The organism is Lysinibacillus sp. G4S2 (genome assembly GCF_030348505.1).
In the GTDB taxonomy this organism is placed as follows: Bacteria; Bacillota; Bacilli; order Bacillales_A; family Planococcaceae; genus Lysinibacillus.
On sequence record NZ_JAUCFJ010000002.1, the window covers coordinates 3979090 to 4901835 of the forward strand.

A 922746-nucleotide genomic window follows, 5' to 3' on the forward strand; every position below is an offset into this window, starting at 1 on the left:
ATTAACTGCTGCGTCAATATCAGCATCTTCAAACACAATATACGGTGCGTGTCCACCAAGCTCCATTGATATTTTCTTCACTGTATCAGACGAATCACGGATAAGTTTTTTCCCCACACGCGTCGAGCCAGTAAATGTGATTTTACGAACGTCTGGGTTACTCGTCATCTCGTTTCCAATTTCTTCAGCTGGGCCAATTACCAGGTTTGCAACTCCAGCAGGTAGTCCAACTTCATGAAAGCATTCGAATACTTTTATCGCTGAAAGAGGAGTTAAGTCAGCCGGTTTTAAAACAATCGTACAACCTGCAGCAAGTGCAGGTGCAATTTTTCTTGTAATCATCGATAACGGGAAATTCCATGGTGTAATAGCTGCACATACCCCAACAGGTTCGCGAATTACCATTAAGTGTTTATCAGCTGCAGATGCAGGAATTGTTTCCCCATAAATTCTCTTAGCTTCCTCTGCATACCATTCTAAATAACCGATCGCACCTGCAACTTCACGAGTAGCATCTGGTAAAGGCTTACCATTTTCAAGTGTAATTGTTTCAGCTAATTCTTTTGTTTTTTCTTTCATCAATTGAACCACTTGAAACAGGTAGTTGCTGCGCTCATTTCCAGTTGTCTTACCCCAGAATTCAAATGCTCTCTTCGCACTTTCGATTGCTTCTTTAGTTTCAGTTTTACCACCTGTAGCAACAGTTCTAATTATTTCTCCTGTCGCAGGATTTGTTACATCCAATTTATTTCCTGTATCTCGCCATTCACCATTTATATAAAGCACTAGAGCACCTCCCCCTTTTTTAACTTTAAACACCACTACTCAACTTACTTTATAGGAATAGTTTAGTTGCGTGTCTGTTTAAAAGCAGTAATCGAATCGTCTATAATTTGAATCATTTTTTCAATTTCTTCTTTGTTAATAATAAGCGGTGGTGCAATTGCCACAATTTGGTTATACGCTCCAAGCGCTCTTAATATTAATTGGCGATTGAAACATGCGTCAACTACCGCGTTTGCTGGGAAAACAGTTGGATCAAACAATTTTCCATTTGTTGGATCTTCATAAAGTTCAAATGCAGCCAACAGACCAATTACTCTGCAATTTGTTACAATACTATGTTTTTCAGCTAAGTAATCTAAACCTTTTTTAAGTTCTTTCTCCATTTCGTTTACGTGGTCAATAATATGATCACGCTCTAGTATTTCAATGTTTTTCAGTCCAATCGCACAAGCAGTCGGATGGCCACTATATGTGAAACCATGTGGGATAACAGCATCGAAGTTAGCAATTGTTTCTCTAATTTCATCATTCATCATGACCCCGCCAAGTTGCGAATAACCACTCGTAATTCCTTTTGCAATTGACATCATATCAGGGACAACATTCCAGTTGCTTACACCAAACATTTTCCCCGTACGACCAAATCCGCAAATAACTTCATCTGCCATGAAAAGGATATTGTGCTCGTCACAGATTTTACGAACTGCTTCTAAGTAACCTTCTGGTGGAATATTAACTCCGCCCGCACCTTGCACAGGTTCAATAATAATTCCGGCAATCGTCTCCGCACCTTCTCTTTCAATTGTTCCACGGATAGAATCTGCATAGTTCGGGTCACTTTTATCACCTAACTCGCTGTTTAATAGGTGGGCTGTTGCACGAACAACTCCTTCTATATTTGATGATGCGAACTTGTGGTATGCTGCAAGACCAGTAGCTGTTTGCGCTCCTATTGTTACACCGTGATAAGCATTCGTTAGCGCAATAATCTTTCTTTTTTCTGATTTCCCTTTAAGCTCCCAGTAGAAACGAGCTAATTTAATTGCTGTATCATTTGATTCTGACCCACCAGAAGTGTAGAATACACTATTTAAATCTCCTGGTGCTAACTCAGCTAATTTTTCAGCAAGTAGAATGGATGGTTCATTTGAGAATCCTTTAAATGATGATGCATACGCGAGGGTAGATAATTGACTATTACCAGCATCTGCAAGTTCTTGATTCCCATGCCCTAAGTTCACGTTCCAAAGCATTGACATCCCGTCGATGTATTCCACATCATCCGTACTTGTAACTGTAACGCCTTTACCTTTAACAAAGATAATAGGCGGTCCATTGTCAATTAAAGCCTTCGGATTTGTAGCTGGATGTAGCAAGTGCTTTTTGTCCAGTTTAGCTAACGCTACAGTTTTTGATTGTTGAGTAATTTTAGTTGTCATTGATAAAACCTCCATTTATAAATTAATATTTGCGATTGGATGGACACACTCTGGTATCAACTAACTTAAAACTGAAATACAGTTCAGAACCAATTTTCTAACTATTCTTAATTATAAAAATAGTATATCTTTACATTTTTATAATGTAAATTATAATATTTATATGACTTCCATATATTTTATGAATACTAAAAGGAGGAGTTATCAAAATGAACCTTCATCGTTTACATTGTTTTATTACAGTAGTTGAGGAAGGTAGCATTACAAAAGCTGCTACTGTACTGCAAATGACTCAACCCCCCTTAAGTATTTTAATTAGAAAATTTGAACAAGAATTAAATGTCACTTTGTTTAATCGTTTAGGTAGATCTCTTGAATTAACACCAAGTGGAGTATTTTTATATGAAAAAGGAAAAGAATTACTTGATTTATCTGAGAATACGGAGAAGCAATTAGTCGAGTTTCATGAAGGAATTAGAGGTACTGTGAAATTGGGTTGTACTACTTCAGCAAATCTATTTATTTTGCCAAATGTTTTAAAAAAAATTCAAAAGGAAACTCCTAACATAGTTACACATGTTCGTGAGGGTAATACATCCTATATTTTAGAAGAATTACGAAGTCATAAAATAGATATTGGAATTGTCCGAACTTCAGTGAGAGCTGAGGACATCCATACTTCATTACTACTAACAGAACCTTTACTTTTAGCTCTTCCACCAAACCATCATCTATGTGAAAAAGATTCTATTGATATTGCAGACTTGAAGAACGAACGATTTCTTTTAAATACAACATCTTATGGATCAGGTGTTGCTGATGATGTGATTGAGGCATGCCAAAAAAGTGGATTTACGCCTAATGTCGTTTACTGGGGGACAGAAACATTACCAACACTTATGATGGTAATGAAAGACGCAGGAATTTGTTTTGTACCTAGCTGTTTCAAGCTACTTAATTCTCCTGATTTACCGGTACTTAGACCACTAGCAAATCCAGTGTTACAAACAAAACTTAATATAATTACACTTAAGGATCGTTACATGACATCAATTTCCAAACGATTTCTTGCGATTACCGAAGAGGTTGCAGAGAAAATGACAAGCATTTTCAATGATTAATGTGATTTAAGTAATGGCCATCAAGTTAAATTACTCGGTAGATAATGCATAATAAGTCAAAATAAGCATTCTCACTTTAACATCAGTTAAGTTAAGATAAGAGTGCTTTAAATTACCACCTGCTAAAAAAACTCGCCCAATACTGAATGGATCGAGTTTTTTTAGCAGGTGGATTTTGTCATGAATGTCCACGACTAAAGTCTTTTTTATCTAAGGCTGAAGCCCTTCTCAAAGCTCTTGTGCTCAAGCACAGTGAATATGGACTAAACTCATTCTTCAATACAGAAAACATCATTCTCATGTTCATTAAATTGTTTCGCAATGTAATTTCTTATAATTTCCTCGTTTACTGTACCAACTGTCACACAAAAGTATCCCATCGCCCATAGATGTTGGTCCCAATATCTTTTTTTATTCAGGAAATTCGTCTTACAACAGTCTTGACGAACTTCCTTTTAGAAATTGCAAGATTTTGCTTGGTGCCAAACTTGGTGGGCATGATAGTAACAAATGAATATGGTCTTTCCCAACACTGCCTTGCAAAATGATGATTCCCCTTACTTTACAACTCCGTCTTATTAGAACTTTTACTCGAATTGTGGTTGGACCACTCAGTATTAAACTACATTTCTCTACTATTCTATCGATATACCATCATCAAGGAAATTCTAGGGTGATGAATCGACACAAAAAAACAAGGCGGTCAGTGTACGGATTAGGTTTTTTATATGTCCATTGTGCTTGATATTATGTGTACATGGCGGACCAGGTCATTATGCGTTACTTTTAGGTATGGCAGACCAATATATAACATCGTGCTACATTCTTTTCAAGTTATACGAAATGTTATTCTATGCTTTTACTAGAGCTTCATTTTTGTATAAAATTTTTCCATCTATAATCGTCATTTCTACTTTTAAATCTTTTATACTATGATTATTTTGACTTAGAATACTGTTATCTAATACTACTAAATCTGCTAATTTCCCTACCTCTAAGCTACCTTTAATATCTTCTTCGAAACTCGCATATGCTCCATTGATCGTATATATTTTTATAGCTTCCAATATTGTAACTTTTTGATTCACTCCAATTTCAGAATTACTGCTACTTATTCGATTGACTGCTGTATGAATGCCTAGTAGAGGATTATAATCCGTAACTGGTGCATCAGAACCACCTGCACATATAATACCTTTATCAATAAAGTCACGTACTGGATACATATAATTAACTCTTTCTCCATAGTTCTTCACATAAATATCTCCGAATTCAAAATGGAAAGGTGGATTTGGAATTGGAATAACACCAAGGTTCTTCATTCTATCTTGTAAATCTGGTGTAGAAATGCCCGCATGCTCAATTCGATGGCGATGATCTTCTCTTGGATGCTCATTAAGCGCCTTTTCTACACAATTCAAATACATTTCAATAGCTCGATCCCCTTGAGCATGTACAGTTATTTGATATCCTTTTTTATGAGCTTCACCTAATACACGATAGATTTCTTCTTCACTATAGTAAAGAATGCCATGATCATTTGGGTTACTTGTATACGGCTCTCTTGTTGCAATAGTAGGACCTGTACTACTTCCATCCGTAAAAATTTTGGCTGGACCAATTTTAAAGCGTTCATCACCCGTACCTGTTAGTACTCCTGCAGATAGCATTTTCCCTACAAATTCATGTGAATTATTTAAAGTACAAATAATTGCATAAACACGAACAGCGATATCCTTATTTTTTACCGCTTCCTGTAAAAGACGATAGGTATCTGTATCAGAAACACCTGCTTCATGGATACTAGTAATACCTGCTTGAACAAAATGATCAGAGGCTATTTTCATCGCTTGTCTTAACTCAACCTCTGTATATTTAGCAATTTCATTCATTCGCATATTCGCTTTTTCAATTAATTTACCTGTTAATGCACCATTAGTATCTCGCTCAATTATTCCCCCATCAGGATTGCTTGTATTAGCATCAATTTCGGCTAATTCTAATGCTTTACTGTTTACAATAGAAATATGACCACAAGTACGAGTAATCATAATCGGATGTTCTGTAGAAATTTCATCTAGCTCCTTAATAGATAAGTAACGATTTTCTTTTATTGTCGTTTCATTAAAGCCCCACGCTCGAATCCATTGACCTTTAGGAACAGTTTGAACTTTTTTTCGTAATTCCTGTTTTATGTCCTCATTTGAAGTAATATTATGAGCCTTGCAACTAATAGCTAGTTGGTTTAATCCATACATAACTAAATGAATATGAGCATCTATAAACCCTGGTAGCAATGATTTTCCGCACAAATCAATAATTTCTGTTTTACTGTCTATCAGTTGCTGTACCTCTAAGGTAGAACCTACAAAAATAATACGATTTTCCTTAATTGCAACAGCTTCTTCAATTCGAGAATCTGCATCCATTGTAATAACTTCACCATTTATAAATACTAAATCTGCTTTCATTTGTTACATCCTCCTTCGACTCTTTGAATTCATCTAATAAATATCAGCGGGTGTGTTGATTAACCATTTTTATACATTTAAATTAATTCGAAGAGGCTGATTCCGCTACGGGCCAATCGCTTTCCTGCGAGTGAGCGCCGAGCCGCTTCCTCCTCTGGTGTTGTCGCTGCTGCTTCGTTAACACTCCGCTTTCGCACAGATAAAACATTGCTGTCGCTACGTTAGCACTACGCTTTCCACAGAAAACATTCGCTCGTGCAGGGTCTCGTCTTTCTCGATTTCCTGCGGAGACGCTACAATCAGTTTTAGATTGGAATACATTAGCGAAATAGCCACTAAAAAACCCTTATATATCGGACAATAATTTTATTGCTAAATTTAATAGAGATAAAACTCTATTTTCTAAACCAGGTGTAATAATAGAACGCTGGAAAAACAATGAAGAATACAAACACAAGATGAATTGTATAGAAAGGTAGAGTAATTGCATTTTTACGAAGACTTTTTTCATTTTTTGCAGATAGAATGACCATGAAGCCACCCGGAAGAATATAAAAACCATTAGTACTAATTATAACAGTAGAAATAAACTATGGATTACTCAAACCTTGATTGCCAAACACTTCAAAAGTCTGTTGTCAAATCCATTATTTAATCGAGAATGTCTACAGTCTGAGCTAGTTAAGGTAAATCCCTTTTACATTCACCACTTATTAACAACCGTAACACCCATATTTGCATAAGTCCCCATAGATTCAATTACACTTGCCGCTTCTTCTATAGATATTGTTTGAGTTACTAAATCTTTAGGACTTAAAATTCCATTTTCAATCATTCGTAACATTTGAGGAAATTTTGGTGCTTGCATACCATAAGAGCCAACAATCTGTATTTCATTAATGACCATAAGATCAATAGGAACGGGGATCATTCCTTTTTCATTACTGGTCGTTAATCCTATTTGTAAATGGCGTCCTCTTTTAGCTAAACTATTGATAGCTGACTGACAAGTTTCAGTTATTCCAAGAGCATCCACTGACACGTGTGCCCCGCCTTTTGTTAATTCTTTAATCAACTCAGCAGCATTTTCTTTTTTTGAATTAACTGTGGCTACAGCACCTAATTTCTTTGCAAAAGCTAATTTTTCATCATCAATATCAACTGCTATAGCGTGTGCTCCTAGGGCTGTAATGATTTGAATTGCAGAAAGGCCAACTCCCCCACAACCATGGACAGCAACCCATTCACCCGGTCTTACCTGTGCTTGATCAGTAACCCCGTGAAATGCCGTCATAAATCGACATCCAATACCAGCTGCCTCAACAAAGTCAATATTTTCTGGTAAAATTACTAGATTAGTATCAGCATTAGGGATATGAACAAATTTTCCGTATCCACCCCACATGGTGATACCAGGTAACGTAATGTTATCGCAAACATTATGGTGTCCAGCTTGACACATAGGACATGTGCCATCACCTTGAGTAAAAGGAACAATTACTCTGTCGCCTTTCTTGAATCTTGTCACATCTTTCCCAACATCCTCTATGACACCACAAAATTCGTGTCCCATTATATGAGGAAGAGGAGTCTCAACTCCTAGCCAATTCCAATGCCCTAACCAGCTGTGCCAATCACTCCTGCAAACTCCGTTAGCTTCAACACGAACAATTACACCATCTGCTGTGTTGGTTGGATCTGGCATGTTTCTAACAACTAACGGCTTACCGATTTCTTCTAAGACAAGTGCTCTCATAAAATCCCCGCCTTTTATGTTTTCTTTACTTTAACAGGAATCAGAAATTTCTGGCATCTATCATATAGTTAAAATAAGAGAGTATGTTTTTTAACATTATGTCCATTGTGAAATCAAAGAGAATAGTTTACCAAGTAGAATGTCAAACCTAGCCAATAATGATATAGATTATCGTAAAGTAAAATCAAATCGAAGTGTTGAAAATGCACAAAGAAAATACATGAAGTTATCGAAAAAGGAACTGGTGCAACGGCTGTTCCTTGCGGAGCAATACATTGCAAAAAATAATTCCAAATGGGTGGCTAATTATTTTGAAATGCTTAAGTAGGCGGTACAGGAAAGCATCCCCAAACCTTCTTCAACTAACTGAGCAGGTAGGTCGTGCGAAATGTTCCTAGTTTAAATGGATGATGGTTACATCAATCTGGTAAAGGCTAGGCAGTTCCTTTCGGAATTGAAGGGTTATATCGAAGAATCAAATGAAGAGGTAACGCTCAGAAGGGTTCTCTCTTAGTCGAATAGCACTTGATTTAGTAAGAATGAAAGTGTTATAAGCTCGGCGAAAAGGCGTGAGAATTTACCGTAACAGTTCGGCTGACGAAAGCCTACCCGCGGGGGTGGTGTAAATCATGATGCTTGAGTTGAATGAATATGGTGAGAATGCTAATAAACCTACAATAAAAGGTTAAGCTGACGAACTTCTGAATGTACGGGTCTATACCTGCGATACATAGAAATGTGTATATCACCAAATTGTGAGGTTAGCTGTGGATGAGTAAAAATAACTAATATGAAAATCCATGATACGTTACAGGCGTATGAATACTAACAGGCTTAGAGGAAGCACCTAAGTTCATTCCATAATAGATATAATTCAACGTTGTAAGCTGATAACGTGGAGGACTTACTTCCATTGAAACGGTGGCAAGGAAAACATTAATGATAATAATTACTGTATAACATGTCTTAATATCAGTGAAAGTGGTGGCACAGTACCAAGGAAATGTCTAATACACATGGAGGGATAGCCACTAGACTAATAAAGATTTATTCAACCAAGTAAGGCAGTTCTTTATCGGTTAATAAGGTTCTTGTGAGACTAAAAGAGGTTTAACTCCGAAAGGAGTCACCAACTTATTGAAACGGAAGAAATTGAGACACAATGAGTATTATAGCATGCAAGATTGTTTTGATACACTTTATACTCAAAGTGTCAGTGGTCATCACTTCTATGACTTAACAGAATTAATGAGTTCTAAAGACAATATACGTCTAGCCTACCGAAACATCAAAAGAAATACAGGTAGTAAAACTGCGGGAACTGATAAATTAACAATTAATGATATCTTGCATTTAACTGTGGAAGATGTAATAGCAAGAGTTCAAGCTATGTTTAAATGGTATGAACCACAGCCAGTAAGACGGGTTCTTATTCCTAAAGGAAAGGATAAAACTAGACCTTTGGGGATACCAACGATTTGGGATAGAATCTTTCAACAATGCATACTTCAAATTTTAGAGCCAATTTGCGAAGCAAAATTCCATAAACATAGTTATGGGTTTAGACCGAATCGCAGCACTCATCATGCGAAAGCTAGACTTGAGTTCCTTATCAATCAAACTGGGCTTCATCATTGTGTTGATGTAGATATTAAGGGTTTCTTTGATAATGTTAATCATAGTAAGCTTTTAAAACAAATGTGGTCTCTAGGCATAAGGGATAAATCACTCCTTTCTATTATATCTAGGCTATTAAAAGCAGAGATTGAAGGAGAGGGTATTCCTACAAAAGGTACTCCGCAAGGAGGAATTCTGTCACCGTTATTATCCAACATTGTATTAAATGAATTGGATTGGTGGGTTAGTAACCAATGGGAAACGTTTGAAAGCAGATATACATACTCCACCAATGGCAGTAAATATCAGCATTTAAAGAAAACAGCTTTAAAAGAGTGCTTCATCGTCCGATATGCGGACGATTTTAAAGTAATGTGCCGAACTAGGTCAAACGCAATAAAAATGAACTACGCACTGAAAGACTTCTTGAGAATAAGGCTTCATTTGGAGTTAAGTGAAGAAAAATCAAAGGTTGTTAATTTAAAGAAAAACTCATCAGAGTTTCTAGGCTTTTCAATAAAAGCTATAAGAAAGGGTAAGACCAGATTTGGTTATGTAGCAAAGTCTGATATGTCGAAAAAGGCTAAAGCAAATGCTTTCCAAAAGATAAAAGAAGCCATAAGGGTAATCAAGAGAAAGCCTTGTATTCAGACAGTTTGGAATTTTAATACCGTTGTGATGGGAATCCAAAACTATTACTCAGCTGCAACTCAAATTACAATTAATCTGAATGAGTTAAATCTCCATCTACGCAAGACGTTATACAATCAATTAAAGAATATTAGAACCGAGGCGAGGTTCCATGAGATGACTAAGACTTTACAGAAGAGGTACAAGGGATACGAGGCTAAACTGTATAAGATACAGAACATGGTTTTTGTCCCTATCCATGCACAACGATGGGGAAAGACACTATGTTTTTCACAAATAATTTGTAATTTTACAGTCGAAGGAAGAGCAAAAATTCATAATAGCCTAAAGGCTATCAATAAAAATACTCTTTCTCACATCATGAGAAACTACATTCCAAATAGATCTATTGAGTACAACGACAACAGAATCAGTAAGTTCATTGCCCAGTATGGCAAATGCGCCATTTTAGGTGAAGAATTAGGTATTAATGATTGGCATTGTCATCATATTAATCCGTTTAACATTTCAAAAGATGATAGTTATTCGAACTTAATAATTTTGAATAAGGCTATACATCAACTTATACATTTGAAAGACCAGGCAAAAATTAAAACGCTCTTAAAAGCTGTAAAGCTTTCGAATAAGCAAATAGTAAAAGTAAATAATTTACGACTGAAATGTAACAATGAAATAATCTAATAATGGAAGAAAAGCACTCGTCTGCTTAAGATATAGAAAGAATAAATTGGATTAGTTGGAACGCCGTATGCGATGAAAGTCGCACGTACGGTGTGAACAGGGGGAAAAGCTGGCGATAACTTCAAAAGCTTACCTATCTGTATCAATAAGGAATTTAAATTTTATAACGAATTTAATATTAGTTTCGGTGAACCGTATCAAAAATAAGTGAGGTGTACTTGAAATATAGGAAAGCGCCGTTCTAGACTAGTGCTTTTTGTGTTGCTTTAAATTAAAGAAATTTATGGTAATAATACTTCTTGCATCAATTTAGATTTTTAGTTAGAATGGTAGATAGTTAGATAATCTAATTAAAAGGTGATTAAATGACAAAATTTAAAAAAATGTCCACTAACGAAGATGATTTACCAGTATTAGGCCTAGAGCCGTATATTGAGCTGATTCAAACAACTTCTTCGGGTAATACGGATCAAGAAAATGCAAAATTAGGATTAATGTTGTTGTGGTTAAGTGACTACGTTTTAGATGTAATGGATATTGAGCTCGCTCCTTTCGGAATTACAGAAAGTAAATTAGACTTACTAATATTACTTACACTACATGGTGAAAGACGAGCGACTCCTTCTGCTATAGCTGAACGATTAGGGATTACGAGGGCATCGGCAACTTCAATGATAGATTGGTTAGAAAAGAGAAATCTTACCGTACGAAATCATAGTAAAGAAGATCGTAGGAAAATTTATGTGAGTTTAACAGATGAAGGTCGTACTTTTGTTGCTGAGATTTTGCCAACTTATTGGTCATCTTGTGCTTCTAACATGATTGATTTGGAACCCGATGAACGAAAAGTCTTTGAGAAGCTGGTTAATAAATTAATAAAATCTATACAAAGAAGACTTGAGGTGGAACGTTAAACTGTAGCTTCGTTGATGCAGTTTAATTTTTTTAATCATTTAATTAGATTGTCTAACTATAAGTTAATCAAATTAAAAAGGGTGATTTATTGTATGAACAAAGCAATTACAGGAAACCAAGCAAATTATTCTCTGATGACAATTATTTTATCTTGGTCAGGGATGGTAGTCATGTCTAGTTTATATTTAACAATACCTCTTATTAGTCTTTTCAGTGATTATTTTCATATTTCATTATCCAAAGCAGGCATCACTTCAAGTATTTTTTCACTTGGATTTGCTACAGGATGTTTTTTCTATGGAGCTATATCAGAAAAATATGGACGAAAAAATGTGATTGTTATGGGACTTTTTTCATTAAGTATTATAACGTTGCTACTAGGAATGGTTAATGATTTTTCTTTAATTCTACTACTAAGAGGGTTACAGGGACTTGCGGCGGCTACATTTTCACCAGTAGCACTTGCATATACTCTTGAGGTATTTCCAAATGATAAAAAAGTAGGAGCAGTTGGTTTTATAAGCACAGGATTTCTTGTAGCTGGAATTGTAGGTCAGGTATTTAGCGGATATGTTAGTGAACATACTCATTGGCATGTAATATTTTATGTTCTTTCTATAGTATATATTTTTACTGCCTTCCTAGTATCGTGGTTTTTACCAAAAGGAGTGGCTCATAACCAAACCAAAAATATATGGGAGCCCATGAAAAAGATCGGTACTATTTTTACCAATGGAAATTTACTATTCAGTTATATGATTGCATTCGTTCTATTAATGTCTTTTGTCAGTATGTATATTATTCTGGGTGAGTATCTTACGAGTGCTTCATTTGGAATGAGTAGTCAGAAACTAATTTACATTCGATCTTTAGGTATTTTAGGAATGATAATGTCACCTTTTGCAGGAAAATTAGCAAAACGATTCAATGTGTTGTTTGTACTTAAAGTTGCCTTGACTCTTTCGATTATCGCACTAATCATGATGAGCGTTATTTCAAACATAATTGGTTTAACCATCATTAGTATCCTATTTGTTAGTGGAATTGCTCTTGCTGTCCCTTCATTAGTGACACTTGTTAGTCAATTAGGCTGGAATATGGGTGGCATTGCAGTCTCTATGTACACGGTTATTTTATTTGCTGGAACAAGTGTTGCGCCCATTATATCTGTTTACTTTATGAAAACAGGTAGCTTTACAGTAGCATTCATTCTCCTTGCTACAACACTTAGTATCGGATTAGTTTCTGCAATGATGATAAAAATGCAAACTAAGAAAATCCTAAATTGATTATTGATGGACTATTAGCATCAAAAAGCATCTTCTCAAATTTTAGAACGATGCTTTTTTAGTAGTTGTTCCATATAGCCATCTTTTACCTCTTAGTCATTCGAGTGAAACGGCAACATTAGTAATACAAAATAGTACTACTAACAAATGAGAGTGTGGGATAAATAAAAAGTGTGTAGTAAGATCGTTGTGTCTTTGAAATAAAATCGTACTGTTTGAAAAAGATGTACTGTTAAAAAATTATTTATACTAGAAAAGGCTACTTCTGGTTTAAAGCAGTCTTCTTTAACTAACGGAGGCTTTACTCCAATAAGAAGTAGAGCCTTTTTCTTATTAAATTAACGAAACATTTTAGTACAAGAATATTGTTTTATCTAAAGTAAATACTACTTTTTAAAAAGTAGGGATTAGATGAAAAAGATATCAGTATTATTTTTATTGTTATTAATTAGTTTAACAACTGTTTTATATGTAACTTGGAAAAGACCGCAGATAGCAGAGAATGTCAGTGCCGAAGAAATACATTCCGATTTTTATGATGTATTATTGGTGTTATTAGACCCATATGCAAGAAACGTGATTAATAAGGAATATCCAAGTCGTAGTTATGCACTTTGGGATGCAGAAATATTAGAAATTAAACGACTAACTGGAGGATATTCTCAGTATGATTTTACTGTGAAAGTAAAATATGATACGTATACAGGTCCTTTTAATCCACCTGAAGGTCCTATTACATTAACCTTTCATGTAACAACAGAAGGGGTTTCAGTAAAAGAAATTCAAAAGTAAGTCCTTATAAAGTTTTCTACCTTATTCATCTAACAGGGGCGTTAGTTGAACAACAGAAAACATTCTGTAGTGGTAAATGAGGTCATTTGTTGTACAAAAAAGGATAGATGAATACAGGTATTTTAATCCTGTTCATCTATCCTCTGTTTTTCTCATTAAAATGTGTGACATTATATTTTCATACATTTTCGTGCTGTTTCTACATAACCGAATTCGCTTAAGATTAATTGCCATTCTGCCTCTGAAAGAAAGTTTTGAATAAGCGTAAAAATCGTGTTATTCTAGTTCAAGAGAGATTCCTCATTTCGTAATTGTTTGTGTGGTAACTAACATTTTACATGAGAATCTCTCTTTTTGCATAATTTTCATTGGAAGAAATTGGATAATAAACATGCGTGAACAATTAGTTATTTTTGTCACTATTTTATAAGGTCTTACTACGTTCAAACTCGTACTTCTCCCACGTTAATCGTAATGATGAGAAGTTTTATTCCAATATCTTTAAAGTCTTACTTATTTCCAATTGGCTTTAATAATTCTACTGGAAACCAGCTAACTTTCGAATCCGATTCATTCTTTACATATAGATAACCATTAATTTCAGTACCTAGCGATGAAAAAACACTTCCCTTTAAATACATTCTGTTATCATCAGCTCGAACGTATCCTTCTAATGGACTAAGTTGCGCTCGTGTATCCTCTGTTAGCTCATAACGCACGCCTTCTTTTCTTTTTATCGTTTCAGCTATTTTAATATCTGTACCAGGATATTCTACACACATTTCTCTTACATCTGCATCAGCAAAACAATAAGAAAGTACTTGGCCGTTATTTAAGAAAGAAATCTTGACTGCTTCATCATTAAGTTTTTCATCTTTATTGAAATATATTCCGTATCTCATAAAGTCAATATTTCGGTCACGATTAATATAAAGATAAGTTGGATTTTGATAGAAAGATGCACGAATTTTTATTGGTACTTCTTTGAATACTACTAAATCCGTTGCTTGTACCCGATATTGCCCCATCTGATAGAATGTTTTACCATCATATTTTTCAATATCATACGTTTTAAAGAAGTTATTTCGCTTGACCACTAATGAATCAAACGTACCATTTGGATTTCTCTTGTATACCTTGATGTCTTTTTTAAAGGTCATTTTTCCTGTTTGCTCTTTTACAACTTCTGCTCCATCATACATCACTTTCGCATCTGATATTGTTGGATTAACTACTGCTAATACTGATGCTGCTAGTAACATAATAAAAAACTTTTTCATTATTCTCTCCCTACTCAGCTTTTCAGAAAACAATCCAATAACTGGCTCTTCAACCAAAAATCCGCGTTTTTTTATTAAAGATTAAAGAACAATAAAAACATTATTTTGTCTAATTAAATCAAGATGTTGAGCAATTTCGGCTCGAATGGAAATAATATCAATTTCACTCATATACATCACCTTATTAAATATTATTTATTACGATATTGGCTTATGTTTTTGTTTAAAATAAATAAAAATGTTATAATTAGGGATACAAAATAAAGGTTTCAAGGGTGGTCGGCACATCCTCTTACTTTGCTTTTGCAAAGGGAAAGGAGGTGATGTCGATGACAACATTCGAAACATTGACCATAATGATTAGTTTTTCTTCATTAGTTGTGTTGATTCTTTCATTGTCATTTACTTTTACTAAAAAAAAGTAAATCACCCCACTAATACCTTGGCCGGTTAGGGATGATTTACTCTCTCGGTGCCAATCGCCTTTGAAGCGATTTATTTTGTTAGAGGACTGTACAAGCGTTGCAGCGCTGTACGGTCCTTTTAATTATCTGTTTTATTTACGTCAAGTATACCATATTATTTACAAATTTCAAATGGTGTACATTACTATATGTTCATCCAATTGATCTAATACCAATCGATTATTCGTAGAGATCGCATTAATACTTCGGCCATTTGAACACGTGTAAGATTATTTAATGGATTAAAATAAATATCTTAGGTTCCGTTAATATTTTGAAAACCATTAATAAGGAAATCCAAAATATTTGCTCCATTATTAACAATAGTCGTATCTTCTTCTAGCTTCGACTTTATTTGAGCGTTAATGAAGGCCTCAAAAGATGATGCAAAACTGACGATAGCAAAACGATAACATCTTTGTATATCACCAAAGTTAGTTTCTTTCTTCGCTTTTTCACAAAAATAAACCGGGTGCTTGGTTTTTTCGTACTTAAGAAGTTACCTGCTTGAGTCGTAATGGTGAGAAGTTTTATTCCAACATCTTTAATTACTTATCTCCAATTGGCTTTAAAAACTTCACCGGAACCCAAATACCTCGTGCGTTATTTCCTTCCAAGCCATTTTCTACATATAGATGACCATTAATTTCATAGCCTAGTGATAAAAAAGTACTTCCCTTTAAATGCACTGTTCCAGTACGAACAGCAAATTCTACTGGAGATAGTTGCTCTTGTATATCTTTAGTTAGCTCATAACGCACGCCTTCTTCTCTTCTTATCTTCTCAGCGATCTTAATATCTGTACCTCGATACTCAGCACACCATTGCCCCTCATCTCCATCACTTTGGCAATATGAAATTAGTTGTCCATTATTTGTATCCAAGAAAGAAACACCTAGTTTGCTGAAGTATTGTCCGTAATATCCGTTGTCACTAACATGATCACGATTAATAACAAGGTAAGTTGGGTCGTTATAGAAAGATGCACGAATTTTTATTGGTACTTCTTTGAAAACTACCAAATCCGTTGCTTGTACACGATATTGCCCCATCTGGTAAAATGTTTTACCATCATATTTTTCAATATCATACGTTTTAAAGAAGTTATTTCGCTTGACCACTAATGAATCAAACGTACCATTTGGATTTCTCTTGTATACCTTGATGTCTTTTTTAAAGGTCATTTTTCCTGTTTGCTCTTTTACAACTTCTGCTCCATCATACATCACTTTCGCATCTGATATTGTTGGATTAACTACTGCTAATACAAATGCTGCTAGTAACATAATAATAAACTTTTTCATTATTCTCCCCCTACTCAGCTTTTCAGAAAAACAATAAATGGTTCACCAACTAAAAAGCTGCGTTTTTTTACAAAAGATTACCACTCTATTTATATTACTATTTAAAATTTAAACACAATTACCTAAATATGTAAATTTGTTAACGTAATATAAGTTCAATAGAAACTTAAGTATATCTTCGAAGCAAAATTTAAAAATTTCACATCAGAAAAGCGCGAGTAATCAACGTTTCTAAAATTGATATCTCGCGCTTTTTAAAGTTTTGACCAGTTTATATACTTGTTCCATCCGTAAAGATTATTGATTTAATTTTGTATTTAAATGTCATATTCTCAAATGGCAAATTATAAAAACGCATATCTGCATCTTTGGATTGATTTAAATCAACAGCAGTATTGAAGTTTGTAGAACCATTTGCAGGAATAACATCCCACTCATATTTGAAATCTAATGTGTATACTAATTCACCAAACATATCATAAAAATATGTTTCTGCTAAAAATCCTTTAATGTCTTTATCTGTATGGTTAATATATTTCAAAATAAAATTTAATTCATATCCATATACATTATTATCAATACTTGGGTCTCTAGGAATAACATCTTCTAAAACCAATGTCAAAGATGTATTTAAATGATTGTCTTCAGCAATCTCTTCATTATTGGAAATTTTCTCGACACTTTCAACAAAATCATCTTGATTTGATGTTTCTCCTTTTTCTTCTTGATTTGATGTATCTACTTTTTCTTTTTCCTCTTGATTTAAAGTTTCTACTTTTACTTGTTCATTCTCACCTGATTTATCAACACTTTCTTCTTTCTGATTACATGCTGATAAAATTAAAACATAAAATAAACTTAGTAATAATAATAACTTTATATTACTCTTTTCCATAATAATTCCTCCAAATATGTATTAATCTATATGGTATCATAATTAGGAAATTTCGCTCAATACAAAATAATCATTTTCAGTGTCATATAGCACAAATCAAATTCAAAAAAATGTAATCTAAATAAAGCCAAATAACTATAATCAAAAGAAAATATTACACCTAAATTTCGTTTATAAATAATCCTATACACATCTACTAGTTCCAGTGAATTGAAGATAGATCCAATCACACTATTTATCAAAAATTTTAATTTGGGCACCTCTCGGGCACCAATTAGTGAATTATACATTCATGCATAAAAATAAAAAGCCTTACAACCGTTGTGGCTGTAAGGCTTTTATTGACGTCCCAGGAGGGATTCGAACCCCCGACCTAGTTAAATTTTATTTTATAAAACGTTATATTTTTGAGTAATTCTATATTACAATTCTCGAACTGTGACCGAGTTATTAATATTATAGTATAACAGTATTATTTCTACAATCATTAAAGGGAATAAAATTAAAGAAACCAATTAATATGGAATTCCTTAAATTCCCACATAATAATAAAAGTTAGAATAATGTTTTTATTCCCTAATCTCATTGAGATATTGTAAAAAATCATATTCCTCTCTGTTTTTCCAATCACAAATAAATCCTTCAACCCAAAAACTTTCAAAAAATTCATCACTTAATAATATTAAGTTTTTAAATGCATTCCCATAAAATGAAATATAGCCTACTAAGTTATTCTGTACTTTAGTAATAAACAAACTATGTGACTGATCTGGAAATTCTAACTCTTCAACAATTCCTTTATCAACTATTTGTACTAAGTTTTGTTCGCCACCCTTAACAATCCATTCACGCAGTTTATCGAAACAATTATTCAGTACAAATTCTTGTCCTTTTATAAAAGCTAAATAGTTAAAAATTATTTTAGCACACACTCGGTAATAACTGTCGTCAACAACTGTGGTACTATGAACCGATATTTGATTTTGTTGATATTGAAATTCTTGTGTTTCAAATGGTTTTTGTTCAAGAACTTTACTAATAAAAACAGCTAATTCAGAAATAATTTTTTCATCATTGTAAGCAACATACCACATGTTATTATGTAAACCCAAAATAATTTGGTTTTCATCCAACAAAGGTGTTTTACGCTTCTTAAATTTCCCTGTGAAATTTTTCATATTAATTAAAAATGTTTCTAATTGTAAGTGTGCGTCTCCTAATCTAGGATTAGTACTAAACCGACAACTACCATTCTTATTCCATTTCATTTGCATTATTTTATATGGCTTACCTAGACTGATATATCCTAGTTGAACATCATTTTCATTATCTGTAATAACAGATACTTCAGATTTCGTAGCATTTTTAGGATTTAAGTTTCCTCTTTTTCCAGGTCCATAAAATTGTCGTGGTATGGCAATTACCGACTCTCTCATAAAAGTTTGTTCCATTATGGAAAATTTATTATTACAATCATGACTAACATATTCTATTGGTAATTTTCGAATTCCACCAATACCAGCTGGAAAGATATGTTCTTCAGAAAGAAAGTTAACTTCAGGTTCACCTTTTTTTAAATAAATACAATATTTCAAAACGTGTTCACCAACTCTCTACTAAAGTTATAAAATTTATCACCTTATATATTTGTAATATATCAGAAAGGAGAGAACACAAAATAAAAGTCTCTCATTATAAATCAATTATTTACATCTTTAATATAAAATCTATTTATAACTTTTAATAATTCTAAAAGCATAAGATCAAAATTATCTTTACTAACTCTGAGATACAATAATTTATTTAAATAACTATTAACTTCAATTTCATCCTTCATATCTTCAGTGTATATTAAAGGAATTATTCTTTTTCCACTTTGTATAATGTGTTCTAATTCAATTTTACAAAATGCAGATTCTGCATAATCTTTACTGTAAAACACTACAAAGTAATCACACTGTTCGATTATATCTATTAGCCTTTCTTCTATTATTTCTCCAATTTCAATATTTTCTATCACTTTAATATCCAATCTAAATAGTTTACCTTTAATTTTATTAATCATTTCTTTGTCTTTATGTGCGTAACTAATAAAAACTCTAGGTTTCCTTGTTCTTTTTTTATTTTTTAGAACTATTTGCATCATAATCAATACCACGAATGCTGAACATACAGATCCTAAAATACTTAACCATATATCATAATCGTAAAATATATTATTAAACGATTTTTGCATCTCCGGTAGGTAATCCGTTAGCTGAAAAACTAAAAAAGCTAATAAAATAATTTGAATAGTTAATAACATTAAAAATTTACTTTGTTTGTTTTTCACCTTTTACCCTCCTATCAGCATTACTACAAAAATTAAACAAAGCGTACCATAAATATTAGGGATAATAATTCCCCAAAAATATCTTAAATTTTTTTCTTCATCCCATCCCCAAAAACGAATAAATGTAGAAATAATCCACAAGCTTATAAACAAAATTAAAATTATCCATACATTCATAGATACCGTATGAAAAATATTTTCCACATTATTCTTTGCAGATATGGACAATGTTTTAGCTGTTTCCACAGCATAGTATGTAATTGATACAACGGCTAAGTCTATTCCTACAGCAAAATCTTCTCTTTTAATCTTTCTTAAGTCTGAATCATTTTTACTGACTATTTTTACAAAAATTATAAATAAGGTACCTAGGAAAGGAACTAAAAAATTATAAAAAAACGGGGATGTTAAAAATTCTTCCACTTCATTTTTCACTCTCCTTACATATATAATTATTTTTAAGAGTTTATACAGTACATTATCCCTATTTTCTACACATACATTTGTGTACATTAACTCTCCAAAATTTTCCCTATTGTAGTTAATTATAAATCAATATGTTAATAAATGTTATGTTATATTAAATTAGTTTTCCAAAATAATTACCCACTTAATAACAACAAAAAAAATGCACTGAAAACAGAACCAATAAAGGAACTGTAATCAGTGCATTCAGTATGTTTATTTTTTATTTTTTAATTTCTCAACAGCCATTTCCAATCTTTCAGGAATACGACCATAAGCCAAAGCATCATATACCTCTTTCTGTTCAACTCGTAAAGGTTCATAACTTGCTTCACCAATACTAATCATGTTTAAGGTATCAGCACCACTTACATAACTATATTTCTTCATACCAAGCTTTATTTTAAGTTCATCAAGCTTCCTTGCTGGGTTTACTAATTCATCATATTTTGTACGTGCTTCTCGAAGCTTTTCAAGATATGAAAGTTTTGCTTGTAATAGTTCCAACTGTATTGCTTCCATTTCCTTGTTTTTACTCGCTGAAATATTTCGGCTTTCAGCTTCAAGTTCTGCAAGAACCGCTTGAACATCTTCTGTTTTATATTCCTGAATCAATTGTACTTCTTTTTGCATATCTGCTAGTGTTGCTTGAAGCTTTTCAACTTCCACACGTTCAGCTTCATATGTTTCTTTTGAAATAGAACCCTTCAAAGTTTCCTTGTGAAGTTCTTTCAGCATATCAGCTTTAGCTTTAAGATCAAAAGAAAGTTCAAGAATTTCATTTTCTTTAGTTTCGAGTGCTTTCATGTAGGAAGCTTCTGTATTATCCACTTTATCTAATAGTCCATTCAGCTTTTTTAACATCTTCATAGTAATTATTCCCCTTTCCCTTCAAGTTTTTCAGTAAGCTTTGCAATTGCTTCAGTAAGTTTTGCCATATGTTGTTCAGATGTTAGTGGTACTGGCGGAAGGTTTTTAATTTCTTCAGCTTCAGCTTTTGCACGTGCTTCTTTTTCTAGCTTTCGTACTTCATCATAGTAAGCTGAAATATTTTTAAGTGGTTCAACACGTTCTTCAATTCGTTTCTGAATTGCTTGTCCTTCTTTTGATAGTTCAATTTGTAATTTTGGTAATTCGTACATTATTCAACATCCCCTTTAGTTTTTCTTTTTGTTAATGCCAACTGGTGCAGTCAATCTTGCCATTAGACTTGCTTTTCTTTGTTCCACATTTACCACAGTGGTTGTTCTGTTTGTATCCGATAAACCAAGTGCATCCATTCGTTGACGTTTATCAGCTTCAACTGCGTAAGAAAATACGTCCATGAAGAGATCGACTTCTTTTGGTGTTGGATTGGGTTTATACGGAATCTTCAGCAAGTGCTTTTTTAATTCTTGATAAGCCATAGCTTCATTAACTGGTATAACTGCATTTTGTAATTTACCTATATAGTCATTAAAATCAGGTTTTTCATGCCACGAATAATAAGATTTCGTCGAGATGGAATTTGCAGTACAAAAATCTTGTACAATAAAATTTCCCATCATCTTTACATTCACAATCTTCTTTGCAATTTCCACTTGTTGTGCTGATAAAGAAGCTGGTGGTTTAATTTCATTTACTAACCCTTCTACTTTCTGCATTGTTCTTTTCATTGCCATTGTCATACATCCCCTTTATTTAACGAGTAAATCTTTCTGTTTAACTTTAATGGTTGTGGTGTTTTTCCACTGGTCCATATAGTTCTGAACCTTGATAGTGTGTAGATTTGATTCCAGCAAATTGTTCAAAATCAATACACATCTATTTTCATTGGTAACTGGTTTATTCAGTTCCCCTTGCAATTCCTGAATATCAGAAAGAAGCTTTGCTTTTGCTTTACGTGCAAAACTTGCATAAGCGGTAAAATGATATTGTTGTTTGTCTAAAACATATTCAGTTGAATATTTAAAAGTAGCTTCTTTGACTTGTGCAGTTACTTCTGCAACTAATAGTGAAGTACTTGCTTTCTGTTCCTGAAGCGTACCGGCTTTAATTGTTGCTTTAATGTGCTTCAAGTTCTGCTTGATAACTTTCATTTGTTTGGCTGGACTTGGTTTGTGTGCTTTGTTTGGTTTTATTGCTTCCATATTTACCACTGGTTACACCCCTTTATTAATAACTGAATTTAATACTGCTATTTCAAGACCACCCACACCTTCTTCAGCAAATACATTTAATATTGCTTTTTGTGTTTGTGGTGTTAGTTCAGCAGTTCCAAGTTCAATTTTGGAAATAAGCGATTGATGTTTCCCCACACGTTCAGCAAGTTCTTCTTGTGATAGGTTTGTGATACTTCGTAAATGCTTGATAAGTTCTTTGTTCATTGTTCTCACTTCCTTGATTCCAGGTTCTTGAAATAAGAATTAGTAAGCATAAAAAAAGATGCTTCAGAAGAAGCACCTAATTTATTATTTACACTCTGCATCCTTTTGACTGTGTAAAATGGTTCTACATTGGTTGTATACTGCAATTGATTTTTGATGGAAAAACAATTTGCTGAAAAGCTTCAGGTATGTATCATTTCAACCTATAAACTTTTCTATATATAGGTTCTTGAAATAAGAATGAAGTACTACAATCATTAAAATTTTTCTGCAATTTTATTTAAGCAGCGATCACTATTTTAAATCTGAAAATAGCAGATACCCCCATTAATAATATTTATGGATATAGTTATATTGGTTATTTGTTATGTTAAAGAAATTTACACGGAACTAACTAAAACATTTTAAACAAGTATCGGGCAATCACGGTTCAGCTTATTTAAATATTTTTAATGAGTAGCTGAAAAGCTGAAGCATCCTGAATCTTCCTGAAGGGTAAAATTTGTGTTCAGATATATTACTGGCTAACCCCACGACAACAGACACCCCATCCCGCCATTGGGGAGGTGCTTCCATTTCTTGAATAATAATATTCAAATAAAAATAATAAATCATTATGTAAGTTGCTGAAGATGATTCACAAACAAATTAATTCAATTGCTTTCATCAGTTGCTTCAGTTGGTTCTGTACATCCTTCACACTGCACACAATCTTTTCAACCTTCTTCAATTCCTTTCAGGTTCAATTGCATCATGTTCTTCCATCCATTCAATACACACTGAAGAAGAAGCTTTAAACAACACATAAAGAAGCAATGCTTTCAAGTGGTACTGCATCATGTTCTTCTTTACTGCATCAGCATCAGAAGCTTCAGGTTCATCTGTATAGCGTGCTAACATACCACCCCCATAAATTTGTATATCCCACCTTTTTATGTACACCAGTACCCACCCTATAAATTGTAAGCAGTACCCCCATATAAATAATGGATGCAGTACCCACTGAAAAAGCACCAGCACCTATTCATTACTTGTTCAAATATCTTTAACGTGTTCATAACTTAACAATATTGACCATGATTATAAAGTATAGTAATATCAACACATCGGCTTTGTTCATAACTAATAGTCATAAGTGATTACTGAATTATACATAGAAATGGATTGATATATAAATGAAATATGGATATGCACGTGTATCAACATTAAACCAAGATTTAGAAACGCAATTACAAACTTTAAAAGCTGAAGGTTGCGAAGTGATCCGTTCAGAAAAGTTTACTGGTACGAAAACAGATAGACCACAATTTCAGGAACTGCTTTCAGTCTTATCTGAAGGTGATACGCTTGTAGTCACTAAATTAGACGTTAGCACGTAACACAAAAGAAGGTATTGAAGTTATAGAAATGTTATTTGCAAAAGGTGTAAAGGTTCATGTGCTGAATGTTGGACTATTAGAAGATACTTCAATGGGACGTTTCTTTCTAACTACTTTATTAGCAGTTGCTGAACTTGAAAGAAACATGATTGTAGAACGTACACAAGAAGGGAAAGCAGTTGCTAAACAGAACCCTGACTTTAAGGAAGGTAGACCGAACAAGTTTGAAGATAAACATATTAAACACGCTTTAAAGCTATTAGAAACTAATTCATATACACAAGTTGAAGCAATGACGGGTATAAGCAAAAGCACATTACAACGTCATAAGAAAAAGCAGAAGGGACTAGTTTAATAAACTGGTTTCTTTTTTTATGGATTATGTTAGTTCAATAAAAAAGTAAAAATGAAGTTGAATATTAATAATCAATTAAAACTGCCGAGTGTATTCCCTTTACACACATTTTCTTTTCCACGTGAACAGTCCATTTCATGTACTTTTCATCAATTCCCCACCAGTTCTATAAAGTGTGTCTAAATTGTGAACAGATAACCCCCTTCATAACCGCACACCACTGATAAATACCAGCTACACCCACACCATGACATTTAAAACACCGTGTAAAGCATTGATACATCCACCTTTATCAGCTACAACATGACATGAACATGACATTTACCATAACGGTTAAATGCTGATATATCAGTAATAGTTCAAGATCAAAAGATTCTTGTCAGGGGAAAAGCACCCCTTCCAAGATGATAAAAACAAATAAATATCTTTCTGCTATTATGCTGAACAATTGCACCTTCTTCAGCAATATTTCAGTAATGAAGCTGGTATATTTTTAATCATGTAAAGCGTTCTTTGCTTTACTCATTACGATGAAATATTTAGTTAAGAAGCCGTGAAAAAATAATCACTTTTTGTATATCTTCCTTTAAGGATGAACGCTACAACCCTTGATATATCAACGTTTCTGAAGAAATTAAGAACTTTTGATGTTCTTATTCATTTGTAGTATCGTTCTGTTTCAATGTCTGCATCTGAACCTTTTCTTGTTTTAGGCATGTAAGACAATAAGAAAGGATGATTTACATGCAGAAATTAGTACAAGAAACACATTACACAAAGGAACAATCAGAACATACGCAACAAACACCAGTACACATTGTTGATAGTATTATGGGTGCTGGTAAAACAAGTTGGTCAATTCAATTTATGAATGAAGCTGATCCAGATAAGAATTTTCTATATATCACACCATTATTATCAGAAACACAACGTGTTAAAGAAGGTGTAACTAATAGAAAATTTGCAACACCAGTACCAAAAGGGAAAAACAAAGGTAAATTTATCAATCTGAAGGAACTGATTGTAAATGACCGTGACATTGCATCAACACATGCTTTATTTCAGAAAGCAGATGAAGAACTAATTGATCTAATAAAAGCTGGGAACTATACCTTAATTCTTGATGAAGCAATGGAGGTTGTTGAAGAATGTAAGTTACTTAAAGATGATTTTCAGTGGTTGTATGATAGTGGGATGGTTAAAGTAGATAAAGATACTGGATTGATAAGTTGGAATAGAGAAGGCAAATATCAAGATACACGCTATAAAGATATTAAAACACTTGCAGAATCAGAAAATTTGTACTTCTTTGAAAACAAAGTGCTGTTTTGGACATTCCCTATTTCAGTATTTAAAGCATTCAAGGAAGTATATGTTATGACGTATCTCTTTCAGTGCCAACAACAAAAATACTATTACGATATGTATAACCTTGAATACAGTTATAAAGCTGTTCAGAAGCTACCAACTGGTGAATATACTCTGATAAACCATAAAAACAAAGAACCGTATGATAAAACGGCTATTAAATCGCTGATAAACATTTATGAAGGTAAATTGAATAATATTGGTGATGATAAGACTGCTTTTTCAAAGTCTTGGTCCGGTAAAAAACAGAACAAACACCTAATTGAAAAGTTGCAAAAGAATATCACCACATACTTCAAAAACAATGTTAAAACACCTACAGAATTAAATATGTGGACATGCTACAAAGCTTACGTGCCAAAGCTAAAAGGAAAAGGATACACAAAAGGATTTATTGCTTGTAATGCACGTGCTACTAATGCATTTAAAGAAAAAGAATCACTTGCATATACAGTAAATCGCTTTATGAATCCCTATGAAAAGAAGTTCTTTATTTCCAAAGGTGTTGAAGTGAATGAAGATATGTGTGCACTATCTGAACTTATTCAGTGGATTTGGAGAAGCCAGATAAGGGACGGCAAGCCAATAAACCTGTATATCCCATCAAAGCGTATGAGAACTCTTCTTAAAGATTATTTAGAAAGCGAATGGTGATGTTTAACCAACATGATATTTATAAACAAAAAAAGTCGTTTCCCAGTATTTTAAGGAATCGACTTTTCTAATTGAATTGTTTCACTATGTAATAAAAAAATAGTTGAAGTTCGGTCAATCATTCACTTGTTATTGATTCTTTTTCTTGTGTTTCTAATTCTGATGAAATATCGATTTCTAGTTTAACTGAACCATTTTGGTGTACCTTTAGCTTTTCCCAAAATGTTTTCATTGCAGTTACATACTTTTCAAATGATATTTTATCGACACTTAATACCTCTTTCATATTGGTCGTACGATACAAGTTCATAAGTTTAGCCGTAGTTGCTGTTTCAAAGTATTCAGGGTGTATCTTGTGTAATGCCTTCGCCGATGTTCCACTACCATGCTTAAACGTATTCGATATTAGATTACATTCACGAATTGTTTCCCATATTTCCGTTTCCACGATAGGTACTTCAATCCCACTGTCCTCTATAACGCCAAACAAATCATCCCATTCAGAAATTTCTTTCGTAGGCATAGTAAAGGTTAGTTTCATTTCTTGCAGAACATTCCGTAAAGCCCCAAATTGACTATAAAACTCACCATAATCTTCTTCCTTGTCTAAAGTGAATTTAATTTGATTTATGTATTCGTTATGATGATGTGTCATTTCTTCAAACAACCACTTTCGCAACTGCTGTTCAAATACCTGATAAAGATTGCTTAATGACATTAGAACAAATTGATAGTGCATAAGTGATTGTTCTTGCATACGGTCAGCTACATAACCTTCAATTTGTTCATAGTATTCGCTACCATCATCGTATTCGTGATTGTAATTGTTTGGAATGGTTTCATTAGCTTCAATTAAATATAAATCAGCAATCTTTTTAGGGTTTTCCTTCACATCTTTATACATTGCATCATACGTACGATTGTAGGTTTCTAGCAGTACATCATATATGCGAGTATATGAATCTTTGATGTACGGATTAAAGTACAATTTGAAGAAGACTTCTCGCTTTTCAATATTAGGGTTTTGCGGTCTACATGTGCATTTATGCTTTTTCTTTCCCATTTGAACACTACCTTTCAATTAGAGTGGCTTATAATCATTATCAGCTACCAATTAAAGAAAAGCTAATAAAGTGACCACTAATCTATTTAAATTTACCTAGTGGTCTTCTGGGTTACCTGAAGCGTATTGTTTATTGCTTAATTACACCTTAAAACAAAGTCGGTACAGAACTATGTACAAAATTTCCTTTGTGCCACTAAAAGTAATTACAATTATTTCTTATAACAATTAACGCACTGTTTCTTCCACTGATTATCAGCTTTTAACCAACGTTTCCTACCACAAGTTATACAAGGGATCATAACCTTGTCCAATACATATTTCATTGATTTTACATCTAACTTAAATTTCTCATCATCCGTAGACGGATTTGGTAATTCAACTATTAATTTCTTTTCTAGACAACACAAACATAATATTTCATTTTTCCATTCTCTATATTGAATTATGCTTATTGATTCAGATTTTCTTATTCCACATTCCGCACATGCTTTTTCATTCAATTTCATTTCATTTCGACGTTCTTCTATCTTTTCATAGTATGAAACACCAGTCATATGATGACCACATTTATAGCAGTCTATTTCAGATGATTTATCTATTCGTTCCTGAAAGTCATAACTAAAGATTCCTTTTCTATCGGTATTACCTCCATCAGGACTCATTTCATAAGAAACTGTTGTATCAAAACCGCAAGAATTGCAAGGAATACTGAAGATTTTGGTTCGACAATCAATACAAGTACATGGTTTACCCCACTCACAATTTGGCATACTTTACACACCACCGTTCTTAAATTTCATCTACACTTCCATTCCAGTTACAGTGTAGGAATACGAACCAAAATTAATTTATAGCTTCAGCCAATCGCGAATTTCTTTTATTCCCTTATAAGTTTTTGACCAAGCATTATTTTCTTCTAAAAATTCAATTCCTTTCATTGTTATCTTTGCAGAACCAAAGCTTACATAATAAACAGTATTATCAGCATATTGTACCCCAATACTTTTAGCATACCCTTCATCCTTAATTAGTACAGCGATTTCCCCCCACTGTTCAAAATCCAAATCATAATCCATTTTTTTCGGTTCATTTCCTTGTTCCAATTCCTTTAAGATACTGTAAATTAACTTCTTTCTATTCATCTTCTACACTCACCTTTCAAATAATAATTCGACATAATGTGATACAAACCCTTTAATTATGGTGAAATATTCCATACTAAGAATTATGTCTGATGTTTCACCTAGTGTTGTTATAGGTCTGTAAGACAAAATAAAACAATAAAAAGGTGGATATTAAAATGAAAAAAGAATTAAACATACAACTGGATACACACATGGAATTAATACAAGAAGTGGCTTTCAAATCTTTAGATGGAATTAAAGTAAGTGAAATTAAAGAATTACGCTACACATGTAAAAAAGATGAAATTGCGTTCTTCAACAAGATCAAATTGAAATTCATCCTTCATCTTGGTTTTTTAGGCTTAGAATATAAAATAACTCATGAAGTCGAACCTATTTTATTCAGCTATATTAGATACTTACTACATGAACTTCCAGTGGAAAATTTAGATAGTGATGATAAATTTCATCTTTCAATAAATTAAGTTGCCGAAAAGGGAATCTACCAATAATGGTGGTTCTCTTTTTTATTTATTTCTTCATGTTTACTTGCATTATTTCAGTGTTTCCCACAACATGAAGCCAGAATTGAGGACAACGGCTTGGTGCAAAAATGACTGCCTACATTTCAGAAACTAAATTAATAGAATCTGAAATATAGACAGCCACTTGCTTATATGTATTTTCATGAATCCGTCATTTTGAGGTAATCCGTATATATGCCCTTGTTAAATGTGATTCTTTCAAATCAATACACATAGTTTCTACTTCTGCCCCTGAAACGTCTTGTAATCCGTCTACATGCCTTCTGCGTGTATCGTAAATGCTTATTCTACTGTTGTGAGAAACTCGGCAACAATTACAATGTATTATGTATTCTGCATAGCCGTAACTAATCAGACCTTCCACACCTGACCTTTAATGGTTGTCAGCACCATTCAGACACAATAGCAAACAAGGATACTATTATTTGTGTCCTAGACTTAATTATTGCATCGGCTAAGTCATAACCTATCAAGGTTTGATTTACAACGTATTAGTTGGCTTTCCACGTTGGATATACCTAAAAAGTGTGCACTTAATAAGCCTTGCTAATCTCAATTTTTTTCGATAAAATTAAGGCAAGATAAGGTATATCGTATTAAGTTTATTGTCAGTGAACGTGAGTTCGATTTACTATTAGTCACCTATTGCGAGTAGGTGGCTTTTTTATTTTTGTTACTCATTGTCATTTAAAATTGTTAAAGATAATTTCTTAATTTATCTGATACATCAGTTAATTCAGTATGTAGATATTTGGTCGTTACAGACAAATCATTGTGTCCTAGTGCTTTTGAAACCAATAACAAATCATTGGACTTCGCATATAAGTTTTTTGCGAATCCACGTCTTAATGCATGTGGATTTATATTTTTAATTCCGTACTTAACTGTGTAATTTCTAAGTTGCTTTTGAATTGAATTAGACGTAACGGAATTGGTTGTTGGCTTTCCTTTAATCGTGATAAACAAGTTATCATTAACTTCTTTGTATTCATCTCTTATCAGATCATTCTGCTTCATCATAATTTGCAGTAGAACAGACATTTGTTCATCTAAAGGTAAAATTAATCCTTTATGATTCTTCATGACTTCTCCGTCAAGTTGTAGTCTTTGATTAACAAAATCAACATGTTTTTCTTTCATTCGTGCAATAGTTCCAATCCTTAATCCACAACGATACATCAATAAAATTGCAGTGGCATTCCTTAAATCAAGAAATTTTGTATAGTCAAGAACAGACAAAAGTAAATTCACATCTTCATCTGTTGCACCTTCTTTAATTTCAGTATCCACTTTTATATTTACTGACCGCCAAAACTTATTCGTGAACCATCCATTATCAAAACAACGTCCCAGAAATGCTTTGAAACACTTTAAACGTGTTAATTTAGTTGTATTTTTGACGTTCATCTGTTCCAGCCAAGAATAAATTACATCGCTAGTTATATCTATCAGATACACAACATTTGTATCTCTGATAAAGTAATGAACGATTGTACGATAGTCATACAACGTTCTTTCACGACAACCACTAACTTCAAGTTGCTTTAGAATTACTGACAATGCTTGTTCAATTGTCATATCATTACGTTTTTCTTTTCGCTTTTTAACCTGAATTAACGGTTGTTCAATTTGGATATCAAATATCCCTTTCTTTTTGGTCAAAGAAAAAAGCACCTCCACCTACAATTCATTAGTACAGAAACTCGACTGACCGAGTACTGTAACATTGAATCATAAGCGAAAGTGCTTATTTCTCTAAGTATAACGTTAAAAAATGGACGTCCCAGGAGGGATTCGAACCCCCGACCGACGGCTTAGAAGGCCGTTGCTCTATCCTGCTGAGCTACTGAGACATGATGTCATCTCTATATAAACTATATTAAGGACAATATTTATTATATGTGCTTTAAAGCATAATGTCAACATTAATTTTACTATGAAGGCAAGGTTTGCCTCATCATTAAAATTATATGATTTCACATTTCCCTTTATGCCATTTCTCAAAACTACTTTTGCTAATCATAACAGATTTTTTACTAAAATAATCAAAAACAAAAAACTGGAAGATCCTAAAATGTTTAAAGATGAAGTAGTAGCCGTAACTGGTGGTACTCTAGGGATTGGCAAAGGCATTGTACTTGCATATGCGTGCCAATGTTGTAATTGCCAGTATAAATAAAGAATTATTGGAGCAAGGTTATTCTGTTTTTTTGTTCAAACAGTTATTACGAAAGAACAAGACATTGTCTCATTAATGCAAAAAGCAGTTGATCATTTTGGTACTATCCATATTTTAATAAATAATGCAGGGAAATTTCAACATAAATCTCTTTACGACGTAACTTTGGATGAATGAAATGATTTGATTCAAACAAATTTAATGAATGTACACGCACTGAGATGTCAGAGCCCCATTCCGAAGCCTATGCAGCAACAAAAGGTGGGATTGTCGCATTAATACATGCTTTAGTACGATCGTAGGTCCAGATAATATTACCGTTAATTGTATTTCACCTGGTTGGATTGAAACAGGTGATTATGAACAGCTTCGTCACATTGATCACGAGAAGCATTTATTGGGGCATATAGGCGTGCCTGAAGACATTGCACAAGCTTATTTATACTTAGCAAGCCCAACGAATTATTTTGTCACTGGCATTAATCTAACTGTCGATGGTAGGATGACGAAGAAAATAATGTATGAAGAATAATTAGATTCACTTCTTTCATATCTGGAAGCACCTCAGAGTATTCTACATTAGAAAGAATATTAGAAGGAGTGGTTTACATTGTTCCCCTATCAATACGGAAATTATGGAAATCCTTTAAGTGCGTTCTATAATGCCCCTAACACTCAATATACTGCACCGATTCGCCATTTTTTGAAACCTTCGAACGATAATCGGCGCTGTATTAGTAAAGCTGAAGCTGATTTTATGGCAATGAATCGTTTATTATGGATGGAGCACGTCAATTGGACGAGGATGACGATTATAAGTATTGTTTTTGGCTTACCTGACTTACCGTTTGTGCAGGAACGATTGCTACGAAATGCGACGGACTTAGGCAATTGTCTACGTCCATTTTACGGTGACCAAATTGCTGATCGTTATGCTGAACTGATTAAAGAACATCTTATTCTTGCAGCCCAGTTAGTGACTGCAGCTGCTAAAGGGGATGCAGCAACAGCAGAGGCAAAAGAAAAGGAATGGTATCGTAATGCTGACGAAATTGCAATATTTTTGAATCAAATAAATCCATACTTGAGTGTAGAGGCAGTGCAAAAAATGTTCTATACTCATTTAGCTTTAACAAAAAAGGAAGCCGAGACAATGATTCAGAAAAACTATCAAGCAGATGTACAAATTTTTGATGTCATTGAGGCAGAGGCACTTGCTATGTCGGATATGATTGCTAGTGCCATTGTGATGCAATTTTGTTATCTTTTTTATTAATGCTATTAATAAAACCAGCACTTTTGACAAAGTTATTTTGTTAACGGAGCTGGTTTTTCATTTCCAATATTGGTGAAAAAATTCTAGCCTTTTTATTCTTAGAATAATGAGCTATTGGATGAATTCCTTGTATCGTTTCTTTCACAAAAGGAGCTAGTGTATTGCTTGTAATGTTAATGCTAACACGTTGCAACTGCCATGGCATATGGCTTATATCTATGCGTAATAAGGAATTTTTCCATGTTGACCAAGAATGATAACGTTCCACTAACCATTTTTCTAAGGTAGAACTAATTATTGCACTAGAAATCGGTTGATAGGAAATCTGCAATCTTTCATCCAGTGCTCCATGATATAAACTTGTAAAAGAAAAATTGTTACCTCTTTGTTTTAAAGATATTTTTGAATGTCGATATGATAGACTGCCCTTTGTAGCTATTTGTACAATAAAACGATTCGTAACATCTAAGTTAAAAAAATAGATACCTTTCATGCCGTTATATGTAACATATGTGCGGACATTAAGCTGTAAATAGGAATCCATCCCAGGAAATGGTGGTAGAAATCTCAGGCGTTGTCCTTTTACTTTAAAAAGGACAACACTAAGCCAAGCTTTATTATTATAGAGATCCAGTTGCAATTCTTGAGGGATGTACGGCTCTATCTCATTAGGTGATATTGGCCAATGTAGAAACACCACATCTTGCCATATTTGCGTCATAATCCACGGTTTGCTCCACATAAAATAACTCCCTTCTGTAGTAAAATTCTTTCCTACAAAGGAGTTATTCAAACTATAATGACTATTTTTGTTCTGAATCGAACGTTTCTTTTTCAACATATCGGTAATATAAATTGCGTAATTCGGATTCTTTATAATTGCCTAAATGACTTTTAAATTGAGGATGAACTAAAATTCCATGATCTCGAAGTTGCTTAACAAACCAACCTTTTGAATACTTATGCACTTTACACATTCTCCTTCACTTATATTCATACATAGCGTATGCTCAGGAGTTTTGTGTGGTTACGGCTTATTGCATAAAAAAAACGAAGGAATTTATCCCTCGTTTTTAACTTATGTGCCACAAAAAGTACGATATGGTTGATTAGACAGAGTTGGCAATGTTGCATACTCCTGTTGCTCCTTCGTATGTGCAAAAGGATGCGCAAGGGCATTCAGTAATCGTTCCATTACACTGTAGTCTCCCTGTTCAACAGCAGCCTCTAATGCTTCTTCCACACGGTGATTTCGTGGAATTACTGCTGGATTATGATCACGCATTAGTTGTTGAGACATGTCTGTTGTTTCCTGTTGTCTTTCACGTCTTGCAAGCCAGTTCTGATGCCATTCTTTAAATTCTTTTGTACTAAATAACTTTGATTCATCTAATTTATCGAAGGTTAATGCGATAAATGTATTCGTATAGTCTGCCTGATACTGCTGCATTAACTTTAGAAGCTCTTCAATTAATACTTCGTCCTGATCTTCTTCGTTAAATAGTCCAAGTTTTGCCCGCATACCTGCTAACCAATTGGCATAATACAACTGAGAATATTGTTGTAATGCGTCTTGAGCTAGGTTTATGGCATCTTCTTGATTTTCATGGATTAACGGTAATAATGATTCAGCAAATCGTGTCAAATTCCACGCTCCAATATTAGGCTGGTTAACATAAGCATAACGACCTTGTCGATCAATCGAGCTAAATACTGTCGCTGGATCATAGATATCCATGAAAGCGCATGGACCGTAATCAATTGTCTCACCACTAATGGCCATATTATCTGTGTTCATGACACCATGAATAAAACCAACTAGCTGCCATTTTGCAATGAGAGATGCTTGCTTTTTCATGACTTCCTGAAGTAGGTAAAGATAACGATTTGGGGCTTCATCAGCATTGGAAAAATGACGTACCAAAGCATAATCTGCCAAAGCTTTGAGCTCCTCCTCAGTTCCCCAGTTTGCAGCATATTGGAAAGTTCCGACTCTCAAATGACTGCTAGCAATACGAGTTAAAACTGCACCAGGAAGCTCGGTTTCACGGAGGATCGTTTCGCCTGTAGTCACGACAGCTAGACTTCGAGTGGTCGGAATGCCGAGTGCATACATAGCTTCACTTATAATATATTCTCGCAGCATTGGGCCAAGTGCTGCTCTGCCATCTCCACCTCGGGAATAAGGCGTTCTCCCTGAGCCTTTAAGTGCAATATCAAATCGTTCATGATTTGGTGTTATTTGTTCACCTAATAACAATGCTCTTCCATCTCCAAGCATATTAAAATGACCAAATTGATGCCCAGCATAAGCTTGTGCAATGGGTGTGCCACCAGTTGGGCAATTGTTACCTGCAAAAATCGCGACCGCTTCTTCGTTTTGCAAAGCATCGATGTTCAATCCAAGTGACTGTGCGACCGGCTCATTAACCATTATTAATTTTGGTGAGCGAACTGGATTTAAAGTGAGTGATGTATAAAAAATGCTTGGTAGGCGAGTATAGCTATTATCAAAATTCCATCCTATTGTATTGTCCATGTTTTCTCCTTTGTTCGTTTACAGTTATTTTTTCTTCTTCATCATAAACAATTCATAGCCATTTTTTCCATTTAGCCCTTATAAAACAAAAACGCTTTGAGTTTATTAAAACTTAAGCGTTTTTGTTCCATCATTTCCGTATAAACTTGTGAGTGGAAATACAATTATTATCATTCGTAATGAACTTTACTTCAAAATACGTATCTTCAATCTCGACAAGGGCAAAGCTTTTTTCTTTACGACCACGTGGTTTTAATAAGCTCCCCGGATTTAAAAATAACACATCCTCAATCATTTCAGCACCAAGAATATGAGAGTGACCAAAACATGCAATTTGTGCGTCTACCTCTTTGGCACGATATGATAATGACAAGATTGAAGTTTTAACATTGAATAAATGACCATGTGTTAGAAAGACTGTTACGTTCCCTATATCGAATACTGCTTCATCCGGAAAGGCTTGATCGATATCACAATTTCCTCGTACTTTCTTCATGCCATCTAGTGCTTTATGTGAGAATGGAAGCTCACTATCTCCACAATGAATGAAAGTATCGACATTTGGGTAAAAGTCACGAACTTTTTCAATCACATTACTATCGCCATGTGTATCACTCATGACCAGTATTTGCATGGATATCACCTCTTATTTTATAAGATTCGGCAATTGTTCCTTCAACTTACGAATCGCATTCCCACGATGGGAAATTGCTCCCTTTTCTTCGGCTGTTAGTTCAGCCATCATACGATTTAAGCTTGGTACGAAGAAGACAGGATCATAACCAAATCCATTTGTACCACGTTTTTCGTGTGCAATGACACCTTCACAAGTACCAAAAACTGTTGTCGTTTCAAAATCAGGGCCAGCAATAGCAATGCAACAGCAGAAGCGTGCTGTACGCTTTTCATCTTCGACATTTTTTAGGTTTTCTAATAGCTTAACCATGTTTGCTTCATCATCATGGTCACCAGCATAACGTGCAGAATAAACACCAGGCTCACCATTTAATGCGTCAACAGCTAAGCCACTATCATCAGCAATAACAATTGTGCGTAGCTCTTTTGCCAAAGTTTCTGCCTTTATGATTGCATTTTCCTCAAAGGTAGTGCCTGTTTCTTCTATTTCCATTTCTGATGCAACATCAAACATCGTTACTACTTCATAGCCAAGTGGACCAAATAATGCTTCGAAATCTTTTGCTTTTCCTTTATTTTTAGTGGCAATCACTACTTGATTCATGTTATTCATTTCCTCCCACTTTGTTAGCCAATTCACCTAATGTCTCTTTTTGAAGTGCAATCAATTGTTGAATGCCCTTTTCACCTAACGCCAGCAGTTCATTTAATTCTTCACGAGAAAACGTTGCTTCTTCGCCTGTCCCTTGTAGTTCAACAAATTGACCTGCTCCTGTCATAACGATATTCATATCTACGGCAGCAGCGACATCTTCAACGTAGTTTAAGTCTAAAACTGCCCCTTGATCCTCTACAATACCAACACTTGTTGCAGCTAAATAATCTGTCACTGGGAATTTTACTAGTTGTTTTTCTTCTGCAAGTTTGGCAATTGCTTGTGTCATCGCTACAAATGCTCCTGTAATTGAGGCTGTACGTGTGCCTCCATCTGCTTGAATCACATCACAATCAATCCATACAGTACGCTCACCAAGTGCTTCTAGGTCAACGACAGCACGTAATGCACGCCCAATTAAACGTTGGATTTCCATTGTACGGCCATTGACTTTGCCACGAGATGATTCGCGCGCTGTACGCTGTGCTGTTGCACGAGGTAGCATCGAGTACTCTGCAGTAATCCAACCTTTGCCTTGTCCACGTAAAAACCCAGGAACCTTATCCTCAATCGTTGCTGTACAAATTACTTTTGTATTGCCTACTTGAATTAAAACTGAGCCTTCTGGGTGTAATAGATACTCACTATCTATTTTCACAGGACGCAGTGCATCTACATTTCTTCCATCAAATCTTGTCATCATTTTTTCCTCCTAAAAACTTTCGCGCCCTCATCTTACCATAATTTTAACCTTCAAAAAAGTGCATGGTCCGTTATGTAAAATGCTAAAAACGGCAAAAATCAGCCTAGCACCATTGCTAAGCTGATTTTTTATTTTAATGTAATACGTTTTATATTAAGAGTACCTTGCTCAAGCCAATTTTCAGCAATCGAACGGAAAATTGGAACAGAACCAGTTGCATAAAATTTATGAGCAGGTACTGCATCTGGGTCAGCCAAAGTGCCATTATACGCAAGCATTTCTTGAACATCCTTCGCTGTTTCCTCTGCGGAAGATAGTACAAAAACTTCTTCTCCGACAACAGTTTCAATTTGTTTTTGTAATATTGGATAATGCGTACATCCTAATATGACTGTATCAAATTGTTCATTTTTCAACGGCTTTAAGCCTTCTTCAATTAATTTATTTGCAAATTCACCTTTATATTCGCCACTTTCTACAAGTGGTACGAATGTTGGACATGCTAGTGGAATAATATGTGTTGACGTATTCAATGACAGTAATGCTTCCTCATACGCCCCACTTTTAATTGTTCCTTCTGTTGCAAGCACAACGACTTCATGTCGCTTCGTTTTCTTTACAGCTGCACGTGCGCCAGCATTAATAACGCCTAGTACCGGAAAAGGCATATTTCTTTGTAAACTTTCGAGTGCTACTGCAGTCGCTGTATTACAAGCAATGACGAGCATTTTGATATTCATTTTCTCTAGTGCTTTTGCCATTTGCCAAGTGAAATTTCGTACTTCCTGACGAGTTCTCGGACCATACGGACATCTTGCTGTATCACCAATATAATAGATCGTTTCGTTTGGTAATCGCTTCATTATTTCTTTTGCTACGGTTAAACCGCCTACTCCTGAGTCAATAACGCCTATCGGGGCATTCATACTTTCCGCCTCAATCCTGTTTCATGTGTACATGTAGTTTTTCTAAATAGCTTGATAATTGAGCGACTTCTTGTTCGTTAAAACCAACAAGCTTCTCTTGCAAATATTGCTGTCTTTTTTCAATTACTTCTTGAATAATACGTTCGCCCTTTTCGAGAAGATGAACAACAACGACACGACGATCATTTTCGTCACGCACACGCTTGACTAATTCATTTTTCTCCATTCGGTCCACTAAATCTGTTGTTGTACTAAAAGCTAAGTATAATCGGTTTGACAAGTCGCCAATTGTTATATCTCCAAGCTCTTCTAACCACTGTAATGCAACAAACTGTGGCGGCGTAATCATATATTGTGAAACAATTTCTCTTCCTTTTTGTTTCACAATCGCCGCTATATAGCGTAATTCCTTTTCAACCGTTGCAACGGTTTCAGGTGAGTGCTTTGTTACTTCATCCGACATATAACTATTTCACTCCTAAAAATACGTTGAATAGTTCTATTTTGTCGTTTTTTTTCTAAAATAGCAAGTGTCCATTTAGTCTAATTTGAATTCTTCTAAGCGTAACAGCTCAATTAACGCTTGAGATCGATTTGTTACACCTAACTTTTGAATTGTATTGGAAATGTGATTTCGCACTGTTTTTTCACTAATACCAAGTTGCTCTGCAATATCCCTCGTTGTTTTTTCAGCTAATAAAAGCGCAAATATTTCACGTTCTCGGTTCGTTAAAAGAGAACGATGATGAGAGCCATTCATTTTCAGTTACACCCTCCTCCCCCGCACGTATTGTAACTTATGTTAAGGAATGAGGAGCGGTGACGGCTATTTTCATGAATATCACGTGTTTCCTTAAAAAATTCGGAAATTGCTTCCTTAAATTTGTGGATTTTATGTAAAAACGGCTTATCACCAAAAGTTAGGGATGGCATTTGTTAAATCGTATGCCATTTATCTAAGCTGATTTCCGTTCCGACTGGGCTACTTCTTGGTGATCAACGTCACAGATGAGACCCTGACGAAGGCTCAAAGCATCACGTCCTGTGATAACGCCTTCGTGATCAACATCCTTTTGGCCAAGCCGCTCATCGGACCCCCAGTCGGAAATCACCCCCACGTTATGGTGAGCCTGTAAAATTGCAATTTCAACTGCGAAATCACCACTTTTATTCATTTCACCGAGTGAACTTCCTCAATTAAATGGAACATATCACTGTCACTAAATTGCTACAGACAATTAACTTTCGCAATTTGCTTCAATATTAAATAAACACTAAACTTGCTAAGTGAGTCTTTGCTTCTTCAGATAAAGGTACACTTTTCCCAGTTCGAGGATCCATTTGTACAACTGTACCACGGCCCGTAAAGCAAACCTCATCATGTTGATTTTTTGCTAAGTAATGAATATCCATTGATGCATTTCCTACTTTCGCTATCTTCGTATAAATTTTTAGTACATCATCAAAGAAAACTTGCTTCACGTAGTCACACTGTAAGTCTGCTACTATCGGAATACCGTCCACATTTTCATCAATTGCTGATGGCATTAGAATGCCTAAATGGCGAAAATAATCGATTCGTGCCTGTTCAAAATATGTAAAGCTAACTGTATTGTTCATATGACCGAACATATCCGTTTCTGAAAAACGTACACGCACCTCAGTATAAAATGAAAAATCCTTTGCCCATTCCTGAAAATCTTCGATATAATTTGCTTTCATCTTAGCCATCCCCCTAATTTTCATTTGCTTCCTCCTAAAAGTACAAATGGAGTTAGCGAATCAAAATGAATACATATTCATTATAAAGGAAAATACTATATTATCATAGAAAATTCAGACTTTTTCTCAATTTATCAACAAACTTCCTTATCTTCGGTGCCAATCGACTATCCTTATTCAATCATTAGCCCAATGCCTAAGCTGTATTTGTAGAAACCAACTAGTTTTACTGACAACGGGAAGCTTCTTCAAATGCTCTGCTGACTGACTGCCAGGTCTCCTCGTTTCGTTGTCATAAACACAGTTAGCATCTTGATCTTGATCTCCTAGTTAATGAACTCTTGTAGTTTATTAATCTTTATCGAATAATGCCCCTTAAGATAGCACTTCCTATAAAACATAAAAAAACTCCCTCACACATTGAATGTAAGGGAGTTTAGCTTGTACTATTAGTCTACGAAGTGGTCAGAACCGAAGAAGTTACGGAACATTTGCACTGTAGTTGCACGGTTTAATGATGCGATAGATGTTGTTAAAGGAATACCTTTAGGACAAGCAGCTACACAGTTTTGTGAGTTACCGCAGTTTGCAAGGCCACCATCGCCCATAATTGCATTTAAACGTTCGTCTTTAATCATTGCACCAGTTGGGTGAGTGTTGAATAGACGTACTTGTGATAACGGTGCTGGTCCGATGAATGAAGCTTTTTCAGACACGTTTGGACACGCTTCCATACATACACCACAAGTCATACATTTAGATAATTCATAAGCCCATTGACGTTTACCTTCTGGCATACGTGGACCTTCACCTAAATCATAAGTACCATCGATTGGAACCCATGCTTTAACTTTTTTAAGTGCGTTGAACATACGTTCACGGTCAACTTGTAAGTCACGAATAACTGGGAATGTTTTCATAGGCTCAAGGCGAACTGGTTCAGTCAATTGATCAATCAGTGTTGAACAAGATTGACGTGGACGGCCATTGATAACCATTGAACATGCACCACAAACTTCTTCAAGACAGTTCATGTCCCATGCAACTGGTGTTGTTTTTTCACCATTTGACATAACTGGATGCTTTTGAATTTCCATTAAAACAGAAATGACGTTCATACCATGGCGGTAAGGAACTTCGAATTTCTGCCAGTAGCCATTGCCACCTTGTGTATCTTGACGTAAAATTTCAACTTTTACCATTCTTCCAGTATTAGCTGCGATATCCATAATTCTTAGTCTCCTTTCGCAGAGTAATCACGTTTACGTGGTGGAATTAATGAAACGTCGACTTCTTGGTACGTGATAATTGGATCACCAGTAGTTGGGTCAAATTTCGCCATTGTAGTTTTTAAGAACTTCTCATCATCACGATTCGGGAAGTCAGGCTTATAGTGTGCACCACGAGATTCGTCACGTAATAATGCACCTTTTGTCATTACTTTCGCTAGGTAAATCATATTTTTCAACTGACGCGTAAAGTGACCACCTTGGTTACTCCATTTTTGTGTATCGTTGATGTTAATGTTTTCCCAACGTTTTTGGAATTCATCAAGTTTTTTCAATGTATCTTGAAGTTGATCGTTGTAACGTACTACTGTCATAGTAGCAGTCATCATTTCACCAAGCTCTTTATGAAGTAAGTAAGCGTTTTCTGTGCCATCCATTTTCATGATAGCATCCCATTTCGCTTGTTCTTCTTTTACGCGAGCATCGAAAATTTCCTGTGGAAGATCTTCAGCATGCTTTTTAAGATGTTTAACATAATCAACTGCGTTTGGACCAGCAACCATACCACCATAGATAGCAGATAATAATGAGTTCGCACCAAGACGGTTTGCACCATGTTGAGAGTAATCACATTCACCTGCTGCAAATAAACCAGGAATCTCAGTCATTTGGTTGTAGTCAACCCATAATCCACCCATTGAGTAGTGAACTGCTGGGAAAATTTTCATTGGTAATTTACGTGGGTCATCACCTACGAATTTTTCGTAGATTTCAATGATACCACCAAGTTTTATATCTAATTCATGTGGATCTTTATGAGAAAGATCTAGGTATACCATGTTTTCGCCGTTGATTCCAAGTTTTTGGTTTACACAAACGTCGAAAATTTCACGTGTTGCAATATCACGTGGTACTAAGTTACCATATGCAGGGTATTTTTCTTCTAAGAAGTACCAAGGTTTACCGTCTTTGTAAGTCCAAATACGTCCACCTTCACCACGAGCTGATTCTGACATTAGACGGTTTTTGTCGTCTCCAGGAATAGCTGTTGGGTGAATTTGAATGAACTCACCATTCGCGTAAGTAGCACCTTGTTGGTAAACGATAGAAGCAGCAGAACCTGTATTAATTACAGAGTTTGTTGTTTTACCGAAGATAATACCAGGGCCACCAGTTGCCATAATAACAGCGTCTGCACGGAATGATTTAATTTCTTCTGTACGCATATCTTGCGCTACGATACCACGACAAACGCCGTCAGGATCAACTATTGCACCAAGGAATTCCCAGTGCTCATATTTGTTAACTAAACCAGCTACTTCGTGAGAACGAACTTGCTCGTCTAGCGCGTATAGTAATTGTTGACCAGTTGTCGCACCAGAGAATGCTGTACGGTGGTGAAGTGTACCACCAAAACGACGGAAATCAAGAAGACCTTCTGGAGTACGGTTGAACATAACACCCATACGGTCCATTAAGTGAATAATACCAGGTGCTGCATCACACATACCCTTAACTGGTGGTTGGTTCGCTAAGAAGTCCCCACCGTATACTGTATCATCGAAGTGAATCCAAGGAGAATCCCCTTCACCTTTTGTATTTACCGCACCATTAATTCCGCCTTGCGCACATACAGAGTGTGAGCGTTTTACAGGAACTAATGAGAATAAATCAACTTCAGTACCAACTTCAGCTGCTTTAATCGTTGCCATCAGACCAGCTAGACCACCGCCGACAACAATTATTTTGCTTTTCGCCATGATTATTTCTCACTCCTCTTAAAAAATTGCAATGATTGAATGGACTCTATAGTAACTTCTATTAAATTATACGAAAGATAAAATAGCAGCCACACCAACTACACTTAGAATTACGAAAATAATGTTTGTTACATAAGTAGCAACCTTTTGAGACTGAGGAGATTGTGTAATACCCCAGCTTACTAGGAATGCCCATAAACCGTTTGATAAGTGGAAAGTTGCTGATAAAATACCAACAATATAGAATCCAAGCATTAGTGGATTCGATACGATATCTGCGATCATATTGAATTCAACATCTGCACCTAACGCTTTTTGGATACGCGTTTGGAAAATATGCCATGCAATGAAAATCACTAAGAATACACCAGTGAAACGTTGTAATGAGAACATCCAGTTACGGTATGTACTGAAACGCCCTGTGTTTGGTGAAGCAGTGAATGCAATGAAGACACCATAGAATGCGTGGAACAGTAATGGGATATAAATAACTACCCACTCAATTACTAACAGAAGATTGTGTGGAATTAAATCCATCTTACTTACTGCATCATTGTAAGCTTGTTCACCACCAACAGCAGTGAAGTTCATTGACAAGTGGAACATCAGAAACAGACCTACTGGAATGACACCAAGTAGAGAATGTAAACGACGCCATAAAAACTCTCGATCTTTCGACAAGACTGTTACCCCCCTTAGTACTTAAAATAGCACAACAAAAGAAGTCATCATTTTGTAAATGATACCTCATTGACTGTGTATTTCATCATGGTACAATATTATGACATGTTTATTGTACTCTCAAGAGCTACGAGCGTCAAGGTAACTTGGAGTTTTTCATAGCCCTTATTAAAGAAACAATCTAGTACGTGATGCATCATTTTTTCTCGAAAAATCTACCTTTACTTTATTGAGGTTAAATTTTAAGAAAATTCTAAGAAAGAAGGATTTCAATGTTAAACACTTCATCTCCTACAATCTCATCATTTGGCTATGAGATAATTCGCGATCATATTCTATCTACTATTCTTGGCAAACATGAAGATGATGTCCTTTATTGGGCAGGAAAAGAGCTTGCTAGAAAGTTCCCTTGTAGAAGTCAAGATGAAATTATCGCATTTTTCGCAGATGCCTGTTGGGGTAATTTAGAGCTTATGAAAGAATCAAAGGATGGACGTATATTCCTATTGACAAATGATCCAACAATTTTACAAATCGGTTTGCGTAGCTTTAGACTTGAAGCAGGATTTATAGCTGAGCAAATCCAGCAAGCAAAAGGTTATTTAACAGAATGCTATGATGAAAAACGTGAAAAGCATCAAAACGTTATGTTCACAGTAAAATGGGACGTCAAAGAACGAATCATGCACACCCTACCTACCGAATAAAACAAAAAGGATTGTCATTCCAAATTGCTGGATGACAATCCTTTTCTCTATTCATAACTGAGCATGTCTTTCTTTTAAAAGCACATCTATTAACGAAATAAATGCTTCCAAAATATTAAGTGAGTGTTGAACCATTTCTTCTAAGTTACTATTTGACAGTTCATTAACTAATTTCTGAGCAGCCGTATGTACTAATTCATGAGGTTGTTCTATATGACGATACTCTGGTAAATTCTGATATTGCTCAAAATGCCCATAATACCATTTCCCAAACGCACATTGATGATGCGTTTTTAATATTTCTTTATGTCCAGCTTTTTGAATAGCAATTCGTAAAAAACTAGCATGATCCATTAACCTCGCTGCCAATTGGCTAATTACCGTTTGCTCTGATGGCTTTCGAATTGTCGGTACGATAGCTTTTAGCATTTCAGATACTTGATTCTGTACAATTTCTGAAAAGTCACTTGTATGTGATAATTCAGTCAGCGTCACCGCTAAACTGTCTACAGCTACTACGTTTTCCTCTGATGCAGCTGTCATTTGATGAATTCCGTGTGCAACTTCTTCAAAATTTTTACTTGTTACTGTCAGATTAGTAATATTGCCTTTCATGATACTTAAAAAATCAGTAAAGTAATGTTCAACTTGTTCAATATTTTCTAATGTGTTATGTAATTGCCTATCGATGACTGATCGAATCTTCGTCATTTCTTGCAATGAATCTTTCGAGCTATTAGCTAACTTTCCTACCTCCAACGCGACAACATTAAAGCCCTTCCCATGTTCACCAGCACGTGCAGCTTCAATTGAGGCATTTAAGGCTAGTAGTTGTGTTTGATCGGCAATCCCGGTTACACTTTTACTAATATCATTCATTTTACTCATTTCATTATTCAGCTGTTTTGTTGAATGAGCTCCTTTAGCTAACAGCTCCTGAACCATTTCACCTTTCGTAATGGATGATTCCATTTCGTCTACTAGTAGTAACGAATGCTGTTTTATTTCTTGAATATTTGCATTAACATTTTGCTCAACAGCCAGCATCTCTTCTGTATTTGACGACATTTCTTCAGTCATTGCTGAAATATCTCCTACACTTGCTGAGACACTTTGAACCTTTAAAATCGTTTGAAAATTAATTAACTCCATATGCGCTAGTACAAAATCTAAAATCGCATTTTTCACATCAACGCTTTCCTGCTCAAGTTCCAATTGTAGAATTCGTTTTTTTAATATTTGTATTTCAGAATCGTTGTGTTTCTCAACGCCTTCATTAATTGGCTTTTGAAATAAACCTAATAATGCCATACAAATTCCCACCTTTTCCTTGGTAAAACATGTAATTACACTTTATTATACAACAATAGTAATATATAAAATATCAAATTTATATAAAGAAAAAATAGGATGTACCTTTTACCGACACATCCTATTCATTATTATATGTAAAGCGCATGTTCTAAATTGAATTCATCGTGTAATGCATTTGCTGCACGAATCATTTCGTCTTGAGGTACAACAACAGACACTTTTATTTCAGATGTACTTACCATTTTTACCGGGATACTTTCACGACGTAAACGATCAAACATACGGGCAGCAACGCCTGGATTAGATGCCATACCTGATCCAATAATAGAAACTTTCGCTAAGCCGATTTCGAAATCAGCAAAACTAAATCCTAGTGATAGTTTACTATCTTCTAAGACCCGTAATGCTTCTGCAAACTCCTCTTTTGAAATGGTAAATGATACAGTCGGCTTTAATCCATCTATTATTGCTTGCACGATTATATCGACGTTTATGCGATTTTCTGCAAGTATTGTGAACATATCTGCTAACGAAGCATCAGAATAAGCATCATAACCAACTGTTAAACGAATAACATCTGACTCATAGGCAACACCACGTACAATTAAATTTTTCTCCATCTCAACTTCCTCCTTCAATAAAGTTCCTACTGTATCGATTACACTCGACCGAATAATAACTGGCATTTGAAACTTCTTTGCTAACTCTACAGCTCGCGGATGTAAAATTCGTGATCCTAAATTTGATAGCTCTAGCATCTCGTCATAGGAAATTTCTTTTAGCTTTTGTGCTCTAGCTACATGACTTGGATCAGCTGTATAGACACCATCCACATTTGTGTAAATATCTACGCGCTCTGCCTCCAACGCTGCCGCAATAGCTACAGCCGTCGTTTCCGCTCCACCTTTACCAAGCGTCGTAATATTCTGTGAATAATTGATGCCTTGTACCCCAGTAATTACAACAATTTGTCCTTGTGCAAAGTGTTCCTCAATACGACTTACATCAAGATAATCTATACGTGCATTACCATGCATATCATCCGTTTGAATACCCGCTTGCCATCCTGTTAATGACACTGCACTGTATCCTTCTTCCTGCAAAGCAATTGCCACTAACGCACTTGATAGTTGTGAGCTTGTCGAAAGTAATACATCTAGTTCACGCTTAGACGCATTATCTGATAGATCACGAGCCATCTTTGCTAATTCTTTCGTCATATTCGCCATCGCCGCTGTTACAACGACAACATCATACCCTCTTTCTCTTTCAGCTAGCGCCCTTTTCGCAACATTTTGAATGTGCTCTGTCGATGCTAATGCAGCACTACCAAATTTCATCACAATTCTCGCCATCTTTACCATTCTCCTTCGTTTTTAATCATTTCGCTGATTATAAAGTAGCTTACTTTTGCGGCTCCTCACCCAAATATGTACTTGACTGTACATTCCACTCACGGAGAACGCTCTCCGCATGTATCTTTGCTCTCGGGGGCTACTCCGTTGAGCATGGTTTATGGCCCACAATCATACAGAAAAATCTTTTGACATCATCCCTTTATCGGAATAACTTGTTATCTTCAGAAAGCTAAAAAGGCAGCTCTCACATAACGTGAAAGCTGCCTATAACATGTACAATAAAAGTAACTTGCGCATGTGTGATAGCTCTCCGAAACGATTAGAATCGACAGTCTTACATCTCTTAAATGTAAAACCAGCACAGCATCGGAAACAACGATGCTCCACTTCGGCAAGCTCCCCTTTTGTACATTTTCACTGGACTTGTTCGTCCTCGAATGTACTACTCTTGAACCTTGCACCTCTATCATCACTAAATAGTGAATGTATTTAATTGAACCTTATAGTTTATGGATAAATAGAAACTACAAAAAACTAAGGCTCCGTACATAACATTGCTATATTAAGGAGCAATGTTATATACAACCTTAGCATACGTCTAATCCTTTGACAATGTCTCTTATTGAAAATCAACTCGCCTTGGCGTAATTGCGTCCGGATTTTGAATTGTGCCCGCGCAATTCATTCCTTCAGAGGTGGGTGTTTTCTGCAGAATGAAAATAGGCGTAAATATTGCTAGCTAGATTAGCAGGCATACCGGCTTCCTGTAACGCCAACTCACTTGCCTCACGAATTTTTTTGACAGAGCCAAAATGCTTAAGTAATTGCTGTTTTCGCTTTGGACCAATGCCCTCTATATGATCGAGAACAGATTGAATGGCATGCTTCTCGTGCTGCTGTCGTAAGAAGGTAATGGCGAAGCGGTGTACTTCGTCTTGAATTCGTTGCAGTAAATAAAATCCATCACTTGTGCGCTTTAACTCAATTACTTCAGGTGGGTCACCAAATAAAAGCTGTGACGTATTATGCTTGTCATCTTTTGCTAATCCAGCAATTGGAATGACTAGGCCGAGTTCATCTTCTAATACTTCGCGCGCAACTTCCATCTGCCCCTTCCCACCATCGATTAGTACTAAATCTGGCAAAGGTAGACCTTCCTTTAATACTCGTGTATACCGACGACGTATTACTTCTTGCATTGCCCCATAATCATCGTGCTTGGCAGCTGTGCGTGTTTTGTATTTTCGATACTCCTTCTTTGATGGCTTCCCATCGATAAATACAACCATTGCAGATACAGCATCTGTTCCATGCATATGACTATTATCGAAAGCTTCTATCCGTAAAGGTGTAGAAATACCCATAGCTTCACCTAGTGCCTCACACGCTCCTATCGTTCGTTCTTCCTGACGTTCAATAAGCTGGAACTTTGCTGCTACAGCAATTTCAGCATTTTTAATCGCTAATTCGACAAGTTCTTTTTTTTGCCCACGTTTTGGTGTCAACACCCGAACATCAAGTAATTCCGTTAGAATATCCGCATCAATAGATTGTGGGATAAAAATCTCCTTAGGCTTAATGTGCTCTAACTTCTCGTAAAATCGGCCAACGAACGTTAAAAATTCCTCTTCTGCCTCTTGATAAATTGGGAAAATCGAAACATCTCGTTCAATGAGCTTTCCTTGACGAACAAAGAAAACTTGCACACACATCCAGCCCTTCTCGACTGCATAGCCAAATACATCGCGGTTCGTTGTATCACTTGATACGATTTTTTGCTTTTGCATGACAGTGTCAATATGAGCAATTTGATCGCGAAACTCTTTTGCACGCTCAAACTCTAAATTTTCTGCAGCTGCAAGCATCTTTCCCTCGAGCTCCTTTTTGACCGCCTCAACACCACCATTCAAAAATTTCGTCATATCCTCAATCATTTCATGGTAAATTTGAGCATCAATATCTTTTACGCAAGGTGCTAGGCATTGTCCCATGTGATAATACAAACAAACCTTGGAAGGTAGTTGCACACATTTTCGAAGCGGATATAAACGATCAAGCAGCTTTCTCGTTTCACTAGCTGCATATGCATTCGGATATGGACCAAAATATTTCGCCTTATCCTTTTTCACTTTTCGCGTCGTAATAAGTCGTGGATGTTTTTCATTTGTAATTTTAAGATACGGATACGTTTTATCATCCGTCAGCATAATATTATATTTCGGATCGTGTAGTTTAATAAGATTAAGCTCTAATATTAAAGCTTCTATATTAGAGGATGTCACAATGTACTCAAAATCTTCTATTTCGCTTACAAGTCTCTGTGTTTTCCCTTCATGCGTACCAGTAAAATACGAGCGCACTCGATTTTTCAGCACTTTTGCTTTCCCAACATAAATAATTGTTCCTTGCCGATCCTTCATCAAATAGCAGCCAGGCTGATCTGGTAAAATTTCAAGCTTTCGTTTAATTAAATCATTCATCGCCTACCAGCCCTCCCTCTTGTTAAAACTAGCGTTCGCTTTTTCTCTTTATTATATAACGAAAAAAAGCCGAGCACATCTATAGATGGCTCGACTTTTCTTTTCTTATAAATTAAGCATGTTTTGCGATAAATGCTTCTAACGCTTCTTTAGGTTGGAAACCAACAGTTTTGTCTACTAATTCACCATCTTTGAATAATAGCAATGATGGGATAGACATAATTTGGTACTCTGCTGCAGTACCTTGGTTGTTATCTACATCTACTTTTACGATTTTAGCCGCACTACCTGCAGCGTCCATTTCCTCAAGAACTGGCCCAATCATTTTACAAGGTCCGCACCAAGCAGCCCAGAAGTCTACTAGTACTAACCCTTCTTTAATATCATCTTGGAAAGTTGCATCTGTTGCATGTACAATTGCCATTTGAAATCCTCCTTAAACTTACTATGCTTGTAGTATAGCATGGATAAATTCGCTAGAGCGAACAATCTGCCTAGTATGCATAATTAATGAAAAACTAGGTCAAAAAAGGTATTATGTTAATTCGCTATTTAACTAATTTTCTTGAAAACGACCTTTATACACATAAGTTAACGTAATAAAGAGATAAATAGCTAATGTAATACCTGTAACGATAATAGATGTTGTAAAAATAATACCAATCAGGATTGCACTTAACGCAATAATCGCTATCCAAGTTGTATAAGGGAACCATTTTACTGCATAGGCACTTGTTTTTTCCTGCTGTTTTTTACGCGATTTCAAATGCGCAATCGCAATAATTAACCAAATAAATAACACGGTGTATCCAAGTGAACCCATTAGGTAATCAAAGGCTTTGCTTCCCACAAATAAAGAAATGATTACGCCCATATATAAAGCTAAAGTACACATCAGTATAGCATATACTGGAACTTTTCTTTTTGATAAACGTGCAAAGATTTTAGGAACACGCCCGTCCACAGCTTGTGTATACAAAATGCGTGATGAACCATAAAGTCCTGAGTTCATTGATGAAATAATGGCAAGTAAAACAACAGCATTCATAATATGGTCAGCACCAGGAATCCCCATCATTTTAAACACCATCACAAACGGACTTTCCGGCACCCCATTCACTTCATTCCAAGGAATCAAGCTAACGATAATAAAGAAAGGCAGTATATAGAAAGTCACAATACGTACTAATGTACTGCGAACAGCTTTTGGCACTACTTTTTCAGGATTTTTCGTTTCAGCTAATGTAATACCAATAATTTCAGTACCACCGTAAGAATAAATAACTACAAGCATTGCAGCAATTAACCCCATCGATCCATTCGGGAAGAAACCACCATGCTCCGTTAAATTAGAAAAACCAACAGCCGTATGATCACCAAAATTTACAAGTAATAATATTAGTCCTGCTATGATGAACACCACAATAACGGTAATTTTAATTAACGCCAGCCAATATTCAGTTTCAGCAAAAACTTTCACTGATAACAAGTTAATAGCTGTAACTAACACCGAAACAGATAATGCAAGTATCCAGATTGGGTAATCCGGCAACCAATATTGAATAAAAATGCCCGCAACTATGGATTCTGCCGCAATATTTAAAACCCACATTTTCCAATAGATCCAATCTAGGAAATAAGCTGGATACTTTCCTAAAATGCTTTGAACTAAATCTCTAAATGTTCTGGCTTCGCTATTACGGACTGCCATTTCTGCTAGACCTTGCATAACAAATAACAGAATAATACCACCTATTAAGTACGCCAAAAGTACAGATGGCCCTGCCAAATCAATGGCTGCACTGCTCCCTTTAAATAATCCTGCACCAATGGCTCCACCTAAAGCCATCATCGTAATATGTCGTGAGGTCATTGTTCTTTGTAATTTTTGATTATCTTTTTCCATTTCCTTACCTCCTAAAATGAACAAATGCGCTAGAGAGCCCGAAGCAAAAAGCAAAGCGACCTCTAGGATGTAGCGCTTTAGATTAGACGAAAACAAAAAGGCATATCATCTGTTCCTTCATTATCAAATGAAAGAAGAGACGATATGCCATAAGCAAACCGCGGTACCACTCTAATTGGTTCTATAAAAACCCTACTCAAAAACCTTGTAACGTAGGTTAATCGTCAAGTAAATAGAATAATCTGTAAATTCCACTTATCTTACCACTCCTAGGCAAGTTCAAAGTCTTATTGGACTGCGTTGCACCACCCCGCAGCTCTCTGCACCAAATAATGAGCTTTTACTACTCCTAATCTTTGCGTTTCAAAACATTATTTTCGAAAAATTCAATTACGCCTCGGCATAGTTACGTCCGAAAGAAATTAAATTATTATTCATCACTATACGTTCTAATATTAACTCTGTCAATATTTTATTTTGCAATAACTTTAAAAACTCAAAAAATTTGAACAAAAAAAGCGGAGAAGATACATCCTCCCCGCACTAATATCAATTATGCCTCGGCATCATTGCGTCTTTCAGCGGATGTTTAGTGACCCGCTGAAGAGTTACTTAAAACCGCATTCATCTCAGCACCTATAGAGGTGGGAGACTTCTGCTGAAAGAAGTTAAATTAATTATGCATTCACTTTTAACGCTTTAAATTCTTCGATTAGAAGAGGTACTACCTCAAATAAATCACCTACGATACCGTAGTCCGCAACTTTGAAAATATTTGCCTCTGGATCTTTATTAATCGCAACGATTACTTTTGAGTTTGACATACCAGCTAAGTGCTGAATTGCTCCAGAAATACCCGCTGCAATGTAAAGGTCTGGTGTTACAACCTTACCCGTTTGACCAATTTGAAGTGAGTAGTCACAATATTCAGCATCACATGCACCACGTGAAGCACCAACTGCACCACCAAGTAAATCTGCTAGCTCTTTTAATGGCTCAAAACCTTCCTCTGATTTTACGCCACGACCACCTGCTACAACTACTTTCGCCTCTGAAAGATCTACACCCTCTGAAGATTTGCGTACAACCTCTTTAATGATTGTACGAAGGTTTGTAATATCTACAGAAATAGAAGTTACATCACCTGATTTACCGCCTACTTTTTCTAATGGTGCAATATTATTTGGACGAATTGAAGCTAAAACCAAACCGTCTTTTACTTTAACTTTTTCAAAAGCTTTACCGGAGTAAATTGGACGGATGAATACAACATCATCGCCAGCACCTTCGATAGACGTTACATCAGATACAAGTCCAGCTTGTAATTTACTTGCAATTTTTGGCGATAAATCTTTACCATTTGCAGTATGACCAAATACGATACCAGTTGGATTTTCTTGCTCAATTACTGCTAATAAAGCTTGACCATAGCCATCAGATGTATATTGTTTTAAATGTGGATGTTCCACCGTTACAACACGATCAGCACCATATTCAAATAATGAACCTGTTAAATTTGCCACGGCATCTCCTAAAAGAACACCAACAACCTCACCACCATCTGCGATTTGCTTTGCAGCTGCAATTGCTTCGAAAGAAACATTACGTAAGCTTCCTTCACGAACTTCACCTAATACTAATACTTTTTTTGACATAGTATATTCCCTCCGTTACCCTTTAAGATTCGATTTGCGTTATCAGATGACTTAAACTACTTTCGCCTCTGTATGAAGTAGGTTTACTAGCTCTTTTACTTGAGCAGTAAGTTCTCCATCAAGAACACGACCTGCTGCCTTTTGAGCTGGTAAGAAAATATCAACTGTTTCTACCTTAACTTCTACATCATCTTCATCGATATCTAAATCATCTAACTCAAGCTCTGCAAGCGGCTTCTTCTTCGCTTTCATGATACCTGGTAAAGATGGGTAACGTGGCTCGTTTAAACCTTGTTGAGCTGTTACTAAAAGTGGTAAAGATGTTTCGATCACTTCCGAATCACCTTCGATGTCGCGTACAATTTTCGCAGATGTTCCGTCAATTTCAAGCTTAGTAATTGTCGTTACATAGTTAATGCCTAGTAAATCTGCAACACGAGGACCTACTTGACCTGAACCTCCGTCAATGGCAACGTTTCCTGTTAAAATTAAATCAGGGTCTTTATCTTTTAAATATTCAGCTAAAATATAGGCAGCTGCATTTTGATCTAATTCATCTAAATCATCTTCAGTATTAATAAGAACCGCCTCGTCTGCTCCCATAGCAAGAGCTGTACGTAGTTGCTTCTCTGCATCTTCGCCACCAATCGTAACAACTGTTACTTTACCACCAGCAGCGTCACGAACTTGAATTGCCTCTTCAATTGCATATTCATCGTAAGGGTTGATGATGAATTCTGCGCCATCCTCTTGGATTTTACCACCCGACACAACGATTTTTTCTTCTGTATCAAACGTACGTTTAATTAATGCAAAAATATTCATATATCCATACCTCCTGAAACGTTTTTTATTTCTAAGTAAACTTATAAATATTATATATTTTCAGTGTCGATAACGTCGGATAACACTCTTTCAAGTCGCTATCGACACTGATGGAATATTTATTTGCCAGTAAACACAGGCTCGCGTTTTTCAATAAATGCTTGAATTCCCTCTTTAGCATCTTCCGATACGAATACCGTGCCAAAGGATTTTGCTTCTGCCTCAATACCTTCATAGAATGAAGCATGCTTAGCATATTGCAATGTTTGAATAGCTGCTTTTAAAGCAACCGGGCTCTTTTTCGCAATTTTCTTCGCTACCTTTAGCGTTTCTTCAAGTAATGCTTCATCTGTAAATGCACGATTCGCTAGACCCCATTGCACAGCTTCTGCACCAGAAATCGGCTCACTTGTAAACATCATTTCTGCAGCTTTCGCAACTCCTACATATCGTGGTAGACGTTGTGTACCCCCAAAACCTGGAATAAGACCTAATTGTAATTCAGGTAACCCTAATTTCGCAGATTCTGTCACAAAGCGCAGATGACAGCTCATCGCTAGTTCAAGCCCCCCACCTAGTGCGGCACCATGAATTGCAGCAATAATAGGTTTAGAGAACGATTCAACTCGCTCAAAAACTTGCTGACCATTGCTCGCTAGCTTTGTAAATTCATCCCCAGATTCAACCTCTGTAAATTCCTTAATGTCTGCACCTGCTGAGAAGAAACGGCCTTCGCCATGTAGTACAAGGACACGTACAGTGTCATCATTTTCTACGGCATCTAGCACAGCATTTACTTCGGTAATGATTCCGCGGGATAATGCGTTTGCTGGCGGACGTGCAATCGTAATAATTGCTACTCCATCCTCTACTTTCCAACTTAGAAATTCCATTTCTCCACATCCTTTTAAGCTTTAATGCCGTTCAGGATTAATGCCTGAACCTTTGGAACCTGTTCTATCAAATCATATCGATAGTCACTCATGACCCACGACGTAATAGTTTCGTCAATTGTTCCAAATACCATTTGTCGTGCCAAGCGTACATCCATCGTTTGATTGAACTCACCTGAAAGCATACCTTCGATTAAAATTTGATCAAGTAATTGTAAATACTCTCTTAACACCGAATTGATCTTTAATCGTAAATCCTTGTTCGATTGTCGTAGTTCCAATTGTGTGACGGTTGCTAGGTATCGATCTGTTGCTAGAACATTAAAATGATTTTCTATCATTCGTGAAAGTTTGTCTTTTGACGTACTTCCATTTTCTATTATATCTTGTAATGACTCTACAAAAACAGCCATTTTTTCATTAAAGACAGAAATTAATATATCTTCTTTATTTTTAAAATATAAATAGATTGTTCCGTCGGCCACCCCTGCCTGTTTAGCAATCTTCGATACTTGGGCTTGGTGATACCCATTTTCTGCAATAACGATGACAGCTGCATCAATAATTTGCTTATATTTTGGCTTATCACGTTTCACTTTTATATCACCACCTAAAAAACTTACACACGTAAACATCCATGCTCAATCAATGTCTTAATTTTACATACATGATGTCATCCTTCTATGACCAGTATCTCAAAATTTTCCCACTAATAGTTTTTCAAGAATGTGACGTGTTAACCTAAAAAAAATATGAAAATATGAATGGTCATTCATTCATATTTTCATATTATATTTTACATCTTTGCTTGTCAATACTTTCCCACGTATTTATTTCGCTTCTTTATTCGCCAATTTCGTCTTTTCTTCGTCCACTAACGCACGACGCAAAATTTTTCCAACTGCTGTTTTCGGTAGTTCATCCCTAAACTCATAATAACGAGGAACTTTAAAAGCAGCTAAGTGTTGACGGCAATATTTATTTAATTCGTCTTCTGTAATCGAAAATCCTTCTTTTAAAACAATATAAGCTTTTACTGTTTCTCCTCTATACGGATCCGGTATGCCCGCAACTATACATTCTTGGATTTCCTCTCGTTCATATAGTACTTCCTCTACCTCACGAGGGTAAATATTAAAACCACCTGCGATAATCAAATCTTTTTTACGATCTACTACATAGAAAAATCCTTCTTCATCCATATAGCCCAGATCTCCAGTTAAAAACCATCCATCTACGAACGCTGCTGCCGTATCTTCTGGTCGATTCCAATAGCCTTTCATAACCTGTGGCCCTTTAACAGCTATTTCCCCAACCTCACCGACTGGAAGCACCTCTGTATCACCAGAGCGTAAAATTACCGCATCCGTATTAGGCCAAGGTACACCAATTGATCCGATAACACGCTTACCCCAAATAGGCGAACCATGTGTTACAGGAGAAGTTTCTGTTAAACCATAACCTTCTACAAGTTTTCCTCCTGTTACCGCTTCAAATTTCTCCTGCACTTCCACTGGCAATGAAGCGGAACCACTTATGCATGCTTTAATAGACGATAAATCGTACTTTGTAATATCCGGATGATTTAACAAACCAATATATAAAGTCGGTGCACCAGGGAAAAGTGTTGGTTTTTGCTTTTCAATTATTTTCAACGCTGTTTCTACATCAAACTTTGGTAAAAGCACCATTTTATTTTGCGTAACAACAGATAATAACATAACGGTCGTCATACCATAGACATGGAAGAATGGTAATACGCCCATAATAGTTTCCTCACCATGCACGCATTTATACAACCATGCATCACACATTGTTGTATTGGCAATTAAATTTTTATGAGTTAGCATAACACCCTTAGGAAAGCCAGTAGTCCCCCCCGTATATTGCAGCAACGCAACATCCTCTTCAAAATTAAATGGGATATCCATCATTTTAATTGGCGACGAGCGCATAATTTCGGTAAATAGATGATTTTGACCACTATGTTCAACCTTTACACTAAAACCATACTGCTTTTTTTGAATATAGGGATAAACTAAATTTTTGGGAAATGGTAAATAATCTTTAATGGCTGTAACAATTACATTTTCAAGTGAAGTTTCCTTTATGATTTTCATGACACGCGGATATAAAATATCCATCAATAAAATAACTTTCGCACCTGAATCGGCCATTTGATATTGAAGTTCACGCTCAGTATAAAGTGGATTTGTTTGTACAACAACCGCTCCAGCATACATTGCCCCGTAGTAAGCGATTACACTTTGCGGTGAATTTGGTAGCATAATAGCCACACGATCACCCTTTTCTATACCAAGGGCTTGTAAATAGTTTGCGAACCTTAGCGCTGACTCATATAGCTCTGTGTACGTCAAATCCTTCCCCATAAAATGAATCGCAATTTTGGATGGATTCTTTTTATAAGCACGTGTCAAAAACTCTTGCACAGGAATTTCCTCAAACATTAAAGACGATGGTATTTCTTCAGGATAATTTTTTAGCCATGGTTTTGTTGTCATACGTCCTCTCCCCTTTGTCCCAAACTTTATAAATCCGTATTTTAATTATAATGAAAAAGAAATATAGTTTCAAACAGAAAATAGAAAATAATTGCATTTTCGATTAATTATTATGCGTTTAACAATATTTATATAACTGTATTTCTTAGGTTCTTAGATTAACACTCCTTATGAATACTCATTCATTCCTTCTTTTTTTATGGACAAGAATGAGTTTATATTTCTATATTACAAAATTAATTTTTAATGATAACTTTTTAGATATATGGAGGTATATTAATAGATTTCGGTAGTATTTTGTGATGGTTTTGATTTTGGATGATGTAACTTATGATAATTTCGAGGGTAGAGTAGTTTTTGAAACTACCTGAGCGTTTTTTCCGTCTACCCGATCACTTTTACACACAACCCGAGCGATTCTTCCGCCTACCCGATCACTTTTTCATTCAACCCGAGCGATCTTCCGCCTACCCGATCACTTTTACACACAACCCGAGCGATTCTTCCATCTACCCGATCACTTTTACACACAACCCGAGCGATTCTTCCGCCTAGCCGATCACTTTTTCATTCAACCCGAGCAGTTCTTCACATAACCCGAGCAATCCGAAACTACCAGAGCGATTTTTCACATAACCAGAGCCGCTTTTAAAACTACCTGATTTCTTCTGCTACTAAGCAATACCTTTGTTTATTACATATTCTTCAAATAATAAATCGTTTGATTATTATCCCCTTCCTTTTTATTGGTATATTTTTGTATTATTCTTTTCGCAAGATGTCGATTTGATAATTCTAAAAAACAACGTGCCGTTTCCGTATTAATTTTCTCGTCAATTAATAAACAGTAATCTCGCAATGCTTGATTTGACGCGGTTTTATCATAAATTTCACACTTTGGGCAAAACCAACTTTGTTTTTGTCGGATTAATTTTGATTGATGACAATGTCTACAGAATATACCCTTTTTTATATCTTGGGGATCAATTTTATAATGAATGCATAGTGGGGGAGTCTGAAAAACACGATGATACTTAAGTAAAAGGTTGGCTATTTTTGCAGTGGGGAACATTTTTTGTGATTTACTATTATTTATATGTTGTCTAAGAAAATGTGTCAATTCACGACTCATTATAACTGGATACTTTCCTTCTTCATAGTAAACTTCTGCATTGTTAAAAGGAAAAACTATTATGCCAATCACTTCTACTTGAACCTTATGTTGCTTGAAAAATGTACTTAGACCAAAAATAAATTCTTCGAGTTGAATTTCTGGGTGATTAAAAATATGTTTATCTCCATTCTCTAAAACACGGACCATTTGCCTCGGACTACGCTTCAATTCGATATTACCCCGTATATTTTTGCTTTCAATTACAACAACAGAATTAGGCGTTATAACTACGACATCAAGTTGAATAGGAACAGGCTCAAATAAAGTAATATTATGCAAAATAGAGATTTCCAGACTCTGCGATAGCTTTTGTAATGCTCTTATAATGCTTTGCTCACCAAAATCACCTGCTTCTAACTGTTGTAACTCTTTAGAAATTTTTAAAGAGAGTGGATGACTTGGATCTAGTCGTTGAACCAACGCACGTAATCCTTCTATCATCGTTGCTTGCTCAAATGGTTTTAAAATCATGGTATCCCCCCTTCTTTTTGCCTTGAATATAGCAAGTATTTTTACTTTTGCAAATAGCTTTTATTAAAATAAAATTTTAACCAATTAAATTTAAGCGATATTTTGTATTTAAGAAAATTTGTGGATATCTTTATTTTTTCGCATTGATGTTACTCTCGGACAATCATCTTCTCTCCCCGAGCAGTTTTTCACCTTACCCGACCACTTTTTCATTCAACCCGAGCGGTTCTTCATCCTACCCGATCACTTTTACATCCAAACTGAGCGGTTCTTCCGCCTACCCGATCACTTTTACATCCAACCCGAGCGGTTCTTTCGCTTACCCGATCACTTTTTCATTCAACCCGAGCGGTTCTGAGCCTTACCCGATCACTTTTTCACCCTACCCGAGCGGTTCTTCCGCCTACCCGATCACTTTTCCACCCTACCCGAGCGGCTCTTTCGCCTACCCGACTTTTACATCCAACCCGAGCGATTCTTTCGCCTACCCGATCACTTTTCCACCCTACCCGAGCGGTTCTTCCGTCTACCCGATCACTTTTACATCCAACCCGAGCGGTTCTTTCGCCTACCCGATCACTTTTACATCCAACCCGAGCGATTCTTCAGCCTACCCGATCACTTCTACCCATTAATATAAAAAAACGCATCCTCATATAAAAGGATGCGTTTTTTTGATTAAACGGTCATCATATAATAGACACCGACTGCCAAAAATGCGATGCAGACAACGATTAGTATTTTTGCTAATTTTTCCATGTCATTACACTCCTATGCAATACTTGCCCCAATAACAAACGATAGACCGACTGAAATTGTAAAGGAAATGAAGCCAACTGAACGGTTATCATTTGCGATTTCTTGATCGACATTAAAACGGGGTGTCATAAATTCAAATAAGAAATATGCCACAATAAGTAATGTAAAACCATATAGGCCCCAGCCAATCATTTCACTTAAATTGCTGTGGCGTGCAATGGAAAAACGGAAAATATTACAAATCCCTAGTATTTTCCCACCTGTTGCAAGCGCTACAGCAATATTACCATTTTTAATTTCTTCCCAATTTTTATACTTCGTAACGACTTCGAATAATGCCATCGAGACGACTAAACATAACACAACAACACTAAAATATCCTGCCGTTTCGATCATTGGATATTTCCAAAAGCTAGAATTCAGCATTTTCTCCGTCCCCTTTACAGCTTATTTCAATTCCACAACCGTGACGCCGAAGCCCCCCTCGCCAGCTTCACCAAAACGGAAGGTCTTTACACGTTTATGCTTTTTCAAATAGTTTTGAATTCCTTGACGTAATGCACCTGTACCGACACCGTGAATAATTGACACACGCCCATAATTAGCTAGTAAGGCATCATCAATATATTTTTCTGTACGTATAATGGCATCTTCAAATCGTTCGCCGCGTAAATCTAATTCTAATTTTACCTGGCTATTGCGGTTTTTCACACCTGAAATACGTTGTACAGGTTCTTTTTCTGGTTTAATGTACTCTAGATCACTATCCGAGATTTTCATTTTCAAAATACCCATTTGGACAACCCATTCGGAATTCGATACTTTTTCGAGCAAAGTACCCCGCTGACCATAGCTTAACACCTTTACCTCGTCTCCGACAACTAGGTTTTGCGCACGGGCCTTTACTTGTGCCGCTTTTTTCAGCACTTTATTGTCTTCAAGCGGTGTAGCTTCTTCCAGTCGTTTACGTGCTTCGATAAGCTCATGCTCTTTGACAACTTGGTCCGCATTTTTGCGCATTTCCCGAAGCTCCGCAATAATTGATTCTGCTTCTCTTTTTGCTTCATCAACAATTTTACGAGCCTTTTCTTTCGCTTTTTTATCGAGTGCCTCTTTACGTTCTTCGTAAGCTTGCAGTTTTTCTTGTAACTCTTTGCGCAGGACTTCAGACTCTATCATTAATTCATGCGAGCGTTCGGCATCATCTTCGGATTGGCGACGAGTTTCTTCAAGTGAAGCAATCATGGACTCTACCTCATGGCGATCTGTGCCTGTAAAGCTTTTCGCACGGTCAATAATCGACTCCGGCAAGCCAAGGCGACTTGAAATTTCAAATGCATTGGAACGACCTGGTACACCGATAAGTAGACGATAGGTTGGACTCAATGTTTCAATATCAAACTCTACACTTGCATTGGCAACCCCTGGACGATTATAGCCGTATGCTTTTAGCTCAGGATAGTGCGTCGTTGCCATCACGCGGGCACCACGACCATGTGTTTCATCTAAAATAGAAATGGCGAGAGCTGCCCCTTCCTGAGGATCTGTCCCAGCACCTAATTCATCAAATAGTACAAGTGACTCGTGATCAAACTTTTGTAAGATGTCTACAATATTGACCATATGTGATGAGAATGTTGACAGTGATTGCTCAATTGACTGTTCATCTCCAATATCTGCAAAAAGCTGCTTGAACACGGCTAGCTCTGAACCATCAAGTGCAGGCACCGGTAACCCTGCCTGTGCCATTAATGTACACAGTCCAACTGTTTTTAAAGTCACGGTTTTACCACCAGTGTTTGGTCCTGTAATAACAATTGCCGTAATGTCTTTCCCAAATTCAATATCATTAGCAACCGCCGTTTCAATCGGTAACAGTGGATGACGTGCACGCACAAGTCGAATATAGCCATCGTTATTCATTTTAGGCATTGTACATTTGTTCGCTTGACCATACTTGCCTTTTGCTAGAATGACGTCGATTTCACCTAGTACTTTTACTAAGTTAAATAAATCAGGAGCCACTTCTTGCACCATTGCACTTAAAGCAAGTAAAATGCGTTCAACTTCAGCTTGCTCCTTCATTTTTAAGCGATGAATTTCATTATTCGCTTGTACAACTGTATCTGGTTCGATGAATAATGTTTGACCAGAAGATGATTGGTCATGCACAATGCCACCATAATGATGACGGTACTCCTGCTTAACAGGGATAACAAAGCGATCATTTCGAATCGTTACAAGTGTATCTGAGAGCATTTTTGAAGCATTGCTCCCACGAATCAGGCTTTCAAGTTTAGAACGGACTTTAGCTTCCTCTGCGCGCAAAGATTGGCGTATTGAACGCAAAGTTTGACTTGCAGAGTCTAGCACTGAGCCGTTGTCATCAATACAGTTATTAATTTCATGCTGCAAGCCTGTTAATACAGGCATTGCCTCTTTTTTGGCAATGAAATGAGGAATCTCAATCAATTCTTCTGATTCTATATCTTCAATAAAATTGCGAAGAATTCTACTCGCTCGAATCGTACTTGAAACTTCCATTAATTCCATCGCTGACAGCATGCCACCGATTTGTGCACGCCTTGCAGCTGGTCGTACATCAAAAATACCACCCATTGGTACATTACCTTTAACACGTAAAATGGATAGTCCTTCATCCATTTCTTCTAATAATTGTACAACTTTTTCATAGTCTGTTTGTGGTACAAGTTCATCAATGGCTGATTTGCCAATTGAAGAAGTACAGTATGTAGCCACTTGCTGACGTACTTTATCATATTCTAGTGTTTTCAATGCGCGTTCTGCGACCACTGAGAACACCTCCTCAACCTATTTATTTCGTTGAATGAACGCTTCAAATTGTTCTCGCGTCCACGTATTCACAATCATATCCTTTTTCAACCATGCTCTGTTTGCGTAGCGCACCCCAATATCCATAAAGCGGAAATGAGCGATATCATGGGCATCCGTATTGATGGCTACGGGCACTCCAGCAGCTAAAGCCATTTCTAAATGCTCAACACATAAATCAAGACGATATGGATTCGCATTTAACTCTAAAATTTTACCATATTCCTTTGCCCAAGTAATTAATTGCTCCATATTAGGATTATAGCCATTACGATCCTCAATAATGCGACCAGTTGGATGTGCAATCATATGAACATACGGATTTTGCATCGCCGTAAGTAGACGCGCCATAATTTTGTCCTGCGATTGTGTAAAGCTAGAGTGAATGGAAGCAATGACAAAATCTAATTCTTTTAGCACATCCTCTTCGAAATCGAGAGAACCATCTGGTAAAATATCCATCTCTGTTCCTGCATATAAATGAAAATCTGGATGCGCTTCATTAAATGCATCTATTTCAGCTCGTTGCTTTATTAAACGTTCAGGCGTTAAGCCATTCGCTACTTTTAAAAATTGTGAATGGTCAGTAATGACACTATATTGATAGCCACGTGCTAGTAATGCGTCGCCCATTTCCGCTACAGAGTACGCACCATCAGACCACGTCGTATGCATATGCAAATCTGCTTTAATATCCTCTAGTTTTACTAGACTTTTAATATTTTCTGTTTTGTCAAATTCCGTTGTACCTGTGCGCAAGCTAGGTGGGATAAATGGCAAATCAAAATGCGCGAAAAATTCCTCTTCATCCTTAAATGTTAATACGGTACCATCTGTCTGCTCTACGCCATATTCACTAATCTTTTCACCACGAGCTTTAGCAATTTGGCGCATGCGAACATTGTGATCTTTTGAGCCTGTGAAATGATGCAAGGCAGTTGCATATTCAGCATCCTTCACTAATCGAAAATCGACACTCACTGGCTCTTCTAAATCTAAAATAACTGAAATCTTTGTATCACCAGCCGCCACTACCTCTTGTACAGAGAGCTCATTCAGTAATTTTTCACGTACAGCTTCGACTGCTTCAGTGACAACAATAAAATCAATATCTTTACTTGTTTCTGCTGCACGGCGGAAGCTTCCAGCAACAGAAAAACGTTCCACTTCTTCCATACTACCTAGTAGTGCTTCAATTTGTAAAACGACAGGTTCGAGCTGCCAAATCGGTAAACGTTCAGAACGATTGGCTAAATTTTCAAGCTCCTTTAAAATTTTTTCTTCGGTTTTTGCTGCAAAACCTGCTAATTCACGAACTTTGCATGACTCACAAGCAGCCTTTAAACTTTCCGCAGAATCAATTCCTAATTCTTGATGAAGCTTGGCAATTTTTTTACCACCTAAGCCCGGAAGTTTTAATAATGGAAGCAACCCTTTTGGTACAATTTGCTCTAATTCTTTTAATAAGCTGGATTCTCCAGTTGCCATTAAATCCTCAATAACTGCAGCTGTTCCTTTACCAATGCCTTTAAGCTTTGTTACATCCTCCATCTCGCTTAACGAGCGCTCGTCTCCCTCAAGTGCAGCAGCAGCTTTTCGAAAGGCAGACACCTTGAATGGATTTTCCCCTTGTAATTCCATATACAGTGCAATTTTTTCAAGTGTGCGAATAATTGTTTTTTTGTTCATTGGGAATTCCTCCTATCGTAAAAACACTTCCCTCAAAACCGAGAGAAGTGCACAGTTTGCTATTGCATATAAATATACCACCAGTTTTGGAACATATTCGTAATGATTGGTGTATGCTCCAAAATGAGACCACTTAACAACGACTTCGACATTAAACTTTGGATAAAATCAACTGGCAATAAAGCAAGAATGTATAGCAAAATAAACATAATTAAATAGTTTTCAATCATGCCAAACAATGCTCCAAGCCAACGATTCACTGTGCCTAACACAGGTAAATACGCTATAAAATCAAATATCGATGCTACAATTTGCAATGTAATTTTCACCGCAAAGAAAATAACAGCAAAGGCAATGACACGGTAAAAAGTACGGTCTAAGTCCAGGCTATCAATGGCTACTCCAAGACTACCTGAATCTGTTACACCTGGATACGGAACCCAAAACACAAATTTTTGTGCTAATGGTTTATAATAAATATACGCAACAATTAGAGCAACTATAAAGCTAACGATATGCATCATCTGTACGATGAAACCACGTTTTGCTCCAACGATGAGCCCAGCTAATAGCACTACTAATATGATTAAATCTAACATTCACTTCAACCCTTTAATTTTTTCAATTCTTCTTCTAGTTGCTCCATTTGTTCTTTTAGTAACAAATAATCATGAACGGTATTTACTGCTGTAAGAACGGCTAGCTTTGTGCTATCAAGTGAGGGATTATGTACATTCATCTCGCGCATACGGTCATCAACAATCGAAGCGACAAGTCGCATATGTCCAATGGATTCAGAACCAACCATTTTATATGTATGACCATAAATTTCCACAGAAATTTTATTCTTTTCTTGATTTTCCATATTCGCACCCTCCTTTAAAGTCTTTGTGCACACGATTTTTGTGATTATGAGCAGTATCACACAAAAAGCTATTTATTATCATACCATGAAAGGTATAAAATTGTGAACAATCAGGACAGAAAGGAACGATTAAATGTCAAATATTGTACTTTTAATTTCAACAAATATACAAAAAGAGGTGATGTCTTTCTATGCAAACCATTTTGTGGAACGGAAAGCTCCTGGTGTAATCTTTGCCGCAAAGCTCCCAGATACAGCAATTACGATGTACAAATCAGGTAAATTAATGTTCCAAGGGGGAGGGGCTGAACGAGAAGCTGCACGTTGGGGAAACATAGAAATAACAAATACACAGAAATCATCATCCATCGGAGCAAAGGGTGATGTTCTGCCAGATGGCTTTGCTTCGATGTCGGTGCTAGGCTCAGACGAAACTGGTACTGGTGATTATTTCGGTCCAATTACAGTTGCCGCAGTCTATGTGCCTTCATCAAAAATTGAGCTAATAAACGAACTAGGTGTTAAGGACTCAAAAATGTTAACAGATGATTATATGCGTAAAATAGCACCAGACTTGCGTGCATCATGTGTTCACAGCGTGCTAGTACTACGTAACGAAAAATATAACGAATTACAATCACGAGGCTACTCTCAGGGTAAAATGAAGGCTATGATGCACAATAGTGCACTTAAAAATGCACTGTCAAAAATGGCGCCAGAAAAACCCGAGCATATTTTGATAGATCAATTTGCTGAACGTGGTGTGTATTACAATTACTTAAAAAATGAACGAGAAATTGTTCGAGATGATGTACTATTTTCTACGAAAGCTGAACAATTACATGTTTCAGTAGCAACAGCTTCGATATTAGCTCGCGCGGCATTTTTGAAGGAGATGGATCGACTGAGCGAGATTGCCGGTATTGAGTTATTGAAGGGAGCTTCAGCAAAGGTAGATGCATTAGCAGCACGTATTTGGCGTGGACAAGGTGAAGAATTTTTACGTTCCATTACAAAATGGCATTTTGCTAATACAGAAAAAGCCAGAAAAATGAAATAAACAGAAAAAAATTTCGCTATACTCCAGCAGATTACAAGTTTACACGACTTGCACTCGACTGTAGGTAGCGAAATTTTTCATATCAAAAAATGACCTTTATTATTTTCGAAAAATCTTGTTCCAGCTTAATATTTGAATTGTTGAATCGTTCGTTGAAGATTTTCAGACATTCCAGCAAGCGCTTCGGCTGATGCTGCGATTTCTTCCATAGAAGCAAGCTGTTCCTCTGTTGCAGCGGAAATATTTTGTGCACTTGCTGTATTTTCATTTGTTTGCTCAAGCACAGTTTCAATCCCCATTGCCACTTGATCGGCATGTTGAGAAATAACTTTAGATTCCTCCGAAATTTGTCCTATTTCATAGGTTACACTTTGTACATTAGTACGAATCTCTTCAAACGACTTCCCTGCCATATTCGTTACATCTATACCCTTCACGACCTCAGCTGAACCAGCAGCCATTGATTCAACTGCTAGCTCTGTATCTGCTTGAATCCGTGAAATAATATCCTTAATTTGCATTGTAGATTGTGCCGATTGTTCAGCTAGCTTGCGCACTTCGTCAGCTACGACCGCAAAGCCTTTTCCTTGTTCACCTGCACGGGCAGCTTCAATTGCTGCGTTTAAAGCTAATAGGTTTGTTTGATCAGCAATTTGAGTTATGGCCTCCACAATGTCTCCAATTTCAAGAGAACGCTTGTCTAATGTTTGCACTGTCTTTTCAAGTGTTTGTACAGTATTTTGAATCATCGTCATTTGTTGAACGGCTGTTTGAATCGTCTCATCACCACTCAAAACAGCATCCATTGCTTTATTTGACATCTCATTAACAGCATTTGCTTTTGCCGAAATACGCTGAATGGATGATGACATTTCAAGTACGGAACGGTTGCTTTCATTAATAGTTTCTGCTTGTATATCAACTGTTTCAGCAAATGTTTGAATGGAATCAACAATTTGCGATGTAGCTCGTTTATTTTCCATCGTGCTCTCTGTCAGTTGCTCCGATGATGCAGCTAACTGATTGGATTCCTCACTAATGTTACCAACTACTTCACGTAAGGATTCAATCATTTTGTTGAATATATTAGCCAACTTGCCTATCTCATCTTGTGTTTTAACTTCGATGAGATTACGTAAATCACCATCTCCCACCTTCTCAGCTACTGTCGACAGTTCTTTTAGAGGTCGAATGATTGTTCTAATAATGACAGCACCAATGATTCCAAATATGATAAGAGCAATGGCAATAACCGTCATCGTGTTTGTTAATATTGGTTTTGTGACAGTTGCAACATCTGCTAAATCCATTGTACCAATAATTTTCCAACCTGTTAGTTTATTGGTAGTGAAGAATACTTGATGCTTTTTGCCATCTTCCTCAATGATAAAGCTCCCCTCTTCTTTACCTTGCATCTTTTCTATATAAGATTTTTTGAGCTCTGATCCTACCTCTGCTTGTGGATCGGCAATAATAAGATTATTGGCATTTACTAAAGAGGTGTAGCCATTATCACCAATTTCCACTGAATTCACAAGCTTGGAAATTCCATCTAAATTCAGGCCAATAGAAATAACCCCTGACTGATCTTGTAATCCAGCTGAAACTGCTAGTATTAATTCCCCTGTAATAGTTGATATATAAGGATCAACCATTACTCCCTTACCTGGCGACTCTATAGCCTTTAAGTACCATGGTCGGGTAAATGGATTATAATCTGCTGAAGGTTTAGCGTATGGCTCACGTAAAAATGTATGCCCTTCAATCGCTAAATTGACAACAGAAACATTGCTATGTAAGGCATTATATTTTTCTAATTCCTTTAAAGCCTCTGCATCTTGCACATTCTTATTAAAAAATTTAGCTAAATACTCCGCATCACTAAGTATAGGTGATATCTCATCTGAAATTAGTGTATTTAATAATTTTACATTTTCGCGTGAGCTATCACTTAATTCCTTATGATATTGATCGGACGCCTTCATATATGAAAACGTACCAATAGCAATGCTGGGGATTAAAAGTGTTAATGTAAACGCCCATAATAATCGAGTTCGCACGGAAAAGCTTCTTTGTTTTCGATGATTTTTCAAGATATCACCCCGTAGTAAAATTTTCTAGCCAAAACTTACTATACACATAATGGAGGTCAAAATTTTACTTTTTGATATTTCTAAATATTGATAAAAATTTAAACTGACAATTAGCTTCTTCTCTCTCGTGCTTTATTTCTCTAATACTTCCTGCAAAAGTCTACTTGTAGCAGTTGTATGAGGTTAAACTAATCGAAAAGCTGCCTCATCACGAGACAGCTCACAAAAAAATTATTAATTTAGCGTACTTCTGTGCCTTCAATTGTTGCAATAGCTTTTAGCACTTTATTATGTGCCGCAACAACTTCTTCGTCTGTTAATGTACGCTCTGGATCGAAGTATGTTAGGGAGAATGCCACTGATTTTTTACCAGCCTCCATTTTTTCACCTTCATATACGTCGAATACACGAACGTCTTTCAATAATTTCACACTTGCTGAATGAATAGCCGTAATGACTTCTCCAGCTGTTGTTGCACTGTTCATGATAAGTGCAATATCACGAGACATAGCTGGGAAACGAGGCACTGGTGTATAAGCAAGAGGTGCTTCTTTGGCAGTAGCATTTAATAATGCTACTAGATTCATTTCCATTACATATGTGTCTTTTACACCCCATGCTTTTTGTTCTGCAGGATGTAAGCCGCCGATAATACCGATTTGTTCACCATCTAAAAGAATGCTAGCAGTACGTCCTGGGTGTAAACCATCTACTTCAGCTTTCACAAATGAAATACGATTCTCTAAACCAAGCTTACCAATAACACCTTCTACAATTCCTTTTAAAACGAAGAAGTCTACTGCTTTTTTCTCGCCCTGCCAAGCATGATCAAGCCATTTTCCTGTTACTACTGCTGCCACATGCTCTTCCTCATATGGTTGCCCCTCTTCTGATTGACCGAGGAAAACTGAACCGACTTCATACAACGCTACACTATCAGCCTTACGTGCAACATTATACGCAGCTGCTTCAATTAAATGCGGGATAAGACTTTGACGTAGTGTTGAACGTTCTTCGCTCATCGGCATTAGTAAACGTGTTACTGGCTCAGCTTTCAGTGCAAAGCGTTGTGACAATGCATCTGAAGTTAATGAGTAAGTTACAGCTTGGTAAAGGCCTGCCCCTTCCATGAAACTACGGACTACACGACGATTTGCTTGGTATGGTGTTAAACGGCCTACTTGGTCGGCTCCTTCTGGTAATGTCATCGGAATTTCATCATAGCCGTATAGACGAGCGATTTCCTCTACGATATCTTCTTCAATTTTAATATCTTGACGACGTGTTGGTGCATCAACGATTAGTAAACCATTTGCAGCTTCTACACCAAATTTAAGACGCTCTAAAATAGAAAGCATATCTTCTAATGAAATTTTCATACCTAAACGTTCATTAATAAAATCTGGAGAGACGACAACACGTGCTGGTGATTTATCTAGTTCATCCACGATGCATGTGCCTTCTAACACTTCGCCGCCAGCTAATTCAGCTAGTAGTGCAGCAGCACGTTCTGCAGCAGGTAACACACGGTTAGGGTCAACACCTTTTTCAAAACGAGCAGAAGCGTCTGAACGAAGACCAAGTTGACGCGATGTTTGGCGTACAGTTAAGCCGTCGAAGTAAGCAGATTCAATAACAACCGTTGTAGTAGACTCAGTTACTTCAGAGTTTGCACCACCCATTACACCTGCGATGGCTACTGGCTCTTTACCATTTGTAATAACTAAATCTGTCGCTTTTAATGTACGTTCTTGGTCATCTAATGTCGTGATTTTTTCATCCTCTGTTGCTTTACGAACTACGATCTCACCAGTCGCTAGGCTATCGTAGTCAAAGGCATGAAGCGGTTGGCCATATTCCATTAAAATATAGTTCGTTACATCGACAACATTGTTATGTGGGCGTACGCCTGCTGCCATTAAACGATTTTGTAACCACATTGGTGATTCTGCGATTTTTACGTTTTTCACAACTTTTGCAACATACATTGGATTTGCTTGTAAATCTTCTACTCGAAGCTTTAACATGTCTTCAGCTTTTTCAGATGATGTGCTGTAGGCGATTTCTGGATACTTTACTTCTTCAGAAAGAATGGCACCGACTTCGTACGCCACGCCTAGCATTGACAGTGCATCTGAGCGGTTTGGTGTTAAACCAAGTTCTAATACTGTGTCACGTAGACCTAAAATAGCAAGGGCATCCGAGCCGACTTCAGCATCAGCAGGAAGCACATAAATGCCTTCAGAATATGCTTTAGCAACAAGTTTCCCTTCGATACCAAGCTCTTGCAATGAACAAATCATACCGTTTGATTCATGTCCACGAAGTTTTGCCTTTTTAATTTTAATGCCACCTGGTAAATGTGCACCTGGACGTGCCACGATCACTTTTTGACCAACATCGACGTTTGGAGCACCACAAATAATTTGTTGTGGCTCAGCTTCACCTACATCCACTTGGCAAATATTTAATTTATCCGCTTCAGGATGTTTCTCTTTTGATACGACATAGCCGACAACAATTTTTTCCATCCCTTTAGCACGATTAATTACTGCATCTACCTCAATCCCAGAGCGTGTAATTTTTTCAGCTAACTGTTCAGGCGCTAAATCCTGTGTATTTACATAATCTTTTAACCATTCTAATGATACTAACATTTTTTATCCCCCTTACGCTTCTGTTCGCTCGAATTGTGATAAGAAACGTGTGTCACTTGTATAGAAATGACGAATGTCGTCGACACCATATTTCAACATAGCGATACGTTCTGCACCGATACCAAATGCAAAGCCTGAAACTTTCTTCGGATCATAGCCAGCCATTTCAAGTACATTAGGATGCACCATACCTGCACCTAAAATTTCAATCCAGCCTGTGCCTTTACATACGTTACATCCTGAACCACCACATTTAAAGCAAGAAATATCCATTTCAACAGACGGCTCTGTGAATGGGAAGAAGCTTGGACGTAAACGAATTTCGCGCTCTGCGCCAAACATTTTCTTCGCAAGAGTATCTAACGTACCTTTAAGATCACTCATGCGAATATTTTCGCCAATAACTAAGCCTTCAATTTGCATGAATTGGTGTGAGTGGGTAGCATCATCGTTGTCACGACGGAATACTTTACCTGGACAAATAATGCGAATAGATTCACCTTTTTTCTTTTCCATTGTGCGAGCTTGCACAGGAGATGTATGCGTACGTAATAATATTTCCTCGGAAATATAAAACGAATCTTGCATATCACGAGCAGGGTGTCCCTTCGGCAAGTTCAGTGCTTCGAAGTTATAGTAATCCTTTTCCACTTCAGGACCTTCTGCAATTTCATAGCCCATACCGATAAATAAATCTTCAATTTCTTCAATAACGCGTGTTAATGGGTGACGATTCCCAACTTTAATTTCACGGCCAGGTAAAGTGACATCAATCGACTCACTTGCTAATTTTTCAGCAATTGCCGCTTCTTCTAGTACAGTCACTTTTGCCTCTAACACAGCCGTTACATTTTCACGAACCGTGTTCACTAAGGCACCCATTTTCGGGCGTTCCTCAGCTGATAATTTCCCCATCCCTTTTAATAAATCTGTGATAGGTCCTTTTTTTCCTAGATACGCTACTCGCACATCATTTAACTCTTTTAAATTTGCTGCCGCCTCAATTTTAGCAAGTGCTTCTTGCTCTAATTGCTTTAATTGTTCTTCCATGTAATAAACCCTCCTTATTCAAATCAGTGCCAAATGATGGCATAAAAAAACTCGCCCCTAAAAAAGGGACGAGGACATATTCGCGGTACCACCCTAGTTATTGCAAGGTAAACTCCTAGCAATCACTTCATTGACATAACGACTAGATTAAAGCCGGCATACCTTTACAGCATTTCGCTGGTCCCGGTAGCTGCTCGCGAGATGAATTCAAAACTGCATTGGTACGGCACTGGCTCTCAATCTCCGGCCTGCGCTCCCTGTCGTCCATTCACAATCTTTACTACTTCCCGGTCATAGCATTTAAGTTTACATTTTAAATGTGATTATACAATACTATACCAATTCAAATCAAGAGCCATGTGCCTATTATCGTCGATATTGATGGTTCTATCGGCAATTTTAGGCTCATCAACAAAAGTTTTGGATGACATTTGTTAAAACATATGCCATGTACACGTTATGTTGATGAGCCGCAATTTTAACGATTTCACCATATTCTTGCAATTACAATTGCGATCACTTTTATTAACTACTTAACAAATCCATATAAAACGATTCCTGTTGCCACTGCTACATTTAGAGACTCCGCTTGTCCCAAAATTGGAATGATCATATTTTGATCAGTCATCGAAAGTAATTGTGGATGAATGCCACTACCTTCATTCCCCATCATTATAGCGAATGATCCAGTATGCTCAATGTCACTATAGACAACTGCATCCTCATCTAAAGCAGTTCCAAATACTGGTACACCATTATCCTGTAGCTGCTCAATCCATTCTTCTAAATCACCTCGAAGGACAGGAATATGGAAATGTGAGCCCTGTGCAGAGCGAAGTGTTTTAGGATTATATAAATCCGCACACCCCTTGCCAAGTATTACTGCATCTAAACCAGCTGCATCCGCAGTACGAATCATCGTCCCAATATTCCCTGGATCTTGGACGGCATCAATTAGTAGCACCTTGCGCCATGAAGCCATTACATCTTCTTCTACCAAAGGCTGCTTACAAACTGCAAATACACCTTGAGACGTCTCCGTTTCAGCAAATTCCTTGGCAACAGCCGCTGTTATTTCAACGATGGCTACATTATCAATCGGCCAAAGCATTGGTAATTCTACACCTTCACGTACAATTAACTGTAGCACCTGCTCCGTATTTTTTAATGCTTCCTCCACCAAATGGAAACCTTCTACTATGAATTCTCCAGATCTTTCACGTTCTTTACGTGTTGTCGCTAGCTTTTTCCAATATTTCACTAACGCATTTTGCGTAGATTCAATTCTTTTCATCGTAACTCGTACCGCCTTTTCCCTTTTTACTGTTCATTATTATACAGTAGAAAATGATAAATTCCATTACATAGTTATGCGAAAACCATTATATAGTTATGTTCATCTCTTTATTTATTTACCCTACTAGATATAATTATAAAATCATCGAGATACATGTTATAATTTTCAATATTTCAGAAAAACCGAACAATTACCCCATTTTGTGTGATGGCTAGGTAATAAATAATCTAATCTTACCATTTTACTGATTCTTGAATACATAAATAAACTTAAGGGTGAAAATGCATGAAAAAAAATGTACATGTCGTAGGTGCAATTATTGAAAATGATAAGCATGAAATATTTTGTGCGTTAAGAAATCCTAATATGGTACTAGCAAATTATTGGGAGTTTCCTGGTGGCAAGATCGAAGAGGGGGAATCACCTGAACAAGCGTTATCCCGTGAAATTTTAGAGGAATTTAATTGCTCGATACAAGTTGGGGAAAAGGTTGAGGATACCATTCACGAATATGAAAAATTTATTGTACGCTTAGAAACATATAAGGCTTCCATCATAAAAGGAGAGCCTGTCATGCTAGAACATGCCGAAATTAGCTGGGTTCCTCGGAACGAACTTTTAAATCTCAATTTTGCTCCCGCTGATATCCCGGCAATAAATAAAATACTTGCCGAAAAATAGATGAGAGAAAAGAGCCGAATACTTTCTGCATTCTGCTCTTTCTATTTTCTACTGTCCTCATTTAAAGCCATTTTCTATTCGGTGGAATACTTTGAGGAAAATTAAATACATTAAATGGGTCGTATTTTGTCTTTACTTCTCTTAGCATTCTAACATTACGACCATAATATGCAGTTAGCCAATCTTTGATAAAACGATCTGGGAAATTCACATAATCACCGGCTGTGTAAGGAGACAAAGCACGTCTTAAATTTTCCACCCACTGAATATTTTTCTCTTCTTCTTTAGGCTTTTCCCATGAAGTATTGTACTCTTGGGCAAATAAAGCATTCCTATAAAAATAGGCTGTTTGGTTTGGTGCAATTTGACTTACCGCACCTCTAAGAGATTGCTGCCAAATGGTCGTATTTTTATTTGGAGCATGCGTTAAAAATTCTTTCATTTGTACAATCGCAGCATGGGGGAATGGCCTTATTATAAAGGACCCAGACCTTTTACGAAGGGCTGGTCGGTTGCCGCTTGGTAAGTCAAAAAATTCTACAGCCTTAATATACGGTACTTCCTTTATCCATACACTCGTTGGTGAACCTGTTTTCTTTAAAGGACGGAGAAGTTTTTTTAACTCAGATGCTGAACCTATAAACTCTCCTTGAGCAACAATTTCACCCACTTCCTTTGATTTAAGCTCAATCTGTGAGGTTAAGCGTTCATCTGTAAAAGGCGCCCATTTTTGCCATGCATCAAATGCACGCTCGAAATCCTCCCATCCCCATGTGATCGAGAAAATGGACACATTAGCAATAGGATGCAATTTAAATGTAAGGGCTGTAACAATGCCAAAATTCCCTCCTCCACCACCACAACTTGCCCAAAATAAATCACTATTTTTCTGCTTGTTAGCTTGGATTACTTCTGCTCCTTCATGACCACTTGCACTAACCATTTCAATTTCAATCAAATTGTCACAAGTTAACCCAAACGGACGCGACAGCATGCCAATACCCCCTCCAAGCGCCAAGCCAACAACCCCTACACTACTTTCGGTTCCTGCAGGGATTGTAACACCATTTTCCCATAATTCCCGATACACTTTTCCTAAATTAGCACCTGCTTTAATTTTCGCTGTCATATCTTGAAGATTAATTGTTATGTCATTCATTTCACTAACATCTATGACAAGACCTTTATTTAATAATGAATAATTTTCATAACTATGTCTTCCACTTCTGATTCGAAATGGTTCATTATTTTCTCTCGCCCATCTTAATGCGTTTATAACGTCTTTCGTATTTCGACAAAACACAATAATACTCGGATATTTTGGATCATTTAAGTTATTATTTGTTCTTGCTTGCTCATAATCCGTATCTTCAGGGGTAACAATTCTTCCTGTGAGCTTTACTTTCTTCAACATACAGCCCCTTTCTCAAATGATGCAATGCATATGTTCTATCCTATGCGTATCACTTGGAAAGAATATGAAAATTGAAATTTTTTATCAAGTGAAAATTAAAGATAAATACTCATTTTCTTTATTCATACATATGATGCTATATTGAAACCAACTAGGAGGTCTTCTAATGATTATTCATGTAGTGAGCGCTGGTGAAACACTTTGGCAAATTGCAAACCACTATTCCGTACCTATCAATTCCATTATCCAATTAAATGCATTATCTCATCCAAATCAATTAGTAATCGGACAATCACTCGTTATCCCCTCTCCTTATACAACTCATACTGTAAAAAAGGGCGACACTTTATCGTCGATTGCCCAACAATATAGTGTATCTATTCAATCGATTATTACAGAAAATCATTTAACAAATCCAGATGTCTTAACACCTGGAACTAAGCTAGTTATTCCACCTATTACACATATTGTGAAGCCTGGAGAGACGCTAGCGCAAATTGCCAATCAATATGGTACGACTGTTCAGGCAATTGTTTCGGAAAATGGAATTACAGACCCGAACATGATTTATGTTGGCACAAGTTTGATCATTCCAAGAGCTAAGCCTTCCATTGAAGTAAATGCTTATACGTACCAAAAGCCTGAAGAAGCTGTTCGTTCGATTAACGCTATCGGTCATCTCCTTACTTATTTTAGCCCCTTTGCTTATATGATTAAGGAGGATGGAACATTACAGCCTGTAGAAGATAAAGAAATGCTCGATGCGGCAATTCCCAAAAACATTACACCTATGTTAACCATTACTAATTTCTCTTCCACACAAGCAGGCTCCAACTTATCCCATGTTATTTTATCTAGCGCTGAACTACGGGAAAAGGTCATCAACAATGCGCTGAAAGTGATGGAAGAGAAAGGCTATAAAGTATTAAATATTGATTTCGAAAACGTTCTTCCAGCAGATCGGGATAATTACAATGCCTTTCTTCAGTTAGCTGTTGACCTTCTTCATCCAAAAGGTTACCTAGTATCAACGGCACTTGCACCAAAAACGAGCGCAACTCAGGCAGGAACATTATATGAGGCACATGATTATGAGGCACACGGTAGAATTGCAGATTTTGTAATTTTAATGACATATGAGTGGGGTTATCGACTTGGTCCTCCACAAGCTATTTCACCTATTAATGAAATGAGGAAAGTTGTGGAATATGCTTTATCAGTAATGCCTGCTCACAAAATATTTTTAGGCTTTCAAATTTACGCTCGCGATTGGCTTTTACCACATGTTAAAGGGCAAGAAGCAGAAACATTCAGCTCTCAAGAAGCCATAAACAGAGCCGTAAAATATGGAGCAACCATACAATACGATAGGATCGCTCAATCACCTTATTTTCGTTATGTTGATGAAAAAGGTAGAAATCATGAGGTATGGTTTGAAGATGCTAGAAGTGCACAAGCTAAGTTTGACATGACGAAGGAATATAATCTTCGAGGTATTAGCTATTGGGCGTTAGGTTTTCCTTTCCCACAAAACTGGGCACTTTTAAATAATGATTTTTCCATTAAAAAGGTTTCATTATAAACCCCTAAAGAGTCGCCTAGCTGGAACGAAGATCAAATCAACTTATATAAATGATTAACAAATGTCATCTACAACTTTTGGAGATGAGCCAACTTTTCAGTAAAATCCACGCTTTTTTGCTTAGTATACGTATTTAAGGATTAACTATTAACACAAATTTTTCATTTAATTCTTACCTTTCCATGATAAAAAATCGATTCGAAGCCATATTAAGAAATATCAAAAGGAAAGGAGAAACTAAACATGGGAAGAGACAATAAGCAAGGGCAAAGCGCAAACAAAGGGTCATTACCTCAAACGCCAAAAAACCAAAAAATAGCACCAGACAAAGCTAGTGAAGCAGCCAATGAAGAATTTTCTCAAGAGTTTATGAACCTGATTAATTCGGTCACTAAAGAAGGCAAAACAAAAAAATAAGGGGGGCTTCAAGTGGATTTAGAACGTGCACAAGAAATTGTCGCCTCACCAAAAGAATATGAAGTAAGCTATAATGGCGTCTCTATTTGGATTGATAAGCTTCACGATGATGGTAAAACAGCAACTGTTCATTTACGTCGATCTTTAGAGGAACGATCTGAAGTGGACATAGGAGAATTAAAGGAAGAGTACCTCGTACATTAGACTTTATCATCAAATAAAAAAACTGCTTACTTCCTGTAGTGAAGTAAGCAGTTTTAATGTTGTTGAAAAATATCATGTCAATGAAATTAAACTATTCGATAAAGTATGGCACTTCGGCAAAACGAGTGTGTATATTCTGGCATGTCATTCTAACTTCTATCCATCACTTTGACGGTTCTATCCACGTCTTCGGATGCTCTATCCACGACTTTGGCTGTTCTATCCACGACTTTGACGGTTCTATCCACGTCTTCGGCTTCTCTCCGTCGCTTTGGCTGTTCTATCCACGTCTTCGGATGCTCTATCCGTCGCTTCGCCACATCTTTCACAAAGATTTTCTTAACCCATTTTATTCAACACTATGAAATCTCCTTACTCTCTACAGCGAAGTAAGCAGAATTCTAATGCCATTATTATTTTTACAATTCCCCCTCTGATAAGCCCAACTTTAAATGACGAAATCCTCCACATATTTAATCTCTGTTAATATATCACTTGCTCGATTGTGTAACTCTTTGTAGTTATTGGAAATCTGTTCGGCAGAAATTGGCTTACTAAATAAATATCCCTGGATATAATCGCAATCACCCTCAATCAGGAAAGCAAGCTGCTCGACTTCTTCTATTCCCTCAGCAACAACTTTCAATCGCAAATGCTTCGCCATTGATAAAATCATAGAAACGAGCGCTTCATCATTTGGATTATGCTGAATATTCCGAACGAACGCCCGGTCAATTTTTAAGCAATCAATTGGAAAATCTTTTAAATACGAAAGCGACGAATATCCTGTTCCAAAGTCATCGACAGCAATTTGGATACCAAGTGCCTTTAATTCATGAAGCAACTGTGTCATTTGATCGATATTCATTGTCATACTTTCCGTAATTTCTAATTGTAAATATTTTGGCTCTAATTTTGTACTTTGTAAAATTTCTTGCACCATTTGCACTAAATCCTGTTGAAATAATTGACCGAGAGATAAATTAACAGCAACCTTTATTGGTGGCAAACCTTGCTTCTCCCATGTTTTCACTTGAGAGCATGCTGTCTCCAAAATCCATTTCCCTAATGGAATAATTAGTCCCGATTCTTCTGCAATCGGGATAAACAACTCCGGTGAAACAAATCCACGCGTTGGGTGACGCCAACGTACTAGAGCTTCCACCGATTCAATTTTGCTAGTTTTTAAATTTACCTGAGGCTGAAAATCCAAATAAAATTCTTCATTAGCTAATGCCTTATGAAGCTCTTGCTCAATCAAAATACGGTCAGCTATGCCATTTGACATATATGACTTATAAAAAAGAAATCTTTGAGGTATTTGACTCGCTTCTCGCATCGCTAACTGAGCATGCATTAAAAGCTCTTCACCTGAGCAATCTTCATCATGCAGGGCAATGCCAATATTAAGATTACCGTTGAGAGAAAATAATTGTACTTGTAATGGTTTTTTCATTGCATTCTTCAGGTTAAAGCAAAATTGTAATAGTTCTTCAGTAGTTGTTACATGATTGATATAAATAACAAACTGCCCCTCACGAAGCTTTGTTGCATAATAATGAGGAGGTAATATAGCTTGTATTCTCTCAGCTACGAGCTTCATCATTTCATTGGAATAGCTAATACCTATAGACGAGCGGATGGCTGCAAGACGATCAATCTCAATTGCAATGATTGCTTTTTGATGACTATTGGCATGTAAATCCTCTTTTAAGGTTTTTAATAATAAATGTTCATTCGGAAGCCGCGTAATATCATCATGAAAAGCTTGAAAGCGAAGCTCCTGCTGTGAATGCTCAAGGTCTTGCTTTATTTTTAATAATTGCTGATACGGTTTTTCGACCGATGTATAATATATTGCTTTAAAGAAAAAGTAGAATGCAAAAAATTGATAAATAAGTGCAGAAAAACCCCAAATAGATTCCCAATCTTTAATGAAAACAAAGAAAATATCGCTAATAATTAAATAAATTGCAGCACTATTTAGCCATATAACTCGTTTGGACAAACTTTTTATATTCTTACTTAAAATCACAATCGTTGCACCTTGTACAACAGCAGACACCAAATGGACAATAGCCTTCACTTGATTCAGCAATTGTTCTTCAGGCAAGAAATAATTTGAAGAGAAATACACTAGTACAAAACTCAACAATACAAATATTAAAGAACTTCCATATGTATAAATACGATAATTCATCGTTAAGCGTTTTTTGGGTTTTAAAATAATAAAGAGAAAACCGATTGATAAGCATAATCGCATTATTATATGTAACAAAATTTCCATATCTTGTGTTTCAGCCATTGGATTTTGTTTGATCACTAAGCTCAACATTTCCAACAAGGCGATGACAAAAAATAAATTACCTATGTATATTATTTGATTTGATAATAAGTGTGAAAAAACGAGCCAAGATTGAATAGCGATTGCCATTGTACAAACAATAATTAGTATTTGTATAATCAAATGCAAAGAGATGTAGCTTTCTTCCCTAAAAATACCAAATACCTGATTACTTAAACTTAAAAGTGGTATAACTAGCAATAATGGCAATACTATATACCAAATCTCTTTCTTTTCTATTTCTAATTGATTCAAACATTTCTCCAACAAAAACCCTCCATACCAATATATATCTTTAAATCCGATAGGTAATATCACCCATCTAAAAAAGACTCTTCCTCAAAATAATTAAAGTATGCCAATATTCGTTTTTCATTTTGATATTAGCATACTTTTGATGTTTTATCGCTCTATTCTTATTCTGAAGATAACAATTCACGCAGCTTAATCATTATTCTTGTGCGTCTTTTCTTCACTGCATCCACAGATAAACCTAGTTCTTTAGCTATTTCTGAGTAACTATAACCTTCTACATAAAAAAGTAGCAATATTTTTCTTTCTTCCTTTTTTAAATAGGACATAATACATTCTAATCGAGTAGGATTTATATCACTCATTTCATACTCTCGAACATAATTTATCGTTTCATTATCCACGAGTGTATAATTCGTTTCAAATAACCTTTCCTTTGAAAGTTCTTTTAAAATTTCTCCTTTGACGCTTGTATAAATGTAAGAAGAAAACAGCCCTTTTGATGGGTCCGCTTTGCGCCAAGCCTCCCATACAGCTATGGACGCTATATGACGATAATATTCAAAATCCTTATAAATTCGGCACTTTAATAAAATCGACGTGATCATTGGTTGGACTAATTCTAATACTTCATCAAATGGTAGTTCAGGTGATAGCTTTTGTTTAGTATGCTGTGTTGTCATCCTATTTTCCCGTCGACTATGCACAGTCCAATATTCCTAGGTGTCTCTATCATAATTATTATACGAAGAGGATGTCGAACAGCTCTTTTGTCGTTATGACCCGGAAGTTTTTATAAACCTTTCTTCATATTTATACATAATAACAGTATTATATTTTAAAAATCATATGTTTTTAATGTAATTCTATACATATTTCAAAAAAGGTTGGACAAATTACTACTAAGGAGGCGAAATAGATGAATTTTCAAATAAGAGATGCGATTACGACAAACGTACATGGCCAATCAGCGGCCGAATTTAAGGATATTGTCGAGGATGCTATTAGCCGTGGTGAAGAGCATTTACTACCAGGGCTTGGTGTGTTTTTTGAAAAATGGTGGCAGCAATCTAGTCCTGCTGAGCAGGATGCATTTACCCAAAAACTAGAAAAAGCCTTTGCTCACTAATTTTTTATAGACAGTTCATTCCATTTCCAATAAATGCATGATAAAGTTTAATTTATCAGAAAATTAGGAGGGATTGGAATGACTGTTGCTGTAGAATTAATAGTAAATCAACTAAAAAAGGTTTTATCTGAAGAACAGGTGTCAACAAACGAAACGGTGCGACAGCTACATGGAAGGGACGAATCACATCATGCAATGAGCTTACCAGATATCGTTACCTTTCCTCGTTCCACGGCCGATGTTAGTTCCATCTTAAAAATTGCTCATGCGGAACGTGTACCCGTCGTACCTTTTGGTGTTGGCTCAAGCTTGGAAGGAAATGCAATTCCTATTGCAAATGGCATTTCTATCGATTTCTCTGAAATGAATGCTATTTTAGAAATTCGACCAGATGACCTGCTAGTGAAAGTACAACCGGGTGTAACACGTTCTCAATTGAATAAAGAATTAAAAAAATATGGACTTCAATTCACTGTTGATCCTGGTGCTGATGCCACACTTGGTGGAATGGCAGCGACAAATGCCAGTGGAACTACCGCAGTTCGTTATGGTGTTATGCGAGATCAAGTGCGCGATTTAGAGGTTGTACTTGCAGACGGCTCTGTTATTCATACTGGTAGCTTAGCAGCAAAATCTTCTTCTGGTTATCACTTAAATGGTCTTTTCATTGGCTCTGAGGGTACGCTAGGTTGCTTCACAGAGTTAACTTTACAAGTCTATGGTATACCCGAATTTGTAACGGCGGGACGTGCAGTTTTTGCGACAGTTGGCGATGCTGTCAGTGCAGTAACCGCATTGTTGCAGGTGGGCATTTCAATTGGCCGTGTTGAACTGGTCGATGAAGCCTCTATCAAACAAGCAAATATTTATAATGAAACAGCCTATGATGAAAAACCAACATTATTTTTAGAATTTCACGGAAATGAAGCGGGTATGCACGCTGATATAAAATTTGCTAGAGAAATTTTTGAGGACTTTGGTTGTCTTTCTGTTGAATTTGAAAAAGACAATGCTGCACGGAATAAGCTCTGGGAGGCGCGCCATTCCTTGGCCTATGCATATATCCATGCCTATCCGGGGAAAAAGCTTATGTCGACTGACGTTTGTGTACCGATATCTATGCTTGCTGAGTCCGTTTTATATGCTCGTGAACAGCTTGAACAACTTGATCTTGCAGGCGGAATTGTAGGCCATGTTGGAGACGGTAACTTCCATGCCTTGTTAATGTTAGATCCAAATAATGCTGAGGAGCAAGCAAAAGCAGACCGCTTCAATGAGCATATTGTTCAATATGCTTTACTACGTGGCGGCACTTGTACTGGTGAACATGGTGTTGGTCTTGGGAAAATGAAATATCAGTCTACGGAGCACGGAACATCTCTATTAGTGATGAAGAGTATAAAGGCAGCACTTGACCCACATAATATTATGAATCCAGGAAAAATTTTCACTATGTAAACTTATTATCACTTTTAAACATCTTGAACCCGTTGGAGATCAGCGGGTTCCTTTTTTATACGGCCTTTTAGATTACCCGCTAAACAAGAAAAAAAGTAACCTAGCGTCTCCCAGGTTACTTTACTATGTAGCGATGTGGTCATCCACCTTGACAACGTACACCGCGCGTGGCTTACATCCCTCTGTCTGCACACCACTGTTATGTTATTCACATTGACACCCCCTGTTGCCGATGTGAACTCTGTATATCTAGTACTTCTCAACCCGAGAAGTATATGTCACAAATTAAGCTAAAATTGATGCTAGAACCGCTTTCTGTGCGTGGAGTCTGTTTTCTGCTTGCTCAAAGATGTAAGAATTCGGACCATCAATAACAGATGTCGCTACTTCCTCTTCACGATGCGCAGGTAAACAGTGTAGGAACATGTAATTCGGCTTTGCGTATGCAACAAGTTCATCATTAATTTGGTAACCTGCAAAGTCTTCTAGACGTTTTGCAGTTTCCTCTTCTTGCCCCATTGACGTCCATACATCAGCGTATACTACGTCCGCATTTAAAACCGCTTCTACAGGATCATTTGTGATTGTAATTGTACTACCATTTGCTGCTGCGATAGCCTGTGCTTTTGCGATAACCTCTACATCACATTCATAACCAACTGGCGTTGCCACTGCCACGTTCATTCCTACATGTGCAGAAGCGACTACTAATGAATGCGCCACGTTGTTGCCATCTCCAACATATGCAATTTTAAGTCCTTTTAGTTGACCTTTATTTTCAGCGATTGTTTCTAAATCCGCTAAAGCTTGGCAAGGGTGATAAATATCGGTTAATCCATTTATAACTGGTATAGATGCATGCTCTGCAAGCTCCTTCACCATAGCATGAGAGTTCGCTCGAATCATAATACCATCTAAGTAGCCTGATAACACATATGCTGTATCATATATTGATTCACCACGACCAATCTGCAAATCACGCGCATGCATAAACATACCTTTCCCACCTAGTTGAATCATACCTACTTCAAATGAAATACGAGTACGAGTTGAATGTTTTTCAAAAATCATACCGAGTGTCTTACCTTCTAGTAGCTTCGGACATTTCCCTTCTTTTGTAATTATTTTTAGTTGTGTTGCTAATTCAACTAACTGTTCAACTTCTTCACTTGTATAGTCTAGCAAGGTTAGTAGGTCCTTACCTTTTAAGCTTGATACTAACTTTAACTGTACTTCCTCGAGTAATTTCATCGCCTTCGCTCCTTGTTTCGTTGCTGTTGGGATTAGTATAACAAATGCATAAATATAAAATCAACTGAATTTTTATGTTTATTTTCAAAAATTAGAATTTTATCTTCTCATGTGTCTAAAATGCGAACGTTTGAATATTTATGCATTTTTTTAAAATTGCATTATTGTTAATACATATTTATAATTAATATATATTAATTATTTAGGTGGTAAAACGTATGGAGAAGGAATTGGTACATCTTATTAAGGAGATAAATCAAATTGATTATGAAACCAATTTAATGTTAACCGAAGAATTTTCCTCTATATTGGATGAAACATTAACTTCAAAACAAGCAGTATTTTTAAATCTTCTTCGAACAAAAGGTCCTCTTCAAACTTTTGAATTGGCAAAGTTAATGGGGACATCTGCGAGTGCAGTTAGCCAATTAGTAAATAGGTTGGAGCAAGAAAGCTATATAAAAAGAACAATGAGTAAAAAGGATCGTAGAGAAGTTATTATAGAGCTAGATGAACGGGGACATCTTTATTTTCAAAAGCAGGAGGAAATTGAGCTTGCTATTATTTATAAATATTATACAAAGCTCAATCGAGAGGACTTGTTACAATTAAAGGACATACTTTCGACATTACATTTTATTATTTCAGAGGAGCAGGAAAAAAATAAGCGTTCATAATGGAGGTATTATTGTGGATTTATATAATTTAAAAAAGGACATTTTTAAAATTGCTTATCCTTATATAAAAACTCGCCCAAATGTTGCTTTATCCATTGGTATCATTTCTCAAGGTCAGGAAGTGACTTTTACTTTTGGTGGCTCGAACTTTATGTTGGAAGAAAAACCTTATGTATATGAAGTTGGATCGATTTCTAAAGTTTTTACTACATCCATATTGGGGGAAATGATTCAGGAAGGAAAAGTCCATGTGGAAGATTCTATCGGCAAATACTTTTCAACAATTCCCGATAATCACCCTGTCACACTAAAACGTTTAGCCAATCATACTTCTGGGCTACCGGGAATAGGTGTACTAAAAAACATTTCCAATCTTTTTGATGCACAAACACCTCGTGATCCTTTTTGTCAATATTCACTGGACGAGACTATACATTATTTTAAAACGCACACAGACGAGCCCAAAGTTAAATTTCGCTATTCTAATGTAGGAATGGGGCTTTTAGGGTATATTTTAGCCAATACACTTCACACTGATTATGAAACTGCTATCAAACAAAGATTAACAGATCCTTTAAACATGCCAAATACATTTATCTCTATCCCTTCTGATCAAGCAGAGGCCGTATTGCAAGGATACACGATCCTCGGCCATAAAAAGCCACCACTTCAAATGAATGACTTTATGGCAGCAGGGGCAGTCCGTTCAACTGTTAATGATCTTTTAAAATTTGCGAAAGTACATTTAAGTGATGAAAATTTAGGTTATACATTAACACATCAAGCGACCGAAACCTTTTCAGAACATAAAGGTATTGGTTTAGGATGGCAACTCGATCACAATATCATTTGGCATAACGGTTCGACGAAAGCTTTCTCTAGTTATTTAGGGTTTGATAAAACACAACAAACTGGCGTTGTTGTTCTTTCAAATTATCGATCGCCTATATTGGCAACAAACCCTAGTCAAATTGGTAAAGATATATTGCAGCTTTTACAGGTCTAATAGATGATTATATGAATTTATCGATAAGTATTGTTAAATTATCGATAAAAATTTTAATTTATCGACATAAAAAACAGCCCTCAAACATTTAAGTTTGGGGGCTATTAAAGTAAAAGTATCTTCCACTAAATTCTTCATCCTTAGCTCTGTGCGGCGTCTACGGTTATGTAAGTATTGCTATAAAGAAGCATATTTATATTTTTTACATTCCACAATTTCCTAAATTCATTAATAGGAACTTTTCGATTATAGCTATTGTTATCATCATTACAATTCACCAGTTCCCTTAATGATTCTGAAAGGTAGACATAGTCCTTGTCATATCCTACGACAGGGACAAAATGCAAATTATTACGATCCTTATGTACCTTAATAAAAACAATTACGGGAATTCCTTTACTAACTTCGTACTTTAGTGTATTTATATTTCCTTTATAATAGCTTGTTTTAAATCCCTTTTTTCTTAGCACCGTACGGATTCCTTTTGGATATACATTACCTGACCTCATTTTACTAGGGAAATTAGTATATAACTCATCACCATCGGCCTCCATTCCAAAATGGCGCAACACATATGCTGTTGAAAATGCTGCACATTCCCTTTCGTTTTGTATATCTATCCTATTATTTCGTTTAATTAAATAGTTAGCTGGATAATCTCTTTTTCGTAAAACAGGTATGGGTAATGTCATTAAATATGCATTAATGATCGTTGATATAATAATCCATAAAATAGCTGTTCTAACAATAAACATACAACTCCCCCATTGCTTTGCGTCCATATCGCAACATTTTAACCTACCGAGTCAGTTGAATAACTGAATAATCAGTTATTATGTCTAGTGTAACATATTCACAAATATTGGTGTGCGGGAATTAGACCTCCCCATATCGTCCCGGTGTCTGTAACAGACAATCTCATTTTTTGCACTTGTACCATTTATCTATCGCCAAACTTTAAATTCCCCTCTTGAACCTCTAGTTACTTGATGTATTATGATTAGCTTATACCAATTGATAGGAGGAATTTTGATGAATACTAAAAAATTTTCTATTGGAGAATTTTCAGAAAGGACAGGAATACCAATTCCTACTTTGCATTACTATGATGAAATTGGTATATTACAACCTGAAAAAAATCCTTCTTCAGGGCATCGCATTTACAATCATCAAGATATTATTACATTACAAAAAATTATTAGTCTAAAATTTCTAGGGTATAGCCTTGATAAAGTTACTACTTTGTTAAATGAATCAAGTTTTAATATGGATTTAAATGAAAGCTTGTCCCTCCATTTATATGCTGTAGAAAAAGAAAAGGAACAAATTGAGCAAACAATGCGAGCAATTAAAAGAGTAATTAAATTAGTCGAGGTGGAAGGAGAAGTGGATGGTACTGTATTATTAAGCCTTATATATAGTATGAGTACAGAACAAAAACAAAATGAATGGATGGAACAACAAAATTTAAAAGTTGTTGTGGAAGAGTTATCAAAGAAATCAGAAGAAGATCAAATTGCATTGGATAAAACATTTATTCATTTAACTAAAGAAGTGAAAAAATTATACGGTTATCCAGTGGAAGACTTGAAAGTACAAGAGATGGTAAAAGAATATTTAGAAGCTACTTTTTCATACCTTGGTGAAAATTTGATACAAAAACTTGCTGATATAGATATAGAAGAGGTGGATATTCAACAATTCGAAAATATGTCATCTTCCCCCTTCACGGAAGATGAACAAAAATGGTTTAATCAAGCAATGCAATATTATATGCAATACACAGAATGAGCTTAGAAATGGACTTAGTTAAATAGTTTGAGTGTAAAGTTGAAAAGATAAAACATATTTTATTGATTTTTGCGCTTCACGGATGGCTAAAAGGAGCTATATTTTAATAAGAATAGGACTTGTGTGTATGATTGAATTTAAGTATACAAGTCCTTTTTTCAAAAAAGCCCCCTAACATTTTTGTTAGAAGGCAAAATTATGATTTATCTATTTAGTTCTTTTCATGCTTAGTCAAAAATAATTTTATTCACTGCATCACGATCTAATTTTTTAATAACTTCCACCATTAATTTTACAGCATTATCATAATCATCACGATGTAAAATACCTGCATGTGAATGAATATAGCGTGTTGCAATACCGATTGATAGTGCTGGCACACCATATTAAATTTATTGTGTTATGATTCTCTATAGACATAATTTTCAGTTATTTAAGACGCAAGGGGTATTAAAGCTTCTTATCAAGGAGTAGTTGAACTTAACATTGTACGTTGGGAATCTATTGACAATTTAGGCAAACAGATTACCAAAGTTAGAGACTCACAAAAAATTTATACAAATGACATAGTTGAAATACAACAAGTTGTAGATTTTGGTCGAGTTACAGAAAGGTCTCATAGAATACTTATTATTTTTAACTTAAAAAGGGACTTGGATAATATTGGATAAAAAATAATTTTATGAGTCATTTTTCAACAAGAGGAACAATAGTCCATCACACATCAGTCTAGAGGCTTGTGAGTAAAATTACACTCAGGTCCTTTTGTTATGCCTTCACATACGACCTGAGCGCAATCCATGCAGCCAAGTATCCGTCTTGCTATATCTCGAATCTTCTGAGAGCTGTTCTGCGGGACTTAACAATGCACACCAACTTAATGATGAGCTACCGCAATCTCATCATAACTTTCTTTATAAGCTAACGCTTCTCTACACCAATATTTGTAAATGTAGTACACTTTAACAAATAACTGATTGTTCAGTTATTCAATTAACGATACAAATAATAAGACAAAGTGATTAAGGAGTTGAAAAAATTGAATGCATTTATGCTAGATGGATGGACACCCATATTTCTTGTTGGGATTTACTTCATATCTCGTAAGGTAACACGAAAAACCTTATATACAGTTTCGTTAGTATTGAGCTTCATTTGTTTTGGCTTAGTCTTATACAGCATTTTTGTTGTTGGTGGATGGGAAGGTATGGGACTTGGATTCATTGCGATTAGCGTTCTATTAGGAACATGGATAGGTACTATAATTGGAATTTCTAGTAAAAAAATAAGTATGTAATTTATACCACAATCGGATGTTTTGGTTTAATAAGAACAGGACTTGCGTTTATGATTAATCTTCATATATACAAGTCCTTTTCTTATGCTTCCTCAATCACTCCTGTAGCTACAATCAAACAACCTGTGTAAATTCCCTCTGCTTCCTTCTCAACGCTTACAGGCTCAATAAACACTTCTAAGAGCTTGCTACTCAGTTCTTATAACCGTCAATCTCTTCTGTTGCTAATTCCATTTATCTACCAACTAACACTTCACAATGTTATAATTGCCATATAGACGGAATGTTCAGTTAATTGAGAACAAAGACCTGAAAAAGGAGGAGAAATGATTGAGCCAAAATAAGCAAGATAAAATCCAGATGCAAAAAAAGGTTCAAGGTTTATATAGAAAGACAAAACAACAGCGCAAGGAAGATGAAGATGATAACAAAATTGGTATAGTCATTGTAAATATTTGTACTGTATTAGGGATTTTAGTTCTTATACTAGATGCATTTATTAAAGAGTTCTAGATTTTTTTATTGGGAAATTTGAGCGTAGGAAATTGTAAAAAACTGTACACTTTGGGCTTGTGAGTAAAAATGCACACGCAAGTCCTTTTGTTATGCCTTCACAGTCAACCTGAGAGCAACCTATGCAACCAAGCATATATCTATCCAATCCTCGAATCAACTGATAGCTGTTCTGAGGGACTTAACAATGCACATCAGCTTAATGATGGGCTACCGCAATCTCATAATAACTTGCTATATAAGCTCACACTTCATCCCACCTAAATTGTAAATATGTTACACTTTAACAAACAACTGATTATTCGGTTGTTCAACTAACAAGTCAGATTGTTAAAAAATAGTTCCTATCTCTTTGATTTACCGAGCAATGGAGGGAGTAAAATGGGTGTAAAAAGCAAGTTTGGAATATTTATTTTAGCATGTGCTGTTTTAGGGATTGCACTATTTGTATTTACGCAAAAAGAACCGTACAGTACAGAAGCAGTGATGGACTCCTTATGGGTTAAACATAACGTTCAAAGCACCATGATAGGCGATACTGACCCTGTTCTTGATGTATCAGTTTACGATGAAAAAGACATAACAGTTGTTAAAAGTTATTTAGAAAACAACTTATCCGAGGAAGATTTAGAACACTACAAACTCAATGTGTATCAGTATTCAGAAAACCCATTTGAATTTATTAAAAATGCACAGGAGAACCGAGAATCAGATTATAAATAATAAAGATGTTATTTCCGCAAGCTTGTATGCTGTTTATTGAAGTAATACTAAGCTTATCTAAGGAGGCTTCCTTATGACTTATCTGGAAAATAATGGATTTAAATTTCTTAATTTTATTAATATACCAGAAACAGATATAAAAAAATACCAGCCCTTATCGGGTTCTTTTGCCGTAGTAAAGTGCGAAGGTAAGTTTCTCCTTTGCTATAACACTTGGCGTAAACAATGGGAACTACCTTCTGGAGGTAGAGAAAATAACGAAACGTCAAAGGAATGTGCCATTAGAGAACTTTACGAGGAAACTGGACAATTAGTTACAAACTTAGAATTTAAAGGATTAATCAAAGCAGAAAATTCATTAGATGGCAACATAAAATATAATCCTGTGTACTTTACTACAATAGAAAAACTACAACCATTTATAGAGAATGAGGAAACATCAGAAATAAAGCTTTGGGATTTAAATGAGGAAATAGGTTATATTGATTCAGTTGATATAAATATATTTGATTATCTTTAAACAAAGATAGTGAGCAATGGCTTCTTGAACTAACGGTGCATGATAGTACAACAAGGAACTATTGAAATACAATAAATATGGAGTTTTGGGGGATAATGATACTAAACAAATTTAAGGAGAATCAGAAATGAAAAAAATGCTTTTTAGCCTTATCTTCGTTTTAGTAATTCTTCCTTCACAAACACACTCTAAAAATAAAATTGAAGAGTTGCCGCCTTGTTCAGCGATACTTGAACCAACAAAAAACGTACCTAAAAATGCCAGAGGAGTAGCACTGATTTATAATATTGAAAGAAAGTTTAATGATGAGCGGACGAGTCTTAGTGTTCATGCACTTCATTTACCAAAACCATCTAGTTTTGGGGATTATGATGGTTATGAAGTATTAGCATATATTCCAAAGGAAATAAGTTGGATTTTCTCGTTGTCCCCTTTAACTAAATACGGAGAAACTTCTTGGGCTGGGAAATTGGATGAAGTTTCTCCTATAATGCGACCTACTCGTATCAAAGTTCGCACAGTCAATACAACGACAAAGAAAACGGGTCCTATTGTACTTGAAAAAATACTAAAACCTTGTTGAACTAACGGAGGGCTTTAGTTGAATAACAAAAGGACTTGCGTTTATTTTAATCTTCATATATGCAAGTCCTTTTGTTATTCTTCCTCTATCACTCCTGTAGCACTACATATGGCTTTGTAGCAATGATTATATAGCTATGTGTGATTGATTCCCTATCAACCCTCACAAGCTCGTTAAACACTCCTAAGACCTTGCTACGATTGCTCATGAAAGCTAACTCAAAGTTGAAGCCATTTAGCCACTTTCATCTCGCCTACTGAAACAATTCACCCTTCATCGCACTCCAACGCCCCTCAATATGAGCTTATCTACAATGCTTTGTTCTTCTGATTTTGGCTCTTCTTCCTTTCGTGCTTGACTCGCCAAAATATTCGTATATCAACGTCAACATTTATGTTCTTCTTTGGTCTAACCAACGCAAAAAGCCCCCTAACATTTTTGTTAGAAGGCAAAATTATGATTTATCTATTTAGTTCTTTCCATGCTTAGTCAAAAATAATTTTATTCACTGCATCACGGTCTAATTTTTTAATAACTTCCACCATTAATTTTACAGCATTATCATAATCATCGCGATGTAAAATACCTGCATGTGAATGAATATAGCGTGTAGCAATCCCGATTGATAGTGCTGGCACACCATTTGCAGTTACATGGATTGACCCAGCGTCTGTACCGCCACCAGCCATTGCTTCGAATTGATATGGAATATTTTGCTCATCTGCCACATCTAATACAAATTCACGTAAGCCACGGTGCGATACCATTGATGCATCGTAGACAACAATTTGTGGACCAGCGCCCATTTTACTAGTTGATTCTTTAGCAGTTACTCCTGGTGTGTCTCCTGCTACACCTACATCGACAGCAAAGCCAATGTCTGGTTGAATTTTATGCGTAGCAGTTTTCGCACCGCGAAGCCCTACTTCTTCTTGTACGTTCCCTACAGAATAAAGGATGTTAGGATGCGTTTCATTTTTCAAAGCTTTCATAACATCTATTGCAATTGCACAACCAATACGGTTATCCCATGCTTTTGCTAATAAGTATTTTTCGTTTTTCATCACATTAAATTCAAAATAAGGCGTGACCATATCGCCAGGACGTACGCCCCATTCAAGTACTTCATCTTTTGAAGCTGCACCAACATCGATAAACATATCTTTTATGTCTACCACTTTGTTACGCACATCTGCTGGTAAAATATGAGGTGGTTTTGAACCAATAACCCCAATAATTTCATCACCTTTACGTGTTGTAATTGTTACACGTTGTGCAAGCATCACTTGGCTCCACCAACCGCCTACAGTTTGGAATTTGATGAACCCTTTGTCATCAATTTGAGTAACCATGAAGCCAACTTCATCTAAATGGCCGGCAACCACAATTTTAGGACCATTTTCATCGCCAACTTTTTTAGCAATGACGCTTCCTAAATTATCTGTTTCAATTGAGTCTGCAAATGGTGCAATGTATTTTTTCATGACCTCACGTGGTGCACGTTCATTACCTGCGATACCATTCGCATCCGTTAAATCTTTAAACATTTGTAGTGTTGGATCTAGCTGTGTCATCTTTTTGCCTCCTGACTCTTGTATCCCCTCTATTATACTTCGTTTACCGAAATATTCCTAGTTAAATCGTCTGAAAATTGGTGTATTTCTCACTTTAATATCCTGAACGCTGACGATTATAATTCTCTTCATTTTTCTCTATATATGCCCCAACAACGTCCTCAAACGTAAAGCCTAGATTATACGCAAGTAATCCATAGCATTGCCAAATAGCTAAATAACTATCCTCTGTTGGTTGACTAATAAACTTTAAAATATAGTCCTGAGTTATTAAAAACGTCTCTGTTAAATCTCGCTTTTCTTCAATGACTGGCCATTTTTCTATCGCCGTATAACCTTGTAATAGACCAAGTGATAATATAAAATGAATCGAATCCACATATTCCTCTAAAATCACATCACGCTCTGAGGGTCCCTTTGTGCTCCAAAACTTAAAGCAACGTGTTTCATTGGCGAGTTCGGCCAGCTCTACCATTAATGCTAAACCTTTTTCTTTAAATACATTACGATTAATATTCTGTGTTTTCTCGATGAAATCATCAAGTTCTTTCTGCATTTTAAACAAATGTTGTAAATTCATTTTTTTCTCCTAAATTTCTTAAAAATATTTATAAAAAGTGAAACTAATTGCCCCCTCCAATCGTATAGGAAGGAATAACCTTTCTTCAAGGGGGAAATTAAAAATGTTGCCGTTACTTATTCGACTTGCTGTTATTGCGCTTATTATCTATGTATTTTATAAAGCGATTCGTTATATAACCGATCCTAAGCGAAAACTTGATGAAGCCTATGAAAGAGGCCAATATTATTTTTATGATGACGTCAAAAATGTCCGAAAAAATTTCTTTATCTCTTATAAGGGTGCTCTTTTCGAAGGTGAAAAATACCTCGGTACTACTGATGATGCCTTCGAAGTTGTTACGATTTTCGTTGGTGCCCGTGACGCCGCTACATTGCAAGGTTTTACAAAAAGAGACTTTGAATACCTACAGCAGGAAATCCTATTGAACTATCCTAGCGCAAAAATAAACTGGAAGCAGCCCATTGAAAAGCTTATGCACAACACATCCTCATGATGAGGATGTGTTTTTACATTGTTTTCGAGATTTATTGGAAACATTTTAGGTTTTATCGGAATGTTTTCGCGATTTATCGGAATGTTTTCGCGATTTATCGGAATGTTTTCGAGATTTATCGGAAACTTTTTAAATTTTATCGGAATATTTTCGAGTTTTGTCACCAGATTTGTACTATGATAAAAACTTGAATAACTGCTAGTAACGGGAAGCCAAATGCAAAACTGTTATGACGTGTCTTGTGACGGAATAAATACATTCCAAGCACGCCACCTACTGCCCCACCTGCAATTGCTAACGTAAATAACGTACGTTCAGCAATACGCCATTCATGCTTTTTTGCTTTTGATTTATCCATACCCATCATAATGAGCAGAACTATAGATACAACTGCCATATAAGCCAAAAATGCTTGCCCCATAGAGTACTCCTTTTTTAACTTTTTACTTTTAATCTAACACAAAAAAGACTGACGGATAAGTCCATCAGTCTTGTAAGGGTATAATTATTTAGCTACTGCTTTTTTAGCAGATTCAGCTAATTGAGTGAATGCTGCTGCATCAGTTACAGCTAGATCAGCTAACATTTTACGGTTAACTTCGATACCAGCAACTTTTAAACCGTGCATTAAACGGCTGTATGAAAGACCATTCATGCGAGCAGCTGCGTTGATACGAGTGATCCATAATTTACGGAAATCACGTTTTTTCTGACGACGGTCACGGTATGCATATTGACCTGATTTCATTACTGCTTGGTTAGCAACTTTGTATAATGTATGTTTAGAACCGTAGTAACCTTTAGCTAATTTTAATACTTTTTTACGACGTTTGCGCGTCACTGTTCCGCCTTTTACGCGTGGCATATGAATTACCTCCTGCTTTTCATTAAAAAATGAATATTAGTTATTTTGTGTTGTCAAATTATTTCATGTAAACAAGTAAAGATTTGATGCGTTTGAAGTCACCAGATGAAACGATGTTCGCTTTACGTAGGTGACGTTTTTGTTTCGTAGATTTGTTTGCGAATAAGTGGCTTCCATAAGCACGGTCATATTTTAATTTACCTGAACCCGTTTTTTTGAAACGTTTCGCAGCTCCACGGTGAGTTTTCATTTTTGGCATGTCGAATTCCTCCTAAACTGTTCGTCTAATATTATTTCTCGTTCTTTGGTTGAAGAACTAAGAACATGCTTCGGCCTTCCATCTTCGGTTTTTGTTCAACCGTCGATACTTCAGCACAAGCTTCAGCAAAACGATCTAACACACGTTGACCAATGTCTTTATGTGTAATCGCACGACCTTTGAAACGTAGGCTACATTTAACTTTATCACCTTTTTCAAGGAATTTAATCGCATTACGTAGCTTCGTTTGGAAATCATGTTCATCGATTGTTGGGCTCAAACGAACCTCTTTCATTACGATGACCTTTTGATTTTTACGAATTTCACGGTCTTTCTTTTGCTGTTCAAACTTAAATTTACCATAGTCCATGATACGAGCGACTGGCGGCTTGGCTTGAGGGGCCACAAGGACAAGATCCAAGTTTACACGAGTGGCGATTTCTAGCGCTTCATTACGTGTCTTTACACCAAGCTGGTCACCATTGTGATCGATTAATCGAAGTTCACGTGCGCGAATGCCTTCGTTTACATACATGTCTTTGCTAATAGTAATCCACCTCCAAGTAGTTGTCGCGAATACATGGTTTGGGCAAAGCCTTGCCCGGTTGAACGGTACATCCTCTTGTCATGTCCATAAAAAAAGGACGGACACTTTTGAAGATGTCCGCCCGCTATATGTGCATGCGCAAGTCTACGCAAAACAATTCAACGTGTCATACCTGTTCACAGCTTAAGAGCGTTGTATCAGGTGAGAAGCGGGCAGCCTCTACTTCAACCACAAACTTTGTATTCATTAACCTTAACTATATTAACATGTACTCCATAAGCTGTCAAATGTTTATTTAACTTTTTTATTTATAGAGTAACCTAAACTTTTAATCTCAACTATTATAATGGTTTGCATCATAATGTGAGGTTGATTTCCGTTCCAGCTTGGCGCTTTGTTGCTGTCGCTACGCTTTCGCACAGACAAAGCTTCCTAGGGGCGTCGGGCCGACACGAGGTTGGTCACGAAGGTCTTATCACAGGAAGTGATGTTTTAGCCTTCGTTCCTCTATTGCTAATCCCCAAGAGTTATCTAGCCTTCACGCCAATCAACTTAAATCAATTCCGTCATGCTAAAAAGTTAAAATTATTTTGTAATTTCTGCTTTAATGTTAGCTAGGAAGTCCTGGAAGCTAATTGTTTCTGAATCTTTTGAGCCGTAGCGACGTACATTTACACCACCAGCCTCAACTTCTTTATCACCGATAACAAGCATATACGGGATTTTTTTCATTTGTGCTTCACGGATTTTGTAGCCTAGTTTTTCTTCACGGTCATCCATTTCAACACGTAAGCCCGCTGCAGTTAATTGCTCTTCAATTTGTTTTGCATAATCAAAGTGTGCTTCATTTGAAACTGGGATAACTTCAACTTGTACTGGTGCTAACCATGTTGGGAATGCACCTTTATATTCTTCAATTAAGAAGGCAACGAAGCGTTCCATTGTTGATACAACACCACGGTGAATAACAACTGGACGATGTGGTTTACCATCTTCTCCTACGTAAGTTAAGTCAAAGCGCTCTGGTTGTAAAAAGTCAAGTTGAACAGTAGATAATGTTTCATCTTTACCAATAGCTGTTTTTACTTGTACGTCTAATTTTGGACCATAGAACGCCGCTTCGCCTTCAGCTTCGTAATAATCTAAGCCAAGGTCATCCATTGCCTCTTTTAACATACCTTGTGCTTTTTCCCACATTTGATCATCATCGTAATACTTTTCAGTGTCTGCAGGATCACGATAAGATAAACGGAATTTGTAATCATTTAAATTAAAATCTTTATACACTTCAAGAACCAAATTCACAACACGTTTAAATTCATCTTTAATTTGGTCAGGACGTACAAAAATATGCGCATCATTTAAAGTCATACCGCGTACGCGTTGTAAACCAGATAGTCCACCTGAGCTTTCATATCGATGTTGTGTTCCTAACTCGGCAATACGAATAGGAAGCTGACGATAAGAATGCATTGATGATTTATAAACCATCATATGGTGTGGACAGTTCATTGGTCGCAATACTAATGTTTCGTTATCCATTTCCATTGGTGGGAACATGTCATCTTGGTAATGTCCCCAGTGGCCTGATGTTTCATATAATTTTTTCGAGCCTAATACTGGTGTATAAACATGTTTGTAGCCAAGACGCACTTCTTTATCTACAATATAACGCTCAATAATGCGACGAATTGTTGCGCCGTTTGGTAACCATAGTGGTAAACCTTGACCAACTGTTTGAGATAAAGTGAACAATTCTAATTCCTTACCAATTTTACGATGGTCACGCTCTTTTGCTTCTTCAAGCATTTGAAGATGATGTTTTAAATCTTCTTTTTTAAAGAAAGCTGTTCCATAAACACGTTGTAGCATTTTGTTATCTGAGTTACCTCTCCAGTAAGCACCCGCTAATGAAAGAAGTTTGAACTCACGAAGCTTGCCTGTTGATGGTGCGTGGATACCACGGCAAAGGTCGAAAAATTCACCTTGATGGTAAATAGAAACTTGCTCATCTGCTGGAATTGCTTCAAGTAATTCTAATTTATATTCATCGCCGATTTTTTCATAAATCGCTTGTGCTTCTGCACGGCTAACATTTTTGCGCTCTATTTCTAGGTTTTCAGCGATAATTTTTTTCATTTCTTTTTCGATTGCCGGTAGGTCTTCAGCAGTGATAGCTGTTGGTGCATCAATATCGTAGTAGAAGCCACCTTCAATAACTGGACCAATACCAAGTTTAACTTCTGGGAATAAACGTTTAATCGCTTGTGCTGTTAAGTGTGCTGTCGAGTGACGTAGAATTTCAAGTGCTTCCTCATCATCTTGTGTCACAATCGAGATTGTTGCATCCTCTTCAATTGGTGTTTTTAAATCTACTAAGACACCGTTTACTTTACCAGCATAGGCTTTTTTACGAAGTCCTGGGCTAATTGATAATGCCACGTCATCAGTAGATGTGCCTTTTGCAAATTCCTTTACAGCGCCATCTGGGAAAGTTAATTTAATCATATCTGACATTTTGTTTGCACTCCTTAAAGTTTGTTTATGATGCATGATTCGAAGTCCAAGAATCCCCGAAAAAATCAATTTCGCCTTGGCGTAATTGCGTCCGGATTTTGAATTGTGCACGCGCAATTCATTCCTTTCAAAATCCGTGACATCCGCCGGAGGCTTTATTTTCATTCAGTAGGTGTTTGAACACCTACTGAATGAAAATCGAGTAGGAGGGAGTGATTAACTCCCGACCTCTCCAACCACCGTACGTACGGATCCGTATACGGCGGTTCAATTAAGATGAATAACGCAAGATTTCATAACGAGCTTGCAGACTTTTGAGCCCTTGGTTACTCCAATAAGAGTTATCAAGGGTTCTGTGTAATATTGGACTTTTCGAGATACGCCAGTAACTCTTGCGAGTATTGCCCCATTCGTAAGCCTTCCAGTCTGGAACTCCTAAACGAATGAGGTTGCACACTTTCGTACGAGGCTTTTTCCAATTCTTCCATAAACACATGCGAAGTCTTCTTCTAATCCATCCATCCAGTGATTCAAATATTGATTTCGTATCCGCTAATGCAAAGTAGCCACACCACCCAATTAAATATTGATTCAATTGTTGAATTCGGTACTCCATTGGAAATGGCTTCTTTCTAGCTGTTAATTCCCGAATTTTGTTCTTCATTCGCTTTATGCTCTCTTTCGCAATTCGAACTTGTGGTTCTTTGCGGGAGGTAAAGCTAAATCCTAGGAATTTACGTTGCCAAGGACGAGCCACTGCGGATTTCTTCTCATTTATTTTCAATCGTAGCGTCTTCTCAATAAAGGTTTTGATACTTGCCATCACTCGTTCTCCTGCTCGTTTTGTTTTCACATAAATATTGCAGTCATCGGCGTAACGGACAAATTTATGACCACGTTTCTCTAATTCTTTGTCTAATTCATCCAGCACAATATTTGAGAGAAGTGGACTCAGTGGGCCCCCTTGGGGTGTTCCTTCATCTGTATCATAAACGACACCATTTATCATGACACCCGATTGTAAGTATCTACGAATCAGCTTGAGTAGAGGTTTATCAGAAATTTTCTTCGCTAATGTACTCATTAGACGGTCATGGTTTACTTTGTCGAAGAATTTCTCTAAGTCCATATCTACTACCCAGCGGTATCCTTCTTTTATATGACCTTTGGCTTCTCGGATTGCATCGTGAGCACTTCGTTTTGGTCGAAATCCGTAACTATGATTCGAGAAGTTCGGGTCATATAGGTTGGATAGCACTTGGGCAATCGCCTGTTGAATGAGTCGGTCTGTCACGGTTGGGATTCCTAATAGTCGCACACCGCCGTCAGGTTTCGGGATTTCGATTCTGCGAACTGGTTGTGGTTGGTAGGTTCCCTCAAGAATTTGCTTCTTAATCGTTAGCCAGTTTTCGACTACATGCTGTCGTAGGAATTTTACGGGCATTTTGTCTACTCCATGACTCCCTTTGTTTCGTTCCACCCGTTTGAGTGCGAGAAGCAGATTCTCCCGTGATAATATTTGATTCATTAGCATCTCGTTCGACTCCTCCGTGAATAGCTTGTCTTCTTATAACAGTTTCTACTGCACCCGCTCAATGTCCCTCATGGGATTCACCATTACCTCCATTAAGTCGGTCCTTCTGGATTTTCTGTGTTTACCATAGAAAACTGCATGCCAAGGGCTATTCTCTCCGAATTGTTCGGTCCTTCCCATTCATTCTAGAAGTGAATGGTACTATGACCTCTGCTGACTTCTGATGGTTCAGCTACCTATCGCTAAGTAGGTTACAAAGTGTACTTTGCGTTTCCATCAGACCTCCCCGGGTAAGCGCATGCACTTTCACACCATCTATCCGCCTCATTTACTCGATATGACCTTCGACAGAAAGGACTTTGTGTTGTTATGCACACTCATCCAATCATACCTAGCCTTATATGAGATTCGTGTTCCTCGGACCGGTGTTTTGCCTCCAGCTTCCTTCAGATTCCGCGTCGCCACGGACACCCTTGCTCTTGGCTAACCTCTACTTCTGTCTTCGGGGTTCGGGACTTGCACCCTATAGTTCATACGCATGCCGGGCGCACATAAAAAAGCTCCGTCCCTCACAAAAGGGACGAAGCGTATGCTCGTGGTTCCACCCTTCTTCCTTCCGACTCTTTTAAGTCAGACGAAGCTCAAGGCTAGCTAACGGGCTAGGGACCGGCGAAAGATTATCCCCTTCGCTGCTCAGTAGGTAGTAAATGATGTGTTCTAACTTAGGAAGCTTACAGCCAATGACTTCCCTCTCTAAAAGCTGATACACAAAATTCATGTCCTCATCAATGCATTTTATTATATGAGACAGTATACGCTCGATTGCCATAAAATGCAACTGCAAATCTTACATACGTCGATTTTTGCCGCGCATTTCAATCGGCTCTGTCAAGGCTTTGACACGCTCCATAATACGTCCAGCCTTCACTACTTCTATGTCACCTTTTTGTGTCTGTGATAAATGATGCTCTAGTTCATCATAATTAAAATTAGAGGTAATGAACGTTGGCAATTGCTCCGCCATGCGATAATGGAAAATAGTCCCTAGAATTTCATCGCGTGTCCATGCGGTCATTGTCTCGGCTCCTAAATCATCAAGCATTAACACTGGTGCCTTTTTTACATAGTCAATTTTTTCATTCAATGTATTATCGCCAATTGCATTTTTCATTTCTCGTAAAAATTCAGGCACGAAAACGACTACTGAACGAACTTTGATGGAAGCTAACTCATTAGCAAGTGCTCCTAATACAAAAGATTTCCCTACACCAAATTTTCCGTATAAATAATAACCCTTTGCAGGAAGCTTTCCTGTTTCTAATGTTGTCTTCACAAATTGTGCCGCTTTTTGTGCAATCATAACACGAGATTCATCGTCAATGAGTAAATCTTGAATTGTCGCTTGCAGCACATCCTTTGGCATATGCATACTCGCAATCATATTAGCTACGTCACGACGCTCTTCCTCACGTATCTTTTGCTCACATCGTACATAATCAATTTCAACGGTACTCCGCACTACACGTAAAGTAGGTAAAAAACCTTTTAAATAGTTTGTACAACTTTCTGTATTGTCACAGCCACAGCAAGTAGTAGATTGACTAATAAACTCATGAAGCTTCGGTAAATTTCGTTCAATTGTTTCATAGCTTAACTCACTTGCATGCTCTGTTAAAAACTCTTGTACACGAGGGTTTTCTAAAATTTCTCGACGCATCGCTTCATAACGTTCTTGAAATGATGGTACATTAATTGCTCTTTTTAATGGTCCATTAATCGGTTCGATTGTCGCTCACCCTCCTTACTTATCACTTTTCCCTAGCATTTCCAATATTTTTTGACGCTCTCGTTCAAAATCTATCGTGCCTGAAGTGTTTTCTTCCTGTTGTTCGTTACGTTTGTAAAACCATTCAGGTACCTTTTCTTCACGTTGATTACCTGAACGTCCTTTAGCACCCTGATTACTTTTCCTCGGTGTCTGTGGCTTATTTTTCCACGCAGAGTATTTATCATGCTCCTGGCGTGCTAGCTCCATTGCTTCCTTTGCTGTTTGAATATTTTTACGTACCCAATGATCCGCAATCGTTTCCACATATTTTTTAGGTAGCTTCATATCAGTTGTTAGCATTACATATTCCAAAAGTGCATTAACTACGCCTACTGGCATTCCATGCTGAACAATTAAACTTTCAGCAAGCTGTACGGAAGTCTGTAGAGGTTCTTTGCCATTATTAATATCCCGCAGTACTTGGACTGGCGGAGTCGTCTCTAAATAATGCTGAAGCTCCTGATCCTTTGTTTTTTGTCCGGATTCTTCAAGAGTTGACGGCTCACTCACTCTAGCAAGCCTTGGTGGCTCTTTTGATACCGTTAGTTTATAAAAATCCGCAGCTGCCTTACGTAATCGTTCCAGTGAAATACCTAGGTCATCATCTAATGCAAGAATCACTACTTTTTGCATATCCAGTGCAGTTAAGCGATATAAAAATGCAAGTTTTGCTATTGCTTCACGTACCTCAAGTGTTAGTAAACTGGCCGGCACAAGCTGCTCCGATAAGCCCGCCTGCAGCAGTTCAAAGTCAAACTGTTCAAAATAAAACGGATATACCTTTTGCTGTTGATCCTTACGACTAGTATTGGTTTGTAAATCATCTGGAATCTTTGAACTAACAGGCTTAAAAACGTCCATGAATACACGTGATACATCTTTAAATTCTGCATCTCTTGCAGATGGAATAAAACGCTGACGTAACTTCCGATAAGCTTGTTCCCCAATTTTACTAAATAAGAACATCGACAGCAGCGGATCTTTCATAAAGCTATCTGCATCAAGCGGACGTATCAGCTCATATAAAAAGCTACGCTGGCCTGCATCTTCTTTTTTCCATGTTCGTAACAAACCAATTGCTTCGAGCGCAATACGTGCCTCAAATACTTTACCAATTGGAAGCCCTAGCACGTTCATTAAAAAATAATGTGTCATTTGCTGCCTTGGCATTTGCTCGGCTTCTGCCCATAGAGTCAAATAAAGGCTGATTGGCTCCGCTCCAATTAAAGGCTGATAAAATAGCGTTACTAATTGACGTTCCTGCGTAGAAAGTGCATGAGGTAGACGAATGTCAAAAGGATCCGCGGGCTGCAATTCCTTATACAAATGGATCAACGTCTTTCACCCTCTCTGTTTTCCCTATGATTTCTGCTCTGTCTGACGTTGAATAATCTCTTTGATTTCTTCAATAAAGACATTAATGTCCTTAAATTGACGATAAACCGATGCAAAACGCACATAAGCAACCTCATCGATTTTCGCTAAGCGATCCATTACCATTTCCCCTACATCCTCAGAGCGGACTTCAGAATTCCCAATGCGACGAAGATCTTTTTCAATAGACATTACTAGTCCCTCAAGTACTTCAAGAGAAACAGGACGTTTTTCGCAAGCACGAATAAGTCCACGAAGTACCTTTTCACGGCTAAATTCTTCTCGTGAACCTTCCTTTTTCACTACAACTAACGGTGTCTCTTCAATTTTTTCAAACGTTGTAAAGCGGAAGCCACATGACTCACATTCACGACGTCTACGAATTTCTTTATTATCATCTACTGGCCTCGAATCAACTACACGCGTTCCGTTAAATTGGCAAGATGGACATCTCATATAATTACTCTCCTGATTTCACAACAATTTAATATTTCTATTATAACAAATTTCCTACGTGTAAGAAAAGCGCATTCATACAAGTGTGCTCATGATAAACCTTGCAAGGAGAAAGTACAAGCATAGATTCCAATAATTATCTTAGGTCATACTTTAGATTTCAATACAAAACCAATAATCGATTTAATAAAAAAAGCACATCGAAATCACTTGGATTTCAACGTGCTCATTTTAACTTCTTCCAGCTGGTGTCCAATTATGCCGAGGCATAATTGATTTATTATGCGTTTACTGTTTCTAAAGCTTTTGCCACTTTTTGCACAAGATCTACAACACGTGCAGAATAGCCCCACTCATTGTCGTACCAAGCAAGTACTTTTACTTTGCGGTTACCCATTACCATTGTAGAAAGTCCGTCTACTGTAGAAGAGTAAGTTGTTGTATTGTAATCAGAAGATACTAGAGGCTCAACTGAGAAGTTTAAGATACCTTTCATTGGACCTTCTGTAGCAGCCTTCACGAATGCAGCATTAACAGCATCTACTGTTACGTCTGTATTTAGATCAACTACAAGGTCAACTAATGATACGTTTGGTGTTGGAACACGAAGTGCCATACCGTGAATTTTGCCTTCTAATTCTGGTAACACTAATTTCAAGGCTTTTGCAGCACCTGTAGATGTAGGAATGATAGATTGTGCGCATCCACGTGCACGACGTAAATCTTTGTGTGGATTGTCTAAATTCTTTTGGTCATTTGTATAAGCGTGAATTGTTGTCATTAATCCGCTTTCGATACCAAATGTGTCATTTAATACTTTAGCAACTGGTGCTAAGCAGTTTGTTGTACAAGAAGCATTTGAAATAACATCATGTTTTGCGATATCTAGTTTCTCGTCATTTACACCTAAAACAATTGTTACGTCCTCGTTTTTACCAGGTGCTGTTAAGATAACTTTCTTTGCGCCAGCTTCTAAGTGCATTGCTGCTTTTTCACGATCATTAAATTTACCAGTCGCTTCAATAACGATATCCACACCCATTGTTGCCCATGGTAATTTTAATGGGTCACGTTCGCTAATAATCTGAACTCGTTTACCATTTACAATTAAAGCATCGCCTGCTGGTTCAACCGTACCTTCAAATGTTCCGTGATTTGTGTCATACTTAATCAAATGTGCTAACGTTTCAGCTGGATAGCTCGCGTTAATTGCAACAATATTTAAACCTTCTTGTACGATCGCTTGGCGGAAAACCATACGTCCGATACGTCCGAAACCATTAATAGCAACTGATACTGTCATTTATAAAATCCTCCTGTGAGTACATACTCAAATTAATTATATACTTTATGCGAATAGTATAACACAATTTTAAAAAAGATGAACATTATATAAGTCATAATATTAAAGTTCTTATTTTCTGAAAAATAAAATCGTTAAATTTCAGTCTTATTTTTGGCGTAAACCCACAAAAAATGCATAGCAAAATGTTGTTGTTACACATCCTTATTAATGAATATTTTGTCAATTAAATTAAGGTGTCGTATTAAATAAAGTATGGCTCTTTGGCAAAACGATGGGTTGATTTCAACAATATGAAGAGGCTGGGACATAACTGGCCAAAACCTAAAAAGCGCGAGAAATCAATTTAGAAACGTTGATTTCTCGCGCTTTTTTGATGTTAAATTTAGTGTTGCATGAAGATAGATGTCGATATTTTTCAAAAGTTGGTTGATAAACTAAAAAAGTTGGTTGATAAATCGATAAAGTTGGTCGATAAACAATCAAAATTTCTCGACAAATCTCAAAGCTGCAGTTCATTAAAGATTTCTGTTGCTACCGTTGTGCTCCGCTCCAATTTCGCTGCAGAAAAATGAGGTTTTGTCCCAGCCGCATCGAAGGATTTTACAGATTCTTAATTTATTTATAATACGTCCCAATATGTCAGGATTTTTTTTAATTGGTGCTCTGCATGTTCTAAATTTTCATTATTGTAAATAACCGCATGGGCACCTTTTTCTTTAACCGACATAGGTAACTGAGAATGCATTCGAGCTAGTGCATCCTCCTTCGATAAGTTGTTACGCTCCATTAAGCGACGAAGCTGTACCTCTTCACTAACCGATACCACGATAATACGCTCGACAAAATGTTGTAACTTACTTTCAAATAAAAGCGGAATATCCATCACAACATGTTTTTCTCCAGCCTCTAAATAAGCATCGCGTTGGCGTAGCATTTCGTTACGAATAGCAGGATGCATAATATCATTTAAAATTTTACGCTTTGCAGGCTCGTGGAAAATAATATCACCTAGCTTCGTACGATTTAAGCTACCGTCTTCTAGTAATATGTCTTGTCCAAAATTTTCAGCTATTAACTTTAAAGTCTCCGTTCCTGGTTCTACAACATCACGTGCTACAATATCTGCATCGACAATCGGTAAACCAAGTGCTGTCATCATTTTTGATACTGTACTTTTTCCGCTTGCAATACTTCCTGTTAGTCCGATAATCATCGTTAAATCCCCTTTAATGTTGACAATTTGGGCAAAAGACTGATGTGCGCCCACCTATCGTCATTTGGCTTGTTGTTGTTTCACACGTTGGACACATCTTCTTCCCATACATTTGCAGTCGATTTTGCATACTTCCAGCCTCGCCATTGATATTACGATAATCTGAAATAGTTGAACCTCCTGCTTCAATGCTTTGGCGCAAAATAGCGGCAATCGCCTCGAATAACGCACGCTTACGCTTTTCACTAATGCGGTTCATTGTGCGAGCCGGATGAATTTTTTGAGCAAATAATGCTTCTGTCGCATAAATATTGCCACAGCCCGAAATGACCTGCCCATCCATAATTACTTCCTTAACAGCCTTTTTCTCATATTTCGGTAACTTTGATTGCGCAATAAAATAATCACATGCTATTTCATCGAATGGCTCAGGTGCCATTTTTGTTAATGGTGCATGATCCTCAATTTTTGTTAAAAAACGTAGTTCACCAAAGCGGCGAATATCCGAGTAAATTAAATAGCCTCCATCTGCCATTTGAAATGTAGCATGAATATGCTTTTGAAATTTCGCCTCATTAATTTCCTCAGGCGAATTTACCACAAACCATGCACCGGTCATCCCTAAATGACTGACAAGCACATAAGGGACATCCTCTTTCATTAAATGAAAAAAGATGTATTTTGCACGTCGTTCAATTTTTGTAATCGTCATTTTGGACAAGGATATTTCAAATGCATCAGGCTCAGCTTGCTTTACGATACATTGCTTTCCTTCCCCAAAGGAAATACGAATAATGTCAGATAGTTGAACCCGTTGAATTGTGCGCCCTTCAATCTTAGGTTTTAATGCCTGGACGACACCTTCAACCTCTGGTAACTCAGGCATTTTAACCCCTCCTTATTTTGCTTCGTACCAAGTCGCGCCGTAGTTGAAGTCCACTTTTAGCGGTACTGCAAGCTCGATCGCATTCTCCATAACCTCAGGTACTATTTTTTCAAGCAATGCAATCTCTTCCTTAGGTGCTTCAAAAATCAATTCATCATGCACTTGTAATAGAAGTTTTGCTTGCATATTTTCTTTTTTCAAGCGAGCATCCATATCAATCATTGCTTTTTTAATAATATCAGCTGCACTTCCTTGAATCGGTGTATTCATCGCAGTACGCTCAGCAAAGCTTCGTAGATTAAAATTCGAGCTCGTAATATCAGGTAAATATCGACGTCTATTTAAAATCGTTGTTACGTAGCCATTAAACTTCGCATCTTGGACGATATCATCCATATATTGTTTTACACCTGGGAAACTCGCAAAATACTTCTCAATAAATGTAGCAGCTTCCTTACGTGTAATATCTAAGTTTTGCGATAAGCCATAATCACTAATACCATAAACAATACCGAAGTTTACCGCTTTTGCAGCGCGTCGCATATTGCTATCGACCTCATCTGCTGAGACATGGAAAACATCCATTGCTGTACGCGTATGAACATCCATATCTTCTTGGAAAGCTTCCACTAAGTTTTTATCCTTAGACATATGGGCTAATACTCTCAATTCAATTTGTGAATAGTCGGCAGAAAACAATATCCACTCTTCTTTCGATGTGACAAACGCTTGACGAATTTTTCGACCTTCTTCCAAACGAATCGGGATGTTTTGTAAGTTTGGATCAGTTGAGCTTAAACGCCCTGTAGCTGTTAATGCTTGTTGGAATCGCGTATGCACCTTTCCATCCTCTTCATGGATTTCCTTGAGCAAGCCTTCAATATAGGTTGACTGTAATTTTCCTAGCTGACGATACAAAAGAATATGCTCAATAATGGCATGCTCTGGTTTTAACTTTTCCAATACATCTGCTGCAGTGGAATAGCCTGTTTTTGTCTTTTTAATAACAGGAAGACCAAGTTTATCGAAGAGAATAACACCTAATTGCTTTGGCGAATTAATATTGAAGGCTTCTCCTGCCTCCGCATAGATCTCCTGCTCAATCACAACTAGCTTGTCATTTAGTTCCTGCCCCATCTTCTCCAAGGTAGCGCGATTGACCGTGATCCCCTCACTTTCCATTTCACCTAAAATAGAAGCAAGCGGAAGTTCTAAGTTCTTATAAAGTTCGAACTGTTCATTTTCCTTTAACAATGCCTCTAGCTTTGGCTGTAAAGACCACACAGCAAAAGCTTTACGGCCAGCATGCTCAGCAAGTGCATCTATTGCCGGTATAGCTCGTTTCGCCCCTTTACCATAAACGGCCTCATTTGCCTGCACATTACGATAGCCCAGTTCTTTCGCAAGTGTCGCTACATCATCTCCACTTAGCCCAGGGTTATTAATATATGAAGCAAGCAATAAGTCAAATTCAACACCAGCTAAGCGAATTCCCGCACGTTTTAATGACGCCTGAGCTGCCTTTGAATCAGACATATACTTTATTTTAGTAGCATCTTCTAACCAAAGGCGAAGAATATCTGATTTTGCCGCAATCTCAAACGGCACGTATATTGTTTGCGTTCCATCAGTTAAGGCAATACCTAGTTGCTGACATGTATGATAATGCTCATCCTCTAGCTCCAAGTGTGCTGCCATTACATCCTTTAAATGCTCAGGCTTTACTTCTTGCACAATTTCATAGTCAAACGGTGCTTGTTCTTCCTCTTGAACAGTAAAATCACTTTTATCTAACAGTGATTTAAAGCCAAGCTCTCGCCACACGCTTATTAATTCTTCCTCATTTGGACCATTATAGGCTAGATCAGATAGCGTTATATCAATCGGCGCCTCTGTAAAAATGGTAGCTAGTTTTTTGCTCATTAATGCCTGTTCTTCATTGGCAACTAATTTTTCTTTCATTTTAGACGCCTTCACAGTATCCATTGCCGCATAAAGCGACTCCACTGAACCATGTTCTTTTAACAATTTAACAGCAGTTTTTTCGCCGACACCTGGTACACCAGGGATATTATCTGAAGCATCCCCCATTAAACCTTTCATATCAATAATTTGCTCAGGCGTTAAGCCGTATTTTTCTGCGATAAAGGCAGGTGTATTTTTTTCTATTTCTGTAATACCTTTTCTAGTAATGTATACTGTTGTTTGCTCAGTCGCGAGCTGCGTTAAGTCACGATCTCCAGTTACGATGATGACATCCATATCCTGTGATGAAGCTTCTTTAGCAAGCGTCCCTATAATATCGTCCGCTTCGTACAATTCAAGCTCATATCGCTTAATACCATACGCATCAATAAGCTTACGTATATAAGGGAACTGCTCAGATAATTCTGGTGGAGTCTTTTGTCGACCGCCCTTATATTCCGTAAATGTTTCATGACGGAAGGTTGTCTTACCCGCATCAAAGGCAACCAAGATTTTCGTTGGTTGCTCTTCCTCTAATATTCTTTGTAGCATTGTTGTAAAGCCGTACACTGCATTTGTATGAATTCCACTATCATTCGTTAATAATGGCAACGCAAAAAACGCACGATACGCTAAACTATTGCCGTCCAATAATAGTAATTTTTCCTTTGTCATGATTTTATCCTCCTGCGTTGTCGTCCTCTTAATTGTAAAACGAAAACGTATGTTTGAAAATGCCTCTTCCTTTTACTTTATCGAGAAAACGGATATTTTACCAATCATAACGATGAAAATCACTAAAATTTCTACAACTTAGGTTTGTCTACACAAAAAAAGTCAATCACTCATTGTAATTGACTTCTTGTATATTATTCACTGACTTCATTTGTTTTTTCTTTACGATAAAAAAGCTCTTCATATATTACTGTCAACATAAAGGCATTCATAAAAGCAAACACTAAAAATAATGGCATACCACCAAGCTGTGGTTGTGTAAGCTCTCTATAAAACACCATTACAGTACCGATTTGTGCTAAGAAGAAAATGAAGCCAATCCCAACTTGCCAAATAGGACGCTTAACCTTGCGTTTTTCGTACCAAAATATTTTTTTAAATATCTTTCGTACATCCTCAGCAATAACTAAACCTAATAAAAACAAAATGACAAAAAATACTGGTATATGATAAACACTTTTTGTTGTCCATGCAAAATCTGATAGACGGAAGAAAAGTGTAAATAACGATGCAATACTACAAGCTATCCCTAAATTTTGGAGCCATTTGCTAATTTTCAACTTCACAGCTATTACCTCCATTTTTTAATTCTGAACATTATCATTCTATCAGATTATCGTCATATAGGAAACACAAAATCGTAAATTTATATTATTTTTATAATAAATGAACTAAAAATCAAACATTTTTATAATATCTTTGATTAAAAATACCTAAAAACAGATCATAAAGGCTCCTTACCATAACGTACCTTCCAATACCAAACAAAACACCTTACTAAAATGTAAAAAGCCGTCTCAAAAAGTTTGAGACGACTTCATATACTAATCCCTGCAAGAATAATAGTATTATTTTATATAGCCAGATAATAGTTTTGCATATGGTGAAGTGGATGGCAAAATAATTACTGTATCTTCACCTACAGTTTTCTTATATGATTCTAATGTGCGGTACAATGAATAGAATTCAGGGTCCTGAGAGAACGATTTATTGTAAATCTTAGCTGCTTCTGCTTCACCTTCCGCTTGAATCAATGCTGCATCCTTTTTCGCTTTTGCTAGCATTTCTTGAACTTGCTTATCTGTTTGAGCTTCAATACGGCGTTTCTGAGCATCACCTTCAGATAGGTATTTTTGCGACATTGATTCACGATCCGAAATCATATTTGTAAACACGGATTGCTCATTTTCAGTAGGCAAGTCGATACGACGAATACGAACATCTATTACTTCTATTCCATACTTATCATTTGAGAGTAACTCATTGACACGTGCAGTTACCTGATCATTGATACTCCCACGTGAAGAATTTTCATCATTAATAACCTCCTTATATTCTATTCGACCAAGCTCCGAACGAATCACTGAATAAATAAACTCTTCCATACGCGATTCAACTTTTTCTATTGTTCCCGCATTTGAAATTAATTGCTTTGGATCAGTAATACGCCATACTGCATAATTATCAATAATAATCCGTTTTTTATCCTTTGTATTAATTTCTTCTTCAGAAACTTCATACGTCATTTGGTTTTTTGGTAGCTTCGTTACACTTTGAATAAATGGAACTTTTATTTTCAAGCCCGGCTCACTCTGAAATTTCACTACTTCTCCAAACTGTCTAACAACTGCGTATTCGGACTCTTTAACTATATAAACATTAGCAAATAATATAATGACAATAGCGAAAATGGCAGTTAACGTTACAGCAAAAGAAATATATTTTTTCGGATTCATCGGGCCTTTTTTCGACATTTTAATTACATTATCCCCTGTATCCCCATCTTTTGGAGCAGTATTTTTGGATTTACCCGATAGAAAATTTAGGAATTTGTTAAGATCCTTATTTTTTTGGTCCATTAGTTACCGCTCCCTTCTTTTTTCTCTTTTGATGTTTCCTGTGTCGCAGTTGTTTCCTGTTTCTCAGGCGTCTCCTGTGTCGTAGGTTGCAATGCTTGAAGAGGCAAGTATTTCATTGTGCTGCCATCATCATTCATAATATAAATTTGCGCTTTAGGTAATACGTTTTCAAGTGTTTCCAAAATCAAACGTTCGCGTGTAATTTGTTTATTGCCCTTATATTGCTCATACATTTTATTAAAGACAGCTACATCCCCTTGAGCCTGCTCAATACGGGCTGTTTTTTCACCTTCAGCCTTCGAGATAATAGCATCCTTTTCACCTTCAGCCTCATTAGTACGCTGATTTGCATATTTTTCTGCTTGATTTATTTTTGTATTTTTCATTTCACGTGCATCGGTAACCGCTGTAAAAGCCGCACGCACATCTGCATTTGGTAATTCAACATCCTGTAATTTTACACCCAGAATACTGATCCCAATATCATATTTTTCAATTAGGGATACTAGCAACTCTCGTGTCTTTGCTTCTATGTCTGCTTTTCCATCTGTTAAAGCAGCATCGATATTGGAACTTCCGATAATTGAACGAATCGCACTCGACGTAGCGCTATGTAAAATTTCTTCCGGATCTTGTGCGTTGAATAAAAACTTATTCGGTTCTGTAATCTTCCATTGAACTACAAGGTCTGTTAACACAATATGCTCATCACCTGTAATCATTTTCGTTTCAGCATCATAGTCTTCCAATTCACCATCTTTATTTTGCTTATAGCCAAACTTCAAACTGAAAGTTTCCTTCGATAATACCTCCACCGATTGTACAGGCCAAGGTAATTTAAAATGTAAGCCTGGTTCGGTTATTGTATCATCGGCACGACCGAACGTAATGACTACCGCTTGTTCTGATTCATCTACCGTGTACCACGATGTAAACACAGCAATAAGTGCAATAATACCAAAAATCCCAAGTCCCACCATCATTAGTGTTCTTTTTACACTCATGTCCAATCCTCCCTTATGCTTAGTACTATAGTTTACGGGATACTTTATAAAAAGTTTCAAAATATTTTAATAAACTAATATTATATTTTAGGCAGATTTACATACTTTTAGCTCATCATCATAACGTGTAGTTGATTTCCGTTCCGACCGGGGGCGTCCATCCTCCACTCCAATCAACAGCATAAACATGGCATGAGTTTTAACACAGATCATCCACAACTTTTTGTAATGAGCCATACTACAAAAAATAGATTCTACGTCAAATGTTGAGGTAAAGCACAATACGAAGCTCTCCCAAACGTTCTAGCGACTGCCAATCCAATTTTTCGACAGGAGGTTGGGACAGTTACCTTCATCTTAAATTGTATGGTTACCCAACGAATATTATTGAACCAAAAAAATCGAGTAGGAGGGAGTGATTAACTCCCGACCTCTCAGTCGAGTAGCCAATGGGGTTTTCACCCAAAGGCTCTCACAGAACCGTACGTGAACCTCTCGATTCATACGGCTCTTATCATTCAACCATTAAGGAAACATTCCAAGAGCCCAATGAGCAAACATTCTGGGCTCTCTTTTTGCAAGTTTATTGAGCCAGTCTCTTGCACGCTTTTTATGTCCTCTGAACCTCTTAAATTTACACATTGCCCATTTAACTAATCTTCGATTTACACAATCAATGGAATACCGTACTGTTGATGGATTGTATTTCATGAAATAGTTGAGCCATCCTCTAATGGTTGGATTTATTATTTCAGCTATTATTTCAATTTTACTTCCTGTAAAGCTATGTATTCTCATTGCTTTGATTTTATCTCTAAAAGATTTTGTGGACTTTTTACTTACTGATGGTAGAAAATTAAATTGTAGCCTTCCCGTTCGGTCTTTAATAAAAGTTTTACGGTACGTATAACCTAGAAAGTCGAACTCAGTGACAGGATATTCCTTTTCTCTTTCCTTATCTTTGCAATAAATAATCTTTGTTTTCTCTGGATGTAACTCTAATTTGCACTCTTTCATCCTTTGATTTAGTCTGGCTAAAATCTCCATTGCTTCTGCTTCGGTCTTACAATGTATAATAGCATCATCTGCATATCGCTCAAATGGTGCTTCAGGATTTGTTCGAACCATCCATGTATCAAAGGCATAATGCAAAAACAGATTCGCTAGAACAGGACTTATTACACCACCTTGCGGTGTACCACAGTTTCGTTCAATCTTTTCTTCTTCCGAATTAATAAATGGCGCTTTGAGCCATCTTTCAATGTACATCAGTATCCAAGGTTCATTTACATGCTTTCGTACTGCTCGCATTAGTAATTCATGATCAATATTGTCGAACAGTCCTTTAATGTCGAACTCTATTACATAATCATATTTCCAACACATTTTCCTTGCTTGTCCAATCGCATCTAATGCAGATTTATTGGGTCTGTATCCATAAGAATTTTCATGAAACAGTGGCTCCACTTTTGGTTCAAAATACATCTTAACTACCATTTGTGCTACTCTGTCGCCGACAGTCGGAATCCCTAAACCTCGCTTCCCACCAGTTTTCTTCGGTATTTCAACTAACTTTACTGGTGGTGGAAAATAACATCCCGAGCTCATTCTATTCCAGATTTTATAGAGGTTTTCTTTGAGTTTCTCTTCGAATTCTTTAATATCCTGACCATCGATACCCGCACTTCCTCTGTTAGCTTTAACTCTTTTGAACGCATTCAGCACAACTTGTTTTGAAATCTTATATGGTTTACTCTCTTCCATCAAATCCTCCTGTTTATCCAGTTGTTCTCAGTTGTCGAGTTGAATGACGGTGCCCCTTCGCTCCATTGCCATTACAGCAACTTCCTCACTACTACGAACACCTCCGCCCCTACATCTCGCTTTGCTATTTCGACCTCACTTTTCTGTAGCTTGTGTCTTTTCACTTACCATCGAGATGCAGGTTCCTGTGTTTCACATCAGAGCCTGATATACACTCATGCCGCCTTAATACCGTTTGCCAAGTAGACAGCTTTCCAGGTTATCTTCTACTCTTATCCTGTGCCTAGTGGTGAAAAGCAAGTTTTGACAAAGTTTTACGTTATCGATACTTCTTCAGCGGTTCACTTGCGTTCATCTTTGTATATCTCACATGATTGATTTATTTCAACCTTTTCCCTAGACGCTCACCACCACAACTCTTTATTGCAGCAGCTTAGGGTTGTTTGATAGATTTGCCTGATTCAATCTCTATCGAGGGGCCTTCCCTCATCTCTAATGCGCCTTGCACAGCACACCACCACCGTACGTACGGATCCGTATACGGCGGTTCAATTAAGATGAATAACGCAAAGTTTCATAACGAACTTGCAGACTTTTCAACCCTTGGCTTTCCCAGTAGGAATTGCCGAGGGTTCTGTGTAATATGGGGCTTTTTGAGATGCGCCAGTACCCTTTTCGGGTATTTCCCCATTCGTATGCTTTTCCGTATGGAACTTTTAAACGAATGAGATTTCTGACTCTGGTTCGGGGTTTCTTCCAATTCTTCCAAAGACACATTCGCAACCTTCTTTTAATCCAACTATCTAATTTACTGAATACTGAAGGTGTATCTGCGAGCGCAAAATATCCACCCCATCCAATTAGATATTGGTTTAATTTCTCGATACGATATTCCATTGGAAATGGCATCTTTCTAGAGGTAATTTCTCGTATTTTCTTCTTCATTCGTTGAAGGCTTGTTTTCGCAATTCGAACTTTCGGTTCTTTATGGTGCAAAAAACTAAAACCCAAGAATTTTCGTTTCCATGGTCGGTCTACCGCTGATTTGGACTCATTCACTTTCAGTCGTAGTCTTTCTTCGACAAATCGCTGTACGCTCGCTATTGTACGCTCTCCCGCACGTTTACTTTTCACATAAATATTACAGTCATCTGCGTAACGAACGAACTTATGACCACGTTTTTCTAATTCTTTATCCAACTCATCTAACACGATATTAGAAAGAAGTGGGCTTAATGGTCCACCTTGTGGAGTACCTTCTTCCGTACTTGAAACTACGCCATTTATCATGACACCGGCTTGGAGATATTTACGGATAAGCTTCAGTAACGATTTATCTTGAATTCTTTTCGCTAATGTTGCCATTAATCGGTCATGATTGACCTTATCAAAGAACTTCTCTAAATCCATATCCACTACCCAACGATATCCTTCCTTCATATAACCCTTCGCTTTTCGAACTGCATCATGAGCACTCCGATTTGGTCGGAATCCATAACTGTGGTCCGAAAAGGTTTTGTCATATTCCTTTGACAATATCTGCGATATGGCTTGTTGAATCAAACGGTCTGTCACGGTTGGGATTCCCAATAGACGTACACCGCCGTCTGGTTTCGGGATTTCGACACGACGTACTGGTTGCGGTTCATAGGTTCCCGCTAGAATTTGCGCTTTAATGGATTCCCAGTTTTCGAGGATGTGCTGACGTAAGGTTTGTACGGGCATCATGTCTACTCCATGGCTTCCTTTATTCGCTTCCACTCGCTTTAATGCTTGTATCATATTCGGACGTGCTAGAATTTGATTCAACATCACCATTTCGTTCCTTTCCGTGAATAGCTTGTCTTCTTATGCCCACCTGAACTACACCCTCCGCAAATACCCTCATGGACTTCACCATTACTTTCTAAGCGTGAGGTTTCTCTGTTTTCCGTGTTCATTCATTCAAGATGGAATGTCAAGGGCTATTCTCTCTTAGTTGTTCAGTCCTTCCGATTAGTTCTAGACCCAATCGTACTATGACCTCTGCTGACTTCTGATGGTTCAGCTACCTATCGCTAAGTAGGTTACAAAGTGTACTTTGCGTTTCCATCAGACCTCCCCGGGTAAGCGCATGCACTTTCACACCATCTATCCGCCTCATTTACTCGATATGACCTTCGACAGAAAGGACTTTGTTTTGATTGGCAAACTCATCCAATCATATCTAGCCTTCTATGAGATTCGTATTCCTCGGACAGGTGTTTTGCCTCCAGCTTCCTTCAGATTCCGCGTCGCCACGGACACCCTTGCTCTTGGCTAACCTCTACTTCTGTCTTCGGGGTTCGGGACTTACACCCTATAGTTCATACGCATGCCGGGCGCACCAAAAAAAAATCCTGTTACCATTTACGGTAACAGGATATTGACAACTAAATGTTCAAATGCTGGGAAAAATGTTGTTGATAAAACAATGCTAATTAATGCAGCTACAATCATTGCAAGACTTGCAAAAGTACCTTCAAGCTCACCAAACTCAAACGCTTTAGAGGTACCTGTACCATGTGCTCCCATTCCTAACATTAGACCTCTAGAGGATGGTCTATGAAAACGGCATACTTTAATAACTACCGGTCCTAGTAGACTCCCTAAAATACCGGTTACCATGACGAAAACAGCAGTCAAGGTAGGTGAGCCGCCAATCATATTAGAAATATCCATCGCGATTGGTGTAGTAACTGAACGAGGAACTAAACTATGCACAAGCTCATCATTTAACCCAATTACTACGGCGATTACAAATGATGATGTAATGGCAACCACAGATCCAACTGCAATACTTAGAAAAATTTCAAAAGCATGTTTCTTTAATAGGTCAAAATTTTTATAAATAGGTACCGCGAATGCAACCGTTGCTGGACCTAGTAGATTTGTTAAAATATTGGCTCCTGCATTATAGGATTTATAAGATGTACCCGATACTAACAAAATAATAATTATAACTATCGGTGTGATCAGTACGGGTGTTAGCCATTCCTTCTTATACTTTTTATAAAACATTTTACTAATATAAAAAACTGCAATAGTACCTATTAAACTTACTACAGCTATTAAAAAGCTCATGCAGTATCACCTTTCTTTCGTTGCTCTAGCCATTGTGCTGTGAAACCTGTTGTAAACATAACAACAATAGCACTCACTACAATAACTAGCACAGCCTTCATACCCTGCACACCTAAAAGTGAATCATAATCGATCACTCCGATAGCAGATGGAATGAAAAATAGCAATAACTCACTAAGTAATAAACCTGCACCTAGCTCAATCCATTCAAGCTTAATAATATGAAACTGCAAAAGTAAAAACAATAAGACTAGTCCAATTATGCTCCCTGGAATCGGCAAGTGAAGTAGACGTGCAATACTATTCCCAACAAATAAAAGTACATAAAGATAGCCGATTTGCACGATACTATTGACGATTTTCATGGTCATCCTTCTTTCAATTTTTTATCCTGCTTTAACGGCCAGTAATAAGCATGCGTAAACTGACTGTTAAAGCCCGATTGGTTCAACTAACAAGTACACTGATTGTTAGTTGAATATTATGCTACTATACTTTACACCTATTTGCGTCAGGTGTAAAACAGAAAAAGAATCTACTACCAAAAACTTTGGCAATAGATTCTTTCTTCTTTGGCGATAACTAAGCAGCACAATCAAAAAATCTTTATATATTTGGTTCATCAACATAACGTGTGGTTGATTTCCGTTCCGACTGAGCGCTTTCCTGGGGGCGTCCGATGAGCCGCTTCACTCGCTTTGCTCGCTCCAGGGTCTCATCTGTGACGCTGATCCCCGAGGAGTCGCCCAGTCTCCACTTCAATCAACTAATATACAGCGCATATATTTTAAAAAACATCATTCACAACTTTTGGTGATGAGCCATATATTTCAAGATTTCTAAGCGATTTATAGTCTTAACAATTATAATGGGGGGTTTCTACTAACAAGTATAAATCCCCATTATGAATATAAAATTGTGCTATTGTAAAGAAATTGTTAATTTTTCGGAATCATAACAATCATTTTTGTCCCTACGCTAACTTCACTTTCTACTTGAATGCGACCATGATGCGCCTCTATTAAGTGCTTCACGATAGCAAGCCCTAAACCTGTACCCCCGGAATTCCGACTTCGTGCACGATCCACACGATAAAATCGTTCAAAGACACGGGCAATTTCATGTTTTTCAATCCCAATACCTTGATCCTCTATTTCAATAATGCCATACGTTTCATTTTCCTTTAATCGAATCGTAACGGTTGTATTTTCTGGAGAGTATGTAATGGCATTGGTAATTAAATTAGTGACAATTTGAATGATACGATTCACATCACCCATAACCTGAACATCACGCTCTATATCAACATGAAAGCTCATATTTTTCTCATCCAGACGAGGTCCCGTAAGCTCTGCTCCACGTATAAGTACATCTTGCAAGCCCATTGGCATAATATTAACGGTAAAACCGTGTTGTTCAATTTTCGATAATTCCAGAAGATCCTGAATAAGCATCTGCAGACGATTACTTTCTTTATTAATGATCTCTAAAAAAGATAACAGCATTTTTTCATCTTTATACGCACCATCCAATAAAGTTTCAGCAAAACCTTTAATAGATGTAATAGGCGTACGTAATTCATGAGATACATTTGCTACAAAATCCTTACGAATCTGCTCTAAACGAACAAGCTCCGTAATATCGTGCATAACAATAACAACACCAAGCCAGCGACCATGATCTCCAATAACAGGTGCTCCATATACTTCCTTATTATATAGCTCTTGTTGCACTTCCATTTTAATTTGTTGTCGATAAGGCATTTCTGTTAGAAATACATGGTCAATAAATTGCTCAAGTGATTTAGGTAACCCTATTGTACGAAATACCTTTCCTTGAACGTCGTCAATTTGCATACCAAAACGCTCTAGAAATACCCTATTCACGATAGATATATTCCCTTCACGTCCAATCATCATGAGGGAACTTCCCATGTTTTCAATTAAAGTTTTAAGTCTCTCTTCTTCTACCTCACGAATCGTCGTAATATCCTGTAAATTACGCGCTAAAATATTGATCGAGTGGCTTAATGGCATCATGCGTTCATGCTCATTTTCATGGGCACGAGCACGATAATTTCCCTTTGCCAGTTCAAGTGCTGTATCTGTCACATTATCAATAGGCGCAACGAAATTTCGAATCATATAGCGACTTACAACAGCCATTAAAATAAGCGTTATTGTGAAAAGAACCGCTAGAACTAAATAAAGTCGAGCACGAACATCCGAAAATAGTGAGTCTTTCGCTTCAATGTTTTGAGCAGTATATAGTGCTTCTTTATCTTCCTGAGATAGTTCCAGCTTTCGTTCATCTAATACTCGATTGATAGATTCTTGTATTTGTGAACTCGTCTGCTCATCATATTGTTCTATATAAACTGGAAAAAGCTGACCTACAACAATCATTAGGACAGCTAATATCGTTCCAAGTAATAGCATGAATGTCAAGAATAAGCGGTTGCTCATTGATTTCATGTTGTTTTCGGCTCCTCAAATTTATAGCCAAGACCGCGAATTGTTTTGATGAACATTGGCTTACGGCTATTTTCCTCAATTTTATCGCGAAGGTGGCTTATGTGAACATCCACAATTCGAGTATCGCCAGCAAAATCATACTTCCATACAGCACTTAATAGCTGATCACGCGTTAACACACGATTTTTATTTTCAAGTAAGTAAATGAGTAGCTCAAATTCCTTCGGAGTAAATTCAAGTGCTTCATCCTGTAAAAATACTTCAAAACGCTCAGGAAATACACGCAATTGTCCAAACTCAAACATTTTCTCTTGTGGGCCATCTTTATCTTCTGCCACAACATTTTGTGTAAAACGTCTCAATACAGCCTTTACCCGAGCTAACACTTCACGTGGACTAAAGGGCTTTGTCATATAATCATCTGCCCCTAGCTCTAGACCAAGTACTTTATCGAACTCGTCATCCTTTGCTGTTAACATAATAATAGGTGTATTCATACGTTGTTGACGAATTTGTTTACATACCTCCATACCATCCAGCCTTGGAAGCATCAAATCTAATAGAATTAAATCTGGCTGTATGTCAATTGCCTTATCAAGACCCTCTTGACCATCTGCAGCTGTTTCTACAATATACCCAGCTTGCTCCAAATTATATTTCAATAATGTCGCAATAGAAAATTCATCTTCTACAACTAAAATCGTTTTTGTCATGTGTAATGCCTCCGATAGTGATTTGAAACCCCCATTTCAAATCTCAAGAAGTCTATAACGCAATGGGTGGCGTCACCAGCAACGTACCTTCAATCACAAGCTGCTTTTGCTCATTATATGAGTGCACAGATACAGTAATTGTATTTTGTAATTTATTTACTTCTGTTACCTCTAAAAGCGTATCAAATAATTCATAATGATAGAGAGGTCCTAAATATTTTAAATGTTGCTCAATAATTCGTGAACCTGGTCCGGGAATATACTTTGAAACAGCTGACGTAATAATGCCATTTAACATGATTGTTGGAACGATTGGCTTCTGAAAAGGTGTCGTGGCAGCATAATCATGTTGGATATAAAGCGGATTACTATCATTCGTAAGCCCTAAATAAAGCAGTAAATCCTTATCTTCTATCTTTTCGGTAATATGAATCTTCTCGCCAACTGTAATTTCTTCAATAGTGAGACCAAGCTTACTGTTTTTTTGAAGCAAAGATACGCCAACCCCTTTTCTATCATGCTACCTTCATAGTATCAATTTTATTCTAAAAGTACAACGAAAAGCAGAACAACCATTTTATCAATGTTCTTCTCCATAACGTGTGGATGATTTCCGTTCCAACTGGGCGCTTTGTTGCTGACGCTTCGCTTTCGCACAGATAAAACATTTGTTGTTGCTGTCGCTTCGCTTTCGCACAGATAAAACATTTGTTGCTGTCGCTTCGCTTTCGCACAGAAAACATTTGTTGCTGACGCTTCGCTTTCGCACAGAGCAAAGCTTCCTGAGAGTCTCCTCAATTCTTCAGTTATGGCACCACCCAAATTTTAAAAAACTACCTCATATTGAGATGGTTACCTCTTTCTAGCTATTCACATTCTTTTCTTTAAATAAAATGAGCAAAACCCTGAAACACAAAGGCAGGCTATAAACGTCCAGAAGTTAAAAAATAAATGATTAGAAAAAGGATTTAAATAGGATATTTCGTATTCAAAATATGGATTGATTTCATTTCGAAATGAAACGATTCGGTAAATTGTCACTCCCAAAATCAGCAAAAACACCCCTGAATAGCAGGCTTGAAATAGTTTCCTTTTCACTAAAAAACGTTCATGTAACTTTTCAAAAACAAACATCATTGCAAAGAAAAAATAAAGAATAATTAACATCGGAAACATAACAAACATTAAGCCTGGGTTTCCATTTCCTCCAATAAAATTGTCACCTGTGGGGTCGAATGAAGTAGTAGTCATATTAGTGAATGCAAAACCGACAACACTTACAACTCCTGAGATAAAAATACTTAGCCAAAAAAGAAAACGCATTATACTCCTCCTCAGCAGACTTGCTCCGTTAGTGAAAAAGCGAATGCTCTAATTGAACAATCACACCAAATAGTTTAAGTATAATACTTCACAATTCCTTCCAGAGTTGGCTCCTGCTACTCAATCAAGAACCTCTCCCCGTTTTCGTCAAATGCATGCTTAAAATCAAATGCAAAAGGAGTTGGACCATGCTGAATACAATAATTGTATCTCTTAAATGCCTCTTCCCATGAGACATCCTTCACCTTTTCAGTCCACCAAACTACATAAGAAAGGTGTTTCTCTGGATATGGCTCGGATCCATTTGCTTCTATCTCGTAATGCTTGTATATGCTGTCCTGAATAGGTAAAGCGATATAAGGATTGAAGACTTCTCCATACCGTTAGCGTAAGTATAGGAGAACCCTTCCCCTTTACGGCTTCTTCAGGGAATGGGACTCCTTCAGGTGAAAATGTCTCTATAAGTCCTGATTTAGTTGCCTGACGATATACTTCATTTCCCACTTGATAAAAATCACGAGAGGTAGGGTGGTCATAGGGGTGGTTTAGCCTACCAACAGTATAGATTGACACTAATGCCATAAAAAGCCCTCCATCTATAGTCTTTTTATACATATATTTCGAGTTAAAATGTGGAAGTTCCTTCTTCAACTCTTCGTTAGTTTAATAACATTTCTTCATAATCTTTAAATCCATTTTAATATAATATCCAACAAAAAAATCAACACTAAGAAAAATGAACCGCTCCGTTCGTGAAAAAGCGATCGTTCTAATTGAACAATCGCACCTGTTAGCCATCCATGTCGCATAAAATCATCGCTACACCATAGAAAATGAAAGATTATAACGTTCTTTCATGCGAGTTTAATAATTCCTACCAAAAATTTCTATCAAAAAAAAAAAAAAAAAAAAAAACAGAAGCATATAATTACCTGCACAAAGACAAATTGCAACTTGACAGGTGTGTTGATTAACCATTTTTATACATTCGAAGAGGCTGATTTCCGCTACGAGCTACTCGCTTTGTCGCTGACCCTTCGCTTTCCCGCAGGAGTCGAGTAGCCCTACACTACAATCAGTTAAAATAGAAATATATCGGCAAAGTAGTAATAAAAAAATCGGCGAATTGTAAAATCAGATTAGACACTGTATAAAAAAATGCATCAAATCGGAAAAATCGTGTATTATTGGAGTTCCTACACAACAATATACAAAGGAGATTTTTCGATTTGATGCAAAAAAAGCTTAACATAAAAGGAACTCAAAAGAAACCCAGACTTACTGAAATTCAACGTGGAAAGTTAGAAGCTTACCTTGATGAAGGGAATTTATCAAAAGCTGAGATTGCCCGTAGATTGGGTGTTTGTCGTGCTACTATATATAACGAAATCAAGCGTGGAACTACTACACAAGTGAGGATAGTAAATAGTAAACGAATCTATACCACGAAGTACTTCGCTACAACGGGTCAAGCAATCACTGAACGAAATGTGGCTCGTTCTCGTAACCCTTTGAAGGTGAAGCGAGTATCGGCTTTTCTAGAATACGCAGATCAATTAATGAAGGAAAAGGAGTGGTCTCCAGACGCTGTTGTTGGTCGTACATTGCTTGATGGTAAGTTTCGTCGTGAAGAAATGGTTTGCGCAAAAACTCTTTATGCGTATATAGATCTTAGGTTGTTGAAAACTAGAAATTCTGACTTAGTTTCCAAGACATCGCGTAAAACAAAGACAGTACGTAGGGCTAGAAAAAATATAAAATGTTTAGGCGAAAGTATTGAAAAACGCCCACAGCACATTGAAACACGAGAGGAATTTGGTCATTTTGAAATCGATTCAGTGATCGGTAGAAAAGACAAAGAAGATGATGTTTTATTAACACTGATCGAACGGAAAACGCGTCGAGAATTTATTTTCAAAATGGACGGTAAGGATGCGGATTCCGTGAACTATGCGATTGAAACCATTCTAAAGAATTTTGGGGAGTTAGCACCTAAACTATTCAAATCCATTACAGCAGATAACGGGAGTGAGTTTTCAGAGCTTGCGGAAAAATGCCAAGAGTTGATGGGGATTTACTTCACACACCCCTACTCATCATGGGAGCGAGGAACAAATGAAAACCACAATAGAATGATTCGTAGATGGTTACCAAAAGGAACGTCCATAGAGAACTACAGTAGATCTTACATCCAATCTGTAGAAGATAAAATGAACCACTTGCCACGACGAATACATGGATTCAAAACACCGCATGAGATGTTTGAGGAAGAATTAAAGAGATTAAGAGAATCAGCGTAAGAAGACGTGAATCAACCAACTCTTACCCTAGGGTTAATGGGAGTTTATTGTCTATCGGTCTTTCCGCCAATTTAACAGGAACCTGGCTCCACTTCAAGGGGCAAGCCCTTTCCGTTACGCCAGAACCCTGTTTTAACCAATTGGCAGACCGACAGACAATAAACATGAAGGTGAAAAGGAACAGAAAATATACGGACATGAGATGTTAAAAAAAGTGTCTAACTTGATATTGCAATTTACGTAATAAAAAAATCCTTTTATCACTCAATGATAAACCTTTTTTCCAAATCAACGCGCCTGGCAACTTGAGTTGTTTTTTTGTTTTCATATACCGCAATGATATAAGTAGTACTTACCATCAGATAATTGTTTAGATATATAAATAATTTTTTCAAAATTTTCTATAGTATCATCTCTATCAAAACTCAATAAATCATCATCGGAGTATTCATGATAATAAATAAGTTTTTGGATTACACTTGGACCATTCTTAAATAAATCTCTCCAAGCAGTAAAAATAGAAATAAGGGAAGAAGCCGATTGTTCATCAAATAGTGTTATCCCAATCTCATTAATCCCTAATTGTTTGGGGTTTCCTGGAAAAGCGGGGTTCATACATGGAATCCATGTAAGTGAATCAAAAATATATTCAAATACATTGTTATCAACTGTAATGTAATCAACAATTATATCCTTGTAATTGTCTCTATCCATACCAAAATTCAGAAAAAAATCATCATCTTGTGTTTCGGTCTTTTTTATCAAATATAATTCATGCATAAATATCCCCCTAGTATATTCAATCCTTTTTAAGATAACAAATAACTATTTTAACATATATTGTTTATTCTTTTGTTTTCCTATAATAATCTTCATTATGAGTTAGACAGAATACGAAGTTCCTTAAAAAGTCCCGGGTATTGCCTATCTCTATTTTCTGGTATCCCGTATTTTGTAAGAACATCTTATTTTGACTCACTATTCGTCCTACTTTACGATGTCTCAATACTCGAAAAAAAATCGAGTAGGAATGAATCCTACTCGATTTCATAAACTTTTATTAAGCTAAAACTTTCATAACATCGCGGACTGCTTCTGCCGATTTATCTAAAGCTGCTTTTTCATTGTCTGTTAACTCAAGTTCAAAGATTTTTTCTACACCATTTGCACCTAATAATGTTGGAACACCTAGGTATAAATCATTGTAGCCATATTCGCCTTCTAAGTATGCAATAGATGGAAGTATACGTTTTTGATCTTTAATGATAGCTTCCGCCATTTCGATAAGCGCCGCTGAAGGAGCATAATATGCAGAACCGTTACCAAGAAGGTTAACGATTTCAGCGCCACCTTTACGAGTACGGTCAACAATCTCTTCAAGACGATCTGCTGGGATTAATGTTTCTAATGGAATACCACCAGCGAATGAGTAGCGAGTTAGTGGCACCATTGTATCACCATGCCCACCTAAAACAAAACCTGTGATGTCTTTTACTGAGATATTAAGTTCTTCAGCTACAAACGCACAGAAACGTGCCGTATCGAGTACGCCTGATTGACCTATTACACGATTTTTAGGGAAACCAGTTTCTTTGAATACTGTGTAAGTCATTGCATCAACTGGGTTTGTAAGAACAAGGATTGTTGCATTTGGTGAGTACTTGGCAATTTCCTTGGAAACAGCTTTCATCACATCTTGGTTAATTTGAACAAGATCATCACGGCTCATACCAGGCTTACGAGCAACACCAGCAGTGATGATTACTACATCAGAATCTGCAGTATCAGCATAATTAGAAGTACCTTTAACATAAGAATCATATCCTTGCACCGGCGCAGCTTCCCACATATCTAAAGCTTTACCTTTTGCTGGGTTTTCAGCTTGTGGGATATCCACTAACACTATATCACCAAGTTCTTTTTGAGCTGCTAAAAATGCTGCAGTAGCACCAGTATAACCGCTACCAATTACTGAGATTTTTTTACGTTTCAGAGACATTCGAATACGCTCCTTTAAAATTAGTTTTAAAAAAGGGAGGAGAATAAATTCTCCTCCCTCGATTAAACAAGTTCATCGTAAATATTTTATTATAGAAATTTACATTTCACCCTAATTATATCGGCAGAACATACTTCCGCTTTAACTATAATTTCTATTTTAGAATAGAAAATTATAGGTTTTTGATTAATTCAGTAGCGAATTCTGAACATTTTACTTCTGTAGCGCCGTCCATTAAACGAGCGAAGTCGTAAGTTACAACTTTAGAAGAGATTGTTTTCTCTACAGATTTAGTAATCATGTCAGCTGCTTCTTGCCATCCTAAGTGTTCAAGCATTAATACACCTGAAAGTAATACAGAAGATGGGTTTACTTTATCTTGACCAGCATATTTTGGAGCTGTACCGTGAGTAGCTTCGAAGATCGCGTGTCCAGTTACATAGTTAATGTTTGCGCCTGGAGCGATACCGATACCACCAACTTGAGCAGCTAATGCGTCAGAGATATAGTCACCGTTTAAGTTCATTGTAGCAACTACGTCGAACTCATTTGGACGAGTTAAGATTTGTTGTAAGAAGATATCAGCGATAGAATCTTTAACTAAGATTTTACCAGCTGCTAAAGCGTCAGCTTGTGCTTTGTTTGCTGCTTCTTCACCTTGTTCAGCTTTAATAGCATCATATTGGTTCCAAGTGAATGTTTGATCAGCAAATTCTTTTTCAGCTAATTCATAACCCCATTTTTTGAATCCACCTTCAGTGAATTTCATGATGTTACCTTTGTGTACTAAAGTAACAGATGGGCGTTTATGATTAATAGCATATTCGATAGCAGAACGTACTAAACGCTCAGTACCTTCTTTAGATACTGGTTTTACACCGATACCAGAAGTTTCTGGGAAACGGATTTGGTTAACACCAAATTCAGTTTGTAAGAAGTTGATGATTTTTTGTGCTTGTTCAGAGCCAGATTCGAATTCAATACCAGCGTAGATGTCTTCTGTGTTTTCGCGGAAGATAACCATATCAACGTCTTCTGGACGTTTAACTGGAGAAGGTACTCCATCAAAGTGACGTACTGGACGTAAGCATACATATAGGTCAAGTTGTTGACGTAATGCTACGTTTAGAGAGCGGATACCACCACCGATTGGAGTAGTAAGAGGACCTTTGATTGCGATTAGGAATTCGTTAATTTTGTCTAAAGTTTCTTGTGGTAACCATTCACCAGTTTGGTTGAATGCTTTTTCACCAGCTAAAACTTCTAACCATTCGATTTTCTTTTCACCATTGTAAGCTTTTTCTACAGCTGCGTCGATTACGCGTGATGCTGCAGCCCAAATATCTGGACCAATTCCGTCACCTTCGATGAAAGGAATCACTGGATTGTTTGGTACATTAAGTACGCCATTTTCAACTACAATTTTGTTTGACATTGATGTTGCCTCCTAAATTCATAATCATAGGACTGTGTTATAAGTAACACAGTCCCAAATATTCTAGCATATTTTCCGAATTAGCGCTCGCTGATTGGAACATATTTTTGCATGCCTGGTCCAACGTACTCTGCACGTGGACGGATTAGGCGGTTGTTAGCATATTGCTCTAGAATATGAGCTACCCAACCAGAAGTACGTGATACTGCGAAAATTGGTGTGAATAGGTCATGATCAATACCTAAAGAATCATACACTGACGCAGAGAAGAAGTCTACGTTTGCAGGTAATTTCTTTTGTTCTACGATCATGTCATGGATTTTAACTGACATTTCATAAAGCTCTGGTTTACCAGTTAACTCAGTTAATTTTTGTGACATTACACGTAAGTGTGGTGCACGTGGGTCGCCTTTGCGGTATACGCGGTGACCGAAGCCCATGATTTTTTCTTTGTTGTCTAATTTATTTTGAATATAAGATTCAACGTTTTCAAGTGAACCAATTTCAGATAACATTTTCATTACTTGCTCGTTTGCTCCACCATGAAGTGGCCCTTTTAATGCACCGATAGCTGCAGTTACACCAGAATAAACATCTGATAATGTAGCTACACATACACGTGCAGTGAATGTAGATGCATTTAATTCGTGGTCAGCATGTAATACTAACGCTTTGTCGAATGCTTCAACTTCGATTGCTGCTGGCTCTTCACCTTTAAGCATGTATAAGAAGTTTGCTGCATATCCTAATTCTGGTTTTGGCGCAACTGGCTCTAAACCTTTACGAACACGTGCAAATGCAGTAACTACTGTAGCAATTTTAGCTTGTAGACGGATAGCTTTACGGTAGTTAGCTTCTGGATCCATAACATCCGCCTCATCATCGAATACACCAAGTAAAGATACTGCAGTACGTAGTGCAGCCATTGGATGTACAGTTGATAGTGGGTATGTTTTGAATTGGTCTACAATCGCTTGCGGAATAGTCATGTTGTCTGCTAATTGTTGTTTTAATTCAGCTAGCTCGTCCGCTTTTGGTAAACGAGTATGCCATAATAAATAAATTACCTCTTCAAATGACGCGTTCTCTGCTAAATCATCAATGTTGTAACCAACATATGTAAGTGTGTCATCGATAATTGAACTGATTTTAGATTCCGCTGCTACGATACCTTCTAAACCTTTAGTTGCTGACATAAATTATCGCTCCCTCATAGTTATATTTTTTGGTTGTAAATGCTTTTTGTAGGTCGCATTTACGTTTTTTGCTCATATGAACCATTAAGTAAATCGCTTACATTGCTATTATAATCATTTTTGACATCTTTGTGAATGAAAATCCTCCGAATAAAGAAAAAGACGCTTGAGCGATTATATAAACGCTTTAAAGAGATTGCTTTGCATTTTTTGACATTAATTTATCATTTGAAACGGGGTGAATTTGTAAAAATGAGGAATATTAAATATTTTTCATACGAAAGGACTACAAGTATTTTAATTTTTATTTTTTATTTGGTGATATTATGGTTCGTATTACCCGTATCACTTGCAATTTTCTTATCTTTTTCTACGTACCCTATCATAAAATTCCTTCACTCATATTGTAGGATTGCCTATTGGCTTGCAGCAATTATTGTGGAAGCACTCATACTAACTTGCATTTTTCTTCTCGCTATAATCTCTATAAACAGCATTATTCTTGTCTTCCCTGAAATTCGAGAAACACTACAAAACTTCCCACTTTTCAATGAATATGAATCAATGTTCATCCAAGTTTTAAAGGAAAAATCACTATCTATTTTCGATTCAATCTTAGTGTATATAGCTAATATCTTTCAATTATTTATGAAGCATGTAATTGAAGTATTTATATTCCTTATCGCTTACTACTTTGCCCTATTGGAAACTCGCAAATCCCGTTATTGGTTCTTTCAATATGTGCCAAAAAAATTCCGCAATGAATGGCAGTCTCATTTTTCGAAGATTATGCAACTGTTTCATTACTTTTTGTTCGTGGAGTTTCAGCTATTCACAATCACACTGCTCATTCTTTGTGTCGGGTTTATGATTCTTCAATTTGAACAAGCCATCATTAAAGCATTTATAGTAGCTTTTGCAGATGTACTTCCATTCTTCGGCATCGGAGTGTTTCTTGTACCAATGAGCTTTTATTTTTACTTAAAGGGTAATACGTATTTATGTGTGGCTATTTTAGTTTTGTATCTATTTGTTCAATTAATAAGGCAGCTAGCTGATTCCATGCTTTGGTCAAATACACTACAATTACGTACATTCCACACCTTTTTCATCAGTGCTGCCTCTATTTTATTATTTGGTTTTTACGGCATTTTACTTAGCCCTGTATTTTTATTTTTGGCGGTTAAACTGAAGGAAAATGCTATCTTTGAACGATGATGAATTGACCTTTTTTCATTTTTTTACGCATCCAATAATAAAAGATTGGTTGGAACATTTTACGAGTAAAAGGCATAAGCAGTAATAAACCAAGAAGATCCGTTAAAAAACCTGGTAATGCTAGAAGTACACCACCGCTAAAATTTAACACTGTATCAATTAAAGCCGGACCCGGAGCTTCTCCACGTGCTATCGTATTTTTTACCTTTTGTACAGAATTCATACCTTTATTTTTCACTACATAAATACCTAAAATACTAGTAGCAACTATAAGTAATAATGTATTTAAAACACCAATATTTTGACCAATCACTATTAATAACGCCAATTCGGCTAATGCGTAGACTATGAAACCAAGAAAAATTTTTCTCATATTTTTCTCCTTTCTATCTAAAAAAGCTATACCTTATATACGTTATTATAGCTCATTTAGTTCCATTAAAAAAACAATGAGCCTTCTAATACGAGACGCCTAGGCTATGAAAGGAAGGCAATGTTTGACTTAAAAATATTATTTAATCTAATAAAGATATCTTTTTTCATAAGAAAAGCTCTAGTACAACTATTCGCACTAGAGCTTTTCTTTATAGTGACTAAAAACCTGCATTCATCTCACCACTTAGGGTTGAGATAAATGTTGAAAGAAGTTAAAGAACACTTGCATGCCCTTTATATATAACTCCTGTTTCTGCATCCATCGTAATTTCTTGATCGTGGCGAATCAGTGTAGTTGCTTCTTTTACACCGACGATAACAGGGATACCAAGGCTTAGTCCGACAACCGCTGCATGACTTGTAAGACCGCCCTCCTCTGTAATAAGACCAATACAGTTTTCAAGCACTGGCATCATATCACGATCTGAGCCAACCGTTACTAAAATGCATCCGTCTGTATCATAAGCTAGTGCCTCAGCTGCATTTTTTGCAACAACTGTTTTACCTACAACTGAAGCTTTACCGATTCCTTGACCACGTGCTAATAAATCTCCGATAATGTGTACCTTCATTAAGTTAGTAGTACCTGCTTCACCTACCGGTACACCTGCTGTAATGACAACTGCATCACCGTGCGTTACAAAGCCATGCTTCAAGCTCTCGTCAACAGCTAGCTCTAAAATTTCATCTGTTGTCGTAACACGTTGACAAACAACTGGGTATACACCCCAAACTAGTGTTAATGCGTTTGCTGTATTGATAGAGCCTGTTACAGCGACAACCGGTACACCTGGGCGATATTTCGCAATCATTCTAGCTGTGTTACCACTTTCTGTTGGTGCTAATACTGCTTTTACACCTAAGTTAATCGAAGTGTAAGCTACTGCCTGAGAAATTGCCTCAGTCATATTTGCCTCTTTTTCACGACTACGTGTTGAGACAATCGCCTTATAGTCTAAAGAATTTTCCGTACGCTGTGCGATTTTATTCATTGTTTGCACGGACTCTACTGGATAAAGCCCAGCTGCCGTTTCACCAGACAGCATAATTGCATCTGTTCCATCGATAATTGCGTTTGCTACGTCACTTGCCTCTGCTCGTGTTGGACGTGGATTACGCTGCATCGAATCTAACATTTGTGTAGCTGTAATTACTGGTTTACCTACTTGGTTACATTTTAAAATTAATTTCTTTTGTACAAGTGGTACTTCTTCTGCTGGGATTTCTACACCAAGGTCACCACGTGCCACCATTAATCCATCTGAAACTAAGATGATTTCATCGATATTATCGACACCCTCTTGGTTCTCGATTTTCGGGATGATTTGAATGTGGTTACCGCCATTTTGTTCAAGTAATTCTCGAATCTCTAGTACATCCTTAGCTCGGCGAACGAATGAAGCTGCAATAAAGTCAACCCCTTGCTTAATACCGAAGAGAATGTCCTGTGCATCTTTTTCTGTAATTCCCGGAAGTTGTACAGAAACACCCGGCACGTTAACACCCTTTTTATTTTTTAAAACACCTGCATTTTCCACAATTGTATGGATAAGGCCTTTTTCCATATCTGTTGCCAATACACGTAATTGAATAAGTCCATCATCTAATAAAATAATTGAATTTTGCTCAACATCCTCGATTAAACGATCATATGTGACAGAGAAGCATGTCTCTGTTCCTTCAACTTCAGTCATTGAAATATCAATTACTTGTCCAGTAGCTAAATGTAATTCGCCGTTTTTCATATTATGTGTACGAATTTCAGGACCTTTTGTGTCGAGTAAAATACCAACTGGTTTACCTAATTTCTGCGCTACTTCGCGAATTAAGCTAATACGTCCTTCATGCTCTTCATGAGAACCATGCGAAAAATTTAAGCGGGCAACATTCATACCTGCTTCAATTAGTTTTTCTAAAGTTTCTGGTGACTCACTTGCCGGACCAATTGTACATACGATTTTTGTTTTTCTCATTTTCTGCCCACTCCGTTTTATACCAAATTATATAGATAGTTCTTTCATCAAAGTATACAAGCTTACATCTGACTCATGATTTTTTTCGAAAGCCTCAGGCATATCATAGTCAATCACTTGATGATTGCGGATACCTACCGCTCTTCCAGTTTTTCCTTCCATTAGTAATTCGACTGCATGAGCACCGAACTGACTTGCCAGAACACGATCACGTGCAGTAGGTGAACCGCCACGTTGGATATGTCCAAGAACAGAAACACGGATCTCTTTCCCTGTTTTGTCTTTTAACAGCTTTGCCAAATCACTACCTGACATAACACCTTCAGCGACAATAATAATACTATGCTTTTTCCCACGCGCGGCTCCTCGATCTAAGCGTGCCACAATGTCATCCAAATTATAATCTTCTTCTGGAATTAAAACTGTTTCAGCACCAGCTGCAAGACCTGCCCATAATGCAATATCTCCTGCATCTCGCCCCATTACCTCAACGATAAAGGAATTTTCATGGGAAGTTGCTGTATCGCGGATTTTATCAATCGATTCCACGACTGTATTTAGTGCTGTATCGAATCCTATAGTATATTCGGTTCCTGGTACATCATTATCGATTGTTCCTGGAACACCAACAACAGGAAAACCTTTTTTCACTAACTCCATAGCACCACGGTAAGAACCATCTCCGCCAATAACGACTAACCCTTCAATCCCAGCTTCACGCATATTGTCAATGCCTCGCTGTTGAACAGCGTCTTCTTTAAATTCAGGACATCTTGCTGAAAATAATTGCGTGCCACCACGTTGAATAATGCCACCTACTGAGCCTAAATCGAGATTTTCCATGTAACCTTTTGTTAAGCCTTCATACCCATGCTTAATTCCGACAACATCAATTCCATGAAACGCGGCCTTACGAACGACTGCACGAACAGCTGCATTCATCCCTGGCGCATCTCCACCACTTGTTAATACGGCAATTTTTTTCATTGTCGACCTCCTGCAGTACTATTATTATTCACATTAACACGAAAAAACAAACTATGTAAGTGTTCTGAGGCTACAAAAACATAACTTTTACAAAAAAATAAAAAGAATGCGCTTTCACACACTCTTTCCAGCAAAAAATATCCGAAATCTAACATTTTTTCAAGCGGACTTGCGCTTTTTTGCTGTTTTGTTCTTCCATCATGGTTTTACCCAAATTAGGATCATCATAACGCGGGGGTGACTTTCGTTTTGTCTGTGCTTTTGCGACAGCAACATGGTTTTCGTCTGTGCGAAAGCGAAGCGGCAGCAACAACAAAATGTTTTTCTGTGCGAAAGCGTAGCGACAGCAACAACATGTTTTTTCTGTGCGAAAGCGAAGCGTAAGTACCAACATGATGTTGGTCCCGAAGGCGTTATCACAGGACATGATGTTTTTTAGCCTTCGTTCTTATACATCACTCGCTCCAAAGTTTCAACAGTGACCGCTATCCCCAAGGACTTTCCCAGTCTTCGCTCCTAGGCAAAATCTTCTCTCTTTTTGTTACCGACCACTATTGATGAAATCCAAAAAATATATGAATTTACACTTCTGTATATTGCCCGATCTTTTTAAATTTCTCATAACGGTCTTCTATTAGTTGTTCGCCATTTAAAGAATTCAAAATTTTTAACGTGTCGCTTATACATTCTTTCATATAAAGTGCCTGCTTCTCTACATTACGATGTGCACCACCTGTAATCTCAGTGATAATTCCATCAATAACGCCAAGCTCTTTTAAGTCAGGTGCTGTTATACGCATTGCTTCTGCTGCTTGTTTCGCTAGGCTACCATCACGCCATAAAATCGACGCAGCCCCTTCTGGCGAAATAACCGAATACGTTGAGTTTTCTAACATAAAGACACGATTCGCTACACCTAGTGCAAGTGCACCACCGCTTCCGCCTTCCCCAATTACGATGCTAATAACTGGTACTGTTAGACCCGCCATTTCGACGAGATTTCTGGCGATTGCTTCACTTTGGCCGCGTTCCTCTGCAGCCTTACCTGGATAAGCACCTTTCGTATCAATAAAACAAATAATTGGGCGCTTAAATTTCTCAGCCTGCTTCATTAAGCGTAATGCCTTACGATATCCTTCAGGATGGGGCATTCCAAAATTACGACGAATGTTTTCTTTAGTTGATTTTCCACGTTGATGTCCAATAATTGTTACTGGCTGCCCTTCAAAGAGAGCAATTCCTCCAAGAATAGCCGCATCATCACCAAACGTACGATCTCCATGTAACTCTATAAAGTTTTCACACATAGCTTCTATATATTGTAATGTTGTTGGTCGTTCAGGATGTCTAGCAACCTGTACACGATCCCACGGTTTCATATTGGCATAAATAGATTCTTCTAGCTGTGTTAGACGTGTTTCAAGCTTTTCAATTTCGCCTGTCATATCTACTTCTGCTTCGGTAGCAATTTTTTTTAACTCATCAATTTTCCCACGCAATTGTACTACTGGTTCTTCAAAAGCCAAATTTTTAGACATGTTGCACGCCGCCTTTCGTATGCATTTTTACAAGTACTGTTACTTGGTTTCGTAAATCTTTGCGATGGAAGATTGCATCGAGCTGACCATGTGCTAGTAAAAATTCCGCCGTTTGGAAATCATTTGGTAGTTTTTCTCTAACTGTTTCTTCGATTACACGACGACCAGCAAAGCCAATTAAAGCTTGTGGTTCAGCAATATTAATATCCCCAACAGAGGCAAAGCTTGCCGAAACACCACCTGTTGTCGGATGCGTTAGTATTGAAATAAACAATAATCCTTCATTACTATGACGTTTTAACGCCACACTCGTTTTTGCCATTTGCATTAATGATAGTACACCTTCTTGCATGCGCGCTCCACCACTTGCAGTAAAGATAATAAACGGTACACGTAATTCAGTAGCTTTTTCAACAGCACGTGTGATTTTTTCTCCGACAACTGAGCCCATTGAACCCATACGGAAATGAGAATCCATAATGGCTACTACAATTTCTTCTCCATCAAGGGTTCCTAATCCTGTCAGTACAGCTTCATTTAATCCCGTTTTTTGTTGATCGGCTGAAATTTTTTCAACATAAGCAGGGAAATTAAGCGGATTGCTTGTTTGTAAATGATCGTCCATTGAAACAAATGAACCTTCATCTAAGAAATCTGCTACGCGCTCCTGTGCAGTCATTTTGAAATGATGGTCGCATTTTGAACATACTTTATGATTTTTTTCTAATTCCTTCGTTAATTGAATATGACGGCATTCTGGACATTTTGTCATCAGTCCTTCTGGAAATCCCTTTTCTTGTCCGTCTTCTTTCTTTTTACTAAATAAGCTGCGTATTGCCATGTTCGACTCCCCCTTTGTTGTCTAAATACTCTGTACAGTCTTCATCCATTGCTCGTAGGCTTTAAATGCTTCTCTCTCATAGCCAAGCTGCATCGATTTCAACATAGTTTGAATTTGTAATTTTTCATCTTCAGTTGAGTTTCGATTTAAACGATCACCATCATATGCTGCTAATTGAAACCAGATTTTCAATGAAAGACGATTCCCTGACGTGATTAATATTTCTCGTAAAACACTCAGACAATTAATCGTACCTTCTATCTCTAGCTTTACAAAAAAACTGTCCCACACAGGTAGTGTTCGCAGAGTCTCTGTACAACTTATTACGCGAATTGCTTCCTTTTCATGAATATGTCGCGTTAATTCGACATCCTTTTTCGATTTTTCATCTTCTAATATAAACATCGACAGTATTTCTACGAGCTGATGTTTATGTGTTGAAGCTAGAAAAGTACCTCCACCATGTCTCGTTTCAATAAGACCTAACAATTCTAAGCTACGCAACGCCTCTCTCACTGAGGATCGCCCGACACCTAGACGCTCTGAAAGGACTCGTTCGGAAGGTAATTTTTCACCAGCCTGAATTTTTTCCATTTTAATAAGTTGACGTAATTGTTGGACGATTTCTAAAAACACTTTCTTTTGCTCGTTTTTTTTATCCATACGATCAACTCCTCTTATAAAAAGTGGTCTGACCACTTTTCGACGTTGACTCTAGCTTACAAAATAATTATTAAAAAGTAAAGAAAAAACTGCATAGTAAATCTATGCAGTTTCTAATATTTTCTTCAATTTCATATTTTTTTCGTCGCTTGGACATGTTTTACTTTAATCTGTGCCTTACCAAAACGTCTTTCCAACGTTCCTTCAAAATAGATTAATTCATCTTCCAGCAACAACTCTTGCACAAGCTGAAAAACCTGAGGGAATAAAGTAATTGATACTGTTCCAAATTCATCCTGAAGCTGAACAAAAGCCATTTGCTCACCCTTTTTAGTCCGAATTTTTTTCACTTCTTCTATGATGCCAATTATTTTAACATACGTTCCCTCACGTGCATGCTTTAACTCACGACATGTCATATTTACTTCATTCCAAAAAGCTCTTTCCTCAGTGACTGGATGTGCTGATATATAAAATCCAAGACTTTCCTTCTCACGCAGTAATTTTTCCTTTTGAGACATCGCTTCCACTTCCATATACTTTGGCTTACCAAAACTAAAAGCAGTAGCCGATGCAATATCAATATCCTCAGTTGGTCTTAGCAACTCAGCATGCATCTGGGCGGCCTCCAAAGTTGCTATCAGTACCGCACGATCTTTCCCTAAATAATCAAGAGCCCCAGCGAAAATTAAAGACTCCATTACTTTCGGTTTAAAATGCTGTGCACTTAAGGCAACTGCCAAATCAAATAAATTATCAAATGCTTCTGTATTCGTTTGGCGTAAAGCATTAACGGACTCTATAAATGTATAGGGTACACCCTTTATCCCAGATAAGCTATAGCGAACTCCATCTTTTTCAACCGTAAAAAATTTCGTACTATGTTTTAATGAAGGTGGGTAAAATGGAATCCCTTTCTCTTTTGCCTCACTCACAAGCTGCTGAATTTTTTCCACATTTCCTGTTGCATTTGATAATAGCGCCGCATAAAAACTTAGTGGGAAGTGTGCCTTTAAATAGGCCATTTGATAAGAAATAACACTGTATGCGACAGCATGGCTTTTAGGGAAACCATAGTCTGCAAAGCGTACAATTAATGCATACACTTCTTCAGCCACCTGAATATCAAAGCCTTGCTGCATTGCTCCAGCTACAAATGCAGTACGTTGCTCCTCTAATACTTGACGATTTTTCTTACTTACCGCTCGGCGCAATAAATCCGCTTGTCCCATCGTAAAACCAGCCATCACCGAAGCAATTTGCATGATCTGCTCTTGATATACTATTACACCAAATGTCTCCCGTAAAATAGGCTCTAATGTTGGGTGTGGCATCATAACAGGTTCTTTCCCTGCTTTCCGTCTTGCATAGATAGGTATAAAATCCATTGGGCCAGGACGATACAACGCATTGACTGCTACTATATCTAAAAAATTGGTTGGATGTATATCCCGTAAAGCTTGCTTCATACCTTCAGATTCTAATTGAAAAATACCTAATGTATCTCCCTTTTGAAGAAGCTGAAATGTCTTTTCATCTTGCATCGGAATAAGCTCAAACTCTATCCACGGGCCACCTGCTTTATAAATTGACCATCGTACCTGCTCTAATATTGTCAGATTGCGCAAACCTAAAAAATCCATTTTGACAAGGCCACAAGCTTCTACATCTCCCATTGGCCATTGCGTACAATATATTCCGTCATGCCCCTCTTCAATCGGTATCGTATTGACTAGTGGAGATGGGGCCAGCACGATCCCGGCTGCATGAGTAGAAGAATTTCTTGGCAACCCTTCTAGTTTGAATGCCACCTCTAACCATCGACGATGTTTCTCATCCTCTGCTAGCCAGCCTTGCAAGCCTTGTGATTCGTCCACCGCTCTTTGCAATGTTATCCCAGGTTTATTCGGAATCATTTTCGAAATTTTTTCCAATGTTTCAGCTTCAAAACCAAAAACACGCGCAACATCTCTAGCAACTGCCTTAGCAGATAAAGTGCCAAACGTAATAATTTGCGCTACATTTGCCTTCCCATATTTTTGAGCAACATATTGAATGACTTTTTGTCTTTTACTGTCAACAAAATCGATATCTATATCTGGAAGTGTGACACGTTCAGGGTTTAAAAAGCGTTCAAATAATAAGCCGTAAACGAGCGGATCTACTTGTGTAATGGATAAACTATACGCTACAAGAGAACTCGCTGAAGAACCACGACCTGGGCCAGTTAAAATGCGGTTCTCTTTAGCAAAATGCATAAAATCTGCAACAATTAAAAAATAATCAGCAAAGCCCATCGAACAAATAATTTCAAGCTCGTATTGAAGTCGCTCTCGATAAACATGCGGGATTTCAGTTTGTTTGAAACGCTTCTCTAATCCTGCAAATACTTCTTTGACAAGCAAGCTTTCGGCTGTTTCACCTGTTGGTACAGGGAATTTAGGCATTTGTACGTGCATTTCAGGGATTTCCGCAGTACAGCTAGCTAGCATCGTTGCACTAGCTTCAAGCCATTCTGGATGATCAACAAACCAGCTTCGCCATTCTTCCTCAGTTGGAGCGAAATAACCTTGTAAATGGGCGGATAACATTGTACCTGCGAGCTTTTCACCTGTATCAATTGCTCTTGCCACCTCGAAGGCAAAATGATCTTCTGGACGTAAAAAATAACAGCATTGTGAAGCAACGATCGCTATATTCATAGTTTCACACCATGCTACATACGTTTCTTCTTTTTCCGCTATCATCCCTGCTGGCCTTGCAATCCCCATAAATAAATGCTTACCAAATACCCTGTTCAAATCACCTGCTACTTCAGTCCAATCTTCCATTTCCACTAAATCATCCGAAGAAAGTAATGCCACGCTGCCTGTTGCATATCCTTCTAGCCATTTCCAAGGAAGTGCATCATCCTCTCGAATTGAAACGGCACTACTAATCTTTAAAAGATTCTGATAGCCTTCTTGTGTTTGAGCATACAGTACAAGTGGAACCTTTCTTTCGTGCCACTGTACGTTTACCGAGAGCCCTAATACAGCATGAATATTAGCTTGTTGCAATGCTTTACTAAAAGGCAAAAGCCCGTACAATTTTGAATTGACGATTGCACAGGTCTGAGTATTTTGCTCTTGTAAAAAAGGGATCAATTGTTCAAGCCGAATCGTGCTTTTCAATAAATCCGCGCTCGTATGCATTTTCGTGTATACATGTGTCAAATGAATCCCTTCCTTTCTAAATATCGAAGAAAATATTAATTTCAAAGCTTTATTTTTATGACAGAAGCACGTTCTTATTCTCTTGAGTTGGATTATCACCATAACGTGTGGTTGATTTCCGTTCCGGCTGAATGGCGTCCTGCCAGCACGAGGTTGATCACGAAGGCGTTATCACAGGACGTGATGCTTTTAGCCTTCGTCCCCTCCCCGCTTCGCTCCAGGTTCTTCTCTGTGACGCTAACGTCCAGCCGTAACGAAGATCAACTTATATATGGCATACACCCAAATATTAACGTTTATCGATACGCTTTACAAATTTCCTGTAATCTCGTTATAACACGATCTGCTTCTTCCCATGAGTAAGCCGTTGCACCCGAAGCAAGCGGATGGCCACCGCCATTAAATTCCTTTGCCAAAGTGTTAATAACAGGACCTTTTGAGCGTAAACGTACACGAATCTGATCGGCCTCTTCAATAAGAATCACCCATGCACAAATGCCTTTCACACTTCCAAGACAGCCGACTAACAGTGACGCTTCTGACGGTACAGCATTAAATTCAGCTAGCAATTCCTTTGTCAGCTTAATATGTGCTGCCCCATGCTCATCTATTTTGAAATTTTGATAAATATAACCTTGTAAATTTAAAAGCTTTTGATCCATTTCATACATTCCATCGAAAATTTGATTTCGATCAAAATCATAAGTAATAAGCTCTCCTGCAACTTTAAAAGTTTTTACTGTCGTGCTAGGGTATTGGAATCGTCCTGTATCTCCTACAATACCAGCGAATAATAATCTAGCGGCTGCATCAGATAGAGTCCAGTTTGCTACTTCTTTCCCTTCCTCAAAAAGCTCATAAATCATTTCACTACAAGAGCTTGCAGTAGTGTCCACCCACAGTAAATCACCATATGCATCATCATTTGGATGGTGATCTATTTTAACGACCATTTTACCTTTTGTATAGCGTTGATCGTCTACACGTTCAGTATTTGCAGTATCTGTCACAATAACTAAAGCATTGTCGTATACATCATCCGAAATGCCATCTGGCTTCGCTAAAAATGATAAAGATTCATCATGCTCACCTACAGCAAAAACTTTCTTTTCAGGATAATTTGCTAAAATAAGCTCCTTTAATCCTTGTTGAGATCCATAAGCGTCTGGGTCTGGACGCACATGACGATGAATAACGATTGTTTCATATGAAGCAATTGTGTCGATGATTTGTCTTTTCAAAATAATTTCCTCCAATAGGATAGTAATAACCGTTAGCATTTTTCTTCAATAATCGTTACAATATAGTCTAGTTATGCTAGGAGGTTTACTATGCTCAATTTAATTTTTGTGTTTGCAATTATCATATCATTTGCCATTTATTTTTATTTTAAAACAAAACAGTTCCGTTCTTCATTACCAATCGCTAAAAATTGGTACAAAAGCAAAGCGAACGTATGCTTCGGTTTATTTATTCTTTTATTTGGTTTAAACCAAGCATATTTATTCCCGGGATTATATACATTTATTATTGTAGCAATTCTTGTCATTTTAGGCATCTTTGTTATTATCGAAAATATTAAAAAAGCTCGTCACTACGGTCAATTTGTTGAAGAAGAATTCCGTATTAACCGATGAATATTAAAGGGATGACCTAGCATTTGCCCTAGGCCATCCCTTTTTATGTCTTCCTAACGTTCCAGTAGTTGGAACATCATCATTGCCTTACCGACAAGCATTTGTTGATTAAACACTTCGAAGTCCATTTTCACAAACTTACGACTCATGTCTAATATTCTAGGTCTTACCGTAAGTGTACTTTCCATCTGTACAGGCTTAATGAAATAAATTGTCATGTTTTCGGCAACTGCATCCCCACGTTTACGGCGCTTTAACGCAAATGAGCCAACTTCTGCTAACAAAGTTGTAAATGCTCCGTAAGAAATTGCCCCGTATTGATTTGTCATTTGAGGTGTTACTTTAAACTCTACGATTAAATCTTCATCGCCAAGCACCTTCATCTCATTTTTCACTAAATCATCAATTGTTTCACCATGCTGTGGCTGTCTTTGTGCAAGCTGAAGCGCCTTTAGTACATCTTGTCGACTAATGACACCTTGCAAAACATTGTCATCATCGACAATCGGTAGCAGGTCAATCCCTTCCCAAATCATACGATGTCCTGCAGAAGCAACACTCATTTTCATCGATCCAGCAATCGGATTTTTTGTCATAACCTTCTCAATAAGCTCATTTTCTTCTCGACCAATAACGTCTTTTACGGTAATCATCCCAACAAGCTTATTGTTTGCTGTCACAACAGGAAATGCACCATGAGTTGTTCGTTCATTTAGCTTGTGGAAATGATGAATGGTTTCATCATTTCGAAGAACAGAAGTATCAGTCATCGGCACAAAAATATCTTCAATAAATAAAATATCTTTTTTGATTAATTGGTCATAAATTGCACGATTAATCATTGTTGCTACTGTAAAAGTGTCATAGCTAGTTGAAATGATTGGTAGGTCTAAGGAATCTGCAAGTAGCTTGTTTTCCTCAGTTGTATCAAAGCCCCCTGTAATTAAAACAGCTGCACCAGCTCGTAGTGCATTTTCATGCGCTTTAATACGGTTACCAACGATAAGCAAGCTTCCTGCATCTGTATAACGCATCATATCTTCTAACTGCATTGCACCAATAACAAATTTCGTTAATGTTTTATGTAGACCTGTTTTTCCACCTAAAACTTGGCCGTCTACGATATTAACAATTTCAGCGAAGGTTAATCGCTCTATATTCTCTTTCTTTTTCTTCTCAATACGAATCGTTCCAACACGTTCAATAGAGCTTACTAAACGACGATTTTCCGCTTCCTTAATAGCACGATAAGCCGTTCCTTCACTCACCTGCATTTCCTTCGCAATTTGACGTACTGAAATTTTATCGCCCACGGGTAGTGATTCGATGTATTGTAAAATTTTCTCATGTTTTGTAGACAAAATATCACCTATTTCTCAAGATCAATTCTGCTCTTAGTGTACCATATTTTTTATAAAAATATTTAATATAAAGTGTGAATTTGTTTTACTTTTCCCATCGTTTCAACTACACACGCGGTGTCAACTCATATAGAACAGCAGTGTCAATGTTTAGGAACAGTTTACTTTTTCACCTGCTTTTAAAATTTGAACCTCTGAATTTTGTACTAAATCTGCAAAAATTTGTGGATCCTGCTCGATTGGAGGGAATGTATTGTAATGAACTGGTACGACAATTTTCGGTTTCAAAAATGACACTGCACAAGCAGCATCCTCTGGACCCATTGTGAAATTGTCACCAATTGGTAAAAACGCAATATCAATAGGATGGCGTTCTCCAATTAATTTCATATCACTAAACAAAGCTGTGTCACCTGCATGATAGATTGTTAAACCTTCTATAAATAATAAAATTCCAGCAGGCATTCCCATATAAATGATTTCATTATTTTCAGTTACATAAGACGAACCGTGGAAGGCTTGAGTAAATTTCACTTTACCAAAATCAAATTCCTTAGCTCCACCTATATGCATTGGATGTGTTTTCACTCCTTGCCATGAAATCCAATTAGCTAGCTCATTCGGCGCAATGACGAGGGCATCTTTTTTCTTTGCAAGCTCCACTGTATCACCAACATGATCATTATGACCATGTGTAAGTAAAATAATGTCTGGTGCTTCATCAGCTACCTTTAAATCTGTTTGCCCATTCCCATTAATGAATGGATCAATTAAAATCGTTTTCCCATTTGATTGAATTTTGACAACGGAATGTCCATGATAACTAATTTCCATTTAAGCTTCCTCCTTGCAGTACATATTGTGCTACATCATTTTTATTCGCTATCCATGCGATTTTTCCCTTTTTTTGATATGCTGTACATAGAATAATAGCATCACCTGTTAGGAGACGATTATTCATTCGTACAAAAATGAAGCTTCGAATTCGAGTTATAATTTCCTTATAGGTCGAAGCCTCATCGTGTAGGCTATTATTGCAGCCGAGCACGTGAAAATTTTTCAATACAATAAGAGGAGGAAATGTTTATGTCAAAAGTTGAAGAAATTCAAAATTATTTACAACAAAATCAAATTGATGCTGCTTTCATCACAACTCCAGACAATGTTTTTTACGTTTCGGGCTTTAAAAGTAATCCACATGAGAGATTATTAGGCGTAATGATTTTTAAAGAGGCAGATCCTTTTTTAATTTGTCCACAAATGGAGATCCCAGATGCGAAGGCTGCTGGTTGGTCATATGAAGTCATTGGTCACCAAGATACTGAAAATTCAATGGAAGTTCTTGCACAAGCGATAAAAGCACGTAATGTTAATCCATCAACGTTTGCTATTGAAAAAGCTCATCTCATTGTAGAGCGTTTAGAAGCCCTACAACAATCGTTTCCTCAGGCAAATTTTGTCCGTCTCGACGAAAAAATCAATGCTATGCGAGTAATTAAAGATGAAAATGAATTAGATAAATTACGAAAAGCTGCTGAACTAGCTGACTATGCTATTGAAATCGGCTGTAAAGAAATCGCTGAAGGCAAAACAGAAATGGAAATCTTAACAGCGATAGAAAACGCTATTCAGGATAAGGGCTGCAAGATGTCCTTTGAGACAATGGTATTGAGTGGTCCAAAATCAGCCTCTCCACACGGTACTCCAGGTGCTCGCAAAATCGAAAAGGGCGATATGGTGTTATTCGACCTCGGCGTAATTTACGATGGATATTGCTCTGATATTACACGTACAGTTGCCTTTGGTGAACCTAGCGAGGCACAAAAGGAAATCTACAACGCAGTACTATCTGCTAACACAAATGCAATTGCAGCAGTAAAACCAGGTGTTCGTGCAATGGATTTAGATAAAATTGCTCGTGATACTATTTCCGAAGCAGGCTATGGCGAATATTTCACACATCGACTTGGTCATGGACTCGGCATTTCCGTACATGAATTCCCATCTGTTACAGGCGCAAATGAAATGACTATGGAAGAAGGCATGGTCTTCACAATTGAGCCAGGTATTTATAAATCTGATGTGACAGGTGTCCGTATTGAAGATGAGGTTGTCGTAACAAAAGACGGAGTAGAAGTACTAACAAAATTCCCGAAAGATTTGATTGTACTTTAAGTTTATTTAAGGGAAAGGAAGCAACCAACATGGTGCTTCCTTTTTTAGTGTTAAGTATTGCTCTTCTGCAAAACGAGGGGTTGATTTCCGTTCCAGCTGGGCGCTTTCCTGGGGGCGTCCGATGAGCCGCTTCCCTTCGCTCCAGGGTCTCATCTGTGACGCTGATCGAGGGCACTGAAAAAGTGGTTAGATAAAGGAAGTAGCGAATTTTTTCTCTACTTCCTTTTCTTTTTCATCTATAATTATTAGTATACTGTTCATTTTAGGTGGTGCTTTTTATGCTTTCCAAACAAGAAACGCTTGCTCTTAGTCCTCATATGGCAATCTATGATTTAGTTGTGCCAAAAGATAATATGCTTCGTCAAATGAAGGAATTAATTGATTTTACTTTTGTTTTAGAGGAATTAGAGACTAAATATTGTCTAGATAATGGTCGTTACGCTATTTCACCTATTCGTATGTTCAAATATTTATTACTTAAGGCAATTTATGATATTTCTGATGTTGATGTAGTAGAACGTTCTAAATATGATATGTCCTTTAAATATTTTTTAGATATGGCACCAGAAGAAGGTGTTATTGAGGCAAGTTCTTTAACAAAATTCCGTCGATTACGTTTACAAGATGTCCAATTGTTAGATTTACTCATTCACAAAACCGTAGAACTAGCTATTGCACAGGGTGTTTTAAAAAGTAAAACATTGATTGTAGACGCAACACATACGAAGGCACGCTACCAACAGAAGTCCCCGAAAGAGTTTTTACAAGAGAAATCAAAACAGGTACGAAAAGCCGTGTATCAATTCGATGAAACAATGAAATCAAAATTTCCCACTAAACCGACTTCTCAAGATATCCAAAAAGAAGTGGACTATTGTCACCAAGTCATTCAAATAATAGAAGAAAATAAGGCTATTGCTCAAATACCAAGTGTACAAGAAAAAGTAAATGTCCTCAAAGAAGTTATTGAAGATTATGAGCTTAAAATAAATTACTCAGCTGATCCTGATGCACGTGTCGGTTATAAATCTAAAGAGAATCCTTTCTTTGGTTATAAAACACATTTGGCAATGAGTGATGAAAGACTTATAACAGCAGTAGTTGTAACAACAGGTGAAAAAAGTGACGGGAATTATTTACAAGAGCTAGTAGAGAAGAGTGAGCAAGCAGGCATAGAAGTGAACACCATTCTTGGAGATACAGCGTATTCTGGTAAAGAGAATTTATTATACACAAAAAAGAAAGAGATTCAACTCATTTCAAGGCTACATCCTGTTATTACGAACGGTCAACGGAAGCAAGAAAGTAAGTTTGAGTTTAATAAAGATGCCGATTTATATGTGTGCCCTGCTGGACATTTAGCAAAGAGTAAAAGTATTAAAAAGCGTAAGAATTCCACGCAAAATACACAATTAAAATATTTCTTTGATATAGAAAAATGTAAAGTTTGTCCTTTAAAAGAAGGGTGTTATAAAGAAGGAGCGAAAACAAAAAGTTATTCAGTTTCTCTTCTGTCAAATGAACACATAGAACAAGAAGTGTTTCAGGAAACGGAATCCTTTAAACAATTGGCAAAAGAACGCTATAAAATCGAAGCAAAGAATAGTGAAATAAAAAACAGACACGGGTATAATCAAGCAAACGCCACGGGTCTATTTGGTATGCAAATACAAGCAGCCGCAACGCTATTTGTCGTGAATATGAAGAGAATTTTAAAACTAATGAACGAAAAAAGCAAAGAATAATGAAAGAAATCGGACGACCCCTTCCTAAAAAAGGATGAAATGGCGCCCGATATTTTTTTTGAGTTAAAAAATTTTAATTTTGATGAGTTTTTCAGTGCCCTCGACGCTGATCCCCAAGGAGTCGCCCAGCTTCCACTCCAATCAACTATTTCACATAGTATGTATCTTCTTGCATGGCACTCTAATTTATGGTTATAAAAACTACAACAAAGATTTTTCGTGCGAAAGCGGAGTGTTAACGAAGCGGTAGCAACAAATGTTTTATCTGTGCGAAAGCGAAGCGGCAGCGACAAAGCGAGTAGCCTGGAAGGGAAATCAACCCTCGTTTTGCCGAAGAGCCAACTCCATTGTCACAATAATTTTTCAACAACATAAAAGGAAGCAACCAAACACGGTGCTTCCTTTTGTTGTTTAATTTATTGAATTAACTCATCAACATTTACAAATGGCAGACCTTGAGAATCTGCAACTGCCTTGTAAACGAGATGTCCATCTATAGTATTGACACCTTTTTTCAACGCAAGATTGTCAAGACATGCTTGTCTGTAACCCTTACTAGCAATTTGAAGTGCATAAGGAATTGTATTATTCGTTAAAGCAATTGTTGAAGTACGTGGTACAGCACCTGGCATATTCGCTACTGCATAATGCACAACTCCATGTTTTACATAAGTTGGGTCATCATGTGTCGTCACACGATCAGATGTCGCAAAAATACCGCCTTGGTCAATGGCAATATCAACAACTACTGAGCCTGGTTGCATTGACTGAATCATTTCCTCAGAAACAAGCTTTGGTGCTTTGGCGCCAGGAATTAAAACGGCTCCAACTACTAAATCTGAGTTTTTCACTGACTCTGCAATATTATAAGGATTGGACATCAATGTTTGAACATCACGACCAAACAGATCTTCTAACTGACGTAAACGCTCTGGGCTTAAATCAATAACCGTTACATCCGCACCCATTCCGACAGCTATTTTCGCCGCATTTGTTCCAGCTATACCGCCACCGATAACAGTTACTTTACCACGTTGCACACCTGACACGCCGCCCAGTAAAATACCTTTACCTTCATGATTTTTCTCTAAAAATTGTGCACCAATCTGTGTTGCCATTTTACCTGCAACCTCACTCATGGGTGTTAGAAGTGGCAAAGAACCATTTGCTAATTGTACGGTTTCATAAGCAATCCCTACAACTTTTTTATTTAACAGTGCCTGCGTTAATTCAAGCTCTGGCGCTAAATGTAAATACGTAAATAAGATTTGACCTTCATAGAAATATTCGTATTCTGATGCTACTGGTTCCTTTACTTTCATAATCATTTCTTGCGCCCATGCCTCTTTTGCCGTCTCAACGATATGAGCACCTGCAGCTAAGTAGTCTGCATCTGTAAAGCTTGAGCCCAAACCTGCTCCAGTTTCAATGTACACTTCATGTCCTGCATGTGTTAATGTTACAACCCCTGCTGGTGTCATGGCTACACGATTTTCATTGTTTTTAATCTCTTTTGGAATACCAATCTTCATCTTTCCTATCCCCTTCCATTACCTAAAAAATAAGCATCATTTTGTTACATACACTTCGATGTATTGATGCACCCCTTGCATTTCCATATTACCAAACAAATAAAAAAAATGCTTTAATTAAAGTGATTATAAACAAAATTTATATTATTCCTATAATACCAAATATTTAAATTCAGATGGTAATCTTTGCTCCGTAATGAAGCATAAAACATTTGCTGCCCCAAGCGGCTAGGAAAGCGCCCAGACGGAACGGAAATAAACCACACGTTATGATTATGAGTCAAATCGCTGTAAATGCCTTCACTTTTTCACATTTTTTCTTCCGGAAAGTATTTCCTTTAGAAAATCATTTGGTATAATCAAAATATACAAATCAGGGAGGTAATTCAAATGGCTAATCATTATAAAAGCATTGTAGTTGCAGTAGACGGTTCTAAGGAAGCTGAATACGCTTTCCGTAAATCGATTGATGTTGCAAAACGTAACGAAGGTGCTGTTTTAAATCTTGTAAATGTTATTGACACACGTTCATTCGCTGCAATCGAAGCTTATGACCGTTCAATTGCTGAACGTGCTCAAGCATTCTCTGAAGAACTATTAAATGGTTACAAAAAACAAGCTGAAGATGAAGGCTTAACAAACGTTAACCTTGTAATTGAATACGGCTCACCAAAAAATATCATTACAAAAGAGCTTTCTAAAATTGTAGATGCAGACTTAATCATCTGTGGTGCAACTGGTCTAAATGCAGTAGAACGCTTCCTAATCGGTTCAGTATCTGAAGCAATTGTACGCTCAGCTAAATGCGACGTACTTGTTATCCGTACACCTGAAAATTAATTTTGCATTACATAAAAAGGTATCCTATTTAGGATACCTTTTTTTACTTATTGGTTCATCACCAAAAGTCGTGGATGACATTTGTTAAAAAGTATGCCATATGGGTTGATTGGAGTGGAGACTGGGCGACTCCTTAGGGATCAGCGTCACAGATGAGACCCTGGAGCGAGCATAGCGAGTGAAGCGGCTCATCGGACGCCCCCAGGAAGCTCTGCTCTGTGCGAAAGCGAAGCGTCAGCTACAAAGCGCCTAGTCGGAACGGAAATCAACCACACGTTTTGGTGAAGAACCTACTTATTTACCTTCTTGCCACATTTTCACTTTTTCAAAGAACATAGCAAGAGCTTGTTTATTTTGCATATTTGGTACTTTTGCTAACAACACCTCTTTTGGTGCTTTGAAAGCTTCTCCTTGCTTTTGCAAAATGACAATGCTCTTTTCAAGAGCTTTATTGGCGAACATTGTATCTGGCAATTGAATAATTGCTTGAATCCAAGCATGCTTTTGAATGTATTTATGCAGTTGTTTCGACTGCTCAGAATCAAAGAGATGGGTTGGCGCAAGGAAAAATAAGTAGCCACCATCTTTCGTGTAGTTAATGGACTGCTCAATAAATAAGTGATGTGCATAACTCATCCCTTCTGAAGAGCATAATTCATAATCTAATGCGACATCTTCATTCGGGTAATATCCGACTGGTAAATCACAAACAATAGCATCAACAGGATTTACTAACAGATCTTGTAATGCATCTTGGCGATATAATGAAACAGGCTGCTCTGTCAAATCAGCAGTTGCAGCAGCTAAACGAATAAGTAACTCATCAACCTCTACACCAGTAGCTTCTATTTTTCCATCTAATAAATTCATAACTGTTAGTAGTAAATTTCCCGTACCTAGTGCTGGATCTAAAATAGAAATTTTTTCTGTTTCTAGTCGATTAGCAAATATTTGCTCCACAAAATAACCAACTAATAACCCTAGAGTATCCGGTGTCATTTGGTGATTTGGTTGAGAGCCTTTTCGCATCCCTTTTAAAACAGCAATTTGAATCGCTTTGCGCACATCTTCCTTTGTCGCACCATCTTGTGAAAAATTAACTTCCCCATCCAGCCATGCCTCTAAGCCATCTAGAATACCCTCTAGCAATGTAATATTATGCTCTTTTTCTATCTTTTCAGCATGTTCATTTAGCAAACCAAATAACTTCTCGATATTTTCCATACATAACTTCCTTTCACGTAGAAAAGAGCCGTGACAAAAACTTGTCACAGCCCCTTTGTCTAGTAATATCTTAGCCTAAAATCCATCAATTATGCTAGTGCTTTTACAGCTTCAATTGCCGCTTCATAGTTTGGATGGTTTGTTGCCTCAGAAACATATTCCACATATGCCACTTTGTCATTTGCATCCACAACAAATACTGCACGTGTTAGAAGACGTAATTCTTGGATGTAGACACCGTATGCTTCACCAAAAGACAGGTCACGGTGATCTGAAACGGTTTGAACAGCATCAATGCCTGCTGCACCACACCAACGTTTTTGAGCAAACGGAAGGTCAACGGATACTGTATAGATAACTACATTATCACCTAAGCTTGCTGCTTCTTCATTAAAACGACGTGTTTGTGCATCACATACACCAGTATCTAATGAAGGGACTACACTAAATAAACGAATTTTCCCCTCTGAATCTTTTAATGTAACAGGTGAAAGGTCATTCGCTAATACAGTGAAATCTGGTGCTTGATCTCCAACCTTTACTTCATTACCTACAAGTGTTACTGGACCATTTTTAAATGTTACTTGTGCCATATAAACGCCTCCTAATCTTCATATGTACATAATATTACTAAATGAAGGGAATTAATTGCAACTGAGACAGCTTATCAAAAATTGTTTTGAAAAAATCTTTTCACACCTGTCCAGCCGTATTTGCTCAAAGTTGCACCATTTTCCAACTGAAAGTGCCTAGTTGGAACGGAAATCCCTCCACATTATGAACTACAAAAATAAAGAGCTGTCTCACTTTTAACGAGACAGCCCTAGCTATTATTCTTCGTCTTTTTCCTCTAGCTTTTCAGGTTCAGTTTTCTTCTCTAGAGATACAGATTCAGGTATTTCCTCTTTGATTGGCACAGATGGTTGCACGATGTCTTTTTCAATATAAACTTTTTCATGAACAACTGCTGTATCTGCAAAAAAATCATGTAGACCTTGATTGTTTGGTAAAATGACTACAAGAATATACAGTGGCATAAAAACGTTGTTTATGATACGTCCTATCCAATCACGGAATAACACATCTGACCAAGTTAGCTTATCATGTTTTAATGAAATAACACGTAACCCAAATATCATTTTCCCTAATGTTTGCCCAAAAAATTTCGTCATTAATACAAAATAACTGTAATAAACAATAGCAGATATAATCGAAATCGGTGCATACCACACTGTTTCAGATAATGACCAATCCATTAAATAAAAAATTGGGTTAACGAGAATTCCGATTACTGCTGTAATCATCAATCCATCCAATAAAAATGCCCAAAAACGTACCCAAAAGCCTGCAGTTTTTAGCGCATAATTTTTATTCGCAATTGGCTTATCAATTGGGAGGGCATCTCCCGTAGAGGGTGAACCTTGCATAACAATTTCATTGTTTGTCATTGTACTCCCTCCTTAGTATTCGCCATATAAGTACATCATTTTTGGTGCTTTATATTCCGTCATAATTTTCATCAGCATTTTTTCCTCTGCTGATGGACCGAACATGGATCCAATCTTCATACCAACATACGATTGCAAGCCACCCACATCATATGAATACTCAAATAATTCTGCGTCCTCTAAGCCAAAGTCTTCACGTAGTGCCGCAACTGCTGCTTCCTCATCACCAATTTCATCAATTAAGCCTGCTTCAAGAGCCTTCGTACCGCTAAGAATTCGACCATCGGCAACTTTTTTCACTTCAGCTTCAGACATACTACGTCCTTCTTCAACAATATCAACGAATTCCTCATACGTTTCATTAATCATATCTTGCATCATTGCACGCTCTTCCGGCGTCACTTCACGCATTGGACTAAGCATATCCTTATGTGCACCAGATTTAAATGTTTCATATTTAAAACCAACTTTTTCAGCTAGTTTTTGATAATTTATGGATTGCATAATGACACCAATCGAACCTGTAATTGTATCACGTTGTGCAAATATTTTATCTGCTGGTGCTGAAATATAATAACCACCTGAAGCAGCCATCGAATCCATAGAAACATAGATTGGAATTTGTCGCTCTTCTTTAATTTTCACGAGCTTTTTATATATTTCTGCTGATTCCTTTACACCACCACCTGGTGAATTAACACTTAGGACAATACCTTGTACAGACTTATCATTTAAAATAATATCTAATTGATTTAAGAAAAATTGATGATCATACGCAACTGGTTGCCATACTGTGCCTGAACCAATATCTTGAATCGTACCATCAACCTTTAAGTATGCAATACGTTTATCCATATTGCCGTCTTCTTTAACCGCTTCTGTTATCTCCAAATTGTTTCCAGCTACTAAGCTATCAAAATTGCTAAAGAAATCTGATTTAAAAATTGCAAATAGGGTGTTCATCCCCAATGAAAATACTAATAGGACACCTGCAATTATTAAAGCAACCCACCTTTTAACATTCATGTCTTTCCGCCTCCTCTTCACGTTATACGATTGACATTCTAATTTGTTTCACTTTTTTGCAACAATATGCAAATGTTTTAACCTATATTACATTACCTAATATCACGAAAAAAATCAAAGTTCATAGAAAAAGCGCGAACTTTGATTTTATCGACATTATTTCCTAGGAAATGATTAATGTCTGCTCTATTGATTTTTTTCTTGCTCACGTAATTCGACACGACGAATTTTGCCTGATGAAGTCTTTGGTAGCTCCGTTACAAATTCAATCGCGCGAGGATATTTATATGGCGCTGTTAAAGTCTTCACATGGTTTTGTAGTTTTTTTATCAGTGCTTCATTACCAATTTCTCCATCATGGAGCACGATATATGCCTTCACAATATTTCCACGAACCTCATCTGGACTCGCAACAACTGCAGTTTCTTTAACTGCTGAATGCTTCAATAATGCATCTTCTACTTCAAATGGTCCTATCGTATAGCCAGACGAAATAATGATATCATCTCCGCGTCCTTCAAACCAAAAATAACCATCTTCATCTTTATATGCACGATCTCCGGTAATATACCAATTGCCTCTAAATTGTAAATTTGTACGTTCTAGATCATTTAAATATTTTTTAAATAACGCGGGTGTTTCACGGTGTACAGCAATATCTCCAACTTCTCCAATTGCAACTGGATTTCCAAAATCATCGATAATTTCAACAGTATTTCCCGGAGTAGGTTTACCCATTGAGCCAATTCTAGCCTTCATTCCTACCATTGTACCAACAAGTAACGTATTTTCTGTTTGTCCATAACCATCTCGCACTTGTAAATTCAAGACCTCCGAAAATACTTTTATCACTTCACTATTTAAAGGCTCGCCTGCTGACACGGCTTGACGAATTGCACTTAAATTGAAATCTTGTAAATTTTCAAGTGCTGCCATAAATCGATATTCGGTTGGTGTACAGCACAGAATATTAATATGGAATTTTTCAAGCAGCGTGAGGTATGTTGTCGCATCAAAGTGACCTTTGTAGACAAATGCTGTTGCACCACTTCCTAATGTAGCGAGAAACGGACTCCAAATCCATTTTTGCCAGCCTGGAGCTGCTGTAGCCCAAACTATGTCACCTTCTTGAACACCTAACCAATTCGGTGCAGTTGTTCGTAAATGTGCATAACCCCAGCTATGTGTATGTACGGCTGCTTTTGGATTGCCTGTTGTACCACTCGTATAGGCTAAAAATGCAATGTCAGTACTTCTAGTAGGTGTAGAACTTATGTAGGTTGTTGGTTGGCTTTGCATTTTTTCAAGCAACGGCTGCCATGATTCATGTGCATGGCCAATGACAAATTTCTGTATGCCTTGTGAATTTTGAACAGCATCAAATTGTTCAACATAAGGCTCAAATGCAACAACGCCTTTTGCATTAGCATGATTGATTCGATATTCAATATCTTTAGTTCTCAACATCTCTGAGCTTGGTATAATCGTTAGCCCCGCCTTTAAGGCCGCAAGATAAACGATATACGCTTCAACTGATCTTGGTACCATGACTAAAATAACATCATCTTTTGTTAAACCATAAGATGTAAATACATGTGCTGCCTGATTCGCCTTTTCAAGTAAACTAGCATATGTAATGTATTGAATTTCCTCATTTTCGTTATAAACGATCAATGCATTTTTTGTAGAATCCTGTGCATATTTTTCGATTTCCTCTGAAATGTTATACCACTCTGGTGCGATTAAATCTTGTCGTTTCATGGCAAATGCCCCCTTTTGCTATGCTCATTATAAAACTCAATTTTTATCATTTTCAATGAAAGGCACTCAATTTTAAAAAGTCATGACAACTATCATGCTCTGCTATATGGCATCAGTCACGTCTTAGTTCAAAAAAACTCTCTATTGAACACTAAAGAAAAATATGGTACATTTTGGTCAACTAAAAGCAAGATTGCAGGGGGACTCATTTAGAGTTGAGAAGGTAAAACCTGACCCTTTGAACCTGTTAGTTAATACTGACGTAGGGAGCAATTCACATCTAATTCATTGATGAAAGGCTCTTTTTACGTGTTTTTTTCTGCACGAAAAAGGGCCTTTTTTGCATGCTTACGTCCATCCATTAGAGGAGGACTTAAATTGATTATTCAAAATATCCGTAAACAAAATCCACTGATTCATTGCATTACCAATTATGTTGTGGCAAATTTCCAAGCAAATGGCTTATTAGCAATAGGCGCTTCGCCAGTCATGGCTGATGACAGTCATGAAGTTGAAGAAATGGTCGCTATTGCTTCAGGCTTATTGTTAAATATCGGTACCCTTAATGAACAGATGAAAGAATCAATGCTACTTGCAGGAAAAAAGGCAAATGCTCAGGGCATTCCCGTTGTTTTAGATCCTGTTGCTGCAGGTGCAACTTCTTACCGTAAACAGACGGTACAGCAATTATTGGCGGAAATAAAATTTGCAGCAATTCGTTGTAATATCGGAGAGCTTGCAGCGATTGCCAATGTAGACTGGCAACAAAAAGGCGTAGATAGTGGTACTGGTTCAATTTCATTAGAAGTTGAGGCAAAACAAATAGCTCAACTCTACAATTGTATTGTTATTGTGACCGGTGAAAAGGATTTTATTACTGATGGCAAACAGCATCAATGGGTTACAGGTGGAAATTCTCAAATGACAGAAGTCACTGGAACTGGCTGCTTATTAAGTGCTATTTGTTGCGCCGCCTACACCGCAGGGAATGAACCATATTACCAATTGGTCGATACTTTATCGCTTTATAAAAAAGTGGCAGAACAAGCCGCTTCTGCGACTCATTACATTGGCGATTTTCAAATAACAATATTGAATGAACTACATCGTCTTTCCAAGGATGGTGAAGAATGATGCATATTGTAACGACAATTGCTGGTTCAGATAGTGGTGGCGGTGCGGGCATACAAGCTGATTTAAAAACATTTCAGGAATTAAAGGTGTTTGGAACGTCTGTTATTACAGCTTTAACTGCCCAGAACACACTTGGTGTATCGGATGTCTTACCAATTGAAGTTAGCTTTGTTGAAAAACAACTTAAAGCACTAATCGAGGATTTTTCAATTAGTGCTATTAAAACAGGAATGCTATTTTCTTCCGAAATAATTCAATCAATCGCACATATTTTAGCCGAAGTAAATATTCCACTAATTGTCGATCCAGTCATGATTGCAAAAGGTGGCGAAAGCTTATTACAGCAAGAAGCAATTGTTGCAATACGTAGGTATTTACTTCCTTTAGCAACAATCGTAACACCGAACATACCTGAAGCTGAAACACTTTCTGGAAGAAAAATTAAAACGTTGGCAGATATTCAGGACGTGGCTTACATCTTCTTACAAATGGGCGTTCAATGTGTCATTATTAAAGGCGGTCATTTAGCCGATAAATATTATGCTATTGACTATGTATTTTTGCAAGATGGTCAATCATTTTCCATGCAGTCCACTCGTATTGCTACAAAAAATACACATGGTACAGGCTGTACGTTCTCCGCTGCACTAACTGCTTTTCTTGGAAGTGGGCTTCCCATTAAAGAAGCGATTGTGGAAGCAAAAAAGTTTATTCAATTAGCCATAACTCATGATTTATCTCTCGGTCATGGTCATGGTCATGGTCCAACAAATCATTTTGCTTATCAAAACTTTAAGGATTCTTATGAGGTGATCATTCATGAAACGTGACGATTTACAGTTATATTTTATTATGGGTACTCTTAATGTTTTAAATCAGGAGCCACTAAACGTTTTAGAGAAGGCTCTACAATCCGGAATTACCATGTTTCAATTTCGTGAAAAAGGACCAAATGCTCTCACTGGACAAGCGTATGAAAGTTTTGCAAGAGACTGTCAAAAGCTCTGTCAACAATATAATGTTCCGTTTATCGTCAATGATGATGTAGAGCTTGCTGTAAAGCTTGGAGCTGATGGTGTTCATATTGGACAAAAGGATTTACCTGTGTCGCTGGTACGCGAAAAAGTTGGTAACATGATTTTAGGTGTTTCTGTTCATTCACAAGCTGAATTACAAACTGCCCTACAATATGGGGCTGACTATGTAGGAATTGGCCCTATTTTCGCAACCACCTCTAAAAGCGATGCTAACCCACCTAGTGGAACTAATTTTTTAGAGCAAGTTCGGATACGATATCCGGAGCTCCCTATCGTTGCAATTGGAGGCATAAATTGCTCGAATGCACATACGGTATTTAAAGCAGGCGCGGATGGAATAGCTGTTATTTCTGCGATTTGCGAAAGTGAGGATATCTCAAATACAATCTCTACATTTAAATCATTTGGGGGATAAAAAAATAAAAAATTAAACAAACTAAAACCAGTGCCTTTTACGGTCACTGGTTTTAAGTTTAATAATTGCTAATTAAGCAATTATTGATTGTTGTTTGGCATACCTTTTAATTGAGATTCTGCCATTTGTACAAGACGTTTAGTGATTTCACCGCCAACGGAACCGTTAGCACGAGCTGAAGCGTCAGCTCCTAATTGAACACCAAATTCTTGTGCAATTTCGTATTTCATTTGATCAAGCGCTTGTTGTACACCAGGTACTGCAAGCTGGTTTGAACTGCGGTTTGTGTTGTTCGCCATGTCTCTCACCTCCTTGTGAATATAGAATGTGCGATATTAGATTTTTAATACAAAAATTTTATAGGTAAATTGTACCTCGGAAGGAAGCCAAATTAAAAAGCCGACTCAAATGGATTTTTGAGTCGGCTCGCAAGTTTCTTCTATAGAAGATCTGCAAATTTATCTGCTTCTTGCTCTTTTTTCGGGAAAATATAGACCTCTCGATTTTTCACTGCTCGTTCGATTAATTCATCAAAATCCGAGAAGCTTTCATAATGCTCAACCTTTTCAAGCTTTGGCTTTGTTTTTGGACTTGCAGGCGTGAAAATTGTACAGCAATCTTCAAATGGCTGAATAGACGTTTCATATGTGCCAATTTTCTCTGCAATATCGATAATTTCTAATTTATCTGATGAGATTAATGGGCGTAAAATCGGTGTGTTCGTTACGGCGTTAATAGCTGTAAGGCTTTCAAGAGTTTGACTCGCTACTTGTCCAAGACTTTCACCTGTAACAATAGCTAATGCACCAATTTCTTCACGTACTTTGTCAGCAACTTTTAGCATCATACGGCGAGTTGTTGTCATTGATACATTTGAAGGTACTTTTTCTTTAATAAGAACTTGAATTTCAGTGAAAGGAATAACATGTAAACGAATACTTGCTCCAAACTTCGTTAATTCATTAGCAAGTACCTTTACTTTTTCCAATGAATTTTGGCTTGTATACGGTGGGCTAAAGAAGTGAATCGCTTCTAAGCGCACTCCTCGTTTCATCATTAAATAACCAGCAACAGGACTATCAATACCACCAGAAAGCATTAATAAAGATTTACCATTAGAGCCTACAGGCATTCCACCTGCACCCGGAATAACTTGTGCCATCATATATGTAGCATCATGTCGCACCTCTACACGAAGCTCGATATCAGGCTTTTTCACTTTTACCGATAAGTTTTGATATTGAGGTAAAACATAACCACCAATTTCGCGTTGAATGGCATGTGATTCTAGAGGAAATGTTTTATCTGTGCGTTTTACTTCTACTTTAAAAGTACGCTGTTCATTTTTAAATGTATCCATAATAGTTATCGCAAGTTTTTTCATGGCCTCTATATCTTTTTCACACGCTGCCACAGGACTGAATGATTGAATACCAAAAATTTGAGGTAATCCTTTTAATAGTGCATCCATTTGTGTTTCATCTTGTATAGCTATAAACATACGATCGCGCTCTGTACGAATGTGTAGATGTCCTAAATCAGCGAACGCGTGACGAATGTTTTCACGTAAGCGACGAATAAAATCCATTTTGTTGCGACCTTTTGTAGAAAGCTCGCCATATCGAATTAAAATTTCTTTCCAAATCATTATTTAAATTCTCCTTTAAGTTCCATCAATACTTTATCTAATACTTGTTTAAACTTTACTATATCTTCATCTGTTACATACGCGCCAAAGCTTATACGAATGACACCCTTTTTAAAATGCTCATCAAGATTTAGAGCTTCTACAACATGGCTTGTTTTTGTTTGCTTTGATGAACAAGCACTCGATGTCGAAACAATAACATTGCGTTTTTGCAATGCATTTATAATGACTTCACCTTTTAAATCGCGAATACTAAAAGATAAAATATGTGCCGCTCCTTGTGGCGTTGACAAAATATGCACGGCATCCCCATATCCATGTAATTGCGTGCATATTTCTTCATACCATCGACGGTATTTTTTTGTTCGGTCATTCATCGTCTCTACAGCTACTCGGGCTGCTTTGGATAAGGCCACAGCTTGAGGGACAGCTACTGTTCCACTGCGTAAACCAAACTCCTGTCCTCCACCAAGTGCATACGGTTGCCATTTCATTTTTTTACGGAATGCTAATACACCTGAGCCTTTAAAGCCATGAATTTTATGACCAGAAATTGAAATACAGTCTGGTCCTTCATCATCGTTAAATGCTATCGGTAATTTCCCAAAGCTTTGTACAGCATCCACGTGAAAAGCTGCACGACTTGATTCATGAATAATTTTTGCTGCTTCAAAAATTGGTTGGATAGCACCCATTTCATTATTTACATGCATCATGCTTACTAAAATGGTATCCTTACGCACTTTTGCGCGAAGCTCTTCTAAAGAAATAACACCATTTTTATCTACCTGTAAATATTCTACATCAAAACCCTCTTGTTCAAGCTGCTTAACGGATTCTATCACAGATGGATGTTCAATTTCAGTTGTTAAAATATGGTTCCCTTTATGTGTATTACTACGTGCTAAACCTAAAATAGCTGCATTATTGGATTCAGTACCACCTGATGTAAATAGCACATTTTTTGCTTCTGTATGCAAAATATCTGCTACTTGCTCACGTGCACGCATTAATAATTCGTTCGATTCAACACCCATTGCATGAATGGAAGCAGGATTGGCATAATACTGCTCATTCACTACCATAAATGCTTGCATAACCTCTTTTAAAGGTTTTGTTGTTGCACTGTTGTCTAAATAGATTGTATTAACTTCCATTAATATTCACACACTTTCAAAACGTTGATTTAACGGTATTTATCATAACGCAATCTCATGTAATTGACCACTAACTTTAACAATTATACTAATTTAATCACTCAATTGTTTGCTTTTAATGTAAAAAAACACCCTTTTAGAGTGGCATCTAAGACATTAACTATGAAAGTTTCAATGTAAAAATTTAGGTTTTTGCATTGTAATAACATGGAGTTGATTTCCGTTCCGACTGGGGCGTCCGATGAGCCACTTTTGTTGTTGCTGCCGCTACGCTTTCGCACAGAAAACATCCGCTTCGCTACGGGGTCTCATCTGTAACACTGATCCTCAAGATTTTATCACCATATTGAAGGCGGATTTCACAATAATAAACCTTAGTCAACACGCTTATTTTTAACCTTTCTTCATTGTTATAAGTTCAGTTGGTGTTGTAAATTCCATAACTTTTTCAAAGCCTAATTTTTCATATAGGTGAATGGCTCTTGTATTAAATGTAACTACTGTTAGACGAAGAGGACTATAATTTTCTTGTTGTAACTGATTTAAGATAAATGAAAAAAATTCTGTACCAAAACCTTTTCCTGTTAGCTCAGGCTTCATTCCTATACCTATATCAATGCACGCATCTAAATACGCGCCATAGTCATGTCCTTTAGGTACTTGTGCAGATGTTCCTGTACAGAAAAAACCGACTAGCTCTTCTTTATCATTGACAATTGAATAATATGGATTATCTAGTAATTCCTTTAAAGATTCATCGTTTAGTTCATTGTTATAAAAATCATATGGTTCATCGTATTTCCACTTCAAAATGTCAGTCGCATAAATTTCATTCATTTCCCGAATATAAAATTGCATTTTGGATCACCTTAGCCCTTTTCATATTAGAAAAAATCTCGCATCTTAATAAAAAAACTGTCTAAAAAGTAATAACTATACCTTTTTAGACAGCTGATGTATTCTTTATTATACTTAACTATTTTGTTTCTTCTGCTACAAGTTCTTGAATTCGCTTTAAAGCACCTGGCTCCATTTCTTCAACTGCCGTTCCAGCCTCTTCTAATGCCTTTGAATAACGGAATTGATTGAAAGATCCTTCTGCTTCTTTTAAACGACTATTCAATTTTGGATTTGTTGCACGATGACGATTACCATACTGAATGATACGTTCAATCAGCATTACATTTTCAATCAATTCATGTGACTTTGCCTTTACATCCTCCACACAAAGTGTTGCAGCATTTAAATTATTATGAACCGTTCCCATGTTCAGAGGTACCTCTTGCAGGCTTTGCATAACTACATAAATGTGCTCTGCTGCCTCATCTAGACGTGCATCCATCTCCTCAGGGATACCTGGGATATTAGCTTTATTCAATAATCGGTCTGTTTCTTGTAATATTTTCTTTAAATTTTCTACTTGCGCTCTAGCCTTGTTTTCATCAATTCGTAGCCTCTTCATCGTATTCGATAAATTTTCTTGCTCCTCATGAATACGTTCAAGCTCATCGTTAATTTCAATCAATTCTTCCTGCAAACTTGAGTAGGCAGATTTTTCTTCTCTAACACGCATCGCCAATAAATCATAGCGACGTTGTAAAGCCTCTAATTGCTTTAATGCCGCTTTTGGAATTTCTGCATCTTTTTCATTTAAATGATAGCTTTGCTGTACAAAGGTTGCTTCATCACTTACTAATCTTGTGGAACCAATAACATTAGTGATTAAGCTTAATAAACGATCACAATTTTGGTCAACATAATTTTTAGCAATAACCTCTTTTTCAAGCAGATCGTAATATTGATCAATCTCGTCATTTATTTCAGCAACACGTGGCTTAACAACGATTAAATTAAGCTCTGCTAATTCATTTTTTAATGTTGCAAATTCCTCTTCAAATTTATCCAGCGCCTTCGTTAGCTCTAAATGCTGTAAATAATAGGATTGCTCTTCCATTTCACGCTGACCACTGCGTAATTCCTGTACAGCGCCTGGTAGCTTTACTTGCAATTCCGTCAAAATTGTTGGTACATCATTAATGTATTCAAATGTCTGTTGAGATTCTTGATTTAAGCTAATAACAATTTCTCGCGCTTGCAAATAATTTCCTTCATTTGTGAGCACATCAAATTCTTCAAACTTTTGAACAAACCCCTCTAGCTTTTTCTCCAGCGCAGGTAATGCTACGCCGAACGAATGCTGGTGCGCTAACAACGTTTTACGTGCAGAGCGATAATATTCTTTTAATTGTTCAATTTCAATACGATTTTTTTCTTCGCTACCAATTAATTCATTAAGTTCTTCTAAGATTTTATCTTTATCTTGTTCACACTTTTGAATGTAATCTTCTATCTCTCGTTCAATTAATGTTGCTTTATTAAAACGAAGTCTATTTATTTGATCCTCAGCATCAAATAAAAGCGAGTCAACTTTTGTCATATGTACATCGATGACTTCATCCCAACTATTACGCCATCGTTCAAACATCTCTTCTGTTTCACCGTTCATGTTTAAAGATTTAACTTTTGAAATTTCTTCATTTATGGGATTGTTTTGTATTTGTGATTTTTCATTTTCAAGTTCAGCAATAATTATTGTATGTTTTCGTCGCATCATAAATCCTACTATCGCTAAAATTAATAGTAGGATAACCGGAATGATGATATACTCCATCGTAAGCCCCCTATTCTACAATCAATATCGCCTTGGCGTAATTGCGTCTGGATTTGAATTGTGCCCAGGCCTGCACGAGGGCCGACACGATGTCGGTCATTTCGGTAATGCCACAGAACGTGGTGTTTTTACCGATGCAGGTCAGTTAGCCGTTTTCGCAGGATGCGAAGGTTTTAAGCTAACATCCTTTCATTCATTTCTTTCAATATCCATGACATCCGCCGGAGGCTTTATCTTCATTCAGTAGGTGTTTGGATACCACTGAAAAGAAACCCCATCTGCATTCATCTCATCACCTTGAGATGTGGAAGTCTTCTGCTGAATGAAGATAAACGAATTGGCTAGTTGTATTCATTATATACTATGTTTTCGCCTTTTGTACTAAAATTTGAGTGTTTTTGTGTATTTATCCCTTTTCAATAGGACAATTACTTAAATTTTGAACAACTGGCGTAATAAAAAGTGTTATTATCCAAATGCTAAAGGAGTGGTAATTTTATGAAACGTGACGGCCATATTCATAGCCCATATTGTCCACACGGTACTTCAGATTCATTTAAACAATATATTGAAAAAGCAATCGCTCATAACTTTACACATATTACCTTCACAGAACATGCACCATTACCATTGAGTTTTGTAGACCCTACACCACAGCAAGATAGTGGTATGAATCCTGACTTTTTAATGCCTTATTTTGAAGATTTGCAGAGCCTTCAAAAGGCGTACGCACAAGACATTCGCATTGACATTGGTCTAGAGGTTGACTATATTCAAGGCTTTGAACATGAAACACTTCAATTTCTTGATACATATGGACATTTTTTAGATGACTCTATTTTATCCGTCCATTTTTTACAATGGCAAAATACCTTTGAATGCATAGATTTTTCTCCAGAAAGTTTTATGGCTTTTTCAAAAAAAGTGGGCTCTATTAAACAAGTATATGATTTATATTACGATACTGTCCTACAATCCATTAAGGCAAATTTAGGGCAATTCAAGCCTAAGCGCATTGGGCACCCTTCACTTATTCACAAATTTCAATTAGCACATACGATGAAAATCGATGATGCTGCGCGAATTCGAGAAGTTTTAGATTTAATGAAGGAAGAAGGCTATGCGCTTGATTTAAATAGCGCTGGATTAAGTAAAACATATTGTCAGGAACCTTATCCACCATTTGCCTTCATTGATTATAGTAAATTTATTGGGCTACCAATTGTTTTCGGTTCAGATGCTCACAGTGTTACTGATTTACATCAACATTATCAAGTCATTTATCCAAAATAACTAACTTTCAAACGAGGTGTTTTATGTTTACACAAATTAATTATGAAGGGTCAATTGCCGAGCAATATGATTCATTAGCAAAACAATTAGATGCACTGCTGACAGGAGAAACCGATCGTATTGCCAATTTCAGTAACGCTTCTGCATTACTGAATCAATTTCTGACAAACATTAACTGGGTTGGTTTTTATGTATTACAGGGAGAAGAACTCGTATTAGGACCATTCCAAGGCTTACCTGCTTGCGTTAGAATACCAATTGGACGCGGCGTTTGTGGAGTAGCTGTAGAAAAAGAAGAAACAATGGTGGTCAAAGATGTCCATGCCTTCCCAGGGCATATTGCCTGCGATGCCGCTTCCCAATCCGAAATCGTTATTCCCTTGATAAAAGAAGGAGAGGTACTTGGTGTTCTTGACATCGACAGTCCAATCGTCAATCGTTTTTCTAAGGAAGATCAAGAAGGTTTAGAACTCTTCGTAAAGACCTTACTCCTTCATATATAAAGATTGTCTAAAAAAATTGCCCTGAAATGGTTTAATAATGGCCATTTCAGGGCAATTCATTTATATGTGAAACTTTAATTCGTGTGGGGGTTTTCTCCATCCCTAACTGATTATTACGGTCAGTTAATGCGGGATAAAGATGGCTATATTTTCATATATATTATGAATTTGTTTGGCAGGATCGATCGTGAATACAAAATCGATTTTTCCCGCTGTTTTTAGCTTCGTATAGCGCTGTATCTGCATGTAGGAAAACTGATTGAAACGCCGGACGGTACTGTTCATCCCATGTTATGAGACCTGCTGAAATTGTCACCTGAGGATCCGTTGCATTTGGAATTACCGCAACAATCGCTGTTGTCAATTCGATTGCTTCTTTCTCATCAATATTTGGGACATACACGGACATTTCCTCTCCACCCCAACGTGCACAAATGCCACGAGCTCCAATCGTTTCTTTTAACTGGATCGCAATTTGCATAAGAACCTTATCACCCATTTGATGACCATACGTATCATTAATGCGTTTGAAATTGTCAATATCAATGAGTAAAAACATTCCTGATTGATCATTTTCAAGCGATTTCTCTACATATTGGTCTAAATAACTTCTTGCATAAAGTTTTGTCAAATGGTCTAAATCCACCATTTCTTGAAGTTGATTTCGTAATATAGAGTTTGCAATCGCTAAAGAAGAGTGATGGATTAATGATTGCATTAATTTAAAGCTATCAAACGAAAAGAAATACGGCTCCTTGTGTAACACAATACTAAAACCATTAATTTTTTCTTCCATTAAGATTGGGATTGCCATAATTGAACGATAATCAATTTGATTAGAGGTTAATCGACTAAAGTCGGCAATAAACAGTGGATCATTGGTATGTTCAAAATGTTGCTCGACATGTTTTATATATGTTTGACCCTTCTCTGAATTGAATAAAGCCGTACTAGCATCTGTCACTTCAAAAGTGTCATTATGTTTAAAAGCGAAACAAACTTCCATTGGTTGAAAGGATTTCATTAACTGTTTTTGTAGAAAAAGTAACATTTCATGAATGTCAATCCTCATATTTAAACGATGCGATGTTTCATTGATGAGTTGTAAGTCACTTACGAGGCGATGCGATTGATGATACAATTTTGCATTTTCGAGTGCGTTTCCAGATGCTTGTGCCAGCATACGTATAAAATCCTTTTCAGTCGTTGAAAAAAGATATGTTGTAGGTGCACTTACTTGCAAAATGCCATAAATAGCTTGTCTACCTTTTATTGGAGCGTTCAATAATCGACAATTCAAATCGCTTGCGAGCTCCGTTGTCAGCTCTCCTGAGACAAAAGCCTCAATAGTTGCAGGTCTTTCAGATAAATAATCAAAAAGCTTAATATCGATAGTCGTATGGCGGTCTTGATCATTCGATAGTATAAGCTCCACATTAAACTCAGGAAAATTATCCTTAATATTTTTTAAGACATTATCTAAAATTAAATCAATATCCATGGTGGAATGAAACAAATCTGTCATATTATACAATTTTCTATATTGATCTTCATTCGCCTTTACTTCTAAATTTTCTCTGATCATCTGAAGAATCTTCGTAAGTGTTTCCACAAACTCTTCCCCATAATCCGAAGTCATAAAATCTGTCCAAGCATCTGTCGCTTCTATAAGTAGCACACCAATTGGGGTTTTGCCTTCTGCTTGAAAAAGGACCAAATCAGTCATCATCGTATAAGCTTCTTTTTCTTTAAATATATAAGGAATTTTCACCACATTTTGTTGATAAAAACTTGCTTCAATCATTAGCCATGACACAGCATTTAGTTTTGTTTCGATTGTTAAAGCAGCCATCTCTTCAACAGGTATTAAAGAATTACTTTCAAAACTGAGAAAAGCCGCATTTACAATTCCCAAGTGCTTCTTTAGACACTGTTTCAATGAATAAAAATACTCATTAAAACCGGCTTGTTCTTTAGAACTCACCCAAAAGCTCAAAACATCTGATTGTATATATTTTAGCGTTTGTAAATGGTCTGTCATGAAATCACCTTTTCTATATAACGTCCAAATCAATTACTATTAACTTATAGTATATTATACATATTTTGTGTCATTTTGACTATGTTATTCTCGTTCACTTTTATATTTTCCATTTCTCACTGTATCATTAACTATTTTGAAGTAGTGTGAACTGTATATAGAGGAATTTCTTACTATAAGTCTTTTTCAAAAATAGTCAGTGTAATAATTGACGTCTATGTAATAAGCAGTTACAATGAAGTTTGTGTAAAATAAACGCAGCAGTGGTATGAGCTTATTACTGTATTTTATTCCTCTATTTCATTTAGTGTAACTAACAGAGTAGATGGTGTATTGTGTAACCTAACGGCTGCATAGGCGAAAATACATGAAAATAAAATGCGTATAGGAATGGGTACTACTGGTTTTTGTTTTACAACAAAAAAACCAAATTTAAAGGAGGAGACAACAATATGTCTCGTTATACAGGTCCATCTTGGAAATTATCACGTCGTCTTGGTATCTCACTAAGCGGTACAGGTAAAGAAATCGAAAAACGCCCTTACGCACCAGGTCAACACGGTCCAAACCAACGTAAAAAATTATCAGAATACGGTTTACAACTTCAAGAAAAACAAAAACTTCGTCACATGTACGGCATGAACGAACGTCAATTCCGTACTCTATTTGACCGCGCTGGTAAAATGAAAGGTGTACACGGTGAAAACTTCATGATCCTTCTTGAAACTCGCCTTGACAACCTAGTTTACCGTTTAGGTTTAGCTCGTACTCGTCGTGGATCTCGTCAATTAGTAAACCACGGCCACATCTTAGTAGATGGCAAACGCGTTGATATCCCATCATACAGCGTAAAACCAGGTCAAACGATTTCTCTTCGTGAAAAATCTCAAAACCTTGCTGTAGTAACAGAAGCAATCGAAGTAAACAACTTCGTACCTGACTACTTAACATTTGACGCTGACAAAAAAGAAGGTACATTCACTCGCCTTCCAGAGCGTTCTGAATTATCAGCTGAAATCAACGAAGCATTCATCGTAGAGTACTACTCTCGTTAATAAAACTTCGTTGCATTTAGCAACACAAAAAGCCTTAGAAACCTTGTTAACTCAAGGATTCCGAGGCTTTTTTCTTTTGTGAAACTTTGCAATTAAATATATTTAAACTCTTTATGTTAGGTTGGTATAGGGTTAAATTAGGGTAAATAAAATAGCCTGGCGGTGTGTTTATAGTGATGAGTGAATATCCTACTTTAATCCATAATTAAACCATATATTTTTTCTAAACTACTGGCAATCACCGCTATTATTTAAGTGTGCCATACAAACTTTCTCAAAATATTGCTGATACCTGTTGAAATAAACTTTCTTTAATCAGATTGATTTTTTTGATAATTTTTACGATTAAGCTCAGAAAGATCTTTTATAGAAATTAATGAATAGTCATCTCTAATTTTCACTTCAAAAAAGTAATAATTTTTAGTTACTATATCTTTAACTTCTATTTCAAACAACGCCATTCCTCTTCGGTAATTGTTTTCTTCAGATTTTAAATCTTCTCTACCAATGCCATAGTTAGTTTCAATATAGTTTTCCACATAGTTGTATACGATAGCGTTTCGAGATTTAGAATTAAAATAATTGTAACTAACAAAAATGACTATTATACAAAATAATAGATTAAAGATAATTATTTTTTTCATTTTCCTCTCCTTCCGCCATATCAAGTATCAAGACTATATTTATTAATAATTACAATTTTTTAAACTATAAAAATTCGATTTTAGTGTCTTTACCTACCAATTTAACAATAAAGAAATTTTATAATAATACAATTAATTATTAATTGAAAAACTTACCATTGATATAATTCCAGAGTGAACGTTATAGTTTATATCAGTTACAGTACTATTAGTACCTAACGATTGAACTCTTAACATTGTACCTGTGGAAGCGTAGATATATCCAAGTCCAGGTGTCCAGTGATAATCATATTCATAACTTGCATTAGGTTCCCATTTAGAAAACCATTTATCAAACTTTACTGCAACTGGTCTATTATCATCCTTTTATATCAAGGTTCTCTAGGGTTTTTGCTTTTTATCGACAATTGTATATACATGAATAAGAGGGCTTTATATAATTTCTAATCTATCACTTATCTCTAACTGGCTTTAATAAATCTACCGGAAGCCAAATATATTGTCTGTCATCTCCTTCTAAGCCATTGTGCACAAGCAGATAACCATTAATTTCATCACCCCATGAATAAACAACACTTCCCTTTTTAATAATTTTTTCAGTTTTTGATTCTTTTAATGGATAGGTTTTCCCTTCGGCATCTTTAGTTATCTCATAACGCACATTGCTTTCTCTCGATATTGTCTCAGAGATCTTAAGGTCTGTACCAAGATAATAAATACACGGATCGTAAGTACCATCATTATCGCCAGAGCAATAATTAAGTTGTTGTCCATTATTTGTATTCCAGTAAGAAATACTCCAGTAATCTTGTTCTCTGAAGTAATGTCCGTAATTATTAGCAATACCATCACGATTAATATAAATATAAGTTGGGTTATTATAGAAAGATGAACGAATTTCTATTGGTACTTCTTTGAAAACTACCAAATCCGTTGCTTGTACCCGATATTGCCCCATTTGATAGAATGTTTTACCATCATATTTCTCAATATCATACGTTCTAAAAAAGTTATTTCGCTTAACCACTAACGAATCAAATGTACCATCTGGATTTCTCTTGTACACCTTGATATCTTTTTTAAAGGTCATTTTTCCTGTTTGCCCTTTTACAACTTCTGCTCCATCATACATCACTTTTGCTTCTGATTTTGTTGGATTTACTACTGCAAATACAAATGCTGCTAGTAACATAACAAATAATTTTTTCATTATTCTTCCCCTCGCTTTATTTTAGAAAACTTAATTATAGGACACTCGACCGCCTTACTATAGGCTCCTACAAATACGACTCTTAATGTACTAGAGACTGTCAGTTCTTTAGATTTCTATCTTTGTAGAAATTATCGACCTCTACAATTCATAGTTCTACTCGCAAAGCCCATTTGATACATCCACCAGACTTAATGGCATATAAAACTTTCATGAGTTTCCGAACTCCCAACTCAATGATGAAAAGTTTTTTTTACAGAAAAAAGCATCTCATTTGAGATACTCAGTGAATAAAAATATGGCTAATAATATAAACGGAAAAATTAATATACTTTCTTTTTTCGCTGTATCGATTCTTTTGTATCTTTTTATTTCATTTTTGAATCTAGTTTCGTTTTCAGAATTACACATCATAAAGTCAATAGGTAAATGATTTTCTTTATCGATAATTAATTTTTCGTATTCTCGATGAAGTTCTTTTAATACATTCTGAGTAATTTTGTGTTTATCAGCCTCTAGTCTTTGCATTTTATTCAGTAATTCATTTAATTGCTGGTAGTTATTTTCGAAATTACTTGCTCTCTCTTTATAATTTTTTATCCCTAAAAACATTGTGTAGAATGTTAATGATAATGAAGCGATTAATAACACTTTTGTTATATCACCCGAACTATCAATAAACCATATTGACAACACTAAAATAACTATGGAGTAACAATATGATGTCTTTTCGTAAAATTCATGCTTCTCTCGTAATCTAGTAGATGCTTTTATTCTAGCTCTTCTTGTTATATCCAACCTTCTTAACAACTCATAAAAGACATCAATGTCTTTCACTTCTTTATTTTGTCCAGTTGCATGGATAACATTACCATCGATTTGATTATTATTCTCCATATTAGCGACCCCTTTCATACTTATCATATTTCAATTGGAATCATATGTCACTAATGTAAATATAAAGAATGACAAAAACCACGCTCAAAAAAAAACGCTACCTTTTACTTTATTAATTTAATATTTAGTCCGTTAAATCCCAGTCATATAGCCCAAGACATATTTGCAAAGTTCTGTCGCTACGTCAACACTACGCTTTCGCACATAAAAGATCTGTTGACCCAAGCTAGCTCATCGGACGCCCCCAGGAAAGCGCCCAGTCGGAACGGAAATCAACCACACGTTTTGGTGAAGAGTTAAAATTAATTAAATATTCCGATAATTTGCAGCGGTTTTTTGTACTTTAAAATAGTAATTACGCAATTTAAAAACAACATAACCACTACTTTTATAATAAAAACAAAATATCAGTTATTTACTATTCAATCCTTCTTAAAAATAGAACCAACTTCCAAAAAATATATTTTACTTTCATAAGAAAACAATTTTAAAACGCTTTCAAATAAATATCTCTAGACAATTCAAGCTTCCATCAACCCAGAAATTCCGTTAACTTTTTTGTAAAATAATAACATGAACAAAATTAACAATTTTAATAAAAATACGAGTTGAACTTTTACAAGGAATAGAATAACATGAATTTCGAAAGGTGGTTCGCCATCATTCAAGCAATAACAATTTTGTTAAAGGGGTTGGAAATATGTCAGACGTTCTAAAGCAATTTGTCATGCCGAAAAAAAACTTATTTGGACCTGGAGCAATTCAAGAAGTTGGTAAACATTTAAATGATTTAGAAGTGAAAAAGACATTAATCGTAACAGATGAGGGCTTACACAAATTAGGTCTCTCTGAACAAATTGCTAACATCATTACAGCTGCTGGAATTGAAGTAGCAATTTTCCCGAAAGCGGAACCGAATCCAACAGATCAAAACATTGAAGATGGAGTTACAGTGTATCATGCTGAAAACTGTGATTCTATCGTATCTCTTGGAGGAGGTAGCGCACACGATGCAGCAAAAGGTATCGGACTTATTGCTTCGAATGGTGGACGCATTCATGATTATGAAGGCGTTGATAAATCACAAAACCCATTGGTGCCATTAATCGCTATCAACACAACTGCTGGTACGGCAAGTGAAATGACTCGCTTCACAATTATCACGGATACAGCGCGTAAAGTGAAGATGGCCATCGTTGATAAACACGTTACTCCACTATTATCGATTAATGACCCAGAGTTAATGATTGGCTTACCTCCTGCTCTAACTGCGGCAACTGGTTTGGATGCATTAACACATGCAATCGAATCATTTGTGTCAACAAACGCAACACCGATTACTGATGCATGTGCAGAAAAGGTACTTCAGCAAGTTCCTGAATATTTACCACGTGCCTATGCTAACGGCGCAGATTTAGAAGCACGTGAGCAAATGGTATACGCTCAATTTTTAGCAGGCATGGCGTTTAATAATGCATCACTTGGTTACGTACATGCTATTGCTCATCAATTAGGTGGATTCTATAATCTACCACATGGCGTATGTAATGCTATTTTATTGCCACATGTTTCCCGCTTCAACTTAACTGCACGCACAGAGCGTTTTGCTAAAATTGCTGAATTACTAGGCGAAAACGTTGAAGGATTAAGTAAACGTGATGCTGCTGAAAAAGCAATTACAGCAATTGAAAATCTGTCTAACGACCTAAACATTCCAAGTGGCTTCCGCGAATTAGGTGCGAAGGATGAGGATATTGAAATCTTAGCGAAAAATGCAATGTTAGATGTATGTGCTGCAACAAACCCACGTAAAGCAACTTTAGAGGACATTAAACAAATTATTACGAATGCGATGGGCCCTGTAGCGAAAAAAGAAGAATCACTTGAAGCTGTCGCACTTTCTTAAAAGGTAATCAAAAGGCATGTCTCTCGGAGGCATGCCTTTTTTATTGTTGAGTGACAAATTCAGTCATTGAATGTGTCCCCAACACTCGCTATACTTTTCTTAAAAAGAATTGGAGATATGAATATGCGTTTAATCTCAATTTGCCCTAGTAATACCGAGCTTGTTGCTTATTTAGGGCTGACTGATCAGCTTGTTGGTGTCGATGATTTTTCGGATTGGCCCTTAGCCGTAAAAGACTTGCCTCAGCTTGGCCCCGATTTATCAATTGATATGGATGCATTAGAGGCATTACAGCCTGATCTTGTACTTGCATCCTTAAGTGTCCCTGGGATGGAGAAAAATATTGAAGCGTTACAAGCTAGAAATATTCCTCACATTGTTTTTAATGCCAATTCATTAGAGGAAATCGCTCAAGATCTCCATACATTAGGTAAAGCCTGCGGAGTTGAAGACCGTGCTAAAAAAATTTCTGAGGAATATTTACAATGTATCGAACGTCTTCACTCAGTTGCACAAACGATTTCTAAAAAACCTACCCTCTATTGGGAGTGGTGGCCAAACCCTATTTTCACACCAGGTAAAATTAATTGGTTAACTGAAATTAGTGCTATTGCTGGTGGGCAAAATCTGTTTCAAGATGTGGAATTAGCTAGCGTGCAAACTGATTGGGCAGATGTAGTGAGGCGCGATCCCGACTATATTATGATGGCTTGGGTAGGAGTTGCGTTTGAGCGTATTCAACCAGCCAATCTATTAAAACGTTCACATGCGCAGGAGCTACAAGCCGTTAAAATGAAACGGCTTCACGTAATGGAGGAATGGCTTTATTGTCGCCCATCACCACGCCTAATAGAGGGTGCATTGAAGCTTGCGAATATGCTTCACCCCAAAGAATATAAGCACATAAAGCTTCCAAGTTTTTTAGATTGCTAAAATAAAAGTATGGCTCTTCTGCAAAGAGAGGGGTTGATTTCCGTTCCGGCGGGCGCTTTGTTGTTGTTGCTGTCGCTTCGCTTTCGCACAGATAAAACATTTGTTGCTGTCGCTTCGCTTTCGCACAGACAAAACATTTGTTGCTGTCGCTTCGCTTTCGCACAGACAAAACATTTGTTGCTGTCGCTTCGCTTTCGCACAGACAAAACATTTGTTGCTGTCGCTTCGCTTTCGCACAGATAAAACATTTGTTGCTGTCGCTTCGCTTTCGCAAAAACATCCGCTTCGCTGCAGGGTCTCAACTGTGACGCTGATCCCCAAGGAGTCACCCTACCGTAACGAAGATCAACCATTTTACTTATCTTGTATCTTCTAGCATAGCGGCTAGAGATTTCCTTAACCATTTTATTTTCATCCAAAAGAGACATCCCCTCAAATATTGAGGGGATGTCGTATTGTTGTATAAGTCTGAATTAAACAAACTTCACCATATGGTATTTTTTCTTACCGCGACGAACAATGCTGAATGCATCTTCTAAACGATCTTTACCGTCGATGACATATTCTAATTCAGTGACCTTTTCACCGTTAACGCTAATCGCACCATTCGTTACATCTTCACGAGCTTGACGTTTTGAAGGTGAAATACCAGCTTCCACTAATAGGTCCACAATATTTTTATCTTCTTTCGCCATTTCAATAGAAGGAACATCTTTAAACGCATCCTTCATTTCATCAGCAGAAAGTGCTTTTAAGTCACCAGAGAATAAAGCAGCTGTAATACGAATTGCTTGGTCTAATGCTTCTTGACCATGAATTAAGCGAGTCATTTCTTCAGCTAGCGCTTTTTGTGCCTTACGTAAATGTGGTTCCTCTTCTACAGATACTGCTAAAGCTTCAATTTCTTCACGAGAAAGGAATGTGAAGATTTTTAAGTATTTTACAACGTCAGCATCCGCAGCATTAATCCAGAATTGATAGAACTCGTATGGGGAAGTTTTCTTGCCATCTAACCATACAGCACCACCAGCTGTTTTACCAAATTTTGTACCATCTGCTTTCGTTACTAAAGGAATTGTTATACCAAAGGCTTTTGTCTCTTCCTCATGTGTTTTGCGAATAACTTCTAAACCAGTTGTAATATTCCCCCACTGATCAGAGCCACCTACTTGAATGCGACAGTTGTAATGGTTGTATAAGTGATTATAATCAATACCTTGAATTAACGTGTACGCAAACTCAGTAAATGAAATCCCTGTATCTAGGCGTGATGCAATTGTATCTTTTGCTAACATGTAGTTCACGTTAATTAATTTCCCATAATCACGTAAAAACTCAATCGTATTTATATTACCAATCCAGTCACGGTTATTAACTAACTGAGCACCATTACCATCTTCTGCAAAGTCAAAAATACGCTCTAATTGGCTACGGATACCTTGAACGTTTTTATCAATTTGCTCAACTGTTTGTAATTGGCGTTCTTCAGAGCGACCTGACGGATCTCCAATCATACCAGTCGCACCACCAACTAACAAAATTGGACGGTGACCCGCTTTTTGGAATCGACGTAGTGTTAAAAGTGGCACAATATGCCCAATATGCATGGAATCCGCAGTTGGATCAACACCACAGTATAAAGAGACAGATTGTTCATCTAATAATTTGGTCATACCTTCAGCATCTGTTTGTTGATATAACAATCCGCGCCATTCTAAGTCTTGTAATAATTCGTTCGTCATTTTTATTCCTCCTATGTGTTTAATAATTTCGTGTAGGGAGAAACAAAAAAGTCCCCACACGCAAAAACATTGCATGCAGGGACGTTAATCACTAACGCGGTACCACCCGGCTTGAAGATGTCATCCATCTTCCTCTTCATTCAACCGCCTTTATCGCAGGCGCGCACGTCTAAGCTCCAAGCACGTAATTCGTCTCTACATTATGACCAGCTTTCACCAACCGCCGGCTCTCTAAACAGGGAATATAGACACTACTGCAAGCTCTTCTTCACTAGAAAACTATAAGCATTATTTTATACGATTCTTTTTCATTGTCAATAACTATGTTCGAGCCAAAACAATATGTGCTATAATAAACAAGATTTTAGGAGGTCGATACATTGAAAGATTGGATTGAGAAAATCAATGCAAAGATCGAAGAATTATTAGTACGAAAATGGATGAAGAAATTACGCATTTCCGGAAGTGTTATCTGGAATTTATTTTTACTATTTTTAATCTTTGCATTGGTAGGCACTGTATTTGTCGGTTCAGTTGGTGCTGGCTATTTCGCTTCACTCGTAAAAGAAGAGCCGTTGCGCTCTAAAGATGAATTACGAACTCAAATTTTTAACTACGATTCAACTAGTGAGATTTATTTTGCCGACGATATTTATATCGGAAAATTACGTACAGATTTAGAACGTCGTGAAACATCACTAAATAATGTCTCACCAGATGTAGTTAATGCAGTATTAGCGACAGAGGATGAGTATTTCCGTGAACATAACGGAATAGTTCCGAAGGCCGTTATTCGCGGGCTTCTTCAAGACGTAACAAACTCTTCTACTCAAACAGGGGGTTCTACGCTAACACAGCAGCTTATTAAAAACCAAGTATTAACAAATGAAGTATCCTATGAACGGAAAGCAAAAGAGATTTTACTTGCTATGCGTTTAGAGCACTTTATGACAAAAGAAGAAATTTTAGAGGCCTATTTAAACATTATTCCATATGGTCGTAACTCTTCAGGTCGAAATATCGCTGGAGTTGAAACAGCTGCTGAAGGTATTTTCGGCGTAAAAGCGAAGGATTTAACGCTTCCACAAGCGGCGTACATAGCTGGTATTCCTCAAGCACCTTTTACTTACACACCTTTTACAAATACAGGCGTACTTAAAAGTGAAGAAGCTCTTCAACCTGGCATTGATCGCATGAAAACTGTTCTTTATCGTATGAAAGACGCAGGTTATATTAACGAAGCTCAGTATAACGAAGCGCTCGCTTATGACATCACTGCTGACTTCCGTGCACCAGAGATACACGCTGAGGATAGCTACCCATGGCTAACTTATGAGCTTGAAAGTCGCGCGAAAGAAATTATTGCTGAAAAATTAGCAAAAGAAGATGGTATTGATCCAGAACGCTTAAAGAATGAAAAAAAATTAAAAGATAAGTATATGATCCTAGCAGATCGCGATGTCCGTTCGAAAGGCTATCGTATTTATTCGACAATCGATAAGGATATGTACGATGCGATGCAAAAAGCAGCGGAAAACTTTAAATATTACGGTCATACGTATACAGCTAAAGAAAAGGACCCTACAACAGGTGAAGAAGTTGAAGTTCAGATGCCTGTACAGGTCGGAAGTATTTTAATTGAAAATAATACTGGACGTATTTTAAGCTTTGTCGGTGGTCGTGATTTTGAATTAAAAAGTTATAACTATGCTACACAGGCAAAACGCTCAAATGGCTCAACAATGAAGCCTTTACTCGTATATGCACCTGCAATAGAGTACGGTGTAATCGGTGCAGGTAGCCCATTAGTTGACGTAAAATTCTCTATTGGTGGTTGGAGTCCGAGCAACTATATTGCTAGCGATGAACGAGGGCTTATCCCTGCACGTGAGGCATTAGCGAGTTCACAAAACTTATCAGCTTTACGTCTATATTACGATATTCTTAACAAACGTCCTGCTGATTATTTAGTAAAAATGGGGATCACAACCTTACAGCCAGATGATTTTACAAACCTTTCAGCTGGGATTGGGGGAGTTCAAGAAGGTATTACTGTTGAAGAGAACACCAATGCCTACGCAACCTTTGCAAACGGTGGACAATTCATCGACGCTTATATGATTGATAGAATTGAAGACCAAGATGGAAATATTATTTATAAACACGAAGTTAAACCTGAACAAGTATTTAGTCCTGAAACTTCTTATATCGTTACAGATATGATGCGAGATGTGTTAACACAAGGAACGGGTACAGTTGCAAAAAATACACTAAAATTCTCTTCTGACTTCGCTGCTAAAACTGGTACATCACAAAACTATAAAGATGTTTGGTTAGTCGGCTATAACCCGAATGTCTCTCTTGGAGTATGGATGGGTTATGATCAAAATCAATCACTGTATGCATTTAACAATACGTATCAGCAACCTAGTGTGCGTATTAACAAGCTATGGGGAACATTGATGAATTCTGTGTATGATGTAGATCCGAAATTAATTGACCCTAATACTAGCTTTAAGGCACCTAAAAACGTTGTGACTGCATCATTCTGCGGTATTTCTGGTTTAGCGCCTTCTGCAGCATGTGCGAATGCTGGTCTCGTGCGCTCTGACTTGTTTAATGCGAAAGTATTTTTACCTTCGCGGCCAGATGATAGCTTAGCTTCTTCTAGTGTAGTTACGATTAAGGGTAAAACATACAATGCACTTCCTAGTACACCACGAGAATTTGTAAAAGCAGGCGGTGCAGGTATTAATCAGGCATTTATTAAACGAATGCTAGGTCCACTTGGCGGTAATCCGGCAAGCCTATTACCAAAAAATTCGTCATTATCGAATTCATCAGTATCAGCTGTTAATTTCCCAGCAGACCGTAATTCTCCTGGAGCAGTAAGTGCTTCGATTAATGGCAATACATTATCTTGGTCAGGCTCTTCAAATGATGTAGTCGGTTATCGGATCTATAACGTAACAAACGGTGGTAGAACACTTGTAGGATCAGTACCTGAATCATCACAAAGTATGAGGGTTGCAGGCGGGCAAGCCTATGCTGTTGTCGCTGTAGACATTACAGGTTTAACTTCACCGCAATCCAATGTCGTTTCTACTGGTGGAAGCGGAAGTAAAAAAGAACCTGAACAAAAAGACAAGGAAGAAAAGCTTCCACCAACAACTCCACCTACTGACGAAAATGATTCGGACAATAATGGTAACGGGTCAGAAAATGGCGATGGTTCTGGTGGTAATAATGGAGATGGCTCAAATACCGGCAATGGTTCCGGGAACAACGGAAATGGCTCCAATAACGGCAGTGGCTCCGGAAACAACGGAAGCGGCTCCAATAACGGCAGTGGCTCCGGAAACAACGGAAATGGCTCCAATAACGGCAGTGGCTCCGGGAACAACGGAAACGGCTCCAATAACGGCAGCGGCTCCGGGAATAACGGAAACGGCTCCAATAACGGCAGTGGCTCCGGAAATAACGGGAATGGCTCTAACGGAGGAAACAACGGAAATACAACTCAACCTCCTCCGCCACCAACCCAATAATAAATGGGCATACTACAATTACTTTTAAATTGTAGTATGCCTGTTTTTTTGTCATTATGAAGAGGAGACTACTAATTTGAAGGGGTGGGAAAAATATGAACATTTTAATTTTAGGAGGCACTCGATTTTTTGGTAAAAAGCTTGTTGAACTCTGTCTTCAAAATGGACATAGTGTAACTATTTTAACACGTGGTCAAAGTGGAAATCCTTTTGGCACAAAGGTGAAGCAACTAGTTGTTAATCGAGATGATGCAGTTGCGTTGTCACAGGCACTATCAAGTACAACGTGGGATATTGTCTATGATAATATTTGCTATTCTCCAAACGAGGCTCATCAAATCTGTGAAATTTTAGAAGGTAAAACGAAAAAGCTGGTTTTCACCTCTACTCTATCAACCTGCGAAATAGACGGCACTGTCAAAACAGAAGAAGATTTTAACCCCTATGATTATAAAGTTCAAATGGGCAACCGTGAAGATTTTTCATATGGTGAAGGAAAACGACAAGCGGAGGCAGTAATTTTCAAAGAGGCTACGTTCCCTGTTGTCGCAGTACGTTTCCCAATTGTTATGGGTGTGAACGACTATACACGCCGTTTACATTTTCACGTTGAACGAATTTTACAGGAACAGCCTATTTCATTCCCAAATATTGAAGCGAAAATGAGCTTTATTACGGATGACGAAGCAGCTGCATTTTTATATTTTGCTGGCATTACACCAATTGAAGGACCTTATAATGCAACAGCAACAGATGCAATTTCGTTAAAAGATTTGATGGGGCTTATTGAAGAAGCAAGCGGAAAGTATGCAAAAATTTCACTTGTAGGCGGCGACGAAAAGTCGCTGTCACCATACGGGATCCCAGCAGATTGGTATATGTCAACTACAAAGGCCGAAGCAGCAGGCTTTACATTTAGCCAGCTTCATGATTGGCTCCCTGCTCTAGTAAAAACATTAGTAAAAGAGCTGCAATAAAGTGAAACTCTAATCAGAGGGGGGTTTCTTCCCCCCCTCTGATTATTAGTCTTCACCAATCGGGCTTTTACGGGCAGTTACTCTCCCTACATCATTCTTTGCTTTAGCCTAAATTCGAGGTGAGAGCCTTGTACCTGACGCTTTGCTTTCGGTACAGATAAATTACTGCCCCTTTATGCGGGATAAGATTTTACTAAACTACCCAAAAGTTGCAGATGACATTTTTTTAAAACGTATTCTAAGTATATAAGTTGATCTTCGTTCTGGCTGGGCGACTCCTTGGGGATTAGCGTCACAGATGAGACCCTGGAGCGAGCATCGCGAGTGAAGCGGCTCATCGGACGCCCCAAGGAAGCTCTGCTCTGCGCGAAAGCGAAGCGTCAGCTACAAAGCGCCCAGCCGGAACGGAAATCAACCCCACGTCATGATGATAAATTAAGCATTAAAACAATCTGCTAGATTTCTTTAAAAGAAGTCTAGCAGATTCATTTTTTATCGTATTTAATTGTCCGGATACTATAGCAATATCGTTTTTAAAATCGCAATTGCTTCATCGATTTCTTCTTTTGACACGGTCAACGGAGGTAATAGACGTATAACATTCGGGCCTGCACCTACTAATAATAAACCCTTTTCCTCTGCAGTAGCTATATACGGAGCTACCTCAATATCGCCACAACCAATGCCAAGAAGTAAACCCTGACCCTGCACCGAATACGTAGACGGTAGACTCTCTTTCAACTGCTTAACAAAATACGTAGATAGCTCATGTACATTTTGTAAAAAGGCAGGTTCAAAGATATGATCAAGTACGGTTTCTGCGACACTCATCGCTAACGGATTCCCACCAAATGTTGTCCCATGTGTACCAGGACCAAATGTTTCATATAGCTCAGCTGTTCCAAGCATTGCACCGACAGGGAAACCACCACCTAGCCCCTTCGCCAATGTCACAATATTTGGTTTTAATACAGTTTGCTCATAAGCATATCTTGTTCCTGTTCGTCCAATACCGGTTTGAACCTCATCAATAATCAGTAAAATTCCTTTGTCTTCACAGGCTTTAGCTATTGCCGCTGCGAATTCTGGTGATACACTGTTAACACCGCCCTCACCTTGAATCATTTCCAACATAATAGCTGCGACAGAATCATCAATGGTCTCTTCAAGAGCTACCACATCATTAAATGGGAGAATCGTAAATTTTTCAACAAGTGGACCGAAGCCATTATGTATCTTGTCCTGACCTGTTGCGGACATCGCTCCAAAAGTTCGCCCATGGAAAGATTTTTCAAATGTAATCATATGATTTTTCCCCGTATGCTTACGCGCTAGCTTGATAGCCGCTTCGTTCGCTTCCGCACCGCTATTACAGAAAAATGCCTTAGAAAAATGTGTATTTGCTATTAATTTTTGCGCAACTTTCTCCTGACCAGGTATATCAAATAGATTGGAAATATGCCAAAGTTTTTCACTTTGATCATGAATAGCCTTCACAATCGCAGGATGTGCATGACCAAGACTCACTACAGCGATTCCACTTGTAAAATCTAAATATTTTTTCCCAGCAGAATCTTCTACTACAGTTCCTTGCCCTTTGACAATTTGGGCACGGCGTTTGCCATAGTTTCCAAATAAAGCACTCATTTTATCAACCCCTACTAATAGTTTGCATAGGCAAAAATCTTCAAACATCTTCTCTAAATAATACTGCTACCAGTAAATTATTAGAACGCTCCATCTTCACTATTATGAAGAATGACTTATACTGGTTGAGGCTAAAATCGTCGTACCTTCTAAGGAATCTCCTACAATTTGCACCGATGGAATACCTGCACTTAAGCATTCAAGAGCTCCTTGAACTTTAGGTATCATTCCACCATAAATATGGCCTTCCTCAATCCATTGATCAATTAAGGAAGACGTCGCTTCTGATTGATACTCATCATTAATTCGAATACCACTTACATCCGTTACAAGCAGTAGACTATCTGCATCTAAAGCTAGTGCTATTTCACTCGCTACCGTATCTCCATTAATGTTTAACGCCTGACCATATTCATCTGCACCAACACAAGCAATAACTGGTACAATACCCGCACTAATTAATGCTTCTAACAAAGATGTGTTGACAGCTTTTACTTCACCAACAAAACCGTATACATCTTTGTCTAGATAATCTGCTACGATTAACTGACCATCAAAGCCGTTTAAACCAATAGCTGCGATACCAGCTGTTGTTAATTCATGAACAAGGGCTGGATTGACCTTTCCTATTAACGTTGACTGAACTATAGCAACTGCAGCTTCGCTCGTTACACGAATACCATTTAATGCATGTGATTCTACCCCGCGCGCCGCAAGTTCACGGTTAATGGCTGGGCCACCACCATGGGTAATAATAAGCTCTACACCGCTCCCTTGGAGTTTTTTGAAATTCATAAAAAACGACTCGTTTAAGCCTTCTAGTGTACTACCACCAAGCTTAATGACCATACGTTTACGAGCGGTATGATGCATTGATTTGAACGTAGTCATAAGTTAGATCACATCCCCAAGCATGCCCCTTGCCCTCACCCATACCAAGTGACACATAGATTTTCACTTCATTCATTTTTAAAATTTGAATTAATTCATCTTCTGAGAATGGAACCGGCTCACCTTTTTCGACCATTGTTGCGCCACCAATTTGGATCGTAATTTTATCCGGATCAACTGTTGCACCACTGTAGCCTACTGCAGCAATAATACGGCCCCAGTTCGCATCACAGCCAAATACTGCCGTTTTCACAAGTGGAGAACCTACTACGGTTTTAGCAATTTTACGTGCCTCTTCATCCGAAATTGCCCCTACAACTTCAACCTCAATTAGCTTTGTTGCCCCCTCACCATCTTTGGCAATCATTTTTGCTAAATCTTGTGCTACTGTTTTCAATGTATAGTAGAAGTTTTGCCAATCTGGATGGGCAGGAGTTAAAGCTTCATTACCTGCTAAGCCGTTTGCCATTATAACTACTGTGTCATTTGTAGATGTATCGCCATCAACCGTAATTGCATTAAAAGTCATATTTGTAATATCAGATAATGCTAACTGTAAGACATCTGATTCAATATTTGCATCTGTCGTTATAAAACCTAGCATCGTTGCCATATTTGGTTCAATCATACCCGAACCTTTTGCAACCCCTGCGATAATAACCTCTTTACCATTAACAATCGTGCTATAACTTGTGTTTTTCATAACCGTATCTGTTGTCATAATCGCTTGTGCAAAATCAATAGCATTTTCTAAATTATCCATTGGCTCTAACTGATTTATCCCATTTGCCACTGGCTCCATATTCATAATTTCACCGATGACACCTGTTGAGCAAACCCCTACCAGATTCGCATCGATGCCGAGCTTTTCTGCCATAAGGGACTGCATTGTTAGCGCATCCTTCACACCTTGCTTTCCTGTACAAGCATTAGCATTTCCGGAATTAACAATCATCGCCTGCATTTTCTTCGTTGTGTACACAACCTCTTTCGTTACTTTTAAAGGTGCTGCCTGCACAGCGTTCGTTGTAAATACACCTGCAACACTTGCTGGTACTTCACTGAATAACACAGCTAAATCTTTTTTCTTATGTTTTAATCCACAATGTAAACCCGCAGCTTTAAAGCCCTTTGGTGAAACAATATTTTTACTTGATAATTTTTTCATAATATTTGTTGATGCTAGTAATGTCATAAATCGATTCCTCCTTAACGTGAAGTTCCTAACCTAGATTCATCATTTTCAATCGATGTTTGAATAAAGAACATTAAATAAAGAACGGTACGACATCCAGTCCTGTCGTTTGCGGTAAATCAAATTGAACGTTCATATTTTGAATGGCTTGCCCTGCAGCGCCTTTGACCAAATTATCGATGACGCCTACAATTGTGGCACGATTTGTACGGCTATCAACTTTCACGAAAATATCGCAATAGTTCGAACCTTTGACACGGTTTGTTCCTAGGCTATTGACATCTGTAACAATACGCACGAACGGATGCTTTTCATAAGTATTCTGTAAACAAGCTACTAACTGCTTCTCTGTGACACCAGGCATAACAGGCGCATATGAGGTCGATAAAATCCCTCTTGTCATTGGCACTAAATGAGTATTAAAAGAAATGGTTGTATCGACACCTGCAAACATAGCAATGGACTGTTCAATTTCTGGTATATGCTGATGTGTATTCGTTTTATAGATGGAGAAGCTTTCATTCGCCTCACTAAAATGCGTCGTTTGTGAAGGCTTATTGCCAGCTCCTGAAATCCCGCTTTTTGCATCAATCACTAAAAAGCTCGGATCAATCAATCGCTCTTTTAGCAACGGCAACAACGAAAGCAAAACCGCTGTTGGATAGCACCCAGGATTTGCGATAAGAGATGCATGTTGAACATGCTCTGCATTCCATTCAGTTAAGCCATAAACACTTTGTTGGATGATGTCCAATGGTGCCGCTTTTTTACCATACCAATTTTCATAGCTTGCTGGATCTTTTAAACGGAAGTCCCCGGACAAGTCTATTAACTTAGGACCTTTCCCTACCAATGGAGGTAATAGCTCACTTGTCACCCCAGAAGGCGTACTTGTAAAAACAACATCAAATTTCTCCAAAGCCTCATAATCAATTTTTTGTAATGGTGTATCGGCAATATGAACGAGATGACCAAACTTAGAAGAAAAAATGACACCTTCTTCTGAAGATGTGAATAAATCGATCCGCTCCACTGCTTTATGATTATGTAAAAATCGAATAAGTTCTAATCCACCATATCCGGTTGCACCTACAATTCCTACTTTCAATACACTCACCTCTGAAATAAGTTAAAATTAGTATACGTCTGCATAATTATTAAGTCAACTGAATTTTTATTTATTTATTTAATTTTCACAAACTTCATTTAATGAATGATTTTGAAAAAAGTTTGGATAACTAAACGCTATAAAACAAGGAGAATAATTCACCAATATCTCCGACTTTATAGTAATTACCCCATCAGTTAGTTGAGGTATTTAATGCTTTTTTCAGATGTGTTGATTAACCATTTTATCCACCCTAATTAAATTAGAAGGATCTGATTTCCGCTACGGGCTACTCGCTTTGTTGCTGTCGCTTCGCTTTCGCACAGATAAAACAATTTGTCGCTGACGCTTCGCTTTCGCATAGAGCAAGGCTTCCTGCGAGTGAGCGTCGAGTAGCCCTCGCTATAAGCTCTTCATCATTACATGTGGTTGATTTCTTTGATAGAAAGAGCTTGTTTTTCGATAAAAGCCCAAATAGTTTCGATAAAATGAGATTTTGTTTCGATAAAAGCTCAAAAAGTTTCGATAAAGAGCGATTTTGTTTCGTTAAATCTTCAAAGTATTCCTATAAAACGACGGAAGTAGCTTTAGCGATTCTGATTTGGGGCTCGACACTAAATAGCAACAAGAAAAACCCTTTCATCGCTCAATAATAAACCTATTTTTTCCTAATCAACACGCCTGTTCTTTTATCGATTCGCATGCTCCGATTGCGATTCGTGAGGCGGCGGATTTCCCCCTTGCACTTGGCCCAACGCCCACACCTAGTTGACAGACATGCCCAGCACATAAAAAAGCTGCCGCCTGCAAAAAACAGACAGCAGCTTCAAAAAGTTGCCTAACCTTTTTTTAAATATCCTTTACTAAGGGTACATTTTACCTTCTTGTAAGCGAAACTGGCGAAAAGTTGATTCAAGCTCCAATTTCAATCGGATTTCGTTAATCGAGATTTTCTCCGTTGGATGCAATCACTTTCTTGTACCAGTGAAAGCTCTTCTTTTTCATTCTCTTTAGCGATCCCTCGCCTTCATTATCTTTGTCAACATAAATATAGCCATACCTTTTTTTCATTTCACCCGTAGAAGCACTGACCAGATCGATCGGTCCCCAACTTGTATACCCGATTATCTCCACGCCATCCTTGATTGCTTCAGCCATTTCCGCAATGTGTTTTCTTAAGTAGTCAATTCGATAATCGTCATTAATTTCGCCTTCAGGAGTTACTTTATCGACAGCACCAAGACCATTTTCAACCACAAATAAAGGCTTTTGATAGCGATCGTATAACTGATTCGCTGTAATCCGGAAACCTTTAGGATCAATCGTCCAACCCCATTCCGACTTTTCTAAATACGGATTTTCAACAGAATCAAATATATTCCCACTTGTCGTATTTTTCAATACTTCAGGATCCGTGCTTGTTACCCTGGTTGCGTAATAGCTGAACCCGATGTAATCAACGGTATGATTTTTCAGAAGTTCTTCATCCTCTTTTTCCATTTCAATCGTCAAATCGTGATCTTTAAAAATGCGCTTTGCATAGCTTGGGTATTGGCCTCGTGATTGCACATCAATGAAGAAATAGGACTCACGGTCTTTTTCTATCGCACTCAAAACATCATTCGGATGACATGTATTTGGATAGAAAGATCCCGCTGCTAACATACAGCCGATTTTTGCATTCGGTATAATTTCATGACAAGCTTTAACAGCAAGTGCAGATGCGACAAGCTGATGATGTGCTGCTTGATATTGAATTTGTTGTTTATTCTCTCCCTCTTTAAAAACAAGACCAGCGCCTAAAAATGGTGCATGCAGAAGCATATTGATTTCATTAAATGTCATCCAGTACTTTACTTTATCCTTGTATCTAGTAAAAAGAGTTGTTGCGTACGTTTCAAAAAAATGGACCATTTTTCGATTTCGCCAACTGCCATACGTTTCGATCAAGTGAACAGGTACATCAAAATGAGCAATCGTCACGACGGGTTCAATTCCATGTTTTATAAGTTCGTCGAATAAATTATCATAAAACTGCAAGCCAGCCTCATTTGCTTGCTCCTCATCACCATTTGGGAAAATTCGTCCCCAAGCCACGGAAACACGTAGCGCTTTGAATCCCATTTCTGCAAACAAAGCAATATCCTCTTTAAAATGATGATAAAAATCGATCGCCTCATGGGAAGGGTAGTATTCTCCTTCGATTGGTTGAAAGGAATTGATTTGTCCAGTCATCACTTCCCAGCGTTTTTGGCCGGTCGGTAGCAAATCAACAATAGTTAATCCCTTTCCATCTTTAAAAGAAGCACCTTCAACCTGATTGGCAGCGATCGCACCGCCCCATAAAAAGTCTTTAGGAAATACTAAATTAGACATACTAAAACTCCTTTACAATAGTAGTAGAAGGGAAAACGTGCTTTATGAGTTCAACAACGCTTCCCTTCTTATTGATAAAACAGAGATCACTTACGACTAGATTTTAAAAGGATGTGCACTACCCCAATCCCTTCAAAATTGCGACATCTGTCGGTGGAGGCTTCCCCTCCGACTGAACACAAACTTATCACTTAAAGAAGTGGCAAACTACTGCCTGAAGTTACTCCCTCCAACTCGATTAAACGATCACCGACTTCAACATGCTTAACTTCCGTTATCACTAGATTGTAGTTATCCGAATTGGTCACAACGATTGGTGTTGTTACAACGTATCCCGCTGCCTTAATTGACGCAATCTCAAATTCAATCAGAAGCTGCCCTTTCTCTACCCGAGCACCTATTGCTGTATGAGCAGTGAAATATTTCCCATCAAGTTGAACAGTATTCATCCCTAGATGAATTAAAATTTCTACCCCTCGATCGGTTGTAATCCCAATCGCATGGTTTGTTGGAAAAAGCGCAGAAACCGTTCCGGAAATGGGTGAAAATAATTTCCCTTCTACAGGCTCAACGGCAACTCCTTTTCCGAGTGCACCTGATGCAAATGCTGCATCTTTCAGATCCGATATACTCATCAATTCACCTGTTAATGGACTCGCAATCACATCTTCAACAGGCATTTCAGGTTCTTCGCGGTCCGTATTTTGTGTTGCAGCTAGCGTATTTCCAGCAGCTTGCGCCGTTTTTGTTCCTCTTCCCATTCCAAATAAAAATGTCAGGATAAAAGCTAGTACAAAACCGACAAGAATCGCGATAATGGCGCCCGAAAATCCAGCAGTGAACCCGTTTTCCGGATCGATAAAGGTTGGAATACCAAAGACTCCTAGCCCCCCCATCATAAAACTACGAGTCCCCGACACTCCTAAGATTGCTCCTCCGACAGCCGCAGCAACACAACTCATAATAAACGGTTTTTTCAATGGAAGGGTCACGCCATAAATCGCAGGCTCGGTGACGCCGAAAATACCTGAAATAAACGCTGGAATACTAAGAGTTTTCAACTTTTGCTGTTTCGTTTTAATCCACACTGCCAGAACAGCTCCGATTTGTGCGAATGAAGCCGCAAATGTCAATGCTAAAATTGGATCTGAGCCTAAAACCGAAATATTGTTTATCGCAACTGGAACTAAACCCCAGTGCAGACCGAAAATAACAAACACTTGCCACAAACCACCTAGAAAAGCTCCGGCCACTAATGGGCTTAGTTCATAAATCCAAATTGTTCCTTGTCCTAAAAGTTGACCAGCCCATGTTGCAATAGGTCCAATAACGAGGAAGGTAATCGGTACAACAACAAGTAATGTAAAGAAAGGTACCAAGAACAATTTCACAACATCAGGAATTATTTTTTTAAACCCATTCGCTACCTTGGCCCCAAAATAAGCGGCAAGAATGATCGGAATAACAGACGATGCATAAGACATTAAAACAACTGGAATGCCTAAAAATGTGATATAAATAGGTGATTCAATGATCGTGCCCGCAAACAATGTATACAGAGGTTCACCAGCTGTTAGATCGGACAATGCTGGAGACAGCTTTGGATAAACCAACGCGGCTCCGATGGCCATCCCGATAAAAATATTTCCCCCGAATTTCTTACTAGCTGTGTAACCGAGGAAGATTGGGAAAAAATAAAATAACGAATCACCAATCGCGTGTATGATTTGATAAGTCCCTGACGTATTGCTTAACCACCCCAATGTTACAAACAGAGCATTAAACCCTTTAATCATCCCAGTTGCCGCTAAAACACCAAGAATCGGCGTAAAGATACTCGAAACGACGTCGATAAATTGGGTCAATAATCCTTCTTTCTTTTTTTCAACATCTTCTACAGACGCTTCTGTATGAAAACCACCAACCTCGACAACTGCTTTATAGACATCTGGTACATGATTTCCGATGACCACTTGATACTGACCACCACTTTTCATGACCGTAACGATGCCATCCATATTCTTTAGGACATCGGTCTGTGCCTTTCCTTCATCCTTTAACTTAAAACGCAAACGAGTAACACAATGAACAACGCTGATCACGTTTTCCTTACCGCCAACATTTTCAATAATATCTTTTGCCAATTGTTCATACTTCAATTGATTCCACCTCCACTTTCTATCCTTTTTTACAAATGAACACAGACATCCATAAAAACCTACTTAAGCTAGGTATGTTAAACCAGATAAAACTCCCCTACATTAGGAATATTAAATCGAAAAGTCGTTCGCTTTTTGAAAAAGAGCGAGTCCGGCAAGCCGGGTTCAAAACAGCATCCTAATTTATTGATAACGCTTTCTCGATAATGGCTAAAAGCTTACCACCTCCTTTAAGGTGAGTCGTCGACACACAATGAGCACTCCTAAATCAGCAACCATTTTGCTAGTGAGAAAACATCCACAACGAGTGATGGTGATTTTTTCAAATAAAAAACCTGATTCGACTTGAATACAAAGCACAATTCATACATCGTGCCGTTCAAATCAAATCAGGTTATGCCCAAAGATGGTAACATTCCTTCAAAAGATATTTAATTTTGCCCTGCTTCAATATAGCTTAAGTCGTTGACTTTATCTAGCGTATACTTTCCATCTTTGTATTTCACTGTACAAACACTAGCGTTTTTCAAACCGCCTTCAGGAATCTTATAATCATCAAACAATGTAGCTAACAATGCAGAGATACTTAATCCATGAGAAGTGATCAATACATTTCCTGTCCCTTCATTCTTCATCTCTTTTTCAACGATGTCTTCAATAACTGCTTTAAGTCTGGTTGTAATCGTCTTATAGTCCTCTGCTGGCCAGTTGATTTTTGCTTCTTCAACATTTTTAGCATCTAATTTTGCTACACTATTAGCAAATGATTCAGGTGTCATATTTTTCATGAACTCTTCTAATGTAACACCTTGATCATCGGCAATATCCTGCCACATCGTATGATTCAAATCACCTTCATACGTACCAAAGTTGAATTCTCTTAATCGCTCATCTGTAATAACTTTTAAATCAGATGATTTTTCATTTTCCTTCAGGATCAGATTGGCTGTCTGGATAGCTCTACCACTGTCACTGCTGTAAACATTTTGAAATTCAACATCCTTTAATCCAACCCCCGCAGCGGTTACAACTTCTTCTCCTGCTTTCGTCAATACTGCATCTGACCAGCCTTGAACTCGATCAGTTGTGTTCAGCATCGTTTTACCATGACGTACGATATACAACGTCAATTCTTCTGGTGTCTTTTTAGCTGTTGCAGCATCGTCTTTTTTCCTGTTGCCAGTACTACACCCTGCAACTACTAATAAACCTACCATTAAAACCCCTAATATTTTTGCTAATCTTTTCATCTTTTCCCCCCTTTTTTTATGTGTTCGTTAAATCTTCCCCATTTGTAGCGATTACTTTTTTATACCAGTCAAATGATTTTTTCTTCGAGCGTTTCAATGTCCCATTGCCTTCATTGTCGCGATCGACATAGATAAAGCTATACTGTTTTTTCATTTCTCCAGTTCCCGCTTGAAGTGATGGAGATTTTTTCAACAAAAAAACCTGATTCGACTTGGAACAAGACACAATTCACACATTGTGCCGTTCAAAGCAAATCAGGTTATGCCCAAAGATGGTAACATTCCTTCAAAAGGTATTTAATTTTCCTTAGATTATTCACCAACATATACAAAATTCCATAGAAAAACTAACCTATCAGCTTTTCTGTTGAATTAACTTTTTTGCTTAAAATACAAAGAAATCTATTTCTGTTAAGGTTATCACGTTGAAACAAACACCAAAGAAAAGAATTCTTATATTGACTACTTTATCGCAAGTACCCTTATATTTCATTCGTTTTATTAAATTAACCCAAGTTGCTTAACAGGGTTCTCATGCCTTAAATATGTTGATTGATTAGAGGAAGTATTTTCTCTACTTTAGTAATAGTTACTTTTTTCATAGTATCTTCTTCCCTTATTAGTTGTTTTTTAATAGATTGATAATTATCTTGTAATCACAATATCCCAAATTGATATAAAAGTCAAATTTTTCAGTATTTTTTAAAAATCTTACGTTTTTATTCAGATGAACCAGCTAATTCGTGTATCGGTTGATGATACGATGAATGTGCAATGTTAAATAAGTTATTTCTTCGTTCGATATAACCCAACCATACGTATTCTCCAAATAGACCATAATCTTTTGACTGCAGTGAAAGGCCGTTGAATATTTCTTCTTTACTTGTTTATAAAGGAATGGGTCATTTCTTTTGACCTCTTTCTCTTTCTCTTTCTCTTTCCGAATAAACCGGATTGCAGTGAAACGAAGATGTGTTAAGAAACGATCATGGTTAATTGAGCTTTCATCTAATTCCATCCGGAAATGATATTTAACAATATTCAAAATATTATTAACGATTTCAGTAACTCGCACAGCTGCTGCCATATCTTCACTGAATAGTTGACTGTTCACTAAATGCAAGGCAATCGAAGCGGCCTCATCTTCCCCAAGTCGGATTCCTGTATCACTTTCAATAATATCTAAGGATTTTAAGGCAATTTGAAATTCCTGCTTATAATATTTTCGAATTTCCCATAACAACACGTTCTTTAAATAAATCCCTTGTTTGTGTCTGCTGATTGCGAAGCTTAAGTGATCGGTTAATGCAACATATAAATATTCATCCAATTTGCTTGAAAGTTCGGATTGGGCATAGTCAAAAATTTTTGAAGAAATATTCACGTATAGTTCAGAAGTATCTTTCAATAAAATAGAAAGCTTCTCAGAGATCTCATGGTTCTCCAATACAAAGGTCTTTTCAATTTTGGAAGCATCAATCGTCTCTCCAATTTTCTTCTGAAAAGCCAATCCCTTCCCCATAACTACAATTTCCTGATTTAATTTAGTAGTCGTCACAACGACATTATTGTTTAAAATCTTTTTGATATTCATTTAGACTCCCCCTTTACGAGTTGTTTGCAAATAAAAATAACGATTACAAAAAAATCTAAATGTGGATTTAAGAATAGCCTTTTAGCGATTCGATTACAAACGTAGATCTTGCCTGCCAAACAGGAACAACATATGCATTCACCTGTAAGCGTTTTCTTTTTGTTATCTTAACAAATTATAATCGTTTTTGGTAAGAACAATATACATTTTGAGTTTTACAAAATGTATAAAACAAACATGAGAAGACGCTGACAAAAGAAGATCAAAAAAATATTTTTTATTACCTTCTACGTTGACAAGGCGAGAATCGTAATTAGTTTTCTTCTTGAGTAAGTCTATAGATTTCACGAGCCACTGATTCTAAAATATAAATAACGGGTACCTGTGTCGTAACATCGGCGTTTTCAAACCGTTCCTCTGTTACATAATAAGGAATATTTATATCAGAGATTTTCGCAATGGTCGAATGTTTACTATTGGTAATACTAATAATCTTACTTCCTTCTTGTTTCAACTGATTAATATGAGTGACCGTAAAATCATTTTCTCCTCTGACGGATAAAGCGATTGTTACGCTATTTGAGTTGGCTTGAATACGAAAGAACGGATCTTTTATATACACAGAAAATTTACCTAAGCTTGAGAAATATCGTGCTCCGTATTCAGCTAGAATACCAGAACCTCCGATTCCAATAAAAATGACATGATCTGATTCTGACACAACACGAGCAGCTTCCCTAATATTTTCTTCTAGATTTCCTGTTAACGTCCTCTCGAAAAATTCCATTACAGAATGCCCGGAGCCTTTTAACTGAATCGCTTTATTTTCTTCTAAATGCCATTTAAGTTTCACTTTAAATTCTGAGAAGCCTTCACAATTTACTTTTCGACAAAAACGTAAAATCGTAGCGGTTGATACATGAGTTTCATCTGCAAGTTCACGTATCCGCATATAGATCACTTTTTCGCCGTTTTGACAAATATAGTTGTAGATAGATGTCTCTAACTCATTGAATGATGCAATCACCTCAATTGTAAACATGTCTAAATGATTCTCCTTTCCTTATAAAATGAGGAGACAACCAGTACAATACTTTGAACGCATCGTACCATATCTTTTCAATAAAACACAACGTTACATCGTTGTAACAAATATGTTCTTTTGTTATAAAAAACTAAATGCTCTTTCCCTCTTCACCATCTTACTGAGTCGAGTTTACAATCAAATCAGAAAGTGAGAATACGTCACTTTGTAATTCCCTTAAGCGTTAAGAAAATACACGATTGCTAGGTTTGCTAAATTATACGGAGGTGCTTAGACGATGACAAAAGGGATTAAAATTGCAACAATTGGCGGAGGATCAAGTTATACTCCTGAATTAGTGGAGGGTTTCATTAAACGCTATGATGAATTACCTCTAAAGGAACTATGGTTAGTCGATGTAGAAGCTGGAAAAGAAAAGTTAGAGATCGTTGGAGGGCTTGCTAAGCGCATGATCGAAAAAGCAGGACTTCCTATCGAAGTGCACTTAACGTTTGACCGAAGAGCTGCTTTAAAAAATGCGGATTTTGTGACGACTCAATTTCGTGTAGGACTGCTAGATGCTCGTGCAAAAGATGAAAGAATTCCATTAAAATACGGAGTCCTTGGTCAGGAAACAAATGGACCAGGCGGTTTATTTAAAGGATTGCGTACAATTCCAGTTATTTTAGATATTTGTAAGGACATGGAAGAGCTCTGTCCAGATGCATGGTTAATCAATTTTACAAATCCTGCTGGCATGGTAACAGAAGCCGTATTGCGTTACTCTAACATTAAAAAAGTTGTCGGCTTATGTAATGTACCAATCGCAATGGAAATGGGGATTGCTAAGTTACTAGATGTAGACCATTCTCGCATCCGTATTGACTTTGCAGGTCTTAATCATATGGTTTATGGATTGGACGTTTATGTGGACGGGGTAAGCGTTAAAGATCAAGTCATTGATCTGTTAATGGACCCTAATAATAGCAGCTTTGTAAAAAATATCGAAAACTTAGATTGGGAACCAGAGTTCATTAAAGCTCTTAATGTTCTACCTTGCCCTTACCATAGGTATTACTACAAAACGAGAGATATGGTAGAAAAAGAAATTGAAAACGCTAAAAAAGAAGGAACTCGTGCCGAGGTCGTTCAAAAGTTAGAAACCGAATTATTTGAACTATATAAAGATCCGAACCTTGCGATTAAACCACCTCAATTAGAACAACGTGGTGGCGCGCATTACTCGGATGCAGCCGTTCGCTTAATTACGTCTATCTATACAGACAAAAGAGACATTCAACCAGTTAACACACGAAATAATGGGGCAATCGCCAGTATTCCAAATGACTCGGCAGTAGAAGTGAGTTGTATTATTACAAAAGACGGTCCTAAACCAATTGTGATGGGAGATCTTCCTGTACAAGTTCGTGGGTTAGTCCAACAAATCAAGTCATTCGAAAGAGTAGCAGCGGAAGCCGCAGTAACAGGGGACTACAATAAAGCAGTTCTTGCGTTAACGATCAACCCACTGTCTCCTTCTGACACCATTGCCAAAGAAATTGTAGATGAGATGTTAGAAGCACATAAAGAGTTTTTACCTCAGTTTTTCCAAAATGTTACATCCTAAAAATACACCAGTAAACGTTGACACTGGAATAATCCGATGATTGCCAAAAGGGCTTGGGAATGAAAAATTCCTAAGCCCTTTCGAGTTGTTCAATTTTATTCGTGTAAAAAGCTTTTGGTTTTCTCGTCATGTTCCTAGCAGAGGCTAATCCCATTTTTGCTACTCGTTCCTACTGTCAAGAGTAAAGTGGACTTGTACCACTGAGTTATCACATACGCCAAGCTCATACCAAAAACCAGTAAAAGGAAATAACACTTCTACTGGCATTTAACGGTGATTGGATTCAATTTAATTTCAAACGTCATTTTTGCAGTCGTTTCTCCAACAGAGCTTGTTGCTTTTCAAAACCTGGTTTTCCAAGCAAAGCGAACAAATTTGTCTTATACGCTTCAACTCCAGGTTGATCGAATGGGTTAACCCCTAACAAATAGCTACTCATAGCGCATGCCAGTTCAAAAAAATACACCAAATACCCAAAATGATATTCGTTCAATTCAGGAATTGTAATAAGCAAATTAGGAACGCCTCCATCAGTATGGGCGAGCATCGTTCCTTGAACAGCTTTATTATTGACAAAATCAATCGTTTTCCCTGCTAAATAGTTGAGATCATCCAAATCTGTAGCTGCCGCTTCAATTGTCAATTCTTCGCGAGCTTTTTTCACATTCAATACCGTTTCAAATAAGTTGCGACGCCCCTCTTGAACATACTGTCCCACGGAATGTAAATCGGTCGAGAAATTAGCCGAAGCTGGAAACAATCCTTTACCATCTTTTCCTTGACTCTCTCCAAAAAGTTGTTTCCACCATTCCGCTACAAAATGCAACGAAGGCTCGTAATTGACAAGCACCTCTGTCGTCATCCCTTTATCGTATAAAATGTTCCTCACAACAGCGTATTGATACGCTTGGTTCGTGACAAGAGAAGGATCATTAAAATCGTTTTGAGCAGCAAGAGCCCCATCCATCATTGATTGAATAGACAGTCCACTGACTGCGATCGGTAAAAGGCCAACAGCGGTCAGTACAGAAAAACGCCCACCTACGTCATCTGGGATAACAAAACACTCATATCCTTCGGTCATCGCGAGTGTTTTAAGAGCCCCTTTCATTTTATCGGTTGTTACATAAATTCGTGATCGTGCTTCTTCTTTTCCATACTTCTCTTCCAGGAATTTTTTTAAAATACGAAAAGCAATCGCTGGCTCTGTAGTTGTTCCTGACTTTGAAATGACATTGACAGAGACATCCTTCCCTTGGAGTAAGGAAAGCAGATCGCTTATATACGTAGAGCTAATATTGTTGCCAACAAAAAACACTTGCGGTCTTTTTCGTTGTTTAGACGATTGTATATTATAAAAGGAATGATTTAGTGCCTCGATCGCGGCTCTTGCCCCTACATAAGAACCACCTATCCCGATGACAAGTAGGACATCGCTATCAGCCATTATTTTTCGAGCAGTCGCTTGAATTCGTGAAAACTCCTCTTGATCATACTTCTGTGGTAGATCAAGCCAACCTAGATATTCGCTGCCTGCTCCTTTTCGACTATGTAATGAATGATGCGCCGATGTAATAAAATCTTGCTTGTACTCCATTTCATGTTGCCCCATAAATCTCAACGTTTGATCGTACTGAAAACAAATTTTTTCCATCTTAAAAGCCTCCTTCATACCTGTTTCATACCACTGTACAAAATGTCTCTTCAAAAAGCAAACAACTAAAAATAAATGGATAGATGGCACAGTTCCCTTTTACTATTGATAAAAAAGAGGTAAAACCTTGATCGTTGGCCATGTAGGCTGAGAGCATAACAGTTACACCGCGTAGGCTAAAAGAAATGGTTGTATCGACCCCTGCAAACATTAAAATGGCCTGCTCAATTTCTCCCCGTTGCACCAAAAATCCCTACTTTCAATGCACGCACCTCCGAAATAAGTTAAAAGAAGGCGGAAACTCATTCACTTATCGAATGAATTTCCGCCTTCTATTTACGCACTGGACGTGTAAATATATTAATATCCAATCAGGCGTGTTGATTAGGAAAAAATAGGTTTATTATTGATCGATGAAAGGGTTTTTCTTGTTGCTATTTAGTGTCGAGCCCCAAAACAGAATCGCTAAAGCTACTTCCATTCGTTTTATAGGAATACTTTGGAGATTTATAAAGAAACAAAATCGCTCTTTATGGAAACTATTTGAGCTTATATCGAAACAAAATCTCATTTTATCGAAACTATTTGGGCTTTTATCGAAACAAAATCTCATTTTATCGAAACTATTTGGGCTTTTATCGAAACAAAATCTCATTTTATCGAAACTATTTGGGCTTTTATCGAAACAAAATCTCATTTTATCGAAACTATTTGGGCTTTTATCGAAATCAGATTCTTCTAATTTAATTAGGGTGGATAAAAATTAATATTAAAACTTCATTTGAGACTTAGTCTTCCATCGTAGATAAATCGCCCGTTGGTAAATTTAACTCCCACGCCTTTAACACACGACGCATAATCTTACCACTGCGTGTTTTTGGTAGCTTATCTTTAAATTCGATTTCGCGTGGGGCAGCGTGTGCAGACAAGCCCTTCTTAACAAAATTACGAATATCCTCAATCAATGCATCTGAAGGTTCAACACCCTCACGTAATGATACAAAGGCTTTAATAATTTCTCCTCGTACAGGATCTGGCTTTCCAATCACTCCTGCTTCGACTATATCAGGATGCTCTAGTAGTTTACTTTCTACCTCGAAAGGACCTACACGTTCACCAGCTGTCATAATTACATCATCTACACGTCCCTGGAACCAGAAGTAGCCTTCATCATCCATATAGGCAGAGTCCCCAGACACATACCATTCACCTTTTAAGAAATAGGATTCATAACGCTCTGGATTCCCCCAAATTTGGCGCATCATTGCTGGCCAACCTCGTCGAACTGCTAGATTCCCCATTGTAAAAGGTGGTACTTCATTTCCCGCATCATCAACAATCGTCGCATGAATACCAGGTAATGGTTTCCCCATAGACCCTGGCTTAATATCCATAGAAGGATAGTTACAAATCATATGTGCACCAGTTTCCGTCATCCACCATGTATCATGAATACGGTGACCTAGCTCATCAATACCCCAACGAATTACTTCTGGATTTAACGGCTCACCAACAGATAAAATGTGGCGTAAAGAAGATAAATCATAATTCTCAAGCATGCCACTACCTGCGCCCATTAACATTCTGAAAGCTGTAGGTGCACTATACCAAACTGATACACTATAATCCTCAATTGCTTGGTACCAAGCTTGTGGTGAAAATCTCCCCCCGACAATAAGCATTGTGACTCCATTTAACCATGGGCCAAAAATTCCATACGCTGTGCCTGTTACCCATCCTGGATCAGCCGTACACCAATAAATATCCTCTTCACGTAAATCAAGTACCCATTGTGTGGATTGATATTGTTGAAGCATTGCGTTATGGACATGCAATACGCCCTTTGGTGCTCCAGTTGATCCAGAAGTATAATGAAGAATCATACCATCCTCTCGGTCCACCCATTCAATGTCAAATTGAGAGGAAGCCTCTTTTAGGCGTTTATTGAAATCTAAAATTTGTGATGTTTCTTCTATATCTGCTCCTACTAAAAAGACGTGCTGCACATGTGGTAGCTTTTCTAAAGGTACACGTTCAAGTAACTCTGGTGTTGTCACTAATACTTTCGCTTCACTATCTGCAAGTCTGTCATAAACAGCACCTTCCATAAATGCCTCGAATAATGGTCCTACAATAACACCCATTTTCAATGCGCCTAATAATGAAAAATAAAGCTCTGGTGAACGTGGCATGAAAATAAATAAACGATCCCCTTTTGCTAAATTCGTCGCTGCCTTAAACACATTTGCTGCTTTATTTGTCATGTTTTTCATTTCATTGAAAGAATAAGCCTCTTTACGTTTACCATCATTAAAATAAAGCGCAACTTTGTTTTTCCGATGTGTTTCTGTATGACGATCAATTGCCTCATACGCCATATTCACAAGACCTGTTTCAGACCAACTAAATCCCTTTTCTGTCTCTGCCCAATCATGTATTGCTGCCGTTTCCTCATAATCAGGTAAATTGTATTGCTTTGGTAAAGCATTCAATTTCTCCATCATTTTCATCCCCATGAAACTACCCCTTTCTTTGCTATCGCTTTAGTACATTAGTGAGCAAATTATCCCCCTGCGAAATTCGCTACCTTCTCCAAAGACAATTACGTTATGTAGCAATTGTTATATAACAGTTTATGCACTGTGAAATTAACCAATGCTTATTCACACTACATTTATCTGTTAAACAACAGATGCAATATATATATATTTTACACGAATTAACCAAGAATGTCTTAATATTTTTATTTTTCCGAAAATGTGTGTACATTTTGCGAAAATAAGCGTTTTTACGCAAGAAATCAGCTATAATGGAACTATTAAACTCAGGTGGTGTAATTATGGAACATAAAAAAACTTTTTTTTCTGTCACAAAGGAAACAAAGCATGGTACTGTGTATGTGGAAGGACCTGTTCCTCCAGAAAAATTAGCTACATATTCATTCCACGAAGGCTTGGTTGCTTTTAGACCTCCAAAACAACAACAACAAGCCATTATAGAAATTGCAGGACTTCCTGAAGGACGAATTATTATTATCCGAAATGAAGATATCATAGTAGGCTACGTCACCTATCTATATCCCGATCCATTAGAACGATGGGCGGAGGATCGAATTGATAACATGATTGAGCTAGGTGCCATTGAAGTCATTCCAGAATATCGTGGTACAGGTGCTGGTAAAGCACTACTTGCCGTGTCTTTTATGGGAGATGAAATGGAAGACTATCTCGTTATCACTACCGAATATTATTGGCATTGGGATTTAAAAGGGACTGGTTTAAACGTATGGGATTATCGCAAAATGATGGAGAAAATGATGAGCTCCGCTGACTTCGAATATTTTGCTACAGATGATCCTGAAATTACATCACATCCTGCTAACTGCCTGATGGCGCGCGAAGGAAAACGTGTGCCCCATGAGTCAATGGAAAGATTCGATAGACTTCGTTTCAGAAATCGTTTCATGTATTAAACCAACACAAAGGGGATTGAGTATATGATCGTAGAAGAAATTATGAATGGTGAGCCCTACACGCTGGCTCCGACAAATACAGTGTTTGAAGCGCTGAAGTTAATGCGAGAGAAAAAAGTACGTCATGTGCCAGTTGTAGATGAGGAGCATCATGTTCTTGGGGTTATCACTGAACGAAATATTAAAGAGGCCTTGCCTTCCTCGTTACGGGATGAACCTAATTCTCCAGTTTTTAATGCAAAAGTGGAAGAAATTATGATTAAAAAACCACTTGTCGGTCATCCACTTGATTTTGTAGAAGAAGTAGCTCTTACTTTTTATGAATCCAAAGTAGGTTGCTTACCAATTGTCTCTGGAGGAAAATTAGTTGGCATTGTGACTACCACAGATTTACTCTATACCTATATAGAGTTAACTGGTGCCACTGAACCTGGCTCAAAAATTGAAATCCGTGTATCCGATACGCCAGGAACATTATTTGAGATTACAAAGATTTTTCATGAACATCATGTAAATGTCCAAAGCGTCTTAGTTTATCCTGATTCTGAAAATACTCAAAACAAAATTTTAAGTATCCGAGTAAAAACATTGAATCCACTAGCTATGATTGAAGATCTACGAAAAGAAGGCTTTGATGTTTTATGGCCTAATTTACCAGGTGTTTCGTTACAATGAAAAAGGCAGTATTTGTTTACTCGCCAGAGCAACTCGGATATAAATTTTCAGATACCCATCCTTTCAATCATAAACGCTTGACGCTTACAATGGATTTGTTAAAAAATATAGACGCTCTTGATGATTTAGATATTGTTCCAGCTCGTGTTGCTACAGAGGAGGAGCTGTTGCTTGCACATGATCCAAAATATATTGATATCGTTAAAAGAGCTGGGCATGGTGATCTTTCAGAGGCACAATGCGAAAGCTACGGTATAGGCACCGAAGATACACCTATTTTTGAAAATATGCATGAAGCAAGTGCACAGCTTGTCGGTGGAACGTTAACAGCTGTCGATTATGTTATGGAAGGAAAAGCCGAGCACGCCCTCAATCTAGGTGGAGGGCTACATCATGGCTTTCGTGGCCGAGCATCAGGTTTTTGTATTTATAACGATAGTACAGTAGCCATTCGCTATTTGCAGGAAAAATACAATGCTCGTGTACTTTATGTGGATACCGATGCCCATCATGGAGATGGTGTACAATGGAGCTTTTATGAAGACCCGGATGTTTGTACATTATCTATTCATGAAACAGGCCGTTACCTTTTCCCCGGAACCGGTAATATTACGGAACGTGGAAATGGGCAGGGCTACGGCACTTCTTTTAATTTTCCAATTGATGCTTTTACGGAAGATGAGAGTTTCCTAGATATATATGAAAAAGCTATGCGAGAAGTCTTTGAATTTTTCAAGCCAGATGTTGTGCTAACGCAAAATGGCGCAGATGCACATTTTTTCGATCCATTAACTCATTTATATGGAACAATGAATATTTATAGAGAAATCCCAAAGCTTGCGCATAAATTAGCACATGAATATTGCGGCGGTAAATGGATTGCTGTCGGTGGTGGAGGCTACGATATTTGGCGTGTCGTGCCTCGTGCGTGGTCTATGCTATGGCTTGAAATGACCGATCAGCATTTACCGACAGGACCTCTCCCTCAAGCATGGTTAGATCGTTGGCAGCCTGAAGCACCAGTGCCTTTTATTCCAACTTGGGAGGATCCAAATCCTTTGTATGAGCCAATCCCTCGGAAAGCTGAGATTGAAGAAAAAAATGAGCAAATGCTGGCCAAAGCTCTACATATTATTCGCAATGAAAAACGAGCTTAACTTTAAGCCTCACGACGATCGTGGGGCTTTTTCATTTGTGCTATCCGTCTTCATAAAAAACACGTAAATCCTCGAACAGATTTACGTGTTAAGTACCATTATTTACTTTTGACAGATTGTCGATGTTCAATGCGATGAGGTAAAATAACCGCTTCGTCTTCAACAGGCTCTTTGTTCATCAATTTTGTCAGCAAACGCATTGCGACAGCTCCAATGTCGTACAGTGGTAGCGCTACACTTGTAAGCTGTGGACGTACCATACGTGCTAATTTTGAATTTTCGAAGCTGATCACTTCAATATCCTCCGGTACATTTTTTCCTGTATCCTGGGCACCGTGAATCAGTCCGATTGCCAATTCATCACTGCCTGCAAAATAAGCGGTTGGAGGATTTTCAAGTGAGGATAATGTTTCCCACGCCTCTAATCCCATATCATAGCTCGATTCTTCTGCAGCAATTAGTGATTCATCTATAGGGTAACCTGCGTCCTGTAAAGCTTTTTTATAAGCCTCAAGTTTGAATTTTCCATTAATAGTATAAGTAAGCGGACCTGTTACAAAGCCGATTCTCTTATGCCCGTTTTGAATGAGTAAAGTAATCGCTTCATAAGCTGCTTGGTAATAATCAATATTAACAGTCGCGATAGTTTGTGATTCATCTACTGAACCCGCAAGCACAATTGGTACAGGTGAATGATCCATCGTTTGTTGCATTTTCTCAGTAACTTCATCACTCATCATGACAATACCGTCAACTTGTTTCCCCAGCATTGTATCCAGTAGCTGTAGCTCTTTATCTTCATGTTGATCTGAGTTGGCTAAAATAATATTGTAACGATACATTGTTGCAATATCCTCTACACCACGTGCCAGCTCCGCATAAACATTGTTTGCAATATCTGGGATAATCACGCCAACTGTTGTTGTTTTCTTACTTGCTAATCCTCGCGCTACTGCGTTTGGACGATACTCTAATCGCTCAATTACTTCTAATACTTTTTTTCGTGTTGCCGGTTTTACGTTTTGATTGCCATTGACTACACGAGAGACCGTTGCCATAGAAACATTTGCTTCTCTTGCAACATCATAAATTGTAACAGTCATCGTACGTGCCTCCCTTTTTCCTTTTATAGGACTCATCATCATAACTTGGGGTTGAATGCCGTTCCGACTGGGCGCTTTCCTGATGGCGTCCAGCTTCCACTCCAATCAACTTATATACGTGAGCATATGTTTTATCCCCAACTTTTGGTGTTGAGCCTTTTATAGCCTTATAATACGATAATTTTCATAATCTTTTCAAGAAGAAGTAAGTGCATGAAAAGAAAAACCAAGTACAAATAGTACTATTCTAGACATTATTTTGTCACTATATAGTAAAAACCGCCTGCTGATTTAAGCAAGCGGTTTTTTAAAACAATTAAGCACGGATTTCATAGTTCTTCATGAAATTTTGTAGTGTTTCGTAGAAAGCATCAAATGTTGGAATATCCATTTGTTGTTGTGAGTCAGATAGTGCTACAGATGGATCTGGATGAACCTCTGCCATGACGCCATCAGCTCCAATAGCAATTGCCGCCTTCGCACATGGTAATAGTAAATCGCGACGACCTGTTGAATGCGTAACGTCTACAAACACTGGTAAATGCGTTTCTTGTTTTAAAATTGGTACAGCAGAAATATCTAATGTGTTACGTGTTGCTTTTTCATAAGTACGGATACCACGCTCACAAAGAATAATGTTCTCATTACCTTTAGACATAATGTATTCTGCCGCGTGAATGAATTCATCAATTGTCGCTGCTAAGCCTCGTTTTAAAAGTACAGGTTTGTTTGCAGCACCCGCTGCTTTTAATAATTCGAAGTTTTGCATATTACGTGCACCAATTTGGATGACATCGATATAATCCAATGCTTCCTCTAAATGACCTGGTGTAACAATTTCCGTAATAACGGCTAAACCGTATTCCTCTGACACACGTTTTAGAATTTTCAGGCCTTCTAATCCAAGACCTTGGAAGTCGTAAGGAGAAGTACGTGGTTTATAAGCACCACCACGAATCAATTTTTCACCTTTTGCTTTAATAGATGCTGCTACTGCTGCAACTTGCTCGTATGATTCTACAGCACAAGGTCCAAATACGAAAGATGGTTTTCCTTGGCCAATTAGCTCACCATTCACATTAATGACAGTATCTTCTGATTTCTTTTTACGAGATACAAGTAACTCTTTTTTCTTATCTGCTTCAAGTTGTTTTAAAGCTGTTTTAAAGATTTGCTTAAATATATAATCAACCGTCATTTGATTTAACGGACCTTGATTGTGTTCTTTGATGAGATCAAGCATGTGGCGTTCACGTAATGGATCATAACGATTCACACCTTGTTTTTCTTTAATCTTACCGATTTCATCAACTACAGTTGCTCGTTCGTTAATTAGACGAAGAATTTCTAAGTTTAAACCGTCTATTTGACTACGTAAGCTTTCTAAATCTTTTTGGCTCATGCTTCTTGCTCCTCTCCTCATGACAGACACTTTCAGAACTCTGAAATGTATGTTACATTTTTAGATATTAGCAATATTATAATCAATGTTGTACAGAATGTCACGCATTTTTAATTTAGCGCTTCAACTCGCTAAATTAAAATCCGCTGAAAGAAGTTAGTATTATAGGAAAGGAAGCGATTACATTGAGTTCAAAATTATTTGCACTTGATATCGGTACACGTTCTGTAGTAGGCATTATTTTAGCAGAAGATAATGACCACTTTCACGTGAAGGATATCTTAGTAAAAGAACATAAAGAACGCGCCATGGTTGATGGTCAAATACATAATGTCATGTATGTGGCAGATTTAATCAATGAAATTAAACATGAACTTGAAGAAAAACATGGTCCTTTAACAAAAGTAAGTGTCGCTGCGGCTGGTCGCTCATTGAAAACAGAACAAGCTAGCGTGACAATCAATATTCGTAATCGACCAATCTTTACGGAAGAAGATATAAGCCGTTTAGAACTACAAGCTGTTCAACAGGCACAGCAACAGCTCCTTCAACATAAAGAGGATACCAAAATAAGCCACTATTATTGTGTTGGATATTCAGTTTTATATTATCGTTTAGATGGAGAAGAAATTGGTAGCCTACTCGATCAGCAAGGTAATGAGGCACAAATTGAAGTTATTGCAACGTTCCTGCCACGAGTTGTCGTAGAGTCACTTATTGCGGCTCTTAAACGCGCAGATTTAGAAATGGATGCACTAACATTAGAACCTATTGCCGCTATTAATGTGCTTATCCCTCCAACAATGCGTCGTTTAAATGTCGCTCTTGTTGATATTGGTGCGGGTACCTCTGATATTGCTATTACCGATAAAAGTACTGTTGTCGCTTATGGCATGGTACCAACAGCTGGTGATGAAATAACAGAGGCTTTAAGTGATCACTACTTGCTCGACTTCCCTGTTGCCGAAAAGGTGAAGCGTCAACTGCAAACAGAAGAAGAAATTTTAATTCAAGATATTTTAGGCTTTGATCAATATTATCCGAAAGAAGAAGTTCTTCAAGCCATTGATACTTCTGTCAAGCAACTTGCAAAAGCCATTGGGGAAGAAATTTTACGTCTTAATAATCGTACAGCTCCTAAGGCGGTCATGCTTGTTGGTGGCGGTAGCTTAACACCAAACCTTACATCTGAACTTGGACTAGTACTAGATTTACCTGCAAATCGTATTGCCGTTCGAGGGATTGACGCCATTCAAAACATTACGAAGGAAGATCATATTAAAGCATCTCCTGAATTGGTGACCCCAATCGGTATTGCTATTGCAGCCAAAAAAATGCCCATTCAATATATGAGTCTAACTGTCAATGAACAAGTAGTTCGCCTTTTCGAATTAAAGGAAATGACCGTTGCCGATGCATTTTTAGCAGCCAATATTCGAGCAAAGCAATTATATGGAAAGCCAGGACATGGCTTATCAGTGAGTGTAAATGGACAAGATATTTTCATCCCTGGTGGTCACGGTCAACCGGCGGAAATTTTAGTAAATGGGCATCAAGCATCCACTAAAACAATGATTAAAACAGGCGATGCCATCCAGTTAATTGAAGGCCAAGACGGTCAGCAAGCTACTGCTACAGTGAGAGATATTGTCGATGATGCTGCCATCAAAACAGTCACAATTCAGCATACAAAGTATGTAATTGAACCACAAATTACTGTTAATGGTTCCCCTGCATCTTTAGATAGTGCATTAAATGATCGAGATGTTATTAAGTTTGAAATTGCTGAAACAATAGAGGATGTATTTAAGCTCACAAATAATTGGGCGTTGTTAAAACAATTTGAGTCATTTTTTATTCAGGTAGACGGGAAGCCACTTTATTTACCAGAGTTTTCAGCGCAATTAATGATTAATGGTAAACCATCTAAAATGACCTATGCTGTACAAGATGGTGATGTTATAACATTTCAGCAACAAACATTCCCTACTGTTCAACGTATAGCCGACCAAATGAATGTTTTACTTGAGGATAACATCATTATACATTTCCAAAATGAGGTGTTGGAGCTGAAGAAGATGGCGAACGAAGTACTCGTTAATCAAGTAGTCGTATCACCACTTTCAACAGTACCAAATGGAGCAACCATCTCATTTAAAGAAAAAGACCGAAGTCGTTGGATTTACCAAGATGTGTTCCGCTACTCCAATTGGCAACTACCGACTACATTTAAAGGTAATTTTACAATTTTACGCAATGGTCAACTGGCAAGCTTTGATATGGAAATCTTCGGCGGAGATAAATTAGAAATTTTACTAGAAGAAGCGCCTATATCTTAATAAATTAAAAGGGATACGATACGTCATTAGAAAGACGTATCGTATCCCTTCTTTATCTCATGCATTAAGCGCGTACTTCTTCGCTTTTTTCTTCAGCTTGTCCCTTTTTTTCACTAGCGTCCTCTGCTTTAGGTTCTTCACTAGGAATAAAATCCTCTAGTGGCTCTTCACCCTCGAAAGAAACTGTACCATCATCAAAAACAGTTGGTGCTTTTGCTGATTTTAATGTTTTAACTTTCTCTACTAATTGTGTAGATTGCTCTTGAATTTGTTTAGATAATTGAACCGTTTTATCTTTTGCAGTTGTCGAGAAATCTGCACTCTTATCTTTTAAGTTAACAGCTTGTACTGCTACCTCGCTTCGTAAATCTTTTCCTGATTTTGGAGCTAATAGTAAGCCAGCAGCTGCGCCTACTATCCCCCCAACTAATGCACCAATAACAAAATCTTTCATGTTCACACGCTCCTCTTCATAAATCGATTCTTGCGGATGATAAAGCTGTGGTAATGAACTTTCAAGCTGTTGTTCCTTCACTTCATTAAAATTTGGTTTTTGAGTTGTCATGCAACAATTCCTCCCCATAAAATAATCTAATTTGCCTAGACTGGTTGTCCATCTGCTTTCGCGGATGCATCTTCAATTTATGCCTAAGACTTTATTTTTATTCAGTTAACATTCAATGTATACCGAATAATAATCACTTTTTACGGCCCCATTTTCTTTTCGGTTTTTCCATCTGTTCTGATTCAGAAGAGTAAATATCTTCTTGAACCGTCTCATGTGCCTGATCGATAATTTTGCGCTTTCTCCACTTTTCGGCAATGCCCATTGCGACATTGCTCCACTGAACAACCTGTGCAATTTTTTCTTCATTTTGTTCCACACTTTTTGAAACCGAAGAAGTAATTTGCTGTACAGAATTATTTAAACCGTTCACAGAGTCACCAATTCCTTTGACTGCATGAACAACGGAATTTAACTGTTCAGATTTTTCTTGAATATCCTCTGCCAAGCTATTTGTTTTGGATAGTAAGGAAGTCGTTTCGCGCGTAATACCTTCCATTTGTCCCTCAATCCCTGATAATGTTCCAGCTAAGCTGTTAAGAATTGCTTTGAGCGAAAATAATGTCATTCCGACGCTCACACATAAAATTAAAAAACCGATTGCTGCAATGATTGCTGCAATATACAAAATAACTTCCATAACTAGACCTCCCGCAGTAAATATTCTCTTTACTATTCATTTCCTTATTTTCGACAAAAAAAACTGATTTCCTCCTCATTTTTGAGAAAAAACAGCTTATTCCTTACGGACTAAGCTGTTTCGTTGTTTTTTAGCACGTCTTCAAATGCATCTTGGAATTTGTGAACATCGCCAGCGCCCATAAATAAAAATACTGCGCCCTCATGTTTTGTTAGCACTTCAATTCCTTCAGTGGTAATCACTGCACTACCTTCAATTAAAGAGGCTAAATCTTGGATTGAAAGTGCGCCTTGTGTTTCCCTTGCAGAACCAAATATATCACATAAGTAGGCTGTATCTGCAAGATTTAGACTATTTGCAAAATCCTGTAAAAAAGCTTGCGTACGTGTAAATGTATGTGGTTGGAAAATAGCTACCAGTTCACGTTCTGGAAATTTTTGTCGCGCTGATTGAACCGTTGCACGTATTTCAGTTGGATGATGTGCATAGTCGTCTATTAAAACATTATTTCCAATATCCGTTTCTGTAAAACGTCTTTTTACACCTTTATAAGTGATTAAACGTGCTTGGATAATATCTGGTGATATTCCTTCATACTCGCAAAGTGTAATAACTGCTAATGTGTTTAATACCGCATGATCTCCAAACAATGGGATAAAGAATGTACTATAAAATTCATTGCGAACAAATACATCAAATTTTGTACCCTCTGTTGTTTTTTCAACATTACGAGCTTCAAAATCATTTTCAGCTCCAAAGCCATAATACACAACAGGTACCTTCGCTTGAATACGTTGTAACTGTTCATCATCACCACAAGCAATAATTGCTTTTTTAACCTGTAAAGCTAATGATTGAAACGCTGAATAAACATCCTCTATGTTGGCAAAATAGTCTGGATGGTCAAAATCAATATTAGTCATTACAGCGTAATCTGGATTGTAAGCTAAAAAGTGTCGACGGTATTCACATGCCTCCATTACAAAGAAGTCAGCATTTGCATGCCCAGCTCCTGTTCCATCACCGATTAAATATGAAGTTGGTTTATAACCACCTACAACATGAGACATTAAGCCTGTCGTAGATGTTTTACCATGTGCACCAGTAATAGCAATCGACGTATAATTACCGATATATTCACCTAAAAATTTATGGTAGCGAATAACTTCTGCACCGATTTGGCGAGCACGTTCTAATTCAGGATGGTCATCAGGAAATGCGTTTCCTGCAATAATTGTCATACCTTCTTTAATATTATCTGCATTAAATGTAAAAATTGGAATATTACGTTCACGTAACGGTTGTTCCGTGAAGAAATATTTATCAACATCTGAGCCCTGTACTTGTTCACCAGCATCAAATAAGATTTGTGCAAGGGAACTCATGCCAGAACCTTTAATGCCTGTGAAATGAAAAACTGTCATTAATTAAACCCCCCGGGAATTCAATATCCCTTCTATCATCTATTAGGTGTATCGTATTTTTAACTTTTTCTTAGGTATTAATACCTTTACAAGTACTAAAAAATACGTACTATTCAACACATCTTGTCTATTATAGCACTATTTATGCACAAGGATAAATGTGTAACTTTTCTAAAAAAACTAAATTCGACGTAAATAAGATAATCTAGACGAAAACAATGCAATTATTATTCAAACATAGCTATTAAGTCTTCTTCCGTCATGTAACTTTCTCGCGGTTTACTGCCTCTTGCCTCAGACACAAAGCCATGAGATTCTAACATATCGATTAAACGAGCAGCACGATTATAGCCAATATGGTATTTTCGCTGAATCAAGGAAGTAGAAGCTCCTCCCTGTTCATACACAAATCGACAGACATCCTCAAACAGATCATCTTGCTCAGCAGAAACTTCCGTTTTCTTTAAAAGCTCCTCTTGATCGAATATATAATCCGGCTCTCCTTGCTCACGAACATGCTCAATAATCGCTTCAATTTCATCATCTGTCACAAAGGTTCCCTGCAAACGCACAGGGGCAGACATACCATTACCTAAATATAACATATCACCTCGTCCAAGTAATCTTTCTGCTCCTTGCCCATCTAAAATAGTACGTGAATCGATTTGGGATGATACCGCAAAGGCAATACGTGTAGGAATATTTGATTTAATAAGCCCTGTAATAACGTCAACAGACGGTCTTTGAGTCGCAACAATTAAATGGATACCACAAGCACGTGCTTTTTGCGCAATACGACAGATTGCCTCTTCTACATCTGCAGGAGACATCATCATTAAATCGGCTAGCTCATCAATGACAATTAGAATATACGGTAATTTTAAGCTATGTTCATTATTTTTATCCGCAATTGCATTATAACGTGTAATATCACGTGCACCCGCATGAGCAAATAACTGATAACGACGCTCCATTTCCTCTACTGCCCATTTCAGTGCAGCAGTAGCAGCCTTAACATCTGTGATGACCGGGCTAACTAAATGTGGAATATGATTAAACGGTGCTAACTCTACCATTTTAGGATCAATGAGCATCAGCTTTAATTCATGAGGTGCAGCCTTATATAGTAAACTAACCAAAATTGAATTAATACAAACTGATTTACCAGAACCTGTAGCTCCAGCAATTAAGCCATGTGGCATTTTTCGTAAATCAATAGTTACAGGCTTCCCTGTTAAATCCAGACCCAATGCTGCTTCTAACGGTGAATCTGACTCGAGGAAAGAAGCACTATTTGTCACTTCCGATAATCGAACTGCGCGAGATACACGGTTCGGTATCTCAATGCCAATTGAGCTCTTTCCAGGAATCGGAGCTTGGATGCGGATGTCTTTTGCTGCCAATGCCAGCTTCAAATCATCTGCTAGATTGCGGATTTTGCTAACCTTCGTACCATGACTCACTGTTATTTCAAATTGTGTCACGGCAGGTCCTTGCATAATGGATTCTATTTGAGCTGATACTTGGAAATAAGACAAAGCTTCAACCAACGTATCGCCCTGTTGCTCCATCCATTCAGTATCCTGTGTTTTTTCCTCAGGTGGCTCTAGAAACTCATCATTTGGCTTTTGATACACATGAACAGGTTTTGGAGGACTTTCCATTACTTGATTTTCCACTAATGTTTCATCTGATAGGGAAGGTTGCTCTGGGAATTCTCCTGTGTCATTCATATTCTCCTTAGGAATCTCTACATTTTTTGTAGTAAGCTCCTGTTCAATAGTTGAGTCAGCTTCCATCTCGGTAGTCGCTGAAATTTCGTTGGAACTCTCAATGTCGATTACTGTCTTTTCTAATGTCGAAACGCTAGACATCGTTGCTACTGGTGACATAGTAATGACTGATACACCCTCTGTTGTAGCATTGGCTAGTGCACTATTTTGAATAGAAACTTCATTTTCCTTCGTCGTTTGTGGTGCTGTTATATTATCCATCACTAAATCAGCAATCTCTGAAGTTAAAGATTGTTGATTTTCTTCTTTATTGGATGGTATTAATCGATGTTCTGCATCCAAATTAATAAGTTCAGAAGAAGACTCTTGCTCTTCTTGAGCTTCTTGAGTTTCCTGGGCTTTTTGAACTTCCTGGGCTTCTTGAGTTTCCTGGGCATCTTGAGCTTCTTGAGCTTCTTGAGCTTCTTGAGCTTCTTGAGTTTCCTGGGCTTTTTGAACTTCCTGAGCTTCTTGAACTTCCTGGGCTTTTTGAGTTTCCTGGGCTTCTTGAACTTCTTGGGCTTCTTGAACTTCCTGGGCTTTTTGAGTTTCCTGGGCTTTTTGAGTTTCCTGGGCTTTTTGAACTTCCTGAGCTTCTTGAGTTTCCTGGGCTTCTTCAACAATTGTTAGAGTTGGCTTCGTATTTTTTAATTGCTGTTGGATTCTCCATTTCTCTTTATCTGTTTTTAACATTAATACATTAAAAGGAATTCCGCTTTTTTCCTGCTTCGCTTCCTCCACAGAGTTCTCTTCTAACACCTTTTGCTCATCATCTACATTCGTTGTCGGCTGGACTACTGTAACTTCTCCAATGTGGATGGTAGAATTCTCAATTTGCACTTGTTCCACAACTACTTCTTTTACATGAATTTTTGATTGATTCGCTGAAAGTTGTTCAACATTCAACTCTTGTTGAACTGCCTCTTTCACTTGGTCTTCGAATTCTACGGCAAAGGAGGTCGTTTGCAATACAGGTAATTCCGTGTTCGTTTCATTACTAGGCTGGTTCGTTTCATCTATAAATTTTTCATCAAAAGTAATCGGTTGCTTTGTTGTTTCTTCAATGGTTTCCTTGATTTCAAGCTGTTCAGGTTCATCTTTCTGAACTGAGCTAATAGGCTCTTTTTCTTCTAGTATATTTTCAATAGCCTCATTTGTTGTCGCTTCTTTTAAAGACGTAGATGCTGTAAGTATTTCAGACTCTTTCTTGTCGTGCTCTTCCTTCCGCTTCTCTAATAATTGCTCAATTGGGCTCGGCTTAGAAAAACCATAGACCGGCGACGGAACATCGCTTGGTACAAAACGCTTGTGATTAGTAGGTACGCTTTGTTCAACTGTCTTTTCTAGTGAATAATTAGTTTCTTTAGGGGTAATAGGTTGCTCATTTTGTGCATCTCGAAAAACGCGACTTGCTTTTGTACGATTATTCTGTTCATGCTGACTTCGTGTAACCGTCGTTCTACCAGTTCGCTTCGTACGATTGGCTAATAATTCTCGAATTCCTGAAATCTCAATATCATAAACACTTGAATCGACAATATGATTATTTAAATGCTTAGGCAGAGATAAATCTTCAATTTGCCCGTAATAAGCATCCTCCATTTGATTGAATGCTTCTTTTGATGGTGTTTGTGTTTGTGTTGTTGATGGTGAAGCTGAAAACTCCTCATCCTCAATTAACGGAAAACGAAAAGTTTTTTGCTGTGATCCAGGAGCTTCTTTAAATGAATGTAGCTGCTCAGATTGTTCTTCTTCATAGTCTTCATAAAATTCTTCATATTCGTATTCATTGTCATCTTTATTTAAAAATTTATTCATTTGTTTTTTAATCCAATTCACATTGTTCACTCATTTCTCTGACACTTCATTTATAGCATTGTCTAATTCATTTCAAAAACTAATTCAATGTCTATAACAAAAAGCATACCATAAAAATGTGATAGAAACTTGCATTTAGAGGCTCATTCTAGACAAAAAAATCGTTATGTTACTAGCATATTAGTAGCATAACGATTTTAAGTATATTTTATCTAGTTGGCGTTTCAAACGCATTACCAATTACCGCATCTTCTGGTAATACTAAAATTCCTTTTTCAGAAGGTGCATTTGGTATTCCTAATTCTCGTGCTGAACATAACATGCCGTATGAATCAACACCTCGTAAATTACCTTCTTTAATAAGCATACCAGAAGGCATCACTGCACCGATTTTTGCCACGACAACTTTTTGACCAGCTTCAACATTAGGTGCACCACATACAATTTGTAATGTCTCTTCACCAACGTTTACAGAGCAAATGCTTAGTTTATCAGCATTTGGATGCTTGTCCTTAGTTTCTACATAACCTACAACAAATTTTGGAGAAAAATCTACATCAAGACTAATTTCAGCGCCATTTTTTACAATAGCTGCCTCTAGCTGTGCAACTAATTCTGGAGTAACTTCAACTAGACCTTTTGCATCAGTTTGTATATAGCTGCTGGCATTAAATAAATTAAATGCTTTAATTTCTCCTGTCTGTGCTTCCTTTAAAATAGCGAGATCGCCTGCACGTTCTACCTCTGTTTTCACGATTGATTCTGTTGCTAATTGTACTAGCAATACATCTCCTACATGCTCTTTGTTGTAAAATACATTCATTGTTCCTCTTGCTCCTTTTTAACTCTGTTTTTTGCTAATATAAAGATTGGTTCTAGCTCCCCATCTTCATAAATAAAAGATAATGACGTAATCGGTACGGTACCGACAGTGAAGAAATGCATCGTCATCTGCGCTAATACATCATACCCTGTTTCATTCCGAATATCACCTACTATTAATACATCCTGATGTGGCACAGATAACGTCATATCGCCTTCAATTTTAGTCTGCATGTCTTTTAAAAAGCCCTCATTTAAAATGCGACTTGCATCATAACCATCATTAGCATTAACAAAATAGAAAATATTCTCCGCAACTTCATCTTTCTTATAGACTGTTGGTAGTTGCTTGACAGAAAATCGTGCCATTTCACGAATTTGCTCTACTGTTAATTGTAGTACCTCTAACATGGATTCATCAATAAAACGATAAGTTTTTCCTAAATCAAGCGCATAAAAAATACGTGTTTCAGCTGTATGTTCAGTAGTGATGAATGCATGCCCCTCCTTTGAGGCTAGAGGGTAGGATGTAGCGCGAATAACTGGATAAATTTGTGTAGTAGCTTGGAATCCTTGTTCCATCTCTTGTTCCATTGCATTAAAGGTTTGCTCGATTGTATAAACAACTTCATCGATTGCAGCCCCTTGCTTGTCATTATATTTTGCTAAAATGCCTGGTAGAGATAGCTCCATCCCTTTACCAATTTTTTTATGGTTAAGGCGTAATTTATCATGCTTTTTATCAAATTCAAAATCAAACTTTTCCTCATTTAATTGTTGTTTTAATAGGGACACAAGTTGTTCGGATTTAATTTGTTTCACCTAGCTCACATCCTTTCTTTAAAATCAATTTTGCCTCTGCGTAATTGCAGCAGTCGCTTCGTTAGCACTACACTTTCTCGCAAACAAATTGGATGTGCGTACTTAGACTGAGCTCTTCTATTTCAGTAAATATTTGGTCATTCACAAAAAAAGCTTTTAACTCATCAACTATAGAGGTAAGCGTCTTTGTAGAATGCTGAATGAAGAGAAAACGGCTCACATGTTTGTGAACCGTTCTGTTCAAAACTATCCAATTACTTAATCTTAACCGAATGAACGATTTTCGTCATCTCATGTAAATTATCTTCAATATGTTTTGCTGGAGAAATGGTCGTCATTTTTACGCCACCGCTACTTACAATAAGCTCATATTCGTCGTCATTGTCAGTTTTTGAAACAGCTGAAAAACCGAAAATACCATCCTTTTCATACGTATTTTCTTCAATTATCTTTTTTGAACTATCCTCTTTTAATAAATTGTAATAGAGTTTACTATCTGCAGCTTCGCGATCATTGATGAAAAGAACATAACTCTCTTTTCCTTTAGTTACCAATATATTATATGCATCTGAACTTTCGTCAACTTTAAAGTTGGAAGGTAAGTATAATTCTACATCCCCGATACTATCTGTATGCTTCTCTGGCTCTTCTGCAAAAACAGTTTCTGTTGTTTTAAGTCCATTTTTAATTTGTTCATCAACAGATTGATTACAACCAGAAAGTCCCAACAGTAAAAGCACTAAGCCTACCGCTCGTAGCCATGTATGAGACATATTTCTCTTCCTTTCATTGCTAACTTTGTTCTATTGTAAAAAAATTCTTGTAAAGTTGCAACTTCACTGTTCCATTATCACTAATTAAAAGACATTACTCATGTGCTAATGTGAATAAATATTGACCAATCAGAAGCGAGACAATATGCTCAAACATCATCTGACGACTCACTAACCCTTGCGTAAAAATACCTACAGCCCCCGCACCTTGTCGAATATCTCGACGTTGTGTATATTGCTCCATCACAGGCCCAAGTTCCTTCCCAGCTCTTATTTCCCGGGCAATTTCTTCTGGTAATATAATTTGTGCACCAGCAGCTGTATAGGTTGTGCCATTTGCTACTGTAAGAGCTCCCCAGTTACATACGTACATAACACCGTCAATTTCAGTTACTCCACCTTCTAGACCGAACGATAATTGTGCACCCGTCTCATCCATCGCATGTTTCGAACGGTTTATTGCTCCTAATCGTGTTTCTTCATGAGTCATCGGTTGATCAGATACTTTGGATACAGCCTTAACACAGGTGAAATTTGGTTTATCGAAATACTTTCTAGCTATAACTTCAACTGCCTCTGTTTTTGCTTTGTTTGTTGTACCAATAGCTATGTTCATTTTCTAATCCCTCTTTCTTGCATAGAAAAAGACGCCCCTAGAGGCATCTTTTAACTTGTTTCAGCGGATGTTTTAATTTACACATTAGCGCGAATCGTTGCTAATGTCGAACGATCTGCTTTTTTCACTAGTTCCACAATTAAAGCCTTTGCAGCTGCATAGTCATCAATATGAATAATTGACGCTGACGTATGAATATAGCGTGAACAAATACCAATTACTGCACTAGGAACACCGTCATTTGCTGTGTGCACACGTCCTGCATCCGTACCACCTTGTGATACAAAATATTGATACGGTATATGATTCGATTCGGCAGTATCTAAGATGAACTCACGAATGCCTTTATGTGTAACCATCGTACGGTCAAGAATACGTAATAATGTTCCTTTGCCAAGCTGACCAAATTGATTTTTTTCTCCAGACATATCATTTGCAGGTGAAGCATCTAGAGCAAAAAATAAATCTGGTTTAATCATATTTGCGGACACTTGAGCACCACGGAGACCAACTTCTTCCATCACATTCGCACCTGAATATAAATGCGAGGCTAGCTTTTCATCCTTTACTTCTTTCATCAATTCAATTGCCAATCCACAGCCATAACGGTTATCCCAAGCTTTTGCCATAATTTTTTTTGGATTAGCCATTGGTGTAAATGGACAGACAGGGATAATCGATTGACCTGGACGAACGCCGAGTGCAATAGCATCTTCTTTATTGTCTGCACCAACATCTATTAGCATATTTTTAATATCCATCGGTTTAGAACGTTCTGCATCAGTTAATAAATGTGGCGGTATTGATGAAATGACACCAGGAATCGCACCATTTTTAGTAAATACTTCAACGCGTTGCGCTAGCATAACCTGATTCCACCAGCCACCTAATGTTTGAAAGCGGATCATCCCGTTGTCAGTAATAGAAGTAACCATAAATGCCACTTCATCCATATGACCAGCAACTAATATTTTTGGCGCATCAGCAACATCGCTATGCTTTACACCAAAAATCCCCCCTAAATTATCCTGAACGATTTCATCCGAGTACTTTTCTAACTCAGAACGCATGAACGCACGTACCGCATGTTCATTACCCGGCGCACCTGGTAATTCCGTTAATGTTTTAAATAATTGTAATGTTTCCTCATTCATGATGACTCTCTCCCCACGAAGTAGAATATTCTTCCTTGTTATTGTATCACATTTATCTTCATTCAGTAGAAGACTCCTTTCTCTGAAGGTGGTGCGATAAAATCCAAACACCTACTGAATGAAGGTAAAGCCTCTGGCAAATGTCACGGATTTTGAAAGGAATGAATTGTGCGGCACAATTCAAAATCCGGACTCAATTACGCCAAGGCAAAATTGATTTTTGAATTCGAAATATTGATACATTTCTTAAAAGCACTAATGTATGAACGTGCATTCACTCCGCATGCTATGTTAAAATAAAGCAATAGATAAAGGAGGAAAAAAGTATGAAATTACGCGATTTTTTAATAGGTGTTGCAACTGGTCTAGCTGCCGCAGTCATTGTTAAAGAAGCAAGTGAAAAGGTTTCTCCATATGTACCTGCAGGACAAGTACTAGAAAACATAAAAAAGGAATTTAAAAAGGATTCACCGATTGACGGTTCTTGGATTTTTATGAAAACAGATAATTTCACAAATGGCATTATGACAATCCCAGTATACCGTGGAGGTATCTCACGTATACATGAGGGCGAAATGCAAACATTTGAATTTGCTGCTGACGCTCGTTCAGGTGTAGTAGTCGAGCTAACAGAAGTATAACCTTACTCAGCAATACGCGATTAAAATAATTGAACCCTACAAAGTGGCTGGGTCAAAACTGGTCAAAACCTTAAAAAGCGTGAGAAATCAATTTAGAAACGTTGATTTCTCGCGCTTTTTTGATGTTAAATTTTTCCGTAAATTATCAGTGCGGTCAGATAGTGTTTCATGAAGGTAGATGTCGATATTTTTCAAAAGTTGGGTGATAAATCGATAAAGTTGGGAGATAAATTAAAAAAGTTGGTCGATAAACAATCAAAAGTTCTCGATAAATCTCAAAACTGTCGCTCTTTAAAGCAAATCACACTATTTGCTCTCGTGGAACATTAACAAAGAAATAGGGCAAAGAAAATAAAATAACTTGGTCAAACATAGAAAAAGAGAAATCGAACAGCACCGATTTCTCTTTTTTCTTTACTATCAGCTAGTAATGTCCAAGCTTCTTTGTTTACTCAGACAAACCTTTATTATTAAAGTATTTTTTATATTTTCGATAATAATTTAAATTATTTAACGTTAGCTTCACCCAACGTTTTGCATTCATATCTTGATTAAAGTAAAGAGAGTTTGTATAGCGCCCTTCTCGAATTAACTTTTTCGCTTCAAGTTTAAGCTTTTCATTTGAGGCATATTTGAATAATACACCCTTAGGAATGATCATCCATAAATGCTTATCCTGAACATAAGTTACATCCTGTTCAATATTTAACATATGGTCATCAGCTACATACTTCATTAAATTATGACCACTCGCTGTTACATAATAGCTTGAACGACCATTACGTAAGTTAATTTCAAACAACTTATACTTTTTATCACGCATATCGTATTTCATATCAAAGTTAGCAAAGCCTGTATAACCGATATCCTCTAAAAAGAAGCGTACTTGATCCATTAATTCTTTATCGTATGTTGTAACGATTGCTGCATAACTACCGATTCCTTCAGGTGAATGCTCTTCTAAGATTGGGTTTCCTAGACACATTAGCTTCACTTTGCCGTCTTTCCCTACATAGGCATTTAATACACGCATATATGAATCGTCACCTGGGATGAATTCTTGAATAATCATTGTGTCCTGATAAGTTGAGCTATAGATTGCTTTTAAAATAGCTGTTTTTTCCGCTTCATCATGTGCAACGAATACTTTTTTCTTACCTGGGAATGAACATGCCCAGTATTCCACCGAGTTCGATGCCTTTAAAATAATTGGATATTCAAAAGGTGGGGTAAAGTTTTCGTAATTGTCTGCTTTAACAGTCGTCGTACCCGGATATTTAAAATCGTACTTATCACACATTTTATAGAAATTTTCTTTTAATAAGATTTCATCCATTAATGATTCATCAATATACGGTACTGTAAAATGCTCCTGCAATGCTGGCTTATTTTTGATAATAAGCTTTGCATAATCATCGCCACAAGCTAACAACAGTAGTTTTTTATTAGAATATTTTTTTGCTATTTCTGCAAGTGCAGGTGCAAATACATCCTGTTCATTTAAGCGATCAATCTCTTGGAAATTTATGATATGGCTGTCTTGCGTTGCCGTTAAATGTGAACGCCCTAATACAAGTGGTTTAATACCATATGCCTCGTAAAAAGCACGTGCCATACCATATGCATTCATATCTGATCCTAGTAATACTGGTAAAAATGGTTGCTCAGTTGCCATGTATATTTCAACTCTCTTTTGTGTTTTAGTATAGATTTTAGTGTATCATACTTTCCAAGATGTTCACGAAAAAAGTGTCAAAAAAATGGAGTATAGACAATTAGGCTCATCATCATAACGTGAAGTTGATTTCCGTTCCGGCTGAGCGCTTTGTAGCTGCCGCTTCGCTTTCGCTACAGATAAAACAATTGTAGCTGCCGCTTCGCTTTCGCTACAGATAAAACAATTGCCGCTGACGCTTCGCTTTCGCACAGAAAACATTTGTTGCTGACGCTTCGCTTTCGCTACAGAAAACATTTGTTGCTGACGCTTCGCTTTCGCTACAGAAAACATTTGCCGCTGACGCTTCGCTTTCGCACAGAAAACATTTGTTGCTGACGCTTCGCTTTCGCACAGATAAAACATTTGTTGCTGACGTTTTGCTTTCGCACAGATAAAACAATTGTCGCTGTCGCTTTGCTTTCTCGCAGATAAAACATTTGTTGCTGTCGCTACGTTTTCTCGCAGATAAAACATTTGTTGCTGTCGCTACGCTTTCGCACAGATAAAACAATTGCTTTAATATATGAAAACATAGTAAAAAAACGTGCGAACACAATAGGTTCACACGTTTTTTGTTTAGAATGTAATAACAGCTTGTCTGCTGCGTTCTAATTTATCTACAATTTCTTTACCTGTTTCATCCCATTTAATCATGCGGTAATACGCGTCATGGTAGAAGATAAAACCGTAGCCATTCGCAAGTCCTTCTTTCATTATACGTTCCTTGGCAAAGACACTTGTCATTGGATAGTCGTCATACGCTAAAACCCATAATGGATTTTGATGGGCATGTGTTGGCATAATATCTGCCATATGCAATAATACCTCGCCATTTTGAGTCAATTTTATAATGGCATGTCCATCACTATGACCACCAGTATGAATCATTTCAATACCAGGTGCTACCTCTAACGTACCTTCATACGTTTCTATTAAATGTTGAACGGGTTCCCAGTTTTCTTTCCAATACGTATTTTTGGAGCGAATATTTGGCTCACGCATTTCGTCCCATTCGATTTTCGTCACAAAGATTTTTGCATTTGGGAATGTTGGTATAAGTTTATCACCCTCCCATTGCGTTAAACCTCCAGCATGGTCAAAATGTAAATGCGTCATTAATACTACATCAATATCAGCTGCAGTTAATCCTAACTCCTGTAAGCTAGCCGCTAATGTAGATTCTTCAGTAACACCAAAGTTACGTAACTGTTTTTCATTTAATTTGTTAAAGCCAACACCCGTATCAATCAAATAGTTTTTACCTTCATATTGAATTAAAATTGGCTCAGTCGGTAACTCGATTTGATTTTTTTCGTTTACCGGATATTTACGTGACCAAAGTGGTCTAGGTACAACGCCAAACATAGCACCGCCATCAAGGCAAGTGACACCCCCGTTTAGCCATGATAATGACATTTTGTGAAACTGTAACTTATCCATCCATTCTCCCCCTATTTAGTAATGAATTGCGATTCGAGACGATAAATTGGCTGTCCTTTAGCAGAGAATTTCTGCTCATATTCAGTCATAACATTATCCTCAGGCATATTTGCATGTAAGTCGAGTGATACATACTTAAGTAACATACCGTATTCAGACATACTAGTTAACGAATACTCAAACAAACCACGGTTGTCCGTTTTAAAATGGATTTCCCCATTATCCACCAAAATCGACTCATATAATTTCAAAAAATCCCCGTGCGTTAAACGTCGCTTAGCATGGCGCGTTTTCGGCCAAGGATCTGAGAAATTCAGATACACACGATTAACATCATTTTTTCCAAAATATTTATATAAATCTGCGCCATTTACTTTTAATAATCGTAAATTCGCTGGAGATTTAGCCTCTAAAATTTTTTCCAATGCACAAACAATTACACTATCATAAAGTTCAATACCAATATAATTTATATCCGGATTTTGTAAAGCCATACCTGTGACAAATTGACCTTTCCCAGTACCTACTTCAATATGTATTGGGTTGTCATTTCCGAAAACAGCCTGCCAATTTCCTTTAAAGTCTTCAGGGTTTGGAACAATCACCTCTGGATGATTCGTAATCATTTCCTCCGCCCAAGGCTTATTTCTTAATCTCAATTTTTTTCCTCATTTCTTTCTTGTAAAATTATTGATTTTTTATAGTATAACTTATTACTATAAAATTCGCATGAAATTATTGCGAAATGATATTTTTTGACTCATCACTATAAGATTGCCGTTCCGCGTCTAACCTTCGCTCCAATCAACTTCCATATACAGGATATACGATTTAACAAATGTCATCCCAACTTTTGGTTTTTAACGGTCCTCTGATATGACCTGCCACACATCACGTTGGACTGTACAGTGAATTCTCGTCCCCTGTCTAATTTCTCCAATATAGTTTCCATCTGTATGACAGTCAACGTCATTTGTGTGCATAATAATGTCGAATTGATTACCTTGCAAAAAAGTGATCTCTTTAAACTTTGTATGTTTTTCAAAAAACACTGTGACAAATACAAGGAGTAATTTGAGACGTGAAATACCATGAACGATTGTTAGTTCGATTTGTCCATCATCAGGTTTCGAGGAAGGCGAAATTTTCATACCTCCTCCGAAATAAGGATGATTGCTCATCGCAACAAACCATGCCTGATGAAATTGCCACTCTTGATCGTTTGTACGAATGGTTACATCAAAACGTTCAAAGCTAAATAGTCCTCTTATAACAGCCACAGCATAGGATAACTTGCCGAGCCCTATTTTATTGAGGTAAAACTTTAAACGGGATTTATTAATGTGCTTTGTAGCAAATGCATCAAAGCCTACACCTGCATTATTAACAAATATTTCGTGTTGGCATGCCCCGAGATGAAGAGCTCCGACATCCATCGTTTTATTGGCCATTTCCGTCTGCAAATAGGTTTCGATTTGTCCTACATTTTGAAATGTAGTAAAAGACCGTGCGAAATCATTCCCAGAGCCAGCACGCACTACACCAATAACGATAAATTCATTATGTAACACACCACTAACGACCTCATGTATTGTGCCGTCACCGCCAACTATAACAATTAATTTTTTTGTTTGTGTATCTTCCGCCCATTTTTTCGCAAGTTCCTGTCCATGTCCTTCATATTCTGTAAAGGCAACCTGATAGTTGATTGTTAGATGCTGTTGAAGGTGATGCCAAACTTTCTTACCTTTTCCATGCCCCGCTGCTTCATTTACAATAAATAATACTTGCATTCATTATTCCTCAGCCAGTTGAGAAGGTTTCCGCCAAATATCCCTATTAAAGGATGTTGTTTGTACAGTGTTTAAAATCGTTTGGGCAGCACGAATTTGCATATGCTTCATTGGAGAGGATACTTTCTTTAATTGCTCCATCCATTCTAAGTAATTTCGACGATCAACAAATTGAATTCCATAAGGTGACCCCGGATAATCGAAATAGCCATTTCGTGTTAAAACAATTTTTCGAATTGGCATACTTATCTCATCCTGCTTAAATAATTGAGTTAATACAGATTCCATACGATTTAAATTGATCATTGGATTAAGGACTTTTGAATCCTTCGTCCCTACCTTTTTTATCCAGAAACGATCACTACCGCCCACATAAACCGCTTGATTTTCCGCTTCTAGCACTGTTATACAAATACATTCTGTTGGTGACATTAGTACAACATCAAGCTCTATAGGTGCTTTTCTGATTTGTAAAATAGGGTAATAAAAAAGTAAATAATTATCCGGTAGTTTTTGCAATAAATTTCGTAACAAAGGATCACGCATAAAACGAGGATCTACATACGACTTTTCACGTAGTGTTGAACTTGCCCATTTCATTTGAAACTGGAAAAATTGATCGATAAACATTCGCTTTAATTCATGAATAGATTGCGGTGCATAGACAATTTTCGGTTCAAATGTTAAGGTCGTTTCTTCTTCTGGAATGCTATCTTCATCACTCACAAGTTCATTCGTTATTTCTATCTGTTCAACGTCCTCATTATCTTCCTTCTGACGACCCGCAAATAATTTTTTGAATAAAGAAAATCGCTCCTTCTCTTCGAAAGAATGATTTTCTGAATCATTGTCGGCATGTTGCCACTCAGTAATTTCTTCCCCTAATTCCCACTGTCGCTTAACACGCTCCCATTGACTTTGCTTTAAGCGTACAAATTGTGTTGGATATCTTGCTAAATCAATTTGATAGCGTGAGATATAATCCTGTAATTTCACCAATTGTGCCATTTTAAGGTCACTCCAATCTTACTTGCCCTATCTCTAATTTGCTAATTTTACTACTAAGAGCAAATTATTCGTAGTATCTATTTGCATTCATTACATCGACACTTACTCTTTATTTTTAAATTTCTATAGTAATATCTATAACTGTAGTCATCCTTTTATTTTACATGACGTTCCAGGAGAAAACATCCATAATTTGTTCTATAGAAAAAGAGAACTACCCTAGTAGCCTTGGATAAAACCAAGTTAGGGTAGCTCTCTTGAAAGAGTAACTTAATTAGCATTAATGGAAAGCGGTAATTTCGCCTCGAATGCTTGCTGTAATTTACGAGTCCATTCACCTGGAACTCCAGTACCAATTTTGTTATCATCAACATCGATCACAGGTGTTACTTCAGAAGATACAGATGACACAATTACTTCATCCATCGTTAATAAATCAGCCTTTGTCATCGGTTCTTCAATAACAGATAGATTAATTTCCTCAGCACATTTTAAAATAACTTGACGTGTAATACCGTTTAAAATGAAGTTATTAGCAGGATGTGTATAAAGCTTACCATCTTTAATGCCATAAACATTCGCTGATGAACATTCTGTTACGATATCTCCACGATGTAAAATAGCTTCATAGCAACCTTTTTCAGACGCTTCTTGCTTTGCCAGTACAGCACCTAGTAAATTTAAAGATTTAATATCACAACGTAACCAGCGGATATCCTCTACAAAAGTAGCTTTAACACCTTTTTCATAATTTTCATATGAACGCTCGCCAACTTTAACATTCCCTGTTAATACAGCTGGTACACTTGCGTCTGGAAAAATATGATTGCGAGAAGTTGTACCACGTGTGATTTGGAAGTAAACATGGCCTGTTTCCAAGTTATTTTTTTCAATAAGTTCATGTAATAATTTGTGTAATACGTCTTTAGTATACGGAATGACAAGACGAATTTTATCAGCACTCGCATAGAAACGATCAATGTGTTCTTGTGCTGTGAACATATTTCCATTATAAACTTTAATTACTTCATAAATGCCGTCACCAAATTGGTAACCTCTGTCTTCTGGAGATACTGCAATAGATCCTTCTTCAACGATTTGATCATTCCATAATGAATATGCCATGTTACGTTCATCCTTTTCATATTTAAATTATTTCTTTCCTGCAAGTTCAACAATTGCTTCAGCGTAAATAGCTGCTGCTTTTATGAGATTTTCAATAACGACAAACTCATCTGCACGATGCGCAACGTCAGGTTCACCTGGGAACAACATACCAAATGCCACACCTTTTTTCATCACACGTGCATACGTACCACCACCGGTAGAAAGTAAAGGCGTTTCATAGTCCCCTGTTTGACGTCTATAAATATCTGCTAAAGTCTGAATGAATGCATCATCCTCACTTACATAATGAGGCTTTGAGTCATCTTGAATATCCAATGAAAATCCTTTTGCCACAGCTAAACGTTGTGCTTCCGTGATTTTTTCATCAAAAGGATATGTGACAGAATAACGCATACTAATGACCATGCTACCGCCATTAGCCACATCATAGCTAACAATACCTGGATTTAATGTAGTCTTACCTGACATTTCGTCCTCAAATTGTAAATTAAGCTTGTTGCCATAATGATCTTGATAAAAAACATCTGCGATAAAGTCGACAAATTGTTTACTTGCCTCTGTCGTCATCTCTTGTTGTAAAAATGCTGCAAGATAAACAGCTGCATTGACACCTTTTTCAGGCTCCATTGCATGAGCTGACTTACCTTTGATAGTTATTATATAGCGAGAACCCTCGATTAATAAAGAGCCTTCTAGCTGATTTTCGCTTAAAAATGTGTGAAAATTCTGTTCGAATTGTGGAGAAACAAACTGCACTGTCGCTTTCGCAAAATCAGGTACCATATTTGGTCGCTTTCCAGCATTAAATAGTAATAGCTGTTCTTTCGAAGAATCACCTGTTTTATGTTGAGAGAACACTAGCTCTGCAATGCCTTTTTCAGCATTAATGAGCGGGAAATCCGCATCCGGTGCAAATCCAATAGCCGGCATTTCCTCATGTTTAAAATAGTGGTCGACACAGCGGAAGCCTGTTTCTTCATCCGTACCGATGATCATACGCACTCTTTTATTGAGCTCAATACCAGCATCTTTGACAAGTTTCATGGCCATCCATGCTGCAATTGTTGGTCCTTTATCATCTATTGCGCCACGAGCAAATAGCTTACCATCTGCTATAGTGCCGCTAAAGGGTGGGTATGTCCAATTTTTTTCATCACCAGCTGGTACTACGTCAACATGACATAAAATACCTAATAACTCTTCACCCTCACCCATTTGTATGTGACCTGCATAATTATCAACATTTTTTGTTTGCAGTCCTTCAGCATGGCCTTTTGCTAATAACCATTCAAGAGCCTTTAATGGACCGTTACCAAAAGGTACTTCAGTAGTGATTGTATTCTCATCGAGAACACTATTAATTTGCACAAGCTCCTGTAAATCTTGTATCAATTCATCTTGCCTTTCTTTTGCAGCTTGTAACCAATCCATACGATGTACCTCCTCTAAAGTATTAACATTATTCTACTCTTTACACCATAAATTACAATCATCTTTATGACAACTATTTTCGCAATTAACTCAAACACTACCACATATAGAATATTCTTCATTTTCCCCCACAAAATACAGTTTAATTTTTTGTGTAAATTGTAAATTTCACTTGCATTCACTAGAAAATCAACTAGTTTTTCTATATAATGAAGTTATCAGAATTATTGTTCTGAATATAAAATTAGAAAAGGGGATGTCTAAGGCAGCTACTTATCAGCCTAAGTGCACTCCGCACATATTGTCGTCCGCTAGTCTTTGCCAAGAGAAATAAGATGAAGGAGTGGTTCATTTATGAAACCAACTACTGATCGAATGCTTAATCGTATTAAAGACGTGTACATGTTTATTTTAGACAAAGGAACCGTGTCTACACAGGATTTAGTCGAAGAGTTTAGTATCACTCCTCGCACTGTTCAAAGAGATTTGAACGTGTTAGCCTTTAACGATTTGGTGATGAGTCCAAGTCGAGGCAAATGGACAACGACGAAGAAAAAAGTAAAATTGACGTCTTAGTTTTTACGTTTAATACGTAAAGCATTTTGTATGGGAAAAGAATGACCTTTCGTCGTGGTCATTCTTTTTTTGTTTACTATTATTTGTTGATCCCCCCACCATTTATTAAAACGCTAAGTATATACCTCTAAAAAAACTGTTCATTACTTTAAGTTGATCTTCGCTCCGGCTAGGCGACTCCTTGGGGATCAGCGATAGAGGAACGAAGGCTAAAAGCATCACATCCTGTGATAACGCCTTCGTGACCAACATTCTTTTGGCCCAAGCGGCACATCGGACGCCCTCAGGAAGCTTTGCTCTGTGCGAATGTGTAGCGGCAACAACAATTGTTTTATCTGTGCGAAAGCGAAGCGGCAGCAACAATTGTTTTCTGTGCGAAAGCGTAGCGACAGCAACAATTGTTTTATCTGTGCGAAAGCGAAGCGGCAGCAACAATTGTTTTATCTGTGCGAAAGCGAAGCGGCAGCAACAATTGTTTTATCTGTGCGAAAGCGAAGCGGCAGCAACAACAAATGTTTTCTGTAGCGGAAGCGAAGCGGCAGCAACGTGGTTTTCGTCTGTGCGAAAGCGAAGCGACAGCAACACTAAAGCGCCCAGTCGGAACGGAAATCAACCACTCATTATGGTAATGAACCCTATTATGTAAAGCATTTCTCCCCTATATTTATAAGAATTACTTGCATTTTTATTAATATCTCGTTTTTCAGTATATCCCCAATTATTTTTTGACTATTTACAATTGCATAACAATCCTTTAAAATCTAAACATTCTACATTTTGGAAGGAGGATTTTCTATGCAACTAGCCAAAATGTTTCATCCACTCGTTTGGATTATTTTAGGCGGAACTATTTTCACACGCATTGCAAGTTTTATGGCGATGCCCTTTCTAGCAATTTATCTACATAATGAAATTGAAGCCTCCCCTTTACAAATAGGTTTGACAATTGGTATTGCACCGCTAATCTCTACTGTAGGAGGGTTCATAGGTGGTTATTTAACAGATCGATTTGGTAGGAAAAGCGTCATTTTGCTTACTATTATTGTTTGGAGCATCGTGTTCTTTGGCTTTGCAACAGCACAAACTGTTTGGTTCTTCGTTGCACTAAACGCCTTGAATGGCTTATGTCGTTCCTTCTTCGAACCTTCAACCCAAGCATTAATGATTGATTTTACTCCCGCTGACAAACGAAAAAGATTGTTTTCATTGCGCTATACAGCCATTAATATAGCAGCGGTTATCGGCCCCGTTATTGGTGTTTATATTTCTCAATTATCCAGCCCAAGTATTCCTTTTATGCTGACAGGAACTATGTATATTATTTATGCTGTATTTTTATTTTTCGTTTTGAATCGCTATGAAATGCAACAACAAAAAGCTTCAACACAAACAAAAATAATGCAAACCTTCACAATACTATTAACAAATCGTGTACTACTAAGTTTTATTTTTGGTGCTATTTTAATAAATATTGGCTACTCTCAATTTGATTCAACACTGCCACAAATCATTGAGCTTAAAATTGAAGATGGTACTAAGCTTTATTCTCTCTTAATCTCACTAAATGCAGCAGTTGTATTATTACTACAATTACCGATTAGTATTCTTTCAGAACGTTTTTCATCTTCAGTTACTCTATTAGTAGGAATCTTGTTTTTGGCGTTTGGTCTTTTATTATTCGGCTTCTCAAATAATTATCCGCTGTATATTATCGCTATGATTATTTTTACGATTGGTGAAATTTTCGCCTTTCCAACTATGAGTATCATGATTGATGAAATTGCACCTGATACACAAAAGGCAACTTATTTAGGGGCAGCCCAATTTAAAAATTTCGGGGGCTTTATTGGGCCAATTATCGGTGGGTGGCTATTATCACATTATATGAATGCACTGTTTGCAGTCATTGCTGTTATTGTTTTATGCAGCTGTATTTTTTATAGATCAAAACTCAAGCTTCAACAGTAATTAGACTTCAGACAAAAAATCGCTCCATTTCTTTTAGCGAACCTTAAGTATATGAAATACTTACTTGGACTCACTTATAGTAATGGAGCGAATGATTATTAATTTCGTCTTGGCGTAATTACGTCCAGAGGCGTTATCTTTATTTATCAGCAGCAACTTCTTCATAACTAGAATATTGATCTTTACCAGCATTTTTCGATTGATATAATGCCTTATCTGCACGCTCAAATAAGCTTCTTTCCGTCTCATCTGAATGAATGCAAATGGTACCACCCATACTAACCGAAAGTACAGACCATCTATCAATAGTGACTTTATCTTCATCCTTCAAGTGGTGTATTTTCTCCAAAATAGAATTCGCTAATTGCTGCATAGCTTCATGCTTCGTGTCATATAAAACAATTGCAAATTCATCCCCACCAAACCTTACAACAAAGCCTTGACCTCTCACTTCTTGTTTTAAAATTTTTGCTGTTTCAATGAGGATTTTATCCCCTTCACTATGTCCAAATCGATCATTTACTTGTTTAAAATTATCTAAATCTAACAACAATAAACCAGGTTGATTCAACTTCCTTTTCCTTAATAAGTTGTCCATTTTTCTAATATAAGTAGCACGATTATAAACATTTGTTAATGGATCGTATGTTGCAAGATGAATCGTTTTAGAAAGGAGTTTATTGATGACTAATAGCATAATAAAAGAAGTTACTAAGGCAATACAAAGCAATATCCGAAACTGCTTTATATTTTTATCTAGTGCCTTTAGTTCTGTAAAGTTCCCATATTTCACATATACAACCCTTTTTGAAGATTCCCCTCGAATCGCTTCGGCTTCATATGGTAAAAAACGATACTTTTCGATATAGCCATCTTTAAACTCTTTTTGAAATTCCGTTGGCTTCATCGTGTTTTTTGCTAGTTCAAAATGCTCTTGAAATTTTTCCGATTGATCTTTCACAGTTATTTTACTGGATTTAGAATCATCAAAGAAAACGCCTCCCGCATTTATCGTTTGTACTTCTATCAAATCAGCATATTTATCAATTAAATATTCAGAAGTTTTGTCAAAGTTAAAGGTTTGGAATACAGGATCATCAAGTAAGTCTATACCTAGCTCAAACAAATATTTGTTGTCCGGTGTTGCTAAATAGCCAAATTTTCGATATCCCCCGGTGGTCGTCGAAATATCTATGCCATCACTGTAGAATTCCCCGCTTGCTCGACGTTCATCAAGTAAAGAAGAAAAACGTTTGCAACAATTGGAAAAATTCAACCCTTTATCTTTTTTAAAAGTTGTATAAATTACGGTATTTGATTGATCGAGTATGTACACATCCATACCATGCTCGTTTTTAATCTTTTGCAAATCCCACGTCGCTACATCTGGATTTTCTTCATAATATGTAATAAGTCCCCTTAATACTTCTTCCATTTTTATAGAGATATTTTTATCAAAATAATAATGTGCATTATCTACAGCTTGCATATCTGTCAGAATATGATTTTCGATTAACGTTCTATTCACGGCTTCTTGTTCTTCTATATCTGCTACTAGTATTTGCCTGTTGACATAAGAAATTACAGCAACCAGAACTAATGCAAAGGCAATTAAAGATATGAATAATTTAATTCTCAAGTTTTTCATTAATATGTCCTCTACTCATTTTCACCATCATTTTTTCTGAAACTAGGGATTTATTAGTACCGTAGACTAAATAACGATTCTTAAAAGATATATCATATTATACATTTACTAGTATAAGTATGTATATAAAAAATACCTCGATACTAATCGTCGTTAGCATCGAGGTATTCTTTAATCTCTATTTTGTAAGCATGCTAGTTCTTCAGCCGTTAACTCTCGATATTTACCTAATGCTAGCTTGTCATCTAGCTTTAAGTTACCCATCGACAGCCTTTTTAAATATGTTACACGTTTACCTACTGCCTCAAACATACGCTTCACCTGATGAAACTTACCTTCTTGGATCGTTAACTCAATTTCGGATTGCTGAGCAGATTTTAATATGATGAGTTCTCCTGGTTTTGTTACATAACCATCGTCTAGCTCAACACCTTGAGCAAATTTCTCACAGTCTTCCTCCGTGACAATTCCTTCTATTTGAGCATAATAGACCTTTGGCACATGTTTTTTAGGAGACAATAAATTATGCGCTAACGTGCCGTCATTTGTTAACAGCAATAATCCTTCTGTATCTTTATCTAAGCGACCTACCGGGAAAGGTTGGAAATGTTGATGTAAAGGCTCTAACAAATCGATGACGGTCTCATCTCGTAAATCTTCTGTTGCAGAAATAACTCCAGGAGGCTTATTCATCATAAAGTATACAAATTCTGTATAAATAACACGTTCACCAAAAACGGAGACATCCTGCTTTTCAGGGTCAACATGCAATGCAGAATCCTTCACATATGCGCCATCTACTGTCACTGCTTTTTGCTTTAGAAGCTGCTTAACTTCCTTGCGTGAACCGTAGCCCATATTCGCCAGTAATTTATCTAATCGCATAATACCTCCTATTTAATCCCCAGTTTGTTCGTAATTCTTGTCAATCGTTCACCGAGAAGTTTTTGTGCTAAGCCTAAGCGTAAGGATAAATAGCCATATACTGCTACACCTACTCCAGCACAAATAACAGAATAAACTAATGCAGAGAATTTACCATCTACTGGTCCCATTAATAAATCTAAAAGTTTATGAACGATTAGTACACTTACCGCCATTGCCATCGTCAAACAAGAAATAAGCAATACACGTCGTATAACCATTTCTGATCTGTAGTTTAGTGTATGACGGAGTACAAGAACATTAATGATAATTGACACACTATAGCCAATAGCTGTAGCAAGAAGCGCACCATCCGCCTCCATCCAACGAATTAAAGGAATGTTAATGGCTAGCTTTACTAAAATTCCTGATAATAAGCTGAGAACAATCCACTTTTGGAAATCAATGCCCTGTAAAAGAGCTGCTGTCACTTGGAACAATGCAAATAAAATAGCAACAGGTGCGTAATGGGCTAAAATCGTAGCCCCCATCTCACTTTCAGAATAGAGCATATAGTATATTTCATTTGATAACAATGAAATCCCAACTACTGCTGGCAATGTAATAAAAATCAACATTTGATATGTCTTATCCATTGCATGTCGTAACGATAAATATTCACCTTGCGTATAGTATTTTGTAATCGTCGGTACTAGCGCCATTGAAAAACCTGTAGCTAGCATTACTGGAATAATGACAACCTTATGTGTTGTAAAGTTAATCATTGATAAATACTTATCCGTTACTTCCGCTAATCCTATTGATGTCATAGCTCCATTAAATGTGAGCATATCGACTAATTGGAATAATGGATTAGCAACGCCTACAAATACCATTGGAATTGAATACGTAATTACTTCTTTATATATGTTGGACATTGGTAGCTGCGTAGACGTAACGCTTTGACTGCGCAGTAAATCAAATTCAGGCTGATATTTTTTCCAATAATAATAGAGTACCAGCAATCCACCAATTGCCCCGATAAAGGCAGCAAATACTGCAAAGGAAATAGCTGTTGATGGTTTCCCATTGAAAACTACTACAACTAGGAATGAACCACCCAATAACACAACAATACGAACAATTTGCTCTACTAACTGCGAAATTGCTGTAGGCTCCATTTTATCATAGCCTTGGAAAAACCCACGCCAAAGACTCATAAATGGCACGACAATTAATGCAAAGCTGACCCAGCGCATAACTGAGGCAATTTGCTCTACCGTAAATGCCTGGTCATCACTTTTAATAACAAGACCCGCGATTGGCGTCGCTAATAAAAAGAGTGTAAGAAATGCAGCAAAACCCGTTATCAACATAATAAGTATGCCTGACTTCATAAGTTTGCGGCCTGATTGGTAATCACCGATTGCATTGTATTTAGAAACAAACTTGGATACAGCAATTGGCGCACCTGAGATGGCTATTGCCAGCATAATCGAATAAGGGATGTATGCATATTGATAGAGCGCGACATTTTCCTCACCCACAATTGCATAAAACGGAAAAATATAAATTAATCCGAGCACCTTCGATAAAAACATCCCCATTGTTAATATCGCAGTACCTTTCATTAAATTGGACATCGTACCCATCCATTCATCGTAAAATCAAGATTTTCATTATCATAACACTTAGAAAAAGACTTATAAAATAATTGCTGTAAAGACACTTGCTTCGGTAGCACCCTATCTATATGTTCTTCGGATAAAGCAGAGTGGGACGTTTTACAAAGTATTCGAGGTTTAAATTTGCTTTCTGAGCAACTTTGCGGATACCTGAGCGGTTTCACCTGCTACCCGAGCACTTTTACTGGATACCTGAGCGGTTTCATTTGCAAACGCTGTCACACAGACAATAGCTGTCTCTTATTAACAAAATTTTACTGACCAACAATATTCAGTAAAATAACATGAAAGCATAGCATAGCAAAATATTAAATAAGTAAACCAACTGTTATCTTAACATATTTATAAGAAAACAGACGCATAAATACATTAAAAGTTCTAGAAAAATACAGTTCAATCAAAAAAAAATATCGGCTGTGTTCTCCTTGTGGAAAGTAGAAGGCTTAAAATAATCGGTGGAGATTTAGAAAACCTCCACCGATTAAAGTTACTTCTCTATTACATGTCTACGAAAAATTGTTTATACCATACTAAGAACACATAAGCTGTCCAAATATAACGTCCACGATTCGCATTTCCTTCATAGTGCTCATCTAGATAGCCTACTAATTGCTTAGTATCAAAGAATTCATTGGCAAAATCAGTTGTAAACATTTCTTTTACCATCTTGTAATACTTTTCTTCACGTAGCCAGTGACGAATTGGCACTGGGAAACCAAGCTTTGGACGTTTTGCCCATTCTTCAGGTAATTCCTTATGTGCAGCTTGACGAAGAACATATTTCGTATCAATATCATTTACGCGATATCTTGATGGAATGTTTTTCGCTAATTCCATCACTTCTTTATCTAAAAACGGTACACGTAATTCGATAGAATGAGCCATACTCATTTTATCTGCTTTTAATAAAATATCGCCTGGCATCCAAAGATTTAAATCAAGATACTGCATTTTAGTAACATCATCATCACCTGGTACTTCATCGTAAATACGTTTTGTAATCGATTTTACAGATGGACCATTTTTATAGTCTGGCTTTAAGACATTTAATGCATCTTCTTCATCCCATACAACCGCTTCCCCAATAAAGCGTTCTTCTACCGTTTGACCACCTTTAACAAGGAAGTGCGTGTACTGATTTTTAGGTAATGCCTCTGCAATACCACGTAATGCCTTACGGATCCCAAATGGAACTTTCTCATATTTTTGCATTTTGCCAGAGTTTTGATACCATGAGTAGCCACCAAAGATTTCATCCGCACCTTCACCTGAAAGTACAACTGTTACATCCTTCGATGCTAACTCAGAAAGGAAGTAAAGCGGTACAGAAGATGGATTCGATTGCGGCTCGTCCATATGCCACTGAATTTTTGGTAATGCTTCAAAACACTCATCTGCAGAAATATATTTACGCTCATTTTGAATATTTAATGTATCCGATAAATCTTTTGCTAAGTTTGTTTCATTAAACATATCTTCGTAGTCAGAGAAGCCGACAGAGAAGGATTTATCCGGGCGTAATAACGATGTAATATAACTTGAATCAATACCACCTGATAAGAAAGAACCAACCTTTACATCACTTATTTGATGCGCATCAACTGATTCACTTACTGTCGTACGAATGTCTTCTACATATTTTTCAATAGGAGCTTCTTTCGCATGGAATTTTTTATCCCAATACTGCACAATTTTCTTTTTACCATTTTGAATAAGCATATAGTGTGCTGGTTGTAATTTGTACACACCTTTAAAGAACGTTTCGTCCATTGAAGAATATTGGAACGTTAAATAAGGACGCAGTGCATTTTTATTTAATTCTTTAATAAATGATGGGTGCGGTAAAAATGATTTAATTTCTGAACCGAAAATAAAAGTACCATCCGTTGTATTTTCTGTGTAATACAGTGGCTTAATACCAAACCCATCACGAGCGATGAATTGTAAGTCATTCTTCTTGTCCCAAATACAGAATGCGAACATTCCGCGAAGCTTTTTGACAAACTCTACTCCGTATTCAACATAACCATAAATAATAACTTCACTATCAGAGTGTGTTTTAAAGTTGTGACCTTTTGCAATCAAATCAGCACGTAACTCTTGGAAATTAAAAATTTCTCCATTAAATACGAGAACGATGTTACCATCCGCACTGTATAACGGTTGATTCGCCACGTCTGATAAGTCGATAATACTTAATCGACGGAATCCTAAAGTTACTTTATCATCACTGTGAATCCCACCGCTGTCTGGTCCACGGTGAATAATTGTATTCATCATATTTTCAATCGTTTGATGATGATCAATCACATTTGTTCCATTAATATAGCCTATAAATCCGCACATTCTATTTTTCACCTCATAATTTAGTGCATAACCTTTACCATAATAGCATGAAAAGACATTCATTTCATGCAGACAATACAGATAAAGTAAAACTTTCATCAGTGAGGTTATCCTACACCGATTATTCGTTCAATCAACAAGCACTTTATCTCACTTAAAAACACTTCAATTTCCCATCTTCTGCCCTTCACCGAAAGTTTGGGATACATTGTATTAAAACTTATGTCATGTGTATAAGTTGATTGTAGTGGAGACTGGGCGACTCCTTGGGGATTAGCGTCACAGATGAGACCCTGCAGCGAGCAACGCGAGTAAAGCGGCTCATCGGACGCCCCCAGGAAGCTTTGCTCTGTGCGAAAGCGTAGCGTCAGCAACAAATGTTTTGTCTGTGCGAAAGCGAAGCGACAGCAACAACAAATGTTTTCTGTAGCGAAAGCAAAGCGTCAGCTACAAATGTTTTATCTGCGCGAAAGCGAAGCGGCAGCGGCAAAGCGCCCAGTCGGAACGGAAATCAACCACACGTTATGATGAAGAGCAACGTGAAAGTAGAAGATAAGAAATTATAAAATACTTTTGCCGTATTTTCAATGTGAAAGAAGCCCCTCTATATAGACTTCATGTATAATAGGAAAGATTCCTAATTTGAAAAGAAAGTGAGTTTTTAAATATATGTACGATGTTATCGTTATCGGCGGTGGCCCATCCGGTTTAATGGCCGCTATCGCTGCTGGAGAGCGTAAAAAGAAAGTTTTATTACTAGAAAAAGGGACGAAGCTCGGTAAAAAATTGGCCATTTCTGGCGGTGGTCGTTGTAATGTTACCAATCGTTTGTCTGTTGAAGAAATAGTTAAGCACATTCCTGGAAATGGTCGTTTTCTTTACAGTCCTTTTACGGTTTACAATAACGAAGATATTATCGCATTTTTTGAAGGACTGGGTGTGGGATTAAAGGAGGAAGATCATGGGCGTATGTTCCCCGTATCTAATCGTGCTCAAGATGTAGTCGATGCACTTATTCGTCAGCTTCAGCGGCTTCATGTTGAAGTACGCTTAAACACACCCGTTAATAAGCTTCTAATGGATGAGGAAAAAATTCTTGGGGTACGCCTTACAGATGGCACTGAAATTCGCAGTGAGGCCGTCGTCGTTGCGGTTGGTGGGAAAGCTGTTCCACAAACAGGCTCAACAGGAGATGGTTATCCATGGGCAGAACGTGCTGGTCATACAATCACAACACTTTTCCCTACTGAGGTTCCTGTTATCTCAAAAGAGGACTTTATTCAAGCTCGTGAGCTACAAGGGCTAGCGTTACGAGATGTCGCTGTCTCCGTTTTAAACAAAAAGGGCAAAGTACTTGTAACCCATCAAATGGATATGCTCTTTACCCATTTCGGATTAAGCGGTCCTGCTATTTTACGCTGTAGTCAATTTGTCGTTAAAGAATTAATGAAAACAGGTTACGAGCCTGTGACAATGCGTATTCAAACCCTTGTTGATTATAATGAAGAGACGTGTCTGCAATATTTAAACAGGTTGATAAAAGAAGATCCAAAAAAAGCAGTGAAAAATGTTTGGAAAGGAATTGCGCCTGAACGCTGGTTGTTATTTTTGTGTGAACGTGCAGATATCGATGTACAAATGACAGGCATTGAATTATCACAGGAAAAAATTCGTAACTTAGCTAGACTACTCGTTAATTTCACAATGACGGTTAGTAGTACGCAGTCTCTTGAAAAAGCATTTGTCACTGGGGGCGGAGTGTCTGTTAAAGAGATTGAACCAAAGACGATGGCCTCAAAGAAAAAGGTTGGATTATTCTTCTGCGGTGAAATCCTTGATATTCACGGCTACACAGGTGGCTATAATATAACGTCTGCACTTGTTACAGGACGTATCGCAGGGATGAACGCAGCACTGTAATATTACTGTATCTCGGACTTCTATCATCGATTTCTTATCACATAAATAGCGTGTCCTAAAATACGGACACGCTTTTTTTAGCCTTCTTTAGACATATACACTTCCTCAAACGGCTGAATAATGACAAATCCTTCACCTGAAAACGACATTTGAATGGACTCACCGCTCCCACGACCGATAAAAGTACGGAAGCTAATATCTGTTTTAAACTCTGGTGTCAAATTGCCTGACCATGCAACTGTAGCATGTGGATCCGTATAAACCGTCTCACCTGGCTTCACTAACAAGGTTAACGGTTCGAAATGTGTCGTTATCGCTACTTTTCCTGTTCCTTGTAATGTTACATTAAACAACCCACCTGACATGACTCCTGCCACTTTACGCATTAAATGAATATCCCACTCTACACTTGGCTCAAATGCAAGTAAGTCATTACCGTTGACACAAATAATTTCATCATTTAAATCGAAGATCGTTACTTTTTTTCCTTGATCGGCTAAATACAGTCGCCCGCTCCCTTTCGCTTTCATAAGTTGAGTACCTTCGCCTGTTATGGCCTTTTTAAACATTTTACCTAGACCATGCTCCAACACACGCTCACGCTCAAACTTTATATCGCCTGTATAAGAAATCATCGCACCCATTTTCGACCAAACTTCACCATTTAGGTTGACCTCTAGTACACGCTCAGTTTCTAACTCGAAATATTCGTTTTCGTTTTCATCCTGTTGTGTTTTATTGATAAATTCATTCAAAGAAAATTTCCCCATATCAATTTGCCGCCTCCTTATTTACTTTATATACGCATTAACTTTTAAAAAGATTCAATCAATAAAAGTTATAATTCAGCACTCTAACTAGACTTACTCAAATACGATTTTAAATAGCAATATACAAGGCAGTACTGTTTTAATTTCACGCTGAATGAAGATAACAGAGGGTGACAAAAAAACCTAGTTTTAGGTAACCATTTGAAAATTAATTCTTGAAACTTGCATTTGCTTTTCGTTGCAAAAATTCTCTTTTGGTAGCGAAATCACTTTATTTCCTGTAATGATATTGACATCAGACAACAGCTGTTATACATTAAAAAAAGATTAATCGAGTGTTATATAACAATAACTGCAAAAAAAGACCATACAAGCGTCATGTGCGAAATGACACTCATATGGCTAATACCTTCAAGTGCGAATTGAAAGTAAAATTTATCTTGTAGCGGAGACGTCTCCAACCTTTTGAGAAGCTTCTTTTAATGCTGTTTGTTTACGTATATCTGCACGTAACGTTAATGCAATTATTAATGAAGCTGCAATTAATCCTGTAAACACATAGAATACTGGAATATAGCTTCCATAAGCATTTTTAATTGCGCTTACTAAAAGCGGACCAAAAACACCACCTAATGACCATGTCGTTAATAAATAACCATGAATAACACCAAGTTGTTTCGTACCGAATAAATCACTTGCAAATGCAGGTAAATTCGAGAAGCCTCCACCATAGCAACTAACAACTAAGAAAATAAGTGCTTGGAAAATAATTACGTTTGTTGTATATGGTAAGACGATAAATGTAACTAGCTGTGCGATAAAGAAAATTACAAAGACGTTCGAACGACCAATATAGTCAGACACAGCAGCCCATACTAAACGACCACCACCATTAAATAATCCCATTACTCCTACCATCGCTGCGGCTCCCGCAACTGATAACCCTACAATTTCCTGAGCCATTGGAGATGCAACAGAAATCATCATAATACCTGCTGTTACGTTTACTAAATGCATCGCCCATAACATCCAAAAATGCTTAGTTTTTACAGCTTCACGCGCTGACATTACAGCTAAATCTTTTTTCACAACATCTTTACCATTTTTTGCAGCAGCCTTCATATTCGCTGGCATATAATCAGGTGCAGGCGGTACTATATATAAAGCCCCTAAAATCATTAACGTGAAATAACTTGCCCCTAAAATATAGTAAGTTGTAGAAATACCCACAGCCTCCATTAAGTTAGCTGCAACCGGTGCTGTAATTAGTGCCCCTGATCCAAATCCAAGTACAGCCATACCTGTTGCTAAACCTCGGCGGTCTGGGAACCATTTTACTAATGTCGATACAGGTGAAATATAACCAATCCCCATACCCAATCCACTTAGTAAACCATATGTTAACCAGTACATTGTTACGGAATCCATTGAAATCGCCACACCAGCACCAGCTTGTCCTGCTCCAAATAGAACAGCTGCTATCATCGCAGACTTACGTGGCCCCATTTTCTCTACTAAGTTACCAAATAATGCTGCAGAAGAACCAGCAAGCCCCATCATTATTGTAAAGGCAATCGTTACGTTTGTTTCACTCCAACCCATCTCTGTGACAATCGGTAGCTTATATACACTGTATGCATAGGCTCCACCGATCGAAAGATGAATAGCGATTGCGGATAATGCAATTAACCATCTATTTTTATTCATAAATTCTCTTTTCTCCCCTCTTTTGCTACTTGTGAAAACTTTATGAACGTCCTTGTAAAACAATTTACCACTTAGAATTATTCAAATGCAAGAAGTTTTTCAAAAAAATATTATTTCCCCAAAAAGTTTTTTATTTTTTACCCTTGTTGTATTACATCGAAAACCCTATAACCTCTAAGTAAATAGCTGTTTATTAAAGGAAAACCACAACACATTTTAGCTAATATTACTTTTCCACACTATTACCTTTGTTCATAAAAGTTATTCTAATATAATTAAATTTGTGCATATTTTCACATTCAATCTATGTATAGTTCATGTTTTTCTGATTCACTTATTTTCTTCACTCTTCTCCATAAATCATTTTCGAATATTCAACACATAGAAATATTTAGAATAAAAGAGAATTTTAAAACTTAAACAAAAGAAATTTTTTACATAAAAAGAAACCAAAAAATAATATTAAATGATATTTTTAACTTTTAATAAATTTCCACTTTAATAAACAAAATACATGTTGTGCATATTTCAAATTGAATGATCATTACCTATTCATTTTTATTATTCAAATATACATTTTTCCTTCAAAAGGAATTGTGTACATTCTTATTTAACTATGGCTAGTGATGTTATTTAAACGTAAAAGCAACTATTCCAATTAGTTTTCATGAAAAAACCTTTGTTATAGCATGCAAGTAAAAACTATACTTTTCAACTAATACTGCATTACCGCAAATTAATAATTTTATTAAAGAATTAAACTTCAAATAATAAGGAATTTTATTAACGAAATGGCTTTACAGGAGATGAGCTAGCTAGTTGGAGTGAACGAGCGTGGTCGTAAATCTTTAAAAGCTATTCAGGGGTTGTTGGTTCGTCGACCGCTAATTCAATTGCAGGTAAAGTAGGGATCAATACTATCCGAAAATTTAGGGGTTTTTATTAGTTAGTGGCTTATTAACATAAAGTACGTTCATTGTTATCAGGCTTGCTCTAGCATGCTTAGCCTTTTTTACCACACATACCTTAAACTTCTGCCACAGTGAGTCAAACAGCTGTCTATCAAAAGGGAAGTGCTTCAAGTTTATAGCTTGTGTCCTATTATATTGGCGGTGCTTTTAGGAATACATTGCTCAGTCCGGTACGGTACGGTCGATTTTCAAATGGCGGAGAATTGTCATGATTACAGTTTCTCTTCCTATAATATATATTTTTTATATTACGCAAGAAAGCTCCAAATTAATTTAGTAATGCATCAGAAAGAGATGCTCAGGAATAGCATCTCTTCTTTTTATGAAAAATAAATGATCAATACAATTATTAGTGGCACTAGTAGAATAAATGAACCTATCGATACATAATGCCTTTTTTCTTCCCGCCCATAATAATATTCAATCATAATAGAACTTAACGTGGAAATAGCTAAAAATCCGCATATTGCCACTGTATATAAAAACCAATCATTTATATTAAATAAAATTAAAGCTGCTGTTTGTAAACATTTAAAAATAAACGTTGTACGTTGATGGCTTCTATTTATATATTTCGGCTCCTTTGGAATGCTATACTTTTTTTGAATAGTTTTTTCTAATAGCCACCCTAAGAAGAGAGCAGTTATTATAAAAGTAAACATCTCACCAAAACTAATGTCTTTTTCTCTTTTTTGCATAAGAGCAATAAAAGCTGACGCAGCGTTGTCATCTTTCACTTTATAAAAGATATTTGTGTGTTGATCGATAAAACCTAATTGCCCATCATATAAGTACATTTTTAGCTGTACAACCTGCCCATTATCAAACTCCACCCATACATCGCTATATGAAAAATAATTATTATCCTTCTGCGATACGACTGACTTTTGAAGTGCATTGGCAAGGAGCTTTGTTTCCATACCTTCTTTATAACCTTTTTGTCCTAAATTCCAGCCAGTTCTTCCAGCCCTAAAGGTATCTTCCTTCCAATTTTGTGCAATGTTAAATTGTTTAATATCTTCATGTTGCACAAGTTCCACAATGGTAGCATGCTTAGCAGTATCTACTTGCTTCCATGGGCCAATTAAAATCAAAAAGAGTAAAGTCACGACTGTCCCAATAATAATCGTTGGATATTGCCACCTACTAGATTGCTTATTTTGCTGATTTACATTTTGCAAAATACGCTCCTGCAATTGTCGTGAGAAACGCGGGGCTTCTCCAAGCTCTTTATCCAGTTTATCCTTAAAAGACGTCATCTTCTAGCACCTCCCAATGATTCTTATCCAGTTTTTCCAGCAATATTTGTCTAGCTCTACGCAGTCTTGTTTTCACAGTATTTTCTGTACACATAAGAACCTCTGCTATCTCTCGAACCTTTAATTCTTGATAATAATAAAGAATGATTACTTCTCTATAGATAATCGGAAGCTCAAACAATGCCGTTGTCAAAATTCTTCGCTCATCCTTTTCAAGTACATCTTTTTCAGGCGTCCTTTTGCTAACTCCAATATGCAGTTTTTCAAATAAAATATGGCGCTTATTTTTCCAGCTTCGTAAATAGTCATGACTTTTATGTACTGTTATTTTTACTAAATATGTTTTTAGTGAGGATCGTTGTTCAAAGCGCTCCTGCTGACGATAATAGGCAAAAAATACATCCTGGACGATTTCCTCTGCAATAGCCCAGTCTTTAACATATAAATAAGCTACTCGAAGACAATATTCACCATGTTCATCCATAATTTTTGCTAAATGCTCATTCAAACAAACACCTCCCGTTTCCCATTCACACTATAGTCGTATCGAAATCTCAGTTGGTTTCAGTATAAAAGAAAAAAGTGCCCAAATTTCGGACACTTTTTTCATTATTATTATTTAACTACGATGTTAACAAGCTTACCTGGGATAACAATTATTTTCACTAAGTTTTTGCCTGCCATGTACTCTTGTACTTTGTCATCTGCAAGTGCTACTTTTTCGATTTCCTCTTTTGAAGCATCTTTTGCTACGACGATTTTGGCACGTACTTTGCCGGCAACCTGAACTGCGATTTCCACTTCATCATCAACAAGTTTAGACTCGTCATATGTTGGCCATTGCTCATATGAAAGTGTAGCATCATGACCTAATACCTGCCATAACTCTTCTGCAACGTGTGGAACCATTGGCGCTAACATCTTCACAAAGCCTTCTGCGTAAACTGTTGGAATAACATCCGCTTTGTAGCAATCGTTAATGAATACCATCATTTGTGAAATAGCTGTATTAAAGCGAATACCTTCATAATCCTCTGTCACTTTTTTCACAGTTTGATGGTATGATTTTTCAAGCGTTTTGTCATCAGAAGCTTGAATTTTCGCAGCAATTGTTCCATCTTCTTCATTGATAAATAGACGCCAAATACGATCTAAGAAGCGACGTGCTCCGTCCAAGCCATTTGTTGACCATGCAACAGATGCTTCAAGTGGACCCATAAACATTTCATATAGACGTAAAGTATCAGCACCGTGTGAAGAAATGATTTCATCAGGATTAACGACATTGCCTTTTGATTTAGACATTTTCTCATTACCTTCACCTAGAATCATCCCTTGGTTAAATAATTTATGGAATGGCTCTTTCGTGTGTACAACACCTAAATCGTATAGTACTTTATGCCAGAAGCGAGCGTATAGTAAGTGTAATACTGCATGCTCTGCCCCACCGATATAAATATCAACTGGTAACCAACGTTTTAGTAATTCAGGATCTGCGATTGCTTCTTTATTTGTTGGGTCAATATAACGAATGAAGTACCAGCTAGAACCTGCCCACTGTGGCATCGTATTCGTTTCACGACGACCTTTTTTGCCTGTTTCAGGATCAACAACATTTACCCATTCAGCAATGTTCGCTAACGGAGATTCACCCGTACCTGAAGGACGAATATTATCTGTTTTTGGTAGTACTAATGGTAATTCTGATTCTGGTACTGGCGTCGTTGTACCATCTTCCCAATGAATCATAGGAATTGGCTCACCCCAGTAACGTTGACGAGAGAATAACCAGTCGCGAAGACGATAAGAAATTTTCTTCTCACCTACTCCTTTTTCCTCAAGCCATTGAATTGCCTTAGCAATACCATCTTCTTTGTTTAAGCCATCAAGGAAGTCAGAGTTAATGTGCTTACCATCACCTGTGAAGGCTTCTTTGCTAATGTCTCCACCTTCAAGGACAGGAATAATTTCTAAACCAAATTCTGTCGCGAATTCATAGTCGCGCTCATCATGTGCTGGAACCGCCATAATAGCACCAGTACCGTATGATACTAAAACGTAGTCCGCAACCCAAATCGGCATTTTTTTGCCATTAATCGGATTAATTGCATAGGCACCTGTGAATACGCCTGTTTTTTCTTTCGCTAAATCTGTACGTTCTAAATCAGATTTCAATTTTACTTTATCTAAATAAGCTTCAACAACTTGTCGTTGTTCAGCAGTTGTAATTTGATCCACTAATTTATGCTCAGGTGCAATAACACAGTATGTAGCACCAAATAATGTATCAGGACGAGTTGTAAACACTGTGAAGTTTTCATCTGTGCCATCTATATTAAATGTTACTTCTGCACCTTCCGAACGACCAATCCAGTTACGTTGCATATCCTTAATAGACTCTGGCCAATCAACTTCCTCTAAGTCATCGATTAAACGATCAGCATAGGCAGTAATTTTAAGCATCCATTGCTTCATCGGACGACGTTCTACAGGGTGACCACCACGCTCTGACTTTCCATCAATAACTTCTTCGTTTGCAAGTACTGTTCCAAGTGCTGGACACCAGTTTACAGCTACTTCATCTACATAGGCTAAGCCTTTTTTATAAAGTTGGATAAAGATCCATTGTGTCCATTTATAATATTCTGGGTCTGTCGTGTTAATTTCACGATCCCAGTCATAGCTAAAGCCTAGCTCTTGAATTTGACGCTTAAATGTCGCAATATTTTTCGCTGTAAATTCTGCTGGGTCATTTCCTGTATCAAGTGCATATTGCTCTGCAGGTAAACCGAATGCATCCCAGCCCATAGGATGTAGGACGTTATAGCCTTGCATACGCTTGAAGCGTGAAAGGATGTCTGTCGCTGTGTAGCCCTCTGGATGTCCTACATGAAGACCAGCACCAGATGGGTATGGGAACATGTCTAACGCATAAAATTTTGGTTTTTCTGTTTCGTTTTCAGTTTTAAACGTTTTATTATCAGCCCAATATTGCTGCCACTTTTTTTCGATTTGTTGATGATTAAAACTCATTATTTTTCCTCCTTTGAATGTGTCATGCTCTTCAACTTAAGAATTGACAAAATATTTAAAAAATAAAAAAACTCGCCCCTTTCTTTGTTAGAAAGGGACGAGAGAATTCGTATCTCCCGCGGTACCACCCACATTAGTGATCACACTCGGCTTTAGCTTCCTTAACGCGGAAGGAACGGCACGAGCTGTTTCACTCGGGCAGACTCAGAAGGCGAGTTCAATTTGCTTTCCTACTAGCTCCCACCAACCGCTAGCTCTCTAAAAAGAAACACAAATTTACTATTCCTCATCATTGTCTTACATGTATTGCATTTATTCTAATGGAAAGTACTGAAAAGCACAAGACTTTGTTTACATACTAACCATTTTTGAACAAATTAAATCCCTATGAAGGTAACAATGTTCGAAATAAGTTGTATCCATAGTGCTCGCTTTATTTTAAACTACAAGAAAGCTCCGTAAAGATAACTCCTAGCGCATAAGCACCAGCATCCGGATAACCTAGGCTTCTTTCACCAACTGTTCCAGCGCGACCCATTCGAGCAACGATTTCCTTTGTATATTCCGCTCCTTTAACAGCAGCCTCTGCCCCTTTCTCAAAAGCTGTTTTAAAATCCGTACCAGCTGCAGCGCTTTCTGACCAGGAATTTACACAAGGTACAAGCGCATCTACAAGCGTTTTATCGCCTACCTCTGCCCCTCTTCCGAAAGAGCGCTCACCAACAGACTGAATACCTTTCAGCGTCGCTTGTAACATTTCAGCAAATTCTCCGACCGTTAATTCCATTTTCCCCTCTACTGCTTTACTAGCAGCTCGGAAAGCTCCGCCCCAAATTGGACCAGAAGCTCCTCCGCAATGTTCCATAATGATCATGGAACACGCATCAAGGAAAGTCCCCATAGTTAAATGTTCTTGATTTAGAATCGAGCTCCATCCTCGTTTTAATTGCTTAAATCCTTTAGCGACGCTCATTCCGAAATCGCCATCACCTGCATGAGTATCCAATTCGCAGAAAGGCACTTCGTTCTTAATAATAATTTCGCTCATTTTATCTACAAGATAAATCATATTATTTAAAGTGATTACCTCATTCTTGATGATCGCGTGTTCTTCCTCTGTTTCCGTCTCAAAGAAAACTTGATTCTCTTCTACGTAATCATTAATATCTACGTATTCTACACTCCCAACTGGTCCATCTACCTTAAATGCAGGTGTATTACATTCTTTCGATAGTAATGTTTTCAGCTCATCATCTAGTTTCATTACTGTTAGAGAAATCCCAGCCATTTCAATACTTGTCATGTAATTGCCGACAAACGTTCTATTGATTCGTATATTTCTTTTACTCAACTCTCTAGCAACTGCATTGTTAAACAGATAAAGTTCTTGAAGTGGTGTACCGCCAAATCCATTTACTAGAACAGCAATTTCAACCTCTTCATCTAGCCCTACATCTTTCATAAGGTCATTTGTCATACGTAAAGCTAATTCATCTGCAGTCATCATTTTTTCTCGTTTTCTTCCTGGCTCTCCATGAATACCGACACCATATTCCATCTCATCTTCACCCAATTTGAAAGTCGGTGATCCACTAGCTGGAACCGTACAAGAAGTTAGTGCTAGACCAATTGTTCGAACATTTGCCGCTGCTTTTTCCGCTACAGCTTTGACTTGCATCAAATCCATACCTTCTTCTGCTACCGCACCAGCAATTTTATGTACCAACACAACTCCCGCTACGCCGCGGCGTCCTACTGTATAAAGGCTATCTTCTACTGCTATATCATCATCTACGCGGACATACTCTACTTGAATGCCATCCTCTGTAGCTAAGTGAGCGCCATTTTTAAAATTCATAATATCTCCGCTGTAATTTTTAATAATGAGCAGTGTACCTTTTTTGCTGGCTGTTGCTTTAATTGCTTGATATACCTGTATTTGCGAAGGAGAAGCAAAGACGTCACCGCATACCGCAGCATCTAGCATTCCTTTTCCTACTAACCCCGCATGTGCCGGTTCATGTCCACTACCACCACCGCTAATTAAAGTTACCTTATTTTCATTCATTTCTTTTTTCTTAATTACTTTATATTTTTTTAACAACTCAAGTTCCGGATGAGCCATAACCATCCCATTACACATTTCCATAACGAGTGTTTCAGGTTAATTCATAATTTTTTTCATCTTAAATCCTCCCCTATAAGTTTTGTCACATACATTCTTCGAAGCCTACTCGTATCCATACTTCCATAATTATTCATAAGAGATTCCTGCTATGATACATCCCTTTCAAAATTACGCTATTTTCGAAAGCGTTTTCATAAATGGATAAAATGAACGAATTGTCTAAAGACCCCGATCTCATTTAAGGGTTGATGATAATGACCTCTCAGGCCGTTCATCTCCCACCTAAATCTTCGCCTTCGCTGAATTTCGAGGTGGGAGTTTTGGACCTGACGCTTCTTTTTCGGTACAGACAAATTATTACCCGTTAATGCGGGATAAAGGGTAAAACTTTAATCAGTGGGGATTCTTCATCCCCACTGATCATTAGTCTTCACCAATCAGGCACTTAGGAGCAGTTAAATTATTTACTGCCCCTTTATTGTGAGATAATTCCTGACATTCACGGAAGGCAAAATGCTTACACCCAATACATTTATTTGTATCTAAATAGCTTAAAGATTTAGTTATTGCTTCTCCCGTATGCGGATAGAAATTATTCTCACCAATTGCATCGTATAGACCATTGCGCTGCAGTGCTATTTTTAATTCATCTTGCACACCTGTAACTAAAATGGTGCCACCCTGTGCTTTGAAATTCCGGATGACATTACCAAAATTTGCCTCACCCGTTGAATCCAAAAATGGCACTTTACTCATACGTAGTATTAAAACTTTTTGTTGTTGATGAACAGAACTTATTATAGCCTGCTCAAAAGTTTGGGCTGCGCCAAAGAAAAGCGGACCCTCAATTGTATAAATACTAATTTGTGGACAATCACGCTTCTGATGAACAGCATGTGATTGCACCTTCCCATTCTCTTTCGTATGATCCGGTAATACCTTTGTTACTACAAGCTTTTCACTCATGCGCTTCGCAAATAATACGACTGCTAACACAAGCCCCACCTCTACAGCTAATGTTAAGCTTGTAAAAACAGTCAGTAGAAACGTAATCATTAAGACCAAGGAATCTCCTGATTTCAATTTAAGGATATGCGCAAAATGTTTTTGCTCACTCATATTCCAAGCTACAACCATTAAAACTGGCGCCATACTTGCCAATGGGATATTTGAAGCAACTGGTGCTAATAATAATAAAGTGACTAATACAAATACGCCATGAATAATACCTGACATTGGTGATGCTGCACCTGTTTTAATATTTGTCGCAGTACGGGCAATAGCACCCGTTGCAGGAATCCCCCCAAATAAAGGGGTTACGATATTAGCAATCCCTTGACCAATAAGTTCTCGGTTACTATTATGTTTCGTATTTGTCATCCCATCCGCTACTACCGCTGATAAAAGGGATTCAATTCCACCAAGCATGGCAATCACAAATGCTGGACCAATAAGTAGCTGAATTCGCTCGAATGTGATATCTGGAATTGCAAAATCCGGTAATGTATTTGGAATTACTCCATAGGCTGTTGCTATTGTGGCAACTTGTCCAGAAAAAAAGATTGTTGCTACAAGTGTAGAAACAACAATGCCCGCTAACGCCGCAGGTACTTTAGGCAAAACTTTCGGTGTTATTAATATAATGACGAGACTAATAATTGCCGTTAAAACACTATAAAAACTTGTAGTATTAATATGCGTAAAAATTTCTTTTATATTGTCAATAAAATACTCATGGCTTTTAATATTTTTCAAACCTAAGAAATTGGCAATTTGACCTGTAAAAATAGTAACAGCAATTCCAGCTGTAAAACCTATCGTCACGGGACGTGGGATAAATTTTATTAATGAACCTAGTTTAAAAATACCCATTAAGCACAAAATAATCCCGGCCATTAATCCAGCAATTAGTAAGTTTTCATAGCCATACGAAATGACAATCCCTAGCAGAATTGGCACAAACGCCCCTGTAGGTCCCCCAATTTGATATTTCGACCCACCAAAAATAGAAATAAGTATACCAGCAATAACAGCTGTATATATGCCATACTCGGGCTTAACGCCTGACGCAATGGCAAAAGACATCGCAAGTGGTAATGCCACAATCCCGACAATAGTCCCTGATATTAAATCTTTCTTTAAGTGATGAATAGAATACCCTTCATATCTCCCTGTAAACAGTGACTTCATCTATAAATCTTCCCTTCAAAAAGGTAAATGTTTCATAAAAAACGCTACATATCCCCTTCATTTTCGTTAATAGTCATCTCTTCTAATCTTGTAATAGTATTTATTAAGTGATTGTTGAAAATATCTTTTGCTATACTAAGTAATTCAACAATCATCGGATCACTTAAAGAATAGTAAACTTTTTTACCCTCTTTCGTCCCATACACGATATTTTTCCCTCGTAATACACTTAATTGCTGAGAGACAGCAGAGCCTTCTTTTTCTAAGCAGCTTTGAATTTCGTTGACACTTTTTTTGCCATCTACTAGTAATTCCAATATTCTGATTCGTAATGGATGTGCTAAAGCTTTAAAAAAATCCGCCTTAAATTGCTGTAAGCCCTCTTCCACATATATCCCTCCAAGAAACTTCATCTTTACATATTCAAATATTTGAATATGTATGATTGATTGTACGCTAATACGTGTAAATTTTCAATATCCAACATAAAAAAAACGAGCTAAAAACGTGGCTTTCGCACATTTTAGCTCGTTCACAACACTTTTTGTTAAATTCAACCATTATCAGTCTGTCACTATTTTATTCTTTCGTAAAGGGTAATCATAGATAAGACACGGAATAATCGCAAACAAAACAATGATTACTAAAATCAAAACAAGTGCAATCATTCCAAATTGATCGACCATAATACCACCAAATAAAGGACCTATCATACGACCTGCTGTTGCCGCACTATTGATAATCCCTTGATAAAAGCCCTGACGTCCTTTTGGTGCAAGCTGATTAGCGATGGTAGGTAAAACGGGCGTATAAAACATTTCGCCAAACGTTAACACAACCATGGCGGCAGCAAACATTTTAAAATCACTCGCAAAAGCAATAATTCCAAAAGATAATGCGATAAGGACAATACCAAATACTAATTGCCGCTTCAATTTATTTTCCCAACGCTTCACTAGTGGTGCAATTAACGGTTGCCCTAAAACGATAAGCAGGCCATTAATCGTCCAAAGTAAGCTGTACTGTTTCAATCCTAATCCTAGATCTTGCGTATAGGAAGAAATAGTTGCACTCCATTGTGAATAAGCTAGCCAGCATAATACAGAGGATGAACTTACAATTAATAATGCATAAAACGGTGCTTTATTAATAATTCGTTTACTTTCACTTACTACATTTTTCGGTGCAATGCTACCCTCTTCAAATCTTTTAAAAGTAAATAACGCTATAAAAAAGAACAACATATACATGACTAAGTTGACCTTAAATACATAGTCAAACTGATAATCAGCAACAATCCCAGCAAGTGCAGGTCCAATTGCCACTCCTAAATTTTGAGCTAAATAAATTGCGTTAAAGGCCTTCCGTCCGCCCTCAGGCCACGCAGTTCCAGCTAAAGCAAACATTCCAGGAAATACGATACCTCCACTAAAGCCGAGTATCGTTAAGAACCATACATAATGTGGCCAGCCGTGCCAAATCGTTAAACCAATTAATGAGGCAATCGTCAAAAAAATGCCAAACATTATTGATTTATAGCCCCCTATTCTATCAAATAAATAACCACCTAATAGATTTCCCATTACGCCGGCAGCAGAATTCAACATCAAAACAAAGCCAGCCATTGCAAGCGACTTCCCTAAATGATCATGCAAATAAATGGCGTTTAAAGGCCATAAAAAAGAGTTGCCCGTCGTGTTCACCAGCATTCCAATAATTAAAAACCAAACACTTTTTGGCATAGAATGACCTCCATTATTTCGCTACTCTAAATAGTTAGTTTATGTTGAAAAATACAAAAGTACAAGAAAAATAATTTTACCCTTTTTACATAGGCTTAAGAATACTTTTTGTGTAGGTTTCGGTCGGCCCTCCTCATGATTTTTCTCCGGTCGACGCACTTTTCGCTCGGCTCCCTCACGGTTTGCTCCAGTCACCCACATAATTATTAAATTCTTACCTCATGACGGAACCATTGACACATGATAAAATATAGTGTTAGAGGAGTGAAATAAATGACAGAAACAAACTTTCCTTTTCCTTCAGATGGAAAAAGGTACTATACATGGAATCGCTATTTACGTGAGCAATTTGGTCATAAAGTTTTTAAAGTAGCACTGGATGCAGGCTTTGACTGCCCAAATCGTGATGGTACAGTTGCCTTTGGGGGCTGTACGTTTTGTAGTGCTGCAGGTTCTGGTGATTTTGCAGGCAACAAAGTTGATCCGATTGAGGTGCAATTTGCTGAAATTCGTGACAAAATGCATCAAAAATGGAAGGACGGCAAGTACATGGCCTACTTCCAGGCGTACACAAATACACATGCACCGCTACCAGTATTAAAGGAAAAATTTGAAGCAGCTTTGGCCCAGGAAGGTGTTGTTGGATTATCCATCGCAACTCGCCCAGACTGTCTGCCAGATGATGTAGTCGAATATTTAGCTGAATTAAATGAACGCACCTATTTATGGATTGAGCTAGGACTTCAAACTGTTCATGAAAAAACAGCAAATCTCATAAACCGTGCTCACGATTATGCAACATATGTAGAAGGTGTTGAAAAACTACGAAAGCATGGAATTCGCGTATGCTCTCACATTATTAATGGTCTTCCTCTTGAAGACTATGACATGATGATGGAAACAGCTCGCGAAGTCGCAAAGCTTGATGTTCAAGGCATAAAAATTCATTTACTGCACCTTTTAAAAGGTACGCCAATGGTGAAGCAATATGAAAAGGGTATGTTAGAATTTTTAGATCAGGAAGTTTATACAAAGCTAGTAGCAGATCAACTTGAAATTCTACCACCAGATATGGTTATTCATCGTATTACAGGCGATGGACCAATTGATTTAATGATTGGCCCGATGTGGAGTGTTAATAAATGGGAAGTATTAAACGGAATTGATGCTGAGCTTGAACGCCGTGGAAGCTGGCAAGGAAAATTTTATAAATCCGAGGTTGCCAAATGAAGCTACAACGCGTTTTACAATATGCTCAACAGCTAATAAAAGATACAGTTGAAGAGGGCGACACTGTGGTGGATGCCACTGCTGGAAACGGTCATGACACTTTATTTTTAGCCCAGCTTGTCGGAGATGAAGGCCAAGTATACGCCTTTGATGTTCAAAAGAGCGCAGTCGATGCAACACTCCATCGTCTTTTAGATAATGGCTTAGAGCATCGTGCACTTGTTTTACATAGAGGGCATGAAGAAATTGCCAAATATGTACACAAGCAAGTTGCTGCTGCAATTTTTAATCTTGGTTATTTACCTGGTAGTGATCATGACATTATTACAAAGCCAAATACTACGATACAAGCAATTCAGGATTTGTTAAAATTGCTCAAAATCGGTGGTCTTATTGTCCTTGTCATTTATCACGGTCATCCGGGTGGCAAGGAAGAACGAGATGCAGTAATAGAGTATGTCAGTCAACTACCCCAAAAATATGTACATGTATTAAAATACGAGTTTCTAAATCAACAAAGTGATCCACCCTTTGTTATTGCTTTAGAAAAAATGAAAGATGATCCTTTAATCTAATCTTTCTAGCCCGAAATAAGATACTATTTCGGGTCTTTTTTTAGCTCATCACCATAATGTAGCGTTGATTTCCTTCCACCAGAAGCGTCCGCAACCTATATATTGCATACGTTTTAACAATTGTTATCTCCAACTTTTGGTGATAAGCTTTTTTTGATTATTGTTCCCATTCCTTTGTTATTCATATCATGAGTCCTTCGAATCACATGTATGTTAATTAGGAAAAAATAGGTTTATTGAGCGATAAAAGGCTCTTCACCAAAACGTGTGGTTGATTTCCGTTCCGACTGGGCGCTTTGTAGCTGACGCTTCGCTTTCGCACAGAGCAGAGCTTCCTGGGGGCGTCCGATGAGCCGCTTCACTCGCGTTGCTCGCTCCAGGGTCTCATCTGTGACGCTAATCCCCAAGGAGTCGCCCAGTCTCCACTACAATCAACCAAAATACAGCGCATATATTTTAAAAAATGTCATCCACAACTTTTGGGGATGAGCCCGATAAAAGGATTTTTCGTCATTGCTAATAAATTTCCATTTTAACTGATTGTAGTGTAGAGCTACTCGAGTGCTCCTGTCACAGAGCGAAGCTTCCTACGGGAAAGCGAGACAGACGAGACCCTGCACGGAGCGAATGTTTTCTGTGCGAAAGCGTAGTGCTAACGTAGCGACAGCGACAATAATGTTTTATCTGTGCGAAAGCGTAGTGCAACGTAGCGGCAGCAACAATAATGTTTTATCTGTGCGAAAGCGTAGTGCAACGTAGCGGCAGCAACAATACGAGTGGAGGAAGCGGCTCGACGCTCAACACACCTGATATAAAATAGAAAGCTATCTAATAGAAGTTAAAATCTATTAGATAGCTTTCTCATTATTGTCTATTTATTTTTACGTTTTTCATTATAATCTACCCAGAAATCTGCACCTTTAATTCCTAGTTTACGAGGATCAAAAACAGGATCTTTTCCTTCTTTTTTCTGTTTCTCATAATCCTTTAATGCAACAATAGCAGGTTTCATAATAATTAAAATGGCTAAAACGTTAATCCATACCATGAGGCCAAGTCCAACATCTCCCATTGCCCAAGCAAGGTCAGATGTGCGTATAGTACCGTAGAACGAAGCAATTAAAATAGCAAATTTCGCAATCCAAATGGCGACTTTTTCTGTACCTCCTGAGAATAAATAAGCTACATTTGTTTCGGCAATATAGTAATATGCCATTATTGTCGTAAAAGCAAAGAAGAATAATGCAATCGCTACGAATGGGCCACCAAAGCCTGGTAGTGAAGAGTCAACCGCATATTGTGTGTATGCTGCACCTTCTTTAATACTTTTCGCAAATGTTATTTGTTCATCCCCAGTTAATCCGTCTTTATTGAATTCACCAGTATAAATAAATGAATCAGTACCTTCTGCAGCTTTTTCATCCTGCACATTATACATTCCAGTAAATAAAATCATAAATGCTGTAGCTGAACAGATTAATAATGTATCAATGTATACAGAAGCCGCTTGCACGATTCCTTGTTTAGCAGGGTGTGATACTTCTGCTGCCGCAGCCGGATGCGCTCCTGTCCCTTGACCGGCCTCATTTGAATAAATTCCGCGTTTAACGCCCCATGCAATAGCAGATCCAATTATACCACCAAAGATTTCTTGCGCACCAAATGCGCTAGAAAAAATTAATGCAATTACAGCTGGTACTTCTTTAATATTCATTGCAATAATGATAAGAGCCATAAGAATATAAGCTAGTGCCATGAAAGGTACTATAATCTGTGCAGCATTGGCAATCCATTTAACCCCACCGATAATAATAGCACCTAGTAATACGGCAATAATAAGTCCTGTAATCCAAGTATCAATGTTAAAAGCGTTTTCAACAGCTGTCGCAATTGCATTCGATTGAACACCCGGCATCAAGATTAACATTGCAGCTAATGCGGCAATAGCAAAAATAACTGCAAACCACTTTTGCCCCATTCCCTTTTCTATGTAATATGCGGGTCCGCCACGATATTCTGTATCTTTCTCTTCTTTATAAATTTGAGCCAACGTCGACTCAACGTAAGCAGTCGCCGCACCGATAAAGGCAATTGCCCACATCCAAAAAACAGCACCAGGTCCCCCCATCCCGATTGCTGTAGCAGTACCGGCAATATTACCTGTACCTACTCGACCAGATAGTGCGATAGACATCGCCTGAAAGGATGAAATCCCCTTTTCAGATTTTTCACCTTTAAACATTAAAACAAACATATCTTTAATGTGTCTTACTTGTAGGAATCGTGTAATGATTGAAAAAAAGAGTCCAATCAATAAAATACCATAAATAAACCACGGTCCCCATAAAATGGCATTCAGTTTCTCAACGATTGCTTCCATCTTACCCCTCCATTTTGAAAATTTTTCTTTAAGTCATTATAGTATTACACTTTTCAGAAAATTACAATATTATATTGATAGATTAATTCCCAAAAGTTGGGTATGGTATTTTTTAAACGTATATCGTGTATGGAAGTTAATCGGAGTGAAGGCTGGACGACACCTTTGGGGATCAGCGTCACAGATGAGATTCTGGGCGAGCAAATAGAAAAACGAAGGCATTATCACGTCCTGTGATAATGCCTTCGTTACTATTATCGTATAGTTGCTGGCGCTTTGCTTTCGCACATAAAACATTTGTTGCTGTCGCTTCGCTTTCGCACATAAAACATTTGTTGCTGTAAGCGGCTCATCGGACGCCCTCTGGAAGGCTCCTTTTTGGAACGAAAAATGGTGATGAGCCACTTCTAGCTAATTGAAGAGGCAATTCACTACTCTATGATATATCCAATTCTTCGAAGAGCATTATTTATAAAATCACGTAAATAAATAAAAATCTCTTCTCGCTCTACTTCATGAAATAGATTATGATAGCAATTTTCCCATTCTTTGAATTGAAACTCTGTAAACTCCTGCTGATAAAGCCAATTTCGAGTTTGTTTCGTTTCAGTAATACTATCTTTTTCAGCTGTCATAACTAACATAGGTCTATTAGGGAATTCAGCTTGTGGCAATAACACTAGATTACGCATCATTTGCTGTAGCTCTCTATACCATTTCACGGAAACGACTGACATAAAAGGAACCTCATCCTTCATCTCATCTCTTCCTTCTACACTGCGCGTTAATGTATTTAATGTAATTTCATGAGTCATTTTCACATTTGCTGTCAGGGCACTTAGGCTAGTTAAAGCATTAGATAGTTTACCTGGCAATAACTTTAAAAGTAGCCAAGGTGAAGTTAAAATAATACCTGCGCATTCATATTTTCGCTTATGCATGGTATGTAGTAACAATGTTGCGCCAAGCCCATGTCCTATAAAAAAGACAGGTAAATTATATGAAAAAGCATTCTCTATTAAATTCCTTGTATACTTGTTGTACTCTTTAAAATCTTCATCATGAACACGCGAAAACCCTACATTTAAACCATGATTTGGTAAATCCCCCATGACTATGTGGAAGCCTTCCAATCTAAGTTTTTCTATAAGCCACGCATACCAGCGGTGATTTTCATATGCACCATGAATAATAGCAACCACAGCCTTCGCTTGTCCATCAGCTTCCCATTTCCACATTTTACATAGTCCTCCTAAAAAAATAATTACACAATGATTATATCGAAATATCTCACTCATTTTAATTTTATATTTCCATCAAGTTGCGTATTTGATACGATAATATTACATCATAGAAAGAAAAGAGGCGATTCTCATGATCTATCCATTTAAAGGTAAAACACCCAAAATCGATCCATCTGTTTTTATTGCCGATTATGCAACCGTTACTGGTGACGTTACAATAGGTGCTGAAACAACAATTTGGTTTAACACAGTTATTCGAGGTGATGTATCACCAACAATCATCGGAAAAAGAGTTAGTATTCAAGACCTTTGTTGTTTGCATCAAAGCCCTAAATATCCACTCATTATTGAAGATGAAGTAACAGTCGGGCATCAAGTAACTTTACATAGCTGTACGATTCGTAAAAATGCCTTAATAGGTATGGGCTCAATAGTATTAGACGGAGCGGAGATTGGAGAGGGTGCATTCATTGGGGCGGGTAGTCTTGTACCTCCAGGCAAAGTTATTCCTCCGAACAGCTTAGCATTAGGTCGTCCAGCAAAGGTTGTACGAGAATTAAATGCTGAAGATAAAGAAGATATGGAACGTATCGTACGTGAATATGCAGAAAAAGGTCAATACTATAAATCTCTTCAAACAAAAAATAAATAGCTAAATTGAAGCAACTCCACGTTTTCTTGGACAACCAAGCTATACATAGTTGTCATTAGGAGCTAATTTTTTCAAAAAAAACAGTAAAAGGGGCTATTAGAACACCAAGCCCCTTACTGTAAAATAATTTTATAGCTATTGCATTATTTTAGCTAAATAATTTATAGCCCTGCTTTTTCTTGTAATGCGGCAGCTTTGTCTGTTTGTTCCCAAGGTACATTTAAGTCCGTACGACCGAAGTGACCATATGCTGCAGTTTGCTTATAAATAGGGCGACGAAGGTTAAGCATTTTAATAATCCCTGCTGGGCGTAAATCGAATAGCTCGCGCACCCATTCTACAATTTCATTTTCCTTAACTTTCCCTGTCCCAAATGTATCCACAGCAATAGATACTGGTTGAGCAACACCAATTGCATAAGCAAGTTGTACTTCAGCACGTTCTGCTAAGCCTGCTGCTACGATATTTTTTGCCACATAGCGTGCTGCATATGCCGCTGAACGGTCTACCTTAGTTGCGTCTTTACCAGAGAAAGCACCTCCACCATGACGTGCATAGCCACCGTATGTATCAACGATGATTTTACGTCCTGTTAGACCAGCATCACCTTTTGGACCACCTATTACGAAACGACCAGTTGGGTTGATGAAATATTTAGTATTGACATCTAGTAATTCACTTGGAACAACTGGAGTAATAACGAATTCTTTTAAGTCGGCTTGAATTTGTTCAAGCGTTGCTTCTTCATCGTGCTGTGTTGAAATGACAATCGTATCTACGCGTACTGGTACATTGTTTTCATCATATTCAACCGTTACTTGCGTTTTTCCGTCTGGACGTAAATATGCAAGTTCGCCAGATTTACGTGCTTCCGTTAAACGACGAGCCAATTTATGCGCTAAACTGATTGGTAATGGCATAAGCTCTGGTGTTTCGTTACATGCATAGCCGAACATTAAGCCTTGGTCACCTGCGCCAATTGCTTCAATGTCAGCGTCTGTCATAGAACCTTCACGCGCCTCTAAAGCTTGGTCTACACCTAGAGCAATATCAGGTGATTGTTCGCCAATAGCAACAAGTACTGCTAAGTTTTCAGCATCAAAACCATATTTTCCACGAGTGTAACCGATTTCTGCTACAGTATCACGGACGATACCTTTAATATCTACATATGTAGAAGTAGTAATTTCTCCTGCTACTAATACTAAGCCTGTTGTTACAGTTGTTTCACATGCAACACGTGCATTTGGATCTTCTGCTAAAATAGCATCTAAAATGGCATCCGAAATTTGGTCACAAATTTTGTCTGGATGTCCTTCTGTTACACTCTCTGATGTAAACAGTCGACGGTTTGTCATTTGGTTTTCCTCCTATTACGCTTACAATAATATTTACGAATAATACGGTACTCATTACCCATGTCAAGTCTGCCCCTAAGGATTGAACTCTCAAGCCGTTGTTGCTGTCGCTTCGCTTTCGCACAGAAAACATTTTGTTGCTGTCGCTTCGCTTTCGCACAGAAAAACATTTTGTTGCTGTCGCTTCGCTTTCGCACAGAAAACATTTGCTGATTGTAACACGAGGATTTTTGAAAGATCCGTCATTATAATAAGGAAAGAATTACACATACTTACCTTTACATTCGTTTTTAACAATAAAAAAATCCTTTTCTCACGCTTACTTAACATGAGGAAAGGAAATAATGACTTCGTAACCTTTCACTCTTATCGTTCAAGGGGTTTCCCTTGCATCAGGTTGGCACCAACGCATGTCGTGAAATAGTTCATGCAGGTTGCCGGGTTTCATAGGGCCTGACCCTCCACCAGCTCGGGATAAGAGTATCCGTTCAATATATCATAATACGTAAAAGGTCGAACGTTGTCAAATATTTTTGTTGTATTCTCCATCTTTTGGTGATGCGTCCAAAATAATCCCTACTCTCCACCTCACATCATGTGTTAACATATGTGTGACCCTTTAATCTTCATTCAGCAAATGTTTTCTGTAGCGAAAGCAAATTGTCAGCTACAATGTTGTTTTTGTAGCGAAAGTGGATCGTTAGCTATGGAATATTGCCATCTCTACATGTGGTGGATGAATATAGTTGTAGCCCCTTTTCAGTCGGTGACAAGCTCCGTCTGATAAAAACCAGCTTAGAACTTCACATCCTGTGCGAACCTCATGTTGGCAAAAATCTTCCAAATGCAATTTAGCTATGACGGAAGTGATTGTGTAATCACTTGATTATAAATAGGGTGAAAAGCATTCTTAAAACGAATAAATTAACTTTTTGTCGTTTTCTTGAAAAGTAATAAAATCTCAAAAATAATTTCTGAATTAGTATAGATTATTTAAGCAATTGTGTTATACTATTTTTGAAATTAAGAAAATCTCCCTTAGACTCATGGGAATACTATAAAAAAGGATGGTATTTAATCGATGAATTCAGTAGAAATTGCAAACGAACTGAAGGAATTATTAAAAGGCGGTAACATTAATGTTCAACTTTCAGTAGCTCAATTAGCTGAAAAGGCTACATCTCGTGGTGAAGCTATGTTAACAGTAGATGGTGCTGTTCGTGCAGAAACTGGAAAATATACTGGTCGTTCACCTAAAGATAAATATACAGTAGAAGAAGAAAGCACAAAAGATAAAATTGACTGGGGAAAAGTAAATCAACCAATTTCTTCTGAAGTGTTCGATAACTTATATGTAAAAGTAGTAAAATATTTGAAAGAACGTGACGAATTATTCGTATTCAAGGGCTTTGCTGGTGCTGACAAAGATTCACAATTAAGCATCCAAGTAATCAATGAATACGCTTGGCACAATCTTTTCTCTCATCAATTATTCATCCGTCCAACTGAAGAAGAATTAGCTTCTCATGTTGCTGACTTCACAGTGATCTCAGCTCCTAACTTTAAAGCAGACCCTGCTATCGATGGCACAGCTTCTGAAACATTCATCATTGTATCACTTGAAAAGAAAATCATCCTAATCGGTGGTACTGAATATGCTGGAGAAATCAAAAAATCTATTTTCGGTATTATGAACTACTTATTACCGCAACAAGGTATCCTTTCAATGCACTGCTCAGCAAACGTTGGTGAAGCTGGTGATGTTGCATTATTCTTCGGTTTATCTGGTACTGGTAAAACTACTTTATCAGCTGATCCTGACCGTAAGCTTATCGGTGACGATGAACACGGTTGGTCTGATAATGGTGTGTTCAACATTGAGGGCGGTTGCTATGCAAAAACAATTAATCTTTCAGCTGAAAAAGAACCAGAAATCTACAACGCAATCCGCTTCGGTTCTGTTCTAGAAAACGTAGCTGTTGATCCAGAAACTCGAGTTTGTGACTATGATAATGGTTCATTAACAGAAAATACACGTGTAGCTTATCCAATCCAATACATTGAAAATATTGTAGATCCATCTGTTGCAGGTCACCCAAAAACAATCATCTTCTTAACAGCTGATGCATTTGGTGTATTACCTCCAATCAGTAAATTAACAAAAGAGCAAGCAATGTACCACTTCCTTAGCGGTTTCACATCTAAACTTGCTGGTACAGAACGTGGTGTAACAGAGCCAGAACCAGTATTCTCAACTTGCTTCGGTTCTCCATTCCTTCCACTTCCAGCAACAGTTTATGCTGAAATGTTAGGTCAAAAAATTGACGAGCACGGTGCACAAGTATACTTAGTAAACACTGGTTGGACTGGTGGCGAATATGGTACTGGTAGCCGTATGAAGCTTTCTTACACTCGTTCAATGGTACGTGCTGCAATTGATGGCAAATTAGCTAATGTTGAAACAATTCAAGATTCAGTATTTGGTTTAAACATTCCAACTGCTATTGAAGGTGTACCAACAGAAGTACTTAATCCTCGTGATGCATGGGCAGACAAAGTTGCTTATGATAAAAAAGCTGCTGAACTTGCTGGTTTATTCAACGAAAACTTCAAGAAATTCTCAAACGTTTCTGAAGCTATCACTAAACTTGGCGGTCCATTAAAATAATTCACTAAGCAAAGGGAACGATTTCAGTCGTTCCCTTTTTTATTTTCCCTCTTCTTTAGAAAAGGCCACTTGTGTATAATTCATAATAGAAGTTTTAGGGGGATACATATGAAAAGAAAGTACAAAGTGATTATTACCATTGTCAGTCTTCTATTAGTATTGTTTGTTGGGGCTGGATTTTTTGCAGGGAATTATTTCTTTAATCTCGCCTTAAATCCTAATACAGATAAATCAGCCGTGCTTAATGCGCCGCACAATTCTATTGCTATTAGCCCTGAGGATGCTAAAGAAAAAGAAGAAAGTAAAAAGTGGTTTAAAGAGAATTTTGAGGACTCTTTTATACAGTCTTTCGATGATTTGAAATTGCATGCCTATACGCTTAAAAATACAAACGAAACAAATAAATGGGCAATTGTTTTCCATGGATATTCATCTGATGGCTCACAAATGTCAAAGTATGCTAAGCATTATTATGATATGGGCTTTAATGTTCTCATACCAGATGCAAGAGGTCATGGTAAAAGTGAAGGAGACTATATTGGTATGGGCTGGCACGATCGACTAGATGTAGTTTCATGGATTAATAATGTTATCAGCTCTAATAAAAACGCTGAAATTGTTTTGTATGGTGTTTCCATGGGAGGCGCTACAGTGATGATGGCCTCAGGAGAGGATTTACCTGACAATGTTAAGGCTATTATTGAGGATTGCGGCTATTCCTCAGTTTGGGATGAATTCTCCTATCAGTTGAAAGCAATCTTTAAATTACCCGCCTTCCCTATTATGCATTTTTCTTCGGCTGTTACGAAATTAAAAGCTGACTATACGCTTGGCGAAGCCAGTGCCGTCGAGCAAGTAGCAAAATCGAAAACGCCGATGCTGTTCATTCACGGAAGTAAAGATACATTTGTTCCTTCTGATATGCTTAATGAAGTATATGAGGCTGCTAATGTACCGAAGGAAAAATTAATAGTTGAAGGTGCTGGACATGGCGGTGCAGAAAGCGTTGCTGGTGACTCTTATTGGGAAACTATTAATAACTTTTTAGCAAAATATATAGAGTAAACGACCTTTTTTCTACCGCTCAGGTGGCTGCGCAAAGCACCCGAGCGGTTTTTTGTCCTACTTGACGAGCAGGTTTCCTCCTGACCTGAGCGATTCTAAGGGCTACCCGAGCAGTTTTCCGCATGACCCGAGCGATTCTGAGGGCTACCCGAGCAGTTTTCCGCATGACCCGAGCGATTCTAAGGGCTACCCGAGCAGTTTTTCGTCTTACCTGAGCGATTCTGAGGTCTACCCCGCATTAATATATTTTTTATTCCAAAAGAGTTTCTACATTAGAATCGTTGAATGGAAAGACAGCTTGCATACCTTATTGTCGTTTCATCCATTCGCAAAGTGCATGTACTGTTTCTCGATTTTTTGCCGGTGGATACTGATGAGCGTAGCGATGATCATACCATGTCTCAAATGTTTTATTAGCATCCTTTAAATAAAATTCTAACTGCCTTGCATGTTCAATATCTACATTTTCATCAAGGTAGCCATGAATAATAAGTACTGGTGCTGTAATGTGCTCAATCTCAAATAGTGGTGTTCGAGCATCATAAGCCTCTGGTACACGATTAGGCGTCCCTCCTATAACACGCTTCATCATACGGCGCATATCTGACCGCTCCCAATATGTAGCTGTTGCATCAGATACGCCTGCCCATGTTACAACAGAGGTAATATCTCTACGTAATATCGCCGTCCAAAGTGCCATAATACCACCACGTGAAAAACCAAAGATATGAATATTATCATTACAAAACTGTTTTAGCACGTCTACAGCATATACAGCGTCATAACGATCCGCTCCTGCAAACTCATCTCGACCTTCTCCACCTCGATTGCCACGGTAATATGGAGCAAAAACGATAAAGCCTTGTGCTGCAAACTGTGCGACTCGCGAAGGTCTAACCATACCAATGCTTTGCATACCGCCACGTAAATATAAAAAGCCATCATATGTACCTTCTGCCTTAGGCTCCGCTAATAATCCCTTCACACGTAGACCCTGTGACATATAAGTAATTTCTGTTAAACGAATAGCTGGATTTGGCGAAGGATAGGCACGTTTTTCAACGATTTCACCATTGGTCATAATGCTTCAACTCCTCCAGCATTTTCTGCATTCCTTCATCCTTCATATGAAAGCTTAAATTTGGATGATTAGCAAATTCATCATCCGTTAACCAAGTCATCCCTGATGTTTCTAAATCAAATTCGATGTCCTCCTGCCCTGCATACTGTGCGGTAAAGACCGTTTTACAAAATAAGATGTCATCATGAACCGCGTATTCTGCAAACCATCTAAGTTTTTTTACATGAACACCAGTCTCCTCGAATACTTCCCTAATCGCTGCCTGCTCCAAAGTTTCTCCAGGTTCTTGCTTTCCACCTGGAACCTCTACACCACGACGTTTATGAATCGTACATAACCACTTATTTTCATGCTTTAAAAAAACAAGTACATGCTTAGGTTCTACCCCAAGCTTACCTCTTGTAAAACTTAAATCCACTTGTAAACCATTTAAGTCCGTAAATGAGAACATACTCTTCACTCCTTTTTCATATTGCTAAAGCCTTATTTCGTAAACTTTCTTTTATTTCACTATAGTTTAATCATATAGCTTCAATCAACAAATAAAATCACTAATATTCAACTTCACTATTTGCAATATAGTACATATATAATCGCTCATCACCAAAACGTGTGGTTGATTTCCGTTCCGATGAGCCGCTTCACTCGCGTTGCTCGCTCCAGGGTCTCATCTATGACGCTAATCCCGAAGGAGTCGCCCAGCGGTAACGAAGATCTACTAATATACATGGCATATATTTTTAAAAATGTCATCCACAACTTTTGGTGATGAGCCAATATAATGTCATTCAGACCATTAATCGGTGTGATAAGAGACTTTTAACGGGGAGTAATATCACTTTTCAATACTATGTTTATCCGATTGTAAACAAATACAGCTCAACAAATTAGAATTTCCCCCTGTTGGTTACTAGTGTTCAAAATGTGAGCTCATTTCTTATAACAATGGTCAATCCATCAAGAGTTGCTCTTTGTAGATCTAGGAACTCTTTTTTAATAATTGAAAATTGCAATCATAGCCATTTTCAATATTAGCCTTCATTAACTGTAACGTCTCCACAATGAAAATAGCGTGCTTCAAAACTTTTGAAGTCACGCTCTGTTTTTTGATTATATAACTTGTTTGCCATCGAAAAATACGATTGGGTTTTTAACGACACAATCGATATGGACATCTGCCTCATTTGTACCACCGAATGGCATATTACTACCAAATGCAATATGGATCGTGATTACCTTTTAAGATATTCAGTGCAATCTCTTGTAGATGTTGCATATGATCCTTAATTAAAATTCAAATGATATCTACGAATAATGCCTTCAATTTCCTGGCGTGCTTCTGTTAACGGTTCCAATACTTCTGAAATACGTTGTTCTGTAAAACGATAAGTAGGACCTGATACAGTAACAGAACCTATTATCTGATCTTCACTATTAAAAACAGGCATTGCAAGTGCAAGTACGTCTGCCGTATATTCACTTTCACTTACCGCGTAACCACATTCTCGGATTTTTTCAAGCTCAGCACGAATTTCACCTACATCTGTCATCGTATTATTTGTATAAGCAATTAAAGGCTCATCAATTACTTTTGAAATTTGCTCTTCACTTAGGAAAGCAAGCATTGAACGATAGGAGGCACCTACATAAAGAGGTGTTCTACTTCCTCTTGAAACTGAAAATTTCACCTTATTTACAGGCTCTGCTTTCAGCAAGGTTAACGCTTCCAGACCATTTATAACTGTAAAAATAGCTGTTTCACCTGTTGTATCTTTTAGTTTTTCAAGAATGGGCATGCACAGTTGGTCAATGTTTAACGAGTCATACATATTCATTCCAATTTCCCATAAGGCAATTCCAAGTGAGTATTTTTTAGTAATAGGATCTTTTGTAATAAAACCGTTATTCTCAAATGTCTCAAGTATTCGATATAAATTTGTATGATTTATATTCATAGCCATTGCTAGCTCACGCCCACCCCAAGTTGGTTTTTCTTTTGTAAACATCTTTAAAACAGTAATAGATAAATTTAAGGTTTTTAGCATCTCTCTCGTCCTTTTGATCTAATTCGTTTAACATTATCAAAAGCAAGAGAGTAGCATTCTCTTACCTTTGATATAGGAAATCAATTACAGCAGTAATATACACTTTTGCGCAGCGTACGATATCCTCAACACGTACTTTTTCGTTACAGCCATGGATACTTGGTAAATAAGCTGGACCATATTGCAGCACAGGAATATCATATTGTCTGAAATGACGAGCGTCGCTACTTGCCCATTGCATAACGCCATACGCCTCTTTTCCCGTAACAAACGAAATATTATCAACAATCGATTTACATATTGGATTTTCCGCAGGCGTATAGTTTGCCACGCTTTTAAATCCAAAACGTTTTATCGAATAGTCAATATTCAGTCCATCCAATTTACTTTTCAAAATTTCAGTTACTTCTTCTTCGGTAATTCCAAATGGTAAGCGGCAATCTACCTGAACCTTACAATAATCTGGGATAACGTTGGATTTCGTACCTCCATTAATTGTACCAATATTTACAGAAATTTTCTCTAGAACCTCTTGATATTTCAAGCGATCATTTTCAACTTCACGCATGTATTTTTTTGATACTTCAATAAGGGGCTGTGTTTCTTCAGGAATATCAATTTTAAGATCCCATAATGTACGAACTTCATCAATAGCACGAATAGTATCCACAATAGCGTTTCTCCCGGCTAAAGGTGACAAGCTTCCATGTCCTGGCTCCCCGCGTACTTCTAGTTCAAACCAGTATGAACCCTTTTGGCCAATTGTCGGATTTAAAGGTGATGAAGGCTCTGCAATTAAACAACCATCACCCTTTACTAAACCACGCTTTAAAAGCCAAGGGACCCCATACTCGCCACCTGTCTCTTCATCTGGCACAATCGCTAATGTTAGCTTTCCTGGTAGATCAATGTTTAATTTTTTCAGCATTTTTGTTGCAAAAATAATCCCTGCTAAACCTGCCTTCATATCACTAGCACCACGGCCAAGCATCCAGCCATCCTTCACTTCCCCAGAAAACGGAGCAAAATCCCATTTAGAAAGATCCCCAACCGGGACAACATCTGTATGTCCACAATAGACTAACTCTTTACCTTCCGCATTACCAATAAAAGCTACTAAGTTAAATATTTTATCGGCAGATTCATATTTTTCATATGGAATGTTTATTTCCTTTAAATAATTTTCTATAAAAGCTGTAATTTCAGTTGTATTTCCGGGCGGGTTAACACTTGGTATTTGAATTAATTTAGAACAAAATTCAATTAATTCATCCTTGTTATTTTCTACTTCATCGATTAATCGCAGTTTGAGCTCTTGTAAATCATTCATGTGCGTGTACCTCATTTCCTTTTGTTTGAAAATGATTCATACTACCATATAGCTTTTCCATGAGAGCGAACTGCTTTTCATCATAGAATGAGCATTTATTGACACCATAAGTTTTAGCTACTTCTAACACAAAACGAACTACATTTTCTACATCCGTTACATGAGTCGCGCCTGTTGCACAGCCTGCAACTGCCGATTTGGTAGTAATAGCAACACCCACAACTGGACTTGATGTAGCAACTGCTGGTTGTAAAATACTATTTACATGGAATAAGCCATTTCCATATGGGGTAATATCCTGTGTAGTAATGGGTATTACTACTGGTGGAATTCCTGCTGTTTGGGTGTAAACATGTAATAAATCATCACTAATTTTTAAAATATAGCCCTCTTTCACTGTAGGTGTAATAGCAAATCCTTTATGATTACAAACTTGATTGCCTTTCGTTGTGTCAATAGATAAAATAGCGTCCATTTCTACATCTACCTCGTGCTCATTCATAACACTAATATCGACTGGTGAGTTCATAAACGGAACTGGCTCATGTGGTAGAATTGGCGCTGTTGGACAAATATGAGTTGTGAAAATAACATCTCCCTCTAATCGATCACCCTTTAAAACCATATCTATAGCTTTTGCTGCACTCGCCATACATGCCAACGCACCATCACCATCGGATACAAAACCTGTCATCTCCGGACGCGCTCCAATTCCACCTAAACGTCCAATAATACCTAAAGTTGATGCACTCCCTCCGGATGATTTGCCGTTCTTTCCTTTAACAAGAACTCTTACAAAATCAGTAGAACCTCTTTCACCTTTAATTGTTTTTACAGTAACATCCGCTGACGGATCAATATTGTGTAAGTAATCTTTGACAACTTCACCATTCACATAAACACTATCCATTACCTCGTATAATTCAATAACATGCTTTAATGACATAATAATTGCGCTCCTTTTCTAATTTTCTCGTTATCACGGACATCCATTTTAATGAAGGTTAGTGAAAATCAAGGTTCATCACCATAACGTGTGGTTGACTTCCGTTCCGACTGGGCGCTTTCCAGGGGGCGTCCAGCCGTAACGAAGATCAACCAATATACAGTGCATATATTTTTAAAAAGGTCATCCACAACTTTTGGTGATGAGCCAAAATCAAGCAATATAAACTTTTAACCTAAGTTTCAAAATGAATCGATTTCGCCTTGGCATAATTGTAGCTGTCGCTTTGCTTTCGCTACAGATAACATTGGTAGCTGTCGCTTTGCTTTCACTACAGATAAACAATGCAGATTTTGAATTGTGTTCGCACAATCCATTCCTTTCAAAGCTTGTGACATCCGTCTGAGGCTTTTCGCTGTAGTGTTGATTACTTAGGCACCGCCAAAGTTATTTTTCGTCTAACTGTAATTGTTAACTAACTATAGATTTTACGTTCAGTTGTTGTGACATCTTGTCGAGCTGCGTTAAATAAATGACATGATACTTGATGTGATGCAGTAACTGAATCGAGTGTAGGCTGAACTTGTGCACATTTTTCCGTTACAAAACGACAACGTTTATGGAATACGCAACCACTCGGAGGGTTGACTGGACTTGGAACGTCACCAGATAAAATGATACGTTCCCTCGTATCAAACGGATTCTCTTTAGGAATTGCAGATAATAAAGCTTGCGTATAAGGATGCTGTGGATCCCCATATATTTCTTCATACGTACCTATTTCTACGATCTTCCCTAAATACATGACCGCTATACGATCACACATATAATTCACAACATTTAAATCGTGTGAAATGAATATATATGTTAAGCCGAATTCCTTCTGTAAATCTTTCAATAAATTAATAACCTGAGCTTGGACAGATACATCGAGTGCTGAAACTGGTTCATCACATATGACAATATCCGGATTTAACGCAAGCGCACGAGCAATATTAATACGTTGTCTTTGTCCACCTGAAAATTCATGTGGATACCGCTTTGCATGATAAGTGCTTAAACCAACTGTTTCAAGTAAGTCTACGACACGTTTTTTGCGTGATACATCATCTCCAATACCGTGTATCACCAATGGCTCAGCTATTAAGTATTCAATCGTTTTTCGTGGATCAAGCGATGCATATGGGTTTTGAAATACCATTTGTATGGATTTACGTGCTGAACGAATATCTTTTGTATTTAAACTTGCTAAATCAATTCCGTTAAACTCTACTTTTCCTTCTGTCGGTGTAATTAACTGATTAATTAAACGCGCAACAGTCGATTTACCACATCCAGATTCACCAACAATCCCTAATGTTTCACCTCTATATAATTCAAAGCTTACACCATCTACTGCTTTGACAAATTGCGTTGTCTTTTTAAAGGGAATAGAACTTTTAATAGGGAAATGCTTTTTTAAATTACTCACTTTTAGTACAGGCTCTTTATTCTGCTGCATTAAAAACTCCCTCCTGACGTTCTACAATTTTTTCTTTCGTTTGCAAATGACAAGCCACTAAATGATTCTCTTGAACCTCCACTAATTCAGGTACTTTACTACGGCAAATATCTGTTGCCAAAGGACAGCGAGAAGAGAAGTGGCAGCCACTATGCGGCAACGATAAATCTGGTGGACTTCCCGGAATCGCTGGTAGCCTGTCATGCTCTTGATTTCCTATCATAATTTGCGATTCAAGTAAACCCCATGTGTAAGGATGTAATGCATTTTCATAAAGCTGTTTTGTTGTAGCGGATTCCACAGTTCGTCCTGCATACATGACATTTACTTTGTCACAAAGCTCCCATACAACACCTAAATCATGCGTAATCATAATGATGGCAGTATCGTGCTCCTGCTGTAATTTTTTCATTAAATCGAGAATTTGTGCTTGAACCGTTACATCTAGTGCTGTAGTAGGCTCATCTGCAATAAGTAGCTTTGGATTACATGCTAATGCAATTGCAATCATGACACGCTGTCGCATTCCACCTGAAAATTCGTGTGGATACATTTTCAAACGTTTTGTAGGTTCTGGAATTCCCACCATTTTCAGCATATCTACAGCTTTTACACTTGCTTCTTTCTTTGATAAATTTTCATGAGCACGTATAACTTCAATAATTTGATTGCCTACTGTTAAAACTGGATTCAAGCTTGTAATGGGATCTTGGAAAATCATCGACATTTCATTACCGCGAACATTGCGCATTTCCTTTTCTGATATCGCTAGTAAATCGCGCCCATAAAAAAGAATTTTTCCATTTGTAATTTTTCCTGGCGGAGATGGAATTAAACGCATTAATGCTGTGGCTGTAACACTTTTGCCTGAGCCCGATTCTCCAACAATTCCAAGTGTCTCCTTCTTATTCAATTGTATATTTACGCCATTTACAGCTTTCATCGTAGAACCGCCACTTTTAAATTCAACTGTTAAATTTTCTACATCTAGTAACCGTTCAGTCATAACTCCACCCCCTTTCGTATCAAACTTTCATTTTCGGATCTAATGCATCACGTAATCCATCGCCTAAAAGGTTAATGCCTAGTACAGTTAATAAAATACAAATACCTGAGAATGTCGCCATTTGAGGATTCAACACTAGAAAATCCTTGCCATCCTTCAAAATACTTCCCCACGAAGCTGTAGGCGGTTGAATACCTAAACCTAAAAAGCTCAATGCTGCCTCAGAAATAATTGCCCCAGCTGTACTCATCGTGCCGTAGACAATTAATGGCGCCAAACAGTTCGGTAAAATATGACTAAAAATAATACGTGTATGTGTAGCCCCTAATGAATGTGTTACTTCAATAAACTCTTCCTCTTTCACACTTAATACTTGTCCACGAACAAGTCGTGCAAATCCTGGAATATTGGCAATACCAATCGCTATAATGACATTCACTAAACCTTGTCCTAGCACTGTCATTAATGTGATTGCTAATAAAATGAACGGGAAAGCAAACAGACCATCCATTGTGCGCATAATGACAGAGTCTAAACGGCCTCCAAAATAACCCGCAACTAATCCTAATAATGTGCCAAATACTGCACCAAACAGTACCGCAGCTATACCAACAACCATTGAAATCCGCGTGCCATAAACTAAACGGCTAAACAAATCACGACCATAGTTATCTGTACCGAGTAAATGTCCATCTGTATTCATCGGTAAAAATGATTTTCCAACAGTCATCTCATTCGGTGGATGGGTTGCAATTAACGGAGCAAAAATGGCTACAATCATCATCATTGCAACAATTATTAAACCGATTGTTGCTAATTTATTTTTTAACAGCTTTCTTAGCAATGTGTTTTTCTTTTTATTAACATTTACAATCGCTTGTACCATCGTTACTTTTGCCCCCCATTCGATTCTAGATTTACTTTTGGATTTACGACTTTATATAAAACATCAACAACTAGATTAATAAGTACAAAGATAAACGCAATAAAAATTACTGTTCCTTGTACAACGACGAAGTCACGCTTATCAATAGCGTCTACGATAAGGCGACCCATACCTGGCCAACTAAAAATAGTTTCAGTTAATACGGCACCACCTAGTAAATTTGAAATTTGCATACCTAGTACAGTTAAGATTGGTGTTAAAGCATTTTTAAATGCATGTTTACCAATAACTAAATATTCTTTAATCCCTTTCGAACGTGCAGTTTTAATGTAATCCTGTGAAATAACCTCAAGCATACTTGAACGTGTGATACGTGCAAATGTCGCCATTGGAATAGTTGCTAAAGCAAATGCTGGCAAGATTAAATGTTTAATAAATTCCCAAAGTCCATCATCTAAATTGCCCATCCCTGTCGCAGGTAACCATCCGAGATTGACACTAAAGAATAGCACTAACATAATTCCTAACCAAAAGATCGGCATGGAAACACCGACTAAAGATACGAGCATCACTGCATAATCGATGATTGTATTTTGTTTTCTTGCTGCGAATATTCCAGCTGGAATTCCAATGACTACTGCAATTAGTAGCGCTACCAAAGCTAATATCACTGTATTTGGAAATCTTTCTACAATGAGCCCAATGACAGATTCACTATAAGAATAGGAATATCCTAAATTAAGCTGTACTAAGTCTGCTACATAGGAAATAAATTGCGAAGGGATTGATTGGTTTAAACCTAACTCTTCTCTTAAATTTTCTACATCTTCCACACTGGCTTGGGGTCCAAGCATAACAGACGCCGGATCACCAGGTATCATCCTAGTAATAATAAAGACAATGATTCCTACTACTAGCAATGTGGGTATGAGATTCAGTAACCTCTTTAAAATAAACGAGCCCATTATTTCAAGACCTCCTTTTCATTATTAGAAACAGTGATTCATATTGTGAACAACTATATAGTACACCCCTTAAACTTTATTTGTAAATACTTTTCAGAATTTTCTTAATTTCATATTTACTTCTGGTTTACATTTGTGCTACTTTTATGTTGAACTATCTATTTTGAATCAGTGGTTCATATTGTGAAACATTAAACAAGGAGGCCAGCAAATATGAAGCAAATAAATGTTAAAAAATCCCTAGCACTACTGTTATTAACTTTAATGATTGGTATTTTAGCTGCATGCGGTGGCGGTAAATCAGATACAGGAGGCTCGTCTGAAGAAAAAGATAGAGAAGCTACATCTGGCGGATCATTAAATGTCGGACTTTCGGCAAATGCTAAAACATTTGACCCTATAAAATATACAGGGGTTTATGAATCACAGGTAATGCGCCAAATGGCTGACACTTTAGTTGTTTATAATAAAGATTTATCAGAGATTATTCCTTCATTAGCAACGGATTGGAAAGTTTCAGATGATATGTTAGTTTATACATTTAAATTACGTGAAGGCGTAAAGTTCCAAAAAGGTAAATACCAAGAGGGTCGTGATATGACGGCTGAAGATGTAAAGTATTCATTAGAGCGTTCTGCAAAAGAATCTGCGATGAATCGTTTAAGTGGTGTAACAGAAGTAAAAGTAATTTCTAATCAAGAGATTGAAATTCATTTAGCGTCTCCAAATGCTGCTTTATTAGCTATGTTAACGGATGCAGGTAATGTCATTATTCCGAAAGAAGAAGTTGAAGGCTGGGGAGATAATTTCTCTGAGCATTTTATAGGGACAGGTCCATTCCAATTAACTGAATGGAAAAAAGATCAAGAAGTCAAACTAGTGCGTAATGAAAACTACTGGGATGAAAAACCTCACATTGACAACCTAACAATGAAATTTATCTCTGATCAAAACATGTTGACAAATGCATTACGTTCTGGTGATATCGATATTGCTATGGATGTAAAAGGTCAAAACCGTGAAATTATTAGCCAAGATAGCAATTTTGAGCTTTTAACTAATCCAGGTTTATCGATTGTCTATCTTGACCTTAACAATAAGGTTGGTCCAACAGCCGATAAACGAGTGCGTGAGGCTATTTATAAAGCAACGAATGTTGAAGAAATTATCTCCGGTGTTAACCAATGGGGCGGCGGTGTTGTTTCTTACTTACCTCTACCACCAGGCTCATGGGGCTATGATAAATCTTTAATTGATTTAGTACCAAAATACAATCCTGAGGAAGCGAAAAAATTATTAGCTGAGGCAGGATATCCTGATGGCTTTAAAACAGAAATTTATGTATCAGAGGCACGTGTACCGTATGCAACTATTTTTCAAAGTCAATTAAAGGAAAACTTAAACATTGACGTTGACATTAAAGTTCTTGAGTGGGGAACTTATAGTGACACAGTTGCCAAAGGAAAAGCACCAATGAATATTGGTGGTTGGACTTGGTATCCAGATCCATACTTCTTCCTATATCAATTGTTCCATACAAAGCAAATTGGCGCTTTAGGTAATGGTAAAGGCTATAGCAATCCAGAGGTCGATAAATTATTAGAACGTGCTGTTTCTGAAACAGTTGTACAAGAAGAACGTGCAAAATTATATCAAGAAGCTTTAAAGCTGATTTTAGCTGATGTTCCACGTATTGAATTAGAGGCAACACAAACAGTGGCTGGTGTTAACAAAAAGGTAAAAGGATTTGAGGTTTCTGCAGATAACTCTTTACAAATCGTACATCCTAATGGAACTAACGTTTCAGTTTCTAAATAAGAAAGTGGAGATGCACGCCGCCTCCTTTCTATTCGTATGAAGAGAATTCACTCGAAAAAGCTAGTTGTTAGCAGTAAATTAGGGTCGCTGAAGTTTTTCAGTGACCCTCTTACTTTTAAACACGCTTATTGAAGTAAGGTAGCTGTTCCACAAATGCTTTCGTATCCGCATCCCCATACTCATGAACGAGTGCATAGATTTTTTTTAATCGTAAATCAATTTCATCATTTTCTCTATCAAGATGATATTGTATATATGGCAATTGTGCACGCCATGCATTTGAAATTTCTAACAGCTGCATTTGCTGAAAAATTTTTTCAAAAACGTCTAACGCTTGTCGGTCTATATTGAGTTCAAAGTTCCACGGTCCTGCATATGGATTTGTATAATACGTTCTATTGGCAAGTGAAAAATATACACGGTGACGCTCCATCTCTACAAAACACTCCTTTTTCCATAGTATGGAGGTAAAAGTGCCGTTTTATTCGCTGGAATGTCAAACTTCCTTCACAACTAAGTAAGATTATCTAATTTATAATAGATATGATGATTACGGAACGGAGGGAATGCCATGAGTTTAATCACGCTTTTAATTGTAGCAGCGATTATCGTTATTTTAATAACAGTCGCGACTATTATTAGTGTCAATCGCGCATACGCCTTTAAACATACAGTTGATGAAAAACCTGAGCAAAGCTTTCATCCTGATAAAGACTAGTTCAATTTGTACATTTTTTAAAGGTATTCTTTTATAATATTATTAACAAATAGAATTTGGAGTGAACGAAATGGGAGTACCATTACCAATAATAATTATGATTGCCATGATGATGCTTATGTTTGGCGTTTCTGTCATTGTCCTCTTAAAGAAAAAAGGCAATCTCTTTACACAGACTATCGATGCTAAGCCTGAGCAGGTCAACCCTCAACAAAAGGATAAACAAATATGAAATATCCCTTTATATGGCTCATTAAGTTTTACAGAAAATTCATATCACCAATGACGCCGCCATCCTGCCGCTTCTATCCTACATGCTCCTCCTATGGGCTTGAAGCTTTTCAAAAACACGGTGCCATTAAGGGATTCTATTTAACGATTAAGCGTATATCAAAATGCCAACCATTCCATGCTGGAGGCTTTGATCCTGTGCCTGAAAAATGGCCTTCGAAAAAGAAATAATTTTCGAGGGTCATTTTTTCTTGTACTTTTGTCAGATGTGCGTTATTATAGAAATTGTTCTAAAAATCAAATCGTAACGATTACTATTTGAAAGAGGTAAACTACAAGATGAAAAAAGTATTTTTATTAAGTTTAGTTGCAGTTCTTGCCCTATTCACGGCTGCCTGTGGTGATAAAACATCAACATCTAAACAGTCAGATAAAAAGGATAAATTAACAATTTACACAACTGTCTATCCATTAAGTTATTTTGCTCAACGAATTGGTGGCGATTTTGTAGAGGTTTCTTCCATTTACCCTGCTGGCGCCAATGAACACACATTTGAGCCAACACAAAAAGATATGATGAATCTAGCAGATGCTGATTTATTTTTCTATATTGGCTTAGGGCTTGAAGGCTTTGTTGAAAATGCAAAAAAAACTCTAGCTAATGAAGATGTAACAATGGTTGCAACAGCAGATCAAGTTTCAGATGAAAAATTAGCTGTCAGCACTGGTCACACACATGCTGATGAAGAGGAAGCACAGCATGATAGCGACCATGCTACAACTGAAGAAGAGCATAGCCACGCCGAAGACGCACACGGACATGACGATCATGATCACGGAAATGTAGATCCACATGTTTGGCTATCACCAATTATCAGTCAAGACTTAGCACTTTCCATTAAAAACGCTCTAGTTGAAAAAATGCCCGAACAAGAAGCTACATTTACAGCTAACTACGAGGCATTAGTAAAAGAACTACAAGATTTAGACAAAGATTTTAAAGCAATGGCTGATAAAGCGCAAGAGAAGACGTTCTTCGTATCACATTCAGCATTTGGCTATATCGCTGGTCAATACGGCCTACAACAAATTCCAATAGCAGGTTTAAACTCACAAAGTGAACCTTCTCAAAAGGAACTAACGACGATTGTTGATAAAGCGAATGATTTGCACATTCACTACATCTTATTCGAGCAAAATGTCTCTTCTAAATTAGCCGAGGTCATCCAAAAAGAGGTTGGAGCAGAGTCACTTGTCTTGCATAATTTAAGCGTTTTAACAGAGAAAGATGTTAAAAATAACGAAACTTACTTCACTCTTATGAAAAAAAATATTCAAACTTTAAATACTGCATTAAATGCTCAAAAATAAATGAGAAAGGAGGTGCCCCGAAAATCGTATGGGGCACCTCCTTTATTATGACGTATTTTTCTTGTGGCATTCGTTTTTCCGTTCTATAAATACTGATTAGCCTCTTTTTCATTTTTACCATATCATGTTTTTCCTTTTGCTCAGCCTTTATTTGCGCTATATTACTTTCTAAAATGATGGGTTCCCATTTATTTAGATGCAACTGAGCAGAGTCATTGCTTTTACTACCTTTTAAAAGCTGTCTAGGCTGTTCTATTAATTGTTTTACTATTTGTTTATTTTTACTTAAAATAGATAGTCCTTTATCAACAGAAAAATAACTATCCAATATTGGTTTTGTAAGAACTTCAACCTTACTAGTTCTTTGAAGATCTATATAGGCTTCACTTGTTGCTGCGGGGAAGCTCGCAAAGTCCCAAGAGTGATCCTGTGCTAATTGGCGATCAGAAACTAAAAAATATTTATAACGTACCTCACCCTTCTGATCAGGTAATGGATCATCCCACGTAGCGTCGATATGATACCATGCATTATCAAGCTTTACTAACACCCATGCATGTAGCTGTTCCCCTACTTTTCCAGGTACATATTGTACCTCAAAGTCTAGCATTTCTAGCATTCGATAAAGGACTAGGGCATATGCCTGACACACTCCCTTATTTTCCATAAGCAATGTGTAGGGAGAATACTGACTTCCTTCGGTTTCCTTTGAATATTCAGCAGATAGTACGATAAAATCATGTGCAGCCTGGATTTTCTGCAATTCACTTAATCCATGCATAGGTGCAATAATATTCGTCAAAGTCTGTTCTACAAATGCCTCCTCTTCCTGTGAAATATGATAAGTAAATTCAAATCTAATGACAATATTATTGGCATAGCCATCATATTTCCATTTAAAACTAGAAATATTGGCGTAAATATATGGATCTTGAATAGCATGTTTAGTAAGCTCTGATAGTTCATCTTTAATTTCCGACGTATCACCAGTATAACGAATGTCAAATTCAGTAGACAATTGCATAACTTGTTTTTGAATTTGAAATTGTAGTGTCTCTACTGAGTTAGCTGTTTCCATATTATTTTGTTCGTAGTTTGCGAATACTTGCACATGACTCATTTGTAAAACAAATACTATAATGATGACATTATATATATATTTTCTCATATGAGTCATTCTCCTTTACTAACTAGTTTATGCCTGTCATTTCTTATTATGTTAATGAATGATTAATTTAATCCCTAAAAATTTACTAAAAATGACTTATCCGCCGGAGACTTTAACTTCTTTCAGCAGATGTTTGGACACCCGCTGAAAGAAGTTAAAACGAATAAAATGGCTGGTCAAAACCTTAAAAAGCGCGAGAAATCAATTTAGAAACGTTGATTTCTCGCGCTTTTTGATGTTAAATTTTGTGTAAAAAAATATGCTTATGTCATCATCAGTGCAGTCAGATAGTGTACATGAAGGCAGATATCGATATTTTTCGAAAGTTGGGTGATAAATTAAAAAAGTTGGTTGATAAATCGATAAAGTTGGTCGATAAAAAATCAAAAGTTCTCGATAAATCTCAAAATTGCAGCTCATTAAAGATTTTAATAAGTAAAAGGATTTCGTCTATGCGAAAGTGAAGCGCCGCAACAATTATTATTCGTTCATTAATTTTCTACGAAGTAGCTTATTGGCGCCGTTTCGCGGGAGCTCGTCTATAACAATAATTTCTTTTGGTATTTTATATTTAGCAAGCTTCTGTTGACAAAATGCGTGTATTTGCTCTATCTGAACTTGTTCTTTTAATACAACAAAAGCAATCGGTACCTGCCCCCACTCATCATCATCAATGCCGCATACTCCGGCTTCCTTTACAGCAGGATGTGTAAGTAGCACATTTTCTATTTCAGCAGGGTAAATATTTTCGCCACCTGAAATAATTAAATCCGCACGACGATCAATGACAAATAAATAACCATCTTCATCTATAGAGCCAATATCCCCAGTATGAAGCCAACCATCAATCGTCGCTTCTTTTTCGGCAAAACGACCAATGTACCCTGGTGTAACATGTGGGCCACGTATGCAAATTTCCCCTTCACCATTGTCATTTGGCTCAGCAATGCGAATTTGATTAAAAAATAATGGTTTTCCCGCTGAGCCAATTTTTTGCATCGCATCTTCATTTGCTAATGTTGCCGTTTGTGATGAAGTTTCAGTCATACCATACGTTTGAGCTACAGCTAAATTTAATGCATGAGCTCTTTTTAAATAATCCACTGGCACAGGTCCACCGCCAGCTAGCATCATTTTGAATTTCGGTGAAGCTTGTGCATTTTTCTGTTCAAGCGTATGTAGAATCCTTTCCAATGTGACGGCGACTACTGACATATGTGTAACTTCGCCATCCATTATATTTTGGGAAATGGCTTCTGCATCAAATTGATCATATAAATGCACTTTATTGCCGTACAATAATGAACGCACTAAAATAGAAAAGCCACTAATATGAAAAAGTGGTACAGCACATAACCAAGCATCCTCCACATGCAAACCTATATTTAAAACAGAGGCCGTTGCACTTGCCTGGTGATTTCCAACAGTTTGACAAACACCCTTTGGAAAACCAGTCGTACCAGATGTATACATAATCGATGTTGTTTGGTTTAAAGACCATTCTTTCGTAATATCAATAGCCGCTTCTGTACTTTTTTCTATAGTAGAAAATAAATGATATGGCGTATGTGATGGTAATTTTTCTACATCCTCATCTGCAATCAATACTGCCACTGCCTCTGAATCCTCTAGCTGATAGGTAATCTCAGCATGTGATAGCCTACGATTTAGCATGACCATTTCACATTGTAAATGCATACATGCGTACATCATCATAACAAGGGAGGGCTTACTTGGCCCCATTATAGCAATACGATCTCCTTGCTTAATTCCTAGTGCAGTTAATTGACGAGCACGCTTTAAAGACAAATCATTTAATTCTTTAAACGTCCAAGTTTGCCCATTATATGTTAAACCGTTTCGTAACGGTGTTAAATATGCTCGCTGTAAAATCCAATTTGGATACATCTCGTTTTCCCTCCGATCAACCTTAATCTTACCGCTTAATCGCATCATTCGTCTATCCGTCAGTTTGCGAGGCTTATCCATGATTTTAGTTGAGGCTATCCTTCGTTCTGGAGATTCTATCCGTCGCTCTGAAATCTATCCGTCGCTCTGACATTTCTATCCGTCGCTTCAGCAATTCTATCCGTCGTTCTGACATGTCTATCCTTCGCTCTGGCAATTCTATCCGTTGCCCTGAAATCTATCCGTCGCTTCGGCAATTCTATCCGTCGCTCTGAAATCTATCCGTCGTTCTGGCAATCCTATCCGTCACTCTGACATTTCTATCCGTCGCTTCGGCAATTCCATCCGTCGCTCTGACATTTCTATCCGTCACTCCAGCAAGTCTATCCGTCTCGCCCCTCCAGACATACAAAAAGCTCGTATCTCATTAAGATACGAGCCATTCAACGCTTCAGATAATCAAGGGAATCTTGGGAATTGACCGAAATCTGGTTGACGTTTTTCTTTAAATGCGTCACGACCTTCTTTAGCTTCATCTGTTGTGTAATAAAGAAGAGTAGCGTCGCCAGCCATTTGTTGAAGACCTGCTAAACCGTCTGTATCTGCATTCATCGCTGCTTTTAAGAAGCGTAGAGCAGTTGGAGACATTTCTAGCATTTCTTCACACCATTGTACAGTTTCATCTTCAAGTTGCTCGTAAGGAACAACTGTGTTAACTAATCCCATATCAAGTGCTTGCTGTGCATCATATTGACGGCAAAGGTACCAAATTTCACGCGCCTTTTTATGACCAATGATACGTGCAAGATAGCCTGAGCCATAACCAGCATCGAATGAACCAACTTTTGGTCCAGTTTGTCCAAAACGAGCGTTGTCAGCAGCAATTGTTAAGTCACAGACAACGTGTAATACGTGTCCTCCACCGATTGCATAGCCTGCAACCATCGCTACTACAGGTTTTGGAATAACACGGATTAAACGTTGTAAATCAAGGACGTTTAGACGTGGGATTTCATCTTCACCAACATAGCCGCCATGACCGCGTACTTTTTGGTCTCCACCTGAACAGAAGGCATGTTCACCTTCACCAGTTAATATGATAACTCCAACATTTTTGTCATCACGCGCACGTGAAAAAGCATCGATCATTTCCATTACCGTTTTTGGTCGGAACGCGTTGCGTACTTCTGGACGGTTAATCGTAATTTTTGCGATACCGTTATAGAACTCATACTTAATGTCTTCATAAGTATGTAAACTTGTCCATTGACGTGTCATTGAATTGCCTCCTAAAAAATATATTCGTCTCGTTCATAATCGAGGCGGTAACGTAAAATTTCATTACGTTAAATACTCCTCTACTATTGTAGCAAACTCAGCGGGATTTTCCACATGAATTGCATGCCCAGCATCATTTACTGTTTGATGCTTAACATTTTTTAATAACGCTTTCATTTCCAGTGCTATTTTACAAAATTTCTCATCAAATGAGCCAGTTATTAAAAGCACAGGAAATTCAAGTTCAGCTAATGACAGCCAATACGACGGTTGGGCCCCTGTACCAATGCCTCGTAAGCTACCCGCCAAGCCATCTGCCTTCTGAGATAGTCGTTCTGACCGTATCGCTTCTTGTACACTGTTGGGTAAACGCTTTTGGGATTGAAATAAAGGAATGTTCTCCCATGCGTTGACAAATGATAATAAACCATTTCGCATTATTTTTTCAGCGAGAGCGTTATCCCTCTCACAACGTTCAGAACGTTCCTTTGCAGTTCGTAAACCTGGCGAAGCACTTTCTAAAATTAGCTTTTCAATGCGTTCAGGGTAGGAGATTGCATAAGATAATGCAACTCTTCCTCCCATTGAATAGCCTAGCAGCATAATTTTTTTAAGCTCTAATTGGCTACAAACTTCTTCTATATCTTGGATTTGCTCTTGCATAGAGAAACGACTAATTTGCTGAGGTAGAGCTGTTTGACCATGTCCAATTAAATCAATAGCAATAACTCTTACATCCGGCAAAGCTTTCGCTAAATTTCGCCAAGTATCCGTACTGCCAGTAAAACCGTGCAAGGCTACAAGCGTTTGCTCCGCTTCTTCATTCCAGATTTCCACGTTCGTTTCAAGTCCACGAATCATTAGCTTTGCCATGCTTTTAACCCCGCATTAATGCGATTCCAAAGTGCACGATGCGCATAAACATTTTCCTCTCTATCTGTGAAAATTTCGATTAAGCGCATTGGTCGTTTCTTCATAGTAGTGAACTTTACTGATAGCTCTGAAATATCGTCTACGCGTATATAGTCCATTCCGTACATGTTGGCAATATCAAAGAATTCTAGGGCAGTCGGTGTCCCGAATAAATCTTCATAATGTGCCTCAACTGTGGATTGTGGTAAATAAGAGAAAATACCGCCGCCATCATTATTCATAACGATTATTGTTAGGTTGCATTCCTGATATCTTGAAGCAATAAGACCGTTGACATCATGTAAAAAGGCTAAATCGCCAATAAGCAAATAGGTTTCACGGTTATTTCCTTGACTAAAGCCCATTGCAGTTGAAACGACACCATCAATACCATTCGTTCCACGATTCGCAACAATGCGAATATCCTTCGATGTCGCCATTAAAAACGTATCAATATCACGTACTGGCATACTGCTACTAACAAAAATATCACTGCCATTAGGGATCATTTTCAGTAATCGGCTTACCATTGCTCCCTCGTCGATTGCAGCGTCAGCATAATGCTCAATATACTCTAAAGCTATATCATTAGCATCCTGCCACTCAGCTAAATACTCTGCATCTAATGCTGTTCCAGAGATTTCTAATTGAGTGAGCCACTCACCAATACTTGCGTGAATAAAATGAGTAGACACGCTTGTAGAATCGCGGAACATCGGATCTTCATCAACAACAATATAAGCATTAGGCTGTGATTTTGTAATAAACTGCATAATAAATTTAGAAACAGGTTGTGCTCCTAAACGTAGTACCGTATCTGGTTCAACTAATGCTTTAAAATCCTCACTCTTCATAATTGCATCGTACGTTGTGATCATATATGGTAGACAATCCTCTGGGACAGAAGCTCGCATATTCGATAAACTCTCGACAATGACTGGCCATTTTAATCGGCGAACAAACTCCCACATCATTGTTAAATCTGTACCAAGTGCTAGCTCACCTATAATCACAAAGCCTCTTTTAGTCGCACTTAAAATTTCCGATAGCTCCTGTTGAGTCGCCACTGAAGGCATTAACTGAGCTATACTACTGTGCTTAAATGTTGCTTCTGGAAGCTCTTCTCGAAAATCAATCAACAAAGGTTCTCGGAACGGCACATTAATATGCACTGGTCCAAATGGTGCGCTCATTGCCATTGCTACCGCACGTGCAATATGACGCTCGATAAACGGTAATGTTGGTGCAGCACCATCAGCCAGCGGGAAATCCACGCTCCATTTGACATTCGTACCATATAAATTTGGCTGATTAATAGCCTGTGGTGCACCCACCTCTCGCAGTTCATGTGGACGATCAGCTGTGATCACAATTAACGGTACACGAGCATAGCTTGCCTCAACAATAGCAGGAAAATAGTTTGCCGCAGCTGTTCCCGATGTGCACAAAAGAACAACAGGTTTCGCGGTAGCCTTTGCAATTCCTAGCGCAAAAAAGGCAGCCGATCGCTCATCAACCTGACGATACATATGAAGCTGTTTCGTTGAAGCAAATGCATAAGCTAAAGGTGTTGAACGTGATCCTGGGCTGACAACAACGTTTTCTACACCAGCTTGCACTAATGATGCTACCATTTTATAAACATAGTCCGTTAAAATTTCCCGTTCATTCATGTAATTGTCCTCCTAGCGCACGAAGCATCGGACGGAATTTCACTAATGTTTCCTCATATTCAGATTGTGACTCTGAATCTGCAACAATACCGCCACCAGCGTATAAATAAGCTTTATCCTTTAATAACGCAGCCGAACGAATGGCCACTGCAAATTCCCCATTTCCTTCAGCATCTACCCAACCAATTGGAGCTGCGTAAAGGCCACGATTCATAGGCTCATACTTACGTATAGCTGCCATTGCCTCTTTCCTTGGTACACCACCTAAAGCTGGCGTTGGATGCAAAGATTTTGTCAGTTGTAAAATTGTTGCCTCATTATTTAACTGACCTTCAACAGGTGTATATAAATGTTGTATATCTCTAATTTTTAGTAAACGAGGGCTAACTGGTATTTTCATCTCAATACAATTTTTACGGAAAGTTTCCGCAATCATATCGACAACATATTGATGCTCGCCACCATTTTTCGAATCATTTAATAAGCTTTGTCCGTAGGCTTCATCTTCCTCTGCTGTCTTACCGCGTTTAATAGAGCCCGCAACACAAGATGAAAAGGCGCGGCCCTTTTCTACTTTTACAAGACGTTCAGGGGACGCACCAAAGAACAATAATTCTTGACGCTCTAAACCAAATAAATAGCTCTCTGGCTGTTCATGAATAATTTGTGATAGTACCTGTGGTGAAGAGACTTGTTCTTTAAATTGCAATGCCAATGATCGCGCAATAACGACTTTATCTGCCTTCTTCTGCTTAATCAATGCTGTTACTTGGTCAATCGAAGCTAAATATGGCTCCTTATATGGCTCGAAATAACTTGTTACTTCTGGCTTTGAATACGTTTTCACTTCTTTTACTTGAGCAGCATGAATTAAATGATCTCGCTCTTTACGTAGTACTTCAAATTGAGCCTCTGCTTGCTGATTTTTTGTAATGAGATGAATGCTTACAAATGCTTTGTCATCTCGTATGACAAGCTGATATGTTGCTAATGCAAAATAAGCCTCTGGAAAGTCTGTCCACTCACCAGCCACATCATTTTGTGGATCAAATGTAAATCCACCAAACAAAATTGGCTGTAGCTCGCTCTGACCCTTTACACAGTTTTTCGTTAAACTTTTCCATTCCGCTTCTACTGCATCAAAGCGATCATTTTTGGCGTTATTTTGAATCGTATAGGCATGTCCTAGCCCTACTAATGTCATCGTTTTTTCTCTATTTTGCCAATAAAATCGTTCACCTTTATAACGCTCCTCGCCCGCAGCATAAAATGCGAGCGCCGATAAGCGACTTACTTCAATTGTTTCCATATAAAAATGAAGGCTTTGGCCCAAAGAGTCCACTTCTACCTCTGTGGCTTGGTACCACTTCTGTTGCATGAAAATTACCTCCGTTGTTGCAATGTACATAATGAGTGATGCCACGGTTCAAATACATTTTGACAAAGTCAGTGCATAATGAAGTGACCGTTTATATTTTCACCACATCATATTTTTTTGTTAAAATAGCCGTCATTATTTGTTTGATAGCCTATTTTTCGTACTGTTGCTTTTATCCTAATTGTTGTTTCCAGTTCATAAATGCTGTTCTATTGTATCATTTTTTTTAACTTCTTTCAGCAAATGTCCTTTGTATCGAAAGCATAGCGACAGGTACAGAAGTCTCCCTCCTCTATAGGTGGTGAGGATGAATGCCAATTTAAGATACTTTTCGGCGGATGTCACGGAATCGGATAGGAGTTTTTTCAGGATGTTAGCCTAAAATCATCGCATCCATGCGATAATGGCTAACTGACCTGCATCACGCAGGCCTAAGCACAAAGCCGATTCCGGACGCAATTATGCCAAGACATAATTGATCTGAACTGTATGTAATAAGCTGTGAACCTACCCAATTTATCATTCTTCGTATAAAATAAGAAGAGTCCACAACATTTGAAGGAGAGAAAGACCTTATGACCAAAGTCATTGAAGCTGATAGGGGTTTTAAAGTTTGGTGGCATTTAACACGTCCACATACTTTAACCGCTTCATTCGTTCCAGTATTTTTAGGAACAGCAATTGCCCTAGCAATTGAAAAACAAACAATAGGTTTTGGACTATTTTTTGCTATGCTTATTGCAAGTATGCTTATACAAGCAGCAACAAATATGTTCAATGAATATTACGATTACAAATTAGGACTAGACAATGAACATTCTGTCGGTATTGGCGGAACTATTGTGCGTCACGGTGTCCAACCAAAAACAATTATGATCATTGCCTTAAGCTTTTATGCAATCGCTATGCTACTTGGCATATACATATGTGCCTCTACCTCTTGGTGGCTTGCTGCAGTAGGGCTTGTTTGTATGCTTATTGGTTTTTTATATACTGGAGGACCCTACCCTATAGCTTATTCACCATTCGGAGAACTTGTATCTGGCGCTGTTATGGGGATGGGTATTGTCTTAATAGCCTTTTATATTCAAGCGCTTACTGTGACACTTGATGCTGTTTTACTTTCAGTACCAAGTATGATTTTAGTCGGTGCCATCATGCTATCCAATAATATCCGTGATATCGTTGGTGATACAGAGGGTGGTCGAAAAACACTTGCTATTTTAGTAGGTCGTGATAATGCCATATCTGTACTTTCTGGCTTTTTTGTCGTTTCGTACTTATGGGTAATCGCTCTTGTAGCAATTGATGGTATTACCTTTTGGGCTCTACTCATTTTCTTAAGTGTTCCGAAGCCACTTCGTGCGATTCAAATTTTCCGCGATAAAAAAGAAGCCAAAGAAGTGATGCCTGCGATGAAATTTACAGCGCAAACAAATACATTCTTCGGCTTCCTCTTAGCAATAGGTTTATTAATTCAATATTTCTTTTATTAAGAAACACAAAGGCTTAAACTACTGAAAGAAGTTAAAAAATGCAACAACCTTAACGGGTTGCTGCATTTTTTACATAGCGTCTAAAATTATTACTTGCAATACCACGAACATCTTCGTCTGAAAAATGTTCACGTAACGCCTCTAGTAAATTTTGTGCCTCTCCAGCGTGTGCCAATCCATTTACAGTAGCATCTATCCCGTCAAAGTCTGAGCCTAGTCCAAGATGCTCCACTCCTACTAATTTCGCTAGATGCTTCACATGTGTAACTAAGTCATCCAACGTAGCATCTTCACCGATAAAAGTCGGGAAGTAAACGACATGAATATGCCCTCCATGCTCTACAAGTGCTTTTGCCTGAGCATCTGTTAAATTTCGGGGATGATCACAAATTGCACGTGCATTACTATGGCTAGCAATTATATGCTTCGCTAGTGGCAACACATCCCAAAAGCTCTGTTCATTTAAATGAGAAACATCGATAATAATATCTCGTTCATTTAGCAAGTTTACTACTTCTTTACCAAATGGTTTTAAGCCAAGACTTGCATCCTGTTCAGCACCGTGGGCTACAGCATTTACTTCATTCCACGTTAGTCCAACAAGCTTCACACCAGCATCTAATATAGCAGAAAGCTTTGCTAAATCGTCGCCGATTGGGCCACAACCCTCTAAGCTTAGAATGGCACCAATTTCATGTGGAGCTAAAGTGTCTAATTGCGACCAATCCGTAATATGCACCATGCCCTCAGTCTGTAATACATGTGTATGAAATGCTTCTATTTGACGCACTACCTCTAAAAATTGCATACTTTGCGGAATTTCAGGATTAATAAAAATTGCAAATACTTGTGCATTTACTTGCCCTAATTGTAATCTCCCTCGATTAGCAGCCAACCGTACATCATCTTCAAATTTTACTGCTTCTAAAGTCGTTAATTTCAATAGCGCATCGCAGTGTAAATCAATTATGTCCATATTCTCACCCCATACAGCTATTATACAGCCTGTGAGCGGAAATGCTTACTAACTTTTATCTTGAGGTGTATCAGAAGAGCCGAATTCCTCAAGCTCTATGAAATCATCCGATTTTGGTGTTGAAGACAATACATCTTCTTCCACTGGTCTTAAACCGTCATCTTTTTGCTCCGCATGCTCTACACACGTCAATGCTTTCGGCATAGCCTCTAAGCGACCAATCGGAATCTCTTCGCCACATACAGCGCATTTGCCATATGTACCCTCCTCCATCGCTTGCAGTGCGCGCTTTATTTCCTCAGCATTGTCACTGCGATGCTCATCAATTACCATTTCCGTTAGATGATCCGTTAAATCACTCGCATTGTCAGCCGGATGATTATCATAATTAGATAGCTCTGTCGCTTGCGGACGTTCCGATTCCTCAAGTTGCTTTTCTATTTCCTGTAGTTCCTGCTCTAATTGCTTTTTTAACTTCTCCATTACTTGTGGGTTCAAAAAATCTCCTCCTCATGCCTTCATTTTTTCCTAAATAAATATTTCTAAAACATTAAAGCACAAGAAGGAATCACTTATTTTTTCGTATAATTACGCTAAGGCGAAATTGATTATAGCATCATGTAAAAATTGTGCGGCTCCCTGAGAAACGCGCTCATCATAATAAGCTGTAAATCGTTCATCTGCTATATACATCTGCGCTATACCAGCATGTGCCTCTTTAGAATATTGTGACCACGAAAAGCTTAGCCAACGCTTATGAAGCTCTGCTACCTCCATTGCCACATCATTTTTGGTATCGCCAATCTCCATCGCTTCTTTTAAACGATCAAATAATTGCTGTTCTAGCTGCTGCATTGCCTCATACTGCTCTTCTGTCATATTCATCACCTTAGCATTCGACGCTTCAACTGTTTCGTTACCATATTTTGCACGAATTTCTTGACCATATTGCTTTTCATTTTCTTCGATTAGCTTCTCTTTAAATCCATTAAATTTCTCTTCATTTGTCATTGGCTGTTCCTCCTCAATAGATTGAATTGTTTTTTCCACTGTTTGTAATATCTTTTCAAGCTGCTCCTTGCGCTTTAGTAAAGCAGCACGATGCGTTTTGAGTGCTTCTGTATGTTGAAAATCAGGTGCTTGAATAATTTCCTGAATTGTTGCTAGCTTCATATCTAATGCTCTATAAAATAAAATTTGCTGGAGCATATCAACCTCAAACTGTCCATAAAATCGATAGCCTGCTTCATTGGTTCTTGCTGGCCTCAGTAATCCAATTTCATCGTAATAACGCAGTGTTCTTGTACTAACCCCAGACAATTGGGCAAGCTCTTGAATTGTATATTCCATACTTTTTCACCTCCATTAATGCTACTGTAAATCTTTACGTAACGTTAAGGTCAAGAAAAATTTGCACATTACCATAACGTTGAGTTATTTTCCATTCTGACTGGGCGCTTTTCTGGGGGCATTCAGCCTTTATCCAATCATCTTATAGCCGTGGCACACGTTTTAACAAATGCCACCCCAGATTTTTGGTAATGATATTTGGTTCATCACCATAACGTGTGGTCGATTTCCATTCCGACTGAGAGCGTCCGATGAGCCGCTTCACTCGCGAGGCTAGCTCCAGCAGGAACGAAGATTAACCAATATACAGTGCATATATTTTTAAAAACTTTTGGTGTCGAGCCCTAATTTTACATAACTTAGTAAAAAACAGAAAAATCCGAAACCTTTCGTTAGGTTTGGCGGTATATCTAGTATCACGCTTAGTTGGAGGTATATAATGAATAGCCCTTATAAGATAGCTATAATTGGAGGAACAGGGAAAGTAGGAAGACATATAGCAACTCATGCCATACAGAAAGGATACCATGTTCGGATGCTTGTAAGAAATCCAGAAAGGTTGTTAGTTAAAAATGAGAAAATTGAAATAGTGAAAGGGCAAGTACAAGATATAAATAGTATCCGAGAGCTTCTTAAAGATTGTAAAATCGTCATTAATACATTTGGTCAACCAACTAAAGGAGAACAAATATATAGCAAAGTAACTAAAAATATTCTTGATGTAATGAAAGATTTAAACATTAGTCGTTATATAGGTGTGTCGGGTGGTTCTTTAACTATTCATGAGGACAAAAAGAGCATTTTGAATCGTTTTGGAGCAAAAATATTTGAAGTTTTCTTGCCAAAAATGATGCAGGATAAAAAATTAGAATGGGAAATTTTATTACATAATAAACAGATCAACTGGACATTAATTAGATTGCCATTTGTAAAAGATAGTTTAAAATCATATCAGATCATGGAAAACCTTACTGATATGCCTGGTACAAAAATTACTAATCAAGATATAGCCACCTTTATCATTGATCAAGTAAATAACACGCAGTACATACACAAAGCACCGTTCATCTCCAATTAGTCTAGTATCAATAAATTGACATAAGAAAATAGCATGCTAAGAATACCTCTAGCATGCTATTTTTTAGTGTGGATTTACCACATGATGTCTTAGGAAATTCTAATTCCTTTTATCTTGATAATGTAATTGTTTGTGAAGTGAAATCTAACTTATTCCCACTAGAATCCATAATACCATTACGAGATGAGGCTTGAATCGTAACATTTCCATATAAACCTTGTGGTATTGTAATCAACACTTTATCATTGCCTTGTGGATAGGTAGTTGCCCCTACTGTAGAACCATTCACAACAATGTCAAAGTCCATACTATTAACGTTTATTACTGGCTCACTAAAAACAACCTCTAAAGATTGTGAATTGCTAACATTAACATTGACAACCTTTGGTGCAACATTTTCTTTAAGATTAACTGAAGTTCTCACCTCGTCGAATGATTCCATAGAGTTTGCTGCTCTTAAGCCTTTAATCGTGAAATTACGTATGCCACTAAAATAATTCGAATCCTTTTTCAATGTTAGCTTAATACGATTTAAATTAGATGCCTCTACAACTGCACTTTCTACCTGAGCATTATCAATCATATAATTTTGAACGTTTTGAGCTAGTGCTGGATCAACAGGATAATTGAAATTTAAATAAACAATATTATTATCCTTAATAGAATAATCTGTTGCAGATGTTTGAATTGGATTGTACTGCGTCAATACTAGTTTATTACCATTAACATTTAAATCACCATTACGTGAAAATTTGACATTTGGCACTTCATTGATTGGCACACCGTATAAATTTGTAACATTAGATAAAAATAGTTTGCCATCATAAGAAGCTCCCTTTAAATCATAAGGGCCTAGCAGTCCTGCTATTTTTACACGTAATTTTGTAGGTTGATCTTTTACGCTATAAATATCACCTTGAGGTCCTCTTGATAACTCATACAAAATGTGGTTATTCATATAGCTTCCAGTAAATGATGCTTTTGGGTATGTTCCCAACTGTACTGGCTTATCGAAAGTTAATTGTAAATATTCTACATTATCCTCGTAAACTATATCAGAACTCATTAGTGCAGGAGCTTTGTCATCTCTTATAAAGTTATACACTGTTGAGAATGTTGCTGTTTCACCTGATAAATCAGTAATTACACGGCTAGAAGCTGTCCCAATCGTTGTAATTCCTTGAAGTATACTTTTTGGATCAACCGTAACATTAAATAAACGACCATTTTTAGGATCTTTCTCTACTTTATTCACGGAAATTGAAGTCTGACCGCTTTTGATTGAAAGATCATATGGGTATAGCTGTTGAATCTCCTCTGAGAACAATAGCTGGAACGTATTTGGTCCAGTTTGTGTGACAGTAGATAATGTCGGCGCAACACCATCTCTATCTCCCTTTTTCACTGATACAGTAGCAGGGTTTGGTGAAATTATGTTTCCTGACAAATCTGTTGCCGCTACGAATGTAATCTGCATAGCTGTACCAGGTGATAAATAACTACCATTTACTGTTGCAGCTGATAAGTCAAAGGTTGCTTCAGTTGCATTTTGCTCAATGCTGCCTACTACATTTGCCACCCTTGTACCATTTGGTAATGTGAATTGAATGCGTTCATTAGGAAATGCTGCCATTGGTTCAGAGAATTGCACTTTAACGATTGAAGAATTTTTCCCTTGCGTTGTCCCTATAATAGTAGGCGCTTGTATATCCCCAGCAATGACGAAATTCGCATCTACTTTGTTAAGCACTAAGCCCTTTTCTGATTTGATGTTATTTAACACATAGCGATGTGTACCTTTTAATGGCTCATTAACTGTAAAGATGATTGATTTTTTATCAGCACTGATTTCTGTTTTCACAACTGAAAGTGCTTTTAAAGTATCCACATTAGAGAAAGATACAACATTATCCTGTAATTTCCCATCTGGTTTTAACACTGAGGCTGGGTCAATTGCTTGGTTGAAAACAACTTTAATCTGTGAGGCGTTAGTGCCCTCAATTGATTGTACTTTTAGCTCATTGACTTCATATGTCACAACAGCGGAATATGGTTTGTCATTAATTTTGAAGTCTACTTTTGTTTGCACATTTTCAATAAGCGGCGTTGCCAAAGTTACCTTATGGTTTGTTCCATCTGTTAATGTTACCTGTAGTGTATTTGCATCTACAACTTTAACTGTTTGGATGAGTAATGGCACTTCAGGTTTTTTCACCATATCTTGTATATTCGTCATCGAACGATGTAAAAATGACGCAAATTGACCACGTGTTAGTGTGCCTTTCGGATTAAATGCTTTTACATTTGTAATCTTTGCATATTCTAATGCAATAATAGCTTCACGATTTTCTGGTAAAGCTGATTTTAAATCTGTAATAGAAGATTTATAGTTTTCTTTTTTATACATTTCAATTAAATCGATATCGTAAACTGCTTCAATCGCACTTACTAAGATAGAAGCCATTTGTTCACGTGGAATATTCTGGGAAGGTAATAACTTGTTGTTAGTCCCTTTGTAAATGCCATTATCATATATAAGTGCTGCATATTGTAGCAATTCTTTATCTTTTGCAGACGTAGGCAAGTCTGTAAAACGTACTTTTTTATTGTAATCTGCTGGCACATTGAAGTTTTCAGATACAAGCCATTTCCCTAAAAATTTCGTTACATTACCTTTTGTAAGGGTTGCGTTTGGCTTAAATGTGCCGTCTGGATACCCACCTATAATTTTTGCATCTGCTAATGCCAAAATAGCCTCTTTATGGTCACTTTTCGCAATATCTGTAAAGTTAGCTGCACTTGCAGTAGGAACAACAGCCGCGGCAACCAATGCAGCAGAAGCTGCACTTACAATCCATTTACTTTGCTTTTTTTTCATATTTATTTCCTCCTACAATTCTATTCATCTCCATTATAAAAGAAAGATAGATTTATTCCAAAGGATATACCAATATTATCGTCATTTACCAAGGATTATTTGTCCAATAAATAAACTAAGCAATTTGAAGTTACACGAAGTTTGTTTGTCCATAGAGATGAGGATGATAAGAAATAATTTTTAGCAGGCATGTTGATTAGGACAAAAACGGGTTTATTATTGAGTGATAAAAGGATTTTTGTTGGCTCATCACCAAAAGTTATGGATGACATTTTTTTAAATATATGCGCTGTATATTAGTTGACCTTCGTTCCGGCTGGGCGACTCCTTGAGGATCAGCGTCACAGCTGAGGCCCTGGAGCGAGCCAGAAGAGGAACGAAGGCTAAAAACATCACGTCCTGTGATAACGCCTTCGTGACCTACATCTTGTAGGCCCAAGCGGCTCATCGGACGCTCCCAGGAAGCTTTGCTCTGTGCGAAAGCGTGGCGGCAGCAACATGGTTTTCGTCTGTGCGAAAGCGAAGCGGCAGCAACATGGTTTTCGTCTGTGCGAAAGCGAAGCGGCAGCAACATGGTTTTCGTCTGTGCGAAAGCGAAGCGGCAGCAACATGGTTTTCGTCTGTGCGAAAGCGAAGCGGCAGCAACATGGTTTTCGTTCTGTGCGAAAGCGAAGCGGCAGCAACATGGTTTTCGTCTGTGCGAAAGCCTAGTGACAGCAACAACAAATGTTTTCTGTAGCGAAAGCAAAGCGGCAGCTACAAATGTTTTATCTGCGCGAAAGGGAGCGTCAGCAGCAAAGCGCCCGGTCGAAACAGAAATCCACCACACATTTTGGTGAAGAGCCTTTTGTTGCTATTTTGCTAATGTATTCCCATTTTAACTGATTGTAGCGTAGGGCTACTCCCGCGGAAAAGCGAGTAACCTGTAGCGGAAATCAGAGACTTCTAATTAATCAGAGTGGATAAAAATGGTTAATCAACACACCTGGGTTTTAGTAGTCTAGAGCGATGAGTGAACTACTTGCCACTTAGCAAAGCTTGAAGTGGAGCTTCTCAGTTCCACGACGAAAGCAACCTTTCATCTCCCTAAGCGTTACTTCGTGGTGTTCCAACCCTAGATGTCCAACGCTTGGACGCTCTTTGGGTACGGTTGATATTTTACGCCAGAACCGAATGGCTTGGTTTTCGCACTCTATTTTCTTCCTGCAACCTCATATATCAAGTCATCAAAGAACTTCATATAGCTAGTTAATCAAAAGTTTTTGGCGAAATTTATCTCCCACCTACGTTAGGCTAACGCTCTTCACACGCTTGAGGAAGGAGAATTCTCTCGTTAAATTCGTTAAACGAATCTTAATAGCAAGTGCAGCACATATCTCTTAGAATAAAAAAGCTCATAACGACCTCCATACAAACATCTACTGGAGAAATCGTAATGAGCTATATTTATTGAATAAGCAAATTACAAAGTTACTTAACAGGCAAAACCACTATTAGGACGTGTTATGTTGATAAATTTACAAGTTGGGCGATAAATTCAATGAATCTCTCGATAAAACAAGTACAAATTTTATAATTTCCTTAACAAGAACAAATGCATGAAAGCGCTCTTTTACATCCGACAAGCGCTGGAGAGACCGAAACAAAAGTAAGCGATCCACCACTTTTGTCCGAGGGATCAAAGCGACCTTGATGATGCAAACGAGCGCTTTAGCCTACACGAAAACTATGGTCTTGGTTATCCACAATTAAAAATCTATAATTTCATTAATAATCAAAAAGCAGTAGATGTAAGTTACATCTACTGCTTTTTTAGTATGACCCGTACGGGATTCGAACCCGTGTTACCGCCGTGAAAGGGCGGTGTCTTAACCACTTGACCAACGGGCCAATGGCGGAGAAGGAGGGATTTGAACCTCGCGCCGGTTACCCGACCTACACCCTTAGCAGGGGCGCCTCTTCAGCCTCTTGAGTACTTCCCCAAATAAAAAATGGCTCCGAAGGCAGGACTCGAACCTGCGACAACCTGATTAACAGTCAGGTGCTACTACCAACTGAGCTACTTCGGAATAATGGTGGGCCTAAATGGACTCCGAACCATCGACCTCACGCTTATCAGGCGTGCGCTCTAACCAGCTGAGCTATAGGCCCTTGGAGCGGGTGATGAGAATCGAACTCACGACATCAGCTTGGAAGGCTGAGGTTTTACCATTAAACTACACCCGCAAATATGGTGGGTCAGGACGGAATCGAACCGCCGACACTTAGAGCTTCAATCTAATGCTCTACCAACTGAGCTACTGACCCATATTATCATGCTAAGCTTTCTACACTCTTTTGCTTCTCATGTATTTCTTTTAAAAATGGCGGTCCCGACCGGGATCGAACCGGCGATCTCCTGCGTGACAGGCAGGCATGTTAACCGCTACACCACGGGACCTTTTGGTTGCGGGGGCCGGATTTGAACCAACGACCTTCGGGTTATGAGCCCGACGAGCTACCACTGCTCCACCCCGCGTTAACAATATTCTTTTCGAGTTTTTTAAACACCATTTATAGAAATAAAACTGGAGGAGGTAGAGGGATTCGAACCCCGCGCGGTGTTACCCGCCTGTCGGTTTTCAAGACCGATCCCTTCAGCCAGACTTGGGTATACCTCCGTAACAATATATAAATGGTGGACCTTGCAGGACTCGAACCTGCGACCGGACGGTTATGAGCCGTCTGCTCTAACCAACTGAGCTAAAGGTCCTTTAAGATGGCGGCAGAGGGGATCGAACCCCGACCTTACGGGTATGAACCGTACGCTCTAGCCAGCCGAGCTACGCCGCCAGGATCTTTATACTGGTTATCTTTTGGTGGAGCCTAGCGGGATCGAACCGCTGACCTCCTGCGTGCAAGGCAGGCGCTCTCCCAGCTGAGCTAAGGCCCCAAAGAATGGTCGGAATGACAGGATTCGAACCTACGACCCCTTGGTCCCAAACCAAGTGCTCTACCAAGCTGAGCTACATTCCGATAAACAAATATTTATATGGCGCGCCCGACAGGAGTCGAACCCATAACCTTCTGATCCGTAGTCAGACGCTCTATCCAATTGAGCTACGGGCGCTAATTATTAAAAAATGGTGCCGAGGGCCGGAATCGAACCGGCACGGTAGTCACCTACCGCAGGATTTTAAGTCCTGTGCGTCTGCCAGTTCCGCCACCCCGGCACATTTGGAGCGGAAGACGAGGTTCGAACTCGCGACCCCACCTTGGCAAGGTGGTGTTCTACCACTGAACTACTTCCGCATGTGCATAAGATTTATTTATCCTGGCAATTATGAAATTCTGAAAAATGGTGCGGGTGAAGGAGTCGAACCCCCACGCCTTGCGGCGCTAGATCCTAAGTCTAGTGCGTCTGCCAATTCCGCCACACCCGCATATTTTGTTGGCAATTTAAATGGTGAGCCATGAAGGACTCGAACCTTCGACCCTCTGATTAAAAGTCAGATGCTTCTACCAACTGAGCTAATGGCTCAAAACTATGGTGCCGGCTATAGGAATCGAACCCACGACCTACTGATTACAAGTCAGTTGCTCTACCTGCTGAGCTAAACCGGCAAATGGTGGAGGATGACGGGCTCGAACCGCCGACCCCTGCTTGTAAGGCAGGTGCTCTCCCAGCTGAGCTAATCCTCCTGGGTATAATGCCTAGCGACGTCCTACTCTCACAGGGGAAGCCCCCAACTACCATCGGCGCTAAAGAGCTTAACTTCCGTGTTCGGTATGGGAACGGGTGTGACCTCTTTGCCATCATCACTAGACTATTGTCGACCTTCAATACACGGCGTATTACTGCATCAGCTTCTCTCGCTTAATCGGTCACGTACGGAGGTACGCTCTCTCATTCACTCGTTTGCTTCCTTGTACTACTCGTATCTTGAAACTCTTATGTATTTCGTTTTGAAGTTTATTACCTGTCCTTCAAGACAAGAATTATTGTATAACGTTTTTTCGCATTGTGCAATGCTTTTTTATAAAAAAAAGAAATTATTACTTTTTAGAGAGATTTTTAGTTATATAAGAGAAATTATCACTCTGCTAATCATTATAACACAATTGTTTAATTTAAAGAAAACAATTAATTTATCATATTAAATTATAGGTTTTCATCTCTATTCTCAATCTTCTTTAAGAGCCTTAAACTTACTTTTCAGGTGAAAGAACATTCACTATCTTTCACCTGAAAAACATTAAATGATAGAAAGCTCCATTTGTAATCGATCAATTTCCTCAAATGTTGTTGCTGGTCCAAAAGAAATTCTAAAAAATTGACGAGCTGCTTCCATAGAATAGCCCATTGATAAAATCGCCTTCGTACCAGATTCACTATGAATATCACAGGCACTCCCTGTAGAGATACAGATCCCTGCTTCATTTAATTTTAATAAAACATATTGCCCCTCTACCCTTTTCATCAATACACCACAAATATTGGGCAATTGCTCCTTACACTCAATTATTTGGCATGTCTCTGGTAAATTTCTCTTAAAATATTGACGTAAAGCTTCATAATGCTGACGCTCATATTGATATTCTTCAATCGCCGTAGCAAAAGCGACAATTGATGGGGTATCTAAGGTTCCTCCCCTTAGCCCACGCTCATGTGTCAAACCTGGTGCTAATGCAGGAACTCGTAGCTTCGGATTAATATAAATAGCTCCACAACCTTTTGGTCCACCTATTTTATGAGCTGAAACAGTCAGAGCATCCACTTGCTGTTTTAACGGAAGCTTACAAAAAGACTGAACACAATCGACATGCAAGAAAACATTTGATTGTTTTGCAATCTCTGCAATATTTTCTATAGGTTGAATAGAGCCTATCTCTGAATTTACATGTTGGATCGTGATTAAAGCCGTATCTTCTTGTATGGCTTCTCGTAATTGCTCCACATGAATACAACCATCTTGCTGTAAAGGTAACTTCGTGACCACAAAACCCATTTTTTCAAGCGTATTTAACGCAGCATGTACGGATGTGTGTTCAGCTTGTGATGAAATAATGTGCTTCCCTTTATTGGAAGTCAAAGCTAACGACAAAATAGAAATTAAATTGCCCTCAGTGCCGCTTCCAGTAAAGATTACGCCATCACTGTTTACTCCAAGAGATCTCGCTACAACAGTTCTTGCCTGTTCAACAAAATAATGAGCTTGCCATCCTAAATCATGCAAGCTTGCACTATTCGCATAATACCGTTCTGCTATCTCACAATATGCTTTAAGAACTTTGGGAACCATTGGAGATGTTGCAGCATAATCCAGATAAATCATCTTATTCTTCCTTTCTGTATCATCAAGTCTTGTGTTCTCTTTTATTTTATGTAAAGATAAGTGTCAAGACAACTGTAAAGATTTTTAAGCGTAGGTGTAATGACAGATGCACTTATTATAGGTAGCGGGATCGCTGCCGTTACAAGTCAAGAAGATCATCCAAGGTTTCACTCTGTTGATACATTGACTGCTGGTAAATATCATCATGAAAGATTCGAATGTTGAAATACAAAACTGCACAGAAATAAAGAATTACGTTCGGACAAAAAATGGCCCATACATTATCCAAACTGGTTAAAAGCAAAATAATTTCTTCATTGCTGACAAAACTTACGATCAAACAATGATGCACACTTAAGCATTGTCCGAAATTCTATCGATATGCAACAACTCGCACAACAATTACCATCAATGCAAACACTTCTTCATGTTGATTTAGATAGCTTGAATCAATATGAACTTTGAACTTTACATGATGCATACTGTTGCTACAGTAATTGCATGTGCAGCCATTAAACAAGCAGAAACTCGCAGCGGAGCTTTTATTCGCACAAATGAATTACAAAATTAGGCGTGTTGATTAGGAAAAAATAGATTTATTGTTGATTGTAGCGTAGGGTTACTCGACTCCCGCGGGAAAGCGAGACAGACGAGACCCTGCACGGAGCGGAGGAAGCGGCTCGACGCTCGCCCGCAGGAAGCCTTGCTCTGTACGAAAGCGTAGCGTCAGCGACAAAGCGAGTAGCCCGTAGCGGAAATCAGCCTCTTCAAATGTATAAAAATGGTTAATCAACACACCTGTTACAAAATTTTAAACAGAAGGTAAACCGCTGGATCATTTTTCAACCAGGACAGATGAAAGTGAGGAATTCATTATATGAATATCATCAAGCTCGAGGAAATGCTCAAGCAATTTTTTAATGAAGATATAGGAGATGGGGATTTATCAAGTGAATTTATATTTTCTGCTGAACAGCAGGGATCTTTTTCTTTTTATGCGAAAGAAAGCGGCATTTTTTGTGGAGCCCTCATCATTGAGCATGGATTTCTTTTACTTGATCGATCGATGGATATTACTCTTTATAGAAAAGATGGTGAAAAAGTAAATACTGGTGATGTTCTCGCTGTTATTCAAGGACCTCTTCAAAAGTTATTAATGGGTGAACGGGTAATTTTGAATCTTACTCAGCGTATGTCTGCTATCGCTACAGCTACAAATTTAGCGGTGCGTGAAACAGCAGGTACGAATGCGAAAATATGCGATACTCGCAAAACAATGCCTGGCATGCGTATGTTAGATAAATATGCTGTTAGAATCGGTGGTGCCTACAACCATCGCAATGGTTTATACGATGCGATAATGCTAAAGGATAATCATATTGCGTTTACAGGTAGTATTACTAAGGCAGTACAGGCTGCCCGAGAGAAAATCGGTCACACCATAAAAATCGAAGTGGAAATCGAAACAAAGGCCCAGCTAGATGAAGCAATTGTAGCTGGCGCAGACATTATTATGTTTGATAATCGCAGCCCTGAAGAAATACGTGAATGGCTTCCTGCTGTTCCCCCGCATATCGCTACAGAAGCTTCAGGAGGCATTACGCTTCATAACTTAAACACCTATGCTAAAACAGGCATTCAATGGATTTCTCTTGGAGCTTTAACACATTCAGTAATAGCCTTTGATATTAGTGCACTTGTACAAACGAAAGGAGTTAATTCTCTTGTCCATCACTAGTTTATTACAACAAACGTCACTACTACCAGATCATTATCGTGCATTATCTAAAAACGAAATGGAATCTCGTATTAAAGCTATAAAAAAGAAATTAGGCAGTACACTCTTCATCCCGGGCCATCATTATCAAAAAGATGAAGTAATTCAATTTGCAGATGTAACAGGAGATTCTTTGCAGCTTGCTCAATTATCAGCTACTAACAAGGAAGCTAAACATATAGTATTTTGTGGTGTACATTTTATGGCGGAAACAGCTGATATGCTTACATCTGAACAGCAGCATGTTTACTTACCTGATATGCGAGCAGGCTGTTCAATGGCCGATATGGCAGACATTTACCAAACAGAACACGCATGGCCAATTTTACAACAACTTTTTGGCGATACCATTATCCCGCTAACATATGTCAATTCTACTGCTGCCATTAAAGCATTTACGGGTAGACATGGAGGAGCCTGTGTGACATCATCCAATGCAAAAGAAATGGTGAGATGGGCATTTACACAAAAACAACGTATTTTCTTTTTACCAGATCAACATTTAGGTAGAAATACTGCGTATGATTTAGGAATACCGCTAGAAAATATGGCCGTCTGGAATCCTCAAACAAATATGCTCGAGACAGATCAGTCCCCAGAAAACATACAAGTCATCTTATGGAAGGGACACTGCTCTGTACACGAAGGCTTTACCGTTCAGCATACGGAGATTGTACGTAAAACTCATCCAAACATGCGCATCATTGTTCATCCTGAATGTAATCGCGAGGTTGTTGCTGCTGCAGATGATGCAGGTTCTACAAAATACATTATTGATACGATTAATAAGGCACCAAGTGGTTCTGCTTGGGCGATTGGCACAGAAATGAATCTCGTTAATCGTATTATCAAGCAGCACCCCGATAAGCAGATTATATCCTTAAATGAGAACTTTTGCCCTTGTCTTACGATGAACCGAATCGATTTACCTCATTTACTTTGGTGCCTTGAAAGTATCGAACAAGGGCAACCACATAATCGTATTCAAGTAGAAGCTCATGCCGCTGAAGAAGCACGTAGTTCACTTGAAAGAATGCTATTACGACCAAAAGAGGCTGGGACAAAACCTCACTAAAAAGTAAATATAGTAAGAAGCCCGAAAAATTTTACGAACAGTAAAGTTTTCCGGGCTTTGTATTTGAACATATAAATTTTGATAAAAAGAAAGGACACCCTCTGATAAAATTAAAGTAACCAAACCATAACCAATCAGAAAGAAGTGTCCTTATGCTTAAAAATTATAATATGCATCAAGTTGTTTTACGCTAAATTTAGAAATAAAACTTCAAGAAAATGATATCGCTACGCCATCAATGATTTAGTGGAAAGTATTCCAAATGAAGCATTCGATTCATTTCTTCGAAACACGGGTTGCCCAGCTTATCACCCGCGAAAAGGTACAAAACCTTCTAAAATGCCGAGAATCTCGTAATAGAGGAAAACAGATTAAAAAGAGAGGTATATCTTACGAACGGTTTGTATTGCTACTGCTATTGATAGACAGGGTAATCTAATTATGGAGTTATTATGTAGAGGTAGAATGACACACCAAGAATTAGAAAGACTCTATGACGGTCGTGTAGGGGGTAACTCTATCTTTTGTACTGATAGTCATAAGAGTTATGTTCAGTTTGCCAAGATTTTTCATTGGAACATAAGCGTATACAAAGAGGAAAACGTAAAGAAGGAATTTACCATATTCAACACATTAATGCTGTACACAGCAAATTAAAAAAGTGGATGAATAAGTTTAATGGTGTTGCAACTAAATATATCAGCAATTATTTGTATTGGTTTAAATGGCTATAATTATTTGAAACTGACAAAGAAGTTGTTAAAATCAAGAACTTTATGGTTCAATGCAATGTAGCCCATGCTTATACAAGAGTAACAATATTTATTTAGGTATATACATTTGTAATATTAGGAATAACGAATTATTTATATTTCATGGAGGAAAATTTCAATGATAAAAAGTAATTTTAAAATAGAAAATATTCCAGCGATTTTATGGGGTGACAAATCAGATAAGTTATTTGTGGTAGTGCATGGTAACATGTCAAATAAGGCAGATGACTCGATTATTGTATTTGCAGAAGAAGCAACAGCAGTAGGTTATCAAGTGCTTAGTTTTGATTTACCTCAACATGGTGACCGTAAGGATGATACTTATCTTTGCAAAGTTCAAAACTGTGTTCAAGACCTTAATACAATTATGATCTATGCAAAATCGTTATCAAATAATATAAGCATTTTTGCTTGTAGCATGGGAGTATATTTTAGCCTATTAGAATATAGCCATGAGCCGTTGAAGCAGTGTTTGTTTCTCTCTCCTGTGGTAAATATGGAACGTATCATAAATAATATGATGACATGGTTTAACGTAAGTGAGAGTAGACTAAAAATAGAGAAAGAAATTTCTACACCTATTGGACAAACTCTCTATTGGGACTACTACTGTTATGTGAAAGAACATCCTATTGTTGCTTGGAATAATCCAACTTCAATTCTCTATGGTTCAGAAGATAACTTATGTGAGTTTGACGTTGTATCTGAATTTAATAAACGTTTTAACTGTAATTTGCAAGTAATGGAGAACACTATTTCCATTCTGAGGAACAGTTGCAGTATTTCAGACAATGGCTGAAAAAACATATATACGTTAAATGATAATAAAAAATGATTGATGTATAATCTTCTTTAAAAGCGCATTAAGGGAAGTCAAAATGGCTTCCCTTAAAAGTTATATAATTTCAACATTGTTTTAAAACATCACCTTTCCTTTAATATCAGCTAGTTATATCCCAGACTCTTTTCGTTTTAGTTGATGGACGTTTTTTCAAAGATACATAGTACCAGTTGCTATTTTTATATTTCTCTATTTCTAAAAAGTTATCTTTCTACACAAAAAAGACAGTAGATGTAAGTTACATCTACTGTCTTTTTTAGTATGACCCGTACGGGATTCGAACCCGTGTTACCGCCGTGAAAGGGCGGTGTCTTAACCACTTGACCAACGGGCCAATGGCGGAGAAGGAGGGATTTGAACCCTCGCGCCGGTTACCCGACCTACACCCTTAGCAGGGGCGCCTCTTCAGCCTCTTGAGTACTTCCCCAAATAAAAAATGGCTCCGAAGGCAGGACTCGAACCTGCGACAACCTGATTAACAGTCAGGTGCTACTACCAACTGAGCTACTTCGGAATAATGGTGGGCCTAAATGGACTCGAACCATCGACCTCACGCTTATCAGGCGTGCGCTCTAACCAGCTGAGCTATAGGCCCTTGGAGCGGGTGATGAGAATCGAACTCACGACATCAGCTTGGAAGGCTGAGGTTTTACCATTAAACTACACCCGCAAATATGGTGGGTCAGGACGGAATCGAACCGCCGACACTTAGAGCTTCAATCTAATGCTCTACCAACTGAGCTACTGACCCATATTATCATGCTAAGCTTTCTTTACTCTTTTGCTTCTCATGTATTTCTTTTTAAAAAAATGGCGGTCCCGACCGGGATCGAACCGGCGATCTCCTGCGTGACAGGCAGGCATGTTAACCGCTACACCACGGGACCATTTGGTTGCGGGGGCCGGATTTGAACCAACGACCTTCGGGTTATGAGCCCGACGAGCTACCACTGCTCCACCCCGCGTTAACAATATTCTTTTCAAGTCTTTAAACACCATTTATAGAAATAAAACTGGAGGAGGTAGAGGGATTCGAACCCCCGCGCGGTGTTACCCGCCTGTCGGTTTTCAAGACCGATCCCTTCAGCCAGACTTGGGTATACCTCCGTGACAATATATAAATGGTGGACCTTGCAGGACTCGAACCTGCGACCGGACGGTTATGAGCCGTCTGCTCTAACCAACTGAGCTAAAGGTCCTTTAAGATGGCGGCAGAGGGGATCGAACCCCCGACCTTACGGGTATGAACCGTACGCTCTAGCCAGCTGAGCTACGCCGCCAGGATCTTTATACTGGTTATCTTTTTGGTGGAGCCTAGCGGGATCGAACCGCTGACCTCCTGCGTGCAAGGCAGGCGCTCTCCCAGCTGAGCTAAGGCCCCAAAGAATGGTCGGAATGACAGGATTCGAACCTACGACCCCTTGGTCCCAAACCAAGTGCTCTACCAAGCTGAGCTACATTCCGATAAACAAATATTTATATGGCGCGCCCGACAGGAGTCGAACCCATAACCTTCTGATCCGTAGTCAGACGCTCTATCCAATTGAGCTACGGGCGCTAATTATTAAAAAAATGGTGCCGAGGGCCGGAATCGAACCGGCACGGTAGTCACCTACCGCAGGATTTTAAGTCCTGTGCGTCTGCCAGTTCCGCCACCCCGGCACATTTGGAGCGGAAGACGAGGTTCGAACTCGCGACCCCCACCTTGGCAAGGTGGTGTTCTACCACTGAACTACTTCCGCATGTGCATAAGATTTATTTATCCTGGCAATTATGAAATTCTGAAAAAATGGTGCGGGTGAAGGGAGTCGAACCCCCACGCCTTGCGGCGCTAGATCCTAAGTCTAGTGCGTCTGCCAATTCCGCCACACCCGCATATTTTGTTGGCAATTTAAATGGTGAGCCATGAAGGACTCGAACCTTCGACCCTCTGATTAAAAGTCAGATGCTCTACCAACTGAGCTAATGGCTCAAAACTATGGTGCCGGCTATAGGAATCGAACCCACGACCTACTGATTACAAGTCAGTTGCTCTACCTGCTGAGCTAAACCGGCAAATGGTGGAGGATGACGGGCTCGAACCGCCGACCCCCTGCTTGTAAGGCAGGTGCTCTCCCAGCTGAGCTAATCCTCCTGGGTATAATGCCTAGCGACGTCCTACTCTCACAGGGGGAAGCCCCCAACTACCATCGGCGCTAAAGAGCTTAACTTCCGTGTTCGGTATGGGAACGGGTGTGACCTCTTTGCCATCATCACTAGACTATTTTAAAGACAAGATTTATTATAACATATTTTCGTTATAATCGCAAGCTTTTTTTAAAACTTTCTTGTTCTTTCAAAACTGGATAAACGGTGCATTGAATGTTTCAAACATTGTGGTTAAGTCCTCGATCGATTAGTATTCGTCAGCTCCATGTGTCACCACACTTCCACCTCGAACCTATCTACCTCATCGTCTTTGAGGGATCTTACTTACTTGCGTAATGGGAAATCTCATCTTGAGGGGGGCTTCATGCTTAGATGCTTTCAGCACTTATCCCGTCCACACATAGCTACCCAGCGATGCCTTTGGCAAGACAACTGGTACACCAGCGGTGTGTCCATCCCGGTCCTCTCGTACTAAGGACAGCTCCTCTCAAATTTCCTACGCCCACGACGGATAGGGACCGAACTGTCTCACGACGTTCTGAACCCAGCTCGCGTACCGCTTTAATGGGCGAACAGCCCAACCCTTGGGACCGACTACAGCCCCAGGATGCGATGAGCCGACATCGAGGTGCCAAACCTCCCCGTCGATGTGGACTCTTGGGGGAGATAAGCCTGTTATCCCCGGGGTAGCTTTTATCCGTTGAGCGATGGCCCTTCCATGCGGAACCACCGGATCACTAAGCCCGTCTTTCGACCCTGCTCGACTTGTAGGTCTCGCAGTCAAGCTCCCTTGTGCCTTTACACTCTACGAATGATTTCCAACCATTCTGAGGGAACCTTTGGGCGCCTCCGTTACCTTTTAGGAGGCGACCGCCCCAGTCAAACTGTCCGCCTGACACTGTCTCCTACCCCGCTAAGGGGCATGGGTTAGAATTTCAATACAACCAGGGTAGTATCCCACCGACGCCTCCTTCGAAGCTGGCGCTCCGAGATCTCTGGCTCCTACCTATCCTGTACAAGTTGTACCAAAATTCAATATCAGGCTACAGTAAAGCTCCACGGGGTCTTTCCGTCCTGTCGCGGGTAACCTGCATCTTCACAGGTACTATAATTTCACCGAGTCTCTCGTTGAGACAGTGCCCAGATCGTTACGCCTTTCGTGCGGGTCGGAACTTACCCGACAAGGAATTTCGCTACCTTAGGACCGTTATAGTTACGGCCGCCGTTTACTGGGGCTTCAATTCGCAGCTTCGCTTGCGCTAACCACTCCTCTTAACCTTCCAGCACCGGGCAGGCGTCAGCCCCTATACGTCACCTTACGGTTTTGCAGAGACCTGTGTTTTTGCTAAACAGTCGCCTGGGCCTATTCACTGCGGCTCTCATGCGCTTGCACGCTCAAGAGCACCCCTTCTCCCGAAGTTACGGGGTCATTTTGCCGAGTTCCTTAACGAGAGTTCTCTCGCACACCTTAGGATTCTCTCCTCGACTACCTGTGTCGGTTTGCGGTACGGGCACCTCTCACCTCGATAGAGGCTTTTCTTGGCAGTGTGAAATCAGGAACTTCGTCCATACGGACTCGCCATCACAGCTCAACGTTACAGTGTGCGGATTTGCCTACACACACGCCTTACTGCTTGGACGCGCACAACCAACGGCGCGCTTACCCTATCCTACTGCGTCCCCCCATTTCTCAAACGGTGAGGAGGTGGTACAGGAATATCAACCTGTTGTCCATCGCCTACGCCTATCGGCCTCGGCTTAGGTCCCGACTAACCCTGAGCGGACGAGCCTTCCTCAGGAAACCTTAGTCATACGGTGGACGGGATTCTCACCCGTCTTTCGCTACTCATACCGGCATTCTCACTTCTAAGCGCTCCACCAGTCCTTCCGATCTGACTTCAACGCACTTAGAACGCTCTCCTACCACTGACATCATAGATGTCAATCCACAGCTTCGGTGAATCGTTTAGCCCCGATACATTTTCGGCGCAGCGTCACTCGACCAGTGAGCTATTACGCACTCTTTAAATGATGGCTGCTTCTAAGCCAACATCCTGGTTGTCTGTGCAACGCCACATCCTTTTCCACTTAACGATTACTTTGGGACCTTAGCTGGTGGTCTGGGCTGTTTCCCTTTTGACTACGGATCTTATCACTCGCAGTCTGACTCCCGTGTATAAATATCTGGCATTCGGAGTTTGTCTGAATTCGGTAAACCGGGATGGCCCCCTAGTCCAAACAGTGCTCTACCTCCAGTATTCTCATCACGAGGCTAGCCCTAAAGCTATTTCGGAGAGAACCAGCTATCTCCAAGTTCGATTGGAATTTCTCCGCTACCCACACCTCATCCCCGCACTTTTCAACGTGCGTGGGTTCGGGCCTCCAGTAAGTGTTACCTCACCTTCACCCTGGACATGGGTAGATCACCTGGTTTCGGGTCTACGACCACGTACTAATTCGCCCTATTCAGACTCGCTTTCGCTGCGGCTCCGCCTTCTAAAGCTTAACCTCGCACGTAATCGTAACTCGCCGGTTCATTCTACAAAAGGCACGCTATCACCCATTAACGGGCTCTAACTACTTGTAGGCACACGGTTTCAGGATCTCTTTCACTCCCCTTCCGGGGTGCTTTTCACCTTTCCCTCACGGTACTGGTTCACTATCGGTCACTAGGTAGTATTTAGCCTTGGGAGATGGTCCTCCCGGATTCCGACGGAATTTCACGTGTTCCGCCGTACTCAGGATCCACTCAGGAGAGAACGAACTTTCGACTACAGGGCTTTTACCTGCTCTGGCGGACCTTTCCAAGTCGCTTCATCTAACTCGCTCTTTTGTAACTCCGTATAGAGTGTCCTACAACCCCAAGAGGCAAGCCTCTTGGTTTGGGCTCTTCCCGTTTCGCTCGCCGCTACTCAGGGAATCGATTTTTCTTTCTCTTCCTCCAGGTACTTAGATGTTTCAGTTCCCTGGGTCTGCCTTCAAGACGCTATGAATTCACGTCAAGATACTACGCGATTAAACGTAGTGGGTTCCCCCATTCGGAAATCTCCGGATCAAAGCTCACTTACAGCTCCCCGAAGCATATCGGTGTTAGTGCCGTCCTTCTTCGGCTCCTAGTGCCAAGGCATTCGCCGTGCGCCCTTAATAACTTAACCAAGTTATTAAGCCTATAAAAAAACTTAAAAAATTAATGTGTTTGTTACAATTTCAATGTCGTTTTATCCAGTTTTCAAAGAACAAGTTTTGAAGTGTTTCATTCGTAAGAATGAACCTTCAAAACTGAACGCAAAACGTAATCTTACAAACCCTAGGTTTGTATTCCGAAAATATCCTTAGAAAGGAGGTGATCCAGCCGCACCTTCCGATACGGCTACCTTGTTACGACTTCACCCCAATCATCTATCCCACCTTCGGCGGCTGGCTCCAAAAGGTTACCCCACCGACTTCGGGTGTTACAAACTCTCGTGGTGTGACGGGCGGTGTGTACAAGGCCCGGGAACGTATTCACCGCGGCATGCTGATCCGCGATTACTAGCGATTCCGGCTTCATGTAGGCGAGTTGCAGCCTACAATCCGAACTGAGAACGACTTTATCGGATTAGCTCCCTCTCGCGAGTTGGCAACCGTTTGTATCGTCCATTGTAGCACGTGTGTAGCCCAGGTCATAAGGGGCATGATGATTTGACGTCATCCCCACCTTCCTCCGGTTTGTCACCGGCAGTCACCTTAGAGTGCCCAACTAAATGATGGCAACTAAGATCAAGGGTTGCGCTCGTTGCGGGACTTAACCCAACATCTCACGACACGAGCTGACGACAACCATGCACCACCTGTCACCGTTGTCCCCGAAGGGAAAACCATATCTCTACAGTGGTCAACGGGATGTCAAGACCTGGTAAGGTTCTTCGCGTTGCTTCGAATTAAACCACATGCTCCACCGCTTGTGCGGGCCCCCGTCAATTCCTTTGAGTTTCAGTCTTGCGACCGTACTCCCCAGGCGGAGTGCTTAATGCGTTAGCTGCAGCACTAAGGGGCGGAAACCCCCTAACACTTAGCACTCATCGTTTACGGCGTGGACTACCAGGGTATCTAATCCTGTTTGCTCCCCACGCTTTCGCGCCTCAGCGTCAGTTACAGACCAGAAAGTCGCCTTCGCCACTGGTGTTCCTCCAAATCTCTACGCATTTCACCGCTACACTTGGAATTCCACTTTCCTCTTCTGCACTCAAGTCCCCCAGTTTCCAATGACCCTCCACGGTTGAGCCGTGGGCTTTCACATCAGACTTAAAGGACCGCCTGCGCGCGCTTTACGCCCAATAATTCCGGACAACGCTTGCCACCTACGTATTACCGCGGCTGCTGGCACGTAGTTAGCCGTGGCTTTCTAATAAGGTACCGTCAAGGTACAGCCAGTTACTACTGTACTTGTTCTTCCCTTACAACAGAGTTTTACGATCCGAAAACCTTCTTCACTCACGCGGCGTTGCTCCATCAGGCTTTCGCCCATTGTGGAAGATTCCCTACTGCTGCCTCCCGTAGGAGTCTGGGCCGTGTCTCAGTCCCAGTGTGGCCGATCACCCTCTCAGGTCGGCTACGCATCGTCGCCTTGGTGAGCCGTTACCTCACCAACTAGCTAATGCGCCGCGGGCCCATCTTATAGCGACAGCCGAAACCGTCTTTCAGTGTTTCACCATGAGGTAAAACAGATTATTCGGTATTAGCCCCGGTTTCCCGGAGTTATCCCAAACTATAAGGTAGGTTGCCCACGTGTTACTCACCCGTCCGCCGCTAACGTCAAAGGAGCAAGCTCCTTCTCTGTTCGCTCGACTTGCATGTATTAGGCACGCCGCCAGCGTTCGTCCTGAGCCAGGATCAAACTCTCCATAAAAAGAAATTTGATTAGCTCAAATTGTTTTGCTGGCATCATGTTTGATGTCCAAAATTTTGTTTCGTTCACCAACTCAAGGTCAGCTACTAAAAACTTTATTGATTACGTTTTGCTTGTTCAGTTTTCAAGGTTCATGTTTGTTGCTGTTTGTTTTCAGCGACTTTATTATCATAACTTGTATTCAACAAGAAGTCAACAACTTTTTTCAAAATCTTTTTTATCAAGTCGTCCTTCTTGTTAAGGACAAGTAATAATATATAATATACAATTTTAAAAATCAAGCTTTTTTAGAAAAAAACTTAAAAAACTTTTTCTCTTCGACTACAAACAATAGAATTCCTACTATAACAATTAAACCACCAATAACTTCTGACTACTCCCACAGCTAAAGCAGCGGGGTTCTTATATACTTAAAAGAAGCGTTACAAAGCTCTCCACAGATGGTGTTGCCATGTTCTGTGTACAACATCTTTGATTTATCTTCTGTTCTATAAGACTTTCTTATTTACACAACCGATGTTGTGTTGGCAATAAGTTTTAACGAAGGCAGGTAGCTCTACCTACGGAGGAATACCCCTTACTTGATTTGTTTGATACCCATGCTAAGAGGGAATGCTTTCTTTACTTGTTTCAAGTCTTCTATATGTTGATTGTGTAACTCTAAAAAGGTAGTAAACGTTTTATTGCATAAGTCTCGATTAGTTTGTTGTAAATTTGGTTCACTATTCATCAGTAAAAACGCACTATATAAATCTCGTTGTACAAGATGACTTCCAATTTGACTCCAACGTTGATGGAGTTTTTTCTTTTCATAACGATCCGTCACATGGTTATACTGACTGGCTCTAAAGGTGATCGTATTTACTTTCTGTATCGTTTGCTTTGTGTAACCTAATTTTTGATGGATGATTTCCACTAGCATCGCAGGGGCATGATTCCCAATGCTTTTTCCAAAACGCTTTTTGGATTGGATTTTACCCTTTATATTTGTTTTGGTTTCTTTTGTACGCTTTGCTAATCCTTTAAAATGCATGGTTTCGATGTACACTTCATCGCCAAGAGACAAGATTTTATTGGCTAACGCACCATGTTGTTCTTTGATGTAGGAAGCTTTCATTCTATATAATTCTTTTATTTGTTTTTTTGTTTTTTGATAGTTTTTACTATAGGTCCAACGGAGTTTGACGCCATGTTTGATCGTACCATCCTTGTTGAAATTGTTAGGATTTGTACTTCTACGACTTCTATCCAATTTGCGTAATAAACGTCTTTTTTGCTTCTCCAATAAAGGTACTTCTGGTGCAAGTTGTTGGATGAAAACGGTTTCTTCTGAAACAACCGCAATGGTAGAAGGACCGATGTCAATACCTACTCGTTTTTGTTTTTGATAGGCATGTCGAAAGGCTCCTGTAGATGGAATTCTCTTTGCAGGAGGAACCCCATCTATCACGAGTTGTACGTAAAAAGTATGTACTCCACGAATCACTTTTTTGACTAGACGACAATAATTAATGGAATGAAGAGCAAGGGATTCTTTTACAAACAAATCTTGTTTGCGAATACGAACAGGAAGGGTTAATCCATTCCAATAGACACTATTCTCTTTAAATCGAATGCCCGCTTTATTAGATTTCCCTTCTACAGAATGAAGCATTCCGTAACGTTTAAAGTGTGCTTTGCTCCCTTTAAATAGAACATCCTGAACCGCTTTCCAAACAGTAGAGGCGATTTTCTGAGAAGTATTGCTATCTATATGTTTTTTATAGTTATGTTGATGCTTTTAATATACGCATGCAGTTGATTTTCACTTAATCCAAAAGATTGACGAATGTTATTTAATTCTTTTGCGGTCTGCTTCAATTCTTTTGTATCATTAGATTTTTTCGCTTTTTGGTAGCAACGTAATTGTTTTCGATAGTGTTTTGATTCCTGCATTAAAGTATATTGTTTTACTGCATAAGACAAAGTCGTATTATAGAGTGTACGGGCAATCTCAAAACGTTTTAATAAGATATCCTTTTGCCATGTATCTATAAGTAACTTAAGTTCTATAATAAAACAATCCTTTTTCGATTTCGTCATTACCCGTCACTCCTTTATTTTTTGATTATTCACAATATACAACGAAAACGTATGTTCTGTAAAGAAAAAAGCACTTCATTCCTCCCACCTCTGAAGAAGTGGGCTTCCTGAAGCTCAATTCTGTGACCAAATAAATTAGGCACTATCGCTAATAAAATAAACCATATCCAGTCCATAATAGAATAAGGCCCGAAAGATTCACCTTTAATAAGAACATAGAAAAATAACGTAATTGTACTAACAACATAAACAATCATCGTGTAAGTCACAAGAGATAACCTTTTACGTACATCCTGTCCAAATAAAAAGTAAGCTGTAACGAGTGCGCACGCAATAAGAGCAAGCATATCTCCATAAAATGCAGTTCCACTAAGTTTAAAATCTCCCCAACTAATTAAAACACATCCGATTATCGCAATTGCTCCTGCAATAATAGTTTTTACAGTAATCTCTTCTTTAAAGAAAAAATATGTACCTATAAATGCAAACAGTGGCTGAAGGGCCACCAAAACTGTAGAACTTGCTACAGAAGTGTAATTGAGTGATTCAAACCACATTATAAAATGAAAGGCTAAAAATATCCCTGCAATTGAAGAAAAAAGCCAATCACGTATTCTTAATTGTTTGATCTCATTAGTGTATTTCCAAAAAAACAGAGGAGCCATTATTAAGACTGAAAACAACATGCGGTAAAACGCAATAACCCCTGCTTCTGCATTTGCTAATTTTAGATACAGAAACAACACCAATAAAAATAGGGATGTATGGATGAATTTTTGGTTTCTCCATAAAATCCAACCTCCATTTAACTTATTTTTAGCGAAAGTTTGGGTACCCGCTGAACACTCACTTAAATCCACATTTATCTCACTACCTATATAGGTGGGTGACTTTTGCCTGAAAGAAGATCGATTATGCCTCGGCATAATTGCGTCTGGACACTCGCTGAAAGAAGTAAAAAAATACTTATACATCATTACTATCGTGATGTACAATACAAAAAAGTAATGCACATATAATAATGACACCTTGCATATCTCTTAGCAATACGAAATATCTGTGGAGGGTTGCTTATGGAAAACTTGTTTGGAAATATGATTACATATGAAGTTGGCATAAAATTAGTTATTGCAGCCACATTAAGTTTAGTAATCGGCATTGAAAGGGAATTAAAAAAGAAACCCGTAGGATTAAAAACGAGCTTAGTCATTGCTACATTTAGCTGTTTACTAACTATCATTTCGATAGAAACCGCCTATTCAACACCCCCAAGGTCTGATATCAATATTACCATGGACCCTCTTCGCTTAGCTGCCCAAGTTGTTAGTGGAATTGGATTTCTTGGAGCAGGTGTTATTTTAAGACGTGGAAATGATAGTATCTCAGGTTTAACAACAGCTGCAATGATTTGGGGAGCAGCTGGGATAGGAATTGCAGTTGGCGCAGGATTTTATATGGATGCTACATTAGCTGTTATTATCATTGTCTTCGGAATTGAGGTTTTATCGCCTTTCCTAATGAAAATAGGACCAAAACGGATTCGTATGCGGGAAATATCATTGAAAGTTCAGATTAACGATGATAAAAACAGTGAATCCTTTCTGCAATTTCTAAAGGAGAACAATATCATTATCGAAAACATCCGCATTCAAGATGTGCCAAATAATGATAATGTTTTACATGAATTAGATTTACGTTTATCATTAATTATCTCTGATAACTTACTGTCATTTTATCGTTCATTACGAGCACTACCTTATATAGAAAAAATAGAAATGGAAATTTTAAATTAGTTGGAGGATTCTTCGTGGCTGAACTATTAAAACTATTAAAAGACGGTAATAAACCCTCTCTAATGGCGGCATTCGTCAATGCCTTTTTAGGAATTATTAAAGGTGTTGCCTTTTTCCTTACAGGTAATGTTGCCATGTTTGCAGAAATGATGCACTCTCTAGGGGATGCCGCAAACCAATTTTTCGTTTATATCGGCTCAGCGCTTTCTAAAAAAGCACCGACAAAACAATTCCCTGCAGGCTTTGGCCGAATTGTAAATTTAGTTTGTCTTTTTGCCGTTATTATTGTAGCCATCCTTTCTTATGAAACGGTAAAAGAAGGTTGGCATCATTTTATACACCCTGCTGCAGAATCTAAAGGAATGCTCATTGCACTTGGAGTATTATTGATCGGGACTGTTTTAGAAGGGTCCGTTCTTGCTAAAGCTGCGGTTGAAATTCTCCATGAAGCCGGGCAGGAAAAAGCAGGAATATTAACAGCAATTCCTAAAGCTTTTGGCTATTTACATCGTGCAAAACCAGCAACAAAATTAGTATTTATGGAAGACTTAGTTGCTACAGGTGGTAATGTTTTAGCCTTCACCGCTATTTTAATCGCACATTTTACAGGCTGGACAAGAATAGAAGGACTAGTTTCAATGATTATTGGCTGTATGATGTTCTATGTAGTAGCAAAAGTGTTCCTTGATAATGCCCGTGGTGTTATCGGTGAAACAGACGAAGAAATGCTCAACCATATCGCTCATCTTGTTATGGATGATCCGAACATTCAAGATATTGTACGTTTAGAGGTCATTAAAGAAGGCGAATTTTTACATGTGGAACTAGTTGCTGAAGCTGATGCTAACCTATCACTCGCTTTTCTAGATGATGTACGCGACCATTTGACAGAGATCATTTCAAGTCAGAAGGGCGTATCAAAAGTAGCTATTTTATTTGATGAAGATGATGGGAAAATAGATTGGGTGCATATTGGCGAAAGACCAGATGACTCAACATTAAAACAGTAACATCAGCCTTATTATCCAAAATATTTTTTCTATAATAAGATAATTAGCCAATTGCCGTATTTCAGGCAGTTGGCTATTTTTTATATCTATATTAGATGATTTCGTTTTGATTAGTTGTATCTTCAATAGAGCAAATCTCTTCATTATTTACAAAAACATGATTTGTAATCAGAAAAGTTAATACTCTTTTTAATGCGATAATCTTTTTTACACCCCGTTGTTGAATAACTATTTTTGAGAATTTTAATGTCGCTATACGATTAGCTAATGCATATTCTTCAGCTTTCGTAATCTCTCTACCGTCTACCTGACATCCCAAAATAAAATGACCAGCATAAGAATCCTTCAATACATTAGAATGCATAGATTGGTAATGTACCTCTGCAATTGAATCATCATTATTCATCATTTGATGAGCCACCAAATAATTTTTCAAAGAACCATTTAAATCAATCGCGATAGCTGTATCTGCTAGTATTGTTCGATAATAGACTAGCACCTTTTCAGCATCCTTTAAATAAGGTTTCACTTCTACAACGATTTCCCCAGAAGAACGTACAAATACTTGTACACTTGCTTTATTTACACCGTCTGTAAAGGTAATATTCGTTTGGCCAAATCGTAAACTTTTAAAAATTATACTTTGATCAACAATGTATCCCCTGACAATCTGATCATTTTCAATTTGCAGTAAGTTAGCTTCAATTCCCAATACTTCTACACAATTTTGCATTTTATAAACATGCTGTTGAAATGACATCTCTATATTTGCTCCCTCTCCGTCCTTATCTGGTCTTTATTTTAATAAATATAGTTGAACAAATTCTGAACAATTCTACAATTAACGAGAAAATACGACAAAGACAAATATCAATTATGCCTCGGCACAATTGCGTCCGGAATCGGCTGAAAGAAGTTAAATAAAAAAAATACGAGACTACAACACGTAGCCTCATATCTATATTTAATATTAAAGTGAGTTTTGCAAAATAGTACGGACATCTTCTTCCTGTAATTTGTTGAAGTTTCCAAAAGGTCCATTTTGCATAGCATGTTCTACAATTTGATCGAATTTCGAATCATCAATTTCATAATCTGCAAGGCGACTCGGAGCTCCTAATGAAGTCCAGAATGCCGATAAACGATCAATCCCTTCATTTGCAACCTCTTCTATAGACTTTCCTGTCGCATCAACACCAAAGACGCGTGTTGCAAGGCCTGCAAAACGTTCTGGATTCACCGATACACTTAGACGCATCCAATGGGGCTGTAAAATAGCTAAACCACCTGCATGAGGAATATCGTAAACTGCAGATACAGCATGCTCAATATTATGTGACGCCCAATCTCCACGAGAGCCAATTGATAAGAATCCATTTAACCCAATTGTTCCAGCTAATAAAATGGTTTCACGTAATTTAGTATTCTCTAAATCTTCAAGTAATTTAGGGGCTGTAGTTATAACAGTTCGTAACACACCTTCACACATTTCATCTGTAATTGGTGTATTCGTCGCACTATGGAAATACTGTTCAAATACATGTGACATCATATCAACGATTCCATAAACTGTGTGATTCTTTGGTACTGTCACTGTATACGCTGGATTTAAAATCGAAAATTTCGGGAATGCAGCGGGGCTACCCCAGCCTAGTTTTTCTTCTGTAGCCGCGTTTGTTATGACAGATCCTGAGTTCATTTCAGAACCTGTTGCTGCTAGCGTTAAAACTGTTCCGAGCGGTAAAGCGTCCTGTACAAATACTTTACGCTTCACAATATCCCACGCATCACCATCATATTTTGCACCAGCAACTATTAATTTTGAACAGTCAATTACAGAACCGCCTCCAACGGCTAGAACAAGATCGATTTCTTCTTTTTTACAAAGATCAATGCCACGTCTTGCTGTTTCTACACGTGGATTTGGTTCTACATCGCTTAATTCAAAGATCGTTTTATCCGCTTCTTGTAATTTTTCGATGACGGCATTGTATACACCATTCTTCTTAATGCTACCTCCTCCATATACAACTAACACCTTTTTACCGTATGGCGCTACCTCTTTTGCTAGCTTTTCCAGTGCATCTTCACCAAAATGTAACTTCACTGGGTTATAAAATGTAAATGAATCCATTCAATTCGCCCCTTTCTAGTTGGATTTTCTCATATTTTTGTTGATGAAAGCAAAGATTAAATTTTGGACATATACTCATAATAAATTATCCGTCCCAGTTTAATCCGTCTGTTCAGATTTTGTTTAGTTAACCCATGTATAGTAAAAGCTTAGTACATGAAACAAAGGAATTTTATTTATGCTTAAAATTGCGATTATTAGCGGTGTTGTTATTATTATTGGAAGCTTCATACTTATGTGCATCCTGCAATTACGTAAGGAACGGAAAGAAAAAAAGATGATATTAGAGCAACGTCTTGAACATCTTCTTCAGTCGAATAAAAAAAGAAAAAACGAGTCATCCCATTAAACAGGAATGGCTCGTTTTATATTAGGAAAAATAAAGGCTCTTCACCAAAACGTGTGGTTGATTTCCGTTCCGACTGGGCGCTTTCCTGGGGGCGTCCGATGAGCCGCTTCACTCGCGGTGCTCGCTCCAGGGTCTCATCTGTGACGCTGATCCCCAAGGAGTCGCCCAGCCTCCACTACAATCAACTAATATACAGTGCATATATTTAAAAAAATGTCATCCACAACTTTTAGTGATGAGCCAAAATAAAATCGTAAAGGAAATTCTTGTGAATGTTACGACACTTTAGACTGAGTGTAATTTCCGTTCGACACTATTCGCTTTCCTACGAGCGCGATTTTCGGCATTTTATCAGCGATTTCCTCGGTGTTATCAGCGATTCTCTGCAGTTTATCAGCGATTTCCTCGGTGTTATCAGCGATTCTGGCATTTTATCAGCGATTTCCTCGGTGTTATCAGCGATTTTTGGCATTTTATCAGCGATTTCCTCGGTGTTATCAGCGATTTTTGGCATTTTATCAGCGATTGGTATTTTGGAGCATCGATTCGCTTCCTCCGCTTTCGCACATAAAACACTTGTTGCTGATGTTTGTTTTAATATATTAGAATGACATGCCAGAATTCGAACGCCCCCAGGAAAGCAACCCCCTCGTTTTGCCGATGAACCATACTTTATTTAATATGACACCTTTATTTCATTCACATAATAGTTTTTCACAAAAATGAAACGAGTCATCCCATTATTAAAGGAATGACTCGTTTTTAGTTATATATTGATTAAACCCATCCACGGAAGCGTGAAGCTTCTGCAGTACGGCGAACACCTACCATATAAGCTGCTAAACGCATATTAATGTTTCGTGTTGTCGCTGTTGTATAAACGTTTTCAAATGCATCAACCATTTTTTTGTATAGACGTTCTTCAACTTCTTCTTCTGTCCAGTAATAACCTTGGTTATTTTGTACCCATTCGAAGTAAGAAACTGTAACCCCACCAGCAGATGCTAATACGTCTGGTACAAGTAAAATGCCACGCTCAGATAAAATTCTAGTTGCTTCAGCAGTTGTTGGACCATTCGCTGCTTCTACTACGATGTTTGCTTTAACGTTGTGTGCATTGTCAGCAGTAATTTGATTTTCAATAGCAGCTGGCACTAGAATATCACAATCAAGCTCTAATAATTCTTTGTTTGAAATTGTGTTTTCAAATAAAGTTGTTACTGTACCAAAGCTATCACGACGATCTAATAAGTATTCGATATCTAAACCTTCAGGATCATGAAGTGCACCATAAGCATCTGAAATACCGATTACTTTTGCACCTAAATCATGCATGAATTTTGCAAGGAAGCTACCTGCGTTACCGAAGCCTTGAATAACAACGCGTGCACCTTTAATATCAATGCCACGTTTTTTTGCTGCTTCTTGGATAACGATTGTTACTCCTTGTGCAGTAGCACGGTCACGACCTTGTGAACCACCAAGCACTAGTGGCTTACCTGTGATGAAACCTGGTGAGTTGAATTCGTCCATACGGCTATATTCATCCATCATCCAAGCCATAATTTGTGCATTCGTAAATACGTCTGGAGCAGGGATATCTTTTGTTGGCCCTACGATTTGACTAACTGCACGTACATAACCACGGCTTAAACGTTCGATTTCATCCATAGACATTTGACGTGGGTCACAGATGACACCGCCTTTACCACCGCCATAAGGTAGATCCACGATACCGCATTTCAATGTCATCCACATTGAAAGCGCTTTAACTTCCTCTTCAGAAACTGCTGGATGGAAACGTACCCCACCTTTAGTTGGTCCTACTGCATCATTATGTTGTGCGCGGTAACCAGTAAACACTTTTGTTGTACCATCATCCATTTTGACTGGGATGCGTACTTGTAGCATACGAAGTGGTTCTTTTAATAATTCATACATTGCTTCGTCATAACCAAGTTTATTTAGAGCATCTTGAATGACATCTTGTGTTGATGTGAACAGGTTTAAGTTTTCAGACATATTAAATCGCCTCTTTGTTTTTTTTAATGATAGTATATCGGCATCATTGTAACATACTTCCGAATTAAAATGTGAACATTTTGTTAAAGATTAAATACTTTTTCAATTTGCGCAATCGACCAGTCTAAATCTTCTTGTGAAATAACAAGTGGTGGCGCAAATCGAATGACTGTATCATGTGTTTCTTTACATAATAAGCCCAATTCTTTAAGTTTTTCACAATACGGACGAGCTGCCTCTGTTAATTCCATTCCGATAAATAAACCACGACCACGAACTTCTTTAATCACCGGATTATTAATGTTGCGTAATTTACCTTTGAAATATTCACCTAGCTCTTGAGAACGCTCTGCTAATTTTTCATCTAGTAATACTTTAAGTGATGCAATAGAAACCGCACATGCTAATGGATTACCACCGAAAGTAGAACCATGTGAACCTGGATTGAATACACCTAAGATGTCACGATTTGCAGCTACACAAGAAATTGGGAATACACCGCCACCTAGAGCTTTACCTAAAATGTACATATCAGGCTCTACATCTTCCCAGTCACATGCAAACATTTTACCTGTACGTGCTAAACCAGCTTGGATTTCATCTGCAATGAATAAAACATTGTTTTCACGACATAACTCGCGAGCAGCTTTTAAGAAGCCTTCTGGTGGAATAACAATACCAGCTTCCCCTTGGATTGGTTCAATTAAAAACGCTGCAGTGTTTGGAGTAATTGCTGATTTCAACGCTTCTAAATTACCGTAATCTACCAGTTTAACGTTCGGTAACATTGGACCGAAGCCACGACGATATTCTTCGTCAGATGATAAAGATACAGCAAGCATTGTACGGCCATGGAAGTTTCCGTTACATGCAATGATTTCAGCCTTGCCATCTTCTACACCTTTTACATCATATGCCCAACGACGAGCTGCTTTAAATGCAGTTTCTACCGCTTCTGCACCTGTATTCATTGGTAATACCATTTGTTTATTCGTTAATTTACCAACAAGCTCATACCATTCACCAAGGTTTTCGCTATAAAATGCACGAGAAGTTAATGTTACTTTATCAGCTTGCTCTTTTAACGCAGCGATAATTTTTGGATGACGATGCCCCTGATTCACAGCAGAATAAGCTGATAGCATATCTAAGTATTTGTTACCTTCTGGATCTTTAACCCAAGCACCCTCAGCATCTGAAATCACGATTGGTAGCGGGTGATAGTTTGCAGCACCAAAATTTTGAGTTTGTTCAATAACCTGTTGTGTTTTTGTCATATAATATTCTCTCCTTACTTTCATGATGAAAAATCTCTGGAAGACTATGTTCTTCTAAAAGATAATTTACTAGACAGCATTTTCTGAATAAAGAAAAAACAAGAATCTGCTCGCTTCCCCTAGGTAAAGCCGCCTCGACGTTTGCTACTGCGGTTCTTGCCAGGCTTGCTTTCCCAGGAGGAGTTTCGCAGATTCTTTTTAATCCTATTACTTACAGAAAAGCCTTATCTTGAACATTACAGCATTTCTGAAGTTGTTTTTGCTTGCATGTGAAGTTGTAGATAGTCAGGGCCACCTGCTTTTGAGTCTGTACCTGACATATTGAAGCCACCAAATGGTTGGTAACCTACGATTGCACCTGTACATCCACGGTTGAAGTATAAGTTACCTACATGGAAATCTTCACGTGCTTTTTCTAAGTTCATACGATTATTTGTAATAACCGCACCAGTTAAACCGTATTCAGTATCATTTGCAATATCAATTGCATCGTCGAAATCTTTAGCTTTTGTAATAGCTACAACTGGTCCAAAGATTTCTTCTTTCATAACACGTGCATTGCGGTCTACGTCTGCAATTACTGTTGGTTGTACGAAATAACCAACTGAATCATCAGCTGTACCACCTGCTACAAGGCGGCCTTCCCCTTTACCAATCTCAATGTAGTCTGTAATTTTATTGAATGCTGCTTGGTCGATAACTGTTGCCATAAAGTTGCTGAAGTCTGTTGGATCACCAACAGTTAGTGCATTTGTAAGCTCAACTACACGATTCACAACTGTTTCATATACATCTTCAACAATTACTGCACGAGAACATGCTGAACATTTTTGACCTGAGAAGCCGAATGCTGATTTTACAATAGATTGTGCAGCAAGCTCTAGATCTGCTTCTTTATCAACAACAATTGTATCTTTACCACCCATTTCAGCAATTACACGTTTAATCCAAATTTGACCATCATTTAATACCGATGCACGTTGGTTAATACGTAAACCTACATCACGTGAACCAGTGAAGCTGATGAAACGTGTTTTTGGATGATCAACTAAATAGTCACCTACTTCTGCACCAGAACCTGGCACAAAGTTCACAGCACCTGCTGGAAGACCTGCTTGCTCTAACACTTCAATAAATTTATAAGCAACTACAGGAGTTGTTGAAGCTGGTTTTAATAATACAGTGTTACCTGTTACTAAAGCTGCAACCGTTGTACCTGCCATAATTGCGAACGGGAAGTTCCAAGGTGAAATAACAATTCCAATACCTAATGGAATATAGTCATAACGGTTATATTCGCCTGGACGGCTTTCTACAGGTTGGCCTTCTTTAATACGTAGCATCTGACGTCCATAGTATTCTAAGAAATCAATCGCTTCTGCAGTATCTGCATCGGCCTCAGCCCATGGTTTACCTGCTTCTTTTGTTAAAAGTGCAGAGAATTCATGTTTACGACGACGGATAATTGCTGCAGCTTTGAATAGTACATCTGCACGAATAGCTGGATCTACTTTTTTCCAAGTTTTAAATGTTTGATCTGCGGCTTGCATCGCTTTTTCAGCTAGTTCTTTGTTTGCTTTTGATACGCGACCAATTACTTCTGTTTTCTTTGCTGGGTTATATGAAACGATTTTATCTTCTGTAGTAATACGTTCGCCACCGATAATAAGTGGGTAGTCTTGACCTAAATAACTCTCAACTTTATTTAATGCCTCTACATATGCGTTGTAATTTGCCTCTTGAGAAAAATCTGTGAATGGTTCGTGTTTGTATGAAATCATACTTAATCCTCCCTCGTGAGATGTGTTTTAAGTTTGCAAAAAACATTGACGCAAAATATTTTTGCGTTTAGAATATTCTTACACTTATTATAATGCAAAATTTCGTTGCATATTTCAAGTAAAAAATTTTTGAGGTGCATATTTTATGAAAAATTCTGAACCCTTACTACCTTTTTATGAGTTTATTGCAACAAACGTAACCGTTGGTATTCATGCCGTTGACCTTTATGGCAAAACAATTATTTATAATACAAAGATGAAAGAAATTGAAGGATTTCATTTTGATGAATTAGCAGATCGTTCTGTTATTGAAATGTTTTCCTTCCGCCAGCATGAAAGTACTTTAATGCGTGTTTTACAAACAGGACAAAAAGAAATTAATGTAAAACAAACTTATTGGAATAAAAATGGTCATGAAATTACAACTATTAATGATACATTCCCACTTTATGCTGAAAATAAACTAATTGGAGCTATTGAATTTGCTCGTGACATTACATCACTCGAAAAGCTTGTTTATCAGCCGCTTCGCCGATATGGTGAGCCTTTAACATTCGACGTGATTACATCTGTTTCCGAATCGATGCAACAGGTTATCGCAAATGCCAAGAAAGCAGCTGCTGTGAAATTACCTGTTTTACTAATTGGCGAATCCGGTACAGGAAAGGATTTAATCGCAGAGAGTATTCACCATGCGGCGTCTTCTGATCCTGAAGCATTTGTCACACTAGTGAGTCGTCGTTCCGCTCAATCTGTTTTAGATAAATTACAGGAGCTCTTGCAGGATGACAGGGCATACACTTTTTTCTTTGAACGCATTGATTTTTTAAGCCTCGATATCCAAGAGCAACTATTAGATGTATTACAATCCCTTCCACAGTCTAAGTACATGCTCATCGGGAGTGTTGGTAGTGATCCGATTACACTGATTGCGGAAAAGAAGCTTTTAAAATCACTGTATTATTTCTTTGCAACAATGGCTATTACCATTCCAAATCTAACAGATCGAAAAGAAGATATTCTTCCATTCGTATATGACTATTTTAGCCGCCACCGTGAACGATTTGCTTCAAATGTAGCGGAACTTGCACCTGATGTAAGGGATTTATTTTTGCAATATGATTGGCCAGGAAATTTAAAGGAACTTGAGCTATTACTCGATGAAATTGTGTCGTTTATGACAACTGAGTCAACAGTTACCTCAGATTTACTCCCACTGCACTTTCGCTTCAAGGTGCAGCAGCAAGACGAATCTAATCATGAGCCAGAGTTCTTTATGTTCCATCAACAAAATGATGTTATGCCACTCGATGCTTATTTACGTGAAGCCGAATCATATTATGTGCAAAATGTCTTAAATTTATATGAAGGCAATATTACAAAGGCTGCTACTGCACTTGGCATGAGTCGCCAAAACCTGCAATATCGAATTCGAAAAATAAAAAATCAATAATTCCCGGCTATAAATCAATTATGCCTCGGCATAATTGCGTCCGGAATCGGCTGAAGGCTTTAACTTCTTTAAGCGAATATTTAACAAGTTGAATAACAAAAAAAACGAGGATACCTTCAATTTTGAAAGCATCCTCGTTTTTTTATCCCGCATTAACAAAGCAGTAATTTATCTGTGACGAAAGCGAAGCGTCAGGTACAAAACTCCCGCCCCAAAATTCAACAAAAGCAAAGAAGTTAGGTAAAATAACTGCCTGTAAAAGCACGATTGGTGAAGACAAATAATCAGTGGGAGGTAAAGACCCTCCACTGATTAAAGTTTTACTTTATTTTATTGTCCTGACTGCTCGATCCAGTCCTGTAATTTATCTTTTAGGGAATTAAAACCATTCGCATCCGATTCATCTACACGGTCCTGCAATGATTTACGTGGTGGCGCATCTTTTTTACGTAATGTTGCTGGGCGCTCCTGCAAAGCTCGAATCGATAAACTAATTTTTTCGGCCTCTTCATCGATTTCAAGTATCTTCACTTCTACCTCTTGCCCAACTGATAAAAATTCACAAACGTCCTTTACAAAGCCGTACGTAATTTCGGAAATATGCACAAGGCCTTGTGTATCTTCATCAAGCGCAACAAATGCACCGTACGGCTGAATTCCTGTAACTTTTCCAGTCAACACGTCTCCTAATTCATATTTTTTCACCATAACCTTTTGCCCACTTTCTTTTTGATTGCTACGTATATATCACGTTAAATTATAACATAGGTGTAAAAGTGGGGCAAAAAATCTCCTTATTTGTTAATAGCACTAATTAGGTAACGTGTCCCACCATTTTCGGTTACTACAGAGGTTAATTTAAAGGATAATTGCTGTCCAATTACTTTATGCGCCTCACTTTTTACAGTAGCTCTAATATCAAGTGGCGATTCTCCTATTTCATGAAGCGCTGTAAAATTTTCCATTCCTTTAAACTGCACAACTGTATTGATATCCACATCATCTGACAAAAGTTTTTGGGCTACTTCTCTATCATTAATCCCATAAGCATATAAGAACAAACTAACAATGTTAATTGGATCTAAAGTATCGATCATTGCATCATCCTTCGTTACAACAAATGCATTGTAAAGTAATTTAGTTTGCTCAATCCAATTGTCATTAATCGCTATACTTGTTGTTCCATCTTGCGTCTGCATAAATATATCTTCTCGCAAATGTAATATTCCCATCCATATATCGTATGTTGTTAATTGGTCTAGGGTTTTAGATTGTCCCGTTAACTTTATTTCATTTAGTATTACTTGCGCTGTTTCACGCATTGCCTCACCATATTCTCCATTCGCAATGATAGCTAATAAATCCACGTATTCAGACTTGTATTGCCCATAGTTTGTACGGATTGGATCAGTTTGAGTTCCTTTAAAAATGGCAAGCCACGTATTTTCAAACTCTCCCTTTAATAAATTATAATTATCATTCTCAGTGGAATCATCCCCTAAAAGTGTTTGTTCATATAGGCGCAAAATAGTTGCAGAATCCTCTATAGAATAACGTAGATCCCCACCAACAAGTAATGAGCCTGTAGCCAAATATTTAAAATATCCTAATACATCTGGATGCAGGCGTTCAATATATTCGGGCGCGTCTTTCCCGAATACAGGATTAGGTCGAAAACTATAACTTTGTCCATTATATTGTAATTCTAAATATTGCTTATTAGCCGAAGCAATCAATTGATTTAGTTCTGCAGGGAAGCTTTTTGGTTGCTGAGATAAAACTTTTTCATACTGAGTAAGTTTATTAGAATAATAGCTTGCAATGTCTTCAGCTAAGTAATGATAATTACTGTAAAAGTAATTAGATTCTTCAAATGACATAGGATCTTCGTAAGTTTCAATTTGTTGTATAAGCTCACGCGGCGTTTGTAGATTTTCCAATATATCTTTTTCTAATCTTTTTAAAGAGTCATTGTTCCGCCTATCAAGTATTAACTCACTTCTTTTCGTTAAATCACTAAAATTATCGTCAGCACTTTGAACTGAACTTATTTCACTAAACTCTTTCTCTGGTATGTCGAGCTCTTTACGCATTTGCTCACGCTTTTCTTGATATTTCTTCGTAACGTTTGAAAGCCATTCGTCATATTCTTGTTCTTGTTCAACTGTTTGACCAGTTGTTGTTTGATTAATCACATACGACGAAACGAGAACACCCACTAAAAGTACACTTGCAATGCTTGCTATCCAGACGGCTGGCTTTTGCCATTTTGAGGGAGGCTTTTGAGTTGTATTGGATTGTTCTGTTTGTTGCATTGCATTTTCTGCCTCAATTTGTGCGAAAACAGCTTCTGGATCTAGCTGTGGTTCTATGCGATCATAGGATTTTTTTAGAAGCTCCATTCGTTTTTCAAACTGTTTATCATCCATTTTCAACACTCCCCTCTTCCATTAACACTGCTTTGAGTTTTTCCTTTGCACGTAATATACGAACTTTGACAGTTGATAACGAGATATTTAGTACCTCCGCTATCTCCTCATACTTTAATTCATGGAAGTAAAATAATATAAGAGGATAACGATATTTTTCATCAAGTGCTTGAATGGCATTATGTAATAGCCTATCCTCCTCAAAATTAAGGACATGCTTTTCTGCTGAAGATGAGGGCGTTTGTTGCTGAGCACTTAACCTTTCTTCCTTTTCCTGCTCTCGATGTTGTTTGCGATAATAATCACGTGTGGCATTTAGCGTGATTTTATAGAGCCATGTCGTAAAACGATCTTGCTTAAATTGATGTAAAAAACGATAGAGCTTCACAAATACCTCCTGTGAAACATCTGCTAAATCATTACTATGCACGCCGCATTGAAAGGCAAATTTTTCAACTGTTCGTTGATGAATTCGGATAAGTTCTATATAAGCATCTTTGTTTCCTTGCTGTGCTCGTTCGATTAATTCAGTTTCTGTCATTATCATCCCTCCTTTGTGTATGGAACGAAACATCGCTCCCAATTGTTACATATTTTACTTATTATAAATCCATGTACTTTTGCCAGTAAGATTTACAACTTCCGCCAGTTGAACCTCTTACTTCGCTGCTAACTCCTCTAACTTCGCCGCTAACTCCCCACACTCCGCCGCTAACTCCCCAAACTCCGCCGCTAACTCCTCAAACTTCGCCGCTAACTCCTCTCACTTCGCCGCTAACACCTCACACTCCGCCGCTAACTCCTCTAACTTCGCCGCTAACACCTCTCACTTCGCCGCTAATACCCCTAACTTCGCCGCTAATACCTCTAACTTCGCCGCTAATACCTCTAACTTCGCCGCTAATACCTCAAACTTCGCCGCTAATACCTCAAACTTCGCCGCTAAAACCCCTAACTTCGCTGGTTGAACCAAATATTTCACTACTAGAACTACCTCTGCTGTAGGTACGAACTTAAATTTACTGAAATTTGCTTGTGTTATGAAAATATTGCGGTAAAATAAAACTTTAGTATAAGGAGGATTTATTTTCGTGTCTTCAAGAGATCAATTTACAACTAAAATTGGGTTTATTTTAGCTGCCGCTGGAAGTGCTATAGGGTTAGGGGCTATTTGGAAGTTTACATGGCGGGTACGAATGGCGGAAGTGTCTTTATTTTATTATTCATCTTATGTACATTTATTATCGGCTTGCCGGTGTTAATTGCAGAATTTATGATTGGTCGTCGTGGGCAAAAAGATGCCGTCACGTCGTTCAAGGAACAAGCACCAGGAACTCCGTGGTACTTGATAGGATGGGGTGGCATGATTATTGCCGGTCTAATACTTTCATTCTACAGTGTTGTTGGTGGTTGGATTTTAAGTTATTTGGGCCGTGCCTTTACATTACAGCTGAATAATCCTGGTTCCAATATTAATTATGCAGATTTGTTTAATAGCATCATTTCAAGCCCATTTGAAGCAGTGCTTGTACAAGGGTTGTTTATGCTTTTAACGGTAACGATTGTATCCGCAGGTATTAAAGGTGGGATTGAAAAGGCTAGCACTTGGATGATGCCTCTTTTATTCATCTTCTTCATCGTGTTAGTTATTCGCTCCTTAACTTTGGACGGCGCAATGGAAGGCGTCAAATTTATGTTCGTCCCTGATTGGTCATACTTAAATGCGGAAACATTTTTAAAGGCGCTTGGACAAGCATTCTTCTCGTTAAGCGTCGGTATCGCAGTAATGATCACATATTCTTCCTATCTATCCAAAAGTGAGAAAATTGGAAACTCGGCCATCAATGTTGCATCCATGAATATTATCATTTCTTTACTTGCAGGCCTAGTAATTTTCCCAGCAGTGTTCGCACTCGGCTATACACCAGATCAAGGTCCTGGCCTCGTATTTATTATTTTACCTGCTGTTTTTGAGCAATTACCTCTTGGTGGACTGTTCTTAACGATTTTCTTTGTACTTCTACTATTTGCAACAGTCACTTCTTCGATTTCCATGTTAGAAATCGTCGTGGCAATCGCAATTGGAGACAAGCCTGAAAAGCGTAAGAAAATCGCTTGGATCGGCGGGATCATTATTTTTATCGTTGGTATTCCAAGTGCCCTATCATTCGGCATCCTTTCCGACGTAAAAATTTTAGACCGCTCTATTTTTGATTTTGTAGACTTTTTAACCAATAGTATAGGTATGCCAATTGGAGCCTTTCTAATTTCCATCTTTGCAGGCTATTATTATACAAAGGACATTTCGCGTAAGGAGCTTGCATCCTCAAATCTGATGTTCAACATTTGGTATTATTCAATTCGTTATGTTTCTCCGATTGCCATATTAATTATTTTCATTCAGGGGATTTTACCGTTATTTAAATAATTTTGTATTTAAAAAACGAGGTTGTCTCAATATGAATGACAACCTCGTTTTCTATAGAAAAGCAAAAGCTTAGATCAATTAAATTGCGTCCGAATCGGAAAGAAGTTAAATAATACATTTTGCTTCAAATTTTATTGCAATAAGTTTGTATGAAATGGCTACACAATTTTCAAATGGAATCCATTCTTCAAACGAATGCTCGTAGGTTTCTTGAATAACCTTTGCAAGAACAGATGGATCATCAATACCTTGCAATGCTGCTACAACATCTGCCGTTTCAGTATCATAATGGTCTGGACCTAAGTTAAATGGATCCCACTCCTCTAGCAGATGTACGGCTGCTTGATTCATTTTAATATTTTCCAACATGCTCACCTATTATCCTTTTATAATACTCGTATGATACCATAGTAAAAAAAAAAGAAAAGAGTGATTTGCTTGTCTATTTTCGATCAAACTATTAAACGTCGTTGTACCAACTCTGTAAAATGGGACACAATGGAAAATGTCTACGGACTTAAAGATGCTTCAGACATACTACCAATGTGGGTAGCTGATATGGACTTTGCTGCTCCAGCAGCCGTATCAAAAGCGCTACAAGAGCATGCTGAAAAGACTGTTTTCGGTTATAGCTTTGTTAGTGATGAAGCTATACAGGCGATAGTGGACTGGCAAAACATTCACCATGATTGGCACATTGACCAAGAGTCAATTGTCTTCTGTAATGGTGTTGTCGCTGCTTTAGCAAATAGTGTCTTGGCACTGACAAATCCAGGAGATAAAGTTCTTATTTCCTCGCCAGTCTATCCGCCATTTTATAACATCCCAAAAAGTAATGCTCGAGAGATTGTTAGCTGTCCTTTAGTCGAAAAAGATGGAACATTTGTCTATGACTTCGAAGCTTTTGAACAGGCACTTGCTCAAAACGTGAAAGCTTACATATTATGTAATCCGCATAATCCAGGGGGCTATGTATGGGATGAAGCCACATTAAAGGAAATCGTGCGCCTTTGTGCAAAATATGATGTAGTGATTATTTCCGATGAAATTCATTCTGATTTAATGTTAGATGGCTCAAAACATACGCCACTAGCAAAAATTGCTGGGGCTGAAATTGATCGTATTATTACATGTATGGCACCAACAAAAACATTTAATTTAGCGGGTATTCAGGTTGCCTATATGATTGTCACGGATAAGAAAAAGCGTATGTTGCTAGAGGCAGTTAATATGGCTAGTGGGCAAGGCTCATTAAATACCTTTGCTTCTGTTGCACTTCAAGCTGCTTATACAGAAGGGTCTCCATGGTTAGAAGAAATGCTTACTTATATTTCTAATAATATGGACTATGTAATTGCTGAATTAGAACAATTACCTGGTATTCATATGACAAAACCTCAGGGTACTTATTTGCTTTGGATTGATTATCGAGAATTAGGACTGGACGAAAAAGAAATCATGAAACGCTTGCTAGAAAATGGCAAGCTTGCATTAGAGCCAGGGACAAAATATGGCGAAGAGGGTCGCGGCTTCTTGCGTATGAACGTTGCTTGCTCATTTGACACAGTAAAAGACGGCGTTCAACGCTTTAAGCAAACACTTCAATAATAGATAGCGAAGGATATCTCAAGTTTCTCGAGGGCACTGAAAAACATCCAGTTTTTATTGTTGAAAGAGTTTAACTTTTAAAAAAAGACAACTTCTTGTTCATATCGAACAAAAAGTTGTCTTTTTCTATTATCCTTTACTATTTTTTTCTTTTAAAAGGCTGATGATTCGTTTCAAATTCACGGCGAAGATTGCTGTTGCACCTTGTATTTCCATACCAAATAGACCCGAAGCTACTGCTGTATCGTACCCGTGTCTATTCTTTAATTCACTATTTTTTGCTTCTATTTTATAACGAGTACGTGCGAGTTCCTTAAACTCTTCACTGTTTTGGAATGCCTCTTGTTCCTTATGTTCAGTAGATTTGATTGAAACTGAATACGTTTTACTTTTTGCCCCTTCTTTATAACAACCTTCGCGGAAAGGACATACTTTACATTGTTCGATATCAAAATAATAGGTATCTCTTTGATTTTTCCCTTGGTTTTTCTTTCCTGTCCGTGCTTTACGAATTGCCATGTGCCCAGCTTTACACACGTACATACTAGCATCTTTATTAAACTCAAATTCGTCTTCTTTTGTTCGTCCACCTTGTGTGATTTGTGGATTTAGTTTAGATATAAGTTGGAATTCTTCTTTTTTTGCATACTGGATATTGTCTTTTTCAGAATATGCTGTATCACCAATGACTGTATCAATTGCCATGCCGGTTTCTTTACTTTTTTCAACTAATTCCTGAAGGTATTTTCCATCACTCTTCTCGCCAGTGGTTACCACTGCAGCTGTAATTATTCGCTCATCACTCATCGCAATATGTGTTTTAAAACCAAAGAAAGAAGAATCCGCTGATTTATGTCCAACACGTGCATCTGGATCTGTTGAATAACTTAACTTCTCCTCATAATCCTGTACCACTTCTTTTAAGACATTTAGTTTTTCCTTTACAGCTGGAATCATCTCAATTTGAGGTTGAGACTCAACTACCTCAATGACTTGACGACAGTAATCCACTTCAACATTTATTTCGTTAGAATTTGTCTTTGGTGGGAAATTCTCTTTCATCGATTCATCAATTTGATAAACAGCTTTTCTTAGATTTTTTGATTTCTCTTGTAAATATTCTATAGGTGATTTTTGATTATAACGTGCTTTTGTATGGGTGGCATCCACGATTATTGCTTTATTTTTAATGACTTCTTTCTCTATAGCAATCTCTACAGTCTTGCCAATGAGCATATCTAATAAGCTCATATCTTGGAGACGAAGCTTACGGAATTTCGTTAGTGAACTTGGATTAATGACAGAGTCTTCTGGTGCCATATCTAAAAAATATTTAAACGACATATCATATTTAGAGCGTTCTACCACATCTACATCAGATAAATCGAATATTGATTTTAATAGTAAATATTTAAACATGCGAATAGGAGGCACTGCATTACGACCATTATCAAGACAATATTTATTTTTCAGTTCGTCCAAAATAAAAGAGAAATCAACAAGTTCATTTATTTGACGAAGCATATTATCTTTCGGTACAACAATGTCATAAATCGCCATAAATGGACTGAGATTAAGAGATTCTTGGTTTGAGATCATCGGGATATCACCTACATACTTTTAATATCATTATTATAAAGTAAAAAGGCAGTTGAAAGTTCGATTAAATCGAACTTTCAACTGCCTAATTTAAATAGTGGACTTTTTCAGTGCCCTCAGTTTCTCTGAGGTATCCTTTTTTTAGTTTAGAAATATAGTGGAGGTTAATGATAAAAGCCAAATGCCTCACAGTTATTTTCGACTGCGAGGAATCTGGCTTTTATCATTTTAATCATCTTGCTGATTATTTGTATTTTTTCTCTCAGCTAGAATACGTGCTTCGATTTCCTTTGTTTTCATTTCTTGTTTTTTAGAAATTTTACGGAAAATAAGAAATACAATAACGCATAAAATAAGCATTATTAAAAATTCAAAAGCTGCTGGAATATAGCCTGATTTATCTTCAGGGAAATATAGAAATTGATACATTAAACGTTCCATGTTTTACACGTCCTTACAATTATTATTCAAAAACTGTAATTGACTCGATTTTCACATCTTCTAATGGTTTATCACGGAAGTCTTTTTCTACATCTGCAATTTTGTCTATAATGTCCATCCCTTCAACAACATGACCAAATACTGTATGTTTATGGTCTAACCAAGGTGTACCACCATTTTGAGCATATGCTTCAATAATTTCTTCAGGGAAGCCAGCACCTTGTAATTGGCGAAGCATATCACTTGGAAGGTGTTTCATTTGTACAATAAAGAATTGTGAACCATTTGTGTTTGGACCCGCATTTGCCATTGAAAGAGCACCACGAAGGTTAAATACTTCATCAGAGAACTCATCCTCGAAAGAGTTACCCCAAATCGATTCGCCGCCCATACCTGTACCAGTTGGGTCACCACCTTGAATCATAAAGTCTTGGATAACACGGTGGAAAATGATGCCGTCATAATAACCTGATTTTGCATGACCTAAGAAGTTTTCAACAGTTTTTGGTGCGTGCTCTGGGAATAATTTAATTTTAACAGCACCTAATGTTGTTTTCATTTCTACAAGTACTTCGCCTGTTTGTACTTCTGTTGTTAATTGTGGAAACATTAAAGTCTCTCCTTTAAATGTAAAATTTCATTTTTAATGTAAATGATAGTAGTATATCATTTCTGATCTCATTTTAGTCTACCATATTTCTTAATGGTTTTCTGCACCAAAGTATTGACGATTTATGCACTTTTATTTTTTTGCTCATCACCATAACGTTGGGTTGATTTCCGTTCCGGCTGAGGGCGTCCGATGAGCCGCTTGAGCCAAAAGGATGTTCGTCACGAAGGCGTTATCACAGGACATGATGTTTTTAGCCTTCGTTCCATTATGGGATCGTACCCATCAACACATATAATAAACCAACTCTATAAAAAAATATTATGTATTTAGACATGTCAACAGTTCTGAATACTGCTATCCGAGATTTTTGACAAAGTGCAAATAGGTCCGAACGAGTATTTTAGAAACCATCCAAATTATGTTATTCTGTTGAATGACCCATATTTAGAGTGGAGGCACATATGAAAAAGGCTTGTGGTTTTTTTATCATTTTACTATCCTTACCTGTCCTTTGGTGGATCAGTACAAATATTAGGACAGAAATTAATTCGGCAACAGCTCATGAGGAGCAAATTGCTGATGCTATTCATTTACCGGAAGTACAGTCACAGCTTCCAATAACACTTATTGATCAAAACGGGCAAACGTTTAGCGAGGAATATGTCGAATGGCGGCAGCCTCTAACGTTACAAGAAATCCCACAAATTGCCCAGGAAATTTTTATTGCAAGTGAGGACGCTCATTTTTATGATCATATCGGTTTTGATCTCAGTGCAATCGTCCGAGCAGTGGTTGCTAACTCAAACTCAAATTCTGCATCTCAAGGTGGTAGTACCATTACACAGCAGCTTGTTCGCATGCGCTATTTATCCGATGAGAAAACATATGAACGAAAGCTAACTGAGCTTTTTTATTCCTATGAGCTTGAGAAAGAATTTGATAAAGACGCGATTTTAACGATGTATTTAAATGAATCCTATTTTAGCAATCAAGTTTATGGAATCGGCGGTGCGGCTACATATTATTTCCAGAAACCACTTCAAGAATTATCAGTTGCTGAAATTGCATTTATTGCTGCCATTCCAAATAACCCTTCACTTTATAATCCTTTAAAAAATTTTGATAAAACGAAGGCAAGACAGGAGCGGCTATTAGATACTCTCGCAGCGAGTGGTGCTATAACAACAGAAGATGCAAATACATATAAAGCTGAAACGATAACGTTAAATGTAAAAAATAAAGTTCAAAACTATCCAATGTACAGCACATACGTCCTACAAGAGCTTAGATGGTTAGTTGCAGAAAAAGAAGGCTATGCAGACCGTCTTGCAAATACACAAAGTGAAGAAGAAAAGAAAAAAATTAAAGCACAGTTAGACAATCGACTCAATACATTATTTCAAAATGGACTAACGATTTATACCGCACTTGATCCTAATAAACAAGCACATGATGAGAAAAAAATGACAGCAATTCTAGGCCCAGGCAAATTACAAGCTGCTGGAGCAGTTATTGATAATAAATCCCGTGAAGTTGTTAGTATTTATGCAGGGAAAGACTATGAAAAATATGATTTTCATCGTGCGTATCAGGGTACAAGGCAGCCAGGCTCTGCCTTTAAACCGTTAGCTGTATATGCTCCTTTCTTTGAAACGACAGCACATACACCAGATTCTAAAGTCAGTGGTGGCAGTTATTGTGTCGGTTCATTTTGTCCACAAAACTATGGTGGCTTTACGTACGGTGATGTTTCAATTCGGACAGCATTTCGATATAGCTATAATACATCGGCTCTCCGTCTCCTTAACACAGTTGGGATTGAAACAGCCTTTAGTTACTTAGATCGTTTTAACTTCCGCTCCATCGTGGCAGAGGACCATAATTATGCTGCTGCTTCGTTAGGAGGATTAACGTATGGTGTTACAGCACTTGAGCTAGCAGATGCCTATACGAGCTTTATAGACGGCTCATACGTATTGGCTCATAGCATTCGTAAAGTGACAGCAGCTGATGGAACTGAGCTATTCAGCTGGGATACAGAGCGCGATCAAATATGGTCACCGAAAACGGTAAAGTATATGCGTTCGTTGCTTGCGGATGTTGTAGCGAATGGTACAGGACAGGGTGTTTATAGTAGAGGCAACTATATCGGTGCCAAAACAGGAACAACCAACAACTATCGCGACTACTGGCTTGCTGGATTAAATAATGAGTATACTGCAGCAGTATGGCTCGGCTATGATAAGCCACAATCTATGGAAAGCTTAGAAGCTTATAAGATTCATCATAAGCTATTTAATGTATTGATGGAGTAACCACAAGAACTGAATTGAAGCAATTTCAAAGGATGTAACGCTTTAGCCAACACGACTACTATCCTCTGAGCCAGCCAAAATTATGATAATGACAAAAGGCAGCAGGAAGAAATCTCCTGCTGCCTTTTGTTGACGAAAAAGAATGGTGTATTTTATTGAGCGAACGGTAAACTCGCCAAGATGCCATTATACAATTTTAAAACGACGTAAACTAAAAGTGATAATAATATTGTCCACATAAAAAGCTCAAATACTAGTAGCCCAATCGTTCCACTCATAGACATAAAATGGCTCATTTTATAGATAAGATAAATAAAATAAATAAAGACAGTTAACACAAAGATACCTATTAAAACATAAATAAATTGAATAGCAAAGGCTGAGCATATTGCACCAACAACTAAAATTATGTAACCGCCTCGTGCTTGATGAACTGTCGCACCATCATTGTCTTTTGAAAAAAATAACATCCCTAGCTCATGAATAGTTTCTCCTACTAACTTTAGTGCTGAAAATAGCATAAAAAAGATGACAGCAAAGACAATTAGCAAAAAAATACGTAGTTCGAAATCAGATAAAAATTCACGCATGCCAGAATATACGCCAATTGCTTGAAAAACTTGCAACGATTCACTTACAGCATACATCCCAAATGTTAAACTAAACAAAAAAATTGTAATCAATGGTAGATAACCATAAATATAAGGGTTCTTCATAAAAAATTTTTCCTCTGATTCCTATTGATAACTTCCTATTTATAATATAGCCAATTTTCTTCCACTATCGCAAGCTAAATCCTATTAGTGCATATGCATTCGTACAAAAAGTACGTTATAATTGACATACTACCTGCATAAAGGAGGATTTTTTTGTTACAAGTACTTTATATTTTCATTCCAATGCTTGCCGCAATATTTGTGCCATTTTTATATAAAAGCATTAAAAATGTTCATACAGGCTGGTTTGTTCTTGCAGTACCTGCTACACTTGCGATTATTTACGCCTCTTATATCCCAAAAGTAGCAGATGGTGAAGTATTTCTTGAAGAGCTTCCTTGGATTCCATCGCTCGATATTTCCATCGTTTCTTATATAGATGGACTTAGCTTGCTATTCTCATTACTAATTACTGGAATTGGCTCATTGGTCGTACTTTACTCTATTTTTTATTTAGACAAACATAAAGAAAAATTACATAATTTTTATGTTTATTTATTATTATTTATGACCGCGATGCTTGGAGTAGTACAGTCGGATCATTTAATTACTTTGTACTTCTTTTGGGAGCTAACATCTATTTCATCATTTTTACTAATCGGCTACTGGTATAACCGTGATGCCTCTCGCCTTGGCGCACTGAAGTCTATGATGATTACGGTCGGTGGCGGCTTAATGATGTTAGGAGGATTCATCCTTCTTTATTTAATGGGAGGAACGTATTCAATCCGTGAACTTATTGTTATGGCACCTGATTTAGTGGAGCATCCGTTGTTCACATGGTCGCTCGTTTTAATACTTTTAGGAGCCTTTACGAAATCTGCACAATTCCCATTCTACATTTGGCTACCAGATGCAATGGAAGCGCCAACACCAGTTAGTGCATACCTTCACTCCGCAACAATGGTAAAAGCAGGTATTTATCTAGTTGCACGTTTTACACCAATTTTTGCGGCTTCCGAACTTTGGGTATGGCTCGTTACAGGTGTAGGTATCTTAACTTTGTTCTGGGGATCTTTCTTTGCAGTGAAGCAAACCGATTTAAAAGGGATTCTTGCATTCTCTACAGTGAGTCAGCTTGGACTTATTATGTCATTGCTTGGAGCTAGTGCCATAGCATTTCATGGCAATGGAGCAACAGATACGATCAAATTTGCTGCTTTTGCGGCAATTTTCCACCTTATAAACCATGCGACGTTTAAAGGTAGCTTATTTATGATTGCAGGTATTGTCGATCATGAAACAGGTACACGTGATATTCGTAAACTCGGTGGCTTAATGAGTATTATGCCGATTAGCTTTACAGTCGCAGCAATCGGAGGCTTATCAATGGCTGGTCTACCACCATTTAACGGCTTCTTAAGTAAGGAAATGTTTTTAACTGCAATGCTTGCACTTCAAAATTTTGAATTTTCCGGCTTTGAAACATGGGGAGCCCTCTTCCCTATTATCGCTTGGGTTGCAAGTATTTTCACATTTATCTATAGTTTCTATTTTGTCTTTAGAACATTTACTGGTAAATATACACCAGAGAAATTACCTCATAAACCACATGAGGCACCTTTTGGCATGTTGATTTCGCCGATGATTTTAGCAGCATTAGTCGTAACCATATTCTTTATTCCGAATCTGGTTGGTGATACTTTTGTAAAGCCAGCAGTACAAGCTATTCAACCATTCTTATATGATTCACCACAGGATGTTGATATTCATGTATCAGCGTGGCATGGTGAAATTACACCAGAATTACTCATGACAATTGGCATAGTAATTGTTGGGACTCTATTGTTTGTAGCATTACCGAAATGGCAGGGCATCTATCAAAAATTCCCACGCGCTTTGACATTAAATAATGTATATGACAAGATTATGCTCGGACTAGACGTTGGGTTAAATCGTGTATCACGTCTTTATATGACAGGCTCTATGCGTCATTACTTGCTATATATGTTTAGTAGCATTGCAGTGATTGTACTAGGTTCTTTATTTGTGAAAAATGCCTTTTCAATCTCCTTCCAAGACACTGCACCTATTCGTCCTTACGAAATCATTTTAGTTGTCGTTTTAGTCATTGGAACGGCCATTACAATTTTGGCAAAGTCACGTCTAACAGCCATTATAGGTCTTGGCGCTGTCGGCTACACGGTGGCATTATTCTTCGTTATTTTTAATGCTCCTGATTTAGCATTAACGCAACTTGTCATTGAAACGATTTCTGTTGCGCTATTTTTACTAGCGTTTTATCATCTGCCTAAGCTTGGCAAACGAGAAGAACGCATGAGATTCCAATTAAATCGTGCGATCGTTTCAATTGCTGTCGGTGTTATGGTAACGCTTTTAGCACTGTCCGCCCAATCACAAAAATTGATTCCAACTATTTCGAAGTATTATGAGGAAACAGTTTATTCAAAAGCCGGCGGTGGAAACATTGTCAATGTAATCTTAGTAGATTACCGTGGCTTTGATACATTATTTGAAATTACAGTGTTAGCTATTGCTGGGATGGCTATTTTAGCAATGATCAAGCTACGCATGAATAGAAAGGGGAAATCACATGAAAACAAATGATGTCATTATACAATTTACAGCAAAAATTGTATTCTTCATTATTTTCTTCTTCTCCATTCATATTTTTCTTGCTGGACATTATACTCCTGGGGGCGGTTTTGTAGGTGGACTGTTAACATCGAGTGCCGTTGTGCTCTTAGTCCTTGCCTTTGATTTAAATACGGTTCGTAAGGTATTACCAATAAATTATACGTATTTAACAGCAATTGGCTTACTACTAGCCTTTGCAACGGCCGCTTTCCCTATGTTTTTGGGCAAACCGTTTTTTACACATTTCTTTGATTATTTCGATTTACCGCTTCTAGGCAAACAGTCATTACACACGGCTATGCTTTTTGATAGCGGTGTCTATTTGGTTGTTGTCGGCGTTACGATGACCATTATTCAAACGATTGGGGAGGATGAATAGTGGAAATAATTATGGCGTTTGTCATCGGCTTTCTGTTTATGGCAGCGGTTTATTTAATCTTATCTAAAAGCTTATTGCGCATTATTATCGGGACAGGTCTTTTAAGTCATGGTGCCCATCTTCTTATTTTAACGATGGGTGGACTTGGCGGGGAAGCACCCCCTGTTTTAAAAGAAGGGGCTAAAACATTTGCGGACCCTTTACCACAGGCGCTAATTTTAACAGCCATTGTTATTAGCTTTGGGGTAACAGCGTTCTTCCTTGTACTTGCTTACCGTTCTTATCAGGAGCTCGAGACAGATGATATAAGCTTAATGAGAGGAAGTGATGAGGATGAATAACTTCCTTCTACTACCAATTATCATTCCGTTCTTCTTCGGCATAATTTTAATGTTTGGGCAAAAAAACTTAAAATACCAGCGTTCATTCGCTTTGCTTGGTATAGGACTTGCACTTATATCAGCCGTTTCGCTGCTTATAAAAGTTAAAAATGATGGTATTCAAAAGTTAACGTTTGGAGATTGGCCTGTGCCTTATGGCATTACGATGGTTTCTGATATGGTGTCCGCATTGCTTGTCACAACAACGCTGATCATTACCTTCTTTGTTGTTTGGTATGGCTTTGGTTCCATCACAAAAGAACGTGAACGCTTCTTCTATTATCCTGGGATTATGTTTATTTTAACTGGGGTTAACGGAGCATTTACGACAGGCGATATTTTTAACCTTTTCGTGTTCTTTGAGGTATTGTTAATGGCCTCGTATTTACTCATCGTTCTCGGGGGCGAAAAAGGGCAGCTGAAAGGTTCCATTAAATATATTTTAATCAATGTTATTTCATCTGCATTATTCGTTATTACAGTTGCCTTCCTTTACTCTGTAGTAGGTACATTAAACATGGCAGATATTGCAGTAAAAATTGCTGAAATCGATCAACCAGGCATTATTACTGTTATAGCTGTACTATTTTTAATGGTATTTGGGTTAAAAGCGGCTATTTTCCCGCTATACTTTTGGCTTCCAACATCTTATGCGGCAGCACCTATACCAGTGTTAACGCTATTTGGTGCACTACTAACAAAGGTCGGCATTTACGCTATTACTCGAACGTATACATTGTTCTTTGTTCATGATCTATCGTATACACATGATTTACTAATGGCATTAGCAATTGCAACAATTATTGCGGGCTGCATTGGCGCACTTGCCTATCATGATGTGAAGCTCATCATTATATATAACATTGTCATTGCTGTAGGTGTTATTTTATTCGGTGTATCTCAAATGAATGAGGTTGCCCTAAAGGGTGCAATGTTTTATTTAATTCATGACATGCTTATTAAAGCAGCGCTCTTTATGTTGATCGGTATAATCATCTACATTACCGGCACATCTGATTTACGAAAAATGGGCGGTCTTATGAAGAAATATCCTGCTCTTGGTTGGTTCTATTTAATTGCTGCATTTGGTTTAGCAGGAATTCCCCCACTTAGTGGCTTTGTCGGAAAACTCTTAATTGTACAGGGAGGTTTTGAGGCAGGCAGTATGTGGAGCAGTATTTTTATTTTAGCTTCATCACTTCTCGTTTTATTGTCAGTAATTCGTATTTTCCTTTATGCCTTCTGGGGTGAAGAAAAAGAAACAAAGGGTACTGTCGATAAAAAAGTCTATCGTACACTATTTGTGCCTACTGTTCTTTTAGTGCTCATTACCGTAGCATATGGTGTTGGCACTGAATGGATTACGCCATTTATGGACGATGCGGCAAAACTATTAAATGATCCATCTATTTATATAGATGCTGTATTGAAGGAGGATTAGTGCTATGGCATTTCAAATTATTTTAAATTTTGCACTTGCCTTCGTCTGGATGTTCCTTTCTTCTAATTACACGGCATCAGGCTTTATTGTTGGGTTCATTCTCGGTATTATATTGCTCGTTATTATGCGTAGATTTTTTACTACACGTCTTTACGTCTACCGTATATGGGCAATTATTAAGCTGACGTTACTCTTTTTAAAGGAATTAGTGTTAGCGAATATACAAGTTCTTCAAGTGGTCTTAAAGCCTAAGTTGGATATGCAGCCTGCATTCTTTGCCTATCCGACTGTTTTAACACAAGAATGGGAAATTACTTTATTATCAAGTCTTATTACATTAACCCCTGGTACAGTAGTAGTGCATGTATCAGATGATGCAAAAACTTTGTATGTACATGCTATCGATATTAGCGATGTCGATGAAGCAATTACAGCAATTCGAGATTCATTTGAGAAGGCGATTTTGGAGGTGAGTAAATCATGACAACATTTATTATTACTGCAATTGTGGTGATTTGCTTATCGTTGGTTGCAGTTATTTATCGAATGGTTAAAGGACCTTCTGCATCAGACCGTGTAGTAGCACTGGATTCATTGGGTGTGTCAGTCATTTCGCTAATTGCACTATTTTCAGTATTGGTTGAAACAAGCTTCTTCCTTGAAATTATATTATTGTTAGCGATCTTATCGTTTATCGGTACTGTTGCTTTCTCTAAATTCATAGAGAAAGGAGATATCATTAAACGTGACAATTCTCGCTAATAGTTTAGTTATCTTTTTCATTTCTGTAGGGGTGCTATTTATTGTCGTGACAGCCATTGGTCTTGTCCGTTTACCTGATTTGTACACACGCGCTCACGCTGCCTCAAAAAGTGCAACACTCGGTGTCATGTGCGTACTCATTGGCGTATTCTTTCACTTTTGGCTGATTGAAGATCACTTCAATCCCCGCATTTTGCTAGGTATATTATTCCTGTTCATCACAGGTCCTGTTGGAGGACATATTATGACTCGCTCCTCATACATCGCTGGTGTAAAACCTTGGAAAGGCACAGTACGTGACGATCTCGGACCTGAAATCGATCGAATGAAAAAAGAACAAGGCATTAAATAACTAAATGGCCAATGAAATCATCTAGACTTCATTGGCCATTTTTTAATTACTTGATAGCATATAAAATTCCTTCTCTAAACCGATACCTTCCCAAAAGTTTAATGCTAAGTCATTTTCTAAATCTACATAAACATTTACTATAGAAGTATCGTGTTCGTCATTAAACCAATTCACTAAATCATCTACTAGACGTTTAGCAACCTTCTGTCTTCTATATTCTGATACTACGTAAACTTCGTCTATTTGACCATAATTCATATCGTATATAAAATCCTTTTTAATCGAAGCCATTCCAAAACCTATCATTTCTTTGTGTTCATTAGTTGCTATATAAATGGCTCCATATTTTGATTGAATATAATGTTCTAGCTGTTCTTGAATGCCATTTCTTTCACTTTCCTCTAATTCACATTCTGCTGTTTCTTTAGCATTTCCATTCCATAGTTCCAGTATTTCATTTAATAATTTTTGACTTACAACATCCTTGGTTAATAATTGTATATGTATGCTCATTTCTTTCATCTCCTATCACATTTGATGATTAAATCATCTCATAATAATTGGAATTATCCAAAGAAATTGGGCTAATAACCAAAAGTTGTGGATGGCATTTGTTAAAACGTATGCCATGTAGGTTGATCCTCGTTCCTGTTGGGCGACTCCTTGAGGATAGCGTCGAGGGCACTGAAAAAGTGGTTAGATAAAGGAAGTAGCGAATTTTTTCTCTACTTCCTTTTCTTTTTCATCTATAATTATTAGTATACTGTTCATTTTAGGTGGTGCTTTTTATGCTTTCCAAACAAGAAACGCTTGCTCTTAGTCCTCATATGGCAATCTATGATTTAGTTGTGCCAAAAGATAATATGCTTCGTCAAATGAAGGAATTAATTGATTTTACTTTTGTTTTAGAGGAATTAGAGACTAAATATTGTCTAGATAATGGTCGTTACGCTATTTCACCTATTCGTATGTTCAAATATTTATTACTTAAGGCAATTTATGATATTTCTGATGTTGATGTAGTAGAACGTTCTAAATATGATATGTCCTTTAAATATTTTTTAGATATGGCACCAGAAGAAGGTGTTATTGAGGCAAGTTCTTTAACAAAATTCCGTCGATTACGTTTACAAGATGTCCAATTGTTAGATTTACTCATTCACAAAACCGTAGAACTAGCTATTGCACAGGGTGTTTTAAAAAGTAAAACATTGATTGTAGACGCAACACATACGAAGGCACGCTACCAACAGAAGTCCCCGAAAGAGTTTTTACAAGAGAAATCAAAACAGGTACGAAAAGCCGTGTATCAATTCGATGAAACAATGAAATCAAAATTTCCCACTAAACCGACTTCTCAAGATATCCAAAAAGAAGTGGACTATTGTCACCAAGTCATTCAAATAATAGAAGAAAATAAGGCTATTGCTCAAATACCAAGTGTACAAGAAAAAGTAAATGTCCTCAAAGAAGTTATTGAAGATTATGAGCTTAAAATAAATTACTCAGCTGATCCTGATGCACGTGTCGGTTATAAATCTAAAGAGAATCCTTTCTTTGGTTATAAAACACATTTGGCAATGAGTGATGAAAGACTTATAACAGCAGTAGTTGTAACAACAGGTGAAAAAAGTGACGGGAATTATTTACAAGAGCTAGTAGAGAAGAGTGAGCAAGCAGGCATAGAAGTGAACACCATTCTTGGAGATACAGCGTATTCTGGTAAAGAGAATTTATTATACACAAAAAAGAAAGAGATTCAACTCATTTCAAGGCTACATCCTGTTATTACGAACGGTCAACGGAAGCAAGAAAGTAAGTTTGAGTTTAATAAAGATGCCGATTTATATGTGTGCCCTGCTGGACATTTAGCAAAGAGTAAAAGTATTAAAAAGCGTAAGAATTCCACGCAAAATACACAATTAAAATATTTCTTTGATATAGAAAAATGTAAAGTTTGTCCTTTAAAAGAAGGGTGTTATAAAGAAGGAGCGAAAACAAAAAGTTATTCAGTTTCTCTTCTGTCAAATGAACACATAGAACAAGAAGTGTTTCAGGAAACGGAATCCTTTAAACAATTGGCAAAAGAACGCTATAAAATCGAAGCAAAGAATAGTGAAATAAAAAACAGACACGGGTATAATCAAGCAAACGCCACGGGTCTATTTGGTATGCAAATACAAGCAGCCGCAACGCTATTTGTCGTGAATATGAAGAGAATTTTAAAACTAATGAACGAAAAAAGCAAAGAATAATGAAAGAAATCGGACGACCCCTTCCTAAAAAAGGATGAAATGGCGCCCGATATTTTTTTTGAGTTAAAAAATTTTAATTTTGATGAGTTTTTCAGTGCCCTCGATTAGCGTCACAGATGAGACCCTGGAGCGAGCAACGCGAGTGAAGCGGCTCATCGGACGCCCCCAGGAAGCTTTGCTCTGTGCGAAAATGAAGCGGCAGCAACAAATGTTTTCTGTGCGAAAGCGAAGCAGCAGCAAAAAAGAGCCCAGTCGGGACGGAAATCAATCCCTCGTTTTTTGCCGAAGAGCCAAAAAAGAGTTGTCTCAGCGCAAGAGACAACTCTTTTCTTAGTATTGAAAAATAAAATGATCAAGGTAATCTTTGTGAATATTTTAGTGTCGAGCCCCAAAACCGAATCGCTAAAGCTCCTTTCGTTCGTTTTATAGGAATACTTTGAAGATTTATCGAAACAAAATTGCTCTTTATCGAAACAAAATCGCTCTTTATCGAAACTTTTTAGGCTTTTATCGAAACAAAATCGCTCTTTATCGAAACTTTTTGGGCTTTTATCGAAAAACAAGCTCTTTCTATCAAAGAAATCAACCACACGTTATGGTGATGGGCCAGATTTATCAAATATAACCTTTTGAAGTTAAAATATCTGTGAGCTGGTCTACACATTTTTCGATGGAATAGCTTTCTGTGTCTAAAATAATTTCTGGGTTTGCGGGTTCTTCATAGGGAGCACTAATACCTGTAAAGTTTGGGATTTCTGCATTCCGTGCTTTTTTGTAAAGTCCCTTCGGATCACGCTTTTCACACGTTTCAACAGAACATTTCACATAGACCTCTAGAAATTCTCCCTCATCTACTAGCGCACGGACAACTTGACGATCTTCTCGGTAGGGTGAAATAAAGGCAGTCAGAACAATGTGACCACTTTCTACAAAAAGCTTAGATACCTCCCCTATACGTCGAATATTTTCCTTACGGCCTGCTTCATCAAAACCTAAATCCTTATTCAAGCCATGACGAACATTATCACCATCTAAGACAAATGCTTGATTGCCACGTTCAAAAAGTCGTCGTGCAAAGACGTTCGCCACAGAAGATTTTCCTGAAGCTGATAAGCCAGTGAACCATAAAATAAAGCTTTGATGTTTGTTTTGTGTACGACGCTCCACTTTCGTAATAGAAGCTTCATGCCAAACGATGTTAGAACTCACTTTAAAACCTCCTTACGCATTCCTTTAATCAGTACATCAACAACCTCTTTACGACTAAATGTACTTGGAGGCACTTCGCCATTACGCAACATTTCTCGAACCTTAGTACCCGATAAAATTACATGTGCTGCGCTATCATGTGGACAAGTTTTCGTCGTCGCCATTCCTTCACATTTATTGCAATAGAAGCTATGCTCAAATTTCAATGGAACAATCCCTAATTCATCTTCCGTAAATTGTTCAAATATTTTTTGGGCATCATATGTGCCATAGTAATCACCAACCCCTGCATGATCACGTCCAACGATAAAGTGCGTACAGCCATAGTTTTTTCGTACAAGTGCATGGAAAATGGCTTCCTTTGGCCCTGCATAACGCATTGCAGCTGGAAACACACCTAATTGCACGCGATTTTCAGGATAATAATTTTTCAGTAAAACCTCGTAGCTTTCCATGCGAATTGTAGCTGACACATCGTCTGATTTCGTTTCCCCAACAAGCGGGTTTAAAAATAATCCATCAATTGTCTCAAGTGCCGCCTTTTGAATATATTCATGTGCCCGATGCACCGGATTACGTGTTTGGAAGCCAACAATAGTTTTCCAGCCCTTTTCTGCAAACAAATGACGTGTTTCAATCGGATCAAATGAATACGCAGGAAACTTTTGCTCAAGGCGTTTTACTAATGTAATTTTTCCGCCCACATAAATACTTGGACGTTCCTGCAGCTTTCTAACACCAGGATGCTCTAAATCCTCTGTGCCATATATTAACAATGCCTCTTTCCGTTTATTCGGCTCATAAATATCAGCGATCTCAATAACACCGTAAACAACATCACCATATACTAGTTTTGCCTCATTGCCAGGTTGTAATGTTGCCGCTACTTCCTTTGTTACAGGTAATGTAATCGGAATACTCCACACCACGCCTGATGCTAAACGTGTATGCTCAACAACGGATTCATAATCTTCCTGCGTTAAAAAACCTTCAATTGGACTGTAACCACCGATAGCAATTAACTCTAAATCACTAAGTGAAATGGCATCAAGCTCAATAACTTTATTTATATGTGTTGTATCCTTCTCTGGATTAAAGGCTTGCACTAATCGTCCACCATGTGGTTGTAAACTCATCAAAATCTCCTCCTATTTTTATTGAATTATTAGGTTTTATATTTAAGTTTATTTGTGTATTAATTGGGGTTTCTTGCTGATTTGATCGGATTTCGGTCAAAAGTGATCGGCTTCCACTCAAATGTGATCGGGTTTCATTCAAAAGTGATCAGCTCCCGCTCAAAAGTGATCGGCTCCCGCTCAAAAGTGATCGGCTTCAGCTCAAATGTGATCGGCTTCAGCTCAAATGTGATCGGCTTCAGCTCAAATGTGATCGGCTTCAGCTCAAATGTGATCGGCTTCAGCTCAAATGTGATCGGGTTCCACTCAAATGTGATCGGCTTCGCTCAAAAGTAATCGGCTTCCCCACTAAATTTAATTGGCTACCATTAAATCCCTTCACCTGCGTCATAGATTGAGCGCTCTTCTTCACGCATTGTTCGCATTAAGCTAATAACACCAAGCGTTCCAACAATAATAGTGCCAGTTAATACGATGGCATAGAGATCTTTCTCTAAAAATAGCTGTACTAAAAAATAAGAAATGACTAAAGAAAAAATTGGCGAGACAATCCAAATACGGAGTATTTTTTTCACGATATGTTTATGAAAAATTTGTTTCCCGTTTTTGGCCATCCCCATTCCGATGATGGAAGAGGATGTTACTTGTGTTAACGGCACGGGAAGCCCAAAAATAGAGCTAATGCCGACAAGGAGTGCACCTGTACTCGATATCAATATCCCTTCCGCCTTCTCAAAGCGCACAATTTTTTTACCGTTTGTTTCAAGTACTCGTTTTCCTAGTAGCATTGCGCCAAGCGCTACAAATGCCCCACCAAGCCATATTCCATGTGTTACGCCCATCATGCCTGCACCAACAAGAGGGCCAACTGCATTTGCTACGTTATTCATCCCTGCTGAAAATGCTTCGAAAAATCCGGCAAAGACAAGAAGAATCGTTAATATCGGTCGATCCTTTAACAAGCCCTTGCCCCGTAATTTATACAGCCACTTACCAAAGACAAGTGCAATAACGAACGCAACAACCGGAATAATTATCCAAAATGAAATAATGACAAGCAATGATTTTACATATAACACTCTATAAGCGATCCCAACACCTACAACCGCTCCCACTGTTACTTCACTCGTCGATAGTGGAATGCCTAACAGATTAGCTAGGAATAGCGAGCTTGTTGCAGAAATCAAAATAATAATGACAATCTTTACAGTAATGTACTCCTGTGGCATAATGCCGGAGCTGATTGTTTTTACTACCTCTCCACCACCAAGAACAGCACCGCTAAAAACTCCCACTGAGCATATTAGCAATGCTTGCCAAGCTTTTTTGATGGCACCTGCACCGTAAGCGACTCCCATTGAAGCTGCTGCTCCACTGGCACCTATATTCATCGCAAAAAATAAACTAATGGCTATTGCAACATATTCAAGCATGGCAAAACTCCTTTACTCATGTAACCCACATTCCGTTTTACCAGAATCCTTCCATCTACCTGAACGTAAATCATCCATCGTAAATGCGGGTTTTGTACAATGCTCACAACCAATACTTGGATAGCCTCTGTCGTGTAAAGGATTGTAAGGCAAATCATGCTTTGAAACATATCGCCAAACATCCTTCCATGTCCAATGAATGAGTGGACAAATTTTAATCGACTTAAATTTATCATCACGATTGATAAAATTTGTATTTTGTCGAGTTGCTGATTGTTCACGACGCAAGCCTGAAATCCAAGCTTTTGCACCTGCTAACGCTTCATGTAACGGCTTTATTTTGCGAATATCGCAGCATTTATTTGGATTAGACTTCCATAGTTCATCACCGTATTGCGCTGCTTGCTGTGCTAGCGTAAGTGCTGGTTTTTGCATAATAACGTTAAGCTGTGGATATTTTTCTTTTACTCTATCTATCGTTTCATACGTTTCCTTAAAATGAACATCTGTATCTAAAAAGACAATCGTTGCATCAGGCTTCACCTTTGAAATAAGATCAATCAAGACAATTCCCTCAATCCCAAAGCTACATGCATAAACGATATCTTCTCCGTATTCTGCATAACTCCACTGTAAAACCTCCAGTGCAGCCTTATAAACTTCATCAACATTACAATTCATTGTCGGTTCATGCCAAGTTGCATACGTTAACATATAATCCCCCTTCGTAACGAAAAAGGGCGTTCTAACGAAAGACAAAATGATAAACATGTCTTTGTTAAAACGCCTCTAGTTTGACTAGCCAGCTTATTATGAAACGATTGTTTTAACTACCTTTCTACAATCATTCCTCTTATCACCAAGATATACTAAGCACACCTAGTAGTCAACTAGGTTTTTAAGAAAATTCATTTTATTGCACCCTATTTTTATGTTTGACACTTGAAGGTTGGAGTATCTCCGACGATTGCCATGTAGCAGAGAAATTTGCTCACATAACTACCATTCTATTTTATTTATGATGAAAATCTCGTCCGTCGTTAACAGCAGTTACATAGCCTGCACGAATAACAAAGTCTCCGAAATGCTCGCCATCTAAACGTTCCTTTGCATAGTGTAGAAGGATTGGACGAAGTTCCGCTAAAATCTCCTCTTCACCGATATTTTCACGATAAATTTTATTGAGACGATCACCAATAAAGCTTGCTCCTAAATACATATTATATTTCCCTGGGCCTTTACCGATAAAACCAATCTCAGCCATTGCCGCACGGGAGCAACCATTCGGACAGCCTGACATACGAATAACAATTTCTGTATCGTTTAAGCCTGCTTCATCGATGATGGTTTCAATTTTTGTAATAAGGGAGGGCAAATAACGCTCCGCTTCTGCCATCGCTAAACCACATGTTGGTAACGATACGCAAGCAATCGAATTACGCCGTAAAGCAGAATAGTGCGCACCATCTGTAAGCTTATATTGCTCTATAATAACAGTGATTTCCTTCTTTTTTTGCGACGTTACATTACTAATCATTAAATTTTGGTTTGGTGTTAAGCGGAAATCACCCGTATGCACTTTAGCAATTTCACGTAATCCTGTTAGAAGCTCATAATTTTCAAAGTCTTTAATACGGCCATTTTGAATAAATAATGTATAGTGCCATTTGCCGTCTGCACCTTCAATCCATCCATATTCATCACCTGTACGTTCAAAGGTAAACGGGCGAGCTTGTTGGATGTCCCAGCCTAGACGACGTGTTAGCTCTTCATTAAACCACTCAAGCCCTCTTGCATCAATGGTATATTTAAAACGTGCATTTTTACGCACTGAACGATTCCCATAATCACGCTGAATCGTAATAATCTTTTCTGACGTTTCCAGTAGTTTATCAGGTGTAATAAAACCAATAATACGAGCAAGTTGTGGGTATGTTTCATGATCACCATGTGTCATTCCCATCCCCCCGCCAACTGCCACGTTAAAGCCTACTAATTTATCATCCTCAACAACGGCAATCAATCCAATATCTTGTGAGAATACGTCCACATCGTTACTTGGCGGAATAGCAATACCAATTTTAAATTTACGTGGCAAATATTGCGCACCGTATATAGGTTCAATTTCTTCATCCTGACTATCGACTACCTTTTCACCATCAAGCCACAACTCATGGTATGCTCGTGTTCTTGGTAGTAAATGCTCACTTAGTTTTGCTGACCAATTATAAATCTCCTCATGTAATGCAGATTGGTTTGGATTCACATTACACATTACATTACGATTGACATCCCCGCAGGCAGCGAGAGAATCCAATAATACCTCATTAATTTCCTGCATATATTTTTTGACATTCCATTTTAAAATGCCGTGCACTTGGAATGCCTGGCGTGTCGTTAATTTTAAAGAGCCATTACCATATTTTCTCGCCATTTCATCCATTACTAGCCATTGTGCTGGTGTAGCTGCCCCACCCGGCGTACGTACGCGCACCATAAATTGATAAGCCGGCTCTAGCTTTTGACGCTGGCGTTCATTCCGAAGATCACGATCATCTTGTAAGTAACTACCATGGAATTTCATTAGACGGTTATCGTCCTCTGGTATACCAGAGCTTAATGGATTATTCATCGTACGTTCAAGTGTTCCACGTAAATAATTACTTTCGCTTTTAATACGCTCTACATCACTAGGCTTTCCTGGTTGTGGAGGTAAAATAATTTTTTCAGTCATTTTTTATCGCCCCTTTATTAATAAACGTCACGTTGATAGCGCTTCTGTTGTTTTAATTCATTGACAAAGGCTTTCGCTTCCTCTGGTGTTTTTTGCCCTTGATGCTCAATGATGCGATGTATTGTTGCATCCACATCAGCCGCCATCGATTTTTCATCGCCACAAACGTAAATAACAGCTCCTTGCTCTATCCATTCATAAAAGCTCGCGGCATTTTCCTCCATTTTATGTTGAACATATATTTTTCTATCTGTGTCTCGGGAGAAGGCTACGTGCATTTGACTTAGTGTATTTGAAGCTAGCCAGCGCTGCCAATCTGTTTGATAAAGAAAATCTGTTACAAAGTGTTGATCGCCCAAAATTAGCCATGATTTCCCTTCAACACCTAGCTCCTCTCGCTCCTCCAAAAATGCACGGTACGGAGCGACACCTGTACCAGCACCGATCATAATAATCGGTGTGTCCGCTTGCTCTGGCAATCTAAAGTTCGGATTTTTATGCACATAGATTGGTAATGTATCGCCAATTTGAATACGCTCTGCAACGCTACCAGAGCAAACGCCAAGACGTTGTCGCCCATTCGTTTCATAGCTTACTTTGCCAATTGTTAAATGCACTTCTTCACTGTTTGCCTTTTGACTACTAGCAATTGAATATAGTCGCGCTGGTATTTTACGTAGCAATTCTACAAATTGCTGTGCATCCCATGTAAACGGCGCGAAGTCCTCAGCAACGTCAAGTAAATCTCTTCCTCTTGCATAGTCCTTCCAGGCATTCGTGTCTTCAAGTAGCTTTGTAAATTCCTGATGCACCGTATAGGCACCAATTTTTCGTAACAATGGCCTAGACAGCACTGTTATTTCTAGCTTTTTTTGTAATGCATCCTTGAATGGCAGTGTTTCTTCAAATACATTTACCTCAGTTTGTGGATCAAACTGTAACGCTGTTATTAAAGCATCGACTAGTCTTTCATCATTTTCTGGTTGAATACCAATACTATCCCCTGGTTCGAAATAAAAGTTTGCACCCTCGATGGATAACTCAATATGATGTGTTTCTTTGTTTGAGCCACGGCCATTTAAATTAATGTTTTCAAGTACTTCAGCATTAAACGGATTTTTACGAGAGTATGTAGTGTCTCCTTGGGTAGTCTGATGCTGTGTAGTCGATGTAGCAGCTATATCAGTCTGTTGAAACAATTCCTGCTGAACAGCTGAGAACCATTGTGCTGCCGCGTCATCATAATCTACATCACAATCTGTACGAGGTACGATTCGAGTTGCCCCTAACTTAGCAAACTGCTCATCAAAATCCTTTCCTGTTTTACAGAAAAACTCATAGGAGCTATCTCCTAAGGCTAGCACTGAATAATGAAGATGCTCTAACTTCGGAGCACGCTTACTATGCAAAAATTCGTAGAACTGTATTGCTTGATCAGGTGGTTCCCCTTCCCCATGTGTGCTTACAATAAGTAAAAGATTTGTTACCTTTTTTAAATTATTCGGCTTAAATGTTGCTAACGAAGAAATTGTTACGTCAACTTCATTATCTTTCAATGCTGAGGCGTATTTTTCAGCTAACCCCTGGCTATTGCCTGTTTGTGAGCCATATAAAATCGTCACTGTTTTGGTGATTGGTTTTACTGTCGGCTTTGCTTCTTCAACGATGGTATCAATAGTTGCTAGTGGAGCACTTAAATAGCCGTTTAACCAAATCCTCTGTTCCCCTGTTAATTTAGGAAGCAGCTCATTTAACAGCTTTACCTGCTCCTCATTAAATGGACTGTTGATTACTTGCAATTTCAATCTTGCCACCTCGCGTATTAGTATTATTTTCTTCTCTTCGTAATTTGTCTGAACTCGGTTGTTCTTCATTACTTTTTCTCAAGACATTTGCTTGTCATGTTATCTCTAAACTTATTTTGGCTGGCGTTATCGAAGTCGTATTTTTTCCTTCTTTTCAATTTGGACCACGTAGGAATTTTGCACAATCAATGTTATGGATCCGTGGTTCACCGTATTTAAAATTTGGCGGACATTATCTAATGCTAGATTAATATTTTCAGTCCTTTTATCTACCATTCCAAAACACCTTCCTCATTAAATTTTAGTAATTGCTCAATGCGTTCCACTAAAACTTTCCTTACGTTGTCGTCATAGCCTAAACTTTCACATAAAATAATGTTCTTGTTCTCATAGTTTTGTAATCGACTTGTTATGCTTTGACGCAAAATCCCAGTAAATAATAAATAAGGTACTATAAACACTTGATTGGCCTCATTCTTCTCTTGCTGTAGCCAATCTTCAAACGTAGGACCCATTCCATACAAAAAGCATGTGTCTACAGCTTCATAAGCATATTTGTCACGTAATCTTGTTGCAATTTTAGCTAAATCACTCTTTACTGAAGGATCACTACTCCCACGACCTATTAGTAAAACACTTGCATTGTGAGTAGGTAACCTAGCTTCTAAAATTCTAGTCTGTAGTGTATCGATTAATAGTTCATGGACACCAAGTGGTTCACCGTATGTAAATCGCACTTGTGGATGCTGTTTTTTGGCTTTATCAATCTCACTTGGAATATCGTGCTTTGCATGTTGAGCAGCTAGTAATAATATAGGCATGATAGCAATAGCCGTGGCTCCTCTGTTAATACAGCTATCTATGCCTTCAGCAATTGACGGTGCCGTGAGTTCTAAAAAACAAATTTCTTGAATCGGTAGCTCAATCTCCTGTTGTACGCTCTTTAGAAAGGTAACGGCTTGCTCCACTCCCGCCTTTACACGACTTCCATGAGCGATATATAAAATAGCTTGCATGAACCCACATCCTTATACAGAAATCTCTGCCAAATTCGACTGTGGAATGTTTTGCTCGAACCATTGAATTGATTCTCTCAAGGTAACAACTTTTCCCACTACAATTATGCTTGGATTTTGAATATTTTCGCGCTGCACTATATCTTCAATATTGGCTAAAGTACCAGTGACAGTTTTTTGCTGAGAAAATGTGCCCCAATGGATGAGTGCTACTGGTGTTTCTTCATCACGCCCATATTTGAGTAGCTGCTGACGGATATATGGAAGATTACCGACCCCCATATAAATCGCAATTGTCTCAATTCCTTTTGCGAGACTTTCCCATCGAATTGCATCATCCTTGCCCTCTTGCATATGTCCAGTGACCATTGCAAAACTTGAGCTTAAATCACGATGCGTAACAGGAATCCCTGCATAGGCTGGCGCTGCTATCCCGGAAGTGATGCCAGGTACAATTTCGAAAGGAATATGATGCTGCGCTAAAACTTCAGCTTCCTCAGCTCCTCTTCCAAAAACGAATGGGTCACCCCCCTTTAATCTCGTAACAATCAATCCTTGCTGTGCATAGCTGACAAGTGATCGATTAATCTGTTCTTGAATCATGGCATGCTGCTGAGGCAACTTACCGCAAAAGATGAGCTTAGCCTCTCGTTTAGCATAAGATAACAGCTCTTTATTGATGAGTCTGTCATACAGGATGACATCTGCACATTCGATACAGCGCAATCCTTTTACAGTGATAAGATCAACATCGCCAGGACCAGCACCTACTATAAAAACTTTTCCCATTAGATTTCACTCCTCTACCGCTTTGTTTTCGCTACAAAATAACATTTGTTGTTGCTGTCGCTCCGCTTTCGCACAGTTAAAACAATTGTTGCTGTCGCTCCGCTTTCGCACAGTAAAACAATTGTTGCTGTCGCTTCGCTTTCGCACAGATAAAACAATTGTTGCTGTCGCTCCGCTTTCGCACAGTTAAACATTTGTTGCTGTCGCTTCGCTTTCGCACAGTTAAACCATTGTTGCTGTCGCTCCGCTTTCGCATAGTTAAACATTTGTTGCTGTCGCTTCGCTTTCGCACAGTTAAACATTTGTTGCTGTCGCTCCGCTTTCGCACAGTTAAACCATTGTTGCTGTCGCTTCGCTTTCGCACAGTTAAACAATTGCTGAATGAAGATAAAAAGGCTCATATTATCCATAGGCATAGCAGTCTGTGAATAATATGAGCCTCTAGTTTACTAGTCAGCTTCGTTTTTTAATTCTTAGTAATATAATAAGAATAATAAAGAATTCGTTTTATTCTGTCAACGATTTATTTAATACTTAGCAAATGATTTTCATTCGATCACAACACACTTTCAATTTTTTGTTATTCCAAAAGGGCTCATCACAGCATCACAGATGAGACCATGGAGCGAAGCGGCTCATCGGACGCCCCAGCCGGAACGTTATTTCCAAATAAATGTTATTTACTTAATTTATTTAGGAAATATTAAAATGGCTATTATTATTAAAGAAAAAACCAGCTGTCGATTTTGTTACCGACAGCTGGTTTGCAATTTTTTATTTTATTCGAATTAATACGGTCTATAACGATGCCGTCTATATGGTGGATACGGTGGGTATGGTGGATAGTATGGATATTGATTAAATTGCGTTCCAAGTAACCCTCCTAAAAATCCTCCAAAAAACGGCGCACCGAAAGTCCAAAAGCCTCCTCCTGGGTAACCTCCGAAAAATGACATATGCTACCTCCCTTTTTACTCTATCGTATGAAGGAATATACATATATCACATGTATATTGCCTACTCTATTTTTCTTCTCCTAAACGTTGCACAAAGTTTGCTAGTGTACGTACCATTACACCTGTACCACCTTTTGGGCCTAGGTCATGTACAGCAATAGCATCTGATGTTCCTGCAATATCTAAGTGAATCCATGGTGTATCACCAACAAACTCACCAACGAAGCCTCCACCAAAGATCATATGTCCATCACGACCAGGAGAGTTATTTAAATCAGCGACATCTGATTTACGAATTCGTTTTTTATCACTTTCTGTTAAAGGCATACGCCATACAAATTCATCCGTCTCTTGTGAAGCTTCCATGAAAGCCGCAAAGAATTCATCATCATTAGAAAGCGCACCTGTTTTATCCATCCCAAGTGCAGTAATCACTCCACCTGTTAACGTTGCAACATCGATAAGGGAAGTAACACCTTGTTGCTTAGCATATGTAGTAGCATCCGCTAATACAAAACGTCCCTCAGCATCGGTATTTAAAACTTCTACCGTTTTACCACTATATGTCGTAATGACATCGTCTGGCTTAAACGCTGTGCCAGATACCATATTATCAGTAGAACCAATAACGGCTACGACATTTTTATTAGGACGTAATTCGCCGATGATTTTCATGGCACCTAGTACTGCTGCCGCACCGCCCATATCGCCCTTCATGCCTACCATTGAATCTTTTGGCTTTAAGGAATAGCCACCTGTATCATACGTAACCCCTTTGCCGACAAGGCCAATTGGATCTTCAAAATTTTCAGTCGCTTTATACTTTAATGTTATTAAACGAGGTTCTTCATAGGAGCCTTGATTGACACTTAAAATACCGCCCATACCTAGTTCCTCTAGTTGTGCTTTATCTAAAATTTCAACTTCAAAATCATACTCCACTGCTAGAGATTCTGCATAATTAGCTAAATCTGTCGCTGTAAGTAGATTTGGTGGTAAATTGATTAAGCTACGTGCTTCGTTCACTGCATCTGCATAAATAACACCAACTTCAAAGCTTGCCACTACCTCATCTATGTCATCAACAGTAGTCACAAGATGAACACCGTCAATTCGCTTATCTACTTCATTGGAAGTTGTTTTGTAATGAGGAATTGAATAATAACCAAGACCTGTTCCTTCACCCGCTAAAAACGCAACATCTGCCACAGTAATAGTATCTGTCGTAAACGATTCAAGCCAAATTGAATATTCTTTAACTTTTAAGGCTCTAAGTTCCTTACCGACCAATCCAAAGGCTGCACGAACATCACCTTCTGTTAAGTTTTTACGTTCATCCAAACCAACAAATAAAATGCGTTTAAGATTTGAGTGGACTTTCACGAATGGCAATTTCGTAATTCTTTTTAGCTCTGTCGATACGTCCCCTGCACCAAGCCACGCATCAAGTGATTCTCCATAAAATGATGAAAAGCTTGCCCAATCCTGCATTTGCTCACGATGTTTAGTGACCCCTACTACTAACACCTCAGTAGAAATCGTTTCAAATGTTTTTGCTTCTTTTACAATATGCATGTAAATTCCTCCATTCAATATTTATTATACCTAAGTTTCAGAAAACGCGTAATATTTGGCTTTTAGAAAATAATGAATGTTATAATAAAAGCAATTATAAGTGAAGGTTGTGATGATTATGAGTTTACTTCAAAATACCCCTTTACTCGTCGCCCTCTTTGCCGTTCTCTTTGCACAGTTTGTAAAAATCCCTATTCATTTTTTAATGACAAGACAAATTAACTGGGGCTTAATCACTTCCACTGGAGGTATGCCTAGCTCACACTCCGCTTCCGTAACAGGACTAACAACCTCTGTTGCCTATGAAACAGGGTTAGATTCCCCAATTTTTGCCGTAGCCGCTATGTTTTCATTTATCGTAATGTATGATGCGAGTGGAGTACGCTATCAGGCAGGTCAACATGCAGCTGTTTTAAATCAACTACGTAAGGACTTTCAACTACTGCTTCATGATTTTAAAAAATGGCCGCAAATGGATGGACAGGAAAAAATGGAAGAGCTAAAAACATTGTTGGGGCATAAAAGGAGTGAGGTATTTTTTGGGGCACTAACTGGAATTTTTATCGCCATCATAACCTACCAGTTTATTTTGTGAAAAGTTGACACATCCTCCTGTCGAGGCTGTGTTTTTTTGTTTATCGGAACACTTTTGTGATTTATCGGAAACTTTCAAAAAAAATCAGCGGATGTTTGGACACCCACTGAAAGAAGTTAAAACATTCGATATCCACTTTTACGTAAATAAATCATGACAATTCCAGCTACAATTGAGCCTGCAAAGCCACCAGATAAAATAGCAATATCTACAAATTGCAGTGCTTGCAACTTATCTAAAAGTGCTGGAAATGCGGAACCTGGTTTGAAAATATAATCAAAAAAGCTTACTTCATCGACAATAAAGATAACTACAATTGGATACACTATCGCCATTAACCATGTCATTCGTAGAAGCATATTCAATAAAAATCCGATACCAAAGAACATGACGAAAAATAACAAAATTGAAATGATTAACTGTACTATTGAAACTGGACCATCCATGTATGTATAACCTCCGTTTTCCTCTCATTAGTTTACATGATTACTACAACGCTTTCAATGAACATATCCTTGATTTCGCTTGTTCGTCATATTTAGGAAAATCATTAAGTACATTCCGTTACTGGGAGACGCTCCTTGGGGCAAAGCTCTTCCTCTGTCACATTATTTTTTAAAGAACAATCTATAAGAAGAATATCCAAATACATCCCCTGGATTAATACCTTCAATTCCCTCTAATTGGTGCCTTTCAAATTGGTTGGCTGCCATTTCCTTTAACATAACTGATGTCATTTCATCCTGTGCAAGCTCCTTTGGATACATCCATTTCGCTTCTAATAATTCATTTTCCTGAATGCAAATCTTCTGTTGCTCATCTTTCATCCGACAATAAAAAATCGCCATATTATCACTAATGTCACCACGAATTACACCCGTTCGAAAACCGATTAAGCCAGATACATAGCAATCGATACCTGTTTCTTCCTTTAATTCGCGAACAACCGCTTCATCCACGGTTTCACCAGCATCGACAAAACCAGCTGGTAATGACCATCTTCCTTTTAATCCGCTATAAGCCTTTTTGACAACTAGCCATTGACCTAGCTCATTTACAGTAACCCCTGCTACACCTAACCAAACTTTTCCTCTATCTTTTCTCATCATCATCACCTCTATAACACTATTATAACGGCCTATTTTCCATATATAGAAGTATTAATTCAGAATTTTATGGTTACTCCACAGTGCTAGTCATAAAATACTCGTGTACACCAATTTTGTAATTATGTTACACTCGTTACAATGACTGAATATTCCCTCATTTCAAAGGAGGAGAGTTTTTGTTAAATGAACTATCACCTAGTACAAAGTTTTTTATTACGGCGATCGTATTACTTTTAATATCGCCCATTATTATTTTCATGTTGCCATTAACTATTTCTCAAACATTTTATTTTAGTAGAGATAATATCGTGCTGATTACGCCAACAAACAACTTCACTATGCTTTTCTTAGCAATCGCATTAATTATTTTAACGTTCATCATGCTTGGATTCAAAAGAAATAAATACACCTATTTGATTACGATTATAGTAATTATGAGCAGTCTGGTTTTAGGCTATTTTTCTCTTGTAAGTTATATCGCTATACAGAAAACACAAATTATTTTTAAAGAATTTCATCATCAAACCACATATGAATGGCCGGATATTAAAGAAGTCATTTATGAATATGAAGTAGGTACAGTAGGCACTTATTATTTTCAAACTAAAAATAACGAAAAGTTTGTCATTGAAGAAAACGGGCAATTTGGCGGAGAGGAAAAAAGCGCCATTTACCATTTAGCAAATGAAAATGGCGCTACATTCGTAGAGCGTGAGAAGGTAGAGTAATTACTGGGTTAAAATCTAAGGAAAATCAACTGCTCATTTTCTATCCTGAATTTTTTAGTTTTTAAAATCATCGCCCCAAAAAGCCTCTTTCGCATAGGACGAGAGAGGCTTGCCAACTTTTATTCGCAGCAGTATTTGGTCTACTTTCCCAAAATAGTGTATTACTTTTTTCATTCGTATATTCGTTTGCATCACTAAATCCAAAGAATTTTATGCTTTCAAATGCTCCATATTCCAATTAAGCTTTAATATTTTTTTTAATTTGGTCACCTGATCTTCTCCTATAGTATTGATCAGCTGTTGTTCAATCTCAGCTTTATAATGTTCGTTCTTTTCAAAACAGTCTTGACCAAATTCAGTCATATAAATTGCTTTATGTTTTTTACTATGTTCGACATTGATAACCTTCACTAATCCTTTTGCTTCCAAACTTTTAATAAATTTATGGGTTGCTTGTCTTGAAAAATCAACATCCTTAGCTACTTCTGAAATCATAAGTTCCTTTTTATAAATTCTACCTAAAATATACCATTCTGAGTTTGAAATATAAATATTATGATGTTTATTCCACTTCTCTTCAGCAAGTCTTCGAAGTAGTTCGTGACGTTCGCTCAACAAATCAATTACATCTCGATTCTGCAATTTGTCCTTCAGCTAGTTCACCCTCATTCCATATTTTTCGTTATTAATATACAAAAAAACAACAGTAATCGTCAATCAAGTTGACAAATTTCTTTTAATTGCTTATAATTATTTTAGTCAACTAAGTTGACAAAAAAGTTTGTTGGAGGGAATATACATGTACAATGTTGGCGATGTAGTCATTTATTCATCACATGGACTTTGTTCTATTGAAGATATTTGTGAACAAACCTTTAACGACATTACTAAAACTTATTACGTTTTACAACCACTAAATGAACCACAATTAGTCATTCATACCCCTATTGACAATTCCAAAAAACACCTTAGAGACATTATTAAAAAAGAAGAAGCCCTCAAAATTTTACATTCATTCACATCACCTGGCGTCGAATGGATTGAACAAAACACTAATCGATTGAGATTTCATCTAGAAATAATTAAATCTGGTAATCGCCAAAAACAAGCAAACCTTTTAAACACATTGTTAAGAAAAAAGCTCGAATATAGTGCGATTGAAAAAAAATTCCCTAACCAAGAAGAGAAATTACTGCAATCTTTACAAGATACCATTTTTTCAGAGTTCTCCATAGCTCTCAATAAATCATCAGATGAAATTTACGAATATGTATTAACACAGCTTCACTAACTGTGAATCATTAGTACATTAACAAGCCACGATTAGAAGAAATAATCGTGGCTTGTTTCCTATTAAAATGAATTTTAAATTCAAAAAGAAATACAAAAAGGTTCTACTCCACAATTTAAGCAATATAATAGTTCGTGTTTAAAATCCTCATTTTCTATTACTACCAAAGCATCCTCAATATCAAAAAATCCCACGTCTAAACTTTCACAACTCGTTTGTAACTCCCCGCCTATCGGAGTTGCTAGCCACCACATATTACAAATACTATTTTTTATTTCATGTGAAACACCACAAAATTTTATAATTTCGACTTCAATTCCAGTTTCCTCTTTTACTTCCCTAATAACTGTTTCTTTAATTGTTTCATTTATTTCAACACATCCACCTGGCAACTCCCAACCCCTAATCGGATCCTTTTTCAGCAGTATTTTATTTTGTTTATTTAACACAACAGCCCCTGATGTTAAGGTAAATTTGTGAATATAGATCCAACTCCTTTACTATTTAATTTGCAAGTTATAAATAAGCAAAAATTCACCACATTACCTACTTGTGTTATATATAATACATTTTACTTGTTACTATCAATCTCATTTGTTACACGTTTACTATACTGATATCAATTATAAATATGTTATGCTACAATTTTCAATAGAATCAATATTCTGTCATTAAAGAAGCTGAAATCTGAGGAAAATAATTGAATTGAGGGGTTACATTGATTAAATTAATTGACATTAGTAATAGAAATAACGCTAACGATGTATTATCTATTCAAATACCATCTTATGAGGTAGAAGCTAAAATAATCGGATACTCTGAAATACCACCATTGAAAGATACTGTTGAGACATTACAAAAATGCGAAGAAATTTTCTTTGGGTATTATGAAAATACAGAGCTTTGCGGCGCAATTTCATTAAAAGTAGATGATAATGTTGCTAATATCCATAGATTAATTGTACATCCGAACCATTTTAGAAAAGGAATTGCCCAGCTTCTTGTAAATTTCGCAATAAGTAATTTTGATGTTAAAAAAGTAGAAGTAGCGACCGGTTCGAAAAACACTCCTGCAGTTAATTTCTATCTAAAGAATGGCTTTGAAAAAACTAAAGAAGTTACAGTAAATGAACAATTATCTTTAACCTTTTTTGAAAAGAAATTATAAATCTTTATTGATTTTGTGAGATTCAACTCCAAAAATTTTAACATAACCTTTCTTATTCCCTACAACGCTCATTAAAGCTTTAAATTGTGATATTAGTAATCTCATGACGAAGAAAAAGCGCATGCCGAGTAATAATTGGCTGCGCTCTTTTTATTTACTTTGCTTTCTTATTCTTTTTCTTTTTCTTATACCACCACATATAAACACCAGTGAACATCAGTATAGATGGAGTAAGACCACCGATAGCATACAAAATTTTAGTAAATAAACCACCAAAACTACCGGTATGTAATGGAAAGTGCCATGTTTGATACGTAAGCCCACTATTAACATGTGGATCTAGCTTGCCCACTACTTTTCCGCTATACTGATCTAACCATACTTTTACATTTCCATTCCCTGGATCGAATGAACGGCTGAGACGAAATTCCACTGCGCCTTCCGGTGTTCCTTTTTCCACTTCTCTGGGTATTCTAACTTGCATAAGTGTTCCCTGAGGTACTGCTTTTTCAGCATTGCTTATCAATTCATCAAATGGAAGTTTACCACCTGGAAGGGGAGTTGAGATAAGCTGCTCTTCTGGAGGCATCACCTTTGCTTTTGCACCAAACCAACCAAAAATCATTTCATCATACGCAAAAAGTGCTCCTGTTAACGAAACAACCAATAAAAATGGAATGGAAACTCCACCAATGACTTTATGAAGATCATATTGCCGTACATAAGGGTTGGCAGCATTACGTCTTAAAATAAACCCACTTGTCCATTTTTTAATCCCCGGCCACCATAAATATAATCCTGATAATGTAATAAAAAAGAATATAAATCCAATCGTACCGATGATTTGCTCACCATTAAAATCTTTTAACAGAAGCTTTTCGTGAAACTCCGCTATTAGATTAAAAAATGCTTTATCCCCTAATGTTCCGTTTATGTATCCTGTTCCTGGATCGACAAATATGTTTTGTTGTTCTTCTCCTTCTTTGAGGCGGAATAGATAAACACCTCGAGCGTTTGGTTCACTTGGAGTGTATACACGGTCAATTTGACCATTTGGATATGCTTCTGATACAACCTGCATGGCTTCCTGGTACGTAACTTTTTCTCCTTCTGTTACTTTATACAGATCAGGATGCAGCATGCTGTTTAGTTCAGGTTCAAAGACTAGCAAACTTCCTGTTAAGCCAATTAGTACTATAAAAACCCCTGCTAGCATACTAAGCCATAAATGAATTTTTGAGATGATTCTACGTGTTTTAATATAAATGCCTTCTTTCCAAAAGTAGTATGAAATTATGAATGTAGTCAATACTATAAAGAGAATGATTCTCATTGTCAATAAGATATGATAAAAATCTTTTATTTTTATCAACAATTACATTTTCATTAAATAGTTATAAATATTCAAGCAATCAATTAGTAAATTAGTAGCAGTACATCATTTCATTAGGTTGGATATGCTAAGTTAAAAATCATTCTCCAAATACATTTCTTTCAAGTAGTGGACGCTTCTACTGTTAAATAACGCATATAATCAAAGCACATTTTCGATGTGATTTCTATAACATATCGAATCTTCTGATAGCTGTTCTGTGGGACTTAACAATGCACATCAGCTTAACGATGTGCTACCGCAATATCATCATAACTTGCTTTATTAGCTTACACATTCATTCCTCACCAATATTTGTAAATGTGTTACACTTTACTAAACAACTGGTTATTCAATTAATCAACTAACAAAACAGTTTAGTATATAAAAGGTATCATTTGAAAGTGACAGATTATCATCGGGAGGTGCAAATAAATGGAAGAAAAAAAGTTTGATATTTTAATGTTATTTCAAATAATTTTTGTAATCCTTGTTATGTTAATTAGTATTTACAGTAAAGTTACGGAAAACTACAACTTACTACCATTGATGCTCATACTTCTGAGTATAACGTTACTTATAATGGGGTTACGAGAATATAAAAGAACTCAGAGTTTATTATGGGGTATCTTCATTTTCTGCACTTCGTTATACATTTTATTCTCTGCGGTTAAAGGCATTATGATTAATTAAATAGAAGTAATATTCAACTAACGTGCGCATTAATTCAATAAGAAAAAGACTTGCGTTTATGATTAATCTTTATATATGCAAGTCCTTTTGTTATGCCTTCACTCATGATCGGAGAACAATCCACACCAATGCATATCAGCTTAATGATGAGCTACCGCAATCTCATCATAACTTTCTCTATAAGCTTACACTTCCCTACACCAATATTTGTAAATGTGTTACAATTTAACAGAAGACTGATTATTCAGTTATATAGAAAGATATTGGCGATTTGATAGGAGGTTGAACATATGAATGATAAGAAGAAGGGGAAATTACAGGTCACGGTAATAGTTTTAATGATATTAATATTGGTTGCGGCTTTTGTTTTATTTTTCTTAGGTCATTACAGTGTGGCGTTTGTTTTATTTGGAATTTTTATAGTGGGTATTAATTTTATTAGTAATTGGTTAAAAATTAATAATGAAGACTACGTTTATAGAAAAAATTATAATAATAATAATAAGTGGTAATTACACTTAGGTACGCATAAGCTTTTTTTAGAATTAAGTTTGTGAATAAATGTTTACCAAACAACTGATTATTCAGTTATTCAACTTCCATGAAAGAACTTAATCATCTTTCATTTTCTGTGGTGAAGTGCTGATTTTTGCACTTCATGGATGGCTAACAGGGTTGAGTTGAACAAGAATATTGTTTTACCTAAAGCAAATACTACCTTTTAAAAAGGTAGGTGATTAGATGAAAAAGATATCAGTAATATTTTTATTGTTATTAATTAGTTTAACCACTGTTTTATATGTAACTTGGAAAACACCACAGATAGCAGAGAATGTCAGTGCCGAAGAAATAAATTCCGATTTTTATGATGTATTATTGGTGTTATTAGACCCATATGCAAGGAAAGTGATTAATAAGGAATATCCAAGTCGTAGTTATGCACTTTGGGATGCAGAAATATTAGAAATTAAACGACTAACTGGTGGATATTCTCAGTATGATTTTACTGTGAAAGTAAAATATGATACGTATACAGGTCCTTTTAATCCACCTGAAGGTCCTATTACATTAACCTTTCATGTAACAACAGAAGGGGTTTCAGTAGAAAAAATTCAAAAGTAAGTCCTTATAAAGCTTTCTACTTTATTCAACTAACAGGTGCTTTTGTTTAAAAAGGATAGGACTTACGTTTATGATTAATCTTCGTATATGCAAGTCCTTTTGTTATGCCCTCACAACTAACCCCGTAGCTCCACACATGGCTTTGTAACAACAATTAGAAAGCATGTGTGATTGATTCTCTATCACCCCTCACAAGCTTAAACACTCCTAAGACCTTGCTACGATTGCTCATGAAAGCCAACTCAAAGTTGAAGCCATTTAGCACCTTTTGTATCGCCCTGTAGTTCTTCTACCAACACACCGTCTACTGTGCTAAAATTTTTTGAAGACAGAATTTTCAGTCATCAAAAACAGCAGGAGTTGAACTAGAGGTTCTTCCTTAATGAATTTATGCCCTTCATACTTTTTCGCATCATACTTAAGATAGTTGATATAATCACGAAAAATCTGTGGTGTTAGTTCATCAACTGTTGCAATCTTATAGTTCTGCTCTAACCACTTTACAAAGTAACCCCAATCCTTGTGGTAATCTTTTAACGTTCGTGGTCGAACCCCCTCTGCACTTTTAGCAGATGCTACAAGGTCAATTGCTTGCTCAAAAGTAATCTTTGGATATTCCTTCTCCATCGCCATTTTACCTATAGCTGTTCGTTTCTTCTTTTTTAAGACCATACAAAAAAGCCTCCACAATTTGTGATGTTTTTGCAACATACAAATCAAAAAGGCTTGGTATTCACAACCCTAAATACGCTATTTTAGGGTTGTGTTTACATATTATCGGGATTGTGTACACTCATATTTTAACTGCAATTTACAATCCTTCTTCAACATTTATATCACGCTTAATTAATCACAAACCTCAGGCGTACCTTCACGTTTTGCTGTTTTGAAAGACGTGCCACAGCCGCATGATGCGATTGCATTTGGATTGTCGATGGTGAAGCCACCGCCCATTAGCGATTGTTTATAGTCAATTTTTGTCCCCATTATAATCGGCGCATCTTCACGGGAAACAAGAATTGTTAAACCATGTTGTACATCTTCAAAATCATCTTCTTTTTTCTCTTTATCAAAATGCATGCCATACGATAGGCCGCTGCATCCGCCTCCATTAACAACTACTCGTAAAAAGGATCCTTGCTCTTCATTGTGCTCCATCATTTCATTAATGTGAAAGATGGCAGCTTCAGTAACTTCAATTACTTGCTTACTTGTCATCCCAATCACCTTCCTTCTTCTTATTATCATATCAATTTTGACTATTGTATGACAAACATTCAGCTTCGATAAGAATTTAGCTCATTACCAAAAGTTAAGAATGACATTTGTTAAAAAGTATACTATGTAGTTGATTGGAGTGGTGGCTGGGCGCCTTCTTGGGCTTACCCGATCACTTTTCACGGATACCTGATCACTTCTGATGCTTACCCGATCACTTTTCACGGATACCTGATCACTTCTGATGCTTACCCGATCACTTTTCACGGATACCTGATCACTTCTGATGCTTACCCGATCACTTTTCACGGATACCTGATCACTTCTGATGCTTACCCGATCACCTTTCACGGATACCTGATCACTTCTGATGCTTACCCGATCACTTTTCACGGATACCTGATCACTTCTGATGCTTACCCGATCACTTTTCACGGATACCTGATCACTTCTGATGCTTACCCGATCACTTTTCACGGATACCTGATCACTTCTGATGCTTACCCGATCACTTTTCACGGATACCTGATCACTTCTGATGCTTACCCGATCACTTTTCAGGGACGCCCCTATGAAAGCGCCCAATCGGAATGGAGATCAACCGCACGTTATGGTAACAAGCTGGATTTTTAGTAAAAATTCTAATATTTTTCACATTTATAGCACTTTTTACTCACGCTCGGAAAATATTTGTCGGTATAATAGTTATAACAAGCTGATGAAAGAGGTATAAAATATGGAGATTTCACCTTATTACGAAAAAAAAATTCAATGTCATAATTGCAAAAAAGAATTTCCAACATTAAAAGTACGCTCTAAATTCATTAAAGTAGATCATACAGAAACAGATTTTCACCCGATCTATGCCGATGGTGTAAATGCGCTTTATTATAATGTGTTTGTTTGTGAGCATTGCGGCTTTTCATTTACCGAAGACTTTACACAATATTTTGCACCTGGCACACAAGAGGAAATTCACACGCAAATTACAGAAAAATGGATTCATCATGATTTTAAGGGAGAACGCACTGTATTCCAAGCGATACAAGCTTATAAATTGGCGTTTCTTTGCGGTACGATTAAAAAAGAGAAATTTGTCGCTATAGCTGGGCTTACATTACGTCTTGCGTGGTTATATCGTTCCCTTAAGAACGAAGGCCAGGAGCAACGCTTTATGACAATGGCTAGGGATTACTATATGGATTCCTATTCAACAGAAGATTACAGCTCAACGCAAATGTCAGATGTACGAATTATGTATATGATTGCCGAATTATCACGACGTATCGGTGATTTAGAAAATGCTACACGCTTCTTTTCAAAGGTCATTGAAAAGCAAAGTATTGGTGGAGAGGCAAAAATCATTGAAATGGCTAAAGAGCAATGGGCCATTATTCGAGAGGAAAAAGAACACGCTCACCAATAGATACAAAAAAAGTTCTAGTCTGAGTAATCAGCTAGAACTTTTTATAATCGATCGATTAGAATACTTGCTCCACTTCAATAATACCTGGTACTTCTTCTAATAATGCGCGTTCGATACCAGCTTTCAGTGTAATTGTTGAACTTGGGCAACTACCACATGCACCTAATAAACGTAATTTTACAATGCCGTCTTCTACATCTACTAATTCACAGTCTCCACCGTCACGTAGTAAGAATGGGCGTAATTTATCTAATACCTCTTGAACTTGATCGTTAATTGTTACTTCAGCCATTTGTCTCGACTCCTTTCCTTATAATGATTATAATGTTAGCAACAGAAAAAATCCAATATAGAATCACAAGGAGCGGAAATACTATGGGACAAACGAAACCGATGATTGAAATTTACGGAACAGCGGTAATTTGCGCAAGCTGTGTCAACGCGCCATCTTCAAAGGATACATATGAGTGGCTACAAGCAGCCATAGATCGAAAATATCCAAACCAAGCATATGATATTCGCTATATCGATATAGAAGGACCAATTGAGAATGAACGCGATCAAGATTATGCTACACGTATTCAAGACGATGAATTTTTCTATCCACTTGTCCTTATAAATGAGGAAGTCGTGGGCGAAGGCTATGTGCAATTAAAGCCTGTATTTACTGCACTCGAAAACCTAGGCTTCACGCCAGACGAAACTGTATAAAACTTTAATCAGTGAGGGTTTTCTTCTATCCTCCTCTGATTATTAGTATTCACCAATTGGAATAAAAAATAAGGGGTTGTTTCGAAATTTCGAAGCAATCCCCTTTTTGTAGCTTGTCTTTAACCACACAAGCTTATTAATCATTTTGACGTTTGTAATACCATAATAATCCTGATTTCATTAAGCGAGCGATACGTCCTGTTACTGTTGTATCTGCTAAATATACAAAGCCTTGTTTTTTACCAAGAGCTCCCATGAAACCTTTTAATTTAATATCTGGCATTTTCTCAGGTAATTGTTCGCCTTTCCAACGCATGCGAAGTACTTTAACAATCTGCTCTGCTTGTTCCTCTGCTAATTGCGCAGTTGGAGGTAATTCTGAAGAAGCACTGTCACCTACAACATACACATGCTCATCATCAAGAACATTAAAGTATTGTGTTACAAGCGGACGACCTTGTTTGTCTTTCTCAACACCCATGTCACGGACAATTTTGACTGGTTGTACCCCAGCAGTCCATACGACTTTATCAAGTAAAATTTCATCTTCATGATTATAAATTTTATCTGGTCCAACTTTTGTAATATTTGAATTGGCAATAACCTCAACATCGTTTTTGACAAACCAAGCTTTCACATATTTACTCAACTTCTCAGGGAAGTCTTTCAAAATACGTGGACCACGGTCAAATAATTTTATTTTTAAATCTGCGCGGCTTTCACGTAACTCACTTGCAAGCTCAATACCACTTAAGCCAGCGCCTACAATCCCGACCGTAGAATCTGCTGGTAAACCACAAAGTGCTTGGAACGTTGCACGTGATTTTGCCATTGTTTGAATGCTATATGTGTACTCCTCTGCACCTGGTACACCATGATATTTATCTTCACAGCCAAGACCAATTACTAAATCATCATATTCAATACGTTGCCCATCTTCTAAAATGACTACTTTTTCCACACGATTAATTTCAACGACCTCTCCATATACAGCCGTTAAACGTTCATGCTCTGGGAAGCTTACACGAATTTCTTTATCTGTTGCAGTTCCTGCTGCTAATGCGTAAAATTCTGTTTTTAAACTATGGAAAGGGGCTCTATCTACTAACACCATTTCTGTGTCTAATGGAAGGTTTGGTAATAAACGAAGCATGACACGCATATTGCCGTAGCCGCCACCTAAAAGTACTAATTTTCCCATAATAGTCTCCTTTTATATCTCTTATATTAATTGTTCACAAAGTATCCACAAATGAGTATAACCGATTGTGAGAAGTTTCACAATATCATAATGCAATTTTGTGAAAGATTTCACAAAATAAATGATAACTTGCTTTTTTCGAACGTTTTTTGAATCATTTGGACTTCGACAAATTGTCGCTATCGCTCAAATTTCCCTTAAATATTGTTTCCTTCTCTTCACTTTTGTAAAGATAGTTTAACACTGTAGCTTGCCATCATTTTGTATGCGCCCAACGTTACCATTGAATATCTGTTTTTATTCCAAGGCCAACTCAAATCATTGACGAATGTTTTAAAAGCGAGTAGCATTACTTTGGTGAGGTGACATGTATGAATCCAATGGTTGAATTTTGTATAAGTAATTTAGCAAATGGCTCTCAAAAGACGTATGAAATACTAGAGCGCGATCCGAACATCGACGTTTTGGAATATGGCTGCCTTAGTTACTGTACAAAGTGTTCAGAATCTTTTTATGCAATCGTCAATGGTGAATTAGTTGAGGCTGATTCTCCTGAAGAGTTGACGAAAGCTATTTATCAATTTATTGAAGAAAATCCGTTATGGTAATGAAGGCGTAATTCTTCATTCATATAATAATGAAACGCTTACTATTAAATTTGAACATATAAAAAGGATGTTATGCCAAAAAAATCGACATAAGCATCCTTTTTTTATGTTTGAACTTTTTATACGAATATTTGGACAGCAATTGAAACGTAACTTTAAACCCGAATTCATCTCACACCTATAGAAAATGGGAGACTTCCGATGAAAGAAGTTAAATTAATGCTTCTACCACATAAGTAGGTTGCTGTTCCTTCTCAAGTACAGCTTTTGTTGGTGTAACACCTGTATTTACATGGATTGTATCACAGCCAAAATTTATGCCACACATAATATCTGTGTCATAATTATCGCCAATCATCACCATTTCATCTTTTGTAAAGCTATGCTCTGTCGCAATGACTTCAAGCATTGCAGGTGATGGTTTACCGATATAGATTGGCTCAACGTCTGCAACTTCACCTACTAATCGGGCAAACGACCCATTCCCTGGAAGAAATCCATATTCAGTCGGAAACTTAATATCTTGATTCGTTGCTATAAACGTCGCGCCGTTTTGTACAGCAACCGTCGCCTTTGCAAGTGCCATATAATCTAGATTTCGATCAATCCCCATAACAAATACTTCTGGCTCTTCCTCAGTCGGTTCAATGCCTTCATTAAATAACGCTTTACGAATACCATCAGAACCTAGCATGGCTACTTTTTTACCAGGATAATTCAAGGCGACATATTTTGCTGTAACTAATGCACTAGAGTAAATATGCTCTAACGGGGCATTCACTCCAATAGCACTTAAAGCTTCCTGCAGCTGCTCTCTTGTTTTAGAAGAATTATTTGTTACGTAAAATGGCTCGATTCCTGCTTGTTGTAAACGATGAATAAAAGTAATCGCAGAAGGAATACCTTCTTTCCCACGGTATACGGTACCATCTAAATCAAAGCAATATGCCTTGTACGTTTTCATTGATGATCCTCTGGCAAAAATGCTGAAACAGGGCCGAGTTCATTTGTTAAATAACTACTCACGGCTGGTGAGAATTGTTTTAACACAGGTAGACTCGCTGTTAACACATTTACAACTTCCTGAATATCTACATCTGCAAATTCACGAACAAGCATTTTACGTAAACCAACTACTGCTTTTAACGATGCTTCCATTTCAGTTGATACGACTTTTTCATCGATTAAAATATCAATAATATCCTCATAGCTTCCTGGATCACGCATAATGAAACCGTCAATCATTAAATTCCCTACGTCCATCATGGACTCCATTACATTGTGACCAATTCGCTCGATTGCTAATTTCTTAATATCGTTTTCTAGCCAGTTATCTTCTGCCTCTAAAATAGCTAATAGCCCATCTAAGTACTGTAAATTTTTTGTGATTTTATTACGATCTACAAAATACACAAGGAAAGCCCCCATTCAAATCTTTAAAAGTTGATAGTCATTTCTCTTCTATAGTACCATATCTATAGGACTGGAAGGAGATTAAAAGATGGAACGTTTTTTTTTATATGATGATGTAGAAGATACAAAAACACGCTTTGTAAGTTTTGCTGGAAATAAGTTACGCTATGATTTAGCCATTTTGCAATCAGGCCGCTTCTTTGGGAAAGTGCTTGTCATGGATATCCAATTTGGACGCTTTGCAATAATCGGTCCAGATGATGTAGAAGAACCTGGCTACCTAGAACATGTTTACAATCGTACAGAAGAAGACACAGTAGAACTACGTGAATATTTACGTGAATTATTGAACTAACACCCTTGATTGGGTGTTTTTTTATAATAAGATTCAATACAAAAAAATTCCGCTCTTTCTACAGGCAACTAGTAATGCTTTGTGCACTGTTCAGCAGAAGGTAAGCGAAATTTTTTGGTAACTATCTTAGCTAAATAGAGCGTATATATCGAGCCGCTCTATTCATTATTATTTAAAGTTGCCGGATTTTCCTTATTGTGAGGCTTGTCTTTGTTTTCATTATCGTTTTGTTTTTTAGCTTGTTGATTTTGCCCAATGACAGCTAAATCATCTACACTAATATCAAAGCCGAAACCATATTCTTCTCGGTCTAACGGTTTTTTATTACGTTTTTCTTTAGTCAAATTCATCACCTCCATTAAATAAATTATCCTTTTTCAAATGAATTATACTTATCCATAATGGATGATGCTTTGCTAAAGCGAATTATGCTGTTGCATCCTTAATGATCCAATCAGCCGCACTAATTAAATCTGGAAACACCGCATCTGCCAGTGGATCTTTCTCACCTAAAAATACTCCCTTAGTCCCTGCTCGTTTGCCTGCTATAATATCTGTATCCGTATCTCCCACCATATAGGATTTTGCTAAATCAATATTATACTTTTCACCAAGCTCAACGATTAATTTACTATTGGGCTTACGGCAAGCACAGCCTGACTTTGGTTTATGAGGACAATATACAACTTCATGAATAGTCGCCCCTTTCTTCTTCAACTCCTTTACCATGTGCTCATGTATTTTTTGAAGCTTCGTTTCTTTCATGTACCCCAATCCGACACCACCTTGATTGGTTACGACAAATATATAGTCAAAGTACTTATTCAATTTTTTTATAGCTTCTGGAACACGCGGCAGAAAATAAAGATCCGCGGGCTTATTCACAAATTTAACGCGATTTGTTAACACTTCATTGATGACCCCATCACGGTCCAAAAATACAGCTTTTTTCATCTAAATAACACACACCTTTACTATAAAATAAGTAGGTTGGTATAAAAGCAAAAAAATGCAAACTCATCACCAAAAAGTGGGGTTGATTTCCGTTCCGGGTGGGAGCTTTGTAGCTGTCGCTTCGCTTTCGCTACAGATAAAACAATTGTCGCTGACGCTTCGCTTTCGCGCAGATAAAACATTTGCCGCTGACGCTTCGCTTTCGCACAGATAAAACATTTGTTGCTGTCGCTTCGCTTTCGCACAGATAAAACATTTGTTGCTGTCGCTTCGCTTTCGCACAGATAAAACAATTGTTGCTGTCGCTTCGCTTTCGCACAGATAAAACAATTGTTGCTACCGCTTCGCTTTCGCACAGAAAACATTTGTTGCTGTCGCTACACTTTCGCACAGAAAACGTCTACTTCGCTGCAGGATTTCATCTGTGACGCTGTTCCCCAAGAAGTCGCCCTGCCGGAACGAAGATCAACTTATCCTCATGACATACGTTTTAAAATAACATCCCCAATTTTTGTTAAAGACTCATAATAAAGCATTTTTTGTAGTCAGTTATTATTATTCCCAATTTTAAAAAAACCTATCACTCCAAAGTAAAAACCTGATGCAAATTGCATCAGGCTTTAAAATTTTATTCTGCTAGTTGTTCATTTTCAACAGGCTTTGTCACTTCGCTATCTTCACTAACTACAACGTCTGGCTGCTGAATAGATTTACCGGATTTGCGCAATACGAAATATGCACAGCCAAAATTACAATACTCATATAAGTAATCTTGAAGTGTACTAATTTTCGTATCGAAAGTAGCTTTCTGATTTTTATCGTCAAAAAAGCCTTTTAAGCGTAATTGGTTATAGCCCCAGTCGCCCACAATAAAATCATATCTAGCTAAAATATCTGAGTAACGTTCCTTGAACACTTCCTCTTGAAAAGCTTCTCGGTAATCTTCAATAAGCTCGTATTCATATCCTTCAATATTAATCAAAGTGACACCACCTTCTATTACAACATTTGATTTACAGCTCTACGTGTAACTGACGTTCTTTTGTTGCTTCGTTAACTTGTTCATCAGCATGATAGCTACTACGTACAAGTGGGCCTGCTTCACAATGTTTGAAACCTTTTTCCATTGCGATTTTACGCAGTTTACCAAACTCTATTGGAGAATAATACTTTTTGACAGCTAAATGCTTTTTCGTTGGTTGTAAGTATTGACCAATCGTCATAATATCTACGTTATTTGCGCGTAGATCGTCCATAACTTCAATAATTTCTTCCTCTGTTTCACCTAAGCCTATCATTAAAGATGACTTTGTAGGGATATCTGGCTGCATTTCTTTTGCCAAACGAAGAAATTCTAATGAACGCTCGTATTTCGCGCGTGCACGTACTCTTGGCGTTAAGCGACGCACTGTTTCAATATTATGATTTAAAATATCTGGCTTGGCATCCATTAAAATTTGAAGGTTCTCTTTCAAACCTCCTAAATCGGACGGTAAAACTTCAACAGATGTAGCTGGACTTTTACGGCGAATCGCACGCACGGTTTCAGCTAATACTTGTGCACCGCCATCCTTTAAGTCATCACGCGCTACCATTGTAATAACAACGTGCTTCAAGTTCATAATAGCTACAGAATCTGCTACACGTTCTGGTTCAGCTAAATCTAATTCATTTGGTAAACCTGTTTTAACAGCACAAAAACGACAAGCACGCGTACAAACAGATCCAAGAATCATCATTGTCGCTGTACGTCGTTCACCCCAGCATTCATGAATATTAGGACAGCGTGCTTCCTCACATACCGTATGCAGATTTTTTTCACGCATGAGCTTCTTTAGCCCTTTATATTCATCATTTGTGTTTAGTTTTATTTTTAGCCAATCTGGTTTTCTTAAATGTTCTTCTCTTTCTTTGCTTGTAGGTTTACAAGATGTCATACGAATATCGCCCCTATCAATAATTGTACATTTTGTATATTAACTTCTTCACTGTTGTCAATGTAACATAATATAGGAACTCCAACAACTATCACAGCAACTTTTCTATTTATCATTAGTTATAGGGACTTCAAGTGACGGCTGTACTGCTTTTTCACCATTAGAATAAACATCTGGCACTTTCCCCTGCGCTAAGCCCATTGCCACCGGAATATCCTGAGAAACTGTAGCAGTTTTACTAGCAAAAGGGACAATAATTTGTACATTTACCTCTAAACGAATTCCTACCTGCACAAATGCACTATTAATACCATACTCTGTTATTGAAGAAGTAACTTCACTATGCACATTGCCAACTACATGAAAACGCACCGGAATTTTAGGTCCTAAATTCCCGAGTAGAGGCATATTGGCTGCCTGGCTAATAGGTACATAAAAAACTACCCCATTACCTTCTTTTATCTTGTTGTAATCATATTCAACGTTATCAAGATTTGGTAAGCTCGACAACTCCCCTAGTTCTGCCTGCTCTAAATTCATTTTTACTTGCTTTACCGTTTCGGCACGAACTCGATTAATCATTTCTGTATCAATTTTCAAATCAGAGCTACCAGGGGATACTTCTACAAGAATATCGTTAATATTTAAAACATTTGTTGTGGCATTACTGACAACATAGGAAGCGATCTTATCCGTTTGTATTTCAGCATATTTTAAATAGGTTGGCATAAGCCGCTCATTCAGAAAATAAATAAATAAAAATATACCAACAATAATGCTTACAATTAAAAGGGTTAAACGATTCAACCGATTGCCCTTTTTTCGATAGTTACCAGAATTGCTATATGATCGTAATTTCATCCTTTTTCGAGGGAAAAACAAAAAAATCTCCTCCTGTTCCATAACGTATGAACAGGAGGAGAAATTTATTCGATTTTCTATGGTACAATGTAATCCGCTTCAACACTTTCAATTGTTACGGTTGGGTCGTCCACTAAATTAATTTCATATGTAGCTGCCACTAATTGATTTTGCTCCTCAAAAATACGAATCCACGGTAATGCTGCATACGGTGGATTTTGTCTTGATACAATACCTCGACGTCCATCCGATAATTTTAAAATAACACCGTTAGGATAATGGACAACAGATTTTTTCAATGCTTGCACAATGCGTGCTTCGTATATAGTTCCAGAGCCCGCCTCTACAATTGCTAGTCCCTGAGAAGGCAGCATTTTTTCCCGATATACACGACTTGTAGTTACCGCATCAAAGACGTCTGCTACACCAATAATTTTTGCAAACGGATGGATTTCAAAATCAACTAAGCCCCGTGGATAGCCACTCCCATCAATTCGTTCATGATGTTGGAAGGCACAATGCGCAACAAGCAATGATATGGAATGTAAATTACGTAATATGTCAAAACCGTATCGAGTATGTTGCTTCATCGTTTCAAATTCCTCATTCGTAAGCCGCCCTGGTTTTGTTAGGATCTCTTTTGGTACCATAAGCTTCCCTACATCATGTAACAAAGCGCCAATCCCAATCATACGTAAATCCTCAGCTGAATATCCAAGCTCTTTAGCAATTGCTATCGAATAAAGAGTGACTTGAAAGGAGTGTTGATATAAATATTCATCAAATAAATAAGCATCTGTTAGTATTGTTAAAATTTCTTCATTACTACTGACTGCCGCCAATAACTCATCTACAATTGAAATAATTGCTTTGGATTGCTTGTCAAGTACGTAAGAGGCATTTACTGAATTTAAACCATTGATTGATTGAAAAGAATCTTTAATGGTTGAAATGGCTTTATTTCGAATAACAGTTGGAACTGTTTCCTTTACCTCAATACCATCAGAAATTTTATCGTTTATATATATATAATGCGTATTTAATTGTTGAAGTCTTTGTATAATACGTGCATTAATGACAACGTCTTTCTTTAAAAGAGGGTGTCCTGCCTCATTCCAAATGGTTCTTCCTAATACCATTCCTTCTTTTACTACATCGATTGAAATTAATCGCATGACCTCTGCCCCAATCCATTCTAAAAGCATCTTTATCTATTGCTTAAAGAATCTTCGCCCATAATCTATCATAATATTTCGTAAAAATTCTGGTAGAATATATTTTTTCTTCGCATATTTAAAGCTTGGATAAAAATAACCGAATGTAAACAAATCAAGAGTTACTAATTTATAAATTCGATCGTTATCTGCAACCTTACCATTGATAAGCAATTGACGATCTTTATTCATTGAAAAGCCATAAGTCAGCATCTTCCCAAAAATAACGCCTCTAAACCCTAATCCTTTGAGCTCAATATAGGGCCACTCTTCATTTTTAGATTGCTGAAAAATCTCTTTCATTTCAGCAACTGATAATTCAATCGTACATAAATTTATAGGATGTGGGAAAATTCTATGCAAATCTAGTGCAGTCACTGTTCCTTTAGGTAAACCATCTAAAAAAATACCCGCATTAAATAGCGCACAGTCCGCTCCACTTTTTTCTAAAATGGCCTGTGCAAACAGATCGGATAACTGAGAATAATGGAACCATTCCTTATTGTACGATTTTTTCGTAGTGAATACTGGGATATCAAGTAATCGTTTGCCTTCTTTTTCCAAAGACTGCACGATATCATTTTCATTTTTAACCGTTGGCAAATCCTTATTATGAATTAACGAATCCTTTTTTTCAACAATTTTCCTCATTTTCTTATCATATTCTACCACAAAATGTCCAATAAATTGTCCAAATTTCCCCCCGCCTGTTAATAAAACGCCATTCACTAGTTTGCCATTCGGGAAAACATGATGTGTATGTGAGCCAAATATAACATCTATTTCTGGGCATTCTTCAGCTAACATCTCATCCTCTGTTATCCCTAAATGTGACAAACAGACAATAATATCTACCTCTTTACGAAGCTGAAGTGCTAAATGAGTTAGTGTGCTCCGTGCCTCATCCATCTCCCAGTTTAATTCCTTATAATAAATTTCAAACATAGCAGTTGCTGCAATAACTGCAATCTTTGTACCATGAGCTGTTGTTAATACAACATAAGGCTTCATCCACGCTGGACTTTTTCCTTGTGAGGCATATACATTGGCAACGACAACGTCAAAAGCTGCTTCATCATACAGATGGTATAGCTCCTCATGAGACAATGTTATACCTTCGTTATTACCAATTGTCACTACGTCATAGCCAGCTTCATTCAATAACTTCACATTACCCTTACCGACTGTTGCTTCTGTATAAATATTGGAACGATCTAAATGATCACCGACATCTAATAAATAGCTTGTTTCACCCAGGTTTGTAAGCTCCGTACGCATCTCTTTCACATAGCTTTGCATTCGTGGCCAATACTTAAAATGACTGTGCAAATCATTCGTGTGAAAAATATGAATTTTTTCCAGCATTAATGCCACCTCTTCTTTAATTAGCTTCCGTATTTGTTAAATCAATTTATTCATCAGTAAAGTCGATTTACGAAAAATTGCAAATCAATACTACAATAAACCTTCGATAATGGAACGAATTCCTAATAATAATAAAATAACTCGAAGCGCTACTACAAGAGTTTCCGATTTAATTCTTTTATTTAATGCTGCCCCCAGTTTTGCTCCGATATAAGCCCCAGGAATAACAGGAATCGTATAGAGCCATGGCACATGTCCTAAATAAATATGACTTGCTGAATTAACAATCGACGATAGAAATACCATAAACATCGATGTTGCCACTGCAACATGCGGCGGGAACAAAAATAAAATAATCATGGCAGGCACCATCATCGAGCCTCCACCGATACCAAATAATCCAGAGGCAAAGCCAATGCCAAATGTTAATACAATTGCAAACCAAATTGGATACCCGTATACAAAAGTGTTTCCTTCATTATCCGTGAATTCTTGTTGAATACCATTTTTTACAAACCATTTTACAGGTTTCAATTTATCACGTACAAGTAATATCGTCGCCAAAATGATCAGTAAAATACCAAAGTATAAATTAAATGATGGTAAATCTAATCCCTTATTTACCCATGCGCCGAGCATTGTCCCAGGGATACTCCCTATGAAAAATATGAAACCGCTTTTATAATCAACTGTTTTCGATTTCATAAAGCTTAACGTTGAGGCAAGGCCAGTGAAAATCATCATGACCACAGATAAACCAACCACTTTTTGAGGAGTGATATCTGGAATCATCCCTAGATTTAATCCAACGAATAATGTAGCTGGGACTAAGATAATCCCTCCACCGAGCCCAACTAATGAGCCAATTAACCCTGAAAATAATGCAATAATAGCTAAAAGAATAAATTCCATTACAATTCCCCTTCAAACATGTTTAATTGTTTAGGCGCTAACCCTACATCTTTAATCGCTAAAATTCCTTGTAACTCCTTTGCATTTTTTGCAGCATGAAGCCCTGAATTATTATTGAATAATACATACAGATCCTGTACTTCGGATTGGAGATGTTTCACATGCTGTCCAAGCTGCTGCAATTCTTCACTATTGTAATCATATAAAAAGCGAACCTTCCGCCAGTTTTCGGCATTACCAGTATTGCGCCACCCATGAATGTTACGTCCATGAATACGTACAAGTGCCTTAGTCGCAGTAACAGTAGGATAAAATGGTACAGAGCCTACACCAGCCTGTGGTTCATCACAAATAGTATGAATAAATTGATGCTCTCGTAAAAAATCCATTGTTTGCTGCACTACATTGTCTGCATACCATGTCTGATTACGAAACTCAATAGCTACGTCAAAGCCTTTAAGCTGCTGCCTAATATACAATAAATATTGTACATTTTTGGCCTGACAATCAAACCATGGTGGAAATTGTGCTAGTATCATCGCTAGCTTCCCATGACGTTTAAATTCATTGGCACATTCGATAAAGGCATTAAACATGTCATTCTTCGATTCAAACGGTATATCACCACGTAAATGACCAGTCATTCCTTGATAGGCCTTCACAACAAAACGGAAATTTTCTGGCGTGTCCACACACCATTTCCGAACATTCTCTGTCGAAGGTATTGCATAAAAAGAAGTATCTACTTCTACCGTTAAAAAATGACCTGTATAATCGAATAATTTATCCTTTGAGGCAGTCACTCTACTATAAAGCGAAGGATGATCACCCCACCCCGTTAACCCAACCCAAATCATGTGACTCCCCCTCTATGTACATTATCATAGCACACACTTTCTAAACGAAATATGAACGTATCGTAAAAAACACACCTTATAAACAAAGCAAATACGGATATCACCATCATTTACCTATACGATAAAATATAGGTTCATCACCAACTTATACGGCTCATCACCAAAAGTTGTGGATGACATTTGTTAAAACGTATGTCATATAGAGGTTGATTGGAGTGGAGGCTGGGCGACTCCTAGGGGATTAGCGTCACAGATGAGACCCTGGAGCGAGCAACGCGAGTGAAGCGGCTCATCGGACGCCCCCAGGAAGCTCTGCTCTGCGCGAAAGCGAAGCGTCAGCGGCAAATGTTTTATCTGTGCGAAAGCGTAGCGGCAGCAACAAAGCGCCCAGTCGGAACGGAAATCAACCACACGTTTTGGTGATGAACCACTTATACACATAATATACGTTTTTAAAAATTCCATCCCAAAATTTAGTAATGAGTCAAAATATATAAAATTTAACGCGAAAGGGATTTGATTGAGAAGATTATTGAATTACAACAAAATGAATTTTACAGGTGTAAAGGGTTACTAAATGAGGAAGGGCAATTAGAAGTAAAAGCGGTAATAGAGGGAGTGAATCCTGGACGAATATTTGTTGATCAAATCGATACACCCCAATCAGCACTTATCTGGTTAGGCAACAATGATGGATTTATTTTTATAGGAAATGAAGATAATAAACAATTTAAAGAAATAAAATCGTATTACTATTAATTAAAAGGAGCAGAATACGACAAGCTGCTGAAGCAGACTTACAGGGGGCACATCTACATCATTTTGAAAATCTTTATTCATTCCCGTGTCTACATCTCTATATAACCTTCTTTATTCTTCGGTTTCGGTCACCACATGGAAACCCTTGCCTTTCGCTAACAGTTTTCTACTGCCAAACCTTTTATGGATTTTCGCCACTAAGTGATTATACATGTCGGGATTACATATAAAAAACCCTTGCCACAAACATTGTTGTGACAAGGGTTGATTGAATATTAACCGATAGAACCTTCCATCTCAAACTTGATAAGACGGTTCATTTCTACTGCGTATTCCATTGGTAATTCTTTTGTGAATGGCTCGATGAAGCCCATTACGATCATTTCTGTCGCTTCTTCTTCAGAAATACCACGAGACATTAAGTAGAATAATTGTTCCTCTGATACTTTAGAAACTTTTGCTTCATGCTCTAAAGAAACATTATCATTTAAGATTTCGTTGTATGGAATTGTATCTGAAGTAGATTGATTATCCATGATTAACGTATCACATTCAATGTTAGCACGTGCACCACTTGCTTTAGGGCCGAAACGAACTTGACCCATATACGTTACTTTACCACCTTGTTTGGCAATCGATTTAGAAACGATTGTTGAAGATGTGTTTGGAGCCATATGAATCATTTTCGCACCTGCATGTTGGTGTTGTCCTTTACCTGCTAATGCGATTGATAATGTCATACCACGAGCACCTTCACCTTTAAGAATACAAGCTGGGTACTTCATTGTTAATTTAGAACCGATGTTACCGTCGATCCATTCCATCGTACCGTTTTCTTCAACAACTGTACGTTTTGTTACTAAGTTGTAAACGTTGTTCGCCCAGTTTTGAATCGTTGTATAACGGCAGTATGCATCTTTACGTACAACAATTTCTACTACTGCTGAGTGTAAAGAGTTTGTTGTGTAAACAGGAGCTGTACAACCTTCAACGTAGTGTACGTGAGCACCTTCGTCTACGATAATTAACGTACGTTCGAATTGACCCATGTTTTCAGAGTTAATACGGAAGTAAGCTTGTAAAGGTGTTTCCACTTTTACACCTGGTGGTACATAGATGAATGAGCCACCTGACCAAACAGCTGAGTTTAGTGCAGCGAATTTGTTGTCAGTGTAAGGAATCACTTTGCCCCAGTATTGTTTGAAAATATCTTCGTTTTCACGTAAAGCTGAGTCTGTATCTTTGAACACAATACCAAGGTCTTCAAGGTCTTGTTTCATATTGTGATATACTACTTCAGATTCGTACTGAGCAGATACACCTGCAAGATATTTTTGTTCTGCTTCTGGGATACCTAATTTATCGAAAGTAGCTTTGATTTCATCAGGTACTTCATCCCATGATTTTTGTGTAGCTTCAGATGGTTTTACGTAGTACGTAATTTCATCAAAATCTAAATCACCTAAATCGCCACCCCATTGTGGCATTGGTTTTGTATAGAAAGTTTCAAGTGCTTTTAAGCGGTATTCAAGCATCCACTCAGGCTCTTGTTTCATATTAGAAATTTCACGGACGATTTCTTCAGTTAAACCACGTTTTGAACGGAAAATTGATACGTCCTTGTCATGGAATCCATATTTGTAATCGCCAATATCAGGCATTTTTTTAGCCATCGTTTCTCCTCCGTTCATGAATTATTGTTATTTATCTAGTCTAAACGAAACCCCTCACCCTGAATGAAAACATGCTTTTATTCAAGTATTTATCGGGATAAATTTATTACTTTACGCCTTTTTCCATCGCTTTCCAAGCTAATGTCGCACATTTAATACGTGCAGGGAATTGAGAAACACCTTGTAGTGCCTCAACATCCTCAAGGTCATATTTTTCGCTATAGTCTTCACCCATCATCATTTTAGAGAAGATATCAGCAAGCTCTAATGCTTCCTCAACCTTTTTCCCTTTGATAAGCTGAGTCATCATTGATGCAGAAGACATCGAAATTGAGCAGCCTTCACCGTCAAACTTCGCATCCTCTACAACACCGTCAGTCACTTTAAGCGTTAAGTGAATACGGTCACCACAAGTTGGATTGTTCATATCAATCGTTACAGCATCTTCTTCAATTGATCCTTTATTACGAGGATTTTTATAATGATCCATAATGACTGATCGATATAGTTGATCTAAATTATTAAAAGACATCGCCAAAATACTCCTTCGCAGAACGTAACCCTGCAACTAGGCGGTCAATATCTTCCTCTGTGTTATACAGATAGAAGCTTGCACGCGCTGTTGCAACTTGTTGAAGACATTTCATTAGTGGCTGTGCGCAATGATGTCCTGCACGAACAGCAATACCGTTCATATCAAGAACCGTTGCCACATCATGTGGATGTACATCGTCTAAGTTAAATGTTACAAGTCCACAACGCTTCATTGGGTCACGTGGGCCGAAAATTTTAAGTCCGTCAATAGTTTCAAGCTGATCCATTGCGTAGCCTGCAAGCTTATGCTCATGCTCCGCAATATGATCTAACCCAATTTCAGTTAAGAAATCAATAGCGGCTCCTAAACCTACTGCACCTGCAATAATAGGCGTTCCACCTTCAAACTTCCACGGTAATTCTTTCCACGTTGACTCGTAAAGTCCAACAAAGTCAATCATTTCGCCACCAAATTCAATTGGCTCCATCTTTTCAAGGTGTTCCTTTTTACCATATAGTACACCTATTCCAGTTGGTCCGCACATTTTATGACCTGAGAACCCTAAGAAATCTACATCCAGATCTTGCACATCGATTTTCATATGTGGCGCTGCTTGTGCCCCATCGGCTACCATTACAGCACCGTTTGCATGCGCAATTTGAGCAATTTCTTTAATTGGATTAATCGTTCCAAGGACGTTTGACGCCATTGACACCGACACAATTTTTGTTTTAGGTGTAATTGTCGCACGAACCTTTTCTAAGTTAAGCGTGCCATCTGCTTCAAGCTCAATATATTTCAGCGTTGCATTTTTTTCCTTTGCTAGCTGTTGCCAAGGAATAATATTAGAGTGGTGCTCCATGTGAGTGATAACAATTTCATCACCCTCAGCAACATTAGCACGACCATAACTTGCTGCTACTGTATTTAAAGCAGTTGTAGTACCGCGAGTAAAAATAATTTCTTCTGTTGAGTTAGCATTGATAAACTTACGAACCTTTTCACGTGCTCCTTCATACTTATCAGTAGCACGATTTCCCAATGTGTGCACACCACGGTGAACATTAGAATTATCGAATTCATAATAATGCTTCATTGCTTCTATCACTTGAATAGGTTTTTGAGAAGTTGCTGCGCTATCAAGGTAAACAAGCTTATGACCGTTTACTTCCTGATCTAAAATCGGGAAATAGCTTTTAATGTCTTTATTCATCATTAGCGAACTTTCCTTTCAATAACCTCCGTCAGTTGCTTTTGTACGCCTTCGATTGGTAATTGCGTAACAACTGGCGCAAGGAATCCATGGATAACAAGGCGCTCTGCTTCTGCTTTCGAAATACCACGACTCATTAAATAGTAAAGTTGTAGTGGATCAACTCGACCAACAGATGCTGCGTGTCCTGCTGTTACATCGTCTTCATCGATTAATAGAATTGGGTTTGCATCGCCACGAGCTTTTTCAGAAAGCATTAATACACGTGATTCTTGTTGTGCATCAGCTTTTGTCGCACCTTGTTCGATGTAACCAATACCGTTAAAGATTGATTGTGCTGCGTCTTTCATGACACCATGCTTTAAGATATGACCATTTGAGTTTTTACCCCAGTGACGAACTTCAGTAGTAAAGTTAAGTTTTTGTTCACCGCGACCAACAACTACTGTTTTTGTGTCAGCATGAGAACCGTCACCGATTAGATGTGTAATGTTTTCAGAAATAGTATCTGAATCATTCATTAAGCCAAGAGCCCAATCTACTTTCGCATCACGAGCTAAACGCGCGCGGCGATTAACATAAGTAGTATATCCTTTTGCAAGTACATCAACCGCACCGTAAGTAACTTGTGCATTATCTTGAACGACTACTTCTGCAATAATATTTGCTTGACCTTTTGCTTCTTCAACTGTTGAAATATATGTTTCAACATACGTTACAGCTGAATTTGCTTCAGCTACAACTAACACGTGGTTATATAATGAAGCTTCTGCGTTATCGTTTAAGAATACAACTTGAAGCGGCTGTTCAATAATTACATTTTTCGGTACGTATACGAACACACCACCATTAACAAGTGCCGCATGAAGCGCTGTTAATTTATGCTCATCAACTTTTACAGCTTCTGTCATAAAGTACTTTTTAACAAGGTCTCCATGCTCACGAATCGCTGTTAAAATATCTGTAAAAATAACACCTTTATCAGCTAGTTCTTGTGATGTTTTAATGAAAGCAGGTGTGTTATTACGTTGAACATAAAGATTTTCTTGAGCCTCAAGATCAATTAAACCTTTTGCTTCTTCTGGTAATGCATCAAGTGAAGCAAATCCTTCACTATCAACTGTATGAGTTGGGAAATTCAAGAAATCCCATTTTGTAATATTTGTTCTGTCTGGTTTTGGCATATCTAAACCAGTTACTTTGTCTAGTGCTGCCGCGCGAAGCTCTGTAAACCAAGCCGGTTCACCGTTTGCTTCTGAGAACGAGCGCACGTCCTGTACCGTTACAGGCAAGTTAAGTTCCACTGTCATGCTAGTTCGTCCTCCCTCTTATGCTTCTTGTTCTTCTGTTTCTTCTTCGATACCTAATTCTTTTTTAATCCAGTCATAGCCTTCCGCTTCTAAACGTTGTGCTAATTCTTCGCCACCTGATTTAACAACACGACCTTGCATCATTACGTGTACATGGTCTGGAGTAATGTAATTAAGTAGGCGTTGGTAGTGAGTGATCATTAAGCAACCAAAACCTTCACCACGCATTGCATTGATACCTTTTGATACAACTTTAAGCGCATCAATATCAAGACCAGAGTCAATTTCATCTAAAATAGCGAAAGTTGGTTTAATCATCATTAATTGAAGAATTTCGTTACGTTTTTTCTCACCGCCAGAGAAACCTTCGTTTAAATAACGTTGTGCCATATCTTCATTCATTTCAAGGAATTCCATGTTTTTATCTAATTCACGGATAAATTTCATTAGTGAAATTTCATCGCCTTCTTCACGACGTGCATTAATAGCTGAACGTAAGAAATCAGCATTTGTTACACCCGCAATTTCAGAAGGATATTGCATTGCTAAGAATAGACCTGCTTGAGCACGCTCGTCTACTTCCATTTCAAGTACATTTTCGCCATCAAGCTCAACTGTACCAGAAGTTACTTCATATTTAGGGTGACCCATAATTGCAGAAGCTAGTGTTGATTTACCAGTTCCGTTTGGTCCCATGATTGCGTGAATTTCATTTGTATTGATCGTAAGGTTTACGCCTTTTAAAATCTCTTTCCCGTCGATTTCAACGTGAAGATCTTTAATAACTAAAATTGACATGAAAATACCTCCATAGTGTGTTCAGTGAATGGTGAACCATTCCTTAATTATCATCATTCTAATCTTAACTGAAAATCGTTCTCTATGCAAACCATTTCAATCACTTTCACTGTCCTTTGATATAATCCTTAAAAACAAAGACTTTGTAAGCATTTTCAGATTATTGTCAATCGTTATTGACAATGAGAATCGACTTCCTTCATTTTCAATAAATCAACGCTAATTGAGAATGAATTTCATCTAGCAACATAGTGGAAACCTCGCAGGAAGCGCTAATTGTAGCGGTTTTGTGACAATTATGCATAAATAACAACATCTATACTATAACCTTTTTGATTAGAATGGAATCAATTAAGGGAAAGAAATTTCTAGAGTGCTAGTTGGTGAAATTAAAAGCGGAGCGGCAGCAATAGGGTTTCTCCTGTGCGAAAGCGTAGTGCATACGGAGCGGCAGCAACAGGGTTTCTTCTGTGCGAAAGCGCAGTGCATACGGAGCGGCAGCAACAAGGTTTCTTCTGTGCGAAAGCGTAGTGCATACGGAGCGGCAGCAACAGGGTTTCTCCTGTGCGAAAGCGTAGTGCATACGGAGCGGCAGCAACAGGGTTTCTTTGTGCGAAAGCGTAGTGCATACGGAGCGGCAGCAACAGGGTTTCTTTGTGCGAAAGCGTAGTGCATACGGAGCGGCAGCAACAGGGTTTCTTTTGTACGAAAGCGTAGTGCATACGGAGCGGCAGCGACAACAGCACGATGTTGTCACGAAGGCGTTATCACAGGACGTGATGCTTTTAGCCTTCGTTCCTCTACTCACTTACGCTCCAGGGTCTTATCTGTAACGCTACCCCAAGGAGTAGCCCAGCCAGAACGAAGATCAATTAAAATACCTTGCCCCAACTTTTGTTGATGAACCAAAATAAATATTTGAAGGTAATGCAATTTCTTTTAATCTATCTTAATTTTTTCACTTCCCTACGCTTTAATGAGGCTGCTGAGGTATCCCTTCATTTAATTCGCACAGTTAACATTTACGATCATTTTCATCTTAAATAGTATATAATTGAGGTATAATCAATCGTATTTTTCGATTAATAGAGGTGAATATTTAGTGGAGTTACGTCAATTACGTTATTTTGTTGAAGTTGCTGAGCGTGAACACATTTCAGAGGCTGCTGAACATCTTCATGTTGCTCAATCTGCAATTAGCCGACAAATTGCTAATCTAGAAGATGAATTAGGCACATCACTCTTTGAACGAGTAGGACGAAATGTTAAATTGACACCAATCGGCAAAACGTTTCTTGAGCACACAATTACCGCTCTAAAAGCCATTGATTTTGCCGCAAAGCAAGTTGAGGAATATTTAGATCCTGCTAAAGGTACGATAAAAATCGGTTTTCCAACAAGCTTGGCTAGCTATGTATTGCCAACTGTTATCTCCGCCTTCAAACGTGAATATCCAGACTTGCAATTCCAGCTCCGTCAAGGCTCCTATCGTTTTTTAATTGATGCAGTCAAAAATCGCGAATTAAATTTAGCATTTTTAGGCCCTCTTCCACCAAAGGATGAAGCGATTCAATCAACTATTTTGTTTACTGAAAACATCGCCGCTTTACTACCAGCAAAACATCCACTAGCCAAAAGGGAAAGTATTCAACTTGCCGATTTACGTAACGACTTATTTGTCTTATTCCCAGATGGCTATATTTTACATAAAGTAGCTATGGATGCCTGTCGAGCTGCCGGCTTCTTGCCAAACGTCATCTCTGAGGGTGAGGACTTAGATGCCCTAAAAGGTCTTGTCGCTGCAGGCATTGGAGTCAGCCTATTACCAGAAAGCTCCCTGTATGATTCAGCTGCCCGCTTCACAGTAAAGGTGCCAATTAAATCACCTACGATTCCAAGAACAGTGGGCATAATTTCACCCGTAAATCGTGAAATTGCACCATCAGAAAAAATATTTTTAGACTTTGTCACGAACTTCTTTTCACGCCTTTCTCAATTCCAATAAAAAAATCGCCTTAGCTGGCGATTTTTTTGGGGTTTAGGTGATTCTATTTGTCTGGCTGGTGGTTCTTTCCGTCACTTTGGCGGTTCTATCCACGATTTCGGCGGTTCTATCCACGACTTTGGCGTTTCTATCCGTCACTTCGACGGTTCTATCGTTCGCTTTGATGATTCTATCCGTCGTTCTGGCGGTTCTTTCCGTCGTTTTGATGATTCTATCCGTCGCTTGCGGTTCTTTCCGTCGCTCTGGCAATTCTATCCGTCGCTTGCGGTTCTTTCCGTCGCTCTGGCAATTCTATCCGTCGCTTCAATAGTCCTATCCGTCGCTTTGATAATTCTATCCGTCGCTCTGGCGATTCTTTCCGTCACTTGCGATTTTAGATTTCATTAGGAACTTCTCAATTCCAATAAAAAAAATCGCCTTAGCTGGCGATTTTTTTAGGCTTATGTGATTCTATCTGTCACTTCGATAATCCTATCCGTCGTTTTAACTGTTCTTTCCGTCACTTCGACGGTTCTATCCGTCGCTTTGATGATTCTATCCGGCATTCTGGCTGTTCTTTCCGTCACTTTGATGATTCTATCCGTCGTTCTGGCTGTTCTTTCCGTCGCTTTGATGATTCTATCCGTCACTTCGGCGATTCTATCCACGACTTTGGCTGTTCTATCCGCCACTTTGCGTTCTATCCGTCACTTCGACGGTTCTATCCTTCGCTTTGATGATTCTATCCGTCGTTCTGGCTGTTCTTTCCATCACTTTGATGATTCTATCCGTCGCTTTGGCGATTCTATCCACGATTTTGGCTACTCTATCCACGACTTTAGCGTTTCTATCCACGTCTTTGGCTGTTCTATCCACGACTTTAGCGTTTCTATCCACGATTTTGGCTGTTCTATCCACGACTTTAGCGTTTCTATCCACGACTTTGGCTGTTCTATCCGCCACTTTGCGTTCTTTCCGTCGCTCTGGCTCTTCTATCCGTCACTTCGACTATTCTTTCCGTCGCTTTGACTGCTCTATCCGCCACTTCGGCGATTCTATCCACGACTTCAGCTATTCTATCCACGACTTTGACGGTTCTATCCACGATTTCGGCTGTTCTATCCACGACTTTGGCGTTTCTATCCACGATTTTGGCTGTTCTATCCACGATTTCGGCGTTTCTATCCACGACTTTGGCGTTTCTATCCACGTCTTCGGCTGTTCTATCCGTCGTTTTGATAATTCTATCCGTCGTTCTGGCGATTCTATCCGTCGTTTTGATGACCCTATCCGTCGCTTGCGATTTTATCCGTCGTTTTGATAATCCTATCCGTCGCTCTGGCTGTTCTATCCGTCACTTTGATGATTCTATCCGTCACTTGCGGTTCTATCCGTCGTTTTGATAATTCTTTCCGTCGTTTTGATAATTCTTTCCGTCGCTTTGATAATCCTATCCGTCGCTCTGGCTATTCCATCTGTCACTTCAACTATTTTTTCTCGCTTTGACTGCTCTATCCGCCACTTTGGCTATTCTATCCACGATTTCGGCTGCTCTATCCGCCACTTCAGTGTTTCTATCCACGACTTTGCTGCTCTGCCCGTCACTCCGCTGATTGTTTGCCAATCCATTGTAACGTTTTTGAGCTTAGACCTCCGGCGCGCCATAAAACAACGTCATGATAGCTTTTCTTTTGCACATAGGCTGTCCATTGTTCAAGCGTTTCCTGATCGGCGTACCAGATTTCATGCGTAACATTTTGTTCATCTAAATAGGTGAAATATGCTGCACCACTTGCTTTGTCGCGTTGTTTAACTGCTTTCGTTTTGTTCAGTAATTCCTCTGCCTCTATCTCTGTTAAAGCAACTGTTTTGCCTTGATTCATCCATTCAAATCCGCCCGTTGCAAAGGCAATTGCTAAGTTTTGATTGGACTTCCCAATTTTTTTTAGTAAGTCATCTAAAAATGAAAAAGTTGCCTTTGCACCTGGACCACTATGATATCCGTGCACATTATAAGCCATCACTGTATAGTTAGGTCCATCTGGTAATTTCACTTTAAATGGGAAGCGGGGCTCTAGTACGACATGTAATGATATATCCTTTTTCGATAGCTGTTTATACAGTTCCTCTAAGAAAAGTACATACTTAGGGATGTCCTCTTTAGCTATCTTTTCATAATCAATTTCAATACCATCCACGTCATACTGTTCAACAACCTGCATAATATTATCGATATGTTGTTGCCTTGATGACGTATCTTGTAACAATCGATGCAATAACGCACTATCCTTCTGAACAGAAGGGGAGTTATCTGTAATATAATCGTTAATTAACGTTAGTATAATATTATGCGTTTCATTAAATTGTTGCTGTGTTTGTTTTAACATTTCTATCGCATCTTCCGTTAATAATAATTGATCATTACTATTAAAATAAGCACCAAAAACGCGAATATCCTGTAAGCCCTGTTGTGAATTTTTCACATCCTCGATGGCAGAGTTTTTTTGCCATTCGGGTAACCATATGGATAATTGAAGCTTGTTTTTATTCTTCAACCCTTCTTTCACCTCAACAGGTGCTTCTTTGCTATCACTACAAGCTGTGATAATTAGTAGCAGTGTTATACAGATAAACCCCAAAATTTTTTTCACTTGAATCTAGATCCCCCCGATTTAGAAGGTTTCAATAAAGAAGTCAACAACGTTATTAAATAAGGTCATCGTTTTATGTTTTACTTTATCGAAATTCGTGTATTGGTTAGTAAAAAGTGTATGATCGTTAACATCGGTAATCAATATATTTTCGATGATTGTATCGTAAATATCATCTGCATACTGTTCATGCGAAGTTTCTTTTTTGCTGAACAACGCGCCAAATCCAATTTGTGATCCTTGAATATCAGGATTTACTTGAATTGTCTTAGATAATTCCTTATCTATATCTATTTTTATTTTATCCTTATTGACAGCAATGTTAAATTCTCTTGTTTTTGTTAGGTTTCTTGGGTACTCTTCCTCATCAATTCTAGAGCCTTTTTGCGTATCCTGATAATCGTATACGGTAGCCTTATTAAATGCATACTCTTCTTCATTCCACTGTATTTCATTTAAAGGAAAACGCTCCTTCTCTACAACACCTGCTCCTGGTAATTTTTCCGAAACAACAATCTCATTATCTATTAGCGCTATTCTAATATAACTATTATTTTTTTCATCATAGTTTAAATAAATAGATTGTTGTCCAACGACATTCCCTTTAAAAGCGAAGTTTATATTATATTGCTCTGGAAGTTCTTCCTTTAATAGTATCCGCCCCTCACTAGATGGTGCTGATGTTATAGTAATCTCATTCTCTTCAAATTCTGCGGCACTATTAATGACAGACCATTCTTTTGCCCGTTCATGGTCCCCGACTTCAAATTCAACATTTTGCTTACTTGCTTGACGGATCTTCATCATCACATGATTTGTAGACCAATACGGCGATACTTGTAATCTACTTAAGTTGTAAAGATCTGCATCCGCATCATTATATGCCCCTCGCTCCAAATTAAAATGCATGCTAAACATATCCTTAATTTGCTTATCATTCGTACTTTCTACTAATGGATCCATACTATTATAAAGTGAGTTTGCATGCATGATGGCATATGCCTTAGGAACCTCTCCTAATTCCTCCTCATAAATATCATTCATTAGCTTGTAATCTTTCTGAATACGTTTTTCCATTTCTTGTCGTGTTTCACTCGGAATCATATATTGATTGCGGACGAAATCCATTAAATAATGATTATAATATTCGATAGTCGTTTTATTCGACACATTATTTTCATCTATCACACCTAAAGACTGTCCTTTATCGTTATAGATATTTATATATGTCAGACGGTACCCATTAGAACCCAACTCCCAGTATCCACTTTCCTCCATGAGTAATAAATCTTCCGGCTTTAAAAATTTATTATCACGTGTGTCCATTTTATTGGCGTACGTAAACATCGTTGCATTATAATTTAAATCTTCCATAATGTTTTGAGCGAATATACTAGAATCTGTACGGCCATCTTCAAATGATAAATACAACGCTTTTTCTGGCAATGGTTTGTTTTTCTGATAAAAGTCTAAAACATCCTGCTGCGTAATTGTTTGATAGCCCTGACTTTCAAGTAATGCTAGTTGTTTTTTTAAATTCTCTTTAGATACGTATTTAGGAGATTCACCTCTGCTCACACCAAAATACGATAATGCGATGAAACCATCTTTATTTTCTAAAGGAACTGTTTCCTCCACCTTTTTTTCTGTTAAAAATACTACACGAAATAAAATAACCGCTAAAAATACAACGATTATCAATTGAATAATGGATCGTATTACTTTCCTTCGATTTTTTTTAGCTGGATTTAATACAATATTTTTTTCACTCATTCCCTCTCACCCATTTTTCTAATTTTTAGAATCGAAATTCGGGATTTTCGTAATTTTTGTTTTTCTAATTTCTTTTCTTTGGCCATGACATCTTGAGGTGTTTCTCTCGTACCCCATGTTGATTTCCAAAATGTAACCCATGCAACAGGCATTTGCCACAGCAAAATAAATTCATAAAAAAGTACAAAGATAAAGCCAAATGCCCACAACTTACTTCTTCTAAAGAAAAGATGGGCCAAGCTCATTAGCATTGACATCAATAACAAGCCTATTAAAAATGTGGTTGGAAAAACGCCATGCATAATTGGCACATAAATTAGATTGTAAACAACAACAATAGGAGCTGCTATTGGTACGATTAACCCGATAATGAAGAAAAGAAACATGAAAGGTTCCTTTTTCCACATAAATAAAAATGCTCGTAACGATTCGCGTAGCCATGATCGTTTCCATCTCATTTGTTGAGATAAAAAGACTTTTGTATCTGAAGGAACAATTGTAGAACATACAGCATTGTCCTGATATCCTGTTCGATGTGTTTTTAAAATATAGTTTGTCATACTGCGATCATCCCCGAATGTCGCAGGCTGTCCAAGAAATTTTTGATTTAACCATGCTGTCTCATTTTTCAAAATAAGCTCTTTTCGATAACATGCTAATGGTCCAGATAAGCAAGTTACTGTATCAAACCAAGACTCAGCAGCTTTCATTATCCGAAAGGCTATATAATAGCGAACTGTTTGCAATTTTGTCAGAGCATTTGTAAATTTATTTTCAACCTCTGTTCTTCCAGCCACACCGCCCATTTTAGGATCTTGGAAAGGCTGCACTAAATTTCGAATAGCATGAGGTTCTAAAAAACTATCTGAATCTACGAAAACGACTAAATCGTGTTTAGCAAGATGCACTCCTGCCACTAAAGCCTCACGTTTCCCACCATTTTGAGGTAGCTTATGAAAACTTAAGCGATTCTTTGTTTTAAATCGCTCACCCTCATTATGAATAAAGTCAATCATTTCTTTTGCTTTTTCCTCAGTTCTATCTGTTGAATAATCATCTACTACAATAACCTCTAATTTATCTACAGGGTAATACTGATTCATACAGCTTAAAACTGTTCTATGAATCCATTGTTCTTCGTTAAACACTGGTATAATAATAGAAACGCCTGGTTCAAAATTAGGATTTATCGGTACATTCCTATAGAAAATACCGAATAAATATCTACTTAAAAGAAATGTTGCGGCAATAATACTATATAGATATAGGAATTTATTAAATTTGAAATAAATAACACTTTCAGCCCTCATTAACATAACAATAAGAGAAACAATCAATAGAAATAGACTTGCCACAAAGATTGATAGACCCCAACGTTTTTTAGTCATATAGTCATTTAAATGCTGTAAAAATTCACATGCATAATAGCACCTAGTTACGCCATCTACTTCTTTCGTAAAATGACGCACGACTTTCGCCTTTATTTTTACTCTAGATTCATAGCCCTCCGGCATCGCACCACCAGGTATAGTGAATTTCATCGTTATAATTTCATTTATTAATAAATTATTAGGACTATCTGAATATATAAGAATACCTGTAACTGAAATATCCTCTGCGTAATATTTATCACTAACCTTTTGCTTACCTCTTTTAATTTGCACTTCAAAATTAGTTTTATAGCGTAAACTTAACTGCTGTAAACAGTAAATTTCATTGACATCTGTAGGATCGATTTCCTCTTTTTGATAAGAAGCACCTCGGCGGTTAACGAGACTTCGTACATTTTCTGGATCAGGAATATTCGATAAAATTCGTCGATCAGAGCGTGGTATCGTTAAAACCTCTTTTTTCTCATTCATGATTATCAATTCACTTCCTTACTTGAATCTTCTTCAATCCAAGTCGACATTTTTGCAAAACTATATCCATCTTTTTGCAGTTTTTCAATGATTACTGGTAGTGCCTCAACTGTTTTTGTACCGTCTAAAACGTGCATAACAATTACCTTTCCTGGACCAACCCTACTCATCACACGATTATAAATATCTGAAACGGTATATTCTAAATTCCAATCAAATGATGCTATATCGTACAGAGCAATCGATTTGACACCTGTTGCGGCAATAATTTTCGCTGATTCTTCATTAAGAGCACCTTTATTTGGTCTGAAATACAGCAAAGGTTCTTCCTGTAAGGCATATGTTAGCGCCCTATGTGCCATTACGACATCCTCTTGTAGTTCCTCCGGTGTCATTGTTGTAACATCAAGGTGATTATAAGAGTGACTTGCAACCTCATGACCTCTCTCAACAATTAATCGCGCTAATTGTGGATCCTTCTCCACTCCTTTACCAATTAAAAAGAATGTGGATTTAACGTTATACTTATCAAGAACATCCAAAATTTCTTTAACTCTCTCCTCACTCGCCCAATCATCAAAGGTTAAAGCAATTTCTTTTTTGGAGGTATTTTTACGGTAGAAAATATTTGGTTTAACATTTTTGTAATCCGGATTTATTTTAATAGCGTCATAGCCTTCAATTTCCTCTAACGATTTTACTAAATATTGTTCATCTAATACGTCTGTTAATGTAGAGAAAGCATATCCTTTTTCTTCTCCTAATTGAGACAATAGTGGTACAACATCAATAATCGCAGGATTAATGTACGTGTTTAAATGAATGACAGATCCACTGTTGATAAAACGACGAATATAATCTAGTATTTCCTCAGCACTTTGCATATTTCGATCTTTCGGATTAATGGAAGATTCTACGACTCCCTTCATATTGAGCGTTTTCGTTGCTAAACGCATGTTGTCAGTTGAATCACCAGAACGACTGCGAACGTATTTTGGTGTATAACCTAATTGCTCTTCAAAAACTTCATTCGCTAAATAAATCTCTTTATAAGTTTCTTCATAATTTAAATCAGTCATATCAGAAAACGTCAACGTACCATTTTCTACCTCATGACCTCTGGCTAAAATGTCCTTCACTAACTCAGGATCCTGTGCCACTCGCGTACCTTCTACAAAAAATGTTGCCTTCATGTTAAATTGATCTAATACCTTTAATAGTTTCTGCATTGTTTCATTGTCTGCAAGCCCATTAAAAGTTAACGCTACTTTTGGACTAAGAATACTTGCATGACTATAAATATCACTCATCGTTCCATCATGTTCTTTTATCTCGATTGCTGAATCAACTGGTTTAGCTTGATTAGTTTGAGCAGACGTTTGACACCCAGTTAAAAATAAAATGAATAATAGACTACATAATTTTAGTCGTCTCATTTCAAAAAAATCTCCCCTTATAATTTGTAATAATTTTCACTTTTAAATAAATAATGGGTATTGCGTGTATCAAAAATTAAAGCAGCATATTGATCAATCAATGAATATTCAATAGGTGTATGATTCGTTAAAATGACTACAGCATCTGCTTTTTGAACTAATTCTTTTGTAAGTGACACTGTGTTAAACCTGTAATTACCAACTGTAAATGTTTCAATAAATGGATCAACAACATTTAGGCCACACTGCTTGTCCTTTAATTTGTCAATAACATGCAGTGCTGGTGATTCACGAAAATCATTAATATCTGGCTTATACGTGACTCCAATCACTAGAATCTCCGCGTCACCTATCTCTTTCTCCTGCGCATTTAAGTAATTTTCTAGTCTTTCAACAACAAAGCTTGGCATGGAAACATTAATTTTATCTGCCGTCTCGATTAATGTTGCAGAAATACCATGTTGCTGACCAGCCCATAATAAATATTTAGGGTCCACCGGTATGCAATGACCACCAACTCCAGGGCCGGGAGCAAATGGCATAAAACCATAAGGCTTTGTTGAAGCTGCTTCAATAACTTCCCACACATCAACATCCATCTTATGGCAAATCTGACTTAATTCATTGACGAGAGCAATATTAATTTGACGAAACGTATTTTCTAATAACTTTTCCATTTCAGCAACCTTTGGACTTGTTACAGCAAACACATTTGTATTAATCACTGTTTCATAAAAATGCTTGGAAACTTCTAAACAAGCTGCTGATATGCCGCCAACTACTTTAGGCGTATTCGAAACTGAAAAATTTAAGTTTCCAGGGTCCACACGTTCAGGAGAATAAGCTAAAAATATATCCTGCCCAATAACAAAATTGCTTTTTTCTAAGATTGGTTTAACGATCTCTTCTGTTGTTCCAGGGTAAGTTGTACTTTCAAGAATAATTAAAGTATTGGAGGACATGTTTTGTTCGACTGCATTGGCTGCGTCTACAATATATGAAATATTAGGTGTTCCATCTGCAGTCGTAGGCGTCGGTACACAAATAATAATGACATCTACATATGCAAGTTTAGAAAAATCATTTGTCGGCTCAAACTTCTCTTCATTAACTGCTTTTTCAATGATTGCATTAGACATATCAGCAATATAGCTATCACCGCTTCTTAATTTAGAAATTTTTTCATCGTCCTTATCGAATCCAATTACTTGAAAACCCTTATTAACGATTTGCAACGCAAGTGGGAGCCCTACATAACCAAGTCCAACAACTCCAATTGTTGCCTTTCTTATTTCGATTTTTTTTGATAAATCTAACTCTAGCGACTCAATTCTGATCCCCATAAACAATTTCCCCTTCGTCTAAAATTAGTAATTTTTAACAACGCACCCAAAAAACTACTCTGCAATAGCTAATTCCATTTACATTTCCTTCTTTTTCCAATACTCCCCCTCATCTTCACGCACACCCTTAGTCATTTAATCCCTAAATTCGGGATATATACCTATAAGATAAATACATAGTACCAAGTTAAACTAAACGTTTTCTAAACAAATTCTACATAAGGAGTAAAAATAACTACAAAAACATGAATTTTTCTAGATAAACACACAACACATTCCTTTAGAACTATACATTTTATGATAAATTTCTACATAAACTCGTACTATTATTAATTTTTCCACAAATAAAACTGTAACTATTTGTCGGAAACTTTTTTATCTTAAATAACTAGGGAATCGGATTAATTATTAGAAATGTACTCGTTAGCTTTTTATCAATGGAATTAGCATTGAAGATTATCATCTAATATAGTTTTAGACTGCATTACGAACTTCTCAATTCCAATAAAAAAAATCGCCATTGCTGGCGATTTTTTGGGGCTTAAGTATATTCTATCCTTCAGATTGACTGTTCTATCCGGCATTTCGGCGGTTCTATCCACGGTTTTGGCTGTTCTATCCACGAATTTGGCGATCCTATCCACGATTTTGACGTTTCTATCCGCGCTTTGATAAATCTATCCTTCGCTTTGATGACCCTATCCGTCGCTGGACATTCTTTCCGTCGCTTTGATAATTCTATCCGTCGCTCAGGCGGTTCTTTCCGTCGCTTTGATGATCCTATCCGTCGCTGGACATTCTTTCCGTCGCTTTGATAATTCTATCCGTCGCTCTGGCTGTTCTTTCCGTCGCTTTGATGACCCTATCCGTCGCTGGACATTCTTTCCGTCGCTTTGATAATTCTATCCGTCGCTCTGGCTGTTCTTTCCGTCGCTTTGATGACCCTATCCGTCGCTGGCCATTCTTTCCGTCGCTTGGATGATTCTATCCGTCGCTCTGGCTGTTCTTTCCGTCGCTTTGATGATCCTATCCGTCGCTGGACATTCTTTCCGTCGCTTGGATGATTCTATCCGTCGCTCTGGCTGTTCTATCCGTCGCTTGGATGATTCTATCCGTCGCTGGACATTCTTTCCGTCGCTTTGATAATTCTATCCGTCGCTCTGGCGGTTCTTTCCGTCGCTTTGACGATTCTATCCGTCACTGGACATTCTTTCCGTCGCTCTGACTATTCTTTCCGTCGCTTTGATAATCCTATCCGTCGCTCTAGCAATTCTTCCGCCACTTGCAATCAATCCGTCACTCTGATAACCCTATCCCTAACCTGATATTTACTAATTCGTTTTTTTGTTAAAACGATCTACAATCATGGCTAATGCACCATCTCCAGTTACATTTGTAGCTGTACCGAAGCTATCTTGCGCTAGGTACAATGCTATCATAAGTGCAACCATTGTTTCGTCGAAGCCAAGCATTGTTTTTAATAAACCAATTGCTGCCATGACAGCTCCCCCTGGGACACCTGGTGCGGCAACCATTGTAATACCTAACATAAAAATAAAGCCTATATATTGTGCAAAGCTTATATCCATGCCGTTCATCATCATGACACCTAAAGAACATGTCACTAATGTAATCGTACTACCCGATAAATGAATAGTGGCAAACAGCGGGACTGTAAAATTCGCTACTTTTTCTGAAGCTCCTGCTTTTTTTGCTTGTTGTAACGTCACCGGAATCGTTGCTGCTGAAGATTGTGTGCCTAACGCTGTGAAATAGGCAGGCAACATAGTTCGAAGCAACATGAGTGGATTTTTCTTATTTAAAATTCCCGCAGCTGTATATTGCACTAGTAATATTACCCAATGCATCACAATTATTAGCACGAATACAATTGCGAAAACGGATAAGATTTTTGCTACTTGACCACCGAATGTCATGTTCAAGAAGATACCGAAAATATGGAATGGTAAAAGTGGAATAATAACAAACGAAATCAATTTTTCAATAATAATATTAAACTCTTCAAAGCCACGTTTCATAACATCACTTTGAACAGCGGCCATACCAATACCTACAATAAATGCAAAAATTAATGCCGCCATCACATCCATTATTGGCGGCATGTCAACTTTAAAGAATGCCTGCGCTAAAAATTCCTCAGGGTTTTTCATGCTTTCTATAGCACCATTTGAAATGAAATTAGGCAACACATTTCGCGCTACAAAAAAGGCGAGTATACCTGCAATGATTGTTGAGAAATAAGCAAAGAATGTTGCCAAACCTAATAGTTTTCCTGAGCCTTTTCCAAGCTGAGCAATGCCTGGAGCTATAAATGCAATAATAATAAGTGGTACAACAAAATTCAAAAAATTACCGAATAAACCATTAAATGTTGCAAATATACGTACAACTGGCTCTGGCATAAAGTTTCCAAGTATTACCGCCAATGAAATAGCGACAATAATTTTTGCCAATAGACCAAATTTAAGTTTCACTGTATTGTCCTCCTTAAAAAAACAACTGTCTTTTTCCGATGTAACATTAGTAATTTATCATAAACAGTTGCGAGAATATACAGTTTGTTAAATAGCCGGAATTGTAAAACATTTTTCTATTTTCAAATAGAAAAGCTCATCATCATAACATGTGGTTGATTTCCGTTCCGACTGGGAGCGTCCGATGAGCTGCTCGGCCCAAAAGGATGTTGGTCACGAAGGCGTTATCACAGGACGTGATGCTTTTAGCCTTCGTTCCTCTATTTGCTCGCGCCATGGTCTCATCCGTGACGCTAATCCCAAGGAGGAAGATCAACCTATAATGTCATCCACAACTTTTGATGATGAACCAAAAAAAGCTTAGAATAGGCAATAAAATCACCTATCCTAAGCTTCCATTAATACTCTTTAAATAGCTTTTGTAAAATATAATATGATTGTTTTAAACGTTCTTCATGCATAGGAGTTTGCCATTTTCCCCAAGAATACGCTGAGAGTGCAGGTAAGACATGGCTGTTTGTCTCTGGTAAAGATTTTACAACCTTGCCCTCTTTATCTACAAATACAGCACCAATATAAATATTATCTACTTTAGTTGAAGCAGACTTTCCATCTTTATATAAATCCCCCATAAACTCACGTTGACTAGGATCTTTTGCTTGAATTAGTAGCCAAGGGATTCGCAGCTCAATAACATTATCCTCTGTCCACGTATAGTCTACTAACGAATTATAATCTTTTGACTCCGGGTTGGCATTTCCTTGAAGCAGTTTCCCTGTTTCATAATAACTAAAGTCGGTAGTAATGTTTTGCTCTGGTAAGAATAGCTGTTTATTTAACACATAGTTAATCGGTGCAAACTTACCACTATTTATTGTGGGAACTGCCATACGCGGCGGAATCATATTTAAATTATGACCGTAAAAATAATCATAGAAATCATAGTATTCATCAATGACAACTCGTGAGTCTCCATTTTTATTTAATTCCACCATAAAATCTATACCATTTGAAAACGTCATATCTTTTATTGATGTCGCCGAAGTATTACCTTGATTTGGTACTACATCAAGTAAAATGCGCGGTGAAGCTTTTTCTAAAACATCACTTTTTAATTTTAAATACAAATATTTTTCATCATAATCGACAGCAAAATCTGTTGAATCAGAAGGTGAGGTATCATACATTTGCGTACCTTTCCACTCCTCTGTATTGCCGTCTACTTTTACTTTAAATCTATCAAAGCTTAGTAAACCAAATTGCTGTTCATTCGTTTGTGCATTGGACCAAAACGGTCGACGGTTTGGATCATCATAATCCATCGTATTCCACGTTCGCTTAAACCACTCGTCTTGCCATGTAAAGACAAGACCTCCCATCAAGCCTTCATGCATAATATCTTCAAATAAATGTTGTAGTGTTTCACCTTGTTCTTGTTCAGACATATGTCCCTGATTCCAGCCGTAAACATTTTCATGTGTCATACCGCGCGCTGCTGGTATTCCAAATTCTGCAATAAGAACTGGCATACGATGAGCTGCATGTAAGTCTTTTAAATATCCTGCATAACTATTTTTATTGCCCCGGAAATCTTTATAATTTAAATATTTTTGATCGAAGTTAAAGAAGTCAGGATAATATGGATAAACATGATAGGAAGCAAATTGACCTGGTGCCTGCATTTCACCCTTCGTGTAGATAACATTAGGATTTACCCCTACCAAATCTTCATCCTCAGAAGGTTCAGACGGATGGTCTAATATGTCCGTTGTTACCCAGTTGGTGAAACTCATTGGGCGCATCCAATTGTATTTGTCCTTCTCATAAACAGTAATAAGGTCCATTTGCTCTGCTAACCAATGCTCGAATGGTGAAGCATTCTTTGTTTCAAAATACGTCCCATTGTATTCGCCTATATTAACGTGTTTCTCATTCGTACCGACCACCATATGCGGATACCATTCAATGCCAAGCACCCAGCCAATCACATATTTCGAAACGTCAACGTCGTATAATCCAGAGGCGTGTCCTGGTACTGGCTTCACATAAGTATTCCCGTGGATAACATCTACCATTCGTTTCATTTCAAATTGAAAATCCTTCAAGGTCGCTTCATCGTAGGCATCTAGTGAATTAGCCAAGCCTTCTTCATTAATCCACACACCATGCAATATATACAGTGGTTTATCTGGGTTTTCTTCATTGTATTTAGCAAGTGCCCGGTAAAAACCTGGTGGGTGTAATGTGTATACACGAATCGTATTGGCATTCATTTCAGCAATTTGATTAAACCATCGATAGTACTCTTCTTCTGTAATAGCGGCCTCACCAGGGAATGCTCCTGGTTTCCCCATGCCGATATTAACGCCCTTAAATACGATTGGCTCCCATTTTCCATCACGTAAGATTTCAAACGACTCACCTTGAACACGTGCATTATAATTTAATTTTTCATGATTAACGTTTTCTTTAACCTCTTTTTGCTCAAACGTTTCAAAAATTTTATTCATTACTGGTATATAAATCGACCAATAAAATGAACTGTCTGCATACTTCTCTGCGTATTTATAGATGGTCGGTAAACCCTTTAGTTTATAGAAGGTTGGAACACGCGACACATCATTAAAGTCTCCAGCAAAATAATAGCTTGTCGTATTGCGTTTATCCTGTGAAACGATAGCCGCAAATTGCTGTGGAATATCGTTTTCCTCTAATAATTTTGCCCCTTCTTTTGTTAAGTCCCATTTATAATTAGCGAGAGCATCCTCGGCATATTTAGGTGTAATAATATCAAACCAATAGCCATACTTGGCACTAGCTGAGGTATTAAAGAATTTTTTCCCTTCTTCAGTAAATTGCACCTCAATACCTTCTGTCTTTACATGCTTGTCCATTTCTAGCACAATGAGCTTTTCTGTAATTTCATTAAATAGAAGAAAGCCTCCACCCTCATACGGCCAATTATCACCATGTTCATCTACGACCCATTGTGGAATTTCTGAATTTTTATGATAATCAAGCTCATCAAAATAACGCCCAATCCATCCAGACCATGAAATTCCTAAATAATCCTGTAGCTCTTTTCTAACTGCCTCTGATGTTGGTGAGGCAAATGTATTGAATTCAGCTATTAACATACTTTTCTTGTTGCTTGCTAAACGGGCTACTATGGACTGCCATTCATCCATTTCTAAGCCACCAACAATTTTTTCTGAGCGTTTACCTAGACGCTTTTCTTCATTTAAATCATCCTTATAAACACCATACGTATCGGCCAAATAAATAACATCATAATTACTATAGTCAGTTGGAAACTTTTTTTCTGACACACTTTTCGTTTCATCGTTTGGAATCGTACCATAGTAATTTTTTTGAACATCATATGGTTGATGATCCATCGTGTATTTATAATGATTTAAAAACCAATCCACACCTAAATGCTCCCGATATGTTTCATTCGGAACCGTTTTATCTAGAATCGCAACGTTCAGCGGTTTTTCATCGCTCAAATACCACCATGCTATAGGCGTGATAATAAGAACTAGAATGGCTATAATCCCTATATATATTCGCTTCATACATTTTTCTCCTTTTCAGCGATGCCGACACGCTTCATATTACCCCAATCGCTTTTTCTTAGCACAAACCGAATTAATCCCTCACAGCGCCATAAAAGAGTGAGTGGTCGATACCAAAAAATTTCTGTAAACGATAACAGTATCATTCGTAGTAGCTCTCTCTTTTTTGGATAAGTATTCAGGGCCCATGCCTCGAACAATACAGATGCTATTGAAAAAATAACACCATAAATGACGAAGAGTAGTAATAGCAAGATTGCTATTTCATAATAGATTTTCCCTAAGAAAAATGCTACAACGATATAAATATAACCACCTAGCTCAACAATTGGTCCAAGACATTCTACAAGCCAAAAGTATGGAAATGAGATGAATCCTAGCAAGCCATATTTAGGGTTCAACGTCATCTTTTTATGCTTCCAGAGGCTTTCAAACAATCCTTGATGCCAGCGTCTACGTTGATTACGTAACACCCCTAACGTCTGAGGTGCTTCGGTCCAACATACAGGGTCTGGTACAAATTCAATGCGTTTTTTTTCTTTTTTCTCTTTTATCAAACGGTGAATATTTACGACAAGCTCCATGTCTTCTCCAATAATATTCGTTGAATAACCGCCCGCTTCCACAGCCCATTTTTTCGAAAACACACTAAATGCTCCCGAAATAATAAGGACAAGATTAAATTTACTTAAAGCTATTCGCCCCATTAAAAACGCTCGTAAATATTCTATTACTTGCATGATTACTAAGTAATTATTTGGTAGGTGCGTTTCCGTAACGGAACCAAGCTGCATTTTTGCCCCATTGGCAATTCGAATATTTCCTCCTGCCGCAATCACTTCACCATCAGATAAAATAATCGGCTTCATCACACGAAGCAATGACTTTTCATCTAAAATTGAATCCCCATCAATCGAGCAAAAATAAGGATATTGAGAAACATTAATACCTACATTTAACGCATCAGCCTTACCACCATTTTCTTTATCTACTAAAATACAATTCTTATATATTTCAGATTCATAAATTCGTCTAATCTGTTTTGTAGGGATATTTGTACGAATAATTTTATCAACAGGCTTCATTTGGAAATGCTCGATGACGGTTTGAAGTGTATGATCCGTAGAACCATCATTGATGATAATAATTTCAGTTTGCGGATAGCGTAAATTCAACAATGAATAGACTGTATCAACAACGCCTATCTCTTCATTGTAAGCAGGGACAAGTAAGGATACTGGCTTTGAATAGAAGGCATCTATATGTGCATCATCATATTCTGAGGGATCTAATTTATAGCGTTTTCGCAAATCTAGCATAGCAATAACAAGCATTGTACAATATGAAACAATAACGAATAGCATATAAAACAGAATAACGCCGCCAAAGAACCACATACAATAATCTAAAAATACTTTCATTTGTTCCCCTGCTTTCTCACTACTGTTTCCTGTGCCATTTCTATTGCATATTGGTCATTTGAGGACTCCATAAATTGCTGTAATTTTACAATTCCTTCTCGATCTTCAGCGATTGTTTTAGCTGCCTGTGAACGTACCCACCAATTTTCATCCTGTAGGAGCTGTTCTAAATAAGTATAGGTATAATTTAGTGGCGCATGGTTAAAGATTTTTGCAACCATTAATCTTGCTTCCCACATATCTGATGTCACAAATGGAACATAAGGATCGATTTCATCAATTACACCAATTTCATAAAGCCCCTTCAATGCTCTTATTTTTATTTCTGGAAACTCATGTGTTAATAGCTGTTTTAACTTATCGATATATTGCATATTTCTTTTGACAGCCGCAGTATCAATTGCAGCAAATTGAATATTCTTTGTCCAGCTATCAAAGTCTTCAAATAATCGAATAAATACGTCATCCTCTAACAATACAAATAATCTTCTATATTCGCTTTCTGAATAATTAACTTCTGGTTCTTTAATTTTTTCGATAAACAATTCTGGTTGGAAGAGAGAGTATATTTTTAATAGCTGAAAAAATTCCTCCTCCGAAATTTTTGTTTTCTCAAACTGTTGGCAAGTATCTAGTAGCTCCTCAATCCGTAAATCCGCAATGCGATATAAAGCATTCATCCTAATGCTCCATCGTTTACTTGATAGATCCTTTTCATAAAACTTTTTTAAATAGAGATTAGAAAATTCTTTTATTTTATGGTTAACTTTTACATTCATAATATTTTTTAAATATGATGAAAAAATCATTTCAATAGCTGCTACTTGAGCACGCCCACGAGGGACAAGCACTATAGAAAAAATCTCATCGTTGATTAAATAGTTGTACCAGTGCTGTGAATAGTTTTGTAAATAAGTATCACGAGTTTTTACAAAACGAATTTCCCGCTGGCGCTGAAAAAGTAAATACATCGTAAATAAAAATAGGATTACTAATAAAACGACGATTACTGCTAAAAGAAAAGAAATCGACAGCTTCATCATAGCCAAAACCTCGCAAAAGTTCGCTTAATTTTCGCTTCTAGCAAACGCAAATTAAATGGTTTGACGATATATTCATCGACGCCACCTTCATACGCATTAAGTGTCGCTCCTTCTGAATTTCGTTCCGACATCATATAAATAATGAATTTTTTCTCATTTGGCATGTTGCGCAAAATATGCAATATCTCTAAGCCGTTTTTACGTGGTAAAATATCGTTCATCACAATTAAATGCATATGGCCCGTTTTATAGCTATCGGACTGTAAAAAACTATAGCCATCTTCATAGGTCGACACTTCTAAAGTAAAATGAGGGATGTCTAAGTGATTGAGCGTCGTTTCCAGTACTTTTCTAAAGATTGCATTTTGTTCAATAATACTTACCTTTACTTGCTCCGTTGGTTGTACACTATAATCTGTAACCTGTTCTATTGACCAAGTAGGCTGATCCTCATTTGCTAGTTTCTGCTTATTTGTATCTAACAGAGCTTCAAAGCTAACATTGTTATTTCTTATTTCAGTAATTGAGGCCTTCAAGGCTATTTGCTTAAATTCCCTTTCTTGCTTTAAAATCGCAAAAATCCGTTTTAAAAATGCCTTTGCCTCCACATCACTACTTTGTAGAAAAAATATTCCCCAATGTACTCCGTCTGCTAATTGGAAAAGTAAATCTGTTTTTCGTATTTTTGATTTTAAAAAAGCTGAAATTTGATTCTTCACTTGATTACGTTCTATATCAGTTCCTTGTGAGGAATTAGCTAATTTAAAAAAGACAGCAGTCATTGTTAAACGCGAGCGAATAACACTCTCACGTAAAATTTCAAAATAACCCTTCACTTCATGCTCTTGTAAGATGTCTTCTGCAATGATTAATTTATTCATTTGTTATCACTCCAGTTGATGTAAAATATATATTTCATTGTCTTTTATTTATTTTGGCCCTTCATCAAAATTGAGTATACATTCCACTCCGAGAGAGGTCATTAGATTTCACCTACGTTATGCTCGTAAGAACCTGAAGGCAAAGCAAAGGTTCACTCACCTTCCTCTGCTCCATGTGTTTCAAACCAACAATTTTTTTAAATCAAGAACAGTCTTTAGTACCGATTCATTATTCCCCTATAATTTTTTAATCTATATACACAACAACTATAGTAATAAAGATCACTGAACATATGCTATACAAAAAATATGGTAACTTAAAATATATTATAATTTTGCCACAAACTACAGAAGAAGATTACTTTCGATTAAAAGTTATATTTTTCTGATCTTTTTTATGCAAAAAAAGGGCATGTAAGCTTTAATACTTACATACCCTTTTGATAAAATTATTTAACTGGAACAACTGAGCCTTTCCATTTTTCAACGATGAAGTCTTGGATTTCTTTAGATTTTAATACTTCTACTAACTTTTTAATTTCTGGTTTTGTTTCATCACCAGCACGTACAGCAATAATGTTTACATATGGAGATTCTTTATCTTCAAGAGAAATAGAATCTTCCATTGGATTTAGTCCGTTGTCGATTGCGTAGTTAGAATTGATAAGGACTGCATCACCTTCATTATTTTCATACATTTGTACAAGCATTTCAGGAGCTGTATTTGCGTCGAATTTGAAGTTTTTAGGATTTTCTTCGATATCTTTAAGTTCAGCAGCTGTTTTATCTACCCCATCCTTAAGTTTAATTAAGCCCTTAGCTTCTAATAATGAAAGCATACGCCCGTGGTCTGAAACAGAGTTAGAAAGTAAAATTGTTGCACCCTCTGGTAGATCCTCAAGTGATTTATATTTTTTAGAGTAGATACCGATTGGTTCAATGTGAATGGCACCAGCATTTACAAAGTCATAGCCATTTTCTTTCATGCTAAGCTCTAAGAAAGGTAGGTGTTGGAAATAGTTTGCATCAAGTTCACCTGATTCTAAATGTTGGTTCGGTAATACATAGTCTTGATATGTTTCAATTTTAAGATCAATACCTTCTTTAGCTAAAATCGGTTTTGCTTTTTCTAGAATAACCGCGTGAGGTACATTAGAAGCACCTACTTTTAATGTTACGTTTTCTTTACTATCTGATTTATCACCAGATGATGAGCTTGTATCTTCTTTTTTACCAGCACCACAAGCAGCTAAAGCTAGTACAAGTACTGATAAGAATAATCCTGCTAATAATTTCTTCATTGTATTACACTCCTTTTATCTTGTTTAAATATGTTAATGGTATAAAACCAAAATAACTCTGTAATTTTTAGCGTTTATCGGTTTTAGTTGTAATCATATCGCCAATCCATTGGATGATAAATACAACTACTAAGATTAAAATAGTCGCCATTAATGTCACATCTGGGTGATTACGTTGGAAACCGTCTAAGTAAGCTACATCCCCTAGACCGCCTGCACCGATAATTCCTGCCATCGCAGTATAGCCAACAAGTGCTACGGCAGTAACTGTAATACCTGAAATAAGTGCTGGTAACGATTCTGGAATTAATACTTTCCAAATAATCGTTGACGTTTTAGCGCCCATTGAACGAGCTGCTTCAATAACACCCTTATCAATTTCACGTAATGCAATTAATACCATTCGTGCATAGAATGGTGCAGCACCAATAATTAATGCTGGTAAAGCTGCGTTTGCTCCGCGAATTGTGCCAAGTAACAATTTCGTAAATGGAATTAATAAAATGATTAATACGATGAATGGAATCGAACGGAAAATGTTAACAATCGAACTTGTTAAAAAGTTAACAATTTTATTCGCCCATAGTTGGTTTGGACTTGATAAAAATAATAAGATCCCAATCGCTAATCCAAGAATAAATGTGATAACTGTAGAAATTGTTGTCATGTACAATGTTTGATACGTAGCTTCCCACATTTTTTCCCAGTCGACATTCGGAAAGAGACTAGTTAGCATTTGCAATCACCTCCGTTTGTACTTCGACTGTATTTAAGTAGGTAAGTGCATCCGCAATATTCGCCTTCGAGCCGTCTATTTGCACAATAAGTGTGCCGTACGCACCATTTTTCGTTTGCGAAATATTCCCATGTACAATACTTACTTCCACATCAAACTGTTTCACAAGATGTGAAATTACAGGCTGTTCTGTTTTTTCGCCTACAAAAACTAGTTTGACAAGTTGTCCAGTAGGGTAATTTGCTTTAATTTGTGCCACTGTTTCCTGTGTTTCTTTCGTATCTGTAATTTGAGAAACGAATTTTTTCGTAATGGCAGCTTGTGGAGCTTGGAATACTTGTAATACTTCACCGCGCTCTACAATTTCTCCGGCTTCCATAACCGCTACACGATGACAAATTTTGCGAATAACGTGCATTTCATGTGTAATTAATACGATCGTTAGACCTAATCGTTCATTAATATCGACAAGTAGATCAAGGATAGCATCTGTTGTCTCCGGATCGAGTGCAGATGTTGCCTCATCACATAACAATACCTCTGGATTATTAGCAAGGGCGCGAGCGATACCTACACGTTGCTTTTGTCCCCCTGATAGCTGTGATGGATACGCCTTAGCGCGCCCCCCTAAGCCAACAAGTGTGATCAATTCATTCACTCGCGCTTCACGTTGTGCCTTTGGAACACCTGCGATTTCTAGTGGGAAAGCGATATTTTCCTCAACAGTTCTAGACCAAAGTAAATTAAAATGCTGGAAAATCATACTGACCTTTTGTCTAGCATCTCTGAGCTTTTGCCCCTTTATAGATGAAAATTCTTGATTGTTAACCGTCACCGTACCAGATGTAGGTTTTTCTAAACCGTTTAATAAGCGAATCATCGTACTTTTACCAGCGCCACTATAGCCGATAATGCCAAAAATTTCACCTTTGTTAATAGAAAGGTTGACGTCTTTGACTGCTGTTAATTCGCCATTCGCAGTTTTGTATTTCTTCGTAATATTTTGCAGCTGGATCATAGCGAATTCTCCTTTTCTCATATCCGTGTCACCCGCTGAAGGAAGTAAAAAAACCCCTTCACTTTATAGACAAGTAGAAGGGGTCACGTAACTTATACGCTAAACCGTTCTCTCATCTGTCAAAGATAAATCTTTGGGTGATTTGGCACCTTTTCACTTTGTGATGGTTGCCGGGCTTCATAGGGCACTTCCCTCCGCCACTCTTTATAAGAGTTCGATATATTTATATTTTTTAATATATTCGTACTTTACCACGCGAGTAAAGCTCCGTCAATTTATTTTTTTAATAATTCGTATAAAAATGGTACGGATTGAAAGGCATAAACCTTTTCTATCACTTTTTTGCCATCACAAACGAGTAAACATGGTACACTTTCGATTTTATTATCAAAAGCTATGTGCTCTATAAAATTAATATTCGCTTTACCAACCTGTAAATGTGGTAGTAATTGCTCGACAATCGTCATCATTTTCGAGGCAACTGTACACGTTCCACACATAGGTGTATATAAATAAAAGGCAGCCTTTTCACCGGACTGTACAGCCGTGTCCCACTGCTCTTTTGACCATTCTTCCATCTTTTCACGCAACCTTACAAAATATATTTATTATGGATTGAGAAGTGTGCACGAAGCAATATCATCGCTAACACCTTTCTCGGAGTTGTCTCAACTTCCTTATATGTCGGCATCGTACGTAAATGCTCAGCCTCTGGATAATGTCTGTCCATTAATGCCCGTAGCTTATCACCCGATGTATCTGCATCAAAGAATGTATAAAGCTCACAGCCCTCATATGGATCCAGTAACTCTTCTAATTGATGAACTCCAATTGTACCATTCGTACAAAGGATTATAACATCTTCACTTAAAATAGGTTTAATTTGAAGTTTATCCGAACGCCCTTCGACAATTAAGCATTTTCCCTCGAACATCACGCCACCCCCATTAGACATATCCCTTATGCTCATTATATCCATAACACTCTGTCGATGATCATATAAGACACCCATTGATAAGGGACTTCAAGTGTATTCTTCTCCCAACGTGGTGGAAGGAATGAAGATAATAAAAAACGCCGGTGATTTCCGACGTTTTTTTATTAGGGCTTGTCTTATTCAGCAATCATTTCATCGTATTGCTCAGCTGTCATAAGTTTTTCAACTTCTGATGCATCAGCAGGCTCTACAACGATCATCCATGCTTTTTCATATGGTGATTCATTAACGAATTCTGGGCTATCTTCTAAATCTGCATTTACTTCAACTACTGTACCTGAGATTGGTGCGTATAATTCAGAAACTGTTTTTACAGATTCTACACTACCGAATGGATCATCTGTTTTGATTTCGTCGCCAACTTGTGGAAGCTCAACGAAAACGATATCTCCAAGTTCAGATTGTGCGAAGTGAGAAATACCGATACGTACTTTACCATCTTCTAATTTTACCCATTCATGCTCTTCAGAGTAACGTAAGTCTTTTGGTGTGCTCATGCAAAAACCCCTCCATAAATATGTAATATATTCATCTTCAGTGTGCCATACTTCTACCATAAAAACAAGAATCAATTATGCCTCAGCATAATTCCGTGACATGCGCTGAAAGAAGTTAAAAGCGGTTATTTCCAAGCTTGCTCAAAATCTGATTCTTTAAACCCTAAAGTAACTTTTTTTCCATCTGTTACGATCGGACGTTTAATCAACATACCATCTGAAGCAAGCAGTTCAAGCTGCTCCTCCTCAGGCATTTCAGCTAGCTTATCCTTCAAACCAAGCTCACGATATTTCATACCAGAAGTATTGAAAAATTTCTTTAATGGCAACCCACTCGCTTGCCATAAGCTTGTTAATTCGTCCTTTGTAGGCGGTTGTTCGACAATGTGTACCTCTTCATATGAAATCTCATTTTCATCTAGCCATTTTTGAGCTTTTTTACAAGTAGTACATTTCGGATAATGAATAAATTGAATCGTCATTTAAAGGCTCCTCTACTATCGTTTTCAGGGCGCTAAATTTTCAGCGTCTCCCTCATTTGTCTGTAGTATACCATCATAACCGTTACGAACCAAAATGAAACAATTAATAGCTCATCACTTCAATAGCGTAGGGTTGATTTCCGTTCCGGCTGAGGGCTTTCCTGTTGGGGCGTCCAGCTGGAACGGAAATCAATCAATTCATATAGCGTGTATTTTCTTACATGTCGCAACAACATGGTTTGCTCTGTGCGTCAGCGTAGTGTCAGCAACAACATAGTTTTGTCCGTGCGAAAGCGCAGCGTCAGCTACAACATGGTTTTGTCTGTGCGAAAGCGCAGCGTCAGCTACAACATGGTTTTGTCCGTGCGAAAGCGCAGCGTCAGCAACAACATGGTTTTGTCCGTGCGAAAGCGCAGCGTCAGCTACAACATGGTTTTGTCCGTGCGAAAGCGCAGCGTCAGCTACAACATGGTTTTGTCCGTGCGAAAGCGCAGCGTCAGTTACAACTGGAGCGGAGGTAATTTCTCGTTGCTCCAAAATGCCGATCGCTGATAAATTGCTGAGAATCGCTGATAACTTCATGGGAATCGCTGATAAATTGCCGGGATCGCTGATAACTTCATGGGAATCGCTGATAAATTGCCGAGTATCGCTGATAACTTCATGGGAATCGCTGATAAATTGCTGGGATCCGCTGATAACATCATGAATCGCTGATAAATTGCCGAGTATCGCTGATAACTTCTTGTAAATCGCTGATAAATTGCCGAGTATCGCTGATAACATCATGGTAATCGCTGATAAATTGCCGGGATCGCTGATAACTTCATGGTAATCGCTGATAAATTGCCGAGTATCGCTGATAACATCATGAAAATCGCTGATAAATTGCCGAGAAGCGCTGATAACATCATGAAAATCGCTGATAAATTGCCGAGAAGCGCTGATAACATCATGAAAATCGCTGATAAATTGCCGAGAAGCGCTGATAACATCATGAAAATCGCTGATAAATTGCCGGGATCGCTGATAACTTCATGGATATCGCTGATAAATTGCCGAGTATCGCTGATAACATCATGGAAATCGCTGATAAAATTTCTAGTACCGCCGATAACTTCATGAATCGCTGATAAATTGCCGAGAAGCTCGCGCCCAGACGGAACGGAAAACCCCCTCGTTTTGTCGAAGAGCCCTACTTTTATTTCCAACAAAAAACCTAGCTATCACACCTCGATGGATAGCTAGGTTTTTTTGCTATATCAATTATGCCTTGGCATAATTGCGTCCGGAATCGGCTTTGTGCTTGTGCAAAGCCGATTCCGTGACACCCGCTGAAAAAAGTTAAACTACAAATTTTTCTGCTTCAATCAATTTAACAGAAGCTTCGCGTTTCTTCGCGATTAAGTTGTATGGGTTGTTGCGAGTTAACTTACGTAGTGCAGACAATGTCATGCGTGCCGCATCGCCGTCTGCTGAAGCAAGAATCGTATCTTTAGCTTCTTTTTCAATTTCTGCAAATGCTTCTTGGCAGAAGATTTGAGTGTAAAGTAATTTTTGATGCGCTTTCTCAGCACCGTCACGAGCAATCGCTTTTTCTGTACGTAATACAGCTGATTCCATAGCGAATAGTTGGTTTGCGATATTTGCAATATTCACCAATACTTCTTGCTCTTGATCGAGCTTCGCGCCGTAGCGTTGTGCAGCTAAACCTGCTGCTAATACAGCAATTTTCTTCGCATTTTTCACAAGATATTTTTCTTGTGCTAGCGGCTCTGTTCCTACATCCTCAGGCATTAACATGAGAAGCTCTTGTTGTAGATTTTGAGCGACTTGTAGTAATGGCAATTCACCTTTTAATGCCTTTTTCATAAATGTACCTGGTACAATCATGCGGTTAATTTCATTTGTTCCTTCAAAAATACGATTAATACGAGAATCACGATAAATACGTTCTACTTCATATTCAGCCATAAAGCCGTAACCACCGTGTAATTGAACCGCTTCATCTGCAATGTAATCTAAAGTCTCAGAACCAAATACTTTCGCAATAGAACATTCAATAGCATACTCTGCAATTGCACCAGCAATAACTTTCCCTTGTTTTTGCTCATCTGGGCTTAGCTGACTTAAACGATCCTCAAATAATCCTACTGTACGATAATTTAATGATTCAGATGCATATAATTGTGAAGCCATTGTCGATAATTTTTCTTTTGTTAGGTTGAAATCAGACAGCTTCGTTTTAAATTGCTGACGCTGATTTGTATATTTAATAGCTAGCTCTAGTGCACGTTTCGAACCACCAATTGTTCCAACACCTAGTTTATAGCGACCGATATTTAAAATATTAAAGGCAATAACGTGTCCGCGTCCCACTTCACCTAATAGGTTTTCTACAGGTACTTCTGCATCTTCAAGTACTAATGTACGTGTTGATGAAGATTTGATCCCCATTTTTTTCTCTTCTGGGCCAACCGAAACACCTTTGTAAGCGCGTTCTACGATAAATGCTGTGAATTTTTCGCCATCAATTTTTGTATAGACAACAAATACATCTGCAAAGCCTGCATTTGTAATCCATTGCTTTTCACCATTTAAAATATAATGCGTACCTGCATCATTTAACTTCGCCGTCGTTTTTGCACCTAATGCATCAGAACCTGAACCTGGCTCTGTTAATGCGTAAGCAGCAATTAATTCACCTGACGCAAGCTTTGGTAAATACTTTTTCTTTTGATCTTCATTTCCGAAAAGTACGATTGGTAAAGAACCAATACCTACGTGTGCACCGTGCGTAATAGAGAAGCCACCAGCAACAGACATTTTTTCTGCGATTAATGCAGAAGAAACTTTGTCTAATTCTAGACCCTCATATTCTTCAGGTACATCTGCACCTAGTAAGCCAAGCTCACCTGCGCTTTTTAGTAGACGAACCGAATGCTCAAATTCATGGTTTTCTAATTTTTCAACGACTGGTAACACTTCATTTGCTACATACTCTTCAGTTGTTTTAGCAATCATCTTATGCTCATCTGTGAAATCTTCTGGTGTAAATACACGATCTAATTCCACATCTTCAATAATAAATCCGCCGCCTTTAATGAAATCCGTTGTTTTTTCTGTCATTCTAAATTCCTCCCTATGCATCTATTATTAATGGCTTTTCTTCCCCGATATATAGAAAAGCTTGAAGTACTTTGTCCGGAGGCAACCAGAAACGTCGCACTCCAAGCTGATCTAGCAAACTGTTATCATAAAATCTTTAGATTTAATGAACTATAGAATTTCAAATACTCCTGCAGCACCCATTCCGCCGCCAATACACATTGTCACGACACCGTATTTCTTACCTTGACGCTTCATTTCATGAATAAGCTTTAATGTTAAAATGGCTCCTGTTGCACCGAGTGGGTGACCAACGGCAATTGCTCCACCATTGACATTTACTTTATTTTGATCGATGCCTAAATGACGTACGACCTGTAAGGATTGTGATGCAAATGCTTCGTTAATTTCCCAAAGATCAATGTCATCTATTGATAAACCTGCAATTTCAAGTGCTTTAGGTACTGCCACGATTGGACCAATACCCATCACCTCAGGAGGTACACCGCCAACTGCAAAGCCTAAAAACTTCGCCATTGGTGTAAGCCCTTGCTTTTCAGCCTCCTCACGGTCCATCACAAGTACTGCTGCTGCACCATCAGAAGTTTGAGAAGCATTACCAGCTGTAACACTGCCCTTTACATGGAAGGCTGGACGAAGCTTCGCTAAACCTTCTACAGATGTACCTGGACGTACACCTTCATCCATGCTAAAAGTGAATTTTTTCACTTGTGGTTTATTGTTGTCATCCACATAATGCTGCTCCACTTCGATTGGTACGATTTCATCAATGAATTTTCCTTCTTTAATCGCTTTTTCTGCAAGCTCGTGTGAACGAACAGCAAATGCATCCTGATCCTCTCGACTTACATTGTACTGACGCGCCACTTCCTCAGCTGTGTGCCCCATCCCCATATAATATTGAGGAGCAGTTTCTGCTAAAGTCGGATTTAAGCGAGGTGTATTACCTACCATTGGCACCATACTCATAGACTCGACGCCACCAGCAACAATCGCCTTAGAGTGTCCTAGCATAATCCGCTCTGCTGCAAAAGCAATTGCTTGTAATCCCGATGAACAGAATCTATTAATTGTTAGTGCTGGTGTTGTATCTGGTAGCCCAGCAAGCGCTCCAATATTACGTGCTACGTTCATGCCTTGCTCAGCTTCTGGCATTGCACATCCTAAAATTAAATCGTCAATCGGACCTTCATAGCCTGCTCTTTTTAATGTTTCTTTAACAACAACCGCTCCAAAATCATCTGGTCTAACTGTTGCTAAAGAACCCTTCTTCGCTTTTCCAATCGGAGTTCGTGCTCCTGCTACAATAACGGCTTCACGCATCGTATTAATCCCCCTTTGTTTCATGTGCAAGTATGATTACAGTCTTGAAATTAGTTACGCAGTGGTTTTCCCTTTAAAAGCATGTGCTGCATTCTTTGTTGAGATAACGGATCTGCAACTAAGCTTAGGAATGCCTCACGCTCTAGATTTAATAGGTATTGCTCATCTACTAATGTGCCATATGGAACTTTACCACCAGCTATAACATATGCTAATTTTTTAGCGATTTTTAAATCGTGCTCACTAATAAAGCCTGATTCAAACATTCCTTGCGCACCGATGAGTAGCGTACCGTAGCCTGTTGCTCCGACTACAGGAACTTTCGCAGGTACAGGTGCTTGATAGCCTGCCTCATAAAGTGCTAGTGCTGCTTGCTTTGCATCATGTAGTTGGTGATCTGGGTTAACAGAAATCCCGTCTGCAAAGTTTAAGAAGTTATTGTCACGCGCTTCTTCACCAGATGTCGAAACTTTTGCCATCGCAATTGTTTCAAATACTTTATTAGCAATATGTTGATAGTCTACCTCAACGCCATTTGGTAAGCCTTTGAGGAATTTTTGGTACAGCGCCTTATTACCGCCACCGCCTGGAATTAATCCAACGCCGACTTCTACTAAGCCCATATACGTTTCCATTGTTGCTTGGATATGTGCAGCTGGTAAGCAGACCTCCGAACCCCCGCCAAGTGTCATGCTAAAAGGTGCTGCCACAACTGGTTTGCGAGAATATTTAATCTTTTGCATAGCACCTTGGAACGCTTTGATAACGAAGTCTAATTCAAAAACATTATCATCCTGCGCTTCTACTAAAATCATTCCTAGATTAGCACCAACACAGAAGTTTTTCCCTTGGTTACCGATGACTAAGCCTTTATAGTTAGCTTCTACTTCATCGATCGCATAGTTAATCATTTGAATAATGTCTAAGCCTATTGCATTTGATTGTGAATGGAATTCAAGTAATGCAATTCCGTCACCTAAATCTATTAAGCTAGCACCTGTATTTGATTTAATAACGCCATGTTTTTTCTTATAGCGTTTTAAGTTAATTTCCTTTTCATTAACTGGCACTTTAACGTATTCAGAGCCATTATAGTATGCTAGGTCACCATCAATTTCCGAATAGAAAGTGTCAAAGCCGCTTGCTAACATATCTTTGACAAATGCTGGTACCTCACGTCCTTCAGACTCCATTTTAGCTACGGATTCTTTCACACCAATTGCATCCCAAATTTCGAATGGACCTTGCTGCCAGCCGAAGCCCCATTTCATGGCATTGTCAATCGCAACAATATCATCAGCAATTTCACCATGTAACTGTGCTGAATAAATTAACGTTGGAGCGAAAACACCCCATAATAACTCTCCCGTACGATCCTTAGCATATGTTAATGCTTTCACTTTATTTGCTAATCCACGAGTTTGTTTTGCCATCTCGATAGAAGGTGTTTTTAATTTTTTCACTGGGCTATACTCTAATGTGTTTGGATCAATTTCAAGTATTTCCTTGCCTTGCTTTAAGAAGAAACCTTGACCAGATTTTGCTCCTAGCCAGCCGTTTGTAACCATTTTTTGCAGGAATTCTGGTACTGCAAATACTTGCTGCTCTTCACCTGTTGTTTGATCATAGACGTTTTTAGCCACGTGGATAAATGTATCTAAACCAACTACATCCAAAGTTCGGAAGGTTGCAGATTTTGGACGCCCGATTAGTGGACCCGTTACAGAATCTACCTCGCCAACTGAGTAACCACCATTCATCATTTCTTGTAAAGTGATTAGTAAACCATACGTTCCAATTCGGTTGGCAATGAAGTTTGGTGTATCCTTAGCAAGTACAACACCTTTCCCAAGCACATCTTCGCCAAATGTTTTCATAAAGCTTACAACCTCTGGCGCTGTTGTGTTTGCTGGAATGACTTCCAGCAGTTTTAAATAACGAGGCGGGTTGAAAAAGTGCGTTCCCAGGAAATGCTTTTGAAAATCTTCTGAACGCCCTTCTGCCATTGCATTTATGCTTATGCCAGATGTGTTTGAACTAATAATTGTTCCAGGCGCACGTACTGCATCAATTTTTTCATATAGGCTTTGTTTAATCGCTAAATTTTCAACGACAACTTCGATGATCCAATCTACATCTTTTAATTTCTCTAAATCGTCCTCAAAGTTACCAACTGTTAGTAGTGATAAATTTTTCTTAGAAGTAAGTGGTGCCGGCTTTTGCTTTAATAACTTTTGAAGAGCTCCGTTTACGATACGATTTCTTACTGCAGGATGCTCTAAAGAAAGATTCTTTGCTTCTTCCTCTTTTGTTAGTTCCTTCGGCGCAATGTCTAATAATAATGTTGGAATACCGATGTTTGCTAAATGTGCTGCAATTCCAGAGCCCATTACCCCAGAACCTAGAACAGCTGCTTTTTTAATGTTGTAAGTCACAAGCAATTCCCCCTTATTCTCCCATTGAATGAATAGCCATTCATTTTTTGACCAAAAAAATATCAAGTTTACCTTAGTGTATTTTTGTCCAGATTTTGAATTGATCTAGCTCAATTCAAGTTTAACGCGTGGCGTATTCTGTGACATACGACTGAGGCTTATCTTTGTTCAGCTACCATTCTGATTTAGAGGTACACATCTTCTGCTGAATAAAGATAAAACTACTTTTTCTGTTTTTAGTGTAGAATATTTTGTTTAATTTAGCAATCTTTTTTCACTAATTATTTTTGCAATATACAACTTATTTCGTTTTTTACGAGCGAAAATAAGACAATAAGTAGATATCAATTATTCCAAACAGAAAACTTTCAGGTTGCGATAAAAATGTGTAGAATGGAAAGCGAGGAGAGTGAAATACTAATGAAAACAATTACAACTGCTGACCAATTTAATGAACTGATCTCAGGTGATCAAAAAGTGCTAGTGAAATTTTACGCTGGATGGTGCCCAGATTGCACACGCATGGATATGTTCATCGATCCAATTATCGAAGAGTACAGCCAATATGACTGGTACGAACTTAATCGCGATGAGCTTCCAGAAATTGCGGATAAATATGATGTAATGGGTATTCCAAGCCTACTAATTTTCCAAAACGGTGAAAAATTAGCACACTTACATAGTGCCAATGCTAAATCACCTCAGCAAGTTACAGATTTCTTATCTGCACAACAATAATTAGCTAGGCTAAAACAGCAATGAAAAGCTTCTAATTTGTGGCGAAAGCGAAAGCGTCGGCCGCAAGTTACAGATTTCTTATCGGCAAAAAAGAGCTGCATTTCTTATTGAAATGCAGCTCTTTTTAGAAAGGAGATTATGATGCGCCAGCAATTGTCGCTACTTGGAAAATCACAATATGATGCATCCATTTCACCAAACTATCGTAATTCTGCTTGCGGACCTACAACTGTACACGTAATCTTAAACTATTTAGACGAGACGACTCCTTCGGTAAATGAGCTTTACAAACTTCTTGGTGGCACGAAAATTGGGTTATTTAAATGGCGTCTAATTCGCAATCTTCGCCGGCTTCATCCAACATGGAATATTCGCGATTGTACATTAAAGGAGGCAATGCAGGAAATCGATGCAGACCGCCCTGTCGCCATACGTTTCGACCGCTATTTCAGCCTACATTGGCGCGATAAAAAATCTGCCTTCGCCTATCATTGGGTACCTCTCATTGGCTATGAAATACGAAATGATGAGCTGTTTCTAATATTCCACGATAATGGTGGCCCTAATCGTGAAAGTAAAATTCGAGTGGCTTCCTTCAAAGATAATGAGAAAGTATTAAGCTTCGTAAAAATCACACCGAACTAAGTGAGAGCGTGCCTGCAATGTTTGGACACGCTCTTCTTATAATTATTTACTTTTCTCAAGAATATCCTCTAGAACCTGTGCAAAAATATCTGTTGTTCTATACATTTCTTCCAGCGTATTTTCTATACCTCCCATTTCTACTAATACTGAATTATCATGGAGTTCTTGATTGTAGGTATTTTGGGGATTGACCCCTTTTTCTATTACACCTATTGATAGTCCCGGATATAATTTTTCTAGTTGTTCATGAAGCTGAGTTGCAAATTTTTTATTCGTTTCATAATTTCCACTCGTTTTTGATACGACAAATTTAATTTTTGCGTACTCTTCCCCTTTAATTTCAATTGTGGATTCACGTCTTTTTGTAGAATCTCGATGTATATCAAAAACCATGCGAATACTGTCATTTTCAGCTAAGACTTTCTGTAAATTTTCCCGTGAAACTTTATATGAATCCTGAAAATATAAACCTCTTTGTTTTAAGATTCCAGCTACATCTGTCTCATCATGAATTGCTGGAACCTGCAATTCCTTTAATGCTCTACTTAACTCTTTACCTACCAATGTTATATTTTTAGTATCACTATACGCCCGCTCTCTATACACCTGCTGTGCAGAAACCTCTGGAATAAATGATTCTATATTATGTGAATGATAAATATAAACTACAGGTTCTTTTTCGTCCATTGCGTAAGACGATGACGCCCCTCCAACACTTTGGACTACCTCTGAAACTTTGCTATTTCCATTAAAGAAGATTAACCATGAAAAAATAAATGCACAAACTAAAACACCGCTTGAAATAACAGAGAATTTTGTTATGATTCTTTTTTTGCCCATGCTCCTTGCTCGTTGTCTAAGAGTATTCTCAGTTGCAGAAACAAACTCCTTTCTAGGATGTTGAGGGTACATTTCTTTTAACATATCAAACAAGTCTTTTTCATTTTGCATTTGTCAACCCCCCCTCTATTTCAATATTCAGTTTTCTTTTAGGGCTCTATGATAATCAACTTTTACTTTCGCCGCACTACATTGAAGAATTTCCGAAGTCTCTTTAATGGAAAATTCATTAATACCTCGAAGAATGACTACCGCTCTGTAATTAGGTTTTAATTTAGCAATGGCTTCATGTATAAACTGTTTTAATTCTGTTACTTCAAACTCCTCTTCAGGCTTCTTTTCATTCGATGAAAACTGATTAAAAAAACCGTCCTTAAATAGTGAAGCAAACCTTTTCTTTCTGTAGTGATCTATTGCCACATGTTTTGCGATCGAAAAAATCCATGTTTTAAAATTGTATTTACTATTAAAATTCGTTAAATCTTTTAAGACACGAATGAATACTTCTTGGGTCAAATCCTCCGCATCATTTTGATTTCCCGTAAAACAAACAAGAAATCTATAAACATCTAAGTAATACAAGTTGTAGATTTCCACTATTCTTGATTCCAAGTTATTTGAATCAGTCAATCTTTCCCCTCCTTTTACTTATTTGCTTATAATTCGTTTGAGATTGGGAAAAGGTTACAAAAATTTGTATAAAAAAGCCTCTCCAGCAAAACGTGTGGTTGATTTCCGTTCCGGCTTGGGCGCTTTCCTAGGGGCGTCCGATGAGCCGCTTCACTCGCTTTGCTCGCTCCAGGGTCTCATCTGTGACGCTAATCCCCAAGGAGTCGCCCAGCCGGAACGAAGATCAACTAATATACAGCGCATATATTTTAAAAAATGTCACCCACAACTTTTGGTGATGAGCCATAAAAAAGCAGAGCATATTTCTATACTCTGCGTGAATAACCTGATGTTTTTTAAATAAGCGAATACAGCGAGCGTGCCTGCTTGGCGATTAATGTATAGCCACGTTGTTCTATTTCTTTGAACGTTTGAGGCTCGTAATTTGGTAATACTAAACTCGCTAAATCTGCCTCGATTGATACGTTTGTTTGAATTGTTGCAAGCTCGTGTGACAAATTAAGCATATCTAAGTTCTCTTTAATTTTCGTACGTTGTCCAGGCTTTAATTCGTCTAATGATGTAAGAACATTTTCGATAGAGCCATACGTTTGAATTAACGTAAGTGCCTGCTTTGGTCCAATTCCTTTTACGCCAGGATAACCATCACTCGAATCTCCCATAAAAGCTTTGACCTGTGCAAATTGAATAGGTTCGATGCCATACTCCTCTTTAAAGCGTGTATGCGTATAAACGTCATATTCTGTGTAGCCTTTTTTCGTAAAAGCAATTTCCGTTGATGGTCTTAAAAGCTGCAGTAAATCCTTGTCTCCACTAATTACCGTAATGTCAGCCTCGTCCTGAAATTTTGTAATCATTGAGCCAATTAAATCATCTGCCTCCATCCCTTTAACACCGAAGTTTTGCCAACCGATTTGTTCAGATAAATTTTTAGCCATATCAAATTGTGGCAACATTTCCTCCGGTGGTGCTGGACGATTAGCCTTATAGCCATCAAATAATTCGTTACGGAATGTATGTGCACCCATATCCCAACAAACGGCAAGATGCGTTGGCTTCATGATAGATTGTGCCGTTAATACATGACGTACAAATCCTTGGGCACCATTAGTCGGTGTCCCATCCGCAAGGCGAATATAATGCCCCATCGCAGCTGAAGCAAAAAATGAACGGAATAATAGCGCCATGCCATCAACAATTAATAATTTTGGTTTTGTTGTCATGATAAATAATCCTCTCTATAACAATACAATGATTGTAGTAATTCATTATTAAGCATTGTTCTATTATAGCAAACTACCACTAAACTTCATTGTAAATATATACAAGCCACTATTCCACATCCCATTTATAACTATCTACTTATCGCGCTGCCTCTTTTTGAAATACGATTGCGATGATCCAATCGAATACCTGTTAGCCAATTTAAAAATGCTGTAACGCCCATCTTAACTGTTTCTGGACGTAGATCTCCTTCCTTTGGATCCGCATAGATAAAGTCAATATGGCGAACGCCTTCATTTTCTCCAATGAGCTTGAGGATATCAAATAATTCATAGGCAGTTAGTCCACCTGGTGTTGCAGCAGGTACATCTGATGCAAATATAATATCAAGTGCGTCCAAATCTACAGATACGTATATACGATCCACCTCATACATAAGCTGACGAAGCATTTCGCGAATGGTTAGTTGAATACCATCACGACGCATTTGCTTTACCGTAATCATATGTATACCCTGTTCTTTCGCGTAATGAATCATTTCTGGTGAATTGAAAAAGCCGTGCAGCCCGACATTATAAATATGTTTGCCCTCGACAATCCCTGCAGCAATAAGATTCTGAATTGGAGAATCCATAGCTAAGCCAATTTCCTCCTGATTCCGTGCATCCAAATGCGTATCGATTTGAATGATTCCAATTCGTTCCTGTGGAAAAGCATTCTTTATCCCTCTTAGGGAACAAGCCGTAATCGCATGATCTCCACCAATAAGACAGGTGAAACTTTTAGAATAAGTGGTACTTAAGCTTTCTGCCGCAGCTTCTATAGCTGACTCTGAAAGCATTCTATCAGTCTCGTGGATGGCCACATCGCCTACATCAACGACTGCCAATGAGCGCAAATCGACTTGCTCATCTAAATTATAGGATTGAAAGCTTGGCCAAGCCTTCCGAAACGCAGTTGGATACAGTGCTTTTTGGAAAGGTTTACTACCATACGATAATAAAGCACCATATAAAATAATCTCTACATCACTTGGAATTGGATTTTCTATTTGCTTAATCCATTGATGCATAGCTGAGCCCTTTTCTTGTTTATACTGCCATTCTGGTTGAATAAACATGTTAACCTACCTCCTTCACGCCATTTTTCTATAACTATTATAACGTAGGGTTAATTTCTGTTCCGACTGGGCGCTTTGTCTCTGACGCTTCGCTTTCGCACAGAGCAAAGCTTCCTGTGGGCGTCTGATGAGCTGCAAGGAGTCGCCCAGTCGTAACGAAGATCAACTTTGCACATGACATATATTTTAACTTCTTTCAGCTTAAGTCCCCAGCCTCTATAGGTGATGAGATGAATGCGGGTTTAAGTAACTTTTCAGCGGGTCCAAACATCTTTTGAAAGAAGTTAAAGCCTCCCCAACTTTTTGGTGATGAGCCAAATTGAAATCAATTGCCCTATGCTACTTTATTGTTCCGATAAATATACCTAGAGAATTACCTTTGATATTAATAGTACCATTAGTGCATACAGTTTCGTCAAAGTTCAGTATTTTCCCTCTTAAATTCTAAAAAATTCTTCATACTCCATTTCCCCTTATAAAAAAATAGCAAACTAGGCAAATGTGGGCCTACTCGGGGTTCAGTTCATTTCACATTACCCAATCCTTTTCATTATTTCTGGTTGTTGTATATTCAATAAAACACAAAAGATACGAACCCCATCTCCCTATTAGAAAATGTGAGTCTTATTTTACTTGTACGTTATTTCCATCTAGGGTTGTAGCAGGCTCTTCTTTGATGAAGTAATGAATAATTGGTAAGACTAAGAAACTAGCGATTGCACATAATATACCAATTGCTAAGAATGTTTTTTCATTAACTAGAAGCCAAGAAGCACCTGCCGATGCAAACATCATCCCGATATACATTGCAGAACTGTTCAGTGCCATTACGGTTCCCCTAATCTTCGGACTCAATTCTGATATTAAAGCTGTTAACGATGATTGACCTAAGCCGATAGATGTACTCCATAAAACATGCACAATAATTGCGGGTACGACATTTTCCGTTAGTAATGAAAAACTAATAACACCAATAGCAGCAATAACAGCTGCTATAGATACAACGGCTTTTTTACCGATTTTGTCAGATAGTTTACCACCAATCACATTACCGATAATACTGCCAACACCCGCTAAAAAAATTACTATTCCTATTTTTCCTACACTGTAATCAAAATTTTCTTTGTAGTATACACCAATATATGAAAACATCCCTTGTAGTCCGATTGTCCATAAGAACGTAGATAATAATGCAAAAAATACAGATTGATTAGTAAATGCTGTCTTAATAGCTGAAACCATTGCAACTGGCACTGATACTGGTATTTGGTTTGTGGCAGGTGTTTTAGGTAGGGCAACTAATGTAATAAAAGTCACTAAAAGTGCTAGAATTCCTATACCATAAAATGTCCATTGCCAATTTCCAATAGACGTTAAGAATGCTCCAATTGGTACACCTAATACAGTTGATCCAACCATTGCCCCCATGATCATACCCATTGCCATTCCGCGCATTTTATATGGTACGTTATCTCCTATCAATGCAAAAATACTTGGCATAACCATAGCACCAGATAAACCAGTTAAAGCGCGAAATATCAAAACTGTATTAAAATCTTGTGTCAGTCCAGTACAAAAGGTACCAACTGAAAAAATAAACATTCCAGTTACAATCATTTGTTTTCGCCCAATTTTATCTGAAATTGACCCAAACAGTGGTGCTGTTAGTCCATAGAATAAAGCGTAAGAGGTAATGAGCCAACCCCCTTTTTCAATTGGTGTTGCTGTTGCTTTCGCAATATCAGGAATCAGTGGTGATACTACTAAAGAATCCATCCCAATAAAGAAAGCTAAAATAGCCAGTGTAAATAACATAGACTTAATTCCTCTATCATTCATATTAATCTCCCTTTACCCTAAATTTTATTTCATATATGAAATAAATAATCAAATTACTTCATATATGAAGTAATTATTTGAAATATATTTCATATATGAAGTATATTTGTAAACAAAAATGTAACTAGTTACATTTTTGTTATTCCCTTTTTATGATCTGATAAAAAATGCTTATAGCCATTGAGCGTTTCTAATAAAGAAATAAATTTTTCTTCATCAAAATAGGAAAAGTTTTCTTTAAGAAATGCTTTGTATTGAATAGCTACTTTTTCTTTAGTTTCTTTTCCTTTTTCAGTTAAGTATACTAAGGTTTCTCTTTGATCAGATGGATTTTTAGTAGTTTTTACGAAACCGTCTCTTTTCATCCTCTGAATAATAGTAGTTACATTACTAGGAGCGCATCCAATTTTCTGATTTAGATCAGACATAGAAGCCCTTTCCGTTTCAGATAATATTTGAATTACCCCAAATTGGACAGTGCTAATGTTGAACTGTTCTAATTCTGTTTCAAGATTGTTCTGTAATTGATGATACACATCTCTAATAACACTGTATAATTCCCTTGCCTCGATTTGCATAGAAAACACCCTTTCTTCAGAGAATGAAGTCTATACTAGACAACTTAGATATAAATAACGATCTTTTTATGCCAAATAATACACATGATGATTTCTCTGAGGTATAAAATATATTTCATATATGAAATATATTCTTTGTGCTATAAAATGTCAATTCTTTTAAGCTCAAAAAAGACAATTGGTGCCCTAAGTGGAATGTATGCAACTGCATACAACAAATGAATTTTTACCACAGAATACTTCAAGTGCATATTTATATAGATATGATCTTCCTTAATCCAACATAGATAGAAAAAAGATGGCTTATCACCAAAACGTGTGGTTGATTTCCGTTCCGACTGGGCGCTTTCCAGGAGGCGTCCGATGAGCCGCTTCACTCGCGTTGCTCGCTCCAGGGTCTCATCTGTGACGCTAATCCCCTAGGAGTCGCCCAGCCTCCACTCCAATCAACCAATATACAGTGCATATATTTTTAAAAATGTCACCCACAACTTTTGGTGATGAGCCAAAAAGATCAAACTTTTTTATAAAAACGAAACTTAGATTTACTAATAAAGAATCCATTTTGATTAATATTTTTTCAAAATGGATTCCTTATATTTATCGTATTAGTCAGTGCGGGTCTTCTTCACCCCATTGATTATCAGTCTTCACCAATCGGGCTTTTACGGGACAAATTTTGGCAAAGCTCCGCTACCTCGTACATCGTATAACTTTGAAAGTTATATTGATTACGTAACTTCTGATAATACTGTAAAAGCTCTTCAAGCATCGCTAAATTTTTTTCCATGTTCTTGCCAAAATTATGAGGGTGCCACCATAAATGATAAAAAGCTTCTGACGTTGCAGCTGCATGCATTCCCTCTTTAATACGTTTAATCTTTAAGCCTTCAAAAAATCGTAATGGGCTACAATATGGCCTTAAAAATGCACTTGAACGAATGTTAATAAAGGAATCCTTTTGCATTTCTTCTATCGTTACTAGATGATTTCCTGTTACATTAACATAAGTATCCAGCCATTTTTTCGCACCTAAGAGCCGACCTTTTTTCGTGAATTTTTGAGGATCATACAAAGGATGTTTTTCATTTCCTCTATAGCATACAAATCCCACTTCCTGACATGCTGGGAAATATGCTTCATTTACTTGATTACGCGGAAATACAATCGACTTCATTGGATTGATATTGTCTTCGCAAATCATTGCAGTAGCATGTAAATCTGCACGAAAATCCGCTTCAGTTTGTCCATTTTCTAAACAGTAAAAATGCGAAAATGTATGGCTTCCTATTTCCTGATGTGGCGTACATTTAATCTTCTCAATTAAGGATTTACCAAAATGTAAGAGATCCTCTTGCTCATTTTCCCCTACTTTTGTAAGTTGTGTATGTGCTGCATAGCGCATGTTTTTATATTTTACCGGGATACCTCGTAAATAATGAGCCATTTCTGCTTTTGTTTCCGCAAACAATAAACCAACCGTTGCCCAGGTCGCATGAATGCCATATTGTTCAAACAACCCTAGTATTTTAGGCAATGCTTCACGTACACCGTATAAGTTTTTATTGTATTGTCCGTATTTAAAGACATCGTGGACACCCCAATTCAGCTCAAAATCTAATGAAATGACAAGTCCCCCACGATTTACTTTGATTGCTACTTCCTCCATTTTTGCACGCCCAGTAACAGTGCACTTATTTTCGATTGGGTAATGTAGCCGGAATAAACATTAACAACCTGTCCACCGAAGCTCTGCTTAAACTCACGAACATTTTGGTCATCTGTCAGCTTTCCCATGTCATATAGAGCAAAGCCTTGCTCCTTTAAATGCAATAAATTGTGCCATAGTAAAAAACGATTTGCATAACGAACTGGTCGTTTTAAATGATCTGGCATCAATTGTGAATGACACGTCGCTACATAATAGGACATCGCTTTTTTAGCGTGTACAATATCGAGTCTATAGCATAATGTTTGTCCACAAATACTCCGAATCTCGGACAACCATAGAGCCCCTTTATCTTTTAGGAGCGTAATGGCTTCCATTTGAGATTTACTAATTAGCTCGAGCTTTTTCCTTTTGGCAAAATTATTATAAAACTGCTGAAAGGCTCGTAAATTTTCCTCTGATGGTTCTTTATAAATAAAAACTTGATAGGATTCTTTTTGTGCACGACGAAGTATTTTGCGATTACTTTCCGAAAGAGCAAGATACAATGTTAACTCACTATCTGTAAGGTGTATATGAACCGTTTCACTTTTAACAAGCTTACGGCTCGGTACAAGTGAATGTGTATAACCAACAACTTTCTTTGATTTTCTAACATTGGCTGGCTTTTCTGCAAAATAAAAATGCTGCATTGCGATATTCCATCGCTTACTTTTAATGGACAGAATGAACATCGCCCCCACTCTCTGTGTATTTTTCTACATGATTTCGCTCATAACGAGCACATTTAAAATGTTTCATTCGAGAAATACGTTTATAGCCTAGCTGCAATAATCGTTTACGCTTTCGCCGTTGCCAAAAGCTTGCAGTAACCCAAAGTGTTTGTGCAGGTTTCATTTTTTGGAAAAAAGCTGTTATAATATCGATATTTTTATAAACATCATAGGTTAAAAAATATGTCTGCTTCGGCAATGCTTCAACAATTTGCAATTCATCTACACGCCAGTTCATAGCATGTAACGCAAACGCTACCTTATTCTTTTCAGCAAAGGAATCTTTATAAATGGTGTATCCCTTATAAAATAAAGAAATAGTCTCTTCCTCATCAAGTTGCATCGCCTCTTGTATCGATAACTCCTCAAACAAATCTCCTACAGGTCGATGTGGTGTGACACTATCTGATGGGGATAATTCATACAAATCCACTTGCTTAAAACGAATAATTTTTTCTACGAATAGTTGTCCATATTCTAGCCAATCTTTTACTTTCCCATACTTTACTAAGTAACGTAATTGACCGAGCGTATTGCGTTTCCATTCAACGATCCGATGATTGCCTTTTAAAATTTCCTTTAGTCTTTCCTTCAGCGTAAAACGACTCGCCAATAGCTTTGCACGCTTCGTTCCACTGCTTACGAGCATACGCCTTGTAAAATCAATACTAGAGCGCCAATCGAACTTATAAGGCTCATAGCCAATACTCATATCGAACAATTGATAGTTTTCAGAATAGGTTCGCTTGATCGTTTCCTGATTCACTAATCGGCCGGGCCCAAATATATTAAATGTCGGCTCATGCGCCAAGGCGTAAGTGACATAACGTCCACGACAGCAAATTCCGTAGGTGAAGGCTATCCATTGGTTTTCAAAAACAAGTGCGTCTACCTCGACTTGCAATGCCTCTCCTTTAAGAAGTGTTAAGTGTTCGAAAAAATCCTTTTTCTTGCCTTTCGTAAAATCACTTGTATCTATTTTTTTTGCCCATCGTCGATCAAATAATCTAAACATTTGCCACAGCTCGTCCTGCGAAGGTCTTTTCCTCATTAATGAGCCTAATCTCCGTAGCTTTCGTTCTCTTCTATCTACGCCATGCAATTTTCTACGTTGATTGAAATGATGATGGAAATCTATATCGTGAAAGGCAAGATACGGTGTTACAACACGAAAAATACTCGGGCGTAACTGCCTTTCAACAAAATATTGTTCGATCACCTTTGTAGACTCTTTGCTTTCCAATAATCCATGAAACGAAAATATGACATGTTTATGCTTTTCGATGAGCTGATCAAATACAAAGGTCGTAGCGGGTAACAGCCATTCTTTTTTCGCTACAACACCTGAATAATTCGCAATATTTTCTCCCGCAAAGGAATAAATTCTTATCCCCCACCGAAGTTGAACCGTGAATGGGAAAAAGGCAATGATATGACCATCTTCCTCAACAGCATAGAGCTCAACACGCGCTCTTCGCCCAACAATTTGCCACCAGCTATAAAACCAAGCAAACTCTATAAATGGATTATCATTAACCTCAGCTGCTAAAATTTCATCCCAAATATCCTTGTACCACATAAGCTCATCATCTGTTCGAATACGAATTAATTGCAAATTAATCACCTTTCTTTGCCGACTTTGATACAGCCTGTTCGTAGACAAATAGAGTTTTCTGATACATTGGTAGAAACGTAAAATTCCTTAAAAAGCGGCGTTCACTAGCGTCCCCCATTTGTTGACGCAAATTCTCATCCACTAACAATTGTTTGATCCTTTTCTTTAGTAAACCTGAATCATCTCGGTTAATTAAAAATCCATTCTCCTGATCAGAAATTAGCTCATTGACGCCACCTACATTTGTGGCGATAATCGGAAGCCCTGCCCGCATTGCTTCAATAATTGAAATCGGTAAGCCCTCCCAATCCGATAGCAAGACAAACAAATGGCTCTCCTCAAGCGAAGATGTGACATCTAATTGATTGCCCAAAAACGAGACACGATCCGTTAAGCCTTTATTAACAACAAATTTTTCTAAATCAGGACGTAACGAGCCATCACCAATCAATTGAAGACGCCAAGGAATATCAGAAAGCTCCGCTAAAGCCTCTAACAATAAATCTTGTCTTTTTGGCACTTCAAAGCGAGCAACCATGACAATGAGTGGATGCTCCTCTTTCTCTCTATTAGGGGCTACTCGCATTTCTTTTTGCTCGATGCCATTATGAATCGTCAGCATTTTATGAGCAGGCGCAATTCTTTTCGTTAATGCTAGCTTACGATCATAGTCAGATACCGTAATAATTTTAGCTGTTAACGGCTGAACTGACTTTTCCATTCGACTATACATAAGCTTTTTCTTATGCGGTACGCCCTCTGTAAAACTCCAGCTATGGGCCGTAAAAACAGTTGGTATGCGTAAAAGACTACCTACCACACGTCCAATTGCGCCCGCCTTCGATGAATGTGCTGCAATAATATGTGGTTTTACTTTTTTAAATACCGCCCTCAATTGCCAAAAGGTCTGTAAATCTTTTTTTAAATGAATTGCTCGCTGCATGGCCGGGATACTGATAACATCAATTTTCTCTTCTTCTAAGCGCCATAATGATGGATCATAAAGACCTGTTACAATAGTTACCTCGTGAGCGTCTTGCTTTAATTTTATGGCAAGTGCTTCCACATGCTTTTGCGCCCCTCCAATTTTATCCATACGTGTTATAAGCTGAACGATCTTCAGTACTAACACTCCTTATTTTTTAATAAGCACCAGTTCTGGCTAACACTACGTAAAGTGTTTTGATGATAATTTTCAAATCCATCCAGAAGGAATAATTTTCAACGTATTCTAGGTCATATGAAATTTTTTGTCCGTGAGAAATATTAGAGCGGCCGTTAATTTGAGCAAGCCCTGTTAAACCTGGCTTTACTTCTAAACGTCGTGCCTGTTCAGTGTTATAAGCATTTGTGATAGTTGGAACTTCTGGTCGTGGTCCAACAATACTCATATCTCCTTTTAAGACATTAATGAGCTGTGGAATTTCATCAATACTTAACTTCCGAAGAATAGCCCCAACCTTCGTGATTCGTGTATCCTGTTCAGTTTTAAAGTAATAATCATCCGGAATACCGTCTGCACAAATAGTAGGCATCTTTACCGGAACTGCCTGTATGGTCATTGTCCGTAGCTTCCAAATAACAAAGCGCTGATGATCCAAGCCTGTACGGATTTGTTTAAAGAAAAAAGGGCGGCCTGTGCTAATAAGTAAAATGAGGAATACAGCTAACATAAGAGGAATGGTCATGAAAAATAATAGGAGTGCCCCCGTAATATCAAAAATTCTTTTCCCATACTGACTATAAAATGTGATAGTTTGAGCGGACTGCTCGTGCAATTCATCATCCTTTACATTTTTTTTGCACTTAACTTTATATATTCATCTGGGACATATATAGAACTACTTTCGAAAAGCATTTACATAATAAAATATAAAAATTAAGTCAAATGGACCATAACGTGGGGGATTTCCGTTTCAGCTTATATACATGGCATACGTTTTTAACAAATGCGATGAGTCAAAAAAGGAGTTATTTCAAAAGCATTTTTGAATAACTCCTCCCATTTTTATATGTTCAGCCATTAAATGAGCTGTTCCTTTTTACCCTTGTATAATTTGCACATCGCACGTAATTTGAACATTTCCTTTTAATGCCTTACTAATCATACAAGTTTGTTCAGCCTTCTCAGCTAATCGAACCATTCGTTTTTGCTCACGTTCAGATAAATCTTGTACAACAATTCTTGGCTTATGTACGATTTTCTCATAAGTAAAAATACCATTCGTAACATCAACAAAACCTTCAGCTTGCATAGACAAATCCAACACAGCAATCTTCGAATTTTCAAGTAGCGTAGCCAGTGTAATTAAATAGCAAGTGGCTGCCGCTCCAAGCAGCATCTCATCAGGATTTGTCCCAATCCCCGGCCCATTCATTTCTCGAGGAATAGAAATTTCCGTTTTTAAATTGTCCGCAACAATATTACCTGTCCCATTTCTCCCCTCCGACCATTTTAAATCCATACTAAATAAATGTTGAACCATAAAAAATCCTCCTTTTGATTTTGTAGTGTACGAGTTACTTACATATCTTTGGCATACCCGAGCGGTTCGGGCACTACCTGATCACTTTTTCGGCTTACCCGAGCGGTTCGGAGCGTTACCCGATCACTTTTTCGGCATACCCGAGCGATTCGGAGCGTTACCCGATCACTTTTTCGGCATACCCGAGCGATTCGGAGCGTTACCCGATCACTTTTTCGGCTTACCCGAGCGGTTTGGGGCTTTACCCGATCACTTTTGCCCCACACCCGAGCGGTTCGAATCTCCCCCCAAATCAAAACGAAAACCACCCTCCCGTTATAGTGATAAGCCTTATAAAAAGTAATATTACTATTTCAAGAGAATAGATAGGTTAAATGAACACTAATTTTTTATCATAGATAGGGCTATTCCCACAGCACATCAGTTAGAGGCTTTGGTCCAACAAATGTTTTTTTTGCGAAAGCATAGTGCTAACGTAGCTTCAGCAACATGATGTTGGTCACTCAATCTTGTATTGTTGTTGTTGCTGTCGCTTCGCTTTCGCACAGATAAAACCGTGTTGCTGTCGCTTCGCTTTCACACAGATAAAACCGTGTTGCTGTCGCTTCGCTTTCGCACAGATAAAACCGTGTTGCTGTCGCTTCGCTTTCACACAGATAAAACCGTGTTGCTGTCGCTTCGCTTTCGCACAGATAAATTGTCACAGGACGTGGCTTTCTTAGGCTGAGTTCCTCTATTTCAGCGGATGTTTGGACACTCCTTAAAAATCACCAGAACAATAATAAAACATCAAAAACTTTAAGAAAAACAGAAAAGCTAATTTTATGGTAGAATAGAAAAAACAATTCTTTAGGAGATTTAATAATGATTTTAACAAAGCAACAAGCAGTACAAGCACTTAAAAAGAACAAATTTATCGGTTTTACTATTACAACAGGAAATATTATTATGAAAAAAATGAATAAAACCGATTATAATATTTTTGTTTTTGAAGAAGGCAAAGATAAACCATTGCGTTATGTAGGTTCTATTATGAACGTAATGGCTACAATGAGCGACAAAGCTTCAAATAAGGATTTTGTCATTGTGGAACAGCTTCCTACTCAAAATAATGAAGAGGCTAAGACTGAAGAGAAAGATGAAGTCAAAGAAGCAGCTAAACCAGTTGAAAAAAACGAGGTTAAAGAAGCAACTAAACCTGTAGAGAAAAATGAAGTTCAAAAAGAAGAAACAGCTGACTTCAATGAAGAAAGACGGGCTATTTCAGGCTATGAGGGCATTTATGATGTTACAGCGAGTGGTCGTATCATTACAGTGCGCGAAAATCGTCCATTAGCTCGATGCAATGATGAATATGGTTTCCATATTGTTCGACTAACAAAGGACGGCTCTGCTTCAAGTCACAATGTGTTTGAAGTTTGGAAACAGGCATATCCTGAACTTGAACAAACAAATTTTAAAGGTGCTTTAAAAGCAAAGTATGGCACAGGCTGCAAGCTTAGTGATAAACCAGGTATACACTTTTAATGATCTAGCCAAATAAAGATAAAAAATCCTCAGCGTCGCTTCATTAACGCTGGGGATTTTTTAAATTAATAAAGGCAATAGCGATAAATGCCATAGATGAATAAAACTACGCCCTTGTAATTGGTGATATTTTAACCAATTGTTTTCTTGGCGGTATATCTTTTTCTTTTTAAATAATTGAATTATTGTGATCCTCTCTACCCTTTGAAATCCTAACTGCATTAGCGCTCGTCGTCTTTTCCCTTCATACCAATGAGCTGATGTACAGACGGTTCTTCCTTCCTCCTGCACTTTAGCAAAGATATCGGACAGCTCATGATTATTTCCCTGAATGTATGAAACATTGGATGGAAGCTTGTGTGTAAATCCGGTCGCTTCTTCACAAAATAGTTGATCATGTCTTAAATAAGCTATTTCGTTTGTGCTATTTCTGAAAATCCGATAGCCCTTATGATAGTTCGAAACATAGTTAGCACGTTTATTACTTGCCATGACATCCCGAATACAAACTTCATTAAAGCTTGATGTAGTTTGACATCGACCATTCTCAGCAACATAAATATCAAAAATATGAATAGCTATCATGCGATTAATCGCCTTCTTGAAAGAATGGAACCAATCCTTTGGACGGGCATTTTTTAAAAAATAGCGTAGCTCTCCTAATCGATCTCGTTTCAATTTTACGAGCTGATGCTTATTCGTTAATTGACCTTTCAATCTAGCAAACAAAACCATTATCAGTCTTAAAGTGCGTTCCCTTTTGCCTTTCGTACTCATCATAAATTTTCTAGTAAAATCAACATGTGTGTACCATTCAAACTTATAGGGCTCATAACCACTGCCTAAATCATAGAAACGATAGTTCGAAGCATGTGCTTTGAGCATATTTTCTCGCTCTATTAAACGACCAGGTCCAAAAATATTGAAATCAGGCTCATGTCCCATCGCCTGACAAAAATTCCGATCCCTACAGCAAAGATCAATGGTAAATCCTATCCAATGCCCCTCAAATTGAAGACTATCTACTTCTACTCGTAAAGCGTTACATTTCTCCGTTGCCAAACGCTCAAAAAAGAGCTGCGTTTGTTTTTCTGTAAATCCACTTTTATCGATCTTCTTCTGCCATCTTCTCGCAAACAAGTCAAACATGCCCACTAACCTTTCACGATGTACCTCTTGAAAGGTTACTTGACCAAGTGCCTGTAACTTTTTTTCACGCCGATGAATCGTTTTAAATTTTTTTCGATTCTTATAGAGAAAATCCTCAAGCTTTATAGATTGAAAATCAATATAAGAAGTGACCGTACGAAAAATAGAATGAGGTACCTGATGCTCTATTGCATATTTTTCTAATATTTGAGATGTATTTTTACTTTCCAATAAGCCATGTAACGCTATAATAAACCGTTTATATTTCCGAGAAAGCTCCTTTAGTAAGTATTCAATCGCAGGTTCTTTCCATTGCTTCTCTGCAATGACTTCCATATAAGTAGCTAACCCTTGTCCTAAAAAAACAAAATACTGTATACCACCAAATCGTACACGACGAACAAATGGGAAAAATGCTACTGCTACACCTTTTTGCTCGACTATGTAAATCTCGACATTGTCATTAACACCTAACGTCGTCCACCATGTCGAAACCCATTCAAACTCAATGAATGGATTATCGTTTTTTTCACGTTCAAGTATCTCTGACCAAGTACTTTTATAGGACTCTAACTCTTGAATCGTTGTCACGAGTCTATAAGATAGCACGTCCTGAATCACTCCTTTTTATTTTACAGCTCATCAATATGTTTTTTTCCGTTCCAACTGAGGCCATCAAATAACAAATTTAACACTTAATAGCTACTATATTCCTAGCATTTATCTTATAGAACCCTTTCGAATTGAATGACCATAAACAAAAAACCTAAATCCAGCAAAATACTGAACTTAGGTCTACAAATAGCATCTTTTATACCTTTAACATCGTTGAATGTTCCTTTTTAACTGCACTTGCCATATGCGTTGTTGCAATATAGCTTAATGTCATACCAGGTCCCAATGTTGCGCCTGGTCCTGGATATGTTTCGCCCATAATAGAGGCTGAACAATTTCCTGAGGCATACAAACCTTCAATTGCCGTACCATCTGCTCGTACAACGCGAGCTTGTTCGTCCACCACTAAGCCACCCTTCGTCCCGATATCTCCTGGATATAAACGAAGTGCATAAAATGGAGCATTCTCCAGTTCTGCCAAGTTTGGATTTTCCAATGTAGGATCTCCATAATAATTATCATAGGCACTATCGCCTCGAAAGAAATCATCATCATGACCATTACGAGCAAAAGCATTAAAACGCTCTACAGTGTCTACTAAATTTTCTGGAGGAACATTCATTTGCCATGCAAGCTCTTCAATTGTTTGCGCACTTCTCACAATACCCTTATCAAACCAACTTTTCGGGAAAGCTTGCCCTGGGAATAGCCCAGTGAAAATATAACGACTCTTTGCTGTTGCATCAATTACTATCCAAGAAGGTATCGCATTGTTTTTTTCTTGATGGTGGATATGCATATTGTCTACAAATTCATGATAAGGTGCCGCTTCGTTTAAATAACGTTTTCCTGCACTATCTACAACCATCATATTAGGAACTCCTCGATCTGCAACTAAGAAGAAAGGATGTCCTTGTGGATCAATAACTGAAGGTGCTCCCCAAACTTTATCCATTAAATCTAGTGCCGCCCCTATTTTCACACTTGGCTCGATAATGTCACCCGTTTGTCCTTCTGGCGTAGAAGTCCAATTTGCGTTTGTTGGTACTGGCAAATATTTTTCGCGATATGCTTGATTATGAGAAAAACCACCTGAAGAAAGGACAACCCCACGTTTCGCTTCAATACGCATTTCCTGCCCATCTCGCTCTACAACGATTCCAGTCACCCGATTATTTTCAACGATGAAATCTTTAAAAGCAGTCGAGATCCACAGCTCTCCATTCGCTTCAGCAAGTGATATTCGTAAACGAGCAATTAATGCCTCCCCTAATGCAACAAGCATACTTCCTGTAACTTTCGACTTCACCAATCGCATGCCTAGTTTTAACGCTGTCGTTTTCCCCTTTGTCGTACGTCTAATCATATTTACCTTATGAAATTCATAGCTATTCATCGTAAAACCTTTAGTGGACATTGTCGCACGACGCATCGTCTCTGCTAATGAGCCCATTTTCTTCAAATCAAAAATACGTGGCTCAATTGACCGTCCTTGAGGTAAGCCACCTGGTTTTTCAGGATAATAATCTGAATAACCTTTAGCATATTGGAAACGCATATGCCTCGTATGATTATTTAAAAACCTTAACATTTCTGGTCCCCGTGTAATATAAGCTTCCTTCAAAGCCTCTGGCACACGATTGCCAATCGTTGAATCTAAGTATAAACGCGCTAGTTTATGTGTATCTGGAACACCCTCACCTTTAATCACATGATTATTTGGAATCCATAGTGCACCACCAGACAAGGCAGAAGCCCCACCATAACGATCTGTCTTTTCAATGACTAGTGATTTCATGCCCTGAAGCTTTGCTGTCAGACCTGCTGTTAATCCTGCTGCTCCTGAACCTACGACAACTACATCATAACTCGCATCCCATTTCATACTTACATTCCTCACCTTCATTAGTAGTAACTAAATCAATGAATCTGGTATTACTTAAAGAGTATAAAGTTAAATGAATTTTCAGTCAATTAAACCTTGTTATAATTCGTTGTTAATGTCTGTTTCTACTTGGCGTGTTGTTCAAGAAAATTTTGTGCATTCAAGCTTTTACTCAGATTTCGATAAACCTAGATTCTCTGATCATATAACCTTTTATTAAAATGAATCCTTTTCTTCTAAAACTTCCGCTTATCATATTCATTTCTACTTAGCATATATTTTGTAAAACGGCTTAAAGTATTTGAGGGGTGGGGGAAATTTGCAGTTGAATGCAATAATATTAGGTGGATTTCTTTTGTTCAGTGTTAGCATTGGAGGAGCTATAGCTTGGGTATTTTCTAAGCTATTTCAGCATACAACCCAAGGACTATCATTATTATGTGGTGGATTTTTAGTTGGCTTACTTGTATTAGACGTCATTCCTTCTTCTTTTCAACTATACAAATCATTTGGTCTTATACTTGGAATTCTTGTTGGCTATTTAATTTTTCAAACACTCCATAGTTTATTTCACACTTCCCATACACAAAACCCCTCTGTAACGATACTTACAATCGCCATCATTATCCATACCATTCCTATTAGTCTCACTGTCGGAAATTTATTAGCGAACTCGGCATTAAGTATTACAATTACAGCATCAATTATTCTACATCATCTACCAGAAGGCTTCGCACTTTCAACTGCATTACTATCACAAGGAGAAAGGTTATGGAGACTCTTTCTTTATTTCATAGCATTTTCAATTTTCTTTAGTATTTTTATACAGATTGGTCAATATTGGGATTTAACTGAAAAGGAACAAGGGCTACTAATGGGCATATCGATCGGGTTGCTTGGAACCGCCAGTATTTCAGAATTTATTTTGCATCATTTTCGTTCAGTTACACGAAAATCCTTTTTAACAAATATTTCATTAGGTTATTTATTAAGTTACGTATTTCATATGCTAGTCGAATCGAGTAGGAGGGAGTGATTAACTCCCGACCTCTCCAACCACCGTACGTACGGATCCGTATACGGCGGTTCAATTAAGATGAATAACGCAAGATTTCATAACGAGCTTGCAGACTTTTGAGCCCTTGGTTACTCCAATAAGAGTTATCAAGGGTTCTGTGTAATATTGGACTTTTCGAGATACGCCAGTAACTCTTGCGAGTATTGCCCCATTCGTAAGCCTTCCAGTCTGGAACTCCTAAACGAATGAGGTTGCACACTTTCGTACGAGGCTTTTTCCAATTCTTCCATAAACACATGCGAAGTCTTCTTCTAATCCATCCATCCAGTGATTCAAATATTGATTTCGTATCCGCTAATGCAAAGTAGCCACACCACCCAATTAAATATTGATTCAATTGTTGAATTCGGTACTCCATTGGAAATGGCTTCTTTCTAGCTGTTAATTCCCGAATTTTGTTCTTCATTCGCTTTATGCTCTCTTTCGCAATTCGAACTTGTGGTTCTTTGCGGGAGGTAAAGCTAAATCCTAGGAATTTACGTTGCCAAGGACGAGCCACTGCGGATTTCTTCTCATTTATTTTCAATCGTAGCGTCTTCTCAATAAAGGTTTTGATACTTGCCATCACTCGTTCTCCTGCTCGTTTTGTTTTCACATAAATATTGCAGTCATCGGCGTAACGGACAAATTTATGACCACGTTTCTCTAATTCTTTGTCTAATTCATCCAGCACAATATTTGAGAGAAGTGGACTCAGTGGGCCCCCTTGGGGTGTTCCTTCATCTGTATCATAAACGACACCATTTATCATGACACCCGATTGTAAGTATCTACGAATCAGCTTGAGTAGAGGTTTATCAGAAATTTTCTTCGCTAATGTACTCATTAGACGGTCATGGTTTACTTTGTCGAAGAATTTCTCTAAGTCCATATCTACTACCCAGCGGTATCCTTCTTTTATATGACCTTTGGCTTCTCGGATTGCATCGTGAGCACTTCGTTTTGGTCGAAATCCGTAACTATGATTCGAGAAGTTCGGGTCATATAGGTTGGATAGCACTTGGGCAATCGCCTGTTGAATGAGTCGGTCTGTCACGGTTGGGATTCCTAATAGTCGCACACCGCCGTCAGGTTTCGGGATTTCGATTCTGCGAACTGGTTGTGGTTGGTAGGTTCCCTCAAGAATTTGCTTCTTAATCGTTAGCCAGTTTTCGACTACATGCTGTCGTAGGAATTTTACGGGCATTTTGTCTACTCCATGACTCCCTTTGTTTCGTTCCACCCGTTTGAGTGCGAGAAGCAGATTCTCCCGTGATAATATTTGATTCATTAGCATCTCGTTCGACTCCTCCGTGAATAGCTTGTCTTCTTATAACAGTTTCTACTGCACCCGCTCAATGTCCCTCATGGGATTCACCATTACCTCCATTAAGTCGGTCCTTCTGGATTTTCTGTGTTTACCATAGAAAACTGCATGCCAAGGGCTATTCTCTCCGAATTGTTCGGTCCTTCCCATTCATTCTAGAAGTGAATGGTACTATGACCTCTGCTGACTTCTGATGGTTCAGCTACCTATCGCTAAGTAGGTTACAAAGTGTACTTTGCGTTTCCATCAGACCTCCCCGGGTAAGCGCATGCACTTTCACACCATCTATCCGCCTCATTTACTCGATATGACCTTCGACAGAAAGGACTTTGTGTTGTTATGCACACTCATCCAATCATACCTAGCCTTATATGAGATTCGTGTTCCTCGGACCGGTGTTTTGCCTCCAGCTTCCTTCAGATTCCGCGTCGCCACGGACACCCTTGCTCTTGGCTAACCTCTACTTCTGTCTTCGGGGTTCGGGACTTGCACCCTATAGTTCATACGCATGCCGGGCGCACATAAAAAAGCAATCCACCAAAATGTGGATTGCTTTTTTCACTTTAATGAAGAATAGTATTATTCTTCATCAGCTGCTGCTAATAATGTAAGTGATAAAATTTTAGAGAATTGTGCACGTGTAAGATTACCTTTTGGATTAAATTTACCACTTGCTCCGTCAACAACACCTAATTGTTGTAATAAACCGATTGATTCTACAGTTTCCTTACGCATTTGGTTTTTGTCTGCAAATGTGTTATTTTTGTTAGCCTTAGCCACATCAAATTCCATTGACTCTAATAAACTTGCTGTTACATAGGCCATTTCCTCACGTGTTACAGGTTTATATGGCTCAAAATTAGCACCATCAAAAATACCGATTAAGCCATAATCCTCTAAAATCGCTACTTCCTTAGCACCTGGGTATTTCCCTAAATCCTTATATGTAGCAGGGCCTTCGTAATCTTCTTTCACATCTAATCCACCAGCACGGAAAATCATAGAAGCTAATTGTCCGCGTGTTACTTGTCCATTTGGATTAAATGTTGTAGCCGATGTTCCTTTAATAATGTCAGCTTGGTAAAGTAATTGGATATAGCTCTCAGCCCAATGTCCAATAGTGTCTGTGAAGTAACCGCCTGGTTTTAAGTCTATAGAATCCTCACTAATCGATGCTATAAAATCATTCAATTCTGCATCAGTTAAAGTTTGCCATCTTCCTTGTGCAAACATTTCTGCTTTGAATGAATTTCCAGATGGAGAGAATTTCATTTGCATAGAGTCACCGAAAACCTCTTTAAACTCTTTTTGCTCCTCTGCACTCATTTCAGAGTATTTCATAAGCCCTTGTAAAGATATTTTTACTGTAATACTATCCTTTGTACATACTAAAGTCATTTCTTTATCGTCATAGTTTAACTTAGAAAGTAAAAGTGTTTTGTAAATATCTTGGTAGCTCATTGCTTGCACTTGAGTAGCTGCTGCAACTACCTGCTTAGGGTGGATAACGTTAGCAAGGTCTACATTTTCTTGAGCATTTGCTTGTAATCCAAAACCTCCTGTAAAACATGCAATACCAAGTGCGCCAGCTAATAATGTCTTTTTCATAGTTCTTCCCCTTTCAATTCATAATTTTAGTGTACTAAAACAACCGTTATCAAATCTATAAAAATATGTAAGTAATTCAAAATTATTATAAAGTCCTATTTTTCAAAACAAAGAAATTTAATAAATCTTCATGTAATTCCAGAAAATACATGCATGATTTTTGCTATAAATTAGGTGACTTTTTACAATAAATTCAACAAAACGCATCATTTTTTCTAATAATTAACAAATATCCTGTTGTTAGTTTTACAGAGAAAATTAGTAAACTAGTTTATTCTTTAATAGGTATAAAGTAGGTGAACTAGATGCTGAATATGTAAATGCATGGTGATTTTAGAGAGAATCTAAAAATAGAGGGTAAAACAGAGCTTAAATTACTTTTAGTAGTGAAGAATCGTTGGATATAAAATTTCCTACTTTCGTTAGTTTTGAATTTTAAAACATATTCTATAAAATCAAATATGCTAGGTTACATACTCATGATAGACGGCTAGGACAAAAGTATATTTTTAAAGCAAAATTAAAAATTTCACATCAGAAAAGCGCTAGAAATCAACGTTACTAAAATTGATTTCTAGCGCTTTTTTAAGTTTTGACCAGTTTTGTCCCAGCCTCCTTTAAAACTAGTTTCCACGTCGTTGTTGGATTGTAATATACAGACCTAATAATCGGTCAGTTGTCATCACATTATTTTGTAAATCTTGTAAATGCGAACTCTGAATAATTCCTTCTTTAATTGCTTGCGCTAGGTATTGCTCTGTTGCTGTGCGCATTGCTGGTGATGCAGGATTCCATGCTTGTGTCACTTTGTTGTCCTCCTTCTTGTCTTCTACAATGAGTTGTACTGTCATTTTGCTACTGCTAGGAACGATTACCTGTCCTTTTAACTTATAACCAACTGGCATCTTCCAAGATGGTTTAACTTCAAAATGCGGTCGGTCAATGCTACCTATCCAATTACCGCCCCATGTAATACCAAGTTTACGAGCAATAGCACCCACTTTATTGAGTGTAGCTACATCATAAAGCGTTTTTGGAGGACCAACGGCAATATCCCAAGCTAAACGACTGCTATGGTTGCTTTTGAGTGTCCAAGTAACAATCTGCCCTGGTCGAGTACGCCCTTGGGCATATAAATAATTTTGCCTCTCCTGTGAGCGATATGTTTCGGTAATGAAAATGTTACGAATGCCTACCTTATAGCATTCTTGGAACAATAATCGGCATGCTAATTGCGAAGCTGGTAATAATTGTGCCAAATCTCGGCATGTTGTTGTTATATTTGTACTCATTTATTGCCCCCCTCATCCGTTGTATCTTTGACAATCGCTAAAATATTTTTAATGACATTTGGTGTGGGTAACCCCATCTTTGTGCCATTTTCTGTTATTGAAATAAACTCTAGAACACAAAAAGCAATGGCTGCTCCATCACCTGCATATTCAATCCCTGGTATTACTAAAGCGAGTAAATAAACCGATCCAACCAACATCAGATAATAAATTTTTCGAATAATACCATTCACACCAATACGGCTATTTAAATTATGATTAGCAATACCAGACAAAATGCCAGTTATATAATCAATTGCCATAAATCCTATTAAAACTGTTACTGCCATGCCTAGACCATTCACCAAATAAGAAATAAGCGCTCCCATAAAACCACTCCAAGTTGCTATCCATTTTTCCACTCCACCACTTCTTCCTTTTTGTAATCCATAAGAAAAAAGGCTGGGACAAAACTGGTCAAAACCCTAAAAGGCGTGAGAAATCAATTTTAGAAACGTTGATTTCCCGCGCTTTTCTGAATTTTGATTTGAAAATAAACTTATGTCCCAGCCTCTTTTGATAAAAATTCAATAAAAATAACGCTCGTCTTAAGACTGCGTTTCTGTTTGTGCGGCTGTCGCTGGTAATACACTTATGATAATGTGCTTATTAATGATGGCCCCACCAATATTTACAAAGTTAATTTTCTGATCATTTAATGTTGCTGTAAATGCCGTTGCATCAAACTCTGCATTTTTTAAATTAATTGCCTGTCCATTGTTTAGTTGTACTTGATAATCCATAACTATCATTCTCCATTTCATATATTAATTTAGCTTAATGGAATATAACCTACGTTATTTCCATTTATTCGTACATAAAGTCTAGGTGCTTCAGAGCTACCATTATAAGCAATTCCAATACCTGGTGTGTGTCCTCTAGCTACCCCTACGATAGAAGTTGCTTCGGTAAAATCAACTCCCCCTTGAAAAACAGTTGAATACATTGCGCTTAGGATTAAAGCATCTGAATAAACAGTCATATCATTCCCATTTGAGTAAATTTTTCCCGAACCACCGAAACGATCAAAAAATAATCCCCTAGTACCAGAACCGTTTAAATATAGATTATTTCCCAATCTAATATCTTGATAAATATCAATATTACCTGAAGTAATAGTGCCAAGGTTACCAGTAATATCAGATAACACATTTACAGCACCGATAAGGTTAATCTTTGAAGCATGAATACTAATAGTAGTTGCTGTTTGATTAATCTTTGAAACTACAGTGTTACCTGTGAAATCTGTCACACTTACTTTTGACTCAATCTGATTAGCTTGTTGTGTAATTTTACTCTCAGCGGTGCTAACTCGTGTACCCAAACCACTGATTTGTGTCTGCTGACTTGTGACAGTTGATTGTATTTGAGAGGCTGTTTGTGATACAACTGATACATCATTTCGAACAGTTTGAATATTGTTATTGATCAAAACGACTTGAGCCGATACTTCACTACGTATTTCTGCAGCCGTTTGAGTTATACGGCTACTTAAATTGTTATTTAAGTCTGTGACACTTTGAGTGATTTTGTCTGCACGAACATTAATGGCGGCAATCGATACGCCAATTTCTTCAACTTCTATATCAATTCGATCATTAGTTTGTTCAAACTTCGAACGATAGCGTTTATCGTTAGCATTAATAGTAGCATGTTGATTTAGCAGGGCATCTACAATACTTTTCGCTTGTGTATTCCCAACCTCAACCTCTGAATTACTATATTCTCGTTTTGTCTTTTTACTTAATATACGTGTTTGATATTCGAGTTCAAGATCCTCATGTATAAGCCACACCATGTCTCCCACATTACCATCTACAGTAGTTACCTTAACTTTAATATTTGTCTCAGGCGCTGCCGGTAGCTCACTAGCTAAATGTGTTGTCATTTCTTCAACAGATTCTATCTTTTCGTCATGAATAGGTTCCGCAATGCGGATTCCGATTCTAGGTGAATTGGCTAATGGCGAAGTATAAGTAATATCTATTCCCTCTGCACCATAGCCTCTAATTTGCGTTTTTAAATTTGTAGTATTTACGCTGTATGATAGGGTTTCAATATTATGACGATAACGGAATTGTATATCATTATCTACACCGATTTTATTAGCAAAACGAAGAACTTTACCAGGCAGTATCTGACGCTCACAATTAAACACACTGCATAATTGTTCAATTAGGACGATTGGATTGGCTTCCCCGAAATTCGGCAACAATTGATAACCATCTACATCTACATTGATAAAAGTCCATCCTGTCCCAGCAAGGACAAATGACATAAAATCATCAAATGTTCTTGTCCCTCCGTAAACATCGTATTTAAATTCGTCAGCTAAAGAAAAATATCTATGGACAGCAGTGGCCTTTTTAGAAAATGTGTCCCCACCAAAATCTTTAACCACATACTCATGACCATCCTCATCTTCGATAATTGTTTCAAAATCTAACAACAAATGCCCTGGATTTTTTTCATGTAAAAAAGAGTTAAAGGAGATACGTAATGCTCCATTCAACTCTTCAACTTTTTCATAATTTGTTTCTAAGATAGGTTCGGTATGTGTCCCATTCGATACAATGAGCAAGAAAAAATCACCTTCTTTTTAATAAAAATACGCTACTCGATGTGAGCAGCGTTTCTGAACAATATGGAACGATTAATCAATTTGTGCTTTTAGTTCTTTTTCAAGTAAATCATCAGGGAAGTATGCCATTCTCCCTGTCGAAAGCTTTAAATGATTTTCAGAGTCTTCTATATCTTTTTCATCTAGGTCGATTACCTCAATAAGTTCAATAGATCCCCAATCATCGTAATCTAATGAAAGAATGAAATGTTTTCCAATCCCCTCTATTTCTTCTTCCTTAAAACCGAAATCTTCTTTAATTAAAAATTCAAGCATTGGTATACCACCTTTTTATTTTTAGTATATCAATGCTTTCAGGTTAAGAAATCAATTATCTTTCTTAGAAATAAAAGTTTTTGTACATTTTTGTTTCATTTTTCGATTTTTGTTTTAGGACCATTTGAAACTAGTCTATAGCAAATTTTTTATTATTCTTATCCACCCGAAAATTGAGGTCCAAAGAATAATACTTAATATTAAGCCATTAAAGACTCCTAAAAAAAATCTATTTTCCACATCTACCACTCCTTATGATTTAAAGGATTGGTAAACAGAAAAGTTATTAAACACCTTCTGTATTTTCTAAAATATAATCTTCAACAGCTGCACGATATGCCTCGTTTGTTACATCATCAATGACATACGTTTTCTCTGTCTTTGGATTAAGACCTTTGTTCATAATTCGCTCTGCTGCTATTCTCACTACTACTAGATTGATCATTATAAAATTCCTCCCACTTCTTTTTCAGTTTGTAATAATAATTCGTCCTCTAACTCTTTAATCTTTTGTTCAGGAGATAAAGGTCTATCAAAGTACTTATACAAGACCTCTTTAGTTTCAGGATCTACGCCTACAACGTAACGGTCATCACCGATCTCACCGTAAGGTAGATCTATGCAGTATAGTTCAGCTATATCAGGACGGATAATTTGATGAGTATCGCTTGCTACATCATGTATAACTGCGATTAATTCGCCTAGTTGATTATATATAATTCGTGTTCCCGTTTCGAACATGTTATCTTTCTCCTTTTAAATATTTTTACCTACTGCATAGTATCCGAAGAAACCGTTTCTATTAGTATCATCAACTCGTATTCTGAAACCATCTGGATAAGTTTCTACATCTGATAAAATACTATTTCTATCCCATGATGAAACATACATTTTAACATCAGACCATGCACCTACATCATGTTCACCAACCCATGCCGCATTACCTAGCTTACCGTCTTGTACACCTTCTGCTTTACATAGAATAGCCGTAGGTCTAAAACCTATTCCACGTACAGTTATATATCCTGCGGATGCTTCTGCTTTGCCTTTAGCTTCTTTTACAGTTCCTAGACGTCTAATATTAGATGCCATTTCATCAAATGTTGCTTGAGGACTTGTGTACCAACCTACGTCAGTGATTGCCTGAGCAACATTTGTTTTTCCATCACTGACAGATTGCTTTAAATCAACACCATCTACTATAATCTTCGGAGTATAAAATGAACCATCCGTTCTAAATGCTGACGCTTTACTCCAATCAACATTTGGGTCTGTTGAGCTATTTGTTGGAACAACAAGAAAATTACCCATAGTATCTTTATGGAATACGTGACCAACTTGGTCGATTGGTTGCAACGTTATAGGGAATGTATTAGTAAATCTACTGTTTTTATCACGCTTAGCGAATCTAGATTCTTGAGTAGGTAATTCATGAAATCCCTCAACGGAGTAAGGTTGATTTAGAAATGTTTTATTTAAGATGTCCCATACTCCATCCCCGGCTCCTTGAAATTTTATATTTACAGATAAAGGATTACTTGCACTTTTCTTTGTTATATAAATATAGAACCAATGTTCTGATACTCTTATATCGCTAACATAGAAGTTACTTGCAAAATTTTTACTAATGTCAATAATAGTCATATCTTGACTGTGAATAATCTTATTTGATGCAGTAATATGATAAAGTATCTTGGCTCCACCAGATGCATTGCTATTAGCAAAAGTAGACGCTAGATTTAATTCTATAATACCGCTAATACTTTCGGTAGAAGGTACCATTAATATCTCTACCACCTCAGATGAGACATTATTATTTTTCCATTCTATTACAGGAAATGTTTTTTCAGCTACGCTTTTACCTAAGTTTGTAATATGTTTTTCCACATTGAATGTGTTAACAATATCAACTTTTTGTTCAAATTCAGCCAAATGTTCAGTAACTTCTGTTTGTAAAGACTTTAAATTTTCACTATCTGCTTTTTCATCAACTAAACTCTTCAGTTCTTTACCACTCTCAGCAGATAATGCCTTATCAGAACCACCCGTAGTTAAGTCATTGACTATGGGGGTCTTTAATCCTTCAAGCTTTTGCTTCATATTTTCACTAAGGTTATCGTATGAAGCTTGATTACCACTATACATTTTATCAACTCCTTATTTTAATAATAAAAATACGCCACCCATTATGAGTAGCGCTAAATAAAATGGAACTATTATTTAAAAATCTTTAATCAATCTTGGTCATTCTAAAAATAGAATCTATTAAAGACTCTTGAAAACTTATTTTCATATTTTCTCTCAGTAACGATTAATTAGTCATTATACACCTTCTGTATTTTCTAAGAAATAATCCTCAACAACAGAACGATGCCTCATTAGTTACGTCATCAATGCTATAAGTTTGCTCTGTCTTTGGATTAGTGCCATTGTTTACAATATGCTCTGCAACTATTCTTACTACTATTTGATTTACTTTATCCATTATAAAATTCCTCCCACTTCTTTTTCAGTTTGTAATAATAGCTCATCCTCTAACTCTTTAATCTTTTGTTCTAATGGTGATAAAGGTCTATCATATCTTTTAATAATAGTTTCCTTAGTATTTGGTCAATAGCATCTACGTACTCATAATCTTCTACACAACCATATGGCGAATCAATATAAGATAAGCTTATGATTAGTTAAATCCATATGCAGTCCAATTCCATTGTGTCCACGCTACAGAGTCCACTTGCAACCAAAGCGTATTGGTACTAAATTCCCATTCGCTACCACCGCCGTAAATAGTGCGTCCAGAATCTGGCATATACATGATAACATCTGTATTGATCCCTGCACCCATATGATAAATAGATATAGCTTCTGACTTTTCACGGTTCCCAACTTTTGTTCCTATAACAGTCTTCGGTTGAAAGCCAATGTTATCAAGTCTAAGCCAACTAGAGTTGTCTGCCCTGCCAGGTTTGCTTTGTGTTACATAAGCTGTACCTTGTGCAAATTGCACACCAGTTGAAATCTTACTTATATTTGTAGCCATCTGGTCAAATGTAGCATCCGAAGCAGTTTGTACGCCTTTGCCGCTAATGGCGGATGCCACTTTCTTTTTCCCATCAACGACAGATTGCTTTAAATCTTGTACACTAAACCACGCATCATCTTTTCCGAAGAATCTTACATCCTTTTGACTATTTATAATCATGGCATCTTTATAGTCTTTTCTAAGAGCTACTCCATAGTCATTTTGAGTATTTGCATTATAACTAAGCTCAAATACCTTACCTGTTGACATAGGGTCTAATTGAATAGTTGGTATTCCTTTTTGTATCTTCAAATCATTTGAAAATGTTACTTTCTGTATAGGATAATCATTTGTGCTAAGAGCATAATTCATTTGAGTCACCTTGAACGGCTCCATACTATTCAATAATTCAAAAGCCTGTCTGTTAGGTACTTCTCCTATAGAATGATATTTAATTATAACGTGAATTGGATTATTTTGAACTCGTTTATAAATCCTAATAAGCCACTTGTCTCCTATAGTATATGGCTCTTGTACGTAGAAGTTTTGTGCAAATGTGTTACTTAGACTAGGTATTTCAACTGACCTACTGTGAATAGTTTTATTTGATGATGTAATGAATGTTCTATGAATAATTCCACCAGTAGAATCCGAATTTGCAAATAATGAAGTTACATGAACTTCAAATATTCCATTTATCTCTACAGTAGTAGGTAGAGTTATTTCAGCATACTCAGAACTAGTATTATTATTCCATCTAACAATGCCAAAGTCGCGTTCAGCATAGTTGTCACCTAAGTTCATAACCTTTGCTACAGACTTATGGTTTGATACTTCAGTTGTCTTCCAAGAGTTCCATGGCTGACCTTCTGACTTTGTTCTGAAAATTATAGTTTGTTGGTCAATTTGCGTTAATCTTTGGATACGATAAGCACCAGTCATGAAATCTTCTAACATAGAATATGCTCCACCATATATTACACCTGTACTATCAGATGGAGAGCCTACTGTACCTTCTGTCAATACTCCAACCTGATATAATTTATTAGTAGCTAATGTATCAAAGTTTACTGCTCCTTCAATTTCACCTCCATCTTCAAGAATCTTCTTCTCATTTAAAACTTTACCCATCTCAGCTGATAAAGGTTTATCTTTACCACCTGTTGTTAAATCATTCACTACTTCTATTTTAGGTGCTGAGTCTAACATTTTTTTTAATACATTACCTTGTTTAGCTGATAATACGGCGTCTGTACGTTCCGAATCTAAATTATCAATAATATCAATTGTAGTTCCTACATTATTAATGGCATCCTGAACATCTTGGTCTAATTTTTCTATAGAAACTGTACCGTCTTCTAGCAAATTACCACTAAAGCGTTCTGTTCCATCTGTAGGGATATTTTTGAAAATTATAATTCTAACATTATTATCTACAACAGCAGTAATAGGGTTCTCAGGAATATTTAAGACGTAACCATTAAACACATCACCTGATATATTCCATGAAGTAGGGGATAGGTAAAAACCATTATGAAAAACAATAATAAAGTCGTTATTTTTAACATAAGATTTTTCAGGTAAATTCCATGATTTTTGGCTTTCTTCTGTTGTAGGTAAGTCGTAAGGTACAGCACTAAATTTAAGCCCTCCGCCTATACCGCTTCCGGAGCCCCCACCTTCAATCCATCCAGAATCATCTATATGAGCATTTGTTTGTCCATCCTTAGTAATTACTCTTGTATATGTCTTAGCCGTTTCTTGGGAGATAGCTAAAAATGTTTGATAAATACTTTTGCTTGTTTCATCCGTTTTCATACCCACATAAACATGAAAATCTTCTGTATCATTCGGGAGTATACTGGATCCTGGTGTATTTTCAACATTCCAAAATCCTGACTCCGTTTTATTTAATAAAGAATCAGGTGATGTAATCAATCCTGGTTTGTCAGTTCCTATGCCATGTGCCTGCACCCAATCCTTAATTCCATTTGCTTTTTCTTGCGCTCCTTGAAGAGTTTCTGCGCCAATGTCGGCTGGAATTAAAGGTACATTTCCATCAACGCCGGGAGACTTACCAGCTACTTTAGAAACAGAGCCATTACCATCCACCCCGCGTTGAGCAAGTAAAATCCAGTCTGTATTAGATTCTGAAGGAACTGAATTTATATTGGTCTTTAGTGATTGCCATGTAGAGCCATTGTAGGTCGTTACATTGTTTTTGACATACTCGGTATTTGCATTCCATGCTGTAGCCGTACCCCAACCATCAATAACTTGTGCGGCATTATTTGCTTTTTGCGCTGCTTTAATCGCCTCTGTTATTGCATCATTTATTGCTTTGGCTAGATCGGTTGCTACTTGTGCGGCATTGTTAGCATTGAGCGCTGCTGTTTCTGCACTTGTCGTAGCTGTTTCTAGTTGATGTTTCATTTGCTCTAATTGAGCTTGTAAAGCCTCTAAACTCTCCAACCTAACTGTCGCTTCTGCTACTGTTTCATTAACTACTTGAACTGCAGTATTAGCAGTTGCTGTAGCTTCCTGCGCATCTGCTGTAGCTTTGTTAGCATCAGAAATCGCATTTTTAGTATCTTGTAAAGCATTGGATACAGTATCAATTGCATCATTAATGCGTTTAATTAACTCATCAACTTCTTCTCCGCCAGCTAAAATATTAACTTGATATTGTAATCTTGATAATCCTTCAATAATCCTTTGCCAGTTCTCATTTATTTTAATTCGTTCTGATCGACTGACAGGTGATTGAGTCGTGTGTAAATTAATTACCATCTCTTTTCTTCACCATCCTTGTTTACATATATAAAAATCTGAAATTAAAAACGATACTGTGAACAGTACCGCCTGAGATTGAAAAATTATTATCTCCAACTGCTAGTGAGAGGAGTTTTTTATTTGTAAGTTTAAAAACAGAACTACCGTTTTTCAACGAACGAATACCGCTTATTTTTAATTCATCAGAAGAAGATAAAGAACCATTAAATTGATACACTTCTCCTGTAGTGTTATTTGTAATAGTAACGCTATTATTGAAAATTCCTTTTAAAGTAATAGTAAGCTCATTTTGGCGTGGATCAACAGCAACATTTCCGTAATTTTTAATTGTGAAATGGTTAGTGTTAAATGAGTAGGCTATATCTTCATCCCAATCAAGACCCATGCCCCATGCCCATTTATCAATGTCCCATTCCTTTAAATCTAAAGTTGTAGGAACAGATTCAGCATAAATATTTTCACAAATAAATTGTATTTCTAGCTCTCCTACTTTTCGTAGGAGCTCATTTGGTTGATAGCTGTTTGCCAGACGTACCTTCCAGCGCTTCCCTGGCTCAGCATCAAAAATAATATAAAAATATTCCTTTCGAGCAAACAGCATATTAATATCAGCAATAAACAATTTAAAATCATGATAATCAAATGCTTTGTACATAAATTTCGCAGTGATCGTTCGTCCACTAAAACGTGTGCTCGTAAAGATGGCTCCATCACTACCATCAACTTCAGATGATTGATGCTCTATTGATACAGAAGGAATGTAATATTTTAATAATTTTAAACTGTAGTCGCTCATCAATAATTCACGGCCATCTTTTAAAATCATTTTCATATACCACTTAACCCCCTTGTCAATGCATGGATGCTTGCATTGCTATATTGTTTACCACTAACAACATCTACAACAGATTCACCTACAACTTGTCCATCTAATATAGATTGAACAACAATAGTAGAAGGCCCTGAGTTTTGTGTAGCAGTTTTATTTTTTGATTTTTGTATCGGCAATAAAGAAGAAGACTCATGGACAACACTATTCGCTAGTCGTTTACTAACATTTGTAGCTTTATTCATAATAGAGTCAAACCCATCAACTAAACTATCACCAATCTTTTGCAATAGAGAAGATGTTGGACTTAGATTTAGCACATTACTTAATGTCTCTGAAACATTTCTGATAAGATTATTTGCTGTTTCCTGTAATGCTGATTGCATTCCCATCATGCCATCAATTAAATCTTGAATAGCATTTTTCCCAATTTCATTCATAGAGCCTAAAGCTTCTTCTGTTCCCAGAACGACTTCCTTGATTTTCTCTTGCCATTCGCTATTCAGTGTGTTCAATTCCGAATTCGCTGTTTTACGTAAAGCCTCAATTTTGGCTTTCGTTTCTGCTTGTAATGGCTCTAGCTCCTTTATCGCTGATTCACGTGCAATTAGTAGCTTTTTCTCATACAATTCTTGATATTGCTTTAATTCTCCATCTGTCATTCGATTTAAGGCTTCTAGCTGTGCAAGGACACTTGGGCCCATTGCCTCGAGTTCATCGATAATTGCACTTGATAACCCACGAATTTCAAGTTGAGATAACTCAATTCGCCATTGAGATAAGGCATTCACTTGCTCACTTAAATTTTGCGTTAAGCCGGAAGAATCAACAGGATCGGCTACTTTTACTTCATCAAATAATCCAAAGTAACCTTTTATACTTTTAAAACGACTTTCAAAAGCCTTATTGTAATCATCGTTAAGTTTTTTCTCTTCATCCAGTAATTTTTTATTAACATCCTGCGTCTGCTTTAGATAATCATTGTTAATTGTTTTAATTTTTTCGCTTATTTCTTTTTTAGTATTATAAAATTTATCTTCATAATAAATGCGTTCGTCTGTACCGGCTTCATATTGTCCTATATAGTGTTCATAAATTTTCAATTCCTCTGCAAGAGAGAGTGAATTGTACTTTTTACGTTTTTCAATGTATTCCTTCTCTTTTTCGAATTGTTCTTTAATCATTTCAGAATACGCTTTTTTGTACTCTTTTAATGCATTTGTCTTTTCTTTCGTACCTTCTTTAAACGCTGTTGCACTATATCGCCAAAATTCAGCTTCTTGTTTTGCTGACATTTCTCCGGCAGATTTTTGAGCTTCAACATATTCTTTTAAGGCTTTGAATTTTACATCTGCAGAACTAGATTCGACTTTTGCAATTTTATCTGCATATTGTTTTGTAATCGCTTCGCGGTCTTTTAAGGATTGTTCTTCTATCTTCTTGATTTGGGCTACCTGATCTTCTGTAAGAGCTACATGTTTTTTCGATGCATTGTTTTTGATTGCTGTAATTTTTTCTGAAGCCTGTTGAGAAATCTCAGCTCTCTTATTCTCGGCTTCTTTCTGTAAGGCCTCAATTTCAGCTGCATTGGCTTTTATTACATTGCTTACGATTTGCTGGGCTTTTTCGATGGCCTCTTTAGAAATTGATAAACGCTGGGTGAAATTTGGAATTGCAGCCTCTGCCAATTTCTCAGCAGCTTTGCTAACTCCTTCACTGCTTTGTTCAATCCCAATGGCTAACCCTTCGCCAACGCCTTTACCGATTGCAATCATGACACGAGAAGGAGAATTGATTTTCAATGTACTCTTTATTGCATCTCCTATAGTTGTTGCAATAGACTTCGCTTTATCCCATACAAGCTCTGCCATATCACCAATACCATTAATTAGACCTTGGATGATATCTTTACCGATTTTACGCAAATCAAGGGCACTGAAAATACTAAGTATTTTATCCCAAATATCAGTAACAACTTTTTTAGCCTCATTCATCTTTGTTTCTATTGCTATTTTAATATCGAGAAATTTTTGGATAGTGCTTGTTACTAATTGTGTTGCTGTATTTACTACCGTAGTTTTGATAGATTCCCATACATTACTCAAAAAGTTTTTTATCGTATTAAATGTATTTGTTGTCATCTGACTGAACTTTGTCCATCCTGATACGACTAAATCAACGATACTTACTACCGTTCCTACAATCGCATTTTTCACATTTACCCATACATCACTCAAAAATGACTTGACAGCATTAAATACAATTTCAGTAGTCTCTTTTAATTTATTCCATCCAACTTCTATCCCACTAATAATAGTTGAAACAATCTCGATAATCGCAGAAGAAATAGAACCCCATATTTCGGTAGCTACTCCAACTATTGATGACCAGATTTCTGATAGGCTTTCTACAAAACTAGTCCATATTTCTATCGCTCCGTCTACAATTGACGTCCATAAGTCTGAGAGTAGTTGGCTAAACTCTTCCCATGCAATAGAAGCTATTTCTGTAATACTTGTCCACAATTCTGAGAAGAAGGTTACCATGCCTTCCCATATTTCTATTGCTCCGTCTATTATTGACGTCCATAAGTCTGAGAGTAACTGCGTAAACTCTTCCCATGCGATAGAAGCTAATTCTGTGATATTTGTCCACAGTTCCGAGAAGAAGGTTACCATGCCTTCCCATATTTCTATTGCTCCGTCTATTATTGACGTCCATAAATCTGTGAGTAACTGCGTGAACTCTTCCCATGCGATAGAGGCTATTTCTGTGATATTTGTCCACAATTCGGAGAAGAACTCTACTATGCCTCCCCATATATCTATAGCTCCCTCTATTATTGATGTCCATAAATCTGAGAGTAATTGAGTAAACTCTTCCCATGCGATAGAAGCTAATTCCGTGATATTTGTCCACAGTTCAGAGAAGAAGGTTACCATACCTTCCCATATTTCTATAGCTCCCTCCATTATTGACGTCCATAAATCTGAAAGTAATTGAGTAAACTCTTCCCATGCGACAGAAGCCAATTCCGTGATATTTGTCCACAGTTCAGAGAAGAAGGTTACCATACCTTCCCATATTTCTATAGCTCCGTCTATAATTGATGTCCATAAATCTGAAAGTAATTGAGTAAACTCTTCCCATGCGATAGAGGCCAATTCTGTTATATTTGTCCACAGTTCAGAGAAGAAGGTTACCATACCTTCCCATGTTTCTATAGCTCCGTCTATAATTGACGTCCATAAATCCGAGAGTAATTGGGTAAAATTTTCCCATGCGGCTGAAGCCACTTCTGTGATACTTGTCCATAATCCAGAGAAAAAGTTTGCTATGCCTTCCCATATTTCAACCGCTTTTGCACTTATTACATCCCAATTTTTATATAGTGCTATTCCACCAGCTACAAGTACTGCAATACCACCTACAATCCATCCTATTGGTCCAGCTAATGCTGCAAAAACAGACCCTAAGCCACTAAACGCCCCTATGATTGTACCAACAGTTGAGATTAATGTTCCAAATGCTACAAGAACTGGCCCAATTACTGCCGCAATCCCTCCTATAACAACAATTAATGTTTTTGTACCTTCACTAAGATTAGAAAACTTTTCAATCCATGGCTGAAGCTTTTCTAAAAAGCTCTTAACTATCGGTATTAAAATTTTACCGATACTTATGCCAATATCTAATAGCTCATTTTTCATTATGGCTATTTGAGATTCTGTAGTTTCATAACGTTCAGCTGCTTTATCTGATAAAGCGGTATTTTCCTTCCATGCAGCGGAAGATGAATCAACAGCTGATGTAAGTAAATCTGAAGCACCTGCCATGCTTAAAAGTACATCCGTTTCGTCACCATTAACTCCTAAATCTGCTAACACGTTTTTTAGGTTAGCTCCACCTTCTGATGATTTAGCTAACCCCTTTACTAATGCATCTAATGCAGAGGCAGCATCTGTTTCAAAGGCCTTTTTAAAATCTGAACTAGACATGTTCGCCGCTTTAGCAAATCCAGATAAGCTTTTACCACCATCTCCTACTGCTTTTTGGATCTTTTGGAGGACCGAAGTCATAGCCGCTCCCCCGGTTTTAGCGTTAATCCCTAGACTAGACATAGTAGCAGCTAGTCCCATGATTTGCGCCTCTGTTAAACCAATTTTAGTAGCTTGCTTGGCAAATCCCATCCCCATCGTCATAATATCAGATGCAGCAACCCCCATATTGCTACTTAGTTCAACAATAGAAGAGCCAAGTCTGTCAAAATCGCCTTGCCCCATCCCAACAATTTTTGCAAAATCGGCAAATTCCTTCGCTGCCTGTTCACGGGTCATACTCGTGGAATTTCCCATATCAATAACAGTACGAGTGAAAGATAAAAGATGCTCTTCAGCAATTCCTAACTGCCCAGCCGATTTAACAACCCCGGCAATTTCAGTAGCACTAACTGGAACCTCTTTAGCCATATTACGTATACCATCTTCAAGCTTTTTAAAATTTTCTTCGCTCGTATTTACTGTTTGACGCACACCAACAAAAGCACTTTCAAAATCTACTGCAGCTTTAAGGGCATAAGCACCAAAAGCTTGAATAGGAGCTGTAATAGTGGACATGCTTTCACCAACGGATTTTACTTTCCCGCCAATTTCCTGAAATTTATTCCAACTAGATGACTGTACATTTAATTGATTATCTACTTCTTTTAATTGTGTGTTTAATCGATTGTATTCAACAAGTGCCTCATTAACAGCGATTGCCTGTTTTTCAATCGCTTCTGTATTTGCTGACTCAGAGGCTATTAATTCATCATATTTATTACGTTGCTCTGTCAGTTTAAGAGACGAAGCTTCAACTGAACGTTTAAGTATATCTTGTTTTTTTGATATACCTTCCATAGAATTTTCGTAGTCATTACCACGTGCTTGTAATGCCTGCAACTCTGTTCCCATTGCTGTCAATTGCCGTATACATTGTTCAATGGATCCATTAAAATTAGAAGTATCTAGACTAAATTCAACAGCACCAATTTCCAGCATTTATCATCACCGCCTTTTGTGAAAATCACAACCAAGAAATTTCATCAGCTGTGACCTCCTCTGTTTCATCAACATCACCTGTAAGTTCGAACCAAAAATGAATATCCATTTCGTCAACTTCATGTAATTTGTAACCTTCTTTTATCAATTCCCGATAAAACTTTTTAATATATTGATAAGGTGTTATTCCACTAGCTTTCCCTCAACATCATTGGCAGGTTTTGTTTCGAGTCCACCAATATTTAGCACGTTATTAAAAACTCGCATAATTTCATCTTGCAATTTACCTGCCTCTAAACCATCCCATACATCATCAATTGTGAATTGATTATCAAATACGTTAACAACAAAGGAAATCATCTCATCAAATGTTTCTACAGAAATTCCGTTGCCTTCTTTACGCATTTTTTCGTTCATTTTTAGAGCATTACGGAACACTCGTGCTTTCACAAAGTCATTTGAGAACATTTTCTCTTGTCCGTTAATTTTTAATGTAATTTGCATATTTTATCCATCCTTTTCTAGTAATCTTCGTTTTTAATTCTGTCATTGGAGCTATTCGACAGGGTCTTGAAATAAAAAAGAAACCCATAAAAGGGCTTCTCTCCAATTATGGTGTTTCAACTGTTTCACTTGGTTTTGCAACAGCTTTAAAGAATGTTTCTGCACTCACTGTTACTCCTGCATCTCGTGTATCTACCGTATGTTTGATAACACCGTCAATTAGTGGTAATGCTTCACCGCCGAATGGATATACTTTATAACTTGTCTCTCCTTTTTTACGTGTTGTATTTGTTTCTTCACCTGGCTTTAATTTTGCTTTTAATAGCCAAACCAACTTAGAACCTGATTCAAAACCAATTGCAATTGAGTTTGGTGTATCATTTGCGTTTGTAATAATACCGCCTTCTGCAGATTTCTTGTATCCATACCAATCTACTAGCACGTCTGTTGGTAAATCTGCTGTTTCACCAGCAATTGTGATAGAATCCAACTGTGCTTCCTGATCTACTACACGGTCACCAGCATCTAAATGCGCTTCTGAGAAGTTTGGTGTAAGTGTCATAGAAATAGGCATTGTTAAAGTTTTCACTTCACCCCATGTCTCTGTTTGTTCATTTGTCATTAGTGCATAGTGAATACGTTTTAAGCTAATTTTTTGTGGTTTCTCATTTACTGTTGTCATTTACATGACCTCCTAATTTTTTATAATTGTTCTTCAAAAAAGACGAATCTTAGAACTCTATTATAGTGAGACTCGCCTGTGGTATATGGTTCATCAAACTCTAAAATTCGTTCATAGCCTGCATGTCCCATCAATTGTTTGATGCTCTCTGTAAGCTGATGGTAATTCGAATTGGACCAGACATTGATTTGTATGATCCGCTCAATTTCAAGTTCATTTCCATCCACTTCAAAGTTTGGCTTTGCACTTATTTCTAAAAAAGTGATGAACTGATTTGGCTTTTCTGAGCCTGTAGGAAATCCATTAAAGATAATGGGCAGACCTAATGGCTCTAATATAGTAGGTATATGATTCATTAGATCTCTCATATTTTTCTCCTAATCTACTTTTGTGAATGTAGTAAATCTGTAGACAAACATGTTAGATACTAAAGATATCTCCTTTCAGTGATTGAAATATTGAACTTCTTAAATAAAGTAAGATTTCTAACGTTGTTGGTTTTTCGGTATTGAAAAGCTGTTTATTATTACCGATTTTTGAATAATCAAAAACGCCTACTGAAAATAAATCAGTAGACGTTTTCATTTTTGCGTCCTTATTCACTTTTTTCACCTCCTTTCAAAGCACTGATTCAATTAGCCTTCAATCAATTTTCTAACACTAGACATACTATTTGAAATCAATTGTTTTAATGTAGACTCTTTTTTCTTCAGCCTATCTAACTCATCTTTTTCAATCCATTTCATTTCCCGATGCACCTCTCTTAATTCAGTTTGAAGGTTACGTGTATTACCATCCGTGTAAAAACATACATACTCTCTACCACAGTGTGGACAAGTAAAATATGTTTTCTCAATTGTCTGGTAAAGCTTGTCTTTCTTAAAATGTTGAACATAAAATTTATGACCACAAGATTTATTGCACTTTACGTAAATAGGCTCCATCTACTCACACCCTTCTAGTTTTTATGAGCAAAAACCACTCAATTTTGAGTGGTCTCTAGCTGATAGTTATTTACCTATTGCTGTAAACGTCATTCATCAATCAAGCTTTTACATTACCATCATATAATGGATTTTCAATCGTTTCTATTCATACTACTGAGTGTCAGTTGAGGGAAAGTTCACTTTATTGGCACTTTCCATTAAAAAAGACCACTTTTTCCAAGTGATCTCTAATTAAGAATATGTTGTTCTTTAACCGAACTTTTACACTACCATCTTATAATAGATTTTCAATCAATACTATTCACACTACTGAGTGTTAGTTAAGGGAAAGTTCACTTTTCCAGTACCTCCATTAAAAAAGATCACTTTTTTCAAGTGATCTCCAACTAAGAATATGTTGTTCTTTAACCGAACTTTTACACTACCATCATATAATGGATTTTCAATCGTTTCTATTCATACTACTGAGTGTCAGTTGAGGGAAAGTTCACTTTTCTAGTACCTTACATTAAAAAAGATCACTTCTTTCAAGTGATCTCTAACTAAGAATATGTTGTCATTAACTGAACTTTTATACTACCATCATATACTGGATTTTCAATCGTTTCTATTCTTACTACTGGGTGTCAGTTGAGGGAAAGCTCACTTTATTGGCACTTTCCATTATAAAAGATCACTTTTTCCAAGTGATCTCTAATTAAGAATATGTTGTTCTTTAACCGAACTTTTACACTACCATCTTATAATAGATTTTCAATATTCTATTCATACTACTGAGTGTTAGTTGAGGGAAAGTTCACTTTTCCAGTACCGCCATTAAAAAAGATCACTTTTTTTCAAGTGATCTCCACCTAAGAATATGTTGTTCTTTAATCGAACTTTTACACTACCATCATATAATGGTTTTTCAATCGTTCCTATTCATACTACTGAGTGTTAGTTGAGGGAAAGTTCACTTTTCCAGTACCGCCATTAAAAAAGATCACTTTTTTCAAGTGATCTCTAACTAAGAATATGTTGTTCTTTAACCGAACTTTTACACTACCATCATATAATGGATTTTCAATCGTTTCTATTCATACTACTGAGTGTCAGTTGAGGGAAAGCTCGCTTTTCCAGTACCTTACATTAAAAAAGATCACTCTCTTTCAAGTGATCTCCAACTAAGATTATGTTGTTCATTAACCGTATTTTTTCACTACTATCATATCTCGGCAAATCAATCTCTTCTATTCATACTTTAACCTAGATTATTCACCAACCAGCACAAAATCCCACGGAAAAGTTGACTTATCGGCTTTTCCGTGGGATTCTCTTTTTCACTTAAAAGATGAAAAAAGAATCCATTTCTGTTAAGGTTCTTGCAACTAAACAAAACCGTCTCAAGAAAGGATTCTTATGGAGACTACTTTAAAAACCGTTCCATTAAATTATCTAGTGATGGAGGCGCGCTTTCTTCTGACACAGGGGAATTGATTTTCCGTGAGTTTGATGAAAAAATTAGCTTTTCTCAAACGATCACTAAGCATCTCCAATTAAAAGATGAACGCAGTATTGCATTCATGAAAATGACCAGCTTCCTCGTCAGAAAATTTATCAGCTTATCGCAGGTTATCATGAGGATGATGCAGCGGACCGTTTAACACATGATCTGATTTTCACACAAGTGCTTGGTACACCTGCACTCGCTTCTCAACCGTCGTTATCAAGATTCTTCAAGCCTTTGACACGCAAGCACTTCATCAACTTCAGATGCGAATCAGGCGTTACTTGATAAAGTTCATCACGCTCGTCAATCAAAAGCACTGATTTTTGATTTAGACTCCACACATGCCGATACATACAGGAATCAAGAACGTTCATCCTACAATGCGCATTACCGTACAGTGGACTTCCATCCACTTGTCGCATTTGATGGGCTAACAGGTAATTTCTTGAAAGCACAATTACGTCCAGGAAACGTTTATACTTCCAATGGTGTCGTGGATTTTATGCGTCCACTCATCGAGCATTATAACGAAGTTTTTCCCGAAAAATCATATCTTGTCCGTGGTGATAGTGGCTTTGCGGTGCCTGATCTATATGAATTATGTGAGAAGGAATCCGTGTACTAAACCCCAAGTTAAAAGCTCTTGCAGAAGAATTATAACCAACACACGAAATTTGGGATGTATCCGTAACAGAAAGCTATGTAGAGGAGTCTTTATCAAGCATCCTCTTGGTCGAAACCGCGGCGTATTATTATTCAGTCCACTCGTCCAGCAGGTGAACTGTTTTTTTCGCATGCTTTTTTGTGACGAGTCTCGGTGAAAGTTTTTCACCTCAAGGGATTGTCACGTCCTATCAAAAGCGAAGACCATGGAAAATTTCATCAAAGAAGCGAAGGATGGCTTCGATTTTGATCAGATGAAAAGCCAGGATTTCATTATCAATGAAGCACATATGATGTTAAGTCTACTTGCCTATAACTTCACGAACTGGTTACGTACACTCAGTTTCCCGAAAGCGAATAAAGGGCTTCAAATCCAAACCATTCGCACACGTCTAATCAAAGTAGCGAGTAAATTGGTGAAAACTGGACGCTCCCTCTTTTTCAAAATGTCCTCGAGTTTTGTATGAACACTTCTTTTGGGACGTGCTGACTCGAGTACAGCAGCTAAAAATCACTTTTTTAAAATCGAACTCGCACAAAGGGAAGAGTCTGCCCAAAAATCGATTTTCTCCCAAGGTTCGTTTTAAGCCTTCTCTCACCTGGCTATTTTCATCATACAAATTGACCTTAGCATTATAAATCTTCTGAAGTTCTCAAAATTTTAGATTCTGGTGAATAATTCAGGTTTGATTATGTTAACAATGTGTAAGTTTTATTTCGTGAGCAAATTTAATCATCTTAGCAATTTCTGCATGCTTTTTATAAATATAGCTTGCACTGTAATTTAAATCTTCAGCTATTTCTTCTAATGTCATACCGTCCACATATTTTAATTTTAAAATTTTATGGTTCAACCCACTGAACTTACTAATAAGCTCCATAAAACTCTTCTGTTCAGTAAGCTTAATTTGTAACTCTCTTTCAATTCGTTCTATGCGTTCCTCTAGTTTCGCTCCATCAGATTCTGCAGTAAGCTTTACCCCGGCTAAATCACCACTGATCCAACGCTTCAATTCTCTTTGTGATCTTTCTAGACTATATTCCAAATAAACAATTTCATCTTCAATTTGCTGATAATCTCGCAACCATTCGTACATACAAAGCACCCACTTTATTTTTATTTGTTTAATTAACCAGAACAATAGGCTAAAATCATTTCCAAAGACAAAATACCTTTAAACGGTACTATTATCTAAAATTTTTTATCTAACTAATTTTATGTAAGACATTTCTCTCTATACCCTTTCCCTATAAGCATCTCCTTATTTAATCGCATTTTGAATCCCCTCTCTTGTTCTTTTCTTATAGATTCTGTTAATGTTAAATCAATATCTTCCACAATGCAGTTTTACTATACTACCTTTAAATGGTATAGTCAAGTTCCGGAATACTTTTAAAAGGTATTAATTAGTTTACACCACTACTCATTACCGGTATTATTGTAATTAAGGAGGTGCTTAATTTGAATAAATCGGATACACTAAAGATCTTTTTCTCAAAAAACTTAAAACATCAATTGGATAAAAGAGGTTTAAATCAAACAGATATGGCTAGAGATTTAAATTTACCTGAAACAACCGTTTCGAATTGGATGAAAGCCAGCACATATCCAAGACCAGATAAAATTCAGTTAATGGCGGACTACTTTAATATTAGGCGTTCTGATTTAACAGAAGAGCAGCCAACAAATTTAATAGAAGTACAACCAAACTTTGTGAAAATTCCAATCATAGGTACTATTGCTTGTGGAGAGCCTATACTAGCGGACCAAAATGTAGAAGGATATATGTATGAATTTTCGGAATTATTACCCACAGGAAATATTTTTGCTTTAGTAGCCAAAGGTGATTCAATGGAACCTACTATTCCAAACGGTTCTAAAGTATTAATAAGAGAGCAAAGTGAAATCGAATACGGCGAGATAGCGGCCGTACTTGTAAATGGAGATACAGAAGCAACTCTTAAACGTGTTAAAAAACAAGGTAATACCATTTTACTTATGCCAGATAATCCAAAGCATGAACCTTATATAGTAGACGAAAATAATCCAGCAAAAATTATTGGAAAAGCTATCAGTTTTAAAGTTACACTATAAGTACCATGTGAAATTTTATATTTTTATGCAAGGGCAGCTCAAAGGCTGTTCTTTTTTTTGCGGCATAAATTTCAAGCTAAATTACATAAAAAAAGAAGGGTTCTAACATCTGCTTTGTTCAATGTTGAAACTTTGCAAAATATATTGTTTAAAGCATCTCAGCATTAAATAAAGACTATCAAAAAAGAGCAAGTTAAAGGCTCAATGCTCTTTTTCTGTCTTTTTATTTATTAAAATGCCTACTTGAATTCAGGTGTATTTTCTCATAAAGATCATGAAAAAAAATCCCAAAAACTAGGTACATTCTGAAACTTTACTGTTGCCAGCTTTTCTATAATTTTTAATTTAATTTCTTGTTCCAAGTCTTCCCTTTCTTGATAGTCTGTATTGTACAGACATTGTTTAATTCTAGGTGTGAAATTCTCTATAATTGTAAGAGTCTCTTTGATGTGTTGGTTCTCTAAGTTCGTCATATAAATCAGTCCCCCTTTTTTCTGAGAGTATTATTGAGTTTATTTAAAGCTTTCCTGTGAAGATTTGATATATTCTGTGGTGTTGTTTGTAACGTTTGTGCGATTTCTTTTGTAGAAAGATCTTTTACATAAATCAGCTCCAAAATTTGAAGCTGTTTCACTGTTAACTTTTGCAAGGACTTCAAAAGCTGTTCATCTTCAATATTGTCCAATAACCCATCACCGACTATATTATTAAGTTCCTTTTCATTGCTTTCATCCTCGATTAGCTCTTTTGCTGTCGTGCCACCTTCTTCTGATAAGCCCTTATCCAATATTAATAAAGAACGATTTTGTAGCCTTCTTCTTTTTTTATCAAAATCTAGGCTAAAAAAATGAATCAAATTACTGACATATTTGATCTTCCTAATATTTATATAGTGAGCCTGAAAAGATTCATCAACGAGTTTCTTATTACTATCAGTTGGATTTAAGATCGCTTTTTGCACCAAATAAAGATTTTTAGCATCCGACAAAAAGCTTTTTATAATTGGATTGTTAACCCGTTCATTATTTTTGTAAAAGAACTCCTCTATTTTTTGGCTATCATTATCCATTTAATAATCCCTCCTAAATATCCGCCTTCTTTCTATATAAAGTGAATGTAGTCTCTATATTATAAACCAAAACAAGAACAAATGTTCCTAAAACGAATAAAAAAAACACCTTTTATACAAAAAAGGTGATTTAAACCAACTAATTCAAATATCTAAAATAGCTTTTATTTTTTCTAGCTGATAACCAATAATTCTCTCTTCTTTACTATCAGTGACTAATAAAGTAAATGGGATAGCGCTGATTTCATATTGCTTAAATTCATTCAATACATGCTCATCAGTAATATCTTTATTGATGTAAGTTATCAGGCGTGTTGATTAACCATTTTTATACATTCAAAGAGGCTGATTTCCGCTACGGGCTACTCGCTTTCCTGCGGGCGAGCGTCGAGCCGCTTCCTCCGCTCTGCTCCGTGCAGGGTCTCGTCTGTCTCGCTTTCCCGCGGGAGTCGAGTAGCCCTACGCTACAATCAGTTAAAATGGAAATATATCGGAAAAGCAGTAACGAAAAAATCCTTTTACCACTCAATAATAAACCTATTTTTTTCCTAATCAACACACTTGGTAAGTTATATTATTTTCTTCTAACCATTCCTTTAACCTAACGCAATATTGACATCCATCGCTTGAAAATACCGTTATAGCATACTTCATTTTAAAGTCCTCCTTTTTTCTAAAAAGAGGACAAACACAATAGAAATGAAACCATCACAAAATAATATTTTTAAACTGTCAGGTTGTTTTTATTAAGGAAGGATCCTCTTTACATATTACAGTTTAAATTATGGTGATATAGCCTAGCAGTTCTGCAACAACTTCCTCGGATCGGAGTATCACCTTGTACTACTATTTTAGAGTGAGAAGGAGTTGGTTTACATTATGACACCGGAAAATGTTCCAATGTGGATAAGCTTAATAGGAAATTTTGGATTCCCAATTGCCCTAACAGTCTATCTGTTCATTCGTTTTGAAAGGAAAATTGATAATTTAGAAGCTGTCATCATGGAGTTATCTGAAGTTATAAAATCTCTTAATTACAAAAAAGGAGGGTGATCCACATGGGAATTGAAAAATTAATGACTTGTTACTGTAAAGCAAGAGAAGTTCAATCATTTTATTCAAATTGTTTAACGAATGACAGTCTGACTCCAAAAGAACGCGATTTACTAATAAATCTTATAAAAAATGCCAGTATTTCTTCTAATTTATTGAGGGAATATTGTCAGCCTCAAGATAAGGAAATATGATCTATTTACAAATAAACCCACCGAATAATTTAGGGGTTGGACTACCTAAATTTGGTGGGTGTTTATCTTAAATCTTTTTCGTGACCCGGATGTCCGCATTTGATGCCTAAGTATGTGTATGACTCGATCAATCAGGTTGGAAATGGTTTTATTCAATTGAAATAAACTGTGCTCCACTCCCCTGGCTCTTCAACATAACGTGTGGTTGATTTCTTTGATAGAAAGAGCTTGTTTTTCGATAAAAGCCCAAAAAGTTTCGATAAAATGAGATTTTGTTTCGATAAAAGCTCAAATAGTTTCGATAAAGAGCGATTTTGTTTCGATAAACCAGGATGTGATGCTCTTAGTCTTCGTTCCTCTACATGCACGCCGCAGGGTCTCATCTGTAACGCTAATCCCCAAGGAGTCGCCCAGTCGGAACGAAGATCAATTAATACATGGCATATGTTTTAACAAATGTCATCCACAACTTTTGGTGATGACCCACTCCCCACCTCATTGCCCAAAATATGTAAAAATGATAGTATGTACTTAATCATCATAATCAAATCCATGAATCTGAATTTCTTTATCACATTATTTTTTCAAGCATACTATAAGTCATAAAGGGATTGATTGGAGGGGATTATGATCAGCAACAATAAAATTGCATCCATCAATATTGTGCTGACAATTTTACTTATTTTAGGTATCACCTATTATTATTTTTACAATCATTCACCAATTCAAATTGAACTTATAGGCAACTTAGGAGTTTGGCTAGCATTCCCATTATCAATCATCAATATAGTGCTGAGTTTAAAGTTAATGAAAAATAAAACAGGTAAAGCTAGTACCTACATCGCTTTTATTATTGCTGTTATCATTTTATTCATTGCTTTATTTTTACTATTTCATTGGAGCTCGTCATAAAAAAATACTCCCTATTAGTTAGACAGATTAGCTTATCTAAAGGGAGTATTTTTAATCCATATTGATTCTTTTTCATTTTTTGTATAATACACAATAAGAGTTAGGCTAAAACTTATTTAAACGAAGCAAAGAAAGGAATGGGATAAGAAAATGGATATTCTAATTCCAATTGGTATAGGTTTTCTTGCTAATGTGATAGTATTTGTGATAAGTATGTTAGTCGTTAAAAATAAAAGAAAAGCTACCATGATAACACTTATTTTTTGGGGAATCGCTGTTCTTATGTCGTTTGTTATAGGTAGTTGGAGTGGAATGGGTTTATTTGTCATAAGCTTAGGGATGTTAATAGTGTCTATATGCTTGTATTTATATATTTTCATTGAACATAATTTTATTCAAAAAAGCGTCTAGAAATGCCTTTGAAGGGTTGATTCCTTCAAAGGCTTTTTCATTCATACTAACAGAATATTGCTTGGGGTCCGAAGAATGCACGAATTGCTGCTACGGCTGCAGTTGTATGACCTGAAACACAAGAGACCAACTCTTTATCACAGAATTGACCTTCAGGAAGCCCACTTCTTCAGAGCTGGGAGGAATGAAGTGCTTTTCTTTACAGAACGTATGTTTTTGTTGTATATTGTGAATAATCAAAAAATAAAGGAGTGACGGGTAATGACGAAATCGAAAAAAGATTGTTTTATTATAGAACTCAAGTTACTTATAGATACATGGCAAAAGGATATCCTATTAAAACGTTTTGAAATTGCCCGTACACTCTATAATACGACTTTGTCTTATGCAGTAAAACAATATACTTTGATGCAAGAATCAAAACTCTATCGAAAACAATTACGTTGCTATCAAATAGCGAAAAAATCTAATGATTCAAAAGAATTGAAGCAGACTGCAAAAGAATTAAATAACATTCGTCAATCTTTTGGATTAAGTGAAAATCAACTGCATGCGTATATTAAAAAGCATCAACATAACTATAAAAAACATATAGATAGCAATACTTCCCAGAAAATCGCCTCTACTGTTTGGAAAGCGGTTCAGGATGTTCTATTTAAAGGGAGCAAAGCACATTTTAAACGTTACGGAATGCTTCATTCTGTAGAAGGGAAATCTAATAAAGCAGGCATTCGATTTAAAGAGAATGTTGTCTATTGGAACGGATTAACCCTTCCTGTTCGTATTCGCAAACAAGATTTATTTGTAGAAGAATCCCTTGCTCTTCATACCATTAATTATTGTCGTCTAGTCAAAAAAGTGATTCGTGGAGTACATACTTTTTACGTACAACTCGTGATGGATGGGGTTCCTCCTGCAAAGAGAATTCCATCTACAGGAGCCTTTCGACATGCCTATCAAAAACAAAAACGGGTAGGTATTGACATTGGTCCTTCTACCATTGCGGTTGTTTCAGAAGAAACTGTTTTCATCCAACAACTTGCGCCAGAAGTACCTTTATTGGAGAAACAAAAAAGACGTTTATTACGCAAATTGGATAGAAGTCGTAGAAGTACCAATCCTAACAATTTCAACAAGGATGGTACTATTAAACATGGCGTCAAACTCCGTTGGACATATAGTAAAAACTATCAAAAAACAAAAAAACAAATAAAAGAATTAAATAGAAAGAAAGCTTCCTACATCAAAGAAAAACATGGTGCGTTAGTCAATAAAATCTTGTCTCTTGGCGATGAGGTGTACATCGAAACCATGCATTTTAAAGGATTAGCAAAGCGTACAAAAGAAACCAAAACAAATATACAGGGTAAAATCCAATCCAAAAAGCGTTTTGGAAAAAGCATTGGGAATCATGCCCCTGCGATGCTAGTGGAAATCATCCATCAAAAATTAGGTTACACAAAGCAAACGATACAGAAAGTAAATACGATCACCTTTAGAGCCAGTCAGTATAACCATGTGACGGATCGTTATGAAAAGAAAAAACTCCATCAACGTTGGAGTCAAATTGGAAGTCATCTTGTACAACGAGATTTATATAGTGCGTTTTTACTGATGAATAGTGAACCAAATTTACAACAAACGAATCAAGACTTATGCAATAAAACGTTTACTACCTTTTTAGAGTTACACAATCAACATATAGAAGACTTAAGACAAGTAAAGAAAACATTCCCTCTTAGCATGGGAATCAAACAAATCAAGTGAGGGCTATTCCTCCGTAGGTAGAGCTACCTGCCTTCGTTAAAACTTATTGCCAACACAACATCGGTTGTGTAAATAAGAAAGTCTTATAGAACAGAAGATAAATCAAAGATGTTGTACACAGGTCATGGCAACACCATCTGTGGAGAGCTTTGTAACGCTTCTTTTAAGTATATAAGAACCCCGCTGCTTTAGCTGTGGGAGTAGTCAGAGCAATTGTCTCCATATCCAAAGACATCATAACATCTGTCATGTGCCACACAGCACGTATTCCGCTACGGGCTACTCGCTTTGTCGCTGTCGCTTTCGCACAGAGCAAGGCTTCCTGCTAGCGAGCGTCGAGTAGCCCTACACTACAAGCTCTTCATCATAACATGTGGTTGATTTCTTTGATAGAAAGAGCTTGTTTTTCGATAAAAGCCCAAATAGTTTCGATAAAATGAGATTTTGTTTCGATAAAAGCTCAAATAGTTTCGATAAAGAGCGATTTAGTTTCGATAAATCTTCAAAGTATTCCTATAAAACGAACGAAAGTAGCTTTAGCGATTCTGTTTTGGGGCTCGACACTAAATAGCAACAAGAAAAACCCTTTCATCGATCAATAATAAACCTATTTTTTCCTAATCAACACGCCTGTTAAAGAAACAAAACCATATAATCATCATCAAAATATCGTTGACCTATTTTTAATGCCCTCTTCTCTGTCCCAAATACTTCAAATCCTAAAGAACAATACAGTCTTTTTGCTGAAGCATTCGTTGATACAACCGTAAGATTAAGCTGCTCAACTCCCTTTAACTCTTTTGCTTTGTTAATTGCTTCAACCATTAATTTCTTGCCAATGCCAAGACCACGCTTTTTAGGGGAAACATAAACAGCAAAAATGCCCGCTTTATGCTTTAACTTCAACTTGTTTTCTTGAACCAAAGTTGCAACGCCTACTAATTCACCTTGATCAAATGCACCTAACGTATAAGAACCTTGTGATTCAAATCTATTGGCAAACATCTCAATCGGATAATCCTTCTCCTCCTCAAAGCTAGAACCAAATGCCTCAGGATTATTTTGTAGCCCTTCCAATCTTAAATTCCGATATACTTCTGCATCTACAGCTGTTAAAAATCTAATATCCATCCTTTTCCCTCCTATGACTTTTCATTTTTATTGACAATTATAAATAATGTTTCATGCACTTTCATCACAAAGTTTCCTAAAATGGAAATAACAGCATATTGGAGAATCTAAAATATAAAATCTAACAATATGGCGTATCATTTTACGAAATTGAAAATATTGGATATTTCAGTTGAAAAAGGTTAATATGATATATATAAAGAAGGCGAAAGTTTAACTTTTCTCCTTATGAATGAAATAGACAAACTCAAGAAATAAAAAGTAATTTAGGGATTTATTGTACTTCATATTTACAGATTACAAAGAAGGAGAGAGGCCTTTAATGAAATCTTTTGTATTTTTTTTATTTATAGTGTTTTTTGTTACAGGTATTGGAACGATGTGGACAGGATTAAATTTCCCGTTTGACATCCAAAATGAAAAATTAGCAAGCCTTTTTTGCCTTTTTCTAGCAGGGATACTTTTGATTTACTACTATATATTAAAATCAAAGGAATGCAAATAACTTTATAAGTTTGCTCGCTTTACGCTTTAACTTCAACTTGTTTTCTTGAACCAAAGTTGCAACACCCATTAATTCTTCTTGATCAAATACCCTTATCGTATAAGAACCTTACATCTGCAGCTGTTAAAAATCTAATATCCATCCTTTTTCCTCCTACGACTTTTCATTTTTATTGACAATTACCAATAGTGTTTAATGTACTTTTATAAGGTAGTTCCCTAAAATGGAAACAACAGCACAAAGGAGAATCTAATATATGAAATCTAACAGTATAGCAAATCATTTTCATACATTACAGGAACAGCGCTCTCACTACCTTCCTTGTATTCAATCACTCTCGCAGGAACAACTGTGGCATAGTGAGAAAGAAGGAAAATGGTCTATCGGTGAACATTTCTATCACCTTTATCTAATACTAAAAATGTTGAAAACTGCAACAAAGTACTCCTTACTACTTACCCCTTACGCGAAAATGCGAAGAAACAAGCCTTTCGCCACTGAAATACATAATGTTTACGAAGAATTTAAAAACAGAAAAGGAAGAGGCATGAGAGCACCAGGAATATTAGTGCCTCCCGCAAAAATACGTTTTACGCTGAACAGCGACGAAATCGAACAATTATTAGTAAACGAGACAAATGCACTGAAAGAATTAGTAAAAGATATTGAGGAGGATATAGCCGGGCATATCGTCTTTCCAGACCCCCTCGCCCACTACCCTAACCTTATCCAATCTATTCAGCTACTTGCCATCCATGAAATGCATCATTTTAAAATTATGGAAGGGCAATATAAAAGGCTAGTAACGTCCAGTAAATTGGAGGTTGTGAAATGAAAAAACTATTGGTATGTCTTTGTCTCTTACTTTTTCTTGTAGCTTGTTCAAATGAAGAAGGGACTAATTCAAATAAAGAACTCTTCATCACAAAAGAATTTGTAGAGGAAAATGCAAAGGTTGGTTTATCGTACGATGAGGTTAGAGAGGTATTTGGTAAGGAAGTTCTTGCAGATGTCGTTGATCATACAGAAACATGGCTGTACGATTCAGCTAAACATAATAAATTAGAGTATAACCCAAGCTTAGAAGTTGTAGCCGATGAAATTACAAGTGGCAAACTTGATTATCAGCTATACATAAACTTTATTGATAAAAAAGCCATTATGTATTCTTATTTTTATAAAGGTGAAAATGGTAAGACGCAGCAATATGTTGTTACTCCTGATGCTGAGCCGTTTAGCTTTCCTGCTAGTAAGTGATTTTATGCCTTAACTAAAGTAAAGAAATTTGAAAATCTATCGGGATAACACTTATTTTTTGGATTACTGTTTTTGTGTCGTTTATTATAGGTGGTTAGAATGGGTTTATTTGTAATAAGCTTAAAAATGTTAATAGTGCCTATATGTTTGTTTATATATTTTCATTGAAGGTATCTAATAAAACCAGCATCTAGAAAAGCCTTTGAGGGTTAAAATCCTTCAAAGGTTTTTTCTTTAATACTTATGCTTGTGGTACGAAGATTGCGCGAAATCTACATGACGGTCTCGTTTAGTTTTCCCCCTCAGAGACGACTATTTAAAAGCTCTATAAATTCCCTCTCAAACATCTCGTTCAGTATGCTAAACAACTTTCAGGATTAACATTTTTAGAAATTTATGTTTTTTATCAAAATTTGCACGATTTTCTGAAAAACTTGATTTTGAAACTTTTATAGCAAGTGGTATTGTATTCACATAACAAAAAGTAAAGGAGAATTGATTTAGACTTAAAACCTTTTCCCACCTCATTTCAAGCAGTTATAGAATTTTACAAAGAGAGTAATTAATTAAACAATATATAGTTGTCGAATACAGTTATTCCTCAGATTTAGATATACTCAGTTTTTTCAATAAAACTATTAATTGGCTCATCACCAAAAGTTGTGGAAGACATTTGTTAAACCGTATGCCGTTTATAGGTTAATTGGATTGGAGGCTGGGCGACTCCTTGGGGGACGCTCCTAAGAAAGCTCCCAGTCGGAACGGAAATCAACCACATGTTATGGTGATGAGCCTATTTATTGCAAAATAATTCATAAATCTAAAGGAGTTAAAAATGAAGATCATAAAATTAATAATCTATTTTATTATGATTGTTTTATCTCTTATAATTGCAGAACGTGGAATCATATATGTTTGGTTGTCAATTACAAAACCTGGAATATATAATCCAGTAGCAAATCCTTACCCACTATCTGAAATATCACCATTTGTGCAATATTCTATCGCAGCCGTTTTTGTGCTAGTAGCTCTTTGGATTACAAATAAAATAATGTATTTTTTCTCGTTCATAAAAACGAAATTAATAAAAAATCCTTCATAACAAATGACCACCCGGCATGGAGTGGTCATTTTCATGTCTTATTTAATTAACCATTTAGTGTGTTAATTAACGATTGAATAGATAAACAATTTTCAGGTTTTATAACTAAACAATCTAATTGAATATCATATGTTATAGATGATCCTGATATTATTTAATCTCAAGCCTGAACAATATAGATTAATCCCTCCTCTTTTATAGTGGATTTTTCTTCTGCTCAAGTCTATTACTTAGATACTTCAATTTTGCAAAACTCTTCTAGCCACTCCGCCATTCTGCCCTTAGCATAATCCTGCTCAAATTCGTACCAATGATTTTCGATGCCTAGTTCATAAATTTTGTCTTTAAAAGAACGAAAAGGCTTATTTCCGTTAAGTACATCGATTAAAAGAATCTTCATCGAATCTGGTTGCTTTTTAGCAAAGCTGACCATGACATCATACATTTCAGGCGTTGAAACGCTTGGAACCATCACTAAATCCGCAGTCAGCTCATCATCATCCCAATCAATTTCAGGCTCGCCAGTTAAAGCTTCCGGCGCATCCAAAAGAACTTCACGCGTTCGACAGTTTAACACATACGACATTTCATCAATATTTCCATCTAAAAATACATCCGCAAGTTCATCTAGTAGGTTCAATTTTCTCACCTCATATAAGTGCTACACGCACAATTCACATTTAATAATACAAAAAATGCCCGCAACCATCAATGGTGGCTACGAGCTGTTTACTATTTCATTGAACAAATTGAGAAAGTGCCATGATTTAGAGGGTTAGAATGCTTAAGTTTGGTCAAAAACCGCATAAAAAAGAACCGAAAAGATTGGTTGCACCAGGTCAGTTTTTCTGTGGGATTTTGTATATGTTAAAGAATAATCTAGGATAAAATTAAAGTAAAGCATCCTTACAAGAGAATTTCAGGAATTTTTTTGGCTTATCAGTTTTCAACTCAACTTTTTCATTTTCAAAAGTATACAATATATTCTCTTCTAAATCTAAAAAGGACTTAAAAACACCTTTTTCTTCCAACTCTTGATATATACCGTCAACTACAAGAGTCTTAAAACTGGATAGCGGGGACGCTATACAAATATCATTATCCAAACAATTATAGACTCTTCTGTTTAAAGGAATATGTTTTATATCAAGATCGTTTCCTTCAGGATAAACTGTTAAATTATCTTCAGGTGTTGCAAAAACTAGAAAATATACACTAGAATCCGACATATTCTTATATCCATGTATGAGATTGGTCCATCCAACAGCCAAATTCCCTTTATCTAAATTAACAGTTGAATGTGTATCGATATAATATGTTAGTTCACCTTTTAATACATATGCACAATCCTCACCATACGGATGAAAATGTGGTGGGATCTCATTACTTCCCTTCAATAAACTAAATTCAATAATTCTTATATTTTTATTCTTACTTTCAACTAACTTATTTATTTTATGCTTATTATCACTGTAAAGACTATAAACTTTCACACCATATCCCCCATTCATACATTATATTTATGCTTTACACTAGCAATTAAAAGCATAGTTCGCGTGTAGACTATACTTAAATTCTTAAAATGAAAGAGTAAAGAGTAATATATCCATATCTTTATTAGCTCATAGAAATGACAGGTTGAAAGCATTGAAAATAGACTTTTAGTTTATGTTGTACGTGTTCTTATTTTTAATTAATATAATTACTCAGCTTTTGTAAAAAAATAAGTACTATTCGGCTTCATTGATCTCAATCTTTGGTATAGTGAGATTGACAAAAATATTGCTACCATATAAAAGCATGTTTCCTATATGATAGACCAATTAGCCAAATACAATCAACTCCAAAAGAATAGGACTCCTCTAGACTGACCTTTAAATAAATAAAAATCATGATAAATGGGGAAAAATGCCCACAACCATCAATGGTGGCTACAGGCTTCAATCTTAAGTTCAGATGCAAACTACATAAAAAAGAACCGAAAAGATTCGATTCGGCATTTATTCATACATTCCTATACTGAGCTCCCTACAAAATGCTTCTATAGTGTCACGCTCTTCTTTTGGCAATGCTTCGTACTCAACCAGATATTGTGCTGAAAGATCTTCTAGCTCCTTATAACTGACTTCTCTTGTCAGGACGATTCCATTGATCTCATTAGCCAACTGGTTTGCAGTCGCAATATCCGTAAACGCAAAGGCCTGTTCTTCATCATCCGTAAATGTAAGAAGGTCAATTTCCCCCTGGTAATAGCGATCATCTACTTGCACTACGTAATATCTAATTGAATCCATTATCCACCTCCTCTATTTATGATTTAAAGTATTTCCTTTTCAAAGCAGTCCGAGATTTCTAAAGTAGCATTCGTAAAAACTTTTCAAAATTCACGCCTGCTTCGCGTGGAATTTGATCCTTTGAAGTAGCTTCAATTGAAGCGGCTAAAAACGCCTCTGCAAGCTTCATCGACTCAACTAAATCCTGCCCACGCATCATGCCACCCATAATAACTGATGCAAACAAATCACCAGTGCCTGAATAGCTCTCGCCGTTATAATCGCGGACGCTATAAAATGAACGATCTGCATCGACATACATATTGCCTACATAACGCTTGTTCGCATCAGCTGGCGGCGGATTCAAACCGGTAATAATGACGTTCGCACCTGTTGCCTGCTGTAGCTGATGGCCCGCTTCCTCTAGCGCCTGAAAATAATCTGAATCGACCTGATAGCTCTCTAGTTTCTCATACGACAAACCTGTAAGCAAGCAGCATTCTGTAATATTTGGCGTAATAATATCCGCACACTTCACTAGCTCCTTCATACGATCAAGCAACTCGCCTGTATACAGTTTATATACTTCACCTAAATCGCCCATCACCGGATCGACAAGCAGCGTCGTTTCACTCGAGTGAAACACGTTTAAAAACCGAAATATATTATCGATTTGTTCTTTTCCTGTCACAAAACCCGTATGAATACCATCAAAGGTAGTATCAAGCTTGCTCCACTCATCCACAAAGTAATCCATTTTTGACGTTAAATCCTCACAATAAAAGCTCGGATATCCTGTTTGCGCCGTTAAAATCGCAGTTGGCAATGGCACCGCCTGAACCCCCATCACTGACAGCACAGGAATCGCAGCCGTTAACGAGCACTTCCCAAAGGATGACATATCCTGAATTACAGCAACTTTCTTCATCATACTCTCCACCTAACTAATCCTGCTTAGACTCTCTTCATCCTATCACAATTAAAAAGATGCGAAAATGCACTCCGCTTAAATTCAAGAAATGAAAAATCACAGAAAAACAATCTGACCTTTAATAATTTTATCAAATTGACACTTTTACCATAGTCAGTCCTTTGTTAAAGTTAAAATTATCAAAAATTTCATCTTAGTGAGGAAGATACAGATGCAAAATATACAAGGTCAAACTTATACAAGATCACGCACGAAAACATTTGATTTAGTGATAACATCCATTCTAGCAGCACTTGTTTTCGTTGCAACATCGTTCATCAATTTTAAGCTACCATTCGGCCAAGGCGGGCTTATTCACTTAGGGACAACCATGCTTTTCATCTCAGCGATTTTATTTGGTCCTAAAAAAGGGGCACTTGCCGGAGCAATCGGGATGGGTTTATTCGATATCACAGGTGGTTGGTTAATTTGGGCGCCAACTACAATTATCTCCCGCGCATTACAAGGTGCCATCGTTGGGAAAATCGCTTGGTCTAAAGGTCATAAAGGCGACAACGTTGGCTTAAACATTTTAGCAGCTGTCGTTTCAATGCCTGTGATGATGGCAGTATACTATATCGGGCAAGCGATTATGTTCAAAAGCTGGATTGCACCTATGGCATCCATTCCAGGAGACGTCATCCAAAACGTTGTCGGTTTACTTCTCGCAATTCCAGTATGTATCGTGCTGAAAAAAACACCGTACTTCAAAAAGAATTTTTAATACTACAAAATTAACACGCCATCTTGCTGTTTTCCTTACAGCATAGATGACGTGTTTTTATTATTTTCTAAAATCCGCTCTATACCCTCGATATAGAAAACGACTATTCTTAGATTTTTCTTATAGATTGTCACTTTTTCCAAATGATCAAATGACAATAATATAAGCTTTTTTTCATACTATATGTTGGAGGTGAAAAAATGCCAAGAGCAAAATACCGAGATGCTGACGTTGACTTAATGGCAAGGATGATGAGAGCAGAAGCTGAAGGTGAAGGAAATCAAGGAATGTTATATGTTGGCAATGTCATTGTGAATCGTCTTGTAGCAAATTGTTTAGACTTTAAAGATTTAAGAACAGTAGAAGATGTCATTTATCAGGTACAAGGAGGAAATTATTCTTTTGAAGCTGTACAAAAAGGGAATATGTTTTACCAAAGGGCGAGATCTTCTGAAAAAAGATTAGCCAAACTGAATTTGGATTATTGGAGGCAACACCCAGCGAAATATGCACTTTGGTACTTCAATCCATATGCCCCATGTCCTCCAACATGGTACGGTCAACCTTTTGCTGGTCAATTTAAAAATCATTGCTTCTATGAACCAGCACCTGATACATGTGATGGTGTTTATACAGGATAGGAGCTATTTTGCATTTTGGTGCTGCGAATACAACATTTTTAGTCGCAGGTACTTATAACCGATACTATTTATTCGATGTAACTCTGCCAAGCTAACAGTTATTTTTTTGTATGTATATATTTACATTGAACGTACTTAATTCAAAAAAGTCTTTATACTAAACCATTATTTGGATATAAAAATCCCCCTGTTCGTAAAAAAACAGGGGGATTATATTTTAAATTTCTTTTCTATTACGTCGGAATAACAAGTATGCTAGAGCTACTAAAATCAAACCAAGTACTTGGTATAAAGTTGTATTACTTTCCCCTGTTTGAGGTAAGCGTTCAGCTTGATTTGGCGTACTTTGATCCTTTTTGTCAACTTTTTGATTTTGAGCAACGTTGTTAGCTTGCTCTTTTGATGACATTTCTACTGCATTACTTACATTTTTTGAGTCATTTAGTTTTTTACTCTGTTCCATCGATGTTTCTGTTTTCGCTTGAGTCTTTGGTTCTTCCACTACAGTACTCTCATTTTTTGAGTCTTTCGGTTTTTCACTCTGTTCCACCGATGTTTCTGATTTCTCTTGAGGCTTTGGTTCCTCTACTACTTTACCCTCATATTTGGGTTCATATGTTTTTTCACTCTCTACTGGCTTTTCTGGTTTTTCTTGAGGCTTTGGTTTTTCACTTGGTTCTACCGGTTTTTCTGGTGTTGTCGGTTTTTCACTTGGTCCCACCGGTTTTTCTGGTGTTGTCGGTTTTTCACTCGGTCCCACCGGTTTTTCTGGTGTTGTCGGTTTTTCACTCGGTCCCACCGGTTTTTCTGGTGTTGTCGGTTTTTCAGTTGGTTCAGCTTGATTAAATGCTTTTAACTGAATAACAGATTCTTTGTCTACCAAACTAACTTCAAAGTCGATTGGTTTGGCATCAAGCTGATAACCTTTTGGTGCTTGTGTTTCCACAAACGCATATTTACCTGGACTTAGGTTATCTACTTTAATTTGACCGTCCTTATCTGTTACTAATTTTAATACAATTACTTCGCCTTTTTGATTAATAAGTTTGAATTCTGCATTAGGTAATACTGGGCCTTGCTCGTCTTTAGCATGTTTTGTCAACACTACCGTTGTCTTGTTATAGGAATTTTCTACTGTTACTTGAACATCTTCTTTTTGATCGTTTTCAATTGTAAATTCCATTTTTTCATGTAAAGGTTTATAGCCAAATAATGCTTTTGTTTCCACAAACGCATATTTACCCGGACGTAAGTTATCTACTTTAATTTGACCATCTTTATCAGTTACTAATTTTTCTGCAATGACTTTGCCTTCATTGTCAATTAACGTAAATTCAACGCCCGCTAATTTGTCTTTCGTATCAGCATTTATTTTCGTTAAAACAATTGATCCTTTAAGAATTTTTGTATTTACAATATTATAACCTTCAACTTTAGACTCATATCCCGCTACTGGTTGCTCTTTCACAGCATATTTGATTTCTTTACCATCTACTGTGTATTGGTCTAAGTTTTCGAAGCTATATTTCCATCCATTTTCAGCTGTTACTACTTTTGTAGCAATAACCTTATCGTCTTTTAGTAAATCTACTTTGATGTCTGTAGGACGATCTTGCTCACGATCATTGTTCCAAGTTTTCGTTCCTTCAATCGAAGTTTTTTTCAAACTGTTACCAATTGGTAATTCAACACCATTTGTAGCGCTAGCATCTATTGTAAATGGAATTTTCTTATTTGCGTCAAATGTTACATATTCAGGTGCTGATATTTCTTGTACATAGTACTCACCAGTTTTTAAGTTTGGTACTTCGACAATTCCTTTGGCATCGGTTGTATATAGATCACCAATTTGTTGACCATCTGATTTGAAAACTTTAAATTGAACACCTGGAATGACTTGTTCTTTATTGCCATCTATATGTTTCAGTATTCTTAATGTACCTTTTTCTGGTAAAATTCCCTCAGCCCAACCATTAGCTGAAATGTTTTTTACTTGTTCTACATTTTTCTCATGTACTTCATCTTGGTTGTTAACTTTGTATGTCAAATCATATTCATTCTTCAGATATTTTTCATTTACCCCTTCAGCTGTAATCGTCGTATTATAACTTACAGTGAACGATGATAAGCTTGCAAATTCTTTTTTAATCACTACATCGAATGTATTATCACTCGTAAACTTCACATATCCATACCCATTGCTTTCAAACGCTTCAGGTGTGAATTGATGTTTACCTAATTGGCCACTTGTTTGGATATTGAAACTATCTTTCTTTATTTGTTGACCGCCTTTTGAATAATCGTGTAAAACGATATCACTATCAAGTTGTTCTAGCTTTAAGTTGAAGTTTAGGAACCAGCGAACTTCATCAGCTTTTTCAGGAATAATATCTCCAGATTTATAGAAGAAAACTCCTGGCGTAGAGCTACCATTTGGATGAGTAATTGTTACAGCTTGCTCAGTTAAATCTGTTCCAAAGTTCGTATGAACCGTTTTTGTAATTCCAGCTTCAACATTCGTTCCTAAAATAGAGAAATTAAAGAAGCCTGTAATTTTTTCACGTTCCTCTACTTTGCTATTGAACGTACATACAACTTGTCCATTAGTCACATCACACGAACCGTAATCTTCTAGTTTAATAGTCGTATTGAAGCCTTTTAATTCATGTGGCAATGTCATCGTAATTGTATCGCCCGTATTTAATTTGACGTCAGGCTTTTCACTAAATGTTACATGGACACCTGTTTGTTCACCGTATGATAAATCTGTTTTTGCAATTTTCACACTATCAAGGAAGCCTGTATGGCTTAGTTCTCGTGCTTTTCCTACTGGAGGTGTATTTGTTTGAGTTTGTTCGGGTTTTACTGCGTTACTATCCTCTCCGACAGTTTTAGATTCTTCTGCAAGAGTACTTGACTTGTCTGTAGGAGCATTGGGGCTGTCTGTTTGAGTGCTTGAGTTATCTATAGGAGCACTTGGACTGTCTGTTTGAGTGCTTGTGTTGTCTATAGGAGCACTTGGATTTTCTGTTAGAGTACTTGGGTTGTCTTTAGGGGCACTTGGATTTTCTAATTGTTGAGGCGAATCAACGCTGTTATTTTTTTCTGCTGCCCCTTCACTTACACCAGCGCCTTCAATGGCATTCGCTCCGTTTTCTTTTACTGCTGGTTCTTCTTTTGTTTCAGTTGTTCCAGGTACTCCAATACTAGCATCCGCTTCACTTGCAAACACTGAGATTGGTGATAGTACTGTTTGTAATACGATCAGTAATAAGATTACTACTATGTTTAATTTTTTCATGTTTTTCTCCTTTCTAAATCCTGAAAGATACTTATCGGTGTTTGCTGACAACGTTCATACATTCATAATGTCGGAAAGGTTATCACAAACAATAAGTTGGTACCTCTATCCTTCAATTCACTTCTTGTCATAAATGAATCACATTCTAATAACTTCTTTTAGGGTATAGGTACAAAATTGCATCTATAGACCCTACTTTCACCTCTCCTCGAATAATGAATCTTACTTTATAATCATTACAAAGTAAGCCGCTGAACAAATACTAAATGATTCCAGACTTTTTGTCTACATAAATTTTAAAAAGTTCACCATTTTTTTCATTTATCCTTAAATAACAATAAAAACAGTAAAAAAATACTCGCAACGAGTATTTTTTTACTGTTTTTTATTATCAATATGTTGGAAATCCGCTTTCGCTACTAATTATTTTATTAGAATAATTATTGTTATTATATTAAAAAATTTTAAAATGAAACATGGTGTCCCCGTTGATGTTCATAACAAGTCTTATCCTACTAATGATCAAAATAGGTGAAAATCTATTATCTACTATTTGCTTAAGTATAGCTGTAGTCGGTTTTGGCGTATGATCTTTATTGAATATAAAAAGGAAATAAAATACAAACGGATAAAATAGACTTATTATTACACCCACATAGTTTAAATTGAAACCTTGAACAGTATAGTTTGATTCCGCTTCTTTTATAGTGGATTTTTGTTCTACCCAGCTATACATTATGTTCTATGGAATTTTGTAATTGTCCCTTTCTTCCGTTATATAATAAATGCCCCGTCTTTCTTATGTAGAAATCAACTGCTGAAACTACTCGACTTAAACCAATTATTTTTTGTGAGTGTCCAATGAAAAAAATGGCGTGCTAACCTGATACCAGTCTACACGCCATTATGAAAGTTATTTGTTTATAAACATTTTTACTATTGCTTATTATACTAGCATGTAATACCGCTATAGCTTCTTCCACTTCGCATTACGCCCTAATCCTTCAGGTGCAATGATTTTCTGTTCTTTCAATTCATTTAATACACGATTAATTGTTGCTTCACTCACATCTGGACAAGCATTACGGATATCTGCTTTTGTGAAATAGCCTAATTTCTTTTCAATAAATGCATGAATACGTTGGCTCTTACTTCCCTTTTGTGACTCAATAATTCCAACACGACTTTCTAAATCCTTATATGCTGCTACACATGTGCCTAAAAAATAATTCACCCATGGGAAAATATCATTTATATTTTCATGCCAGCCAATGGAGGATTTTCTTAATGTCTCATAATACTCTTCTTTTGAGTCCTCAATAATTTTCTCAAGACTGATATAGCGGCCTACTTCAAATCCAAATTGATATAACAACAATAGCGTTAACAACCGTGCCATACGGTCATTCCCATCATTAAATGGATGCACGGATAAAAAGTCTAAAATAAATACACTAATTAAAATAAGTGGCTCTACATCTGACTTCGAAATTCTTTCACGCAATTCTTCACATAATTGTTTCATAGCAATCGGCGTTTCAAATGCCGATACTGGCTCAAATCGAATCCGTTTTGTTCCATCCGAAAACGTCTCACTAATGACATTATCAACATTTTTCCATCGTCCACCTTCAATACCGATGTATTTATACATTTCTTTATGCAACTGCAAAATCACATTTTCTCTCACTGGAATTGCGTCAAATGAAGAATGAATTAATTGCAAAACATCTCGGTAACCAACAATTTCCCCTTCAGAACGATCTTGAAGATTTATATCATTTGCCATGATACTTTTTAAGCGGTGATCTGTAATAACAATTCCTTCAATTACATTAGATGCCTTTGTCGACTGAATAATAGCCACATCTTTTAATGTATGTAAAATTTGTGGAGCTTGTTGCTTATATAGCTCCTGTTTCCCTTTATATTCATTAATTTTCGCAATTAAGTTTACCGTCTCCATCGGAATCATCAATTGCTTTAGCTGTCCATAATTATATATTCTCATCATTTACCTCACTTTCGATTATATTCATTACGCAATTTAATATAGTCATTTTAAACAATAATGATTATGTTTAAATGATATGATATAGTTTTCGAATATATTCACAATAAAATAAACATACTCATTTAACAACTAAATGAATATGTTTATTTATTAATTGACCACTCAAATATTCACTGTCTCCTCCGAATGCTCATCATGATCTTGGAGTTTTCCATGGAGGGATAATTTATAAAAACCACACATTTAACTGTGCTAAAGTCACAGAAATGTGTGGTCTCGTTATTCACTCTTCTTCAAATAAATCTACTGGCATGTTTTCCATGAATTCTCTCACTTCTCGAATACCAGGAAGTTCACTTTCTACAAGTTCTATCCCGATAATTTTTGCTAGTGGTTGAAGCATCGGCTTTAACTCTTTAGAGACAAATATTTTATTTGGTCTGATCTCAAAGCTTTTTAAGTATGCCCATAAAATACTTTGTGCAATTGGTGGCGTTTTAGGCATAGGGAACAGTTCGTGTTCAATTACCATATTGCTTCCTCGTTCAACAAGCATACCAATAATCGGATAAACAGTGCGGTTCGTTAGTTCCGATTCTACGCCAAAAGGCATGTAAAACACATCATACTCTAGTTGTACCGCGCTTTTAGGCTTTTTCTTATATTGTGCTTTTTCAAACATTGAAATTTCCTCGTAGCACTCATATGTTGGCTTTGGTGTCTGAATTTGCAAAGTATAGATTTCTTGTAAGTCACCATCCATTTGCACTTTAAACACTGGATATTGATGTGCAGCTACCTCGGGATATTCCCAGCCAACCTTGCGAGCTTCTATAATATTAATCATCGTACCTAAAGCATTAATTAAAAACTCTACCTCTAGAGGGTTTGGTATTTCAGGATGCGTTCCCTCCTGATAGCTACGGAATTGAATCCAGTTCTTCTTCCCTCTATACGACAGCCCACAATCTTTAATTAACTGATAATCTTCTGGATTTAACTCTTCTCTATCAACAAAATTCACAGTTAAAGCATTTAAGCTATAGGCAATTTCGCTCGATACATTTTTCTCATAAAGAATTTTCGCTAAGCTACCATAGCCATGTTCCATGTCAAAAATCATTAATCCAAAATCTTGACCACCAGCACCCATAACAGAAACAAGTGCTTTGTATTCAATTTCTTCGCAGTCAATCACAACGATTTCATCATCTCTTAAATATTGCCATGGCTTTAATTTTTTCAGCTCATTAGCAAGCTCCAATAAAGAAAGATAATCTGGCTCTATACTTCCTAGATAATCTAAAAAACCTTCTATATCCGCATTCTCCCGTATCCGTTCATTAATTTCTTCCACATTAATCTTATTTACTTTACCTGTATGAATATTGCCTGCTCCAGCAATACATGTAGGTGTTTCAGAGTCCATCGGTAAATCCACGGAGCTCTCTAATCGAATAGTAAGTAATTCATCGGTTTCAATAACTTGTGCAATGGCTTCATCACCAGGTTTTCGAAGCCAATCAGCTACCAATTCATCCTCTGTATCCAAATCCGTGTCATTTTCAGTTAAAAACTGAATCTTTTCTTTAGAAACTTGTCCATCTTTTTTAACAATTTCAAAATCAGAATAGCCCAACATATCAAAATCAAAGCTTAGTAGTAAAAGCTCATCTAGCAAAGCAAAACTACTTTTCTCTGGCAACAAAAACTTTCGATAAATTTTCGGTTTTTTCTTACTTTCTATATGCAACTGTATCATCATTGCTTAACCTCCATCTTCTAATTGTTAAAGCAATACTTATGAAGCTACGACTTTCTCTGCTTTCACAAGTGGAATTACCCCTTACTCCATCTCTTCATTGAATATTTCTACATTGTATCTATCTTCAAAGTGAACCACTCTTTATTCACTTTACTAACAACCTCTCCATTCTGCAACATTTCAAATACCATTCCACACCGAATTGTTACACCTCTTAATACATTGCCGTACTAATTGTACAAAACATCTTAAGTATTGTTCTAACAAAGCTCCGTATTGTAATTAAGAAAATTCCACATTTTTTTGGAAATAAAACGTAATTTTCTGACTTTTATCAATTTTTGCTCATTCCAAGGAAAAACTTGATTTTGAAACATTTATAGCAAATGGTATGGTACTGACATAACCAGAAAAAAGGAGAATGATTGTGAAAACAATTGTAGAACGAAGTATGTATATATTCAACGCTTAGACACGTGAGAGGATTCGATATCAAGGGTATCTATTCTTTGATATCCTTTTTAATCGTGTAAAAGAAGGTGAAAACTTTGGGTTATGTATTAATAAATATATTTATTTTATTCCTTATCGTTTTCTTTGCTGGATCATTCATGTATTTAATTACAATAAAAAATACAAAATTAAAAAGCATTTTAACTTATATAGTAATGGTAGTAATAGCGTTTATCACCAGTAAATATATACCCAATGATTATAAGGGATGGACAAAAACATTAGCTACAGCATATTTAATTGTAGCATTAGTATCTGTTTTTAAAAAAGATACCAATATTAATTAAACATTTTAAAATCAGATAATCTCCAATAATTTTTTAACATAATTTGGTAAGATCTTATTTTTCTGAAATCAGGGGCTGAGTTTATGAGTGAAAGAAAAAGAGGTTACTTAGAAATACTTATTGCAATAATAATTTTATTAACAGTAGTCTTCATTCTAGATATTGCTACACAGAGCGTATTTATCATTTTAGGAGTAAATGTCCTTTTTATTATATTTTTATTTGAAATAGTTCTATTAATAAAAAAAATAAATATGTAAATTAATAAATGTATAATTCAGTTTTTCATTTAAATTTTTGAGGTGACTTATATGGAGTTTATCAGAAAACACATATATATTATTCATTTCATATTACTATTTATAACTTTACCGATCTGGGATTATTTCAGACATGGCAGTTGGAATTTTCGTTATAACTTCTTCTTTTCCATATGGGTTGTAATTGTTTTTGCGTTTTTTAATTCACTTTTCAATAGTAAAAAAACGAAAAAAATAAAGAGAAAAACGAATAAAGACGTCTAACTAAAGTAATCGCGTCTCTACTTGTATTCTCTTTAGTCATTCAGCCTTTTCACAAAAAGTGATTGAATCATGGACTAGTAACTTCAATGAGAAAAAATTCTCTAGCAAGTTTGACGGCGCAGCTTATGTTTATGGGACAAAAGCTTATGTTGCAGCCATAGGTGGTAAAGGAATTGCATAAGATAACGTTCATATTTAAAGGAGGTAATAGCGATGAGTGTGAATTACCTTGATATTTTTTTTACAATAGTTTTTTTTGCTTGTTGGACAATTATCATCGTTTTGATTGTGAAATTCTTTAAAAATAAGAAGTCTAAGCTTAATAATCATTAAGTTGCAGCACGTTTCGGTGATAGAAAAAAGATATTTTGACCATCTTTTTGCTCTGCAGAATCGCCCTTATAAAAGTTTTCTCAATACTAAATTGGACGTGATACGAAATGAATTCTTTTGTAATGAGAACCGATGCATCTACAAGTTTGAATTTTTTAATTTATATTCAAAATATATTCCTTAATCAAACTAGAAAAACTGACAAACTTAAATATCCAGATTTCAAGTTGTCACCTTCTTTATTTAAATCTGATTTTGAAAATCGCTTTAAAACATTATGGAATGAAGTCTGCCTAACTATTGATAATGATGTTTCAAACGGTTTTTTACTAGGAAATTTCTATTATCATGAACTCTTTAACTCTAATGAAGAAAACTTACAACAATTTAACAAAATACGACATTCCTTTCTAATATGGTGGGACAGTTTAGCAGGTCAATTTTCAATTGAGAGATCGATTGACGAACAAAGAGATTTGCTTTATAAAGATTTGAATATTTTATTTGATAAATATCACTTCTCACCAAATCAAGTTATATCAGTTTATGTAATTTATGACGATTATGTATTTAAAACCAGACTAGATTCTCCGTATTTTATAGTTGCTTCAATTAAAACTTTCTATATTCATTATAAAGATTTAATAAGGGCAATCGAAAAGATGTTAATTTAACATTTACATGGAAATAAAGGAGGAGTGTATTTGGACAATACTATTACAAAATCAATAGATGCTTTAAAAAGTCGTTTAGATTCTGAAAATATATTAGTAGTTCAAAGAGATGAAGGTTTTCTATGCAATGTAAAATTTGAGTTTAAAAACCCAGCCTCAATCCAAGATGTAGATCGTTTTGTTGAAAAAACGGGATGGTGTCTTCCAAATGACTATAAAGAATTCCTACTTAAACATAATGGAGCATTACTCTTTTCTGATATTAAATATGGTGGTGGATTTGAACTACTTAGTCTGAAGAAATTCATAAAGAATATCTTAAGTTCCTCGACTATGTTCCCGAAAATTGGTATCCCATTTCTGTAGATAATGGAGACTATATTATTATCGACTCTTCTCAAATAGAAAAAGGACAGCAAAATTATTTAATTCGTTATCAAGGCGGGGAACCTGTTGAATATGCTTTAAAATTAAACATGAACTTTGCAACTTGGTTAGATAGACTCATTGTTAGTCAAGGATCTGAATTTTGGTTATGGTAAATTACTAAATTACGCTAAGGACTTTATCTTTTCACCTTTATACGAATAGGGAGTGTTCTCATATTGGATAAATTTAGAGCGAAATACGCAATCCCCTTGATGTTCATAACAAGTCTTATCCTACTAATTGTCAAACTAGGCGAAAATCTATTTTCTACCATTTGCTTAAGTATAGCTGTAGTTGGGTTTGGTACATTATCTTTATTAGATATAAAAAGGAAGTAAAATACATCTGAACCTTGAACAGTATAGATTGATCCCACTTCTCTTATTGAATTTCTTCCGTATAGCTATACATCGTTATGTTCCACGGAATTTAATTCCCTTGCCTTACTCATTCCACAGAGGATTGGATCTCCTTAGTGGATAAACTATTTGAAATAAGGTGATTCAGAATGACTATTGAATCGATTTTATCATCATTAAATAGACGATTAGAAAAAGATAAGAACATAACTTTACAAAGAGAAAATGGAGAAATCTTAAGTGTTACATGTTATTGGAACAGTCCAGTAACTGATCAGGAATTAAAAGAATTTTCTTTAAAAACCAATCTCATCTTGCCGAAAGACTTTCATTCATTTCTAAAATTATGTAATGGTGGAAAATTATTTTCAGATGGCGTGGATTACTTTGAATTGTTCAATTTAAAAGAAATGCTAAATTATTTGAAGGCGAATTGTAAAATCAGATTAGACACTGTATAAAAAAATGCATCAAATCGGAAAAATCGTGTATTATTGGAGTTCCTACACAACAATATACAAAGGAGATTTTTCGATTTGATGCAAAAAAAGCTTAACATAAAAGGAACTCAAAAGAAACCCAGACTTACTGAAATTCAACGTGGAAAGTTAGAAGCTTACCTTGATGAAGGGAATTTATCAAAAGCTGAGATTGCCCGTAGATTGGGTGTTTGTCGTGCTACTATATATAACGAAATCAAGCGTGGAACTACTACACAAGTGAGGATAGTAAATAGTAAACGAATCTATACCACGAAGTACTTCGCTACAACGGGTCAAGCAATCACTGAACGAAATGTGGCTCGTTCTCGTAACCCTTTGAAGGTGAAGCGAGTATCGGCTTTTCTAGAATACGCAGATCAATTAATGAAGGAAAAGGAGTGGTCTCCAGACGCTGTTGTTGGTCGTACATTGCTTGATGGTAAGTTTCGTCGTGAAGAAATGGTTTGCGCAAAAACTCTTTATGCGTATATAGATCTTAGGTTGTTGAAAACTAGAAATTCTGACTTAGTTTCCAAGACATCGCGTAAAACAAAGACAGTACGTAGGGCTAGAAAAAATATAAAATGTTTAGGCGAAAGTATTGAAAAACGCCCACAGCACATTGAAACACGAGAGGAATTTGGTCATTTTGAAATCGATTCAGTGATCGGTAGAAAAGACAAAGAAGATGATGTTTTATTAACACTGATCGAACGGAAAACGCGTCGAGAATTTATTTTCAAAATGGACGGTAAGGATGCGGATTCCGTGAACTATGCGATTGAAACCATTCTAAAGAATTTTGGGGAGTTAGCACCTAAACTATTCAAATCCATTACAGCAGATAACGGGAGTGAGTTTTCAGAGCTTGCGGAAAAATGCCAAGAGTTGATGGGGATTTACTTCACACACCCCTACTCATCATGGGAGCGAGGAACAAATGAAAACCACAATAGAATGATTCGTAGATGGTTACCAAAAGGAACGTCCATAGAGAACTACAGTAGATCTTACATCCAATCTGTAGAAGATAAAATGAACCACTTGCCACGACGAATACATGGATTCAAAACACCGCATGAGATGTTTGAGGAAGAATTAAAGAGATTAAGAGAATCAGCGTAAGAAGACGTGAATCAACCAACTCTTACCCTAGGGTTAATGGGAGTTTATTGTCTATCGGTCTTTCCGCCAATTTAACAGGAACCTGGCTCCACTTCAAGGGGCAAGCCCTTTCCGTTACGCCAGAACCCTGTTTTAACCAATTGGCAGACCGACAGACAATAAACATGAAGGTGAAAAGGAACAGAAAATATACGGACATGAGATGTATTAAAAAAAGTGTCTAACTTGATATTGCAATTTACGTAAATTATTTGAATGAATATGAAACAGATATTAATTATTATAAAAGTGCGTATGATAAAAGTTGGTATATGATTGGATATTATAAAGGATATGGTGATTACTTGTTCATTGATTCAGAAAAAGTTGCTAATGGGGACTACGACTATCTAATATATGTTCAAGTTGGAGATATTCAAAGATTATCAATGAATTTTGAAACTTGGCTGGATCGTTTCATCGTCGCACAAGGAGCTAGATATTGGTTATGGTGATTAGTTTAATTTATTGTATTACCTGTCAACATGATGAAATTCTCTGAACACAAAAAGCGCAATAGTGTATGGTCGTCTCTACCATAGCTATTGCGCTTTTTTAAATATGTCTTATTAAAATATATGATTACTTTTTCAAACTTTATGATTGGACTTCTACTAATCTATTTCTTAGCGCATCCCTACATCTTTATAATTCTCAGGTTTTATATCTAAACAATCTGATTGGTTATCGTACGTTATAGATGGCCCTATATTACACTCACATAGTTTAAATCGAAACCTTGAAGCTTATAGATTGATCCCGCTTCATTTATAGTGGATTTTTCTTCTGCCCAGATGTATTTCCCATCTGATATGTTCAATGGAATTTTGAATTGCACTTATCCTTGGTTATTTAATAAATGCCGCCGTCTTTCTTATGTAAATAATCTAATGTTGAAACTACGCTATTTGTCCTCCACTCGTGTGCCATATACATCAATTGTTGATGGAATATATGCATACTTACGTGTCAATAAATCACTTACTGAATTATAACTACTAAAATCATTATCTATTTCCATTTTCATCTCTCGATTCTTGCCTACTCCATATACACGCACTAGCCATATTTCATCTTTATACTGAATGAATTTTTCTAATTCAGGATAAGAAATTGAATAGACCGCGCTTGTACTTGTTGATGTTGTACCCTTTACTTCAATTTTAATTGGTCTTGGAGGAAACTGTGGCTGTAAATAATCGAACGCTGTAATATCGTATCCTAGTCCGTCACCTTGTGTTTGCGCTACATGCTCTACCTGTTCTCCATATTTTTCACCGAATACTTCTATTACTTTCTTTTTCACATATTCAAATACTTTTTGCTCTGCAATATCACCGATTTTTTTACGCTTTTTCAAGTCTTTTTGTAGCTGTTGTTGACTAACTACTCGGCCACGTTTATTTGCACTACCCGCTACCTTATTACTAACTCTAGACTCTCCCTGCTCGTAACTAGAAGTCGCAAACATTTCCTCGTTAATTTCACCATCTTCTATTAGTTCTGGTTCTGGTTCTGGTTCTGGTTCTGGTTCTGGTTCTGGTTCTGGTTCTGGTTCTGGTTCTGGTTCTGGTTCTGGTTCTGGTTCTAAGCTACCTTCGTTAATAAAGCTGTCAAACAAGCTAGCCCAAGTTTCTGGGCAAGGAAATAAGTAAGCCAGATTTCCTTGTCCACTTTCTTTAAAGGCTGAATATTTTTCTGGACGATCAGATTGCATATCTTCCCAAACATCTTTTATCATTATTGGTTGTTCTAAAATTGTGTAATCTACATCTACCCTATATCCCTCATTTGACCATAGTTTTTTCACCTTAAGCTCTTGAGGTTGTTCTGCAATATAACAATCTGAAAGTGCTATGCCTACTGCACGAATTGCTTGATCGTAACAACTGTAAATTTTATTACCAGTCCTAATTGTAGCCATTCGTTCATATGCATGCTTTCGATTTCCGTTTTTATCCTTTTGTGGAGACCACATATATCCCCCGCTAATTTCCTCTTTATGTGACTTATTTTGCATTACAATAAAATTACCCATATATTCACCCTTAGTTTCAGAAAACGTTCCATTTCATTTTTAACATTATTTAAATATTGTAATTTCACTATAATTTATGATTATTATATTGTCAAAAAGTTCATTAATAGTAAATAATATCGTGTTTATAATTAGGCTCAATTAGTAATTTTCTTATACTCAATATATATAATTTTCACAAGATGATTACGTGCAGTTCGTTTTAGTTACGAGAGATTATAGACACTATTTTACGAAAAATTTAAAGCTCCTCTTTTTTTACCTTAGGTAGTCTTAAAGCTGACTTTTTTGAGAAAACGAACTTTTATGTCGTTTTGAAATACAGTTTGATTAAAAATAAGTTGCAAATATAGATGTTTTATTATAATATTTTATTATTGTGCAAAAAAATAATATATTTTTCTTCTTATCAAGAGAGATGGAGGGACTGGCCCTATGAGATCTCGGCAGCGGAACTTAGTAATTAAGTTACTGTGCCAAATCCAGCAAGCAATGGCTTGATAGATAAGAGGAGTGTTTTATAAATATAAGACCTCTTCTTGTTATTTCAAGAAGAGGTCTTTTTTTAGAAAAAAATGGACAAGGACGTATCCATTTTAATTTTTGGAGGTTGAACAATGAAGAAAGAGAATCCATGGGCACTGATCCCATTTGTTGTTTTTTTAATTTTATTTATTGGTTCAGGGGTTATTACAGGTGATTTTTATGCCTTTCCTGTCATTGTAGCCATTTCCATTTCGGGTGCTGTGGCTCTGGCGATGAATCGAAAAGAGTCGTTTTCGCGAAAGGTTGATATTTTTTGCAAAGGCGCAGGAAATTTAAATGTCATGATGATGGTTGTTATTTTTCTCTTGGCTGGAGCCTTTTCAGCAGTAGCAAAAGGCATGGGGGCAGTGGACTCCACTGTTAATTTTGCTTTATCGGTCATTCCGCCAAACCTACTTGTCGTAGGCTTGTTCATCATTGCCTGCTTTATCTCCCTATCAATGGGTACATCTGTGGGAACGATTGTTGCACTGGCGCCAATTGGAGTTGGAATAAGCGAGCATATCGAACTTTCCATGGCTTTAGTAATGGCAGCGATTGTTGGCGGTTCGATGTTTGGCGATAATTTATCCATTATTTCAGATACGACAATTACTGCCGTTCGTTCACAAGGCGCACAAATGAAGGATAAATTTAAGGTGAATTTTTGGATTGTGTTGCCGGCAGCTATTATAACGAGCATTATTTTAGGGGTTATCACAATGGGTGAAACGGCACAAGTAGAGCATTTAAGCTATAGTTGGGTAAAAATTGTTCCTTATGTTTTGGTTATTATTTTAGCGTTAGCAGGAATGAATGTTTTCCTTGTTCTGACATTGGGCATTGTTCTCGCCGGGGCTGTTGGTTTAGCGGATGGTAGCTATCATTTGATGAGCCTTATGCAAACGATTGGCGAAGGAATGTCAGGCATGTATGAAATGGCATTTCTTGCGATATTAATAGCTGGAATGGTAGAGGTTATTAAGTTTAACGGAGGAATTGACTTCCTACTTCACCTTGCAACACGAAGAATTAAATCGAAAAAGGGTGCTGAATTTGGGATTGCCGGCCTTGTGGGCTTAACAAATTTATCTACGGCCAATAATACGATTGCTATTTTAATTGCTGGCCCACTTGCAAAAAACATTGCTGACCAATATGGGATTGAGCCGAGAAAGTCCGCAAGTATTTTAGATATTTTCTCCTGTACTATCCAAGGTCTTCTGCCATATGGAGCCCAATTCCTTGCAGCTGCAAGCGTAGCCGGAATATCGCCAGTGAGCATCCTTCAATACTCTTACTATCCGATTTTGATAGGAATTTGCGGGATTATCGCTATCCTTATTGGATACCCGAAACAGAAGAAAGCTTGAATTTCATCACTTTAAAGTGACGGGTGTAGCTTTAAAAAATATTGATTTTACATTGAAATAATCCAATCGTTTTGACAAAAGATTCATCAAAACGATTGGATTTTTTTATGGGGTTATAGGTAGAGTATAGATGACCATTCCTATTGAGCTTTTTAAATACGTACACGTTTAACTTTTCTAAAGTCACAAAAATGTGTGGTGTGGTTATTCTCTATTCTTCAAATAAATCCATTGACATGGTTTTCAAAAATTCTCTCACTTCTCGAATGCAAGGAAGTTCACTCTCTATAAGCTCCACCCCGACAATTTTTGCTAGTGGTTGAAGTATCGGTCTTAACTCTTTAGAGACAAATATTTTACTTGGTCTTACCTCTAAGCCTTGTAAAAATGTCCATAACACGCCTTGCGCAATTGGTGCCGTTTTAGGCATAGAGAGCATCTCATATTCAATAACCAAATTGCTTCCTCGTTCAACAAGCATACTAGAAATCGGATAAACAGTGCGGCTCGTTAGTTCCGATTCTACGCCAAAAGGCATGTAAAATAAATCATATTCTAATTGTAACGCGCTTTTAGGCTTTTTCTTATATTTTGCTTTTTCAAACATCGAAATTTCCTCGTAACACTCATACGTTAGCTCCGGTATATTAATTTGCAAAATATAGATTTCTTGTAACTCACCATCCATTTGTACTTTAAACGTTGGATATTGATGTGCAGTTAGCTGTGGATATTCCCAGCCATCCTACCGAGCTTCTGTAATATTAATCATTCTACTTACAACATCAATTAATAGCTCTACCTCTAAATAATTTGGTCTTTCAGGATGCGTTCCCTCCAGATAGCTACGGAATTGAATCCAGTTCTTCTTCCCTTTATCCATTTCTCACCAATTGTCACACACCTCAATGCTTGCCTTGTTAGAAAACAAGGATAATTCTCTTATTTTTATCAATTTTTGTTCAATTAATAACAAAAGTTGAATTTGAAATTTTCATTTCCAATTCACATTGAACGTACCTACTGGTGGCATAAGGTTTTCTAAAGGACTTTATGAGGACTTTATGAGTACTTTAATACCACTTTTTAAATGCAGAAGTCTAGTTTTTACTAAGCTTTTTTCTTTCATATAAGTATTATCTGTGATATCAAACGCCAAAATCGAGATCGTTTTTCTGAATTTTATCAATTTTCGTTCGATTTATGACGAAAGTTGATTTTTAAAATTTCACTCCTAATGGTATCTTATTAACATACCCGGGGAAAAAGTAAAGGCGAATGATTATAAGTATGTGAAGCGAGTGATATACCTAAAAATAAAAGAGGCAATATCCATGAAAAAGATAATTTTATCTCTATCTTTCACTTTTATGTTTGCAATACTTTCCGCCCAAGGTGCAAATGCTTCAGAGGATTTTGAAACAAAAGTCAATGAACTAAGTGACAAATATGATTTTGAATTAGTAGACTTAGAGAATTCTTATATGGATAATAATAGTTTTCTAGAATTTAATGATTTAGAGGAATTTGAAGAATTCTTAATACAAGCAAAAGAAAATGATTCTATCTCAACTAGCGAAGAAATTAAAATCGAAGGAAATATCAGAATTTCCTTATTTGCAACAGAATATAAAGATAGTCATCAAGTCTCTTGGTGGGGACCAATGAATGGCCCAGTAATGGGTGTGCTAAATATGAGAAATATGTCATTTGATTACACTTATAAATTTGTCAATAATAATCCTCAATTTGTAAATGTAACTAATATCAATTCATGGCAAACTGGCTATCATGATGTAAAATGGACGCATAGAGATGGTACTAGTTCATTCAGTAAAAAATATTCTACTAAAGATACAGCTAATGTAGTAGCAAAAGGCCTGTATACACTTGGTGTTGTCATCGGAAGCAATCCTATTGGATTTTCTTGGAATGGTGAGTGGAATAGAAGTTTAACTTTAATAAAATAAGGAATGCACAGACAATCGATAGAATAGTATGACCTGCCCTGGAAATGTACATCTATATCACAAACATTTCTGGGGTGTTTTTATAGTCAATTATTTAATGAGATAGTTATCATTAGCCTTAGATAAAATTTATTATAGTTGAAAAGGATTTATTGTAAGAATTAATTAGAATACAAAAAAGCAAAGGCAAAACTAAAAAAATTGCGACCAAACTCAAATTTATAGGCAGTTTAAGCATTTATCAGCTATAAATATACTATATTTTTACTTCTAGTGATAATAAGGAGGTAAATGTGTGGAGAAAAAAAAATTGCTATTATTAGTTTAGTGATTGCATTTTTTTTAGGGATTCCGTTTAAATGGATTCAAAATAAAGGAACAGTAGATGTATCAATTTTTCAAATGATAAATTTAGGGATTAATAATTTATTTTTTGATTTTACTCTATTGTTCTTAAATACTTTAATAATTTATTTAGTTTTATCTAACTTACTAAAAATCAGGAAATAAATATTAAACTAGGTTGTTAAGGTTGGATGTATTTTGTGACGAGAGACGAAAAAAGATACACCTAAATGGATGATTATAGGGGCATTTGTTATCGCTGCTCTAATGGATATATCGAATATAATTTATTCGTTTATAATTGTTTAAAAAAAGGCGGCCATGATTTCAGAGGGCACTGAAAAAGTCCATATCATCTCACATTGCGAGGTATTCAACGATTAAATCGTCGAAGACTTCGCTTTTTTCATTTGGCATTGTGACTCTACTGTTGTTTTCCGAAGCATTCCGCTCGCTTTCCTTTATAATAAAAGAATTAATGTACAGGTGGTGTCCCCGATGATTTCAAATCAAGAAACCCTTCATTTAAGTCCATACATGTCGATCTACGATATTGTTGTGCCAAAAGATAATATGCTTCGCCAAATCAATGAACTTGTTGATCAATTAGCGAATGAAATATTAGATAGCTTACCGTATGCTTATAAAATGCTATTTTTTATCGCAATTATTGTCGAAATAATGTCGAAGATTGCAAAAAAATAAATACAGTATTATAAATGTCACTACTCATGATGATCTTATCTGTGTATAGTTACATAAGTTATAAAATGAATAATATTCTACATAGATGAAGGGGATTACTTTTAAATGGGAATGAAAATTGCATGGGTTACAGATACAGCAGCATTGTTAGATGAAAAGTTCATACAGGACAATCAAATTCACGTATTACCACTTAATATAGTGTTCGAAGAAGAGGCTTTACGCGAAACTGTTGATATGACACATGATCAGTTTTACGAAAAACTACGAAATGCTAAAAAAAATCCAAAGACATCACAACCTGCTATTGGTGAAGTTGTAGACTTATATAAATCATTAAAAGAACAAGGGTATACATGTGCAATTGCAATTCATACCTCTCAACATCTTTCGGGCACTTATCAAAGCGCTTTCACAGCAGCTGATCAAGCTGAATTTGAAGTATATCCAGTGGATTCAAAAATCGGGTCATTTCCCATGATGAAAATGATTGAAATCGGTCAGCAGTTAGAGCGTGAAGGTTTTGAACCTGGCTATATTGTTGAAAGAATCAATGAGATGACAGATAACAGTGAGCTTTCATTTATTCCGGCTAGCTTATCACAATTACATAAAAGTGGTCGAGTTTCAGGGACTCAAGCATTTTTAAGTAACTTGTTGAATATTAAAGTTGTCATATCATTTGAAGATGGGAAGCCCGTTATGAAAGAAAAAGTACGCGCTACGACTAGAGCTAAAACATATGTACAAAATGTTTTAAATACAGATCTAGAAAAAAGTATTATCCCTGAAGTTGCAATTATTCACTGTAATGATGAAGAAGGCGCAACCGCTTGGAAAAAAGCTTTAGAGAACGAATATCCGCACATAAACTTCTCCGTATTACCACTAAGTGCTTGTGTAGCGGTTCATGCAGGTGAAGGAACGCTTGGTTTAAGTTGGGTACGTCTACCAGAGCTTGCACCACTTAAGCAAAAGATAGCTGATTTAGTTACTATATAAACATAATTGTAATCTAAATTATTGTAGGTACATGAAGTTGCGAAATTCCTATAAACTAACTATTATACAGTCAGAGAGCATTTTAGCTTAAGTAAACTGGCGGATGTAACGTTATTTTTTGAATGATAGCAGTATTTTCATTCAGGTATGGGGACTGGCTGTTTAATTTTGTTTGAATACGGATATTGTTATTATAGGTAATGTAGTCTTCGACGATTTGAATCATATTCGCATTTGTCGTGCGGTAGATTCCGTCGAGATAGAACGTTTCAATTGGGGAATTATCAGTGGGTGTGCCTTTGCGGGACATGCTTATGGTAATTCCTTTTTCTTTGACTGATTTTTGATACGCATATGATGTGCACACAGAACCTTGATCGCTATGCAAGATACAGCCTTGCGGTAAATCAGGTAATTGATATAAAGTATCCAAAACGAATAACGTATCTTGTGTAGAATCAATTGTTTGCGCTACAATTTTTCCGATATAGACATCTAGAATACTTGAAAGATACATTCCTCCATTAACGACCCTAGCTTGCCATCCTCCGTATTCATGTCCTTAAACTTGCGACTATCAAACAGAGTTTCATTCTCCAGCACCAATGTCTGCACCAACAGCACGCGTAATATCCTTCCACTCACGAATAATTTCATCATAATTACGCCCTAACTGATCCAACGCATCAATATAAATAAAATCCCCATTACGAATCACACTTTCTCATTGCCTGATATTGCGGACAATTAACACGTGCTTTCAATAACCTTATTTAGCTTCTCTCCTTTATAGCTATAAACTTCTGCTCCGCTTCTTCATAAACCTCCCTCATCTTTCTTCTTTCCTCAATAATCCGTTCACGTTCAACTAACAATTCATTACGCTGCTCATTGAAATAAATTACTGCACATTCTTTTGAACAAAAGCGACGACCAATAGCGTTTGGATCTTTCCGTGTAATTAATGCAATAAAGTATTCTTCTGCTATATTACTTCCTACTTTTTCGCCGCAATGACATTTAAAGCTCCATGCCCTTTTCGTATCTTTACGGAAATACTTTTTCTTATATCTTGCTTCCAACTCTTCTAGCTTCAACTCTATATCTGTTAAATCCGTCATTAAACTATAATCTAAACCCATCATTAAACTATAATTCAAGTTCATTTTAACACGCTCCCTATATCATTTTCTGCCTGACTATATACTAACTGCTCTCTTCTATAATATCAATAGTGAATATTTAATTAAATTAAAAACATATCTATAGTATATGGATAAAATATCATTTCTCATCAATCCTAAATGGTGAGGTGATTACATGACGGATATAGTTAAAGTAGTTGGCGAAAAAATCCGCTATTTACGTAAAGAACGTGGACTAAGCCAAGAAGAACTAGCATATCGTGCTTCCTTGCATAACACATATATTGGGCAACTCGAACGTGGAGAAAAGAACGCTACAATCGAGAGCCTTACAAAAATATGCACAGCTTTAGAAATTACATTAGAAGAGCTATTTGATGATAACGAAAGCCATCCAAAAGTGCTTAGCTTTGAATTAGAGGAAATGATACGTCTGTTAGAAGGTCGTTCTAAGAAAGATCAAAGAGCCGCTTTAAAGTTTATTGAGTCTTTAATTGCTTGGAAAGATAATGAGTAGCTGTTGCGTAATAATCTTTAAGTGGGCAATTTATTGCGTATTGGTGCATCTACAACTTCTTTTAAAAATGCACCACACCTCTGCAGCGAATGCCATCTGTTTACGTTTGGCTGAAACGGCAAAAGCAAACGGCATCGATTTCTATAAATACCTAGTGACGTTAATGACAGAATTGCCAAATTTACCGATTCAACAGCAGCCAGAGATTTTAAAGAATTACATGCCTTGGTCGAAAAAAATCCAAGCTACATGTGCAAAATAGCCATCTATCCGAAAAAAAATCAGGATAGATGGCCATTCGTCGTGTGTACCGAAAAGGTGCACTTTTTTATATTTCGGGCTTACTGTTCTATCAGTATTTCATTTTAATATTTTATTTTTGACTCCAAAAATGAATACCATTGAATGCCACAGTACAAATCGCCTAAAAACACAAAAAAACCGAAACCCTTATATATCAAGAGTTCGGCCTTTTTTTGAAATCTGTTGATTCCTATGTATGGAGACGCGGGGCTTCTGGGAGCACAACTGCTATTTGCTATAATAGCAGTATTTATAGGAGTTTTTCGCCTGTTGTGAAAAACATTAACTACGGATTTAACTACGACTATACTTTCAAATTAGAATAAAGACTCCCAATTAGGCTGAAAACCCATAACTAATTTAATATCATCAAAAGTAATTGTAGAAAATTTCCCTTCAAACTTTAAAAATAATTCCTTTATGCTTCTTAATAATTCATTGAAATTTTTTTTAGTTAAAACTAACTTCAGCTGAGCAACAACTGTAAATAAATTCCCCACGAGTAAACTAGTAGGAATGTTCAGTAAATTGGAAATATGATTACTCCTTGCCCGTCTGTTTAATTTAAAACAATATAACCTTTCTTCGTGTGCACAAACATTTCTAAACATATTAACAGTCTTTAAAACATCCATTAACGTTTCTTTTGGAATGTGAGCAGAAAGATTGTAGTTCCTTCTATAACTAGTAGAATAATCTTTGGCAATTAAATCTTTTAGACCATCATCAATGCACTCATAAAAATTATTGATGTTTCCTATTGTTAATTGGTTTGAAAGTACCCATAATGGTACTTCTTGATGATTATCAAGATAATGCTTTATAGGACTATCTTTACGCTTAGCATGCTTTGAAATAGTACTTGTGATAATTGATATTAATTCAACAATTTGCTTGAGTTGATCTGGGTTATTTGTAAAACTTCTTATATCAAGATATGCATTAGCACTCGAGAACTTTTCAGGAAACCTATATGAAATTTTAGACTTTATATCTTTTTCAAAAATCAATAAATATTTCAATAAAGTATTTCTTAATTCTCGATCAAACACATAAAGTGCATGTACTTCTTCAAATTTAGTATTTTGTATGTATAACTCAGGATTAACGGGGATGCCAATTCCATTTTTAACCAAAAATAGATCCTTGTAACCATTAATAACATTATAATAACCTTCACTTTCGAGAATCCGTTTAGCTTTTGAACCATCAGAAATTACCATGTTTCTTGATCTAAGTAAAGTTAATTGTTGATTATGTGTTTTAAATGGCTTCATTACAATATCACCCTTTATAAAAAAAGTAGCCCGGTCCTCGGAAGGAACACGGGCTTGATCGTTACGATCATTATATTATATGCTGGTGCTTATCGTCAAATACTAAAATCCATAAATTTAATGATTTATCGATTAACTCCCCCATAAACCTCATGCATCATATCTTCCATAATATAAGACAAAAACGTAGTTTGAATTAGAAGGTCTAAGAGCCAAATTATCGTAAAAATATGTAGGGATAAGAAAAGGGATATTGCACAAGAGTTCAACTCCCGTTCAATATCCCTAGTCTGTTAAATCGTTGATATGACTGCATTTACAGCCACTTTATGTATGGGAGACGGCGGGAGTCGAACCGCTATCTATTAGAAAGCTTATAATACCAGCAATTATAAGGGTTTTTGTATAATCTAAAAATTTTTGACCATGGTTTTGACTATGGAATGAATTATTTCTTACGGAGACGAGACTTTTATTAAACATTCACCAATGCATTTACTAATCCTGATGCGGAATTTAGAACAAGGTGTTAAACATTGTCGTCAAATATATCAAACTTGAAAATAAAACAAAAACTGCCTTTAATTCTATATTCCGTATGTATATTCAACATTACAATAGTTTGCTACTTTTTTAAACATCACCCCAGATTATTTCAATTTTTAAAGCTCATTATCTTTCGTTTAATATGGCGCATACTTTTTGAGTCTTCGTTTCCCCGTATTCTGTGTAAAATATTAATCTTATTGTCTATTGTTTTGCGTACTCTGTGACAGATTTTAAGTTTGTTGTCTCTCTTTTTCCGTACTCTGTGACAGATTTTAAGTTTGTTATCTCTCTTTTGCGTACTCTGTGACAGATTTTAAGGTTTGTTATCTCTCTTTTTGAGTATTCTGTGACAGATTTTAAGTTTGTTGTCTGTCTTTTTTCCGTACTCCTTGATACATTTTAAGCTTTTTGTCTGCTTTTCCCGTACTCAGTGACAAATTTATACTTGTTTTTGAAAGTCTAAAAAATTTGTACCCTTCAAAAAACTTTTTTTATGGCATTTAATAGCATTGCTTTTTTTTTATAAAATAAAAAGCATTAACAACAATAGACTGAGATTTAAATTCTTTTGACAACCTTCTAATTCTTTTTGTACTATCTAAATCAATTAAGTCCTACATTATCACTTTTTATTTTACGTGTTTCGTACCATTCAAACAAATTTTCCTCAATGATAGAATCTGCATACCATTCAACCCTATTCCAAAGTGATTGATAATAATCATAAGCACGATTTATAACATTAATTTCAATTTTTTCGCAAAATCGTTCAAGTGAATTTTCTGACCTTTCGTATTCCTCAACCTCGTCATCTGTTAATAAATCTTTTGGTGATAGTGACTCCAATTTAACTTTAAATAGTATCAGGTATGGTGTATCACTGTTCATAGTAAATTCATCATGTCCCTCTAATTCTCCTGTTCGTAAATTTAATGTTGCATATGAACTCTCCAACCAAGGATTTATGAATCGTTTCCAGGCTGTATTAAACAGTTCATTATACGTAATTGTATCTCTAATTTCGTTTACTACTTCCATACTTAAGATTTCTCCTTGACAGCTTGAAAATATAATTGAACCTGTTGATAACACAATATATTATCCTCCTTCGCGAATATAAATAATTTTAGGTTTTCTTGTACTTTCCATTAAAAACGGCTACAACCACAAGGGGGAGGACAGGTAATTGAGGGGCTTTAGTTCATCTTTAAAGTACATTGTTTATCTATTATATCTCTTAAAAGTTTTTCCTATATTTAATAGAAGAAAGTCACTCTTTTACCCGAATCTCCTTCTTGTAGGGAAAATCATCCTCTTCTTCATCATGGGCATTTATAAATAAGGAAGGGTTTATTTCAGCACATGAAAAGTCTTCATCCTCAGCTCTGAAATCAAGATTAATTTCCTCGACTCTGTATTTAACGATTTCACCTTTTCGAATTTCAATCTCCTGGGTAAATCCCCCCATATATCTCAACCCCACACACGTCAATATCAATACCATATTATTTTGACATTAATATATATGGTTCTGGCTTTATAGATAGTTTCTTTGCTTTCTTTTTTTGTATATGGCTAATCAAATTGTCAAAACCGTTATCTTTTGTTAATAGTCTTGTTGGTGCTTTCTGTTGACTATATACTAAATTATAAGTTGACATCTTATAATTTTGGTTGCCTCCCACGCAACAATAAAAAAAGGAGAATAACTTTAATGATTAGCATCTTAATGCAGATAAAACTGAATCGATTCTTAGAAAATCACAATTCAAAAGAAATTATCAAGGATACAAAAAATCAAATACTGGAAGAAGAAGAATATGGGGATATAGAGAGTTTAGGGGTATTCGGTCATAGCTTAAGTAATTTTCAATTAAGTAAACTGGATAGCCGCTTATCAAATTCTAAAAAATCTCTAACAGTTGGTCAGTATTTAAGAAAACTAACATCAGAGAGAGGGATTCATTCGTTTAGTGAAAACAGGTTTGGAGAAGCTCAAATTACTAAAACATATTGGAGTAGAATATTAAATGATAAATATAAGACCCATGATAAAGACAAACTAATAAGGATTGCTATTTTTCTTAAACTTAGTCTAAAAGAAACCATGAAACTGCTATACAAGGCTGGATTTACGCTTAGTGTGGAAAACAAGAAAGATGAAATTATTGCGTTTTGTTTAGAAGAAGGCATTTATAATTTATACGATATTGAAGAATTATTAGCAGAGAATAACTTACCAACATTATTTTCAAAGGTACGTTCAATAGAAAAATAATGCACCCCTATTAATAGGTTATGCCATAATAAGGGAAGGGTTACAACCACAAGGAGGGGGATTGGGGGTACGGGTAATCGAGTGGATTTTTTTAAAACTTTTATTATTTTTTCATCCATTAAATATATTTTGAAAAGATTTTTTTAATATAATTAAGTCTCTCTTTTACCTGCGACCTCCTTTGTAATTGTGTAACACAGGGATTCAATTATTTATTTTTTACGAGTTCGGATTCCTTTGAAAATAACTCTTTTGTTAGAGTCCTCTGTTTTAATAACATTTCGACCATATTCTATTTCAAGTGATTTATTAAACTTTGTCTGAGATATAGGTTGCATATTATTTTCAATACACGTTCTTTTATAACGCTGATAGAGATTAATACTATATTCAGATGCCTCAACTAATAGCTCGCAATACTCCTCTACGAACCAAATCACATTATTACTTTGCTTACGATATTCATTCAAGAGATTTTGTGTTGTATCGCTTTTAGTAAACTGGTAATTGTTATCCATTAAACGTATTAATCCTTCTAAAGCCCATTGGACAATTCCATCAATTTCATTCTGCAATTTGCTTAGTAAGGCTGTGTCAATTTTCGATTCTTCAACTTGCTTTAGAAATGGGAGGATGATTAGCCGTCTAAAAAATCCATCTGTTCTATCCACGTAATTGGCTGGAAGTTCATTACAGGAAAATAGTAATCTTGCTTTATTGCTGAAAGAAAATGGTGATTGGAATTTTTCTTCCGCCACAATTGTATCTCCGCTAACTAAGGTCTTAAAGATACCTGTATCTTGAAGTGCTTTATTCGGTAAATCTGCATATATATTTGCAAGTTTTCCAAACAGTAGTCCCGTTTTAAATTTTTGAGATAAATCTTGTAAGGGAACATTGCTAATATGTTTTTTCCCGATTATGAATTCAATTAGTTTTAAAAAGGTTGATTTTCCTGTTCTACCAGGACCATATAGAATATAAGCTTTTTCAGCGACCGTCTCTGGAACTAAAAGATATCCCAGTAATTCTTGTGCAATGAGTACATCCATTTGCGTAAGTGATTGATTAATAAATTGAAGAAAGTTTGGACATTGGGCAAATCTATTATAGTCCGCATTAATTTGTATTGCAGTCTTTATTTCAGGAGAATGTGGTTCAAGACTTTGGCTACGAATATTATAGATTCCATTTTTGAAATTAATTTTATTGATTAGTATTGGAGAATCAAAGATATCTCCCTCAAACACTACCCTATTTTTTAATTGTTCCAACGTATCTTGAATATGATGGGCCTTACTATGCTCTACTAACAAATGTTCCTGAATCACCTTTTTCATTTTTTGTAAGGTTAATTCACAATAGACCCCTTTATCATACTGAAAGAAGCGTTCACTTGTATAAATAAGATTCTCCGTTTCTGCAAGATGTTTAGCCAAAATGCCAGGCATAAAGCTTAGTGAATTCGTTCCCTTTATATACCACTTCGGAATCTCCTTCTCTGCAGATTTCATTTCACTTATTATCTTCACTTTATTTTCATTTTGTTTAGTATTATTAGTATGTGTATAGGTTATTTGTGTGCTGTTAATAGCTTCTTCGATGACGGCATCTCCGTATGTTCTGCCGTCTGCATAGTGAATTGTATCCCATTTTTTACGGAAAAGCCCCGATTGTCGAAAGATTTCATTCATTTTATTGTGGTTTTTTTTGGTATAAAACGCTAATGCGTTACAGAATGCTAAATCAGCTTCACTTTGGGATTGATAGTGTTGTTGCCATGTTCCTTCAAAAAGATTTTTCAGCCTATCTCCATTCTTCTTAGAAAACATCACCTCTAATAATTCGTTGGTTGTATGTTGAAAACTTTCTTTTTCTGTTACTAATAATGCCATCTCTTGTTGCTTCTCCTCCTTCTCCAAAAATTTGTTACAAATATATTCAATTTCATTTGAACACCAGTTAATCTCCCCATATTCTTCTATCACGTTGCCTGTTACCGTAAAATATCGTTTATCACTATATACTTCTAAGCCATATACACTATTTTTAGAGCGTTGGTTTGTCTTTTCTCCTTTTACAATAAGATGGATGCCTCTTCCACTTGGAGAATATTCAGCATAAGCCTTCTTTTTAAAACAATTTAATATCTCCATAGATACTTGATTGAATTTCCCATTTACATCAACACATCCATCAATATCAATTCCAACAAAATCATCATTATCTGTAAAAACGAATCCAATGCCAGTTACTTTATTTCCTCCTGCATATACCCTGGCTTCCTCAAAGGTAAGCCAGTTTCCTTTATTGTTTGCATCTATTGGATTCCCACTAATAGGATGGACTGGCACTTTAGTTATCTTTTCTCCTCTTGGGATTGCTTTATAGCAAATCCATTGCTTCGTATTCTTTAATTCTTCAGGGATGTTTTTATACATTCAAGTCCTCCTCGTTTTTTAGTAATAATTCTTCATAACACAGATTAGTTTATTAATCATCACCACTTCTAAGTTATTAAAAATCATCCTCACAAGACCCATTCTAAATGATAGATTTCCCTTTAAGAAGTCCATTTCTGCTTGACTATGTTCGAGCTTTCATAGCTATTTATGAAAATTTAAGAAAAGGCAAAACAAGCTAAAGCATGTTTTTATGAAAATTTCTTATTTCTCATAGCTAATTTGTATAAGATACATAGAAAGTAAAATTTGAAAGGAGTAGATTTAATTGAAAGAACATGCTTTTGTTGCAATAGATAGTGGTAAATACGCTACCAAAGCGATAATGGAATACAAGGAGAAAACATATATATTAATTTTCCGCACAAAAATGCAGGAGGTATCAGATATCGGGATTGATATACAATCGAATTCATTTAAAGTTGAGTTGGATGGTAAACAGTATCTATTAGGAGACATGGTTTCAGAAAACAAAAGTGACTTCAATCTCAGTAAAGAAACTTTAATCCACAAACTTGCGATTTATACAGCCATTGTAGAGTTAATGAAAAAGGCAAACGCTTATTTCCACAATGTTTATCTACATGTTGCTGTAAATGTTCCAATTACTGTATATAAAAATAAGACATCAAAAGATTCCTTTAAAGAATACATTGAAAATAAAAATAAAACCATTTACCTCCGTATAAATGATAATGCCCATGTATTCAACTTAAATGATTTGACAATTTGTTTTGAGGGGATGGGATTAGTTTTCGCAAACACAGAGGAGTATTCTAAGTACACCACTGCAGTCTTTGACATTGGAGGGCTTAATACTACTTACTGTATTTTCAACGGTATTCAGCCTAATTTTAATAGTATGACTGTTTCCCATCTGGGTATTAATACATTAAAAGCCAGGTTAGAACAGGAGCTTGTTCAACGATATAATAAAAACGTTTCTGCAAATGATTTAGAGCAAATCATAAAAAAAGGATACTTTAGTCATATGGGGAAAATTGACGAGGAAAGTAGAGAAATTATTCAAAAAATCAAGGCAGTCCATCTGGAGCAAATCTTGAGTTATGCCAAGCAACATGACTATACATTTAATCAAGATAAGATTATTTTTAGTGGTGGTGGTGCTCTATTATTACAACAAGAAATTCAAAATAGCTTTCCAAATGCAACAACTGTTATAAATCCTCAGTTCGCTAATGTGAAGAGTTTTTTAGAAATTATAAAGGTAAAATACTCTTCATGATTGAGCGTAACAAAATCACTATCAGCTTTCTCCCAAGTGATAGTGATATATGGAATTTTTTACAGAATAAAAAAGAAACCTGCAATATCAGTGAATATATACGCAATCTAATTCGGCAAGATAAGAATAACTGCCCTTCTTTCATAGACGAAGAGAAAATTGCAGGGAAAATTCTACAAGCATTGCAAAATAGTCAGTTTATAATACCTAAAAATGAACAAAAAGCTAAAGAGAACTTCCCATTAAGTGATGAAGCAAAGAATACCATTTTTAATCTTTTCTAAGATAAATATGTTGCTAACCAAGAAAAGACAATACGACAATACCTAAATAGTATTTTGATGTATAAAATTTCAAAGAAAAGAGGCATCCCAAAATTGAATATACACCTTTGGGAAGCCCTCTACATATTACCTTATTTAATCTGCACATGGAGAAATCAATATTTGCAATCCCTTATCCTCATAATTCCACATTTTCACCCACGTATATGTATCTGAGGGCAAAATAAATAATCTTTCTTCTTGTGGCTTAATTGGGCTCTTGTCTTAAGCTATACAGCCGTGAATAAACGTACCAGGGTGAATAGAAATTTCTCTATTCGTATCATTAAAATACTTAAATTTTAGCTATACCCCCATTTTTTTATACGATATTTTAAACTGTAATATATAAAATTATTGCCATTAAAAAGCACACGCCAAACACAACATATAGTTGTGTATAATTTCATCTAACACTATATATTAATACCAAGAATCTCAACTGCTATAATTTTTGTGGGGGGATTACTTTCAGTCCCAATAGACATTTATGACCCAGCCCTTCCCACATAACCCATAACCCTATTTTTCATATTTTAGAATAATATTGAAATACGAATCTTTTTGATGTAATATTTCTATATTCCATACGGTTCACCTCCTTTCTTTGTATAATTGCAGAGAAAGGAGGGATATGAACTCCCCCACCCTAAAACTCACAAGTTACATACCTATAATAGATACCTCTATTCCCTTCTGCTTCTTTACCCCTTTACGACTAACCTACACCCACATCTATTCAATCAACGCTTTCAAATATCCCCTTATTGCCTATACGCTAAAATTAATACACAAGAAACTGCTCCATTTCTTCTGGAGACAAATCTTCTGGTGACACCTTTTTTCCTGTTTTTCTTTCTTTTTCTTCACAGTATTCACACAGCAATCTGAATTTAACTCTCTTAGCACCAGGAGGCAATGGTATGATGAATGGTTCGAGTCCATCCTCAAACATTTCTAATATATCCCAATATATGTCGTCGAATGGGTTCATCTCCATTATTATTTTTTTCTTTTCCTCTCTTGACATTCCTTCATCCTTTTTCATACAAATACCACACCTTCAATAAGTTATTTCCTCAAAAATCGAATGCTGAAGATTTAGTGTCTTTCTAAAAATACACACAGTGACTCGCCATCATTCTTCTCCTATTACTAATCTAATTACTAAAAGCCTATACTTATACTTTCTGTTTCAAACTACTCTATATCCATGTCTTTATAGGTTTTACCAGCATCTAAAAATCTTTCAACTTCTTCTAAGTTCTTATCATACGTAATTTTCAATTCAATTAATTCATCGCTATTTTTCACCTAATACCCCACACATTAATAAAAAAAATAAGATACCGACATACAAGAGAACTAATGCACCACGAAGTTTAACTTGCCTTCTTTGATGTGCCTCTATAATGGCTATTACTCGCTCATTATCATTTGAGACACTATACCTCATAATCGGCACACTCATCTTCATTCTATTAGAATTATGTTTCTTATTTCTGTTAATTTGCGCCACAATATCCCTCTTTTCACTTAGTTATTGAATATTTAAATTACCTTTGTTCAAATTCCTTTGTTTCTTTGTTCCCTTTTTATAAATGACAAGAATAGATAGTAAAGCCATAATAAAAATGAAAATCATGGTACAAATACTTACAATAGCAAAAGCTAACATTTTCTCACCTCCCTTCAATTAAAAACCCAATAACAATCTCTTTATCTTTCAAGGAGAATATTGAATAGTTCCTCTTGCATAGCTAAAAACTCTTCTTCATTCACTGCTTCATCAAATCCGTAATCCCTAAGTTGTATAGGATTTATTTGTTGTATCCACTCACAAATTGAATATTCTTCATCCAACCCATCAAAAATCATAGTTTCTGTGAAAGTAACAACATTGTTCTCCATCCCCTAAACCTCCTAATCAATATCCATATTTACCGATAGTTACCTATAATTTTGACTATAGACAAAAATAAAAAGACGTTGAATATAGTCACCACTATACTTCAACGTCTTACGTAAATTTAGTATGTTTAATTTTCACATCTGCCAAGCTAAAAGAAATACAATATTCTATACATTCCCGTTTCAAATGGAACACCTCCCATTAACATGAATGCATTAAGTATATCATCTTAATTAATATTAGGTGATATTTTTTTATCTTAAAAAAAGTCAACATCCTTGCTTTTTTGATATAGTACAGCAGGCTCAAAATCTACTCCATTTGGCCAACAAACTGTCCCAGCAATATCATCCAAGGTAACTTGTAAAAATAACTCCAAATTGTCCCTTACCTCAGCCAATAAACCACTATCATCTTTTAAAAATTTTCGAATATCCACTATACGATATTCTTGCTTATCAAACACCAATAGCAATTTAAAATTTCGTGTTGGGATGACAAAAGTAATTCTCATACTCTGCACCTGCCCTTCCATATTTTAATCTCAAAACAATAACACACATTAGTACATTGTCCCAATACTAATTGAGTAGATTACTCAAGTTATATTTAAATCTTGTCCGTTTAAGCTCCTGTGGAATGGCAATTCCATTTTCTTTTACCCAATCCAATGAAAAACTCTTACGTTCCCTTCCATTATAAAAATGATATACAGATACAGCCTCTATATAATACGTCTCATTCACATCCCTAAAGTTGAATACAAATCCAGCCTTTACACCATCTATGTTGCTGAATCGGTACAATGATTCGATTTGATAGGATTGGATGGCTCCAAATGGAATGGATTTTCCTTTGTGACTCTTCAATTCTAAAGGTAGATGTTTGGCTTTTTATATAAGATAAAATCACAGGGATTTTTCACGTTTGCAAAGCCTAAATTGTCATCTTTTAATCTATAGACAAATAGGTACTCTTTCTCTAAAACAGAGGCATAGAAGTCCTTCTCGAACTGTTTCCCAGGGTTTGAACTCTTTCCTTCTTTTCTTTTACTCTCACTTGCGGTAATGGTCATGCCTTTCCTCCTCTCTTTTTCATTTTCTATTATGATAGAGGATAAACATAGATTTTATAACGATTGTTCAGTTTTACTATTACTATTAAATTTCAGCCTATATCGAAAAAAGTATGAACTTTTTCATACCTTTTTCGTAATTCCTCTGAAATGTTATGGTCTTAATACGATAAATTAAGAACTGTTATGAAATTATTTCGTACTTCTCTCGCAAATGTTCAGATATAGTGACGTAACAAACGCTATTGAACCCACATAATTAAAGGAGAATCTCTAAAACTACATGTTACAATATGTATACTAATATGATTCATTTGGAGGTAATGAAATGAACAATTTACTTGAAATAATAGATATTAAATCAAACAATGGATTATATCGCATATATCTATTTTCTGATAAGAATCCATTGCCCAGACTGAAAATCTATAAAATAATCGATGAAATTGAAACTCCTGTGAAAAGTATGTATGAGGAACTAAAAAAATGGAATGATGAATTTTCTTATAAGATTGATTATGAGCCTATAGGCAGAACAAAATTAAACACGAGGGAATTCGGTAAAGAATTCCTTAAACGATATAAAAACAAGAAGAAGGCACTGAATTAATACCCATGCCTTCATATTGACTACTACAAACTCTCTATCATGTCGAGCATGTTTCCGATACTAATCTTGTTGAAGCAACTGAAACAATTCGTCCTTAGATTCTTGTGGCAATATTTTAACGAAGTCCTGTAATCCCAGATTGTACAAACACAAGGAAAGCATTTTCGCCCTTTCGTCATCAAATGGCAGGAAAAACCCATCAACTAACTCCAATTTATTTTCCGCTGGTGTATACTCTTGATACATCTCATAATTCACTGGCTGCCCTGCTCTTTTAGGAATCAGCATAATATCTTAACTCCTTCCCCCATGTTTTTAAACAGCAATTCACAAACTTCTATATGTAACTTGATAATAACAGATACCTTAACCTTAACATGTGTTATCGATTATAATGTAAAATACGGTCAGAGTATAACCTATACCATTTTCATCATTTAGCGAAACAAGTATGAACTTTTTCATACTTGTTCTGTATTTACTCTAAACTATTTCGAAATAAATATGAGGAAGTATGAACTTTTATGAAATTCTTTCTCACATGTTCAGATAAAATTAAGTAACAAACACTATTTGAATCCACTTCATTAAGTGTAACCAAGCCATTATATGAAACCAAATAAACCCTCAATGGTACATTTAGTTAAGAAACCGAAAAAGGTCAGTAACTATTTCGAGAAAAAGGGATGAATCATATGAAAAAATATCCCTCGGTGCACTCCATTCACTTCGGGAAATTCAATATTTTAGAGGGTGCAGTTTATCCCCTTAAATGTTTTAGTTATCAGATGTTTTTATAATTTAGATTTTATTATTAAGTGTTTTTTTGAAATTTTTTACCTATATAGGTTTACATATTCCAAAAATCGGAAACAGTAAAAAACTTTTATATCAATGGTTTGATGGTGGTAAACGCTTTAATATTTCGTCATTTAATAATTGCTAAAAATAAAGCTTTTGTCTGCATGACAACGAGTAAAAAATAGACTTTTTCCTACTATTATATAAAGTAGTTAAACATTAAAAGGTTTTACGAAGTCCCTAAAATACCTGTATATCCCTCCCCTTTTGTGGGAATCGTTTCCGTACGTAAAAAAGGCAAATCAAAATACCAAAGCTATGCCTATACAAAAAGATAGTTCCCTCGCATAAAGCTTGGAAACTATCCTATATTAAAGTTCACGTACAATTTCTTCGTCTAATATTTTCTTACGCTTTTCCCAATCTGGCATTAGCGTAAATAACATATTATAAAAGCTATCGCTATGATTGTTGTACTTAAAGTGAACTAATTCGTGTAAGATAACATAATCAATGCAGTATTTAGGGGCCTTAATAAGCTCCGTATTAATCAAAATCGTCTTGTTATCGATTTGTGCTGAACCCCAGCGGGCCTTCATCATTCGAATTTCGAGCGATGGTCTTTCAACGCCGTACTTTTCAATTAATACCAGCATCTTATTTAATGACTCGCCAAATACTTTATATGCCTTTTCCTTATACCAGGCATCCATCATTTTCTCTTTTTTCGAGAAGTCTGTTGGATTTTGGAGCTGTAAATATATAAAACCTCGAAAATACTTCACCGTTTCATTTGTTGACTGTTCAACGCGTAAACGATATTGTTTCCCTAAGTATTTGAACGACTCACCACTCACGTATTCACGCTCGTTCTGCTTTAGCGGGAGCACTTCTTCAAATTGTTTTATATGCTTTATAATCCATTGACCTTTACTTTTCACAAAATCATATATAAAATTCAAAGGAACTTTTTCATTAGCTGAGACATGAACCGTCATATCAGGCTTAATGTTTAAATTCACATTTTTGACATCTTTTCTTTCAACGAAAAAATCAATAAACTGATTGCCAAAGTGAATTTGATGTTTCTCCATATTACTCACTACCTTAATAACGTTTGATGGCTACTGTTTTTATTTGTTCAATTACTTTATCAATTGTATCGAAATCTAATGTTACATTATATTCTTTCGAGAAATCAAACAATAAATCATCAATGTCCTGTGCAATACGGTTGTGAATTTGCAGATTATTATACCAATCCACTTTTTGATGCTGTTTAATAATTTCGTCCATCTTTAATGCTAAGTTTGCAAGGTCTTCATCACCATAAGGAGACTGCTCATCCTTCGTAGTTAATATATCTCTTGCCACCCCGTAAAACGCTTGTGCGTGACTATTATCTTTAATTGCAATTGGATAAGCTTCTTTGGACTCGCCTTGACGAAATTCTTTTAATAATTTATTCATCGAATTCAAATAGTCAGCTTCTGAGATACGCTTTTCTTTATATTCATCAATAACCGCCTGGATTCGCTCTGAAAACTTTTTATAATAAGCAGGGTTTTCATCCCATTTTGCGCTGACACTTTTCGTTAAACGTGTACGAATTGCATCCGCCTTAGCACGTTTCGACCCAAGACGCTCAATCTCTTCCTCAAATGCTCGTTCATTTAAAATATCAACTGGGTTGGTAATACGTATAATTTGCTCTGCTGAAATATATTGGTCCATTAGCTTCTGCATTTTAGCTTCGTATTCCTTATAATCAATTGTATCGGAATAGCGAAGTTTCACGCTTTTCCGAAGCTCTTGAAAGAATTTTAAATCCTTCTTATACTTTCCAAGTTCATCAGGCTGTAAGGTATTATAAATACTCTCTGATTCTAATGCAATGGCGAGATTACGTCCAAATTTACTTAGCGTATCATAGAAGTCATTGCGCAGTTCTTCATCCTCTAATAACACTTCGTATTCTTCAACATCCGATTTATTTCGAATCGGCGCAAAAATGTCCCATAATTCTGAATGATGTTGACGAAGTTCGCCAATAACTGTAATAATATCGTAAATTGCACCTTGAATATCTTCAGGGTCAAAGTTTTCAAATCCAGCGCCTGAATACATCTGTAAAGCTACATCTAACTTTTCAAGCAATCCACGATAATCTATGATAAGGCCGTAATCTTTACCCTCATAAAGTCGGTTAACGCGGGCGATTGCTTGTAATAGCGTATGCTCTTTCATTGGCTTATCAATATATAAAATAGAGGCTCTTGGCGCATCAAAGCCTGTAAGCAATTTATCTACAACAATTAATAAATCGATGTCGTCACCATTAATGAATTCATCTTTAATCGTATCTTCGTAGGCATCCGCAGTACCATATCGATTCATCATCTTCTTCCAAAAGCGTTGAATTTTATCAGTGGATTCTTCATCAATCGTTTCATGACCCTCACGCTCATCTGGCTTAGAAATTACTACTTCACATTTCAAATCCCCTAAATCTTCAAACGCCTCTAAATAACGAATTGCTTCCATCTTGCTATTGGTTGCAAGCATCGCCTTAAATTGCGAGCCTTGCGTTTTATAGTTACGTGTAAAATGCTCATTAATGTCAAAAGCAATCATGGTAATTCGTTGGTCTGAGGAAGCAATTCGCTCGAAATGTGCCCACTTCTTCATTACTTCTTCTTTTTGTTTATCGTTTAAGTTACGTGTAATCATATTTAAACGATTATCAATGGCTATCTTATTCACCGTTTGGTCGACCATTTTCCCTTCATACAACAAAGGAACAGTTGCTTTATCTTTAACACCATCTGCAATCGTATACTTATGAATAAGCTTACCGAACTTAATCATCGTGCTCTTTTCTTTCTTCATCAAAGGCGTCCCTGTAAAGCCCAGATACGAGGCATTTGGAAAAACTTTTTTCATTTTATAGTGAAGCTCACCGTATTGTGTACGGTGTGATTCATCAACAAGTACAAAAATATCTTTTGATTCCTGTGGTTCCAACTTAATTGAAGCTATGTCAAACTTATGCACCAAGGTTGTAACAATATCTGCCTTATTATCATTTATTAGTGAAACCAAATGAGTAGCTGAACGCGCTCGACTTGCTTTTAAACGTGTATGATTAAATGTCTTATAAATCTGTTTATCCAGTTCTTTACGGTCCGTTACCACTACAACTTGTGGGTTATGACCTGATAACTCCGATAAAATGTAACGCGTCAACATAACCATCGTCAGCGATTTACCTGAGCCTTGTGTATGCCAGATAACACCTGATTGACGATTCCCATTTTCATCTCGCTCTTCAATTGTACTGAGGATTTTTTTAATCGCAAAATACTGCTGATAACGTGCTACCTTTTTAACATTCTTATCAAACAATGTGAAGAAAGACGTCAGTTCTAATAATCGAGCAGGATGGAACAATGAAATGATATTCTTATCCTGCGTAGTTGGTAAGCGATTTGCTATTACTTGTAACAATTGCTCTAACCAATCTTCCTCTTCTTCCTTCCAAATAGACCAGAACTTTTTAGGCGTACCACACGTTGCATATTGTGTTTCATTTTTATTAGTAGACATTACAATTTGCACGAACTTAAATAATTGTGGAATATAGTCACTTTTTTGATTGCGAATCATCTGGCTAATGCCTTGCTCCATTGAAATCGAAGCCTTTTTACATTCAATCACCCCAAATGGAATACCATTAATAAAAAGGACAATGTCTGGACGTGCAAGTCCTCGGCCATCTGTGCGTTCTACTGAAAACTCTTCAACTACATGAAAGACGTTATTTTCAATGTTATCCCAATCAATAAACTGTATTGTAAATGATTGCTTTGAACCATCTGGAAGCAGTTCTGTATAACTTCTTCCTAACATCATTGTTTCATAAATCTTTTCATTCGCTTTCACAAGTCCACTTGTTAAAGGCTCGTCTAAATCACGTATCGCCTGTTGAATATTATTTTCACCGAATTGATATGTGGTTCCTTTATATTCATAGCTATTCAGTTTTCTTAACTGCTCTTCTAAAATTGTTCGGAGCAAAACATCATAAAGGCTCCCACGCATTTTCTCTGCTTCTTCAATTGGAATATATGTGTACCCTACTCTTTGTAATACTTCAAGCGCGGGCTGTTGACTAATATTAATTTCATCATAAAGTTGCTGAGTGGACATAATGCCACCTCCAATCTATTAATGAAGGTAAAAAGAGTAAGGGTATTATACCTTTATTCGGGTTTTCCCTGTTAGAAGTTGTTGCATTAGTGCTTTTTTCTGATTATTTAATTCTTCAAGCTCTTTATATAAAAGGGATAGGTTTCTGTCAAATACCTGTAATACTTTTGAAATTGCAATTTGTTCTTCTTCTGGAGGCACATTAATTATTAACTCTTTAATATCATTGCTGTTCACCGCTTCAAAAGTACTTCCTTGCGCAATCTTACCCCACATATTTTCTTTCCGTATTAATTGATAATATAAATAATCTTGATTAATAGTTCCTTTAATTGCACAAACACCCCTACCTATACATGCTTCGTGCTCCGAAAAAGCTATGCTTCCGACTGGTGCTCTAACCGTCATCAAAATATCTCCTGGCATACAGATTTTAGTAGGCGTTGTCGTCCAAGTTCGTGGTATTGTTCTTCTATTTTTAATATCAGCATTGCCTTGAATTAAAGGAATACCTTCTTTTGAATCGTTATAGCTATCTGAGTTAGGCGATTGTCCCATTATAACCCGCGCCACATTACCTAATTTTTCCTTCGTCCATTCATCCCTAAAACCAGGTAATCTAATCTCACCTCTAAGTAACTTCTGCATTAATCCATTCATTTGCTTTTCTACCGGTTTGATTAGTTCTTCTTTCCCTTTAATTAATTTGTCAGAAGTAATAAGAACTGAAGCTATTTTTTTTTGCTCCTTAATATCTGTAGGTAAAAGAATTTCAACTTCTTCAAACTCTTTCTGCCCCAAAGTTTTATTTCTACCGGCTCCCCCTGGTGAAGCTAAATTTAATAAATACTTTCCTCTGGGAGATTTAAATAAATAAGTAATAAAATCTAAATCTAAAACCCCTTTTTTTGGTCTATACATAGGGAATCTATGTGATGCTATATACCCTCTATCTTTATCTGTAGTCCGTGCTACTGCCATTTCCCATGCAAAAACAATATTAACAATAAAACAATCAGGTTCTACCCAAAAAACTGACTTATTACCTAATTGCTCACCAGTGACTGCCTCTTTATAAAAAATACCTTTTCCATGCGAACGAATTCCTATTTGAGTGTACTTTTCATCCTTTATTACTTCAACTGGATTTCTAACTCTATCAAAAATATCTTTAACTTTGAAAATACCCCATCCTTTAGGAATTTTCTCTTTACTCATATATACCATCCTCTATTTATCAAGCTTTCGTTATCAATCTGTTCACCAAAAATATTTAAATTTATTACTAACCCCTTTTACCGAATTAGTAAAAGGAGCCACTGATAAGTTACATTCCTAATTCCTTCAAATATTTCTCCATCTCTGCTTCAACTACTTTTAATTCCTCTTTGATATTCATAATCTTTTGCTTCACTACTTCCATATCAACAGGCTCTTCCTCTTCGAACGTGTCTACATAACGTGGAATATTTAAATTAAAATCGTTCTCTTTAATTTCCTCAAATGTTGCTACATATGAATACTTATCAATTGTTTCTCGGTTATCATATGTCTCCATAATTTCTTGCAAGTCTTCTTCGCGCAGTTTATTTTGATTTTTACCTTTTTCGTAATGTTCTTCACTCGATGCATCAATGAATAACACATCTTTACGCGTCCGATTTTTCTTAAATACAAGTACACACGCAGGAATATCTGTGCCATAGAAAAGCCCTTTTGGTAAGCCAATAACCGTATCAAGCAAATTCATCTCAATAATTTGTTTACGAATTTTGCCTTCACTTGCACCTCGGAATAACACCCCATGAGGTAAAATTGTTGCCATCGTTCCGTTCTCGGCTAAAGAATAAAGCATATGCTGTATAAACGCATAATCACCTTTTGAAGTCGGTGGTACACCCCAATCAAATCGGCGATGTTCATCTAAACTTGCATCCATCTTAAACTTGCTATCTGTATTTTCTTCACCTACAAAACCCATTGTCCATTTATCTAACGAGAACGGAGGGTTCGCTACGATTTTTTGGAACTTCATTAGCTTGCCCTCTTCTAAATGAAGTGGATTTGCTAATGTGTCTCCCCACTCGATATTTGCATCATCAATACCATGTAAGTACATGTTCATTAATGCTAAAGAATGCGTTGCACCATTGCGTTCTTGTCCATAAATTGCTACCTTTTTATTAGGAACTTGCTTTGCTACACGAATTAATAATGAACCTGACCCACAAGTTGGGTCATAAATACGGTCATTCTCTTGTGGTTTTACTAAACGAGCTAATAATTCTGATGCCATTGTTGGCGTGTAAAACTCTCCACCTTTTTTACCTGCATCAGATGCAAAACGTTCAATCATATATTGATAAGAATCACCAATAATATCTCCATCAGCTACAACAGATGGTCTAAGTGTTAATTTGTTGAAGTCCTCTAATAAAGAACGTAACATCGCATTTCGCTCTTTTGTTTTCCCTAAAATCGCTTCGCTGTTAAAATCGATATTACGAAACACCCCACGAAGCTTACCTGTATTTTCATTTTCAATACGTTCTAATACTTTATTGATGGTTTCACCTATTTCAGCTTCATTTCGATTGCTGTATAAGTAGTCGAAAGTTGACTTTTCATCTAATACAAAGCGTTCACGTGCTATTGCACGTTGAATACGCTGTTCATCACCGTCATAACGTGCTGTATATTCTTCTAAATGCTCTTTATATGAATCACTCAAATATTTAATGAACAGCATTGTTAAAATGTAATCCTTATAAATACTCGAATCAATTTTTCCGCGGAATGTATCTGCGGCCTGCCATTGTACACTATTGATTTGTTCTTGCGTTACTTTTCCAGTCATGTAACTTCCTCCTAATTCGTTCCTTGTAGCACTTTATTTGTTAATGCGTTAAAGAGCTTTTCTTTTTCTTCAATTAAATATGTTAACAGCTGTTTTCCCTTCAAATGAAGCTTATACAGTTGAACAATGTTTTGTTGCTTTTCAAGTGCAATTTGCTCTATCGGTATCGCACTGTTGCTTTTTTCTTACTTGGGATACATGGTCCCAGCTGAACCATTTTCTAATTCTTTCTTTACGAAAGTCGTATTCATATACCATGCTACATACTAAGTTAAAAAGCATTCTGTTTGCACCTCTCTCACCGCAAATGTAAAAGGTATTAATAACCCCGCACTTTTTTAATATAAAACATTTTGTAAGTTGCTTGGACCGCCTCAGGAAGACTCACTTTTCCCCTTGTAGTTATTAAGCCAACTTTAAATCATATAACAATATTACTGTAATTGTAAATGTTTTTCTCCTGTATCCTATATATTTTCTAATGGACTAATCTCTATCGATATGCAATTCGCTTTATATCGAACCTCTTCATTTAATCTTTCTTGAATATCGCCCTCTTTTGCCTTTATTGAATCATTATTCGGCTATTTTAATACAGAATCTTAATTCTACAAAAAGCTTATTTCTTCTATCACTAACAATACATAGTAACTACAATCGCTGCGACCTGCACCAAAGCTTATAATACGTAATTTTCATAAGTAAGATTAATGTTATAAGAGCATGAAAAAAAGGCACTGGATATCCACTGCCTTAACAACGGGTCATACGAAAGAATGGTGGCAAAAGAGAAAAAATAAGAAGATTGATAATCATACCTTTTTAGATTTTATTTTCGATGTACTATCCTTCTATAAATCGGAATTAATTTTTCTTACCCTTTAGACTAATCCTCTTCTGATTAGAGGCATAGGTAGTATCATTGAAGACGTATTTGATTTTGTATATGATTAAGTTCAGTCCCAAGATAAGGGGTAAACAAGGAATTTAAGGAAACTAAAGACCTTACCTAAATACAATAGAATAATCAAAAACTTATAATTGTATGTTTTTATCCCTTATGTCCGTTTAGTATGAAGAATCTGGAACAATCTTTGAAATATAAATAAAGAGAACCAATAAATATCATAGTTCCCTTTTCTAACTTTTGTTAATTTAGTGCCTTAAGAAACAATTTATCGATTATATCTAAAAAGAGGTTTCCTGATTGCTTCAATTGCCTTTAATATACTTATTTTTTGCTTGCTGTATTTGTTGTAATACAAGGTCAAAACGGTCGTCCATTATATCAATATCTTTAATATCAACTTTTCCAAAATGTTCATTGCACGCATCTTCCCTTGCATCTTTAGTAACCTTTTTTAAATTCTCCATTTCATGTTTAATAATAGTTGTTATCCATGAATTTTCAAATCCTTCTAATATCAATTCAGAATATATTTTATCATGTTTCTCTAAAAGTTCATTTCTTTCCTCTATCCGCTTATCTCTATTCTCTTTATTTATATGAAAATCTTCTAAGATAACTTTATATCTTTCCAATGTTGATGATAAATCGGTCAATTCCCTAAGATTCTGTTGAAGATGTACATCTTCTTTTAACTTTGCTAAAGTCTGCTTCAATTTTTGTTCTGTTTTCTTAACAACCTGTTCTTCAAACACTACAACCATGTTCAATTTTTCGTCACCCCTTCTTTTAGAAGAACATAAATTTCCCACACGACTATCAACCATAGGAGATTTATGATTCTGATGAAAATTAATTTTGTAAATTATTAATTACCTTGATACAGTATTCTCCCCAATAATTATCATTGTCTCCATATATATCATGTAACCATATGTACATGAAAATTACTTCAAGAAACTGCTTCTTCCCTTTTATAAAAGGCTTCTTTGAAATTTTGGTATAAAGAGTATTTAAATTAAAGAGATTTGTTTTTTGTTTATAATCATATATATAAGGCTGCCAATTTTCACTGGTTTTAATTTTATGTTTTACTGGCCATAAAGAATCATCATCAGAAAAACGTAATAAATAATTAGAAGTAAACGCCCAAACATTCACTTTGTTTTTACTCCAAGTTCTTTCCAGCCATTCATTTATATCCCCAGTCAAAAATATCGAAGGATTATTTAACTCTTTTTCACTTTCAATTCGATGGTAATCTTTTATAAAATTGAATAACATCTCTGTCTGACCTTTTAAAAATGGGTTCTTTTTTATAAGATGGGCATAACAATCATATGAACAAGTCCTAAATTCATGCTCAGTGTTATATAAAAGAAAAAGTTCCTCTTTTTTTAAAAAACTTATAATAGAACGATGGATTTGCTTTTCATGTACATCGTAAATATCGACAAGCCATTCTTGAATAGCATCCTCATACTTTTCCAATTGATTTTTAAATTTTACTAACCTTTCTTCATTTAAGAATGTTTTTTGTTCCATCTCCTCAATATTCAAATATTGATTAAAGTATTCAAAAACATAATTCACACAAACACGTATATTTTCATTTTTGGAATCAATATCATATTCATTTATTTTATCTTCTCTTTTCCTTTTTGAAATGTATTCTTCAAGAGTAAACATTTCCATCCCATCCCTCTTTATTTCTTCCAAAACCCTATTTGGTACTTTTCTTAAGAACAGTTACACCGCACTATCTAAACTTTCATTTTTTCTTTAAAACTTAATCAAATAAGTGATTTTTGTTACGAGGCAAAATCTTCATCAAAGCACATATAACAATAGCCTGACTGGTCATATTTGAAAATTGCTTTCCTCTCCTCATTTAATCCTTCGGGGGTGATACTATACGCACGAACTCTTTGTAAATCAAATTCTTCATCGTAATAACGATAAACCATTAAAACATTCGACTTTTGAATCTTATTCTTTCGCAGAATCAATTTATTTAGATAATCTACCCTTTCAGCAGATTTAATGTATTGTATCCCTATAACATTATGTGGAATATAACCTTCTTCAGTTTGCGAAAATAGCTTTTCTATTGTTTCAACATCTTTTTTCGGGATACTCTCCCTCTCCAAATGTAAGGCAAGATATAAAAAATGTTCATCATCAAATCGGGCATCCCACTTCCACCAAGATAAATCCATTGGGCGGGAACGCCCTTCTGATTTATCAAACTTCGAATCTTCAATGAATGCATCGAAGCCAAGCATTTCTCCTAATTGGGCAAAAAAGTCAATCTCCCTTTTGGTGAACATAGAAACATTATGTAAATAGGATAAGTTCATTCTGCGGTAATTCCTTACATAACCCTCGAAAAATTGCATGAGATTGAAATAATATTTATCCATAAATACCTTCCTCTTTATATAAAAGAATACTAAGCGAAAATTCAAACTTCTATATTTTAATTCTATGTTATTATTTGATATTAGGAAAGTCTGCATAAAATTAATAAATTGCTCCTTTAAGCCCCTATTTAACAAGCACAACAAAAGCATTTTTCCCCTTTCATTGTTAAATGGAAGGAAAACCACTTCCACTAATCTAATTTATTTTCCGCTGATGTATATTCTTCATACATCTTATAATTTATCGCTTGAGCTTCTTTCTTAGGAATTAACATAAGGTCATAATTCCCTCCTCCAAGTTTTTGAATAACAATTTAAAATTTCGTATTGGCATTTCAGAAGTGATTCTCATTCCCTCCCCTACCTTTATATAATTCCATATCAGCTTTAAAGCCATAGTCAGTTTTGAAAAGTATTATCACAAACTATTTATACTTGACTTGATAATAACAGTTACCTCCGCCTGTGTTATATACAGCCCTGATGTAACCTATACCATTTTCATTATTTAGCGAAAAAAGTATGAACCTTTTCATACTTTTTCTGCATTTACCCCAAAAAATTGTGGAATAAGCATGATAAAATAAGAACTTTTATGAAATTATTTCGCAGATATTAAGATATAGTTATGTAACAAACACTATTTGAATTTTCATCATTAATGTAGTCAAGTTATTACATGAAACCAAATAAACTATTAAACGTAAATTTATTTAAGTAAAATGAAAAAGGTCAGTAACTATTTCGAGAATAAGAGATGAGTCATATGAAAGAATGGTGGTAACGAAAGAAAAACAAAACGAGAAAGAGTAAGAAGAGTGATAAAGATTACACCTTTTTAGATTTCATTTTTGATGTACTATCCTGTATACCAGGATTAGTTTTTTTACCCTTCAAATTAATCTTCTGGTTGCTTAGAGGCATAGGCAAATTCATTGGGGGCGTATTTGATTTTGTATAATATTAAATACATGCCCCTATTGAAAAAGGTACTGGTAACCCCCATACTTTGTTCCTGTTTAACTACATACGATACTAAGTGTTTGTTCAGTAAGAAGATTCTGGAACAGAGAAGGGAAAGTAAGTAACCTTAGAATAATTAAAAACTTATAAATTCATGTTTTATCCCTTAAAATGTCCATTTAGTACGAAGAATCTGGAACACCCTTTAAAATGTGTCTTTCAGTACGGAGATTTTGGAACACCCTTTGAAATGTGTCATTCAGTACGAAGAATCTGGAACACCCTTTAAAATGTGTCTTTTAGTACGGAGATTTTGGAACATCCTTTGAATCGTGTCTTTCAGTACGGAAATTTTGGAACACCCTTTTAAATAAAAATAAAGAGAACTAATAAAAAATTATAGTTCTCTTTTCTAACTTTTGTTCATGAATTAATTTAGTTCCTTAAGAAAAATATCCACTTTACTGATTATTTTAATTGTATCTACATGTTTACTATGTTCTTTCCATTCGCTATCTAACAATGTCTGTATAAGTGCTGACAAACTCTCCCTTGCTTCCATTGTCGGCAGTTTTCCTCTAATCAGATATTCGGTATAAACTAACACCTCTTGAATACTCTTTCTTGGAAGGTCTTCCTCAAATGGGTCGATATCGACTAAATCGGTTATATGCACACCCAATGAAAGAGCCAAATTCTTGATTATTGGATATGAAGGTGCACGTCTAATACCTTTTTCAAGTTTGTTGATATAGCCTGCATCCATTTTTGCCAGTTCGCCTAATTGCTTATAAGTGAGATTTCGGACTTGCCGATAGTGCTTGAGACGCTGAGAAAATGTCCTTGAAATCTCTCGGTTTCCTTTTACAGTCGTAGTATTTTCATTCATATACAGTTCCCCCTGTTTAATTTATCTAATCCACAATCGCATTAGAATTTCCAATAATGATGATTTCTAAAAAATAGAATCCTTTGTATTTAGAAACTTGCTATATTATAGATTTGGTTTGCAAATTTATTCGATAATATCAGAGAGAAAAAATAAGATGAAGCATAAAAACCTTTCACTTAAACCGTGGATTCATCAGATAAACTTTTTTTCTGTCATTCCCTATTCATTTCTATCCATCACAACAAGCTTACATACCCCTGCTTTAAGTAGAAGTTGCACATCTAAAAAAGCATCAACAAACTCAGACTCTTTATAAATTTCCTGTTCAAAAAAATTGACCTGTGCTTCATACGTAACAACGCTGATGGTTTTTAACATCTGATATTCAGTCACTCTTTATCCTCCTCTTGTACATCCAACATTTTTTCCCACTCGCAATCAATAGAAAAGCAATTCCATTTTGACTATAGACAAAAATAAAAAGACGCTGCATATAGTCATCGCTATATCCAACGTCTCATGTACATCTACTATGTTCAATTTTTGAATCTGCCAATCTAAAATAATTTAAATGCCTCATAAATTTCCTTTGCAAAAGAAACACCCCCCTTTGTGTATGGATTGAGTATACCACTTTAATCTATGTAAAGGCATTTTCTACTCATCAACAGATTCATTTCATAAAAAAAGATTCATTTTAGTATGGTTATTGACTATGAACCTTGCAACATTTTTCTTTTTCACATACTTTACATGATTCGGCCAATAAACAAATAGAAATGACAGACAAAAAAAATCGATACATAGGATGGTAGCACTGGTAAATTATTATTATTTCACCTGTGATTGGTCGGATATAGGGGTCAAGCATGGTTCGACATTTTTTATATTCACAGAATTCCAATTTCATTTTATTATAATGTCATAGTTAAAGGAGGTAATAAATTGGACCAATTAATCAACAATATTGAAACATTAAACTCTATCGAGATTCAAATAAAAAACTGGATTACTGACGCTATGAAAGGTTACCACACACCCAATAACACCACTAAGGAATGGATGAGTATTAAAGAAGCCTGTGACTATATTGGTGTTGCTCACAACACGTTCATGAAATATCGTGAAATGGGATTAAAAGTTTGTGAAATTGAAGGTGTGAAGCGCGTTTCTAAGTCGGAAATTGACAATTTTTTAAATAAGTTTAGTTGTTAAGAAAAGATTAGACATTTTGTAGAGTTTAAGCGGTGATATACTTGAGTATCACCGCTTTTATCTTATATGATAGTTATGTTGCTTAAGTTTATTAAGTAACATTCAACCTCTATATCTTGTCTCCGTAAGGTAAAAGGAGGAAATAAATAAAATGAGGAATACAAAAAATACTACAATAAAAATGTACATCAAAAAAAATAATGAAAAATGCTATATGTTTAAAGTATACTGTGGTACTGACCCGCTTACTGGGAAAGAACAATATACGACACGACGTGGATTTAAAACGAAAAAAGAAGCAGATTTGGCATTAGCTCGAATAAAACTTGAAATTAGCAATGGAACATTTAAAAAGCGCCAAGTTGAAACATATGCAGATGTCTACGAATTATGGATAATTCAGTATGAGAAAACAGTGGAAGAAAGTACGTTTATTAAGACTACTGGTATTTTTCGTAATCACATTCTACCCGCTCTTGGGGCATATAAAATAGATAAAATGAATGTAGATGTATGTCAAAAACACGTTGATGAGTGGGCTTCTAAGTTGAAAAAATATAGAATGGTGAAATCATATGCTTCAAAAGTTTTCGATTTTGCGTTAAAACGTGGCTATGTACAATCAAATCCGTTTACATTAGTCGAGATGCCAAATAATCTTAAAAAGGTTCAGATTATTGATGATGAATGTGAGAATTTCTACACCAAGGAACAAGTAATTACATTTTTAGAATGTATGAAGCAAGAAAATAATAAAAAAGCCTATACTTTATTTTACTTACTCACATTTAGCGGTATGCGTAAAGGTGAAGCACTCGCTTTAATATGGAGCGATATTGACTTTAATAAAAATGAAGTACGCATAAATAAAGCAGTCTCACGAGGGAAAAATAATAATCTATATGTTAAAACTACTAAAACAGGTATTTCTCGAGTTATCAAAATGGACCCTCAAACAATGTCGGTATTAAAAGCATGGAAAAAACATCAACGACATTCTTATTTAACTTTAGGCTTTAATACAATGCAATCTAAACAACTTGTTTTCAGTAATGAACAAAATGAATTTTTACAACCAACTAAGACAAGAAAGTGGCTTGAGCAAGTATTAACAAAATATAAACTTCCGAAAATAACGACGCATGGATTCAGGCACACGCATTGTTCATTGTTATTTGAAGCAGGTGTCAGCATAAAAGAAGTACAAGACCGTTTAGGCCATACAGATGTCAAAACAACAATGAATATTTATGCTCATGTATCTCAACAAGCGAAAGATGAAGCAATAAACAAGTTAGCAAACTTTATGACCATGTAAAAAGTTTTTTGACCATGGTTTTGACCATGGAAGATTGAAATTCATTGAAACTGAATGAAACAATGAAAAATAAAAAACCCTTGATATACAAGGGTTTTGAGATTCATTGAAACTCAATGAAATTCTAAAATGGAGACGGCGGGAGTCGAACCCGCGTCCAGAAACTCCAATACTTCAGCTTCTACGCGTGTAGTTTGCCTATTTACGATTCACGTAACATTATGCCGACAAACAGGCGTCCTGTACGCTAACCTGGAAATCTCTTGTCGGTGACTCAGGTGGCACCATCGACCGTATCCCACTAAAGTTGGGCCCCACGTTCTCTACATGGGCGATAGAGAGGCAGAGCGCTTAAGAGCTTACGCTGCGAAAGCTAAGTTTTGTTGTTTGCCAGTTATTATATAACTTCCGTTGATGACGGAGCCGAGACCTCCGACGCGCGACCAAAGCTTGAACCATCCCTGTCGAATCCGTAACGTCCCCTTGAATATGAATCGAAGCACGTAGCCTCGTTCAAGTAAAGGAGCTAGAATTTCTTCTAGTACGGTGGGAGCTTAAATGTACGCTTCCATGTAATCTGGCAATCAGTAATTCATATTATAAAACAAATCTTGCTATAGTTCAAGTGTCCTGCTCCGATAGAAAAAATTGGCTAAATCATTTTTTTATTTAATGATCTTGAATTTCAAATCTCTTAATCGTAAAATCAGCTTTCCTAATTTTGAATCTGTGAGATAGCCATAATAGACCTCTACTTCTTGTCCACCAAAGCCTACCTTGAATTCGTTAATTTCCTCCTTGTTCGTTACTGCGCCGAAATCATAGCGTGCGTAGCCTTTGCTTCGGAACATCATGATATTTTCCCAAAGTAAATACCGATTGGCGAAGCGGATTTGTTGCTTTAAATCTGGTCTATCCTTGATCCAGACAGCGGTACCTGTATATAAATTAAAGACGATATCTTCATCGACAATGTAAAGCCGATAGCACAGTGCTTCACCTTTGTCGTTTTGAAGCTTTGTATAGACGAGTGCGCCTTTTTCACGAAGTAGTTTCAAGGTTTGCATATGAAACTTTTGAACGCGATCTGTATTTTTTATTTTGGCGAAGGCGTTGTAAAATTGCTGGAATTCCAATAGTTCTTGATCAGAAGGATTTTCTTTTACAATGACCTCATAGGGCTCTTTTTTGGCGCGACGTAGCATATAGCGATTCATTTTTGATAAATTGGCTACTAGGATTTCTTCATCTTGCTGTAGCATGATTTGCAGTGTCTTTTGAGTTTGGAGCGATTGTACAGGTCGCTTTGTTTGATGGTAGCAAACTAGCTTTTTTCTTTCACTGGCATTATTGCGTTCTTCGGCAAAATAAATGTGCTCTATGTTCATAAACATAAATTTTCGTCCTATTGTAAGAATGTTCATTTCCCCCTATATGCGGTAAAGTTGTTTATCCTTTATTATATTTTTAAATCGACGTCCTTTAGAACAAGCCCTGAAAATTCTATCCATCCACCTCACACAACCCACATACAAAAAGCTCACCATCCGAAAATAGTGAGCTTTCTAACAATCTATTATTATTGGTTTTTCGATTTGAAGGCGCGTTCCATGTCGCGTTTCGCTTCTTTTTTGCGCATGTCGTTACGTTTGTCGTAATCTTTTTTCCCTTTGCCGACGCCGATTAATAGCTTGGCGTAGCCGTCTTTAATGTACATTTTTAATGGGACAATTGTGTAGCCATCACGTTTTACAGCACCGACTAGCTCGCCAATTTGCTTTTTATGGAGCAGCAATTTGCGGGCGCGTAGTGGGTCGTGATTGAAACGGTTGCCTTGTTCGAATGAGCTGACATGCATATTGTTAATCCATGCTTCACCGCTGCGGATTTGTACATAGGATTCTTTTAGTTGGACCCTTCCTGCACGGATGGATTTAATTTCTGTGCCCGTTAGCACCATGCCCGCTTCGATTGTGTCTTCAATGAAGTAGTCGTGCCCGGCTTTTTTGTTTTGTGCTAATACTTTCCCAGTACCTTTTGCCATATAAATTCACCCTCTACTTAAAGGTTAGCAGGGAGTACCTGCTTTATTATTGATTAAGCGAAAGCACCAGTAAAGTGATATTGGTGCTTTCGCCTTTCTTTTATTTACGTTTTGATTTTTTCTTTTTGCCTTTTTTTGCAACGCCTTCGTAGAATTTCTGCTTTTGCTTTACGCCTTTTTTAGGGCCTGGGCTTGAGCCATCTTTGCGGCGTCCTCGTGGATCACAGTCGCTTTCACGTCGCTCTCCTTGTCCGCCTTGTCTTTCTTCAGTGCGACCACTACGACTGCCACGTCCGCTTCTTTCATCTTCGTTGCGACCACTGCGACTGCCACGTCCGCCTCGTTCTTCTTCGTTGCGTCCGCCTCTGCGATTGCCACGACTACTACGTTCGCCCTTGTTCTCGCTATAATTTTTACGTGCGTGAATAACAGTTGGTGCTGCTTTTCGAGTTCGTCCATACGACGTTACCATTCCGACGATTTCAAAGTCAATCGATGACTCCTCAATAATAACATTTGCTACACGTACTGTTACTTCATCCCCGATACGGAATTGACGATTTGTACGTTCACCAATCATAATCATTTGACGGTCGTCAAAACGATAGTAGTCATCTGTCATATTGCTAATATGAACAAGTCCTTCGATCGTATTTGGAAGCTCCACGAAAATCCCGAAGTTTGTAATAGACGATACGATCCCTTCAAACTCCTCACCAATTTTATCGGACATATATTGTGCTTTTTTCAGCGCATCCGTATCGCGCTCTGCATCGACAGCACGGCGTTCACGCTCTGACGTATGATCCGCAATTTCATCCATTGCCATGCCCCACTGTGCAACTGTTTCTCTCGACGTATCTTTATTAATTAAATACGTTCGAATTAAACGATGCACGATTAAGTCCGGATAACGGCGGATTGGTGACGTAAAGTGTGTATAGAAATCTGTTGATAAACCAAAGTGACCTAAGCTTTCAGGATAATATTTTGCCTGTTGCATCGAACGTAGAAGCATTGTTGAAATAACAGGCTCCTCTGGCATGCCTTCAATGGCTTTTAATACATCTTGTAGTGCTTTCGGATGTACCGTGTTTCCAGTACCTTTTATTAAAATACCGAAGTTCGTGACAAATTCAAAGAAGCGTTGTAGCTTTTCTGGCTTTGGATCTTCGTGAATACGATAAAGGAACGGTACATTCATCCAATGGAAATGCTCTGCTACTGTTTCATTGGCCGCTAGCATGAAATCTTCAATTAATTTCTCAGCTACTGTACGTTCACGTAATTCAATATCGATTGGCCAGCCATCTTCGTCCACGATCACTTTAGATTCTTTAAAGTCAAAGTCAATAGCACCACGCATTTCACGTTTAGTACGTAAAATGTTTGACAGCTCAGCCATATGTTTAAACATTGGTACTAGTGGCTCATAGCGGGCCATTAACTCCTTGTCCTGCTCCTCTAAAATCTTGTATACGTCTTTATATGTCATACGTTCTGTCGTTTTAATGACACTTTGGAAAATTTCATGTGAAATGACATTACCATTTGCATCAATAATCATTTCACAAGACAGTACTAAACGGTCAACCTGTGGATTTAATGAACAGATGCCATTCGATAGTCGATGTGGAATCATCGGAATAACGCGGTCTGTTAAATATACACTCGTCGCACGATCATAAGCTTCGATATCTATTACAGAGCCTTGAGTTACATAATAACTAACGTCTGCAATATGTACGCCTAGTTTATAAGTACCGTCTACGTTTTTCGTTACGGTTACAGCATCATCCAAGTCCTTTGCATCAGCACCATCGATTGTCACAATCGTTTCATGACGTAAATCACGGCGACCTTCTAAATCTGCCGCTGTAATTTCATCTGGCACACTTTGTGCAACAGCAACCACTTCTTCTGGGAATTCAGGTGGAATGTCATGCTTATATAAAATAGATAGAATGTCAACACCTGGGTCATTTTTGTGCCCTAAAATTTTCGTAATATAGCCTGTAGCTGATTTTAAATCCTCTGGCCAAGTAGCCACCTCAACGACAACCTTGTGTCCGTCGACAGCTCCTAACGTATCACCTTTAGCAATGAAAATGTCCATCGGTAGTTTTTTGTCATCTAACACAACAAAGCCAAAGCCTCGATTTGCTTGGAACGTCCCGACAAAGCTTGTTTGTCCTCGTTCTACTACCTTTGTCACTGTTCCTTCACGGCGATCGCCGAATGATTCCTTTAACACACGGATAAGTACGATATCACCGTTTATTGCACCGTTTACTTCATGCGGTGGAATGAAAACATCATCCATCCCTTCAATATCAGGTGTAACAAAGCCGAAGCCTTTCGCATGCCCGATAAATTTACCTCGCAGTAAATTCATACGCTCTGGCAAGCCATAACGATTAGAGCGAGAACGAACAACTAAACCTTGCCCCTCCATACGCACTAACGTTTTCACTAATTCTTTAAATTCGTCAGCATCCTCAAAGCCAAATACGTCCTCGATTTCGCCAACTGTTAATGGTTTATAATCTTCTTCACGGAAAAAATCGAGTAACCGACTTTGTAGTGAATTTTTTTGGTCTTTCATAATTTCCCTCCTTCATGAGAAAATCCTTCTTATGTTTTATTGTGCCCAATTTAGGCTTTCTAAAAAGTGATAAATATCTTCATGTAACTGATCTTTTTCTTGATCTAACGTAATAACATGCTTTGAGTTTTCATACCACTTGATTTGTTTTTCAAGTGACTCAGTTTGATTATATATAATGTTGGCAGATTCTGTCTCAATTACCTCGTCATTTGTCGCTTGTACGACAAAAATTGGTGCATAAATCATGTCAATTTGCTGACGCGTCTGATCAATAAATTCTCGCAACTCTTGTAAAGATGGCATGCCCTTTTCAGCAATTAACGAAACTTCAGCTTCGATTTGCTCTTCATCTTTACCTTGGAACTTTTTATAGTCCCTTGCATATTTCAGGACACCTTCGAACATAATGTCCGTTGTGCGCATCGTCATCGGGGAACACATCGTCACGATACCTTTAACTGGGTTATTCAGCGCAACGTTTAAAGCCATCACACCACCCAACGACAATCCAGCCACAGCAATTTCCTGATAGCCCGCTTCCTGTAGCTGTTTGTACGCAGCTATGACATCCTGCCACCAATCAGCAGGACCTGTTGTAATAAGTTCCTCCGGTTCCACACCGTGACCTTTATAATGAGGCGCTAATGTAGTATACCCTTTTTTCTCTAAAAACCTACCAAGCATTCGCACATCCGCCGAGCTTCCTGTAAACCCATGCAGTAATAAAACCGCTCGTGATCCTGCTTGAAAGAAAAAAGGCTGTGATAATGATTTTTTCATCGCGAGCTCTCCTTCATCCTAATACATACTATAACCATTATAGCCATACTGAAGCTTCCTCAAAAGCTTTGGCGATTGTTACTTTTTTTATGAGGTTTTATCGGTTAATTTGATGGGTCTTTTTGGCATTTTGATGGTCTTTCCGGCATTTTGAGGATTCTATCCGTCATTTTGGCTCTTCTATCCACGATTTTGATGGTTCTATCCACGATTTCAATGGTTCTATCCACGACTCTAGCTTTTCCATCTATCATTTTGCGATTCGCGGGTATTCGCCTTGCTTTCGCGGGTATTGCTCTGCTTCGCGGGTATTCACCCTGCTTCCGCGGGTATTCGCCCTGCTTCCGCGGGTATTGCTCTGCTTCGCGGGTATTGCTCTGCTCCGCGGGTATTCGCCTCGCTTTCGCGGGTATTCACCTCGCTTCCGCGGGTATTCGCCTCGCTTCCGCGGGTATTCGCCTTGTTTCGCGGGTATTGCTCTGCTTCGCGGGTATTTGCTTCGCTTCCGCGGGTATTCGCTTCGCTTTCGCGGGTATTCACTCCACTTCCGCGGGTATTTCCCTCCCCCGCGCGGGTATTCACTTTACTGAACTAACTATGTATTGGCGTCCAAATAATTAGCACCATAAAAGAAAACGCCCAACCAGTAAGGTTAGGCGATATATCTTCAACTATTAGATTTTTGTAATAGCGAGTGCTAAAATAAAGAATAATATTGCTAACACAACTGTTGCACGGTGAAGGATTAGATCCATACCACGTGCTTTTTGCTTTCCAAATAGTTGTTCAGCTCCACCCGAGATGGCACCTGACAAGCCTGCACTTTTACTAGATTGAAGTAATACTACAACGATCAACGCTATTGATACGATTATTAATGAAACTAATACTACTGTATGCATCCACTGCACCTCCCGAACTTCGAACATCACAACAAATCACATTATAACAAAAAAAGGTTGCCTTGACAAACTGAGATTAATAAATAACCTTATTTTTCCCATTTAAGTTATTTTTAAACCCTTTGCCATAACGCGAGATTGATTACCGTTCCGACTGGGGCGTCCGATAAGCCGCTTAAGCCAACACGATGTTGGTCACGAAGGCGTTATCACAGGATGTGATGCTCTTAGCCTTCGTCCTCTTCTGGCTCGCTCCATAGTCTCATCTATAACGCTGATCCCCAAGGAGTCGCCCAGTCGGAACGAAGATCAATTTTTAATATAAATGTCATTCCCATCTATTGGTGAAGAATTTAGTTTTACAAAAAATAGATAACACCTCCTTAACGCATTAACCTATAATAGTTAAAAATGTAATAATAATGGAGGTACATATGAAGAAGTATATGTGGCTGATTTTTTTGCTCATTCCTTTAAGCTTGCTTACTGCTTGTTCAGCTACTTTTAAGGCAATCAATGCACTAGTAGACGAGGAACCTGAATCGCAAGAAGAAGCCTTTACAGAAGACAAGCAACCTGCTAGCAAAGCGCCATCCGCAGATTTTTCAACAGATGATCTTTTTTCAACGACATTATTCAAAAAAGATCCTGCCTTGCTTCAATTTTCAAAGATCATCGAAAAGCGAATATCAAAATTCGAGCCAAACTTTAAAGTATTATATAGAGGAAAATTAGATTGGGATACACTTAAAGTACAGCTAGATGATATAAAAAGCTTAATTTCCTTTGTTAACCCTTATACTGCAGGTTATATCGACAGTTTCACATGTGAAGCAATAGAAACGGATAACGGGTACTTAATCGAATTTAATTTTACATATTTCTCAGATGCCGAGAAAGAAAAGTTAGTTGATTCTTATGTTCAAGAATTTACTAATTTGTATATTACAAATGACATGGATGACTTTAGTCGTGCTAAAACCATCAATGACTATATCGTACAACTAGCTACTTATTCTGGAGAAAGTGAGACTTATGGTCAAACAGTTTATGAATTAATCAGTAAAGAAACTGGGGTTTGTCAAGCTTACGCATTACTAGCCTATCGTTTATTTTTAGCGGCTGGTCTCGATGTTAAATACGTTTATGGCTACAGCGATAATCAGCTTCATGCATGGAATTTAGTAAGTATTGACGGTAATTGGTATCATATTGATACGACTTGGAATGATGTCGATCCTAATGAGCCTTATGCTATTTCCTACGCATATTTTTTAGTGAATGACGAAAAACTAAGTGAAGATCATCTATGGGTAAGGGAAAACTATGTTGTTGCTACAAGTAATGCTTACGATTTTATGCATGATATGTGGTACGCAGATACTGTTGGCAACGTTATTTATTATACTAGCATAACCGACAGCATGGTATACGCTTATGACATAGCAACAAAACAAACTGCACAAATTACTGAATCAGCCTGCTACTACTTAGCTGCTGATGACAATGCGGTTTATTGCAGTGATTATGATAATGCAGGCTATTTAACAAAAATTAATGTAAACAATGGCTCAGAGGAAGTGTTATTAGAAGAAGAAGTTCTAAACTTGTTCATTGATGAAGATGGTGTTTTACTTTATGAAACACTTGACGGTGAAGAACATTCTTTCTAGCCAAGCCATAAAATTACTGAAAGAATCTGCTAGCTTCCAGTAAGCAGATTCTATTTTTCCCCTTCAATACCACATTTTTCTCCACTTTCACTCTTAATAGCAACTTTCCTTTACACTTACTTTTTGAATTCACCTAAAGGAGGCAAATCATGAAATACTCAAAAAAATGGTGTTCATTGTTTTTTGCAAGTGCCCTTATTTTATCGTCGTTTAGTATCGCTCAACCGGAAGTACAAGCAGCTGAAGTAAAGAAGCCAACAAATGTTATTATGCTGGTGATGGATGGCAGTAGTAATAGTGCCGTTACTCTTTCTCGTTGGTATAAAGGTGAAAGCTTGGCAATGGACGAAATTTTATCAGGTGCCGTGCGTACGTACTCTGCTGAATCGGCAATTACAGACTCTGCTCCTGCCGCTACTGCATTAGCAACTGGTCATAAATCAAATGATAATTATGTCGGTGTGTTACCGTCTGTTATTAATTCACCAGGGCTAGAGCAAATTGCTAAAGAGGATGCCTTTAAACCTGTAGCCAATGTTTTAGAAGGGGCTAAACAACAGGGCAAGGCAACAGGATTGATTTCAACTTCTGAAATTCAACATGCGACACCAGCAGGATTTTCTGCACATGTTAATAATAGAAGCCAATATGATAACATCGCTGAGCAGCAAGTTTATCAAAATATTGATGTCGTATTAGGTGGTGGCTTTGAGTCTCTGGTGCCAGGCTCAACAAAAAATGCTCGTAAAGATGGCGAGAATTTAGTAGATGTCCTAAAAGAAAAAAAATATGACATCGTTAAAACACGCGATGAGCTCCTAAATAGCCATTCATCAAAAATTTGGGGAAGCTTTGCTCCAGGTGCCCTTGCCTTCGATTTGGATCGGGCTACCACAAAAGCATCTGAACCAACTCTTGCTGAGATGACGAATAAAGCAATTAATACGCTGAAAAAGGATGAGGGCGGCTTCTTCTTATTTGTAGAAGGCAGTAAGGTGGACTGGGCGGCTCATGCCAATGACACAATCGGTATCATTAGTGACATTCTATCCTTTGATGCTGCAGTGAAAGAAGCCGTTGATTTTGCAAAAGAAGATGGCAATACAATGGTCATTGCTGTTACAGACCATTGTAATAGTGGTATTTCAATGGGTAATGCCAACACGTCTAGTACTTACGCTAGCATACCTGTATCTGCCTATATCGATCCTCTGAAGAAAGCTACAATGACAATTGAAGGTGCGTTAAGCTACTTAAAAAAAGATAAATCAAATATTGTAGAAGTCGCTGCACTTTATGGATTAGATAATTTATCTAAGGGCGAGCTAGCAACATTAAAATCGACTAAAAACATCGGCAAAGAAATGGTAAAAATGCTTGCAAATCGGGCAAACATTGGCTATACAACTGGTGGGCATACTGGTGAAGATGTATTCTTATATTCATACGGGCCATCAAAAATTACAGGTCTTGTAGAAAACACAGATTTAGCACATTCAATGGCACAGTTTATGGGCTTTGATTTAAATAAGCTTACAGATGATTTATATATCCCCGCTACAAAAGAATTCAAAGAAAAAGGCTATACAACTAAAATTGACTTAGCTGACAAAGAAAACCCTAAGTTTATTGCAAAAAAAAATGATGTAACCGTTACAATTCCTGTGAATAAGAACACGTTGATGTATGAGGACACCTCAACAAAGACGACAAAGACTCATACTTTCGACACAATCAATGTCTACAACGGCACTGAATTTTACGTTTCAAAAAAAGTTTTAAATGTAATCAAATAATAAATGGGGTGCTATCATAAGTTGAGATAATTAACTGATGATAGCATTTTTCTTTTGCTCAATATGTATCGCAACAGCCCTCAAAAGATTGCCAACTCCATAATCTGCTTAATATCCCCCTTTTTCATCCCATTATTTTAGAAACGGGAGACTTTTGTAACTGCCGCTGCCACTTTCGTTTGCTGAAAGAGGTAAAAAATAATACCGACATTTTTCATTGAATTTACTTTGATTTTACTTTTATTCATTAAGCTTAATATAATGCGTTAAAAATGGTAATAATAAACAATATAAAAATTATTCGGCACATCACCAAAAGTTGTGGATAACATTTTTTTAAATATATGCCTTGTATATTAGTTGATTGGAGTAGGGGCTGGTCGTGCCCAGTCGGAACGGAAATCAACTACACGTTATGGTGTGTTCATCCATTAAGCGAGCGTGCAATAACGCAAGGAAGTTTATCGTTCACGACCTTTTACCAAAAGTTAGGAATGACATTTATTAAAACGTATGTTATTTATATAAGTTGAGCGGAATGGAGACTGAGCGACTCCTTGGGGATTAATCCTGAAGCGAGCCTATCAGAGGAACAAGGCTAAAAGGTAGGGCGTCCCACGGAAAACGTACAGTTGGAAACGAAAATCAATCACTCGTTATGTTATGAGCCGGCAAATTAAGTTGGAAAAACGACAATAATAAACCAATTTCTTTTCTTCCATTTTAACTAACTTTTCCAAAATCTTAATTTTACCTTAAACTTTTCTTATGATTTAATGAATAATTTAAAATTCGGCAACATTTTTCTCCACTTTCCGTCAAAACAGTGATAAAAATTTAATAAAAGGAAAAAAGGTTACTAAAAATAACTTGAAAAAATATGTATTTTTTTAGTATATTTACAAAGTTATATTCTTTTTTCATTTATAATTGGAGGTGGACATATGCAATCCATCAAAAATAATGAGCTTTTTCGTTTTATAGGCTTTACGTTATTTTATTTCATCATTTTGGTGCTCTTGTTTCTTATTCATGGCTTCCATGATATGAATGCAGGACCATTTATATATACTGAATTTTAAGAAAAGGAGATATATATTATGTTAAGTATTTTAGAGGCTATTCAAAATGTGGCACACGAACATCCACATCGAACTGCATATCAAACCAATACTGATTCCTTAACGTATGGTGAGCTTTGGGACCTTTCTGATCGTGTAGCACAGTATTTAATGGCTCTTGATTTGAAAAGACAACAACCCATTGTCGTCTATGGGCATATGTCACCTTTACAAATCGTTGCCTTTTTAGGTGCTGTAAAGGCTGGGCATCCTTATGTACCTGTTGACTCGTCTACACCGTCTGAAAGGCTTCAAATCATTATAGAAGCGTCTCAGGCTTGCTTACTACTAAAGACTGAAACGTTAAACACACACCAGTCAGTTCCTGTAGCTGAGGTAAGTGATATAGTGACTCAAACTACGAATATTTCGACGCAGCCTTCAACATGGGTTCAGGATCAAGAAATTTATTATATTATTTACACATCTGGTTCTACTGGGAAACCAAAGGGTGTCCAAATTACAGCCGATAATTTAGCGCACTTTGTTGCTTGGATGCATGAATACTTCCCATTACAAGAATCTGGAGTATTTTTAAATCAAGCGCCTTATTCCTTTGATTTATCTGTGATGGATTTATATCCTGCACTCGTTAGTGGGCAAACGCTTTACGCAATTACGCAAGAGCAAATTGCTAATCCAAAGGCGTTATTCGAATCATTGGCTACTTCTGGTATTCGAGTTTGGACTTCCACACCTTCCTTTGCGAAGATTTGTTTAATGAACAAAGAGTGGCATCAGGAGTTAATGCCTTCTTTAAATACTTTTTTATTCTGCGGAGAGGTTTTACCAATATCCTTAGCAAAAGAATTAATGCAACGCTTCCCACAAGCATCTATTTTTAATTTATATGGGCCTACTGAAACAACTGTTGCAGTATCCTATGTAGAAGTAACAGCGGAGCTTATGGAGCAATTTGACCAACTACCAATCGCCCCTCTATCTGAGCCTAATCTATCCTTACTAGAAGATGGCGAGATTATAATTTCTGGTCCAACTGTTAGTGCAGGCTATCTTGGAGCACCTGACTTAACACTTAAAGCTTTCCCTACAATAGAGGATCAACGTATTTATAAAACTGGGGACGTTGGTTATGAAAAGGATGGCTATCTGTTCTTTGCTGGACGAAAGGATTTCCAGGTAAAATTGCACGGTTATCGTTTAGAAATTGAAGAAATTGAAAAACAAATCGGCAATCTTCCACCTGTTTCTAGCTGTGTTGTTATACCTATCTATAAAGATGATGAGATTGTTTCACTAAGTGCATATATTGTTCTTCGAGAACCATTAACGGACTCTGCCTTCAAAATGACGAAGCAACTAAAAGCTTTGTTATCGGATTATTTACCATCTTATATGATTCCGAAAACATTCAAATACATTGACACTTTACCTTTAAATTCAAACGGTAAAGTTGATCGTAAAGGATTGGCGGTTATGGAGACAGTATGACGCCTTATGGAAATATAGGTTTTTTCATCATCATTGGTATTATGTTACTGCCAACAATTATTTTAGGGCTACGTGGGAAATCAGCTAAACGCTATAATATCTTTATTTCGATAATCATTTTAGCTATTATTTTTGGTAACTCCCTTAACGGCTCAATTTCTCTTATACTATTTACTGTTTTTCAGTTAGTATTAATTATTGTTTACCAAAAATATCGATTACAGAAGAATAGCACTTCCGTATTCGTAATCGCTGTGCTATTGTCAATTTTGCCACTTGTACTCGTGAAGGTTCTGCCAATACTTGGTCTTAAAAATCTATTCGGGTTCTTAGGGGTATCCTACATTACCTTTAAAGCGGTACAAATGATTTTAGAAACACGCGATGGCTTAATTAAAGATAAAATTTCGGTAGTTGAGCTTGCCTATTTCTTACTGTTCTTCCCAACAGTATCATCAGGACCTATTGATCGTTGGCGACGCTTTTCTAAAGATATGCACACAGTGCCGTCTGGTCAAGACTATCAAAAGTTACTGTTAAGTGGGATCAATTATATATTTGTAGGCTTTTTATATAAATTTATTGTGGCTTATTTAATATATAACTACACACTTATTTATTTACCAAATCAAACGTATAACTATTTGACACCTTTTCAAGGGCAAATAGCGTATATGTATATGTATAGTTTTTATTTATTTTTCGATTTTGCGGGCTACAGTGCTTTTGCGGTTGGTGTCAGTCGCATCATGGGTGTTCAAACGCCTATTAACTTTAACCGACCATTCACAAGTCGTAATATTAAAGACTTCTGGAATCGCTGGCATATGAGCCTTTCATTCTGGTTCCGAGATTATGTCTATATGCGTTTCGTGCTTTGGATGACGAAGAAAAAATGGATTAAAAACAAATACACAGTTTCGTATCTTGGCTTCTTTTTACTATTCTTTTTAATGGGGATTTGGCACGGATTGGAATGGCACTTTGTTGTCTACGGTCTCTACCATGCCTTGTTAATTATCAGCTTCGATAAATTTGAACGCTGGAATAAAAAACGTAAAATTTGGCCAAAAAATAAATGGACACATGCAATAGGAGTGTTTATCACTTTTAATGCAATTTGCTTTGGCTTCTATATTTTCTCAGGAAGATTATTTTAAACAACGGCTCTGTTCATGTTAATCGCTTATAACACAGCCTAAACAATAAAGGAGATTTATAAAATGGATAAACAACAAATTTTTGAAATGCTAGTAGAGTTATGCGAGGACGATATCGTTTTAGAAAACCCAGATATCGATCTATTTGAAGAAGGACTTCTTGATTCATTCGGTACCATTAATTTATTAGTAGAAATTGAAAACCGCTTTGACATCTCAGTGCCAATTACTGATTTTAACCGTGAGGAATGGAACACGCCAAATCGTATTGCAGCGAAATTAGCTGAAAGACAATGATTAAGAAAGGCTTTATATCACTTTTAATTGCTTTTGTTCTTTTTGCTGCATTTTTGTTCTTCCCTAACTCCTGGATAAAAGCTTTTATTTCAGATGAAGATGTAGAGCAAGCAAAAACTAGTATGTCTCCGTTAGTGTTCCAGGGTATGTATTTCCAGGAGCGGATGTTGCAGGAGCCTAATTCCTTGCCTTTATATGGCTCCTCAGAATTAAATCGTTTTGACCCCTTCCACCCTTATAATTATGCGCGAGCTACGGATGCCCCGTACACGACATTTATGGTTGGGCGAGGAGGTATGCAGTCAATTACACACTTTTTAAACTTTGCTGCACAGGAGAAAAATTTAAAGGATAAAAAAATTGTATTCATCATTTCTCCTCAATGGTTTACGAAAAAAGGAATGGATGAATTACATTTTTCTCCTAACTATTCAATGTTGCATGCCTACGATTTAGCCTACAATAAGGACATTGATGAAGACCTTCGAAATCGAGCAATGAAACGACTTCTAGAGTTTGATACAGTAAGTCGTGATCAACTGTTAAAAACCATTTATGAATATAAATTATCAGATGGTAAGAAAAAACCTATTATTGGGCGTCTTGCAATGATGGCTGGTCGTGTCCAAAAGGCTATGCTAGAGAAAAAAGATTTGTATTACTCGATTTTCCCTCGAGAGTCGCATAAATTAAAAGATAAAGACGAACTAGTTACGAATCAAACATTTGAGCAACAATTGAAAAATGCTGAGGAATATGGCGAAAAACGTGTATCCAATGATTTAATGATTGAAAATAAATTTTATAAACGACTTGTAAATTCGAATTTATCTAAGTTTGAAGGAATGCGAAAGAACGAAGATTATACGAATTCACCCGAATATGAAGATTTTCAGCTAGTCATTGATGTGTTAAAGGATGCTGGTGCAAAGCCATTATTCATCTCTATTCCAGTAAATGGTCATTGGTATGACTACACAGAATACCCTGAGGAACGTCGACAAAAGTATTACGAAAAAATGAATAACATCTTAACTGATGCGAATGTTCCATATGTTGACTTCTCTGGCCATGAATATGATCCGTATTTTATTATGGATACCATTCATATTGCATGGAAAGGCTGGGTATATCTAGATCAAGAACTAGACAAATATTGGGCACAGCAAGAAGTTGTTAAATGAACGAAGAGACAGTCTAACGTGTTAATCACGAAAGACTGTCTCTTTTTTTCAAAATACTATTGTATCAAAGAAATAAAGGTGTCACTTCGACAAAACGAGGGGTTGATCCTTTGCAATTGAGGACTTTTTTGGAGGCATCGGGGCGACAGATGTTTTTTGTGCGAAAGCGCAGTGCAAACGTAGCGACAGCGACAAATGTTTTTTGTGCGAAAGCGTAAGCGAAGTTAGTCACGAAGGCTTTATCACAGTACGTAATGTTTTTAACCTTCGTTCCCCTATTCACTTCGCTGCAGGGTCTCATCTGTGACACTGATTCCCAAGGAGTCGCCCAACCTCCATCAGATGGAAGTTTATTTCGATACCTTCTTAATTTGTTATTCATATTTCATAACCCAATATTTTTCCTTTTCCCCTTCTTCGTTTACCTTCTTCCAACCATTCTTCTCATAAAATTTCAACGCTATATGATTTTCGGATACACATTTTAATCTTAACGGTTTATTCATTTTTTTAATGGAGGCATTTAGTAAGTGACCCCCTATACCTTTACCAAAGTAATTTGGATTAATAAATAAATTATGAATAAAATTATCTGGCAAGTATAATGATGCAAATCCAAGTAGATGATTATCCTCTTCCGCTACAATTATATGCTCTCCTATAGTATCTTTATCAAAATCGTCTAATGTCATTTCTTCTAAAGCCGCCCAATGGAAATTTTTACGACGCGATTCCAGATAGATTTTTCTTAATTCCGGGTAATCTAATTTATTCGCCTCTCTAATATTCAGATTCTCACCTTTTCTTTCATAATATTTATGAGTCACTATTGAACGAAAAAAGTCTAAGTTCTTCAGGATCATTGGAAAGTTGGACTAATCTTTCAAACTTCAAGCCTATTTTTTCGAGTAGCTTTGCTGAAGCGTGATTATCTTGAGTTGTGATAGCCACTATACGATTTAGCCCTAGTGTATCTAAACCATATGCCAATGTCGCTGAAGCTGCTTCATAGGCGTATCCTTTGCCCCAATACTGAGGAAGAAAAGCGAAGCCAATATCCACATCTTCTAGCGAGTCTCTTTTAACTAGACCACAAATGCCTATCGGGCTTTGATCTTCTTTTCTTTCAACTAAAAAAAAACAAAAGCCAAATTGCTCATACGTGCGCATTGCTCCATTCTTTATATATTCACGCGCATCCTCTACTGTTCTCAAACCACGATCACCAATGAACTCTAGCCATGAAGGATCATTCATTAGCTCAAGAATAAAATCTGCATCATCTGTTGTTTGTAAGCGAAGGGTAAGTCGTTCTGTTTCAAGAATTTTCATCGTATCCACTTTCCTTTTCAGTATTTTATTCTCCATTTCCTAAGCCTATTTTACACTTATATTCATAGCATACGTTTTGGTGATGAGCCAAATGAAATCCATATATTTTATTCCTTACGTTACTGGGTATGTGGTACTCTCCTATTAAAAGCTACATTTAAATAAATGTCACTTCGATAATCCTATTTAATGGTTAAATCCTTAATCGTTATATTCAGTCGCTTCGCAGAATCGATTATTATAGATCTAATCGTTTGTATATCATTTAAACTAGAAAGCTTCATTTGAAGTACTACTCCCCCTTTTAAATCGCTCATATTCTCTACTTCTATACTAAAAACTTGAACAAGCTCATTTATAAAAGAAGTTATTCTATCATTATTTCTTTTCCCAACATATAATAAAACCTTAATCTTATATTTTCTAAAGGTATCGGAAAGTAAATACTGATTCAATGCCCAAATATAAGTATCTTTTTCAGCATCATAATCGCTTGGATCTCCAAAATATTTTGTTTCACCACAATGTTGACAAATTGCTATATTACGAACATGATATACACCGATACCGGGCTGTTCAACATTCGCATATACTTCATAAGGAATAAATACATCATTTGAACAAAATCTACAAATAACAGGCTCATTAAAAATCGTAATACGACTTTTTTTCTGCATTAAATTACTTGTACTCATTCTTTTGTTACCTCCGTATACTCAATAATAGATACATGTTTTTGTAACGTATGGTCAAATCGATTCTTTTCTTGAAACATTCGGATATCACCACATGACGTACAGTAAAATGATTGCAATGTGAGTTGATCCGTCACCGTTTCACCTAAAGGATTTAAATCCATATAAACTTCACGATGTTGAAATTGATCGTTCTGACAAAATAAACAAATGAGCTGCTTGTCACGAATTTTTATTTGATACGTTCCTCTTCTTCTAACCATTCATTCACCCCTATTCAAAAATGGCTCTTCACCAAAAAGTGTGGTTGATTTCCGTTCCGACTGGGCGCTTTCCTGGGGGCGTCCGATGAGCCGCTTCACTCGCGTTGCTCGCTCCAGGGTCTCATCTGTGACGCTGATCCCCAAGGAGTCGCCCAGCCTCCACTACAATCAACTAATATACAGTGCATATATTTAAAAAAATGTCATCCACAACTTTTGGTGATGAGCCTCAAAAATACCAATCTTTACTAATGCGCTCTATACAAATATAAGTTCCAATTTTCAATAAATTTACCATCATCAAAATCCATTTATTGAAGAAAACTGCAACGTCAACGTCAGTACAATAAGTTCAACAACAAAAATAGCGAAAACACTTCTTCTTAGATCCCTTCATATACAATTTTCTCTCACTTGCCTATCTTTTCCCTAATATGTTGAGAAAATAGTAATTCCAATTTCTACACTACGAAGGTTCATCTAAAAGCATATAAACGAAACAAACACATCCATTCCATTAAAAGCATCACAAGGTTTTTTACAATATTTGCCGAATAATAATCTATAAAGCTAGTTGCCTTCATTAGGGCAGTAAATTCATAAAAGGTGAGGTTGATTTATGAGAAAAATTTTTATTATCCTACCGATATTATTTTTGCTATTTCTTTCAGGCTGTACTAATCAAAAGAATACAGAAATAGCGACCATTTCAAGTAATGCCGATTCTAAATATGTGAGTACTTTTAAAGATTTAAATTTAGGGATATTATACGATTTTGATTTCAAATTAAATGATGCTGACAAGCGTTGGATTGATCTTTGGGTTGAAAGTTACAAAGATGGGCAATTGGAATCTAAGTCATTAACAACACTATCTTTCGGGCAAAGTCCAAACAAAGTAAAGGAAGGTAATATAGGATTTGGCATCATAAAAACTGATGATGAATCTTTTGCTTTTCTTTATGGACCAGGCGTTCAAGTAACCCCTCATAAAATCGACAAAATTCAATCTGTTGCTGGTATTAGTGGATGGGATTATGCAATTGGAGATAAAACAGTCAAATTAGAACTAAATGAAACCTATTTACTGGGTGTATACAGAGAATCAAAAGGAAACTCTATGCGAACATACGATTTGCAGGACGAAAATGAAGTAAAAAAAATGATAGATGATGACCGTCTTGTATAATTATTAAAATTAAAAATAGATGATAGATCAAATTAATTAAAACCTAATTTCTAGGGCATAAGGTGCATTTGAATTATAGTGGGGGATTTTGGGTTTATCCTGCCTGAGCAGTTATCTTGAGGATCCGAGCGCTTTTCTGCCCCACCTGATCACTTTTCTTGGGGACCCGATCACTTTTTCATCCTACCTGATCACTTTCCTTGGATACCCGATCACTTTTCTGCCCTACCTGATCACTTTTCCTGGGGACCCGATCACTTTTCTGCCCTACCTGATCACTTTTCCTGGGGACCCGATCACTTTTCTGCCCTACCTTCTTGGACACCACCTGAGCAACAAAAAAATCGCCTCAAAAGTATTTGCATACCTTTGAGGCGATATTAGTGAAGCTACTAAGTAATAGCTTATTTTAAATTGCGAGGAATTAAAAATCAGTCGCCCTGCTGCACATCATAGAAACATACGATTAAAAACGAAACTACAACGCCTGTTGATCCAAAACAATTTTACATATGATTTATCCGCCTAAATAAAAAAACGCACCAAACGCGAAACTGGTGCGTTTAGTGACGACAAATAAAAATAACGCCCATTAATGAGTGCCATCATATAAATCATATTTTAAATTGTGCTCAATATATTCTGCTTCTTCCTCGGGCGATAGTAAACGAATTGCTTTCCCTGAATTTCTTGATTCATCGCCACCTTGAAGTTGCCAAATTTTGTTGTGCTCGTCAACGGCGTTTGAAAAATCACCTTTCGACCATCTTTCCAATATTGAAATGTAAAGCTCTTTAAACTTATAATCGTTCATTTTGCATACAGCCAACAATCGGTCAACTTTTTCTTGTGTTATTTGCTCGTGACCCCATTTTACTTTAGCTTCAACCTTTTGATGAGACATGCTGTGAATGGCTTCGTTCACTTTGTGTTCTATTAAGTTGTCAGGATAAAGTAATTCTTCTTTTGTAACAGTTTTACTTTCAAGAATTGCTCCATTATGTTCAACAGTTGCTTTTTCTTCCTTGGGTGTAGGTTTTTCTATTTGTTCGGTGAATTTGAAGTAACTAAATGCTCCACCGAAAATGATTAAAATTACAATGATACTGATAACTGATTTTGTTTTTCTCTTCATGTTATTACACCTCAGTAATTTTTTATCTTTATGTAATTATGTATTGGATTATATTAGGCTCATCACCAAAAGTTGTGGATGACATTTGTTAAAACGTATGTAATATAGAGGTTGATTGGAGTGGAGGCTGGGCGACTCCTAGGGGATTAGCGTCACAGATGAGACCCTGGAGCGAGCAACGCGAGTGAAGCGGCTCATCGGACGCCCCCTGGAAAGCGCCCAGTCGGAACGGAAATCAACCACACGTTTTGGTGAAGATCCTTATATTATGTAATTAGGATAATAATAACAGAATGTTGTAATAGGGTTCAATGAATATTTAATGTGGTCAACTCTGACTTTATTGAATTAACGAGCAAGATTTCTTGTTGGTTAAAACATATGGGTGCGTCACGAAACATGACGCACTTCAAGGGTGTGCATAATGTGCATGACCTCAAATGGTATAATTAGAGGTTATAGCCTTTATACCAATGGTTCCCAAAGTTCATGCAGTGAACTTTAAAATTTTCATTGTTCTAAGGTTCATGTGGTGAACCTTCACTTTTCTTTTGCATTTCTTCAATTTGTTTGGCACGTATTTTTTGTCGCTCATGCATTTCTTTAACGTGACATATTCTTCCGCAACCAAATGCGTGTAAAACGACCTCAACGATTTAATTACAATGTTAATGTTAGTCGCCTTTTTACCAAGATTTAATTGATGTTGAATATATTTTTTTACATGAACTGTAGAAACGTCTTCAATTTCATTCACCTCATGAAACTCGTCCAGATATTGAATAAAGTGAGTTGTATTGTAGTTATAAGTTTCTGTTGTTCTGATTGAAATAAACTATCGTACTTCGTTAATTCAATAAAAAAAAGAGCTGCAAACGCAACTCTAATGATCTTCAGGTAAAGCACTCCGTTAGTTGAATAACTCTCCTCTATAATAATCTTAAACAATTAGGGTCTTTTTTTTTAGGTTTTCTTTCAATAAAAAGTATTGAATATGAATTAGTTTCTTTCTAATACGATATTTGGATAAATAGGGTCCTTTAATTCAAATTCATACGTAATTCCGTCTACTATTCCTACTACCTTTTCACTATCATAAAGGTCGAGCATAAATCCTGCCATTTCTTTAGCAGTATGATACTTTGGTAAAATGCCGGCTAATTTAACATTTTCTTGGAGATCATAAGAACGTTTTATAAATTCTGTTTCAGTAGAAGCAGGAGCTAAAACTTTTGCTTGCATATTTGCCCCTTGAGCTTTTAGTTCGTGTGAAAGCCCTTCTGTAAACGCACTTACATAAAACTTAGTTGAGCAGTAAGTAACAGCATCTGCAACAATTCTATATCCCCCACCTGATGAAACATTGATTAATTGAGTTCCTTCAATATTCGAGTAATCTCGTACGAAAAGTGATGACAAAATTGTTAGAGCTTCGATATTTAAATGTAACATTGTCTCGATTTTATTTAAATTTTGTTCTCCGACAGATGCAAAATTCCCAAACCCTGCATTGTTTATCCAAGTCTCAATTTGATAATTTTTAAGCCCTTCATAAAGCTCATATACATTTTTACTAACTGATAAATCAGTTGTTCGAATAATAACGTCTAAATCTGAATTAATCTTCGCTATTTCTGATTTTAATTTCTCAAGCTCATCAGTTCTGCGGGCAACTAGGACTAAATTTTTTCCACGAAATGCAAAAGCTAAAGCAGTTTCATAACCAATACCTGAACTTGCACCTGTAATAACTGTATATTTCACTTATATTCCTCCTAAATGATACTCTTTACTTGTGTTGTTCAAATTAATTATAATTTGTACAGTTGTTATTATATTCCTTAGAGTAAACTCTAAGTCAAATCCTTTTTTGACCCTTAATGTTTCTATAAAAAATGGAGGTAAATAAATATGTACACGATCGGTGAAATAGCTCAAATATTAGGGGTTAGTACACACACGCTACGATATTACGAAAAAGAGAGTATCATTCTCCCGGATCGAAATGAATATGGAGAAAGACGGTATACTGATTATCATCTAAAATGGTTAACTTTTATTTTAAAATTGAAAGAAACTAAAATGCCCATAACACAAATTAAAGAATATACCAGTCTATTTAAAAAAGGAGAACAAACTACTGAAGCAAGGTTAAAACTTTTAGAAGATCATAAAAGTTCTATTGAAGTTCAATTAAAAACATTACAAGAAACATATATAATGCTAGATAAAAAAATATCAACATATAGAGAACTTATTCGGAATAAGGAATAATTTTATTAACAAAATATATTACTCAATTAGCTCCGTTAGATCAAAAAGAAAAGCTACCTTTATTCGGTAGCTTTATCTTAAACTCTTGTACCCGTTACTTGAAGAACATCTAAAGTGTCCCCTTATATTTCTCTGGTTTTCTACATAACTTTCAATTATTAGCCCACATTCAGTACAAATAGTATATTCAACATCATACCCAAAGCTTAACTTATTAGATGGATACATAACTGAATACAGGTGTGTTGATTAACCATTTTTATCCACCATAATTAAATTAGAAGGATCTGATTTCCGCTACGGGCTACTCGTTTTGTTGCTGTCGCTTCAGATAAAACAATTTGTCGCTGACGCTTCGCTTTCGCACAGAGCAAGGCTTCCTGCTAGCGAGCGTCGAGTAGCCCTTCACTACATGCTCTTCATCATAACATGCGGTTGATTTCTTTGATAGAAAGAGCTTGTTTTTCGATAAAAGCCCAAATAGTTTCGATAAAATGAGATTTTGTTTCGATAAAAGCTCAAATAGTTTCGATAAAGAGCGATTTTGTTTCGATAAATCTTCAAAGTATTCCTATAAAACGAACGAAAGTAGCTTTAGCGATTCTGTTTTGGGGCTCGACACTAAATAGCAACAAGAAAAACCCTTTCTTCGATCAATAATAAACCTATTTTTCCCTAATCAACACGCCTGAACTGAATAACTACTTTGTTGATGACCTACATAGCGCCATTTTGCTCCTTTCCCGAAAATCTTTAGATTGGTATCATTTATCCAATCCGTTTCTAAATTAATTAATTCTGACAGCCTAATACCCGTATCAGCGAGCATGGCTACAAATACCTTATTTCTTGCATTTAAATACGTTTTAAAATCGTATGCTTCTATCATTTTTGCAACTTCTTTGTCTGTAAATGTTTGAATAACGGTCTTATCTTCTTTCAACAGCTTGGTGCGAGCCATAATGTTTAGCGTGACATATTCTTCTGCAATCAAATACTGAATAAAATCCGTCGTATTGTAGTTATAAGTTTCAATGGTTCTATCTGAATAATTTTTAATCTGTAAATCAAAAATAAACTCCATTAACAAATCCTTTATGAACACACAAAAAACCTCCTATCCATGAGTATTTTAATACCCATAAATAAGAGGCTGACACAATACAACTGTATTGCACAATTTATGCTGATGTATGACATAGCTCAAACCTTGCTAAAATGTCGTGTATGACAAGGTTCAAGCTATTTTCCATACAAATAAATGATTACTTCAAGTTATAGAATGAATTTAAACCAAGGTACTCAGCTGTTGAACCAAGTTGGTCTTCGATGCGAAGAAGTTGGTTGTATTTAGCTACGCGGTCTGTACGTGATGGAGCACCTGTTTTAATTTGGCCAGCGTTTGTAGCAACTGCGATATCAGCAATTGTTGCATCCTCAGATTCACCAGAGCGGTGAGAGATCACTGCTGTGTAACCAGCGCGTTTTGCCATTTCGATTGCATCAAATGTTTCTGTTAATGTACCGATTTGGTTTACTTTGATAAGGATTGCATTACCAACACCTTGCTCAATACCAGCCGATAATTTTTTCGTATTTGTTACAAATAGATCGTCACCTACTAATTGTACGCGAGCGCCGATACGATCTGTTAATAATTTGTGTCCTGCCCAGTCGTTTTCGTCTAAGCCATCTTCAATTGAGATGATTGGGTATTTATTTGTAAGCTCTTCGTACCAGTCAACCATTTCTTCAGAAGTTTTAACAACACCTTCACCGTCTAAGTGATATTTGCCATCTTCTTTATTGAATAGTTCAGATGAAGCAACGTCCATTGCAAGTTTCACTTCTTCACCTGGTTTATAGCCAGCTTTTTCGATTGCTTCTAAAATTACAGTAATAGCTTCCTCGTTAGAACCAAGGTTTGGTGCGAAACCACCTTCATCACCTACAGCTGTATTATAGCCTTTTGCTTTAAGTACTGCTTTTAAGCTGTGGAAGATTTCAGCACCCATACGTAATGCATGACGGAATGATTCTGCGCCTACAGGCATTACCATGAATTCTTGAATGTCTACGTTGTTGTCAGCGTGAGCGCCACCATTTAAGATGTTCATCATTGGTACTGGTAGTTGTTTTGAGTTAAATCCACCAAGATATTGATAAAGAGGTACATCTAAATAATCTGCCGCAGCATGTGCAACTGCCATCGATACGCCTAGAATTGCGTTGGCACCTAGTTTACCTTTGTTTTCTGTGCCGTCTAGCTCGATTAAAGCTTTGTCGATAACTACTTGGTCAAGAACAGAATAGTTGCCTTCTAACTCTTCAGCAATAATTGTGTTTACATTTTCAACTGCTTTTAATACACCTTTGCCTAGGTAACGTGAGTTGTCACCGTCGCGTAATTCTACTGCCTCATATTCACCAGTAGATGCACCTGATGGCACGATAGCGCGACCAAAAGCGCCTGATTCTGTAAATACTTCAACTTCTACTGTTGGGTTCCCACGTGAGTCTAAAACTTCGCGCGCATAAATCTGTGTAATAAATGGCATAATTAATTCTCCTCTTTTTCAATTAATGATTGTCCTGTCATTTCAGAAGGTTGTGACACCTCTAATAATTCTAACATGGTTGGCGCCAAATCGGCTAAAATGCCACCATTTCTTAACATTAAATTTGGTTTTGTCACAATTACTGGAACAGGATTTGTTGTATGAGCTGTCATTGGCTCCCCTACTAAAGTAAGAACTTCATCAGAGTTACCATGGTCAGCTGTAATAATAGCTGCGCCACCTTTTGCAAGGATCGCATCTACTACTTTACCAAGACATTCATCGACTGCTTCAATGGCTTTAATCGTTGGCTCTAACATTCCACTATGCCCAACCATATCTGGGTTAGCGAAATTAAGAATGATCCCATCAAATTTATCGGCCGCAATCTCTGCAAGCAATGCATCTGTTACCTCGTAGGCACTCATTTCAGGTTTCAAATCGTATGTGGCAACCTTTGGGGATGCAATTAAAATACGCTCTTCACCGTCAAATTTCTCCTCACGGCCACCACTCATAAAGAATGTAACATGCGGATACTTTTCTGTTTCTGCAATACGAAGCTGTGTTTTGCCATTAGTAGCTAACACTTCACCAATCGTATTTTTTAAGTTGTCATTTTCATATGCAACTTGAGCATTTACCTCATCACTATAATGTGTGAAAGACACAAATTTTAAATTTTGTGGGTGATTCGCTGATAAAGCAAAGCCATCAAATTCATTATTTGTAAACACTTTTGACAGTTGAATAGCACGGTCAGGACGGAAGTTGAAGAAAATAACAGCGTCATTATCGTCAATCATTGCCACTGGTTCTCCATGCTCTTGAACGCTAAATGGGATGACAAATTCATCTGTTACATCGCGCTCATAGGATTCTGCTACACCACTTCTCGCACTGTCAGCTGTTTGACCAACACCCTCTACTAGTACATTGTAAGTAAGGGCTACACGATCCCAACGTTTATCACGATCCATTGCATAATAACGACCATGAATGGAAGCGAATTGACCTACGCCAATTTCCGCCATTTGTTTTTCTGTTTCTTCAATATAGTCTAAAGCCGTTTTTGGCCCAACATCACGACCATCTAAGAAACCATGTACAAAGACTTTATCTAAGCCTTGTTGTTTTGCAAGCTTTAATAGTGCAAACATATGCTCATAATGGCTATGAACACCACCATCTGAAAGTAAGCCCATAATATGAAGCTTTGATTGATGTGCTTTCGCATGTGCAATTGCATCCAAAAATGCTTTATTCGTAAAGAAATCCCCTTCACGAATAGATTTGTTTAAGCGTGTTAAGCTTTGATAGACAATACGTCCAGCACCGATATTGAGGTGACCAACTTCAGAATTCCCCATTTGACCATCAGGTAAACCTACCGCTTCACCTGATGCAGTTAATGTTGAGTGTGGGAATTCATTCCAAAAACGATCGAAATTAGGTTTATTTGCTTGGGCTACTGCATTCCCGAACGTTTCATCACGGAATGCAAAGCCATCTAAAATAATTAATGCTACTGGCTTTTTAGGCATTTGCTGCCGCCTCCAATAATGTTAAATATGATTCTGGTTGTAAACTTGCACCGCCAACTAAAGCGCCGTCGATATGTTCTTTTGATAATAGTTCCTGAATGTTTTCAGGTTTTACGCTACCGCCATATTGAATTCGTACAGCATCGGCCGTTTCAGCGTTATATAATTCTTTGACTACTGCACGAATTGCGCCGCATACTTGGTTTGCATCTTCTGCTGTAGCTGTTTTACCTGTACCAATTGCCCAAATCGGTTCATAGGCAATCACCATATGCTCCACTTCTTGTGCTCCAAATCCAGCAAGTGCAGCTGTAATTTGATGAGCAACCTTTTGCTCAGTAGTCCCCGCTTCACGTTCCTCAAGCGTTTCACCACAGCAAATAATTGGTACGATATTATGCGCTAGTGCTGCAGCAACCTTTTTATTGATTGCTTCATCTGTTTCATTATAGTATTCACGTCGTTCAGAATGACCTAAAATAACATAGTCTACTTCCACACTTGCTAGCTGTGCTGGACTAATTTCTCCAGTGAATGCACCTTCGTTTTCATAATGCATCGTTTGTGCGCCAATTGCTAGCTCTGATTCACTAGCAACCTGCACAAGTGTAGGTAGATAAAGTGCTGGTGCACAAACAACAGCGTCTACTTTATCGTTTGAAGGGAGTTTGTCCTGTATAGCATCGACAAACTGGATCGCCTCTTCAAATGTTTTATACATTTTCCAGTTACCTGCAATAATTGGTTTACGCATCGTTTTGCCTCCCAAATTGTATTATTTATCGTTTAATGCCACAATTCCTGGTAGCTCTTTACCTTCCATTAATTCAAGTGATGCACCGCCACCAGTTGAAATGTGGTCCATTTTATCGGCAACCTCAAATTTTTCAACTGCTGCTGCAGAATCCCCGCCACCGATCACTGTATAACCAGTTGTTGTTGCCATTGCGTCAGCTACAGTTTTTGTACCATTCGCAAATTTATCCATTTCAAAAACACCCATTGGTCCATTCCAAATAATTAGTTTAGAATTTTTAATAACCTCTGCATAATTAGCAGCTGTTTTCGGACCGATATCTAAGCCCATCCAATCGGCTGGAATAGCGTCTACATCAACAATTTTTGTTTCTGCATCTTTTGAAAATTCGTTTGCGACAACTGCATCGATTGGCATATGTAATTGCACGCCTTTTGCTTTTGCCTTTTCAATAAAGGATTTTGCTAGGTCGATTTTATCTTCTTCTAATAAAGATTTACCGATATCATGACCTTGCGCTTTAGTAAATGTGAATGATAAACCGCCGCCGATAATTAGGTGATCTACCTTTTCTAATAAGCTTTCAATAACGCCAATTTTATCTTTAACTTTGGCACCACCGATAATGGCTGTAAATGGACGCTCTGGGTTAGATAAAGCTTTACCAAGCACATCTAATTCCTTTTGCATTAGGAAGCCAGAAACAGCTGGTACATGCTTGGCAATTCCTTCAGTTGACGCATGTGCACGGTGAGCGGCACCAAACGCATCATTGACATAAACGTCCGCTAATTTTGCAAATTGCTCTGCTAATGCTGGATCATTTTTCTCTTCTCCAGCGTGGAAGCGTACATTTTCAAGTAGAATCATATCGCCATTTTGCATGTTTGCAACAGCTTCTTCTACTTTTTCACCAATTGACTCATCTAATTTAGTCACCGGTTTACCCATTAATTCAGCTAGACGAATTCCTACAGCAGTTAGGCGCATATCTTCTTTTACTTCACCTTTTGGACGACCTAAGTGAGAGGCTAAAATAACTTTGGCACCTTGCTCAACCAAATATTCAATTGTTGGGATTGCTGCTCGAATACGTGTTTCGTCAGTAATTGCACCATCTGCCATCGGTACATTAAAATCAACACGTACAAATACGCGCTTGCCTTTTACATCAATATCTTTCATCGTCTTCTTATTTAACATGAAGAAACCCCCTTCAAAGTTTTAGTCGTGAATTTCCTGGATTCACCCACCTTGGCTCCTCACATCATTCACGTAACTGTTTTAGATAAAATATGCGGTCCATCATCACATAGGATTGATTCTGTTTAACAAGCCTTTTCGGAATGAAGTACCCTTTTACTTGCTTTTATAGTAGCAAAAGTCGCGTTCTATGTCTTGCAATTGCATAATCAGTTATAAGGAAAGCGACCATTCCTTATATTCGGCATGCATCCATCTTATATACGTATAAAAAAGAGTAAGGGTAAATTTCCCTTACTCTCATTACCCTTGTATATTATATCTTTTAGATATTATAAAGGCTATACTTTTTATGCGTAAAAAGCGGTATTATGTCACACTTTTTACTTCAACTTTCGAATTATGACACTTATTTATTGTGTAATCCTTTTTCTGCGATATATAAAGCTAAGTCCATTAAACGAGTAGAGTAACCAATTTCGTTATCATACCACGCTAGAACCTTTACCATACTATTTTCTAATACCATTGTAGAAAGACCATCTACAGTTGAAGAGTTATGGTTACCATTGTAGTCAATTGAAACTAATGGTAGTTCGTTATATCCTAAAATGCCTTTAAGCTCGTTTTCTGAAGCTTCTTTTAATGCAGCATTAATAGTTTCTTTTGTTACTTCTGCTTTTAGCTCCACTACTAAGTCAACACATGAAACGTTTGGCGTCGGTACACGCATAGAGAAGCCATCTAGTTTACCTTTTAATTGAGGTAATACTTTTGACACTGCAACTGCTGCTCCTGTTGTTGTTGGAATCATTGACACTGCACCAGCACGTGCGCGACGTGGATCAGAGTGCGGGAAGTCAAGGATACGTTGGTCGTTTGTGTAAGAGTGAATTGTTGTCATCATACCGCGTTGAATACCAAATTTTTCATCAAGTATTTTAGCTACTGGTGCTAGACAGTTTGTTGTACAAGAAGCGTTCGAGATCACGTCATCTGTTTCTGGATTGTAGTCCTCGTGGTTAACACCCATTACAAATGTCGGCATTTCACCTTTCGCTGGAGCTGAAAGAATCGCTTTTTTAGCACCTGCTTGAATATGCTTGCCTACTTCTTCCATCGAGCGGAATCTACCTGTACATTCAAGTACTACATCAACCCCTAGTTCACCCCAAGGTAAATTAGCAGGATCTTTTTCTGCATAAACGTTGATTTTTTTCCCATTCACTACGAAAGAATCGCCTTCTGCATAAACATCAGCATCGTAGACACCATGTACTGAATCATAAGTTAATAAGTGTGCGAGCTGACCTGCATCTGTTAGGTCATTTACTGCAACTACTTCGAATTCATCGTGCTTCATCGCTTCACGAAATACTAAACGTCCAATACGTCCAAATCCATTGATTGCTAATTTTAATGCCATTGTCAATTCCTCCAATAATGTTTATATAATTATTTTTCGCCACTGACATCTAAAAGTGGCTTTATGCTCATTCAGAGAGTGTTTTAACACCCGCTGAGAAACGAGTTACAAGTATTTTCCCACCGTTAAAGATGGTAGTTATTTAATTTATAAAGAAGGTAATCCTTCAGCGATAGTTTTTGCGGCTGCCTCATCTGTTATAAAAATTGTTTGCTTTGGTGCTACCTTAAAGTACGATAGCATTGCCTTCACTTTTTGTTTACCAGCAGCAACTGCAATGACTTGCTTACTTCTTTGAACTTGCTCGAACTGAATACCGATTGTTCGAATTCGATGTACAATTTCGCCTTCTGCATTGAAATAATAGCCAAATGCTTCACTAACTGCACCCTTTTCTTCGAGAATTCGCAAATCCTCAGGTGATGAATTACGACGAACAGCCATTTCCTCTGCCGAGCCAATACCATGAATGACACAATCTGCACGATCATAATAATCCATCATTTCAGTTACCATCGGCTCTGTTAACATTGCTTGATAAGCCTGCTCACTTAAATGCTCTGGTAAAAACAAGGTACGATACTGTGTATCCATCTGCATGGCGAAGGTTGAGACAAGAGTATTGGCTTGCATTTGCATTTCATGACCAATGCCTCCACGTGCAGCAACAAATGTAATATTATGTGTATCAGCTGGTTGTAAAAATTGCGTGAGTGATGCAACCGACTTTCCACCAGTGACAGCTACTATCTGACCTTCAAAGCTTGTTGATATAAATTGATGTGCTGCCTCTTTTCCAAGCAATGTTAATACCGTATCGTCTTCATTGTAATCACCTGGAACAACAATTACGTGCTGTAAGCCAAAATGATTTTCCAGTTTTTTTGCTAGCTGTGTAAGACCAGACCATTCATAGATAAGTGCTCTTAGTTTTTCAATAACTACTTCACCGTCGTCTGTACATACCATACCCGATTTTTGAGAATCTAATAACCCTTGTTCACGTAAAATATCCGTTTCTTTACGAATTTCTCGTTCGGTCATTTTAAGTGAATCTGCAAGTGTTCGACGCCCAATTGGCTGCATTAGCTGAACTGTTTGCAAAATACGATATCTCAATTGAAGAAGCGGATACATTTCTGGAAGTAGCCTTTGCTGTGCCTCAGGTACAGATAACATATTTATCTACTCCCTTTTTAATAGCTATGGGTTACTTTTTGTCCCGCTATATAAAATTATGTCCCACTTATGATTTCATTATAATCCTCTTTATAATAAAGAGCAAGTAAATGCTATGTATTGGCATAAAGAATTATTATTTACAGCAAAGTAGCTTATTTGCGCCTATGTTGGGGTTCATTGGATGAAACTTTCACTGAATCTGCTAATGAGCTTTAAAATAAAGTTTGATCATAAGTACGCTACAAACATGGATTCTACAAAAGAAAAATTCCACCTATTTTGAAAAGATGAATTCTTATCCGATAGATTTAAGGTTTGATTTTAATTGTTCATTTTCTTCATGTTCGACAATCGCACCCGCTAGTTGAAAACACATTTAGCTGGGGGACACTTACCTTAACGATAGTACCTGAACTAAATGTGCGTACTTACTTATGTGCGGTTTGTTCTTTATACTCGAGAAGAAATAAATAATTCTTGGGAGGACTAAACTTTGAAAACTCTAGTTATCGTAACTCACCCTAGCATAGATACTTCAGTCATAAATAAGCGATGGGTAACTGAACTTAAAAAATATCCGGAAAAATATACTGTACACGAATTGTATAAGGTGTACCCTGATGGAAACATTGATGTAGAACAAGAACAAAAATTGGTTGAGTCTCATGGGAATCTTGTTCTTCAGTTTCCTATATATTGGTTTAATTGTCCGCCTCTCTTGAAAAAATGGCTTGACGAAGTATTTGCTTACGGTTGGGCTTATGGTTCAAATGGAGGGAATAAATTAACGAATCGCAAAGCTGCTTTAGCAGTGTCTGCAGGAATTAATAAAAAAGATTATAGTGAAGAGGGAAGATATCGCTATACACTCGAGCATTTATTATCTCCTTTCGAAACTACCTTCCAATACTGTAATGCAGATTATCGTTCGTTCTTTGCGTTTTATGGCACAGAAGAAGCACCTAGTATGGAACATGAACAATTTACAGGAGAATTGGAAAAAAGCTCACAAGATTATTTGAATTTTGTTGACAACCTGTAAAAGATTGCTTTTTGAATAAGATAAAGAGGCTTAGACAAAACCTCATTTTTCTGCAGGGAAAGTGGAGCGAGGCGCAACGGCAGCGACAAAAATCTTTAATGAGCTGCAGTTTTGAGATTTATCGAGAACTTTTGATTGTTTATCGACCAACTTTTTTAATTTATCTACCAACTTTTTTAATTTATCTACCAACTTTTGAAAAATATCGACATCTACCTTCATGCAACACTCTCTGATCGCACTGATAATTTACGCCGCTTATGACATAAGCACATTTTTTTACGCAAAATAACATCAAAAACGCGAGAAATCAACGTTTCTAAAATTGATTTCTCGCGCTTTTAAGGTTTTGAGCAGTTATGTCCCAGCCTCTTCGATTGAAACAACATAACTCTGTGCTTACCTCTGTAAAGCCTCTAGAGCTGACAAACGGTTTCTCTCTCCCCACTCGCACATCATGTTTAACACAGGAATGATTGAAAGACCACGTTCAGATAATGAATATTCAACTTTTGGAGGTATTTGAGGAAACTCCTTGCGAATGATAAGGCCATCTGTCTCCAAATCTTTTAACATGGTGCTTAGCGTTTTGAAGGGAATGGTACCGATACAGCGCTTCAATTCATTAAACCGCATAACCTCATTTTCAGACAGCCAATACATAATAATCATTTTATATTTTCCACCAATTACGGACAACGTGTATCCAAAGCTAGTGTTTTTTAATTCCACGCCGGTCGGAACACAGGTTTCACGCATAAATTACACTCTCCTTTTGGCAAGTATATGATACAAAGATTGCATACTATATAATAGATAATTATACATTATTACCTTGTTATATATAAAATGAACATTATCCGGCTCTTCACCAAAACGTGTGGTTGATTTCCGTTCCGACTGGGCGCTTTCCTGGGGGCGTCCGATGAGCCGCTTCACTCGCGTTGCTCGCTCCAGGGTCTCATCTGTGACGCTGATCCCCAAGGAGTCGCCCAGTCTCCACTACAATCAACTAATATACAGCGCATATATTTTAAAAAATGTCATCCACAACTTTTGGTGATGATCCATTATCATTAAATGTCTAATTTAGTCCACACTTTAATATAAATGATTGGACTTTGTAATAAAGTTTAATCTAATAGGAGTTGGATACCTCTTATTAGTAAAATCCTTGACCATTTTGTTTTTCAACACAATGAAAAACTCGTAACCAATTTGACATGGCTACGAGTTTTTAGTTAGCTTATTTTGTGAAAGATAATATTGCGTTTTTCTTAAATCCGCCTAAAGCTTTTGTTGCTTCATTTTTATTTGTGTATTCAAAAATACGAACGTCCTTTTTCTCAAATACTGTAATAACCCACATTGTAAAATCTCCCTTCAAATATGTTTATGTTTTTGTAATATAACAACCACTAAAAATCGTGATACTTTTGTAAACTGTTTTATAACAACCTCTTACTTGATTCCTATTCTACTCCGATTTTTTAAAAAATAAAGCCTAATGTGAAGGTCTTCACAAACTGTTCAAATTCATAACGCTTTCATTGAACAATTTGTGAATTGTGGATATTACCGCTAAAGATTTGGGTAAAGCATAATCCGTGGGCCAACAGTGTTTTATGTGCGAAAGCGCAGTGCTAACGTAGCGACAGCAACAAATGTTTTTTGCGCGAAAGCACAGTGCTAACGTAGCGACAGCAACAAATATTTTTTGCGTGAAAGCGTAGTATAAATGAAGCGACAGTAACTGATATTTTTAGGCTGAGTTCCTCTATTTCAGCGAATGGATATCCAAAAAACTGCTGAAATAAGATAAAAAATTCTGCTCTTTCTTCACTGCCACTTATATAGCAGGAGAAATGCAGAATTTTTAGTGTAGATTTCATTCACTTAATGTTTTGCTTCATTAAATGAGCGATTTGCTGCTCATTTGTCTGTTCGATTTCTTCTAATTTTTGAATCACTAATTTCTGTCTATCATTAGAATGGTCCTGGCTTAACTTCTTCTTACCTTCCATACTTGAGATTTTTAATTTAAAACCTTGAACCCCTTTGTTTAGATTGCTTACACGTTGTTCATCTACCTGAGTTAGGCTATATGTGCTGTTACTGTGTTCATATTTTTCAATCATGTTGTTAAATGATTTTATTAGTTCATCATTGTGGTCAATAAGCTCTATTTCACCATAAACATGTACTGCTACATAATTCCATGTTGGGACAGCTTGATTTGTTTCATACCATGATGGAGATATGTAGCAATGCGGTCCGTGAAACACTGCTAAAACTTTTTGGTTTTCAATACCCCTCCATTGAGGGTTACCTTTTGCAAAATGTCCAATTAAACAGTCTTTTTTGTCATTGAACAATAATGGAAGATGTGTTGCATAAGGTATTCCTTCATGGGTTGAAAAAAGTGTCGCAAAACTGTTCTCCTGAATAACTTCTATCATCTCAGAAATATCTTTTATTTTAAAAGCCGCTGGTATGAACATCAGCAAATTCCCCCTTTGTTATTCACTACATAAATTCTCCATCAGTGTGGCGTAATCCAAATTGCCGTATTGTATAACTTGCCCATCTTTTTCTACTACCGGAATCATTAACATATATTTTTCATGTATGCTCTCATCTTCTTCAATATCAATAATTTCAATATCGAAATGTATATCCTCCTGTACAAGCTTTAATGTATGCAGTCCCTCTACACATAATCCACAATTAGCTCGACTAAAAAATTTCACGTTCAATTACAGCACCTCCATAAAGTAATTATAAAACGAAACAGCTATCTATAAGTAAGATACTGTAATCCCCATTACTTGCCAACTCTCTCATTCTCGTGCTAGCATGACTCCTTCTACTTAACTTATTAGTATTAAGCCCTTATAATAAGTCCTCTAACTAGAAAAAAAACTGTGCAAGCAACTTCCTGCACAGTTTTTTCTCGAATTATTTTTTTAAATGACTATCTAAGAATTTTAGCATTGCATTATAGAATTCAATGCGATTTTCTTCATTTTGGAAGACATGACCTTCATTTTCTTTCAACATGTACTCCACTTCAACGCCTTTTGCACGTAATGCCTCAACGATTTGATCAGATTCAGCTTTATTTACACGTGGATCATTTGCACCTTGAGCTACAAATAATGGCGTTTTAATTTTATCCACATGGAAGATAGGCGAAGCAGCTGTTAATAGTTCTTTATCCTTCTCTGGATGCCCTACACGTTCATAAAGTTGGTTACGCATTGTTTCCCAATATGGAGGGATTGTATTTAATAATGTAAAGATATTCGATATTCCTACATAGTCAACTGCTGCTGCATATAAATCAGGTGTAGTAGTTATACCAGCTAACGTTGCATACCCTCCAAATGATGCACCGTAAATTCCGATGCGTTCTGGATCTGCAATACCTTGGTCAATTGCCCATTGTACACCATCTGTAATATCATCTTGAATTTTCAGACCCCATTGTTTATTACCCGCATCTAAAAACTCTTTTCCGTAACCCGCGGAAGAACGGAAATTCACTTGTAACACGGCATAACCACGGTTTGCTAGTAGTTGTACTTCTGGATTAAAGCCCCATATATCACGCGCCCATGGACCACCATGTGGATTGACGATAAGTGGCAGATTTTTTGCCTCTTTGTTTTTCGGCAAAGTTAAATAACCGTTAATTGTTAAGCCATCTCGACTCTTATATGAGATTGGATGCATTTCTGCAAGCTCCTCTGGGTTTAACCATGGGCTTAATGTAGCCATTTCTGTCAATTCATCTGTTGTTGAATCGTAGTAATAATATTTTCCGTAAACAGTGTCACTTGAAACGCTAACAATGAATTTTGTCATATCTTTGTTGTAATCATTAATACCCAATTCACTTTCTTGAACGCCTAATTTGTTTTGAATTTTACGGAATACTTTTTCAAAGTCCTCATCAAAGAATTGATAATGTAGCTTATCTGTTATATATGAACTGCATAATAATTTATCTTTTTCAGCATTATATAATACACCTATTATATCCACTTCTGGGTTGGACATAATTACTTCTTCTTTGCCTTCTAAATCATATTTAACCACTTCTACTTTATCTCTTCCTTTATTAGAAATTGCGTAAATATATTTATTGTCTTTTGAGAAAGAAAAAGGGTTTACTACATCTCCTGCTTCTAATTCAATAAATGGCTTGAATTCATCTTTTTCTGAATCACGATAAAGAACAGTACCAACTACGCCATCTGAAGCAACTGCCATTCGTACTTCTCCATTACTATCTGCTAACCAGCTACTAATATTACCTGGGTTTTTAGCGACACGTGTAGTTTCTCCAGTCTTCACATTCAGCTTGTACACATCAAAGGCTTTCGCATCTTCTTTATTCATCAAAATAAGGATTTCGTCTTTAACCCCCTGCAAATCACTTAAAAACTTAATCTTCACATTTGGATAAGGTGTTAAATCCTTTTCCTCATTACCATTAAAAGATGTCGAATAAATGTGGAAGTTTTCGTCCCCACCTTTATCCTTTAAATATAGTAGATTACCATCTTTCCAGAAAGATCCATCGATATCGCGATCAGTTGAACTAGATACACGTACTGGCTTGCTATCATCGTTCATTTTTTTCACGAAAACATTTGAACGATTTTCCCATTCAGCATTATATGTAATGTAATTACCGTCTGGTGAGAGTGAATAGCCAACGTTTCCTGGGTTTTTCATGAAATCTTCTACGGAAATTTCTTTCACACCTTCATTATTTACATCGCTTTTCACAGCTTTAGCATTGTTTAAAATTTTCTCTGCATCTTGTTTAGAAATCGTTTCACTATTTGAAAGACCTTTAAATAAACCAAGCTTATTGGCTTTTTCTTGATACTCAGCAAGTGTTACTTCTTTTTCCTCTTTATCTAAAGCTCTTACTAAAATACGTGCCGCTTCATCACGTTTAATATTCGCGCTTAAATCTTTTAATTCTTCACCTTTAACCCACTGATTAATGATTTGCTGACGCATTGTCTCTGATCCATGTTGGAATGTTAGAGCTGTGACAGTTAAATCTAAAAATTCCTTAGCAGATAAACTTTCCTCTTTTACTTCTACTTGACTACTAGTTTCATTAGCAGCGCGCACTTCCTGCATAGATACAGGAATGACTACAGATGTTGTTAAAATAACCGCTAATGATGCTGATAAAAATCTTTTTTTCAAAATGATTCCTCCTTTAATCAGTCGCGTAATGTCATTTGTCGATACAACAAAATCATAACAATTTTAGTATTTTTGTCAATCATTAGTTATACAATTGAGCAAGATGAAAACGATTTAGTACATAAATAGCAAAGCGAAAACTCCTCTCGTGATGTGTCTAGTTAACAAAAATTATTGAATCCATAAAAAACTGTGCAAGATATCCCCTGCACAGTCTTCTTTTATATTATTTTTTTAAATGACTATCTAAGAATTTTAGCATTGCATTATAGAATTCAATTTTATTTTCTTCGTTATGGAAACCATGGCCTTCATTATCTTTCAGCATATATTCAACATCTACGCCTCTTTCACGTAATGCTTTAACAATTTGATCAGATTCAGCCTGATTTACACGCGGATCATTTGCCCCTTGAGCTACAAATAGCGGCGTTTTAATTTTATCAACATGGAAGACAGGTGAAGCAGCTGTTAATAGCTCTTTATCCTTCTCTGGATGCCCTACACGTTCATAAAATTGGTTACGCACTGTTTCCCAATATGGAGGAATTGTATTTAATAATGTAAAGATATTCGATACACCTACATAATCAACTGCTGCTGCATATAGATCTGGTGTAGTAGTGATACCAGCTAAAGTTGCATAGCCTCCAAATGATGCACCGTAAATTCCGATGCGTTTAGGGTCTGCAATACCTTGGTCGATTGCCCATTGTACACCATCTGTAATATCATCTTGAATTTTTAGACCCCATTGTTTATTACCAGCCTCTAAAAACTCTTTTCCGTAACCTGTTGAAGAACGGAAATTCACTTGTAATACGGCATATCCACGGTTTGCTAGTAGTTGTACTTCTGGATTAAAGCCCCACATGTCTCGAGCCCATGGTCCACCGTGTGGATTGACGATAAGAGGTAGGTTTTTAGCCTCTTTGTTTTTAGGTAAAGTTAAATAACCGTTAATTGTCAAGCCATCTCTACTCTTATAGGAAATTGGATGCATTTCCGCAAGCTCCTCTGGGTTTAACCAAGGGCTTAACGTTGCCAATTCTTTTAATTCATCTGTTGTTGAATCGTAGTAATAGAATTTTCCGAAAACAGTGTCACTAGCAACACTAACAATGAATTTTGTCATTTCTTTGTTGTAATCATTGATGCCTAATTCACTTTCAGAAACACCTAATTTGTTTTGAAGTTTACGGAATAATTTTTCAAAGTCCTCGTCAAAGAATTGATAATGCAGCTTATCTGTTACATAGGTACCGTATAATAATTTATCTTTATCAGCACTATATAATACACCTGCTACATCCACGTCTGGGTTGGACATAATTACTTCTTCTTTACCTTCTAAATCATATTTAACTACTTCTACTTTGTCTCTTCCTTTATTAGAAGTTGCGTAAATATGTTTATTGTCTTTAGAGAAGGCAAGTGGCATTACTTGTTCCCCTGCTTTAAATTCAATAAATGGCTTGAATTCATCTTTTTCTGAATCACGATAAAGAACAGTGCCTTCTACACCGTCTGAAGCAACTGCCATACGTACATTGCCATCACGATCTGCTAACCAGCTAACAATATTGCCTGGGTTTTTAGCAACATGTGTTGTTTTACCAGTCTTCACATTCAGCTTGTACACATCAAAGACTTTTGCATCTTCTTTATTCATCATAATAAGGATTTCGTCTTTAACGCCCTTTAAACCACTTAATAACCCAACTGTTACATTTGGATAAGGAGTTAAATCTTTTTCCTCATTACCGTTAAATGATGTTGAATAAATGTGGAAGTTTTCGTCGCCACCTTTATCCTTTACATATAGTAAATTATCATCTTTCCAGAACGATCCGGCGATATCACGATCTTTTGAGCTAGATACACGTACTGGCTCGCTATCGTCATTCATTTTCTTTACGAAAACATTTGAACGATTTTCCCATGGAGCGGTGAACGTAATGTAATTACCATCTGGTGAAAGTTCATAACCGAAGTTACCTGGATTTTTCATGAAATCTTCTACAGAAATTTCTTTCACGCCTTCATTACTTACACCATTTTTCACTTTTTTTGCGTTATTCAAAATTTTAACCGCGTCTTGCTTTGAAATTGTTTCACTATTTGAAAGACCGTCAAATAAACCAAGCTTATTTGCTTTTTCTTGATACTCAGCAAGCGTTGCTTCTTTTTCCTCTTTATCTAAGGCTCTTACTAAAATACGTGCCGCTTCATCACGTTTAATATTCGCACCTAAATCTTTTAATTCTTCGCCTTTTACCCACTGATCAATGATTTGTTTACGCATTGTCTCTGAGCCATGCTGGAATGTTAGAGTTGTGACAGCTAAATCTAGAAACTCCTTTGCAGATAGTTGTTCCGCTTTTACTTCTACTTGACTGCTAGTTTCATTGGCAGCGCGCACTTCCTGCATAGATACAGGAATAACTACAGATGATGTTAAAATAATTGCTAATGATGCTGATAAAAATCTTTTTTTCAAAATGTTTCCTCCTTATATCAGTACACGTTATATCGTTTGTCGATACAATGAAATTATAACAATTTTAGTCCTTTTGTCAATAATTGATAATATTTCAGATAAGAGGCTGATCACCATAACGTGTGGTTGATTTCTTTGCTAGAAAGAGCTTGTTTTTCGATAAAAGCCCAAAAAGTTTCGATAAAATGAGATTTTGTTTCGATAAAAGCTCAAATAGTTTCGATAAAGAGCGATTTTGTTTCTATAAATCCAGGATGTGATGCTCTTAGTTTTCGTTCCTCTACATGCTCGCTCCAGGGTCTCATCTGTGACGCTAATCCCCAAGGAGTCGCCCAGTCGGAACGAAGATCAACTAATATACAGAGCGTATATTTTTAAAAATGTCATCCACAACTATTAGTGATGAGCCAGATAAGTGGCTAATTTCCTCTACAGGCTACTCGCTTTCCTGCTGGCGGTCGAGTAGCCCTACACTACAATCAGTTAAAAATGGGAATATATTAGCAAAATAGCACCAAAAAATCCTTTATCGTCAATAAACCTATTTTTTTGCCAATCAATACACCTGATTATATTTAATTAAAATTGGCTCATGGCATACTTTTTAACAAATATCATTCACAACTTTTGATGATGTGCCATAAAATTTCTCTTTTAATCCTATAAAAAAAGCGAACTGAAATAAACAGCTCACTTTAGATACAAAGAATTCATTAAAATTTCCGACTTGCACCACCACCAGCAGATGAGCCTCCTCCGAATCCACCAAAGCCACTACCTCCAGAACCGCCACCAAAACCACCAGGAAAACCGCCACGTCCACCTGAACGAGGTCCTCTTCCCCTACCATTTGACATAAATGTATAAATAATAAGTACTATAATAACGAGTAAAATAAACATCCACGTCGGCATTTCTTCATCGTCAACATTCTTTTCAGGTAGCTCTCCATCCCAATTGTATTCTTGTGCGACAGTTTGAAATACTTCAGCATACGTTGCTTTAAATGCCTTATCAATATTTCCAGCACTTGCATTTGGATAAAATGCTGTATCTAAAATGCGTCCCAGCTTGCCATCTGGTAATGCTCCTTCGAGACCTTGACCTACAGCAATGACGACATCATTATTGCCTTCACCTTGCCCAAATGTTGCTAATATTAAGACACCATTATTTTTTTCTTTATCACCAATGCCCCACGAACGAATCATTTTTGTAGCATACATTTTTGGTTCTTGGCCATTCATGTTATCTACAGTTACGATCATAATTTCAGCACCGGTGCCTTTGTCTAGCTGCTCTGAAAAACGATCAAGCTCTTTCTTCACCGAAGCAGACAAAACATTAGCAAAATCATGAATATACGTATTTTTCATCGGTGCAGGCATTGCTGCATTGGCAACCTTTATAGATAAAATACACATGGAACAAATGATTATAAATCGTGCGATAAAACGTTTCATTATTGTTTACCTGAATTGCTAAAATCTATAGATGGTGCCTTTTCAGCTCCCGCAGCTGCTTTGAAGTATTCTTTCTTTTCAAAGCCAAACATTCCTGCAATTAGATTTCCTGGGAAACGTTTGACCGATTTATTAAAAGTCTGCACTTCATTGTTGTAGTCTTCTCGAGCAACAGCTAAGCGGTTTTCTGTTCCAGCTAATTCATCCATTAATTGACGGAAATTCGCATCTGCCTTTAAATTTGGATAATTTTCAACGACTACTAGCAATCGACTAAGTGCCCCGTTCAATGCATCATTGGCTACCGCCTGTTCCTCTGGACTACGTGCACTCCCCATTTGTGCACGTGCCTCTGTAATGCTAGTAATAACTTCCTTCTCATGATTAGCGTATCCTTTAACAGATTCTACTATATTCGGAATCAAATCATAGCGACGTTGTAGCTGATTTTCGACTTGAGCCCATTTTGAATCAACACTTTCTTCGGCTGTTACAAGGCTATTGTATTTTGGAATAAATAGTAAGGCCAATACAACAAGAATAATAACGATAATCCCTATAGGTCCAAATATTTTTTTCAATTTACAACCTCCTTCGTCTTCTTTTCTATACCAACAGTAAAAAACATCTTTATTCTACATATATGCAAATACTTTATTGCCGTATGAAATTTGTCTAAAATGCCATACTTAGTACTGTAACAAACTATGATATTGAGGAGGCGCTTTTTTTGTCACAATCGTTTCATAACGAATCATCAAACCAAACATCATCATTCAACCAACAACAAAGCCTAAATCATGGTGGGCATGAACTAATGGACATGCATGAAACAATTGGCGAAATCATTGCTGGTATGAATCAATCCATTGTTTTACGTCCACATATTAAGGACCCTGAATTACTTAGCATTTTGGATCGTCAATATAATTTCACATTAGGTATGTACAATACTATTGTGGAATCATTTAAAACAGGTCATGATCCTTCTGTTCCTACAGGTCGCTATCAAATGGAGACAGGCAATAATTTTAAATTTGGATTAAATCCTGGCCAGCCTAAAAAACCGATGCAAAATGCAAGTGAACTCAACGATGAAGCAATTTCTGGCTTCCTATTAGGGGCTCAAAAAGGGGCAGCAAAATGTATGACCGCAGCGGCAACGGAAACTACAAACCCTGTAGTTCGACGCGTTGTTGCAGATAGTATTCCCAACTGCATCGAAATGGCATACGAATTATCTATTTACCAAAATATGCACGGCTACTATCAAGTACCACAATATTCTCAACAGGATATGCAAACGATGCTTAGTGCATACGACACTACAACAAATCCCCTTCATTAATTATAAAAACAAGAGCAGTCTCTACTGTGATGTCTATCACAAAGAGACTGCTCTTGTTTAATGAACTATAAAACTTTCCCTAAAAATGCTTTCGTTCGTTCGTTTTGAGGATTACCAAAAAGTTCCTTAGGTGTTCCCTCTTCAACAATATAGCCACCATCCATAAAGACAACACGATCTCCAACTTCACGAGCAAAGCCCATTTCATGTGTCACAACAATCATCGTCATTCCTTCAGCGGCTAGATTTTTCATAACATCTAGTACCTCTTTTACCATTTCGGGATCAAGTGCCGAAGTAGGTTCATCAAATAACATGGCCTTTGGTTTCATCGCTAAAGCACGAGCAATGGCAACACGTTGCTGCTGACCACCAGAAAGCTGCTCAGGGTAGTTATAAGCCTTACTATCAAGACCGACCTTTTTCAACAACTCATGTCCAAGTGCTTCCGCTTCTGCCCTACCCATTTTACGGATTTGCATCGGAGCCATCGTCACATTATCTATAACTGTCATGTGTGGGAATAAATTAAATTGTTGAAACACCATACCCACTTCAGCTCGTATCGCATTAATATTTGTTTTCGGATCATTAATCTTCACATTCTCGATATAAATGGCACCATCTGTTACTTCTTCTAACATATTAATGCAACGTAAAAATGTACTTTTCCCCGAACCTGAAGGGCCAATTACACAAACAACTTCCTTTTCTTGAATTTCATAATCAATACCTTTTAATACTTCCAATTTGCCGAAATATTTGTGTAAATTTTCAATTTTAATCATCGTGCTTCCCGCCCTTCTGTCTTACGAGGGACATAGCTATTACTAAATCGCTTTTCAATAAATGCTACAATCTTTGTTACACCATACGTTAAAATTAAATATAATACTGCTGCAACAATATATGGTTCCCAGAAACGGAAGCTCGCTCCTGCTACTACTTTACTTGCATATAAAATATCTGGAGCCGCAATAACGGTTACTAAAGATGAGTCTTTTAATAAAGCAATAAACTCATTACCTAACGGCGGAATCATTCGTCTAAAAGCTTGTGGTAAAATGACTTTTCGCATCGCTTGGTTATGTGTTAAGCCAAGAGAACGAGCTGCCTCCATTTGTCCTTTAGCAATACTTTGAATTCCCGCACGGAAAATCTCTGCATTGTATGCCGCACAGTTTAAAATAAGCGCCGTAATCCCTGACACCATATAGCCTAATGAATGTCCAAAAATAGTCGGTATCACCGCTAAGTGAATTAATAAAATTTGTACAAGCATCGGTGTCCCACGAAATAAATCTACGTACAGTTTACATGGCCAATAAATCCATTTTCTAGTCGATAATTTTCCAAGTCCTAAAAATAGCCCTAAAAGAATTCCGCCAAAATAACCACTGAGCGTTAAAATTAGCGTCACACCAATACCACGTATAAACATATCACGGTAGTTCCAGACTATGTCCCAGCGTAAGTCAAAGATGTCCATCCGAAAACCCCACTTCCCCTTTTAATTCCATCAAAAATCAATTTCGCATTGGCGTAATTGTTGCTGTCGCTTTGCTTTCGCAACAGAGAACATTTGTTGCTGTCGCTTTGCTTTCGCAACAGAGAACATTTGTAGCTGTAGCTGCCGATTTGCTTTCGCTACAATAACATTTTGCTATATGAAAATAAATGAGCCGCTAGCATAACTATACTAGTGGCATCATGTATTTATTATTACTTAAATTCTGTTCCTGTAATTTCTTTTAATTTACCGTTTTCTTTAATTTTTTTCAGACCTTCATTTAATAGGTTTAACAGCTCTTTATTCCCTTTTTGAACCATAAATCCATAATATTCTTTTTCAAATGCGTCATCTTTAACTACTTTAAGCTTTTCTTTTGGATGTGCCTTAATATATTCATAAACTACCGCATTATCACCAATTGTTGCGTCTACGTTTCCATTTAGCATCTCTTGAATAGCAATTGGTTGGGTTTCAAATGCCATAATATTTGTACTTGATTCACCTTGAAGCTTTTTAGCAGCTTCATGACCAGTAGCATTAATTTGTACCGAAATCTTTTTATCTTTTAAATCATCTAAAGATTTAATCTTTGAATCTTCCTTTACAACGATTACTAATTGAGATTCATAATATGGCTCAGTAAAGTCAAATGACTCTTTACGCTTTTTATTAATAGTTATCCCAGATGCACCGATATCTGTTTCACCATTCTTAATTGTTTGGAATACAGGCTCCCAACCAATATTTTGCCATTCCACTTCAAATCCCATTTCATCAGCAATCGCCTTTAAAATATCGACATCAATTCCTACAACATTACCTTTATCATCAAGCGATTCGAATGGTGCAAAAGTAGCTTCTGTTCCTACCTTATAAACTTTTTTACCACTTTCACCTTCGGATGGCTCGCTACCAGATGATGTCTTTTCTTTTGCGCCACAACCTGCTAAAACTATTGCAAATGCTGCGACGACCACAAGTAACATAGATAAACTTTTTTTCATAGCTACTCCCCCTAATTCGATTGTTTTCCGAAACACACTTAATATTTTAGTCAATTCGGAAACTTTAGACTATTAGGTCAATTATAGTGACATTATTCTCTTTAGACAATAACATTCTGTATAAAAGTAATTATTTTTTCATAAAAATTTATTTCGTTTGGGTTTTTTAGCAGAAAACGGCATTAATAAACGGAAATCTAACCTAAAATGTATATTTATACATATCAGAACTATGCCCAAGGTAGATGTTTTTTGGCAAAAAAAAAAGAATCCCCTCAGATAGGATTCTTTTTTCCGACTAGTACACTAGTCTTCACGTACAGTATGTTCACTAAAAAATAATTTGGAGTTGTTGCTTTTTTGAAGGTTTGAAAGGAACACATACGGGAATAATGCTAACTAGATAGTATTCCCATTATTTTCCCCTCTTCTCCACTAAGCAGGCTGCTAAACTACTTATTAGGAGAATGAGCTATAAAAATAAATCAATTAATCAGTAAAATGGCGCCCTCGGAGGGAATCGAACCCCCAGTGCAAGAACCGGAATCTTACGTGTTATCCATTACACCACGAGGGCAATTAAGACCACAAAAAAAAAGTACTCACTCTAGGCTTTATGAAAAGCATGATGTAGATAATCCTCATTTGAAGCATACCTGCAAAATAGTGTACTGTACTTTAACTTATGACCTTATCAATTATACAAACCTATTGCTCATAATTCAACTATAGAATGCAAAAGATTTTAATTTTTTTTAGGCTCTTCACCAAAATATATAGTTGACCGCGCATGACTACGACCGGACGCTTTAGGCAGACGTTGCCTGAGCCTTTTCGTCGCCCGTACTTCGCAATACTTTTTAAGCAAGATCAGATTTTTGTATCGATCCATTTTTTATTTAATTTATTTCACTTTAACAGGGTTAATATTTGACCTTCCCTGACTATAATGTGTATGATAAGGATACAGCTGAAACACAACGGATGTTTTTCAGCAAAAGTATTCGAATTTAGTTTTTTAAGGAGGATTTAACATGAATTTAATTCCTACAGTTATTGAACAAACAAGTCGTGGTGAACGTGCGTATGACATCTATTCACGACTACTAAAAGACCGTATTATCCTATTAGGAAGTGCAATTGACGACAATGTTGCTAACTCAATTGTTGCTCAACTTCTATTCCTACAAGCAGAAGATCCAGATAAAGATATCTCTCTTTACATTAACTCACCAGGTGGATCTATCACTGCTGGTATGGCAATTTATGACACAATGCAAATCATCAAGCCGAAAGTACAAACAATTTGTATTGGTATGGCAGCATCTATGGGTGCTTTCCTACTTGCTGCAGGTGAACCTGGTAAACGCTTCGCATTACCGAATGCTGAAGTAATGATTCACCAACCTCTTGGCGGAGCACAAGGTCAAGCAACTGAAATCGAAATCGCTGCAAAACGTATTTTATTCTTACGTGAAAAATTAAATGGTATTTTATCAGAACGCACGGGTCAACCGCTTGAAGTTATTTCAAGAGATACAGATCGCGATAACTTCATGACTGCTGAGCGTGCAAAAGAATACGGCTTAATCGACCATATTATGGATCGTAGCGACCGTAAATAAAAATAAGGACATCTCAGATTTATTATTTCTGAGATGTCTTTTTTGGTTCTACATATAATGTTGGGATGTTTTATCCGTCGTTGCGATAGGTCTATCCGTCGTTCTGGCGGCGCTTTCCGTCGCTTGGATAGTTCTTTCCGTCACTTTAATTTCTATCCGTCGCTTTGATTTCTATCCGTCACTCTGGCGGCTCTTTCCGTCGTTGCGATTGTTCTATCCGTCACTTTGATGATTCTTTCCGTCGCTTGGATAGTTCTTTCCGTCGCTTTAATTTCTATCCGTCGCTCTGGCGGCTCTTTCCGTCGCTTTGATAGTTCTATCCGTCGCTTGGATGATTCTTTCCGTCGCTTGGATAGTTCTTTCCGTCACTTTAATTTCTATCCGTCGCTCTGGCGGCTCTTTCCGTCGCTCCGATAGTTCTATCCGTCGCTTGGATGATTCTTTCCGTCGCTTGGATTTCTTTCCGTCACTCTGTTAGCTCTTTCCATCGCTTCGAGCCTTTTCTTTCCCTCGCTTTGGCCCTTCTATCCGTCACGTCGGCCCTTCTATCCACGTTTTTGGCCCTTCTATCCACGTTTTTTCCCTTTCTATCCACGATTTCGGCTCTTCTATCCGCCGCGACCTTTTCTTTCCTTCACTTTGGCCCTTCTATCCGGCATTTCGGCTTTTCTATCCACGTTTTTGGCCCTTCTATCCACGTTTTTGGCCTTTCTATCCATCATTTCGGCTCTTCTATCCGCCGCGGCCTTTTCTTTCCCTCGCTTTGGCCCTTCTATCCGGCACTTCGGCTTTTCTATCCACGTTTTCGGCTTTTCTATCCACGATTTTGGTCTTTCTATCCACGTTTTTGGCCATTCTATCCACGTTTTTGGCCATTCTATCCACGTTTTTTCCCTTTCTATCCATCATTTCGACTCTTCTATCCGCCGCGGCCTTTTCTTTCCTTCACTTTGCCTCCTTCGCCTTGCCTTCTCCGGCCTTTTCTTTCCTTCGCTTCGATTGTTCTACCCGTCGCTTTAACTTTCTATCCGCAACTTTTCCCTTTCTATCCATCACCTCGACGATTGAAGTGGCATAGCATTGACCTTCATTTTAGATTGTACAAATAGGATGGGACCTGTTTTTTCAATGTGGAAGAGCAAAAAAACTGCCCAAGATGTAAGTTTTACGTCTTGGACAGTCTCTTTGCATTATATGTTTTTTAATCTTCTTCTTCGATTAGTGCTGCCAATGCTGTAACCGCTTGCTCAGCGTCGTTACCATCACTGCTTAGAACAACCTCTGTTCCTTTTGCGATGGCTAAGCTCATAACACCCATAATGGATTTAGCATTTACTTTTTTCTCGTCTTTCTCAAGAAAGATATCTGCGCTAAAACGATTTGCTTCTTGTACAAATAGCGCTGCTTGTCTAGCTTGTAGTCCTAATTTTAATTTTACATGGACTCTTCTCTCGGTCATTCTCAAAACTCCCCTTTACTACCGTTCATTTTATTAGTTTTATCTTACCTCACTTACTAGCTAAAGAACAATACGTGATTACGCATGACATTCATACCTGAAAAGTATGAAAATTTAACCACCAATTTTTTCACCACGTCTTAAAGCATCGGCAATTTCATCGATTTTCCGTAATCGATGATTGACACCTGATTTACTAACCGTTCCACTTGATACCATTTCACCAAGTTCTTTTAGCGTTACATCTTGATATTCTACTCGTAATCGTGCAATTTCACGAAGTTTTTCAGGCAATTGATCTAGGCCTATTGAGTTTTCAATAAAACGAATATTCTCTACCTGACGTAATGCTGCACCTATTGTTTTATTTAAGTTTGCAGTTTCACAGTTGACAATGCGATTAACACTATTTCTCATGTCTCGCAATATACGAACGTCTTCAAATTTCATCATTGCTTGATGAGCGCCAACAATATTAAGAAAATCAGAAATTTTTTCTGCTTCTTTTAAATAGGTAACAAAGCCTTTTTTTCGTTCAATTGTTTTTGCATTCAACTCAAATTCGTTCATCAAATCCATTAAAGCTTCGCCATGCTCTTTATATAATGAATAAATTTCTAAATGGTAGGCTGATGTTTCTGGATTGTTGACAGAGCCACCTGCTAAAAATGCGCCTCGTAAATACGCTCTTTTTTGGCCACTCTTTTCAATGAGCTTTCGAGAAATAGTATGATTAAATTGAAAGTCGTCTGAGATGATTTCTAAATCAATTAGTAGCTCACGTGCACCTTCTCTTACACGGCAAATGTATACGTTATTTTTTTTCAAACGCATTTTTTTTCGAACAAGTAACTCTACATTATATGGATACATCTTTTTCATAATCGTATAAAGTCTTCTTGCGATTGCAGCGTTTTCAGTTTGTACGTCTAAGCTTAACTGTTTATTAGCAAAGGATAATGAACCATTCATACGAATTAGGGCAGATACTTCTGCTTTCATACAATGATTGTCCGCTTCTATTTGGGTTAATTCCTTTTTGGTTTCAGAAGCAAAAGACATATCACGCCCTCCTTTCAACCTTTAGTTCTATGTATATGTCCATCTTATCATATACAAATAGCGCTTTATGATTCTATTATTGGTTCACTTTCTGTTTGCTTATAGATATTTGCGTAATCTACAAGCCATTTTGCAACGTTTGCTGCATTATGACGAACCGTTCCGTCTGAACGAATCGTAGCAATATCTCGTTTAATAACCTCTAATCCCATACTTTCAAGCTTTGCAACGTCAAATGTCACTGGCTCCGCACATTCTTCCTTATAAAGCTCTTTTACAGGATGAGGTAGTTTTACATCATTCACCAAAATAGAATCTATAAAGGAATCTCCAACATGCTTGTATAAAGCTTTAACATGGTCACCTGCTGTATAGGAAATAGTTTCACCTTTTTGAGTCATTAAATTACAAACGTATATTTTTCTTCCCTTAGCTTTTACAACAGCCTCCCCAATTCCTTTTACAAGAAGGTTTGGAATAATACTTGTATATAAACTTCCCGGACCAATTAAAATATAGTCAGCACGATAGATTGCTCGAATAGCCTCTGGTAACGGTTTCACGTTTTCAGGTACTAAAAAAACACGACTAACTCGTTTTGTTGCCATCGGAATTTTAGATTCACCTTCAATTACTGAACCGTCCTCAAGCTCTGCATGTAAATTTATCTTTTTATTAGCTGCTGGTATAACGCGACCATGGACCTTTAAAACCTTTCCCATTTCACTAATAGCATGGTTAAAATCCCCAGTAATGTCTGTTAAAGCAGTCAGCATTAAATTACCTAATGAATGCCCACTTAAATCTTCTGATGCTGAAAATCGATATTGAAACATTTGCTCTACAAGCGGTTCAACATCCGATAAAGCTGCGATAACATTACGAACATCACCAGGTGGTGGGATATCATAGTCATCCCGTAAGCGTCCTGAAGAACCACCGTCATCAGCTACTGTCACAATTGCAGTAATTTCAAATGGGTGGTGCTTGAGCCCTCGTAATAAAGTAGAAAGCCCTGTACCACCACCTATTACAACAAGCTTTGTTCGCTTCTTTCCCATTCACTCAATCCTTTCTACGATTGATGTCACGATGCGTGATAACAGTATTTTCCTTACTAGCTAAATATGCCCCGAAATATTCTGTTAATGTCACTGAACGATGCTGTCCTCCAGTACAACCAAAAGCAATAACAAGTTGTGATTTGCCCTCTTGTCTATAGAGAGGAATCATAAATTCAAACAAATCCGTTAGTTTTTGAATGAGTGTTTGCGTATCTTCAAGTGCCAAAACATAAGAAGATACCTCAGTTTGTAAACCCGTTTTATGTCGTAACTCTTCTACATAATATGGATTTTTTAAAAAACGAACGTCAAACACTAAGTCTGCATCTATCGGCATACCATGCTTAAATCCAAAAGACATGATATTGACTGAGAAAGTATTATCAGCATCACTGGCAAATTCTTTAACGATTTTTTCGCGTAGCTCTTTGGGCTTCATATTAGATGTATTATAGACAAATTTAGCTCGACCCTTCACTTCCGATAAGAGCTTTCGTTCCTGTTTAATACCATCTAACGGTAACCCATTTACAGCTAATGGATGTGCACGTCTTGTTTCCTTATAGCGTCTAACTAAAGTTGCATCATCTGCATCTAAAAATAAAATTCGTGCAACAGTATCGCCTTCTTTAAGTATATGGTCGAGGGCTCCAATTAGAGAATCAAAAAAGTCGCCACCACGCATATCCATGACAGCTGCAATACGTGAAATATTTTTACCCGAATCCCTGAGTAAGGTTAAAAATGTCGTGAGCAACGCTGGTGGTAAATTATCAATACAGTAATACCCTAAATCCTCAAAGCTTTGAATAGCTACTGTTTTCCCAGCTCCAGACATCCCTGTAATAATAACCAATTCATGTGTATTTTTTTGGCCTTCAACCACCACTATCATGCAGCTCCTTTATTGTTCTATTGATATTTGTATTTTCTCATGAAGTAATTCAAAATCAGTCGTATATTCAAACGTACCGTACTGAATGCCTGATTGTGAGATAGCAAATTGTAAATTTGTTCGATCACCTTCAGCCATTGGCAAATGTTTCAAATCCTCTGCTGGGTGCCATGCAAGTTTGCCTTCTCTAGTTTCTTCAAACGGTACACCTTCTATATCCTTTGCAACAAATGTATAAAGCATCCATTCGTCAACTACCTCATTATTTTCTTTAATAATCATCGTATAAACACCCTTTAAATGAGCATTTAATGGTGTGACATTTGTTTCTTCTTGAAACTCACGTACAGCAGCCTCATAAATTGACTCACCGCTCTCCATTTTACCGCCAGGAGCTACGTACCAGCCACGTCTTGGCTTCTGAAGTAATAATACTTGACCGTCTTTCACGGCTATTAAATTTGCAATTCTTTGCATAGGCACACCTCTAATCACTTTTGCATTCTACCTTTTATTATACCAAGACCAAACAAGGTTTGTCCTCAATTCAGAATTTTAGGAGCATTGCAATTTTAACTTCACTAACACTTACAGGAACCATGTTTTTAACTACTACTTAAACATATGAAACAACGCAATAAAAAATCAAAAATTTTATGCACAGAACAAATGCGCTAAGCGAGCGCTGGAGAGCTCGAAATAAAAGTAAACGGTCCACCACTTTAGCCCGAGAATGCCTGGTTATCCATAATTAAAAATTTATAGTTTCTTTAACAACAAAAATAGGTTGCTCCACCTATTTAGGCGGAAACAACCTACTCAACAAAATAAAAGGGGGATTGCTAATTACACTTTATATATTACACCTTTTATATGTCATTCAAGTTACAACTATATTAAGACCGTATTAAAATTGTATTTTTTTCCTTAAAATTTAATCAAGAGGATCATACCCATAATGTGGGGGATTTCCGTTCCGACTGGGCGAAATGTCATCCACAACTTCTGGTGATGAGCCAATCTCTTGATTCACTTTAAGCATTAATTTTTTCTAATAATTCTTCCACATAATGTTGTACTGCTTGTGCTGCAATACTTCCGTCACCTGTCGCTGTAACGATTTGACGTAGTGATTTTTCACGTACATCTCCTGCTGCGAAGATTCCTGGTATCGTTGTTTCCATATTTTCATTTGTCACAATATAACCAGCTTCATTTAAAATCCCTAAAGACTCAAATGGTTTAGTTAAAGGTAGCATACCAATGTAAACAAATACGCCATCAGCAGCAAAATCAGATTCTGTACCATCTACAGTTGATTGTAATGTTACACTTCCAACTTTACCATCTGCCTCATTAATTTCTTTAACAGTTGCATTCCAAATGAAATCAATTTTTTCGTTAGCAAAGGCACGATCTTGAAGAATTTTTTGTGCACGTAATTTATCACGACGGTGCACGATTGTTACTTTATCAGCAAAGCGAGTTAAGTAAACACCTTCTTCAACAGCAGAATCTCCGCCACCTACGACAACAAGATTTTTTTGCTTGAAGAATGCACCATCACATACTGCACAATAGCTGACACCACGACCTCCAAGTTCTTTCTCGCCAGGCACACCCATTTTTTTATATTCCGCACCTGTAGAAAGAATAATTGCTCGTGTTTTATATTCTTTAGCACCTGATTTTATTGTTTTATATTCCTCACCATCAATAATTTCAGTTACATCGCCATACGCATATTCTGCACCAAATTTTTTAGCATGGTCGAACATTTTTGTCGATAGCTCAGGCCCTAAAATTGTATCAAATCCAGGATAGTTTTCTACTTCTTCTGTATTTGCCATTTGTCCGCCAGGGATCCCACGTTCAATCATTAAAGTTGAAAGGTTGGCACGTGATGTATAAACAGCCGCAGTCATACCAGCCGGACCTGCACCAATTATTACAACATCATAAATTTTTTCTTCTGACATAAATACTTCCCCCTAAACAAATACTTTTTTATCTTCATTCCATATGTGCAATGAAGATAATGCCTCGGACGCAGCCAAGACTCCATTAATAATAACTACAGTATGTTCATCGTATGTGAAAGTAAAAAGTTATTCAACTATGTTGCTCACAGTCTAATTATTCGTACTTGGTAAAAACATTAAAATTTCATCAATATACTTCGATAAAGTTGACACGGATACTCCGTATTGCTGAGCTATCTCTTTTTTTGTCACCTTGAGATTACGCGAAGAGCGGAATAAATAGTCATTTGCTCCTGCAATAGCCGCTGGATTTGTGAAACGATAATTGTTAATCAATGCTTGCTCACAAAGCACAAACCACATTTGGAACATTGGTGCAATTAATGTCGTTAGTTTACCATACTGTTCTAGTAAAATTTCTGGTACACTTACTGCTCGTATAAAGCTAGCCTCTACTTTGTTTTTCATATCAAATTGATGTCCTAAAGCATAAGCGAGGAATAGCTTTTCATACGCATTAAATTGCTCAACATCTATCCATTTGGGATGCGCAATAATTTCCTGTTTATGCGCGGTGCAGCTTAGTAAAAATAAACCAAATATGCGTTCACTTGTATAATCGCTCTCCAGCTTTTCCACAATATAATCACGATCATGCTCTAATGCATCAAGCGCATATACATTTTCCTCTTGGCGCCAAGGTTCAAAGCCTTCTTTTTCTGGATCTAGCTCAAGTAGCTGTTCCCATGCACTCTTTGAAATCTCTTCATGTTCAGAAAAATACGCTGCGTGGGATAACCAGAAGTAAAAGCCAGCATCTCCCGCATAGCCACGTTTTTGCATACTACGCAACCATTTAAATGCTAAATCATACTGTCCAACAAGCGCTAATGTTGCACCCAGCTTGTAACGATGTTCCCATGTGTATGGCTGAATTTTCATAAGTACTTCTAAAAGATCCTTTAAATCCTCTTCATTTTTTTCATAATACGCAATCACAGTTAAATTACAAAGTGCATGTAAATTCCCTTTATTTTCACGTAGTACCTTGTTTAGAAGAGCCTTCGCCTGTTCTGCTTCACCAACATAAAAATAAGCAAGAGCTAAGTTGTTATAGGCCGACCAAAAATCTGGTCTATCTTCAATTAAGTCTTCTAGAATAGTAATAGCTTCTGGGAAATCTCCCTTTTCCATACAGCGCCTCGCCTGTTCCTGCCGATACAAATCTTCACCAGAACCTTCAAGCTCCTCAAAATCATCTTGCTCAAAGGCAACAAACTCTAATATTTCAGCCGCTTCAACTGCATAAGCACCCTCTGGCTCTATTTGTAAATATTGCTCTGCAAAGCGTTTAGCATCATGCATAATACCAACGCATCCAGATACCTCTGCCATGTAAAAAATAATTTCTGGATTATCTGGATCTATCTGATAGGCACGATGAAGAAGATCATACGCTTCCTCGAAACGTTGACCCTCTAACTCTATAATCGCTAATTGCAATAAAATCATTGGATCATCAGGACTTAAATCAACTGCTCGCTGTAAATATTTATACGCCTTATTCATTTGTCCGCTATTCATTGCTTGAATGGATTTTTTATAATAATAGTCGCCTGTGGGAATGAACGACACTATATTCGATTGATTTTCTTTTTGACGTTTCTTTTCCAAAATATTTCCTCCGAAACAAGAAATAAGGAACGTATCACACGTTCCTTTACACAGTAACTTCTATTATACCATACAATAAGCAATATGCCGTTATTTCTCTTCGTGACGTTTTTCCAACACATGTAGCACGTCATAAACACTTACTTTTTGTTCTTGTAGTAACACTAGTAGGTGATACATTAAATCGGCAGCCTCCCATTTCACTTCTTCAGCATCACGATTTTTTGCACCGATAACAACCTCTGTTGCTTCTTCGCCGACTTTTTTACAAATTTTATCGATTCCTTTATCGAATAAATATGTAGTATACGCTCCTTCTGGCATTTCTTGCTCACGCTTTTCAATGATATTTACAAGTCTAGAAATAATCTCAACAGAGCCGACCTTGGCATTTTGCTGAATGATCTCCGTAAAGCAAGAAATTGTACCATTATGGCAAGCTGGGCCAGCAGGAATTACTTCCACGACTAATGCGTCACCATCACAGTCCGCTTTTATAGACACAACTTTTTGTGTATGACCACTTGTTGCTCCTTTATGCCAAAGCTCTTGACGTGAACGTGAGAAGAACCATGTTTCTCCTGATTCAAGCGTTTTCTCCAATGATTCTTTATTCATATATGCTACAGTTAATACTTCTTTTGTATTAGCATCTTGTACTACTGCAGTGACAAGACCTTTATCATCAAATTTAATGTTGTCAATCATCTTACCGCCACTCCTTTTTCACGTAAGTATTCTTTTACTTGCGCTACGCTCGTTTCTTTATAATGGAAGATGGATGCGGCAAGTGCTGCATCTGCATCGACATCTTCAGCTAATACCTCGTAAAAATGGTCGGCATTCCCTGCACCGCCGCTTGCAATAACAGGAACTGTCACAGCCTCTCTCACGGCTTTTGTTAATGCTAAATCAAAACCTGATTTCTCTCCGTCCTGATTCATACTCGTTAATAAAATTTCACCAGCCCCTAAACGAACCGCTTCCTTGGCCCACTCTGTTGCTTGCCATGTTGTTTTGTTTCGGCCTCCATGCGTATAAACCATCCAGGTAGCATCTTCTTCACTATAGCGTGCATCGATGGCTACAACAATACACTGTGCGCCAAAAAAGTCCGAACCTTCTTTAATAAGCTCTGGTCGCTCTAAAGCAGAAGTATTCACTGATACTTTATCTGCACCTGCACGTAAAATGCGTTTCATATCATCTAAAGTCCGAATTCCACCACCTACTGTAAATGGAATGGCTAATGTAGCTGCAGTTTGTCGCACTACATCAACCATTGTTTCACGACCTTCATGTGATGCCGAAATGTCTAGAAACACAAGTTCATCTGCCCCTTGTTCATCATAAAACTTGGCAAGCTCTACTGGGTCACCCGCATCACGTAATGACACAAACTGTACACCTTTTACAACACGCCCCTCTTTCACATCAAGACATGGAATAATGCGCTTTGTTAACATGAAGCCACCCCCTTCAACCATTGCTCTAATAAATAGACACCTAGTTCACCTGATTTTTCAGGGTGAAACTGCATTCCCGTAATAGAACCATTTACAATAATGCCTGGAACTTTAATGCCATGATAATCCGCATAAGCGATAAGCTCTGTTTCGTCTATATCTGTTGCATAAAATGAGTGGACAAAATACACATGCTTTGCCGCTACTTCACCCTTCAACCATGAAGGCCTCTTTGTCACGACAAGCTCATTCCATCCCATATGTGGTACTCGGTACTTCCGCTCACCGTTGTCTCCACTAAATCGTTTAATGCTTCCTTTAAAAAAGCCCAAACCTTTCGTCGGTGACACCTCTTCACTTTGCTCAAATAATAATTGCATTCCTAAGCAAATTCCGAGAAGTGGTCGATTTTCAGCTTTCACCTTGTGCAAATATCGATCTAAATTCGTTTCAGCTAAACGTTTGATGGCGTCGGGAAATGCCCCAACACCAGGGAGCAACAGTGCATCTGTTGCATCTAGCACTTTTTCGTCAGCCGTGACAACAACTTCACAGCCAAGTCGTTTTAATGCCTGTTCGACACTAAATAAATTCCCCATACCATAATCAATAACACCTATTTTCACGTTAACAGCCCCTTAGTCGACGGTACACCTTTAACACGTGGATCAATTTCTACTGCTGCGTCAATGGCACGTGCTAACGCCTTAAAAATAGCTTCAATAATATGATGTGTATTATGTCCATACGGTACAATGACATGAACATTCATCCGAGCCTCAAGTGCAAATTTCCACAAAAATTCATGTACTAATTCCGTATCGAAACTTCCAACTTTCTCCTTCAACTGTGGTACACGATATTCTAAATGCGGACGATTTGAGCAATCTACAACTACTTGTGCAAGTGCATCATCCATTGGCACAAATGCTGTACCGTAGCGCTTGATTCCTTTTTTATCACCGAGTGCTTCACGAATTGCTTGACCTAATACAATTCCAAGGTCTTCAGTTGTATGATGATCGTCTATATAAGTATCACCATTTGCTTGTATCGTCCCATCAAAAAGCCCATGTTTGATAAATAAGTCTAGCATGTGGTCCATAAAGCCAACACCCGTTTTAATATCAGCCTTTCCTTCACCATCTAAATCGATTGCTACTGAAATTTGAGTTTCATTTGTTGTCCGTTCAACTTTTGCATATCGTTTCTTTTCAGTCATTGTGCTACTCCTTTTCCCATCCGCGTGATTCGACTGCACGAGCATGGCCCTCTAAGCCTTCCATACGTGCTAGACGTGCAATTTTCGGTGCATTCTCTGCCCAAGTTTTTTCACTATAAAAGACAACGCTCGATTTTTTCACAAAATCATCGACGTTTAAACCACTTGCAAAGCGTGCTGTGCTATTCGTTGGCAGTACATGATTTGTCCCCGCAAAATAATCACCTACTGGTTCAGAGCTATAACGACCGATGAAAATACCACCTGCATGCCTTACCTGTTCAGCTACAGCCTCAGCATTTTTTGTGACAATTTCTAAATGCTCAGGTGCTAGCGAATTAATGGCATCAATGGCATCTGCCATCGTTTCGGCCACATAAATGGCACCAAAGTTTTCAATAGATGCTCGTGCTACCTCTTCACGCGGTAAAGTAGTTAATTGCTTCTCCACTTCATCAGCCACTTTTTTAGCCATATGCTCAGAAGTTGTTACCAAAATGGCACAAGCCAATTTATCATGCTCAGCCTGTGATAAAAGATCCGCTGCGATTTCATCAGCAAATGCCGTGTCGTCTGCTAACACTGCAATTTCACTTGGACCTGCAATCATATCAATCGCTACCTCACCAAATACCTCACGTTTGGCTAATGCTACAAAAATATTTCCTGGACCTGTAATTTTATCAACAGGTGTAATTGTTTCCGTGCCATATGCAAGAGCCGCAATCGCCTGTGCTCCACCGATTTTATATATTTCCTCTACCCCTAAAATATGCGCCGCAGCCAGTACACCTGGAGGTAATTTTCCATCGCGACCTGCTGGAGATGTCATAACAATGCGTTTAACACCAGCAACTTGTGCAGGAATAACGTTCATCAAGACTGACGAAGGGTACGCTGCTGTACCGCCAGGAACATAAAGTCCTACTGCATCAAGAGCAGTAATTCGTTGCCCAAGCCACGACCCATCACCTAGCTCTAAGCGATAACCTGAACGCTTCTGCTGCTCATGATAAAAGCGAATATTTTGGGCAGCTTCTGTTAAATCAGCATAAAGCTGTTGATCAATACTATTTGCGCCCTCCTCTATCTCTTCCTTCGTTACACGTAAATGATCAGGGGCAAAACCATCCCATTTTTCTGTATACAAACGTATGGCTGTATCACCTTGTGCACGAACATCTGCCAATACTTGACGTACAACTTTTAACTGTTCTTCATTGCCACCTTCAAGTGGTCGTTTTAAGGAAATACCTTTTGCTAGCTTTGTTATTTTCATAGGATTTATCTCCTTTAATTCTAGGTATTCATGTATGATCGATGACTATGAGCTTCCACCTGCGGCTATTCCTACAGTGAGCACGATTTATTTAACACATTTCTTTAAACGTTTCACAAGGTCGATAATGCGTTCTCCCTTCATACGATAGCTTACTGGATTAGCAATTAACCTCGATGACACATCCGTAATAAATTCATATTCCACTAAACCATTTTCCTTCAGCGTCCGTCCTGTTGATACAATATCGACAATGCGATCTGCTAAGCCAATCATAGGCGCCAATTCAATTGATCCATTTAACTCAATAATTTCAACTTGCTCCCCAATGCCCTTATAATATTTCATTGCAATATTAGGATATTTTGTTGCGATTCTTGGGGCGATTTCATTCATCGTAGTATTAGGTAAACCTGCTGATGCGATATAACATGCACTTATTTTTAAATCAAGTAATTCATGTACTTGTCGTTGCTGTTCTAACAAAACATCCTTCCCAGCGATCCCAATATCCGCTACACCGTGCTCTACATAAACAGGAACATCCATTGGCTTTGCTAGTATAAAACGAATTTTCTCTTCTGGAATTTCGAGCATTAATTTACGGGACATTTCGACTTCTTCTGGTAAATTAAAGCCAGCTTCTAATAGCATTTGGTATGCCTCATCAAAAATACGCCCCTTTGGCATAGCAATCGTTAATTCATTCACTGCTAACGTCCTCCTGTCCCACAACAACTACTTCTGTAAAGTGTGCTAAAAAAGCTTCTTCATCAACTAGGCTATTTCTTAACTGTAAGGTAGCCTGTTTACCAGCAGCTCGAAGCGTCTGTACCTTTGCAAGAGCCGCTTCAAATTGTTGTTCCTCAAATAGCACCACTGTAGCCTCTTGTCGTTTATCAGATTGCCCATGAAGTGTTTCTAGTAAGCGATCAACACGAATACTAAATCCTGTTGCGCCTACTTTTGAGCCAAACACCTCAAGCAATCCGTCATAACGCCCACCATTACCTAATGGAAAGCCACTGCCTGTTGCAAACACTTCAAATAACATGCCTGTGTAATAGCTCATATGACTAGAAAGTGTAAAATCAAAGGCCACATAATCCGCTAAATCTGCTACTTCAAGTAGTTTAGCGAGCTGTTGCATATATTCTAATGCGTCATTTTTCCGCACATATTTTTCAATATCTTGGATTTCTTTCACATTCATAGCTTCTTCAATATATTGTAGTAATGCATCTGATTTCGTTTTAGGTAAATCAAATGATTCTACTGCTTCTTCAAACCCTACATAATTGCGCTGCACTAGAAGTGTTCGAAGTATATTTTGTTGTTCAATGCTTTCTGTATAATCTTGTAAAATGCAATTTAATATCCCTGCATGGCCGATAGTAACTTTAAATTTCGCTAACCCAAATTGCTGTAATAACTCCATTGCCGTAACAATAACTTCAGCATCAGCAAACACAGAATTGTCTCCAATTAACTCGATCCCCATCTGATCAAATTCTGCTGGTCGTCCACCTTCTGCCTCTTGTGCACGAAAGACACTAGCAAAATAAGCAAGGCGCAATGGAATCATCTCTTTTAATAATTTTGATGTTGCAACACGAGCAATCGGTGTTGTCATATCAGGTCGTAGTACTAACGTGTTTCCTTGGCTATCTACTAACTTAAATAAATGCGCATCGGCTATTGCTGATGCTTTACCGACTGTATCAAAATACTCTACTGCAGGTGTCTTAATAAATTCAAAGCCCCTACTGCATAAAAAGTCTCGCCCAGTATTTCTTACGGCCTCTACCTTTTCGTATATTTGCGGAAATGTATCGCGCATTCCAAGTGGTTTCTCAAACATTTTAATCGACGACATTTTGACACTTCCTCACATTTCACTTTAATTCACTAGAGTATTAGAGAATTAGATTATGAAAGAATTCTAACTTATTTCTTCCTTTCCGTCAATGCAACTCCTTATGAATTATCGAATAATTTCATTACTGATTATTCTGTTAATTATACGTAAAAATAAAAAAATTGAAACTTTATTCAACTGTGTAAGCTTATTTCTCCTTAAACAAGTAAATCTTTAGACAAAAAATTGTGCGTAGTGGGCTTGCACAGTTTAAGGTGTTGAAAAATAAAATCGTCAAGGAAATCTATATGAATTTTTTGGCGAGTGATTTCCGTTCCAGGCTACTCGCTTTCCAGTGGGCGAGCGTCGAGCCGCTTCCTCCGCTTCCGCTCCGTGCAGGGTCTCGCCTGTCTCGCTTTCCCACGGGAGTCGAGTAGCCTTCCACTCCAATCAAGAACCTTTATAAATGTAATTTCGTTGTTACAATAGTTTTTCAACAGCAAAAAACTGTGCACAGTAAATCATGCACAGTGTAGATATTATTATTATTTTTTTGGCGTGCTCCATTCCACTACTTCATTGCGTTTACGCTCCGCCATTTGTTCAGCTGTATAAATAATTTGCATAGGGTTACCGCCTGCAAGACAGCCAGCTGGCACATCCTTATGGACAAGGGTTGCAGCTGAAACAATCGCACCGTCACCTATCGTAACACCTGGTAGTATCGTTGAATTGGCACCAACCATTACTTCATTGCCAATATAAACATCTCCCAGACGATACTCCTCTATTAAATACTCATGCGCCAAAATAGTTGTACTGAAACCTATCACCGTATTGTCACCGATGTGAATTCGTTCTGGAAACATTGTATCTGGCATAACCATTAAAGCTAATGAAGTTTTTTCTCCAATTTCCATCTTTAAAAAAGTTCGATACAACCAGTTTTTCACACGTAAAAATGGTGTGAAGCGTCCAATTTGAATGACAACGAAACACTTCATCACCTTCCAAAAGGACACCGTATCATAAATATTCCAAAGCGAATTTGCTCCTTCGACACGGTAGCGTTCTGTTTTACGTGCCATTGACTTACCCCTCTTTCACAATTTCAAGTAAATCCGTCATATGATGCAACATATATTCTGGCTTGAACTGCTGTAAGTATTCCTCACCTTTAAAAGCCCATGCGACACCAGCCGCTCTAATTCCAGCGTTGTGTCCTGCTTCAATATCGTGTGAATTGTCGCCAATCATAATGGCCTCTTCCTTGTTTACACCAAGGCGTTCAAGGGCAAGCAAAACTGGTTCTGGGTCAGGCTTTACATTTTTCACATCATCCGTGCCAATACGGATGTCAAATAAATGACTTGCACCTAGCACAGATAGACCACGGTCAATCATCCCATTACGCTTTGTAGACACAATCGCTAACTTGATACCCATAGCCTTTAATTGCTCTAAAGTTGATACAACATCAGGATATTGAGTGACAAGCTCATCGTGATGTAATTCATTATATTCGCGGTATTTAGCAATCATTGCATCCTCTTCACCAGGAGCAATGTCACTCATTGTCTGTTTCAAGGACGGCCCAAGGAATTTTAGGCAATCTTTTGGCGAATATTGCCCGGGAAATCGCTCGTTTAAAACATGCATAAATGTTTGAATGATTAAATCATTTGTATTGAGTAATGTACCATCAAAGTCAAATAGTAATGCCTTTACAGCCATGCCCTTGCCCCCCTATTTATCATCCAAATACTTTACTGGTGGCTTTACTGTTATACGTCTGTAAATAATTGCCACAAGACCTACAACAATACCAATTATTGAAACAACCTGTGCTGAGCGTAAATCTCCTACTAAATATAGGCTATCTGTACGCATGCCCTCTATATAGAAACGACCAATTGAATACCAAATTATATAGCCGAAGAAAATTTCCCCACGATTTAAATTTACTTTGCGTAATACTAATAAAATGATTAGCCCAACGAAATTCCATAAGGATTCATATAAGAATGTAGGATGTACATACGTTCCTAATTCTTCAATATACATTTGATTAATAATCCAATCAGGCAGCCTTAGATTTTCTAAAAATTCACGTGATACTGGACCACCATAAGCCTCTTGGTTCATAAAATTTCCCCATCGACCAATTATTTGTCCAATTAAAATACTTGGTGCCGCAATATCCGCTACTCGTAAAAAGCTTATATTTCTTCTACGAGTGAATATGTAAGCTGTCACAAATGCCCCAATAAGAGCTCCGTGAATAGCGATACCACCATTCCAAATCTCAATAATCTTCTCTGGGTTTTGACCATAATAATCCCAACGCATCGATACATAGTAAATACGTGCGCATACTATGGATATAGGAACAGCCCAAAGTAATAAATCCGCAAGAAACTCCTCCGGTAAGCCTCGTTTCATAGCCTCTCTTTGTCCTACAAAATAAGCTAAAATAATACCCGATACGATTAGCAACCCATACCAACGAACTTCGATAGGTCCTAAATGAAACGCAATCGGATCAATTTCTAATAGTAATAAATCCATCTTATGCTCCTCTCATTATCCTTCTATTACTTAGGTTATTGTATCCTAATTTCTTTGGCGTAATTAAGAATCACATCCTCATTCCTCTCACTATCTTCAGAGGTGAGAGTCTCCTATAACTGTCGCTACACTAAACATTTAGTGAATGAAGATAACCATTAATCATCTAACTCATCTGTTGAAGAAATTACTTCATCAAGTCGCCTTGAAAACTCCTCAGCCGCATTAACCCCCATCTTTTTCAAACGGTAATTCATGGCAGCTACTTCAATAATAACAGACACATTGCGCCCAGGTCTTACAGGAATCGTTAATTTCGTCAGTTCTGTATCGATGATTTTCATTTTCTCTTCTTCTAGACCTAAGCGATCGTATACCTTTTCCGGGTCCCAAATTTCTAGTTCAATAATTAACGTAATACGTTTGTATGGTCGCACCGCACTCGCACCAAAAAGCGTCATAATATCGATAATGCCAATCCCTCTAATTTCTAATAAATGTTCTAAAAGAGGTGGTGGACTACCAATTAAAAAATTCTCTGATTCTTGACGAATTTCCACACAATCATCGGCCACTAAGCGGTGCCCCTTCTTAACAAGTTCAAGTGCTGTCTCACTTTTCCCTACACCACTTTTTCCGATAATTAGCACACCGATGCCGTACACATCGACTAAAACTCCGTGAGCAGCAGTCATTGGTGCAAAACAACCCTCTAAATAGTTTGTCAGCCTACTCGAAAACTTCGTCGTTGTCATATGTGTTTTAAAGACAGGTACATGTTTTTCATTGGACGCCTGTAGAAGCTCCGTAGGTACCTCTAAATCTCGAGAAATAATAATCGCAGGCGTATCCTGCGAACACAGTAAACGCATGCGCTCCAGTTTCACATCTGCAGGTAACATTTCAAAAAAAGAAAGTTCTGTTTTCCCAAGTAATTGTACTCGATTCGCAGGATAGTGCGTAAAATACCCCGCCATCTCAAGCCCCGGTCTTGAAATATCACTAGTGACAATCGTCCTTCCTATTCCTTCCTCACCAGCTAATAGTTCTAACTTAAATTTCTCCATTACGTCTCTTGTTAATACTACGACCAATATTAGTAGCCCCCATTCGCTGTAGATCTCCCGATTGGTTTAACTAGCAATCAGCTCCACTGATTGCAGTTTCACTTTATTTTAGCATGTCTATGTATAAAAGAAATGAATTTACTCTCTATTCGCTGACAGAAAAATACTCCACAAAACATAAAAAACTAGCGGTTCTCCAAATCCGCTAGTTTCTATATTGCTTTATTTTTGAGTAGCTAACCATTTGGCAACTGCTTCTGCATCTGCACCTTTAACTACACCAGCAGGCATTGCACCTTTACCATTGTTAATAACATCTAAAATTTCTTTTTCTGATAAACGAGAACCTACATCTTTGATTGCTGGTGCATTCCCTTGACCTTGTAGTTCACCACCGTGGCAAGTAATACAAGATTTCATAGCGATTGCTTCTCCATCTGGAGTAGTTGTTTTTGCACTTTCTTTTGTTGCTTTTTCTCCGCCGCCACAAGCAGCTAAAAAGATTGCAGATCCGAACACTAATGTTAACATTACTTTTTTCATTAGTACCCCTCCTTAAATTAATAAAAATCTTTCCAAAATATTATACCAAATTTATGCACGTTTGAAACCTTTCCCTAACACCTCATATGCATCAGAAACAATGACAAACGCTGATGGGTCAACGCTTTTAATGAGTTGTTTCAGCTTTGTGAACTCTGTTTGGTAAACAACAACCATAAGTACTGGTCGTGCTTCCCCTGTATAGCCACCGATTGCAGGCAACTTTGTTACTCCACGATTAATTTCAGCATAAATGGCATCACGCACCTCATCTTGCTTCAGCGTAATTATATAAACCATTTTTGATTGACTAAAGCCGAGCTGAATAATATCGATGGTTTTAGTAGTGACATAAAGTCCAATCAGGGCATACAAACCTTTCTCTAAGTCAAAAACAATTGCTGCACTAATTGCGATAATCCCATCAATTAACAGTACACTTGTACCAAGCGATATTCCGGTATACTTTGTAATAATTTGCGCTAATAAATCAGTGCCACCAGTAGAAGCATTCCCCTTAAAGACAAGCCCTATTCCTAAACCGACAACAATTCCCCCAAAAAGTGCACCAAGTAAAGGATTATCAGTCCAAGGCTCCCAACTATTCGTTAGTAAAACAATAAGCGGTAATGTCACTGTTCCAACAAATGATTTTATCCCAAACTTTTTTCCAAGAAATAATACACCTGCTATAAATAATGGAATATTAAATGCATACTGTACATAACCAGGATTCCAGCCAAATAAACCGTGTAAAATTGTACTAATCCCGCTTACACCGCCAGAGGCCACTTGATTTGGTAGTAAAAATACATTAAAGCCAATGGCAATAATTGCCGCACCAACAATGACGTACACATATTCTATAACGCTTTCCCTTACATCATTTGTTAGATTCATTTCTTCCACGTCCACTTCAACTATCAGAATTTTTTCAAGACGAAATGATTATAGCAAATAGTTCTTGTATTGAGAACTTCGACTTGATGAAGGAAACATGTATTTTTATAATTTGCATTATGTATTACACTTATGACCATTAATTTAAAAACACAAAAAATAAGCTACCTTAAAGAGCAAATTTTAGATAGCTTATTTCTATTCTCTAGTTCATCATTGGAAGTTATAGATGATATTCATGTGGATTAGTTGATTGGCTCTTGTTTTTATAAAGAAGATTTTTCTGCCCACTCCATAGCTTCATGGTATAACTGATCAATGTTTGATAAATCGATGTTGAGCTGAGAAGCTAATTTTTCTAAGGTAGGCCAATCTAATTTGCTTAACGCAATACTGAATTCAAGATATGGTGCCATTTCAGTTTGATTACCTAAAATCGTTTCTGATATGTCTTCTGAAAAAGGTAGCTGCTGTAAAATAACATTCATCGGTCTTTGCAGCAAAGTATCTATCAGTGAAAACATTCCAACTAAAAAATATTCAGAGAAGTTCTTCTTATAGGAAAGTTTGGCTAATTTCTCACAAACTTTTGCTCTAAATAACGATGTACGCATGACTTCTTTAAAAATATCATTATCAGCATTCTTATCAATTTCTCGCATCGCCAATAAATAAATCCACTTTCGTAAATCTGAAACGCCGAGTAATACAATCGCTTGTTTTATCGAACGAACCTTGGATTTATAACGCTTCTCTGAATTATTAATCATTTGCAATAATTTATATGTCAATGAAATATCACGTTCAATATTATCAGTTAATAACTGGACATTAGGTTCCTCTTCTTTTAATAGCGTAATAATATATAAATATTGAATAGTATTAGCTGGTATATCGGTTGTTGTAATTATTTGCGGCTGTTCAAAAAAATAGCCTTGAAATAATTCATAGCCAGAATGCTTTGCAACTTCAAATTGATTACGTGTCTCGACCTTTTCAGCGAGCAATTTTATGTGAGGGAAATTTTCTTTCACTTTATTTTCAATTTCCATTCGCTCCAGTAATGGGGACAATAAAAAATCAACTTTTATATAATCGATATAAGCAAATAACTCATCATAAACTTTTACTTCATCATCCAAAATAAAATCATCTAATGCGATTTTAAACCCAAATGATTTCAACTCAATGACTCTCTCTACTAACTGAGGTGTAAGAGGAACGTCCTCTAAAATCTCAATAACAACTTGCGATGGATTTAAGGACTCGTTTATCGAACTCATCAGCAAGTTTTCTGTAAAATTAACAAAACTAGGCTTACCTTTTGTTACCTCTTCAATGCCAATTGAAAGAAATGAGTTTACTATTACGTCAATTGTTGCAGCATCTGAATCGACCATCGGAAAAGCATTCGCATTTTTGCTACGATATAATAATTCATATGCAACGACTTGTTCATGAAGATTAAAAATAGGCTGTCTGCCAATAAATACTTCCATTTCGCTGCCCCCCATTTCTCCATTTTCTAGTATTTTATATTATAGCATTTTTAATTACTATCTGCTTATCATTCAAGTAATTGTCTAAAAGTCTCCTTGCATTAACTAACATCCTTTACAAGAAAATGGATTATCACCATAATGTGTGGTTGATTTCTGTTCCGATTGGGCGCTTTGTCGCTGACGCTTCGCTTTCGCACAAAGCTTCCTGTGGGTGTCCAATGAGCCGCTTCACTCGCTTGGCTTGCTCCAGGGTCTCATCTGTGACTTAATCATGAGCTAGACAAGAACCTTACGCAATGAACTTTTCCTATTCAAATGTTTTAATTATCGACATACCACGTAGCACGGTTCTTGAAGATTCCCAAGGTCTTGTACTATTTATAAGGTAGTAAAAAAATAAAGACAGTCCAAAGTGATTTTTTATCACATTTGGACTGTCCTTTTTTATTTTCCACTTGCTTTTGATTTAATAGCACCAATAACCGCTGGAACAACTGAAAGAAAGATAATTAATATTAGAACTGTTGAGAAGTTATCTTTAATAATCGGAATATTACCAAAGAAATAACCTAGGAATGTACAGCTACATACCCATAACACTGCACCTACAACGTTATACATGATGAAGTAGCTATACTTCATTTTACTTGCTCCGGCAATAAATGGTATGAATGTACGGATGAATGGCATAAAGCGCGCGATGACAATTGTTTTTCCACCGTGTTTATTAAAGAATTTTTCTGCAGCCTCCATACGTTCTTTTTTAACAACTCTACCGAGGAAGCTCTTTGGTGGAATAGATGTCCCTACTTTATGACCAATATGATAGTTCATCGTATCCCCTAAAATTGCTGCTGCTAAAAACACTGGAATTAAGATCCACATATCAAATGCACCCATTGCTGCTGCAAATGTACCACTTGCAAAAAGCAATGAATCACCTGGAAGGAACGGGAAAATTACGACACCTGTTTCAACAAAAACAATTGCAAATAAAATGAGATAACTCCAATTACCAAAATCACGAATGATTTCTTCTAAATGCACATCGATATGCATAATAAAACTAATTAATTCCTTGATGATATCTATCATTTTTTTGTATGCTCTCTTTCAATTAAATTTTCTAAAAGCTTTGACGTAGCTAGACACCAAAGGGTTCCACTCTTGTTTACCGTCTGTGGTGTTACTACTCCCTCACTATATGACAAGCCTTTAAAAAGTATGTAGTTTTCACAAGTTTGATTTTATCATTTACTATCATCTACACTCAACTTATTTAATTTAGAGACCAACCATAATGTGTGGTTGATTTCCGTTCCGACTGGGCGCTTTGCTGCTGCCGCTTCGCTTTCGCGCAGATAAAACATTTGTAGCTGACGCTTCGCTTTCGCACAGAGCAAAGCTTCCTGGGGGCGTCCGATGAGCCGCTTCACTCCGTAGCTCGCTGAAGGGTCTCATCTGTGACGCTAATCCCCAAGGAATAGAGGTTTGAGACTTCTGTAACTACCGTTTCACTTTCGTTACAAAAAACACTTGCCAAAAGAAGTTAAAAAATTTCACATCAGAAAAGCGCGAGAAATCAACGTTTCTAAAATTGATTTCTCGCGCTTTTTATAGTTTTGAGCTGTTATGTTCTAGCCTCTACTTTGTTATCTTTTAATGAACGACGTAAAATTTTCCCTGTCGTATTTTTCGGTAATTCATCTATAATTTCAATTACTTTAGGGACCTTGTATTTCACCATATGTTTTGCACAGTATGCAAGAAGGTCGTCTGTTGAAGTTGCCGCTACGTCTTTTAAGACAACATATGCATGAACAGCCTCACCTAAATTAGGATCTGGGTAGCCTACAACTGCCGCTTCAACGATATTATTATGAGCAAAGAGTACTTCTTCAACCTCTCTTGGATATACATTATATCCCCCTACAATAATCATATCTTTTTTACGGTCAACGATGAAAATATACCCTTCTTCGTCAACTTTAGCTAAGTCACCTGTATATAGCCAGCCATCGCGTAAAACCATCGCTGTTTCTTCAGGCAATTTATAATAGCCCTTCATAACGTTAGGTCCTTGAACAATTAGTTCTCCTACTTCACCAACAGGCACTTCTTGACCGTTAGTATCCACTACCTTATTTTTAACATTGGAAATGGATGTACCGATAGAACCTGCTTTACGATCACGATCCAATGGATTAAAGCATGTTACTGGTGAAGCTTCTGATAAGCCATAGCCTTCCGAAACACGCACATTAAATTTCTTCTCGAAATTATGTAATAGTGCTACCGGTAAAGACGCACCACCTGAAATCGCTAGGCGTATTGTTGAGAAATCTTCAGGGTTGCCTTCTGGTAATTGATACAAGAAGTTATACATAGTTGGTACACCAGCAAAGACTGTTGCTTTTTGTTCCTTCGTTATTTTAAAGACTTCAGTTGGACTAAAACGTGGTACAAGTAAAACTGTTGCTCCACTCAATAAAGGTGCGTTGACGACAACAGTTAACGCAAATACATGGAAAACTGGTAATGTAGCAATAATGCGATCATCTGATTTATAGCCTAGATAATCCGCAACATCTCGTGCATTTGAATAGACATTTCCATGTGTCAGCATTGCGCCCTTCGGAGTACCTGTTGTACCTGAAGTATATAAAATAATTGCATTATCATCGTCTGCTACTTCTATTGGTTGTAAAGATTCCGATGCACTTGCTATAACTTGTAAAAATAAATGAGTTTTTGCCTGTGCCTCTTCTGATAAAGTAGCTACTTTTTCAGCAACATCTGCTGTTGTTTCACAAACAACAAATGTTTTTATTTGTGGAAAAGCTTGTACACCCATTTCTACTAACGGAAGAAGTGCATCAAGTGCAATAACAGCTTTTACATCACCATTATGCAAAATATACGAAATTTCATCCGGCGTATAAATTGGATTAATCGGAATTGCCGTTGCCCCTATACGCATTGTTGCATATAACGCAATTAAATAATGTGGTGTATTGCCGAGTAAAAACGCCACATGGTCCCCTTTTTCAACCCCTAATTCTTGTAACCCCTTAGCAAAGCGACCAACAGTGTGCTCAAACTCACCGAATGTCGTATCTTTCCCCATAAAATGATACGCAATTTTATCTGGCTGCTCTACTGCTTGTTGACGAACACTTGAAACTAAATTCAATTACACCATCCCCTTTATCGTATCAATTTCGCCTGGGCGTAATTGAGTCCAGATTTTGAATTGTGCTCGCACAATTCATTCCTTTGAAAATCCGTGACATCCGCCGGAGGCTTTATCTTCATTCAGTAGCTGTTCGGACACCCTCTGAAAAGGAACCCCCATCCGCATTCATCTCACCAACTAAGAGGTGAGAGTCTTCTACTGAATGAAGATAAAATGAATCGTTATTCAGTAATATTATATAAGAAATATATCTAAAAGACAACGAAACTTTTTATTTCATGTCAGAAATTACGTCAAATAACTCATTTTTTTCTCTTTCACGCGTTTTTGTCACGAACGAATATGCGAGATGTATCGCCAACGAATCAAGTAAAAATAGACTATTTGTATTAAAACAAAAAAACCAAAAGCAAAGAAAACTTCTTTTACAATGGAAATATTAGCAATATCCTTTAAGATGCCTTGAACCATAAGAAAAGCAAAAGCACTATGCATCATTGCAACACCCCACGGTAAGAAAAATTGTGGGAATAAATGACGATTCACAAGCTTTTTGAGCTCCGTATCTGTTAAGCCCATTCGCTTTAAGACATCGAATTTACGCTTTTCTCTTTCAAGAGAGGCATGCAATTTAAAGTAAACGAAGCTACCTGCTGCTAATAAAAATACCGATGCTACTAAGACACCAACTAATGTAAATAATGAGTAAGTAGCTATTACATAAGAATAATTTAATCCTGCATTTTCAAAGTAAAATGGGCTAAATTTACCCTTCTTATTAATATCTTGAGATGCTGCTAACCCGTCTATGTCCTGGCCGATATCTTTCGATTCCATCCACTGAGGAATATAGAATGTAAATAAATGATAGGTTGGCTGCAAAACATTTTTATTGGCAAGCGGCTTGATGAGTCTTGCAAAATCCTCGTCGCTTATCACGATTGAATTGACACTAACAATAGAGCCTGGGAATACTATTTTAGGATATACACTATCAATAGTTAACGGAATAGAATTCTCCTCCAACACAGTATGCACAACTTTATTTTTTAGTTTTTTCAAGGATTCTTCTGAATAGGGTATAAACACTGCTTCTCCGGCAGACAAGTCAAGTAATGGATAACTAAAGGACGACAGCAATACATTCATATCCGATTCTCTAAAGACTTCAACCTCATTATGAGTAAAAGAAGACGTTTGCTTTACAACAACAAAGCGAGATAAATGGTAGGACAGACCTTTCTCCTCTAATTGAATACGTAAAGAGTCGATATGATTTCGTTCATACGGATTGTCGACATCTCCCTTATAAACGAGCCCTAGAGGATTTAAACGGTCATACTGTGTTGTATACGAAGACATCGTTGCTAAAACACCGACCGATAAAAATGCCATTGTTGACACCATCGTTACAACAAAAAACATTTTCACATTATCCTTCATAATATGTGTTTGCTCAGCTAACGAAAGGAGACGATAGCGTTGCCAATGATATTCTCGTTTACCCCGAGCTTTATCTAAAAAGCAAGGTACAGAATCACTGAAAAAATAATATGTTCCAAAGGTTGCTGACAGGGGGATTAATAATGTTAATCCAATTAATGATGTATTCGACACGATAAATGCTAGTACGTATGTTGATAAAATGAGGGCAATGCCATATACTGCACGGATTTTCGAATAAGTTGAATCACTATTTAAATAATCACTTCCCTTAATAAGGTCGCGTAATTTTCTTTCACGTGTAAAATACACACTGATAAAGGAAATAACTACAAAAGCACTTGTAAAGACACCGATTGTTAGTAAAAATGGCTCCCACGAAACATACATGGGCAATTTATCTAAATGTAAAATTTCTCGGACAATCATGAAAAAGAATTTCGAGAATGAGAAACCAAATATAATTCCAACAATAATAGAGCCCGATCCAATAATCATTGTCTCCAAAAAGACAAGCTTATTCATCTGGCGTCTTTCCATTCCTAGATGTAATAAAATCGCAAACTCATGTGATCTAGCCTCTAAAAAGGCACTCATCGAATAATATAAAAAGAATAATGTAAAAAGAACGAGTACGATTTCCGCACCGACCATCCCAATTAACGATGTCTCTCCTAAAATCCCTCGTTCAATATCCGGATGAAACATGAGCATTGAATAGATAAAAAACACAGCCACAGAAAAAAAGCTTGCCATGAAAAAGGCACCGTATATACGGCTGTTCCGTACGACATTACGGTAAGCGAATTGTCGAAAGGTCACCTACTTGTCCTCCTCCTAGTAAGCTCAAAACATTTAATATTCGTTGGAAAAACATTTGACGACGGTCATCTTTGTAAATTTCATTGAAAAATTCTCCATCTTTAATAAATAACACGCGATCACAGTAGCTAGCTGCAATTGGATCATGTGTTACCATTACAATCGTCGTTTGCTTATCTTGATTAATTTTCGTTAAAAGTTCAAGTACATCACGCGAAGAATTCGAATCCAAATTGCCGGTCGGCTCATCTGCTAAAATGAGACTTGGATTATGAATAAGTGCTCGACCAATTGCCGTTCTTTGTGCCTGTCCACCTGATATTTCATTTGGGCGTTTATGCAAAAAAGAAGTTAAATCAAGCTTTTCCACGATACTTGCAAGACGCTCCTCCATTACTTCTAATGGCTGTTGATCTAATGTTAGTGGCAGCACAATATTCTCTTCCACTGTCAGCATATGCAAAAGATTAAAATCCTGAAAAACGAAACCAAGTTGTCTTCTTCTAAAGTAGGCAAGCTCAGTCGCATTCAGCATATGAGGATTCATGCCATCTAAAATGATTTCTCCACTAGTTGGTTCATCAATCGTAGAAATGATATTCAATAATGTTGTTTTTCCACTTCCTGATGGACCCATGACTGCTAAAAACTCACCTTCCTCCACATCAAAGCTTAGTTGATTGAGGGCACGATGAGTTACTTTGCCTTCATAGACCTTCGTCACGTCTTTTATTTGTAAAATAGGCATACCTTGTTCACCTTATTTCTTCATTAATTCCATGGATTCTGGTAAAAGCCATTGCAAAACTACCTCAAAGCCAATTTGAAAATGTGGCTCTGTTAATAATACGGCTGACTCATTGCCATCCTCTTCCACTAGACTAAAGCAATGCTCTCCAACAATTACATCCCAGGCATCGATTTCACCTTCGATTATTTCTCCAAAAATCGTATAATGCCCACTGTACATCACTTGTTCACCTTCTACAGGAAAAGCGTTAAGTAAAGTTGGTTTATGTAAGTCTAGCCCAAGCTTATTCGAAAAATGCATAACTTCTCCATTAAGCAAAAGACTAGCCTTACGGAAATTTTGGCAGGATAAACACACACAAACATCGTTATGCGATTCGTATAATGCCGTTGTTTTTTCAGTTTCAATATTTAAAACCCACTCGTCAAAGCGTACTTCTTCCATCTCTGCACCCCTATTTCGTAAATGTCACTGTAACAATAGTTCCTTTTCCTACCTCTGATGTAATGTTTAATTCATGACCGAGTTTTTCACAGATTTCTTTAGCCAAATATAAGCCCATCCCTGTGGATTCCCCGGTTTTACGTCCATTCTCACCAGTAAAAAAGGCTTTAGTGACACGGGATAGATCGGAAGCTGGAATTCCAATACCTTCATCACAAATGGCTAACTGTACGCAGTCATCCTTTTTAATGGCCGAAATCACTATTTTTTTATTTGCTTCAAATGTATATTTAACCGCATTGGTTACGAATTGCCCGATAATAAAACGAAGCCATTTTGAATCACTCGCTACAATTATGTCATCCTCAATATGAATTTCCGGGAAAACTCGCTTTGTAATAAATAAACGTTTATTTTCATTAACAGTTGCAGTAACAATCGTTTTTAAAGCAACCTGTTCTACTTGCATATCCTCTTCAAAATTTTCTAATCGAGCATTTACAAGCACCATATCCAAGCCTCTACGCAAGCGATCGATTTCCTCCTGTACATTCTTTTTATCAAGAGGTCGTTCATCCTGTAATAAGAGCTCAATTACGGAAATAGGTGTTTTCATTTGATGAACCCACTGATTCATAAACTGATCATGTCGTTTTTGACTTGCATATAACGAATGCAGCTCATGCTGGTATAGTCGATATAGTTCATGCATATATTTCTCGGACTGTATCGCCACAGGTGTTTTAGCATTTTTTTGTAACACATCCTCCATATTTTTAGGAAGGTGCGATATTTTTAATAAAAAACGTTGGCGCATTAAATAGCGGATAAGTAAAAAAGAGGCTAATAACACTAAACTAATACAGAAGGAATAAATAGCCGTATCGACATTTCGAAAGCCGTCCAGCCAGTATAGAACCATGATGAAACCGACTAAAAAGAACTGGAAAATGATGAACGATGCGTAATCACGTAAAAATAATTTCCAGTCCACTATAACTCACCTGCACTTAATATAAAGCGATATCCTGCCCCGCGTACCGTTTCAATTGATGACGAAATATGATAATCCGCTAGCTTTTTACGTACTCGTGTCATATTGACGTTCAATGTATTTTCATCAACAAATGCCTGATCGTCCCAAAGCTCTTCTAAAAGTTGCTCACGCGTCACTACTTTTGGCGCATTCCCCATTAATAGTTCTAAAATGATACATTCTTTTTTCTGAAGAGGAATCTCTAAATCATTTTTATGAAGCTCCATTCTTTCTAAATGAAGAATAAGCTGTCCTTGTTTAATTGTCCGTTCCTCTTGTCTTGCTGCATATTCACCATATGTACGACGCAAGTGACTACGGATTTTAGCCAGTACAATCTCATAATTAAATGGCTTCGTAATAAAATCGTCGCCCCCATTTTCAAGCGCGAAAATTTGATCCATTTCCCCAGATCGAGCCGAAATAAAAATAATAGGACAAGTTGTATGTTGACGTAGTTGGCGACACCAATAATAGCCATCGTACGAAGGTAAATTTATATCAAGCAACACCATGTGTGGGTTAAATGCTGTGAATTCTTCAACGAGATGATCAAATTCTTTGATCGTTTCAACTTCGTATTGATATTTTCTAAGCGTTTCTGCGAGCAATGATGCAATCTTTACATCATCTTCGACAATAAATATTCGATGCTTCTCCATACCAACACTCCTTTCTATCTTATATTGTATCAAAAAAAGGCCCACTGACATAACTGTCAGCGAACCTTTTGTAGCAAAAGTTAACACGAATCATTAGCTACAGATTTTTGTGTCAAAATGCCTCTGCCTAAATAAGGGGCATTTCATAACGTGGGGGTGATTTCCGTTCCGGCTAGGCGCTTTGTTGTTGCTGTCGCTTCGCTTTCGCACAGAGAAGAGCTTCCTGGGGCGTCCGATGAGCCGCTTGGGCCTACACGATGTAGGTCACGAAGGCGTTATCACAGGACGTGATGTTTTTAGCCTTCGTTCCTCTGCCTGCTCGCTCCAGGGTCTCATCTGTGACGCTGATCCCCAAGGAGTCGCCTAGCCTCCACTCCAATCACCTTTACTCAAAGCACACGTTTTAACAAAGTAATCTTCTACTTTTGAACACAAGATTCTCTTAATAAATTAATTGTAGAAACTCTTCTGTCGTAATTCCACCAAAGTATGTTGGAATATCAATATTTGCTAACGCCTCAGCGATTGCAGTTCGATCATAGTTTGTCCCAACTAATCGTTGTTCAACATCTGCCATGTCGCCCACGCCAAAGAAATCACCAAAAATATGCGCATCTTCAATAATTCCGTGATTCACTTCTAAGCGAATATCAATGCCTCCTGTTGGGAAACGATGCGTTTTTTGAATATTGAAGCGTGGTGATTTGCCATAGTTCCACTCCCATGTTTGATAACGCTCAGCAGATAGCTTGTGTATATTTGTCCAATCTTCTTCTGTTAGCTCGTAGTAGCGAATATTTTCCTCACCATCGAAAATCGATTTTAAAATTTCTAAGCGGAATTCTTCAACCGTCATCTTTTCCTTCAAGAACTCAGAAATATTAGCCACTCGCGAACGAATTGATTTAATACCCTTTGATTCAATTTTATCTTTCTTTACCTTTAAAGCAGATACAACAGCATCAATTTCTGTATCAAACATTAAAGTACCGTGGCTATACATACGACCCTTCGTCGAAAACTGTGCGTTCCCAGAAACTTTACGTCCTTCCGCTAAAATGTCGTTGCGTCCTGAAAGCTCAGCATGAACGCCCATTTTTGCAAGTGCTTCAACAACAGGCTGTGTAAACTTTTTATAATTCATAAAGCTTTCGCCATCGTCTTTAGTGATAAAACTATAGTTAAGGTTCCCTAAATCATGATACACTGCGCCTCCACCAGAAAGACGTCGTACAACGATAATGCCATTATCCTCCACATAATCTGTATTAATCTCTTCGATAGTATTTTGATTTTTACCAATGATGATCGAAGGCTGATTAATGTAAAAAAGTAGCACTGGCTCCTTCTCAACATCCATCGTTTTTAATAAATACTCCTCAATGGCAAGATTAATGCGTGGATCATGAATCCCTTTATTATCAACGAATATCATAATACGTCTCCTCCTTCACAAAATATCCATATTTATTTTAACGTAAATTAGGCATTTAGTGTTGACGAAAAGCATCTGTTATAATACACTAGAAAATATCAAAACAGTAATAGTACAGATGAACTTAAAGGAGGAGTCCACAATGTTAGAAAACGTAGTTGAATTTTTCAAGAATCTACCTGCAAAGCAATGCACAGAATGCGGTGAAAAAATTGAAGAACAAAGTGAATGCTACAGCAACACTTGTGAAAAATGTAACCACCTATAAGCATTTGCCTATTCTGTAATAGTCATATACGTGCCCCACACGTACTAATATTGACACCCCTCATCATATTTTTGATGAACCCTTAATTAAATCTCTTACACTTACGAAACAACAGCTGATACGCTCATATCAGCTGTTGTTTTTTGTAGATCTTGGAGCTGAGGGGGGTTTCTTCTCGGACCTGCGCGATTCTTCATGATACCCGAGCGGTTCGAGGGGCTACCCGATCACTTTTTCGGCTTACCCGAGCGATTCGGGGCGTTACCTGATCACTTTTTCGGTATACCCGAGCGGTTCGAGGGGCTACCCGATCACTTTCTCGACATACCCGAGCGGTTTGGGGCGTTACCCGATCACTTTTTCGGCATACCCGAGCGGTTTTCACTTGAACCCGAGCAATTCGTCACGATACCCGAGCGACTCCCCCTCGCACCCGAGCGTTTCCCCGCACCCGAGCAGTTCATCCCTACACCCGATTTAAAGCAATTGCCCAACCACAAAAAACACCCACCATACACGGGTGGGTGTCAAATTTGTTATTTTTAGTTCTCTTCGGCTACTTTTGAGTAACGTTTTGCATGTAGTAACATGAAATAACCGAATGTAATAGCTAAGAATACTACTAGGAAACCTAATAGAATTCCGTAGTTTTGCATTAAGAATGATGTATCACCAGTAGAGATACTTGCTTTAAATGCTTGAATAGTATACGTCATTGGTAATAGTTTATTAAATACTTGTAATGGTTCTGGAATTAACTCAAGTGGGAACGTACCTCCACTTGTTGTAAGTTGTAAAATTAATACAATAATCGCCATGAAGCGTCCTGGATCACCGAACATAGACACTAACATTTGGACTAAAGCTAAGAAAACATAGCTTGCTAATAATGCTGTTAGGAAGAAATATCCTAAACTATGCACTTCAAGGCCTAAGCCCCATTTTACTATAACCACTGTTATTATAGTTTGAATTAAGCCGACTATTGCTAAAACTGAGACTTTACTTGTAAACCAAGCTGCCCCATTTTTTGGACGAATCGCCGGTTCCACAAGTGGGAAAACGATAGAGATCATTAAAGCACCAACTAATAAGCCTAAAGAAACAAAGTATGGTGCGAAGCCTGTTCCATAGTTAGGTACATGGTTAACAGATTCTTTATCAATCTCGACTGGGTTACCTACCATATCATAAGTGTCTTTATTCACATGAACTTCGCTTGCTTTTTCACCTGCTTCACCTAATTCGCCAGATAAAGTTGATGTACCATTTGCAAGTTCAGATGAACCATCTGCAAGCGTTGCAGAACCTTGTGCTAACTCACCTGATTTTGATGCAAGTGTTGATGTACCTTGATTCAATGCTGTTGAGCCACTTGCTAGTTCATTTAAACCTGCAGCTAATGTTTTAGAACCTGTTACAGCTGTATTAACACCAGCATTTAATTCACCTAATTTTTGCGCAAGCGTTGCATTACCAGCTTGGAGACCTTTTGCTCCTTCGACTAATGCACCACTTTTTGCTGTTAATGCATTAGCACCTGCTAACACTTCTCCTTGACCTGCTGCAATTTGAGTTGCACCAGAACTTACTTGATTAGCACCTGCTTGTAATTTTTCTGTACCAGCAGATAAAGAATTTAAGCCATTAGACACGCTGGCACTTCCTGCTTGTAGCTCTGCTAAAGTTTGTTTTAATGCTGCAGCTTGCTCTTCAGGTAGTGAAGCCATCATGCCTTGTAATTGATTGGATAAAGCCGTGATACCTTCTTCTACTTTTGCAGAACCAGCAGTTAATTGGTTTGCTGCACCATTTAATGCGCCTGCATTGTCAGCAATTGAAGCTGCACCTGAACTAATTTGTTGTTGTTTTTCATTAATTGTAGATAAACCTGCTTGCACCTTCGCTACACCTTGAGTATATTGTGATAAACCTTGCTCAAGGGTTGTTGCTCCATTTGCTGCTTGCTGTGCACCTTTTTGTAATTGTCCAGTTCCGTCTTCTAATTTTACTAAGCCAGAAGATAAATCGCTTGCGCCTTTTGCAGCGTCTCCAGCACCTTTAGTAATTTTATCCGTACCATTTGACAATTCAACTGTACTTGATGCTAATTGCTCAAGATAACCTTTTAAATCTTTCGCACCATTGGCTAAAGATTTGGCACCTTCATCTAGCTTACTAGAGCCATCAGCAGCCTCTGTAAAGCCATCTCCCATTGTTGTAATCGTATCAAATAAATTTTCTGCATAAGTAGTTGAAACTTGTGTATTTACTTCCGCACGTATACGTTCCATTGCTGAATCGCCAATTTGTGCACTTAGGAAGTTTAATCCTTCATTTGGAATATAGTTCAAGACTAATTTAGAAGGTTTGTCATTTAATAATGTAGTTGCATGCTCAGAGAAATTTGTTGGAATTTCTAAAATCATATAGTAATCTCGACCATTTAAGCCTTTTTCAGCTTCTTCTTTGGATACTTCAATAAAGTTAAAATCCTTACTTTTGACGAGATTATCGACTAAGTCTTTCCCTACATCTAATTTAACTCCTTCCATTTCAGCACCTTTATCTTGATTGACAACCGCTACCGGCAATTCAGATAGGCTTCCATATGGATCCCAAAATGCCCATAAAAACATACCCGCGTACATGACTGGGATAAATAGTACAGCGATTATTGAAACAAGCATTTTTTTTGTTTTAAAAATATTCAGCCATTCAGCTTTAATCATACGTTTTCTTCACTCCTAAACCACTTGACCGAAAACGTCATTCGGTCATTTTTGTTCAAAAAAAATCTAGACCTTCATAGGGTCCCTAACTTCTACTTGATTCAGCATTAGTTTCCTATTATCTCAACCAAATCAAGTTAAAATTAGCCCACGAAAGATTGTTTCCTTGAAAAGATTCAGTATCTTTTCTTCTGGAATAATGTCGCCATGTAGCTCCTGCCAATCAACGATAAATGCAAGATACGCCTTTAACAACAAGTAGCTTACTAATTCTGCATCACAGTCTCTAATTTCACCTTTATCAATACGTCTTTGAATTAATTCAGCAACATACGATAAAATTTCAGTCTCAATGCGAATTAAAACTTGTTTGACTGCCGGCGTTCGCAATTCTTTTTCTTCTTCTAATAACTTCGCAAATAAAAGATGTTTTTCACGGAATTGTAGCATTTTCATTAAAGCATTATGTGCATTCTCCATAAAGCTAGCTGATGCATCCAACACTGCATCTGCCTCAGCCTTCATCCCTTGTACAAGTGACATGGCTATCTCTTGAAATAAAATTTCTTTATTTGCAAAGAATGTGTAAATCGTTCCTTTACCGACATTAGCAATTTTCGCTACTTGCTCCATCGTTGTCGCCTTGTAACCAAACAATGTAAAGGATTTTGCAGCTGCTTCAAGAATTTCCTGCCTACGATCCATTAGTAACATCCTTTCTTGTTATGTTATGTACATGCTTTGTACACGAAAATGATAATGACCAGAAAACCATTTCGGTCATCTGGTCATTATCATATTCCTATTTTAAAAATAATGCAAGCATTTAATTGTGATTTTTTTCACTTTTTTCGTGTTCACTATGCTCAGCATCTTCTGATTTATTATTACCTTGATCCGTCATATTTTGATCCATGCTATTATTCGCTTTTTCATCCTCTGGTAAAACTTTCGTCATATCAGGTTTCCCAGCCGTAATTTGTTGCTTCGGCATATTATGAATTCCATTAGCAGAAGTTGTATGAGCAAACATATAATAAACACCATCGTGGTCAAATGTAGCCGTTGCTTTATAAACGCCATCTTTCTCTAATTTACCGTCCATCATTTGGCTCTCATCGCGTTTACCAGATTCCCATACCTCAAATTGTACACTTGCATCATCCACGTTTTTTCCACCCTGCTCAACGCGTGCTGCAAGTTCAATCGTTTCATTAATCGCTACTTCTTTTGGTGTTAAAATTTCAACCTCTGGAATTTCTGGTATCTCTGGTTCTTTCAAAGCTGCCGGCTCTTTTTTTTCACCGCAACCTACCAATAAAGCAGGTATTGCGATTAATGCCAATAACCATTTTTTCATGTTTTATTCCTCCATTAGCGGCAACATAATTTTTATTACTGTGCCTTTTTCAACTTCACTTGCAATGTCAATTTTGCCATGTAACTGCTTCAACAATTGTTCAACAATTGACAAGCCTAGTCCACTGCCACCATCAGCTCGACTTCGTGCTTTGTTAACACGATAAAAACGCTCGGTTACATGCGATAAATCCTCCTGTGGAATACCGATTCCATAATCCTTTATAGTTATTACTGCATGACCATTATTTTCAATAGCAGTGATTTCAACTTTTGACTGCTCATACGAGTAATTAATGGCATTTTCAATAAGATTAATAAAAATTTGTTTCAGCTTTACTTCATCAGCTTTGATGATTAATGCATCATCTGCCTCCAAATGGAGTGTAATGCTTTTTTTCTTTGCTTGATGAGTTAATATTTTTTGAACCTCGCGTAATGTTTCAGCAAGAGGGATTGGATATAAAGTTATTTCGGTTTGTTCATTTTCCATACGAGCAAGTTGAAGTAATTCATTTGTCAAACGTTCCATACGATTCGCCTCACGTACAATAAGCTGGATCGTTTCCTCTTTTTGATTATCTGGAATAATGTTCTTCTGTATTGCTTCACTATATCCCTTCACATAGCTAATGGGCGTCCGTAACTCGTGTGAAACTGTTGCTAAAAACGTTTTTTGAGCCTCATCCTCTTGTTGTATAGCCTCTGCCATTTCATTAAAGGTGCTGGATAATCTTCCAATTTCATCTTTTGAATGAACTGGTACACGTGTTCCATAGTTTCCGTGTGACATTTGCTCAACAGCTCTTTGCAAATTGCTTAAAGGTCGCATTATATGACGAATTCCTTTATAAATTAAAAAGCTGATGACAATTAAAAATATAAAGGCACTGACAAATAAGAAAATGACCTCATTATTTGCTAACTCACTAATTTTGACTAGAGGAAAGTAAATATAAATAATCCCTTCAAGCCTATTTTGATCTACTAGTGGAAGTACTACAGAAATTAGCTTTCTATCAAATCGGGGCTCATAGCCGATTTTTTGCACATATTCACCTGCAAGTAATTGCTGTCGTTCCTCAGGGCCAATTAATGTTTCGAAATCAATATCGAACGGTACACAAGCACTTAGTTCTCGTGGATTCCTTACTGCAAAAATATTCAAATTTGAGTAATTCGCATAATTTTCTATATCCGCAATAAATTCATCCGTAACCTTTCCACTGGTATACATAGATTGTAGCTTTGTTCCAACTTCTACCATCATTTCTTCCGTGTCTTCTACATAAAGTCGCTCATATAAATAATCTGTCAGGACATACATAAAGAAAACGGTAATGATTAAAAATGCAAAGATTAATAACAAAATGCGTGTTGAAATCTTTCTCATTCGCCAGGATCAAAACGGTAGCCTACTCCCCAAACGGTTTGAATATGCCCCGCGGCTTCCTTTCCAAGCTTTATACGTAAGGTTTTTATATGAGTGTCAACCGTTCTCGTCCCCCCTACGTAATCAATGTCCCAAATGCGTTCTAGTAGTTGCTCCCTTGTATACGCGTTTCCGGGATTATTCATAAATAAATGTAATAGTTCAAACTCCTTTAAAGTAAGCGGAACACTTTTTCCATCTACAGATACTTTACGTGAAATCTCATCTATCTTAATAGGTCCAATCATCACATATTTTTGCTGTAAATCTGTAATGTTTGTACCACTTCTTCTCAATACAGCATGGATTCGCGCAACTAGTTCATCGTTTGTAAAAGGTTTTACAAGATAATCATCTCCGCCAAGTGTAAGACCTCTAACTTTATCCTCATTTGAATCACGTGCTGTCAGGAAGATAATTGGTACATTCGACATTACACGTATGCTTTGACAAACTACAAAGCCATCTTCATGTGGCATCATCACATCGAGTAGAACCAAATCAATTTTTTCGCGCATAATAATATCATATGCTTCTGTACCACTTGCTGCTGTAAAGGTCTCAATTTTTGAATTATTGAGCATCATTTCTATTAAATTACGCATATCTTGTTCATCATCAACAATTAATACAGTTGTCACGTTTTTTCCTCCCTCACTAACAGTTGAAATGCACCTTGCCCCACATCAACTGTCTTGTTAACCTGACCATCTTTTATGAAATACAAAGTATGGTCATCATAGCCAGCGACAACAATATAATCTTTCAACTGATTTACGGCAAATGGATTAGCTCCTACCTCTTGCTCCCATTTTACATTTCCATCAAAGTCGACCACATATAATTTATTATGGCCATGACTAACAACAAGGACAGCATCCTTTGTTTTAGTTAATCCAACAGGCATTAAAGGCATTTCAATCTTTCCATGCGCCTTGCCCGTCGTAAGATCATATTTTTTCACAGCACTATTCGGTTTGCTTCCTTCTCCATGGCCACCAATCCAAAGCTCATTCTTCTCTTCAAGAATTGCTATCCCATGTGATGATTTTTGAATCGGCCATTCTTGCTCAACCTCTAGATTATCAATATTTAACACCGATAATTTCGTGTCTTTATAATTAATCACATATAGCTTATCTTCATGAGCAGCCATTGACATAGGATAATTACCAAGCTTTTGTGTTGCAAGCTCATTGCCCTTCTCATCAAAGCTTGTCACTGTATTTGTTTTGCTATTCGTAATAAAAAACTGTTTTTTATTTTCAACATAATACACATTAGTTGTACCAACCTGTACTTTTTTGGAATAGCTCTTCTTCCCGGTTGATAATGTATAGACATCAATTTCATTCAATTGATGACCATACAATAACACATGATCCTGTCCGAGCAATACTGCCCCTGAGTAAGCTTTGTCAAATAACCATGTTGCTATTACATTACCTTGTTCATCTATAAAATCTAGCGAAGGTTCTTGTATATTTAAGGACGCAATAAAATTCTGGTCTCGTTCAATAGGCTCAAGCGACTTCTCCGTACATCCTGCTAACAATACAATCTGTACTAAAGAAAAAATGAAGAATGCCCATTTTTTCAACATCATCACCTCTGTTTCTTAACTATACTTCACAATTGTGAAATCCGCGTGAAACTTGGAAGGTAAATTTATGACAAACAAAACAAGTGAATTTTTCTATTTTATGTATGTTAAATCAACGTGCATTTATTCAACCGAAAATTATAAATTGATCAAATGATATCAAATACCATTTATTAGCTTTGGAATGAGGAATGAGGTATATTAAGGCTCATGTCCATAACATGTGGTTGATTTCCGTTCCAACTTGGCGCTTTGTAGCTGCCGCTTTACTTTCGCTACTGAAAACATTTGTAGCTGTCGCTCTGCTTTCGCTACTGAAAACATTTTGTTGTTGCTGTCGCTACGCTTTCGCACAGAGCAAAGCTTCCTGGGGGCGTCTGTTGAGCCGCTTCGCTTCGCTGCAGGGTCTTCATCTATGATGCTGATCCCCGAGGAGTCACCCAGTTGAAACGAAGATCAACTTTTAAAATTTTTAGAAATTCTAATTTCAAAAAAATAAAGCGTATAAAAAATAATAATTGATCTATACTATTAAAGATTTCACTTCAAATCCAATGACTAGGAGGGTTAACCCGATGAGTAAGGTTGATCGATAGCTCTGAAGGACCATCATTACTGAATAAAGCTAACGTACAGTTGTCTTAGGACTATCTTAAGATTCTTTGCGGAAGCGAGGCAGTGTGTCATGGAGGAATAAAAGCAAGTGGAGATCAAACCCGGATATTATTTCCGGGTTTTTTTGTTTTACATAATTAGGGGATTTAATTTTAGTTTTAACATATGAAAGGCAATAAAGGCTGTTACGACCATTGAGACTGGGACAAAACCTCATTTTTCTGCAAGTGAAAGTGGAGCGGAGCGCAACAGCAGCGACAAAAATCTTTAATGAACTGCAGTTTTGAGATTTGTCGAGAACTTTTGATTGTTTATCGACCAACTTTTTTAATTTATCAACCAACTTTTGAAAATTATCGACATCTACCTTCATGCAACAGTCTCTGACCTACTCCCAAAACTACTAATCCAATTTCCAAACTTAACCCCTCCTATTCTTCTAATTTAAGTTCCTACCATAATTGTGATATTTATAATAAACAAGTAGTTAACTGTCTATTTATCCCATTTCCTCTATGAATACGATATTAGGAGAGGGGGTGAAATAATGTATTTCGGAAATTTTCTAGATAGAATTTGTAGCAAATGTAATACATTCCCTTGTTGTTGTTTAAGTGGACCTATTCAACGCTCCCCTATTTGGCCAGTTAGACCTACCGTAGCGACTAGGGAAAGTACAAGTGCTACGAGGGGTACTGAGCCTACCGAAAACATTGGAGCAACAGATGCAACTGGATCAATAGGAACTTCTGAACCTGCATTTACAGAAGGTTTCTCGGCTTTCATAAGTTCTTTTAATGTTAGAAGGTCTTCTAACATTAAAAACTGGAGTGTTGTAACACCTTTTTACTCAACACCTGCATTTGATTCAATTACTGGCATATTCACTGTTCCAAAAACAGGAAAATATTGTTTTGAAGCTACCATTAATTTTTCCACAGCTGCAGCTATTTCCTATAATTTAGATGCGGGAGTAAATCCTTCATTTGCAATCCGTAGAAACACGTCGACAAACTTAATAAGTGGGCTCTTACCAATATTAAATATAGACATAAGCCAATTAACTGTACGTACGATTTTAGGTGCTGGAACCGTAACGCTAGTTGGAGTGTTGGACTTAACTGCTGGAGATGCGATTGATTTATTCTATGAAGCTGATGGATTAGATATAGGGCTCATGCTTGGTGGTGCTAATTCTGACGGGATATTATGGTCATGTCATCGAATTTTCTAATAGTAGATTCTAGGTATCTTAAAGTGAAATAAGCCAAGGAAGTTTTATTTAACCTTCCCTGGCTTGTTGTTCAGTGATATTTCGCATCTTCTTTGTACGACTAACCATCTTTAGTTTTATTGCTGCTCAAACATTTCCATTAATATTTTGTTAGCAACGTTTTTACCTTGCTCAACGCACTCAGGTATTGATATTCCTTCGAAAGAACTTCCTGAGAGCTTAACAGTTGGAAAATGTTCTTGCAATTCTTGCTTTACACGCTCTATCTTCGCCTCATGACCTACCGTATACTGCGGCATAGCATTTTTCCAGCGAGAAACTACTGTCATCAACGGTGCTCCATCTACACCAATTGTTTTCATTAAATCCTGCAATACAGTCTTTTCAATTTCAGTATCAGATAACGCTACAACTGCCTCGTCACCCACTCGTCCAATATAACTGCGTAATAGCACATAATCATTTGGTGTTGTGCCAGGCCACTTTCTATTAATCCAAGTGCAAGAAGTTATTGAAAAATCACTATTTCGAGAGACAAAAATTGATAATGCATCTAAGTCACCTAACTGATCTTTTTTAAAGGCCATTGTTACAGTAGCAATAGTTGCTGCCTTCATCGTACTCAATTCAGTTAATAACTGGTGTTTGTTGAACATTTTTTTTGCCGTATTAAATGGTGTGGCAATAATAACAGCATCTGCTTTTAATTGTGTAAAATTATTTAACACAACTTGGACAGTTCCATCCTTACCATGTTCAATTTCTTCAACTTTAACACCCTTCATAACTGTCCCAGGAAGTAGTGATTCTTCAAGCTTTTCGATAAGTGTCTCAAGTCCATTATTAAAAGTTTGAAAAATCCCCTTATCTTTCTCGATGCGATTGTTACTTAAAAAATTCGTACCAGACTTTTTCATACCAATAAGTAGACTACGATATTTTTGTTCTAATTCGTAGAGCTGCGGGAATGTTAAGCGCATGCTTAACTGCTCTATATCACCCGCAAATGTTCCTGCAAGTAATGGTTCTACTAGATTTTCCACAACTTCAGCACCGAATCTTCTTCTAAAAAATTGCCCCAATGGTTGGTCATCATCCTGCGCAGAACGGGTGATGAAAAAATCACCCGCTGCACGGACTTTACCGCTGAGTGAAAACAAACCTGATGTAATAAATGACGAGATAAGCGGTGTTGCCCCAGACAAAAGATTACTAGGGATTCGATATAATTTACTACCAACAGCAATATAATTCGGTCCTGCATTGCTTGTAATCAATTCTTGTTCAATTCCTAAATCCTTTGCCAAAGCATATACATAGTTCTCACGATCAAAAAAAGATTCTGGCCCGCGCTCGATAATAAAGCCATCTTTTCTCAGTGTTTGTATTTTTCCGCCAAGACGTAATGACGACTCGACAAGTACGATATCTAACGGCAATTCTTTTGCGATTGCTTCTTTTTGCAAATAGAACGCAGCTGTGAGGCCAGTAATGCCACCGCCTACAACAACTACCTTACGTCTTTTCTGAGTCACCAACATCATCACTTTCTTTTCGCTTAGCTTAATTTTTTATGAATGGCATCAACCATTGCATCAATAAATAATGGGTGTGTATTTGGCATTGCCGGACGATAATATTTCGCGCCAAGTTCATCACAAACCACTTTACATTCAAAATCGTTGTCATATAAAACTTCTAAATGTTCTGTTACAAAGCCCACTGGCGTGTAAACGAACGAACGGAAGCCCTTTTGCTCGTAAAGTTCACGCGTTAAGTCCTGAACATCTGGACCGATCCAAGGTTCTGGTGTTTGTCCTGCTGATTGCCAGCCAACTTCTACATTCTTTACGCCTGTCGCTTCTTGGATTAGTCGAGCTGTCTCGATTAATTGATCTTCATATGGATCGCCCAACTCTTTAATTTTCTCTGGAAGTGAATGTGCAGACACAATTAAACATGCTTTTTCACGTTCTTCCTCAGACATGGCATGAAATGTTTCATTCACTTTGATTTTCCAATACTCAATGAAATTTGGTTCATCATACCAAGATTCCACAGAAGTAAATGTTAAACGACCTGCAGCTGCTTCTACTGCACGGCCATTATATGATTTAATAGAGAACGTTGAGAAATGAGGCGCTAATACGATAGAAACCGCTTCTTTAATCCCCTCTGCTACCATTTCTTCTACAGCATCTTCAATGAATGGATGGATATGCTTTAAACCGATAAATAATTTGTATTCCACATCATCTTGTACTTCATTTAAGCGCGCACATAAAGCTTCAGCCTGTGCTTTTGTAGTAGCAGCAAGTGGCGATAAACCACCGATTGCTTCATAACGACTACGTAAATCTTCTAAATGCTCTTCTGATGGTTTGCGACCGTGGCGGATATGTGTATAGTAAGGTTCGATGTCTTCTTCTTTATAGGGTGTTCCGTATGCCATTACTAATAAGCCTTTAATTTCTTTCATTAACTTTTCACCTCTAAAATAGTTAAAATTATATCTTTAATGTGACAAAAAGAAGCTGTCCAATTCATCAGATTGGACAGCATCCTTTCTTATGAATGAAATTAGAACTTCTTTCATAGAAAAGGATATAAGATTTAAAATCTTGGTCACTTCTACATTATTTAAGAACGTGCTTGGATTTGTTGAGCACTATATTCATGAATTAATGTCGTTAAGCGTTTTAACACTTCTGGGTCTACCTCTGGGAATACACCATGACCTAAGTTAAAAATATGTCCAGGCATTTCTAAACCTTGATCAATAATATCTTTCGTACGCTTCTCAATAACAGACCAATCCGCAAGTAATAGCGATGGATCTAAGTTACCTTGAACTGGTTTTGTAATACCGTTTGCACGCGCTTCTTTAATTGGTAAACGCCAATCTAAGCCAACAACATCTATCGGTAAATCATTCCATTCTTTCGCTAAATGACTTGCACCGACACCAAACTGAATAAGTGGCACATTTTCTTTTTTCAACTCAGCAAAAATACGTGTCATAATTGGTTTAATGAAAACACGATAGTCTTCAACATTTAAAGCACCAACCCAAGAATCGAATACTTGGATCGCCTTTGCTCCCGCTTCAACTTGGGCAGTAACATCAGAAATAATCATGTCAGCTAATTTATCCATTAATGCAAACCAAGCTTGAGGCTCTGATACCATAAATGACTTTGTTTTATTATAGTTTCTTGAAGGCCCACCTTCAATCATATAGCTTGCAAGAGTGAACGGCGCCCCAGCAAAGCCAATTAATGGTACATTCAACTGCTCTTCTGTTAACAATTTAATCGTTTCTAAAACGAATGGTGTATGTTCTTTCGCATTGAATTCACCTAATTTTTCTATATCAGCGACAGATCGAATAGGGTTTGAAATTACAGGACCTACGCCTGCTTTAATTTCTACATCTACACCAATACCCGGAAGAGGCGTTACAATATCTTTGTATAAAATTGCCGCATCAACATTGTAATTTTCGACTGGTAAACGCGTTACATACGCGCAAAGCTCAGGTTGATGTGTAATTTCCTCTAAGGAGTACTTTTCTTTTATTACACGATATTCTGGCTGAGAGCGTCCTGCTTGTCGCATATACCATACTGGTGTATGCTCCGTTCTTTCTCCTCGTGCAGCACGTAGAAGTGTATCATTAAAAGTTGTCATGAATATTTCCTTCCCCTCGATAAAATTTATATCGTAAAATTCTCTTGTTTATTTCGTTATTATTGATATCCGTTTTCAATAGTAAACGCTTCCTCTGATATTGTATAGTTTTCCTAGAGAAATGTCATAAAATTGTTCTTTCTAAGATTTTTTCTTTTTGACAAAGCTTTAGACTTACACTTAAATGGAGATAATCACACTAGATTATCAATTTAATGAAGATGAAGATGAACATTCATAAGGAGGGCAAATTTATGTATATTTATTTAACTTCTGGTACAGGTGATTTTTTACAACAGTTAAAAAATAAATATCCAAAAGAAGAAATGATTTTAATACACGGAGAAGGTAACTCTGTGCTTATACATGAAACAGAAGGGAAATCTGTATTTGCCACACCACGAAAGTTTGAAGTACTAGATTCAGTCCATAATTTAGAAGAACGCGGCTTCTTCTTCTTCAACAATATTCCCGTTACAGATGAAGGTCGACCAGTTTTTGAACATCGCGTTTTAAACCGAGCACGCGCTATAGAAGATGAGCCAGGCTTTGTAGCATTTCGACTACTCCGTCCATTAAACAGTGAAACCTACATTGTTATGACACAATGGCACGGTCCTCATTCATTTGAAGCATGGAAAAGCTCAAACGCCTTTACATCAGCCCATACTGAACTTGAAGAACCAACAGGCGTAAATCAGCAAAACATTTTCTCAGCAGCTTCCTATGTCACAACCTATAGCGTCGATCCAAAAGAAGAAGACGAAGCTTAGTTGAGGGGCGCGGGTATTTACTCCGGTTCCGCGGGTATTCCCCGGACGCGCGGGTATTTGCTCCTCTTTCGCGGGTATTCTCCTCGGACGCGCGGGTATTTGCTCCTCTTTCGCGGGTATTCTCACGGCGCGCGGGTATTTGCTTCGCTTTCGCGGGTATTCTCACGGGGCGCGCGGGTATTTGCTACGTTTTCGCGAGTATTCCTCGGGCGCGCGGGTATTTGCTTCGCTTCCGCGGGTATTCTCCTCGGGCGCGCGGGTATTTACTCCGGTTCCGCGGGTATTCCCCGGACGCGCGGGTATTTGCTTCGCTTTCGCGGGTATTCTCCTCGGGCGCGCGGGTATTTACTCTTCTTCCGCGGATACTCCTCGGGCGCGCGGGTATTTGCTTCGCTTTCGCGGGTATTCTCCCCGGGCGCGCGGGTATTTGCTACGCTTCCGCGAGTACTCTCCCGTGAAAAGTGTTGACCTACGTTTTATCTTGTTAATAAAACTATTATTTTGTTAATACAATTGAAGATAATCTGTTTAAGGAGGTTTACTATGAACCAACATCTACTCGAAAAGATCGATGCTCATTTTGATGAAATGGTGGCTATTCGCCGTCATCTACATATGCATCCGGAGCTAAGCTTCCAGAAGCAAGACACCGCCAATTATATTGTTCAATTTTATAAAAAGTTAGGCGTGCCGGTCGAAGCTAATGTTAGTGGCTATGGTCTGATTGCACGGATTAAAGGAAGCAAGCCTGGCAAAACAATTGCCTTACGCGCAGACTTTGATGCACTTCCTATACAAGATGAAAAAGATGTACCCTATAGATCAACTGTGCCTGGCGTAATGCATGCTTGTGGGCATGATGGTCATACGGCTACTTTGTTAATTATCGGTAAGCTATTGTGGGAAATGCGCGATGAGTTAGTTGGAGAATATGTACTAATTCACCAACATGCCGAAGAGGTTGATCCAGGTGGAGCAATTGGGATGGTACAGGCTGGGGCTTTGAATGGTGTTGATGCCATTTTTGGTACACATCTTTCTTCTAACCATCCAACAGGCATGATTGGCTACCGCGTAGGGCCGACGATGGCTGCTGTTGATAGTTTTGAAATAAAAATTCAAGGCCAGGGCGGTCATGGCGCTCATCCAGATCAAACAAAGGATGCGATTGTTATTGGCTCTCAGCTTGTTATAAATTTACAACAGCTTGTCGCACGTCGTGTTGCCCCAACCGAATCGGCTGTTTTGTCAGTTGGTTCATTCGTGGCATCTAATGCTGACAATATTATTGCCGATACAGCCTATTTAAATGGTACAATTCGAACATTTAATAAGGATGTTCGTGAAACGATGGAACGTGAGTTTAAACGGATTATTCAAGGTACAGAAATTGCGCATGATTGTACAATTAAACTGAATTATCGTCGTGGCTACCCTGCAGTTGTAAATCATGAGAAGGAAACACTGTTTGTGCGTAATATCGCACAGGATATTTGCGATGTTACTGAGATTGAAGCAACTATGGGGGCTGAAGATTTCTCTTATTACTTAGAAGAAAAGCCAGGTACATTCTTCTTTACTGGTGCCGCACCAGCTGAATATGCACCACATCATCATCCAAAATTCGATATAGATGAAAAAGGCATGCTTATTGCTGCAAAGGTATTAGTAACAGCAGCACTAGATTATCAATTAATAGAATAAAAAATAAAGCTCATTTTTCCAATCAAAGAATTGGAGAAATGAGCTTTTATAATTTGCTGATCACCATAACGTGGGTTGATTTCCGTTCCGACTGGGGTGTCCGATGAGCCGCTTCGCTGCAGGGTCTCATCTGTGGCGCTGTGAACCCGAGGAGTCGCCCAGTCTCCACTCCAATCAACTTATTCACATGGCATACATTTTAACAAAATGCATCTACCCTTTGGTGATAAGCCGAAATTAATCATATTCAGGATTTCGAGACTCTAGCAGTCAATTCACTAATAACCAAAATGATAATAATGGTTACATAAAACATAGGCTGTGTGATACCACAAAGGCCCACGATAATAGCTTGAACTACCATCGCTAGTCGCACAATTTGTTTGACCGCTTCTTTGCGTGCTTCATCTGGTAAAGGATAAAGCATGTCCATGCGGAATTCACCGCTTGCTAATAATGCTTGCTTTAACTGTATTGTTGTAGCAAAGCTCAATGCACCTGCAACAATCCATGTAACGACAGGGATATCTACAAAGGCTGCAATAACAGCTGAAATCACTGTTAATCGTAACCATAAATAAAAATGATCGTCTGTACGCACAAATGTCCGGAACACTAAGTACTTTTGAGCATTGTCCTTCTTGTACGACACAAATTTGTAAATCCAGTCAAGCCAACCACGACGGCGGATGCTTCCACGTAAATGCGGAACGTCTGTGAAATAATTAGCAAAACGATAGAAGCTCATCATGCGATTTTGTTCTAGCTTCACAAAATGCTCGTACGGTACAGGCTCACCAGCACATTTTTTCTTAAATATAACAATATACACACACCCAATAGCAACAGCAACAAGTACTAAAATGAGTTGCATATTAAGCCCCATATACACAGCAACACCAAAGATAACAGCTCGAATTAGCCTGTCCACCCAAATCATTTGACCACGTTCACTATAACGATAGCTAAATTCACCTTGAACGCTCAAATACTTCAATACAATAATAAGGAAGAAAACTGACCAAATCTCAAATGTTGTTAATTCAGTAACAGCCTTTAATAAAGGAATACTAACGATATAAACTATCGCTACAACCCAAATTTGTGACCAAAACGTCCACGCTAATGCCTTTTTAAAATACTGTGACATTTTTGATTCTAAAGGTAATAAATATACTTGGTCTGGCTCTCTCAAAAGTGAAGTTGGACGACTAAATGCTAGTAAAATCCCCACTACCACTGCAATTAAAACCACTGCTGGAAAATCAGGCTGTACGATTTTCAGCCATTCACTATATTGATAGCCCCCTGCTCCAATAAGAAATACTAGTACAATCGCTATATGCCCCGTAAAAATAAATCGCATATATTTTTGCACTTCACCTATATAATGCATGAAGCGAGAGGACCATACATCACGCAAGTTCTTCATGGTCGCGCTCCTTTGTCATTGCAATATATAAGTCATCTAATGTCGCATTTGGCATCGCAAATGCCTTTCGTAGATCTTCCATTGTTCCTTGTGCCCGCACACGACCTTCATGCAATAAAATTATGCGGTCACAATGCTTTTCAGCGGTCGATAAAATATGCGTCGACATTAATATAGAAGCGCCCTCTTTTTTCTTTTCATCCATCTGATCAAGCAAGGATTGAATCCCAAGCGGATCGAGTCCCACAAAAGGCTCATCAATAATGTAAAGACTTGGATTGACTAAAAAAGCGCACATAATCATAACCTTTTGACGCATCCCTTTTGAGAAATGCGATGGGAACCAATTAAGTCGTTTTTCCATTCGAAATTCCTTTAATAATAATTGCGAACGTGCTGCAAGCGTTGCTTCATCTAACCCGTAAGCCATTGCAGTTAATTCTAAATGTTCACGTAATGTTAGCTCATCGTATAATACAGGTGTTTCAGGAATATAAGAAAATGCTGTACGATACTTGTCCGTATTTTCCTTTAACGTCACACCATTTAAACGAATGTCTCCTTCTTTTGGAAGCATCGTTCCAATAATATGCTTAATCGTTGTACTTTTACCAGCACCGTTCAAGCCGATTAAGCCAACCAACTCTCCTTTTTCAATTGTAAATGATAAATCTTTAATTACAGGCTTTCTTGTATAACCACCTGTCACATGTTGTACCTCTAATACCGTCATACCCTCACTCCTCTTCTTGTTTATATTTTATCAAAAATTAGCAAATGATACAGTTATGAGTGTGATAGAATGTACTTACATATAAAATAAGGGGGAATTTTCAAATGAGCGATTGCCTATTTTGCAAAATCATTGATGGATCCATTCCGAGTACAAAAATTTATGAAGACGAACATGTCTATGCATTTACTGACATTTCGCCTGTAGCAAAAGGTCATACACTATTAATCCCAAAACATCACTGTAAGGATCTATTTGAAATGCCTGCGGATGTAGCTAGCAATTTATATGCAGTAGCACCGAAAATTGCAAATGCTATTAAAGCTGCTTTTAATCCAATTGGACTGAATACAATTAATAATAACGGTGCTGCAGCTGGACAAACTGTTTTCCACTACCACTTACATTTTATTCCGCGTTACGATGAAAAAGAAGGTTTGGGCTTAATTTGGCAAACACAAAAATATACACCAGAGCAATTAAGTGACGTTGCAGAAAGCATTAAAGCCAACCTTTAAATCAATTATACCTCGGCATAATTACGTCCGGAATCGAAAAGAAGTTAAATGGCAAACACTTGAATTATCAGAATAGTATATTGCAATTTACTTGTATTTATCGTACAATCACAAATAAGTTTCGCTAACGGTCATGAGGACACGTTAGGAGACAAATAGATTAGCTTAGTTGAGGAGAGATTAGAAATGAATACAAAGAATTTAGTTTTAATGGCACTTTTAGTTGGTGTCGGTGCTGCACTTTATGTAGTTACACCAGGTATGGTAAACGGTATGAAGCCTGATTTCATGCTAACAATGATGTTTATTGGCATTTTATTGTTCCCTACTGTTAAAGAAACGTTTTTACTTTCTTTAGTGACAGGTGTACTTTCCGGATTGTTTACAACGTTTCCGGCTGGCCTTGTTCCAAATATTATCGATAAAGCAGTTACAGGTTTTGTCTTTTTAATTGCCTTACTTGTACTAAAAAAATTGGTAAACAATTTCGTCGTATCAGCTAGCTTAGTTGGTTTAGGAACAATTTTATCTGGAACTGTCTTTTTAGCAGTAGCACTTTTTGTGTTCAACGCAAATGTTGGTGCAACATTCGCTGTTCTTTTTGTAGGTGTTGTACTACCTGCTGTAGCATTTAATGTCATCGCTTTTGCAATTATTTATCCTATAGTTGCAAAATTAGTGAAACGTTCTAAATTCAAGACAGCTATTTCAATTTAACAAAAAGCTGCATAAGCTAGAAAATGCACTTTAATCTAACAAAGGAAGCTAAACTGTGATACAAAATCACTCGTTTAGTTTCTTTTTTCTTTTTGTATCTGTGCATTTCATGGTTTAATAGTAGATAACACATAACAATTATAGAAATGAGGTATTCAATATGAAAGCAAAACCATTTTTATTTGGACTGACAGCTGGGATTGTCGGCGGGACAATCGCTGTACTTTTTTCAACTCCTCAATCAGGACAACAATTACGCGCTAATTTGCGAGCAAATGCTGAAAGTACTAAGGACAAACTTTTAGATGTGAAGCAGCAAGTAGACACAGTGAAACAATCCGTTAATTCATTAACAATTGAAGTGAAAAATAATATACCACAAATAGTAAATGATTTAAAACAAACAATAGCTACATTTACAGAAGAAATCGAGCCGTCAAAGAATAACTTACAACAAGAAATAGAAGCATTACAGAATTCAATAAGCGAAATCGAGAAAAATGTCGCACATTTCACAGAAAAAGGGAAAAAGTCACAAGAAAAAATTAGCGACTAAAGCCCTCCATGACCACTAGAAAATCTATATTTTTATTAAAAATAATTGCTATAATATCATTTTTTAACCACTTTTCAATTTTTTAATTTTTCTAACTTTAAACTTTTTTTCTTTATTGCTATAATATTTTTAAAATGTTAAAGAAAGCAGTAGGTGATGGCTTTGTCAGAGGAATTATATACTCAAAAAGAAGCGATGCTTTATAGTCAAAGAATTGCGCAATTATCAAAAGCCTTATGGAAAGCGGTTGAAAAAGATTGGCAGCAATGGATTAAACCCTACGATTTAAATATTAACGAACATCATATTTTATGGATTTCGTATCATTTAAAAGGGGCTTCGATTTCCGATGTAGCAAAGTTTGGGGTTATGCACGTTTCGACTGCATTTAATTTTTCTAAGAAGTTAGAAGAGCGTGGATTCCTAAAGTTTTCAAAGCGGGATGACGACAAACGTAATACGTATGTTGAGTTAACAGAAGCAGGTACAGACCTTATTATTGAAATGAACAATAATTATCATAATACGTATCATTCTGTGCTTGAAGGCTCGTTAGCTTTAAAAGACTTATACGGACGCTTCCCAGAATTTTTAGATGTTATGGCTGTTATTCGTAATATATACGGAGAAGACTTCATCGACATCTTCGAGCGTTCCTTCCAGCACTTCCGTAATTCCTTGGACACGATGGAAGAACGTTCAACTGTAAAAGGATGAAAGTGAGCTAATCGAGCTTTTAAGGTCCGTTATTCATGAAGGCAGTACAGACTCAGTCTCGATTTTATCATGGAAATGCTTCTTACTGACCAATCAATTATGCCTCGGCATAATTGCGTCCGGAATCGGCTTTGAGCTTAGGCCTGCACGATGCAGGTCAGTTAGCCGTTATCGCATGGATGCGATGATTTTAGGCTAACATCCCCTAAGCACTCCTTTCCGATTCCGTGACATCGGCCAGAGGCTTAACTTCTTTCAGCGGGTGTTTGGACACCCGCTGAAAAGTAACTTAAATTCGCATTCATCTCATTACCTATAGAGGTGGGAGACTTCTGTAGCTGACGCTTTGCTTTCGCTACAAAAGACATTTGCTGAAAGAAGTTAAAGTGAGAGAAGATAAATGCTAAAAGAGGTATTTCAGAAATTTCTGAGATACCTCCTTTTTCTTGCATTCTAACATAAATCAATTTACATTAAATAGGACCCTTCCTATTACGGAGTTGATAAACCATGCATTGTTGGAAAATTTTAAACCTAGAACATCATTACGGAACAACGCGTATCATACTAATGTCTGTAATTGTTTTTTTAACCGTCTTTTCTCTTTCCTATGTAACACTTAATTTATTTAATGACGAGCACTATACCGATCATTTATTATGGCTATTTGTTATTGCTATATTAGCACTCTATCCAATTCATAAATGCTTTCACTTTCTAGCATTGTATGATTTACGTCAACATTTAAAATTACGTGTGCGTACCCAATTTTATGTTATTCCTGTTCTACACATGCGTATTCAGGAGCCTTTATCGAAAAATCGTTATATTTTAGCTTTACTCACGCCATTTATTGTTATAAATACAGGTATTTTAATTGGTACATTGCTATTCCCTGCATATACCCATTACGGCACATTGCTTTTAGCTTACCATTGTAGTCTATGTTTAATTGATATTTTGTATGTGAAATATTTATTGAATTCACCTAAAGACTCCCAAATTGAAGAGACACCAAAGGGCTATGAAATTTTAGTGCCGCCCACTATTCTCTAAATTGCTTGTACTTGTGTTTTATGAACGTTTTTTGTTATGCTATTAATACTGAAAGAGGGGAGGAATAGACTTGCTATTAATGATTGTAGTTCTATTCTCGGTATTCTATTTATTTCAAATAAACCGCATGACTTATGCACTGTGCATGCGACGTGAAATTCCCGAAGAAAAACAGCCAAAAATATTCCGAACTATAAATATACTGATTACAATTTTACTTGTCTCATTTTATATTGAAATTTTATATGCTGTATAGTTAAAAAGAAAAAGTGCAGCCGCGCCCGTTTGCTCGCATGGAGGTAAGTTTGACACCCCATGTGACATCGCGTTCTTACCAATCTTATTTTTGGGACGCGACCCCAAGCGTGCGCGCGAATGCCTTATATTGTTAAGAAAAGCTAAGGACGATTAAATCCTTAGCTTTTCGCCATTTTAACCTACATATAACCGGCAGTAAGACTCGACTTCAAACTGATCGGGGTAAATCAGAGTATTTGGGAGCGACTGCCAGTAAATCATGCCACCAGGATGTTGGTCACACAAGCGTTTTCACAAGATATGACCTCTATCCTTTAGAGAAGAGGGAAATGAACCCCTCTGAATGAAGTTTCATTTTATCAATTAGTATAGGAACGCTGCACCAACAATAATTAATAAAATAAATAACACGACTATTAAAGCAAAGCTTGAGCCTGAACCATAGCCGCCGCCACCGCCGCCGTATCCTCCGCTGCCCATAACTTCACCCCCTTTCTTTTCTATATCCTATGCGCTTCAAAATTAGAAATATAGGCTATACTCAAGGGGGGAACCATTTTGTTTTTAATACGTTTATGTTATAGTAAGCAATGGACGAAACCACGTTAGGAGAGAATATCTACTATGAAAAAGACAGTTTTATCTGTAACATTAGCCGCTTCGGTACTAGCGCTCGGTGCTTGTAGCGGAGGAGACAAAGAAACGATTGTTACTTCAAAAGCAGGCGACATTTCAGTTGCTGACTTTAATGAAACAGCAAAAACTTTAGCAGGCCCTGCTATAATACAACAAATGGTGTCTGAAAAATTATTAGCTGATAAGTACGAAGTAACAGATAAAGAAATCCAAGAAGCTTATGACGCAATGGCTTCGCAATTCGGTGGTAACTTTGACAAAGTTCTTAAAGAAAATGGCTTAACTGAAAAAGACTTTAAAGAAACTTTACGCTTCCCACTTCTTCAAGAAAAAGCTTTAAAAGATAAAGCTATTAAAGAAGAGGATGTAAAAAAATATTATGAGCAAATGAAAACAGAGTTAAATGGTCGTCATATTTTAGTGGCAGATGAGAAAACTGCTAATGAAGTTATTGCCAAAATTAAAGGCGGCGCACCTTTTGCGGACGTAGCAAAAGAATACTCAACTGATACTGGCTCTGCTGCAAAAGGCGGAGAGCTAGGCTGGTTCTCTGTTGGCGCAATGGTAGAAGAATTTAATGATGCTGCTTATGCCCTTCCTTTAAAGACATTAAGCGAACCTGTAAAAACAAGCTTTGGTTACCACATTATTGAAATTACGGACAAGCGTGATGTAAAAGGTGTTGGCTCATTCAAAGACGAAGAAGATAACATTCGTACACAAATGCTAGGTAAATTAAAGAATACAGGTGAAGATCAGAAGATCATTAAAGATATCGTTGCAAATCTTGCGAAGGACGCTGATGTAAAAACATCTGATAAAGAATTCAAAGCAGCTATAGACGCCCTTTCAACAACAAGTGAAGAACAAGCTAAAAAAGCTGAAGAAGACGCTAAAAAAGCTGAAGAAAAAGCGGCTAAAGAAAATAAAGATAACAAAGATAAATCTGAAGATAACAAAGACAAATCTGAAGATACAGAATCTAAATAGTTGTTATTTTTACTATATGAAAAAGGGTTACGCTAATACAGGCGTAACCCTTTTTGTATGCTGTTTTTTTGAAATAAAGTTATTCTATCAAAGCAAATGAAAAGGATTCATTTTTTTGATTTAAGACAGCTTTACAAACATCCCCAAACAGTGATGAACCTCAAATCTATATTTACTTAATAGTTGGCTTATAAAACGATCGATTATCAAGTGGGAATAGTCTCTCCGTAAATTCTCCTGGTGCTGTTTTGCCAAGTGCTCGTGTTAACATGTTCATCTTCGCATCAATATTATCAATATAATGCAAAATTTCCGCTTCTTGAATCATCGGTTTTTTCGGGCTGCCCCATTCTTCTTTACCGTGGTGAGATAGCACCATATGTTGCAATAGCATTACTTCTTCGCCCTCGATCTCTAGTTCACTAGCAATCATAGCGATTTCATTAACCATAATCGTAATATGGCCTAGTAAATTCCCCTCAACAGTATACATTGTTGCAACTGGTCCTGATAACTCAACAACCTTACCAATATCATGTAAAATAATTCCTGCATATAACAAATCTCTATTTAATGTAGGATATAGATCAGCAATGGCTTTACCAAGTCTCAACATTGACACCATATGATCTAGTAAGCCTGATGCATAATCATGATGATTTTTCGTTGCAGCTGGATATACTAAAATAGCATCCTGATGTTTTTTAATAGTTGCTCGGGTAATTCGTGATATATTTGGATTTTTAATATCAAAGAAAAATTGCGTTAACTCTTCATATAATTGTTCTTTTGGAGTTGCTGCGGAAGGAACTAAATCATTAATAGCAATTCCCTCCTCTGGTTTTGCTACACGGATTGCTTTTATACGCAATTGATTTTTGCCGCGGTAGTCATGAATTTCTCCACCTACACGTACAATTGCCTCAGCGTGGTACGTTTTTTCGTGCTCTTCATTTGTATCCCATAGCTTTGCCTCAATATCTCCACTTTTATCTTGTAATAACAGTGACATAAATGGCTTTCCAACTGTGGTAACCCCTTTTGTCGCTTGTTTAATTAATAAAAATTGATCAACTGATTCTCCAACCTGGAGCGTCGTAATACCCTTCATGTTGACGCCACTCCCCTTTCATTTGCTAGTGCCCCTACATCGACAATTTGGTCTTTCTGCCAATGCTCGAGCATCGCGTCATGGCAAGTAAAATATAAAATCTGACGTTCATACCCTACTTCTTTCATTAATTGTACCATTTTGTCTGTACGGTTTCGATCAAAATGGACAAAAGGATCATCCATAATAAATGGAAATGGAGCAGAAGCTGTAAGTGTTTTAGCTAGTGCCATGCGTAACGAAATATAAGCTTGCTCCTTCGTTGCCTGTGATAGTTCTGCCATTTGATAACGTAATCCAGAAACATCCTGTGCAACAAAATAGCCTTCATCATTAATTAAAAGCTTATCGTAACGTCCACCTGTTAACAAATTAAACATTGCATTAACCTCTGTCAAAACATGTGGTAATTTTTCTTCTCTCAGGCGGAATAATGTTTCATGTATCGCAGTAGCCAATGCCTTTTTTGCAGTCCATTGTCCTATCAGCTGCTGCAACACTGATTTCTCTTGTTCAAACTGTTGAAGCAACTGACCGTATTTCTCATCGTTTAGAAGATTCTCCTTTTGAATTTGTAGCGTCGCTCGTTGTTCTATGCAATGATCTATTGATAACTGCAATGCGTCCCGCTCCTCTTCTAAAGCAAGCATTTTTTCATGAAGCTGTTCTTCGTCTATCAATAACTGCTCGTTGTCTACATCCAGTGAAATAAGCTGACTCTGAATTGTTTGAAGTTCTGTCTTTATTTTTTGCTGTAGCTCAAATTGTTCATGAGTCTCATAGTAAACCTTCTCTGATTGAACATTTGCAGCATTAAATAACTGAGTAATTTCAGACTCATAGCTCTCTATATGAGATTGTACTCCTTGAATTTTGGTCTGAAGGCTAGTCAACTGCTCTTTTGATTGTTCGGACACTTGCTGCTCCTGCTGCAAAGTAAGGAATGTAGTGCGTAAATGCATAAAGATTTCCCGCTCACTATATTCTGCCTTTAACACTCGCTGCGCTTGTTCTAATAACTCATTTTTTTCCGCTTGTATCGATTGTAGTAGGGTACATGTACTCTTCTTTTTCGCTGCCAGCTCTTGAACACCACGAATGCGCATAAACAGCTCTGGTAATAATGTTTTTGGTACATTCTCCTCTAGCCGATAACGCCGTAAAAATTGTTGAAGCGACTGAGTGACTTCTGCACTCACCTGCTCAGCCTGCTGAATTTTATATTCAAGTTTCACATAGTGCCGTTCTTTTTCTTGCTGTTGCTCATTTACATGTAACCAGCGATCCTCAAGTCTTTGTTTTTTTAGCAGTATGGCTTGAGCAATATTTTCCTCCTGCTCTAACTCACGTATTTCCTGACTAGATTGTTTACTTGGCGCTTCATGTGCTTGTCTAGCAAATTTTAAATATAAAATAATAAACAATGACATAACCGCCCCTATGACGATTACAGCCACATTTTTTTCAAAAACACCATAAATAAACGACAGTACACTTATTGCTAACACAATAAATATAAATACACTTGGTTGTTGCTGTTTCGAGCGTTGTGACCTTCCATAACGCAATTGATCAAGCTTTCGCTTACGCTGAGGCCACTGTGCTAAAATATGTTCTTCCTCAGTAGATAATGACTCCTGTTTAAGTTGTTGTTTCTGTTGAGCAATCGTATCTAATTCTGCATGTATTTGCTCCAGCGAACGCAGATGAAATTTTAGTTCTTCTTCCGCTTCTTCTAATAGGCTTAATTGCCGTTGAAATTGTTCCTCTTGCTGTAATGATACTGTTTCCTCAAGCAGAATATCTTGTGCTGTTTTTTCCTGTACACCTAATAAACGAAATTGTGCTTCTATTTCTTGCTCGAGTAAATACAGCTCATCCATCAAGTTTTGTTCCTTCACAACTACCTGATTCCATGTTGCTTCCTTATTCAAAAGTCGAGCCATTTCAGTAATAGTTTGCTCGTCCACTGTTAACTGCAGTTTATTTTGTAATGCCTGATACTGCTCCTTCAACTGCTCCATTTGTAGTGTTTCATGCATAAGGCGATCCTTTAATTGCTCATAACGCCGGATGCCTTCTGGCGGAAACTGCACATGTCCATAACTTTTTAGCGTTTGTTCAAAAGCCTTTTGCTGCTTTAGAAGTGGCATCGCCTGCTTAAGAATTGTTAGCTGCTGCCAATTTTGTTGCTGTTTTTTTTGCTGGTTATATAACCCTTCTAGCCTTTGATCGAGCTGTTGTAATTGCAATAATTTATCCTCAAAGGTCTGAATATTGCCTTGTTCTTGTTTAATTGTGCGTTCTAGCTTTTTTAAATGCTCCAATTTTTGATTAATGAGCGGCACCTTACCTGATTTTTTAAAAAGCTCACTAGCATCTTTGTCCAATTTCTTTTCTAGAGACGATAACTGCTGAATCCCTGTTGTCCCAGAGGCAAGCAACAAATGTGTCAGCTCTTCTTCTGACATTTTTTCAATGCCCTGTAGCTCATGTAATGAAAAAGAAAAAATCGACTCAAAGGATGCTCTTGAATAGCCATATAGTAGTTTTGCTAGAAGCTCTTCATGCCCTGTTGTTCCGTCTTCCAGATAAACTGTAACATCTCCGACTGCCTTCCCTTTAACACGTTCTATGGTGCATTGCCCATAAGTCGGATGCAAAATTGTTAGCTGACCACCAAATTTAGTAGATATCTTTGGCTCATATTTACGTTGCGTTTGCTGCTTCGTAGGAAAACCAAAAAGCACTTGTAAAATAAACTGTTGAATAGTTGTTTTACCCGCTTCATTCATACCATAAAAAATGGTAACACCTTCATGTAAGGAAATTGTGATGTTTTCATGCTTGCCAAAGCCATAAATTTGGATTTTTTGTATCGTTAGTATGTTATTCACGCCCTTTGAATTTCTTCAGTTAATAATTCTTGTGCGTTGTGCATTAAATTTTTTATATCCTGTTCTGTTAAAGGGTCAATGAGTCTTGCACCACCCGCATGTTGGTACAAATCCTTTAAAATATCCTTCCATTCTGAAATATCCCATTGCTCCATTAAGTTCATCACAGATTTAGTTGCAGCAGTATGCTCAAACAATACTGACGATTGATGTAACACGAGCTTTTGCACCCAGCACATCGGTTCAATCCCATCCTCTGCTTCTCTAATAGTTTCTAGCCATGCATCTACTGTAGCATGTTCAAATAAAGATTGTGATTGTTCATCTATATTTTTTAAGTGAAGTTCAACAACGGATGCCCCATACTCCTGACGATTGAGCGTTAATGCCTCTTCACATTTCCCTAGTAGTTCATTTGCATGAAACACATTCGTACAATCCACCTCTACCGTGTTATATACAACAGCTGAAGTCGGTACAAATTCCAGGTCCGTGGTGGTTGTGGACAATGTTACGTCATAAAAGCCTTTTACCCCCTGCTCTTTCCGATGTCGACTTTGAATATTGCCTGGATAAACAATCGGTGGATTTTGATGTAAAAGTTGTCGTTTATGAATATGTCCTAAAGCCCAGTAATGATAGTTTTTTTCAAGAAGTTGATCTTTTGTGAAAGGGGCATAAACATCATGGGTAGTATCGCTAGCTTCACTGCCATGAAGCATTCCAATATGAATAACATGCTGGTCCTGTGCAATTGGATAACTATCGATCATTGATTTCTTTATATGACGTTCACCATAGCTGAAGCCATAAATATTGACTTGCTGACCACGTATTTTTAACTGTACAACACTAGTTTCCGCTGGTAACTCATACACATTGCTAGGTAAGGCAAAGCGAGTCCAAGCACCATTTAAGTGATCGTGATTACCATAGCTTAAAATAACAGGAATATTATGCTGAAAAAGTTTTTCCATCGCCTCTTGAAATCGTCTTTGTGCCTGTAAACTACGATTTTCCCCATCATATATATCACCGACAATTAGTAAAAAATCAGGTTTCTCCTGAATGGCTTTCTGAATAATTTTATCAAAAGCTTCAAAAGTACTTGTTCGAACTTTTTTTAAATTATTATCAGGCAAACCAAATAAGCCCTTAAATGGACTATCTAAATGTAAATCCGCCGTATGGAAAAAACGAATTGCTGACATCTCATCACCTCAAGTAGTAGATAATTTGCATCTTGGCGTCATCTGTTATCACTCGAAAAGCAGTAACATGATTTTCAAAAGTTGCTACGAAATCATTTTACTAATCGCTTCTGTGTCTCATTTTTTATGCTAAGACATTCGTGAATCACGCCGAAACCGAATATTTGTTCTATTTTATCATACTTCACATAAGATGAGAAATTTATTCATAAAATATTCATCAGTAATATCGCCTTATTTTTTCCACATCTTTCGCTATTTATCGAAATATTCGCTAGTTTTACCGTGAAGTTTATAAATCTTCTATGTATAATAGAATTATATTTACGTAAAAGGTGGGGTTTGTATGAAGAATTATCGTTTTACTGCTTTTGAAAAAACTGGGGAAACATTATTTGATGAAACTTGGACATTCGAAAACGATGAAGCTGCCAAAATTAACGGTCAACAGCAAATCATGGAAAAAGGTGTTGCCGAAAAAACTCATCGCCTTGTTAACTCTTCAGGTAAACTAATCTTATTCCATGTCTAACAGTGGCTAATAAAAGGCACGTAGTAAACTTTACTACGCGCCTTTTACTATTATCTTTATCAATTATTCATTTTCCCACGAAGACAGGCGCTCTTTTCTCTACAAATGCCTGAATTCCTTCTAAATGATCAGCTGTCTTACGCATTGCTGTCTGCCCCTCTGCTTCCATCGCCAAAATACTCTCTAATTGCGGTAAATTTTGAGCATGTAGAATTTTTTTAGTCGCAATCATCGACGCCATTGGAGAAGCAAGCATTTTTCCAACTAGTTGGTCTGTGATCGCAAAAACAGTCCCATCTGGTGCAACATAGTCAATTAATCCTACATCATGTGCTTCCGATGCAGTTAATACTTTTCCTTCCCAGATCATTTGTTTAGCTTTTACAGTACCTACACGTTCCTTCATAAAGAAATGACCGCCACCATCAGGGACAAGTCCTATGCCTATGAAATTCATAGCAAGCTTACTGTTTTCACATGCAACCACTATGTCTGCTCCTAAAGCTAGACTAAAACCTAATCCAGCAGATGCGCCATGAACCGCAGCAATGACGATCATCGGTAGCTGGTAATATGCCTTGACAATACGTGTTAAATAAACCATTGCCTCATTAATATTAAGTGGCCTATTTGGATCTAGCATCGCTTTAATATCGCCACCTGCAGAAAAGACTTTTCCTTCTCCGCGAATAACAAGCACTTGTATTTCTTGTTCCTGCTGTAGTGCCTCGAAGCATTCTGCTAATTCTCGCATCATAACATCATCCATCGCATTCATGGCTTGTGGTCGATTTAATGTTAATGTTGCACGACGTTCTAATTTTTCTAATGTAATCGTTGAAAATTCCATCCTTACACCCCCAAATATGAATAGTCATTCACTATGTACTATTCGTGCTTTTTTAGAAAACTCCTTCTATCCTACGCAAAATTGCACTTGATATGCTATATTAAAGGACGAATATTGATTTAAAGGTGGTTAAGTATTGTGACACAGAAAGACTATCGTGTATTGCTTTTTTATAAATATATAGCTATTGAGGACCCTGTGACATTTGCAGAAGAGCATTTAGCACTTTGTGAAGAAATTGGGCTTCTTGGTCGCATTTTAGTTGGACTCGAGGGAATTAATGGAACCGTTTCTGGTACAGTCGAGCAAACCGAGGCTTACATGAATCATATGAAGGCAGACCCTCGTTTTAGCGACATTATGTGGAAAATAGATGAAGCTGAAGGGCATACCTTTAAAAAAATGCATGTCCGCCCTCGTCGAGAAATTGTACATCTTGGTTTAGAAGATGATATTAATCCTTTAGAAATAACAGGGGATTATTTATCACCAAAGGAATTTATGGAGCGTATGCAGGAGGATAATACGGTCATTATTGATGCACGTAATGATTATGAATATGACCTCGGGCATTTCCGTGGCGCTATTCGTCCGGATATTGAAAACTTCCGCGACCTACCAGCTTGGATGGATGCCCATAAAGAGGATTTTGAAGGCAAGAAAGTTTTAACTTACTGCACAGGTGGTATCCGCTGCGAAAAATTCTCTGGCTGGTTAAAACGTGAAGGCTATGGAGAAAGTGTTGGCCAACTACATGGCGGTATTGCCACGTATGCAAAAGACCCTGAAGTAAAAGGTCAACTATGGGATGGGCAAATGTTCGTCTTTGATCGACGTCGCAGTGTACCCATTAATCAGGTTGAGCATGTGATTGTCGGTAAGGATTTCTTCACTGGTGAACCGACAGAACGTTATACAAACTGTGCAAATCCTGAATGCCATAAATTAATGCTTTGCGAGGAAAAGCATGAGGCCTTTTATATGCGCAGCTGTTCAGACGAATGCCGCCGCGCAGAACGTAACTTCTTCGTTGAAAAGAATGGTTGGACAAAAGAGCAGATTGAGGAACAAATCGCTAAAATCGCTGAAGTTCAAAAATCTCCTTTATAATAAAAAAAGAGCATCACCCGCATGTAAAATTTGGGAGATGCTCTTTTTCATGGCTTACCCGAGCGCTTTTCACTTGGACCCGAGCGGTTTCTCGGCTCACCCGAGCGCTTTTCACTTGGACCCGAGCGGTTTCTCGGCTCACCCGAGCGCTTTTCACTTGGACCCAAGCAGTTTCTCGGCTTACCCGAGCGTTTTTCACTTGAACCCGAGCGGTTTTGAGGTTAGTATAAAAAGTGGACACGGAAAACTGAGAGTAGCTATTATAGAAATAACTATTTTAAAGGACGTGTACCGAATGACTAAAAAAATAACACAAGAATATCGTGATTATGTTGTGAAATTAGTAGTAGAAGAAAATCGAAAAGTAACAGAATTATCGTATGAATTAGGGCTTGGGGAATCTTCTATTCATCGCTGGGTAAAAAAGTATCGTGATGCAAAAAAGCAAGAAAATGGCGACGTGAAATATATAACCCCTTCGGAGCTGAAAAAGTTAGAAGCGACTTATGAAAAGAAACTTCGTGACTTAGAAGAGGAGAATGCCATTCTAAAAAAGGCGATGCACATCTTTGCCAAAAACCCGCAGTAGTGTTTGAATTTATTGAAGCGCATAAACGGGAGTTTTCGATTGTAAAGATGTGCCGTGTTCTAAAAGTGTCGACGAGTGGCTATTATAAATGGTTGGCCAAACAGGCAGCACCGATAACTGAAAAAGAAGAATATAAAATGAAAGTCACACAAAAAATTAAACAATCGTTTCATGAAAGCTATGGTACGTATGGCAGCCCGCGAGTCCATAAATATCTGTTGGAATGGGGTTATCCACTTTCACAAAAAACAGTGGCAAACATCATGCGAGTACTGGAATTGTGCGCAACACAGCCGAGAAGCTATGTGACGACAACAGATTCAAATCATGACGCACTAGTATATCCTAATATACTGAACCGCATGTTTTATGTGGAAGAACCAGATCAAGTATGGGTCGCTGATATTACTTATATCCGAACGTTGGAGGGATGGGTGTATTTAGCAAGTATTATGGATCTGTATTCTCGTAAAATTGTAGCGTGGGAAATGGCGGATCATATGAAAGTAGATTTAGTGTTAATAGCTTTGAAAAAAGCGTTCTTAATACGTCGACCAAAAAAGGGACTCATTCATCATTCAGACCGAGGGGCGCAATACTGTTCAACGGAATATATCGAACTTTTAAAAAAGCATGGTTGCAAAATTAGTATGAGTAAAAAAGGTGATCCGTATGACAATGCCTGCATCGAATCGTTTCATGCGACCATAAAAAAAGAAATGATTTATCGCCAAAAATTCCAAACAAAGAAAGCAGCCTTCAAAGCAATAAATAGCTATATTTCAAATTTTTATAATGAACGTAGAAGACATTCGACCCTTGGCTATCGTTCACCGAGCCAATTTGAACGCTTGACGTTACAGAAACACTCAAGTTAATCTCAAAACCGTTTCAAGCGATGGAAGTCAATTGTTCGAGCTCTTTGAACAATTGACTTCCATTGCCCACCAAACGCAGTGCGGTAGCTTTAAAGCTCTCACTTTTTTATGTCCACTTTCTTGACAGAAGACCAGTTTCTCGGCTCACCCGAGCGCTTTTCACTTGGACCTGAGCGGTTTCTCGGCTCACCCGAGCGCTTTTCACTTGGACCTGAGCGATTTCTCGGCTCACCCGAGCGCTTTTCACTTGGACCCGAGCGGTTTCTCGGCTTACCCGAGCGCTTTTCACTTGGACCCGAGCGGTTTCTCGGCTCACCCGAGCGCTTTTCACTTGGACCTGAGCGGTTTCTCGGCTTACCCGAGCGCTTTTCACTTGGACCCGAGCGGTTTCTCGGCTTACCCGAGCGCTTTTCACTTGGACCTGAGCGGTTTCTCGGCTTACCCGAGCGCTTTTCACTTGGACCCGAGCGGTTTCTCGGCTCACCCGAGCGCTTTTCACTTGGACCTGAGCGGTTTCTCGGCTTACCCTAGCGCTTTTCACTTGGACCTGAGCGGTTTGGAGCTTTCTAAATTTCTTTATTCTCCTTTTGCCAAATATCGCCCTACCTGTCGGCCACTAAATAAACAGCCACCAACAAATGTCCCTTCTAAAGCACGGTAACCATGTACACCGCCACCACCAAAGCCACTAACTTCCCCGGCAGCAAATAAACCTGGTACAGGTTGACCATCCATTCCTAACACAGCACCATCCAAATTTGTCTGTAAGCCTCCTAATGTTTTACGCGTTAAAATATTTAATCGTACCGCAATAAGTGGCCAATTTTTTGGATCTAGTATTTTATGGGGCTTCGCAACGCGCACAATTTTATCACCAATATAGTTTCTCGCACCATGAATGGCATTAACCTGTAAGTCCTTTGTAAACTTGTTGTCCATTTCACGATCCCTTGCTAAAATTTGCTCCTTTATTTTTATAAAATCAAGAAGCTCATTGCCCGCCAAATTGTTCATTCCATCAACTAGCTCCTTTAAATCATTAGCAATAACAAAGTCTTCACCATGTTTTTTAAATGCCTGAATTGGGGCAGGTGGACCTGGCAAAACACGTTTCAGAACATCACTAATGCTTTTATTTGTTAAATCAGGATTTTGCTCAGAGCCTGATAGTGCAAATTCTTTTTCAATAATTTTTTCAGTTAAAATAAACCACGAGTAATCATAGCCCGTTTTTTGAATTGCTTCTAACGTACTTAACGTATCAAAGCCTGGAAAATTCGGTGCGCCAAATCGATTGCCCTCCGCATCAAACCATAATGATGAAGGGCCTGGTAAAATTCGAATACCGTGATTTGGCCAAATAGGGTCCCAATTTTTCAAGCCTTCCGTATAATGCCACATGCGGTCTCGATTAACGATACGCCCCCCTGCATGCTCAGTTATTTCTAGCATTCTGCCATCAACAAAAGCAGGTACACCACTAATCATATTTTCAGGTGGTGTGCCAAGTCGCGCTGGCCAATTTTTTCTAACCAAATCAAAATTAGCACCTATTCCACCGCTAGCCACAATAACGGCATCCGCTTCATAAGAAAATTCGCCGATGCCTAGCCTAGAACTTTTTTCACCGCGATTTGCATAACTTTGAGCCAAAACTGTTCCACTAATTCCTTCAATTCTTCCATCTTGTTGAATAAACTCATCTACACGATGCCTTGCTTTAAAATCTATATAACCATCCTTTATGGCCTTTTTCACTTTTTCAGTAAAAGGCTTTACAATGCCAGGACCGGTTCCCCAAACAATATGAAATCTAGGTACTGAATTTCCGTGTCCGCCTGCTAAAGAGCCCCCACGTTCTGCCCAACCGACGATAGGGAAAAACTTAATACCTACAGACTTTAACCATTCATATTTTTCACCAGCTGCAAAATCTACATAAGCTCTGGCCCATTTATGCGCCCACGAATCCTCATCCCCTAAGCGATCGAAGCCAGCCGTCCCTTGCCAATCCTGCCATGCAAGCTCTTTACAATCCTTAATGCCAAGCCTTCTTTGCTCGGGTGTATTCACTAAAAATATACCGCCAAAAGACCAAAATGCCTGTCCCCCCATTGAATTTTCAGGTTCTTGATCTACTAACAAAATTTTTTTCTTTGCATCCGCTAACTCACAGGCAGCTACTAAACCTGCCAGCCCTGCACCGACAATTGCTACATCATACATCATTCTCCCCCCTAAAAATCAATCTTACTTTACTTACATTCTTCTCAAATTGATGGTTTACCTTCTACACTTTGTATTTTTGACGAAAATGTGACAAGAAAAAAATGTTCGCATTCCTCCTCAAAGCAATGAAAGTTTTACTCAAATAATCTATTTAATCCCAATTAATTCCCATATATTTTTCGACCTTTAATATTTATTAAATGCCCATGTAATCTGACTTAACACATATCGGTAGCGCTTTCATTGTCCTCTGTAAAAAGACGAACAATTTAATGTTATAAATATAATAAAGTTCGCTTTTGGTTATTTTCCGGACTACCAAAGTCAAGTTTTTTAATCTTTTTTAGAAATATCGTTGACAAAGGTGAACAATAAGGTTTATGATGTTAACAATTAAATCACACGAAAATATAACGACGGAGACACGCTAGTCGCAAGAAAATCCAAAGAGAGCTGATGGTTGGTGTAAATCAGTGATTTCTACGATAATAGTTCCACTCCTGAATAGATAAGCCGAACACTCCCAAAGTAAGCTTATCCGTCACATGCACGTTACGCATATAGCTAAGACTGCAAGAAATCTTTCACGCAGTGATTAAGGGTGGTACCGCGAACCAATGTTTATTATGCCTTTCGCCCCTTACAACACAATCTTTGTGTTTGTAAGGCGCGGAAGGCTTTTTTTATTATTCTCTTTTCTACAAAGGAGATTTGTATGCTGTAAGATGTACAATCTCTATAAAATTCAGACTGTTTCGTCTATAAAGAACACTAACATTTTTTAATTAAAAGGAGCTAATTACAAATGACTACATTACAAATGACTACTGCAACAAAGGCAATTAACGTATTTATCGCTGACCCACTAAGTGAAGATGGTATTTTCCCACTTCGACAAGAACAAGATTTAGACTTAAATATCATTGTAGACACTGGTCTTGCACCAGAAGAATTAATCGCAAAAATTGCGGATGTAGATGTTTTACTAGTACGTTCTCAAACAACTGTAACACGCGAAGTAATTGAAGCGGCTAAAAACTTAAAACTTATCGGACGTGCTGGTGTAGGTGTGGACAACATTGATCTAACTGCTGCAACTGAGCATGGTATTATCGTTGTAAATGCACCAGACGGTAACACTAACTCTGCTGCTGAGCACACTATTGCCATGATGACTTCACTTGCTCGTCACATCCCACAAGCATTCAATACACTTAAAAACGGTAAATGGGATCGTAAATCTTATGTTGGAGTTGAGCTTAAAAATAAAACTTTAGGTGTTGTAGGCTTCGGTCGTATCGGTGTGGAAGTAGCTTATCGTGCAAAAGGTCAACGCATGAACGTTAGGGCATACGATCCATTTTTAACTGATGAACGCGCTAAAGAGTTAGGCGTAACAAAATCAACAGTTGAAGAAATTTGTGCAGCAGCAGATTTCATTACAGTACACACACCTCTTCTTCCTGAAACACGTAATCTTATTAACAAAGAAAAATTCGCTATGATGAAAGATGGCGTGCGTATCATTAACTGTGCACGTGGCGGTATTATCAATGAGGATGATTTATATGATGCCATCGTAGAAGGTAAAGTAGCAGGTGCTGCTCTTGACGTATTCGTAAGTGAGCCAGCAACGGATCACAAGCTACTTACTTTACCACAAGTCATTGCAACACCTCACTTAGGTGCATCTACAATCGAAGCACAAGAATCTGTAGCTGTTGACGTATCAAACGACATCATTAAATTCTATAAAACAGGTACTGTCACTAACCCAGTGAACATGCCATCTATTCCAAAAGAATTACTTGCACAAGTTGAACCTTTCTTCGAATTAGCTGAAAAACTTGGTTCATTCTTATCTCAACTTACAACTGAGCCTGTGAAAGAAATCAACTTATCTTATGCTGGTGAAGTAGCAAATTATGATGTACGTCCATTAACGTCAAACGCGTTAAAAGGTTTATTATCTAAAAATCACGGTAATCATGTAAATGACGTAAATGCTCGCTATTTATCTGAACGTATCGGCATGAAAATTAATGAGCATAAAACAACAACTGCTAAAGGCTTTACTAGCTTAATTACAATTGAAATTAAAACAGCAAATGAAACACACTCAGTGGCTGGTACATTATTAAACGGTCTAGGTGCACGTATTGTCAAAGTAGAAGATTATGTTGTTGACGTTATTCCACAAGGTCACCTTCTTTACATTAAAAATACTGACAAACCAGGTGCAATCGGCCGCGTAGCAACAAAGCTAGCAGAAAAAGATGTTAACATCGCAACAATGCAAGTTGGTCGTGCACAAGTTGGCGGTACAGCTGTCATGATGCTAACAGTCGATAATGCTGTATCAGAAGAAGATCTAACATTCGTTGCACAGCTTGAAAATATTGATGAAGTAAGAGCGATTAACCTATAATTTTACTTTATAAGCAGGGAGTACAAATACTCTCTGCTTTTTTATTTTTGGGCCAACGGTATCATGCTAACATTGTCGATAAAACCTACTTTTATTGGATAAACTTCAAGAAACAAAAAATGTACTGATCCTATGATTGAATCAGTACATTTTTTTGCCTTATAGCTTATTCACAAGTTCTAATAATGCAGTTAAAGAATCAACCTCATATGTTGGAGTGACTACGCCATTTAGTGTATTGTTTTCACGATTGATCCAAACATTACGCATTCCAACACGAGATGAGCCTAAAATATCAGTATTTAAGTTATCTCCAACCATAATCGCATCGTCCGCCGTAATACCTGCTTTCTCCATGACATACTCGAAAATAGAGGCATCTGGTTTCCCTTTACCAAAGTCCCCAGAAATAATAATATGATCAAAATAAGGCGCGATTTCTGGTGTAATTTCTAGCTTTAAATTTTGTAAACTTGGTGCTCCATTTGTCAGTAGTACGAGTTGATACTTTCCTTTCAGCTTATCTAACACAGCAAAAGTATCTTCATATAAGAATGGGGACACTTTTCGCTCTGCCACAAAACGCTCCCCTAGCTCCGCTCCTAACTGCGCATCATCAATTCCAAGAGCTGCTAAGCCTTTTGTCCACGCTTCTGTACGATAGCCCGGTACAATATTTTTCATTTTTTGGAAGGAATCTGTTGGATCATCGAATGTTCCCCAAAGTCCTTCGAATGGGTTAATACCGATTAACACCGTATAATCATATGTTTCATAGCCTTCATAAAGCGCTCGTGCTTCTTTACGCACAGCCTCCTCTAGCTCAGCCGGATTCACATTATGTATTGTCGCTGCATATTCGCATGTTTTTTCAAATGCTGTTTTGACAGATTTTTTATCCCATAATAACGTATCATCTAAATCAAAAATAATTGTGTTAATTGACATTGTGTCAGCTCCTAGCTCCTATTAATATAATTATTTTAGCATATATTCAAAATATTTAGCATAGCGTTTTATGGTTTTTCCATCGCCAAAACGTAAGGTTGATTTCCGTTCCGGTCGGCGCTTTCCTGGGGGTGTCAGGGCAGCAGATGTTTTCTGTGCGACAGCGAAGCGGTAGCAGATGTTTTCCGTGCGAATGCGAAGCGGCAGCAGATGTTGGTCACGAAGGCGTTATCACAGAACGTTATGCTTTTAGTCTTCGTTCCTTTATTGCGCTCCAAGGTCTCATCGTCGCTAATCCCCAAGGAGTCGCCAGTCGGAACGAAGATCACCTTATAGTAAGTAGCTACGTAAACAAATGTCATCTGGGCCCATTTTGTATATAATTCTCAAACATTTTCTTAGTTTTCATGCGAATAAAATAATAAGGTTCTTGCATTGCCTGCTGAACACTAATATTTTCATCTACTAATGATTCAACAACAGTAAAATACTTGAGTAATTCAGGTTTATCATTTTCATCTATAACCCCAGATAATAAGAAGGTGTGTACATTCGCTAATTTTGCCGCCTTCGCTATCCCTAATGGCGCCTTCCCGTGTAATGTTTGACGATCTGATTTGCCTTCACCTGTAATAATAAACCCGGCACCTTCTAAATGCCTTTTTAGCTGCACGGCTTCGATTACAATATCAATCCCTGCATGAAAACTGCCATTTAAAAAAGCTAGTAATGCAGCGCCCATTCCACCTGCAGCACCTGCCCCTTTGTAGTCGTGCAGTCGAATGTCAAATTGCTTTTCAACAATATCGGCAAATTGTTTTAAACAACTATCAAAATAAGCAATTTGATGCTCCTTCACACCTTTTTGAGGCCCGAAAATAGCTGTTGCCCCTTGCTCTCCAATTAATGGATTATCAACATCACAGGCAATAACAAATTGCGCTTCATTCAATCGAGCATCGAACTGACTAACATCAATTGCTGCTAAATCTAATAATGCCGATACGCTATCAGCAATTAATGTTCTGTCTTCTTTTTTCAATTGCAGTCCTAGTGCTTTTAACATGCCAATACCAGCATCATTTGTAGCACTACCACCAATTCCGATAATAAATTTTCTAAACCCTTTATCAAGAGCAGCCTTGATTAACTGACCAGTCCCATACGTTGATGCCAGCTCAGGATTTTTTTCACTGTCCTGTAATAGCATAATACCGGATGCCTGAGCCATTTCTATAACACATGTTTCATTATCGCCAAGCACACCATACCTCGCTTTAATCTCTCTTCCTAATGGATCAAGCACATATTCAGATATAAATTGACCATCTGTTGAGGCAACAAGTGATTCGAGTGTACCTTCTCCACCGTCTGCAACTGGTAGAATGACTGTTTCAACCGATTGATCAACATCCTTGATGCCCGCCCGCATTGCATTAGCCACCTCGATGGCCGACAAAGTTCCCTTATAGGAATCTGGACTAATAATGACTTTCATTTTATACCTCCACTCATCTATAATTCAGACTATTAACATCCCTGAGGTTTTATCGGAATGTTTTTTTATTTTATCGGAACATTGTGTAGATTTATCGGAATGTTTTCCAATTTTATCGGAACATTATCCTGATTTATCGGAATAAAAGAAGGCAATCTGAACACCACCTCAGATTGCCATCACTTTTATGCCTTATATAATTCATCTAAAAACTCGAGTTTTTTTCCGATTGCCTCTTCAAACGTCATGATGTAGGCAGCAGGGTCCTTTGGATTATGGAACTGCGTAATTTTCCCTGTTTCGGGATGAACAAATTTAGAGGAGGCTCCACAGCCAATCCCTAAAATTGTCTGCACTTCTTCCATTATGACAATATTATAGATGCTTTCTTCGCCAGCTTTACTGTAGCCGACGTTTTCTAAATTACCTAAAATATTTTTTTGACGATATAAATAGTACGGTACATAATCATTTTCCTTCGTCCATACTTGTGCCATATGCATCATTTGAGCAACAGTATCGCGGTCGGCTACCTTGTATTTATCCTTGTTACGTGTCATTTCTGATGCACGCTTAAATGACAATGTGTGTACCGTTAGCGATTCTGGCTGCATTTTTGCAGATTCCTCTAAAGAATGCTGGAACTCCTCAATCCCTTCATTCGGTAAGCCAATAATTAAATCCATATTTATATTATTCATACCAGATTCACGTGCTAGCCAAAACTTATCAATCGTTTCCTGTACCGTATGATGACGACCAATTGCTTTAAGCGTTTCATCAGTATAAGATTGCGGATTAACACTTATTCGGTCAATGCCCCATTTTTTTAATACTTCCAGTTTTTCAGGCGTAATCGTATCAGGTCTGCCCGCTTCAACTGTCACTTCACGAATTGTTTCAGGATGAGGGAACGACTCATACATCGTTTGATACAACGCATCCATTTCATCAGCTTCTATAGATGTCGGCGTACCACCACCCCAATAAATGGATGTGATTTTCATGTCATTATCCTTCAGCCATTTTCCCATTTCTCGTAATTCAATATGCAGCCCATCTAAAAATGTAGCGACACGCCCTTGCTTTCGGTTGCTACCAATCGCATAGGCTGGAAAAGTGCAATAAGCACATTTAGTCGGGCAGAAAGGAATACCGATATAGATACTTATTTCTTTTCCGATTTCATCAATATCAGGAATCGTCACTAACTGACGATCAACTATTTCTTTTAGTAGCGCTACTTTTTCCTCTGACAGACGGAAATCACGAATAAGGATTTCAGCAATTTCTTCTTCACTCTTCCCGGCCTTTCGGAATTTATGGTAAAGCTTAGTTGGACGCACACCCGTTAAAATTCCCCATTGCTGATGCATTCCCGTATGTTGCTCGAGCACATCTAAAAATACGTGTGACAAAGCACGCTTCATACGAATATTTAGCTCACGACCTTCAGCATCAGTATCGTATTGAATACGGTAATCATTCGTATAACGTTTAGCGTCTACCTCAAGCACAGCTTTTGTAGAAATTGAAGAATCATCCCCAACGTTATATTCAAATGACACTGCCATATCTGTTCCTTCAGACTCTACTTTTAGTTTGGAATCCTCAAAAAATAAATTCGCTATATGATTTAATACGCGAATCCAATCCTCAGGATATTTTTGATCTATGTGAATAATTTTCATTTTCTTCGCTCTCTTCTCTCAAAATTACAGTATCAATAGTTTAACAAATTTTTATAACTTTAAGCAAAGCTACAAGTGCAAGTTTTAAATGACAGAAAATTCAGTTTTATAATGGATTTTATTCATCTTACATAAAGAAAAAATAGTATGCCAGAAATAATCTTCTAGCATACTATTTTAAGTTGAGACAAGTTCAAAAATTATTTTAAATATTCCTCTACAAATTCAACGGGCACATATGTTTTATTCGCTTCTAACAAAGCGGGTGCCGCATTAAGTGGGCGTAATGCTTTGTTAAAACCAAACGTTTTCTCTCCACGAGTAAGTGTGTAAGATACATTACCTTTTGATACTATTGCACCTTTTCCCGTTGACTCTACTGTATAGCCGAGTTTTTCCGCAATCAAACGCAATGGAACCATCTTTGTTCCATCTACCTCATAAGAATCCTTTGCGATTATGGCTGCTATTTCCTCTTCAACAGTATTTTCTGATGCATTTTCAGACTCGTTATCGAGAACAATTACTTTTGAAGGCGTTGTTTGAGCTGGGATACTTCTTGTTGAAACTGTATAGAAAACAACTAAGTGTTTCTCCGCTAAATCTTTAGCTTCAACTTTCTCCCCCTTCTCATTTAAAAGCTCAGTATTTTCACCAATGTTTAATTTTAAAACATCATAAGTGTTTGTTAAGTTTTCAAAGAAGTAATCAACTTCAACAAAGCCAGCTGCCTCCGTTTCAACAATGACAACATCAGGGTCGAATTGTGGTGGATAAATTAATTTTTGTGGCTTGTTTGCAAATGTATAAGCTACGACTTTATCGCCCTCTTTAAGTTCCACTTTTTTACCTGTGTTATCGAAAACAAGTGTATCTTTTGTTATCTCTAAAATATTTGTTTGATCGCCATCTTTTACTGTGAAATATGTAATGTTTTCACCTGCATCGACTTTCTCAACTGTTCCACGTGTATTGTTGAAAATGTGAACAGGATCAATTTGAATTTGAGAACTTTGTTGCTCCGCCTCTGTAGATTTTTCATTTGCAGATGCGACTGGTACTACTACACTTCCAAATAATAACGCTGTCATGGCTGCAGGTGCGAATTTTTTCATGTTCATATTATCTCTCCTTATTATTGGGTTCAAAGTAGTAGTAGTTTTAGGATGGAAAAAGTTTCATTGGAATAGGGAAATTTATGATGGTGTTTATTTACATATCAAAGGAATTCATAATAATAAGTTAAAACCACCAGGACAAGTGTGAACTGGTGGTTTCATTTTGATTGTCTGTCGCCCATTCTTACTCCTTTACAATTTCCTTTAATCCTGTGATATCTATCCCGTTTAAGGCTTGAGTTGCCAGGCGATCTGCTTCAGAATTTTCTTTACGTGATATGAGCATGTACTCCGGTTGAATATTAAGTTCCTCTAGCTTTGCATCAATTTTATCTGCCCAGCTAGATAAATCCTTTTCAAGTGCTGGCCATTCCCCACTCAATTGATTGATAACTACTTGGGAATCACCAGTGAAACAAACAGGCAAATGATGAACGTTCAATAGTTCAAGCTCCACTAATCCTAAATAAAGCGCAGCATATTCTGCCTCATTATTCGATTTAAGCACTGACGAAAAGGAATTTTGTCTTAATCGATATGGCTTGCCATTTTGCTCATAATAAATAGCAACGCCTAATCCCGATTGTTTTGTTGCAAGATCAAAACCGCCATCAAAATAGACTGTAATATTGTGTGGCTCCGTGTCAATTTCTTTTAAATATGCCTTTAATTCCTTTAGGGACCAACTTGTATCCTGTCGATCAATACACTGTAGTGACTTTACTCTCCCTGTTCGCTCCATGTCCTCTGCTAGTAGTAATGCTTTAGCTGCTGGCATTTCTTCTGAACGTAATACTGTTTCTGCACCTTTTGGCGTTTTATAAATCCATTCAATGATTACATGCATAGTATAACCTCCAATAATATTGAGCGCATAAAGTGAAAACGTGCTCCGGCTTGCGGAAACACGTTTTTCTTCTTACTTGTTATATGTGCAACTATTAGTATATTTATTCCTAAGAGAACTATTTGCTCAGAATCGCTCGCTGATAAAGTATTCACTTGCGCTATTTCGCAGGGGGAATTTGGTTTTTCGCCGCTTGGGTGTTCGGTTCCGCCGCTAAAATCTGGGTTTCCACCGCTTGGGCGTTCGGTTCCGCCGCTAAAACCTGGGGTTCCGCCGCTTGGATGCTCGGTTCCGCCGCTAAAACCTGGGTTTCCGCCGCTTGGGCGTTCGGTTCCGCCGCTAAAACCTGGGGTTCCGCCGCTTGAGAGCTCGATTGCGCCGCTAAAACCTGGACTTCCGCCGCTTGGATGCTCGGTTCCGCCGCTAAAACCTGGACTTCCGCCGCTTGGGCGTTCGGTCCCGCCGCTTAACCTGGACTTCCGCCGCTTGGACGCTCAATTCCGCCGCTAAAATCTGGGGTTCCGCCGCTTAAGCGCTCGATTCCGCCGCTAAAACCTGGGTTTGCGCCGCTTAGGCGCTCAATTCCGCCGCTAAAATCGGGGGTTCCGCCGCTTGGATGCTCGGTTTTGCCGCTAAAATTTTATTATAAAAACGCTGTTAAAATTCTTCATACAATGCTTGTATAGGTTTTACTAAAATGCGGTTTACCTCTTCAATTAGCTTACTTAACTGCATTTCTGATTCAATCATTTTGGTAATTTTTTCATTTTGTTGAGCTAGCTGTGCTGTTTTTTGCGCATAGATTAGCTCATCTTCCAGTAAATCCTCGCCAGCTAATTGCTTTTGTTGTAAATCCATTTGAATCTTACGGAAATTTTTGAATAGATTCAATGCCGCTTCATCTTCCTTAACAACTGCCACCGCTTCTTTCAAAGCTTGAAATTCAGGTGTTTTACGGAAAGTAGCCTCTAACGTATTAATGTCATTGTAAATATTAATCATAAACATATTTCTCCTTTTTAAATAAAGTAAACAATTAACCCTTGCACAATCCCAATCAATCCACCAAGAACTGCACCAAGTACTGTAATCATTTTAAACTCACGTTTTGAAATACCTAATACAAGCTCTTCTAATTTCGATACTGGGAAAGAATCAACCTGCTCACGTACTACTTCTTGTAGATTTAAGCGTTCCAAAACATCTTCTAGTTTTTCTTCAGCTTTTACAAAAGCTTTTTCGATAACTTGTGGAATTATTGTTTCCTTCATCCATGAATTTCCTTCTGGCCAGTAATGCGAAATTGGCTGATTCAAGCGCTCTTCAACTGCTAATTGTTCTTTTACATAAGTTTGCAATTTCGATAATATCGGTTCAAAGTGAACATCCTGTAAGAAATCCATCGCTGGGCGCTCTTTTAATTTCTCCCATTCTTGTGTAAAAATTTTCGTTAATAAAGCTGAAGTTCCTGGTCCTTGCAAAAATTTCACAAGCTCACGCTGAACCTTTGCCACGAGCGAAGAAGAATCACCTAAAAACATATTAATCATTCCGCCAAGCGATCCTTTTGACGATAAAAAGTCATCGATCATCGCCTTAATCGTCATTTCGCCCTCAGGTGATAAAAAATAATCCTCACCCTTTTCTAAAATATGACCAACCGCTACTGGAATCTTTGCATCAATTGCATTTTGAATATCTGCTGATAGTAGTGTACGAATTGATTTCGTTGATAGTGTATTCTTAACTGATTCAAATTGTCCCTCGACAATTGCTTCAACCTTTTGTTCAATTGTTGCTGACATATTGGAAAATCCAGCTAATGTTAGCCAATCCTGAATCGTTTTATCATTTGTAAAGATCGTTTCTTCGACCTTTGTCTGTACAAACTGTTCAACCTTTTCCTGAATATCCTTTGAGAAAAATTTCTTTCTAAAGGTTTCAGGTGTTAATAAATAATTTACAACCGTAAGTCCAAGTTGCTTCGCTAATTCGTCACGTCGCTTTGGAATAAGACCTGGTGTAAAAGGGACTCGCCAATTTTTAATATATATAGCTTCATGTGGTCGGAAAAGCATTTTAATGGCTAGATGATTCGTTATACCACCGATTGCAGCTCCAATGACTGCCATAAATATTAATGTCACTAGAAAATTATCCATTAGTATCCTCTCATTTCAATTGTATTCACTTTTGGCGTATTTTGTCGCCTAATGCACTCATTATAGCAGAGCAATGATTTTCGACGAAAGAAATATCTCTACTTAATTATGTCTAAACATATACATCTCTACTCATGCCGTGTTCTCTAAAGTGATTAGTTGCAAAATTCCTACTATACTTGAATAATAAAACTACATATATAAGAAAAGGGGTTTGGTTATGATTCAGCATTTCAGCTTTAAGCCTTTATTTGAAAATTCTCAGCTCCCAGGTTGGTCTATTTCATTCTTTTATCAACGAGAACGTTATACAGCAGAATACTTAAAAGATGGCGTTATACAATGGAATGGAGCTATCCCTCCAAACGAAGAGGATGTAAAAAAAATGATTCATGAGCTAATGTTGTACCATGTTTACGAATGATCATTTCACCTTGGCGTAATTGTAGCTGTCGCTTCGCTTTAGCATAGATAATAAATGCGTCTGGAGGATATATTTTCATTCAGTAGGTGTTTAGACTTCTCACAATCTTCAATTGTAGAGTCTTCTGCCGAATGAATATAAAAGTAATATTTTCCTGCACTCTCACTGTATAAATACACCTATTTTATACTATTTTCTGCATTGCTATTATCTTAAAATTGTTTAAGTATATTGAAATTCCCTTATTATTCTTATACCATTTATGTTATTAAGTATTAAATGTTTTTTTATGCAGGGGGCAATTTCAATGAGTAAAGTCACTCTTTCGGATGACTTAAACAGTTATAATTCAAAAGCATTAATTCGTGCAAAAGTAAAAGAAGTTTTTTCTGAATTTTCGGCTAAAATTTTCGAGTTAGTAAATGAAGCTGATACTATTGATAGTAAAAAATTTGAGGTTCTTTCTGGCTTTAAAAGTGATTTTTACAATGAATATTGTAGTCAATTAAAAGCCTTTTTCAATTCATCAGCAAGTACTCTAGGTAAAAGACCTGTTAAGAATATGTATTTAACGTATAGCGGCAAAAATTATATTTTTACACAGCAAGGTATAACAGAAAAAGCACCTGTTACAATTTCACTTTACTCAGGTGAAATACCGTTAAAAGAAACGCTATACGATGTGGAAAAAGCGTGCTTGAAATTACGTTTTCAACAAAATTAATAATTTAAACAGAAGGAGCCACCTCATACGAAATGAGATGGCTCCTTGTTGCTATTAAAATAATTCATTTAAAAAAATCTGCAAGTAAAGCTCTCTTGAGATTTTTGACGTGTCGTTTTATATGAGATGCAAATGCTTCCTTCTCTAAACAAACTATCTTCTTTGCTCCATTAAAGTTAGCATAACGGATTTTTATTTTCAATCATTTGGTGTTTGAAAATATTATTTTTTTCCCTATTTACGGATTGAAAATCAAGTGAAAAAATTGTTGTCAATATTTGTGTTTTCCTTTTAAATATTTTATGATTGATTCATCCAACAATTTTTTAAATCATAGGAGGTGTACACTTTGTTTACTTCCCTCATTCGGGCGGGAACAAAGGAATTATTTGGACGGAGACATATTGGAAATAACCATAAGGTTGGCGGCATTCGCCCTACTAATAATAATGACAGGATTTTTCGTTGCAACTGAATTTGCAATCGTTAAAGTAAGGACTACACGCATTGACCAATTACTTGCTGAAGGAAATAAAAAAGCAAAAAATGCAAAACGTGTTGTTTCAGATTTAGATGAATACTTATCTGCATGTCAGTTAGGTATTACTATCACTGCTTTATTTCTAGGTTGGCTTGGTGAGCCTACATTTAAGATTATTTTGAATCCAGTGTTTGAATTTCTAAATTTGAGTGATAGCTTTACATCTGTCCTTTCATTTATTCTTGCATTCTCAATTGTAACGTTTATGCATGTTGTTATGGGGGAATTGGCGCCAAAAACATTAGCCATCCAAAAAGCAGAATTTGTCACATTAAATCTTTCTGGCCCATTAATTTTATTCCACAACATTACTTATCCAATCATTAAGCTTTTGAACGGATCTGCACGTGCTTTAACTGGTCTTTTCGGCTTAAAAATGATGTCAGAATCAGAAGTAGCGCACACTGAAGAAGAGTTGCGTATGATTTTGTCGGATAGTTTAAAAGGTGGAGAAATTAATAATGCAGAATATGAATATGTTAACAGTATTTTTGAATTCTCTGATCGCCTTGCGAAAGAAATCATGGTCCCACGTACTGAAATCGTCGGAATTGAAAAAGAACTAACGATTAAAGAAGTTTTCGATCTAATGGGTGTTGAGCAATATACTCGTTACCCAATTATCGATGGTGACAAGGACCATATTATCGGCTTAGTCAATATGAAGCACTTATTAACTGCTTACATTAAAAACCCAGCAAATGGCGATAAACTAGTGATTGACTATATGCAGCCGATTATTCGCGTTATGGAAACGACACAAATTAATGATTTGCTACTAAAAATACAGCGTGAACGTATTCATATGGCCATTTTAATGGATGAATATGGCGGAACATCTGGTCTAGTTACGATTGAAGATATTATCGAGGAAATTGTCGGCGACATTCAAGATGAATTCGATGAAGATGAAATCCCAGAGGTTCAGGAAATTGCAGAAAATCATTTTATTTTAGATGCAAAGATGCTACTAGAAAATGTTAATGATATGCTAGGTACTGACATAGAAGATGATGATATTGATACAATTGGCGGTTGGTTCATGACAAAACGCTTTGATGCGGTCGAAGGAGACAGTATCGAAGAGCAAGGTTATAAATTTATCGCAAAAGAATTAGATGCCCACCATATTCTATACTTAGAAGTTCTGAAATCACCTGAACGTGATTTATCAAATGAAAACGATGAAGACTAAAAATCCGCCAGAGGACGTAACGTTCTTAGACTGAGTTCCTCTATTTCAGCGGATGTTTGGACTCCTGATAAAATAAGTGAATTTGCCTTGTCGTATTTGCCGTGTTACTATGAAATCATGCTTATATGATACAGGCTATAAAAATGGTGTTTAGCTCACAACCTATAATGGTGGGAGCTTCTATTGAAATAAAGTTAATAATACGCGAAAAACGACTCCCTTACACTGAGAAGGGAGTCGTTTTATAATGCCCGAAAGTTTTGCAAGGAGGAAACAAATTGGAGCTCTATACAAACTTACGTCAAGGGGAAAAAGGTGCTTGGTTATCAATCGGTACATATTTAATATTGAGTTCAGTAAAGCTAACGATTGGCTATATTGGGACATCGGAAGCACTAAAAGCAGATGGATTGAATAATACCACTGATATTATCGCCTCCATTGCTGTACTCGTCGGATTGCGAATTGCCCAAATACCACCTGACTCTAATCATCAATACGGTCATTTACGTGCAGAAACCGTTGCGTCACTTGTTGCATCGTTTATTATGCTAGTCGTTGGCTTACAGGTACTTTTTAATTCGATCAAAAGCCTCTGGGAGCCAACTGGCACAGAACCATCACTCTTAACAGCCTATGTGGCAATCGGTAGTGCAGTAGTGATGTATATTGTCTATCGCTATAATTTGGCATTATCCAAAAAAATAAAAAGCGCTGCTGTTAAAGCGGCCGCCTATGATAATCGTTCGGATGCCCTTGTAAGTATAGGTACAGCAATCGGGATTTTTGGAGCAATTTTCGGTTTTCCTATTATCGATACATTAACAGCACTGCTCGTTGCACTTATTATTATTAAAACAGCTGTAGAGATTTTTTGGGAAGCTGTTCAAAGTCTTACAGATGCTTTTGATATTGACGAAGTCGAAACATTATCTGTATTAATACGTAATGTTGACGATGTTATCGAGCTTTTGGATTTCAAAGGCCGCTCACATGGCAATATGTACTTTATAGACGTAACTGTTACAGTTGATCCTTACTTAAATGTTTTTGAAAGCCACCGTATCACTGAAGATATTGAAAAAACTGTAATGAGAGAATGTCCATTTTGCCAGGTTCTTGTGCATATAGAACCACATACTGAAGTAATTCCTCCAGCTAATGACAACAAGTCTCCTACCAAATGATTGGTAAGAGACTTGTTTTATTATTTAATCGCAATATAAATATCGACCTGAGCTTCTTGTGGGTTGGAGCATCGTTCATCGTACAGTTCGAAGTCACCGGTATATGTTCGTTCTACCTCTGAGTTTGCAAACCAAGCCCAGACATTCTGCCATGCTTTCACGACAACTTCTTCAAATGGACCTTTTTCAGAAGTAAATACTAAATATTTGGCAGCTGGCACTGTTTTTACGACCATACCCTCTGGAACTTCATCAGCAGCTACTACTTCCATTCCAAGTGTAATTGAATACTCTCCATTAACATCCGTTTCATAGTCAGAATAAAGACCGTACGTTATTTTATTTACTTGATTAGGTATTTGTCCCACAACATTTTGCTGATAAAAATCCGTCCATAATTGTGGGATTTTTGCTTGAGAAGTTATTTCATTCGCATTACTTGTTCGCGCTGAGATTCCTACGATTTGAAATGATTCTTTATTCATGACAACTGGTACTTTTATGTCATGCTTTCTCCATCGCTTTAAGTTTGGTAAAAAAGGAGACAACATTTGGCGCGCTTCTTCCTCCGCCATTCCATCTTCTTTTAAATGTGGTACACAAACTGCGATCATTTCTTCTACTGTCAGATGTGGCTGCTTGAACTCTCCTAGTTCATAACAATATGTGCAATAATCCTGACTTTTGTGTCCTTCTTTTTCTGTACCAAGTAATGACTCATCCACTAATGGCATTCCACAGCTTTGACAATAACTTTGCATCATTAAATCCACCCTTCGTTCTATTTGTTTTGACTATAACAAAGGAAACCTGACATCTGTATGTCATCAATTGTATGGAAATTAATTTTTTTTATATAATTGCACAATTTCCTGTGCTCGTTTTTGCACAACCTCACTTATATGAGGTGGCTCTAATACTTTTACTCGGTGGCCAAAACTAAGAAGAAAGCCATATAGCCATTCATCCTCAGGCAATGAAATTTTTATAGTGGAACTCTCATGATCTACATGCTCAGCGCCAAATGATTCTTCTACTAATGTTGTTATTGCGGAATCAAAAGACAACGTAAGGTTTACTACATTTTGAGGGCGATGCCATTCTTTATCCCATGGGAGTTCGGACAAGTTAACTTCTTTACGCTGGAAGGTCGTCATCTCTTCTTTTAAATTCTTCATCCTCGAAATTTTAAATAAGCGAAAATCTTCTCTCCATGTGCAATAGCCGTAAACATACCAAACCTTCCCTTTTTGGACTAACGTGTGCGGCTCCAATAATCGATTTGTTATGTGACCATGTGTAGTGGAATAGGTGAAACTTACACAATGTGCCTGTTCAATTGCTTTTTTTAATAATGTAATCTGATCCTTAAAAATAACATTTGGTCCCCATGGGCTTAGGTCAATAAATAGTTGGTCAATCGATTGTTTTATTTTCTCATCAGCAACACTCGTTAATTTTTCAAGCACTGCTTCGGCATGTGAATCTTCATATGTTGTTAGTGCACTTTTGATAGCAATAGAAAGTGACGTAAGCTCATCCTTCGTCAACACCTGCTTATCGACACGATAGCCATCAATTAAACTAATCCCTCCATTAACACCCTGTTGACTAATGACAGGAACCCCAGCACAGCTCAGCGTTTCGATATCTCGGTAAATAGTACGGACTGACACATTAAATAAATCGGCTAGCTCCTGGGCCGTCACCTTTTTACGATTTATTAAAATCATCGTCATCGTTAAAAGACGCTCTACTTTCATCTTTGTGCTCCTTCCTTTATTTTTCTATGTTTATGGCTCTTCACCAAAACGTGTGGTTGATTTCAGTTCCGACTGGGCGCTTTGTAGCTGACGCTTCGCTTTCGCACAGAGCAAAGCTTCCTGGGGGCGTCCGATGAGCCGCTTCACTCGCGTTGCTCGCTCCAGGGTCTCATCTGTGACGCTGATCCCCAAGGAGTCGCCCAGTCGGAACGAAGATCAACCTATATGGCATACGTTTTAAGAAATGTCATCCACAACTTTTGGTGATGAGCCATGTTTATTACTTTTTACAGATGTGGTGATTAACCATTTTTACACATACGAAGAGGCTGATTTCCCCTACTCGCTTTGTCGCTGCCGCTTCGCTTTCGCGCAGATAAAACATTTGTTGCTGACGGTTCGCTTTCACGCAGAGCAAGGCTTCCTGCAGGCGTCGAGTAGCCCTACGCTCCAATTAGTTGAAATGGAAATATATTAGCAAAATAGTGGTAAAAAATCCTTTTATCGCTCAATAATAAACCTATTTTTTCCCTAATCAACATGCCTGTACTTTTTAATTACTAATTCTCTATCTATTTTAAGTACTTTTTGCGTTTTATGTAATAGTAAGGCTCAACACCGTGTAGTTGATTTCCACTCTGACTGGGCGCTTCGTTGCAGGGTCTCATGTCATCCACAAAAAACGACGGGCCGCTACACTTTGTAGGAACTCGCCGTTTACTTATTTTTTATATTTATTCATTAACTTTTATACACCACTGCCCTCTGTCAGCCCGTGCTTCACAGCATAAAGAGCCGCCTGAGTACGATCCTGTACTTGTAGCTTCGTGAAAATATTAGAAATATGGGTTTTCACTGTTTTTTCTGTAACGAATAAAGAGGACGCAATTTCTCGATTACTTTTGCCTTTTGTGAGCTCTGCTAGCACATCTTGTTCACGAGGTGTTAGTGGGTTTAAAATATGAGGTGCATTTTTAGATTCTTGACGGTCCATTTCAAGAGTCGTTGTTGCTTCTGGATGTAATGTATTTTCGCCTCGCATAATACGACGAATAGACAATACCAATTCATCAGGTTCAATATCTTTCAACTGATAGCCTGCTGCTCCAGCCTCCATAGCTGGCACCACATGATCACGGTCTGAAAAGCTTGTAAGCATCAAAATTTCTATTTTCGGAAACTTAGCTTTAATACGCTTCGTTGCCTGAATACCGTCCAGTTCAGGCATTACTAAGTCCATGAGTATAATATCTGGCTGTATACTTTCTGCTAAAGCCACTGCCTCCAGTCCATTTTTTGCTTCTCCTACAACTTCAATATCTTTCTGTGTTTTTAAGAAAAATAATAATCCACGACGCACAACATGATGGTCGTCAGCGATTAATACACGTATCATTCTCTTTCCCCCTTAATATGGTAAGCGGATTAACAGCTCTGTTCCTCTTCCCAATTCACTCACCCAGTCAGCTTTGCCACCAACTGATTTTGCACGATCCTTTATTGATTGCAAGCCCATCGAAAGTAGCTTATTGTTGTTATCGATGACGAAGCCTCGTCCCTCATCGCGAATAACGAGTAAAATATCTGTAGAAGTGACCGTAATATAAAGTGCCGCTTCCAGCACACCCGCATGACGACGAACATTATTAAGTGCTTCTTGAGCTACCCGAAATAATGTTTCTTCGATACGTGATGGGAATTGCAGTACACCTGAGACTGTTACATGAAGCTTCAAGCCAAGCATTTCAGCATACACTTTTATCGCTTCAAGCAAACCATTTTCTAACCCTTTTGGACGAAGTTGCCAAATAAGAGCGCGCATTTCTGTTAAAGCATCCTGTGTTAAATGCTGAATCTCTTTAAATGTTTCCTTAACATCACAATCATTCGACATTTCAATACCAGCTCTCGCAGTTAAAGTAACTGAGAACAATAACTGGTTTACAGAATCATGTAAATCTCTAGCTAGACGGTTACGCTCCTTTACAAGTGCCATTTCTTGCTCCTGCTTTGTCAGCACAATTCGCTTAATAGCTGACCCCATCTGAAATGCAACCGATTCAAGTAATGCTAGCTCCTCCTCTGAAAAACGAACGGTATCCTTTGATGCAACATTTAAGACCCCAAAACGCTCTTGTCCCGATTGAAGTGGCACTGTTGCATGGTGTGTAATGCCTGCATGATCGCCAACATTTGCTGCAATTGCACTTTCAATTCGTTGACATTCAATAATATTAGAAGCTTTTTTTAATTCCTCATTACGATAGCGGGAAACACACCAACAGCCTCCCTTTTTTAAATAATGGCAATTATTAAACTCCAATGCCTCTGGTAAATTTTCATGAACAACGAGCTCTGACCGCCCTTTTTCATCAATAAAAAAAATCCAGCCTGTTTCAAAATTTGTGCCATTTAAAAATTTCACAAGTGCTCCCTTTAACATCGTTACTATTTCAGTTTCTTCATTTAATAACTCGGCAATCTCTTTTAAGATACTAATATTCGAATGCTCATTTTCCCTCACAAAAACACCTCATCTTTGGCATTACTAATTTTAATGATAACATTTCAAAGTCTGGAACGTCTGCCTTAGCCATTCATACTTTAGACTGAAATTCATTTGAAAAGTATTTGGTTTATCTTGTTAAGATAATTTACTTCTAAAACTAGAACAACTATAATCGAACAAGTACATGGTTATAATAAGGGGAGAATTTATATGTCTAAAAAAGAGGAAAATGGCTTACTATTTATTTGGATTGTCTCTGTCGTTGCAACACTAGGCTCCTTATACTTTTCTGAAATTCGTCATTATGAGCCTTGTAAAATGTGTTGGGTCCAACGAGTTTTCATGTATCCAATCGTCATTATGACAACTATTGCCTTTATTCAAAAAAATGCACGTATTGCTGTAACAACTGCTGTTTTTGCTATTATGGGTGGCAGTGTATCACTATACCATTATGGAATACAAAAGCTTAGTTTTTTAGCTGAAACTGCCCCTGCTTGTGGTGCTGTTTCATGTACAGGACAATATATTAACTGGTTAGGCTTTATTACAATCCCATTTTTAGCGCTAACTGCATTTATTTTAATTGCAGGGACAAGCTTCTATTTAATGAAGGCTGCTAAAACAGCAAATTAATTAAGAGACCGTGTTCTACACTAGGAATACGGTCTTTTCTACGGAGGAAGATATATGTTTCATTATGAAATAAACACTAATAATTTGACAGTCGAGGAGCTATTACGCAATCATTGGCGACTCGGTAAAAAGCTAGTTCATGAATTGCGAATGGCGAAGGCTATCACAACAGTTGACGGAGAGCCTATTCAATGGAAAGACCCATTACAGGCAGGAACTATTATAAAATTTACATTTCCGATTCCGCCATCTAATTATCAACCGACTCCGGTTTGTGCTATAGATGTCGTCTATGAGGATGATCATTGCTTGATCGTTTCTAAACCAAAAGGTATGTCAACTCATCCAAATGATGCACGTGATACCCATACTTGTATGAATCATGTTATGGCACATATTAAAGAGCAGGGTGGCACTTATGCAGAGCATGTCCATCGATTAGATAGAGGGACACAAGGGTTGTTACTTGTAGCAAAGCATCCACTGGCTAAGTCAATTTTTGATCGCATGATTGAGGAAAAATCCATCATTCGAACTTACGCAGCAGAAGTACAAGGAAATATCCGTTCTTCATCAGGCACAATCGCCGAATCTATCGGAAAAGACCGACACCACGCAACAAGACGTGTTGTTTCAAAAACTGGACAGCATGCAGTAACACACTATGAGGTTGTAGCTCGCTATAAAAATTCTTGTGTTGTTCACCTAATTCTAGAAACGGGTAGAACACATCAAATTCGTGTACATTTAGCACATATCGGTCATCCGATTATCGGTGATACAATGTACGGAGCACGAGAAACAGCAAGTGGTGACTATGAGCTCCATGCTATTCAATTGGAATTCGAGCATCCATTTTTAAATAAACAAATCGTTGTAAAGGATCAACAGTAATTATCGCACTGCACTTCCCATTGTTGGACATTAGCTAACAATTGGGGGTGCAGTTTTTTTATGACTTTAGTTTAAGTATATTTACTTAAAATTCTAAAAAAGTATAAATATATTATTCGGCATTTTTTTCATCTGTTTTTTACAGTAATTTTAATATACATTTCCATTATTGGTAATGACGGCGAATTTCTTTCATGATAGAATTAAACTAAATTGTCAGTCATCTGACTATATGAGGAGGAATTCATTAATGAAATGGGTTAAAAGTATTGCAGCAACAACTCTAGCTGCGAGTTTACTAGCTACACCCGGTTTTGCCGCATATGCAGCGGAGACAGCACCAAAACCAACAACTACGAAAGACGATTTCAAATTAACAGTTCTACACTCAAATGACACGCATGCACACGTTGAAGCTGCTCCACAGCGTGCTACAAAAGTAAAAGAACTTCGTGCTGCAAATCCAAACTCACTTCTTTTGGATGCTGGTGATGTTTTCTCTGGTACTTTATACTTCAATGAGTTTACTGGAGAAACTGATATGAAGTTAATGAACTTAATGGGTTACGATGCAATGACTTTCGGTAACCATGAGTTCGATTTAGGATCAAGCCCAGAAGGACATGCTGCACTTGCGAAATTCGTTAAAGGAGCAGAATTCCCACTAGTAGGTGCAAACTTAGATTTTTCAAAGGATCCTTTATTTGATGGCTTACAATTCAAAACAGTCACTAAAGACTTCCAAAAAGGTAAAATTTATAACGGTATTATTAAAGAAATTGATGGAGAAAAAGTAGGTATTTTCGGGCTTACAACAGAAGAAACACCTTCGATTTCAAGTGTTGCTAACGTTCAATTTGCAAACTATATCGATTCTGCGAAAAAAGCAGTAGCAGATTTTGAAAAACAAGGTGTTAATAAAATTATTGCACTAAATCATTTAGGCTTCGATGATTCAAAAGATTTCGATAACGATCAATTACTAGCTGCAGCTGTAGAAGGTATTGATGTTATCGTTGGTGGTCACACACATACAAAATTAGAAAAGCCTGTAAAAGCAGAAACACCATTCAAGGATCCTACAATTATCGTTCAAACAGGTCAATATAGCGAGAATTTAGGTGAACTTGATTTAACTTTCAACGATAATGGTGCAGTTGTTGACTACATCGGTCAATTACATCCTTTAACTGATAAAGAAAAGCCTGTACAACCTGACGCTGAGGCTACAGCACTTTTAGCACCATATAAAGAACAAATTACAAAAATCTTAAATCAATCAACAGGCAATACAGCTGTTTCTAAACTAAATGGCGGTCGTAATCTTTGGGGCGTTCGCGCTGGTGAAACAAATCTTGGTAACTTAATTGCTGATGGTATGCTTGCTGGTGCAAAGAAAATTGATCCAGAAGTACAATTTGCATTCCAAAACGGTGGTGGTATCCGCTCAAGTATTGATGCAGGAGATATCACTGTTGGTGAAGTCATGACAGTAATGCCATTCGGTAATGCTCTTGCTATCGTAAAATTAACAGGTGCTGAAATCTACGAAATTGTAGAACATAGTGTGAAAGAATTCCCGAAAGAATCTGGTGGATTCCTACACTTCTCAGGTTTACAAGTAGAGTTTGATGGTAAAGCACCAGCTGGTAAACGTGTAAAATCTATTAAATTAAATGGTAAAGAGCTAGATAAAGCTGCAAACTATAAAGCTGCAACAAATACATTCACTGCTAAAGGTGGAGACGGTTACGAAACACTGAAAAAAGCTTATGCTGACGGTCGTGTAAGTGAACCTGGTACGATTGACTATGAAATGTTTATCCAACATTTAGATACACTGAAAAAAGTTGATCCAAAAGTAGAAGGACGTATTATTGCAACAATTCCATTTACAGATATTGCAAAAGGCTCAGAAACAGAAGGCTATGTTCGTGATCTTTATTACCGTGATTTAACAAAAGGTACTTCTGCAACAACATATTCACCAAACGCAAACTTAACTCGTGCTCAAGCAGCATCATTTATCTCACGTGCCTTACATCTTGAAGCTAAAAGTCAAGCAACATTCTCGGATATTGCTAACTTAAATCCTGCAACACAAAAAGAAATTACAGCACTTGCTGAAGCTGGAATTGTACAAGGTGTAAATGGTAAATTCAATCCGGATGCAAAAGTAACTCGTGCTCAGCTTTCATTAATGTTTGCTCGTGCATATGACCTACAACATGATGCAAAAACTGGTTTAAAAGCTGATTTCAGTGATATTTCTAAATACGACGCTGAAACACAAAATGCTATCGCACTTATGAAAGACTTAAAGATTGTTAGCGGCGCAAACGGCAAATTTATGCCTGGTAACAACGCTACACGTGCACATATGGCAAAAATGCTTTCTAACTACATTCCTTATGTAAAAGAATCTAAATAATCACTTAAAAATCCCGCTTCTCTAGTTAGAGAGCGGGATTTCTATTAGAAATTAAATTTAAAATGATCTGGATCCTGCCCAAATCGTTCATTGCGATTTAACGTAGCTATTTTATCCATTTGAGCCAATGTTAATTCAAAATCGAAAATCTGTGCGTTTTCCTCAATACGACTAGGTGTAACAGATTTCGGAATAACAAGTGTATCATTTTGTAAATGCCAGCGAAGCACTACTTGTGCAGCTGTCTTCCCTATTTCGCGACCAATTTCCATAACCGTTGGATTATCAAGCACACCACCACGACCTAGCGGAGACCATGCAGTGACAGCAATTCCATGCTCACTACAAAATGCTCTTAATGAGTCTTGCTGTAAATATGGATGCACCTCTACTTGATTAACCATAGGCGCAATATTTGCTTTGGCTAATAACTTTTGCAAATGATGCTCATGGTGATTCGAAACACCTGTTGCACGAATTAATTTTTCATCATATAAACGCTCAATTGCTCTATACGTTTCTTCAAATGTTTCAGGTACTGCCCAATGGGTTAAATATAAATCTAAATAATCCATATTTAACTTTTTCAAAGATACTTCAAAAGCACGTAATGTTTCATCATAGCCTTGGTCATTATTCCAAACCTTTGTTGTTACAAAAATATCTTCACGTTTAACGCCTGAATGACGAATAGCTTCGCCGACCTCAGTTTCATTACCATAAAGAGAAGCCGTATCTATAGCTCGGTAGCCATATTTAAGAGCTTTATCAATAGCCTGCAAAGTTTCATCACGCTCTGTCATTTTATAAACACCTAAGCCAAAGCGAGGCATTTCCACTCCATTTGCTAACGTTTTTGTTGATTGTAAATTCAAAACTAACAACCCCTTTCTTTTCCTAGTTCCATTATACAAAAAATTGGTTTTAAGAAATATAAGGAAAATTTCCAGGGCGATTTCTTATTGTTCTTCTGCTTTCTCTTCATAATCATCCACTTGAATAGGGTCTGGAATTCGATCGTCTTCTACAAGCTCTTGACCATCACGCAAATGCTCCATTTGTTTTCCTAAATCCTTTAAATCTTGAAAATTTCTAGCCATTGTACCATTTTCGATATTCGGGACCTTTTTTTCCATTATCATCACCTCTTTTATAGCTTTCCCGAAATAGTTATTTCCGAACCATTTCTGACATATTTTATTCCACTATGTCGTTTCATTTTTATAGTAGATAGGCTATACTAAAAAGAGGTTTCTTTATAAACATGAGGAGGGTTCTTCCATGAGTTTACTATTAATTATTGGTGTAACTGTTGCGTTCTTAACTGCTATTTTCACTGCTGGTTACGAAGGCGACTACAGATCAGAGAAATAATACCTCAAGAAAATCACTAAGCATACATAGATGCTTAGTGATTTTTTTGTTGTTGAAAGCAATTGTATCAATGAAGTCATATTATTGGCTCTTCGGCAAAACGAGGGGGGTGATTTCCATTCTGACTGGGCGCTTTCCTTTCCCCTTTTAATTTTCTTATTTTTTAGAAGAACCACGTCAATTACTTGACTTTCAGCACTTTATAAAATAAACTTACTTACATAAAGTAACTTAATAATTAAATACAACTTATATTTGGAGGTAATTCCTATGCATTTTCATGAAAAACCTAACACATATGTTACAAATGTTGAAATTAAAGTGAGTGATTTACAACGTTCATTAACCTATTATCAGGAGGTAATTGGCTTTAAAGTTTTACATCAGGAATCTCATAAAGCAACTCTAACAGCTGATGGCAAAACGGCTTTACTGACAATCGTCCAACCCGAAACAGTAGAAGAAAAAACGAGCTTAACAACTGGACTTTATCACTTTGCAATTTTGTTGCCAACTCGTCGGGATTTAGCCAATATCATTACTCATTTCCATAATAATGGCGTATATTTCGGAGCATCTGACCATGATGTGAGTGAAGCACTATATTTAAGTGACCCTGATAAAAACGGCATCGAGGTTTATGCTGATCGCCCCGAAAGTGAATGGACATGGCAGTTCGATCAAGTCCATATGGTTACTGAACCTCTTAAAATTCATTCTATATTAGAGGAAGGTGATTGTAGATGGAATGGTCTACCAACTGATACGGTTATGGGGCATATTCATTTATCAGTTTCTAATTTACTTGCCGCAGAGGAATTTTATACAAAGGGATTAGGATTTGAGATTGTCACTCGCTATGGAGCACAAGCTTTATTTATCTCAACTGGCCGCTATCACCATCATATCGGTTTAAACACTTGGTACTCTGAGAACGCACCAAAGCTTGGTGAAAATCAGGTCGGCTTAAAATCATTTTCACTCCGCCTAGACAATGAAGAGCAAGCAGCAACAATGAAAGAAAATCTCCGTGCAATCGGTGCACCGGTTACTATTATAGATGGAGGATTCCAAACAGAGGACCCTGCAGGTAATGTTGTTTTATTGAAATTTTAAAAGTGGTGCGGGGCTATCCGTCAGTTTGAGGGGGCTTTCCGTCGTTTGCGGGATTCTATCCGTCACTTGACGGGTTCTATCCGTCACTTGACGGGTTCTATCCGTCGTTTGCGGGGTTCTATCCGTCACTTGCCGCGCTATCCGTCGTTTGCGGGATTTTATCCGTCACTTGACGTGTTTTATCCGTCGTTTGCGGGATTCTTTCCGTCACTTGTCGAGCTATCCGTCGTTTGCGGGATTTTATCCGTCACTTGACGTGTTTTATCCGTCGATTGACGGGTTCTATCCGTCTCTCGCAAGTCTTCCATCTCTTTCCAAAACCTTTAGTCTAACGAAAAAAAACAAAAGCAGTTCTCCTCTAGTGAGAACTGCTTTTGCTAATTTAACCCTGGGTATCCTTGTTGACGCAACGCTTCGTAAATAACAATGGCTGCTGTATTCGATAAATTAAGTGAACGGACATGCTCACTTTGTGGAATGCGCAAGCACATATCTCGACGCTCATACGCAAAATCCTTTGGCAAGCCAGTCGTTTCTTTTCCAAACATAAAGTAAATATCACGATCTTTATTACTAAAATCATGTGTCGTAAATGGCTCTTCACTATATGTCTCAATTAAATAAACGTCGCCATTTTTGGATGCCTCTAGAAAATCCTCTAGTGAATCGTGATATACGACATTGACACTATGCCAATAATCTAAGCCTGCACGTTTTAGCATTTTATCGTCTGTAGAAAAGCCAAGAGGACGAATTAAATGTAATGAGGTATTTGTTCCAGCACATGTGCGTGCAATATTTCCTGTATTCGCTGGAATTTCTGGTTGATATAAAACGATATGCAATGGCATAACGGTACACTTCCTTAGCTAAAAAATTGTAAACCTTTATTAATTTCAACGAGTACTTCCTCGTCTTGTTCTTTTACTCTTGCTTCAAGTAATGCAGATTGAGCTTGCTCCCCGCCTATTTTGCCTAAAGCCCATGCTGCTGTTCCTCGAATAACAGGTCGTTCATCCTTGTTAAGAAGTGCTACTAAGTCTGGTACTGCAGCTTCCTCTTTAAAATGGGCAAGCGCCAAAATAGCATTGCGTTGAATTGGCTTTTTCCCTCGCCATGAACCAGAAACATGTCCAAACTTTTCTTTAAAGTCACGATTTGAAATCGTTAAAAGTGGCACAAGTAAAGGTTTTGCAAGTTCTGGATCAGGCTTAAATTCTTCATGTATCCAGTTAATCTTCCCTTTATTCTTTGGACATACTGTCTGACACGTATCACAGCCATACAAACGATTACCAATATGGGTACGAAACTCATCAGGTAACATTCCTTTAGTTTGCGTTAAAAAAGCTATACAACGCTGAGAGTTTAGCTGTCCTCCCTCGATTAACGCGCCTGTTGGGCAAACATCTAAACATAAGCGGCAATCTCCACATTCATCCTCCATAGGCGTATCAGGCGCAAAAGGGATATTCGTAATAAGCTCTCCTAAATATACATAGGAACCGAATTCAGGCGTAATAACCGAGCAGTTTTTCCCGCTCCAGCCTATCCCTGCACGCTCTGCAACTGCCCTATCCACAAGTGCACCCGTATCAACCATTGATTCTATACGTGCACCTTCTATACGCTCCTCAAGCCAGGCTGATAATAATTTCAATCGCTCACGTAATGCTGTATGATAATCGACACCCCAGGAAGCACGGCAAAAAATCCCGCGTCTTGCTCCCTTTTTGCCAACAGGTGCATTTTGCATACGCGATGGATAGGCTACAGCGATCGCCACAATGCTTTCTGCTCCCTCTAACAACTGTAGGGGTTCGGTACGTTTTTCAATATCGCTTTCTTCAAAGCCAGACTGATAGCCAAGCTCTTGCTGGCGGCGCAGTCGATTTTTTAATTCTGTAAACGGAGCTGCTGTTGTAAAGCCAATTTTGTCTACACCAATGGACATTGCATACGCCACAAATTCACGTTGTAGGTCATGTATGTTCATTTTATTTCCAACTCCTTACATGATACAATAATAAAAATAGATAAAGTAGGTGATGTTTATGGAAATTTCAATTAATCAATCTCTATTGACACAACATCCCGAGCTAAAAATCGGCATTATTCATTATACCAAAATTGTCGTTGCAGAATCGCCTCAAATGATTAAAGGCCGTATGCAATTGTATCAGGAAAACCTCTTTTTAGAAATGCAGGAAAGCCCTGTGACACAACGTGAGGGTATTGCAGAATGGCGACAACTATGGAAAAAGCTTGGCGCTGACCCGAACCGCTATCGTCACTCAGCAGAAAGCTTAATGCGCCGAATTAGTAAGCAAAATTATTTAACCCCACTTCACTCTGGCGTTGATTTAAATAATTTCCTCTCTTTACAATATGAAATTCCAGTAGGCTTGTACGATGTAGCTAAACTACAAGGAAATATAGAAATCGCACTTGGCAATGAGGATACTGGCTATGAGGGCTTAAATGAGCGTTATAATTCGTTAAAAAATATACTATATAGCTGTGATGCTAACGGAGCATTTGGATCACCATTTGTCGATTCTAAGCGTACCTCTATTTCAGAGGAAACGACCGAGGCTCTACATATTTTCTACCTTCGTCCATCACTGTCTGAAGAAAATGCAGAAGAACTTCTTGCATCTGCAGGCAAAATGTTTAACCAAATACATGGCGGTGATTATCATACTGCCTTATTAACTAACGCATCACCATCTACTACACTGTAAAAGGACGTGTTTTCATGATTAATCTTGCTGAAGCCGTTAAACTAAAAAGTATTTTAGCAAAAAAGGTTCAGGAGCTCGTTAGGGAATTACATCGTAGCGCTTTTGTAACTGTCGAAAAAGGGCAAGCTCCCAAATCGAGTAATCGTGCAATGAAAGTAATTGAAGCTGAGTTAGCACAAGTACGCCTTGATATCCGTACTTTAGATCGTTTAGTATATGAAGCAAATATAACAAACTTCGTAGACTTTAAAGGAGAAAAACTGACATTAGTTGAAGCGATTGAGCTCGCAACACAGCTCCGTGCTGATGCTGAGGTTTGCAAACAGTTTAGTATGCACGAAAAAGAAAGTGTACGAATGGGGTATGGTGAAAATACAATGCTTTATGAAATTGCTATGTATGAACCAGATGAGTACCGTGAACGTGCTAATATTCTAGAAAAAGATGCACATAAATTATCGAATCTTATCAATGCAAAGAATTATAGTGTTGAAATCAATTTCGATGATTCTCGTTATTTCTAATCAGATCGTAAAGTACTGCAATAAAAAAAGCATCCTTTTTGAACTGCACCTCCAATTGAGTTTAACAAATTGGAGTGCAGCTTTGGGATGCTTTTTGTTTTACTTACTTAAATCATAATTAATTTCAAATTTTCCTAAATCGATATCAGTGAAAAGAGCAGTTACCTTATAATTGGAATCAACATATGAATGAGTGCCTTTCTCTTCCGCTACACCTATTGCTATATTTAATCCTAATGACTGAGCAACTGATGGTAGGGTCTCTTTATGATTTATTCAATTAAAGCTCCTGTTTAGTATATAATTTAAGTTTCGCTTGGCGGAATTATCCCAAAAATAAGTAGGATAAAGAATACTAACCCAATTAAAAAGAAGACAAATGAAGCAGTAAATACTGGACCTATTGTATAAGTGAAGCGTTCTCTTTTCTGAATAATACCTGTTTGCCCACTAGCCTGAGAACTATATAACCTAGACATTGCTCCACCACTACTTGAAAAGTAAAACGTTCCTCCAGCAAAAGCCATACCAGTGAAAAACATTACTTCGATGAATCTTACAGAGAAAAATGAGGCAATAAAATACGTAATAACAACTTCTAGAATAAATGTCACTATCATAATAATTATATTTTTTCTACTCATATAATCCCCCTACTCTTCAAATTTAATGTTCCTTACTATGTATACGAATGAATCGAATCAAAGTTCCATTTTTAGCTAAATTAGCCAGTTTATTTTTAGAATTTTCAGCATACATGTAGCTTAACTTGTTATATGAATACCATTACCTAATATGGGGGCGGGATAAATCAATACTTTCCTTATCACTTAAAACTGTATACAATGAAATTATGGAGTCGTTAAGACTTCATACCGAATTGGATGTGCTGTTTTCAAAACTAGCTTTTGGTGCTAACTTGACTAAACCAATGACAAGTTACCTGTTACTGTATGACCAATGACTAATAACCAACTATAAGCAATGGCCATACCTCACAAACTTTGGAAATTACTTGAAAACGCCATCCAATAGCTCTCTTACATCTTGTGTGTAGGAGAGCTTTTTATTGGCTTTAAACGAATGCAAACGCAGAGCCTTATTAAATCAAAAAGACAGTACATATTTTCACAACAAATATGTACTGTCTTTTTTTAGTTATTCCTCATTACGATAGGAAAAAATTTTCTTAATTACTTTTCGTATGCTTTATACCAATGATATGGTTGTATTTCTCTCAGTGTTTTAAATATCAATTCACCATTCGGATTAGTGATAGCCGCTTTTACATTTTCACCCCAATAAAAAAGCCTTTCTTGACATACACCGCAAGGAGTTAACACAGTAAATACAGAATTTTCATTTTCTCTGGCAATACAAATACTATGAGTAACCTTCGTATTAAGTTTATGCGCTTCAAGTATTGCACCAGTTTCCATGCACAATTCAGTAGAGGCATTGATAACGTCCGGTGCTACGCTCGTTAAAATCTGACCATCTTCTGTATACATTGCTGCAGCACCACCCCAACCAGAAGGGTATCTTTTTTCGATCAATTCTACCACCGACTGATATAGTTTTTGCTCAATATCCATCTTCTTCCTCCCTATTTTTAATCAATTTAACATAAAACGCTTTTTTTAATGCACACCAGGTAAAATCTTCAGTACCTTTTCCTGTGCATCTAAAATAGCATCTACTCCTAATGGAATAGCAATATTCGTTGCTTCATGGCCAATTTTAAAGCCTGCTACAACTGGAACGCCTAAATCCGCAAAATATTCCTTCATTAAAGTATGCAGTGCCGCTTCATCTGCTTCAGTTTGTGTAAAGGAACCGATCATAACACCCGCTAACTGCTCAAGCTTTCTCGCTTGCTTTAATTGCTGCAGCATAGAATCAATATGTGGAATCGTCTCCGCTAGCTCCTCAATCAATAAAATTTTACCTTCCGTGCGAACTTCAAATTTTGTACCTAATGTGCTGACAAGACGACGTAAATTTCCTCCAATAATCTGACCGCGAGCAACACCAGATGCAATCGTTGTTAATGGTGAAATATCCTCTGTATATTGCAATTCCATCGGTGAAAATAGCTGTAAAAACATTTTCTTTGATACATCATCTATTCTTCCTACAGACATAAGGAGCGGTCCATGAAACGTCACTAAATTAGCAAATTCATTAATTGCGCAATGTAAATATGTAAGATCAGAGAAGCCCCAGAAGATTTTTGGATTTTCTTCAAGTAGTCCATAGTCAATCTTTTCCGCAATTCGGGCAGATCCATAGCCCCCCTTGACACAAAAAATTGCCTTCACCTCTGGATTTCTTACCATCCCATGAAAGTCAGCCAGACGCTCCTCGTCACTACCTGCTAGATAGCTGTGCTTTGCCTGAATGGTATCCCCAATAATATATTTAAGACCTAAATCATCAAGAAAGGATATTGCATCCCCTAGCATTTCTGGCTTCACTAGACTTGATAAAGCCACAAGACCAACTGTATCACCCTTTTGTAAATGCGGTACTGTACTTTTCATGCTAATCCCTCCATTGGTTTTCCTTATTCTAGCATATAGATAATATTGTAGCATTGATTAATAGCGAGGCTAATGTCTGTAACATATGAACTTCCGGGTGAATGGTCAGACTTGGTGGGCTATCCTTCACTTTGGCGGGGCTATCCACGATTTTGGCTGTTCTATCCACGCTTTGGCGGGGCTATCCACGATTTTGGCTGTTCTATCCACGGTTTTGACTCTTCTATCCGTCGCTTTGCTATTTCTATCCATCGCTTTCACCCTTCTATCCGTCACTCTGATTTCTATCCGTCTCTTGAGCTCTTCTTTCCGTCACCTTGACCTTTCTATCCGTCGCTTTCGCTTTCCTATCCATCGCTTTGCCAGTTCCATCCGTCGCTCTGATTTCTATCCGTCTCTTGAGCTCTTCTTTCCGTCGCTTGAGCTTTTCTATCCGTCACCTTGCCCTTTCTATCCATCGCTTTCGATCTCCTATCCGTCGCTTTGCCAGTTCCATCCGTCGCTCTGATTTCTATCCGTCGCTTGAGCTCTTCTTTCCGTCACCTTGACCTTTCTATCCGTCGCTTTCGATCTCCTATCCATCGCTTCGACAATTCCATCCGTCGCTCTGATTTCTATCCATCACTTGAGCTCTTCTTTCCGTCACCTTGCCCTTTCTATCCATCGCTTTCGATCTCCTATCCGTCGCTTTGCCAGTTCCATCCGTCGCTTTGCCAGTTCCATCCGTCGCTTTCGATCTCCTATCCATCGCTTTGCCAGTTCCATCCGTCGCTCTGATTTCTATCCGTCGCTTGAGCTCTTCTTTCCGTCTCTTGAGCTTTTCTATCCGTCACCTTGACCTTTCTATCCGTCGCTTTGCCAGTTCTATCCGTCGCTCTGATTTCTATCCGTCGCTTGAGCTCTTCTATCCGTCACCTTGACCTTTCTATCCATCGCTTTCGATCTCCTATCCGTCGCTTTGCCAGTTCTATCCGTCGCTCTGATTTCTATCCATCACTTGAGCTCTTCTTTCCGTCACTCTCGCCTTTCTATCCGTCTCTTTGCCAATTCTATCCGTCGCCCTGACTTCTATCAGTCACTTTGGTGGGGCTATCCACGCTTTTGGCTGCTCTATCCACGACTTTGACTTTTCTATCCGTCGCTTTGCCAGTTCCATCCGCCACTCCGATTCCTATCCGTCTCTTCGAACTCAAAAAAATAAGCGCAGATTTCAAATAATATGAAATCTGCGCTTATTTTCTAGTTTGTTCCGCCGTAAATAATCGTTACATTTGCATGGTTTAATAATTGACTTGCTGGGAAATCTTCTGTCACGATACCACTTTTTAATTTTTCGATGGCCTCTAGTTTTTTTTCACCAAATGCAATTAATACGATTTCCTTAGCATTCATAATAGATTGAATCCCCATTGTAATAGCATGTGTTGGTACATCTTTAAAGTCATCAAAATAAATTGCATTTTCATTGCGTGTAGATTCAGTTAACTCTACAATATTAGTTAGTGAATCAAAAGGTGTTCCTGGCTCGTTAAAGCCAATATGTCCGTTAACGCCGATGCCTAAGAGCTGTAAATCAATTCCTCCTGCTTCCTTGATTCGAGCATCATATGCCTCACACTCAGCAGCCAAATCCTCTACCTTACCATTTGGTAAATGTATATTTTCTTTCTTAATATCTACATGCTTGAATAAATTCTCATGCATAAATGTCCAATAACTTGCTGGACTTGATTGATCGATGCCAACATATTCGTCTAAGTTAAAAGTAATAACGTCGCTAAAAGAAATAGTTCCAGCTTGTTGTCGTTTCACTAATTCTTTATACATCCCTACAGGAGAACCACCAGTTGCTAATCCTAAAATACTTGCCGGCTTTACTTGTAATTGCTTAGTAAAAATATCCGCTGCGACTTCGCTCATTTCATCGTAAGAATTTACTTCTATCCACTTCATTTTAGTTGTCATAGTCATATTTATACCTACCTTACAATATTTATTATTAACTAAATTGGGAAATAGTTCTCTAAATAGTAGCTAATATATCAATCTTACTAGTTATCCATCTAATTTTCTATTATTTTCTTCATCAATTATACCTCGGCATAATTGCGTCCGCCGCATTCATCTCACCACCTATAGAGGTAGGAGACTTCTGTACCTGCCGTTTCACTTACGTTACAAAAAACATCTGTAACTGCCGTTTCACTTACGTTACAAAAAACATCTGTACCTGCCGCTACGCTTTCGGTACAAAAGACATCCGCCGAAAGAAGTTAAATATTATACGTGTATTCCCAAGCCATTTCGGTTATGTTATTTAATAAGGGAGTGAGGCGATATAATGAATTCACAAATACAGCAATATTTGAAATATATTCTTTTTCAAGGGCCTTTAACTGAGCCGTCTATTAAACTACTTGGACAATTACAAACAAGTCATTTATACATCATCCCGTATGAAAACTTGGATGTTGCCTTGAAACAAGACATCTCCTTCTCGATTCCTGATATTTTTCAAAAAATAATTGTTCGCAAACGTGGAGGCAATTGCTTTGAACTAAATATTTTATTTAGTTGGCTACTTCGCGAGCTCGGCTTTTCAGTGACCAATCGCTATGCACAGTTTTGGCGCAATTTTGAAGAAGATGCTCCTGCCGAAGATGTACCTATGCATCAGCTATTGCTTGTCAATTTCGCTGGCCAATCATATATTTCCGATGTTGGCGTAGGCGCACTAGCTCCGTGTAAGCCAGTTCCACTTATAGCTGGGCATCACCACCGTGAAGGCAATGAACTTTATAAAATTGAACGTGATGATGCGAACGGCTGGATGCTGTACGAACAAACAAAACATAATTGGCGTTTACTTTATAGTTTTTTTGATGACGCTAACGATGCAAAGTTTGCTCCAAGGCTTTCTAAACAACAAAATAAAATTGCGATGATTCGTACCCCTCGCGGTAGACATACAATGCTTAACAACGAATTCAGAATATATGAAGGACAATCCCTAACAACCTATAAAACACATAACGAAAAAGAATGGCTACAAGCACTTCAGCGTTTTTTTCATATCTCATTAGACTAGATGCTTCGGTACTTATACATTCACGGCAAAAGCAAGCCTCCTCATTAATCTGAGACTTGCTTTTCCTTTGGCTAACATTTCATTTATTTGGCTGTACGCTCGAGCAACTCATAAACAACAACATCATTGTAGAGCTCCTTAACTAAACCAATACCATCGACAAAGTAATATGTTGAAACTCCATCACTATTTACGGACTTTTCTTCTAGAACAATTACATTATTATAATCGACACCACCTGCTCGGACAGTGCCATCTGTTGCTTTAACAGTAAGACGGACTCCTGAAATTATCCCACCATCATCCTCATGTTGAATCACGCCAATTCTAAGCGGTAATTCGAAGGCTAAATCGTAAAATAAATCATAATCACGTGCAACTCCTTGACCAAAAACATCACCATCGCTAAATAAAAGCTCACTATTAAATACTTTATTAGAATTCAAATCGCTTATTGCCCACACATCATTCTTATCGTCATAATGACTATACTTATATTTTAATGTATAGTGTTTTTTGTCTTTCAACGAATAATGCGAATACGTGTAGTCATACGCTTTATCTTTTAATAGATTCGGATTCGATAGCGTTAATGCACGAGCTAAAAATGCTGAAAAATGAGCTCGTGTTAAAGGTAAATTGGGCTTAAATGAACCATCATCATATCCTCTTGTTATATTGTTACTAGAAATTGCTGAGATTTCCTTATAGCCTCTTGTCTTAGCTGAAACATCTGTAAAATAGCTTGTCTCAGATCCTTTTAATTTAAATGCTCTTTGCAGCACAATCGCCATGTCCCCTCTTGAAAGAGGTGCATTCGGGTTAAATTTCTGTGCCGAATCGAAAATGCCGGTATTTTGTACTGCTGCAATTTCTTTATAATAGGGATGTGTAGTAGGTACATCCTGATACTTTGGATCTTTGACATTCGTCGTTTGCAATCCTAAAGCACGTGTTAGCATAACAGCTACCTGTGCTCTAGTTACATATGTATTCGGTTTAAACAGGTTATTAGGATAGCCATTAATAATTCCTTTTTCAACTAAGTAATCGATTTCCGTTATCAATGTGTTATCCTTGGACACATCTTTGAAGCTCGCTGCCTGTACACCTTCCATCGGTATTAACCAAACAGCTAATAATAGTGCACATACTATTTTCAACATCTTTTTCATGTCTTTCCCTCTCTTTCTCCATTATTCATAATATACTTTTTTAGGTATTATTTCCAATACAATTATTAACAAAAACAGCCTCCACAATCATTCGCAGAGACTTTGTTAATCAGTACGATTATTTATTTTGAATTAAGCCGAAGCCAAGCCCAGTTGGATCTACCATATAGGCAAGATAAAACTCATCGAACTCCATTTTGTCACGAACAACGATGGCACCATTTTGTTTAGCTTTAGAAATAGCGTCATCGATAAAATCAACTTCAATTTGAATACGTGTTCCAAAAGGATAGTCATGTGGCCCCTTTGCAATACCACCGTTAATCCCTGATTTATTATCATCCCCAGTTGTTACAGCCCAATATTCCCAATGAGGTGCAGCTACCTCCCAACCAAAAACCTTGGCATAAAACTCAGCTGCTTTTTCAGGCTCCTGACTATTTAATTCAAACCCTATTACTCTCCCCATGTAATTCCCCTCCTGATTTTTGAAACATAATTTATAGTTCAACAATTTAATGGATATTTCCTCCATTAGTTTCATCACCATAACATGGGGTTGATTTCCGTTCCGACTGGGCTCTTTCGAGGAGCCGCTTCAATGCAATTAAAAATGTATATAAGGAATTTCATAGAATAGATTATTTATTCAATAATGCCGGTATAGCTATGTATTGTGAAGTAATGATAGACGAATGGAAAAACATTATGGATATCAATTTATGGGGCGTTATGTATGGTACACAAGTTAGCTATCAAATCATGAAAGAACAAGGTTTTGGACATATCATCAATACTTCATCAGCGGCGGGGCTAGGGCCATCTCCTATATCAACGGCATACTCAACTACAAAGCATGCTGTTGTGGGCCTAACGATATCATTACACTATGAAGCTGAGGAATTTGGCATCAAAGTAAGCACACTATGTCCGGCTTTTGTTGATACTCCTATTTTTGATAAATCGGCGATGTCCAAGCAATTGAAAAGACAAAAAATGATGTCCCCGCAGCAATTAGCAAAAATCACTATTGCAGGCGTATACAAAAATAAGCTTATTATTTGCCCAATGCCAATGCGTAAGACAATGGATGTCGTCTTCACCATCTTCCCTTCTTTACACAGGGCATTAATGAGAATGGTCTGCAAAGTAAGCCGAAAAGCTCGATTAACATAAACATTTAAAATAAATGCATTTTTCTAAGGTGGTAAAAAACCGCTATGCTTTTCTGCCGACAAGGCACGAGCCGCATCAGGGCCAAAAATAGGATGTTGGATACGAAGGCATATGTCTCCTTCGCTACAATTCACACTTCATCGAAAATACAATTCACAGGAGTCTCGCGGTTTTTTACCTTTATATTAAAGATAACTAAAACACCAAAAGACAGTTAGCGATCTTCTTCATTCTTCTTATAAATACCTAATAGTAATGTAATAAGACCTATAACAAAAATCAAAGGAGATAAAAACATCATAATCGATGCTGCACAACCGTTTCTAATCAGCATTCCATACGTTGCACCAATTAAATAAGATAAGAATGGTGCAAATGCAATCATTGTAATGATACCCCAAACTATATATCTTCCTTTCTCCGACCTTCCTTCACTTAATTGGAATGCCGCTATTAAACCTACTAATACAATTATTAATGCAATGACAAACGCCATAAAATCACCCCCTCTTTTCTTCTACAATATGCTTCATTAGTTGAGTGATTTGGTAACTTAACACTAGGCTTTTAAAAAAAATACATAATTGCACCTAATCATTAACCTAATACAGTTGTTTAAGATCCTCACCAAAAAATGAAGTGAAGGATGGGCGACTCATTAAGGATCAACAGCTGTCAGGAAAGTACCCGATCGGAGCGGAAATGGACTCCAAGTTACGGAGATGAGCCTGTTTAATCAAAAAAAATACCACAACCATCAAAGGCTGTGGTTGTGGCTTTCTGATTTAAAGGGCATCTTGCAAAATGACACCATCGCTCATTTTAATAATACGATCTGTATAGGCAAGCATCTCTTCATCGTGTGTTACCATTAAAGTAGTAATGTTTAAGGTTTTAGTTAAATCTCTAATTAATAACATAACCTCTTTTGATCTTTTTGAATCTAAACTTGCCGTTGGTTCATCTGCGAACAGAACTTTCGGTTTATGAATAATTGCCCGGGCAATGGCAACACGTTGCTTCTCCCCACCTGACAATGAAGAAGGATAAGAATTTTTACGATGGTCCATCCCTACTAATTTTAGTATGCGATCAACTTCATTTTTTTGTTCAGACTTCTTCAACTTGGATTCAGAAACATCAAGCATTAGCAGTAATTGTTCCTCAACTGTAAGGAAAGGTACAAGGTGTGCAAACTGAAAGACAAAGCCAAATTTACTTGCTCGTACTTTTCGAACTTCTTCAGAACTCATTGAAGTTAAATTGTTATCTTCAAATATAACTTGCCCATCTGATGCAGGCTGAAGTCCCGCAGCTATTGTTAGAAGCGTACTTTTACCAGAGCCAGATGCACCTACCAATGCTATGATTTCTCCTTCTTTTAGAGAAAGGTTTATTCCTTTTAATATTTCTTCTTTTACTTCGCCATTAGTAAACGTTTTTCTAACCTCATCAATTGTAAATAAAGTCATATTAAGCCTCTCCTTGCTGTATCGCTTGTAATGGTTCAATCTTTCTAATTTGTAGTCCTGAAATTGTAGCCCCAATAAATCCAATAATTAGGAATACTACCGATAATTGCGTCGTTGTCGCGACTGTTAAAGAGAAAGGCATCCCTTGTGGCGCTACCATATTGAATGCTTGGCTAAAGGTTACAGACAAAATAAGTGAAATAACTGTAATGATGGCCATCTGTGTCCATATCAATTGGAATAACTTACTTGTTTTTAAACCAATAGCTTTTAAAATTCCGTATAAGCCAATTTTTTGAACGTTCATCATATAGAAGAAGATAGCAAACAGCATTCCACTAATGACTACTAAAAACCAAACAATCATATTTAAAGACATTTGCTCTGCATTATAACTTGGAATTGTATTAAGAAACTCTTTATTCGAAAATGATTCTAATCCAGCAAATTCTTTTGAAGAATCTCCGCCTGGTACGAACATCATTTGCATTTCATCAACACGATAAATTTCTTTATAATCCTGTTCATTAATATAGGCAACAGGTGCATGGCTATATTTCTTTTGGTCGACAAATCCTTTTACTACAAACTTGCCGCTAAATTGATTATTCGTTAATGTATCTCCGACTTTAATTCCTTTATCTTTCATTGAGCTGTCTAATACGACTTCATTATGCTTCACATTTTCAAATAAATCTGACTCGGTAGATGTAACAAAGGCAACACTTTGCTGCTTATTGTCCTTATCATTTAAAAAGCCCATTTGTAATGAAAAAGCTACTGCATCTTTTTCTTTACTCAATATATCATTTTGTGTACTGTTATCTATTTTTGACAGATTATAAGTTTGATCTGCATCCTTATCCATATAAAATTGACCTTGTGGTAAATCCTTAATTAGAGCGGCATTATCTTGTGACAATCCATTCGCTAAACCAGAAATAATAAAAGTTAAAAAACTAACTAGAAAAACAATCGAACCTAATATTAAAAATCTTACTTTATTCTTCTTAATTTCTTTCCACGCAAGATTCATCGTTAACTCCTCCATTCCTTTTTACATCCTTATCATAAAATCCTTAAATGAACGGAAGATGAACTAATTATTAAAAATGAAATGTTTTTAACAAAAAAGCCCGTAAACCTTTTCTTTTTTAGGTTTACGGGCTGATTGTAATATTACTCATTATGATAGTAGACTTTCGACAGATCTAATGACCATCTAAACGAATAACTGACTTTTTATGATATTTCGGAGTTTCCTCTAACTTTGATTCGTACAAAATCACTTCTTCCACTAGAAATTTTGGAAGTTGAAAATTTTCTTCCATCAATGCCTCGAATCGAAATTTTCCGAATGCTTCATCCCATTTTCTCGCAACAGTTATATGTGCTGTAAAAGGCTTCTTATCTAACTCAAATCCAACTTTCATACAATCACGGTATACTATGTCTCTCACAAAATTTAATTGCTGTGATTCAAGCAGATCCACCCATAAAATTCTTGGATATTCTCTTCTTCCGAAAGTATTGAATCCTTGAATTTTTAATTCGAACGGAGAAACATTCATCAGATTTTTCCTCGTTTCATCCACTACAACCTGTAATTGCTCTTCATCCGCGTGACCTAAAAAAGCCAACGTAATGTGATAATCCTCCTGATGAACCCATCGTTTAAAATGAAAATCTGTTGTCATTTTTTCACATCTCTCATGAAGAGCTGCTTTAATATCTGAAGGAAGTGGAACTGCAATAAAAAAGTGTCTGTTCATAATTATACCCTCACTATTCATCGTAAATGCTACTTAACAGGTATTATGCCTTTTCCTACAATTATCAACCAGTACTAACCACGCTAATACGAAGGCTACCCAGATAAAAAGAAAACATTCCTTCCATTTAAATAACCTACTTTGCTTTTTAGCAGAAACTTTAAAATAACACTATTCAAAATTTGAATTAATTTAGCCATTTTATCGTCCCCTACAAAAAATTCCTGCTTACCTGAATCTATCTATTTACCAAATTATTAGTTCGAAAATTCAGTAATTTAAATTGATTTCTATCTATTTTTTCTTATTAAATAACGCCTAGTTGCTTCAAGAACTAAAACTATAAATGGTATCAATACCATTTAATACATCGCTTTCATCACAAAATATTAACAGTTGTCATAACACTCAACTCCTATTTTTTGTTTTACTCGCTTGTACTCAGTTCTTCCAATTGCTCTGAATATCTGAGCCGTAGACTTATAAATACTAAGACCAATGCAATGATCGTTAGGAAAACTCCAAGCAACCGAAATCCTGTAAAGTTGAACTCATCTCCCATAATGATGCCTGTCAACAGTGTAGATAAAATTGTTCCCAAGTATCTCGAGGTATTAAACAGGCCAGATGCTACACCAGCAATTTCTTTTGGAGAGCTTTTAAACAAAGCCGCCTGCATTCCAACAGCGTTTAGCCCGTTGCTAAAACCGAAAGCAGCTAATGCCAGACACACACTGATGATCGGTGAATTTTGCGTCCATGTTACGATCCAAACTGAACCCACTACCATCAGTAATGAGGATACGATCAATGCAGGTCGGGGTCCCGATTTACCGACCCATTTTCCGGCTATTGGTGAAGCTACAATCGAGCTCAAGCCCAATGTTAACATAATAATACCTGTCTGGAATTCGCTGACATGACGCACCATTTGCAGGTATGAAGGAATCCCGAAAAAGAGTGCATAATAAAGCAAGTTAACGAGCATGTATTGTATATTGACCCAAGTCATCGCCGGATATTTGGCGAAGGTGCGCAAAGGAATAAAGGGCGACACCGTTTTTAACTCATGTCGTACGAAAATCCCCAACGAAACGAGACCGATTATCCCAACAACGATATTCCACATAGAGAAATGCCCGGATGATTTCGCTGACAGCAAGCCAACTGGAAGGGCAATCAGTCCCACCGCAAAGAGCAGAATTCCTGGCACATCAATCACAGCCAGTAATTTTCGAAGTGACATGTCACGTGAAACCGATGCTGCCGGCTCGTCGTCAGGAATCATTTTCCAAGCTAAAAGAAAGCTCACCACTACAAACGGAATATTGACAATGAAGATCGCAGGCCAATCCCACCATTGAATAAGTACTCCTCCGGCAAAAGGTCCTATAGCTGCCGCACCTGATAGGAAAATCGATAAACCTGCCAACGCATCTGCTTGCTTCTCTGTAATATGAATGCGTACAATTGCTGTTCCAACTGCAATCAGCATACTAGTTCCGATAGATTGCACGATTCGGGATACAATAAGCCATCCAAAATTCGGAGAAAATGGAGCCAGAATAGAAGAAACCAAGGATACAACAAGACCAGCCAGAAATATCTTCCTCCGACCGAATAAATCACTAGCCTTCCCCATTACAGGTTGGGCGATAGCACTAGCAATATAAAAAGAAAATACAATCCAGGAAACAGCGGTAAAATCAATACTATACACATGTTGCAATCTGGCAATAGCAACAGAAATCATCGATGAATTTAAAGGGTTTAATAATATTCCTAGTCCAACGGCTATCATTAACCACCTACTACGAGAATTCATTTTTTTATCCTCCTTATATTTGTTACATTGATATCTTACTTGAAATCTTACATTCATTCCAACGCATTTTAAGTTATGATATCATTGATCAAAAGGAATGATTGGAGAGAAAAAAATGGAACTTCTTCAACTACAATATTTTTTAACAGTAGCTCGATTAGAGCATGTAACCGAAGCTGCACGAAGTCTCCACGTTACGCAATCGTCGCTAAGCAAAACGATTCAACGCCTGGAAGAAGATCTGGGGGTACCTTTATTTGATCGAACAGGGCGGAAACTGCGACTGAATGAATTCGGCAACAAATTCCTTCGTCGCGTGGAAAGGGCTTTGTTTGAGTTGGAACAGGGGAAGCAGGAGATTAGCGATTGGTCCAGCGCAGAATTTGGCACACTCAAGCTTGCGGTAACTACCGCAAGCACATTGCCCCAGATTCTGCGAGAGTTTCGTAAAAAACGACCTAATATCCAATTTCATGTGCAAATGCTGACCACATTGGAAATGGTCACTCTTTTACATCGAGGTGAAGTCGATTTTTGCTTGTCTTCCCCTCCTATCCAAGGGGAAGACATCGAATGTCAAGTTGTCTTCATTGATCCCATTCTTGTAGCTGTTCCTATTGGGCATCGGCTAGCAGACCGAAGTAGCGTAACTTTGACAGAACTAAAGGATGAATGCTTTGTCGGTGTGAAGAGAGGCTACGGCACTCGCGATTTAGTAGACTCTGTATGTAAATCGGCTGGATTTGACCTTAAATATGTATATGAGGGCGATGAACCTACACGGCTCATCAATCTTGTAGAAGCTGAAATTGGACTTGCCTTCATACCAAGCACAGCAAAGATGTCATGGGAAAAGATTAAATATTTGCAAGTTGAGAATCACGAACTTGTACGTGATATCGCTTTATTATGGCATAAGAGTCGATACATGACACAAGCTTCTTTGGAATTCCGCGAGGTCGTTCTGGACTATTTTGAGACAATATCGAACCAGTCCAATTAATCTTACGGTATGGCTCATACTGATTCGATTTGGTTATGGAACATCCTACTATTAAATGGAGTATTATAACTTCTAACGAATAACGTGCATATAGCATGTTTATTCGTTAGAAGTTTTTTATGTCCTGAAAGATCTAACATTATTTAAGATAGGATACGTCTTTGAAAAATAAAAAGAGTAGCCTTCACCACTCTTTTTAACCATTTGAAAAATACCTAATAATTTATCGTCATTGTCACTATTGATGTTGTTTTAGTTATAACACTTTCTAAGTACCAATTCATGGACCAAGTGTTGGTGGATTTTTAAGATAAAACCCTAGTGGATAGAAAATATAGAAGCAGTATTTTAGTCCTTTTCCTTTCTTTTTGTAATACAGTAATATCAGCGCGACAAATGCTTTTTCTGTGCGAAAGCGAAGCGTCAGCAACAAATGCTTTTTCTGTGCGAAAGCGAAGCGTCAGCAACAAATGTTTTTTCTGCGCGAAAGCGAAGCGTCAGCGACAAAGCGCCTAGGCGGAACGGAAATCAACCACACGTTTAGGTGAAGAGCCAGTTATTAACTGCATCACCCTATACAAAAGTATACAAATCCATTTTTGCCGGTTTTCAATCATATTTTGAAAATTTGATATAAAAGCGTTTTAGAAGAAGTATTATTAAAAATTCTTTACTGTGTCATGCGGCTTATAAAAAACCCTCTCAAAAAATACATCTTAAGAGGATCTTAAATGATTTCTATAAATTTACTACAAATCGAGTAGGAGGGAGTGATTAACTCCCGACCTCTCCAACCACCGTACGTACGGATCCGTATACGGCGGTCAATTAAGATGAATAACGCAAGATTTCATAACGAGCTTGCAGACTTTTGAGCCCTTGGTTACTCCAATAAGAGTTATCAAGGGTTCTGTGTAATATTGGACTTTTCGAGATACGCCAGTAACTCTTGCGAGTATTGCCCCATTCGTAAGCCTTCCAGTCTGGAACTCCTAAACGAATGAGGTTGCACACTTTCGTACGAGGCTTTTTCCAATTCTTCCATAAACACATGCGAAGTCTTCTTCTAATCCATCCATCCAGTGATTCAAATATTGATTTCGTATCCGCTAATGCAAAGTAGCCACACCACCCAATTAAATATTGATTCAATTGTTGAATTCGGTACTCCATTGGAAATGGCTTCTTTCTAGCTGTTAATTCCCGAATTTTGTTCTTCATTCGCTTTATGCTCTCTTTCGCAATTCGAACTTGTGGTTCTTTGCGGGAGGTAAAGCTAAATCCTAGGAATTTACGTTGCCAAGGACGAGCCACTGCGGATTTCTTCTCATTTATTTTCAATCGTAGCGTCTTCTCAATAAAGGTTTTGATACTTGCCATCACTCGTTCTCCTGCTCGTTTTGTTTTCACATAAATATTGCAGTCATCGGCGTAACGGACAAATTTATGACCACGTTTCTCTAATTCTTTGTCTAATTCATCCAGCACAATATTTGAGAGAAGTGGACTCAGTGGGCCCCCTTGGGGTGTTCCTTCATCTGTATCATAAACGACACCATTTATCATGACACCCGATTGTAAGTATCTACGAATCAGCTTGAGTAGAGGTTTATCAGAAATTTTCTTCGCTAATGTACTCATTAGACGGTCATGGTTTACTTTGTCGAAGAATTTCTCTAAGTCCATATCTACTACCCAGCGGTATCCTTCTTTTATATGACCTTTGGCTTCTCGGATTGCATCGTGAGCACTTCGTTTTGGTCGAAATCCGTAACTATGATTCGAGAAGTTCGGGTCATATAGGTTGGATAGCACTTGGGCAATCGCCTGTTGAATGAGTCGGTCTGTCACGGTTGGGATTCCTAATAGTCGCACACCGCCGTCAGGTTTCGGGATTTCGATTCTGCGAACTGGTTGTGGTTGGTAGGTTCCCTCAAGAATTTGCTTCTTAATCGTTAGCCAGTTTTCGACTACATGCTGTCGTAGGAATTTTACGGGCATTTTGTCTACTCCATGACTCCCTTTGTTTCGTTCCACCCGTTTGAGTGCGAGAAGCAGATTCTCCCGTGATAATATTTGATTCATTAACATCTCGTTCGACTCCTCCGTGAATAGCTTGTCTTCTTATAACAGTTTCTACTGCACCCGCTCAATGTCCCTCATGGGATTCACCATTACCTCCATTAAGTCGGTCCTTCTGGATTTTCTGTGTTTACCATAGAAAACTGCATGCCAAGGGCTATTCTCTCCGAATTGTTCGGTCCTTCCCATTCATTCTAGAAGTGAATGGTACTATGACCTCTGCTGACTTCTGATGGTTCAGCTACCTATCGCTAAGTAGGTTACAAAGTGTACTTTGCGTTTCCATCAGACCTCCCCGGGTAAGCGCATGCACTTTCACACCATCTATCCGCCTCATTTACTCGATATGACCTTCGACAGAAAGGACTTTGTGTTGTTATGCACACTCATCCAATCATACCTAGCCTTATATGAGATTCGTGTTCCTCGGACCGGTGTTTTGCCTCCAGCTTCCTTCAGATTCCGCGTCGCCACGGACACCCTTGCTCTTGGCTAACCTCTACTTCTGTCTTCGGGGTTCGGGACTTGCACCCTATAGTTCATACGCATGCCGGGCGCACATAAAAAAGAATCCCTGATATATCAAGGATTCTTCGCTGTAATGATACCGGTGGTCGGGGTATTGTGCATATTCTAAAAACAGAAAAGAATAGAAATCCCTTTATTATCAAGGCTTTTCTATTCTCGCTTAATTGAGTTTTTTCTTTCATTTGGCACATTGTCGGCACAACAGGCTGTTTTAAAATTTATTTGTTTTAATCATTTATAAAATAATTCATATATCCCTCTTGTTTTATCCAACTTTCTAAAAAAGCATGATAGCCTTGTTTAGGCAAAGCCAACTCGTAATATAGCTGGCTTCTTGGCTTATTACTCATGCCCTCAAGAGGCTCCATGTAAAGTTGCTACATTGTGTAATTGCCAAACTATGTAATTCTTCTTAGCAAAATGCAACAAATACTCCATTTGAATAAAGACTAAACAACATGGAGTTAATTCATTAAATTGCATTTTAGATATTTATAAAAAAGTTTGAAGAACTTGTTTCACAATCGACAAAATTATATTTACATATCCATATTTTCATCTTCGAAGTTTTCCTCACTTTCTTCTATTCATAAAGCTAATCTTCAATTTCCATAACAATGTCTATAGGATCTATCAATTCATCCTCTTTGTAAAAATCCAGATCTTCATCTTCGAAGTCTTCTTCACTTTCCTCTATTCTTAATGCTAAGTAATCTTCAATTTCATTAAGAACGTCTGGAATATCTCTTATTATTGGAATAGCTAAGGATATATTCTTTTTGTAAAAATCCATATAAGATTTCTCTTGATTCGGCTTTTTCACTCTTTTTGGAATTAAATATTTTTTAATACTGTTGTCTAAATCTGCTTTTAAATCATCAGAATACAATATTAGATGATAATTCTGAAACCAATATTCTTCACCGACATTTTCTTTTAATTTATCAATTTCCTCTTTTTCAAAGTGCCCTTCTTGTAGGTAATATGAAATTAAGATTTGATTTTTTGTTTCGAGCACGAGAGTTTTATTTTCTATCAATATATCCATAAAATTAAATATTTTTATTGCGTAATAAAAATATAATTGCTCTTCATTAAACGTTGTTTTAAGGGCTTCTCTATACCTAACTTGGAAAAATTTACGCAATTTATTGTTATCAAAATTACTCATATCATTAAATTTATCCATCGTATACAACATAGTTTCAGGAGATAACTTAAGAAGATAACATAATTGGTGGTAATCATAATCCTTAACTTGATAATTTTCAAGGTCTAACTCTCTAAAATATTTTGTTTTAAAGAAATTATTTATAAAGACTTTTTTAAGTTTATCATCTTCCAATTTTGACACTCTATAAACAAGTTGGTTTATAAAATATAGCTTGTTATCATCTCTTTCCATGTCGTATCTAACATTACAATGGGCAATTAATTTTTTCCAATACCTTGCAACTAAGTTGTAATTATTAAAAGATTCATATGTCCAAACTTCTTTTTTATTATCATTTCTTTCTAATTCATACTTCTCTAAAACCTCATCAAAGATTCTTGTTACTACATCATCATCCCCTCTATTACAGAAAAAGTAAAAATCATCAGAGAAATAAGAGAACTCACAGTCAATCCCTGATCTTCTAATTTCTTCTTTAATGTCATTGCTGATATTCTTCAGGTTACTTTCTGCGAAATATAATGACAAGTAATTTCCCACTATTAATCCATTTGTATTTCCTCTATTCATATTAGATAGGAATCGTTCTTGATGTGTTTCAAAGTCAATTAAATGCGTATATACCCTTCCGTAGTATTCCTTTATATCCATCTTAAGCAGCTGGTCATATACACATAGTCTGTTAAAATCTTCTTCTAATTGTTTATCATATTCTCCTGATACAAAATCCCCAGTCTCAATGTTTGCAGATAAGCGTTTATGTAAAGGATCTAAATTTTGAATTGTATCGAAATTTGATAAATCCTTAAAATGTTCATAAGCTGCTACAAAATTTAATATATTTGGCATCTTCAGGGTGCGATACTTATCTTCTTGTTTTCTAACTCTAAAATTAAAAGGATCAACCCAGCTCAAATTGCTAATATTGAATGAAGATATATCTTCTGGCATTTTAAGCGCATCAACATCAAGATAATGCTTAACTGCATTTTTAAAATTATACAAATTATTAAGTTTCATCTTTTCCTCCTAAATGTGAAGCATCATTTTAAATAAACCTTTTTATATTTTATTTTACTAATGTACTACTCTTTTACATAGTGTTTTTTAGTTGAAAATAAATCCGCACTTCTAGATAAATAAAATACGTACTTTTCTTCCACTAAACTAATTCTTTTATTAAAGGTTCTTTTATTAAAGGTTCTTTTATTAAATAAAAAAAAACCGAAATTTTTAATTCCGGTTGACCATTTTTATCAAAGGTATGACTTTCTTATAAACAATACAACATTACTTCAAATCGACACCTGTTACAGATGAAGAGTAAAGTTAATAAAGATTTGGCACAAATTTGGCACATAGAAAAAGAAAACCCCGAGAAATCAACATCTCGGGGTTGTTTTTGATACCGGTGGTCGGGGTCGAACCGACACTCCAAAGGAACACGATTTTGAGTCGTGCGCGTCTGCCAATTCCGCCACACCGGCACAATGGAGATAAAAAAAATCGGATAAACCGATTAAGTAAGAAATTATGGAGGCGGCAACCGGATTTGAACCGGTGATAAAGGTGTTGCAGACCTGTGCCTTACCACTTGGCTATGCCGCCTTAATATTTGGAGCGGAAGACGAGGTTCGAACTCGCGACCCCCACCTTGGCAAGGTGGTGTTCTACCACTGAACTACTTCCGCAAAAAAATGGCTGGGGTACCTGGATTCGAACCAGGGCGTGACGGAATCAAAATCCGTTGCCTTACCGCTTGGCTATACCCCAAAAGTTAAATATATATAAATGGGGCGACTGATGGGAATCGAACCCACGAATGCCTGAACCACAATCAGGTGCGTTAACCACTTCGCCACAACCGCCATATTATTATATTTTATTATTTTAAATTAAATGGGGCGACTGATGGGAATCGAACCCACGAATGCCTGAACCACAATCAGGTGCGTTAACCACTTCGCCACAACCGCCATGAAATTAATTAATTGGCAGGGGCAGTAGGAATCGAACCCACATCAAAGGTTTTGGAGACCTCTATTCTACCGTTAAACTATGCCCCTATGAATAAAAAACTGGTGGAGGGGGACGGATTCGAACCGCCGAACCCTAAGGAGCGGATTTACAGTCCGCCGCGTTTAGCCACTTCGCTACCCCTCCGGAAAAGTCATGGTGCCGGCGATAGGAGTCGAACCCACGACCTACTGATTACAAGTCAGTTGCTCTACCAACTGAGCTACACCGGCAAAAAAATATGGTGGGTCAGGACGGAATCGAACCGCCGACACTTAGAGCTTCAATCTAATGCTCTACCAACTGAGCTACTGACCCATATTTTTTAAAAAATGGCGGTCCCGACCGGGATCGAACCGGCGATCTCCTGCGTGACAGGCAGGCATGTTAACCGCTACACCACGGGACCATTTTGGTTGCGGGGGCCGGATTTGAACCAACGACCTTCGGGTTATGAGCCCGACGAGCTACCACTGCTCCACCCCGCGATAATAAGGTGATTTATTTAAATAATGGTGGAGGATGACGGGCTCGAACCGCCGACCCTCTGCTTGTAAGGCAGATGCTCTCCCAGCTGAGCTAATCCTCCATCTGGGTATTAAATGGTGACCCCTACGGGATTCGAACCCGTGTTACCGCCGTGAAAGGGCGGTGTCTTAACCACTTGACCAAGGGGCCTTCGTTTGGAATAAAAAATCCTTAAAGTGCTGGCGGAGAGTAAGGGATTTGAACCCTTGAGACAGTGTTAACCGCCTACACGATTTCCAATCGTGCTCCTTCGGCCACTCGGACAACTCTCCAAGAATGGCTCCGAAGGCAGGACTCGAACCTGCGACAACCTGATTAACAGTCAGGTGCTACTACCAACTGAGCTACTTCGGAATAATTTTATCATATAGCCTAGCGACGTCCTACTCTCACAGGGGGAAGCCCCCAACTACCATCGGCGCTAAAGAGCTTAACTTCCGTGTTCGGTATGGGAACGGGTGTGACCTCTTTGCCATCATCACTAGACTATTTTAAAAGACAATACTTATTATAACATATCTTATTAAAATTACAAGCATATTTTTAATAGTTTTTATTCTTTCAAAACTGGATAAACGGTGCATTGAATGTTTCAAACATTGTGGTTAAGTCCTCGATCGATTAGTATTCGTCAGCTCCATGTGTCACCACACTTCCACCTCGAACCTATCTACCTCATCGTCTTTGAGGGATCTTACTTACTTGCGTAATGGGAAATCTCATCTTGAGGGGGGCTTCATGCTTAGATGCTTTCAGCACTTATCCCGTCCACACATAGCTACCCAGCGATGCCTTTGGCAAGACAACTGGTACACCAGCGGTGTGTCCATCCCGGTCCTCTCGTACTAAGGACAGCTCCTCTCAAATTTCCTACGCCCACGACGGATAGGGACCGAACTGTCTCACGACGTTCTGAACCCAGCTCGCGTACCGCTTTAATGGGCGAACAGCCCAACCCTTGGGACCGACTACAGCCCCAGGATGCGATGAGCCGACATCGAGGTGCCAAACCTCCCCGTCGATGTGGACTCTTGGGGGAGATAAGCCTGTTATCCCCGGGGTAGCTTTTATCCGTTGAGCGATGGCCCTTCCATGCGGAACCACCGGATCACTAAGCCCGTCTTTCGACCCTGCTCGACTTGTAGGTCTCGCAGTCAAGCTCCCTTGTGCCTTTACACTCTACGAATGATTTCCAACCATTCTGAGGGAACCTTTGGGCGCCTCCGTTACCTTTTAGGAGGCGACCGCCCCAGTCAAACTGTCCGCCTGACACTGTCTCCTACCCCGCTAAGGGGCATGGGTTAGAATTTCAATACAACCAGGGTAGTATCCCACCGACGCCTCCTTCGAAGCTGGCGCTCCGAGATCTCTGGCTCCTACCTATCCTGTACAAGTTGTACCAAAATTCAATATCAGGCTACAGTAAAGCTCCACGGGGTCTTTCCGTCCTGTCGCGGGTAACCTGCATCTTCACAGGTACTATAATTTCACCGAGTCTCTCGTTGAGACAGTGCCCAGATCGTTACGCCTTTCGTGCGGGTCGGAACTTACCCGACAAGGAATTTCGCTACCTTAGGACCGTTATAGTTACGGCCGCCGTTTACTGGGGCTTCAATTCGCAGCTTCGCTTGCGCTAACCACTCCTCTTAACCTTCCAGCACCGGGCAGGCGTCAGCCCCTATACGTCACCTTACGGTTTTGCAGAGACCTGTGTTTTTGCTAAACAGTCGCCTGGGCCTATTCACTGCGGCTCTCATGCGCTTGCACGCTCAAGAGCACCCCTTCTCCCGAAGTTACGGGGTCATTTTGCCGAGTTCCTTAACGAGAGTTCTCTCGCACACCTTAGGATTCTCTCCTCGACTACCTGTGTCGGTTTGCGGTACGGGCACCTCTCACCTCGATAGAGGCTTTTCTTGGCAGTGTGAAATCAGGAACTTCGTCCATACGGACTCGCCATCACAGCTCAACGTTACAGTGTGCGGATTTGCCTACACACACGCCTTACTGCTTGGACGCGCACAACCAACGGCGCGCTTACCCTATCCTACTGCGTCCCCCCATTTCTCAAACGGTGAGGAGGTGGTACAGGAATATCAACCTGTTGTCCATCGCCTACGCCTATCGGCCTCGGCTTAGGTCCCGACTAACCCTGAGCGGACGAGCCTTCCTCAGGAAACCTTAGTCATACGGTGGACGGGATTCTCACCCGTCTTTCGCTACTCATACCGGCATTCTCACTTCTAAGCGCTCCACCAGTCCTTCCGATCTGACTTCAACGCACTTAGAACGCTCTCCTACCACTGACATCATAGATGTCAATCCACAGCTTCGGTGAATCGTTTAGCCCCGATACATTTTCGGCGCAGCGTCACTCGACCAGTGAGCTATTACGCACTCTTTAAATGATGGCTGCTTCTAAGCCAACATCCTGGTTGTCTGTGCAACGCCACATCCTTTTCCACTTAACGATTACTTTGGGACCTTAGCTGGTGGTCTGGGCTGTTTCCCTTTTGACTACGGATCTTATCACTCGCAGTCTGACTCCCGTGTATAAATATCTGGCATTCGGAGTTTGTCTGAATTCGGTAAACCGGGATGGCCCCCTAGTCCAAACAGTGCTCTACCTCCAGTATTCTCATCACGAGGCTAGCCCTAAAGCTATTTCGGAGAGAACCAGCTATCTCCAAGTTCGATTGGAATTTCTCCGCTACCCACACCTCATCCCCGCACTTTTCAACGTGCGTGGGTTCGGGCCTCCAGTAAGTGTTACCTCACCTTCACCCTGGACATGGGTAGATCACCTGGTTTCGGGTCTACGACCACGTACTAATTCGCCCTATTCAGACTCGCTTTCGCTGCGGCTCCGCCTTCTAAAGCTTAACCTCGCACGTAATCGTAACTCGCCGGTTCATTCTACAAAAGGCACGCTATCACCCATTAACGGGCTCTAACTACTTGTAGGCACACGGTTTCAGGATCTCTTTCACTCCCCTTCCGGGGTGCTTTTCACCTTTCCCTCACGGTACTGGTTCACTATCGGTCACTAGGTAGTATTTAGCCTTGGGAGATGGTCCTCCCGGATTCCGACGGAATTTCACGTGTTCCGCCGTACTCAGGATCCACTCAGGAGAGAACGAACTTTCGACTACAGGGCTTTTACCTGCTCTGGCGGACCTTTCCAAGTCGCTTCATCTAACTCGCTCTTTTGTAACTCCGTATAGAGTGTCCTACAACCCCAAGAGGCAAGCCTCTTGGTTTGGGCTCTTCCCGTTTCGCTCGCCGCTACTCAGGGAATCGATTTTTCTTTCTCTTCCTCCAGGTACTTAGATGTTTCAGTTCCCTGGGTCTGCCTTCAAGACGCTATGAATTCACGTCAAGATACTACGCGATTAAACGTAGTGGGTTCCCCCATTCGGAAATCTCCGGATCAAAGCTCACTTACAGCTCCCCGAAGCATATCGGTGTTAGTGCCGTCCTTCTTCGGCTCCTAGTGCCAAGGCATTCGCCGTGCGCCCTTAATAACTTAACCAAGTTATTAAGCCTATAAAAAAACTTAAAAAATTAATGTGTTTGTTACAATTTCAATGTCGTTTTATCCAGTTTTCAAAGAACAAGTTTTGAAGTGTTTCATTCGTAAGAATGAACCTTCAAAACTGAACGCAAAACGTAATCTTACAAACCCTAGGTTTGTATTCCGAAAATATCCTTAGAAAGGAGGTGATCCAGCCGCACCTTCCGATACGGCTACCTTGTTACGACTTCACCCCAATCATCTATCCCACCTTCGGCGGCTGGCTCCAAAAGGTTACCCCACCGACTTCGGGTGTTACAAACTCTCGTGGTGTGACGGGCGGTGTGTACAAGGCCCGGGAACGTATTCACCGCGGCATGCTGATCCGCGATTACTAGCGATTCCGGCTTCATGTAGGCGAGTTGCAGCCTACAATCCGAACTGAGAACGACTTTATCGGATTAGCTCCCTCTCGCGAGTTGGCAACCGTTTGTATCGTCCATTGTAGCACGTGTGTAGCCCAGGTCATAAGGGGCATGATGATTTGACGTCATCCCCACCTTCCTCCGGTTTGTCACCGGCAGTCACCTTAGAGTGCCCAACTAAATGATGGCAACTAAGATCAAGGGTTGCGCTCGTTGCGGGACTTAACCCAACATCTCACGACACGAGCTGACGACAACCATGCACCACCTGTCACCGTTGTCCCCGAAGGGAAAACCATATCTCTACAGTGGTCAACGGGATGTCAAGACCTGGTAAGGTTCTTCGCGTTGCTTCGAATTAAACCACATGCTCCACCGCTTGTGCGGGCCCCCGTCAATTCCTTTGAGTTTCAGTCTTGCGACCGTACTCCCCAGGCGGAGTGCTTAATGCGTTAGCTGCAGCACTAAGGGGCGGAAACCCCCTAACACTTAGCACTCATCGTTTACGGCGTGGACTACCAGGGTATCTAATCCTGTTTGCTCCCCACGCTTTCGCGCCTCAGCGTCAGTTACAGACCAGAAAGTCGCCTTCGCCACTGGTGTTCCTCCAAATCTCTACGCATTTCACCGCTACACTTGGAATTCCACTTTCCTCTTCTGCACTCAAGTCCCCCAGTTTCCAATGACCCTCCACGGTTGAGCCGTGGGCTTTCACATCAGACTTAAAGGACCGCCTGCGCGCGCTTTACGCCCAATAATTCCGGACAACGCTTGCCACCTACGTATTACCGCGGCTGCTGGCACGTAGTTAGCCGTGGCTTTCTAATAAGGTACCGTCAAGGTACAGCCAGTTACTACTGTACTTGTTCTTCCCTTACAACAGAGTTTTACGATCCGAAAACCTTCTTCACTCACGCGGCGTTGCTCCATCAGGCTTTCGCCCATTGTGGAAGATTCCCTACTGCTGCCTCCCGTAGGAGTCTGGGCCGTGTCTCAGTCCCAGTGTGGCCGATCACCCTCTCAGGTCGGCTACGCATCGTCGCCTTGGTGAGCCGTTACCTCACCAACTAGCTAATGCGCCGCGGGCCCATCTTATAGCGACAGCCGAAACCGTCTTTCAGTGTTTCACCATGAGGTAAAACAGATTATTCGGTATTAGCCCCGGTTTCCCGGAGTTATCCCAAACTATAAGGTAGGTTGCCCACGTGTTACTCACCCGTCCGCCGCTAACGTCAAAGGAGCAAGCTCCTTCTCTGTTCGCTCGACTTGCATGTATTAGGCACGCCGCCAGCGTTCGTCCTGAGCCAGGATCAAACTCTCCATAAAAAGAAATTTGATTAGCTCAAATTGTTTTGCTGGCATCATGTTTGATGTCCAAAATTTTGTTTCGTTCACCAACTCAAGGTTAGCTACTAAAAACTTTATTGATTACGTTTTGCTTGTTCAGTTTTCAAGGTTCATTTTATTATCGCTTGTTTTCAGCGACTTCTTTATATTAACATCCCACTCAATTCGTGTCAACAACTTTTTCAAAAAAGTTTTTTTCAAACATTTCATTGAGTTTTCGTTATGTCTTAGCGATAATTAATATAATACAATACCGATATATTAATCGTCAACAACTTTTTCAAAAAAAAATATCGAGGTATTTTTTTATACCTCGATTACTAGCATACTACAGTCCCTACTCCATTTCTAGAGCTTCTTTATTTGCCTTGTAATGACGGTGGAATATCATGTCGCTTTTCGCAACGATAGGTTCTATTTGAATATAGCCTTTATCCACTAAGTATTCTATAAACACTTCTAAATCAACTGAGTAGTTCATGAGCTCCTCATGATCGTGCAATTCCTGGATTGTCCAAGTTTCTTTTGCTTGCATTACTTCTAAAATATGTTGAGCGCCGTCTCTAGTACGCGAATGTATTAAAAACTCACTTGCTAAAAACAATAGCTCTAATCGTTTTTCTATCGGCTCATTACTCATAACGAGCTCCTCGTATAATTTATAAATCGCTGGTTCTATTTTTTTCACTTGTGCCCAAACAGTTACTTCCGGATAAAGTCCACTATCAATAATCGATAAACGACCTAAATGATGTAATGAATCTACTACATGATTATAAGCATCTAGATAACTCCCCTTTTCAAAGTACTCTTTTCCTTCTAAGTAACGTCGAATTAACTTTGAAAATTGAATACCCGTTTTGATTTTACGACCGCTAAACGGAAACTCCTGTAATTCAATTTTTAATTTATGAAGAAATTCATTACGATCGAATAATACTCTACCAAAGAAAATCCAATCGACCACTTTTTTATTTGAGCCAATAAGTAACCACTTTCGTATCATTTTCTCAGTAACAGTATGTAAAGCTACTTTATTTCCTTCATATAAGTAATGTTTCGTAAAGACTGGCTTTTCTGCTTCTTTTACAATAATCAGTAAGATTGTATCAAATGTATCTGTAACATTACTTTGTTCCTCACGTTTTTCCACTAAAATAACGCCTAATGTATTCGACTGACTTGCACGTTCCTGGTAAATTGAACGTAAAACTTGCTCCATGTTCAGTCCTCCTCTATTTGCTTATGACCTTTTATCTGTCGCGAAAGCACAACGACAGCTACAAATGTTTTCTGTGCGAAAGTGAAACGACAGCATCAAATGTTTTCTCTGTGCGAAAGCGTAGCGACAGCAACAACAAATGTTTTCTGTAGCGAAAGCAACGCGTCAGCTACAATTACGCCAAGGCGAAATCGATTTCGTTAAAATTTCGACATACTCTAAAAGTATTCCTTCTTTCCATGCTTACAAAGCTAAAATACTTTGTTCTTATATGTTATAGTAGATTTTAGATTGGGAGGCAAGATGATAAATGAAACCTTACAAAAGTAAAATTAATAAGATTCGTTCATTCGCATTAGCACTTATTTTTATCGGCTTTGTAGTTATGTATGGGGGAATCTTCTTTAAAAACTATCCTATTCTAGTATTAATTTTCATGTCCCTTGGTGTACTTTGTATTATTGGGAGTACAGTCGTATATGCATGGATCGGACTTCTCTCAGCACGAGCCGTTCAGGTAGCATGTCCTAATTGCAATAAGCACACAAAAATATTAGGTCGTGTAGATATGTGTATGTACTGCAATGAACCTTTAACGCTGGATCCAACTCTAGAAGGAAAAGAGTTCGACCAATCTTATAATAAGACAAAAAAATCCTAGCCCTCATATAAGAGCTAGGATTTTTTATTGTACCTTTGTAGATACATCTTTACACGATGGACAAGTGCCGTAAATCTCTAAACGATGCGAATGCACATCAAAGCCTGTTACTTGTGATGCAAATTGTTCTATTTCGTCGAGACCAGGATAATGGAAGTCGACTATTTTCCCACAGCATTCACAAATCATATGATAATGATCATTTGTAACAAAATCGAAGCGACTTGAAGCATCACCATAAGTTAATTCTTTCACTAGACCAACTTCACGAAATACGCGAAGGTTATTATAGACAGTCGCTACGCTCATATTTGGGAATTTCCCTTCAAGTGCTTTATAAATTTCATCGGCAGTTGGATGTGCCATTGTTTGAATTAAATATTCCAAAATAGCATGACGCTGAGGAGTAATTCGTACACCAGTTGTTTTTAACGTGTCAAGTGCATCCTGTAAATGCGTTGCAGACATCGTCATGCACCTCTTTCATAAATATTATTAATTGATAATTGTTATAAATAGTGTATCGAATTAAGCTTACTTCTGTCAACATTCACACACATTTCAGTTTAAATAACTTCTTTTTATGGTACCTCAATAACCTCTTGATAAATCCATTACATTTTCTAAGTCTGTTTCACCACGCAGCCACTTCTTTAAACTTGGCTTAAAGATTTCTAAGCTACGTTCAACATATCGCGATGAGTGGCTTGAAATATGTGGGGATACAATTACATTTGGTAAAGTCCATAATGGATGATCCGTTGCTAAAGGCTCTTGTTCAAATACATCTAAAACAGCATAACCAATTTCACCCGATTGAATCGCATGAACCAGAACGTTTTCCTCTACTAAGTTTCCGCGTCCAAAATTCATGAACATAGCATCATTTTTCATCGCTTTAAAATGTTCTTCTTTCAATAAATGTGTAGTCTCTGCTGTTTTAGGTAATACAGAAATGACAATATCAGCCTTTGGTAAAACTTCTATTAATCGATCAAAGCTCACCATGTCATTCATATAAGCCGCTTCCTTACCTGAACGGTTACAGCCAATCGTCGCAACACCAAAAGCTTGCAATAAACGACCTACTTCCGAGCCGATAGCTCCTGGTCCTAAAATAAGCGCTGTACTATCACGTAACTCGGTTTGTTTCGCTTTTTTTGACCATTCACTTTTCTGCTGCTGCTCATAGATCCAAGGCAGTGCACGCTTAATCCCTAAAATATGGGCGAGCATCGATTCTGCCATTGGTGTTTTATGAATGCCACGCACATTTGAAACTAAAATCCCTCGTTCAACAATGGCTTGAGCTGGCATTTTTTCTACCCCCGCTGAAGCTACAAAAATCCACTTAACATTTGTTGCATACTGAATATTTTCATCAGTTAAATCTTCACCATAGGTTACAAGCACATCTGCTTTTTGTAGTTCATCGTTTGATAAACCATTTTCAAAAATAAAATCAACTTGCAGAAATTCTGCTATTAGTGGCTCACGTAAGTCTGGTCTTGGTTCAAACGTAAAATAAATTCTCATTGCGTTACCCCCCATTCTGCTAAATATGTATACACATCTTCAATATGATTTTTCACACGTACTTTACGCCAAGCCTTTATAAGATTTCCTTCTGCATCAATTAAAAATGTCGAACGTTCTATACCCATATATTCGCGTCCATACATCTTTTTCAGTACCCATACTCCATACGCCTCTGCCACTGCATGGTCCTCATCCACTAATAGTGAAAATGGTAATCCATGCTTATCTATAAATTTGACATGCTTTTTCACATCGTCAGGACTAATTCCAAGTACAACTACATTTAATTTACTAAAATCCTCATGCTTATCACGGAAGTCGCAAGCCTCCGTAGTACAACCCGGCGTCATATCTTTAGGATAAAAATATAAAATAACATGTTGTCCTTTGAAATCCGCTAACGTTACTCTTTCTCCTGTTTCATTCACAAGGGAAAAATCTGGTGCTTTTTTTCCTTCTATTAAAGCCATATCAATCTCCTCCTCTGTATGTTTTATTTTACTCCAAGTAACAAAACAAGTCATATCCCTTAATTTCTTTGGATTTCTTGCACTGATAGGTCTACAATAGATGAAGTATAAAGATTTAGGAGGCAATATATATGAATCACACAAAATCTGAGGCAGTACACGCAGAAGCGCTACAACACATCGTTGGTGGTGTAAATAGCCCTTCTCGTTCTTATAAGGCAGTTGGTGGAGGTTCACCGGTAGCAATGGCTCGTGGAAAAGGAGCTTATTTTTGGGATGTTGATGGCAACCGCTACATCGACTATCTAGCAGCTTACGGTCCAATCGTTACTGGTCACGGTCACCCGCATATCGCAAAAGCAATTACAAACGCAGCGGAGAATGGCACTTTATTTGGTACACCAACAGAATACGAAGTTACTTTTGCTAAAATGCTAAAAGAAGCAATCCCATCTATGGATAAGGTACGCTTTAACAACTCTGGTACAGAAGCTGTCATGACAACAATTCGTGTCGCTCGTGCTTATACTGGTCGTACAAAAGTTATGAAGTTTGCTGGCTGTTATCACGGTCACTTTGACTTAGTATTAGTAGCTGCTGGTTCTGGTCCTGCAACATTAGGAACACCAGACTCAGCAGGTGTTACAACTTCAACAGCAGAGGAAGTTATTACTGTACCATTTAACAACCCTAAAGCATTTACGGAAGCTATGGATAAATGGGGCGATCAAATTGCTGCCATTTTAATAGAGCCTATCGTTGGAAACTTCGGTATCGTAGAGCCTAACCCTGGCTTCTTAGAATTAGTTCATGCAACAGCAAAGGAAAAAGGTGCATTAACGATTTACGATGAAGTTATTACTGCATTCCGCTTCCACTATGGTGGCGCTCAAAACTTATTAGGCTTAACACCAGACCTTACTGCACTTGGTAAAGTAATCGGTGGTGGTTTACCTATTGGTGCATATGGTGGTCGCAAAGAAATTATGGACACAGTTGCTCCACTTGGTCCTGCCTACCAAGCAGGTACAATGGCTGGAAACCCTGCATCTATGCAAGCTGGTATTGCCTGCCTAGAAGTATTACAAACGCCAGGTATTTATGATGAAATGGACCGTCTCGGAGGCATTTTAGAGGAAGGGATCTTGGCTGCTGCGAAAAAACATGATGTAACAATTACTCTTAATCGTCTTAAAGGGGCTCTTACAATTTACTTTACAGATGTGACAGTAGAAAACTATGAGCAGGCTGAAAACTCAGACGGTGAAATCTTTGGCCGCTTCTTTAAATTAATGCTTGAACAAGGAGTTAATTTAGCACCATCGAAATATGAAGCATGGTTCTTAACAACAGAACATACAGAGGCAGATATTCTTGAAACAATTAAAGCAGTAGATCATGCATTTTCTCAATTGTAATTATGTAATCGCATAAAAAACATCTGTTCAACAGTTATTTAAATTAGCGACAATCATAAATTAGTAAGGCGGCTCTTCTAAGAGTCGTCTTTTTTCATTTAAATGACATACAAATCTATGTATTTTATGAACACTTCCTTCTATAATGTAAAGAAGCATTAATTATGCCTTAGCATAATTGTGTCCCGCTGAAAGAAGTTAAAAATTTTAGACAGAAAGGACATCCACTTTCTATGAAATTAGGTGCCCGTGTATTTAAAACTGGTGTTGCCATTGTGTTCGCCCTATTTATTGCTGAGTTGTTAGAGTTACCTTCACCTGTTTTTGCCGGAATTGCAGCTATTTTTGCGATTCAGCCATCTATTTATCGCTCCTATCAAACGATAGTTGAGCAAGTACAGGCAAATATTATAGGAGCTACCATCGCGGTCATTTTCGGCTTACTTTTTGGTCACCATGTAGTAGCAGTTGGCATTGCCGTCATTACTGCTATTGGCTTAATGTTAAAATTTAAACTTGAAAAATCGTTGTCTCTAGCACTTGTCACAGTTGTAGCAATTATGGAGATTCAGGGTGATGACTTCATTACATTTGGCCTTATTCGCTTTATTACCATTTTAGTTGGAGTGTTAGCAGCATTTGTTGTCAACCTATTCTTCCTACCACCAAAATACGAAGTAAAGCTTTTCCGTAAGATTTACTTTTTACAGGATGATATAATTCGCTGGACGAGACTTGCTGTACGTCAGGCATCTGAACATACATCAACAAAAGGAGCATTAAGCAAATTTAAGGATCGTATGCAACGAGTTGATACACTGTATGATTTTTATAAGGAAGAACGTAATTATTTAAAAAATAAAAAGTATGTAAAAGCACGTAAATTAGTTGTTTATCGTCAAATGATCACAACGTCAAAGAAAAGCTTGGAGCTGCTTCAGCGTCTTCATAATCATGAAAATGAATTAGCACAGCTACCGACACAATTTCATTTAATGATTCAAGAGCGACTTGATTTCCTGCTGACTTACCATGAGCAGCTATTGTTAAAATATACAGGGAAATTAAAGCCCGAACATTCAGAGTGGAGTAAAAACATCGATTATGTTCAGCGCAATGAGTTGATGGAAATATTTATCAAACAAATAACGTATGCACATGATGAAGGCGATACAGAATTCTCAAGCTATCACTTGCTTTATATTTTATCGCGTATTTTAGATTACGAAGAAAACCTAGAACATTTAGATACGCTCATCGTGTCGTATCAGACTCATCATGGTCATGAAATCAATGTGGAATTTGAAGAGGAATTTATTTAACTAAAAAAACGATAGATTGGATTATACCATTCTGTCGTTTTTTAAATTTGATATACTGCAACAGGTGTGTTGATTAACCATTTTGTCCATCCTTATTAATTAGAAGGCTCTGATTTCCGCTACGTGCTACTCGCTTTGTCGCGGGAGTCGAGTAGACCTACGCTACAATCAGTTAAAATGGAAATATATTAGCAAAATAGTAACAAAAAAATCCTTTTATCGCTCAAAACAATCCTATTTTCCCCTAAACAACATGCTCTTAAGCATCAGCATCTTTTAGTGAATAAGCCCCCCTAAAGTAACAGTTTTACCCTAGAGGGGATACTATTCTTTTTTATGAACAGTTCAGTTACGTAATGCCATCAGTTTTTTCTCTGCTTGCTTACGCTGTTCTGTTTGTTCATCGCGCAACTTCCTATAATTAGTAATACCTAAAACAATGATATCCCATATTTCTTCGAGAGTTTGTGTTGTTTCAGGCTGTTGTGCCATAGCAGTACTTAGTTCCACAGTTTCATTGCTAACTCCTCCGAATTGCTTCATACGCTTTTCAAAGGCTGCTACTGAATCATTTTGTAGTTTTTGACGTTTTTCATTAACCGCATTCATAATCCCCATTTTAAAAACAGGAATCGTTGTTACAAACGCATTATTAATTTGCTCCATTAGCTCACTATTGCCATAACGAAGCATCTCAATTTGCGGGGCTGCTAAAATAGCAACCATACGTGATTTCTCAAGTTCTTCTATTTTTTGCTCGAGCAATTCAGCAATGGTTTGCAAACTATTCAGTTCCATTCTTGCTATTTGGTTACCTGCTTCACTCTGCTTTTCATACATAGGTATTAATGTTGTCGAGACTTCTTGTAATTTTAATTCTGCAGCTACTATATACTTTTCAAGGTCAAGATAATACATCAAATCTTCGTTGTATAGTCGTGCAAGCATACGATTATCCTTTGCCAATGCTTCTTCCATTAGCACAAATTGATAATGTATCTTCTCTATATCTCTACCTAGAATATTGTATTTGGCAAACAAATCTTCTTCTTTTTGTGCTTCACGCTTAAACAACTTTCTAAAAAAGCCTTTCTGCTCAATTACTTCCTTTTTATCGAATTTTGACATCAAGACTTCAAGCTGCTTTAATAAATCATTTGATTCATTTGCTTTAGATTGCGTTATCATGTTTAAAATTTGATCAGAGAAATGTGATAGTTTCGTTGCAGGCCCTTTACCCAATGCCATTAAATCTAGTTGATTTTTTATATTTATCTGATCTGCAATTTGCTTTACTTCCGCATTTTGACGTAATTGTCGTTTTGCTGCTTCTGCTGTTTCCAGTGTCAGTTGCTCAAGAGTAACAGGGTTATTTGACATCGTGCGCCTCCTTCCTAACCATCAGAAAAAGCGATTAAATAGTTTTTTTATCATTTTATCTGGTTTGTTTTTTTGTTGTTTTGGTTCTTCATATTGTAAATCAAACAACATGTGCTCCAAACGATGTACATCAAATGTATCCTCTTGCAAATATTTTTCTAAATCTAGTTTGCCTGTCGGATTGTATAATACAATATCAATACCGAAGCGATTTAAAAATGCAAGAAGCACAATATCCTCTCGAGATAAAGTTGGCTGCTGTGGCGCTTGATATAATACTAATTTCGGCACCTCTTGCGAATAATCAAAGCTTTGCAATAAACGCAGTATTTCTTGAGGGATCATCGTCATTTGCTTAAATAAAAATAATTGTAAGTCATACAAAGGTTCGTTTGGCTGTTGTTTCAGCATTGGCTGTTCACATGAAGTTTTTATCGTATGGGCGATTGCACGTTGTAATTCTAATGTTAGATCGCCATATTGCCACCAATCACTTTGCACAATACGCTCTACTGATAGTTCACCATTCACTAGGCAATGCTTATAGTGAAAATGATAGTTGGCTCTACTAGTTGTCACAAATGGAAACTCCTGTACAAATACAGTTTGTTGGCTAGCAAGCAGTTGATGCATATAATGCCAATATTCTTCACGTCTACTCGAAACACCACTTATTTTCGCAAAAATGACTGGGATTATCACTTCATCTTTTATCACTTCAAATTTCGGGCGAACCATGGCCTTTTCGTTTGCATAAATAAAAATATCATCGTATGTCATACGTAGCGTTAAAGAGCGAGGCAGGAAATCTTTAAACTGCCAAGGTTTAAACACACCCGATTGCTGATCATGCATTAATTGTTCGAAATGCTGACTTGAACGATAACCAACTGTCGCCTGACGGTCACGCATCTTATCAGGAAAAGGCTGTAATGTTGTTTGATTTGCATAGGAATGCGTAATCGAAAACGCATCTGTAGGATCAATCTCTGCAAATTCATCAACTTTAGCTGGATGAAAAATCAATACATCGCAGCCAAGCTCCATTAATAATAATAAAAAATATCTCTGACTAATTGTTGTTTCGCCATACCAAACGACTTTTGGAAAGTCATCTGTCGGCTTCATCGATTTCGTCCATTCAATCCAATGGTTTTTTAACCACTTCACCATATCAATTAAAAATCGACGAAAATCATTTGCAAGTAAGCCTAGTGATTGTTGCTCTTGAAAACGTTCAACAACTCGAATCGTCGCCAGCTGTAAATGACGATTCATGTCGGCATCATCATGCTTCGGTATTAACTGATAACCAAACATCATAGCCACTAAACGACTAATAGATAAACCTTTAGGTGTTTGCTGATGCTGTGTTAAAATATTTTGTAGTGCCTGAAAATCCTTTTGTTCTATATGTTTGTTTAATTCTTCACTTAAAATATGGATATTTGACTGTTGTGACAATGTAAATAATGAATTAAAATAATCATCTTCTTCTATCGGTGTACCTAACACACGAACAGCAATGCGACTAAAACTCACCTGCTGCGCTGTTTCTTCATAAAATGCGCGACTCTTTGGTGAATCTTGGAACGCCTGTAGCCAATCATCCGGATCACGTTCTAGCACTGATTTAATTGTGATTGTTTGCATACAAACGTCACCTCCTCCAAAATCATCTTCTTTAATACATGCTCAAAAATAACATATTCATGTTTACCCATTGTGTTGCATCACTTATATTTACTTGCCGATCATTTAAATGAAACTTACTTAACAACTGTTTGCTTTGTAGCGAGTCTTAAAACTGCTTCAAGTAATTCTTTTGTAAATGCTTCACCACTGTGCACCGAATAGGTTGTATTCATTAGCGTTCGTGGTTGTTTATCCTTTAAATCCCCATGATGAGGTGTATAAGCGATGTCAGCCATCGCAAGCATTCCGTAATCCATAATAGAATCGCCAGCTGCTACATGCACATCATATGTACAAAGTTCTTTCATATACTCAATCGCCGCTTCCTTCGTAAGCACTTTAGGCATAAAATATAATTTTTTGCCTTGTAGAAGAACATGCCAACCGTATCCGTCAAATTCCTGGATAATTGCTTGTAATTCATCCGGGCGTAAAACATCTACATCAACATGATGAACATAAAATAGGTCATCTATGTAAAATGAACGCTGTAGCCATGTGTCCGATTTTATTGTATGAAAATGTTTTAACATATCCCGCTGAGGAATGGAAGAGTCTTCAATACGCATACGTAATGTTTTTGTCCAAGGTTCATATGGACGACCCTTTTCTAATATTGTACCTCCATTACTCGTAATTGCAAAAGTAGGGCTCAAATCATTGATAAAATGAATTTGTTCATATTGATACAAAGCTCGTGTTGTCACTGGTACAAACTGCACCTGTTTATGTACCTGTTGCAGTAATGGCGCAGTTACTTCTGTCATCATACTAATGATTTCATTCGCTCTTTGTTCAACTACAACCGTATTTGTTGCTGGCGGGAAATTATCCATCATGCGCCTTGAATAAATGAGTGTTCTATCTAAATCAGATGTAAATAGTAGCATATTTATCTCCTCTCTATTTCTTTAATAAGGCCGCAACATGCATACGACATATTTGAATATTCTTCTATTGGTACATTTCTTTCCTGCGCTAATAATAAGATGTGTTCAAGTTCATTCATGTATTTTGGATTAATTAAAATTTTCCATGGAATTCGTCTTAGTAATACTCGTGTTGTTTCACCAACACCAGGTTTAATAAAATGAATATTATAAATACCAAATGCCTGTTGAATCGCTTGCACTGATTTCATGCCCTGCCAAGTTATCGGAGAGGCTGTTCGCTCAAGAAGTTGTTGTTCAACCTCCTTCTGCACTTTTTCAAAACACGCAGCTACACGATCTATGTATAAGTTTGACACATCTACATCCTCGAGTTCTTTATAGTATTTAGCCCCATGAAAATCAGTTTCATCCATAAATTGCAAATTCAAAACCGTACGGCTCACCAACCCGGATACAGTGGAATTCAAACATGCTGAAGGGATTAAAAAATCTGCACGCGTTCCATAAATCGAAGCGCAATGTCCTGGATCAGCCAACACAGCCAAATTTGCACTCAGTTGCTCTTTATGATTTGCATTGAACTTTTCACATGACTGTAGCAATTCCGTTGTGATGGCACCTTTACCCGTCCAGCCATCGATAAATTGAATACTTGCTTGAGAATGTTTAGCAAAAATGTAACGAATAGCTGTCTCATCAAAACCTCGACCACGAAGAATGGATATGGAGTAATGAGGGACACAGACACTATAACGCATTTTTAAATAACGTTTAATTAAAATGCCTATTGGCGTACCTGCCCTTGCTAAACTCACAAGTACTAAATTTTCTAAACCATGATGTTCTACAATTTGTTCAGCCACAATACCAACAGCTAATGCAATGCGTTCTTTATAGACACTTAAAGTTTCATGAAAAAGTGCCATATACGCCTCAGTTGGATGATATTCGACTGGCAACATTTCTGAATAATGCGTACCAGATTGGATAAGACGTTCACGTTTTTCATTATCCAATTCAAGTAAGACATTACTAATATCACGAAATAAAAAAACAACATCTTCAGGTGCATAGCTACCCATTTTATCTGGCTGCATAATTGAGATCATTATTCTCCCTCCACTTCATGCATACAAACTACATAAATTTTCGCATTACTTACAGATTGCAATGCTTTCACAAATAGTGCTAGAACTTCTTTATTTGCTATACGTTCCACAACTACAAATAGTTCCGAGTAAGGGTGACTTTGTACATTATATAAATAGTTTTCAACACCATTATTTTCAGGACATTCAAAAGCAATTTTTTCTGTTATTGTATAGTCTTCATGATCTGTACAATAAATCGGACTTCGTGTTGTTGATTGAAAATAAACATCTTTACCTAAGTAAGCGGCAATTTGCATTGGGACATACATAAACTCACCTGTTCCAATTACTAGTGCCGGTCCATCTGTTCGTAGTTTTTTTAATTGCTTGGCGATTGCCTGTAATGCATCCTTTTGCTTGCTATGCTGCTCAGACGTCAACATAAATCTTCCGGTTGCTAGCATATAGGGTTCACTGTTTTCTAGACCGTTCTCCGCAATAGAACGATAATATCTACGCTCACCCGTTTCTTTTATCGGTAATAGCGATATATCTTGTGCAACACAGTCCATTGCTCTATTTGGGCTACTTGTTAAAAGCGGTGTACCACCACAACTAAAGTGACCACCCATAATCGCTATAAAATCAACCGATACTTGCCACTTCTCCTCTAATTGCTTAAAAATGGCTTGCTGTTGTTCAGAACGCCAGTCTAAAATGGATAGCACCGTATAATGCTTGACTAAAGGAAATTTCTTCCGTAACGTATTAATAATATTAACGACCGTATTTCCAGTTGTAATCTCATCATCAATTAGCACAATGCGCTTTGCCTGTAACAATTTTTCAGGTTCTTCAGTATAAATATTATGGCTTGTCGCATGTGAATGTTCTTCTTCAAATGTAACAAATGGTTCGAAGTCAGGTAGTACTTCTCGTGTCGTATGAATATACATAGCATTCGATTGAAACGTATTAAACACAGCATGACCAAGTGCTGTTGCTGTTTCTGCAAATCCAATAAACAATGTTTCCTCAGGCAGTGTCATACATGCATCCATAGATCGTTGTAAATCATCCTGCTCATTGAAAGTTTTAAGTGCCTGTACAATAGATGGAATGCTATTTACTTCTTGATCAACAAGCCTCTGATAATACATCATTGCTAGGAGATTTCCTGTAAGCAATGGTATTTGTGGACGAACAGCTAAATGTTTTCCAAGAACCGTACTGACAAATAAAAATTGTCTTTTCTTATTAATACGTGCCGCCATTTTAAATAAATCTGTGGCTGCAAAATCATATGGATTATGTGTGATCTCAATCTCTATGTCATAACTTTGAAGAATATTTAACTTATTTTTTACTTGTTGCATAGACAGTCACTACTCCCTATCTCTGAATTTAATAAAAGTGAGGCAAAATCTATGGACTCGTGATAGACCCCATATACATGTGCCTGACGCAAAATTCGCTGTGCCCATCTCATATGTGGTTTTATTTCGTTCATTTTATTGGCATATTGACTTTTCAAAACACCTTTTTGACCATCATTATTTTCTACAATACTTAGCGCATCTAAATATTCCTCATAGGAAATAGCATATAAAGCATGTACAACACGAATATGGCTAGGATGAATAACCGTTTTACCTAATATTCCATTCTGTCTGTCCATTAATACTTCCTTCATTAATCCATCTAAACAATCATCTAACAATGCCTTGCGTGTAGCCAGTGCACCCTTTTCACTAAACGGTGTTACTCTTAATTCTGGTTTTAATACACGTTGATTACTAAAATACTCCCATACAGGCCCAGAAATGATAAAGCCATCTTCTTCACGACCTAGTATATTGACAATATCAGCAACACAATCTCGGATTACACTTATATCATAAATTGTCGAATCCATACGACGCCGAATGCCATATATTCCGCAAAAATCAGTGGCACCTATACGCACGTTTAATACTCGCTGTCGGTATTGCTGCAGGACTTCTTTAATAGCAAATAACGCATCCATACGAGATTCCTTATATAAAACTTCACGACTTTCTAAAATCGGCATACCATATAAGGTTAATTGATGCTGTTGAATCGTTTGCTCCAATAATTCAAAATAGATAGCCCCTTGCGCTGCTGTAAATTTAGGAAATACATAACCTGTTAATACTTCTTGTCGCTCTCCTAGCATAGTGGTTAAATGTCTGAATTGTCCGATATTTCTAACGCGAATAAATATTAGTGGTAATTCCTGAGGTAGTAGTTGTTTAGTGCTATAGAGCATATATAATTCACTAATATCACCTATCAATTTTGCCTCACAGCTCTCTAATTCAGTATCTCCTACTGCATCCTCTAAATCTATGACCAATGATGCCAGCTCTTTATATTTTCGTGATTGTATTATACTCACAATATTGGGCATAGATGCAGGCATATACAAAGTCGCACCCAAGGCATATGACAAAATATCTGGGGTTTCCCATTTCGTAAAAGGCTGTGGCTTTTTATAAAAAATCGTCTCTGCTTCTGTTGCAAAATGTTGCAAATTATTCCCCTCCTCTGTAAAAAGTATTCCTTGTAAAAAAGCACTGCATCGGCCTGCTTCTACAGACCAATACAGTGCCTTGGTTACACCGTTGCTTTCTTATTCATCTTGTACACCACAAATGTTAATAAGAATGCCGCTTACTTTATTGTAGGCCAAATGTATTAATTAATGCTGCTAATCCACCTTTATAGCCTGAGCCTACTGCAGCAAATTTCCACTCGCCATTATGACGGTACAGCTCACAAAATACGACAGCTGTTTCAATACTGAAATCCTCACCTAAATCGTAGCGCAGTACTTCTGATCCCGAATCTTCATTCATTAAACGAACATATGCATTCAACACTTGTCCGAAATTTTGTTGACGTCCTTCTGCATCGTAAATTGTAACAGTCACAACAATCTTTTCAATTTGAGGAGATACTTGCTTTAAGTTCACAAGAATTTTTTCATCGTCCCCATCGCCTTCACCTGTACGATTATCACCAATATGCTCGACAGATTGGTCTGCACTCTTTAAATTATTGTAGAAAATGAAGTCTTGTTCATTACGGCATTTCCCAGATGCATCTAGTAAAAATACAGATGCATCTAAGTCAAAGTCTTGCCCACCATCGAATTGTTTCACATCCCAGCCTAATCCAATACCTATGTTATTTAAGCCTGGATCTTGCTTTGTTAAATCAATGCGTTGCCCTTTACTTAATTGAATACCCATTAGAATTCTCCTTCATTTTTAAAAATATATTTTAGTTTACATCTAAGCCATAATCGTTACAAAGAACAGCCAATCCACCTTGGTAACCAGCTCCGACTGCGTTAAACTTCCATTCACCGTTATGGCGATACAGTTCACCTACAACAATAGCTGTTTCAATACTGAAATCTTCCCCTAAATCATAACGTATTAGTTCCTCATTTGAAGCTGCATTCATAATACGAATGTATGCATTAGAAACCATACCGAAGTTTTGGCTACGCGCTTCTGCCTCATGGATTGTTACAGTGAATGCTATACGTTGTACATGTGCAGGTACTTGAGTTAAAGCTACTTTTACCACTTCATCATCGCCATCGCCAATACCTGTTAGATTATCACCAGAGTGTTCAACTGAACCGTTACCACCTGTTGGATTATTATAGAAGATAAAATCATTTTGATCTGCTACTTTCCCTGTATCAGCAAGTAAAAATACAGATGAATCTAAATCAAAATCATTTCCACCATCATATTTATTTGTATCCCAGCCTAAACCAACAACAACATTTGTTAACCCTGGATTTGATTTTGTTAAATCTACCTTTTGACCTTTTTGCAATGAAATTCCCATTATTCTATTCCTCCTATATTTTAAATTATTGATATCTTCGAACTACATCGCCAAGCTTCATATCGTTAGTACCTGTGCCAACAGCGGCGAACTTCCACTCATTATTATGACGATAAATCTCACCACAAATGAGCGTCGTTAAGTTCGAATAATTATCAGATAAATTATAACGAATTAATTCATTTCCAGTTCTGTCATCATACACACGAATATATGCATTTTGAATCATACCAAAGTGTTGGTTACGTCCTGCAGCATCATAGATATTCACGACAAAAACAAGTTTGTTATATTGCGTTGGTACAGAAGATAACTCGATGATGATAACTTCATCATCCCCATCTCCATCACCCGTTAAATTGTCGCCTGAATGTCGGACAGAACCACATGTACTTGTTAATTTTCCAAAGTAAACAACGTCATCTCCTGCTATAACCTTATCATCTTGTAGCATTAATACAGATGAATCACAATCGATACTTCTTTCATTACTTTCACTTTTACTTGAAAATAAACCGCCTAAGAAGCCACCACTTTTTCCTTGGCTTACAGGGTCCCACCCTAACCCAACTTTAATTTTATTTAAACCTGCATTACCTTTTGTTAAATCAACACGTTGCCCTTTTTGTAAATTAATTCCCAATTTTAACAACCTCCTACAATTTGTATGTACTGAAATAATCTAGATTCTCACCAAAACGTGTGGTTGATTTCCGTTCCGACTGGGCGCTTTCCAGGGGGCGTCCGATGAGCCGCTTCACTCGCGATGCTCGCTCCAGGGTCTCATCTGTGACGCTAATCCCCTAGGAGTCACCCAGTCTCCACTCCAATCAACCAATATACAGTGCATATATTTTTAAAAATGTCATCCACAACTTATGGTGATGAGCCATAATCTAGCTCCTCACCATAACGTGTGGTTGATTTCCGTTCCGACTGGGAGCTTGGTAGCTTTGCTTTGCTTTCGCACAAAGCAAAGCTTCCTGGAGGCTTCCGATGAGCCGCTTCACTCATAAGTTTCAACAGATATCATCCACAACTTTTGGTGATAAGTCCAATATATCTCAATTTTAAAATAATACTACAAAAAACTCAATAAACGAATCCATAAAAAGGTTTTGACCCTGTTCTTATTTCGTCCTCTAATACTTTTAAAAAAATTTCTACTTTTAAAAGACGTTCCTTGTGAAAAAGTGTTTCCATTTCCATTGCATCCTTTTATTTGACAGACCAATGAATATTAAAAAACCTTCTAACGCGTAGAAGGTTTTTTGATTTTTCTATTAACTTTTCATTTTTGGGTCAAGTGCATCACGCAAACCATCCCCCATTAGATTAAAACCAAGAACTGTTAACATAATAGCCAAGCCTGGGAAAATCATCGTCCATGGTGCCTTTAATAAATAGATACGGGCATCTGCAAGCATTTTCCCCCACTCTGGTGCTGGTGCTTGAGCTCCTAATCCTAGGAAGCCTAATGCTGCTGCTTCAATAATCGCTGTCGCAATAGCTAGCGTTCCCTGTACGATTATTGGCGTCATCGAGTTGGGCAATATATGCGAAAATAAAATTCGTGCATCTCGCATTCCTATGGCCTTTGCTGCTACGATATATTCCTCTTCCTTGACACTTAATACTTTCGAACGAATGAGACGACCAAAATTTGGTACGTTAATAATAGCAATGGCAATCAATGCATTTTGTAAAGATGGGCCAAGCACTGCCACTACTGCAATAGCTAGTAAAATACTAGGAAACGCTAACATAATATCAAAAATACGCGAGATAATCGTATCAATCCATCTTCCATAATAACCCGCAATAATGCCAAGTGAACTACCTACAATAACAGAAAGAATAACCGAAAAAAAGCCTACCGATAAAGAAATACGAGCTCCATGTATGATTCTAGAAAAAATATCCCGACCAAAGTCATCTGTTCCAAACCAATGCTCACTTGACGGTGCTAATAAACGCTTCGTTAAATTTTGTTCATTAATACCTTCGGGAGCAATCATTGGACCAAATATAGCAATTAAAATAAAAAATAGTACAATGCCTGCACCTACTAGGGAAATTTTGCTCTTTTTAAAGCTACGCCAGCCTTCTCTCCAAGGGCCTGACGCACGTTCACGACTTGGTGCTGCCTCTGTTTTTATATCTATCGCTCCAGTCATTATCGCCTCTCCCCTCTACTTATATTTAATCCGTGGATCGATCACTGTATACAGTAAATCCACAATCAAATTAATCATGATAAAAATAAAAGCAATGACTAAAATACCCGATTGAATAACAGGATAATCTCGGAAGCCAATGGCATCATAAATATAACGACCAATTCCAGGCCAGCTAAAAATGGTCTCTGTTAAAATAGCACCACCAAGCAATAATCCTGTTTGCAAACCGATGACTGTTAAAACTGGAATAACTGCATTTTTCAAAGCATGTTTATACACGACAATAAACATTTTTTGTCCCTTCGCTCGAGCAGTGCGTACATAGTCAGAGCGCATTACTTCAAGCATTGACGCCCTAGTTATTCTTGCAATAATCGCCATTGGAATTGTCGCAAGTGCCATCCCTGGCAATACTAATCGCTTTAATACCTCAATAAATTGATCAAAGCGCCCTTGTATAAGCGTATCTAGTAAATAAAAATGAGTAATGGCGGTTATTGGATCTCGCACATCTTCTCGTCCAGACGTCGGGAACCAGCCGAGCTGATTACTAAAAGTCCACTGTTCCATCAAACCAAGCCAGAAAACGGGCACTGACACCCCAACTAAAGCAACAACCATTGCTACATAATCAAACCATGAGTTTTGGAACCATGCAGAAATAATGCCAGCATTAACTCCAACTACCACTGCGATAATCATGGCAAATAGCGCTAGCTCAGCTGTTGCCGCTAAATACGGGAAAATTTCCTCTGATACAGGTATCTTAGTTCGTAATGATACTCCTAAGTCCCCCTGAAAAATGCCACCTAAATAACTAAAATATTGTGTGTACCACGGATTATTTAATCCTAAACTTGCGTTTAACGCTTCGACCGCTTCTTTCGTTGCCTGCTGTCCTAAAATTACTTGTGCTGGATTACCAGGAATTGCACGAATTAACATGAAAACGATAAAAGTCATTCCAAGCAAAACTGGGATTAATTGAAACGTCCGTCTTCCCATATAGTGAAGCATCCTCTTCACCCCTCTGTTATTTTCATAATATAGCGTTGCATCAGGCATATTGATTAATCGCTTTTGTCCACTTTTTTTATTAGAGGCTTATCACCATAACGTAAGGTTGATTTCCGTTCCGACTGAGCGCTTTCTAAGGGAGTCAAGTCGAATAAAAATCAACTTATATACATAGCGTTCTAACAATGACATCCCCAACTTATGGTGATGCATCAAATTAAAAAATTAACTCTAGCCTATTAAAAACGAGCATTTTCATATCATTCTTTAGTAAAAAGAATCCGCGAGATTTCTACGGCTTACCCGCAGAAAAGCAAGCAGATTCTTCTAAGCTCTTATTAAAATAGAATTCTAATGTCTACTTCATATCTACTGTATCTAAACGATCAGAACCTGTTGGATGTGCAATATAGTTTGTAACTTTAGTGTTAGCAGCTAAAATTGGGGTAGAGTGAGCAAGTGGAACCCACGGAGCATCCTTAGAGATAACCTCTTGAGCTTGCTTGTAAAGGGCATTACGCTTGTCCTCATCCATTTCTGTTTGTGCTGCAACTAATAGTTTGTGCAATTCTTTGTTGTCATAGAATGTATAGTTGTTAGAACCAATATTATCTCCGTCTAATAAAGTGTAAAGGAAATTATCCGCATCTCCGTTATCACCTGTCCAACCAAGTAAGAACGCATCCGCCTCTCCATTTTCCGCCTTTTCTAAATACGTAGCCCATTCAAACGATACAATCTTAGATTTCATACCAACATCTGCTAAATTCTTCTGAATGGCTTCCGCAATTTTTTGACCATCAGGCATGTACGGACGTGGTACAGGCATTGCCCATAGCTCGATTTCTTTACCATCATAGCCAGCCTCAGCTAATAATGATTTTGCTTTTTCTGGATCATATTCATAGCCTTTAACCTCATCGTTGTAGCCTGCAACTAATGGTGGCATTGGATTTTTTGCTGGCTCACCTAATCCTTCAAAGAACGCATCTACTAATGCTTGTTTATCGATTGCATAATTTACTGCTTGGCGAACTTTTACGTTATCAAACGGTGGACGTGTTACCGTTAATCCAAGATAGCCAACATTCATAGATGGACGTTCGATTAATTGTAAATTTGCATTTGATTCGATTGAAGCTTTATCAGATGGACTTAAACCATCAACTACATCAACATCACCGTTAGTTAATTCATTGAATCGTGTGGAGTTATCTGGAATAGAACGGAAAATAACTTTATCTAATTTCGGCAAATCTGCAATACGGTAATCAGGGTTTTTTTCTATTGTGATGGACTCATTTCGTTTCCACTCTACAAATTTGAATGGACCAGTACCTACTGGATGATCTTTAAGTGCCTCATCATTTTTTTCAAAAGCTGCTGGCGAAGCAATAGCAAATGGAGACATCGCTAAATTTTTCAAGAACGTTGCTTGTGGTTGAGCTAGTTTAAATGTAACTTTATAATCACCATCAGCAGTGATCGACTCAATTACTTGCTTTCCACCTACTGTAAATTGAGAATGGTAGTATGGGAATTTATCAGCACCAGCCTTCCAGCGCTCAAAATTTTTCACAACTGCTTCAGCGTTAAAATCAGTACCGTCATGAAACTTAACACCTTCTTCAAGTTGCATAGTGTACGTTAGCCCATCTTCTGAAGGTTCCCAAGATTTTGCTAGTCCTGGCTGCAATGTTACATCCTTCTCTCCAAAGTTAATTAGAGTTTCATAGAGGTTAACCGTCACTTTAAACGATTCACCTTCTGTCACTGTCGCTGGATCGAGAGCAGTAGAATCGCCACCACGACCATATACTAAAGTTTTTGGCCCGCTACTGCTAGCCTCCTTGCCACCAGTTGAAGTTGACGTATCTTTAGAACCAGCATCCTTAGTATCTGAACCGCCACAAGCAGCTAAGATTGTCGAGAGAATAAGGATAAGCATTACACCCAAAGTCCAAAGCTTCTTTTTCTTCATTGATTTTCCCCCTAAGTTTTTTTTATATCATTGAATGTTGGATTGCATCATATAGATGGCAAGCAACATAATGACCCGGTTTCACTTCATGCATTTTCGGAACTATTTGAGAACATTCTTCTTTTTTAAAAGGACATCTCGTATGGAAAGTGCACCCGCTTGGCGGATTCGAAGCACTTGGAATATCTCCAGAAATAATGAGCTGTTCACGTTCAAACGTAGGATCTGGAACAGGTACCGAGGATAGCAGTGCCTGTGTATATGGGTGAAGTGGCTCAGCATATAAATCCTCGCTTGCAGTCAACTCCACTAATTTCCCTAAATACATCACACCTACACGATTACTAATATGGCGTACAACCCCTAAATCATGGGAAATAAAAATATAAGTTAGCTTTAAGTCCTTTTGTAAGTTTTGCAATAAATTCAATACTTGGGCCTGTATGGACACATCGAGTGCAGAAACAGGCTCATCCGCAATTATTAAACGCGGATTCGTCATTAGTGCACGGGCGATGCCGATACGCTGTCTTTGACCACCACTAAATTGATGTGGATACCGTTTCACATGATATTCATGTAACCCAACAATTTCGAGAAGCTCTAATACCTTCTGTTTCCGTTCCTTTGCATTGCCCATTCCATGAACAATAAGAGGCTCCTCCAATATTTTCCCAATACTATGTCTCGGATTAAGAGAGGCATAAGGATCTTGGAAAATCATTTGAATGTCTCTACGGGCTTTGCGCATTTCATTATTCGATAATTCTGAAATCATTTTACCTGCGAATTCAATTTTGCCCTCTGTTGGCTCAAGTAATCGCATTAAAAGTCGACCAGTTGTTGATTTACCACACCCGGACTCACCTACAATGCCTAATGTTTCTCCTTCAAAAACTTCAAAGGAAACATCATCCACTGCCTTTACGTCTCCAACCTGTGTATTAAAGACACCCTTCCGAATGGGAAAATATTTTTTTAAACCATCAACTTTCAACAACACTTTCGACATGATGCTCCACCTCCTGTTTCTCTAGTAAAAAACATCTCGATTTATGCTGCTCTGCTGCTTCATATAAAGGTGGTGTTTCTTGTATACAGCGATCCATTGCAAATTCGCAACGCGCTGCAAAACGACAGCCTTCCTGAATACTTCCTGGCTTTGGTACACTGCCTGGTATAGAGTATAGGTTGTCCTTTTTATAACGCATATCTGGTACAGATTTAATAAGACCTTGTGTATAAGGATGCTTCGGATTAGCGAATATCTCCTGAATAGGTGCCTCTTCTACGATTTGACCTGCATACATCACAATAACCCGCTCGCATGTTTCTGCTACAACGCCTAAATCATGTGTAATTAATAAAACAGCCGTATTTAAACGTTTATTTAAATCTTTCATCAGCTGCAAAATTTGAGCTTGAATCGTCACATCTAATGCTGTAGTCGGCTCATCAGCAATCAATACTTTCGGATCACAAACAAGTGCCATCGCAATCATGACCCGCTGTCGCATTCCTCCCGATAGTTGATGAGGATAATCTTTTAATAACCCCTCAGCACGCGGTAAGCCTACAAGCTTCATAATTTCAATTGCCCTAGCCAAGGCTTCTTTTTTCGACCATTTAGGATTATGAATTAAAATCGCTTCTTTTAACTGATCCCCAATTGTAAATAAAGGATTTAAGGATGTCATAGGCTCCTGAAAAATCATCGCTACATCTTTTCCACGAATTTTCTGCATTTGTTTATCAGATAATGTCGCAAGGTTTTCGCCATCTAATAGTATTTCTCCACCCGTTATTTTTCCAGGTGGTGATGGTATTAATCCCATAATGGACAGTGATGTGACACTTTTTCCACTCCCCGATTCCCCTACAATCCCTAAAATTTCTCCCTCATGAACAGAAAAATCGATATCATCTACGGCAGGAATTTGTCCATCATCTGTAAAAAAGGTTGTCTTTAAACCTTTTATTTCTAGTAGCTTTTTCCTCATGATCAATCGCCCCATCCCACCAATATTTTCCTTAATTACATATGAACTAGAACAACCTAAACTAACTACCACTTTTTTCTCTATTTTCAGATAATTCTAACTAAAAAACATTACTCTTTCAATCATATTTATTCTCCAATAAACATAAATTTTCTACATCGTTCGATTTTTGTATTAATAATATCTTATTAAACGAGAGTGTTTTATAAAAATAACAAAAAAATAGCCTTCCATTTACGTTTAAATGGAAGACTTTTTATAGTTTATTTACTATTAAAGCGTATTCGTTTAAATAATTTTAACTTGAAATCTCAATCTAAATGTTGCACTTGGAATAAATTATAGTATGTTCCCTCTTTTTGCATCAATTGCTCGTGCGTACCACTTTCAATTAATTGTCCATGATCTATAACTAAGATTTTATCTGCATGTGTAATCGTTGAAAGTCGGTGAGCAATTATAATGGTTGTACGTTCATGCGCAAGTACATCCAGTGATTCTTGAATAAGTGCCTCACTTTCTAAATCCAATGCAGATGTTGCTTCATCCAGTATTAAGATAGGTGGATTTTTTAAAAATACACGAGCAATTGCTACTCGCTGCTTTTGGCCACCTGATAATTTCACACCACGTTCCCCGACCTTTGTGTCATAGCCATTTGGCAAGCTCATAATAAAATCATGTGCATTTGCCGCTTTGGCAGCAGCCATGACCTCTTCATCGGAAGCATCTGGCTTACCCATTAAAATATTTTCTTTTACGGAATCGCTAAACAAAATATTATCCTGTAGGACTATGCCAATTTGTGAGCGTAAAGAATGTAATGTTACATCACGAACATCATATCCATCAATACTCACTGTCCCACTCGTTGTATCATAAAAGCGTGGAATCAAACTAATAATGGTTGATTTACCACCACCGCTCATTCCAACAAATGCAACTGTCTCTCCAGGTTTAATAGTGAAATTGATATTGTTTAAAATTTGTGAGCCATCTACCTCATATTGAAAGTTCACATTGTCAAAGCGGACCTCACCATGTGCCCGAGGTAGCTCTAACGCTTTAGCCTTATTTATTACTTCATATGGTTCGTCAATTAATTCAAACATTCGATCCATCGAAGCAATAGACTGTGTTAATGTCGTTGATGAACTTACGAGGCGACGAAGTGGACCATACAGTCGTTCGATATAGGCAATAAAGGCAACCATCGTCCCGACGGAAAGATCTCCATTAATAACCTGATAACCTGCATAAGCAATTACTAACAGAGGTGCTACATCCGTGATTGTATTCACCACTGCAAAGGATTTAGCATTCCATTTTGTCTGATCCAGTGCTTTCTCTAAAAATTCACCATTCGCTTCATCAAATAATTTTTGTTCATGCTTTTCTAACGTGAAGCTTTTAATAATGCTCATTCCAGCTACACGTTCATGTAAATAACTTTGCACACCTGCAAGTGCTTGTGATCGTTTACGTGTTAAAGATCGAAGTTTACCAAAGAAGTACTTCACGCTAAATGCATAGAATGGGAACGCAACTAATGCTACTAGCGTAAGCTTAACATCCATGGCAAACATAATACCGATCGCAATAACGATTGTCGCAAGGTCGAGCCAAACGTTCATCAAACCTGTCATGATAAAGTTTTTTGTCTGTTCCACATCGTTAATCACTCTTGAAATAACATCGCCAGCTCTTGTATTTGCATAATATCTTAAACTTAGTCGCTGTAAATGTGCATATATTTGTTGTCGAATATCAAAAAGCACTTTGTTGCTAACATGTTGAGCAAAATATTGACGGTAATACTCAATCGGTGGTCGAATAATAAAGAATACAATGATGGTACCACCTAACCAGTAAAACAGCTCTTTTGTTTTTTCTGCATCTGTTAAATGATCTGCAGCGATAATATCATCTAACACAATTTTGATTAGTAATGGGATAAATAACGGAATCGCAAATTTCACTATTCCAATTAAAATCGTTATAATAATTTCCCACGTATATGGTTTTACAAACCTCATATAACGCTTTATACTATCCAATTTATATCACATCCTTCTTAAAAGCCTCACCCTTTATGTAGAAAATAGTAAGCAGTTTACTACGTTTATTTCAGCTACATGGAGGACTTTTTTGTTAGCTCTATTACTTTTGCCATATAAAAAGAAACAGACATCCAAAAACTGAATGCCCAAACGTATTATAGCAATATTTCGATTGAAGTACAGTTAATACGGCTTTATTGCTCACTATTTTGCAATTAGATTATGGTTCATCACCAAAAGTTGAAGATGACATTTGTTAAAATATATGGTTGATTGAAGCCAAGGCTGGGCGATAAAAAAACACCCATTAGAAAAAACTAATAGGTGAAGTGTTGCTAACAATCATCTGCTTGCATATCGAGCTGAAACTTATAACGATTTGTCCAGGCATCGATGAAATCAGGTGCAAAGGGTCCTCTTTTCTGTTGAATCCAGCTAATTAATTTATCGACATTGCGCTTTAAAATTTTATCTATGACATCTGGATAAGACATTTCCTTCCGATGTAGTTCATATTCATCCTCATCTAAGAGTGAATAAGACATGTCAGGGAAAACTTTAATATCTAAATCATAGTCAATATATTTAATGGCATTATTATCGAAAACAAATGGTGAGCTTAGATTACAATAATAATACACACCGTCCTCACGTAACATGCAAATGATGTTAAACCAATGCTCCGCATGGAAATAACAAATAGAAGGCTCTCTCGTTAGCCACGTTCGACCATCGGATTCTGTCACAAGTGTTCGTTCATTCGCACCGATAATGATATTTTTCGTTCCTTTTAAAACCATTGTTTCTTGCCAAACACGGTGGATACGGCCATTGTGCTTATAACTATGTATTTGTATCGTTTCTCCTTCTACCGGTATTGCCATTTTTGAAGCCCACCTTTTCGTCTATGCTACCTAAATCTAGCAGTCTCTAGTATATTATAGCAATGTGTACGCGAAAGGTGTAGTTAGAAAACCACAAATTTCCCTGCGCTTTTTTGAATTTGTACAAATTTTTTTGAATTTGAAGCAAATTTTAATCACAACAATAACTCAATTGGAATTTTTTAATTTTTATTTCTGAGTTGGCGGTTCTTCTGATCTGAGTGGTTTTTTCGTCAGTCTGAGCGGTTTCTTCTCGCACCCGAGCATTCTTTGTCTACCTGAGCGGTTCTCTTGTCTACCTGAGCGGTTTCCTCTTACACCCGAGCGGTTCTCTCGTCTACCTGAGCGGTTTCCTCTTACACCCGAGCGGTTCTCTCGTCTACCCGAGCGGTTTCTTCTCATACCCGAGCAGTTTTCTCGTCTACCTGAGCTCTTCTCACACCTGAGCAGTTTTCTCGTCTACCTGAGCGGTTTCTTCTCACACCCGAGCAGTTTTCGTCCAAAATTAAAAAGGAGCTGCCTTTTTTAATCTTTTCGATTTAGACAGCCCCTAAGAGGTAAATGCAATTATGCAATTACAAAGTGTTATTCACCAAGATCTTGGTTAGTTTTATTGAAGTTATTACCTGAAGCTTGAGCTTTCTTTTGCTCTGCTTTAGCATTTTGCTTTTGCACTTCATTAACGTCTGTTTCATAACCAAATTCTTGACTTTGACGTTGCATGTTTTTATTCGGCTGGAAATTTGAGTTGTTTTGCTTTTTCATTGTTCATTCACCTCCACGCTAATTATTGTGTACCGAGGTGAATGCTTTTATGCTCATAAATTTAATTTTTAATATTTTGTCGATTAATTCTTTATTTCTTGCCAAATTTTTAGCATTGGAACAGGCATGGGCAATAATTCTATCTGTTCGCGAGTCAGCCATTCGCCCTTTACTGTTGAATTACATTTCATAAAATAGCTATTTAGATGCCATGTTAAATGTGAAAAAACATGTTTAAATGTTAGCAAATCTTGTTGCGATTGAACTTTTATAGCATAGTCATTAATAAAAGTATCTATTGAATCTTTACCATGCTCAAGCATTGGAAACTGCCATAGATTAGCTAATAAACCCTCTGCTGGACGCTGCTCCAATAAAATCCGACCTTTGTCATCTTCACATACAAGAACATCATATGAGATATGCTTCATCTTTACTTTTTTAGATTTGACAGGCAGTTTTTCTGGCTCACCTTCATTAAATGCATTACAGTATTCCCGAACTGGACATAATAAGCATTTTGGGGAAGTCGGTGTACAAATAAGCGCACCAAGCTCCATTAAACCTTGGTTAAAGGACGATGCATTTTCAGGATCTATAAGTTCTTCAACAGCCGCTTCAAAAATCTTTTTAGTCTTCGGAACTGCTATATCATCATGAATAGTAAGAACACGACTTAAAACACGCATAACATTGCCATCAACTGCATGTTCGGGCTTGTTGTAGGCAATACTTAAAATAGCTCCAGCAGTATAGGGGCCTACACCTTTTAATTTTGAAATCTCATGGCGATTATCAGGTACTACCCCACCGTAATTCTCTAATACTTCGCGAACACCCGCTTGTAAGTTACGTGCACGGGAATAATATCCTAGGCCTTCCCAATGCTTCAATAAATATTCTTGTGGTGCTTCAGCAAGTAATTCTAATGTTGGAAAACTTTCCATAAAGCGATTGTAATAAGGAATAACTGTGTCGACACGCGTTTGCTGTAGCATTACTTCCGATACCCAGATTTGATACGGGTCCGTAGTATGCCTCCAAGGTAAATCTCGTTTCTCAACATTAAACCAATCGACTAAAGATTGTCGAAATTCTGTTACATATGGATAATTCACAGTGACCTCCAGTGTATTTACGATTTAAATTATGGTAAAAAGGGTATACAATTAAGAAAAGATCATTTGTGCGAAAACGACCAAAAACGTTATATTTAAAGAACATAGTTCAGCGCAAATGTTGATTAAGTAACTATCAAGTATTACGAATTATTGAAATATACATGTATGCAAATTGTACTCTAATTTTATGCATACTAGGAGTGGATATTTTTGGATTCAGGTACACATTTCGTTATGGGTATAGCCCTTGGTGGTCTTGCATTAGCCGATCCCGTAGTAGCAAACCATTCAATAACATTTACAGCAGTAATAGCAGGTACGATTATTGGCTCACAGGCCCCTGATGTCGATACAGTATTAAAACTACGCAATAACGCAGTTTATATTCGACATCATCGTGGAATTACACATTCACTACCAGCAGTAGCGATTTGGCCCATCTTAATTACAGCAGTTTTATCATTTATTTTTCAAGATGCAAATGTGTTTCATTTATGGCTTTGGACATTTTTAGCTGTAATACTTCACGTCTTTGTTGATATCTTCAATGCTTATGGAACACAAGCAATTCGGCCATTCTCTAGAAAATGGGTTGCGCTCGGTGTAATTAATACATTTGATCCTATTATTTTCACACTACATTGCCTCGGCATTTTACTTTGGGTATTTGGTGCAAATCCAATTTGGACATTTAGCAGCATGTATGTCATTATCATCGTATACTATATTTTACGATTTGCTGTTCAAAAGGCTGTTAAGAAAGCTGTGCATAATACCATTCAGGATGAAGAATATGTAATTGTAGCCCCTACAATGCGGTTTTTCCACTGGCGAATTGCAGCAAAATCAAAAACGCATTATTATGTTGGTCGTGCTTACGGACGAACTGTTAATATTTACGATAAATTCGAAATCGAACCGTTACCGAAAACACCTCTTATAGAAACAGCAATGAAAGATCGCAATCTCGCTGCATTCGTGTCGTTTTCGCCATTGTATCGGTGGGAAATTTCAGAGCTTGAAAATGGTTTAACAGAAGTGAGATTAATCGATCTGCGCTACCGTAGTGATAATCGATATCCTTTCGTTGCTGTCGCTCATTTAAACGATGACAACGAGATCATCACTTCATACACAGGCTGGATTTTTACAGAAGATAAACTCCAGAAAAAATTACAGATTGGCGCAAGTAATTAAAACAGCAGCAAACCCTGACCAACATTTGGTCAGGGTTTTGTTATTGCACCATATCATCGCTAGCATCAAGTAGATGTGCATATTTTGGGTTACGTCCCGCAAATGCATGCAGTTTATCACCATAGCTGGAAATTAATTGACGCACCAAATTTTCAGTATATTCAGCACCTCGATAAGCGTAACCAGCTTTTGCAGAAGTTGATTCAAAATCACTCCATAAAAGCTCAATCCATACTCGTGCACGTCCTACTGACATTTCCGGATTTTTTGCAAGTAACTCAGCAGTTAACTTTTCAATTTTCTCATCCATTTATTTGCCCACCTTTACAGGAGATAGCATCGAAACAGGTAAAGCCTCTTGGTATTTTTCGCCCCCTAAACGATGTCCCCACGCAAAGCGCCCTTTTAAATAATCCACTTGAAAAAATTCATTTTCAGAGCCGTCTATACGATACATCTCTCCAGGAATTATTGTATCTAAATCCACTAAATAGGCAGCCGCCATTAAAGCCTTGCGCTCATATACTGCGAATTCATTGATAATGCCTAGCTGTTCTGCCTTACGTGCTTTTTCCTTTATCCTAGCTATTTCTTCACGTAATTCATGCTCTGCCATGGCAGCATAATTTTTTTCGTTCATTCTTCATTCTCCTTCTCTTCTATAAAACGATCTATAACTTCTATAGGAAAACCCTTTTGATAGAGCGCCTGCTTTATTTTCATTTTCAGTTCATAACCAGTATACTTCGCTGAGTACTTTTTCCAAACTTTTTCGCCTTGTACATCAAGTAGCTGTTGCCATTCATCTTCCTCTTGCTCAATCTCTATTTGACTAAGCACCTCATCTACAACACTAAAAGAATAACCTTTTCGCATTAAAAAATCTTGAATTTTAGCTTTTATTTGTGTTGGCGTTTTCTTTTTTTCTGATCGAATTACCTTCTCAGCCAATTGTGTCGCAAGCTTTACCTGTTCCCCATGACTATATGTAGCAAGTACCTCATCCTGTAAGCTTTTATCAATCCCTTTTTTCATAAGGTCCTGTCTTATCGCTTTTGGCCCCTTTTTCATCGTAGCCTTTTTTGTATCAAGTAATGCCTTAGAGTAAGTTTCATCATTTAAAAAGCCATATGATTTCAGCTTTTGTATAGCCTCTAAAATAACTGCCTCCCCAAATTCTAACGCAAGAAGCTTTTTCTTGACCTCATGTTCACTACGCATTTGATAAGATAAAAAATTTAACCCTTTATTAAAAGCTTTTCTAATCTCATCCTCATAGGCAATTTCCTGAATATCAAATTCCTCAAGCACTTTACCCTTTGTTAATCCAAATTGAATGAGAATTGCCTCATCTACAGGAAAAGCGTATTCTTCGTTCAAATATATATTATAACGTTCTGGATTGTTTTTTTGACGTGCAATTTTCGTAATGATACGCATTAGTAACACCTCACTATTGACCATTATAACATTTTTCGTAGGTATTGCTTTTTCCTCGCGGGTATTATGATGTTCGCGGGTATTTCACGTTGCGCGCGGGTATTCGATTCTCTTTCGCGGGTATTCTCACGTTGTATGCGGGTATTCTTCTCTTCCGCGGGTATTTTACCGTTGCGCGCAGGTATTCACTTCTCTTTCGCGGGTATTTTCACGTTGCGCGCGGGTATTCACTTCTCTTTCGCGGGTATTTTCACGTTGCATGCGGGTATTCTTCTCTTCCGCGGGTATTTTACCGTTGCGCGCAGGTATTCACTTCTCTTTCGCGGGTATTCTCCCGTTGCGCGCGGATATTCTTCTCTTCCGCGGGTATTTCCCTGTTGCGCGCGGATATTCGCTTCTCTTTCGCGGGTATTTTCCCGTTGCGCGCGGGTATTCACTTCTCTTTTGCGGGTATTTTCACGTTGCATGCGGGTATTCTTCTCTTCCGCGGGTATTTCACCTTTGCGCGCGGGTATTCACTTCTCTTTCGCGGGTATTTTCACGTTGCGCGCGGGTATTCTTCTCTTCCGCGGGTATTTCCCTGTTGCGCGCGGACATTCTTCTCTTCCGCGGGTATTTCCCTGTTGCGCGCGGATATTCGCTTCTCTTCCGCGGGTATTTTACCGTTGCGCGCGGGTATTCACTTCTCTTTCGCGGGTATTCTCCCGTTGCGCGCGGATATTCTTCTCTTCCGCGGGTATTTCACCTTTGCGCGCGGGTATTCACTTCTCTTTCGCGGGTATTCTTCTCTTCCGCGGGTATTTCCCTGTTGCGCGCGGGTATTCACTTCTCTTCCGCGGGTATTTCACCTTTGCCGCGGATATTCTCCTCTTCCGCGGGTATTTCACCTTTGCCGCGGATATTCTCCTCTTCCGCGGGTACTCTCACATTGCGCGCGGGTATTTAACATCAGCAATTAGATAGATGGTAAACTTGCTCATATAGAGTAGTTTTGAAAAAGGAGGGGTTCTTATGAAAATCGTTATTGCAGGTGGAACTGGTTTTGTAGGGAAAGCTCTAACAAAGCTGTTGCAAGAAAAAGGTCATGAAATCATCATTTTAACACGTAACAAAACAGGTCGAGAAAACGATATTCAATATGTACAATGGCTATATCATAAAACACGACCTGAACAGTTGTTGGATGATGTGATGCATTTGTTAATTTAGCAGGTATTTCTTTAAGTAATGGACGTTGGACAAAAAAACAGAAGAAAGCTATTTATACGAGTCGCATGGAAGCAACGCTTGAAATAGTACGTATTATGGAACATCTTCCCTCAAAGCCAAAAGTGCTTGTTAATGCAAGTGCAGTCGGAATCTATCCCACTTCTACAACGGCTATCTATAACGAAGATTCCACAGATTATGCAACTGATATTTTAGGCAAGACAGTTTATGACTGGGAACGCCATGCAAAACGTGCTGAAAAATTAGGGGTTCGAGTTGCCCTTGCTCGTTTTGGTGTTATTTTAGGTAGTAATAGCGGCGCACTTCCTTCAATGTTACTACCATATAAAATGAATATCGGGGGCAAAATAGGTTCAGGAGAACAATGGCTTTCATGGGTACATGTCGAGGACGTAGCACGAGCTATATATTTCGCAATTACGAATGATGACATTAAAGGACCCTTTAATGTTACTGCACCTCATGCAACACGCATGAATGATTTCGGAAAAACAATTGCAAATGTAATGGGAAAACGTCATTGGATGCCTGTACCAAGTGTTGCAATGCGTTTAGCGCTAGGTGAACAAAGCATGCTTGTATTAGAAGGTCAGCACGTGCTACCTACTGTTTTAGAAAAACATCATTTTACATTTAATTTCCCTCATTTAAAGGACGCACTTAAAAATCTAGTCGGATAATTTTTTAAATATAACGCATCCTAATGAAAAAGAAAGGATGCGTTTTTATGTGGAAACAGCATATAGTAGGAGCAACAATCGCTACTTTTATTATTGCCGCAGCAATTAGCTTTAATCCATTTACTGCTTCGAGCACTGGTGAATATAACTGGGGCTTTAAACGAGCAAAAAACGGTGAACAAGCAGAGGCTGGTGCACAGCTTGACCAGATACTTGAGCAATATGATGCGATTTATAAAGGAAAGCCTGATAAAAAAGTTGCGTATTTAACTTTTGATAACGGCTATGAGAATGGCTTTACAGAAAGTATTTTGGATACATTGAAGAAGGAAAACGCACCAGCTACCTTCTTTTTAACTGGTCATTACTTAGAAAGTGCCCCTGATTTAGTAAAACGCATGGTTAAAGATGGACATACTATCGGTAACCATTCATATGGGCACCCAAATATGGCAAGGTTAACTCCTGATGGTATGCGTACTGAATGGAAGAAACTCGACGATAAGTTACGTGAATTGACAGGTATTGAACGTACAACATATGCTCGCCCACCTGAGGGTACATTTAATGCGAAAGTATTAGAGGTAGGAAATGCTGAAGGCTATCGTCATATTTTTTGGTCTGTTGCCTTTAAGGATTGGATAAGAGATCAACGACGAGGTGCAGATTATGCGTATAATGCACTGATGGAACAGCTACACCCCGGTGCTGTTATTTTGATGCATACAGTTGCACAAGATAATGCTGAAGCGCTTCCTATGTTTATTGCTGAAGCAAAAAAACAAGGCTATACATTTTTATCCCTTGACGATTTAGTTTTAGAATATGAAGATTTCCCTGTCGCTTTGCAATCGTCTACTCCTTAGTTATAATGGGGAGATGATATTAAAAGAACAGGGACGTGGAACGCTTGACACAGCAAACGACAATGGAAATAGGACAAAAATTTCCTCTAACAATAAAAAGACTTGGTATTAATGGTGAAGGCGTTGGCTTTTATAAGCGTAATGTCGTATTCGTAAAGGGCGCTATTCCTGGTGAAGAAATTACAGCACAAGTGACTAAAACACAGCGAAACTTTGCCGAAGCAGAAATATTAAATATTCGCAAAGCTTCAAAATATCGTCAGGAAGCACCTTGCGCAGTTTACAACGAATGTGGTGGCTGTCAGCTTCAGCACATGACATATGAAAAACAGCTAATCGAAAAGCGTGATATCGTTATTCAAGCATTAGAACGCTATGCTAAGCCTTTAGCTAACACAGTGGAAGTTCGTAAAACTTTAGGAATGGATAATCCATGGAATTATCGTAACAAAAGCCAGTTTCAAGTACGAAAAGAAGGTAAGCGTGTCTATGCAGGGCTATTTACAGAAGGTAGCAACAAGTTACTAAACATCAATGATTGCCTTGTCCAACACCCAGTTACATCAAAAATTACAGTGGCAACACGTAAAATTTTGCAAAAACTGAATATTACTATTTACGATGGTCGTACGCTTGATGGCCTAGTACGTACGATTGTTGTACGTACAGGGATTCGTACTGGTGAAACGCAAGTCGTACTCGTAACGACTCGTAAAGAAATTCCACATATAGCTGAGCTCATTGCACGTATTAAAAAAATCGACCCAAGTATCGTATCAATCGCTCAAAATATTAACCGTGAGAAAACATCGCTAATTTTTGGCGATGAAACGATTGTCCTCGATGGCAAAGAAACAATTCACGAGGAGCTTGGCGAATTAGCCTTCGATTTATCAGCACGCGCCTTTTTCCAACTAAATCCAACACAAACAGTTCATCTCTATGATGAAATCAAAAAAGCCGCAGCATTAACAGGCAAAGAAACAGTTGTTGATGCTTACTGCGGTGTTGGAACAATCGGTTTATGGCTAGCTGACAAAGCGAAAGAAGTTCGTGGTATGGATGTTATTCCAGAAAGCATTCAGGATGCACGTAAAAACGCCCGAAACCATGGCTTCAAACATACAAAATACGCAGTCGGCACAGCAGAAAGTGTTTTAGCAAAATGGCGCAAGGAAGGATTTACACCAGATGTTATTACAGTAGACCCTCCACGCACAGGTCTAGCACCAGAGTTCATCCGCACAGTGTTGAAACTAAAACCGAAGCGCTTTGTCTATACATCTTGCAACCCATCAACTTTGGCAAAGGATTTAAATGAATTATCGAAGTTCTATGATGTGGAGTATATTCAGCCAGTGGACATGTTTGCACAAACAGCACAGGTGGAATGTATTTGCTCCATGGTTCTTAAATATCAGAAATAATTTATTAGGCGACTAAATTTAGAAGTAGAAAAAAGCTTTGAAAAATTTTGAGCAAAGCATTAAAAAGCGAGAAATCTCAATATAAAACATTGATTTTTCTCGCTTTTCTTATTTATATGAATCCAAATTTAATTCTTCTCTTCTTTTATTAAGTTTGTTCTCCATTTTTTCAATATCATTTACAATAAGGTTTTTTAGCTCTCTTATTTCTTCTTGCATATTGTATAAACTTATAGTATTGGAATAAGACTGAGAAATAGAACTTATAGGGTTATTTTCCAAAAATTTAACCGCTTCCCTTTTTTCATATTCTGTTACAGTTTTTTTAGGGGCTATCTCTGTTTTTAGTTTAATCTCTTTTAAACGTTGAGAATTTATCTTGAAATCTCTTAACATGTTTAAGGTTTCCCAATCTACAATCCCATTTTTACCAAGTTCCAAAGCATCATTATACAGTCTATCGACCTCTTTAAATAAATCAAGAATTGCTTTTTTTCTTCTTTCGAATACATAAATATTATTATCTTTTTTTATCCCTACAATATCATCAACAGTAATTTCTAAAAAATCAATTCTTTTATTTGGTTTTGAAAGCTCAATAAAGATATTTTCCAAACGATTTAATACAAACAGCTCATAAAATTTAAGTTTTTCGCTATTTTCTTTTTCTTTTTGATCCCTCCATTGGTCACTAGCATTCTTACCACTTAACCAAGTACCAAGAAACGCCCCACCTAACCCTCCAATTAAAGTAGCAACAACAGTTAATGTATCCAACAAATCGTACCTAATATCCGTTCCTTGTAATAAAATTATCCCAACTAAAGTAATTACAACTATCACCAATGTATAAGTGACCCACATTAAGACATCATAAATCTTCATAAGCATTCTCTCCTAAACAGTTAACTCTTGACTATATTATACATAAATTTATTTAACCAATGATTATAGTTAGATTGAATGGCAAGAGATAAAAACCGCAAAAGAGCAACCCAAAATATTCAGGTGGAATGCGTTTGTGCCTTGTCTATTAAAGCTGAACAACAGAAATGATTCCTATAAATAAAATCTAACTGCGACTTAAAAAAGATACTGTCTGTATTTTTGTGAGGGCACTACAGTCTTTATTGTTTTGAAAGAGTTTAATTTTATTTTTAAAAAAGACAACTTCTTTTCATATCTCAAGTTGTCTTTTTCTATTCTCCTTTACTGATGATTCGGTTCGAATTCACGGCGAAGATGGCTGTTGCACCTTGTATGTCCACACTTCACTATTTTGGATTGCTTCTTGTTCCTTATGCTCAGTAGATTTGATTGAAACTGAATATGTTTCTTTTTGCCCCTTCTATATAACAACCTTCATTCAATTACAATTCAATGGTACTATTCTTTTGTAGATTATTATGGTAATAAAAGGATGGATTAGTAATAACATTATTATTTAATATTGACAATGCTAACTGAAATAAAATTAATTAGGATATTTTTTCAACTGTTAATGTACCAAAAATTGTAAATATTTATATTGAACATACTGCATTTAAAGAATAAGGTCACTCAAAATTGAGTGGCTTTTTTTAATACAGGCACTAAAATATTGAGTATCTGTCGATGGTTTATATTGCTTAAAAGTAGTCCCTCAACTTGTGTTCTTAAGTGCCTGATTTGCATACCTTAATATTTGGTCTTCCCTGTTATAACAGTCAAGTCACTGAAATACTCGTCAATCTTTTCCCACTTTACTATTTTTTTATTCTACCTTTTGCTAATTCTATTTTGATATAAACTAATTTGTGTAAAAGTTCTCGTTGTTCAAAATTCATCATACAATATTCTCTCTTATGAATGACTGGAACAACTAAAACATTTTTTATAGTAAATATACGCTTGGCTTGCCTCTTAAAGCAGAAAGCATGAAATGAATCTCCTATAATTTTAATGATTTTGATTGCATTGCATTGTTTTCATTAATTGTTCTATCATAGATGTTCCCTCTAAAACAAAAAACAAAACATATATTCACTTTTATTTCAAGTACAAACGTTCTGTTTTATAAATAGGGATTTCTGGAATAAAAAAAACCAGGTTCACAAATTTTTGTGATTACCTGGTTCTGTTTATTATTTTTGCAAAATTAGATACCCCATATAGACGTGGGACTTTGATGTACTTTGACCAGAGTTATAAAATAATGTGCCTTTGTAAACATATGGAGCATATGGTTCAGGTCGATTCCTTGTTTCTGTCCACTCAACTGTTGGTCCCTGATAAGTGTAAAATTCTTTAGAAATAAACCAATCTTCTGCTACGCCTCTATTAGTAATTAATAGTTCTGTTTCTTGTTCTGTTGAATAATTAACTGATTCAGGTGATTCTGAAGGATCAATTTCCTGTGCTGAAGAACTTAATGCTCCCGGAAAAACTAGAGCCCCACAAACAACTAAACCAGTAAATATTTTAGATATTTTCATATATTATGTACTCCTTTTGTTTTTTAGTTTATTTCTACCTAATTGTATGAAAGCTATAGCATATTCACTTACCCCCGAGTTAACTCAAGTCTATCAGTACAAATGCCGAATTTTCAATAGTGGGTTTCCGAAATTCCTTATTCGGTCACCACCATTTTTCGGCGGTATAAGTGGCGTGATTTGTCACATACCGCCAAATCACGCCACTTATACCGCCATTTTTTATCGCAACTTTTATTCCCTTTTAATACAAAAGTAATCTTTTAGTGAATTTTATGTTTAAACACTTGAAATATTTATTTAGTTTTGTTCATATACTTAAATAATTTTTTCTCAGGAATGCCAATTTTAGTATCTTTTCACAGATTAAAAAAGACCAGCTCGGCTAAACTAGCTTTGCTAATTTCAGTCATTTTACTTAATTAAGTCGTTGTCGAATCGTAATATACAATCCTACTAAACACAGTTGTCGTGTTACCACTCTGTAAATCCTTCAAATGTGAAGCCTGAATAATACCATTCTTTACACTTTAATTTCCTCTTTTTTGTCTTCCACAATTAATTGAACTTGCCCTTTACTATTAATTTTCCTTCTAACTTGTACCCTTCGTAGGCGTGTCGGTTAACAAAAATCATCCAGTTTTCATTCATAAAGCTTCCGATAAAACATCAAAGTTTCATTCAAAAGACAAGGCAACAAAAAAAACAGACGTAAAAACCTATGAATGACAGGGATTTTGGTCCCTTTTTCTTTTGACCTTGCTGGTGTAAGAAATTCAATAAAATATACGCAATCAATGTAGCGAACAATTGATTAAATACCGCATTGGGTGTTGTGCCAAAAAGAATCGGCACATTTAAATTTTGTTTAATCCAACGTAAAATGATTCGATTGTCCAGCGTGATTTGTACATTTTCTCAATCTCTTCCGGTGTAATTTCCATCAAACTATTCAAGACGCGCATCGATTTTCCTTCGTAATCGATAAATCTAACGACACGATGGCGTTTTTCCGTTTGTTTTTTCGGAATATCCATTGTACAAGTGAAATCAGCCGTAACGTTGGAATTCTTACTTGGCGTGTATTTCAATGATCTTTTCCGATTCAAATGAAGGTTATCTTTTATACGAATGACAAAAATCCTTTTTTTCTTTTACATAGCGATCTACTTTATCAATCGAAAAATACGCACGGTCACCAACTAGAACAAATCACTTGTCTTCCAGAATCTCTCTGATTGGACCATCATGTTTTAAACCAGTTGTTTCTAGGACTTTTTAAGGCATGGTGCTTTCATTGGTGAAACTGACATGGAGTTTGATCCCTGAACGTTCGCCATGATAAAGCGCCCAGGGTAATCGGTTTTTCCCACATACCAGTAGCTTCTTGCTCTGTGTTTTCTATTCAGGTGGAATGTATTTGCTCCATGGTTCTTAAATCAGAGTATCAGAAATAAAAGTTTGGCGACTTTAGAAAGATGCTGTCTGTATATTACAGGCTGCATCTTTTTTATACCGCTTCACCAGTCGTGCGTAAGATATTAAGAACAATGGCTTGCAAATGCGCACCACCAATAATAAGGTGGTCTTGTTCTTATCCACGCACAATATATCCTCCTTTACTTGCGCCTTTATACTTCTTCTTATCAACAGATTTATTAACAGCTGTGGAAGTTTTTCGGTCCACAAACAGTCCATGGTCAGATTCCTGGACCGAAAGAAAATCATACATAGTCATTTGTTTTTGTTGATCCATTTCCTATTTTCCCCTCTCTACCATTCCAGCCAATTTTCTAAGTTTGGTCTGCTATTTATTTGTTTACGATCGTCACATTCATTCAACCAGTTATAGAACGGTACTGGTCGTTCTCTATTCACTGTTTCTTCTATAGACGATGATTTATATGGCTTCTTACTTAATCGCTCTACAGCCTTACTATAAGATTCTACGAATACGGCTCTTAACGTACTAGCAACTGTCAGTACACCATCTTTAATATCCATAGCAATTTTGAACATCACATTTTTAGCTTTTATAAATTCTTCTACTGAATTTACTTGTGAAGCCAATACACATTTATGTAATTCATCTTTCAAATTGTCTGCTAATGGCAAACTATCCATGAAATCAAATAGCATCCCCTGGTACTCGTTCATGTATTCCTTACAAACTTCTTTTTCAGCGTGAGCATTATTATATATTTCTTGTAAATTGCTTGTTTTAAAAGAAGAAAGATTAAAAGAATTAGATGATTGGTTTTCTGAAAAAGTCTCGGAAACCGCGTCATTACTGATGGCCTGCGCTGTCTCTCGTTGGGACACGCTCGATGGGACATAAGGTAAAATACGATAAATACTAGCCCCTTTTATGCCGTTTAATTTTGTACCTGGTACCTTCTCAATGATTCCTAACTCGGTTAATTTTTTCATTGAACGGTAAACCGTCTTTGTGCTGATCTCCAATGATGCAGCAATTGTACTCGCCTTTAAGTGACAAGCTCCTGGGTATTCCAAAGAGTGACTAGCAAGTTTGAAAACGATAGCACGTTCTGATTCAGTCAAATCATAGTAGTGCGCTGCCATATGGTTCTCAACAGCTGCGTCCATATCTGCTATTGATTCAAAAGTTTTATAAGTTGCTAAGTATTCAAATGCCATCGTTTTCACCTCACTTTCCAATTCACGAACCTTTATGGATCCTAAAAAGAAATATTGTTCGTCTTTTCTCAATAAAAATATTTACAATCAATGTTTTCTGCTCGTTGCTGTTGCTCTTTCAATTTAATTAAAAGATTCTCTAGCTTCCCCATAAACTCGTCATTACTTGTTGGATAATCTGAAATACGTTGTTCAATCTCAGCAATATTTTTTAAAAAATACATTTCAGCAAAGGTTTTTAAAAATGCAAAATCGTCAAGCGAGACATTCACTTTTTCCGTCATCACAATTCCCCCTAGCGTAATTTTGTTACTTCTTGAAAAGAGTATATAACCGCTAAAGTAATAAGTCAATACGTTAGGAGTAATTTAATTTCTTTTGAAGTATTCAAAATTACTTCTCTGTGGTAAAATCATTACTATAGAAGTAAACGGAAAAGGCGGTGCATGTATGGGTATTAAATTTTTAGTGTCTGATTGGCTCGGGAAAAAGAAGATGACACAAAAAGAGTTATCGGATTTAACTGGTATCAGACCTGCTACAATTTCAGCTTTGTATCACGATAAAATTAAAAGAATTGAAGTTGAGCAATTGGAGAAATTATGTACAGTCTTTGAGTGCCAACCAGGGGATTTAATGACCTTTGAAACAGATAACTAATATTGGTTGTCTGTTTTTTTGTTCATTTAATTAGTCAATCGGTCTTAAGGCTGAGAGATAGCACCGCCTATAGTGTGTTTCCAACAATAAGTGAAATTGATATAATCAAACCATTAAAGGAAACCACAAGAAGAAAGAAGATGTTAATTTTGGGTATGAAAATATGGTGGGTTATAAATATCGCATGGCTATTCATTTTCGCTACTGGGGCCATAATTATTGGAGTAAGAGAAGTTGATGGAGCAGGTGTAGTTGTGCGAAATGTTCCTAGTTTAAATGGATGATGGTTACATCAATCTGGTAAAGGCTAGGCAGTTCCTTTCGGAATTGAAGGGTTATATCGAAGAATCAAATGAAGAGGTAACGCTCAGAAGGGTTCTCTCTTAGTCGAATAGCACTTGATTTAGTAAGAATGAAAGTGTTATAAGCTCGGCGAAAAGGCGTGAGAATTTACCGTAACAGTTCGGCTGACGAAAGCCTACCCGCGGGGGTGGTGTAAATCATGATGCTTGAGTTGAATGAATATGGTGAGAATGCTAATAAACCTACAATAAAAGGTTAAGCTGACGAACTTCTGAATGTACGGGTCTATACCTGCGATACATAGAAATGTGTATATCACCAAATTGTGAGGTTAGCTGTGGATGAGTAAAAATAACTAATATGAAAATCCATGATACGTTACAGGCGTATGAATACTAACAGGCTTAGAGGAAGCACCTAAGTTCATTCCATAATAGATATAATTCAACGTTGTAAGCTGATAACGTGGAGGACTTACTTCCATTGAAACGGTGGCAAGGAAAACATTAATGATAATAATTACTGTATAACATGTCTTAATATCAGTGAAAGTGGTGGCACAGTACCAAGGAAATGTCTAATACACATGGAGGGATAGCCACTAGACTAATAAAGATTTATTCAACCAAGTAAGGCAGTTCTTTATCGGTTAATAAGGTTCTTGTGAGACTAAAAGAGGTTTAACTCCGAAAGGAGTCACCAACTTATTGAAACGGAAGAAATTGAGACACAATGAGTATTATAGCATGCAAGATTGTTTTGATACACTTTATACTCAAAGTGTCAGTGGTCATCACTTCTATGACTTAACAGAATTAATGAGTTCTAAAGACAATATACGTCTAGCCTACCGAAACATCAAAAGAAATACAGGTAGTAAAACTGCGGGAACTGATAAATTAACAATTAATGATATCTTGCATTTAACTGTGGAAGATGTAATAGCAAGAGTTCAAGCTATGTTTAAATGGTATGAACCACAGCCAGTAAGACGGGTTCTTATTCCTAAAGGAAAGGATAAAACTAGACCTTTGGGGATACCAACGATTTGGGATAGAATCTTTCAACAATGCATACTTCAAATTTTAGAGCCAATTTGCGAAGCAAAATTCCATAAACATAGTTATGGGTTTAGACCGAATCGCAGCACTCATCATGCGAAAGCTAGACTTGAGTTCCTTATCAATCAAACTGGGCTTCATCATTGTGTTGATGTAGATATTAAGGGTTTCTTTGATAATGTTAATCATAGTAAGCTTTTAAAACAAATGTGGTCTCTAGGCATAAGGGATAAATCACTCCTTTCTATTATATCTAGGCTATTAAAAGCAGAGATTGAAGGAGAGGGTATTCCTACAAAAGGTACTCCGCAAGGAGGAATTCTGTCACCGTTATTATCCAACATTGTATTAAATGAATTGGATTGGTGGGTTAGTAACCAATGGGAAACGTTTGAAAGCAGATATACATACTCCACCAATGGCAGTAAATATCAGCATTTAAAGAAAACAGCTTTAAAAGAGTGCTTCATCGTCCGATATGCGGACGATTTTAAAGTAATGTGCCGAACTAGGTCAAACGCAATAAAAATGAACTACGCACTGAAAGACTTCTTGAGAATAAGGCTTCATTTGGAGTTAAGTGAAGAAAAATCAAAGGTTGTTAATTTAAAGAAAAACTCATCAGAGTTTCTAGGCTTTTCAATAAAAGCTATAAGAAAGGGTAAGACCAGATTTGGTTATGTAGCAAAGTCTGATATGTCGAAAAAGGCTAAAGCAAATGCTTTCCAAAAGATAAAAGAAGCCATAAGGGTAATCAAGAGAAAGCCTTGTATTCAGACAGTTTGGAATTTTAATACCGTTGTGATGGGAATCCAAAACTATTACTCAGCTGCAACTCAAATTACAATTAATCTGAATGAGTTAAATCTCCATCTACGCAAGACGTTATACAATCAATTAAAGAATATTAGAACCGAGGCGAGGTTCCATGAGATGACTAAGACTTTACAGAAGAGGTACAAGGGATACGAGGCTAAACTGTATAAGATACAGAACATGGTTTTTGTCCCTATCCATGCACAACGATGGGGAAAGACACTATGTTTTTCACAAATAATTTGTAATTTTACAGTCGAAGGAAGAGCAAAAATTCATAATAGCCTAAAGGCTATCAATAAAAATACTCTTTCTCACATCATGAGAAACTACATTCCAAATAGATCTATTGAGTACAACGACAACAGAATCAGTAAGTTCATTGCCCAGTATGGCAAATGCGCCATTTTAGGTGAAGAATTAGGTATTAATGATTGGCATTGTCATCATATTAATCCGTTTAACATTTCAAAAGATGATAGTTATTCGAACTTAATAATTTTGAATAAGGCTATACATCAACTTATACATTTGAAAGACCAGGCAAAAATTAAAACGCTCTTAAAAGCTGTAAAGCTTTCGAATAAGCAAATAGTAAAAGTAAATAATTTACGACTGAAATGTAACAATGAAATAATCTAATAATGGAAGAAAAGCACTCGTCTGCTTAAGATATAGAAAGAATAAATTGGATTAGTTGGAACGCCGTATGCGATGAAAGTCGCACGTACGGTGTGAACAGGGGGAAAAGCTGGCGATAACTTCAAAAGCTTACCTATCTGTATCAAACACCTGAAATTAAAATGATAACATTCGTTATTTTGGGTATTGCATTTATAGTTGTTGTACTATTTCAATTGATTTTTCTTTTTTTGTTAGAAAAAGTACAAATGAAAATTTAACAAAAAGACTATCGTGACTCAACGTTGGTCTTTGTTTATTCTTGTAAGCCACTAAAATCAGTGGCTTTTTTATATGTACTAATGTAAGGATTTTCTATAAAATGAAATTACATAATTCTGTAAGGAGTGCATGACATGGATACAATAGCAGAAACAATAAAATTTGCAGGCTTTGGAAAGAAGAAAGCAATGGCTAATCAAATTCAAATGTTTGATGATAGACTAACGGATCAAGGCGAAACATTACTCGCTGTATGTGCATCTATTAAAGGTACAAAACAGCTTTATGTCACTGACCAACGAATCATATTACATGAAACCAAAGGCATCATATTCAACGATGAAAAAAGCATTCCTTTGCAATCTATCAGTAGTATCAATATTTCAAATACGCTCATTTCCTCCACTTTGAAAATAGTATCTACGGGAAACAAAGCTATCATTGAGGATGTACCACAGAATATTGCACTTGAGATTAAGAATGCTATTGAGAACCTGAAAAAAGATTTTAAAACAAAGTCTACTAAAAAGGAAAAGGACATGTATGATATTGGTGATGAAATTCGCGAATTAAAGGCTTTATTAGAGGATGGGATATTAACGCAAGAAGAATTTGACGCGAAGAAAAAGCAATTGTTAGGAATATAAAAATGACCAGGTACTCAGTATTTAATGAGCGCCTGGTCTATAAATTAATTATTTTTGTAAAGTAAGTGTCCCTTGATAATAATATCCGTGTTCATCAAAGGACTTATAAAATATATAACCCTTGTAAACATGGTCAGCATAAGGCGGATACTGACCAATTACTTCTGTATGATAAACCGACCCTCCTTGATAGCCTTTAAAAAGTTTACCAAATTCCCTTGTATCCGCCACAGCATTATAAGTTAATGCTTCTGTTTCTTGTTCTGTAGAATAATTAATTGATTCAGGTAAGTTCGAAGGATCAACTTCCTGTGCTGAAGAACTTAATGCTCCTGGAAAAACTAGAGCCCCACAAACAATTAAACCAGTAAGTATTTTAGGTATTTTCATATAAATGTACTCCTTTTGTTATATAGTTTATTTCTACTTAGTTGTATGAATGCTATAGCAAATCTACTTACTCTCGAGTTAATTTAATCCTATCATTACCAAAACAACCATTTCAATGGTAATTTAGTGTCATTTTTTGGCGGTATTAAAACGCTATTTTGGCGGTATAATTCTAAAATATGATAAATCATGATAAATCACGCCACATCACGCCATAAGCAACACCAATTTTTTGGAGCGATATTTTCTTTTCATAGTTCAAAAGTTTCGTTTGTTTCATGTTTTTCACAGAATATTTGACATTTATATTCAGAAACTAATCTTTTTTTATTTATTATTTTCGAGTATTACTTTCACAAATCTTTCATTTTTATACCATTAATAATCATAAGTAAAAAAGACCAGCTCGGCTAAATTTAGCTTTGCTGATCTTAACTATCATGCAGCTACAACATTTGCAACTTGTGCAAGTTTAGCTGTTTTAATTTTATTTGCACCGGCTTGTGCTGTAGCCATTCCAGTAAAAGTACCTGTCTTAACTCGCCATTTAGCACCATCCGGCTCGATGTATGCCACCCAACCAAAACGGTGTTTAAGTACATCTTGTGTATTTTCTGCAGCTTGTTTTGTAGCGTATGTTCCAGTAAGTACGCGGTATTTATTATTGTCTGCAATAGGTGCAGGTTGTTGCACATCGCCACTCGCATTTTTAATCATTGTAATAAATTGTGACCATGAAATTTTACCTTCACGCATGTTTCGAGGACAGTTTTTACCACTGAAATGATTGTGTTGAACAACGTTGCCGATTGAGATGCCTTCATCCTTCATGATTTTTGCAACTAATTCAGCGGCATTCTGCATAGCTTTTAAATAATTACCATCAGCATTTACACAAATTTCAACTTGAATGCCTTCATTGTTTCCTTTATTACTTCCTGCAGCCCAACATCTCCAAACATGTTCAAATGATTGTACAGCTTCTTTGTCGTCCACAGTATAATGCCAAGATGCTGAGCGACTATTGCCATTGGATTGTAAACGTGCATGTGCGTCTGCATCGGCTCCTGAACGGGTATTATCTGTTTCATGAACAACGATATATTTTTTAACGTTACCTTTCCCATAAGTCACCTTGTTTGCTTGTACATCAGTTACTAATTTTTTGCGAATAGAAGTCATTTTGTATTCCCCTCTCCTGATTGATCCTTTACAATCGCTAAAATATTTTTAATAAAATTCGGTGTAGGCAAGCCCATCTTCGTACCGTTTTCTGTGATAGAAATAAATTCGAGTACACAGAATGCAATGGCTGCCCCATCACCTGCGTACTCGATACCCGGAATCACTAATGCCAGTAAATACACTGAACCAACTAGCATTAAGTAATAAATTTTTCGTATGATACCATTGAATCCGACACGGCTGTTCAAGTTACGATTTACAATACCACCCATAATTCCTGTGAGGTAGTCAATAGCCATGAAACCAATTAATACAGTAACAGCCATACCTAGACCGTCAACTGAATATGACACTAACGTGCCAATTGCTCCACTTACTGCAGCAACCCATTTTTCCATTAGAACACTTCCCTTTTTGCAATATAAAAGCCTTCCACAGATAATTGTGGAAGGCTGAATATAAATATTATTTGTTTGTTTTCTCTGTAAGAATCAGAGTCATTACTAATACGATACTTATCAATCCTATATTCATAAATATATATAATCTTTGAATGATAGGATACCCAGATATTTGAGCTATTAAAAAAGTAATCAAACTTAATGCAGCTATAGCCACTGTTGATTCTGTCAAACTACCTCTAATCTCTTTCTTCTCAATAAAACCTATTGAAAGTGCTCCAATTCCGACTGCTATAGCTACATTTAATTGTGAAAGCGTAACTAAAACATTTTTTAATTCATCATTTTTTACATCAATTGCTGCGTATATTGCAAAGAAATTCAAAGCTAAAATTGCAAAAATTTTAGCAACTCTATTTTTGGTCATACAAATTCCTCCTATTGTGTATTTAAATACTAATACGGAAGAACTAGTAAAAGAGTTTCATTTTATTGTATATAACTAACTATAAAACTATCATTTTCATTTTATCACTAATAACGCTAAGCTTATGCCTGCGTTTGCTGTTCGTCCATTTGAGTAAGTAACCCTGTGTATTCATCATCTTTTAGCTGATTATTAGCATAAAAAACATTTACTTTATTCAACATAGCTTCATGCTCATAGCGTTTACGCTCAATTAAAAATTTACATAATTCATAGACTGTCACCTTAGTTTCCTCCTAATAATTCACTTTTTGATACCAAGTATTCTGTGTTTAAAAGCATTTGTGCCTGCATTTCTTCAACAGTAGGTTGCGGTTCAATTGGCTCAGGTGCTACAGGTGCAGTGAAATCACCTGTCTTAGCATCGTACGTACTACCTAGTTCTACATCTTTGTCATTGACTAAAATCATATTATCAGCAACAACTTCTCCACTTAAATAACTAATACCTTCTACTACGTTATTGATGTTTAACTGTGCATATTTAAACATATATTCACACCCTTAATAAAATTCTACTACTTGCCACGAAATTTTAGTGCCCCCATATATATATGAATTAGGAAATCCTATAGTTATAGATGTAGCTGTAACATTTTCAATGTAAGGCGCATAAACACTGCTTGATCCAGCAACAGAACCACCATAATCAATAGTTACTGAGGCCTTAGCAGGATTTATGGAATTAATTGTAGCTGTAAATGTTTTCACCTCTGAGGTATGTGGTAAACTTAATACCCCTCGCTGCACACTCTTGACCGCACGCCCGTTTATCAGAGAATCCACTTTTGTATTTATCGAGTTTACAGTGCTATCAGTACCAGCGGTTCTATTATTAATAGTATCTACAACAGTCTTAATTGCTGTTTGCATAGTCTTTGTTGCCAAGTCAATTATGTTCATTTTGCTACCTCCTCATAAATAATTTGAGGTTCACCTTTAACCGTTCTGAAACCCCATCGATAAGTAATACCATTGTCAACAAACATGTGAGGCATAGGATCTATTACATGACCAGTCATTTCGTTTTTTACCTCGTTAATGGCTCCGGTCAATGTTTTATCTACTGTCTCTAAGTCGGGTATCGACGTGTTACCCTTCTGTAATTCACTGACTGCATCATCTAAAATATCCATGTTCTCGTTTATATCTGAAATCAAAATATTGTCCGTTAAACCCGGCTTCTTTAGATTCAAATTTGGTGTATGTTCCATTAGCTCACCTCATTCCATATTCGTATATCATCCCATGTGATATTGGTTACACTTCCCCAGGTTCTATTGCTTACAAATTCCCAAACGTTGAAGGTATACACATAATCAAACTGCAGATGTGCTGGCACAATAATTTCAATTGCCTGCATTAGACCGACTATGTTATCCGGAATACCCTTTTTACCAACGAATTTAATTTCGTATACACCTGGTATGCTCGTAGGATTTACCTCTACATCTCCGTTACTGTAAGCAGCTGCAACCGACTTAATTGTTTCTTTTGTTGTTTGGTCAAAGCTTGCACGATTTCTTGAAGTGATCTGTTCCCTGCGCTGGTCATAGCGTAATGTTCCAATTGTTTTAATGCCAAGATCACGTTCATATATCGGCAAAGCTTCAATTGCTGTATCGATAAATATGTTACGATTTACAATTTCAAGCTGTTGTTCAGTATTACGAAACTCTCTATCATCTGCAGTGAGTACCGTTCTAAACACTGTAGATTTACGCTCATACAACGGCAAATATTTAATCATATCCGTTAGATAATCTTGTGTTGAAACAACAATGCTTGTAATCATTTCAGCCTGTGTTTGCATGATGATAGGCGATTGAACTACTTTGACACCTTGTGGCTGTAGCTCAGTTATAACTTCATTTGTTGTACCGGATGAAGCAATGGAAACCCCCTGTGTCTGTAGTTCTGTTTCGGTTAACATCAATGCTAATCTAAAACATTCCCATTGGTGAGGCGTTAACTCACCCCATGTGAGTATGGAGACTTGACCCCATTCTGATTGTGGTATAGCGTGCATGTCCTCACCTACTTCAATCGTACAATTAGATAGTTTTTAGGAATCTTGTATTGGCTTGATATATCGATGTTTTTTGTAAATTCTGCTTGCGATTTAAAAAGTAAATTACCAACCGTCTTTGCATCATAAATACCAATGTGCGAAATATCTCCCCAAGACTCTGCCGCAATCGGAAATAAAATATCGGCATTATTAGATGTTTGCCCATCTGTTGGTACTGCAAATACTGCAGATTGTCGTGAATAACTTGTAGCGTTTACCTCTGTGTCACCATTAAATAGTGCTACAAATACTGGTGTCGTCCTTAAATTGTCCGTTAACACCTTATTCTTTAAATATACCGTCATGTGATTCATTCATTTACACCTCCCATAATTGCCACGGCATCGTCAGGAATAACAACATTTGCTGTTGATCCATTGATAAGTAAATCTTGATAATCCATAACTCCGTCACTGTCTATAATGAGTGCACCTATTTTGGCATAGCTCACAAATAAAGCTTTGAAGGCTATTTCTTTCAAGTATTTAGTAATGTTCTTTTTAATACTTGTTTTTACAATTTCATCTGTGTAACCAGGTAATAATTTGAGGGCTACGGATAAATTGAGGAACAATGCAGCTGCAGACATTACAAGCAAATCCTCAACACCAAACGGCATTTCCTTCTCAATGTGCTTTCTCACACCTTCTACTAATTCAACTGATGCAGGTAGCTTATTCGCATCGATAACGACAACCTTCATTGTTAATGGACCATTGTAGCGAGGGAATACTTTTGCATCTCCTGTACCTGTAACCTCTAATGCCCATTCACGATAATGATATTTGTTACCTGCTTTCCCTGGACGTTGTAGCTTGTCATAATAACGTTGGCGTAAATCGTTATCTGTTTCAGCATCGTAGCCATCCACCACTGGATCAGGATTATAAACATTGACCAGGCCAACTATAGAAACTGGAAAGTTTTTAATGGTATTAGCAGGCACATTTCCTATTTGACCAAACTCATTACACTGTACACGTACATGAGCAAACCCACTTTCATTAAGTGTTGTTTCCTCAATAACTGTGTATAGTAATGATGTTTCAGTACCTACTAACTCGCCAACTTTAACAGGTGTGTCAGCTGTACCCGATACAATAACTGTCGTTGTTGCTTTCGTTGCTGGCTTTCTACTTTGTCCTGTGCGCTGATATACGGTGATACCGATACCTATTGATGCAGTAAATGATTTAAAAATATATGGAAAAATCATATATTATGGTACTACCTTATAATTAATATTTAGCGCTAAAAATTAATCACTGAAAAGAGCAGGCTCATATGTCTAGCTCTTTTCTATTACCTAGGAGGATTATTGTGAATGACACAGCATCACAACGAATTTTTTTATACATCAGAGTATCCACTATAGAACAAGCTAAAGAAGGTTATTCAGTTGGCGCACAAGAAGAACGTTTACGTGCGTATGCAAAGGCTAAAAATTACACTGTGGTGAAGTCCTATATTGATCCTGGTTATTCAGGATCAAATATGAATCGCCCAGCTTTACAAGAAATGATAAAACAAATTGAATTAGGTGCTGTTGATCTTGTTTTGGTATATAAGTTAGATAGATTAAGCAGATCACAAAAAGACACCTTATTCTTAATAGAAGAAGTATTTTTAAAAAATACTGTTGATTTTGTTAGCATGAACGAATCATTTGATACATCCACACCTTTCGGACGAGCAATGATTGGTATTCTTTCTGTTTTTGCTCAATTAGAGCGTGAACAAATAAGAGAACGTACCATAATGGGTAAAGAGGAACGTGCAAAAGAAGGGAAATGGCATGGCGGTGGAGGAGAATCACGAAAAGTAAAAGGATATGATTATATAGATGGTCAACTCATAATCAATAAATACGAGGCTGAGTGTGTTAAAACGATATATGATGAATACCTTAAAGGAACTGGTCTTAATGCATTATTTAAGTTGGTACTCAAAAAGTATCCCAATGTTATTAATTCTGAAACGACTGTACGTAACATTCTTTTAAACCCTATTTATATTGGCAAAATAAAACATAAGGGAGAGCTTTTTAAAGGTGAACATTCCCCTATTATTTCTATAGATCAATTTAATCAAACACAAGATTTAATGAAGAAACGAGCAAGCACTTCTGATCCAGCAAGGAAAAAATATTTGTTATCAGGTTTGCTCTACTGCGGCCATTGTGGAGCTAGAATGACTGGTAGATCAGGAGGTAAATTGAAAAATGGAAGTCCAATGCGTTATTACTCTTGCTATTCTAGACAAAACGCTCGTGAATATCTAAAGAAAGTTGATCGCTGTGAAAAAACACATGAAAAAAAACAAGTACTTGAACAGTACATTATTGATGAAATAAAGAAAATTAACATCGGCTTTGTAAAAAATTATCGCCTTGGTAATACGAGCGAGGATTCAACTAAAATAAATATACTTGAAAATGAAATACAAAATCTTGATAAGCAAATATCTAAGCTAGTTGATTTATACAGTTTAAACAAAGTTCCTTTAGAAATAATGAGCAAAAAAATCGATGCTCTAAACGAAGAAAAAGAAAAAGTAAAACAGCATATAGATGAATTAAAAAGCGATCATGTTCCCAATAATTTTGATGAAATAAAAAAAACGGTCTCCCAGTTAGCCACATTTGATTGGGATAACGAGGAGACGGAACAGAAACGATTGATAGTCGCCAAACTAATCAATAAAATAATCGTTTCCAATGACAATATTATCATAGATTGGGCATTTTAATTAGTCTTTGTGTATGTTACAAAAACATTCTATTCAAGTGGAATGTGTAGCGAAGCTTGTGTTGAAAAATAAATAATGATGAAAAAGGGCGTCTCCTAAAATTAAGAGACGCCCTTTGTTTTATATTATATGTAATGCACAGCTCCAGCTGCCTGGTGGATGACGGACGGTCCAGAAAAATCAACACCTTAACCAGTTGCCCAGGATTTAAAAGATTTTTATATTTTAAGTTTTTAGCTTTAATACGAAAGAACTTTGACACGTAAACTTTGGATTTTTACCTTTAACCTTTAAGCTTTCAACTCAGTTTGTTTAAAGTATCCTTTGTAGTAAGGCATGTTTGAGGTTTTAACTCGCACACATACCTTGAAGCGCGAGCGACTTTTCGTTTTCCGTTTTCGCTAGACCATGCAAATTTAGTTAGGCTTGCACTTCAATAAATGTCGTTGCGTTTGATTCCGATAATACAGCGTCGACCTCTGATTCAAATTCTTCAATTCGATTATTTAATGCTTCAATTTTCCTTTTAACATTCATCGGATCTATTAATTCGAACTCGTTTCTTTTCATAAATGTGTCCGTATGTAATTTAACTTCCTCAGAAGATTGTTTATCTTTATTCCCTAATATATTAACTAAATACGTTTCTAGCTTCGCTGGCAACGCATCATTTTCTTTAGCAACCGTATTTATCGCTGAACGATATTGCTGTTGCATGACTTCTAACAGTTCCTTTTCATATTGAATGGACTGTTTGCGTTCAATTGCCTCAGCTACAGTCATTTCTTCTTTTCCTACTATTACTTTTGTTTTAGCATTGGACTCCACAACAAGGGATTTAATGCGATTACGATAGCTAATTAAGCTAACTACTTTATCATATGAGGCTTGCATCTGCTTTTCATATTCTTGAATCTCTACACCATTAATTTTGCTATTACTTTTACGATTAGCTAACACTGAACTAACTTCATTCGTTGCTGCTTCGATGCGGTGATTTAGCATCTTTAATTCTGTTAATGCACGGTGAATCGATATTTTTTTATATTCAGTCATGATTTAATCTCCTCATTATACTTAGCTAGTGTTCTTCTATTATATAGAGATAAACATCCAAAGTCCAAATATTACCTGTCTACAAATATTGTTTGATTTTATGTTTGCTTGTCTGTATAATACTATTCTAGGTGCCAAACCTATGTGACTTGGACGGAACATCCTTGTCACGTCAAAGAACGCCATAACAGCACGGATTTGCTGGGCGTTTTTTGTTTTATGAGCGGGAGATGAGCCCCGCTCTTTTATTTTGCCCAAAATTATACATTGAGCAAAAGCCTCTGAGCTGAGCGATTCGTTCGCTTACCCGAGCGGTTACATCGTCTACCCGATCAGTTTTTCTGCTTACCCGAGCAATAATAGCTCCTACCCGAGCAGTTCCTCTGCTTACCCGAGCGATAATAGCTCCTACCCGAGCAGTTCTTCTACTTACCCGATCGAATACTATCTCTACCTGATCAGTTCTGCATTATACCCGAACATTTGACTCTTTTATTCCGCTTCAAGCGATAATTCACACCAAAAACAATGACCTTTACATCGTCACTGGTCGCTTATTTTTATTTCGTCCAAATACTAACAAAACAATTGCTACAGCTAGTAAAAGCATCGCAACCAATAACAGAAGGCTATAATTTTTTACATATTCTAAATAAACGCCACCTAAAAATGGTCCTGTTAAGCTACCGATACTAAGAGCAATCCCGCAAAGCAGGTTTCCTGTAGGCAATAATTCCTTTGGGGTTAAATCCGCCATATAGGTAATCCCTAATGAAAACATTGAACCGACTAGTGTTCCTGTAAAGAAAAATGCGATGGCTACTGCCATTTGTGAATGCTCTAAAAAACTGGCAATGCCAAAAATAATAGATCCTCCAAACGAGCCTACCATCAAGACATTACGTCGCCCTACTTTATCCCCTATGGCTCCAAGCGGCACTTGTGTTAAAATCCCACCAAATGTAAAGACTGATAAAATAATAGGAATCATATTTACGTCGAAATCTTTACGCAAGGCATAAACTGGGAACAAGGCATTTAATGAAGATTCTAAAAACCCATAAACGAATGGCCCTAAAAATGCAATCCATCCAAATACAATGGCCATTTTATAGCGCTGCCAGCCTCTCGCATGTAAGTCTCCAGTTAAAAGCTCTGGTTTTTCATTTTGTAAGAGAAATACAAAAGACCACGCGAATAAACACATAATTGAAGATACAATAAACGGTAATGCCTCTGAAATTTGTATAAGTTTGACCATTAATGGCCCAACTGCAAAGCCAGTGCTAAAGGACAAGCCATAAATCGCCATACCCTTCCCTAAGCTTTTATGATCTGAGGTACTTGTAATCCACGTCTGTGTTGCAAAGTGTAATGCATGATCTCCTACTCCAATGAGTAAGCGAAGGACAAACCAAAAAGTCACGCTTTTCCATAAAGGAAATGCAAGTAATGAAGCGAAGACAAGTGCGCCGCCAATTAAAATAATCGGTTTATAGCCCCATTTTCGTAATGGCTGCTCAATAAACGGTGAGATTAATAAAGTTCCTATGTATAGACCTGTTGCATTCAATCCATTCAACGCGGAGGATACTCCATCACGTTCGAAAATAATTGAAATCAGTGGTAAAAGCATCCCTTGCGAAAAGCCTGATATAGATACAATTAACACTAGAATGGCAAATCTTTTCTGGCTGTAATCTGAAAAGTGTGTCATTTTTTCCTCCAACATCAAGTCATTTTTCCAAATAACAGCATACCAAAAAGCCTTAGCGCTCACCACATGTGATTTTACGCTAAGGCTTAACTAACACTTATCTCCATTTAATTGTATAAACACGAATTTCGGCTTTTACATTGGCCGAGTACTTGTTTAAACTCCCTCCTTTTCGAGTTAGAGTTTTTAGGATTTTCTAAATCAGCTCCTTTACTTTTTCTTAATATTAATTTAACACACAGTATCAATATTGTAAATATTCTGTTTATTGTTTCTCAAAAAATAATCGCTTAGTCCTAGGTGTTTACCTAAGCATTGAAATTTAGTCCCAAATCAGCTACTATGAAGGGGACGAAATGAGGTGTATGTATGTCAAATCCAATCACTGATAAAAAGCAGCAAGTGAATTACCTAAGAGAGCGTCTTGAAATATTTTTAGAAGTTTTAGATGCGATTGATCCTGAAACAACTGAATTAGAGGATATTGATCGTTTAATTCAAATGATGGATGATTTAGAAGACAAAATGGAGCAATTTAACGCTCGTGAACAATAACTGATAAAAGCAAGTGGACGCTCCATATCCACTTGCTTTTTTAGTCCATTTCAGGTTAATAGCAATCCCAATTATATAGAACTTTACTAAAATCTCTGCGTTGCAACTCATCCTCTGTGATGAAAAAGTTGCCGACTCCGTCATCCCCCCACAGAATATGATCTCCTATACTGTCAATCTGAAGCAACAAGACTGTTGAATCTGTATATTCACCATAAGTTCGTGGATCATCCTGAGTAAAAAATGGATATCCCCCGATTTTATGACCTGTACTATTCAATGTCTCAAAAAATGAGTCTACTAAATTATCATCGTCTTCTATAGTAGCAAGGATCTTCGCATATGGTTTTTCACTTCTAAAGTCATTAGCTGATAATGGTTCATAGCCTGTTCTAAAGGACAATGCCATTTCTTTTTCAACCGGAAAGTAAAATTCTTCTTCTTTCGCTTCAACAAATGAGAAGTCTTGTACTAACTGTGACTCGTCACTGACAATATGTTCGTGGAAAATAACGCGGAAGCCTTCCTGATTTTGACCATTATCAAAGTCCATTCCCAGTACATCGTCATAACCATCAATATAAAACTGCAAGATTCCCTCTTTAGGGAAATTTGATAAATGCTTCGGTACATCTGCAAAATTAATTTGTGCTAGTAATTTTAATGGTTGCCCTTCAGGACTTTTCGGATACTCCATTGACAGCGGGAAATACGGATTACCTGCAAACTTACTTTCAAATAAAGATGTTTTTCGTTCTTCCGTTTCAATAAATACAGTAGGCAGTATCGTTTCCTCTATTACTGTCCTATATTGTTCAAATGCTTCAGGTAAATTAAGTAACTTCATATATTACCTCCTAAAGTAGATTTAATTCCATTATAGAACAAATGTTCCTCTTCGACAATCTTTATTTCGATGAAACTCCAATTTATGAATATGACCGGAAACCTACATTTACAAGTAGATTTGTTCAAGTTCCAAAAGTGCTCAGCTTCGCTCTAAAAGCGCTCAGCTTCACCCCAAAAACGCTCCGCTTCGACCTAAAGATAAATAGAATTTAATTAACATAATTTTACACTTAAATTACCTCTTTTTGAGAATAGACCTTTAATTCCGACTTCAATGAGTTGAACTCTTTTTTTCATTAGTTGAAAAGAGTATAATGTAACGTGGAAATAATCAAATTTTCTATGGGGGGCAATACCAAATGAATATCCAAACTTTGGAGAAAAGTCTTTATGATTTAATTACTCAAACATCTACGAATCTACCTAAAGACGTACGTCGTGCAATTAAGAAAGCTAAAGAAGCTGAAAATGCTGGTACTCGTGCTGCTATGAGCTTAGACACAATCTCAACTAATATTATTATGGCAGAAGATAATGTATCACCTATCTGTCAAGATACTGGTCTACCAACATTCAAAATTTATACTCCTGTTGGTGTAAACCAATTAGAAATTAAAGAAGCTATTAAAAAAGCTATTAACGATACATCTGCTGATGCAAAATTACGTCCAAACGCTGTTGATTCATTAACTGGCGCAAACAGTGGAAACAACATTGGTGAAGGTCTACCTGTTATGAAATTCGAACAATGGGAAAAAGACTACATCACAATTAAGTTAATCCTTAAAGGTGGCGGCTGTGAAAACAAAAACATTCAATACAGCCTACCATGTGAGCTTGAAGGTCTTGGTCGCGCTGGTCGTGATTTAGATGGTATCCGTAAATGTATCATTCACTCAGTATACCAAGCACAAGGACAAGGCTGTTCAGCTGGTTTCATCGGTGTAGGTATCGGTGGTGACCGCTCTTCTGGTTACGACTTAGCGAAAGAACAATTATTCCGTCATGTGGAAGATACAAATCCAAATCCTGATCTTGCTAAATTAGAAGAATATGTAGTGAAAACTGCAAACACATTTGGTATCGGTACAATGGGCTTCGGTGGTGAAGCAACATTACTTGGTTGTAAAATTGGCGTTATGCACCGTATCCCAGCTTCATTCTACGTATCAGTAGCTTATAACTGTTGGGCATACCGTCGTATGGCTGTGGACATGGATCCTCAAACTGGCGAAATTATTAATTGGCATTACCAAGAAGGCGAAAAAATTACATTTAAAGAAGATGAAGTTGCAGCAACAACAGAAGACACTACTACAAATGTAGTGGAACTTACTGCACCAATTACTGAAGAACAAATTCGTGCTCTAAAAGTTGGGGACGTTGTATCAATTACTGGTCGTATGTATACTGGCCGTGACGCAATTCACCATCACTTAATGAGTCACGATGCTCCAGTTGATCTTAATGGACAAGTTATTTATCACTGTGGCCCTGTAATGGCAAAAGATGAAGAAGGCAACTGGACAGTAAAAGCTGCTGGTCCAACTACTTCAATTCGTGAGGAGCCATACCAAGGTGACATCATGAAAAAATTCGGTATCCGCGCTGTAATCGGTAAAGGCGGTATGGGACCAAAAACACTTGCTGCATTAGAAGAACATGGTGGCGTTTACTTAAATGCAATCGGTGGTGCTGCACAATACTACGCAGACTGCATTAAAGGTGTAGATGGTGTTGATCTAATGGAATTTGGTGTTCCAGAAGCTATGTGGCACTTAAACGTTGAGAAGTTCACAGCTGTTGTAACAATGGACTCTCACGGTAACTCTCTACACGCAGACGTAGACAAATCTTCACTAGAAAAACTTGCACTACACGCAGAAAGAGTATTCTAATAAAGATAAAATATCTTTTATAAAGAGTTACTCTGAATACTAGCGGTCGTTTTATAAGCTGTGGCGTAAGCGAAGCGGCAGCCACACCGCAGAAAGAGTATTCTATTATAGATAAAATATCTTTTATAAAGAGTTACTCTGAATACTAGCAGTCGTTTTATAAGCTGTTGCGTACGCGAAGCGGTAGCCACACTACAAAAATGAGTTTATAATTAAATAATTTTTGCAGTAATCCCTAAAGTAGGGTAATTCACTGCACAAATTCGAAAGGCACAGAATATTCCTAATGAATAATCTGTGCTTTTCTTATGTTCGAAATTATGATCAATTATGCCTCAGCATAATTGCGTCCAGAACCGGCTGAAAAGCAGCTTAAATCCGCATTCATCTCACCACCTAGGTGGGAGACTTCTGAAACTGCCGTTGCACTTTCGCTACAGAAAACATTTATAGCTGACGCTTTGCTTTCGCTACAGAAAACATTTGTTGCTGACGCTTTGCTTTCGCTACAGAAAACATTGCTGAGAGAAGTTAAAAAAATTTCATAATTACCTTAATCTCAATCTAGGACTGCTTTTATCCCCCTCTATAAAAATCCCCTTCAAATTTTTTACTTTCTTTTTCCAAATACCTTTGTTATAATAATTCTAAATTAAGTAAGAGTTAATTGAAAGCTATTTTCAATTAATCAATGTTGAAAAATACCGTATAACGAGGTTTTTGATATTGATTTTCATTATCAGGGGGGTTAATGATGGAACATACTAATCGAGAAAATTATAATTTAATTGAGAAAATTAAGGAACATGCAGAATTAATTGCTGCCCTTTTATCAGGTTTGTTCATTTTTCTTGCATGGCGTTTAGATACTAACGAGCAAACAACAGCTTCTGTTCTTTTATATATTGTTGCATTTTGCGTTGGTGGATTTGCTAAAGCAAAAGAAGGCATTGAAGAAACTATTGAAAATAAGGAACTTAATGTTGAACTACTGATGGTATTAGCTGCAATCGGTTCAGCAGCCATAGGTTATTGGACAGAAGGTGCTATTCTAATTTTTATCTTTGCAGTTAGTGGCGCGCTTGAAACATACGCAATGAATAAAAGCCATCGTGAAATTTCCGCACTCATGAACTTACAACCTGAAGAGGCTTGGCTTGTTCGTGGTGACTTTGAACCAATGAAAGTTTCTGTCTCTACGTTACAAATCGGAGATCATCTGCTCATAAAACCTGGTGAAAGAGTACCGGCAGACGGAGTAATATTTAAAGGGCAATCTTCTATTGACGAATCGGCCATTAGCGGTGAGCCATTGCCAGTTGCAAAACGCGAAGGCGATGAAGTATTCGCTGGTACTGTTAACTTAAATGGTGCCATTACAATGGAAATGACAAAACCAAATTCCGAAACACTATTCCAAAAAATTATTACACTTGTTCAAAATGCACAAAGTGAAAAATCACCTTCTCAACAGTTCATAGAAAAATTCGAAGGTACTTATGTAAAACTTGTGCTACTTACTGTCGCTCTAATGATGTTTCTACCTCATTTTGTACTCGGTTGGGACTGGACAACAACTTTCTATCGAGCAATGGTACTCCTAGTAGTTGCTTCTCCATGCGCACTCGTTGCATCCATTATGCCAGCGACACTTGCAGCAATTTCAAATGGTGCAAAACATGGTGTGCTATTTAAAGGCGGCTTGCATTTAGAGCATTTAGGTGCATTACGTGCACTTGCAGTAGATAAAACAGGTACTTTAACACAAGGTAAACCAGTTGTGACTGATTTTATTGTTCGTGAAGGAATAGAACAAGAAATGGCGTTAGCTACCCTAGCTGGTATTGAATCACAATCGAATCATCCACTTGCACAAGCAATTACTTCATATGCTAAGGCTGAAGGTCTTACAAAGTTCCCTCAGGCGTCTATTGAAGATATCCCAGGTTGGGGCATCAAAGGTTATGTAGATAATATAGAATATCAAGTTGGCAAACCTGATTTTGTAGGTGTAGAGGAAGCTGATAATTTCGCAGATGGCGTAGCGACAAAACTCGCTGCAGAAGGCAAAACAGTTATTTTCATTCGTGACAAGGACGGCATTGTCGCATTAGCAGCCTTAAAGGATACCGTTCGCGATGAAGCAAAAAAAGCAGTATCTTTACTAAAAGAGCTAGGCATTAATGTTGTCATGCTTACAGGTGACAACGAGAAGACAGCAAAGGCAATTGCCAAAGAAGCAGGCGTGACGGAATATGTCGCTGAATGTCTTCCTGAAACAAAGGTGACTGAGATGAAACGACTTCTTTCTCAATATAAATATGTAGGAATGGTCGGTGACGGTATTAATGATGCACCTGCATTAGCAACCGCAACTACTGGTATTGCTATGGGAGAAGGAACAGATGTGGCATTAGAAACAGCAGACGTTGTTTTAATGAAGAATGACTTATCAAAAATTGCCTATGCAGTACGTTTATCACGTAAAATGCAACGTATCATCAAGCAAAACATCGTCTTCTCTATCGGCATTATTGTTTTATTAATTACCTCAAACTTTTTACAAGTCGTTGATTTACCTCTAGGTGTAATCGGACATGAAGGAAGCACCATTTTAGTTATTTTAAACGGCCTTCGAATGTTAAATAAAAACATCTAAAACAAACAGCCTCGCATCACAAAACGTGATAACGAGGCTGTTCTTTTCGATATTGCTAACTATTCGGTAATGTCTCCTGTTTAATAAGTTCCTTTTGCAACGCCTTTTTTTGCATTGTCGCATTTAAAATACCACCAAAAATTAAAATAATCCCCGTGAAATATAGCCAAAGCATTAAAATTATAACTCCACCGATACTGCCATATGTAGCGGAATAATTTGCGAAATTACTAATATAAAAAGAGAAAATATACGTTGCCGCCAGCCAGGCAAGAGTTGAAAACAATGCACCTGGCCAAACTCCCATTAACTTCAAACGAGGTTTTGTATTCGGAACAAACCAATAAATTCCCATTAAAACTATAAAGATAAGTAGTGGTGGCATCGACCAGCGTAAGCTTTCCCAGATTATTTCAAACTGTTCTTCAATACCAACAATCGAAAATAAGAAATGCCCAATTTGCTGCCCAAAAACCGGTAAAATTAGAGCGACAGCAATAACAATAACAAACGCTATGGTGAAAACAAGGGACAACCCTCGATCCAACATACCACCCCTAGTCTCTGTATCGTAGGCCTTATTTAAGGCTCTAATCAACGCATTAATTCCTTTAGAAGCAGACCAAATTGTTCCAAGCACCCCGATGGATAATAAACTACTATTACGGATTGTTAATATTTCATTTAATGTATTTTCAATAAGCCTATATACCTCATCTGGCATAATATTCACTAGAAACGAATACACTTGCGTCGTCTCTATGTTCAAATACGGTAATAATGTGACTAGGAAAATTAGTAGTGGAAAAAAAGATAGTAAAAAGAAATAAGCTAACTGTGCCGCAAGAGCAGATACTTCCACTCGCTGTAAGCGTAGTATTAAGTCTTGCATAAAGCCCTTTGATGTCATCACATCTACAACTTCTTCGTCAGGTAAGACAAATGATTTCACTACACTGACTTTCGTAAGTTTTGATGCTTTTTTCTTCCCCATACAAATTCCCCCTGTACGACAACTATTCTTTATCAGGTAAAGAAAAGGCTGATTTTGTGTCATTAATCATGCCTTCGATTGTAGAAGGTAATTCTTTAAATTCCTCAACTTTTTCAGCGACTGTGTTTACGTTTTCTGATACACTTTCACACAACACTTTAGCAGCCAATACTTTTTCCTCAACTAGTACTTGTAATTCCTCTCGATTGGCTACATAGTACGAGATTCCCTCTTTCATTTTTTTCGTTGTAGCGATCGTTTTTTCACGCGTTGTACGGTCTAACATGCTTAATGCAGCACCAACTGTAGCACCAACTACGATAGATGCTAATAATTTACTTCGTCCCATATTAAATACCTCCTGCCTGGTAAATGTATATTTCTTTAGAATAACTAAACTACTTACTGCCCTTATTCTACCCAATAACCGTTTATTTTTAAAGCAATGCCCAAATACAGTGTTGACATTTTTTTTATTCAATGAAATGATATTTTCGAGGATTACGAAAGGTAGGTTTAAATAAATGGATTTATCAGTACCGTCAAAAGAAAACGTTATTTATATGGTTGATCAAATGAAAGACAAGCTTCGCATGGTTAATGTCGATGCAATGAAATCGGAAAATTTTGATGAAGCAAATTATGAAGACCTAGTCTATTTATACGAAATGGTCATGAAGCGTAACACTTTTAGTCCAAGTGAAATGCAAGCTATTGTTGCTGAATTAGGTGCTTTACGCAAATAATTAATTATTTGAGAATAAAGATAAAAAGCTATTAGCAAACCTTGCTAATAGCTTTTTTTCTATTTTGTACTTTTTGCAGTAGAGCCATCCTCTTCTACAAGCGGTAGAATTAATACTTCCACACGACGGTTTTTAGCACGCCCTTCTGCAGTATCATTTGGTGCAATGGCACTGTACTCTCCATAACCTTTAAAACTAAAGTTCCTAGGATCTAACTTCGAATTACTCATCAATAAAGTATTTAGGAAATTTATTGCTCGCATTCCTGATAGCTCAAAGTTAGAAGAGAAGTTAGGCCCAGCTGGAACGTTGTCAGTATGACCAGTAATTACTATATTACGTGCTGGATCTGATTCTAATACATCCGCAAGCTCCTTCGCAACAGGAACATATTCTGGTTTAATCGTTGCTTTCCCTGGATCAAACAGAATACTATCACGAATTGTTACAAGTAAACCTTCATCAGTCATTTCTGTTGCGAATTGACCTTCCATCTCATTAACAGCGATGAAATTATCAACACTATCTTTAATTTCAGCTAACTCCTGCTGATCCTTTAAATATGCAGAATTTTGTTGTGGTTTTTCGTCACTTTCTGCATTCGGACTTTTTACTGGTGCAGGTTGCTCTAAAAAGCTTGTACCACCTTCAAATACTTGATTAAACACAGCTGACATTCGATCTAGCTTCTCTTGGTCTACCGAGCTAGACGCAAACAGTACAATAAATAATGCTAATAACAGTGTTAAAATATCAGCGTACGGCACTAACCAAGACTCATCAATATGTTCTTCATGCTTTTTTTTCCTAGCTTTCTTTGCCAAGGCCGCCCGCCCCGCTTTCATCCGAAATTTGACGACGTTCTTCCATTGTTAAATAAGAAGATAATTTTTGTTCGATTACACGTGGTGCCTCCCCCTCTAATACCGAAAGGATACCCTCAATCATCATGCGTTTTTGTTTTACTTCTATAGCAGATTTACGTTTTAATTTATTGGCAAACGGATGCCATAATACGTAACCTGTAAAAATACCTAATAATGTAGCCATGAAGGCAGCTGAAATGGCATGCCCTAATTTGTCTATATCATTCATATCTCCTAATGCGGCAATTAACCCTACTACCGCACCAAGTACCCCTAAAGTCGGAGCATATGTACCAGCTTGCGTGAAGATTGCCGCACCACTTGAATGGCGTTCTTCCATTGCTTCTACTTCTTCTGTTAAGACATCACGAATATAATCCGCATTCTGACCATCAATTGCTAATGTAAGTCCATTTTTCAAAAACGGGTCTTCCACCTCTGAAGCTTTACTCTCAAGTGCTAAGAGACCCTCACGACGAGCCAAATCTGCCCATTGTGAAAACATCTTAATAATCTCAATATCATCTGCTAATTTTGTTTCTTTGAAAACAATTTTAAATAGCTTTGGTACTCGCTTTAACTCCTTCATCGGGAAGGCAATTGTTACTGCGGAAATAGTACCGAAGATGATAATTAGAATGGCCGCTGGGTTATAAAACGCACTTAAGCTTACACCCTTTAGCACCATCCCTGTTAATAACGCGATAAACGCTAAAATTAATCCTACTACCGATGACAAATCCATTCTCTAACCTCCAAATCTATAATAACAATGTTATTTTCGGCTATTTTTCCATTTTTTAAATACATAATATAGTATAAATGTATTTCAGAATTTTTTCGATGTAATAATTACTTTTTATTCACTTTTCGACCATTTTTGATTATATTGAATTAAGAATAATACACTAAATTGTCTTTAGTTGAAAAAAAATAAGAATTTGTTATTATAATTCGACATAAAATTACTAAAACATACTGAACTAGCTAACGAAAACAGGAGTATATATCCAAAAAAACCATCACTTCTACATAAGTATTTAGAACGATAACTCAAAACCAATCCAGATAATTACTAAAATCTCATACAAAAATGGTGCAAAACAGGCTTTTGTCGATTTTTCTGATGATGCCCTTGTTCCCTCTTGTTAGAAAAAATGCACCAAAAGACTCATTCGATTTCTTCCTACCATGGAAAGTTCAAGTACACGAATGGTTTCGTGAATGTCATAAATTATCCTTACATTTTCCTAGTAACCTATTGTATAATTACTATAGATATTATTGTAGATTATTATAGTAGAGAGGAGCTTTTATTATGTTCATTACGACTGTACTAGGCTTTTCAGCCGTTTTACTAATTTCTCTAGGATTCTTCATCCACTACCTACAAGTTGGTTTAGATTCTAAATCTTCAGTAACTGTAGATCCAATGCCAAAAGAAAAATATTAATTTCATTAAAAAACAGCTACTAGAAAACGTAGCTGTTTTTTATTCTCTTCCCAACTATTTCGCCTAAATAAATTACTTAATTTCTTTTTTTTCGTAAAAATTGCGTGAAAATTGTCATTATTATTTGCAGAATTAAAGTTTTGCTCTAAAATATTTAGTAGGGAAGGGAGTAATCTTTCATGTCAATGTTAAAAGATATTCTAAAGTTTAACGAAGATTTCGTTCAAGAAAAAAAATATGAGCCTTTTATTACAACAAAGTATCCTGATAAACGCATCGTTGTGTTATCTTGTATGGATACTCGTCTTGTAGAGCTTTTACCTAAGGCTATGAATTTACGTAACGGCGACGTAAAAATTGTTAAAAGTGCTGGCGCATTAGTTAGTCACCCTTTTGGTGCAATAATGCGTAGTTTACTTGTAGCTGTTTATGAATTACAAGCAGATGAGGTGTATGTAGTTGGACATTACGACTGTGGTATGAGTGCAGTTGACCCAGAAGCAATGCTAAGTAAAATGGTTGCTAGAGGAATTAACCCTGAAACCATCAAAATGATGGAGTATTCAGGTCTTGATTTAAAAGAGTTTTTACGCGGCTTCGGTGACGTAGCAACAAGTGTAAAGAAAAGTGTCGATACAATTCGAAATCACCCGTTAATGATTAATGACATACCTGTTCATGGCTTAGTTATTGACCCAAATACAGGTCGCCTTGATTTAATCGACGACGGTAACAAACAATAATTTAAAAAAAGTGGCTGGGACAAAACTGGCCAAAACCTTAAAAAGCGCGAGAAATCAATTTAGAAACGTTGATTTCTCGCGCTTTTTTGATGTAAAAAATCATGCGTGTTGATTAGGATAAAATAGGTTTATTATTGAGCGATGAAAGGTTTTTTCTTATTGCTATTTAGTGTCGAGCCCCAAAACAGAATCGCTAAAGCTACTTTCGTTCGTTTTATAGGAATACTTTGAAGATTTATCGAAACAAAATCTCTCTTTATCGAAACTATTTGAGCTTTTATCGAAACAAAATCTCATTTTATCGAAACTTTTTGGGCTTTTATCGAAAAACAAGCTCTTTCTATCAAAGAAATCAACCACACGTTATGGTGAAGAGCTTGTAGCGTAGGGCTACTCGCAGGAAATCAGAGTCTTCTAATTTAATTATTGTGGATAAAAATGGTTAATCACCACACCTGGTAAAAAATATGAAAATTATGCTTATGTCATAAGCGACGCAAATGATCAGTGCGCTTGTTTCATGAAGGTAGATGTCGATATTTTTCGAAAGTTGGGTGATAAATTAAAAAAGTTGGTCGATAAATCGAAAAAGTTAGTCGATAAACAATCAAAAAGTTCTCGAGGCAGTAAATCTCCGGAAATATACTGCCATTAACAGAGAAAAAAGAGAAATCGAACAGCATCGATTTCTCTTTTTTCTTTAATATCAGCTAGTTATTCTTTTTTATTGGTCCTCTAAACGTGCATACATATAATGATCCACCCATTGACCATTAATGTACAGAAGCTTTCTTAAAAGTCCTTCACGCTGAAATCCAGCCTTTTCTAAGACACGAATAGAAGCATTATTTTGTGTTGAAACATATGCCTCTACACGATGTAATCCTACTTTTTCGAATGCAAATTGCACGACCAAGTTAACTGCTTCTGTCACAATTCCTTTCCCTACGTAAATTTCATCCATTGCATAACCAACAAATGCACTGGAGTACGGTAAACGTTTGATGGCATAAAGTGCGATATGTCCTATTAAATTATTTGTCCCTGGCTCAAAAATACCGAAAGTAAATTCCCGCTTTGAGTCCATTAAGTATAAGCTTTCTTGAATTTTTTTATATTGAGCATCAATTGTATAGTAATCAGGTCGTTGTAATGGCTCGTATGTAGACCAAAAGTATTTATTACGGCTTACGAGACCAGTTAAACTTTGTGCATCTTTTTCTTGAAATGTGCGAATGTAGCATTTATTTCCTTGGACTGATACCACATTTTCACCCTTTTTCCTCAATAATCTCCAAATTTTAAGCACCATTTCTCCACACTAACCTTCCGATAATTGTCAATACATTTTAACGCTTGAGATGTGAGACCCCATTTTACTTTTATTGTATGTAAAAAAAGATGCTGCTACAACTAAAACATCTCTTCTTGTTGTTACAGCATCCATTTCATTATTTAACTTTTTGTTTTTTAGGTTTCTCTTCTAACAATTCAAGGCTAGAAGATTCCGCATCTTCTAAATGTGCTTTGTCTAATACATTTGTTAAATGAAGGCCACGTTTTTGTGCCTCACGTTCGATATGTGCAATTGTTTCTTGTAATACTTGTACACGCGCATATTTTTTATCGTCACCCGGTACTAGGATCCATGGAGCATTTTTCTTATCTGTCTTCTCAAACATTTCATTTGCAGCATCTATGTACTGAGGTGATTTTTCACGATTACGCCAGTCTTCATCTGTTAGCTTCCAAGACTTATATGGATCCTCCTCACGTTCTTTAAAACGTTTAAGCTGCTCCTCATCAGATACATGAAGCCAAAACTTAATGACAATATAATCCCCCGCTGTTAAAATCTTTTCAAAATTATTAATTTCTTCGTATGCACGAGACCACTCTTCTTTTGTTGCAAATCCTTCAATACGCTCAACTAATACACGGCCATACCAAGAGCGATCGAAAATAGCAATTTGCCCATGCTGTGGCAGTTTTCTCCAAAATCGTTGTAAATAATTGTAACGCAGCTCATGGGGCTGAGGTGCTGAAATTGGATGTACGACATAGCCACGTGGATCAACACGCTCAATAAGACGTTTAATAGCTCCACCCTTTCCAGCAGCATCCATACCTTCAAATACTAGAATTAGCCCAATTCTATTGTTTAATAAAAACTGTTGAGCATTTAACATTTCATATTGGAGTACTTTTAATTTCTTTTTATACATTTTCTTATCTAGTTCAACTGATAAATCTAGATTATTTAAATTTTGAGTCATTAAAACTTCACTCCTTACATTTGGATATCCCTATTGTACTAAAGAAATATATGAATGCCTATTCAAATGGTAAATTGTAGATGATTTTAAACAACACGATACATTGTTAGAAATTTCCGTTATAATGAAAATATAATGTCACAGTCCTATACTTATTTGTCTTTTCCCTATACAATTTAACACGAAGGGAGAGGAAAACATGCCTCGATTTATTTTGATGACAGTATCTTATATTGTCTCACTTATCCTAACCTTTTCATCCTATTTCATGAAAATAAACGATCAATCTTCATTAGAGATCTCAAATCGTTTTCCTGTAATATTCGCACCTTTTAATGTTAGCTATGTGATTTGGATTGTAATTTACATGTTACTTGGTTATTGGTTAGTCATGAATATTAAAAAGACATCTATTAAACAGACTGTTCTCTTTAGTAGCATTTGCATCATGCAGGCGTTAACAATTGTGTTTTGGCATCACGAACTATTTATCGTGACAATTGCTAGTACGTTTATTTTAGTACTGTATTTATTTTTGTTGTACAATACGTACCCTCTCAGCGATCATTCACCTTCAGGTCGAATACCCTTCTCGATTTACTTCGCATGGGTTACATTTATACTGATGACAAACGTAAGCTTTACGCTAACATCTTATCAATGGAATGGTTTTGGCCTTAGTAATCCACTTTGGGCAGTTATTTTACTGACAATCGGGGTCGCAATAGCGCTACATATTCGATTCCATCATTTTGATATTATGTATCCAAGTGTATTTATCTGGTCCTATGTTGGGGTTGCGTTACATAATGGTTTAGATGAGCTACTTGTGACAACGGCATCTTTATTTTTATGTGGAGTGCTACTTGTCGGTATATTATTTATCAAAAAAAATCCTGCCTACCAAAAATAAATTGGTTAGCAGGATTTTAGCTTTTTTATTGTTCATCAAGTGAAGTTAAAATAATTGGTTTGTCTTTTGTAACGATAATTGAATGCTCGATTTGAGCAACTAATGATTTGTCTGGCGTAACGAATGTCCAGCCATCACCAGATTCCACAATATGCTCCGCTTTTGCCGAGATAAATGGCTCGACTGCAAGCACCATGCCCTCTTTCATAATTGTAGAATCCCATGCATCATAATAGTTTAAAATATGATTTGGCTCATCATGTAATGAACGACCTAATCCATGACCTGTTAGGTTCATGATCACTGTTAAATCATTGGCATACGCTTCACGCTCAACAGCTTTTCCGATTTGGTTTAATTTCGAGCCTGCTTTTACTTTTGTCATTGCACGATCAAAAGCACTTTTAGCTACGCGACATAGCTTTTCTTTATCCTCATAGCCTTCACCAACTACAAATGAAATACCCGTATCAGCAAAATAGCCATTTAATGAACCAGATACATCAATGTTTACGATATCTCCCTCATTAATCACACGTTTACCTGGAATACCATGTGCGACTTCCTCATTAACACTAATACATGTGTATCCTGGGAAATCATACTCCCCTTTAGGTCCAGAAACTGCTCCTGCCTCAGCAAACATACGGCCTGCAATTTCATCTAGTTCCAGTGTAGTTACACCTGGTTTTGTAGCGGCCTTCATTGCTTCACGAATTTCAGCACAAATACGGCCGATTTTTTTAAAGGCTTCAATCTCTTCTTGCGTTTTTACGATCATTTTTAACGTCCCTTTCATCTAATATCTATTCAATAATATAACATAACTTTTTATACAAAAAACGCTAAACGCTTTAAATATTGTATGTCATCATAAATTGTAAAGTGCTGAAAAACAGGCTCATCTCCAAAACGTGAGATCGATTTCCGTTCCGGCTGGGCGCTTTGCCGCTGTCGCTTCGCTTTAGCACAGAGAATACATTTGTTGCTGTCGCTTTGCTTTAGCACAGAAAACATCCGCTGCGCTGCAGGGTCTCATCTGTGACGCTGATCCCCAAAGAGTCGCCCAGCCGGAACGAAGAACAACTTATTTTCATAACATACGGTTTACTATACGTCATCCCTAACTAGCTAAAAAAGCAATAATCCCCCATTCAATTTAATAAAAATAAAAACCCTCCACTCATGTGAAGGGCATAATAGTTATGATTTTCGTTGCATTAATTGAGGAGCGGCTGTAAATAACAGAACAGCAACAATTGCTGTTAAAACCGTTGCTGGTAGCATATATGTTCCATTATAGATGATTGAATAAATCCATGCATTTTGATCGCCAGCATATTCTGAGAAAAATACAGCGCCAGCAATTGTATGTGCCGCATAACGTAAAAACCCTGCTAATACAGTTCCTAAAATAATATAAAGTGCCATTTTTGTTTTGTTTAAATTTTTCGCAGCCTCAAGTACTGGTCGACGAACAATTGCAGCTAAACCAACTACAGTGAAGGCAACGCCGTAATCGAGTAATCCTTGAAGCCAATGTACAATATAGGCACCAAACATTGTTTGCATAACACCAATTAGTAAGCCCGTCGTTAGACCTGGAATAAGGCCCCATCGGAATGCTATTAAAATTATTGGCACCATCACTAGACTAACAGAGCCACCTTGTGCCCATACTTTAAAGGAAACCTGATCAAGCACTAGACCGATCGCTGCGAATATTGCAATCTCCACAAGCATTAAAAGTCTTTTTTTGTCCATATTATTCTCTCCTTTGTTCCGATGTAGGATACAAGAGCAGGAATAGAAAACATTCGATAAATATGTCCCTATCTGACACCAAAAAGACTTAATCTCTACTCAGTACGTTTTTAGTGACCGAATAAAGAAAAAACGATGCCAGGACAGAGCCTCACATCGTAAAAGTGTCGGTTTCTATCCACATCCCTACGCAAGTGTTAACTTACAGGTTCAAAGAGTCAAGGCATTAAGTGCCCAGTCTCAGCTGACATCATCAGCTCCCCTTGTGGTCGTTACATCTTAATTTAATTGAACTACCTAATTGTACGCAAACACGGTTATGATTACAACCTCTTCCACATTTTTTTTGAAACTTTGCTGTTTTTCATGCGTAAATATAAAAAAAGGAGGTACTACTATGGAGAACCAAAAAGTTTTGTCTGCCTTTAGTTATCTCAGTATTTTGTTCGCACCTTTTATTGTGCCAATAGTGGTTTATTTTGTTTCAAAAGATAGCTACGTCAAGAAACATTCTATCCGAGCACTTATATCTCATTTAATTCCAGTCGTGTTTGGAATTATCTTCTTCGCCGTCTTTATCTTCTCAACTTTATCATTTAACACTTTTGAACCGGATTCAGGTAGCACTACGTTTCTTATCATTTGGTTTGCTTCATTCGCAATTTACTTACTCATCTCTCTAGGCATCGTAATTTGGAATATTATTCAAGCTGTTCGCGTGATCCGATAAGTTTCATTACGGAATTGAACAGGTAATACTAAGAGTTAAAGGAGCTGTTATTTTAATGAAAGTATCTAAAGTTGTCAAAACCGCCGTAAAATTAGCACCTTTCGTTATCCCAATTGTAAAAAAAGTAATCGCTACAAAGAAGGGAACAACTAATTCCTCCAAAAACATCTATAAGAAATAATACGCTCCTAAAGTTAAATGGGGTTATTTCCGGACCTAGTAACTCTGCTGATATTGAAATAATTTTAGTTGTCGGTGTTCACGGCCCTATGTACATGACCTACATTATTATTGATGATTTATAGGAAGGGTTTTCTGCAACAGAAGTGCAGCGACAAAAATTTTTAATGAGCTGCAGTTTTGAGATTTATCGAGAACTTTTGATTGTTTATCGACCAACTTTATCGATTTATCACCCAACTTTTTTAATTTATCAACCAACTTTCGAAAAATATCGACATCTACCTATTATCTGACCGCACTGATAATTTGCACATAAGCATATTTTTTTACGCAAAATTTAACATCAAAAAAACGCGAGAAATCAACGTTTCTAAATTGATTTCTCGCGCTTTTTAAGGTTTTGACCAGTTTTGTCCCAGTCTCTTTTATTGTTGTTGAAATGAAATTAAGGCGTCATATTAAATAAAATATGGCTCTTCGGCAAAGCGAAGCGTCAGCTACAAATGCTTTATCTGTGCGAAAGCGAAGCGACAGCAACAATTAGATGTACAATCGCTCTCTGTTATAAGTCTGTTCTGTTCGATTATGGTGAGTAGTCATAGCTTTCCTTTTAAAATGCGTAAAATTTATAAAAGTTCTACGCTATCGTTGAATGAAGTGGAAGTAGCTCGACACTCGCCAACAGGAAAGAAAGTTGCCTAGAATGAAAATCACCCTGGATTTAAAACGCCACAACATTCACAAAGATTTTGATCGTTTTGTTTTTCACTTCACTTCAAAATATGTTTGACTGTGACCATTCATTGTTTTTTCAACATGTAAAACTGCGGGCATTGTAGCTTTTAATTCTGCAACGTGTGATATGACACCAATCATGCGTCCAGAATCTTGTAAATCAATAAGAGTATCAATCGCCTTATTCAATGCTTCTTCATCGAGAGAACCAAAGCCCTCATCAATAAACATCGTTTCAATACGAACATTACCTTGGAAGCTTTGAATGACATCTGCCATACCAAGGGCAAGACTTAAAGATGCATTAAACTTTTCTCCCCCTGATAATGTCTTCACATCTCGTAATTGATCCGTATAAGCATCATATACATCTAGTCCAAGTCCACTTTGCTTCGCATGCTTTTCTAATCGATCTGAACGTCGTAGCTCAAATTGCCCATTGGATAAATGATGTAGACGGACGTTCGCTGCCTCTGTAATTTTATCTAAATAATTGATTTGAATATAACGCTCAAAGGATAGCTTTTTCGCATTCTGTCCATTTAACATTGCATAGAGTTCCTTCACCCGTCCCGCCTCTTTTTCAAGGGAGCGTATTTCCTGTTCCGTTTCCTCAACTTTTTCGATAAAGTCTGTGCACGCTTTCGCAAATCCTTCTATCTGTTGTAATACTTTAAAGGCTTCTTCATATGTCACACGGAGCATCTCTAACTTTTCTTCCATTAACGTTAAATCTTGTTTCTCTTGACCTTTAAGATGCTTTGCTCCCTCAGTAATTTGTACTTGCAATGTGTTTATTTGCAGAGCATAATCACTACAAGCTTTCCGTAAAACCTCTATTTGCATCACGCTACGCTTTGCAGCCGCAAACTCTTCATAGCTGTCAAAGCCCGCTTCCTTCATACTTACTGAAAATTGCTCGCGCTTTTCATCCATTTTCAGCTTCAATTCCTCGTAAGCTTGTTTAGTTATTTCCACTGCCATTCTAGTATTATTCGCTGCTTCCTTGGCAGATTGCAGGTTTTGTTGGCTAGCATGCCAGGCAGTTTGTAATGCCACCTTTTGTGAACTAAGATCAGCAATTGCCTGCTTTAATGCCTGTAACGTTTTAAGATTTTCTGGAATATTCTTTTGTTGCTCTTCCACAACTGCTTGTTGTTTTGTAAATTCCTTCGTCTTTTCCGCTAAATATTGCTCTAGCTTTATTTGCTTTTCTTGAAGACGCTCCATTTGCACACGATAATCCTTTTGTTGTATGCGTACATCAACTAATTGAGTGCTCACTACTTTTAATAGTGTAATTTGTTGCTCTACATTGTGTAAGGAAGCTGCAAGTTGTGCTTGATTTTCTTGATCAATTTCATTAGTCTTTAACTGCTCTAGCGCTTCTTGTAAAAGTTGCTTTGTAGAATTAAATAAAGCTTCTTTCTCTAAAAACTTGCGCTCATCAGCAGCTGCCTTTACTCGTAAAACTTCCACCTGTGCTAATTCGATAACCTCTAATTGCTCGCGATGTGTTTCAAGATGAGTTGTACTACCGCATACTGGGCAAGGCTCCCCGTCTTTCAGCTGCTGTGCTAAAATACTCGCCTGACTTGCAATCCATTGCTGCTCCAGCTTTTGAAGAGCCTGCTTACTTTCTTGATAGTGGACGTTAGTAGTGAAGACATCGTGCTCAGCAGTCTCAACAGCTCTAGTGTATTTTTCAACTTGCGCTAGTAATGATACTTGCTCTTTTAGCTTCGGCAACTGTTCTAAATAACCCTCGTATGGCTCCATTTGTTTTTCAAATTGCTCAATTGTTGTTGTAAGTTGCTGAAATTGCTTATGTTCTTTTTCTACGATTGTCCTATTATCTTCTACAGCTCGCTTTGCTGTTTCAACATATTGCTCAGCTATTTGCATTTGCTGAAGATTATTTTCATACGCTTCAAATTTCGGCAATAATGCTTGTAGCTGTAATTCCTGCTGTAAAACTTGCTGACGTTCAGGCTCTTTCGCCTCTTCAGCGTTGAACTTCTCTTGTGCTACTTTTAACTGAGCTTCTGCGTTTTGTTGCTCTATAATTGCTTGCTGATTGGATTGTTCTTTCCGATTTTGCTCGGCACGTAAGTCGATGCATTGTTGTTCAAGTATGATAAGACGCTCTGCTTGCTCTGCCAATGCAATTTCGCGTTCTTTTGCACTATATATATTTTGCTCTTGTAGCAATGCTTGCAGACGGTTTTGACGATTAGTTTGCTCATCGAATTGCTCATTCAGCGTTTTCGCCATACTATAATACTCTTGTTCTTTTTGATGATGCGCATAAGCTTCTTTATAGCGCTGCTGCTCTACTTGTATACAATCAGTATAGTAGGTTTGCTCCTCTTCCAGAGCCTTCTTCAGCTGATGCATATTTTCGGTATTATTATTAATACAAGTAAATAAAGATGACGAACGCTGTGGTAGAGCCCCTGCAATTTGACCAAGAAGATGCTCTTTTAATTGTTTAGCACGCAGTAAATCACTTTCAGCTTCTTTTCGTTTCGCATCAAGTCTTTTTGTCATAGCACCGAAGCGGTCTGTCTTAAAAATTTTGCGCAAAATAACTTCTTTATTCGTAGAATCTGATGTTAATAGCTTGCGAAATTCACCTTGTGGTAGCATAACAATTTGGCTAAACTGATCTTTTGTTAAGCCTATTATTTCTTGTAGCTTTTTATCTACCTCGAGCGTTTGCTGCTTTTCTACAATACTAAAATCAAGTTTGTCTTCTTTCATTTCAGCCAGTTCAATTTTCTTTCCAGTAATACTTTTATTTTTGGCTTTAACATGACCCGGCTGACGTAAAATTTGATAAACCTTACCATGCATTTCAAAGATGAGTTCTACAGCAGTGTACACATCATCATCTGCAAATCCGCTTCGTAGCATAGCCGTATCCTGACGATCCTCACCACTCCCCGATCCATACAGTGCATAACAAATAGCATCAAAAATTGTCGTTTTCCCCGCACCTGTTTTTCCGGAAATCGCAAATAGACGATGGTCACCAAGCTGTTGAAAATCAATAACCTCTGTATTTTTATATGGACCGAATGCAGTAATCGTTAACTTTAATGGCTTCATTTTACTGTCTCCCGCTCCTCATCTAGTAATTCTTGCAGCATCTCTGTAAATAGACGCTCTGTATCTTGATCTGGCTGTACGCCAATTATATCTGCAAAAAATGATCGCAATAAATCGATGTCTTCTACCTTTTCCGTCTCAACCGCTTGAATTTCATGTTGGATTTCTTGGCGTATTGCTTTACGCTCCACATGCATTGCATGAGGAAAAACAGTCCGAATACGTTCCATCGGTGAAGCTACTGACGTCGTATCTGTTAAACGTACAAATACATAATCATCACTAGGCGGTAATTTCAATAAATCATCCATTAAACCCTCTACCACACGTAAATTTCGTCTCGCTACAAGCTTGCGTTTTGTGACAGTGATTTCTCCCTGTGCATCTAACTCAACTATTAAAAAGCCCTTCTCATGTAAGTGCTCAGATAATGAATACTTCAATGGAGAGCCAGCATATCGAATCGTTTCATTCAACACAAAATGCGCTTTATGCAAATGTCCCAGCGCCGTATAGTTAAAAGGCTTAAATAACGATGCAGTTATACAATCCGAGCCTCCAATTGATAGAGGGCGCTCTGAATCACTCGTATTCGCTTCCTCTTCTCCATACTTCGTCACAAAGGCATGTCCAACAAAAACATTACGTTTTGTTATATCTATGCTTTGTGCAAGATGATCGATAATTTTTTGCATTGTATCCTGATGAGATCGAATGGAATCATCATCTAAAATAGTCCGTACTGAAGCTGGCTCTGCATATGGTACGAGATGAAAATGTACTTCACCATACTCATCATGTAAAACGATCGGTGCATGATCTTTCGTAAATTGACCTTTAATATGTAAGCCACTATCGCTCATTAAACTACTTCCAAAATTCAATCGACCTGCACTATCATGGTTCCCGGCAACTGCTAATACAGGGATTTTTTTATCAAGTACAATTTCCGCCAAAATATCGTTTAGTAAATTCACTGCCTCTATAGGGGGCATCGAACGGTCATATAAATCACCTGCTATAATGATTACATCCGGTTTTTCCTCATCAATAGCTTGCATAAATTGCTGTAAAATATAATGCTGATCCTCCGTCATGTATACGCCTTGTACAAGCTTCCCTAAATGCCAATCTGCTGTATGAAATATTTTCATTCTTTGCTCCTCCTGTCTATTTCATTTTATCATGGCTGATGGATTGATTGGTCTTCCTTTTATTAGTTTAATAAAAGGTTCATCACCATAACGTGGGGTTGATTGCGATCCAACTAGTCTCTTTCCTGGGGGCGTCGATTCTATCCGTCGCTCAGAGGATTCTTTCCGTCGCTTCGGCAATTTTATTCGTCGCTCCAGGGATTATTTCCGTCGCTTTGACTATTTTATCCGTCACCCCGGTTCTATCCTTCGCTCTGAGAGTTCTTTCCGTCGCTTCGACAATTTTATCCGTCGCTCCGGGGATTATTTCCGTCGCTCTGACTATTCTATCCTTCGCTCTGACTCTTTCCGTCGTTTCGACAATTCTATCCGTCGCTCCAGGGATTCTTTCCGTCGCTCTGACTGTTCTATCCGTCACTCCGGTTCTATCCTTCGCTCAGAGGATTCTTTCCGTCGCTCCGACAATTTTATCCGCCGCTCTGACTATTCTTTCCGTCGTTTCGACAATTCTTTCCGTCGCTCCAGGGATTCTTTCCGTCGCTCTGACTATTCTATCCGTCACTCCGGTTCTATCCTTCGCTCTGAGGGTTCTTTCCGTCGTTTCGACAATTCTATCCGTCGCTCCGGGGATTCTTTCCGTCGCTCTGACTATTCTATCCGTCACTTCGGTTCTATCCGTCGCTCAGAGGATTTTTTCCGTCACTTCGGCAATTTTATCCGTCGCTCCAGGGATTCTTTCCGTCGCTCTAACTATTCTATCCGTCACTCTGATTCTATCCGTCTCTTTTATCGATTTACATAAAAAAGAGCATCATTGCCGATGCCCTGTTGTAAATAGTTAATATTGAAATGTTCTTTATAACCGAATTGCTCTAACCGTTTCCATAAAAGCAGCAGCATATCCAGTAAAACCTTGAATGATACTTGCAGCAGGACTTGGCTTTTCTTTTTCTTTTTCTTTTTCTTTTTCTTTTTCTTTTTCTTTTTCTTTTTCTTGTTTTTCTACTTCTTGTTTCTGCTCAGCCGTCTCTTGCTGTTCTAAAATCTGCTCAAATGAGATCGGGTTAGGCTTTGGCAATTCATTTGAAGAAATAGCTAGTGCGTTGCTTCCACTATATTCATGTAAAAATGCATTGGCCATTTGGCGATAGCCTTCAAAATTTGGATGTACGTCTGAACTATTGGGTAAAAGATTCGTTGCGTTTAACCCGAAAGCATCGTATACGTTTACATACGTTGCGCCAGCCTGTTCTGCTTGTTGCTGTAAAATCGTATTTAGCTTGACGAGCTGTGCATTTGTGCCTTCTTTTTGTGAAGCATGCACATTTGGATAAGCAAAATAATAGCCCATTACATAGACTTTTGCTTTAGGTGCTAGTACTTTCAATTCCTCTAAAATCTCTACCATATTTTTTCTGACAACATTTAATGCATAATCAGTTTGTAGCTGTGAAAAGGCTAATGTACCAGCTGTTGGATTAACCTGTACAAGACGTAGTAAATCGTTGGCACCTGCCGACATCGTGATCAGTGTTGCATTCGCTAATAAGTCACTTGCTTCCTCTGATTTTACTCGTTTTAAGACATCAGCTGTAGTGAAACCTGGGAAAGCGAGCTCCTTCGTATAGAAACTCAATTGCCCAGTCATCCCCAATCTCATGGCGATTAAATCACTATAGCCTGTATCAACCTGTCGATAAGGTGTTTGACCAGCTGCCAAGGAATCGCCAATTGATAGGTAGTTTTCACTCTGAGCAAAAGCAGATGAAACACCAAATACCATCGTAAGTATAACTGTACCAATTAAGCTTAGTAATCGTTTCATCTGCGCAGGCTCCTTTTCTTTACTTAAAATGCCCAGCTACCTTTGCGGAAAATTGGCTCTACAGTTCCATCTGGTAAAATACCGTCAATGTCCATCTCACCGCTGCCAATCATAAAGTCCTCATGTGTTACTGAAATATTTGCACCTAACGCCTCAAGCTGTCCATTTTCTAAATCTCTTCCACCTTCTAAGCAAGTTGGATAAGCTTCGCCAATCGCTAAATGGTTTGATGCATTTTCATCAAACAATGTATTAAAATATAAAATTCCCGATGCTGAAATTGGTGATTCATGTGGTACAAGTGCCACCTCACCTAAATAACAAGAGCCTTCATCTACATTAATGAGCTCCTGTAATAAATCATGCCCTACCTGTGCTTCAGCCTTAATAATTTTGCCTTCTTCAAATGTCAGTTTAAAGCCATCAATAATATTCCCTTGATAAACTAATGGTTTTGTATTGCTGACATAACCATTTACACCTTGCTTCAGCGGTAACGTATAAACCTCTTCCGTTGGCATATTGGCAATGAAGACATTATTATCTGGCGTTTTACTACCTCCAGTAAGCCATTTATGCTGTGGAGCTAACGCAATTGTTAAATCAGTACCTGGCGCTGTATAGTGAAGCTTCGCATATTTTTTATTGTTCAGAAGGTCTGCACGAGATTCTAAATTTGTTACATGCTCACGCCAGTTTTCAACAGCATTACCTTCACCAATATGAACCGTTTTAAAAATAGCTTCCCATAATGCTGGTACTTGTTCTTCAGCAGCAAGCTTCGGGAATACTTTCGCTGCCCATTTTGGAGAAGGCACAGCAACAATCGACCATGCTATTAAATCCTTCATTACAGCGTTGCGGTAGTTTTTCAGTGCAGCTCCTGATACCTTTTGATGTGTTGCAAGACGGTCTGCTGGAATTCCTGTTAATTTATCAGGATCTGCAGCATCAATCCATAATAGCGCTCCTTTACGTTCGATTACCTCATCACGCATTTTAACTACCCATTCCGGGAAACGATTGAATTCCTCATCTGAGGCATGCTCGAAGTAAGCACGATCCATTTCATCATCTGAAAAGTTTACATGAACACGACCTGCTCCAGCCTTATAAGCCTCTTTCACAACTAAGCGTGCAAAGTCCAGTGCATCCACTGACGTATTGACTAATAAGTATTGCCCTGGCTGAATATTGACACCAACTTTTACTGCAAGCTCTGCGTATGCTTGTAATTTTTCTTCAAAAGTCATATTATTTACCTCGCTTCTGTCCAATTGTTTTTGAATTGCCTTCCACTAGATTGCCATCGTGCCATATTTTTTGTACAGGCTTGCCTGGAATTTCTCTTGTCCATTTTTTATATGTTTTTTCATCACGATAAGATAATAACGTCAATACTTCACCATCTGCTCCAGCACGACCTGTACGACCAGAACGATGTAAATACTGCTCAATTGTTCTAGGGACATCAACATGAATAACATGTGTTAAACCTGCAATATCTAAACCACGTGCAGCAATATCTGTTGCAATTAAAATACGCGCTTCTCCTTTACGGAATGCATCTAACGTCTTTTTACGTTCTTCTTTCTTCATGTCAGAATGTAAAGTCACAATCGGTGCCGCACGGTATTGTAATTTCGTTTCCTTCATCAGCAATTGATCTATATTGTTGACGAAAGCTAATGCACGTAATCCTTCTGTATGTGATAGTCGGCGTAGGAAATCAGTTTTATCTCGCTCCTCCACTTTCACGAAAGAGTGTACAACTTTACCAACCTTTAACATATCTTCAGGCTTAATTTTGAAGCGTACTGGCTCGAACATCATGCGACTAGCTACTAATTCAATTTCCTCTGTAATTGTTGCTGAAACAACAACTATTTGTCGCCCATATGCTGAACCTTCGATAAAGGATTTTACTACGACACGATATTCACGACTAAGTAACTGATCACATTCATCTAAAATAACTGTTTCAATTTCTTTTAGCTTTAATTTTCCTGCACGTGCTAATTCATTTAATCGGCCTGGTGTTCCTACAACGATCGTCGGTTTTTTCTTTAACTTTTCGATTTGACGTGCGGAGTTTGCACCACCAATTAGTTGTTGAACCGTAATATCAGAACCTGCTGTCCATTCACGGATAACCTCTACAATTTGCATTGCAAGCTCCTGTGATGGGGCTACGATAAGTCCTTGTGTTTGTTTTTTTGAACCGTTTACCTTATTTAATAAAGGAAGTACATACGCTAACGTCTTCCCCGATCCTGTCGGCGATTCGGCTACAATATCTTTGCCTTCAAGCATTGCTGGAATCATTTCTTCTTGAATTTTCATCGGCTCTTCAAATTTCCATTTTGCTTGTAAATCTTCTTTTAATAAATTAATTACTGACATGTAATTTCCCACCTTCTATCTGCTTGACACTAGTTTAACACACTAATCATTTTCCTACTTCATATGTACGTAAACCTTTATCTAATCGTTTCAATCAAATAAATCTGCTCGCTCATATACGGAATTTGTAAGCTCCAAAACCCTTTCACTTGAGCTTCCTTAAGGCTTGAGGCTTACCCGCAAAAAGCGAGCAGATTTTATTTGGTAATACAATGGTTAACCTACTATTTCATAGCCACATGCTAAAATAGCACGTTCTGCTAAAACAATTAGTGAGTCGATATATTTATCACTTAGCTTTAAATCTCTATTGACGATAGATAATTCTGTACATCCTAACACGATACGATCACAATTAAGTACAAGCATCGCCTCTTCTATCGGCTGCCAATCCTCCTGAGAGACATCCTTTCCAGCCTTTACGTAATCGTAAATAATAGACATGACTTTTTCTTTCATACTATCGTCTGGGACAACAGGTTTTATACCAAATTCCTCTAACGCATCTTGATACATACGTGAAGTTAATGTACCTGTTGTCGCTAAAATGCCGACACGCTCTGCCCCTAAGTCATAGGCACGCTTTGCCGTTTCACGAATCATATGTAAAACGGGCACTGGAGAGCCTTCAACGATATCATCATAAAAGGTATGTGCCGTATTGCATGGGATAGCAATCACATCTGCTCCTACAGAAGCAAGCTTTTTAGCATCTGCGACTATTACTGGAACTGGATTTTCCTTTGTATTATCTAAAATAAAGGCTGTACGATCAGGAATATTCGTATCATTATCAATGATTGTATGTAGATGCTCCTGATCCTTCGTTGCCTTCGTACGTCTTACAATCATTTCACCGATAAACATCGTTGCAAGTGGACCTACGCCACCTATTATACCTAAAGTTTGTTTTTTCATTAGTTTGACAGACCTTTGTTGTTAAAATATTTCTTATATTGGCGATAAAAACTTAAATTATCTAGCGTTATATTCAACCAACGCTTCGCATTCATATCTTTATAATTAAAGATGGAATCCGTGGCCATTCCTTGGCGAATAAGACTCTTCGCTTCAATTACTAGCTGTTCATTTTGTACATATTTAAAGAGTACACCATTTGGCACAATCGTCCAAAGATGCTTATTCTGAACATAGGTTAGTTGTTGCTTGCTTCCTCGAATAAAATCATCCGCAACATATTGCATTAAATTATAGCCACTTGCTGTCACATAATAATTGGAAAGTTCATTATGTAATTCAATACTTAATAACTTATATTGACCGTCACGTTCATCATACTTCATATCAAACGTGGCAAAGCCTTGGAATCGAATCTCTTCTAGAAACAATTTCACATGATCCATTAAGTCTTGATCATATGCTGTCATTATGGCTACATAGCGACCAATCCCCTCTGGAGAATGCTCCTCTAAAATTGGGTTCCCTACAGAAAGCAGCTTTACCTTACTGTCTTGCCCAACATAAGCATTGACGACGCACATATGAGCATCATCGCCTGGTATATATTGCTGTACCATTATGTCATCTCGGTATACAGATTCCTTATAAATGGCGTGGAAAATAGCTTCCTTTTCGTCGCTATCTTTTGCAATATACACTTTTTTCTTACCTGGAAAAATACATGTAGCATACTTTGTCATATTCAGAGGTTTAATGACAACCGGATATTCAAAAGGAATGTCAAATTCCTCATAGTCATTGACGGTGCAAACATGCATTGCCGGATAGTGAAAGCCGAACTTCGCACAAAGTTCATACATACTCTCACGTGTTAATAGCTGGTTAGCCAGTTTGGCATCAACATACGGAACTACAAAATATTCAGCTAGTTCTTCTTTATGTTGTACAATTTTTTTCACATAAAATTCATCACAGGCTAATAACAGTAGTTTTTTACCTGCAAATTCTTCAGCAATTGTCTTTAAAGCGACTATAAATCTTTCCTCAATATGGAGTCTTGGTACTTCACGAAATGTTAATAAGTCACTCTGTTGTATTTTCTCCATATTTGTATGGTTTAATGCTAGTGGTTTAACTCCATATGACTCGTAAAATGCTCTTGCCATACCGTAAGCATTCATTTCATCTCCTAATAAAACCGGTAAAAAAGCGTGCTCAATAGCCATTCTACTCAACTCACTTTAGCTTTTTTTAGGCTTATCACCATAACATGGGGTTGACTTCCGTTCCGACTTGTATAAATGGACGTTTTATTGAATATTATCCTATTATTTGGTGATGAGTCTTTTTTATTAGTGTAACATACTTTCCTTGTACTCCTGATAGCTCTCTTGAATCTATTTATGAACTGCTACAGCGTGTTTACCTAGCTTTTGATAGCTTTTAAAAAATTGATCTACATTATAAGTGACAAAGCCTTTTAATGGGTCCATGACAACTACTTTATCTCCTAAATGCCCTGTTAAGACAACAGCATGCAAGTTCATATAAGCTTCACGCGACTCTGTTTCACCTTCATATATCCAGCCCTTAGGTGGACTTGTTTTGGGTTCTGATAAATCTAACGTAACCCATGTCACAACTGGTACTCCTTCACGGACAAGCTGTAATATTTCGTCCTGTGAGGCACCCGTCCTATTTGTGACACGTAAATCTGCCTTTTTATCTGCTATTACTGCTTCTGCGGCTTTTACAATTGGAGCTGCAAAGACATACATACCCTCTGCTTTATCACTAGGATCCCCCGCAAAAGCCTTCTCAGGATTTGGACCAATGCGTTGTCCTCCTACAGTTCGTATATCTTGCTTTGGTAAATACTTATCTGCCATTTCAAGCTTTGTAACGTTCATACCATAATAATTTAAGACTGCTGTTAACGATGTTATTTCACAGCCATGCGGTAGTTCAGGATTTTGCATAACAACTGGTACATCTAGCTCCTGCTCGTCCCTTGAAAAATGTGTTTGCAATCGATAATACGGCTTTGTTGCATCATACGTAAAATGTTCGATTGTCGTATAGCCATCGTTTGTCGTACTATTTTCAAGCGTAGTTGCAGCAATAGCATATTCCCGTCCCTCTTTAAGTTTCGAAAATGTTGCTTCGCCCTCTTCAGAGCCAACCACATCCTCAACTATTTCACCCGTCTTTACATCTGTGGCAGTTATGTAAAGGTTAGGAATCGGTGCACCACTATTAAACTCTACCGTTAACACAGTCAATTCACTCTTTTGCTTTTCCTGCTGTGAAAATGGATTGCAGCTCGAAAGTAGCATGATTATCATAATACCTATTAATAAAAGGCGTTTATACCCCGTCCACAAGACAAATTCCGCTCCTATCCAGTTTGAAGACAAAACTTCAATTCTATTATTTCAATTTGTCATAGACTCTATTATACGCTAATTTCATAGACGTTCCTATTTTAACTTGGTTCACTTTATCTTCATTCGTCAGAGGACTTCCATTTCTGAAGCTGGTGAGATGAATGCAAATGTGGTTCCTTTTCAGTAGTGTCCGAACAGCTACTGAAATAGAGGAACTCAGGCTACTGATGCTTCGTTTTCGCGCAAAAACATCTGTGTCACGGATTATGAAATGACTTAAATTATAAGCTTCATTCAGCGGACGCCCCATCAAGGTATAATCATCTTGCTACTTTCGAGTTTCATATTTCACATGCTCGGTTTAGGGAATGCTTACTTTTGGGCGCAATGTATGCTTTAAAACTTTACCGGAAGCATTACGTGGCAATTCATCTAAAAATTCAATTTCATGTGGCACTTTATATTTCGCAAGCTGAGTCCGACAATACGCCAATATCGCCTCTTCATCGAGGAATTTCCCTTCCTTCAAGACGACAAATGCTTTCGGAACTTCACCATATACTTCATGTGGTAAACCTACAACGGCTGCTTCTAAAATTTCTGGTAGTTGATATAAAACCTCTTCTATCTCGATAGGATAAATATTTTCCCCACCACGAATGATCATATCCTTTTTACGATCTACAATATAGAGATAGCCCTCTTCATCAAAACGTCCTAAATCTCCTGAATAGAGCCAGCCATCTTTCATTGCTCTCGCTGTTTCTTCAGGATTACGTAAATAGCCTTTCATCACTTGAGGTCCTTTGACACAAATTTCTCCTACCTCACCTGCTGGCACAGTTTCACCAAAGCTATCGACAACGCGGACCTCTGTCTGTGCTAATGGTTTTCCTACTGATCCAATCTTTGTCAATGCATCGACATCTAACAGGGAAGTGGCAGCTGGAGAATTCTCAGTTTGTCCATATAGGTTTTGTACCTTTACATTAGGGAATGTTTCTTTCACTTGCTTAACAAGCTCATACGGCATAGGCGCTGCCCCGTAACATAATAAACGTAAACTTTTAAATGCATGTTCCTTAAAGTCAGGTGTATTTAAAATGATTGTATACATGGACGGAACACCAAAGAAAATTGTCGCTGCCGTTGTGGCAAGCTGCTCTAATGTATTTGTCGGAGAAAAAGCCTCTTCAATAACAAGAGTACCACCTTTATAAAACATCGGCATCGCAAATACATGAAGCCCTGCACAATGAAATAAAGGCGTACAAATAAACATTCTATCTTCATTGGTCATATCCATAGATAATGACCATATTTCCGCAGAGGATACAATATTTTGATGCGTTAACATCACTCCTTTTGGTTTACCAGTCGTACCAGAAGTGTATAGAACAACAGCAGTATCATCAGGCTCCAGTTTTACAACTTTTAGCTTACCATCATAGCTTTGGATCATTTCCTTCATTTCTAGAAGGCCAACACGATGCTGGAAAGTATATGGAATATCAGCGAGTATTTCTTCTATTCTTTCATCATAAATAAGACCTTTAGCTTCTGAATGGTTAAAAATAAATTCGACCTCTGGGGCAGCTAATTTTGTATTAATAGGCATTACTACAAAGCCAGCTAATTGAACACCTATATAAGCGACTAAAAATAAATCTGAATTAAGCGTGTATAATGCAATCACATCATCTTTTTCATAACCTTGCTCTTGTAAGTACGCTGCAAATTTTTCTGCACGTTTATAAAAGTCACTATAGCTCATCTGTTCTCCGTCGTATAACGTTGCAATTCCATTTGGTTGTTGTATAGCATAGTTTTGAACAATTTCTGTCATTAACATCGTCATCAAAAGCCCCCCAATTTTTAATATTCATAACCCTCATAATGCATAGAATCTCCATAAAAGATTTACCGCTCTTGTAATATGAAAATTCAGAAAATTACTCTTACATTTTATCAATCTATGCGAAAGTTAGCAATTTTTACACACATAAGAGAAAATTGGTGATTTTTACAAAAAGTTAGAGATAGATGCTCTGTATATTAGTTCTTCTCCATTCCAGCTAGGCGACTCCTTGGGGATCAGCGTCACAGATGAGACCTTGGAGCGAGCCTTGCGAGTGAAGCGGCTCATCGGACACCCTCAGGAAGCTTTGCTCTGTGCACAGCTACAAATGTTTTATCTGTGCGAAAGCGTAGCGGCAGCTACAAGTGTTTTCTCTGCGCGAAAGCGTAGCGGCAGCGGCAAATGTTTTATCTGTGCGAAAGCGTAGCGGCAGCGGCAAATGTTTTCTGTAGCGAAAGCGAAGCGGCAGCTACAATTGTTTTATCTGTGCGAAAGCGAAGCGGCAGCTACAAAGCGCCCAGTCGGAACGGAAATCATCCACACGTTCCGGTGATGAACCAGACATTTTACTTTTCTATCAATTTCTGTTAGGTGTATGATATTTGTACAATTATTTTTTAGGAAAGGCCTGGTTAAAATGCTGTACGCACTTTTAGGAGATTTACATTCTAATATAGAAGATACAAAGGCAGTTCTAGCGCACATTCAGCAAACTGCGAAAGATGCAAGAATATTAGGATTAGGTGATTTATATGAATGTACTGTAAGTAAAAAAAAGGCACAAACAATGTCCAATTTACCGCTACAAAGAGCTGCGATAGTGGATAATGATTTCGAAAATTTACTAACATTCCCCTCTATTCGTGGCAATCAGGAGGAGCGTATTACACGTGTAACTGGCATCAAACGTTTCACAGAGCTACCTGAAACAATGGAAATTGATGGTGCAACACTTATGCACGGACATCAATTTCCATGGAGTGTGACATGGCGACCTACATTCCCCCCATTCAAAAAACCGCTGCTTTTCTTCGGACATAGTCATGAATCTGGTCTTTATCATCAAAATAAAAAGCTACCTATTCACATTCGCTTTGGCCAACCGATTGCATTACAAGAAAAGCACTACGGCATCAATGTTGGCTCTGTTGTGGATCACCGTGAGTGGTGTCTCTACGATAGTGATAAACGAACAGTAACGTTTATGTGCGCTTCTTCTGTCAATTAAGGTTCGTTTTTAAGATTTACGCAAATCTACATACGACAAAAAAACGCTAAAATCGATTTCGACTCTAGCGTTTTTTCACCAATCTAGCAATTTTCACAATCCTGTAAAGCATCAAGTAATTTTTCCATATCGCAAATTCGATCGCACATCGTTTTAATCATATTTTTAAGGATTGGTATTAATTCTTGGCAAATACAGAACCTTAAAACGTTTTGCGCAAGTCGAACTCCGCCCTGATGGTGAACAATCATCTCTCGAAGATAATTTATATTAATGTTATTAGAAACTGGTGGTAAGCTCATTGCCTTGAACATTACTTCAGTAATTTCTTTATATGCACACATATATTCGTACAATTCATATTCTGAATTTTGCACGATACAGCATCTATTTTGTATCGCTTCGAGACATTCAACAGTCTCTGTACTTGTTTCTATTATTTCTAATGCAAGTTCTTGTACAAGTAGATTTGTTGTGTATCGCAAAACATTTTCTGACATTTTAATAGCAGCTACTTGATGCGGTAAAATTTGCTTAATAAAATTTTCTGAAATGCTACATGTAATAGTTACATAGGTCATGCCCTGAATCATTTTGTCGAGAATCCTTTGGTATTCCGCTAAATAAGCCTGTGTAACATTACTAAGTACAATTGGTTTAGCCATTAGACACACTCCTTTCAGAGTAATGTATGCCTGATAGGTTGTAGTGCTGTAGACAATTGTACCAATTTGATAATCATTTATTGCCCATCGTTTTTGATAGAAGTAATTTATGGCCGACAATGTGCTTTTGCCACAAAAACGAACTATTCTTTTTTATATGTATCCAAGCATTTTTGACAAATACATTGATTATGCTCTTGAGGCACCGTTTCAAAGATTTTCTCAGGAAATTTTTCCGTCATACACCAGCAATCCTTTTGCCCTTTTACTACCCCACAATGATTTTCTTGCCCACATAACGGACAATTGTTTTCCTCCATTCGTACACCTCCTTACATTTCTACATTGTAAAATAAAAAATAGAGGAGTACTCAATTTCATACTCCTCCACAATAACTTATTGATTTTTCCCATGAATCTGTTGCTTTACTTCTTCCTTGTCGGTATCACTATATATTTCTGTACCGACCCCACCACTTTGGGCTAGTAGCTTTTTTACTTCATTGTAAGATAAACCAGCTTCTGCATTTTTTCTTTTTACTTCATGAATATCAGTTCCAGCTGAAGTAAACTGAGTCTCGTTTTGTTCAGTCATACAAATCCCTACCTTCTATAGTTCATCAGGCTGCAATTCGATTAATTCATCGCCTTCTCTTTTCACTTTTTTATTTAGCTCTTTAATCGGTATAGCATCTACCGTTTGCATATCTTCATGTAAATCGAAAAGACTAATAGTATCTGATTCAACCATGTCTGGTTTGTTCTTGCTTGCTAAATTCATAAATATCTTTTTCTCATGTGGTACGTTTTCTATGTCCATCTTTCACACTCCTTTATCTTTAGTATGTGCAATATTAGACAAACTATATGCCTTTTATTTTTGCACTTTTATCGACACGGTGATATTCAGATATTTGAATGACCCGAACATTTCTTGTATGCAGCTCATGATAAATCCCTCTGCTATCTGTAAAGGATATATATTGATCTCGTTCGCTTCGAACTAATGCTTCTGCTTTTTCCTGTGACTCAATATGAATAAATCTTCTTACATAATGCATTTCATCAAAGAAATAAGTAATTTTAAATTCCTTCATTTATAAATAACTCCTCGATTACTGATTATGATTTGTTCAATGCTTATCCTATCCAATTAACTGTAGTTGCTATCCTCACGAAAATATTTATCTATTTCAGCATAACCTGTATGAAAGGAATTATTTTGTGCGCATCACCAAAACGTTGAGTTGATTTCCGTTCCGGCTAGGGCGTTCGCTCTAATCAACGTATACACATAATTTTTTGGTGATGAGCCTTATTTTATTGGAGGTGATGATTTTGATCCATACAGTTAAAGCAGGCGAAACATTGGCGCAAATAGCTAGAAATTATCGTACACCGCTATCGTCTATACTTGCAGCTAATCCTGGGATAGATCCAAATGTACTTTATATCGGACAACAAATTGTTATACCTGGTTTTCCAGATCCAAATACAATTCCTTATAGAATAGAAATTTCTACTGAAAATCGTTGGCTACGGTTATATAAAGACAATATTCTTCAAAAGCAATACCCAATTGCAGTTGGTAGAATGCTACACAATACGCCTATCGGCAATTTTATTATTATTAATAAGGCTCCAAATCCTGGCGGTCCGTTTGGAACAATGTGGATGAGTTTATCTAAAGAGCATTACGGTATACATGGAACCAATGATCCTAGCTCTATCGGTCATGCAGTTTCACATGGCTGTATTCGCATGCATAATCAGGATGTCGAAGAGCTTGCAAGCATAGTTCCAATTGGCACTGGAGTTTTTATCCATCCTTAAAAAAATTCTAAGATTTTATCGGAATGTTTTTTAGTTTTATCGGAACATTATGCTGATTTAATTGAAGAGGTTATATCTAAAATAACCTCTTCACTGTAAATTAATCACCTCTAGATTGTGCTAGCTTCGATAAATAATATTGCTCCTCTCTTAGCATATGATCGGCCATTGGAGCCGTAAATGTTCCTAGTACTTCTGCACTTAATTCCATTTCCTCTAACTCACGTAAAAAGGTTTTAAATAATTTCATTTCTATCTCTACATCTTGATTAAAGCGATTCAATGCGGGGAAAGAGTTTATGTTCGCACGCAAATATCCTGTAAGCTCTACTGCCTTTAAATAAAATTGTTCAAAATGTTGAGCAAAGGCAGTACTTTTTTGGCGTAATCTTCTTTCTACACCATCTAAATCGTCAGTAATGATACCTGCATGTCCAGATGCATCTAACAGCCATACTAAGTGATGATGAAGTTCATGAAAGATTGGCGGGACTTCGCCTTGCTTCAAGTAGCTAAGAACATTTTGATACTCCACTAATTCATTCACCATATGATTGATAAAGGAAGGTGAAAGATGAATATTAATATCTCCCGTTAATTGCTTTCTAAGGATATGAAACTTAAATTGCTTGAGTTGTTCTACAGCCTCAGCGACAGTAAGTGAAAAGGAAACCGCATTACTAGCATCTAACGAATTTACATAGGCCAGAAGCTGAGAAAATTTGTGGATAAATGAGCTTGCTTTTTTAATTTCCTCAGTCTCTGATGGATACAATGAATCATGAATAAATTGTGCGTGATCTTTCATTATCCCTAGCCAAAACCTATGTTCAAATACAGCATGCTGTACATAATTCGACAAACATTCACATCTCCTTCGTTCTATACGTTCCTCTATTCTATTCTTCTTGGAAATATAATATTAATGCTCCTTGGGAAGTAAGTTTTCGTATAGGATGAAACGCTTAAAGCTATACTACATAATGCTGTAGTAACGAACCAATTCAATTTTTATTTAAGGTGCATCTTCATTTAATTGACCTTAAAAATTAGGAGGGAATATGCTTGTCCACGAAAGATAATATATTATCTATTTTCGCCTTAGGTGGCATCAATGAGATTGGTAAAAATATGTATGGAGTACAGTATGGAAACGATATTTTAATTATCGACTGTGGTGCTAAGTTTCCAGACGAAAGCTTACTAGGTATTGATTTAATAATCCCTGATATTACGTACCTACAAGAAAATAAAGAAAAGATTAGAGCATTAATTGTGACACATGGGCATGAAGATCACATTGGTGGTATTCCTTATTTCTTAAAAAAGATAAATGTTCCTATTTACGCGACGCGTTTTACTCTTGGCTTAATCGAGTTAAAGTTAAAAGAGCATAAGCTTTTACGAGAGACCGATTTAATAGAAATTCATTCCGATTCATCATTAAATTTCGGACAAGTTGATGTTAGTTTCTTTAGAACGAACCATAGTATACCTGATTGCTTAGGAATCGTTATTAATACCCCCGAAGGAAATGTAGTGCACACTGGCGATTTTAAATTTGATTTAACGCCTGTCAATAATCAATTTGCTGATATTCATAAAATGTCTGAAATAGGATCGCAAGGCGTACTAGTGCTTATTTCTGAAAGTACCAATGCCGAACGACCTGGGTTAACACCATCAGAAAAGCTTGTCGGTCATCATATTGAAGATGCATTTTTACATGCCGAGCGCAAAATCATTATCTCTACTTTTGCTTCTAATGTTAATCGTATTCAACAAATTGTAGATGCAGCGATTGCTACAAATAGAAAGCTAGCTCTACTTGGGCGTAGTATGGTGAATGTTGTAGATGTGGCACTTGAGCGAGGATATTTAGACGTTCCAGAGGATATATTAATTGATGCTCGTGAGGTTAAATATCTTCCACCTGAAGATGTTGTTGTACTATGTACGGGTAGTCAGGGAGAGCCATTAGCTGCTCTTTCTCGCTTAGCAAGTGGCAATCATCGCGAAGTCAAAGTTTTGCCTGATGACACAGTTATTTTTGCTTCATCTCCTATTCCAGGGAATGAGAAGAGTGTTTCACGAATCGTCAACAATTTGTTCCAGCTAGGTGCAAAGGTTATTTATGGCTCCTCTAGTCATACAGGAATGCATGTTTCAGGACACGGCCACCAGGAAGATCTAAAACTAATGCTTACGCTAATGAAACCTAAATTTTTCATTCCGATTCATGGTGAATTCCGTATGCTGCATCAGCATCGTTTGCTAGCTGAGTCAGTCGGTGTGAAACGAGGACATACATTCATTATCAAAAACGGAGATGTTGTTGATATTGAAAATGCAATGGCTAGACAAACACGTAAAATTCCGTCAGGGGATACGTATGTCGACGGGATCGGAATCGGTGAAGTCGAAGGAATTGTTTTACGAGATCGCAAACAGCTTTCAGAAGACGGCATGCTTGTCATCGTTTTAACACTAAATAAGGTAGATGGTGCCTTTATTTCAGAACCAGATACCATTTCACGAGGCTTTGTTTATGCTAAAGATTTTGAAGCGCTTTTGAACAAAGTAAATATTCTCGTCAAAGAAACTACAACTGAGCTTCAAGAAGAAGGGAAACAGCAAATACATGTCTTAAAAAGAGAGATCAAAAGAGCTGTCGGCCAATATCTATTTTCTCAAACAAAAAGAAAACCAATGATTTTACCTATAATTATCGAAATTTAAAAAAGTCGGTGTGAAGGCTATTTTCCCCTTTGCACCGACTAAATTTTATCCGCAGCCCGATTTACCTTGAATCTTTATTAAAGTTCAGTCCCGGGCATTTCTTTGTAAAGCTCTCCTTTAAATATTTTGTGAAGCATAACATCGTAAAGATTCTGAGCCTGATTAAATCCATGATGTAAATTTTTTGAGTGATTTTCTATTTGCATCGAAAATTGGTCAAAATGCCGTGGTAGTCCCTCTACTGCTGTTAGCAATGACTCTTTATTTTTTAATAAATGCTGAATCGTATTTAAAAGTTGCATCATTTTTTGTTGGATATCAATCATCGGAATATCAATAGGTATTTCATGCAAATGATGCCATTCTTTAATGTCATACCAACTAAGAAAATGCATTAAATAATCACTTAAAATAATTGTTTCATTTGGAATAATGGCCACGACATCATTTGCAATACATACTTCATTTTCACATTGATATATATATTTATTCACATTAGTTCTCGTAACAATGATGGTTTTAGCCGGTACTAGTGCACACTTAAAATCGTTATTAAATACCCTATTAATCTTTGGTAATCGTTCAATATCACCATGCAACATTAACCTTTTTAAAGATTCTGCCGTAACTAAGGGGAATCCAGAATTCGCAAAATATTCCTTCCTCGTTATTATTTTTCCCGTTTCTATTTTAGCAACTTCATCTAATCGATAACGCTTTACCATGCCTGAATCCTCCAATCTTTAACTTAGTTATGTATACCCAAAACAAGCCACTGAAGAATCATCAACACTGTTTTTTTCCATAAGCCTTTTCTCTTAATAAAACCTTCCTACCAACAATAGTACCATTTAACGATAACAATATCTCTATTATACCAATATAATAGTATAGGCATTTTTAATGTTTTTCACTAGCTTTTTACATAGAGGTGAATCATATGTCAGACTTTTTAAAGCTAGTAGGTGAACAACTCCGTATTATTAGGGTATCCAAGGGGCTTAGTCAGGAAGAAGTGGCAGAAAGAACGGGGAAGTTAGGTTTTAGTAAAGGACGAATCTCAAATATTGAACATGGGCAATCTAATATCACATTGAGCACTTTAGAATCGCTGATGAAAGCATTAGATATTGTCCCTGAGGAGCTTTTTAATTTCCAAAAATTATCTGGTGTTACTGATATTGAAGAAAAGAACCTCATGCTTGACATACATCGCTCAGTATTAAGGGAGCGCAATTTAGACGAGGTAAAATACGTAGTACGCATTACGAAAGATTTTTTAGATACGATCGATTCACAATCAAAGAAAAACAGCTCCAATAGTCAATGACATTGGAGCTGTTTTGACGGCTACCTACAAATTTTTTCCGATAATTCTTAGTGCACTGTTTTAATGTTTTAGCATGCCCTTATGTTGTCCATATAAAAAATCCATTTAGTCTAAAACCAAATGGATTTATTCCTTACATACCAAACTTTTGACGATAACCACATTTTCTGCACAGTTCCTCTACTGCTTCTCTTCGTGAAAATCCGTCGACAATATTATTGGCACGCTCACCCTGAACAATGTCCGTGAAGGATTTCTCGTTCACATTCCCTAAATTAATAACGCCCTCACCATCAAGACAGCATGGCACTACTGTACCATCCACAAGAATAGCAGCTTGGCTTCGAAGTGCATGGCAAAAGCCTTTTCCTTCATCCTCAGGCTCAAGTAAGCTTGGCCATCTGAATTCATGATCCTGGTTTAAATAAATATTATTAGCAATCTTCACACCTTTACCGGGCTGTACTTTTTCTTCAATGCGATAATCCAGATTATATTCATTTTCTAGAATTTCGAGCGTTTCCCTATTTCTTCTCGCTGCAATATCCGTTACATGCTCCTTTTGTAAATTCCATAAACGATATGAAATAATCGTATTATATTCTCTCGCTGCACGAACAAAGTCCAAAATATCCCCTAAATATTTCTCACGATTCTCCGATCCCTCATGACCATCGAAGCTATGTAAAGAGAAATTGATTTGGCGTAAGGCTGGTTTCCCTAATAACTTTTCACGATTCTTTTTAATCAGTGTACCATTCGTTGTAATATTAACTTTAAAACCTTTCTCATGTGCTGCGTCAAGCAGCTGATCAATACGTGGATGTAAAAGCGGCTCCCCTTTTACATGCAAATAAATATATTTCGTGTGAGGACGTATTTCATCCAGTATTTTATTAAATTGTTCCACTTTAATAAGTCCCTTTGCACGAGCAGTTGGTGGACAAAAGCTACATGCCAAATTACAGACACTCGTTATTTCTATATAAACTTTTTTAAATGTTCTCAACGTTGATTCACCGTTCCAGTTCTTTATATATTCAAATCCTATTCATTTTAACAAATTTTACGATCAGGAACAGTCTTTCAGTCTCCATCCCCTTGCATTATTTATGAATCTTAGGGCTACATATACAAGTAAATTTGAGAAACATTAATAACTTATTAGTAATACTGAAATGAAAGGAGTGAAAACTATGTCTGACTATACACCTGAGAATGAACATTCAAAGAAGGAATCCAAAAATCATATTACCATCAATTTTACTTTTAATATCGGCAATACGGATATCCACCTTGAACAAAGGGCCGAGGGTGGTGGGCAAATCAATAAGGATGTAGGTACTAATGCCAACCAAGGCGGTCAAAATGCACTAAATGGCAGTCATACTCGAAACGTAAATTCTCAATTCGCGGACGGAAACGGCAGGAGCGGTATTGCCGGTGACGATAATGATGAAGCTGGCGGACAACAAGGCATAAAAGTAAGAAACAGCAGAGTAATCGACAGCGATATCCATTCATCTTCGAATCATAGTGAAAGTAGTGAAGATGAAAATGAGTCCTCTCCATTGTTAGATGAAGATACAAATGAATAAAGTGTATTTGAGTTCATCACCAAAATTTTGGATGAAATATAAGTACACCATGTAAATTGATCTTCGTTCCGGCTGGGCGACTTCTTGGAAATTAGCGTCACAGAACCTTTATGTAAGACTTTCAAAAATTAAAACTTCTATCTGCAAAGAATTTTCATAGCAACAGATAGAAGTTTTTTTGTCACACATTGCGTTTATAATTTTTTGTACCATCATATGAATAAAGGATTGGCTTTCCATCTACATATGTTTCTAAATGAACAGGACGACCCCATAGCTGATGAATATATGGCAAAACGTTTTCTAAATAGCGTGGATCCAGCTCCATTCCCTCATAACCATGCACTAAATAGAGCTCACCGTTACGAAGATAATCCCCATTTTTAACAACGATATATGGGAACCCTCCGTTTACACGCATCGATACGAGCTGATCTCGTACCATTTCATGATCCTTATCTGTAATACGATACTCATTGCCCTTCTTCTGGAACAAATAAAGATCCTCTTGCCTTGCTAAATCCTTCGTTAAATAGTTGCGAATGAAGGATATATCCGACTCTATCTCCCTTACCTCAAACATTTTCTCTCGACCTGAGTTCGGTTGAACACCTAACTTTCTCATCTCTTCCGTTGGATGATTATAGCGATTTTCAATATCCTCAAAAATTTTCACGCCAAGGTAATACGGATTAATAGATGTTTTGGAAGGCTGCACAACGCCTGCATTTAATTTGGCATATTCAATCGTCTCAGCCGTTGTTAACTTAAGCTCCCGCATTATTCGTTGGTGCCAATAAGAAGCCCAGCCCTCATTCATAATTTTCGTCTCTAATTGTGGCCAAAAATAAAGCATTTCCTCACGCATCATCGTTAATATATCTCGCTGCCAGTCCTCCAGTTCTCGACTGTGCTCCTCTAAAAATAGCAATAAATCTTTTTCTGGCTTTGGCGGGAAGTTCTTTATTTTTCGCCTTATCGATTTATACGCTTTTTCCTTATCATCTAAGCTCCATAGATCATCATACGGTGATTTTGCCGGAAGAATGTCCTCTTCATACTCTTCCTCCGTTTGCCAAGACAATTTTGGTCGTAAAAGAGATGGATCGATATGTTCCTGGATCGCTAAAACTGCATCTAAAAACTGTTCGACTTCATCCTTTCCGTATTCCCTTTCGTAACCAGCTATTCGTTCAGCTGTCGCAGTCATGCTCTCCACCATATCTCTTCTAGTATTGGAGAAGCGTACATTATTTTTAAAGAAATCGCAGTGCGCCAATACATGCGCAATAATTAATTTATTTTGTGTTAGCGTATTTGTATCGAGTAAAAATGCATAGCATGGATTTGAGTTAATGACTAGCTCATAAATTTGGCTTAGCCCTAAATCATATTGAAGCTTCATTTTATGAAATTGTTTACCAAAGCTCCAATGCGAAAATCGAGTAGGCATACCATATGCGCCAAATGTATAAATAATATCTGCTGGACAAATTTCATAGCGCATTGGAAAGAAATCTAAGCCAAAGCTTGAGGCAATTTCTGTAATTTCATCAATCGCTCGTTGAAGCTCTTTCATTTCCATCTTTTCGCCCCCTCCCTTGAACATGATTACTTACCATGATTCAACTTCTTTCACCATTTAAGATTCACTTTTTTTGAAAAAGCTCTTTAAGGCATCGTAAACATCGCCTTTTTTTCTCAAAACATGATACCTAAATTTGGGGTCATCAATTTTTTTGTATGTGTACATAAGTGTAGAAAAGCGGTTATGCTGATTGACTTCACCATAGCCAAACATGCTCGAAACGTCCATTAACTCTCCGACTAGCTTCAAGCATTTTTCATTATCCATTGAAATATTTTCGCCATCTGAAAAATGTACTGGATAAATATTGTAGCGAGAAGGATTATACTTTTCCCGAATTAGGTCCAATGCTTTTATATAGGCAGATGAGCAAATCGTTCCTCCGCTTTCTCCCTTCGTGAAAAATTCATCTTCTGTCACTACTTTTGCCTCTGTATGATGTGCAATAAACTCAATATCTACAGTTCCATACTTTGAGCGCAAAAATTTTGTCATCCAAAAGAAGAAGCTTCTAGCACAATATTTTTCGAAGGAGCCCATAGAGCCACTTGTATCCATCATCGCAAGAACTACTGCTTTCGATTCAGGTTTCTCCACTTCATCCCAAGTTTTAAAACGTAAGTCCTCATTATGAATCGGCGTAATTTCTGCTTTACCCTGCATTGCATTACGCTTTAGCGCATTGAGGATTGTGCGCTTCTTATCAACATTTCCCATCAAACCCTTTTTCCGAATATCATTAAACTCAATTTTCTCCGTCTTAATATCTGCTTTTTCTTTCTGCTGTAAGTTCGGTAACTCAAGCTCATGAAATAACACATTTTGAATTTCTTCAATGCTTACTTCAGCTTCATAGTAGTCATGGCCTGGTTTGTCACCCGCTTCTTTTCCTTTACCATTAGCCTGATTACCTCTGCTGGCATCACGTGCAATGACATCCCCTACATTACTATCGCCTTGTCCTTGCCCAACATGCTTGGAATTATCGTAGTTGTATCGAATTTTATATTCATCAAGTGAACGGATAGGAATTTTTATAACCTCTCGACCATTGGACATTACAATACTTTCTTCACTAACTAAATCAGGTAAATTATTCTTAATAGCATCTTTCACTTTTTCCATATGACGTTGCTGGTCCTGGTGCCCTTTACGATGGAGGGACCAATTTTCCTGAGAGATGACAAAGCGTTTATTTTCGTTTTCAGTCATTTTTATCCTCACCCATCTATCAAATTCATTTTTTCTATACTATGCTAGTGAGTCGCTTTCTTGAACTTCTTTAGTGAAATCAATTACATTTCATTGTCATTTCGCTTTGTAAATGAAGCTAAAAGGAGTGCCCTGAAATGGGACACTCCTATCTGGTCATTTAGATCCGAAATTAACGATTTAACAGACTACCAACATATTGCAATAATTCATTAGCAGACGTTGTATTATAGCCATGTTCATCAACAAGTCTTGCTACAACCTCATTAATTTTCTTCAACTGTGATTCATCCGGCATTTTTGAGGATGTTGTAATTTTCACGACATCCTTGAGATCCGCAAATAGCTTCTTCTGGATTGCATCTCGTAATCTTTCATGAGAATTATAGTCAAAACGTTTTCCTTTTCGAGCATAAGCAGAAATACGAATTAATATCTCCTCACGGAATGCTTTTTTCGCATTTTCTGAAATACCAATTTGCTCCTCAATAGAGCGCATTAATTTTTCATCAGGATTCATTTCTTCACCAGTTAATGGATCGAAAATCTTATTTTTATTACAAAATGCTTCAACATTATCGAGATAGTTATTCATCAATGTTTTTGCAGACTCTTCATACGAATAAACAAAAGCTTTTTGCACTTCATTTTTGGCAATATCATCATACTCTCTTCGAGCAACTGCAATATAGTTCATATATTTTTCTCGATCTTCCTGAGAAATCGAAGCATGCTGGTCAAGTCCATCCTTTAGGGCACGCAGAACATCTAACGCATTAATAGATGGTATCTCTTTTCGGATAATAGCAGAAGAAATACGATTAATAATATACCGTGGATCAATACCGTTCATGCCTTCGTTCGGAAACTCTTTTTTAAGCTCCTCTAAGTCAACGGAATTAAATCCCTCCACATTTTCTCCGTCGTACAGTCGCATTTTTTTAATAAGATCCACACCTTGCTTTTTCGGTACTTCAAGTCTTGTTAGAACCGAAAAGATTGCTGCGGCCTTTAATGCATGCGGCGCAATATGAACATGTGACATATCACTTTCTTTAATCATTTTTTCGTAAATCAGTTCTTCCTGACTAACTTTTAAGTTATACGGAATCGGCATGACAATAATTCGTGAATGCAACGCCTCATTCTTTTTATTTGAAATAAATGAACGATATTCCGTTTCGTTTGTATGCGCAACAATTAACTCATCTGCACTAATTAATGCAAAGCGACCTGCTTTAAAATTACCTTCCTGTGTTAAAGACAGTAAATTCCACAAGAATTTTTCATCAAGCTTTAACATTTCCTGGAATTCCATCATACCCCTATTTGCCTTATTTAACTCACCGTCAAAACGATAAGCACGTGGGTCTGATTCTGAACCAAATTCTCCAATTGTTGAGAAATCAATACTACCTGTTAAATCAGCAATATCCTGAGATTTTGGATCCGATGGTGTGAAGGTTCCTATACCTACACGTTTGTCTTCAGAAAAAGTAATACGTTCAATTATCACATTTTCAATACGTCCATCATACTCCTTTTCAAGACGCATCGTATTTAAAGGCGATAAGCTTCCTTCAATTCGTATACCATACTCCTCATAAAAATCATTACGTAAATGATGTGGAATTAAATGTAGAGGATCCTCATGCATTGGACATCCCTTAATTGCGAAAACTGCACCTTCATCTGTTCGCGAAAATTGCTCAAGTCCGCGTTTCAACAAGGTCACTATTGTTGATTTACCACCACTCACTGGTCCCATTAGTAACAAAATACGTTTTCTAACATCCAATCTGCGTGCTGCCGGATGGAAATATTCCTCCACCAGTCTTTCAATTGCTGTTTCAAGCCCAAAAATTTCTTGACCAAAAAATTCGTACATTTTTTGCCCATCGCGTTGCTCTACACCACTACTTTTTATCATATTGTAGACGCGTGAATGGGCTGTTTGAGCAACTTCAGGTCTTTCCTTGATGATATTTAAGTAATCTGCAAATGTCCCTTCCCACTTCAGCCGATTTTCTTCTTCGCGATAGCTTTTCACTTTATCTAAAATGTTGATAGCCTTCCCTCCATTCAGGGCTTGATTTATAACATAGTATGAAGGAAATGACATTATGATACCCAATACTTTTTCTTTATCGAAGTTTCTTCTTATATTGCCTATAATTTTTTTCTGCTGAATGGAAGAATAAATTTAAACATTATTCATTTCGACTGACGTTTTATTGGCGCATTACCAAAATCAGGATGATATTTATTGAAACATTTTCTATATAAGTTGATTGGTGCGAAAGCGTAGCGACAGCAACAACAACAAATGTTTTCTGTAGCGAAAGCAAAGCGGCAACTACAACAAAGCCCCAGTCGGAACGGAAATGAACCCTACGCTATAAGCACGTTTTCATCACAAAAATTGCTCATTTTTACCGCTTCGTTTTCCCACAAAAAGTGCTGAATGAAGATGAAAAATTCGGTTATTCTAACGTTAGAAAGGAGGTCCATTATTGAATCGCCATTTTATATTCCTTTTATCATGGATTTTATTATGGAGTTTTACTCTCCCCACGGTTGCTTTAGCAAAAGAAGAACCCACTCAAGAAGAAATTGTGCAGCAACGTATGGTCTATTACGTACAATTTGACGAATTACTCATTCCGTGGCATTTTTTAGCAGCCATTGACCAATATGAACGAAACTTGCAATCAGTTCGTAAAGATATTCCGAAACGGGATGGGATCATTGCCATTCAATTTTCTGATGAATATTGGTCAGGTGCTTTAAATCCTGTAAGAGATGACACCCGCCCAGAAACAATTAGTTACTTTGGCGGGATGGGACTAGATGGCAATGGTGATGGAGCTGCCAGTCCAAACGAAGACGCCGATGTTATATTCTCCATGGCTACTTTTTTAAGTAAATTTGGAACAACTGATGAGGACTTTAAATTAGCTTTATGGGAATATTACGGAAGTGAGCAAGCCGTAAATCAAATTTTCACCATTTCCAAAATGTATAGTCATTTCAAAACAACTGAGCTAGATGCCCACACATTCCCAGTTCCTACTAATTACGATTACAGTTATCGGGGTACATGGGGTGCTAATAGGGGCTGGGGCGGACGCCGTATTCATGAAGGAACCGATATTTTCGCTAGCTACGGTACTCCAGTAGTTTCTACTTCTTATGGAGTAGTGGAAGTAAAAGGCTGGAACCAATTTGGTGGCTGGCGCATAGGAATTCGAGACAATCATAACTCTTATCATTATTATGCCCATCTGGGTAGCTATAATAAGGAGATTGAAGTAGGAGATCTTGTTGAGCCAGGAACTGTTCTCGGTTATGTTGGTAGCTCTGGCTACGGTAAAGAAGGAACATCCGGAAAATTCCCACCTCATCTTCACTATGGCATATATAAGTTCAATGGTCGTACAGAATGGGCATTTGATCCATACCCATCATTACTACAATGGGAACGACTAGCAAAAAAAGCAAAACAATAATACATGTTAGAGCGCTTGGTGCACCTTTGCAGCAAGTGCTTTTTTCTTTTAGGTAGGTAAAAATGCATAAAGGTATTTAAAAAACTTCAGAATTGTACATATGACATATATTTTTAACTACCTACATCATTAACAACAAAGTGTTATTGTACTAAAACAACTATTTTTATTTTTTCCATCAAAAGTACTTATTTATAGATAGATTTAGTTATAAAATAACCTTTGTACTATAACAATAAAAAAAGCAAAGGGTTGGGAAAAGATGAAAGGGATTTTTCAGTTTAAAACACTTAAAGCCCGAATTTTAAGTGCATTTCTTCTTCTATTAGTATTAGTTGTTTGTTTTAATATCTATACTTACATTTCTAATACGAAGATGGAAAAACAAGCTGACGATTTAGTGAATGAAGATTTAATTGTTTTAACAGCAAGTAAAAATTTAGCAATGTCTATGAGTGTTCGTCTCTCTGCAGCTTTAAGCTACGTCGCATCGGGTAATGAAAAATACATAGAAACTTTTAAAGAATATCGAAAAATTGCTGAAGAAAGCAATAGCATCATGGAGAAATACGATAAAAATCCTGAGCGTGAACGTCTGGTAGAAATGGGACGCGAGTGGAGCAATCGTGTCAATACAGAGGTATTCGATGTTTATAAAAAAGGCGATAAAGAATTAGCATTACAAAATTTAACGGCTATTAATAATCTTGTAACTGAAGTTCGTACGGGTTATGAAAAATTAGCCAATACACGGACGGAAGAAATTACTAAAATAGGAGGAGATGTAGTATCTACAAGCAAAAACAATAAAATAATTGGACTAATTGTTAGTATTGTATTGACAATTGCAGGTATTCTAATTGCCATTATTACAGCTAGCAAAATATCTAAACCTACTACAGTTGTCTCAAAGCGTATGAACGAATTGGCAGATGGTAATTTACAACATGAACCACTTCCAATAACTCGCCGTGACGAGATTGGTCAATTAATGCTTTCAGCGAATGATTTGAATGAAAAATTAAAGCAAACGATCAGCTCTATTCATGCTGTTTCCGAAACAGTAGCTGCTAGTAGCGAAGAGCTTGCTCAATCTTCTAATGAAGTACAAACAGGTACAGAACAAATTACCGTGACTATGCAGGAGTTAGCCTCTGGCACAGAAACACAAGCATCCACTGCAGGTGATTTAGCTGAAACAATGGTTACTTTCCAACGTAGTATTCACGAAACAACACAGGAAGGTATTGAATTAAAAGAGCACTCAAATCATGTACAGAATTTAACAACTACAGGCAAAGGCTTGATGGTGCAATCAACACAACAAATGGCAGCCATTAATGAAATTGTATTAGATTCAGTAAGAAAAGTGGAAGGCTTAAATGTGCAGTCTGCTGAAATTTCCAAACTGGTGTCAGTCATTGACGACATTTCAAATCAAACAAATTTACTTGCCTTAAATGCTGCCATCGAAGCAGCTCGTGCAGGAGAGCATGGTAAAGGGTTTGCAGTAGTAGCCGATGAAGTTCGTAAGCTTGCAGAACAAGTTCAATTCTCTGTCACGGATATTTCCACTATCGTCAACCGCATTCAAGGTGAAACTGGCAATGTAACAACTGCTTTGCAATCAGGCTATGAGGAAGTAAAAAGAGGAACAGCACAACTCAATCAAACAAATGAAACATTCGAACAAATTTCAGGAGCTGTTGAGGATATGATTCTTAACATAAATACCATTTCAGGCAATCTAGATAAAGTTGCTGAAAATTCCGAGTCCATCAATGCCGCAATTGATGAAATGGCTTCTATTTCCCAAGAGTCTGCTGCTGGTGTAGAACAAACAACAGCAACTGTAGAGGAAACAGCCGCTACTATGGACGAAATTTCAAAGAGCGCGAACCAGCTCGCTAGTATGGCTGAAGAGTTAAATAGCCAATTACAGAAATTCACTATTTAGGGTATAGGTTTCAATCCAATCCATTTCAGACTATACCTGATTACTTTTTTGGTTTACCCGAGCGGTTTTGGGTGATACCCGATCACTTTCTTGGCTTACCCGAGCGGTTTTGGGTGATACCCGATCACTTTCTCGGCTTACCCGAGCGGTTCTGGGTGATACCTGATCACTTTCTTGGTTCACCCGAGCGGTTTCGGGCGAAGCCTGATCATTTTTTTAGTTTACCCGAGCGGTTTTGGGTGAGACCTGATCACTTTTGTAATCTCTCCTAAAAAAAGCGATCTCGCATTACGTTCGAGATCGCTTTCTACTTTAAGAAAATCTTATTGCCAATGTCTAATTGGTACCCGTTCAAGCTCATAGCGTTTAATAATAACACTAATCTTCTGAAACCATTCCTCACATAACTCTAGCGCCTCTTGATACTCGTCCTCTTCCCTTGATATAGGCTCACAGTCCATAAAAACATATTCTAAAATAGGATCAGATAAGTTATCAGCTACAATTTTCAACGTCAATTGAGACACCTTGTTATCCTCAGAGTCCTCTTCATCTAATTCCTCTTCTATATCCGGATTTTCACCAAGTAGTGAACTACTTATATAATTATTACTAGTTCTTGCAATATACATTTCGTCCTCTACTATAGCAACTTCATATATTTTATTAAATGGGATTTCCTTTTTAATTAATTCCTCTTCTAAATCTTCTCTACTTGCAAGGAAAAGTGTATTTGTAGGCTCATTTAATAATAAAGCACTTAAACAATCATCTGATATGATGCAATGTGTATGAGGAATAGCCATTAGCTCCTCCTCACTAGCATCCTGCATTTCATTCAACCAGCTAATATAAATAGATCGTTCTTTCACATACCGAATAACTCCTACTATTACTAGCCCTAAACCAATTAAGAAATAAACCCTACTAAATATAGCTGTTTCGACTGCATTTGCAAGTAATAAATAGATTGTCCCTAGAAATAAAAGGAAAAAGGTTTTCATCCATATCCCACCCTCAAAAAGATAATCGATAGAAAAATTGCATCCATATTAGTAGAAATTTTATTCTAACGATTAACTTTTCATTCTTAATTTATGTTTTCTATATCAAATCTTCGTACGCTCTAACAAATAAAAAAGCAGCTACAACGCAATTTTAAACGTTGTAGCTGCTACTATAATTTTAAATAATCAATTACCCCTAAATGATTATTCATATTAAAGATACTTATCCATTTAGTGTCAAAACTAAGGCTGCCGGTATAAATGATATAGAAAACATACTCAAATACCACATTGATGTACGGCGTAATGAAAAACGAACTTGTTTCTTTTCTGCATAAAAAATGTCTAACATAACTGAAGCAACAACAAGTGGGATCGTAACACATGCAATAGCAACTAATAAAATGTCTAAACCAAACATAAAAGCACCCCTCTGTTCGTGAACATTTATTTTCCATCTTTGTGACAACTTTATGTCAATTTCATTGTACACAATTCCGTCACAAAATGTCAACTAGATTCAACTAAGAAAAAGTATGCTTTTTACAGAATTTTTTATCACAATAAAGATATTAACGTAACAAACAAAGCAGCCACAAAATGCAGCTGCTTTGTTAATCATTAACACATTGGCTCTTCACTAAAAATTCACTTGACTACTCAATAAGAACGGCGCCTCAAACCTCAAGCTTCTTCATTTTAGTATTAATCCATTTCATTCTCTATATTTATATGTCAGCCCTCTTAAAAAATTTCTCACAAAACGATCGCCACATTCTTTATAGTTACGATGACTTGGATTTCTTAAAATGGCACCTAATTCGCCTTTCGAAACGTTAACGCCTCCATCATATAAAAGATCTAACATCTCTTCACTCGTTAAGGCTAGCGCAATTTTCACTTTCTTTAACAGCATATTATTAGGGCTTTCTTTGCCTGAAACAGGTAGTGGTCCTACAGGCTCACCAGGCTTAGGCTTTTGTGGTCCTCGTTTAAATGTAATAAACCCATTTAAAAAAGCCTCTATCATTTTATTATTACATTTGATGTATTCTTCAGGTGCTTCTTCCTCATCATTAATTTTAATAAGCATGTTCAATACTTCTTCCTTCGAAAAATCCATGCCTCCTAGCTTAAAAATTTCAACCATGTCCTTATTTTTAATATCAAGCGCATATCGCAAACGAATTAATATATCATTATTCGTCATTTAAAAACCTCCTTTATGTATTAATAAAGCGTAAATATAAAATGCCAGGCTTAATTATAACAGAGAGCAATACTTTTTCAGCTAGCTTTCTGAAATTCCTATAGTATTTAGACTGCGCATTTCCTTCTTTTTAAATGTATTAAAAGTAAACTCTCGACCATTCTAATCACAAGGAGGTGAGAAAAATGGCTAATCGTAGCTCAAATAAACTTCAAGTGCCCGGTGTACAAGAAGCTGTTGATCAATTGAAATATGAAATCGCACAAGAATTTAACGTACAGTTAGGGCCAGAAGCTTCTTCTCGCGCAAACGGTTCAGTTGGAGGAGAAATTACAAAACGCCTCGTAGAAATGGCTGAAAAACGTTCAAAAGGTTTATTATAAAAAAAGAAAAGAACGAATCCCTTTTGACTGGAATTCGTTCTTTCGTGTTTTCATTATTTTATTTCACCAGGTTGTAAAGCCCCGTTTGAGCCCTTTTTTAAAGTCAGCATCACCATGAAGGAAATGCAATATAAGGCAGCTAAGTAAATCATTACGACCGTCATATCATAACTTTGAAGAATATAGCCGACAAAGATTGGTGAAAATCCTCCTATTGCTCTACCGAAGTTAAAAATTGTGTTTGTAGCGGTACTTCGAATTTGCACCGGATAGAAGCTACTAATTAATGCTCCATACCCCGCGAACATGCCATTTGAGAAGAAGCCGACAATCGCACCACCTATTAAAATTGCGACACTTCCTGTGGCATAGGAATATAAAAACACAGCACATGCAGAGGCAAGTAAAAAGATACCGAAAGCTCGCTTTGCACCAAATCGGTCCATAAATCGTCCAAATGTTAGCATCCCAATAATCATGCCAACTGCTGTACTAATTGTCCAAAGAGCCGAGCTTGAAACAGATAGACCTTGAGATTTTTGCAACATAGATGGCAACCAAATCATTAAGCCATTGTAACCAGCAATTTGAACAGTTGCCATAACGATTAATGACATTGTCGTCATCGATGTTCGAGGCGTTTCAAATAGTTGCGCCAACTTACCTTTTTCATGTTGCTTATCGATTTTTTTATTTTTCTGAGCAGCCAGCCACTCTGGTGATTCCTCAAGATTTTTTCGCACAATAAATGCGAAAATAACAGGTACCACACCAACAAAGAATAAAGCTCTCCACCCTAAAGTCGGAAGTATAACGGCACTTAGTAATGCTGCTAAAATAACTCCGTATTGAGCACCTACACTAACATATGAAGAAGCTCTTCCTTGCTTATTCTTCGGCCAAGCCTCCGCAACAAGTGCCATACCAATGCCGTATTCGCCACCTGCACCAAGACCCGCGATAAATCTATAAATATAAATTTGTTCAATATTTGTTGCTAATCCAGTTAAAGCTGTACCAATTGCAAACAATAAGATGGTATAAGTAAATATTTTTACTCGCCCATACTTATCCGCTAAAATCCCGAAAATGATGCCGCCCAACAGCATACCAATATTCGTTACAGAAGAAATGAGCCCACCCGTTGCGAAATCAATGTTAAATTCCGAAATAATCATTGTCATCGCAAAGGAGATAAACATAATGTCCATTCCTTCCAATGTTAAGCCAGCTACTGAAGCTACCACTGTTTTCTTACGATAATCCATTCTTACAATCCTCCAGTTTTCGTTGATAAAAATCTCTTTTAGCCTATTTGAGGGAATGGATTACACAATTCTTTTCCATTCTCTTTTGAAGCCTCACGGGACTCCGTTTAAAAGAGGTAAAAGCAAAATCGAGTAGGAGGGAGTGATTAACTCCCGACCTCTCCAACCACCGTACGTACGGATCCGTATACGGCGGTTCAATTAAGGTGAATAACGCAAGATTTCATAACGAGCTTGCAGACTTTTGAGCCCTTGGTTACTCCAATAAGAGTTACCAAGGGTTCTGTGTAATATTGGACTTTTCGAGATACGCCAGTAACTCTTGCGAGTATTGCCCCATTCGTAAGCCTTCCAGTCTGGAACTCCTAAGCGAATTAGGTTGCGCACTTTCGTACGAGGCTTTTTCCAATTCTTCCATAAACACATACGAAGTCTTCTTCTAATCCATCCATCCAGTGATTCAAATATTGATTTCGTATCCGCTAATGCAAAGTAGCCACACCACCCAATTAAGTATTGATTCAATTGTTGAATTCGGTACTCCATTGGAAGTGGCTTCTTTCTAGCTGTTAATTCCCGAATTTTGTTCTTCATTCGCTTTATGCTCTCTTTCGCAATTCGAACTTGTGGTTCTTTGCGGGAGGTAAAGCTAAATCCTAGGAATTTACGTTGCCAAGGACGAGCCACTGCGGATTTCTTCTCATTTATTTTCAATCGTAGCGTCTTCTCAATAAAGGTTTTGATACTTGCCATCACTCGTTCTCCTGCTCGTTTTGTTTTCACATAAATATTGCAGTCATCGGCGTAACGGACAAATTTATGACCACGTTTCTCTAATTCTTTGTCTAATTCATCCAGCACAATATTTGAGAGAAGTGGACTCAGTGGGCCCCCTTGGGGTGTTCCTTCATCTGTATCATAAACGACACCATTTATCATGACACCCGATTGTAAGTATCTACGAATCAGCTTGAGTAGAGGTTTATCAGAAATTTTCTTCGCTAATGTACTCATTAGACGGTCATGGTTTACTTTGTCGAAGAATTTCTCTAAGTCCATATCTACTACCCAGCGGTATCCTTCTTTTATATGACCTTTGGCTTCTCGGATTGCATCGTGAGCACTTCGTTTTGGTCGAAATCCGTAACTATGATTCGAGAAGTTCGGGTCATATAGGTTGGATAGCACTTGGGCAATCGCCTGTTGAATGAGTCGGTCTGTCACGGTTGGGATTCCTAATAGTCGCACACCGCCGTCAGGTTTCGGGATTTCGATTCTGCGAACTGGTTGTGGTTGGTAGGTTCCCTCAAGAATTTGCTTCTTAATCGTTAGCCAGTTTTCGACTACATGCTGTCGTAGGAATTTTACGGGCATTTTGTCTACTCCATGACTCCCTTTGTTTCGTTCCACCCGTTTGAGTGCGAGAAGCAGATTCTCCCGTGATAATATTTGATTCATTAGCATCTCGTTCGACTCCTCCGTGAATAGCTTGTCTTCTTATAACAGTTTCTACTGCACCCGCTCAATGTCCCTCATGGGATTCACCATTACCTCCATTAAGTCGGTCCTTCTGGATTTTCTGTGTTTACCATAGAAAACTGCATGCCAAGGGCTATTCTCTCCGAATTGTTCGGTCCTTCCCATTCATTCTAGAAGTGAATGGTACTATGACCTCTGCTGACTTCTGATGGTTCAGCTACCTATCGCTAAGTAGGTTACAAAGTGTACTTTGCGTTTCCATCAGACCTCCCCGGGTAAGCGCATGCACTTTCACACCATCTATCCGCCTCATTTACTCGATATGACCTTCGACAGAAAGGACTTTGTGTTGTTATGCACACTCATCCAATCATACCTAGCCTTATATGAGATTCGTGTTCCTCGGACCGGTGTTTTGCCTCCAGCTTCCTTCAGATTCCGCGTCGCCACGGACACCCTTGCTCTTGGCTAACCTCTACTTCTGTCTTCGGGGTTCGGGACTTGCACCCTATAGTTCATACGCATGCCGGGCGCACATAAAAAGCCCTTCTGTCACAGAGGACAAAAAGGGCATACCAAAGCAAAGATATTATTAGCTTAAAAATATCACGTAGCCCTTTTCAGCCTCTCTGGACCGTATTAAAGGAAATTTATTTCGTGATACATACTAGCAAAATAGAACTGGTGATGTCAATAGCCGTTTCATGCTTAATTTAATTTAACTGGTTGGGAGTAATTCATAAATTACCATTCAGCAAAATTCTCCTCATTGAAATCTTCGAAATATTTCGACAATACTTCTTTATCTCCTGAGTCGTGGTAATATATTACGACTTCTCTGTTAGTATTTATTGATATTGGATTACCTGAACCATCATCAGAAAAAATTAAGCTTCTGTTAATTTCAGGAGAAAACTCATCTCCCTTAAATGATTCTCTGCACCAATTCGTCAAATTAATAATAGTTTCATTACCCATGGATGAACCATTAGAAAATGCATGAATTGCTATCCCTGCATAAGAGCCTCCAAATCGCTTAATAAATTCTTTATAATCATCATCTAGCTTTATTTGAAGTTCTTCCTCTGCTTTCGCAATCTCTTTAGGTGTGGCAGGTATTCCTTTTAATTCAGGATGTTTTTCAAGAAAACATTCTATTCTTTTCATCAGTTCTTCTTTCATTTTTCTTCTTTAACTCCTTTTTTATTTACCCTCCGAAAGCGAGTAGCCCGTAGCGGAAATCAGCCTCTTCGAATGTAGAAAAACGGTTAATCAACACACCTGATCTAATATCTTTTTATTTCCATGAGAGTCGGGTACTACATCATCAGTATCAAACGAGACCAATCTTTGTCCTGAGCTACGGTATTTTCAATTGCCTTTGGGTCTGTAGTTGTAGAAATAAACTGTGAACCCTTATTTCTTAAACCCCCAAGACACATGACCATGCACAGTCATTCCACTGCCTGTTTTTTTTAGCTGACAAGCCTTTTGAAAGATCTACGGCCTGAGCCATTTAGAGTTCAAGGTTCAAGCCGCATAACGTTTTTTTATTTCCAATATCCACCTGACAGTGTACAGTTCATTTTAAAGATTAGAATACTTAGATAATTGTAAACATTCTTTTTCTTTTCCACTTGTTGATTTCCCTTTCATTTATCTCCTCTTGCTTCTTCTAATAATTCTTTTGCATGATCTAATTCATAGTTTAAAAGATCATCGAAATCGTCATCTATTCCTTTTAGCGATAATGCTTTTTCTAAATACATTACTCCATCCTCTAATTTATTATCAGATAAAAAATATTCTCCTAAAATGCAAGAACTTTTAACAGAATAAATAGTATCATTTTCTTCGACTGCGCAAATATAGATCTTTTTTAAAATTTCAACAGCCTCATTAAAATCTCCAACATCTAGTAATCGCAATGCCTTATTTAACTGGTTTTTATTATCCATATAAAATTCCCCTTTTATTTAATTGATATTGTGGTAGCTCTCCAATTTGATATCAACTTAATTAATCACAACATCCGAAACTATCAAGAGCATTTATGATAATGTTTCGCAAAACTCTAGATGACATTGGTCCCAAAATCATTAAATTTGCTAAGGGTTTCAAGGCTAATATCATAGTGATTTTCTATTGGTGTATGGAAATATTTCATACTATGCTTGTCAATCAACCATGACAATTTTCCATCTTCTATAAATGTGTTTGAAACTAATCTAATAGATTCTAGTGATTCTAGCTTATCTAAAAAATTTAATGATGGTATATTTCCACATGCTTCTATAGTTAAAACTTTCAAATTTGATAATGTGCCAAGAACCTTCCAATCATTAACCTTTTTACAATTTTGAATCCATAACTCTTCAATAGAAGAGTTATTCTCAATTCCATTAATTGATTCTAATTTTTGTAGATATCGTAATTCAACTTTTTTTAAAGACCTTAACCCTTTTAAGCCATCGATATTTCGAATAGGTGATGACCATATTTCTAAGATTTCCAGCCTTTTTAAAGCTTTAAACTCTTCAGCATTATTGTTTTTATTTTTATAGTGATGAATAACTAATCGTTTTAAATTTGTACAAGCGAAAATATTTAGAATCTTTTTATCATATAAAACAAGTAAATCTTGAAGTTTTGATAACGTAGATAAATCTAATTTTTCTTCAATACTTCCCTTAAAGCTTAGATACTTTAATTCATTTAAAGCTTCAATAGAGCTTAAATCACTAATGTTAGCCCTTCCCAAATCTAAATATTCTAAATTCGGTAGTTGCTTTAAAAATTCAACATCTGATAAGGACCTATCATTAACCCGAATAGCAAGTCCATCTAATTCTTTATTTTCGATTTTTTCCTTTATATCAGGATCCATTAAAGGCGATCTTTGAACGTAAATTTGATATTTACCAAAGTTTGTTTCCACATTTATCAGATTTCCCACTATATCACTCCTGAGGTCTCTTATTTTTTCCTATTACTATTGGATTTTTAAGTTCATTTTTTTACCTGGACTGTTGATAGCATTTGAAAGTTCCATTTATTCAGGATCATCGAACATCTCGATTATATCATCCTCTAGTTTAAATAATTCTTTACAAGTTAGGGCATTAGGATCATGGATAAAGCCAACTTTATCTAAAACAACTGGATCTAGTTTTCCTTTGATTAGATGTTGATACAGCCTCTTAAGACCTGGATCAACCTGTTTTAACTTAAGAAAAAAATGCAATCGCATCATGATTAAAAAGCAAAGAGTAGCAATATAATACAAATTTCAAAGGATTTTGCTACTCTTTTAGGGTGAGTATTTAATACATGTTAAAAATCTTTTTTGTTCAGTTCTTGTTTTTCAGGAGATTGTTTATAGTGTCTCTTTTATGAGAGTAATGCCTCTTCTCTGGATGAAAAGAAACCTCTTTTAATGTCGGACATTCTAGTAATGGCGTTAAGTCCCCTGATTTACAGTTCCAAAAGTTTATGGTCTCCAATACTCTCATGGTTCTTACAAACTCCAAAGAGATCAGATCTGAAATTAACAATTTTTTACGGAGCCATTATCTTCCAAGAATGAATAATCCGTTAGGTTTTTGCAACCTTCTACATGTAACCACTTTAAACTACTTAATTGAGATATACTATTTGCATCAGATAGGTAATTGTTTTTAGCCAACCAGCAAGTTTCAAGGTTTTCTAATTCTTCAACACCTTCAAGTGATTCCAGTTTCTTAGACCTGCTCAGTCGTAGATAAACCAACTCTTTTAATGTGCGTAACTCATGACAATTTTGTTTTGAATATCCAAAAATATAAAGCCTTTTTAAATTAATAAGTGGTTCTAAGTTTTCATAACAACTATTAAAGAGATATAGTTTTTCTAGTTGTTTTAATCGAGAAAAATCAATAGGGATTTGCAAAGATACACTAAAATCAATCATATTCACCAAAGAGTAAAGAGCTTCAATATTGGCAACACTTTTTAATTTAAAATTGTTGTCAATCGCCAGATTTTTAATAAATTTCTTATCCTTTAAAGGTGCAAGATCTAAATCACACTTAAAATCAACATCATCAACAAATGCACTAATATTAATATTCAAACTGCTCTTCTTCTGCAACACGGACTCCTTCTTCTAAATACCTTGGATCTATTTCAATTACACTGTCATTTTAACTATATTTTCTCATCATGAGCATCCTCTCACTGACATTTTTTTAAACCCATCTCCATGGCTCATAGTGTCGAATTTAAATTTCATGTGCTCAGCATAGTTCCTCGCTTGCGAAAGAAAATTATTCAAAACAACTTTTTAGCGTTTGGTTAAACAAATCTTTATTAAAATCTAATTTCTTAGCGATGCTTTTTTCTTTTATGGACTCCGAACTATATATTAAAAGTTTCATTAAAGCATTTTTGAATATCACTTCATTTCCATCTTCATCATCACTCCAACCAGTTTCATCCATACAAATATGGAGATCCATACACTTTTTCTTTGGTTTATAACTAAGTTTATAGACCCCACTTCTTTCGTAATATCTAGTCACATCTCCATTAATAAATAAAAAATAAGAAATCTCTGTTATATCATTCCCATAATTTTCATTTAAGAATTTTTCCTTTATTAAATCTTTATATTTATAAACTGTTAATCGAATATTAGAAACTCCACCATTTGCCACTGTTATATATATATCCATCAAAAACTCTCCTCTACCGCTATGATATAGATCATTCAGTCCAAACGGGTCTATTTTGAAATTCGGATCAATCTGAGTATACATTCCCTTTATTGGATAACAATGCCTAAATAGATTATAGTATAGCCCTATTTCTTTATCAGCTTACTGCCCCTGGTACCTAAACGGAATGAAATCCTGCTCACCATTGAACTCCACTACTCGTCCATAAATATCAAGCTCTGCTGACCAAACCCTTATTATCCTTTACACTAGTAGCAAATTTTTCTCCTGTATAACCACCATCACATAGACAGAAAAAGCAGTCCCTGACTTAAAAACCAACGTAAAAAAGGGGTTTGTACCTCTTCATACGTAGATTTTCCTTACACCTTTAGGTTTTGATAAATTCAGTCCAGCCATAACTAACCACCTCATCTTCAGTTGGAAAATCATATTTTGCATATGTATTAAATGGCAAACATTGTTCCAGAGTTATTTCATATGGACTTATCCATTCAGACTCACATTCTTTACAACACAAATACAGATTTGATGTTTGAATATCTTTTACAATTATGACCCAGCCTTGATCACACAATGGGCACCAATAAACTTTATATTCATTTATCATCTTACTTTCTTCTTTCATCGTTAGTTATTTTGAAGTAAATGCGGTAACAATTTTATTTGTTCCACCTTCTGTAATAATCGACACAAAAAACATATGTAAAGTAAGACCTTGTAACGTCTTCTTTACATATGTTTCGAAATCTTAGTGCAGTACTTTTCTTTATTTCATATCAGATGTGTTCGTTAACCATTTTTATCCATTAAAATTAATTAGAAGGCTCTGGTTTCCACTACGGGCTACTCACTTTCCTGCGTGCGAGCATCGAGCCGCTTCCTCTGCTTTGTTGTTGCTGTCGCTACGCTTTCGCACAGAAAACATTCGCTTCGTGCAGGGTCTCGTCTGTCTCGCTTTCCCACGGGAAGCTTTGCACTGCAACGAAAGCAAAGCGGCAGGAGCACTCGAGTAGGCCTACGCTACAATCAGTTGAAATGGAAATTAATTGGCATTATAGCAACAAAAAAATCCTTTTATCGCCCAATAATAAACCTATTTTTCCCTAATCAACACGCCTGTTAATATTTTTTATTTTTCCTTTATTATATCTATAAATACTCTGGACGTTGCAAACTGCCCTCTTTAATAAAAGTTACTCCATTAATACTATTTTCTTTACACAAATTCACAAAAACTTCATCCACAACAATCAAATGCTTAGATTCTTCCATTCTGACAATATGATGCACACCGAGAGAATCAGGAATATATACAACATAGTTAATACTAATCGGACCATCAGGTAATGATTTTATTGATGGTTTATACTCGGATTTTTCTTTATTAAGACAAACTACGGAGTTTGAAACAATCATTGCAAAAAAATCATTATTTTGTTCTTTTGTTTTTGTTGATTTTATTTCAACTGGAATAAAGACACAATCATTTTCACAATGTCGTTCAATTATTTCTTTAAATTTCGCACTTACTAAAGGTGGACCTACAGTTGGCAAAATATCATATGTAGATAGATAAGTGTCAAATTTATCCACAATGTATGTTAGACCTCCATCTACTTGACATCGATTTCCTTTCTCCAATTCTCGTCTATCATATCTATTCTCGTCGCTATAAAAGAAGAAAACATCTCTTTTATAAAAACATGATAATTTATAATACATAATCATACCCCTCCCCTTTAATCCATCTAATTTAGGCATATTCATATAATTACAACCACTTTCTGGAATTCCACCTAATCCAAATGGGTAATTTATACAGATAGATTCAAAACGTTTTACTTATGGACTGATCAAGAACTCCATCGCTCATGTAAAATGGATGTTTTCAGCTATTTCTCCTGAAGAAAATACAAGGGTCTTTGCCAAAAATCACATCAAAATCAATAAAAAAAAGGGTTACTTTACTCAATCTGCACAATCGCATTTAAATAAAGTAACCGGCAGGTGCGCATTTTACACTCTAATAGCTAGGTTGTTCAAGAGCATTGCCAGAAACCAGCAATGACCTCTCCTGTTTCATTATGCCTATATAGATATAATGCACCGTACATAAACACATAATCCATTTTATCACTATAGCCTTCCTCCTCTATTTGCAGAAAAAAGGAATAATTATTATTTTCCAATTCTTTATAATAATAACTTTTAGGTTGAATAAGACGTGGTTCTCCCAAAACTTTAATAAACAAAAAATTATTCCCTTGGTTATCCGAATAATCGCTTATTGAGTTCATACCTAAATCTAAAATACTTTTATTAGTATTGCCTCCAATTTCGGAGTATTTATGCTCTATAACTCTTACTTCAATTGAAGGATAAATATTTTTTTTCAATAAAGTATCAAAATTCTTATGAATAATAATAGAAAGCATAACTTCCTCCTTACCTGGATGAACTAGAGTTGCATAAAACCTGTAATCATCAGGTATTTGTTCTTCAATCAATTTTGGAGGATTACCACCTATTCTACCTCTCACTTGATCATCAAAAGGAATGCATTGAGCAAACAATTAAAATCCACCCTTCCATTTTATTAAAATTCTCGACATCATCGACACTACGGTGTAAAAAGTCAAATTGATCGCCTTGATTTTAATTTAGATTCTTTGCGAAAATGTTAAGCCAACATAAAACTATCTTTATTTATCAAGATCTACAGACCAATCAATCTCTTCATTAAACCAATTACACAATTTAGTTGAACCATTATCCATTTTCAAAGGGATTTCTCTTGCCCACATTTTAATGTCACTGATGAACATCTCTTTTTCAAGCCCTTCAAAGTTGTGTTTTTCTAACGCCCTGTTTAGAAACTCTAAAAATAGATTCCCCAAATAATACCTTTGTTCTACTTTATACATTTTTTCATATTCTTCTACTTTAACTGCAATATCAATAGCCAAACACTTATCTTTTTTTGTATATCTAATAAAAGATCTTCTCTTATAAGATTCTGGTAAACAACGAAAACCTACTAGAATAGTAACATCTACATTGGCATACGTACTATGAATTTTAGGTTTTATATAGTTACGTAACTCACTTGCCAATTCTCCAACCTTTGAACCCGCCGTATCAGTTACAATGTTAAAATGCATATTATATCATCCCCTTTCAAATTTAATGGCGACATTTATTTTCTGGTGGTAAATGTCCTTTCCATTGTTCATAACCCCGTATTTTTAGATTTTCTAAATGTTTTACAGTAGCATTATTAACATTTCTAGCTCCAACTTTACAGTCACATGCTCATTTTCAGTCTCCACTAACAACCCATTTTTATAGCCAAATGTTTCTCAGGAGGCTTCAATATTACAAAGCATATCGTGTTGATACACTGTCCAACTATGTTCCCATAGAATTTTACCATGTAACAAAACAAAAGTTTCGGGGTTCTGATGATGATATATATAACTAGTGAAGTAAGTTTTTTCACAAAAAAACACATGTAAAAAAAGCGCTTTAGAGCACCTTCTTTACACATGTTTTGCAAATTTTCCAACTAGTTTTGGCATCAAATAAAAATACCTCAGCAGTTATACTTCGAATGATAAATTTTAGAGCTCATACATGTATTGTTAATTTGACTAATTGTTTCATGTCAACATCATTTAAAACAATTAGATGTAGTATATCTTTTGCTTCCTCTTTCGAAATTTAATCCCCTTACATTTACTTTTTAGTAGTGTATAGTTACTTTTCGCTTGATGACGAACAGTTTTCCTGTCACATCGTACTTCATCCGCTAATTAGAATTCCCTACACTCTAATCTTAATTCTCCTATTTAAGTTTCGCATTACCAGTCCCTGATATCGCTGTTTAATTTTTTTTGGACTTTCTAGAGGTATACAATAGATCTTCAACAACTTTTAGATTTTTTTTCAATTGTTTCGAGTAAATAAGTACATCTCCATTTACATACTCAAATCTAAATGTCCTTGTGGGTAAAATTTTTATTTTTTCTTCAAAGAAACCGTCTCTAATAATAGTATGAACAGTCGAATTATCATTATATGAATATCTGTCAACCATAAACGTTTCTTCGTCCATATCATCGTCCCTTGTGTAGAATAATATTTTTTCTATCACAAATCCTTCATCCTGAATTATTCATAGCTATTTAAAGTTTGTGGATTTTCATGAGTTTTTTTATAGTAGTCTCGTTTTTTTGTGAATCTATGCTTCAGGAAAGAAGAAATAGAAAGTAAATGGAAAGAAATTCGTTTTTTGGGCAGACTCCTCCCTTGGTGCGATGTCGATTTTTTAAAAAAGGTTATTTGATTTCTAATTGTTGCACCCGGGTCAGTACGTCCCAAAAGAAGTGTGCATACACGAAGCTAGAAGACAATTTAAAGTACATTGAGCGTCCAGATTTCACTAGTTTACTTGCCACTTTAATGAGGCGCGTGCGAATTGTTTGGATTTGAATACCCTTGTAGCGATTTGGGAAACTCAGTGTACGGAGCCAGTTTGTAAAATTATAGGTAAGCAGACTTAACATCATGCGTGCTTCGTTAACAACGAAATCATGACTTTTCATCTGATCGAAACCAAAACCGTTCTTCGCTTCTTTAATGAAATTTTCCATCGTACCTCGTTGTTGATAAGATTCGACAATGGCTTGTGGCGAGAAAGTTTTACTCAGATTCGTCACAAAAAAAGCATGAGAAAAGAACAGTTCACCAGCTGGGCGAATCGATTGAATAACGATTCTTCGTGGTGTGGCCCAAGAAGACGCTTGATAAATAGATTCATCGATATAGCGCTCGGTCACGGATACATCACGAATTTCATGTGTAGGGTGCAGTTCTTCAGCGAGCGCCTTTAGTTGAGCATTGGTCTTTAAACGAATGATGCAGTAAACGGATTCCTTTTCACATAGTTCGTAAAGATCTGGTACCGCAAAGCCGCTGTCCCCACGTACAAGCGCAGAGGTTTCCGGAAAGGTTTCGTTATAGTGCTCAAGCATGGGACGTAAAAAATCTACGACACCATTTGATGTATACACATGACCAGGGCGTAATTGGGCTTTCAAAAAATCACCTGTCAGCCCATCAAAGGCTAGAAGTGGATGAAAACCAACTATTCGATAATGACCATTGTAAGCAGATTTTTCTTGATTCCCGAATGTATCTGCATATGTAGAATCTAAATCCAAAATCAGTGCCTTCGATTGTCGAGCATAATGAACACGATCGAGTAGTTCTTGATTCGCCGCCTGGAGTTGATCGAGTGCTTGTGAATCAAACCGTTTAAAAAAGCGCGATAATGATGGTTGAGAAGCGAGTGCTGGCGTACCAAGCACTTGCGTAAATACCGGGTCATGTGTCAACTGGTCCGCTGCATCGTCTTCGTGATAACCAGCGACCAATTGGTAGATTTTTTGGCGAAGCAACTGCTCATTTTGGTGAATGCAATACGTGCGTTCATCTTTCAGCTGTAAATGTTTGGCAATGGTTTGAGAGAAACCGATTTTTTCGTCAAATTCACGAAAGACAAGATGGCCAGTATCCGAAGAAAGCTCACCTCCATCATTAGATAATTTGATAGAACGTTTGAAATGTAAGGGAATTTGCGATAAAGTAGTCATCATAAGAATCCTTTCTTGGTGTTTGTTTAGTCGCAATAACCTTAACAGAAATGGATTCTTTTTTCATCTTTTAAGTGAAAAAGAGAATCCCAGTGAAAAGCCGACAAGTCAGCTTTTCACTGGGATTCTGTGTTGGTTGGTGAATAATCTAGGTTCATATATTATACAATAAACTTGACTTAAAACCATTTCGTCATCATCGTTATTTAGAAATCTAAGACAAATTTTCTTTTCAACTTCATTTATAATGAAAGAACTTCCCCAGCCCTTATTTTCAGCATGATAAGAAAAATACAGTTCATTGTTTTTTAGCCTATTCACAATAATTCCTTCCTTACATTTCGGCTCATTTTTATATATTTTCGGCTTTGGTAATTGATTTAATTCATATTGATATGGATATAATTCGAGATATGAATTGCTCCAAAGAACTGTTTCATTTCCTATATCTTCAACTTTATTAAGTAACACTTTATATAAGGATTCGTATTCTTCGAAAATTCTTACAATCATCTCGTAATCTTTTTCTATCATCTTGTACACTTCCCTAATTTTTTAGTTGTTATTGTTTCCCATGTCCTTCCTTTGTACAGTTCTTTCTTTATCTTGTTCAGTTCCTTTTTAAACTCTTTTTTATTCTTTCCATCCAACCTATTAAAAATTTCCTCTTTGTATTTTTTAGCTTTACGCCACATGCTCATTTTCAGTCTCAATTAACGAACCATTTTTGTCATAGCTAAAAGTTTCCCAAGTGTCATCAAAATAATCAGTTCGAATGACATGTCCTAGACCATCGTGCTGATACGTTGTCCAACGATCACCAGGTAGTTGAATTCTCTGAACCAATCCTGCCAGACTTCGTTCATACTCAGTTGGCATCTAACATTCCCATCAAATTTTGTATATTGAATCCCAAAAATGGAGCGTTTTATTGCACATGTCAGGCACATTAAAAAGCCCCTCTATTACAACGGACAAAAAGGGCACATACAACAAAATTATTAGCTTAAAAATATCATGTAGCCGTTTCATGCTACAGAAGCATATTAATATGCTTCATTATTTATGTTTTGACGCATAACCAAACAATCTCTAACATCTAGCAAAACATAGTTCGTATTTGTGGTACTACATGATTCCAATGATATTCATTGATTACATTCTAGATTTTCACGTAGCTGTTCCTACCTCTTTGAACTTCAATCCATTAATTCTGTTTTTTTCAATAAAATCTTTGAAGTTTTGTGTACAAAAATATTTCGAAGTAATTTTAGAGTCTCTAAATAAAGTTTCATTTTCTATTTTTTCTAAATTAAATCTGATGTTTTCGCTCGTAACATTGCAAGAGATTCTTGCATATCTAAACCATCAAAATTAATTGCTGTCACCACATTCGTTACGTAGTGACTCTTAGACAATTAATTATTAATTAAAAATAAAATTATTGACGTATCTTTTTATCTCCTCAAACTCTCCTTGTAACAATATTTCTTTCTTATTTCTAATAACCATTACATTAGAATTTAATATTGAAATATGAATATATTCATTCTTGTAATTTTCAACTTCAATAAAAGAAGATGAATCTGTACACCCTTGTAAATTATTGAGTTCATGTAAAAGAATACTCCATTTTTCTAAATATAATTTTTTACCAATTGTTTCACTTTTTGTTTTACTATTCTTATAACGAAGTTTTATTTTTGGGGAAATTTCCCGTTTCCAATTTACAGTTGAAACAATGTCTTGTCGCAATAATTTTACAATATCAGGAGATTCATCTCCACTAAACTCACAACCATATATCGGAAATACATCTATAGTTTTTTGATAAAGTTTGTCACTAAAAGTTGAAAAACTAGTATGATACTGCGAAGGTATAAATAACATTGCGTTAAACTCAGTTTCCTTGTATGCAATATTTTCTATCTTAACTATTCTATTTGTACAATCAGTATTTATGAATTTTTCAATGGACATTAAAAATTCATAAATCACTTTTACCTCCATTTCCCCTCTTATTGAGACTTTTATTATATATCCTTCTAACAATGAGAAATTTAAATAATGTGAAAAAATAAAAGCAGGCGTTTTGTTAGAATAGAAATACCAATCTTCCATACCTTTGATATTACTTATTTCACAATATTCCCGTAGGTCATCTAATAACATTTCAATCATCTCCTGTCACATTTTGTTAAATTTTTCTTTCTACTTCTTTTATTATTTGAGTAATTCGGACCTGTATCTTGTCTATATGTTTTACCACTTGCAGCACCTTCGCTACTATTTACACTGCGTGGTTTTACTGTTAAATTTTTTATATTATTGTACCAATCAAATCGTTCTTTTCTACTCATATCAAACCCTTTAGTATTCCAATGATCTACTACCATCTCTATATGTTCGATAGTTACTTGATCCTTAGGTATAATACTACCCGTCTCAGGATCAATTATATTTCCATGAGCATCAGTATGATTATCATATACCTTATCACGTATACACTTACGATTAGTTTTTGGATATTCTGTTTTTCTGATTTTTCTTAAGCGGTAAATTGCAATATCAAGTTAGACACTTTTTTAAATACATCTCATGTCCGTATATTTTCTGTTCCTTTTCACCTTCATGTTTATTGTCTGTCGGTCTGCCAATTGGTTAAAACAGGGTTCTGGCGTAACGGAAAGGGCTTGCCCCTTGAAGTGGAGCCAGGTTCCTGTTAAATTGGCGGAAAGACCGATAGACAATAAACTCCCATTAACCCTAGGGTAAGAGTTGGTTGATTCACGTCTTCTTACGCTGATTCTCTTAATCTCTTTAATTCTTCCTCAAACATCTCATGCGGTGTTTTGAATCCATGTATTCGTCGTGGCAAGTGGTTCATTTTATCTTCTACAGATTGGATGTAAGATCTACTATAGTCCTCTATGGACGTTCCTTTTGGTAACCATCTACGAATCATTCTATTGTGGTTTTCATTTGTTCCTCGCTCCCATGATGAGTAGGGGTGTGTGAAGTAAATCCCCATCAACTCTTGGCATTTTTCTGCAAGGTCTGAAAACTCACTCCCGTTATCTGCTGTAATGGATTTGAATAGTTTAGGTGCTAACTGACGCGTTTTCCGTTCGATCAGTGTTAATAAAACATCATCTTCTTTGTCTTTTCTACCGATCACCCCCAAAATTCTTTAGAATGGTTTCAATCGCATAGTTCACAGAATCCGCATCCTTACCGTCCATTTTGAAAACAAACTCTCTTTATCATTTATTTCTCTAATTTTGGTTAAACCAAAGTTCCGAACTTTTACCCCAATTAAAAGTTTTTTTATTTTATATCTAATTTTAAATGAAAAGGTGGCGCCTTTATACTTAAAAAATCACGATTTATAATCGTCGTCATATATATTCCTTAGTTTAAGGGAGAATTGTATCAGTGCAAACTCACAGTTACAAAAAAAAAGAAAGAGCAGCAATATCATCCAGTATTCAAAGGATTTATGCTACTCTCCCAAAGCAAGTATATGGTCACGACCCTAGCCACCAGCTGTTATTTGTTTTCTTCTTATGTTCGACCTTAATTATTCATAATTCTAGTTATTGAATTAAAACTACTTAATTGTGTAAAACTTGAATACTAAATAAATTTGAATTTATTTAAATGATCATCAGTTATATCATAATGTTTTTTTAATGTTATATTAGCCTTTTCAATGCCTGGTTTTTCAATAATACCTTTCAATAATCCATCCTTAATTGTCGTATTACCTGTGATCATCAATGTTTTAAGATTTGGAAGTTCGTTTAGAAATGATACCGATTCAATCTCACCGCAATCTGCTAGATAAATTTCCTCTATTTCTTTTAAGCCTGATATAATTTCCCAATCAATTATTTTTTTACAATTTACGATACTAAGACCCTTTAGATTAGTTTTATCTAAATCTTTTATTGTAGTTAAATTACTATTGTAGGAAATACCAAGAAAGTCTATTTTTCGCAATTGAGATATAAACTCTAGATTCTCTAACTTGAATTGGTTAAGATTAAGTCTTTTTATATTTTTTAATTTCGATAAATCATTATGATGTTTTTCTTTATAATTATGAAGAGTAAGGTACTCTAGTCCCAAATTATCAAAAATCAAATTACAAGTCTTTTTATCGTAATTTATTTCTGCACACCATAGCCTTTCAAAATTATTAAACGGAATTACATTGTCACATAAATTTAATACTTGGAAATATTCAAGCTCTCTAAACTTTGAAAGAGTATCAACAGAAGTATAAAGATGCCTATTTAGTGCAATTGCCTTTACTCCACACAATGAACTCAACTTACTCAAGTCTAATATTTCATCTTGACCGAATAAAGAAAGTCCATTAATAGAATACATCTCCATGTCTTCTTTCTGAAATGATTCTTTGCCATCTAAACTGTACTTGTAGTATTTATAAAGGCGGTCATAACATTTCCTTTCATAAATATTCAAAAAGATCTGTTCTTCAGTTAACATAATTTCTCCTTTTTATTATTAATATTTTATGGACATTTTATTTTCTTACTTTCAAGAGAATTCCCTGGACTTGCGATTTTATTTGCTAAAGGTTCATCACCAAATTTTTTAATCAAATTATTTTCGAGTATAAAATGATCGCTTGACGATCCACCAAGATTGACTATTACGCCTACTGTTTCCATAAACCTTGCTTCTAACTTAGAGCTTCTCATGTGATCTGTTAATCTTTTGTACAAATCATTTGCTTTACCTACATACCATTTTTCTTGCCCGTCTCTTTGATCAATTGTTCGATAAAAATATGCCCCTCCTTCATGTAAATCAGGTCCCAAAAACTCACGCAAATAATCTCTCATCCATTTTTCGGTAGGTTTTAAACCAAAAGGATCGACACTTATTAATGAATTTCTTACATATCCATATAAAGTTGGATTCTTACCTTCAAGACCAATCGGATCCTGTTGAGTATACATTCCCTCCACAGGTGAATAGTAACGGAATCTGTTGTAATATAATCCTGTTTCCTCATCTGAATACTGCCCCTGATACCTAAACGGAATGAAATCCTGCTCATCAGTGAATTCTATCACTCGCCCATAAATATCAAGCTCAGCTGACCAAACCTTCTTACCTTTTTCATCATAGGCTGCAACAGGCGTTCCTAGATAGTCACTAATAATACTGTAGTTACCTTCACTCGTAATTTTAGCTGAAGGTACGAACCCATCATTAAACACCCATGTGACTAGATTATCTGGTATTTCAGATTTATTCTGTGAAGAATACTCATCTAGATTTTCAAATTTATCTAAGTTATTCTGCAAGAAATACTCATGTAGGATAGTATTCCCATCCCATACGAATTTCATTGTTTTTTCGTCAGAACACTTCTCTATTCGTCTACCTAGCGAGTCATACTTGAAAGTAACTTCTGTGTTGTCTGGCTTGATGACCTTCGACATCATGCCATTTCCATAGTACTCGTACTTCCACGTATCACCGTTCTTCTCAAGTTTTTGAATTAGATTCCCTTCATCATCATAAGAGAATGTTGACTCTTTCGTTTCAAGCAATCTACTTCCGGCACCATAGACACGATCCGTCTTTTCTTTTGTTTCATACAAGTTCCCGACATCATCGACACTGCGGTGTAAGAAATCAAATTGACCACCTTGATTGGACCAGACGAGGTTACTGAATTCATCGTAGCCATAGGTAACTTTTACACCCGTTAACTCGTTTACCACGCTTCGTAATCGATTATTGGCGTCCCAATTATATACTCTTCTTCGTGTATCGCGGTTTTGACTGCTTATTCGATGGTGTGTTGGTCTACCTGCTACATCATACTGCCACTTGCTGATGACATCTCCGGGTAAGATTCTTTCAATCTCTTGACCAAGTTCATTGTACTGCATCGTTGCTGTCCAATTTTCTTGCTCTAAGCGAGAAGCAGTGATTTGTGAAACATTGCCCATTTCATTACGAGCGACATCGATTTTTGCACCTAAGCTACTTGTAATCTGTGAACGGCTGCCTAATTCATCATAGCTACTCGCAATCCAATGGTCATTTTGCCATTCCTTGATTACTTGTCCAGTTGGGTCTCGCTCTAGCTTTACGGTCACATGCTCATTTTCAGTCTCAATTAACGAACCATTTTTGTCATAGCCAAACGTTTCCCAGGTGTCATCATAATAATCAGCTCGAATGACATTCCCTAAATTATCATGTTGATATGCTGTCCAACGATCACCAGGACGTTGAATTCTCTGAACTAATCCAGCTAGACTTCGCTCATACGTTCTTTCCATATCATCAAAGTCAATATCCTTGATGATATTCCCTTTCGCATCACGTTCAAACTGATACGCTTCGCCTTTTTCATTTATGACAGCGGTTAACTGCTCCTCTGTATCATAGGTGAATTTGACTTTCTTTCCACCTTGTTCTCGAGACACCAAGCTGCCAAGAATGGTGTAATCAAAGGCTACTTGCGTATGGTTGTCTTTCGCAAAAACGACCTCATCATAGGCATTGTACTTTAATTGAACATCGTTATCATCTGAAAGATTTGCCCGTATTAGGCGATTCAAGCTATCATAACGGTATTTCTCTGTGGCCCCTAGTGGATTGGTCGTTGTTGTGCAGTTACCACGACGGTCATACGCCCATGTCGAACTCGTCCCGTCTGGCAATGTCACTTGACTCAAGTTCAGGTCAGCATCATAAGCTAAGCTTACCATATGGCCTTGCGCATTTGTCACCGATTCAATTAAACGGTGCTCATTATAGGAAAATTCAGTCTTTGTGCCATCTTCTAAAATATTTGCCTGTAATGTCCCATCTTCATTATAAATCCATTGACGACTTCCGCCCTCTGCATTTACAACTCGAATCATCCTATCTTTCTCATCATACTGAGAGGATACGGTACTGCCATCTGCAAGAGTAATCGTCACTGGATTTGCCCACTCATCATAGCTATATGCCGTCACACGACCATCTTCATCTACTTCTTGCAGTAATTCAAAGTCCTCATTATATTCATAGCTGACTTCACTACCATCTGGATGAACAATTTTCGTACAGAGATTATCTTCGTTAAAATAATAATAACTCTTATGACCTAAACTATTCGTTATCTCATTATAGCCCTCGTGATACGAAAGCTCACCTGCAAGGACATTGCCATCTCCCCATGTCTTGATTACTCGTGCACCTGTAGTTGGACCATCATAGCGCCAGTAGAAGCTATTTTTATTGCGATCTATTTTTTGCATCATTAAATGTTTAACATATTTGATATGCGTACTTTGCCCTAATGCATCTTGGATTTCGATTAAATCTTGATCATCATTGTAAACATAGCGTACTAAGACTTCACGACTCGTTTGATGACGTAAGGCGACTTCTGTCATTCTGCCTACCTCATTAGTAGTAACCTCGAGCACTCTACCAACACTGTCGGTTACTTGAGATAGGAACCCTTTAAGGTTATACGCAAATTGAATATGATGGTCTTGTTCATTTCTTACTTCTTTTAATCGGTAAGTTGTTTCTGTTATTTGTTCAAATACATATATCAATCGTGTATCATGCTCAAACAAATGATACTCCTCACCTGTATTTGTTAAGGTCATTCTTTCTCGCTTGTTAAAATACGGCAAGTTTATTGGTAAAATTGGAAATCCAACTGCACGACCATCCGTCACAACAATCCCAATCAGGTCTTCTTCTTCAAAAATCTCTAAGGCTAAATCGTATGTAAAATGCATACCATGACCTGTTAAGCCAATGCGGCTACTATCACTGTACCAAGCTCGTTCCCATGAAAGGGGGATAGGTCCAGGTAGTTCAAAGTCGACGCCTTCATAAATCATACGCCCTGTGATTAAATCAACAGGCTCAAATCCTCTTTTACAGAATTTTTTACTTAACCCTTGTGTACAATTAAATTTCTTTAATACCCCATGATTAAATTTCGTTAGCCCAGTCTTGGCCATGGCCTTCATACCGTCTACTGCCTTCGACGCAGCGAGCAATTCATCCATCGATGAAATGACTTTATCTGCTGCCGTCTTCACGCTCTTAGATCCTTTATTGGCTAGTGCCGCTACTGTATCTAGCGTTTTAGATACTTTCGAATAAGCTGCTTTCATCCCTTTTATTGCTTTGGATGCATCAACTGCTTTATCCGCAGCTTTTGCGGCTGTCACTGCTGCATCTGCAGCTTTTGCCGCTTTACCGGCTTTATAGGCTGTTTTTGCTGCATCACCAACTACTGGGACTGCACCTACTATGTTCATGGCTGCTCCCATGTAGTCTCCTCTTGCCAAGCTAATTCCGGCATTCGCTATATCTGCAAATGTACCTATGACAGGAATAAATCCAGCGACATCTAGTGCTACACTTACGCCATCTAATAATTTACTAAAGAAGCCTTTTTTCTCTTTCTTCTCTTCTTGCTTTTTCGGGAAAATTACGTCAACTTTCGACGTGGCTTCGATTGCTTCTGCATTTAACTTCGGTGGTTGGCTTTTCTTCTCTGTACCTTCTTGATCAATGAGCGTACTGATTAACTGGGTGTCAGTCGCAAGGATCACGTGGCTTTTCTCCTGCGCTGATATAGCAATCCATTCTTCCGCCTTCACGGAGAGCTCTTTCATCCCACTAATTTCGAGTGTTTCATCTGCTGCTATCATGATGGTACTGTTACTTTGAAATGTTACGCCGTCTCCATCATCCATCTTTAAGTCCAATACCCCATCTACTGCACTAAAACTAATATCTCCAACACCTAATGTTACATCTTTCCCAGCATTGGTCGCCAAGGACTTAACGGTCGTATCCGCCATTTTCTTCGTCTGCTTTTGCCCACCCTCTGCTGTGACTGGATTAACACGCACCGAGCTGATGACGATGGCCTCTTCTTCCACTGCACTTGGAAAATGCAATTGGGCACGCGCGCCTATTTGGGGCATTAAATACATAACACTATTGGCATCTGCTGAATAAGCAAACCAATGTGCTTTTTCTTTATCTTGGTTTTTATCTATATCTAAATGAATTTTAACGGTGTTTTGCGTGACATCAATGATCTTTCCTGTAAAGGCTGCACCAATGAGATCTAAATTACGTACTAATCGCTGACGAATACTTTTCTCTGGTTGGCCAGTATATTGAAACTTCAACACACCTTTATCAAGATAGATTTCCCGAGCCGTTATAACATAGGATCTTCCCTTTAATTGCACCAACGTACCTAAGTCATGGGCTTCCGTGCTTTCAAACTCACAGAAGGTATAATCGGCTTCACTCACATCCGTACCATCATTTTCAGTAATCAAACGATACGAATCTACATCCATACGTAATACAGAAGGCAGATGATCGATAGTTACGCTTTTTCTACTTTGAGGTGTACCAAGCCAAAATCGAGCACCCTTTCCTTTTAAATCAGGAAAAACAACCGCATGCAAACGGGAGGCCATTCTTTTAATAAATTCCCAGTCTGTTTCTAAGTATTGAATCGAAATTTGACCAATGGCCTGACCGTTAGAAGCTCGGTCGATATAATCCCCTTGAGGATAGGCTCCCACGATGTTATTGATTAACTGCACATACGTCATATTCGCATCTTGAAAAGAACGTGAGCGCTTCTCAATATCCATATTTGCTGTAAATGATACCGCCTCAACGGAGACATAGTGCACGCCTTGTGATGCCTGCAACTCCGCATTTTCAATTCTTCCTGAGAATAATATGTCACTGTTTCGTCCAAATTTCACGACCACTTCATCTGTATGACTGACCCGCTGAATATATTTTTGCGCTTGCTCTTCAGCGATCATTCCCTTAAAGTACAGTCTCGCATGGTCATTACCCTTATGTTTGATTGTTAGTTTATCTATATGAATAAGTGGATAAGCCCATTCGAGTTTAAGATCCTCATACGTACTAACAATGTGTACTTCTTTTTCTCCAGACATTGTATTACTAACCTCCTTTCAACCGATTTTCTCTTAAAAACCTTGTATTGGTATTTCCAATTCCTCTTGCCCGTCATGAACAATATCGATTTTGCCTCCACCTGCTGAGCATTGCGTATGGCAGCGGCTTAATAACGCTTGCTTCCCCTCGACATTGACATTTTCCATCCCTTCCAACCAATCAATGGAACAGACTGGCGTGCACGGTTTTTTCAACTTTAAGCAGACACCAAAAGTTGGAATGTTATCAGGGTTTCGATCTCCTACATTCATCACGGCCTTCTCTTTGATAAATACGCCATGATCTTGCGGCAAGTTCAAATAATTTAGATGGCTACCATGCTCACAGGCAATGATTGCCCCATGTACTACATAACTAAATTGCTCCTGTTCCGAACCTTCTGTCTCTAAATTTTCCACAACTTGAGCCATTAGGAATCCATCCTTTCGTATCGCTTTGACACTGTTTCAAACTACTGTTCAACAGTGTTTTGGGCTGATTTAACAGACATTGTCTATCGTCTTGCTAGTCTTACTCGCTGCAACTGAATCCCGAGAAATGGTCGTCGCAGCATACTTTCCGCCACATCTAAATTGACGATGGTGAAAGATTCCTTTTTGCCGTCGACTTGAAAAATACAATCTAGTTCCACCTTCTTAGGGTCAATCACGAGTTCCTTTATTTGTCCGTCTGGATAATAAATCGTCTCATCGGCAATACAGTTCTTCTTCACAATGTCCATAAGCCAATGCACACGCTGTGTCCCTTTCTTCACATCCGTAAAGACGATAGCTGTAAACTCTAAGTTATCCTCGTATTTCACTAACAACTCTTTTAGATCATCAGACACGATTCTTTTGGGCTTCTCTAAATAATCCAGATAGATCGCATTCTCTTTCTCTACCACTTCCCCGAATACAGACGAACAGACAAAGTTATCATCGAGGTCTGTCTTGAAAGGAATAATTGGATTTGTAATGCTTTGATCTTGCCGAACAATAAAATACTCCATCTCTTCCTCCTATACCTATCATTTCTGTCGATTTCACAGTTAATGAATCCATTGAATATCTTCTATCTGCTCTGGGCTAAATCTACATTTCTCTTGATCACGTTTAAAGAAGGTAGCTCCTTTTAAATTGGCACCTGTAAAATTAGCACCTGTGATCTGCGCAAACTCAAACCTTGCATTTTCCAAATTAGCATCTCTAAAATCAGTACCCAGGTAGCACGCAACTTCTCCATCGGAAAGCCTCAGCGTTTTTCCCTGTACATGCGTAAAATTAGCGCCTACTAAATTGGCATTTCGAAAATCAGCATCTTGAATGGCTGCATAAGAAAAATCAACATTCACTAACTTACAATCTACAAAACTAGTACCAATGCAAACACTTTGTTTCAATGAAGCACCTTCTAAGTCACTCCCATTGAAATTTGCATAGGAAAAGTCCATTTGATTGAAATGTTTTTGCTGTAATGGTAGGCTTGAGAAGTTTTCAAACGTATACGATTTGTCCGTCTCGTTTTTCTCTAACCATGAGAGCAGATTGTTTTCCTCTCGTTCCCGTTCATCATTGATTGCAACATCTTCACTAAACCCTTTATATTCACCGACACGAAATCGCAAGCACGCTGCTCGTTGAAAATTGATTGCAGGGACGCTTTCTTTTTGATAGCGAAACAAGTAGCGTACCAATTGAATGATATATTGATGAAACAGAATGACGATCTGTTGAATAATTGCTCGTACATCAGCAGATTGAATAGTGATATATGGTTTTCTTTCTCTTTCAAGCGTTTTTTGTAAATCTATCATCGCCTCACTAAGCCAGTCTGCTTCATACTGTGCCGTGCATTCTACCCAATCGTAATACCAGGTTTCTCCATATGCTTCTAGCAAATACGTACACTTATTTTCTAGTAATGATGTCCGTAGCAATGAAAAATGGATAAAGGCAACTGGCGCTAACTTTTCCTGTTTTTGCTGATCTCTAATATTCGCAAACAGCTGTTCAAGTGCGTTTATGATTGGTTGTAGCAAAACTTCCTTCTCTTGGCGAAACTGTCGATCAACCTTCTCTTGCAACCGGCTGACATGAACTGACACGCATTCATCCATAAAATGCTGTAATGCTTCTTCTCGTTTCATGCATCCACATCCTCACTAATTTGCTCGTACTTCCGTTCCTTTAATCTCCATTTTGTCTTCCATCTTGATTGAATTTTCTTTACAAGTCATCTCAATTTTTTCATTGGCATTAATCATAATTTGCTTCGCATTGATGGCGACTTTCTCTGTTGCTTGTAAAGTAATATTTTTATCACTTATGATCGAAATTCCATTATCATCCATTAATGAAATCATTAATCCTCCACCAGATATGACAATCCGATCAGGTGCAAGTAGAATTTGTTTACCATGCTTCGTTCTGAGTGTTTTGACATCTGGATCAGCCATCCGTGCTGGATCTTGGCGACTATCCTCTGGTGGTGCAGGTCTTGCCCCACCGCCGCCACCGCCACTAGCACTGCCACTTCCACCGCCTCCTGGACTAGGCGGATTCGTCGCTGCTAACATCGAACCAGATTGTGGTGGTGCTTTTGAGACGGAACTAATCGCAATCCCTTCACTCTCACGATTGCCTGGGAAGTAGATTCTCACATTGTCAGATAGCTCCGGCATGAAGTACCATCCTGTATTATCTTCTGATGCATAGATTGTTGAATATGGAAACCAATAAGCCGTATCCTTTTCTTGACCCTCATCGAAATCGACGTGAATTCGAATTTTGTCCCCCGCAACATCAATTACTTTTCCTTGAATAGAAGCACCAATAATGGCTTGATTGTAAGTAGTGTGAACACTGAAACCGTTCTGAGGTGTTAACGTATAGATATGCTTGAATAAACCATCTTTTAGCGTCGAGAAGATTTTATAGACATACAATGTTTTTGATTGGAAAGTAACTTCATTACCTATTTTGTATGGTTGAAGCGATTCTACTTCATAGTACATGTAGTCACTATCGGTAATACTGTCGAGATGATTTTTACTGGAGACAAGGAAGTTACCGATCGCTTTTTTTACTCGATAATTGATGGCCTCCATTTCCGGCGTACCCCCAGCTTGAAACGGGACACCGAAGTAAAACTTTGCGGCTGAATGTACCGTGTCTGGCACTAAGCCCGTATGAAATCGCGATGCCATTCGTTTAAGAAACTCCCAATCTGTCTCTATATATTGCATTGTGAAGTTACCAAGATTAGCCCCATTCGTAACACAATCCATGAAATCTGCACCGTTTTGATCGGCAATACATACATCTATTAATTCACTATATGGCATACTTGCATTTTGATAGGTTTGGTTTTTCTTTTTAACATCTAGCACATACGTATGCGAAACCGCCTTAACCTCTAAATAATAGGTGCCCAACACCGATTTCACTTGTACATCTAACGCCAGTCCATTAAAAATAGGCATAGCTTGTCCATCACTAGTGATTTGCAATACTTCAATAGCCGTTTCTGCATCTGTCATATAGACATAGGAATCTTCGAGTTCATCCGGGATCACGCCTGTTAAATGCAATGTAGCATGCTCATTCATCTGTTGTGTGATTTCGATTTGATTGACGCGAATATTATAGGGCATCACAATGATATCTTTATACGTTAAGGCTGTTTCTTTTGTCATCCAACAACACCTTCTTCATCTAATAATTTATTTTCGATCAAGATAGTTTCCATCATGCCGTAAGCAATGGGTTTCCAAATGTTCATTTCTTTTTTCAAACAATTAATCGAACCCATCGTCACATTCTTGCCTACTATAAACAAAAACATTAAATTATAAATCTTGTTATCTAGTGCTGGCGTGATGAAATCGAAGTAACCAATTTGTGCACCGTTCACATCATTCATGCCGATATCCAACATTTTTGCAGTTGGCTGCGTTTTTTGAAGGATAGTCATCATGGCCTCTGTGAAGTCTTCTAATTCCTCTTCCTTAATCTGTTGTTCCATCATTTTCATCGTGACGTTGATTGATGTACTTTCACTTGTATAGATATACTCGGGTCTACGGCTTGATGGATATTTAATATCCATTAATTCCTGTTCCATCACTTCGAATGTTGCAGGAATGCACATTTTGATTTGATTCTCATAAAAACCAAGTTCTGTAAACTCAATTGTTTCATCCTCGATCTTTAGCTGACCTTCTTTAATCGCTTTAACAATGTCCGTATGTAATAATTGGTTTTCGATGTTCTCCATCCGTTTCTTCTGCCTTGCATGCTTCGTCATCTCGATAACTTCTTCATCCATGAAATTCATTGTGTTCTCTCCTTTGTGGTCGATTCTTTTTTCTCTATCTCAAAGCCTTGTATTTTTTGCTTTCCTATTAAATACACCGATCATTTATCTCAGCAATCCATAGATGCTATTTGTTATTAATTTTATTTTTTTCAGTAATATCCCAGTATTAATTACATATATGGAATACGAACCATTAAATGGCTATTTTTCATTAAATATGCTAATAAACCAAAGATAAAAAGTCAACATCCATACGAACTATTATTCTGAATAAACAAAAAAATAATACTGAAGGTCGGGAAAATTTGAATTTTAGTAGTTAGATATACAGTGTGAGAGAAGGATAAAGTGATACTTTAAGCAGTGGGTAGAAGAAATGTAACTGTGTCGTACTGCGAATTTATTCATGGCGGAGAGAATAATTATAAGTTGATATGATGGTAAAGGTAAGCTCGCATTAATGAGAATAATATCCTAATGATACGTTTTTAATGAATAAAAATATGAGATCAAAGGGCTTATTAAATCCGTGGGCTTTTTCACAAACAAAGAAGAGATCAGGTACTTTAAATTAAGCAACAAAAAAGAGGGGTTCTTTGCCCCTCTTTGCTATCTACGGTCCATCTCAATGCCTGTGCCAACAAATGTTGGAATAAAGAATATAGTTGACATCTCTCTGGGAAATTAACTCGGCAATTCAATAAAATTTTGAGCAAATTGATAGATTAAATGAGCAGGTACAGCCAGATTAAGATTCTGACCATCATTAAAGCCTGCTGTAATCAAACCTACCAATCTCCCATGCATATCCAATAAAGCGCCACCAGAACTTCCGTTTGAAATAGCCGCTGTAAATTGAATCATAGACATAGTTCGAATATCCCGGAAACCAGAAACAATACCATCAGAAACAGAATTAAATAATCCTAGAGGACTGCCAATAGCAACGACCTTCTGTCCTCGAACTAATTGACCTTCCACTTTAACTGGTAAAGCTTTACTTATTCTATTCACTTTAAGAATAGCCAAATCATGTATATCATGATATTTTACAAATTGATGTGTAATATGTTCGTTCGTATCGTTTTCATATAGTACAGAATAATATTCACCACCACTCACAACATGCAAGTTTGTTAAAATATACCCATCTTGATGAAGAACGACACCAGAACCATAGCACAACACCTCGTGATCCTCTCCGAACGTTTTAATCATTACAACAGATGTGGCTAAAGAAGCTAATTGCTCATAGCTACACTCTCCTGTAGTCTTATTCTGAACAGGAAGAATCATTGTTTGTTGCGGTGTTATACTCTTCTTAGGCAGAGATTTAGGTATTACTAATTCCCTTTCGTAGACATCACGACACTTAAATAAAGTAGATGACGCTGCTATGCTTGGAGGCAAATTTGGAATGTCTTCTTTAGGATTCATATAACAGATATCACAACCAAGTGTCGATAAGAAATATAAGAATAATAATTCATGCTGAGTAATGTTACCAATAAAAACAATTTTCTGCACCGTTTGGTTATCTTCAGAAAAAATTTGTGGCAAATAATAATCCATCCAGTATAAAAATTTCACTGCAAAATTTTTTAATAAAGTGGCATTGGAATTTGGGTGATTTTCTTTATAGATATGGATGATTTCTTGAAAGCTAAGTTTTTTTGTCCATTCAAGTTGATCATTCTTTAATCTACTGCATAAAGTTGTCTTGTAAAGTAATGGAGGGTTGTTAACAACGGCTTGCCAATTTTCCCAAAGCTCCGCAAATCGATCTATATCTTTATTATTGGTAATGGCCTCCAGTTTATGTAATCGTAAATAAAGCACACTTTGCTTTTTAGCAAAAAAATACTCATCCATTTTTAAAATATTTTCCTTATAAAGATCTACAGAATCAGGTATACCGATATATCGTAGAAAAACAACTTCCTTCGTAAGGGAGCTATTGGATTGAATGTTTTGCATAAACTCCTGAAGAGGATTGTCCGGTTTTTTATATTTTATTTTTAAAGGTCTAGTTGTCACAATCATATCCTTCCATCTCCTTTAAGCACGTATATTTATATATTTGGCACTTATATACAATTCGCTCATATTCCTCTAAATCCTTTATTAAATTAAAAAGTACGAATTCATTTCAACTCATTTTAAAAAAAGAAGTCAACACCCCAAGAGTAGTTAACTTCTAAACGTTTAGCTATTTTTTTAAGTATTCATTTCCCATCAACATTCTTTTCCAAAATTATCAAGCAATGCACGCACTTCATCTGTTGATTTCGTGTTCATCAATTGGTTTCTTAATTCACCAGCTCCACGGAATCCTTTGACATAAATTTTGAAAAAGCGATGAAGCCCTGTAATTGAACGTGGTAGTGCTTCCGCATATTGATCTTGAAGATCAAGCTGCAGTCTTAAAAGATCAAGGTACTCTTTACTGCTATGCTCTTTTGGCTCTTTTTCAAAAGCAAAAGGATTTTTAAAAATACCTCGCCCGATCATCACGCCATCAATACCATATTGTTCAGCAAGCTGCTCCCCAGTTTGACGGTCAGGAATGTCTCCATTGATTGTTAGTAGCGTATTTGGTGCGATTCGGTCACGTAATTTTTTGATTTCAGGAATTAGCTCCCAATGCGCATCTACTTGGCTCATTTCCTTTCTTGTACGCAAATGAATAGATAGGTTCGCAATATCCTGTTTTAAAATATGCGTGAGCCACTCTTCCCACTCATTGACATCGTTATAGCCAAGTCGTGTTTTCACGCTGACAGGTAGTCCGCCCGCTTTTGCTGCTTGAATAAGCTCTGCCGCAACGTCTGGACGCAAAATAAGGCCACTACCTTTCCCTCTTGATGCCACATTCGGTACAGGGCAGCCCATATTTATATCGATACCTTTAAACCCTAGCTCTGCCATGCCAATACTCATTTGACGGAAATACTCGGGATTATCCCCCCAAATATGAGCCACCATTGGCTGTTCATCTTCTGTAAAAATCAAACGGCCACGCACACTTTTCATGCCCTCTGGATGACAATAGCTATCCGAGTTTGTAAACTCTGTGAAAAATACGTCCGGTCGACCAGCTTCACTTACGACGTGACGAAAAACAACATCTGTCACATCTTCCATTGGTGCAAGTACAAAAAATGGTCGCGGTAAATCACGCCAAAAATTATCTATCATTTCAAACTCAAATCCTCTCACTATGGATACAACTTCAAACTCTGGTCAAAAAATATGAAGCCAAATGTTCCACTTCTTTTACACTTATATCATGCTCAATAACTTATTATCAAACACAAGTACATTTGGCATTTATAATTTGTGAAAATCAACAATGTTTATTTTAACGAAAATCGGTCCTGAATGGTATTTTTAATCCGCTAAAAGAAGTTAAACAAAAAAGCAGATGGTATAGATTTCTTCTATATCAGCTGCTTTTCTATTATACCAACTCCACCACGCTATCGCTTCACAATGTGGTGAGACTAGCCAGTACAGTAAAAGTAGACGGCCAATTAGAGGTGCAATATCGCATTTCTAAACCGTCTGCTTTTAATTTCAACGAATATTAAGTTAGCTATTCCAAAGACACACCCCAATAAAAGCTATGTACGCTTAAATTAGGTTTATTTAGCTAGTTCAAGTTACTTAGCTTCAGCGATCCTATTTTCGGCACTACCATTCTAGCTTTCTACACGATGATTTAATGAAGAAAGTATTTTTTCTGCATCATTTTTGAAATCTATAAGATGCTCTGCTTCTTGAACTAGTTTTTGCATTGTATTTAATTCATCATCACTAATGCCAACTAACTCTTCAAACATTTCTACTGATTCTCGTGAAATGAAAGAAATATCCTTCATTGCCTCCATAATTTGCAGAGAGCTTGAAGATAGTTCTTCTGTGCTTGCAGATGATTCCGCATTATTTTCAGCAATAATTTTTGTAGTATCTACAATTTTTTCGAACATATTTCCAATTTCTAATATTTTCGTATTTGTTTGTTCAAACTCTTCTGTTCCTTGCTTCATTGATGTGACAACTTTGTTCGTCTCTTCTTGAATATTTTTTACAATATTCGAAACTTCATTAGCTGACTGACGTGATTGTTCAGCTAATTTACGAACCTCATCAGCAACGACAGCAAACCCTTTACCGTGTTCTCCTGCACGAGCTGCTTCGATAGCTGCGTTCAATGCTAATAAATTTATTTGCTCTGAAATCCCCGTAATTACTTTAACAATGTTACCAATTTCGTACGATTTGTCTCCAAGTATATTGATTGCATCAAATGTCGTATTAATCGTTTGATTAAATTGCTCCATTTTCACCATCGAATCTTTTAACTTTTCATTACCTTCTTGCGTCAATTCTAACGTCGTATTCGATTGTTCTGAAATTTGGTTAGATCTTATAGATAGTTCTTCAATAGCCACTGTGATGTCTTCGATAGAAGTAGAACTCTCTTCAGTAGCGACTAATTGCTTTTTTAATCCCTTACCGACTTCATCGATTGCGGCCCTTACAGTATCGGCCTTCTCAGTTGCGTATTCTCCATGCTCTAAAAGATTTCCACTTTTTTCATTCACATTATTTGCGAATTTATTAAATTGTTCACTTACTCGACCTGCTGATAATTCATCCATTCCATTTAGTACCTCTTTATTTATATGGGAATGACCTTTAAGTGAAAAATATCGGTAAGCAAAAAACAAAGATGTACATAATAAAACTACAATAATCCCTAGCATAATAGCTTCCATGAAAAAAATTCTCCTATTCTACTAACGTATTAGTGATGAAATTTTATAGTTCTTTTACAATGATGTAAATTCCATCTGCTACAGTCGATGGAATACTGTTTAGATTTTCATTGCTTTCATATTTATGAACAATAAAGTCCCCTTCTACGGTTACATATTTTGTAAGACCTTGATACTTCTCCAGCAAACGCATTGACTTTGGATTTGTCGCTTCAGCTAATACTAATCTTAAGCCTTCTTCTGTTGCTTTTTTTATTAATAGATCGCCTAAACTTTGTACAATATCATGACGATTATGCTCAGCAATTACACCTAATAAAAATAAATGTAATATTTCCCCATCTTCCATATCTTTTCCAAAACGTTTTTTATAATCTTCTAGGAAACGTTCATCAATATCCTCTAATACACGCATAACAATATTCATATCGGCAAACGTGCCTTCAAAAATATCCCCTTCGATAATTTCAAGGACATTCGTATCTCCAACTAGTGCGCCTACAACATTTTGCTCTTTATCTAGTGCAACAGCACAGTAACCTTGATGAACATTTGCTTCAATATATTCCTTCGTAAATTGATAGAAATCTTCGTAAGGTAGTTTTAAGGCGTGCCCAATAATCGGTTCTTGCACCCATTTGCCAGCAACCTCTACCCCAGTAAATGTTTTTGCTAAACATTCTGCTGTCATTTTAATTAAATCCGGTTGGTCCTTTGTAAGTATTTCATAAGTATATAATTCTTGAATTGTTTGCATCGTAAATTCCTCTTTCAAAATGTGATTATAGTTAATTAAAGACTAACGCATTGGTAATTGTGAAACATTGTCGACTACGGTTCCTGGGAAATTAACTCCCTCTAAAGCATTTCGCACTTGCACATATGCAATTTTAGAGGTTGGATTAACAATAAATATATCTTTAAAGCCTAGTGATGCATAAAACATTAATGTTTGTCCTAGATCTGTCGAAATCTTTGAAGGAAGGGGTGATTGCTGTGTTGCATCAACAACAAATGTATATGCATTTTTTTGCACTTTTGCCCCCGTCTCTTGCAAATCTTTCAAATAATCCTCTACAAGAGCTGGTTTAATAAACCCTATTATTTGGACGTGTACTTCTTTTTTTGCTTCATAAATCGCCATTTTATATTTCTCTTTATCTACGACTATCATCTCAAATCTCCTTTTTATAATTTTCATATATTGCACATCTGTCGCTACGATTGATTGGAATCAGTCCTTGATTTTTTCCACAAAAAAAACTATCCCTACACATAATTAGGATAGCCAAAAAATCACTTATCATCTTGGCAACCCGACTATCATTATCCAAGAGGATTTTAGACTCGTAGCTTTGCGTCCTTACCTTTCGATAAGTTTGCCTTTTTCAATTTTATTAACATAACGCTGACATATTACGTTTAGATTATAAATGTTTTGTCATTTTTTGTCGATAGTAGGCATTTTTCTCTAAAGAATATCGGTTGAATTAGAGAATTTTTCCGTATATTTAAAGGAATTGACAAAAAAATACTGTTGGGTAATTTTACAAAGAGGGAATCTCTAATCCTGCCCAGATTGTAGGAAAAGCAAATGGCTACATATTCTTTTACATTCATCTAATAGGAAGAAACATTATTAAATCAACTTCCATTTTTATAATTCTTTTTTCATAAATGCGTTATTTCACCGAAATGTAATGATAAAAAAAGAGTGGCATTTTAGGCTAAATCCTAAAAAACCACTCTTTTTTATAATTCTGCGTAAGCAATTTTAAACTTTTTTTAAAACTTAATGGCTTATCACCATAACGTGTGGTTGATTTCCGTTCCGACTGAGCGCTTTCCAGGGGGCGTCCAGCCTCCACTCCAATCAACCTATATGGCATACGTTTTAACAAATGTCACCCACAACTTTTAGTGATGAGTCAACTTAATTCCAATATTTCTAATTACTTGTACTCACTATGGTAGTATTCATTACTGAATCCGCTACAAGTAGTATAAAAAACGGATCGAAAGGCAACTGCAAATATTAGATACCTTCTTTTAAAATGAGTTGCGAGACACACTCTACATGCGTTGAATGCGGGAACATATCCACAGGCTGAATCTCCTGAGTTTGATAGCCTCCATCCTCCAAAATACGGAGATCACGCGCTAGTGTAGCTGGGTTACAGGACACATAAACAACACGCTTAGGACGTTGCTCTAAAATTGTCTGAAGAAGAGCCTCGTCGCAGCCTTTGCGTGGTGGATCCACTACTAGGACATCCGCTTCCTTGCCTTCCTTATACCAGCGTGGAATGACTTCTTCTGCTGGTCCGGCCTCGAAGTACGTGTTCGTAAATCCATTTAGTGCTGCGTTGCGTTTTGCATCTTCAATAGCTTGTGGGACAATTTCAACACCCATAACAGCCTTTGCTTTTTGTGCAAGGAATAATGAAATTGTGCCGATACCACAGTAAGCATCAATTACTCGTTCATCACCCTGTAAGTCAGCGTAGTCTAGTGCTTGTTTGTAAAGGACTTCTGTTTGCTCAGGGTTTACTTGATAAAATGAACGAGCTGAAATTTCAAAGCGAACATCACCAATTGTATCAATAATGACATCCTTGCCCCATAGGTTTACAATTTCATCACCGAAAATCACGTTCGTTTTGTCGCTGTTAACGTTTTGCATAATTGATGTTACATTCGGGACAAGCTTTTGGATTGTCGCAACAGCTGCTTCTTTTTGCGGGAATTTTTTCTTTTTCGTTACGAGAACAACCATGACTTCACCCGTTGCTCGTGCTTTACGAATAACTACGTGGCGCAGCATTCCCTCATGTGATAGCTCATTGTATGGTTGAATACCGATTGCCGCTAATTCCTTTTTCAAGCCTGCAAGAATAGCGTCCGCTTCTCCTGTCTGAATCAAGCAACGCTCCATATCCACAATGCTATGAGATTTCGTTTTATAGAAGCCTGCAATTGCTTGTCCTGCTTCATTTAAGGAAAAAGGAATTTGGGCTTTATTACGATATTGCCAAGGCTCTTCCATGCCTTTCACAGGTAGAACAGGCGCATCAATTTTACCAATGCGTTGCATGACATTACGCACCATATTCTCTTTCCATTTTAACTGCCCTTCATAAGACAGGTGCTGTAATTGGCAGCCGCCACATTGCTTGAAATATTCACAAGGTGCATCTACACGATCTGGTGATGGCTTGAGAATTTCTACAACTTTCGCAAAGCCGTAATTTTTTAACGTTTTTACAACATGTACTTCCGCCGTTTCATTAGGAAGTGCACCTTGGATAAATAATGGGTAGCCATCGACCTTTGCAACGCCATTGCCATCATGTGTTAAATCTTCTATATAAACTGTTAATCGTTCATTCTTTTTCACGGGTGCTGACATTCGTACATCCTCCATTTCAATCTCCTTATTGTAGCATGTTGTGGCGGATGAAAAAAGAACAAGGCTTGATCTTGTAAGGTCAATTTACTGAGTGACATGACTCTGATTGAGCGACTACAGCCTCGACCCGAACAGTTCTTCCCTCAAACTGCTTAGGTGTGCCAGAGAAGTGATCGGGTAAGCCGAGAATGTGATCAGGTATCGCCTCAAACCGCTCGGGTAGACCAAGAATGTGATCAGGTATCACCCAGAACCGCTCGGGTAAACCAAGAATGTGATCAGGTATCGCCTCAAACCGCTCGGGTACAGCAGAGAAGTGATCAGGTATCATCCCAAACTGCTCAGATTAGCCTGATCTACTCTCTCCCCTCAAACTGCTCAGGCAAGCAAAAAAATAACCAGCTCCCCTATCTGAGCACCCGAGCCGATACATATTACCCTCCCTTTACACAAGTAGAAAAAAGAGCCGCTATTCGCGACTCTTTCCTTCCTCTTTTGTTACATGGTGATCTTTTGGTGCCCACCAGAAAGCAAAAGCAATACCGATGATGACTACTAGAAATGGCGCATAAAACATGAGAAATTTCTCCATCACTCTAACCTCCTATGCGTGATTGTCTTCTTTTCCTGTTACGTAATTTTTGTTGAATAGGAATAATTTCAACAATAAGAACAGTGATGGAATAAGCAGACATAGTCCTAAGATAAATGCAATGACGAGTGCAATCGCCATTTGTGTACTTGTAAAGCTATCGTAAATCGTTAAATACGGATACAGTAAATATGGATATTGAGCGATACCATAAGCGAAGAATGCCACGGCAAATTGTGCAATCAATAGTCCCACTGCCAGGCCGTAATTTTTTCGCATCCAAACTAGCACGACAGTAATGATAAATAGTACGGCTGAAATGGCAAACATCCACCATAAATTAACCATATTATTGTAAATTTCAGTGTTGATCGATTTCATTTCATACATAATACCAAGCGCGCTCACCATTAAAGGTACCGCCCAAACAAGTGCGTATTTTCGCATTAGTTTTGTTGCTTCTACATCCTTTGCTTTATGAGCATACCATGTTAAAAACACGGCTGAAATATAGAGTACCGCTGCAATGCTCAGTACGACAATACTCCAAGCAAATGGGCTCGTATACAATGTCCAGTAATTTAGGACAGGTTGCCCGTCAACCATATCAACATAGCCGCCAGCAGCAATCGCAAAGACAACAGAAAGTGAGGCTGGAATGAGTAATCCTGCTATACCATACGTTAACGTGTACCCGATATGGCCACGTGTACCATATGATTCAAACGCATAGTAGGAGCCTCGTATGGCAAGCAGTACAAGTGAAATACTCACTGGAACAAGTAAAATTGTTCCGTAATAAAAAGCTGTTTGCGGGAAAAATCCAACAATCCCAACAAAGAAGAATACTAAAAAGACATTGGTTACTTCCCAAACAGGTGATAAATAACGCTTAATAATATTTGTTAAAATATGATTTTTCCCAACGAGTAGACTGTAGGCATTGAAGAAGCCTGCACCAAAGTCAATCGAAGCTACAATGACATAGCCAAATAGGAAAATCCACAATACTGAAATACCTAGAATCTCTAGTGTCATAAGATGTCACCGCCTTTTTCAGAATGACGATCTTCTATTTCTCGCTCAATTGGATTCTTTTTGAACATACGAACTAAAACGACAATACTTCCTATTGCCAATACAGCATACACACCAGCAAATAACAGCAGCATTAAATCCACATGGTCACTCGTTGTGGCCCCTTCTGGTGTTCGCATTAAACCATATAAGATCCAAGGCTGTCTTCCAACCTCAGCAAGCCACCAACCTGCTTCAATCGCAATAATTGAAAGTGGTCCACCTGCAACAACAATCCATCTAAACCAACGTGAATGGATAAATAGCCAACCACGTGCTTTTCCGACTACGTAAAGCAGTGAAACTAATACCATAAACATGCCAATAAACACCATGAGATCAAAGAGGTAATGAATATAAAGTGGTGGTCGATCTTCTTCAGGATATTGATCTAAGCCAATTACCTCTGCGTTTGGATTATTATGCGCTAAAATACTTAGAGCATAAGGTATTTTAATGGCATATTTTACTTCCTCACCATCTAATACACCAAATAGTATAAGCGAAGCTTTATCGTCTGTTTCAAAATGCCACTCAGCTGCAGCTAGTTTTTCTGGCTGATATTCTGCTAAGTATTTTCCTGAAAAATCTCCAATAATCGCTGCTGCAATGGAGAAAATCAGGCCAATCTTCATAAGTAAATATAATGATTTTTTATGGTACACATGCTTAGAGCCTCTAAGCATACGGTATCCTGCAATTGCCGCTAACACAAATGCCGCTGTCATATAAGCTGTAACGAGAACATGCGCTACCTTTGTCGGCATTGCTGGATTAAACATTGCTAAGAAAGGTTGAATATTTACAAGCTGTCCGTCCACAATGTCAAACCCTTGAGGTGCATTCATAAACGCATTAACAATTGTTATAAATACGGCTGACATTGAAGCACCGACAGCAACAGGAATTAATAGCAGCATATGCTTTTTCTGACTATCGAAGCGATCCCAAGTGTATAAGTAGATCCCTAAGAAGATGGCTTCAAAGAAAAATGCAAACGTTTCCATAAAGAGCGGTAATGCAATTGTTTGCCCGGCGAGCTGCATAAAATTCGGCCATAGTAAAGACAACTGTAAGCCAATTGCCGTCCCGGTTACAACTCCGACTGCAACTGTAATAACAAAACCTCGTGCCCAACGTCTTGCCATTAAAATATAGTGCTCATCATTCTTTTTATACCCAGTCCACTGAGCAATCATAATCATTAATGGGACACCAACACCGATCGTCGCATAAATAATATGGAACGATAAAGTCAGCTCCGTTAATGCTCTACTCCAAAAGACTGCTGATTCATTCACCATTTCATTGCCCCCCTAACTTCCAAATATTTTTCCAAGCATGGAAAGTAGCATAATAATTCCAACGCCAAAGCTTAGCCATATGAGCTTTCTTTCCTGCGACTTATACAAAGCCAACACTTCCTTTCCTTTCCCTTATTCTTATTTTCCACTATTGCAACGAAAAAAACCTTTATAATGGACCGAAATTCCGGCCTATTATAAAGGTTTCAAATTTTGTTCAAGTAATATACGCACTTTTGCCAAACATTTTTCTTAATTCATTCACAATCCCAATTATTAGGGATGATTTTTAGTTTTCTGAACTATTCGAACGTTCAGATATCTAATTAGTGCTTCACGTGTATTAAGCGAATCAGGCATTAGTTACCTGAATTTAATTGAGCTAGTCCTCTCAACTGAATGAAACAGAGCTCCGCTTTTAATGTCCGTTATATACGGTCACTCTCCCGAATATCTTCTAGTGGAACAAAGATTTCAATATGGCGCTTTAGGTTTTCAAATGTTGCAGGTGCGTCTCCACCATATTCACCATCTAAGTTTAAATGTATTTCGTCTTCAGTAGATACTTTTACAACACTTGCCTTTTTATAAATAACACGATCATCATTCAAATGCTCGCCTCTTAATGCCATTGCAGCAAGCTGAATAAATTCAGGCAAGCTTACTTTTTTCAATACGATTAAAGTAAAGTAGCCATCATTAATACTTGCGTCTGGTGCAAGCTTTTCAAAGCCACCCACAGAATTTGTTAAGCCACATAAAAACATCATGGCATCCCCATCAAACACTTCACCATCATATTCGATACGCATGTGGGAAGCTTTGATCGATGGAATCATTTCTACTGCTTTTAAGTAATAAGCTAACTGTCCTAGCATTGTTTTCATTTTACTTGGTACTTCATAAGTTAACTCTGTAATGCGTCCACCGGCTGCAATATTGATGAAATAGCGTTCTCCATTTAATAAACCCACATCCACTGGCAACGTCTCACCTTTTATTATAATCTCAACGGCATCTGCAATATTACGAGGGATTTGCACTGCACGGGCGAAATCATTCGTTGTGCCCATCGGAATTAGACCAACTTTCGGACGATTTTCAAATGGACTCACACCTGAAACAACTTCATTTAAAGTGCCATCTCCACCAACTGCAATGATTATATCAAAGCCACGTTCTACTGCATCTTTTGCCGCAACGGTTGCATCGCCTTCGCAAGTTGTTGCGTGACAAGATGTCTCATAGCCTGCTACCTCTAGTTTTTCCAATACTTCTGGTAGATGCTTTTTAAACACTTCACGTCCAGATGTAGGATTATAAATGATTCTTGCTCGTTTCATAACATACCTTCTTCGCTTCATAAGATTCTATTTCTTTCAACGTATTATACGTTTAATTGTTGCATTGAACTTTTAATAGGTTCATCACCAAAACGTGTGGTTGATTTCCGTTCCAGCTGGGCGCTTTCCTGGGGGCGTCCGATGAGCCGCTTCACTCGCGATGCTCGCTCCAGGGTCTCATTTGTGACGCTAATCCCCAAGGAGTCGCCCAGCCTCCACTCCAATCAACTTATATACATAGCATACGTTTTAACTAATGTTATCCACAACTTTTGGTGATGAGCCTTTTAATAGTCAATAAAGGCAAACATATCCTATTCTCTGATGTGCTGCCGTGTGATCTACCATTATTTCAACGCAGCTGTTACTTGCTTTTTAAAATCCTCATAAACAAATGTCCAATATGATTTATCAGTAATATTCTCTTCACGAATTGCTGCATATAACGCCTTTTGTGCATCTTCAAATGTAGGATCTTCTTTATCAGGTAAGCTAGCTCGTTTACTCACTACTAGTTCCTGTAATTCTGGTGCACGTGGTCCCCATTTTCCAACAACCTGACCTGCGTCATCTAATAAAATATAAATCGGAATTGCACGGCCACCGTTTGTTAAATAGCGATCAATTAAATCTGTATCAGCATCACGTAGTACTGCACGCATTTCTACTCCTGCTGCCTCTGCAACTCGACGAATAATTGGATTGTTTAACATCGCGTCCCCGCACCAATCCTCAGTAATTGTTAAAATTTTTGGTTGCTTGTCCTTCAGTAGCTCGATAAAGCCATCATTTGTTGGCACCTCAAAGCTATCATAAATACGGAAGCTTTCCTCTTTTAACGTAGTCATATTATCCATATATTGTTGCATCGAAATCGCATCATTGAAATATTGTTGTTCTGTTTTCATCGATTGACCTCCTAATGTTATATCATGTTCTATTCTATATTTTGCTATGAATACTCTTTTTAGACAACCATAAAGTGTTAAGTTGGTATTTTTTAGTCTTATCACCAAAACGTGTGGTTGATTTCCGTTCCACTTAACAAATTTCATCGACAACTTTTGGGGATGAGCCATTTTTTATTATAATTCCACATTAAAATTGAGGGAAGACACGATGTGTAACTTACCTAAGCATACCAGCGACTGCCCCGCTGACTGAATGCTTGTCGAACACTTTGAATGATACCTCAAAGAATGTTTAGTATGTATTATTTTTTAAAAATAAAAAGCCAAGAAAGCGAATTTGCTCTCTTGGCTTTCTGTTGTAATTGAAATTAACGTTTTGCAATTTCTTGTTGTAATAATTTATTAACCATTGGTGGGTTCGCTTGACCTTTAGTTGCTTTCATAATTTGACCAACTAAGAAGCCAATAGCACGATCCTTACCGTTTTTGAAGTCTTCGATTGATTGGGCATTGTTGTCTAGAACTTCTGTAACGATCGCAAGTAATGCACCTTCATCAGAAATTTGAACTAAACCTTTTGCTTTAACGATTTCTCCTGCAGAGCCGCCGTTTTCTACTAATTCAGCAAATACTTTTTTACCGATTTTAGAAGAAATTGTACCGTCAGTGATTAATTTCACCATTTCCGCAAGGTTTTCTGGTGTTAATGCAGTATCTTTAAGGTCTTTTTGTTCTGCATTTAAGTATGCAGAAACATCACCCATAAGCCAGTTTGCAGAAAGCTTAGCATCCGCATCTTTAGCTACCATAGCCTCGAAGAAGTCTGAGATTTCTTTTGAAATAACAAGAACTCCTGCATCATATGGAGTTAAGCCTAATTCTTCAACATAGCGTTTTTTACGAGCGTCTGGAAGCTCTGGAATTTCTGATTTTACTCGCTCTAACCATTCATCAGAGATCGATAGACGTACTAAGTCTGGCTCTGGGAAGTAACGATAATCGTCTGTTCCTTCTTTCACACGCATAAGGATTGTTTTACCTGTTTTTTCATCAAAACGACGAGTTTCTTGCTCAATTACTCCACCTGAAAGAAGTACATCCGCTTGGCGTAATTCCTCGTGCTCTAAACCACGACGAACATAGTTGAATGAGTTCAAGTTTTTAAGCTCTGTTTTCGTACCGAATTCTTCTTGACCATATGGGCGGATTGAGATGTTGGCATCACAACGTAAAGATCCTTCTTCCATTTTACAGTCTGAAACATCTGAATATTGGATGATTGATTTTATTTTTTCAAGATACGCATACGCTTCGTTCGGCGTGCGAATATCTGGCTCAGAAACGATTTCTACAAGTGGTGTACCTTGACGGTTAAAGTCAACTAAAGAGTGGTCGCCACTGTGAGACAGTTTACCAGCATCTTCTTCCATATGAAGACGAGTAATACCAATACGTTTTGTGTAACCATCTACTTCGATATCAACCCAGCCGTTTTTACCGATTGGCTTGTCGAATTGAGAAATTTGATAAGCTTTCGGATTATCTGGATAGAAGTAGTTTTTACGGTCAAATTTTGTTTCTTGTTCGATTTCCATGTTAAGTGCAAGTGATGCACGCATTGCGAAATCAACAACATTTTTATTAAGTACAGGAAGGACACCAGGATAGCCTAGGTCGATAACTGTAGTATTTGTATTTGGTTCAGCACCGAAGTGGGCTGGTGCTGGTGAGAAGATTTTTGAGTTCGTTTTTAACTCAACGTGTACTTCTAAACCAATGACTGTTTCAAAGTTCATGTTATTTTCCCTCCCAAATTTGAGGAACTTGTTTATGGAACTCCGTTGCTTGTTCAAAAGCATGAGCTACACGGTAAATTGTTGCTTCGTCGAAATATTTACCGATAATTTGTAAGCCTAGTGGCAGTCCATTTTCAAAACCACATGGGATTGAGATGGCTGGTACACCAGCTAGGTTCATTGGAATCGTTAAAATATCGTTCGCATACATCGTCATTGGATCATCGACGTTTTCACCAATTTTAAATGCTGGTGTAGGAGAAGTTGGTCCAATGATTACGTCAAAGTCTTCGAATACTTTGTCGTAGTCTGCTTTGATCAGTGTACGTGCTTGTTGAGCTTTTTTGTAGTAAGCATCATACGTACCTGCACTTAGTGAGTAAGTACCAAGCATGATACGACGTTTTACTTCATCACCAAAGCCTTGTGCACGTGTTTCTTTATAAAGGTCCATTAAGTTATTAACGTTTTCTGCGCGGAAACCATAGCGGATACCATCAAAACGAGATAGGTTAGAGGACGCTTCAGAAGAAGACAGGATATAGTAAGCTGCAAGTGCGTATTTCGAGTGAGGAAGTGATACTTCTTCCACTGTAGCACCTAAGCCTTTTAATACTTCTAATGCTTCAAGCACTGATTGACGTGCTGCTTCGCCAACACCTTCACCAAGGAATTCTTTTGGCACGGCGATACGTAAGCCTTTTACGTCACCTGTAAGGGCTGCTACGTAGTTTGGTACTTCTACGTCTGCTGAAGTTGAATCGTTTGCATCTAAACCTGCAATTGCTTCAAGTAATAGAGCGTTGTCTTCAACATTACGTGTAATAGGCCCGATTTGATCTAAAGAAGATGCAAATGCCACTAAACCAAAGCGCGATACACGACCATATGTAGGCTTCATCCCTACAACACCGCAATAAGCTGCTGGTTGACGGATTGAACCACCTGTATCAGAACCAAGTGAGAATGGTACTTCACCTGCTGCTACTGCTGCTGCAGACGCACCTGAAGATCCACCTGGTACGTGGTTTAAGTTCCATGGATTTTTTGTTGTTTTATAGTATGAGTTTTCGTTTGAAGAACCCATTGCAAACTCGTCCATGTTTAATTTACCGATAGTAACCATACCTGCTTCACGTAGCTTGTTAACTACTGTTGCATCATAGATTGGCATAAAGCCTTCTAGAATTTTAGAAGCACAAGTTGTTTCTAAGCCTTCTGTAACGATGTTGTCTTTTACACCGATAGGTAGACCGAAAAGTGGTCCACGCTCTTCAAATGGCACTTTGTCCATTTCAGCTGCTTGTGCAGTTGCTTTTTCTTCGTTTGAAGCAAGGAAAGCTTGTACATCTCCGTCAAGCTTCGCCACACGTTCGTATGCTTCTTTTGTTAAATCAGCGATTGTTAGGTTACCCGCTTTAATATCAGCTTGTAGCTCCTTTGCTGAACGTTCAAATAACGTCATGAGGAATCCTCCTATGTTTTAGTATTACATGATAGCTGGTACTTTTACTTGACCATCTTCTTGTTCTTTTACGTTTAACATCATTACTTCACGGTCTAAGCCTTTTGTTGCCACATCTTCACGCATTACGTTTACTAGTGGTAAAACATGAGTTGTCGGTTCAACATTCGTTGTATCTAACTCATTTAATTGCTCTGCGAAGTCTGTAATTTTCCCAAGCTGCTCAGCAAATTTCTCTGCTTCCTCTTCTGTAATTGCAAGACGCGCTAAATTTGCAACGTGCTTAACTTCTTCTTTTGTTAATTTTGCCATTTTTCACACCTCCGAATACCATTCAATTCATTGTTTTTATCGATAACAATAGGGTTGAATAAACTTAACCATGCAAATAATCATAACATTTTTCATATTAAAAATCACAACTTTCACCAAAAATATAGAAACTTTCACTACTATGACGAAGTGTTGTCTCTAGTGACTGTTCTCAGCTTTATAAGACTTGCTTTCCACGGCAATGCAAGATCCGCATCAATGTGCTCCTGCGACAAGTTGGAAGATCTCGAAATACGAATATGACGTTCTATCTGTCACTTTGATAGTTCTATCCGTCGCTTCAGCTCTTCTATCCGTCGCTTTGATAGTTCTATCCGTCACTTCAGCTCTTTTATCCGTCACTTCGATAGTTCTATCCGTCACTTCAGCTCTTCTATCCGTCGCTTCGATAATTCTATCCGTCACTTCAGCTCTTTTATCCATCGCTTTGATAATTCTATCCGTCACTTCAGCTCTTTTATCCGTCGCTTCGACGATTCTATCCGTCACTTCAGCTCTTTTATCCGTCGCTTCGACGATTCTATCCGTCACTTCAGCTCTTTTATCCGTCGCTTTGATAGTTCTATCCGTCGCTTCGACTTTTTTCATTTCTTCTGCACCCAAAAAAATATAGTCAGCACGAGGCTGACTATATTTTAGTATATATGGACGAGTGGTTCCTTTTCGTTGGCTTTTTTAATGATTAGTGCCTCTGGACCGTTCATCGAGGTAACACTTACTTCAACGTTAATATTATCAAATTGATTGATTAGAACACCTGTTAAATATTGAGTAAAGCCAGTAATTTCAGCCTTACCGAAGAATTGGATTGGGATTTCAATCGTTAGCTTTTGAATTTTTTTATTTTGATAGAAACCTGTTCCTACCACACTAGTATAGTTAGAAAAATATTTATCTACATCTTGTTTGAAATTCTTAAAGTTATTGCTAACATCTCGATATACATCCTCTGATTCAGCCGTTGGGAACAGTACATACTCTTCATCAATAGCTTTCCAATCAGCAATATCGTTTTCTCCAGCTTTTGCTACGCCATAGCTAAAATACGTTCCTGGAACAATGTCATTGCGAGCTTTCTGCTTAAACAAACCTACTACAATCGGTACATCTTTCAATTCATCACGAGTTCTTAAGCGGGACACAATTTCCGCAGCCATCTTCTTTCCTTCCTCAATAAGCTTAGCCTCTGGAATTGGTTCCTCATAGTACTCCCCATACTTTTCTTTTTGATAATAGTAAATAGAATTTAAGGCAAGTCCTATCGAAATACCGCCTAATTTCACTTTATCATCATCTGTTTTTGTTAAATAATTTTGCTCAACAATATGTGATAAATAGATTGGGGCTTTCTTCGCACGTTCCTCTGCAGGCATTGAGTCCGTCGTTGGAGGATTTAACCCCTCCTTACCTTGTGAACTGCGCTTCAGCCACTCGGTCACTGTACTTTCCGCTAAATATTGCCCTTCCTGGAAGTAGTAGTCTTCTGTATCAAACTCGTTTTGAGAAAGACGCATTAAACCTGTTTCTACTTCCTTCATATCATATTTTGTAAAAATATTTGAAACTACTAATCCTCTGCTAGCACTTTTTTTATAAGGAGTTAGCGTTCTATAGTAAGAATCATCAATCTTATAGCTTGGAATAATCGTTGTTTCCGCTTTCTCCTGTTGCGTCTCCTTTGTTAGCTCTGTGTCCTTCTCTTTAGTAGGCACACAGCCGACTAGCATTGCAGCAGCGACAATTGCTGGAATGAGTCGAAATGACTTCATTATTTTAATACTCCTTTACTGATTTTCATTTTCTGCTTGACGAATCTGTGAACAGAATTTTGAAAAACTCCTGTTTTCCTCCTAAACAGCTAGGACAATTCGTCAAGACTTTAGCTGTTTCACTGGAATCAGCTAAAGTCTATTTTTTCATCTTAAAATATTATTGGACGAGGTTAAGTTGTTCAATCAGGCTGTCTTCATTCCAAACTTCAATACCTAATTGCTCGGCTTTTGTTAGTTTAGAACCCGCTTCTGCTCCCGCAATGACAAGGTCAGTTTTTTTGCTGACACTGCCTGTAACAATACCACCTAACTCTTCTATTTTCGCCTTTGCTTCGTTACGTGTCAATTGCTCAAGTTTACCAGTTAATACGATTGTTTTACCTGCAAAAGGATTATCCCCTACAGCTACCTCTATCTTTTTACCTTTATACGTCATATTGACGCCTACTTCAGCAAGGCGACCAATGACTGCACGTGCATCCTCGTTTAAAAAATACTCGACAAGCGAGGAAGCCATCTTATCACCAATCTCATGGATTGCTACCAGTTGCTCCTCTGTTGCTGCCATAACCGCTTCCATCGTTCCAAATTCCTCGGAAACGATTTTCGCTGCTTTTTCCCCAACATGTCGTATACCTAGTCCAATTAGTAAACGCTCCATCGAATTTTCCTTGGAGGCCTGAATAGCATTTACTAAATTCGTTGCAGATTTTTCTCCCATACGCTCAAGCTCAACAAGTCGTTCTTCTGTTAAGTGATATAAATCAGAGACATCATGAATTAAATCTGCACGTAATAATTGCTCAACAACCTTATCACCAAGACCATCAATATTCATTGCATTACGTGAGACAAAATATTTAATGCTCTCCGCAATTTGTGCAAAACATGCAGGATTTACACAACGCAATGCCACTTCACCTTCAATACGAATAAGTTCGCTATCACAAACAGGACAATTTTCAGGCATTACGTATGGAACCGAGTCCTCAGGGCGCTGCTCTAGTATTACACCTACAACTTGTGGAATTATGTCTCCAGCTTTACGGATAATGACTGTATCTCCTAGTCGAATATCTTTATCTCGAATTAAATCCTCATTGTGTAACGATGCACGTTGAACAGTCGTACCTGCCACTTGAACAGGTGCTAAAATGGCAGTTGGTGTAACAATCCCTGTACGCCCTACTGTTAAATCAATATCAAGTAATGTTGTGACTACTTCTTCAGCAGGGAATTTATAGGCAATTGCCCAACGTGGACTCTTTGCCGTATAACCAAGTTCATCCTGCTGTGCATAGCGGTCCACCTTAATGACAATACCGTCAATTTCATAGGCTAAATTCGGACGATTTTCAGTCCATTTGTCGATAAAGGCTAGTACCTCCTCTATCGTTGAACAGCGTTGACGCTCTTTATTTGAAGGGAAGTCTAGTCCCTCTAAATAATCGAGCATCTCTGCGTGACCGTCGATACCATAAGCCTCACCATCTCCCCCAATCGCATAAATAAAGGTTGATAGCTGACGACTCGCTGCTATTTTAGGGTCTAACTGCCGTAAAGAGCCAGCAGCCGCATTACGCGGATTGGCAAATAACTCTTCACCATTTTCAACACGTTGAGCATTTAATTTTTTAAATGATTTTTTAGGCATATACGCCTCACCACGAACTTCAATTGTGATAGGCTCCTTCAATCGAAGAGGTATTGCTCGAATCGTTTTTAAATTTGTTGTAATATCTTCTCCTACAACTCCGTCTCCTCGCGTTGCCCCTTGTACAAAAACGCCATTTTCGTATTTTAAAGAAATGGCAAGACCATCTATTTTCAGCTCGCAAACATAGGAAAAGTTATCACCGATCGCTTGACGCACTTTACGGTCAAATTCACGCAAATCTTCTTCATTAAAAGCATTTGATAGACTTAGCATAGGATAATCATGTGTCACTTTTTTAAAACCTTCTACCACCGCTCCTCCAACACGCTGAGTCGGTGAGTCTGGATAAATTAGTGACGGATTTGCTTCCTCTAATGCAATAAGTTCGTGTAATAGTTGGTCATAAACACTATCGGCTACGACAGGTTTATCTAACACGTAATAGGCATGGCCATATTCATGTAACAATTTATTTAACTCAACGATACGCTGTTCTATTTCGTTCATTTAAGTTCCTCCGCTTACGCTTTTTCAATAGGTGCAAATTGTGCCAGTAATCGTTTAATGCCAATAGGCTGAGGAAAGGCGATATCTAGCTCTGTACTATCACCCTCACCTTTTACACTGACAACCATACCTGTTCCCCATTTTTTATGGATTGCCTTATCACCGGCCTTCCAGCCATATTGATCTCCACCAGTTGTTTGTAAACGAGATGTCGCAGATTGTGTTTTCTGAACCGCTCCAAGTGTACGTTTTTGATAGCCTCCTGCCGAACGGTTACTAGTAGCAAACGGAACTTCAGGCTTCGCACCGCCTTTGGATATTGATTCTGTAATATCCTCCGAAATTTCACGTAAAAAGCGTGATGCATTGTTATAGCTTGAACGACCAAAAATCGTACGACTTTGTGCACTCGTTAAATATAAACGTTCCTCTGCGCGCGTTATGCCCACATAACAAAGGCGACGTTCTTCCTCCATTTCATCCATATCATCAAGTGAACGAGAATGCGGGAAGATATTTTCCTCCATTCCGATGATAAAGACAATTGGGAATTCTAAGCCCTTTGCGGCATGCATCGTCATTAAAATAATGTTGCCCTTCGATGCATCCTCTTTATCAAGTGCATCAATATCTGCAATTAGCGCTAAATCTGTTAAAAAGGCAACTAAGCTCTTGTCCTCACTACGCTCTTCAAAAGCCTTAGTTACTGATAAAAACTCTTCAATATTTTCTAAGCGACTTTCTGCTTCAATCGTCTTTTCGTTTTGTAGCATTGCACGATAACCAGATTTGTCAATAACCTGCTCTACAATTTCTGTCACCGATAAATACTCTTGCATCTCTGTAAAACCTTTAATCATCGCATAAAATTGCTCAGCTGAATTAGCAGCCTTCCCTGTAAGCCCCATGAACACAAGATCATTCATGGCATCAAAAATAGAGCGATCTTGTTCAATCGCATAGCGCGCCATTTTTTCAAAGGAAGTAGCACCAATACTACGTTTTGGTTCATTAATAATACGTGCGAGCGATAAATCATCATCATTATTGGCAATTAGGCGCAAGTAGGCAAGTAAATCCTTAATCTCTTTACGATCATAGAACTTAGTACCACCAACTATTTGATAAGCCATATTGGACTTAACAAGCACTTCCTCCATCACACGAGACTGAGCATTTGTACGATAGAGTATCGCAAAGTCATCAAATGAACGATTTTCTTTTTGAATATGCTGTTGGATTGTTTGTACAACAAATTGTGCTTCCTCTTGCTCGTTATACGCTTTGTACAATACGATTTTTTCACCTTCTGCATTTTCTGTACGCAGTTCTTTTGGATAACGTGTTGTATTATTTTGAATGACGTCATTTGCCGCTTGTAGGATGCGTTTTGTCGAACGATAATTTTGCTCAAGCATAATGGCCTTAGCATTTGGATAATCTTTTTCGAATGACAGAATATTACCAATGTCCGCACCACGCCAACGATAGATCGATTGGTCTGAATCCCCTACAACACAAATATTTTTAAATTTTTTAGCAAGCATCTGAACTAGTAAATATTGGGATTTGTTTGTGTCTTGATACTCATCTACATGAATGTATTGGAATTTATTTTGATAATATTCAAGCACTTCTGGTACACGCTTGAACAATGTAATAGTTATCATAATTAAATCATCGAAATCGAGGGATTGATTGCGGCGTAGTCTTTTTTCATAACCTTTATAAACACGGGCAATCGTTTTTTCGTAAGGATTATTTTCATTGATTTGACCTGCATAATCGTCCGCAGCTATACATTCGTTTTTTGCTGAACTAATCGCATTTAAAATGGCACGTGGTTCAAAACGCTTCGTGTCAATATTTTCATCCTTCATAACATTTTTGACAACTGATAGCTGATCGGTGGAATCTAAAATTGAAAAGTTACGTGATATCCCAAGCTGATCAATATTACGTCGTAAAATACGTACACACATCGAGTGGAATGTTGACACCCACATACTATCACCAGTTCCGTTACCAAGAATGCCATCTATACGCTCTCTCATTTCACGGGCCGCTTTATTTGTAAATGTGATTGCTAAAATCTTTGATGGATATACTTCTTTTTCGATTACTAAATATGCAATACGATGTGTTAATACACGCGTTTTCCCCGATCCAGCACCCGCCATAATGAGAAGCGGTCCTTCAGTTGTTTTTACCGCATTTTCCTGCTCAGGGTTCATACCTGCTAATAAATTTTTCGTTAACTGCTCCATTTCGCACCACCTTACAAACATTTGTTCTTAAATTATATATTATTTTTTACAGCCTTAACAGTCGCAAGTGCAGCTTTTAAATCTTCGTAAATAATATTACCAACCACTACGGTATCTGCGTATTTCGCCATTTCCGCTGCCTGCTTAGCAGATGTAATGCCACCACCGTAAAACAGTCGCGTATTTTTCAGTTCATTTTTTACAGCACTTACAACCTCCATATCACCATAAGTACCGCTATACTCTATATAAAATACAGGTAATCTAAAGAAATTTTCTGCCATTCGTGCGTAGGCAACAACATCATCAATTGATAAATCCGTTTTCGCATTCGTTACTTCTGCTACTTTACAGGCCGGGTTTAAAATACAATAACCTTCAGCAACTAATTCATCCCACACCATAATATCTCCATATTCCTTAATGGCTTCATGATGTAAATTTTTAATCCACTTTGGATCATCACTATTTAACACGGTTGGAATGAAATAATAGTCATAGCCTGGTGTTACCGAATCAATCGCAGAAATTTCAAGCGCTATCGGTACTTCAAAGCGTCTTACACGCACAAGCAAATCTAATACACCATCTAAAGTTACACCGTCTGTTCCGCCAACTATAATAACATCTGTACCTGATTCACAAATTCTTTCTAGTGCCTCATCTGAAATATCTTTAGCTGGGTCTAGCTTGAACACATGTCTCCATTCTAAATAATCCATCTATTTTACCACCTATCATTTTCTATCTATTCGTTTACAAGTATAGCTTATGACTGTCGACAAAAAAATGAAAAAGGCTGAGCAGAACCTCTACCCAGCCTCTTTACCTACTATTCTTTTGGTGCTTGAAACGGCTTTTCATCTGGATACAAACGACCTAACATTTCATCATATGTATCGTTCCCATAATCAAAGCAACGACGTACACGTGAAATAGTTGCTGTACTTGCACCTGTTTCCTTTTTAATGGATTCGTAGGTTTTCTTTAAACGTAGTAAATGTGCAACCTCAAAGCGTTGTGCCAGCGATTGAATCTCACTAATCGTACATAAATCATCAAAAAACTTATAGCATTCTTCGATGTCTTTCAGCTCTAACACTGCTTTAAATAATTGATCTGTTTGATGCCCTCGAATTTTTTCGATTTGCATGCAATTTCCCTCCCTTTAAGGCTGTGTTTTCACCATTGCTTGTAACCCTGGTGAAGATGGTACGAAATGTACCCAAGACTTCCCTGGTACTAGCTTTACAAGCTCCCCAGACTCTTCTACAGCCATCGGTATTCCATCAATATTAGCCCATTTGACTTCTCTCATATAGCCATTTTGAAATACATACGCATTTCCACCAGAAGTTAAATCAATTTCTTGGCGTCCCTCATTATCAATAGTTTGATGTTTCATTTCAAAAAATAGAACATTTGCCAATGCTAATGATTCGTCTGTTAACATATCCTTTGTGTCAACGCCAGCCGATTGTCGTCCATAACGATTACTTTCATGATCATACACATATGAATTATGGAAATATTCACTATTTCCGTAGTAAATGTCAATTTGACTTGTTTCATTGCCTATTTTACCACGTTCATCGGGTTCATAAAAAGCCTGATTTACTTTTTCACGGTAAATCATTGAAGCGCCCACTTTTTCAGCTCCATTTACTATATTTTCAGACGTAATATACGAGTTATGTGGAGCAACACGTTCTTTTGAACGTTTAAAAAGTGTACCATCATAATCCATACCATTTATATTGTCGACTACATTATTACTAAGCAAGGATTTTGCCTCTGGGCTATAGCCATGTGCTACGTAAAATGCATCGTAGCCTTTTGCAAGATCAACAAAATAAGATCGAGCACTGCGGACAGGTCCTACCTTTTCTGGCAGTTCACTTTGATAGACCGCTAAAAGACGAGTTACATTGCCTTCTGCTAACATTTCGTAAATAATATCTGCTGCACCTATACCTGATTGTGGACGTGCTGCTGGATGATTATTAATAGTAACAATAATTGGGCGTTGTGTGATTTCTTCTTTAACAGCCTCACCTGTCAATGGAGCAAAATTCGTCTCTTCTTTTATAGTCTCTTCAACAGCTGGTTCTTCATCAGCCTTTTTCGTATCGTCTTCTTTCACTTCCGACGAATCCTTTGAACATCCCCCTATCAATAAGGTACTAAAAGCCATAGCGATAAATAGTTTCTTCGATTTAAGCACAAGCATTACTCTCCTTTATCCATAGACGCTATAGAAAACTTCGACTAGCGCATAACTGCTGGTAATAATAACTTATTCTTCATAACATCAAAAATCCCTTTTGGTGTTATACGGATATATGGTAAATGAGTAGATTGTAAAAAGAATAAAGAATAAATTGCGTCTCCTAAGTGGTAACCACGTTCTGCTAATGCTTGTTTTAAAGTCTTCTCTTTTTCTGTTAGCTCCTTAACATCGCCATCATATAAAATACCACCAATAGTCAATGGTACAGTAGCTATGACTTCTCCTTTTTCAACAAGGACGATCCCACCTCGCATTGCCTTCATTTCTTCAAAGGCTTTTATCATATCGTCTTTATTTTTTCCGATAAGTAAAATGTCGCCTGTATTCGAATAAGAGGAGGCAAAGCCTTGAATACTAGTAGCAAAGCCTTTAACCATCGTATTAACATGCCAATTACCGTCTTTATTGATGAGCATTAAATAGCATTCATCATGATCTGCAAGCTGCCCTTCTCTAGTAATTAGTGAGTTATATGGTTTCGTAATAACATCATTTACTAGCTCAATTCCAAATGGCATCGAGAATTGAAAATCATGTGACGTTAACGAAAAATCTAAATTAAATTCAGGAAACGCTGAATAATCAATTGCAGCAAGCCTCTGCACTTGCTCTCCATCTCGTTTTAACCAAACTCCTTTTGATAGGACGCTCTCAGGAACAGGATGCCATTCATCTTGTAAAATGTTTAGAGAAGCAAATCGACCAGTTGCGATAAAGCCATGTAAGTTAGACATATTATAATAGCGAGCCACATTATAAGAGGCCATTTGATAGGCATCTATTGGTGCTACACCAGCATCTAAGGCTACCTGAATACATTTATCCATCACACCATCCTCATGGAATGAAGGTGGCGAGCCATCTGTTGTCATCATTAAATGGTCAAAAATAGGTAGCTCTTTTTCGACGATTCCCTTTAATAGGTTTGGTAAATCTGGACGTATTGCAGAATGACGTAGCGTTACAGCATATCCTTGCATAATACGTCGCTCCACTTCTTCCACCGTCATAGCTTCATGATCACCATCTGCACCAAGTAGCTTCATACGTGCTAAAGTTCTTTCTGATGCTCCTGGGAAGTGCCCTTCTACTTTTTTTCCGAAGCCCTTAGCCATTTGCATACGATATAGCATTTGGTCATCCCCACGTAACAACCTTGGCCAGCCCGTTAATTCTCCTCCAAGTAAAACATCATCTCGTTCTAACCATTCTAAAATGGACGTATTGGAGAAAATTTCTCCCTCCTGTTCCATTTCAGTTTGCGAATCAAAACGTGTCCACCAGTAAAATGAAAACGGTAGCTCTTTCAAATCGTCTAAAATTGAAAACGCTTTCTTATTTTCTAAAGATAAAACGAAGCCTAAATTATCAGAAATAAAAGTTGTAGTTCCTAACTGTCCACAAAAATCAGCAAAAGATTGTGGATGATATAACTGGAATGGATGAACATGCGGTTCAATATATCCTGGTACAATCGTTTTATTCGTACAATCGACCACTTCTGTCCCTTCTACTAACGGAGGCATTCTATCACCAGCATAGACAATACGGTCTCCCAAAATCCAAATGTTCCCTACTACCCACTGTTTAAGCATGCTATGTAAATAACGTGCATTTTTCAACACAATATCCGGTGCTTTTTTGCCATCAATTACAGCCAATTGTTGACGTAATTCAGTAATTTTCCATACTGGATCCATTCTATTCTCTCCTTCCTAAATTGCGTAAAATTTCATTGTGTAAATCTGACGCGAAATCACATACTACTACTGCATAAACACTTAAATTAGTGCTTTATGCAATCATCTTGTTCCAATCGTAACACAGCACTTTCATAAAGCAAAGTGCACCCCGCTTTATTTTTCCCACAATGACTAAAGGAGGAAATATGATAATGCACGAAACTAATTTAAGTGAAAAAAATGCCTTCTGTCGCTTTGCCATGGGTACAAGTATGACGGCATTTGGTATCGCTAAAGTCTCAAGAAATCCTAATTGTACGACAGGTCGATTGATGATTGCATTAGGTGCCATGAAAATGGCTGAGGGCATCTTTAAATATTGCCCAACTAAAGCCTTAATGGGCTGTACAATGCATAGCGCTATGAACAACAACAGCAACAACAGCAACAACAACACCAGCAATAACAGCAATAATAGCTCTATGCAAAGTATGCTCAGTGGCCAAAATTCTATGTCATCTGAACAAATCAATAAACTCATGAAGGATTTCTCCTCTGCTATAACTGGAAATACGTCAGAATCAACTGCAACTGCTTCAAAGCAATCTGACTCCACTTCTGCTCAAACTTCCTCAGACAGTAAAAATTCTACAAGTAAAGCACAAAATCCTTCTTAGTCAAAGGAGCCGTCTCAACTGTATTTTTGAGACGGCTCTTTCCCTTATAATTCATACGTTTGAAAACAATAAGAAGTTTCACAGCATGATTAAATATTTAATTTAGGTGCGCATTTTCATAAGCCCATGACCATAGTGTAGGGTTGATTTCCGTTCCGACTGGGCGCTTTGCCGCTGTCGCTACGCTTTCGCACAGATAAAATATTTGCCGCTGTCGCTTCGCTTTCGCACAGATAAAACATTTGCCGCTGACGCTTCGCTTTCGCACAGAAAACATCCGCTTCGCTGCAGGGTCTCATCTGTAACACTGATCCCCAAGGAGTCGCTCAGCCTCCACTACAATCAACTAAAAAGGGCACCTATAAACAACTTATATTTCCGAAGTCGACACGTCTACTACTTAAACGTACGCCAGCCAATATCTTTACGGTAGAAGAAATTGTTCCAATCTTCAGTTGCAATACCTGCGTATACTTTTTCTTGCGCTTCCTTTAAAGTTGAGGCTTTTGCTCCAACTAATAATACTCGACCGCCATTACCGACAAAATTTCCATCAACAAGTTTTGTACCTGCATGGAATACTGCATGTGAAGCTGATAGAGCCTCTAAGTTAGGTAATGTATTGCCTTTTTCAACGTCCCCTGGATAGCCTTCTGCAGCAATAACTACTCCAAGCATTGCTTCTTCAGACCATTGCAGATCAAATGGCTTTTCATCCATTAATGCCATCATAAATTCACCAAAGTCAGATGCCATACGTGGTAAAACTACTTGTGTTTCTGGATCTCCAAAGCGTGCATTAAACTCAATCACCTTTGGGCCATTTTTCGTTAAAATCAATCCTGCATATAGTATCCCTGTAAACGATACATCATCTGCCTCCATACCTTTCACGGTTGGTTCAACAATCGTCTTATACGCAACATCTACTACTTCTTGTGAGATTTGAGGTACCGGTGAATAAGCTCCCATACCACCTGTGTTTGGACCTTTATCACCATCATAAGCACGTTTATGGTCTTGAGCAATCACCATTGGATAAATCTGACCTTTATGGACAAATGACATAAAGGAGAATTCTTCCCCGTCCAAAAATTCTTCAATGACAACACGAGAAGAGGACTCACCAAAACGTTGGTTACCAATCATATCCTCTACAGCTTCAATTGCTTCATCTTCCGTCATTGCTACAACTACACCTTTACCAGCTGCCAAACCGTCTGCCTTGATAACGATCGGTGCACCTTGCTCTTTAATATAGGCTATAGCCTTATCTGCTTCAGTGAACGTTTCATGGGCTGCTGTTGGGATATGATATTTATTCATAATATCCTTAGCGTATGATTTACTGCTTTCGATTTGTGCTGCTGCCTTTGTTGGACCAAATACTCGTAAGCCACGACTATTAAAGAAATCCACGATTCCTTCAGCAAGTGGTTGCTCTGGCCCAACAAAAGTTAAATCTACTGCATTTTCTTTCGCAAATTGTGCTAGACCTGCAAAATCCATTGTATCAATAGCAACGATTTCTGCATCGCCTCTCATACCATCATTACCAGGCGCTACAAATACTTTATCGACAGATGGTGAAATACTAAATTGTTTGGCGATAGCATGCTCACGACCGCCGCTTCCAATTACTAATACGTTCATTTTAGGGAATCCTCCTATTTGTAAGTAAGACCGAGATGAACCAACATCTCGGTCTTAGTGTTTAACATGTTCTAATTAGTGTTTGAAATGACGTACGCCAGTGAATACCATTGCAATACCGTACTCATTTGCTTTATCGATTGAATCCTGATCTTTAATAGAGCCGCCTGGTTGAATAATTGCTGTAATGCCTGCCGCTGCCGCTGCTTCTACTGTATCGCTCATAGGGAAGAATGCATCTGATGCAAGTGCTGCACCTTTAGCTTTTTCACCCGCTTGCTCAAACGCAATTTTAGCCGCTCCAACTCGGTTCATTTGACCAGCACCAACACCTAAAGTCATTTGAGAATCTGTCACAACGATTGCATTAGATTTAACGTGCTTCACAACTGCCCAGCCAAGTTGTAATGCTTCCCATTCTTGTGCTGTCGGTTCACGGTCTGTCACTACTTTAATATCTGCATTGGCAAATCCGTAGCGATCTGGTTCTTGTACAAGAAGACCACCCTCTACTGAAACAACATTAAATTGATCTTGTTTCGCTTGCTCAAAAGGAATTGTTAATAAGCGAATATTTTTCTTCTTCATTAAAATATCAAGTGCTTCCTGAGAGAAGGATGTTGCAATAATAATTTCTAAAAAGATATGGCTTAATTTTTCAGCAGTTGCTGCATCTACTTCCATATTTAAAGCAATAATGCCACCGAAAATAGACGTTGGATCTGCTTCGTATGCTTTATCAAACGCTTCTTCTAATGTTGTACCTGTACCAACACCACAAGGGTTCATATGCTTTACAGCTACTGCTGCAGGCATTTCAAACTCTTTTACAATTTGCAATGCTGCATTCCCGTCTTGAATATTGTTGTATGATAACTCTTTACCATGTAGTTGCGTTGCATAAGCTAATGAGAATTCAGAGCCAAGACGTTTTTGATAGAAAGCGGCTTTTTGATGAGGATTTTCTCCATAGCGTAAGTTCTGTTTTAATTCATATGTCATCGTTAAGCTCTCAGGGAACTCTTCTTCTGTTAAGTAGTTTGATATATATGAATCATACGCAGCTGTGTGACGGAAAACTTTTGCAGCTAGCTTACGACGTGTTTCAATTGTCGTTGTACCATTAGCTTTAAGTTCCTCTAATACGTTCGCATAGTCATTGCTATCCACAATTACCGTTACATATTGATGGTTTTTTGCTGCAGAACGTAACATTGTTGGACCACCGATATCAATATTTTCAATCGCATCATCCCACGTTACATTAGGCTTTGAAATTGTTTCAACGAACGGGTAAAGATTGACACAAACAATCTCAATTGGCTCAATTCCATGCTCATTCATTTGTGCTTGATGAGACGCATCGTCAAACTTTCCTAATAGTCCACCGTGAATCATTGGATTTAACGTTTTTACACGACCATCTAAAATTTCAGGGAATTTAGTTACTTCATCGACTGCTGTTACGGCAACATTATTGTCTTGTAACATTTTTTTCGTACCACCAGTTGATAAAATTTCATAACCTAATGCTACTAATTCTCTTGCAAATTCTAAAATACCATCTTTATTGGAAACACTGATTAATGCACGTTTTGTCACAACGAAATCCTCCTAATTTTTAGAATCATCACCATAACGTGTAGTTGATTTCCGTTCCGTCTGGGCGCTTTGTAGCTGACGCTTTGCTTTCGCTACAGAAAACATTTGCCGCTGACGCTTCGCTTTCGCGCAGAGCAGAGCTTCCTGGGGGCGTCCGTTGAGCCGCTTCACTCGCTTTGCTCGCTCCAGGGTCTCATCTGTGACGCTGATCCCCAAGGAGTCGCCCAGCCTCCACTCCAATCAACTTATTTACATAGTAGACGTTTTAACAAAAGTCATCCACATCTTTTGGTGATGAACCAATTTTATCGTGTTAGCCACGAATATGTCTTACTATTATTGGTCGGGCAGAGTTAGGTTTTGATTAGGCAATACCTAACTCTCTGATCAATCTATTACTTTAATAGTTGCTCTAAAGCTTTTGTATAGAGTACATGCTCTTCCCTATGAACTGCCGCTTCTGTCGCCTCACGATCACCATCAACAACAGACACTGCTGCTTGAGCAATAATAGGGCCTGTGTCCATACCTTCATCTACAAAATGCACAGTTACACCTGTTACCTTGACGCCATGTTCCATCGCTTGACCAATGGCGTCCTTACCAGGGAAAGCTGGTAATAATGAAGGATGAATATTCACAATGCGCTGTGGATATGCCGTTAGTAATACTTCACTAATTAATCGCATATAACCTGCAAGCACAATCCATTCCACATTACATTCATGAAGAGCCTCGATAATAGCAGTCTCATAATCTGCTTTTGAAGCAAACTCTTTTGGACTTAAAGCTAGCACTGGAATATTAAAGTTTTCAGCACGTGTAACTACAAATGCGCCAGGCTTATCTGTCACAACAAGTTCAACCTTTGCATTAAGTTCGCCACGTTCAATAGCCTCTTGAATGGCCTGAAAATTACTACCGCTGCCTGAAGCAAAAACGGCAATTTTAGTTGGTGCAGTCATTACACTAAGCTCCCATCATGTGAGCCATTGAATACAACACCATCGCCTTTCACAACGCGACCGATTTTATATGCTTTTTCACCATTTGCTTCTACTGTAGCAAGTACTTTATCTACTTCAGCTGCAGGTACAGCTAAAACAAAGCCAATGCCCATGTTAAAGACATTATATAAATCCTTGTCCTCTAACTGTCCTTTTTCTTTTAAAAACTCAAAAATACGTAAGACAGGCCAAGATCCTAAGTCAATCTCTGTCGCTAAACCTTCTGGCATCATACGTGGTAGGTTTTCATAAAAACCACCGCCCGTTACATGTGCACAGCCATGAACATCCGCTGCCTTTAAAGCTGCCAGCACAGGTTTCGCATATAGTTTTGTTGGCACTAACAAGGCTTCCCCGATAGGACCAAGATCCTCGTAGCCTTCAACAATCGCATCAACAGCGTAATGATTATCAGCAAAGACAATTTTTCGTACTAATGAGTAACCGTTTGAATGCACACCACTTGAAGCAATACCAACAAGCACGTCACCTTCTACTATTTTCTCACCTGTTACGATTGCTGATTTTTCACAAGCTCCTACTGCAAAACCAGCTAAATCATATTCATCCTCTTCGTAAAGACCAGGCATCTCTGCAGTTTCACCACCGATTAATGCCGCACCAGATTGCACACAGCCATCCGCAACGCCTTTAACAATTTGTTCAATTTTCGCTGGCTCTGCCTTTCCAAGAGCTACATAGTCTAAAAAGTAAAGGGGTTCAGCACCTTGCGCTACAATATCATTGACACACATCGCTACACAGTCCACACCAATCGTGTCATGCTTGTCCACCATAAATGCTAGCTTTAGCTTTGTCCCAACACCATCTGTACCTGAAATAAGAACAGGTTCCTTAAGATTTAGTTCTGACAAGTCAAACATACCACCAAAGCCACCAAACGTGCCCATCACACCTAGACGGTTTGTACGTTCAACGTGAGACTTCATTCGTTTTACGGCTTCATAGCCCGCTTCAATATTTACACCTGCTTGTTCATATGCTTTTGACACGCAGAGTTCCTCCTTATCATCCAAATCGCCTTGGCATAGTTAGATGTTTTTCTTAACGTAATAGTTCTTTTTCATGTGGTAAGATTGTATCTGGGAAAATTTCCGTTGGATATTTGCCTGTAAAACAAGCTAGGCATAGTCCACGGTTTTCATCTTCATATGGTCTTGCAATCGTTTCTACCATGCCTTCAACTGAAAGGAATGTTAATGAATCGGCTCCTATAGCGTCACGGATTTCCTCTACATTGTGGCTTGATGCAATCAGTTCCTCATGCGTCGAAGTATCGATGCCATAATAGCAAGGATCTGTCATTGGTGGTGAGGAAATCACAACATGTACTTCTGCCGCACCAGCATCTTTTAACATTTTTACAATACGTCGTGAAGTTGTACCGCGAACAATTGAATCGTCCACCATCACTACTCGTTTCCCTTTGACGACTTGAACAACTGGAGAAAGCTTCATTTTCACACCGCGTTCACGTAATTCCTGTGTTGGTTGGATAAACGTACGACCTACATAACGATTTTTAATAAGACCAAGCTCATATGGAATACCGCTTTCCTCTGCAAAGCCGATTGCTGCAGAGATACTTGAATCAGGTACACCTGTTACAACATCCGCTTCAATGTGTGCACATTCACGAGCAAGCTGTTTTCCCATACGTTTACGTGCCATATGGACGTTAATACCATCAATATCAGAATCAGGACGTGCTAAATACACGTACTCCATCGCGCACATTGCACGTTTATTCATATCTGCAAAACGATCAGATTTGACACCCTCGTCATTAATAATTAATAACTCACCTGGTTCAACAGAGCGAACAAATTCTGCACCTATTAAATCGAATGCACAAGTTTCAGAGGCCACAACCCAGCCATCTCCTAGCTTTCCAAGAGATAAGGGACGTAAACCATGTGGATCACGTGCAACAAGCATTTCATCTTTAGTCATAATTAAGACCGAATACGCCCCCTTTAATAATGAAAGGGCATTTTTCACCTTTGCACGGAATGGTGAATGCGAGCTTTTCTTAATAAGATGCGCTAGCACTTCTGTATCGGAGCTAGAATGAAAAATACTACCTTGACGCTCTAAATACTGTTTTAAGTGCGTTGCATTGACTAAGTTACCGTTATGAGCAATTGAAAGGCTACCAGTTGAGGAGTGGAATAGTAACGGCTGTACATTTTCAATACCGCCTCCACCTGCAGTCGTATAACGAACGTGAGCAATTGCTGCTTTTCCATTAACTGCCTTTAATTTCTCTTCGTTGAAAACATCGTTCACTAATCCTTCGCCTTTCACCGCGCGAAGATGCTGACCGTCAGAAACGACGATCCCTGCGCCTTCTTGGCCACGGTGTTGAAGAGCATGAAGCCCGTAATAACTAAGGTGCGCTGGATTTGAGTTGCCCCAAATACCAAACACCCCACATTCTTCGTTTAAGCCTCTGAGTTCAGCAAGCATGGGATTGCTCCTTTCCAATTAGAACGGAATTCCTCCACTGTACCTTCTACAAGCACACCGTTGTCACCGTTGATTTTAACAAGCGCATCGTTTGTTACGACACCGATTTTCTGTGCATCTTTTACAATTTCTACAAACGCAGCAGCATTTTCTTCTTTCACTGATACAACGAAACGAGATTGTGTTTCACTGAATAATGCCGTTGTCGCAGAGCCCGCTAATGTAATCTCAACACCTAAGCCATTGGCGCCAAATGTTGTTTCAGCAAGCGCTACTGCAAGACCACCTTCTGCTACATCATGTGCAGATTGTACGATTCCTGTTTTAATCGCTTTAAGCAATGCTTGTTGACGTGCAGCTTCAACTTCTAAGTCAATAGCTGGTGCTTTCCCTGAAATAACCCCATTATTCACTAGTTTTTGAAGCTCAGAACCGCCAAATTCAGTTTTTGTATCGCCGATCACAAATACTACATCGCCAGCAGCTTTTACTTCTTGAGTTGTCACATGTGCTAAATCTTCAATTAGTCCAACCATACCGATTGTTGGTGTTGGGTAAACAGCTTCACCAGAACGTTCGTTATAAAGAGATACGTTACCACCGATTACAGGTGCATTCAGTGCCGTACAAGCTGCTGAAATACCATCAGCTGATTTTTCAATTTGCCAGAAGATTTCTGGTTTCTCAGGATTACCGAAGTTTAAGCAGTCAGTAATCGCTAATGGTGTACCACCAGTTGCTACAATATTACGAGCAGCCTCTGCTACCGCAATGGCACCGCCTACCTCTGGATCTAGGAAAATATAACGAGAATTACAGTCTGTAGTCATCGCTAAACCTTTGTTTGTACCACGAACGCGGATAACTGCTGCATCAGAGCCTGGTGCAACGACTGTTGATGTACGTACTTGATAATCATATTGATCGTAAACCCACTCTTTAGAAGCGATTGTTGGTGCTTTTAAAAGTGCGTTTAATGTTTCTTTGTAATCTGTTACAGCTGGTTCAGCGTTTTCTATCGCCTGGAACTCACCATAGTAAGCAGGCTCTGCAGATGGCTTATGATAAACTGGTGCATCTTCTGCAAGTGCATCAGCAGGTACTTCCGCTACAACTTCACCATTGTGTAATAAGCGAAGCATTTTATCATCTGTCACTCGACCAATTGCCACAGCATCTAAATCATATTTATCAAAAATCGCTTTAATTTCATCTTCGCGACCTTTTTTCACAACAAGTAGCATACGCTCCTGAGATTCAGATAGCATCATTTCATATGCAGTCATGCCTGTCTCACGTTGTGGTACTAAATCTAAGTTCATTTCTACACCAGAGCCAGCCTTAGAAGCCATTTCTGCAGATGAAGAAGTTAGACCAGCAGCACCCATATCTTGAATACCCACTAGAGCATCTGATTTTACTACTTCTAAACACGCTTCAAGTAAAAGTTTCTCCATAAACGGATCCCCTACTTGTACTGCAGGACGTTGGTTCTCTGATTCTTCTGTTAACTCCTCAGATGCGAATGTTGCTCCGTGGATACCATCACGACCTGTTTTTGCGCCGACATACATGACTGTATTTCCTACGCCAGCCGCGATTCCACGTTGAATATCTTTATGGTCAATTAAACCTACACACATTGCATTAACAAGTGGATTGCCTTCATAGCAAGGATCAAATTGAATCTCGCCACCTACAGTAGGAATACCGATACAGTTACCGTAACCTGCGATACCAGCAACTACTTCTTCGAATAAATATTTACCACGCGCCGATTTTAATTCGCCAAAGCGTAGTGAGTTCAGCATCGCAATTGGACGTGCACCCATTGAGAAAACGTCACGGATTATACCACCAACACCCGTTGCAGCACCTTGATAAGGCTCAATTGCTGATGGGTGGTTATGTGATTCCATTTTAAATACAACCGCTTGTTCGTCACCAATATCTACGATACCAGCACCTTCACCTGGACCTTGTAAAACTTGAGGACCCTTTGTAGGGAATTTACGTAACACTGGTTTTGAATTTTTGTATGAGCAGTGCTCAGACCACATTACTGAGAAAAGACCTGTCTCTGTCCAATTTGGCAGACGTCCTAGAATACCTTCTACCATTGCAAATTCTTCGTCTGACATCCCCATACCAGCGTATAGCTTTTCATCTTTAATTTGCTGTGCTGTTGGCTCAAACTTAGTTGTTGACATGATTTTCCCTCCACTGCTTCACAATTGATTTAAATACCGCTAGACCGTCTGCTCCGCCCACTAGTGCATCAACAGCTCGCTCTGGGTGAGGCATCATCCCTAATACATTGCCGCGCTCGTTTACAATCCCCGCGATATCTTCTAAAGAACCGTTTGGATTTTCACCTGAGTACGTGAACACGATTTGATTGTTGTCTTTTAACTTTTGTAAAGTTTCCTCGTCACAGTAGTAGTTACCTTCACCATGTGCGATTGGAATATTGATAACTTGACCTTGCTCATATTGGTTAGTGAATAAGGTATTGTTGTTTTCAACCTTAAGCTGGATTGTACGGCACATGAATTTTAAATTTTTGTTGCGAAGTAATGCACCAGGTAATAAACCCGCTTCCGTTAAAATTTGGAATCCATTACATACCCCTAATACTGGCTTACCAGCATCCGCTGCTTTCTTGACCTCTGCCATAATATTAGATTGGTTTGCCATCGCACCACAGCGAAGATAATCCCCGTACGAGAAGCCTCCTGGAACTAAAATGCCATCAAAGCCACTTAAATCTGTTTCTGTATGCCATACATATTCTACTTCTTCACCTAGCTCGTCTTTAATCGCATGATACATATCGATATCACAGTTTGACCCAGGGAATACGAGTACTGCGAATTTCATGATTAGTTAGCCTCCTCGACTTCGTAACGGTAGTCTTCGATTACAACGTTAGTTAAAACCTTTTCACACATTTCTTTTACTAGAGTATCAATGTCACGTTCTGTATCTTTAATTGTTAGTTCAAGATATTTACCGATACGTAAATCTTCTACTTCAGCGTAACCCATCTTTACTAAAGAACCTTGTACGGCTGAACCTTGTGGATCAAGAATGCTCTCGCGTAATGTTACGTAAATTTTAACTTTTTTCATTGTTATTTGCCTCCGAGTCTAGAAAGTATAATAGTATAAACTTCAGTTAAATTACCAAGGTCTCTACGAAAGACGTCTTTGTCTAACTTTTGCTTTGTAGTAGCATCCCAAAGTCTGCAAGTATCTGGTGATATTTCATCTGCCAGTAGTACACTTCCGTCATTGTCACGTCCGAACTCTAATTTAAAGTCAATTAACGTAACATTGACATCTGCAAATATTGGCTGCAGAACTTTGTTAACAGCTAGTGCACCGTCATAAATGGCTGTCACTTCTTCAGGAGTTGCAAGATCAAGTACATCAATATGTTCCGTTGAAATGAGTGGATCACCAAGCTCGTCGTCTTTATAATAAAACTCAACGATTGGACGTTTTAATGGTGTACCTTCCTCTAAGCCAAGGCGTTTCGCTAAACTACCTGCTGCTATATTACGAACAACAACCTCAATCGGAATAATATCTACCTGTTTTACAAGCTGTTGTGTATCAGACAATTGTTTTACGAAATGTGACGCAATTCCGTAAGCTTGTAATTTTTCGAAAATTAATGAAGTAATGCGGTTATTTAATACGCCTTTTCCTTCAATTTCTTCTTTTTTCTCACCATTAAACGCTGTTGCACTATCCTTGTACTCAACGAGTAGAACATTTGGCTCCTCTGTTGTATACAATTTTTTTGCTTTACCTTCATACAAAAGTTGACCTTTAATCATTTCGTTCTTCCCCCTGATATTATGAATTACGCGCGTATTGTTCAGAATTGAATCGTTCGTATACGATTCAATTCTGTAACATCCGCTTGTGGCTTTAACATTTATTGCTCAATAAATATTAGTTAAGTCCAAGACGCTCAAAAATCATGTCTACATGCTGTAAATGGTAGTTGTAGTCAAAGCACTCATCTAGCTCTTCCTTCGTTAAATACGATGTGATTTTTTCACTCGCATCGACTAACGTACGGAACTGAACTTGCTCATCCCACGCCTGCATCGCTAGAGGTTGTACTGTATCATACGCCTCCTCACGCACTAATCCTTTATCGATAAGTGCTAATAAGATGCGTTGAGAATAAATTAGACCAAAAGTGCGACCCATATTACGTTTCATGTTTTCAGGGAATACTGTTAAGTTTTTCACAAGGTTACCGAAGCGATTTAACATATAGTTAAGTGTAATCGTTGCATCCGGTAAAATTACGCGCTCTGCAGATGAATGTGAAATATCACGCTCATGCCATAAAGCTACGTTTTCATAAGCTGTCACCATATAACCACGCATTAAACGTGACATACCAACCATATTTTCAGACCCGATTGGATTACGTTTATGCGGCATCGCTGACGAACCTTTTTGTCCTTTTGCAAAGGCTTCTTCAACTTCTCGCGTTTCAGATTTCTGCAAGCCGCGAATCTCTGTTGCAAATTTCTCTATTGATGTTGCGATTAATGCCAAAGCACCTAAATACTGCGCATGGCGATCACGTTGTAATGTTTGTGTTGAAATAGGTGATGCTGCAAGTCCTAATTGATCGCATACATATTGCTCAACTCGAGGATCGATATTGGCATATGTTCCAACTGCTCCAGACATTTTTCCTGTTTCAATTACTTTTGCTGCCGCTTCAAAGCGCTCAAGGTTACGCTTCATTTCTTCATACCATAAACCTAGTTTTAAACCGAAAGTCGTTGGCTCAGCATGAACACCATGTGTACGTCCCATCATGACTGTATGCTTATGCTCTTTCGCTTTCGCTGCTATAATATCAATGAAATTCACGATGTCTTTACGTAAAATATCATTCGCTTGTTTAATTAAGTAAGAAAGGGCTGTATCAACTACGTCCGTTGAAGTTAAACCGTAGTGCACCCATTTTCGCTCTTCACCAAGTGTTTCAGATACGGCACGAGTGAATGCTACAACATCATGACGAGTTTCTTGCTCAATCTCTAAAATACGATTTACATCAAATGAAGCATTTTCACGTATTTTAGCTACATCTTCTTTTGGAATGTCTCCTAATTCTGCCCAAGCTTCACATGCTAAAATTTCAACTTCTAGCCAAGCTTGATATTTATTTTGTTCTGTCCAAATTGCGCCCATTTCGGGTCTTGTGTAACGTTCAATCATTGCGTATCTCCTTCTATTCTGACCAAATGCCAGAACTCTCGATTTGTTGTAGTGTTTTCTCTAAGTCTTTTGTCATAATCGTTACGTGGCCCATCTTACGGTTCACCTTAGCTTCAGCTTTCCCATAAAGATGTATAGACCATTCAGGATATTTAGCAATTGAGTTACTAAGTGGCATTACATGCTGCCCTAAAACATTTACCATAATAGATGGTGCCCAAAGTTGTGGTTTACGTAGTGGCCAACCACAAATAGCGCGAATATGCTGATGGAACTGTGAAACATTACATGCTTCTATTGAATAGTGACCTGAATTATGAGGTCTTGGTGCTAATTCATTAATTACGATTCCACCATCTTCTAATACAAACATTTCTACAGCCAGTGTCCCTACTAAATGTAAGTAATCAGCAATCTTCAAGGCTTCTCGTTCTGCAGCCAGTGCTGTTTCCTCTTTTATACGGGCCGGCACGATCGTTTCGTGTAAAATATGATGAACATGAATATTTTCTCCAACTGGCTGACAATATGATTCACCATTACCGTTTCTTTGGACAATAACTGATACCTCTTTCGCGAAAGGTACAAATCCCTCAGCAATACATTGTGAATGAGAGAAAAGGTCTTTTGCTAACGGTAGGTCTTCTACAGATTTTAAAAGCTGCTGCCCTTTGCCATCGTAACCGCCTCTTGCTGTTTTGACTATACAAGGATAACCAATCTTATCGATATTGGCTACTAATTCCTCATATGTATTTGCAACAATATAAGGTGCTACTGGACAACCTGCGTTCACAATCGCTTCCTTCTCAGTCACACGGTTTTGAGTAATGCGTACTAACTCTGGACCCTGCGGAACGTAAGCAATTTGTGTTAAACGTTTTAAGCCTTCGTAATCGATATTTTCAAACTCATACGTTATAACGTCACTTACCTCAGCAAGCTCTTCTAAAGCTGCCTCATCATCATATGGTGCTACAATACGTATATCCGCAACCTGTCCACATGGTGAGTCCATTGATGGTTCAAGAACGGCAATTTTAAAGCCTACTTCTTTAGCAGCAAGTGCCATCATACGGCCAAGCTGTCCTCCTCCGATAATGCCTATCGTTTGCCCTGGATAAATAATCTTTGTCACACTAAGTCACCTGTGCTTTCCAATACTTGTTGCTTTGTGGCTTCACGTCTAGCATCTAGTTTATTAGCAAGCTCTACGTCTGTTGTTGATAAAATTTGCGCCGCTAGCAAGCCTGCATTAGTCGCTCCTGCTTTGCCAATCGCTACTGTTGCTACAGGTACACCGCCAGGCATTTGAACGATTGATAATAGCGAATCAAGACCGTTAAGAGCACGAGATTGTACGGGAACACCAATTACCGGTAACGTTGTTTTAGCTGCTACCATTCCAGGTAAATGCGCAGCTCCACCTGCACCCGCAATAATTACTTGAATACCTCGCTCACGTGCTAATTCTGCATACTCAAACATTAAATCAGGAGTACGATGTGCAGATACAACCTTTTTCTCGTACGGTACTTGTAATTCATCTAAAATATCACATGCATGTTTCATTGTTTCCCAGTCACTTGAACTACCCATAATGACACCGATTTTCGGATTCATGAATTGTCGCTCCTTTTAAACGATAGAAAAATGATCAAATATTGTGCAAGCCTTTATTCCTCATATAGCTTTACTTTTATAACAAAGAAAATCCTCAAATAAACTACTCCCTACCATACACGTGAAAGCAGTTTACTTGAGGACTTATTATGAAAAGAATATGCATATGTACATATCAGTACATATCCCTTCTCGTAACACGCCAAAAGTGCTTTCCCGCATAGTCCAGCATTTACGGTGCCGGGTAGAGACACTAGAGCCAATCCTCTAGCATATATGTGGGACTTATTTGTTTTTCCTTCTCACATTTTAACAAGTGATTTCACTATCGTCAATGCAAAAATGCGAACATTTTATTTTAGCTAATTATGAATGTTCGGATTTTAGTCAAATCTACTCAAAATCTTGATAGTCCATCGCTTTGAATTGTATTTTTTGGCGTAAATACGTTGGTTCTCCATCTACTAAGTGAAAAATAGGCTCTTCTTTTCTTCCCGCTGCCATATAACCATCTCGACGCATTCTTGCCAAACAATCTTCAATTGACTCGTTTTCTTCTACCTCATACCAAATTTGTTTTTTCCCCAAATCTTTCGCCCTTTCAATCTTGAATCCAATTATTTTTCCTCGTATGAGTTCCATTATACCTTGAGATTCTTCATTTAGTATGTATGATTTATTAATTCAAAGTAATTATACCTTTAAGTTTCTGATTGAGGATAAAGTAAAAGAACTGCAGGAATAAAATCTGCAGTTCTTTATTAAGGATTTTGAAATTCGAAAATTCCCAATCCATTATGTCTCGGCATAATTGCGTCAGATGTACATAGAATTCCATTTCCGAACCCATGACATCCGCCAGAGGTTTTAGGCCAACAAATGAGCATAGCGACAGCAACAAATGTTTTTTGTGCGAAAGCGTAGCGACAACAACAGGTGTTTTTTTGTGTGAAAGCGTAGCGACAGCAACAGGTGTTTTTTTGTGTGAAAGCGTAGCGACAGCAACAACACGATGTTGGTCACTCAGGCGTTTGAAGTTCTTAGCCTGAGTTCCTCTTTTCAGCGGATGTTTAGAGATCCGCTGAAAGAAGTTAAATAGGCACCTAGGAAAAGGCACAATAAAAAAGCATTGAGTACAATAAGAACCAAACGGATATCGCCTTTAATGCCAAAACTTGCGCTAATTATCCCCATTCCCCCTAATGCAAATGGTGTAAATATACTTATATCGTAAAGGAAATTAAAAAAACTACCATACCATTTTGTTGGATCATAGCCAAACATAAAAAATATAATCATGAAGGACAAGATAGATATAGCAGAAAAGATGTTACGCCTCATTTTAATTCCCCCACTAACAGACCACGATTTGTGTTAATTTTTCAACTTAAAATTCGCTAGTAATGCTCGTCCCACTTTTACTTTAAGCTATAATTTATCAGGCGTGTTGATTAGGAAAAAATAGGTTTATTATTGATCGATGAAAGGGTTATTCTTGTTGCTATTTAGTGTCGAGCCCCAAAACAGAATTGCTAAAGCTACTTTTGTTCGTTTTATAAGAATACTTTGAAGATTTATCGAAACAAAATCGCTCTTTATCGAAACTATTTGAGCTTTTATCGAAACAAAATCTCATTTTATCGAAACTATTTGGGCTTTTATCGAAAAACAAGCTCTTTCTATCAAAGAAATCAACCACATGTTATGATGAAGAGCATGTAGCGGAAAAATTAGGGTGGATAAAAATAGTTAATCAACACACCTGATAATTTATAATTCTATATTAAATGTTGAGGTGAGGTGAGCACAATGTGAAGCTTCCCAAAACGTTCTATCCGTCGATTTGATGTTTTAATCGGTCGATTCAATGGTTTTATCCGTCGTTTCGGCTCTTCTATCCGTCTGTTCGATAATTCTAACCGTCGCTTTTGTTTCTAATCGTTTCACCAGCAGTCTTCTAAGGCAGTTTTTTAACAGGAATGTAGAGGTATCAAAATCTATAAATTTTAGTTAGTATATCATTTCATAAAAAGACATTGAAGTACGTATAAATTTCTTATTACCAAATTACTAGTGGGGCAACTGAAACTACAAACAACGATTCCTAGTATAAAAAGGTACGACAGTAATCATTATTGCGGAAATCAGGGTAGGCTTTTTGTACATGCGACTCGCCTAGGAATTTAGAAAGTGTGGGCAAATGAGAAAATACATGGCGCTCAAAGGAGATCCACGTATCATGAATGAGGCAAATTAAGCAGATCTAGATGTCGAAATTGAGCTTTAACAACGAAATATCGGTTGCTAGACATCCCTGAAAAGTAATTTAGACCCGCATTCATCTCACCACCTATTGAGGTGCGAGACTTCTGTAACTGACGTTGTACTTACCTTACAAGAAATATCTGTAGCTGACGTTGCACTTACGATACAAAAATATTTGCTGAAATAAATTAAATGAGGCAAGAAAAAAGCATTCGTTGCCATATCGCTACGAATGCTTCTGAACATTTACATCAAGTTGTAAACCAAGGAACCGTAAAAGATTCACAATTAGCTAGTTAAGACCAAAAGTTTTATATAAAGGAAGTTACCTCATAATGAGGGCACTGCTTTCTTAAATTACTTATGCCTATCCAAAAATATTCAAGGCTATAATGCGTTATTTATTTTCACAGAAAAAAGCCACTGATTTCTCAGTGGCTTTTGTGTGCCTAGCGACGTCCTACTCTCACAGGGGGAAGCCCCCAACTACCATCGGCGCTAAAGAGCTTAACTTCCGTGTTCGGTATGGGAACGGGTGTGACCTCTTTGCCATCATCACTAGACTATTTTCGGCTTTCAATATACATCGTATTTCTTCGTCAGCTTCTGTCGTTCAGTCAGTCACGTACTTGAGTACGCTCCTTTCCTCTCTCCATCTCTTCCTCGAACTACTCGTATCTTGAAACCCTTGATGAAAGAATTGTTCTTTCAAAACTGGATAAACGGTGCATTGAATGTTTCAAACATTGTGGTTAAGTCCTCGATCGATTAGTATTCGTCAGCTCCATGTGTCACCACACTTCCACCTCGAACCTATCTACCTCATCGTCTTTGAGGGATCTTACTTACTTGCGTAATGGGAAATCTCATCTTGAGGGGGGCTTCATGCTTAGATGCTTTCAGCACTTATCCCGTCCACACATAGCTACCCAGCGATGCCTTTGGCAAGACAACTGGTACACCAGCGGTGTGTCCATCCCGGTCCTCTCGTACTAAGGACAGCTCCTCTCAAATTTCCTACGCCCACGACGGATAGGGACCGAACTGTCTCACGACGTTCTGAACCCAGCTCGCGTACCGCTTTAATGGGCGAACAGCCCAACCCTTGGGACCGACTACAGCCCCAGGATGCGATGAGCCGACATCGAGGTGCCAAACCTCCCCGTCGATGTGGACTCTTGGGGGAGATAAGCCTGTTATCCCCGGGGTAGCTTTTATCCGTTGAGCGATGGCCCTTCCATGCGGAACCACCGGATCACTAAGCCCGTCTTTCGACCCTGCTCGACTTGTAGGTCTCGCAGTCAAGCTCCCTTGTGCCTTTACACTCTACGAATGATTTCCAACCATTCTGAGGGAACCTTTGGGCGCCTCCGTTACCTTTTAGGAGGCGACCGCCCCAGTCAAACTGTCCGCCTGACACTGTCTCCTACCCCGCTAAGGGGCATGGGTTAGAATTTCAATACAACCAGGGTAGTATCCCACCGACGCCTCCTTCGAAGCTGGCGCTCCGAGATCTCTGGCTCCTACCTATCCTGTACAAGTTGTACCAAAATTCAATATCAGGCTACAGTAAAGCTCCACGGGGTCTTTCCGTCCTGTCGCGGGTAACCTGCATCTTCACAGGTACTATAATTTCACCGAGTCTCTCGTTGAGACAGTGCCCAGATCGTTACGCCTTTCGTGCGGGTCGGAACTTACCCGACAAGGAATTTCGCTACCTTAGGACCGTTATAGTTACGGCCGCCGTTTACTGGGGCTTCAATTCGCAGCTTCGCTTGCGCTAACCACTCCTCTTAACCTTCCAGCACCGGGCAGGCGTCAGCCCCTATACGTCACCTTACGGTTTTGCAGAGACCTGTGTTTTTGCTAAACAGTCGCCTGGGCCTATTCACTGCGGCTCTCATGCGCTTGCACGCTCAAGAGCACCCCTTCTCCCGAAGTTACGGGGTCATTTTGCCGAGTTCCTTAACGAGAGTTCTCTCGCACACCTTAGGATTCTCTCCTCGACTACCTGTGTCGGTTTGCGGTACGGGCACCTCTCACCTCGATAGAGGCTTTTCTTGGCAGTGTGAAATCAGGAACTTCGTCCATACGGACTCGCCATCACAGCTCAACGTTACAGTGTGCGGATTTGCCTACACACACGCCTTACTGCTTGGACGCGCACAACCAACGGCGCGCTTACCCTATCCTACTGCGTCCCCCCATTTCTCAAACGGTGAGGAGGTGGTACAGGAATATCAACCTGTTGTCCATCGCCTACGCCTATCGGCCTCGGCTTAGGTCCCGACTAACCCTGAGCGGACGAGCCTTCCTCAGGAAACCTTAGTCATACGGTGGACGGGATTCTCACCCGTCTTTCGCTACTCATACCGGCATTCTCACTTCTAAGCGCTCCACCAGTCCTTCCGATCTGACTTCAACGCACTTAGAACGCTCTCCTACCACTGACATCATAGATGTCAATCCACAGCTTCGGTGAATCGTTTAGCCCCGATACATTTTCGGCGCAGCGTCACTCGACCAGTGAGCTATTACGCACTCTTTAAATGATGGCTGCTTCTAAGCCAACATCCTGGTTGTCTGTGCAACGCCACATCCTTTTCCACTTAACGATTACTTTGGGACCTTAGCTGGTGGTCTGGGCTGTTTCCCTTTTGACTACGGATCTTATCACTCGCAGTCTGACTCCCGTGTATAAATATCTGGCATTCGGAGTTTGTCTGAATTCGGTAAACCGGGATGGCCCCCTAGTCCAAACAGTGCTCTACCTCCAGTATTCTCATCACGAGGCTAGCCCTAAAGCTATTTCGGAGAGAACCAGCTATCTCCAAGTTCGATTGGAATTTCTCCGCTACCCACACCTCATCCCCGCACTTTTCAACGTGCGTGGGTTCGGGCCTCCAGTAAGTGTTACCTCACCTTCACCCTGGACATGGGTAGATCACCTGGTTTCGGGTCTACGACCACGTACTAATTCGCCCTATTCAGACTCGCTTTCGCTGCGGCTCCGCCTTCTAAAGCTTAACCTCGCACGTAATCGTAACTCGCCGGTTCATTCTACAAAAGGCACGCTATCACCCATTAACGGGCTCTAACTACTTGTAGGCACACGGTTTCAGGATCTCTTTCACTCCCCTTCCGGGGTGCTTTTCACCTTTCCCTCACGGTACTGGTTCACTATCGGTCACTAGGTAGTATTTAGCCTTGGGAGATGGTCCTCCCGGATTCCGACGGAATTTCACGTGTTCCGCCGTACTCAGGATCCACTCAGGAGAGAACGAACTTTCGACTACAGGGCTTTTACCTGCTCTGGCGGACCTTTCCAAGTCGCTTCATCTAACTCGCTCTTTTGTAACTCCGTATAGAGTGTCCTACAACCCCAAGAGGCAAGCCTCTTGGTTTGGGCTCTTCCCGTTTCGCTCGCCGCTACTCAGGGAATCGATTTTTCTTTCTCTTCCTCCAGGTACTTAGATGTTTCAGTTCCCTGGGTCTGCCTTCAAGACGCTATGAATTCACGTCAAGATACTACGCGATTAAACGTAGTGGGTTCCCCCATTCGGAAATCTCCGGATCAAAGCTCACTTACAGCTCCCCGAAGCATATCGGTGTTAGTGCCGTCCTTCTTCGGCTCCTAGTGCCAAGGCATTCGCCGTGCGCCCTTAATAACTTAACCAAGTTATTAAGCCTATAAAAAAACTTAAAAAATTAATGTGTTTGTTACAATTTCAATGTCGTTTTATCCAGTTTTCAAAGAACAAGTTTTGAAGTGTTTCATTCGTAAGAATGAACCTTCAAAACTGAACGCAAAACGTAATCTTACAAACCCTAGGTTTGTATTCCGAAAATATCCTTAGAAAGGAGGTGATCCAGCCGCACCTTCCGATACGGCTACCTTGTTACGACTTCACCCCAATCATCTATCCCACCTTCGGCGGCTGGCTCCAAAAGGTTACCCCACCGACTTCGGGTGTTACAAACTCTCGTGGTGTGACGGGCGGTGTGTACAAGGCCCGGGAACGTATTCACCGCGGCATGCTGATCCGCGATTACTAGCGATTCCGGCTTCATGTAGGCGAGTTGCAGCCTACAATCCGAACTGAGAACGACTTTATCGGATTAGCTCCCTCTCGCGAGTTGGCAACCGTTTGTATCGTCCATTGTAGCACGTGTGTAGCCCAGGTCATAAGGGGCATGATGATTTGACGTCATCCCCACCTTCCTCCGGTTTGTCACCGGCAGTCACCTTAGAGTGCCCAACTAAATGATGGCAACTAAGATCAAGGGTTGCGCTCGTTGCGGGACTTAACCCAACATCTCACGACACGAGCTGACGACAACCATGCACCACCTGTCACCGTTGTCCCCGAAGGGAAAACCATATCTCTACAGTGGTCAACGGGATGTCAAGACCTGGTAAGGTTCTTCGCGTTGCTTCGAATTAAACCACATGCTCCACCGCTTGTGCGGGCCCCCGTCAATTCCTTTGAGTTTCAGTCTTGCGACCGTACTCCCCAGGCGGAGTGCTTAATGCGTTAGCTGCAGCACTAAGGGGCGGAAACCCCCTAACACTTAGCACTCATCGTTTACGGCGTGGACTACCAGGGTATCTAATCCTGTTTGCTCCCCACGCTTTCGCGCCTCAGCGTCAGTTACAGACCAGAAAGTCGCCTTCGCCACTGGTGTTCCTCCAAATCTCTACGCATTTCACCGCTACACTTGGAATTCCACTTTCCTCTTCTGCACTCAAGTCCCCCAGTTTCCAATGACCCTCCACGGTTGAGCCGTGGGCTTTCACATCAGACTTAAAGGACCGCCTGCGCGCGCTTTACGCCCAATAATTCCGGACAACGCTTGCCACCTACGTATTACCGCGGCTGCTGGCACGTAGTTAGCCGTGGCTTTCTAATAAGGTACCGTCAAGGTACAGCCAGTTACTACTGTACTTGTTCTTCCCTTACAACAGAGTTTTACGATCCGAAAACCTTCTTCACTCACGCGGCGTTGCTCCATCAGGCTTTCGCCCATTGTGGAAGATTCCCTACTGCTGCCTCCCGTAGGAGTCTGGGCCGTGTCTCAGTCCCAGTGTGGCCGATCACCCTCTCAGGTCGGCTACGCATCGTCGCCTTGGTGAGCCGTTACCTCACCAACTAGCTAATGCGCCGCGGGCCCATCTTATAGCGACAGCCGAAACCGTCTTTCAGTGTTTCACCATGAGGTAAAACAGATTATTCGGTATTAGCCCCGGTTTCCCGGAGTTATCCCAAACTATAAGGTAGGTTGCCCACGTGTTACTCACCCGTCCGCCGCTAACGTCAAAGGAGCAAGCTCCTTCTCTGTTCGCTCGACTTGCATGTATTAGGCACGCCGCCAGCGTTCGTCCTGAGCCAGGATCAAACTCTCCATAAAAGAAATTTGATTAGCTCAAATTGTTTTGCTGGCATCATGTTTGATGTCCAAAATTTTGTTTCGTTCACCAACTCAAGGTTAGTTACTAAAAACTTTATTGATTACGTTTTGCTTGTTCAGTTTTCAAGGTTCATTCCGTCGCCGTTTTGTTTCAGCAACTTTTTCAGTATAACATTTCTTGTTTTCGTTGTCAAATCTTTTTTTGAAAGTTTCTCAACTTCGTTTCAGAAGCGACAACTCTTTATATACTATCACTCTCGAATTCGTATGTCAACATCTTTTTAATGTTTTTCGAATTCGTTTTGTTTCTACGTCGTCTTAGCGACAATTAATAATTTATCATGATTCTAAAACATTCGCAAGTGTTTTTTTGCTATTAAATTATCTTTTTTATAAATCTTGAATTAGTAAGCTATTTTACGATTTTTCGAGTATTAAATAACTCTTATAATTTTTTAGCTACCTCTATATTTGTATTGCTATACATCTCTTTCTTATAAATCTCAACAAACTAAATTAAAGGAAATCCTTATTTCGGCTCTTCACCAAAACATCTGCTTGACTAAGAGCCGTATTCAATTCATTCTACATTGCACTCGAGTCAAATCGTTTCCTTATAGTGTTGCAGGTTACGCATAAAAAAGTGACGACGTTGTAAGGCTTTAATGAGGTTATTTTTCCCTTCAACTGCCGCATTGGTGAAACGTAATTGATGGTAATTACAAACAGTCTTGCACTTTAGGATGAAAAATTATGCGCAAAGTGTCGCCTGTTCGCAGAAATATGCTTATAATTCAAGGATGGTGCGTCCTGGAATAATATCTAAAAATGTGCCATTTCGCAAGTCATGCAAACCAGTATTGTAGGTATGCCCCTTGCGAATGGCAAAATCATCAAGTCCAAGCACGAGATTTTGACAATGAGATGTCTTGTGCTGACAGGCTTGTTGAACACGTGAAGCTTCTTTCTTTTTCCATGTTTTCACGATACGAGCTACCGTTGTCGCAGGTGTTTCCGTTACACGCGCTGTATGTGTGATAGTTGCCCCAATTGCTTGTTTTGGTAAAGTCGCTTCAAATGCCTTTGTATAGCGCTTGTTAGGTGCTACAAATTCATAATGCCAGACGAAAGCAGCTATATACGCTTTACAAGAAAGACGAATAGCAGGCAACTTTAAATAAACTCGACACCCAAAAGCATCAAGGTGACGGACTGTACGTCTATAACTAATCCCCCGACGAATCGTTTGATTAGACTTGCAAATGAGACATGATTGCTTCAATTCGATTGGCTCACATCGATGAGAATCTGTTGGTCTATTTTTTCGGTTGCAATAATTTTTAATTTTGGTAAATCCCATAAATCCTTGATAGAATGAGAGTGCATCTGTATACCTCGCTGATTTGTTTGGTGGTACTCTCAACTCTAGCGGATACAGGTGCTTTTTTGTATTCATTTTTAATCAAGAACAAATTTTGGCGTTGAGCCCTTATTCCTAATCAAAATATAGTCCTTTTTAAACAACTCTCTCAAGCTTTCTTCGACATCATTAGTTAGTCAGATGTGCACAACCACATACAAGATATATCGATTCAAACAATCTTGTAGAAGATTTCCTTAGTGATGAACACCTCGCGCTTGATACCACACATTTTGAGTCACGTGATCAGCGAAACATACTGAAAAAACATGGCCCTCTATCAAAGAAGAACACACTACTTGGCTCGCTGCACAAACTGAAATTAAAGAAAGTCAATCGACAGAATCAAACGTCAGGTAGATACTTCACTTGAAACGCTTTATAGAACGCCCAATTGAATCAAACTGGGGCATCAGAAAAAAATTGATGGCAAAAATACATTCTGTTATAGCTCCAAAGGTTATCTTGCTGTTTCAATAAAGGATCAATACATCGTGAGTCGTTTGATGCCATCGGATAATTTATCAGATAGCAAAGTAGCTATCCCTCTTTTAATAAAAGCAGAAAGTATATTGTCGAGTCACTTTATGACGCCGATTTGGATGGTTATATATTGAACCGATTTATCGCCAGGTTTATGCCCGACAAATGCGCGTAATCATTCTCTATAATGTCCGCAATAAAAGCGAGTAACTTGGATTGGAGGAGCATTTCAGACCGACATATGTACGTGAACCACAGCTACTGTTATGACAACTTCGATGAAAGTAACGAACACTAAAATTCACAAAATCATAGGAATGTGAAAGCTATCCGTTATGTGATGATCTTTGTCAGAAGGTTTTTAAAATCAATTTGACATGGATTACGAAATTTCACGTCCAGCACGTGACTCTGAACTTAGGAAACAACTGTGTAAAGAGCGAACAGCCATTGAACATGTAAATTCATACTTAAGCAATATTTTCAGTTAAACAATGCCCGTCGCAGAATAGGAAGAAAAGCTAAACTTCATTTCAACCTGGTGACGTTTATAATGACTGCAAATTAGCATTAGATCGTCTCAATACTTTATTACAAACACAAACTCAAGCAGCATAATTTTAAAACGTAAGTCTTCTTAATAGAGCAGTCTAAGCTCTGGGAAAATATGATTTATGAAATTGATTTATTGAATAAAGAAAAACCCCGAATAGGTCCACTTTTTTAAAGTGTTCACTATTCGGGGTTCAGTTTATTTTATTCCATAAAATAAAAACAGCCAGCACACAGCTGACTGTTTCTTTGCCTAGCGACGTCCTACTCTCACAGGGGGAAGCCCCCAACTACCATCGGCGCTAAAGAGCTTAACTTCCGTGTTCGGTATGGGAACGGGTGTGACCTCTTTGCCATCATCACTAGACTATTTTCGACCTCCAATACACGGCGTATTACTACGTCAGCTTCTCTCGCTCAATCGGTCACGTACGGAGGTACGCTCCCTCATTCACTCGTTTGCTTCCTTGTACTACTTGTGTCTTGAAGCTCTCTTTGGCTTTCAATATACGTCGCATTTCTTCGTCAGCTTCTGTCGTTCAGTCAGTCACGTACTTGAGTACGCTCCTTTCCTCTCTCCATCTCTTCCTCGAACTACTCGTATCTTGAAACCCTTGATGAAAGAATAATTGTTCTTTCAAAACTGGATAAACGGTGCATTGAATGTTTCAAACATTGTGGTTAAGTCCTCGATCGATTAGTATTCGTCAGCTCCATGTGTCACCACACTTCCACCTCGAACCTATCTACCTCATCGTCTTTGAGGGATCTTACTTACTTGCGTAATGGGAAATCTCATCTTGAGGGGGGCTTCATGCTTAGATGCTTTCAGCACTTATCCCGTCCACACATAGCTACCCAGCGATGCCTTTGGCAAGACAACTGGTACACCAGCGGTGTGTCCATCCCGGTCCTCTCGTACTAAGGACAGCTCCTCTCAAATTTCCTACGCCCACGACGGATAGGGACCGAACTGTCTCACGACGTTCTGAACCCAGCTCGCGTACCGCTTTAATGGGCGAACAGCCCAACCCTTGGGACCGACTACAGCCCCAGGATGCGATGAGCCGACATCGAGGTGCCAAACCTCCCCGTCGATGTGGACTCTTGGGGGAGATAAGCCTGTTATCCCCGGGGTAGCTTTTATCCGTTGAGCGATGGCCCTTCCATGCGGAACCACCGGATCACTAAGCCCGTCTTTCGACCCTGCTCGACTTGTAGGTCTCGCAGTCAAGCTCCCTTGTGCCTTTACACTCTACGAATGATTTCCAACCATTCTGAGGGAACCTTTGGGCGCCTCCGTTACCTTTTAGGAGGCGACCGCCCCAGTCAAACTGTCCGCCTGACACTGTCTCCTACCCCGCTAAGGGGCATGGGTTAGAATTTCAATACAACCAGGGTAGTATCCCACCGACGCCTCCTTCGAAGCTGGCGCTCCGAGATCTCTGGCTCCTACCTATCCTGTACAAGTTGTACCAAAATTCAATATCAGGCTACAGTAAAGCTCCACGGGGTCTTTCCGTCCTGTCGCGGGTAACCTGCATCTTCACAGGTACTATAATTTCACCGAGTCTCTCGTTGAGACAGTGCCCAGATCGTTACGCCTTTCGTGCGGGTCGGAACTTACCCGACAAGGAATTTCGCTACCTTAGGACCGTTATAGTTACGGCCGCCGTTTACTGGGGCTTCAATTCGCAGCTTCGCTTGCGCTAACCACTCCTCTTAACCTTCCAGCACCGGGCAGGCGTCAGCCCCTATACGTCACCTTACGGTTTTGCAGAGACCTGTGTTTTTGCTAAACAGTCGCCTGGGCCTATTCACTGCGGCTCTCATGCGCTTGCACGCTCAAGAGCACCCCTTCTCCCGAAGTTACGGGGTCATTTTGCCGAGTTCCTTAACGAGAGTTCTCTCGCACACCTTAGGATTCTCTCCTCGACTACCTGTGTCGGTTTGCGGTACGGGCACCTCTCACCTCGATAGAGGCTTTTCTTGGCAGTGTGAAATCAGGAACTTCGTCCATACGGACTCGCCATCACAGCTCAACGTTACAGTGTGCGGATTTGCCTACACACACGCCTTACTGCTTGGACGCGCACAACCAACGGCGCGCTTACCCTATCCTACTGCGTCCCCCCATTTCTCAAACGGTGAGGAGGTGGTACAGGAATATCAACCTGTTGTCCATCGCCTACGCCTATCGGCCTCGGCTTAGGTCCCGACTAACCCTGAGCGGACGAGCCTTCCTCAGGAAACCTTAGTCATACGGTGGACGGGATTCTCACCCGTCTTTCGCTACTCATACCGGCATTCTCACTTCTAAGCGCTCCACCAGTCCTTCCGATCTGACTTCAACGCACTTAGAACGCTCTCCTACCACTGACATCATAGATGTCAATCCACAGCTTCGGTGAATCGTTTAGCCCCGATACATTTTCGGCGCAGCGTCACTCGACCAGTGAGCTATTACGCACTCTTTAAATGATGGCTGCTTCTAAGCCAACATCCTGGTTGTCTGTGCAACGCCACATCCTTTTCCACTTAACGATTACTTTGGGACCTTAGCTGGTGGTCTGGGCTGTTTCCCTTTTGACTACGGATCTTATCACTCGCAGTCTGACTCCCGTGTATAAATATCTGGCATTCGGAGTTTGTCTGAATTCGGTAAACCGGGATGGCCCCCTAGTCCAAACAGTGCTCTACCTCCAGTATTCTCATCACGAGGCTAGCCCTAAAGCTATTTCGGAGAGAACCAGCTATCTCCAAGTTCGATTGGAATTTCTCCGCTACCCACACCTCATCCCCGCACTTTTCAACGTGCGTGGGTTCGGGCCTCCAGTAAGTGTTACCTCACCTTCACCCTGGACATGGGTAGATCACCTGGTTTCGGGTCTACGACCACGTACTAATTCGCCCTATTCAGACTCGCTTTCGCTGCGGCTCCGCCTTCTAAAGCTTAACCTCGCACGTAATCGTAACTCGCCGGTTCATTCTACAAAAGGCACGCTATCACCCATTAACGGGCTCTAACTACTTGTAGGCACACGGTTTCAGGATCTCTTTCACTCCCCTTCCGGGGTGCTTTTCACCTTTCCCTCACGGTACTGGTTCACTATCGGTCACTAGGTAGTATTTAGCCTTGGGAGATGGTCCTCCCGGATTCCGACGGAATTTCACGTGTTCCGCCGTACTCAGGATCCACTCAGGAGAGAACGAACTTTCGACTACAGGGCTTTTACCTGCTCTGGCGGACCTTTCCAAGTCGCTTCATCTAACTCGCTCTTTTGTAACTCCGTATAGAGTGTCCTACAACCCCAAGAGGCAAGCCTCTTGGTTTGGGCTCTTCCCGTTTCGCTCGCCGCTACTCAGGGAATCGATTTTTCTTTCTCTTCCTCCAGGTACTTAGATGTTTCAGTTCCCTGGGTCTGCCTTCAAGACGCTATGAATTCACGTCAAGATACTACGCGATTAAACGTAGTGGGTTCCCCCATTCGGAAATCTCCGGATCAAAGCTCACTTACAGCTCCCCGAAGCATATCGGTGTTAGTGCCGTCCTTCTTCGGCTCCTAGTGCCAAGGCATTCGCCGTGCGCCCTTAATAACTTAACCAAGTTATTAAGCCTATAAAAAAACTTAAAAAATTAATGTGTTTGTTACAATTTCAATGTCGTTTTATCCAGTTTTCAAAGAACAAGTTTTGAAGTGTTTCATTCGTAAGAATGAACCTTCAAAACTGAACGCAAAACGTAATCTTACAAACCCTAGGTTTGTATTCCGAAAATATCCTTAGAAAGGAGGTGATCCAGCCGCACCTTCCGATACGGCTACCTTGTTACGACTTCACCCCAATCATCTATCCCACCTTCGGCGGCTGGCTCCAAAAGGTTACCCCACCGACTTCGGGTGTTACAAACTCTCGTGGTGTGACGGGCGGTGTGTACAAGGCCCGGGAACGTATTCACCGCGGCATGCTGATCCGCGATTACTAGCGATTCCGGCTTCATGTAGGCGAGTTGCAGCCTACAATCCGAACTGAGAACGACTTTATCGGATTAGCTCCCTCTCGCGAGTTGGCAACCGTTTGTATCGTCCATTGTAGCACGTGTGTAGCCCAGGTCATAAGGGGCATGATGATTTGACGTCATCCCCACCTTCCTCCGGTTTGTCACCGGCAGTCACCTTAGAGTGCCCAACTAAATGATGGCAACTAAGATCAAGGGTTGCGCTCGTTGCGGGACTTAACCCAACATCTCACGACACGAGCTGACGACAACCATGCACCACCTGTCACCGTTGTCCCCGAAGGGAAAACCATATCTCTACAGTGGTCAACGGGATGTCAAGACCTGGTAAGGTTCTTCGCGTTGCTTCGAATTAAACCACATGCTCCACCGCTTGTGCGGGCCCCCGTCAATTCCTTTGAGTTTCAGTCTTGCGACCGTACTCCCCAGGCGGAGTGCTTAATGCGTTAGCTGCAGCACTAAGGGGCGGAAACCCCCTAACACTTAGCACTCATCGTTTACGGCGTGGACTACCAGGGTATCTAATCCTGTTTGCTCCCCACGCTTTCGCGCCTCAGCGTCAGTTACAGACCAGAAAGTCGCCTTCGCCACTGGTGTTCCTCCAAATCTCTACGCATTTCACCGCTACACTTGGAATTCCACTTTCCTCTTCTGCACTCAAGTCCCCCAGTTTCCAATGACCCTCCACGGTTGAGCCGTGGGCTTTCACATCAGACTTAAAGGACCGCCTGCGCGCGCTTTACGCCCAATAATTCCGGACAACGCTTGCCACCTACGTATTACCGCGGCTGCTGGCACGTAGTTAGCCGTGGCTTTCTAATAAGGTACCGTCAAGGTACAGCCAGTTACTACTGTACTTGTTCTTCCCTTACAACAGAGTTTTACGATCCGAAAACCTTCTTCACTCACGCGGCGTTGCTCCATCAGGCTTTCGCCCATTGTGGAAGATTCCCTACTGCTGCCTCCCGTAGGAGTCTGGGCCGTGTCTCAGTCCCAGTGTGGCCGATCACCCTCTCAGGTCGGCTACGCATCGTCGCCTTGGTGAGCCGTTACCTCACCAACTAGCTAATGCGCCGCGGGCCCATCTTATAGCGACAGCCGAAACCGTCTTTCAGTATTTCACCATGAAGTGAAATAGATTATTCGGTATTAGCCCCGGTTTCCCGGAGTTATCCCAAACTATAAGGTAGGTTGCCCACGTGTTACTCACCCGTCCGCCGCTAACGTCAAAGGAGCAAGCTCCTTCTCTGTTCGCTCGACTTGCATGTATTAGGCACGCCGCCAGCGTTCGTCCTGAGCCAGGATCAAACTCTCCATAAAAGAAATTTGATTAGCTCAAATTGTTTTGCTGGCATCATGTTTGATGTCCAAAATTTTGTTTCGTTCACCAACTCAAGGTTAGTTACTAAAAACTTTATTGATTACGTTTTGCTTGTTCAGTTTTCAAGGTTCATTATTCTGTCACGCTTAAGTGACTTTCTATACTTTAACATAATGTTAACTCTACGTCAACTCTTTATGTTAGTATTTTTTATGTTGTTGTTTATGTTTCGTAACAACGTGTTTAAATATATCACTAATCTTCTAGTAATACAACCGTATTTAAAAAGAAAAATAATTCCGTGAAATTGAATTCATAGAAAAATGAATCCTTTCCTATATAAATGTTTCTGTAAAAAATTATTCTTCCCAACAAAAAAAGCTGCTCACAAATATCGTCAAATCGAATTTGTGAACAGCTTCTATTTTATAAAGTTGCTAGATACAATAAGAAGATTACCGCGAAGACATACATAATCGGATTTACTTCTTTCGCTCTCCCTTTAATAATCATTGTTAATGGATAGAAAATGAAACCTACTGCAATACCAGTTGCAATTGAATATGTTAACGGCATCATAATCATTGTTAAGAATGATGGTACTGCGATTTCAAAACGATTCCAAGCAATTTGGCCTAAAGAAGAAACCATTAAAACTCCTACTATTATTAATGCTGGAGCAGTAACAGCTGGAGTAACAACTCCTAACAACGGTAAAAAGAATAGTGATAATAAAAATAAACATCCAGTTACAATTGAAGCGAAACCTGAACGGGCACCAGCTGCTACACCTGAAGAAGATTCGACATAAGATGTAATAGTAGATGTACCCAAAATTGAACCAATAATCGTTGCAATTGAATCAGAAATTAAAGCTTTACCCGCGCGTGGTAAACGATTATCTTTAACTAATCCTGCTTGGTTAGCTACCGCAATCAATGTCCCTGCATTATCAAAGAAGTCAACAAATAAGAAAGTTAAAATTACTGACAGCATTGATAATGTATAAAAGCTTGGGTCAGAGAAAGAACTGAATAGCGCTCCAAACGTTGGTGAAATGCTAGGTGGTGCTGATACAACTTTTTCAGGCAAATCAACTAGGCCTGTAAACATACCAACGATTGATGTTATTACCATTCCGTAGAATACGCCGCCTTTAATACCACGCACCATTAAAATAACTGTCACTATAATACCGAAAATCGCTAGCAATACTTGTGGTTCGTGTAAATTACCGATACCAACTAAAGTTGCATTATTTTTAACTATAATGTGTGCATTTTGCATCCCAATAAAAGCTATGAATAAACCGATACCAGCACCTACTGCTAATTTTAATTCCATAGGGATAGCATTAATTAATTTTTCACGTAAGCCTGTTAATGTTAATAATAAGAAAAATAGACCTGAAATAAATACTGCTGCTAGTGCATGCTGCCACGGACTACCATTTACTAATACTACTGTATAAGCAAAAAATGCATTAAGTCCCAAACCTGGTGCTAAAGCGAGCGGATACTTTGCCAAGATCCCCATAATAAAACAACCAATTGCTGCTGACACTGCAGTTGCAACAAACACTGCTCCATAATCCATACGTAAAGCGTCTGGTAAATCCTTTACATTCGCTAATGTCAATGTTACTGGGTTTACCACTAAAATGTAAGCCATTGCTAAGAACGTTGTAAAACCACCAAGAACTTCGCGGCGATAATTAGTTCCTAATTCATCGAACATGAAATACTTTTTCATTTTAAAGAAATCCTCCGTATGGTCGTCTTCAATATCGAAAACAAAAAAGACACGCTGACTACTCTACTAGTCGCATGTCTACGATACATTTCATCACCGTTTTTGTGTGAAATTGATTAGTTTCTATACATTGATATATATAACTAAAATCGTAGTCAAGTTATTTACGGTAACTTGGTAGAAACTCACGGGCCTTATCCCCGACATTATACGACGACTTATTTAATTTACAATCGTAATATATCATTTCATTTTTCAGATTTCAACCCTATTTCCGAACATTTTTCATAAATAAAATACGAAAGTTCGTGTAAAATACTTATTTAATGTTCATGTTCTCTAAAATTAACGTTTATTTTTATATTAATCTTGAAAATCAAATATTCTTTGTGCACATTCAAACGGCAAACCGTCTGCAAAACTACCTCACTGCTCATCAATAAATTCAGAACCATTAATTGCATGCTCCATCAATACAGACGCTTTAAAGTACGCTGTTAAAACGATCGTACTACAGCTATATTTCAAACATCTTTTAATATGATAGCTCTATCAGTACAGAACGACTTCGCAGACTATACAACCTATATATTATCGAATACCGTCAACGCAACCACTAAATGGACGGTGTAGGAATATAGATTACATAACTGCTCAAAACCTTAAAAAGCGCGAAAATCAATTTTAGAAACGTTGATTTTTCGCGCTTTTCTGATGTGACTTTTTTAAATTTCTTTTCTGCGTCGTAATAACAAACCCGCTAAAGCTACTAAGACTAAACCAATTACTTGATATAAAGTTGTGTTACTTTCCCCTGTTTGAGGTAAGCGTTCATTTGAAGTTTGTTGCTTCTCTTTGTCAGCTTTTACATTTTGAACATCTTTGTTGATTTGCTTTTCTACTACATTACCCGCATTTTTTAGATCATATGTTTTTTCAATCGGTTTCACCAGTTGTTCTTCTTGTTTCTCTGGAATTTTTTGATCCTCTACATTACCTGTATCTTCGGAGTCTTTCGTTCCATTCTGTTCCACTGGTTGTTCTGGTTTTGGTTCCTCTACTACATTACCCTCATATTTAGGGTCATATGTTTTTTCAATTGGTTCTATCGGTTTTTCACTCGGCACCACTGGTTTTTCACTTGGTTCTACCGGTTTTTCTGGTGTTACCGGTTTTTCACTTGGTCCCACCGGTTTTTCTGGTGTTGTCGGTTTTTCACTTGGCCCCACCGGCTTTTCTGGTGTTGTCGGTTTTTCACTTGGCTCCACCGGTTTTTCTGGTGTTGTCGGTTTTTCTGGTGTTGTCGGTTTTTCACTTGGTTCAACTTGATTAAATGCTTTTAACTGAATAACAGATTCTTTGTCTACCAAACTAACTTCAAATTCGATTGGTTTGGCATCAAGTTGGTAACCTTTTGGTGCTTTTGTTTCCACAAACGCATATTTACCTGGACTTAGGTTATCTACTTTAATTTGACCGTCTTTATCTGTTACTAATTTTAAAACAATTACTTCGCCCTTTTGATTAACGAGTTTGAATTCTGCACCAGGTAATACTGGACCTTGTTCATTTTTACTATGTTTTGTCAACACTACAGTTGTCTTGTTATAGGAATTTTCTACCGTTACTTGAACATCTTCTTTATCGTGCTCAATTGTAAACTCAGTTTTTTCATGCAAAGGTTTATATCCATATAATGCTTTTGTTTCCACAAACGCATATTTACCTGGACTTAGGTTATCTACTTTAATTTGACCATTTTTATCAGTTACTAATTTTTCTTTAATCACTTTGCCTTCATCGTCAATTAACGCAAATTCAACGCCTTCTAATTTTTCTTTCGTATCAGCATTTATTTTCGTTAAAACAATTGATCCTTTAGGGATTTTTGTATTTACAATATTATAACCATTAACTTTTGGCTCATATCCCTCTACTGGTTGCTCTTTCACAGTATATTTAATCTCGTTACCGTCTACTGTGTATTGGTCTAATTTACCGAAGTTGTATTTCCAACCGTTTTCTGCCGTTACTGTTTTTGTGTCAATAACCGCATCATCTTTTAGTAAATCTACTTTGATTTCCGAAGGTCGATCTTGTTCACTATCATTTTCCCAAGTTTTCGTTCCCCAAATTGAGATTTCTTTCAAACTGTTACTAATCGCTACTTTTACACCTTTTGTAGCGCCAGCTTCTATTGTAAATGGAAATTCCTCTTCTTCATCAAATGTTACATATTTAGGAGCTGATACTTCTTTTATATAGTAATCACCAACTTTTAAATTTGGTACTTCTACAATTCCACTTTTATCGGTTGTATATTTATCGCCAATTTGTTGACCATTTTTTGAGAAAACTTTAAATTGAACACCTGGAATGACTTGCTCTTCATTACCATCTATATGTTTTAGTATTCTCAATGTACCTTTGTCTGGCAAATCTCCCTCAGCCCAACCATTAGAAAAAATATTTTTTACTTCCACCACGTCTTTCTCAGATACTGGCTCTTGGCCGTTGACTGTGTATGTCAAATCATATGCATTCTTCAGATATTTTTCATTTACCCCTTCAGCTGTAATAGTTGTTTTATAACTTACAGTGAATGATGTTGAGCTTGCATGTTCTTGTTTAATCACTACTTCAAATGAGTTATCATCTTCAAAATGCACATGTCCATACCCATTGCTTTCAAACTCTGCAGGTGTGAAATAGCGATCACCTAAATTGCCATTTGTGCTGATATAAAAACTATCTCGCTGTATTTTTTGACCACCTTGCGACTGATCGTGTAAAACGATATCACTTTCAAGGCTTTCTCTCTTTAAGTTGAAGTTTAGGAACCAGCGAACTTCATCTGATTTATCTGGCTGAATATCTCCTGCTTTATAGAAGAAGACTCCTGGCGAAGAACCACCACTTGGATGCGTAATTGTTACAGCTTGCTTACTTAAATCTGTTCCAAAGTCCGTATTAATCGTTTTTGATTTTCCATATTCTACATTTGTTGCTTGAATAGTAAATTCAAAGTAACCTCTAATGTTTTCACGTGTCTCTACTTTGTCATTGAACGTACATACGACTTGTCCACCAGTCACATTACACGAACCGTAATCTTCTAGTTCAATAGTCGAATTGAACCCTCTTAATTCTGATGGCAATGTCATCGTAAGTGTATCGCCTGTTTTTAATTTGACATCAGACTTTTCACTAAATTTTACAAGAATTCCTGTTTGTTCACCGTATGATAAATCTGTTTTTTTAATTTCCGCACTATCAAGCAATCCTGCATGACTTAGTTCTCGTGCTTTATCTACAACAGGAATATTTGGTTCGGTTGGTTCTGGTGAAACACCTTCTTCAGTTGGTACTGGTTTTGCCGAGTTACCATTTTCTTCAGTTGGTGCTAGTTTTGTTGAGTTACTATCCTCTTTAATTGGTTCGGATTTTGTTGAGTTACTATTTTCCCCGACAGTTTTAGATTCTTCTGTAGGGGTACTTGGTTTTTCTGTAGGAGCATTTGGTTCTCCTGATTGTTCAGGTAAATCAACGCTCTTTTCTTCTCCTACTGCCCCATCATTTACACCAGCGCTTTCATTAGCTTCTGGTCCGTTTTCTACTACAGATGGTTCTTCTGAACTTTTTGCTTCAGTTGTTCCAAGTGTTTCATGTGCTCCATTATTTTGGTCCACTTCACTCGCAAACACTGAAATTGGTGATAGTACTGTTTGAAATACGAGCAGCAATAAGAGTACTGCTATGTTTATTTTTTTCATGTTTCTCTCCTTTTCTAAGCCTAGAGAGATACCTGTTAGTGTTTACTGACGATTTATATCCTTTCTTAATGTCAGAAAGATATGTCACAAACAATAGGTTGATCCCTCTTTCCTTTAAATCACTTGTTTCCATAAATGAATACATTCTAATAAGTACTCCACAGTATAGGTAATCACGACGACTTATGAATTGTGGTGTACAGTTTTTCATGTATAAGTCCTACTTTTGTTATGTCTTTTATAATAGAACTCACCACCTTTTAGGTTTATGGACTTATTATATATTCAGACACTAAACAAATTCTAAACAATTCAGGACTTTTAGTTCATTCAATTCAGACAAATTCTATATTTTTTCCATTTCATTTATCTTTATACAACAACAAAAAAACAGTAAATATCACTCAAACAGAGTGCCTTTACCGTTTTTCACCATAGGTCTATTCACTTCACTTACGTAATATACTTATTTTTATACATAGAAATTTTTTATTTATAACTCAACTTTCACAAAGTACTAAGTGAATGCATTTAACAATTTCCCCTTTTATCTATCTGTATTGAAACTCATACGAAAAAATCCGCTAGAATCCATTCGAATTCTAGCAGATTATAATACAGCGATTACAGGAGAGCTCTCTTGATCGGCATATGTTTAATTCATTACTTTACTTTGCAAGAGCTGAATTCTTTTTTCTAATTTTTGTTTCCAATCTTCTGCTAATGCATCAACTGCTTGTATACGTTTCATCGCAAGTGCGTCTTTGTTTTTAAAATACACTTCATTGCAGTGTAAGACAGAAACACGCGCAGGGTCCTTTTCCACTAATTCAATTTTTGAATCTGCACAGATTTTCCCTTCTTCCAGTACACGCGCAAGGAAGCCCGTATAGCCTGTTTCAATTAAACGTTTGAGTAATATGTTCACCTCAGTATATTTATCAATCGTACTACATGGTACACGTCCTTGGGTAATTTGGATGACAGCATCACCTATTTTATAAATATCGCCAATACAAATATCAGCTTCCAACATATTCGTTACTGTTAAGTTTTCACCGAATGCCGCTGTCGGCAACGGTTTACCAATTTCCTGTTCCCATTGTATATAATGCTCCGCAGGATATAAACAAACGGCACGGTCAGGACCACCATGATGTTTTTTATCTGCTACATCGTCCCCCTCAAATCCACGAGCAGACAAATAAACTTCTTGTATTTTTCGTTTTTCAATCCCTGTAATCATTGAACGTCCATTACTATAATGCAATTCTTTCGGCATACCAACAGCAAGTGTATGAATCATCGCTATATTTTTTCCCATTTCAATCCCCCTAATCTAAACTAAACAACTACATAGAGCTATTTATATTCATTAGTTTACTATACCTAAAGCTTAGCAAGTATTATCCTTAAAAAAAGAGTTTCAAGAGCTCAATAGGTAACATTATTAATAAAGTATCTAGTATATCTTTTTAATAGTTTTAAATCTAAAAAAGATATACTGTAATCAGCATAGTAAGATATAGGGCTCTTCACCATAACGTGTGGTTGATTTCTTTGCTAGAAAGAGCTTGTTTTTCGATAAAAGCCCAAATAGTTTCGATAAAATGAGATTTTGTTTCGATAAAAGCCCAAATAATTTCGATAAAATGAGATTTTGTTTCGATAAAAGCTCAAATAGTTTCGATAATGAGCGATTTTGTTTCGATAAATCCAGGATGTGATGCTCTTAGTCTTCGTTCCTCTACATGCTCGCCGCAGGGTCTCATCTGTGACGCTGATCCCCAAGGAGTCGCCCAGTCGGAACGAAAATCAACTAATATACAGCGCGTATATTTTAAAAAATGTCATCCACAACTTTTGGTGATGAGCCAGATAAAGATATACTAACCAAATATTTCTTTTATTTAGATTTATGGTATCAGATCTTGTATCACAAAACAAAAAAGCTTGGTAGAAACCTTATTAGATAAGGCTCTCCAAGCTTTTTCTAGCTGTTATTTAATTATTCCCACTCAATAGTTGCAGGTGGCTTAGATGTAATATCATACAGCACGCGGTTCACGTGTTTTACTTCGTTTACTAGGCGAACAGAGATTTTCTCTAATACATCCCAAGGAATGCGTGCCCAATCAGAAGTCATACCGTCGATAGATGTTACCGCACGGATACCGATTGCGTAGTCATACGTACGAGCATCGCCCATTACGCCAACTGAACGGATGTCCGGTAATACCGTGAAGTATTGCCAGATGTCACGATCAAGACCAGCTTTGGCGATTTCTTCACGTAGGATGAAATCAGATTCGCGTACGATTTCTAGTTTTTCTTCTGTTACTTCACCAAGTACACGGATACCTAGACCAGGACCTGGGAATGGTTGACGCCAAACGATTTTTTCATCAAGACCAAGCTCTAGCCCTAATGCGCGCACTTCATCTTTAAATAATGTGTTAAGTGGCTCAATTAATTTGAATTGCATGTCTTCTGGAAGACCACCAACGTTATGGTGTGATTTAATAGTTTGGGCAGTTGCTGTACCAGATTCAATGATATCTGTATAAAGTGTACCTTGTGCTAAGAAGTCCATTCCTTCAAGTTTAGACGCTTCTTCATCGAATACGTAAATAAATTCGTTACCGATAATTTTACGTTTTTTCTCTGGGTCAGAAACGCCAGCAAGCTTATCCATGAAACGTTGACGTGCATCAATTTTAATAAGATTCATGTCAAAGTCTTCAGTGAATGTTTTCATTACTTGTTCAACTTCACCTTTACGGTTTAAGTTGTGGTCTACGAACATACAAGTAAGCTGATCACCAATTGCTTTATGAATTAATACGGCTACTACAGAAGAGTCTACACCGCCAGAAAGTGCACATAATACCTTTTTGTCTCCTACTATTTCGCGGATTTTCGCGATTTCAAGCTCAATGAAGTTTGCCATAGACCAGTCGCCTTTTGCTTCACAAACATCGAACACGAATTGACGTAATAAGTCATTACCGTATACAGAGTGACGTACTTCTGGGTGGAATTGTACTGCATAAAGTTTACGTTCTACATTTGCCATTGCAGCGATTGGGCAAGCAGCACTTGTTGCGATTACCTCAAAGCCAGCAGGCACTTCTGTTACATGGTCACCGTGGCTCATCCATACGATTTGTTCTGTTGGTAACTCACCGAATAGTTTGTTTGAAGCTGTTACTTGGATCTCAGCTTTACCATATTCGCGTGTTTCAGCACCTTCTACTTTACCGCCTTGTGTATGTGCCATTAATTGCATACCGTAGCAAATACCTAGGATTGGTAAGCCTAATTCGAAAATAGCCGGGTCTACATGGAAGGCATTTGCATCATATACAGAGTTTGGACCACCTGAAAAGATAATACCTGCTGCGTTCATATCTTTAATTTCTTCTGCCGTAATCGTATGTGGATGTAACTCACTGAATACACCAAATTCACGGATACGACGCGTAATTAATTGGTTAAATTGGCTACCGAAGTCAAGAACGACGATTTTTTCTTGCTCTTTTAATAAAGGGCTAGCTGACAATATTTCCACCTCTTCTACTATTTTTAAAGGAACTTTTCATATGTTCAAAGAAAAACGCGTATGAAAGTAAAGACTTCCTACGCGTTCATAAGCTCTAAATTTACAAAGGCGAATGCGTAGCAAAGACAAGTATTTTACTAACCTTCTCACCTATCCAAAACATTCACCTTCATAGAGAAATCATTTATGGTGATCTCGTAGAAACATCCGAACCTTATTATCGAACTTATATGAAAGCAATCCTAATCATATATAATTATTTTTTTCATTTTACTCTTTGTACCCATCAAAATCAACTGATAGTGCGATTGATTAAATATTCCCAACTTTCTTTCAGTTTTATAAAATCAACCTCTTGTTTATCCTTGCCATAAATATGTTGTTCATATACAGCGGTCAGTTTTTGCATCTGCTCTGTCTCTAACGATGCATCAACTCGTTCAGCAAATGCTCGCAATGTCTCGCCATCTTTTCGGCGTAATCCAATACGAGATAGTTGCTTCGTTAACGCATGATAAGAAGCATCAAAGTTTGTCCAGTTCGCTTCTTTTTTACGATATGCACGTACTTGCATTTTAGGTATCCACGTTTTACGTTGCATAAACAGAGTAATCCCAGCGATGATCATCAAAATGCCTAGAGCAATCCATACATAAGTAAGTTTTTTAAACCATGTCCATACTGCATCTAAGCTAAGTGTTGTATGGCTAGATGTTTCTTTCTTTGGTTCTTGCTCTTTCTTCTCTGGTAGCTCTTGTTTTTTTTCTGGCTGCAATTCTTGCTCTTGCTGTGGAGTGTCTTGCTTTATATCATAATCAATATTAATATTTCTCGAAAAGCCAATCGTTGGTTCAAACTCCATCCAGCCTGTTCCAGGTACGTATGCTTCCACCCACGAATGTGCATTATCATTCGTAATTCGATATTCACGTAAACCATCTGACATCGGACCAGGTTCACCAGGTGCAAAGCCTTTTACCCAGCGTGCGGGTATCCCCGCGGAACGTAGGAGCACTACCATTGCTGTTGAGAAATTATCACAGTAACCCACTTTAGTATCAAATAAAAACTGGTCAACATAATCTTGATCCTCAGCAGGGATTGCTACATCTGTTTTATCGTATCTAAAGCCATGCGTTGAAAAATATCTCTCAACTGCTTTTATTTGATCATATACCGAAGCCTTATCTTGTGTGATTTCTTTCGCTAAATCCCCTACACGTTGTGGAAGTGTATTTGGCAACTGTAAAAAACGATCAAAGGACGAATCTAATGTTCCTAGCATGGATGGTTTTGACGTTTGGAGCTGCTCCATGCTATATACTGGCTCACTATAATCTATCGTATAGTTAGACAATGATTTTGACTCGCCATTTTGTTGTTCTATTGCTATTTTTTCAGTACGTCCATCCTGAATAAACAGAGGTGAATCTTGAGCAGAAACAGATATCATGCCATACGTTTGAATTAAAAATGGCATTGGAGTAGCAATGTCCATCTGAATCTGGCGTTCATTTTCAGGAGTTCCAACTTGTAACGAAGTTAGGATAGGGTTATTGTTCTGATAAACATTTTTTCCAAAGTTCCCCTCTGAAAGAATCCAGCCCTTCGATGTATAAGTATCCTTTGTATCTATCCGCCAATAATGACGATCACGGGAAGTTGCTGTGAAAACTAGTGTATTATCACCTTGAAACGGCCCCCCTAATCGGCTATCATCCTCGCTGTAACCAACTGTTTTTTTACCTGTTCCTGAGTCCCCTTGCCCTGCAACCCCTTGAATAAAAGGCACTGGATCAGCCCAAGTCGGTCCTGCCTTAGGTAAAAAGAATGCCACTGTACTAACAAGCATTACCGAAACAATCATCGGTATAACAAGTTTCCACTTTCCTATACTGCTTGGTGCATCTGTTTGAAGCCATAAGCGCTTGACAAAAAGAAAGCCAGTCATCATTAATCCAAGCACAATAACTTTAACAATGGCCACTTTTCCATCATAGTCACTAAATGTATCTAGTGTGGCAATAAAGAATACCGTTAACACAAAGAAATAGAATATATTTTTCCGCACAGTTATCCAGTGGTGAATTAGATATATTAACATCCAAATAAGCACAAGGAATAGCGTAGTCCTAAACGCATCTGATACTTGTCCAAAATCGCCCGAAAGAATGGTTGTCATATTCCATTTCCATTCATTTATTAAAAAAGGTAATGTCTGTCCAGATATCAATGGATTTTCACTATAAGTAAACACTATAAACCAAGTAATATAGCCAAATTTCACTAATCCCGAAAGTAATGGATGTACTTGAAATAAGCTAAGTACTAGTGATAAACCAATAAACACTAAAAATAAATGTAAAAATCCTGTATTTGTTAGCTCCATTACAGGAATAAGCCATTCACGTAAAATTAGAAAAATAATTACGTATGCTATTGCTAGTTCTATAAAATTTCCTAGTGATTTTTTCACGGCTTCATCACCTCCGTGAACAAATGATAAAAATCTGTTGGATCTACATGCACAAGTTGAATTTGCTTATAACGCTTTGCTAACTCTGTTTGCATAGGTGGCTCCTTCGCTACTACAAAACAAATACAGTTTTTCACCATATTAGCAAGATTATGAAGTAATTCATCTGATACTTCACTCGTAACATACAGTAACGTTGCAACATGCTTAAAGACTTGCTGATCTCGTAATTGGAATTTGACAGTTTCCGCAGGTTTTAAAGCAGCTAAATGATACATTACTTGATCTAGCTGCTTATTACCTTGAATAATTGGAAACACCTTCGTGTTGGTACCAGCTAAAACAAATGAAATATCTCCTCGTTCTTCGACAATTGTTTGTAACATCGATGCCACAAGCTCAATTTTTTCTTCAAATAACGGAGACTTTTCGGCATGGAGTACCAACAATAACTCTTGTGATTGACGATCTTCAAATTCCTTAGATTGCAATGTTTGTGTTTTCGCAAATGATTTCCAGTGAATCCACGAAAAACGGTCACCTGGAACGTATTCACGTAAGCCAACAGCCATTGATGTATCCTTAACAATCGAATAAGGTGACATCATTGTACCAACATCAAATTTGGTTTGAAGTGCGGCATACCTCATTTCTCGTACTCTCGGATAAATTAAAATGACTTGTTCCTTTTCTGCCGCAACTTTCTTTTTTGCCCAGCCAAAAAAATCACAGAAAACAATATTAACACCTAAGTAACGATGCTCGCCACGGGGCATATTTTCCAGTACATAATTCCAACTAAATTTTTTCCTGAAGCCTACAAACTTAATAGCATTCGTTCCTTGCACCTTCGATTGAACAAGGGCTTCACTGTTCACAAGTTCCTCCATCATCATATAAGCAAACGGAAAACGTGTTTTTCGTTCTACCGAAATTGTAACCTTAGCAGATTGCCCACTTTCAATATGAGAGGGCTCAATTTTGCGTTCCACAAGGAGAATATCTTCTTTTACTAGTAAGAAAACAAATGCATATAACAAAAATGGACTAACCGTAAAAAATACGAACCAGCTGACAAATCCACCTTGGAACATGGCATAACAAAACGTTACGATCATTAACAAAGATACTAATAAGAAATGTTTACTTTTCTCTATAAAAGTTTGCCATTTCTTCATTGCTCAGCAAACCTCTTCGTTGGCACAGGTGTCTTCGCAATAATACGCTCAATAATTTCCTCTGCCGCCACGTTATCATAACGGGCATCTGGTTTTAATACTAAACGATGACTAAAGACAAACGGCACTAAATATTGGACATCGTCAGGAATAACATAACTACGCCCTTTTATAAATGCATAAGCTTGTGAGGCTTTCATTAAGGCAATTGTTGCCCGAGGGCTCACTCCTAAATGCACATAACTATCTTCCCTTGTTTGAGTCGCTAGCTCGACCATATAGTTTTTAACAGATCCTTCAACATGTACACCTTGTACAAGTTCCTGTAATTCAATTAATTGTGCAACGGTTAGCACAGCTTCAATTTTTTCAATCGGCTTACCATGTTCAGCACGACGTAGAATCTCCACTTCTTGCCCTCGTGTAGGATAGCCCATCTTTATTTTTAGCAAGAAACGATCAAGCTGTGCTTCTGGTAACGGATATGTGCCTTCATGCTCAATTGGATTTTGAGTGGCCATAACGAAAAACGGCTGGTTAATTGTTAACGTTTTACCATCAATAGTGACAGATGCTTCCTCCATTCCTTCGAGTAAAGCAGACTGTGTTTTCGGAGATGTACGGTTAATTTCATCTGCTAAAATGACATCTCCCATAATCGGACCAGGTCGAAACTCGAATTCCAACGTTTTTGGATTATAAATGGATACCCCCAAAACATCTGACGGCAATAAATCAGGTGTAAATTGAATCCTTTTAAACTGTGCATCAAAGGATTTTGCCAGTGCTCGTACCATCATTGTTTTACCGACACCAGGTACGTCCTCAAGTAAGACATGCCCCCTTGCCAACAAGGCTACTATGCTAAGCTCCGCAACCTCTCTTTTGCCTATCATTACTTTTTCTATATTTTCTAATACATCTTGTATGTGTGAACTCATAATTCAAAAAACCTCCTATTTCATCCAGCAATTGTTTGAATTGCATGATAACTTTCTTAAGCATAACGAAATATGTTTTGTAACACAATTATATAATAGTGGTAATAACACCTTAGAATGAGAAAGAAGGCTTGTTTGAATTCTCGTTCAAACAAGCCTATCTCCTAGTATAACGTCATTACCTATCAAAATGTTACAAATTTAATTTTTTTAACCATAAATTCTCTAAAGAAGATGAATCTTCTTGTAAAAGTATTTCCTTTAAGTTACCAGAAATAAGTATTTTTCCTTCATGTAAAACTAACACGTCGTCCGCTATTTCCTCCGCAAAAGCAAGTAAATGCGTGGAAAATATTACGGTACTGCCCCTCGCTTTTTCCTCTAGCATCATTTTTTTCAGCTCTGCTATCCAAAACGGATCAAGGCCATTTGTCGGCTCATCTAAAATAAGCAGCGAGCCATCGCCAAGTAAGCTTTGGGCGAGATTAAGCCGTTGACGCATGCCCTTTGAGAAATGCTTCACTCTTTGCTTTCGAACATCCCATAAAGCAACGCGTCTTAGTACATCTTCTTGTTGTTCTTTATCAATTTTCTTCAAAGAGGCAAGAAGCTGCAAAATTTCTACTGCTGTTAACATGGACGGAAAATCCACATCATCAGGCATGTATCGAATAGCTTGTGGTTTATGCCATATTATCTCTCCTGATTTTTGCTTTTCTTGGCCAGTTAACAGGCGAATTAAAGTACTCTTTCCAGCACCATTTCCTCCTACAAGCGCTAAAATACGCCCCGCCTGTAAAGAAAAGGAGGCTTCTTGAAGACCTCTATTATTGTCATAGATATTCGATAATTCCTTTGCTTCTAATAGCATCATCTTCTATCTCCTTTCTATCAATTATGCCTCGGCATAATTGCGTCCAGAATCGACTTTGTGCTTGCACAAAGAACTCCTTTCCGATTCTGTGACATCCGCCGGAGGCTTTATCTTCTTTCATTGAAAGAAGATAAACGGACTCTAGCATAAGCTAATGGACATACTATCCAAAGCAATGTCACCGCCACGTACACTGCGTAACCTAATGGTGATGAATAAAACTGCGTTATATTATAAAATGCTGGTCCAAGCACGCTAGCCTGATCCGTAAAAATGAAATAGCCAAAGCGTAGCCATTCTACAGGATTAATGTGTATCGCTATAATTGTCAGCTTTTGCAGAACATGCCCCGCCACGACAGTTCCAATAGCCATTAAAGCGTAAGAAATAAGCAACAAAAAGATTGACCAAAAAACAAGTGATAACGACAGTGCAAATAATCTTGTTTTCGCAAATGCCCCAACCGCAATGGCCAATGACACAAAAATGAATATACATAGCAATGTTAGGATAATGAAAATAAACGGTAGACGTACTCCACCTAAAAATCCACCAAGCGCTAGTATAGCCCCAAACGCTACTACAACGACCAATAAAAAGGCAAGCACGGATGCCATATACTTTCCTAAAATATATTGTTTACGTGTCATCGGATATGTCTTTAATAAAGAATACCAACCTGATTCCACGTCACCAGCTACACTCATACTTCCGATAGTTAATATAAAAAGCGGTAATAAAAACAGCAATACATTTAAAAACGAGGCTGTTTGCCGCGTAAAGCCCTCTACATCTGGCAGTGCCATTTGCTGAATCACAATGATAGCTGTAAAAACGAATGTGAAAAGTATACCGACCAGTTGCATCCAACGACTTCTGAGCATTTGCTTCAATTCTAGTTTGATAAGCATACTATACATTACTCATGGATCCCCCATTTAAAATCATCTAAATCCGTATAAGTAAGTAGCTGCCCATCACCCTCTTTAGACATCCACTCCTGTGCCGCTTCCTTCGTATCGAATGCAACTACCCCATAATTCATCGGTGTCCAATAATCCTTGTTGTACACATACACAGCTTCAAAAACGTCAATCCATTCATCTTTTGCTGCGTCTTTTATATAGGCAGCTCCAATCTCATCTTCTCCATTTGCTTCTATATATTCCATAAGACAGCCAATGTCGTCGAAAATTTCATAATCACCATTCTTCAGCGCAATCTGACCAGCATACGCATTGTGAACTATACTCATATTACAAATTTTGCAAACATCGGTTTCACTAACTATTTCACGAGGCTCATATGTTTTTTCACTACACCCCACCAACACACCACAACATAGCATTACAATCATGATCCATTTCTTCATTCTGTTATTCCTCTTTTCCATAGCCATAAACTACTTAATGTCAAGAATAAACCTACTAGCATTTGCACCACATTCATCTTATTCTTTTCTTCAGTATCCTTCATCGCCAATCTCGGAGTATTATCAACGAGCATATTCTTTTCAGTTTTGTTGATTTGCCGATCAAGAGATGTCAGTAAAATGACACTCGGAGATTCTACGAAATATTGGTAAACAGGCTGACGTACCATCCATTGACCAAAGCTTGACACAGCCACGTACGGGACATCGCCGAAACCATTGTCTTCTAAATCAATTCCCGAATAATCATCATAATAGTTGCCTACTAGTTTAAAGCCTTGCTTATCGGAACGCGCCGTTAAAATATTACCTGTAAAGCTATTATTACTAGCCGTGGTGTCTTCACTTACCTTTGTACCCTCAAGTGCTGTTTGGTTCATCTGAAAATCATTTGTTTCAACTTGAACATTCGAACTTTTCTGTAGTGCTACACCAGTTCTATTATTTTTGATGGTGTTAAACTTAATTTCCGCTTGCTGTACATCATATAGCAGCATTCCGTAGCCATTAAAATCAACATGATTCGCTACTGTATTACTTTCAAGGAGAATGTCTTTTGTCATCATAATCATAAGACCTGTGACATTATGGAGATATGTATTAAAAAGTGCTTCAGCATCACTCGTATACATAAAATGCGTACCGTAACGACTGTTCGTAACCTTATTTCGTTGAACTACGATACGCTTTACATCCTCTACATAAATTCCGTCCTGTACTTGCTCAATGGTATTGTCCTCGATAATGATGTCCTCACTCTTAAAAACAGCTATCCCATTACCTTTTTGTGAATAATGCCCCTCATTACCAGTCACATTAACTTCATGTATACGTACATTTTTAGAACTTTGTACATGAACACTGGTATGAACGTCTTCAATTTGTAATTTACGTAGCTCAAGTCCATCTACATTACTAGCGACAATAGCTTTGTTTTTACCTGATAAAGTTATATTTTCTACAGTTATATTGGCAGTATTTTCAATTCGAAGTGCCGGCTCGTTTCCTTCAGCAATAAGTTCAGTTCCCTCTTCACCTTGTAACATTATCGGTTTTGTCACGATGAAGTTGCCATGGTAACGACCAGCAGGAATATGTACGACCTCTCCTGGTTTGGCTGCATCAATTGCATTCTGTACATCGAAATCTGCATACACTGTCTGGCTGACAAATAGATAAAACAATAAGGCAAACCCTATTTTTTTCACCAATCCCATACCTCCCAGTTCAGCACGAAAAGACTAGAGGAATTCCCCCTAGTCCATCCGATTAATGCCCTTGACCATCATGACTCTTCTCTTTCTCTTCCATATGCATAGAGTCAGATTCACCTTTGGCTTCTTTTTCAGCTTTTTCTTTCATTTTCTTTTTACGACGCTCTAATGCATCGTCTTTAATTTTTTGTAATTCTTCTACATGTGCAGTTGGATTGTCAGCGATAAATTTGTCTGCCTCAGCTTTATCGTTGAAATAAACATATCCCCAATTCATCGGAGATTTTAGGTCTGTTTTGACGATCGTTGCATCATCAACCTTTACCCAATCTTTTGTATTAAAATCACGGACAAATTTTTCGTTCTTTTCATTATTTGCAACTTCGGCATTTACTAAACAGCCGATGTCGTCATAAAAGGCAATTGTTCCATCCTCTTTAATTGCTTGAGTAGAGAATTCACCCATCTCTTCGTCCTTCATATACACTTTCATATTACACATTTCACACATTGTATCTTCTTTCGGCTCTTGTAAACGTGAATCAGCTACAGCAGTTTCTTTTTCAGTTTTATCCTTCGCTTCTGCTTCATTCGCTGCAACCTCTTGCTTAGTTTCTTCTTCCTTAACTTTCTCTTTTTCTGTACCACATGCACCGAGTAAAAGTACTACCGCTAGCGCAGGTAACCATAATTTTTTCACAACTACTTCCCCCAATTTCTTTTTTCTGTTACTACTAACTACTTTACACACAAGTTGTGAAATAAGTTAAAAATTACTGTGAAGGATTGGAAAAATTATCTTGAATATTCATTGAACATCTTGACTTCAAATATTTTGAATAAAGGATATTAAATTTCCATTTTTGATAGTCAATAGCCTCTTCAGCAAAACGTGTGGTTGATTTCCATTCCGACTGGGCGCTTTCCTGGGGGCGTCCATTCTCCACTACAATCAACTAAAATATAGCGCATATGTTTTTAAAAATGTCATCCACAACTTTTGGTGATGACCAGTCAATAGGATTATTCTTCTTTTCTAACTTCCAGTAAACTTTCCCCAAATGAAAAAACTCTCTACATCAAGAAAGATGTAAAGAGTTCCATTCACGATCAGTTATATTGAAGAGCGGTAACTATTAAGAAGCTTCTTTTGCTTGCTGACACGACTTAGCTTAACGGCCGTTTCATTTAATTCATTGCGTATTTGTAAATCGTATGCACCGTCCAAATAACTAGCCTCTATTTTATTGGAGCGTTGTTGAAATTGTTTAGTGTTGCTAGTTTTCTTCTTATCTTTATTATTTTTCATACTATTTTTAAACTGTTGTTTCGGATTTTGCCCGAAATTGTGGCTTATATCCCCTGCATGTAAATACTGTTGCTCTTTACGAAATGTACTACTTGTCGTCGCACTTACTCTAGAAGTCCTCATAAATAATTACCCTCCTTTACTTTTTATCAACTCTATAGGTATTTATATCGACATTATATGCTTAAACTTAATAATACAGAACCAACTTACATAAAAAAAGGAGAAAAGAGCTATTTTCAAAAGTGGGGTTAATCACTTTTTCTCATAACTCTTTTCCTGAATATTGCCTATTTTCATAATATGGGGTTGATTTTCGTTCCGACTAAAGGCAGGGTCTCAGCTGTAACGCTGATTCCCAAGGAGTCGCCAAGTCGGAACGAAGATCCACTCTTAACAAATCATCTCCAACTATTGGTGATGAGCCTCAAATGTATATCACTTCCAAAAATCATCAAATATTGTAATTGGCATATGACGTTTATGTTGAGAACGTAAATAATGTCCTTCTAATGTTTTACGAGCTTCCTCAGGGATCTCCTTCCCTTCTAAATAATCATCAATCTGATCATATGTCAGACCAAGTGCTGCTTCGTCTGGTAAAGAAGGGCGATTTTCCTCTAAATCTGCAGTTGGTACCTTTAAATAAAGATGCTCTGGGCAATTAAGTGCAGTTAATATTTGTTTACCCTGACGCTTGTTGAGACGGAAGATTGGCATTAAATCCGCGCCACCATCCCCAAACTTAGTGTAAAAACCTGTAATAGCCTCTGCAGCGTGATCTGTCCCAAGCACAACAGCATTATTCATAGCAGCAATAGAATACTGCACCTTCATTCGCTCACGTGCCTTTTCATTCCCTTTTACAAAATCACTTAGTTCAATTCCTGCATTAGCTAATGCTTGTACACTAGCATCGACGGCATTTTTAATATTTACTGTGAAGGTTTTCGTAGGTTTTATATAATCAATCGCATCCTGACAGTCCTTTTCATCAGCCTGCACACCATATGGTAAGCGGACAGCCCAAAATGAATATTTTACTTCTCCCGCCTCGGCATTTAACTCATCAACTGCGAGCTGTGTTAGCTTTCCAGTTAATGTGGAATCTTGTCCACCTGATATCCCAAGAATAAATCCTTTTACAAAGCTGTTACGCTGAGCATATTCCTTTAAAAAATCAATGGATTTGCGAATTTCTTCCTGAACATCGATCGTAGGTAATACACGTAATTCCTTAATGATTTCTTGCTGTAATGTCATTTCACCTTCACTCCTTACGTTTTACAATCGATTAACCATTTCACGAGCTTCTTCAATATTGCGCATTTTATTATCCCAGCATTTTTGGCTTAAATCGACTGGGTATTCCTCAGGATTCATGGCACGTTTATATTCATCCCATAACAACTCCAAATTTCCAGCTGCATAGTCACGCATTTCTTCTAAAGTAGGATTTTGATAATTAATTTCGCCATTTTTAATGACTTGTTGTTGTAAATTCTTCGCTTCAAAGTTCGTTACAAATTTTGATACGAATGTATGAACTGGATGGAACATTTTAATGCGCTCCTCTGATTGAGGATTTTCATCTTGCATCGTAATGTAATCTCCCTCTGCCTTACCATTCTTTCTATCAATAATGCGATAGACATTTTTAAGACCTGGCGTCGTTACCTTTTCAGCATTCGCAGAAATTTTAATCGTATCCTCTAATTGCCCTTCATTATTTTCAATAGCGACCATTTTATAAACAGCCCCTAAAGCAGGCTGGTCGTAAGCTGTAATAAGCTTTGTGCCGATTCCCCACACATCGACTTTTGCACCTTGAGCTTTCAAGTTTAAGATTGTATATTCATCTAAATCATTCGATACGATAATTTTAGCGTTTTGGAATCCTGCCTCATCTAACATACGACGAGCTTCTTTTGACAAGAAAGCTACATCCCCACTATCTAAACGAATTCCTATAAAATTAATTTTGTCACCAAGCTCTTTAGCCACTTTGATCGCTGTTGGCACACCTGATTTTAACGTATTGTAAGTATCCACAAGGAACACGCAATCACGATGACGTTTTGCATAGGCATGAAATGCATCATAATCATTTTTATAGGCCTGTACAAGTGCATGTGCATGAGTACCCGACACTGGTATATTAAAGAGTTTACCTGCTCGAACGTTACTAGTTGAAGCAAATCCACCTATAAACGCTGCACGTGTTCCCCAAATGGCCGCATCCATCTCTTGAGCGCGTCGTGTACCGAACTCCATCGCCACCTCATTTTTTATAATTTGTTTAATGCGGCTAGCCTTTGTCGCAATTAAAGTTTGGTAGTTCACAATGTTAAGTAATGCTGTTTCAATTAGCTGTGCTTCTACTAATGGTGCTTCAATGCGGACAATTGGTTCATTAGCGAAAACAAGCTCACCTTCCGCCATAGAATACATATCCCCTGTAAACCGAATATTTTTTAAATACTCGATAAAATCCTCTTTATAACCAACTACTTCACGCAAATACGCAATATCCGAATCACTGAAGCGAAAATCACGTAAATACTCAAGCATTCTCTCTAACCCCGCAAAAATAGCATAACCATTGCCAAAAGGTAATTTTCTAAAATATAATTCGAAAATTGCTTTTCTATTATGTATACCATCAGCCCAATACGACTCTGCCATATTGATTTGGTATAAGTCCGTGTGTAGCGCTAAGCTATCATCTGCATAGTTTGATCTCACAAGAAACCCCTTCTTCCGCTTTGATAATTAGTCCTAGTATACACTATATACCCAAATTCTTGCGTTTGAACATTCTCCTGTATTCATGTTAGATTTCCTCACATGAATAATCAGAAAATTTCGAACTGTACACATTTTAGACACATTTTTTAGTACCGCTTTCATTCCTTTTATAAAAACCTTTTTAGCAAACTATTACGAAACGCGAAATATACGGTGTAACAAAACATAACATGCATTACAAAAAAATAATTGCACTGTTTTTGATGCCGTTTTAACATGTAAATTAAAATTACAACAAGGAGCTGGTAGTGATGAAGAAAATAGAAGCAATCATTCGTCCCGAAGTTTTCGGCGCTGTTAGGGACGGACTGGCACAGGAAGGAATTGCAGGACTAAGTGTTTCTGAAATTGCTGGCTGCGGAAAGCAATTAGGCCGGACTGGGTTATTTCGTGGAAATACCTATGAAATTGAATTTTTATCGAAGTTGAAACTAGAAATGATTGTGGATGACGAAAAAGTAGATCCAATTGTAGAAGTTTTATTACGTGATGCAGCAACCGGCAAAGTTGGTGACGGTAAAATCTTTATTTATCCAGTAGAACAAGCAATTCGTATCCGCACAAAAGAAGTCGGATCGATTGCAGTAGAATAAAGGGGGCGATATATATGGATGAAGCAATATTATCTGTAAATTTAGTTTGGATGATGCTCGGTACAATTTTAGTATTCTTTATGCATGCAGGATTTGCGATGGTTGAGGCTGGCTTTACGCGTTCAAAAAACGCAGTCAATATTATTATGAAAAACTTCCTTACGATTTCACTTGGCGGTATCGTCTATTTTCTATGTGGTTACGCTATTATGTTCGGTGATACAGTTGGCGGTTTCTTCGGTACAAGTGGCTTCGCTTTAACAGGTGTAGATGATCTTTCCTTCTTTATCTTCCAAACAATGTTTGCAGCAACTGGAGCAACAATTTTATCTGGAGCAGTGGCAGAACGTACGAATATCTTTGCTTATATCGGCGTTATTATTCTCATGTCATCTCTTGTTTATCCTGTTGTTGGTCATTGGGTTTGGAGTGGCCAAGGTTGGTTAACAGATCTTGGCTTTGTTGACTTCGCTGGATCTACTGCTGTTCACTTATCAGGTGCAGTTGCGGCATTTATAGCAGCGATTATGGTCGGCCCCCGTCTTGGTAAATATGAAAATGGTCGTGTTAACGTTATTACAGGACATAGCATTCCACTAGGAGCTCTAGGCGTATTTTTACTTTGGTTTGGTTGGTTCGGCTTCAATGGTGCCTCTACATTAGCTGCTGATCCTAAACTTGTTCCTATCGTCATCGCAAATACATTTTTCGCAGCGGCTGCTGGAGTTGTCGCTACTGCCTTTTATACACAGTTTCGATATGGTCATATCGATGGCTCACTAACATTAAACGGTGCTTTAGCAGGGCTCGTAGCTATTACTGCTGGTGCTGCGAATGTTAGTATTATCGGTTCAATCATTATCGGCATGATTGCCGCTCCATTATTAGTTGAGGGCGTCCGCTTTATTGAATGGAAATTAAAAATTGATGATCCTGTTGGAGCAATTGCTGTGCATGGTATCTGTGGTGCTTGGGGTACCCTTGCAGTTGGCTTGTTTGATATTGGTGGTCAAGGATTATTTTACGGCGGAGGCTTTGGCCTATTAGGTGTGCAAGCAATTGGGGTTATCGCTACAATTGCCTGGGTTAGCGTTTCAGTAACAGCTGGTTTATTTATAATAAAAGCATTTGTGCCATTACGAGTTTCCACTGAGGAAGAAATCGCTGGCTTAGACGTCATCGAGCACGGCGCCCCTGCTTATGAATTTCAGGATATTTTCAAAGGCTCTGCCGTTCGAGGAGAAACATTTGCTCAGCGTCTAACTCATTTCGGTAAAACACACACTAAGGTCCAAGAAGAACATGTATAGTGCTCATTGAGCTTTTATTCCTTTGCAACGAAGAACAAGAATCTGCACGCGCCTTAAGCAGCATATGCAGATTCTTCTTTTTACGCTCTCTCTAACGCAAGTAAAAATTCTTTCATAGCTAGTCCACTACGAAAACCTGTTAGCTTACCATCTTTACCAATCACACGATGACATGGAATTATCGCTAATATTGGATTGGCACCGATTGCACTGCCTACAGCTCTTACTGCTTTCGGATTACCGATGCGATGCGCAATATTTGAGTACGTTGTAGTTGTACCATATGGTAGCTCCTTCAACGCATCCCATACCGCTAATTGAAACGGCGTCCCTTTTACATGTATCGGTAAATCAAATTCGGTAAGCGCTCCATTTAAATACGCTGTTAATTGTTTAATATACGGCTGTAACTTTGCTTTATGTTCTTCAAAGCGATAACCTTTAAATGGCTTTTTCGCCCACTCTTCTACCTCTTCAAACGGTGCATTTGGTGTTCCTATGTATACAAGCCCTTCATCTGAGGCAACGATATACATATCGCCTTGTGCATATGTTAGTGTATCTACATATAATATGTCCATTCCCCTGTTCCCCCACATTCCATCATTATCATTAATGCTAAATAGCTGTAGCTCCCCTTTATTTCATGCTACAGTAATTTTACCTACTAGTACAAAGGAGTTCAACTATATGAATACGTTATACGAACCTGCTATTCACCTTCAACAGGTCAGCTTTTCAGCAAATGACAAGACGATATTAAAATCGATTACAGGGTCATTCCCTAAAGGAAAAATCACAACTTTAGTTGGTCCTTCAGGCGCTGGTAAAACAACTCTGCTTAAATTGTGTAATGGACTATTATCATCTACAGATGGTCAAATATTAATTGACAATCAAGACATTTCTACATATGAGCCAACTGCTTTAAGACAACATGTAGGGATCGCTCTTCAAGCAGCACCTATGATTGCTGGGACTGTGTTTGAAAATCTGGCACTTCCACGTTCGTTACAAGAAAAAGGCCTAACAGAGCAAGAAGCCATCCAATATTTACAGGATGTTGGACTCGATCAAAGCTTTTTACAACGTCCTACGAATAAATTATCTGGAGGCCAACGACAAAAAGTCTCTATTGCAAGAACACTTATTAATCAATCCTCCATTTTATTGTTAGACGAAATCACCTCTGCACTAGACCGTCAATCTGTCCAGGAAATCGAGACACTTATTGCTACAATCAATAAAAAATACAATGTCACAATAATTTGGATAACTCATAATTTACAGCAAGCATTAACAATCGGGCACTATACATGGGTCATGATGGACGGAGAGCTTATTGAAACAGGAAAAAGTTCCTTACTTAACGCACCTAAAAATCCACGTGTGGCTGAATTTGTACAAGGGGTGAATGCATGACATATACTACACTTTCCTTAACATTAATTTTTGTTTTAATCCCTCTACTACTGTCAAAAACCTTAAAGCTAGGACTTGAAAAAGATACAATCATTGCAACATTGCGCTCTATTATTCAACTCCTTGCAGTAGGATATATTTTAAAATTTGTTTTTGAGGCTCAAAGCTATCTTTATATTTTCCTCATGGTTGCGTTAATGATTTTAATAGCAACATTAAATGCTCGTAAAAAAGGGGCAGGTATTAAAGGAATTACTTGGAAAATAGCGCTAACTCTTATTGTGATAGAAGTTGTTACCCAAGGTGTTTTGCTCGGTTTCAATATTGTACCAGCAACTGCACAATATATTATTCCAATTAGTGGTATGATGATTGGTAACGCAATGGTATTGTCTATTTTATTTTTAAATCGTTTTACAGCAGAAATTACAAGTCATCATAATGAAATAGAGTTAATTTTATCGCTTGGAGGCACACCGAAACAAGCCATTCATAGACAGCTAATCAATGCTGTCAAAGCGAGTATGATTCCTACGATTGAGAGCCAAAAAACCATTGGTCTCGTTCAATTGCCGGGCATGATGAGCGGTCAAATAATTGGTGGTGCAGACCCTATCCAAGCGGTGCAGTTTCAGCTATTAATCATCTTTGCCCTTCTAACTACCGCTACATTATCGAGCATAATGATAGGTTTTTTAAGCTATCCTGCACTTTTTAACGAACGCATGCAAATACTTGAAATGAAATAATGTTCTGACGAAATCAATATTATATTATCTAAATTATGTTATACTAAAAAGAAAATGCAGTGAGGAGAATGACCATGTTATTACGCGATTTTTTCATCCACTTATCTGAAAACCAACTATTAAATAGTACTGCAAAAAAATACGGCCTAAAATTAGGAGCACAAAATGTAGTAGCTGGTACAAATATTGAAGAAACAATTGCAAGCATCAAAGAACTTAATGCACTTAATATCTCTTGCACAGTAGATAATTTAGGGGAATTTGTTTCAACTGAAGAAGAAGCAATCAAAGCTAAAGAACAAATCCTTGCTGTTATTGAAGCTATTCATGAAAACAGTGCTAATGCACATATTTCGTTAAAGCCATCTCAATTAGGTTTAGATATTGATGTTGATTTTTGCTACGACAATTTATATGAGATTGTAGAAAAAGCAGCAGCATATGATATATTTGTTAACTTTGACATGGAAGACTACGGTCGTTTACAAACATCTTTTGATATGGTTGAAGAACTATCTAAAACATTTAATAATGTAGGTACTGTTATCCAATCTTACTTTTACCGCGCAAAAGACGATATCGAAAAATTCAAAGACTATCGCCTACGTATCGTAAAAGGTGCTTATAAAGAGCCTGTAGAAGTTGCTTTCCAAGATAAATTAGATATCGATTTAAACTTTATTGAGTTAATCGAATATCATTTACTAAACGGTAAATTTACGTCCATCGCAACACATGACCATAATGTAATTGCACACGTAAAACGCTTTGTAGCTGACAATAATATTCCACTCGATAAATTCGAGTTCCAAATGCTTTACGGCTTCCGTACAGACATGCAGAAAGAGCTTGCTAAAGAAGGCTATAATTTCTGTGTATATGTACCATTCGGTGAAGATTGGTATGGCTACTTTATGCGCCGTTTAGCAGAGCGTCCTCAAAATATTAATCTTGTGACAAAGCAAGTATTTACGAAAAAAACGAACACAGTCCTTGCCGTAGCAGCAGGTGCATTCGTTCTTGGACGTTTAACAAAACGCAAAAAATAAAGTTTAAATATATAAAGAAGCCAGAAGCTTAATCAAATAAGCTTCTGGCTTTCGTTTTGGCTATTTAAAAGGGCTATACGGTCAAAATAACTCGTTACAATCCCTCTAACTAAAGTCGCTCTAATACTTACTTTCCATAGGGCAAATACAAAACCGCTTTCCTCACTGCGTTCTGTGTTTAGAGCAGTAACACTCCCTCCTCAAAATTCTGTGAAAGCAGTGAATGCAGGCTGTAGGTTAACTGTCCGAAAATGCCTGATTGGTGAAGATTGATATCAGCAGGAAGGAAGCCTCCTATGATTAAAGTTTCACTTTATTCAACATGTAAAGCAATAGCTGAAACAATTGCTTCTGCTGCGTACTCCCATTTACCATCAATATAGCTTCCTAGTTTTTGCCCAATCTCTTGTATCATTTCTAGAGTAATTGGTATATCATTTTTTTCTGCTAATGCAGCAATAAATGGAGCTGATAAACTTGTCCATCCACCTCGATCAATTTTGGTCTCCACTTTTTTTACTTCTCCATTTTCTATTTCAATAAGGTAGTATAGCTGGTCATCTGGACGCCAACTTAAATGATGTGAGATCTGACCATTCACTACTGTTAGTTCATTTTTTTTCGTAATAGAAGCTGGTTTTACATTAAATTCATGACCTAGTACATTTAATTTTTTAATTTCAGGGCCTACTAATGCTGCCTGAACAGCTTTGTCCATACTATTTTGTAAAGGGATAGATGTCTCTGTCTCAACTACTGGATCAACCATATCGTCACTTGCAGCAAAAACAGCTGAAGGATATACGCTAGTCAAGGCAAATGTTGTTGCTAATAATGCTGTTGAAGTAACTTTCGTGATTTTTTTCATAATTTCTACCACCCTTACCATTAAAATGTTTTGAAGTTTACTAAATTTTATCATTAATAGGTAAAATGTACAACATCTATTTGGTTTTATTTACGACAAAAGGCATTGAATAGTTTAAATTCAATGCCTTTTGTCTAACTTTTACCCTTACCCCTCTTAGGAGTAAGGGTATTATTTTTTCTTAGATTCTTACTTATTCCACCCTTTTTCCTTAAAACGTGCAATAGCTTCAATACGATTTCCAACATTTAATTTTTCTAAAATAGTTGAAATATAGTTGCGGACAGTCCCTGCTGATAAAAATAATTCGGCAGCAATTTCTTTTGTTGTCTTCCCCTCTGCAACAAGTGTCAGCACCTGACTCTCACGTTCCGTTAAAGGATTTTCACTATCATCCTCATAGACAAAATCAACGAGTTCAGGCGCATAAATTCTTTTGCCATCCATAATCGTGCGAATGGCACTTACCAATTCTTCTATCGGACTATCCTTTAATAGGTAGCCTCGAACGCTAGCCTTTCTTGCACGCTCAAAATAACCCGGCCTTGCAAATGTCGTTAATATAATTACTTTACAACCGGACCCAGAGTTATGTAGCTCCTCGGCAGCATCCAAGCCTGTTTTCAATGGCATTTCAATATCCATAATACAAATATCAGGCTGATGCTCTTCTACAAGCGCCAATGCTTCCTCACCATTTTTTGCTAAGCCGACGACCTCCATATCATCCTCCATACTTAGCAAAGAACGAAGTGCGCCTAATAACATACCCTGATCTTCAGCAATTACAATTCGTATCATGTCACAATCCTCTTTTCTATATGTTCTTCAGATTTTCTTTGACCTTCTGATGCGTAATCGCCACTGGAATCGACACTGTTAATGTAGTACCCTCTTCACTTTCGATTTTAAAGGAACCGTTTATAAACTCTAAGCGTTCACGCATTCCCTTCAATCCGTTACCAGTCTTCCAAGCTTGTTTTTTCGTGATTCCATGTCCATTATCACGAACTACTAAATATACTTCCTTAAAATTTTGATGGAAGGCTATTTCGCATTTTGTAGCACCACTATGCTTAACGACATTATTAACTGCCTCTTTTAAGCACATGGATAATACATTTTCTACAAGTGGTGGAACTTGCAGTTTATCTTTATCTCCATCAAATACGAATTCCATTTCGGCCGCCTTTAATATTTGAGAAATACGCATAAGCTCATCCTCAAATCTAGCTGTTCGCATATCTGATACTAATTCACGCACCTCTTTTAATGCGATACTCGCCGTTTGACGAATATCCTTAATCTCTGTTAGAGCCTGCTGTGGATTACGTTCAATTAATCTTGAAGCCAAGTCACTTTTCAAGCCTATCATCGATAATTTTTGACCGAGAGTATCATGTAAGTCACGAGCAATACGTTGTCTTTCCTCAAAAACAATTAACTCAGCTATTCGTTCATTAGCCGTTTCAAGCTGCCCCTCTAAATTTTCACGTTTATTTTTTGAATAAATCGTTAGTGGCATAAGCACCACCACTAAAATCGTTAAAACAACAAATGGTAGTTGTGATAAAAATAATTGTAGCTCAACAAAGAAGCCAACACCTGTTGAAATAACCGTAAAACCAATATGTAATCCATATATAATATAGAAGCCTACAGGTTTACGAATATTCCCAATGAAGAAAGCTGTAAAAATTGATAAATACACATAGCCATATAATATGGTCATAGCGATATTTATAACCATCCCAAAGCTAATCCACATATAAACAAGACCGCTTTTCGAATTCATGGAAAACCGATAAAAAATAAAATAGAGCATTAAGAATGTAATACCTATTGATATTTCTACATAGGATGATTTTCTAAAAATAAAGAAAAACGGTAGGAAACAAAAAATAATCCATAAATATATACTGAGCATTGGACTATTCGGAACAATACTATGCCATTTCCTCAACATAATCTCACGCTCTTTCCTACTTTTCCCTCATTATAACAAGAAAATTAATTTTATGCCCAAACATGGTTTTAAGCGTGGCAGCCGTTCAATGGCATTTTGCCATAGTAATTGCTTCATCTGCCATATACAACTCATTTATGTAAAACAGCCATCCCTTAGAAGAGATGGCTGAAAATTTTTTTACTAAGCAGCAAAACTGCCACTTGCTTTTCGTTTGATTATTTCATTAATGTCTTTAAAGGATACAAACTTACCTTGATCTTCATCATATAACTTGAAGCGTAATGATTCTAAGCTTTTACGTAACGTAATAGTCGTTGCAGTGTGTAATGGCGGTATTTCATTATGCGCCTGTTCAAGATTATAGTTCGGTACACGTGGAGATAGATGATGTACATGGTGGAAGCCAATATTGCCTGTCATCCATTGTAATAGCTTTGGTAATTTATAATACGAGCTACCTTCAACAGCAGCCTTTACATAATCCCACTCTGATTCATGCTCAAAATAAGAATCTTCATACGTATGTTGGATAAAGAATAACCAAATGCCAAGAGAAGCAGCAACATACAATGTTACACCGTGCACTAATAAGAATGTTTGCCATCCCATAAAGTAAATTAACGCAACACAAATTCCCGTGATGACTACATTTGTTAAATAAGTGTTAAAACGTTCTTTCTGTTTTGCGTCATTACGATTACGACGGTTTAAAATTAACACCATAAATAGTGGTCCTAAGCCAAACATTACGAATGGATTACGGTAAAAACGATACCATAAACGTTGCCCTTTAGATGCTTGTAAAAACTCTTCCACTGTCATCAAATCAATATCACCAATACCACGCTTATCTAAGTTCGAGCTAGTTGCGTGGTGAATTGTATGCTCACGCTTCCATTTTTCATATGGGAATGATGTTAACACCCCAGTTACAAAACCAACCCAGTCGTTTGCTTTTTTATTTTTGAAAAATGAACCGTGTGTACAATCATGGAAAATAATAAATGTTCTTACGACAAAACCAGCAGAAATTATACTTAAACCAACTGATAACCATGGTGAAATATCTACTAACATATATCCAGCTACCCAAAGAGCGATTAACGGTACAATTGTATTGACCATTTGAAAAATACTTTTAGCTGTATCAGATTTCGCAAATGGCGCTACATCTTGGCGCAGCTTTTTTGTTTTTTCTTTATCTGTTGCCATCGTCTTACTCCCTCGTTTCCGTTTTCTTATGACCTCATCATAAAACATGAGTATAAACTAGCAACAGATGCAAACATCATAAAAAGGATATGACATTTGTCATATCCTCTCTACACTTTTGGTCCAGTTAAATGCAACTGATAGAACACAAGGTCTAGCCACTGTCCAAATTTATAGCCTGCATTTTTAATAGTCCCTGCATATTCAAAGCCTAATTTTTCATGTGCTTTAATGCTGCCAATGTTTTCACCATCAATGCCCGCTACTAGTGTCTTCACACCTTGCTCTTCTGCAATTCGAATAAGTTCATGCATTAACTTTGTAGCAATCCCCTTTTGATAATGATCTTTATGCACATATACTGAGTGCTCCATTGTGTGTTTATAGCCAGGATATGGACGGAACTGACTATATGTTGCAAAGCCAGCTACGGTGCCGTTTTCGTCAAAGACAAGTAGAGGATTGCTAGCTTTTCCCTGCTCCTTGAACCACTGCTTTTTTTCTTCTAACGACTGTGTTTCATATCGATAAACGGCTTTGCTTGTTAAAATAATGTCATTGTAGATGGTTAAGACCTCGGGCAAATCTTTCTCTTCCATTAATCGAATCATCATACTCACATCCTTACTTAAAGTGCACTATAATAAATTAGCACTCTGCCTTTCTTTTCCATAGGTTGTAGCCACAATTTAGTAGAAGTTTCAGACAGAGCGCTAAATCTCTTTCATAATCATCCCACTTTCGGTGATGAACCACTTTTTTCAACTTTACACATTAAAATACCGAGCATCTGGATGGGCAAAGACAATCGCTGAAACAGAAGCTTCAGGCTCCATCATAAAGCCTTCCGTTAAATGCACACCAATGTCTTCTGGTTTTAATAAGCCAAACAGTTTCTCTTGATCCTCTAAGTTCGGACATGCCGGATAGCCGAATGAGAAGCGCTGTCCTTGATATTTTGCCGCGAAACGATCACGCATTGTAAAGTCTGTCGCATCTGGGAAGCCCCACTGATCTCGAATTTCTTGATGCATACGCTCCGCAAAGCCTTCCGCAAGCTCAAGTGCTGTAGATTGTAATGCATGACTTTCAAGGAATTTCCCTGCCTCTTTTAGCTGATGAGCCTTTGCCATGACACCTTGTCCTGCTGTTACGACCATTAAGGCAATATAGTCCATTTCACCACTTTCAACTGTTTTCAGGAAATCTGCGAGACATAAAAACGGTTCAACCTGCTGACGTGGGAAGGTAAAACGTTCAATTTCCGTTTTACTATCTGCTGTTTCATACACGACTACATCATCTCCATCTGCTTGTGCAGGGAAAAATTGATACATACCTGATGGCTTCAATAGATCACTTTGTAAATAATCGTCAACTAAGTCTTTTAATTCTGTTGCTCTTGCATCGCCAGCATCAAGCAATTGCTGTACTTGCCCCTTTAAACCTAGGTGATGTCCAAGTAATGTCCGCATATTAACATATGGATATAAATGCGAAACAGCATATTCTCTCTTTACATGGCGTCGCAAATCAGCTGGAAGAAAGACAGGCGCTTCTTTTACCATACGTGTAGGCTTTACAGTTACTTCTTTTGCAGGGCGAGCCGCTCTTTTTTCGTCTGCCTCTAAGCGTTTTTTCCGTGATTCCTCAATTTCAACTAAGAAATCTGCACGTGTATCTGTCCCCATTAGTCGATTCGCCTGCTCTAAACCTTGCATCGCATCCTTTGAATAAATGACAGGTCCATTATATTCGCCGGCGATTTTCGTTTCAGTAAAGCGACGAGATAATGCAGCCCCTCCTACTAAAATTGGTACGTCAATACCCGCTTCCTTGAAATCCTGAGCTGTAATAACCATCTGTTGTGCTGATTTTACAAGTAAGCCAGAAAGTCCAATGAAGTCTGGCTTTTCCTTACGAATTGCTTCAATTAATTGGGTAGGTGTTACTTTAATGCCAAGATCAACAACCTTATAGCCATTATTACTTAAAATAATATCGACTAGGTTTTTCCCAATATCATGCACATCGCCTTTTACAGTAGCAAGTACCATTTTACCCTTACCAGCACTCTCTTCATCTTTCTCCATAAATTGCTCTAAATGTGCCACTGCTGCCTTCATAACACCCGCTGATTGCAATACTTCCGCTACAATCAGCTGGTTATCGTTAAATAAGCGTCCAACCTCCGCCATTCCTTTCATTAATGGCCCATTAATAATATCAAGCGGGGCTCCGAAAATTTCACGAGCGGCATCCAAATCCTCAATAAGACCTTCCTTTGTACCTTCTAAAATATAGTAAGCTAAGCGACCTTCTACTGTTTTAGGAATATCTTCCTCTGTTTTTTCTTTCTTTTTATCACGATAGAAATCCGTAAAAACAGCTAATGTTTCATCATTTGTATGGAAGAGTAAATCATTGGCTAACTTAATTTCCTCTTCAGGAATAGATGCATAACGTTCTAGCTTCTCCGTATTAACAATTGCATAATCTAAACCAGCCTGTGTACAGTGATATAAATACACGGCATTCAATACTTCACGACCTACAGGCGGTAATCCGAACGAAATATTACTTACACCAAGCACCGTTAATGTACGTGGCATTTTTTCTTTAATAAGGCGAATTCCTTCCACTGTTTCAAGTGCTGAGCCAATATACTGTTCATCTCCCGTACCTACAGGGAACATTAGTGGGTCAAAGATAATATCTTCAGGCGCGATACCCCACTTTTCTGTTAACAATTTATAGGAACGCTCAGCAATCTCTAACTTACGGTGTCGATCAACCGCCATACCTTGCTCATCAATTGTACCCACTACTAAAGAGCCACCATATTTTTTCACTAGCGGTAAAACTGCGTCAAAACGCTCCTCGCCATCCTCTAAGTTAATTGAATTAATGATAGCTTTCCCTTGAGAAAATTTAAGTGCTTCCTCAATTACTTTTTCATCTGTTGAGTCAATAACAAGAGGTACTTTTACTTTTTTTACAACCTCCTGCATAAAACCTTGCATATCAGCTAATTCATCGCGGTCAGGATTCGCTAAACAAATATCAATAACATGTGCTCCATTTTTCACTTGGGCACGCGCGATTTCGGCTGCTTCCTCAAACTTTCCGTCAATAATTAAATTTTTAAACTTACGAGAGCCAATTACATTTGTCCGTTCCCCAATAAATAATGGACGCATGGAATCGTCATACACTAATGGCTCGATACCTGATACTACATGGCCATGAGTTGCAGCTGGTAACTGACGAGGCTTTTCGTTCTTTAGCACCTCTCGAATTGCTGCAATATGTGCTGGCGTTGTGCCACAACAGCCTCCGACAATATTCAGCCAGCCCTTTTCGGCAAAACCTTTTAACTTCTGTGATAATGATTCAGGCGACTCATGGTAGCATCCTTCCTCGTCAGGTAAACCTGCATTCGGATAACAGCTAATATAGCCTGTTGAAAGCTCTGCAAGTGAACGAATATGATCCGTCATAAACTCTGGTCCCGTCGCACAGTTTAAGCCAACTGATAACGGTTTAATATGCTCAATGGAAATGTAAAAAGCATCGATTGTTTGACCAGCAAGTGTCGTACCCATCGGTTCAATTGTTCCCGATATCATCACAGGGAGCTCTTTTCCAGTTGCTTCAAAAGCACGAGATACTCCTAGGGTTCCCGCCTTAACATTCAACATATCCTGACTTGTTTCTAGCAACAGAACGTCCGCTCCAGCTTCGATTAATGCCTTTGCCTGTACATAAAAGTTTTCCTCTAACTCATCAAATGTAATACCACCAGTTACCGACAAGGTTTTTGTAGTTGGTCCCATAGCCCCTGCTACAAAACGTGGCCAATCGGATGTTGAAAACTCATCTACTACTTTACGTGCAATTTCCACAGCACGTTTATTGATCTCTTCTGCCTTCGCACCAAGATCATATTCATTTAATACAAGTGGTGTACCGCCAAATGTATTTGTACAAATAATATCTGCTCCAGCCTCTAAATATTTCCTATGAACTTTTTCTAGCACATCTGGTCTAGTTAGCACAAGATTTTCATTACAGCCATCGTATTCCTCGCCGCCAAAATCCTCTGCTACTAAATTTTCATTTTGTAGCATTGTACCCATTGCGCCATCAAGAATTAAAATTCGTTTCTCTAGTTGCTCTTCAATCAAGTGCTTAGCCATTTATACTTACCCCTTTTTTCTGTTCATCCAATTGCTTAATAAATTTCATCAACTCTAGTGTCATATCATAGCGTAAAAATGGTGTGATCAGGTAAATACCATTGAAATATTGCGCTGCTACTTCCACTAATTCCTTGGCAATTGCAATCCCTTCTAGTGTTGCGCGTTCCTTATCTTCACCACAAGCCTTCATACGAGCTAGCGCATCATCAGATAGTTTGATGCCTGGTACTTCATGATGTAAGAACTCCGCACTTTTATAGCTCGTTACTGGCATAATACCTATATATATAGGTGTTTCTAAATGCTTTGTCGCCTCGTAAATTTCCACAATTTTTTCCTTTGTATAAACAGGCTGCGAAATAAAATAATCTGCCCCATGTTCAATTTTCTTTTCTAATCGAGATACAGCGCGATCCAGCACACGTACATTAGGATTAAACGCTGCCGCTACAGAGAAATTCGCCTTTTTACGAAGTGGTTTTCCTGAGAACGATACACCTTCATTTAACTGTTTTATTAATTGGATTAGTTCCATTGAAGATACGTCATAAACGCTAGTCGCACCTGGGAAATCACCTACCTTTGTTGGATCTCCAGTAACCGCTAAAATATCATGAATCCCTAGAGCATTTAATCCCATTAAATGTGATTGAAGACCAATTAAATTACGATCTCGGCAAGTTATATGTGTCAACGGTCGTACCCCATGTGCTTCTTTCAGTAAGGCACCCATTGCAATATTACTAATCCTTGGTGATGCCAGTGAATTATCAGCCATCATGACTACATCTGCGCCAGCCTCATATAATTTTTCAGCGCCTTCAATAAAACCTTCAATTTCTAAATGCCTTGGTGTATCTAACTCCACTATAACTGAGCGTTCACGTTTTGCTTTTACATGTAATGGCTCATAATTTGGTGGCTCTGCCTCACGTAAAACCTCTACTTTTTCTGGCTTCGCGTACTTTTCCTCTACTGGAGATAGCTCCTCTAAGTACTTTTTCACTGCAGCAATATGCTTTGGTGTCGTACCACAGCAGCCACCGATTAAACGCACCCCCTGATCACGAAGTGCTACAGCTGCTCGCCCAAAATAATCTGCCTCTGATTCATAAACGACACGGCCATCCTCTAAATCAAGTAGCGATGCATTCGGATACGCTGACATAAATGCTTTTTCAGGAAGCTCTACACCTTCAAATGCTTGAATAGTATGGTGTGGACCTAAGCGACAGTTAACACCTACGATATCAGCACCTAGCGCTTCAAGTTCATGTAAAGCGTTATTTAAACTCATTCCATTTTGCAAAACTCCTGGTTCATGCATAGAAACTTGAGCAATAATCGGTAATTTTGTTTTAGCTCGTAGCATTGTTAAAGTTGCTGCCAGCTCTTCAAAATCATAATATGTTTCAAGTAAAAGACCATCTGGATTTCCTGCAAGTAGAACCGTTGCTTGCTCTTCAACCGTTGCTAAAATTTCCTCTAACGTTGCATCACTCTTTCGAATACCACGGATTCCTCCAATAGTACCCAAAACAAATTGTCCACCATCTGCTGCCGCTCGTTTAGCAATCGTAATAGCGGCTTCATTAAACTGCTGCACTCGTGATTCTAATCCATAGCGGGCTAATTTTATGGCATTAGCTCCGTATGTGTTCGTTTGAATAATATCGGCTCCAGCTGCTATATATTCTCTATGAATCTTTTCAATTAATTCCGGTCTCTGAACATTCATTTCCTCATGGCAGTACTCCAAGCCATAGCCGTATAAAAGCGTACCAATTGCACCATCTGCTGTAAGAACATTCGTTTTTAACTTTTCAAGCAATCCCATAAAACTAGCCTCTCTTCCCTTATCTCTAAAATAAAAAAGCCTTCTTTCAAAAAAAGAAGGCTTTTACGTTTCGTAATTGTTTTTCCTTCTCATCTTCGACACATAGGTCTTCTGGATTTAGCACCTGACAAAAAGTTGGTTGCTGAAGCTTCATAGGGCCAGTCCCTCAGCTTCTCTTGATAAGAATGTATTATGAATTTTTTAAATAATTAAAAGAATCATATCGTTTACGAACGATTGAGTCAAGACTATTTCACTGAACAAAAGATATTTTCTACTAAAAAAACATTATATTTTGATTTTATTAAGCAATTACAATAGTTTTTCAGCAAGTTCCTCGCCAATTTTTTTCCCGTTTTGAATACAAGCACCTATGCCTACTCCAAAATAAGAACATCCCGCTATTGATAGATTTGGATAGTTGTTCTCAAGCTCTCGCACTAGACCTTGCAACGCTTCACGATGTGCCAAATCATACTTCGGCATTTGGTCAATCCATTTTGTTACATCGACAACAGTTGGTTTTTCCTCAATGCCTAAGCTTTTTCTTACATCCTCTAGAGCAACAGCTGCTAACTCTTCATCTGTCATCATACGCAATCTCTCATACGCAGGGTTAATGCTTTTATAAAAAAGTCGCACAAGTAATTTTCCTTCTGCAGAAGTGTGTTTCCACTTGCGACTTGTCCACGTTGCTGCATTACATATAACATCAGAATTATGCGAAACAATATAACCTGTTCCATCTGCTGGTAATCTATGGTCAGGTACATCAAATCCTAAGTAAATCGTAATGGCTGATGCAGTATTGAATTGTTCAAAATAGCCGTTCAATGATTCATCTTGCAACAAGTTTTGTACTGAGTCATTAGGAAGTGCCAAAACAATATGATCTGCTTCAATCAATTTATCGTTTGCTAATGTAACCGAGTATTGATTCTCCTGCTTTTTAACACTTGTCGTAGCAATTCCTTTAATAATTTCTACATCCGTTAATGTTTCTTCAAGTCGATCAATTAATGACGATAAACCATTTTTAAATGAAATAAATTTTTTATTTGCGGCTTTCGCAAACTGCTCTCTGTTTGCATCGAAACCTTTAATAATACTACCGTATTCATTTTTATAATCGATTAAATACGGTAAAGTGGAAGCAATAGAAAGTTGATTTAAATCTCCCGAATATACACCTGCAAGTACTGGTGCTATTTGGTTTTGAACAAGCTCCTCACCTAAATAATATGTTAAAAATTCCCCAATAGAGCTTTCCTTTGTAAATCTTTCATTTGGCATTGTTAAATCATTTAATGCTACCTTTTTCCCCTCTTCTGATACAAGCGTGCTTTCCTCAAGAGATTGTAAGCTCATTGGAATACCGAACGTTGAGTCAGCTGGGATGGCATGAAGCTCATTGTTTGTGTAAATATATGAAATACCTGTTTCGTTGTACACAAGATTTTGTTCAAAATGAAGTTCCTCTACTAACTCCATGACACCTTTATGACGCGCTACAATAGAATCTGCTCCTGTTTCCATAATGAAGCCTTGTTCATATGCAGAGTGAAGTTTGCCACCAAGGTATGTATTTTTTTCAACAAGTACAAGCTTAACATCTACGTTTTTCTCCCGAACCTGACGTTGCAAATAATGCATTGTACACAATCCTGTAATTCCGCCACCTAATACAACAACTGTTTTCATATTAAACCGCCCCTATTTTTAGTTCTTTATTTAGTATAAACTTTTTTTCTTAAAAATTATGCTAAACCCTTTACAAATTTAGCAAAAATGGAGCTACCCAGCGTACTGGATAGCCCCATTCTTTTTCTATTAACCTTAGCCCTAAAGTGTGCGGTGCCGTTATGTTCTTTGGCATTTTCTTAATTAATTTAAATTCTGTGTAATATTCGCTAATTTTTCAGCAGAACTTGTTACCTCACCAAAGGCAATCCCTAATTCATTGAGAATTTCCGCTATCGCTAGAACCTCTTTTTCCATACAATCATTTTGTTCTTTAGCTTCTGTCATAGAATCTAATATTTTGGTGAATTGTCCTTCTGTTTGTGCCATATTTTCTTCACCAGATCCGACTTCTTCCTGAATATTACTAAGCGAATGAACAAGTTTATCTGTCCGCTCATTCGTTTTATGTAGTAACGTCGCTACCGATGTGACAGAATCCTTTGTTTGAATCGATAGTTTTCTCACTTCATCCGCAACAACACTAAAGCCTTTACCCGCTTCTCCAGCACGAGCCGCTTCTATAGCTGCGTTTAAAGCTAACAAATTTGTTTGGTTTGCAATGTTCGTGACAACATTCATGATGGATTCCATTTCCTTTGACATTTCGGTCAACTGTTCAATATTTTCTGTTATATCATTAAGTGAATGAATAATATTACTCATATTGTGTGATTGACTTTTTAATTGTTCACGACCTTCTAATGCATGATTCTCCGCCATCGCCGACACTTGAAGGGATTTTTTTGCTAATTGTTTAATCTCAACTGATTGTCTACTTAAGCGCTGAAATGAATTATTTGTTTCCTGAGATATTGTGGCAAGACCTTCAGAAGACTCTACTATTTTCTTCTCTAGCGCTTCTTTTTTTCGTTCCATATCTTCCTTAAGCTGTTCAACAGTATTCTCAAATGCTTCTAAAACCAACTGTTGCTCAAAATTAGAGATTTTTGAAATGGCTCGAATTGTATTGAACTGGTCCTTTGGATGATTAATATATTGCTCAACCAAGTCAATAAATGATACCGACAAATCTTGAAAAGCACAAATATACCATTGTGTTCTAAGTCCAATATGTACATGTACCTTTGCAATTTTAATGCGTCTCAGATAAAACTCTTCATCGATTGAACCATTAAACATTTCGATAATATGACGACGTAGTGTGACTTTCAGTTTTTCTACAGAACTATGTCTATTAATTATATTTACTAAGTCACGTTCAGTTCCAATCATTGAGTAAAACCTGTCAACAATATCATCAATATTATCCACAACAAATGGTTGAAAGGCTTTTAAATATTGTAAATCCTGCTTTGTTAAATTTAGCATTTCTATTTGCTTTATCATTGACTGGCGATTTGGTACATCCATTTTTACAATGTATTGTTGCAAATCTAACGCCGTTGTCTTTCTCTGTTTTTGAAAAATCACACATTTTCCCTCTTTCATATCGTGTACTTTTGCAAAGCTGAGAAAAATCCAATTCCGTTCACCAAAAATATAAGAAATCAAGATTTTAATTAACTATTTTTAGACTGATCACCATAACGTGTGGGCGCTTTCATGGGGGCGGCCACAACTTTTGGTGATGAGCTTATTTTTATCCATTTTATTAATTAGAAGACGCGGATTTCCACTACGGGCTAAGCATAAATAAGCAAAATATCATAGAAAATCCTTTGATTGATCCATAATAACCCTTATTTTCTTAATCAATATACCTGATAATAAAGTACCATCATTTCAGATAACATTACAAAAAATTGGTATAAATAAATAACATTATAATTAGCTATAGCTACTACACTCTTTCAAAATCACTCATTTACCTTATACATTTTATAAATAGCTGTCAATTTTAAGGCATACATTTATTACCATTAACTATATAAAAAGTCCCTATTACCTAACTTATTGTTCAAAGCAGTAAAAAAGCTACCACAATACTTTTCGGTAGCTAATTTTTATCATCTTTTGTTTTTTATACTTATTTTTTCTTGTTTTTGTTTATGGTAATTACATCTTCATTATATTAATATTTTTACAATGAACTTATACAAGTAATATATACCTAAAACAGAGATCAAAACAAATTCGTAAGAACTATCGAAAAAACACAATAATCGAATCTAAATACCTACTATTTTTTAATAAAAAATTTACATTTCTTTTAATCCTTGCAGTAAAATAGCTGCCTCCTCAATACCTGCATCTGCCGCAAGTCCATACCACTTTATAGCCTCTTTAATATTTCTAGTTATTCCGTCCCCTTTATTGTAAATATGTCCTAGTTGTAATTTAGCTTGAGCATCGCCTTGAAGAGCAGCCTGTTTAAACCAATGAATTCCCTTTTCAATATTGCGAATACCAGTTAATCCTTGGCTCCAAATAAAGCCCAAATCATAAAAAGCGTCTACATGATATTGCTCCGCAGCTCTTTCATACCAATATAGTCCACGGTTTGCATCTTTAGCTTGCCTTAAACGCCCCTCTAAATAGATTCCTCCCAACCTATATTGTGCTTCAACATAGCCTGCTTCAGCAGATTTCTTATAGCAGATAAATGCTTGCTCTTCATCAATGTCAACACCTAGTCCCTGCTCGTAAATTATTCCGAGCGTAAACATTGCCTCTGCAACACCTTTTTTCGCGGCGAAGTCGAACCATTTTTTCGCAAGTACCATATTCTCTTGTACACCTTCACCGTTAAAGTACATATCTGCTAAGTTATTCGCTGCATCTGGATGGCCCTGTTTTGCCGCAGCCTCATACAATGTAAAAGCCTGATTATAGTTTTCTTGCACACCTATACCTTCAAAATAAAAATTACCAAGTGCATATTGTGCGTCAGCATTCCCCTGTGATGCTGCTAACTCAAACCACTTAATTGATTTTTCAGGTTGAAAATATTTGCCATCAATTACACTATAATATTCTCCAAGCTGAAATTGTGCATCTGCATCCTGCTCCTCGATGGCATCTTTATATAAATCAATTATTTCCTCATGATCTAGATCTTCTTCATCAAATGCATTTACCTGCTCATCTTGGTGAATAAAATACCATTCCAATATATCAAGTACATCATCAACAACTTCAACGCAATTAGCTAACTTCTCCAATGAAGAAATCTGCCAAATAAATATATAAATAGGGAGTGGAATTGCTTCACGCAGTAAATCATCATATTCAGCTAAAAGTGTCAATACATTCTCCTGTACTGACTGCGTCTGCTCTGGATGTATAATTTGTAAATGTCTTTGTTGATTTTTTTTCAAAAGTCCTCGCACAACTTGATACAATATTTTGTGCAAGGCTGTTAATTGCACTTCTTCTACCATTATCAAATTAATATTTTGTGCAAACCATGTATCTTGTGTTTGCGTGAGCTTTTGTAGGGATTTAATTCGCTCGTTATTTTGTTTTGCTAAAATTTGCCCATACATTAGATTCCCCCCTTGCATTGCCTTAGCATTATTATATGGAAGACAGTTCAAAATTGGTTACACATATGCTCTCAATATTAAGCCGATGAACAATGTGATGATTAAAAAGACAGTGACATGAATCCATTTATACATTTCTAATAAACCGATAAATTCGCGAGTAAAGGCATTTGGTACATAATAAAAGGCTGTCTTTGAACCAACACCTTGTGCATCTATCTTCGCCTTTTTGGCATAAATACTTGCACGAAAAACATGAAAATTATTCGTCACAAATAAGGATCGATATTTTTTTCCTCGAGCATGTTTATCCATAATTTCTTTAGAGAATGCCAGATTCTGTTCAGTATTTGTCGATTGATCTTCCATTAATACTTTTTGAGTTGGTAGTTGATGTACATCAACTATATATTTTTTCATCGCATATGCTTCTGATACGTTTTCATCGCTTCCCTGACCACCTGAGACGATAATATAAGGTCGCTCACCATATTTTTTATATTGCTTGACCGCCTCGTCTAAACGACTAGCTAAAAGCGGCGGTACTTTATCACCAATTAGCCCTGATCCTAATGCAATAATATAGTTTGGCTCATAGAAAATAGGTGTAAAATGGTATAGAGTCGCATAAGCCATTGTACTTGTGTATAAAAACATTGTATAACCAAAAACCAAAAACGCATAGAAGAAAAGAATATGCCAAAATTCATGTTCGATATTCGTAAAAATAACAAATACATACCAAATCATCATGATAAAAAAACTTAAGCCGAATACAGCTAACAATAAATTACGAACTTTACGTCCTTCTTTTTCAAGTAAAACTTTACTAT

General features: G+C 37.5%; 872 protein-coding genes, 58 tRNA genes, 13 rRNA genes, 1 other RNA gene, 18 pseudogenes, 11 riboswitches and 3 other annotated features (2 of these 976 cut by a window edge). Of the genes and pseudogenes, 245 read left to right on the forward strand and 717 right to left on the reverse strand.

Annotation, left to right across the window (positions count from 1 at the left end; translation table 11 throughout):
• Both QUF91_RS20235 and QUF91_RS20240 read right to left on the reverse strand, forming a co-directional pair.
• A protein-coding gene (locus QUF91_RS20235) for an NAD-dependent succinate-semialdehyde dehydrogenase (RefSeq protein WP_289419158.1) crosses the window boundary here: on the reverse strand, nt 1-786 show its 5' portion. Its footprint begins 636 nt before the window's first position; 786 of the gene's 1422 nt are visible here — the first part of the coding sequence; its start codon is at nt 784-786; the stop codon falls past the left edge of the window.
• Nucleotides 787-848: 62 nt separating this feature from the next.
• Entirely contained in the window at nt 849-2225 is a 1377-nt protein-coding gene (locus QUF91_RS20240; protein WP_289419159.1) for an aminotransferase family protein, read from the reverse strand.
• A 209-nt stretch (nt 2226-2434) separates the two neighbouring features.
• Between QUF91_RS20240 and QUF91_RS20245 the strand changes: the two genes are divergently transcribed.
• Nucleotides 2435-3346 carry a LysR family transcriptional regulator gene (locus tag QUF91_RS20245; protein ID WP_285395970.1) on the forward strand — a complete coding sequence of 304 codons (912 nt, stop codon included), beginning with the start codon at nt 2435-2437 and terminating at the stop codon, nt 3344-3346.
• Between the two features lie 269 nt (nt 3347-3615).
• Here QUF91_RS20245 and QUF91_RS28180 read toward each other — a convergent pair whose 3' ends face one another.
• The 4 genes from QUF91_RS28180 to QUF91_RS20255 all read right to left on the reverse strand — a co-directional run bounded on the left by QUF91_RS28180 (nt 3616) and on the right by QUF91_RS20255 (nt 7573).
• A complete protein-coding gene (locus tag QUF91_RS28180) occupies nt 3616-3726 on the reverse strand; it encodes a hypothetical protein (RefSeq protein WP_350224341.1) in 111 nt (36 codons plus the stop codon).
• 49 nt (nt 3727-3775) lie between these two features.
• A complete protein-coding gene (locus tag QUF91_RS28185) occupies nt 3776-3994 on the reverse strand; it encodes a transposase (protein ID WP_350224342.1) in 219 nt (72 codons plus the stop codon).
• Between the two features lie 203 nt (nt 3995-4197).
• Complete coding sequence (locus QUF91_RS20250; protein WP_289419160.1) at nt 4198-5817, reverse strand: amidohydrolase; 1620 nt, start codon at nt 5815-5817, stop codon at nt 4198-4200.
• 703 nt (nt 5818-6520) lie between these two features.
• Complete coding sequence (locus tag QUF91_RS20255; protein WP_289419161.1) at nt 6521-7573, reverse strand: zinc-dependent alcohol dehydrogenase family protein; 1053 nt, start codon at nt 7571-7573, stop codon at nt 6521-6523.
• 1137 nt (nt 7574-8710) lie between these two features.
• On the opposite strand from QUF91_RS20255, the gene ltrA (QUF91_RS20260) reads away from it, so the two are divergent.
• The 4 genes from ltrA (QUF91_RS20260) to QUF91_RS20275 all read left to right on the forward strand — a co-directional run bounded on the left by ltrA (QUF91_RS20260) (nt 8711) and on the right by QUF91_RS20275 (nt 13518).
• Nucleotides 8711-10522 carry a group II intron reverse transcriptase/maturase gene (ltrA, locus tag QUF91_RS20260; RefSeq protein ID WP_483308072.1) on the forward strand — a complete coding sequence of 604 codons (1812 nt, stop codon included), beginning with the start codon at nt 8711-8713 and terminating at the stop codon, nt 10520-10522.
• 365 nt (nt 10523-10887) lie between these two features.
• Nucleotides 10888-11436 (forward strand): MarR family winged helix-turn-helix transcriptional regulator, encoded by a 549-nt coding sequence (locus tag QUF91_RS20265; protein ID WP_289419162.1) that lies wholly within the window; start codon nt 10888-10890, stop codon nt 11434-11436.
• A gap of 93 nt (nt 11437-11529) precedes the next feature.
• Nucleotides 11530-12726, forward strand: a complete 1197-nt coding sequence (locus tag QUF91_RS20270; protein ID WP_289419163.1) for an MFS transporter — start codon at nt 11530-11532, stop codon at nt 12724-12726.
• 411 nt (nt 12727-13137) lie between these two features.
• Nucleotides 13138-13518 (forward strand): DUF3888 domain-containing protein, encoded by a 381-nt coding sequence (locus tag QUF91_RS20275; protein ID WP_289419164.1) that lies wholly within the window; start codon nt 13138-13140, stop codon nt 13516-13518.
• Nucleotides 13519-14027: 509 nt separating this feature from the next.
• Here QUF91_RS20275 and QUF91_RS20280 read toward each other — a convergent pair.
• Nucleotides 14028-14798, reverse strand: coding sequence for a hypothetical protein (locus tag QUF91_RS20280; protein WP_289419165.1), 771 nt, complete (start codon nt 14796-14798; stop codon nt 14028-14030).
• Between the two features lie 329 nt (nt 14799-15127).
• Between QUF91_RS20280 and QUF91_RS28190 the strand changes: the two genes are divergently transcribed.
• The gene (locus QUF91_RS28190; protein ID WP_230875005.1) at nt 15128-15223 is read left to right on the forward strand and encodes a putative holin-like toxin; all 96 of its coding nucleotides are present in this window, start codon (nt 15128-15130) and stop codon (nt 15221-15223) included.
• 587 nt (nt 15224-15810) lie between these two features.
• Here the strand turns inward: QUF91_RS28190 and QUF91_RS20285 are convergent.
• From QUF91_RS20285 to QUF91_RS20335, 11 genes are all read right to left on the reverse strand, one after another.
• Nucleotides 15811-16566: a hypothetical protein gene (locus QUF91_RS20285; RefSeq protein ID WP_289419166.1), complete on the reverse strand. Its 756-nt coding sequence runs from the start codon at nt 16564-16566 to the stop codon at nt 15811-15813.
• 271 nt (nt 16567-16837) lie between these two features.
• Nucleotides 16838-17461 carry a hypothetical protein gene (locus tag QUF91_RS20290; RefSeq protein WP_289419167.1) on the reverse strand — a complete coding sequence of 208 codons (624 nt, stop codon included), beginning with the start codon at nt 17459-17461 and terminating at the stop codon, nt 16838-16840.
• Nucleotides 17462-18030: 569 nt separating this feature from the next.
• Entirely contained in the window at nt 18031-19056 is a 1026-nt protein-coding gene (locus tag QUF91_RS20295; RefSeq protein WP_289419168.1) for a hypothetical protein, read from the reverse strand.
• A gap of 104 nt (nt 19057-19160) precedes the next feature.
• Nucleotides 19161-19793, reverse strand: coding sequence for a toll/interleukin-1 receptor domain-containing protein (locus QUF91_RS20300; protein WP_289419169.1), 633 nt, complete (start codon nt 19791-19793; stop codon nt 19161-19163).
• A gap of 3 nt (nt 19794-19796) precedes the next feature.
• A complete protein-coding gene (locus QUF91_RS20305; RefSeq protein ID WP_289419170.1) occupies nt 19797-20216 on the reverse strand; it encodes a hypothetical protein in 420 nt (139 codons plus the stop codon).
• 258 nt (nt 20217-20474) lie between these two features.
• Nucleotides 20475-21128: a hypothetical protein gene (locus QUF91_RS20310; RefSeq protein WP_289419171.1), complete on the reverse strand. Its 654-nt coding sequence runs from the start codon at nt 21126-21128 to the stop codon at nt 20475-20477.
• A gap of 5 nt (nt 21129-21133) precedes the next feature.
• Entirely contained in the window at nt 21134-21400 is a 267-nt protein-coding gene (locus QUF91_RS20315) for a hypothetical protein (protein ID WP_289419172.1), read from the reverse strand.
• A gap of 15 nt (nt 21401-21415) precedes the next feature.
• Nucleotides 21416-21919, reverse strand: a complete 504-nt coding sequence (locus QUF91_RS20320; RefSeq protein WP_289419173.1) for a hypothetical protein — start codon at nt 21917-21919, stop codon at nt 21416-21418.
• A 15-nt stretch (nt 21920-21934) separates the two neighbouring features.
• On the reverse strand, nt 21935-22396 hold the full coding sequence (locus QUF91_RS20325) for a hypothetical protein (RefSeq protein ID WP_289419174.1): 462 nt from the start codon (nt 22394-22396) through the stop codon (nt 21935-21937).
• 3 nt (nt 22397-22399) lie between these two features.
• Nucleotides 22400-22624 (reverse strand): helix-turn-helix domain-containing protein, encoded by a 225-nt coding sequence (locus QUF91_RS20330; RefSeq protein ID WP_289419175.1) that lies wholly within the window; start codon nt 22622-22624, stop codon nt 22400-22402.
• Between the two features lie 726 nt (nt 22625-23350).
• Nucleotides 23351-23566: a hypothetical protein gene (locus QUF91_RS20335; protein WP_289419176.1), complete on the reverse strand. Its 216-nt coding sequence runs from the start codon at nt 23564-23566 to the stop codon at nt 23351-23353.
• A 233-nt stretch (nt 23567-23799) separates the two neighbouring features.
• Between QUF91_RS20335 and QUF91_RS20340 the strand changes: the two are divergent.
• Together QUF91_RS20340 and QUF91_RS20345 are read left to right on the forward strand one after the other, a co-directional pair.
• Nucleotides 23800-24358: pseudogene (locus QUF91_RS20340) on the forward strand (recombinase family protein).
• 744 nt (nt 24359-25102) lie between these two features.
• Nucleotides 25103-26380, forward strand: coding sequence for a hypothetical protein (locus tag QUF91_RS20345; protein ID WP_289419177.1), 1278 nt, complete (start codon nt 25103-25105; stop codon nt 26378-26380).
• A gap of 118 nt (nt 26381-26498) precedes the next feature.
• Here QUF91_RS20345 and QUF91_RS20350 read toward each other — a convergent pair whose 3' ends face one another.
• The 3 genes from QUF91_RS20350 to QUF91_RS20360 form a co-directional block, all read right to left on the reverse strand.
• Nucleotides 26499-27443 (reverse strand): hypothetical protein, encoded by a 945-nt coding sequence (locus QUF91_RS20350; protein WP_289419178.1) that lies wholly within the window; start codon nt 27441-27443, stop codon nt 26499-26501.
• A 212-nt stretch (nt 27444-27655) separates the two neighbouring features.
• Complete coding sequence (locus tag QUF91_RS20355) at nt 27656-28216, reverse strand: hypothetical protein (RefSeq protein WP_289419179.1); 561 nt, start codon at nt 28214-28216, stop codon at nt 27656-27658.
• Between the two features lie 78 nt (nt 28217-28294).
• A complete protein-coding gene (locus QUF91_RS20360) occupies nt 28295-28588 on the reverse strand; it encodes a YjcQ family protein (RefSeq protein WP_289419180.1) in 294 nt (97 codons plus the stop codon).
• Nucleotides 28589-28746: 158 nt separating this feature from the next.
• Between QUF91_RS20360 and QUF91_RS20365 the strand changes: the two genes are divergently transcribed.
• The gene (locus QUF91_RS20365; RefSeq protein ID WP_289419181.1) at nt 28747-29055 is read left to right on the forward strand and encodes a hypothetical protein; all 309 of its coding nucleotides are present in this window, start codon (nt 28747-28749) and stop codon (nt 29053-29055) included.
• A 756-nt stretch (nt 29056-29811) separates the two neighbouring features.
• Here QUF91_RS20365 and QUF91_RS20370 read toward each other — a convergent pair.
• The gene (locus QUF91_RS20370; RefSeq protein ID WP_289419182.1) at nt 29812-30777 is read right to left on the reverse strand and encodes a tyrosine-type recombinase/integrase; all 966 of its coding nucleotides are present in this window, start codon (nt 30775-30777) and stop codon (nt 29812-29814) included.
• Between the two features lie 117 nt (nt 30778-30894).
• A tRNA-Arg gene (locus QUF91_RS20375) sits at nt 30895-30968 on the reverse strand.
• 221 nt (nt 30969-31189) lie between these two features.
• Between QUF91_RS20375 and QUF91_RS20380 the strand changes: the two are divergent.
• Together QUF91_RS20380 and QUF91_RS20385 are read left to right on the forward strand one after the other, a co-directional pair.
• Nucleotides 31190-31826, forward strand: a pseudogene (locus tag QUF91_RS20380) (SDR family NAD(P)-dependent oxidoreductase).
• Nucleotides 31827-31904: 78 nt separating this feature from the next.
• Nucleotides 31905-32570, forward strand: coding sequence for a hypothetical protein (locus QUF91_RS20385; RefSeq protein WP_285395999.1), 666 nt, complete (start codon nt 31905-31907; stop codon nt 32568-32570).
• A 40-nt stretch (nt 32571-32610) separates the two neighbouring features.
• On the opposite strand, the gene QUF91_RS20390 is transcribed toward QUF91_RS20385, so the two are convergent.
• The 14 genes from QUF91_RS20390 to QUF91_RS20455 all read right to left on the reverse strand — a co-directional run bounded on the left by QUF91_RS20390 (nt 32611) and on the right by QUF91_RS20455 (nt 43421).
• Nucleotides 32611-33312, reverse strand: a complete 702-nt coding sequence (locus tag QUF91_RS20390; protein ID WP_289419183.1) for a YqjF family protein — start codon at nt 33310-33312, stop codon at nt 32611-32613.
• 61 nt (nt 33313-33373) lie between these two features.
• Complete coding sequence (locus QUF91_RS20395) at nt 33374-33547, reverse strand: DUF2639 domain-containing protein (RefSeq protein WP_285396001.1); 174 nt, start codon at nt 33545-33547, stop codon at nt 33374-33376.
• Nucleotides 33548-33648: 101 nt separating this feature from the next.
• Complete coding sequence (locus tag QUF91_RS20400) at nt 33649-35109, reverse strand: protein adenylyltransferase SelO (RefSeq protein WP_289419184.1); 1461 nt, start codon at nt 35107-35109, stop codon at nt 33649-33651.
• 130 nt (nt 35110-35239) lie between these two features.
• Complete coding sequence (locus tag QUF91_RS20405; protein ID WP_289419185.1) at nt 35240-35743, reverse strand: metallophosphoesterase; 504 nt, start codon at nt 35741-35743, stop codon at nt 35240-35242.
• A 12-nt stretch (nt 35744-35755) separates the two neighbouring features.
• The gene (locus tag QUF91_RS20410) at nt 35756-36349 is read right to left on the reverse strand and encodes an XTP/dITP diphosphatase (protein ID WP_289419186.1); all 594 of its coding nucleotides are present in this window, start codon (nt 36347-36349) and stop codon (nt 35756-35758) included.
• 1 nt (nt 36350) lies between these two features.
• Nucleotides 36351-37100 (reverse strand): ribonuclease PH, encoded by a 750-nt coding sequence (gene rph, locus QUF91_RS20415; RefSeq protein ID WP_285396005.1) that lies wholly within the window; start codon nt 37098-37100, stop codon nt 36351-36353.
• A 131-nt stretch (nt 37101-37231) separates the two neighbouring features.
• On the reverse strand, nt 37232-38029 hold the full coding sequence (gene racE, locus QUF91_RS20420) for a glutamate racemase (protein ID WP_289419187.1): 798 nt from the start codon (nt 38027-38029) through the stop codon (nt 37232-37234).
• Nucleotides 38030-38039: 10 nt separating this feature from the next.
• A complete protein-coding gene (locus tag QUF91_RS20425; RefSeq protein WP_285396007.1) occupies nt 38040-38492 on the reverse strand; it encodes a MarR family winged helix-turn-helix transcriptional regulator in 453 nt (150 codons plus the stop codon).
• A 75-nt stretch (nt 38493-38567) separates the two neighbouring features.
• Nucleotides 38568-38789, reverse strand: coding sequence for a helix-turn-helix domain-containing protein (locus tag QUF91_RS20430; protein ID WP_004226437.1), 222 nt, complete (start codon nt 38787-38789; stop codon nt 38568-38570).
• A gap of 196 nt (nt 38790-38985) precedes the next feature.
• Nucleotides 38986-39147 (reverse strand): hypothetical protein, encoded by a 162-nt coding sequence (locus QUF91_RS20435; protein ID WP_289419188.1) that lies wholly within the window; start codon nt 39145-39147, stop codon nt 38986-38988.
• 145 nt (nt 39148-39292) lie between these two features.
• Nucleotides 39293-39751, reverse strand: a complete 459-nt coding sequence (locus QUF91_RS20440) for an acyl-CoA thioesterase (protein WP_289419189.1) — start codon at nt 39749-39751, stop codon at nt 39293-39295.
• Between the two features lie 449 nt (nt 39752-40200).
• Nucleotides 40201-40980 (reverse strand): succinate dehydrogenase iron-sulfur subunit, encoded by a 780-nt coding sequence (gene sdhB / locus QUF91_RS20445; RefSeq protein WP_285396011.1) that lies wholly within the window; start codon nt 40978-40980, stop codon nt 40201-40203.
• Between the two features lie 5 nt (nt 40981-40985).
• Entirely contained in the window at nt 40986-42740 is a 1755-nt protein-coding gene (sdhA, locus tag QUF91_RS20450) for a succinate dehydrogenase flavoprotein subunit (RefSeq protein WP_285396012.1), read from the reverse strand.
• A gap of 66 nt (nt 42741-42806) precedes the next feature.
• Nucleotides 42807-43421 (reverse strand): succinate dehydrogenase cytochrome b558 subunit, encoded by a 615-nt coding sequence (locus QUF91_RS20455; protein ID WP_285396013.1) that lies wholly within the window; start codon nt 43419-43421, stop codon nt 42807-42809.
• Nucleotides 43422-43693: 272 nt separating this feature from the next.
• On the opposite strand from QUF91_RS20455, the gene QUF91_RS20460 reads away from it, so the two are divergent.
• Nucleotides 43694-44128, forward strand: a complete 435-nt coding sequence (locus tag QUF91_RS20460) for a YslB family protein (RefSeq protein ID WP_285396014.1) — start codon at nt 43694-43696, stop codon at nt 44126-44128.
• 51 nt (nt 44129-44179) lie between these two features.
• On the opposite strand, the gene QUF91_RS20465 is transcribed toward QUF91_RS20460, so the two are convergent.
• The 16 genes from QUF91_RS20465 to zapA form a co-directional block, all read right to left on the reverse strand.
• The gene (locus QUF91_RS20465) at nt 44180-45439 is read right to left on the reverse strand and encodes a methyl-accepting chemotaxis protein (RefSeq protein ID WP_289419190.1); all 1260 of its coding nucleotides are present in this window, start codon (nt 45437-45439) and stop codon (nt 44180-44182) included.
• A gap of 131 nt (nt 45440-45570) precedes the next feature.
• Nucleotides 45571-46797 (reverse strand): aspartate kinase, encoded by a 1227-nt coding sequence (locus QUF91_RS20470; protein ID WP_285396016.1) that lies wholly within the window; start codon nt 46795-46797, stop codon nt 45571-45573.
• Nucleotides 46798-47095: 298 nt separating this feature from the next.
• A riboswitch (Lysine riboswitch) is annotated at nt 47096-47274 on the reverse strand.
• A 215-nt stretch (nt 47275-47489) separates the two neighbouring features.
• Complete coding sequence (uvrC, locus tag QUF91_RS20475; RefSeq protein ID WP_289419191.1) at nt 47490-49280, reverse strand: excinuclease ABC subunit UvrC; 1791 nt, start codon at nt 49278-49280, stop codon at nt 47490-47492.
• A 112-nt stretch (nt 49281-49392) separates the two neighbouring features.
• Nucleotides 49393-49704, reverse strand: coding sequence for a thioredoxin (trxA, locus tag QUF91_RS20480; protein WP_134026666.1), 312 nt, complete (start codon nt 49702-49704; stop codon nt 49393-49395).
• Nucleotides 49705-49836: 132 nt separating this feature from the next.
• The gene (locus tag QUF91_RS20485) at nt 49837-51186 is read right to left on the reverse strand and encodes an amino acid permease (RefSeq protein ID WP_285396018.1); all 1350 of its coding nucleotides are present in this window, start codon (nt 51184-51186) and stop codon (nt 49837-49839) included.
• Nucleotides 51187-51318: 132 nt separating this feature from the next.
• Nucleotides 51319-51552, reverse strand: a binding site (T-box leader).
• Between the two features lie 311 nt (nt 51553-51863).
• On the reverse strand, nt 51864-52841 hold the full coding sequence (locus QUF91_RS20490; protein ID WP_285396019.1) for an electron transfer flavoprotein subunit alpha/FixB family protein: 978 nt from the start codon (nt 52839-52841) through the stop codon (nt 51864-51866).
• 51 nt (nt 52842-52892) lie between these two features.
• On the reverse strand, nt 52893-53666 hold the full coding sequence (locus QUF91_RS20495; RefSeq protein WP_285396020.1) for an electron transfer flavoprotein subunit beta/FixA family protein: 774 nt from the start codon (nt 53664-53666) through the stop codon (nt 52893-52895).
• A 119-nt stretch (nt 53667-53785) separates the two neighbouring features.
• Entirely contained in the window at nt 53786-54559 is a 774-nt protein-coding gene (locus QUF91_RS20500) for an enoyl-CoA hydratase (protein ID WP_289419192.1), read from the reverse strand.
• A 14-nt stretch (nt 54560-54573) separates the two neighbouring features.
• On the reverse strand, nt 54574-55155 hold the full coding sequence (locus QUF91_RS20505) for a fatty acid metabolism transcriptional regulator FadR (RefSeq protein WP_285396022.1): 582 nt from the start codon (nt 55153-55155) through the stop codon (nt 54574-54576).
• Nucleotides 55156-55389: 234 nt separating this feature from the next.
• Complete coding sequence (locus QUF91_RS20510; protein WP_289419193.1) at nt 55390-57081, reverse strand: AMP-binding protein; 1692 nt, start codon at nt 57079-57081, stop codon at nt 55390-55392.
• Between the two features lie 694 nt (nt 57082-57775).
• A complete protein-coding gene (locus QUF91_RS20515; protein ID WP_289419194.1) occupies nt 57776-58726 on the reverse strand; it encodes a nuclease-related domain-containing protein in 951 nt (316 codons plus the stop codon).
• Between the two features lie 771 nt (nt 58727-59497).
• Complete coding sequence (locus QUF91_RS20520) at nt 59498-59911, reverse strand: DUF350 domain-containing protein (RefSeq protein ID WP_285395588.1); 414 nt, start codon at nt 59909-59911, stop codon at nt 59498-59500.
• A gap of 21 nt (nt 59912-59932) precedes the next feature.
• Nucleotides 59933-62299: an endonuclease MutS2 gene (locus tag QUF91_RS20525; RefSeq protein ID WP_289419195.1), complete on the reverse strand. Its 2367-nt coding sequence runs from the start codon at nt 62297-62299 to the stop codon at nt 59933-59935.
• 18 nt (nt 62300-62317) lie between these two features.
• Nucleotides 62318-64027 carry a DNA polymerase/3'-5' exonuclease PolX gene (gene polX / locus QUF91_RS20530; RefSeq protein WP_289419196.1) on the reverse strand — a complete coding sequence of 570 codons (1710 nt, stop codon included), beginning with the start codon at nt 64025-64027 and terminating at the stop codon, nt 62318-62320.
• A 59-nt stretch (nt 64028-64086) separates the two neighbouring features.
• Nucleotides 64087-64626, reverse strand: a complete 540-nt coding sequence (locus tag QUF91_RS20535) for a CvpA family protein (protein WP_289419197.1) — start codon at nt 64624-64626, stop codon at nt 64087-64089.
• Between the two features lie 5 nt (nt 64627-64631).
• The gene (gene zapA / locus QUF91_RS20540; protein ID WP_249072869.1) at nt 64632-64892 is read right to left on the reverse strand and encodes a cell division protein ZapA; all 261 of its coding nucleotides are present in this window, start codon (nt 64890-64892) and stop codon (nt 64632-64634) included.
• A 133-nt stretch (nt 64893-65025) separates the two neighbouring features.
• Here zapA and rnhC point away from each other — a divergent pair, with 133 nt between their 5' ends.
• Nucleotides 65026-65952, forward strand: a complete 927-nt coding sequence (gene rnhC, locus QUF91_RS20545; protein ID WP_285395599.1) for a ribonuclease HIII — start codon at nt 65026-65028, stop codon at nt 65950-65952.
• Nucleotides 65953-66077: 125 nt separating this feature from the next.
• Here rnhC and QUF91_RS20550 read toward each other — a convergent pair whose 3' ends face one another.
• The 4 genes from QUF91_RS20550 to QUF91_RS20565 form a co-directional block, all read right to left on the reverse strand.
• Nucleotides 66078-68012 (reverse strand): methyl-accepting chemotaxis protein, encoded by a 1935-nt coding sequence (locus tag QUF91_RS20550; protein WP_289419198.1) that lies wholly within the window; start codon nt 68010-68012, stop codon nt 66078-66080.
• A gap of 272 nt (nt 68013-68284) precedes the next feature.
• Nucleotides 68285-70702, reverse strand: coding sequence for a phenylalanine--tRNA ligase subunit beta (gene pheT, locus QUF91_RS20555; RefSeq protein WP_285395603.1), 2418 nt, complete (start codon nt 70700-70702; stop codon nt 68285-68287).
• 12 nt (nt 70703-70714) lie between these two features.
• Complete coding sequence (gene pheS / locus QUF91_RS20560; protein ID WP_285395605.1) at nt 70715-71752, reverse strand: phenylalanine--tRNA ligase subunit alpha; 1038 nt, start codon at nt 71750-71752, stop codon at nt 70715-70717.
• A 529-nt stretch (nt 71753-72281) separates the two neighbouring features.
• Nucleotides 72282-73046 (reverse strand): TrmH family RNA methyltransferase, encoded by a 765-nt coding sequence (locus QUF91_RS20565; RefSeq protein WP_285395607.1) that lies wholly within the window; start codon nt 73044-73046, stop codon nt 72282-72284.
• Between the two features lie 288 nt (nt 73047-73334).
• Between QUF91_RS20565 and QUF91_RS20570 the strand changes: the two genes are divergently transcribed.
• Nucleotides 73335-73730 carry a (deoxy)nucleoside triphosphate pyrophosphohydrolase gene (locus QUF91_RS20570; protein WP_289419199.1) on the forward strand — a complete coding sequence of 132 codons (396 nt, stop codon included), beginning with the start codon at nt 73335-73337 and terminating at the stop codon, nt 73728-73730.
• A gap of 61 nt (nt 73731-73791) precedes the next feature.
• Here the strand turns inward: QUF91_RS20570 and QUF91_RS20575 are convergent, their stop codons facing one another.
• The gene (locus tag QUF91_RS20575) at nt 73792-75141 is read right to left on the reverse strand and encodes an FAD-binding oxidoreductase (protein WP_285395640.1); all 1350 of its coding nucleotides are present in this window, start codon (nt 75139-75141) and stop codon (nt 73792-73794) included.
• A gap of 169 nt (nt 75142-75310) precedes the next feature.
• Here QUF91_RS20575 and QUF91_RS20580 point away from each other — a divergent pair, with 169 nt between their 5' ends.
• The 4 genes from QUF91_RS20580 to QUF91_RS20595 all read left to right on the forward strand — a co-directional run bounded on the left by QUF91_RS20580 (nt 75311) and on the right by QUF91_RS20595 (nt 77712).
• Complete coding sequence (locus tag QUF91_RS20580) at nt 75311-76726, forward strand: glycoside hydrolase family 18 protein (protein WP_285395611.1); 1416 nt, start codon at nt 75311-75313, stop codon at nt 76724-76726.
• A gap of 243 nt (nt 76727-76969) precedes the next feature.
• Nucleotides 76970-77143 (forward strand): hypothetical protein, encoded by a 174-nt coding sequence (locus QUF91_RS20585; protein ID WP_285395613.1) that lies wholly within the window; start codon nt 76970-76972, stop codon nt 77141-77143.
• A 12-nt stretch (nt 77144-77155) separates the two neighbouring features.
• A complete protein-coding gene (locus QUF91_RS20590) occupies nt 77156-77347 on the forward strand; it encodes an H-type small acid-soluble spore protein (RefSeq protein ID WP_285395615.1) in 192 nt (63 codons plus the stop codon).
• A 62-nt stretch (nt 77348-77409) separates the two neighbouring features.
• Nucleotides 77410-77712: a hypothetical protein gene (locus tag QUF91_RS20595; protein WP_289419200.1), complete on the forward strand. Its 303-nt coding sequence runs from the start codon at nt 77410-77412 to the stop codon at nt 77710-77712.
• Nucleotides 77713-77795: 83 nt separating this feature from the next.
• Here QUF91_RS20595 and QUF91_RS20600 read toward each other — a convergent pair whose 3' ends face one another.
• Both QUF91_RS20600 and QUF91_RS20605 read right to left on the reverse strand, forming a co-directional pair.
• Complete coding sequence (locus tag QUF91_RS20600; RefSeq protein WP_285395621.1) at nt 77796-79958, reverse strand: bifunctional diguanylate cyclase/phosphodiesterase; 2163 nt, start codon at nt 79956-79958, stop codon at nt 77796-77798.
• A 149-nt stretch (nt 79959-80107) separates the two neighbouring features.
• A complete protein-coding gene (locus tag QUF91_RS20605) occupies nt 80108-80626 on the reverse strand; it encodes a sigma-70 family RNA polymerase sigma factor (protein ID WP_285395623.1) in 519 nt (172 codons plus the stop codon).
• Nucleotides 80627-80862: 236 nt separating this feature from the next.
• Between QUF91_RS20605 and sspI the strand changes: the two genes are divergently transcribed.
• Both sspI and QUF91_RS20615 read left to right on the forward strand, forming a co-directional pair.
• Nucleotides 80863-81072 (forward strand): small acid-soluble spore protein SspI, encoded by a 210-nt coding sequence (gene sspI / locus QUF91_RS20610; protein WP_079563188.1) that lies wholly within the window; start codon nt 80863-80865, stop codon nt 81070-81072.
• Nucleotides 81073-81150: 78 nt separating this feature from the next.
• Entirely contained in the window at nt 81151-82530 is a 1380-nt protein-coding gene (locus QUF91_RS20615) for an FAD-binding oxidoreductase (RefSeq protein ID WP_289419201.1), read from the forward strand.
• A 285-nt stretch (nt 82531-82815) separates the two neighbouring features.
• Here QUF91_RS20615 and argF read toward each other — a convergent pair whose 3' ends face one another.
• Nucleotides 82816-83781, reverse strand: coding sequence for an ornithine carbamoyltransferase (gene argF, locus QUF91_RS20620; RefSeq protein WP_285395629.1), 966 nt, complete (start codon nt 83779-83781; stop codon nt 82816-82818).
• A gap of 218 nt (nt 83782-83999) precedes the next feature.
• On the opposite strand from argF, the gene QUF91_RS20625 reads away from it, so the two are divergent.
• Together QUF91_RS20625 and QUF91_RS20630 are read left to right on the forward strand one after the other, a co-directional pair.
• Nucleotides 84000-84458, forward strand: coding sequence for a MarR family winged helix-turn-helix transcriptional regulator (locus QUF91_RS20625; protein ID WP_285395632.1), 459 nt, complete (start codon nt 84000-84002; stop codon nt 84456-84458).
• Nucleotides 84459-84471: 13 nt separating this feature from the next.
• On the forward strand, nt 84472-85464 hold the full coding sequence (locus QUF91_RS20630) for a serine hydrolase domain-containing protein (RefSeq protein WP_285395633.1): 993 nt from the start codon (nt 84472-84474) through the stop codon (nt 85462-85464).
• Between the two features lie 140 nt (nt 85465-85604).
• Here the strand turns inward: QUF91_RS20630 and QUF91_RS20635 are convergent, their stop codons facing one another.
• A complete protein-coding gene (locus tag QUF91_RS20635) occupies nt 85605-86219 on the reverse strand; it encodes a cysteine peptidase family C39 domain-containing protein (protein ID WP_285395634.1) in 615 nt (204 codons plus the stop codon).
• Between the two features lie 277 nt (nt 86220-86496).
• Here QUF91_RS20635 and QUF91_RS20640 point away from each other — a divergent pair, with 277 nt between their 5' ends.
• Nucleotides 86497-87255 (forward strand): MerR family transcriptional regulator, encoded by a 759-nt coding sequence (locus QUF91_RS20640; protein WP_289419202.1) that lies wholly within the window; start codon nt 86497-86499, stop codon nt 87253-87255.
• A 227-nt stretch (nt 87256-87482) separates the two neighbouring features.
• Here the strand turns inward: QUF91_RS20640 and QUF91_RS20645 are convergent.
• A pseudogene (locus QUF91_RS20645) lies at nt 87483-87638 on the reverse strand (peptidase M28); the annotation flags it as partial.
• Between the two features lie 656 nt (nt 87639-88294).
• Between QUF91_RS20645 and QUF91_RS20650 the strand changes: the two are divergent.
• The 5 genes from QUF91_RS20650 to QUF91_RS20670 all read left to right on the forward strand — a co-directional run bounded on the left by QUF91_RS20650 (nt 88295) and on the right by QUF91_RS20670 (nt 90891).
• Nucleotides 88295-88552, forward strand: a complete 258-nt coding sequence (locus QUF91_RS20650) for a YesK family protein (RefSeq protein ID WP_289419203.1) — start codon at nt 88295-88297, stop codon at nt 88550-88552.
• Between the two features lie 330 nt (nt 88553-88882).
• Entirely contained in the window at nt 88883-89065 is a 183-nt protein-coding gene (locus QUF91_RS20655) for a hypothetical protein (RefSeq protein WP_289419204.1), read from the forward strand.
• A 381-nt stretch (nt 89066-89446) separates the two neighbouring features.
• Nucleotides 89447-89788 carry a YolC/YozM family protein gene (locus tag QUF91_RS20660; RefSeq protein WP_289419205.1) on the forward strand — a complete coding sequence of 114 codons (342 nt, stop codon included), beginning with the start codon at nt 89447-89449 and terminating at the stop codon, nt 89786-89788.
• Nucleotides 89789-89861: 73 nt separating this feature from the next.
• Nucleotides 89862-90308 carry an NUDIX domain-containing protein gene (locus QUF91_RS20665; RefSeq protein WP_289419206.1) on the forward strand — a complete coding sequence of 149 codons (447 nt, stop codon included), beginning with the start codon at nt 89862-89864 and terminating at the stop codon, nt 90306-90308.
• A gap of 127 nt (nt 90309-90435) precedes the next feature.
• Complete coding sequence (locus QUF91_RS20670) at nt 90436-90891, forward strand: YoqH family protein (protein WP_289419207.1); 456 nt, start codon at nt 90436-90438, stop codon at nt 90889-90891.
• Between the two features lie 485 nt (nt 90892-91376).
• Here QUF91_RS20670 and QUF91_RS20675 read toward each other — a convergent pair whose 3' ends face one another.
• Nucleotides 91377-92465: a M42 family metallopeptidase gene (locus tag QUF91_RS20675; protein WP_285395636.1), complete on the reverse strand. Its 1089-nt coding sequence runs from the start codon at nt 92463-92465 to the stop codon at nt 91377-91379.
• 94 nt (nt 92466-92559) lie between these two features.
• Nucleotides 92560-93045: a dUTP diphosphatase gene (locus QUF91_RS20680; RefSeq protein ID WP_285395637.1), complete on the reverse strand. Its 486-nt coding sequence runs from the start codon at nt 93043-93045 to the stop codon at nt 92560-92562.
• A 103-nt stretch (nt 93046-93148) separates the two neighbouring features.
• Here QUF91_RS20680 and QUF91_RS20685 point away from each other — a divergent pair, with 103 nt between their 5' ends.
• Nucleotides 93149-93541 carry a sigma-w pathway protein ysdB gene (locus QUF91_RS20685; protein WP_289419208.1) on the forward strand — a complete coding sequence of 131 codons (393 nt, stop codon included), beginning with the start codon at nt 93149-93151 and terminating at the stop codon, nt 93539-93541.
• Between the two features lie 160 nt (nt 93542-93701).
• On the opposite strand, the gene QUF91_RS20690 is transcribed toward QUF91_RS20685, so the two are convergent.
• From QUF91_RS20690 to QUF91_RS20835, 30 genes are all read right to left on the reverse strand, one after another.
• Nucleotides 93702-93962, reverse strand: a complete 261-nt coding sequence (locus QUF91_RS20690) for a DUF1294 domain-containing protein (RefSeq protein WP_289419209.1) — start codon at nt 93960-93962, stop codon at nt 93702-93704.
• A gap of 84 nt (nt 93963-94046) precedes the next feature.
• Nucleotides 94047-94406, reverse strand: a complete 360-nt coding sequence (gene rplT / locus QUF91_RS20695; protein ID WP_049667524.1) for a 50S ribosomal protein L20 — start codon at nt 94404-94406, stop codon at nt 94047-94049.
• Between the two features lie 58 nt (nt 94407-94464).
• Entirely contained in the window at nt 94465-94665 is a 201-nt protein-coding gene (rpmI, locus tag QUF91_RS20700) for a 50S ribosomal protein L35 (RefSeq protein WP_004226312.1), read from the reverse strand.
• A 31-nt stretch (nt 94666-94696) separates the two neighbouring features.
• Complete coding sequence (gene infC / locus QUF91_RS20705) at nt 94697-95200, reverse strand: translation initiation factor IF-3 (protein ID WP_024363824.1); 504 nt, start codon at nt 95198-95200, stop codon at nt 94697-94699.
• 303 nt (nt 95201-95503) lie between these two features.
• Entirely contained in the window at nt 95504-95632 is a 129-nt protein-coding gene (locus QUF91_RS20710; protein WP_285395472.1) for a hypothetical protein, read from the reverse strand.
• 165 nt (nt 95633-95797) lie between these two features.
• Entirely contained in the window at nt 95798-97729 is a 1932-nt protein-coding gene (gene thrS, locus QUF91_RS20715) for a threonine--tRNA ligase (RefSeq protein ID WP_289419210.1), read from the reverse strand.
• Nucleotides 97730-98000: 271 nt separating this feature from the next.
• Nucleotides 98001-99263: a group II intron reverse transcriptase/maturase gene (ltrA, locus tag QUF91_RS20720; protein WP_289416808.1), complete on the reverse strand. Its 1263-nt coding sequence runs from the start codon at nt 99261-99263 to the stop codon at nt 98001-98003.
• A gap of 847 nt (nt 99264-100110) precedes the next feature.
• On the reverse strand, nt 100111-101040 hold the full coding sequence (dnaI, locus tag QUF91_RS20725; RefSeq protein WP_289420112.1) for a primosomal protein DnaI: 930 nt from the start codon (nt 101038-101040) through the stop codon (nt 100111-100113).
• Between the two features lie 24 nt (nt 101041-101064).
• Nucleotides 101065-102426, reverse strand: coding sequence for a replication initiation and membrane attachment family protein (locus tag QUF91_RS20730; protein ID WP_289419211.1), 1362 nt, complete (start codon nt 102424-102426; stop codon nt 101065-101067).
• 24 nt (nt 102427-102450) lie between these two features.
• Nucleotides 102451-102921 (reverse strand): transcriptional regulator NrdR, encoded by a 471-nt coding sequence (nrdR, locus tag QUF91_RS20735; RefSeq protein WP_285395469.1) that lies wholly within the window; start codon nt 102919-102921, stop codon nt 102451-102453.
• Nucleotides 102922-103201: 280 nt separating this feature from the next.
• Nucleotides 103202-104224: a glyceraldehyde-3-phosphate dehydrogenase gene (locus tag QUF91_RS20740; RefSeq protein WP_285395468.1), complete on the reverse strand. Its 1023-nt coding sequence runs from the start codon at nt 104222-104224 to the stop codon at nt 103202-103204.
• Nucleotides 104225-104846: 622 nt separating this feature from the next.
• Nucleotides 104847-105440, reverse strand: coding sequence for a dephospho-CoA kinase (gene coaE, locus QUF91_RS20745; protein WP_289419212.1), 594 nt, complete (start codon nt 105438-105440; stop codon nt 104847-104849).
• 13 nt (nt 105441-105453) lie between these two features.
• Nucleotides 105454-106326, reverse strand: a complete 873-nt coding sequence (mutM, locus tag QUF91_RS20750; protein WP_289419213.1) for a bifunctional DNA-formamidopyrimidine glycosylase/DNA-(apurinic or apyrimidinic site) lyase — start codon at nt 106324-106326, stop codon at nt 105454-105456.
• Between the two features lie 12 nt (nt 106327-106338).
• The gene (gene polA, locus QUF91_RS20755) at nt 106339-108966 is read right to left on the reverse strand and encodes a DNA polymerase I (RefSeq protein ID WP_289419214.1); all 2628 of its coding nucleotides are present in this window, start codon (nt 108964-108966) and stop codon (nt 106339-106341) included.
• Between the two features lie 194 nt (nt 108967-109160).
• Nucleotides 109161-109592 (reverse strand): DNA polymerase I, encoded by a 432-nt coding sequence (locus QUF91_RS20760; protein ID WP_285395463.1) that lies wholly within the window; start codon nt 109590-109592, stop codon nt 109161-109163.
• A 282-nt stretch (nt 109593-109874) separates the two neighbouring features.
• Complete coding sequence (gene hflC / locus QUF91_RS20765) at nt 109875-110885, reverse strand: protease modulator HflC (RefSeq protein ID WP_285395462.1); 1011 nt, start codon at nt 110883-110885, stop codon at nt 109875-109877.
• Nucleotides 110885-111889, reverse strand: a complete 1005-nt coding sequence (hflK, locus tag QUF91_RS20770; RefSeq protein ID WP_285395461.1) for an FtsH protease activity modulator HflK — start codon at nt 111887-111889, stop codon at nt 110885-110887. Before hflK ends, hflC begins: the two co-directional genes overlap by 1 nt.
• Nucleotides 111890-111976: 87 nt before the next feature.
• Entirely contained in the window at nt 111977-112171 is a 195-nt protein-coding gene (locus QUF91_RS20775) for a hypothetical protein (protein ID WP_289419215.1), read from the reverse strand.
• 243 nt (nt 112172-112414) lie between these two features.
• Complete coding sequence (gene ltrA / locus QUF91_RS20780; RefSeq protein ID WP_289419216.1) at nt 112415-113653, reverse strand: group II intron reverse transcriptase/maturase; 1239 nt, start codon at nt 113651-113653, stop codon at nt 112415-112417.
• Between the two features lie 552 nt (nt 113654-114205).
• Complete coding sequence (gene ltrA, locus QUF91_RS20785) at nt 114206-115468, reverse strand: group II intron reverse transcriptase/maturase (protein WP_289419217.1); 1263 nt, start codon at nt 115466-115468, stop codon at nt 114206-114208.
• Nucleotides 115469-116041: 573 nt separating this feature from the next.
• The gene (locus QUF91_RS20790) at nt 116042-116755 is read right to left on the reverse strand and encodes an LrgB family protein (protein WP_285395460.1); all 714 of its coding nucleotides are present in this window, start codon (nt 116753-116755) and stop codon (nt 116042-116044) included.
• Entirely contained in the window at nt 116752-117120 is a 369-nt protein-coding gene (locus QUF91_RS20795; RefSeq protein ID WP_285395459.1) for a CidA/LrgA family holin-like protein, read from the reverse strand. Before QUF91_RS20795 ends, QUF91_RS20790 begins: the two co-directional genes overlap by 4 nt.
• A gap of 241 nt (nt 117121-117361) precedes the next feature.
• Nucleotides 117362-117517, reverse strand: a complete 156-nt coding sequence (locus QUF91_RS20800) for a hypothetical protein (protein ID WP_285395458.1) — start codon at nt 117515-117517, stop codon at nt 117362-117364.
• Nucleotides 117518-117693: 176 nt separating this feature from the next.
• Nucleotides 117694-119229, reverse strand: coding sequence for a two-component system histidine kinase PnpS (gene pnpS / locus QUF91_RS20805; RefSeq protein WP_289419218.1), 1536 nt, complete (start codon nt 119227-119229; stop codon nt 117694-117696).
• A complete protein-coding gene (locus QUF91_RS20810; protein ID WP_285395456.1) occupies nt 119226-119942 on the reverse strand; it encodes a response regulator transcription factor in 717 nt (238 codons plus the stop codon). The genes pnpS and QUF91_RS20810 overlap by 4 nt, the downstream gene beginning before the upstream one ends.
• 52 nt (nt 119943-119994) lie before the next feature.
• Nucleotides 119995-120435: a MaoC/PaaZ C-terminal domain-containing protein gene (locus QUF91_RS20815; protein ID WP_289419219.1), complete on the reverse strand. Its 441-nt coding sequence runs from the start codon at nt 120433-120435 to the stop codon at nt 119995-119997.
• 87 nt (nt 120436-120522) lie between these two features.
• The gene (locus QUF91_RS20820) at nt 120523-120711 is read right to left on the reverse strand and encodes a hypothetical protein (RefSeq protein ID WP_289419220.1); all 189 of its coding nucleotides are present in this window, start codon (nt 120709-120711) and stop codon (nt 120523-120525) included.
• A 101-nt stretch (nt 120712-120812) separates the two neighbouring features.
• Nucleotides 120813-121265: a hypothetical protein gene (locus QUF91_RS20825; protein ID WP_289419221.1), complete on the reverse strand. Its 453-nt coding sequence runs from the start codon at nt 121263-121265 to the stop codon at nt 120813-120815.
• A 116-nt stretch (nt 121266-121381) separates the two neighbouring features.
• Nucleotides 121382-121510 (reverse strand): hypothetical protein, encoded by a 129-nt coding sequence (locus tag QUF91_RS20830; RefSeq protein WP_289419222.1) that lies wholly within the window; start codon nt 121508-121510, stop codon nt 121382-121384.
• A gap of 4 nt (nt 121511-121514) precedes the next feature.
• Nucleotides 121515-121847 (reverse strand): DUF3291 domain-containing protein, encoded by a 333-nt coding sequence (locus QUF91_RS20835; protein WP_289419223.1) that lies wholly within the window; start codon nt 121845-121847, stop codon nt 121515-121517.
• Nucleotides 121848-122497: 650 nt separating this feature from the next.
• Here QUF91_RS20835 and QUF91_RS20840 point away from each other — a divergent pair.
• A complete protein-coding gene (locus QUF91_RS20840) occupies nt 122498-123565 on the forward strand; it encodes an IS30 family transposase (protein WP_289420036.1) in 1068 nt (355 codons plus the stop codon).
• Between the two features lie 324 nt (nt 123566-123889).
• Here the strand turns inward: QUF91_RS20840 and QUF91_RS20845 are convergent, their stop codons facing one another.
• The 4 genes from QUF91_RS20845 to citZ all read right to left on the reverse strand — a co-directional run bounded on the left by QUF91_RS20845 (nt 123890) and on the right by citZ (nt 128195).
• Complete coding sequence (locus tag QUF91_RS20845) at nt 123890-124345, reverse strand: hypothetical protein (protein ID WP_289419224.1); 456 nt, start codon at nt 124343-124345, stop codon at nt 123890-123892.
• A 280-nt stretch (nt 124346-124625) separates the two neighbouring features.
• Nucleotides 124626-125564: a malate dehydrogenase gene (gene mdh / locus QUF91_RS20850; RefSeq protein ID WP_285395450.1), complete on the reverse strand. Its 939-nt coding sequence runs from the start codon at nt 125562-125564 to the stop codon at nt 124626-124628.
• Between the two features lie 172 nt (nt 125565-125736).
• Entirely contained in the window at nt 125737-126999 is a 1263-nt protein-coding gene (gene icd, locus QUF91_RS20855) for an NADP-dependent isocitrate dehydrogenase (protein WP_285395449.1), read from the reverse strand.
• An 80-nt stretch (nt 127000-127079) separates the two neighbouring features.
• Complete coding sequence (gene citZ / locus QUF91_RS20860; RefSeq protein WP_285395448.1) at nt 127080-128195, reverse strand: citrate synthase; 1116 nt, start codon at nt 128193-128195, stop codon at nt 127080-127082.
• A gap of 252 nt (nt 128196-128447) precedes the next feature.
• Here citZ and QUF91_RS20865 point away from each other — a divergent pair, with 252 nt between their 5' ends.
• The gene (locus tag QUF91_RS20865) at nt 128448-129413 is read left to right on the forward strand and encodes an AI-2E family transporter (RefSeq protein WP_285395447.1); all 966 of its coding nucleotides are present in this window, start codon (nt 128448-128450) and stop codon (nt 129411-129413) included.
• Here QUF91_RS20865 and QUF91_RS20870 read toward each other — a convergent pair.
• The 3 genes from QUF91_RS20870 to pfkA form a co-directional block, all read right to left on the reverse strand.
• Nucleotides 129397-129786: an FxsA family protein gene (locus tag QUF91_RS20870; protein ID WP_285395445.1), complete on the reverse strand. Its 390-nt coding sequence runs from the start codon at nt 129784-129786 to the stop codon at nt 129397-129399. The genes QUF91_RS20865 and QUF91_RS20870 overlap by 17 nt on opposite strands.
• 274 nt (nt 129787-130060) lie before the next feature.
• Complete coding sequence (gene pyk, locus QUF91_RS20875; RefSeq protein WP_285395444.1) at nt 130061-131821, reverse strand: pyruvate kinase; 1761 nt, start codon at nt 131819-131821, stop codon at nt 130061-130063.
• Between the two features lie 27 nt (nt 131822-131848).
• Nucleotides 131849-132808: a 6-phosphofructokinase gene (gene pfkA, locus QUF91_RS20880; protein WP_285395443.1), complete on the reverse strand. Its 960-nt coding sequence runs from the start codon at nt 132806-132808 to the stop codon at nt 131849-131851.
• A gap of 249 nt (nt 132809-133057) precedes the next feature.
• On the opposite strand from pfkA, the gene QUF91_RS20885 reads away from it, so the two are divergent.
• Nucleotides 133058-133192 carry a hypothetical protein gene (locus QUF91_RS20885; RefSeq protein WP_289419225.1) on the forward strand — a complete coding sequence of 45 codons (135 nt, stop codon included), beginning with the start codon at nt 133058-133060 and terminating at the stop codon, nt 133190-133192.
• A gap of 197 nt (nt 133193-133389) precedes the next feature.
• Here QUF91_RS20885 and QUF91_RS20890 read toward each other — a convergent pair whose 3' ends face one another.
• The 5 genes from QUF91_RS20890 to QUF91_RS20910 all read right to left on the reverse strand — a co-directional run bounded on the left by QUF91_RS20890 (nt 133390) and on the right by QUF91_RS20910 (nt 140306).
• Nucleotides 133390-134346: an acetyl-CoA carboxylase carboxyltransferase subunit alpha gene (locus QUF91_RS20890; RefSeq protein ID WP_285395441.1), complete on the reverse strand. Its 957-nt coding sequence runs from the start codon at nt 134344-134346 to the stop codon at nt 133390-133392.
• The gene (gene accD, locus QUF91_RS20895; protein WP_289419226.1) at nt 134339-135187 is read right to left on the reverse strand and encodes an acetyl-CoA carboxylase, carboxyltransferase subunit beta; all 849 of its coding nucleotides are present in this window, start codon (nt 135185-135187) and stop codon (nt 134339-134341) included. The genes QUF91_RS20890 and accD overlap by 8 nt, the downstream gene beginning before the upstream one ends.
• Nucleotides 135188-135208: 21 nt before the next feature.
• Nucleotides 135209-135850, reverse strand: a complete 642-nt coding sequence (locus tag QUF91_RS20900; RefSeq protein WP_285395439.1) for a FadR/GntR family transcriptional regulator — start codon at nt 135848-135850, stop codon at nt 135209-135211.
• Between the two features lie 131 nt (nt 135851-135981).
• On the reverse strand, nt 135982-139065 hold the full coding sequence (gene dnaE / locus QUF91_RS20905; protein ID WP_289419227.1) for a DNA polymerase III subunit alpha: 3084 nt from the start codon (nt 139063-139065) through the stop codon (nt 135982-135984).
• Nucleotides 139066-139361: 296 nt separating this feature from the next.
• The gene (locus QUF91_RS20910; protein WP_285395437.1) at nt 139362-140306 is read right to left on the reverse strand and encodes a DHH family phosphoesterase; all 945 of its coding nucleotides are present in this window, start codon (nt 140304-140306) and stop codon (nt 139362-139364) included.
• 90 nt (nt 140307-140396) lie between these two features.
• On the opposite strand from QUF91_RS20910, the gene QUF91_RS20915 reads away from it, so the two are divergent.
• A complete protein-coding gene (locus tag QUF91_RS20915) occupies nt 140397-140702 on the forward strand; it encodes a YtpI family protein (protein WP_285395436.1) in 306 nt (101 codons plus the stop codon).
• 53 nt (nt 140703-140755) lie between these two features.
• Here QUF91_RS20915 and QUF91_RS20920 read toward each other — a convergent pair whose 3' ends face one another.
• Both QUF91_RS20920 and QUF91_RS20925 read right to left on the reverse strand, forming a co-directional pair.
• The gene (locus QUF91_RS20920) at nt 140756-142063 is read right to left on the reverse strand and encodes a DRTGG domain-containing protein (RefSeq protein WP_285395435.1); all 1308 of its coding nucleotides are present in this window, start codon (nt 142061-142063) and stop codon (nt 140756-140758) included.
• 150 nt (nt 142064-142213) lie between these two features.
• Complete coding sequence (locus QUF91_RS20925; protein WP_285395434.1) at nt 142214-142897, reverse strand: metal-dependent hydrolase; 684 nt, start codon at nt 142895-142897, stop codon at nt 142214-142216.
• Nucleotides 142898-143149: 252 nt separating this feature from the next.
• Between QUF91_RS20925 and QUF91_RS20930 the strand changes: the two genes are divergently transcribed.
• Nucleotides 143150-144238 carry a M24 family metallopeptidase gene (locus QUF91_RS20930; RefSeq protein WP_289419228.1) on the forward strand — a complete coding sequence of 363 codons (1089 nt, stop codon included), beginning with the start codon at nt 143150-143152 and terminating at the stop codon, nt 144236-144238.
• 6 nt (nt 144239-144244) lie between these two features.
• Here QUF91_RS20930 and QUF91_RS20935 read toward each other — a convergent pair whose 3' ends face one another.
• A complete protein-coding gene (locus QUF91_RS20935) occupies nt 144245-144391 on the reverse strand; it encodes a hypothetical protein (protein ID WP_285395431.1) in 147 nt (48 codons plus the stop codon).
• Nucleotides 144392-144516: 125 nt separating this feature from the next.
• Between QUF91_RS20935 and QUF91_RS20940 the strand changes: the two genes are divergently transcribed.
• Entirely contained in the window at nt 144517-145983 is a 1467-nt protein-coding gene (locus tag QUF91_RS20940) for an IS1182 family transposase (protein WP_285398117.1), read from the forward strand.
• 416 nt (nt 145984-146399) lie between these two features.
• Here the strand turns inward: QUF91_RS20940 and ald are convergent, their stop codons facing one another.
• The gene (gene ald / locus QUF91_RS20945; protein WP_285395429.1) at nt 146400-147515 is read right to left on the reverse strand and encodes an alanine dehydrogenase; all 1116 of its coding nucleotides are present in this window, start codon (nt 147513-147515) and stop codon (nt 146400-146402) included.
• Between the two features lie 390 nt (nt 147516-147905).
• Between ald and QUF91_RS20950 the strand changes: the two genes are divergently transcribed.
• Nucleotides 147906-148355 carry a universal stress protein gene (locus QUF91_RS20950; RefSeq protein WP_285395428.1) on the forward strand — a complete coding sequence of 150 codons (450 nt, stop codon included), beginning with the start codon at nt 147906-147908 and terminating at the stop codon, nt 148353-148355.
• Nucleotides 148356-148649: 294 nt separating this feature from the next.
• On the opposite strand, the gene QUF91_RS20955 is transcribed toward QUF91_RS20950, so the two are convergent.
• The 5 genes from QUF91_RS20955 to mbcS form a co-directional block, all read right to left on the reverse strand.
• Complete coding sequence (locus tag QUF91_RS20955) at nt 148650-149579, reverse strand: class I SAM-dependent methyltransferase (protein WP_285395427.1); 930 nt, start codon at nt 149577-149579, stop codon at nt 148650-148652.
• 89 nt (nt 149580-149668) lie between these two features.
• Complete coding sequence (gene tpx / locus QUF91_RS20960; RefSeq protein WP_285395426.1) at nt 149669-150172, reverse strand: thiol peroxidase; 504 nt, start codon at nt 150170-150172, stop codon at nt 149669-149671.
• A gap of 237 nt (nt 150173-150409) precedes the next feature.
• Entirely contained in the window at nt 150410-151027 is a 618-nt protein-coding gene (locus QUF91_RS20965) for an RDD family protein (protein ID WP_289419229.1), read from the reverse strand.
• Nucleotides 151028-151039: 12 nt separating this feature from the next.
• On the reverse strand, nt 151040-152053 hold the full coding sequence (gene sppA / locus QUF91_RS20970; protein WP_285395424.1) for a signal peptide peptidase SppA: 1014 nt from the start codon (nt 152051-152053) through the stop codon (nt 151040-151042).
• Between the two features lie 186 nt (nt 152054-152239).
• Complete coding sequence (mbcS, locus tag QUF91_RS20975; protein ID WP_285395423.1) at nt 152240-153814, reverse strand: acyl-CoA synthetase MbcS; 1575 nt, start codon at nt 153812-153814, stop codon at nt 152240-152242.
• Nucleotides 153815-154001: 187 nt separating this feature from the next.
• Nucleotides 154002-154100, forward strand: a riboswitch (TPP riboswitch).
• A 92-nt stretch (nt 154101-154192) separates the two neighbouring features.
• On the opposite strand from mbcS, the gene thiM reads away from it, so the two are divergent.
• Genes thiM through thiE form a run of 3 tightly spaced genes read left to right on the forward strand, consistent with a single transcriptional unit; the run spans nt 154193 to nt 156400 of the window.
• On the forward strand, nt 154193-154948 hold the full coding sequence (gene thiM / locus QUF91_RS20980) for a hydroxyethylthiazole kinase (RefSeq protein WP_285395421.1): 756 nt from the start codon (nt 154193-154195) through the stop codon (nt 154946-154948).
• Nucleotides 154948-155778: a bifunctional hydroxymethylpyrimidine kinase/phosphomethylpyrimidine kinase gene (thiD, locus tag QUF91_RS20985; protein ID WP_285395476.1), complete on the forward strand. Its 831-nt coding sequence runs from the start codon at nt 154948-154950 to the stop codon at nt 155776-155778. Before thiM ends, thiD begins: the two co-directional genes overlap by 1 nt.
• Complete coding sequence (gene thiE / locus QUF91_RS20990) at nt 155768-156400, forward strand: thiamine phosphate synthase (RefSeq protein ID WP_285395420.1); 633 nt, start codon at nt 155768-155770, stop codon at nt 156398-156400. The genes thiD and thiE overlap by 11 nt, the downstream gene beginning before the upstream one ends.
• An 80-nt stretch (nt 156401-156480) precedes the next feature.
• Here thiE and QUF91_RS20995 read toward each other — a convergent pair whose 3' ends face one another.
• The 5 genes from QUF91_RS20995 to ezrA all read right to left on the reverse strand — a co-directional run bounded on the left by QUF91_RS20995 (nt 156481) and on the right by ezrA (nt 161876).
• Entirely contained in the window at nt 156481-156699 is a 219-nt protein-coding gene (locus tag QUF91_RS20995; protein WP_285395419.1) for an alpha/beta-type small acid-soluble spore protein, read from the reverse strand.
• A gap of 140 nt (nt 156700-156839) precedes the next feature.
• The gene (thiI, locus tag QUF91_RS21000; RefSeq protein WP_289419230.1) at nt 156840-158048 is read right to left on the reverse strand and encodes a tRNA uracil 4-sulfurtransferase ThiI; all 1209 of its coding nucleotides are present in this window, start codon (nt 158046-158048) and stop codon (nt 156840-156842) included.
• Entirely contained in the window at nt 158048-159205 is a 1158-nt protein-coding gene (locus tag QUF91_RS21005; RefSeq protein WP_289419231.1) for a cysteine desulfurase family protein, read from the reverse strand. Before QUF91_RS21005 ends, thiI begins: the two co-directional genes overlap by 1 nt.
• 393 nt (nt 159206-159598) lie before the next feature.
• A complete protein-coding gene (locus QUF91_RS21010) occupies nt 159599-160063 on the reverse strand; it encodes a GNAT family N-acetyltransferase (RefSeq protein WP_289419232.1) in 465 nt (154 codons plus the stop codon).
• A 118-nt stretch (nt 160064-160181) separates the two neighbouring features.
• Entirely contained in the window at nt 160182-161876 is a 1695-nt protein-coding gene (gene ezrA, locus QUF91_RS21015; RefSeq protein WP_289419233.1) for a septation ring formation regulator EzrA, read from the reverse strand.
• A 498-nt stretch (nt 161877-162374) separates the two neighbouring features.
• On the opposite strand from ezrA, the gene hisJ reads away from it, so the two are divergent.
• On the forward strand, nt 162375-163169 hold the full coding sequence (hisJ, locus tag QUF91_RS21020; RefSeq protein WP_289419234.1) for a histidinol-phosphatase HisJ: 795 nt from the start codon (nt 162375-162377) through the stop codon (nt 163167-163169).
• A 23-nt stretch (nt 163170-163192) separates the two neighbouring features.
• Nucleotides 163193-163672, forward strand: a complete 480-nt coding sequence (locus tag QUF91_RS21025; protein WP_289419235.1) for a GAF domain-containing protein — start codon at nt 163193-163195, stop codon at nt 163670-163672.
• Nucleotides 163673-163832: 160 nt separating this feature from the next.
• On the opposite strand, the gene QUF91_RS21030 is transcribed toward QUF91_RS21025, so the two are convergent.
• Nucleotides 163833-165713: a sensor domain-containing diguanylate cyclase gene (locus QUF91_RS21030; RefSeq protein ID WP_289419236.1), complete on the reverse strand. Its 1881-nt coding sequence runs from the start codon at nt 165711-165713 to the stop codon at nt 163833-163835.
• 452 nt (nt 165714-166165) lie between these two features.
• Here QUF91_RS21030 and rpsD point away from each other — a divergent pair, with 452 nt between their 5' ends.
• A complete protein-coding gene (gene rpsD / locus QUF91_RS21035; RefSeq protein WP_197144667.1) occupies nt 166166-166768 on the forward strand; it encodes a 30S ribosomal protein S4 in 603 nt (200 codons plus the stop codon).
• A 311-nt stretch (nt 166769-167079) separates the two neighbouring features.
• Here the strand turns inward: rpsD and QUF91_RS21040 are convergent, their stop codons facing one another.
• The 3 genes from QUF91_RS21040 to QUF91_RS21050 form a co-directional block, all read right to left on the reverse strand.
• Complete coding sequence (locus tag QUF91_RS21040; protein ID WP_289419237.1) at nt 167080-167412, reverse strand: histidine kinase; 333 nt, start codon at nt 167410-167412, stop codon at nt 167080-167082.
• 451 nt (nt 167413-167863) lie between these two features.
• On the reverse strand, nt 167864-168622 hold the full coding sequence (locus tag QUF91_RS21045) for a hypothetical protein (protein WP_285395409.1): 759 nt from the start codon (nt 168620-168622) through the stop codon (nt 167864-167866).
• 270 nt (nt 168623-168892) lie between these two features.
• A complete protein-coding gene (locus QUF91_RS21050; RefSeq protein WP_289419238.1) occupies nt 168893-169519 on the reverse strand; it encodes an SLATT domain-containing protein in 627 nt (208 codons plus the stop codon).
• Nucleotides 169520-170219: 700 nt separating this feature from the next.
• Here QUF91_RS21050 and QUF91_RS21055 point away from each other — a divergent pair.
• Both QUF91_RS21055 and QUF91_RS21060 read left to right on the forward strand, forming a co-directional pair.
• Entirely contained in the window at nt 170220-171425 is a 1206-nt protein-coding gene (locus QUF91_RS21055; protein ID WP_289419239.1) for an iron-containing alcohol dehydrogenase, read from the forward strand.
• Nucleotides 171426-171548: 123 nt separating this feature from the next.
• Complete coding sequence (locus QUF91_RS21060; protein WP_285395406.1) at nt 171549-172358, forward strand: cobalamin-binding protein; 810 nt, start codon at nt 171549-171551, stop codon at nt 172356-172358.
• Here QUF91_RS21060 and QUF91_RS21065 read toward each other — a convergent pair.
• Together QUF91_RS21065 and tyrS are read right to left on the reverse strand one after the other, a co-directional pair.
• The gene (locus QUF91_RS21065; RefSeq protein ID WP_289419240.1) at nt 172355-172777 is read right to left on the reverse strand and encodes a hypothetical protein; all 423 of its coding nucleotides are present in this window, start codon (nt 172775-172777) and stop codon (nt 172355-172357) included. The two genes, QUF91_RS21060 and QUF91_RS21065, sit on opposite strands and share 4 nt — an antisense overlap.
• Nucleotides 172778-172831: 54 nt before the next feature.
• Nucleotides 172832-174100, reverse strand: a complete 1269-nt coding sequence (gene tyrS, locus QUF91_RS21070) for a tyrosine--tRNA ligase (RefSeq protein WP_285395404.1) — start codon at nt 174098-174100, stop codon at nt 172832-172834.
• A gap of 74 nt (nt 174101-174174) precedes the next feature.
• Nucleotides 174175-174378: a binding site (T-box leader), on the reverse strand.
• A 102-nt stretch (nt 174379-174480) separates the two neighbouring features.
• Here tyrS and QUF91_RS21075 point away from each other — a divergent pair.
• The 3 genes from QUF91_RS21075 (at nt 174481) to QUF91_RS21085 (ending at nt 179084) form a co-directional block, all read left to right on the forward strand.
• Entirely contained in the window at nt 174481-177648 is a 3168-nt protein-coding gene (locus tag QUF91_RS21075; RefSeq protein ID WP_289419241.1) for a transglycosylase domain-containing protein, read from the forward strand.
• A gap of 95 nt (nt 177649-177743) precedes the next feature.
• The gene (locus QUF91_RS21080; RefSeq protein ID WP_289419242.1) at nt 177744-178625 is read left to right on the forward strand and encodes an NAD-dependent epimerase/dehydratase family protein; all 882 of its coding nucleotides are present in this window, start codon (nt 177744-177746) and stop codon (nt 178623-178625) included.
• A 279-nt stretch (nt 178626-178904) separates the two neighbouring features.
• Nucleotides 178905-179084, forward strand: a complete 180-nt coding sequence (locus QUF91_RS21085) for a hypothetical protein (RefSeq protein ID WP_289419243.1) — start codon at nt 178905-178907, stop codon at nt 179082-179084.
• Nucleotides 179085-179141: 57 nt separating this feature from the next.
• Here the strand turns inward: QUF91_RS21085 and QUF91_RS21090 are convergent, their stop codons facing one another.
• The 10 genes and pseudogenes from QUF91_RS21090 to QUF91_RS21135 form a co-directional block, all read right to left on the reverse strand.
• On the reverse strand, nt 179142-180272 hold the full coding sequence (locus QUF91_RS21090) for an acetylornithine transaminase (RefSeq protein WP_289419244.1): 1131 nt from the start codon (nt 180270-180272) through the stop codon (nt 179142-179144).
• Between the two features lie 102 nt (nt 180273-180374).
• Complete coding sequence (gene argB, locus QUF91_RS21095) at nt 180375-181163, reverse strand: acetylglutamate kinase (protein ID WP_289419245.1); 789 nt, start codon at nt 181161-181163, stop codon at nt 180375-180377.
• Complete coding sequence (gene argJ, locus QUF91_RS21100; protein ID WP_289419246.1) at nt 181126-182358, reverse strand: bifunctional glutamate N-acetyltransferase/amino-acid acetyltransferase ArgJ; 1233 nt, start codon at nt 182356-182358, stop codon at nt 181126-181128. The genes argB and argJ overlap by 38 nt, the downstream gene beginning before the upstream one ends.
• Nucleotides 182359-182431: 73 nt before the next feature.
• Nucleotides 182432-183466, reverse strand: coding sequence for an N-acetyl-gamma-glutamyl-phosphate reductase (argC, locus tag QUF91_RS21105; RefSeq protein ID WP_285395397.1), 1035 nt, complete (start codon nt 183464-183466; stop codon nt 182432-182434).
• A gap of 939 nt (nt 183467-184405) precedes the next feature.
• Nucleotides 184406-185842 (reverse strand): 6-phospho-beta-glucosidase, encoded by a 1437-nt coding sequence (locus tag QUF91_RS21110; protein WP_289419247.1) that lies wholly within the window; start codon nt 185840-185842, stop codon nt 184406-184408.
• A 191-nt stretch (nt 185843-186033) separates the two neighbouring features.
• A complete protein-coding gene (locus QUF91_RS21115; protein WP_289419248.1) occupies nt 186034-188001 on the reverse strand; it encodes a beta-glucoside-specific PTS transporter subunit IIABC in 1968 nt (655 codons plus the stop codon).
• A 431-nt stretch (nt 188002-188432) separates the two neighbouring features.
• On the reverse strand, nt 188433-189251 hold the full coding sequence (locus QUF91_RS21120) for a histidine phosphatase family protein (RefSeq protein WP_289419249.1): 819 nt from the start codon (nt 189249-189251) through the stop codon (nt 188433-188435).
• Nucleotides 189252-189267: 16 nt separating this feature from the next.
• Nucleotides 189268-189426: pseudogene (locus tag QUF91_RS21125) on the reverse strand (family 1 glycosylhydrolase); the annotation flags it as partial.
• A 561-nt stretch (nt 189427-189987) separates the two neighbouring features.
• The gene (licT, locus tag QUF91_RS21130; RefSeq protein ID WP_289419250.1) at nt 189988-190845 is read right to left on the reverse strand and encodes a BglG family transcription antiterminator LicT; all 858 of its coding nucleotides are present in this window, start codon (nt 190843-190845) and stop codon (nt 189988-189990) included.
• A 313-nt stretch (nt 190846-191158) separates the two neighbouring features.
• Entirely contained in the window at nt 191159-191887 is a 729-nt protein-coding gene (locus QUF91_RS21135) for a MurR/RpiR family transcriptional regulator (protein WP_289419251.1), read from the reverse strand.
• A 280-nt stretch (nt 191888-192167) separates the two neighbouring features.
• On the opposite strand from QUF91_RS21135, the gene QUF91_RS21140 reads away from it, so the two are divergent.
• Entirely contained in the window at nt 192168-193496 is a 1329-nt protein-coding gene (locus QUF91_RS21140) for a 6-phospho-beta-glucosidase (RefSeq protein ID WP_289419252.1), read from the forward strand.
• A 301-nt stretch (nt 193497-193797) separates the two neighbouring features.
• Here QUF91_RS21140 and QUF91_RS21145 read toward each other — a convergent pair whose 3' ends face one another.
• From QUF91_RS21145 to acsA, 3 genes are all read right to left on the reverse strand, one after another.
• Nucleotides 193798-195150: a glucose-6-phosphate isomerase gene (locus QUF91_RS21145; protein WP_285395390.1), complete on the reverse strand. Its 1353-nt coding sequence runs from the start codon at nt 195148-195150 to the stop codon at nt 193798-193800.
• Between the two features lie 25 nt (nt 195151-195175).
• Complete coding sequence (locus tag QUF91_RS21150; RefSeq protein WP_289419253.1) at nt 195176-195394, reverse strand: hypothetical protein; 219 nt, start codon at nt 195392-195394, stop codon at nt 195176-195178.
• A 544-nt stretch (nt 195395-195938) separates the two neighbouring features.
• The gene (acsA, locus tag QUF91_RS21155; protein ID WP_481817472.1) at nt 195939-197666 is read right to left on the reverse strand and encodes an acetate--CoA ligase; all 1728 of its coding nucleotides are present in this window, start codon (nt 197664-197666) and stop codon (nt 195939-195941) included.
• A 323-nt stretch (nt 197667-197989) separates the two neighbouring features.
• Between acsA and QUF91_RS21160 the strand changes: the two genes are divergently transcribed.
• The 3 genes from QUF91_RS21160 to QUF91_RS21170 are packed head-to-tail and all read left to right on the forward strand — an operon-like array spanning nt 197990 to nt 200454.
• A complete protein-coding gene (locus QUF91_RS21160; protein ID WP_289419254.1) occupies nt 197990-198622 on the forward strand; it encodes a GNAT family N-acetyltransferase in 633 nt (210 codons plus the stop codon).
• Nucleotides 198623-198646: 24 nt separating this feature from the next.
• Nucleotides 198647-199297, forward strand: a complete 651-nt coding sequence (locus QUF91_RS21165; RefSeq protein ID WP_285398569.1) for an acetoin utilization AcuB family protein — start codon at nt 198647-198649, stop codon at nt 199295-199297.
• Nucleotides 199294-200454, forward strand: a complete 1161-nt coding sequence (locus QUF91_RS21170) for an acetoin utilization protein AcuC (protein WP_285398568.1) — start codon at nt 199294-199296, stop codon at nt 200452-200454. Before QUF91_RS21165 ends, QUF91_RS21170 begins: the two co-directional genes overlap by 4 nt.
• Before the next feature lie 98 nt (nt 200455-200552).
• On the opposite strand, the gene ccpA is transcribed toward QUF91_RS21170, so the two are convergent.
• Nucleotides 200553-201557: a catabolite control protein A gene (gene ccpA, locus QUF91_RS21175; RefSeq protein ID WP_285398567.1), complete on the reverse strand. Its 1005-nt coding sequence runs from the start codon at nt 201555-201557 to the stop codon at nt 200553-200555.
• 316 nt (nt 201558-201873) lie between these two features.
• Nucleotides 201874-202959 (reverse strand): bifunctional 3-deoxy-7-phosphoheptulonate synthase/chorismate mutase, encoded by a 1086-nt coding sequence (locus QUF91_RS21180; protein WP_285398566.1) that lies wholly within the window; start codon nt 202957-202959, stop codon nt 201874-201876.
• A gap of 185 nt (nt 202960-203144) precedes the next feature.
• Here QUF91_RS21180 and QUF91_RS21185 point away from each other — a divergent pair, with 185 nt between their 5' ends.
• Nucleotides 203145-205298: a cell division FtsA domain-containing protein gene (locus QUF91_RS21185; RefSeq protein WP_289419255.1), complete on the forward strand. Its 2154-nt coding sequence runs from the start codon at nt 203145-203147 to the stop codon at nt 205296-205298.
• Between the two features lie 64 nt (nt 205299-205362).
• Here the strand turns inward: QUF91_RS21185 and QUF91_RS21190 are convergent, their stop codons facing one another.
• The 9 genes from QUF91_RS21190 to QUF91_RS21230 form a co-directional block, all read right to left on the reverse strand.
• Nucleotides 205363-205863, reverse strand: coding sequence for a YtxH domain-containing protein (locus QUF91_RS21190; RefSeq protein WP_289419256.1), 501 nt, complete (start codon nt 205861-205863; stop codon nt 205363-205365).
• Between the two features lie 133 nt (nt 205864-205996).
• On the reverse strand, nt 205997-206503 hold the full coding sequence (locus tag QUF91_RS21195) for a DUF948 domain-containing protein (RefSeq protein WP_285398563.1): 507 nt from the start codon (nt 206501-206503) through the stop codon (nt 205997-205999).
• A gap of 110 nt (nt 206504-206613) precedes the next feature.
• Nucleotides 206614-207927, reverse strand: a complete 1314-nt coding sequence (gene murC / locus QUF91_RS21200) for a UDP-N-acetylmuramate--L-alanine ligase (protein ID WP_289419257.1) — start codon at nt 207925-207927, stop codon at nt 206614-206616.
• Nucleotides 207928-208154: 227 nt separating this feature from the next.
• Nucleotides 208155-211538, reverse strand: coding sequence for a DNA translocase FtsK (locus QUF91_RS21205; RefSeq protein WP_289419258.1), 3384 nt, complete (start codon nt 211536-211538; stop codon nt 208155-208157).
• 187 nt (nt 211539-211725) lie between these two features.
• Nucleotides 211726-212340, reverse strand: a complete 615-nt coding sequence (gene ytpR / locus QUF91_RS21210; RefSeq protein WP_289419259.1) for a YtpR family tRNA-binding protein — start codon at nt 212338-212340, stop codon at nt 211726-211728.
• The gene (locus QUF91_RS21215) at nt 212337-213161 is read right to left on the reverse strand and encodes a DUF1444 domain-containing protein (protein ID WP_289419260.1); all 825 of its coding nucleotides are present in this window, start codon (nt 213159-213161) and stop codon (nt 212337-212339) included. The genes ytpR and QUF91_RS21215 overlap by 4 nt, the downstream gene beginning before the upstream one ends.
• A 254-nt stretch (nt 213162-213415) precedes the next feature.
• Nucleotides 213416-213934: a hypothetical protein gene (locus QUF91_RS21220; protein WP_289419261.1), complete on the reverse strand. Its 519-nt coding sequence runs from the start codon at nt 213932-213934 to the stop codon at nt 213416-213418.
• Between the two features lie 94 nt (nt 213935-214028).
• Nucleotides 214029-214550 carry a DUF84 family protein gene (locus QUF91_RS21225; RefSeq protein ID WP_289419262.1) on the reverse strand — a complete coding sequence of 174 codons (522 nt, stop codon included), beginning with the start codon at nt 214548-214550 and terminating at the stop codon, nt 214029-214031.
• 77 nt (nt 214551-214627) lie between these two features.
• Nucleotides 214628-215704 carry a M42 family metallopeptidase gene (locus tag QUF91_RS21230; RefSeq protein WP_289419263.1) on the reverse strand — a complete coding sequence of 359 codons (1077 nt, stop codon included), beginning with the start codon at nt 215702-215704 and terminating at the stop codon, nt 214628-214630.
• A gap of 326 nt (nt 215705-216030) precedes the next feature.
• Here QUF91_RS21230 and QUF91_RS21235 point away from each other — a divergent pair, with 326 nt between their 5' ends.
• A complete protein-coding gene (locus QUF91_RS21235) occupies nt 216031-216345 on the forward strand; it encodes a hypothetical protein (RefSeq protein WP_285398555.1) in 315 nt (104 codons plus the stop codon).
• A 448-nt stretch (nt 216346-216793) separates the two neighbouring features.
• Here QUF91_RS21235 and QUF91_RS21240 read toward each other — a convergent pair whose 3' ends face one another.
• The 8 genes from QUF91_RS21240 to pepV all read right to left on the reverse strand — a co-directional run bounded on the left by QUF91_RS21240 (nt 216794) and on the right by pepV (nt 224862).
• Nucleotides 216794-218020 carry a carboxylate--amine ligase gene (locus tag QUF91_RS21240; RefSeq protein ID WP_285398554.1) on the reverse strand — a complete coding sequence of 409 codons (1227 nt, stop codon included), beginning with the start codon at nt 218018-218020 and terminating at the stop codon, nt 216794-216796.
• 63 nt (nt 218021-218083) lie between these two features.
• The gene (locus QUF91_RS21245) at nt 218084-218536 is read right to left on the reverse strand and encodes a hypothetical protein (protein ID WP_289419264.1); all 453 of its coding nucleotides are present in this window, start codon (nt 218534-218536) and stop codon (nt 218084-218086) included.
• Between the two features lie 102 nt (nt 218537-218638).
• The gene (locus QUF91_RS21250; protein ID WP_289419265.1) at nt 218639-219502 is read right to left on the reverse strand and encodes a YtnP family quorum-quenching lactonase; all 864 of its coding nucleotides are present in this window, start codon (nt 219500-219502) and stop codon (nt 218639-218641) included.
• Nucleotides 219503-219513: 11 nt separating this feature from the next.
• Nucleotides 219514-220161, reverse strand: coding sequence for a tRNA (guanosine(46)-N7)-methyltransferase TrmB (trmB, locus tag QUF91_RS21255; RefSeq protein WP_289419266.1), 648 nt, complete (start codon nt 220159-220161; stop codon nt 219514-219516).
• Between the two features lie 201 nt (nt 220162-220362).
• Nucleotides 220363-221295 carry a diacylglycerol/lipid kinase family protein gene (locus QUF91_RS21260; RefSeq protein WP_289419267.1) on the reverse strand — a complete coding sequence of 311 codons (933 nt, stop codon included), beginning with the start codon at nt 221293-221295 and terminating at the stop codon, nt 220363-220365.
• A 3-nt stretch (nt 221296-221298) separates the two neighbouring features.
• Nucleotides 221299-222303: a nuclease-related domain-containing protein gene (locus QUF91_RS21265; RefSeq protein ID WP_285398548.1), complete on the reverse strand. Its 1005-nt coding sequence runs from the start codon at nt 222301-222303 to the stop codon at nt 221299-221301.
• Between the two features lie 270 nt (nt 222304-222573).
• Nucleotides 222574-223428 carry a D-amino-acid transaminase gene (gene dat, locus QUF91_RS21270; RefSeq protein WP_285398547.1) on the reverse strand — a complete coding sequence of 285 codons (855 nt, stop codon included), beginning with the start codon at nt 223426-223428 and terminating at the stop codon, nt 222574-222576.
• A gap of 27 nt (nt 223429-223455) precedes the next feature.
• Nucleotides 223456-224862 carry a dipeptidase PepV gene (pepV, locus tag QUF91_RS21275; RefSeq protein ID WP_289419268.1) on the reverse strand — a complete coding sequence of 469 codons (1407 nt, stop codon included), beginning with the start codon at nt 224860-224862 and terminating at the stop codon, nt 223456-223458.
• Between the two features lie 354 nt (nt 224863-225216).
• Between pepV and QUF91_RS21280 the strand changes: the two genes are divergently transcribed.
• The 3 genes from QUF91_RS21280 (at nt 225217) to QUF91_RS21290 (ending at nt 227406) form a co-directional block, all read left to right on the forward strand.
• On the forward strand, nt 225217-225438 hold the full coding sequence (locus tag QUF91_RS21280; RefSeq protein ID WP_049667439.1) for a DeoR family transcriptional regulator: 222 nt from the start codon (nt 225217-225219) through the stop codon (nt 225436-225438).
• A gap of 181 nt (nt 225439-225619) precedes the next feature.
• Entirely contained in the window at nt 225620-226084 is a 465-nt protein-coding gene (locus QUF91_RS21285) for a hypothetical protein (RefSeq protein WP_289419269.1), read from the forward strand.
• Between the two features lie 149 nt (nt 226085-226233).
• Nucleotides 226234-227406: an MDR family MFS transporter gene (locus QUF91_RS21290; protein WP_289419270.1), complete on the forward strand. Its 1173-nt coding sequence runs from the start codon at nt 226234-226236 to the stop codon at nt 227404-227406.
• 139 nt (nt 227407-227545) lie between these two features.
• On the opposite strand, the gene QUF91_RS21295 is transcribed toward QUF91_RS21290, so the two are convergent.
• The 4 genes from QUF91_RS21295 to asnB form a co-directional block, all read right to left on the reverse strand.
• Nucleotides 227546-229054 (reverse strand): GGDEF domain-containing protein, encoded by a 1509-nt coding sequence (locus tag QUF91_RS21295; RefSeq protein ID WP_289419271.1) that lies wholly within the window; start codon nt 229052-229054, stop codon nt 227546-227548.
• Nucleotides 229055-229225: 171 nt separating this feature from the next.
• Nucleotides 229226-229939, reverse strand: coding sequence for a pseudouridine synthase (locus QUF91_RS21300; RefSeq protein WP_285398541.1), 714 nt, complete (start codon nt 229937-229939; stop codon nt 229226-229228).
• Nucleotides 229940-229947: 8 nt separating this feature from the next.
• Entirely contained in the window at nt 229948-231561 is a 1614-nt protein-coding gene (locus QUF91_RS21305; protein WP_289419272.1) for a putative polysaccharide biosynthesis protein, read from the reverse strand.
• Nucleotides 231562-232101: 540 nt separating this feature from the next.
• Nucleotides 232102-233949, reverse strand: coding sequence for an asparagine synthase (glutamine-hydrolyzing) (asnB, locus tag QUF91_RS21310; protein ID WP_285398571.1), 1848 nt, complete (start codon nt 233947-233949; stop codon nt 232102-232104).
• A gap of 351 nt (nt 233950-234300) precedes the next feature.
• Here asnB and QUF91_RS21315 point away from each other — a divergent pair, with 351 nt between their 5' ends.
• Nucleotides 234301-234477 carry a hypothetical protein gene (locus QUF91_RS21315; protein ID WP_289419273.1) on the forward strand — a complete coding sequence of 59 codons (177 nt, stop codon included), beginning with the start codon at nt 234301-234303 and terminating at the stop codon, nt 234475-234477.
• A gap of 141 nt (nt 234478-234618) precedes the next feature.
• Nucleotides 234619-235869: a BaiN/RdsA family NAD(P)/FAD-dependent oxidoreductase gene (locus QUF91_RS21320; protein ID WP_289419274.1), complete on the forward strand. Its 1251-nt coding sequence runs from the start codon at nt 234619-234621 to the stop codon at nt 235867-235869.
• Nucleotides 235870-235946: 77 nt separating this feature from the next.
• On the opposite strand, the gene QUF91_RS21325 is transcribed toward QUF91_RS21320, so the two are convergent.
• From QUF91_RS21325 to QUF91_RS21365, 9 genes and pseudogenes are all read right to left on the reverse strand, one after another.
• Nucleotides 235947-236639 (reverse strand): AIM24 family protein, encoded by a 693-nt coding sequence (locus tag QUF91_RS21325; protein ID WP_285398537.1) that lies wholly within the window; start codon nt 236637-236639, stop codon nt 235947-235949.
• A gap of 435 nt (nt 236640-237074) precedes the next feature.
• Nucleotides 237075-238346: an L-lactate MFS transporter gene (locus QUF91_RS21330; protein ID WP_285398536.1), complete on the reverse strand. Its 1272-nt coding sequence runs from the start codon at nt 238344-238346 to the stop codon at nt 237075-237077.
• A 1291-nt stretch (nt 238347-239637) separates the two neighbouring features.
• Nucleotides 239638-240576 (reverse strand): DUF4181 domain-containing protein, encoded by a 939-nt coding sequence (locus tag QUF91_RS21335; RefSeq protein ID WP_289419275.1) that lies wholly within the window; start codon nt 240574-240576, stop codon nt 239638-239640.
• Nucleotides 240563-241084 carry a sigma-70 family RNA polymerase sigma factor gene (locus QUF91_RS21340; protein WP_289419276.1) on the reverse strand — a complete coding sequence of 174 codons (522 nt, stop codon included), beginning with the start codon at nt 241082-241084 and terminating at the stop codon, nt 240563-240565. Before QUF91_RS21340 ends, QUF91_RS21335 begins: the two co-directional genes overlap by 14 nt.
• A 107-nt stretch (nt 241085-241191) precedes the next feature.
• Nucleotides 241192-243609 carry a leucine--tRNA ligase gene (leuS, locus tag QUF91_RS21345; protein ID WP_289419277.1) on the reverse strand — a complete coding sequence of 806 codons (2418 nt, stop codon included), beginning with the start codon at nt 243607-243609 and terminating at the stop codon, nt 241192-241194.
• 90 nt (nt 243610-243699) lie between these two features.
• Nucleotides 243700-243911: a binding site (T-box leader), on the reverse strand.
• 131 nt (nt 243912-244042) lie between these two features.
• Nucleotides 244043-245794: pseudogene (gene dhaK / locus QUF91_RS21350) on the reverse strand (dihydroxyacetone kinase subunit DhaK).
• A gap of 366 nt (nt 245795-246160) precedes the next feature.
• A complete protein-coding gene (locus QUF91_RS21355; RefSeq protein ID WP_289419278.1) occupies nt 246161-247927 on the reverse strand; it encodes a SulP family inorganic anion transporter in 1767 nt (588 codons plus the stop codon).
• 44 nt (nt 247928-247971) lie between these two features.
• Entirely contained in the window at nt 247972-248340 is a 369-nt protein-coding gene (locus QUF91_RS21360) for an ArsR/SmtB family transcription factor (protein WP_481817471.1), read from the reverse strand.
• 150 nt (nt 248341-248490) lie between these two features.
• On the reverse strand, nt 248491-249669 hold the full coding sequence (locus QUF91_RS21365) for an MDR family MFS transporter (protein ID WP_285398528.1): 1179 nt from the start codon (nt 249667-249669) through the stop codon (nt 248491-248493).
• Nucleotides 249670-249942: 273 nt separating this feature from the next.
• On the opposite strand from QUF91_RS21365, the gene mnmL reads away from it, so the two are divergent.
• Together mnmL and mnmM are read left to right on the forward strand one after the other, a co-directional pair.
• Complete coding sequence (gene mnmL, locus QUF91_RS21370; protein ID WP_285398527.1) at nt 249943-250899, forward strand: tRNA modification radical SAM protein MnmL/YtqA; 957 nt, start codon at nt 249943-249945, stop codon at nt 250897-250899.
• Nucleotides 250896-251474 carry a tRNA 5-(aminomethyl)-2-thiouridylate-methyltransferase MnmM gene (gene mnmM, locus QUF91_RS21375; protein WP_285398526.1) on the forward strand — a complete coding sequence of 193 codons (579 nt, stop codon included), beginning with the start codon at nt 250896-250898 and terminating at the stop codon, nt 251472-251474. The genes mnmL and mnmM overlap by 4 nt, the downstream gene beginning before the upstream one ends.
• Before the next feature lie 233 nt (nt 251475-251707).
• On the opposite strand, the gene QUF91_RS21380 is transcribed toward mnmM, so the two are convergent.
• A complete protein-coding gene (locus QUF91_RS21380; protein ID WP_285398525.1) occupies nt 251708-251881 on the reverse strand; it encodes a hypothetical protein in 174 nt (57 codons plus the stop codon).
• 229 nt (nt 251882-252110) lie between these two features.
• Here QUF91_RS21380 and QUF91_RS21385 point away from each other — a divergent pair, with 229 nt between their 5' ends.
• Nucleotides 252111-252233 carry a hypothetical protein gene (locus tag QUF91_RS21385; protein WP_289419279.1) on the forward strand — a complete coding sequence of 41 codons (123 nt, stop codon included), beginning with the start codon at nt 252111-252113 and terminating at the stop codon, nt 252231-252233.
• 112 nt (nt 252234-252345) lie between these two features.
• Here the strand turns inward: QUF91_RS21385 and QUF91_RS21390 are convergent, their stop codons facing one another.
• Nucleotides 252346-253854 (reverse strand): alanine/glycine:cation symporter family protein, encoded by a 1509-nt coding sequence (locus QUF91_RS21390; protein WP_285398524.1) that lies wholly within the window; start codon nt 253852-253854, stop codon nt 252346-252348.
• A 431-nt stretch (nt 253855-254285) separates the two neighbouring features.
• Complete coding sequence (locus tag QUF91_RS21395) at nt 254286-255092, reverse strand: alpha/beta hydrolase (RefSeq protein ID WP_285398523.1); 807 nt, start codon at nt 255090-255092, stop codon at nt 254286-254288.
• 136 nt (nt 255093-255228) lie between these two features.
• On the opposite strand from QUF91_RS21395, the gene QUF91_RS21400 reads away from it, so the two are divergent.
• Nucleotides 255229-255750, forward strand: a complete 522-nt coding sequence (locus QUF91_RS21400) for a gamma carbonic anhydrase (RefSeq protein ID WP_289419280.1) — start codon at nt 255229-255231, stop codon at nt 255748-255750.
• Between the two features lie 161 nt (nt 255751-255911).
• On the opposite strand, the gene metK is transcribed toward QUF91_RS21400, so the two are convergent.
• Complete coding sequence (gene metK, locus QUF91_RS21405; protein WP_289419281.1) at nt 255912-257108, reverse strand: methionine adenosyltransferase; 1197 nt, start codon at nt 257106-257108, stop codon at nt 255912-255914.
• 90 nt (nt 257109-257198) lie between these two features.
• On the reverse strand, nt 257199-257405 hold the full coding sequence (locus QUF91_RS21410) for a hypothetical protein (protein ID WP_289419282.1): 207 nt from the start codon (nt 257403-257405) through the stop codon (nt 257199-257201).
• A 66-nt stretch (nt 257406-257471) separates the two neighbouring features.
• A riboswitch (SAM riboswitch) is annotated at nt 257472-257589 on the reverse strand.
• Between the two features lie 600 nt (nt 257590-258189).
• On the opposite strand from QUF91_RS21410, the gene pckA reads away from it, so the two are divergent.
• Both pckA and QUF91_RS21420 read left to right on the forward strand, forming a co-directional pair.
• On the forward strand, nt 258190-259776 hold the full coding sequence (pckA, locus tag QUF91_RS21415; protein WP_289419283.1) for a phosphoenolpyruvate carboxykinase (ATP): 1587 nt from the start codon (nt 258190-258192) through the stop codon (nt 259774-259776).
• A gap of 108 nt (nt 259777-259884) precedes the next feature.
• Entirely contained in the window at nt 259885-260841 is a 957-nt protein-coding gene (locus QUF91_RS21420) for an alpha/beta hydrolase (RefSeq protein WP_289419284.1), read from the forward strand.
• 307 nt (nt 260842-261148) lie between these two features.
• On the opposite strand, the gene QUF91_RS21425 is transcribed toward QUF91_RS21420, so the two are convergent.
• The 13 genes and pseudogenes from QUF91_RS21425 to QUF91_RS21485 form a co-directional block, all read right to left on the reverse strand.
• Complete coding sequence (locus tag QUF91_RS21425; protein ID WP_483308106.1) at nt 261149-261925, reverse strand: alpha/beta hydrolase family protein; 777 nt, start codon at nt 261923-261925, stop codon at nt 261149-261151.
• A complete protein-coding gene (locus QUF91_RS21430; protein WP_289419286.1) occupies nt 261909-262373 on the reverse strand; it encodes an NUDIX domain-containing protein in 465 nt (154 codons plus the stop codon). Before QUF91_RS21430 ends, QUF91_RS21425 begins: the two co-directional genes overlap by 17 nt.
• 149 nt (nt 262374-262522) lie before the next feature.
• Nucleotides 262523-262675, reverse strand: coding sequence for a hypothetical protein (locus QUF91_RS21435; RefSeq protein WP_289419287.1), 153 nt, complete (start codon nt 262673-262675; stop codon nt 262523-262525).
• Between the two features lie 357 nt (nt 262676-263032).
• A pseudogene (locus tag QUF91_RS21440) lies at nt 263033-263152 on the reverse strand (aminopeptidase); the annotation flags it as partial.
• A gap of 53 nt (nt 263153-263205) precedes the next feature.
• On the reverse strand, nt 263206-263967 hold the full coding sequence (locus QUF91_RS21445; RefSeq protein WP_285399369.1) for an IclR family transcriptional regulator: 762 nt from the start codon (nt 263965-263967) through the stop codon (nt 263206-263208).
• 61 nt (nt 263968-264028) lie between these two features.
• Complete coding sequence (locus QUF91_RS21450; RefSeq protein ID WP_289419288.1) at nt 264029-265297, reverse strand: M20 family metallopeptidase; 1269 nt, start codon at nt 265295-265297, stop codon at nt 264029-264031.
• On the reverse strand, nt 265290-266243 hold the full coding sequence (locus QUF91_RS21455) for a DUF1177 domain-containing protein (RefSeq protein WP_285399367.1): 954 nt from the start codon (nt 266241-266243) through the stop codon (nt 265290-265292). Before QUF91_RS21455 ends, QUF91_RS21450 begins: the two co-directional genes overlap by 8 nt.
• Nucleotides 266244-266311: 68 nt before the next feature.
• Complete coding sequence (locus QUF91_RS21460) at nt 266312-266464, reverse strand: hypothetical protein (protein ID WP_285399366.1); 153 nt, start codon at nt 266462-266464, stop codon at nt 266312-266314.
• Between the two features lie 21 nt (nt 266465-266485).
• On the reverse strand, nt 266486-266629 hold the full coding sequence (locus QUF91_RS21465) for a hypothetical protein (RefSeq protein ID WP_289419289.1): 144 nt from the start codon (nt 266627-266629) through the stop codon (nt 266486-266488).
• A gap of 89 nt (nt 266630-266718) precedes the next feature.
• On the reverse strand, nt 266719-267744 hold the full coding sequence (locus QUF91_RS21470) for an ABC transporter ATP-binding protein (RefSeq protein ID WP_285399364.1): 1026 nt from the start codon (nt 267742-267744) through the stop codon (nt 266719-266721).
• Nucleotides 267731-268750, reverse strand: a complete 1020-nt coding sequence (locus QUF91_RS21475) for an ABC transporter ATP-binding protein (protein ID WP_289419290.1) — start codon at nt 268748-268750, stop codon at nt 267731-267733. The genes QUF91_RS21470 and QUF91_RS21475 overlap by 14 nt, the downstream gene beginning before the upstream one ends.
• Nucleotides 268751-268769: 19 nt before the next feature.
• Nucleotides 268770-269636 (reverse strand): ABC transporter permease, encoded by an 867-nt coding sequence (locus QUF91_RS21480; protein WP_285399359.1) that lies wholly within the window; start codon nt 269634-269636, stop codon nt 268770-268772.
• A gap of 2 nt (nt 269637-269638) precedes the next feature.
• Entirely contained in the window at nt 269639-270601 is a 963-nt protein-coding gene (locus tag QUF91_RS21485; protein ID WP_289419291.1) for an ABC transporter permease, read from the reverse strand.
• A gap of 213 nt (nt 270602-270814) precedes the next feature.
• Here QUF91_RS21485 and QUF91_RS21490 point away from each other — a divergent pair, with 213 nt between their 5' ends.
• Complete coding sequence (locus QUF91_RS21490; RefSeq protein WP_289419292.1) at nt 270815-272419, forward strand: ABC transporter substrate-binding protein; 1605 nt, start codon at nt 270815-270817, stop codon at nt 272417-272419.
• A gap of 115 nt (nt 272420-272534) precedes the next feature.
• Here the strand turns inward: QUF91_RS21490 and QUF91_RS21495 are convergent, their stop codons facing one another.
• On the reverse strand, nt 272535-272852 hold the full coding sequence (locus tag QUF91_RS21495; RefSeq protein WP_285399356.1) for a transposase: 318 nt from the start codon (nt 272850-272852) through the stop codon (nt 272535-272537).
• Between the two features lie 138 nt (nt 272853-272990).
• Here QUF91_RS21495 and ytzI point away from each other — a divergent pair, with 138 nt between their 5' ends.
• From ytzI to QUF91_RS21515, 4 genes are all read left to right on the forward strand, one after another.
• Nucleotides 272991-273137, forward strand: a complete 147-nt coding sequence (gene ytzI / locus QUF91_RS21500) for a YtzI protein (protein WP_285399354.1) — start codon at nt 272991-272993, stop codon at nt 273135-273137.
• A gap of 70 nt (nt 273138-273207) precedes the next feature.
• The gene (locus QUF91_RS21505; RefSeq protein ID WP_285399353.1) at nt 273208-273369 is read left to right on the forward strand and encodes a hypothetical protein; all 162 of its coding nucleotides are present in this window, start codon (nt 273208-273210) and stop codon (nt 273367-273369) included.
• The gene (yidD, locus tag QUF91_RS21510; protein ID WP_285399352.1) at nt 273366-273599 is read left to right on the forward strand and encodes a membrane protein insertion efficiency factor YidD; all 234 of its coding nucleotides are present in this window, start codon (nt 273366-273368) and stop codon (nt 273597-273599) included. Before QUF91_RS21505 ends, yidD begins: the two co-directional genes overlap by 4 nt.
• A gap of 108 nt (nt 273600-273707) precedes the next feature.
• Complete coding sequence (locus tag QUF91_RS21515) at nt 273708-274739, forward strand: metal ABC transporter solute-binding protein, Zn/Mn family (protein WP_285399351.1); 1032 nt, start codon at nt 273708-273710, stop codon at nt 274737-274739.
• Here QUF91_RS21515 and QUF91_RS21520 read toward each other — a convergent pair.
• Together QUF91_RS21520 and QUF91_RS21525 are read right to left on the reverse strand one after the other, a co-directional pair.
• Nucleotides 274687-275907, reverse strand: coding sequence for a transglutaminase domain-containing protein (locus QUF91_RS21520; RefSeq protein ID WP_289419293.1), 1221 nt, complete (start codon nt 275905-275907; stop codon nt 274687-274689). The genes QUF91_RS21515 and QUF91_RS21520 overlap by 53 nt on opposite strands.
• A 480-nt stretch (nt 275908-276387) precedes the next feature.
• Nucleotides 276388-277815 carry an o-succinylbenzoate--CoA ligase gene (locus tag QUF91_RS21525; RefSeq protein WP_289419294.1) on the reverse strand — a complete coding sequence of 476 codons (1428 nt, stop codon included), beginning with the start codon at nt 277813-277815 and terminating at the stop codon, nt 276388-276390.
• An 89-nt stretch (nt 277816-277904) separates the two neighbouring features.
• Here QUF91_RS21525 and QUF91_RS21530 point away from each other — a divergent pair, with 89 nt between their 5' ends.
• The gene (locus tag QUF91_RS21530) at nt 277905-278090 is read left to right on the forward strand and encodes a hypothetical protein (RefSeq protein WP_289419295.1); all 186 of its coding nucleotides are present in this window, start codon (nt 277905-277907) and stop codon (nt 278088-278090) included.
• 184 nt (nt 278091-278274) lie between these two features.
• Here the strand turns inward: QUF91_RS21530 and menB are convergent, their stop codons facing one another.
• The 4 genes from menB to QUF91_RS21550 all read right to left on the reverse strand — a co-directional run bounded on the left by menB (nt 278275) and on the right by QUF91_RS21550 (nt 283056).
• Nucleotides 278275-279093 (reverse strand): 1,4-dihydroxy-2-naphthoyl-CoA synthase, encoded by an 819-nt coding sequence (gene menB, locus QUF91_RS21535; protein ID WP_053485078.1) that lies wholly within the window; start codon nt 279091-279093, stop codon nt 278275-278277.
• Between the two features lie 63 nt (nt 279094-279156).
• Entirely contained in the window at nt 279157-279966 is an 810-nt protein-coding gene (menH, locus tag QUF91_RS21540) for a 2-succinyl-6-hydroxy-2,4-cyclohexadiene-1-carboxylate synthase (RefSeq protein WP_289419296.1), read from the reverse strand.
• Nucleotides 279954-281678: a 2-succinyl-5-enolpyruvyl-6-hydroxy-3-cyclohexene-1-carboxylic-acid synthase gene (menD, locus tag QUF91_RS21545; RefSeq protein ID WP_289419297.1), complete on the reverse strand. Its 1725-nt coding sequence runs from the start codon at nt 281676-281678 to the stop codon at nt 279954-279956. Before menD ends, menH begins: the two co-directional genes overlap by 13 nt.
• Nucleotides 281671-283056, reverse strand: coding sequence for an isochorismate synthase (locus QUF91_RS21550; protein WP_289419298.1), 1386 nt, complete (start codon nt 283054-283056; stop codon nt 281671-281673). The genes menD and QUF91_RS21550 overlap by 8 nt, the downstream gene beginning before the upstream one ends.
• Before the next feature lie 575 nt (nt 283057-283631).
• Here QUF91_RS21550 and QUF91_RS21555 point away from each other — a divergent pair.
• Nucleotides 283632-284552 (forward strand): 1,4-dihydroxy-2-naphthoate polyprenyltransferase, encoded by a 921-nt coding sequence (locus QUF91_RS21555; RefSeq protein WP_289419299.1) that lies wholly within the window; start codon nt 283632-283634, stop codon nt 284550-284552.
• Nucleotides 284553-284601: 49 nt separating this feature from the next.
• Here the strand turns inward: QUF91_RS21555 and QUF91_RS21560 are convergent, their stop codons facing one another.
• The 3 genes from QUF91_RS21560 to QUF91_RS21570 form a co-directional block, all read right to left on the reverse strand.
• Entirely contained in the window at nt 284602-285528 is a 927-nt protein-coding gene (locus QUF91_RS21560; RefSeq protein WP_289419300.1) for a dipeptidase, read from the reverse strand.
• A gap of 48 nt (nt 285529-285576) precedes the next feature.
• Nucleotides 285577-286026, reverse strand: a complete 450-nt coding sequence (locus QUF91_RS21565) for a TraR/DksA C4-type zinc finger protein (RefSeq protein ID WP_285399342.1) — start codon at nt 286024-286026, stop codon at nt 285577-285579.
• A 90-nt stretch (nt 286027-286116) separates the two neighbouring features.
• Nucleotides 286117-286878 (reverse strand): MerR family transcriptional regulator, encoded by a 762-nt coding sequence (locus tag QUF91_RS21570; protein WP_289419301.1) that lies wholly within the window; start codon nt 286876-286878, stop codon nt 286117-286119.
• Nucleotides 286879-287317: 439 nt separating this feature from the next.
• Here QUF91_RS21570 and QUF91_RS21575 point away from each other — a divergent pair, with 439 nt between their 5' ends.
• A complete protein-coding gene (locus QUF91_RS21575; protein WP_285399340.1) occupies nt 287318-287956 on the forward strand; it encodes an NAD(P)-dependent oxidoreductase in 639 nt (212 codons plus the stop codon).
• Between the two features lie 109 nt (nt 287957-288065).
• Here the strand turns inward: QUF91_RS21575 and QUF91_RS21580 are convergent, their stop codons facing one another.
• On the reverse strand, nt 288066-290834 hold the full coding sequence (locus QUF91_RS21580) for an S-layer homology domain-containing protein (protein ID WP_289419302.1): 2769 nt from the start codon (nt 290832-290834) through the stop codon (nt 288066-288068).
• A gap of 467 nt (nt 290835-291301) precedes the next feature.
• Here QUF91_RS21580 and QUF91_RS21585 point away from each other — a divergent pair, with 467 nt between their 5' ends.
• Nucleotides 291302-291673, forward strand: coding sequence for a hypothetical protein (locus QUF91_RS21585; protein ID WP_289419303.1), 372 nt, complete (start codon nt 291302-291304; stop codon nt 291671-291673).
• A 979-nt stretch (nt 291674-292652) separates the two neighbouring features.
• On the opposite strand, the gene QUF91_RS21590 is transcribed toward QUF91_RS21585, so the two are convergent.
• From QUF91_RS21590 to QUF91_RS21695, 22 genes are all read right to left on the reverse strand, one after another.
• A tRNA-Glu gene (locus QUF91_RS21590) sits at nt 292653-292724 on the reverse strand.
• A gap of 2 nt (nt 292725-292726) precedes the next feature.
• Nucleotides 292727-292816, reverse strand: a tRNA-Ser gene (locus tag QUF91_RS21595).
• 10 nt (nt 292817-292826) lie between these two features.
• A tRNA-Asn gene (locus QUF91_RS21600) sits at nt 292827-292903 on the reverse strand.
• A gap of 4 nt (nt 292904-292907) precedes the next feature.
• Nucleotides 292908-292985, reverse strand: a tRNA-Ile gene (locus QUF91_RS21605).
• A 1-nt stretch (nt 292986) separates the two neighbouring features.
• Nucleotides 292987-293060 (reverse strand) — tRNA-Gly (locus QUF91_RS21610).
• 5 nt (nt 293061-293065) lie between these two features.
• A tRNA-Phe gene (locus QUF91_RS21615) sits at nt 293066-293141 on the reverse strand.
• A 57-nt stretch (nt 293142-293198) separates the two neighbouring features.
• A tRNA-Asp gene (locus QUF91_RS21620) sits at nt 293199-293274 on the reverse strand.
• 3 nt (nt 293275-293277) lie between these two features.
• Nucleotides 293278-293352, reverse strand: a tRNA-Met gene (locus QUF91_RS21625).
• 50 nt (nt 293353-293402) lie between these two features.
• Nucleotides 293403-293494: transfer RNA gene (locus tag QUF91_RS21630), tRNA-Ser, on the reverse strand.
• Between the two features lie 15 nt (nt 293495-293509).
• A tRNA-Ile gene (locus QUF91_RS21635) sits at nt 293510-293586 on the reverse strand.
• Nucleotides 293587-293593: 7 nt separating this feature from the next.
• A tRNA-Met gene (locus QUF91_RS21640) sits at nt 293594-293666 on the reverse strand.
• A gap of 24 nt (nt 293667-293690) precedes the next feature.
• Nucleotides 293691-293766 (reverse strand) — tRNA-Ala (locus tag QUF91_RS21645).
• A 6-nt stretch (nt 293767-293772) separates the two neighbouring features.
• Nucleotides 293773-293849 (reverse strand) — tRNA-Pro (locus QUF91_RS21650).
• 17 nt (nt 293850-293866) lie between these two features.
• Nucleotides 293867-293943: transfer RNA gene (locus QUF91_RS21655), tRNA-Arg, on the reverse strand.
• Between the two features lie 14 nt (nt 293944-293957).
• Nucleotides 293958-294046 (reverse strand) — tRNA-Leu (locus QUF91_RS21660).
• Between the two features lie 5 nt (nt 294047-294051).
• Nucleotides 294052-294125, reverse strand: a tRNA-Gly gene (locus QUF91_RS21665).
• A 47-nt stretch (nt 294126-294172) separates the two neighbouring features.
• Nucleotides 294173-294256 (reverse strand) — tRNA-Leu (locus QUF91_RS21670).
• A 21-nt stretch (nt 294257-294277) separates the two neighbouring features.
• A tRNA-Lys gene (locus tag QUF91_RS21675) sits at nt 294278-294354 on the reverse strand.
• Between the two features lie 7 nt (nt 294355-294361).
• Nucleotides 294362-294437 (reverse strand) — tRNA-Thr (locus tag QUF91_RS21680).
• A gap of 3 nt (nt 294438-294440) precedes the next feature.
• Nucleotides 294441-294515: transfer RNA gene (locus QUF91_RS21685), tRNA-Val, on the reverse strand.
• Nucleotides 294516-294525: 10 nt separating this feature from the next.
• Nucleotides 294526-294640, reverse strand: a 5S ribosomal RNA gene (gene rrf, locus QUF91_RS21690).
• Nucleotides 294641-295069: 429 nt separating this feature from the next.
• Nucleotides 295070-296149 carry a cysteine desulfurase family protein gene (locus QUF91_RS21695; protein WP_289419304.1) on the reverse strand — a complete coding sequence of 360 codons (1080 nt, stop codon included), beginning with the start codon at nt 296147-296149 and terminating at the stop codon, nt 295070-295072.
• An 877-nt stretch (nt 296150-297026) separates the two neighbouring features.
• On the opposite strand from QUF91_RS21695, the gene nadC reads away from it, so the two are divergent.
• From nadC to QUF91_RS21720, 5 genes and pseudogenes are all read left to right on the forward strand, one after another.
• The gene (gene nadC, locus QUF91_RS21700; RefSeq protein WP_289419305.1) at nt 297027-297887 is read left to right on the forward strand and encodes a carboxylating nicotinate-nucleotide diphosphorylase; all 861 of its coding nucleotides are present in this window, start codon (nt 297027-297029) and stop codon (nt 297885-297887) included.
• Nucleotides 297874-299001, forward strand: coding sequence for a quinolinate synthase NadA (gene nadA / locus QUF91_RS21705; protein ID WP_289419306.1), 1128 nt, complete (start codon nt 297874-297876; stop codon nt 298999-299001). The genes nadC and nadA overlap by 14 nt, the downstream gene beginning before the upstream one ends.
• A gap of 152 nt (nt 299002-299153) precedes the next feature.
• Nucleotides 299154-299319, forward strand: a pseudogene (locus QUF91_RS21710) (IS5/IS1182 family transposase); the annotation flags it as partial.
• Nucleotides 299320-299831, forward strand: a pseudogene (locus tag QUF91_RS21715) (IS1595 family transposase); the annotation flags it as partial.
• A gap of 61 nt (nt 299832-299892) precedes the next feature.
• Nucleotides 299893-300596 (forward strand): annotated as a pseudogene (locus QUF91_RS21720) (alpha/beta hydrolase).
• Nucleotides 300597-300877: 281 nt separating this feature from the next.
• Here the strand turns inward: QUF91_RS21720 and QUF91_RS21725 are convergent.
• The 26 genes and pseudogenes from QUF91_RS21725 to QUF91_RS21850 all read right to left on the reverse strand — a co-directional run.
• A tRNA-Glu gene (locus tag QUF91_RS21725) sits at nt 300878-300949 on the reverse strand.
• Nucleotides 300950-300951: 2 nt separating this feature from the next.
• Nucleotides 300952-301042 (reverse strand) — tRNA-Ser (locus tag QUF91_RS21730).
• Between the two features lie 10 nt (nt 301043-301052).
• Nucleotides 301053-301129: transfer RNA gene (locus QUF91_RS21735), tRNA-Asn, on the reverse strand.
• 4 nt (nt 301130-301133) lie between these two features.
• Nucleotides 301134-301210 (reverse strand) — tRNA-Ile (locus QUF91_RS21740).
• A 1-nt stretch (nt 301211) separates the two neighbouring features.
• Nucleotides 301212-301285 (reverse strand) — tRNA-Gly (locus QUF91_RS21745).
• A gap of 5 nt (nt 301286-301290) precedes the next feature.
• Nucleotides 301291-301366: transfer RNA gene (locus QUF91_RS21750), tRNA-Phe, on the reverse strand.
• 60 nt (nt 301367-301426) lie between these two features.
• Nucleotides 301427-301502, reverse strand: a tRNA-Asp gene (locus QUF91_RS21755).
• A 3-nt stretch (nt 301503-301505) separates the two neighbouring features.
• Nucleotides 301506-301580 (reverse strand) — tRNA-Met (locus QUF91_RS21760).
• A 49-nt stretch (nt 301581-301629) separates the two neighbouring features.
• Nucleotides 301630-301722, reverse strand: a tRNA-Ser gene (locus tag QUF91_RS21765).
• 15 nt (nt 301723-301737) lie between these two features.
• Nucleotides 301738-301814 (reverse strand) — tRNA-Ile (locus QUF91_RS21770).
• Between the two features lie 7 nt (nt 301815-301821).
• Nucleotides 301822-301895, reverse strand: a tRNA-Met gene (locus tag QUF91_RS21775).
• Nucleotides 301896-301920: 25 nt separating this feature from the next.
• Nucleotides 301921-301996, reverse strand: a tRNA-Ala gene (locus QUF91_RS21780).
• 6 nt (nt 301997-302002) lie between these two features.
• Nucleotides 302003-302079: transfer RNA gene (locus QUF91_RS21785), tRNA-Pro, on the reverse strand.
• Between the two features lie 17 nt (nt 302080-302096).
• Nucleotides 302097-302173, reverse strand: a tRNA-Arg gene (locus QUF91_RS21790).
• Between the two features lie 15 nt (nt 302174-302188).
• A tRNA-Leu gene (locus tag QUF91_RS21795) sits at nt 302189-302277 on the reverse strand.
• A gap of 5 nt (nt 302278-302282) precedes the next feature.
• Nucleotides 302283-302357: transfer RNA gene (locus QUF91_RS21800), tRNA-Gly, on the reverse strand.
• Nucleotides 302358-302405: 48 nt separating this feature from the next.
• Nucleotides 302406-302490 (reverse strand) — tRNA-Leu (locus QUF91_RS21805).
• Nucleotides 302491-302511: 21 nt separating this feature from the next.
• Nucleotides 302512-302587, reverse strand: a tRNA-Lys gene (locus QUF91_RS21810).
• A gap of 7 nt (nt 302588-302594) precedes the next feature.
• A tRNA-Thr gene (locus QUF91_RS21815) sits at nt 302595-302670 on the reverse strand.
• A 3-nt stretch (nt 302671-302673) separates the two neighbouring features.
• Nucleotides 302674-302749 (reverse strand) — tRNA-Val (locus QUF91_RS21820).
• Between the two features lie 10 nt (nt 302750-302759).
• Nucleotides 302760-302875: ribosomal RNA gene (gene rrf / locus QUF91_RS21825) — 5S ribosomal RNA — on the reverse strand.
• Nucleotides 302876-302990: 115 nt separating this feature from the next.
• Nucleotides 302991-305918: ribosomal RNA gene (locus QUF91_RS21830) — 23S ribosomal RNA — on the reverse strand.
• 181 nt (nt 305919-306099) lie between these two features.
• A 16S ribosomal RNA gene (locus tag QUF91_RS21835) occupies nt 306100-307651 on the reverse strand.
• The 16S, 23S and 5S rRNA genes sit together here with 20 tRNA genes alongside, the layout of an rRNA operon.
• Nucleotides 307652-308228: 577 nt before the next feature.
• Nucleotides 308229-309305 carry a hypothetical protein gene (locus QUF91_RS21840; protein WP_289419307.1) on the reverse strand — a complete coding sequence of 359 codons (1077 nt, stop codon included), beginning with the start codon at nt 309303-309305 and terminating at the stop codon, nt 308229-308231.
• Nucleotides 309306-309400: 95 nt separating this feature from the next.
• The gene (locus QUF91_RS21845) at nt 309401-309733 is read right to left on the reverse strand and encodes a hypothetical protein (RefSeq protein ID WP_289419308.1); all 333 of its coding nucleotides are present in this window, start codon (nt 309731-309733) and stop codon (nt 309401-309403) included.
• Nucleotides 309734-309849: 116 nt separating this feature from the next.
• Nucleotides 309850-310522, reverse strand: a pseudogene (locus QUF91_RS21850) (DMT family transporter); the annotation flags it as partial.
• A gap of 284 nt (nt 310523-310806) precedes the next feature.
• Between QUF91_RS21850 and QUF91_RS21855 the strand changes: the two are divergent.
• Nucleotides 310807-311526, forward strand: a complete 720-nt coding sequence (locus QUF91_RS21855; RefSeq protein WP_285395179.1) for an MgtC/SapB family protein — start codon at nt 310807-310809, stop codon at nt 311524-311526.
• A gap of 14 nt (nt 311527-311540) precedes the next feature.
• Nucleotides 311541-312536, forward strand: coding sequence for a cation diffusion facilitator family transporter (locus QUF91_RS21860; protein ID WP_285395178.1), 996 nt, complete (start codon nt 311541-311543; stop codon nt 312534-312536).
• Between the two features lie 91 nt (nt 312537-312627).
• Here the strand turns inward: QUF91_RS21860 and QUF91_RS21865 are convergent, their stop codons facing one another.
• Nucleotides 312628-313296: a hypothetical protein gene (locus QUF91_RS21865; protein WP_285395177.1), complete on the reverse strand. Its 669-nt coding sequence runs from the start codon at nt 313294-313296 to the stop codon at nt 312628-312630.
• A 210-nt stretch (nt 313297-313506) separates the two neighbouring features.
• On the reverse strand, nt 313507-314670 hold the full coding sequence (locus tag QUF91_RS21870; protein ID WP_285395176.1) for an iron-containing alcohol dehydrogenase: 1164 nt from the start codon (nt 314668-314670) through the stop codon (nt 313507-313509).
• Nucleotides 314671-314848: 178 nt separating this feature from the next.
• Here QUF91_RS21870 and QUF91_RS21875 point away from each other — a divergent pair, with 178 nt between their 5' ends.
• Complete coding sequence (locus QUF91_RS21875) at nt 314849-315019, forward strand: hypothetical protein (RefSeq protein WP_285395175.1); 171 nt, start codon at nt 314849-314851, stop codon at nt 315017-315019.
• A gap of 16 nt (nt 315020-315035) precedes the next feature.
• Here QUF91_RS21875 and QUF91_RS21880 read toward each other — a convergent pair whose 3' ends face one another.
• Complete coding sequence (locus QUF91_RS21880; protein ID WP_289419309.1) at nt 315036-315176, reverse strand: hypothetical protein; 141 nt, start codon at nt 315174-315176, stop codon at nt 315036-315038.
• A 115-nt stretch (nt 315177-315291) separates the two neighbouring features.
• Here QUF91_RS21880 and QUF91_RS21885 point away from each other — a divergent pair, with 115 nt between their 5' ends.
• Nucleotides 315292-315630 (forward strand): hypothetical protein, encoded by a 339-nt coding sequence (locus QUF91_RS21885; protein ID WP_289419310.1) that lies wholly within the window; start codon nt 315292-315294, stop codon nt 315628-315630.
• Nucleotides 315631-315796: 166 nt separating this feature from the next.
• On the opposite strand, the gene QUF91_RS21890 is transcribed toward QUF91_RS21885, so the two are convergent.
• The 3 genes from QUF91_RS21890 to pruA all read right to left on the reverse strand — a co-directional run bounded on the left by QUF91_RS21890 (nt 315797) and on the right by pruA (nt 320099).
• Entirely contained in the window at nt 315797-317041 is a 1245-nt protein-coding gene (locus QUF91_RS21890) for a Glu/Leu/Phe/Val family dehydrogenase (protein ID WP_285395174.1), read from the reverse strand.
• A gap of 83 nt (nt 317042-317124) precedes the next feature.
• On the reverse strand, nt 317125-318318 hold the full coding sequence (locus QUF91_RS21895) for an ornithine--oxo-acid transaminase (protein WP_285395172.1): 1194 nt from the start codon (nt 318316-318318) through the stop codon (nt 317125-317127).
• A 236-nt stretch (nt 318319-318554) separates the two neighbouring features.
• A complete protein-coding gene (pruA, locus tag QUF91_RS21900) occupies nt 318555-320099 on the reverse strand; it encodes an L-glutamate gamma-semialdehyde dehydrogenase (RefSeq protein ID WP_285395171.1) in 1545 nt (514 codons plus the stop codon).
• Nucleotides 320100-320244: 145 nt separating this feature from the next.
• Here pruA and QUF91_RS21905 point away from each other — a divergent pair, with 145 nt between their 5' ends.
• Nucleotides 320245-321552 (forward strand): AAA-type ATPase lid domain-containing protein, encoded by a 1308-nt coding sequence (locus tag QUF91_RS21905; RefSeq protein WP_285395170.1) that lies wholly within the window; start codon nt 320245-320247, stop codon nt 321550-321552.
• A gap of 330 nt (nt 321553-321882) precedes the next feature.
• On the opposite strand, the gene yugI is transcribed toward QUF91_RS21905, so the two are convergent.
• The 4 genes from yugI to QUF91_RS21925 form a co-directional block, all read right to left on the reverse strand.
• Nucleotides 321883-322260 (reverse strand): S1 domain-containing post-transcriptional regulator GSP13, encoded by a 378-nt coding sequence (yugI, locus tag QUF91_RS21910; protein WP_285395169.1) that lies wholly within the window; start codon nt 322258-322260, stop codon nt 321883-321885.
• An 86-nt stretch (nt 322261-322346) separates the two neighbouring features.
• Nucleotides 322347-323981 (reverse strand): hypothetical protein, encoded by a 1635-nt coding sequence (locus tag QUF91_RS21915; protein WP_289419311.1) that lies wholly within the window; start codon nt 323979-323981, stop codon nt 322347-322349.
• Nucleotides 323974-324522 carry an RNA polymerase sigma factor gene (locus QUF91_RS21920; RefSeq protein WP_289419312.1) on the reverse strand — a complete coding sequence of 183 codons (549 nt, stop codon included), beginning with the start codon at nt 324520-324522 and terminating at the stop codon, nt 323974-323976. The genes QUF91_RS21915 and QUF91_RS21920 overlap by 8 nt, the downstream gene beginning before the upstream one ends.
• Before the next feature lie 285 nt (nt 324523-324807).
• On the reverse strand, nt 324808-324963 hold the full coding sequence (locus tag QUF91_RS21925) for a hypothetical protein (protein WP_289419313.1): 156 nt from the start codon (nt 324961-324963) through the stop codon (nt 324808-324810).
• A 109-nt stretch (nt 324964-325072) separates the two neighbouring features.
• On the opposite strand from QUF91_RS21925, the pseudogene QUF91_RS21930 reads away from it, so the two are divergent.
• Nucleotides 325073-326409: pseudogene (locus QUF91_RS21930) on the forward strand (sodium-dependent transporter).
• A 105-nt stretch (nt 326410-326514) separates the two neighbouring features.
• On the opposite strand, the gene QUF91_RS21935 reads toward QUF91_RS21930, so the two are convergent.
• Nucleotides 326515-326775 carry a DUF1871 family protein gene (locus QUF91_RS21935; RefSeq protein ID WP_285395162.1) on the reverse strand — a complete coding sequence of 87 codons (261 nt, stop codon included), beginning with the start codon at nt 326773-326775 and terminating at the stop codon, nt 326515-326517.
• Between the two features lie 72 nt (nt 326776-326847).
• Between QUF91_RS21935 and QUF91_RS21940 the strand changes: the two genes are divergently transcribed.
• Complete coding sequence (locus QUF91_RS21940) at nt 326848-328017, forward strand: MalY/PatB family protein (RefSeq protein ID WP_289419314.1); 1170 nt, start codon at nt 326848-326850, stop codon at nt 328015-328017.
• A 129-nt stretch (nt 328018-328146) separates the two neighbouring features.
• Here QUF91_RS21940 and QUF91_RS21945 read toward each other — a convergent pair whose 3' ends face one another.
• The 3 genes from QUF91_RS21945 to QUF91_RS21955 all read right to left on the reverse strand — a co-directional run bounded on the left by QUF91_RS21945 (nt 328147) and on the right by QUF91_RS21955 (nt 330667).
• Nucleotides 328147-329616: an IS1182 family transposase gene (locus QUF91_RS21945; protein WP_289419315.1), complete on the reverse strand. Its 1470-nt coding sequence runs from the start codon at nt 329614-329616 to the stop codon at nt 328147-328149.
• A gap of 228 nt (nt 329617-329844) precedes the next feature.
• On the reverse strand, nt 329845-330057 hold the full coding sequence (locus QUF91_RS21950; RefSeq protein WP_289419316.1) for a hypothetical protein: 213 nt from the start codon (nt 330055-330057) through the stop codon (nt 329845-329847).
• 22 nt (nt 330058-330079) lie between these two features.
• Nucleotides 330080-330667 carry a peptidylprolyl isomerase gene (locus QUF91_RS21955; RefSeq protein ID WP_285395159.1) on the reverse strand — a complete coding sequence of 196 codons (588 nt, stop codon included), beginning with the start codon at nt 330665-330667 and terminating at the stop codon, nt 330080-330082.
• Nucleotides 330668-331131: 464 nt separating this feature from the next.
• On the opposite strand from QUF91_RS21955, the gene QUF91_RS21960 reads away from it, so the two are divergent.
• A complete protein-coding gene (locus tag QUF91_RS21960) occupies nt 331132-332985 on the forward strand; it encodes a transglycosylase domain-containing protein (RefSeq protein WP_289419317.1) in 1854 nt (617 codons plus the stop codon).
• 152 nt (nt 332986-333137) lie between these two features.
• On the opposite strand, the gene QUF91_RS21965 is transcribed toward QUF91_RS21960, so the two are convergent.
• Nucleotides 333138-333701 (reverse strand): DUF5366 family protein, encoded by a 564-nt coding sequence (locus tag QUF91_RS21965; RefSeq protein ID WP_285395157.1) that lies wholly within the window; start codon nt 333699-333701, stop codon nt 333138-333140.
• A 153-nt stretch (nt 333702-333854) separates the two neighbouring features.
• On the opposite strand from QUF91_RS21965, the gene QUF91_RS21970 reads away from it, so the two are divergent.
• From QUF91_RS21970 to mnhG, 7 genes are read left to right on the forward strand one after another with little or no spacing between them, the layout of a single operon-like run.
• Nucleotides 333855-336269 (forward strand): Na+/H+ antiporter subunit A, encoded by a 2415-nt coding sequence (locus QUF91_RS21970; protein WP_289419318.1) that lies wholly within the window; start codon nt 333855-333857, stop codon nt 336267-336269.
• Nucleotides 336256-336678 carry a Na(+)/H(+) antiporter subunit B gene (locus QUF91_RS21975; protein ID WP_285395154.1) on the forward strand — a complete coding sequence of 141 codons (423 nt, stop codon included), beginning with the start codon at nt 336256-336258 and terminating at the stop codon, nt 336676-336678. Before QUF91_RS21970 ends, QUF91_RS21975 begins: the two co-directional genes overlap by 14 nt.
• Nucleotides 336678-337019, forward strand: a complete 342-nt coding sequence (locus tag QUF91_RS21980; RefSeq protein ID WP_053593262.1) for a Na(+)/H(+) antiporter subunit C — start codon at nt 336678-336680, stop codon at nt 337017-337019. The genes QUF91_RS21975 and QUF91_RS21980 overlap by 1 nt, the downstream gene beginning before the upstream one ends.
• A complete protein-coding gene (locus QUF91_RS21985; RefSeq protein ID WP_285395152.1) occupies nt 337012-338499 on the forward strand; it encodes a Na+/H+ antiporter subunit D in 1488 nt (495 codons plus the stop codon). The genes QUF91_RS21980 and QUF91_RS21985 overlap by 8 nt, the downstream gene beginning before the upstream one ends.
• A 4-nt stretch (nt 338500-338503) precedes the next feature.
• Complete coding sequence (locus QUF91_RS21990; protein ID WP_285395151.1) at nt 338504-338983, forward strand: Na+/H+ antiporter subunit E; 480 nt, start codon at nt 338504-338506, stop codon at nt 338981-338983.
• Nucleotides 338980-339261 (forward strand): Na(+)/H(+) antiporter subunit F1, encoded by a 282-nt coding sequence (locus QUF91_RS21995; protein ID WP_289419319.1) that lies wholly within the window; start codon nt 338980-338982, stop codon nt 339259-339261. The genes QUF91_RS21990 and QUF91_RS21995 overlap by 4 nt, the downstream gene beginning before the upstream one ends.
• Nucleotides 339245-339613: a monovalent cation/H(+) antiporter subunit G gene (gene mnhG, locus QUF91_RS22000; protein ID WP_289419320.1), complete on the forward strand. Its 369-nt coding sequence runs from the start codon at nt 339245-339247 to the stop codon at nt 339611-339613. The genes QUF91_RS21995 and mnhG overlap by 17 nt, the downstream gene beginning before the upstream one ends.
• Before the next feature lie 42 nt (nt 339614-339655).
• On the opposite strand, the gene QUF91_RS22005 is transcribed toward mnhG, so the two are convergent.
• Nucleotides 339656-340126: a GNAT family N-acetyltransferase gene (locus QUF91_RS22005; protein ID WP_289419321.1), complete on the reverse strand. Its 471-nt coding sequence runs from the start codon at nt 340124-340126 to the stop codon at nt 339656-339658.
• A 275-nt stretch (nt 340127-340401) separates the two neighbouring features.
• Here QUF91_RS22005 and QUF91_RS22010 point away from each other — a divergent pair, with 275 nt between their 5' ends.
• Together QUF91_RS22010 and QUF91_RS22015 are read left to right on the forward strand one after the other, a co-directional pair.
• Complete coding sequence (locus QUF91_RS22010; RefSeq protein ID WP_285398117.1) at nt 340402-341868, forward strand: IS1182 family transposase; 1467 nt, start codon at nt 340402-340404, stop codon at nt 341866-341868.
• A gap of 94 nt (nt 341869-341962) precedes the next feature.
• On the forward strand, nt 341963-342202 hold the full coding sequence (locus QUF91_RS22015; protein ID WP_289419322.1) for a hypothetical protein: 240 nt from the start codon (nt 341963-341965) through the stop codon (nt 342200-342202).
• A gap of 281 nt (nt 342203-342483) precedes the next feature.
• Here the strand turns inward: QUF91_RS22015 and cysC are convergent, their stop codons facing one another.
• A complete protein-coding gene (cysC, locus tag QUF91_RS22020; protein WP_289419323.1) occupies nt 342484-343077 on the reverse strand; it encodes an adenylyl-sulfate kinase in 594 nt (197 codons plus the stop codon).
• Nucleotides 343074-344213, reverse strand: coding sequence for a sulfate adenylyltransferase (gene sat / locus QUF91_RS22025; RefSeq protein WP_285397887.1), 1140 nt, complete (start codon nt 344211-344213; stop codon nt 343074-343076). Before sat ends, cysC begins: the two co-directional genes overlap by 4 nt.
• A gap of 63 nt (nt 344214-344276) precedes the next feature.
• On the opposite strand from sat, the gene QUF91_RS22030 reads away from it, so the two are divergent.
• Complete coding sequence (locus QUF91_RS22030; protein WP_289419324.1) at nt 344277-344549, forward strand: hypothetical protein; 273 nt, start codon at nt 344277-344279, stop codon at nt 344547-344549.
• A 32-nt stretch (nt 344550-344581) separates the two neighbouring features.
• Here QUF91_RS22030 and QUF91_RS22035 read toward each other — a convergent pair whose 3' ends face one another.
• From QUF91_RS22035 to QUF91_RS22080, 10 genes are all read right to left on the reverse strand, one after another.
• Entirely contained in the window at nt 344582-345646 is a 1065-nt protein-coding gene (locus QUF91_RS22035) for a sulfate permease (RefSeq protein ID WP_289419325.1), read from the reverse strand.
• A gap of 12 nt (nt 345647-345658) precedes the next feature.
• Nucleotides 345659-346360 (reverse strand): phosphoadenylyl-sulfate reductase, encoded by a 702-nt coding sequence (locus tag QUF91_RS22040; protein WP_289419326.1) that lies wholly within the window; start codon nt 346358-346360, stop codon nt 345659-345661.
• Nucleotides 346361-346658: 298 nt separating this feature from the next.
• Nucleotides 346659-348380: an assimilatory sulfite reductase (NADPH) hemoprotein subunit gene (gene cysI, locus QUF91_RS22045; RefSeq protein WP_289419327.1), complete on the reverse strand. Its 1722-nt coding sequence runs from the start codon at nt 348378-348380 to the stop codon at nt 346659-346661.
• 17 nt (nt 348381-348397) lie between these two features.
• On the reverse strand, nt 348398-350185 hold the full coding sequence (locus QUF91_RS22050) for an assimilatory sulfite reductase (NADPH) flavoprotein subunit (RefSeq protein WP_289420113.1): 1788 nt from the start codon (nt 350183-350185) through the stop codon (nt 348398-348400).
• Between the two features lie 126 nt (nt 350186-350311).
• Nucleotides 350312-350461, reverse strand: a complete 150-nt coding sequence (locus tag QUF91_RS22055) for a YezD family protein (RefSeq protein WP_107924131.1) — start codon at nt 350459-350461, stop codon at nt 350312-350314.
• Nucleotides 350455-351201 carry a sirohydrochlorin chelatase gene (locus tag QUF91_RS22060; RefSeq protein WP_289419328.1) on the reverse strand — a complete coding sequence of 249 codons (747 nt, stop codon included), beginning with the start codon at nt 351199-351201 and terminating at the stop codon, nt 350455-350457. The genes QUF91_RS22055 and QUF91_RS22060 overlap by 7 nt, the downstream gene beginning before the upstream one ends.
• A 12-nt stretch (nt 351202-351213) precedes the next feature.
• A complete protein-coding gene (gene cobA / locus QUF91_RS22065) occupies nt 351214-351990 on the reverse strand; it encodes a uroporphyrinogen-III C-methyltransferase (protein ID WP_289419329.1) in 777 nt (258 codons plus the stop codon).
• Nucleotides 351991-352004: 14 nt separating this feature from the next.
• Nucleotides 352005-352400: a hypothetical protein gene (locus tag QUF91_RS22070; protein ID WP_289419330.1), complete on the reverse strand. Its 396-nt coding sequence runs from the start codon at nt 352398-352400 to the stop codon at nt 352005-352007.
• 378 nt (nt 352401-352778) lie between these two features.
• On the reverse strand, nt 352779-352946 hold the full coding sequence (locus QUF91_RS22075; RefSeq protein WP_285399166.1) for a uroporphyrin-III methyltransferase: 168 nt from the start codon (nt 352944-352946) through the stop codon (nt 352779-352781).
• A gap of 66 nt (nt 352947-353012) precedes the next feature.
• Complete coding sequence (locus tag QUF91_RS22080; protein ID WP_289419331.1) at nt 353013-354521, reverse strand: leucyl aminopeptidase; 1509 nt, start codon at nt 354519-354521, stop codon at nt 353013-353015.
• A 112-nt stretch (nt 354522-354633) separates the two neighbouring features.
• Between QUF91_RS22080 and QUF91_RS22085 the strand changes: the two genes are divergently transcribed.
• A complete protein-coding gene (locus QUF91_RS22085) occupies nt 354634-355116 on the forward strand; it encodes a divergent PAP2 family protein (protein WP_289419332.1) in 483 nt (160 codons plus the stop codon).
• Nucleotides 355117-355232: 116 nt separating this feature from the next.
• On the opposite strand, the gene QUF91_RS22090 is transcribed toward QUF91_RS22085, so the two are convergent.
• Together QUF91_RS22090 and QUF91_RS22095 are read right to left on the reverse strand one after the other, a co-directional pair.
• The gene (locus tag QUF91_RS22090; RefSeq protein ID WP_285399161.1) at nt 355233-355562 is read right to left on the reverse strand and encodes a YuiB family protein; all 330 of its coding nucleotides are present in this window, start codon (nt 355560-355562) and stop codon (nt 355233-355235) included.
• Between the two features lie 162 nt (nt 355563-355724).
• Entirely contained in the window at nt 355725-356222 is a 498-nt protein-coding gene (locus QUF91_RS22095; protein ID WP_285399160.1) for an NUDIX hydrolase, read from the reverse strand.
• A gap of 179 nt (nt 356223-356401) precedes the next feature.
• Between QUF91_RS22095 and QUF91_RS22100 the strand changes: the two genes are divergently transcribed.
• Nucleotides 356402-356953, forward strand: a complete 552-nt coding sequence (locus QUF91_RS22100; protein WP_285399158.1) for a hypothetical protein — start codon at nt 356402-356404, stop codon at nt 356951-356953.
• A 210-nt stretch (nt 356954-357163) separates the two neighbouring features.
• Here the strand turns inward: QUF91_RS22100 and QUF91_RS22105 are convergent, their stop codons facing one another.
• A complete protein-coding gene (locus tag QUF91_RS22105; protein ID WP_289419333.1) occupies nt 357164-357595 on the reverse strand; it encodes a MarR family winged helix-turn-helix transcriptional regulator in 432 nt (143 codons plus the stop codon).
• 157 nt (nt 357596-357752) lie between these two features.
• On the opposite strand from QUF91_RS22105, the gene QUF91_RS22110 reads away from it, so the two are divergent.
• Nucleotides 357753-358244, forward strand: a complete 492-nt coding sequence (locus QUF91_RS22110; protein WP_285399154.1) for a CarD family transcriptional regulator — start codon at nt 357753-357755, stop codon at nt 358242-358244.
• Nucleotides 358245-358324: 80 nt separating this feature from the next.
• On the opposite strand, the gene QUF91_RS22115 is transcribed toward QUF91_RS22110, so the two are convergent.
• On the reverse strand, nt 358325-358732 hold the full coding sequence (locus QUF91_RS22115; protein ID WP_353957873.1) for an NUDIX hydrolase: 408 nt from the start codon (nt 358730-358732) through the stop codon (nt 358325-358327).
• 230 nt (nt 358733-358962) lie between these two features.
• Between QUF91_RS22115 and QUF91_RS22120 the strand changes: the two genes are divergently transcribed.
• Nucleotides 358963-359412: a GNAT family N-acetyltransferase gene (locus QUF91_RS22120; protein ID WP_289419334.1), complete on the forward strand. Its 450-nt coding sequence runs from the start codon at nt 358963-358965 to the stop codon at nt 359410-359412.
• 154 nt (nt 359413-359566) lie between these two features.
• On the opposite strand, the gene QUF91_RS22125 is transcribed toward QUF91_RS22120, so the two are convergent.
• Complete coding sequence (locus QUF91_RS22125; protein ID WP_289419335.1) at nt 359567-360784, reverse strand: PepSY-associated TM helix domain-containing protein; 1218 nt, start codon at nt 360782-360784, stop codon at nt 359567-359569.
• Nucleotides 360785-361333: 549 nt separating this feature from the next.
• On the opposite strand from QUF91_RS22125, the gene QUF91_RS28195 reads away from it, so the two are divergent.
• The 3 genes from QUF91_RS28195 (at nt 361334) to QUF91_RS22135 (ending at nt 362599) form a co-directional block, all read left to right on the forward strand.
• Nucleotides 361334-361477, forward strand: a complete 144-nt coding sequence (locus tag QUF91_RS28195) for a DUF3953 domain-containing protein (RefSeq protein ID WP_353957874.1) — start codon at nt 361334-361336, stop codon at nt 361475-361477.
• 290 nt (nt 361478-361767) lie between these two features.
• Entirely contained in the window at nt 361768-361989 is a 222-nt protein-coding gene (locus QUF91_RS22130; RefSeq protein ID WP_289419336.1) for a hypothetical protein, read from the forward strand.
• A 229-nt stretch (nt 361990-362218) separates the two neighbouring features.
• Nucleotides 362219-362599 (forward strand): DUF3888 domain-containing protein, encoded by a 381-nt coding sequence (locus tag QUF91_RS22135; protein WP_289419337.1) that lies wholly within the window; start codon nt 362219-362221, stop codon nt 362597-362599.
• Nucleotides 362600-362911: 312 nt separating this feature from the next.
• Here the strand turns inward: QUF91_RS22135 and QUF91_RS22140 are convergent, their stop codons facing one another.
• Together QUF91_RS22140 and QUF91_RS22145 are read right to left on the reverse strand one after the other, a co-directional pair.
• A complete protein-coding gene (locus QUF91_RS22140) occupies nt 362912-363271 on the reverse strand; it encodes a hypothetical protein (protein WP_289419338.1) in 360 nt (119 codons plus the stop codon).
• A gap of 174 nt (nt 363272-363445) precedes the next feature.
• The gene (locus QUF91_RS22145) at nt 363446-363817 is read right to left on the reverse strand and encodes a HesB/IscA family protein (protein WP_285399150.1); all 372 of its coding nucleotides are present in this window, start codon (nt 363815-363817) and stop codon (nt 363446-363448) included.
• A 736-nt stretch (nt 363818-364553) separates the two neighbouring features.
• On the opposite strand from QUF91_RS22145, the gene QUF91_RS22150 reads away from it, so the two are divergent.
• A complete protein-coding gene (locus QUF91_RS22150) occupies nt 364554-365243 on the forward strand; it encodes a DUF2225 domain-containing protein (protein ID WP_289419339.1) in 690 nt (229 codons plus the stop codon).
• Between the two features lie 55 nt (nt 365244-365298).
• On the opposite strand, the gene QUF91_RS22155 is transcribed toward QUF91_RS22150, so the two are convergent.
• Entirely contained in the window at nt 365299-365535 is a 237-nt protein-coding gene (locus QUF91_RS22155; protein ID WP_400727666.1) for a NifU family protein, read from the reverse strand.
• Between the two features lie 83 nt (nt 365536-365618).
• Between QUF91_RS22155 and QUF91_RS22160 the strand changes: the two genes are divergently transcribed.
• Nucleotides 365619-365954, forward strand: coding sequence for a YuzD family protein (locus tag QUF91_RS22160; protein ID WP_285398314.1), 336 nt, complete (start codon nt 365619-365621; stop codon nt 365952-365954).
• Between the two features lie 136 nt (nt 365955-366090).
• Here the strand turns inward: QUF91_RS22160 and QUF91_RS22165 are convergent, their stop codons facing one another.
• Nucleotides 366091-367155, reverse strand: coding sequence for an NAD(P)/FAD-dependent oxidoreductase (locus QUF91_RS22165; protein ID WP_289419340.1), 1065 nt, complete (start codon nt 367153-367155; stop codon nt 366091-366093).
• A gap of 371 nt (nt 367156-367526) precedes the next feature.
• On the opposite strand from QUF91_RS22165, the gene QUF91_RS22170 reads away from it, so the two are divergent.
• The gene (locus QUF91_RS22170) at nt 367527-367763 is read left to right on the forward strand and encodes a YuzB family protein (protein WP_285398312.1); all 237 of its coding nucleotides are present in this window, start codon (nt 367527-367529) and stop codon (nt 367761-367763) included.
• A 211-nt stretch (nt 367764-367974) separates the two neighbouring features.
• Here QUF91_RS22170 and QUF91_RS22175 read toward each other — a convergent pair whose 3' ends face one another.
• Nucleotides 367975-368727 carry a TIGR01457 family HAD-type hydrolase gene (locus QUF91_RS22175; protein WP_289419341.1) on the reverse strand — a complete coding sequence of 251 codons (753 nt, stop codon included), beginning with the start codon at nt 368725-368727 and terminating at the stop codon, nt 367975-367977.
• Nucleotides 368724-369176 (reverse strand): DUF86 domain-containing protein, encoded by a 453-nt coding sequence (locus QUF91_RS22180; RefSeq protein WP_289419342.1) that lies wholly within the window; start codon nt 369174-369176, stop codon nt 368724-368726. Before QUF91_RS22180 ends, QUF91_RS22175 begins: the two co-directional genes overlap by 4 nt.
• 88 nt (nt 369177-369264) lie before the next feature.
• Between QUF91_RS22180 and QUF91_RS22185 the strand changes: the two genes are divergently transcribed.
• A complete protein-coding gene (locus tag QUF91_RS22185) occupies nt 369265-369531 on the forward strand; it encodes a DUF3055 domain-containing protein (RefSeq protein ID WP_068985326.1) in 267 nt (88 codons plus the stop codon).
• A gap of 158 nt (nt 369532-369689) precedes the next feature.
• Here the strand turns inward: QUF91_RS22185 and QUF91_RS22190 are convergent, their stop codons facing one another.
• From QUF91_RS22190 to QUF91_RS22235, 10 genes are all read right to left on the reverse strand, one after another.
• Nucleotides 369690-369890: a hypothetical protein gene (locus tag QUF91_RS22190; protein ID WP_481817466.1), complete on the reverse strand. Its 201-nt coding sequence runs from the start codon at nt 369888-369890 to the stop codon at nt 369690-369692.
• 67 nt (nt 369891-369957) lie between these two features.
• Nucleotides 369958-370485 carry a D-glycero-alpha-D-manno-heptose-1,7-bisphosphate 7-phosphatase gene (locus tag QUF91_RS22195; protein WP_289419343.1) on the reverse strand — a complete coding sequence of 176 codons (528 nt, stop codon included), beginning with the start codon at nt 370483-370485 and terminating at the stop codon, nt 369958-369960.
• A 20-nt stretch (nt 370486-370505) separates the two neighbouring features.
• Nucleotides 370506-370850: a hypothetical protein gene (locus QUF91_RS22200; RefSeq protein ID WP_289419344.1), complete on the reverse strand. Its 345-nt coding sequence runs from the start codon at nt 370848-370850 to the stop codon at nt 370506-370508.
• A gap of 263 nt (nt 370851-371113) precedes the next feature.
• Entirely contained in the window at nt 371114-371467 is a 354-nt protein-coding gene (locus QUF91_RS22205; protein WP_289419345.1) for a YutD family protein, read from the reverse strand.
• Between the two features lie 31 nt (nt 371468-371498).
• The gene (gene lipA / locus QUF91_RS22210) at nt 371499-372422 is read right to left on the reverse strand and encodes a lipoyl synthase (RefSeq protein WP_285397341.1); all 924 of its coding nucleotides are present in this window, start codon (nt 372420-372422) and stop codon (nt 371499-371501) included.
• A gap of 105 nt (nt 372423-372527) precedes the next feature.
• Nucleotides 372528-373325, reverse strand: coding sequence for a sporulation protein YunB (gene yunB, locus QUF91_RS22215; RefSeq protein ID WP_285397342.1), 798 nt, complete (start codon nt 373323-373325; stop codon nt 372528-372530).
• Nucleotides 373326-373360: 35 nt separating this feature from the next.
• The gene (locus tag QUF91_RS22220) at nt 373361-374458 is read right to left on the reverse strand and encodes an HD-GYP domain-containing protein (RefSeq protein WP_289419346.1); all 1098 of its coding nucleotides are present in this window, start codon (nt 374456-374458) and stop codon (nt 373361-373363) included.
• Nucleotides 374459-374494: 36 nt separating this feature from the next.
• On the reverse strand, nt 374495-375862 hold the full coding sequence (locus QUF91_RS22225) for a bifunctional metallophosphatase/5'-nucleotidase (RefSeq protein ID WP_289419347.1): 1368 nt from the start codon (nt 375860-375862) through the stop codon (nt 374495-374497).
• A gap of 90 nt (nt 375863-375952) precedes the next feature.
• Nucleotides 375953-376774 (reverse strand): sulfite exporter TauE/SafE family protein, encoded by an 822-nt coding sequence (locus tag QUF91_RS22230; protein WP_289419348.1) that lies wholly within the window; start codon nt 376772-376774, stop codon nt 375953-375955.
• A complete protein-coding gene (locus QUF91_RS22235) occupies nt 376774-377631 on the reverse strand; it encodes a DUF72 domain-containing protein (RefSeq protein WP_285397346.1) in 858 nt (285 codons plus the stop codon). Before QUF91_RS22235 ends, QUF91_RS22230 begins: the two co-directional genes overlap by 1 nt.
• Nucleotides 377632-377910: 279 nt before the next feature.
• Between QUF91_RS22235 and QUF91_RS22240 the strand changes: the two genes are divergently transcribed.
• The gene (locus QUF91_RS22240; RefSeq protein ID WP_289419349.1) at nt 377911-378054 is read left to right on the forward strand and encodes a hypothetical protein; all 144 of its coding nucleotides are present in this window, start codon (nt 377911-377913) and stop codon (nt 378052-378054) included.
• Nucleotides 378055-378159: 105 nt separating this feature from the next.
• A pseudogene (locus QUF91_RS22245) lies at nt 378160-378369 on the forward strand (GNAT family N-acetyltransferase); the annotation flags it as partial.
• A 296-nt stretch (nt 378370-378665) separates the two neighbouring features.
• On the opposite strand, the gene sufB reads toward QUF91_RS22245, so the two are convergent.
• From sufB to sufC, 5 genes are all read right to left on the reverse strand, one after another.
• Nucleotides 378666-380063: a Fe-S cluster assembly protein SufB gene (gene sufB / locus QUF91_RS22250; RefSeq protein ID WP_031417705.1), complete on the reverse strand. Its 1398-nt coding sequence runs from the start codon at nt 380061-380063 to the stop codon at nt 378666-378668.
• A 106-nt stretch (nt 380064-380169) separates the two neighbouring features.
• Nucleotides 380170-380595: a Fe-S cluster assembly sulfur transfer protein SufU gene (gene sufU / locus QUF91_RS22255; protein WP_289419350.1), complete on the reverse strand. Its 426-nt coding sequence runs from the start codon at nt 380593-380595 to the stop codon at nt 380170-380172.
• Nucleotides 380585-381814, reverse strand: a complete 1230-nt coding sequence (locus tag QUF91_RS22260; RefSeq protein WP_285399600.1) for a cysteine desulfurase — start codon at nt 381812-381814, stop codon at nt 380585-380587. Before QUF91_RS22260 ends, sufU begins: the two co-directional genes overlap by 11 nt.
• Nucleotides 381814-383121 (reverse strand): Fe-S cluster assembly protein SufD, encoded by a 1308-nt coding sequence (sufD, locus tag QUF91_RS22265; RefSeq protein WP_285399601.1) that lies wholly within the window; start codon nt 383119-383121, stop codon nt 381814-381816. Before sufD ends, QUF91_RS22260 begins: the two co-directional genes overlap by 1 nt.
• A gap of 18 nt (nt 383122-383139) precedes the next feature.
• Complete coding sequence (gene sufC, locus QUF91_RS22270) at nt 383140-383919, reverse strand: Fe-S cluster assembly ATPase SufC (protein ID WP_285399602.1); 780 nt, start codon at nt 383917-383919, stop codon at nt 383140-383142.
• Nucleotides 383920-384436: 517 nt separating this feature from the next.
• On the opposite strand from sufC, the gene QUF91_RS22275 reads away from it, so the two are divergent.
• The 7 genes from QUF91_RS22275 (at nt 384437) to QUF91_RS22305 (ending at nt 387409) form a co-directional block, all read left to right on the forward strand.
• Nucleotides 384437-384589 (forward strand): hypothetical protein, encoded by a 153-nt coding sequence (locus QUF91_RS22275; RefSeq protein WP_289419351.1) that lies wholly within the window; start codon nt 384437-384439, stop codon nt 384587-384589.
• The gene (locus QUF91_RS22280; protein ID WP_289419352.1) at nt 384576-384752 is read left to right on the forward strand and encodes a hypothetical protein; all 177 of its coding nucleotides are present in this window, start codon (nt 384576-384578) and stop codon (nt 384750-384752) included. The genes QUF91_RS22275 and QUF91_RS22280 overlap by 14 nt, the downstream gene beginning before the upstream one ends.
• Nucleotides 384753-385021: 269 nt before the next feature.
• A complete protein-coding gene (gene gltC, locus QUF91_RS22285; RefSeq protein WP_285399603.1) occupies nt 385022-385924 on the forward strand; it encodes a glutamate biosynthesis transcriptional regulator GltC in 903 nt (300 codons plus the stop codon).
• A 37-nt stretch (nt 385925-385961) separates the two neighbouring features.
• Nucleotides 385962-386234: a hypothetical protein gene (locus QUF91_RS22290; RefSeq protein ID WP_289419353.1), complete on the forward strand. Its 273-nt coding sequence runs from the start codon at nt 385962-385964 to the stop codon at nt 386232-386234.
• Between the two features lie 134 nt (nt 386235-386368).
• Complete coding sequence (locus QUF91_RS22295) at nt 386369-386932, forward strand: hypothetical protein (RefSeq protein WP_289419354.1); 564 nt, start codon at nt 386369-386371, stop codon at nt 386930-386932.
• The gene (locus tag QUF91_RS22300) at nt 386868-387224 is read left to right on the forward strand and encodes a hypothetical protein (protein ID WP_289419355.1); all 357 of its coding nucleotides are present in this window, start codon (nt 386868-386870) and stop codon (nt 387222-387224) included. Before QUF91_RS22295 ends, QUF91_RS22300 begins: the two co-directional genes overlap by 65 nt.
• Nucleotides 387221-387409 carry a hypothetical protein gene (locus QUF91_RS22305; RefSeq protein WP_289419356.1) on the forward strand — a complete coding sequence of 63 codons (189 nt, stop codon included), beginning with the start codon at nt 387221-387223 and terminating at the stop codon, nt 387407-387409. Before QUF91_RS22300 ends, QUF91_RS22305 begins: the two co-directional genes overlap by 4 nt.
• Nucleotides 387410-387504: 95 nt before the next feature.
• On the opposite strand, the gene QUF91_RS22310 is transcribed toward QUF91_RS22305, so the two are convergent.
• From QUF91_RS22310 to QUF91_RS22330, 5 genes are read right to left on the reverse strand one after another with little or no spacing between them, the layout of a single operon-like run.
• Nucleotides 387505-388554, reverse strand: a complete 1050-nt coding sequence (locus QUF91_RS22310; RefSeq protein WP_289419357.1) for a glycosyl hydrolase family 18 protein — start codon at nt 388552-388554, stop codon at nt 387505-387507.
• A gap of 21 nt (nt 388555-388575) precedes the next feature.
• Entirely contained in the window at nt 388576-390327 is a 1752-nt protein-coding gene (locus QUF91_RS22315) for a polysaccharide deacetylase family protein (protein WP_289419358.1), read from the reverse strand.
• On the reverse strand, nt 390324-392189 hold the full coding sequence (locus QUF91_RS22320) for a glycosyltransferase (protein WP_289419359.1): 1866 nt from the start codon (nt 392187-392189) through the stop codon (nt 390324-390326). Before QUF91_RS22320 ends, QUF91_RS22315 begins: the two co-directional genes overlap by 4 nt.
• A gap of 5 nt (nt 392190-392194) precedes the next feature.
• Nucleotides 392195-393625 carry a polysaccharide deacetylase family protein gene (locus tag QUF91_RS22325; RefSeq protein ID WP_289419360.1) on the reverse strand — a complete coding sequence of 477 codons (1431 nt, stop codon included), beginning with the start codon at nt 393623-393625 and terminating at the stop codon, nt 392195-392197.
• Between the two features lie 17 nt (nt 393626-393642).
• Nucleotides 393643-394968: a nucleotide sugar dehydrogenase gene (locus QUF91_RS22330; protein WP_289419361.1), complete on the reverse strand. Its 1326-nt coding sequence runs from the start codon at nt 394966-394968 to the stop codon at nt 393643-393645.
• A 534-nt stretch (nt 394969-395502) separates the two neighbouring features.
• On the opposite strand from QUF91_RS22330, the gene QUF91_RS22335 reads away from it, so the two are divergent.
• Genes QUF91_RS22335 through QUF91_RS22355 form a run of 5 tightly spaced genes read left to right on the forward strand, consistent with a single transcriptional unit; the run spans nt 395503 to nt 396293 of the window.
• Nucleotides 395503-395640 carry a hypothetical protein gene (locus QUF91_RS22335; protein ID WP_289419362.1) on the forward strand — a complete coding sequence of 46 codons (138 nt, stop codon included), beginning with the start codon at nt 395503-395505 and terminating at the stop codon, nt 395638-395640.
• Nucleotides 395637-395783, forward strand: coding sequence for a hypothetical protein (locus QUF91_RS22340; protein ID WP_289419363.1), 147 nt, complete (start codon nt 395637-395639; stop codon nt 395781-395783). The genes QUF91_RS22335 and QUF91_RS22340 overlap by 4 nt, the downstream gene beginning before the upstream one ends.
• Nucleotides 395780-395950 carry a hypothetical protein gene (locus QUF91_RS22345; protein ID WP_289419364.1) on the forward strand — a complete coding sequence of 57 codons (171 nt, stop codon included), beginning with the start codon at nt 395780-395782 and terminating at the stop codon, nt 395948-395950. The genes QUF91_RS22340 and QUF91_RS22345 overlap by 4 nt, the downstream gene beginning before the upstream one ends.
• Nucleotides 395947-396111 (forward strand): hypothetical protein, encoded by a 165-nt coding sequence (locus QUF91_RS22350; protein WP_289419365.1) that lies wholly within the window; start codon nt 395947-395949, stop codon nt 396109-396111. Before QUF91_RS22345 ends, QUF91_RS22350 begins: the two co-directional genes overlap by 4 nt.
• Nucleotides 396108-396293 carry a hypothetical protein gene (locus tag QUF91_RS22355; protein ID WP_289419366.1) on the forward strand — a complete coding sequence of 62 codons (186 nt, stop codon included), beginning with the start codon at nt 396108-396110 and terminating at the stop codon, nt 396291-396293. Before QUF91_RS22350 ends, QUF91_RS22355 begins: the two co-directional genes overlap by 4 nt.
• A gap of 6 nt (nt 396294-396299) precedes the next feature.
• On the opposite strand, the gene QUF91_RS22360 is transcribed toward QUF91_RS22355, so the two are convergent.
• The 17 genes from QUF91_RS22360 to QUF91_RS22440 form a co-directional block, all read right to left on the reverse strand.
• On the reverse strand, nt 396300-397463 hold the full coding sequence (locus tag QUF91_RS22360; protein ID WP_285398912.1) for a dicarboxylate/amino acid:cation symporter: 1164 nt from the start codon (nt 397461-397463) through the stop codon (nt 396300-396302).
• 398 nt (nt 397464-397861) lie between these two features.
• On the reverse strand, nt 397862-401041 hold the full coding sequence (locus QUF91_RS22365) for a hypothetical protein (RefSeq protein ID WP_289419367.1): 3180 nt from the start codon (nt 401039-401041) through the stop codon (nt 397862-397864).
• Nucleotides 401038-402462, reverse strand: a complete 1425-nt coding sequence (locus QUF91_RS22370) for a glycosyltransferase family 2 protein (RefSeq protein ID WP_285398915.1) — start codon at nt 402460-402462, stop codon at nt 401038-401040. The genes QUF91_RS22365 and QUF91_RS22370 overlap by 4 nt, the downstream gene beginning before the upstream one ends.
• Nucleotides 402459-403505 carry a HEAT repeat domain-containing protein gene (locus QUF91_RS22375; protein WP_289419368.1) on the reverse strand — a complete coding sequence of 349 codons (1047 nt, stop codon included), beginning with the start codon at nt 403503-403505 and terminating at the stop codon, nt 402459-402461. Before QUF91_RS22375 ends, QUF91_RS22370 begins: the two co-directional genes overlap by 4 nt.
• Nucleotides 403502-404386 (reverse strand): response regulator, encoded by an 885-nt coding sequence (locus QUF91_RS22380; protein ID WP_289419369.1) that lies wholly within the window; start codon nt 404384-404386, stop codon nt 403502-403504. The genes QUF91_RS22375 and QUF91_RS22380 overlap by 4 nt, the downstream gene beginning before the upstream one ends.
• A gap of 449 nt (nt 404387-404835) precedes the next feature.
• Entirely contained in the window at nt 404836-405687 is an 852-nt protein-coding gene (locus QUF91_RS22385) for a MetQ/NlpA family ABC transporter substrate-binding protein (protein WP_289419370.1), read from the reverse strand.
• Between the two features lie 67 nt (nt 405688-405754).
• Nucleotides 405755-406423, reverse strand: coding sequence for a methionine ABC transporter permease (locus QUF91_RS22390; protein ID WP_289419371.1), 669 nt, complete (start codon nt 406421-406423; stop codon nt 405755-405757).
• On the reverse strand, nt 406413-407441 hold the full coding sequence (locus QUF91_RS22395; RefSeq protein ID WP_289419372.1) for a methionine ABC transporter ATP-binding protein: 1029 nt from the start codon (nt 407439-407441) through the stop codon (nt 406413-406415). The genes QUF91_RS22390 and QUF91_RS22395 overlap by 11 nt, the downstream gene beginning before the upstream one ends.
• A gap of 109 nt (nt 407442-407550) precedes the next feature.
• Nucleotides 407551-407654: riboswitch (SAM riboswitch) on the reverse strand.
• Between the two features lie 62 nt (nt 407655-407716).
• Nucleotides 407717-408019, reverse strand: coding sequence for a thioredoxin family protein (locus QUF91_RS22400; protein ID WP_289419373.1), 303 nt, complete (start codon nt 408017-408019; stop codon nt 407717-407719).
• Nucleotides 408020-408033: 14 nt separating this feature from the next.
• Nucleotides 408034-408375 (reverse strand): toprim domain-containing protein, encoded by a 342-nt coding sequence (locus tag QUF91_RS22405; protein ID WP_285398925.1) that lies wholly within the window; start codon nt 408373-408375, stop codon nt 408034-408036.
• Nucleotides 408376-408554: 179 nt separating this feature from the next.
• Nucleotides 408555-408935, reverse strand: coding sequence for a glycine cleavage system protein GcvH (gene gcvH, locus QUF91_RS22410; RefSeq protein WP_289419374.1), 381 nt, complete (start codon nt 408933-408935; stop codon nt 408555-408557).
• A 125-nt stretch (nt 408936-409060) separates the two neighbouring features.
• A complete protein-coding gene (locus QUF91_RS22415) occupies nt 409061-409417 on the reverse strand; it encodes an arsenate reductase family protein (protein ID WP_289419375.1) in 357 nt (118 codons plus the stop codon).
• Nucleotides 409418-409615: 198 nt separating this feature from the next.
• On the reverse strand, nt 409616-410206 hold the full coding sequence (locus QUF91_RS22420) for a hypothetical protein (RefSeq protein ID WP_289419376.1): 591 nt from the start codon (nt 410204-410206) through the stop codon (nt 409616-409618).
• Complete coding sequence (locus QUF91_RS22425) at nt 410203-410631, reverse strand: hypothetical protein (protein ID WP_289419377.1); 429 nt, start codon at nt 410629-410631, stop codon at nt 410203-410205. Before QUF91_RS22425 ends, QUF91_RS22420 begins: the two co-directional genes overlap by 4 nt.
• A 130-nt stretch (nt 410632-410761) precedes the next feature.
• Nucleotides 410762-412546 carry an acyl-CoA dehydrogenase family protein gene (locus tag QUF91_RS22430; protein ID WP_285399273.1) on the reverse strand — a complete coding sequence of 595 codons (1785 nt, stop codon included), beginning with the start codon at nt 412544-412546 and terminating at the stop codon, nt 410762-410764.
• A 150-nt stretch (nt 412547-412696) separates the two neighbouring features.
• Entirely contained in the window at nt 412697-413869 is a 1173-nt protein-coding gene (locus QUF91_RS22435) for an acetyl-CoA C-acetyltransferase (RefSeq protein WP_285399274.1), read from the reverse strand.
• 50 nt (nt 413870-413919) lie between these two features.
• A complete protein-coding gene (locus tag QUF91_RS22440; RefSeq protein WP_289419378.1) occupies nt 413920-416304 on the reverse strand; it encodes a 3-hydroxyacyl-CoA dehydrogenase/enoyl-CoA hydratase family protein in 2385 nt (794 codons plus the stop codon).
• A gap of 420 nt (nt 416305-416724) precedes the next feature.
• On the opposite strand from QUF91_RS22440, the gene QUF91_RS22445 reads away from it, so the two are divergent.
• Both QUF91_RS22445 and QUF91_RS22450 read left to right on the forward strand, forming a co-directional pair.
• Nucleotides 416725-417042, forward strand: coding sequence for a thioredoxin family protein (locus tag QUF91_RS22445; RefSeq protein WP_289419379.1), 318 nt, complete (start codon nt 416725-416727; stop codon nt 417040-417042).
• Nucleotides 417043-417183: 141 nt separating this feature from the next.
• A complete protein-coding gene (locus QUF91_RS22450; RefSeq protein ID WP_289419380.1) occupies nt 417184-417687 on the forward strand; it encodes a C39 family peptidase in 504 nt (167 codons plus the stop codon).
• Nucleotides 417688-417729: 42 nt separating this feature from the next.
• Here QUF91_RS22450 and spoIIP read toward each other — a convergent pair whose 3' ends face one another.
• From spoIIP to QUF91_RS22525, 15 genes are all read right to left on the reverse strand, one after another.
• Nucleotides 417730-418638: a stage II sporulation protein P gene (spoIIP, locus tag QUF91_RS22455; protein WP_289419381.1), complete on the reverse strand. Its 909-nt coding sequence runs from the start codon at nt 418636-418638 to the stop codon at nt 417730-417732.
• A 27-nt stretch (nt 418639-418665) separates the two neighbouring features.
• Nucleotides 418666-419157 carry an RNA polymerase sigma factor gene (locus QUF91_RS22460; protein WP_289419382.1) on the reverse strand — a complete coding sequence of 164 codons (492 nt, stop codon included), beginning with the start codon at nt 419155-419157 and terminating at the stop codon, nt 418666-418668.
• A 335-nt stretch (nt 419158-419492) separates the two neighbouring features.
• Nucleotides 419493-420380, reverse strand: a complete 888-nt coding sequence (locus QUF91_RS22465; protein ID WP_289419383.1) for a 5'-3' exonuclease — start codon at nt 420378-420380, stop codon at nt 419493-419495.
• 131 nt (nt 420381-420511) lie between these two features.
• Nucleotides 420512-421501: an agmatinase family protein gene (locus tag QUF91_RS22470; RefSeq protein ID WP_285399284.1), complete on the reverse strand. Its 990-nt coding sequence runs from the start codon at nt 421499-421501 to the stop codon at nt 420512-420514.
• Between the two features lie 37 nt (nt 421502-421538).
• Nucleotides 421539-421682, reverse strand: a complete 144-nt coding sequence (locus QUF91_RS22475) for a hypothetical protein (RefSeq protein ID WP_285399286.1) — start codon at nt 421680-421682, stop codon at nt 421539-421541.
• A gap of 443 nt (nt 421683-422125) precedes the next feature.
• Entirely contained in the window at nt 422126-423340 is a 1215-nt protein-coding gene (locus QUF91_RS22480) for an MFS transporter (RefSeq protein WP_285399288.1), read from the reverse strand.
• Nucleotides 423341-423468: 128 nt separating this feature from the next.
• Nucleotides 423469-423918, reverse strand: a complete 450-nt coding sequence (locus QUF91_RS22485) for a MarR family winged helix-turn-helix transcriptional regulator (protein ID WP_285399289.1) — start codon at nt 423916-423918, stop codon at nt 423469-423471.
• A 140-nt stretch (nt 423919-424058) separates the two neighbouring features.
• The gene (locus tag QUF91_RS22490) at nt 424059-424295 is read right to left on the reverse strand and encodes a hypothetical protein (RefSeq protein ID WP_289419384.1); all 237 of its coding nucleotides are present in this window, start codon (nt 424293-424295) and stop codon (nt 424059-424061) included.
• A 266-nt stretch (nt 424296-424561) separates the two neighbouring features.
• Nucleotides 424562-425587, reverse strand: a complete 1026-nt coding sequence (locus QUF91_RS22495) for a polysaccharide deacetylase family protein (RefSeq protein ID WP_285399292.1) — start codon at nt 425585-425587, stop codon at nt 424562-424564.
• Nucleotides 425575-426321, reverse strand: coding sequence for a hypothetical protein (locus tag QUF91_RS22500; protein ID WP_285399293.1), 747 nt, complete (start codon nt 426319-426321; stop codon nt 425575-425577). The genes QUF91_RS22495 and QUF91_RS22500 overlap by 13 nt, the downstream gene beginning before the upstream one ends.
• Nucleotides 426302-427975: a GNAT family N-acetyltransferase gene (locus tag QUF91_RS22505; RefSeq protein WP_289419385.1), complete on the reverse strand. Its 1674-nt coding sequence runs from the start codon at nt 427973-427975 to the stop codon at nt 426302-426304. The genes QUF91_RS22500 and QUF91_RS22505 overlap by 20 nt, the downstream gene beginning before the upstream one ends.
• A gap of 1 nt (nt 427976) precedes the next feature.
• Entirely contained in the window at nt 427977-429107 is a 1131-nt protein-coding gene (locus tag QUF91_RS22510) for a glycosyltransferase family 4 protein (protein WP_289419386.1), read from the reverse strand.
• A gap of 10 nt (nt 429108-429117) precedes the next feature.
• Nucleotides 429118-429753: a sugar transferase gene (locus tag QUF91_RS22515; protein WP_285399297.1), complete on the reverse strand. Its 636-nt coding sequence runs from the start codon at nt 429751-429753 to the stop codon at nt 429118-429120.
• A gap of 264 nt (nt 429754-430017) precedes the next feature.
• Nucleotides 430018-430461, reverse strand: coding sequence for an SACOL1771 family peroxiredoxin (locus QUF91_RS22520; protein WP_289419387.1), 444 nt, complete (start codon nt 430459-430461; stop codon nt 430018-430020).
• Between the two features lie 503 nt (nt 430462-430964).
• On the reverse strand, nt 430965-431165 hold the full coding sequence (locus QUF91_RS22525; RefSeq protein ID WP_289419388.1) for a hypothetical protein: 201 nt from the start codon (nt 431163-431165) through the stop codon (nt 430965-430967).
• Between the two features lie 160 nt (nt 431166-431325).
• On the opposite strand from QUF91_RS22525, the gene QUF91_RS22530 reads away from it, so the two are divergent.
• Nucleotides 431326-431988, forward strand: coding sequence for an NUMOD4 domain-containing protein (locus QUF91_RS22530; RefSeq protein WP_285399301.1), 663 nt, complete (start codon nt 431326-431328; stop codon nt 431986-431988).
• A 60-nt stretch (nt 431989-432048) separates the two neighbouring features.
• Here the strand turns inward: QUF91_RS22530 and QUF91_RS22535 are convergent, their stop codons facing one another.
• Nucleotides 432049-433746, reverse strand: coding sequence for a GNAT family N-acetyltransferase (locus QUF91_RS22535; RefSeq protein ID WP_289419389.1), 1698 nt, complete (start codon nt 433744-433746; stop codon nt 432049-432051).
• 202 nt (nt 433747-433948) lie between these two features.
• Nucleotides 433949-435637, reverse strand: a complete 1689-nt coding sequence (locus QUF91_RS22540) for an FAD-dependent oxidoreductase (RefSeq protein WP_289419390.1) — start codon at nt 435635-435637, stop codon at nt 433949-433951.
• Nucleotides 435638-435992: 355 nt separating this feature from the next.
• Here QUF91_RS22540 and QUF91_RS22545 point away from each other — a divergent pair, with 355 nt between their 5' ends.
• Nucleotides 435993-436673, forward strand: a complete 681-nt coding sequence (locus QUF91_RS22545; protein WP_289419391.1) for a ZIP family metal transporter — start codon at nt 435993-435995, stop codon at nt 436671-436673.
• A 55-nt stretch (nt 436674-436728) separates the two neighbouring features.
• On the opposite strand, the gene ltrA (QUF91_RS22550) is transcribed toward QUF91_RS22545, so the two are convergent.
• From ltrA (QUF91_RS22550) to QUF91_RS22640, 19 genes are all read right to left on the reverse strand, one after another.
• Nucleotides 436729-437991, reverse strand: coding sequence for a group II intron reverse transcriptase/maturase (gene ltrA, locus QUF91_RS22550; RefSeq protein ID WP_289416808.1), 1263 nt, complete (start codon nt 437989-437991; stop codon nt 436729-436731).
• A 609-nt stretch (nt 437992-438600) separates the two neighbouring features.
• A complete protein-coding gene (locus QUF91_RS22555; RefSeq protein ID WP_285399308.1) occupies nt 438601-439629 on the reverse strand; it encodes an S-layer homology domain-containing protein in 1029 nt (342 codons plus the stop codon).
• 623 nt (nt 439630-440252) lie between these two features.
• Entirely contained in the window at nt 440253-440921 is a 669-nt protein-coding gene (locus tag QUF91_RS22560) for a M15 family metallopeptidase (protein ID WP_289419392.1), read from the reverse strand.
• On the reverse strand, nt 440918-441322 hold the full coding sequence (locus QUF91_RS22565; protein ID WP_289419393.1) for a phage holin family protein: 405 nt from the start codon (nt 441320-441322) through the stop codon (nt 440918-440920). The genes QUF91_RS22560 and QUF91_RS22565 overlap by 4 nt, the downstream gene beginning before the upstream one ends.
• Before the next feature lie 186 nt (nt 441323-441508).
• Entirely contained in the window at nt 441509-441703 is a 195-nt protein-coding gene (locus tag QUF91_RS22570; protein WP_289419394.1) for a hypothetical protein, read from the reverse strand.
• Nucleotides 441704-441732: 29 nt separating this feature from the next.
• A complete protein-coding gene (locus QUF91_RS22575; protein ID WP_289419395.1) occupies nt 441733-443541 on the reverse strand; it encodes a phage tail protein in 1809 nt (602 codons plus the stop codon).
• A 72-nt stretch (nt 443542-443613) separates the two neighbouring features.
• Entirely contained in the window at nt 443614-443856 is a 243-nt protein-coding gene (locus QUF91_RS22580; protein WP_289419396.1) for a hypothetical protein, read from the reverse strand.
• Between the two features lie 286 nt (nt 443857-444142).
• Nucleotides 444143-444301, reverse strand: coding sequence for a hypothetical protein (locus QUF91_RS22585; RefSeq protein WP_289419397.1), 159 nt, complete (start codon nt 444299-444301; stop codon nt 444143-444145).
• Nucleotides 444301-444597 carry a hypothetical protein gene (locus QUF91_RS22590; protein WP_289419398.1) on the reverse strand — a complete coding sequence of 99 codons (297 nt, stop codon included), beginning with the start codon at nt 444595-444597 and terminating at the stop codon, nt 444301-444303. Before QUF91_RS22590 ends, QUF91_RS22585 begins: the two co-directional genes overlap by 1 nt.
• Nucleotides 444598-444612: 15 nt before the next feature.
• Nucleotides 444613-446001: a hypothetical protein gene (locus QUF91_RS22595; RefSeq protein ID WP_289419399.1), complete on the reverse strand. Its 1389-nt coding sequence runs from the start codon at nt 445999-446001 to the stop codon at nt 444613-444615.
• A 211-nt stretch (nt 446002-446212) separates the two neighbouring features.
• Nucleotides 446213-446341 carry a hypothetical protein gene (locus QUF91_RS22600; protein WP_289419400.1) on the reverse strand — a complete coding sequence of 43 codons (129 nt, stop codon included), beginning with the start codon at nt 446339-446341 and terminating at the stop codon, nt 446213-446215.
• Between the two features lie 195 nt (nt 446342-446536).
• Complete coding sequence (locus QUF91_RS22605; RefSeq protein WP_289419401.1) at nt 446537-449668, reverse strand: hypothetical protein; 3132 nt, start codon at nt 449666-449668, stop codon at nt 446537-446539.
• 22 nt (nt 449669-449690) lie between these two features.
• Nucleotides 449691-450503, reverse strand: coding sequence for a distal tail protein Dit (locus QUF91_RS22610; RefSeq protein ID WP_289419402.1), 813 nt, complete (start codon nt 450501-450503; stop codon nt 449691-449693).
• The gene (locus QUF91_RS22615) at nt 450500-455539 is read right to left on the reverse strand and encodes a phage tail tape measure protein (protein ID WP_289419403.1); all 5040 of its coding nucleotides are present in this window, start codon (nt 455537-455539) and stop codon (nt 450500-450502) included. Before QUF91_RS22615 ends, QUF91_RS22610 begins: the two co-directional genes overlap by 4 nt.
• A gap of 183 nt (nt 455540-455722) precedes the next feature.
• Nucleotides 455723-456043, reverse strand: coding sequence for a phage tail assembly chaperone G (gene gpG / locus QUF91_RS22620; protein ID WP_289419404.1), 321 nt, complete (start codon nt 456041-456043; stop codon nt 455723-455725).
• A 106-nt stretch (nt 456044-456149) separates the two neighbouring features.
• A complete protein-coding gene (locus QUF91_RS22625; RefSeq protein WP_289419405.1) occupies nt 456150-456725 on the reverse strand; it encodes a major tail protein in 576 nt (191 codons plus the stop codon).
• A gap of 20 nt (nt 456726-456745) precedes the next feature.
• A complete protein-coding gene (locus QUF91_RS22630) occupies nt 456746-457093 on the reverse strand; it encodes a hypothetical protein (protein WP_289419406.1) in 348 nt (115 codons plus the stop codon).
• A gap of 52 nt (nt 457094-457145) precedes the next feature.
• Nucleotides 457146-457328: a hypothetical protein gene (locus tag QUF91_RS22635; protein WP_289419407.1), complete on the reverse strand. Its 183-nt coding sequence runs from the start codon at nt 457326-457328 to the stop codon at nt 457146-457148.
• A 32-nt stretch (nt 457329-457360) separates the two neighbouring features.
• Nucleotides 457361-457669 (reverse strand): hypothetical protein, encoded by a 309-nt coding sequence (locus QUF91_RS22640; RefSeq protein WP_289419408.1) that lies wholly within the window; start codon nt 457667-457669, stop codon nt 457361-457363.
• 1364 nt (nt 457670-459033) lie between these two features.
• Between QUF91_RS22640 and QUF91_RS22645 the strand changes: the two are divergent.
• Nucleotides 459034-460340 (forward strand): annotated as a pseudogene (locus tag QUF91_RS22645) (IS1380 family transposase); the annotation flags it as partial.
• Between the two features lie 179 nt (nt 460341-460519).
• On the opposite strand, the gene QUF91_RS22650 reads toward QUF91_RS22645, so the two are convergent.
• A complete protein-coding gene (locus QUF91_RS22650; protein ID WP_289419409.1) occupies nt 460520-460921 on the reverse strand; it encodes a hypothetical protein in 402 nt (133 codons plus the stop codon).
• Between the two features lie 365 nt (nt 460922-461286).
• Between QUF91_RS22650 and QUF91_RS22655 the strand changes: the two genes are divergently transcribed.
• On the forward strand, nt 461287-461919 hold the full coding sequence (locus QUF91_RS22655) for a LexA family protein (RefSeq protein WP_289419410.1): 633 nt from the start codon (nt 461287-461289) through the stop codon (nt 461917-461919).
• 272 nt (nt 461920-462191) lie between these two features.
• On the opposite strand, the gene QUF91_RS22660 is transcribed toward QUF91_RS22655, so the two are convergent.
• The 4 genes from QUF91_RS22660 to QUF91_RS28200 all read right to left on the reverse strand — a co-directional run bounded on the left by QUF91_RS22660 (nt 462192) and on the right by QUF91_RS28200 (nt 463642).
• The gene (locus QUF91_RS22660; protein ID WP_289419411.1) at nt 462192-462392 is read right to left on the reverse strand and encodes a hypothetical protein; all 201 of its coding nucleotides are present in this window, start codon (nt 462390-462392) and stop codon (nt 462192-462194) included.
• Between the two features lie 5 nt (nt 462393-462397).
• Nucleotides 462398-462988 carry a sigma-70 family RNA polymerase sigma factor gene (locus QUF91_RS22665; protein WP_289419412.1) on the reverse strand — a complete coding sequence of 197 codons (591 nt, stop codon included), beginning with the start codon at nt 462986-462988 and terminating at the stop codon, nt 462398-462400.
• Nucleotides 462989-463132: 144 nt separating this feature from the next.
• Entirely contained in the window at nt 463133-463255 is a 123-nt protein-coding gene (locus tag QUF91_RS22670) for a hypothetical protein (RefSeq protein WP_289419413.1), read from the reverse strand.
• Nucleotides 463256-463540: 285 nt separating this feature from the next.
• Nucleotides 463541-463642, reverse strand: coding sequence for a glutaredoxin family protein (locus QUF91_RS28200; RefSeq protein ID WP_350224368.1), 102 nt, complete (start codon nt 463640-463642; stop codon nt 463541-463543).
• Between the two features lie 225 nt (nt 463643-463867).
• On the opposite strand from QUF91_RS28200, the gene QUF91_RS22675 reads away from it, so the two are divergent.
• A complete protein-coding gene (locus QUF91_RS22675; RefSeq protein WP_289419414.1) occupies nt 463868-464041 on the forward strand; it encodes a YvrJ family protein in 174 nt (57 codons plus the stop codon).
• 5 nt (nt 464042-464046) lie between these two features.
• Nucleotides 464047-464235, forward strand: a complete 189-nt coding sequence (locus QUF91_RS22680) for a hypothetical protein (RefSeq protein WP_289419415.1) — start codon at nt 464047-464049, stop codon at nt 464233-464235.
• A 152-nt stretch (nt 464236-464387) separates the two neighbouring features.
• Here QUF91_RS22680 and QUF91_RS22685 read toward each other — a convergent pair whose 3' ends face one another.
• Nucleotides 464388-464618, reverse strand: coding sequence for a hypothetical protein (locus QUF91_RS22685; protein WP_289419416.1), 231 nt, complete (start codon nt 464616-464618; stop codon nt 464388-464390).
• 244 nt (nt 464619-464862) lie between these two features.
• Between QUF91_RS22685 and QUF91_RS22690 the strand changes: the two genes are divergently transcribed.
• Together QUF91_RS22690 and QUF91_RS22695 are read left to right on the forward strand one after the other, a co-directional pair.
• The gene (locus QUF91_RS22690; protein WP_285399314.1) at nt 464863-465147 is read left to right on the forward strand and encodes a hypothetical protein; all 285 of its coding nucleotides are present in this window, start codon (nt 464863-464865) and stop codon (nt 465145-465147) included.
• Nucleotides 465148-465819: 672 nt separating this feature from the next.
• A complete protein-coding gene (locus QUF91_RS22695; protein ID WP_289419417.1) occupies nt 465820-467325 on the forward strand; it encodes a hypothetical protein in 1506 nt (501 codons plus the stop codon).
• 163 nt (nt 467326-467488) lie between these two features.
• Here QUF91_RS22695 and QUF91_RS22700 read toward each other — a convergent pair whose 3' ends face one another.
• Nucleotides 467489-467641, reverse strand: a complete 153-nt coding sequence (locus QUF91_RS22700) for a hypothetical protein (RefSeq protein WP_289419418.1) — start codon at nt 467639-467641, stop codon at nt 467489-467491.
• A gap of 317 nt (nt 467642-467958) precedes the next feature.
• Entirely contained in the window at nt 467959-468456 is a 498-nt protein-coding gene (locus tag QUF91_RS22705; RefSeq protein ID WP_289419419.1) for a GNAT family N-acetyltransferase, read from the reverse strand.
• 761 nt (nt 468457-469217) lie between these two features.
• Between QUF91_RS22705 and QUF91_RS22710 the strand changes: the two genes are divergently transcribed.
• From QUF91_RS22710 to QUF91_RS22720, 3 genes are all read left to right on the forward strand, one after another.
• On the forward strand, nt 469218-469796 hold the full coding sequence (locus tag QUF91_RS22710; protein ID WP_289419420.1) for a DinB family protein: 579 nt from the start codon (nt 469218-469220) through the stop codon (nt 469794-469796).
• The gene (locus tag QUF91_RS22715) at nt 469793-470218 is read left to right on the forward strand and encodes a PhoU family transcriptional regulator (RefSeq protein ID WP_289419421.1); all 426 of its coding nucleotides are present in this window, start codon (nt 469793-469795) and stop codon (nt 470216-470218) included. Before QUF91_RS22710 ends, QUF91_RS22715 begins: the two co-directional genes overlap by 4 nt.
• 835 nt (nt 470219-471053) lie before the next feature.
• On the forward strand, nt 471054-471320 hold the full coding sequence (locus QUF91_RS22720) for a hypothetical protein (protein ID WP_289419422.1): 267 nt from the start codon (nt 471054-471056) through the stop codon (nt 471318-471320).
• 226 nt (nt 471321-471546) lie between these two features.
• On the opposite strand, the gene QUF91_RS22725 is transcribed toward QUF91_RS22720, so the two are convergent.
• From QUF91_RS22725 to QUF91_RS22740, 4 genes are all read right to left on the reverse strand, one after another.
• Nucleotides 471547-471960, reverse strand: coding sequence for a UPF0158 family protein (locus tag QUF91_RS22725; protein ID WP_289419423.1), 414 nt, complete (start codon nt 471958-471960; stop codon nt 471547-471549).
• Nucleotides 471961-472210: 250 nt separating this feature from the next.
• On the reverse strand, nt 472211-472813 hold the full coding sequence (locus QUF91_RS22730) for a cupin domain-containing protein (RefSeq protein WP_289419424.1): 603 nt from the start codon (nt 472811-472813) through the stop codon (nt 472211-472213).
• 507 nt (nt 472814-473320) lie between these two features.
• On the reverse strand, nt 473321-473614 hold the full coding sequence (locus QUF91_RS22735; protein WP_289419425.1) for a hypothetical protein: 294 nt from the start codon (nt 473612-473614) through the stop codon (nt 473321-473323).
• 58 nt (nt 473615-473672) lie between these two features.
• Complete coding sequence (locus QUF91_RS22740; protein ID WP_289419426.1) at nt 473673-474521, reverse strand: pyridoxamine kinase; 849 nt, start codon at nt 474519-474521, stop codon at nt 473673-473675.
• A gap of 214 nt (nt 474522-474735) precedes the next feature.
• On the opposite strand from QUF91_RS22740, the gene QUF91_RS22745 reads away from it, so the two are divergent.
• Both QUF91_RS22745 and QUF91_RS22750 read left to right on the forward strand, forming a co-directional pair.
• Nucleotides 474736-475287: an ECF transporter S component gene (locus QUF91_RS22745; RefSeq protein ID WP_285396104.1), complete on the forward strand. Its 552-nt coding sequence runs from the start codon at nt 474736-474738 to the stop codon at nt 475285-475287.
• Nucleotides 475288-475487: 200 nt separating this feature from the next.
• Nucleotides 475488-475928, forward strand: coding sequence for a cell wall hydrolase (locus tag QUF91_RS22750; RefSeq protein WP_285396103.1), 441 nt, complete (start codon nt 475488-475490; stop codon nt 475926-475928).
• Between the two features lie 217 nt (nt 475929-476145).
• Here the strand turns inward: QUF91_RS22750 and QUF91_RS22755 are convergent, their stop codons facing one another.
• From QUF91_RS22755 to QUF91_RS22770, 4 genes are all read right to left on the reverse strand, one after another.
• Nucleotides 476146-479229: a SpaA isopeptide-forming pilin-related protein gene (locus QUF91_RS22755; protein ID WP_289419427.1), complete on the reverse strand. Its 3084-nt coding sequence runs from the start codon at nt 479227-479229 to the stop codon at nt 476146-476148.
• A 454-nt stretch (nt 479230-479683) separates the two neighbouring features.
• Complete coding sequence (locus QUF91_RS22760) at nt 479684-479965, reverse strand: DNA/RNA helicase domain-containing protein (protein WP_289419428.1); 282 nt, start codon at nt 479963-479965, stop codon at nt 479684-479686.
• A 231-nt stretch (nt 479966-480196) separates the two neighbouring features.
• Nucleotides 480197-481240, reverse strand: coding sequence for a Fic family protein (locus QUF91_RS22765; RefSeq protein ID WP_289419429.1), 1044 nt, complete (start codon nt 481238-481240; stop codon nt 480197-480199).
• A gap of 286 nt (nt 481241-481526) precedes the next feature.
• Nucleotides 481527-483008, reverse strand: a complete 1482-nt coding sequence (locus QUF91_RS22770; protein ID WP_289419430.1) for a DUF7309 domain-containing protein — start codon at nt 483006-483008, stop codon at nt 481527-481529.
• A 548-nt stretch (nt 483009-483556) separates the two neighbouring features.
• Here QUF91_RS22770 and QUF91_RS22775 point away from each other — a divergent pair.
• The 7 genes from QUF91_RS22775 (at nt 483557) to QUF91_RS22800 (ending at nt 488228) form a co-directional block, all read left to right on the forward strand.
• Entirely contained in the window at nt 483557-483808 is a 252-nt protein-coding gene (locus QUF91_RS22775; RefSeq protein WP_289419431.1) for a hypothetical protein, read from the forward strand.
• Between the two features lie 964 nt (nt 483809-484772).
• Complete coding sequence (locus tag QUF91_RS22780) at nt 484773-485339, forward strand: hypothetical protein (protein WP_289419432.1); 567 nt, start codon at nt 484773-484775, stop codon at nt 485337-485339.
• Nucleotides 485340-485369: 30 nt separating this feature from the next.
• Nucleotides 485370-485705 (forward strand): SMI1/KNR4 family protein, encoded by a 336-nt coding sequence (locus QUF91_RS28335; RefSeq protein ID WP_289419433.1) that lies wholly within the window; start codon nt 485370-485372, stop codon nt 485703-485705.
• Nucleotides 485696-485881 carry a hypothetical protein gene (locus QUF91_RS28340; RefSeq protein ID WP_483308107.1) on the forward strand — a complete coding sequence of 62 codons (186 nt, stop codon included), beginning with the start codon at nt 485696-485698 and terminating at the stop codon, nt 485879-485881. Before QUF91_RS28335 ends, QUF91_RS28340 begins: the two co-directional genes overlap by 10 nt.
• A gap of 395 nt (nt 485882-486276) precedes the next feature.
• A complete protein-coding gene (locus tag QUF91_RS22790; RefSeq protein WP_289419434.1) occupies nt 486277-486588 on the forward strand; it encodes an SMI1/KNR4 family protein in 312 nt (103 codons plus the stop codon).
• Nucleotides 486589-486666: 78 nt separating this feature from the next.
• Nucleotides 486667-487734, forward strand: coding sequence for an IS30 family transposase (locus QUF91_RS22795; protein WP_289420036.1), 1068 nt, complete (start codon nt 486667-486669; stop codon nt 487732-487734).
• A 344-nt stretch (nt 487735-488078) separates the two neighbouring features.
• The gene (locus QUF91_RS22800) at nt 488079-488228 is read left to right on the forward strand and encodes a hypothetical protein (RefSeq protein WP_289419435.1); all 150 of its coding nucleotides are present in this window, start codon (nt 488079-488081) and stop codon (nt 488226-488228) included.
• Between the two features lie 251 nt (nt 488229-488479).
• On the opposite strand, the gene QUF91_RS28210 is transcribed toward QUF91_RS22800, so the two are convergent.
• Together QUF91_RS28210 and QUF91_RS22805 are read right to left on the reverse strand one after the other, a co-directional pair.
• Entirely contained in the window at nt 488480-488611 is a 132-nt protein-coding gene (locus tag QUF91_RS28210) for a DNA/RNA helicase domain-containing protein (protein ID WP_353957858.1), read from the reverse strand.
• Nucleotides 488612-488677: 66 nt separating this feature from the next.
• A complete protein-coding gene (locus tag QUF91_RS22805; RefSeq protein WP_289419436.1) occupies nt 488678-489811 on the reverse strand; it encodes a protein NO VEIN domain-containing protein in 1134 nt (377 codons plus the stop codon).
• A gap of 403 nt (nt 489812-490214) precedes the next feature.
• Nucleotides 490215-490322, forward strand: a riboswitch (SAM riboswitch).
• Nucleotides 490323-490428: 106 nt separating this feature from the next.
• On the opposite strand from QUF91_RS22805, the gene QUF91_RS22810 reads away from it, so the two are divergent.
• Nucleotides 490429-491709, forward strand: a complete 1281-nt coding sequence (locus tag QUF91_RS22810) for a Na+/H+ antiporter NhaC family protein (RefSeq protein ID WP_289419437.1) — start codon at nt 490429-490431, stop codon at nt 491707-491709.
• A gap of 211 nt (nt 491710-491920) precedes the next feature.
• On the opposite strand, the gene QUF91_RS22815 is transcribed toward QUF91_RS22810, so the two are convergent.
• Together QUF91_RS22815 and QUF91_RS22820 are read right to left on the reverse strand one after the other, a co-directional pair.
• Entirely contained in the window at nt 491921-492316 is a 396-nt protein-coding gene (locus QUF91_RS22815) for a DUF6930 domain-containing protein (protein WP_289419438.1), read from the reverse strand.
• Nucleotides 492317-492454: 138 nt separating this feature from the next.
• Nucleotides 492455-492592 (reverse strand): DUF7309 domain-containing protein, encoded by a 138-nt coding sequence (locus tag QUF91_RS22820; RefSeq protein ID WP_289419439.1) that lies wholly within the window; start codon nt 492590-492592, stop codon nt 492455-492457.
• A gap of 451 nt (nt 492593-493043) precedes the next feature.
• Between QUF91_RS22820 and QUF91_RS22825 the strand changes: the two genes are divergently transcribed.
• The 3 genes from QUF91_RS22825 to QUF91_RS22835 all read left to right on the forward strand — a co-directional run bounded on the left by QUF91_RS22825 (nt 493044) and on the right by QUF91_RS22835 (nt 495731).
• Nucleotides 493044-493679 (forward strand): hypothetical protein, encoded by a 636-nt coding sequence (locus QUF91_RS22825; RefSeq protein ID WP_289419440.1) that lies wholly within the window; start codon nt 493044-493046, stop codon nt 493677-493679.
• Nucleotides 493680-494522: 843 nt separating this feature from the next.
• Nucleotides 494523-494729, forward strand: coding sequence for a hypothetical protein (locus QUF91_RS22830; protein ID WP_289419441.1), 207 nt, complete (start codon nt 494523-494525; stop codon nt 494727-494729).
• Between the two features lie 105 nt (nt 494730-494834).
• The gene (locus tag QUF91_RS22835; protein ID WP_285398453.1) at nt 494835-495731 is read left to right on the forward strand and encodes a DegV family protein; all 897 of its coding nucleotides are present in this window, start codon (nt 494835-494837) and stop codon (nt 495729-495731) included.
• Between the two features lie 82 nt (nt 495732-495813).
• On the opposite strand, the pseudogene QUF91_RS22840 reads toward QUF91_RS22835, so the two are convergent.
• The 3 genes and pseudogenes from QUF91_RS22840 to QUF91_RS22850 form a co-directional block, all read right to left on the reverse strand.
• A pseudogene (locus QUF91_RS22840) lies at nt 495814-496248 on the reverse strand (transposase); the annotation flags it as partial.
• Nucleotides 496248-496474, reverse strand: a pseudogene (locus QUF91_RS22845) (recombinase family protein); the annotation flags it as partial. The pseudogenes QUF91_RS22840 and QUF91_RS22845, both read right to left, overlap by 1 nt.
• Nucleotides 496475-496504: 30 nt before the next feature.
• A complete protein-coding gene (locus QUF91_RS22850; protein WP_289419442.1) occupies nt 496505-496897 on the reverse strand; it encodes a hypothetical protein in 393 nt (130 codons plus the stop codon).
• A gap of 154 nt (nt 496898-497051) precedes the next feature.
• Between QUF91_RS22850 and QUF91_RS22855 the strand changes: the two genes are divergently transcribed.
• Together QUF91_RS22855 and QUF91_RS22860 are read left to right on the forward strand one after the other, a co-directional pair.
• Nucleotides 497052-497393 (forward strand): helix-turn-helix domain-containing protein, encoded by a 342-nt coding sequence (locus QUF91_RS22855; protein WP_289419443.1) that lies wholly within the window; start codon nt 497052-497054, stop codon nt 497391-497393.
• 85 nt (nt 497394-497478) lie between these two features.
• Nucleotides 497479-497655, forward strand: a pseudogene (locus tag QUF91_RS22860) (transposase domain-containing protein); the annotation flags it as partial.
• Between the two features lie 358 nt (nt 497656-498013).
• Here the strand turns inward: QUF91_RS22860 and QUF91_RS22865 are convergent.
• From QUF91_RS22865 to QUF91_RS22875, 3 genes are all read right to left on the reverse strand, one after another.
• On the reverse strand, nt 498014-498973 hold the full coding sequence (locus QUF91_RS22865; protein WP_289419445.1) for an Abi family protein: 960 nt from the start codon (nt 498971-498973) through the stop codon (nt 498014-498016).
• Nucleotides 498974-500125: 1152 nt separating this feature from the next.
• The gene (locus tag QUF91_RS22870) at nt 500126-500560 is read right to left on the reverse strand and encodes a hypothetical protein (protein WP_289419446.1); all 435 of its coding nucleotides are present in this window, start codon (nt 500558-500560) and stop codon (nt 500126-500128) included.
• Nucleotides 500561-500792: 232 nt separating this feature from the next.
• Entirely contained in the window at nt 500793-500990 is a 198-nt protein-coding gene (locus QUF91_RS22875) for a hypothetical protein (protein ID WP_289419447.1), read from the reverse strand.
• 246 nt (nt 500991-501236) lie between these two features.
• Here QUF91_RS22875 and QUF91_RS22880 point away from each other — a divergent pair, with 246 nt between their 5' ends.
• The gene (locus tag QUF91_RS22880) at nt 501237-501800 is read left to right on the forward strand and encodes a hypothetical protein (RefSeq protein WP_289419448.1); all 564 of its coding nucleotides are present in this window, start codon (nt 501237-501239) and stop codon (nt 501798-501800) included.
• A gap of 212 nt (nt 501801-502012) precedes the next feature.
• Here QUF91_RS22880 and QUF91_RS22885 read toward each other — a convergent pair whose 3' ends face one another.
• Nucleotides 502013-504241 carry a phage/plasmid primase, P4 family gene (locus QUF91_RS22885; RefSeq protein WP_289419449.1) on the reverse strand — a complete coding sequence of 743 codons (2229 nt, stop codon included), beginning with the start codon at nt 504239-504241 and terminating at the stop codon, nt 502013-502015.
• A 289-nt stretch (nt 504242-504530) separates the two neighbouring features.
• Here QUF91_RS22885 and QUF91_RS22890 point away from each other — a divergent pair, with 289 nt between their 5' ends.
• Together QUF91_RS22890 and QUF91_RS22895 are read left to right on the forward strand one after the other, a co-directional pair.
• Nucleotides 504531-505508 (forward strand): ParM/StbA family protein, encoded by a 978-nt coding sequence (locus QUF91_RS22890; protein WP_289419450.1) that lies wholly within the window; start codon nt 504531-504533, stop codon nt 505506-505508.
• Nucleotides 505505-505792: a hypothetical protein gene (locus QUF91_RS22895; protein ID WP_289419451.1), complete on the forward strand. Its 288-nt coding sequence runs from the start codon at nt 505505-505507 to the stop codon at nt 505790-505792. Before QUF91_RS22890 ends, QUF91_RS22895 begins: the two co-directional genes overlap by 4 nt.
• An 823-nt stretch (nt 505793-506615) precedes the next feature.
• Here the strand turns inward: QUF91_RS22895 and QUF91_RS22900 are convergent.
• The 6 genes from QUF91_RS22900 to QUF91_RS22920 form a co-directional block, all read right to left on the reverse strand.
• Nucleotides 506616-506879, reverse strand: coding sequence for a hypothetical protein (locus QUF91_RS22900; RefSeq protein ID WP_289419452.1), 264 nt, complete (start codon nt 506877-506879; stop codon nt 506616-506618).
• 255 nt (nt 506880-507134) lie between these two features.
• A complete protein-coding gene (locus tag QUF91_RS22905) occupies nt 507135-507350 on the reverse strand; it encodes a hypothetical protein (protein ID WP_289419453.1) in 216 nt (71 codons plus the stop codon).
• A gap of 200 nt (nt 507351-507550) precedes the next feature.
• Nucleotides 507551-507742, reverse strand: a complete 192-nt coding sequence (locus QUF91_RS22910; protein ID WP_289419454.1) for a hypothetical protein — start codon at nt 507740-507742, stop codon at nt 507551-507553.
• 260 nt (nt 507743-508002) lie between these two features.
• A complete protein-coding gene (locus tag QUF91_RS22915) occupies nt 508003-508257 on the reverse strand; it encodes a DUF2442 domain-containing protein (protein WP_289419455.1) in 255 nt (84 codons plus the stop codon).
• A 67-nt stretch (nt 508258-508324) separates the two neighbouring features.
• Complete coding sequence (locus QUF91_RS28215; protein ID WP_353957859.1) at nt 508325-508612, reverse strand: Holliday junction resolvase RecU; 288 nt, start codon at nt 508610-508612, stop codon at nt 508325-508327.
• 2 nt (nt 508613-508614) lie between these two features.
• Nucleotides 508615-508818: a hypothetical protein gene (locus tag QUF91_RS22920; RefSeq protein WP_289419456.1), complete on the reverse strand. Its 204-nt coding sequence runs from the start codon at nt 508816-508818 to the stop codon at nt 508615-508617.
• Nucleotides 508819-509146: 328 nt separating this feature from the next.
• On the opposite strand from QUF91_RS22920, the gene QUF91_RS22925 reads away from it, so the two are divergent.
• A complete protein-coding gene (locus tag QUF91_RS22925) occupies nt 509147-509428 on the forward strand; it encodes a hypothetical protein (RefSeq protein ID WP_289419457.1) in 282 nt (93 codons plus the stop codon).
• Between the two features lie 60 nt (nt 509429-509488).
• Here QUF91_RS22925 and QUF91_RS22930 read toward each other — a convergent pair whose 3' ends face one another.
• From QUF91_RS22930 to QUF91_RS22975, 10 genes are all read right to left on the reverse strand, one after another.
• Nucleotides 509489-509716 (reverse strand): hypothetical protein, encoded by a 228-nt coding sequence (locus tag QUF91_RS22930; RefSeq protein WP_289419458.1) that lies wholly within the window; start codon nt 509714-509716, stop codon nt 509489-509491.
• An 884-nt stretch (nt 509717-510600) separates the two neighbouring features.
• A complete protein-coding gene (locus QUF91_RS22935; RefSeq protein ID WP_289419459.1) occupies nt 510601-511323 on the reverse strand; it encodes a M48 family metallopeptidase in 723 nt (240 codons plus the stop codon).
• Nucleotides 511324-511336: 13 nt separating this feature from the next.
• Entirely contained in the window at nt 511337-514438 is a 3102-nt protein-coding gene (locus tag QUF91_RS22940) for a type I restriction endonuclease subunit R (RefSeq protein WP_289419460.1), read from the reverse strand.
• A 45-nt stretch (nt 514439-514483) separates the two neighbouring features.
• Nucleotides 514484-515656 (reverse strand): restriction endonuclease subunit S, encoded by a 1173-nt coding sequence (locus QUF91_RS22945; RefSeq protein WP_289419461.1) that lies wholly within the window; start codon nt 515654-515656, stop codon nt 514484-514486.
• A 109-nt stretch (nt 515657-515765) separates the two neighbouring features.
• The gene (locus QUF91_RS22950; protein WP_289419462.1) at nt 515766-517295 is read right to left on the reverse strand and encodes a type I restriction-modification system subunit M; all 1530 of its coding nucleotides are present in this window, start codon (nt 517293-517295) and stop codon (nt 515766-515768) included.
• Nucleotides 517296-518507: 1212 nt separating this feature from the next.
• The gene (locus tag QUF91_RS22955) at nt 518508-518972 is read right to left on the reverse strand and encodes a hypothetical protein (protein ID WP_289419463.1); all 465 of its coding nucleotides are present in this window, start codon (nt 518970-518972) and stop codon (nt 518508-518510) included.
• 82 nt (nt 518973-519054) lie between these two features.
• Nucleotides 519055-519897 (reverse strand): hypothetical protein, encoded by an 843-nt coding sequence (locus QUF91_RS22960; protein ID WP_353957860.1) that lies wholly within the window; start codon nt 519895-519897, stop codon nt 519055-519057.
• A gap of 116 nt (nt 519898-520013) precedes the next feature.
• Entirely contained in the window at nt 520014-520625 is a 612-nt protein-coding gene (locus QUF91_RS22965; protein ID WP_289419464.1) for a hypothetical protein, read from the reverse strand.
• Nucleotides 520626-522018: 1393 nt separating this feature from the next.
• Nucleotides 522019-522477, reverse strand: a complete 459-nt coding sequence (locus QUF91_RS22970; RefSeq protein WP_289419465.1) for a helix-turn-helix domain-containing protein — start codon at nt 522475-522477, stop codon at nt 522019-522021.
• Nucleotides 522478-522699: 222 nt separating this feature from the next.
• Nucleotides 522700-522873: a hypothetical protein gene (locus QUF91_RS22975; RefSeq protein WP_289419466.1), complete on the reverse strand. Its 174-nt coding sequence runs from the start codon at nt 522871-522873 to the stop codon at nt 522700-522702.
• 552 nt (nt 522874-523425) lie between these two features.
• On the opposite strand from QUF91_RS22975, the gene QUF91_RS22980 reads away from it, so the two are divergent.
• Complete coding sequence (locus QUF91_RS22980; protein ID WP_289419467.1) at nt 523426-523695, forward strand: helix-turn-helix domain-containing protein; 270 nt, start codon at nt 523426-523428, stop codon at nt 523693-523695.
• 151 nt (nt 523696-523846) lie between these two features.
• Nucleotides 523847-525013 (forward strand): site-specific integrase, encoded by a 1167-nt coding sequence (locus QUF91_RS22985; protein ID WP_289419468.1) that lies wholly within the window; start codon nt 523847-523849, stop codon nt 525011-525013.
• 127 nt (nt 525014-525140) lie between these two features.
• Here the strand turns inward: QUF91_RS22985 and ssrA are convergent.
• From ssrA to secG, 6 genes are all read right to left on the reverse strand, one after another.
• Nucleotides 525141-525496, reverse strand: a transfer-messenger RNA (tmRNA) gene (gene ssrA / locus QUF91_RS22990).
• A 182-nt stretch (nt 525497-525678) separates the two neighbouring features.
• Nucleotides 525679-526407, reverse strand: coding sequence for a hypothetical protein (locus QUF91_RS22995; RefSeq protein ID WP_289419469.1), 729 nt, complete (start codon nt 526405-526407; stop codon nt 525679-525681).
• Between the two features lie 185 nt (nt 526408-526592).
• Nucleotides 526593-527057, reverse strand: coding sequence for an SsrA-binding protein SmpB (gene smpB / locus QUF91_RS23000; protein ID WP_289419470.1), 465 nt, complete (start codon nt 527055-527057; stop codon nt 526593-526595).
• 100 nt (nt 527058-527157) lie between these two features.
• A complete protein-coding gene (gene rnr / locus QUF91_RS23005; RefSeq protein WP_285397282.1) occupies nt 527158-529662 on the reverse strand; it encodes a ribonuclease R in 2505 nt (834 codons plus the stop codon).
• 36 nt (nt 529663-529698) lie between these two features.
• A complete protein-coding gene (locus QUF91_RS23010; protein ID WP_285397283.1) occupies nt 529699-530445 on the reverse strand; it encodes an alpha/beta hydrolase in 747 nt (248 codons plus the stop codon).
• Between the two features lie 674 nt (nt 530446-531119).
• On the reverse strand, nt 531120-531347 hold the full coding sequence (gene secG, locus QUF91_RS23015; RefSeq protein WP_068986825.1) for a preprotein translocase subunit SecG: 228 nt from the start codon (nt 531345-531347) through the stop codon (nt 531120-531122).
• A 434-nt stretch (nt 531348-531781) separates the two neighbouring features.
• Between secG and QUF91_RS23020 the strand changes: the two genes are divergently transcribed.
• From QUF91_RS23020 to dltD, 7 genes are all read left to right on the forward strand, one after another.
• Nucleotides 531782-533020 carry a transglutaminase domain-containing protein gene (locus tag QUF91_RS23020; RefSeq protein WP_289419471.1) on the forward strand — a complete coding sequence of 413 codons (1239 nt, stop codon included), beginning with the start codon at nt 531782-531784 and terminating at the stop codon, nt 533018-533020.
• A 149-nt stretch (nt 533021-533169) separates the two neighbouring features.
• The gene (locus QUF91_RS23025; RefSeq protein ID WP_289419472.1) at nt 533170-534816 is read left to right on the forward strand and encodes an alkaline phosphatase; all 1647 of its coding nucleotides are present in this window, start codon (nt 533170-533172) and stop codon (nt 534814-534816) included.
• Nucleotides 534817-535760: 944 nt separating this feature from the next.
• Nucleotides 535761-535898 carry a teichoic acid D-Ala incorporation-associated protein DltX gene (locus QUF91_RS23030; RefSeq protein WP_285397286.1) on the forward strand — a complete coding sequence of 46 codons (138 nt, stop codon included), beginning with the start codon at nt 535761-535763 and terminating at the stop codon, nt 535896-535898.
• An 18-nt stretch (nt 535899-535916) separates the two neighbouring features.
• Nucleotides 535917-537389, forward strand: coding sequence for a D-alanine--poly(phosphoribitol) ligase subunit DltA (gene dltA / locus QUF91_RS23035; RefSeq protein WP_285397287.1), 1473 nt, complete (start codon nt 535917-535919; stop codon nt 537387-537389).
• Entirely contained in the window at nt 537386-538549 is a 1164-nt protein-coding gene (gene dltB, locus QUF91_RS23040) for a D-alanyl-lipoteichoic acid biosynthesis protein DltB (RefSeq protein WP_285397288.1), read from the forward strand. The genes dltA and dltB overlap by 4 nt, the downstream gene beginning before the upstream one ends.
• A 63-nt stretch (nt 538550-538612) precedes the next feature.
• Nucleotides 538613-538846, forward strand: coding sequence for a D-alanine--poly(phosphoribitol) ligase subunit 2 (gene dltC, locus QUF91_RS23045; RefSeq protein ID WP_285397289.1), 234 nt, complete (start codon nt 538613-538615; stop codon nt 538844-538846).
• Nucleotides 538843-540030 (forward strand): D-alanyl-lipoteichoic acid biosynthesis protein DltD, encoded by a 1188-nt coding sequence (gene dltD / locus QUF91_RS23050; RefSeq protein ID WP_289419473.1) that lies wholly within the window; start codon nt 538843-538845, stop codon nt 540028-540030. The genes dltC and dltD overlap by 4 nt, the downstream gene beginning before the upstream one ends.
• A 374-nt stretch (nt 540031-540404) precedes the next feature.
• Here dltD and QUF91_RS23055 read toward each other — a convergent pair whose 3' ends face one another.
• The 5 genes from QUF91_RS23055 to QUF91_RS23075 all read right to left on the reverse strand — a co-directional run bounded on the left by QUF91_RS23055 (nt 540405) and on the right by QUF91_RS23075 (nt 542464).
• Nucleotides 540405-540821: a GNAT family N-acetyltransferase gene (locus tag QUF91_RS23055; protein ID WP_285397309.1), complete on the reverse strand. Its 417-nt coding sequence runs from the start codon at nt 540819-540821 to the stop codon at nt 540405-540407.
• A 25-nt stretch (nt 540822-540846) separates the two neighbouring features.
• Nucleotides 540847-541362: a GNAT family N-acetyltransferase gene (locus QUF91_RS23060; protein WP_289419474.1), complete on the reverse strand. Its 516-nt coding sequence runs from the start codon at nt 541360-541362 to the stop codon at nt 540847-540849.
• A 182-nt stretch (nt 541363-541544) separates the two neighbouring features.
• Nucleotides 541545-542057 (reverse strand): hypothetical protein, encoded by a 513-nt coding sequence (locus QUF91_RS23065; protein ID WP_289419475.1) that lies wholly within the window; start codon nt 542055-542057, stop codon nt 541545-541547.
• Entirely contained in the window at nt 542054-542320 is a 267-nt protein-coding gene (locus QUF91_RS23070; RefSeq protein ID WP_289419476.1) for a hypothetical protein, read from the reverse strand. The genes QUF91_RS23065 and QUF91_RS23070 overlap by 4 nt, the downstream gene beginning before the upstream one ends.
• Nucleotides 542321-542464, reverse strand: coding sequence for a hypothetical protein (locus QUF91_RS23075; protein ID WP_289419477.1), 144 nt, complete (start codon nt 542462-542464; stop codon nt 542321-542323).
• A gap of 475 nt (nt 542465-542939) precedes the next feature.
• Here QUF91_RS23075 and QUF91_RS23080 point away from each other — a divergent pair, with 475 nt between their 5' ends.
• The gene (locus QUF91_RS23080) at nt 542940-543509 is read left to right on the forward strand and encodes a hypothetical protein (protein ID WP_289419479.1); all 570 of its coding nucleotides are present in this window, start codon (nt 542940-542942) and stop codon (nt 543507-543509) included.
• Nucleotides 543510-544101: 592 nt separating this feature from the next.
• On the opposite strand, the gene QUF91_RS23085 is transcribed toward QUF91_RS23080, so the two are convergent.
• The 3 genes from QUF91_RS23085 to QUF91_RS23095 all read right to left on the reverse strand — a co-directional run bounded on the left by QUF91_RS23085 (nt 544102) and on the right by QUF91_RS23095 (nt 546408).
• Nucleotides 544102-544644 carry a DUF6241 domain-containing protein gene (locus QUF91_RS23085; RefSeq protein WP_289419480.1) on the reverse strand — a complete coding sequence of 181 codons (543 nt, stop codon included), beginning with the start codon at nt 544642-544644 and terminating at the stop codon, nt 544102-544104.
• A 487-nt stretch (nt 544645-545131) separates the two neighbouring features.
• Nucleotides 545132-545476 carry a site-specific integrase gene (locus tag QUF91_RS23090; RefSeq protein WP_353957875.1) on the reverse strand — a complete coding sequence of 115 codons (345 nt, stop codon included), beginning with the start codon at nt 545474-545476 and terminating at the stop codon, nt 545132-545134.
• 167 nt (nt 545477-545643) lie between these two features.
• Nucleotides 545644-546408 (reverse strand): SDR family NAD(P)-dependent oxidoreductase, encoded by a 765-nt coding sequence (locus QUF91_RS23095; protein ID WP_289419482.1) that lies wholly within the window; start codon nt 546406-546408, stop codon nt 545644-545646.
• Nucleotides 546409-546555: 147 nt separating this feature from the next.
• On the opposite strand from QUF91_RS23095, the gene QUF91_RS23100 reads away from it, so the two are divergent.
• Nucleotides 546556-546918: a MerR family transcriptional regulator gene (locus QUF91_RS23100; protein ID WP_289419483.1), complete on the forward strand. Its 363-nt coding sequence runs from the start codon at nt 546556-546558 to the stop codon at nt 546916-546918.
• Nucleotides 546919-547597: 679 nt separating this feature from the next.
• Here QUF91_RS23100 and QUF91_RS23105 read toward each other — a convergent pair.
• The 7 genes from QUF91_RS23105 to QUF91_RS23135 all read right to left on the reverse strand — a co-directional run bounded on the left by QUF91_RS23105 (nt 547598) and on the right by QUF91_RS23135 (nt 555585).
• Nucleotides 547598-548023, reverse strand: coding sequence for a tyrosine-type recombinase/integrase (locus QUF91_RS23105; RefSeq protein WP_285397299.1), 426 nt, complete (start codon nt 548021-548023; stop codon nt 547598-547600).
• A 160-nt stretch (nt 548024-548183) separates the two neighbouring features.
• Nucleotides 548184-549476: a phosphopyruvate hydratase gene (gene eno / locus QUF91_RS23110; protein ID WP_285397300.1), complete on the reverse strand. Its 1293-nt coding sequence runs from the start codon at nt 549474-549476 to the stop codon at nt 548184-548186.
• A gap of 2 nt (nt 549477-549478) precedes the next feature.
• Complete coding sequence (gpmI, locus tag QUF91_RS23115) at nt 549479-551020, reverse strand: 2,3-bisphosphoglycerate-independent phosphoglycerate mutase (protein ID WP_289419486.1); 1542 nt, start codon at nt 551018-551020, stop codon at nt 549479-549481.
• The gene (gene tpiA / locus QUF91_RS23120; RefSeq protein ID WP_285397302.1) at nt 551013-551774 is read right to left on the reverse strand and encodes a triose-phosphate isomerase; all 762 of its coding nucleotides are present in this window, start codon (nt 551772-551774) and stop codon (nt 551013-551015) included. Before tpiA ends, gpmI begins: the two co-directional genes overlap by 8 nt.
• 21 nt (nt 551775-551795) lie before the next feature.
• Nucleotides 551796-552980, reverse strand: a complete 1185-nt coding sequence (locus QUF91_RS23125; protein WP_289419488.1) for a phosphoglycerate kinase — start codon at nt 552978-552980, stop codon at nt 551796-551798.
• Between the two features lie 409 nt (nt 552981-553389).
• Complete coding sequence (gap, locus tag QUF91_RS23130; RefSeq protein WP_289419490.1) at nt 553390-554406, reverse strand: type I glyceraldehyde-3-phosphate dehydrogenase; 1017 nt, start codon at nt 554404-554406, stop codon at nt 553390-553392.
• A 147-nt stretch (nt 554407-554553) separates the two neighbouring features.
• A complete protein-coding gene (locus QUF91_RS23135) occupies nt 554554-555585 on the reverse strand; it encodes a sugar-binding transcriptional regulator (protein ID WP_289419493.1) in 1032 nt (343 codons plus the stop codon).
• Between the two features lie 496 nt (nt 555586-556081).
• On the opposite strand from QUF91_RS23135, the gene QUF91_RS23140 reads away from it, so the two are divergent.
• Complete coding sequence (locus tag QUF91_RS23140) at nt 556082-556630, forward strand: NAD(P)H-dependent oxidoreductase (protein WP_285397306.1); 549 nt, start codon at nt 556082-556084, stop codon at nt 556628-556630.
• 42 nt (nt 556631-556672) lie between these two features.
• Here the strand turns inward: QUF91_RS23140 and QUF91_RS23145 are convergent, their stop codons facing one another.
• The 10 genes from QUF91_RS23145 to QUF91_RS23190 form a co-directional block, all read right to left on the reverse strand.
• Nucleotides 556673-556852 (reverse strand): hypothetical protein, encoded by a 180-nt coding sequence (locus tag QUF91_RS23145; protein WP_285397307.1) that lies wholly within the window; start codon nt 556850-556852, stop codon nt 556673-556675.
• Between the two features lie 177 nt (nt 556853-557029).
• Nucleotides 557030-557389 carry a winged helix-turn-helix transcriptional regulator gene (locus QUF91_RS23150; RefSeq protein ID WP_289419494.1) on the reverse strand — a complete coding sequence of 120 codons (360 nt, stop codon included), beginning with the start codon at nt 557387-557389 and terminating at the stop codon, nt 557030-557032.
• Nucleotides 557390-557392: 3 nt separating this feature from the next.
• On the reverse strand, nt 557393-557614 hold the full coding sequence (locus tag QUF91_RS23155; protein WP_289419495.1) for a hypothetical protein: 222 nt from the start codon (nt 557612-557614) through the stop codon (nt 557393-557395).
• A 262-nt stretch (nt 557615-557876) separates the two neighbouring features.
• A complete protein-coding gene (locus QUF91_RS23160) occupies nt 557877-557999 on the reverse strand; it encodes a hypothetical protein (protein ID WP_263297453.1) in 123 nt (40 codons plus the stop codon).
• Between the two features lie 523 nt (nt 558000-558522).
• Nucleotides 558523-559131, reverse strand: coding sequence for an FMN-binding negative transcriptional regulator (locus QUF91_RS23165; protein WP_285397828.1), 609 nt, complete (start codon nt 559129-559131; stop codon nt 558523-558525).
• A gap of 18 nt (nt 559132-559149) precedes the next feature.
• Nucleotides 559150-559386 carry a glutaredoxin family protein gene (locus QUF91_RS23170; protein WP_285397829.1) on the reverse strand — a complete coding sequence of 79 codons (237 nt, stop codon included), beginning with the start codon at nt 559384-559386 and terminating at the stop codon, nt 559150-559152.
• Nucleotides 559387-559588: 202 nt separating this feature from the next.
• Complete coding sequence (locus QUF91_RS23175) at nt 559589-561862, reverse strand: S9 family peptidase (RefSeq protein ID WP_289419497.1); 2274 nt, start codon at nt 561860-561862, stop codon at nt 559589-559591.
• Nucleotides 561863-562088: 226 nt separating this feature from the next.
• The gene (locus QUF91_RS23180) at nt 562089-564362 is read right to left on the reverse strand and encodes a S9 family peptidase (protein ID WP_289419499.1); all 2274 of its coding nucleotides are present in this window, start codon (nt 564360-564362) and stop codon (nt 562089-562091) included.
• 713 nt (nt 564363-565075) lie between these two features.
• On the reverse strand, nt 565076-565825 hold the full coding sequence (locus tag QUF91_RS23185) for a TPM domain-containing protein (RefSeq protein WP_285397833.1): 750 nt from the start codon (nt 565823-565825) through the stop codon (nt 565076-565078).
• The gene (locus tag QUF91_RS23190) at nt 565825-566406 is read right to left on the reverse strand and encodes a LemA family protein (protein WP_285397834.1); all 582 of its coding nucleotides are present in this window, start codon (nt 566404-566406) and stop codon (nt 565825-565827) included. The genes QUF91_RS23185 and QUF91_RS23190 overlap by 1 nt, the downstream gene beginning before the upstream one ends.
• A 149-nt stretch (nt 566407-566555) precedes the next feature.
• On the opposite strand from QUF91_RS23190, the gene QUF91_RS23195 reads away from it, so the two are divergent.
• Nucleotides 566556-567173, forward strand: a complete 618-nt coding sequence (locus QUF91_RS23195) for a spore coat protein (RefSeq protein ID WP_285397835.1) — start codon at nt 566556-566558, stop codon at nt 567171-567173.
• 65 nt (nt 567174-567238) lie between these two features.
• On the opposite strand, the gene QUF91_RS23200 is transcribed toward QUF91_RS23195, so the two are convergent.
• The 4 genes from QUF91_RS23200 to QUF91_RS23215 form a co-directional block, all read right to left on the reverse strand.
• Nucleotides 567239-567961, reverse strand: a complete 723-nt coding sequence (locus QUF91_RS23200) for an amino acid ABC transporter ATP-binding protein (protein ID WP_285397836.1) — start codon at nt 567959-567961, stop codon at nt 567239-567241.
• The gene (locus QUF91_RS23205) at nt 567958-568662 is read right to left on the reverse strand and encodes an amino acid ABC transporter permease (protein ID WP_285397837.1); all 705 of its coding nucleotides are present in this window, start codon (nt 568660-568662) and stop codon (nt 567958-567960) included. The genes QUF91_RS23200 and QUF91_RS23205 overlap by 4 nt, the downstream gene beginning before the upstream one ends.
• A gap of 233 nt (nt 568663-568895) precedes the next feature.
• Nucleotides 568896-569690 carry a basic amino acid ABC transporter substrate-binding protein gene (locus QUF91_RS23210; RefSeq protein WP_285397838.1) on the reverse strand — a complete coding sequence of 265 codons (795 nt, stop codon included), beginning with the start codon at nt 569688-569690 and terminating at the stop codon, nt 568896-568898.
• 502 nt (nt 569691-570192) lie between these two features.
• A tRNA-Arg gene (locus tag QUF91_RS23215) sits at nt 570193-570267 on the reverse strand.
• Between the two features lie 457 nt (nt 570268-570724).
• Here QUF91_RS23215 and clpP point away from each other — a divergent pair.
• Genes clpP through QUF91_RS23235 form a run of 4 tightly spaced genes read left to right on the forward strand, consistent with a single transcriptional unit; the run spans nt 570725 to nt 571793 of the window.
• Nucleotides 570725-571315, forward strand: coding sequence for an ATP-dependent Clp endopeptidase proteolytic subunit ClpP (clpP, locus tag QUF91_RS23220; RefSeq protein ID WP_285397839.1), 591 nt, complete (start codon nt 570725-570727; stop codon nt 571313-571315).
• A 42-nt stretch (nt 571316-571357) separates the two neighbouring features.
• Complete coding sequence (locus QUF91_RS23225) at nt 571358-571483, forward strand: hypothetical protein (RefSeq protein ID WP_289419500.1); 126 nt, start codon at nt 571358-571360, stop codon at nt 571481-571483.
• The gene (locus QUF91_RS23230) at nt 571480-571626 is read left to right on the forward strand and encodes a hypothetical protein (RefSeq protein WP_289419501.1); all 147 of its coding nucleotides are present in this window, start codon (nt 571480-571482) and stop codon (nt 571624-571626) included. The genes QUF91_RS23225 and QUF91_RS23230 overlap by 4 nt, the downstream gene beginning before the upstream one ends.
• Nucleotides 571623-571793, forward strand: coding sequence for a hypothetical protein (locus QUF91_RS23235; RefSeq protein ID WP_289419503.1), 171 nt, complete (start codon nt 571623-571625; stop codon nt 571791-571793). The genes QUF91_RS23230 and QUF91_RS23235 overlap by 4 nt, the downstream gene beginning before the upstream one ends.
• Nucleotides 571794-572047: 254 nt before the next feature.
• Here the strand turns inward: QUF91_RS23235 and QUF91_RS23240 are convergent, their stop codons facing one another.
• The 31 genes from QUF91_RS23240 to lplA form a co-directional block, all read right to left on the reverse strand.
• Nucleotides 572048-572224, reverse strand: coding sequence for a hypothetical protein (locus QUF91_RS23240; protein WP_289419505.1), 177 nt, complete (start codon nt 572222-572224; stop codon nt 572048-572050).
• A 292-nt stretch (nt 572225-572516) separates the two neighbouring features.
• Nucleotides 572517-572774 carry an HPr family phosphocarrier protein gene (locus QUF91_RS23245; RefSeq protein ID WP_285397844.1) on the reverse strand — a complete coding sequence of 86 codons (258 nt, stop codon included), beginning with the start codon at nt 572772-572774 and terminating at the stop codon, nt 572517-572519.
• Nucleotides 572775-572888: 114 nt separating this feature from the next.
• Entirely contained in the window at nt 572889-573836 is a 948-nt protein-coding gene (whiA, locus tag QUF91_RS23250) for a DNA-binding protein WhiA (protein WP_285397845.1), read from the reverse strand.
• A 65-nt stretch (nt 573837-573901) separates the two neighbouring features.
• Nucleotides 573902-574897, reverse strand: a complete 996-nt coding sequence (locus QUF91_RS23255) for a gluconeogenesis factor YvcK family protein (RefSeq protein WP_285397846.1) — start codon at nt 574895-574897, stop codon at nt 573902-573904.
• A gap of 4 nt (nt 574898-574901) precedes the next feature.
• Entirely contained in the window at nt 574902-575795 is an 894-nt protein-coding gene (gene rapZ, locus QUF91_RS23260; RefSeq protein ID WP_285397847.1) for an RNase adapter RapZ, read from the reverse strand.
• Between the two features lie 9 nt (nt 575796-575804).
• Entirely contained in the window at nt 575805-576272 is a 468-nt protein-coding gene (locus tag QUF91_RS23265; RefSeq protein WP_289419506.1) for an 8-oxo-dGTP diphosphatase, read from the reverse strand.
• 557 nt (nt 576273-576829) lie between these two features.
• Entirely contained in the window at nt 576830-577774 is a 945-nt protein-coding gene (trxB, locus tag QUF91_RS23270) for a thioredoxin-disulfide reductase (RefSeq protein ID WP_285397851.1), read from the reverse strand.
• 153 nt (nt 577775-577927) lie between these two features.
• Nucleotides 577928-579451 (reverse strand): tetratricopeptide repeat protein, encoded by a 1524-nt coding sequence (locus QUF91_RS23275; protein WP_289419507.1) that lies wholly within the window; start codon nt 579449-579451, stop codon nt 577928-577930.
• A 90-nt stretch (nt 579452-579541) separates the two neighbouring features.
• The gene (hisIE, locus tag QUF91_RS23280; RefSeq protein WP_289419508.1) at nt 579542-580159 is read right to left on the reverse strand and encodes a bifunctional phosphoribosyl-AMP cyclohydrolase/phosphoribosyl-ATP diphosphatase HisIE; all 618 of its coding nucleotides are present in this window, start codon (nt 580157-580159) and stop codon (nt 579542-579544) included.
• Nucleotides 580156-580917, reverse strand: coding sequence for an imidazole glycerol phosphate synthase subunit HisF (hisF, locus tag QUF91_RS23285; RefSeq protein ID WP_285397854.1), 762 nt, complete (start codon nt 580915-580917; stop codon nt 580156-580158). The genes hisIE and hisF overlap by 4 nt, the downstream gene beginning before the upstream one ends.
• Nucleotides 580911-581543 (reverse strand): imidazole glycerol phosphate synthase subunit HisH, encoded by a 633-nt coding sequence (gene hisH, locus QUF91_RS23290; protein ID WP_289419510.1) that lies wholly within the window; start codon nt 581541-581543, stop codon nt 580911-580913. The genes hisF and hisH overlap by 7 nt, the downstream gene beginning before the upstream one ends.
• Complete coding sequence (gene hisB, locus QUF91_RS23295) at nt 581540-582139, reverse strand: imidazoleglycerol-phosphate dehydratase HisB (protein ID WP_053485806.1); 600 nt, start codon at nt 582137-582139, stop codon at nt 581540-581542. Before hisB ends, hisH begins: the two co-directional genes overlap by 4 nt.
• 4 nt (nt 582140-582143) lie before the next feature.
• Nucleotides 582144-583418, reverse strand: coding sequence for a histidinol dehydrogenase (gene hisD / locus QUF91_RS23300; RefSeq protein ID WP_289419511.1), 1275 nt, complete (start codon nt 583416-583418; stop codon nt 582144-582146).
• 87 nt (nt 583419-583505) lie between these two features.
• Complete coding sequence (hisG, locus tag QUF91_RS23305) at nt 583506-584129, reverse strand: ATP phosphoribosyltransferase (RefSeq protein WP_285397857.1); 624 nt, start codon at nt 584127-584129, stop codon at nt 583506-583508.
• Nucleotides 584122-585294 carry an ATP phosphoribosyltransferase regulatory subunit gene (locus QUF91_RS23310; protein ID WP_289419512.1) on the reverse strand — a complete coding sequence of 391 codons (1173 nt, stop codon included), beginning with the start codon at nt 585292-585294 and terminating at the stop codon, nt 584122-584124. The genes hisG and QUF91_RS23310 overlap by 8 nt, the downstream gene beginning before the upstream one ends.
• A gap of 527 nt (nt 585295-585821) precedes the next feature.
• Nucleotides 585822-586364: an acyltransferase gene (locus QUF91_RS23315; protein WP_285397860.1), complete on the reverse strand. Its 543-nt coding sequence runs from the start codon at nt 586362-586364 to the stop codon at nt 585822-585824.
• 4 nt (nt 586365-586368) lie between these two features.
• The gene (gene ppaX, locus QUF91_RS23320; protein ID WP_289419514.1) at nt 586369-587010 is read right to left on the reverse strand and encodes a pyrophosphatase PpaX; all 642 of its coding nucleotides are present in this window, start codon (nt 587008-587010) and stop codon (nt 586369-586371) included.
• 12 nt (nt 587011-587022) lie between these two features.
• On the reverse strand, nt 587023-587844 hold the full coding sequence (lgt, locus tag QUF91_RS23325; protein WP_285397862.1) for a prolipoprotein diacylglyceryl transferase: 822 nt from the start codon (nt 587842-587844) through the stop codon (nt 587023-587025).
• 158 nt (nt 587845-588002) lie between these two features.
• Nucleotides 588003-588938 carry an HPr(Ser) kinase/phosphatase gene (gene hprK, locus QUF91_RS23330; RefSeq protein ID WP_285397863.1) on the reverse strand — a complete coding sequence of 312 codons (936 nt, stop codon included), beginning with the start codon at nt 588936-588938 and terminating at the stop codon, nt 588003-588005.
• Nucleotides 588939-589133: 195 nt separating this feature from the next.
• On the reverse strand, nt 589134-589454 hold the full coding sequence (gene cccB / locus QUF91_RS23335) for a cytochrome c551 (protein WP_285397864.1): 321 nt from the start codon (nt 589452-589454) through the stop codon (nt 589134-589136).
• A 51-nt stretch (nt 589455-589505) separates the two neighbouring features.
• Complete coding sequence (locus QUF91_RS23340) at nt 589506-590354, reverse strand: YitT family protein (RefSeq protein ID WP_285397865.1); 849 nt, start codon at nt 590352-590354, stop codon at nt 589506-589508.
• 266 nt (nt 590355-590620) lie between these two features.
• Complete coding sequence (locus tag QUF91_RS23345; RefSeq protein WP_285397866.1) at nt 590621-591853, reverse strand: EAL and HDOD domain-containing protein; 1233 nt, start codon at nt 591851-591853, stop codon at nt 590621-590623.
• 447 nt (nt 591854-592300) lie between these two features.
• Nucleotides 592301-592948 carry a VTT domain-containing protein gene (locus QUF91_RS23350; RefSeq protein ID WP_285397877.1) on the reverse strand — a complete coding sequence of 216 codons (648 nt, stop codon included), beginning with the start codon at nt 592946-592948 and terminating at the stop codon, nt 592301-592303.
• Nucleotides 592949-593106: 158 nt separating this feature from the next.
• Complete coding sequence (locus QUF91_RS23355; RefSeq protein ID WP_289419516.1) at nt 593107-593292, reverse strand: hypothetical protein; 186 nt, start codon at nt 593290-593292, stop codon at nt 593107-593109.
• A gap of 194 nt (nt 593293-593486) precedes the next feature.
• The gene (locus QUF91_RS23360; RefSeq protein ID WP_285397869.1) at nt 593487-595049 is read right to left on the reverse strand and encodes a fatty acid--CoA ligase family protein; all 1563 of its coding nucleotides are present in this window, start codon (nt 595047-595049) and stop codon (nt 593487-593489) included.
• Nucleotides 595050-595382: 333 nt separating this feature from the next.
• A complete protein-coding gene (locus QUF91_RS23365; protein WP_289419518.1) occupies nt 595383-597317 on the reverse strand; it encodes an FtsX-like permease family protein in 1935 nt (644 codons plus the stop codon).
• On the reverse strand, nt 597289-598065 hold the full coding sequence (locus tag QUF91_RS23370) for an ABC transporter ATP-binding protein (protein WP_285397871.1): 777 nt from the start codon (nt 598063-598065) through the stop codon (nt 597289-597291). The genes QUF91_RS23365 and QUF91_RS23370 overlap by 29 nt, the downstream gene beginning before the upstream one ends.
• 12 nt (nt 598066-598077) lie before the next feature.
• Entirely contained in the window at nt 598078-598512 is a 435-nt protein-coding gene (locus QUF91_RS23375; protein WP_289419519.1) for a hypothetical protein, read from the reverse strand.
• Between the two features lie 10 nt (nt 598513-598522).
• Nucleotides 598523-599506 (reverse strand): sensor histidine kinase, encoded by a 984-nt coding sequence (locus QUF91_RS23380; RefSeq protein WP_285397874.1) that lies wholly within the window; start codon nt 599504-599506, stop codon nt 598523-598525.
• Nucleotides 599506-600210 (reverse strand): response regulator transcription factor, encoded by a 705-nt coding sequence (locus tag QUF91_RS23385; RefSeq protein ID WP_289419520.1) that lies wholly within the window; start codon nt 600208-600210, stop codon nt 599506-599508. The genes QUF91_RS23380 and QUF91_RS23385 overlap by 1 nt, the downstream gene beginning before the upstream one ends.
• Before the next feature lie 442 nt (nt 600211-600652).
• Nucleotides 600653-601645: a lipoate--protein ligase gene (gene lplA, locus QUF91_RS23390; RefSeq protein ID WP_289419521.1), complete on the reverse strand. Its 993-nt coding sequence runs from the start codon at nt 601643-601645 to the stop codon at nt 600653-600655.
• Nucleotides 601646-601787: 142 nt separating this feature from the next.
• Between lplA and yhfH the strand changes: the two genes are divergently transcribed.
• Nucleotides 601788-601913 carry a protein YhfH gene (gene yhfH, locus QUF91_RS23395; protein ID WP_012292204.1) on the forward strand — a complete coding sequence of 42 codons (126 nt, stop codon included), beginning with the start codon at nt 601788-601790 and terminating at the stop codon, nt 601911-601913.
• A gap of 542 nt (nt 601914-602455) precedes the next feature.
• On the opposite strand, the gene QUF91_RS23400 is transcribed toward yhfH, so the two are convergent.
• The 8 genes from QUF91_RS23400 to QUF91_RS23435 all read right to left on the reverse strand — a co-directional run bounded on the left by QUF91_RS23400 (nt 602456) and on the right by QUF91_RS23435 (nt 610027).
• The gene (locus tag QUF91_RS23400) at nt 602456-604645 is read right to left on the reverse strand and encodes a YhgE/Pip domain-containing protein (protein ID WP_289419523.1); all 2190 of its coding nucleotides are present in this window, start codon (nt 604643-604645) and stop codon (nt 602456-602458) included.
• 132 nt (nt 604646-604777) lie between these two features.
• Nucleotides 604778-605350 (reverse strand): TetR/AcrR family transcriptional regulator, encoded by a 573-nt coding sequence (locus tag QUF91_RS23405; protein WP_285396374.1) that lies wholly within the window; start codon nt 605348-605350, stop codon nt 604778-604780.
• A gap of 121 nt (nt 605351-605471) precedes the next feature.
• Nucleotides 605472-606005 carry a FixH family protein gene (locus QUF91_RS23410; protein WP_289419524.1) on the reverse strand — a complete coding sequence of 178 codons (534 nt, stop codon included), beginning with the start codon at nt 606003-606005 and terminating at the stop codon, nt 605472-605474.
• A 3-nt stretch (nt 606006-606008) separates the two neighbouring features.
• On the reverse strand, nt 606009-607397 hold the full coding sequence (locus tag QUF91_RS23415) for a sensor histidine kinase (protein ID WP_289419526.1): 1389 nt from the start codon (nt 607395-607397) through the stop codon (nt 606009-606011).
• Nucleotides 607394-608077, reverse strand: coding sequence for a response regulator transcription factor (locus QUF91_RS23420; RefSeq protein WP_285396371.1), 684 nt, complete (start codon nt 608075-608077; stop codon nt 607394-607396). Before QUF91_RS23420 ends, QUF91_RS23415 begins: the two co-directional genes overlap by 4 nt.
• Nucleotides 608074-609039, reverse strand: coding sequence for a YncE family protein (locus QUF91_RS23425; RefSeq protein ID WP_481817441.1), 966 nt, complete (start codon nt 609037-609039; stop codon nt 608074-608076). Before QUF91_RS23425 ends, QUF91_RS23420 begins: the two co-directional genes overlap by 4 nt.
• 201 nt (nt 609040-609240) lie before the next feature.
• Nucleotides 609241-609393, reverse strand: coding sequence for a hypothetical protein (locus tag QUF91_RS23430; protein ID WP_289419527.1), 153 nt, complete (start codon nt 609391-609393; stop codon nt 609241-609243).
• A 298-nt stretch (nt 609394-609691) separates the two neighbouring features.
• Nucleotides 609692-610027: a hypothetical protein gene (locus QUF91_RS23435; protein WP_289419528.1), complete on the reverse strand. Its 336-nt coding sequence runs from the start codon at nt 610025-610027 to the stop codon at nt 609692-609694.
• Nucleotides 610028-610201: 174 nt separating this feature from the next.
• Here QUF91_RS23435 and QUF91_RS23440 point away from each other — a divergent pair, with 174 nt between their 5' ends.
• On the forward strand, nt 610202-610888 hold the full coding sequence (locus tag QUF91_RS23440; RefSeq protein WP_289419529.1) for a hypothetical protein: 687 nt from the start codon (nt 610202-610204) through the stop codon (nt 610886-610888).
• 116 nt (nt 610889-611004) lie between these two features.
• Here the strand turns inward: QUF91_RS23440 and hemY are convergent, their stop codons facing one another.
• The 3 genes from hemY to hemE all read right to left on the reverse strand — a co-directional run bounded on the left by hemY (nt 611005) and on the right by hemE (nt 614578).
• Nucleotides 611005-612432, reverse strand: a complete 1428-nt coding sequence (gene hemY / locus QUF91_RS23445; RefSeq protein ID WP_285396364.1) for a protoporphyrinogen oxidase — start codon at nt 612430-612432, stop codon at nt 611005-611007.
• 14 nt (nt 612433-612446) lie between these two features.
• The gene (hemH, locus tag QUF91_RS23450; protein WP_289419530.1) at nt 612447-613367 is read right to left on the reverse strand and encodes a ferrochelatase; all 921 of its coding nucleotides are present in this window, start codon (nt 613365-613367) and stop codon (nt 612447-612449) included.
• A 161-nt stretch (nt 613368-613528) separates the two neighbouring features.
• Nucleotides 613529-614578: a uroporphyrinogen decarboxylase gene (gene hemE, locus QUF91_RS23455; protein ID WP_285396361.1), complete on the reverse strand. Its 1050-nt coding sequence runs from the start codon at nt 614576-614578 to the stop codon at nt 613529-613531.
• A gap of 254 nt (nt 614579-614832) precedes the next feature.
• Here hemE and QUF91_RS23460 point away from each other — a divergent pair, with 254 nt between their 5' ends.
• Complete coding sequence (locus QUF91_RS23460) at nt 614833-615351, forward strand: antibiotic biosynthesis monooxygenase family protein (protein ID WP_285396360.1); 519 nt, start codon at nt 614833-614835, stop codon at nt 615349-615351.
• A gap of 543 nt (nt 615352-615894) precedes the next feature.
• Complete coding sequence (locus QUF91_RS23465; protein ID WP_289419532.1) at nt 615895-617055, forward strand: amidohydrolase; 1161 nt, start codon at nt 615895-615897, stop codon at nt 617053-617055.
• 247 nt (nt 617056-617302) lie between these two features.
• Here QUF91_RS23465 and QUF91_RS23470 read toward each other — a convergent pair whose 3' ends face one another.
• The gene (locus QUF91_RS23470) at nt 617303-618487 is read right to left on the reverse strand and encodes an ABC transporter permease (RefSeq protein ID WP_289419533.1); all 1185 of its coding nucleotides are present in this window, start codon (nt 618485-618487) and stop codon (nt 617303-617305) included.
• Entirely contained in the window at nt 618471-619220 is a 750-nt protein-coding gene (locus tag QUF91_RS23475; protein WP_289419534.1) for an ABC transporter ATP-binding protein, read from the reverse strand. The genes QUF91_RS23470 and QUF91_RS23475 overlap by 17 nt, the downstream gene beginning before the upstream one ends.
• 104 nt (nt 619221-619324) lie before the next feature.
• Between QUF91_RS23475 and QUF91_RS23480 the strand changes: the two genes are divergently transcribed.
• From QUF91_RS23480 to QUF91_RS23495, 4 genes are all read left to right on the forward strand, one after another.
• A complete protein-coding gene (locus tag QUF91_RS23480; protein ID WP_285396356.1) occupies nt 619325-619738 on the forward strand; it encodes an HIT family protein in 414 nt (137 codons plus the stop codon).
• A 186-nt stretch (nt 619739-619924) separates the two neighbouring features.
• Nucleotides 619925-620455, forward strand: coding sequence for a tryptophan transporter (locus tag QUF91_RS23485; RefSeq protein ID WP_285396355.1), 531 nt, complete (start codon nt 619925-619927; stop codon nt 620453-620455).
• A gap of 160 nt (nt 620456-620615) precedes the next feature.
• Nucleotides 620616-621011, forward strand: coding sequence for a YtxH domain-containing protein (locus QUF91_RS23490; protein ID WP_289419535.1), 396 nt, complete (start codon nt 620616-620618; stop codon nt 621009-621011).
• A 156-nt stretch (nt 621012-621167) separates the two neighbouring features.
• A complete protein-coding gene (locus QUF91_RS23495; protein ID WP_289419536.1) occupies nt 621168-621728 on the forward strand; it encodes an HTH-type transcriptional regulator Hpr in 561 nt (186 codons plus the stop codon).
• Nucleotides 621729-621973: 245 nt separating this feature from the next.
• On the opposite strand, the gene QUF91_RS23500 is transcribed toward QUF91_RS23495, so the two are convergent.
• Nucleotides 621974-622180 (reverse strand): hypothetical protein, encoded by a 207-nt coding sequence (locus QUF91_RS23500; protein WP_285396352.1) that lies wholly within the window; start codon nt 622178-622180, stop codon nt 621974-621976.
• 58 nt (nt 622181-622238) lie between these two features.
• Between QUF91_RS23500 and QUF91_RS23505 the strand changes: the two genes are divergently transcribed.
• Complete coding sequence (locus QUF91_RS23505; RefSeq protein WP_289419539.1) at nt 622239-622784, forward strand: DUF3267 domain-containing protein; 546 nt, start codon at nt 622239-622241, stop codon at nt 622782-622784.
• A gap of 70 nt (nt 622785-622854) precedes the next feature.
• Nucleotides 622855-623040 carry a hypothetical protein gene (locus tag QUF91_RS23510; RefSeq protein ID WP_285396350.1) on the forward strand — a complete coding sequence of 62 codons (186 nt, stop codon included), beginning with the start codon at nt 622855-622857 and terminating at the stop codon, nt 623038-623040.
• 365 nt (nt 623041-623405) lie between these two features.
• Here the strand turns inward: QUF91_RS23510 and QUF91_RS23515 are convergent, their stop codons facing one another.
• A complete protein-coding gene (locus tag QUF91_RS23515; RefSeq protein WP_289419540.1) occupies nt 623406-623522 on the reverse strand; it encodes a YjcZ family sporulation protein in 117 nt (38 codons plus the stop codon).
• Nucleotides 623523-623666: 144 nt separating this feature from the next.
• Between QUF91_RS23515 and QUF91_RS23520 the strand changes: the two genes are divergently transcribed.
• Nucleotides 623667-624668: a peptidylprolyl isomerase gene (locus QUF91_RS23520; RefSeq protein WP_289419541.1), complete on the forward strand. Its 1002-nt coding sequence runs from the start codon at nt 623667-623669 to the stop codon at nt 624666-624668.
• Nucleotides 624669-624840: 172 nt separating this feature from the next.
• On the opposite strand, the gene yhaM is transcribed toward QUF91_RS23520, so the two are convergent.
• The 3 genes from yhaM to QUF91_RS23535 are packed head-to-tail and all read right to left on the reverse strand — an operon-like array spanning nt 624841 to nt 629887.
• Entirely contained in the window at nt 624841-625779 is a 939-nt protein-coding gene (yhaM, locus tag QUF91_RS23525; RefSeq protein ID WP_285396347.1) for a 3'-5' exoribonuclease YhaM, read from the reverse strand.
• Entirely contained in the window at nt 625776-628676 is a 2901-nt protein-coding gene (locus QUF91_RS23530; protein ID WP_289419542.1) for an ATP-binding protein, read from the reverse strand. Before QUF91_RS23530 ends, yhaM begins: the two co-directional genes overlap by 4 nt.
• Nucleotides 628673-629887, reverse strand: coding sequence for a metallophosphoesterase family protein (locus tag QUF91_RS23535; RefSeq protein ID WP_289419544.1), 1215 nt, complete (start codon nt 629885-629887; stop codon nt 628673-628675). The genes QUF91_RS23530 and QUF91_RS23535 overlap by 4 nt, the downstream gene beginning before the upstream one ends.
• Nucleotides 629888-630233: 346 nt before the next feature.
• On the opposite strand from QUF91_RS23535, the gene QUF91_RS23540 reads away from it, so the two are divergent.
• Nucleotides 630234-630419: a YhzD family protein gene (locus QUF91_RS23540; protein WP_285396344.1), complete on the forward strand. Its 186-nt coding sequence runs from the start codon at nt 630234-630236 to the stop codon at nt 630417-630419.
• A 67-nt stretch (nt 630420-630486) separates the two neighbouring features.
• Here QUF91_RS23540 and QUF91_RS23545 read toward each other — a convergent pair whose 3' ends face one another.
• Nucleotides 630487-631269 (reverse strand): enoyl-CoA hydratase, encoded by a 783-nt coding sequence (locus QUF91_RS23545; protein WP_289419545.1) that lies wholly within the window; start codon nt 631267-631269, stop codon nt 630487-630489.
• 138 nt (nt 631270-631407) lie between these two features.
• Here QUF91_RS23545 and trhO point away from each other — a divergent pair, with 138 nt between their 5' ends.
• The 4 genes from trhO to QUF91_RS23565 all read left to right on the forward strand — a co-directional run bounded on the left by trhO (nt 631408) and on the right by QUF91_RS23565 (nt 634377).
• Nucleotides 631408-632379, forward strand: coding sequence for an oxygen-dependent tRNA uridine(34) hydroxylase TrhO (trhO, locus tag QUF91_RS23550; RefSeq protein ID WP_289419546.1), 972 nt, complete (start codon nt 631408-631410; stop codon nt 632377-632379).
• A gap of 295 nt (nt 632380-632674) precedes the next feature.
• Nucleotides 632675-632968 (forward strand): transposase, encoded by a 294-nt coding sequence (locus tag QUF91_RS23555; protein WP_289417107.1) that lies wholly within the window; start codon nt 632675-632677, stop codon nt 632966-632968.
• Nucleotides 632968-633846: an IS3 family transposase gene (locus tag QUF91_RS23560; protein ID WP_289419547.1), complete on the forward strand. Its 879-nt coding sequence runs from the start codon at nt 632968-632970 to the stop codon at nt 633844-633846. The genes QUF91_RS23555 and QUF91_RS23560 overlap by 1 nt, the downstream gene beginning before the upstream one ends.
• 120 nt (nt 633847-633966) lie before the next feature.
• Entirely contained in the window at nt 633967-634377 is a 411-nt protein-coding gene (locus QUF91_RS23565) for a hypothetical protein (RefSeq protein WP_289419549.1), read from the forward strand.
• Between the two features lie 45 nt (nt 634378-634422).
• Here QUF91_RS23565 and QUF91_RS23570 read toward each other — a convergent pair whose 3' ends face one another.
• Nucleotides 634423-636075 (reverse strand): FAD-binding dehydrogenase, encoded by a 1653-nt coding sequence (locus QUF91_RS23570; RefSeq protein ID WP_285398574.1) that lies wholly within the window; start codon nt 636073-636075, stop codon nt 634423-634425.
• A gap of 820 nt (nt 636076-636895) precedes the next feature.
• Between QUF91_RS23570 and serA the strand changes: the two genes are divergently transcribed.
• Nucleotides 636896-638503 (forward strand): phosphoglycerate dehydrogenase, encoded by a 1608-nt coding sequence (serA, locus tag QUF91_RS23575; RefSeq protein WP_289420118.1) that lies wholly within the window; start codon nt 636896-636898, stop codon nt 638501-638503.
• 159 nt (nt 638504-638662) lie between these two features.
• Here serA and QUF91_RS23580 read toward each other — a convergent pair whose 3' ends face one another.
• The 7 genes from QUF91_RS23580 to QUF91_RS23610 form a co-directional block, all read right to left on the reverse strand.
• Nucleotides 638663-639451, reverse strand: coding sequence for an HAD family hydrolase (locus tag QUF91_RS23580; RefSeq protein WP_289419550.1), 789 nt, complete (start codon nt 639449-639451; stop codon nt 638663-638665).
• 358 nt (nt 639452-639809) lie between these two features.
• Entirely contained in the window at nt 639810-640949 is a 1140-nt protein-coding gene (locus tag QUF91_RS23585; RefSeq protein WP_289419551.1) for a glycerate kinase, read from the reverse strand.
• A 185-nt stretch (nt 640950-641134) separates the two neighbouring features.
• The gene (locus tag QUF91_RS23590; protein ID WP_289419553.1) at nt 641135-642640 is read right to left on the reverse strand and encodes a coproporphyrinogen III oxidase; all 1506 of its coding nucleotides are present in this window, start codon (nt 642638-642640) and stop codon (nt 641135-641137) included.
• 200 nt (nt 642641-642840) lie between these two features.
• Nucleotides 642841-643761, reverse strand: a complete 921-nt coding sequence (locus QUF91_RS23595; RefSeq protein WP_289419554.1) for a copper amine oxidase N-terminal domain-containing protein — start codon at nt 643759-643761, stop codon at nt 642841-642843.
• Nucleotides 643762-643942: 181 nt separating this feature from the next.
• Nucleotides 643943-644605 carry a ribonuclease H family protein gene (locus tag QUF91_RS23600; protein WP_285399220.1) on the reverse strand — a complete coding sequence of 221 codons (663 nt, stop codon included), beginning with the start codon at nt 644603-644605 and terminating at the stop codon, nt 643943-643945.
• A 657-nt stretch (nt 644606-645262) separates the two neighbouring features.
• Nucleotides 645263-645607: a YlbF family regulator gene (locus tag QUF91_RS23605; RefSeq protein ID WP_285399223.1), complete on the reverse strand. Its 345-nt coding sequence runs from the start codon at nt 645605-645607 to the stop codon at nt 645263-645265.
• 17 nt (nt 645608-645624) lie between these two features.
• Entirely contained in the window at nt 645625-646767 is a 1143-nt protein-coding gene (locus QUF91_RS23610) for a DUF445 domain-containing protein (RefSeq protein ID WP_289419555.1), read from the reverse strand.
• A gap of 220 nt (nt 646768-646987) precedes the next feature.
• Here QUF91_RS23610 and QUF91_RS23615 point away from each other — a divergent pair, with 220 nt between their 5' ends.
• The 4 genes from QUF91_RS23615 (at nt 646988) to QUF91_RS23630 (ending at nt 650838) form a co-directional block, all read left to right on the forward strand.
• A complete protein-coding gene (locus QUF91_RS23615) occupies nt 646988-647191 on the forward strand; it encodes a YheE family protein (RefSeq protein ID WP_285399226.1) in 204 nt (67 codons plus the stop codon).
• A gap of 307 nt (nt 647192-647498) precedes the next feature.
• Nucleotides 647499-647915, forward strand: coding sequence for a hypothetical protein (locus QUF91_RS23620; protein WP_289419557.1), 417 nt, complete (start codon nt 647499-647501; stop codon nt 647913-647915).
• 422 nt (nt 647916-648337) lie between these two features.
• On the forward strand, nt 648338-649651 hold the full coding sequence (locus QUF91_RS23625) for a hemolysin family protein (RefSeq protein WP_285399247.1): 1314 nt from the start codon (nt 648338-648340) through the stop codon (nt 649649-649651).
• Between the two features lie 278 nt (nt 649652-649929).
• Nucleotides 649930-650838, forward strand: a complete 909-nt coding sequence (locus QUF91_RS23630) for a cation diffusion facilitator family transporter (protein WP_289419559.1) — start codon at nt 649930-649932, stop codon at nt 650836-650838.
• Between the two features lie 20 nt (nt 650839-650858).
• On the opposite strand, the gene QUF91_RS23635 is transcribed toward QUF91_RS23630, so the two are convergent.
• From QUF91_RS23635 to QUF91_RS23660, 6 genes are all read right to left on the reverse strand, one after another.
• Nucleotides 650859-651599: an effector binding domain-containing protein gene (locus QUF91_RS23635; RefSeq protein WP_289419560.1), complete on the reverse strand. Its 741-nt coding sequence runs from the start codon at nt 651597-651599 to the stop codon at nt 650859-650861.
• Nucleotides 651600-651680: 81 nt separating this feature from the next.
• Nucleotides 651681-652601, reverse strand: coding sequence for a helix-turn-helix transcriptional regulator (locus QUF91_RS23640; RefSeq protein ID WP_289419561.1), 921 nt, complete (start codon nt 652599-652601; stop codon nt 651681-651683).
• A 30-nt stretch (nt 652602-652631) separates the two neighbouring features.
• Nucleotides 652632-652793, reverse strand: a complete 162-nt coding sequence (locus tag QUF91_RS23645; RefSeq protein ID WP_289419563.1) for a hypothetical protein — start codon at nt 652791-652793, stop codon at nt 652632-652634.
• A gap of 88 nt (nt 652794-652881) precedes the next feature.
• Complete coding sequence (locus QUF91_RS23650; protein ID WP_289419564.1) at nt 652882-653010, reverse strand: hypothetical protein; 129 nt, start codon at nt 653008-653010, stop codon at nt 652882-652884.
• 339 nt (nt 653011-653349) lie between these two features.
• Nucleotides 653350-653997: a response regulator gene (locus tag QUF91_RS23655; protein WP_289419566.1), complete on the reverse strand. Its 648-nt coding sequence runs from the start codon at nt 653995-653997 to the stop codon at nt 653350-653352.
• Nucleotides 653998-654009: 12 nt separating this feature from the next.
• Nucleotides 654010-655125: a GAF domain-containing sensor histidine kinase gene (locus tag QUF91_RS23660; RefSeq protein WP_285399237.1), complete on the reverse strand. Its 1116-nt coding sequence runs from the start codon at nt 655123-655125 to the stop codon at nt 654010-654012.
• A gap of 195 nt (nt 655126-655320) precedes the next feature.
• On the opposite strand from QUF91_RS23660, the gene QUF91_RS23665 reads away from it, so the two are divergent.
• The 3 genes from QUF91_RS23665 to QUF91_RS23675 all read left to right on the forward strand — a co-directional run bounded on the left by QUF91_RS23665 (nt 655321) and on the right by QUF91_RS23675 (nt 659071).
• Complete coding sequence (locus QUF91_RS23665; RefSeq protein ID WP_285399238.1) at nt 655321-655746, forward strand: disulfide oxidoreductase; 426 nt, start codon at nt 655321-655323, stop codon at nt 655744-655746.
• Between the two features lie 54 nt (nt 655747-655800).
• Complete coding sequence (locus QUF91_RS23670; protein WP_285399239.1) at nt 655801-656640, forward strand: RluA family pseudouridine synthase; 840 nt, start codon at nt 655801-655803, stop codon at nt 656638-656640.
• A gap of 250 nt (nt 656641-656890) precedes the next feature.
• Complete coding sequence (locus QUF91_RS23675) at nt 656891-659071, forward strand: 5'-nucleotidase C-terminal domain-containing protein (protein WP_289419567.1); 2181 nt, start codon at nt 656891-656893, stop codon at nt 659069-659071.
• Nucleotides 659072-659115: 44 nt separating this feature from the next.
• Here the strand turns inward: QUF91_RS23675 and QUF91_RS23680 are convergent, their stop codons facing one another.
• Complete coding sequence (locus QUF91_RS23680; protein ID WP_289419568.1) at nt 659116-659946, reverse strand: aldo/keto reductase; 831 nt, start codon at nt 659944-659946, stop codon at nt 659116-659118.
• 84 nt (nt 659947-660030) lie between these two features.
• A complete protein-coding gene (locus tag QUF91_RS23685; RefSeq protein ID WP_285399244.1) occupies nt 660031-660207 on the reverse strand; it encodes a hypothetical protein in 177 nt (58 codons plus the stop codon).
• Between the two features lie 508 nt (nt 660208-660715).
• On the opposite strand from QUF91_RS23685, the gene QUF91_RS23690 reads away from it, so the two are divergent.
• Entirely contained in the window at nt 660716-661561 is an 846-nt protein-coding gene (locus tag QUF91_RS23690) for a VOC family protein (RefSeq protein WP_289419569.1), read from the forward strand.
• 45 nt (nt 661562-661606) lie between these two features.
• The gene (locus QUF91_RS23695; RefSeq protein WP_289419570.1) at nt 661607-661816 is read left to right on the forward strand and encodes a hypothetical protein; all 210 of its coding nucleotides are present in this window, start codon (nt 661607-661609) and stop codon (nt 661814-661816) included.
• A 122-nt stretch (nt 661817-661938) separates the two neighbouring features.
• Here the strand turns inward: QUF91_RS23695 and trmL are convergent, their stop codons facing one another.
• The gene (trmL, locus tag QUF91_RS23700) at nt 661939-662412 is read right to left on the reverse strand and encodes a tRNA (uridine(34)/cytosine(34)/5-carboxymethylaminomethyluridine(34)-2'-O)-methyltransferase TrmL (protein ID WP_289419571.1); all 474 of its coding nucleotides are present in this window, start codon (nt 662410-662412) and stop codon (nt 661939-661941) included.
• Nucleotides 662413-662426: 14 nt separating this feature from the next.
• On the reverse strand, nt 662427-663557 hold the full coding sequence (gene queG, locus QUF91_RS23705; RefSeq protein WP_289419572.1) for a tRNA epoxyqueuosine(34) reductase QueG: 1131 nt from the start codon (nt 663555-663557) through the stop codon (nt 662427-662429).
• A 58-nt stretch (nt 663558-663615) separates the two neighbouring features.
• On the opposite strand from queG, the gene QUF91_RS23710 reads away from it, so the two are divergent.
• The gene (locus QUF91_RS23710; RefSeq protein ID WP_285399636.1) at nt 663616-664305 is read left to right on the forward strand and encodes a B3/B4 domain-containing protein; all 690 of its coding nucleotides are present in this window, start codon (nt 663616-663618) and stop codon (nt 664303-664305) included.
• 14 nt (nt 664306-664319) lie between these two features.
• Nucleotides 664320-664829 (forward strand): hypothetical protein, encoded by a 510-nt coding sequence (locus QUF91_RS23715; protein ID WP_285399638.1) that lies wholly within the window; start codon nt 664320-664322, stop codon nt 664827-664829.
• 305 nt (nt 664830-665134) lie between these two features.
• Here the strand turns inward: QUF91_RS23715 and QUF91_RS23720 are convergent, their stop codons facing one another.
• The 3 genes from QUF91_RS23720 to QUF91_RS23730 form a co-directional block, all read right to left on the reverse strand.
• A complete protein-coding gene (locus QUF91_RS23720; RefSeq protein WP_285399643.1) occupies nt 665135-665473 on the reverse strand; it encodes a hypothetical protein in 339 nt (112 codons plus the stop codon).
• Nucleotides 665474-666022: 549 nt separating this feature from the next.
• A complete protein-coding gene (locus QUF91_RS23725) occupies nt 666023-666424 on the reverse strand; it encodes a cytidine deaminase (protein WP_289419573.1) in 402 nt (133 codons plus the stop codon).
• Nucleotides 666425-666469: 45 nt separating this feature from the next.
• Nucleotides 666470-667372, reverse strand: coding sequence for a S66 peptidase family protein (locus QUF91_RS23730; RefSeq protein ID WP_289419575.1), 903 nt, complete (start codon nt 667370-667372; stop codon nt 666470-666472).
• Between the two features lie 97 nt (nt 667373-667469).
• Between QUF91_RS23730 and QUF91_RS23735 the strand changes: the two genes are divergently transcribed.
• The 4 genes from QUF91_RS23735 to QUF91_RS23750 are packed head-to-tail and all read left to right on the forward strand — an operon-like array spanning nt 667470 to nt 668498.
• The gene (locus QUF91_RS23735; RefSeq protein WP_289419576.1) at nt 667470-667880 is read left to right on the forward strand and encodes a hypothetical protein; all 411 of its coding nucleotides are present in this window, start codon (nt 667470-667472) and stop codon (nt 667878-667880) included.
• Entirely contained in the window at nt 667856-668149 is a 294-nt protein-coding gene (locus QUF91_RS23740) for a hypothetical protein (protein WP_289419578.1), read from the forward strand. The genes QUF91_RS23735 and QUF91_RS23740 overlap by 25 nt, the downstream gene beginning before the upstream one ends.
• Nucleotides 668125-668292: a hypothetical protein gene (locus QUF91_RS23745; protein WP_289419579.1), complete on the forward strand. Its 168-nt coding sequence runs from the start codon at nt 668125-668127 to the stop codon at nt 668290-668292. The genes QUF91_RS23740 and QUF91_RS23745 overlap by 25 nt, the downstream gene beginning before the upstream one ends.
• Nucleotides 668289-668498 carry a hypothetical protein gene (locus QUF91_RS23750; protein ID WP_289419580.1) on the forward strand — a complete coding sequence of 70 codons (210 nt, stop codon included), beginning with the start codon at nt 668289-668291 and terminating at the stop codon, nt 668496-668498. The genes QUF91_RS23745 and QUF91_RS23750 overlap by 4 nt, the downstream gene beginning before the upstream one ends.
• 113 nt (nt 668499-668611) lie before the next feature.
• On the opposite strand, the gene nagB is transcribed toward QUF91_RS23750, so the two are convergent.
• Entirely contained in the window at nt 668612-669325 is a 714-nt protein-coding gene (gene nagB / locus QUF91_RS23755) for a glucosamine-6-phosphate deaminase (protein WP_285400174.1), read from the reverse strand.
• 388 nt (nt 669326-669713) lie between these two features.
• On the opposite strand from nagB, the gene QUF91_RS23760 reads away from it, so the two are divergent.
• Nucleotides 669714-670460 (forward strand): arylamine N-acetyltransferase family protein, encoded by a 747-nt coding sequence (locus QUF91_RS23760; protein WP_285400171.1) that lies wholly within the window; start codon nt 669714-669716, stop codon nt 670458-670460.
• 83 nt (nt 670461-670543) lie between these two features.
• On the opposite strand, the gene QUF91_RS23765 is transcribed toward QUF91_RS23760, so the two are convergent.
• Together QUF91_RS23765 and QUF91_RS23770 are read right to left on the reverse strand one after the other, a co-directional pair.
• Nucleotides 670544-671635 (reverse strand): S-layer homology domain-containing protein, encoded by a 1092-nt coding sequence (locus QUF91_RS23765; protein WP_289419583.1) that lies wholly within the window; start codon nt 671633-671635, stop codon nt 670544-670546.
• A 118-nt stretch (nt 671636-671753) separates the two neighbouring features.
• The gene (locus QUF91_RS23770; protein ID WP_285400168.1) at nt 671754-672104 is read right to left on the reverse strand and encodes a VOC family protein; all 351 of its coding nucleotides are present in this window, start codon (nt 672102-672104) and stop codon (nt 671754-671756) included.
• Between the two features lie 134 nt (nt 672105-672238).
• Between QUF91_RS23770 and QUF91_RS23775 the strand changes: the two are divergent.
• Nucleotides 672239-672811, forward strand: a pseudogene (locus QUF91_RS23775) (SDR family NAD(P)-dependent oxidoreductase); the annotation flags it as partial.
• 214 nt (nt 672812-673025) lie between these two features.
• Here the strand turns inward: QUF91_RS23775 and QUF91_RS23780 are convergent.
• The 5 genes from QUF91_RS23780 to QUF91_RS23800 form a co-directional block, all read right to left on the reverse strand.
• Nucleotides 673026-673307, reverse strand: coding sequence for a hypothetical protein (locus QUF91_RS23780; protein ID WP_285400167.1), 282 nt, complete (start codon nt 673305-673307; stop codon nt 673026-673028).
• Nucleotides 673308-673596: 289 nt separating this feature from the next.
• Entirely contained in the window at nt 673597-674283 is a 687-nt protein-coding gene (locus tag QUF91_RS23785) for an ABC transporter ATP-binding protein (RefSeq protein ID WP_053485720.1), read from the reverse strand.
• Nucleotide 674284: 1 nt separating this feature from the next.
• Nucleotides 674285-675319: an ABC transporter permease gene (locus QUF91_RS23790; protein WP_285400166.1), complete on the reverse strand. Its 1035-nt coding sequence runs from the start codon at nt 675317-675319 to the stop codon at nt 674285-674287.
• 175 nt (nt 675320-675494) lie between these two features.
• Nucleotides 675495-676055: an RNA 2',3'-cyclic phosphodiesterase gene (gene thpR / locus QUF91_RS23795; RefSeq protein ID WP_285400165.1), complete on the reverse strand. Its 561-nt coding sequence runs from the start codon at nt 676053-676055 to the stop codon at nt 675495-675497.
• 427 nt (nt 676056-676482) lie between these two features.
• Nucleotides 676483-677880, reverse strand: coding sequence for an MFS transporter (locus tag QUF91_RS23800; protein WP_289419584.1), 1398 nt, complete (start codon nt 677878-677880; stop codon nt 676483-676485).
• Between the two features lie 115 nt (nt 677881-677995).
• Between QUF91_RS23800 and QUF91_RS23805 the strand changes: the two genes are divergently transcribed.
• Both QUF91_RS23805 and QUF91_RS23810 read left to right on the forward strand, forming a co-directional pair.
• Nucleotides 677996-678883, forward strand: coding sequence for a LysR family transcriptional regulator (locus QUF91_RS23805; protein ID WP_289419585.1), 888 nt, complete (start codon nt 677996-677998; stop codon nt 678881-678883).
• 321 nt (nt 678884-679204) lie between these two features.
• Entirely contained in the window at nt 679205-679399 is a 195-nt protein-coding gene (locus QUF91_RS23810) for a hypothetical protein (protein WP_289419586.1), read from the forward strand.
• Between the two features lie 312 nt (nt 679400-679711).
• Here QUF91_RS23810 and ltrA (QUF91_RS23815) read toward each other — a convergent pair whose 3' ends face one another.
• The 22 genes from ltrA (QUF91_RS23815) to QUF91_RS23920 form a co-directional block, all read right to left on the reverse strand.
• Nucleotides 679712-680974, reverse strand: coding sequence for a group II intron reverse transcriptase/maturase (ltrA, locus tag QUF91_RS23815; RefSeq protein ID WP_289416808.1), 1263 nt, complete (start codon nt 680972-680974; stop codon nt 679712-679714).
• A 1114-nt stretch (nt 680975-682088) separates the two neighbouring features.
• On the reverse strand, nt 682089-683687 hold the full coding sequence (locus tag QUF91_RS23820) for an RNA-dependent RNA polymerase family protein (RefSeq protein ID WP_289419588.1): 1599 nt from the start codon (nt 683685-683687) through the stop codon (nt 682089-682091).
• A 386-nt stretch (nt 683688-684073) separates the two neighbouring features.
• Nucleotides 684074-684154 (reverse strand) — tRNA-Leu (locus QUF91_RS23825).
• Nucleotides 684155-684201: 47 nt separating this feature from the next.
• Nucleotides 684202-684275 (reverse strand) — tRNA-Cys (locus QUF91_RS23830).
• Between the two features lie 8 nt (nt 684276-684283).
• Nucleotides 684284-684358: transfer RNA gene (locus tag QUF91_RS23835), tRNA-Gly, on the reverse strand.
• A 7-nt stretch (nt 684359-684365) separates the two neighbouring features.
• Nucleotides 684366-684440: transfer RNA gene (locus QUF91_RS23840), tRNA-Gln, on the reverse strand.
• 19 nt (nt 684441-684459) lie between these two features.
• Nucleotides 684460-684535: transfer RNA gene (locus tag QUF91_RS23845), tRNA-His, on the reverse strand.
• Between the two features lie 32 nt (nt 684536-684567).
• Nucleotides 684568-684643: transfer RNA gene (locus QUF91_RS23850), tRNA-His, on the reverse strand.
• Between the two features lie 16 nt (nt 684644-684659).
• A tRNA-Trp gene (locus tag QUF91_RS23855) sits at nt 684660-684733 on the reverse strand.
• A gap of 13 nt (nt 684734-684746) precedes the next feature.
• Nucleotides 684747-684830: transfer RNA gene (locus tag QUF91_RS23860), tRNA-Tyr, on the reverse strand.
• Nucleotides 684831-684840: 10 nt separating this feature from the next.
• Nucleotides 684841-684916 (reverse strand) — tRNA-Thr (locus QUF91_RS23865).
• Nucleotides 684917-684925: 9 nt separating this feature from the next.
• A tRNA-Phe gene (locus QUF91_RS23870) sits at nt 684926-685001 on the reverse strand.
• 15 nt (nt 685002-685016) lie between these two features.
• A tRNA-Asp gene (locus tag QUF91_RS23875) sits at nt 685017-685092 on the reverse strand.
• Nucleotides 685093-685096: 4 nt separating this feature from the next.
• Nucleotides 685097-685171: transfer RNA gene (locus tag QUF91_RS23880), tRNA-Met, on the reverse strand.
• Between the two features lie 25 nt (nt 685172-685196).
• Nucleotides 685197-685272: transfer RNA gene (locus QUF91_RS23885), tRNA-Val, on the reverse strand.
• Nucleotides 685273-685286: 14 nt separating this feature from the next.
• Nucleotides 685287-685361 (reverse strand) — tRNA-Glu (locus tag QUF91_RS23890).
• Between the two features lie 30 nt (nt 685362-685391).
• A tRNA-Ser gene (locus QUF91_RS23895) sits at nt 685392-685483 on the reverse strand.
• A gap of 5 nt (nt 685484-685488) precedes the next feature.
• Nucleotides 685489-685565: transfer RNA gene (locus QUF91_RS23900), tRNA-Asn, on the reverse strand.
• Nucleotides 685566-685581: 16 nt separating this feature from the next.
• Nucleotides 685582-685697, reverse strand: a 5S ribosomal RNA gene (gene rrf, locus QUF91_RS23905).
• A gap of 115 nt (nt 685698-685812) precedes the next feature.
• A 23S ribosomal RNA gene (locus QUF91_RS23910) occupies nt 685813-688740 on the reverse strand.
• A gap of 181 nt (nt 688741-688921) precedes the next feature.
• Nucleotides 688922-690473 (reverse strand): 16S ribosomal RNA (locus QUF91_RS23915).
• A 358-nt stretch (nt 690474-690831) separates the two neighbouring features.
• Nucleotides 690832-691716, reverse strand: coding sequence for a nucleotidyltransferase-like protein (locus tag QUF91_RS23920; RefSeq protein ID WP_289419589.1), 885 nt, complete (start codon nt 691714-691716; stop codon nt 690832-690834).
• Nucleotides 691717-692026: 310 nt separating this feature from the next.
• Between QUF91_RS23920 and QUF91_RS23925 the strand changes: the two genes are divergently transcribed.
• On the forward strand, nt 692027-692377 hold the full coding sequence (locus tag QUF91_RS23925) for a YgzB family protein (protein ID WP_285398023.1): 351 nt from the start codon (nt 692027-692029) through the stop codon (nt 692375-692377).
• A gap of 24 nt (nt 692378-692401) precedes the next feature.
• Here the strand turns inward: QUF91_RS23925 and perR are convergent, their stop codons facing one another.
• The 3 genes from perR to bcp all read right to left on the reverse strand — a co-directional run bounded on the left by perR (nt 692402) and on the right by bcp (nt 694386).
• Nucleotides 692402-692845 carry a peroxide-responsive transcriptional repressor PerR gene (perR, locus tag QUF91_RS23930; RefSeq protein WP_285398022.1) on the reverse strand — a complete coding sequence of 148 codons (444 nt, stop codon included), beginning with the start codon at nt 692843-692845 and terminating at the stop codon, nt 692402-692404.
• A gap of 123 nt (nt 692846-692968) precedes the next feature.
• On the reverse strand, nt 692969-693913 hold the full coding sequence (locus QUF91_RS23935; protein ID WP_289419593.1) for a D-2-hydroxyacid dehydrogenase: 945 nt from the start codon (nt 693911-693913) through the stop codon (nt 692969-692971).
• Nucleotides 693910-694386 (reverse strand): thioredoxin-dependent thiol peroxidase, encoded by a 477-nt coding sequence (gene bcp / locus QUF91_RS23940; protein ID WP_289419594.1) that lies wholly within the window; start codon nt 694384-694386, stop codon nt 693910-693912. Before bcp ends, QUF91_RS23935 begins: the two co-directional genes overlap by 4 nt.
• A 131-nt stretch (nt 694387-694517) precedes the next feature.
• On the opposite strand from bcp, the gene QUF91_RS23945 reads away from it, so the two are divergent.
• Complete coding sequence (locus tag QUF91_RS23945; protein ID WP_285398019.1) at nt 694518-695804, forward strand: glutamate-1-semialdehyde 2,1-aminomutase; 1287 nt, start codon at nt 694518-694520, stop codon at nt 695802-695804.
• Nucleotides 695805-696037: 233 nt separating this feature from the next.
• The gene (locus QUF91_RS23950) at nt 696038-697126 is read left to right on the forward strand and encodes an FUSC family protein (protein ID WP_285398018.1); all 1089 of its coding nucleotides are present in this window, start codon (nt 696038-696040) and stop codon (nt 697124-697126) included.
• Nucleotides 697127-697471: 345 nt separating this feature from the next.
• On the opposite strand, the gene QUF91_RS23955 is transcribed toward QUF91_RS23950, so the two are convergent.
• The 19 genes from QUF91_RS23955 to mutY all read right to left on the reverse strand — a co-directional run bounded on the left by QUF91_RS23955 (nt 697472) and on the right by mutY (nt 718078).
• Complete coding sequence (locus QUF91_RS23955) at nt 697472-698506, reverse strand: toxic anion resistance protein (RefSeq protein ID WP_289419595.1); 1035 nt, start codon at nt 698504-698506, stop codon at nt 697472-697474.
• 21 nt (nt 698507-698527) lie between these two features.
• On the reverse strand, nt 698528-700159 hold the full coding sequence (locus QUF91_RS23960) for a YceG family protein (RefSeq protein WP_289419596.1): 1632 nt from the start codon (nt 700157-700159) through the stop codon (nt 698528-698530).
• A 116-nt stretch (nt 700160-700275) separates the two neighbouring features.
• Complete coding sequence (locus tag QUF91_RS23965) at nt 700276-701091, reverse strand: HAD family hydrolase (protein WP_289419597.1); 816 nt, start codon at nt 701089-701091, stop codon at nt 700276-700278.
• 2 nt (nt 701092-701093) lie between these two features.
• Complete coding sequence (locus tag QUF91_RS23970; RefSeq protein WP_289419599.1) at nt 701094-702203, reverse strand: cysteine protease StiP family protein; 1110 nt, start codon at nt 702201-702203, stop codon at nt 701094-701096.
• Nucleotides 702203-703561: a phosphoribosyltransferase family protein gene (locus QUF91_RS23975; RefSeq protein WP_289419600.1), complete on the reverse strand. Its 1359-nt coding sequence runs from the start codon at nt 703559-703561 to the stop codon at nt 702203-702205. The genes QUF91_RS23970 and QUF91_RS23975 overlap by 1 nt, the downstream gene beginning before the upstream one ends.
• Nucleotides 703549-704739, reverse strand: a complete 1191-nt coding sequence (locus QUF91_RS23980; RefSeq protein ID WP_289419601.1) for an HpcH/HpaI aldolase/citrate lyase family protein — start codon at nt 704737-704739, stop codon at nt 703549-703551. The genes QUF91_RS23975 and QUF91_RS23980 overlap by 13 nt, the downstream gene beginning before the upstream one ends.
• 145 nt (nt 704740-704884) lie before the next feature.
• A complete protein-coding gene (locus QUF91_RS23985) occupies nt 704885-705460 on the reverse strand; it encodes a TerD family protein (protein ID WP_285398011.1) in 576 nt (191 codons plus the stop codon).
• Nucleotides 705461-705491: 31 nt separating this feature from the next.
• The gene (locus tag QUF91_RS23990; protein ID WP_285398010.1) at nt 705492-706073 is read right to left on the reverse strand and encodes a TerD family protein; all 582 of its coding nucleotides are present in this window, start codon (nt 706071-706073) and stop codon (nt 705492-705494) included.
• Between the two features lie 25 nt (nt 706074-706098).
• Nucleotides 706099-706716 (reverse strand): TerD family protein, encoded by a 618-nt coding sequence (locus tag QUF91_RS23995; RefSeq protein WP_285398009.1) that lies wholly within the window; start codon nt 706714-706716, stop codon nt 706099-706101.
• A 233-nt stretch (nt 706717-706949) separates the two neighbouring features.
• Nucleotides 706950-707096, reverse strand: a complete 147-nt coding sequence (locus QUF91_RS24000) for a hypothetical protein (protein WP_289419603.1) — start codon at nt 707094-707096, stop codon at nt 706950-706952.
• 260 nt (nt 707097-707356) lie between these two features.
• On the reverse strand, nt 707357-708250 hold the full coding sequence (gene nikC, locus QUF91_RS24005; protein WP_289419604.1) for a nickel transporter permease: 894 nt from the start codon (nt 708248-708250) through the stop codon (nt 707357-707359).
• A gap of 15 nt (nt 708251-708265) precedes the next feature.
• A complete protein-coding gene (locus QUF91_RS24010; protein WP_285398006.1) occupies nt 708266-709270 on the reverse strand; it encodes an ABC transporter permease in 1005 nt (334 codons plus the stop codon).
• Nucleotides 709271-709628: 358 nt separating this feature from the next.
• Nucleotides 709629-711251 (reverse strand): ABC transporter substrate-binding protein, encoded by a 1623-nt coding sequence (locus QUF91_RS24015; RefSeq protein WP_285398005.1) that lies wholly within the window; start codon nt 711249-711251, stop codon nt 709629-709631.
• Nucleotides 711252-711273: 22 nt separating this feature from the next.
• Nucleotides 711274-712263, reverse strand: coding sequence for an ABC transporter ATP-binding protein (locus QUF91_RS24020; protein ID WP_285398004.1), 990 nt, complete (start codon nt 712261-712263; stop codon nt 711274-711276).
• Nucleotides 712238-713251, reverse strand: a complete 1014-nt coding sequence (locus tag QUF91_RS24025) for an ABC transporter ATP-binding protein (RefSeq protein ID WP_289419605.1) — start codon at nt 713249-713251, stop codon at nt 712238-712240. The genes QUF91_RS24020 and QUF91_RS24025 overlap by 26 nt, the downstream gene beginning before the upstream one ends.
• A 311-nt stretch (nt 713252-713562) precedes the next feature.
• Nucleotides 713563-715308 carry an ABC transporter ATP-binding protein gene (locus tag QUF91_RS24030; RefSeq protein WP_285398462.1) on the reverse strand — a complete coding sequence of 582 codons (1746 nt, stop codon included), beginning with the start codon at nt 715306-715308 and terminating at the stop codon, nt 713563-713565.
• A gap of 338 nt (nt 715309-715646) precedes the next feature.
• Nucleotides 715647-716195: a nucleoside tri-diphosphate phosphatase gene (ntdP, locus tag QUF91_RS24035; protein WP_283869608.1), complete on the reverse strand. Its 549-nt coding sequence runs from the start codon at nt 716193-716195 to the stop codon at nt 715647-715649.
• Between the two features lie 585 nt (nt 716196-716780).
• Nucleotides 716781-716960, reverse strand: coding sequence for a gamma-type small acid-soluble spore protein (locus QUF91_RS24040; RefSeq protein WP_285398463.1), 180 nt, complete (start codon nt 716958-716960; stop codon nt 716781-716783).
• An 83-nt stretch (nt 716961-717043) separates the two neighbouring features.
• Nucleotides 717044-718078, reverse strand: a complete 1035-nt coding sequence (gene mutY, locus QUF91_RS24045; RefSeq protein WP_285398464.1) for an A/G-specific adenine glycosylase — start codon at nt 718076-718078, stop codon at nt 717044-717046.
• 213 nt (nt 718079-718291) lie between these two features.
• On the opposite strand from mutY, the gene QUF91_RS24050 reads away from it, so the two are divergent.
• Nucleotides 718292-719278, forward strand: coding sequence for a metal-dependent hydrolase (locus QUF91_RS24050; protein ID WP_289419607.1), 987 nt, complete (start codon nt 718292-718294; stop codon nt 719276-719278).
• Between the two features lie 40 nt (nt 719279-719318).
• Here the strand turns inward: QUF91_RS24050 and QUF91_RS24055 are convergent, their stop codons facing one another.
• From QUF91_RS24055 to QUF91_RS24070, 4 genes are all read right to left on the reverse strand, one after another.
• The gene (locus QUF91_RS24055) at nt 719319-719588 is read right to left on the reverse strand and encodes a YfhJ family protein (RefSeq protein ID WP_285398466.1); all 270 of its coding nucleotides are present in this window, start codon (nt 719586-719588) and stop codon (nt 719319-719321) included.
• Nucleotides 719589-719918, reverse strand: a complete 330-nt coding sequence (locus QUF91_RS24060) for a YfhH family protein (RefSeq protein ID WP_289419608.1) — start codon at nt 719916-719918, stop codon at nt 719589-719591.
• Nucleotides 719915-720718 (reverse strand): recombination regulator RecX, encoded by an 804-nt coding sequence (recX, locus tag QUF91_RS24065; protein ID WP_289419610.1) that lies wholly within the window; start codon nt 720716-720718, stop codon nt 719915-719917. The genes QUF91_RS24060 and recX overlap by 4 nt, the downstream gene beginning before the upstream one ends.
• A gap of 227 nt (nt 720719-720945) precedes the next feature.
• The gene (locus QUF91_RS24070) at nt 720946-721185 is read right to left on the reverse strand and encodes a hypothetical protein (protein ID WP_289419611.1); all 240 of its coding nucleotides are present in this window, start codon (nt 721183-721185) and stop codon (nt 720946-720948) included.
• A gap of 544 nt (nt 721186-721729) precedes the next feature.
• Here QUF91_RS24070 and QUF91_RS24075 point away from each other — a divergent pair.
• The 3 genes and pseudogenes from QUF91_RS24075 (at nt 721730) to rlmD (QUF91_RS24085) (ending at nt 724921) form a co-directional block, all read left to right on the forward strand.
• Nucleotides 721730-722628, forward strand: a pseudogene (locus tag QUF91_RS24075) (TIGR01777 family oxidoreductase).
• 47 nt (nt 722629-722675) lie between these two features.
• Nucleotides 722676-723494: a polysaccharide deacetylase family protein gene (locus tag QUF91_RS24080; RefSeq protein WP_285400325.1), complete on the forward strand. Its 819-nt coding sequence runs from the start codon at nt 722676-722678 to the stop codon at nt 723492-723494.
• Nucleotides 723495-723538: 44 nt separating this feature from the next.
• Complete coding sequence (gene rlmD, locus QUF91_RS24085; protein WP_289419612.1) at nt 723539-724921, forward strand: 23S rRNA (uracil(1939)-C(5))-methyltransferase RlmD; 1383 nt, start codon at nt 723539-723541, stop codon at nt 724919-724921.
• A 108-nt stretch (nt 724922-725029) separates the two neighbouring features.
• Here the strand turns inward: rlmD (QUF91_RS24085) and QUF91_RS24090 are convergent, their stop codons facing one another.
• From QUF91_RS24090 to QUF91_RS24120, 6 genes are all read right to left on the reverse strand, one after another.
• Complete coding sequence (locus tag QUF91_RS24090; protein WP_289419613.1) at nt 725030-725806, reverse strand: hypothetical protein; 777 nt, start codon at nt 725804-725806, stop codon at nt 725030-725032.
• 1238 nt (nt 725807-727044) lie between these two features.
• Nucleotides 727045-727395, reverse strand: coding sequence for a hypothetical protein (locus QUF91_RS24100; protein WP_289419614.1), 351 nt, complete (start codon nt 727393-727395; stop codon nt 727045-727047).
• An 857-nt stretch (nt 727396-728252) separates the two neighbouring features.
• On the reverse strand, nt 728253-728504 hold the full coding sequence (locus QUF91_RS24105) for a hypothetical protein (RefSeq protein ID WP_289419615.1): 252 nt from the start codon (nt 728502-728504) through the stop codon (nt 728253-728255).
• 485 nt (nt 728505-728989) lie between these two features.
• Entirely contained in the window at nt 728990-729151 is a 162-nt protein-coding gene (locus QUF91_RS24110; protein ID WP_289419616.1) for a hypothetical protein, read from the reverse strand.
• A gap of 17 nt (nt 729152-729168) precedes the next feature.
• Nucleotides 729169-730053 (reverse strand): helix-turn-helix domain-containing protein, encoded by an 885-nt coding sequence (locus tag QUF91_RS24115; protein WP_289419618.1) that lies wholly within the window; start codon nt 730051-730053, stop codon nt 729169-729171.
• A gap of 68 nt (nt 730054-730121) precedes the next feature.
• Nucleotides 730122-730337 (reverse strand): hypothetical protein, encoded by a 216-nt coding sequence (locus QUF91_RS24120; protein WP_289419619.1) that lies wholly within the window; start codon nt 730335-730337, stop codon nt 730122-730124.
• Between the two features lie 94 nt (nt 730338-730431).
• Between QUF91_RS24120 and QUF91_RS24125 the strand changes: the two genes are divergently transcribed.
• From QUF91_RS24125 to QUF91_RS24145, 5 genes are all read left to right on the forward strand, one after another.
• Nucleotides 730432-730713, forward strand: a complete 282-nt coding sequence (locus QUF91_RS24125; RefSeq protein ID WP_289419620.1) for a helix-turn-helix domain-containing protein — start codon at nt 730432-730434, stop codon at nt 730711-730713.
• 155 nt (nt 730714-730868) lie between these two features.
• Nucleotides 730869-730997: a DUF3923 family protein gene (locus QUF91_RS24130; RefSeq protein ID WP_289420120.1), complete on the forward strand. Its 129-nt coding sequence runs from the start codon at nt 730869-730871 to the stop codon at nt 730995-730997.
• A 726-nt stretch (nt 730998-731723) separates the two neighbouring features.
• The gene (gene ltrA, locus QUF91_RS24135; RefSeq protein WP_483308072.1) at nt 731724-733535 is read left to right on the forward strand and encodes a group II intron reverse transcriptase/maturase; all 1812 of its coding nucleotides are present in this window, start codon (nt 731724-731726) and stop codon (nt 733533-733535) included.
• Between the two features lie 137 nt (nt 733536-733672).
• Nucleotides 733673-733795 (forward strand): DUF3923 family protein, encoded by a 123-nt coding sequence (locus QUF91_RS24140; protein WP_483308108.1) that lies wholly within the window; start codon nt 733673-733675, stop codon nt 733793-733795.
• Nucleotides 733796-733930: 135 nt separating this feature from the next.
• Nucleotides 733931-734443 (forward strand): PH domain-containing protein, encoded by a 513-nt coding sequence (locus QUF91_RS24145; RefSeq protein ID WP_289419622.1) that lies wholly within the window; start codon nt 733931-733933, stop codon nt 734441-734443.
• 48 nt (nt 734444-734491) lie between these two features.
• On the opposite strand, the gene QUF91_RS24150 is transcribed toward QUF91_RS24145, so the two are convergent.
• From QUF91_RS24150 to QUF91_RS24200, 11 genes are all read right to left on the reverse strand, one after another.
• Nucleotides 734492-734833, reverse strand: coding sequence for a hypothetical protein (locus tag QUF91_RS24150; protein WP_289419624.1), 342 nt, complete (start codon nt 734831-734833; stop codon nt 734492-734494).
• Nucleotides 734834-735271: 438 nt separating this feature from the next.
• The gene (locus QUF91_RS24155) at nt 735272-736015 is read right to left on the reverse strand and encodes a peptidoglycan recognition protein family protein (RefSeq protein WP_289419626.1); all 744 of its coding nucleotides are present in this window, start codon (nt 736013-736015) and stop codon (nt 735272-735274) included.
• Nucleotides 736012-736416 carry a phage holin family protein gene (locus tag QUF91_RS24160; protein WP_289419628.1) on the reverse strand — a complete coding sequence of 135 codons (405 nt, stop codon included), beginning with the start codon at nt 736414-736416 and terminating at the stop codon, nt 736012-736014. Before QUF91_RS24160 ends, QUF91_RS24155 begins: the two co-directional genes overlap by 4 nt.
• Before the next feature lie 67 nt (nt 736417-736483).
• A complete protein-coding gene (locus QUF91_RS24165) occupies nt 736484-736846 on the reverse strand; it encodes a hypothetical protein (protein ID WP_289419629.1) in 363 nt (120 codons plus the stop codon).
• Nucleotides 736847-736968: 122 nt separating this feature from the next.
• Nucleotides 736969-737130, reverse strand: a complete 162-nt coding sequence (locus QUF91_RS24170) for a hypothetical protein (RefSeq protein ID WP_289419631.1) — start codon at nt 737128-737130, stop codon at nt 736969-736971.
• A gap of 1 nt (nt 737131) precedes the next feature.
• Nucleotides 737132-737398 (reverse strand): hypothetical protein, encoded by a 267-nt coding sequence (locus QUF91_RS24175; protein WP_289419632.1) that lies wholly within the window; start codon nt 737396-737398, stop codon nt 737132-737134.
• A 12-nt stretch (nt 737399-737410) separates the two neighbouring features.
• Nucleotides 737411-737809 carry a hypothetical protein gene (locus QUF91_RS24180; protein WP_289419634.1) on the reverse strand — a complete coding sequence of 133 codons (399 nt, stop codon included), beginning with the start codon at nt 737807-737809 and terminating at the stop codon, nt 737411-737413.
• Nucleotides 737806-738120 (reverse strand): hypothetical protein, encoded by a 315-nt coding sequence (locus tag QUF91_RS24185; RefSeq protein ID WP_289419635.1) that lies wholly within the window; start codon nt 738118-738120, stop codon nt 737806-737808. Before QUF91_RS24185 ends, QUF91_RS24180 begins: the two co-directional genes overlap by 4 nt.
• Entirely contained in the window at nt 738120-738935 is an 816-nt protein-coding gene (locus tag QUF91_RS24190; RefSeq protein WP_289419636.1) for a putative phage tail protein, read from the reverse strand. The genes QUF91_RS24185 and QUF91_RS24190 overlap by 1 nt, the downstream gene beginning before the upstream one ends.
• Before the next feature lie 8 nt (nt 738936-738943).
• A complete protein-coding gene (locus tag QUF91_RS24195) occupies nt 738944-739291 on the reverse strand; it encodes a phage tail fiber protein (RefSeq protein WP_289419637.1) in 348 nt (115 codons plus the stop codon).
• Complete coding sequence (locus QUF91_RS24200) at nt 739288-740193, reverse strand: baseplate J/gp47 family protein (RefSeq protein ID WP_289419639.1); 906 nt, start codon at nt 740191-740193, stop codon at nt 739288-739290. The genes QUF91_RS24195 and QUF91_RS24200 overlap by 4 nt, the downstream gene beginning before the upstream one ends.
• A 104-nt stretch (nt 740194-740297) precedes the next feature.
• On the opposite strand from QUF91_RS24200, the gene QUF91_RS24205 reads away from it, so the two are divergent.
• Nucleotides 740298-741725, forward strand: a complete 1428-nt coding sequence (locus QUF91_RS24205; protein ID WP_289419640.1) for a recombinase family protein — start codon at nt 740298-740300, stop codon at nt 741723-741725.
• 420 nt (nt 741726-742145) lie between these two features.
• Here QUF91_RS24205 and QUF91_RS24210 read toward each other — a convergent pair whose 3' ends face one another.
• Together QUF91_RS24210 and QUF91_RS24215 are read right to left on the reverse strand one after the other, a co-directional pair.
• Nucleotides 742146-742781 carry a hypothetical protein gene (locus QUF91_RS24210; RefSeq protein WP_285400327.1) on the reverse strand — a complete coding sequence of 212 codons (636 nt, stop codon included), beginning with the start codon at nt 742779-742781 and terminating at the stop codon, nt 742146-742148.
• A gap of 535 nt (nt 742782-743316) precedes the next feature.
• Nucleotides 743317-744498: an MFS transporter gene (locus QUF91_RS24215; protein WP_289419643.1), complete on the reverse strand. Its 1182-nt coding sequence runs from the start codon at nt 744496-744498 to the stop codon at nt 743317-743319.
• Between the two features lie 369 nt (nt 744499-744867).
• Between QUF91_RS24215 and QUF91_RS24220 the strand changes: the two genes are divergently transcribed.
• The gene (locus QUF91_RS24220) at nt 744868-745053 is read left to right on the forward strand and encodes an SE1561 family protein (protein WP_285400331.1); all 186 of its coding nucleotides are present in this window, start codon (nt 744868-744870) and stop codon (nt 745051-745053) included.
• Between the two features lie 55 nt (nt 745054-745108).
• On the opposite strand, the gene QUF91_RS24225 is transcribed toward QUF91_RS24220, so the two are convergent.
• A complete protein-coding gene (locus tag QUF91_RS24225) occupies nt 745109-745900 on the reverse strand; it encodes a YwqG family protein (RefSeq protein ID WP_289419645.1) in 792 nt (263 codons plus the stop codon).
• Between the two features lie 361 nt (nt 745901-746261).
• Here QUF91_RS24225 and QUF91_RS24230 point away from each other — a divergent pair, with 361 nt between their 5' ends.
• Both QUF91_RS24230 and QUF91_RS24235 read left to right on the forward strand, forming a co-directional pair.
• On the forward strand, nt 746262-747800 hold the full coding sequence (locus QUF91_RS24230; RefSeq protein WP_285400334.1) for a fumarate hydratase: 1539 nt from the start codon (nt 746262-746264) through the stop codon (nt 747798-747800).
• Between the two features lie 754 nt (nt 747801-748554).
• Nucleotides 748555-750459 carry a heavy metal translocating P-type ATPase gene (locus QUF91_RS24235; RefSeq protein ID WP_289419648.1) on the forward strand — a complete coding sequence of 635 codons (1905 nt, stop codon included), beginning with the start codon at nt 748555-748557 and terminating at the stop codon, nt 750457-750459.
• A gap of 55 nt (nt 750460-750514) precedes the next feature.
• Here QUF91_RS24235 and QUF91_RS24240 read toward each other — a convergent pair whose 3' ends face one another.
• Together QUF91_RS24240 and QUF91_RS24245 are read right to left on the reverse strand one after the other, a co-directional pair.
• Nucleotides 750515-751453: a YihY/virulence factor BrkB family protein gene (locus QUF91_RS24240; RefSeq protein WP_289419650.1), complete on the reverse strand. Its 939-nt coding sequence runs from the start codon at nt 751451-751453 to the stop codon at nt 750515-750517.
• Nucleotides 751454-751475: 22 nt separating this feature from the next.
• Entirely contained in the window at nt 751476-751802 is a 327-nt protein-coding gene (locus QUF91_RS24245; RefSeq protein WP_285400337.1) for a YtxH domain-containing protein, read from the reverse strand.
• Nucleotides 751803-751977: 175 nt separating this feature from the next.
• Here QUF91_RS24245 and QUF91_RS24250 point away from each other — a divergent pair, with 175 nt between their 5' ends.
• Nucleotides 751978-752199, forward strand: a complete 222-nt coding sequence (locus QUF91_RS24250; protein ID WP_053483058.1) for a DUF1128 domain-containing protein — start codon at nt 751978-751980, stop codon at nt 752197-752199.
• A gap of 59 nt (nt 752200-752258) precedes the next feature.
• On the opposite strand, the gene motB is transcribed toward QUF91_RS24250, so the two are convergent.
• Nucleotides 752259-753023 (reverse strand): flagellar motor protein MotB, encoded by a 765-nt coding sequence (gene motB, locus QUF91_RS24255; protein WP_285400339.1) that lies wholly within the window; start codon nt 753021-753023, stop codon nt 752259-752261.
• Nucleotides 753007-753810 (reverse strand): flagellar motor stator protein MotA, encoded by an 804-nt coding sequence (motA, locus tag QUF91_RS24260; RefSeq protein WP_285400340.1) that lies wholly within the window; start codon nt 753808-753810, stop codon nt 753007-753009. Before motA ends, motB begins: the two co-directional genes overlap by 17 nt.
• Nucleotides 753811-754383: 573 nt before the next feature.
• Here motA and QUF91_RS24265 point away from each other — a divergent pair.
• Nucleotides 754384-754518: a hypothetical protein gene (locus QUF91_RS24265; RefSeq protein ID WP_285400342.1), complete on the forward strand. Its 135-nt coding sequence runs from the start codon at nt 754384-754386 to the stop codon at nt 754516-754518.
• A gap of 179 nt (nt 754519-754697) precedes the next feature.
• Nucleotides 754698-755261 (forward strand): beta-class carbonic anhydrase, encoded by a 564-nt coding sequence (locus QUF91_RS24270; protein ID WP_285400343.1) that lies wholly within the window; start codon nt 754698-754700, stop codon nt 755259-755261.
• A gap of 724 nt (nt 755262-755985) precedes the next feature.
• Here the strand turns inward: QUF91_RS24270 and QUF91_RS24275 are convergent.
• Nucleotides 755986-756573, reverse strand: coding sequence for a GNAT family N-acetyltransferase (locus QUF91_RS24275; protein WP_285400345.1), 588 nt, complete (start codon nt 756571-756573; stop codon nt 755986-755988).
• A gap of 139 nt (nt 756574-756712) precedes the next feature.
• On the reverse strand, nt 756713-757537 hold the full coding sequence (locus tag QUF91_RS24280) for a polyphosphate kinase 2 family protein (RefSeq protein WP_285400346.1): 825 nt from the start codon (nt 757535-757537) through the stop codon (nt 756713-756715).
• Nucleotides 757538-757736: 199 nt separating this feature from the next.
• Here QUF91_RS24280 and QUF91_RS24285 point away from each other — a divergent pair, with 199 nt between their 5' ends.
• The gene (locus tag QUF91_RS24285) at nt 757737-758450 is read left to right on the forward strand and encodes a hypothetical protein (RefSeq protein WP_289419653.1); all 714 of its coding nucleotides are present in this window, start codon (nt 757737-757739) and stop codon (nt 758448-758450) included.
• A gap of 25 nt (nt 758451-758475) precedes the next feature.
• Here QUF91_RS24285 and map read toward each other — a convergent pair whose 3' ends face one another.
• The 3 genes from map to thiT all read right to left on the reverse strand — a co-directional run bounded on the left by map (nt 758476) and on the right by thiT (nt 760214).
• Entirely contained in the window at nt 758476-759231 is a 756-nt protein-coding gene (gene map / locus QUF91_RS24290) for a type I methionyl aminopeptidase (RefSeq protein WP_289419655.1), read from the reverse strand.
• Nucleotides 759232-759281: 50 nt separating this feature from the next.
• The gene (locus QUF91_RS24295) at nt 759282-759458 is read right to left on the reverse strand and encodes a hypothetical protein (protein WP_289419657.1); all 177 of its coding nucleotides are present in this window, start codon (nt 759456-759458) and stop codon (nt 759282-759284) included.
• Nucleotides 759459-759653: 195 nt separating this feature from the next.
• Nucleotides 759654-760214 (reverse strand): energy-coupled thiamine transporter ThiT, encoded by a 561-nt coding sequence (thiT, locus tag QUF91_RS24300; RefSeq protein ID WP_289419659.1) that lies wholly within the window; start codon nt 760212-760214, stop codon nt 759654-759656.
• A gap of 166 nt (nt 760215-760380) precedes the next feature.
• A riboswitch (TPP riboswitch) is annotated at nt 760381-760488 on the reverse strand.
• Nucleotides 760489-760611: 123 nt separating this feature from the next.
• Between thiT and QUF91_RS24305 the strand changes: the two genes are divergently transcribed.
• Nucleotides 760612-760944, forward strand: coding sequence for a magnetosome magnetite crystal formation protein family (locus QUF91_RS24305; protein WP_285400352.1), 333 nt, complete (start codon nt 760612-760614; stop codon nt 760942-760944).
• Between the two features lie 152 nt (nt 760945-761096).
• Nucleotides 761097-761249, forward strand: coding sequence for an LUD domain-containing protein (locus tag QUF91_RS28345; RefSeq protein ID WP_483308109.1), 153 nt, complete (start codon nt 761097-761099; stop codon nt 761247-761249).
• 643 nt (nt 761250-761892) lie between these two features.
• Here the strand turns inward: QUF91_RS28345 and QUF91_RS24315 are convergent.
• Both QUF91_RS24315 and QUF91_RS24320 read right to left on the reverse strand, forming a co-directional pair.
• Entirely contained in the window at nt 761893-764973 is a 3081-nt protein-coding gene (locus tag QUF91_RS24315) for an AAA family ATPase (RefSeq protein WP_289419660.1), read from the reverse strand.
• On the reverse strand, nt 764970-766127 hold the full coding sequence (locus QUF91_RS24320) for an exonuclease SbcCD subunit D (protein ID WP_289419661.1): 1158 nt from the start codon (nt 766125-766127) through the stop codon (nt 764970-764972). Before QUF91_RS24320 ends, QUF91_RS24315 begins: the two co-directional genes overlap by 4 nt.
• Nucleotides 766128-766219: 92 nt before the next feature.
• On the opposite strand from QUF91_RS24320, the gene QUF91_RS24325 reads away from it, so the two are divergent.
• Nucleotides 766220-766969: a hypothetical protein gene (locus QUF91_RS24325; protein WP_289419662.1), complete on the forward strand. Its 750-nt coding sequence runs from the start codon at nt 766220-766222 to the stop codon at nt 766967-766969.
• Nucleotides 766970-766983: 14 nt separating this feature from the next.
• Here QUF91_RS24325 and QUF91_RS24330 read toward each other — a convergent pair whose 3' ends face one another.
• The 7 genes from QUF91_RS24330 to QUF91_RS24360 form a co-directional block, all read right to left on the reverse strand.
• A complete protein-coding gene (locus QUF91_RS24330; protein ID WP_289419663.1) occupies nt 766984-767952 on the reverse strand; it encodes an SGNH/GDSL hydrolase family protein in 969 nt (322 codons plus the stop codon).
• A 23-nt stretch (nt 767953-767975) separates the two neighbouring features.
• Nucleotides 767976-769205, reverse strand: coding sequence for an aminopeptidase (locus tag QUF91_RS24335; protein ID WP_289419664.1), 1230 nt, complete (start codon nt 769203-769205; stop codon nt 767976-767978).
• A gap of 1 nt (nt 769206) precedes the next feature.
• Entirely contained in the window at nt 769207-770355 is a 1149-nt protein-coding gene (locus QUF91_RS24340; protein WP_285399779.1) for a DEAD/DEAH box helicase, read from the reverse strand.
• 216 nt (nt 770356-770571) lie between these two features.
• Entirely contained in the window at nt 770572-771273 is a 702-nt protein-coding gene (gene cuyB / locus QUF91_RS24345) for a cysteate racemase (protein WP_289419665.1), read from the reverse strand.
• A complete protein-coding gene (locus QUF91_RS24350) occupies nt 771273-772502 on the reverse strand; it encodes a carboxylate--amine ligase (RefSeq protein WP_285399782.1) in 1230 nt (409 codons plus the stop codon). Before QUF91_RS24350 ends, cuyB begins: the two co-directional genes overlap by 1 nt.
• 171 nt (nt 772503-772673) lie before the next feature.
• Entirely contained in the window at nt 772674-773660 is a 987-nt protein-coding gene (locus QUF91_RS24355; protein ID WP_289419666.1) for a C39 family peptidase, read from the reverse strand.
• A gap of 364 nt (nt 773661-774024) precedes the next feature.
• Nucleotides 774025-775521: a class I adenylate-forming enzyme family protein gene (locus QUF91_RS24360; RefSeq protein ID WP_289419667.1), complete on the reverse strand. Its 1497-nt coding sequence runs from the start codon at nt 775519-775521 to the stop codon at nt 774025-774027.
• Nucleotides 775522-775750: 229 nt separating this feature from the next.
• Between QUF91_RS24360 and QUF91_RS24365 the strand changes: the two genes are divergently transcribed.
• Together QUF91_RS24365 and QUF91_RS24370 are read left to right on the forward strand one after the other, a co-directional pair.
• On the forward strand, nt 775751-775948 hold the full coding sequence (locus QUF91_RS24365) for a hypothetical protein (protein ID WP_289419668.1): 198 nt from the start codon (nt 775751-775753) through the stop codon (nt 775946-775948).
• Nucleotides 775949-776158: 210 nt separating this feature from the next.
• On the forward strand, nt 776159-776749 hold the full coding sequence (locus tag QUF91_RS24370; protein ID WP_289419669.1) for a metallophosphoesterase family protein: 591 nt from the start codon (nt 776159-776161) through the stop codon (nt 776747-776749).
• Nucleotides 776750-776832: 83 nt separating this feature from the next.
• Here QUF91_RS24370 and QUF91_RS24375 read toward each other — a convergent pair whose 3' ends face one another.
• From QUF91_RS24375 to QUF91_RS24395, 5 genes are all read right to left on the reverse strand, one after another.
• On the reverse strand, nt 776833-777414 hold the full coding sequence (locus QUF91_RS24375) for a DUF305 domain-containing protein (RefSeq protein ID WP_285399789.1): 582 nt from the start codon (nt 777412-777414) through the stop codon (nt 776833-776835).
• A 143-nt stretch (nt 777415-777557) separates the two neighbouring features.
• A complete protein-coding gene (locus tag QUF91_RS24380) occupies nt 777558-777734 on the reverse strand; it encodes a cysteine-rich CWC family protein (protein ID WP_285399790.1) in 177 nt (58 codons plus the stop codon).
• A 77-nt stretch (nt 777735-777811) separates the two neighbouring features.
• Nucleotides 777812-778009: a gamma-type small acid-soluble spore protein gene (locus QUF91_RS24385; protein WP_285399791.1), complete on the reverse strand. Its 198-nt coding sequence runs from the start codon at nt 778007-778009 to the stop codon at nt 777812-777814.
• A gap of 15 nt (nt 778010-778024) precedes the next feature.
• A complete protein-coding gene (locus tag QUF91_RS24390; RefSeq protein WP_285399792.1) occupies nt 778025-778234 on the reverse strand; it encodes a hypothetical protein in 210 nt (69 codons plus the stop codon).
• Between the two features lie 43 nt (nt 778235-778277).
• A complete protein-coding gene (locus QUF91_RS24395; protein ID WP_285399794.1) occupies nt 778278-778511 on the reverse strand; it encodes a hypothetical protein in 234 nt (77 codons plus the stop codon).
• Between the two features lie 241 nt (nt 778512-778752).
• On the opposite strand from QUF91_RS24395, the gene QUF91_RS24400 reads away from it, so the two are divergent.
• Entirely contained in the window at nt 778753-779247 is a 495-nt protein-coding gene (locus tag QUF91_RS24400; protein ID WP_285399796.1) for a L,D-transpeptidase family protein, read from the forward strand.
• Between the two features lie 100 nt (nt 779248-779347).
• On the opposite strand, the gene QUF91_RS24405 is transcribed toward QUF91_RS24400, so the two are convergent.
• Entirely contained in the window at nt 779348-780109 is a 762-nt protein-coding gene (locus QUF91_RS24405; RefSeq protein WP_289419670.1) for a DUF2935 domain-containing protein, read from the reverse strand.
• Between the two features lie 203 nt (nt 780110-780312).
• Between QUF91_RS24405 and QUF91_RS24410 the strand changes: the two genes are divergently transcribed.
• A complete protein-coding gene (locus QUF91_RS24410; RefSeq protein ID WP_289419671.1) occupies nt 780313-781986 on the forward strand; it encodes a ribonuclease J in 1674 nt (557 codons plus the stop codon).
• 77 nt (nt 781987-782063) lie between these two features.
• Here the strand turns inward: QUF91_RS24410 and QUF91_RS24415 are convergent, their stop codons facing one another.
• On the reverse strand, nt 782064-782711 hold the full coding sequence (locus QUF91_RS24415; protein WP_289419672.1) for a restriction endonuclease subunit S: 648 nt from the start codon (nt 782709-782711) through the stop codon (nt 782064-782066).
• A gap of 215 nt (nt 782712-782926) precedes the next feature.
• Between QUF91_RS24415 and QUF91_RS24420 the strand changes: the two genes are divergently transcribed.
• Nucleotides 782927-783316, forward strand: coding sequence for a helix-turn-helix domain-containing protein (locus QUF91_RS24420; protein ID WP_285399802.1), 390 nt, complete (start codon nt 782927-782929; stop codon nt 783314-783316).
• Between the two features lie 133 nt (nt 783317-783449).
• Here QUF91_RS24420 and QUF91_RS24425 read toward each other — a convergent pair whose 3' ends face one another.
• On the reverse strand, nt 783450-784325 hold the full coding sequence (locus QUF91_RS24425) for a radical SAM/SPASM domain-containing protein (protein ID WP_285399804.1): 876 nt from the start codon (nt 784323-784325) through the stop codon (nt 783450-783452).
• Nucleotides 784326-784512: 187 nt separating this feature from the next.
• On the opposite strand from QUF91_RS24425, the gene QUF91_RS24430 reads away from it, so the two are divergent.
• A complete protein-coding gene (locus QUF91_RS24430; RefSeq protein WP_285399806.1) occupies nt 784513-784914 on the forward strand; it encodes a hypothetical protein in 402 nt (133 codons plus the stop codon).
• 181 nt (nt 784915-785095) lie between these two features.
• On the opposite strand, the gene QUF91_RS24435 is transcribed toward QUF91_RS24430, so the two are convergent.
• The 3 genes from QUF91_RS24435 to QUF91_RS24445 form a co-directional block, all read right to left on the reverse strand.
• On the reverse strand, nt 785096-786499 hold the full coding sequence (locus QUF91_RS24435; protein ID WP_289419673.1) for a SpoVR family protein: 1404 nt from the start codon (nt 786497-786499) through the stop codon (nt 785096-785098).
• Between the two features lie 57 nt (nt 786500-786556).
• Nucleotides 786557-787714 (reverse strand): sporulation protein YhbH, encoded by a 1158-nt coding sequence (gene yhbH, locus QUF91_RS24440; RefSeq protein WP_285399810.1) that lies wholly within the window; start codon nt 787712-787714, stop codon nt 786557-786559.
• A gap of 172 nt (nt 787715-787886) precedes the next feature.
• Nucleotides 787887-789782, reverse strand: a complete 1896-nt coding sequence (locus tag QUF91_RS24445) for a PrkA family serine protein kinase (protein ID WP_353957876.1) — start codon at nt 789780-789782, stop codon at nt 787887-787889.
• A gap of 445 nt (nt 789783-790227) precedes the next feature.
• Between QUF91_RS24445 and QUF91_RS24450 the strand changes: the two genes are divergently transcribed.
• Complete coding sequence (locus tag QUF91_RS24450) at nt 790228-791223, forward strand: M23 family metallopeptidase (protein WP_285399813.1); 996 nt, start codon at nt 790228-790230, stop codon at nt 791221-791223.
• 262 nt (nt 791224-791485) lie between these two features.
• Nucleotides 791486-793180, forward strand: coding sequence for a methyl-accepting chemotaxis protein (locus QUF91_RS24455; protein ID WP_289419674.1), 1695 nt, complete (start codon nt 791486-791488; stop codon nt 793178-793180).
• A gap of 323 nt (nt 793181-793503) precedes the next feature.
• Here the strand turns inward: QUF91_RS24455 and QUF91_RS24460 are convergent, their stop codons facing one another.
• The 3 genes from QUF91_RS24460 to QUF91_RS24470 all read right to left on the reverse strand — a co-directional run bounded on the left by QUF91_RS24460 (nt 793504) and on the right by QUF91_RS24470 (nt 795397).
• Complete coding sequence (locus QUF91_RS24460; protein ID WP_285399815.1) at nt 793504-794184, reverse strand: hypothetical protein; 681 nt, start codon at nt 794182-794184, stop codon at nt 793504-793506.
• Nucleotides 794185-794410: 226 nt separating this feature from the next.
• Entirely contained in the window at nt 794411-794608 is a 198-nt protein-coding gene (locus tag QUF91_RS24465) for a hypothetical protein (protein WP_285399816.1), read from the reverse strand.
• Nucleotides 794609-794902: 294 nt separating this feature from the next.
• Complete coding sequence (locus QUF91_RS24470) at nt 794903-795397, reverse strand: YehS family protein (protein WP_289419675.1); 495 nt, start codon at nt 795395-795397, stop codon at nt 794903-794905.
• 185 nt (nt 795398-795582) lie between these two features.
• Here QUF91_RS24470 and QUF91_RS24475 point away from each other — a divergent pair, with 185 nt between their 5' ends.
• Nucleotides 795583-795780, forward strand: coding sequence for an alpha/beta-type small acid-soluble spore protein (locus QUF91_RS24475; protein WP_285399819.1), 198 nt, complete (start codon nt 795583-795585; stop codon nt 795778-795780).
• Nucleotides 795781-795833: 53 nt separating this feature from the next.
• Here the strand turns inward: QUF91_RS24475 and QUF91_RS24480 are convergent, their stop codons facing one another.
• From QUF91_RS24480 to gatC, 41 genes are all read right to left on the reverse strand, one after another.
• Nucleotides 795834-797048, reverse strand: coding sequence for an MFS transporter (locus QUF91_RS24480; protein ID WP_289419676.1), 1215 nt, complete (start codon nt 797046-797048; stop codon nt 795834-795836).
• A 201-nt stretch (nt 797049-797249) separates the two neighbouring features.
• Nucleotides 797250-798512 carry a group II intron reverse transcriptase/maturase gene (ltrA, locus tag QUF91_RS24485; RefSeq protein WP_289419677.1) on the reverse strand — a complete coding sequence of 421 codons (1263 nt, stop codon included), beginning with the start codon at nt 798510-798512 and terminating at the stop codon, nt 797250-797252.
• Nucleotides 798513-799271: 759 nt separating this feature from the next.
• On the reverse strand, nt 799272-799709 hold the full coding sequence (locus QUF91_RS24490) for an SMI1/KNR4 family protein (RefSeq protein WP_289419678.1): 438 nt from the start codon (nt 799707-799709) through the stop codon (nt 799272-799274).
• A 470-nt stretch (nt 799710-800179) separates the two neighbouring features.
• Entirely contained in the window at nt 800180-800485 is a 306-nt protein-coding gene (locus QUF91_RS24495; protein WP_289419679.1) for a hypothetical protein, read from the reverse strand.
• Nucleotides 800486-800601: 116 nt separating this feature from the next.
• Nucleotides 800602-801483, reverse strand: coding sequence for a leucine-rich repeat domain-containing protein (locus tag QUF91_RS24500; RefSeq protein ID WP_289419680.1), 882 nt, complete (start codon nt 801481-801483; stop codon nt 800602-800604).
• Nucleotides 801484-802074: 591 nt separating this feature from the next.
• Nucleotides 802075-802638, reverse strand: a complete 564-nt coding sequence (locus QUF91_RS24505; protein WP_289419681.1) for a leucine-rich repeat domain-containing protein — start codon at nt 802636-802638, stop codon at nt 802075-802077.
• A 193-nt stretch (nt 802639-802831) separates the two neighbouring features.
• A complete protein-coding gene (locus QUF91_RS24510; protein WP_289419682.1) occupies nt 802832-803239 on the reverse strand; it encodes an Imm12 family immunity protein in 408 nt (135 codons plus the stop codon).
• A gap of 1155 nt (nt 803240-804394) precedes the next feature.
• Complete coding sequence (locus QUF91_RS24515) at nt 804395-804967, reverse strand: imm11 family protein (RefSeq protein ID WP_289419683.1); 573 nt, start codon at nt 804965-804967, stop codon at nt 804395-804397.
• 317 nt (nt 804968-805284) lie between these two features.
• Nucleotides 805285-805818 carry a hypothetical protein gene (locus QUF91_RS24520; protein WP_289419684.1) on the reverse strand — a complete coding sequence of 178 codons (534 nt, stop codon included), beginning with the start codon at nt 805816-805818 and terminating at the stop codon, nt 805285-805287.
• A gap of 129 nt (nt 805819-805947) precedes the next feature.
• A complete protein-coding gene (locus QUF91_RS24525) occupies nt 805948-806406 on the reverse strand; it encodes a hypothetical protein (RefSeq protein ID WP_289419685.1) in 459 nt (152 codons plus the stop codon).
• Between the two features lie 722 nt (nt 806407-807128).
• Nucleotides 807129-807398: a hypothetical protein gene (locus tag QUF91_RS24530; RefSeq protein WP_289419686.1), complete on the reverse strand. Its 270-nt coding sequence runs from the start codon at nt 807396-807398 to the stop codon at nt 807129-807131.
• A gap of 184 nt (nt 807399-807582) precedes the next feature.
• Nucleotides 807583-808899, reverse strand: a complete 1317-nt coding sequence (locus tag QUF91_RS24535) for an IS1380 family transposase (RefSeq protein ID WP_289419687.1) — start codon at nt 808897-808899, stop codon at nt 807583-807585.
• A 108-nt stretch (nt 808900-809007) separates the two neighbouring features.
• Complete coding sequence (locus QUF91_RS24540) at nt 809008-809433, reverse strand: hypothetical protein (protein ID WP_289419688.1); 426 nt, start codon at nt 809431-809433, stop codon at nt 809008-809010.
• 150 nt (nt 809434-809583) lie between these two features.
• Complete coding sequence (locus QUF91_RS24545) at nt 809584-809778, reverse strand: hypothetical protein (RefSeq protein WP_289419689.1); 195 nt, start codon at nt 809776-809778, stop codon at nt 809584-809586.
• Nucleotides 809779-810069: 291 nt separating this feature from the next.
• A complete protein-coding gene (locus QUF91_RS28220; RefSeq protein WP_353957877.1) occupies nt 810070-810249 on the reverse strand; it encodes an imm11 family protein in 180 nt (59 codons plus the stop codon).
• A gap of 75 nt (nt 810250-810324) precedes the next feature.
• On the reverse strand, nt 810325-811071 hold the full coding sequence (locus QUF91_RS24550) for a hypothetical protein (protein ID WP_289419690.1): 747 nt from the start codon (nt 811069-811071) through the stop codon (nt 810325-810327).
• Nucleotides 811072-811076: 5 nt separating this feature from the next.
• A complete protein-coding gene (locus QUF91_RS24555) occupies nt 811077-811466 on the reverse strand; it encodes a GH-E family nuclease (protein ID WP_353957878.1) in 390 nt (129 codons plus the stop codon).
• Nucleotides 811467-811696: 230 nt separating this feature from the next.
• Entirely contained in the window at nt 811697-812077 is a 381-nt protein-coding gene (locus QUF91_RS24560) for an IS30 family transposase (protein ID WP_289419691.1), read from the reverse strand.
• Between the two features lie 458 nt (nt 812078-812535).
• On the reverse strand, nt 812536-813414 hold the full coding sequence (locus tag QUF91_RS24565) for a hypothetical protein (RefSeq protein ID WP_289419692.1): 879 nt from the start codon (nt 813412-813414) through the stop codon (nt 812536-812538).
• Nucleotides 813415-813440: 26 nt separating this feature from the next.
• Nucleotides 813441-818909, reverse strand: a complete 5469-nt coding sequence (locus QUF91_RS24570; RefSeq protein WP_289419693.1) for a DUF6531 domain-containing protein — start codon at nt 818907-818909, stop codon at nt 813441-813443.
• A 33-nt stretch (nt 818910-818942) separates the two neighbouring features.
• A complete protein-coding gene (locus QUF91_RS24575; RefSeq protein WP_285397149.1) occupies nt 818943-819341 on the reverse strand; it encodes a DUF4280 domain-containing protein in 399 nt (132 codons plus the stop codon).
• Between the two features lie 83 nt (nt 819342-819424).
• Nucleotides 819425-819922: a hypothetical protein gene (locus tag QUF91_RS24580; protein WP_289419694.1), complete on the reverse strand. Its 498-nt coding sequence runs from the start codon at nt 819920-819922 to the stop codon at nt 819425-819427.
• Between the two features lie 39 nt (nt 819923-819961).
• A complete protein-coding gene (locus QUF91_RS24585) occupies nt 819962-821059 on the reverse strand; it encodes a pentapeptide repeat-containing protein (RefSeq protein WP_289419695.1) in 1098 nt (365 codons plus the stop codon).
• A gap of 15 nt (nt 821060-821074) precedes the next feature.
• Nucleotides 821075-822607, reverse strand: a complete 1533-nt coding sequence (locus QUF91_RS24590; RefSeq protein ID WP_289419696.1) for a phage baseplate assembly protein V — start codon at nt 822605-822607, stop codon at nt 821075-821077.
• Entirely contained in the window at nt 822604-823248 is a 645-nt protein-coding gene (locus QUF91_RS24595; RefSeq protein ID WP_289419697.1) for a hypothetical protein, read from the reverse strand. The genes QUF91_RS24590 and QUF91_RS24595 overlap by 4 nt, the downstream gene beginning before the upstream one ends.
• A 666-nt stretch (nt 823249-823914) precedes the next feature.
• Nucleotides 823915-825273 carry a trypsin-like peptidase domain-containing protein gene (locus QUF91_RS24600; RefSeq protein ID WP_289419698.1) on the reverse strand — a complete coding sequence of 453 codons (1359 nt, stop codon included), beginning with the start codon at nt 825271-825273 and terminating at the stop codon, nt 823915-823917.
• A 192-nt stretch (nt 825274-825465) separates the two neighbouring features.
• On the reverse strand, nt 825466-826428 hold the full coding sequence (locus QUF91_RS24605; RefSeq protein ID WP_285398513.1) for a tRNA dihydrouridine synthase: 963 nt from the start codon (nt 826426-826428) through the stop codon (nt 825466-825468).
• A 503-nt stretch (nt 826429-826931) separates the two neighbouring features.
• Nucleotides 826932-828011 (reverse strand): methyl-accepting chemotaxis protein, encoded by a 1080-nt coding sequence (locus QUF91_RS24610; RefSeq protein WP_285397034.1) that lies wholly within the window; start codon nt 828009-828011, stop codon nt 826932-826934.
• 43 nt (nt 828012-828054) lie between these two features.
• Nucleotides 828055-828768 carry a hypothetical protein gene (locus QUF91_RS24615; protein WP_289419699.1) on the reverse strand — a complete coding sequence of 238 codons (714 nt, stop codon included), beginning with the start codon at nt 828766-828768 and terminating at the stop codon, nt 828055-828057.
• A gap of 42 nt (nt 828769-828810) precedes the next feature.
• Nucleotides 828811-829185, reverse strand: coding sequence for a hypothetical protein (locus tag QUF91_RS24620; RefSeq protein WP_289419700.1), 375 nt, complete (start codon nt 829183-829185; stop codon nt 828811-828813).
• 133 nt (nt 829186-829318) lie between these two features.
• Nucleotides 829319-829405, reverse strand: a riboswitch (cyclic di-GMP riboswitch).
• A gap of 333 nt (nt 829406-829738) precedes the next feature.
• Nucleotides 829739-829912, reverse strand: a complete 174-nt coding sequence (locus tag QUF91_RS24625; RefSeq protein ID WP_289419701.1) for a hypothetical protein — start codon at nt 829910-829912, stop codon at nt 829739-829741.
• Nucleotides 829913-830046: 134 nt separating this feature from the next.
• A complete protein-coding gene (gene rlmD / locus QUF91_RS24630; RefSeq protein ID WP_289420122.1) occupies nt 830047-831420 on the reverse strand; it encodes a 23S rRNA (uracil(1939)-C(5))-methyltransferase RlmD in 1374 nt (457 codons plus the stop codon).
• A 469-nt stretch (nt 831421-831889) separates the two neighbouring features.
• A complete protein-coding gene (gene cydS, locus QUF91_RS24635) occupies nt 831890-832012 on the reverse strand; it encodes a cytochrome bd oxidase small subunit CydS family protein (protein WP_285397039.1) in 123 nt (40 codons plus the stop codon).
• A 12-nt stretch (nt 832013-832024) separates the two neighbouring features.
• Nucleotides 832025-833050, reverse strand: a complete 1026-nt coding sequence (locus tag QUF91_RS24640) for a cytochrome d ubiquinol oxidase subunit II (RefSeq protein ID WP_285397040.1) — start codon at nt 833048-833050, stop codon at nt 832025-832027.
• The gene (locus QUF91_RS24645) at nt 833047-834393 is read right to left on the reverse strand and encodes a cytochrome ubiquinol oxidase subunit I (protein WP_285397041.1); all 1347 of its coding nucleotides are present in this window, start codon (nt 834391-834393) and stop codon (nt 833047-833049) included. The genes QUF91_RS24640 and QUF91_RS24645 overlap by 4 nt, the downstream gene beginning before the upstream one ends.
• 428 nt (nt 834394-834821) lie before the next feature.
• The gene (locus QUF91_RS24650; protein ID WP_285397042.1) at nt 834822-835736 is read right to left on the reverse strand and encodes a diacylglycerol kinase; all 915 of its coding nucleotides are present in this window, start codon (nt 835734-835736) and stop codon (nt 834822-834824) included.
• A gap of 44 nt (nt 835737-835780) precedes the next feature.
• A complete protein-coding gene (locus QUF91_RS24655; RefSeq protein WP_289419702.1) occupies nt 835781-835936 on the reverse strand; it encodes a hypothetical protein in 156 nt (51 codons plus the stop codon).
• A gap of 147 nt (nt 835937-836083) precedes the next feature.
• A complete protein-coding gene (locus QUF91_RS24660; protein WP_285397044.1) occupies nt 836084-836644 on the reverse strand; it encodes a thioredoxin family protein in 561 nt (186 codons plus the stop codon).
• 371 nt (nt 836645-837015) lie between these two features.
• Nucleotides 837016-838443 (reverse strand): Asp-tRNA(Asn)/Glu-tRNA(Gln) amidotransferase subunit GatB, encoded by a 1428-nt coding sequence (gatB, locus tag QUF91_RS24665; protein WP_285397045.1) that lies wholly within the window; start codon nt 838441-838443, stop codon nt 837016-837018.
• Between the two features lies 1 nt (nt 838444).
• Nucleotides 838445-839908, reverse strand: a complete 1464-nt coding sequence (gene gatA, locus QUF91_RS24670) for an Asp-tRNA(Asn)/Glu-tRNA(Gln) amidotransferase subunit GatA (protein WP_285397046.1) — start codon at nt 839906-839908, stop codon at nt 838445-838447.
• 24 nt (nt 839909-839932) lie between these two features.
• Complete coding sequence (gene gatC / locus QUF91_RS24675; RefSeq protein ID WP_010857153.1) at nt 839933-840220, reverse strand: Asp-tRNA(Asn)/Glu-tRNA(Gln) amidotransferase subunit GatC; 288 nt, start codon at nt 840218-840220, stop codon at nt 839933-839935.
• Between the two features lie 187 nt (nt 840221-840407).
• On the opposite strand from gatC, the gene QUF91_RS24680 reads away from it, so the two are divergent.
• Entirely contained in the window at nt 840408-840854 is a 447-nt protein-coding gene (locus tag QUF91_RS24680; protein ID WP_289419703.1) for a hypothetical protein, read from the forward strand.
• A gap of 22 nt (nt 840855-840876) precedes the next feature.
• Here the strand turns inward: QUF91_RS24680 and QUF91_RS24685 are convergent, their stop codons facing one another.
• The 7 genes from QUF91_RS24685 to QUF91_RS24715 all read right to left on the reverse strand — a co-directional run bounded on the left by QUF91_RS24685 (nt 840877) and on the right by QUF91_RS24715 (nt 850434).
• Nucleotides 840877-842010 (reverse strand): CamS family sex pheromone protein, encoded by a 1134-nt coding sequence (locus tag QUF91_RS24685; RefSeq protein WP_289419704.1) that lies wholly within the window; start codon nt 842008-842010, stop codon nt 840877-840879.
• A 160-nt stretch (nt 842011-842170) separates the two neighbouring features.
• Entirely contained in the window at nt 842171-844177 is a 2007-nt protein-coding gene (ligA, locus tag QUF91_RS24690; protein WP_289419705.1) for an NAD-dependent DNA ligase LigA, read from the reverse strand.
• A 14-nt stretch (nt 844178-844191) separates the two neighbouring features.
• Nucleotides 844192-846444 carry a DNA helicase PcrA gene (gene pcrA, locus QUF91_RS24695; RefSeq protein WP_289419706.1) on the reverse strand — a complete coding sequence of 751 codons (2253 nt, stop codon included), beginning with the start codon at nt 846442-846444 and terminating at the stop codon, nt 844192-844194.
• Between the two features lie 32 nt (nt 846445-846476).
• The gene (gene pcrB, locus QUF91_RS24700) at nt 846477-847166 is read right to left on the reverse strand and encodes a heptaprenylglyceryl phosphate synthase (protein ID WP_285397051.1); all 690 of its coding nucleotides are present in this window, start codon (nt 847164-847166) and stop codon (nt 846477-846479) included.
• 110 nt (nt 847167-847276) lie between these two features.
• Nucleotides 847277-847597, reverse strand: coding sequence for a YerC/YecD family TrpR-related protein (locus QUF91_RS24705; RefSeq protein ID WP_004225717.1), 321 nt, complete (start codon nt 847595-847597; stop codon nt 847277-847279).
• 15 nt (nt 847598-847612) lie between these two features.
• The gene (locus QUF91_RS24710; protein WP_285397052.1) at nt 847613-848668 is read right to left on the reverse strand and encodes a DUF3048 domain-containing protein; all 1056 of its coding nucleotides are present in this window, start codon (nt 848666-848668) and stop codon (nt 847613-847615) included.
• Between the two features lie 44 nt (nt 848669-848712).
• A complete protein-coding gene (locus QUF91_RS24715; RefSeq protein WP_285397053.1) occupies nt 848713-850434 on the reverse strand; it encodes an adenine deaminase C-terminal domain-containing protein in 1722 nt (573 codons plus the stop codon).
• Between the two features lie 194 nt (nt 850435-850628).
• Between QUF91_RS24715 and QUF91_RS24720 the strand changes: the two genes are divergently transcribed.
• Entirely contained in the window at nt 850629-851093 is a 465-nt protein-coding gene (locus QUF91_RS24720) for a YgaP-like transmembrane domain (protein WP_289419707.1), read from the forward strand.
• A 116-nt stretch (nt 851094-851209) separates the two neighbouring features.
• Here the strand turns inward: QUF91_RS24720 and QUF91_RS24725 are convergent, their stop codons facing one another.
• The 39 genes from QUF91_RS24725 to QUF91_RS24910 all read right to left on the reverse strand — a co-directional run bounded on the left by QUF91_RS24725 (nt 851210) and on the right by QUF91_RS24910 (nt 901450).
• Entirely contained in the window at nt 851210-851392 is a 183-nt protein-coding gene (locus tag QUF91_RS24725) for a hypothetical protein (RefSeq protein WP_289419708.1), read from the reverse strand.
• A gap of 97 nt (nt 851393-851489) precedes the next feature.
• Nucleotides 851490-852746 carry a phosphoribosylamine--glycine ligase gene (gene purD / locus QUF91_RS24730; RefSeq protein WP_285397056.1) on the reverse strand — a complete coding sequence of 419 codons (1257 nt, stop codon included), beginning with the start codon at nt 852744-852746 and terminating at the stop codon, nt 851490-851492.
• Nucleotides 852747-852821: 75 nt separating this feature from the next.
• On the reverse strand, nt 852822-854348 hold the full coding sequence (purH, locus tag QUF91_RS24735) for a bifunctional phosphoribosylaminoimidazolecarboxamide formyltransferase/IMP cyclohydrolase (protein ID WP_285397057.1): 1527 nt from the start codon (nt 854346-854348) through the stop codon (nt 852822-852824).
• Nucleotides 854349-854360: 12 nt separating this feature from the next.
• A complete protein-coding gene (locus QUF91_RS24740) occupies nt 854361-854564 on the reverse strand; it encodes a hypothetical protein (protein ID WP_289419709.1) in 204 nt (67 codons plus the stop codon).
• A gap of 179 nt (nt 854565-854743) precedes the next feature.
• On the reverse strand, nt 854744-855313 hold the full coding sequence (gene purN, locus QUF91_RS24745) for a phosphoribosylglycinamide formyltransferase (RefSeq protein WP_285397060.1): 570 nt from the start codon (nt 855311-855313) through the stop codon (nt 854744-854746).
• Nucleotides 855313-856368, reverse strand: a complete 1056-nt coding sequence (purM, locus tag QUF91_RS24750; protein ID WP_285397061.1) for a phosphoribosylformylglycinamidine cyclo-ligase — start codon at nt 856366-856368, stop codon at nt 855313-855315. Before purM ends, purN begins: the two co-directional genes overlap by 1 nt.
• 52 nt (nt 856369-856420) lie before the next feature.
• Complete coding sequence (purF, locus tag QUF91_RS24755; protein WP_285397062.1) at nt 856421-857845, reverse strand: amidophosphoribosyltransferase; 1425 nt, start codon at nt 857843-857845, stop codon at nt 856421-856423.
• Nucleotides 857821-860055 (reverse strand): phosphoribosylformylglycinamidine synthase subunit PurL, encoded by a 2235-nt coding sequence (gene purL, locus QUF91_RS24760; RefSeq protein WP_285397063.1) that lies wholly within the window; start codon nt 860053-860055, stop codon nt 857821-857823. The genes purF and purL overlap by 25 nt, the downstream gene beginning before the upstream one ends.
• The gene (gene purQ, locus QUF91_RS24765) at nt 860042-860725 is read right to left on the reverse strand and encodes a phosphoribosylformylglycinamidine synthase subunit PurQ (RefSeq protein ID WP_285397064.1); all 684 of its coding nucleotides are present in this window, start codon (nt 860723-860725) and stop codon (nt 860042-860044) included. Before purQ ends, purL begins: the two co-directional genes overlap by 14 nt.
• Nucleotides 860726-860727: 2 nt before the next feature.
• Entirely contained in the window at nt 860728-860976 is a 249-nt protein-coding gene (gene purS, locus QUF91_RS24770) for a phosphoribosylformylglycinamidine synthase subunit PurS (RefSeq protein ID WP_053482994.1), read from the reverse strand.
• A 2-nt stretch (nt 860977-860978) separates the two neighbouring features.
• Nucleotides 860979-861689 carry a phosphoribosylaminoimidazolesuccinocarboxamide synthase gene (gene purC / locus QUF91_RS24775; RefSeq protein WP_289419710.1) on the reverse strand — a complete coding sequence of 237 codons (711 nt, stop codon included), beginning with the start codon at nt 861687-861689 and terminating at the stop codon, nt 860979-860981.
• 118 nt (nt 861690-861807) lie between these two features.
• Nucleotides 861808-863103: an adenylosuccinate lyase gene (gene purB / locus QUF91_RS24780; RefSeq protein ID WP_285397066.1), complete on the reverse strand. Its 1296-nt coding sequence runs from the start codon at nt 863101-863103 to the stop codon at nt 861808-861810.
• A 13-nt stretch (nt 863104-863116) separates the two neighbouring features.
• Nucleotides 863117-864241 carry a 5-(carboxyamino)imidazole ribonucleotide synthase gene (gene purK, locus QUF91_RS24785; RefSeq protein ID WP_285397067.1) on the reverse strand — a complete coding sequence of 375 codons (1125 nt, stop codon included), beginning with the start codon at nt 864239-864241 and terminating at the stop codon, nt 863117-863119.
• Entirely contained in the window at nt 864238-864726 is a 489-nt protein-coding gene (gene purE / locus QUF91_RS24790; protein WP_285397068.1) for a 5-(carboxyamino)imidazole ribonucleotide mutase, read from the reverse strand. Before purE ends, purK begins: the two co-directional genes overlap by 4 nt.
• Before the next feature lie 201 nt (nt 864727-864927).
• Nucleotides 864928-865026, reverse strand: a riboswitch (purine riboswitch).
• Nucleotides 865027-865119: 93 nt separating this feature from the next.
• Complete coding sequence (locus QUF91_RS24795; protein WP_289419711.1) at nt 865120-865314, reverse strand: NETI motif-containing protein; 195 nt, start codon at nt 865312-865314, stop codon at nt 865120-865122.
• 2124 nt (nt 865315-867438) lie between these two features.
• Nucleotides 867439-867554, reverse strand: a 5S ribosomal RNA gene (gene rrf, locus QUF91_RS24800).
• A gap of 185 nt (nt 867555-867739) precedes the next feature.
• Nucleotides 867740-870667, reverse strand: a 23S ribosomal RNA gene (locus tag QUF91_RS24805).
• A gap of 181 nt (nt 870668-870848) precedes the next feature.
• A 16S ribosomal RNA gene (locus QUF91_RS24810) occupies nt 870849-872400 on the reverse strand.
• A gap of 601 nt (nt 872401-873001) precedes the next feature.
• Nucleotides 873002-873145, reverse strand: coding sequence for a transposase (locus tag QUF91_RS28225; protein WP_350224360.1), 144 nt, complete (start codon nt 873143-873145; stop codon nt 873002-873004).
• Between the two features lie 42 nt (nt 873146-873187).
• Nucleotides 873188-873682: a helix-turn-helix domain-containing protein gene (locus QUF91_RS24815; RefSeq protein WP_289419712.1), complete on the reverse strand. Its 495-nt coding sequence runs from the start codon at nt 873680-873682 to the stop codon at nt 873188-873190.
• Between the two features lie 1424 nt (nt 873683-875106).
• A 5S ribosomal RNA gene (gene rrf / locus QUF91_RS24820) occupies nt 875107-875222 on the reverse strand.
• A 310-nt stretch (nt 875223-875532) separates the two neighbouring features.
• A 23S ribosomal RNA gene (locus tag QUF91_RS24825) occupies nt 875533-878460 on the reverse strand.
• A 181-nt stretch (nt 878461-878641) separates the two neighbouring features.
• Nucleotides 878642-880193 (reverse strand): 16S ribosomal RNA (locus tag QUF91_RS24830).
• 427 nt (nt 880194-880620) lie between these two features.
• Nucleotides 880621-881946 carry an NCS2 family permease gene (locus QUF91_RS24835; RefSeq protein WP_285396113.1) on the reverse strand — a complete coding sequence of 442 codons (1326 nt, stop codon included), beginning with the start codon at nt 881944-881946 and terminating at the stop codon, nt 880621-880623.
• A 132-nt stretch (nt 881947-882078) separates the two neighbouring features.
• Nucleotides 882079-882180: riboswitch (purine riboswitch) on the reverse strand.
• 491 nt (nt 882181-882671) lie between these two features.
• Nucleotides 882672-885719 (reverse strand): SpaA isopeptide-forming pilin-related protein, encoded by a 3048-nt coding sequence (locus QUF91_RS24840; RefSeq protein ID WP_289419713.1) that lies wholly within the window; start codon nt 885717-885719, stop codon nt 882672-882674.
• Nucleotides 885720-886374: 655 nt separating this feature from the next.
• The gene (locus QUF91_RS24845) at nt 886375-887043 is read right to left on the reverse strand and encodes an MOSC domain-containing protein (protein WP_285396115.1); all 669 of its coding nucleotides are present in this window, start codon (nt 887041-887043) and stop codon (nt 886375-886377) included.
• 684 nt (nt 887044-887727) lie between these two features.
• Nucleotides 887728-889281: a glutamine-hydrolyzing GMP synthase gene (gene guaA / locus QUF91_RS24850; RefSeq protein ID WP_285396116.1), complete on the reverse strand. Its 1554-nt coding sequence runs from the start codon at nt 889279-889281 to the stop codon at nt 887728-887730.
• 152 nt (nt 889282-889433) lie between these two features.
• Nucleotides 889434-889535, reverse strand: a riboswitch (purine riboswitch).
• Between the two features lie 38 nt (nt 889536-889573).
• On the reverse strand, nt 889574-891757 hold the full coding sequence (locus QUF91_RS24855) for a transglutaminase TgpA family protein (protein WP_289419714.1): 2184 nt from the start codon (nt 891755-891757) through the stop codon (nt 889574-889576).
• Complete coding sequence (locus QUF91_RS24860; protein WP_285396118.1) at nt 891754-892935, reverse strand: DUF58 domain-containing protein; 1182 nt, start codon at nt 892933-892935, stop codon at nt 891754-891756. The genes QUF91_RS24855 and QUF91_RS24860 overlap by 4 nt, the downstream gene beginning before the upstream one ends.
• Complete coding sequence (locus QUF91_RS24865; protein ID WP_285396119.1) at nt 892932-893876, reverse strand: AAA family ATPase; 945 nt, start codon at nt 893874-893876, stop codon at nt 892932-892934. Before QUF91_RS24865 ends, QUF91_RS24860 begins: the two co-directional genes overlap by 4 nt.
• 193 nt (nt 893877-894069) lie before the next feature.
• On the reverse strand, nt 894070-894750 hold the full coding sequence (locus QUF91_RS24870) for an ABC transporter ATP-binding protein (RefSeq protein WP_289419715.1): 681 nt from the start codon (nt 894748-894750) through the stop codon (nt 894070-894072).
• A gap of 107 nt (nt 894751-894857) precedes the next feature.
• The gene (locus QUF91_RS24875; RefSeq protein WP_285396121.1) at nt 894858-895670 is read right to left on the reverse strand and encodes an ABC transporter permease; all 813 of its coding nucleotides are present in this window, start codon (nt 895668-895670) and stop codon (nt 894858-894860) included.
• Nucleotides 895670-896122, reverse strand: coding sequence for a nitrous oxide reductase accessory protein NosL (locus QUF91_RS24880; RefSeq protein WP_285396122.1), 453 nt, complete (start codon nt 896120-896122; stop codon nt 895670-895672). Before QUF91_RS24880 ends, QUF91_RS24875 begins: the two co-directional genes overlap by 1 nt.
• Nucleotides 896119-897399 carry a right-handed parallel beta-helix repeat-containing protein gene (locus QUF91_RS24885; protein WP_289419716.1) on the reverse strand — a complete coding sequence of 427 codons (1281 nt, stop codon included), beginning with the start codon at nt 897397-897399 and terminating at the stop codon, nt 896119-896121. The genes QUF91_RS24880 and QUF91_RS24885 overlap by 4 nt, the downstream gene beginning before the upstream one ends.
• A gap of 52 nt (nt 897400-897451) precedes the next feature.
• Nucleotides 897452-898096: a nitrous oxide reductase accessory protein NosL gene (locus QUF91_RS24890; RefSeq protein ID WP_289419717.1), complete on the reverse strand. Its 645-nt coding sequence runs from the start codon at nt 898094-898096 to the stop codon at nt 897452-897454.
• A 73-nt stretch (nt 898097-898169) separates the two neighbouring features.
• Nucleotides 898170-898352, reverse strand: a complete 183-nt coding sequence (locus QUF91_RS24895; RefSeq protein WP_289419718.1) for a hypothetical protein — start codon at nt 898350-898352, stop codon at nt 898170-898172.
• Nucleotides 898353-898510: 158 nt separating this feature from the next.
• Nucleotides 898511-898828: an NAD synthetase gene (locus QUF91_RS24900; protein WP_289419719.1), complete on the reverse strand. Its 318-nt coding sequence runs from the start codon at nt 898826-898828 to the stop codon at nt 898511-898513.
• Nucleotides 898829-899143: 315 nt separating this feature from the next.
• Nucleotides 899144-899968, reverse strand: coding sequence for an ammonia-dependent NAD(+) synthetase (gene nadE, locus QUF91_RS24905; RefSeq protein WP_285396126.1), 825 nt, complete (start codon nt 899966-899968; stop codon nt 899144-899146).
• 21 nt (nt 899969-899989) lie between these two features.
• The gene (locus QUF91_RS24910) at nt 899990-901450 is read right to left on the reverse strand and encodes a nicotinate phosphoribosyltransferase (RefSeq protein ID WP_289419720.1); all 1461 of its coding nucleotides are present in this window, start codon (nt 901448-901450) and stop codon (nt 899990-899992) included.
• A 314-nt stretch (nt 901451-901764) separates the two neighbouring features.
• On the opposite strand from QUF91_RS24910, the gene QUF91_RS24915 reads away from it, so the two are divergent.
• Nucleotides 901765-902106, forward strand: coding sequence for a P-II family nitrogen regulator (locus QUF91_RS24915; protein ID WP_289419721.1), 342 nt, complete (start codon nt 901765-901767; stop codon nt 902104-902106).
• Between the two features lie 14 nt (nt 902107-902120).
• Nucleotides 902121-903416 carry an ammonium transporter gene (locus QUF91_RS24920; RefSeq protein WP_289419722.1) on the forward strand — a complete coding sequence of 432 codons (1296 nt, stop codon included), beginning with the start codon at nt 902121-902123 and terminating at the stop codon, nt 903414-903416.
• Nucleotides 903417-903496: 80 nt separating this feature from the next.
• Here QUF91_RS24920 and QUF91_RS24925 read toward each other — a convergent pair whose 3' ends face one another.
• Complete coding sequence (locus tag QUF91_RS24925) at nt 903497-903997, reverse strand: methylated-DNA--[protein]-cysteine S-methyltransferase (protein ID WP_289419723.1); 501 nt, start codon at nt 903995-903997, stop codon at nt 903497-903499.
• A gap of 109 nt (nt 903998-904106) precedes the next feature.
• Between QUF91_RS24925 and QUF91_RS24930 the strand changes: the two genes are divergently transcribed.
• The 3 genes from QUF91_RS24930 (at nt 904107) to QUF91_RS24940 (ending at nt 906636) form a co-directional block, all read left to right on the forward strand.
• Nucleotides 904107-904838: an ABC transporter ATP-binding protein gene (locus QUF91_RS24930; RefSeq protein WP_289419724.1), complete on the forward strand. Its 732-nt coding sequence runs from the start codon at nt 904107-904109 to the stop codon at nt 904836-904838.
• Nucleotides 904835-905587: an ABC transporter permease gene (locus QUF91_RS24935; RefSeq protein ID WP_289419725.1), complete on the forward strand. Its 753-nt coding sequence runs from the start codon at nt 904835-904837 to the stop codon at nt 905585-905587. Before QUF91_RS24930 ends, QUF91_RS24935 begins: the two co-directional genes overlap by 4 nt.
• Nucleotides 905588-905661: 74 nt before the next feature.
• Nucleotides 905662-906636, forward strand: coding sequence for a proline dehydrogenase family protein (locus tag QUF91_RS24940; protein ID WP_285396132.1), 975 nt, complete (start codon nt 905662-905664; stop codon nt 906634-906636).
• Between the two features lie 313 nt (nt 906637-906949).
• Here the strand turns inward: QUF91_RS24940 and QUF91_RS24945 are convergent, their stop codons facing one another.
• The 11 genes from QUF91_RS24945 to QUF91_RS24995 all read right to left on the reverse strand — a co-directional run.
• Nucleotides 906950-907504, reverse strand: a complete 555-nt coding sequence (locus QUF91_RS24945) for a methyltransferase (RefSeq protein ID WP_285396133.1) — start codon at nt 907502-907504, stop codon at nt 906950-906952.
• Between the two features lie 189 nt (nt 907505-907693).
• Nucleotides 907694-908305: a response regulator transcription factor gene (locus QUF91_RS24950; RefSeq protein ID WP_285396134.1), complete on the reverse strand. Its 612-nt coding sequence runs from the start codon at nt 908303-908305 to the stop codon at nt 907694-907696.
• Between the two features lie 16 nt (nt 908306-908321).
• Entirely contained in the window at nt 908322-909470 is a 1149-nt protein-coding gene (locus QUF91_RS24955; RefSeq protein ID WP_481817438.1) for a sensor histidine kinase, read from the reverse strand.
• A 183-nt stretch (nt 909471-909653) separates the two neighbouring features.
• On the reverse strand, nt 909654-910685 hold the full coding sequence (gene desA, locus QUF91_RS24960) for a Delta(5) desaturase DesA (RefSeq protein ID WP_285396135.1): 1032 nt from the start codon (nt 910683-910685) through the stop codon (nt 909654-909656).
• A gap of 110 nt (nt 910686-910795) precedes the next feature.
• A complete protein-coding gene (locus QUF91_RS24965) occupies nt 910796-911296 on the reverse strand; it encodes a GNAT family N-acetyltransferase (RefSeq protein ID WP_285396136.1) in 501 nt (166 codons plus the stop codon).
• A 156-nt stretch (nt 911297-911452) separates the two neighbouring features.
• A complete protein-coding gene (metH, locus tag QUF91_RS24970; protein WP_289419726.1) occupies nt 911453-914884 on the reverse strand; it encodes a methionine synthase in 3432 nt (1143 codons plus the stop codon).
• On the reverse strand, nt 914877-916724 hold the full coding sequence (locus QUF91_RS24975; protein WP_285396138.1) for a bifunctional homocysteine S-methyltransferase/methylenetetrahydrofolate reductase: 1848 nt from the start codon (nt 916722-916724) through the stop codon (nt 914877-914879). The genes metH and QUF91_RS24975 overlap by 8 nt, the downstream gene beginning before the upstream one ends.
• Nucleotides 916725-916810: 86 nt before the next feature.
• A riboswitch (SAM riboswitch) is annotated at nt 916811-916910 on the reverse strand.
• Between the two features lie 126 nt (nt 916911-917036).
• Entirely contained in the window at nt 917037-918425 is a 1389-nt protein-coding gene (locus QUF91_RS24980) for a protoporphyrinogen oxidase (RefSeq protein ID WP_285396139.1), read from the reverse strand.
• 183 nt (nt 918426-918608) lie between these two features.
• Complete coding sequence (locus QUF91_RS24985; RefSeq protein ID WP_285396140.1) at nt 918609-919898, reverse strand: globin-coupled sensor protein; 1290 nt, start codon at nt 919896-919898, stop codon at nt 918609-918611.
• Between the two features lie 728 nt (nt 919899-920626).
• Entirely contained in the window at nt 920627-921913 is a 1287-nt protein-coding gene (locus QUF91_RS24990) for an SEL1-like repeat protein (protein ID WP_285396141.1), read from the reverse strand.
• A gap of 57 nt (nt 921914-921970) precedes the next feature.
• A protein-coding gene (locus tag QUF91_RS24995) for a YdcF family protein (RefSeq protein WP_285396142.1) crosses the window boundary here: on the reverse strand, nt 921971-922746 show its 3' portion. It continues 241 nt past the right edge of the window; only the last 776 of its 1017 coding nucleotides appear in the window; its start codon lies beyond the right edge, outside the window; it ends in the stop codon at nt 921971-921973.

Coding starts and splice junctions, on each gene's coding strand:
- QUF91_RS21170 (WP_285398568.1), top strand. CDS start 199,294: ATGAAAAAGGCAGTATTTGTTTACTCGCCAGAGCAACTCGGATATAAA.
- QUF91_RS22415 (WP_289419375.1), bottom strand. CDS start 409,417: ATGACGATTCAATTTATTCATTATCCGAAATGTACTACTTGTAAAAAA.
- ltrA (WP_289416808.1), bottom strand. CDS start 437,991: ATGCTAATGAATCAAATATTATCACGGGAGAATCTGCTTCTCGCACTC.
- pckA (WP_289419283.1), top strand. CDS start 258,190: ATGAATTCAGTAGAAATTGCAAACGAACTGAAGGAATTATTAAAAGGC.
- QUF91_RS24435 (WP_289419673.1), bottom strand. CDS start 786,499: ATGGAAATGAAAGAGCTTCAACGAGCGATTGATGAAATTACAGAAATT.
- yhaM (WP_285396347.1), bottom strand. CDS start 625,779: ATGAAGGGTATTACGACGCTCCAGGTTGGAGAATCAGTTGATCAATTT.
- QUF91_RS24580 (WP_289419694.1), bottom strand. CDS start 819,922: ATGGAGTATTTTATTGTTCGGCAAGATCAAAGCATTACAAATCCAATT.
- QUF91_RS21520 (WP_289419293.1), bottom strand. CDS start 275,907: ATGAGAAAATATATATATAATGTCATCATTATAGTATTTGTTTTACAA.
- sppA (WP_285395424.1), bottom strand. CDS start 152,053: ATGAATGTTAAAAGGTGGGTTGCTTTAATAATTGCAGGTGTCCTATTA.
- QUF91_RS23685 (WP_285399244.1), bottom strand. CDS start 660,207: ATGGAAAAAAAGGTCCCGAATATCGAAAATGGTACAATGGCTAGAAAT.
- QUF91_RS20470 (WP_285396016.1), bottom strand. CDS start 46,797: ATGGCGAGAATTGTGATGAAATTTGGTAGTGCTGCATTAGCATCGACA.
- QUF91_RS23210 (WP_285397838.1), bottom strand. CDS start 569,690: ATGAAAAAAAGTTTATCTATGTTACTTGTGGTCGTCGCAGCATTTGCA.
- QUF91_RS24230 (WP_285400334.1), top strand. CDS start 746,262: ATGAATATCCAAACTTTGGAGAAAAGTCTTTATGATTTAATTACTCAA.
- QUF91_RS24340 (WP_285399779.1), bottom strand. CDS start 770,355: ATGTCAGTAATTAATTTATTAAAAGAAGATTTACAAGCAAAATGGAAA.
- ald (WP_285395429.1), bottom strand. CDS start 147,515: ATGAAGATTGGTATTCCAAAAGAGATTAAAAACAATGAAAATCGTGTA.
- QUF91_RS22590 (WP_289419398.1), bottom strand. CDS start 444,597: ATGTTCGAAACGGGAACACGAATTATATATAATCAACTAGGCGAATTA.
- QUF91_RS21045 (WP_285395409.1), bottom strand. CDS start 168,622: ATGAAAAAATTATTTGTTATGTTACTAGCAGCATTTGTATTTGCAGTA.
- QUF91_RS24240 (WP_289419650.1), bottom strand. CDS start 751,453: ATGGGGAAGAAAAAAGCATCAAAACTTACGAAAGTCAGTGTAGTGAAA.
- eno (WP_285397300.1), bottom strand. CDS start 549,476: ATGCCATTTATTACACAGATTTATGCGCGCGAAGTTTTAGACTCACGT.
- QUF91_RS22470 (WP_285399284.1), bottom strand. CDS start 421,501: ATGTTTATTCAACCAGAATGGCAGTATAAACAAGAAAAGGGCTCAGCT.
- gcvH (WP_289419374.1), bottom strand. CDS start 408,935: ATGAGCACACCAAAAGACTTACGTTACTCTGAAGAGCATGAATGGGTA.
- QUF91_RS22965 (WP_289419464.1), bottom strand. CDS start 520,625: ATGGATAAATATTATTTCAATCTCATGCAATTTTTCGAGGGTTATGTA.
- QUF91_RS22200 (WP_289419344.1), bottom strand. CDS start 370,850: ATGTTTTCTGTGCGAAAGCGAAGCGGTAGCAACAATTGTTTTATCTGT.
- QUF91_RS22195 (WP_289419343.1), bottom strand. CDS start 370,485: ATGAAAAAAGCTGTATTTTTGGACCGTGATGGGGTCATCAATGAAGTG.
- QUF91_RS22835 (WP_285398453.1), top strand. CDS start 494,835: ATGGGAATGAAAATTGCATGGGTTACAGATACAGCAGCATTGTTAGAT.
- QUF91_RS21470 (WP_285399364.1), bottom strand. CDS start 267,744: ATGCAGCAGAATAAAGAGCCTGTACTAAAAGTGAGTAATTTAAAAAAG.
- QUF91_RS24315 (WP_289419660.1), bottom strand. CDS start 764,973: ATGAAGCCATTAAAGTTAACGATTACTGCATTCGGTCCATATAAAAAT.
- QUF91_RS20615 (WP_289419201.1), top strand. CDS start 81,151: ATGACTGTTGCTGTAGAATTAATAGTAAATCAACTAAAAAAGGTTTTA.
- QUF91_RS21005 (WP_289419231.1), bottom strand. CDS start 159,205: ATGGAAGTTAATACAATCTATTTAGACAACAGTGCAACAACAAAACCT.
- QUF91_RS23025 (WP_289419472.1), top strand. CDS start 533,170: ATGAAATACTCAAAAAAATGGTGTTCATTGTTTTTTGCAAGTGCCCTT.
- QUF91_RS24645 (WP_285397041.1), bottom strand. CDS start 834,393: ATGGTGAATGAATCAGCAGTCTTTTGGAGTAGAGCATTAACGGAGCTG.
- QUF91_RS21080 (WP_289419242.1), top strand. CDS start 177,744: ATGAACATTTTAATTTTAGGAGGCACTCGATTTTTTGGTAAAAAGCTT.
- QUF91_RS23410 (WP_289419524.1), bottom strand. CDS start 606,005: ATGAAAAAATGGTTATTGGCATTAATCGCAATACCTGCTTTATTGGTA.
- QUF91_RS22075 (WP_285399166.1), bottom strand. CDS start 352,946: ATGTCATTTTTCGGAGGTTACCCAGGAGGAGGCTTTTGGACTTTCGGT.
- QUF91_RS22740 (WP_289419426.1), bottom strand. CDS start 474,521: ATGAAGAAAGTTGCTGTAATTCAGGATATGTCATCCTTTGGGAAGTGC.
- yhbH (WP_285399810.1), bottom strand. CDS start 787,714: ATGACTGAAAACGAAAATAAACGCTTTGTCATCTCTCAGGAAAATTGG.
- QUF91_RS23185 (WP_285397833.1), bottom strand. CDS start 565,825: ATGAAACGTTTTATCGCACGATTTATAATCATTTGTTCCATGTGTATT.
- QUF91_RS23470 (WP_289419533.1), bottom strand. CDS start 618,487: ATGAAGAACTTGCGTGATGTATGGTCCTCTCGCTTCATGCATTATATA.
- QUF91_RS21580 (WP_289419302.1), bottom strand. CDS start 290,834: ATGAAAAAAAAGCAAAGTAAATGGATTGTAAGTGCAGCTTCTGCTGCA.
- QUF91_RS21570 (WP_289419301.1), bottom strand. CDS start 286,878: ATGGAATATACAATTCAAGAGCTTGCCCAATTGTCTGGGGTTAGTACA.
- QUF91_RS21305 (WP_289419272.1), bottom strand. CDS start 231,561: ATGTCCAATTTAATGAAAGGTACTGCGATATTAACAATGGGGATGTTT.
- purS (WP_053482994.1), bottom strand. CDS start 860,976: ATGAAAAAAGTTAAAATTTACGTAACATTACGCGAGAGCATTCTTGAT.
- thiT (WP_289419659.1), bottom strand. CDS start 760,214: ATGGACAAAAAAAGACTTTTAATGCTTGTGGAGATTGCAATATTCGCA.
- QUF91_RS22465 (WP_289419383.1), bottom strand. CDS start 420,380: ATGACAACAAAACCAAAATTATTAATTGTTGATGGCATGGCGCTATTA.
- QUF91_RS22625 (WP_289419405.1), bottom strand. CDS start 456,725: ATGACAACAGTAAATGAGAAACCACAAAAAATTAGCTTAAAACGTATT.
- racE (WP_289419187.1), bottom strand. CDS start 38,029: ATGAATGCCCCGATAGGCGTTATTGACTCAGGAGTAGGCGGTTTAACC.
- QUF91_RS20440 (WP_289419189.1), bottom strand. CDS start 39,751: ATGAAAGCAAATTATATCGAAGATTTTCAGGAATGGGCAAAGGATTTT.
- QUF91_RS21555 (WP_289419299.1), top strand. CDS start 283,632: ATGACCAAAGTCATTGAAGCTGATAGGGGTTTTAAAGTTTGGTGGCAT.
- nadE (WP_285396126.1), bottom strand. CDS start 899,968: ATGACATTACAGCAAGAAATCATTAAGGAATTACGTGTATTACCTACG.
- QUF91_RS24120 (WP_289419619.1), bottom strand. CDS start 730,337: ATGACGGAAAAAGTGAATGTCTCGCTTGACGATTTTGCATTTTTAAAA.
- QUF91_RS24070 (WP_289419611.1), bottom strand. CDS start 721,185: ATGCAACGTGAAAATACCCGCAAAAGAGAAGTGAATACCCGCGCGCAA.
- QUF91_RS22885 (WP_289419449.1), bottom strand. CDS start 504,241: ATGTATAAAAACATCCCTGAAGAATTAAAGAATACGAAGCAATGGATT.
- QUF91_RS21240 (WP_285398554.1), bottom strand. CDS start 218,020: ATGGCAACTGAGCAACCATTTTTACCAGTATTACTAGGATCAGATATG.
- thiD (WP_285395476.1), top strand. CDS start 154,948: ATGCATATTGTAACGACAATTGCTGGTTCAGATAGTGGTGGCGGTGCG.
- QUF91_RS24725 (WP_289419708.1), bottom strand. CDS start 851,392: ATGAGACCCTGCAGCGAAGCGGATGTTTTCTGTGCGAAAGCGAAGCGT.
- polA (WP_289419214.1), bottom strand. CDS start 108,966: ATGACAAAGGAAAAATTACTATTATTGGACGGCAATAGTTTAGCGTAT.
- QUF91_RS22895 (WP_289419451.1), top strand. CDS start 505,505: ATGATTGAGCGTAACAAAATCACTATCAGCTTTCTCCCAAGTGATAGT.
- ccpA (WP_285398567.1), bottom strand. CDS start 201,557: ATGACTGTTACAATTTATGATGTTGCAAGAGAAGCAAATGTTTCTATG.
- QUF91_RS24845 (WP_285396115.1), bottom strand. CDS start 887,043: ATGGGAAAAAATATAGCGATGATTCATACACTTGCTGTTGGTATGCCG.
- zapA (WP_249072869.1), bottom strand. CDS start 64,892: ATGGAAAATCAAGAAAAGAATAAAATTTCTGTGGAAATTTATGGTCAT.
- QUF91_RS22580 (WP_289419396.1), bottom strand. CDS start 443,856: ATGCTTGAATTTTTAATTAAAGAAGATTTCGGTTTTAAGGAAGAAGAA.
- QUF91_RS24335 (WP_289419664.1), bottom strand. CDS start 769,205: ATGACTTTTGAAGAAAAATTACAAGCATACGCAGAGCTTGCAGTAAAA.
- purQ (WP_285397064.1), bottom strand. CDS start 860,725: ATGAAATTCGCAGTACTCGTATTCCCTGGGTCAAACTGTGATATCGAT.
- QUF91_RS23785 (WP_053485720.1), bottom strand. CDS start 674,283: ATGACTTTATTTACAATTGATGAGGTTAGAAAAACGTTTACTAATGGC.
- QUF91_RS23205 (WP_285397837.1), bottom strand. CDS start 568,662: ATGGACATCTTTGACTTACGCTGGGACATAGTCTGGAACTACCGTGAT.
- QUF91_RS24130 (WP_289420120.1), top strand. CDS start 730,869: ATGAAAATATGGTGGGTTATAAATATCGCATGGCTATTCATTTTCGCT.
- QUF91_RS21145 (WP_285395390.1), bottom strand. CDS start 195,150: ATGGAAAAAATTTGTTTTCAGTACGATCAAACGTTGAGATTTATGGGG.
- QUF91_RS24305 (WP_285400352.1), top strand. CDS start 760,612: ATGGAGAACCAAAAAGTTTTGTCTGCCTTTAGTTATCTCAGTATTTTG.
- QUF91_RS24545 (WP_289419689.1), bottom strand. CDS start 809,778: ATGCCAACTGAGTATGAACGAAGTCTGGCAGGATTGGTTCAGAGAATT.
- QUF91_RS23675 (WP_289419567.1), top strand. CDS start 656,891: ATGAAATGGGTTAAAAGTATTGCAGCAACAACTCTAGCTGCGAGTTTA.
- QUF91_RS21870 (WP_285395176.1), bottom strand. CDS start 314,670: ATGGATTCATTTACATTTTATAACCCAGTGAAGTTACATTTTGGTGAA.
- QUF91_RS23125 (WP_289419488.1), bottom strand. CDS start 552,980: ATGTTAAATAAGAAGACGATGAAAGATATTGATGTAAAAGGCAAGCGC.
- QUF91_RS24420 (WP_285399802.1), top strand. CDS start 782,927: ATGTCAGACTTTTTAAAGCTAGTAGGTGAACAACTCCGTATTATTAGG.
- QUF91_RS24010 (WP_285398006.1), bottom strand. CDS start 709,270: ATGCTTCACTATATGGGAAGACGGACGTTTCAATTAATCCCAGTTTTG.
- QUF91_RS20680 (WP_285395637.1), bottom strand. CDS start 93,045: ATGAATTTACAACATTTGTTTAAAATGCAGAAAGAACTTGATGATTTC.
- QUF91_RS23010 (WP_285397283.1), bottom strand. CDS start 530,445: ATGAAAAAATCATTATCACAGCCTTTTTTCTTTCAAGCAGGATCACGA.
- QUF91_RS21845 (WP_289419308.1), bottom strand. CDS start 309,733: ATGACGAAATCGAAAAAGGATTGTTTTATTATAGAACTTAAGTTACTT.
- acsA (WP_481817472.1), bottom strand. CDS start 197,666: ATGGGGATGAAAATGATGGAGAAATTGAATGCTTTACCAAAGCAATAC.
- QUF91_RS22475 (WP_285399286.1), bottom strand. CDS start 421,682: ATGTCATGTGCAAAGTTGATCTTCGTTACGACTGGGCGACTCCTTGCA.
- QUF91_RS24360 (WP_289419667.1), bottom strand. CDS start 775,521: ATGACGATGTTAATGACAGAAATTGTTCAAAACTATGCTATACAACAA.
- spoIIP (WP_289419381.1), bottom strand. CDS start 418,638: ATGCAAAATGAAAAAGACTTGTTTGATATGTTAAAAGAAATGTACCCT.
- QUF91_RS23135 (WP_289419493.1), bottom strand. CDS start 555,585: ATGTTATCTGTACCTGAGGCACAGCAAAGGCTACTTCCAGAAATGTAT.
- QUF91_RS23950 (WP_285398018.1), top strand. CDS start 696,038: ATGAAATTAGGTGCCCGTGTATTTAAAACTGGTGTTGCCATTGTGTTC.
- rnhC (WP_285395599.1), top strand. CDS start 65,026: ATGTCAAATATTGTACTTTTAATTTCAACAAATATACAAAAAGAGGTG.
- pcrB (WP_285397051.1), bottom strand. CDS start 847,166: ATGGATTATTTAGAATGGAGACATGTGTTCAAGCTAGACCCAGCTAAA.
- coaE (WP_289419212.1), bottom strand. CDS start 105,440: ATGATTATCGGACTAACAGGAAGTATTGCAAGCGGAAAAAGTACAGTA.
- QUF91_RS24190 (WP_289419636.1), bottom strand. CDS start 738,935: ATGCACGCTATACCACAATCAGAATGGGGTCAAGTCTCCATACTCACA.
- QUF91_RS23960 (WP_289419596.1), bottom strand. CDS start 700,159: ATGCAAACAATCACAATTAAATCAGTGCTAGAACGTGATCCGGATGAT.
- QUF91_RS24110 (WP_289419616.1), bottom strand. CDS start 729,151: ATGGATCAACAAAAACAAATGACTATGTATGATTTTCTTTCGGTCCAG.
- QUF91_RS23345 (WP_285397866.1), bottom strand. CDS start 591,853: ATGGAAGTATTTATTGGCAGACAGCCTATTTTTAATCTTCATGAACAA.
- QUF91_RS20275 (WP_289419164.1), top strand. CDS start 13,138: ATGAAAAAGATATCAGTATTATTTTTATTGTTATTAATTAGTTTAACA.
- QUF91_RS22555 (WP_285399308.1), bottom strand. CDS start 439,629: ATGAAAAAGACATTATTAGCTGGCGCACTTGGTATTGCATGTTTTACA.
- whiA (WP_285397845.1), bottom strand. CDS start 573,836: ATGTCTTTTGCTTCTGAAACCAAAAAGGAATTAACCCAAATAGAAGCG.
- QUF91_RS23085 (WP_289419480.1), bottom strand. CDS start 544,644: ATGAAGAGAAAAACAAAATCAGTTATCAGTATCATTGTAATTTTAATC.
- QUF91_RS20795 (WP_285395459.1), bottom strand. CDS start 117,120: ATGAAAATCGTCAATAGTATCGTGCAAATCGGCTATCTTTATGTACTT.
- QUF91_RS22420 (WP_289419376.1), bottom strand. CDS start 410,206: ATGATGTTATCAGCGATACTCGGCAATTTATCAGCGATTTACAAGAAG.
- QUF91_RS24515 (WP_289419683.1), bottom strand. CDS start 804,967: ATGTATTATAAATTATCATGTTTTTATAAAAGAGATGTTTTCTTCTTT.
- QUF91_RS21920 (WP_289419312.1), bottom strand. CDS start 324,522: ATGACAGAAACTGAATTAATCGAACGAGCACAGCAAGGAAACAAAGAT.
- QUF91_RS21865 (WP_285395177.1), bottom strand. CDS start 313,296: ATGTCATTTCAACAGCATGTTTATAAAATGCAAAATTGTGTAGAAGTA.
- QUF91_RS20690 (WP_289419209.1), bottom strand. CDS start 93,962: ATGGGGCAAGCATTTTTGGCTTATATGGCAGTTGTATCTATAGTTCTG.
- QUF91_RS21855 (WP_285395179.1), top strand. CDS start 310,807: ATGGAAAACTTGTTTGGAAATATGATTACATATGAAGTTGGCATAAAA.
- QUF91_RS24930 (WP_289419724.1), top strand. CDS start 904,107: ATGAATACGTTATACGAACCTGCTATTCACCTTCAACAGGTCAGCTTT.
- QUF91_RS21230 (WP_289419263.1), bottom strand. CDS start 215,704: ATGAATGAGGAAACATTACAATTATTTAAAACATTAACGGAATTACCA.
- QUF91_RS20950 (WP_285395428.1), top strand. CDS start 147,906: ATGGCTAATCATTATAAAAGCATTGTAGTTGCAGTAGACGGTTCTAAG.
- purB (WP_285397066.1), bottom strand. CDS start 863,103: ATGATTGAACGTTACACAAGACCCGAAATGGGCGCAATTTGGACAGAA.
- QUF91_RS24250 (WP_053483058.1), top strand. CDS start 751,978: ATGGATTTATCAGTACCGTCAAAAGAAAACGTTATTTATATGGTTGAT.
- QUF91_RS21030 (WP_289419236.1), bottom strand. CDS start 165,713: ATGACAGACCATTTACAAACGCTAAAATATATACAATCAGATGTTTTG.
- QUF91_RS21495 (WP_285399356.1), bottom strand. CDS start 272,852: ATGGAGCGTCACCGTGTATATTTTTCACTTGCCAATAGAACGTATTAT.
- QUF91_RS23805 (WP_289419585.1), top strand. CDS start 677,996: ATGGAACTTCTTCAACTACAATATTTTTTAACAGTAGCTCGATTAGAG.
- sufC (WP_285399602.1), bottom strand. CDS start 383,919: ATGTCAATTTTAGTTATTAAAGATCTTCACGTTGAAATCGACGGGAAA.
- QUF91_RS22175 (WP_289419341.1), bottom strand. CDS start 368,727: ATGAAAACGTACAAGGCATATTGCTTTGATTTAGATGGTACCGTATAC.
- QUF91_RS20355 (WP_289419179.1), bottom strand. CDS start 28,216: ATGCCAAATTGTGAGTGGGGTAAACCATGTACTTGTATTGATTGTCGA.
- QUF91_RS22485 (WP_285399289.1), bottom strand. CDS start 423,918: ATGCAAATCGAGGCAAGGGAATTATACAGTGTTATTAGAGATGTGTAT.
- QUF91_RS22035 (WP_289419325.1), bottom strand. CDS start 345,646: ATGCTTGAATATGTTGCAATAGCCATTAGTTTATTTTTTGCGATGAAT.
- QUF91_RS24920 (WP_289419722.1), top strand. CDS start 902,121: ATGGATGAAGCAATATTATCTGTAAATTTAGTTTGGATGATGCTCGGT.
- QUF91_RS22570 (WP_289419394.1), bottom strand. CDS start 441,703: ATGGATTATCAAGTACAACTAAACAATGGACAGGCAATTAATTTAAAA.
- QUF91_RS23760 (WP_285400171.1), top strand. CDS start 669,714: ATGAATTCACAAATACAGCAATATTTGAAATATATTCTTTTTCAAGGG.
- QUF91_RS23400 (WP_289419523.1), bottom strand. CDS start 604,645: ATGATTAAAGCTGAATGGCTGAATATTTTTAAAACAAAAAAAATGCTT.
- ntdP (WP_283869608.1), bottom strand. CDS start 716,195: ATGGCAATACCGGTAGAAGGAGAAACGATACAAATACATAGTTATAAG.
- QUF91_RS22145 (WP_285399150.1), bottom strand. CDS start 363,817: ATGACAAGTAAGCAAGTAATTGAAGTTACTGAAGCTGCCATCTTTCAC.
- QUF91_RS22430 (WP_285399273.1), bottom strand. CDS start 412,546: ATGACAGAAAAAACAACGGATTTCATTAAAGGCGGCGGATTTATTATT.
- QUF91_RS20625 (WP_285395632.1), top strand. CDS start 84,000: ATGGAGAAGGAATTGGTACATCTTATTAAGGAGATAAATCAAATTGAT.
- QUF91_RS23970 (WP_289419599.1), bottom strand. CDS start 702,203: ATGATCTCAATTATGCAGCCAGATAAAATGGGTAGCTATGCACCTGAA.
- cuyB (WP_289419665.1), bottom strand. CDS start 771,273: ATGAAAAAACAAACTTTAGGTATAATAGGTGGCGTAGGTCCACTTGCA.
- hisF (WP_285397854.1), bottom strand. CDS start 580,917: ATGTTAACAAAGCGCATTATTCCATGTCTTGATGTGAAAGAGGGGCGT.
- purC (WP_289419710.1), bottom strand. CDS start 861,689: ATGATTAAAGGTCAACTTTTGTATGAAGGTAAAGCAAAAAAATTGTAT.
- QUF91_RS20635 (WP_285395634.1), bottom strand. CDS start 86,219: ATGTTTATTGTTAGAACAGCTATTTTATGGATTATTATATCAACGATC.
- QUF91_RS21945 (WP_289419315.1), bottom strand. CDS start 329,616: ATGATCTCAAACCAAGAATCTCTTAATCTCAGTCCATTTATGGCGATT.
- QUF91_RS22915 (WP_289419455.1), bottom strand. CDS start 508,257: ATGAGAATTACTTTTGTCATCCCAACACGAAATTTTAAATTGCTATTG.
- QUF91_RS21490 (WP_289419292.1), top strand. CDS start 270,815: ATGAAGCAAATAAATGTTAAAAAATCCCTAGCACTACTGTTATTAACT.
- QUF91_RS24185 (WP_289419635.1), bottom strand. CDS start 738,120: ATGGAACATACACCAAATTTGAATCTAAAGAAGCCGGGTTTAACGGAC.
- QUF91_RS22225 (WP_289419347.1), bottom strand. CDS start 375,862: ATGCTGGAAAAAATTCATATTTTTCACACGAATGATTTGCACAGTCAT.
- QUF91_RS21990 (WP_285395151.1), top strand. CDS start 338,504: ATGGCATTTCAAATTATTTTAAATTTTGCACTTGCCTTCGTCTGGATG.
- QUF91_RS22095 (WP_285399160.1), bottom strand. CDS start 356,222: ATGAGAAAAGATAGAGGAAAAGTTTGGTTAGGTGTAGCAGGGGTTACT.
- QUF91_RS20520 (WP_285395588.1), bottom strand. CDS start 59,911: ATGCTGAATTCTAGCTTTTGGAAATATCCAATGATCGAAACGGCAGGA.
- QUF91_RS24200 (WP_289419639.1), bottom strand. CDS start 740,193: ATGATTTTTCCATATATTTTTAAATCATTTACTGCATCAATAGGTATC.
- QUF91_RS23160 (WP_263297453.1), bottom strand. CDS start 557,999: ATGTGGGTTATTACAGTATTTGAGAAAAAGGACGTTCGTATTTTTGAA.
- nadC (WP_289419305.1), top strand. CDS start 297,027: ATGAATATCATCAAGCTCGAGGAAATGCTCAAGCAATTTTTTAATGAA.
- QUF91_RS22595 (WP_289419399.1), bottom strand. CDS start 446,001: ATGTATAGTGGTAATCAAGCTTCATACGATAACCTTAGTGAAAATATG.
- QUF91_RS21290 (WP_289419270.1), top strand. CDS start 226,234: ATGCAACTAGCCAAAATGTTTCATCCACTCGTTTGGATTATTTTAGGC.
- QUF91_RS23595 (WP_289419554.1), bottom strand. CDS start 643,761: ATGAACATGAAAAAATTCGCACCTGCAGCCATGACAGCGTTATTATTT.
- QUF91_RS20310 (WP_289419171.1), bottom strand. CDS start 21,128: ATGAAGATGTTAAAAAAGCTGAATGGACTATTAGATAAAGTGGATAAT.
- QUF91_RS23065 (WP_289419475.1), bottom strand. CDS start 542,057: ATGAGTACAAGTAATTTAATGCAGAAAAAAAGTCGTATTACGATTTTT.
- QUF91_RS24540 (WP_289419688.1), bottom strand. CDS start 809,433: ATGATAGAAAAAGATTACGAGATGATTGTAAGAATTTTCGAAGAATAC.
- QUF91_RS20365 (WP_289419181.1), top strand. CDS start 28,747: ATGAAAAAAGAATTAAACATACAACTGGATACACACATGGAATTAATA.
- QUF91_RS23520 (WP_289419541.1), top strand. CDS start 623,667: ATGAAAAAGACAGTTTTATCTGTAACATTAGCCGCTTCGGTACTAGCG.
- QUF91_RS24965 (WP_285396136.1), bottom strand. CDS start 911,296: ATGATTCGATTAATGGAAGAGAAAGATTTGCCCGAGGTCTTAACCATC.
- sspI (WP_079563188.1), top strand. CDS start 80,863: ATGAATTTTCAAATAAGAGATGCGATTACGACAAACGTACATGGCCAA.
- queG (WP_289419572.1), bottom strand. CDS start 663,557: ATGAACATACATGACCTACAACGTGAATTTGTGGCGTATGCAATGTCC.
- QUF91_RS21390 (WP_285398524.1), bottom strand. CDS start 253,854: ATGGAAGCAATCGTTGAGAAACTGAATGCCATTTTATGGGGACCGTGG.
- QUF91_RS22495 (WP_285399292.1), bottom strand. CDS start 425,587: ATGGAGGAAGTAGCAATCAAAGTAAATCGTGGGGGACTTGTCATTTCA.
- QUF91_RS20240 (WP_289419159.1), bottom strand. CDS start 2,225: ATGACAACTAAAATTACTCAACAATCAAAAACTGTAGCGTTAGCTAAA.
- QUF91_RS24620 (WP_289419700.1), bottom strand. CDS start 829,185: ATGATAGTCGTAGATAAAGAGAAATATAAAATGGCGATTTATGAAGCA.
- QUF91_RS24945 (WP_285396133.1), bottom strand. CDS start 907,504: ATGAAAAAAATCACGAAAGTTACTTCAACAGCATTATTAGCAACAACA.
- QUF91_RS22705 (WP_289419419.1), bottom strand. CDS start 468,456: ATGGATATTAGATTTTTAACAGCTGTAGATGCAGAAGTATATCGGAAT.
- metK (WP_289419281.1), bottom strand. CDS start 257,108: ATGACAAACCGTCGACTGTTTACATCAGAGAGTGTAACAGAAGGACAT.
- sufD (WP_285399601.1), bottom strand. CDS start 383,121: ATGACAGTGGAACTTAACTTGCCTGTAACGGTACAGGACGTGCGCTCG.
- QUF91_RS20995 (WP_285395419.1), bottom strand. CDS start 156,699: ATGGCGAACAACACAAACCGCAGTTCAAACCAGCTTGCAGTACCTGGT.
- QUF91_RS22695 (WP_289419417.1), top strand. CDS start 465,820: ATGACGAAATCGAAAAAAGATTGTTTTATTATAGAACTCAAGTTACTT.
- QUF91_RS20430 (WP_004226437.1), bottom strand. CDS start 38,789: ATGAATGGCTCTCATCATCGTTCTCTTTTAACGAACCGAGAACGTGAA.
- QUF91_RS23060 (WP_289419474.1), bottom strand. CDS start 541,362: ATGAAAATTCTTGAAACAGAACGACTTACCCTTCGCTTACAAACAACA.
- QUF91_RS22615 (WP_289419403.1), bottom strand. CDS start 455,539: ATGCTGGAAATTGGTGCTGTTGAATTTAGTCTAGATACTTCTAATTTT.
- QUF91_RS24415 (WP_289419672.1), bottom strand. CDS start 782,711: ATGGTAAAGCGTTATCGATTAGATGAAGTTGCTAAAATAGAAACGGGA.
- QUF91_RS23605 (WP_285399223.1), bottom strand. CDS start 645,607: ATGATTAATATTTACAATGACATTAATACGTTAGAGGCTACTTTCCGT.
- QUF91_RS22875 (WP_289419447.1), bottom strand. CDS start 500,990: ATGGGGGGATTTACCCAGGAGATTGAAATTCGAAAAGGTGAAATCGTT.
- QUF91_RS24265 (WP_285400342.1), top strand. CDS start 754,384: ATGTTCATTACGACTGTACTAGGCTTTTCAGCCGTTTTACTAATTTCT.
- QUF91_RS23030 (WP_285397286.1), top strand. CDS start 535,761: ATGCAATCCATCAAAAATAATGAGCTTTTTCGTTTTATAGGCTTTACG.
- ltrA (WP_289416808.1), bottom strand. CDS start 680,974: ATGTTAATGAATCAAATATTATCACGGGAGAATCTGCTTCTCGCACTC.
- QUF91_RS23580 (WP_289419550.1), bottom strand. CDS start 639,451: ATGTCAATTAACACAATTATTTTTGATTTAGATGATACGTTATTATGG.
- QUF91_RS21135 (WP_289419251.1), bottom strand. CDS start 191,887: ATGTTTACAATTGAGGTGATTGCATCATTCAATGAGTTAGAGACATCT.
- QUF91_RS22085 (WP_289419332.1), top strand. CDS start 354,634: ATGATTATGAGTTTACTTCAAAATACCCCTTTACTCGTCGCCCTCTTT.
- QUF91_RS21875 (WP_285395175.1), top strand. CDS start 314,849: ATGCTTAAAATTGCGATTATTAGCGGTGTTGTTATTATTATTGGAAGC.
- QUF91_RS22715 (WP_289419421.1), top strand. CDS start 469,793: ATGAAAAAACTATTGGTATGTCTTTGTCTCTTACTTTTTCTTGTAGCT.
- QUF91_RS22365 (WP_289419367.1), bottom strand. CDS start 401,041: ATGAAGCGAATATATATAGGGATTATAGCCATTCTAGTTCTTATTATC.
- thiI (WP_289419230.1), bottom strand. CDS start 158,048: ATGATTTGGAAAGAAATTTTAATTCGATATGGCGAGCTTTCTACAAAA.
- QUF91_RS20810 (WP_285395456.1), bottom strand. CDS start 119,942: ATGACAAAAACGATTTTAGTTGTAGAAGATGAATTTTCTATTGCGACA.
- QUF91_RS22080 (WP_289419331.1), bottom strand. CDS start 354,521: ATGCATATTGTAAAAGAAGCAAAAACATTTGAAACGATTTCTACTGAG.
- QUF91_RS24235 (WP_289419648.1), top strand. CDS start 748,555: ATGGAACATACTAATCGAGAAAATTATAATTTAATTGAGAAAATTAAG.
- QUF91_RS22040 (WP_289419326.1), bottom strand. CDS start 346,360: ATGTTAACGTATGCAACTTGGCATGAACCGACAATGAATTGTAATGTT.
- QUF91_RS22500 (WP_285399293.1), bottom strand. CDS start 426,321: ATGTTCATTCTGTCCATTAAAAGTAAGCGATGGAATATCGCAATGCAG.
- QUF91_RS22090 (WP_285399161.1), bottom strand. CDS start 355,562: ATGGATGGTCCAGTTTCAATAGTACAGTTAATCATTTCAATTTTGTTA.
- metH (WP_289419726.1), bottom strand. CDS start 914,884: ATGGCTAAGCACTTGATTGAAGAGCAACTAGAGAAACGAATTTTAATT.
- QUF91_RS24275 (WP_285400345.1), bottom strand. CDS start 756,573: ATGGTGCTTAAAATTTGGAGATTATTGAGGAAAAAGGGTGAAAATGTG.
- dat (WP_285398547.1), bottom strand. CDS start 223,428: ATGGCATATTCATTATGGAATGATCAAATCGTTGAAGAAGGATCTATT.
- hemE (WP_285396361.1), bottom strand. CDS start 614,578: ATGACAACTTTTAATGATACACTTCTACGTGCTGCACGAGGAGAAAGA.
- QUF91_RS22375 (WP_289419368.1), bottom strand. CDS start 403,505: ATGATGAAGCTGTCGATTTCTTTTCTTTTAGCAGTAATCGTCGTTTTA.
- thiE (WP_285395420.1), top strand. CDS start 155,768: ATGAAACGTGACGATTTACAGTTATATTTTATTATGGGTACTCTTAAT.
- QUF91_RS21475 (WP_289419290.1), bottom strand. CDS start 268,750: ATGACTGAACGGTTACTAGATGTAGAAAATTTAACAGTTGAATTTAAA.
- QUF91_RS22600 (WP_289419400.1), bottom strand. CDS start 446,341: ATGGATAAAGTAAATCAAATAGTAGTAAGAATAGTTGCAGAGCATATT.
- QUF91_RS21435 (WP_289419287.1), bottom strand. CDS start 262,675: ATGACATTTTTAAAAATATATGCCATGTATATTAGTAGATCTTCGTTA.
- QUF91_RS22325 (WP_289419360.1), bottom strand. CDS start 393,625: ATGAGACGACTAAAATTATGTAGTCTATTATTCATTTTATTTTTAACT.
- QUF91_RS24025 (WP_289419605.1), bottom strand. CDS start 713,251: ATGAGGAAAAAGCTACTAGAAATAAAAGGTTTAAAGACAACCTTTTTT.
- QUF91_RS21280 (WP_049667439.1), top strand. CDS start 225,217: ATGAAACCAACTACTGATCGAATGCTTAATCGTATTAAAGACGTGTAC.
- QUF91_RS23500 (WP_285396352.1), bottom strand. CDS start 622,180: ATGCAAGAAAAAGGAGGTATCTCAGAAATTTCTGAAATACCTCTTTTA.
- QUF91_RS24430 (WP_285399806.1), top strand. CDS start 784,513: ATGTCTGACTATACACCTGAGAATGAACATTCAAAGAAGGAATCCAAA.
- QUF91_RS24020 (WP_285398004.1), bottom strand. CDS start 712,263: ATGTCGAAAGTGTTGTTGAAAGTTGATGGTTTAAAAAAATATTTTCCC.
- QUF91_RS23460 (WP_285396360.1), top strand. CDS start 614,833: ATGTATATTTATTTAACTTCTGGTACAGGTGATTTTTTACAACAGTTA.
- QUF91_RS24195 (WP_289419637.1), bottom strand. CDS start 739,291: ATGAATCACATGACGGTATATTTAAAGAATAAGGTGTTAACGGACAAT.
- lipA (WP_285397341.1), bottom strand. CDS start 372,422: ATGACATCTTGTAAACCTACAAGCAAAGAAAGAGAAGAACATTTAAGA.
- mnmM (WP_285398526.1), top strand. CDS start 250,896: ATGAAGCTACAACGCGTTTTACAATATGCTCAACAGCTAATAAAAGAT.
- QUF91_RS23070 (WP_289419476.1), bottom strand. CDS start 542,320: ATGGTTAGAAGAAGAGGAACGTATCAAATAAAAATTCGTGACAAGCAG.
- map (WP_289419655.1), bottom strand. CDS start 759,231: ATGATCGTAAAAACGCAAGAAGAGATTGAAGCCTTTAAAAAAATCGGC.
- QUF91_RS24570 (WP_289419693.1), bottom strand. CDS start 818,909: ATGTCTGGAGAAAAAGAAGTACACATTGTTAGTACGTATGAGGATCTT.
- QUF91_RS24015 (WP_285398005.1), bottom strand. CDS start 711,251: ATGAAGAAAAAGAAGCTTTGGACTTTGGGTGTAATGCTTATCCTTATT.
- QUF91_RS20405 (WP_289419185.1), bottom strand. CDS start 35,743: ATGCAAATACTGGTCATGAGTGATACACATGGCGATAGTAATGTGATT.
- QUF91_RS22805 (WP_289419436.1), bottom strand. CDS start 489,811: ATGGGTAATTTTATTGTAATGCAAAATAAGTCACATAAAGAGGAAATT.
- QUF91_RS22560 (WP_289419392.1), bottom strand. CDS start 440,921: ATGAGTACAAATATAACAACAACATGCCGAGATTTGGCACAATTATTA.
- QUF91_RS24480 (WP_289419676.1), bottom strand. CDS start 797,048: ATGGATTATCGTAAGAAAACAGTGGTAGCTTCAGTAGCTGGCTTAACA.
- QUF91_RS22970 (WP_289419465.1), bottom strand. CDS start 522,477: ATGAATGAAAATACTACGACTGTAAAAGGAAACCGAGAGATTTCAAGG.
- QUF91_RS23480 (WP_285396356.1), top strand. CDS start 619,325: ATGAGCGATTGCCTATTTTGCAAAATCATTGATGGATCCATTCCGAGT.
- gpmI (WP_289419486.1), bottom strand. CDS start 551,020: ATGCCTAAAAAGCCAGTAGCATTAATTATTTTAGATGGCTTTGCATTC.
- QUF91_RS23615 (WP_285399226.1), top strand. CDS start 646,988: ATGATTCAGCATTTCAGCTTTAAGCCTTTATTTGAAAATTCTCAGCTC.
- QUF91_RS28190 (WP_230875005.1), top strand. CDS start 15,128: ATGACAACATTCGAAACATTGACCATAATGATTAGTTTTTCTTCATTA.
- QUF91_RS23425 (WP_481817441.1), bottom strand. CDS start 609,039: ATGTTGAAAAAATGGGCATTCTTCATTTTTTCTTTAGTACAGATTGTA.
- QUF91_RS23490 (WP_289419535.1), top strand. CDS start 620,616: ATGAAAGCAAAACCATTTTTATTTGGACTGACAGCTGGGATTGTCGGC.
- QUF91_RS21950 (WP_289419316.1), bottom strand. CDS start 330,057: ATGGAACGTTTAATGTATCAATTTCTATATTTCCCTGAAGATAAATCA.
- QUF91_RS22160 (WP_285398314.1), top strand. CDS start 365,619: ATGGGACAAACGAAACCGATGATTGAAATTTACGGAACAGCGGTAATT.
- QUF91_RS24590 (WP_289419696.1), bottom strand. CDS start 822,607: ATGACAAAAGAAACAGCCTTAACGTATAAAGATATCATTGTGATGCCC.
- QUF91_RS22795 (WP_289420036.1), top strand. CDS start 486,667: ATGCAAAAAAAGCTTAACATAAAAGGAACTCAAAAGAAACCCAGACTT.
- QUF91_RS21360 (WP_481817471.1), bottom strand. CDS start 248,340: ATGAAGTTTCTTGGAGGGATATATGTGGAAGAGGGCTTACAGCAATTT.
- QUF91_RS23465 (WP_289419532.1), top strand. CDS start 615,895: ATGAACCAACATCTACTCGAAAAGATCGATGCTCATTTTGATGAAATG.
- QUF91_RS21295 (WP_289419271.1), bottom strand. CDS start 229,054: ATGAAAAACTTGAGAATTAAATTATTCATATCTTTAATTGCCTTTGCA.
- QUF91_RS21975 (WP_285395154.1), top strand. CDS start 336,256: ATGAAAACAAATGATGTCATTATACAATTTACAGCAAAAATTGTATTC.
- QUF91_RS24865 (WP_285396119.1), bottom strand. CDS start 893,876: ATGAGTTCACACATACAAGATGTATTAGAAAATATAGAAAAAGTAATG.
- QUF91_RS22830 (WP_289419441.1), top strand. CDS start 494,523: ATGATTTCAAATCAAGAAACCCTTCATTTAAGTCCATACATGTCGATC.
- QUF91_RS22685 (WP_289419416.1), bottom strand. CDS start 464,618: ATGAGACCCTGCGGCGTGCATGTAGAGGAACGAAGACTAAGAGCATCA.
- ligA (WP_289419705.1), bottom strand. CDS start 844,177: ATGAACGAAATAGAACAGCGTATCGTTGAGTTAAATAAATTGTTACAT.
- QUF91_RS21455 (WP_285399367.1), bottom strand. CDS start 266,243: ATGTCATTAAAGCATGTTATTGAATTATACGAGGTAATGGATAGTGTT.
- QUF91_RS21550 (WP_289419298.1), bottom strand. CDS start 283,056: ATGCAACAGAAGTGGTACCAAGCCACAGAGGTAGAAGTGGACTCTTTG.
- QUF91_RS23585 (WP_289419551.1), bottom strand. CDS start 640,949: ATGAAAGTCATTATTAGTCCAGATTCCTATAAGGGAACTTTGTCGGCC.
- QUF91_RS22760 (WP_289419428.1), bottom strand. CDS start 479,965: ATGTATAGCTGGGTAGAACAAAAATCCACTATAAAAGAAGCGGAATCA.
- ltrA (WP_289419216.1), bottom strand. CDS start 113,653: ATGGAAGAGAGTAAACCATATAAGATTTCAAAACAAGTTGTGCTGAAT.
- QUF91_RS22665 (WP_289419412.1), bottom strand. CDS start 462,988: ATGGATAATGATAGCCAAAAAATAGAGGAGTTCTTTTACAAAAATAAT.
- QUF91_RS21525 (WP_289419294.1), bottom strand. CDS start 277,815: ATGTATCCAAATTGGATTTTACAGCGAGCATATTTAACACCGTTACGA.
- QUF91_RS22810 (WP_289419437.1), top strand. CDS start 490,429: ATGAAGAAAGAGAATCCATGGGCACTGATCCCATTTGTTGTTTTTTTA.
- QUF91_RS20410 (WP_289419186.1), bottom strand. CDS start 36,349: ATGAATCAAGTAGTGATTGCCACTAAAAATAAAGGAAAAGCAAAAGAT.
- QUF91_RS23245 (WP_285397844.1), bottom strand. CDS start 572,774: ATGACCGAGAGAAGAGTCCATGTAAAATTAAAATTAGGACTACAAGCT.
- QUF91_RS24180 (WP_289419634.1), bottom strand. CDS start 737,809: ATGAACATAATTGACTTGGCAACAAAGACTATGCAAACAGCAATTAAG.
- QUF91_RS23535 (WP_289419544.1), bottom strand. CDS start 629,887: ATGTCAGCAATTCGTTTTTTCCATACGGCGGATTTACATTTAGATAGT.
- tyrS (WP_285395404.1), bottom strand. CDS start 174,100: ATGACGAACGAATTATTACAAGACTTAGAATGGCGCGGATTGTTATAT.
- QUF91_RS22720 (WP_289419422.1), top strand. CDS start 471,054: ATGAAGATCATAAAATTAATAATCTATTTTATTATGATTGTTTTATCT.
- QUF91_RS21025 (WP_289419235.1), top strand. CDS start 163,193: ATGTTTACACAAATTAATTATGAAGGGTCAATTGCCGAGCAATATGAT.
- QUF91_RS22820 (WP_289419439.1), bottom strand. CDS start 492,592: ATGGATAAAGGGAAGAAGAACTGGATTCAATTCCGTAGCTATCTGGAG.
- QUF91_RS22165 (WP_289419340.1), bottom strand. CDS start 367,155: ATGGGAAAATTAGTACTTTTAGGTGGCGGCTACGGCAATATGCGTGTC.
- QUF91_RS20840 (WP_289420036.1), top strand. CDS start 122,498: ATGCAAAAAAAGCTTAACATAAAAGGAACTCAAAAGAAACCCAGACTT.
- hemY (WP_285396364.1), bottom strand. CDS start 612,432: ATGATGTTGGTGACTCAGAAAAGACGTAAGGTAGTTGTTGTAGGCGGT.
- QUF91_RS20330 (WP_289419175.1), bottom strand. CDS start 22,624: ATGAACAAAGAACTTATCAAGCATTTACGAAGTATCACAAACCTATCA.
- hisIE (WP_289419508.1), bottom strand. CDS start 580,159: ATGATTGACAACATTAAATTTGATGATAAAGGTCTTGTCACTGCAGTA.
- QUF91_RS21265 (WP_285398548.1), bottom strand. CDS start 222,303: ATGGCACAATTGGTGAAATTACAGGATTATATCTCACGCTATCAAATT.
- QUF91_RS23485 (WP_285396355.1), top strand. CDS start 619,925: ATGAATACAAAGAATTTAGTTTTAATGGCACTTTTAGTTGGTGTCGGT.
- QUF91_RS22140 (WP_289419338.1), bottom strand. CDS start 363,271: ATGGTCTTAAAAAAGAAGAAACGAACAGCTATAGGTAAAATGGCGATG.
- QUF91_RS20390 (WP_289419183.1), bottom strand. CDS start 33,312: ATGTGGAGCAAACCGTGGATTATGACGCAAATATGGCAAGATGTGGTG.
- purN (WP_285397060.1), bottom strand. CDS start 855,313: ATGACTGCACCAACTAAAATTGCCGTTTTTGCTTCAGGCAGCGGTAGT.
- nikC (WP_289419604.1), bottom strand. CDS start 708,250: ATGACTGGAGCGATAGATATAAAAACAGAGGCAGCACCAAGTCGTGAA.
- hflC (WP_285395462.1), bottom strand. CDS start 110,885: ATGGACCAAAAAAATAAGGATCTTAACAAATTCCTAAATTTTCTATCG.
- QUF91_RS23475 (WP_289419534.1), bottom strand. CDS start 619,220: ATGACGGTATTAGAGGTACAACATGTGACAGGTGGTTATACAAGAAAG.
- QUF91_RS20535 (WP_289419197.1), bottom strand. CDS start 64,626: ATGTTAGATTTAATCATATTAGTAGTGCTATTAGCTGGGCTCATCGTT.
- QUF91_RS22985 (WP_289419468.1), top strand. CDS start 523,847: ATGAGGAATACAAAAAATACTACAATAAAAATGTACATCAAAAAAAAT.
- QUF91_RS21195 (WP_285398563.1), bottom strand. CDS start 206,503: ATGGAAGTTATTTTGTATATTGCAGCAATCATTGCAGCAATCGGTTTT.
- rlmD (WP_289420122.1), bottom strand. CDS start 831,420: ATGTCAGCACCCGTGAAAAAGAATGAACGATTAACAGTTTATATAGAA.
- gap (WP_289419490.1), bottom strand. CDS start 554,406: ATGGCATTAAAATTAGCAATCAATGGATTTGGACGTATTGGACGTTTA.
- QUF91_RS24535 (WP_289419687.1), bottom strand. CDS start 808,899: ATGACTACTTTATCGCAAATTCCCTTACATTTCAAACGTTCTATCAAA.
- QUF91_RS24390 (WP_285399792.1), bottom strand. CDS start 778,234: ATGGACATAGAAAACGTACCACATGAGAAAAAGATATTTATGAATTTA.
- ytpR (WP_289419259.1), bottom strand. CDS start 212,340: ATGAATGTATTTTACAACAAAGAGCATGTAGGAGATGTATTGCTAGTA.
- QUF91_RS23570 (WP_285398574.1), bottom strand. CDS start 636,075: ATGATGTATGATGTAGCAATTGTCGGTGCAGGGCTGGCAGGTTTAGTA.
- QUF91_RS28195 (WP_353957874.1), top strand. CDS start 361,334: ATGCTCATACTTCTGAGTATAACGTTACTTATAATGGGGTTACGAGAA.
- QUF91_RS20515 (WP_289419194.1), bottom strand. CDS start 58,726: ATGATTTTAAAACCATTTGAGCAAGCAACGATGATAGAAGGATTACGT.
- QUF91_RS20425 (WP_285396007.1), bottom strand. CDS start 38,492: ATGTCGGATGAAGTAACAAAGCACTCACCTGAAACCGTTGCAACGGTT.
- QUF91_RS24080 (WP_285400325.1), top strand. CDS start 722,676: ATGTGGAAACAGCATATAGTAGGAGCAACAATCGCTACTTTTATTATT.
- QUF91_RS22320 (WP_289419359.1), bottom strand. CDS start 392,189: ATGAATGAGAAAAAAGAGGTTTTAACGATACCACGCTCTGATCGACGA.
- QUF91_RS21505 (WP_285399353.1), top strand. CDS start 273,208: ATGGGAGTACCATTACCAATAATAATTATGATTGCCATGATGATGCTT.
- QUF91_RS20685 (WP_289419208.1), top strand. CDS start 93,149: ATGTTGCCGTTACTTATTCGACTTGCTGTTATTGCGCTTATTATCTAT.
- QUF91_RS22815 (WP_289419438.1), bottom strand. CDS start 492,316: ATGTTTGAAAAAGCAAAATATAAGAAAAAGCCTAAAAGCGCGTTACAA.
- QUF91_RS23975 (WP_289419600.1), bottom strand. CDS start 703,561: ATGCAACAAGTAAAAAATAAGTTAAATATTCTTCAAAGTTATGACATA.
- QUF91_RS22960 (WP_353957860.1), bottom strand. CDS start 519,897: ATGGAAATGTTTACTCTTGAAGAATACATTTCAAAAAGGAAAAGAGAA.
- QUF91_RS20460 (WP_285396014.1), top strand. CDS start 43,694: ATGTTAAACACTTCATCTCCTACAATCTCATCATTTGGCTATGAGATA.
- QUF91_RS21985 (WP_285395152.1), top strand. CDS start 337,012: ATGAATAACTTCCTTCTACTACCAATTATCATTCCGTTCTTCTTCGGC.
- QUF91_RS20825 (WP_289419221.1), bottom strand. CDS start 121,265: ATGCGTTTTCTTTTTTGGCTAAGTATTTTTATCTCAGGAGTTGTAAGT.
- QUF91_RS24155 (WP_289419626.1), bottom strand. CDS start 736,015: ATGACTTCTATTCGCAAAAAATTAGTAACTGATGTACAAGCAAACAAG.
- QUF91_RS24720 (WP_289419707.1), top strand. CDS start 850,629: ATGCACGAAACTAATTTAAGTGAAAAAAATGCCTTCTGTCGCTTTGCC.
- QUF91_RS22630 (WP_289419406.1), bottom strand. CDS start 457,093: ATGAGAGATCTAATGAATCATATACCTACTATATTAGAGCCATTAGGT.
- QUF91_RS22870 (WP_289419446.1), bottom strand. CDS start 500,560: ATGGAAGTAGTAAACGAAATTAGAGATACAATTACGTATAATGAACTG.
- trxB (WP_285397851.1), bottom strand. CDS start 577,774: ATGTCAGAAGAAAAAATTTATGATGTTGTAATAATTGGTGCAGGTCCG.
- QUF91_RS22680 (WP_289419415.1), top strand. CDS start 464,047: ATGGGAATTGAAAAATTAATGACTTGTTACTGTAAAGCAAGAGAAGTT.
- secG (WP_068986825.1), bottom strand. CDS start 531,347: ATGCATACAGTAGTATTAGTTTCATTAATAATCGTATCAATAGCGTTG.
- sat (WP_285397887.1), bottom strand. CDS start 344,213: ATGAGTTTACAACCACATGGTGGACGATTAGTGCAAGCCTTTAATCCA.
- dltC (WP_285397289.1), top strand. CDS start 538,613: ATGGATAAACAACAAATTTTTGAAATGCTAGTAGAGTTATGCGAGGAC.
- QUF91_RS23800 (WP_289419584.1), bottom strand. CDS start 677,880: ATGAATTCTCGTAGTAGGTGGTTAATGATAGCCGTTGGACTAGGAATA.
- yhfH (WP_012292204.1), top strand. CDS start 601,788: ATGTTAGAAAACGTAGTTGAATTTTTCAAGAATCTACCTGCAAAGCAA.
- QUF91_RS23990 (WP_285398010.1), bottom strand. CDS start 706,073: ATGGGAATTTCATTGCAAAAAGGTCAAAAGGTAGATTTAACAAAATCA.
- QUF91_RS24495 (WP_289419679.1), bottom strand. CDS start 800,485: ATGGATAATAAAAACCAGTTAAATAAGGCATTGCGATTACTAGATGTT.
- QUF91_RS24280 (WP_285400346.1), bottom strand. CDS start 757,537: ATGACTCAAAATTTAAATAATCTAGATTTATCAGTTGAACTAGATAAG.
- cysI (WP_289419327.1), bottom strand. CDS start 348,380: ATGACTGAAAAAATTATTTTACCTCCACAACCAGGAAAGCCTAGTGAT.
- QUF91_RS22530 (WP_285399301.1), top strand. CDS start 431,326: ATGATTTTAACAAAGCAACAAGCAGTACAAGCACTTAAAAAGAACAAA.
- QUF91_RS23315 (WP_285397860.1), bottom strand. CDS start 586,364: ATGGCACGTAAAACAGAACGCTACCGTGTCGAAGGAGCAAATTCGCTT.
- hisJ (WP_289419234.1), top strand. CDS start 162,375: ATGAAACGTGACGGCCATATTCATAGCCCATATTGTCCACACGGTACT.
- QUF91_RS22450 (WP_289419380.1), top strand. CDS start 417,184: ATGCGCCAGCAATTGTCGCTACTTGGAAAATCACAATATGATGCATCC.
- yidD (WP_285399352.1), top strand. CDS start 273,366: ATGAAATATCCCTTTATATGGCTCATTAAGTTTTACAGAAAATTCATA.
- QUF91_RS23340 (WP_285397865.1), bottom strand. CDS start 590,354: ATGAATCTAACAAATGATGTAAGGGAAAGCGTTATAGAATATGTGTAC.
- QUF91_RS21420 (WP_289419284.1), top strand. CDS start 259,885: ATGAAAAGAAAGTACAAAGTGATTATTACCATTGTCAGTCTTCTATTA.
- QUF91_RS20265 (WP_289419162.1), top strand. CDS start 10,888: ATGACAAAATTTAAAAAAATGTCCACTAACGAAGATGATTTACCAGTA.
- QUF91_RS21960 (WP_289419317.1), top strand. CDS start 331,132: ATGAAAAAGGCTTGTGGTTTTTTTATCATTTTACTATCCTTACCTGTC.
- QUF91_RS22400 (WP_289419373.1), bottom strand. CDS start 408,019: ATGGAAGAATGGTCAAAAGAGCAGTGGGACACGGCTGTACAGTCCGGT.
- QUF91_RS22750 (WP_285396103.1), top strand. CDS start 475,488: ATGCCAAGAGCAAAATACCGAGATGCTGACGTTGACTTAATGGCAAGG.
- dltD (WP_289419473.1), top strand. CDS start 538,843: ATGATTAAGAAAGGCTTTATATCACTTTTAATTGCTTTTGTTCTTTTT.
- QUF91_RS23765 (WP_289419583.1), bottom strand. CDS start 671,635: ATGAAAAAGATGTTGAAAATAGTATGTGCACTATTATTAGCTGTTTGG.
- QUF91_RS24525 (WP_289419685.1), bottom strand. CDS start 806,406: ATGCATTTTAACATTGTAACTGATACGGCGGGTTCAAAGGTTGGAGAA.
- QUF91_RS24860 (WP_285396118.1), bottom strand. CDS start 892,935: ATGAAGAAATGGCAAACTTTTATAGAGAAAAGTAAACATTTCTTATTA.
- QUF91_RS22520 (WP_289419387.1), bottom strand. CDS start 430,461: ATGGTTCAACATTTATTTAGTATGGATTTAAAATGGTCGGAGGGGAGA.
- QUF91_RS24165 (WP_289419629.1), bottom strand. CDS start 736,846: ATGACCAAAAATAGAGTTGCTAAAATTTTTGCAATTTTAGCTTTGAAT.
- licT (WP_289419250.1), bottom strand. CDS start 190,845: ATGAATATCAAAAAGATTTTAAACAATAATGTCGTTGTGACGACTACT.
- QUF91_RS22185 (WP_068985326.1), top strand. CDS start 369,265: ATGGAACGTTTTTTTTTATATGATGATGTAGAAGATACAAAAACACGC.
- QUF91_RS23145 (WP_285397307.1), bottom strand. CDS start 556,852: ATGAAGGTAGATGTCGATATTTTTCAAAAGTTGGTAGATAAATTAAAA.
- QUF91_RS22675 (WP_289419414.1), top strand. CDS start 463,868: ATGACACCGGAAAATGTTCCAATGTGGATAAGCTTAATAGGAAATTTT.
- QUF91_RS21560 (WP_289419300.1), bottom strand. CDS start 285,528: ATGGACATAATTGATTTACACTGCGATGCGCTATTGAAATTAACGACT.
- QUF91_RS24880 (WP_285396122.1), bottom strand. CDS start 896,122: ATGAAGAAATGGATCATGATTGTAATGCTATGTTGTGGTGTGTTGGTG.
- QUF91_RS21895 (WP_285395172.1), bottom strand. CDS start 318,318: ATGACAAAAACACAACAGGTTATTGAACAAACTCAAAATTTTGGTGCT.
- QUF91_RS24160 (WP_289419628.1), bottom strand. CDS start 736,416: ATGGAAAAATGGGTTGCTGCAGTAAGTGGAGCAATTGGCACGTTAGTG.
- QUF91_RS20270 (WP_289419163.1), top strand. CDS start 11,530: ATGAACAAAGCAATTACAGGAAACCAAGCAAATTATTCTCTGATGACA.
- QUF91_RS24935 (WP_289419725.1), top strand. CDS start 904,835: ATGACATATACTACACTTTCCTTAACATTAATTTTTGTTTTAATCCCT.
- trmL (WP_289419571.1), bottom strand. CDS start 662,412: ATGCCATTGCATATCGTTTTATATCAACCAGAAATTCCAGCGAATACA.
- QUF91_RS24640 (WP_285397040.1), bottom strand. CDS start 833,050: ATGACACTAGAGATTCTAGGTATTTCAGTATTGTGGATTTTCCTATTT.
- pheS (WP_285395605.1), bottom strand. CDS start 71,752: ATGGAAGAACAATTAAAGCAATTAGAGCAAGAAGCACTTGCTAAAATT.
- QUF91_RS21320 (WP_289419274.1), top strand. CDS start 234,619: ATGTACGATGTTATCGTTATCGGCGGTGGCCCATCCGGTTTAATGGCC.
- rapZ (WP_285397847.1), bottom strand. CDS start 575,795: ATGATAGTGGTGGTTGAAGGCCAAAAAAATACACATGAATTGGTTATT.
- rplT (WP_049667524.1), bottom strand. CDS start 94,406: ATGCCACGCGTAAAAGGCGGAACAGTGACGCGCAAACGTCGTAAAAAA.
- QUF91_RS22825 (WP_289419440.1), top strand. CDS start 493,044: ATGAAAAAGATAATTTTATCTCTATCTTTCACTTTTATGTTTGCAATA.
- QUF91_RS24835 (WP_285396113.1), bottom strand. CDS start 881,946: ATGAAAAAGTATTTCATGTTCGATGAATTAGGAACTAATTATCGCCGC.
- QUF91_RS21010 (WP_289419232.1), bottom strand. CDS start 160,063: ATGCAATTTTATATTCGGGAAATGAATGAAATTTATGCGACTGACATT.
- citZ (WP_285395448.1), bottom strand. CDS start 128,195: ATGTCAGCAACTAAAGGTTTAGAAGGTATCGTAGCAGCGGAATCTAAA.
- QUF91_RS21060 (WP_285395406.1), top strand. CDS start 171,549: ATGCGTTTAATCTCAATTTGCCCTAGTAATACCGAGCTTGTTGCTTAT.
- QUF91_RS23100 (WP_289419483.1), top strand. CDS start 546,556: ATGTACACGATCGGTGAAATAGCTCAAATATTAGGGGTTAGTACACAC.
- serA (WP_289420118.1), top strand. CDS start 636,896: ATGACTACTGCAACAAAGGCAATTAACGTATTTATCGCTGACCCACTA.
- QUF91_RS20740 (WP_285395468.1), bottom strand. CDS start 104,224: ATGACAGTATCAGTTGCTATTAATGGTTTCGGACGTATCGGACGTATG.
- QUF91_RS20580 (WP_285395611.1), top strand. CDS start 75,311: ATGATTATTCATGTAGTGAGCGCTGGTGAAACACTTTGGCAAATTGCA.
- QUF91_RS20670 (WP_289419207.1), top strand. CDS start 90,436: ATGAAAAAAATGCTTTTTAGCCTTATCTTCGTTTTAGTAATTCTTCCT.
- QUF91_RS21335 (WP_289419275.1), bottom strand. CDS start 240,576: ATGACGTCTTTTAAGGATAAACTGGATAAAGAGCTTGGAGAAGCCCCG.
- thrS (WP_289419210.1), bottom strand. CDS start 97,729: ATGTCAGATATGATTAAATTAACTTTCCCAGATGGCGCTGTAAAGGAA.
- QUF91_RS21365 (WP_285398528.1), bottom strand. CDS start 249,669: ATGCCAAAAAGTGTTTGGTTTTTAATTATTGGAATGCTGGTGAACACG.
- pnpS (WP_289419218.1), bottom strand. CDS start 119,229: ATGAAATCAATGAGCAACCGCTTATTCTTGACATTCATGCTATTACTT.
- QUF91_RS20790 (WP_285395460.1), bottom strand. CDS start 116,755: ATGAGCTTTTTAATAGCTGTAGTAAGTTTAATAGGTACTATTGCAGTT.
- uvrC (WP_289419191.1), bottom strand. CDS start 49,280: ATGAATGATTTAATTAAACGAAAGCTTGAAATTTTACCAGATCAGCCT.
- QUF91_RS22370 (WP_285398915.1), bottom strand. CDS start 402,462: ATGAAAGTATTTTTAGATTATTGTATGTGGTTCTTTGGCGGCGTTATT.
- QUF91_RS23715 (WP_285399638.1), top strand. CDS start 664,320: ATGATTAATCTTGCTGAAGCCGTTAAACTAAAAAGTATTTTAGCAAAA.
- yunB (WP_285397342.1), bottom strand. CDS start 373,325: ATGGAACAGGAGGAGATTTTTTTGTTTTTCCCTCGAAAAAGGATGAAA.
- QUF91_RS23610 (WP_289419555.1), bottom strand. CDS start 646,767: ATGGATAATTTTCTAGTGACATTAATATTTATGGCAGTCATTGGAGCT.
- QUF91_RS22445 (WP_289419379.1), top strand. CDS start 416,725: ATGAAAACAATTACAACTGCTGACCAATTTAATGAACTGATCTCAGGT.
- QUF91_RS20290 (WP_289419167.1), bottom strand. CDS start 17,461: ATGGAAAAGAGTAATATAAAGTTATTATTATTACTAAGTTTATTTTAT.
- QUF91_RS24950 (WP_285396134.1), bottom strand. CDS start 908,305: ATGATACGAATTGTAATTGCTGAAGATCAGGGTATGTTATTAGGCGCA.
- QUF91_RS24370 (WP_289419669.1), top strand. CDS start 776,159: ATGCTGTACGCACTTTTAGGAGATTTACATTCTAATATAGAAGATACA.
- QUF91_RS20665 (WP_289419206.1), top strand. CDS start 89,862: ATGACTTATCTGGAAAATAATGGATTTAAATTTCTTAATTTTATTAAT.
- QUF91_RS20485 (WP_285396018.1), bottom strand. CDS start 51,186: ATGGAAAAAGATAATCAAAAATTACAAAGAACAATGACCTCACGACAT.
- QUF91_RS20395 (WP_285396001.1), bottom strand. CDS start 33,547: ATGTGTAAAGTGCATAAGTATTCAAAAGGTTGGTTTGTTAAGCAACTT.
- QUF91_RS23655 (WP_289419566.1), bottom strand. CDS start 653,997: ATGATACGTGTATTAATCGCTGACGACCATCATGTTGTGCGTCGTGGA.
- QUF91_RS20510 (WP_289419193.1), bottom strand. CDS start 57,081: ATGACAACAAAACCATGGCTAAAAAATTATCCTGAAGAAATACCATCG.
- QUF91_RS24320 (WP_289419661.1), bottom strand. CDS start 766,127: ATGAAAATATTTCATACAGCAGATTGGCATTTAGGGAAGCTTGTACAA.
- QUF91_RS23770 (WP_285400168.1), bottom strand. CDS start 672,104: ATGGGGAGAGTAATAGGGTTTGAATTAAATAGTCAGGAGCCTGAAAAA.
- QUF91_RS21330 (WP_285398536.1), bottom strand. CDS start 238,346: ATGAATAAAAATAGATGGTTAATTGCATTATCCGCAATCGCTATTCAT.
- QUF91_RS20955 (WP_285395427.1), bottom strand. CDS start 149,579: ATGGAAAATATCGAGAAGTTATTTGGTTTGCTAAATGAACATGCTGAA.
- QUF91_RS22350 (WP_289419365.1), top strand. CDS start 395,947: ATGATTCTATCCGTCGCTCTGGCTGTTCTTTCCGTCGCTTTGATGATC.
- QUF91_RS21575 (WP_285399340.1), top strand. CDS start 287,318: ATGAATAGCCCTTATAAGATAGCTATAATTGGAGGAACAGGGAAAGTA.
- QUF91_RS21400 (WP_289419280.1), top strand. CDS start 255,229: ATGATCTATCCATTTAAAGGTAAAACACCCAAAATCGATCCATCTGTT.
- QUF91_RS21300 (WP_285398541.1), bottom strand. CDS start 229,939: ATGCGATTAGATAAATTACTGGCGAATATGGGCTACGGTTCACGCAAG.
- QUF91_RS24040 (WP_285398463.1), bottom strand. CDS start 716,960: ATGAAAAAGCAAAACAACTCAAATTTCCAGCCGAATAAAAACATGCAA.
- QUF91_RS21955 (WP_285395159.1), bottom strand. CDS start 330,667: ATGTTTCCACAATTAACAACAGAAGTACAAACAGGCGAAGTACTTGTA.
- QUF91_RS24395 (WP_285399794.1), bottom strand. CDS start 778,511: ATGAAGGAATTTAAAATTACTTATTTCTTTGATGAAATGCATTATGTA.
- QUF91_RS23165 (WP_285397828.1), bottom strand. CDS start 559,131: ATGTTCATACCAGCGGCTTTTAAAATAAAAGATATTTCTGAGATGATA.
- QUF91_RS24660 (WP_285397044.1), bottom strand. CDS start 836,644: ATGAAAACAGAACAACAATATTTCAATGATGCGATTTCGATGCAACAA.
- QUF91_RS22315 (WP_289419358.1), bottom strand. CDS start 390,327: ATGAGTGAAAAAAATATTGTATTAAATCCAGCTAAAAAAAATCGAAGG.
- QUF91_RS20865 (WP_285395447.1), top strand. CDS start 128,448: ATGAGGAATATTAAATATTTTTCATACGAAAGGACTACAAGTATTTTA.
- QUF91_RS23935 (WP_289419593.1), bottom strand. CDS start 693,913: ATGAGAATTTATTTTACGTTTGAACCAAGACCAGACTTACGTGAGCCA.
- QUF91_RS20900 (WP_285395439.1), bottom strand. CDS start 135,850: ATGGATAAAAAAAACGAGCAAAAGAAAGTGTTTTTAGAAATCGTCCAA.
- QUF91_RS28200 (WP_350224368.1), bottom strand. CDS start 463,642: ATGAAGTATGCTATAACGGTATTTTCAAGCGATGGATGTCAATATTGC.
- QUF91_RS21140 (WP_289419252.1), top strand. CDS start 192,168: ATGACAAAAGGGATTAAAATTGCAACAATTGGCGGAGGATCAAGTTAT.
- mutM (WP_289419213.1), bottom strand. CDS start 106,326: ATGCCTGAGTTACCAGAGGTTGAAGGTGTCGTCCAGGCATTAAAACCT.
- purD (WP_285397056.1), bottom strand. CDS start 852,746: ATGAACGTATTAGTAATTGGAAGCGGCGGTCGTGAGCATGCTATCGCC.
- sdhA (WP_285396012.1), bottom strand. CDS start 42,740: ATGGCGAAAAGCAAAATAATTGTTGTCGGCGGTGGTCTAGCTGGTCTG.
- QUF91_RS21040 (WP_289419237.1), bottom strand. CDS start 167,412: ATGAAAAAAATAATTATCTTTAATCTATTATTTTGTATAATAGTCATT.
- gatA (WP_285397046.1), bottom strand. CDS start 839,908: ATGACGTTATTTGAACGTTCAGCAAAGGAGCTACAAGCTGATATTAAA.
- sufB (WP_031417705.1), bottom strand. CDS start 380,063: ATGGCTAAAAAAATGCCTGATATTGGCGATTACAAATATGGATTCCAT.
- QUF91_RS22070 (WP_289419330.1), bottom strand. CDS start 352,400: ATGGATAATATGAGCCTTTTTATCTTCATTCAGCAATTGTTTAACTGT.
- QUF91_RS23540 (WP_285396344.1), top strand. CDS start 630,234: ATGAAGAATTATCGTTTTACTGCTTTTGAAAAAACTGGGGAAACATTA.
- QUF91_RS23200 (WP_285397836.1), bottom strand. CDS start 567,961: ATGATTAAAATTGAAAATTTACACAAATATTTCGGCAAATTGGAAGTA.
- QUF91_RS24840 (WP_289419713.1), bottom strand. CDS start 885,719: ATGAAAAAAATAAACATAGCAGTACTCTTATTGCTGCTCGTATTTCAA.
- ltrA (WP_289419677.1), bottom strand. CDS start 798,512: ATGCTAATGAATCAAATATTATCACGGGAGAATCTGCTTCTCGCACTC.
- QUF91_RS24350 (WP_285399782.1), bottom strand. CDS start 772,502: ATGGCTATTGAGCACGCTTTTTTACCGGTTTTATTAGGAGATGAAATG.
- pyk (WP_285395444.1), bottom strand. CDS start 131,821: ATGAGAAAAACAAAAATCGTATGTACAATTGGTCCGGCAAGTGAGTCA.
- pruA (WP_285395171.1), bottom strand. CDS start 320,099: ATGATTTCATACAAACACGAACCATTCACAGATTTTTCTCAAGAGGCA.
- QUF91_RS22940 (WP_289419460.1), bottom strand. CDS start 514,438: ATGTCCACTCAGCAACTTTATGATGAAATTAATATTAGTCAACAGCCC.
- QUF91_RS24175 (WP_289419632.1), bottom strand. CDS start 737,398: ATGTTTAAATATGCACAGTTAAACATCAATAACGTAGTAGAAGGTATT.
- rnr (WP_285397282.1), bottom strand. CDS start 529,662: ATGAAAGACCAAAAAAATTCACTACAAAGTCGGTTACTCGATTTTTTC.
- QUF91_RS23545 (WP_289419545.1), bottom strand. CDS start 631,269: ATGGAATTTTCAACGATTACATTAGAAAAATTAGAACGTCGTGCAACA.
- QUF91_RS22235 (WP_285397346.1), bottom strand. CDS start 377,631: ATGATTTGGGTTGGGTTAACGGGGTGGGGTGATCATCCTTCGCTTTAT.
- QUF91_RS22540 (WP_289419390.1), bottom strand. CDS start 435,637: ATGAAATGGGATGCGAGTTATGATGTAGTTGTCGTAGGTTCAGGAGCA.
- QUF91_RS21965 (WP_285395157.1), bottom strand. CDS start 333,701: ATGAAGAACCCTTATATTTATGGTTATCTACCATTGATTACAATTTTT.
- QUF91_RS24225 (WP_289419645.1), bottom strand. CDS start 745,900: ATGAAGTTACTTAATTTACCTGAAGCATTTGAACAATATAGGACAGTA.
- QUF91_RS23310 (WP_289419512.1), bottom strand. CDS start 585,294: ATGTCGTCGATTAAAATGTTTGAGAAACCACTTGGAATGCGCGATACA.
- QUF91_RS20250 (WP_289419160.1), bottom strand. CDS start 5,817: ATGAAAGCAGATTTAGTATTTATAAATGGTGAAGTTATTACAATGGAT.
- QUF91_RS20280 (WP_289419165.1), bottom strand. CDS start 14,798: ATGAAAAAGTTTTTTATTATGTTACTAGCAGCATCAGTATTAGCAGTA.
- QUF91_RS23720 (WP_285399643.1), bottom strand. CDS start 665,473: ATGAGTAGAAAAAATATAATTATTATGATAGTGACATTTATTCTAGAA.
- QUF91_RS24380 (WP_285399790.1), bottom strand. CDS start 777,734: ATGGAGGAAAACAATTGTCCGTTATGTGGGCAAGAAAATCATTGTGGG.
- QUF91_RS21090 (WP_289419244.1), bottom strand. CDS start 180,272: ATGAGTGCTTTATTTGGAAACTATGGCAAACGCCGTGCCCAAATTGTC.
- QUF91_RS23590 (WP_289419553.1), bottom strand. CDS start 642,640: ATGAAAATTATTCACATAGATCAAAAATATCCTGAGGATTGGATTCGC.
- QUF91_RS23080 (WP_289419479.1), top strand. CDS start 542,940: ATGAGAAAAATTTTTATTATCCTACCGATATTATTTTTGCTATTTCTT.
- QUF91_RS22745 (WP_285396104.1), top strand. CDS start 474,736: ATGCAAAATATACAAGGTCAAACTTATACAAGATCACGCACGAAAACA.
- QUF91_RS22605 (WP_289419401.1), bottom strand. CDS start 449,668: ATGGTAATTAATTTACACACGACTCAATCACCTGTCAGTCGATCAGAA.
- QUF91_RS22950 (WP_289419462.1), bottom strand. CDS start 517,295: ATGACTGGAAAAGTAACGCAAGAACAAATCAATAGTGTACAATGGCAG.
- QUF91_RS20935 (WP_285395431.1), bottom strand. CDS start 144,391: ATGAGACCCTGGAGCGAAGGGAAGCGGCTCATCGGACGCCCCCAGGAA.
- QUF91_RS23020 (WP_289419471.1), top strand. CDS start 531,782: ATGAAGAAGTATATGTGGCTGATTTTTTTGCTCATTCCTTTAAGCTTG.
- pcrA (WP_289419706.1), bottom strand. CDS start 846,444: ATGGAGCAGTTAACGAAAAATTTATTAGCAGGTATGAACCCTGAGCAG.
- QUF91_RS23150 (WP_289419494.1), bottom strand. CDS start 557,389: ATGCGTGAAACCTGTGTTCCGACCGGCGTGGAATTAAAAAACACTAGC.
- QUF91_RS22770 (WP_289419430.1), bottom strand. CDS start 483,008: ATGATGATACAGTTGCATATAGAAAGTAAGAAAAAACCGAAAATTTAT.
- QUF91_RS21355 (WP_289419278.1), bottom strand. CDS start 247,927: ATGAAGTCACTGTTTACAGGGAGATATGAAGGGTATTCTATTCATCAC.
- QUF91_RS22755 (WP_289419427.1), bottom strand. CDS start 479,229: ATGAAAAAATTAAACATAGTAGTAATCTTATTACTGATCGTATTACAA.
- QUF91_RS23415 (WP_289419526.1), bottom strand. CDS start 607,397: ATGAGAAAGATTTCAACACGCATTTTGTTATTAATCTTTGCATTTTTA.
- QUF91_RS22435 (WP_285399274.1), bottom strand. CDS start 413,869: ATGCGTGAAGCCGTTATTGTAGCAGGAGCACGAACTCCGATTGGAAAA.
- QUF91_RS22650 (WP_289419409.1), bottom strand. CDS start 460,921: ATGTACGAATGGTTGCGAGATTATCAGCAAATTGAAGATGAAATTGTT.
- QUF91_RS23555 (WP_289417107.1), top strand. CDS start 632,675: ATGACTAAAAAAATAACACAAGAATATCGTGATTATGTTGTGAAATTA.
- QUF91_RS20565 (WP_285395607.1), bottom strand. CDS start 73,046: ATGAAAAGAATTGAATCTACGCAAAATGCGTTAGTGAAATATTGGAAA.
- QUF91_RS23955 (WP_289419595.1), bottom strand. CDS start 698,506: ATGTCAAATAACCCTGTTACTCTTGAGCAACTGACACTGGAAACAGCA.
- QUF91_RS22055 (WP_107924131.1), bottom strand. CDS start 350,461: ATGGTAGATAAAAGGACTGAAAATATTAATCTAGCATTAGATAATGTC.
- ytzI (WP_285399354.1), top strand. CDS start 272,991: ATGAGTTTAATCACGCTTTTAATTGTAGCAGCGATTATCGTTATTTTA.
- QUF91_RS23620 (WP_289419557.1), top strand. CDS start 647,499: ATGAGTAAAGTCACTCTTTCGGATGACTTAAACAGTTATAATTCAAAA.
- QUF91_RS24875 (WP_285396121.1), bottom strand. CDS start 895,670: ATGTATAGTATGCTTATCAAACTAGAATTGAAGCAAATGCTCAGAAGT.
- QUF91_RS23725 (WP_289419573.1), bottom strand. CDS start 666,424: ATGGATATTGAGCAAAAACTATATCAGTCGGTGGTAGAATTGATCGAA.
- QUF91_RS23255 (WP_285397846.1), bottom strand. CDS start 574,897: ATGGGAAAGAAGCGAACAAAGCTTGTTGTAATAGGTGGTGGTACAGGG.
- QUF91_RS20870 (WP_285395445.1), bottom strand. CDS start 129,786: ATGAGAAAAATTTTTCTTGGTTTCATAGTCTACGCATTAGCCGAATTG.
- QUF91_RS20490 (WP_285396019.1), bottom strand. CDS start 52,841: ATGTCAAAAAAAGTATTAGTATTAGGTGAAGTTCGTGAAGGAAGCTTA.
- QUF91_RS23385 (WP_289419520.1), bottom strand. CDS start 600,210: ATGGAGAAGCATCGAATATTTATTGTCGAAGATGATGTAAAGATTGCA.
- QUF91_RS22995 (WP_289419469.1), bottom strand. CDS start 526,407: ATGTTTATGAACATAGAGCACATTTATTTTGCCGAAGAACGCAATAAT.
- QUF91_RS20570 (WP_289419199.1), top strand. CDS start 73,335: ATGAAAAAAAATGTACATGTCGTAGGTGCAATTATTGAAAATGATAAG.
- QUF91_RS22380 (WP_289419369.1), bottom strand. CDS start 404,386: ATGAATAAATTAATCATTGCAGAAGACATCTTACAAGAGCATGAAGTG.
- QUF91_RS24460 (WP_285399815.1), bottom strand. CDS start 794,184: ATGAAAACCTTTTTCCTTTTATTTCTAGGGACAATCTATTTATTACTT.
- QUF91_RS23370 (WP_285397871.1), bottom strand. CDS start 598,065: ATGCCTATTTTACAAATAAAAGACGTGACGAAGGTCTATGAAGGCAAA.
- QUF91_RS23820 (WP_289419588.1), bottom strand. CDS start 683,687: ATGAAACTTAATAATTTGTATAATTTTAAAAATGCAGTTAAGCATTAT.
- QUF91_RS22005 (WP_289419321.1), bottom strand. CDS start 340,126: ATGAGCATACATATACAATTATTAACCAAGGATGTTGTAAGTCAAAAA.
- murC (WP_289419257.1), bottom strand. CDS start 207,927: ATGACAGTTTTTCATTTCACAGGCATTAAAGGTTCTGGCATGAGTTCC.
- pheT (WP_285395603.1), bottom strand. CDS start 70,702: ATGTTAGTATCATTAGAATGGTTAAAAGATTATGTAAATACACAGGAT.
- QUF91_RS23265 (WP_289419506.1), bottom strand. CDS start 576,272: ATGCAAAGAATTGCAAATTTAATAGCCGTGAAAGACGGTCAAGTATTA.
- QUF91_RS23790 (WP_285400166.1), bottom strand. CDS start 675,319: ATGAATCTTGCGTGGAAAGAAATTAAGAAGAATAAAGTAAGATTTTTA.
- QUF91_RS24915 (WP_289419721.1), top strand. CDS start 901,765: ATGAAGAAAATAGAAGCAATCATTCGTCCCGAAGTTTTCGGCGCTGTT.
- QUF91_RS21445 (WP_285399369.1), bottom strand. CDS start 263,967: ATGCTAAAAACCTTAAATTTATCTATTACTGTTTTAAAGATGTTTACA.
- QUF91_RS22880 (WP_289419448.1), top strand. CDS start 501,237: ATGATTAGCATCTTAATGCAGATAAAACTGAATCGATTCTTAGAAAAT.
- purL (WP_285397063.1), bottom strand. CDS start 860,055: ATGTCAACAACTAAGTTTGAGCCAACAGCACAGCAAATTAAAGATGAA.
- recX (WP_289419610.1), bottom strand. CDS start 720,718: ATGCGTATCATTACGAAAATTGCACGTCAAAAAAACAATCCAGAACGT.
- QUF91_RS24100 (WP_289419614.1), bottom strand. CDS start 727,395: ATGAAAATATCTAAAATATTTACTGGTTTAGTTGTTTGTGGGGCTCTA.
- nagB (WP_285400174.1), bottom strand. CDS start 669,325: ATGAAGTGGATAGAAGTAAATTCTTACGATGAAATGAGCGAAGTCGCA.
- QUF91_RS23375 (WP_289419519.1), bottom strand. CDS start 598,512: ATGGAAGAAGTACGCTTTGACGAGTGGGTTTTAAATATTGAAACTGAA.
- mbcS (WP_285395423.1), bottom strand. CDS start 153,814: ATGAAACGACAAGATTTAATCGCACCAGAGTGGTATAACATTTCAGAG.
- leuS (WP_289419277.1), bottom strand. CDS start 243,609: ATGAGTTTTAATCATCAACAAATCGAAAAAAAGTGGCAGCAATATTGG.
- yugI (WP_285395169.1), bottom strand. CDS start 322,260: ATGGTGAAAAAATATGAATTAGGAGACGTGTTGACTGGAAAAGTTACA.
- tpx (WP_285395426.1), bottom strand. CDS start 150,172: ATGGCACAAGTAACATTTAAAAATGGTCCAGTAACACTTGTAGGTAAT.
- QUF91_RS24220 (WP_285400331.1), top strand. CDS start 744,868: ATGTCAAATCCAATCACTGATAAAAAGCAGCAAGTGAATTACCTAAGA.
- QUF91_RS20845 (WP_289419224.1), bottom strand. CDS start 124,345: ATGCATGAATTATATTTGATAAAAAAGACCGAAACACAAGATGATGAT.
- QUF91_RS22930 (WP_289419458.1), bottom strand. CDS start 509,716: ATGCTGATTCCTAAAAGAGCAGGGCAGCCAGTGAATTATGAGATGTAT.
- QUF91_RS20915 (WP_285395436.1), top strand. CDS start 140,397: ATGCTCAATTTAATTTTTGTGTTTGCAATTATCATATCATTTGCCATT.
- QUF91_RS22865 (WP_289419445.1), bottom strand. CDS start 498,973: ATGAAGCCATTTAAAACACATAATCAACAATTAACTTTACTTAGATCA.
- QUF91_RS24715 (WP_285397053.1), bottom strand. CDS start 850,434: ATGGATCCAGTATGGAAAATTACTGAATTACGTCAACAATTGGCTGTA.
- QUF91_RS24055 (WP_285398466.1), bottom strand. CDS start 719,588: ATGGATGAGAAAATTGAAAAGTTAACTGCTGAGTTACTTGCAAAAAAT.
- QUF91_RS23710 (WP_285399636.1), top strand. CDS start 663,616: ATGGAAATTTCAATTAATCAATCTCTATTGACACAACATCCCGAGCTA.
- QUF91_RS21515 (WP_285399351.1), top strand. CDS start 273,708: ATGAAAAAAGTATTTTTATTAAGTTTAGTTGCAGTTCTTGCCCTATTC.
- QUF91_RS22395 (WP_289419372.1), bottom strand. CDS start 407,441: ATGATCCAGCTGCAAAATATTACGAAGAAATACAAAACTGCGAATGGC.
- QUF91_RS20400 (WP_289419184.1), bottom strand. CDS start 35,109: ATGGACAATACAATAGGATGGAATTTTGATAATAGCTATACTCGCCTA.
- QUF91_RS28180 (WP_350224341.1), bottom strand. CDS start 3,726: ATGGGATACTTTTGTGTGACAGTTGGTACAGTAAACGAGGAAATTATA.
- QUF91_RS24940 (WP_285396132.1), top strand. CDS start 905,662: ATGTTATTACGCGATTTTTTCATCCACTTATCTGAAAACCAACTATTA.
- QUF91_RS22585 (WP_289419397.1), bottom strand. CDS start 444,301: ATGATCAATCTAGTAGTAGTGAGAATAGCAGCAGAGCGAATTATGAAC.
- QUF91_RS24595 (WP_289419697.1), bottom strand. CDS start 823,248: ATGAATTTCATGGATGAAGAAGTTATCGAGATGACGAAGCATGCAAGG.
- QUF91_RS22130 (WP_289419336.1), top strand. CDS start 361,768: ATGAATGATAAGAAGAAGGGGAAATTACAGGTCACGGTAATAGTTTTA.
- QUF91_RS24615 (WP_289419699.1), bottom strand. CDS start 828,768: ATGCAAACAATTCAAGAATTATATACTTATGAAATACTTACAAAGGAC.
- QUF91_RS21160 (WP_289419254.1), top strand. CDS start 197,990: ATGGAACATAAAAAAACTTTTTTTTCTGTCACAAAGGAAACAAAGCAT.
- QUF91_RS21840 (WP_289419307.1), bottom strand. CDS start 309,305: ATGCTTCATTCTGTAGAAGGGAAATCTAATAAAGCGGGCATTCGATTT.
- QUF91_RS22170 (WP_285398312.1), top strand. CDS start 367,527: ATGAATCCAATGGTTGAATTTTGTATAAGTAATTTAGCAAATGGCTCT.
- argF (WP_285395629.1), bottom strand. CDS start 83,781: ATGAAATTACTCGAGGAAGTACAGTTAAAGTTAGTATCAAGCTTAAAA.
- QUF91_RS23925 (WP_285398023.1), top strand. CDS start 692,027: ATGAAACCTTACAAAAGTAAAATTAATAAGATTCGTTCATTCGCATTA.
- QUF91_RS24885 (WP_289419716.1), bottom strand. CDS start 897,399: ATGGGATTGGTGAAAAAAATAGGGTTTGCCTTATTGTTTTATCTATTT.
- QUF91_RS21245 (WP_289419264.1), bottom strand. CDS start 218,536: ATGTTTTATCTGCGAGAAAACGTAGCGACAGCAACAAATGTTTTATCT.
- purE (WP_285397068.1), bottom strand. CDS start 864,726: ATGAATCCGAAAATCGGTGTCATTATGGGTAGTTCAAGTGACTGGGAA.
- QUF91_RS23670 (WP_285399239.1), top strand. CDS start 655,801: ATGTTTCATTATGAAATAAACACTAATAATTTGACAGTCGAGGAGCTA.
- bcp (WP_289419594.1), bottom strand. CDS start 694,386: ATGGCTTTAATAGAAGGAAAAAAAGCACCAGATTTTTCCCTTGTGAAT.
- QUF91_RS22780 (WP_289419432.1), top strand. CDS start 484,773: ATGAATTCTTTTGTAATGAGAACCGATGCATCTACAAGTTTGAATTTT.
- QUF91_RS24385 (WP_285399791.1), bottom strand. CDS start 778,009: ATGACTGAACAAAACGAGACTCAGTTTACTTCAGCTGGAACTGATATT.
- QUF91_RS24270 (WP_285400343.1), top strand. CDS start 754,698: ATGTCAATGTTAAAAGATATTCTAAAGTTTAACGAAGATTTCGTTCAA.
- QUF91_RS24090 (WP_289419613.1), bottom strand. CDS start 725,806: ATGAAGATTTATGATGTCTTAATGTGGGTCACTTATACATTGGTGATA.
- trxA (WP_134026666.1), bottom strand. CDS start 49,704: ATGGCAATTGTACATGCAACAGATGCAACTTTCCAAGATGATATTAAA.
- QUF91_RS22765 (WP_289419429.1), bottom strand. CDS start 481,240: ATGAGAATATATAATTATGGACAGCTAAAGCAATTGATGATTCCGATG.
- QUF91_RS22925 (WP_289419457.1), top strand. CDS start 509,147: ATGAACAATTTACTTGAAATAATAGATATTAAATCAAACAATGGATTA.
- QUF91_RS20925 (WP_285395434.1), bottom strand. CDS start 142,897: ATGGAAATTAGTTATCATGGACATTCCGTTGTCAAAATTCAATCAAAT.
- purF (WP_285397062.1), bottom strand. CDS start 857,845: ATGCTTGCTGAACTCAGAGGCTTAAACGAAGAATGTGGGGTGTTTGGT.
- cobA (WP_289419329.1), bottom strand. CDS start 351,990: ATGGGAAAAGTTTTTATAGTAGGTGCTGGTCCTGGCGATGTTGATCTT.
- QUF91_RS24060 (WP_289419608.1), bottom strand. CDS start 719,918: ATGAACGAAAAAAATTATGCTGCCATGGCAGAGCATGAATTACGTGAA.
- QUF91_RS23505 (WP_289419539.1), top strand. CDS start 622,239: ATGCATTGTTGGAAAATTTTAAACCTAGAACATCATTACGGAACAACG.
- icd (WP_285395449.1), bottom strand. CDS start 126,999: ATGTCAAACAAAATTGTAGTTGAAAATGGCGTACTTAATGTACCAAAC.
- QUF91_RS21165 (WP_285398569.1), top strand. CDS start 198,647: ATGATCGTAGAAGAAATTATGAATGGTGAGCCCTACACGCTGGCTCCG.
- QUF91_RS23665 (WP_285399238.1), top strand. CDS start 655,321: ATGTCTAAAAAAGAGGAAAATGGCTTACTATTTATTTGGATTGTCTCT.
- QUF91_RS24975 (WP_285396138.1), bottom strand. CDS start 916,724: ATGGGATTGCTTGAAAAGTTAAAAACGAATGTTCTTACAGCAGATGGT.
- QUF91_RS24145 (WP_289419622.1), top strand. CDS start 733,931: ATGGATACAATAGCAGAAACAATAAAATTTGCAGGCTTTGGAAAGAAG.
- QUF91_RS20255 (WP_289419161.1), bottom strand. CDS start 7,573: ATGAGAGCACTTGTCTTAGAAGAAATCGGTAAGCCGTTAGTTGTTAGA.
- QUF91_RS21220 (WP_289419261.1), bottom strand. CDS start 213,934: ATGTCTCATACATGGCTACGAGCGGTAGGCTTAGTGCTTTTACTGTTG.
- QUF91_RS22135 (WP_289419337.1), top strand. CDS start 362,219: ATGAAAAAGATATCAGTAATATTTTTATTGTTATTAATTAGTTTAACC.
- QUF91_RS21050 (WP_289419238.1), bottom strand. CDS start 169,519: ATGGAGAATAATAATCAAATCGATGGTAATGTTATCCATGCAACTGGA.
- QUF91_RS21055 (WP_289419239.1), top strand. CDS start 170,220: ATGTCAGACGTTCTAAAGCAATTTGTCATGCCGAAAAAAAACTTATTT.
- QUF91_RS23965 (WP_289419597.1), bottom strand. CDS start 701,091: ATGCTACTATTTACATCTGATTTAGATAGAACACTCATTTATTCAAGG.
- QUF91_RS23730 (WP_289419575.1), bottom strand. CDS start 667,372: ATGAAAAGTACAGTACCGCATTTACAAAAGGGTGATACAGTTGGTCTT.
- QUF91_RS22735 (WP_289419425.1), bottom strand. CDS start 473,614: ATGGATTCAATTAGATATTACGTAGTGCAAGTAGATGATCGCTATTAC.
- rph (WP_285396005.1), bottom strand. CDS start 37,100: ATGACAAGATTTGATGGAAGAAATGTAGATGCACTGCGTCCTGTGAAA.
- QUF91_RS23405 (WP_285396374.1), bottom strand. CDS start 605,350: ATGGATCGTAGGCAGGAAATTCTTGAAGCAGCTGCAAAATCCTTTACA.
- QUF91_RS23985 (WP_285398011.1), bottom strand. CDS start 705,460: ATGGGTATTCAATTAAGTAAAGGGCAACGCATTGATTTAACAAAGCAA.
- QUF91_RS22110 (WP_285399154.1), top strand. CDS start 357,753: ATGTACAATGTTGGCGATGTAGTCATTTATTCATCACATGGACTTTGT.
- QUF91_RS24600 (WP_289419698.1), bottom strand. CDS start 825,273: ATGATTGTGACAACTAGACCTTTAAAAATAAAATATAAAAAACCGGAC.
- QUF91_RS23515 (WP_289419540.1), bottom strand. CDS start 623,522: ATGGGCAGCGGAGGATACGGCGGCGGTGGCGGCGGCTATGGTTCAGGC.
- mdh (WP_285395450.1), bottom strand. CDS start 125,564: ATGTCTCTGAAACGTAAAAAAATCTCAGTAATTGGTAGCGGTTATACT.
- hisD (WP_289419511.1), bottom strand. CDS start 583,418: ATGAAAATAACAAAGCTAGCAAAAGGTATTTCCTTAAAACGACCACTT.
- gatB (WP_285397045.1), bottom strand. CDS start 838,443: ATGAACTTTGAAACAGTCATTGGTTTAGAAGTACACGTTGAGTTAAAA.
- QUF91_RS24210 (WP_285400327.1), bottom strand. CDS start 742,781: ATGACTGAATATAAAAAAATATCGATTCACCGTGCATTAACAGAATTA.
- QUF91_RS22855 (WP_289419443.1), top strand. CDS start 497,052: ATGACGGATATAGTTAAAGTAGTTGGCGAAAAAATCCGCTATTTACGT.
- QUF91_RS22640 (WP_289419408.1), bottom strand. CDS start 457,669: ATGGAGCCTATTTACGTAAAGTGCAATAAATCTTGTGGTCATAAATTT.
- QUF91_RS24465 (WP_285399816.1), bottom strand. CDS start 794,608: ATGTTTGGTTTAGACATTTTATTAGTTGCTATTGCATGTGTTACGATC.
- pfkA (WP_285395443.1), bottom strand. CDS start 132,808: ATGAAAAAAATTGCCGTATTAACAAGTGGTGGAGATGCGCCAGGGATG.
- QUF91_RS21430 (WP_289419286.1), bottom strand. CDS start 262,373: ATGTTCTCATTTACGGACTTAAATGGTTTACAAGTGGATTTAAGTTTT.
- polX (WP_289419196.1), bottom strand. CDS start 64,027: ATGAACAAAAAAACAATTATTCGCACACTTGAAAAAATTGCACTGTAT.
- ltrA (WP_289416808.1), bottom strand. CDS start 99,263: ATGCTAATGAATCAAATATTATCACGGGAGAATCTGCTTCTCGCACTC.
- QUF91_RS21905 (WP_285395170.1), top strand. CDS start 320,245: ATGAAAAATTCTGAACCCTTACTACCTTTTTATGAGTTTATTGCAACA.
- menD (WP_289419297.1), bottom strand. CDS start 281,678: ATGAATGAACGGGAAATTTTAACGGACTATGTTTATAAAATGGTAGCA.
- QUF91_RS21995 (WP_289419319.1), top strand. CDS start 338,980: ATGACAACATTTATTATTACTGCAATTGTGGTGATTTGCTTATCGTTG.
- QUF91_RS22330 (WP_289419361.1), bottom strand. CDS start 394,968: ATGGGGATCAGAATTGAGTCGCTAGAGTTAGATTTATCAAAAAAAATC.
- QUF91_RS24955 (WP_481817438.1), bottom strand. CDS start 909,470: ATGTTGAGGAAATGGCATAGTATTGTTCCGAATAGTCCAATGCTCAGT.
- QUF91_RS21395 (WP_285398523.1), bottom strand. CDS start 255,092: ATGTGGAAATGGGAAGCTGATGGACAAGCGAAGGCTGTGGTTGCTATT.
- QUF91_RS20940 (WP_285398117.1), top strand. CDS start 144,517: ATGCTTTCCAAACAAGAAACGCTTGCTCTTAGTCCTCATATGGCAATC.
- QUF91_RS22935 (WP_289419459.1), bottom strand. CDS start 511,323: ATGGAGAAACATCAAATTCACTTTGGCAATCAGTTTATTGATTTTTTC.
- QUF91_RS22850 (WP_289419442.1), bottom strand. CDS start 496,897: ATGAACTTGAATTATAGTTTAATGATGGGTTTAGATTATAGTTTAATG.
- QUF91_RS20285 (WP_289419166.1), bottom strand. CDS start 16,566: ATGAAAAAGTTTATTATTATGTTACTAGCAGCATTTGTATTAGCAGTA.
- argJ (WP_289419246.1), bottom strand. CDS start 182,358: ATGACATTACTAGCATCAACAAATATTATGAAAAAATTATCAAGTAAA.
- QUF91_RS23690 (WP_289419569.1), top strand. CDS start 660,716: ATGCATTTTCATGAAAAACCTAACACATATGTTACAAATGTTGAAATT.
- QUF91_RS20320 (WP_289419173.1), bottom strand. CDS start 21,919: ATGGCAATGAAAAGAACAATGCAGAAAGTAGAAGGGTTAGTAAATGAA.
- QUF91_RS20345 (WP_289419177.1), top strand. CDS start 25,103: ATGCAGAAATTAGTACAAGAAACACATTACACAAAGGAACAATCAGAA.
- QUF91_RS24455 (WP_289419674.1), top strand. CDS start 791,486: ATGAAAGGGATTTTTCAGTTTAAAACACTTAAAGCCCGAATTTTAAGT.
- QUF91_RS22155 (WP_400727666.1), bottom strand. CDS start 365,535: ATGGCTGAAGTAACAATTAACGATCAAGTTCAAGAGGTATTAGATAAA.
- hflK (WP_285395461.1), bottom strand. CDS start 111,889: ATGAGTGTAAAAAGAACACTAATGATGGTGGGACTTGGGATTTTTGGT.
- QUF91_RS22710 (WP_289419420.1), top strand. CDS start 469,218: ATGAAATCTAACAGTATAGCAAATCATTTTCATACATTACAGGAACAG.
- nrdR (WP_285395469.1), bottom strand. CDS start 102,921: ATGAGATGTCCATCTTGCCAATTTAACGGAACGCGTGTAGTTGATTCG.
- gatC (WP_010857153.1), bottom strand. CDS start 840,220: ATGGCAAAATTAACAAAAGAAGAAGTTAAGCACGTTGCAAATTTAGCG.
- desA (WP_285396135.1), bottom strand. CDS start 910,685: ATGGCAACAGATAAAGAAAAAACAAAAAAGCTGCGCCAAGATGTAGCG.
- gpG (WP_289419404.1), bottom strand. CDS start 456,043: ATGCAAATTACATTAAAAATTAACGGACAAGAGAAAATGTTCTCAAAT.
- ezrA (WP_289419233.1), bottom strand. CDS start 161,876: ATGGAGTATATCATCATTCCGGTTATCCTACTATTAATTTTAGCGATA.
- clpP (WP_285397839.1), top strand. CDS start 570,725: ATGAATTTAATTCCTACAGTTATTGAACAAACAAGTCGTGGTGAACGT.
- QUF91_RS24685 (WP_289419704.1), bottom strand. CDS start 842,010: ATGAAGTCATTTCGACTCATTCCAGCAATTGTCGCTGCTGCAATGCTA.
- QUF91_RS21885 (WP_289419310.1), top strand. CDS start 315,292: ATGTTACGACACTTTAGACTGAGTGTAATTTCCGTTCGACACTATTCG.
- QUF91_RS21180 (WP_285398566.1), bottom strand. CDS start 202,959: ATGAGCCAAAAAGATTTAGAAAGCTTACGTAGTCAAATAGACGGTTTA.
- smpB (WP_289419470.1), bottom strand. CDS start 527,057: ATGGCAAAAGGTACTGGGAAAGTATTAGCACAAAACAAAAAAGCCGGG.
- ppaX (WP_289419514.1), bottom strand. CDS start 587,010: ATGGCTGTAAAGGCATTACTATTTGACTTTGATGGTACATTACTCAAT.
- QUF91_RS23945 (WP_285398019.1), top strand. CDS start 694,518: ATGAATCACACAAAATCTGAGGCAGTACACGCAGAAGCGCTACAACAC.
- QUF91_RS21110 (WP_289419247.1), bottom strand. CDS start 185,842: ATGTCTAATTTAGTATTTCCTAAAGACTTTTTATGGGGCGGTGCGATC.
- QUF91_RS22230 (WP_289419348.1), bottom strand. CDS start 376,774: ATGGAATTTATTCTTTTAGCTATTATTGCATTATTTTCAGGGTTAATT.
- QUF91_RS24215 (WP_289419643.1), bottom strand. CDS start 744,498: ATGACACACTTTTCAGATTACAGCCAGAAAAGATTTGCCATTCTAGTG.
- QUF91_RS22390 (WP_289419371.1), bottom strand. CDS start 406,423: ATGCTAACTAGTCTCTTTCCGAATGTCGACTGGGAAAAAATGTGGGAA.
- motA (WP_285400340.1), bottom strand. CDS start 753,810: ATGGATTTGTCATCGGTAGTAGGATTAATTTTAGCGTTTATCGCGTTA.
- QUF91_RS24705 (WP_004225717.1), bottom strand. CDS start 847,597: ATGCAAATCGAAAAAATTCGAGGGCATCAAACAGATCAATTATTTAAA.
- QUF91_RS24575 (WP_285397149.1), bottom strand. CDS start 819,341: ATGGCTCAAGTTGTGGAAAATTTAGAGACAGAAGGTTCGGAACAGGAG.
- hisB (WP_053485806.1), bottom strand. CDS start 582,139: ATGACTGAAAAGAAACGATATGCAAAAGTTGAACGGACAACAAATGAA.
- QUF91_RS21485 (WP_289419291.1), bottom strand. CDS start 270,601: ATGGGCTCGTTTATTTTAAAGAGGTTACTGAATCTCATACCCACATTG.
- QUF91_RS24245 (WP_285400337.1), bottom strand. CDS start 751,802: ATGGGACGAAGTAAATTATTAGCATCTATCGTAGTTGGTGCTACAGTT.
- QUF91_RS22900 (WP_289419452.1), bottom strand. CDS start 506,879: ATGAAAAAGGATGAAGGAATGTCAAGAGAGGAAAAGAAAAAAATAATA.
- QUF91_RS24150 (WP_289419624.1), bottom strand. CDS start 734,833: ATGAAAATACCTAAAATACTTACTGGTTTAATTGTTTGTGGGGCTCTA.
- QUF91_RS21450 (WP_289419288.1), bottom strand. CDS start 265,297: ATGAATGATTTACAAGAGCTCAAACTGCGATTAATCGATGAAGTAGAA.
- QUF91_RS23635 (WP_289419560.1), bottom strand. CDS start 651,599: ATGCAAAGTTATTGTCAAAGCTGTGGAATGCCATTAGTGGATGAGTCA.
- QUF91_RS22385 (WP_289419370.1), bottom strand. CDS start 405,687: ATGAAGAAATTATTAGCAGGATTATTCTTATCAGTACTTGTACTAGCT.
- QUF91_RS20605 (WP_285395623.1), bottom strand. CDS start 80,626: ATGACAACACAGCATACTAAACAAAAGCTATCACCTGAACTACCATTT.
- QUF91_RS21250 (WP_289419265.1), bottom strand. CDS start 219,502: ATGGATAAGTTACAGTTTCACAAAATGTCATTATCATGGCTAAACGGG.
- cydS (WP_285397039.1), bottom strand. CDS start 832,012: ATGGAGAAATTTCTCATGTTTTATGCGCCATTTCTAGTAGTCATCATC.
- QUF91_RS22220 (WP_289419346.1), bottom strand. CDS start 374,458: ATGCGATTAATTTCAATCGATGTAGTAAAAGAAGGAATGGTATTAGGA.
- QUF91_RS24900 (WP_289419719.1), bottom strand. CDS start 898,828: ATGAGGACTTCTAGAGTAAGTGCGACGACAAGTAGTACATTTCGTAAA.
- QUF91_RS20500 (WP_289419192.1), bottom strand. CDS start 54,559: ATGGAATTTCTAAGTTGGAAAGTAGAGGATGGAGTAGCAATTATTACG.
- QUF91_RS22910 (WP_289419454.1), bottom strand. CDS start 507,742: ATGGAGAACAATGTTGTTACTTTCACAGAAACTATGATTTTTGATGGG.
- QUF91_RS20360 (WP_289419180.1), bottom strand. CDS start 28,588: ATGAATAGAAAGAAGTTAATTTACAGTATCTTAAAGGAATTGGAACAA.
- QUF91_RS20350 (WP_289419178.1), bottom strand. CDS start 27,443: ATGGGAAAGAAAAAGCATAAATGCACATGTAGACCGCAAAACCCTAAT.
- QUF91_RS22190 (WP_481817466.1), bottom strand. CDS start 369,890: ATGGAGGTGATGAATTTGACTAAAGAAAAACGTAATAAAAAACCGTTA.
- QUF91_RS21480 (WP_285399359.1), bottom strand. CDS start 269,636: ATGGTACAAGCGATTGTAAATGTTAATAAAAAGAAAAACACATTGCTA.
- QUF91_RS22480 (WP_285399288.1), bottom strand. CDS start 423,340: ATGAATGATAGAGGAATTAAGTCTATGTTATTTACACTGGCTATTTTA.
- QUF91_RS20835 (WP_289419223.1), bottom strand. CDS start 121,847: ATGGCATTAGTGTCAATCTATACTGTTGGTAGGCTAAACCACCCCTAT.
- argB (WP_289419245.1), bottom strand. CDS start 181,163: ATGACTACGTTCAAATCAATGCATCATACCGCTCGTAAACGTATGGTC.
- QUF91_RS24475 (WP_285399819.1), top strand. CDS start 795,583: ATGGCTAATCGTAGCTCAAATAAACTTCAAGTGCCCGGTGTACAAGAA.
- QUF91_RS21235 (WP_285398555.1), top strand. CDS start 216,031: ATGAAATTACGCGATTTTTTAATAGGTGTTGCAACTGGTCTAGCTGCC.
- dltB (WP_285397288.1), top strand. CDS start 537,386: ATGACGCCTTATGGAAATATAGGTTTTTTCATCATCATTGGTATTATG.
- QUF91_RS22150 (WP_289419339.1), top strand. CDS start 364,554: ATGGAGATTTCACCTTATTACGAAAAAAAAATTCAATGTCATAATTGC.
- cccB (WP_285397864.1), bottom strand. CDS start 589,454: ATGAAAAAAGTAATGTTAACATTAGTGTTCGGATCTGCAATCTTTTTA.
- QUF91_RS22405 (WP_285398925.1), bottom strand. CDS start 408,375: ATGTTCGAGGGAAAATGCTTAATTGTCGAAGGGCGTTCGGATAAACTT.
- QUF91_RS20660 (WP_289419205.1), top strand. CDS start 89,447: ATGGGTGTAAAAAGCAAGTTTGGAATATTTATTTTAGCATGTGCTGTT.
- QUF91_RS24565 (WP_289419692.1), bottom strand. CDS start 813,414: ATGTTAACTGAAGAACAGATCTTTTTGAATATTTATGAAAGGAAATGT.
- QUF91_RS20585 (WP_285395613.1), top strand. CDS start 76,970: ATGGGAAGAGACAATAAGCAAGGGCAAAGCGCAAACAAAGGGTCATTA.
- QUF91_RS20315 (WP_289419172.1), bottom strand. CDS start 21,400: ATGTACGAATTACCAAAATTACAAATTGAACTATCAAAAGAAGGACAA.
- QUF91_RS24375 (WP_285399789.1), bottom strand. CDS start 777,414: ATGGCTAAACCAATTGTACTTAGTAATGTTACACAGGCTTATTTAGCG.
- menB (WP_053485078.1), bottom strand. CDS start 279,093: ATGACACGTCAATGGACAAGTTTACATACTTATGAAGACATTAAGTAT.
- QUF91_RS24870 (WP_289419715.1), bottom strand. CDS start 894,750: ATGATGCTATTAGAAGCAAAGGAATTATCGAATATCTATGACAATAAT.
- sdhB (WP_285396011.1), bottom strand. CDS start 40,980: ATGGATATCGCAGCTAATACTGGAAGAATGGTAAAAGTTGAAATTTTA.
- QUF91_RS22010 (WP_285398117.1), top strand. CDS start 340,402: ATGCTTTCCAAACAAGAAACGCTTGCTCTTAGTCCTCATATGGCAATC.
- QUF91_RS24650 (WP_285397042.1), bottom strand. CDS start 835,736: ATGAAACGAGCAAGAATCATTTATAATCCTACATCTGGACGTGAAGTG.
- pepV (WP_289419268.1), bottom strand. CDS start 224,862: ATGGATTGGTTACAAGCTGCAAAAGAAAGGCAAGATGAATTGATACAA.
- QUF91_RS22060 (WP_289419328.1), bottom strand. CDS start 351,201: ATGCAAGCTATTTTATATATCGCTCATGGAAGTCGTGTAAAGGCGGGA.
- QUF91_RS23920 (WP_289419589.1), bottom strand. CDS start 691,716: ATGGAGCAAGTTTTACGTTCAATTTACCAGGAACGTGCAAGTCAGTCG.
- QUF91_RS21190 (WP_289419256.1), bottom strand. CDS start 205,863: ATGACAACTCAAAAACCAAATTTTAATGAAGTGAAGGAACAACAGCTT.
- thpR (WP_285400165.1), bottom strand. CDS start 676,055: ATGAACAGACACTTTTTTATTGCAGTTCCACTTCCTTCAGATATTAAA.
- QUF91_RS24285 (WP_289419653.1), top strand. CDS start 757,737: ATGCCTCGATTTATTTTGATGACAGTATCTTATATTGTCTCACTTATC.
- lgt (WP_285397862.1), bottom strand. CDS start 587,844: ATGGATTTATTACTATTAGAAATTGATCCGATTGCGTTTCATTTAGGA.
- QUF91_RS24990 (WP_285396141.1), bottom strand. CDS start 921,913: ATGTATGGGCAAATTTTAGCAAAACAAAATAACGAGCGAATTAAATCC.
- mnmL (WP_285398527.1), top strand. CDS start 249,943: ATGACAGAAACAAACTTTCCTTTTCCTTCAGATGGAAAAAGGTACTAT.
- accD (WP_289419226.1), bottom strand. CDS start 135,187: ATGGCAATACGCAGCTTATTTAGTAAAAAGAAAGAAGACGGACAAGAA.
- QUF91_RS21120 (WP_289419249.1), bottom strand. CDS start 189,251: ATGAAAAGATTAGCAAAAATATTAGGGGTTTTAATGGTAGGTTTATTA.
- asnB (WP_285398571.1), bottom strand. CDS start 233,949: ATGTGCGGATTTATAGGCTATATTAATGGAACAAATGTGATTGATCAT.
- QUF91_RS20245 (WP_285395970.1), top strand. CDS start 2,435: ATGAACCTTCATCGTTTACATTGTTTTATTACAGTAGTTGAGGAAGGT.
- QUF91_RS24510 (WP_289419682.1), bottom strand. CDS start 803,239: ATGGATATATATATAACAGTGGCAAATGGTGGAGTTTCTAATATTCGA.
- lplA (WP_289419521.1), bottom strand. CDS start 601,645: ATGATATTCGTTGATAATAAAGGGATTCATGATCCACGCATTAATCTT.
- QUF91_RS21225 (WP_289419262.1), bottom strand. CDS start 214,550: ATGAACATAGCTATTGGTACAACAAACAAAGCAAAAACAGAGGCAGTT.
- QUF91_RS22610 (WP_289419402.1), bottom strand. CDS start 450,503: ATGAAAATGATTTTAAAAGATGGCCGTGAATTATTGATGAGCGACTAC.
- QUF91_RS20495 (WP_285396020.1), bottom strand. CDS start 53,666: ATGAATATTTTTGCATTAATTAAACGTACGTTTGATACAGAAGAAAAA.
- QUF91_RS22920 (WP_289419456.1), bottom strand. CDS start 508,818: ATGACCATTACCGCAAGTGAGAGTAAAAGAAAAGAAGGAAAGAGTTCA.
- rpsD (WP_197144667.1), top strand. CDS start 166,166: ATGTCTCGTTATACAGGTCCATCTTGGAAATTATCACGTCGTCTTGGT.
- QUF91_RS21260 (WP_289419267.1), bottom strand. CDS start 221,295: ATGCAAGTATTATTTATTGTAAATGAAGCAGCGGGGCATGGAAAAGGT.
- QUF91_RS21325 (WP_285398537.1), bottom strand. CDS start 236,639: ATGGGGAAATTTTCTTTGAATGAATTTATCAATAAAACACAACAGGAT.
- QUF91_RS20640 (WP_289419202.1), top strand. CDS start 86,497: ATGAATACTAAAAAATTTTCTATTGGAGAATTTTCAGAAAGGACAGGA.
- QUF91_RS22790 (WP_289419434.1), top strand. CDS start 486,277: ATGACTATTGAATCGATTTTATCATCATTAAATAGACGATTAGAAAAA.
- menH (WP_289419296.1), bottom strand. CDS start 279,966: ATGGCAAAGCTAATGATTCGTGGACTTGAAACGAACGTGGAAATCTGG.
- QUF91_RS23640 (WP_289419561.1), bottom strand. CDS start 652,601: ATGAAAGTAGAGCGTCTTTTAACGATGACGATGATTTTAATAAATCGT.
- QUF91_RS23440 (WP_289419529.1), top strand. CDS start 610,202: ATGTATTTCGGAAATTTTCTAGATAGAATTTGTAGCAAATGTAATACA.
- perR (WP_285398022.1), bottom strand. CDS start 692,845: ATGTCTGCAACGCATTTACAGGATGCACTTGACACGTTAAAAACAACT.
- tpiA (WP_285397302.1), bottom strand. CDS start 551,774: ATGCGTAAACCAATTATTGCAGGTAACTGGAAAATGTATAAAACATTT.
- QUF91_RS24605 (WP_285398513.1), bottom strand. CDS start 826,428: ATGATAGATAATTTTTGGCGTGATTTACCGCGACCATTTTTTGTACTT.
- QUF91_RS20890 (WP_285395441.1), bottom strand. CDS start 134,346: ATGTCTAAAAATTTGGCTTTTGAAGAACCAGTAGTACAATTGCGTGGG.
- sufU (WP_289419350.1), bottom strand. CDS start 380,595: ATGTCTTTTAATAATTTAGATCAACTATATCGATCAGTCATTATGGAT.
- QUF91_RS22690 (WP_285399314.1), top strand. CDS start 464,863: ATGATCAGCAACAATAAAATTGCATCCATCAATATTGTGCTGACAATT.
- QUF91_RS23600 (WP_285399220.1), bottom strand. CDS start 644,605: ATGCATGTAATCATTGAATGGATTTATAAAACGCCAAAAGGTGCAGAA.
- QUF91_RS24470 (WP_289419675.1), bottom strand. CDS start 795,397: ATGACGAATAATGATATATTAATTCGTTTGCGATATGCGCTTGATATT.
- QUF91_RS23240 (WP_289419505.1), bottom strand. CDS start 572,224: ATGATGGATAGAAAGGGAAAAAACGTGGATAGAATGGCCAAAAACGTG.
- QUF91_RS22260 (WP_285399600.1), bottom strand. CDS start 381,814: ATGATGAATAAAGACATTAAAAGCTATTTCCCGATTTTAGATCAGGAA.
- QUF91_RS21890 (WP_285395174.1), bottom strand. CDS start 317,041: ATGTCTGAAAACTTAAACCTGTTCACATCAACACAAGATGTCATTCAA.
- QUF91_RS24980 (WP_285396139.1), bottom strand. CDS start 918,425: ATGAAAACAGTTGTTGTATTAGGTGGCGGAATTACAGGATTGTGTACA.
- QUF91_RS22660 (WP_289419411.1), bottom strand. CDS start 462,392: ATGACGAACTTAGAGAACCAACACATCAAAGAGACTCTTACAATTATA.
- QUF91_RS20675 (WP_285395636.1), bottom strand. CDS start 92,465: ATGACACAGCTAGATCCAACACTACAAATGTTTAAAGATTTAACGGAT.
- QUF91_RS20930 (WP_289419228.1), top strand. CDS start 143,150: ATGTCAAAAGTTGAAGAAATTCAAAATTATTTACAACAAAATCAAATT.
- QUF91_RS20965 (WP_289419229.1), bottom strand. CDS start 151,027: ATGACAAACAATGAAATTGTTATGCAAGGTTCACCCTCTACGGGAGAT.
- infC (WP_024363824.1), bottom strand. CDS start 95,200: ATGTATGTAAACGAAGGCATTCGCGCACGTGAACTTCGATTAATCGAT.
- QUF91_RS23780 (WP_285400167.1), bottom strand. CDS start 673,307: ATGGCGTTTGTCATTGCATTAATAATTGTATTAGTAGGTTTAATAGCG.
- QUF91_RS24330 (WP_289419663.1), bottom strand. CDS start 767,952: ATGAAACGATTACTAAGCTTAATTGGTACAGTTATACTTACGATGGTA.
- QUF91_RS24550 (WP_289419690.1), bottom strand. CDS start 811,071: ATGTTATTAGATGACCTACGGGAATATTGTGAAATAAGTAATATCAAA.
- QUF91_RS21695 (WP_289419304.1), bottom strand. CDS start 296,149: ATGATTTATCTGGATTATGCTGCAACATCTCCAATGGTTCCCAAAGTT.
- QUF91_RS23435 (WP_289419528.1), bottom strand. CDS start 610,027: ATGAAGGTAGATGTCGATAATTTTCAAAAGTTGGTTGATAAATTAAAA.
- QUF91_RS21915 (WP_289419311.1), bottom strand. CDS start 323,981: ATGGATGATAAACAGTTTGAAAAACGAATGGAGCTTCTAAAAAAATCC.
- hemH (WP_289419530.1), bottom strand. CDS start 613,367: ATGAAAGAAATTAAAGGCTTATTAGTAATGGCATACGGAACACCCTAT.
- QUF91_RS24925 (WP_289419723.1), bottom strand. CDS start 903,997: ATGGACATATTATATGTAGATACACTAACATATGCACAAGGCGATATG.
- rpmI (WP_004226312.1), bottom strand. CDS start 94,665: ATGCCAAAAATGAAAACTCACCGTGGAGCTGCGAAACGTTTCAAAAAA.
- QUF91_RS24115 (WP_289419618.1), bottom strand. CDS start 730,053: ATGGCATTTGAATACTTAGCAACTTATAAAACTTTTGAATCAATAGCA.
- QUF91_RS20465 (WP_289419190.1), bottom strand. CDS start 45,439: ATGGCATTATTAGGTTTATTTCAAAAGCCAATTAATGAAGGCGTTGAG.
- QUF91_RS24610 (WP_285397034.1), bottom strand. CDS start 828,011: ATGGAAGCTATTATGCTAGGGATTATTGTAGTTTTATTATGTACATCT.
- dltA (WP_285397287.1), top strand. CDS start 535,917: ATGTTAAGTATTTTAGAGGCTATTCAAAATGTGGCACACGAACATCCA.
- QUF91_RS23495 (WP_289419536.1), top strand. CDS start 621,168: ATGGCTTTGTCAGAGGAATTATATACTCAAAAAGAAGCGATGCTTTAT.
- QUF91_RS24585 (WP_289419695.1), bottom strand. CDS start 821,059: ATGAAACGAGAAGAAGCATTACAGCATTTTATGGATGAATGCGTGTCA.
- QUF91_RS22945 (WP_289419461.1), bottom strand. CDS start 515,656: ATGAGTAAAGAGAAAATTCCTAAAGGATGGGGTATTTTCAAAGTTAAA.
- QUF91_RS24490 (WP_289419678.1), bottom strand. CDS start 799,709: ATGAAAGAAGAACTGATGAAAAGAATAGAATGTTTTCTTGAAAAACAT.